Source organism: Polynucleobacter sp. MWH-S4W17 (genome assembly GCF_018687535.1).
Lineage (GTDB): Bacteria > Pseudomonadota > Gammaproteobacteria > Burkholderiales > Burkholderiaceae > Polynucleobacter.
Map to the genome: position 1 here is coordinate 111,874 of NZ_CP061295.1, position 916,240 is coordinate 1,028,113.

Annotated in this window: 920 protein-coding genes, 15 tRNA genes, 1 other RNA gene, 5 pseudogenes and 1 riboswitch (2 of these 942 running past the window's edge); of the genes and pseudogenes, 606 read left to right on the top strand and 335 right to left on the bottom strand. The window is 45.6% G+C overall.

From position 1 onward, the window contains the following. The 4 genes in view from C2755_RS00665 to C2755_RS00680 are tightly spaced (at most 59 nt apart) and all read left to right on the top strand, a layout consistent with a single transcriptional unit that may run on beyond the window. A protein-coding gene (locus C2755_RS00665; RefSeq protein WP_215321318.1) for an amino acid ABC transporter substrate-binding protein crosses the window boundary here: on the top strand, positions 1-836 show its 3' portion. The gene continues 73 nt to the left of window position 1, outside the view; the window shows 836 of its 909 coding nt (coding positions 74-909); its start codon lies beyond the left edge, outside the window; the stop codon is at positions 834-836. A gap of 59 nt (positions 837-895) precedes the next feature. After that, a complete protein-coding gene (locus tag C2755_RS00670; RefSeq protein ID WP_215321319.1) occupies positions 896-1,684 on the top strand; it encodes an amino acid ABC transporter permease in 789 nt (262 codons plus the stop codon). 23 nt (positions 1,685-1,707) lie between these two features. After that, positions 1,708-2,376 (top strand): amino acid ABC transporter permease, encoded by a 669-nt coding sequence (locus C2755_RS00675; RefSeq protein ID WP_215321320.1) that lies wholly within the window; start codon positions 1,708-1,710, stop codon positions 2,374-2,376. Between the two features lie 34 nt (positions 2,377-2,410). Next, positions 2,411-3,145 (top strand): amino acid ABC transporter ATP-binding protein, encoded by a 735-nt coding sequence (locus C2755_RS00680; RefSeq protein ID WP_215321321.1) that lies wholly within the window; start codon positions 2,411-2,413, stop codon positions 3,143-3,145. 17 nt (positions 3,146-3,162) lie between these two features. Here the strand turns inward: C2755_RS00680 and C2755_RS00685 are convergent, their stop codons facing one another. From C2755_RS00685 to mscL, 3 genes are read right to left on the bottom strand one after another with little or no spacing between them, the layout of a single operon-like run. Next, positions 3,163-4,350 (bottom strand): Do family serine endopeptidase, encoded by a 1,188-nt coding sequence (locus C2755_RS00685; RefSeq protein ID WP_215321322.1) that lies wholly within the window; start codon positions 4,348-4,350, stop codon positions 3,163-3,165. Positions 4,351-4,360: 10 nt separating this feature from the next. After that, entirely contained in the window at positions 4,361-6,592 is a 2,232-nt protein-coding gene (locus C2755_RS00690; RefSeq protein WP_215321323.1) for a tetratricopeptide repeat protein, read from the bottom strand. A gap of 1 nt (position 6,593) precedes the next feature. Beyond that, entirely contained in the window at positions 6,594-7,016 is a 423-nt protein-coding gene (gene mscL / locus C2755_RS00695) for a large conductance mechanosensitive channel protein MscL (protein ID WP_215321324.1), read from the bottom strand. Positions 7,017-7,153: 137 nt separating this feature from the next. On the opposite strand from mscL, the gene petA reads away from it, so the two are divergent. From petA to C2755_RS00735, 8 genes are all read left to right on the top strand, one after another. Then, the gene (petA, locus tag C2755_RS00700; protein WP_072584012.1) at positions 7,154-7,756 is read left to right on the top strand and encodes a ubiquinol-cytochrome c reductase iron-sulfur subunit; all 603 of its coding nucleotides are present in this window, start codon (positions 7,154-7,156) and stop codon (positions 7,754-7,756) included. 10 nt (positions 7,757-7,766) lie between these two features. Beyond that, complete coding sequence (locus C2755_RS00705; RefSeq protein ID WP_215321325.1) at positions 7,767-9,167, top strand: cytochrome bc complex cytochrome b subunit; 1,401 nt, start codon at positions 7,767-7,769, stop codon at positions 9,165-9,167. 41 nt (positions 9,168-9,208) lie between these two features. After that, positions 9,209-9,982, top strand: coding sequence for a cytochrome c1 (locus C2755_RS00710; protein WP_371816837.1), 774 nt, complete (start codon positions 9,209-9,211; stop codon positions 9,980-9,982). A 99-nt stretch (positions 9,983-10,081) separates the two neighbouring features. Further along, positions 10,082-10,693, top strand: coding sequence for a glutathione S-transferase N-terminal domain-containing protein (locus C2755_RS00715; RefSeq protein WP_028819209.1), 612 nt, complete (start codon positions 10,082-10,084; stop codon positions 10,691-10,693). Positions 10,694-10,722: 29 nt separating this feature from the next. Continuing rightward, positions 10,723-11,130, top strand: coding sequence for a ClpXP protease specificity-enhancing factor (locus C2755_RS00720; protein WP_215321326.1), 408 nt, complete (start codon positions 10,723-10,725; stop codon positions 11,128-11,130). Positions 11,131-11,148: 18 nt separating this feature from the next. Continuing rightward, positions 11,149-11,224: transfer RNA gene (locus tag C2755_RS00725), tRNA-Thr, on the top strand. Between the two features lie 229 nt (positions 11,225-11,453). Continuing rightward, positions 11,454-12,167 (top strand): hypothetical protein, encoded by a 714-nt coding sequence (locus tag C2755_RS00730; RefSeq protein ID WP_215321327.1) that lies wholly within the window; start codon positions 11,454-11,456, stop codon positions 12,165-12,167. Between the two features lie 5 nt (positions 12,168-12,172). Further along, complete coding sequence (locus C2755_RS00735; RefSeq protein WP_215321328.1) at positions 12,173-13,678, top strand: tetratricopeptide repeat protein; 1,506 nt, start codon at positions 12,173-12,175, stop codon at positions 13,676-13,678. On the opposite strand, the gene C2755_RS00740 is transcribed toward C2755_RS00735, so the two are convergent. Further along, complete coding sequence (locus tag C2755_RS00740; protein ID WP_215321329.1) at positions 13,675-15,000, bottom strand: MFS transporter; 1,326 nt, start codon at positions 14,998-15,000, stop codon at positions 13,675-13,677. The genes C2755_RS00735 and C2755_RS00740 overlap by 4 nt on opposite strands. A 196-nt stretch (positions 15,001-15,196) precedes the next feature. Between C2755_RS00740 and C2755_RS00745 the strand changes: the two genes are divergently transcribed. After that, positions 15,197-15,781, top strand: coding sequence for a phasin family protein (locus C2755_RS00745; protein WP_215321330.1), 585 nt, complete (start codon positions 15,197-15,199; stop codon positions 15,779-15,781). A gap of 90 nt (positions 15,782-15,871) precedes the next feature. Here C2755_RS00745 and C2755_RS00750 read toward each other — a convergent pair whose 3' ends face one another. The 5 genes from C2755_RS00750 to hemA form a co-directional block, all read right to left on the bottom strand. Beyond that, on the bottom strand, positions 15,872-17,146 hold the full coding sequence (locus C2755_RS00750) for a DNA recombination protein RmuC (RefSeq protein WP_215321331.1): 1,275 nt from the start codon (positions 17,144-17,146) through the stop codon (positions 15,872-15,874). Positions 17,147-17,174: 28 nt separating this feature from the next. Further along, on the bottom strand, positions 17,175-17,483 hold the full coding sequence (grxD, locus tag C2755_RS00755; RefSeq protein ID WP_072583421.1) for a Grx4 family monothiol glutaredoxin: 309 nt from the start codon (positions 17,481-17,483) through the stop codon (positions 17,175-17,177). Positions 17,484-17,591: 108 nt separating this feature from the next. Then, positions 17,592-18,422: a peptide chain release factor N(5)-glutamine methyltransferase gene (gene prmC / locus C2755_RS00760; RefSeq protein WP_251368492.1), complete on the bottom strand. Its 831-nt coding sequence runs from the start codon at positions 18,420-18,422 to the stop codon at positions 17,592-17,594. Between the two features lie 27 nt (positions 18,423-18,449). Continuing rightward, the gene (prfA, locus tag C2755_RS00765) at positions 18,450-19,529 is read right to left on the bottom strand and encodes a peptide chain release factor 1 (RefSeq protein WP_215321333.1); all 1,080 of its coding nucleotides are present in this window, start codon (positions 19,527-19,529) and stop codon (positions 18,450-18,452) included. After that, the gene (gene hemA / locus C2755_RS00770) at positions 19,530-20,846 is read right to left on the bottom strand and encodes a glutamyl-tRNA reductase (protein WP_215321334.1); all 1,317 of its coding nucleotides are present in this window, start codon (positions 20,844-20,846) and stop codon (positions 19,530-19,532) included. Between the two features lies 1 nt (position 20,847). On the opposite strand from hemA, the gene C2755_RS00775 reads away from it, so the two are divergent. Next, positions 20,848-21,144 carry a hypothetical protein gene (locus C2755_RS00775; protein WP_251368493.1) on the top strand — a complete coding sequence of 99 codons (297 nt, stop codon included), beginning with the start codon at positions 20,848-20,850 and terminating at the stop codon, positions 21,142-21,144. Here the strand turns inward: C2755_RS00775 and C2755_RS00780 are convergent. The 4 genes from C2755_RS00780 to C2755_RS00795 are packed head-to-tail and all read right to left on the bottom strand — an operon-like array spanning position 21,133 to position 25,650. Next, positions 21,133-21,882, bottom strand: coding sequence for a uracil-DNA glycosylase (locus tag C2755_RS00780; protein WP_215321335.1), 750 nt, complete (start codon positions 21,880-21,882; stop codon positions 21,133-21,135). The genes C2755_RS00775 and C2755_RS00780 overlap by 12 nt on opposite strands. Before the next feature lie 6 nt (positions 21,883-21,888). Then, complete coding sequence (locus tag C2755_RS00785; RefSeq protein ID WP_215321336.1) at positions 21,889-23,670, bottom strand: M61 family metallopeptidase; 1,782 nt, start codon at positions 23,668-23,670, stop codon at positions 21,889-21,891. A gap of 5 nt (positions 23,671-23,675) precedes the next feature. Continuing rightward, positions 23,676-24,392: a DsbC family protein gene (locus C2755_RS00790; protein ID WP_215321337.1), complete on the bottom strand. Its 717-nt coding sequence runs from the start codon at positions 24,390-24,392 to the stop codon at positions 23,676-23,678. Next, positions 24,385-25,650 carry an FAD-dependent monooxygenase gene (locus C2755_RS00795; RefSeq protein WP_215321338.1) on the bottom strand — a complete coding sequence of 422 codons (1,266 nt, stop codon included), beginning with the start codon at positions 25,648-25,650 and terminating at the stop codon, positions 24,385-24,387. Before C2755_RS00795 ends, C2755_RS00790 begins: the two co-directional genes overlap by 8 nt. 40 nt (positions 25,651-25,690) lie before the next feature. Between C2755_RS00795 and ychF the strand changes: the two genes are divergently transcribed. After that, complete coding sequence (gene ychF / locus C2755_RS00800) at positions 25,691-26,785, top strand: redox-regulated ATPase YchF (RefSeq protein ID WP_215321339.1); 1,095 nt, start codon at positions 25,691-25,693, stop codon at positions 26,783-26,785. 68 nt (positions 26,786-26,853) lie between these two features. Here ychF and C2755_RS00805 read toward each other — a convergent pair whose 3' ends face one another. Further along, the gene (locus C2755_RS00805; protein WP_215321340.1) at positions 26,854-27,204 is read right to left on the bottom strand and encodes a hypothetical protein; all 351 of its coding nucleotides are present in this window, start codon (positions 27,202-27,204) and stop codon (positions 26,854-26,856) included. 106 nt (positions 27,205-27,310) lie between these two features. On the opposite strand from C2755_RS00805, the gene C2755_RS00810 reads away from it, so the two are divergent. Then, positions 27,311-27,880 (top strand): hypothetical protein, encoded by a 570-nt coding sequence (locus C2755_RS00810; RefSeq protein ID WP_215321341.1) that lies wholly within the window; start codon positions 27,311-27,313, stop codon positions 27,878-27,880. Here C2755_RS00810 and trpC read toward each other — a convergent pair. Genes trpC through rpe form a run of 5 tightly spaced genes read right to left on the bottom strand, consistent with a single transcriptional unit; the run spans position 27,861 to position 32,500 of the window. After that, positions 27,861-28,664, bottom strand: a complete 804-nt coding sequence (gene trpC / locus C2755_RS00815; protein WP_215321342.1) for an indole-3-glycerol phosphate synthase TrpC — start codon at positions 28,662-28,664, stop codon at positions 27,861-27,863. The genes C2755_RS00810 and trpC overlap by 20 nt on opposite strands. A 10-nt stretch (positions 28,665-28,674) precedes the next feature. Next, positions 28,675-29,700, bottom strand: coding sequence for an anthranilate phosphoribosyltransferase (gene trpD / locus C2755_RS00820; protein WP_215321343.1), 1,026 nt, complete (start codon positions 29,698-29,700; stop codon positions 28,675-28,677). Between the two features lie 19 nt (positions 29,701-29,719). After that, on the bottom strand, positions 29,720-30,286 hold the full coding sequence (locus tag C2755_RS00825; protein ID WP_215321344.1) for an aminodeoxychorismate/anthranilate synthase component II: 567 nt from the start codon (positions 30,284-30,286) through the stop codon (positions 29,720-29,722). After that, entirely contained in the window at positions 30,270-31,775 is a 1,506-nt protein-coding gene (gene trpE / locus C2755_RS00830; protein WP_215321345.1) for an anthranilate synthase component I, read from the bottom strand. The genes C2755_RS00825 and trpE overlap by 17 nt, the downstream gene beginning before the upstream one ends. Beyond that, the gene (gene rpe, locus C2755_RS00835; RefSeq protein WP_215321346.1) at positions 31,775-32,500 is read right to left on the bottom strand and encodes a ribulose-phosphate 3-epimerase; all 726 of its coding nucleotides are present in this window, start codon (positions 32,498-32,500) and stop codon (positions 31,775-31,777) included. Before rpe ends, trpE begins: the two co-directional genes overlap by 1 nt. Positions 32,501-32,549: 49 nt before the next feature. Between rpe and apaG the strand changes: the two genes are divergently transcribed. The 3 genes from apaG (at position 32,550) to C2755_RS00850 (ending at position 34,988) form a co-directional block, all read left to right on the top strand. Continuing rightward, positions 32,550-32,924 (top strand): Co2+/Mg2+ efflux protein ApaG, encoded by a 375-nt coding sequence (apaG, locus tag C2755_RS00840; RefSeq protein WP_215321347.1) that lies wholly within the window; start codon positions 32,550-32,552, stop codon positions 32,922-32,924. Positions 32,925-33,054: 130 nt separating this feature from the next. Continuing rightward, complete coding sequence (locus tag C2755_RS00845) at positions 33,055-34,185, top strand: murein transglycosylase A (RefSeq protein WP_215321348.1); 1,131 nt, start codon at positions 33,055-33,057, stop codon at positions 34,183-34,185. Between the two features lie 26 nt (positions 34,186-34,211). After that, complete coding sequence (locus tag C2755_RS00850) at positions 34,212-34,988, top strand: enoyl-CoA hydratase (protein WP_215321349.1); 777 nt, start codon at positions 34,212-34,214, stop codon at positions 34,986-34,988. A 31-nt stretch (positions 34,989-35,019) separates the two neighbouring features. Here the strand turns inward: C2755_RS00850 and C2755_RS00855 are convergent, their stop codons facing one another. From C2755_RS00855 to bioA, 4 genes are read right to left on the bottom strand one after another with little or no spacing between them, the layout of a single operon-like run. Further along, positions 35,020-36,216 (bottom strand): M20 aminoacylase family protein, encoded by a 1,197-nt coding sequence (locus C2755_RS00855; protein WP_215321350.1) that lies wholly within the window; start codon positions 36,214-36,216, stop codon positions 35,020-35,022. 56 nt (positions 36,217-36,272) lie between these two features. After that, positions 36,273-36,992: a dethiobiotin synthase gene (gene bioD / locus C2755_RS00860; RefSeq protein WP_215321351.1), complete on the bottom strand. Its 720-nt coding sequence runs from the start codon at positions 36,990-36,992 to the stop codon at positions 36,273-36,275. Beyond that, entirely contained in the window at positions 36,985-38,223 is a 1,239-nt protein-coding gene (gene bioF / locus C2755_RS00865) for an 8-amino-7-oxononanoate synthase (protein ID WP_215321352.1), read from the bottom strand. The genes bioD and bioF overlap by 8 nt, the downstream gene beginning before the upstream one ends. Continuing rightward, complete coding sequence (bioA, locus tag C2755_RS00870) at positions 38,220-39,566, bottom strand: adenosylmethionine--8-amino-7-oxononanoate transaminase (protein ID WP_215321353.1); 1,347 nt, start codon at positions 39,564-39,566, stop codon at positions 38,220-38,222. Before bioA ends, bioF begins: the two co-directional genes overlap by 4 nt. 89 nt (positions 39,567-39,655) lie before the next feature. Here bioA and bioB point away from each other — a divergent pair, with 89 nt between their 5' ends. From bioB to lpxC, 19 genes are all read left to right on the top strand, one after another. Beyond that, entirely contained in the window at positions 39,656-40,705 is a 1,050-nt protein-coding gene (gene bioB, locus C2755_RS00875; RefSeq protein WP_215321354.1) for a biotin synthase BioB, read from the top strand. A gap of 21 nt (positions 40,706-40,726) precedes the next feature. Then, on the top strand, positions 40,727-41,347 hold the full coding sequence (gene coq7, locus C2755_RS00880) for a 2-polyprenyl-3-methyl-6-methoxy-1,4-benzoquinone monooxygenase (RefSeq protein ID WP_215322240.1): 621 nt from the start codon (positions 40,727-40,729) through the stop codon (positions 41,345-41,347). Positions 41,348-41,650: 303 nt separating this feature from the next. Further along, positions 41,651-42,079, top strand: coding sequence for a division/cell wall cluster transcriptional repressor MraZ (gene mraZ / locus C2755_RS00885; RefSeq protein WP_215322241.1), 429 nt, complete (start codon positions 41,651-41,653; stop codon positions 42,077-42,079). A gap of 12 nt (positions 42,080-42,091) precedes the next feature. Next, positions 42,092-43,042 (top strand): 16S rRNA (cytosine(1402)-N(4))-methyltransferase RsmH, encoded by a 951-nt coding sequence (gene rsmH, locus C2755_RS00890; RefSeq protein WP_215321355.1) that lies wholly within the window; start codon positions 42,092-42,094, stop codon positions 43,040-43,042. Next, a complete protein-coding gene (gene ftsL, locus C2755_RS00895) occupies positions 43,039-43,305 on the top strand; it encodes a cell division protein FtsL (RefSeq protein ID WP_072583399.1) in 267 nt (88 codons plus the stop codon). Before rsmH ends, ftsL begins: the two co-directional genes overlap by 4 nt. Beyond that, entirely contained in the window at positions 43,302-45,074 is a 1,773-nt protein-coding gene (locus tag C2755_RS00900; RefSeq protein WP_215321356.1) for a penicillin-binding protein 2, read from the top strand. The genes ftsL and C2755_RS00900 overlap by 4 nt, the downstream gene beginning before the upstream one ends. Beyond that, positions 45,071-46,621 carry a UDP-N-acetylmuramoyl-L-alanyl-D-glutamate--2,6-diaminopimelate ligase gene (locus C2755_RS00905; protein WP_215321357.1) on the top strand — a complete coding sequence of 517 codons (1,551 nt, stop codon included), beginning with the start codon at positions 45,071-45,073 and terminating at the stop codon, positions 46,619-46,621. The genes C2755_RS00900 and C2755_RS00905 overlap by 4 nt, the downstream gene beginning before the upstream one ends. Further along, positions 46,621-48,069 (top strand): UDP-N-acetylmuramoyl-tripeptide--D-alanyl-D-alanine ligase, encoded by a 1,449-nt coding sequence (murF, locus tag C2755_RS00910; protein ID WP_215321358.1) that lies wholly within the window; start codon positions 46,621-46,623, stop codon positions 48,067-48,069. The genes C2755_RS00905 and murF overlap by 1 nt, the downstream gene beginning before the upstream one ends. Continuing rightward, positions 48,060-49,229, top strand: a complete 1,170-nt coding sequence (gene mraY, locus C2755_RS00915) for a phospho-N-acetylmuramoyl-pentapeptide-transferase (RefSeq protein WP_215321359.1) — start codon at positions 48,060-48,062, stop codon at positions 49,227-49,229. Before murF ends, mraY begins: the two co-directional genes overlap by 10 nt. A 52-nt stretch (positions 49,230-49,281) precedes the next feature. Beyond that, positions 49,282-50,865 (top strand): UDP-N-acetylmuramoyl-L-alanine--D-glutamate ligase, encoded by a 1,584-nt coding sequence (gene murD, locus C2755_RS00920; protein WP_251368558.1) that lies wholly within the window; start codon positions 49,282-49,284, stop codon positions 50,863-50,865. Next, entirely contained in the window at positions 50,862-52,133 is a 1,272-nt protein-coding gene (gene ftsW, locus C2755_RS00925; protein ID WP_215321361.1) for a putative lipid II flippase FtsW, read from the top strand. The genes murD and ftsW overlap by 4 nt, the downstream gene beginning before the upstream one ends. A 20-nt stretch (positions 52,134-52,153) precedes the next feature. After that, positions 52,154-53,203, top strand: coding sequence for an undecaprenyldiphospho-muramoylpentapeptide beta-N-acetylglucosaminyltransferase (murG, locus tag C2755_RS00930; RefSeq protein ID WP_215322242.1), 1,050 nt, complete (start codon positions 52,154-52,156; stop codon positions 53,201-53,203). Then, entirely contained in the window at positions 53,200-54,636 is a 1,437-nt protein-coding gene (gene murC, locus C2755_RS00935) for a UDP-N-acetylmuramate--L-alanine ligase (protein WP_215321362.1), read from the top strand. Before murG ends, murC begins: the two co-directional genes overlap by 4 nt. Beyond that, positions 54,629-55,642, top strand: a complete 1,014-nt coding sequence (locus C2755_RS00940) for a D-alanine--D-alanine ligase (RefSeq protein WP_251368495.1) — start codon at positions 54,629-54,631, stop codon at positions 55,640-55,642. Before murC ends, C2755_RS00940 begins: the two co-directional genes overlap by 8 nt. Further along, entirely contained in the window at positions 55,639-56,496 is an 858-nt protein-coding gene (locus tag C2755_RS00945; protein ID WP_215321363.1) for a cell division protein FtsQ/DivIB, read from the top strand. The genes C2755_RS00940 and C2755_RS00945 overlap by 4 nt, the downstream gene beginning before the upstream one ends. A gap of 9 nt (positions 56,497-56,505) precedes the next feature. After that, positions 56,506-57,735 carry a cell division protein FtsA gene (gene ftsA / locus C2755_RS00950; RefSeq protein ID WP_215321364.1) on the top strand — a complete coding sequence of 410 codons (1,230 nt, stop codon included), beginning with the start codon at positions 56,506-56,508 and terminating at the stop codon, positions 57,733-57,735. Positions 57,736-57,783: 48 nt separating this feature from the next. Then, positions 57,784-59,124, top strand: coding sequence for a cell division protein FtsZ (gene ftsZ, locus C2755_RS00955; protein WP_215321365.1), 1,341 nt, complete (start codon positions 57,784-57,786; stop codon positions 59,122-59,124). A 112-nt stretch (positions 59,125-59,236) separates the two neighbouring features. Continuing rightward, on the top strand, positions 59,237-59,737 hold the full coding sequence (locus C2755_RS00960) for a peroxiredoxin (RefSeq protein WP_215321366.1): 501 nt from the start codon (positions 59,237-59,239) through the stop codon (positions 59,735-59,737). A 46-nt stretch (positions 59,738-59,783) separates the two neighbouring features. Continuing rightward, on the top strand, positions 59,784-60,698 hold the full coding sequence (lpxC, locus tag C2755_RS00965) for a UDP-3-O-acyl-N-acetylglucosamine deacetylase (RefSeq protein WP_215321367.1): 915 nt from the start codon (positions 59,784-59,786) through the stop codon (positions 60,696-60,698). 21 nt (positions 60,699-60,719) lie between these two features. Here the strand turns inward: lpxC and C2755_RS00970 are convergent, their stop codons facing one another. After that, positions 60,720-61,247 (bottom strand): hypothetical protein, encoded by a 528-nt coding sequence (locus tag C2755_RS00970; protein ID WP_251368496.1) that lies wholly within the window; start codon positions 61,245-61,247, stop codon positions 60,720-60,722. 24 nt (positions 61,248-61,271) lie between these two features. Between C2755_RS00970 and secA the strand changes: the two genes are divergently transcribed. The 6 genes from secA to C2755_RS01000 all read left to right on the top strand — a co-directional run bounded on the left by secA (position 61,272) and on the right by C2755_RS01000 (position 69,424). Next, entirely contained in the window at positions 61,272-64,037 is a 2,766-nt protein-coding gene (secA, locus tag C2755_RS00975; protein ID WP_215321368.1) for a preprotein translocase subunit SecA, read from the top strand. A gap of 172 nt (positions 64,038-64,209) precedes the next feature. Beyond that, positions 64,210-64,668: a (2Fe-2S)-binding protein gene (locus C2755_RS00980; protein ID WP_215321369.1), complete on the top strand. Its 459-nt coding sequence runs from the start codon at positions 64,210-64,212 to the stop codon at positions 64,666-64,668. 14 nt (positions 64,669-64,682) lie between these two features. Then, positions 64,683-66,806, top strand: a complete 2,124-nt coding sequence (locus tag C2755_RS00985; protein ID WP_215321370.1) for a molybdopterin cofactor-binding domain-containing protein — start codon at positions 64,683-64,685, stop codon at positions 66,804-66,806. 83 nt (positions 66,807-66,889) lie between these two features. Next, the gene (argJ, locus tag C2755_RS00990) at positions 66,890-68,125 is read left to right on the top strand and encodes a bifunctional glutamate N-acetyltransferase/amino-acid acetyltransferase ArgJ (RefSeq protein WP_215321371.1); all 1,236 of its coding nucleotides are present in this window, start codon (positions 66,890-66,892) and stop codon (positions 68,123-68,125) included. Positions 68,126-68,140: 15 nt separating this feature from the next. Continuing rightward, positions 68,141-68,998 (top strand): ATP-binding protein, encoded by an 858-nt coding sequence (locus C2755_RS00995; protein WP_215321372.1) that lies wholly within the window; start codon positions 68,141-68,143, stop codon positions 68,996-68,998. A gap of 9 nt (positions 68,999-69,007) precedes the next feature. Beyond that, positions 69,008-69,424 carry an NUDIX domain-containing protein gene (locus C2755_RS01000; RefSeq protein ID WP_215321373.1) on the top strand — a complete coding sequence of 139 codons (417 nt, stop codon included), beginning with the start codon at positions 69,008-69,010 and terminating at the stop codon, positions 69,422-69,424. On the opposite strand, the gene zapD is transcribed toward C2755_RS01000, so the two are convergent. From zapD to C2755_RS01030, 6 genes are read right to left on the bottom strand one after another with little or no spacing between them, the layout of a single operon-like run. Beyond that, a complete protein-coding gene (zapD, locus tag C2755_RS01005; protein WP_215321374.1) occupies positions 69,421-70,173 on the bottom strand; it encodes a cell division protein ZapD in 753 nt (250 codons plus the stop codon). The two genes, C2755_RS01000 and zapD, sit on opposite strands and share 4 nt — an antisense overlap. 11 nt (positions 70,174-70,184) lie before the next feature. Beyond that, positions 70,185-70,871, bottom strand: a complete 687-nt coding sequence (gene coaE / locus C2755_RS01010; RefSeq protein ID WP_215321375.1) for a dephospho-CoA kinase — start codon at positions 70,869-70,871, stop codon at positions 70,185-70,187. Next, positions 70,826-71,326: an A24 family peptidase gene (locus tag C2755_RS01015; protein ID WP_215321376.1), complete on the bottom strand. Its 501-nt coding sequence runs from the start codon at positions 71,324-71,326 to the stop codon at positions 70,826-70,828. Before C2755_RS01015 ends, coaE begins: the two co-directional genes overlap by 46 nt. After that, positions 71,326-72,372 (bottom strand): type II secretion system F family protein, encoded by a 1,047-nt coding sequence (locus C2755_RS01020; protein ID WP_215321377.1) that lies wholly within the window; start codon positions 72,370-72,372, stop codon positions 71,326-71,328. The genes C2755_RS01015 and C2755_RS01020 overlap by 1 nt, the downstream gene beginning before the upstream one ends. Further along, complete coding sequence (locus tag C2755_RS01025; protein WP_215321378.1) at positions 72,363-73,442, bottom strand: GspE/PulE family protein; 1,080 nt, start codon at positions 73,440-73,442, stop codon at positions 72,363-72,365. Before C2755_RS01025 ends, C2755_RS01020 begins: the two co-directional genes overlap by 10 nt. Continuing rightward, positions 73,439-74,731, bottom strand: coding sequence for an HlyC/CorC family transporter (locus C2755_RS01030; protein WP_215321379.1), 1,293 nt, complete (start codon positions 74,729-74,731; stop codon positions 73,439-73,441). Before C2755_RS01030 ends, C2755_RS01025 begins: the two co-directional genes overlap by 4 nt. Before the next feature lie 226 nt (positions 74,732-74,957). Between C2755_RS01030 and C2755_RS01035 the strand changes: the two genes are divergently transcribed. Further along, a complete protein-coding gene (locus C2755_RS01035) occupies positions 74,958-75,362 on the top strand; it encodes a methylated-DNA--[protein]-cysteine S-methyltransferase (protein ID WP_251368498.1) in 405 nt (134 codons plus the stop codon). 6 nt (positions 75,363-75,368) lie between these two features. Here C2755_RS01035 and C2755_RS01040 read toward each other — a convergent pair whose 3' ends face one another. Further along, positions 75,369-76,343: a squalene/phytoene synthase family protein gene (locus C2755_RS01040; RefSeq protein WP_215321381.1), complete on the bottom strand. Its 975-nt coding sequence runs from the start codon at positions 76,341-76,343 to the stop codon at positions 75,369-75,371. A 118-nt stretch (positions 76,344-76,461) separates the two neighbouring features. Here C2755_RS01040 and C2755_RS01045 point away from each other — a divergent pair, with 118 nt between their 5' ends. Beyond that, entirely contained in the window at positions 76,462-77,877 is a 1,416-nt protein-coding gene (locus tag C2755_RS01045) for a sodium:solute symporter family protein (protein ID WP_215321382.1), read from the top strand. Between the two features lie 105 nt (positions 77,878-77,982). After that, positions 77,983-79,002, top strand: coding sequence for a 2-dehydropantoate 2-reductase (locus C2755_RS01050; protein WP_215321383.1), 1,020 nt, complete (start codon positions 77,983-77,985; stop codon positions 79,000-79,002). 72 nt (positions 79,003-79,074) lie between these two features. Here the strand turns inward: C2755_RS01050 and C2755_RS01055 are convergent, their stop codons facing one another. Then, positions 79,075-79,842, bottom strand: a complete 768-nt coding sequence (locus C2755_RS01055; RefSeq protein ID WP_215321384.1) for a fumarylacetoacetate hydrolase family protein — start codon at positions 79,840-79,842, stop codon at positions 79,075-79,077. Positions 79,843-79,898: 56 nt separating this feature from the next. Here C2755_RS01055 and C2755_RS01060 point away from each other — a divergent pair, with 56 nt between their 5' ends. Further along, a complete protein-coding gene (locus C2755_RS01060) occupies positions 79,899-80,834 on the top strand; it encodes a glycine/betaine/sarcosine/D-proline family reductase selenoprotein B (protein WP_215321385.1) in 936 nt (311 codons plus the stop codon). On the opposite strand, the gene C2755_RS01065 is transcribed toward C2755_RS01060, so the two are convergent. After that, the gene (locus C2755_RS01065; protein WP_215321386.1) at positions 80,831-81,835 is read right to left on the bottom strand and encodes a polyprenyl synthetase family protein; all 1,005 of its coding nucleotides are present in this window, start codon (positions 81,833-81,835) and stop codon (positions 80,831-80,833) included. The two genes, C2755_RS01060 and C2755_RS01065, sit on opposite strands and share 4 nt — an antisense overlap. Before the next feature lie 75 nt (positions 81,836-81,910). Here C2755_RS01065 and rplU point away from each other — a divergent pair, with 75 nt between their 5' ends. From rplU to proB, 4 genes are all read left to right on the top strand, one after another. Further along, complete coding sequence (gene rplU / locus C2755_RS01070; RefSeq protein WP_011902040.1) at positions 81,911-82,222, top strand: 50S ribosomal protein L21; 312 nt, start codon at positions 81,911-81,913, stop codon at positions 82,220-82,222. Positions 82,223-82,241: 19 nt separating this feature from the next. Beyond that, positions 82,242-82,502, top strand: a complete 261-nt coding sequence (gene rpmA, locus C2755_RS01075; RefSeq protein WP_011902041.1) for a 50S ribosomal protein L27 — start codon at positions 82,242-82,244, stop codon at positions 82,500-82,502. Between the two features lie 88 nt (positions 82,503-82,590). Continuing rightward, complete coding sequence (gene obgE, locus C2755_RS01080) at positions 82,591-83,679, top strand: GTPase ObgE (protein WP_215321387.1); 1,089 nt, start codon at positions 82,591-82,593, stop codon at positions 83,677-83,679. A 21-nt stretch (positions 83,680-83,700) separates the two neighbouring features. Next, positions 83,701-84,495 (top strand): glutamate 5-kinase, encoded by a 795-nt coding sequence (gene proB, locus C2755_RS01085; RefSeq protein ID WP_215321388.1) that lies wholly within the window; start codon positions 83,701-83,703, stop codon positions 84,493-84,495. Here the strand turns inward: proB and C2755_RS01090 are convergent. Together C2755_RS01090 and C2755_RS01095 are read right to left on the bottom strand one after the other, a co-directional pair. Then, on the bottom strand, positions 84,492-85,058 hold the full coding sequence (locus C2755_RS01090; RefSeq protein WP_215321389.1) for a CNP1-like family protein: 567 nt from the start codon (positions 85,056-85,058) through the stop codon (positions 84,492-84,494). The two genes, proB and C2755_RS01090, sit on opposite strands and share 4 nt — an antisense overlap. Further along, on the bottom strand, positions 85,055-85,654 hold the full coding sequence (locus C2755_RS01095) for an RNA pyrophosphohydrolase (RefSeq protein ID WP_215321390.1): 600 nt from the start codon (positions 85,652-85,654) through the stop codon (positions 85,055-85,057). The genes C2755_RS01090 and C2755_RS01095 overlap by 4 nt, the downstream gene beginning before the upstream one ends. Positions 85,655-85,702: 48 nt before the next feature. Here C2755_RS01095 and C2755_RS01100 point away from each other — a divergent pair, with 48 nt between their 5' ends. Further along, the gene (locus C2755_RS01100) at positions 85,703-87,445 is read left to right on the top strand and encodes a proline--tRNA ligase (protein WP_215321391.1); all 1,743 of its coding nucleotides are present in this window, start codon (positions 85,703-85,705) and stop codon (positions 87,443-87,445) included. Here C2755_RS01100 and ffh read toward each other — a convergent pair whose 3' ends face one another. Then, complete coding sequence (gene ffh / locus C2755_RS01105) at positions 87,446-88,828, bottom strand: signal recognition particle protein (RefSeq protein WP_215321392.1); 1,383 nt, start codon at positions 88,826-88,828, stop codon at positions 87,446-87,448. It lies immediately after the preceding gene. Positions 88,829-88,848: 20 nt separating this feature from the next. Here ffh and C2755_RS01110 point away from each other — a divergent pair, with 20 nt between their 5' ends. The 5 genes and pseudogenes from C2755_RS01110 to C2755_RS01130 all read left to right on the top strand — a co-directional run bounded on the left by C2755_RS01110 (position 88,849) and on the right by C2755_RS01130 (position 95,765). Further along, entirely contained in the window at positions 88,849-89,697 is an 849-nt protein-coding gene (locus tag C2755_RS01110) for an inner membrane protein YpjD (RefSeq protein WP_215321393.1), read from the top strand. Between the two features lie 3 nt (positions 89,698-89,700). Next, positions 89,701-90,516 (top strand): 1,6-anhydro-N-acetylmuramyl-L-alanine amidase AmpD, encoded by an 816-nt coding sequence (gene ampD / locus C2755_RS01115; protein WP_256441238.1) that lies wholly within the window; start codon positions 89,701-89,703, stop codon positions 90,514-90,516. Positions 90,517-90,847: 331 nt separating this feature from the next. After that, on the top strand, positions 90,848-93,757 hold the full coding sequence (locus C2755_RS01120; RefSeq protein WP_370623804.1) for a ribonucleoside-diphosphate reductase subunit alpha: 2,910 nt from the start codon (positions 90,848-90,850) through the stop codon (positions 93,755-93,757). Positions 93,758-93,800: 43 nt separating this feature from the next. Then, positions 93,801-94,988 (top strand): ribonucleotide-diphosphate reductase subunit beta, encoded by a 1,188-nt coding sequence (locus C2755_RS01125; RefSeq protein ID WP_215321395.1) that lies wholly within the window; start codon positions 93,801-93,803, stop codon positions 94,986-94,988. 331 nt (positions 94,989-95,319) lie between these two features. Then, positions 95,320-95,765, top strand: a pseudogene (locus tag C2755_RS01130) (histone H1-like DNA-binding protein). A gap of 98 nt (positions 95,766-95,863) precedes the next feature. Here C2755_RS01130 and C2755_RS01135 read toward each other — a convergent pair. The 7 genes and pseudogenes from C2755_RS01135 to C2755_RS01160 all read right to left on the bottom strand — a co-directional run bounded on the left by C2755_RS01135 (position 95,864) and on the right by C2755_RS01160 (position 101,532). Beyond that, positions 95,864-96,823, bottom strand: coding sequence for a carbohydrate kinase family protein (locus C2755_RS01135; RefSeq protein ID WP_215321396.1), 960 nt, complete (start codon positions 96,821-96,823; stop codon positions 95,864-95,866). A gap of 52 nt (positions 96,824-96,875) precedes the next feature. After that, complete coding sequence (locus C2755_RS10370) at positions 96,876-97,496, bottom strand: DUF3426 domain-containing protein (RefSeq protein ID WP_371816842.1); 621 nt, start codon at positions 97,494-97,496, stop codon at positions 96,876-96,878. After that, positions 97,485-98,405: pseudogene (gene prmA, locus C2755_RS10375) on the bottom strand (50S ribosomal protein L11 methyltransferase); the annotation flags it as partial. The pseudogene prmA and the gene C2755_RS10370, both read right to left, overlap by 12 nt. A gap of 15 nt (positions 98,406-98,420) precedes the next feature. Next, the gene (accC, locus tag C2755_RS01145; protein WP_215321398.1) at positions 98,421-99,785 is read right to left on the bottom strand and encodes an acetyl-CoA carboxylase biotin carboxylase subunit; all 1,365 of its coding nucleotides are present in this window, start codon (positions 99,783-99,785) and stop codon (positions 98,421-98,423) included. 52 nt (positions 99,786-99,837) lie between these two features. Further along, positions 99,838-100,299 carry an acetyl-CoA carboxylase biotin carboxyl carrier protein gene (gene accB / locus C2755_RS01150; protein ID WP_215321399.1) on the bottom strand — a complete coding sequence of 154 codons (462 nt, stop codon included), beginning with the start codon at positions 100,297-100,299 and terminating at the stop codon, positions 99,838-99,840. Positions 100,300-100,335: 36 nt separating this feature from the next. Further along, a complete protein-coding gene (gene aroQ, locus C2755_RS01155; protein ID WP_215321400.1) occupies positions 100,336-100,785 on the bottom strand; it encodes a type II 3-dehydroquinate dehydratase in 450 nt (149 codons plus the stop codon). A gap of 219 nt (positions 100,786-101,004) precedes the next feature. Then, positions 101,005-101,532 (bottom strand): TlpA disulfide reductase family protein, encoded by a 528-nt coding sequence (locus tag C2755_RS01160; protein ID WP_215321401.1) that lies wholly within the window; start codon positions 101,530-101,532, stop codon positions 101,005-101,007. Positions 101,533-101,558: 26 nt separating this feature from the next. On the opposite strand from C2755_RS01160, the gene mpl reads away from it, so the two are divergent. From mpl to mtgA, 6 genes are read left to right on the top strand one after another with little or no spacing between them, the layout of a single operon-like run. After that, positions 101,559-102,959 (top strand): UDP-N-acetylmuramate:L-alanyl-gamma-D-glutamyl-meso-diaminopimelate ligase, encoded by a 1,401-nt coding sequence (mpl, locus tag C2755_RS01165; protein ID WP_215321402.1) that lies wholly within the window; start codon positions 101,559-101,561, stop codon positions 102,957-102,959. A gap of 42 nt (positions 102,960-103,001) precedes the next feature. Continuing rightward, complete coding sequence (locus C2755_RS01170; RefSeq protein WP_215321403.1) at positions 103,002-103,736, top strand: beta-ketoacyl-ACP reductase; 735 nt, start codon at positions 103,002-103,004, stop codon at positions 103,734-103,736. Positions 103,737-103,738: 2 nt separating this feature from the next. Beyond that, entirely contained in the window at positions 103,739-105,790 is a 2,052-nt protein-coding gene (locus C2755_RS01175; RefSeq protein ID WP_215321404.1) for a ribonuclease catalytic domain-containing protein, read from the top strand. Then, positions 105,774-106,661 carry an energy transducer TonB gene (locus C2755_RS01180; RefSeq protein ID WP_215321405.1) on the top strand — a complete coding sequence of 296 codons (888 nt, stop codon included), beginning with the start codon at positions 105,774-105,776 and terminating at the stop codon, positions 106,659-106,661. The genes C2755_RS01175 and C2755_RS01180 overlap by 17 nt, the downstream gene beginning before the upstream one ends. Positions 106,662-106,717: 56 nt before the next feature. Continuing rightward, positions 106,718-107,623, top strand: coding sequence for a shikimate dehydrogenase (gene aroE / locus C2755_RS01185; RefSeq protein ID WP_215321406.1), 906 nt, complete (start codon positions 106,718-106,720; stop codon positions 107,621-107,623). A 9-nt stretch (positions 107,624-107,632) separates the two neighbouring features. Beyond that, the gene (mtgA, locus tag C2755_RS01190; protein ID WP_215321407.1) at positions 107,633-108,388 is read left to right on the top strand and encodes a monofunctional biosynthetic peptidoglycan transglycosylase; all 756 of its coding nucleotides are present in this window, start codon (positions 107,633-107,635) and stop codon (positions 108,386-108,388) included. Positions 108,389-108,405: 17 nt separating this feature from the next. Here mtgA and pyrF read toward each other — a convergent pair whose 3' ends face one another. Both pyrF and C2755_RS01200 read right to left on the bottom strand, forming a co-directional pair. Further along, on the bottom strand, positions 108,406-109,251 hold the full coding sequence (pyrF, locus tag C2755_RS01195; protein ID WP_215321408.1) for an orotidine-5'-phosphate decarboxylase: 846 nt from the start codon (positions 109,249-109,251) through the stop codon (positions 108,406-108,408). 58 nt (positions 109,252-109,309) lie between these two features. Then, positions 109,310-110,383, bottom strand: a complete 1,074-nt coding sequence (locus C2755_RS01200; protein WP_215321409.1) for an RNA-guided endonuclease TnpB family protein — start codon at positions 110,381-110,383, stop codon at positions 109,310-109,312. 134 nt (positions 110,384-110,517) lie between these two features. On the opposite strand from C2755_RS01200, the gene corA reads away from it, so the two are divergent. Then, positions 110,518-111,483: a magnesium/cobalt transporter CorA gene (gene corA / locus C2755_RS01205; protein ID WP_072583348.1), complete on the top strand. Its 966-nt coding sequence runs from the start codon at positions 110,518-110,520 to the stop codon at positions 111,481-111,483. Between the two features lie 20 nt (positions 111,484-111,503). Here the strand turns inward: corA and C2755_RS01210 are convergent, their stop codons facing one another. The 3 genes from C2755_RS01210 to thiL are packed head-to-tail and all read right to left on the bottom strand — an operon-like array spanning position 111,504 to position 113,565. Next, positions 111,504-111,983, bottom strand: coding sequence for a CinA family protein (locus C2755_RS01210; RefSeq protein ID WP_215321410.1), 480 nt, complete (start codon positions 111,981-111,983; stop codon positions 111,504-111,506). Then, positions 111,983-112,543: a phosphatidylglycerophosphatase A gene (locus C2755_RS01215; protein WP_215321411.1), complete on the bottom strand. Its 561-nt coding sequence runs from the start codon at positions 112,541-112,543 to the stop codon at positions 111,983-111,985. Before C2755_RS01215 ends, C2755_RS01210 begins: the two co-directional genes overlap by 1 nt. Continuing rightward, positions 112,540-113,565, bottom strand: coding sequence for a thiamine-phosphate kinase (gene thiL / locus C2755_RS01220; protein WP_215321412.1), 1,026 nt, complete (start codon positions 113,563-113,565; stop codon positions 112,540-112,542). Before thiL ends, C2755_RS01215 begins: the two co-directional genes overlap by 4 nt. A 105-nt stretch (positions 113,566-113,670) precedes the next feature. On the opposite strand from thiL, the gene C2755_RS01225 reads away from it, so the two are divergent. Together C2755_RS01225 and C2755_RS01230 are read left to right on the top strand one after the other, a co-directional pair. After that, entirely contained in the window at positions 113,671-115,992 is a 2,322-nt protein-coding gene (locus C2755_RS01225) for an NADP-dependent malic enzyme (RefSeq protein ID WP_215321413.1), read from the top strand. 128 nt (positions 115,993-116,120) lie between these two features. Then, complete coding sequence (locus C2755_RS01230) at positions 116,121-116,741, top strand: barstar family protein (RefSeq protein WP_215321414.1); 621 nt, start codon at positions 116,121-116,123, stop codon at positions 116,739-116,741. A 33-nt stretch (positions 116,742-116,774) separates the two neighbouring features. Here C2755_RS01230 and C2755_RS01235 read toward each other — a convergent pair whose 3' ends face one another. Beyond that, a complete protein-coding gene (locus C2755_RS01235; protein WP_215321415.1) occupies positions 116,775-117,536 on the bottom strand; it encodes a 16S rRNA (uracil(1498)-N(3))-methyltransferase in 762 nt (253 codons plus the stop codon). A 43-nt stretch (positions 117,537-117,579) separates the two neighbouring features. On the opposite strand from C2755_RS01235, the gene tkt reads away from it, so the two are divergent. Then, the gene (gene tkt / locus C2755_RS01240) at positions 117,580-119,571 is read left to right on the top strand and encodes a transketolase (RefSeq protein WP_215321416.1); all 1,992 of its coding nucleotides are present in this window, start codon (positions 117,580-117,582) and stop codon (positions 119,569-119,571) included. A gap of 42 nt (positions 119,572-119,613) precedes the next feature. Then, positions 119,614-120,642, top strand: coding sequence for a type I glyceraldehyde-3-phosphate dehydrogenase (gap, locus tag C2755_RS01245; protein ID WP_215321417.1), 1,029 nt, complete (start codon positions 119,614-119,616; stop codon positions 120,640-120,642). Between the two features lie 146 nt (positions 120,643-120,788). Here the strand turns inward: gap and fur are convergent, their stop codons facing one another. Then, positions 120,789-121,241 (bottom strand): ferric iron uptake transcriptional regulator, encoded by a 453-nt coding sequence (gene fur, locus C2755_RS01250; protein WP_072583439.1) that lies wholly within the window; start codon positions 121,239-121,241, stop codon positions 120,789-120,791. Between the two features lie 130 nt (positions 121,242-121,371). Between fur and C2755_RS01255 the strand changes: the two genes are divergently transcribed. The 10 genes from C2755_RS01255 (at position 121,372) to hemL (ending at position 132,055) form a co-directional block, all read left to right on the top strand. After that, positions 121,372-122,007: an outer membrane protein assembly factor BamE gene (locus tag C2755_RS01255; RefSeq protein WP_251368499.1), complete on the top strand. Its 636-nt coding sequence runs from the start codon at positions 121,372-121,374 to the stop codon at positions 122,005-122,007. A gap of 69 nt (positions 122,008-122,076) precedes the next feature. Further along, the gene (gene dapB / locus C2755_RS01260) at positions 122,077-122,877 is read left to right on the top strand and encodes a 4-hydroxy-tetrahydrodipicolinate reductase (protein ID WP_215322246.1); all 801 of its coding nucleotides are present in this window, start codon (positions 122,077-122,079) and stop codon (positions 122,875-122,877) included. 42 nt (positions 122,878-122,919) lie between these two features. Continuing rightward, positions 122,920-125,592: a leucine--tRNA ligase gene (leuS, locus tag C2755_RS01265; RefSeq protein ID WP_215321419.1), complete on the top strand. Its 2,673-nt coding sequence runs from the start codon at positions 122,920-122,922 to the stop codon at positions 125,590-125,592. A gap of 21 nt (positions 125,593-125,613) precedes the next feature. Continuing rightward, the gene (gene lptE / locus C2755_RS01270; protein ID WP_215321420.1) at positions 125,614-126,141 is read left to right on the top strand and encodes an LPS assembly lipoprotein LptE; all 528 of its coding nucleotides are present in this window, start codon (positions 125,614-125,616) and stop codon (positions 126,139-126,141) included. A gap of 14 nt (positions 126,142-126,155) precedes the next feature. Beyond that, positions 126,156-127,217: a DNA polymerase III subunit delta gene (gene holA / locus C2755_RS01275; protein ID WP_215321421.1), complete on the top strand. Its 1,062-nt coding sequence runs from the start codon at positions 126,156-126,158 to the stop codon at positions 127,215-127,217. Positions 127,218-127,249: 32 nt separating this feature from the next. Beyond that, positions 127,250-128,527 (top strand): glutamate-5-semialdehyde dehydrogenase, encoded by a 1,278-nt coding sequence (locus C2755_RS01280; RefSeq protein WP_215321422.1) that lies wholly within the window; start codon positions 127,250-127,252, stop codon positions 128,525-128,527. A 29-nt stretch (positions 128,528-128,556) separates the two neighbouring features. After that, entirely contained in the window at positions 128,557-128,982 is a 426-nt protein-coding gene (locus C2755_RS01285) for a CopD family protein (protein ID WP_215321423.1), read from the top strand. A 69-nt stretch (positions 128,983-129,051) separates the two neighbouring features. Further along, positions 129,052-130,488 (top strand): class I SAM-dependent RNA methyltransferase, encoded by a 1,437-nt coding sequence (locus tag C2755_RS01290; protein ID WP_215321424.1) that lies wholly within the window; start codon positions 129,052-129,054, stop codon positions 130,486-130,488. Positions 130,489-130,569: 81 nt separating this feature from the next. Continuing rightward, on the top strand, positions 130,570-130,740 hold the full coding sequence (locus C2755_RS01295) for a rubredoxin (RefSeq protein WP_071464595.1): 171 nt from the start codon (positions 130,570-130,572) through the stop codon (positions 130,738-130,740). Between the two features lie 13 nt (positions 130,741-130,753). Continuing rightward, positions 130,754-132,055, top strand: coding sequence for a glutamate-1-semialdehyde 2,1-aminomutase (gene hemL / locus C2755_RS01300; RefSeq protein WP_215322247.1), 1,302 nt, complete (start codon positions 130,754-130,756; stop codon positions 132,053-132,055). A 25-nt stretch (positions 132,056-132,080) separates the two neighbouring features. Here hemL and C2755_RS01305 read toward each other — a convergent pair whose 3' ends face one another. Together C2755_RS01305 and C2755_RS01310 are read right to left on the bottom strand one after the other, a co-directional pair. Further along, a complete protein-coding gene (locus C2755_RS01305; RefSeq protein WP_215321425.1) occupies positions 132,081-132,920 on the bottom strand; it encodes a symmetrical bis(5'-nucleosyl)-tetraphosphatase in 840 nt (279 codons plus the stop codon). A gap of 49 nt (positions 132,921-132,969) precedes the next feature. Further along, positions 132,970-134,442 (bottom strand): deoxyribodipyrimidine photo-lyase, encoded by a 1,473-nt coding sequence (locus C2755_RS01310; RefSeq protein WP_215321426.1) that lies wholly within the window; start codon positions 134,440-134,442, stop codon positions 132,970-132,972. A gap of 208 nt (positions 134,443-134,650) precedes the next feature. On the opposite strand from C2755_RS01310, the gene C2755_RS01315 reads away from it, so the two are divergent. The 8 genes from C2755_RS01315 (at position 134,651) to C2755_RS01350 (ending at position 140,889) form a co-directional block, all read left to right on the top strand. Further along, positions 134,651-135,328: a YdcF family protein gene (locus C2755_RS01315; RefSeq protein WP_251368500.1), complete on the top strand. Its 678-nt coding sequence runs from the start codon at positions 134,651-134,653 to the stop codon at positions 135,326-135,328. Positions 135,329-135,394: 66 nt separating this feature from the next. Beyond that, positions 135,395-135,994, top strand: a complete 600-nt coding sequence (locus tag C2755_RS01320) for a YqgE/AlgH family protein (protein WP_251368560.1) — start codon at positions 135,395-135,397, stop codon at positions 135,992-135,994. Beyond that, complete coding sequence (gene ruvX / locus C2755_RS01325; RefSeq protein ID WP_215321428.1) at positions 135,987-136,400, top strand: Holliday junction resolvase RuvX; 414 nt, start codon at positions 135,987-135,989, stop codon at positions 136,398-136,400. Before C2755_RS01320 ends, ruvX begins: the two co-directional genes overlap by 8 nt. Before the next feature lie 44 nt (positions 136,401-136,444). After that, positions 136,445-136,945, top strand: coding sequence for a bifunctional pyr operon transcriptional regulator/uracil phosphoribosyltransferase PyrR (pyrR, locus tag C2755_RS01330; RefSeq protein WP_215321429.1), 501 nt, complete (start codon positions 136,445-136,447; stop codon positions 136,943-136,945). Continuing rightward, positions 136,945-137,904 carry an aspartate carbamoyltransferase catalytic subunit gene (locus C2755_RS01335; RefSeq protein WP_215321430.1) on the top strand — a complete coding sequence of 320 codons (960 nt, stop codon included), beginning with the start codon at positions 136,945-136,947 and terminating at the stop codon, positions 137,902-137,904. The genes pyrR and C2755_RS01335 overlap by 1 nt, the downstream gene beginning before the upstream one ends. Before the next feature lie 10 nt (positions 137,905-137,914). After that, positions 137,915-139,258, top strand: coding sequence for a hypothetical protein (locus C2755_RS01340; RefSeq protein WP_215321431.1), 1,344 nt, complete (start codon positions 137,915-137,917; stop codon positions 139,256-139,258). Continuing rightward, positions 139,255-140,157, top strand: a complete 903-nt coding sequence (locus C2755_RS01345; RefSeq protein WP_215321432.1) for a DUF6492 family protein — start codon at positions 139,255-139,257, stop codon at positions 140,155-140,157. Before C2755_RS01340 ends, C2755_RS01345 begins: the two co-directional genes overlap by 4 nt. A gap of 3 nt (positions 140,158-140,160) precedes the next feature. Next, complete coding sequence (locus tag C2755_RS01350) at positions 140,161-140,889, top strand: glycosyltransferase family 25 protein (RefSeq protein WP_215321433.1); 729 nt, start codon at positions 140,161-140,163, stop codon at positions 140,887-140,889. Between the two features lie 28 nt (positions 140,890-140,917). Here the strand turns inward: C2755_RS01350 and C2755_RS01355 are convergent, their stop codons facing one another. Continuing rightward, positions 140,918-141,874: a glycosyltransferase family 10 domain-containing protein gene (locus C2755_RS01355; protein WP_215321434.1), complete on the bottom strand. Its 957-nt coding sequence runs from the start codon at positions 141,872-141,874 to the stop codon at positions 140,918-140,920. A 162-nt stretch (positions 141,875-142,036) separates the two neighbouring features. On the opposite strand from C2755_RS01355, the gene rfbB reads away from it, so the two are divergent. Genes rfbB through waaC form a run of 5 tightly spaced genes read left to right on the top strand, consistent with a single transcriptional unit; the run spans position 142,037 to position 146,741 of the window. Further along, positions 142,037-143,095, top strand: coding sequence for a dTDP-glucose 4,6-dehydratase (gene rfbB, locus C2755_RS01360; RefSeq protein ID WP_215321435.1), 1,059 nt, complete (start codon positions 142,037-142,039; stop codon positions 143,093-143,095). 27 nt (positions 143,096-143,122) lie between these two features. Continuing rightward, entirely contained in the window at positions 143,123-144,097 is a 975-nt protein-coding gene (gene rfbD, locus C2755_RS01365; protein ID WP_215321436.1) for a dTDP-4-dehydrorhamnose reductase, read from the top strand. Between the two features lie 44 nt (positions 144,098-144,141). Continuing rightward, complete coding sequence (gene rfbA / locus C2755_RS01370; RefSeq protein ID WP_215321437.1) at positions 144,142-145,071, top strand: glucose-1-phosphate thymidylyltransferase RfbA; 930 nt, start codon at positions 144,142-144,144, stop codon at positions 145,069-145,071. Then, positions 145,068-145,634, top strand: coding sequence for a dTDP-4-dehydrorhamnose 3,5-epimerase (rfbC, locus tag C2755_RS01375; RefSeq protein WP_215321438.1), 567 nt, complete (start codon positions 145,068-145,070; stop codon positions 145,632-145,634). The genes rfbA and rfbC overlap by 4 nt, the downstream gene beginning before the upstream one ends. A 39-nt stretch (positions 145,635-145,673) precedes the next feature. Then, the gene (waaC, locus tag C2755_RS01380) at positions 145,674-146,741 is read left to right on the top strand and encodes a lipopolysaccharide heptosyltransferase I (RefSeq protein WP_215321439.1); all 1,068 of its coding nucleotides are present in this window, start codon (positions 145,674-145,676) and stop codon (positions 146,739-146,741) included. On the opposite strand, the gene C2755_RS01385 is transcribed toward waaC, so the two are convergent. Next, positions 146,738-148,363 carry a TolC family protein gene (locus C2755_RS01385; RefSeq protein WP_215321440.1) on the bottom strand — a complete coding sequence of 542 codons (1,626 nt, stop codon included), beginning with the start codon at positions 148,361-148,363 and terminating at the stop codon, positions 146,738-146,740. The two genes, waaC and C2755_RS01385, sit on opposite strands and share 4 nt — an antisense overlap. Before the next feature lie 120 nt (positions 148,364-148,483). Between C2755_RS01385 and C2755_RS01390 the strand changes: the two genes are divergently transcribed. Genes C2755_RS01390 through trmB form a run of 4 tightly spaced genes read left to right on the top strand, consistent with a single transcriptional unit; the run spans position 148,484 to position 151,613 of the window. Further along, entirely contained in the window at positions 148,484-149,329 is an 846-nt protein-coding gene (locus C2755_RS01390; protein ID WP_215321441.1) for an undecaprenyl-diphosphate phosphatase, read from the top strand. 39 nt (positions 149,330-149,368) lie between these two features. After that, positions 149,369-149,833, top strand: coding sequence for a DUF2721 domain-containing protein (locus C2755_RS01395; RefSeq protein ID WP_215321442.1), 465 nt, complete (start codon positions 149,369-149,371; stop codon positions 149,831-149,833). A gap of 35 nt (positions 149,834-149,868) precedes the next feature. Beyond that, entirely contained in the window at positions 149,869-150,804 is a 936-nt protein-coding gene (locus C2755_RS01400; protein WP_215321443.1) for a UDP-glucuronic acid decarboxylase family protein, read from the top strand. A gap of 2 nt (positions 150,805-150,806) precedes the next feature. After that, complete coding sequence (trmB, locus tag C2755_RS01405) at positions 150,807-151,613, top strand: tRNA (guanosine(46)-N7)-methyltransferase TrmB (protein ID WP_215321444.1); 807 nt, start codon at positions 150,807-150,809, stop codon at positions 151,611-151,613. A gap of 24 nt (positions 151,614-151,637) precedes the next feature. Here the strand turns inward: trmB and C2755_RS01410 are convergent, their stop codons facing one another. From C2755_RS01410 to ribBA, 4 genes are all read right to left on the bottom strand, one after another. Continuing rightward, positions 151,638-153,110, bottom strand: coding sequence for an NAD-dependent succinate-semialdehyde dehydrogenase (locus C2755_RS01410; RefSeq protein WP_215321445.1), 1,473 nt, complete (start codon positions 153,108-153,110; stop codon positions 151,638-151,640). Between the two features lie 110 nt (positions 153,111-153,220). Beyond that, complete coding sequence (gene nusB / locus C2755_RS01415; RefSeq protein ID WP_215321446.1) at positions 153,221-153,730, bottom strand: transcription antitermination factor NusB; 510 nt, start codon at positions 153,728-153,730, stop codon at positions 153,221-153,223. Positions 153,731-153,735: 5 nt separating this feature from the next. Beyond that, positions 153,736-154,251, bottom strand: a complete 516-nt coding sequence (ribH, locus tag C2755_RS01420; protein WP_215321447.1) for a 6,7-dimethyl-8-ribityllumazine synthase — start codon at positions 154,249-154,251, stop codon at positions 153,736-153,738. A gap of 35 nt (positions 154,252-154,286) precedes the next feature. Then, a complete protein-coding gene (ribBA, locus tag C2755_RS01425) occupies positions 154,287-155,417 on the bottom strand; it encodes a bifunctional 3,4-dihydroxy-2-butanone-4-phosphate synthase/GTP cyclohydrolase II (protein WP_215321448.1) in 1,131 nt (376 codons plus the stop codon). 122 nt (positions 155,418-155,539) lie between these two features. On the opposite strand from ribBA, the gene C2755_RS01430 reads away from it, so the two are divergent. Genes C2755_RS01430 through C2755_RS01455 form a run of 6 tightly spaced genes read left to right on the top strand, consistent with a single transcriptional unit; the run spans position 155,540 to position 159,091 of the window. Next, positions 155,540-155,869 (top strand): hypothetical protein, encoded by a 330-nt coding sequence (locus C2755_RS01430; protein WP_215321449.1) that lies wholly within the window; start codon positions 155,540-155,542, stop codon positions 155,867-155,869. Beyond that, positions 155,793-156,458: a hypothetical protein gene (locus C2755_RS01435; protein WP_215321450.1), complete on the top strand. Its 666-nt coding sequence runs from the start codon at positions 155,793-155,795 to the stop codon at positions 156,456-156,458. Before C2755_RS01430 ends, C2755_RS01435 begins: the two co-directional genes overlap by 77 nt. Next, complete coding sequence (locus C2755_RS01440) at positions 156,455-156,784, top strand: hypothetical protein (RefSeq protein WP_215321451.1); 330 nt, start codon at positions 156,455-156,457, stop codon at positions 156,782-156,784. The genes C2755_RS01435 and C2755_RS01440 overlap by 4 nt, the downstream gene beginning before the upstream one ends. A 4-nt stretch (positions 156,785-156,788) precedes the next feature. After that, the gene (locus C2755_RS01445) at positions 156,789-157,337 is read left to right on the top strand and encodes a GspH/FimT family pseudopilin (protein ID WP_215321452.1); all 549 of its coding nucleotides are present in this window, start codon (positions 156,789-156,791) and stop codon (positions 157,335-157,337) included. Positions 157,338-157,354: 17 nt separating this feature from the next. Further along, on the top strand, positions 157,355-158,470 hold the full coding sequence (ribD, locus tag C2755_RS01450) for a bifunctional diaminohydroxyphosphoribosylaminopyrimidine deaminase/5-amino-6-(5-phosphoribosylamino)uracil reductase RibD (RefSeq protein ID WP_215321453.1): 1,116 nt from the start codon (positions 157,355-157,357) through the stop codon (positions 158,468-158,470). Positions 158,471-158,479: 9 nt separating this feature from the next. Next, positions 158,480-159,091, top strand: a complete 612-nt coding sequence (locus tag C2755_RS01455; protein WP_215321454.1) for a riboflavin synthase — start codon at positions 158,480-158,482, stop codon at positions 159,089-159,091. On the opposite strand, the gene C2755_RS01460 is transcribed toward C2755_RS01455, so the two are convergent. Continuing rightward, positions 159,088-159,333, bottom strand: coding sequence for a type II toxin-antitoxin system Phd/YefM family antitoxin (locus C2755_RS01460; RefSeq protein WP_215321455.1), 246 nt, complete (start codon positions 159,331-159,333; stop codon positions 159,088-159,090). The two genes, C2755_RS01455 and C2755_RS01460, sit on opposite strands and share 4 nt — an antisense overlap. A gap of 93 nt (positions 159,334-159,426) precedes the next feature. On the opposite strand from C2755_RS01460, the gene C2755_RS01465 reads away from it, so the two are divergent. After that, entirely contained in the window at positions 159,427-159,732 is a 306-nt protein-coding gene (locus tag C2755_RS01465) for a type II toxin-antitoxin system HigB family toxin (RefSeq protein ID WP_215321456.1), read from the top strand. Continuing rightward, positions 159,729-160,115 carry a type II toxin-antitoxin system HigA family antitoxin gene (locus C2755_RS01470; protein ID WP_215322249.1) on the top strand — a complete coding sequence of 129 codons (387 nt, stop codon included), beginning with the start codon at positions 159,729-159,731 and terminating at the stop codon, positions 160,113-160,115. The genes C2755_RS01465 and C2755_RS01470 overlap by 4 nt, the downstream gene beginning before the upstream one ends. Before the next feature lie 5 nt (positions 160,116-160,120). On the opposite strand, the gene queC is transcribed toward C2755_RS01470, so the two are convergent. The 7 genes from queC to tolQ all read right to left on the bottom strand — a co-directional run bounded on the left by queC (position 160,121) and on the right by tolQ (position 165,520). Next, positions 160,121-160,864: a 7-cyano-7-deazaguanine synthase QueC gene (gene queC / locus C2755_RS01475; RefSeq protein WP_215321457.1), complete on the bottom strand. Its 744-nt coding sequence runs from the start codon at positions 160,862-160,864 to the stop codon at positions 160,121-160,123. A 10-nt stretch (positions 160,865-160,874) separates the two neighbouring features. Then, the gene (gene ybgF, locus C2755_RS01480) at positions 160,875-161,606 is read right to left on the bottom strand and encodes a tol-pal system protein YbgF (RefSeq protein ID WP_215321458.1); all 732 of its coding nucleotides are present in this window, start codon (positions 161,604-161,606) and stop codon (positions 160,875-160,877) included. Then, complete coding sequence (gene pal / locus C2755_RS01485; protein WP_215321459.1) at positions 161,607-162,107, bottom strand: peptidoglycan-associated lipoprotein Pal; 501 nt, start codon at positions 162,105-162,107, stop codon at positions 161,607-161,609. It lies immediately after the preceding gene. A gap of 142 nt (positions 162,108-162,249) precedes the next feature. Then, the gene (tolB, locus tag C2755_RS01490) at positions 162,250-163,572 is read right to left on the bottom strand and encodes a Tol-Pal system beta propeller repeat protein TolB (RefSeq protein WP_251368502.1); all 1,323 of its coding nucleotides are present in this window, start codon (positions 163,570-163,572) and stop codon (positions 162,250-162,252) included. Between the two features lie 3 nt (positions 163,573-163,575). Further along, positions 163,576-164,397 carry an energy transducer TonB gene (locus C2755_RS01495; protein ID WP_215321460.1) on the bottom strand — a complete coding sequence of 274 codons (822 nt, stop codon included), beginning with the start codon at positions 164,395-164,397 and terminating at the stop codon, positions 163,576-163,578. Between the two features lie 23 nt (positions 164,398-164,420). Then, the gene (gene tolR / locus C2755_RS01500; protein WP_072583297.1) at positions 164,421-164,840 is read right to left on the bottom strand and encodes a protein TolR; all 420 of its coding nucleotides are present in this window, start codon (positions 164,838-164,840) and stop codon (positions 164,421-164,423) included. A gap of 23 nt (positions 164,841-164,863) precedes the next feature. After that, positions 164,864-165,520, bottom strand: coding sequence for a protein TolQ (gene tolQ / locus C2755_RS01505; RefSeq protein WP_215321461.1), 657 nt, complete (start codon positions 165,518-165,520; stop codon positions 164,864-164,866). Between the two features lie 76 nt (positions 165,521-165,596). Here tolQ and glyA point away from each other — a divergent pair, with 76 nt between their 5' ends. Together glyA and nrdR are read left to right on the top strand one after the other, a co-directional pair. Then, positions 165,597-166,841 carry a serine hydroxymethyltransferase gene (gene glyA / locus C2755_RS01510; RefSeq protein WP_215321462.1) on the top strand — a complete coding sequence of 415 codons (1,245 nt, stop codon included), beginning with the start codon at positions 165,597-165,599 and terminating at the stop codon, positions 166,839-166,841. Positions 166,842-166,880: 39 nt separating this feature from the next. Continuing rightward, positions 166,881-167,327 (top strand): transcriptional regulator NrdR, encoded by a 447-nt coding sequence (nrdR, locus tag C2755_RS01515; RefSeq protein ID WP_215321463.1) that lies wholly within the window; start codon positions 166,881-166,883, stop codon positions 167,325-167,327. 3 nt (positions 167,328-167,330) lie between these two features. On the opposite strand, the gene C2755_RS01520 is transcribed toward nrdR, so the two are convergent. After that, the gene (locus tag C2755_RS01520; RefSeq protein ID WP_215321464.1) at positions 167,331-167,471 is read right to left on the bottom strand and encodes a hypothetical protein; all 141 of its coding nucleotides are present in this window, start codon (positions 167,469-167,471) and stop codon (positions 167,331-167,333) included. Between the two features lie 145 nt (positions 167,472-167,616). Between C2755_RS01520 and C2755_RS01525 the strand changes: the two genes are divergently transcribed. Together C2755_RS01525 and C2755_RS01530 are read left to right on the top strand one after the other, a co-directional pair. Further along, positions 167,617-167,919, top strand: a complete 303-nt coding sequence (locus C2755_RS01525) for a type II toxin-antitoxin system RelE/ParE family toxin (RefSeq protein WP_215321465.1) — start codon at positions 167,617-167,619, stop codon at positions 167,917-167,919. Beyond that, the gene (locus C2755_RS01530; protein WP_215321466.1) at positions 167,920-168,222 is read left to right on the top strand and encodes an addiction module antidote protein; all 303 of its coding nucleotides are present in this window, start codon (positions 167,920-167,922) and stop codon (positions 168,220-168,222) included. 58 nt (positions 168,223-168,280) lie between these two features. On the opposite strand, the gene adk is transcribed toward C2755_RS01530, so the two are convergent. The 6 genes from adk to C2755_RS01560 form a co-directional block, all read right to left on the bottom strand. Next, positions 168,281-168,946, bottom strand: coding sequence for an adenylate kinase (gene adk, locus C2755_RS01535; RefSeq protein WP_215321467.1), 666 nt, complete (start codon positions 168,944-168,946; stop codon positions 168,281-168,283). A 124-nt stretch (positions 168,947-169,070) separates the two neighbouring features. Further along, positions 169,071-169,835, bottom strand: a complete 765-nt coding sequence (gene kdsB / locus C2755_RS01540) for a 3-deoxy-manno-octulosonate cytidylyltransferase (RefSeq protein WP_215321468.1) — start codon at positions 169,833-169,835, stop codon at positions 169,071-169,073. A gap of 21 nt (positions 169,836-169,856) precedes the next feature. Continuing rightward, a complete protein-coding gene (locus C2755_RS01545) occupies positions 169,857-170,036 on the bottom strand; it encodes a Trm112 family protein (RefSeq protein ID WP_215321469.1) in 180 nt (59 codons plus the stop codon). Positions 170,037-170,108: 72 nt separating this feature from the next. Continuing rightward, the gene (gene lpxK, locus C2755_RS01550; RefSeq protein WP_215321470.1) at positions 170,109-171,200 is read right to left on the bottom strand and encodes a tetraacyldisaccharide 4'-kinase; all 1,092 of its coding nucleotides are present in this window, start codon (positions 171,198-171,200) and stop codon (positions 170,109-170,111) included. Positions 171,201-171,226: 26 nt separating this feature from the next. Continuing rightward, complete coding sequence (locus tag C2755_RS01555) at positions 171,227-171,691, bottom strand: biopolymer transporter ExbD (protein WP_215321471.1); 465 nt, start codon at positions 171,689-171,691, stop codon at positions 171,227-171,229. Beyond that, the gene (locus tag C2755_RS01560) at positions 171,688-172,338 is read right to left on the bottom strand and encodes a MotA/TolQ/ExbB proton channel family protein (RefSeq protein ID WP_215321472.1); all 651 of its coding nucleotides are present in this window, start codon (positions 172,336-172,338) and stop codon (positions 171,688-171,690) included. Before C2755_RS01560 ends, C2755_RS01555 begins: the two co-directional genes overlap by 4 nt. Before the next feature lie 313 nt (positions 172,339-172,651). Here C2755_RS01560 and xseA point away from each other — a divergent pair, with 313 nt between their 5' ends. Beyond that, positions 172,652-173,872 (top strand): exodeoxyribonuclease VII large subunit, encoded by a 1,221-nt coding sequence (gene xseA, locus C2755_RS01565; protein ID WP_215321473.1) that lies wholly within the window; start codon positions 172,652-172,654, stop codon positions 173,870-173,872. Between the two features lie 98 nt (positions 173,873-173,970). Then, complete coding sequence (locus C2755_RS01570; RefSeq protein ID WP_215321474.1) at positions 173,971-175,026, top strand: GSU2403 family nucleotidyltransferase fold protein; 1,056 nt, start codon at positions 173,971-173,973, stop codon at positions 175,024-175,026. Between the two features lie 10 nt (positions 175,027-175,036). Here the strand turns inward: C2755_RS01570 and murB are convergent, their stop codons facing one another. After that, on the bottom strand, positions 175,037-176,074 hold the full coding sequence (gene murB / locus C2755_RS01575; protein WP_215321475.1) for a UDP-N-acetylmuramate dehydrogenase: 1,038 nt from the start codon (positions 176,072-176,074) through the stop codon (positions 175,037-175,039). 137 nt (positions 176,075-176,211) lie between these two features. Between murB and C2755_RS01580 the strand changes: the two genes are divergently transcribed. From C2755_RS01580 to C2755_RS01655, 16 genes are all read left to right on the top strand, one after another. Continuing rightward, positions 176,212-176,697 carry a YajQ family cyclic di-GMP-binding protein gene (locus C2755_RS01580; protein WP_215321476.1) on the top strand — a complete coding sequence of 162 codons (486 nt, stop codon included), beginning with the start codon at positions 176,212-176,214 and terminating at the stop codon, positions 176,695-176,697. 16 nt (positions 176,698-176,713) lie between these two features. Continuing rightward, positions 176,714-176,896, top strand: a complete 183-nt coding sequence (locus tag C2755_RS01585) for a CopG family antitoxin (RefSeq protein WP_215322251.1) — start codon at positions 176,714-176,716, stop codon at positions 176,894-176,896. A 156-nt stretch (positions 176,897-177,052) separates the two neighbouring features. Then, entirely contained in the window at positions 177,053-177,334 is a 282-nt protein-coding gene (locus C2755_RS01590) for a hypothetical protein (protein ID WP_215322381.1), read from the top strand. Beyond that, complete coding sequence (locus C2755_RS01595; RefSeq protein ID WP_215321477.1) at positions 177,331-177,744, top strand: type II toxin-antitoxin system PemK/MazF family toxin; 414 nt, start codon at positions 177,331-177,333, stop codon at positions 177,742-177,744. The genes C2755_RS01590 and C2755_RS01595 overlap by 4 nt, the downstream gene beginning before the upstream one ends. A gap of 1 nt (position 177,745) precedes the next feature. Next, positions 177,746-178,666, top strand: a complete 921-nt coding sequence (gene xerD / locus C2755_RS01600) for a site-specific tyrosine recombinase XerD (protein ID WP_215321478.1) — start codon at positions 177,746-177,748, stop codon at positions 178,664-178,666. 113 nt (positions 178,667-178,779) lie between these two features. Then, complete coding sequence (locus C2755_RS01605) at positions 178,780-178,959, top strand: type II toxin-antitoxin system HicA family toxin (RefSeq protein ID WP_256441244.1); 180 nt, start codon at positions 178,780-178,782, stop codon at positions 178,957-178,959. After that, positions 178,956-179,282 carry a type II toxin-antitoxin system HicB family antitoxin gene (locus C2755_RS01610; RefSeq protein ID WP_215321479.1) on the top strand — a complete coding sequence of 109 codons (327 nt, stop codon included), beginning with the start codon at positions 178,956-178,958 and terminating at the stop codon, positions 179,280-179,282. The genes C2755_RS01605 and C2755_RS01610 overlap by 4 nt, the downstream gene beginning before the upstream one ends. Before the next feature lie 82 nt (positions 179,283-179,364). Further along, positions 179,365-179,997: a glycerol-3-phosphate 1-O-acyltransferase PlsY gene (gene plsY, locus C2755_RS01615; protein WP_215321480.1), complete on the top strand. Its 633-nt coding sequence runs from the start codon at positions 179,365-179,367 to the stop codon at positions 179,995-179,997. A 40-nt stretch (positions 179,998-180,037) separates the two neighbouring features. After that, complete coding sequence (locus tag C2755_RS01620; RefSeq protein ID WP_215321481.1) at positions 180,038-180,409, top strand: MAPEG family protein; 372 nt, start codon at positions 180,038-180,040, stop codon at positions 180,407-180,409. Between the two features lie 83 nt (positions 180,410-180,492). Continuing rightward, positions 180,493-180,744, top strand: coding sequence for an antitoxin (locus tag C2755_RS01625; protein WP_215321482.1), 252 nt, complete (start codon positions 180,493-180,495; stop codon positions 180,742-180,744). Continuing rightward, positions 180,710-181,153 carry a type II toxin-antitoxin system VapC family toxin gene (locus tag C2755_RS01630; protein WP_215321483.1) on the top strand — a complete coding sequence of 148 codons (444 nt, stop codon included), beginning with the start codon at positions 180,710-180,712 and terminating at the stop codon, positions 181,151-181,153. The genes C2755_RS01625 and C2755_RS01630 overlap by 35 nt, the downstream gene beginning before the upstream one ends. 41 nt (positions 181,154-181,194) lie before the next feature. Beyond that, the gene (folE, locus tag C2755_RS01635) at positions 181,195-181,980 is read left to right on the top strand and encodes a GTP cyclohydrolase I (protein ID WP_251368504.1); all 786 of its coding nucleotides are present in this window, start codon (positions 181,195-181,197) and stop codon (positions 181,978-181,980) included. Between the two features lie 4 nt (positions 181,981-181,984). Beyond that, positions 181,985-182,923, top strand: coding sequence for a hypothetical protein (locus C2755_RS01640; RefSeq protein ID WP_215321484.1), 939 nt, complete (start codon positions 181,985-181,987; stop codon positions 182,921-182,923). 11 nt (positions 182,924-182,934) lie between these two features. Then, positions 182,935-183,147, top strand: a complete 213-nt coding sequence (locus tag C2755_RS01645) for a hypothetical protein (protein WP_215321485.1) — start codon at positions 182,935-182,937, stop codon at positions 183,145-183,147. 184 nt (positions 183,148-183,331) lie between these two features. After that, positions 183,332-183,640 carry a high-potential iron-sulfur protein gene (locus tag C2755_RS01650; RefSeq protein ID WP_215321486.1) on the top strand — a complete coding sequence of 103 codons (309 nt, stop codon included), beginning with the start codon at positions 183,332-183,334 and terminating at the stop codon, positions 183,638-183,640. A 183-nt stretch (positions 183,641-183,823) separates the two neighbouring features. Beyond that, on the top strand, positions 183,824-184,339 hold the full coding sequence (locus C2755_RS01655) for an HPP family protein (protein ID WP_251368505.1): 516 nt from the start codon (positions 183,824-183,826) through the stop codon (positions 184,337-184,339). 78 nt (positions 184,340-184,417) lie between these two features. On the opposite strand, the gene C2755_RS01660 is transcribed toward C2755_RS01655, so the two are convergent. After that, on the bottom strand, positions 184,418-184,564 hold the full coding sequence (locus C2755_RS01660; protein ID WP_215274427.1) for a hypothetical protein: 147 nt from the start codon (positions 184,562-184,564) through the stop codon (positions 184,418-184,420). A gap of 150 nt (positions 184,565-184,714) precedes the next feature. On the opposite strand from C2755_RS01660, the gene C2755_RS01665 reads away from it, so the two are divergent. From C2755_RS01665 to C2755_RS01690, 6 genes are all read left to right on the top strand, one after another. Then, entirely contained in the window at positions 184,715-186,199 is a 1,485-nt protein-coding gene (locus C2755_RS01665) for a mannose-1-phosphate guanylyltransferase/mannose-6-phosphate isomerase (RefSeq protein ID WP_215321487.1), read from the top strand. A 48-nt stretch (positions 186,200-186,247) separates the two neighbouring features. Further along, positions 186,248-187,378, top strand: a complete 1,131-nt coding sequence (gmd, locus tag C2755_RS01670; RefSeq protein WP_215321488.1) for a GDP-mannose 4,6-dehydratase — start codon at positions 186,248-186,250, stop codon at positions 187,376-187,378. Positions 187,379-187,393: 15 nt separating this feature from the next. Continuing rightward, a complete protein-coding gene (locus tag C2755_RS01675; RefSeq protein ID WP_215321489.1) occupies positions 187,394-188,362 on the top strand; it encodes a GDP-L-fucose synthase in 969 nt (322 codons plus the stop codon). After that, entirely contained in the window at positions 188,359-189,240 is an 882-nt protein-coding gene (locus tag C2755_RS01680; RefSeq protein ID WP_215321490.1) for a DUF6492 family protein, read from the top strand. Before C2755_RS01675 ends, C2755_RS01680 begins: the two co-directional genes overlap by 4 nt. A 14-nt stretch (positions 189,241-189,254) precedes the next feature. Then, a complete protein-coding gene (locus C2755_RS01685) occupies positions 189,255-191,087 on the top strand; it encodes a glycosyltransferase family 47 protein (protein ID WP_215321491.1) in 1,833 nt (610 codons plus the stop codon). A gap of 206 nt (positions 191,088-191,293) precedes the next feature. Then, the gene (locus tag C2755_RS01690) at positions 191,294-191,842 is read left to right on the top strand and encodes a hypothetical protein (protein ID WP_215321492.1); all 549 of its coding nucleotides are present in this window, start codon (positions 191,294-191,296) and stop codon (positions 191,840-191,842) included. Here C2755_RS01690 and C2755_RS01695 read toward each other — a convergent pair. After that, positions 191,839-192,900 (bottom strand): glycosyltransferase 61 family protein, encoded by a 1,062-nt coding sequence (locus tag C2755_RS01695; RefSeq protein WP_215321493.1) that lies wholly within the window; start codon positions 192,898-192,900, stop codon positions 191,839-191,841. The two genes, C2755_RS01690 and C2755_RS01695, sit on opposite strands and share 4 nt — an antisense overlap. 111 nt (positions 192,901-193,011) lie before the next feature. Between C2755_RS01695 and C2755_RS01700 the strand changes: the two genes are divergently transcribed. The 24 genes from C2755_RS01700 to C2755_RS01815 all read left to right on the top strand — a co-directional run bounded on the left by C2755_RS01700 (position 193,012) and on the right by C2755_RS01815 (position 219,819). Beyond that, positions 193,012-193,659: a class I SAM-dependent methyltransferase gene (locus C2755_RS01700; RefSeq protein ID WP_215321494.1), complete on the top strand. Its 648-nt coding sequence runs from the start codon at positions 193,012-193,014 to the stop codon at positions 193,657-193,659. A gap of 61 nt (positions 193,660-193,720) precedes the next feature. Next, positions 193,721-195,175: a hypothetical protein gene (locus C2755_RS01705; protein ID WP_215321495.1), complete on the top strand. Its 1,455-nt coding sequence runs from the start codon at positions 193,721-193,723 to the stop codon at positions 195,173-195,175. A 188-nt stretch (positions 195,176-195,363) separates the two neighbouring features. Next, a complete protein-coding gene (locus tag C2755_RS01710; RefSeq protein WP_215321496.1) occupies positions 195,364-196,230 on the top strand; it encodes a hypothetical protein in 867 nt (288 codons plus the stop codon). A 94-nt stretch (positions 196,231-196,324) separates the two neighbouring features. Continuing rightward, positions 196,325-197,329, top strand: coding sequence for a UDP-glucose 4-epimerase GalE (galE, locus tag C2755_RS01715; protein ID WP_215321497.1), 1,005 nt, complete (start codon positions 196,325-196,327; stop codon positions 197,327-197,329). Between the two features lie 18 nt (positions 197,330-197,347). Beyond that, positions 197,348-198,247, top strand: a complete 900-nt coding sequence (locus C2755_RS01720) for a polysaccharide deacetylase family protein (protein WP_215321498.1) — start codon at positions 197,348-197,350, stop codon at positions 198,245-198,247. 86 nt (positions 198,248-198,333) lie between these two features. Next, complete coding sequence (locus C2755_RS01725) at positions 198,334-199,473, top strand: glycosyltransferase (RefSeq protein ID WP_215321499.1); 1,140 nt, start codon at positions 198,334-198,336, stop codon at positions 199,471-199,473. Positions 199,474-199,480: 7 nt separating this feature from the next. Further along, positions 199,481-200,062, top strand: coding sequence for a TylF/MycF family methyltransferase (locus C2755_RS01730; protein ID WP_215321500.1), 582 nt, complete (start codon positions 199,481-199,483; stop codon positions 200,060-200,062). A gap of 2 nt (positions 200,063-200,064) precedes the next feature. Next, positions 200,065-200,652 carry a hypothetical protein gene (locus C2755_RS01735; protein ID WP_215321501.1) on the top strand — a complete coding sequence of 196 codons (588 nt, stop codon included), beginning with the start codon at positions 200,065-200,067 and terminating at the stop codon, positions 200,650-200,652. 24 nt (positions 200,653-200,676) lie between these two features. After that, a complete protein-coding gene (locus tag C2755_RS01740; RefSeq protein ID WP_215321502.1) occupies positions 200,677-202,125 on the top strand; it encodes an oligosaccharide flippase family protein in 1,449 nt (482 codons plus the stop codon). After that, the gene (locus tag C2755_RS01745) at positions 202,122-202,562 is read left to right on the top strand and encodes a hypothetical protein (RefSeq protein ID WP_215321503.1); all 441 of its coding nucleotides are present in this window, start codon (positions 202,122-202,124) and stop codon (positions 202,560-202,562) included. The genes C2755_RS01740 and C2755_RS01745 overlap by 4 nt, the downstream gene beginning before the upstream one ends. 35 nt (positions 202,563-202,597) lie before the next feature. Further along, complete coding sequence (locus C2755_RS01750) at positions 202,598-203,821, top strand: hypothetical protein (protein ID WP_215321504.1); 1,224 nt, start codon at positions 202,598-202,600, stop codon at positions 203,819-203,821. Positions 203,822-205,055: 1,234 nt separating this feature from the next. Beyond that, the gene (locus tag C2755_RS01755) at positions 205,056-205,937 is read left to right on the top strand and encodes an alpha-1,2-fucosyltransferase (protein WP_215321505.1); all 882 of its coding nucleotides are present in this window, start codon (positions 205,056-205,058) and stop codon (positions 205,935-205,937) included. A gap of 18 nt (positions 205,938-205,955) precedes the next feature. Next, complete coding sequence (locus tag C2755_RS01760) at positions 205,956-206,939, top strand: NAD-dependent epimerase/dehydratase family protein (RefSeq protein ID WP_215321506.1); 984 nt, start codon at positions 205,956-205,958, stop codon at positions 206,937-206,939. Between the two features lie 20 nt (positions 206,940-206,959). Continuing rightward, on the top strand, positions 206,960-208,852 hold the full coding sequence (locus C2755_RS01765; RefSeq protein ID WP_215321507.1) for an HAD-IIIA family hydrolase: 1,893 nt from the start codon (positions 206,960-206,962) through the stop codon (positions 208,850-208,852). A 28-nt stretch (positions 208,853-208,880) separates the two neighbouring features. Next, positions 208,881-209,858 (top strand): GHMP kinase, encoded by a 978-nt coding sequence (locus C2755_RS01770; RefSeq protein WP_251368506.1) that lies wholly within the window; start codon positions 208,881-208,883, stop codon positions 209,856-209,858. Then, positions 209,851-210,426: an SIS domain-containing protein gene (locus C2755_RS01775; protein ID WP_215321509.1), complete on the top strand. Its 576-nt coding sequence runs from the start codon at positions 209,851-209,853 to the stop codon at positions 210,424-210,426. Before C2755_RS01770 ends, C2755_RS01775 begins: the two co-directional genes overlap by 8 nt. Before the next feature lie 17 nt (positions 210,427-210,443). Further along, complete coding sequence (locus C2755_RS01780) at positions 210,444-211,361, top strand: glycosyltransferase (protein WP_215321510.1); 918 nt, start codon at positions 210,444-210,446, stop codon at positions 211,359-211,361. Between the two features lie 267 nt (positions 211,362-211,628). Further along, complete coding sequence (locus C2755_RS01785) at positions 211,629-212,798, top strand: glycosyltransferase family 4 protein (RefSeq protein WP_215321511.1); 1,170 nt, start codon at positions 211,629-211,631, stop codon at positions 212,796-212,798. Between the two features lie 33 nt (positions 212,799-212,831). Continuing rightward, positions 212,832-213,707, top strand: coding sequence for an SDR family oxidoreductase (locus tag C2755_RS01790; RefSeq protein ID WP_215321512.1), 876 nt, complete (start codon positions 212,832-212,834; stop codon positions 213,705-213,707). 13 nt (positions 213,708-213,720) lie between these two features. After that, a complete protein-coding gene (locus tag C2755_RS01795) occupies positions 213,721-214,731 on the top strand; it encodes a polysaccharide biosynthesis protein (protein ID WP_215321513.1) in 1,011 nt (336 codons plus the stop codon). Continuing rightward, entirely contained in the window at positions 214,724-215,875 is a 1,152-nt protein-coding gene (gene wecB, locus C2755_RS01800; protein WP_215321514.1) for a non-hydrolyzing UDP-N-acetylglucosamine 2-epimerase, read from the top strand. Before C2755_RS01795 ends, wecB begins: the two co-directional genes overlap by 8 nt. A 2-nt stretch (positions 215,876-215,877) precedes the next feature. Then, entirely contained in the window at positions 215,878-217,095 is a 1,218-nt protein-coding gene (locus tag C2755_RS01805; protein ID WP_215321515.1) for a glycosyltransferase family 4 protein, read from the top strand. A gap of 19 nt (positions 217,096-217,114) precedes the next feature. Next, positions 217,115-217,675: a sugar transferase gene (locus C2755_RS01810; RefSeq protein ID WP_215321516.1), complete on the top strand. Its 561-nt coding sequence runs from the start codon at positions 217,115-217,117 to the stop codon at positions 217,673-217,675. Between the two features lie 158 nt (positions 217,676-217,833). Beyond that, positions 217,834-219,819, top strand: coding sequence for a nucleoside-diphosphate sugar epimerase/dehydratase (locus C2755_RS01815; protein ID WP_251368507.1), 1,986 nt, complete (start codon positions 217,834-217,836; stop codon positions 219,817-219,819). A 495-nt stretch (positions 219,820-220,314) separates the two neighbouring features. Here C2755_RS01815 and C2755_RS01820 read toward each other — a convergent pair whose 3' ends face one another. Beyond that, entirely contained in the window at positions 220,315-221,334 is a 1,020-nt protein-coding gene (locus tag C2755_RS01820; protein WP_215321517.1) for a calcium:proton antiporter, read from the bottom strand. Positions 221,335-221,409: 75 nt separating this feature from the next. Between C2755_RS01820 and C2755_RS01825 the strand changes: the two genes are divergently transcribed. From C2755_RS01825 to C2755_RS01835, 3 genes are all read left to right on the top strand, one after another. Beyond that, the gene (locus tag C2755_RS01825; protein WP_215321518.1) at positions 221,410-221,778 is read left to right on the top strand and encodes a sirohydrochlorin chelatase; all 369 of its coding nucleotides are present in this window, start codon (positions 221,410-221,412) and stop codon (positions 221,776-221,778) included. A 62-nt stretch (positions 221,779-221,840) separates the two neighbouring features. Continuing rightward, on the top strand, positions 221,841-222,182 hold the full coding sequence (locus C2755_RS01830) for a DUF6516 family protein (protein ID WP_215321519.1): 342 nt from the start codon (positions 221,841-221,843) through the stop codon (positions 222,180-222,182). Further along, positions 222,179-222,553: a hypothetical protein gene (locus tag C2755_RS01835; RefSeq protein WP_215321520.1), complete on the top strand. Its 375-nt coding sequence runs from the start codon at positions 222,179-222,181 to the stop codon at positions 222,551-222,553. The genes C2755_RS01830 and C2755_RS01835 overlap by 4 nt, the downstream gene beginning before the upstream one ends. An 83-nt stretch (positions 222,554-222,636) precedes the next feature. Here C2755_RS01835 and C2755_RS01840 read toward each other — a convergent pair whose 3' ends face one another. Further along, on the bottom strand, positions 222,637-222,789 hold the full coding sequence (locus tag C2755_RS01840; protein WP_215321521.1) for a hypothetical protein: 153 nt from the start codon (positions 222,787-222,789) through the stop codon (positions 222,637-222,639). Positions 222,790-222,907: 118 nt separating this feature from the next. Between C2755_RS01840 and C2755_RS01845 the strand changes: the two genes are divergently transcribed. Further along, positions 222,908-223,186 (top strand): type II toxin-antitoxin system RelE/ParE family toxin, encoded by a 279-nt coding sequence (locus tag C2755_RS01845; protein WP_215321522.1) that lies wholly within the window; start codon positions 222,908-222,910, stop codon positions 223,184-223,186. Continuing rightward, positions 223,186-223,521 (top strand): HigA family addiction module antitoxin, encoded by a 336-nt coding sequence (locus tag C2755_RS01850; RefSeq protein ID WP_251368508.1) that lies wholly within the window; start codon positions 223,186-223,188, stop codon positions 223,519-223,521. Before C2755_RS01845 ends, C2755_RS01850 begins: the two co-directional genes overlap by 1 nt. Positions 223,522-223,531: 10 nt before the next feature. Here C2755_RS01850 and cobA read toward each other — a convergent pair whose 3' ends face one another. From cobA to C2755_RS01875, 5 genes are all read right to left on the bottom strand, one after another. After that, a complete protein-coding gene (gene cobA / locus C2755_RS01855) occupies positions 223,532-224,365 on the bottom strand; it encodes a uroporphyrinogen-III C-methyltransferase (RefSeq protein WP_215321523.1) in 834 nt (277 codons plus the stop codon). Between the two features lie 12 nt (positions 224,366-224,377). Next, on the bottom strand, positions 224,378-224,944 hold the full coding sequence (locus C2755_RS01860) for a DUF934 domain-containing protein (protein ID WP_215321524.1): 567 nt from the start codon (positions 224,942-224,944) through the stop codon (positions 224,378-224,380). Then, positions 224,941-226,665: a nitrite/sulfite reductase gene (locus tag C2755_RS01865; RefSeq protein ID WP_215321525.1), complete on the bottom strand. Its 1,725-nt coding sequence runs from the start codon at positions 226,663-226,665 to the stop codon at positions 224,941-224,943. Before C2755_RS01865 ends, C2755_RS01860 begins: the two co-directional genes overlap by 4 nt. A 204-nt stretch (positions 226,666-226,869) precedes the next feature. After that, positions 226,870-227,586 carry an RES family NAD+ phosphorylase gene (locus C2755_RS01870; protein ID WP_215321526.1) on the bottom strand — a complete coding sequence of 239 codons (717 nt, stop codon included), beginning with the start codon at positions 227,584-227,586 and terminating at the stop codon, positions 226,870-226,872. Beyond that, entirely contained in the window at positions 227,586-227,975 is a 390-nt protein-coding gene (locus tag C2755_RS01875) for an MbcA/ParS/Xre antitoxin family protein (RefSeq protein ID WP_215321527.1), read from the bottom strand. The genes C2755_RS01870 and C2755_RS01875 overlap by 1 nt, the downstream gene beginning before the upstream one ends. A 243-nt stretch (positions 227,976-228,218) precedes the next feature. On the opposite strand from C2755_RS01875, the gene C2755_RS01880 reads away from it, so the two are divergent. Both C2755_RS01880 and C2755_RS01885 read left to right on the top strand, forming a co-directional pair. After that, positions 228,219-229,496: a serine hydrolase gene (locus tag C2755_RS01880; protein ID WP_215321528.1), complete on the top strand. Its 1,278-nt coding sequence runs from the start codon at positions 228,219-228,221 to the stop codon at positions 229,494-229,496. 148 nt (positions 229,497-229,644) lie between these two features. Further along, positions 229,645-229,959 carry a hypothetical protein gene (locus C2755_RS01885; RefSeq protein WP_215321529.1) on the top strand — a complete coding sequence of 105 codons (315 nt, stop codon included), beginning with the start codon at positions 229,645-229,647 and terminating at the stop codon, positions 229,957-229,959. Positions 229,960-229,987: 28 nt separating this feature from the next. Here C2755_RS01885 and C2755_RS01890 read toward each other — a convergent pair whose 3' ends face one another. Further along, positions 229,988-230,359 carry a type II toxin-antitoxin system death-on-curing family toxin gene (locus tag C2755_RS01890; protein WP_256441239.1) on the bottom strand — a complete coding sequence of 124 codons (372 nt, stop codon included), beginning with the start codon at positions 230,357-230,359 and terminating at the stop codon, positions 229,988-229,990. Continuing rightward, on the bottom strand, positions 230,359-230,589 hold the full coding sequence (locus C2755_RS01895) for a hypothetical protein (RefSeq protein ID WP_215321531.1): 231 nt from the start codon (positions 230,587-230,589) through the stop codon (positions 230,359-230,361). The genes C2755_RS01890 and C2755_RS01895 overlap by 1 nt, the downstream gene beginning before the upstream one ends. A 138-nt stretch (positions 230,590-230,727) precedes the next feature. Between C2755_RS01895 and C2755_RS01900 the strand changes: the two genes are divergently transcribed. Together C2755_RS01900 and C2755_RS01905 are read left to right on the top strand one after the other, a co-directional pair. Further along, positions 230,728-231,219: a helix-turn-helix domain-containing protein gene (locus tag C2755_RS01900; RefSeq protein WP_215321532.1), complete on the top strand. Its 492-nt coding sequence runs from the start codon at positions 230,728-230,730 to the stop codon at positions 231,217-231,219. Next, positions 231,212-231,937, top strand: coding sequence for a nucleotidyl transferase AbiEii/AbiGii toxin family protein (locus C2755_RS01905; RefSeq protein ID WP_215321533.1), 726 nt, complete (start codon positions 231,212-231,214; stop codon positions 231,935-231,937). The genes C2755_RS01900 and C2755_RS01905 overlap by 8 nt, the downstream gene beginning before the upstream one ends. Before the next feature lie 4 nt (positions 231,938-231,941). On the opposite strand, the gene C2755_RS01910 is transcribed toward C2755_RS01905, so the two are convergent. Beyond that, positions 231,942-232,301, bottom strand: a complete 360-nt coding sequence (locus tag C2755_RS01910; protein ID WP_251368509.1) for a hypothetical protein — start codon at positions 232,299-232,301, stop codon at positions 231,942-231,944. 14 nt (positions 232,302-232,315) lie between these two features. After that, entirely contained in the window at positions 232,316-232,540 is a 225-nt protein-coding gene (locus tag C2755_RS01915; RefSeq protein ID WP_215321535.1) for a hypothetical protein, read from the bottom strand. A 186-nt stretch (positions 232,541-232,726) separates the two neighbouring features. Here C2755_RS01915 and C2755_RS01920 point away from each other — a divergent pair, with 186 nt between their 5' ends. From C2755_RS01920 to C2755_RS01930, 3 genes are read left to right on the top strand one after another with little or no spacing between them, the layout of a single operon-like run. Continuing rightward, positions 232,727-233,305 (top strand): HdeD family acid-resistance protein, encoded by a 579-nt coding sequence (locus C2755_RS01920; protein WP_215321536.1) that lies wholly within the window; start codon positions 232,727-232,729, stop codon positions 233,303-233,305. A 34-nt stretch (positions 233,306-233,339) separates the two neighbouring features. Continuing rightward, positions 233,340-233,516, top strand: coding sequence for a hypothetical protein (locus C2755_RS01925; RefSeq protein WP_215321537.1), 177 nt, complete (start codon positions 233,340-233,342; stop codon positions 233,514-233,516). Continuing rightward, positions 233,516-234,604, top strand: a complete 1,089-nt coding sequence (locus C2755_RS01930; protein ID WP_215321538.1) for an acyltransferase — start codon at positions 233,516-233,518, stop codon at positions 234,602-234,604. The genes C2755_RS01925 and C2755_RS01930 overlap by 1 nt, the downstream gene beginning before the upstream one ends. Here the strand turns inward: C2755_RS01930 and yjgA are convergent. From yjgA to C2755_RS10440, 3 genes are all read right to left on the bottom strand, one after another. Beyond that, the gene (gene yjgA / locus C2755_RS01935; RefSeq protein ID WP_215321539.1) at positions 234,601-235,128 is read right to left on the bottom strand and encodes a ribosome biogenesis factor YjgA; all 528 of its coding nucleotides are present in this window, start codon (positions 235,126-235,128) and stop codon (positions 234,601-234,603) included. The genes C2755_RS01930 and yjgA overlap by 4 nt on opposite strands. A gap of 31 nt (positions 235,129-235,159) precedes the next feature. Further along, positions 235,160-235,477, bottom strand: coding sequence for a helix-turn-helix domain-containing protein (locus C2755_RS01940; RefSeq protein WP_215321540.1), 318 nt, complete (start codon positions 235,475-235,477; stop codon positions 235,160-235,162). Between the two features lie 176 nt (positions 235,478-235,653). Continuing rightward, complete coding sequence (locus C2755_RS10440) at positions 235,654-235,818, bottom strand: type II toxin-antitoxin system RelE/ParE family toxin (RefSeq protein WP_215321541.1); 165 nt, start codon at positions 235,816-235,818, stop codon at positions 235,654-235,656. Positions 235,819-235,932: 114 nt separating this feature from the next. Between C2755_RS10440 and C2755_RS01950 the strand changes: the two genes are divergently transcribed. From C2755_RS01950 to C2755_RS01975, 6 genes are all read left to right on the top strand, one after another. Beyond that, the gene (locus C2755_RS01950) at positions 235,933-237,558 is read left to right on the top strand and encodes a GMC family oxidoreductase (protein WP_215321542.1); all 1,626 of its coding nucleotides are present in this window, start codon (positions 235,933-235,935) and stop codon (positions 237,556-237,558) included. Beyond that, positions 237,551-238,468 carry an EamA family transporter gene (locus C2755_RS01955; protein WP_215321543.1) on the top strand — a complete coding sequence of 306 codons (918 nt, stop codon included), beginning with the start codon at positions 237,551-237,553 and terminating at the stop codon, positions 238,466-238,468. The genes C2755_RS01950 and C2755_RS01955 overlap by 8 nt, the downstream gene beginning before the upstream one ends. 135 nt (positions 238,469-238,603) lie before the next feature. Next, complete coding sequence (locus C2755_RS01960) at positions 238,604-239,788, top strand: ABC transporter substrate-binding protein (protein WP_215321544.1); 1,185 nt, start codon at positions 238,604-238,606, stop codon at positions 239,786-239,788. A 141-nt stretch (positions 239,789-239,929) separates the two neighbouring features. Next, positions 239,930-240,808 (top strand): branched-chain amino acid ABC transporter permease, encoded by an 879-nt coding sequence (locus C2755_RS01965; protein ID WP_072583996.1) that lies wholly within the window; start codon positions 239,930-239,932, stop codon positions 240,806-240,808. Further along, entirely contained in the window at positions 240,808-242,736 is a 1,929-nt protein-coding gene (locus tag C2755_RS01970) for an ATP-binding cassette domain-containing protein (RefSeq protein ID WP_215321545.1), read from the top strand. The genes C2755_RS01965 and C2755_RS01970 overlap by 1 nt, the downstream gene beginning before the upstream one ends. A 30-nt stretch (positions 242,737-242,766) precedes the next feature. Next, positions 242,767-243,495, top strand: a complete 729-nt coding sequence (locus C2755_RS01975) for an ABC transporter ATP-binding protein (RefSeq protein WP_215321546.1) — start codon at positions 242,767-242,769, stop codon at positions 243,493-243,495. Positions 243,496-243,550: 55 nt separating this feature from the next. On the opposite strand, the gene C2755_RS01980 is transcribed toward C2755_RS01975, so the two are convergent. From C2755_RS01980 to C2755_RS01990, 3 genes are all read right to left on the bottom strand, one after another. Next, positions 243,551-244,051: a hypothetical protein gene (locus tag C2755_RS01980; RefSeq protein WP_215321547.1), complete on the bottom strand. Its 501-nt coding sequence runs from the start codon at positions 244,049-244,051 to the stop codon at positions 243,551-243,553. A gap of 81 nt (positions 244,052-244,132) precedes the next feature. Next, on the bottom strand, positions 244,133-244,948 hold the full coding sequence (locus C2755_RS01985) for a sulfite exporter TauE/SafE family protein (protein WP_215321548.1): 816 nt from the start codon (positions 244,946-244,948) through the stop codon (positions 244,133-244,135). Positions 244,949-244,951: 3 nt separating this feature from the next. Beyond that, positions 244,952-246,196: an FAD/NAD(P)-binding oxidoreductase gene (locus tag C2755_RS01990; protein WP_215321549.1), complete on the bottom strand. Its 1,245-nt coding sequence runs from the start codon at positions 246,194-246,196 to the stop codon at positions 244,952-244,954. A 146-nt stretch (positions 246,197-246,342) separates the two neighbouring features. Here C2755_RS01990 and C2755_RS01995 point away from each other — a divergent pair, with 146 nt between their 5' ends. Together C2755_RS01995 and C2755_RS02000 are read left to right on the top strand one after the other, a co-directional pair. Further along, a complete protein-coding gene (locus C2755_RS01995; RefSeq protein WP_215321550.1) occupies positions 246,343-247,203 on the top strand; it encodes an MBL fold metallo-hydrolase in 861 nt (286 codons plus the stop codon). A 44-nt stretch (positions 247,204-247,247) separates the two neighbouring features. After that, positions 247,248-247,529: a metalloregulator ArsR/SmtB family transcription factor gene (locus tag C2755_RS02000; RefSeq protein WP_369411868.1), complete on the top strand. Its 282-nt coding sequence runs from the start codon at positions 247,248-247,250 to the stop codon at positions 247,527-247,529. Positions 247,530-247,553: 24 nt separating this feature from the next. Here C2755_RS02000 and C2755_RS02005 read toward each other — a convergent pair whose 3' ends face one another. The 5 genes from C2755_RS02005 to C2755_RS02025 are packed head-to-tail and all read right to left on the bottom strand — an operon-like array spanning position 247,554 to position 250,487. Next, a complete protein-coding gene (locus tag C2755_RS02005) occupies positions 247,554-247,979 on the bottom strand; it encodes a hypothetical protein (protein ID WP_215321552.1) in 426 nt (141 codons plus the stop codon). Then, a complete protein-coding gene (locus tag C2755_RS02010; RefSeq protein ID WP_215321553.1) occupies positions 247,976-248,797 on the bottom strand; it encodes an FAD:protein FMN transferase in 822 nt (273 codons plus the stop codon). Before C2755_RS02010 ends, C2755_RS02005 begins: the two co-directional genes overlap by 4 nt. A 2-nt stretch (positions 248,798-248,799) precedes the next feature. Next, positions 248,800-249,357, bottom strand: coding sequence for an FMN-binding protein (locus C2755_RS02015; RefSeq protein ID WP_215321554.1), 558 nt, complete (start codon positions 249,355-249,357; stop codon positions 248,800-248,802). Between the two features lie 23 nt (positions 249,358-249,380). Then, the gene (locus tag C2755_RS02020) at positions 249,381-249,560 is read right to left on the bottom strand and encodes a hypothetical protein (protein ID WP_215321555.1); all 180 of its coding nucleotides are present in this window, start codon (positions 249,558-249,560) and stop codon (positions 249,381-249,383) included. A 12-nt stretch (positions 249,561-249,572) separates the two neighbouring features. Further along, entirely contained in the window at positions 249,573-250,487 is a 915-nt protein-coding gene (locus C2755_RS02025; RefSeq protein WP_215321556.1) for a DUF6662 family protein, read from the bottom strand. 152 nt (positions 250,488-250,639) lie between these two features. Between C2755_RS02025 and C2755_RS02030 the strand changes: the two genes are divergently transcribed. Next, positions 250,640-250,882 (top strand): DUF3820 family protein, encoded by a 243-nt coding sequence (locus tag C2755_RS02030; protein ID WP_215321557.1) that lies wholly within the window; start codon positions 250,640-250,642, stop codon positions 250,880-250,882. On the opposite strand, the gene C2755_RS02035 is transcribed toward C2755_RS02030, so the two are convergent. Next, on the bottom strand, positions 250,874-251,896 hold the full coding sequence (locus C2755_RS02035; RefSeq protein WP_215321558.1) for a DNA/RNA non-specific endonuclease: 1,023 nt from the start codon (positions 251,894-251,896) through the stop codon (positions 250,874-250,876). The genes C2755_RS02030 and C2755_RS02035 overlap by 9 nt on opposite strands. Positions 251,897-252,402: 506 nt before the next feature. Here C2755_RS02035 and C2755_RS02040 point away from each other — a divergent pair. Next, positions 252,403-253,395 (top strand): transglycosylase SLT domain-containing protein, encoded by a 993-nt coding sequence (locus C2755_RS02040; RefSeq protein WP_215321559.1) that lies wholly within the window; start codon positions 252,403-252,405, stop codon positions 253,393-253,395. Between the two features lie 80 nt (positions 253,396-253,475). On the opposite strand, the gene C2755_RS02045 is transcribed toward C2755_RS02040, so the two are convergent. Beyond that, complete coding sequence (locus C2755_RS02045) at positions 253,476-253,823, bottom strand: FKBP-type peptidyl-prolyl cis-trans isomerase (RefSeq protein WP_215321560.1); 348 nt, start codon at positions 253,821-253,823, stop codon at positions 253,476-253,478. An 87-nt stretch (positions 253,824-253,910) separates the two neighbouring features. Here C2755_RS02045 and C2755_RS02050 point away from each other — a divergent pair, with 87 nt between their 5' ends. Further along, positions 253,911-254,927: a DUF6352 family protein gene (locus C2755_RS02050; RefSeq protein ID WP_215321561.1), complete on the top strand. Its 1,017-nt coding sequence runs from the start codon at positions 253,911-253,913 to the stop codon at positions 254,925-254,927. On the opposite strand, the gene C2755_RS02055 is transcribed toward C2755_RS02050, so the two are convergent. Next, a complete protein-coding gene (locus C2755_RS02055; protein WP_215321562.1) occupies positions 254,924-256,120 on the bottom strand; it encodes an MFS transporter in 1,197 nt (398 codons plus the stop codon). The genes C2755_RS02050 and C2755_RS02055 overlap by 4 nt on opposite strands. Before the next feature lie 236 nt (positions 256,121-256,356). Between C2755_RS02055 and C2755_RS02060 the strand changes: the two genes are divergently transcribed. The 5 genes from C2755_RS02060 to C2755_RS02080 all read left to right on the top strand — a co-directional run bounded on the left by C2755_RS02060 (position 256,357) and on the right by C2755_RS02080 (position 261,621). Beyond that, entirely contained in the window at positions 256,357-258,591 is a 2,235-nt protein-coding gene (locus C2755_RS02060) for an NADP-dependent isocitrate dehydrogenase (protein WP_215321563.1), read from the top strand. Positions 258,592-258,690: 99 nt separating this feature from the next. Then, the gene (locus C2755_RS02065) at positions 258,691-259,098 is read left to right on the top strand and encodes a BLUF domain-containing protein (RefSeq protein WP_215321564.1); all 408 of its coding nucleotides are present in this window, start codon (positions 258,691-258,693) and stop codon (positions 259,096-259,098) included. Positions 259,099-259,153: 55 nt separating this feature from the next. Then, positions 259,154-260,116, top strand: a complete 963-nt coding sequence (gene msrP / locus C2755_RS02070) for a protein-methionine-sulfoxide reductase catalytic subunit MsrP (RefSeq protein ID WP_215321565.1) — start codon at positions 259,154-259,156, stop codon at positions 260,114-260,116. Positions 260,117-260,118: 2 nt separating this feature from the next. Then, positions 260,119-260,679, top strand: coding sequence for a lipocalin family protein (locus C2755_RS02075; RefSeq protein ID WP_215321566.1), 561 nt, complete (start codon positions 260,119-260,121; stop codon positions 260,677-260,679). Positions 260,680-260,697: 18 nt separating this feature from the next. Next, positions 260,698-261,621 (top strand): MBL fold metallo-hydrolase, encoded by a 924-nt coding sequence (locus tag C2755_RS02080; RefSeq protein ID WP_215321567.1) that lies wholly within the window; start codon positions 260,698-260,700, stop codon positions 261,619-261,621. A gap of 29 nt (positions 261,622-261,650) precedes the next feature. On the opposite strand, the gene C2755_RS02085 is transcribed toward C2755_RS02080, so the two are convergent. After that, complete coding sequence (locus tag C2755_RS02085; protein ID WP_251368510.1) at positions 261,651-262,448, bottom strand: hypothetical protein; 798 nt, start codon at positions 262,446-262,448, stop codon at positions 261,651-261,653. A gap of 56 nt (positions 262,449-262,504) precedes the next feature. On the opposite strand from C2755_RS02085, the gene C2755_RS02090 reads away from it, so the two are divergent. After that, positions 262,505-263,275, top strand: a complete 771-nt coding sequence (locus C2755_RS02090) for an SDR family oxidoreductase (RefSeq protein ID WP_215321568.1) — start codon at positions 262,505-262,507, stop codon at positions 263,273-263,275. Here the strand turns inward: C2755_RS02090 and C2755_RS02095 are convergent. Further along, positions 263,272-263,814: a DUF2889 domain-containing protein gene (locus C2755_RS02095; protein WP_215321569.1), complete on the bottom strand. Its 543-nt coding sequence runs from the start codon at positions 263,812-263,814 to the stop codon at positions 263,272-263,274. The genes C2755_RS02090 and C2755_RS02095 overlap by 4 nt on opposite strands. Before the next feature lie 100 nt (positions 263,815-263,914). Between C2755_RS02095 and C2755_RS02100 the strand changes: the two genes are divergently transcribed. Continuing rightward, positions 263,915-264,640 (top strand): pseudouridine synthase, encoded by a 726-nt coding sequence (locus C2755_RS02100; RefSeq protein WP_215321570.1) that lies wholly within the window; start codon positions 263,915-263,917, stop codon positions 264,638-264,640. A 13-nt stretch (positions 264,641-264,653) separates the two neighbouring features. Continuing rightward, positions 264,654-264,941: a 4a-hydroxytetrahydrobiopterin dehydratase gene (locus tag C2755_RS02105; RefSeq protein WP_251368511.1), complete on the top strand. Its 288-nt coding sequence runs from the start codon at positions 264,654-264,656 to the stop codon at positions 264,939-264,941. Here C2755_RS02105 and C2755_RS02110 read toward each other — a convergent pair whose 3' ends face one another. After that, positions 264,942-265,157 carry a hypothetical protein gene (locus C2755_RS02110; protein ID WP_068322043.1) on the bottom strand — a complete coding sequence of 72 codons (216 nt, stop codon included), beginning with the start codon at positions 265,155-265,157 and terminating at the stop codon, positions 264,942-264,944. It lies immediately after the preceding gene. Positions 265,158-265,307: 150 nt separating this feature from the next. On the opposite strand from C2755_RS02110, the gene C2755_RS02115 reads away from it, so the two are divergent. Beyond that, on the top strand, positions 265,308-265,913 hold the full coding sequence (locus C2755_RS02115) for a sulfite oxidase heme-binding subunit YedZ (RefSeq protein ID WP_215321572.1): 606 nt from the start codon (positions 265,308-265,310) through the stop codon (positions 265,911-265,913). Positions 265,914-265,943: 30 nt separating this feature from the next. Further along, positions 265,944-266,270 carry a hypothetical protein gene (locus C2755_RS02120; RefSeq protein ID WP_251368512.1) on the top strand — a complete coding sequence of 109 codons (327 nt, stop codon included), beginning with the start codon at positions 265,944-265,946 and terminating at the stop codon, positions 266,268-266,270. Here the strand turns inward: C2755_RS02120 and C2755_RS02125 are convergent. Next, complete coding sequence (locus tag C2755_RS02125) at positions 266,267-266,887, bottom strand: SOS response-associated peptidase (RefSeq protein ID WP_215321573.1); 621 nt, start codon at positions 266,885-266,887, stop codon at positions 266,267-266,269. The two genes, C2755_RS02120 and C2755_RS02125, sit on opposite strands and share 4 nt — an antisense overlap. An 84-nt stretch (positions 266,888-266,971) precedes the next feature. On the opposite strand from C2755_RS02125, the gene C2755_RS02130 reads away from it, so the two are divergent. After that, the gene (locus tag C2755_RS02130; RefSeq protein WP_215321574.1) at positions 266,972-267,814 is read left to right on the top strand and encodes a peptidylprolyl isomerase; all 843 of its coding nucleotides are present in this window, start codon (positions 266,972-266,974) and stop codon (positions 267,812-267,814) included. Positions 267,815-267,860: 46 nt separating this feature from the next. Here C2755_RS02130 and C2755_RS02135 read toward each other — a convergent pair whose 3' ends face one another. From C2755_RS02135 to fdxA, 4 genes are read right to left on the bottom strand one after another with little or no spacing between them, the layout of a single operon-like run. Further along, positions 267,861-268,349 carry a dihydrofolate reductase gene (locus C2755_RS02135; protein WP_215321575.1) on the bottom strand — a complete coding sequence of 163 codons (489 nt, stop codon included), beginning with the start codon at positions 268,347-268,349 and terminating at the stop codon, positions 267,861-267,863. Between the two features lie 11 nt (positions 268,350-268,360). Further along, a complete protein-coding gene (locus C2755_RS02140) occupies positions 268,361-269,155 on the bottom strand; it encodes a thymidylate synthase (RefSeq protein ID WP_072583155.1) in 795 nt (264 codons plus the stop codon). A gap of 45 nt (positions 269,156-269,200) precedes the next feature. Then, complete coding sequence (locus C2755_RS02145; RefSeq protein ID WP_215321576.1) at positions 269,201-270,247, bottom strand: NAD(P)/FAD-dependent oxidoreductase; 1,047 nt, start codon at positions 270,245-270,247, stop codon at positions 269,201-269,203. A gap of 20 nt (positions 270,248-270,267) precedes the next feature. Next, the gene (gene fdxA / locus C2755_RS02150) at positions 270,268-270,591 is read right to left on the bottom strand and encodes a ferredoxin FdxA (protein ID WP_215322258.1); all 324 of its coding nucleotides are present in this window, start codon (positions 270,589-270,591) and stop codon (positions 270,268-270,270) included. 118 nt (positions 270,592-270,709) lie between these two features. Between fdxA and C2755_RS02155 the strand changes: the two genes are divergently transcribed. Further along, entirely contained in the window at positions 270,710-271,723 is a 1,014-nt protein-coding gene (locus C2755_RS02155) for a D-glycerate dehydrogenase (RefSeq protein ID WP_215321577.1), read from the top strand. 62 nt (positions 271,724-271,785) lie between these two features. On the opposite strand, the gene C2755_RS02160 is transcribed toward C2755_RS02155, so the two are convergent. The 5 genes from C2755_RS02160 to C2755_RS02180 form a co-directional block, all read right to left on the bottom strand. Beyond that, positions 271,786-272,079, bottom strand: a complete 294-nt coding sequence (locus C2755_RS02160; RefSeq protein WP_072583151.1) for a hypothetical protein — start codon at positions 272,077-272,079, stop codon at positions 271,786-271,788. A 12-nt stretch (positions 272,080-272,091) separates the two neighbouring features. Beyond that, positions 272,092-273,408 carry a gephyrin-like molybdotransferase Glp gene (glp, locus tag C2755_RS02165; RefSeq protein ID WP_215321578.1) on the bottom strand — a complete coding sequence of 439 codons (1,317 nt, stop codon included), beginning with the start codon at positions 273,406-273,408 and terminating at the stop codon, positions 272,092-272,094. Beyond that, entirely contained in the window at positions 273,405-274,010 is a 606-nt protein-coding gene (gene mobA / locus C2755_RS02170) for a molybdenum cofactor guanylyltransferase MobA (protein WP_215321579.1), read from the bottom strand. Before mobA ends, glp (C2755_RS02165) begins: the two co-directional genes overlap by 4 nt. Then, positions 274,010-275,125 carry a GTP 3',8-cyclase MoaA gene (gene moaA / locus C2755_RS02175; RefSeq protein WP_215321580.1) on the bottom strand — a complete coding sequence of 372 codons (1,116 nt, stop codon included), beginning with the start codon at positions 275,123-275,125 and terminating at the stop codon, positions 274,010-274,012. The genes mobA and moaA overlap by 1 nt, the downstream gene beginning before the upstream one ends. 94 nt (positions 275,126-275,219) lie before the next feature. Further along, positions 275,220-277,844 carry an Rne/Rng family ribonuclease gene (locus C2755_RS02180; protein ID WP_215321581.1) on the bottom strand — a complete coding sequence of 875 codons (2,625 nt, stop codon included), beginning with the start codon at positions 277,842-277,844 and terminating at the stop codon, positions 275,220-275,222. Between the two features lie 463 nt (positions 277,845-278,307). Between C2755_RS02180 and C2755_RS02185 the strand changes: the two genes are divergently transcribed. The 3 genes from C2755_RS02185 to sppA are packed head-to-tail and all read left to right on the top strand — an operon-like array spanning position 278,308 to position 280,973. After that, positions 278,308-279,324, top strand: coding sequence for an RluA family pseudouridine synthase (locus tag C2755_RS02185; protein WP_215321582.1), 1,017 nt, complete (start codon positions 278,308-278,310; stop codon positions 279,322-279,324). Positions 279,325-279,332: 8 nt separating this feature from the next. Next, positions 279,333-280,013, top strand: coding sequence for an HAD-IA family hydrolase (locus C2755_RS02190; RefSeq protein WP_215321583.1), 681 nt, complete (start codon positions 279,333-279,335; stop codon positions 280,011-280,013). A 12-nt stretch (positions 280,014-280,025) separates the two neighbouring features. Then, complete coding sequence (gene sppA, locus C2755_RS02195) at positions 280,026-280,973, top strand: signal peptide peptidase SppA (protein ID WP_215321584.1); 948 nt, start codon at positions 280,026-280,028, stop codon at positions 280,971-280,973. Positions 280,974-281,008: 35 nt separating this feature from the next. On the opposite strand, the gene C2755_RS02200 is transcribed toward sppA, so the two are convergent. Both C2755_RS02200 and C2755_RS02205 read right to left on the bottom strand, forming a co-directional pair. Next, complete coding sequence (locus C2755_RS02200) at positions 281,009-281,779, bottom strand: SAM-dependent methyltransferase (RefSeq protein ID WP_215321585.1); 771 nt, start codon at positions 281,777-281,779, stop codon at positions 281,009-281,011. A gap of 40 nt (positions 281,780-281,819) precedes the next feature. Beyond that, complete coding sequence (locus C2755_RS02205) at positions 281,820-282,428, bottom strand: Maf family nucleotide pyrophosphatase (protein WP_215321586.1); 609 nt, start codon at positions 282,426-282,428, stop codon at positions 281,820-281,822. A gap of 41 nt (positions 282,429-282,469) precedes the next feature. Between C2755_RS02205 and C2755_RS02210 the strand changes: the two genes are divergently transcribed. The 17 genes from C2755_RS02210 (at position 282,470) to nagZ (ending at position 297,820) form a co-directional block, all read left to right on the top strand. Further along, positions 282,470-283,045, top strand: coding sequence for a DUF177 domain-containing protein (locus C2755_RS02210; RefSeq protein ID WP_215321587.1), 576 nt, complete (start codon positions 282,470-282,472; stop codon positions 283,043-283,045). A 105-nt stretch (positions 283,046-283,150) separates the two neighbouring features. Next, positions 283,151-283,330 carry a 50S ribosomal protein L32 gene (rpmF, locus tag C2755_RS02215; RefSeq protein WP_011902241.1) on the top strand — a complete coding sequence of 60 codons (180 nt, stop codon included), beginning with the start codon at positions 283,151-283,153 and terminating at the stop codon, positions 283,328-283,330. Between the two features lie 83 nt (positions 283,331-283,413). After that, positions 283,414-284,427, top strand: coding sequence for a phosphate acyltransferase PlsX (plsX, locus tag C2755_RS02220; protein ID WP_215321588.1), 1,014 nt, complete (start codon positions 283,414-283,416; stop codon positions 284,425-284,427). Further along, positions 284,424-285,410: a beta-ketoacyl-ACP synthase III gene (locus C2755_RS02225; protein ID WP_215321589.1), complete on the top strand. Its 987-nt coding sequence runs from the start codon at positions 284,424-284,426 to the stop codon at positions 285,408-285,410. Before plsX ends, C2755_RS02225 begins: the two co-directional genes overlap by 4 nt. Before the next feature lie 59 nt (positions 285,411-285,469). Then, positions 285,470-286,405 carry an ACP S-malonyltransferase gene (gene fabD / locus C2755_RS02230; protein WP_215321590.1) on the top strand — a complete coding sequence of 312 codons (936 nt, stop codon included), beginning with the start codon at positions 285,470-285,472 and terminating at the stop codon, positions 286,403-286,405. Between the two features lie 40 nt (positions 286,406-286,445). After that, positions 286,446-287,189 (top strand): 3-oxoacyl-ACP reductase FabG, encoded by a 744-nt coding sequence (fabG, locus tag C2755_RS02235; protein WP_215321591.1) that lies wholly within the window; start codon positions 286,446-286,448, stop codon positions 287,187-287,189. A 100-nt stretch (positions 287,190-287,289) separates the two neighbouring features. Next, the gene (gene acpP, locus C2755_RS02240) at positions 287,290-287,529 is read left to right on the top strand and encodes an acyl carrier protein (RefSeq protein ID WP_011902246.1); all 240 of its coding nucleotides are present in this window, start codon (positions 287,290-287,292) and stop codon (positions 287,527-287,529) included. 21 nt (positions 287,530-287,550) lie between these two features. Further along, the gene (gene fabF / locus C2755_RS02245; RefSeq protein WP_215321592.1) at positions 287,551-288,798 is read left to right on the top strand and encodes a beta-ketoacyl-ACP synthase II; all 1,248 of its coding nucleotides are present in this window, start codon (positions 287,551-287,553) and stop codon (positions 288,796-288,798) included. A gap of 50 nt (positions 288,799-288,848) precedes the next feature. Next, positions 288,849-290,297, top strand: a complete 1,449-nt coding sequence (locus C2755_RS02250; RefSeq protein ID WP_251368513.1) for a DegQ family serine endoprotease — start codon at positions 288,849-288,851, stop codon at positions 290,295-290,297. A gap of 136 nt (positions 290,298-290,433) precedes the next feature. Then, on the top strand, positions 290,434-292,239 hold the full coding sequence (gene lepA / locus C2755_RS02255; RefSeq protein WP_215321593.1) for a translation elongation factor 4: 1,806 nt from the start codon (positions 290,434-290,436) through the stop codon (positions 292,237-292,239). Then, positions 292,239-293,045, top strand: a complete 807-nt coding sequence (gene lepB, locus C2755_RS02260) for a signal peptidase I (protein ID WP_215321594.1) — start codon at positions 292,239-292,241, stop codon at positions 293,043-293,045. The genes lepA and lepB overlap by 1 nt, the downstream gene beginning before the upstream one ends. 5 nt (positions 293,046-293,050) lie before the next feature. After that, on the top strand, positions 293,051-293,842 hold the full coding sequence (gene rnc, locus C2755_RS02265; RefSeq protein ID WP_215321595.1) for a ribonuclease III: 792 nt from the start codon (positions 293,051-293,053) through the stop codon (positions 293,840-293,842). A gap of 44 nt (positions 293,843-293,886) precedes the next feature. Continuing rightward, complete coding sequence (gene era / locus C2755_RS02270) at positions 293,887-294,780, top strand: GTPase Era (RefSeq protein ID WP_216863838.1); 894 nt, start codon at positions 293,887-293,889, stop codon at positions 294,778-294,780. Positions 294,781-294,785: 5 nt separating this feature from the next. Next, the gene (recO, locus tag C2755_RS02275) at positions 294,786-295,520 is read left to right on the top strand and encodes a DNA repair protein RecO (RefSeq protein WP_215321597.1); all 735 of its coding nucleotides are present in this window, start codon (positions 294,786-294,788) and stop codon (positions 295,518-295,520) included. 12 nt (positions 295,521-295,532) lie between these two features. Beyond that, positions 295,533-296,276: a pyridoxine 5'-phosphate synthase gene (gene pdxJ, locus C2755_RS02280; protein ID WP_215321598.1), complete on the top strand. Its 744-nt coding sequence runs from the start codon at positions 295,533-295,535 to the stop codon at positions 296,274-296,276. A 41-nt stretch (positions 296,277-296,317) separates the two neighbouring features. Beyond that, entirely contained in the window at positions 296,318-296,710 is a 393-nt protein-coding gene (acpS, locus tag C2755_RS02285) for a holo-ACP synthase (protein ID WP_215321599.1), read from the top strand. 30 nt (positions 296,711-296,740) lie between these two features. After that, the gene (gene nagZ, locus C2755_RS02290; protein ID WP_215321600.1) at positions 296,741-297,820 is read left to right on the top strand and encodes a beta-N-acetylhexosaminidase; all 1,080 of its coding nucleotides are present in this window, start codon (positions 296,741-296,743) and stop codon (positions 297,818-297,820) included. A 68-nt stretch (positions 297,821-297,888) separates the two neighbouring features. Here nagZ and efp read toward each other — a convergent pair whose 3' ends face one another. After that, a complete protein-coding gene (gene efp / locus C2755_RS02295) occupies positions 297,889-298,449 on the bottom strand; it encodes an elongation factor P (RefSeq protein ID WP_072583128.1) in 561 nt (186 codons plus the stop codon). Positions 298,450-298,536: 87 nt separating this feature from the next. Continuing rightward, on the bottom strand, positions 298,537-299,607 hold the full coding sequence (gene earP / locus C2755_RS02300; RefSeq protein WP_215321601.1) for an elongation factor P maturation arginine rhamnosyltransferase EarP: 1,071 nt from the start codon (positions 299,605-299,607) through the stop codon (positions 298,537-298,539). Between earP and uvrC the strand changes: the two genes are divergently transcribed. From uvrC to C2755_RS02325, 5 genes are all read left to right on the top strand, one after another. After that, on the top strand, positions 299,606-301,516 hold the full coding sequence (uvrC, locus tag C2755_RS02305) for an excinuclease ABC subunit UvrC (RefSeq protein ID WP_215321602.1): 1,911 nt from the start codon (positions 299,606-299,608) through the stop codon (positions 301,514-301,516). The two genes, earP and uvrC, sit on opposite strands and share 2 nt — an antisense overlap. Before the next feature lie 33 nt (positions 301,517-301,549). Then, complete coding sequence (pgsA, locus tag C2755_RS02310) at positions 301,550-302,125, top strand: CDP-diacylglycerol--glycerol-3-phosphate 3-phosphatidyltransferase (protein ID WP_215321603.1); 576 nt, start codon at positions 301,550-301,552, stop codon at positions 302,123-302,125. A 116-nt stretch (positions 302,126-302,241) separates the two neighbouring features. Continuing rightward, a tRNA-Gly gene (locus C2755_RS02315) sits at positions 302,242-302,317 on the top strand. Between the two features lie 49 nt (positions 302,318-302,366). Continuing rightward, positions 302,367-302,440, top strand: a tRNA-Cys gene (locus C2755_RS02320). A gap of 85 nt (positions 302,441-302,525) precedes the next feature. Then, entirely contained in the window at positions 302,526-302,987 is a 462-nt protein-coding gene (locus C2755_RS02325; RefSeq protein WP_215321604.1) for a hypothetical protein, read from the top strand. Positions 302,988-303,062: 75 nt separating this feature from the next. Here C2755_RS02325 and lexA read toward each other — a convergent pair whose 3' ends face one another. Then, entirely contained in the window at positions 303,063-303,782 is a 720-nt protein-coding gene (gene lexA / locus C2755_RS02330) for a transcriptional repressor LexA (RefSeq protein ID WP_215321605.1), read from the bottom strand. 59 nt (positions 303,783-303,841) lie between these two features. Here lexA and C2755_RS02335 point away from each other — a divergent pair, with 59 nt between their 5' ends. From C2755_RS02335 to dnaB, 6 genes are all read left to right on the top strand, one after another. Beyond that, a complete protein-coding gene (locus C2755_RS02335; protein ID WP_215321606.1) occupies positions 303,842-304,918 on the top strand; it encodes an asparaginase in 1,077 nt (358 codons plus the stop codon). Between the two features lie 134 nt (positions 304,919-305,052). Continuing rightward, positions 305,053-305,427 carry a 30S ribosomal protein S6 gene (gene rpsF, locus C2755_RS02340; RefSeq protein ID WP_072583121.1) on the top strand — a complete coding sequence of 125 codons (375 nt, stop codon included), beginning with the start codon at positions 305,053-305,055 and terminating at the stop codon, positions 305,425-305,427. Between the two features lie 59 nt (positions 305,428-305,486). Next, entirely contained in the window at positions 305,487-305,780 is a 294-nt protein-coding gene (gene priB / locus C2755_RS02345; protein ID WP_215321607.1) for a primosomal replication protein N, read from the top strand. 13 nt (positions 305,781-305,793) lie between these two features. Next, positions 305,794-306,066 carry a 30S ribosomal protein S18 gene (gene rpsR / locus C2755_RS02350; RefSeq protein ID WP_011902267.1) on the top strand — a complete coding sequence of 91 codons (273 nt, stop codon included), beginning with the start codon at positions 305,794-305,796 and terminating at the stop codon, positions 306,064-306,066. A 13-nt stretch (positions 306,067-306,079) separates the two neighbouring features. Continuing rightward, a complete protein-coding gene (gene rplI, locus C2755_RS02355) occupies positions 306,080-306,532 on the top strand; it encodes a 50S ribosomal protein L9 (protein ID WP_072583119.1) in 453 nt (150 codons plus the stop codon). Positions 306,533-306,601: 69 nt separating this feature from the next. Then, on the top strand, positions 306,602-309,052 hold the full coding sequence (dnaB, locus tag C2755_RS02360) for a replicative DNA helicase (RefSeq protein WP_371816843.1): 2,451 nt from the start codon (positions 306,602-306,604) through the stop codon (positions 309,050-309,052). A gap of 110 nt (positions 309,053-309,162) precedes the next feature. On the opposite strand, the gene C2755_RS02365 is transcribed toward dnaB, so the two are convergent. From C2755_RS02365 to C2755_RS02415, 11 genes and pseudogenes are all read right to left on the bottom strand, one after another. After that, the gene (locus C2755_RS02365) at positions 309,163-309,429 is read right to left on the bottom strand and encodes a hypothetical protein (RefSeq protein ID WP_215321608.1); all 267 of its coding nucleotides are present in this window, start codon (positions 309,427-309,429) and stop codon (positions 309,163-309,165) included. Positions 309,430-309,547: 118 nt separating this feature from the next. Further along, positions 309,548-309,931, bottom strand: a pseudogene (locus C2755_RS02370) (C40 family peptidase); the annotation flags it as partial. A 124-nt stretch (positions 309,932-310,055) separates the two neighbouring features. Next, positions 310,056-311,717: a PhoH family protein gene (locus C2755_RS02375; protein ID WP_215321610.1), complete on the bottom strand. Its 1,662-nt coding sequence runs from the start codon at positions 311,715-311,717 to the stop codon at positions 310,056-310,058. A 232-nt stretch (positions 311,718-311,949) separates the two neighbouring features. Next, positions 311,950-312,417: a peroxiredoxin gene (locus tag C2755_RS02380; RefSeq protein ID WP_215321611.1), complete on the bottom strand. Its 468-nt coding sequence runs from the start codon at positions 312,415-312,417 to the stop codon at positions 311,950-311,952. Between the two features lie 41 nt (positions 312,418-312,458). Continuing rightward, complete coding sequence (locus tag C2755_RS02385) at positions 312,459-313,376, bottom strand: polysaccharide deacetylase family protein (RefSeq protein ID WP_215321612.1); 918 nt, start codon at positions 313,374-313,376, stop codon at positions 312,459-312,461. Between the two features lie 22 nt (positions 313,377-313,398). Further along, entirely contained in the window at positions 313,399-314,445 is a 1,047-nt protein-coding gene (locus C2755_RS02390; RefSeq protein ID WP_215321613.1) for a bifunctional UDP-4-keto-pentose/UDP-xylose synthase, read from the bottom strand. 47 nt (positions 314,446-314,492) lie between these two features. Next, on the bottom strand, positions 314,493-315,362 hold the full coding sequence (locus tag C2755_RS02395) for a formyltransferase (protein WP_215321614.1): 870 nt from the start codon (positions 315,360-315,362) through the stop codon (positions 314,493-314,495). Continuing rightward, entirely contained in the window at positions 315,363-316,325 is a 963-nt protein-coding gene (locus C2755_RS02400; protein ID WP_215321615.1) for a glycosyltransferase, read from the bottom strand. It abuts the gene before it with no gap. Positions 316,326-316,366: 41 nt separating this feature from the next. Further along, positions 316,367-317,521 (bottom strand): DegT/DnrJ/EryC1/StrS aminotransferase family protein, encoded by a 1,155-nt coding sequence (locus tag C2755_RS02405; RefSeq protein WP_215321616.1) that lies wholly within the window; start codon positions 317,519-317,521, stop codon positions 316,367-316,369. Between the two features lie 11 nt (positions 317,522-317,532). Further along, entirely contained in the window at positions 317,533-319,215 is a 1,683-nt protein-coding gene (locus tag C2755_RS02410; protein WP_215321617.1) for a glycosyltransferase family 39 protein, read from the bottom strand. After that, positions 319,215-319,592, bottom strand: a complete 378-nt coding sequence (locus C2755_RS02415; protein WP_215321618.1) for an Mth938-like domain-containing protein — start codon at positions 319,590-319,592, stop codon at positions 319,215-319,217. Before C2755_RS02415 ends, C2755_RS02410 begins: the two co-directional genes overlap by 1 nt. 79 nt (positions 319,593-319,671) lie before the next feature. Between C2755_RS02415 and C2755_RS02420 the strand changes: the two genes are divergently transcribed. From C2755_RS02420 to oxlT, 7 genes are all read left to right on the top strand, one after another. Beyond that, positions 319,672-320,928 carry a pyridoxal phosphate-dependent aminotransferase gene (locus C2755_RS02420; protein ID WP_215321619.1) on the top strand — a complete coding sequence of 419 codons (1,257 nt, stop codon included), beginning with the start codon at positions 319,672-319,674 and terminating at the stop codon, positions 320,926-320,928. Next, entirely contained in the window at positions 320,925-322,235 is a 1,311-nt protein-coding gene (locus C2755_RS02425; RefSeq protein WP_215321620.1) for a homoserine dehydrogenase, read from the top strand. The genes C2755_RS02420 and C2755_RS02425 overlap by 4 nt, the downstream gene beginning before the upstream one ends. A gap of 19 nt (positions 322,236-322,254) precedes the next feature. Further along, positions 322,255-323,697, top strand: coding sequence for a threonine synthase (gene thrC / locus C2755_RS02430; RefSeq protein WP_215321621.1), 1,443 nt, complete (start codon positions 322,255-322,257; stop codon positions 323,695-323,697). A gap of 54 nt (positions 323,698-323,751) precedes the next feature. Further along, positions 323,752-324,975, top strand: coding sequence for a gephyrin-like molybdotransferase Glp (gene glp / locus C2755_RS02435; RefSeq protein WP_215322261.1), 1,224 nt, complete (start codon positions 323,752-323,754; stop codon positions 324,973-324,975). Positions 324,976-324,993: 18 nt separating this feature from the next. Continuing rightward, positions 324,994-325,251, top strand: coding sequence for a molybdopterin converting factor subunit 1 (gene moaD / locus C2755_RS02440; protein ID WP_215321622.1), 258 nt, complete (start codon positions 324,994-324,996; stop codon positions 325,249-325,251). 1 nt (position 325,252) lies between these two features. Then, positions 325,253-325,708: a molybdopterin synthase catalytic subunit MoaE gene (gene moaE / locus C2755_RS02445; RefSeq protein WP_215321623.1), complete on the top strand. Its 456-nt coding sequence runs from the start codon at positions 325,253-325,255 to the stop codon at positions 325,706-325,708. 183 nt (positions 325,709-325,891) lie between these two features. Beyond that, entirely contained in the window at positions 325,892-327,160 is a 1,269-nt protein-coding gene (gene oxlT / locus C2755_RS02450; RefSeq protein ID WP_215321624.1) for an oxalate/formate MFS antiporter, read from the top strand. A gap of 100 nt (positions 327,161-327,260) precedes the next feature. On the opposite strand, the gene ggt is transcribed toward oxlT, so the two are convergent. Both ggt and C2755_RS02460 read right to left on the bottom strand, forming a co-directional pair. Then, positions 327,261-328,859, bottom strand: coding sequence for a gamma-glutamyltransferase (ggt, locus tag C2755_RS02455; protein ID WP_215321625.1), 1,599 nt, complete (start codon positions 328,857-328,859; stop codon positions 327,261-327,263). Between the two features lie 70 nt (positions 328,860-328,929). After that, positions 328,930-329,199 carry a GIY-YIG nuclease family protein gene (locus C2755_RS02460; RefSeq protein ID WP_215321626.1) on the bottom strand — a complete coding sequence of 90 codons (270 nt, stop codon included), beginning with the start codon at positions 329,197-329,199 and terminating at the stop codon, positions 328,930-328,932. Between the two features lie 93 nt (positions 329,200-329,292). On the opposite strand from C2755_RS02460, the gene clpB reads away from it, so the two are divergent. Beyond that, positions 329,293-331,896, top strand: a complete 2,604-nt coding sequence (gene clpB, locus C2755_RS02465; RefSeq protein WP_215321627.1) for an ATP-dependent chaperone ClpB — start codon at positions 329,293-329,295, stop codon at positions 331,894-331,896. 62 nt (positions 331,897-331,958) lie between these two features. Further along, entirely contained in the window at positions 331,959-333,179 is a 1,221-nt protein-coding gene (locus C2755_RS02470) for an MFS transporter (protein WP_215321628.1), read from the top strand. On the opposite strand, the gene C2755_RS02475 is transcribed toward C2755_RS02470, so the two are convergent. Both C2755_RS02475 and C2755_RS02480 read right to left on the bottom strand, forming a co-directional pair. Beyond that, entirely contained in the window at positions 333,176-333,895 is a 720-nt protein-coding gene (locus tag C2755_RS02475) for a 5-oxoprolinase subunit PxpA (RefSeq protein WP_215321629.1), read from the bottom strand. The two genes, C2755_RS02470 and C2755_RS02475, sit on opposite strands and share 4 nt — an antisense overlap. Beyond that, positions 333,895-335,637 carry a 5-oxoprolinase/urea amidolyase family protein gene (locus tag C2755_RS02480; RefSeq protein WP_215321630.1) on the bottom strand — a complete coding sequence of 581 codons (1,743 nt, stop codon included), beginning with the start codon at positions 335,635-335,637 and terminating at the stop codon, positions 333,895-333,897. Before C2755_RS02480 ends, C2755_RS02475 begins: the two co-directional genes overlap by 1 nt. 107 nt (positions 335,638-335,744) lie before the next feature. Here C2755_RS02480 and C2755_RS02485 point away from each other — a divergent pair, with 107 nt between their 5' ends. The 6 genes from C2755_RS02485 (at position 335,745) to C2755_RS02510 (ending at position 341,762) form a co-directional block, all read left to right on the top strand. Further along, complete coding sequence (locus C2755_RS02485; protein ID WP_215321631.1) at positions 335,745-337,007, top strand: MFS transporter; 1,263 nt, start codon at positions 335,745-335,747, stop codon at positions 337,005-337,007. 10 nt (positions 337,008-337,017) lie between these two features. Beyond that, entirely contained in the window at positions 337,018-337,884 is an 867-nt protein-coding gene (locus C2755_RS02490; protein WP_251368515.1) for an amidohydrolase, read from the top strand. A 260-nt stretch (positions 337,885-338,144) separates the two neighbouring features. After that, positions 338,145-339,443 carry an isocitrate lyase gene (aceA, locus tag C2755_RS02495; protein ID WP_072583092.1) on the top strand — a complete coding sequence of 433 codons (1,299 nt, stop codon included), beginning with the start codon at positions 338,145-338,147 and terminating at the stop codon, positions 339,441-339,443. A gap of 103 nt (positions 339,444-339,546) precedes the next feature. Next, positions 339,547-339,987, top strand: a complete 441-nt coding sequence (locus C2755_RS02500; RefSeq protein WP_215321632.1) for an HIT family protein — start codon at positions 339,547-339,549, stop codon at positions 339,985-339,987. A gap of 7 nt (positions 339,988-339,994) precedes the next feature. Then, positions 339,995-340,780, top strand: coding sequence for a substrate-binding domain-containing protein (locus C2755_RS02505; RefSeq protein WP_215321633.1), 786 nt, complete (start codon positions 339,995-339,997; stop codon positions 340,778-340,780). Positions 340,781-340,799: 19 nt separating this feature from the next. Beyond that, positions 340,800-341,762, top strand: a complete 963-nt coding sequence (locus C2755_RS02510; RefSeq protein ID WP_215321634.1) for a tripartite tricarboxylate transporter substrate binding protein — start codon at positions 340,800-340,802, stop codon at positions 341,760-341,762. On the opposite strand, the gene C2755_RS02515 is transcribed toward C2755_RS02510, so the two are convergent. The 5 genes from C2755_RS02515 to C2755_RS02535 are packed head-to-tail and all read right to left on the bottom strand — an operon-like array spanning position 341,759 to position 346,085. Further along, positions 341,759-342,184, bottom strand: coding sequence for a DUF1841 family protein (locus C2755_RS02515; RefSeq protein ID WP_215322264.1), 426 nt, complete (start codon positions 342,182-342,184; stop codon positions 341,759-341,761). The genes C2755_RS02510 and C2755_RS02515 overlap by 4 nt on opposite strands. Next, a complete protein-coding gene (gene nth, locus C2755_RS02520; RefSeq protein WP_215322263.1) occupies positions 342,177-342,833 on the bottom strand; it encodes an endonuclease III in 657 nt (218 codons plus the stop codon). Before nth ends, C2755_RS02515 begins: the two co-directional genes overlap by 8 nt. After that, positions 342,833-343,519: an electron transport complex subunit RsxB gene (gene rsxB / locus C2755_RS02525; RefSeq protein ID WP_215321635.1), complete on the bottom strand. Its 687-nt coding sequence runs from the start codon at positions 343,517-343,519 to the stop codon at positions 342,833-342,835. The genes nth and rsxB overlap by 1 nt, the downstream gene beginning before the upstream one ends. Before the next feature lie 54 nt (positions 343,520-343,573). Beyond that, the gene (locus tag C2755_RS02530; RefSeq protein WP_215321636.1) at positions 343,574-344,854 is read right to left on the bottom strand and encodes a polyhydroxyalkanoate depolymerase; all 1,281 of its coding nucleotides are present in this window, start codon (positions 344,852-344,854) and stop codon (positions 343,574-343,576) included. A gap of 28 nt (positions 344,855-344,882) precedes the next feature. Next, positions 344,883-346,085, bottom strand: a complete 1,203-nt coding sequence (locus tag C2755_RS02535; RefSeq protein ID WP_215321637.1) for an amino acid aminotransferase — start codon at positions 346,083-346,085, stop codon at positions 344,883-344,885. 229 nt (positions 346,086-346,314) lie between these two features. Here C2755_RS02535 and uvrB point away from each other — a divergent pair, with 229 nt between their 5' ends. The 8 genes from uvrB to fdx all read left to right on the top strand — a co-directional run bounded on the left by uvrB (position 346,315) and on the right by fdx (position 353,955). Further along, positions 346,315-348,408: an excinuclease ABC subunit UvrB gene (uvrB, locus tag C2755_RS02540; protein ID WP_215321638.1), complete on the top strand. Its 2,094-nt coding sequence runs from the start codon at positions 346,315-346,317 to the stop codon at positions 348,406-348,408. A 151-nt stretch (positions 348,409-348,559) separates the two neighbouring features. After that, complete coding sequence (locus tag C2755_RS02545) at positions 348,560-349,129, top strand: Fe-S cluster assembly transcription factor (RefSeq protein ID WP_215321639.1); 570 nt, start codon at positions 348,560-348,562, stop codon at positions 349,127-349,129. 28 nt (positions 349,130-349,157) lie between these two features. Next, positions 349,158-350,417, top strand: coding sequence for an IscS subfamily cysteine desulfurase (locus tag C2755_RS02550; protein ID WP_371816838.1), 1,260 nt, complete (start codon positions 349,158-349,160; stop codon positions 350,415-350,417). 38 nt (positions 350,418-350,455) lie between these two features. Next, positions 350,456-350,842 (top strand): Fe-S cluster assembly scaffold IscU, encoded by a 387-nt coding sequence (gene iscU / locus C2755_RS02555; protein WP_068322308.1) that lies wholly within the window; start codon positions 350,456-350,458, stop codon positions 350,840-350,842. Positions 350,843-350,854: 12 nt separating this feature from the next. Continuing rightward, positions 350,855-351,178 (top strand): iron-sulfur cluster assembly protein IscA, encoded by a 324-nt coding sequence (iscA, locus tag C2755_RS02560; RefSeq protein WP_012357505.1) that lies wholly within the window; start codon positions 350,855-350,857, stop codon positions 351,176-351,178. Beyond that, positions 351,144-351,683, top strand: coding sequence for a Fe-S protein assembly co-chaperone HscB (gene hscB / locus C2755_RS02565; protein WP_215321640.1), 540 nt, complete (start codon positions 351,144-351,146; stop codon positions 351,681-351,683). Before iscA ends, hscB begins: the two co-directional genes overlap by 35 nt. Before the next feature lie 28 nt (positions 351,684-351,711). Beyond that, positions 351,712-353,577, top strand: a complete 1,866-nt coding sequence (gene hscA, locus C2755_RS02570; RefSeq protein ID WP_215321641.1) for a Fe-S protein assembly chaperone HscA — start codon at positions 351,712-351,714, stop codon at positions 353,575-353,577. Between the two features lie 39 nt (positions 353,578-353,616). Further along, on the top strand, positions 353,617-353,955 hold the full coding sequence (gene fdx / locus C2755_RS02575) for an ISC system 2Fe-2S type ferredoxin (RefSeq protein WP_215275308.1): 339 nt from the start codon (positions 353,617-353,619) through the stop codon (positions 353,953-353,955). A 158-nt stretch (positions 353,956-354,113) separates the two neighbouring features. Here fdx and C2755_RS02580 read toward each other — a convergent pair whose 3' ends face one another. Beyond that, on the bottom strand, positions 354,114-355,142 hold the full coding sequence (locus C2755_RS02580; protein ID WP_215321642.1) for a LacI family DNA-binding transcriptional regulator: 1,029 nt from the start codon (positions 355,140-355,142) through the stop codon (positions 354,114-354,116). Positions 355,143-355,248: 106 nt separating this feature from the next. Here C2755_RS02580 and C2755_RS02585 point away from each other — a divergent pair, with 106 nt between their 5' ends. The 8 genes from C2755_RS02585 to C2755_RS02620 all read left to right on the top strand — a co-directional run bounded on the left by C2755_RS02585 (position 355,249) and on the right by C2755_RS02620 (position 363,049). Then, a complete protein-coding gene (locus C2755_RS02585; protein WP_251368516.1) occupies positions 355,249-356,016 on the top strand; it encodes an ABC transporter permease in 768 nt (255 codons plus the stop codon). Beyond that, the gene (locus C2755_RS02590) at positions 356,016-356,801 is read left to right on the top strand and encodes an ABC transporter permease (protein ID WP_215321644.1); all 786 of its coding nucleotides are present in this window, start codon (positions 356,016-356,018) and stop codon (positions 356,799-356,801) included. Before C2755_RS02585 ends, C2755_RS02590 begins: the two co-directional genes overlap by 1 nt. A 3-nt stretch (positions 356,802-356,804) precedes the next feature. Beyond that, complete coding sequence (locus C2755_RS02595) at positions 356,805-357,602, top strand: ABC transporter ATP-binding protein (protein WP_215321645.1); 798 nt, start codon at positions 356,805-356,807, stop codon at positions 357,600-357,602. Positions 357,603-357,633: 31 nt separating this feature from the next. After that, positions 357,634-358,698 (top strand): ABC transporter substrate-binding protein, encoded by a 1,065-nt coding sequence (locus C2755_RS02600; protein WP_215321646.1) that lies wholly within the window; start codon positions 357,634-357,636, stop codon positions 358,696-358,698. Positions 358,699-358,780: 82 nt separating this feature from the next. Beyond that, a complete protein-coding gene (gene hisD, locus C2755_RS02605; protein WP_215321647.1) occupies positions 358,781-360,094 on the top strand; it encodes a histidinol dehydrogenase in 1,314 nt (437 codons plus the stop codon). Further along, positions 360,091-360,864, top strand: coding sequence for an SDR family NAD(P)-dependent oxidoreductase (locus C2755_RS02610; protein WP_215321648.1), 774 nt, complete (start codon positions 360,091-360,093; stop codon positions 360,862-360,864). The genes hisD and C2755_RS02610 overlap by 4 nt, the downstream gene beginning before the upstream one ends. 11 nt (positions 360,865-360,875) lie before the next feature. Beyond that, a complete protein-coding gene (locus C2755_RS02615) occupies positions 360,876-361,880 on the top strand; it encodes a galactitol-1-phosphate 5-dehydrogenase (protein ID WP_215321649.1) in 1,005 nt (334 codons plus the stop codon). Positions 361,881-361,900: 20 nt separating this feature from the next. After that, positions 361,901-363,049 carry an iron-containing alcohol dehydrogenase gene (locus C2755_RS02620; protein WP_215321650.1) on the top strand — a complete coding sequence of 383 codons (1,149 nt, stop codon included), beginning with the start codon at positions 361,901-361,903 and terminating at the stop codon, positions 363,047-363,049. Here C2755_RS02620 and C2755_RS02625 read toward each other — a convergent pair. Beyond that, positions 363,044-363,916, bottom strand: a complete 873-nt coding sequence (locus C2755_RS02625; RefSeq protein WP_215321651.1) for a LysR family transcriptional regulator — start codon at positions 363,914-363,916, stop codon at positions 363,044-363,046. The two genes, C2755_RS02620 and C2755_RS02625, sit on opposite strands and share 6 nt — an antisense overlap. 81 nt (positions 363,917-363,997) lie before the next feature. On the opposite strand from C2755_RS02625, the gene C2755_RS02630 reads away from it, so the two are divergent. The 7 genes from C2755_RS02630 to C2755_RS02660 are packed head-to-tail and all read left to right on the top strand — an operon-like array spanning position 363,998 to position 369,414. After that, entirely contained in the window at positions 363,998-364,729 is a 732-nt protein-coding gene (locus C2755_RS02630) for a succinate dehydrogenase/fumarate reductase iron-sulfur subunit (RefSeq protein ID WP_215321652.1), read from the top strand. After that, positions 364,726-365,076 carry a succinate dehydrogenase gene (locus tag C2755_RS02635; RefSeq protein WP_215321653.1) on the top strand — a complete coding sequence of 117 codons (351 nt, stop codon included), beginning with the start codon at positions 364,726-364,728 and terminating at the stop codon, positions 365,074-365,076. The genes C2755_RS02630 and C2755_RS02635 overlap by 4 nt, the downstream gene beginning before the upstream one ends. Beyond that, positions 365,073-365,432, top strand: a complete 360-nt coding sequence (sdhC, locus tag C2755_RS02640; RefSeq protein ID WP_215321654.1) for a succinate dehydrogenase, cytochrome b556 subunit — start codon at positions 365,073-365,075, stop codon at positions 365,430-365,432. Before C2755_RS02635 ends, sdhC (C2755_RS02640) begins: the two co-directional genes overlap by 4 nt. A gap of 11 nt (positions 365,433-365,443) precedes the next feature. Continuing rightward, positions 365,444-366,319 (top strand): fumarate hydratase, encoded by an 876-nt coding sequence (locus tag C2755_RS02645; RefSeq protein WP_215321655.1) that lies wholly within the window; start codon positions 365,444-365,446, stop codon positions 366,317-366,319. A gap of 10 nt (positions 366,320-366,329) precedes the next feature. Further along, on the top strand, positions 366,330-366,941 hold the full coding sequence (locus tag C2755_RS02650) for a fumarate hydratase C-terminal domain-containing protein (RefSeq protein WP_215321656.1): 612 nt from the start codon (positions 366,330-366,332) through the stop codon (positions 366,939-366,941). Continuing rightward, a complete protein-coding gene (locus tag C2755_RS02655; protein ID WP_215321657.1) occupies positions 366,938-368,659 on the top strand; it encodes an L-aspartate oxidase in 1,722 nt (573 codons plus the stop codon). Before C2755_RS02650 ends, C2755_RS02655 begins: the two co-directional genes overlap by 4 nt. A 50-nt stretch (positions 368,660-368,709) precedes the next feature. Then, positions 368,710-369,414 carry a sulfite exporter TauE/SafE family protein gene (locus tag C2755_RS02660; protein ID WP_256441245.1) on the top strand — a complete coding sequence of 235 codons (705 nt, stop codon included), beginning with the start codon at positions 368,710-368,712 and terminating at the stop codon, positions 369,412-369,414. Here the strand turns inward: C2755_RS02660 and C2755_RS02665 are convergent. The 4 genes from C2755_RS02665 to C2755_RS02680 form a co-directional block, all read right to left on the bottom strand. Further along, positions 369,411-370,826, bottom strand: a complete 1,416-nt coding sequence (locus C2755_RS02665; RefSeq protein ID WP_215321658.1) for an FAD-binding oxidoreductase — start codon at positions 370,824-370,826, stop codon at positions 369,411-369,413. The two genes, C2755_RS02660 and C2755_RS02665, sit on opposite strands and share 4 nt — an antisense overlap. A 1-nt stretch (position 370,827) precedes the next feature. Next, positions 370,828-372,465: a thiamine pyrophosphate-binding protein gene (locus C2755_RS02670; protein WP_215321659.1), complete on the bottom strand. Its 1,638-nt coding sequence runs from the start codon at positions 372,463-372,465 to the stop codon at positions 370,828-370,830. A 17-nt stretch (positions 372,466-372,482) separates the two neighbouring features. Further along, the gene (locus C2755_RS02675; RefSeq protein ID WP_215321660.1) at positions 372,483-373,475 is read right to left on the bottom strand and encodes a tripartite tricarboxylate transporter substrate binding protein; all 993 of its coding nucleotides are present in this window, start codon (positions 373,473-373,475) and stop codon (positions 372,483-372,485) included. Between the two features lie 68 nt (positions 373,476-373,543). Next, on the bottom strand, positions 373,544-374,530 hold the full coding sequence (locus C2755_RS02680; protein WP_215321661.1) for a tripartite tricarboxylate transporter substrate binding protein: 987 nt from the start codon (positions 374,528-374,530) through the stop codon (positions 373,544-373,546). Between the two features lie 202 nt (positions 374,531-374,732). Between C2755_RS02680 and C2755_RS02685 the strand changes: the two genes are divergently transcribed. The 8 genes from C2755_RS02685 to C2755_RS02720 all read left to right on the top strand — a co-directional run bounded on the left by C2755_RS02685 (position 374,733) and on the right by C2755_RS02720 (position 381,804). After that, positions 374,733-375,662, top strand: a complete 930-nt coding sequence (locus C2755_RS02685; RefSeq protein WP_215321662.1) for a hydroxyacid dehydrogenase — start codon at positions 374,733-374,735, stop codon at positions 375,660-375,662. Between the two features lies 1 nt (position 375,663). Further along, entirely contained in the window at positions 375,664-376,674 is a 1,011-nt protein-coding gene (locus tag C2755_RS02690; RefSeq protein ID WP_251368517.1) for an Ldh family oxidoreductase, read from the top strand. Between the two features lie 30 nt (positions 376,675-376,704). Beyond that, positions 376,705-376,986, top strand: a complete 282-nt coding sequence (locus C2755_RS02695) for a flagellar biosynthesis protein FlgA (protein WP_215321663.1) — start codon at positions 376,705-376,707, stop codon at positions 376,984-376,986. Positions 376,987-377,027: 41 nt separating this feature from the next. Beyond that, the gene (locus tag C2755_RS02700) at positions 377,028-378,200 is read left to right on the top strand and encodes a UxaA family hydrolase (protein WP_305849381.1); all 1,173 of its coding nucleotides are present in this window, start codon (positions 377,028-377,030) and stop codon (positions 378,198-378,200) included. Between the two features lie 10 nt (positions 378,201-378,210). Then, on the top strand, positions 378,211-378,930 hold the full coding sequence (locus C2755_RS02705; protein ID WP_215321664.1) for a GntR family transcriptional regulator: 720 nt from the start codon (positions 378,211-378,213) through the stop codon (positions 378,928-378,930). Between the two features lie 41 nt (positions 378,931-378,971). Further along, positions 378,972-379,928 (top strand): YeiH family protein, encoded by a 957-nt coding sequence (locus C2755_RS02710; RefSeq protein ID WP_215322269.1) that lies wholly within the window; start codon positions 378,972-378,974, stop codon positions 379,926-379,928. A gap of 90 nt (positions 379,929-380,018) precedes the next feature. Next, positions 380,019-381,278 carry a sulfite dehydrogenase gene (gene soxC, locus C2755_RS02715; protein ID WP_215321665.1) on the top strand — a complete coding sequence of 420 codons (1,260 nt, stop codon included), beginning with the start codon at positions 380,019-380,021 and terminating at the stop codon, positions 381,276-381,278. Further along, positions 381,268-381,804 carry a c-type cytochrome gene (locus C2755_RS02720; protein WP_215321666.1) on the top strand — a complete coding sequence of 179 codons (537 nt, stop codon included), beginning with the start codon at positions 381,268-381,270 and terminating at the stop codon, positions 381,802-381,804. Before soxC (C2755_RS02715) ends, C2755_RS02720 begins: the two co-directional genes overlap by 11 nt. A 14-nt stretch (positions 381,805-381,818) precedes the next feature. Here the strand turns inward: C2755_RS02720 and C2755_RS02725 are convergent, their stop codons facing one another. After that, positions 381,819-381,983: a hypothetical protein gene (locus C2755_RS02725; protein ID WP_215321667.1), complete on the bottom strand. Its 165-nt coding sequence runs from the start codon at positions 381,981-381,983 to the stop codon at positions 381,819-381,821. Between the two features lie 112 nt (positions 381,984-382,095). Next, positions 382,096-382,872, bottom strand: coding sequence for a ferredoxin--NADP reductase (locus C2755_RS02730; RefSeq protein WP_215321668.1), 777 nt, complete (start codon positions 382,870-382,872; stop codon positions 382,096-382,098). Between the two features lie 167 nt (positions 382,873-383,039). Here C2755_RS02730 and C2755_RS02735 point away from each other — a divergent pair, with 167 nt between their 5' ends. The 3 genes from C2755_RS02735 (at position 383,040) to C2755_RS02745 (ending at position 386,355) form a co-directional block, all read left to right on the top strand. Further along, positions 383,040-383,522 carry a disulfide bond formation protein B gene (locus C2755_RS02735; protein WP_215321669.1) on the top strand — a complete coding sequence of 161 codons (483 nt, stop codon included), beginning with the start codon at positions 383,040-383,042 and terminating at the stop codon, positions 383,520-383,522. 109 nt (positions 383,523-383,631) lie between these two features. Beyond that, entirely contained in the window at positions 383,632-384,603 is a 972-nt protein-coding gene (gene cysK, locus C2755_RS02740) for a cysteine synthase A (protein ID WP_215321670.1), read from the top strand. A 60-nt stretch (positions 384,604-384,663) separates the two neighbouring features. Further along, positions 384,664-386,355 carry an amidohydrolase gene (locus C2755_RS02745; protein ID WP_215321671.1) on the top strand — a complete coding sequence of 564 codons (1,692 nt, stop codon included), beginning with the start codon at positions 384,664-384,666 and terminating at the stop codon, positions 386,353-386,355. A gap of 76 nt (positions 386,356-386,431) precedes the next feature. Here the strand turns inward: C2755_RS02745 and lysS are convergent, their stop codons facing one another. The 4 genes from lysS to C2755_RS02765 form a co-directional block, all read right to left on the bottom strand. Further along, complete coding sequence (gene lysS, locus C2755_RS02750) at positions 386,432-387,982, bottom strand: lysine--tRNA ligase (RefSeq protein WP_215321672.1); 1,551 nt, start codon at positions 387,980-387,982, stop codon at positions 386,432-386,434. A gap of 32 nt (positions 387,983-388,014) precedes the next feature. Beyond that, a protein-coding gene (gene prfB / locus C2755_RS02755) for a peptide chain release factor 2 (protein ID WP_215321673.1) occupies positions 388,015-389,119 on the bottom strand; the annotation gives its coding sequence in 2 pieces (ribosomal slippage) (positions 388,015-389,046 and positions 389,048-389,119; 1,104 coding nt in all). Positions 389,120-389,153: 34 nt separating this feature from the next. Next, positions 389,154-390,914, bottom strand: coding sequence for a single-stranded-DNA-specific exonuclease RecJ (gene recJ, locus C2755_RS02760; protein WP_215321674.1), 1,761 nt, complete (start codon positions 390,912-390,914; stop codon positions 389,154-389,156). An 18-nt stretch (positions 390,915-390,932) separates the two neighbouring features. Beyond that, the gene (locus C2755_RS02765; RefSeq protein WP_251368519.1) at positions 390,933-391,892 is read right to left on the bottom strand and encodes a hypothetical protein; all 960 of its coding nucleotides are present in this window, start codon (positions 391,890-391,892) and stop codon (positions 390,933-390,935) included. A gap of 67 nt (positions 391,893-391,959) precedes the next feature. Between C2755_RS02765 and C2755_RS02770 the strand changes: the two genes are divergently transcribed. From C2755_RS02770 to C2755_RS02790, 5 genes are read left to right on the top strand one after another with little or no spacing between them, the layout of a single operon-like run. After that, positions 391,960-393,222: a lipoprotein-releasing ABC transporter permease subunit gene (locus C2755_RS02770; RefSeq protein WP_215321676.1), complete on the top strand. Its 1,263-nt coding sequence runs from the start codon at positions 391,960-391,962 to the stop codon at positions 393,220-393,222. Further along, positions 393,215-393,925, top strand: coding sequence for an ABC transporter ATP-binding protein (locus tag C2755_RS02775; protein WP_370624637.1), 711 nt, complete (start codon positions 393,215-393,217; stop codon positions 393,923-393,925). Before C2755_RS02770 ends, C2755_RS02775 begins: the two co-directional genes overlap by 8 nt. Before the next feature lie 11 nt (positions 393,926-393,936). After that, positions 393,937-394,782 carry a TatD family hydrolase gene (locus C2755_RS02780; protein WP_215321677.1) on the top strand — a complete coding sequence of 282 codons (846 nt, stop codon included), beginning with the start codon at positions 393,937-393,939 and terminating at the stop codon, positions 394,780-394,782. 4 nt (positions 394,783-394,786) lie between these two features. Continuing rightward, positions 394,787-397,273 carry a DNA internalization-related competence protein ComEC/Rec2 gene (locus C2755_RS02785; protein ID WP_251368520.1) on the top strand — a complete coding sequence of 829 codons (2,487 nt, stop codon included), beginning with the start codon at positions 394,787-394,789 and terminating at the stop codon, positions 397,271-397,273. A 17-nt stretch (positions 397,274-397,290) separates the two neighbouring features. Next, positions 397,291-397,662 carry a glycine zipper family protein gene (locus tag C2755_RS02790; protein WP_215321678.1) on the top strand — a complete coding sequence of 124 codons (372 nt, stop codon included), beginning with the start codon at positions 397,291-397,293 and terminating at the stop codon, positions 397,660-397,662. Positions 397,663-397,760: 98 nt separating this feature from the next. Here the strand turns inward: C2755_RS02790 and C2755_RS02795 are convergent. Then, positions 397,761-397,837, bottom strand: a tRNA-Met gene (locus tag C2755_RS02795). 155 nt (positions 397,838-397,992) lie between these two features. Between C2755_RS02795 and C2755_RS02800 the strand changes: the two genes are divergently transcribed. The 3 genes from C2755_RS02800 to radA are packed head-to-tail and all read left to right on the top strand — an operon-like array spanning position 397,993 to position 401,845. After that, the gene (locus C2755_RS02800) at positions 397,993-399,936 is read left to right on the top strand and encodes a potassium transporter Kup (protein WP_215321679.1); all 1,944 of its coding nucleotides are present in this window, start codon (positions 397,993-397,995) and stop codon (positions 399,934-399,936) included. Between the two features lie 11 nt (positions 399,937-399,947). Next, complete coding sequence (locus C2755_RS02805) at positions 399,948-400,442, top strand: hypothetical protein (protein ID WP_251368521.1); 495 nt, start codon at positions 399,948-399,950, stop codon at positions 400,440-400,442. Positions 400,443-400,480: 38 nt separating this feature from the next. Further along, positions 400,481-401,845 carry a DNA repair protein RadA gene (radA, locus tag C2755_RS02810; protein WP_215321681.1) on the top strand — a complete coding sequence of 455 codons (1,365 nt, stop codon included), beginning with the start codon at positions 400,481-400,483 and terminating at the stop codon, positions 401,843-401,845. Between the two features lie 4 nt (positions 401,846-401,849). Here radA and prmB read toward each other — a convergent pair whose 3' ends face one another. The 3 genes from prmB to dapD are packed head-to-tail and all read right to left on the bottom strand — an operon-like array spanning position 401,850 to position 404,781. Next, complete coding sequence (gene prmB / locus C2755_RS02815) at positions 401,850-402,746, bottom strand: 50S ribosomal protein L3 N(5)-glutamine methyltransferase (protein ID WP_215321682.1); 897 nt, start codon at positions 402,744-402,746, stop codon at positions 401,850-401,852. 46 nt (positions 402,747-402,792) lie between these two features. Further along, complete coding sequence (gene dapE, locus C2755_RS02820) at positions 402,793-403,944, bottom strand: succinyl-diaminopimelate desuccinylase (protein ID WP_215321683.1); 1,152 nt, start codon at positions 403,942-403,944, stop codon at positions 402,793-402,795. A 9-nt stretch (positions 403,945-403,953) separates the two neighbouring features. Beyond that, positions 403,954-404,781 (bottom strand): 2,3,4,5-tetrahydropyridine-2,6-dicarboxylate N-succinyltransferase, encoded by an 828-nt coding sequence (gene dapD / locus C2755_RS02825; protein WP_072583047.1) that lies wholly within the window; start codon positions 404,779-404,781, stop codon positions 403,954-403,956. Between the two features lie 174 nt (positions 404,782-404,955). On the opposite strand from dapD, the gene smc reads away from it, so the two are divergent. From smc to C2755_RS02850, 5 genes are all read left to right on the top strand, one after another. Continuing rightward, positions 404,956-408,477, top strand: coding sequence for a chromosome segregation protein SMC (gene smc / locus C2755_RS02830; RefSeq protein WP_215321684.1), 3,522 nt, complete (start codon positions 404,956-404,958; stop codon positions 408,475-408,477). Continuing rightward, a complete protein-coding gene (locus C2755_RS02835) occupies positions 408,478-409,548 on the top strand; it encodes a cell division protein ZipA C-terminal FtsZ-binding domain-containing protein (protein WP_251368522.1) in 1,071 nt (356 codons plus the stop codon). A gap of 9 nt (positions 409,549-409,557) precedes the next feature. Beyond that, the gene (gene ligA / locus C2755_RS02840) at positions 409,558-411,573 is read left to right on the top strand and encodes an NAD-dependent DNA ligase LigA (protein WP_215321685.1); all 2,016 of its coding nucleotides are present in this window, start codon (positions 409,558-409,560) and stop codon (positions 411,571-411,573) included. Positions 411,574-411,804: 231 nt separating this feature from the next. Then, entirely contained in the window at positions 411,805-412,446 is a 642-nt protein-coding gene (locus C2755_RS02845; RefSeq protein ID WP_215321686.1) for a hypothetical protein, read from the top strand. Further along, positions 412,436-415,171 (top strand): autotransporter outer membrane beta-barrel domain-containing protein, encoded by a 2,736-nt coding sequence (locus C2755_RS02850; protein WP_215321687.1) that lies wholly within the window; start codon positions 412,436-412,438, stop codon positions 415,169-415,171. Before C2755_RS02845 ends, C2755_RS02850 begins: the two co-directional genes overlap by 11 nt. A gap of 139 nt (positions 415,172-415,310) precedes the next feature. Here the strand turns inward: C2755_RS02850 and C2755_RS02855 are convergent, their stop codons facing one another. Then, the gene (locus tag C2755_RS02855) at positions 415,311-417,908 is read right to left on the bottom strand and encodes a [protein-PII] uridylyltransferase (RefSeq protein ID WP_215321688.1); all 2,598 of its coding nucleotides are present in this window, start codon (positions 417,906-417,908) and stop codon (positions 415,311-415,313) included. Positions 417,909-417,912: 4 nt separating this feature from the next. Then, positions 417,913-418,812 carry a type I methionyl aminopeptidase gene (gene map / locus C2755_RS02860; RefSeq protein ID WP_215322273.1) on the bottom strand — a complete coding sequence of 300 codons (900 nt, stop codon included), beginning with the start codon at positions 418,810-418,812 and terminating at the stop codon, positions 417,913-417,915. Between the two features lie 205 nt (positions 418,813-419,017). Between map and rpsB the strand changes: the two genes are divergently transcribed. The 16 genes from rpsB to C2755_RS02940 all read left to right on the top strand — a co-directional run bounded on the left by rpsB (position 419,018) and on the right by C2755_RS02940 (position 433,971). Then, on the top strand, positions 419,018-419,767 hold the full coding sequence (gene rpsB / locus C2755_RS02865; protein WP_011903288.1) for a 30S ribosomal protein S2: 750 nt from the start codon (positions 419,018-419,020) through the stop codon (positions 419,765-419,767). Then, entirely contained in the window at positions 419,767-420,651 is an 885-nt protein-coding gene (tsf, locus tag C2755_RS02870) for a translation elongation factor Ts (protein WP_215321689.1), read from the top strand. The genes rpsB and tsf overlap by 1 nt, the downstream gene beginning before the upstream one ends. Positions 420,652-420,836: 185 nt before the next feature. Beyond that, on the top strand, positions 420,837-421,547 hold the full coding sequence (gene pyrH / locus C2755_RS02875; protein WP_215321690.1) for a UMP kinase: 711 nt from the start codon (positions 420,837-420,839) through the stop codon (positions 421,545-421,547). 11 nt (positions 421,548-421,558) lie between these two features. Continuing rightward, positions 421,559-422,119: a ribosome recycling factor gene (gene frr, locus C2755_RS02880; RefSeq protein ID WP_215321691.1), complete on the top strand. Its 561-nt coding sequence runs from the start codon at positions 421,559-421,561 to the stop codon at positions 422,117-422,119. Positions 422,120-422,142: 23 nt separating this feature from the next. Further along, positions 422,143-422,916 carry an isoprenyl transferase gene (locus tag C2755_RS02885; RefSeq protein WP_215321692.1) on the top strand — a complete coding sequence of 258 codons (774 nt, stop codon included), beginning with the start codon at positions 422,143-422,145 and terminating at the stop codon, positions 422,914-422,916. 28 nt (positions 422,917-422,944) lie between these two features. Further along, positions 422,945-423,772, top strand: coding sequence for a phosphatidate cytidylyltransferase (locus tag C2755_RS02890; RefSeq protein ID WP_215321693.1), 828 nt, complete (start codon positions 422,945-422,947; stop codon positions 423,770-423,772). Further along, entirely contained in the window at positions 423,772-424,968 is a 1,197-nt protein-coding gene (ispC, locus tag C2755_RS02895; protein ID WP_215321694.1) for a 1-deoxy-D-xylulose-5-phosphate reductoisomerase, read from the top strand. Before C2755_RS02890 ends, ispC begins: the two co-directional genes overlap by 1 nt. Next, complete coding sequence (locus tag C2755_RS02900) at positions 424,956-426,089, top strand: RIP metalloprotease (protein ID WP_215321695.1); 1,134 nt, start codon at positions 424,956-424,958, stop codon at positions 426,087-426,089. The genes ispC and C2755_RS02900 overlap by 13 nt, the downstream gene beginning before the upstream one ends. Before the next feature lie 5 nt (positions 426,090-426,094). Beyond that, positions 426,095-428,425: an outer membrane protein assembly factor BamA gene (bamA, locus tag C2755_RS02905; protein WP_371816844.1), complete on the top strand. Its 2,331-nt coding sequence runs from the start codon at positions 426,095-426,097 to the stop codon at positions 428,423-428,425. Positions 428,426-428,443: 18 nt separating this feature from the next. Next, positions 428,444-428,971 carry an OmpH family outer membrane protein gene (locus C2755_RS02910; RefSeq protein ID WP_215321696.1) on the top strand — a complete coding sequence of 176 codons (528 nt, stop codon included), beginning with the start codon at positions 428,444-428,446 and terminating at the stop codon, positions 428,969-428,971. Positions 428,972-428,976: 5 nt separating this feature from the next. Next, positions 428,977-430,044 carry a UDP-3-O-(3-hydroxymyristoyl)glucosamine N-acyltransferase gene (gene lpxD / locus C2755_RS02915; protein WP_215321697.1) on the top strand — a complete coding sequence of 356 codons (1,068 nt, stop codon included), beginning with the start codon at positions 428,977-428,979 and terminating at the stop codon, positions 430,042-430,044. Between the two features lie 46 nt (positions 430,045-430,090). Continuing rightward, positions 430,091-430,540, top strand: coding sequence for a 3-hydroxyacyl-ACP dehydratase FabZ (gene fabZ, locus C2755_RS02920; protein ID WP_215321698.1), 450 nt, complete (start codon positions 430,091-430,093; stop codon positions 430,538-430,540). Next, entirely contained in the window at positions 430,540-431,337 is a 798-nt protein-coding gene (gene lpxA / locus C2755_RS02925; protein WP_215321699.1) for an acyl-ACP--UDP-N-acetylglucosamine O-acyltransferase, read from the top strand. The genes fabZ and lpxA overlap by 1 nt, the downstream gene beginning before the upstream one ends. A gap of 4 nt (positions 431,338-431,341) precedes the next feature. Continuing rightward, on the top strand, positions 431,342-432,553 hold the full coding sequence (gene lpxB, locus C2755_RS02930) for a lipid-A-disaccharide synthase (RefSeq protein WP_371816845.1): 1,212 nt from the start codon (positions 431,342-431,344) through the stop codon (positions 432,551-432,553). Further along, entirely contained in the window at positions 432,550-433,143 is a 594-nt protein-coding gene (rnhB, locus tag C2755_RS02935) for a ribonuclease HII (protein WP_215321701.1), read from the top strand. The genes lpxB and rnhB overlap by 4 nt, the downstream gene beginning before the upstream one ends. A 3-nt stretch (positions 433,144-433,146) precedes the next feature. Next, the gene (locus C2755_RS02940; protein WP_215321702.1) at positions 433,147-433,971 is read left to right on the top strand and encodes an RNA methyltransferase; all 825 of its coding nucleotides are present in this window, start codon (positions 433,147-433,149) and stop codon (positions 433,969-433,971) included. 128 nt (positions 433,972-434,099) lie between these two features. On the opposite strand, the gene C2755_RS02945 is transcribed toward C2755_RS02940, so the two are convergent. Next, positions 434,100-434,519, bottom strand: coding sequence for a carboxymuconolactone decarboxylase family protein (locus tag C2755_RS02945; RefSeq protein WP_215321703.1), 420 nt, complete (start codon positions 434,517-434,519; stop codon positions 434,100-434,102). A 478-nt stretch (positions 434,520-434,997) separates the two neighbouring features. Here C2755_RS02945 and C2755_RS02950 point away from each other — a divergent pair, with 478 nt between their 5' ends. After that, positions 434,998-438,627: a hypothetical protein gene (locus C2755_RS02950; protein ID WP_215321704.1), complete on the top strand. Its 3,630-nt coding sequence runs from the start codon at positions 434,998-435,000 to the stop codon at positions 438,625-438,627. A 179-nt stretch (positions 438,628-438,806) separates the two neighbouring features. On the opposite strand, the gene cadR is transcribed toward C2755_RS02950, so the two are convergent. Next, on the bottom strand, positions 438,807-439,205 hold the full coding sequence (cadR, locus tag C2755_RS02955) for a Cd(II)/Pb(II)-responsive transcriptional regulator (RefSeq protein ID WP_215321705.1): 399 nt from the start codon (positions 439,203-439,205) through the stop codon (positions 438,807-438,809). Positions 439,206-439,303: 98 nt separating this feature from the next. On the opposite strand from cadR, the gene C2755_RS02960 reads away from it, so the two are divergent. Both C2755_RS02960 and C2755_RS02965 read left to right on the top strand, forming a co-directional pair. Beyond that, a complete protein-coding gene (locus C2755_RS02960) occupies positions 439,304-441,484 on the top strand; it encodes a heavy metal translocating P-type ATPase (protein WP_215321706.1) in 2,181 nt (726 codons plus the stop codon). Positions 441,485-441,525: 41 nt separating this feature from the next. Continuing rightward, entirely contained in the window at positions 441,526-442,038 is a 513-nt protein-coding gene (locus C2755_RS02965) for a hypothetical protein (RefSeq protein WP_011903512.1), read from the top strand. A gap of 81 nt (positions 442,039-442,119) precedes the next feature. Here C2755_RS02965 and C2755_RS02970 read toward each other — a convergent pair whose 3' ends face one another. Beyond that, a complete protein-coding gene (locus C2755_RS02970; RefSeq protein ID WP_215321707.1) occupies positions 442,120-442,947 on the bottom strand; it encodes a pyruvate, water dikinase regulatory protein in 828 nt (275 codons plus the stop codon). Positions 442,948-443,053: 106 nt separating this feature from the next. Between C2755_RS02970 and ppsA the strand changes: the two genes are divergently transcribed. After that, positions 443,054-445,459 (top strand): phosphoenolpyruvate synthase, encoded by a 2,406-nt coding sequence (gene ppsA, locus C2755_RS02975; RefSeq protein ID WP_251368523.1) that lies wholly within the window; start codon positions 443,054-443,056, stop codon positions 445,457-445,459. A gap of 89 nt (positions 445,460-445,548) precedes the next feature. Here ppsA and C2755_RS02980 read toward each other — a convergent pair whose 3' ends face one another. The 5 genes from C2755_RS02980 to smpB all read right to left on the bottom strand — a co-directional run bounded on the left by C2755_RS02980 (position 445,549) and on the right by smpB (position 450,319). Next, complete coding sequence (locus tag C2755_RS02980; protein WP_215321708.1) at positions 445,549-446,445, bottom strand: peptidase; 897 nt, start codon at positions 446,443-446,445, stop codon at positions 445,549-445,551. Between the two features lie 56 nt (positions 446,446-446,501). Beyond that, positions 446,502-447,299 (bottom strand): transglutaminase family protein, encoded by a 798-nt coding sequence (locus C2755_RS02985; protein ID WP_215321709.1) that lies wholly within the window; start codon positions 447,297-447,299, stop codon positions 446,502-446,504. A 17-nt stretch (positions 447,300-447,316) separates the two neighbouring features. Continuing rightward, complete coding sequence (locus tag C2755_RS02990; RefSeq protein ID WP_215321710.1) at positions 447,317-448,294, bottom strand: alpha-E domain-containing protein; 978 nt, start codon at positions 448,292-448,294, stop codon at positions 447,317-447,319. Positions 448,295-448,320: 26 nt separating this feature from the next. Then, positions 448,321-449,733: a circularly permuted type 2 ATP-grasp protein gene (locus C2755_RS02995; protein ID WP_215322276.1), complete on the bottom strand. Its 1,413-nt coding sequence runs from the start codon at positions 449,731-449,733 to the stop codon at positions 448,321-448,323. A gap of 133 nt (positions 449,734-449,866) precedes the next feature. Beyond that, positions 449,867-450,319, bottom strand: a complete 453-nt coding sequence (smpB, locus tag C2755_RS03000; RefSeq protein WP_072583017.1) for an SsrA-binding protein SmpB — start codon at positions 450,317-450,319, stop codon at positions 449,867-449,869. Positions 450,320-450,344: 25 nt separating this feature from the next. Here smpB and C2755_RS03005 point away from each other — a divergent pair, with 25 nt between their 5' ends. The 13 genes from C2755_RS03005 to C2755_RS03065 all read left to right on the top strand — a co-directional run bounded on the left by C2755_RS03005 (position 450,345) and on the right by C2755_RS03065 (position 461,688). Next, positions 450,345-450,776, top strand: coding sequence for a type II toxin-antitoxin system RatA family toxin (locus tag C2755_RS03005; protein WP_215321711.1), 432 nt, complete (start codon positions 450,345-450,347; stop codon positions 450,774-450,776). Next, positions 450,769-451,119: an RnfH family protein gene (locus C2755_RS03010; RefSeq protein WP_215321712.1), complete on the top strand. Its 351-nt coding sequence runs from the start codon at positions 450,769-450,771 to the stop codon at positions 451,117-451,119. Before C2755_RS03005 ends, C2755_RS03010 begins: the two co-directional genes overlap by 8 nt. A gap of 26 nt (positions 451,120-451,145) precedes the next feature. Beyond that, positions 451,146-452,609: an IMP dehydrogenase gene (guaB, locus tag C2755_RS03015; RefSeq protein ID WP_215321713.1), complete on the top strand. Its 1,464-nt coding sequence runs from the start codon at positions 451,146-451,148 to the stop codon at positions 452,607-452,609. Positions 452,610-452,645: 36 nt separating this feature from the next. Next, positions 452,646-454,253, top strand: coding sequence for a glutamine-hydrolyzing GMP synthase (gene guaA, locus C2755_RS03020; protein WP_215321714.1), 1,608 nt, complete (start codon positions 452,646-452,648; stop codon positions 454,251-454,253). A gap of 30 nt (positions 454,254-454,283) precedes the next feature. Next, complete coding sequence (locus tag C2755_RS03025) at positions 454,284-455,081, top strand: ferritin-like domain-containing protein (protein WP_215321715.1); 798 nt, start codon at positions 454,284-454,286, stop codon at positions 455,079-455,081. 9 nt (positions 455,082-455,090) lie between these two features. Then, the gene (locus C2755_RS03030; protein WP_215322277.1) at positions 455,091-456,989 is read left to right on the top strand and encodes a radical SAM protein; all 1,899 of its coding nucleotides are present in this window, start codon (positions 455,091-455,093) and stop codon (positions 456,987-456,989) included. 64 nt (positions 456,990-457,053) lie between these two features. Continuing rightward, positions 457,054-457,755, top strand: a complete 702-nt coding sequence (locus tag C2755_RS03035; RefSeq protein WP_215321716.1) for a hypothetical protein — start codon at positions 457,054-457,056, stop codon at positions 457,753-457,755. A 41-nt stretch (positions 457,756-457,796) separates the two neighbouring features. Beyond that, complete coding sequence (locus C2755_RS03040) at positions 457,797-458,459, top strand: hypothetical protein (RefSeq protein ID WP_251368524.1); 663 nt, start codon at positions 457,797-457,799, stop codon at positions 458,457-458,459. A 28-nt stretch (positions 458,460-458,487) separates the two neighbouring features. Next, positions 458,488-459,141, top strand: a complete 654-nt coding sequence (gene queE, locus C2755_RS03045; RefSeq protein ID WP_215321718.1) for a 7-carboxy-7-deazaguanine synthase — start codon at positions 458,488-458,490, stop codon at positions 459,139-459,141. Positions 459,142-459,176: 35 nt separating this feature from the next. Next, positions 459,177-459,641 carry a 6-carboxytetrahydropterin synthase QueD gene (gene queD, locus C2755_RS03050; RefSeq protein ID WP_072583007.1) on the top strand — a complete coding sequence of 155 codons (465 nt, stop codon included), beginning with the start codon at positions 459,177-459,179 and terminating at the stop codon, positions 459,639-459,641. After that, on the top strand, positions 459,642-460,100 hold the full coding sequence (gene tadA / locus C2755_RS03055; protein ID WP_215321719.1) for a tRNA adenosine(34) deaminase TadA: 459 nt from the start codon (positions 459,642-459,644) through the stop codon (positions 460,098-460,100). After that, complete coding sequence (locus C2755_RS03060) at positions 460,097-461,041, top strand: LD-carboxypeptidase (RefSeq protein WP_215321720.1); 945 nt, start codon at positions 460,097-460,099, stop codon at positions 461,039-461,041. Before tadA ends, C2755_RS03060 begins: the two co-directional genes overlap by 4 nt. Positions 461,042-461,121: 80 nt before the next feature. Continuing rightward, the gene (locus C2755_RS03065; protein WP_215321721.1) at positions 461,122-461,688 is read left to right on the top strand and encodes a heme-binding protein; all 567 of its coding nucleotides are present in this window, start codon (positions 461,122-461,124) and stop codon (positions 461,686-461,688) included. On the opposite strand, the gene C2755_RS03070 is transcribed toward C2755_RS03065, so the two are convergent. The 5 genes from C2755_RS03070 to C2755_RS03090 are packed head-to-tail and all read right to left on the bottom strand — an operon-like array spanning position 461,685 to position 467,242. After that, the gene (locus tag C2755_RS03070) at positions 461,685-462,572 is read right to left on the bottom strand and encodes a 23S rRNA (adenine(2030)-N(6))-methyltransferase RlmJ (RefSeq protein WP_215321722.1); all 888 of its coding nucleotides are present in this window, start codon (positions 462,570-462,572) and stop codon (positions 461,685-461,687) included. The two genes, C2755_RS03065 and C2755_RS03070, sit on opposite strands and share 4 nt — an antisense overlap. Positions 462,573-462,578: 6 nt before the next feature. Then, complete coding sequence (locus C2755_RS03075; RefSeq protein ID WP_215321723.1) at positions 462,579-463,370, bottom strand: phosphatase PAP2 family protein; 792 nt, start codon at positions 463,368-463,370, stop codon at positions 462,579-462,581. A gap of 5 nt (positions 463,371-463,375) precedes the next feature. Beyond that, a complete protein-coding gene (locus C2755_RS03080) occupies positions 463,376-464,635 on the bottom strand; it encodes a glycosyltransferase family 9 protein (protein WP_215321724.1) in 1,260 nt (419 codons plus the stop codon). Between the two features lie 17 nt (positions 464,636-464,652). Beyond that, positions 464,653-465,696, bottom strand: a complete 1,044-nt coding sequence (locus tag C2755_RS03085) for a lysylphosphatidylglycerol synthase transmembrane domain-containing protein (protein WP_215321725.1) — start codon at positions 465,694-465,696, stop codon at positions 464,653-464,655. A gap of 49 nt (positions 465,697-465,745) precedes the next feature. Beyond that, positions 465,746-467,242, bottom strand: coding sequence for a glycosyltransferase family 39 protein (locus tag C2755_RS03090; protein WP_215321726.1), 1,497 nt, complete (start codon positions 467,240-467,242; stop codon positions 465,746-465,748). 47 nt (positions 467,243-467,289) lie between these two features. On the opposite strand from C2755_RS03090, the gene C2755_RS03095 reads away from it, so the two are divergent. Then, the gene (locus tag C2755_RS03095; protein ID WP_215321727.1) at positions 467,290-468,087 is read left to right on the top strand and encodes a DUF3047 domain-containing protein; all 798 of its coding nucleotides are present in this window, start codon (positions 467,290-467,292) and stop codon (positions 468,085-468,087) included. Positions 468,088-468,137: 50 nt separating this feature from the next. Here the strand turns inward: C2755_RS03095 and C2755_RS03100 are convergent, their stop codons facing one another. Next, positions 468,138-470,405, bottom strand: coding sequence for a cation-translocating P-type ATPase (locus tag C2755_RS03100; RefSeq protein ID WP_215321728.1), 2,268 nt, complete (start codon positions 470,403-470,405; stop codon positions 468,138-468,140). 51 nt (positions 470,406-470,456) lie between these two features. Between C2755_RS03100 and C2755_RS03105 the strand changes: the two genes are divergently transcribed. The 14 genes from C2755_RS03105 (at position 470,457) to C2755_RS03170 (ending at position 483,137) form a co-directional block, all read left to right on the top strand. Beyond that, positions 470,457-470,651, top strand: a complete 195-nt coding sequence (locus tag C2755_RS03105) for a heavy-metal-associated domain-containing protein (protein WP_072582998.1) — start codon at positions 470,457-470,459, stop codon at positions 470,649-470,651. 66 nt (positions 470,652-470,717) lie between these two features. Further along, a complete protein-coding gene (locus C2755_RS03110; protein WP_072582997.1) occupies positions 470,718-471,365 on the top strand; it encodes a DUF47 domain-containing protein in 648 nt (215 codons plus the stop codon). Positions 471,366-471,445: 80 nt separating this feature from the next. Then, entirely contained in the window at positions 471,446-472,387 is a 942-nt protein-coding gene (locus C2755_RS03115) for an anion permease (RefSeq protein WP_370623997.1), read from the top strand. A gap of 130 nt (positions 472,388-472,517) precedes the next feature. Further along, on the top strand, positions 472,518-473,606 hold the full coding sequence (gene apbC, locus C2755_RS03120; RefSeq protein ID WP_072582995.1) for an iron-sulfur cluster carrier protein ApbC: 1,089 nt from the start codon (positions 472,518-472,520) through the stop codon (positions 473,604-473,606). Between the two features lie 32 nt (positions 473,607-473,638). Then, the gene (locus C2755_RS03125; RefSeq protein ID WP_237767748.1) at positions 473,639-474,154 is read left to right on the top strand and encodes a DUF3305 domain-containing protein; all 516 of its coding nucleotides are present in this window, start codon (positions 473,639-473,641) and stop codon (positions 474,152-474,154) included. After that, positions 474,154-474,720 (top strand): DUF3306 domain-containing protein, encoded by a 567-nt coding sequence (locus C2755_RS03130; RefSeq protein ID WP_072582993.1) that lies wholly within the window; start codon positions 474,154-474,156, stop codon positions 474,718-474,720. The genes C2755_RS03125 and C2755_RS03130 overlap by 1 nt, the downstream gene beginning before the upstream one ends. 11 nt (positions 474,721-474,731) lie before the next feature. Next, complete coding sequence (locus tag C2755_RS03135; protein ID WP_215321729.1) at positions 474,732-476,822, top strand: 4Fe-4S binding protein; 2,091 nt, start codon at positions 474,732-474,734, stop codon at positions 476,820-476,822. Next, positions 476,819-477,469 carry a molecular chaperone gene (locus tag C2755_RS03140; RefSeq protein ID WP_215321730.1) on the top strand — a complete coding sequence of 217 codons (651 nt, stop codon included), beginning with the start codon at positions 476,819-476,821 and terminating at the stop codon, positions 477,467-477,469. The genes C2755_RS03135 and C2755_RS03140 overlap by 4 nt, the downstream gene beginning before the upstream one ends. 115 nt (positions 477,470-477,584) lie before the next feature. Beyond that, positions 477,585-477,806: a formate dehydrogenase gene (locus C2755_RS03145; RefSeq protein ID WP_215321731.1), complete on the top strand. Its 222-nt coding sequence runs from the start codon at positions 477,585-477,587 to the stop codon at positions 477,804-477,806. Positions 477,807-477,860: 54 nt separating this feature from the next. After that, the gene (locus C2755_RS03150; RefSeq protein ID WP_215321732.1) at positions 477,861-480,839 is read left to right on the top strand and encodes a formate dehydrogenase subunit alpha; all 2,979 of its coding nucleotides are present in this window, start codon (positions 477,861-477,863) and stop codon (positions 480,837-480,839) included. Between the two features lie 28 nt (positions 480,840-480,867). Continuing rightward, positions 480,868-481,524 carry a formate dehydrogenase FDH3 subunit beta gene (fdh3B, locus tag C2755_RS03155; RefSeq protein ID WP_215321733.1) on the top strand — a complete coding sequence of 219 codons (657 nt, stop codon included), beginning with the start codon at positions 480,868-480,870 and terminating at the stop codon, positions 481,522-481,524. Then, positions 481,524-481,760, top strand: a complete 237-nt coding sequence (locus C2755_RS03160; RefSeq protein ID WP_215321734.1) for a hypothetical protein — start codon at positions 481,524-481,526, stop codon at positions 481,758-481,760. Before fdh3B ends, C2755_RS03160 begins: the two co-directional genes overlap by 1 nt. A gap of 47 nt (positions 481,761-481,807) precedes the next feature. Next, complete coding sequence (locus C2755_RS03165; RefSeq protein WP_215321735.1) at positions 481,808-482,863, top strand: formate dehydrogenase subunit gamma; 1,056 nt, start codon at positions 481,808-481,810, stop codon at positions 482,861-482,863. 10 nt (positions 482,864-482,873) lie between these two features. Beyond that, positions 482,874-483,137 (top strand): hypothetical protein, encoded by a 264-nt coding sequence (locus tag C2755_RS03170; RefSeq protein ID WP_215321736.1) that lies wholly within the window; start codon positions 482,874-482,876, stop codon positions 483,135-483,137. On the opposite strand, the gene C2755_RS03175 is transcribed toward C2755_RS03170, so the two are convergent. Continuing rightward, positions 483,138-483,845 carry an ATP-binding cassette domain-containing protein gene (locus C2755_RS03175; RefSeq protein WP_215321737.1) on the bottom strand — a complete coding sequence of 236 codons (708 nt, stop codon included), beginning with the start codon at positions 483,843-483,845 and terminating at the stop codon, positions 483,138-483,140. It abuts the gene before it with no gap. Continuing rightward, the gene (locus C2755_RS03180) at positions 483,838-484,533 is read right to left on the bottom strand and encodes an ABC transporter permease (protein WP_215321738.1); all 696 of its coding nucleotides are present in this window, start codon (positions 484,531-484,533) and stop codon (positions 483,838-483,840) included. The genes C2755_RS03175 and C2755_RS03180 overlap by 8 nt, the downstream gene beginning before the upstream one ends. Before the next feature lie 66 nt (positions 484,534-484,599). Between C2755_RS03180 and C2755_RS03185 the strand changes: the two genes are divergently transcribed. The 3 genes from C2755_RS03185 to cls are packed head-to-tail and all read left to right on the top strand — an operon-like array spanning position 484,600 to position 487,027. Next, complete coding sequence (locus tag C2755_RS03185) at positions 484,600-484,800, top strand: (2Fe-2S)-binding protein (RefSeq protein ID WP_215321739.1); 201 nt, start codon at positions 484,600-484,602, stop codon at positions 484,798-484,800. Positions 484,801-484,838: 38 nt separating this feature from the next. Then, positions 484,839-485,552, top strand: coding sequence for an endonuclease/exonuclease/phosphatase family protein (locus tag C2755_RS03190; RefSeq protein ID WP_256441240.1), 714 nt, complete (start codon positions 484,839-484,841; stop codon positions 485,550-485,552). Further along, a complete protein-coding gene (gene cls, locus C2755_RS03195) occupies positions 485,549-487,027 on the top strand; it encodes a cardiolipin synthase (protein WP_215321741.1) in 1,479 nt (492 codons plus the stop codon). Before C2755_RS03190 ends, cls begins: the two co-directional genes overlap by 4 nt. Here the strand turns inward: cls and C2755_RS03200 are convergent. Together C2755_RS03200 and C2755_RS03205 are read right to left on the bottom strand one after the other, a co-directional pair. Beyond that, positions 487,024-488,208, bottom strand: coding sequence for a CaiB/BaiF CoA-transferase family protein (locus C2755_RS03200; protein WP_215321742.1), 1,185 nt, complete (start codon positions 488,206-488,208; stop codon positions 487,024-487,026). The two genes, cls and C2755_RS03200, sit on opposite strands and share 4 nt — an antisense overlap. 12 nt (positions 488,209-488,220) lie before the next feature. Then, positions 488,221-489,390, bottom strand: coding sequence for an acyl-CoA dehydrogenase family protein (locus tag C2755_RS03205; protein ID WP_215321743.1), 1,170 nt, complete (start codon positions 489,388-489,390; stop codon positions 488,221-488,223). Positions 489,391-489,550: 160 nt separating this feature from the next. On the opposite strand from C2755_RS03205, the gene C2755_RS03210 reads away from it, so the two are divergent. Then, positions 489,551-490,054, top strand: a complete 504-nt coding sequence (locus C2755_RS03210; protein WP_215321744.1) for a YqaA family protein — start codon at positions 489,551-489,553, stop codon at positions 490,052-490,054. On the opposite strand, the gene C2755_RS03215 is transcribed toward C2755_RS03210, so the two are convergent. From C2755_RS03215 to C2755_RS03250, 8 genes are all read right to left on the bottom strand, one after another. Beyond that, complete coding sequence (locus tag C2755_RS03215; protein WP_215321745.1) at positions 490,051-490,755, bottom strand: ABC transporter ATP-binding protein; 705 nt, start codon at positions 490,753-490,755, stop codon at positions 490,051-490,053. The genes C2755_RS03210 and C2755_RS03215 overlap by 4 nt on opposite strands. 14 nt (positions 490,756-490,769) lie before the next feature. Continuing rightward, positions 490,770-491,525, bottom strand: coding sequence for an ABC transporter ATP-binding protein (locus C2755_RS03220; RefSeq protein WP_215321746.1), 756 nt, complete (start codon positions 491,523-491,525; stop codon positions 490,770-490,772). Then, a complete protein-coding gene (locus C2755_RS03225; RefSeq protein WP_215321747.1) occupies positions 491,525-492,484 on the bottom strand; it encodes a branched-chain amino acid ABC transporter permease in 960 nt (319 codons plus the stop codon). Before C2755_RS03225 ends, C2755_RS03220 begins: the two co-directional genes overlap by 1 nt. Positions 492,485-492,498: 14 nt before the next feature. After that, complete coding sequence (locus C2755_RS03230) at positions 492,499-493,353, bottom strand: branched-chain amino acid ABC transporter permease (RefSeq protein WP_251368526.1); 855 nt, start codon at positions 493,351-493,353, stop codon at positions 492,499-492,501. Positions 493,354-493,469: 116 nt separating this feature from the next. Next, positions 493,470-494,705, bottom strand: coding sequence for an ABC transporter substrate-binding protein (locus C2755_RS03235; RefSeq protein WP_251368527.1), 1,236 nt, complete (start codon positions 494,703-494,705; stop codon positions 493,470-493,472). Positions 494,706-494,780: 75 nt separating this feature from the next. Next, positions 494,781-496,022 (bottom strand): FAD binding domain-containing protein, encoded by a 1,242-nt coding sequence (locus tag C2755_RS03240; protein ID WP_215321749.1) that lies wholly within the window; start codon positions 496,020-496,022, stop codon positions 494,781-494,783. Between the two features lie 9 nt (positions 496,023-496,031). Continuing rightward, positions 496,032-496,490, bottom strand: a complete 459-nt coding sequence (locus tag C2755_RS03245) for a glyoxalase (RefSeq protein WP_215321750.1) — start codon at positions 496,488-496,490, stop codon at positions 496,032-496,034. 14 nt (positions 496,491-496,504) lie between these two features. Beyond that, entirely contained in the window at positions 496,505-497,197 is a 693-nt protein-coding gene (locus tag C2755_RS03250) for a TetR/AcrR family transcriptional regulator (RefSeq protein WP_216860970.1), read from the bottom strand. Between the two features lie 112 nt (positions 497,198-497,309). On the opposite strand from C2755_RS03250, the gene C2755_RS03255 reads away from it, so the two are divergent. From C2755_RS03255 to C2755_RS03290, 8 genes are all read left to right on the top strand, one after another. Further along, the gene (locus C2755_RS03255; RefSeq protein WP_072582970.1) at positions 497,310-497,786 is read left to right on the top strand and encodes a CoxG family protein; all 477 of its coding nucleotides are present in this window, start codon (positions 497,310-497,312) and stop codon (positions 497,784-497,786) included. Between the two features lie 75 nt (positions 497,787-497,861). Next, the gene (locus C2755_RS03260) at positions 497,862-498,716 is read left to right on the top strand and encodes a xanthine dehydrogenase family protein subunit M (protein ID WP_215321751.1); all 855 of its coding nucleotides are present in this window, start codon (positions 497,862-497,864) and stop codon (positions 498,714-498,716) included. 42 nt (positions 498,717-498,758) lie between these two features. Further along, complete coding sequence (locus C2755_RS03265) at positions 498,759-499,268, top strand: (2Fe-2S)-binding protein (protein WP_215321752.1); 510 nt, start codon at positions 498,759-498,761, stop codon at positions 499,266-499,268. A gap of 12 nt (positions 499,269-499,280) precedes the next feature. Then, entirely contained in the window at positions 499,281-501,677 is a 2,397-nt protein-coding gene (locus tag C2755_RS03270; RefSeq protein WP_215321753.1) for a xanthine dehydrogenase family protein molybdopterin-binding subunit, read from the top strand. A 127-nt stretch (positions 501,678-501,804) separates the two neighbouring features. After that, positions 501,805-502,581 carry a 3-hydroxybutyrate dehydrogenase gene (locus C2755_RS03275; RefSeq protein WP_215321754.1) on the top strand — a complete coding sequence of 259 codons (777 nt, stop codon included), beginning with the start codon at positions 501,805-501,807 and terminating at the stop codon, positions 502,579-502,581. Positions 502,582-502,721: 140 nt separating this feature from the next. Next, positions 502,722-503,300, top strand: coding sequence for a superoxide dismutase (locus C2755_RS03280; RefSeq protein WP_215321755.1), 579 nt, complete (start codon positions 502,722-502,724; stop codon positions 503,298-503,300). A 28-nt stretch (positions 503,301-503,328) separates the two neighbouring features. Then, positions 503,329-503,922, top strand: a complete 594-nt coding sequence (locus C2755_RS03285; RefSeq protein ID WP_215321756.1) for a urate hydroxylase PuuD — start codon at positions 503,329-503,331, stop codon at positions 503,920-503,922. Between the two features lie 188 nt (positions 503,923-504,110). Beyond that, positions 504,111-504,665 (top strand): DUF1080 domain-containing protein, encoded by a 555-nt coding sequence (locus C2755_RS03290; protein ID WP_215321757.1) that lies wholly within the window; start codon positions 504,111-504,113, stop codon positions 504,663-504,665. Positions 504,666-504,688: 23 nt separating this feature from the next. Here C2755_RS03290 and C2755_RS03295 read toward each other — a convergent pair whose 3' ends face one another. Further along, the gene (locus tag C2755_RS03295; RefSeq protein ID WP_215321758.1) at positions 504,689-505,525 is read right to left on the bottom strand and encodes a DsbA family protein; all 837 of its coding nucleotides are present in this window, start codon (positions 505,523-505,525) and stop codon (positions 504,689-504,691) included. A gap of 239 nt (positions 505,526-505,764) precedes the next feature. On the opposite strand from C2755_RS03295, the gene C2755_RS03300 reads away from it, so the two are divergent. From C2755_RS03300 to C2755_RS03310, 3 genes are all read left to right on the top strand, one after another. Continuing rightward, a complete protein-coding gene (locus C2755_RS03300; protein ID WP_215321759.1) occupies positions 505,765-508,029 on the top strand; it encodes a type II and III secretion system protein in 2,265 nt (754 codons plus the stop codon). A gap of 71 nt (positions 508,030-508,100) precedes the next feature. Then, positions 508,101-508,883, top strand: coding sequence for a hypothetical protein (locus C2755_RS03305; RefSeq protein WP_215321760.1), 783 nt, complete (start codon positions 508,101-508,103; stop codon positions 508,881-508,883). Positions 508,884-508,990: 107 nt separating this feature from the next. Beyond that, the gene (locus C2755_RS03310) at positions 508,991-509,812 is read left to right on the top strand and encodes a hypothetical protein (RefSeq protein WP_215321761.1); all 822 of its coding nucleotides are present in this window, start codon (positions 508,991-508,993) and stop codon (positions 509,810-509,812) included. A gap of 81 nt (positions 509,813-509,893) precedes the next feature. Here C2755_RS03310 and C2755_RS03315 read toward each other — a convergent pair whose 3' ends face one another. The 3 genes from C2755_RS03315 to C2755_RS03325 all read right to left on the bottom strand — a co-directional run bounded on the left by C2755_RS03315 (position 509,894) and on the right by C2755_RS03325 (position 511,835). Then, positions 509,894-511,063: an NAD(P)/FAD-dependent oxidoreductase gene (locus C2755_RS03315; RefSeq protein WP_215321762.1), complete on the bottom strand. Its 1,170-nt coding sequence runs from the start codon at positions 511,061-511,063 to the stop codon at positions 509,894-509,896. A gap of 57 nt (positions 511,064-511,120) precedes the next feature. Further along, positions 511,121-511,288 carry a rubredoxin gene (locus C2755_RS03320; protein WP_068321654.1) on the bottom strand — a complete coding sequence of 56 codons (168 nt, stop codon included), beginning with the start codon at positions 511,286-511,288 and terminating at the stop codon, positions 511,121-511,123. A 61-nt stretch (positions 511,289-511,349) separates the two neighbouring features. Next, positions 511,350-511,835, bottom strand: a complete 486-nt coding sequence (locus C2755_RS03325; protein ID WP_215321763.1) for a rubrerythrin family protein — start codon at positions 511,833-511,835, stop codon at positions 511,350-511,352. Positions 511,836-511,979: 144 nt separating this feature from the next. Here C2755_RS03325 and C2755_RS03330 point away from each other — a divergent pair, with 144 nt between their 5' ends. After that, positions 511,980-512,885 (top strand): hydrogen peroxide-inducible genes activator, encoded by a 906-nt coding sequence (locus C2755_RS03330; RefSeq protein WP_215321764.1) that lies wholly within the window; start codon positions 511,980-511,982, stop codon positions 512,883-512,885. Positions 512,886-512,956: 71 nt separating this feature from the next. Continuing rightward, positions 512,957-514,057 (top strand): alkene reductase, encoded by a 1,101-nt coding sequence (locus C2755_RS03335; RefSeq protein WP_215321765.1) that lies wholly within the window; start codon positions 512,957-512,959, stop codon positions 514,055-514,057. Positions 514,058-514,114: 57 nt separating this feature from the next. On the opposite strand, the gene C2755_RS03340 is transcribed toward C2755_RS03335, so the two are convergent. The 5 genes from C2755_RS03340 to C2755_RS03360 form a co-directional block, all read right to left on the bottom strand. Next, entirely contained in the window at positions 514,115-514,300 is a 186-nt protein-coding gene (locus C2755_RS03340) for a hypothetical protein (RefSeq protein WP_215322382.1), read from the bottom strand. Then, a complete protein-coding gene (locus C2755_RS03345; RefSeq protein ID WP_215321766.1) occupies positions 514,293-514,829 on the bottom strand; it encodes a cytochrome b in 537 nt (178 codons plus the stop codon). The genes C2755_RS03340 and C2755_RS03345 overlap by 8 nt, the downstream gene beginning before the upstream one ends. A gap of 97 nt (positions 514,830-514,926) precedes the next feature. After that, positions 514,927-515,118, bottom strand: a complete 192-nt coding sequence (locus tag C2755_RS03350; RefSeq protein WP_072582957.1) for a hypothetical protein — start codon at positions 515,116-515,118, stop codon at positions 514,927-514,929. A gap of 23 nt (positions 515,119-515,141) precedes the next feature. Next, positions 515,142-515,891, bottom strand: a complete 750-nt coding sequence (locus C2755_RS03355) for a hypothetical protein (RefSeq protein WP_251368528.1) — start codon at positions 515,889-515,891, stop codon at positions 515,142-515,144. Positions 515,892-515,942: 51 nt separating this feature from the next. Then, entirely contained in the window at positions 515,943-517,088 is a 1,146-nt protein-coding gene (locus C2755_RS03360) for an alpha-hydroxy acid oxidase (protein ID WP_215321767.1), read from the bottom strand. Between the two features lie 148 nt (positions 517,089-517,236). On the opposite strand from C2755_RS03360, the gene C2755_RS03365 reads away from it, so the two are divergent. Beyond that, positions 517,237-518,139: a DMT family transporter gene (locus C2755_RS03365; RefSeq protein ID WP_215321768.1), complete on the top strand. Its 903-nt coding sequence runs from the start codon at positions 517,237-517,239 to the stop codon at positions 518,137-518,139. Positions 518,140-518,254: 115 nt separating this feature from the next. Further along, positions 518,255-519,403 (top strand): aminotransferase class V-fold PLP-dependent enzyme, encoded by a 1,149-nt coding sequence (locus tag C2755_RS03370; RefSeq protein WP_215321769.1) that lies wholly within the window; start codon positions 518,255-518,257, stop codon positions 519,401-519,403. An 85-nt stretch (positions 519,404-519,488) separates the two neighbouring features. Here C2755_RS03370 and C2755_RS03375 read toward each other — a convergent pair whose 3' ends face one another. After that, positions 519,489-520,118, bottom strand: a complete 630-nt coding sequence (locus C2755_RS03375; protein WP_215321770.1) for an FABP family protein — start codon at positions 520,116-520,118, stop codon at positions 519,489-519,491. A gap of 81 nt (positions 520,119-520,199) precedes the next feature. On the opposite strand from C2755_RS03375, the gene C2755_RS03380 reads away from it, so the two are divergent. After that, positions 520,200-520,478, top strand: a complete 279-nt coding sequence (locus C2755_RS03380) for a protein tyrosine phosphatase (RefSeq protein WP_215321771.1) — start codon at positions 520,200-520,202, stop codon at positions 520,476-520,478. A 20-nt stretch (positions 520,479-520,498) separates the two neighbouring features. Here the strand turns inward: C2755_RS03380 and C2755_RS03385 are convergent, their stop codons facing one another. Then, positions 520,499-521,476, bottom strand: a complete 978-nt coding sequence (locus tag C2755_RS03385) for a DMT family transporter (protein ID WP_215321772.1) — start codon at positions 521,474-521,476, stop codon at positions 520,499-520,501. Positions 521,477-521,482: 6 nt separating this feature from the next. Next, positions 521,483-522,367, bottom strand: a complete 885-nt coding sequence (locus C2755_RS03390) for an NAD(P)H-hydrate dehydratase (protein ID WP_215321773.1) — start codon at positions 522,365-522,367, stop codon at positions 521,483-521,485. A gap of 64 nt (positions 522,368-522,431) precedes the next feature. Here C2755_RS03390 and C2755_RS03395 point away from each other — a divergent pair, with 64 nt between their 5' ends. Continuing rightward, on the top strand, positions 522,432-523,847 hold the full coding sequence (locus C2755_RS03395) for an MBL fold metallo-hydrolase RNA specificity domain-containing protein (protein ID WP_215321774.1): 1,416 nt from the start codon (positions 522,432-522,434) through the stop codon (positions 523,845-523,847). Positions 523,848-523,861: 14 nt separating this feature from the next. On the opposite strand, the gene C2755_RS03400 is transcribed toward C2755_RS03395, so the two are convergent. Together C2755_RS03400 and C2755_RS03405 are read right to left on the bottom strand one after the other, a co-directional pair. Next, entirely contained in the window at positions 523,862-524,599 is a 738-nt protein-coding gene (locus tag C2755_RS03400; RefSeq protein ID WP_215321775.1) for an ABC transporter substrate-binding protein, read from the bottom strand. A gap of 139 nt (positions 524,600-524,738) precedes the next feature. Next, positions 524,739-524,942, bottom strand: a complete 204-nt coding sequence (locus C2755_RS03405) for a hypothetical protein (protein WP_072582947.1) — start codon at positions 524,940-524,942, stop codon at positions 524,739-524,741. 166 nt (positions 524,943-525,108) lie between these two features. Here C2755_RS03405 and C2755_RS03410 point away from each other — a divergent pair, with 166 nt between their 5' ends. The 3 genes from C2755_RS03410 to C2755_RS03420 are packed head-to-tail and all read left to right on the top strand — an operon-like array spanning position 525,109 to position 527,726. Then, on the top strand, positions 525,109-525,966 hold the full coding sequence (locus C2755_RS03410; protein ID WP_215321776.1) for an LOG family protein: 858 nt from the start codon (positions 525,109-525,111) through the stop codon (positions 525,964-525,966). Between the two features lie 26 nt (positions 525,967-525,992). Beyond that, a complete protein-coding gene (locus C2755_RS03415; protein WP_215321777.1) occupies positions 525,993-526,505 on the top strand; it encodes a hypothetical protein in 513 nt (170 codons plus the stop codon). Between the two features lie 3 nt (positions 526,506-526,508). Then, the gene (locus C2755_RS03420) at positions 526,509-527,726 is read left to right on the top strand and encodes an aminoacetone oxidase family FAD-binding enzyme (protein ID WP_215321778.1); all 1,218 of its coding nucleotides are present in this window, start codon (positions 526,509-526,511) and stop codon (positions 527,724-527,726) included. A gap of 20 nt (positions 527,727-527,746) precedes the next feature. Here C2755_RS03420 and C2755_RS03425 read toward each other — a convergent pair whose 3' ends face one another. Together C2755_RS03425 and C2755_RS03430 are read right to left on the bottom strand one after the other, a co-directional pair. After that, complete coding sequence (locus tag C2755_RS03425; RefSeq protein ID WP_215321779.1) at positions 527,747-528,508, bottom strand: TerC family protein; 762 nt, start codon at positions 528,506-528,508, stop codon at positions 527,747-527,749. An 80-nt stretch (positions 528,509-528,588) separates the two neighbouring features. Continuing rightward, entirely contained in the window at positions 528,589-528,978 is a 390-nt protein-coding gene (locus C2755_RS03430) for a group II truncated hemoglobin (protein ID WP_215321780.1), read from the bottom strand. A 104-nt stretch (positions 528,979-529,082) separates the two neighbouring features. On the opposite strand from C2755_RS03430, the gene C2755_RS03435 reads away from it, so the two are divergent. Continuing rightward, positions 529,083-529,610, top strand: a complete 528-nt coding sequence (locus tag C2755_RS03435; protein WP_215321781.1) for a hypothetical protein — start codon at positions 529,083-529,085, stop codon at positions 529,608-529,610. Between the two features lie 51 nt (positions 529,611-529,661). On the opposite strand, the gene C2755_RS03440 is transcribed toward C2755_RS03435, so the two are convergent. Next, positions 529,662-529,883: a TIGR02450 family Trp-rich protein gene (locus C2755_RS03440; RefSeq protein WP_215321782.1), complete on the bottom strand. Its 222-nt coding sequence runs from the start codon at positions 529,881-529,883 to the stop codon at positions 529,662-529,664. 23 nt (positions 529,884-529,906) lie between these two features. Further along, positions 529,907-530,092, bottom strand: a complete 186-nt coding sequence (locus C2755_RS03445; RefSeq protein WP_215321783.1) for a hypothetical protein — start codon at positions 530,090-530,092, stop codon at positions 529,907-529,909. 266 nt (positions 530,093-530,358) lie between these two features. Between C2755_RS03445 and C2755_RS03450 the strand changes: the two genes are divergently transcribed. Further along, positions 530,359-531,408, top strand: coding sequence for a fumarylacetoacetate hydrolase family protein (locus C2755_RS03450; protein ID WP_215321784.1), 1,050 nt, complete (start codon positions 530,359-530,361; stop codon positions 531,406-531,408). Between the two features lie 39 nt (positions 531,409-531,447). Here C2755_RS03450 and C2755_RS03455 read toward each other — a convergent pair whose 3' ends face one another. Then, positions 531,448-533,037 (bottom strand): rhodanese homology domain-containing protein, encoded by a 1,590-nt coding sequence (locus C2755_RS03455; RefSeq protein WP_215321785.1) that lies wholly within the window; start codon positions 533,035-533,037, stop codon positions 531,448-531,450. Between the two features lie 35 nt (positions 533,038-533,072). Beyond that, positions 533,073-534,047, bottom strand: a complete 975-nt coding sequence (locus C2755_RS03460) for a tripartite tricarboxylate transporter substrate binding protein (RefSeq protein WP_215321786.1) — start codon at positions 534,045-534,047, stop codon at positions 533,073-533,075. A 160-nt stretch (positions 534,048-534,207) separates the two neighbouring features. Between C2755_RS03460 and C2755_RS03465 the strand changes: the two genes are divergently transcribed. After that, a complete protein-coding gene (locus C2755_RS03465; RefSeq protein WP_028819023.1) occupies positions 534,208-534,396 on the top strand; it encodes a hypothetical protein in 189 nt (62 codons plus the stop codon). Between the two features lie 81 nt (positions 534,397-534,477). Here the strand turns inward: C2755_RS03465 and C2755_RS03470 are convergent, their stop codons facing one another. Further along, complete coding sequence (locus C2755_RS03470; protein WP_251368529.1) at positions 534,478-534,771, bottom strand: DUF1330 domain-containing protein; 294 nt, start codon at positions 534,769-534,771, stop codon at positions 534,478-534,480. Between the two features lie 57 nt (positions 534,772-534,828). On the opposite strand from C2755_RS03470, the gene C2755_RS03475 reads away from it, so the two are divergent. After that, a complete protein-coding gene (locus C2755_RS03475) occupies positions 534,829-535,098 on the top strand; it encodes a cupin (RefSeq protein ID WP_215321787.1) in 270 nt (89 codons plus the stop codon). A 25-nt stretch (positions 535,099-535,123) separates the two neighbouring features. After that, positions 535,124-536,002 (top strand): 3-hydroxyisobutyrate dehydrogenase, encoded by an 879-nt coding sequence (gene mmsB / locus C2755_RS03480; RefSeq protein ID WP_215321788.1) that lies wholly within the window; start codon positions 535,124-535,126, stop codon positions 536,000-536,002. Positions 536,003-536,070: 68 nt separating this feature from the next. Here the strand turns inward: mmsB and C2755_RS03485 are convergent, their stop codons facing one another. From C2755_RS03485 to C2755_RS03500, 4 genes are all read right to left on the bottom strand, one after another. After that, positions 536,071-537,351 carry a DEAD/DEAH box helicase gene (locus tag C2755_RS03485; RefSeq protein WP_215321789.1) on the bottom strand — a complete coding sequence of 427 codons (1,281 nt, stop codon included), beginning with the start codon at positions 537,349-537,351 and terminating at the stop codon, positions 536,071-536,073. Positions 537,352-537,486: 135 nt separating this feature from the next. After that, a complete protein-coding gene (locus C2755_RS03490) occupies positions 537,487-538,065 on the bottom strand; it encodes a hypothetical protein (protein WP_215321790.1) in 579 nt (192 codons plus the stop codon). A gap of 20 nt (positions 538,066-538,085) precedes the next feature. Next, entirely contained in the window at positions 538,086-538,520 is a 435-nt protein-coding gene (locus C2755_RS03495; RefSeq protein WP_215321791.1) for a YbgC/FadM family acyl-CoA thioesterase, read from the bottom strand. A gap of 12 nt (positions 538,521-538,532) precedes the next feature. Beyond that, complete coding sequence (locus tag C2755_RS03500; RefSeq protein ID WP_251368530.1) at positions 538,533-538,964, bottom strand: GNAT family N-acetyltransferase; 432 nt, start codon at positions 538,962-538,964, stop codon at positions 538,533-538,535. Between the two features lie 162 nt (positions 538,965-539,126). Here C2755_RS03500 and C2755_RS03505 point away from each other — a divergent pair, with 162 nt between their 5' ends. Then, positions 539,127-539,708 carry a hypothetical protein gene (locus C2755_RS03505; protein WP_251368531.1) on the top strand — a complete coding sequence of 194 codons (582 nt, stop codon included), beginning with the start codon at positions 539,127-539,129 and terminating at the stop codon, positions 539,706-539,708. A gap of 84 nt (positions 539,709-539,792) precedes the next feature. Here C2755_RS03505 and C2755_RS03510 read toward each other — a convergent pair whose 3' ends face one another. Then, a complete protein-coding gene (locus tag C2755_RS03510) occupies positions 539,793-540,617 on the bottom strand; it encodes a substrate-binding domain-containing protein (RefSeq protein ID WP_215321792.1) in 825 nt (274 codons plus the stop codon). Positions 540,618-540,692: 75 nt separating this feature from the next. Here C2755_RS03510 and C2755_RS03515 point away from each other — a divergent pair, with 75 nt between their 5' ends. From C2755_RS03515 to modA, 3 genes are all read left to right on the top strand, one after another. Continuing rightward, positions 540,693-541,715 carry a substrate-binding domain-containing protein gene (locus tag C2755_RS03515; RefSeq protein WP_215321793.1) on the top strand — a complete coding sequence of 341 codons (1,023 nt, stop codon included), beginning with the start codon at positions 540,693-540,695 and terminating at the stop codon, positions 541,713-541,715. Positions 541,716-541,766: 51 nt separating this feature from the next. Next, on the top strand, positions 541,767-543,404 hold the full coding sequence (locus tag C2755_RS03520; protein WP_215321794.1) for an OFA family MFS transporter: 1,638 nt from the start codon (positions 541,767-541,769) through the stop codon (positions 543,402-543,404). Positions 543,405-543,476: 72 nt separating this feature from the next. Continuing rightward, complete coding sequence (gene modA / locus C2755_RS03525) at positions 543,477-544,232, top strand: molybdate ABC transporter substrate-binding protein (protein ID WP_215321795.1); 756 nt, start codon at positions 543,477-543,479, stop codon at positions 544,230-544,232. A gap of 7 nt (positions 544,233-544,239) precedes the next feature. On the opposite strand, the gene C2755_RS03530 is transcribed toward modA, so the two are convergent. The 3 genes from C2755_RS03530 to C2755_RS03540 form a co-directional block, all read right to left on the bottom strand. Continuing rightward, a complete protein-coding gene (locus C2755_RS03530) occupies positions 544,240-544,866 on the bottom strand; it encodes an FMN-binding negative transcriptional regulator (RefSeq protein ID WP_215321796.1) in 627 nt (208 codons plus the stop codon). 68 nt (positions 544,867-544,934) lie between these two features. Beyond that, positions 544,935-545,693, bottom strand: coding sequence for a hypothetical protein (locus tag C2755_RS03535; protein WP_215321797.1), 759 nt, complete (start codon positions 545,691-545,693; stop codon positions 544,935-544,937). A gap of 2 nt (positions 545,694-545,695) precedes the next feature. Next, a complete protein-coding gene (locus C2755_RS03540) occupies positions 545,696-546,037 on the bottom strand; it encodes a cupredoxin domain-containing protein (protein WP_215321798.1) in 342 nt (113 codons plus the stop codon). Between the two features lie 91 nt (positions 546,038-546,128). Between C2755_RS03540 and C2755_RS03545 the strand changes: the two genes are divergently transcribed. The 3 genes from C2755_RS03545 (at position 546,129) to C2755_RS03555 (ending at position 549,421) form a co-directional block, all read left to right on the top strand. After that, complete coding sequence (locus tag C2755_RS03545; protein ID WP_215321799.1) at positions 546,129-546,374, top strand: FeoA family protein; 246 nt, start codon at positions 546,129-546,131, stop codon at positions 546,372-546,374. Further along, on the top strand, positions 546,367-548,280 hold the full coding sequence (locus C2755_RS03550; protein ID WP_215321800.1) for a ferrous iron transporter B: 1,914 nt from the start codon (positions 546,367-546,369) through the stop codon (positions 548,278-548,280). Before C2755_RS03545 ends, C2755_RS03550 begins: the two co-directional genes overlap by 8 nt. 97 nt (positions 548,281-548,377) lie before the next feature. Beyond that, positions 548,378-549,421 carry a fumarylacetoacetate hydrolase family protein gene (locus C2755_RS03555; RefSeq protein WP_215321801.1) on the top strand — a complete coding sequence of 348 codons (1,044 nt, stop codon included), beginning with the start codon at positions 548,378-548,380 and terminating at the stop codon, positions 549,419-549,421. Between the two features lie 93 nt (positions 549,422-549,514). On the opposite strand, the gene C2755_RS03560 is transcribed toward C2755_RS03555, so the two are convergent. After that, a complete protein-coding gene (locus C2755_RS03560; protein ID WP_215321802.1) occupies positions 549,515-550,402 on the bottom strand; it encodes a fumarylacetoacetate hydrolase family protein in 888 nt (295 codons plus the stop codon). Positions 550,403-550,515: 113 nt separating this feature from the next. On the opposite strand from C2755_RS03560, the gene C2755_RS03565 reads away from it, so the two are divergent. From C2755_RS03565 to C2755_RS03575, 3 genes are read left to right on the top strand one after another with little or no spacing between them, the layout of a single operon-like run. After that, entirely contained in the window at positions 550,516-551,514 is a 999-nt protein-coding gene (locus tag C2755_RS03565; RefSeq protein WP_251368532.1) for a tripartite tricarboxylate transporter substrate binding protein, read from the top strand. Next, a complete protein-coding gene (locus C2755_RS03570; protein WP_215321803.1) occupies positions 551,514-552,311 on the top strand; it encodes a class II aldolase/adducin family protein in 798 nt (265 codons plus the stop codon). Before C2755_RS03565 ends, C2755_RS03570 begins: the two co-directional genes overlap by 1 nt. A gap of 21 nt (positions 552,312-552,332) precedes the next feature. Beyond that, entirely contained in the window at positions 552,333-553,130 is a 798-nt protein-coding gene (locus C2755_RS03575; RefSeq protein ID WP_215321804.1) for a transporter, read from the top strand. Positions 553,131-553,132: 2 nt separating this feature from the next. Here the strand turns inward: C2755_RS03575 and C2755_RS03580 are convergent, their stop codons facing one another. Continuing rightward, a complete protein-coding gene (locus tag C2755_RS03580) occupies positions 553,133-554,134 on the bottom strand; it encodes a tripartite tricarboxylate transporter substrate binding protein (protein ID WP_215321805.1) in 1,002 nt (333 codons plus the stop codon). Positions 554,135-554,240: 106 nt separating this feature from the next. Between C2755_RS03580 and C2755_RS03585 the strand changes: the two genes are divergently transcribed. Genes C2755_RS03585 through C2755_RS03595 form a run of 3 tightly spaced genes read left to right on the top strand, consistent with a single transcriptional unit; the run spans position 554,241 to position 556,321 of the window. Next, positions 554,241-554,522, top strand: coding sequence for a SemiSWEET transporter (locus C2755_RS03585; protein WP_215321806.1), 282 nt, complete (start codon positions 554,241-554,243; stop codon positions 554,520-554,522). 35 nt (positions 554,523-554,557) lie between these two features. Then, positions 554,558-555,250 (top strand): fumarylacetoacetate hydrolase family protein, encoded by a 693-nt coding sequence (locus C2755_RS03590; protein WP_215321807.1) that lies wholly within the window; start codon positions 554,558-554,560, stop codon positions 555,248-555,250. A gap of 21 nt (positions 555,251-555,271) precedes the next feature. Next, complete coding sequence (locus C2755_RS03595; RefSeq protein WP_215321808.1) at positions 555,272-556,321, top strand: alpha/beta fold hydrolase; 1,050 nt, start codon at positions 555,272-555,274, stop codon at positions 556,319-556,321. Between the two features lie 14 nt (positions 556,322-556,335). On the opposite strand, the gene C2755_RS03600 is transcribed toward C2755_RS03595, so the two are convergent. After that, positions 556,336-557,115 (bottom strand): enoyl-CoA hydratase/isomerase family protein, encoded by a 780-nt coding sequence (locus tag C2755_RS03600; protein ID WP_215321809.1) that lies wholly within the window; start codon positions 557,113-557,115, stop codon positions 556,336-556,338. Positions 557,116-557,202: 87 nt separating this feature from the next. On the opposite strand from C2755_RS03600, the gene C2755_RS03605 reads away from it, so the two are divergent. The 5 genes from C2755_RS03605 to C2755_RS03625 all read left to right on the top strand — a co-directional run bounded on the left by C2755_RS03605 (position 557,203) and on the right by C2755_RS03625 (position 560,057). Next, the gene (locus tag C2755_RS03605; protein ID WP_158009030.1) at positions 557,203-557,361 is read left to right on the top strand and encodes a DUF5993 family protein; all 159 of its coding nucleotides are present in this window, start codon (positions 557,203-557,205) and stop codon (positions 557,359-557,361) included. A gap of 6 nt (positions 557,362-557,367) precedes the next feature. Beyond that, on the top strand, positions 557,368-557,931 hold the full coding sequence (locus C2755_RS03610) for a disulfide bond formation protein B (protein ID WP_215321810.1): 564 nt from the start codon (positions 557,368-557,370) through the stop codon (positions 557,929-557,931). Positions 557,932-557,966: 35 nt separating this feature from the next. Further along, positions 557,967-558,968 carry a tripartite tricarboxylate transporter substrate binding protein gene (locus C2755_RS03615; RefSeq protein ID WP_251368533.1) on the top strand — a complete coding sequence of 334 codons (1,002 nt, stop codon included), beginning with the start codon at positions 557,967-557,969 and terminating at the stop codon, positions 558,966-558,968. A gap of 137 nt (positions 558,969-559,105) precedes the next feature. Beyond that, positions 559,106-559,558: a hypothetical protein gene (locus C2755_RS03620; RefSeq protein WP_215321811.1), complete on the top strand. Its 453-nt coding sequence runs from the start codon at positions 559,106-559,108 to the stop codon at positions 559,556-559,558. 37 nt (positions 559,559-559,595) lie between these two features. After that, positions 559,596-560,057: a glycine zipper family protein gene (locus tag C2755_RS03625; RefSeq protein WP_215321812.1), complete on the top strand. Its 462-nt coding sequence runs from the start codon at positions 559,596-559,598 to the stop codon at positions 560,055-560,057. A 19-nt stretch (positions 560,058-560,076) separates the two neighbouring features. On the opposite strand, the gene C2755_RS03630 is transcribed toward C2755_RS03625, so the two are convergent. The 5 genes from C2755_RS03630 to trxA form a co-directional block, all read right to left on the bottom strand. Further along, complete coding sequence (locus C2755_RS03630; RefSeq protein WP_215321813.1) at positions 560,077-561,468, bottom strand: MATE family efflux transporter; 1,392 nt, start codon at positions 561,466-561,468, stop codon at positions 560,077-560,079. Positions 561,469-561,471: 3 nt separating this feature from the next. Next, on the bottom strand, positions 561,472-563,190 hold the full coding sequence (locus C2755_RS03635; RefSeq protein WP_215321814.1) for a glycosyltransferase family 39 protein: 1,719 nt from the start codon (positions 563,188-563,190) through the stop codon (positions 561,472-561,474). 89 nt (positions 563,191-563,279) lie between these two features. Continuing rightward, entirely contained in the window at positions 563,280-563,627 is a 348-nt protein-coding gene (locus tag C2755_RS03640) for a type B 50S ribosomal protein L31 (protein WP_215321815.1), read from the bottom strand. A gap of 178 nt (positions 563,628-563,805) precedes the next feature. After that, on the bottom strand, positions 563,806-565,068 hold the full coding sequence (gene rho / locus C2755_RS03645) for a transcription termination factor Rho (RefSeq protein ID WP_011903147.1): 1,263 nt from the start codon (positions 565,066-565,068) through the stop codon (positions 563,806-563,808). Between the two features lie 247 nt (positions 565,069-565,315). Continuing rightward, positions 565,316-565,642, bottom strand: a complete 327-nt coding sequence (gene trxA / locus C2755_RS03650; protein ID WP_062309025.1) for a thioredoxin TrxA — start codon at positions 565,640-565,642, stop codon at positions 565,316-565,318. Between the two features lie 110 nt (positions 565,643-565,752). Here trxA and C2755_RS03655 point away from each other — a divergent pair, with 110 nt between their 5' ends. Both C2755_RS03655 and C2755_RS03660 read left to right on the top strand, forming a co-directional pair. Next, entirely contained in the window at positions 565,753-568,719 is a 2,967-nt protein-coding gene (locus tag C2755_RS03655) for a PD-(D/E)XK nuclease family protein (RefSeq protein WP_215321816.1), read from the top strand. After that, positions 568,716-572,249: an exodeoxyribonuclease V subunit beta gene (locus tag C2755_RS03660; protein WP_251368534.1), complete on the top strand. Its 3,534-nt coding sequence runs from the start codon at positions 568,716-568,718 to the stop codon at positions 572,247-572,249. The genes C2755_RS03655 and C2755_RS03660 overlap by 4 nt, the downstream gene beginning before the upstream one ends. 4 nt (positions 572,250-572,253) lie before the next feature. On the opposite strand, the gene C2755_RS03665 is transcribed toward C2755_RS03660, so the two are convergent. Continuing rightward, on the bottom strand, positions 572,254-572,601 hold the full coding sequence (locus C2755_RS03665; RefSeq protein WP_215321817.1) for a BrnA antitoxin family protein: 348 nt from the start codon (positions 572,599-572,601) through the stop codon (positions 572,254-572,256). Next, positions 572,582-572,806 (bottom strand): annotated as a pseudogene (locus tag C2755_RS10445) (BrnT family toxin); the annotation flags it as partial. The pseudogene C2755_RS10445 and the gene C2755_RS03665, both read right to left, overlap by 20 nt. 272 nt (positions 572,807-573,078) lie before the next feature. Here C2755_RS10445 and C2755_RS03675 point away from each other — a divergent pair. Then, positions 573,079-573,891, top strand: a complete 813-nt coding sequence (locus C2755_RS03675; RefSeq protein WP_251368535.1) for a tol-pal system YbgF family protein — start codon at positions 573,079-573,081, stop codon at positions 573,889-573,891. Positions 573,892-573,919: 28 nt separating this feature from the next. After that, complete coding sequence (locus C2755_RS03680; RefSeq protein ID WP_215321818.1) at positions 573,920-574,423, top strand: DUF1993 family protein; 504 nt, start codon at positions 573,920-573,922, stop codon at positions 574,421-574,423. Between the two features lie 207 nt (positions 574,424-574,630). Here C2755_RS03680 and C2755_RS03685 read toward each other — a convergent pair whose 3' ends face one another. Both C2755_RS03685 and C2755_RS03690 read right to left on the bottom strand, forming a co-directional pair. Continuing rightward, entirely contained in the window at positions 574,631-575,593 is a 963-nt protein-coding gene (locus tag C2755_RS03685) for a tripartite tricarboxylate transporter substrate binding protein (RefSeq protein WP_215321819.1), read from the bottom strand. Further along, a complete protein-coding gene (locus tag C2755_RS03690) occupies positions 575,590-576,657 on the bottom strand; it encodes a tartrate dehydrogenase (protein WP_215321820.1) in 1,068 nt (355 codons plus the stop codon). Before C2755_RS03690 ends, C2755_RS03685 begins: the two co-directional genes overlap by 4 nt. Before the next feature lie 228 nt (positions 576,658-576,885). Between C2755_RS03690 and C2755_RS03695 the strand changes: the two genes are divergently transcribed. From C2755_RS03695 to C2755_RS10415, 3 genes are all read left to right on the top strand, one after another. After that, positions 576,886-577,386, top strand: a complete 501-nt coding sequence (locus C2755_RS03695) for a LexA family transcriptional regulator (protein WP_215321821.1) — start codon at positions 576,886-576,888, stop codon at positions 577,384-577,386. Position 577,387: 1 nt separating this feature from the next. Then, positions 577,388-578,698, top strand: a complete 1,311-nt coding sequence (locus C2755_RS03700; RefSeq protein ID WP_215321822.1) for a Y-family DNA polymerase — start codon at positions 577,388-577,390, stop codon at positions 578,696-578,698. A 63-nt stretch (positions 578,699-578,761) separates the two neighbouring features. Further along, complete coding sequence (locus C2755_RS10415) at positions 578,762-578,893, top strand: hypothetical protein (RefSeq protein WP_255533296.1); 132 nt, start codon at positions 578,762-578,764, stop codon at positions 578,891-578,893. Positions 578,894-578,960: 67 nt separating this feature from the next. Here the strand turns inward: C2755_RS10415 and C2755_RS03705 are convergent, their stop codons facing one another. Both C2755_RS03705 and ffs read right to left on the bottom strand, forming a co-directional pair. Then, positions 578,961-579,620, bottom strand: coding sequence for a putative quorum-sensing-regulated virulence factor (locus C2755_RS03705; protein WP_215321823.1), 660 nt, complete (start codon positions 579,618-579,620; stop codon positions 578,961-578,963). Between the two features lie 283 nt (positions 579,621-579,903). Further along, positions 579,904-580,002, bottom strand: an RNA gene (gene ffs / locus C2755_RS03710) — signal recognition particle sRNA small type. Positions 580,003-580,034: 32 nt separating this feature from the next. Here ffs and dnaX point away from each other — a divergent pair. The 12 genes and pseudogenes from dnaX to rlmD all read left to right on the top strand — a co-directional run bounded on the left by dnaX (position 580,035) and on the right by rlmD (position 594,938). Then, positions 580,035-581,702, top strand: a complete 1,668-nt coding sequence (gene dnaX, locus C2755_RS03715) for a DNA polymerase III subunit gamma/tau (RefSeq protein WP_215321824.1) — start codon at positions 580,035-580,037, stop codon at positions 581,700-581,702. A gap of 52 nt (positions 581,703-581,754) precedes the next feature. Continuing rightward, the gene (locus C2755_RS03720) at positions 581,755-582,078 is read left to right on the top strand and encodes a YbaB/EbfC family nucleoid-associated protein (RefSeq protein WP_215321825.1); all 324 of its coding nucleotides are present in this window, start codon (positions 581,755-581,757) and stop codon (positions 582,076-582,078) included. A gap of 19 nt (positions 582,079-582,097) precedes the next feature. Next, a complete protein-coding gene (recR, locus tag C2755_RS03725) occupies positions 582,098-582,712 on the top strand; it encodes a recombination mediator RecR (protein ID WP_215321826.1) in 615 nt (204 codons plus the stop codon). A 247-nt stretch (positions 582,713-582,959) separates the two neighbouring features. Continuing rightward, entirely contained in the window at positions 582,960-584,363 is a 1,404-nt protein-coding gene (locus C2755_RS03730) for a carbohydrate porin (RefSeq protein WP_215321827.1), read from the top strand. A 186-nt stretch (positions 584,364-584,549) separates the two neighbouring features. Further along, entirely contained in the window at positions 584,550-586,085 is a 1,536-nt protein-coding gene (locus C2755_RS03735) for a TolC family protein (protein WP_215321828.1), read from the top strand. A 9-nt stretch (positions 586,086-586,094) separates the two neighbouring features. Continuing rightward, entirely contained in the window at positions 586,095-587,354 is a 1,260-nt protein-coding gene (locus C2755_RS03740) for an efflux RND transporter periplasmic adaptor subunit (protein ID WP_215321829.1), read from the top strand. Beyond that, entirely contained in the window at positions 587,355-590,432 is a 3,078-nt protein-coding gene (locus tag C2755_RS03745; protein WP_215321830.1) for an efflux RND transporter permease subunit, read from the top strand. 2 nt (positions 590,433-590,434) lie between these two features. Continuing rightward, a complete protein-coding gene (surE, locus tag C2755_RS03750) occupies positions 590,435-591,220 on the top strand; it encodes a 5'/3'-nucleotidase SurE (RefSeq protein ID WP_215321831.1) in 786 nt (261 codons plus the stop codon). A gap of 29 nt (positions 591,221-591,249) precedes the next feature. Then, positions 591,250-591,873 (top strand): annotated as a pseudogene (locus tag C2755_RS03755) (protein-L-isoaspartate(D-aspartate) O-methyltransferase); the annotation flags it as partial. 37 nt (positions 591,874-591,910) lie between these two features. After that, on the top strand, positions 591,911-592,672 hold the full coding sequence (locus C2755_RS03760) for a peptidoglycan DD-metalloendopeptidase family protein (protein ID WP_215321833.1): 762 nt from the start codon (positions 591,911-591,913) through the stop codon (positions 592,670-592,672). A 24-nt stretch (positions 592,673-592,696) separates the two neighbouring features. After that, a complete protein-coding gene (locus C2755_RS03765) occupies positions 592,697-593,518 on the top strand; it encodes a 3'-5' exonuclease (protein ID WP_215321834.1) in 822 nt (273 codons plus the stop codon). Further along, on the top strand, positions 593,511-594,938 hold the full coding sequence (gene rlmD, locus C2755_RS03770; RefSeq protein ID WP_215322289.1) for a 23S rRNA (uracil(1939)-C(5))-methyltransferase RlmD: 1,428 nt from the start codon (positions 593,511-593,513) through the stop codon (positions 594,936-594,938). The genes C2755_RS03765 and rlmD overlap by 8 nt, the downstream gene beginning before the upstream one ends. Positions 594,939-595,288: 350 nt before the next feature. Here rlmD and C2755_RS03775 read toward each other — a convergent pair whose 3' ends face one another. Then, entirely contained in the window at positions 595,289-595,990 is a 702-nt protein-coding gene (locus C2755_RS03775; protein WP_215321835.1) for a Bax inhibitor-1 family protein, read from the bottom strand. Between the two features lie 260 nt (positions 595,991-596,250). Here C2755_RS03775 and ndk point away from each other — a divergent pair, with 260 nt between their 5' ends. From ndk to C2755_RS03850, 15 genes are all read left to right on the top strand, one after another. Then, the gene (gene ndk / locus C2755_RS03780; RefSeq protein WP_071465494.1) at positions 596,251-596,676 is read left to right on the top strand and encodes a nucleoside-diphosphate kinase; all 426 of its coding nucleotides are present in this window, start codon (positions 596,251-596,253) and stop codon (positions 596,674-596,676) included. A 46-nt stretch (positions 596,677-596,722) separates the two neighbouring features. Next, positions 596,723-597,955, top strand: a complete 1,233-nt coding sequence (gene rlmN / locus C2755_RS03785) for a 23S rRNA (adenine(2503)-C(2))-methyltransferase RlmN (RefSeq protein ID WP_215321836.1) — start codon at positions 596,723-596,725, stop codon at positions 597,953-597,955. A 28-nt stretch (positions 597,956-597,983) separates the two neighbouring features. Further along, positions 597,984-599,252 carry a flavodoxin-dependent (E)-4-hydroxy-3-methylbut-2-enyl-diphosphate synthase gene (ispG, locus tag C2755_RS03790; RefSeq protein WP_215321837.1) on the top strand — a complete coding sequence of 423 codons (1,269 nt, stop codon included), beginning with the start codon at positions 597,984-597,986 and terminating at the stop codon, positions 599,250-599,252. Positions 599,253-599,269: 17 nt separating this feature from the next. Continuing rightward, positions 599,270-600,598 carry a histidine--tRNA ligase gene (gene hisS / locus C2755_RS03795; RefSeq protein WP_215321838.1) on the top strand — a complete coding sequence of 443 codons (1,329 nt, stop codon included), beginning with the start codon at positions 599,270-599,272 and terminating at the stop codon, positions 600,596-600,598. Between the two features lie 48 nt (positions 600,599-600,646). Then, positions 600,647-601,306 carry a tetratricopeptide repeat protein gene (locus C2755_RS03800; protein WP_215321839.1) on the top strand — a complete coding sequence of 220 codons (660 nt, stop codon included), beginning with the start codon at positions 600,647-600,649 and terminating at the stop codon, positions 601,304-601,306. Further along, positions 601,306-602,463: an outer membrane protein assembly factor BamB gene (gene bamB, locus C2755_RS03805; protein ID WP_215321840.1), complete on the top strand. Its 1,158-nt coding sequence runs from the start codon at positions 601,306-601,308 to the stop codon at positions 602,461-602,463. Before C2755_RS03800 ends, bamB begins: the two co-directional genes overlap by 1 nt. Then, positions 602,460-603,824, top strand: a complete 1,365-nt coding sequence (der, locus tag C2755_RS03810) for a ribosome biogenesis GTPase Der (RefSeq protein ID WP_072582172.1) — start codon at positions 602,460-602,462, stop codon at positions 603,822-603,824. The genes bamB and der overlap by 4 nt, the downstream gene beginning before the upstream one ends. Positions 603,825-604,009: 185 nt before the next feature. Next, complete coding sequence (gene hfq, locus C2755_RS03815) at positions 604,010-604,261, top strand: RNA chaperone Hfq (protein WP_072582173.1); 252 nt, start codon at positions 604,010-604,012, stop codon at positions 604,259-604,261. Continuing rightward, positions 604,194-605,495: a GTPase HflX gene (gene hflX, locus C2755_RS03820; protein ID WP_256441241.1), complete on the top strand. Its 1,302-nt coding sequence runs from the start codon at positions 604,194-604,196 to the stop codon at positions 605,493-605,495. Before hfq ends, hflX begins: the two co-directional genes overlap by 68 nt. Then, a complete protein-coding gene (gene hflK, locus C2755_RS03825; protein WP_215321841.1) occupies positions 605,485-606,996 on the top strand; it encodes an FtsH protease activity modulator HflK in 1,512 nt (503 codons plus the stop codon). The genes hflX and hflK overlap by 11 nt, the downstream gene beginning before the upstream one ends. After that, positions 606,996-607,865, top strand: coding sequence for a protease modulator HflC (gene hflC / locus C2755_RS03830; protein ID WP_215321842.1), 870 nt, complete (start codon positions 606,996-606,998; stop codon positions 607,863-607,865). Before hflK ends, hflC begins: the two co-directional genes overlap by 1 nt. A 20-nt stretch (positions 607,866-607,885) precedes the next feature. After that, positions 607,886-609,049 (top strand): ATP phosphoribosyltransferase regulatory subunit, encoded by a 1,164-nt coding sequence (locus C2755_RS03835; protein WP_215321843.1) that lies wholly within the window; start codon positions 607,886-607,888, stop codon positions 609,047-609,049. A gap of 60 nt (positions 609,050-609,109) precedes the next feature. Next, positions 609,110-610,450, top strand: coding sequence for an adenylosuccinate synthase (locus C2755_RS03840; protein WP_215321844.1), 1,341 nt, complete (start codon positions 609,110-609,112; stop codon positions 610,448-610,450). Between the two features lie 60 nt (positions 610,451-610,510). Next, positions 610,511-612,727, top strand: coding sequence for a malate synthase G (locus C2755_RS03845; protein WP_215321845.1), 2,217 nt, complete (start codon positions 610,511-610,513; stop codon positions 612,725-612,727). A 70-nt stretch (positions 612,728-612,797) separates the two neighbouring features. After that, positions 612,798-613,292 (top strand): hypothetical protein, encoded by a 495-nt coding sequence (locus tag C2755_RS03850; protein WP_215321846.1) that lies wholly within the window; start codon positions 612,798-612,800, stop codon positions 613,290-613,292. Here the strand turns inward: C2755_RS03850 and C2755_RS03855 are convergent. Then, a complete protein-coding gene (locus C2755_RS03855; RefSeq protein WP_215321847.1) occupies positions 613,279-613,794 on the bottom strand; it encodes a hypothetical protein in 516 nt (171 codons plus the stop codon). The genes C2755_RS03850 and C2755_RS03855 overlap by 14 nt on opposite strands. A gap of 91 nt (positions 613,795-613,885) precedes the next feature. Here C2755_RS03855 and C2755_RS03860 point away from each other — a divergent pair, with 91 nt between their 5' ends. From C2755_RS03860 to C2755_RS03875, 4 genes are read left to right on the top strand one after another with little or no spacing between them, the layout of a single operon-like run. Further along, complete coding sequence (locus tag C2755_RS03860; RefSeq protein WP_251368536.1) at positions 613,886-615,118, top strand: MFS transporter; 1,233 nt, start codon at positions 613,886-613,888, stop codon at positions 615,116-615,118. A gap of 25 nt (positions 615,119-615,143) precedes the next feature. Beyond that, positions 615,144-615,830 (top strand): dienelactone hydrolase family protein, encoded by a 687-nt coding sequence (locus C2755_RS03865; RefSeq protein WP_215321848.1) that lies wholly within the window; start codon positions 615,144-615,146, stop codon positions 615,828-615,830. A 5-nt stretch (positions 615,831-615,835) separates the two neighbouring features. Continuing rightward, positions 615,836-616,645, top strand: a complete 810-nt coding sequence (locus tag C2755_RS03870) for a DUF4239 domain-containing protein (RefSeq protein WP_215321849.1) — start codon at positions 615,836-615,838, stop codon at positions 616,643-616,645. A gap of 17 nt (positions 616,646-616,662) precedes the next feature. Beyond that, positions 616,663-617,163, top strand: a complete 501-nt coding sequence (locus tag C2755_RS03875; protein ID WP_215321850.1) for a hypothetical protein — start codon at positions 616,663-616,665, stop codon at positions 617,161-617,163. Here the strand turns inward: C2755_RS03875 and C2755_RS03880 are convergent. Continuing rightward, positions 617,149-618,471: an APC family permease gene (locus C2755_RS03880; protein WP_215321851.1), complete on the bottom strand. Its 1,323-nt coding sequence runs from the start codon at positions 618,469-618,471 to the stop codon at positions 617,149-617,151. The two genes, C2755_RS03875 and C2755_RS03880, sit on opposite strands and share 15 nt — an antisense overlap. A 178-nt stretch (positions 618,472-618,649) precedes the next feature. Here C2755_RS03880 and C2755_RS03885 point away from each other — a divergent pair, with 178 nt between their 5' ends. After that, on the top strand, positions 618,650-620,350 hold the full coding sequence (locus C2755_RS03885; RefSeq protein WP_215321852.1) for an amidohydrolase: 1,701 nt from the start codon (positions 618,650-618,652) through the stop codon (positions 620,348-620,350). A gap of 116 nt (positions 620,351-620,466) precedes the next feature. On the opposite strand, the gene C2755_RS03890 is transcribed toward C2755_RS03885, so the two are convergent. Continuing rightward, positions 620,467-620,553: transfer RNA gene (locus tag C2755_RS03890), tRNA-Leu, on the bottom strand. 155 nt (positions 620,554-620,708) lie between these two features. Here C2755_RS03890 and rnr point away from each other — a divergent pair. The 3 genes from rnr to C2755_RS03905 are packed head-to-tail and all read left to right on the top strand — an operon-like array spanning position 620,709 to position 624,079. Continuing rightward, positions 620,709-623,090: a ribonuclease R gene (gene rnr, locus C2755_RS03895; RefSeq protein WP_215321853.1), complete on the top strand. Its 2,382-nt coding sequence runs from the start codon at positions 620,709-620,711 to the stop codon at positions 623,088-623,090. Between the two features lie 20 nt (positions 623,091-623,110). Then, the gene (rlmB, locus tag C2755_RS03900; RefSeq protein WP_215321854.1) at positions 623,111-623,878 is read left to right on the top strand and encodes a 23S rRNA (guanosine(2251)-2'-O)-methyltransferase RlmB; all 768 of its coding nucleotides are present in this window, start codon (positions 623,111-623,113) and stop codon (positions 623,876-623,878) included. A 15-nt stretch (positions 623,879-623,893) separates the two neighbouring features. After that, complete coding sequence (locus C2755_RS03905; protein ID WP_215321855.1) at positions 623,894-624,079, top strand: DUF2892 domain-containing protein; 186 nt, start codon at positions 623,894-623,896, stop codon at positions 624,077-624,079. On the opposite strand, the gene tal is transcribed toward C2755_RS03905, so the two are convergent. Continuing rightward, a complete protein-coding gene (tal, locus tag C2755_RS03910; protein ID WP_215321856.1) occupies positions 624,080-625,057 on the bottom strand; it encodes a transaldolase in 978 nt (325 codons plus the stop codon). It lies immediately after the preceding gene. A gap of 93 nt (positions 625,058-625,150) precedes the next feature. Between tal and rpiA the strand changes: the two genes are divergently transcribed. Next, positions 625,151-625,861 carry a ribose-5-phosphate isomerase RpiA gene (rpiA, locus tag C2755_RS03915; protein ID WP_215321857.1) on the top strand — a complete coding sequence of 237 codons (711 nt, stop codon included), beginning with the start codon at positions 625,151-625,153 and terminating at the stop codon, positions 625,859-625,861. Between the two features lie 258 nt (positions 625,862-626,119). Here rpiA and C2755_RS03920 read toward each other — a convergent pair whose 3' ends face one another. Further along, a complete protein-coding gene (locus tag C2755_RS03920; protein WP_046330271.1) occupies positions 626,120-626,392 on the bottom strand; it encodes an oxidative damage protection protein in 273 nt (90 codons plus the stop codon). A 41-nt stretch (positions 626,393-626,433) separates the two neighbouring features. Then, positions 626,434-627,798, bottom strand: a complete 1,365-nt coding sequence (argA, locus tag C2755_RS03925; protein ID WP_215321858.1) for an amino-acid N-acetyltransferase — start codon at positions 627,796-627,798, stop codon at positions 626,434-626,436. A 53-nt stretch (positions 627,799-627,851) separates the two neighbouring features. On the opposite strand from argA, the gene hrpA reads away from it, so the two are divergent. From hrpA to C2755_RS04005, 16 genes are all read left to right on the top strand, one after another. Beyond that, positions 627,852-631,886 (top strand): ATP-dependent RNA helicase HrpA, encoded by a 4,035-nt coding sequence (hrpA, locus tag C2755_RS03930; protein ID WP_251368537.1) that lies wholly within the window; start codon positions 627,852-627,854, stop codon positions 631,884-631,886. A gap of 69 nt (positions 631,887-631,955) precedes the next feature. Next, entirely contained in the window at positions 631,956-632,993 is a 1,038-nt protein-coding gene (locus C2755_RS03935; RefSeq protein WP_215321859.1) for a cytochrome D1 domain-containing protein, read from the top strand. Then, positions 632,984-633,790, top strand: a complete 807-nt coding sequence (locus C2755_RS03940; RefSeq protein WP_251368538.1) for a polysaccharide deacetylase family protein — start codon at positions 632,984-632,986, stop codon at positions 633,788-633,790. The genes C2755_RS03935 and C2755_RS03940 overlap by 10 nt, the downstream gene beginning before the upstream one ends. A gap of 3 nt (positions 633,791-633,793) precedes the next feature. Next, positions 633,794-634,765 (top strand): sterol desaturase family protein, encoded by a 972-nt coding sequence (locus C2755_RS03945; protein ID WP_215321860.1) that lies wholly within the window; start codon positions 633,794-633,796, stop codon positions 634,763-634,765. 29 nt (positions 634,766-634,794) lie between these two features. After that, on the top strand, positions 634,795-635,664 hold the full coding sequence (locus tag C2755_RS03950; RefSeq protein ID WP_215321861.1) for an EI24 domain-containing protein: 870 nt from the start codon (positions 634,795-634,797) through the stop codon (positions 635,662-635,664). After that, the gene (locus C2755_RS03955; RefSeq protein ID WP_215321862.1) at positions 635,657-636,511 is read left to right on the top strand and encodes a molybdopterin-binding protein; all 855 of its coding nucleotides are present in this window, start codon (positions 635,657-635,659) and stop codon (positions 636,509-636,511) included. The genes C2755_RS03950 and C2755_RS03955 overlap by 8 nt, the downstream gene beginning before the upstream one ends. Before the next feature lie 205 nt (positions 636,512-636,716). After that, on the top strand, positions 636,717-638,132 hold the full coding sequence (gene glnA, locus C2755_RS03960; protein WP_215321863.1) for a type I glutamate--ammonia ligase: 1,416 nt from the start codon (positions 636,717-636,719) through the stop codon (positions 638,130-638,132). A 26-nt stretch (positions 638,133-638,158) separates the two neighbouring features. After that, the gene (gene glnL / locus C2755_RS03965) at positions 638,159-639,280 is read left to right on the top strand and encodes a nitrogen regulation protein NR(II) (protein WP_371816846.1); all 1,122 of its coding nucleotides are present in this window, start codon (positions 638,159-638,161) and stop codon (positions 639,278-639,280) included. Beyond that, a complete protein-coding gene (gene ntrC / locus C2755_RS03970; protein ID WP_215321865.1) occupies positions 639,277-640,728 on the top strand; it encodes a nitrogen regulation protein NR(I) in 1,452 nt (483 codons plus the stop codon). The genes glnL and ntrC overlap by 4 nt, the downstream gene beginning before the upstream one ends. Beyond that, complete coding sequence (gene xth, locus C2755_RS03975; RefSeq protein ID WP_215321866.1) at positions 640,721-641,569, top strand: exodeoxyribonuclease III; 849 nt, start codon at positions 640,721-640,723, stop codon at positions 641,567-641,569. Before ntrC ends, xth begins: the two co-directional genes overlap by 8 nt. A 117-nt stretch (positions 641,570-641,686) precedes the next feature. After that, a complete protein-coding gene (locus C2755_RS03980; protein ID WP_215321867.1) occupies positions 641,687-643,366 on the top strand; it encodes an efflux transporter outer membrane subunit in 1,680 nt (559 codons plus the stop codon). Positions 643,367-643,413: 47 nt separating this feature from the next. Continuing rightward, a complete protein-coding gene (locus C2755_RS03985; RefSeq protein ID WP_215321868.1) occupies positions 643,414-644,616 on the top strand; it encodes an efflux RND transporter periplasmic adaptor subunit in 1,203 nt (400 codons plus the stop codon). A gap of 2 nt (positions 644,617-644,618) precedes the next feature. Further along, complete coding sequence (locus C2755_RS03990) at positions 644,619-647,756, top strand: efflux RND transporter permease subunit (protein ID WP_215321869.1); 3,138 nt, start codon at positions 644,619-644,621, stop codon at positions 647,754-647,756. 143 nt (positions 647,757-647,899) lie between these two features. Then, positions 647,900-649,210 (top strand): lipase family protein, encoded by a 1,311-nt coding sequence (locus C2755_RS03995; RefSeq protein WP_215321870.1) that lies wholly within the window; start codon positions 647,900-647,902, stop codon positions 649,208-649,210. Between the two features lie 66 nt (positions 649,211-649,276). After that, on the top strand, positions 649,277-650,377 hold the full coding sequence (locus C2755_RS04000) for a patatin-like phospholipase family protein (RefSeq protein ID WP_215321871.1): 1,101 nt from the start codon (positions 649,277-649,279) through the stop codon (positions 650,375-650,377). A gap of 118 nt (positions 650,378-650,495) precedes the next feature. Further along, positions 650,496-651,404 carry an alpha/beta fold hydrolase gene (locus C2755_RS04005; protein ID WP_215321872.1) on the top strand — a complete coding sequence of 303 codons (909 nt, stop codon included), beginning with the start codon at positions 650,496-650,498 and terminating at the stop codon, positions 651,402-651,404. Positions 651,405-651,513: 109 nt separating this feature from the next. Here C2755_RS04005 and C2755_RS04010 read toward each other — a convergent pair whose 3' ends face one another. The 5 genes from C2755_RS04010 to C2755_RS04030 are packed head-to-tail and all read right to left on the bottom strand — an operon-like array spanning position 651,514 to position 658,620. Next, positions 651,514-652,305: a hypothetical protein gene (locus C2755_RS04010; protein ID WP_215321873.1), complete on the bottom strand. Its 792-nt coding sequence runs from the start codon at positions 652,303-652,305 to the stop codon at positions 651,514-651,516. Between the two features lie 49 nt (positions 652,306-652,354). Then, positions 652,355-654,493: a M3 family metallopeptidase gene (locus tag C2755_RS04015; protein WP_215321874.1), complete on the bottom strand. Its 2,139-nt coding sequence runs from the start codon at positions 654,491-654,493 to the stop codon at positions 652,355-652,357. Between the two features lie 52 nt (positions 654,494-654,545). Next, positions 654,546-655,400, bottom strand: a complete 855-nt coding sequence (folD, locus tag C2755_RS04020; protein ID WP_215321875.1) for a bifunctional methylenetetrahydrofolate dehydrogenase/methenyltetrahydrofolate cyclohydrolase FolD — start codon at positions 655,398-655,400, stop codon at positions 654,546-654,548. Between the two features lie 14 nt (positions 655,401-655,414). Beyond that, positions 655,415-656,062 carry a response regulator transcription factor gene (locus C2755_RS04025; protein ID WP_072582210.1) on the bottom strand — a complete coding sequence of 216 codons (648 nt, stop codon included), beginning with the start codon at positions 656,060-656,062 and terminating at the stop codon, positions 655,415-655,417. A 35-nt stretch (positions 656,063-656,097) separates the two neighbouring features. Next, positions 656,098-658,620, bottom strand: coding sequence for a PAS domain-containing sensor histidine kinase (locus C2755_RS04030; RefSeq protein ID WP_215321876.1), 2,523 nt, complete (start codon positions 658,618-658,620; stop codon positions 656,098-656,100). A 204-nt stretch (positions 658,621-658,824) separates the two neighbouring features. Here C2755_RS04030 and aceE point away from each other — a divergent pair, with 204 nt between their 5' ends. The 3 genes from aceE to lpdA (C2755_RS04045) are packed head-to-tail and all read left to right on the top strand — an operon-like array spanning position 658,825 to position 664,959. After that, positions 658,825-661,521, top strand: coding sequence for a pyruvate dehydrogenase (acetyl-transferring), homodimeric type (gene aceE / locus C2755_RS04035; RefSeq protein ID WP_215321877.1), 2,697 nt, complete (start codon positions 658,825-658,827; stop codon positions 661,519-661,521). Positions 661,522-661,536: 15 nt separating this feature from the next. Beyond that, positions 661,537-663,147, top strand: coding sequence for a dihydrolipoyllysine-residue acetyltransferase (gene aceF / locus C2755_RS04040; protein WP_215321878.1), 1,611 nt, complete (start codon positions 661,537-661,539; stop codon positions 663,145-663,147). A 9-nt stretch (positions 663,148-663,156) separates the two neighbouring features. Next, positions 663,157-664,959, top strand: coding sequence for a dihydrolipoyl dehydrogenase (gene lpdA / locus C2755_RS04045; protein WP_215321879.1), 1,803 nt, complete (start codon positions 663,157-663,159; stop codon positions 664,957-664,959). A 563-nt stretch (positions 664,960-665,522) separates the two neighbouring features. On the opposite strand, the gene C2755_RS04050 is transcribed toward lpdA (C2755_RS04045), so the two are convergent. Continuing rightward, complete coding sequence (locus C2755_RS04050) at positions 665,523-666,077, bottom strand: phasin family protein (RefSeq protein WP_215321880.1); 555 nt, start codon at positions 666,075-666,077, stop codon at positions 665,523-665,525. Positions 666,078-666,275: 198 nt separating this feature from the next. Here C2755_RS04050 and C2755_RS04055 point away from each other — a divergent pair, with 198 nt between their 5' ends. Together C2755_RS04055 and C2755_RS04060 are read left to right on the top strand one after the other, a co-directional pair. After that, positions 666,276-667,163, top strand: a complete 888-nt coding sequence (locus C2755_RS04055; RefSeq protein ID WP_215321881.1) for a DMT family transporter — start codon at positions 666,276-666,278, stop codon at positions 667,161-667,163. 109 nt (positions 667,164-667,272) lie between these two features. Continuing rightward, complete coding sequence (locus C2755_RS04060) at positions 667,273-668,277, top strand: serine hydrolase (protein WP_215321882.1); 1,005 nt, start codon at positions 667,273-667,275, stop codon at positions 668,275-668,277. Positions 668,278-668,285: 8 nt separating this feature from the next. Here C2755_RS04060 and C2755_RS04065 read toward each other — a convergent pair whose 3' ends face one another. The 13 genes from C2755_RS04065 to C2755_RS04125 form a co-directional block, all read right to left on the bottom strand. After that, on the bottom strand, positions 668,286-669,110 hold the full coding sequence (locus C2755_RS04065) for an IclR family transcriptional regulator (RefSeq protein ID WP_215321883.1): 825 nt from the start codon (positions 669,108-669,110) through the stop codon (positions 668,286-668,288). Between the two features lie 106 nt (positions 669,111-669,216). Then, a complete protein-coding gene (locus tag C2755_RS04070) occupies positions 669,217-670,245 on the bottom strand; it encodes a quinone-dependent dihydroorotate dehydrogenase (protein ID WP_215321884.1) in 1,029 nt (342 codons plus the stop codon). Between the two features lie 9 nt (positions 670,246-670,254). Next, positions 670,255-671,001: an arginyltransferase gene (locus C2755_RS04075; protein WP_215321885.1), complete on the bottom strand. Its 747-nt coding sequence runs from the start codon at positions 670,999-671,001 to the stop codon at positions 670,255-670,257. Then, complete coding sequence (gene aat / locus C2755_RS04080) at positions 670,998-671,735, bottom strand: leucyl/phenylalanyl-tRNA--protein transferase (protein WP_215321886.1); 738 nt, start codon at positions 671,733-671,735, stop codon at positions 670,998-671,000. Before aat ends, C2755_RS04075 begins: the two co-directional genes overlap by 4 nt. A 9-nt stretch (positions 671,736-671,744) precedes the next feature. Next, positions 671,745-672,305, bottom strand: a complete 561-nt coding sequence (locus C2755_RS04085) for an NUDIX hydrolase (RefSeq protein ID WP_215321887.1) — start codon at positions 672,303-672,305, stop codon at positions 671,745-671,747. 9 nt (positions 672,306-672,314) lie between these two features. Then, complete coding sequence (locus tag C2755_RS04090) at positions 672,315-674,141, bottom strand: bifunctional chorismate-binding protein/class IV aminotransferase (RefSeq protein WP_215321888.1); 1,827 nt, start codon at positions 674,139-674,141, stop codon at positions 672,315-672,317. Positions 674,142-674,165: 24 nt separating this feature from the next. After that, a complete protein-coding gene (locus tag C2755_RS04095) occupies positions 674,166-674,741 on the bottom strand; it encodes a peptidylprolyl isomerase (RefSeq protein WP_215321889.1) in 576 nt (191 codons plus the stop codon). A gap of 77 nt (positions 674,742-674,818) precedes the next feature. Next, on the bottom strand, positions 674,819-675,445 hold the full coding sequence (locus C2755_RS04100) for a 2-hydroxychromene-2-carboxylate isomerase (protein ID WP_215321890.1): 627 nt from the start codon (positions 675,443-675,445) through the stop codon (positions 674,819-674,821). A gap of 6 nt (positions 675,446-675,451) precedes the next feature. Beyond that, a complete protein-coding gene (locus C2755_RS04105) occupies positions 675,452-676,765 on the bottom strand; it encodes a replication-associated recombination protein A (RefSeq protein ID WP_215321891.1) in 1,314 nt (437 codons plus the stop codon). Positions 676,766-676,768: 3 nt separating this feature from the next. Next, entirely contained in the window at positions 676,769-677,248 is a 480-nt protein-coding gene (locus C2755_RS04110) for a DUF3429 domain-containing protein (protein ID WP_251368539.1), read from the bottom strand. A gap of 36 nt (positions 677,249-677,284) precedes the next feature. Beyond that, positions 677,285-678,139 (bottom strand): 3-hydroxybutyryl-CoA dehydrogenase, encoded by an 855-nt coding sequence (locus C2755_RS04115; RefSeq protein ID WP_215321892.1) that lies wholly within the window; start codon positions 678,137-678,139, stop codon positions 677,285-677,287. A gap of 1 nt (position 678,140) precedes the next feature. Then, on the bottom strand, positions 678,141-678,872 hold the full coding sequence (locus C2755_RS04120) for a glutathione binding-like protein (RefSeq protein ID WP_215321893.1): 732 nt from the start codon (positions 678,870-678,872) through the stop codon (positions 678,141-678,143). A gap of 8 nt (positions 678,873-678,880) precedes the next feature. Next, positions 678,881-680,077, bottom strand: coding sequence for a pyridoxal phosphate-dependent aminotransferase (locus tag C2755_RS04125; protein ID WP_215321894.1), 1,197 nt, complete (start codon positions 680,075-680,077; stop codon positions 678,881-678,883). An 84-nt stretch (positions 680,078-680,161) separates the two neighbouring features. Between C2755_RS04125 and yaaA the strand changes: the two genes are divergently transcribed. Both yaaA and C2755_RS04135 read left to right on the top strand, forming a co-directional pair. Further along, on the top strand, positions 680,162-680,938 hold the full coding sequence (gene yaaA, locus C2755_RS04130; protein ID WP_215321895.1) for a peroxide stress protein YaaA: 777 nt from the start codon (positions 680,162-680,164) through the stop codon (positions 680,936-680,938). Then, a complete protein-coding gene (locus C2755_RS04135; RefSeq protein ID WP_215321896.1) occupies positions 680,938-682,149 on the top strand; it encodes a DUF2863 family protein in 1,212 nt (403 codons plus the stop codon). The genes yaaA and C2755_RS04135 overlap by 1 nt, the downstream gene beginning before the upstream one ends. Positions 682,150-682,268: 119 nt before the next feature. Here C2755_RS04135 and C2755_RS04140 read toward each other — a convergent pair whose 3' ends face one another. Continuing rightward, the gene (locus C2755_RS04140; protein WP_215321897.1) at positions 682,269-682,643 is read right to left on the bottom strand and encodes a hypothetical protein; all 375 of its coding nucleotides are present in this window, start codon (positions 682,641-682,643) and stop codon (positions 682,269-682,271) included. A gap of 10 nt (positions 682,644-682,653) precedes the next feature. Further along, a complete protein-coding gene (locus C2755_RS04145) occupies positions 682,654-683,643 on the bottom strand; it encodes a malate dehydrogenase (RefSeq protein WP_215321898.1) in 990 nt (329 codons plus the stop codon). A 158-nt stretch (positions 683,644-683,801) separates the two neighbouring features. Between C2755_RS04145 and C2755_RS04150 the strand changes: the two genes are divergently transcribed. From C2755_RS04150 to C2755_RS04305, 32 genes are all read left to right on the top strand, one after another. Continuing rightward, positions 683,802-684,539 carry a GntR family transcriptional regulator gene (locus tag C2755_RS04150; RefSeq protein WP_215321899.1) on the top strand — a complete coding sequence of 246 codons (738 nt, stop codon included), beginning with the start codon at positions 683,802-683,804 and terminating at the stop codon, positions 684,537-684,539. Positions 684,540-684,683: 144 nt separating this feature from the next. Beyond that, positions 684,684-685,103: a succinate dehydrogenase, cytochrome b556 subunit gene (gene sdhC, locus C2755_RS04155; RefSeq protein WP_215321900.1), complete on the top strand. Its 420-nt coding sequence runs from the start codon at positions 684,684-684,686 to the stop codon at positions 685,101-685,103. A 24-nt stretch (positions 685,104-685,127) separates the two neighbouring features. After that, positions 685,128-685,493 (top strand): succinate dehydrogenase, hydrophobic membrane anchor protein, encoded by a 366-nt coding sequence (gene sdhD / locus C2755_RS04160; protein ID WP_072582237.1) that lies wholly within the window; start codon positions 685,128-685,130, stop codon positions 685,491-685,493. Positions 685,494-685,497: 4 nt separating this feature from the next. Continuing rightward, positions 685,498-687,276 carry a succinate dehydrogenase flavoprotein subunit gene (gene sdhA / locus C2755_RS04165; RefSeq protein ID WP_215321901.1) on the top strand — a complete coding sequence of 593 codons (1,779 nt, stop codon included), beginning with the start codon at positions 685,498-685,500 and terminating at the stop codon, positions 687,274-687,276. Positions 687,277-687,292: 16 nt separating this feature from the next. After that, entirely contained in the window at positions 687,293-687,997 is a 705-nt protein-coding gene (locus C2755_RS04170; protein WP_072582239.1) for a succinate dehydrogenase iron-sulfur subunit, read from the top strand. Next, positions 687,994-688,263 carry a succinate dehydrogenase assembly factor 2 gene (locus tag C2755_RS04175; protein ID WP_215321902.1) on the top strand — a complete coding sequence of 90 codons (270 nt, stop codon included), beginning with the start codon at positions 687,994-687,996 and terminating at the stop codon, positions 688,261-688,263. Before C2755_RS04170 ends, C2755_RS04175 begins: the two co-directional genes overlap by 4 nt. Before the next feature lie 82 nt (positions 688,264-688,345). Next, positions 688,346-689,659, top strand: coding sequence for a citrate synthase (gltA, locus tag C2755_RS04180; protein WP_215321903.1), 1,314 nt, complete (start codon positions 688,346-688,348; stop codon positions 689,657-689,659). Positions 689,660-689,676: 17 nt separating this feature from the next. Further along, positions 689,677-691,086, top strand: coding sequence for a 3-isopropylmalate dehydratase large subunit (gene leuC / locus C2755_RS04185; protein ID WP_215321904.1), 1,410 nt, complete (start codon positions 689,677-689,679; stop codon positions 691,084-691,086). Between the two features lie 12 nt (positions 691,087-691,098). Further along, positions 691,099-691,302: a hypothetical protein gene (locus tag C2755_RS04190; protein WP_215321905.1), complete on the top strand. Its 204-nt coding sequence runs from the start codon at positions 691,099-691,101 to the stop codon at positions 691,300-691,302. A 23-nt stretch (positions 691,303-691,325) separates the two neighbouring features. Further along, complete coding sequence (gene leuD, locus C2755_RS04195) at positions 691,326-691,973, top strand: 3-isopropylmalate dehydratase small subunit (protein WP_215321906.1); 648 nt, start codon at positions 691,326-691,328, stop codon at positions 691,971-691,973. Positions 691,974-691,996: 23 nt separating this feature from the next. After that, positions 691,997-693,067 (top strand): 3-isopropylmalate dehydrogenase, encoded by a 1,071-nt coding sequence (gene leuB / locus C2755_RS04200; protein WP_215321907.1) that lies wholly within the window; start codon positions 691,997-691,999, stop codon positions 693,065-693,067. 70 nt (positions 693,068-693,137) lie between these two features. After that, positions 693,138-694,295, top strand: a complete 1,158-nt coding sequence (gene asd / locus C2755_RS04205) for an aspartate-semialdehyde dehydrogenase (protein WP_215321908.1) — start codon at positions 693,138-693,140, stop codon at positions 694,293-694,295. Between the two features lie 10 nt (positions 694,296-694,305). Then, on the top strand, positions 694,306-695,688 hold the full coding sequence (locus C2755_RS04210; protein WP_215321909.1) for a FimV/HubP family polar landmark protein: 1,383 nt from the start codon (positions 694,306-694,308) through the stop codon (positions 695,686-695,688). A gap of 3 nt (positions 695,689-695,691) precedes the next feature. Further along, a complete protein-coding gene (truA, locus tag C2755_RS04215; RefSeq protein WP_215321910.1) occupies positions 695,692-696,543 on the top strand; it encodes a tRNA pseudouridine(38-40) synthase TruA in 852 nt (283 codons plus the stop codon). A 25-nt stretch (positions 696,544-696,568) separates the two neighbouring features. Then, complete coding sequence (locus C2755_RS04220) at positions 696,569-697,246, top strand: phosphoribosylanthranilate isomerase (RefSeq protein ID WP_215321911.1); 678 nt, start codon at positions 696,569-696,571, stop codon at positions 697,244-697,246. A 30-nt stretch (positions 697,247-697,276) separates the two neighbouring features. After that, positions 697,277-698,470 (top strand): tryptophan synthase subunit beta, encoded by a 1,194-nt coding sequence (gene trpB / locus C2755_RS04225; protein ID WP_215321912.1) that lies wholly within the window; start codon positions 697,277-697,279, stop codon positions 698,468-698,470. A gap of 9 nt (positions 698,471-698,479) precedes the next feature. Next, positions 698,480-699,277 carry a tryptophan synthase subunit alpha gene (gene trpA / locus C2755_RS04230; RefSeq protein ID WP_215321913.1) on the top strand — a complete coding sequence of 266 codons (798 nt, stop codon included), beginning with the start codon at positions 698,480-698,482 and terminating at the stop codon, positions 699,275-699,277. Positions 699,278-699,283: 6 nt separating this feature from the next. Then, entirely contained in the window at positions 699,284-700,171 is an 888-nt protein-coding gene (gene accD, locus C2755_RS04235; RefSeq protein ID WP_215321914.1) for an acetyl-CoA carboxylase, carboxyltransferase subunit beta, read from the top strand. Between the two features lie 4 nt (positions 700,172-700,175). Then, on the top strand, positions 700,176-701,501 hold the full coding sequence (gene folC, locus C2755_RS04240) for a bifunctional tetrahydrofolate synthase/dihydrofolate synthase (RefSeq protein WP_215321916.1): 1,326 nt from the start codon (positions 700,176-700,178) through the stop codon (positions 701,499-701,501). Between the two features lie 3 nt (positions 701,502-701,504). Next, positions 701,505-702,314 carry an SPOR domain-containing protein gene (locus tag C2755_RS04245; protein ID WP_215321918.1) on the top strand — a complete coding sequence of 270 codons (810 nt, stop codon included), beginning with the start codon at positions 701,505-701,507 and terminating at the stop codon, positions 702,312-702,314. Beyond that, the gene (locus C2755_RS04250) at positions 702,314-702,880 is read left to right on the top strand and encodes a CvpA family protein (RefSeq protein WP_215321919.1); all 567 of its coding nucleotides are present in this window, start codon (positions 702,314-702,316) and stop codon (positions 702,878-702,880) included. Before C2755_RS04245 ends, C2755_RS04250 begins: the two co-directional genes overlap by 1 nt. Positions 702,881-702,884: 4 nt before the next feature. Beyond that, positions 702,885-704,423, top strand: a complete 1,539-nt coding sequence (purF, locus tag C2755_RS04255; RefSeq protein ID WP_215321921.1) for an amidophosphoribosyltransferase — start codon at positions 702,885-702,887, stop codon at positions 704,421-704,423. A 60-nt stretch (positions 704,424-704,483) separates the two neighbouring features. Then, a complete protein-coding gene (locus C2755_RS04260; RefSeq protein ID WP_215321923.1) occupies positions 704,484-705,692 on the top strand; it encodes an O-succinylhomoserine sulfhydrylase in 1,209 nt (402 codons plus the stop codon). A 22-nt stretch (positions 705,693-705,714) separates the two neighbouring features. After that, positions 705,715-706,332, top strand: a complete 618-nt coding sequence (locus tag C2755_RS04265) for a bifunctional 2-polyprenyl-6-hydroxyphenol methylase/3-demethylubiquinol 3-O-methyltransferase UbiG (RefSeq protein WP_215321925.1) — start codon at positions 705,715-705,717, stop codon at positions 706,330-706,332. 10 nt (positions 706,333-706,342) lie between these two features. Further along, positions 706,343-707,059, top strand: coding sequence for a Crp/Fnr family transcriptional regulator (locus tag C2755_RS04270; protein WP_215321927.1), 717 nt, complete (start codon positions 706,343-706,345; stop codon positions 707,057-707,059). 502 nt (positions 707,060-707,561) lie between these two features. After that, complete coding sequence (locus tag C2755_RS04275) at positions 707,562-708,089, top strand: YeeE/YedE thiosulfate transporter family protein (protein ID WP_215321929.1); 528 nt, start codon at positions 707,562-707,564, stop codon at positions 708,087-708,089. 1 nt (position 708,090) lies between these two features. Beyond that, positions 708,091-708,651, top strand: a complete 561-nt coding sequence (locus C2755_RS04280) for a YeeE/YedE thiosulfate transporter family protein (RefSeq protein WP_215321931.1) — start codon at positions 708,091-708,093, stop codon at positions 708,649-708,651. 24 nt (positions 708,652-708,675) lie between these two features. Next, positions 708,676-708,909, top strand: coding sequence for a hypothetical protein (locus C2755_RS04285; protein ID WP_215321932.1), 234 nt, complete (start codon positions 708,676-708,678; stop codon positions 708,907-708,909). A gap of 8 nt (positions 708,910-708,917) precedes the next feature. Then, complete coding sequence (locus C2755_RS04290) at positions 708,918-709,544, top strand: hypothetical protein (RefSeq protein ID WP_215321934.1); 627 nt, start codon at positions 708,918-708,920, stop codon at positions 709,542-709,544. Positions 709,545-709,554: 10 nt separating this feature from the next. Beyond that, positions 709,555-710,532: a sulfurtransferase gene (locus C2755_RS04295; RefSeq protein WP_215321935.1), complete on the top strand. Its 978-nt coding sequence runs from the start codon at positions 709,555-709,557 to the stop codon at positions 710,530-710,532. An 11-nt stretch (positions 710,533-710,543) separates the two neighbouring features. Further along, positions 710,544-710,861: a metalloregulator ArsR/SmtB family transcription factor gene (locus tag C2755_RS04300; protein WP_215321937.1), complete on the top strand. Its 318-nt coding sequence runs from the start codon at positions 710,544-710,546 to the stop codon at positions 710,859-710,861. A gap of 17 nt (positions 710,862-710,878) precedes the next feature. Beyond that, complete coding sequence (locus C2755_RS04305; protein WP_215321939.1) at positions 710,879-711,097, top strand: DUF2892 domain-containing protein; 219 nt, start codon at positions 710,879-710,881, stop codon at positions 711,095-711,097. Positions 711,098-711,163: 66 nt separating this feature from the next. On the opposite strand, the gene C2755_RS04310 is transcribed toward C2755_RS04305, so the two are convergent. Together C2755_RS04310 and modB are read right to left on the bottom strand one after the other, a co-directional pair. After that, on the bottom strand, positions 711,164-712,276 hold the full coding sequence (locus C2755_RS04310; protein ID WP_215321941.1) for an ABC transporter ATP-binding protein: 1,113 nt from the start codon (positions 712,274-712,276) through the stop codon (positions 711,164-711,166). Continuing rightward, positions 712,276-712,929 carry a molybdate ABC transporter permease subunit gene (modB, locus tag C2755_RS04315; RefSeq protein ID WP_215321942.1) on the bottom strand — a complete coding sequence of 218 codons (654 nt, stop codon included), beginning with the start codon at positions 712,927-712,929 and terminating at the stop codon, positions 712,276-712,278. The genes C2755_RS04310 and modB overlap by 1 nt, the downstream gene beginning before the upstream one ends. A 101-nt stretch (positions 712,930-713,030) precedes the next feature. Between modB and C2755_RS04320 the strand changes: the two genes are divergently transcribed. The 17 genes from C2755_RS04320 (at position 713,031) to mnmH (ending at position 725,832) form a co-directional block, all read left to right on the top strand. Next, entirely contained in the window at positions 713,031-713,372 is a 342-nt protein-coding gene (locus tag C2755_RS04320; protein WP_215321943.1) for a helix-turn-helix transcriptional regulator, read from the top strand. Between the two features lie 35 nt (positions 713,373-713,407). After that, positions 713,408-714,808: a sulfite dehydrogenase gene (gene soxC, locus C2755_RS04325; RefSeq protein ID WP_215271982.1), complete on the top strand. Its 1,401-nt coding sequence runs from the start codon at positions 713,408-713,410 to the stop codon at positions 714,806-714,808. Next, the gene (locus C2755_RS04330; protein WP_215321944.1) at positions 714,792-715,883 is read left to right on the top strand and encodes a c-type cytochrome; all 1,092 of its coding nucleotides are present in this window, start codon (positions 714,792-714,794) and stop codon (positions 715,881-715,883) included. The genes soxC (C2755_RS04325) and C2755_RS04330 overlap by 17 nt, the downstream gene beginning before the upstream one ends. 83 nt (positions 715,884-715,966) lie before the next feature. Continuing rightward, complete coding sequence (gene soxY, locus C2755_RS04335; protein WP_215321945.1) at positions 715,967-716,419, top strand: thiosulfate oxidation carrier protein SoxY; 453 nt, start codon at positions 715,967-715,969, stop codon at positions 716,417-716,419. Between the two features lie 56 nt (positions 716,420-716,475). Next, on the top strand, positions 716,476-716,784 hold the full coding sequence (gene soxZ, locus C2755_RS04340; RefSeq protein ID WP_215271985.1) for a thiosulfate oxidation carrier complex protein SoxZ: 309 nt from the start codon (positions 716,476-716,478) through the stop codon (positions 716,782-716,784). Between the two features lie 34 nt (positions 716,785-716,818). Next, entirely contained in the window at positions 716,819-717,658 is an 840-nt protein-coding gene (gene soxA, locus C2755_RS04345; RefSeq protein WP_215321946.1) for a sulfur oxidation c-type cytochrome SoxA, read from the top strand. 18 nt (positions 717,659-717,676) lie between these two features. Next, complete coding sequence (gene soxX, locus C2755_RS04350) at positions 717,677-718,282, top strand: sulfur oxidation c-type cytochrome SoxX (RefSeq protein WP_215321948.1); 606 nt, start codon at positions 717,677-717,679, stop codon at positions 718,280-718,282. A gap of 45 nt (positions 718,283-718,327) precedes the next feature. Further along, the gene (gene soxB, locus C2755_RS04355; RefSeq protein WP_215271988.1) at positions 718,328-720,058 is read left to right on the top strand and encodes a thiosulfohydrolase SoxB; all 1,731 of its coding nucleotides are present in this window, start codon (positions 718,328-718,330) and stop codon (positions 720,056-720,058) included. 29 nt (positions 720,059-720,087) lie between these two features. Further along, on the top strand, positions 720,088-720,525 hold the full coding sequence (locus tag C2755_RS04360; RefSeq protein ID WP_215321950.1) for a DsrE family protein: 438 nt from the start codon (positions 720,088-720,090) through the stop codon (positions 720,523-720,525). Between the two features lie 61 nt (positions 720,526-720,586). Continuing rightward, entirely contained in the window at positions 720,587-721,489 is a 903-nt protein-coding gene (locus tag C2755_RS04365; RefSeq protein ID WP_251368540.1) for an MBL fold metallo-hydrolase, read from the top strand. Positions 721,490-721,547: 58 nt separating this feature from the next. After that, positions 721,548-721,865: a hypothetical protein gene (locus tag C2755_RS04370; RefSeq protein ID WP_215321951.1), complete on the top strand. Its 318-nt coding sequence runs from the start codon at positions 721,548-721,550 to the stop codon at positions 721,863-721,865. Between the two features lie 20 nt (positions 721,866-721,885). Continuing rightward, complete coding sequence (locus tag C2755_RS04375; protein WP_215321952.1) at positions 721,886-723,007, top strand: YeeE/YedE family protein; 1,122 nt, start codon at positions 721,886-721,888, stop codon at positions 723,005-723,007. Between the two features lie 24 nt (positions 723,008-723,031). Beyond that, positions 723,032-723,469: a YeeE/YedE family protein gene (locus tag C2755_RS04380; RefSeq protein ID WP_215321953.1), complete on the top strand. Its 438-nt coding sequence runs from the start codon at positions 723,032-723,034 to the stop codon at positions 723,467-723,469. Position 723,470: 1 nt separating this feature from the next. Continuing rightward, the gene (locus C2755_RS04385) at positions 723,471-723,911 is read left to right on the top strand and encodes a YeeE/YedE family protein (RefSeq protein WP_215321954.1); all 441 of its coding nucleotides are present in this window, start codon (positions 723,471-723,473) and stop codon (positions 723,909-723,911) included. A gap of 60 nt (positions 723,912-723,971) precedes the next feature. Beyond that, on the top strand, positions 723,972-724,316 hold the full coding sequence (locus tag C2755_RS04390; protein WP_215321955.1) for a TIGR01244 family sulfur transferase: 345 nt from the start codon (positions 723,972-723,974) through the stop codon (positions 724,314-724,316). A 16-nt stretch (positions 724,317-724,332) separates the two neighbouring features. Next, positions 724,333-724,752, top strand: coding sequence for a thioesterase family protein (locus C2755_RS04395; protein ID WP_215321956.1), 420 nt, complete (start codon positions 724,333-724,335; stop codon positions 724,750-724,752). A 6-nt stretch (positions 724,753-724,758) separates the two neighbouring features. Then, positions 724,759-725,832 (top strand): tRNA 2-selenouridine(34) synthase MnmH, encoded by a 1,074-nt coding sequence (gene mnmH, locus C2755_RS04400; protein WP_215321958.1) that lies wholly within the window; start codon positions 724,759-724,761, stop codon positions 725,830-725,832. Here the strand turns inward: mnmH and C2755_RS04405 are convergent. Next, the gene (locus C2755_RS04405; RefSeq protein WP_215321959.1) at positions 725,829-727,013 is read right to left on the bottom strand and encodes an acyl-CoA dehydrogenase; all 1,185 of its coding nucleotides are present in this window, start codon (positions 727,011-727,013) and stop codon (positions 725,829-725,831) included. The genes mnmH and C2755_RS04405 overlap by 4 nt on opposite strands. Before the next feature lie 104 nt (positions 727,014-727,117). Here C2755_RS04405 and C2755_RS04410 point away from each other — a divergent pair, with 104 nt between their 5' ends. Further along, entirely contained in the window at positions 727,118-727,828 is a 711-nt protein-coding gene (locus C2755_RS04410; RefSeq protein ID WP_215321961.1) for a queuosine precursor transporter, read from the top strand. Between the two features lie 114 nt (positions 727,829-727,942). Continuing rightward, a complete protein-coding gene (locus tag C2755_RS04415) occupies positions 727,943-729,550 on the top strand; it encodes an ABC-F family ATPase (protein WP_215321963.1) in 1,608 nt (535 codons plus the stop codon). A 40-nt stretch (positions 729,551-729,590) separates the two neighbouring features. Here the strand turns inward: C2755_RS04415 and C2755_RS04420 are convergent, their stop codons facing one another. From C2755_RS04420 to C2755_RS04435, 4 genes are all read right to left on the bottom strand, one after another. Further along, positions 729,591-729,854, bottom strand: a complete 264-nt coding sequence (locus tag C2755_RS04420) for a DUF1289 domain-containing protein (RefSeq protein ID WP_215321965.1) — start codon at positions 729,852-729,854, stop codon at positions 729,591-729,593. Continuing rightward, on the bottom strand, positions 729,851-731,026 hold the full coding sequence (locus C2755_RS04425) for a GNAT family N-acetyltransferase (protein WP_371816847.1): 1,176 nt from the start codon (positions 731,024-731,026) through the stop codon (positions 729,851-729,853). Before C2755_RS04425 ends, C2755_RS04420 begins: the two co-directional genes overlap by 4 nt. After that, the gene (gene gloA / locus C2755_RS04430; protein WP_215321969.1) at positions 731,026-731,412 is read right to left on the bottom strand and encodes a lactoylglutathione lyase; all 387 of its coding nucleotides are present in this window, start codon (positions 731,410-731,412) and stop codon (positions 731,026-731,028) included. Before gloA ends, C2755_RS04425 begins: the two co-directional genes overlap by 1 nt. A gap of 83 nt (positions 731,413-731,495) precedes the next feature. Continuing rightward, a complete protein-coding gene (locus C2755_RS04435; protein ID WP_215321970.1) occupies positions 731,496-733,166 on the bottom strand; it encodes an electron transfer flavoprotein-ubiquinone oxidoreductase in 1,671 nt (556 codons plus the stop codon). Between the two features lie 157 nt (positions 733,167-733,323). On the opposite strand from C2755_RS04435, the gene C2755_RS04440 reads away from it, so the two are divergent. The 16 genes from C2755_RS04440 (at position 733,324) to C2755_RS04515 (ending at position 747,402) form a co-directional block, all read left to right on the top strand. Beyond that, positions 733,324-734,025 (top strand): CoA transferase subunit A, encoded by a 702-nt coding sequence (locus tag C2755_RS04440; protein WP_215321971.1) that lies wholly within the window; start codon positions 733,324-733,326, stop codon positions 734,023-734,025. Between the two features lie 47 nt (positions 734,026-734,072). Then, positions 734,073-734,723 carry a CoA transferase subunit B gene (locus C2755_RS04445; RefSeq protein ID WP_068321494.1) on the top strand — a complete coding sequence of 217 codons (651 nt, stop codon included), beginning with the start codon at positions 734,073-734,075 and terminating at the stop codon, positions 734,721-734,723. Between the two features lie 35 nt (positions 734,724-734,758). Next, positions 734,759-736,633, top strand: coding sequence for an alpha/beta fold hydrolase (locus tag C2755_RS10450; protein ID WP_215321972.1), 1,875 nt, complete (start codon positions 734,759-734,761; stop codon positions 736,631-736,633). Between the two features lie 27 nt (positions 736,634-736,660). Then, the gene (locus C2755_RS04455; protein WP_215321973.1) at positions 736,661-738,694 is read left to right on the top strand and encodes a bifunctional (p)ppGpp synthetase/guanosine-3',5'-bis(diphosphate) 3'-pyrophosphohydrolase; all 2,034 of its coding nucleotides are present in this window, start codon (positions 736,661-736,663) and stop codon (positions 738,692-738,694) included. 18 nt (positions 738,695-738,712) lie between these two features. Beyond that, a tRNA-Val gene (locus C2755_RS04460) sits at positions 738,713-738,789 on the top strand. Positions 738,790-738,913: 124 nt separating this feature from the next. Next, complete coding sequence (gene thrS, locus C2755_RS04465) at positions 738,914-740,836, top strand: threonine--tRNA ligase (protein ID WP_215321974.1); 1,923 nt, start codon at positions 738,914-738,916, stop codon at positions 740,834-740,836. Between the two features lie 42 nt (positions 740,837-740,878). Continuing rightward, positions 740,879-741,403 (top strand): translation initiation factor IF-3, encoded by a 525-nt coding sequence (gene infC, locus C2755_RS04470; RefSeq protein ID WP_215322295.1) that lies wholly within the window; start codon positions 740,879-740,881, stop codon positions 741,401-741,403. Between the two features lie 127 nt (positions 741,404-741,530). After that, positions 741,531-741,728 carry a 50S ribosomal protein L35 gene (gene rpmI / locus C2755_RS04475; protein ID WP_046330084.1) on the top strand — a complete coding sequence of 66 codons (198 nt, stop codon included), beginning with the start codon at positions 741,531-741,533 and terminating at the stop codon, positions 741,726-741,728. A 25-nt stretch (positions 741,729-741,753) separates the two neighbouring features. Further along, complete coding sequence (rplT, locus tag C2755_RS04480; protein ID WP_011902675.1) at positions 741,754-742,119, top strand: 50S ribosomal protein L20; 366 nt, start codon at positions 741,754-741,756, stop codon at positions 742,117-742,119. Between the two features lie 25 nt (positions 742,120-742,144). Then, complete coding sequence (pheS, locus tag C2755_RS04485; protein WP_215321975.1) at positions 742,145-743,191, top strand: phenylalanine--tRNA ligase subunit alpha; 1,047 nt, start codon at positions 742,145-742,147, stop codon at positions 743,189-743,191. Between the two features lie 33 nt (positions 743,192-743,224). After that, entirely contained in the window at positions 743,225-745,681 is a 2,457-nt protein-coding gene (gene pheT, locus C2755_RS04490; protein ID WP_215321976.1) for a phenylalanine--tRNA ligase subunit beta, read from the top strand. A gap of 53 nt (positions 745,682-745,734) precedes the next feature. Next, on the top strand, positions 745,735-746,058 hold the full coding sequence (locus tag C2755_RS04495) for an integration host factor subunit alpha (protein WP_072582283.1): 324 nt from the start codon (positions 745,735-745,737) through the stop codon (positions 746,056-746,058). Further along, the gene (locus tag C2755_RS04500) at positions 746,036-746,386 is read left to right on the top strand and encodes a MerR family transcriptional regulator (protein ID WP_215321978.1); all 351 of its coding nucleotides are present in this window, start codon (positions 746,036-746,038) and stop codon (positions 746,384-746,386) included. The genes C2755_RS04495 and C2755_RS04500 overlap by 23 nt, the downstream gene beginning before the upstream one ends. Before the next feature lie 24 nt (positions 746,387-746,410). Continuing rightward, a tRNA-Pro gene (locus C2755_RS04505) sits at positions 746,411-746,487 on the top strand. Between the two features lie 36 nt (positions 746,488-746,523). Continuing rightward, on the top strand, positions 746,524-746,937 hold the full coding sequence (locus C2755_RS04510; RefSeq protein WP_215321979.1) for a PaaI family thioesterase: 414 nt from the start codon (positions 746,524-746,526) through the stop codon (positions 746,935-746,937). Between the two features lie 180 nt (positions 746,938-747,117). Beyond that, the gene (locus tag C2755_RS04515) at positions 747,118-747,402 is read left to right on the top strand and encodes an H-NS family nucleoid-associated regulatory protein (RefSeq protein WP_215321981.1); all 285 of its coding nucleotides are present in this window, start codon (positions 747,118-747,120) and stop codon (positions 747,400-747,402) included. 80 nt (positions 747,403-747,482) lie between these two features. Here C2755_RS04515 and C2755_RS04520 read toward each other — a convergent pair whose 3' ends face one another. After that, entirely contained in the window at positions 747,483-748,181 is a 699-nt protein-coding gene (locus C2755_RS04520) for an excisionase family DNA-binding protein (protein ID WP_215321983.1), read from the bottom strand. 299 nt (positions 748,182-748,480) lie between these two features. Here C2755_RS04520 and C2755_RS04525 point away from each other — a divergent pair, with 299 nt between their 5' ends. The 9 genes from C2755_RS04525 (at position 748,481) to bamC (ending at position 759,931) form a co-directional block, all read left to right on the top strand. Beyond that, positions 748,481-751,336 carry a 2-oxoglutarate dehydrogenase E1 component gene (locus C2755_RS04525; protein WP_215321985.1) on the top strand — a complete coding sequence of 952 codons (2,856 nt, stop codon included), beginning with the start codon at positions 748,481-748,483 and terminating at the stop codon, positions 751,334-751,336. Positions 751,337-751,384: 48 nt separating this feature from the next. Continuing rightward, complete coding sequence (gene odhB, locus C2755_RS04530) at positions 751,385-752,593, top strand: 2-oxoglutarate dehydrogenase complex dihydrolipoyllysine-residue succinyltransferase (protein WP_215321986.1); 1,209 nt, start codon at positions 751,385-751,387, stop codon at positions 752,591-752,593. Positions 752,594-752,605: 12 nt separating this feature from the next. Then, a complete protein-coding gene (gene lpdA, locus C2755_RS04535; protein WP_215321987.1) occupies positions 752,606-754,042 on the top strand; it encodes a dihydrolipoyl dehydrogenase in 1,437 nt (478 codons plus the stop codon). Continuing rightward, on the top strand, positions 754,043-755,146 hold the full coding sequence (gene zapE / locus C2755_RS04540) for a cell division protein ZapE (RefSeq protein ID WP_215321988.1): 1,104 nt from the start codon (positions 754,043-754,045) through the stop codon (positions 755,144-755,146). A 9-nt stretch (positions 755,147-755,155) separates the two neighbouring features. Beyond that, a complete protein-coding gene (locus C2755_RS04545) occupies positions 755,156-756,007 on the top strand; it encodes a 3',5'-nucleoside bisphosphate phosphatase (protein ID WP_215321989.1) in 852 nt (283 codons plus the stop codon). Between the two features lie 53 nt (positions 756,008-756,060). Beyond that, positions 756,061-757,263: a tryptophan--tRNA ligase gene (locus tag C2755_RS04550; protein WP_215321990.1), complete on the top strand. Its 1,203-nt coding sequence runs from the start codon at positions 756,061-756,063 to the stop codon at positions 757,261-757,263. Positions 757,264-757,272: 9 nt separating this feature from the next. Further along, the gene (locus tag C2755_RS04555) at positions 757,273-757,836 is read left to right on the top strand and encodes a bifunctional 2-polyprenyl-6-hydroxyphenol methylase/3-demethylubiquinol 3-O-methyltransferase UbiG (protein WP_251368541.1); all 564 of its coding nucleotides are present in this window, start codon (positions 757,273-757,275) and stop codon (positions 757,834-757,836) included. Positions 757,837-757,913: 77 nt separating this feature from the next. Beyond that, positions 757,914-758,786, top strand: coding sequence for a 4-hydroxy-tetrahydrodipicolinate synthase (gene dapA, locus C2755_RS04560; RefSeq protein ID WP_215322296.1), 873 nt, complete (start codon positions 757,914-757,916; stop codon positions 758,784-758,786). Continuing rightward, positions 758,783-759,931 carry an outer membrane protein assembly factor BamC gene (gene bamC, locus C2755_RS04565; protein WP_215321992.1) on the top strand — a complete coding sequence of 383 codons (1,149 nt, stop codon included), beginning with the start codon at positions 758,783-758,785 and terminating at the stop codon, positions 759,929-759,931. Before dapA ends, bamC begins: the two co-directional genes overlap by 4 nt. A gap of 61 nt (positions 759,932-759,992) precedes the next feature. Here bamC and C2755_RS04570 read toward each other — a convergent pair whose 3' ends face one another. Beyond that, positions 759,993-760,160, bottom strand: a complete 168-nt coding sequence (locus C2755_RS04570) for a hypothetical protein (RefSeq protein ID WP_215321994.1) — start codon at positions 760,158-760,160, stop codon at positions 759,993-759,995. Between the two features lie 110 nt (positions 760,161-760,270). Next, positions 760,271-761,395: a cupin domain-containing protein gene (locus tag C2755_RS04575; protein ID WP_251368542.1), complete on the bottom strand. Its 1,125-nt coding sequence runs from the start codon at positions 761,393-761,395 to the stop codon at positions 760,271-760,273. A 162-nt stretch (positions 761,396-761,557) separates the two neighbouring features. On the opposite strand from C2755_RS04575, the gene C2755_RS04580 reads away from it, so the two are divergent. Continuing rightward, a complete protein-coding gene (locus C2755_RS04580; protein WP_215321998.1) occupies positions 761,558-762,157 on the top strand; it encodes a peptidylprolyl isomerase in 600 nt (199 codons plus the stop codon). Between the two features lie 96 nt (positions 762,158-762,253). Here C2755_RS04580 and cysE read toward each other — a convergent pair whose 3' ends face one another. Beyond that, complete coding sequence (cysE, locus tag C2755_RS04585) at positions 762,254-763,018, bottom strand: serine O-acetyltransferase (RefSeq protein ID WP_215322000.1); 765 nt, start codon at positions 763,016-763,018, stop codon at positions 762,254-762,256. Positions 763,019-763,041: 23 nt separating this feature from the next. Next, entirely contained in the window at positions 763,042-763,803 is a 762-nt protein-coding gene (locus C2755_RS04590) for an RNA methyltransferase (RefSeq protein ID WP_251368543.1), read from the bottom strand. A 130-nt stretch (positions 763,804-763,933) separates the two neighbouring features. On the opposite strand from C2755_RS04590, the gene C2755_RS04595 reads away from it, so the two are divergent. After that, positions 763,934-764,722, top strand: coding sequence for an inositol monophosphatase family protein (locus C2755_RS04595; protein ID WP_215322002.1), 789 nt, complete (start codon positions 763,934-763,936; stop codon positions 764,720-764,722). A 32-nt stretch (positions 764,723-764,754) separates the two neighbouring features. Here C2755_RS04595 and C2755_RS04600 read toward each other — a convergent pair whose 3' ends face one another. From C2755_RS04600 to C2755_RS04610, 3 genes are read right to left on the bottom strand one after another with little or no spacing between them, the layout of a single operon-like run. Continuing rightward, positions 764,755-765,537 carry a UDP-2,3-diacylglucosamine diphosphatase gene (locus C2755_RS04600; RefSeq protein WP_215322004.1) on the bottom strand — a complete coding sequence of 261 codons (783 nt, stop codon included), beginning with the start codon at positions 765,535-765,537 and terminating at the stop codon, positions 764,755-764,757. Beyond that, the gene (locus tag C2755_RS04605; RefSeq protein ID WP_215322006.1) at positions 765,534-766,037 is read right to left on the bottom strand and encodes a peptidylprolyl isomerase; all 504 of its coding nucleotides are present in this window, start codon (positions 766,035-766,037) and stop codon (positions 765,534-765,536) included. The genes C2755_RS04600 and C2755_RS04605 overlap by 4 nt, the downstream gene beginning before the upstream one ends. After that, the gene (locus tag C2755_RS04610; RefSeq protein ID WP_215322008.1) at positions 766,009-766,923 is read right to left on the bottom strand and encodes a M48 family metallopeptidase; all 915 of its coding nucleotides are present in this window, start codon (positions 766,921-766,923) and stop codon (positions 766,009-766,011) included. Before C2755_RS04610 ends, C2755_RS04605 begins: the two co-directional genes overlap by 29 nt. A 60-nt stretch (positions 766,924-766,983) precedes the next feature. Here C2755_RS04610 and cysS point away from each other — a divergent pair, with 60 nt between their 5' ends. The 7 genes from cysS (at position 766,984) to C2755_RS04645 (ending at position 773,809) form a co-directional block, all read left to right on the top strand. After that, positions 766,984-768,405: a cysteine--tRNA ligase gene (gene cysS / locus C2755_RS04615; RefSeq protein ID WP_215322009.1), complete on the top strand. Its 1,422-nt coding sequence runs from the start codon at positions 766,984-766,986 to the stop codon at positions 768,403-768,405. Beyond that, positions 768,405-769,079: a DNA-3-methyladenine glycosylase gene (locus tag C2755_RS04620; protein WP_215322010.1), complete on the top strand. Its 675-nt coding sequence runs from the start codon at positions 768,405-768,407 to the stop codon at positions 769,077-769,079. The genes cysS and C2755_RS04620 overlap by 1 nt, the downstream gene beginning before the upstream one ends. A gap of 9 nt (positions 769,080-769,088) precedes the next feature. Next, positions 769,089-770,060 (top strand): acetyl-CoA carboxylase carboxyltransferase subunit alpha, encoded by a 972-nt coding sequence (locus tag C2755_RS04625; RefSeq protein WP_215322012.1) that lies wholly within the window; start codon positions 769,089-769,091, stop codon positions 770,058-770,060. After that, positions 770,026-771,324: a tRNA lysidine(34) synthetase TilS gene (gene tilS, locus C2755_RS04630; RefSeq protein WP_215322014.1), complete on the top strand. Its 1,299-nt coding sequence runs from the start codon at positions 770,026-770,028 to the stop codon at positions 771,322-771,324. The genes C2755_RS04625 and tilS overlap by 35 nt, the downstream gene beginning before the upstream one ends. A 60-nt stretch (positions 771,325-771,384) precedes the next feature. Beyond that, positions 771,385-772,635: an aspartate kinase gene (locus C2755_RS04635; protein WP_215322016.1), complete on the top strand. Its 1,251-nt coding sequence runs from the start codon at positions 771,385-771,387 to the stop codon at positions 772,633-772,635. A gap of 72 nt (positions 772,636-772,707) precedes the next feature. Next, positions 772,708-772,802: transfer RNA gene (locus tag C2755_RS04640), tRNA-Ser, on the top strand. Positions 772,803-773,041: 239 nt separating this feature from the next. Then, positions 773,042-773,809, top strand: coding sequence for a metallophosphoesterase (locus C2755_RS04645; protein ID WP_215322018.1), 768 nt, complete (start codon positions 773,042-773,044; stop codon positions 773,807-773,809). 29 nt (positions 773,810-773,838) lie between these two features. Here the strand turns inward: C2755_RS04645 and C2755_RS04650 are convergent, their stop codons facing one another. The 8 genes from C2755_RS04650 to C2755_RS04685 all read right to left on the bottom strand — a co-directional run bounded on the left by C2755_RS04650 (position 773,839) and on the right by C2755_RS04685 (position 781,222). Beyond that, positions 773,839-775,146: a type II toxin-antitoxin system HipA family toxin gene (locus C2755_RS04650; RefSeq protein ID WP_215322019.1), complete on the bottom strand. Its 1,308-nt coding sequence runs from the start codon at positions 775,144-775,146 to the stop codon at positions 773,839-773,841. After that, the gene (locus tag C2755_RS04655) at positions 775,146-775,502 is read right to left on the bottom strand and encodes a helix-turn-helix transcriptional regulator (protein WP_251368544.1); all 357 of its coding nucleotides are present in this window, start codon (positions 775,500-775,502) and stop codon (positions 775,146-775,148) included. The genes C2755_RS04650 and C2755_RS04655 overlap by 1 nt, the downstream gene beginning before the upstream one ends. 243 nt (positions 775,503-775,745) lie before the next feature. Then, positions 775,746-776,294 carry a hypothetical protein gene (locus C2755_RS04660; protein WP_215322021.1) on the bottom strand — a complete coding sequence of 183 codons (549 nt, stop codon included), beginning with the start codon at positions 776,292-776,294 and terminating at the stop codon, positions 775,746-775,748. A gap of 64 nt (positions 776,295-776,358) precedes the next feature. Continuing rightward, positions 776,359-777,183 carry an SDR family NAD(P)-dependent oxidoreductase gene (locus C2755_RS04665; protein WP_215322023.1) on the bottom strand — a complete coding sequence of 275 codons (825 nt, stop codon included), beginning with the start codon at positions 777,181-777,183 and terminating at the stop codon, positions 776,359-776,361. Next, complete coding sequence (locus C2755_RS04670; RefSeq protein WP_215322025.1) at positions 777,184-777,912, bottom strand: SDR family oxidoreductase; 729 nt, start codon at positions 777,910-777,912, stop codon at positions 777,184-777,186. Next, complete coding sequence (locus C2755_RS04675; protein WP_215322026.1) at positions 777,912-778,691, bottom strand: citryl-CoA lyase; 780 nt, start codon at positions 778,689-778,691, stop codon at positions 777,912-777,914. The genes C2755_RS04670 and C2755_RS04675 overlap by 1 nt, the downstream gene beginning before the upstream one ends. A 23-nt stretch (positions 778,692-778,714) precedes the next feature. Beyond that, positions 778,715-780,223 (bottom strand): class I adenylate-forming enzyme family protein, encoded by a 1,509-nt coding sequence (locus C2755_RS04680; RefSeq protein WP_215322028.1) that lies wholly within the window; start codon positions 780,221-780,223, stop codon positions 778,715-778,717. 6 nt (positions 780,224-780,229) lie between these two features. Continuing rightward, positions 780,230-781,222: a tripartite tricarboxylate transporter substrate binding protein gene (locus C2755_RS04685; protein WP_215322030.1), complete on the bottom strand. Its 993-nt coding sequence runs from the start codon at positions 781,220-781,222 to the stop codon at positions 780,230-780,232. 407 nt (positions 781,223-781,629) lie between these two features. Between C2755_RS04685 and C2755_RS04690 the strand changes: the two genes are divergently transcribed. The 5 genes from C2755_RS04690 to C2755_RS04710 are packed head-to-tail and all read left to right on the top strand — an operon-like array spanning position 781,630 to position 783,456. After that, positions 781,630-781,929, top strand: coding sequence for a hypothetical protein (locus C2755_RS04690; protein ID WP_215322031.1), 300 nt, complete (start codon positions 781,630-781,632; stop codon positions 781,927-781,929). Positions 781,930-781,988: 59 nt separating this feature from the next. Continuing rightward, entirely contained in the window at positions 781,989-782,414 is a 426-nt protein-coding gene (locus C2755_RS04695) for a Smr/MutS family protein (protein WP_251368545.1), read from the top strand. Positions 782,415-782,461: 47 nt separating this feature from the next. Further along, entirely contained in the window at positions 782,462-782,803 is a 342-nt protein-coding gene (locus C2755_RS04700; protein WP_215322035.1) for a YqjD family protein, read from the top strand. A gap of 6 nt (positions 782,804-782,809) precedes the next feature. Beyond that, a complete protein-coding gene (locus tag C2755_RS04705; RefSeq protein ID WP_215322036.1) occupies positions 782,810-783,178 on the top strand; it encodes a phage holin family protein in 369 nt (122 codons plus the stop codon). Then, complete coding sequence (locus tag C2755_RS04710; RefSeq protein ID WP_215322038.1) at positions 783,175-783,456, top strand: YqjK-like family protein; 282 nt, start codon at positions 783,175-783,177, stop codon at positions 783,454-783,456. Before C2755_RS04705 ends, C2755_RS04710 begins: the two co-directional genes overlap by 4 nt. 3 nt (positions 783,457-783,459) lie before the next feature. Here C2755_RS04710 and C2755_RS04715 read toward each other — a convergent pair whose 3' ends face one another. Then, a complete protein-coding gene (locus tag C2755_RS04715) occupies positions 783,460-783,978 on the bottom strand; it encodes an adenine phosphoribosyltransferase (protein ID WP_215322039.1) in 519 nt (172 codons plus the stop codon). Between the two features lie 11 nt (positions 783,979-783,989). Between C2755_RS04715 and C2755_RS04720 the strand changes: the two genes are divergently transcribed. The 7 genes from C2755_RS04720 (at position 783,990) to C2755_RS04750 (ending at position 792,075) form a co-directional block, all read left to right on the top strand. Beyond that, complete coding sequence (locus C2755_RS04720; protein WP_215322041.1) at positions 783,990-784,556, top strand: 5'-methylthioadenosine nucleosidase; 567 nt, start codon at positions 783,990-783,992, stop codon at positions 784,554-784,556. A 151-nt stretch (positions 784,557-784,707) separates the two neighbouring features. Continuing rightward, positions 784,708-785,196, top strand: a complete 489-nt coding sequence (locus C2755_RS04725) for a MarR family winged helix-turn-helix transcriptional regulator (protein ID WP_215322043.1) — start codon at positions 784,708-784,710, stop codon at positions 785,194-785,196. After that, positions 785,193-786,671, top strand: a complete 1,479-nt coding sequence (locus C2755_RS04730; RefSeq protein ID WP_215322051.1) for an efflux transporter outer membrane subunit — start codon at positions 785,193-785,195, stop codon at positions 786,669-786,671. Before C2755_RS04725 ends, C2755_RS04730 begins: the two co-directional genes overlap by 4 nt. A 20-nt stretch (positions 786,672-786,691) precedes the next feature. Continuing rightward, the gene (locus tag C2755_RS04735) at positions 786,692-787,660 is read left to right on the top strand and encodes an efflux RND transporter periplasmic adaptor subunit (RefSeq protein WP_215322053.1); all 969 of its coding nucleotides are present in this window, start codon (positions 786,692-786,694) and stop codon (positions 787,658-787,660) included. Positions 787,661-787,669: 9 nt separating this feature from the next. Further along, entirely contained in the window at positions 787,670-789,202 is a 1,533-nt protein-coding gene (locus tag C2755_RS04740) for a DHA2 family efflux MFS transporter permease subunit (protein WP_215322054.1), read from the top strand. A 117-nt stretch (positions 789,203-789,319) separates the two neighbouring features. Beyond that, positions 789,320-790,480, top strand: coding sequence for an alkane 1-monooxygenase (locus tag C2755_RS04745; protein ID WP_215322056.1), 1,161 nt, complete (start codon positions 789,320-789,322; stop codon positions 790,478-790,480). Further along, on the top strand, positions 790,477-792,075 hold the full coding sequence (locus C2755_RS04750; protein WP_215322057.1) for a GMC family oxidoreductase: 1,599 nt from the start codon (positions 790,477-790,479) through the stop codon (positions 792,073-792,075). Before C2755_RS04745 ends, C2755_RS04750 begins: the two co-directional genes overlap by 4 nt. Here C2755_RS04750 and C2755_RS04755 read toward each other — a convergent pair. From C2755_RS04755 to C2755_RS04785, 7 genes are read right to left on the bottom strand one after another with little or no spacing between them, the layout of a single operon-like run. Then, entirely contained in the window at positions 792,072-792,836 is a 765-nt protein-coding gene (locus C2755_RS04755; RefSeq protein WP_215322059.1) for an enoyl-CoA hydratase, read from the bottom strand. The genes C2755_RS04750 and C2755_RS04755 overlap by 4 nt on opposite strands. Positions 792,837-792,841: 5 nt before the next feature. Next, on the bottom strand, positions 792,842-793,822 hold the full coding sequence (locus tag C2755_RS04760) for a nitronate monooxygenase family protein (RefSeq protein WP_215322060.1): 981 nt from the start codon (positions 793,820-793,822) through the stop codon (positions 792,842-792,844). A 21-nt stretch (positions 793,823-793,843) separates the two neighbouring features. After that, on the bottom strand, positions 793,844-794,299 hold the full coding sequence (locus tag C2755_RS04765; RefSeq protein ID WP_215322062.1) for a DUF2147 domain-containing protein: 456 nt from the start codon (positions 794,297-794,299) through the stop codon (positions 793,844-793,846). Between the two features lie 31 nt (positions 794,300-794,330). Next, the gene (locus tag C2755_RS04770; RefSeq protein ID WP_215322063.1) at positions 794,331-795,527 is read right to left on the bottom strand and encodes an acetyl-CoA C-acyltransferase; all 1,197 of its coding nucleotides are present in this window, start codon (positions 795,525-795,527) and stop codon (positions 794,331-794,333) included. Positions 795,528-795,544: 17 nt separating this feature from the next. After that, positions 795,545-797,986, bottom strand: a complete 2,442-nt coding sequence (locus C2755_RS04775) for a 3-hydroxyacyl-CoA dehydrogenase/enoyl-CoA hydratase family protein (protein WP_215322065.1) — start codon at positions 797,984-797,986, stop codon at positions 795,545-795,547. 10 nt (positions 797,987-797,996) lie between these two features. Then, the gene (locus tag C2755_RS04780) at positions 797,997-799,784 is read right to left on the bottom strand and encodes an acyl-CoA dehydrogenase C-terminal domain-containing protein (protein ID WP_215322066.1); all 1,788 of its coding nucleotides are present in this window, start codon (positions 799,782-799,784) and stop codon (positions 797,997-797,999) included. A 45-nt stretch (positions 799,785-799,829) separates the two neighbouring features. Next, a complete protein-coding gene (locus tag C2755_RS04785; protein ID WP_215322068.1) occupies positions 799,830-800,465 on the bottom strand; it encodes a TetR/AcrR family transcriptional regulator in 636 nt (211 codons plus the stop codon). A gap of 238 nt (positions 800,466-800,703) precedes the next feature. On the opposite strand from C2755_RS04785, the gene C2755_RS04790 reads away from it, so the two are divergent. The 3 genes from C2755_RS04790 to C2755_RS04800 all read left to right on the top strand — a co-directional run bounded on the left by C2755_RS04790 (position 800,704) and on the right by C2755_RS04800 (position 804,147). Then, positions 800,704-801,516 (top strand): outer membrane protein, encoded by an 813-nt coding sequence (locus C2755_RS04790; protein ID WP_215322070.1) that lies wholly within the window; start codon positions 800,704-800,706, stop codon positions 801,514-801,516. Positions 801,517-801,653: 137 nt separating this feature from the next. Then, entirely contained in the window at positions 801,654-803,330 is a 1,677-nt protein-coding gene (locus C2755_RS04795; protein ID WP_215322072.1) for a long-chain-fatty-acid--CoA ligase, read from the top strand. 79 nt (positions 803,331-803,409) lie between these two features. After that, positions 803,410-804,147 carry a 1-acyl-sn-glycerol-3-phosphate acyltransferase gene (locus C2755_RS04800; RefSeq protein ID WP_215322074.1) on the top strand — a complete coding sequence of 246 codons (738 nt, stop codon included), beginning with the start codon at positions 803,410-803,412 and terminating at the stop codon, positions 804,145-804,147. A gap of 33 nt (positions 804,148-804,180) precedes the next feature. On the opposite strand, the gene C2755_RS04805 is transcribed toward C2755_RS04800, so the two are convergent. The 6 genes from C2755_RS04805 to C2755_RS04830 all read right to left on the bottom strand — a co-directional run bounded on the left by C2755_RS04805 (position 804,181) and on the right by C2755_RS04830 (position 810,027). After that, a complete protein-coding gene (locus tag C2755_RS04805) occupies positions 804,181-804,633 on the bottom strand; it encodes a DUF4442 domain-containing protein (protein WP_251368546.1) in 453 nt (150 codons plus the stop codon). 9 nt (positions 804,634-804,642) lie between these two features. Further along, on the bottom strand, positions 804,643-806,385 hold the full coding sequence (locus C2755_RS04810) for an IlvD/Edd family dehydratase (RefSeq protein WP_215322075.1): 1,743 nt from the start codon (positions 806,383-806,385) through the stop codon (positions 804,643-804,645). A gap of 64 nt (positions 806,386-806,449) precedes the next feature. Then, positions 806,450-807,313 (bottom strand): transporter, encoded by an 864-nt coding sequence (locus C2755_RS04815; protein WP_251368547.1) that lies wholly within the window; start codon positions 807,311-807,313, stop codon positions 806,450-806,452. 18 nt (positions 807,314-807,331) lie between these two features. Then, on the bottom strand, positions 807,332-807,859 hold the full coding sequence (locus tag C2755_RS04820) for a hypothetical protein (RefSeq protein WP_215322078.1): 528 nt from the start codon (positions 807,857-807,859) through the stop codon (positions 807,332-807,334). Positions 807,860-807,889: 30 nt separating this feature from the next. Next, a complete protein-coding gene (locus tag C2755_RS04825) occupies positions 807,890-809,203 on the bottom strand; it encodes a U32 family peptidase (RefSeq protein WP_215322080.1) in 1,314 nt (437 codons plus the stop codon). Positions 809,204-809,301: 98 nt separating this feature from the next. Continuing rightward, complete coding sequence (locus tag C2755_RS04830) at positions 809,302-810,027, bottom strand: carbonic anhydrase family protein (protein ID WP_215322082.1); 726 nt, start codon at positions 810,025-810,027, stop codon at positions 809,302-809,304. A gap of 272 nt (positions 810,028-810,299) precedes the next feature. Between C2755_RS04830 and C2755_RS04835 the strand changes: the two genes are divergently transcribed. Continuing rightward, positions 810,300-810,884 carry a hypothetical protein gene (locus C2755_RS04835; RefSeq protein WP_215322083.1) on the top strand — a complete coding sequence of 195 codons (585 nt, stop codon included), beginning with the start codon at positions 810,300-810,302 and terminating at the stop codon, positions 810,882-810,884. A gap of 65 nt (positions 810,885-810,949) precedes the next feature. Here C2755_RS04835 and C2755_RS04840 read toward each other — a convergent pair. Beyond that, positions 810,950-811,025, bottom strand: a tRNA-Asn gene (locus tag C2755_RS04840). Positions 811,026-811,046: 21 nt separating this feature from the next. Here C2755_RS04840 and thiD point away from each other — a divergent pair. Next, positions 811,047-811,931 (top strand): bifunctional hydroxymethylpyrimidine kinase/phosphomethylpyrimidine kinase, encoded by an 885-nt coding sequence (thiD, locus tag C2755_RS04845; protein ID WP_215322085.1) that lies wholly within the window; start codon positions 811,047-811,049, stop codon positions 811,929-811,931. 44 nt (positions 811,932-811,975) lie between these two features. Here thiD and thiE read toward each other — a convergent pair whose 3' ends face one another. From thiE to C2755_RS04895, 10 genes are all read right to left on the bottom strand, one after another. Beyond that, positions 811,976-812,902: a thiamine phosphate synthase gene (thiE, locus tag C2755_RS04850; RefSeq protein WP_215322086.1), complete on the bottom strand. Its 927-nt coding sequence runs from the start codon at positions 812,900-812,902 to the stop codon at positions 811,976-811,978. Between the two features lie 35 nt (positions 812,903-812,937). Beyond that, complete coding sequence (locus tag C2755_RS04855; protein ID WP_215322088.1) at positions 812,938-813,756, bottom strand: thiazole synthase; 819 nt, start codon at positions 813,754-813,756, stop codon at positions 812,938-812,940. A gap of 21 nt (positions 813,757-813,777) precedes the next feature. Then, positions 813,778-813,975 carry a sulfur carrier protein ThiS gene (gene thiS, locus C2755_RS04860; RefSeq protein WP_215322090.1) on the bottom strand — a complete coding sequence of 66 codons (198 nt, stop codon included), beginning with the start codon at positions 813,973-813,975 and terminating at the stop codon, positions 813,778-813,780. After that, positions 813,966-815,114, bottom strand: a complete 1,149-nt coding sequence (locus C2755_RS04865) for an FAD-dependent oxidoreductase (protein WP_215322092.1) — start codon at positions 815,112-815,114, stop codon at positions 813,966-813,968. The genes thiS and C2755_RS04865 overlap by 10 nt, the downstream gene beginning before the upstream one ends. A gap of 22 nt (positions 815,115-815,136) precedes the next feature. Beyond that, on the bottom strand, positions 815,137-817,077 hold the full coding sequence (gene thiC, locus C2755_RS04870; RefSeq protein ID WP_251368548.1) for a phosphomethylpyrimidine synthase ThiC: 1,941 nt from the start codon (positions 817,075-817,077) through the stop codon (positions 815,137-815,139). 37 nt (positions 817,078-817,114) lie between these two features. After that, a riboswitch (TPP riboswitch) is annotated at positions 817,115-817,222 on the bottom strand. 85 nt (positions 817,223-817,307) lie between these two features. Then, on the bottom strand, positions 817,308-818,141 hold the full coding sequence (locus tag C2755_RS04875; protein ID WP_215322094.1) for a DUF4743 domain-containing protein: 834 nt from the start codon (positions 818,139-818,141) through the stop codon (positions 817,308-817,310). Between the two features lie 224 nt (positions 818,142-818,365). Next, positions 818,366-818,440, bottom strand: a tRNA-Arg gene (locus C2755_RS04880). Positions 818,441-818,496: 56 nt separating this feature from the next. Beyond that, entirely contained in the window at positions 818,497-818,640 is a 144-nt protein-coding gene (locus C2755_RS04885; protein WP_215322096.1) for a hypothetical protein, read from the bottom strand. Beyond that, positions 818,633-819,865 (bottom strand): MFS transporter, encoded by a 1,233-nt coding sequence (locus tag C2755_RS04890; RefSeq protein ID WP_251368549.1) that lies wholly within the window; start codon positions 819,863-819,865, stop codon positions 818,633-818,635. The genes C2755_RS04885 and C2755_RS04890 overlap by 8 nt, the downstream gene beginning before the upstream one ends. Positions 819,866-819,870: 5 nt before the next feature. Then, positions 819,871-821,091 (bottom strand): CaiB/BaiF CoA-transferase family protein, encoded by a 1,221-nt coding sequence (locus tag C2755_RS04895; protein ID WP_215322097.1) that lies wholly within the window; start codon positions 821,089-821,091, stop codon positions 819,871-819,873. Between the two features lie 79 nt (positions 821,092-821,170). Here C2755_RS04895 and C2755_RS04900 point away from each other — a divergent pair, with 79 nt between their 5' ends. Beyond that, positions 821,171-823,159 (top strand): DNA topoisomerase IV subunit B, encoded by a 1,989-nt coding sequence (locus C2755_RS04900; RefSeq protein WP_215322099.1) that lies wholly within the window; start codon positions 821,171-821,173, stop codon positions 823,157-823,159. Between the two features lie 71 nt (positions 823,160-823,230). Next, complete coding sequence (gene parC, locus C2755_RS04905) at positions 823,231-825,606, top strand: DNA topoisomerase IV subunit A (protein WP_251368568.1); 2,376 nt, start codon at positions 823,231-823,233, stop codon at positions 825,604-825,606. 14 nt (positions 825,607-825,620) lie between these two features. Here parC and C2755_RS04910 read toward each other — a convergent pair whose 3' ends face one another. Next, positions 825,621-826,580: an XdhC family protein gene (locus C2755_RS04910; protein WP_215322101.1), complete on the bottom strand. Its 960-nt coding sequence runs from the start codon at positions 826,578-826,580 to the stop codon at positions 825,621-825,623. Positions 826,581-826,643: 63 nt separating this feature from the next. Here C2755_RS04910 and C2755_RS04915 point away from each other — a divergent pair, with 63 nt between their 5' ends. Then, positions 826,644-827,294 carry an NTP transferase domain-containing protein gene (locus C2755_RS04915; protein WP_215322103.1) on the top strand — a complete coding sequence of 217 codons (651 nt, stop codon included), beginning with the start codon at positions 826,644-826,646 and terminating at the stop codon, positions 827,292-827,294. A gap of 10 nt (positions 827,295-827,304) precedes the next feature. On the opposite strand, the gene C2755_RS04920 is transcribed toward C2755_RS04915, so the two are convergent. From C2755_RS04920 to C2755_RS04930, 3 genes are read right to left on the bottom strand one after another with little or no spacing between them, the layout of a single operon-like run. Continuing rightward, complete coding sequence (locus C2755_RS04920; protein WP_215322105.1) at positions 827,305-827,763, bottom strand: RidA family protein; 459 nt, start codon at positions 827,761-827,763, stop codon at positions 827,305-827,307. Between the two features lie 34 nt (positions 827,764-827,797). Beyond that, positions 827,798-828,973 (bottom strand): VWA domain-containing protein, encoded by a 1,176-nt coding sequence (locus C2755_RS04925; protein ID WP_215322110.1) that lies wholly within the window; start codon positions 828,971-828,973, stop codon positions 827,798-827,800. A gap of 24 nt (positions 828,974-828,997) precedes the next feature. Next, positions 828,998-829,867: a MoxR family ATPase gene (locus tag C2755_RS04930; RefSeq protein WP_215322113.1), complete on the bottom strand. Its 870-nt coding sequence runs from the start codon at positions 829,865-829,867 to the stop codon at positions 828,998-829,000. A gap of 163 nt (positions 829,868-830,030) precedes the next feature. On the opposite strand from C2755_RS04930, the gene C2755_RS04935 reads away from it, so the two are divergent. Then, complete coding sequence (locus tag C2755_RS04935; protein ID WP_215322115.1) at positions 830,031-830,396, top strand: cytochrome c; 366 nt, start codon at positions 830,031-830,033, stop codon at positions 830,394-830,396. Between the two features lie 31 nt (positions 830,397-830,427). Further along, the gene (locus C2755_RS04940) at positions 830,428-830,781 is read left to right on the top strand and encodes a cytochrome c (RefSeq protein ID WP_215322117.1); all 354 of its coding nucleotides are present in this window, start codon (positions 830,428-830,430) and stop codon (positions 830,779-830,781) included. Between the two features lie 70 nt (positions 830,782-830,851). On the opposite strand, the gene C2755_RS04945 is transcribed toward C2755_RS04940, so the two are convergent. Beyond that, a complete protein-coding gene (locus C2755_RS04945) occupies positions 830,852-831,490 on the bottom strand; it encodes a GntR family transcriptional regulator (RefSeq protein WP_215322119.1) in 639 nt (212 codons plus the stop codon). 96 nt (positions 831,491-831,586) lie between these two features. Between C2755_RS04945 and scpA the strand changes: the two genes are divergently transcribed. Genes scpA through C2755_RS04985 form a run of 8 tightly spaced genes read left to right on the top strand, consistent with a single transcriptional unit; the run spans position 831,587 to position 840,666 of the window. Further along, positions 831,587-833,761, top strand: coding sequence for a methylmalonyl-CoA mutase (gene scpA / locus C2755_RS04950; RefSeq protein WP_215322120.1), 2,175 nt, complete (start codon positions 831,587-831,589; stop codon positions 833,759-833,761). A 14-nt stretch (positions 833,762-833,775) separates the two neighbouring features. Then, complete coding sequence (gene meaB / locus C2755_RS04955) at positions 833,776-834,801, top strand: methylmalonyl Co-A mutase-associated GTPase MeaB (protein WP_215322122.1); 1,026 nt, start codon at positions 833,776-833,778, stop codon at positions 834,799-834,801. A 10-nt stretch (positions 834,802-834,811) separates the two neighbouring features. Then, the gene (locus C2755_RS04960) at positions 834,812-836,344 is read left to right on the top strand and encodes an acyl-CoA carboxylase subunit beta (protein WP_072582555.1); all 1,533 of its coding nucleotides are present in this window, start codon (positions 834,812-834,814) and stop codon (positions 836,342-836,344) included. 15 nt (positions 836,345-836,359) lie between these two features. Next, entirely contained in the window at positions 836,360-838,396 is a 2,037-nt protein-coding gene (gene accC / locus C2755_RS04965) for an acetyl-CoA carboxylase biotin carboxylase subunit (RefSeq protein ID WP_251368550.1), read from the top strand. Between the two features lie 14 nt (positions 838,397-838,410). Beyond that, positions 838,411-838,878: a VOC family protein gene (locus C2755_RS04970; protein WP_215322123.1), complete on the top strand. Its 468-nt coding sequence runs from the start codon at positions 838,411-838,413 to the stop codon at positions 838,876-838,878. Positions 838,879-838,910: 32 nt separating this feature from the next. Beyond that, positions 838,911-839,615 carry a tRNA (adenosine(37)-N6)-threonylcarbamoyltransferase complex dimerization subunit type 1 TsaB gene (gene tsaB, locus C2755_RS04975; protein WP_215322125.1) on the top strand — a complete coding sequence of 235 codons (705 nt, stop codon included), beginning with the start codon at positions 838,911-838,913 and terminating at the stop codon, positions 839,613-839,615. After that, positions 839,615-840,145, top strand: a complete 531-nt coding sequence (gene rimI / locus C2755_RS04980; protein ID WP_215322127.1) for a ribosomal protein S18-alanine N-acetyltransferase — start codon at positions 839,615-839,617, stop codon at positions 840,143-840,145. The genes tsaB and rimI overlap by 1 nt, the downstream gene beginning before the upstream one ends. Next, positions 840,142-840,666 (top strand): hypothetical protein, encoded by a 525-nt coding sequence (locus tag C2755_RS04985; protein WP_215322129.1) that lies wholly within the window; start codon positions 840,142-840,144, stop codon positions 840,664-840,666. Before rimI ends, C2755_RS04985 begins: the two co-directional genes overlap by 4 nt. Positions 840,667-840,683: 17 nt before the next feature. On the opposite strand, the gene lplT is transcribed toward C2755_RS04985, so the two are convergent. After that, positions 840,684-842,003, bottom strand: a complete 1,320-nt coding sequence (lplT, locus tag C2755_RS04990; RefSeq protein WP_215322131.1) for a lysophospholipid transporter LplT — start codon at positions 842,001-842,003, stop codon at positions 840,684-840,686. 50 nt (positions 842,004-842,053) lie between these two features. Between lplT and alr the strand changes: the two genes are divergently transcribed. Continuing rightward, positions 842,054-843,169 carry an alanine racemase gene (gene alr, locus C2755_RS04995; protein ID WP_371816839.1) on the top strand — a complete coding sequence of 372 codons (1,116 nt, stop codon included), beginning with the start codon at positions 842,054-842,056 and terminating at the stop codon, positions 843,167-843,169. Between the two features lie 71 nt (positions 843,170-843,240). Here the strand turns inward: alr and C2755_RS05000 are convergent, their stop codons facing one another. Continuing rightward, positions 843,241-844,128 (bottom strand): outer membrane protein assembly factor BamD, encoded by an 888-nt coding sequence (locus C2755_RS05000; protein WP_215322305.1) that lies wholly within the window; start codon positions 844,126-844,128, stop codon positions 843,241-843,243. A gap of 20 nt (positions 844,129-844,148) precedes the next feature. Here C2755_RS05000 and C2755_RS05005 point away from each other — a divergent pair, with 20 nt between their 5' ends. From C2755_RS05005 to C2755_RS05035, 7 genes are all read left to right on the top strand, one after another. Further along, entirely contained in the window at positions 844,149-845,186 is a 1,038-nt protein-coding gene (locus C2755_RS05005) for an RluA family pseudouridine synthase (protein WP_251368552.1), read from the top strand. After that, positions 845,186-845,947 (top strand): peptidoglycan editing factor PgeF, encoded by a 762-nt coding sequence (pgeF, locus tag C2755_RS05010; RefSeq protein ID WP_215322132.1) that lies wholly within the window; start codon positions 845,186-845,188, stop codon positions 845,945-845,947. The genes C2755_RS05005 and pgeF overlap by 1 nt, the downstream gene beginning before the upstream one ends. A 116-nt stretch (positions 845,948-846,063) precedes the next feature. Then, on the top strand, positions 846,064-847,698 hold the full coding sequence (gene phaC, locus C2755_RS05015; protein WP_215322133.1) for a class I poly(R)-hydroxyalkanoic acid synthase: 1,635 nt from the start codon (positions 846,064-846,066) through the stop codon (positions 847,696-847,698). A 32-nt stretch (positions 847,699-847,730) separates the two neighbouring features. Next, on the top strand, positions 847,731-848,471 hold the full coding sequence (locus C2755_RS05020; RefSeq protein ID WP_072582397.1) for a 3-ketoacyl-ACP reductase: 741 nt from the start codon (positions 847,731-847,733) through the stop codon (positions 848,469-848,471). Positions 848,472-848,599: 128 nt separating this feature from the next. After that, positions 848,600-849,160 carry a polyhydroxyalkanoate synthesis repressor PhaR gene (phaR, locus tag C2755_RS05025; protein ID WP_215322134.1) on the top strand — a complete coding sequence of 187 codons (561 nt, stop codon included), beginning with the start codon at positions 848,600-848,602 and terminating at the stop codon, positions 849,158-849,160. Positions 849,161-849,162: 2 nt separating this feature from the next. Then, a complete protein-coding gene (gene rimO, locus C2755_RS05030) occupies positions 849,163-850,521 on the top strand; it encodes a 30S ribosomal protein S12 methylthiotransferase RimO (RefSeq protein WP_215322136.1) in 1,359 nt (452 codons plus the stop codon). 81 nt (positions 850,522-850,602) lie between these two features. Further along, complete coding sequence (locus tag C2755_RS05035) at positions 850,603-851,787, top strand: acetyl-CoA C-acyltransferase family protein (protein WP_215322138.1); 1,185 nt, start codon at positions 850,603-850,605, stop codon at positions 851,785-851,787. A 42-nt stretch (positions 851,788-851,829) separates the two neighbouring features. Here C2755_RS05035 and serB read toward each other — a convergent pair whose 3' ends face one another. Both serB and mfd read right to left on the bottom strand, forming a co-directional pair. Then, positions 851,830-852,720 (bottom strand): phosphoserine phosphatase SerB, encoded by an 891-nt coding sequence (gene serB, locus C2755_RS05040; RefSeq protein ID WP_215322140.1) that lies wholly within the window; start codon positions 852,718-852,720, stop codon positions 851,830-851,832. 20 nt (positions 852,721-852,740) lie between these two features. Further along, entirely contained in the window at positions 852,741-856,283 is a 3,543-nt protein-coding gene (gene mfd, locus C2755_RS05045) for a transcription-repair coupling factor (RefSeq protein ID WP_215322141.1), read from the bottom strand. Between the two features lie 23 nt (positions 856,284-856,306). Here mfd and ispD point away from each other — a divergent pair, with 23 nt between their 5' ends. The 9 genes from ispD to C2755_RS05090 all read left to right on the top strand — a co-directional run bounded on the left by ispD (position 856,307) and on the right by C2755_RS05090 (position 865,570). Continuing rightward, positions 856,307-857,059 carry a 2-C-methyl-D-erythritol 4-phosphate cytidylyltransferase gene (ispD, locus tag C2755_RS05050; protein WP_215322143.1) on the top strand — a complete coding sequence of 251 codons (753 nt, stop codon included), beginning with the start codon at positions 856,307-856,309 and terminating at the stop codon, positions 857,057-857,059. A gap of 10 nt (positions 857,060-857,069) precedes the next feature. After that, the gene (gene ispF / locus C2755_RS05055; protein ID WP_215322145.1) at positions 857,070-857,573 is read left to right on the top strand and encodes a 2-C-methyl-D-erythritol 2,4-cyclodiphosphate synthase; all 504 of its coding nucleotides are present in this window, start codon (positions 857,070-857,072) and stop codon (positions 857,571-857,573) included. 77 nt (positions 857,574-857,650) lie between these two features. Continuing rightward, a tRNA-Leu gene (locus C2755_RS05060) sits at positions 857,651-857,737 on the top strand. Between the two features lie 56 nt (positions 857,738-857,793). Further along, on the top strand, positions 857,794-859,131 hold the full coding sequence (gene tig, locus C2755_RS05065; protein ID WP_215322146.1) for a trigger factor: 1,338 nt from the start codon (positions 857,794-857,796) through the stop codon (positions 859,129-859,131). Between the two features lie 42 nt (positions 859,132-859,173). Continuing rightward, entirely contained in the window at positions 859,174-859,803 is a 630-nt protein-coding gene (gene clpP / locus C2755_RS05070; RefSeq protein WP_072582405.1) for an ATP-dependent Clp endopeptidase proteolytic subunit ClpP, read from the top strand. 28 nt (positions 859,804-859,831) lie between these two features. Beyond that, the gene (gene clpX / locus C2755_RS05075; RefSeq protein ID WP_215322148.1) at positions 859,832-861,193 is read left to right on the top strand and encodes an ATP-dependent Clp protease ATP-binding subunit ClpX; all 1,362 of its coding nucleotides are present in this window, start codon (positions 859,832-859,834) and stop codon (positions 861,191-861,193) included. A 189-nt stretch (positions 861,194-861,382) separates the two neighbouring features. Next, complete coding sequence (gene lon, locus C2755_RS05080) at positions 861,383-863,815, top strand: endopeptidase La (protein ID WP_215322156.1); 2,433 nt, start codon at positions 861,383-861,385, stop codon at positions 863,813-863,815. A 106-nt stretch (positions 863,816-863,921) separates the two neighbouring features. Then, positions 863,922-863,997, top strand: a tRNA-Val gene (locus tag C2755_RS05085). 109 nt (positions 863,998-864,106) lie between these two features. Further along, positions 864,107-865,570 (top strand): peptidylprolyl isomerase, encoded by a 1,464-nt coding sequence (locus tag C2755_RS05090; protein WP_215322158.1) that lies wholly within the window; start codon positions 864,107-864,109, stop codon positions 865,568-865,570. A gap of 18 nt (positions 865,571-865,588) precedes the next feature. On the opposite strand, the gene C2755_RS05095 is transcribed toward C2755_RS05090, so the two are convergent. Then, positions 865,589-866,260 carry an arylesterase gene (locus C2755_RS05095; RefSeq protein ID WP_215322161.1) on the bottom strand — a complete coding sequence of 224 codons (672 nt, stop codon included), beginning with the start codon at positions 866,258-866,260 and terminating at the stop codon, positions 865,589-865,591. 2 nt (positions 866,261-866,262) lie between these two features. On the opposite strand from C2755_RS05095, the gene C2755_RS05100 reads away from it, so the two are divergent. From C2755_RS05100 to C2755_RS05110, 3 genes are read left to right on the top strand one after another with little or no spacing between them, the layout of a single operon-like run. Continuing rightward, positions 866,263-866,937, top strand: coding sequence for an ABC transporter ATP-binding protein (locus C2755_RS05100; protein ID WP_215322163.1), 675 nt, complete (start codon positions 866,263-866,265; stop codon positions 866,935-866,937). A 21-nt stretch (positions 866,938-866,958) separates the two neighbouring features. Next, positions 866,959-870,996, top strand: a complete 4,038-nt coding sequence (purL, locus tag C2755_RS05105) for a phosphoribosylformylglycinamidine synthase (protein WP_215322164.1) — start codon at positions 866,959-866,961, stop codon at positions 870,994-870,996. Beyond that, the gene (locus tag C2755_RS05110) at positions 870,941-871,771 is read left to right on the top strand and encodes a spermidine synthase (RefSeq protein ID WP_251368553.1); all 831 of its coding nucleotides are present in this window, start codon (positions 870,941-870,943) and stop codon (positions 871,769-871,771) included. Before purL ends, C2755_RS05110 begins: the two co-directional genes overlap by 56 nt. 83 nt (positions 871,772-871,854) lie before the next feature. Here the strand turns inward: C2755_RS05110 and C2755_RS05115 are convergent, their stop codons facing one another. Both C2755_RS05115 and C2755_RS05120 read right to left on the bottom strand, forming a co-directional pair. Then, positions 871,855-874,440 (bottom strand): bifunctional aconitate hydratase 2/2-methylisocitrate dehydratase, encoded by a 2,586-nt coding sequence (locus C2755_RS05115; RefSeq protein ID WP_215322166.1) that lies wholly within the window; start codon positions 874,438-874,440, stop codon positions 871,855-871,857. Between the two features lie 176 nt (positions 874,441-874,616). Continuing rightward, positions 874,617-874,805, bottom strand: coding sequence for a superinfection immunity protein (locus tag C2755_RS05120; RefSeq protein ID WP_215322167.1), 189 nt, complete (start codon positions 874,803-874,805; stop codon positions 874,617-874,619). Positions 874,806-874,916: 111 nt separating this feature from the next. Between C2755_RS05120 and C2755_RS05125 the strand changes: the two genes are divergently transcribed. Genes C2755_RS05125 through ftsB form a run of 4 tightly spaced genes read left to right on the top strand, consistent with a single transcriptional unit; the run spans position 874,917 to position 879,105 of the window. After that, positions 874,917-876,578 carry a CTP synthase gene (locus C2755_RS05125; protein ID WP_215322169.1) on the top strand — a complete coding sequence of 554 codons (1,662 nt, stop codon included), beginning with the start codon at positions 874,917-874,919 and terminating at the stop codon, positions 876,576-876,578. Positions 876,579-876,587: 9 nt separating this feature from the next. Then, positions 876,588-877,451, top strand: a complete 864-nt coding sequence (gene kdsA, locus C2755_RS05130) for a 3-deoxy-8-phosphooctulonate synthase (protein ID WP_215322170.1) — start codon at positions 876,588-876,590, stop codon at positions 877,449-877,451. Between the two features lie 41 nt (positions 877,452-877,492). Next, the gene (gene eno, locus C2755_RS05135; RefSeq protein ID WP_215322172.1) at positions 877,493-878,779 is read left to right on the top strand and encodes a phosphopyruvate hydratase; all 1,287 of its coding nucleotides are present in this window, start codon (positions 877,493-877,495) and stop codon (positions 878,777-878,779) included. 20 nt (positions 878,780-878,799) lie between these two features. Continuing rightward, positions 878,800-879,105, top strand: a complete 306-nt coding sequence (gene ftsB, locus C2755_RS05140; RefSeq protein ID WP_215322174.1) for a cell division protein FtsB — start codon at positions 878,800-878,802, stop codon at positions 879,103-879,105. Positions 879,106-879,109: 4 nt separating this feature from the next. Here the strand turns inward: ftsB and C2755_RS05145 are convergent, their stop codons facing one another. Beyond that, positions 879,110-880,075, bottom strand: coding sequence for an Hsp33 family molecular chaperone HslO (locus C2755_RS05145; protein WP_215322175.1), 966 nt, complete (start codon positions 880,073-880,075; stop codon positions 879,110-879,112). 56 nt (positions 880,076-880,131) lie between these two features. Here C2755_RS05145 and gltX point away from each other — a divergent pair, with 56 nt between their 5' ends. From gltX to C2755_RS05165, 4 genes are all read left to right on the top strand, one after another. Then, positions 880,132-881,538, top strand: coding sequence for a glutamate--tRNA ligase (gene gltX, locus C2755_RS05150; RefSeq protein ID WP_215322177.1), 1,407 nt, complete (start codon positions 880,132-880,134; stop codon positions 881,536-881,538). A 78-nt stretch (positions 881,539-881,616) separates the two neighbouring features. Then, positions 881,617-881,692 (top strand) — tRNA-Ala (locus C2755_RS05155). A 32-nt stretch (positions 881,693-881,724) separates the two neighbouring features. After that, positions 881,725-881,800, top strand: a tRNA-Glu gene (locus C2755_RS05160). Between the two features lie 52 nt (positions 881,801-881,852). Then, a tRNA-Asp gene (locus C2755_RS05165) sits at positions 881,853-881,929 on the top strand. 36 nt (positions 881,930-881,965) lie between these two features. Here the strand turns inward: C2755_RS05165 and C2755_RS05170 are convergent. Further along, entirely contained in the window at positions 881,966-882,820 is an 855-nt protein-coding gene (locus C2755_RS05170; RefSeq protein WP_215322179.1) for a carboxylesterase, read from the bottom strand. 57 nt (positions 882,821-882,877) lie between these two features. Here C2755_RS05170 and C2755_RS05175 point away from each other — a divergent pair, with 57 nt between their 5' ends. Continuing rightward, positions 882,878-883,348 carry a DUF4118 domain-containing protein gene (locus C2755_RS05175; protein WP_215322180.1) on the top strand — a complete coding sequence of 157 codons (471 nt, stop codon included), beginning with the start codon at positions 882,878-882,880 and terminating at the stop codon, positions 883,346-883,348. A gap of 63 nt (positions 883,349-883,411) precedes the next feature. Here C2755_RS05175 and C2755_RS05180 read toward each other — a convergent pair whose 3' ends face one another. Next, the gene (locus tag C2755_RS05180) at positions 883,412-884,011 is read right to left on the bottom strand and encodes a hypothetical protein (RefSeq protein ID WP_251368554.1); all 600 of its coding nucleotides are present in this window, start codon (positions 884,009-884,011) and stop codon (positions 883,412-883,414) included. 159 nt (positions 884,012-884,170) lie between these two features. Between C2755_RS05180 and hyi the strand changes: the two genes are divergently transcribed. The 5 genes from hyi (at position 884,171) to C2755_RS05205 (ending at position 888,106) form a co-directional block, all read left to right on the top strand. Continuing rightward, on the top strand, positions 884,171-884,950 hold the full coding sequence (hyi, locus tag C2755_RS05185) for a hydroxypyruvate isomerase (RefSeq protein ID WP_215322182.1): 780 nt from the start codon (positions 884,171-884,173) through the stop codon (positions 884,948-884,950). A 15-nt stretch (positions 884,951-884,965) separates the two neighbouring features. Beyond that, entirely contained in the window at positions 884,966-885,865 is a 900-nt protein-coding gene (glxR, locus tag C2755_RS05190; protein ID WP_371816840.1) for a 2-hydroxy-3-oxopropionate reductase, read from the top strand. Between the two features lie 8 nt (positions 885,866-885,873). Continuing rightward, positions 885,874-886,461, top strand: a complete 588-nt coding sequence (locus tag C2755_RS05195; protein WP_215322184.1) for a YqiA/YcfP family alpha/beta fold hydrolase — start codon at positions 885,874-885,876, stop codon at positions 886,459-886,461. An 80-nt stretch (positions 886,462-886,541) separates the two neighbouring features. Then, positions 886,542-887,111 carry an HNH endonuclease gene (locus C2755_RS05200; protein WP_371816841.1) on the top strand — a complete coding sequence of 190 codons (570 nt, stop codon included), beginning with the start codon at positions 886,542-886,544 and terminating at the stop codon, positions 887,109-887,111. A 71-nt stretch (positions 887,112-887,182) separates the two neighbouring features. Continuing rightward, positions 887,183-888,106: a DUF3108 domain-containing protein gene (locus C2755_RS05205; RefSeq protein ID WP_251368555.1), complete on the top strand. Its 924-nt coding sequence runs from the start codon at positions 887,183-887,185 to the stop codon at positions 888,104-888,106. Positions 888,107-888,108: 2 nt separating this feature from the next. Here the strand turns inward: C2755_RS05205 and C2755_RS05210 are convergent, their stop codons facing one another. The 6 genes from C2755_RS05210 to mltG all read right to left on the bottom strand — a co-directional run bounded on the left by C2755_RS05210 (position 888,109) and on the right by mltG (position 893,077). Then, positions 888,109-888,630, bottom strand: coding sequence for an ion channel (locus C2755_RS05210; protein WP_215322186.1), 522 nt, complete (start codon positions 888,628-888,630; stop codon positions 888,109-888,111). Positions 888,631-888,703: 73 nt separating this feature from the next. Next, positions 888,704-889,411 carry an ankyrin repeat domain-containing protein gene (locus tag C2755_RS05215; RefSeq protein WP_215322188.1) on the bottom strand — a complete coding sequence of 236 codons (708 nt, stop codon included), beginning with the start codon at positions 889,409-889,411 and terminating at the stop codon, positions 888,704-888,706. Next, positions 889,408-890,199: a TatD family hydrolase gene (locus tag C2755_RS05220; protein ID WP_215322190.1), complete on the bottom strand. Its 792-nt coding sequence runs from the start codon at positions 890,197-890,199 to the stop codon at positions 889,408-889,410. The genes C2755_RS05215 and C2755_RS05220 overlap by 4 nt, the downstream gene beginning before the upstream one ends. Positions 890,200-890,230: 31 nt before the next feature. Beyond that, the gene (locus C2755_RS05225) at positions 890,231-891,352 is read right to left on the bottom strand and encodes a DNA polymerase III subunit delta' (protein ID WP_215322192.1); all 1,122 of its coding nucleotides are present in this window, start codon (positions 891,350-891,352) and stop codon (positions 890,231-890,233) included. Next, positions 891,353-891,991 (bottom strand): dTMP kinase, encoded by a 639-nt coding sequence (gene tmk / locus C2755_RS05230; protein WP_215322193.1) that lies wholly within the window; start codon positions 891,989-891,991, stop codon positions 891,353-891,355. A 12-nt stretch (positions 891,992-892,003) separates the two neighbouring features. Beyond that, complete coding sequence (gene mltG, locus C2755_RS05235) at positions 892,004-893,077, bottom strand: endolytic transglycosylase MltG (protein ID WP_215322195.1); 1,074 nt, start codon at positions 893,075-893,077, stop codon at positions 892,004-892,006. A gap of 20 nt (positions 893,078-893,097) precedes the next feature. Here mltG and C2755_RS05240 point away from each other — a divergent pair, with 20 nt between their 5' ends. Together C2755_RS05240 and C2755_RS05245 are read left to right on the top strand one after the other, a co-directional pair. Then, the gene (locus C2755_RS05240; protein ID WP_215322196.1) at positions 893,098-894,105 is read left to right on the top strand and encodes a folate-binding protein YgfZ; all 1,008 of its coding nucleotides are present in this window, start codon (positions 893,098-893,100) and stop codon (positions 894,103-894,105) included. Between the two features lie 8 nt (positions 894,106-894,113). After that, positions 894,114-894,971, top strand: a complete 858-nt coding sequence (locus C2755_RS05245; protein ID WP_215322198.1) for an NRDE family protein — start codon at positions 894,114-894,116, stop codon at positions 894,969-894,971. A 2-nt stretch (positions 894,972-894,973) separates the two neighbouring features. Here the strand turns inward: C2755_RS05245 and C2755_RS05250 are convergent, their stop codons facing one another. Further along, a complete protein-coding gene (locus C2755_RS05250) occupies positions 894,974-895,456 on the bottom strand; it encodes a PaaI family thioesterase (protein ID WP_215322200.1) in 483 nt (160 codons plus the stop codon). A gap of 54 nt (positions 895,457-895,510) precedes the next feature. Here C2755_RS05250 and C2755_RS05255 point away from each other — a divergent pair, with 54 nt between their 5' ends. Genes C2755_RS05255 through C2755_RS05275 form a run of 5 tightly spaced genes read left to right on the top strand, consistent with a single transcriptional unit; the run spans position 895,511 to position 899,122 of the window. Then, positions 895,511-896,977 (top strand): YdiU family protein, encoded by a 1,467-nt coding sequence (locus C2755_RS05255; RefSeq protein ID WP_215322202.1) that lies wholly within the window; start codon positions 895,511-895,513, stop codon positions 896,975-896,977. 35 nt (positions 896,978-897,012) lie between these two features. Then, positions 897,013-897,426: a peptide-methionine (R)-S-oxide reductase MsrB gene (gene msrB, locus C2755_RS05260; RefSeq protein ID WP_215322204.1), complete on the top strand. Its 414-nt coding sequence runs from the start codon at positions 897,013-897,015 to the stop codon at positions 897,424-897,426. Between the two features lie 24 nt (positions 897,427-897,450). Continuing rightward, positions 897,451-897,999, top strand: coding sequence for a septation protein A (locus tag C2755_RS05265; protein WP_215322206.1), 549 nt, complete (start codon positions 897,451-897,453; stop codon positions 897,997-897,999). Beyond that, positions 897,996-898,280, top strand: a complete 285-nt coding sequence (locus C2755_RS05270; RefSeq protein WP_215322208.1) for a BolA family transcriptional regulator — start codon at positions 897,996-897,998, stop codon at positions 898,278-898,280. The genes C2755_RS05265 and C2755_RS05270 overlap by 4 nt, the downstream gene beginning before the upstream one ends. 47 nt (positions 898,281-898,327) lie before the next feature. Further along, the gene (locus tag C2755_RS05275; protein ID WP_215322210.1) at positions 898,328-899,122 is read left to right on the top strand and encodes a peptidylprolyl isomerase; all 795 of its coding nucleotides are present in this window, start codon (positions 898,328-898,330) and stop codon (positions 899,120-899,122) included. A 13-nt stretch (positions 899,123-899,135) separates the two neighbouring features. On the opposite strand, the gene C2755_RS05280 is transcribed toward C2755_RS05275, so the two are convergent. The 4 genes from C2755_RS05280 to C2755_RS05295 form a co-directional block, all read right to left on the bottom strand. Beyond that, complete coding sequence (locus C2755_RS05280) at positions 899,136-900,293, bottom strand: MFS transporter (RefSeq protein ID WP_215322211.1); 1,158 nt, start codon at positions 900,291-900,293, stop codon at positions 899,136-899,138. A 12-nt stretch (positions 900,294-900,305) separates the two neighbouring features. Continuing rightward, the gene (gene aroC / locus C2755_RS05285) at positions 900,306-901,418 is read right to left on the bottom strand and encodes a chorismate synthase (protein ID WP_215322213.1); all 1,113 of its coding nucleotides are present in this window, start codon (positions 901,416-901,418) and stop codon (positions 900,306-900,308) included. Positions 901,419-901,461: 43 nt separating this feature from the next. Continuing rightward, positions 901,462-901,917, bottom strand: coding sequence for a CBS domain-containing protein (locus tag C2755_RS05290; RefSeq protein ID WP_072582442.1), 456 nt, complete (start codon positions 901,915-901,917; stop codon positions 901,462-901,464). A 78-nt stretch (positions 901,918-901,995) separates the two neighbouring features. Next, positions 901,996-902,844 (bottom strand): YhjD/YihY/BrkB family envelope integrity protein, encoded by an 849-nt coding sequence (locus tag C2755_RS05295; protein ID WP_215322215.1) that lies wholly within the window; start codon positions 902,842-902,844, stop codon positions 901,996-901,998. A gap of 22 nt (positions 902,845-902,866) precedes the next feature. Here C2755_RS05295 and wrbA point away from each other — a divergent pair, with 22 nt between their 5' ends. From wrbA to C2755_RS05315, 4 genes are all read left to right on the top strand, one after another. After that, on the top strand, positions 902,867-903,475 hold the full coding sequence (gene wrbA / locus C2755_RS05300) for an NAD(P)H:quinone oxidoreductase (RefSeq protein WP_215322216.1): 609 nt from the start codon (positions 902,867-902,869) through the stop codon (positions 903,473-903,475). Between the two features lie 17 nt (positions 903,476-903,492). Beyond that, positions 903,493-903,876, top strand: coding sequence for a DUF2069 domain-containing protein (locus C2755_RS05305; RefSeq protein ID WP_215322312.1), 384 nt, complete (start codon positions 903,493-903,495; stop codon positions 903,874-903,876). 2 nt (positions 903,877-903,878) lie between these two features. Next, positions 903,879-905,294 (top strand): FAD-binding oxidoreductase, encoded by a 1,416-nt coding sequence (locus C2755_RS05310; protein WP_215322218.1) that lies wholly within the window; start codon positions 903,879-903,881, stop codon positions 905,292-905,294. A 91-nt stretch (positions 905,295-905,385) separates the two neighbouring features. Then, complete coding sequence (locus C2755_RS05315) at positions 905,386-905,571, top strand: hypothetical protein (protein ID WP_072582447.1); 186 nt, start codon at positions 905,386-905,388, stop codon at positions 905,569-905,571. Between the two features lie 67 nt (positions 905,572-905,638). On the opposite strand, the gene C2755_RS05320 is transcribed toward C2755_RS05315, so the two are convergent. From C2755_RS05320 to C2755_RS05345, 6 genes are all read right to left on the bottom strand, one after another. After that, complete coding sequence (locus tag C2755_RS05320; protein WP_215322313.1) at positions 905,639-906,532, bottom strand: alpha/beta fold hydrolase; 894 nt, start codon at positions 906,530-906,532, stop codon at positions 905,639-905,641. A gap of 50 nt (positions 906,533-906,582) precedes the next feature. Further along, positions 906,583-906,846 (bottom strand): EF-hand domain-containing protein, encoded by a 264-nt coding sequence (locus C2755_RS05325; protein ID WP_251368556.1) that lies wholly within the window; start codon positions 906,844-906,846, stop codon positions 906,583-906,585. Positions 906,847-906,855: 9 nt separating this feature from the next. Beyond that, the gene (locus tag C2755_RS05330; RefSeq protein WP_215322219.1) at positions 906,856-907,539 is read right to left on the bottom strand and encodes a DUF3313 domain-containing protein; all 684 of its coding nucleotides are present in this window, start codon (positions 907,537-907,539) and stop codon (positions 906,856-906,858) included. 72 nt (positions 907,540-907,611) lie between these two features. Next, positions 907,612-908,004, bottom strand: coding sequence for a hypothetical protein (locus tag C2755_RS05335; protein WP_215322221.1), 393 nt, complete (start codon positions 908,002-908,004; stop codon positions 907,612-907,614). Between the two features lie 49 nt (positions 908,005-908,053). Next, on the bottom strand, positions 908,054-908,890 hold the full coding sequence (locus C2755_RS05340) for a hypothetical protein (protein WP_215322223.1): 837 nt from the start codon (positions 908,888-908,890) through the stop codon (positions 908,054-908,056). A 251-nt stretch (positions 908,891-909,141) separates the two neighbouring features. Continuing rightward, a complete protein-coding gene (locus C2755_RS05345; RefSeq protein ID WP_215322225.1) occupies positions 909,142-911,826 on the bottom strand; it encodes an S-layer family protein in 2,685 nt (894 codons plus the stop codon). Positions 911,827-912,312: 486 nt separating this feature from the next. Here C2755_RS05345 and C2755_RS05350 point away from each other — a divergent pair, with 486 nt between their 5' ends. Next, entirely contained in the window at positions 912,313-913,299 is a 987-nt protein-coding gene (locus C2755_RS05350; RefSeq protein WP_215322226.1) for a helix-turn-helix transcriptional regulator, read from the top strand. A gap of 285 nt (positions 913,300-913,584) precedes the next feature. Here C2755_RS05350 and C2755_RS05355 read toward each other — a convergent pair whose 3' ends face one another. After that, positions 913,585-916,240, bottom strand: partial view of an autotransporter outer membrane beta-barrel domain-containing protein gene (locus tag C2755_RS05355; RefSeq protein WP_215322228.1) — the 3' portion only. 347 nt of this gene lie beyond the right edge of the window; 2,656 of the gene's 3,003 nt are visible here — the last part of the coding sequence; the start codon falls outside the window, past its right edge — the gene reads right to left on this strand; it ends in the stop codon at positions 913,585-913,587.

Here is a 916,240-nt window from a genome sequence, read left to right on the forward strand (position 1 = left end):
CAACGTTGGACAAAATTAAATCAAGCGGTGCTGTGACAATGGGCGTACGCGAATCTTCCATTCCAATGTCCTACACCACTGGCGACAGCCGCTTTGATGGCTACCATGTTGAAATTTGCCGCATGATTCTGGGCGATATTAAAGACAAATTAGGCATGAGTACTCTGCGAATTAATTACCAGCCAGTGACATCTCAAAATCGTGTGCCTTTGGTGCAAAATGGCACAGTTGATATTGAGTGCGGAACAACAACTAACAATACAAGCCGAGCTAAAGATGTTGGTTTTGCTAATACTCTTTACGTGGAAGAGGTTCGCATTGCAGTAAAGGCGAACTCTGGAATTACTTCAATCGCTCAACTCAATGGCAAAAAGGTAGCAACCACTACCGGTACTACTTCTGTACAACTATTGCGTAAGAATGAAAAAGCCACTGGCGTGAACTTTGATGAAGTATTTGGAAAGGACCATGCTGACAGCTTCTTGCTCTTGGAGTCTGGCCGTGCCGATGCTTTTGTAATGGACGGCTCGATTTTGGCAGGTAATATTGCCAACTCAAAAAATCCAAAAGATTTCAAAATTGTTGGTGAAGTACTCAGTACAGAGCCAATTGCAATTATGGTCCGCAAGGATGACCCTGAATTTAAAGCCGCTGTAAACGCTGCAATTGCCAAGATTGTTGCAAACGGCAAAATGCCTGGTCTGTGGAATAAGTGGTTCTTATCACCAATTCCGCCCAAGAATATTGTTGTTGGTCTCGAGCTTTCCCCGGCAACCAAAAATGCTTGGGCAAACTTAAATGACAAGCCAGCCGAAGACTATCAGCAGAAAAAATAATTAGCTGGTTTTATGGCCAAGCTTATCCGTAACTCCCCTTTTTCTGTTGGGTTGAAGTAATGGCTTTAGACCTTGATATATTTTGTAAAAGCACTCTGGACGGAGAGGTGGTGGATCACTGCTTCTCCGCTTTATTGGGGCTTGGACAAAATGCTGACCCAAGTTATTTAGACTGGCTTTTTAAAGCATGGGGCTGGACATTGGCTGTCTCTGGCTTGGCTTTAGTTATTGCCATGGTTTTAGGGGCTGTGATGGGTACGCTACGCACCCTTCCTGATACTGGCAGGTTCAGTAGATCGCTTGTAGCGCTATCAACGGCCTGGGTTGAGTTATTTAGAAATATCCCTGTATTGGTTCAAGTATTTCTTTGGTACCACGTCATCCCTGCCTTTGTTTTGCCTTTGAAGGCGCTGCCTTCGTATTGGCTTGTCAGTATTGCGCTCGGATTTTTCACCTCAGCGCGTATTGCTGAGCAAGTAAGGGCGGGAATTCATTCTCTTCCTAGCGGACAACGAGCAGCTGCTACGGCGCTGGGACTGAATACACCGCAAACCTATCGCTACGTTATTTTGCCGATGGCCTTGCGTATTGTGCTGCCTCCGCTGACTTCGGAGAGTATGAATATTATTAAAAACTCTTCGGTTGCTTTTGCGGTGTCCGTGCCAGAGCTCACTTTATTTGCGATGCAGGCGCAAGAAGAAACTTCCCATGGCGTTGAGATTTACTTGGCGGTAACGCTTTTGTATGCTCTTTCAGCTTTCTCAGTAAATCGAGCGATGTCTTATATAGAAAAACGGACCAGGATTCCTGGTTTTATTGCCCCGAGTAACGATGCGGGAGCTCATTAAATGCTTCTAATATGGGTGGCAATATGCTGAGTTTAGATTTAAGTTTTTATAACTGGGAACTCTTCACCAATTACATTCTGAAGGGCCTCCTCTTTAGCGTTCAATTGACGGTAATCGCTACTGTTGGTGGCATCATCGCGGGAACATTTCTGGCTTTAATGCGAATTTCTGGAAGGCCGGCGTTAGTTTATCCTGCGACTTTTTATGTCAATGTGATGCGATCCATTCCGCTGGTAATGGTCATTCTATGGTTCTTCTTGCTCATTCCGCTACTGATAGGCAGGCCAATTGGGGCAGATTTATCGGCAACCATTACTTTCATTGCCTTTGAGGCTGCATTTTTCTCAGAGATTGTTCGAGCCGGCATCCAGTCTGTACCTAAGGGGCAAACTTATGCAGGCGAAGCACTTGGTATGACCTATAGTCAGAATATGAGGTTGGTAGTTTTGCCTCAAGCTTTCCGCAACATGATCCCAGTCTTTATGACCCAGACCATCATTTTGTTCCAAGATACATCCTTGGTTTATGCAATTGGAGCCTACGACCTATTAAAAGGCTTCGAAATTGCAGGTAAGAACTATGGACGCCCGATAGAAACTTATTTATTGGCTGCTATCACCTATTTCCTGATTTGTTTCTCGCTGTCTAAAGCGGTACGTTTTATTCAGGCCAAAGTGGCGATTATTCGCTAATCTTTTAAATCGAATTTTAAATACATAATTCATCATGATAGAACTTAGAAACGTTTCTAAATGGTACGGCTCTTTTCAGGTGCTAACAGATTGCTCTACCTCAATAAAAAAAGGGGAGGTGGTTGTCATTTGTGGGCCTTCTGGTTCTGGTAAATCAACCCTGATTAAAACTATAAATGCGCTTGAACCTTTTCAGGCTGGAGAGATTTCAGTTGATGGCATTGATTTGCATGATCCTAAAACCAATTTACCTAAATTGCGTTCAAGAGTTGGCATGGTGTTTCAGCACTTTGAGCTTTTCCCGCACCTCAGTATTACTGAAAATCTCACTCTTGCACAAATGAAGGTATTGGGCCGCTCCGCCACTGATGCCAAGGCGCATGGCTTAAAGTACTTAGAGCGTGTTGGCCTGAGTGCACAAAAAGATAAATTTCCTGGTCAGTTATCAGGAGGACAACAACAACGGGTTGCCATTGCTAGAGCGCTCAGCATGGATCCAATTGTGATGCTCTTTGATGAACCTACTTCTGCGCTAGACCCAGAGATGGTCGGGGAAGTTTTGGACGTGATGATCAAGCTTGCTAATGAGGGTATGACGATGTGTTGTGTTACCCATGAGATGGGTTTTGCAAGAAAAGTGAGCCATCGGGTGATCTTCATGGATCAAGGCCGTATTGTAGAAGACTGCAGTAAGGCGGAATTCTTTGATAGACCCGAAGCTCGCTCACCAAGGGCGAAAGAGTTCTTATCGAAAATTCTAGCTAACTAAACTTGATATACTTCGACCTAGTTGGCTTGTTGCTTAGGCTTTGGACGCTTTCCGGTTTCAACGGCTAACTCGATTTCCTTGCCTTTTCGTAAGACGGTAAGTTTGGCCTGGTTGCCGGGACTGATTTGAGCGATTTGATTTAGCAAGCCGCGCACATCTTTAATGGGCTTGTCATTTACGGCGATTAAAACATCTCCCGGCTTGACGCCACCCTTTGCTGCGGGGCCACCCTCAAGCACACCAGATATGAGAACGCCTTCAGTATTGGCAGGCAGTCCTAGGGACTCTGAGAGCTCTTTGGAGAGGTTCTGAGGCTCGACTCCTATCCACCCCCTAGTAACGCTGCCATTGGCTAGGATGGACTCCATGACTTGCTTAGCAAGATTGACGGGGATCGCAAAGCCAATGCCCATAGACCCGCCATTATTTGAGTAGATCGCGGTGTTTATGCCAATCAGATTCCCGCGGGTATCAATCAGTGCGCCACCAGAATTTCCGGGGTTAATTGCTGCGTCGGTTTGAATAAAGTTTTCAAAGGTATTGATGCCCACGTGGTCGCGACCTAATGCAGAAACAATCCCGGAAGTGACTGTTTGGCCGACGCCAAATGGATTGCCAATAGCTAGAACCACATCACCTACATGCACAGACTCAACTTTGCCCAGAGTGATTGGGGTAGGTAGTTTTTTGGCTTCAATTTTTAATACAGCAATGTCAGTTTCTGGATCGCTACCAATCACTTGCGCCTTTGCTTTTCGACCATCTGATAAAGCCACATCAATATCATCCGCATCGCTAATGACATGATGGTTGGTGAGGACGTAGCCTTCGGGGCTGACGAGGACTCCTGACCCTAGGCTTGAACTGGGCTCTTCCTCTGGCGGCTGATCCCCAAAAAAGAATTTAAATAAAGGATCTGCAGAATTTGGGCTTCCACCCTTTCGAGTCTTTGGCTTAGCGGAGGCTTTGCTTGTAAAAATGTTGACGACCGCTGGCATTGAGCGCTTCACAGCCTCGTGATATGAACCAGGGCTCAGTTGCCCGTCATAGTTGCTTTCTTTTAGCGAGACCGTATTAACCAAAGAACCTACCCTAGACTCTGAAAGCCACTCGGGTTTTAAGGTGGCAACAATAAACAAGGCTGCCAACATCACAGTAACGGCTTGCGCAAATAAGAGCCAATATTTTTGGAGGGAAGAATACATCTGGATCGTTTTATTGGCGAATTTGTTGAATGAGGAAATCTTCCAAAGCCCTGATAGGCTCTAAGTCATCAAATAAGATTGTTTTAGATTCCGCAATCTTTTCTTTATAGGAATTTAGTAAATGTTGGTTTTGAATTAACTCTACTACCAAATCAATATAAGCACTATCCGATTGACACACAAGGTCTTCAAGCCCAATGCGATTGAGGATTGCACTAGCAAGCCGACCCCGCATTCTGCTCCCCTCAATAGTGACTATGGGCAAGTCACATATTAAAGCTTGCATCGCTGTATTGAATCCTGAAAATCCTATAGTGTCTAAATATAAGTCTGCTTTTTGCATAAGCCCATAAAACTCTTCCTTTTTAAGAAAGGGAATAAAGCGCAGAAATTGGCTGGCATCGAGTTTTGCATGAGCAAAGGCAGTCTGAAGCCGCTCTTTCAAAAGTGCGGTGAGATTTTCATCAAAGTCAAAGAAGATAAATTGACATTGGCCTAGTCTCTTGGCAATTTCTACAAAAATAGAATCATGATTTGGGTCGTACTTAGAGGGCGAGCCCGCGCATAAGAGTATTGGGAGAGTCGGATCGATCCCAAGGCTGGCTAGATCAGGAGCCATCGCCACCACTTTTTCTTGTTGAAAATAGGTTCCTAAGCTTGGCAACTGAACTAATGTCTCGCTATAAAGACTTTGTGCATTCTGGGGCTCTAGAAGTTTGGCTGATAGGTAGAAGTCTATTGTGGGGATACCAGTAGTTTCAGGATGACCCCAGCTAGCAATTTGAACAGGGGCTAAACGAAGGCAGGCGAGGGCCTTGCTAGTCATGTCCATGCCGATTTCTGGATAAAGCAGTACATCTAGATTCTGCTTCGCGATCACTTGAGCTGCCCTTTGAACAGAGTTACCGCAGTTGATATAGTTTGCAGTCTTCTCTTTGGCGAATTCTGTCTCGCCATCTTCTACGCCGTTGGTATTGAAGATTTGTATCTCAAATTGATCTGGGTTTAAGGACATTACCCAGCCCTTGGTGATGGCATCCCATACTGGATGTTTGCAAAAATACTGACTCACGATCCCTACCTTGATTTTTTGAGAATCTTCCGCTGTTACGGCAGACTGAATAAGGCTATTTTGAATAATCTTTGCGTGCTCTACGCAAATTTTTCCATACTGGCTCAATAGGGAAACGTTATTTTCATCTTGGTAGGCCAAATAGAAAGGATGCTTACCAAGAGGGCCCTCTATTTTTCCTGCCGCCCCTCTTTTAGAAGTCGTCCCCTCCAATATATCCAGCTGCCTTGTAAAAGTTTTCTTTGATTCTTGCAATTCTTCTTTGCTTTTGTAGACCTTAGGTATTTGGGCAATAGCTAATGCAAATTGTGCTTCGATATTTTGAGGATTGAGCTCTAGTGATTTGGCCAAATACGTTTTTGCAAGATCAGCATCGCCAGTGTCGTAATAGATTTCACCTAATAAATAGTAGGTTTGCGGATGATGTGAATTGATCTTCAATGCATGCTGATAACAATCGATAGCTGTGTTGAACTGTTTTGCTTTCTTAAGACTGTTGCCAAAATTTAAATACGCATCTAAATAGCTACTATTAATTTGCAGAGCGCGCTCAAAACATTGAAATGCATCTTGATACAGATCTAATTGAGTAAGCGCATTTCCTAGGTTATTCCATGCAGCTGCTAGATTGGTATTGAGTGCCAAGGCTTTTTCAAAAAGAGGTATCGCCTTTTGGGGGCTTCCCTCCTCCAGGATGATGACACCTTGATTGCTAAAGGCTTCGGCATAGTCGGGGTGCAGTAAAAGAGCTTGTTGATAAGCGCCAATGGCTTCCAGATTTCTATCTAAACCCTTTAAAGCATTGCCGCGATTATTGTGCGTCTCCGGAATGTTGGGATTGCTGGTAATGGCTAAATCAAAACACTCTAGTGCCGATTGAAAATCTAATAATGCGTTATGTGTAAGCCCAAGATTGCTTAATGTTTGTGCTGAGTGAGGTGCCAGTTCATTTGCGCTGTTGAGAAAGCGTAATGCATTTTGGCATTCATTTTTTTGATATGCGCGGATGCCTAAAATATTTAGGACATCAACGTTCTTTACATCAAGTAAGTGCGCTTCTAAAAAAAGGCTATCTGCCTCTTCAGACTTTCCTTGTTGTAGCAATCGCAAACCATTTTGAAAAATGAGTTGCGATTGCTCCTGCGCTTCTTGATGAGAGTAATTGGACAAATTATTTTTTTAGACTGTCACGAATTTCGCGGAGCAGCACTACATCCTCTGGCACAGGTGGGGGAGGGGGAGCATCCATCAAACGAATCTTATTAACTACTTTGACCATTTGGAAGATGACAAAGGCTAAAAGGATGAAATTGATGGAGATGGTGATGAAGTTTCCGTAGGCAAAAATCGGTACCCCTGCCTTTTTGAGGGCATCAAATGTTCTAGGTACCCCCTCTGGGACATGTCCTAGGACGATAAATAGGTTGGTAAAGTCGATATGACCTCCCAAAAGGGTTGAAATAACAGGCATAACGATGTCATTTACCAGGGAATCTACGATTTTCCCAAAGGCGCCGCCAATAATGACGCCCACCGCCAAATCGATCACATTGCCCTTGACGGCAAAGTCCCGAAACTCCTTTAAAACGCTCATAAATGCCTTCCTTTTAATTTAGATCCCGTTTAACCCGAGATTAACCCCATAACTTTCTTGCTTACCCCACTTTTTACTTTAAAATCCTACCTTTAAGCAATTTCCACCCATAAATACCCTTTTTAGGAATTTTGTAAATGAGTGACAAGCCCTGTATGGACAAGGATCGCCGTAACTGGTTGATCGCCACATCGGCGGTTGGTGGCGTAGGTGCAGCCGCAGCCCTTTACCCTTTTGTAGACAGTTTTGAGCCTTCTGAGCGCGCAAAAGCCGCTGGAGCTGCTGTTGAAATCGATATCTCTGGTATGCAGCCAGATGAAATGAGAATGGTGGAGTGGCGCGGTAAGCCTGTTTGGGTCGTTCGTCGTACACCTGAGCAAGTTGCTGAGTTGTCCAAAATTGATAGCGAATTGGCTGATCCGAATTCATTGCGTGACCCATCCCAATTCACGCCTCCTTATGCCCAGAATCAGTGGCGCTCTATCAAGCCTGAGTACCTGGTAGTGGTTGGTATTTGCACCCACTTGGGATGCTCTCCTAATGCTAAGTTTGAGGCTGGTCCTCAGCCATCCCTGCCAAACACTTGGCCAGGCGGCTTCCTTTGCCCATGCCATGGTTCTACATTCGATATGGCAGGCCGTGTATTTAAGAACAAACCAGCCCCAGATAACCTTGAAGTGCCGCCACACATGTATTTGAGCGACACCAAGATTCTGGTTGGCGAAGACAAGAAGGCCTAAGGAGAGATAAATGGCATTCCAAGAAAAACAAGTCCCAGCAGACGCCTCCGCAGCCCAAAAGTTAATGGCTTGGGTTGACTCACGTCTACCCGTAACAGAAGCATTTAAGCGTCACATGAGCGAGTATTACGCGCCAAAGAATTTAAATTTCTTCTACATTTTTGGCGCATTAGCTATCGTAGTTTTAGTAAATCAGATACTGACCGGTATTTTCTTAACCATGAACTACAAGCCTGATGCTGCAAAGGCTTTCGAGTCGGTTGAATACATCATGCGTGAAGTTCCGTGGGGCTGGGTGATTCGCTATATGCACTCCACTGGCGCCTCTATGTTCTTTGTGGTGGTTTATATGCATATGTTCCGTGGTTTGATCTACGGCTCTTATCGCAAGCCGCGTGAACTCATTTGGATCTTCGGTTGCGCAATTTTCTTGTGTTTGATGGGTGAAGCATTCTTCGGTTACTTGCTCCCATGGGGTCAAATGTCCTATTGGGGCGCTCAAGTGATTGTGAACTTGTTCTCCGCAATTCCATTCATTGGCCCAGATCTATCTTTATGGTTGCGTGGCGACTATGTTGTGGGTGATGCAACCCTCAATCGTTTCTTCGCATTCCACGTCATTGCAATTCCATTGGTATTGGTTGGCTTGGTTGCAGCCCATATTTTGGCTCTGCATGAAGTGGGTTCAAACAACCCAGATGGCGTTGAAATTAAAGAGAACTTAGATGCGAATGGCCATCCAGTTGATGGCATCCCATTCCATCCTTATTACAGCGTGCATGACGTAATGTATTTGGGTGGATTTCTGATGGTGTTTGCATGTATTGTGTTCTTTGCACCAGAGATGGGCGGTTACTTCCTTGAGGCAAACAACTTCGTTCCTGCGAACCCATTCCAAACACCTCCGCACATTGCCCCTGTTTGGTATTTCACTCCGTTCTACTCAATGTTGCGTGCCACTACAACGAACTTCTTGCTGCCTTTATGGATTTTCTTGGCAGTCATTCTCGGAATGTTTGCTCTGAAGAGTAAAAATCTCAAGGTGAAGGGCGCATGCGCTGCAATCGCTTTGGTATTGGCGGCTGGCTTCTACTTGTTTGATGCTAAGTTCTGGGGTGTTGTGATCATGGGCGGTTCTGTTGTGATCATGTTCTTCTTGCCTTGGCTTGATCACTCGCCCGTGAAATCTATTCGCTATCGCCCAGATTTCCATAAGTATATTTATGGCGTATTTGTAGTGAGCTTTGTGATCTTGGGTTACTTGGGTATTCAGCCACCATCACCAGTGTTTGAAAAGATTTCTCAGGTATGCACTATTTATTATCTGGGCTTCTTCTTAGGAATGCCGTTCTGGAGCACGCTTGGTAAATTTAAGCCAGTTCCAACACGCGTTACTTTTAAGTCCCATTAATTCACGCCTGAGATACTGGCAAAGAGAAATTAGGAATTAGTATGAAACAAATTCTGCAAACTTTGATGGGCGTCTGCCAAGCAACAGTATTGGTTGCGGCCCTGAGCTTTGGCGTCAATGCCAATGCAAATGAAGGTGGCTTTCCTTTAGATCAAGCCCCTAATCGCGTTAGTAACAATGCCTCATTGCAAAACGGTGCAAAGATATTTGTGAACTACTGCTTGAACTGCCATGCAGCGGCAAGCATGCGTTACAACCGTTTGCGCGACATTGGCTTGACCGATCAACAAATCAAAGACAACCTCATTTTGACTGATGCCAAAGTGGGTGATTTGATGACCATCTCGATGACACCAAAAGAAGCTAAGGCTTGGTTTGGTAAGACTCCGCCTGACTTATCAGTTGAGGCGCGTGCTCGTGGAGCGGACTGGCTTTATACCTACTTCCGCACTTTCTACAAAGACGACACGACACAAACTGGTTGGAATAATTTGGTCTACCCTAAAGTCGGTATGCCACACGTTCTCTGGCAGTTGCAAGGTGAGCGTGCTGCCAAGTTTGAAGAGCACAAAGACCCACATGACCCAAGCAGAACAGAAGAAGTCTTTGTTGGCTTTGAGCAGTTAACTCCCGGCAAAATGAGCACACAAGAGTATGACGACAATATCGCCGACTTAGTTGCTTTCATGTCATGGATGGCTGAGCCAGTTCAGTTAGAGCGTAAGCGTCTTGGTGTAGTGGTGCTCTTGTTCTTGGCAATCTTTACCCTGTTGGCTTGGCGTTTGAATAAGGCCTATTGGAAAGATATTCACTAATTGAATTTGATGGGTCCTGAGCTTAGGACTCATTAGTAAAAAGATTTAACGCTAATGTGCGTTTGTTGTATCGAAGTAGAAATTTAAGGAAATAAATTTATGATGGTGTTGTACTCGGGTACTAACTGCCCATTCTCGCAACGCTGCCGTTTGGTGCTTTTTGAAAAAGGCATGGATTTTGAAATCCGCGATGTCGACTTGTTTAATAAGCCTGAAGATATTTCAGTAATGAATCCTTACGGCCAAGTACCTATCTTGGTTGAGCGTGATTTAATTTTGTACGAGTCAAATATCATCAATGAATATATTGATGAGCGTTTTCCTCACCCACAATTAATGCCACCTGATCCAGTAGCACGCGCACGCGCACGCCTCTTCCTCTTCAATTTTGAGAAAGAATTGTTTGTGCACGTAGCCGCTTTGGAAAATGAAAAAGGTAAAGCTGCTGAAAAGACTCATGAAAAAGCACGTTTAGCGATTCGTGATCGTTTGACTCAGTTGGCACCGATTTTTGTTAAAAACAAATACATGTTGGGCGATGAGTTCTCTATGCTGGACGTAGCGATTGCGCCATTGTTGTGGCGTCTTGAGCATTACGGCATTGATCTGTCTCGCAATGCAGCGGCTTTGCTGAAATATGCTGAGCGCATTTTTAGCAGACCTGCGTACATCGAGGCTTTGACTCCTTCTGAGAAGGTAATGCGCCGCTAAGCATTTTTAGCGGTACATGACTCGTCGGCATGTCTGACATTCCAAGTAATAAACCGTATCTAATCCGTGCCCTACATCAGTGGTGCACGGATTTTGGTTTTACGCCCTTCATAGCGGTTTTTGTTGATGCCAGGGTAGAGGTGCCTATGGAATTTGTGAAGAACGATGAGATCGTTCTGAATCTTTCCCTGGAGGCATGCCATCAGCTTGCGATAGAAAACGATTGGATAAGCTTCCAAGCGCGATTTGGTGGAATTCCAAGAAAGATCATGGTCCCAGTCACCCATGTTCTAGCAATCTACGCCAGGGAAAATGGTCAAGGGATGTCTTTCCCGTTTGATCCTGCCCAGGCCCGAGATCTACATATTGCTGACTCGACCGATGGCGCCCCTGAAAAGCCCAAAACCACAAGACCATCCTTGACGATTGTGAAATAGGATAAAATATCAACCGTTGCCCCTTTAGCTCATCTGGTAGAGCAACTGATTTGTAATCAGTAGGTGGTCTGTTCGAGTCGGACAAGGGGCACCAATAAATATAAGGCTCACTGCTTAACTGCTAGTGAGCTTTTTCTTTGCTTACGATTAAGTATCAACGTAAGAATATACGTTGCCCTGAATTTTGGTAATTGCTCTCAAGTTCTCTCATTATTTTCGTAGGAATAAGTCTGCCTTCTTGGGTGGAGTTTTATCAAAATAATTGGAGCTAGAATATTAGGCATAGATTTAGGAATCGATCTGCATAACAGAAAGAATACAAATTGAGCTCCATTGTTTTGATTACAACTGCAAATACGCCCCCAAAGAATGTTCCATTCTTGAAGATGACTAATGCTGCTGCACGTCTTTTAACTGCAAAAGCGGCAGCTTTTTTTTGGGCTGCCCATGGAATAAAAAAAATTGTTATAGCTGATGCAACTGGCGGGCAGTTGCTTACCAATGAAGAAATTGTGCTTTTAAAGCAGATGGATGTAGATGTTGAGCTAATAGCTTATACCCAAGATGATAATTTGGTCAAAGCTAAAGGCAAGGGATACGGGGAGGGCCTGCTAATTCAATTTGCACTGAATAACTCTAATTTTTTAAAAACGGCAAACAACTTTTTTAAGTGCACTGGAAAGGTTTACTGCCGTAATTTTGAGACAATATTCGAGCTAATAATGCAAAATAATATACAAAATATTTTTTGGCGATATCTTGGAGAGGGAGATGGATTACAGGCCTGGGCTGACATGAGATTTTTTTATACCTCAAGAAGATTTTGTGAGGAAATATTAGTTCCTGCCTATCTTGGTTCCGATGACAGCAAAACATGTGTTGAGCATTTAAGTTTCATTGCTCTTAATGAAAATGTGCCGCAAGCAAAAGCATTAAGGCCGCTACTCTCAGGATTTGCGGGTTATACAGGCAAACCATATTTTGATTCAGGTTTGGGTTTCTTAGACACAAATTATCCTTGTTGGGTGGGGGTCTAATTTGAATGAATTATGAGGCGCAAATCCTTTTCAAAAATTCTATACGTCATATTCATGAGGGTCAGCTAGACCATGCAAAGATATTGCTTGTAAAGGCGCGCAATTTAGATAAAGCCAATTCAGAAATTATTAGACTTTTAAGCGTCATTGCTGCTCTTGAATATGACTTTATCAATGCACTTGCATTGATTGATGAGTCGATTGAATTGTCGCCTACAAATGGGGTAGCCTATAGCAATCGCGGCAATATTCTCAAGGAATTATTCCGACATGAAGAAGCTATCATAGCCTTGGATAAAGCAATCTCATTGGCGCCTGACTATGCTGAAGCCTACAACAATAAAGGTAATGCACTTCAAGAGCTGCATCGTTATGAAGAGGCGCTCCTTTGGTATGACAATGCAATACGGTTGCAACCTGACTATGCTGAAGCCTATAGCAATAAGGGCAATGCTCTGGGCCTACTTAACCGGTATGGGGAGGCCATGGAGCATTATGACAAATCAACTGCAATTAGCCCTCAATACATTGATGCTTATTGGCATAAGGCATTATCTCAATTGCCGAATGGTGATTTTCAAAATGGTTGGCAGAATTATGAGTCTAGATGGTTTAAGTCAAACCCCGTCTCGCTTCGTTTTGCCGATATTCCAAGGCTGGAGAGTCTTAGTAATATTGCGGGAAAAGAAATTCTGATTTGGGCGGAACAAGGCCTTGGAGATAGCTTGCAGTTTTGTAGGTATATCCAGCCGCTAAGCGAATTGGGCGCACACGTTACCTTTTTAGTTCCTCAGCCACTTTTGGGTTGCTTTAAGTCTTTAAGAGCGCATTGCCATCTTGTCGATAATCTTGAGATGCCATTAATTAAGTTTAACTATCAGTCACCTTTACTAAGCTTACCCTTAGTGTTTGGAACTACTCTAGGCTCGATTCCGTGTGAAATTCCATATTTAAATTACGAACAGTCAAAGAAGGAGGCGTTTGAGAAATTACTTCCAAACGCTGGCAACTTAAAAGTTGGCGTTATCTGGAATGGCGGGTTTCGAACGGGTGCCCCCATGCTTTGGGGTGTTAATAAGCGCCGCAATATTGAATTGGATCAATTTGTAGCGTTGAAAGATGTTCCTGGCGTGGAGTTCATTAGCTTGCAAAAAGGCGATCCTGCCGAATCGGAATTAGCCGCCAGAAAAGATCAAGTTTGGCCTGAACTGATAAATTGCGTTCATTTACTCAATGACTTCGCAGATACAGCCGCTCTTATGGGGTGCTTGGATCTGATCATTTCAGTAGATACCTCTTCAGCACATTTGGCTGGCGCACTTGGTAAGCCGGTATGGATTCTTAATCGCTACGATTCTTGCTGGCGCTGGTTAAGAGGCAGAGAGGATAGCCCCTGGTATCCAACAGCAAAAATCTATCAACAAAAACAGCCGGGCAATTGGGATGATGTCATTGCGCGTGTAAGGCTTGATTTGAATGATCTGGCACAAAAGAGGAGCACGGAACTTTAAGTGTTGAGATCAACCCTTTTGGTTTCCGGTAAGTAAAAGAGCGCCGCAACCCCTGCGCTTGCCAAAAAAATAGTTGGATACCAAAGGCCAGCCGTAGCCGTTCCCCATTGTTGATTTAACCAAGTGACAATCAGGGGTAGTAGACCACCAATCCAGCCGGCCGCTAAATTATGAGGAAGCGTTGCAGCACTATTGCGCGACTTGGCTGGAAACAATTCTGCCAACAACGCTGTTTGTGGACCGATTACTAATGCCAAAGCAAGAGATAGGCATGCAAGAATTGCACTAATGAGCAGAAGAGTCTCATTATCACTTGTCTGTTGATAAGTATTGCCTAAATATTGAAGCGCATTAAATGCTGGAATCGTAATGGCGGCACCAAAAATGAGACCACTAACGACAACAGCCTTGCGCCCCACCTTATCAGAGAGCCAACCCGCAAACACAGTGAGCGGCAATAGACAGAGCGTTGAATACAGGCTGAGTTGGTCGACGATTTGGGGTGCCAATTTAACAGATGTTTTTAAAAAGATTGCCGCATAAATCTGTACGCAGAAAAAAAGAACGGCGCCACCAGATGAAATGCAAAAGAATAGTAAGAACATTCTCTTGCGAGTCTCGGGATTCCGAAAATTACTCATTAAAGGGCTGTCAATTTTCTTGCTCTCTTTGGTGAGCTCTAAAAACACAGGTGTTTCTTCTAGAGCCATCCTTGCTTTAAAGGCGATTAGCAAAAGCGCAATCGAAATCCAAAATGGCACACGCCAACCCCAAGATTGAAATTCTTCTGGCGATAACTGGCCTCTAAGCAATGCAATTTGCAGGGTGGAAAACAGAATGCCAAGAGGACCCATGAGTTGGAGGAAGCTAGTCTTAAATCCCCTGTGCTCGGCACCGGCATGTTCGGTGAGGTAGACGGCACTACCGCCGATTTCACCGCCGGCAGAGAGCCCTTGAAGCAAGCGTAGGGCAACCAACAGGATGGGCGCCCAAATACCTACTTGGGCATAAGTAGGTAAAAAGCCGACGCTCACGGTTGCCAGCCCCATTAGGGCAATGGTGATCATAAAGACGGGTTTACGGCCGATCCGATCGCCCATAGAGCCAAATAAGGCTGCTCCAATAGGTCTGACTACCATTCCAACGCCAAAAGTCGCTAGGCTCGCTAAAAGGGCTGTATTGGGGTCTGCTGAGGGAAAGAAGAGCGGTGCAAAAACCACTGCCAGCGTTGCAAATGTCAGGAAGTCATACCACTCTAAAAAGGTTCCAAAACAGGCTGCAATAGCGACTTTTCGATATGAATGGGAATTCTGATTTGACATTAACTTATTGATTTTATTGAGTTTATTATATTTCTGGAATATATTTGTTGCACAGCAGCAAAAACCTCTTGATTTGCCCTATCCCTTCAGTTACAGTTTGATGGTGCAGTGCAATATTTAAGGTATCTACAGTTTTCCATCTCTTAAATCGTGTGCTTAATTGACAAGTTGTACCACTTAATTTCTGGAGAAATACATGAACCAAGATCAAATCACCGCTAAATTGTCCCAAATTAACAGCAAAGGCCTCGAGGCTACATTTTCTTTGAGCGAAGCTGCTTTGGAAAATGCTCAAAAATTGGCTGAACTGAACTACGCTGCTTCCAAAGATGTTTTGGTTAATGCTCAAGACGGTATTCAACAAGTATTGACAGCTAAAGATCCTAAGCAAGTTACTGAGATGTTAAATGCTGAAACTTTGCAATCTGCTGGCAACCAAGCTGTTGCTTACCAAAAGAAAGTTAGCAAAGTATTGCGCGATAGTAATAAAGAATTTGTAAACGTAGTTGATGCAAGCATCGACCAGTTGCAAGATGGTTTCCAAGATTGGATCAATACTGTTGCCGCTAATGCACCTGCCGGTTCAGAAACTTTCTTGTCTTCATTCAAGACTGTATACGGTAGCGCATTGCAAGGTTTTGAGCAATTCCGCGCTGCAAGCAAAGAAGCTTTTGCCACCGCAGAAAAAACTGCTGATCAAGCAATCGAAACTGTACAAGGTCAAATCGCTCAAGTTAAGAAAGCTGCTACACCTGCATCACGTAGCCGTAAAGCTGCTTAATTGATTAAGAATTAATTAAGTATTAAGTAATAGATTTAAAACTAAAAACCCCGCCTAGTGCAAACTGGGCGGGGTTTTTAGTTATCTAAATTATTCAAAATCTGCAGAGGACTCAATCAGGGGCGGAGATAAATTCTTACTGGGCTTCACGCCTAGTTCCCGCACCTTTTCAGCAGAGCGGATGAGGTTGCCCTTGCCGGTTTTTAGTTTATTGAATGCATCGTGGTAGCTGGTTTGCGCTTGATCTAATCGCTGGCCAAGCTTCTCTAAGTCATCTACAAAGCCTACAAACTTATCGTATAAATTGCCACATTGTTTCGCAATTTCTAATGCATTACGATTTTGATGATCCTGTCGCCATAGATGGGCAACTGTTCGCAGCGTGGCCATAAGAGTGCTTGGGCAGACCAACACAATATTTTTTGCCAGAGCTTCTTGATATAAGTTGGGTGCGGTTTTTAATGCTAGTAAGAATGCGGGTTCTATAGGTACAAACATTAAAACAAAGTCTACTGAACCCACTCCATAAAGCGAGCTATAGTTCTTTCCTGAAAGGCCTTGAATATGCTGACGCAGCGATTGGATATGCGCAGTCAACTCTTGCTCAGCAACTATAGGGTCTGTAGTTTCAGCATGACGGGCATAGGCTGTAATCGATACCTTGCTATCTACAACCAGACTTCTGCCCTCAGGCAGTTTAATCACGACGTCAGGCTGTAGGCGCGAGCCATCAGCTTGGGTGTGGCTGTCTTGCACAAGATACTCTTCACCCTTGCGAAGGCCAGAGGACTCGAGGATGGATTCCAGTACCAGCTCACCCCAATTGCCTTGAACCTTAGAATCGCCCTTTAATGCTTGGGTTAAAGAACGTGTTTCATCTGACATGCGCAGATTGAGATTGGCCAAACGCTCGATTTCACTTTTGAGCGCATGGCGCTCACGAGCTTCATTGCCATAAGAAGTGCTGACTTGCTCTTTAAATTCAGTGAGTTTGGTTTGCAGGGGTTTTAATAGAGCATCTAGACTCGCTGCATTTTGTTCGGTAAAGCGCTTAGACTTGTCTTCCAGGATCTCATTGGCTAAATTTTTGAACTGATTTGTCAAAGCCTCTTTAGCTTCATTAAGTGATTCAATTCTGCCTAGACCTTGTTTGCGTTCAGAGTCCAGCTCCGCTTCAAGGCGAATCGCATTTTGTAGTGCTTGGTCACGCTCGGTACGCAAGCTAAGCCCTAGGGCAAGCTCTGTTTGAGCTTGCAGCTCAACGCGAGCAAGGGTAGAGCGCAGGTTTAACGCATAAACTAAAAGGCCTGCACAAACTCCAAATGGCAGGCCAAATAATAGAAGAGAGCTTAAATCAAAAGTCACAGAGTCAAAGTCTCAACGAAATTCTTGATTAAGCTTTAACGAGTTTTTGGAGTTCGCCGGACTGGAACATTTCGGTCATGATGTCAGAGCCACCAATAAATTCACCATTGATATAAAGCTGGGGAATCGTTGGCCAATTTGCAAACTCTTTAATGCCTTGACGAATACCGGCATCTTCTAAGACATTTACTGTGTGAAGATTTTCAACACCACTAGCACGCAAGATGTTGATGGCATTTCCAGAAAAACCGCATTGTGGAAACTGCGCAGTTCCCTTCATGAACAACACCACTGGGTGGCTAGTAACGATTTCTTTAATTTGAGCTTGTGAGTCCATATATATTCTTTCTACTAAGTATCTACTGCGGCAGTCTTATTGCAAAGACGGTTTGAAAATAAGGTTTTATTGATTTTAAGACTTAATGTGAAAAAAGGTTATTTCAACCTATTTTCTGCCCGAGGCAACCCGGTAATGGCCGCCTAAATCCAGATGTGCTTGTACATCCTGAAAACCCGCTTGCTGCATGAGGGCTACAACTGCTTCTGACTGGTTAAAGCCATGCTCAACCGCTAGCAGGCCATTGGGATTTAGATGGTGTTTGGCGCCTGAAATAATGCTTTCTAAGCAGGTGAGTCCGTTGCCATGATCAGTTAGGGCGGAAATTGGCTCAAAGCGCAAGTCACCCTGGCTTAGGTGTGAATCTTGGGATGTTATGTAGGGTGGATTACTCAAAATGACATCATAAGAAGCGCTGGCTTCTATCGCCTCATACCAGCTTCCCTGAAAAAACTGTACTCGAGACTCCATATTTAAGAGCTTGGCATTTATTTTGGCAATATCTAGGGCTTCTATGGCTTGATCAGTCGCTGTAAGTTGCGCGTCTGGGGCTTCATGCGCAATGGCTAAAGCTATGGCACCCGAGCCCGTCCCTAAATCCAAAATATTGGTCGGAGCATTCAAACGTGTGATTTCACGCAAACCAATTTCTACTAAGAGCTCAGTTTCGGGGCGCGGTATCAGCACCCCAGGAGCAACATAAAGCTCAATATTGTGAAAGCCTCTTTTGCCAATCAGGTAGGCGATCGGCTCGCCCTGTATTCTCTTGGATTCAAGCATTTTCCACTCTTCAAGCGCCTTAGCGTTGAGCACCAAATCATCGCGTGATAGCAGAGCAGAGCGTGGAAGTTGGTAATACTTTTCAAGGACATAAGCCATCAGAATTTTTGCCTCAGCAGGGGCAAGTACTGAATTACTCAATAGTGAGCGTAGGCTCAAATCCTGATTCACAGATTTCGTGATCGCTTAACTATCACCAAGGGCAGCAAGTAACTCTGCCTGATGTTCAGATGCTAGAGCATTGCAAAGATCGTCGATGTCACCATCCATCATGGCATCAATTTTATAAAGTGTGAGATTGATGCGGTGGTCGGTAATACGACCTTGCGGAAAGTTATAGGTACGAATGCGGTCGCTGCGATCGCCCGACCCAACCAGCGACTTCCTGGTTTGCGCCTCAAGTTGATGTTTCTCACGCTCTCTAGCATCCATGATGCGGGAAACCAATACCTTCATGGCTTGTTCGCGATTACGGTGCTGACTACGATCATCTTGGCATTCAACTACAGTGCCGGTAGGTAAGTGAGTAATACGCACGGCAGAATCTGTTTTATTAATATGCTGACCGCCGGCACCTGAAGCGCGGAAGGTATCGATACGCAACTCGGCGGGATTAATTTTGACCGCCTCAAGTTCGTCTGCTTCTGGCATGACTGCCACAGTGCAGGCTGATGTATGAATACGACCCTGCGTTTCTGTTTGCGGTACGCGCTGCACACGATGGCCACCAGATTCAAACTTAAGACGTGAGTAAACAGACTGACCGACAAGGCGAAGAACAACTTCTTTGTAACCACCTAAATCAGATTCAGCAGCACTCACCATTTCTACTTTCCAGCCTTGGCGTTCAGCAAAGCGGCTGTACATGCGAAGTAGATCACCAGCAAAGAGTGCGCTCTCGTCACCACCAGTGCCCGCACGAATCTCCAAGAAAACGTTACGATCATCATTTTCATCTTTAGGAAGTAAGAGCTTTTGTAATTTGCCTGCAAGCTCTTCCATCGTAGCTAAAGCCTGCTTCTGCTCATCATCAGCAAAGTCCTTCATTTCAGGATCTTTGCGCATTTCCTCTGCCGCTTGGGCGTCTGCCTCAGCTTGCTTGTAGAGGCCAAACTGCTCTACTACGGTAGCAATATCTGAATGTTCACGTGTGAGCTTCCGATAAGCATCCATATCTTTGGTTGCATCTTCGGAGGTTAATAAGGAGTTAAGTTCGGCTAAGCGCGTGTCTAGGTGGTCTAGCTTAGCCCGCATACTGGGCTTCATCTAATGGTCTTCTGGCTTGGAATGCGAGGCGAATAGTTTGGGTAACAACTTAATCAAGGCGTCACGCTCAGCGCCATTAGAGTGTTGCAGTGCATGGAGTGAGCCATGCAGAAATTTATTAGTTAGACCTTGTGCCATGGCATTGAGAACTTCTTGTGGATCATCGCCACGCATCAAGCGCTTCATCGCCCGCTCGAGTTCAAGTTGACGCAAACGTTCACCTTGCTGCTGAATATCCTGAATCAGTGGAACTGCATTACGACCTTGCATCCAATGCATAAAGTTACCAACACGATCTTCGATGATCGCTTCAGCTTGGCCAACTGCTGCTTGACGTAAGCTGGCGCCAGTCTGAATCATTAATCCTAAATCATCAACGGTGTAAAGATAGATGTCATCTAGTCTGGAGATTTCAGGTTCAAAATCTCGCGGCACTGCTAAATCAATCATGACCATCGGCTTGTGGCGACGCTGTTTTAGAGCGCTCTCCACCATGCCCAGGCCAATGATGGGTAATGATGAGGCAGTGCTAGAAACAATAATGTCGAACTCATGTAGGCGCCCTGGGAGCTCCGAGAGCTTAAAGGATTCAGCTTCAACGTCTTGCGAGGAAATGGAGTCTGCGAGCTCTTGACCGCGCTCTATCGTGCGGTTAGCAATCGCCACATTCTTCGGTTTGCGCGCAACAAAATGCGTTGCGCATAAAGTAATCATCTCACCGGCACCAATGAACAAAATCTTTTGATCTGCAATTTTTTCAAAGATGCGCTCTGAGAGACGAACAGATGCTGCAGCCATCGAAATAGAGTGCGCGCCAATTTCAGTAGAGCCGCGTACTTCTTTGGCGACTGCAAATGTTTTCTGAAATAGTTGATTGAGATAGGTTCCCAATACGCCAGCATCATTTGCGGTGCGAACCGCATCTTTCATTTGGCCTAAGATTTGTGTCTCACCAATCACCATGGAGTCTAAACCGCACGCAACTCTGAAGGCGTGTCGCACTGCATCTGATTGCGGTAATGAGTAAATGTGAGGCTCAAGACTGCTTGGGGCAAGCTGTTGAGTTTTGGCCAACCAATCGAAAGTAGCTTCATGCAAAAGACCTGCGGCACTGGCATCATTTGCGGCACAGTAGACCTCAGTGCGGTTGCAGGTTGACAAAATTGTGGCTTCGGGAAGCCCGGCCTGATTCGCGCCAACTAAATGTTGGCGAAGGTCGTGCAACGCTTCTTGAAGAAATTCAGGGTCAAAGGCGACCTTTTCCCGAATGGCGACCGGCGCTGTGTGATGATTGATGCCGAGTGTCAACAACTTCATAATGGCAATTATAGATTTGATGGCAGCATTAATGGGGGTATCAATGGGGTTTTTGGCTTTTCTGGTGATTGGGGGTGTTTCTGGGGTGTCAGCCGGGATTTTTTACCCCGGAGCTTCTGGTGGGGTCAATCCCGGCAGGATTCTGATGACCTTCTTACTAGGATCTATTGCGGCGGCGGCTAGCTCGTATGCAGGGCAGTACTGGGATCTTTTCCAATCTGGGCAAATCCTCGAGTGGGCCAGCGCTATTTTTGCTGCCTGCGCAGTGGGGTGTGTTTTTGCTGCTTTAGCTAAATAAGTCAGCGCGATTGTTCGTCACCCACTGAATAGGCGCACTCTTTTGTTCAATCAGCCATTGATTGGCTTTAATGAAGTGATTGCAACTAGCCTTGCCTCCAGGCTCCAAAAAAGGCTTATTCGTCTTGTATACGCCAAGTCCAGATGGATGGGAGGATTGCAATATCAAAGGATTCTGACCACCTTCAATGAGTGGCAGCTTAGATTGGGCATGACCACCCCATAGCATCCAGACAACATGTGGTCTTGTTTTGGATAAAGCGCTGATCAAATGATCAATTAAGCTTTTCCATCCTAGACCCGTATGACTGCCGGCCTCGCCCAGCTTGACACTCAAAGCAGTATTGAGAAGTAGCACTCCTTGCTCGGCCCAATTGTGAAGATCACCATTTGGTAAAGACCCAAAACCTTCTAATGCCAATGCTTTACTGATATTGCGTAGTGAGCTGGGAAATTCTCGTGAATTGACTGCAATTTCAGCGGGTATCGAAAAGGCTAGTCCTTGAGCCAGCCCTGGTGAGTGATAAGGGTCTTGGCCCAGGATCACCACCTTTACTGAATCAACGGGGCAAAGTTTGAGAGCTTTAAAAAAGTTCTGAGGCTCGGGTCGAACAATTTCAGCATCAAGAGCGGTCTGTAAATTTTTTTCTAGTGAGCGCCAATCTGCTGACTCGAAATAATTCCCTAGTAATTCTTGCCAATCCTTTGGGATATCGTCTTTTGAAAATAGTGCTTTCAATTTCGATCAGACATCTTTCTTGGGTGTCAGTTCATATTGCACAGGTAGCTGGGCAGATTGCATTGAAACCATGCGCTCATGCTCTAGATCATCGCGATAGAAAGTAATGCGGGCATGGGAGTTTTCAGAAAGACTGCCTAAGATTCTGTCCCAGCGGACGCCAGTGACACGCTGACCATCAATACTGGCTAGTAAATCACCAGCTGATAGGCCTGCTGCTTGAGCAATCCCGCTATCAAGCACATGGGTAACCTTAAGCCAGCCATTGGCATCTGTATGGCGTATCCCAAACTGTAGCTTGAGTTTTTCCAGCGTAGATTGAGATTTTGTTTTTACAGAAATGAGATTTGAGCCAATCCATTTTTGCAGAGGAATATCTTCTGTACCAAAAATATAGCGGGCCTTCATTTCATTCCAGGTCTTGCTAAAGCCATTTCCTAGCAATTCAAAAATCAAATCATCTAGTCCGTCTTCTGTAATGCCATCCAAGGTGACGCCATGCTTATTCCAAAGTAGGCGCATGAGGTCGTCTAGAGACTGTTTATTTTTAGTGAATGCCCGAATCTGTAAATCAAGACCAAGTGCAACTAAGGCACCTTTGCCGTAGTAGCTGACAACTGAATTTGGCGTGTTCTCATCCGCTTGGTAATACTTGGTCCAGGCATCAAAAGAGCTGTCAGCTAAGCTTTGCTTGTGGCGCCCGGGACCGCGCAAGATCCCGTTCCAGTTATCCGCAACGAGTTTGAGATAAGTCTTAAGATCAATTCGCTTGCTACGCAGTAGTTGAAGATCATCGTAGTAACTGGTGAAGCCCTCAAACACCCATAGTAAGCGAGTGTGATTACGTTTAGCCAGATCATACGGTTGAAAGGCTTTTGGCTGAATACGCTTAACCAGCCATGCATGAAAATACTCGTGACTACAGAGGCCTAAGAATTCTCTATATGCAGATTCTTCAAAGAGAATATTTTCTTGGGGGATTTGATCGCGCCTACAGAGTAGTGCAGTGCTATTGCGATGCTCAAGGCCGCCATAGCCATTTAATGCCGCGTTAACTAAGAAAAGGTATTCATTAAAAGGGGCGCGTTTAGATTTTGGCTCAAAGAGGTCAATGGTGCTGGCACAGATTGCTTGTAAATCTTGTGCAAGACGTTTGGCATCAACAATATGATTGCAGCCCTGTACTGCCATGCGATGAGCTACACCATTCGATTTCCAGTGCACAAGTTGGAACTCGCCCATAGCCACGGGGCGATCCAATAGATCATCATAATTTTGTGCCAGATAAAAACCAAACCCACGCTCATCTGTCTTCGCTGCCCTCAAGGTAGTTTGAACCGTCCAGTGGTCAGCAAAGGCAAGTTCCGGCGGGGTGATGGCGAGTGAGCAAGGTAAATGCGCTTGCCCTTTGACAGCTAGACATAGGCTGGAGGCGTTAAAGAAGGCGCGTTCGGTATCGAGATACGCTGCACGTACTGAAGTATCAAAAGCATAAACAGTGCTGAGCACCTCTATCGGACCATTACATGGCGGTAAGCGCCAATGGTCATTATCAATCCGTTCGAGTGCTATTTTTCTCTTGGCACCCTCTACTGAAAACGCTTCAATTGATTCGACATGTTTACTGAAATCACGAATTAAATAACTACCTGGAATCCAGGCTGCCATTTGTAGCACCTGGCCTTCGGGGTCGGGATTGGCAATATGCAGCTTGACGCGAAAGTGATGGCCGTGGAGGTCTGCCGGCCAGACCGTATATTGAATCGCAGGTAAGTCGGCATGGTTCATGATATTTATTTCAGAGAGCTAAATTTCTTTTCGATATCGTTAATTTGCACTGCGCCAGGGAAACGGCTGCCATCAGTAAAGAATAAGGTCGGCGTGCCCGTGATTCCATAGGTCTTTGCGAAAGCCATATTCTTATCTAGTGGTGTGCTGCACTCTCCCTTACCGCTAGGCGCGATGCCATTCACCATCCAATCTATATATGTTTTATAGGGATCAGAAGAGCACCAAATTTGCTTTGCTTTTTGGGTGGAGTCTGGCGACAGAATAGGTATTAAGTAGGTATAGATCGTGATGTTATCTAGTTGTTGCAATGACTTCTCTAGGCGTTTGCAATAGCCACAGTTTGGGTCGGAGAATACTGCCAGCTGGCGACTGCCATTGCCGCGAACATTTTTAATCGCATTGGCAGGTGTTAAATCACTCCATTTAATACGGTTTAGGTCTGTCTGCCTTTGCTCGGTAATATTTTTACCTGATGCGAGCTCAATGATCTCACCTTGAATTAGGTACTTCCCAGTGGTGTCGGTATAAAAAATATCGTTACCGACCAATACTTCATAAAGTCCAGAAACTGGGGCTGGCGAAACACTTTTTACTTTGGCATTGGCGCCCAACTTCTTTTGGATCTCAGCCCTTAATTGCTGTTCTTGTTGTGCGTGAAGTGGGCTAGTGCAGAGCAGGGCGGCGCCAATAAATGCAATCGCAGATAACAATTTATTCAAAATCAATTTCTCCTAAAGCGCGTTCAATTAAGCGCTGTTTTATAAAGTGGCTTTTGTTCACGAGACCTAAACCCCAGTTGCGGAGCTGGCGTTCAGTGCTACTGCTTGCAGAAAATAATTTCTTAAGTTTATCGGTCACCCATAAGAGTGCGCTAGTGTCGCCTTGGCGTTGTCGTTCATAGCGCCGAAGCAATACTAAGTCACTAGGCGAACGGAAGGATTCACGCTTGCCCAAAATATTCAGCAATACCGCAACATCTCGCAGCCCTAGATTCAGGCCTTGCCCAGCCAGCGGATGCATGACATGGGCAGCATCACCAATGAGTATGACCTTAGGAGAGAAATCTGGCCCAATAAATCGTTTGGCTCGAATCTTTCTTAAGGGGAAGGCTGCAGGTACTGAGTTCAGGGTCAATTCACCCAATTGTTTAGCAATTGCACCATTAGCAATGGAAGAGAATTGATCCAGCCATTGCACTTGGTCTAGCTTTAATAAATCCGCTGCATGTTCTGGGGAGGTGGACCAAACCATTGAAACTTGTTTTCCTGGCAAGGGCAGCATGGCCACGATATCGCCGCCTGGTAAAAACCACTGAAAGGCAGTTTCTAAATGGGGATAGTCACACAGCCAATTGGCAACTACTGCACTTTGTGAATAACTTTCTTCACTCGCGCTAATACCCAATTGATTGCGTATTGGTGAGTTGGCGCCATCAGCTGCAATCACGAGTTGCGCACGAATGCCCCCACCATTTTTTAAATGCAGAGTACTTCCATCAGCATCAACCTGCATTCTTTCGACAACATCATTAATGCGCTCTAACTTGTTCTGAAAGCGCGAAGCTTGATCGATGGTGTGCTCAATTAAATTGGCCTCTCCAATCCAAGCAAGTTGTGGAGTGCCCGCTTCAAATGCAGAAAGATGGAGATGGTCACTCTTTTCGCCTCGATCACCGTAGATGCGCATATCTCGGACTGCTTGCAGGCGGCTGTGATCAATTGCATCCCAAATGTGCAAATGAGCCAGTAATTTTTGGGTGCTAGGCGAAAAAGCGTAGATTCTTTGGCCCCATTGAGTGCCTTGCGGGCTTGCAACGTTTTGTCCTAAATCGGGGGCAATTTCAATGGTTTGTAACCCAAGCTGGGCTAGACCTAGGGCGCAAGCCTTACCAGTAATGCCTCCGCCAACCACGACAACGTCTACTGTGCGGATTTGGGCGTGGGATTTAGATGCGTTATTTGGGTGAACTTCTGACATAACTCGATGATATCGAAACCAGCCCCTTTACAATAACGGTATGTCTTTGAAATGTGGCATCGTCGGCCTGCCTAACGTCGGCAAATCTACCCTCTTTAATGCGCTTACCAAGGCTGGGATCGCAGCGGAAAACTATCCTTTCTGCACGATTGAGCCTAATGTGGGCGTTGTTGAGGTTCCTGACCCCCGCCTAGCCGCCTTGGCTGAGATCGTAAAGCCTGAGCGCATTCTGCCTGCAGCAGTCGAATTTGTCGATATTGCTGGTTTGGTAGCTGGCGCCTCAAAAGGCGAAGGTCTTGGCAATCAGTTTTTAGCGAATATTCGTGAAACTGATGCTATTACCCATGTCGTCCGGTGTTTCGAGGATCCCAACGTTATCCACGTCGCCGGGAAAATTGATCCCATTGCTGATATTGGTGTGATTGACACCGAATTGGCTTTATCGGACCTGGCAACGGTTGAGAAAACCCTGAATCGCTCAAGCAAGGCCGCTAAGTCTGGCAACGATAAAGAGGCTGCTGCTTTGGTTGCCGTTCTGAATAAAGTTCAGACTCATCTAGATTCTGCTCTGCCAGTGCGCAGTTTGAATCTCAATGATGATGAAAAATTATTGATTAAACCGTTGTGTTTGATTACCGCTAAGCCCGCGATGTATGTTGCGAACGTCAAAGAAGATGGCTTCTCAAATAATCCACATCTCGAGGCCGTGAAGCAACATGCCGCAAAAGAAAACGCTCCAGTCGTTGCGGTATGCGCTGCGATTGAAGCAGAAATCGCCGATTTAGAAGAGGCCGACAAGATTGAATTTTTGGCTGACTTAGGAATGGAAGAGCCAGGCTTAGATCGGGTGATTCGTGCGGGTTATTCGTTGCTTGGTTTACAAACCTATTTCACGGCTGGAGTTAAAGAGGTTCGCGCTTGGACTATCCATGTTGGCGATACAGCACCTCAAGCGGCCGGCGTGATTCATACAGACTTTGAGCGTGGCTTTATTCGTGCTCAGACAATCTCCTACGAAGATTTTGTGCAGTTCAAAGGAGAGTCTGGTGCCAAGGAGGCCGGTAAGATGCGCGCGGAAGGTAAAGAGTATGTTGTTAAAGATGGAGATGTATTGAACTTCTTGTTTAACGTCTAAGGCATTCTTATTTGTCCAATAAAAAAGCCCTTTTCAGGGCTTTTTTATTGTGTAGTGGGGCTAAGTGATTAAGAGGCTTTTGCTGCCTTCTCTAAACATTTAGAAATTTCTTCATAGCGCTTTAGAGCAATCTTGGTGGGCAATACTTCTTTTTTACGACCATCAGCATTAGCAACCATTTTGATATAGCCCAAGGCGCTGAGATTTTTGAGGCGACCATGCAAGGTAGCTTGTGAGCCTAGGTCTGAGATGGAGATCAAATCACCAACCAAAATTGCTTGCTTGGCATGGGCGCAAGAAACAATCTTATCGAGCAAACTCTCTTCGATGCAATCCAGCTTCTTGCCTGGGTTGATTCGATCAAGAGCATCAATCAAGTTGAGGAACTTGATGTAGGGTGACGGTTTAGTAGATGACATATTTTATATTTATTTATATTAGCTTTTGGGCTAATACTAGTGTATTCCCTTGGTCTGATTTTAGCAATTGATGCGCATCAATAAAAATTAATCCATACTAATAACAATGTCTAAATTATTTGCAATTTCTTCAGAGTGGTTTATTGGATGCGCCATTAGTGCGTTGGCGTACACATTTCTTTTTTATTTCAACAACTGGTTAACAAGTGATATCACTTTTAGCTTAGGGGTAAGTTGGATTTATCTGCCTGCTGGCCTCCGCCTATTTCTGACTTTGATTTTTGGTTTACCTGGCGCCATCGGAATTACTGTAGCCTCATTTTTAATTAGCTATTACGGCGATTTCCCGCATGATTTAACGCTGTGTATTGGTGTTGGATTAATTTCGGGGTTTGCGCCTTATTTGGCTAGATTTTTTGTTTTTAGCAATCTTCGCCTCGAGTCAGACCTAAGTAATCTCAATTTCCCCAAACTCATTGCTTGTATTTTGACTTATGCCTTGCTTTCCGCAGGCTTACATCAGTGGTGGTTCGCTACGATGACCCTGGAAGATACGGGTAGCGTGAATCACTTTGTAGTGATGTTTATAGGCGATGTGCTGGGTTCACTGCTGCTGATCTCTTTGATCAAATACTGCCTAGATCTACTGCGTAAGACTAGGAAAACAGCTCACTAAGGGCTGCCCCTGGATCTGTGGCGCGCATAAATGCCTCCCCAACCAAGAATGCATTGATTTGATTGTTGCGCATGAGCTCTACATCAGCGCGACTCAAGATGCCAGACTCTGTTACTAAGGTTTTGTTATCCGGAACCATGGACATTAGAGAGAGGGTGGTTTGCAGTGTTACCTCAAAGGTCTTGAGGTTTCGATTGTTAATGCCAAGTAAAGGTGTTCTGAGTTCTAGTGCTTGCTCTAATTCTAGGGCATTGTGAACTTCGACTAAAACATCTAGACCTAATTCATGAGCGCAAGCCTCAAGCTCTTTCATTTGATTTAATTCTAGACAAGCCACGATTAGCAGGATTGCGTCGGCGCCAATCCCACGAGCTTCATAGACTTGATACGGATCAATGGTGAAATCTTTACGCAAAACAGGAATATTGCAGGCGGCACGAGCTTGCTGCAGATAGGCATTGCAACCTTGGAAATAATCCACATCAGTGAGTACTGATAAACAGGCTGCACCATGCTTTTCATAGGACTGGGCAATGTCCGCTGGTATGAAGTTTTCACGCAAGATACCTTTACTTGGACTGGCTTTTTTAATTTCAGTAATAACGCCTGCCTTGCCGGCAGAAAGCTTGTTCTTAATAGCTGAAATAAAGCCTCTTGGCTTTAAAAGGGCATCATGATTATTGGCTTCAGCTTGCTCACGTTGATTGGCAAGCGACATTTTCTGCAGACAGTTAGCCACTTCTATCTTCTTAGTGGCAACAATTTTATCGAGGATATCACTCATGAATAATCAATTATTGAGATTGGGTTGCTACAACAAAAGCATCTAACTTTTGACGTGCCGCTCCAGTTGTAATGGCTACTTTAGCTAGGGCAATACCGCTAGCAATGTCTTTTGCTACTCCGGCTACATATAGTGTGGCGCCGGCATTAAGGCAGACGATATCGCTTGCAGGCCCGGGTTTGCCATCGAGTACATCCAAGACTGTCTGCTTGGACTCTTCAGAATTAGCCACTTTAAAGCTGTTGGTGGGCGCGGTATTTAAACCAAAATCTTTTGGATGAATTTCATATTCACGCACTACGCCATCTTTAAGTTCGCCAACTAAAGTTGGACCCTCTAAGGAAATTTCATCTAGGCCGTCTCGCCCATACACAACGAGAGCGTGCTCCATTCCCAGGGCTTGTAATACGCGTGCCTGAATACCAACTAGGTCAGCATGAAATACACCCATCAAAATTCGCTTGGCATCAGCGGGGTTGGTGAGTGGGCCAAGGATGTTGAAGATAGTCCGGACGCCGAGCTTCTTGCGAATAGGCACAACATTTTTCATTGCTGGATGATGGTTAGGGGCAAACATAAAGCCTGCGCCTACCGTTGAGATGCACGTGGCGACTTGCTCGGCGGAAAGAGCTAGATTTACGCCGAGCGCTTCTAATACATCTGCGCTACCTGATTTGCTGCTCACGCTACGATTACCATGCTTAGCGATCTTTGCTCCTGCACCGGCAGCCACAAACATCGCTGCAGTTGAGATATTGAAGGTGTGAGCGCCATCACCGCCTGTGCCCACCACATCCACCAAGTGCTTGCGGTCATCCACCTTTACTGAGGTAGCAAACTCTCGCATCACTTGTGCGGCAGCAGCGATCTCACCAACGGTTTCTTTTTTAGTGCGTAAGGCAACCAATAATCCTGCCACTAACTCTGGCGCCATTTCACCGCTCATAATGAGCCGCATCATGGCTGTCATTTCATCATGAAAGAGTTCGCGATGTTCAATGCAGCGTTGGAGGGCTTCTTGCGGGGTAATTGACATGGCGCTGTTGACAGACTGTTTATTTGTTTTGTAAAAAATTCTTGAGTAAGGCGTGGCCGTGCTCAGAGAGAATAGACTCTGGGTGAAATTGCACACCCTCAACCGCGAGCTCTTTATGGCGTACACCCATGATCTCACCATCAGATGAAGTGGCAGTCACTTCTAGCATTGCAGGTAGAGAGCTTTTCTCAATAGCCAGTGAGTGATAGCGAGTGACCTTAAATGGATCTGGCAAATTCTTAAATACACCCACACCTGTGTGATGAATGCTGTCGGTCTTGCCATGCATGACTTTTTGGGCGCGAATGACTTTGCCGCCGAATGCTTCGCCGATAGCTTGGTGCCCCAAGCAAACCCCTAGGATCGGAATTTGACCTGCGTAACGCTTGATGGTTGCGACTGAAATACCTGCCTCAGAGGGGCTGCATGGCCCAGGTGAGATACAAATACGCGCGGGATTCAGTCTAGCAATCTCTTCCACCGCAATTTCATCATTGCGGAATACTTTCACCTCTTCACCAAGTTCTGCAAAGTATTGAACGAGGTTGTAAGTAAAAGAATCGTAGTTATCAATCATTAGGAGCATCAAGTCCTCCTTGTACCAAATCTGCTGCCGTCAATACCGCGCGAGCCTTAGCTTCCGTTTCTTTCCATTCAGCAGTCGGATCAGAATCAGCCACTACCCCAGCACCGGCCTGGGAGTGGAGTATGCCGTCACGGATCACGCCGGTACGAATCGCAATGGCCACGTCCATATCACCTGAGAAAGACAGGTAACCTACTGCACCACCATAAACACCACGCTTCACAATTTCCATCTCATCGATGATTTCCATCGCTCGAATTTTTGGCGCGCCTGATAGGGTGCCAGCCGGGAAGGTCGCTCGCAATACATCCATATTGCTCATATTGTCCAAAAGATGGCCCTCCACTGAACTCACGATGTGCTGAACGTGGGAGTACTTCTCAATAGACATGGAGTCAGTAACTTTGACTGAGCCAGTTTTGGCAATGCGGCCCACGTCATTACGGGCTAAATCAATCAACATCACATGTTCAGCAATTTCCTTGGGATCAGCCAAGAGTTCTTTGGCTAAACGCTCGTCTTCTTCTGGATTGGCTCCGCGAGGACGGGTGCCGGCTAGTGGCCTGATAGTCACAATCTTTTCGGCAGCCCGTTTTTCTTGGCGTACCAAAATCTCAGGAGATGAGCCAACAATTTGCATATCGCCAAAGTCATAGAAGTACATGTATGGCGATGGGTTGAGCGAACGCAAAGCTCTGTAGAGAGCTAATGGTGAGTCCGTAAATGGCTTGCTAATACGCTGACCGATGACTACCTGCATACAATCGCCAGCCAAAATATATTCTTTAGTTTTGAGCACTGCCTTTTCAAAATCTGCTGCTTTGAATTTACGAATGAGTTCAGTTTTAGTGCTTGGTAAAGATGCCGGCATATTTGCTGGCTTACTAAGACAGGCGAGTAATTCTTTTAAGCGATCTTGTGCTTTTTCAAAAGCATTAGCAATGCTCGGATCTGCATAAACAATCAAATAAATTTTGCCAGCAACGTTATCAATCACTGCCAACTCTTCAGTCAACATGAGCTGAATATCAGGTACACCTAATTCATCTGCTAGTTGATTTTTGGCTAAACGTGACTCGATATAGCGAACGGTGTCATAACCAAAGTAGCCGGCAAGACCACCGCAAAAGCGGGGCATGTCAGCTTGTAAAGCCACCTTAAAACGCTTGAAATAAGCATCCACAAAATCGAGTGGATTATCAGTATTTGTCTCAACTACTTTTCCATCAGTCACTACTTCGTTGACTGGTATTGAAGGGGTGCCAACAGTTCTGACAATGGTCCTGGCCGGCAGGCCAATAAAGGAGAAGCGGCCGAAACGCTCGCCACCTAAAACAGACTCCAATAAGTAAGTATTGGTCTTGCCAAACGCTTGAGTCAGCTTGACGTAGAGTGATAGCGGAGTCTCTAGATCTGCCAGAACTTCTTTGACCAAGGGAATACGATTGAAACCCTGCTTTGCTAGGGCGTTAAATTCTTCAAGCTGCATTATGCTTTTCCTGACTTTCCTAATTCAGTGCGCATTGCTTGAATTACTTTTCCATAATTTTCTTGTGCGTAAATTGCAGAACCTGCAACAAAAGTATCTGCGCCTGCTCGCGCTACTTCTGCAATGTTATCGACTTTGATTCCACCATCTACCTCAAGACGAATATGTCTACCAGTTTCAGCCTGGTAGCGATCGAGGCGTGTGCGTACTTGAGCAATTTTATTAAGGGTGCTCGGAATAAATGACTGGCCACCAAAGCCTGGGTTGACTGACATCAGCAAAACCAGATCGAGTAATTCCAGAGTGTGATCGAGATGATCCAGTGGTGTAGCTGGATTCAAAACGAGACCCGTTTGGCATCCTTGATCGCGAATCAAGTTCAATGTGCGGTTGACATGAGGGCTTGCTTCGGGATGAAAGCTAATTAAATTGGCACCTGCTTTGGCAAAGTCAGGGACGATACGATCTACCGGCTCGATCATTAAATGCACATCGATCACCGCAGGTTTGCCATCGTTATTTGCATAAGGACGAATCGCCTCACAAACCAACGGGCCAATGGTGAGGTTGGGCACATAGTGGTTATCCATCACATCAAAGTGAATCCAGTCAGCGCCTGCCACTAAAACGTCCTGAACTTCCTTGCCAAGGCAGGCAAAGTCAGCCGACAAAATGGATGGGGCAATAACAAATTGACTATTTGAGGATGATTTTTGGCTTTCCATCCCTAGATTCTAGCTTGCAGTTGGCCTTAGGATAGAGCAGAATTCGTCCATGAATCCCCACGAAATGAGCATTACCGTCAAAGCCCAGTACCTTCCTGAGCAATCTGACCCCGATAACCGCCAATTTGCCTTTGCTTATACGGTAACTATCCGCAATGCGGGGACTGCCAGTATTCAGGTAATTGCCCGACATTGGTTCATTACGGATGGGGATAACGATGTCCAGGAGGTCCGAGGCCTCGGCGTTGTTGGGCAGCAACCGCTATTACGCTCTGGAGAGCATTTTGAGTACACCAGCTGGGCAACTTTGCCCACTCCGGCCGGAACGATGCGCGGGGAGTATTTCTGCGTGACTGAGGATGCCCAGTTCTTTCAGGCCCCTATCCCAGAGTTTGCCCTGGTAATGCCACGTACCCTGCATTAACGTAGGGTAGCGGGAATACTATTTTTTGCCCTTGCCCGTCCAAAGGACAATAAATAACAAAAGTCCTAAGGCCACGGCGCCTTCGAAAGCAAACAGTAGCATTGGGTATTCATCGAGTAAATTGGCAATCATGATTTCTAAATTTAAATTAGTTCCGTTAAGTGTATTCGCTATTCTCATGACTAGCTTGATTGCTGGATGCTCTACGCCTCCCACTCGGGGTACGGGATATCGTTCAAGTGGTTCCGGCGCTTCGCCATCAAGCTATAAATCTTCGATTGCAAGCTTTAGTACTGTCTCTTGGCAGGCTTTACCTGGATGGCAAGATGACGATTTATCTCAAGCCTGGCCTGCATGGTTAAAAAGTTGTGAAGCCTTGCACAAAAAAAGTGGTGATGTGAACTGGCGTTCAGTGTGTACCCAGGCTGGTAATGTATCTAGCCGTGATACACAGGCTATTCGTACATATTTTGAAAATAATTTTCAAGCTTATGAAATTCGCAATAGCTCCGGTAGTGACACGGGCTTAATCACGGGCTATTACGAGCCGTTAATGAATGGCTCACAAACTCGTACGAGTACTTATAACGTGCCGCTCTACGGCTACCCTAATGCTTGGCGCAAATCAAAACCTACCCCAGGCCCAAGCCGTGCCGAGCTAATGAGTTCTGGTGTCTTGCAGGGTTCTGAAATTGCCTGGGTGCAAGATCCAGTAGCGGCAGCATTTATGCAAATTCAAGGCTCTGGAAAAATTCGTCTTGAGGATGGACGCATCCTGCGTCTGGGTTTTGCGGGCACTAATGATCAGCCTTTTAAATCCTTTGCTCAGTGGTTGCTTGATCGTAAAGAAATCACACGCAGTGAGGCAACGATGCAAGGCATTTCACAATGGGCCAAAAGAAATCCCGGCCAAGTAAATGAAATGCTGAACGCCAATCCCCGTTTTGTTTTCTTTAAAGAGTTACCTAGCAATGTCTCTGCTGATTTAGGCCCTAATGGCGCTCTCGGTGTTCCGCTCACAGCTGAGCGCAGTATTGCAGTAGATTTACAAGCCTTGCCACTGGGCGCGCCTGTCTTTTTAGCGGCCACCAAACCATTAAGTAGTCAGACTTTGCAAAAGCTGGTGATGGCGCAGGATACGGGCAAAGCAATTGTGGGTGGCGTCAGAGCGGACTACTATTGGGGATCCGGAGATGCTGCTGGAGAGATAGCGGGTCGTATGAAACAAAATGGCAGGATGTGGTTGTTGTTGCCACGTTAATTAATACTTTTCACCGAAAGAAATTCATGAGCTACAAAACTATTTTGACTGAAGTGGATGGTAAGGTTGCCACCATAACTTTGAATCGCCCTGAAGTGTTAAACGCCTTGAACGACCAGCTCATGGAGGAGCTTGGCGCTGCATTATTAGCATTTGACGCAGACGACAATATTGGTTGCATGATCGTTACTGGCAGTGAAAAGGCATTTGCTGCTGGGGCGGACATTGCTTCAATGGCTAAGTATGGTTTGAAGGATGTTTATCGCGGTGATTTCATTACCCGCAATTGGGAAGAGATCAAAAAAGTACGTAAGCCTGTAATTGCTGCTGTCTCTGGCTATGCGCTTGGCGGCGGCTGTGAGTTGGCCATGATGTGCGACACGATCATGGCAGCGGATAACGCGAAGTTTGCACAGCCTGAGGTGAAGTTAGGCATCATTCCTGGGGCTGGAGGCACACAACGTTTGCCTCGCGCGGTATCCAAAGCAAAAGCGATGGATCTAGCTTTGACGGGGCGCATGATGGATGCCGCTGAAGCTGAGCGCTCTGGTTTGGTTGCAAGGATCTTCCCACAAGCAGATTTGCTGAAAGAAGTTAAAGCAATTGCCAAAGGAATTGCAGATATGCCTTTGTTAACCACAATGATGGTGAAAGAAAGTATCAATACTGCTTATGAAACCACTTTGTCTGAAGGTATTCATTTTGAGCGCCGCCTCTTTCATGCTTGCTTTGGAACGAATGATCAGAAAGAAGGTATGGCTGCATTCATGGAAAAACGCCCAGCCAAATTTACCAACTCTTAATTCAATAGCCGAAGAGAAAGTTTGAAAGAACTCAGTTTTTTTCTAGGAAGCGTTGAGCTAGTTTGACCCAATAGCTCACGCCGACTGGAATCAAAGAGTCATTGAAGTCGTAAGAGGGATTGTGTAAGTGGCATGGGCCCATGCCATGACCTACCGAGCGATGATCGCCGTCTCCATTGCCTAAAAATACGTAACAGCCCGGCTTTTCTAGCAACATAAACGCGAAGTCTTCCGCGCCCATCGTAGGATCGATTGAAGCATTCACATTCTGCTTGCCAACCAGTTCACTCATGACTTCGGTTGCAAATGCCACTTCGTTGGCGTGATTGATGAGGGGCGGGTAATTTCTAGAAAACGCAATTTCTGCTTGGCAATCAAACGCGCCTGCAACGCTATGAGCAATTTCTCGTAAACGTTGCTCGATTAAATCTAAGACCTCTAAAGTGAATGTACGTACCGTACCACCAATGAAGGCGCTATCCGGAATGACATTACTTGTTTCGCCAGCATGAAATTGCGTAATCGATAAAACAGCAGCATCTACAGGACGCTTATTGCGTGTAATGATGCTCTGTAATGCAAGCACTACTTGGGCGCCTGTCAATACTGGATCTGCGCTATTGTGGGGTAGGGCGGCGTGACCACCTTTGCCGGTGATGGTAATTTCAAAAGTATTGCTTGAAGCCATCATTGGGCCGGAGGTCACTCCAAAGTGACCTTCTGCCAAGCCGGGCCAATTATGTAATCCAAATACTGCGTCGCATGGAAACTCTTTGAAAAGTCCATCCTTAATCATTTCATTCGCACCAGCGCCACCTTCTTCTGCTGGCTGGAAAATAAAAATTACCGTGCCTTTGAAGTCGCGGTGATTTGATAAATACTGTGCAGCACCAAGCAACATTGCGGTATGACCATCATGTCCACAAGCATGCATTTTTCCGGGGTTTGTTGAAGCATGAGCAAAGTTGTTGTGCTCTTGCAATGGAAGCGCATCCATATCAGCGCGCAAACCAATCATTTTTCCGGGACCTAAGTCACCATCTAAACGACCTACGACACCCGTTTTCCCCATGCCGCGATAGACTGTAATTCCCCAGCTAGAAAGCGCTTCTGCAACTAGATCAGCAGTGCGATTTTCTTCGAAACGCAATTCAGGATGCGCATGAATATTGCGTCGAATTTCTTGAATAGCTTCCGCGGAGTCAATAATTTCTGGGGATAAATGCATCCCTTCATCTTATCCGAAAGTCTTTGGATATGCCTTTTGGGCTAAATTACCGCAAATTAATTGCTGGGTAGTTGAATGTGCTTTGCAGCAAAACCCAAGGCTTCAATTGAATATGGGCTGTTATCGGCCTTTTTGAGTTCTTCTGGAAGTACTGGAATAAGGCCTAAAAATGGGGTGTCTATTCTGGCTTGCAGAGTCTGAATATTTTCTTCAAGCAAAGGCATTTCTGTGGATAGGGCATTAGCTACCCATCCTGCGATATTTAAGTTGCGCGCTTTGATTACCTCATAGGTCAGGAGGGCGTGATTGATGCAACCTAATTTCATACCGACCACCAAGATGATGGGTAATTTAATTTCATGGGCAAAAGTCGCCAAATCTTCCCGGTCATTTAGGGGGATAAGTAAACCACCGGCACCTTCAACCACAACGCAATCTGCTTGATTTTGAACATTCCGAAAACTCTGCAAGATCAGACTCATTTCAAGTTTCAGACCTTGTTGCGCGGCTACCAAATGGGGAGCCGCTGGCTGCTCTAATACATAAGGACACAAACTTAATTCAGTGGAGTTAAGGTTTGAGGCGATGCGCAGTGTTTCTAAATCTTCATTCAGAGTGTGGCCTTGTGCATCTTGATAAGTTCCAGCAACGACTGGTTTAAAGCCAATCACATTCATTTCCTGTTCGCGCAATTTCAGAATGAGAGCGCCACTCACCAAGGTTTTTCCAACTTCGGTGTCTGTACCGGCGACAAAGAAGCCTGTGGCCTTACTCATGAGAACCCTCTTGAATGACTATTTGCTCAATGACCTTTAAGGTATCAATTAGTTGACGCACATCTGCTTCGCTATGGTTAGCAGAGAACGTAATGCGTAATCTTGCACTGCCATTGGGTACGGTAGGAGGACGAATAGCAGGAATCCAATAACCTGCCTCATCTAGTAACTTAGCGGCGAGCAGGGCATTGGCATTACTGCCCAAAATGACGGGCTGAATGGCAGTACAAGAAGACACCTTTTCCCATTGAGTAAATTGCATTTCATCTTGCCAGATGCGAATGAGTTTATTGAGTTGCGTGCGGCGATTGCTGCCCTCGTCCCCTTCAATGATATTCAAGCTTTTTGAGAGTGTATGTGCTATCGCAGGTGGCGTTGCAGTGCTGTAAATGAAAGGGCGACCCTTCTGAATAAGCCACTCAATAAAAGTGGCTTGTGCACAAACAAAGGCGCCGCTGACGCCTGCAGCTTTTCCAAGGGTGCCAATATAAATAATGCGCTCAGAGCAAATATTCTCTTGCTCCAAAATGCCATGACCGTGTTTGCCCAATACTCCGAAACCATGAGCATCATCCACAAGTAATAGCGCATCGTATTGCTCAGCAAGTTTTAATAATTCTTTTACTGGAGCGAGGTCACCATCCATGCTAAAGACGCCATCGGTAACAATGATCTTTAGTGGATGTTGATCTGTTTTCAGTAATTCATTTAATGAGTCAAGTTGCGTATGATCAAATAGCGCGACATTTGCTTGAGTCTGAGCAGCTGCTAAACGAATGCCATCAATTAAAGAAGCATGGTTTAGCTTGGCTGAATAAATGCTAGTAGATTTTTGCGGCGCAAGTCTCGCTAGACCTGTGATGGCGGTAAGGTTGGCGAGATAGCCGGTACTAAAAAATAGGGCGCGCGCATTCGGAATGTGTTGCTTTTGAAAAGAGGCTAATTGGTTTTCAAGTAGCTCATGAGCCCTGCTGTGGCCGCTAATGAGGTGGGAGGCGCCACTGCCTACCCCATACTTCTGAGCGCCTTCAGCAAGTGCTTGAATTAACTCAGGATGGTTTGCTAGTCCTAGATAGTCATTACTACAAAACGCTTTCAGCTCGCGTCCATCAACCCAAGCTTTGGTATCGCATGGAGATTCTGTTGCTCTGAGTTTGCGTTTGAGTAATTGCGACTCAAGTTCTGCAATTTGCTCTTGCGCTAACTCTAAGGCCTGATATGTTTTCGTCATACCAAGGTTTTCTCAAGAGCAGCTTGCACAGCATTACCTAGTTGCGTAGTTTCTAGTGGAGACAAAATATACGGTGGCATGACGTACACAGTATTACTGATTGGCCTAATCAATACACCCTCGCTTAAACAGTTTGAGAACATGGTTCGCGCAAACATCTTAGGATTTTTAAGAAATTCATGCCTAATATCAAATGCCAAGATCATTCCTTGTTGGCGCCAATGCTCAATACGTGAATCCGTTTTTGCCCACGCAAACGCATTTGCTAGATCTTTTGAGCGCTCAATATTTTTTTCTAATACTTTGTCAGTTTCGAAAATCTCTAGACAAGCTAGTGCAGCAGCACAGGCTAGTGGGTTGCCGGTATAAGAATGAGAATGCAAAAATCCTTGCTGGATTTGATCACCATAAAAAGCTTGGTAAATCATGTCAGTGGTAAGGCAAAGGGATAGCGGAAGATAGCCACCGCTAATACCCTTGGAGAGAGTTAGGAAGTCTGGCCAGATACCAGCATGCTCGCAGGCAAAGAACTTGCCACTCCGCCCGCAGCCCACTGCAATCTCATCTGCAATCAAATGCACTTCATAGCGATCACATAAATCCCTGACTAAACGAAGATATTTAGGAGAATGCATGGCCATTTGCCCTGCGCACTGCACTAATGGTTCGACAATGATGGCGGCAATATTGCCATGTTCTTTTACAAATAATTCTTCGAGTTGTTTTGCTGCATGTCTTGCTACATCTTCTGTGCTCTCACCAGCTTTTGCTTTGCGTGCATCAGGTGATGCAATCGTGAATACATCTTGCAAGAGCGATCCATAGGCTTCCCGAAAAATAGCAACATCCGTCACTGCTAATGCACCAAGTGTTTCTCCGTGATAGCCATTCTCTAAGCAAACAAATTTTTTCTTCTGTGGTTTGCCATTGAGTTGCCAGTAGTGGTGACTCATCTTGAGCGCTATTTCTACTGCAGACGCACCATCGGAAGCATAGAAGACGTGGCCTAAATGGTGATTGGTGAGTGCGGACAGTTTTTCAGATAACTCTACTACGGGCGCATGCGTAAATCCGGCGAGCATCACATGCTCAATTTTTTCGAGTTGCGCGGTAATGGCTTGATTGATGCGTGGGTTGGAGTGACCAAATAAATTGGTCCACCAAGAACTAACGGAGTCGAGTAAGGCTTTTCCGTTTTCGTCATAGAGCCAAGCACCCTTACCTTTTGTAATGGCAACCAGCGGAAAGGACTCATGCTGTTTCATCTGAGTGCATGGGTGCCAAACGGCTGCAAGGCTGCGATCAACGAGAGGGGCTTGATTTAAATCAGAAATAACCTTCATGTTTGATATTTGACCACTAGTTTTTCCAAATTCAGACCTGTATCTGTTATGTTTATGTCTTGAATCCCCTTATTTTCTGGAATTTACCCATGCAGGACACTCAAACCGTTGAAAAACCCTTAACCCAATTCAAATCTAAAGCGGATTTGCATCAGGGCGTAAATGCAGGGGGCGAGGCATCTGGCGAGTGGTCAGTGGCTCAAATTGAAGCCTTATTTGCACTCCCTTTAAATGAGCTGATGCTGAGGGCTCAAGAGACTCATAAAGCCTATTTCCCAGAAGGTGATGTTGAATTAGCTACTTTGCTGTCAATTAAGACGGGCGGCTGTCCTGAGGATTGTGGTTATTGCCCGCAAGCTGCTCGTTATGACACCGATGTTAAGGCTGAGAAGTTAATGGGCTTAGAGGAGGTCTTAGAGGCTGCCAAAGCTGCTAAAGCCGCTGGGTCTAACCGTTTCTGTATGGGTGCCGCTTGGCGCGAACCCAAAGACCGCGATATTGAAAAAGTGACTGCCATGATTAAGGGCGTAAAAGCCTTGGGTCTGGAGACCTGTGCCACCTTAGGCATGTTGGAGGCAGATCAAGCCCAGGCACTGCAAGAGGCTGGCCTAGACTTTTATAACCATAACTTAGATACCAGCGAAGATTTTTATCGTTCAGTGATCTCAACCAGAGGCTACCAAGACCGTTTGGATACGATATCCAATGTCCGTGCCGCCGGCATGTCGGTTTGTTGTGGTGGTATTGTCGGTATGGGCGAGTCTAGACAGCAGCGCGCCGCATTTTTGGCCCGTTTGGCAAATTTGAGCCCCTACCCAGAATCCGTTCCTATCAATCATCTAGTGCCGGTAGCCGGTACACCCTTAGCTGAGCAAAAGCCTTTAGACCCACTGGAGTTTGTGAGAACGATTGCGGTTGCTAGGATCACGATGCCTAAAGCCCGCGTACGTTTATCTGCTGGTCGTCAGGAGCTTGGTAGGGCGGTTCAGGCTATGTGCTTTATGGCTGGAGCTAACTCTATTTTCTATGGTGAGCAACTACTCACTACCGGTAATCCCGAGGCAGAACAAGACCGTGAGCTCTTGGCAGAGTTGGGTTTAAAGACCAAACAAAGCTGCAAAGCAGAGGTTTTGGTTTAGTTTTCCACGCGCATGTCCCCGATAGATCGCCTCATACTGGAGTTTGATACCGCCCTTCGGTCGGTGGTCGGTGGTGCTCATGCCCATAGACCCACGCCAGGATCTGATTTTGGGGGTAATTCCGGTTTGGATGCTAACGAGCGCAAACATGCAGCAGGACTCATGCGAGTCAATCATGTGGGTGAAGTTTGTGCGCAAGCGCTGTATCAATCGCAAAAATTAGTTGCTCGAAATTCAGAAATTCAGGAGATGTTGGATCACTCCGGAAAAGAGGAGATGGATCACCTTGCTTGGTGTGAAACTCGTCTTCAAGAGCTCGGATCACACACCAGTTATCTCAATCCACTTTGGTATGCGGGATCCTTTGCAATTGGCTTGGCAGCAGGCTTAGCGGGCGATAAGTGGAGTTTAGGTTTTGTTGCTGAAACAGAAAAACAAGTCGAGAATCACTTGGAAAGTCATCTCGAAAAATTACCAAAAGAAGATCAGCGATCTCGTGCAATTGTGGATCAAATGCGCGTTGATGAAATTGCTCACGGACAAGCCGCAAAAAATGCTGGCGGTGCAAATTTGCCAGAACCCATTCAAAAAATAATGCAGGCGATGTCCAAGATAATGACCACTACTGCTTATAAAATTTAAGACAGAAATCTGATTTAATTTTCAAAATCAATTTCTGATTAATTGTTGGTGGATTTCTTAAGCATTACTGTTTTTAAATACAGTATATTTAGCCATTATCTAGCTCAATAGCTAAGATCTATTCTTAAGTATATTTTCCAAGCCGTTGTTTCAAGTAACTATTTTATTATCACCATTTTCTCAACACATGACGCTAAGTGTTTGTAAACACTAGAGAAATTCCTAAAAAAACTCCTAAAAACACTTGACCCTCTTGGTGTGATCCTCTAAAGTGGGAGGAAGTGTGAAAAAGTGGGGTAAATGGTGTTTCAAGGTGCGTCAGCTCTCAATTTAGATGCAAAAGGCCGCATGTCTGTGCCGGCTAGGCATCGTGATGCCTTGTTGGTACAGGGTGAGGGCCGAATCACGCTTACAAAACACCCCGACGGCTGCCTACTTCTCTTCCCGCGTCCAGAGTGGGAAACCTTTAGAGCAAGAGTTGCACAACTTCCGATGGATGCCCATTGGTGGCGCCGTATTTTTTTAGGTAACGCTGCGGAAATAGATTTGGATGGTGCTGGTCGTGTACTGGTAAGTCCAGAGTTGCGCGCTGCTGCCGGAATCGAAAAAGAAGTGATTTTGCTCGGCATGGGAAGTCACTTGGAGTTGTGGGACGCGGCTACATACGCTGCAAAAGAACAGGCTGCGATTGCGCAAGGCATGCCTGAAGCACTCAAGCAATTTAATTTTTGATGACAGGGTGCCATGAACATAACTCATCGCCCAGTATTACTGGCCGAGGCGGTGACAGCGCTAGTTGGCGGTCCGCTGATTCAAAATCAAAGTGCAGCAAACAAAATTTTGGTAATCGATGGAACCTTCGGGCGCGGCGGTCATACACAAGCTTTGCTCAAGGAGTTGAATCCTTCGGCACGTATGATTTCTTTCGACAAAGATTTGGATGCGATTGCAGTGGCGCAAAAAATCAACGATCCACGTTTAAAGATTGTGCACGACAGTTTTGCACACATGGATCAGTATGCAGAGGTGGAATCAGTCGATGGAATTTTGTTGGACTTGGGAATCAGTTCGCCCCAAGTGGACGAAGCGCATCGGGGATTTTCTTTTCGTCGAGAAGGACCACTCGATATGCGCATGAACACCGATCATGGTTTAACCGCAGCAGAGTGGTTGGAGCAGGCGTCACCAGAGGAAATCACTCACGTGATTAAGACTTACGGAGAAGAACGCTTTGCATTTCAGATCGCAAAAGCCATTGTGGCTAAGCGAGAAGAGGGCCTTTCCCCTAAAACGACTACTCAGTTGGCAAGCCTAGTTGCAAGCATAGTGCGCACGCGCGAAGCTGGCCAAGATCCCGCAACAAGAACCTTTCAAGCATTGCGTATTTTTATTAATCGCGAGTTAGAAGATTTGGAGCTCGGTTTGAAGGCGGCTCTGAGGTTATTAAAGCCCGGCGCAAGACTTGCAGTGATTAGTTTTCATTCGTTAGAAGATCGTATCGTGAAGCAGTTTATGCAAGCGCATGCAAAAGTCGAAGTACCCCGTGGGTTACCGGTACGCGAAAAAGACTTGCCACAAAGCGCCCTCGAAATTATTGGTCGAGTTAAGCCAAGCGATGCTGAGATATCTGAGAATCCTCGTGCCCGCTCTGCAATTATGCGTGTGGCTGAAAAGCGCATGGGAGTATCCGCATGAATCGCGCTACTTTGACTCTGCTCGCATTGCTATTAATTTGCGCGCTATCTCTGGTTGCGGCTCAGCAGCGTGCGCGAAAATTATTCATCCTTCAAGAGCGCGCGCAGATAGAAGAGCGTAAGTTAAATCAAGACTGGTTGCGTTTAGAGTATGAGCAGCGGAATTTATCGAAGTCTGCACGTATTCGCGACGTTGCTCGCAATCAATTGCATATGTCTCCGATTTCTCCTGAGCGCACCTTGTATTTGAAGGAGGCAAAATGAGACCGGTTGGCTTCTCCACTACGCCAAATTTAGTTTTACGCCTGCCAATGTGGCGGTCTCGTTTGATGCTATTCCTTTTGTTCTTTGTATTCATGATGTTACTGCTACGCGCATTTTGGATTCAGGGTCCAGGAAATGCGTTCTATGAAGCTAAAGGCGTGCGTGGAACTCAGCGCGAATTGGAGCTCCCCGCTAGTCGCGGAAAAATTTTGGATCGTAACGGCCAAGTGATTGCAACGAGCTTGGAAGCCAAGTCGGTCATTGCCTATAACGACACCGTTCCTGATGATTTGGCCGCAGACAAAGTGCAGAAATTGGCAAGTCTTTTGCAAATGAGCGAATCTGATCTGCGTAAAAAGTTGAAAGAAGAGCGCAAGCAGGTTTTCTTAAAGCGTCAAGTAGATCCAGTTGTAGCGCAGCAAATTAAACAGCTAGAGATCCCTGGCATTGGTTTAAATAATGAATATCGTCGCTTCTACCCAGAAGGTGAGGCGATGGCGCACGTGGTTGGCTTTACAAATGTGAATGATAAAGGTCAAGAAGGGATGGAGCTTTCTCGTGAGAATGAGCTTGCTGGTCACCCTGGTCAAAGACGAGTAGTAGTTGATCGCCTGGGTCGCGTTGTTGAGGATGTTGCGATCTTACAGTTGCCACAAAATGGAAAAGACTTAAACCTATCCATTGATAGCAAGATACAGTTCTTGGCCTATAACGCCGTTAAAGATGCTGTAGAGCAACATCACGCTAAAGCAGGCGGTGCAGTAGTGCTTGATACCCAAACTGGTGAGATTTTGGCGTTGGCAAATTACCCAAGCTACAACCCAAATGATCGAAGGTACTTAACTGGCGAGCAATTGCGTAATCGCGTATTGACTGACACCTTTGAGCCTGGCTCAACTATCAAGCCGTTAACAATTTCAATTGCTTTAGAAAAAGGCGCTATCAGGCCAGATACCAATATGGTGATTGGTGCGAGTTATTTAGTTGGACCAAAGCCAATTACCGATACGCATCCCTATGGGAATCTAACGGTTGCACAAATTATTCAAAAATCTAGCAACATTGGTACTGCAAAGATTGCCATGAATAATCTTTCTGCCGAAGAAATGTGGGATTTATATACCGCAGTTGGCTTTGGCCAAGCGCCAAAAATTGGTTTCCCTGGTGCTGTTGCGGGCACGGTACATCCTTTCAAAAAATGGATGCCTACTGATCAAGCCCGTATTGCTTTTGGCTATGGTATTTCTGCGTCACTCTTTCAGGTGGCGCGCGCATACACAGTTTTTGCACGTGATGGTGAATTAGTTCCCCTGACGATTGAGCGTAGTCCTGAGTTCAAGCCAGGCGTTAAAGTGCTTTCACCAAAAACGGCTATTGAAATGCGCAACATGATGGAGGCGGTTACTGAGCCGGGGGGAACTGCAGTCAAAGCGCAGGCTGAAGGTTATCGCGTTGGCGGAAAAACAGGCACTGCCCATAAATTAGTTGGCAAAGGATATGGCAATTCTTATCGCGCTTACTTTGCTGGACTTGCCCCCATTAGTGCTCCACGTATTGTGGTTGCGGTAATGATTGATGAGCCTACTGGTGGAAGTCACTACGGTGGTGATGTTGCGGCACCCGTATTCTCGACAATTGTTGGAGAGACGCTCCGTTCATTGAATGTCTTGCCAGACAACAAAGTTAAGCAAATGGTGTTGGAAGATAAAGCCCCAGAGGAAATTCGGCCAGCAGCTGCACACGCTCAACATGTGGTTTTGAAGCGATGAGGGTGGATTTGAAAATAGACACCAATCATTTGATTGACCACTTACATACTTTAGCGAACTCCTCCGCAAAAGTATGTGCGGACAGTCGCCAGATTCAGTCTGGCGATATCTTTTTTGCCTACCCTGTAGGTCACGGCAACGCCTTGTGTGATGGTCGTCAATTTATTGAAGCGGCATTAGAGAGTGGTGCAGCCGCAGTGGTCTTCGATCCAGCGGGTACGGATCAGCAGTATTTAGATCATCCACAATGTTTTGCGGTTGAACATCTTGCTACAAAAGCAGGTGAGCTTTGTGCGCAATGGTATGGTCATCCGAGCAAAGAATTAAAAATCATTGGTGTCACTGGCACTAATGGCAAAACTAGCATCACGCAATGGTTAGCCCAGGCTTTAGATACTAGCAGTCATCACACTGCAGTTTTGGGCACCTTAGGTACCGGGTTCCCTGGCGCATTGGTGCAAACTGGCTATACCACTCCAGATGCACCTAAATTACAAACGCAGTTAGCAGAGTTGCGCAGCGCTGGAGCTAAACAAGTCGCGATGGAAGTATCTTCGCATGCTTTGCATCAAGAGAGAGTCGCTGGAACAAATATTCACTGTGCAGTATTTACGAATCTGACGCAGGATCATTTGGATTACCACGGCAGCATGGCTGATTACGCCGAGGCAAAGGCTAAGTTATTTCAGCAAACCGGCCTTGAGCACGCAGTGATTAACTTGGATGATGCTTTTGGTCGTGAGCTTGCCATGAACTTGTTGGCAAAAGAGAGTTTGAAGGTCTGGGCATATGCATTGTCTCAATCCGCGTTCCAGGGATTTGAAAAATTCGGTGACCGTTTATCTCGTATTTATGCAAAAGATATTCTACTGAGTGGGGCGGGTTACAACGCAAGCTTCATTTTTGATGGAGTGGGAAGCGCTCAATTGCATATTCCTTTGCTAGGTGAATTTAATTTAAGTAATGCGCTTGCGGTGTGGACGGCATTACTTTCACAGGGCATGAGCTTGGAAGTAGCCGCTCAAAAAGTGAGCCAATTAAATCCAGTGCGTGGTCGTATGGAGTTAATTCCTTTGGGTAAATCTCAAAAGAAAGAGGGCTTGTTAGCAGTTGTGGATTACGCGCATACCCCAGATGCTTTAGAGAAAACCTTACAAGCATTACGACCTATTGCTGAGCAGCGCGGTGGAAAAATTTGGTGTGTCTTTGGTTGTGGCGGTGATCGCGATGCTGGTAAGCGTTCGCTAATGGGTGCTGTCGCAGAGCGTAATGCCGACCATATTCTGATTACAAGTGACAATCCTCGCTCTGAAGATCCACAGGCTATCATGCAGATGGTTCGCAGTGGTATTAGCAAGGATGCGCAGAACGTTCAAATTATTGCTGATCGTGCGGCCGCCATCATGGCCGCAATTCGTCATTCGGATGCCCACGATATTGTTCTGGTTGCCGGTAAGGGTCATGAAACTACTCAAGAAATCAATGGCAAGAAATTTGATTTTTCTGATCAAGAGCATATTCGCTTAGCCGCTGGAGGTGGAGTCTGATGTCTATCATGACCACCCTTGCACAAGCACAGGTAATGTTGCCTGGAAGTAAATTACTGAATATTTCTGCGCAAGCTGCCCAGGAAATCTCTGTTTCTCGAGTGGGTACTGATAGTCGCCAGATCGATCGTAACGAATTATTTGTCGCTTTAGTTGGCGAGCGCTTTGATGCGCATGACTTTTTATCCGATGTGGCTAAGGCAGGGGCTAGTGCTGCCCTTATTAGTGCGCAAGATAAATGCCCGCCTGATTTACCTGCTATTTGCGTTTCAAACACGCGTGTTGGTTTGGGAAATTTAGCAAAAGCATGGCGGACAAATCACCCCATTCCTTTGGCGTTGGTTACTGGCAGCAATGGTAAGACCACCGTAAAAGAGATGATCGCCTCTATTTTTAAAGCCGCAGTGGGCGAACAAAATACTTTGGTTACTAAAGGAAATCTGAATAACGATATTGGTTTGCCGTTAACGCTGTTGAAATTGCGTGCAACAGATCGCCTTGCTGTAGTTGAGCTCGGCATGAATCATCCTGGTGAAACAGCGCAGTTAGCAGCCATTGCGCAGGCAAATATTGCATTAATTAATAATGCCCAGCGCGAGCATCAAGAGTTTATGGCTACGGTTGCGGCTGTAGCAGAAGAGCATTCAGATGCTATTCGTGCTTTGCCAACTGATGGTATTGCTGTATTCCCAGCAGACTCAGAATTTTCAAGTGTTTGGCGCCAGGCTGCTGCAGGTCGAAAAGTGATTGATTTTGTTTTGTTGTCTGCTCAGTCTAAGGTTGCGGCTGCTGTGACCGGAAGTTTGCTAAGCAATGGGCATGTACAGATTAAAACTGAACGAGGGGCTATCGAAGTTCAATTAAATACTTTGGGCAGTCACAATGTTCGCAATGCCTTGGCTGCGAGTGCGGTTGGTATCGCGGCAGGTGTAAGTCTTGAAAAGATTAAGCAGGGTCTTGAAGCATTCTCGCCAGTAAATGGGCGTATGCAGGCAAAAGTGATTGATTCAAATAACACTTTAATTGACGATAGCTATAACGCTAATCCGGATTCCGTAAGAGCCGCTATCGATGCTTTAAAGCAATCGGGTAATTTATCTTGGTTGATTTTGGGTGATATGGGTGAGGTTGGTAATCAGGGTCCCGAATTCCATCGTGAAGTTGGTGCCTATGCTGCTGAGCAAGGAATCTCAAAACTATTTGCTTTGGGGGAGCAATGCCAATTTGCTCTTCAGGGATTTAATGAAGTTGTTGGTAATAGTGCAGCTGTATCTAATGCAACTCATTTTGCCGATATAGATAGTCTCATTATGCAATTAAGAGATGCTTTGCATGCCCAGTCTAGCGGTAGCAATCAACACTTAAATATTTTGGTTAAAGGTTCACGGTTTATGCGCATGGAGCGTGTAGTGCAGGCCTTGTTAGAGGAGGCTAAAACATGCTCTTAATGTTGGCACAATGGTTGCAAGATGATTTCGGATTCTTCCGAGTATTTAACTACATCACTTTCAGAGCCGTGATGGCAACGGTGACTGCATTATTGATTGGTTTAGCTGCAGGACCTTGGGTGATTCGTAAATTAAGCGCCCTGAAAATGGGTCAAGCAGTCCGCGCAGATGGACCACAAACCCATTTAGTGAAATCGGGCACCCCAACTATGGGTGGTGTTTTGATTTTGATCGGTATCTTTATCTCATGCATGTTGTGGGCCGATCTCAGCAATCGATTTATTTGGATTGTGATGATTGTGACTTTTGGTTTTGGTTTAGTTGGTTGGGTAGATGACTATCGCAAAGTGGTCTACAAAGATCCTAAAGGCATGGCTTCAAGAGAGAAGTTCTTCTGGCAAACACTAATTGGCTTATTTGCCGCTATCTATCTTGCATTCTCCGTTTCTGAAGTAAATAACCTAAAAGTATTGCAATTATTTTATGAATGGTTAAGAGGTGGATTTGCTTTAGATCTGCCTGCAAAAACCAACTTGCTGCTGCCCTTCATGAAAGAAGTGAGTTATCCGTTGGGTGTGATGGGCTTCATTATTTTGAGCTATTTAGTAATCGTAGGCAGCAGTAATGCAGTGAACTTGACTGATGGCCTCGATGGTCTTGTCATCATGCCGGTGATCTTGGTAGGTGCTGCTTTGGGTGCTTTTGCTTATGTGATGGGTAATGCGATTTATGCAAAGTATCTCCTCTTCCCTTACATACCGGGCGCTGGTGAGCTCATGATTTTCTGCGGAGCTATGGGCGGTGCTGGCTTAGCCTTCCTTTGGTTTAACACACACCCAGCGCAAGTATTTATGGGTGATGTGGGCGCACTTGCTTTGGGCGGAGCCCTTGGCGCCATCGCTGTGATTGTTCGTCAAGAAATTGTGTTGTTTGTGATGGGCGGCATCTTTGTTGCTGAAACTGTTTCGGTAATGATGCAAGTATTTTGGTTCAAGCTCACTAAAAAACATTTTGGAGAGGGTCGTCGCATTTTCCGAATGGCGCCATTGCATCATCATTTTGAATTGGGTGGTTGGAAGGAAACGCAAGTGGTTGTGCGTTTCTGGATCATTACCATCCTTCTAGTCTTAATTGGCTTATCTAGCTTGAAGTTACGGTGATCCAAAAGTAAATATGTTGATTTTAGAAAATACCTTTGCAAATGCAGCCTTCATGAGTGATGAGGGTTACCAGGCTCCAAGCCGATTCCTTATTCTGGGATTGGGTGAGTCTGGCGTAGCTATGGCGAAGTGGTGCCTACGAAATGGTGCGGAAGTCCGCTTAGCGGATACGCGCGAGCAATCCTCTTTTACTGAGCGTCAAAACGCCTGGCTGGAAGAGCTTCAGATTGCGGGCCTCAAAGATATTTGTTTTGGCCCTTTAGATGAGAGCTTGCTCAATAATATTGATGTGATTGGTATTAGCCCAGGACTTTCTCCGGTGCAAGACCCAACCTATGCTTTCTTGGTTAAGGCTGAGCAGGCTGAAATCGATGTGTGGAGTGAGATTGAATTTTTTGCTCGCGCAATTTCTGCTTTAAGTCGTATGTCACAAGCGCAAGAGTTGAGTTATGCGGCTGCAGTACTGGCTGTGACTGGCACCAACGGTAAAACAACTACCACCGCATTAACCGGACAACTCTGTGAGCGCGCCGGCAAGAAGGTTGCTGTGGCAGGAAACATTAGTCCTGCAGCATTAGACAAGCTCATGAGCTGCTTGGATATTGCTGATCAAATCGTAGACATGCCAGACGTTTGGGTCTTGGAGTTATCCAGCTTTCAGTTGGTCTATACCCATACTTTGAATGCTACGGCAGCAACGGTGTTGAATATTACTCAAGACCACTTAGATTGGCATGGCGATATGCAAGCGTACGCGCAAGCTAAGTCACGGATATTTGGTATTGATACAGTTTGTATTTTGAATCGCGATGATTCCCTTGTAATGGGGCTACTGTCTGAAGAGCAAAAAGCAGAGAGAGCCATTGTGACCTTTGGCTCAAATCGCCCAGATGAGCAAGGCGCTTTTGGAATTGAGCATGATTTACGTGCTGGTGGAATTGATTGGCTGGTATGGGCTGAAGTAGATGAAGATGTTGAGCCTAAGCCTAAGCGTCGTCGTAAATCCGCAGTAGTTGAAGAAGATGAGCCGTTACGCCTCAAGCGCCTTATCCCAGCTGACGCCTTAAGAATACGTGGCCGTCACAATGCATTAAATGCGCTAGCAGCCCTAGCCTTAGCACGCGCCGCTAATTTACCTATGAATGCACTGTTACATGGCTTGCGTGATTACCATGGTGAGCCACATCGTGTGCAAAGTATTGCGATTGTTAAGGATGTTGAGTACGTAGATGACAGCAAAGGCACTAATGTAGGTGCGACTGTCGCTGCATTAAATGGCTTAGGCAGCAACGAGTCTGGCAAGCGCATTTGGTTGATTGCTGGTGGCGACGGAAAAGGCCAGGATTTCAGTCCATTACGTGAACCTGCGTTACGTTTTGTGAAGGGTGTTTTCCTAATCGGCAAAGATGGCGCTGCAATTGGTGAGGCTCTTGGCTCTGGAATTCAAAGTACGAATTGTGGCGATTTAATTTCTGCAGTTCAGGCCGCTGCCTCAAAAGCAGTATCAGGAGACTTGGTATTGCTCTCACCAGCTTGCGCAAGCTTAGACCAATTCCGTGACTATGTTGAACGTGCCCAAGTATTTACTGCAGAGGTTGAAGAGTTGGGTATGCGCTTTGAAGGGGTCCAGGTATGAATTTAAAAGAAAAATTCTTCCCCGAAAATCGGCTTGGACTCAATCGCTTCTGGAATTTTTCAAGAGGTGGAATTGATAACTTCCGCACTGGCTTGCGTGATGCTGTTTCAGGCGTAGAGCAAACCCGTTCGCGCATGATGGAGTATGACCAGTTACTTGTGTGGGCGGTCTTATCCTTGACCTTGATTGGCTTAGTCATGGTGTACTCGGCTTCCATTACTTTGGCCGATGGACCGAAGTATGCAAATTACAGTAGTAACTTCTTTCTCATTCGTCACGTGATTTCTTTGGTGATTGCGATTGGTGTCGGCATCTGGGCTTTTAAGATTCCCACTAAGGTATGGGATCGTTATTCACCAGTCATTTTTGGATTTACTGTTTTATTGCTGATCGCCGTCCTCATTCCTGGTGTGGGTAAAGGTGTGAATGGTGCGAAGCGTTGGATTCCTTTGGGGTTAATGAACTTCCAGCCATCCGAGTTGATGAAATTTGCTGCTGTGATATTTGCAGCAAGCTATACCGTTCAACGTCAGGAATATCTCCATTCCTTTGTAAAGGGCATGCTACCAATGGGTATTGCAGTTGCCCTGGTGGGTGGTCTATTGATGGCTGAGCCAGATATGGGCGCATTCGTAGTGGTTGCCTTGATTGCATTCGGCATTCTCTTTTTGGGCGGTATCAATGCTAAATTATTTGGCGGCTTGATCCTAGTTGGTTTGATGAGTGGCGCAACCATGATTGCGCTCTCTCCATTTCGTCGTGGACGCATGCTGGCCTTTATGGATCCATGGCAAGTAGATAACGCTGCCAATAAAGGCTATCAGTTAACCCATTCATTGATGGCATTTGGTCGGGGCGAATGGTTTGGTACAGGACTTGGCGGTAGCGTAGAAAAATTGCATTATTTACCAGAAGCGCATACCGATTTCATTATGGCTGTGATTGGCGAAGAGTTGGGATTTGTTGGTGTGGTGGTAGTGATTTTCTTGTTTTATTGGATCATACGTCGTGCCTTCTTAATTGGCCGCACTGCTTTGCAGTTGGATCGTAGCTTTGCTGGACTTGCTGCTAAAGGTGTTGCTATTTGGATTGGTTGGCAAGCCTTCATCAATATGGGCGTGAACCTTGGGTTGTTACCAACGAAAGGCTTGACTTTGCCATTGGTAAGTTATGGCGGTTCTGGCATTTTGATGAACGCAGTTGCCATTGCAATGTTGCTGCGTATTGATTTTGAAAATCGCATCCTCATGCGTGGAGGGAAGCTTTGACTAAACCCTCAATCTTGGTGATGGCTGGTGGTACTGGTGGACATATCTTTCCAGGCCTCGCTGTCGCTGAATATTTGCGGGTATGCGGCTGGAAGGTCTCTTGGTTGGGTAATCAAGCGGGCATGGAGTATCGCCTCGTGAAGTCTTGTGATTTCCCATTTGAGGCGGTCGAGTTCGGCGGTCTACGTGGCAAGGGATTAAAGGCAAAGTTGATGCTACCTATTAATCTTATGCGCGCTTGCTATCAAAGTTGGAAGATTATGCGTCGCCTAAAACCGAATGTGGTTTTAGGTATGGGTGGTTATATTACTTTCCCTGGTGGTTTAATCACGAAAGTTCTGAAACGTCCATTGGTTTTGCATGAAGCGAATTCAGTAGCTGGTAGTGCTAATCGTGCGTTGAGCAAAATTGCAATGCGGACTCTCACTGGGTTCCCCAACACAATGGATCATGCAGAGTGGGTAGGCAACCCGATTCGGGAAGAGTTTGATCACATGCTGGCGCCTGCAGCACGTTATGACCAGCGCCAAGGGCCTTTATCTATCTTGGTAGTAGGTGGTAGCTTGGGTGCTGCTGCCCTTAATGAAAGTATTCCGGCTGCGCTGGCATTAATTCCAGCGGAGTCACGCCCCAAAGTGATTCATCAGGCGGGCGATAAGCATTTAGTAGATCTACAGCAGAGATATGCTGGCTTAGGTGTAACGGCAGATATTCGCCCCTTTATTGACGACATGCCAACCGCGTATTCACAGGCCGATTTAGTGATTTGCCGTTCAGGTGCCATGACAGTTTCTGAAATAGCAGCTTGTGGTGTTGCATCTTGCCTTATTCCATTCCCATTTGCAATCGATGATCACCAAACTGCGAATGCGAAATTCTTATCAAATGCTAACGCAGCAGTTTTATTGCCGCAGACGTTACTGAATCCACAAGATTTAGCAATGATGATTCAGAACTTTAATCGCACAGAATTAAAAGAGATGGCATTACGTGCGCATGCTTTAGCAAAGCCACATGCTACCCAGCGTGTAGCTGAGGTATGCGCAGATTGTGCGGGGGTGGGAATATGAAAAATATCGTTCAGCAAATTCACTTCATCGGTATCGGTGGTGCTGGCATGAGCGGTATTGCTGAGGTGCTATTGAACCTGGGTTACCAAGTTTCAGGGTCAGACTTAGCGGATAGCGCAGTCACTAAGCGTCTGAGAGAATTAGGTGCAATTATTCATATTGGGCATGATCCTAAAAATATTGGTACGGCAGAGGCAGTAGTCATTTCCACCGCTGTTGCAGGCAATAATCCAGAAGTTTTGGCTGCACGCGCGGCGAAGGTACCAGTGATTCAGCGCGCAGTCATGTTGGGTGAGTTGATGCGCCTGAAACAGGGTATTGCAATTGCTGGCACACACGGCAAAACAACTACTACCAGCTTGGTTGCATCCGTTTTAGCTGAAGGTGGTCTAGATCCCACATTTGTGATCGGCGGCAAACTCAATTCTGCAGGTGCCAATGCGCGCTTGGGGCGTGGAGATTTTATTGTGGTTGAGGCGGACGAATCAGATGCCTCCTTCTTGCAATTATTTCCAGCTATGGAAGTGGTAACCAATATTGATGCTGATCATATGGATACTTATCAGCACGATATGGCTAGATTGAAACAGGCATTTGTTCAATTCATTCAGCGCATGCCTTTTTATGGTGTAGCAGTACTTTGTATTGATGATGCTAATGTGCGCGACATTATTCCGTTTGTATCTCAGCCAGTACTTCGCTATGGTTTATCAGGGGATGCAGATATTCGCGCAAGTAATGTTCGTGCGGATGGTACACAGATGCACTTCACGGTTGACCGTCGTACTGTGCGTAGGCATGGCAATAAACCAGGCCCACTAAATATCACCCTGAATTTACCAGGCTTGCATAACGTCTGCAATGCCTTGGCTGCTATTGGTATAGCAACAGAGTTGGGTGTGGGTGATGAAGCAATTATGAAAGCCCTGTCTGAGTTTGGTGGTGTTGGTCGTCGCTTCCAGCGCTATGGAGAGATTCCTTTGGCATCAGGCGGTAGCTTTACCTTGATCGATGATTACGGCCATCACCCAGTGGAAATGGCTGCAACCTTAGCTGCAGCGAGAGGTGCTTACCCAGATCGTCGCTTGGTCTTAGCATTCCAGCCGCACCGCTTTACCAGAACGCGTGATTGCTTCGGTGAGTTTGTTCAAGTCCTCAAAAATTTTGACGCTTTGGTGCTGACTGATGTGTATCCAGCGGGCGAAGCAAAAATTCCAGGGGCTGATAGTAAGAGCTTAATAAGGGCCGCAATTGCTGAAGACAAGAATTCTAAAGTTTTATTGGATTCAAGTGCAGTTGCTTATGCTGCAAACGTGGCAGAGATGCCAGAAAAATTAAGTCAGGTTTTAAAAGATGGGGATGTATTAATTACGATGGGTGCGGGATCAATTTCTGCTTTGCCACATACGCTGTCGGAGGCAAAGAATGTCTAAGGTAGGTGCTAATTTGATTTCTTGGGGTGATCGCGTTAAGTCCAGCTTGGCTGGCCTAGATCTTAAGTCGTTAGGACGTGTTGGTGTTTTGCTTGGCGGGAAATCAGGCGAACGAGAGATTTCTCTTATGTCAGGTAATGGCGTATTAGAGGCTTTGCGCGCAAAAGGGGTTGATGCCCATGCTTTTGATACGGGTTTGCGTTGCCCTACCGAAATAGTAAAAGAAAACTTCGATCGTGTATTCATTTCCTTGCATGGCCGCTTTGGTGAAGACGGAACCATCCAAGGATTGCTGGAGTTGTTAGGGTTACCTTATACGGGTAGTGGTGTTTTGGCCTCTGCTCTAGCAATCGACAAAATTGTCACTAAGCAAGTCTGGATTAGTAATGGACTTGCTACTCCTGAGTATGTAGAGTTAACTGCTGATAGCAATTGGAATGCAGTCGTGAAGCACCTGGGCTTGCCTTTGATTGTGAAGCCAGCAAATGAAGGATCTTCTTTGGGTTTAACGAAAGTAAAGTCCGCAGAAGAGTTGCCCGCTGCTTACAGGCTTGCAGCTGGATTAGACAAAAAAGTGATTGCAGAGACTTGCATCATTGGCGATGAATTAACTTGCCCAATAGTTGGTCAGGGTAATACGGCTGAAGCATTGCCGGTGATCAAAATTATTCCGCCTCAAGCAAATTACGATTTTCATAATAAGTATTTTTCTGATGAAACTCAGTACTTATGCCCTACCGGACTGGCACCTGAAGTCAATGCCGCCATCCAGGAATTAGCTTTGGCCGCATATAAAGCTTTGGGTTGTCGTACATGGGGCCGTGCTGACGTAATGCTAGATCAAAAGACCGGTAAGCCTTACTTGTTGGAAATGAATACTTCTCCTGGTATGACTTCCCACTCTTTGGTGCCAATGGCTGCCAAAGCTGCTGGTATCGAGTATGCAGATTTAGTGCTTTGGTTACTCAGTCAAACGTTGCATCAAAAAGAGGATGCTGCTGCATGAGCAACTTCATGGATCGCTTCGGTGAAATTTTCTCTATGTTGATGTCTCCGCTTTGGAATCATGCGGAGCGCATGGAGAAGCTGAGTCGTTTCTTGCTGCGCTGCTTTGTGGTAATGCTCGTCATTGGTATTTTGGTTTGGCTAAGTCAGCGACCAGTTTTCGCTTTGAAGCAGATTCAGATTGAGCCAGTTACTGGCCAAATATTGAAACACATCAACAAGCCTATTGTTAAGCAACAAGTTTTAGCAACAGTGCAGGGTAATTTTTTCAGTGTTCGTTTAGAAGATGTGAAGCGAGGCTTTGAAAGTATGCCTTGGGTACGACACGCCAATGTCCGCCGTGTTTGGCCAAATGGTTTAGTGGTGAGTATTGAAGAGCAGAAGCCTTTTGGTACCTGGGGTGGCGCTGAGAGTCGTATCCTAATGAATACCCATGGCGAGCTCTTTACTGGACGCGTTACTGAGGTGAGTGAGGATGTGCGTTTAGTTGACTTTTCTGGCCCTGAAGATGCGAGCAAAGAAGTGATGAGTCTTTATGAAAAAGCCAACAACTGGTTTAAACCATGGGGTTCAGAAGTCACTAGCCTTGCTCTGACTGAGCGCTACGCATGGCACGTCAAGCTCTCAAACGGAATGAAAGTAGAGTTTGGCCGCGATGAGGAAAGCTCCGATAAAAATTTAACGGAAGAACGTGTGGCGCGTTTATTTAAATATTGGCCACAAGTACAAGAGAAGTGGGCGAATCGAGTAGATGCAGTCGATTTGCGATATGCAAATGGTTTTGCGGTTCATCTTGCTTCTGCAAGCTTGAAAAAGAATGAAGTAGATGGCAAAAAAAGTGAGCTGAAGCAATGAGGAATGGTAATGAGTAAAGACAATCGCGATATTTTGGTTGGTTTAGATATTGGAACTTCCAAGGTGGTTGCCCTGGTTGCTGAATTAGCTCCGGATGGTCAATTCAACGTAGTGGGTGTTGGTCAAACTGCATCGAAGGGACTAAAGAAGGGTGTTGTAGTCAATATTGAGGCAACCGTTCAGTCGATTCAGAAGGCGCTTGAAGAGGCTGAGGTAATGGCCGATCGCCAGATTGTCCAAGTATTTACAGGTATCGCGGGTAACCACATTGTGAGCTTTAACTCCAGCGGTATGGTTGCAATACGCGACAAAGAGGTTGGTTCTGGTGATGTTGAGCGCGTATTGGAGACGGCTAAAGCAATCAACATTCCAACAGATCAACAGATTTTGCACATCCTGGTTCAAGAATTCATTATTGATGGCCAAGAAGATGTACGCGAGCCAATTGGTATGAGCGGTCTTCGCTTAGAGGTGAAGGTACATATTGTTACTGGCGCCGTAAGCGCAGCACAAAATATTGTGAAGTGTGTGCGTCGTTGTGGCCTCGAAGTGAATGACCTCATCTTGCAGCCTTTGGCATCTAGCTTGGCGGTATTAACCGAAGATGAGAAAGAGCTTGGTGTGGTATTGGTTGATATTGGCGGTGGTACAACCGATATTGCAATTTATTGCCAGGGTTCGATTCGTCACACAGCAGTGATTCCTATTGCGGGCGATCAGATCACTAATGACATTGCGATGGCATTACGTACACCAACAATTGATGCGGAAGATTTGAAGATTGCACACGGCATTGCTCGTCAAGAGATGGCTGATCCAACCGCAATGATTGATGTTCCTGGTGTGGGTGATCGTGAGCCACGCCCGATGTCTAAGCAAGCATTAGCTGCAGTCATTGAGCCGCGTGTTGAAGAGTTATTTACGTTGGTAAGAGGGGTAGTGCGTGACTCCGGTTACGAAGATATGGTTTCTTCGGGAATTGTTTTAACAGGTGGCACCGCATTAATGCCGGGCATGGTGGAGTTGGCAGAACAAGTCTTCCTAAGGCCTGCCCGTATTGGTACCCCTGAATACCGTGGCCATCTCCATGAAGTCTTACGTAGTCCCAGATATGCCACCAGCATAGGTTTGCTGATGGAAGGCCAAGCGCAGTTATTGCGCGGTCGTCGTGTTTCTCAATCAGGCGCGTTGCAAGGTGTTATATCGCGCATGAAAGAATGGTTTGCAGGAAATTTTTAAGTTTTTTTCGTCGTCGTCAATGTAGTACGTATTTACCTAGGAGGGTATATGGAATTTGAAATGTTAGATCAAGAAACAGCTGGCAAGACCATTATTAAAGTGGTTGGAGTCGGTGGCGCTGGTGGCAATGCTGTCCAGCACATGATCCGTCGCGGTGTTAACGGCGTAGAGTTCATTTGCATGAACACCGATGCTGGCGCTTTACAGCGTTCTGAGGCATCTGTGAATTTGCAACTGGGTTCTAGCGGATTAGGCGCTGGTGCCAAACCAGAAATCGGCGCAGCTTCTGCTGAAGAAGCACGTGCTCGCATTGCCGATACATTACAAGGCGCCCACATGGTGTTCATCACTGCTGGTATGGGTGGCGGCACAGGAACTGGAGCGGCCCCAATCGTGGCTCAAGTAGCTAAAGAAATGGGCATTTTGACGGTTGGTGTCATTAGTAAGCCCTTTGACTTTGAGGGTGTAAAGCGCTTGAAGGTTGCTGAAAATGGTGCAGCAGAGCTTGAGTCATATGTAGATTCATTGATTGTTGTGCTTAATGAAAAACTCTTTGAAGTGATGGGTGAAGATGCTGAGTTCGATAAGGCATTTGCTTGTGCCGATGATGTGTTACATAACGCAGTATCTGGCATTGCAGAAATCATCAATGTTCAGGGCTTGATCAACGTTGACTTTGAAGACGTTAAAACAGTAATGGGTGAGCAAGGTAAAGCCATGATGGGGACGGCAACTGTTTCTGGCATGGACCGTGCACGCTTAGCTGCTGAAGCTGCGGTGGCATCACCATTGCTTGAAGGTGTTGATCTGTCAGGTGCACGTGGTGTGTTGGTAAACATTACAGCTAGCCGTTCATTGAAGTTATCTGAGACTCGTGAAGTCATGGCGGCGATTCGTGGTTATGCCGCTGATGATGCAACCGTAATCTTTGGTACTGTTTATGACGAGAGTCTAGGCGATGCCTTACGTGTAACTGTGGTTGCTACAGGTTTGAATAATCCTCAAGCACGTAAAAACAACCAACCTGAAGTAGTTTGGAGACAAGCTACTGGTACTCATGATGCAATGCCAACGATGGCAGACCTCAATAGCTTTGCTCCTGCTAGCGCATCAGCTGCAATGAGCAAGATCAGTGTGGATTCTGCTTTAAGTACTAGCGCAGGTTTGGCTCTCACTGGAACAGGTAGCGCTCCAGCAATGGCAGCTCAACCTGCAAGTGCTGGCGTTGACTATAGCCAATATGACTTGCCACGGGTTTTTCGTAGCTCTCGTGAAACGACTCCTGCGCCTACATTAGGTGCGGATAGTTCTCCTCAGGCTAAATCCATGTTGGATAAAGGGGCTGATTACTATGAAATCCCAGCCTTTTTACGTAAACAAGCAGATTAATTAACTGCTTAATACAATAGGTAATTGCGAAATGCCAGCGCGGCGCCCCTCCGGACGACGAATCCCGCGCTTGCGTTGGCATGCTTACTAACAATTATTTATTGGAGATGTCATGATTGCTGTTGGACAAAAATTACCGAACGCTACTCTTTATGAATTTATGAATGAAGAGACCGAAGGCTGCTCCTTAGGGCCAAATGCTTTTGAAGTTGAAAAGCTAGTAGCTGGCAAAAAGATTGTGTTGTTTGCATTGCCTGGTGCATTTACACCAACTTGCTCTGCTAAGCACGTGCCCGGTTATGTTGAGCACTACGATGCGATTAAAGCTAAAGGCGTTGACGAGATTTGGTGTGTTTCTGTAAATGACCCATTTGTGATGGGCGCATGGGGACGCGATCAAAAGGTTGGCAAAAAGATTCGCATGTTGGGTGATGGCAGTGCTGAGTTCACCAAAAAGCTTGGTTTAGAGTTAGATCTAACTGCTCGTGGTTTTGGTGTTCGCTCAGATCGTTATGCCATGATTATTGAAGATGGTGTTGTAAAGTCTCTTGACCGCGAAGCTCCAGGTAAGTTTGAAGTGAGTGATGCCGCTTCCATCTTGAAAAAGCTGTAATTCAAACTCTAATATAACTAATACCCCCTGAATTTAAAATCCAAATATGATGAAGCAACGCACCATTGCCACTCCGGTTAAGACCGTGGGGATTGGCTTGCACTCTGGTCGCAAGGTGACGATTTCTATCAAGCCTGCACCAGTAAATTCAGGGGTTCAGTTTGTTCGGGTGGATACACCTGAACAGTCAGTGGTTCCTGCAACCGCTTTAGCTGTATGTGACACAAGATTGGCTTCTGTTATTCAGAAGGATGGTGTGCGTGTATCTACCGTGGAACATTTACTTTCAGCCTGTGCTGGTCTTGGCCTCGATAATTTATTGATAGAGCTTGACGGTGAAGAGGTGCCTATCATGGATGGTAGTGCCGCTTCATTCTTATTCTTAATTGAATCTGCTGGCATTGCAGAGCAAGATGCGCCACGTCAATTTGTAGTGATTAAAAAACCAGTAGAGGTTCGCGAGGGCGATAAGCTTGCTCGCTTAGAACCATTCTTTGGGTTTAAGTTAGATTTTACGATTGACTTCAAGCATCCGGCGGTAGATAAAACAGGGCAACGCTTTGCGGTTGATTTTGCAGAACAAGCTTACCGCAGTGAAATTGGTCGTGCACGTACTTTTGGATTTGCGCACGAAGTAGAAGCATTGCGAGAAATGGGATTAGCGCGTGGCGGTAGTTTAGATAACGCAATTGTTTTAGATGAGCACCGCATTTTGAATAACGAAGAACTTCGTTATGAGGATGAATTTGTGCGGCACAAAATTTTAGATGCGATTGGTGATCTGTATCTCATCGGACACCCTATTGTGGGAGCTTATATTGCCGAAAAATCAGGCCACGCTCTCAATAACGCACTTTTGCGGAAGCTTTTGGAAGACCCTAGCTCTTATGAAATCAGCTCCTTTGCTGAAAATAAGGCTCCAGGCGCTTATTCCCAGGAAAGCCAGCCCCTCTTTTTCTAAGGGGCCCGAAGTAGTTTTCGTCTACTTTGGTTTATTTTTCAACAGCTTCTCGATGGAGGAGCGTAAACCAGAGTCAGGCCCTAACTTCTGTAATAGGGACTCCCAGGATTTTTTGGCAACCTCATTTAGCCCTTTTGGCTTTTCACGCTGATCTTGGCGAGGTTTAACTTCCCAAGCGGGTGGAGCGGGTTTTACTCGCACCTTTATTGCCTTGCAGGATAAGCCAGATTTACCTAACTCATTGATTAGACTAGGTAATATTTGCTGTAAGCGACTGGCGATGCTCGCACTGCTGACCAGTAAAAATAGCTCATCCTGTGAGCCAGAGCGCCAACCAGCTTCAATTTTTGGGCTCAGATGGTTTAAATCAAGCTTCGTTAGGGCTGAGTTAATAATTGTCTTGAGTTTGGCTAGATCTTCGGTTTTAGCCAAAATTCCCCCAAGACCATCGGATTCACGTAGGTAATCCATCCAGTCGTGAGCTGAGGGCTTGCGGGATGATTTGGGGCTAAAGTTCATAAAAAATGGGCTTGCGGGTGATAAACTCAAGGACTTAATTTTCTTCAATATCCCATGGTAATCGGTCTTCTTAAAACCCTGGTCGGCAGTCGTAACGACCGCCTCTTAAAACAGTATCGCAAAGTCGTTGCTAAGGTCGCCACTTTTGAGGCGAGCCTGCAATCTTTGAATGACTCTGCACTTGCTGCAAAAACTGCAGAATTCAAGTCACGCCTTGCCGCTGGAGAGTCCTTAGATGATATTGCTGCAGAAGCATTTGCGGTAGTTCGTGAGGCTAGTACACGCGTCATGAAGATGCGCCACTTTGATGCGCAGATTCTGGGTGGTCTAGCCTTGCATCAAGGCAAGATTGCCGAGATGGGTACAGGCGAAGGAAAAACCTTAACAGCCACTCTTCCGGTCTATTTGAATGCTTTAACTGGTAAAGGTGTTCATGTTGTTACGGTGAATGATTATTTAGCGCAGCGTGATGCTGAATGGATGTCTAAGTTGTATAACTTCTTGGGTATGAAGGTAGGTGTGAATCTATCTCAAATGGATCACACCACTAAGCAAGAAGCTTATGCCGCTGATATTACTTACGGCACCAATAATGAATTTGGCTTCGATTACTTACGCGACAACATGGTTCAGGATTTGGATCAGCGCGTTCAACGCGGTTTGGCTTATGCGATCGTTGACGAAGTCGACTCCATTCTGATTGATGAAGCTCGTACCCCATTAATCATTTCTGGTCAGGCTGAAGATCACACCGATCTTTATGTCAAGATTAATGCTCTGCCATCTCATTTAGAACGTCAAATTGGCGAAGAGAAGGCTGATGGCACAGGTGTCGAGAAACCAGGCGACTACTGGGTAGACGAGAAGTCTCAGCAGGTTTATTTGACCGAACAAGGTCATGACAAGGCTGAGTCTATATTGGTTCAATTGGGCGCGCTCAATGATGGCGAATCTCTCTATGCGCCACAAAATATTACTTTGATGCATCACGTGTACGCTGCTCTGCGCGCACACACTCTCTATCACCGCGATCAACAATACGTTGTTCAGAGCGGCGAAGTCATCATCGTGGATGAATTTACTGGCCGTTTAATGCAAGGTCGTCGTTGGTCTGATGGATTGCATCAAGCTGTTGAAGCCAAAGAAGGGGTGCAGATTCAGAATGAGAATCAAACTCTAGCGACAATTACATTCCAAAATTATTTCCGCATGTATGGCAAGCTAGCCGGTATGACCGGTACTGCCGATACTGAGGCGTATGAATTTAAAGAAATCTACAACTTGGAAACAGTTGTGATTCCGCCAAATCGCATTAGCCAAAGAAAAGATAAGCAAGATCAGATCTACAAGTCATCTCGCGAACGCTATGACGCGGTGATTAAAGATATCGAAGATTGTTATGAACGTGGCCAGCCAGTATTAGTTGGTACCACTTCGATTGAAAACTCTGAGTTGATTGCGAATCTATTGGATCAACGCAAATTACCGCATCAAGTTTTAAATGCAAAACAGCATGCTCGCGAAGCAGAAATTATTGCTCAAGCTGGTCGGCCAAAAATGATCACAATTGCTACTAATATGGCTGGCCGTGGTACTGATATCGTGCTTGGCGGCAACGTTGGCAAACAGTCTTCATTGATTGAGGCTGATAGCGCTATAGCTGATGCTGATAAAGCAGCCAAAATTAAGCAGCTGCAGGACGAGTGGCAAAGTATTCACAATCAAGTTCTAGTTGCTGGTGGTTTGCATATCATTGGTACCGAGCGACACGAGAGTCGTCGTATCGATAACCAGTTAAGAGGTCGTTCAGGCCGCCAGGGTGATCCTGGCTCTTCCCGCTTCTACCTTTCATTGGATGATCCGCTGCTACGTATCTTTGCAGGCGATCGTTTACGTTCAGTGATGGAGCGTCTCAAGATGCCTGATGGCGAGCCGATTGAAGCGGGTATGGTGACGCGCTCTATTGAGTCTGCTCAACGCAAGGTTGAGGGTCGCAACTTTGATATTCGTAAGCAATTGCTGGAATATGACAACGTTGCTAATGATCAGCGTAAAGAAACTTACCGCCTCAGAAATGAAGTGCTTGAGAGTGCTGATATTGGCGAGTTAATTGCTAATTTGCGCGAAGATGTTTTACGTTCCGTTTGCTCGGTTTATGTTCCTCTGGAGTCTATGGAAGAGCAGTGGGACCTAGTTGGGCTGGAAAACGTTTTAGCCAGTGAGTGGGGCCTCACAATTGACCTCAGAAATTGGGTTGAAGGTGCCGAGACTGTAGATGATGCAGAAATCGTTGACCGTGTATTGCAGTCCGCTAAAGAAGCTTACGATGCAAAGGTCGAACTCTCTGGGCGTGAATCTTTTGCAGGCTTTGAGCGCTCCGTTCTCTTGTATAGCTTGGATAGCCACTGGCGTGAGCACTTGGCTGCTTTGGATCATTTGCGGCAGGGCATTCATTTGCGCGGTTACGCGCAGAAAGATCCTAAGCAAGAGTACCGCCGTGAAGCATTTGAGCTGTATGGTGAATTGCTCAATGTCATCAAAAATGACGTTGTGAAAAACATCATGACGGTTCAGATTCGTAGTGCCAATGAATTAGATCAGGCATCCGAGTCGATGAATGACGATTTGGCTAAGCTTTCTGATGTCCAGTATCAGCATGCCGATCCCGAGAAAGAGGTTGCTGGATCAACAGGTGATCGTGGTGCCGCTATTGATATTCAGCCTGCACCTCTGCGCACAGGTCCAAAGGTGGGTCGCAATGATCCTTGTACGTGCGGTAGCGGTAAGAAGTACAAGAACTGCCACGGCGCCTTAGCTTAGATTTTTAATCTTCACACGACAGTGCTTCAATGGCTCAGATTTATCTGGGCCATTTTTCTTGGTGGAATCCCTAATCATTTAATACCCCTAGAGACCCTGAGATCTGTCATGATTTGTAGGCAGAAAACATTTGCTTTGTCTGCAAAATCTTAAATTTAAATAAGGGGGCGTTATGGCCGTGTCTTTTACTCTCAATGGTAAAGCTGTTAATTTCGATGGGGATCCTGAAACGCCAATTCTCTGGGTCTTACGAGACCATTTAGATGTCACGAGTCCAAAGTATGGCTGTGGCGCAGGACTTTGTGGTGCCTGTACAGTTCATCTAGAAGGTGCTGCTATCCGTTCTTGCTCCACCCCTATATCTGCTGCAGGCGGTAAGTCGGTTACCACTCTCGAGGGTTTAACGGCAAAAGTTGGGAAAGCACTTCAAGACGCTTGGATCGAGTTTGATGTGCCTCAGTGTGGATATTGCCAAACTGGCCAAATGATGTCTGCAGCCGATTTATTGGCAAAGAAAAAACAGCCTAGTAGTGATGATATTAAAAATGCCATGAGCGGCAATATTTGTCGCTGCGGTACCTATTCTCGTATCGAAAAAGCAGTCAAACGCGCTGCAGATAAATTGGCATAAAGGGTAAAGATCATATGAAAAATCAATCTTTAAAAAGCAACAGCCGTCGTCAATTTATTCAGCAAAGTGCTGCGCTTGGCGGTGCCTTTGTTGTCGGGATGCATCTGCCGATGACAAGTGAGGCTGCTGTAGGGGATGCTGCAAAGCCTGCCTTAGCAAACGCTTGGGTGCAAATTACTCCCAATAATCAAATTACCCTCATTTGTGCTCGCTCTGAGATGGGTCAGGACGTATATACCTCTTTGCCAGCCTTGCTAGCTGAGGAATTAAACTTACCTCTCTCAATGATTCAGGTGCAGATTGCTGGAGTTGCTCCTGTTTATATTAATGCGATGTTGGGTGGCCAAATTACTGGAGGCTCAACTTCAGTTCGTGAGGCCTTCGATAAATTAAGAACTGCTGGAGCTGCAACTCGTACAGTCTTAATTCAGGCCGCAGCCCAACGTTGGAACGTTTCTGCTGCCGACTGTAAAGCTATGAATGGCAAGGTAACCCATTCAGGTGGCAAGTCAGCTACCTATGGTGAATTGGCTGCAGATGCAGCTAAGCTACCCCTTCCAGAAAAACCAACCCTAAAGTCGCCTGCGAATTTTATGGTGATTGGCAAAGAAACAATGCGTCGCTTGGATACGCCAAGTAAAGTTGCTGGTAAAGCAGTTTATGGAATTGACGTCAAGATTCCGGGTATGGCAATTGCATCCTTAGCGCAATGCCCTGTTATTGGAGGTACGCCTACATCCTTTGATGCTTCCGCTGCAATGAAGGTAACTGGAGTGATTAAAGTTGTCCAGATTTCGGATGGCGTTGCAGTATTGGCTAAAGATTTTTATACAGCGCGTAAGGGTAGGGATGCCCTGAAAATTACCTGGAATGAAGGCTCTAATGCGAACCTGAGCAATGCTGTTGTTCGTAAATCCTTAGAAGAAGGTTTATCTAAAAAAGGTGCTGTGATTAAAACAGTGGGTGATGCTAACGCTACCGTTGTAAATGGCAAGCCGTTGAGTGCCCAATACTTTTTGCCATACTTAGCCCACTCCACTATGGAGCCTGTGAACTGCTCTGCTGATGTATCTAATGGCAAGTGCAGAATTATTGGCCCAATTCAGTTTCAGCAAGGTGGGCAGGCGGTAGCTGCAGCTGCTGCTGGGGTTAAGCCAGAAGATGTCACGATTGAAACCACCTTCCTGGGTGGTGGGTTTGGCCGCAAGTTGGAGCTGGACTTTATTCGTCAAGCCGCTGAAATTTCTAAGGCGGCTGGCATGCCAGTCAAGATGCTCTGGACTAAGGAAGATGACATTACTCATGACTTCTATCGTCCTATGAGTGTTCATAAGGTGGATGGAATCTTGGGCGCCAATGGTCAGTTGGCTTCCTTGAAAGCCAAAATGGTTTCTCAGTCAGTGACAGCACGAGCCTTTCCTGGTTTTGTGAAAGATGGTTTTGATCCATTCATGGTGGAAGGCTCGAACAATATTACCTATGAGATTCCCAATCTAGAAATTACTAACGTGATTACGGATACCGGACTTCGAGTAGGTTATTGGCGCTCAGTAAGTAATGCTCTCAATGCATTTGCAATTGAGAGTTTTGTGGATGAAGCTGCTAAAGCTGCTGGTAAAGACCCTGTTGCATATCGCATGGCATCTTTAAGCAAACACCCACGAGCAAAAGCTGTTCTTGAATTGGCGGTGAAAAAGTCTGGATACGTTCCTGGCAGTAAGCGTTTTGGTGTTGCACAGATGGAGTGTTATGACACTTATTCTGCTTGCATACTTGAATTGGATCCTGCGGCTAAAGAGACCAAGGTTAAGAAAATTACGTTCGTTTCTGATTGCGGAATTACGGTACATCCTGATCAAGCAAGGGCGCAGCTCACTGGTGGCGTGATTTACGGCTTGAGTGCAGCCTTGAGCAATGAAATCACAATCGAGAATGGCAGGGTTCAGCAGAACAACTTCAATAACTACCTGAGCTTGCGACAAAATCAAGTGCCTGTGGTTGAGGTGCATTTGGTGCCAAGTCAGGAGAAGCCGGGTGGCTTGGGTGAGGTTGGGGTGCCTTTAGTGGCCCCAGCTCTGGTCAACGCAATTGCTGCAGCAACTGGCAAGCGGATTCGGGAGTTGCCAATCAAAGCGTAGTATCTGTAATGGGGTTTTAACCAAAATAAAGCGCGCCCAGAAGGTGCGCTTTATTTTTGAGCCTCATCTACAATTATCAGACTATGACTGTTAACTTACCCCTCCCCCAAAAAGCCGAATTAAAGCCTATTAAAGGTTTTGAGATGGGCATCGCCGAAGCTGGTATTAAGAAGGCAAATCGTAAAGATTTATTGGTGATGACTTTAGCTCCTGGTTCCCAGGTCGCTGGCGTTTTTACTCTAAATCGCTTTTGCGCTGCTCCAGTGCAAGTTTGTCGCGAGCATTTGGCGCAAGAGGGTCGTAATGGTGAAATCCGAGCCCTCGTGGTGAATACCGGCAATGCTAATGCTGGGACTGGTGAATCTGGTATGAAGCACGCCTTAGAAACCTGCGCAGCTTTGGCTAAGGATCTGAAGATTCATCCAGGGCAGATTCTGCCATTCTCAACTGGGGTCATTCTTGAGCCGCTCCCGATTGAGAAAATTATTAGCGCTTTGCCAAAGGCAGTGGCAAATCTTAGCGAGGACAATTGGTTTGATGCGGCTGAAGCCATCATGACTACGGATACTCAGCCTAAAGCTACTTCAGCAACTGTGCAAACACCTGCAGGATTGGTGACCATTACCGGTATCTGTAAGGGCGCTGGCATGATTCATCCCAATATGGCAACCATGTTGGGATTTATTGCTACTGATGCTGGATTTGCGTCTGGCCTCTTGAGTGGTCTTACTCGTGAGATAGCGGACCTTTCATTTAATGCGATCACCATTGATGGTGATACATCCACTAATGATTCTTTCATCATTATGGCGACGGGTCAGTCGTCAGTGCAAATTCAATCAGCGAACGAACCTAGTTATGCGATCTTGCGAGATGCATTAATTGCATTAGCTAGAAAGCTAGCGCAAATGATTGTGCGCGATGGCGAAGGGGCAACTAAATTTATGACGATCGAAGTGCTTGGTGGCAAGACTTCTGAGGAGTGCCGCTTGGTTGCTAAGGCAGTTGCCCATTCCCCATTAGTAAAAACCGCTTTCTTCGCAAGCGACCCTAATTTAGGTCGCATCCTGGCAGCGATTGGCTACGCAGGCGTCACCGATTTAGATGTGGGTCGCGTACAAATGTGGCTGGGCGATGTTTGGGTTGCTAAAAATGGTGGGCGCAATCCTGATTATCTGGAAGCTGATGGTCAGAGGGTCATGCAGGCCCCAGAGATCACCGTCAAGATTGACTTGGGTCGCGGCAGCGCTACACAAACCATATGGACTTGTGACTTATCGCATGATTATGTATCCATTAATGCAGATTACCGCTCATAAAAGACCATCCGCAATATGAATGAAAAATTAGACCGTCTTTTAGACCATCTTGATACTTTTTTACCGAAGCCCCTGACTGAGGAACAGTGGAAATCTTCTACTGCATATAGATGGCGTCGACGTGATAGTATTTTTGGCAGCATTGGGTTTTTGCAGCCCGTCAAGTACGTTGCAGATATTACTTTTGAGGATTTACAAAATATCGATCGTCAGCGTGATGCCATCCGCGATAACACCAAAAACTTTATTCAGAAAAAGCCAGCTAATAATATTTTGTTGACTGGTGCCAGGGGAACTGGAAAGTCCTCGCTGATCAAAGCGAGCTTGCATGAGTTTGCGAGCCAAGGCTTGCGCCTGGTTGAGGTTGAGAAGGAGCATTTGGCCGATTTAGCTGACATTACTGAGCTTTTGGCTGAGCGTCCAGAGCGCTTTATTATTTTTTGCGATGACCTCTCGTTTGAGGATGGTGAATCTGGCTATAAGGCTATGAAATCAGCTTTAGACGGCTCTGTCTCCGCGCAAGTCGACAATATTTTGATTTATGCCACCTCTAATCGTCGCCATTTATTACCTGAGTATATGAAGGATAACGAGACCTACGTTCATAACGATGATGGTGAAATTCATCCTGGTGAAGTGGTCGAAGAAAAAATTTCTTTATCAGAGCGCTTTGGTCTTTGGTTATCTTTTTATCCACCAAAACAAGATGAGTATTTGGCGATCGTGACGCATTGGTTGCAGCATTTTGGTTTAAGTGCTGCGCAAATTGAAGTGGCGCGTTCAGAAGCTTTGGTCTGGGCATTGGAGCGTGGCTCACGCTCTGGTCGTGTTGCTTGGCAATTTGCTAAGCATTGGGCAGGTTCAAAATCTTAAGATTTTTTGATGAGTGAAATCAATCGTCCAGTTACTGAAGTGGCAGCAGGAATCTTGCTGGATTCTGAAGGGCGCTATCTTTTAGGGCAGAGACCTGAAGGCAAACCCTACGCTGGTTACTGGGAGGTTCCGGGTGGGAAAATCGAAAAAGGGGAAACTGTTTTCGAGGCGCTAAAGCGTGAACTTCAAGAAGAGCTCGGCATTGATATTCAATCTAGTGAAGAGCTTACCGTTCTGGAGCATGATTACCCCCATGCCTATGTTCGCTTACATGTGAGCATTATTCGCGATTGGAGAGGAGTTCCCAAAGGTTGTGAGAATCAAGCCTTATCGTGGGAGTTACTTGCTGCCGAAAAGCCTAGTGTTGAACCCTTATTACCGGCCGCCTGGCCCATGCTGGAAAGGCTAAGAGCCCTTTTGACTTAAAACTGGCAGAGGGTGAGTTTGAATGGCACGTCAGCATTTACTAACTGTGCTTTTTTATCGCGTTCGGACTTTAAGAAGCGAACTGAGAGTAAATATTTATTTGCGCTAATTTCAGAAAACAAAGCATCGTCTTCTACGGCAATGCGCATTAACTGATACACCTTGCCCGATGGAGCTTGCTGAAAAGATCCATTGTGTGCGACCACATCTTTAGCCTCACCTGATTGACGTAACAGTCGTAAAAATAATTGGCATGCCTCATGCCATGGCAAGAGTGGTCCAACATATTTTTCAAGCAATTCACGCCGCTCAGATGATGGACTATTTTTCCAGGCATGATAACTAGGCAAATCAATTGGACTGGTGCCACCTGGAATATTTAATCTGGTGCGAATCGCATTTAACCATTCACTTTCTGTAATCACAGAGTTGGGTCTGCCTGTTGATTGATTAATACTGCTAGCAACGGAATCAATTTCTGAGAGAGTTTGTGTCAGCGCCTCTTGATCAACCTTTTGTGACGACTTCAATCCATTAAGTGCATATTTTTGACGCTCAAATTCTTTGAGTAGTAAAGACTTGATGTCACCGCGTGCACCGATGTCACCAAGATCAAACAAAACAGAGATGGCATTGTGGTGCAACTCTGGGTCATCAGAGCGGACAAAGTGGTTAAAGCGGGCGAACAAATACTCCAGTCGAAGCATGCTTCGAACTAATTCGTTAAAGGGGTATTCGTAAACAATCACAAGCCCATATTCTATGACGAACTGGTGCGATCTTTCTGAATCTGTAAGATTTTTTCGTTCAACTTTAAAACTTCAGTTTTTAAGTTCTCAAGAGAGCCCTGATTCTCAATGACCATATCCGCCCTGGCAATACGCTCTTCTCTGCTGGCTTGAGCCTTCAGAATTCTCTCTACCTCGTTTTTGGGTAATTTGCTGCGCTGCATCACTCGTTCAATTTGAGTTTCCTCTGGGCAGTCCACGACTACGAGGTAATCCAGAAGGGGTGCCCAATTACCTGATTCAATCAACAGGGGCACTACAAAAACAAGGTAAGGAACCTTTTTTTCTATCAGCCGTTTGGTTTGCCGAATGGATTCTTCCCTTATGAGGGGGTGGGTGATTGCTTCTAAAGATTGCCTAGCTACCGGCTCGGAAAATACTAGACTACGCATCTTGACTCTATCTAAAGCCCCGCTTGAGTCAATAAACTCAGAGCCAAACTGCTTTTGTATGAAGGGGATAGCCACTCCATTTGGGGCGGTGATCTGATGGGCGATGAGATCAGTGTCGACAATGCCCGCACCCAGTTGAGCGAGCTGATCGCTCACGGCAGTTTTTCCTGAGCCAATACCTCCAGTAAGACCTACAAAGGGTACATGCCCTTTTAGGATGTCTAGACCGGCTTGCTCAGAAGAAGGGTTTGTAGGGTTTGTGGCCATAACAACTCAATGATGCCAGCAATAGCCAGGAAAGGGCCAAACGGAAAAGCTGAGCGATGATTTTGTTTATTCCATTGCAGCCAAATAATGCCGCCAATCAGTCCGGTCAGGGATGCCATTAGCAAAATACTGGGTAATGCAAACCAGCCAAGCCAAGCGCCCAAGGCTGCCAATAGTTTGGCATCTCCCATTCCAATCCCATCTTGCTTTTTGACTATCCGATAAAGAAGATTGAGGAGCCAAAGACTGGTGTAGCCTAGGACCGCTCCAATGATTGCGTTTTGAAAAGAAATGAAGCTTTGATTTGAAAGGCCATTAAACAAGAGACCCAGCAAGATGAGTGGTAAGGTGATGACATCAGGCAAGCGAAAGGTGCGCAAATCGAAATAAGCTAAGTACACCAGGATTGTTATCAGGCAGATTCGTATCCAGTCGAAAAAAACAAAATTACCCATTAAACAATCTGTCCTAGGTTAAAGATGGGGAGATATAGGATTATGACCAGACTTCCAATAATGAGTCCAACGAAAATGATTAATAAGGGCTCTAAGCTTTGGCTTAAGGTGTTTAGGCGATTGCTTAATTGAGAACTCAATGCTGATGCGCGCTTTTTTAGCATTTCAGCGAGCGCACCACTTTCAGATCCTATTCGTAAGAGCTGCAATGTTTCCTGATCAAATAGCAGGCGTTTGGGATCTGCTTTTGATATGGCATCTCCGAGTGACCAGCCACGGGTAAGGTGTTTGAATATATCTGCGCTGAAATCATGGCTAAGCCAGTGGTTAGATGATTGTGCGGTAACCCTCAATGCATCTGGAAGGGGTAATCCAGACTTCAGGAGGTGACCTAATGTCCGGCACCAGTAGGTCAGAGTGGCCAATCTTAGGAGCTGGCCAATGATGGGTATAGAGAAGCTCAGTCTATCGCAGTGCTTTTGTATTTTGGGGATCCTAGACCATGCAAGACTAAAAAGCATGGCAAAGCCAATGAAGGCTATCGCGATTTCGAGGTAAAACGCTTCAAACCATGACGATGCCTGAATTAACACTTTAGTCGGAGCTGGCAACTCCGCTTGAAAATGAGCAAAAACATCCTTAAAGACGGGCACAACCCAAATCATCATCACTATCACTAGAAGGCAGGAGCTAGTAAGGGTGATGGCGGGATAACTCATTGCCTGTTGAATTTTTCGACGTAATTCAATTTGGGCCTCAAGTTGCTGGCAGATGGTTTTTAGCGCTAGATGAAAGTCACCAGTACGCTCACTAACCCGAATGAGATTAATAAATTCCATAGAGAATAGATTTTCTTGGGCGCGCAAGCATTGAGAAAAACTTTCACCCTTTTTGAGCTGGGTGTGAATGCTAGTCACCCAAGGAATCCAGGTCTTTGGGGCGGTTGAATAAATAAGTTCAATCGCATTGAGGATTGGTAGGCCTGCCTCTAGCAATGTTACAAGCTGCTCAGCAAAATGAAGTTGATTCTGCTTGCTTAGTGCCATGTGCCCACTTCTGCATTTAGGGCTGCTTGATTAATAAGGCCCGCTTGCATATGCATTAATCCGGCATCTCGCATGTTGGGGTATGAAGTAGACGAGTTAAACAAATGGGTTTTGCTTAGTACTTCATGAACCCCAATGCGCCCAAGGTAGCCATTGCCTTTGCAGAATGAACATGGCACGTTATTTTTGATCTTAAATCCAAGACATTGAGCGCAAGTTTTTCGCACGAGGCGCTGTGAGCTGACGCTTAAGAGACAGGACTCTAAAGATTGTTGATCTACTCCTAGATGGCCAAGTCTAGGAACTGCCCCACAAGCATTTCGGGTATGCAAGGTGCTGAGAACGAGATGCCCAGTTTGTGCCGCCTGAATAGCAAGTTGGGCTGTAGCGGTATCTCGAATCTCCCCGATCATGATGACATCCGGGTCTTGCCGAAGAAGGGCGCGAATGATTGTTGGAAAATCCAAGCCTGCCCGGGGGTGATAGGCTACTTGGTTGACTCCAGCAAGACGAATTTCAATGGGGTCTTCTATCGAGCAAAGATTGCGATGATTTTGATTGAGCTGACGCAGGCAGCTATAGAGCGTTCGAGTCTTGCCGCTCCCAGTTGGCCCGGTCACTAGGATCAGCCCGCTGGATTGAGCAAGGGCTTGCTGAAATATCTCGAGTTGTTCCGAGAGGAGGCCAATGTCTTGAAGATCAAGCTCCTCTACGCAGCTGGGTAGTATGCGAACAACCGCCTTTTCTCCATGAAGGGTTGGCAAGATTGAGACCCGGCAATCAATATTAGGTTTGGAAAAGTTATGGCCAATGCAAAGGCGTCCATCTTGCGGCAGGCGTTTTTCTGCAATATCTAAGCGCGCCAGCACTTTGATACGTGTGATGAGGCGGTCATGAAATTCAATCGGGTAATGCGACTGTACTTGTAGCAGGCCATCGACCCGAATACGAATGAGTGTGGCTTGGACTCCAGCCTCTATATGAATATCACTCGCTCGAGCATCTAGGGCATATGTAGCGATTTCATACCAAGTGCGAATGATCAGTGAGTCATCAGCGGTAACGCTCAATCTTGTTCTGGAGTCCGAATGGCGGGACGATAAAGCTTCACTGTTTTAACACTATGCTCGTCAAATTGAACAATTTCCATGACGATGCCAGCAATACGAATGCTGACATCATGATCGGGGATGGCCTCGAGTTTTTCGAGAATGAGTCCATTTAAGGTGCGCGGACCATTTAAAGGGAGGCTAAGGTTGAGTAAGCGATTCAGATCTCGTAGTGAGGCACCACCTGTTGCTAGATAGGTTCCATTGGGGAGCCAATGAGGATCAGTTGAGAGGTTGGAGAAAGAGGTCGTGAATTCCCCAATAAGTTCTTCGACGATATCTTCAAAAGTGACTAGTCCCAGAACTTCGCCATATTCATTTACAACCAAACTTAAGCGTTGTTGGTTATCTTGGAAAAATTGCATTTGCTGCAATACGGGGGTGCTACTCGGGATGAAGTAAGGCTCATTTAATAACACCTTAAAGTCTTCATGCTCAAGGTCGGTGTCACCTAGCAGAGTCAAAGCCTTTTTGACAGAAAGGATTCCGACAATACGTTCAGAGTCACCATCACAAACGGGTAATTTATTGTGATAGCAAGTCTCCAATTGTTGGACTACTTCATTAATAGGTCTTGAGAGATCCAAAACTTCAATCTTGGACCTGGGTGTCATCACATCATCAACAGTAATGTTTTCTAAATTGAATAAGTTGAGCAGGATGTTGCGATGATGATTGGAGACAAAACGATTTGACTCCAAAACGAGGCTGCGTAACTCTTCTTTACTCATAGCCCTGCTATCAGAAGAGGATTGCAGGCCAGATACTTTCATAAGACCAGAAACAAAGTTATTGATAAACCAAAGCAGCGGTTTCAATACAAAAGTCAGGGGCAAAATAAACCAGCCAACATTGGAGGCAATCTTTTCTGGAAAAGCGGCACCAATGACCTTCGGGGTAATCTCGCTAAAAATAATGATGAGTAGGGCAACAACTAAAGTAGCAATTGAGAGTACGAGACCACTATCACCAAAAATATGCAGAGCAATCCCCGTAACCAGAATAGGAAGAACGGTATTGATCAGGTTGTTCGAAATCAGCAGCACCGACAATAAGGAGTCAATACGCTTTAGGAGTCTGTCAGCTAGCGCTGCACCTGCATTGCCACCATTGGCCATTGCACGTAGACGGTGACGATTGGAGGACAGCATGCTGGTTTCTGCCATCGAGAAAAAGCCAGAGAGTGCAAGTAAAAATAGGACTAGAGCAACTTGGCCATAAAGCGGCCAATCGTCAAAAAAGGTGTCCATGAGGTCTGCCTGAAAAAAGTAAGGATGAGTCAATATAGCAAAGTGGCATTTCTCAAGCTATAGCCATGGAATAAATATCTGTCATCCCTCTTGTTTATTTATGTGAGAATCACTTGATATGGCTTCCATACCAACCCCTTTGAGCTCAAATGGCGCTAACTACTGTGTTATTGCGGCGCCTTTTGGGTGTCTGGGCATTTCGACGGAAATGGTGGAGGGTAGCCTAATGCTTTCTAGAATGGATTATTTGCCAGCCAACACGGTTTTAATCGCTCCACAGAATCAGCTGGCTAAAGAGGTTGCGCGGCAGTGCATGGCTTACTTTCAGGATCCTCATTGGCAATTTGACTTACCCACAAAACCCGCGGGTACTGAGCACCAAAGAAAAGTGTGGACTAGTATCCAAGACATACCTGCTGGAAAAACAAGAACCTATGGTGATGTAGCTAAAAAGATCAAGAGTGGGGCGCGTGCAGTAGGCACAGCGTGCGGTGCCAATCCCTACCCCTTAATTGCACCATGCCATCGAGTCGTGTCAGCCCAAGGTATTGGTGGCTTTATGAAAGAAAACTCCCCAGGTCTGTATCGCCAAATTAAGCTCTGGCTTTTAAAGCATGAAGGCGCTTTGTAGGTTTGCTTATTTAGCGAGTGATCTGCTACTAAGGTTGAAAAAAATCTTCATCACCATATCGCTTTTAACGGCCCACTTTGTAAAGCCGTAGAAACTCATGACAGTGTTTCTAGAAAGTTTTACTTCATCTTTACTGTCGAATTCTTTACGATCTGCAACCTTTGACAGAGTCATTACCGCCAAACCAAAAGCCAAAAAGCAGAAACGTCTCATACCCTGTTCCTGTTTAGGAATCAACAGAATGTAATGCAGAGATTCCCGGAGCTTTTCATAGGCAAGCCTGAGAAGTGCTTCATGACTAACATTGATTGGCTTCCAGGAGACCCCGCGGGCCTTATCCTCTGGTGAGTCTTTAAGAATATTGGTCATTTGTAGTGCTTGACCAAATGCAATTGCCAAATTTTCATGCCCCGCCATTTTTTCTTTGAAGGCCTGGGAATGGTTGCTAAAGATGGTTGTTAGCAGTTCGCCAACTACCCCTGCCACGACATAGCAATATTGTTCAAACTCAGCAAGATCTTGAAGGCCGGCTTGGTTTTGTCTTCCATGGAAGCACGACATTCCTTCAGACATGATGGAAACGCAACGACTGACTGCTGCTTGATCCTGGGTAGAGCAGGTATGCAAAATTCGCAGAACAGTGGGTGTATGAGAAATTAAATCCAACTCATCTTGATTGCTGTAATTTTTTAATGCGTTGAGGCAGGGTGCAACAAATGCCTCAACTGGAGCCCTCTCAAGCACTGCATCCAAAAACAGCGCCGAAAGAGCTTGCTTGCTCTGTGGGCTTAAATCTGCGGCATCCTCAATAGTGTCAACAATGCGGCATAGCAAATAGGTGTTGCCGACTACCTTTTCGATGCTTGGTGGTAGAAGTGGGATGGTAAGGGCAAAAGTACGCGAGACAGATCCCAAAATAGCCTTTTGGTAGGCCAGATCGGCTGATGGACTCAATGTCGGGGATTGTTCGGGTGTTCTCACTCTTGAATTATGTCAGACCAATGCTCAACGTGGAGTGATCCAAATGGGTACTTTTTGCTAACTACCAAAAGTGACATAGCCATATAATTTCATCAAATTTCACAAGGAGTATTTGGGCGTGCTAATTTGGTTTGTCATTATTTACTGGGTTATCTCGGTCGGCATTGGCTTATGGGCAGCCCTAAGAGTCAAAAATACTGCTGACTTTGCTGCGGCTGGCCATAGCCTACCTTTGCCCATTGTTACCGCCACTGTATTTGCAACCTGGTTTGGCTCTGAAACCGTTTTAGGAATTCCGGCCACTTTTTTAAAAGAAGGATTGGGGGGAGTGGTTGCAGATCCCTTTGGTTCCTCTCTTTGTTTAATTTTGGTGGGACTGTTTTTTGCTCGCCATCTTTATAACCGTCGCATGCTCACTATCGGTGATTTTTTTCGCGAGAAGTATGGCCGCACAGTTGAGGTTTTAGTCACTCTTTGTATTGTTGTTTCTTACTTGGGTTGGGTTGCTGCACAAATTAAAGCTCTAGGATTGGTATTTAATGTTGTCTCTGAAGGAAGCATTTCTCAGACGGGCGGCATGATGATTGGTGCTGCTAGTGTATTGATTTACACCTTATTTGGCGGGATGTGGTCGGTTGCTATTACGGACTTCATTCAGATGATCATTATTGTGGTCGGCATGCTCTATATCGGTGGTGAGATGACCTCGCAGACTGGCGGTATTGGTGTGGTGATTGAGCATGCAGCCGCCGGTGGCCAATTTAGTAACTTCTGGCCAGATATGAATTTAGCTTCGATCTTGGGCTTCGTTGCTGCCTTATGCACCATGATGTTGGGATCTATTCCGCAGCAAGATGTCTTTCAGCGAATTACCTCATCTAAGAATGTGAACATTGCTGTCCAAGCAGCTTTGCTAGGCGGAGTGCTCTATTTTATTTTTGCATTTGTACCCATGTATTTGGCTTACTCGGCAACCTTGATTAGTCCGGATTTGGTCAAGGAATACCTCACCACTGATCCACAGATGATCTTGCCTAAGTTGATTCTGAACCACGCACCTCTTATTGCCCAGGTGATGTTCTTTGGTGCACTCCTCTCAGCCATTAAGAGTTGTGCCAGCGCTACCTTATTAGCGCCATCGGTAACGTTTGCTGAAAATATTGTGCGAGGTTTTTTCAAACATTTATCTGATCATGATTTGTTAAAGGTCATGCGGATTACGGTTTTATGTTTTGCTGTAGTGGTCACTTTCTTTGCGGTGAACTCGGAGCTGTCTATTTTTAAGATGGTGGAGAGTGCCTATAAAGTGACTCTAGTTGCCGCATTTGTGCCATTAGCGTTTGGGGTTTATTGGCCTAGAGCGAACTCCTTGGGCGGATTATTGGCCGTCGTTGGAGGCTTAACGATTTGGATCAGTTGTGAGACTTTGGCTCCGAATGCCATATTGCCGCCCCAATTAGCCGGTCTATTTGCTAGCATCGCAGGCATGATTTTAGGTAGCCTCGTACCGAAAGACTCATTAAAGGCTGTTTAGAGCATGATCTGCTTAAAAATGATGCAACTAAGAATATATTGCACCGCAAAATGATCTCCTCTAATATGACAGTAATACAAAATTTTTTATTCTTATGGAGTTCCTATGAAAATCTGTGTGATCGGCGGGGGTGGCGCTATTGGCGGTTACTTAGCTGTCATGTTGGCGCGAGCGGGCAATGAGGTAACGGTTGTTGCGCGCGGTGCTACTTTGGCCGCAATTAAAGAGCGTGGCCTAGCTTTAATTATGGATGACCAACCAGAGCCTTTGGTTGCCCAAGTTAAAGCGGTGGAAAAAATTGGTGATGCCGAGACTCCTGATGTTGTGATTCTTGCGGTGAAGGCTCATCAAGTAGAGCCGATCATTGATGATTTGGCGGCCATTATGGGTCCCGAAACTATTTTGATCCCAATGCAGAACGGAATTCCTTGGTGGTATTTCCAGAAGTTGAGCGGTGAATATCAAGATCATTCAGTGGAAACAGTGGATGCTGGTGGTATCGCTAAGAATGCCATTAACCCAAATAACATTATTGGTTGCGTAGTCTATCCAGCAACCTTTACTCAAGCGCCTGGCGTGATTCGTCACGTTGAAGGTAATCGCTTTCCATTGGGTGAGTTGGATGGCACAACGACTGAGCGCATTCAGAAGATATCGGAGATGATGGGCGCAGCTGGATTTAAGTCCCCTATTCTGGATGACATTCGCTCTGAGATCTGGCTCAAACTATGGGGCAATATGACTTTCAATCCAATTAGCTCTTTGACGCATGGAACCTTGGAAGGCATCTGCCAATACCCATTGACCAAAGAGTTGGCTCGCAACATGATGGCCGAAGCGCAGACGATTGCCGAGAAGTTGGGTGTGACTTTCCGTGTGGATATCGAGCGTCGTATCGCTGGTGCTGAAAAAGTCGGTAAACACAAAACTTCCATGTTGCAAGACCTGGAAGCGGGTCGTAGCTTAGAGATTGATGCTTTATTGGGGTCAGTGATTGAGCTGGGCAAGATCACCCAAACCCCAACACCTTGCTTGAATACCGTATTTGCTTTGACTAAATACTTGGATGAAAACGTCCAGGCCTCTAAAGGTAGCTTGGCATTGCCATCGGTATCAGGCTACTAAAAAAGTAAAGTTTCTTGAAACAAAAAACCCTTGCTACTGAACATAGCAAGGGTTTTTTTGTGGGGATAGAAATTATTCGAAGCGATTATCTAGTTGGCCAACCCCATCAATAATGATGCTGACATTGCTACCAGGCTTCATGGAGCCCACACCAACGGAAGTACCGCAAGCAATGATATCTCCAGCTTCAAGCGGTACATCTTGGGAAATGAGGCTCACTAATTTTGCGGGTGCGAAAATCATGTCCGCAATCGGATAGTTTTGACGCTCTTGATCATTGAGAATGGTTTTGATCGTTAGCTTACTCGGATCTACATCGGTAGTGATGTAAGGGCCGAATACGCCAAAGGTATTAAAACTCTTAGAGCGAGTCCACTGTGCATAACCAGGGTCGCGGTTCAGGATTTCAATCGCGGTAACATCATTAATGCAGGTATAGCCAAAGATGGCTTGAGCTGCTTCCGCCTCATCGACCTCATGACAGCGCTTGCCAATCACAATGCCAAGCTCTCCTTCATAAACAACTTTTCCGGAATAGGACTTGGGGGTACGAATCACTTGGTTGGCGGCTAAGAAGGAGTTATTTCCCTTGAGAAAGTACAAAGGCTCTGCAGGTACGGCATGCTCAAGCTTCGTTACCAGTGCATGGAAGTTGTCGACCATGGCAACCATCTTGGAAGGAGTGCATGGGATATCAATCGTTACATCAGCCAGCTTGAGTGTTTCGCCTGTGGCCTTGGGTCCTTTAAATAAGTCACCCTCATACACTGCGATTTGGTCGCCCTGTACTTGTCCTAAACCACTTTTTCCTTGATGCTGAAATCTAAGCCACTGAGCCATAATGAGTTCCTATGAGATTAAATATTTGATATGCAATATCTTACAGGGATGGATTGATGTCTAAGATTTCTGAACTCATATTTGCACCAGAACGGGATCAGCCGATTCGCTATATAGAGCGCACCCGCAGCTACTACTTGGGTTTAGGCTATGAGAATCCGTATGTATGGGCTCACTATATTGATGTGCCATTTACTCCGCTGAAAAAACCACTTGCGCAATCTGTCTTGGGTCTCATTACTACGGCCGTTCCTCATGACCCCAGTAAAGGACCTCAAGGCCAGGGCGCTCCTTACAATGCTGCAGCCAAGTTTTATCAGCCCTATCAACAGTCGATCGAAGGAAGTATCGATTTACGAATTGCCCATGTTGGGGTTGATCGCAAGAATGCCAATATGGAAGATAGCCATTGTTGGTTCCCGCTGGACGCCGCTAAACGAGCGGTTGCATCTGGAAGAATAGGCGGGCTTTCAGAAAACTTCTATGGCTTGCCGACCAATCGAAGTCAGCGCCACACATTAGAGATTGATGCCCCCCGCGTTTTAGAGATGATAAAAGCCGACGGTGTCAATGTAGTGGCATTAATTCCGAACTGCCCAATATGTCATCAGAGCCAAAGTTTATTAGCGCGTTACTTAGAGGCTGCAGGCATTTCAACAGTCGTGATGGGCGCCGCTAAAGACATTGTTGAATATTGTGGGGTGCCACGACTAATGTTTAGTGATTTTCCGTTGGGTAATGCGGCTGCAAAACCAAATGATGTGCCTTCTCAGGATTTGAATTTTGAGTTGGCATTACGGCTTTTGGAGTCGGCTCCTGCAGCCCGCACAACGGTTCAATCACCATTGGTATGGTCAGAAGATCCTTCGTGGAAACTAGATTATTCCAATCTAGAGCAGTTATTGCCGCAAGAAATTGCACGTTTGCGTGAAGAGGCGGAACAGGTCCGAATGACTGCGCGTGAACTCAGATTGAATACTTTGGGATCTTAGGTTTGCCTCGTAAGAGAGTAGGCACACAGAGCTTCCAGCGCAGCACTGGCTTCATTTGATGGGAAGTCTTTTAGGCAGGCTAAGGCCAGGTCGGCCTCACGCTTGGCTGCTGCTTGTGTGTAATCTAGAGCGCCAGAGTTTTGGACGGCGGCAAGGATTTGTGTAAACACATCATCTGGTAAATCTTGGTTTTGTTCAATTGCTGCGCGCACTAAAAGACGTTCTTCATTACTACCGTTTTCTAGCAAGTAAATCAGTGGCAGCGTAGGCTTACCTTCGCGTAAATCATCCCCGGCATTTTTTCCCATCTGTGCAGCATTAGCGGTGTAGTCCAGCAAGTCATCCATTAACTGAAAAGCCGTACCGATGTGACGTCCAAATGCAGCAGCTTGTTCGCGTTGCGTATCGGAGGCGTTGGCTAGGATGGCGCCAAGCTCAGTAGAGGCTTCAAAAAGCTTGGCCGTTTTATAGCGAATGACCTGTAAATAACTTGCTTCATCTACTTCTGGGTCATTCATATTGAGAAGTTGCAAAACTTCGCCTTCGGCAATCGTGTTGGTTGCGTCTGACAAAATTTGCATGACTCGAAGGTCGTTTGGGCCAACCATCATTTGGAAGGCTCGGGAATATAAGAAGTCGCCCACTAAAACACTGGCAGCATTGCCAAAAGCGGCATTGGCAGTCTCGCGACCTCTTCTCAGGGTAGATTCATCAACTACATCATCATGAAGCAGGGTAGCGGTGTGGATGAATTCAACTACAGCCGACATTTCCAGGGTGTGGGGTGTTTCTTTGCCATTGGCGAGGGCTTTGGCCACCAACATCAACAGGGCGGGCCTGACCCGCTTGCCGCCAGCCTGGATGATATAGCTCGAGATTTGGTCAATTAAGGCAACTTTTGATGCTAAACGCTGACGGATAACCTCGTCTAAGGCCTTGAAATCTAAGGCAATTGGGGCCAGAATTTGGCTTAAGTCATTGGTTTTGACAGTGCTCGTCATGCAAGATATAATAATGGGCTTAGCTGGTCCAGGGTGGATTAGCTTAAATGTAGATATTAATTGAGGTTTCAAACCATGTACGCGGTCATAAAAACCGGTGGCAAACAATATAAAGTTGCTGCAGGCGAAAAATTGAAAATAGAACAGATACCAGCGGAAATCGGCAGCGAAATCACTCTTGACCAAGTCCTCGCCGTTGGCGAAGGCGCTTCACTGAAATTAGGTGATCCATTGGTTAATGGTGCAGCTGTGATGGCCACTGTCGTCTCCCAGGGACGTCACGATAAAGTGACAATCTTTAAGATGCGCCGTCGCAAGCATTATCAAAAGCACCAAGGCCATCGTCAGAATTTCACTGAAATTTTGATCAACACGATTAAAGCCTAATTCAGGGTAGGAGAAAGATATGGCACAGAAAAAAGGCGGCGGCTCAACACGAAATGGCCGCGACTCAGAATCGAAACGCTTAGGCGTTAAGGTATTTGGCGGCGAGCATATTAATGCTGGCAGCATCATCATTCGTCAACGTGGCACACGTGTTCATCCAGGTGCTAACGTTGGTATTGGCAAGGATCACACTTTGTTCGCCTTGATTGACGGACAAGTGGAATTCGGCGTTAAGGGTGCTTTGAAGAAGGCCCAAGTTTCAGTCTTGCCTCGTTCATAAGGCAGCCTGACTGAGACACGTTTGATTCAGATTTATTCCGAATTTAACTCTTAGGAACAGGCCTCGCTAAGCGAGGCCTTTTTTATTCATGAAATTTATAGACGAAGCACGTATCGAAGTGATAGCAGGGCAAGGTGGCGCCGGGAGTGCCTCTATGCGCCGCGAAAAGTTCATTGAATTTGGCGGGCCTGATGGTGGAGACGGTGGCAAAGGCGGTAGCGTCTGGGCAATAGCCGATCGCAACATCAATACCTTGATTGATTACCGCTACGCAAAAACACATACTGCAAAAAATGGTGAGCCTGGTCGTGGCGCAGATTGCTATGGCCGCGCTGGTGACGATATCGAGTTACGGATGCCAGTTGGCACAATCATTGCCGACTATGAAACTGGTGAACCCATTGCTGACTTAACTACCCATGGTGAGCGCTTATGTTTGGCGCAGGGCGGTGTTGGTGGTTGGGGCAATATTCACTTTAAGAGTAGTACGAATAGGGCGCCACGTCAAAAGACGAATGGCAAAGAAGGTGAACGCCGTAAGCTGAAGCTCGAATTAAAAGTATTGGCCGACGTTGGTTTATTGGGTATGCCTAATGCGGGTAAATCTACCTTGATTACTGCAGTTTCGAATGCTCGTCCAAAGATTGCGGATTATCCATTCACTACTTTGCATCCAAATTTGGGTGTAGTGCGTGTGGGAGCTGAACGCAGTTTTGTGATCGCTGATATTCCTGGTTTGATTGAAGGCGCGGCTGAAGGCGCTGGTCTGGGTCATCGCTTCTTGCGCCATTTACAACGTACAGGCGTATTGCTGCATTTGGTTGATATTGCTCCATTTGATGCAAATGTTGATCCAGTGGCAGATGCTGTAGCGATTGTGAATGAATTGCGTAAGTACGACGAAGCTTTGGTTGAGAAGCCGCGTTGGCTAGTCTTAAATAAAGTGGACATGATTCCAGAAGAAGATCGCAAGAAAGTCGTTGCTGACTTTATAAAGCGCTTTAAATGGAAAGGCCCCGTCTTCGAGATCTCAGCCTTAACAGGCTTGGGTTGCGACAAGCTTTGCTATTCTTTACAGGATTATTTGGATTCTGTACGTCGTGACCGAGATGATGCGGATGAGCGCGCTCAAGATCCGCGTTATCAAGATCAGCTAGAAGATAAAAAACCAGATTAAACATTTCATTCGCCTTTTGCTATGAACGCTAAAAAAACTCAACGGATTGTTGTCAAAGTAGGATCTAGCCTAGTCACCAATAATGGTGAAGGCTTGGATCATGCTGCGATTGCAATGTGGGCTGAGCAAATGGCTGGGCTATTAAAGGCAGGTCATGAGGTGTTGATGGTGAGCTCAGGCGCTATTGCTGAAGGCATGCAGCGTCTGGGTTGGACTAAGCGCCCACAAGAAATTCACCAACTACAAGCCGCTGCTGCAGTCGGTCAGATGGGTTTGGTTCAGGTTTATGAAAGCTGTTTTGCGCGCTTCAATCTCCGTAGCGCTCAGGTCTTGCTGACTAATGCAGACTTAGCTGATGCTGAACGGAATGCCAATGCTAGAGCTACCCTCGATACTTTGTTGAAGTTGGGTGTAGTTCCCATCATTAACGAGAATGACACAGTAGTAACCGATGAAATTAAGTTTGGTGACAACGACAGCCTTGCCGCTTTAGTAACCAATTTAATTCATGCGGATCTTTTGGTGATTTTGACTGATCAAGGCGGTCTGTTTACTGCAGATCCACGTCAAAATCCAAATGCCACCTTGCTTGCAGACGCTGTTGCGGGAGATCCTGCTTTAGAAAAAATGGCGGGTGGTGCCGCTAGTGAGCTCAGTAAGGGTGGTATGTTGACTAAGGTACTGGCAGCAAAGATTGCCGTACAAACCGGCGCAGCTACCGTGATTGCCTCTGGGCGCGAACCTCATGTGCTTACTCGCCTAATGGCGGGCGAGAAAATTGGGACCTATTTGGCCCCAGCCCCAAATAATCTTTAGTTGACTACGCCAAAGGAATTAGTTGGTTTTGTTTGACCAGTGAATCCATTGGGGTTGAGCGATTTAAGAATCGTATTGATATTTTTTTCTTGAGAGCTGAAATTACAAAAAGCTCCTTGTGCTAAAGCTGCTTGATAGCGATTGGGTACGTTGCTTTGAATATTGCGCCAAGTAGACAAGGGATTCTCTTTCCAGGCGCCATTTTCTAAAGTGCCATAAAGCCGCCACTGAAATGAATCACAACGAATGCCTTCATATTGAGTCTGCACGCTACCGCTTGGACTTGTGAGCACGACAATATAGCGAGTCACTCCATCGGCACCAATCAGAATAGAGTCAGTATCTACGGCAAATTTAAAGATGGTGTGCTGAGAAACATAAAAAGGCAGTAAGGTAGCCTGGTTCGGTGGGCTTAAGGGCATAGTAGTTGTACCCTCTTTAAATACCATGGGTGCAAATGGATCTTCGCCACTAATGAGGGCATCTCCGCCGCATGCAGATAATGCAATGCCGAAGATTGCGGTGCAGCAAGAGAGATACAGGCGCTTCAGAGAAATAGTCATGTGGATTGATCGTTTGGGTTGTCGTCTTTCGGATGTTCGTGAGAGCCACCGTAAAAAGACTGAATTAAATCAAGAGGGGATCCCCAGGCAAGTTGCTGCATACGCATGCCACGGGATAAGAAACGCGCTAATTCTGAAAGCGCAAGTTGATAAACTTCACGTTTAAAGCCAATGACTGCATCTAGTTGAATCCAGAAGGGTACCCAGCGCCAGGCATCGAATTCGGGGTGTTCTGAAGCGCGTAGTTGGATATCGCTATCTAGACCTACGAGACGCAAGAGAAACCAAATTTGTTTTTGACCGCGGTATGCTGCTCTATGGACCCGAGTGGCATGTTGGCGGCGCAAGTATTCCTCAGGGACGTCGTAGCGAAGCCAATCCCTGGTGCGTCCAATAATTTGGACATGCTCCGGCAGTAAGCCAACCTCCTCTTGCAATTCGCGGTACATAGCCTGTTCAGGGCTTTCACCATGCTGAATCCCGCCCTGCGGGAACTGCCACGAATGCTGCCCAACGCGTTTTCCCCAGAAAACCTCGTTACGGCTGTTGAGGAGGACAATGCCGACATTCGGGCGATACCCTTCACGGTCAAGCATGATCGTGCCTCAAATCCTTTAAAATCAACGATTTGATTATATCCATACATGAAAGCCTCACAATCATTTCTCGCCACGCTAAAAGAAGCCCCCTCCGACGCTGAGGTGGTTTCGCACAAACTCATGGTACGTGCAGGTTTAATTCGTAAGCTCAGCGCAGGCATTTACAACTATTTGCCGCTGGGTTTGAAGGTTATCCGCAAAGTAGAAAACATTATTCGTGAGGAAATGAATCGTGCTGGCGCAATTGAATTACTCATGCCAATGATTCAGCCTGCTGAGTTGTGGCAAGAGACTGGTCGTTGGGAAAAAATGGGTCCAGAGTTGCTGCGCATCAAAGATCGCCATGATCGCGATTTTTTGATTCAGCCAACTTCTGAAGAGGTCATTACTGATTTGGCTCGAAATGAGATTAAGAGTTACAAGCAATTGCCAGTGAACTTCTATCAGATACAGACCAAGTTCCGTGATGAGCGTCGCCCTCGTTTTGGCATCATGCGTGGTCGTGAGTTCAGCATGAAGGATGCCTACTCATTTGATCGCGATGTTGAGGGTCTCAAGAAGTCTTATCAAATGATGTTTGATGCTTACACCCGCATCTTTAAGCGTATGGGCCTTCAGTTCCGTGCGGTAACCGCAGATAATGGCGCCATTGGTGGCTCTGGCAGTCAAGAGTTTCATGTGATTGCCGATACTGGTGAAGATGCGATTGTGTATTGCCCTAGCTCTGATTACGCAGCCAATTTAGAGGCGGCCGAGTCTTTAGCTTTAATTTCTACACGTGCCGCTGCAGCTGCTGCGATGGCCAAAGTGCCAACGCCTGACAAGACAAATTGCGCAGATGTAGCAAAGTTCTTAAATATTCCGCTTGAGAGCACAGTGAAGTCACTATTGTTTGCTGCGGATCAGGAAAAAGGTCCAGCTAAGCTATTTATGTTGTTGGTGCGCGGTGACCATGAGCTTAACGAAGTCAAAGTAAGCAAAATTCCGGGTATGGCTGAATCACGTTTTGCTACTGAAGCAGAAATCAAACAAGCTTGTAATGCGCCTGCAGGTTATTTAGGTCCCGTCGGAGTAAGTGCTGACGTGACTGTTGTTGCTGATCGCACGGTCGCTAATATGGCCGACTTTGTCTGTGGCGCCAATGATGCTGGTCATCACTTGACTGGTGTGAACTGGGGTCGCGATTTGTCTGAGCCTTTAGTGTTGGATATTCGTAACGCGGTGATCGGTGATCCTTCGCCGGATGGCAAAGGGGTTGTTGATATTTGCCGCGGCATTGAAGTGGGTCACGTATTTCAATTGGGTACTCGTTATTCAGAAGCAATGGGTTGCACTTACTTGGATCAACAGGGCAAAGCCCAGCCGATGGTGATGGGTTGTTACGGGATCGGTGTTACTCGTTTGCTTGGCGCTGCAATTGAGCAGGGCCATGATGAGAAGGGTATTATCTGGCCGATCTCAATGGCACCCTTCGAGGTGGTCATTTGCCCAATGGGTTACGAGAAATCAGAAGCCGTTAAAGTCGCATGCGATCAGTTGCATGACGAGCTATTAGCAGCTGGCGTTGATGTGATTCTGGATGATCGCAATGAACGCCCAGGCGCGATGTTTGCTGACTGGGAGTTAATTGGCGCACCATTCCGTGTAGTGATTGGTGATCGTGGTTTGGCAGACTCTCAAGTCGAATTTAAGGGCCGCACGGATGCTGAGTCCGAGAACATCCCACTAAATGACATCAAAGCAAAAGTGATTGCTGCAGTTCAAGCAGCGAAGATCTTAGTTAATTAATTATTTCTTAAAGAGCCCGCCAATACCCTTGGCGGCTCCTTTTGCAGCCATGGTGGCCATGGTGCGCGCCATTTTTCCACCCTTGAATTGCTTCATCATGGTTTGCATTTGCTCGAACTGCGCTAGCAGGCGATTGACCTCTTGCACTTCTACGCCAGAGCCGGCGGCAATGCGACGCTTACGACTGGCTTTAAGTAATTCAGGCTTTCTGCGCTCCCGAGGAGTCATGCTATCAATAATGCCGCGCATACGCGTAGTTTGTTTATCTGCATTGCTGAGATTTGCTTTGGAGGCGGCTTGTGCCATTTGGCTGGGTAACTTATCCATCAGACTAGCCATGCCACCCATCTTTTGCATTTGCATGAGTTGATCTCTAAAATCCTCTAGATCAAAACCACCTTTAGAAATCTTGCTGGCTAATTTTTCTGCCTTGGCAACGTCAACGTGTTGCTGAGCTTGCTCAACTAGAGCCAGAATATCGCCCATGCCCAGAATGCGATTTGCCATGCGTTCAGCATCAAATGCCTCTAGACCATCCATCTTTTCGGCGACGCCGATAAATTTGAGTGGAACACCAGTTACCTGTCGAACGGAGAGGGCTGCACCACCCCGAGAGTCGCCATCTAACTTAGTCAGGATCACGCCGGTAAGCGGGAGCGCTTCATGGAAGGCTTTAGCAGTATTGACAGCATCTTGACCCAGCATGGCGTCAACTACAAATAGGGTTTCAATTGGATTGAGGCTGGCATGCAAAGTTTTTATTTCTTGCATGAGGGCTTCATCAATACCAAGACGTCCTGCGGTATCCACAATCACCACATCAAAGTAATGGCGGCGTGCCCAATCTAGGGCAGCTACAGCAATGTCATTTGGTTTTTGACTAATGTCGCTCGGAAAAAACTCAGCGCCAACCTGCTTGGTAACAGTTTCTAATTGCTCAATCGCAGCAGGACGATAGACGTCACAAGAAACAGTCAGAACCTTCTTTTTCTTTTTCTCCTTCAACCACTTGGCGAGTTTGCCAACGGATGTCGTTTTACCCGCACCTTGTAAGCCGGCCATCAAGATAACTGCAGGAGGCTGGGTAGCAAGATTGAGTTCGCCGCTTTGATTGGTGTCGCCCATCATGACTTGGGCGAGTTCACGTTGAACTACGCCAACCAGAGCTTGTCCAGGACTGAGGCTCCCAACCACTTCCTCGCCAAGGGCTTTAAATTTGATTTGCTCAAGCAGTGACTTCACTACTGGCAGCGCTACGTCAGCCTCTAGCAAGGCCAAACGGATTTCCCGCAGCATTTCTGCGGTATTGTCTTCAGTGAGGCGGGCTTGGCCCCGCATTGTTTTAACAACGCGTGATAGGCGGTCGGTGAGGTTTTCTAGCATTTATCGATTAGACTTTCCAGATGGATATTTTAGGTTACTCAAGTTACGGATGGCTCCCTTCCGCACTTTATTTAGTGCTTTTGCTGGTTTTGAGCTTCAAAGCCAAGAGCGGCGTGGAGTCTGGACTCTCCAGCACTCTGGTCCAGGCTGCTATTTTTGTGATTTTGGTCATTCATGGGGTGCAATTGCATGACTCCGTCTTTACCCCTCAAGGCTTTGTATTTGGTTTTGCACAGGATTTGTCCTTGATTGCTTGGGTTGGCCTGGCCTTTTATTGGTTTCAATCTTGGTTTTTACCTATCTCAAGCTTACGTTGGATGGCCCTAATGTTTGCGCTCATTTGCGCATTGCTCCCTTCCATTTTTCCAGGGACCCTGCTTTCGCCGAAAGCGGTTTCAGATCCTTGGTTTAAGGGGCACTTCGTGGTGGCTACTGTTTCAGTGGGCTTGCTGAGTCTAGCAGCGATGCATGCCATGCTCATGAGCGTTCAAGATCGCGCATTGCATCGTCAGTTGGCAATCATTCCCAATGGCCGCCTTGCTCACTGGTTAGAGGATTTGCCCCCGCTCATGACAATGGAAAGTCTTTTGTTCAATTTGCTCTATGTTGGTTTTGCACTTCTGAGTTTGACCGTCTTCTCGGGTCTACTCTTTTCGCAAACCCTGTTTGGCAGACCTTTGTTGTTTGATCACAAAACCATTTTTGCTTTGGTTTCCTGGTTTTTGTTTGCTGGTCTTTTGATAGCGCGTTGGCGAGTAGGGCTGCGTGGCAGAGCGGCTATTCGATGGGTATTAAGTGCTTATACCGCTTTGTTGCTTGCATATGTCGGCAGTCGTTTTGTAGTTGAAGTCATTCTGCAGAGAGCTTAACCATTGTTTAAGTGGCTTTTATTATTTGCAGGTGCTGGTCTTTTTTATCTTTGGATTAAGGGTAAGAAGCAAGCGCAGTTCAACGCAGAAAACCCCCCTAAACCTAATAATAAGCCTGAGAGGCCTACTGCGCCTGAGGTAATGGTGCAATGCCAATACTGCAAAGTGCACCTTCCTCAGCCAGAAGCCTTTACTTTTGACAATCGTTTTTATTGCTCCAAAGAACATCTTCATGCTCTCGATTCAAATGGTTGGGTTGGGGATGCGCAATGGAGAATTTCGCCTAACCAAGACACTAGACCAGAAAATGTTATCCCTGATTTAGTGGTGATTCATCACATCAGTCTTCCCCCAGGCGATTTCAAAAATCAATCATCTAGTCAGCATATAGTCGACTTTTTCCAAAATAAGCTGGACCCAAACAAGCACCCTTATTTTGCGCAGATTGCCGACCAAAAGGTATCCAGTCATTTTTTGATTACCCGCTCTGGAGATTTAATTCAGTTTGTCTCTACACAGAACAAGGCTTGGCACGCTGGTATTTCATCATTTTTTGACAGGGAAAAGTGCAATGACTTTTCGATTGGCATTGAGATGGAGGGAGATGGAGATTCGCCATTCGAGGCTTCTCAGTATCAAGTTTTGGCAAATCTCATTACGAAATTGGCGAGCACTTATCCTCATTTGCAATTTGCGGGACACAGCGACATTGCGCCTGGTCGCAAAACTGATCCTGGAATTTATTTTGACTGGAAAAAGTTCCAAAAAGAGACAGGCATTTCTCCTGAAAAACTACCTTTTGGTCTAAGTTCTCGATAGTCTTATTTTTGTATGTGAGCGTACGCTTACTTTTTTAGCCTTTGTCTAAAACGGGTCAAAAAATCCGCACCAAAATGACCCCAGAATAAGTGGAAAACTTAGTAAAAATACTAATAAATATTTGTCATAAATGGCTTACCAATTATCAAATATTTCCCTATACTTAGTGCCTAATGCGCTTCGAAACACTAGATGTAGTGTTTGAATCTAGCAACACCTCATTGTTTTTTAACGATATTTTGTCCAAATAACTATATATATACGCAGGAGCAACATGACATACGCTAATCCACAGACAGCAGGCCAACCAGCTGGAGCGAATAACCCAGGAATGAGTCCTGCAGGGGCGGTAAATCAAGCCCCTTCTGCCAGCTTTGTGGCTGGTGGTGTTGGTGGCACCCAGGCAACCCAATTGTCTGATTACAAAATTATTCGCCGTAATGGTTCAGTTGTAGCGTTTGAGCCATCAAAAATTGCGATTGCAGTAACCAAGGCATTTTTAGCGGTTAATGGTGGACAAGGCGCTGCATCAGCACGTGTTCGCGAACAAGTAGAGCAGTTGACCCACTCTGTTGTGCGCGCATTGTTGCGTAGCCGCCCAAATGGCGGAACTTTCCACATCGAAGATATTCAAGACCAAGTTGAATTGGCTTTGATGCGTAGTGGTGAGCACAACGTTGCTCGTGCTTACGTCCTCTATCGTGAAAAGCGCAACCAAGAGCGCGCTGCTCAGCAAGAAGTTTCCCAAGAAGCACAAACTGCGAATCAAGCTGGCGAGTCTGGCATCAAGGTAACTGACAACGGTGTTGAGAAGTGGCTTGATATGGCTGCTTTGCGTACTGTGATTGAGGCAGCTTGCGAAGGTTTGGGTAATAACATTGATGCAACACCAATCATTACTGAAACCATCAAGAACTTGTACGACGGCGTACCAATGGCGCAGGTGTATGACTCTGCTATTTTGGCTTCCCGTACTTTGATTGAAAAAGATCCGGCCTATAGCCAAGTAACAGCGCGTATTTTGATGCACGTGATTCGTAAAGAAATCTTTGGCAAGGAAGTATTGCAGGGCGATACGCAAGCCGAATACAGCACTTATTTTGCGAAGTACATCAATGAAGGTATCTCTGCTGAGTTGCTGGACCCACGCATGCGTGAGTTTGACTTGCCACGCTTGGCTGCAGCCTTGAACGCCAGCCGTGATTTGCAATTCAACTATCTCGGCTTGCAAACTTTGTATGACCGCTATTTCTTGCACATTGAAGAGCGTCGTATTGAAATGCCACAGGCTTTCTTTATGCGCGTGGCAATGGGCTTGTCTTTGAATGAGATGGATCGTGAGCGTCGTGCAATCGAGTTCTATGAAATCCTATCTACATTTGATTTCATGTCCAGCACACCAACATTGTTCAATTCAGCAACTACTCGCCCACAGCTTTCTAGCTGCTACTTGACGACAGTGGATGATGATTTGGATGGAATTTACGAAGCATTGAAAGAAAATGCTTTGTTGTCTAAGTTTGCCGGTGGTTTGGGCAATGACTGGACTAACGTTCGTGCGTTGGGAAGCCATATCAAAGGTACTAACGGTAAATCACAGGGTGTTGTGCCGTTCTTGAAAGTGGTGAACGACACTGCAGTTGCTGTTAACCAGGGTGGTAAGCGTAAAGGTGCGGTCTGCGCCTACTTGGAAACATGGCACTTAGATATCGAAGAGTTCTTGGAGTTGCGTAAGAACACTGGTGACGACCGTCGTCGTACCCATGATATGAATACCTCAAACTGGATTCCTGATTTGTTCATGAAGCGTGTAATGGAAGGTGGCGATTGGACTTTGTTCTCACCATCAAACACTCCAGATTTGCATGACAAATTCGGCAGAGCATTTGAAGAGGCTTATGTTGCCTATGAGCAAAAAGCGGATCGTGGTGAATTGAAGCCATTCCGCCGTATCCCGGCGCAACAGTTGTGGCGCAAGATGCTTGGCATGTTGTTTGAAACAGGTCACCCATGGATTACTTTCAAAGATCCTTGCAACATTCGTAGTCCACAGCAGCATGTCGGTGTAGTTCACTCATCCAACCTCTGTACTGAGATCACCCTCAATACAAACGAGACTGAAATTGCGGTTTGTAACTTGGGCTCTGTGAACTTAACGGCTCACATGACTACAGATGCCAACGGCAAGATGATTTTGGATCACGAGAAGCTCCAAAGAACTGTGCGTACTGCAATGCGCATGTTGGATAACGTGATTGATATCAACTACTACGCAGTTGCTAAAGCACGTAATTCGAACTTGAAGCACCGTCCAGTGGGCATGGGCATCATGGGCTTCCAGGATTGTTTGCATATGCAGCGTATTCCTTACGCTAGCGATGAGGCTGTGAAGTTTGCTGACTCTTCAATGGAAGCGGTTTGCTACTACGCATACCAAGCATCCAATGAATTGGCTGAAGAGCGTGGCGTTTACAGCACCTACAAAGGTTCCTTATGGGATCGCGGCATTCTCCCGCAGGATTCAGTAGCCATGTTGGCGGCCGAGCGCGGTGGTTACGTAGAGGTAGATAACTCTTCTACTATGGATTGGAGTGGTTTACGTGCACGCATCAAGCAATACGGTATGCGCAACTCCAATTGCGTGGCAATTGCGCCAACAGCAACGATTTCAAATATTATTGGTGTTTCAGCTTGTATCGAGCCTACATTCCAGAACTTGTTTGTGAAGTCGAACCTTTCAGGCGAATTCACAGTGGTAAATGAGTATTTGGTGCGTGATTTGAAAGATCGCGGTCTTTGGGATGAGGTGATGATTGCCGACTTGAAGTACTTTGATGGCACATTGTCGAAAATTGACCGCATTCCGCAAGATTTGCGTGATTTGTATGCAACAGCCTTTGAAGTGGAGCCAAGCTGGTTGGTTGAGGCAGCATCCCGCCGTCAAAAGTGGATCGACCAAGCGCAATCACTCAACATTTACATGGGCGGCGCTTCCGGTAAGAAATTGGATGACACTTACAAATTAGCTTGGTTACGTGGCTTGAAGACCACTTATTACCTCCGCACAATGGCTGCAACTCACGTTGAGAAATCAACTGTTACTAGCGGTCAGTTGAATTCGGTTTCTAGTGGTGGTGGCGTGAATGGTACTGATGCGGCAGCGGCGCAAGAATTAGATGGCCCAGCCTGCACAATGCGCCCAGGCGATGCTGGTTTCGAAGAATGTGAAGCATGCCAATAAGCGATTTGCTTATTGGTCAGAATAAAAGAATTAGGAGAAAGTTATGTTGAATTGGGAAGAAGAAGTCGCTCCGGCACTAGCCAAGGCGAATCTTGCACCGCAACCGGTTGCAGTCGAGCCACAGCGCCCACAGGTGGATCAGGTTGCTCAAGTAGCCCCTCAAGTTGTTTCTGCCGGCCCATCACAAGCTGCTGCTGCAGTTAGTGGCGCCGCCTTGCGTGTTAATGCCGCTGACAAGCGCGTCATTAATGCCAAGACTGACGTTAATCAGTTGGTTCCATTTAAATATAAATGGGCTTGGGAGAAGTATTTAGCTGGTTGCGCAAATCACTGGATGCCACAAGAGATCAATATGAACCGCGATATCGCGCTTTGGAAAGATCCGAATGGCCTAACAGAGGATGAGCGTCGCATCATCAAGCGCAATCTGGGTTTCTTTACAACTGCAGATTCTTTGGCAGCAAACAACATTGTTTTGGGTACTTATCGCCACATTACCGCTCCAGAATGCCGCCAATACCTATTGCGCCAGGCTTTTGAAGAGGCAATTCATACCCACGCGTACCAATATATTGTTGAATCTTTGGGCTTAGATCAATCCGAAATCTTCAATGCGTACAACGAAATTGAATCTATTCGCGCGAAAGATCAGTTCTTAATTCCGTTTATTGATGTTTTAACTGACCCGAATTTTCAGACTGGCACATTAGAAAACGATCAAAAGTTACTCCGATCACTCATTGTTTTTGCTTGTGTGATGGAAGGTTTGTTCTTTTATGTTGGTTTTACGCAAATACTTGCAATGGGTCGTCAAAACAAAATGACGGGTGCTGCTGAGCAGTATCAATACATCCTTCGCGATGAGTCTATGCACTGCAATTTCGGCATTGATTTGATAAACCAAATCAAGCTGGAGAACCCGCAGCTATGGACTTCCGAGTTCAAAGATGAGATCAAATCCATCTTCGAAAAAGCAGTCGAATTAGAGTACCGTTATGCCGAAGATACGATGCCTCGCGGAGTGCTCGGATTGAACGCTCCGATGTTCAAAGGGTACCTAAGATACATCTGTAATCGCAGATGTTTGCAAATAGGACTTGACGCGATGTTCCCAAATGAAGAGAATCCATTTCCATGGATGTCAGAAATGATTGATCTTAAGAAAGAAAGAAACTTTTTTGAGACACGCGTTATTGAGTATCAAACTGGCGGTGCGCTAAGTTGGGAGTAGTAAGCAGTAAGTAAGCGCATAGCCGGCTAAATTGGAGATTAGACGGTTGGATAGTTTAAGAAGTCAGCAAAAACAGACTCAAATCCGAAAACCCTTGCTCAAGGGTGTCTGGGCTATTCTCTCCATTTTTTCCAGCACATTTAAGAAGCCGTTGTCCTTTGGGACCACGGCTTTTTTTCCAGGATTCATTAGCGTGCAGCACCTAGCATCAAGCCGCGCGCCGATGAATGGCTCGCTCGTCAGATCCAAAAGGTTGCAAAACCAGGCGGAAATGAGTGGTCGGGTCTTCTTAATGTAGTTTGTACTAATCCTCACGTGAAGGAGTATTAATATGGCAATCGCCAAGAAAAAACCTGCTGCAAAGAAACCAGCTGCTAAGAAAAAAGTAGTTGCTAAGAAGCCTGCTGCTAAAAAAGTAGCTAAGAAGAAGCCTGCTGCTAAAAAAGTAGCTGCTAAAAAGCCAGCTGCTAAAAAAGTAGCTAAGAAGCGTCCTGCTGCTAAAAAAGCTGCTGCTAAGAAGCCTGCTGCTAAAAAAGTAGCTAAGAAGCGTCCTGCTGCTAAGAAGCCTGCTGCTAAAAAAGTAGCTCGTAAAGTAGCTGCTAAAAAGCCAGCTGCTAAAAAAGTAGCTCGTAAAGTAGCAAAAAAAAAGTAAGTAAGCCTGCTGCGAAGAAAGCGGGCTCTGCTGTAAAAAAGCCCGCGGCTAAGAAAGCTGCACCAGCGACTAGTGCGTTGAATCCTGCTGCTGCTTGGCCCTTCCCAACTGGCACACGTCCTTAATTGGACGGGTGTTACTAGAAGGGGTCTCTCACGAGACCCCTTTTTTTATTTCTGGATTATTAAACGAGTGATCCTAGGCCAGCTAGGACTGTTTTTGCTTAGAAGCTAAAGCCAAACGCCGCTTTAAATTGCTCAGTGATCTGATCTTTGCTCAATTGGTGATTTTGTGGTCCCTGGTGGGTAATTTTGATTGAACCCATCAAACTAGCAAGTCGACCAGTGGTGTCCCAGTCCATGCCGTTTTCTAAACCAAACAGCAATCCACCGCGGAATGCATCTCCGCAACCTGTTGGATCTACTACTTTTGCAGCTGGTACCGGGGGAATGGCAATGCATTTACCCTCAAAGTAGATATCCGCACCTTCAGCACCTTTAGTAACGATCAGTGCCTTGACTCGCTCAGCCACTTTTGCCAAGCTCAAGCCCGTTCTTTGAGAAAGCATTTCTCCTTCATAGTCATTTACCGCCAAGTAGCTAGCGATATCTACCAATTCCAGAAGCTCGGGACCATTAAACATTGGTAAACCTTGGCCTGGATCAAAGATAAAGGGAATATTGGCATCGGCCAATTGATGGCAGTGCTCCCACATTCCTTGGCGACCGTCGGGCGCAACGATTCCTAATTTCACTGGACCTTTAGCGTTCTTGCTACGCTCAACCACAACTGCCGAGACTTGGTTCAGGTGGGATTCCCCCATGGCGCCTGGATGGAAAGCAGTGATTTGGTTATTAGCTTGATCGGTGGTGATCATGGCTTGTGCGGTAAACGCTTGATCGATCTGGCGAATATGGCTCGCATCAATTTTGAGTTGCTCAAGGCGGCCCATGTAAGGCGCAGCATCACCACCCACTGTAGCCATGATGATCGGATCGCCGCCCAAAAGATTGAGGTTGTAGGCAATATTGCCAGCGCAACCACCAAACTCGCGGCGCATAGTTGGCACCAAAAAGGCTACGTTCAGGATGTGAATCTGTTCGGGGAGGATCTGATCGGCAAATTTGCCTTCAAAGTTCATGATGGTGTCGTAGGCAATAGAGCCGCAGATCAAGCTAGCCATAAATTACTTTCTTTATAAAAATTGGGTGTAAATGTGGTGTTTTTGAATTGATTTAGGGGTAGAGCACTCGAACGCGATAGCCCGCAGCATTCGGTGGAAGAGAAATAAGCAACTCAAGCTGCAGCGTTTCACTAGAAGGGATCCCCTTTTTTAAAAAATCAGGATGAGATTCTTGCCAAGCTTTGGGCAGCCACTCTTGTGGAGTGAATTGCAGTAATTTGATTTCAGATTCTTCTGCATCAGTCAAAGAAATTTCTAAATTTGGAGCTAAAACGGCAATAGCTAGACGATTTTTTATCTCCACTTGCAACAGAGATTGATTTGCAGGGTTTTTAAGGCCCTCACGCGCGTTTTCTGGCGCAAGTGCGGCGGAAGTTATTTTCCATGCAGAAAAATCGCTCACAGTGCGATCTAGACATCCTAGTGCACGACAAAGTTTTGCATCGATACGTTGTAAAACATGAAACGCACTAACGGAAATGGAATTCGATGTCCCATCAATTCGTGGTGCTAATGCAGGAAGCAATGAATTTCTGGAGAGATGCTCTCCAAAAACTAGGAGCAGCAGAAGTAAGGCGGCTAGAAAGACGAACTTAAGACTTTTTTTTTGAGCAGGTGCAGCAAAAGTAGATTCAGAATGACTTTGCTTGTCCTTGTGTAAGGTGCCGTGCAAGCAAACCCAACCTTCACTCTCTTTCCAGACAGAGAGCTTGAGCCATTGGCTATAAGTAGCAATCACTTCTTCTGCTTGGCGGGCAAGTACACCAGATAAAACAATACGTCCGCCTATTTTCATCTTGTTGACTAAGGCAGGAGCAAGAACTTGCAGTGGATTTGCCAGAATATTGGCCATCACGATGTCGTATTTGTTTTCAGCAGCCAATTCGAGCGCACCCTCGTTTGGAAGCACGAAGCGAATAGTGGTGTTGTTGATTTCTGCATTGCTACGAGCAGCTACCATCGCCTGTGGATCAATATCGGTGCCGATCACTGGCTTACAACCCAGCTTTGCGGCAGCAATTGCCAAAATGCCTGAGCCACAACCGTAATCCAAGAGACTTTGATTTTGTAAATGACTTTGTTGCTCAAGCCAAAGAAGGCATAAATGCGTGGTTGGGTGACTACCGGTGCCAAATGCGAGACCTGGATCAACTGCAAGGCAGATCGCATTGGGATCAGTCGGTGCATCGTGCCAAGATGGCACTACCCAAATCCGCTCACCAATCTGAATGGGTGCAAATTGACTTTGGGTTAAGCGAACCCAGTCTTGCTCTTCGACTGTTTTTTCTTGGGGAGGTGCTAGATGAAAGCCTGCCTCCTTAAGGGATGCGAGTAGTTCGGGAATAAATTCTGCGCTGCCTGAAGCATCAATCTCTGGATTAAAAAGCGCGGTTACTGCGGATCTATCCCAAGCCTGTACTTCTGGATGAAGCCCAGGCTCTCCATAAAGTGGGTTTTCGTCATAGCCACCAGCAGCATCATCTTCAACTGTGACGGACAGGGCACCCAAATCCAAAAGCGCATCACCCAAAGGCTCGGCGGTTTCAGCAGCTACCGTGAATACCAGTTCACGATAAGACATGAGGCGCTTTCATCATTAGGATTTACCGCGACTCGCAGCTTGCTCTTCTAAGCGATGCTCTAAGTAGTGAATGCTGGTACCGCCTTCAATGAAGTTCGGATCTAGCATGAGCTCACGGTGGAGTGGAACGTTGGTTGTAATGCCGTCAATCACCATCTCAGAGAGCGCAATCTGCATACGGCGAATGGCTTGCTCACGAGTATTACCGTAAGAAATCAATTTACCAATCATGGAGTCGTAGTTTGATGGCACCACGTAACCACTGTAAGCATGTGAATCAACCCGAATACCAGGGCCTCCAGGCATGTGGAATGAACCAATTTTGCCAGGGCTCGGGGTGAACTTGAATGGATCTTCAGCATTCAGACGGCACTCAATGGCATGACCACGGAAAACAATGTCTTTTTGGCGATAGCTGAGTTTCAGGCCAGCGGCAATACGAATTTGTTCCTGAACGATATCCACACCAGTAATCATTTCTGTCACTGGATGCTCTACCTGAACACGGGTATTCATCTCAATGAAGAAGAATTCGCCATCTTCGTAGAGAAATTCAAAAGTACCGGCGCCACGGTAGCTAATCTTGCGACAGGCTTCTGCGCAACGCTCGCCAATTTTGGCGATAAGACGACGATCAATGCCTGGTGCCGGTGCTTCTTCAATCACTTTTTGGTGGCGACGCTGCATAGAGCAATCGCGCTCACCCAACCAAATCGCATTGCCATGGGTGTCAGCCAAAATTTGAATCTCTACGTGGCGAGGTTTTTCTAAAAACTTCTCCATATAGACTTCTGGGTTACCAAAAGCACGGCCCGCTTCTTCTCGGGTCATATTGACAGCGTTGATCAGCGCAGCTTCAGTGTGAACCACTCGCATGCCACGACCGCCACCACCGCCAGCAGCTTTAATGATTACTGGATAACCAACCTTTTTTGCTGTTGCAATAATCTCTTTTGGATTATCAGGAAGCGCGCCCTCTGATCCGGGTACGCAAGGGACACCAGCTTTAATCATGGCGCGTTTTGCGGAAACTTTGTCACCCATTAAGCGAATGGAAGCGGCTGTAGGACCAATAAAGGCAAAGCCAGATTTCTCAACCCGCTCTGCAAAGTCAGCGTTTTCAGAAAGGAAGCCATAACCAGGGTGAATTGCTTCTGCATCAGTAACTTCCGCTGCAGAAATAATCGCTGGCATATTCAGATAGCTGAGCGGAGATGGCGCTGGCCCGATACAAACAGCTTCATCAGCAAGTTTTACATACTTGGCTTCTTTATCTGCTGTGGAGTACACCACCACAGTTTTAATTCCCAACTCGCGGCATGCGCGTTGGATACGGAGAGCAATTTCTCCCCGATTGGCAATCAGAATCTTATCGAACATGTCGGCTCTGAGTTAAATAGCAGTGAATTGGAATTGAGCTAAAGGTAGTCAATTAAGCGATGATGAAAAGCGGCTGGTCAAATTCAACACCTTGACCATTCTCACAAAGAATTTCTTTGATCACGCCAGCATGCTCGGATTCGATTTCATTAAGCAACTTCATTGCTTCAATAATGCAAAGCGTTTGACCTACTTTTACAGTGTCGCCAATGTTGACAAAGTTGGGAGACTCTGGGTTTGGAGCGCGGTAGAAGGTCCCCACCATTGGTGAGCGTGCAATAGAACCAGTTTCAACCGCGGGAGCTTCTGCAGCAGGGGCTGTTGCAACAGGTGCACTAGCTGCTGGTGTGGCTTGCATCGCAGGGGCCGGATTGGCATAAACCATTTGGCCAACTGGCGCAGGAGATCCAGCGTTCACAATACGAACACGATCTTCGCCTTCATTTACTTCTAACTCTGAAATGCCTGATTCAGAAACTAGGTCGATCAATGTTTTTAGTTTTCTCAGATCCATGTGAGTGCTTCCTCTCTTCTAATTCTTTAAATAGTTTTATTTCTGCAAGCGAGCAATAGCTGCTTGCAGGGCTAACTCATAGCCAATCGCGCCAAGGCCACAAATCACCCCGGTTGCAATATCGGACAAATAGGAATGTTTACGGAATTCTTCGCGCTGATGAATATTGGATAAATGGACTTCGGTAAAAGGGATGGCTACCCCAGCCAAAACATCGCGTAATGCGACGCTTGTGTGGGTAAAGGCACCCGGGTTAATGATGATGAAATCAACCCCATCTTGTTTAGCCTTTTGAATGCGGTCAATTAACTCGCCTTCATGATTGCTTTGAAAAGTGCCGAGGTCAACAGACTGCGCTTTTGCCAGTTCGCCGAGCCTTTGGTGGATATCTTCCAGGGTAGTTTTTCCGTAAACATCAGGTTCACGAGTACCTAATAGATTTAGGTTTGGGCCCTGAATTACGAGAATTGAAGCTTTTTTCGACATAGATCCCTGTTTTTAGAGGCAGTTAAGCGTAAATTGCTAAATAACATCATGCTCGATTGCTTATGAAGGGAAGTATACCTTTTTAAAGCAAGGAATAGACTAAAAACTCACTACAAAAACAGGAATTTTCATTGCTTTTAAAGGCAGATATCAGAATTAATGCTTAATTATTAGGCAAAAATTGATCGATAGAAAAATCCATTCACAGCTTATAAATACTTATAAAGCTGATTTAATGGCATTTCTGATGTCATCTTCGCTTATCTTACCTAATTTGCTATAGCTGGCCTTACCTTTGGCATTGATGATGATGGTGTAGGGAAGGGCGCCTTGGGAATTTCCCAGTTGCTTAGAAAGATTGCTACCTTCAAGACCACCAATTACAATCGGATAGCTCACTGGAGTTTTTGAAAGAAATTCACGAATATTGGAGGGTGAATCGATGCCAATGCCAACAAATAAGACATTTTGCTGCAAGAACTCTTGCTGAAGCTTATCTAAAGCAGGCATTTCTTCGACACATGGGGGGCACCAGGAGGCCCAAAAGTTCACCACCAGCACTTTACCCTGCCATTCTTGGGTGTTGACGGTTTTTCCATCCGGCGTTTGCCAAGAATTGGCAAAAAATGCTTTAACAGCAGGATCGCTGGCCAAACCAGTTTTATAAATCCACTGGGAGGTTAGTACGCCCCCAAGGAGCGCCAAAAGGCTAATTGCGACGATGATGATCAATTGTCTACGGTTCATTGCAACTCCTTCGCTAAAATTCGCTAATGCATATACATATCTTGGGCATTTGCGGTACTTTCATGGGCGGCATTGCCGCAATTGCGAGGCAGGCTGGACACCGCGTTACTGGTTGCGATGCCAACGTCTATCCACCAATGAGTACGCAGCTTGAAGCTCAAGGCATCGAACTGATTGAGGGATTTTCCCCCGATCAATTATCTCAGTTTGAGACCATGCCTGATTTATTCGTGATTGGCAATGTGGTTTCTCGCGGCAATCCATTGATGGAAGCAATTCTCAATCAAGGGCTACCCTATATCTCTGGCCCGCAATGGTTGGGCGAACAAGTTTTGTATGGACGACATGTCTTGGCCGTAGCGGGTACGCATGGCAAGACAACTACTTCAGCCATGCTGACTTGGATTTTAGAATTCAATGGTTACAAGCCGGGCTATCTCATCGGTGGCGTGCCCCTGAATTTCACGGTGTCTGCACGTTTAGGTGAGAGTAAATATTTTGTCATTGAGGCTGATGAATATGACACAGCTTTCTTTGATAAGCGTAGTAAGTTTGTTCACTATCGACCACGTACCGCCCTATTGAATAACCTAGAGTTTGATCACGCCGATATTTTTGCTGATCTTGCGGCGATCGAAACGCAATTTCATCATTTAGTGCGCACTGTTCCTGGCGATGGTTTACTGGTTGTAAATGGCGAGGAGCCTGCATTGGCGAGCGTGATTACGCGTGGCGCTTGGGCGCCTGTAGAGCGGTTCGGGCAAGAACTCAAAAATGAATGGTCTTTAATTGCTCAAGAGGCTGATAGCTTCATCGTGCGCAAGGCAGGTAAAGAAGTAGCCACTGTGAAATGGGCGCCTGATTCTGGTGTGATGGGTAGACACAATCAACTCAATGCACTTGGTGCGATTGCTTGCGCAAATCATATTGGTATCTCGCCAGCAGATTCTGCACGTGCATTGGCAGAATTTAAGAATGTAAAGCGTCGCTTGGAAACGATTGGTGTTGCAAATGACATCACGGTCTATGATGATTTTGCCCACCATCCAACCGCGATCACGACTACAGTTGATGGCCTTCATCGCCGTGTTGGTAAAGCACGCATCTTGGCGGTGCTTGAGCCACGTTCAAATACGATGAAGCTCGGTGTCATGAAAGCTCAACTTCCTGGAAGTCTAGAGGCTGCTGACAAAGTATTTGCCTATGGCGCTAATGCCGGCAAGGAATCATTGGGATGGGATTTGGCAGAAGTCTTATCTCCACTCAATAAGCAAGAACAGGGTAAAGCACATGCCTTTGATGATCTTGAAGCTCTGGTGAAGGCGGTTGCGCATGAGGCTAAGCCTGGCGATCATATTTTGGTGATGAGTAATGGCGGGTTTGGTGGCGTGCATCAGAAAATATTAAAAGCCATTTCGGCGCAGTAAAAAATAAGAATCAACAACAAAAGCAAAAATAGAAAGCAAATCATGGGCGATAGATTAAAAGACAAAGTAGCCATCATTACTGGTGCCGCTAAGGGTATTGGTTTTGCTACTGCTCAGCGTTTTGCAGAAGAGGGTGCAAAAGTCATCATTACTGATATCAGCCAGGAGGCCGTTAATAGTGCGGCAGAAAAAACGCCTAATGCCGAAGGCTATGCCATGAATGTCACGGTTCGCGCTAGCGTTCAGTCTGTTGTAGATCAGGTAATGCAAAAGCACGGACGGATTGATATCTTGATCAACAATGCTGGCATTACTCAAGATGCACGCTTAATTAAGATGACCGAAGCTCAGTTTGATACTGTGATTGATGTCAATCTGAAGGGTGTATTCAATTGCACCCAGATAGTCGTACCGCATATGCTGGAAGCTGGCTCTGGCGCAGTGGTTAATGCATCAAGCGTTGTGGGTCTCTACGGTAATTTTGGCCAAACCAATTACTCGGCTACTAAATTTGGTGTGATTGGTTTTACAAAAACATGGGCGCGTGAATTAGGAGCTAAAGGCATTCGAGTCAATGCGGTGTGCCCAGGTTTTATCGCCACTGAAATGGTCATGGCCATGCCAGAAAATATTGTGCAAGATATTGAAAAGCGCAGTTGGCTTGGTCGCCTAGGCACCCCAGCAGAAATGGCAAATGTGTATTTATTCTTAGCGAGCAATGAGGCAAGCTATGTCAATGGAGTGGCATTAGAGGCCAGCGGCGGGATCTCGCTCTAAGCATGAATCTTTTATACGAAGAAGGTGGCGATATTAAGATCGCCACAGTCCAGTCTGCTTCAGGGGCTGGCGATACAGAGTCTTGGCAAGCCACGAGCCTTTCTGGAAAAAAAATCAAGCTCAAGGCCAAAGAGGTATGGCTGCGTTTTGAAAAGCCAGAAGCTCAAATAGCCATGGATGAAGCCAACACACTTACTGCTGATATTGATTTACAGTTCCTTTGGGATTGCGCACCTGATGAAGAGTTTGGCTTGGTTGATGTGGCTCATGAGTACTTTGGCTCACAAGCGAGCATTCCGCAGCAAGTTGCTCTGGCGATTGCCTTGCAAGGTGCGCCAGTATTTTTCCGTCGCAAAGGGCGCGGACGGTTTCAGAGAGCTCCACTAGAGCAGTTACAGGCTGGATTGGCTGCTTTAGAGCGCAAGCAAAAAGAACTTGAACAGCAATCCGTTTGGCAGCAAGAGTTGGTTGCTGGCATCTTCCCTGAGTCACTGAAGTCTTCAGCCAAGCAATTACTTTTCTCGCCCGATAAAAATACCTCCGCCTATAAGACATTGATCGCAGCCTGTACTGAAACCGGGGAGTCTCCGGCGCAACTGATGATTCGTTGTGGCGCAATCGACTCTCCTTTGGCGTATCACCAGGGATTGTTTCTCAAAGCCCATTTCCCGAATGGTGCGGATCACAACCCGGCTATTAGCATTGATCAATCGGCATATGCATCAGCGGTTGCTGAGCTACCTCTTGCTCAGGTCCAGGCATTTTCCATTGATGATTCCGGTACTACCGAGATTGACGATGCCCTATCAGTTACACCAATTGAGGGTGGTCATCGGGTGGGTATTCATATCGCCGCTCCTGGACTGGCAATTACAAAAGATGATCCATTGGATCAAGTCGCTCGTAATCGAATGTCCACGGTGTACTTTCCGGGTGACAAGATTACGATGTTGCCTGATTCAGTCATTGAGCAATTCTCATTAGATGAGGGTATGCCAAGACCGGCCTTATCGATCTATGTTGATATTGATGCTGAAGGTATTGCTAATCGAGCGAGCTTGCAGATGCGTGCTGAGATGGTGCCGATGGCTGCTAATTTACGCCTAGAAAATATTGAGCATCTCGTGAGTGAGGAAAGTCTGTTGGATGAGGGTTCTAACTACCCGTATCGCAAAGAGCTGGCTACTCTATGGCAAGCTGCTAAACATCTGCATGCAGGGCGTCAAGAGAAGCGCGTAGCAAATGGTTTGCGTGCTGAGCAGTTAGGTGTCACAGATCCAAATGCCCTAGCAAGAGACTTTCATTTTCAGATTCAAGACGTTGATGGGGTGCAGCGTGTAGAAATCACCCCACGTCAACGCGGCTCTATTTTGGATACGATCGTTGCCGAGTGGATGATTTTCTGTAATAGCGCCTCAGGACAGCTTCTAGCAGATCATGGTCTTCCTGGGTTATTCAGAACTCAAAAGGGTTGGGGTCCATTGCGTACCCGGATGCAAACCACTCCCGGACCTCATGAAGGCCTTGGTTTGGACTATTACGCCTGGTGTACATCTCCTTTACGTCGGTATTCTGATTTGGTAAATCAATGGCAACTCATTGCGCTAGCAAAGCATGGCGTTACTGCCAAGATGGTTGCCCCATTCCCGCCGAGAGACGCTACCTTGATGGGTATTGCTGCTGACTTTGAATCTTGCTATCAAGCTTATGGCGAGTTCCAAGATCGCTTAGAAAAGTATTGGTGTTTACGTTGGATTACTCAAGACGGTGATTCGAAAACAGTGCATGTGCGCCATTTAAAAGAGGGTATGTCCAGAGTGGAGTTAGTACCTCTACATCTACCTATCCCTGAATTGGCAACCCATCCACGCATGACCCGTGCGGAAGTAGTGATCGCAGATGTAGATTTGCTGCAGCTAAGTGCTGGCGTTCGTGTGTTGGAGATCGAGGCAAAAATTGAATCTCCTGAAAAGCCTTCGGCTGATCAGGCTACCGAGCAGACTCCAGAGCAAGTGGTTTCGGATAATCCCAAAGAAGATGCTAGCCCAGATTAAATCGCTGGAGTTTCCATGTCCTGAAAGGCTTGCTGGGGCCTTGCGTTACTTGCGCAGCGCCTGGAATCGCCACCCATTCCGATTTGCCTTGTGCGCTTCAATACTGATCCACATTGTTTTCTTATCTTTCCGATGGGGCGTTGGAGAGATTCAGAACCGCAGACTCAATACGCCATTGAGCGTGGTTTTAGTAAACGCCAGCAATAAAACGCCACCTCAAAAAGCGAATAAGTTGGCGCAGGCTGATTTGCAGGGTGGCGGTAAAACAGAAACTCAAGATGCCACAGCAATGCACCGCGCAAGATTGGGTGCAGAGGCGCGACTAGAGGTTTTAGAAAAGCAGCAAAAACAAATGCTCGCTAAGCTAGATGAGCAGCGCAGTCGATCAGGCGGTCGCAAGAGTGGCGATGAGCAAAAAATTACGCCTCAATTAAATTCTTTAGAGGCTGAGTTAGCTAAACGCTTACAAATTGATGGCAAAGAGCCTAGACGTAAAGTATTGACTGGAGCCAATACCAAAGCAGTTACCTTTGCGCATTATTACGATGCGATGCGTCAAAAGATTGAGGCTTACGGTAGCGCTTTTTTCCCAAGGGCGAGTGGGCATCCCTTGTACGGCAGTCTAGTTATTGTCGTTAGCGTTGATAACCAAGGCAGAATCACTACAAACGCTCAAGGCAAGGATGGGCTCTCGATTGGCCGTAGTTCTGGTAATCCCGAGTTAGATCGCCAAGCGCTGGCAATTGTGAGAGCCTCTGCACCATTTGGTCCTTTTCCTTCAGAAATGCGCAATCAAATCGATGTCTTAGATTGGATCTCTACCTTTGAGTTCACACGTGATGGGGTAGATCGCCTCGAGCTGCGCCATTAATATTATTTGAAAAGTTTGCTAACTCAATTTACAAATTCGCTTATTCTGTAGTCATCATGAGCTCTACCGATTCCTCCTCCCTACATACCGATCCAAGCCTTTTTGCTGGCGTGGATGTCTATGTGGTTGCGGGTAATCCGATTGCTCATAGCAAGTCCCCAGTAATACATCAACGCTTTGCGGAACAGGCAAAGCAACGGATGCACTATGGACGTCTTCAGCCGGATATAGATTCATTTGCCCAAGCAGCGCAATCTTTTTTTGCTGCGGGGGGTAAGGGCATGAATGTCACTGTGCCGTTCAAGCTAGATGCTCAAAATCTGGCTGATGTATTAACGCCGCGTGCTCAATTGGCTGGTGCCGTTAACACTTTGTGGAAGACGGAAGGCAAAATTTTTGGTGACAACACCGACGGTGCTGGTCTAGTGCGTGATTTACTGGCTCAAGGTATTTCACTGCATAGCGCTCGCATTTTATTGGTCGGTGCTGGTGGGGCTGCCCGGGGTGTAATAGGTCCATTGCTTGAGCAATCTCCTAAGTCCCTCATCATTGCCAATCGTTCCAGCGCAAAGGCGGATGAGTTGGTTAAGCTATTTGCAGATTTAGCCGGCTCTAAGGAGGTAGCACTGGAGTCACGTACTTTGGCTGATTTAGAGGATGTTGCAAAAACTCAGCACCCATTTGATTTGGTGATCAATGCCACAGCTGCTGGTTTAACCGATGAGTCCCCATTGATGCCCGAAGCGGTAGCTAATATTTTTGTGCCCAGCTCTTTCGCTTATGACATGGTCTACGGTAAAACTACTGTATTCATGCAGCAGGCCTTACAACGAGGTGCTCGCGTGAGTGATGGCCTTGGAATGTTGGTGGAGCAAGCGGCTGATGCATTCTTGCTATGGCGGGGCGCGCAATTGGCGAGTGCAATTGACTCCCGCGCAGTCTTAGCAGGGTTACGTAGTTAATTTGCCCTGATGCGCTGGCTTCTATACCCAGTGAAGTGTTTACTCGCAGGGTTTATCGCCATGCAAATCTTTTTCGCCTTGCAGATTGCTTTGTGGATTAGCTTAGATCCCAGTAGTACTGCGTTTCAGAGGGCTGAGCGTTGGCGCTTATGCACTTGGCATTGGACCTGTCCAGTGCAATCCCATTGGGTGCCTTATGACAAGATCTCGAATAATCTCAAGCGTGCTGTTTTAGTCAGTGAAGACGATATCTTCTTTCAACACAAGGGTGTGCGAGTTGAGGATATGCAAAAAGCCTGGCAGAAAAATCAACAGCAGAATCAGCAAAAAGCCCAAGCAGGCAATAAATCCAAAATAGCGTTACGGGGCGGATCTACTATTACCCAGCAATTAGCAAAAAATTTATTTCTTTCTTCAGAGCAACATTATCTGCGCAAGGGGCAGGAGCTCATCATTACGGGGCTTTTAGAGTTAATACTTTCTAAGCAGAGATTGTTTGAGATTTATCTGAATTCGGTAGAGTGGGGCGAGGGCATTTTTGGAATTGGCGCCGCCTCTCAGCATTATTTTGCTACAAGCCCAGCAACCCTAGATCGTGAGCAGGCTGCTGCTCTAGCTTCAGCACTGCCGGCGCCCAAGTGTTTTGACAAGCAACAGTATTGCCGTCGAGGAAGCATTAACTACTCCGCTCGCCAAGAATTTGTCTTGGAAAACATGGATAGAGTTGCCTTGGCGCCTTACCCAAAGAGTGGTTCGGGTAAATAATTCCTTGTTTTACTTAACTATTTGTTTGCAGCAGCTCGAAGTGCATCCCGAGTACTCATGGCGACGACTCTAGCCGCTTCTGCAAAATCAGCACCTGAACTGGCATACAGAATCGCTCGGGAAGAATTAATGATCATCCCTGCTCCTGGTTTGCCGGTTATTTTTCCTGCGCTGACAGTGGCATCAACGTCACCGCCTTGAGCGCCGATCCCTGGAATCAATAAAGGCATATCACCAACAATGGCGCGTACCTTGGCAATTTCTTCTGGGAAAGTAGCGCCGACTACCAGGCTGATCTGATCAGAACTATTCCACTGTTGTGCAGCTAGCTTCGCCACATGCAGATAAAGAGGCTCGCCATTGGGTGACACATTTAGGAACTGCAAATCTGACCCGCCAGGGTTGGATGTACGGCACAGGACAATAACTCCTTTGCCTGTGTACTTTAGGTAGGGCTCGATCGTGTCAAATCCCATGTATGGATTTACGGTTACAGCATCAGCGCTGTAGCGATCAAAGGCTTCCAAGGCGTAATGGTCAGCAGTGCTGCCAATATCTCCACGTTTGGAATCCAGGATGACTGGGATGTGGGGGTATTTATCTTTGAGGTGCTTGATGAGTTTTTCTAATTGAGCCTCTGCTCTTTGGGAGGCAAAGTAAGCGAATTGAGGTTTGAAGGCGCAGACCAAATCCGCGGTCGCATCAGCGATTTCTCGGCAGAACTCATAGATACCCTCGGCATTCCCTTTTAGGGAGGGGGGCAAGCGCTTTGGGTCCGGGTCAAAACCAACACACAGCATGCTGCCTTGGGAGGCCCATGCGGACTGGAGTTGCTGGTTAAAGGTATTTAAGCGAGAGTTCATTGGATTTGGCTTATTTTAGTGAAACTGTCATGTTCTATAGGTTGACATCTTCCCCTCCTTAATTGGTGGGGATTCCTCCTGCGAGACGCTCATGTCCGAGCGCAAGAATATTCTTGGCCGCATTGAGGTCGCGGTCATTCACCGAACCACAATCTGAACAAGTCCATTCTCTTATTCGCAAACCTATTCTACCTTTCGGACTGCTGGTAGCTATAGAGCCGCAGCGCGAACAAGTCTGGGTTGTGTAAGCCTCATTAATTTCCTCAAATATCCCGCCAGCGTAAGCGCTTTTATATTCCAACATGGTTTTGAGTGACGACCATCCAGCATCTAGCGTAGATTTGGCCATTCTTGTCTTAATGAGTTTGCTACTGGATACGTTTCCTACAAATATTGCCCCATACTCTTGAGCGAGCTTAGTAGAGAACTTATGGAGCTCGTCTTTACGACGATTCTTGATCTTGGCATGAAGTGCTTTGACTAAGGATTTCTTATGGGCTCTTTGTGCCATGCCCAGCGATTGCTCTAGCTGGCGGTAATTTCTGCCAATAAGGCGATGCCCATCGCTGGTGACGGCGCATTCCTTTAGTCCAAGATCAATACCTATGGACTGAGTAGCTGTATTGTGTTTCTTCTCTACTTTGACTGTGGTGTTGAAATACCAACGACCACGGGAGTCTTCGGAGAACGAACCGGAACCTAGTTCGTAGTCTGCTAAGCCGTATGAGTCCCATAGACTAATTGCCTTGCCTTGGTAGTGAAGCTGGCCATTGCGGTAGCGAATTGCCGATTTTTTAATCGGAATCCAGCCCAGAGAGCGTCTTGCGCCGCCACTTTTGCGCCAGGAAAGGCGAATTTTGCGAAACTGCATTCGGCGAGCAACAAACTCCTCATTGATGGCTTGTACTGTTTGGCTGTGTAGGCTCAAACCTTCTTTACTCGCGCCAGTGGTGTATTGATTTAGGTCGTATGCTGAGAGAAATTTACCAGTACGGCGCGTATGTTTTTCAGAGAGCTCGTTTACAAAATTCCAAACGAAATTGACTTCACAAGCCTGGGCAAAAAGGAATTTTGCGTATTTATCTTTGACACGCAATCGCAGGGTTCGAATTGCTTTATTAGATTCCGACATACTGTAATTGTATACAGTACTTTTTAAAATAAATCTATTAATTATTTATTCTTATTTGTTGTAGCTTCTTCTCTCATGGGGTAGTGACTTTTGCGTTGGCTGATAAACTAGCGCACATTCCTTAGGAGTTCACCATGATCAACTTGTTCGTCCTGCAAAATGGCCGCCTCTCTCAAGAGCAAGTCGAAGATCGCAATGAATTGTTGCAATATGCCAATCCTATCTGGATTGACGTGGTTGATCCAGAAGAAGAGGAATTAATTTGGATTAAAGAGGCATTTGGCGTACTTTTGCCTGAGTTGGATGACTTGGGTGACTTAGAAGCGTCTGCGCGTTATTTTGAAGCAGATGATGGCCACCTCCACATCCGTACTGATTTCTTATTGGATGAAGAAGAGACCTCTCGCAACGTTCGAGTAGCGTTTGTTCTGACCAAGCAAGTGTTGTTCTCAATTCATGACGAAGATTTGCCAGTGTTCCGTTTAGTTCGCTTGCGCGCGCGTTTGCGTCCTGGCTCAGTGAGCAATGCAAAAGATGTATTGCTAGATTTGTACTCAACAGATGCTGAGTATTCTGCTGATGCTTTGGAAGAGGTTTATGAAAACCTGGAGCAAGCTGGTAAACGAGTTCTGCAAGATGACATCAATGATGCAGATGCTGAGCAAGTCCTCGAAACTATTGCCAAAGAGGAAGATACCAACGGCCGCATTCGTCGTAACGTGATGGATACCCGTAGAGCCTTGTCCTTCCTGATGCGCAGCAAGTTACTCTCTGATGAGCAACAGGAGGAGGCACGTCAAATTTTGCGCGATATCGACTCTCTGGAAAACCATACCGCTTTCTTATTCGACAAGATTAACTTCTTGATGGATGCTACCGTCGGTTTCATTAACTTAAACCAATCCAAGATCATCAAGATCTTCTCGGTGGTATCGGTAGCCTTAATGCCACCAACCTTGCTTGCCAGTATTTGGGGAATGAACTACAAGCACATGCCTGAGTTAGATGCTACTTGGGGTTATCCAATGGCGATTGTTGCAATGGTAATTTCAGCAATCATTCCACTCTGGTATTTCCACAGCAAAGGCTGGATGAAGTAATTGGCAGTCTGAATTTGCACTTAATTTCTGAGTAGGGCGATTAACTCAGTCAGCGCAAATTCGGTTGCTTGCCTCCTTACTGCTTGACGATCACCGTCAAAATGTACGGTTTTAGTGAAGGTTTGATTTTCAGTCGCCCAGCCAAAACAGACGGTGCCTACGGGCTTCTCAGTGGTTCCGCCTGACGGGCCGGCAATCCCAGTAATAGAAATAGCCACATTACTTCCCGAATTGATCCGCGCACCTTCGGCCATGGCCTTGGCTACTGGCTCGCTAACAGCTCCATAGGATTCAATTAACCGGGCTGGGACATCCAGGCACTCCGTTTTTGCTTCATTGCTGTAAGTGATGTAGCCACGTTCGAACCACTCGCTTGAGCCTGCAAGTTCAGTCAGGGTGGCAGATACAAGACCACCAGTACAAGACTCTGCAAGTGACACCAGCCAGTTTCTGGAAAGCAAAATCTCAGCTAAGGTTTTGGTGAGATCAGTTGAGTTCATTATCTAATGAGAAACTGTATCAAGGCTACTGCGAGCAGTGTAAAAAATGCAGCAGCAAGATCATCCACCACAATTCCGAACCCTCGCCAAATAATTTGTAAGAAGCTTGATCGCTGAGCGCCATCACCTGCTGTATTTTTAAAGTGACGATCAATCATGCCAATAGGGCCTGGTTTGATGGCATCAAAAAATCGGAATAGCGCAAAAGCAATCAACTGCATCCAAATATTAGCTGGCATGATGAAGATAAGCACCAGCCAGAACGCGACAATTTCATCCCAAACAATACCGCCAAAATCTTTTTTACCAAGCTCTTCGCTGACATGACCGCAGATCCAGCAGCCGAGCAAAATGCCGCCACCAATGATCCAGGTAAAGTCTGCCGTACTGAAAAAATATTCACCTATAAGAAATGCAGCCCACGCCCAAAGAGTACCGGCAGTGCCTGGAGCTATAGGACTTAGACCACTACCAAAGCCAAATGCAATGGTGCGACTAGCAGTTTGAAAAACCCATTTAAGGTTTGGTTTTACTTCTGCGGAATGCTCAACATTAGTCATTGTGCGAAGTGGTCAAATGAGTTGAGGAATGGAGCTGCTTGTGAATCACTTAAGAGGACTCCTGATGCATCTAGTAAATATACCCTTGCTTGATGATCTTTTTGCGGAAGTATTTTTCCAATGAGTGTTAGTGGCAAGTTAAGTGTTTTGCTAATTTCCTGTATTTTTTCATGCTGGCTTGATGGTGCAGTAAAGCAAAGCTCGTAATCATCACCGCCGCATGCGGCAAATAAATTTTGAATGGAAGATTCTTGTTTTTTCAAGATGCTCGATTTTGGTAATTGATCCAACTGAATTTGTGCGTCAACTTGCGATTGCTTCAAAATATGGCGTAAATCACCCAACAACCCATCAGAGACATCTAAAGCTGCGCTTGCCACATCTCTCAATTGAATGCCTAAGTCAATGCGCGGCATTGGTTGATGCATGCGGTCTTCAATTCGTTGTAAGTCTTCGCTAGATAGATCTATTTCATGACGCAGTGCAGCAAGAGCAAGTCTGGCATCTCCAACCGCACCCGAGACCCAAACGTCATCGCCTGCCTTTGCGCCAGATCTGCGAATAGCTTTGCCGGCGGGGATGCTGCCAAAGGCGGTGATCGAGATGGTGAGGGGGCCTGCAGTGGTGTCGCCGCCGATAAGGGGGCAGGAATACTCCTTAGCAATGGCAAAAAGCCCTTTAGAGAAAGCTTCTAGCCAGACTTCATCTACTTTTGGTAGGGCAATTGCCAAGGTAAAACCCAGCGGACTTGCCCCCATGGCCGCTAGGTCTGAAAGGTTAACTGCTAGGGCTTTGCGGGCCAATAGGGTGGGATCGGCGCCAGCAAAAAAGTGCCTGCCCTCAACCAACATATCGCTGGTAATGGCTATTTCTTCATTCCCTGGTGGTTTGATCAGGGCGCAGTCATCACCAATCCCCAAGGTAACGCCTTGATCTGCTTTAGAGCGCATTGAATCCGCACCCGTTTTGAAAAAACGTTCAATCAGGTCAAATTCACCGAGGGGGGTAGCGCGAGAAGACATGCCCCATTTTATGGTGGTTATGAAGCGAATGTCCGAGAGGAATAGAATTGAAGTCTTATAAGTCTTAGCTAAATGAAGATAAGACAGAACTTAGCGAGTTAGTGGATGAGCAAAGAAAATAATAAAGAGCAACAAATTGCAGCCTTAAGAGAGGCAGCGCTTCAGTACCACGAGTTTCCGACTCCGGGAAAAATTGAAATTGCCCCAACAAAGCAATTAACCAATCAACGAGACTTAGCCCTTGCATACACGCCTGGCGTTGCAGCTCCTTGCGAAGAGATTGTTAAAGATCCGGCAAATGCATTCAAGTACACCGCCCGTGGAAATTTAGTTGGCGTCATTACGAACGGCACAGCCGTTTTAGGTTTAGGAAATATTGGACCGCTGGCAAGTAAGCCAGTGATGGAAGGTAAAGCAGTTCTTTTTAAGAAGTTTGCTGGCATTGACGTTTTCGATATCGAAGTCAATGAAAACGATCCCGATAAATTAGTAGAAATTATTGCGGCACTAGAGCCAACTTTTGGCGGTATTAATTTAGAAGATATTAAAGCGCCTGATTGTTTTGTCGTTGAGCGCAAGTTGCAAGCTCGCATGAAGATTCCAGTCTTCCATGATGACCAACACGGTACAGCGATTGTGGTTGCAGCCGCCATCCTCAATGGTTTGAAGGTGGTTGGTAAAAAAGTAGAAGAGGTTAAGTTAGTCACCTCAGGAGCTGGTGCTGCTGCGCTAGCCTGCTTAGATTTATTGGTTGACTTAGGTATTCAGCGTAAAAATATTTGGGTTACTGACTTGGCTGGCGTTGCATACAAGGGCCGTAAAGAGTTGATGGATCCTGAAAAGGAGCCGTTTTGCCAAGACACAGATTTGCGCACACTTGATCAAGCGATTGAAGGTGCGGATATTTTCTTGGGTCTTTCTGCTGGGGGTGTACTCAAGCAAGACATGGTGAAGAAGATGGCACCGAAGCCATTGGTTTATGCCTTAGCAAATCCAACCCCTGAAATTCTTCCTGAAGAAGTGAAAGCAGTTCGTCCGGATGCAATCATGGCGACTGGTCGTACCGACTACCCAAATCAAGTAAACAACGTTTTATGTTTCCCATTCATTTTCCGCGGTGCTTTGGATGTGGGTGCAACAACGATTACTCGTGGCATGGAAGTCGCAGCGGTCAAGGCAGTAGCGGAATTGGCTCAAGCAGAGCAGAGCGAAGTGGTTGCTTCTGTTTACGGTCTCGATAACTTATCCTTTGGCCCGGAGTATTTAATTCCAAAGCCATTCGATCCTCGACTCATTACCGTGATTGCTCCTGCAGTTGCTAAGGCGGCGATGGATGATGGTGTAGCTCTACGCCCAATCAAAGATTTCGATGCCTATCGCAATCAGTTACAGCAATTCGTGTACCACTCTGGCACTTTGATGAAGCCACTCTTTAGCATTGCTAAACGTGTACCAGCAAATCAAAAACGCATTGTGTTCGCTGAGGGTGAAGATGAGCGTGTATTGCGTGCAGTGCAGATCATCATTGATGAGCATCTTGCTACCCCAATTCTGATTGGTCGCCCAGCCGTTATCGAGCATCGAATTGAGAAATTCGGCCTGCGTATGAAGGCGGGCGATGATTTTGAGATTGTGAATCCAGAGAATGATTCACGCTTCCGTGATTTCTGGCAAACCTACCTTGCACTCACAGAGCGTAAGGGTGTAACGCAGTCGTTTGCTAAGTTAGAAGTCCGCCGCCGCAACAGTTTGATTGGAAGTCTGTTGATTCAAAAAGGCATGGCTGATGGCATGATTTCCGGCACAGTCGGCAATATCGCTACGCACCTGAAATATATTGATGAAGTGATTGGGCATGAGCCTGGTGCGAATGTTTATGGTGCCATGTCAGGTTTGATTCTTCCAGGACGCCAAGTATTTTTAGTGGACACCCACATCAATCTAGACCCTACGGCCGAACAGTTAGCTGATCTCACTCTCATGGCCGCAAGTGAAATGAGAAAGCTAGGATTAGCTCCGAAAGTTGCCTTACTGTCCCATTCGAATTTTGGTTCTAGCAATGCCCCTTCCGCAGTCAAGATGCGTGAAGTGTTGGCATTACTCCAAAAGGCAGATCCAACTCTAGAGGTTGATGGAGAGATGCATGGCGATAGCGCTTTAGATGCAAGCATTCGAGAAGGTGCCGTATCTTCATCCTCACTGAAGGGCGATGCCAATCTCTTGGTCCTGCCAAACATTGATGCAGCAAACATTTCTTACAATTTGCTAAAAACAGCAGCAGGCAATGGCATTGCAATCGGCCCATTGTTGTTAGGTGTTGCTAAGCCAATTCACATCCTCACTCCGGCCGCAACTGTGCGTCGTATTGTGAATGTGACAACTTTGGCGGTTGTAGAGGCAGCGAGTAACGCCAGAGGCATTTCTTAAGAATCAGTAATATATGTAAGTTAGTAATAACTTACATATATTATTTCTATATAAATCAGTGCATTACATAAAATGCACTGTATTTGGGCTTGATTTGATGGCGTGTTAAGGGTAACCTAGCACCCATCATGAATAATCGCTCTGAAAACAGCAATACAGCAAGCTTCGATGAACATAGCCGTGCTGAAAGTTGGGATAGCAATGATCGACTGGAAACCGAATCATCCGCTGCCAACATTTATGCTGAAGGCGGTTTATCTCGTTTACAAACCTATGCAGCAAATCAAGTTTCGGGGAAAAAAGTGACAGCTTCTTGGCGTGCCGCTTTGGCCGTTCGCGATGCCGGACCGCCGGCAATGTTGCGCAGTGTGCGCCCTAATATCGTTCAATCTATTCGTGCTTTCCGTACTCCTGATTTGCAGGAAGCGGCAACTGAATTGGGTCAACACTTCATTTATGCCAATTGCGCAAATGCAATGACTAAAGGTGAGGTTTTGGAGTCGATTGCGATTGCGTACTCATTTACTAAGCAGCAGGCAAAAAATTACGATCCTTTGTTGGATGCTTTGACTACCACGGTAGACAAGTCTGGCCCACAGCCTGGATTTGTAGTGGTGCTTGAAGGTTTGCCTTGTACTCAGAAGTTTGACAAAGAAGCCCGTGAAACATTGTTGGATGTTTTCCGTGATGCTGTTGATTTCTGGGCTGAGCGCCGTACTCCATACCGCGTCTTCTATTCTTTTGCTTAATCGTTAAAGTCTTGCAAGCCTTATAAATCGCCTCTACTTGAGGCGATTTTGCATTTCAGGATTCCATACGCTGTGTACGGCTGTAATAGCCACTACGCCCGCTGTTTCCGTTCTGAGTACCCGCTCCCCCAGTGAAACCAATTGATAGCCTGCTGCTTGCGCTTGAGCCTCTTCTTCAGGGGAATGACCACCCTCGGGGCCGATCATTAAGACGATATCTTGGGGAGCATTTTCAATTAACACCGAATACAGGCTTTTCGTCGCATCAGGACTGAGTAGTAGTTTGAGTGCGGGTTTTGGAGTCGCTTGTAAATAACTTTCAAAAGTTTGAATGGGCTCCAGGCTGGCAAGGACGGTGCGATCGCATTGCTCGCAAGCTGCTTGAATGATGCCCTCCCAGTGGGCAAGTCTTTTTTGGGCGCGCTCAAGGTCGCTGGAGCGGGTTAACTTGAGGATGGAGCGTTCACATTGCATGGGGGCAATATTTTGGGCGCCCGTTTCTACCGCTTTCTCAACAATCCAGTCCATTTTGTCCCCGCCAGCCAGTCCTTGAGCCAGGGTAATGGTATATGGGGTCTCACGATGGGTGTCGGTATGGATATCCGTCAGTTGAACTTGACCCGTTTTTCCACTCAAAGAGAGTAGTTCTCCTTTGGCTACCTGGCCTTTTCCATCAAATACAGGGAAGAATTCCCCGGCTTGGACACGCCTAACGCGCAAATGGTGGGCAACCTCTGGGGTGAGGGCGGTCGGCTTTTGGGATTCCCATGGTCCGGGAAGATAAAATTGAGGCATTACTGAAATATAGCCAATTAATTTTCCAGAGACCACTTTTACGATGTCAAATCTTCAAATTCGTATGGCCAACGCCATTCGCGCCTTATCCATGGATGCTGTGCAGCAGGCAAATTCAGGTCACCCTGGTATGCCAATGGGTATGGCAGATATTGCTGTCGGTCTTTGGAATGAACATTTAAAACATAACCCAACAGATCCACTTTGGATTGATCGTGATCGCTTTGTTTTATCCAATGGTCATGGATCTATGTTGTTGTATTCACTCTTGCATCTTTCTGGTTACGACTTGCCGATTGAAGAGTTGAAAAATTTTCGTCAATTGCACAGCAAAACTCCAGGACATCCTGAGTATGGAATTACTCCCGGCGTAGAAACAACTACGGGTCCATTGGGACAGGGAATTTCTAATGCAGTAGGAATGGCACTTGCTGAAAAATTATTAGCAGAAGAATTTAATCGTCCTGGCCTTAACATCGTTGATCACTACACCTACGTATTTTTAGGTGATGGTTGTTTGATGGAAGGTATTAGTCACGAAGTGTGTTCTTTGGCCGGCACACTGAAGTTGAATAAGTTAATTGCATTATGGGATGACAACGGCATCTCGATTGATGGCAAAGTGGTTTCTTGGTTTAACGAAGATACCCCTAAGCGTTTTGAGGCTTACGGTTGGAATGTGATTCGGGCCGTTGATGGCCACGATGCAGAGGCTGTATCTGCCGCGATTGCTGAGGCCAAAAAGAGCGATAAGCCAACCCTGATCTGCTGCAAGACTGCGATAGGTCAAGGCTCACCGAATATGGCGGGTAGCGACAAGGTACATGGCTCCCCATTGGGGGCGGCAGAAATTGCTGAAACTCGTGTTGCATTGAATTGGCCATACGCCCCATTTGAAATTCCGAAAGATATTTATGCGGCATGGGATTTTAAAAAGCGTGGTCAAGCTGCCGAACATGAGTGGAATAAAGAATTTCAGAAATACAAAAACAAATTTCCAGAACTTGCTGCTGAATTGCAACGTCGTATGGCAGGTGATTTATCTAAAGATTTTGTATCCACATTAAATGCATACTTAAAAACTTGCCAAACTAAAGCAGAAACCATTGCGACTCGCAAAGCAAGTCAGAATGCGATTGAAGCATTAGCACCTGCTTTGCCAGAATTTATGGGCGGCTCTGCCGACTTAACAGGATCCAACCTCACTAATTGGTCTTCATGCAAACCTGTGCGCGCTGATCAATGGGGTAATCACATCAATTATGGCGTTCGTGAATTTGGTATGAGCGCCATCATGAACGGTATTGCCTTGCATGGTGGTTACATCCCATTTGGCGGCACATTCTTAACCTTCTCCGATTACAGTCGTAACGCTTTGCGTATGGCTGCTTTGATGAAGTTGCGCAGTATTTTTGTCTTTACCCACGACTCAATCGGTTTGGGTGAGGATGGCCCAACCCATCAGTCTGTAGAGCATGTAGCCAGCTTGCGTCTCATACCGAACCTGATGGTTTGGCGTCCATGTGACACCACAGAGAGCGCTGTAGCCTGGGGCTCAGCCATTGAGCGTAAAAACGGCCCTAGCGCCTTGATCTTTAGTCGTCAGAATTGTCCATTTGTATCTCGTACTTCTGCACAAATTAAAGAAATCGCACGTGGTGGTTACGTTTTGCGTGATCCCTCCGGCAAGATTGATGCGGTCATTATTGCAACTGGTTCTGAAATTGCGCTTGCATTACAAACTGCGCAACAGTTAGAAAAAGAAGGTTTAGGTATTCGAGTGGTTTCAATTCCATCAACCACTGTCTTTGATCAACAAGATGCTGCCTACAAAGCAAAAGTATTGCCTGAAAATATTCCGCGCATTGCAGTTGAAGCGGGCGTGAGTGATTTCTGGTGGAAGTATGGTTGCGCAGCAGTTCATGGCGTAGATACCTTTGGTGAGTCTGCGCCTGCGCCAGTGCTGTATGAATATTTTGGATTAACGGCTGACCAGATTGCGAAAACAGTTAAACAATGCATCGCAAAGAAATAAATCAAAGTGCGGAATAAATTCAATATTAGTAAGGGGAAATAAATGACAATTCGTATCGCAATTAATGGTTATGGACGCATTGGTCGTATGGTATTGCGTGCTTTATATGAAGATCAAGTAAATGGTAAGCCACGTCGTGATATCAAGATCGTCGCAATTAATGCGATGGGTGATATTGCTATTAACGCCCATCTTACAAAGTATGACTCTGCTCATGGCCGTTTCCCAGCAGATGTATCCGTTGATGGCGATTGCATGGTGGTCAATGGCGATCGCATCAAAATGTTCTGCACACGTAATCCTGCAGAAACCCCATGGGGTGAGTTGGGCGTTGATTTAGTTTTGGAATGTACTGGTAAGTTCACTTCCAAAGAAAAAGCCATGATTCATATTGAGCAGGGTGCGAAGAAGGTGCTGATTTCTGCTCCTGGTGAAAAAGATGTAGACGCAACTATTGTCTACGGCGTAAATCAAAATGTATTGAAGCCAAGCGATGTTGTTGTCTCTAATGCTAGCTGCACAACCAACTGTTTAGCCCCATTGGTAAAGCCGCTCTTAGAAAAGATTGGTATCGAGTCTGGTTTGATGACTACGATTCATGCATTTACTAATGACCAAGTGTTAACAGATGTGTATCACAAGGATATGCGTCGTGCGCGTTCAGCCGTTACCAGCATGATCCCAACGAAGACGGGTGCTGCTAAGGCAGTTGGTTTGGTTTTGCCGGCATTGGCAGGTCGCTTTGATGGCTTCGCAATGCGTGTACCTGTCATTAATGTTTCTGTTGTTGACCTCACTTTTGCTGCTAGTCGCGCCACCAGCGTTGACGAAGTGAATGCCATTCTGAAGACTGCTAGCGAAGGTGAGCTCAAAGGCATTTTGGGCTTTAATACATTGCCCTTGGTATCCATCGACTTTAACCATGATCCACGCCCAAGTATTTATGACGCCTCCCAAACTCGCGTTTCTGCGGATGGCAAGCTGGTGAAGGTATTGGCTTGGTATGACAACGAATGGGGTTATTCAGTGCAGATGCTCAATGCCGCTGAAGCATTAATGGCTGTAAAGTAAGAAAAAATAGATAAGAGTAGCTAAGAGCGTCTAAAAGTTGTTAAAAAACGTTTAAATCCTATTTTTCGGCTTAATTGTGTAAAAAAGACCTCAAATTGAGGTCTTTTTTGCTTCTACAGTGCTAAAAACGGCTTACTTTGGCTGTCTTATTTAGCTTGTTTATTGCGGCAATTCTTCTTTAAGCAGTGGCCATACATGGCTAAAGAATGCTCTTGGAGCTTAAAGCCAAGGTTTTTGGCAATATCACGTTGCCTTTTTTCAATAGCTTCGTCTACAAATTCCTCTACATGGCCACAATCAATACAAACCAGGTGGTCGTGGTGCTGACCCTCATTCAATTCATAGATTGCCCTGCTATCCCCTTTGCTAGATTCAAAATGACTACGCAATAGAAGGCCAGCCCGCTCAAATTGGGTGAGTACCCGATAAACCGTTGCCAGACCGATCTCTTTGTCTTCTTTGGCTAAGGCCATAAAGACATCTTCGGCGCTAAAGTGGGTTCCCCCGTTTTGATGAAAAAAATCGAGGATTTTCATCCTTGGGCCGGTAGCTTTTAGGCCAATATCGCGTAAATCTTCAGGGCTAGGGTTTTGGGTCATATTTATGGCATTGGGAGCTAAAATCAATGTCTTAATGATACGGCCAGCCATGCAAAATTGCCTTGAACTTTTTATCCGTTTTTTGAACCCGTTTTTGAAGGGTGTTTATTCCCCCGCTCGATTGGGGCTAGTGTCTTTGGCTCTGCTGGGATTGATGGGGGTTGTTGGGTGCACTTCTGCTGTTGATGAAACTCAACGCGCATGGATGAATAAGGTTTTTAGACCCTATGTTCCTGATGTTGTGCAAGGTAACTTCGTCTCTAGTGAGCAGTATTCCAAATTGCAACTAGGGATGACACGCGAACAGGTGCGTCAAATTATGGGTACACCATTGTTAGCTAGTTACTTCCACGCAAATCGCTGGGATTATATTTTTGAATTTAAGCGCGCTGGACAGGTTATGGGCAAAGATCGTCATGTCACAGTGTTCTTTGATGGCGATAAAGTAGTGAAGTTTGATGGTGATGCTTTGCCAACAGAAGTTGAGATGGTTGCCGAGATCGATAACTACGCTAAAACCAAACGCTCGTTCTGGGAGGTCATCACAGGCACCAATAAGCCACCAGTCACGCCACCATTGCAGCAACCCGAACTCATGGTGCCAAGTAAAACGGATAATTTGGCAGCGGGTGCGGCCATACCACCAGCTAGTACTAGCAGTTCATTCTGGGACTTTTTTAGTTTTTCTAAAAAGGATCCAAATGCTCAGCCTGAGCCATTGGGTCCTGGTGCTCTCAATGTTCCGCAGGCCAGTGAAGCCAAGTAAAAAATTACTTATGTGTTGATGCTGAAGTAAGTTGCTTCAGCAACTTTTAATCAGAAGCGAAGAAAAATGATGAAGATTGCAATTGCTGGGGCAACAGGCCGTATGGGCAAGATGTTGATTGAGACTGTCCTCAATACAGCTGATGCAGAGCTGGTGGGTGCGCTTGAGCATAATGCTTGCCCACAGCTGGGTGAAGACGCTGGCGCCTTCTTGGGCAAAAAGACGGGTGTAGTGATTTCTTCTGATGTTGCTCAGGTTTTGGCTCATGCACAATTCTTAATCGACTTCACCAGGCCAGAAGGCACTATGGCCCATTTGGCTGTTGCTGAAAAGACGGGTACCAAAATGATTATCGGTACAACAGGCCTAACTACCGATCAAATTGCTAGCTTGAAAAAAGCATCTGCAAAGCTGGCGATTGTTTTTGCTCCTAACATGAGCGTGGGTGTGAATGCCACTTTTAAGTTGCTGGAGATCGCGGCAAAGATGCTCAATCAAGGTTATGACATTGAGATTATTGAAGCGCATCACAAGCATAAGGTCGATGCCCCTTCTGGTACCGCACTCAAGATGGGTGAGGTGATTGCGAATGCTTTAGGTGAAAAGCTTGATGATGTTGCTGTGTATGCCCGCGAAGGTCATACCGGTGAACGTAAAGAAGGTTCAATTGGTTTTGCAACGATTCGTGGTGGCGATATTGTTGGCGACCATACTGTCTTATTTGCAGGTGATGGTGAACGTATTGAAATCAGTCATAAATCTTCAAGCCGTCAGTCCTATGCGCAAGGTTCATTGCGTGCGGGCCGTTTCTTGCAAAACCAAAGTACCGGTTTATTCGATATGCAAGATGTTCTTGGCTTACGCAAGTAATTAGTCAATTAATTAAAAATAGAAGAAAAGAGTTGTCTAAGAATGAGTAAGGATTATGACTACCGCAGTATTGAAGCGGCAGCGCAAGCTGATTGGGAAAGTGCGCAAGTCTATCAAGTAGCAGAGAACGCAGTAGATGCGCAGGGTAAGCAGAAGCCAAAGTACTATGCCTGCTCAATGCTGCCTTATCCATCTGGCAAACTCCACATGGGGCACGTGCGCAACTACACCATTAACGATGTAATGGCCCGCCAGCTACGCATGCAAGGCTATAACGTTCTTATGCCTATGGGTTGGGATGCCTTTGGTATGCCTGCAGAAAATGCGGCGATTCAGAATAAAGTTCCTCCCGCTAAATGGACCTACGACAACATTGCTTATATGAAAAAGCAAATGGCTGCGATGGGTTTAGCGATTGATTGGTCACGTGAAGTGGCTACCTGTAGCCCTGACTACTATCGTTGGAACCAGTGGCTCTTTTTAAAGATGCTCGAAAAAGGTATCGCGTATCGCAAAACGCAAGTGGTGAATTGGGATCCAATTGATCAAACAGTTTTGGCGAACGAGCAGGTGATTGATGGTCGTGGTTGGCGCTCTGGCGCTTTAGTAGAGAAGCGCGAGATCCCTGGTTATTATTTCAATATCACAGCGTATGCAGAATCATTACTTTCTGGTTTAGATGGCTTGGGCTGGCCAGAGCGCGTCAAGACTATGCAGCAAAACTGGATCGGCAAAAGTCGTGGCGTGCGTTTTGCTTTTAAGCATGACATTGCTGATGATCACGGTAACTTTATTCAAGACGGCCTCTTGTACGTGTTCACTACCCGTGCAGACACCATCATGGGTGTTACGTTCTGCGCGGTAGCGGCTGAGCATCCATTGGCTGCCAAGGCAGCCGCTAACAATCCCGAGCTCGCAGCATTTATTGAGAAATGCAAAACTGGTAGCGTGATCGAGGCTGATCTAGCTACTCAAGAAAAAGAAGGAATGTTCACCGGCCTGTATGTCACACATCCTTTGACGCACGAGCCAGTACCTGTCTGGGTTGGTAATTACGTATTAATGTCTTATGGCGATGGTGCAGTGATGGGTGTGCCGGCTCACGATGAGCGCGACTTTGCTTTTGCGCTGAAGTACGAGTTGCCAATTAAGCAAGTAATTGCGCTCAAAGCCGAGTCGCCAATGTTTAATGCCACCCATTGGGAAGATTGGTATGCCCAAAAAGAAGGTGTAGTTTGTTTTAACAGTGTTCAGTTTGATGGCTTATCCCATGAAGAAGCGGTGAGCGCTGTTGCGAAAGAATTTGAAAAGCTTGGCATTGGCGAAATCAAGACTACCTATCGATTGCGTGATTGGGGAATTTCTCGTCAGCGCTATTGGGGTACACCGATTCCGATTATTCATTGTGGCGATGAGAGTAATCCAGGTTGTGGCGCCGTACCTGTACCTGAGGCAGACCTACCGGTCGTGTTGCCGGAAGATTGCGTACCAGATGGTAGCGGTAATCCACTCAATAAGCGTGCTGACTTCTTGAATGTGAAGTGTCCGAAGTGTGGCAAACCTGCGCGCCGAGAAACTGACACCATGGATACCTTTGTGGATTCCTCTTGGTATTTCATGCGCTATACCGGACCTAATGCTAAGACTATGGTCGATGAGCGCAATGAATATTGGATGCCGATGGATCAGTACATTGGCGGCATTGAGCATGCGATTTTGCATTTACTCTATGCGCGTTTCTGGACTAAGGTCATGCGAGACCTTCATCTCATTACCTTTGATGAGCCATTCCAGAATTTACTCACCCAAGGCATGGTTCTTAATGAGACTTACTATTCTGAAGATGCTTCGGGTAAAAAGACTTGGCTTAATCCCTTGGATGTGGAATTAGATCTTGATGAGAAGGGTCGTCCGCAAGGCGCCAAGTTGATAGGTGACGCTTCAAATACGCCAGTCATCATTGGCGGTGTTGAGAAGATGTCTAAGAGCAAGAATAATGGTGTTGATCCCCAGGCTTTGATTGATCAACATGGTGCTGATACTGCGCGTCTATTTGTAATGTTTGCTGCTCCTCCTGAGCAACAGTTAGAGTGGTCTGGCGCTGGCGTGGATGGCGCCTCTCGTTTCTTGCGTCGGGTCTGGATGTATTCCAGCAGTCAAGCAGGCGCACTGTGTGATGCTTCTGATAGCTTGCCTAGCAACTTGAGTGATGCTGAAAAAGAACTACGTCGTGAAGTGCATACCATTTTGAAGCAAGCTAATTTTGACTATCAACGTCGTCAATACAACACGGTGGTTTCTGCAGCGATGAAGATGCTCAATATTCTTGAGCCTATCAAGTTGGAGCAGAATTCTGCCATTAGTGCGCCAGTCTTGCGAGAATGCTTAAGTATTTTATTGCGCGTTCTCTATCCAGTAGTTCCACACCTGACCCATGTGTTGTGGAAAGATCTTGCTTATACAAAGACTTACGGGCCTTTGCTTGATGCTCCATGGCCTTCGGTAGATGAAGCGGCATTGGTCCAGACTGAGCTGACTTTGATGCTTCAGATTAATGGCAAGTTGCGTGGCGATATTAAGGTGCCAGCAGATGCCAGCAAAGAACAGGTTGAGGCATTGGCTTTACAAAGTGAGCCCGCACAAAAGGCTTTGAATGGCAATTCACCGAAAAAAGTGATTGTGGTGCCCGGTCGTTTGGTCAATATTGTTGCCTAACCTTTTATAGAAACGAAAGCGATGAGCGTAAATCACCTGCGACGTGCAATGTTGGGTTTAATGGTCACAGCACCTCTGAGTGGCTTAATTGCTTGCGGATATCGCTTGCGAGGCATGGTGGATTTACCTTTTAAGGTGATTGCGATTACTGGTAACCCATCTCCACCACTGAGAGCAGACTTGCAGGCAGCGATCTTGACTGGCACCGATGCCAAGGTCGCGATTAATCCTAAAGATGCAGATCTCATCTTGGAAATCACCAACGATATTAATGGTCGTGAGATTTTGGCTTACAACTCCAATGGCCAAGTATCAGCTTATCGCCTCAATATTCGTGTTGGCTTCAGAGCCTTTGATTTAGCTGGAGCAGAAATTGTTCCTGAGGCGGAAATTTATATGACTCGCGATATGGACTTCACGGTTTCTACTGTTTTGGCTACCGATGTTCAAATTCAGCAATTCTTAACTCTGATGCGTAAAGATTTGGCTATCCAGATCTTGCGCCGTGTTGCAGCGGCTGCAAAAGCCCCGCAATCAAGAGCTTTCTAGAGGCAGATTAAGGCATGGTTAAAGTTGATGCCTTACAAGTGCACCTCAAGTCATTGAGTTCTGGTGGTGCTATGTTGCCTCTGTATGTTTTTAGCGGCGATGAGCCGCTGTTGATGATGGAGGCGATGGATCAATTGCGATCTGCAGCCAAGAAACAAAATTTCACTGAACGCGAAGTCTTGTTACAAGAGCGTGGATTTGATTGGAGTGCTCTTCTAAGTGCTGGTCAGACCATGTCTTTGTTTGGTGACAAGCGTTGGGTCGAGTTGCGCATTCCGACGGGTAAGCCTGGGCGCGATGGAGCGGATGCTCTTAAACAGTTCGCTGCGCAAATTGCCTCTCAGTCAACGGGTTCTGATGGCCCGGATACCGTTGTCTGTATTGTGTTGCCTCGCTTGGATGGTAAGACCAAGACTTCTGCGTGGTTCAGTGCTTTGGACGATTCCGGTATGGCTATTCAGATCGATTCTTTGGACCGCAGCCATTTGCCACAGTGGATCGCTGGACGACTCAAGCGCCAAGATCAAGAGGTAGAGGCAGGACCGGAAGGTCAGCGCGCACTTGAGTTTATTGCCGATCAGGTAGAGGGCAATTTGATTGCTGCCCATCAAGAAATTTTGAAGTTGGGTTTGTTATATCCCGTAGGAAAACTCAGCGAGGAGCAAATTCGCTCATCCATTCTGAAAGTGGCGCGCTACAACGTTTTTGAATTGACTGAAGCAATGCTGGCTGGAGATCTGGCTAGGCTCAATCGCATGCTAGATGGCCTTAAAGGTGAGGGTGAGCCGCTGGTATTGATTCTGTGGAGCGTAACTGAAGAGCTTCGGATACTATCTAAATTGAAGGCTGCAAGCGATGCGGGTGAATCAGTGCAGAACTTGATGCGTGCAAACCGGATTTGGGGAAATAAAGAGCGTTTATACCCAGTAGCATTGAGAAGGATTCAGCCCTTCAAGCTGCGAAGAGCAATGCAAGTAGCTGCAGGACTAGATCGCCAAGTAAAGGGTTTGCATGCGGCTGAATTGCCTGCCGACCCATGGGATGGTTTGCGTTTAGTTGGAAATTTGCTGCGTTAAGAAGTGCGAAACAATACATAAGAGATTAAGAAATGAGTTCATCCATTCAAGAAATGATGCAAGACATTGGAATGCGAGCACGCGCCGCATCGCGTGCAATGGCACGTGCATCAAGCGAGCAAAAGAATCAGGCTTTATTGCATATTGCTAAAGTGGTTCGTCAGCAAGCCACTGAAATTCAGAAGATTAATCAAGTGGATGTAGAGCGCGCAAAAGGCAATGGGCAAGATCCTGCTTTTATTGATCGCCTAACCATGACTCCTAAAACGATTGAAACCATGGCTTTAGGTTTAGAGCAAATTGTTTCTTTGGATGATCCGATTGGCAAAATTTCTGCTTTGCAAAAACAGGCTTCTGGTATTGAGTTGGGTCAGATGCGCGTACCCCTGGGTGTTATTGGCATCATTTATGAGTCTCGCCCAAACGTCACTATTGATGCTGCTGCCTTATGCTTAAAGTCTGGCAATGCCGTGATTTTACGGGGTGGTTCCGAAGCAATTGATTCAAATACTTTATTGGCTCAGATTATTCAAGAAGGTCTGGCTTCTGCTGGCTTGCCTAAAGATGCAGTGCAAGTGGTGACTACTACCGATCGTAGCGCAGTCGGCGAGATGATTACCATGACCCAATATATTGATGTGATCGTGCCTCGTGGCGGTAAGAGTTTGATTGCCCGTCTTATGGCTGAAGCGCGAGTACCGATGATTAAGCACTTGGATGGTATTTGTCATACCTATATTGATGCAGATGCTGATGTCGCTATGGCAGTTAAGGTCTGTGATAACGCTAAGACTCAACGCTACGCCCCTTGCAATGCAATGGAGACCTTGTTAGTCAATCAAGATATTGCACAGAAAGTCTTGCCAACGCTTTGCAAGATTTATCAAGCTAAAGGTGTGGAGTTGCGGGTTGATGATTTGACACGCAAAACACTTGAAGCAAATGGTTTTCAGAATCTGGTCGATGCCAAAGAAGAAGATTGGCAAACTGAGTACTTGGCCCCTATCTTGTCCATTAAGACAGTGGCTAATATCGATGAAGCCATGAATCATATTGAGCAATATGGCAGCAAACATACTGATGCCATTATTACTAATAACAAAGCCCAGGCCGATCGCTTCTTGCGTGAAGTGGATAGTGCTAGCGTGATGGTTAATGCCAGCACTCGCTTTGCAGATGGCTTTGAATATGGCTTAGGGGCTGAAATCGGTATCTCCAATGACAAGCTGCATGCCCGTGGCCCAGTTGGGTTAGATGGCTTGACCTCATTGAAGTATGTGGTTATGGGCCATGGCGAGATCCGGACCTAAAGTAAAAAGATAAACAGAGCAAAAAATATATGAGCAACGCCTACCTCTGGGTAAAAACCTTTCACATCGTCTTCATCACCTCTTGGTTCGCCGGTTTGTTTTATCTGCCTAGAATTTTTGTGAACTTGGCTGAAGAGAAAAACTCTGATGCTTGTGCCCGTTTATTGGGTATGGCAGATCGCCTCTTCCGCTTTATGACTATCTTGGCTGTGCCAGCCGTAATACTAGGTTTGACACTATGGCTTTACTTTGGCATTGGTGCTGGCGATATCTGGATGCATGCCAAATTGTTCTTTGTGATCTTAGTTATTGGGTATCACCATGCCTGTTTAAGTTTGCTCAAAAAGTTTCGTGCGGGAGTCAATAAACGATCTGGCGTTTGGTTTCGTTGGTTTAATGAAGTCCCAGTGATCTTGTTGGTCATTATTGTTGCCTTGGTGTTGTTTAAGCCTTAAGACCAGCTTTTTAATACTACTCAATACCGTTTAATTTTTTAATCCCCCTACTTAAAGACTGTTAGCCCCATGAGATTTTTTGTTGTTTGTCCAGGCGGTTTGGAAGTGCCGCTTGCCCAGGAGCTAGCCGAGATTGCTGGACGCCCAGAATGTAAGGCATTAGGAGCATGGGTAATTGATCCTACGCCTACAAGTCCTACCGGTGGTGTTGGTCTTGCTGCTCCGATCTCTGCTGCAATGGCGCTGAACTTGCATTCTCGTATTGCGAGTCGGGTGTTATTGCAAATGGCTCAAGCACCTTATCGGCAAGAAGAGGACTTATATAAATTAGCGAGCGGCTTGGCGTGGGAGGAATGGTTTAGTTCAAAGCAAACTTTACGAGTGGATGTGACGGCACATCGCTCCCCATTAAAGAGTTTAAATTTTGCAACGCTCAAAATTAAAGATGCCATTGTTGATCGTTTACGTGACGTGACTGGCGATCGTCCTAGTATCGATACTGCTTTTCCGGACGTGCGAGTGCAGGCGCATTTGACAGCAACCCAAGTTACGATTTATTTGGATACTTCAGGCGAAGCATTGTTTAAGCGGGGCTGGCGCGACGAAAAGGGTGATGCACCCCTGAAGGAAAATTTAGCAGCCGGTATTTTGTCGATAACCTCTTGGAAACCAGGCCAAACCTTATTTGATCCTATGTGCGGTAGTGGCACCTTCTTGATTGAGGCTGCGCAGATTGCATTGGCTGTTCCTCCTGGCGCTATTCGTGCAGGCATGTATGGCGATGATGCCAAACCAAGTCGATTGGCTTACCGCCCTTTGGTGACATCTGCCCATGGCTTTGGGTTTCAAAGACTCAAGCCGTTTCATGAAGCTGCTGAGCAAAAGCGCTGGGTAGATTTGAAAGAGGCGGCGCTTGCTTTGATGCTGGAAAAGCGTAAGCAATATTCAAATGTCGATGCTCTGAAAATATCCGGTGGCGATATCAACGAGAAATTAGTATCAATGTTCAAAGGCAATTGGCAAAGAGCCCAATTACCCGATCAGCCGGTGGTACGTCAGGTGGATGCCTTGGCTGCCAAAGCACCTGGCAATCTGAGTGAGGGTGTGATGTTATTAAACCCTCCTTATGGCGAGCGTCTGGTCATTAAAGGTGGACGTGGTCAGGATCGCGCTTCTCCTGAAGATGCTAACTACGATGATGAACCTGATAATCGTTTTGAATTGAACTTAGAGACTGGCCGTCAAAGTGCTAAACGTTCAAGTCGTGAATCCTTGAAGAAGCTTCAAGCCCAGGAAGAGCAGGATCCAAAGTTTGTCGAGTTTTTGCGTCAATTTGGACAGCATCTCAAAGACGATTTTGGTGGCTGGAATATTTTTGTTTTGACTGCGGATATGGCTCTACCAGGTCAGCTACGCATCAAAGAATCCAAGCGCACCCCTTTATTTAACGGTCCTTTGGAGTGCCGTTTATTCAAGTTTGAGATGCATGCTAAGCGACCAGCTTAAAGCACTCAAAAACTTTAAAATAAAAGAGCAGGCTTAATGCAGCTAAATTCAAGCAGCAATTGATACTCGGAGAGTTAAGTAATGGAATTTAAAACGTATATGTGTTTGATCTGCGGTTGGGTCTATGACGAAGCCGCTGGACTGCCTGATGAAGGTATTGCACCAGGAACCCTCTGGAAAGATGTGCCGATGAATTGGACCTGTCCAGAGTGCGGTGCACGCAAAGAAGATTTTGAAATGATGGCAATTTAATTCGGAAGTAATGATGGTAAAAGTAGATCAAAACGAAGTTTTATTTGAGCGTGCACAAAAGACAATTCCTGGGGGTGTCAACTCTCCAGTGCGAGCATTTCGTCAAGTGGGCGGAACTCCCCGTTTTGTTACTAAAGCCCAGGGCCCTTATTTTTGGGATGCCAACGGTCAGCGCTATATCGACTTAATTATGTCTTGGGGTCCGATGATTGCTGGCCATGCTAATCCCGAAGTTGTTTCTGCAGTTCAGAAAGCCGCTGAGACCAGCTTTAGTTATGGCGCTCCGACTGAAGGCGAGATTGAATTAGCTGAGCGTATCTGCGCGCTTATGTCGAGCGTTGAACAAGTACGGATGGTTTCTAGCGGAACTGAAGCGACGATGAGTGCTTTGCGTCTGGCTCGCGGTTACACTGGCCGTGACTTAATTATTAAGTTTGAGGGTTGCTATCACGGCCATGCCGATAGTCTCTTAGTCAAAGCAGGCTCAGGCTTACTTACCTTTGCCGACTCTACCCAAAATGCGCCTTCTTCTGGTGGCGTTCCGCAGGATTTGGTGAAGCACACTTTAGTGCTGCCATATAACGATATTGCTGCGATTGAAGAAGTGTTCAAAAAACAAGGCGATCAAATTGCTGCCGTCATCATTGAGCCTATTGCTGGAAATATGAATCTGATTCAGCCTTCAAAAGAATTTTTATCGGCTATTCGAAGTTTGACGAGTAAGCATGGCAGCGTTTTAATCTATGACGAAGTGATGACTGGTTTTAGAGTCGCCTTAGGTGGCGCTCAGTCCTTGCAGGGCATAACCCCTGATCTAACTTGCCTTGGTAAGGTCATGGGCGGCGGCATGCCTATGGCGGCGTTTGGCGGCAAGAAAGAGATTATGAACAAGCTTGCCCCTTTGGGTAATGTTTATCAGGCGGGCACTTTATCTGGCAACCCAGTAGCAGTTGCTGCAGGCCTAAAAACTTTAGAGATTATTTCTCGCGAAGGTTTCTACGAATGCTTGACTGGCCAAACAGAAAAGTTGATGGCGGGCTTAAAACAAGCTGCAGATAAGGCCAATATTCCTTTTGCTGTGGACAGCGTTGGCGGTATGTTTGGCTTTTACTTTGCCGCTCAAGTGCCAACTACTTTTGAAGCGGTTACGAAAACCAATATTGAAGCGTTTAAGAAATTCTTTCATCTGATGTTAGATGAAGGTGTTTATCTAGCGCCTTCAGCTTATGAGGCTGGCTTCACATCCATTGCACATGACAATGCTGTGGTCGATGCCATCATTGCTGCTGCCGAGAAATCATTTAAAAAACTTTAAAAAAGTTTTTACTTCCAGGGAAAAATTACATTCGGAGTGGGTGGTCATAGCCACTCACCTGAATAATTTCTAGATTTTTGGAGTCTTTATTGGAACTTGAAATCTCCAGAGCAGTGAGTTTCCCACCCCACACGCAGCCGGTATCGAGTCCAATCACATTGTCTTGACGCAATAAGCCCAATGTAGACCAGTGGCCAAAATAGGTGAGGACATCTCGAGTCTTCCTGCCTGGGACTTTGAACCAGGGGATATAGCCTTTAGGGCCTTGCTCTAGGCCTTCCTTGCTCTCAAATTCCATTTTTCCAGTTGGTGTGCAGAAACGCATTCTGGTTAGAGTATTGGTAATCACACGTAGGCGTTCATAACCTTTCAGAGATTTATTCCATTGGTTTGGTGTATTGCCATACATATTAGCTAGAAAATCTATATACGATTTGCTACGTAAAGTTTTTTCAACTTCTTGAGCACATTCAATCGTTTGCTGTAAGTCCCATTGCGGCAAGACTCCTGCATGAACTGTTAGTACTTTGCCATTGCTCAATGCCATAGGTCGATTACGAATCCAATGAATGAGTTCTCTGCGATCGGGCGCCAACAATATGGGTTCTATGGTATCTAGCCCTTTCGATTTGCGAAGTCCTGCATCGATTGCTAGGAGGTGTAGGTCATGATTGCCAAGGATGCATTCAGCGCGACCTGATTCCTGTAAGGCTTTTAGTTGGCGCAATGCCCCAAGTGAGTCTGGACCACGATTAACGAGATCCCCTAAAAAAATCAGCTTGGATTTTTTAGGGAGTTTCTTGACTAAGGCTTTCAGAGAGGGCGCGCAGCCCTGCACATCGCCTATGGCGTAGATCTTGCTCATACCTTATCTTAAATCGGAACTGTGAATAGAGCTCTAATAAATCTGTGTATTAGGTGACTTTTTTGACTACGCTGTAACGCACTAAGGTATTTTTGCGCGCTTCATCATGATCTACTACCGGAAGTGGGTAGTCGCGTCCAATCACTACCCCAGCGGCTTCTAACTCAATATGGCCGGCCTTCCACGGGGCATGGATGGACTTTTTAGAGAGCCTTTCCAGTTGCGGTAGGTAGCGTTTAATGAATTTACCTTCCGGATCAAACTTCTCAGATTGGGTAATAGGGTTAAAGATGCGGAAGTAGGGTTGGGCATCGCACCCAGATGAGGAGGCCCACTGCCATCCGCCGTTATTAGAGGAAAGCTCAAAGTCATTGAGATGTTCTGCAAAGTAGGCTTCGCCCCAGCGCCAATCTATTCCCAAATCTTTAGTCAGAAAGCTTGCCACCACCATGCGTAAGCGGTTATGCATGTAGCCGCTTTGATTCAGTTGATGCATAGCCGCATCAACTAATGGATAGCCTGTTTTACCTTCGCACCAAGCGGCAAATAATTTTTTAGCTTTAGCGCCAGATTCCCAAGCGATGTTGTCGTAGTCTGGTTTAAAAGATGCGCCTATGGCTAAACGAGGATGATTAGCCAGAATCATGAAATAAAAATCACGCCAAATCAATTCACTTAACCAGATGGTTGCACCCATGCTGCCGGCTAGCATACGTCGATGAGCCTCACGCACCAATCCTCTGATGGAGAGCATGCCAAAACGTAAGTGGGTTGAAAGATAACTCACCCCTTTTATTGCAGGAAAGTCTCTACCAATTTGGTATTGATCAATGCGTGGCAAGAAGTCTTCTAAGAAAGCTTGCCCACCCTCTGAGCCAGGTGATATATAGCTTTCAATGCCGGTTGGGCAAAATCCCATCGACTCTAGAGAGGGCAGTTTTTGATCTAATTTTTTTGGTAAGACTCCCAATTGCTTGGGCTTTGGATTGCACTCATAGGCAGCAAGATCTTTTTCTTGGAGAGTCTTGAGCCAGTTATTTTTATAAGGTGTAAAGATTGAAAAGACAGTGTTTGAGTTTGTAAGAATTTCTTTCTTCTCAAAAATAACTTGATCTTTAAAGCTCTCAAAATGAATTCCCAACTTTTCTAGGGACGCTTTTACAGTTTCATCCCTCTCAATTGCTGAAGGTTCGTAGTCATGGTTTGTGAAGACGGTTTCGACACCTAGCTCTTTGGCAATTGCAGGAATACATTCAGCGGGTTTTCCGAAGCGAACGATGAGTCCACTACCTTGCTTACGCAGCTCATCATCCATTTGCTTTATGCCCTGCCAGATGAAATCCACGCGGCGGTCATGCTTTAGTCCGTTGGCATCTAAATCACCCTTCAATAAGGGCTTGAGAATGTCCGTATCAAAGATAAAGGTGAGCCAAACCTGGCCACTATCTTTCAGGGCGTGGTGAAGCGCGGCATTGTCATAGAGGCGGAGGTCACGGCGGAGCCAAACGAGAGCTTTTTGCATAGCCCCTATATTAGGGCTTATTTAAGGTAAATGCAGGCGGCTAGGCGGGGCTGACAGGTTAAGATCCTAAGGAATGATGGATACGATCTTTTTTATTCTCTCGAAGGTAGTGCAATTTTGCATTGAGCCGCTCAATTGGGTGCCTATTTTCGTTTTGCTGGCCCTTCTCTTTTTATCCTTGCGAAAACCGCACCTCTGTAAGAGATTCTTGGCGCTAGCTTTGGTAGATCTTGCTCTGGTGGGTTGGCTTCCCGCATCTGAAGTATTTCTTAGAGGGCTTGAGAATGCCGTGTCCAAAACTGAGATTACAAAATTATCGAATAATGAAATGGGCGGCATCATTATTCTGGGTGGCGCCATTGATGGAGGCGAGATTGCCGTTGATCGTGGCGAGATTTCAATCTACTCATCCGCTGAAAGGGTGACTAAAGCGTTCGAGTTAATACGCAAGAACCCCAATGTGCCATTCATCTTCAGCGGTTATTCAGGGCGCATAACGCCTAAGGGAGTTACAGAGGCGGATGCATTTAAGCGGTTGATTCAAGAGCAGGGCTTAAGCGAGCATAACGCGCATTACGAAAATCAATCTCGAAATACCTATGAAAATGCGCTTCATATGAAGCCAATGATTGAGGAGTTTGGCTTAAAAACGGAATCGGGGGAGCCCAAGCCATGGCTTCTCATTACCTCCGCCAGCCATATGTACCGCTCTACCAAGATTTTCCAAAAACAGGGTTTAGTAGTGCTACCAATGTTGGTCGATTATCAAACGGCCAATAGCCTGCAGTGGACGATGTTTGACTTGGTGGATGGAGCTCACAACTGGAACATCCTAGTTCATGAAATAGTTGGTCTTTTTGCTTACTGGATTACCGGAAAAATCTAGATATTCTGTAAAATAGGCCATATGACTTCTGCTAAAAAAGCACCCCCTGCTTCAGAACGAGCTTCTATGTCAGAGTCATCAATTTCCTTTTCTGCAGACCATCTCGCCAATCAGTTTTTAATTGCTATGCCGGGCATGGTGGACCCTAATTTTGCTGGATCTCTTATTTATCTGTTTGAGCATACCGAAAGAGGTGCAATGGGCTTGGTGGTTAATCGACCTACTGAGGTTGATTTAGAAACTCTTTTTGACAAGATTGAGTTGAAATTGGAAATTGCCCCATTATTAAAGCAACCAGTATATTTTGGCGGTCCAGTTCAGATAGAGCGGGGCTTTGTCTTGCATGAGTCTGATTCACTAAGTCCATATAGCTCTTCCTTAATTATTCCCGGCGGCTTGACGATGACTACTTCAAAGGATGTTCTTGAGGCAGTTGCTGCAGGTAAAGGACCGCAACATTTTTTGATGACCTTGGGTTATGCCGGATGGGGTGCTGGTCAGCTTGAAGAAGAAATTACGCTTAATGGTTGGATGAATGTCCCGCTAGCACGTGAGCAAATGATTGAAATCATCTTTAATACCCCTTCGAGTCAGCGTTACGAGAAGGCAGTGAGTCACCTAGGGTTTGATTTGTCTCATTTGTCTGGTGAGGCTGGGCATGCCTAAGGCATTGACCATACTGTCTTTTGATTATGGAACTCGCAGAGTGGGTGTGGCAGTTGGAAACTCGATATCCAAGTCGGGACAAGCTTTAAAGACGATTGCAGCGCCAACTAGCGATGCTCTTTTTCAAGCGATTGAGTCTCTATTAAAGGATTGGCAGCCAGACCAATTGGTGGTTGGAAAGCCAATGCATCCAGATGGCACGCCCCATGAGATGACATCTAAAGCAACCCGCTTTGGCAATCAGCTACATGGACGCTTTCGTTTGCCGGTTGTTTGGGTCGATGAGCGCTATACGTCAGCCGTTTTAGAGGGGGATCCAGAGATGTACGACAATCTAGATGCCCACTCTGCCGTTTTGATCTTAGAGCAGTATTTTGCAGAGCAAAGCACGAAGTCTTTAAATTAAAAATAGTTACAAAAATGGAATTGATATAAGCACCGGACCCAAGAATGAACGCTGAACAGTTATACGGAAAATTACTAGAGAACTTGCGTAAGAGAGCGCAAGAGGGTGCCTTTGAACTTGCGGGTCTCGCTATGGGAGGCGCTTGGATTACTGAGCGTTTGGCTCACGATTTAGGGCTTCCACACTTTGGTGTAATTAATGTGGCTTTTCATCGGGATGATTATGCCGAGAAGGGTATGACTGCTTTGCGTACTGCTAGTACTATGACCACCCATTTACCGTTTGATGTAAACGGCGCCAATGTGATTTTGATTGACGATGTTTTGTTAACGGGTAGAACTGTCCGCGCGGCTTTAAATGAGTTATTTGATTTCGGCCGACCCGCTCAAGTGGAGTTGATGGTTCTGGCTGATCGAGGGAATCGCGAACTTCCAGTAGCTGCCAACTTTGTTGGTGAACAGATAGAAGTTCCGGAGAATCAACTTCTGGTTTTAGAGAAAGATACCGCTGGTAAGTTCAGCTTTCAGTTAGAGGAGCGTGAATAATGAGTCAGCTAGTCAATCAATTTAATTCCGCTGGCGAGTTAACGCATCTTCTAACGCTTGAAGGTTTACCTAAAGAGCAGATTCTCCATATTTTGGATACTGCCCAACAGTTTGTAAGCGTGACTGATCCTGCGCGCGAGGTGAAAAAAGTCCCACTACTTAGAGGGAAGAGCGTATTCAACCTGTTTTTTGAAAACTCCACTCGCACTAGAACTACTTTTGAGATTGCTGCAAAACGTTTATCTGCAGATGTGATTAATTTAGATATTTCTACATCCTCCACTGCTAAGGGCGAGAGTCTTCTCGATACGATTGATAATTTAGTAGCAATGCAGGCGGATATTTTTGTTGTGCGACATGGTGTTTCTAAAGCCCCTATTGAAATTGCAAACCACGTACCAGCGCATGTACACGTTGTGAATGCTGGCGATGGTAGCCATCAGCATCCAACTCAAGGTTTGTTGGATATGTACACCATGCGGCACTTCAAACAAAACTTCAAGGGCCTAAAGGTAGCGATTGTGGGCGATATTGTGCACAGCCGTGTAGCCAAATCCAATATTCATGCGTTGACCACATTAGGTTGTGAAGACATCCGTGCCATTGGTCCAGAAAGCCTGCTCCCAAGTGATTTAGATATGCTCGGCGTTAAAGTCTTCCACAATATGGAAGAAGGCTTAAAAGATGTTGATGTAGTGATGACATTGCGCATCCAAAAAGAGCGCATGGAAGCCGGGCAGGTGCCTGAGGGCGATGCTTTCTTTAAGCAATATGGTTTAACACCGACTCGTTTAGCCTTAGCTAAGCCAGATGCTATCGTCATGCACCCAGGTCCCATGAATCGGGGCGTAGAGATTGACTCAGTGGTAGCTGATGGTCCTCAATCAGTCATTCTGAATCAAGTCACCTTTGGTATTGCTGTGCGCATGGCTGTGATGTCTATAGTTGCTGGCAACTAAGATCATAAGCATGCTGTCCAAAAAACGTTGGTTGATTCTGTCGCATGGCTTCAATATGGATGGTCGCGCCTCAAGCCAAACGATTACCGATAAGATTCCTTATTTTCTAGAAGCGGGCATTGAGCCGATTGTCTTTAGCGCTATCACTGGAATTAAAGATCAACGCTTTCCCCATCGCCAATTTTTAGCTTGGGGACCAGCAGCGTTCCGGTTTGATTTTCGTCATTGGATTGCTAATCAATACGGCAGAGGATTTTTCTATAAGGTTTCAACCGGCATTGTTTCTTTGTTGCTTGCCCCGTTTATTGCCTTAGAAAAGTTTATTCTTGGCTATTCCAGTCAATGGTCTTGGTCGATTCCTGCCTACCTTCATGGCCTGTATTTAATTCGATCTGGCAAGGTCGATCTGATTTACTCAACAGGGGGAGCGTGGTCAGCCCATTTGGCGGGTTTATGGCTCAAGAAAAAAACGGGCGCGCCATGGATCGTAGAGATTCATGATCCATTGGTCATTCGTCAGAGTCCAGACGATCCCGGTTTTGAAAAGCCCAGTAATCGCGATGCTCGCTTTAGGCAATATTTAGAAAAGCAAATCTGTAAATATGCGGATTTAGCCTGGTGGTTTACCGATGGTGCCGTACATTATGCGAAAGTACGCAACCCCAATTTAAATACCTTAAATAACGCTCATGGTTTTATGGTTCTGCCTGGCGCTGAACCGCCTGGCGGTTCAACTGATGAGAAAACGCATCAGTATTGTGAATATTTGAATCTGTGTCACTTTGGTTCCTTGGCAAATGATCGCTCTCTTTCCACCATTCTGAATGCCTTAGTCCCGCTATTTAAGAAATATCCTCCAGCAAGAAAGCATATTCGGGTGCATGCCTATGGAGCGCCTCTAGATTCGTTAACTGTGGATGCTCTCAAGAAACTAGCGTTTGACGATGTTTTACTTGCCCACGGACGTTTAGAAAAAGATCCCGCTACCGGTAAGTCAGGACGTGAGCGCGTGGTTGAGAAAATGCAGTCAGCGGACGTTTTAATTCTTTTGCATGGCAATGATGAGTGGTGCGCAGAATACATTCCCTCTAAGTTCTATGAGTATCTTTGGACGGGTAGGCCAATTTGGGGTATCACCCATCGCAACCCTCAATTGGATCAAATGTTATTGGAGCGCTCGGCTTACTTGAGCCCTCAAAATGACCCAGAGGCTATCGAGCTTGCTTTAGAGAGAATTTGGTTGGACTGGGAAGGTAAACAGTTGGCAGTACCCAAAGGCGTTCCGATTGGCGTAAATCAAGCTGCATATAGAATACTTTCTGAAGTGCAAGCTAAAACTGAAAGAAGCGCTTGAAAGATATCGTCCTCTATTGCAAATCTTACCGCAGAGACTTTTTGCGTCTTAAGCGCTTGCTAGAATCAATTAATCCATACAACGTCGACCAAATCCCCTTTTATATTTCTACTCCCGCAGATCAATATCAGGAGTTGCAATCGGTTTTGGGAGAAGGCACTGGGTACCAGTGGGTTTCTGATGAGTCGATTATTGCTTCCAATCCTCGAGTACTCGCTGGCATCGAAAAAACGAGATCTGGTGGCTTAAGTCAGCAGGTCATTAAATCTGAGTTTTGGCGTCTTGGTTTAGCTGAGAATTATGTTTGTCTCGATTCGGATTGCGTCTTTATTAAAGATTTCCATCGAGCTGATTTTTTAAGCGCAGATGGCACTCCATACACAGTCATCTATCAAAATAAAGAATTTTTTCAGCTATCGATTAATCGAGGGCATGCAAAGGTTGAAGCCAATCTTCGTAAAGAAGGTGATTGTGTAAAGGCTTTATTTTCTAGGGTAGGTCCAAACTACTATTGCCCATGCCCACCATTTATTTGGTCGGCCAAGGTTTGGCAGTCTTTGGATAGCCAATATCTTGAACCCAGAGGTTTGCATTTCTGGGATATCTCGAATAACGAACATCCAGAGACGCTGTTGTATCTCGAGGCTTTATTGAACTACCGCGCGATTCCTTTGTACCCAATTGAGCAATTATTTAGGATCTACTACTATGATTGGCAATACTATCTGCTGCGCAGAACGGGTGAGTCCGAGAGTAAATTAAAAGCAAATTACTTGGGCGTGATCTATCAATCAAACTGGGATTCTGGAATGGACTTTGGTGGGTCTAGTAAGGCATTCCTCTCTCTTGCTCTTCGCCGCATCAAACGTTTCGGCCGCTATTTACAAAGTTACCTTTAATTCATGTCAGCACCTTTAAATATCAAGATTTTTGTTATTTCATTGCAAAGATCACTTGATCGCAGAAAACAGGTTGAGAAAGAAATGCAAAAAATTTCTTTACCCTGGTCTTTTCTGGATGCGATTGATGGCTCTGTTTTGGCATCAAGGCCAATTGAGTACAAGCCAGCTAAAGTGAAAAGACTACAGGGTTATGAATTAACCCCCAATGAGATTGGCTGCTATCTCTCTCATAAAGAGGCATGGAAGCGTTGTGTAAGTGAGAATTCACCCACCCTAGTTTTAGAAGATGATTTTGTTCTAGCGGCCAATTTTGAGAGTGTGCTCGGCACCATTCTTGAGGCAGATGATTGCTGGGATTTCCTCAGGCTGCAGGGTTTATATGAAGTGCCTTACAAGACCTTAGTTGAAAAATCAGGCGTCGCATTCGTTAGAAATGAGGGCGATGCTGTCGGTGCTACCGCATACCTATTAAAGCCAGTGATAGCAAGGCAGTTAATTCAGGATTCTGCAGATATCTATGAGCCCGTTGATCATTTTCTGGAACATCATCAAAAGCATGGCTTGGAATTTTTGGCAATTCGTCCATATCCAGTGGATATTACGCGCGCTAAATCGACTATTGCTGATCGCTCTGAGCGTTCTCCCGTTAAAGGTTTGCACAAGCGATGGAGATCGGTTGCCCGAGCGCTTGATCGGGTGCTGAGTAAAGACCCCTGGTTTCCAAAATAATTAAATCAGAAATATTCATCCCATTTGATTAACTAAGAGCAGTCTGAATAATATCCTTTAGGTAGCCTTTCAGGGGATCAAGTGATGGCTTTTGTAATAGCAAAGGCTGCTCTGCATATTGTGCAAGCTTACTTTTCGAATGCAATATTTGACCTAGTTCAGCAAAGTGATCTGCTGACATTGGCGCTAAATTAATAAATGCTTGCGGATTAAAGTCTACCTTTACATTTTCGTCAGCCCAAGTAATGGGTAGGCATCCCGCCATGAACGCTTCTGGAATTTTCTCGGTGTAGTAACCAGGGTGCATGCCATTTTCGGGGCATAAGTTAAAGGCGAATGCTTGTAATTCATCAAACTTAATCAAGCCACTTTCGGAATGGTTTTTAATATTTGGATTGAATGATTTTCCAAACTCCACCACCTCGATTTGATTCTTAACGGCATTTAATAGGGTGCCCCTGGGCTCTCTGAGGTGTGAAGCAAATATCGCCGCCTTTTGCGGGCGCATCAGAAAGTCATGACCAAGCGGCTGAAGGAGGCGGTTGACATCTAGCAACTTGCCATATCTGGGGTTAGTGTTGCCATTTACTCCCTCTGATGACCAGTCGGCAACTTCCATCCAGTAAGGCATGCGGAAGTGATGGGGGCCAGAAATCCCTAGATCAAAAGTGAGCGCATAGTCATTGGAGACAAAATCATGCCGAAGATTCTCGCCAGTCTGGAAAAGGATTAAAGGTGGTTTATGTGATGTGGGGACAATGGATTGAAGCCCATTATTTAGGCTGGCAACCAAAGGTCTAAGGGGTTTAGGGCACCAGGCCAACTTCTTTTTGCCTAAATGATGAAATGATCCGATGATCATCAAATCACATTGTTTGGGCTCAACCCATTCAATTTGATAGCCGAGGTTATGGCATATGGCAGGTACAAGGCTGGTTTTATAGTCGCTGGGCACCCCTACAGCGGATACTCTGATTGCAGTCATAAATACCTTACTTTCTAGATGCCTAAATGAAGTATTCAATTGTAATAACTACCTTGATAAACGTCTCGAAAACGCTCAAATCCCAGATTGATGAGTTGGTATCATTGAGGTCAGTTGAGCATTTAAAGGCTCTATAACTTCATTCTGGGCTTTGGGGGTTGCATGATTTTAGTGACGGGTGGCGCGGGATTTATCGGCGGTAACTTTGTTTTGGATTGGCTGGCCGATCCGAAGGCAGAAGGAATTGTTAATTTAGATAAGTTAACTTATGCCGGTAACCTGGCGACACTGGATTCTCTTAAGAATGATACTCGCCACGTATTTGTGCATGGTGATATTGGTGACAAAGAGTTAGTTACCAAATTGTTGAAAGAGCATAAGCCACGTGCCATTGTGAATTTTGCTGCCGAGAGTCATGTGGATCGCTCTATTCATGGGCCGGCGGATTTCGTAGAAACCAATATCGTTGGTACGTTTAATTTGCTAGAGTGCGCTCGTGAGTATTGGAACGGTCTTGAAGGAGGGGCTAAAGAAGGGTTCCGTTTTCATCATGTATCAACTGATGAAGTTTATGGATCCTTATCTTTAACCGATCCAGCATTTACGGAAACAAATTCGTATGAGCCCAATAGCCCGTACTCAGCATCTAAAGCAGCATCCGATCATTTGGTACGTGCCTGGTTTCACACCTATGGGTTCCCAGCAGTAACCACCAATTGTTCTAATAACTATGGCCCTTATCACTTTCCAGAAAAATTAATTCCTTTGGTGATATTAAATGCGCTCAATAGCAAGCCATTACCTATTTATGGTGATGGCCAACAGATTCGCGATTGGCTCTATGTGGGCGACCATTGCTCCGCTATTCGTGAGGTATTGGCTAAAGGTAAATTGGGTGAGACTTACAACATCGGTGGTTGGAATGAAAAGGCCAATATTGATGTTGTGAAAACCATTTGTAGCATTTTGGATGACCTAAAGCCCCGCGCAGATGGCAAGTCCTACGTCGAGCAAATCACCTTTGTAAAAGACCGCCCAGGCCATGATCGCCGTTATGCGATTGACGCTAGCAAGGTAGAGCGCGAGTTGGGTTGGAAACCAGCCGAGACCTTTGAGACAGGTATTCGTAAAACAGTGCAATGGTATCTGGATAATCCTGTCTGGATCGATGGCGTAGTGAGCGGGTCTTATCGTGACTGGCTGCAAAAACAGTACAACTAACCGTAAATACTGAGATTAAATAACTGCGTGAATATTTTAGTTTTCGGAAAAGATGGTCAACTGGGTAAAGCATTCAAAGCTTTATTTGACGAACTTCCAGCCTCTGCAAATCTGGATATAACTTATCTCGGTAGAGCGGAGTGCGACCTTAGTAAAGAAGAGGAAGTACTCGCGCAACTCAATATAGCAAAGGCAAATCTCATTATTAATGCTTCTGCATATACAGCAGTGGATAAAGCAGAAACTGAAATCGATTTAGCTTATGCGGTAAATGCAAAAGCCCCCGAATTAATGGCGCGTTATGCTGCAGAAAATAATGCTACTTTTCTTCACTACTCCACAGATTATGTGTTTGATGGCAGTAAAGATGGTTTCTATATTGAAGACGACCCACGCAATCCTTTGGGAATTTATGGCAAGAGTAAGGCTGCGGGTGAAGAGTCAATAGAAAAGGTATTTGCAAATTCATCAAAAGGCCAATTTGCTATTTTCAGAACCAGCTGGGTTTATGGGGATGGTGGTAATTTCATTCGTACGATGTTGCGCTTAGCAAAAGAGCGTGAAGAATTAAAAGTCATTCATGACCAACATGGCGTCCCCACTAGTGCGGATTGGCTTGCCGGCATAAGTCTGGATTTGGCATTAGATTCAGCATGGAAGTTAAAGCAATTCCCATCCGGTATTTATCATGCCGTGCCAGCAGGTGAGACTACTTGGCATGGTTTGGCGACTTTCGCGGTTCAATCCGCCCTGAATGCTGGAGTTGAGCTCAAGGCTCAACCAGGGGCAATTAAGCCTATTTTGGCAGTTGAATACCCACTCCCAGCCCCCAGACCCATGAATTCACGCATGGATAGCGTAAAACTGCGTTCTGCTATACAAGATGGGGCTTCCAAAGCTTCAAACTCTTATAATCAACTCCAAAATGTGCCAAATTTCCCAGCATGGGATGGCATGGTTCAAGAATATGTATCCAAGCTAGCTTCAAAGGGTTTGATTTAAAAACCCTCATTGGCTTTCTTGGGGTGCTGAAACAGGGGTAATAAATGGCTGTAAATCGCAAAGGCATCATCTTGGCTGGTGGGTCTGGTACCCGTCTTTATCCAGTGACTCAGGCAGTGTCAAAGCAATTAATGCCAGTCTATGACAAGCCAATGGTGTATTACCCATTAAGTACCCTAATGTTGGCTGGTATTCGCGACATTCTCTTAATTTCTACGCCGCAAGATACTCCTCGATTTTCTGAACTATTAGGCGATGGCTCGCAGTGGGGTCTCAATATAGAGTATTGCGTGCAACCCTCACCAGATGGTTTGGCGCAAGCATTTACGCTTGGCAAAAACTTTGTAGGAAATAGTCCAAGCGCATTAGTGCTGGGCGACAATATTTTCTATGGCCATGAATTGGTTGATCAACTCAATAGTGCAAACGATCGTACTTCGGGTGCATCTGTATTTGCGTATCACGTGAATGATCCGGAGCGTTATGGCGTAGTAGAGTTTGATAAAGACTACAAAGCGCTGTCGATTGAAGAAAAACCTTTGAAGCCTCGCAGTAACTATGCAGTAACAGGCTTATATTTTTATGACAATCAGGTTTGCGATATTGCTGCCTCGATTAAGCCCAGCGCTCGTGGTGAACTCGAGATTACAGATGTCAACCGTGTCTATCTTGAAAAGAATGAGCTGAATGTCGAGATTATGGGTCGTGGATTTGCTTGGTTGGATACTGGAACGCATGATTCTCTGTTAGATGCGGCAGGTTTCATTGCCACTCTACAAAAGCGTCAAGGCTTGATGGTGGCCTGTCCTGAAGAAATTGCTTATCGCCAAGGTTGGATTAGCGCTGAAGTGGTACAGAAGGTTGCTGCACAGTTAAGCAAGAATAGTTATGGTCAGTACTTGGGTAAGATTTTGAACGAGCTCAATAGCTCAGCTCAACCCATTTCACTTTCTGCCAAGAAGGTTCCTAAATGAGCATTCCTTCTAAGTTGCAGTTAACACCTACTGCGATTCATGATGTTTATATTGTGGAGTCAAAAGTCTTTGGCGATGAGCGCGGTTGGTTTACCGAATCATTCAATGCAGAGGACTTTGCAAGTGCAACTGGCCTTGATGTCCAGTTTGTGCAAGACAATCATTCTTTTTCACGTCAGTGGACTTTGCGTGGCCTGCATTATCAAATAGAGAAGACTCAAGGTAAATTAGTACGAGTCGTGGCTGGTAGCGTATTTGATGTGGCTGTCGATATTCGTAAGGATTCACCAACTTACGGTAAATGGGTTGGTGTTGAATTGAGCGCAGAAAACCACAAGCAATTGTGGATTCCTGCTCAATTGGCTCATGGCTTTTTGGTACTCACACCTACAGCAGAATTTCTTTACAAGACAACGGATTATTACCATCCACAGAGTGAAGCTTGCCTTGCTTGGAATGATTCAGCAGTGGGTATAGAGTGGCCTTTGCCCGCTGGTATCGAGCCCAATATGAATGCCAAGGATGCGGCCGGTCTTTCATGGGACGTGGCACCCAAGTTCTAGATGCCTTCGGCAATTTTCAAAAGATAAGATAATCCTCAAATGAGTGATTTATCTTCGACCTACTCAAAGGGTCTCCCGTCCAATCCCAAGATTTTGTTGGTAAAGCTTTCCTCCTTAGGGGATGTGCTGCACAACTTACCGATTGTTTGGGATCTTCGTAGACGTTTGCCTCATGCGCAAATTGATTGGGTAGTTGAAGAGGGTTATGTTCATTTGCTTGAACCACTTCTCAGTAAAAATGGCTTTAGCGGAATTGATCGCATCATTCCATTTGGTTTACGTCGCTGGAAAAAGAATTTATTTAAGCTCTCTACTTGGCAGCAGTTTTTTGCATTCAAAAAAGAGCTTCAGGCAAATTCTTACGATGTGATTATTGAGACTCAGGGCCTGCTTAAATCAGCCATTGTTTGTGCTCTAGCTAAAAAGAGTTCAAACGCTGTGATTTCAGGGCTCGCCAATGCAACAGAATTTTCCGGGTATGAGCCGATTGCCCGATTGTTTTATAACCAGTCTGTGCAAGTCCCAATGCAATGTCATGCAGTAGATCGTTCGCGCTGGGTTACGTGCTCGGCTTTTGATTGGCCCTTAGTTGATCGCACTATTGCGCCTCAGTTTTATCCAAAGGATTACGTTGATTCTCTGAGCGTCAATTCAGGTGAGGTCTTAAAAGAATTAAAGTCACCTTATGTCTTGTGTTTTCATTCGACTGCTAGACAAGCTAAGCGTTGGTCCAATGAACATTGGATTTCTTTGGGCAATGAGCTAGCTAGTAGTGGTTATCAGATTGTGCTCCCCTGGGGCAATGCGGCCGAGCAAGCTGTGAGCAAGGAAATTGCTTTGCACGTTCCGAATGCCTTGGTGCCACCAGCATTTTCAATTCAGGAAGCTTTTTCGGTGATCGCAGGTGCCGCACTGACAGTGGGTGTTGATACGGGCCTCACACATCTTGCAGCTGTTTTAGGTAAACCTACAGTAGAAATTTATTGTGATTCACCAAGATGGAAGACCGAAGGTTACTGGTCTAACAATATTCGCAATGTGGGTGATATTCAATCGCCGCCACAGGTGGCAGAAGTCATTGAAGCTTCTTTAAGTTTGCTGAATTAACGCAATAAAGAATTAATTGCGATTAAATCCTCGTCAGACAAGGTTGAGGCACTTGCTTTAAGCTTGAGCGCATTTAAAACTGTGCTGTAGCGCGCTTGTTGTAACTGAGAGCGTGTGGTAAATAAGGTATCGACCGCAATCAATACGTCGATATTAATTAAGGTCCCAACCTGAAAGCCTAGGCGGCTTGATTCCACAGCAGATTCTGCAGATCTCTCAGCAGCTTCATAGGCTTTAACGCTGGCTAAACCACCATAGAAGCCAGTGAACGCAGCACGCGTATTTTGAGCCGCAGTACGTCTCGCATTGTCATAATTGGCTTTTGCTGTATCTACTAATGCAGCATTCTGTCGAATGACGGAGCTATTGAACCCGCCTGACACCAATGGAATGGTCATCTGCAAGGAAAGGGTATTGTTATAAACATTGGTCTGTGAAGGCGAGTAATTATTTGGCGTGCCGTTGGAGGTGTTATAGCCGGAGGTGCCCACTAAATTGACTGAGGGATAGTTCAAGGCCTGAGCAGCGCGATAAGTACTTTCGGATAAGGTCACTGATAACTGGCTTGCTAATACCTTGAAATTTGCAGCTTCTGTTTGATTAATCCAGTCATCTAAAGTTTGGCCAGGTGGCAGTATCGGATTGACGTTATCCACCAGCGGAGCGCTTTTGTTTTCTTTGCTTTTGCTACGCGGATCTTTCAGTACACCATCAATTTTGGCTGCTTTAACCAAGGGTTTGAGTGGACCAACTGGGTGGCCTACTAATTGCTCTAGAACCCCCTTTTTTACAACTAAATCTGCTTGCGCAGCAATTTCTTGGGAGGTAGTAAGGTCGTAGCTAGCTTGGGCTGTATTGACATCCACAATAGTTGCAAGGCCTGCGTCAAACTTGGCTTGAGCAATATCTAGCTGTTGCTTAATCAGATCCTTCTTATTGCGATAGAGTGCTACATTGTCTTGGCTTGTCAGTGCATCAAAGTAAGCTTGTGAAACTCTCAGAATAAGGTCTTGCTGTGCTTGAAAGAAATTCATATCAGCAATCTTGGTATTCAAATCGCCTTGCTTAAAGGCCTCGAGGGCTGCTACGTTAAAAACAGGCTGTGTGAGAGTGACGGTATAGCTTTTTTGATCAAATACACGAGAGTTGCCTGCACCTGTTGAGACTACTGTTGTCCCAGCTCCATGTTGATAGTAGCGTGTACCACCAGGCGTTGCATTCGCTTGCGGGAGCAATAGAGAGAGGCCTTGCCAGTAGAGTTCTTTGCTGGCTTGATAGTTAAAGCGTGCAGCATTCAACACCGGATCACTAAATGCAGCATCTTGATAGAGTTGAATGAGGTCGTTAAATTGAGTCTTGTTATCGCTAGACTTGCTATTTCCCAGGTAGGATGGAGTTGCGTTATCCGGTAATGCGGTTTTATTGGGTAGCGGGGCTATCTGTGGTGGTTGCTCCAGCCCAATCAGGGTAGATGCACTCATGGGGGTGGGCAAAGCAGGTCTTGCGGCTGCAGTGGGGCTTTGGGCTAATGCCTGAAATGACCATGTGCCAAGACCGAGTGATTGACTTAGGATCAAACCAAAGGCGGTAAGTCTAGAAAGTCTAAAGCGGGATGGGGTCATGTAATTCAGATACTTTTCAATGTGCCATGCAGTTTAAGGCTAATTTATTCAAAATGCTTATTTAGACACTATTTTGCCAAATCCTCTGAGTTGTCTCTATATACCTATAAAATTTGGTCTATGGATCTAATCTTGTTACTAAAAGCAGTCATTCTGGGGGTGGTCGAGGGATTAACGGAGTTTTTGCCGATATCCAGTACCGGGCATCTGATATTGGTCGGAGATTTGCTCGACTTTAATAATGATCAAGGCAAAGCCTTTGAGGTCATTATTCAGTTTGGCGCCATTTTGGCGGTTTGCTGGGAGTTTCGTCAAAAGCTCATCAAAGTTGCTACCTCTTTTACCGGTAGCGCTATTGCACGACGCTTTGTATTCAATCTCTTGATTGCCTCAATTCCGGCTATGGGTCTGGGATTCTTATTTGGCAAGCATATTAAGGCAGTGTTGTTTTCCCCGATTCCAGTAGCTGGCGCATTCATTGTGGGGGCACTCATTATTTTTTGGGCAGAACGTCGCCAACAAAACCGGGCTGATGTATCTAGTCACATTAAATCAGTAGATGACCTCACTCCTTTGGATGCACTCAAAGTCGGATTGGCGCAATGTGCTGCATTGATTCCGGGGACATCGCGTTCGGGCGCAACCATTATTGGCGGCATGTTGTTTGGACTGCCTCGTGCTGTAGCAACAGAGTTTTCATTCTTCTTGGCCATCCCAGTCATTGGCGGTGCCACTGCTTATGAGCTCCTTAAGCTCTGGAAAGCGCCGGTAGCCTTCTCTGGAGAATTTACTCTCGCTACTATTGTGGGTTTTATTGCTGCGTTTATTTCAGCATTTGTTTGTGTGCGCTGGTTAATTCATTATGTAGCTCACCATAACTTCATTCCGTTTGCCTGGTATCGCATCGCATTTGGATTGCTAGTGTTATTTACTGCTTACAGCGGGTTGATTGCTTGGTCTCACTGATCTAACCAACGTCCTTCATCAAAATAAACGGAATTAAATATGGATGTATCAATAGACGCAATTACTAATAATATTCAGCTGGCACTTGCCCCTGTATTTTTACTAACGGCTGTAGCAACTTTGATTAATGCGATTTCAGGACGCTTAGCCCGCTCGGTCGACCGTATGCGTGCAATCCGACACTCCATTAATTTGGGTGAGGTAAAAGATACGGCAATACTGCGGCACATGAATAAAGAGGCTGATGAGGCCCAAATTAGAGGCCGCCTTTGTACCGCTGCCATCTTTTTTGATGTCCTCAGTGGCGTGTTTATTTCCTTAACAGTGCTCGAATTATTCTTTTTTCAGGCGGGCGCGGTGCGTTCTTTACAGACATCTTATGTCATTTGGACATTTGTATTGGGGCTCATCTTTTTTATGACATCTTTATCCATTGTTCTGGCAGAGGTTGTTTATGCCTATCGCTCGGCGGGTTGGAATACCCCAAAAAAGACTAATAGCTAACGCATTTAAATATCCTTTTTTAAAAAAGACTAACTATGAACAAAATCCTCATCACCGGCGGCGCTGGCTTTTTGGGATCTCACTTAACTGAGAAACTCCTCAAAGAGGGTAATGATGTTTTGGTTGTTGATAACTATTTCACAGGCACTAAAGAGAACTTAGCGCATTTATTACCTAATTCTCGTTTAGAACTTATGCGTCATGATGTCACCTTTCCGCTCTATGTAGAAACGGATCAAATCTACAATCTTGCTTGCCCAGCATCTCCGGTGCACTATCAATACGATCCAGTACAAACCACCAAAACGAGTGTGCATGGCGCCATTAATATGCTCGGACTTGCCAAAAGAACCAGAGCCCGTATCTTGCAAGCTTCAACTAGTGAGGTATATGGCGACCCCGAAGTCCATCCACAGCCAGAAGAGTACTGGGGTAAGGTTAATCCGATTGGTATTCGCTCTTGCTATGACGAAGGCAAACGCTGTGCTGAAACCCTGTTCTTTGATTATTATCGTCAGCACAACTTAGATATCAAGGTCGTACGCATCTTTAATACCTATGGCCCACGCATGCACCCCAATGATGGCCGTGTAGTGAGTAACTTCATTGTTCAAGCATTGCAAGGCAAAGACATCACGATTTATGGTGATGGTCAGCAAACCAGAAGTTTTTGCTATGTTGATGACTTAATCGATGCCATGGTCAAAATGATGAACTCAGAACAAGGCTTCACGGGACCCGTAAACATTGGCAACCCAGGTGAGTTCACTATGCTTCAATTAGCTGAGACGATTCTGAAGTTATCAGGTAGTAAATCTAAGATCGTTTATCAGTCACTACCTTCGGATGATCCTAAGCAGCGCCAGCCCAATATCGAATTAGCAAAAGCTAAGCTCGGTTGGCAGCCTAAGGTCAACTTAGAAGATGGTCTTAAAGAGACGATTGCTTACTTTAAGAAAGTTGTGGGCTAGTAGTGGTTGAAAATAGCACTGTATCTGGGAAACGCTTTGATGAGCGAATTCGCTCCTTTGTTTTAAGGGCCGGAAGAACTACCGCTGGTCAACAACGCGCAATTGAGGAATTAGGCCCTCAGTTTTTACTGCCTTATCAAGCGTCTAATCTCAATTTAATCGAAGCATTTAACGGCTCAACTAAACCAAAGATATTGGAAATTGGTTTTGGCATGGGTGAGACGACTGCCAAGATTGCAGATCTCAGAACAGAAGATGATTTTTTAGCAATTGAAGTTCATCCCCCTGGCGTTGGTGCCTTGCTTAAGCTCATTGGCGAAAACAATCTTACCAATCTCAGGCTAATACGTCATGATGCTGTTGAGGTTTTAGAGAACATGCTTGCACCAAATTCTTTGGATGGGATTCATATTTACTTTGCTGATCCTTGGCATAAGAAGCGTCATCAAAAACGTCGTTTAATCCAGGCTGAGTTCGTAAAGCTTTTGGTTTCCAGATTAAAGCCTGGTGCTTATTTGCATCTAGCAACCGATTGGCACAACTATGCTGAGCAAATGCTCTTGGTTCTGAATGCTGAAACTACTTTAGAAAATACTTCTCGCGAATTAATGAAAGTGGAAACTTTCACTGCTGACGATATTGCTAAGCCCGGTGAGGTTTGCAATGAATTCAAGCCCACTCCTGAACAGCTCAATGCCGAGCATCAGGGTTATGTCGTGCGCCCAGACTATCGCCCAGTAACGAAGTTTGAAAACCGTGGCATCAAGCTGGGCCACGGTGTTTGGGACTTGGTTTACAGGAAAAAATAAACCAAGAGCATTAAATACTGAAGCTTATAAGCCTACGCAGACGTATTTCATCTCAAGGTATTCATCCATTCCGTAGGCGCTGCCTTCACGTCCCAGTCCGGATTGCTTGATACCACCAAAGGGAGCAACCTCGTTAGAGATTAATCCAGTATTAACACCCACCATGCCGTACTCCAAGGCTTCAGCCACTTTCCACACGCGACCAATATCACGACTATAAAAATACGATGCTAGGCCAAATTGACTACTATTGGCTAACTTTATGACTTCTTCATCATTCTCAAAAGGAATGATCGGCGCTATCGGGCCAAAGGTCTCTTCATAAGTAATCAACATTTGACTATTTACGTTGGCTAAAATAGTTGGCTCATAAAAGTTCTTACCTTCAATAGATTGCTTACCACCAGTGATCAGCTTGGCGCCTTTACTTAATGCATCAGCAACATGCTTTTGCACTTTTTCAAGGGCGGCAGTTTCAATTAAAGGGCCTTGAGTAATGCCAGCTTCCATGCCATTACCGACCTTAATGATGGCTAGTGCTTTCGCAAATTTCTCAACAAACTGATCATGTACCTTTTTATGAACATAAAAACGGTTTGCGCATACACAAGTTTGCCCAGAGTTTCTAAATTTAGAAGCCATAGCGCCACTGACTGCAGCATCGATATCTGCATCTTCAAAGACGATAAACGGTGCGTGTCCACCCAACTCAAGGGCAAGCTTCTTAACGGTGGGGGCGCATTGCTCCATCAGGATTCGGCCCACTTCTGTGGATCCTGTGAAAGATAAATGGCGCACTGTTGGTGAGGAGCAAAGTGCTTTACCAACCACAATAGATTGAGTTGCATCAGCGGTCACGATATTAATTACCCCATCCGGAATGCCGGCGCGCTTCGCAAGTTCAGCTAGGGCTAAGGCAGATAGTGGTGTTAATTCAGCGGGCTTAATCACGATGGTGCATCCTGCCGCTAATGCAGGTGCAATCTTGCGCGTGATCATCGCAATCGGAAAGTTCCATGGCGTAATAGCTACGCATACACCAATCGGCTGCTTTAAGACCATGAGGCGCTTGTCACTCCAGGTCGTTCCCAGAATGGAGCCTTCTACACGTTTCGCTTCTTCAGCAAACCACTCTACAAATGAGGCGCCATAAACCACTTCACCAGCAGCTTCACTGAGAGGCTTGCCTTGCTCAAGCGTCATGAGCTTTGCAAGATCTTGTGTATTTTCAATAATGAGGTCAAACCACTTGCGCATGATGTGCGCCCGCTCTTTGGCTAATTTGCTGCGCCATGCTGGAAGTGCTTTTTCAGCTGCGGAGATAGCGAGCTCAGCATCTTTGGTTTCTAGATTGGCTACCGTTGCAATGGTCTCATCGGTGGCGGGATTGGAAACGGCAAAGGTATTTGCGGAGCCAATCCATTGACCATCAATAAAAGCCTCTTCTCTAAAGAGACTGGAATCTTTCAGTTGACTACGAATGTCTACTTTTTGCATGTTGTCTGACCTCGGTATAGATTTAGGTCATTTTATCCCTCAATAAATAAAATAGCCTCCAAGCTCTAAGGGCCTGAAGGCTGGATGCTTTACCACTGTTTAGGAAGTGTTTAGCCTGCCTGAGTCTCGGTAGCGCGGAGCTTCTGGGCGAGTAGATCTAGTACGCCATTGACATATTTATGGCCGTCTGTGCCGCCAAAGGTTTTGGCAAGCTCGACTGCTTCGTTGATTGCTACTTTATAAGGCACGGAAAGGTCGACAGCTAGCTCATAGGCGCCAATCAGTAAAGCGGCATGCTCAACTGGTGAGAGCTCATTAATTGGGCGATCTAGTGCCGGAGTAATAATGGCCTCCAACTCATCAGTGCGAGCTAGTACACCATCAAAAATACCTTGAAAAAGCTCGAGTTGGCAGCGACGGAACGCGGGATCTTCAGCAAGCTGCTTAGCAATGGCAGCACCATTGGGAATGCTGCCAGCACGACGCATGACTAGGCTTTGATAAACGCCTTGGAGGGCATATTCACGAGCGCGACGACGTGGTGTTAATGAGCGCTTTGGAGCTGGCTTCACTTCCTTACTAGCTTGTGGGTTCAGTGGGTTTTGGCTAGATGTGGTCATGCGAATTATTCTTCTTCACTCGAGTTGATTTCGATATCAATATCAGGAGTTAATGCCAAGGCTAAATTTGCCATCTCCACTACTGCTTGAGCACATTCTGCGCCTTTTACTTGAACACGGACTTGAGCTTGCTCATCAGTGTCGCAAGTGAGTACGCCATTGGCGATTGGTAATCCAGAGTCAATTGAGATACGAGTGATGCCGGAAGCGGATTCATTGGATACTAATTCGAAGTGATAGGTCTCACCGCGGATAACAGCACCTAGAGCCACTAAGCCATCAAACTCACCAGTCTCTGCCATTTTTTGAAGGGCAAACGGAATTTCTAGTGCGCCAGGAACGGTAACCAATTTAATATCTGCTTGAGAAACCCCAAGAGAAATCAATTCATTGATGCAGGCATTAGTTAAGGCAACACAATGATCTTCATTAAAGCGGGCTTGCACAACACCAATGCGGAGATCTTGACCGTTGAGATCAGCTTCTAATACACCTACAAAATCATTAGTGGAACTCGTCATATCAATCTTTAAAAATATTTAGGCTTTAATGGAATTTAAGAAGTGTACGGCTTGTAACCCGTAACTTCGAGCTTATAACCAGATAGGCTAGGCACAGGGCTTGGATTTGCAAGCAAGCACATTTTGCCAACGCCGATATCTTTCAAGATTTGGGCGCCGATACCGTAGCTTCTGAAATCAGTTTTTCTGGCCAACGGTTTCTTGGCTTCTTCATGGGATTGATTCAGTTTCTGGAACTGTGCCAACCAATCTTGGTCGTTCGGAGCAGCGATCCCAGAGGCATTGAGGAGTACCGCAACGCCAGTAGGGGCAGAAGCAAGTTCTTCCAACGCTTTGGCTAGCGGCCATGAATGGGTGCTGACGTTGGAGTCCAGGAAATCCAAAACAGTGACCGGCTCATGCACGCGCACTAAGGTTTCTTGAGCTTCAGAAGGCTTGCCATGCACTAATGCAATATGAATGCATGAGCTAGGAGTATCGCGATAAACAATCCCTTGGAATTTTCCCCAAGGGGTAATGAATTCACGAGTACCTTCACGAACCACAATACTTTCATGTTGGCTACGGTATTGAATGAGATCTGCAATGCTGCCAATTTTTAATTGATGCTCTTTTGCAAATTCCAAAAGATCTGGAAGACGTGCCATGCTGCCATCGTCTTTCATAATTTCACAAATCACGGAAGTCGGTGAGCATCCAGCCATTGCTGCTAAGTCGCAGCCCGCTTCAGTATGTCCTGAGCGAATAAGTACACCACCAGGCTGTGCCATCAATGGAAAAATATGGCCAGGCTGAACTAAATCACTGGGCTTGGCGTTTGGAGCCACGGCAGTTTTAATTGTAAGTGCGCGATCAGCTGCTGAAATACCAGTAGTCACTCCGCTGGCTGCTTCAATAGAGACTGTGAAATTCGTTCCCATTGATGTGCCGTTATCACGAACCATCAAAGGAAGATTCAGTTGTTGGCAACGCTCGCGTGTCAGGGTTAAGCAAATCAATCCACGGCCATGTTTTGCCATGAAATTCACGGCCTCAGCTGTAACGTGATCGGCGGCCAGAACTAAATCGCCCTCGTTTTCACGATCTTCTTCATCGACGAGGATCACCATTTTGCCGGCGCTAAGCTCAGCAATAATTTCTTCGGTGGAGGCAAGGGTATTTGGCATAGCGCTCTATTTTAAGCTCAGGAGCCCTTTACAGTGCTGTCCCACCTTAATATCCCGTGTTTCTGACAGCAAGAGCCTTAGATGTGAGTTTCAGTTCACAAGACTGCCTTTGAAAATGGGCGATGCCTCCTAAAAAGACCTCCAACCCAGCATACGGACCTATGAATTGCCGGGGATTTATTTTGTTAGAGGTTTTGGTGGCCATGAGCATGATTTTGGGGGTCTGGATGGCATCGGCGGGTGTTTATCAGCGCCTGGCCTTAACCCTGACTCAACAAGAGAGCAAAAGAGCGCAACTTAGAAAGGATTCAGATGCTTTTGAAATGCAGGAGCAAAGCAGGATCAATCTCAATCTACCCAATAAAGCTTTAAGTTATGAGTCTACTCGAATGTCTGGTCGGGATCGCTCTGTGCGCATTGCTACTCAACCCACTATTAAAAACAAGCGCTGATTTGGTAATCAAGCAAATTGAGTATGAAAAATCACAAGCGCTAATTTCAGAAGCAGATCGTGCATTTGAATTAATTGGCCGAGCTATTCGTATAGCGGGTTATCGAAATATTCAAGACGCTCAAATCCTAAGTCAGAAGTCAAGACAAAAAATAAGGCATCAAAAAAATGATAGCTCATTGCTTCAGGTCGAAAAAAGATCGGGATTCCGAGGATCGGATTCACTGATCATTCGTCATGAATTATCCGCTAGTACAGATTTTGATTGCATTGGAAATGTACTGACTCAAGATCGCACCAAAAATAATTTGGCCATGCAAGGATTCTTGGTGGATCGTCAGGCAGGTATTCCAAAAGGCAAAAAAGTCAATGGTGGTTCGCTAATTTGTCAGTCACTCGATCGCCAGGGCCGCATACAAAATACCACCTTAATGAATGGAGTCAATAGTCTTCTGATAGAAGAGTTGAGCCTCTCTGAAGCCCAGCAATCATCGGTGTTAAGGCTTTTTAAGGTCAAGCTACAAATGACTGATGGGGCTAAGCTCAACTTGGATCTCGAGCGCACTTTTGCGACGAGGAATTTCTTATGATTTTGGCTTGGGTGATATCGCTGCTATTGCTCTGTTCATCTCTCATAGCGTATTTGGAGAGGCTGAGTGCATTACGCATCGTAGAAGTAAAAACAATGGAAGCATCTCAGAAACATTTTATTGCTGCTGAAAAATCGGTCTTAGACTGTGAGAAAAATTTAACCGCTCTTGCTAATCTCGAAGAGAATACTTGTTTTATTCAATCAGTAGGAAAAAATCGTTGGTTGATTTCCAGTAAAGAAAAGCCAGCGATTCAGATTGGTGTTGTGATTGATGAAACAAATGGCACAGTAACTCGCATTAACTGGCGACATATATTTGAATAACTTAATGCTAGATTCAAAATCCGGATTTAGTCTCTTGGAGTTAATGGCTGTGGTTTTGCTCATTGCCATTGTTGCGATGATGACCATGCCTTTATTGCAAGAACAAATTGCCGCACGAGAAATCGAAACTATCGCTCGAAGGTTTATTGCTCATGCGCACTTTGCTCGTCAGCAAGCTTTGTATTTAGGGCAACCCGTGCGCCTTGCGCCTATTGCTGACGATCGATGGGAGTCGGGGTGGGTAGTTAAAAGCGGCTGCATCGGTAAGGCAGTCAAATCAGGTTGTATTGAAAAGTCTTGGTTTTTGCAGGGAGGCATCGACCCCATTTACTTTAAGGGCGGAGGTAAGCAATTTATTGATCCCAATTCTGGCAAGAAGAGCATTCTGTTTAATGCCGCCGGTGCGGCAAAAACGGCTCAAGGCGGGTTTGTGGCCAATCGATTGATCCTGGGTCACAGCAGGGCTCCCGACTTGGAGCGCCAAATGATTTTGGGAAGTGGAGGTCGCTGGCGCATCTGCGACCCCGCTAGAGATACTAAGCGCTGCCATTGAATGGTTTAATAGACCCTATGTACAGCGCAGTTGACCACCAGTTTATGAGTAAGGCTTTAGCCGAGGCTCAAAAAGCACTTTATTTATCGAACCCTAATCCTAGAGTGGGTTGTGTCATTGTTAAAGATGACAAAGTTATTGGTAAGGGCTTTACTCAGAAGGTAGGCAGTGCTCATGCTGAGATACAAGCCCTAGCGAATGCCAAATCACTCGGAAATGATCCTGCGGGATCAACCATCTATGTAACGCTGGAGCCCTGCAGTCATACTGGGCGAACTCCCCCATGCGTTGATGCATTGATTGCTGCAAAACCGAAAGCCATATTTGTGGCAATGTCTGATCCCAATCCTTTGGTTGGTGGCAAGGGCTTAGAAAAACTAAAAACTGCAGGCATCGTAGTACATTGCGGATTAATGGAAGCCGAAGCGCATGCATTAAATCCTGGATTTATTTCACGCATGACTCGAGGTTTGCCTTGGGTGCGCATGAAAATTGCTGCAAGTCTCGATGGTAAGACGGCTTTACCGGATGGCCGTAGTCAGTGGATCACCGGACCGCTTGCAAGAGCTGATGGCCATCATTGGCGTGCACAAGCATGTGCCATTGTGACTGGTGTAGGAACTGTTAAAGAAGACGATCCCACTCTGAATGTGCGGGATGTTCAAACTGAGCGTCAACCTTGGCGCATCATCGTTGATTCCAAATTAGAAACGCCGCCGGCAGCAAAGATTCTCAACAACATTGATCAATCAGGCGTCATCATTGTTTGTGCAAGTCTTGATGGCCCAGAGATGCAGCAAAAAGCCAAAGCATTTACTGCGCGCGGTATCGAAGTTATTGCCATGGCTAATCCATCTGGCAAAGTAGATCTGCCAAAGCTATTCTCGTATTTAGCCAAAGAGCGTGAGATGAATGAAATTCATATAGAGGCAGGCTTTAAGCTCAATGGATCTTTACTCAGAGAAAACTGTGTAGACGAGCTGCTGCTCTACTACGCCCCATTCTTGATGGGTGAGGGTATTGGTATGGCTAATGTTGCGCCACTAAATTCCTTGAATGACAGAGAACAGTGGCAAGTCATTGATCACAGTCTCTTTGGCTCCGATCTTCGACTACGCTTAATAAAGAACTAAAATTACCCTATGTTTACTGGAATCATTACTGCTGTTGGTCAAATTAAGAGCGCTCAAGCAAAGGGCGATGGCTTGCATTTAATTATCGAGGTTCCATCTGGCTATTTGGATGATGTTGCCTTGGGTGACAGCATTGCCATTCAAGGTGCTTGCATGACAGCTACCCAGTTAACCAGCGATTCTTTTGCCTTGGATATCTCTCGTGAGTCTCTGAATAAAACGATTGGTCTTGATAAGGTCGGTCCAGTCAACCTCGAAAAGGCCATGCGTTTAAATGATCGCCTAGGCGGACATTTAGTGAGTGGGCACGTAGATGGTGTTGGCAAGGTTGCGCACTTTTCTCAAGTGGCTAATGACGCTTATGGTTCTTGGTTGCTGCGTATTGAAGCTCCAAAAGAACTGGCGCAATACTTGGCTTACAAAGGATCTATTGTTGTGAATGGTGTATCGCTCACAGTCAATCAGACCGAAGACTCAGCAACTTCTTGCGTCATTGATATCAATATTATTCCCCACACCTTGGAAAACACTACCCTGGGCAATCTCAAGCAAGGTGATGCGGTAAATCTTGAGGTGGATTTAATTGCGCGCTATATAGCTAGAATGCTTAATAAGACTTAAATCTTTACTTTTATAGTTTTGCCACCCCTACGAGCCTTGATAGTTTTTATTAGCGAGGCATCATCAATAAAATCAAGTATCACTTCATATGCCTTAGCTGACAAAAGATAAGCCTTAGGTTTGTTACTATTTAAGATGGCCATAGGTAGATCGTCTGCATTACCAATAATCTTCTTAGGATTGCGTTTTAGCTCAGCCATGCTGACTGTGGTTTTGATGCGAAGTATGTCTGCAATATCCATGTGACTTGTAATTTTAAATCGCTTAAATCTTAATTGGCATAGGGTTATATGACCCCACTTGCAATAGTCCCATTTTGGGACTAAGATTAATGTGTGCGAATAATAGCCAGAAAACACCTAACAAATTTTTGGCGTATTCATCCCGATGCCGAGCAGCCACTTAAAGCTTGGTATGACGAGGTGGCGCATGCAAATTGGAAAAGGCCGCAAGATATAAAGAATAAGTATCGAAATGCGAGTTTTATTGCAGGTAATAGAGTTGTCTTTAATATCAAAGGAAATGCCTACCGTTTGGTGGTGGCAGTTGCTTATAGTTTTGGGGCGGTATATGTGAAATTTATTGGTAGCCATGCTGCATACGATCAAATTGATGCTTACACAGTGCAGTTGGAGGAATAATGAAAGAATTAAAACCCATTCGTAACAAGCTTGAATACAAGGATGCCCTAGCCCAGGCGTCTTACTATTTTGATCATGAGCCAAAACCTGGGACTAAGGATGGAGATAGGTTTGAGATCCTCTTAATGCTCATTGAGTCTTATGAGAACAAGCACTATGCGATTCTTCCACCAGACCCAATTGAGGCAATTAAATTCAGAATGGAACAATCCGACTTGAGTCCAAAGGATTTGCAGCCGATGATCGGTGGCCTAAATCGCGTATATGAAATATTAAATCGCAAACGCCCCCTTACACTGAAGATGATTTGGAAGTTGCACTCTATGTTGGGGATCCCTGCTGATAGTTTGATTCAGCAGGATGATGAGCTGCGCGCAGCCTAATACGTTTAATATTTTTTTTGGTAGCGAGTAGGATCGCCCACATTGGCTTGCTTAAAGCCAGCCTGTCTTAGGCGGCAAGACTCACATTCTCCGCAGGCTTCACCCAAATCATTTGCCTGGTAGCAAGAGACTGTTTGAGAATAATCTACACCTAGCGTACTTCCTAGTTGAATGATTTCACCTTTAGTAAGGCTAATGATAGGTGCGTGCACTCTAAAACGATTTGCATCATTTATGGCTTCTACGCCTGCTTTAGTGGCTAGGTTGGCCATATGTTCAAAAGAGGCAACGTATTCAGGGCGGCAATCAGGATAACCGGAGTAATCCACCGAATTAGCGCCGTAGAAAATATCAAGACCACCCAATGACTCTGCCCAACCTAAGGCAAGTGACAGCAAAATCGTATTGCGTGCTGGCACGTAGGTAATGGGAATTTCTTGATCTTTGCCGGGAGTGGTTGGGACTGCAATCGAGGCATCAGTTAAAGCAGAGCCCCCAAAGCGAGTGAGGTCTAGATTAACCACTTCGTGTCTTGCTACTCCAATTTGCTTGGCAATATGTTTGGCCGCTGCCAATTCAGATGAATGACGCTGACCATATCCTACGGATAGGGCATACGGCGTATACCCAAGGTCTTTCGCAAGGGCGAGCACAGTTGTTGAGTCTAGCCCACCCGAAAACAGAATGACTGCTGGAGCGCCGGCTTTACGGGGCGCTAGAGATTCGAATGCGGCAGAAAGCTTAGACATGGATAATCAGTTACTTGGTGCTAGTAATGAGTTGCTGCGCATCTTTAGCTGCATCAGTGTCTGGGTACTTAGCAATAATTTCGCTAAATGTTTTTTTAGCCGCTGCCTTGTTGCCGCTTTCTAATTGCGAGTTACCCAAAGTCACCATTGCCGCAGGAACGCGTGGATGATTTGGGTAGCGTTTAATTAAACTTTGTAATTGGGCGATGGCACCAGCATATTCTTTATTGGCATATTTGCTATTACCACTCCAGTAGAGGGCAAGCGGCAAGTAAGGGCTTTTTGGATACTTGGCAGTGAATGCAGCAAAGCTATCGTCAGCTTTCTTCAGATTACCCGCCTGAAAGGCCTTTAATGCATCGTCGTAGGCTTTTTTCTCGCCAGGTTGCACTGTTCCAGAGACGCCTTCAATTGTTACGGTGCGAGGCTCAAAATTACCCAAGCGAGTATCGAGATCTTGGTAGTAAGTTTTCTGACTATTGTTAATGTCTTCGCCTTGCTTCTCAAGCTCTTCAACCTTGCCACGCAGCTCTGCATTCTCAGTTTTGAGTTTGTCGATTTGACCCTGTAACTCAAGCTGGGTGGTCGCTAGAGACTTGCGCAGATCCAGGATGGCTTTACGTGCCTCGTCATCGGAGAAGAGGGCCCAGGCGCTATTAGATGCGCCTAAACAAATGAGTGCAGCACTTAAACAAAACGCTCGTGAGAGCGTTTGTTTTACTGAGTATGAAAGCATCTTCATTTAGTTGGTGATGTAAACAATGTCAGCGCGGCGATTTTCTGCCCAAGCTGCTTCAGTGTCACCTTCTGCTTTTGGCTTTTCTTTGCCAAAGCTCACTGCTTCCATTTGGTCGTCAGAAACGCCCATCAAGTTCAATGATTTACGTACAGCATCAGAACGACGTTGGCCAAGTGCCAAGTTGTATTCAGCTGTGCCGCGTTCATCAGTGTTGCCCTGAATAATGACTTTCTGCTTTGGATTGGCTTTTAAGTAGCTTGCGTGAGCAGACAGCATTTTTTGGTATTTAGTTTGAACGGTGTATTCATCAAAGCCAAAGTAAACACTCTTTTCAAAGAGTGGACTGCTCGGGTCATTCCATGGCTGTGAGCCAAATTTGCCACTGCCGCTACCATTAGCGCCATCAGTGTCATCTAGCTTGACGCTGGAGCATGCTGCCATCAAAAATGCCGCGGCACCAATCAGGGCGAATGTCGCTGCGCGACGTGCGATAGAAATCTTCATGAATTTTCCTTTTTCCTACGAGCTAAATCTATAAATAAATCAATAGACAATATTATGCCCCTAAGAACATCAAAAGTGACTATTTCAACCCCTAAAAAAGGGTTTAGATGCAGTTAAGGCTTGGTTCAGACCTACCTAAGACTCAGTCCATGAATGGGCTCCAGGACGGCTGACGTACATCAGATCCGGGAATGCTCAATACCTGTTTGGAGTTGCCATCGACTGAAACGGCGGCGAGTACTCGTTTGCCACCGACTTTGGTGGAGTAGAGAACATAGCGGCCGTTGGCAGCAAAGGAAGGGGATTCATCACTAGTGCCATCGGTAAGCGCCTGAGTATCGCCAGTAGCCAAGTTCAGAATGTAGAGGCGATATGCGCCACCAATATTGGCGATGTAAGCTAAATATTTGCCATCTGGTGAGATGCGAGGTGAGGTTACAAAACCTTGTTTGAAGGTAATGCGTTTGACGCCTTCAGCTTGTTCGCCATCAGCACTCATGCGATAGATTTGTGGGTTGCCACCGCGATCGCTAGTGAAGTAGATGTAGCGACCATCAGCAGAATATTGCGGCTCGGTATCAATCGTGTTGCCACGAGTTAAACGATGCAAACCCGTGCCATCTGCATTGATGCCGTAGATCTGTGTATTACCATCTTTAGACAATGAGATCGCTAATTTCTTGCCATCGGGTGACCACGCTGGTGCGCTGTTATTACCCTTTTGATTTGAAAGAGAAATGCGACGACCGGTTGCTAGTTCATGAACATAAATCACCGGCTTACGATCTTCAAAAGAAACGTACGCTACTTTCTTGCCATCGGGTGACCATGATGGAGAAATAATCGGCTCACCACTGTTCATAGCATTGCGAATGTTCTGACCGTCTGCATCAGATATCACCAGGCGATAGCGCTTACCATCCTTAATGACATAGGAGAGACGGGTGGAGAACACGCCACGCTCACCCAATAATTTAAAGATGATGTCATCAGCAATTTTATGGGCAACTGCACGCAAGTTATCGCTGCTTGAGTTGAGATTTAGACCGCCCAGGCTTTGAGATTTGCGAACATCAAATAATTTGTAATGAATGTCAAATTGATTGTTGCCAGTCTGTACGACTGATCCAACTACTAATGCATCAGCGCCACGTGCTGCCCAAGATTTGTAGTTGGGGGTACCATCATCGCTCTCAACAGCATTACCGTTCTCAGTATTTTTAAAGTAACCGCTGCGAGCTAAATCTTGGCGAATAATTTCAGTAACGCTAGTGGGTAATTTGTTCTCATCTTTAAAGCGCATTACCGCGATTGGGTAAAGTGATTGACCTACGCCAGTGATTTCAATATTCATCTGCGCAAGCGCAGGAGTTGCAAAGCTGATACATAAAGCAATACCAATCAAGCTAAAAGAATTTAGTTTTGAGGTCAGTTTCTGTATCTGTCTTTTTGCTAATTGCAACATGCATTAATCCTTGGGTTTAAAAGTCAGTTTTACTTCGCGTTGAGGAATTTTGCCATTGTCGTCTTTTGGCAAACTCTCTGCGCGAGAAAGTGCGAGGAGTACGGCACGGTCCCAGCCGGTATTACCGCTAGAGGATTGAATACTGGTACTCAAAATAGCCCCGTCTGGAGCAAGATTGACCAGAATCACCGCTGCAGGGTTGCCACTCACGGATTCAGGGTTAAAGACAATCAATGGCTTGACCTTCTTAATGACTTTGTCGGTCCAGCCTGGGGGCGCATTGCCTCCGCCGCCAACACCACTTCCAACCGTACCACCACTACCGCCTTCGGCACCAGCTGCAGCACGTAAACGCGCTAATTGATCAGAACGTGCTTTTTCTGCAGCGGCATTGGCTTTAGTTTCTGCAGGAGATTGGGCTTTAGGGGCTTCTACTTTTTTCGGTGGATCTTCCTTCTTCGGCTTTTCCTTCTCCTTCGGTGGAGGAGGTTTCACTGGCTTTGGCTTCTCTTTCACCACTTCTTTTTTGGGAGGTTCTTTATCTACCTTCTTTTTCTTGATGGCGATATCAGCAGCCTCTTCTTTCACTTCTGTTTTGAGTTCTGGCTCAGGTGGAGATTCTACTTGTGGAGCGGAGTCCCAGAGCTCAACCTCAACACCAGAAGAGGTGGTGTTGTTCCAGCTAATCCCAATCATTAAAAAAGCAAGCAGACCTAAATGCGCGATGAGTGAAAAAGTAAAGGCGCGCTTGGTACTTTCTTCTTTCGTAAAACGTCCTCGCTTGAATTGCGAGAGGGGTGACTGAAAAGAGTGTGCGCTATTCATGAGCAGCTATGATGGCCAGAGTCTTACTGGGTCTTGACCGCAAGGCCAACGCGCTTCACGCCATTCTCTTTGAGCTTGGACATCACTTCCATCACTGTTTCATACTTAATGGATTTATCCGCAGCAATCACAATCGGTTGATCGGCAGATTTTTCTGCCTGAGATCTGGCAAAAGCACCAAGCTCAAATTTATTAAGTGTTTGCGTGGGGTCTCCATCTTTGCGCACGATGACATTCTCGTTGGCATCAATCGTTAGAAAGACTGGCGGTAGTGATTGCACTTTGGCGCCACCAACAGTGGGTAAGTTGACAACGCCGGGGTTGACCATTGGTGCGGTGACCATAAAAATTACGAGCAATACCAACATGACGTCGATGTAGGGAACGACGTTAATGTCAGACATTGCCCGACGTTTGTTTTTACGCAATGAAGAACCAGCCATAATTTTTTCGCTTATGAATCCAATTAACGTCCAGCAGTTTGACGCTGCAAGATGTTGGTGAACTCTTCAATGAAAGTTTCAAAGCGAATGGAGAGGCGGTCTACATCAGTTGCTGCGCGGTTGTAAGCAACTACTGCTGGAATCGCAGCAAACAAACCAATCGCTGTAGCGATCAATGCTTCTGCGATACCGGGAGCCACTGCAGAAAGGGTCGCGTTTTGCACGTTAGCCAAACCGCGGAAGGAGTGCATGATGCCCCAAACGGTGCCAAAGAGGCCGATATAGGGGGAGACTGAGCCTACGGATGCCAAGAAGGGTAGATTGGCTTCTAGGAGGTCCATTTCACGTTGGTAGGTGGCTTTCATGGCGCGACGGGCAGCGTCAATCTCACGACCTTTTGCAAATTCTTGCATCCCAGCCTCGAAAATATGCTCTAGGACCGCGTCATTGCGGTTATTGCGCTGGGCCGCCTCTAGGAGGGTATTGAGGTCTCCACCGGCCCAAAAGTCACGCTCAAAGCGCTCGGTATCCTGGCGGACCCCACGTAAAACAGCGGTTTTCTTAAAAATAATGGTCCAAGAGGCCACGGACATGCTGAGTAATAACAACATTACCAGCTGTACTAATAGGCTGGCATTGAGGACTAGGGAGAGGAATGAGAGGTCTTGTGTAGAGGTCATGGTGGATTTTGTATGATGTAGGTTGATTTTACTAAGTTAATTCACTCAGCAATCCAACTTTTTCAGGATTATCACCATGTTTGACCGTCAAAACACTTTAGCCAAAACCGACCCCCAGTTATGGGCAGCCATTCAGAACGAAAATAAGCGTCAGGAAGACCATATTGAGCTGATTGCTTCTGAGAACTACACCTCACCAGCGGTAATGGAGGCTCAAGGCTCTCAGTTGACCAATAAGTACGCTGAAGGCTATCCAGGCAAGCGCTATTACGGCGGTTGTGAATTCGTGGACGTGGCTGAGCAATTAGCGATCGATCGCGTCAAAGCATTATTTGGTGCTGAAGCAGCAAACGTACAACCGCATTGCGGCGCATCTGCCAACCAAGCTGTGTTCTTGGCTTTCTTAAAACCAGGCGATACCTTCATGGGTATGAGTCTTGCTGAAGGCGGTCACTTGACCCACGGCATGGCGTTGAACATGAGCGGCAAATGGTTTAATCCGATCGCTTACGGCCTTGATAAAAACGAAGAGATTGATTACGAGCAAATGGAACGTCTCGCTCGTGAGCACAAACCAAAATTGATTATTGCTGGCGCCTCCGCTTACTCTCTAAAAATAGATTTCGAGCGCATTGGTAAATTAGCCAAGGAAGTGGGCGCAATTTTTATGGTCGATATGGCTCACTATGCTGGCTTGATAGCTGCGGGTGTTTATCCAAACCCAGTTCCCCATGCAGACATCGTTACCTCCACAACGCACAAGAGCTTGCGTGGCCCCCGTGGCGGCATTATTTTGATGAAGGCTGAGCATGAGAAGGCGATTAACTCTGCAGTGTTCCCAGGCTTACAGGGTGGTCCTTTGATGCATGTGATAGCCGGTAAGGCGGCAGCATTTAAAGAGGCACAGGAGCCGAGTTTTATTGATTACCAAAAACAAGTTGTTGCGAATGCAAAAGTACTTGCTGAGACTTTAATTGCACGTGGCTTACGTATCGTTTCTGGCGGAACAGATTCTCATGTGATGTTGGTGGATCTGCGTGCCAAGAAAATGACCGGTAAAGAGGCTGAGCGTGTTTTAGGTGAAGCGCACATCACTTGCAATAAGAACGGCATTCCAAATGATCCAGAAAAACCAATGGTGACCAGCGGCATTCGTTTGGGTTCACCAGCAATGACTACGCGTGGATTTAAAGAAGCAGAAGCAAAACAAGTTGGAAACTTTATTGCGGATGTTTTAGATAATCCAACTGATCCTGAGAACATTGCTAAAGTGCGTGCTCAAGTTTCTGAGCTCACGAAGCGTTTCCCAGTTTACGGTTAAGCAAACAATCAGCAACCCAACTAAGAAAAGAAGAGCTCATTGCGCTGCCCTTTTTGCCATAACGAAGATACCCAGGTTTTAGATACCCGGGTATCGGACGAAGGCGATACCATTCGCCGTCGTCGCCGTTGTGCCAAGTGCGATAAGCGCTTTACTACTTATGAGCGTGTGGAATTGGTACTACCGGCTATCGTTAAGAAAAATGGTAGCCGCGTTGAATACAGCCATGACAAGTTGGCTAGCTCAATTAAGTTAGCCTTACGTAAGCGTCCAGTCTCTTCAGACTCCGTAGATGAATCGATCGCACGTATCGAAGAAAAGCTTCTTAGTCTTGGTGAAAAAGAGATCCCGAGCGAGCGCGTGGGTGAGCTAGTAATGCGCGAACTCAAGCGCCTAGACAAGGTAGCTTATATCCGCTTTGCTTCGGTTTACCGAAGCTTTGCGGACATTGAGTCTTTTGAGAGCGCTTTAAAAGAGTTGAAATAAATCTTAAGATTTTTCTTGTTTTGATGTGGTTGCGCTGACACTTTTTACTTCCTTAGTGCGATTTTCTATATTTTTCAGGGATTCCCATAGCTCAGCCGCACTTAGCGCACCGCTTTGATGTAGGCCGTCTAAGGTTTCGATCATCTCGACGAAAATTCTCTCCCTCATTTTTATATTTGTCTTGGTGTGAATTTAGCATCGAGAACTCGTCTTTAAAAGTTTTCTAAATGGCTATTTCCATTGAGTGGTCTTTAAATGTATACTGTAATCGATTGGTTACAATTGATGTATGTATGAAATCGATAAAACAGTTGAATTTGAACTCTGGCTTAGCTCTATTCGCGACCCTTTAACTCGAGGTAGATTGTTGGCAAGGTTGCGCAGAGTTGCTTTAGGGAATTTGGGGGACGTTGCTTCAATATCTGAGTCAAACGGGATTTGGGAGATGCGTGAGCATTTTGGTGCTGGCTGGAGAATGTATTACTTAAGGCGCGGAAGGGTAGTTATCTTAATGTTGGGCGGTGGTTCTAAAGCAACTCAAAATGCTGATATTAGAAAAGTTAAGCAAATGCTTCTGGCGATGGAGGATTAAATGAAAAAGACAAAAAAAATAAAAATAAAAGATATATCTAAATTTGATGTCGTAGATTACTTAAAAACCGATGCAGATATTGCTGGATACTTGACAGCTGTACTAGAAGATGGCGATCCCGCTTTATTTGTAGCTGCTATTGGCGACATTGCCAGAGCAAAGGGAATGAGCGACATTGCTAAAAAGAGCGGCGTTACTAGAGAGTCCCTTTATAGAGCTTTAAAAATTGAGGCGCGACCACGTTTTGAGACTGTGACTAGAGTCATACATGCGTTAGGCATGAGATTAACTGTTCATGCATAAATAAATATGGACTGCAATGCAGTCCATATTTACATCCAAAAATTGCGAAAGCAATTAATTATTTCAATTGAGCAAAAATAGAAGCAGTAATGTCATCAACACTACCAGTGCCGTTTACCTTGCGATAGGCTGGCGCTTTCACTTTGTCCGCTGAGTTAGCTTGTGCTGCCCAAGAAGAGTAGTACTCAACTAATGGACGGGTTTGATCGTCATACACCTGCAGACGCTTGCGAACTGTTTCTTCTTTGTCGTCATCACGCTGGATTAAATCTTCGCCAGTGACATCATCTTTTCCAGCCACTTTTGGTGGGTTGTATTTGATGTGATAGGTACGACCAGAAGCTGGATGAACACGACGTCCGCCCATGCGATCGATGATGGCATCAAATGGCACATCGATTTCTAAAACGTAATCAATCGGAACGCCAGCATCTTTCATGGCTTGTGCTTGAGGAATCGTTCTTGGGAAGCCATCAAACAAATAGCCCTTACTGCAATCGGGTTGAGTTAGACGATCTTTAACGAGGCCGATGATGATGTCATCAGAAACTAGGCCGCCCGCATCCATAATCTTTTTAGCGGCAACGCCGAGTTCAGTTCCTGCTTTCACAGCAGCGCGCAACATATCGCCAGTGGAAATTTGTGGAATAGCGAACTTTTCGCAAATGAACTGAGCTTGTGTGCCTTTTCCAGCACCTGGTGCACCGAGCAGAATCAACCGCATTGTTTTCCCCTTAGAAGAGCTGTCATTGTCCCGTATTTTGTCGGGATCTTAGATACCTATTGCCTAGGATTATCCCCGAGAAGTTGCAAGCTACTGAGGTTTTGGCTTTTAGCCTTAGGTTGGCCTAGGAGCGAGCTAGCATCTGCCGCACTCTTTCCAGGTCCTCTGGGGTATCGACGCCAGCCGGTGGAGCTTCTGAGGCGATATGAACTGCTATGCGATAACCATTCCAGAGGGCGCGCAGCTGCTCTAGGGCTTCAGCTTGCTCTGGAGGAGCTGGCTCTAGACGGGTATAGGCCTGTAAAAAGTCAGCTCTATAGGCATAGATCCCCAGATGGCGTAAATGATCTGTTTTTTGATCGACTTGCGGATCCCTCACAAATGGAATAGGTGCTCTAGAAAAATAGAGCGCCTCGCCAGCGCGATTGAGAACGACTTTCACAACATTGGGATTATTGATCTCTGTGGCATCGGTAATGGGTACAGCAACTGTGGAGATGGCGCACTCTTGATGCTCTGCCAAAGTGCTAGCAACTTGATTAATCAATTCCGGCGGAATGAGTGGCTCATCACCCTGCACATTCACAATCAATGCATTACTGGGTAATTTAAGTAGCTGCGCAACCTCTGCAATACGATCGGTTCCGGTTGGATGATCTGCGCTAGTCAGTAAACACTCAATGCGGTACTCATCACAAGCCGCTTGTATTTCTGGTGAATCAGTTGCCACTACAACGCTGTGCGCAAGTGATTGCTTGGCGCGCTCTGCAACCCGAATGACCATGGGTTTGCCACCAATGTCAGCTAGAGGTTTTCGAGGCAAGCGAGTAGATCCCAACCTAGCGGGAATTACTACTAAAAAATCTGCAGCCTTTGAGTCAGCGTCCATTAAAAAATGATTTTTATTAAATTAAGCGATTTCATCAGCGCTAAGGCTGCGCGCTTCTTCCACCAGCATTACCGGCACATCATCCCGAATGGGGTAAGCCAAGCGGTCAGCTTTGCAAATGAGTTCATGTTTCTCGGCATTTAAATGCAATTGGCTTTTGCATAAAGGGCAAACCAAAATATCGAGCAGTCGTTTATCCATGATTTCTTTGCAGTGATCTAAATGAAGAGTTTAAATATATGAGGACACAGTGTAGTGCTATGTACGCTAAACCTACAAGGTATAGCGATAAGGATTAGGTCTTTGCAGGATAGATTGGAGCCAGTCAGCCAGGCTATCCGGAAGGGCAAGAGTCATTGGCACTACCCAAATACGTTCATCTGTAATCGTGGTGCATTTCACGGCATCTTTTTCGGTGATGAGGATGCATTGCGCGTTGATCTTCTCAAAGAACTCAGGGGTATAGGTCGCATGATCAGGCAAAGGAATCGATTTAGCGGCAATGCCCTGTTTGAGTAGATCGTCAAAAAAGCGTTGTGGATTACCCAAGGCAGCAACAGCAGTAATTTTGTTTGGTAGATAGCTATCCGCAATTTGAACAAGCGTCTGCGTATTGGTGGGATTGATTAATTGGTAGGCATTACCTAAATGACCCAAGAGTGAAAATGCGCGACGCCCTAAAAAGTATTCATCCTGGGGGCCAAGCTTAGTTTCAATATCCTTTGTTTTTCCAGTAAAAAGGGTAGCATCGCGTTCGCGTGTCGCTGGTTCACGCAAAGGACCGGCGGGCAGCAAAAAGCGATTGCCTTCGCCGCGTCCATCACGCACTACGAATTCGATATCACGACCACCTTCGCGAGCAGGCCAGCGGGCTAAGCCGCTATGTTGCAAGCCATCATCACTAATGATGACGTTTACATTGGGCGAATGCTTGAGCAAGGCCCCAATAGTTCTTTGACGTTTTGGAAAAACCCAAATCGGAAATTGATCGTGCGTACGTTTTGCAATCAAGACTGGTTCATCGCCAACTAAAGCAGGATCAGAATTGCCGTGTACTTGTAAGGGTGCTGTTTGTGAAGAGGAGCCATAGCCTCTACTGATAATGCCGGGCCTCCATCCAAGTTGCTGTAAGCGTTCTGCTAAAGCAATCACGATAGGCGTCTTGCCAGTGCCGCCTACGCGGATATTGCCCACAATAATCACCGGTACTGGAGCAGGCTTTTGTTTTACTAAGCCCGTATCCAGAATTAACTTACGCATACGCACCACTAGGCCATAAAGCCAAGAGAGTGGCCATAGCAATAAGCTTGTAGGACCACGTCTTTCCCAGAACTTAGGTGCTTTACGGGAAAAAGAAAAGGACATGAAGAATATTTTTCTTTGTTCTGAAGTTATTTTTTGGTTTGACTGCTAAACACGATATTCGAGAGATTGGCATCACGCGCCGCTTCCAGTGCACTCATCACTGATTGGTGGGGCGCCTTGGCATCCGCATCAATATTGACCTGCAGAGAGCTGACGCCTTCCTTCTGATTGCTTTGTCCGTTTAACTGAGTTAATGCATTACTAAGCTGTGATCGATCGGTGACTTTGCCATTAACAGCGAAGCGGCCATCGCGACTGACTGCAATATGAATTTGCTTGACCTCTGCTTGGCTCTCATTGCCATTGGCGGTGGGTAAGGTAATGGCGAGTTCTTGATACCGTGTGAAGGTTGTAGAGATCATTAAAAAGATTAGCACCACCAATAGCACATCAATAAAAGGAATCAGATTGATTTCTGGTTCTACAGATGGAGTACTGCTCCCAAGAGAAAATTGTCTCTTAGCTCGTGGGTGCGTTTCTAGCCAACTCATTTTGTAATGTCAGCAGCGTCGTTTGGATAAAGCTTTTTGAAAAGTTGACGAGTAAATTCTTCGCATTCACGTTGACGTTGATTTGCCATTGCGCGCAAACCACGCCAAGCAGCAAGAGCTGGAATAGCAATCAATAGTCCAAATGCAGTGTTATACAAAGCGACTGATATACCGTGTGCCAATTGTTGTGGACTGCCGGCAGCACCATTGATTGCCCCTTGGCTGCCAAAGATTTCAATCATGCCCACTACGGTGCCAAATAAACCCAGTAGCGGAGCGACCGTGGCGATCGTGGCAAGGGCACCTAAGTAGCGGTCCAGCTTAAGCCAAGTGCTTTGTGCGCTCACCTGCAGCTCCTCCAGCGCAGCATCAGTACTACTGCCGGCTAATTTCTCTTTTAGTGCGCATGCCAATAAAGGACTTGCAGGAGAAAGGTTGGCCAATTCTGCAATCTGCTGCACAGAAACGGTTGATTTGTTTCCAACCAACTGATTTGCAAGAGAAAAGACGCTTTCCAGACAGTTTTTGGGGAATATATGCGTTTGACGTAGATACCAGCCTCGCTCTATGGCGATTGCAAGACCCAATATGGAAATGATGAGGAGGGGCCAAATAGGCCAGCCAGCGGATAGTAAGATGGAGTACATAAGCTCAGTACTTTAGCTGAATTAAAAAGCCTGTTTCGGAAACCTAGCCTGTGGATAACTCTGTGCAAAACTTTTTTGAATTCGCTCTGTAAGTCCTTGATACATGGTTGACTCGGTTTTATATTGCATTCAATTAAATTTATTGGATGCATTAATTCCTATATAAATCAATGGCTTATATTTTTAATGTTGGATTTATGAGACGTTTTGGGTCAGTAATTACTTACTTATGAGCATTAAACCTAGAGTGAATCTGCATCTGTGGATATTTATTGGCGCCTAAGCCAGATGGTTGTGAGATTAAAGAGAAAAAATGTCGGAAATATCAAGGGAAATTCTGAGTGTTGGCGATCTAAACCGCGCCATTGCTGCCTCTTTAGAGGACCGTTTCGACACTGTATGGGTGAGCGGGGAGATTTCCAACTTCAAGGCTTATGACAGCGGGCACTGGTATTTCTCGTTAAAGGACGCAGAAGGTCAGATTCGCTGTGTCATGTTCCGTGGTCGCAACGGCCAAGTAGGGTTCATGCCGCAATCTGGGGACTTGGTTGAGGTCAGCGCCAGTCTGGGCATGTATGTTCCTCGTGGAGATATTCAGCTCACTATTCAGACCTTACGACGCGCTGGTATGGGTGGTCTATACGAAGCCTTCCTAAAGCTCAAAGCCAAACTTGCTAAAGAAGGTTTGTTTGATGATGAGCGCAAACGCGAGATACCAACACATCCGAGATCCATCGGCATCATCACATCACCACAAGCAGCTGCACTTAAGGATGTCTTAAGCACTTTAGCGAGAAGAGCGCCACATATTCCGATTGTGATTTATCCAACCTTGGTTCAAGGTCCTGATGCACCCGCTGGAATTATTGCCGCACTCAAAGCTGCTAATAAAGAAAAAGCAGTCGATGTCATATTGCTAGTGCGCGGTGGTGGCAGCATTGAAGATCTATGGGCTTTTAATGATGAACAGCTTGCATATGTGATTGCAGATTCATCCATCCCAGTGGTCAGTGGTGTTGGACATGAAACCGACTTCACCATTGCCGACTTTGTTGCCGACCTCCGTGCACCAACTCCGACGGGCGCGGCAGAGCTTGCAGCACCACGCCGAGATCAAATGCTGCAGGAGCTCGATGCCATCATGCAAGCGCTTCTCCAGCGCATTAATCAACGAGTTGAGCGCGAGGCGCAAACCTTAGATCAATTGGCTCTGAGGCTCAGCCATGCTTTGCCCAATCCCGATCGTATGCGCGAACAAATTAATAGCTGGCAGCAACGATTAAACCAAGCATGGTCAGTGCATATAGAAAGCTGGAAGCGTAATCAAGTGCACTACCAGTCTCAGTTAGAGATGCTCAATCCGCAGAGAACGCTGGAGCGTGGGTATGCGGTTATTCTGAACAAAGAAAAAGATCAACTACACGCGATACGCAAGCCTAGTGAGCTAAATGTGGAAAACACATATCAAGTGCAATTAGCTGAGGGTCAAGTAGACGTACAATTTTCAGAAATAAATCCAGTGGAAAGCAATTAACAGTGTAGTGTTTTCGGGTGTGATATCAACCCCGATTACCGTTATAAGCTATATAGAATAATGGTTATTATACAAATAAATTTTTGTATAATAACCAAATGAGTACCAAGCTATATGAATCACTTTCATTGTCCGCGCAAACGGCTTATGCCGAACTGCAGGATCAATTGCACGTTGAAAATATCAATCAATTTAAAGAATTGCCAGGATCCTTTCATAAGCAAGTTCAAAAAGGTAAGACTTATATTTATTACGGCTATCGTGATATTGATGGTGTAGGTCGTATGGCTTATGTGGGTCCTGAGGATCAACGCGTTACTCAGCTTATTAAAAAACATCAAGCTCTGAAAGTAAGTGATCGATCGACTAAGATCAAAAGGCTGGCGCTATCGGCGGAAGCGCTTGGTTGTGAGTCAACATTAACCAAGCATTTTCGCGTAGTGAATCGCTTACGTCATTATGGATTTTTCAGCGCTGGTGGAATATTGATTGGCACACATGCATTTCTTGCCATGGGAAATATGTTGGGGGTGAAATGGCTATCTTCCAATACAACAATGGATGTAGATTTTGCTCACGCAGGAAAAAATGTTTCAATCGCATTAGGGGCAAATGTCAAAATCTCAGTGCACGATGCCTTAAATTCGTTGGAGATGGGCTTGTTACCCATTACTGAATTTTCAGGAAAAACAGGTGCTCAATATCGCAATCCCAGGGATCCGGAACTACGGCTAGATTTTGTTACCCCCCAAACTCGAAGTGGTGGGCCAGTGGTGTTGCCTGAATTGGGTTTGACTCTGGAATGCCTTAAATTTATGGAGTTTTCACTGGTAGATACTACACAGACTGTGCTCTTGTCTAAAGAGGGTGCTTGCATTGTGAATATCCCAGCCCCAGAGCGCTATGCAATACATAAGTTAATTGTTTATGGGGAGCGGCCTATGAATGAGCGCGTCAAAGCAAATAAAGACTTAGGTCAAGCCGCAGCAATTTTCAAAGTTCTATTTGATGAGGGTAATGGAGAGTTAATTAGGCGAGCATGGATAGATGCAATTTCACGTGGACCTGGTTGGCTTAAGCGTTTAAATCAAGGAAAGACTGCTTTGCTGAAGCAATACCCAGAATTATTGGATCTAGCTAATGTACGGCAGTAATAAGCACGATTTACAAAATATTGGGCTCAATCTGCAAGCTAACGCCAAATTTGTCGTGCACTTTTTCCTGAATGCATTTGGCTAAACCTAAAATATCTTGAGCGGTACCACCGCCATGGTTAACCAGTACAAGCGCTTGATGTTCATAAACACCAACCGAGCCCATGCGTTGACCCTTGAAGCCGCATTGATCGATAAGCCAACCTGCTGCGAGCTTACGTTTACCAGCTGCATCTGGATAAGACACTAGATTCGTATGCGCTCTAAGTAAAGTTTCATACTGTTCAATAGGAATTACAGGGTTCTGAAAGAAACTTCCAGCATTACCAATCACTTTGGGGTCTGGCAGCTTATGTGTGCGCACCTTACATACTGCTAAGAAGATATCTTCAGGACTCGGGTTGGCGTTCCCAGAAAATTGCTTTGTAAGATCTGCATAGTGGATGCGAGCTTGCCAAGCTTTAGGCAGCTTAAAAACGACCTTTGTCACGATAAAGCGGTGGGGATTTTGCTTGAAGTAGCTATCGCGGTAAGCAAAGTGGCATGCCTCATTTTGGAGGGTGACAAAGGCATGGTTTTTTGCATCAAATGCTTCTATGCTATCAATGTAATCTGCAATTTCAACACCATAGGCGCCGATATTTTGAATGGGTGCTGCCCCAACTGTGCCGGGAATGAGTGCTAAGTTTTCTAGGCCGGGCAAATCTTTCTCGAGTGTCCAAGCAACGAGTTCATGCCAGTTAACACCAGCACCAACTGCTAAATAGCTTGCCTTTTCATCGGAGGAAATGATTTCTTGCCCAGCGATATTCATGAGGAGGGTGGCTCCCGGTAAGGTGCTTGGGAGAATGACATTGCTACCTCCGCCTAAAACCCGCCATGGCAGTTTTTTTTCTGCAACTTCTGCAATAACTTCAGGAATTTGCTCGGGCGCGGTAATTTCGTAGGCCAGTTCCGCGCTAGTGTCAAAGCCAAAGGTGTTACGGTGCTTCAAACCCAAATTTGGGATCAATTTTGCGGGTTGGGGCGCATTTTGAGCACGGTTCATGCCACAATCTTATTCGTAAAAGAATCCAGAGCCTATTTTTTGGCAGCACAGGAAGCAAGAAATCTGCGATGGACGCCAAAATAGCCAGAAAATGTAAATATTACGAGAGTAATTACGAGAAAACATAGGGAGTAAAAATGCCAACATTTGACGTAGTTTGTGAGCCAGACATGGTTGAGCTCAAAAATGCCATCGAGCAATCCAATAAAGAAATTACCAATCGTTTTGACTTCAAGGGCTCTGATAGCCGTGTTGAACAAAAAGATGAGGCATTAATCTTATTTGGTGATGACGACTTTAAATTGGGTCAAGTGCGTGATGTCCTGATTAATAAAATGGCCAAGCGCAATGTGGATGTGCGCTATCTTAAGGATGAGAAAACAGAAACCATTGGCAGTGATAAGCGTAAGCAAACGATGAAGATTCAAAAGGGAATCACTTCAGACTTGGCAAAAAAAGTTGTGCGCATCATTAAAGATAGCAAGCTCAAAGTGCAAGCCAGTATTCAGGGTGATGCGGTGCGTGTCACCGGCGCCAAGCGTGATGACTTACAAGAAACAATGGCCTTACTTAAAAAAGAAGTAACAGAGGCGCCATTGGGCTTTAATAATTTCCGTGACTAAGAAGAAGCTTGGTGCAATGAAGACGCTTAAACCCATTCCTGTATTTCCATCAGAACTTGATGAAAGACGGTTTTGGGAAATGAATGACGCTTCTAATTATTTTGATTTAAATAAAGCATTTAGAGTGGCAACACCAAATCTAAGACCCCACTCTGCGACTATGAAGTCTCAAGTTGGGGTATTTAGAAAATTGATATAGGACTTTATTTGGTCAAGGAACCCAGAAATTAGCTAAATTAGGTATCCATAATCTTTCGTTGATTTGGGTTAAATCCCATCTATTCAATGAGCGCGTAAGGATTGCAATTGCATCCAATATGGTATATATTTTATATATATAAATTAACGAGGTGCCATGATGAGAGCTTCAAACGAAAACCTGTTGGTCAAATTCCGCTCTAAAGACACCCAATTTGGCGTGACTCGAACAACTGTTAAGGCAATTGCTAAAGAGCTCGATGTCAATGAAACGCAGGTTATCCATATGGCCTTGTCAAAATTTGCTACCGATGTTTTACCTTCTTATGCCCCTGATGATGGTCCGTTGACCGCAAAACAAGTCTTGGCATTACGCAAGGATGCAGCCAAGCGCTTACCAAAAGGAAAACTGCTTGCACGCGATGCATTGTTTGTATGAGTCAGGCTTGGATGTTGCCAGCACCTGGCGATATCGTTTGGTGTTTGTTTCCAGAGGCTCCTAATAGTGAGCCAGGACCCAAACCCAGACCAGCCATTGTCCTGAGTGTCGAGCGTAGGGATGATGGCAATCAGGTCAGCGTGGCGTATGGAGCATCCCAGAATCTGACAAGACTTAAAGCTGGCGAGGTGGCGATAACCCAGATTAAGAATCCAGCTGCTTACGCACTAGCTGGATTGGCTTACGACACAAAGTTTGATTTCAAGGTGATTGTTGATCTGCCGTGGTCTGAGCGCTATTTCAAAGTACCCGCTAGAAGCCCGCATGGCAATACGCCTAAGTTAGGCACCTTGCATGTAACCATTCTTCGCGCTGTTGAAACGGCATATCGTGCAGTATCAAACCGATAGGATGAAAAAAAATACACCTCCAATCTCCGTGATGAGCCAGGAGGCCATTGAGCGATTCTGTGATGCTTGCTGGCTAGAGGATGGGCTAGCTCAAAATAGTTTGTCTGCATACCGTAGGGACTTATTGTTATTGGCTCAGTGGTTATATAAGGACTCTGGCGCAGATCTATACGGTGTTACTGAGAAAGATCTTACGGCCTACATAGCGCACCGACGTGCTGACAAGGCGACTACCGCTAATCGACGTTTGACGGTATTCAAGCGCTTCTATCGTCATGCACTTCGTATTAATTTAGTGAAGAGCGATCCTTGTATTGGTTTGCGCGCTGCTAAACAAGCGCTACGCTTTCCTAAGACACTCAGTGAAGATCAAGTCACTGCATTACTCAATGCACCCGATATTGAAACCCCTTTAGGTTTGCGTGATCGCACTATGTTGGAATTAATGTATGCCAGTGGTTTACGCGTATCCGAAATTGTTTCTTTAAAAACGGTTGCCCTAGGTCTGAATGAGGGTGTAGTAAGAGTAGTGAATGGTAAAGGCGGTAAAGAACGCTTAGTGCCATTTGGTGGTGAAGCAGGGCAGTGGTTAAGGCGTTACTTAGCAGAAGCACGAACCCCTTTATTGGAAGGTAAAACAACGGATGCTGTATTTGTAGGACGCCACACCGGCACCGGTTTAACTCGTCAAGCATTCTGGGCGCTGATTAAACGCTATGCCACATTGGCCAATATTCCGGTAGCTCTATCACCCCATACCCTGCGTCATGCATTTGCAACCCATTTACTGAACCATGGAGCGGATTTAAGGGTGGTGCAGCTCCTTTTAGGCCATGCCGATATCTCTACTACTCAGATTTATACCCATGTGGCCAGAGAAAGACTGAAATCCATACATTCGCAGCATCATCCAAGGGGTTGATGTTTAAAATGATATCATTTTATGATATCATATGAAAAATGAATAGCAAACATCAAAAAACCTTACAGGCTATATTTGCTTAACCCACTTCAGCAACAATAGAGTGGAGAAAAATTGAATTATTGTTAGTAGCGGTTGGCAGTAAGTGCGTTGAGGGCGAAGGTTCTAGGGTAAGTTTTTTGATGCATAACCATCGCTTGGATTTGCATAGGCCACATCCCGGCAAAGAAGCAAAACGGTATCAGGTAAAAGATGTTCAAAGTTTTTTGGTTTTAATAGGAGTGAAGTTATGAACAAGCCATTGCGTTATAAAAATTATTCTGCCCGCATTGAGTTTGATGTTGATGACCGTATTTTTGTGGGTCACTTAACGGGCATCACTGATATTGTGTCTTTTCATGGCGAGTCTGCTTCAGAGTTAATTAAAGCCTTCGAAGCGGCTGTTGATGGATATATCGCGATGTCTGAAGCTCATGGCGTAAAACCACAAAAACCATACTCTGGAAAATTGATGTTGCGCATTTCTCCTGAAATCCATGCAAAAGTGGCTAGAGTTGCTCAGGCGTCTGGAAAAAGTATTAATGCTTGGGTTTCTGATGTACTGCAGGCTGCCTGAGTATGGGTCTGCTGACTCCTCTGCTCCAACGGAGCTTGGTAGCCCAAGAATCACTATCAAGATAAGTGTTTAAGATATCACCATGAATTTCACCTTAGACCTCTTGCTCATTCCACTTGCCTATCTTATTGGCTCCATTTCATTCGCGGTAGTGGTGAGTAAGTGTATGCGCTTACCCGATCCTCACTCCTATGGCTCCGGCAATCCTGGCGCCACCAATGTGCTACGTACTGGTAATAAGTTGGCTGCCGTTTTAACGCTGATTGGTGATGCTTTAAAGGGTTACTTTGCCGTCATGCTGGCGCGAGTATTGCTCGGAGATGAATCTCTGACATCCACGATGAACTCATGGCTTTTGTGTGGTGTGGTGCTCGCAGTATTTTTAGGCCATCTCTTTCCTATATTCCATGGCTTTAAAGGTGGCAAAGGTGTTGCTACTGCTTGCGGTATTTTGTTTGGCATCAATTGGATTTTGGGGTTAGCTACGCTGAGCACTTGGATTATTGTGGCGATGTTTATGCGCTACTCTTCTTTAGCGGCATTGGCTGCTGCAATCTTTGGCCCCATCTATTTTGTTTTCTTATTCGGCTTTCAGCCGATGGGCTTGGCTCTCTTGGCCGTATGTGCATTACTTATCTGGCGCCATCGAAGCAACATTCAGAATTTACTCAATGGCAAAGAGAGTCGTATTGGCTCTAAAAAGACTCCAACATAATTCATCCAACATAACCAAAAAATAACTAACGGTACTTCTTATGACTATTGCTTACGCTTGCATTCTGTTGATGGGTCTTTTACCTTATGTCGCAGCAGGTATTGCTAAAAAAGGTTTTCAGGGTTACGACAATGCGATGCCACGGCAATGGCTGGCAAAGCAAACGGGGTTTAGAGCCAGGGCTAATGCTGCTCAAGCCAATCTATTTGAGTCGCTCCCTTTGTTCTTTGCCGCCGTGATCATTGCATCCGTAGTTCATGCTCCACAGGACAGAATTGACTTACTGGCAATGGGTTTTGTAATTGCCCGTATCGCCTATCTCATTTGCTATATCGCTAATTGGCCAACCACGAGATCCATCGTTTGGCTGTTTGGCATGATTTGTGTAGTAGGTTTGTTTTTTCAAATTTAACGGTGTTTGGGCATTTGCTTGATTCTTACATGTAATATATCATTGCTATATTACAAATTATCCCCATAGATGTGGAGGGTCGCATGACAAGCATTGCTAAATTATTTATGAGCGGGCGCAGTCAAGCGATTCGTCTGCCCGCCAAGCTACGCTTTCAATCCAAGCAAGTCCGCATAGAACAAGTGGGTAATGCGCTTTGGGTTACGCCTGATGTTGAGAAAGAGCACAATCTGGGTCAATGGCTCAGTACTTTTTATCAACAGACTGATCCTCTTCCAGAGAACTTTTTACAGGATCGGGATGATTCACCAGCACAAGAGCGTGATTGGACTTAGATTGGTAAAAAAACAAAAAACCTTAGATACCAATATTTGTAGCTATATATTGCGCAGACATCCGCAAAAGATGTTGGAGCGCTTTGCTGGGCTGGAGCATGATGAAGTATGGTTATCTGCCATTGTTGCTGCAGAGCTGAGGTTTGGAGCGGCAAAATTAGCATCGCCACGTTTTAGTGCGGCGATTGAAGCATGGATAGATGGTTTTGAAATTCGTCCATGGCCGGTGGAGGCTACGCACCATTACGCCCAAATTCGTTCTGGGCTAGAGAGAATGGGTCAACCCATTGGTGGCATGGATTTAATGATTGCAGCCCATGCCTTATCTGAATCCAGCGGTTTGATCACTAATAATGCACGAGAGTTTCATCGTATTCCTAATCTTCAAGTGGAAGAATGGTCAATTTAGACCCTGTTCGATAGCCGCTATTTTTCCCTTAGAAAGTTTTTATGCCAACCCCTAAGAAAACTATTCAGAAAATGCCTGCAAAAAAAATAGTGAGCAAACTTCCTATTAAAAAATCTACCGTTAAATCAAGGGATGCTACAAAAGAAGAGGGTGGTTTACCTTTATCGGTAGTCATTCGTCGTCGTATCGAAGCCCAAAAGGCTCGCTTTCATGCGAATGACAATATCTCAGCATTTATTAAGCCAGGTGAATTAGAAGGTTTGGTAGATGAGGTAGCGGAGAAAATGCAGGCTGTTTTAGAAAGCCTCGTCATCGATACTGAAAATGATCACAACACTCAAAACACGAGTCGTCGTGTAGCAAAGATGTATGTGCAGGAGGTGTTTAATGGGCGTTATGTTGATCAGCCCACTTTAACCAAGTTCCCCAATGTGAGCCGCTTAAATGAGCTCATGATTATTGGCCCCATTACCGTTCGTAGTGCTTGCTCTCATCATCTATGCCCAATCATGGGCCGTATTTGGATCGGTGTTCTACCTAGTAAGGAGTCTGCTCTGATTGGCCTTTCTAAGTACTCACGCTTGACCGAATGGGTCATGTGTCGCCCACAAATTCAGGAAGAAGCTGTTGTAGAGCTGGCAGATATGCTTGAGAAGAAGATTAAGCCAATTGGTGTGGCAGTAGTGATGGATGCCGATCACTTTTGTATGCAATGGCGCGGTGTCAAGGATCGTGATTCGAAAATGATCAATAGCGTGATGCGTGGAGCCTTCTTAAAAGATTCTAATTTACGTAGAGAGTTCTTAGCCTTGATTGACCGTAAGTAGGGCAATGAAAAAGCTTCTTATTCTTGCTGTTTTGTTGATGGCGGGCTGCACTGCAGGACCGATGCTGCAGAGCTACCAATCTGTTGTGGATGAAAAAGTGGAATCTCCATTCTTCTACGTTCCACCCTTAAATCAAAAAGATTACACAGACCGCACTTGGATTTTGCTTGCAGAATCTAAAACCAAGAACTGGTTTTACGATCCCTATACCCTGACGGAAGATGAGGATGGTGTTCTTACTTATGATGCATTTATTGCGCCAAGAGAAAAAAGTAATTTAGCAACTTATAACGCCACTATGGTTGGCCCGTTCCGCCAAAAAATCGATTGCTTTAGTAACAATCAGTGGTCAGAAACTTTTTATACCCAGAATATTGTCTCGAAGGGACCTCTGGTCGGCGATATCAAGCCTGTGAATGGCTCTGGCTGGGTAAAGATTGCCCCCAGAACCGCAATGGCTTATGTGCGCTCCCGTCTTTGCGGTAGAAAGTTCATTGACGATCAAAATATCAATTACTTCCTTTATCAAGAGGGCGCACTACCAGCGCCAGCACCCCAAAAACCGACTGCTGAGATCTTTGATGAAAAAGAAAATAAGCAACTTGTCATTACTAAGCAAGAGGCAGGCCTGGAGTTAGTGAATACTGAGTCCCCAATCTTTTATGAAGTCATTAATAACGAAGTAGCAATTACCGACTCAAAAAAAGAGGTTCGGCAAATGAGATTGAGTTCGTACGTTTTAGGTAAAGATTTAACAAAACAAGCAGATTATATTTTCACAGCCAAGTGCCAGGAAAATTCTTTCACCTTAACTAGCCAAGGTCAGGGCGCAAAATCTAGCGGTGTGATTGGTGCAAAAGATTCAATCGCAGCAGTTGCGTTCAATAGGGCGTGTGGTGATCATGGGGCCTATATGAAGTTAGTCAATAGGGGTAGAAATTGATTACAAAGATCATGCAGCTCAGCTTACGAATTTCGCTGCTCGTATTGGTATTGAGTGTTGCTGCTTGCTCAACATTCCCTTCTGAAAACCAAAATCCTGCTAAAAATAACAAAGCAACTTACAACAAAGACCTCAAGGAATGCCAAGAGGATTACCCCGAATCTGGTTCGGGTGTTCATATCCGTCAGTGGATTAATTGCATGAAGCTTAAGGGCTGGAATTAATCGACGTTTTTAGTAGGAGATTTTATGAGAACAATTCTCATCTATATTTCTATATAAATCATTGACTTACGCCATGAGTGGCAGCAGCAAATCTTCTCCACTATGATCTTCCTTAGTTTTCAAAGGTGCGCATGGTTTTGTGATGCGCGTGCAAGTTAATCACTGATTTATTTTTGGAGAATCCATGAAAAATAGTCGTCGCCAATTTATGATTTTGTCTGCTGCTGGTGCCTGTACTTTGGCATTGAACGGTAAAGTTCAAGCTCAAGCAATGGTTGCAGAAACTGATCCACAAGCCGCTGCATTGGGCTATAAGGCTGATGCCTCTAAAGTAGATAAAGCAAAGTACGCTAAGTACGCTGCTGGTCAACAGTGCAGCAGCTGTGCATTGTTCCAGGGTAAAGCTGACGCAGCTGCAGGTCCTTGCTCATTGTTTGCTGGTAAGCAAGTTGCTGCTAAAGGCTGGTGCTCTGCTTACGCTAAGAAAGCTTAATCAGAAACAAGCAGTTTTAATCAATTGTATTGATGCTCTGGTGTAAATAAGAGCAACGAAAAGTCACCCTAGGGTGACTTTTTATATTCCCGCAGTCAATTGCTGATTAAAAAATGGGGGGTGTATCCTTTTGGTAAAAACCATCCTAGGAGATTTCCTCTGAAAGACCGCATCAAAAAGAATTTGCAACGCTACACCTTTTATTTGGGTGGCGACCAGCCTCCCGTAGCCATGGTGGAGCGAGTGCGCTCTGGTTTTGGGGCCTTTATTGGGCTGATGTTGGTGCTTACTACCGCCAAGTATCTTGGAGAGCTCGGGGGTATTGATGAATGGCTAATGGCTTCATTGGGGGCTAGCGCCTTATTGGTCTTTGTCTTACCAGGCAGCCCAATGGCTCAGCCTTGGGCCGTCATTGCCGGCAATACCTTGTCGGCCTTGGTTGGCATTTGCATTGCCCATCTAGTGGGGGAGCCTCTGATAGCTATGCCTTTAGCGGCCAGCCTTTCTATTTTGGGAATGTTTTTTCTGAGGTGTTTGCATCCTCCAGCGGCCGCAGTGTCTTTAATTGTGGTGCTGGGCCATGTTTTGCACTTCCGCTATGCTTTTTTCCCAGTAATGGTCGATTCGATTCTGTTGGTGCTGGCTGGAGCGGCTTATAGCAATCTCACTGGTAAGCGCTATCCTAATAGACCCAGCTAAGGTCGCAGTGACTAGGATTTTCAAGAGCGAGAGGCAATAAAAAAGGGGCAAGAGCCCCTTTTTAAACCGCAGAAAGATCTATTGGATACGTCCAGCTGCAATAGAAGCTTTGCAGTCCTTAATTCCATAGTTATGGTATTTACCCGCATTTTCTTTGCGAATAGATTGACCGCACTCTGTTAGTGAGTTGCGAAGGTTAATCTTCGGAATATTGCCTGTTGTCATTTTGACTCCTTATTTATAGTTTTTAATGCTGGCGCGTAATAGCGTCTTCTATTGTGCGCCTGAATAATTTTAATAAATAATTGGCACTTTGTAGGTAGCTAAAGCCTATAAAATGAATCTTATTCAAATAAAAAGGCTTTCGATAGACAAATGGCTTTAGTTATCCCAGTCATCCTTTGCGGTGGGTCAGGCACCAGACTTTGGCCTTTATCGCGCTCGGGGTTCCCTAAGCAGTTTTTAGTTTTATCGGGCGATGGCTCTTCTCAGAGCTTATTTCAGCAAGCAGTAGAGCGAATTAACTCCGTTGGCAATGACAGCAACGGCAAGGTCAGATTGGGTGATACCCTAGTAGTCACTAACGAAGATCATCGATTCTTAGTTTTGGATCAATTGCGCGAACTGCAGTTGATCAAAGCCAAATTAATACTAGAGCCCGTCGGAAGAAATACAGCACCTGCTTTAAGTATGGCGGCACTCTGTGCACAGCAATTATCTAATGGTGAAGATCCCATCTTGATTATTACGCCTGCAGATCAAACCATTCAAAATCAAAAGGCTTTTACTAAAGCCTTGCAAGATTGCATTCAATCGGTGGAAGCAATACCAAACTCAATTGCTATTTTGGGCATTACTCCAACCGCGCCAGAAACTGGCTATGGCTATATTCAGCGTGCAGAGAGCAAAGATTTAAATAATGCTTACGGGGTTAAGCGTTTCGTGGAGAAGCCTGATAGCAAGACTGCGCAGGCTTATTTAGCTGAGGGCTCCTATCTATGGAATAGCGGCATGTTTGTTTTAAAGGCGAGCACTTGGTTGGCTGCTTTAACAGAATTTAGGTCTGATATCAGCGAGGCATCACAAAAGGCATGGCAGACAAAATCAGAAGATGCTTCTGGTGGTGTGGGCTTCGTTCGTCCTGGCAAAGAAGAATTTAAAGCGATTCCAAGTGAGTCTATTGACTATGCTGTGATTGAGAAATGCCCTCAGTCGAACTTTCCTATCAAAATGGTTGAGCTCGATGCCGGCTGGAATGATCTAGGCGCATGGGATGCAGTCTGGCAAGTGGGTCAGCAAGATCAAGATGGCAATGTGACTTCCGGTGATACTTTAATCACGAATTCGAAAAACTCATTAGTGCATGCCAGCAGTAGATTAGTCAGTGTTGTTGGTGTAGAAAATCTGGTGATTGTTGAAACAGCTGATGCAGTATTAATTGCTGACAGAAAAAATAGCCAAGATGTTAAAAGTATTGTGACGCAGTTAGAGACTCAGGGTAGAGAAGAAAAGAATCTACACCGCAAAGTGGCAAGACCATGGGGCTGGTATGACAGTGTTGATGAAGGTGAGCGCTTTAAAGTAAAGCGTATTCAGGTCAAGCCAGGAGCAAGCCTCTCCCTACAAATGCATCATCACCGTGCAGAGCATTGGATCGTGGTGAAGGGTACGGCAGAGATTACCAATGGTGATCAGGTCATTATCCTGACTGAAAATCAAAGCACCTACATTCCTCAAGGGCAAACCCATAGATTAGCCAACCCAGGAAATGAAGTCTTGGAAATCATTGAAGTCCAATCAGGAAGTTATTTAGGTGAGGATGATATTGTGAGATTCGAAGATACATATGGTCGAGGTTAAGTTTTGCTGATTGGTAGTTGAATTCGATAAAATAAGGCGAAAAAGAGAATGGTTGCAGCGCAAAGGGTGGCATTGATTACCGGCATAACAGGCCAGGATGGCTCATACCTCGCCGAGTTTCTTTTGGAGAAGGGCTACATCGTTCATGGCATTAAACGCCGTGCATCCTCATTCAATACCGAGCGTATTGATCACATTTACCAAGATCCTCATATCAATCACCCAGATTTGATTCTGCATTACGGCGATTTAACTGATACCAGTAATCTGGTACGAATCATTCAACAGTGTCAGCCTGATGAGATTTATAACCTGGGTGCTCAATCACACGTTGCCGTTTCTTTTGAGTCTCCCGAATACACTGCTGATGTGGATGCCATGGGCCCACTCAGAATGCTTGAGGCCATTCGCATTCTCGGTCTTGAAAAGAAAACCCGTTTTTATCAGGCGTCTACTTCAGAGCTCTATGGTTTAGTACAAGAAATTCCGCAAAAAGAAACCACGCCGTTCTATCCCAGAAGCCCATATGCAGTTGCCAAGATGTATGCCTACTGGATTACAGTGAACTATCGTGAGGCTTACGGTATCTATGCCTGTAATGGTATTTTGTTTAACCATGAGTCTAAGCGCCGTGGTGAGACATTTGTAACTCGCAAAGTGACTCGCGGCCTTGCCAATATTGCTCAAGGTCTAGAGAAGTGTTTATATATGGGCAATATCGATGCCCTGCGTGATTGGGGCCATGCTAAAGACTATGTGCGCATGCAATGGCTAATGCTTCAACAAGATAAGCCAGAAGACTTTGTGATCGCTACTGGCGTGCAGTTCACTGTGCGTGAATTTATTACCCGAAGCGCTAAACAATTAGGTATCACTCTCAAGTTCGAGGGCAAAGCTGAGAATGAAAAAGCAATTGTGGCTAGCATTGAAGGCGATAAAGCTCCGGCCTTAAAAGTAGGCGATGTGATTGTTCAAATTGACCCACGCTATTACCGTCCTACCGAAGTAGAAACACTCTTAGGCGATCCTACTAAGGCAAAAACAAAACTCGGTTGGGTGCCAGAAATTACCCTCGATCAAATGATCGTAGAAATGGTGGCTAATGATTTAGATCAAGCCAAGCAACATGCCCTGCTGAGTAAGCATGGTTACTCAGTTGCTGTAGGTAAAGAGAATTAAAAAGAAGATTAATACATGCCAACAGATTTAAACCACAAGATTTATGTAGCAGGGCATCGCGGTATGGTGGGCTCTGCAATCGTGCGTAATCTGCAAGCTAAGGGCTGCGCCAATATTGTAATGAGAACTCATGATGAGTTAGATTTAACTAATCAAGTGGCAGTTGAATCCTTCTTTAGATCAGAAAAACCTGATCAAGTGTATTTGGCCGCTGCGAGAGTCGGCGGTATTCATGCAAACAATACCTTTCCAGCAGAATTTATTTATGAAAATCTCATAATGGAGGCAAATGTTATCCATCAAGCCTTTGTCAGCGGTGTAAAAAGGCTGCTTTTCTTGGGTTCAAGCTGTATCTATCCCAAACTAGCACCGCAACCAATGAGTGAAGATGCTCTTCTCACTGGTAAGTTAGAACCAACGAATGAGCCCTATGCCATTGCCAAAATTGCTGGTATTAAGATGTGTGAGAGCTACAACCGTCAATATGGCGATAGCCATGGAATTGATTACCGCTCAGTAATGCCGACCAATCTCTATGGTCCTGGTGATAACTATCATCCTGAAAACAGCCATGTCATTCCTGCACTGATTAGAAGATTTCATGAAGCTAAAGTAGGTAATGCTCCTGAAGTTGTGATCTGGGGAACGGGAACCCCGAGGCGCGAGTTTCTCTATGTTGATGATATGGCAGCTGCATCAGTATTTGTAATGGATCTGGATAAGGCGACCTACGATAGCCAAATAGAATCAATGCAAAACCATATCAATGTGGGTTTTGGTAGCGATGTGACTATTGCAGAATTGGCAAAAGCAGTTGGAGATGCAGTAGGTTATGAAGGAAAGATTAACTTTGATATAACAAAGCCTGACGGGTCGCCTAGGAAGTGGATGGATTCTTCCCGGCTAAATAATTTAGGTTGGAAGGCTAAGGTAGATTTGACGCAAGGTTTGCAAGAAGCTTATCAAGAGTTTTTATCGCGGTGAATTCGACTTCAGTCATTATTGATCAAGTTATTTGTGTCTGCTGTAAAAGGGATGCGCAGGCCTGGGAGATTGCATCTTCTTACATTGTTCGCAACCTAAAGGCCAGGCATTACAAGGTTTATGTTCCCGATGCTGATCTTGAGTTATTCCAAGAAATTTCCTCAAAACCTTTTCAGGTCATTGGTGAGTCAATTTACACATCGCAATTTGCCGCCGAAATAAAACGGCTACTCGATGCAAAAATTGCATCGCAATTTGGCTGGTACTTACAGCAGTTTATTAAGCTATCAGCGGTCAATGATTGCTTGCCAGATGAGATTGTCTTAATATGGGATGCTGATACTATTCCCTTAAAACCCCTCAGTTTTATCGACCACCAAGGGCGCTTGATTTACTACAAGGGGGCTGAATATCATCACCCTTATTTTGAGACAGTGATGCGTCTATTGCACTTAAGCAAAAAAATTAGATTCTCATTTATTGCGCAGTGCTTTGTTCTAAAAGCGGCTTGGTTACAAGAGTGTTTTCGTGAAATCGAATTGAGGCACGGCATGCCTTGGGTTCCAGCCTTGCTAAATAGCATAAGGTTTGATGAGGGCAATAGCTTTTCTGAATATGAAACTATAGGAACCTTTATATCTCATCGACATAGCTCAGAAATTGTATATACCGATAGAAAATGGTTGCGTTTGGGAAATTCTGCAATTGGACACCCCGCATTCTTGGGCCCCAATATTATTGCCGACCAATTGAATGATTATGACTATGTTAGTTTTGAGAAGTGGGATAAGGCTAAGCCTTACTTTTTAAAGGTTTCGTTGCCTTATTTCTTTAGGGTTTACTTGCCTTCATTGTTCAAATCCAAAAACCAAAGATAAACTCCTATTTAGCCATGCAGAAAAAATGCGCCTCCATTATTTTTGTCCATTCGGGTGAGAGTCCACCTCCAGAATATTTAACAAATGCCCTTGTGATTGCAGCAAAAGTTGCGCCACAATCCCAGGTTTATGCCTTGGTTAATAAATCTCATGTTGGAGATTTGGAGCGAGCTCTGCAGGCTGATCTTGGAGATTCCGATAATCCGCTACGAAATATTAAGTTTGTGGCAATTGAGGATATTCCGCAAAGCGATATAACTAAGCATTTTGCCAAAAATGCTGCCCTAGATCGTAGCTTTAGGAATGGATTCTGGTTTTCTGCCTCATACCGCTTCTTTGTGCTGGCTGACTTTATTCACTTCAAGGGGCTGGAGAACTGCATTCATCTTGAAAATGATGTTGTCTTGTATTTTGACCCTAGTGAAAAGCTAGAGCAATTTATCAGCTTTGCTACGTTTGCGGTGCCGGTCGATAGAGTGAGGGCGATTCCCGGGATTGTTTGGCTAAAAGATGCATCGATTGCATCTGAGCTGGTTCAATTTATTGCGGATCGTTTGGATGCAAATGATATGGATTCCTTGGGTGCGTTTGCCATGCGAAGGGATCTAGGGGCTAAGCCGCTCCCTACAATACCTTTGGAATATGCCAAGTCTAAAGACTTGGACCTTGATAGATACTGTCAGGGCATAGATGTATTTGGCGGCATTTTTGATGGTGCGGCAATTGGTCAATATGTTGGTGGCGTTCACTGGATGAATGACCCATCTGATACACGATTTTTTGAAAATGAAAGCAGCGACTTTCATTTAAGAGACTGCCGTTTTTCATGGGAGTATGAGCGGTTTTATAGATCTCCATTCATTAGTTTCGATGGTGTATGCACCAAAGTACTAGCTCTGCATGCACACTCTAAGGATTTGTTGGGGGTATCTCCCTTTAACTCAGGGGTTCCGAGCAATATTAAGTTGATGTTAACGGGGGAAAGAATTCAGGCGTTGGCTGATCTGACGATTAGCTCTGCTGGAGTTACTGCTTTTCATGGGCGAGAAAAGATTCAGACGCCTACGGTTTTAGAAATTACCGAAAAAGAAGAAAAGAAGTGGTTTAAGAAAAAATGCTTTGAGCTTCCACCTAATTTGGATTTTTTAAAGGCCTGTCAGGGCGCAAAGGTTATTTTTGTTTATACCCATTTGCTAGCTTATTTTAAAAGTTTTGTTGCCCCACGACTGCATGAACCATTTGTATTGCTAACGCATAATTCAGACCATGGTGTAGGTCTAGCGGATTTGGATTTATTAAATCACCCATCCTTGGTGGCATGGTATGCGCAAAATTGTGAAACCAGTCATACAAAGTTACATGCTTTGCCAATTGGTTTAGCGAATAGCCAGTGGGGGCCAACACGAGTTTCTGAGGTCTTTGATGCTGGGCATGTGTATCAAAAAACAAAAAACCTTTACGTTAACTTTAGTGCGAGCACTCACTCTGCGCGTCAATCAATTATTGACGTTGTCTCAAATATCCCGGATGTCACCATGGGAGCATCAGTGGGTTTTGAACAATACATTACTCAAGTAGCCGAACATCGTTTTTGCTTATGCCCCAGGGGTAACGGTATTGATACTCATCGTTTTTGGGAGGCTCAGTATGTTGATACGATTCCCGTCTTGCTCAAGCAAGATTGGACTTCGGCTTACTCCAATTTACCGGTTTTGCTTGTAGATGCTTGGGAAGATCTTTTGCGGTTAAATTGGGAAGAAGGCTATATTCGAAGATCTACTAGCAACTTTGACCGAAAAACACTAACCCTTGAGTATTATCGTCAGCAATTGCTTGCCAATATATGAAAATAAAATTCCGTCACTCTAATTTTCGAAGAGCCCTTAAGAATTTATTTATATCTGTCAGGAATAATTTAGTAGTGATCGAGCCCAATCTTGGTCTAGGCGATAGTATTGTTTGCTTGGCTTTGGTGCGTGAGTTATCCAGAAAAAATCCTAGAAAATATTATTATTATTGTTGCCTTCATTATTGCTACCATTCGGTGGCATGGATGTTTCAAGATTTAAGTAATGTTTATGTTGTGCCCATTAATGATGGTCGAGAGGCTAGGCAATTATCTGGTTTTTTGAGGGCTCGCTACTTACCCATTGGAGTGATAGGAGTTGATCTCCAGCGCTTCGATGCTTATTTTTATGAGCAACACCATGTTGCATTTGAAAAACGTTGGCTAGATTGTGCGGTATCGCCGGGACCCCAATCAGAGGCGCTCTATGAAAAGCTTAATCCTAATCATGAGCCCTACCTTTTGGTATGTAATCAAGAGTCTACAAAAATATTTCATGATTTGAAAATTTCTAATCCAGAAAATAAACTCATTATTTGGGTTCATCCTGCGACAAACAACATCTTTGATTGGGCTAAGCTGGCTTTGCTAGCCGATGAGATTCACTCTATAGACACCTCATTTGTACATTTTTTAGAGAGCTTATTTCAGCAAGAAGGCTCCAAGCAGTACATGAAGCCTTTTTATTACCATCTAGCGCGTAAGAGTAATACGGAGTTTACTCGCCGCCTTCCTTGGCAGGTGATCCAGTATTAAAGTAAGTTCCTTATATCACCTAAGTCGACAATAATTTGGCTTGAGAAATGATGGTGACTAGGCAAGCCAGTGGTTTTGCATTCAATATATTTTGTTAGGTAGGCTTTGAAGGCATTATAAATGCCACCGCCAGCAAACTCTTCTTGACTTAGTTGATCCCAACCTTTTGAAGAGAGTATGTAAAAAGGTTTATTTCTAGCAATTAAAATATTATGAGTAATCGAGCCATTTTCAGAGACGACGAGATCGGCCTCCCGAAGAATCGTTAGACATTGCTCGAATGTTATCTGATCTGGCCTGCAGATATAAAATCCTTCGCCCTTTACAAATTCAATGACCTCATCAATATTTGCAATGCGCTCTGAACGCCCACTTGTTAAAAACACTTTTTTAAATGAAGTATTGTCAGCAGGTAAGGATGCTTTGGTTTCGCCAAAGATTTGCGTGCAAAGCGATAGGTTTTGCCACGAACTCATTCTGGGAAATTGGCAGGCATTTGTAAAAATAAGATTATTTTCAAGAGCAAGTTTGGAATCGATCTTTTGCAAGCGTTCGGGATTGCCGTATTTGGTGATCACATGATCAAAAGAGTTTGGGGCTATATAAAATAATTTTCTCTTGGATGGTAGTTTTGCTTTTGATAGGGCGATGATGGCACCTAGGCAATCTCCTGAAAAATGACCAAAATGGGTGGTGTAGTAGGGTAGAAGTACGGCGGGTTCGTCTACCGTGATGCATGGCTTATTCCGTTGATGCTTCACATTCCCCCTCATATCCTTGAGGAATGAAGCTGTATTGTGAAATCCCATCCTATCTTCAAGCGCAACCGTAGCAATCGAGGGGTTTGTTAGATCTGCGCTATCGCCAAAGTTAAAAGAGCGAAGCTCTATCGGCTTACCAGCATCGGCAATTTGTAGATTTAGTAAATCAAAAATAGCTACTGGTATGAAGGTGGTGCGGCATTCTGCTAGCCCAGTGATCGATTCTTTGAATTGAAATACCCCTAGGCGCTTTTTTAGTCCGGTAAGTAAATTCTGAAAGGCGGATTCGGTATTCATGATGTACTTAAAAATGTATGGAGCAAGATTAATTTAGATACCAAACTCAGCATCACGGCTAAGGCGGGGTAATATAAGATAATAGTAACAAAGCCATACGCACCTTAAATCATGCCTAAAGAAGTCGACCCTCATTACCAGTATTCCCCCAATCTCAGATCAGAGGTAAGCGCATTTTTGCCAAATAACTATCAAAAGGTTTTAGAGGTGGGCTGTAGCTATGGCACATTTCGAAAGAATCTCGAACAAGCTAATGAATACTGGGGTATTGAACCTAATGTAGTAGTTGCCAATGAGGCTTCCCAACACTTGGATAAGGTGCTCTCGGGGTTGTTCGAGGAGGTTTTAGATCAACTTCCTGATGCATATTTTGATCTGGTCATTTGCAATGATGTTATTGAACATATGGCTGATCCCGGCCAATTTTTGGAGCTAATAAAACTAAAGATGTGTCCTGGCGCTTCTTTGGTTGGGTCTATACCAAACGTAAGGCATATCTCCAATTTAAAGGGATTGCTGATTCAAAAAGATTGGCAGTATGAAGATGCTGGAATTCTAGATAGAACGCATTTGAAATTCTTTACCCAAAAGAGTTTGAAAAATCTCTTTTTAAGGCATGGTTTTAGGATCGACAAAATATCTGGTATCAACGATATTTCATCAAGGGCATTTTTCCCAAGAGTATTTGCAAGGCTGCTTTATCTCATTCTTGGTGATGACATTCGCTATGTTCAGATTGGCTTTAGGGTAAATCCATAACCCTTCACTTCCCATCTATTTCTATGTTCTATAAAAATCTTTCTCGATTAATCATTTAACTATGAGTAATCAATCCTTGATCCAACAGCCCCGCATAATTCCTTCATTCATTATTTGGGTGCAGGTGTTGATGTTTGCGATCTTGTATGCGGTTTGGGCATTGCCTGAAACTATTTTGATACGACATATTTGCTTGATTGTTGGAGCGCTCCTTGGGGCTTACGAGATTTACCAATATCGAGCAGTGCTTTTTACTAAATACGCATTACCAATTTGGCTTGTTCTGGGGCTATTTGCGTGGGCTAGCTTTCATCTATTATTTTTGAGTCATGATTTTGCTCTGCAGCTTGAGGAATACACCAGCATTTGGAAACGTACTGCCTTAGGAGCTATATTTGCTTTGGGTCTGGGTCTTGCATTAGGTGGCCAAGGCCCTAAAAAGCAAAGCATCTATTGGCCTGTTTTTTATTTTGGACTATTGGCTCCAACCCTAATTTATATTCTGAAATATTGCTTGACTCGCCATGGATCAAACTGGGGAATCAATGCACCAGATTATCTAAGGTTGCATTACGGCTCACTTCCCTTCTACGTTCCTAAAACTGCCTATGTATGTTTTTGTTTGCCCACCTTGGCTGTCGCGCTTGGACAGCTCAAGCGCAACATTGGCAGTCATATATGGCTTAGCTGGGATAACGTCATATATGGAGTAACTATCCCAGCGGTGTTTTTCGTGTTCTATGGTGAGAATATTAAGAATGGAGTGATATACGGAGCCTTTCTGATGCTGATCTTTTCAACCCAGGTATTTTTGGTTGACTTTAAAAAGCATTGGATTCAAAAGACGCTTCTTGCCGCCATTCTATTGATGGCTGGGGCAGGATTTATAGTCAATCACATTCAAAAGAATACATCATGGCAAACGTTTGCTGTAGACGCAAAAATCGCGATCGATACTGATCGTTACGATCACTGGAAATTTAATGGTGCCAAAGGCTATCCCAATAATGAGTTTGGCGCGATGGTGTCAATTACTAATTACGAACGCATTGCTTGGGGTAAAGAAGGCCTTTTGTTGTTAACTCAAAATCCCCTGGGATTTGGTTTGATCGAGCGCTCTTTTGGGCATTTAGCTAAAAAGGTCTGGCCCGAGTCCCTTTTGCATCAAAGCCACAGCGGCTGGCTTGATTTGGCCTTGGGAATCGGCCTCCCCGGAATTGCTCTAGTTTTGGGGTCGCTGGCACTAGCCATGAAGCAGTTATACCGACTTGATTTACCAGAAAATATCCCAAAATCACCCTCTAATGTCGCTCAGAGCCCTTTTAAAGCCCCTTGGCTATCCTGTTGCTGGTGGATTTTGTTAGCTAGCCTAGTAATGTGGTGCACCACCGAGATTAGCCAAAAAGTCTTTCTTGATAGCCTGATTTTCTGGGTTGCTTTAGCTTCTAGTTTGGCCGCTGGCACGCGCTTTAGGCGCCTAAATCTTAGTCATTTAGGGGTGGGAAGCTGCAATTAGTTAAGTCCTAGCTAGAATTAGATGAATCTACTTTTTATAATGAGATAATTTAGATACTTGAGATACTTGAGATACTTGAGATACTTGAGATACTTGAGATACTTGAGATACTTGAGATACTTTTGGTGCGAAGATTAAGGTTATTTTATTTCTTCTGGCGTAAGCCCTACACTTGACTGCGGATTTAAATGAATCAACCCTTGACCAACGTTCAACAACACGCTCACCATGAGAGTGAAGCGGAAATCTCTCTCCTAGACATCCTCATTTTCCTAAAGGGTGCTTGGAAGGTGGTGAGTCTGATGGGGCTAGTTGGTCTAGTAGTTTCTAGTACCTATCTCATCATCACTCCCAATCAATACGAAGCGATTGCCAATATTGCCATGGCGCGCGTGCCTACCGACAAAAATCCCCTAGGCGTTAATATCGAAGAGCCTCAAGCCTTAATCAACCGCATGAGCGTGCCCAGCAGTTTTGATGCCGTCGCACTAAATGCTTGTGGTCTACAAGATGTCGCCACTCTGGCTGCTCAAATGAGTAAAGCGATTAAGTTATCGATCCCCAAAGGGGTAGCCAATGTAATTGAGCTTAAGGTAACCCGTTCAAGCCCAGAGCTTGCAAGCGCTTGTGCAAAGAGTGTTTACGAATTGATCGCCCATTCGCAGGCCCAGATGATTGGCCCTATGGCGGAAGCCGCTAAGACCAACAATGCCGCACGATTAGTGAAGGTTGAGGAACGCCTGGCTCAAGATAAAGTCCTGTTAGCCAAGGCGGAGCAGCCTCGTGGTGTCTTGTCCCCAACATACTTTTCGATCTTAACTGAGATCCGCAATTTAGAGGATGAGCGCGCGACACTTTTAGCCTTAGTCGATGCCAATGGTCTGCAGACAGCCAATTTGCAGTCACCCATTTATGCAGTAGACAAACCTGTTTACCCCAAAAAAACGCTTAGCTTAGTCTTTGGCTTAGTGGCTGGGGTACTCTTAGGTTTACTTATTGCCTTGGGTAAGCAGATGTTTACTAAGCTAAAAGACGAAGCGGGCGGTGCCTTGTGATGCTGGGCTATGTTCGGTTGTGTGGCCGGGATCGGGCATTAGCGGGCTTGAGTGTTAAGTAAGCAGTTTCAATCAATTAAACAAAAGTATCTTTGTGAATATTCTGTTAACCGGCGGGGCTGGGTATATTGGTAGTCATACTGCGGTGGTGCTATCGCAGGCTGGTCACGAAGTGGTGTTGTTGGATAATTTTTGTAATAGCCAAAAAAGTGTCTTGGGGAGACTGCAAAAGATTTTGGATAAGGTGTTGCCTTGTGTAGAAGCGGATGTCCGCGATACTGCTTTAGTTGCCAAAACACTGCAAGACTACAAAATTGATGCAGTAATTCACTTTGCTGGATTAAAGGCAGTTGGCGAATCCGTCGAAAAGCCGATTGAGTATTACGCTAATAATGTCCAGGGCACCATAAGCCTGCTTGAGGCTATGAAATCGGCTAATGTAAAAACTTTAGTGTTTAGTTCTAGCGCCACAGTTTATGGCAATCCTCAATATTTGCCGATTGATGAGAATCATCCCATAAGTGCCACAAATGCCTATGGAAGAAGCAAGCTGCACATTGAGGAAATGCTTAAAGATATTGCGATCTCTAATTCTGAATGGAAAATTATTTGCTTAAGATACTTTAATCCAGTCGGTGCCCATGAGTCAGGCTTGATTGGCGAGGACCCTAATGGCTTGCCAAATAATTTGATGCCTTGTATTGCACATGTAGCAGTTGGCAAATTTCCATATTTAAAAATTTATGGAAACGATTACCCTACAATTGATGGCACAGGAGTCAGAGACTATATTCATGTAATGGATTTGGCTGATGGGCATCTAGCCGCTTTGGCTTATGTAAGGAATCATAAAGGATGGGTTGCAGTAAATATAGGCACTGGTCATGGAGCTAGTGTTTTGGATATTATTTCAACATATGAGTTCGTTAGTGGCCAAGAAATTATTTTCCAAATTGAAGGCAGGAGAAATGGAGATATCGCTAGTTGCTATGCAAAGGTAGATAAGGCGAGGAATCTTTTGGGCTGGCAAGCCAAATACAATTTAGAAAAAATGTGCAGCAGTAGCTGGCTATGGCAAAATTTTTCGAATAAAGCTTAGGCAATGAGGAGCTTGGGGATGAATATAGGCTACAGACTAAGGGTTTTTTTTAGTATAGAGAACCTAAAGTGGAAAATAAGATCTGCTATGCCACAGAATTTCACATGCAATGCTACAGTAATAACATTTCATAGAATTGATAATAAGAATATATTTGCTCCATCAATAGAAAGCAAGGACTTTGAAAGTCTAATTGAAGAGTGGAGGCGGAATTATAAAATTATAAGTATTGATGAGTTGAATGAAAATAATTCCAACAAATCTTTAATTATTACATTTGATGATATTGATACTAAAACTTTGGAAAGGATAGATTTTTATACAAAAAAATATGATATTCCAGTATTAATATTTGTAGCAACTTCACGGCTTGAAAAAAAATTAGAGTGGATGTGGATTGATGCAATTGATTCCATAATCAATTCAAATGATGAAAATAAAATAAGTGCTATGAAGGGTATTTTCAGTATTCCAGATTTATCAGTAATTTCGATTAGAAAAGTCGCAGTAAGAATGATAAAAAATACAGATATTAATTTAATTAAAAAATTAATAGATCTATCAGGGGATAGTTTGGAAAAATATCCCAAGTTATTGGGTGATAAAGAAATTCAGCTATGTAAAAATAATAGAAATATAGTAATTGGAGCGCACACAGGAGCTCATTTTTCATTGAGAAGACTTTCAAGTTCAGCAATAAAAAATGAAATTCAAGAAAGCATTAGGGTGCTACAGAAGTGCCAGATAGATGTTAAGTATTTTGCATATCCATATGGAGGTAGACTTGATTATGATGGAAGGTCGTTTGGAGAGCTTAAGAAGGCAGGTATTCAAATGGCATTCACCACTGAGGAATCGAATCAATTTCTATCAATTAGAAAATATTCAATACCAAGATTTTCATATCTAAAAAAGTAAATCTCACCAATTGAAGATACTACAAATTAACGGGTCAAAAGAGGGGGGGTGGTGCAAGCTCTATTTGTAATATGCTTTACAGAAGATTGCTTGACGACAAAATCCATGCAGAACAAATAAGTAGGACTCATTACTCAAAAAATGGAACTGAGTATTTATTTGGGGCAACGACCATACTATTAGACAAGGTAATAAGAAGGTTAAATTATCACTTTGGATTCGATTTTCAAAACCCATTAATAAAATTAAAATTAATGGGTATGATTGATAAAGATACAATTATACATTTGCATAATTCTGTAGATTTTCTAAGTATTAATACAATTAGAAGATTGGCTAAAGATAATAAATTAATAATTACTATGCATGACATGTGGTATTTGACTGCCAGATGTTCACACTCTTTTTCTTGTAATGGATGGAGGCAAGGTTGCTCTCCATGTAATTATTTAAAAAATAGCCCACCCGTTCAACTTGACAGGTCTTCAATAATAGCCAAATATAAAAAAGAGCTCTTCAATAACAAGAATATCAGATTCGTTTCCCCATCTATTTGGATAGCGGATTTAGCAAAGCAATCATGGTTTGGAAGTGGAAAAAATATCAAAATAGAGGTAATTAATAATGGAATTAATTATCATAAATTTACAGACGTCAAAATTGACAATAGAAAAAATGAAATATTTTCAATAGCCGTTAATGCTGTAAATTTTGAGAATAATTTATATAAAAATTACAAGTTGACAGTTGATGTAATATCTGGAATGGCATTAAAGGGTATTGAATGCAAGTTTTATCTAATTGGGGCCAAGGAAAAAAATTTCAAAATAGGTGAAATTGAGGTTGAGCAAACGGGATATATTTCAAAGTTGAAAGTGGCTGAAATACTTCAGAGATCTCATTTATTCTTGCATTTGGCGAAAGCAGACCATATGCCACTTGCGATTGCAGAGGCGATGTATTTTAAATTGCCAATAGTTGCAACTAATGTAGGTGCAATATCTGAATTGGTAGCAGATATGGACTTAAATGGTAATGAAGAGAATGGCAATGGATATTTGGTGGATATCAAAGCTACGGCTGATGAAGTAATAGGTAAAATAAAAAAAATTAAAGATAATGAAAAAATATATGAATTATTGGCAGGTAACTCAAAAATTAAATCCTTGAATTACGAATTTGAAGATATGTATAAAAAATATTTATACTTGTATAAAGAAAATTAGTGCAAATATGAAAATATTGAATTATTTAAAATTAAAAATTAATAACGTACTTTTTAAAATCGGATATAAAATTAGTAGCACCAAGATTATTTATCCCGTAGAAATTGATTCTGAGGAAATAAATTTTTTAAATAAATACTTAGAAAAACAAGAATTTAAAAATTCATTATTAACAATATTTAACTTAATTTCAGCATGTAAATGGCTATCAAAAAATAATTTTGGTGACCATATCTCAATTAATTGTCAAGCTAGATATCATGAAATGATAGTTAATTTTATATTAAATAAAAATAACTTTAAAAGAAATATTTATAAGCTGAACAAAAATCCAGAAATTATGATGGACATAGCTTCTATTCATGAATGCGGAATTTTAAGGCTTGGCTACATGGACTATGACACAACAAAAAAAGTATTAGATTATATGGATAGTAAGATAATTCCTGGCGGACTAATTTTTTTTGAGGAATATGGGATCTGGAGTGGTCATAAAAAAGCAATTGATGAATATATCAGCAAAAATGTAAAAAATTCATATTTACAGCATATAGACAATAAGGAAAGAATGCTTGTGCATTTAGGATAGATATGTTGATTATAGATACGAAATGGGATAATTTTTCCGATTATATAAATTCATTATCCAATCCCGCTCAAAAAAATTATAGAGCCGCGAAAAAAAGAAATGCTGATTTGGATTATTGCGAAATTCAATATGACGAAGCTCTAGTTGATAAATACATGAAAATATGGGAGCGGCAATTAGTTCATGGTGAGCCAGTTACATGGAATTTTAAAATTAATTATTTGCGAAAGTTGGCAAAAAAAAATAAATTAAAAGTATTTAGTGGTGGAGATTTAGCAATACATTTTATAGAGAAAAGAGGTGGATATTGGCTCTGTCATGCTCCGCTATATGATAAGATTAACAATGATAGATATTTAGCTAAGTGGATGTGGTTTAAATTAATTGAATATGCTATTAATAATAATATGATGCCATTGGATATGGGTGGAGGGCCCAACAACTGGCGAAAATATATTGAAGATAGGGAAAAATTTCCATCCCAAAAATATAAGTGGATGTATGTGCCGGAGAATATTAAAAATAACCCTAAAGATTGCACGCAATATCATTATAGCTGGCTAACTAAAAAATTAATAGTTAGTAAGTGAGAATTTAAATTGAATATTTTATAAGTGATAGCAAAATCAATAGCATGGTCAATGATGGCAGAATTTTTGCCAAGAATCATATCCCCATTAACATTCATAATTGTTGCTAGAAACATAACGCCCCATGACTATGGATTGGTATCGTCTGCTATATTAGTAGTGGCTTTTTTTAGAAATTTTTGGGAAACATCTATTAGCAAACTAATAGTTCAAGAAAATAAAGACATTAATAATGTACTAAATTGCTGCTTTCAAATTAGCATGAAAATAGCAGTTGTAGAGTCAGTGCTGCTATATGTATTTTCAAAAATCATATCAAATCTATTATTTAATGACACAGATGTTTCATTCTTAATTATTTCATTGATTCCGCAGATCATTATTGGTAGTTTGACGGTAGTACAGATGGGTTTACTGCAAAAAAAAATGAAGTTTAATATCATTTTTTGGGTGCAGTTAATAAATGCTGGATCAACTTTTATCATAGTATTAGTTTATTCATTCTATACTTTAAATTATAAAATATTGATTTTTGGTATAGTTGTTGGACAAATGCTTGGGGCTATATATATATGGTTGAAGGTTAAATGGAAGCCAATAAATATATTTTCTAGAAAAAAAATAGGGATAAAAAATAGTCGAATACTATTATGGGGTTATGCAGATGGTATATTGAGTTGGGCATACACTTGGCTAGATAGTTTATTGGTAGCTTTATTCCTAAGTATTACAACGCTCGGGTTGTATAGAACTGGAAGCATGGTGGTCATAATGGGATTTGGAATGATAGTTTACCCATTATCTCCAGTTTTCTATAGTTACTATTCTAAAAATATTTTAGAATATGACGCAATGAGGGAGGCGCATTTTATTACTCATGTCCAGGCAGCAATATTTTCGATTGCCCTCCCCTTGGGCATAGCCTTTATATTTTTTGGAAATGATATAAATGTAATAATTGGGGATAAGTGGAGCGGTATTGGTAAAATAATAGGCTCACTTGGTTTGGCTAATGCGATAAACTGGTTGACTGCAATAAATACAGATGTTTATCGCGCTCAAGGAAGGCAGAATTTACAAACTAAAATTCAAATTCTCAAATTTTCATACCACTTACCGGCCTACTATTTGGCAATTGTATATTCATTAGATTTATTTCTATTAGTAAGAATAATAATATCTATTATTGATGTTACTTTCGATATTTATCTACAAAAAATATATATTAAAATATCAATAAGAAACGCTCTAAAGGCATATTTTCCAATTATCTATAGTGCAATTCCATACATTTTATTGATTCTACTGTTAAAGGCTGCTTATAATAGCAGTAGTAATATTATTATTTTGTTAATAGAGGTTATGCTATATTTAATTCTAGTAATTATGAGTTATTTTATAATTAGCAAAAGAAATCATTTAATAAAATCAATGATTTCTAAATTAAAAATTAGATTTTACAAAACTACATGAATATATTGATACCTAAATACTTAAGTAAATTTAAATATATCGAACATAAAATACTACCAATAGATAAATGTCTTGTTGGGGAAAATTTTAACAATAAATTAATTTACAGAGGCATTGAAAATACAATTCACTATAGATTGATATCAGATTATATAAATAACAAAGAAAATATATCTACAGCATCATTGTATTTGGATTACATTGCTAAAAATAAGCAAAATCATAAGCTATTAGAATTTTATAGCCTAGCAGATGATATAATAAAAAACGGTTATAACTATGAAATATACCCAATTCTTGTTTTTAAAAACTATAGGAATATAAAAAACATATTTTGCAGTTATTATTGTGTTATTGATGGATTTCATAGGTTATCCATATTGAAAGCGTTAGGTTTTACAAAAATTAATATTGCAGTAATGAAATATATTAGATAAAACTTTAGAAAAAATTATTTTATATAATCTTAAATATGAGTAATTCGATTGATGTAAATAGATATAATGTCTTTGAAGAATTAAATAAATATCAAGGTCGATATGCTGTTATTAGAAATAGTTCATCCGGTGGTGATATTGATATCATCGTTGATGATATTGAAAAATTTAAATGTTTTCTTTTCAAAAATCAATATGTTTTATTTGAAAATAACGAAGCATCATTAAAATTTATAAAGTTTTCCAATGACTGTAGGTGGTTATTAATTGATATTACAATTTCATTTGATTTAAGTTTTTTTTCTATTGCAAATTCCTCTTTAAAATCATTATTAGAAGAGCGATATTTCGATGTAGACGCTATACCAAAAATTAAGTTAGAAGAAGAGTTTCTTATTAATTTACTTCACGTTTATAAATTTAAGCAAGGCGATCTTGATAGATTTTTTAAATATAATAATTATGAGAATGTAATAGTCAACAAGAATAATTCAATTATTTATAATATGCTACTGGATGTATTAAATGTTTCAAATATCCCAACACTTAATATTGGTAATATTGAAAATCTATTTAAATCAATGAGAGCTATATTTAAGTATAAAGTAGTTAAACCTTCCCTATTATCAAGAATAATAAGTAGAGTTTCAAAATTTTTCACTAGAGATGCCATTGTATTTATGGGGCCAGATGGTTCAGGAAAAAGCTCTCTTACTGAGATTTTTTCCAGTTTACAGTGGCCGAAAATAAAAATCCAATATATGGGCCCTCTAAGAATCGAAAGTATTAATCCTATATTGAGACCTTTATTACTATTTTTTGTTGATTTAAGGAGTCGCTCAAGAAAAAAATCAATCCTTGGAATTTTAAGTAGATTTTTTTGTGCAACATTTACGTATATTGATTTTATAGAACGCTATATAAAAAATAAATATTTTGTCGGATCAGGCGGTCTAGTGATTTATGACAGATATCCTTATGATATGTATTTTAGGAATCCAACCTTAATAAATAAAATAATTTATATTAAGTTATTTATTAAGCCAAAATTTATTTTTTTATGCGGAGGGGATGGGTTCAAAATAAATCAGAGGAAGCCTGAGTTAAGCCCTGACGCCATTAATAATACAACTGAATTATATAAAAAAATATTTTCAACAAATAAAGATAATTATATTTTTATTGATACTGTTTCGAATGATATTAATAAAACTATAAGTTTAATATTGCCATTGTTGATTGAAAAAACAAAAAGATAGTTAATTTAATGACTATTTATTTTTTCATTTTGTTAGTGCTTCAATTAATTCTTTTTTTTATATGGTTTAGGCGATATCCTAATAATATAATTACAGATTGTTCATTTTATTTTATCGCTCTTGCAATCTTATATATTCTAATCCCATCAATTTATTTATCAATGGATTATATTCCATTGATAAATATGATTAACCATTCAGAAAATAGCATTCACTATCAACTTTATTATTCTTTATATTTTGAATCAATTCTATCGATCTACTTATTTATAAAAATTGTTAATTCTACCAATAGATGTATTACTATTTTTAATTTAATATCTATAAATATTAAATTCATATTAGCTATATATTTAATTTCATCTTTATATATTATTATTGTGTTTTTAAATTTTTTTCCTCCATACGAAATATTGTGGAGCAATAGATCATTAGCAAGTGAGCTTTCAACTTCTTTCAATACTATATATAAATTTGAATTTATATATAGTATTATATATTCCATAACTATATATATGGCATTAAAATTTAAATCAATTAAATTTTTGTTTTTACTTACACCATATATACTCATGGACATATACTGCACTAATAGAACAATCTTATTCCAGTCTTTAATGTGCTATATATCTATTCTCGTATTAAACCAAAGAAGAATTCCTTTTTTAAAGTTGATATTCTTTTCATTTTTAATAATTTCTCTTGAATTTTTGAGGGTATTAAATTCAGATAATTCGTTAATAGATATTATTTCTTATCCGGGAGAGTTCATAAATACTTATATTGCGTCATTAGTAATTCTTGAATCCTCAAATCATATTAATTTCTTTGAGCATGCTTTTTTTAGTTTAGGCAGAACATTTATTCCCTTATTAAATAGACTTTATGAGAGCCCTCCATTATTAAGTGATTTTTTAAATAATGAAATTTCGCTTCATTTCGGTTTTGGCGGTTCTCTTTTTAGTGGAATATTTATCTACAAGAGTTTTATTATTGAAATTGTATATCCTTTAATAATTATAATAGGCCTTGAATTTATTAATTATTGTAAAAATAACTTAAAATACTTAGGTTTTTTTATTTTTTCATTTTATCTTTTTAATCTTCAGTTATTTTTTAGAACTGGTTTCATAGAAACTTTTTTTCAAATTTTTTATTACGTATTATTTAGCCTTTTCTGGTTTTATTTTTCATTCCTATTAATAACTATAAATAAATCAAATTATTATAAACAATGAAAATTACGGCTAAATTATTCGGCGGAATAGGAAATCAGTTATTTATTTATGCTGCAGTTAGGCGTTTGGCGTTGAATAATAATTGTTCCCTATTTCTTGATATTAGTTCTGGATTTGCTAGTGATCAAGTTTATAAACGGACATTTCAGCTTAATCATTTCAAAATTAGCAATGAAGTAAGTTTTATTTATACTAAAAATACTTTTATTAAGAAAATTTTACGAAGAATTAATATTTTTATTAATAATTTACTGCCATTTAATTTTAGGTATTATATTATTCAGTATGGTAATGATTTTGACCCGAGGATAATTAGGATTAAAAATTTATTTAATTTATTCATAGAGGGTTATTGGCAAAGTGAATTCTATTTTTCTGATATAGAAAAGATTATACGGTCCGAATTAGAAATTATCCCACCGACTGATAATTTAAATAAACTTACTTCAGAACTAATATTATCATCTGAATCAGTTAGTGTACACATTAGATTTTTTAATGTAGATGATGTACAAAATTCTTTAAATATTATTGATTATTTAAAGAATTCTTTTAACATAATAGAATCAAAGTGCTATAATCCAAAATTCTTTATATTTTCAAATGACTTAGACCAAGCTCGTGAGCTATCAATTCTAAAGTTTAGGAATTGCACTTTTATTGGGCATAATTATGGTGATGATCAGGCCTACGCTGATCTTTGGTTAATGTCTTTGTGTAAACACCACATTATTTCAAATAGTACATTTAGTTGGTGGGGTGCGTGGCTTGCAAATAATCAAGATGGAATAATTATTTCACCAAATATTGTTTCTAAAGACAATATTGTCTCTTGGGGGTTTGATGGAAATCTTCCATCCCATTGGATTAAAATCTAAATTAAGTTGACCCTGTAAATGAAAAAAACAAATAAAGTTTCTATTATCGCTGGTGGAGCAGGATTTATTGGATCCAATCTTGTTATACGCCTTTTAAATCAAGGCCACTCAGTTTTAGTTGTCGATAATTTTTCCTTGGGTAGATTGGAGAACCTGAAGCGCTCCTTAAATCATCCCAGGCTGACGGTTATAGATGCTGATTTATCGTCCGCTGTTAATGCTATCAATTCATTTGGAAATGCAACTGCACTTGGAGATGATTTTGATATTTGGCACTTAGCTGCTAATTCAGATATACCGGCTGGTATTAATAATATAGATATTGATCTAAATGCTACATTTCAAACTACTGTTAATATTCTGAAAGCCATGAAGCATTTTGAAATGCGGAATTTCTACTTTGCATCGAGTTCTGCAATTTATGGTGATATGGGGGATATTGCAATACGCGAAGATTCTGGTCCATTGCTCCCAATATCAAATTATGGAGCAATGAAACTTGCGTCTGAAGCCCTAGCTAGCGCCTCATCTGAGAGCTTTTTGGATCTAGTTAGGATTTTTCGCTTTCCTAATGTTGTTGGTGCTCCAGCAACGCATGGGGTGATTTTTGATTTTATTAATAAATTACATTTATCTGGCGGTAAGTTCTTGCATGTTTTGGGTAACGGGTCTCAAAAAAAATCTTATTTGCACGTCTCTGATTTACTTTCAGCTATGTTGACTGTACGGGATTCTTTGATTGAGACCCGAATTCAGGCAGTCAATATTGGGCCAAATGATGATGGTGCTTCTGTGAAATGGATTGCCGAAAATGTAGCCGCAAGAATTTCTCCAAATGCTGAGATTATTTATGGCGAAGGCAATAAGGGCTGGGTAGGTGATGTTCCGAAGTTTAATTATTCTGTTGATTTAATAAAATCTTATGGTTGGGGTCCGGTTCTTAGCTCAGAGGATGCTATTAAGCGCTCTATTGATGAGATTGCTATTCAGCTTGGATATTAGCCTTAAAGACTGATATGACTATGAGAAATCAAGTAGCGATTTTAGCTGGCGGAATGGGTACACGCTTAAAGGCGAGAACCGGAGACATCCCTAAGCCGCTGGCCCCTCTTTTAGGGATTCCCGTTTTAGAGCATCTTGTGATTCTTTGCGCTCACCATGGCTATAAAAAGATTATGTTGCTTACTCATTATCGACATGATCTTATATATCAATATTTTGGGGATGGTCATAAATGGGATGTCGAAATTTCTTATAGCATTGAAAAAGAACCTCTTGGGACTGCGGGAGCCCTTTGTGAAGTTCTGCCTATGATGAATGAAAATTTTCTTGTTTTATATGCAGATACTTATGTTGACATTAATCTAAATTCCCTATTCACAGCCCATCTAAATTTAAATGCTGATGCTACCGTCGTCTTGCATCCGAATGATCACCCACATGACTCAGATCTGGTTAAAGTAAATCCCGATGGGGATATTGTTGCAATTTATCCTTATCCTCATGCCATTGAGATTTCTTCGAACTTGGTTAATGCGGCTCTATATGTATTTAATCGAGAGTGCATTAAGACTGTCCTTAGGCGGGGCGTAAAGGCAGATTTGGCGAAAGACTTATTCCCAAGAATGATTTCTAGTGGCTGTAAGTTAAAGTCTTATATAACCCCGGAATATATTAAGGACATGGGAACTCCCGTGCGTATTGATCAGGTTGAAAGAGATATATTGGACGGATTGCCTGAGAGACTATCATCCCGTGTATTAAGGGAGGCGGTATTTTTAGACAGAGATGGTACGCTAACCCAAGAGTTGGGATATGTTACGAACCCAAAAAATTTAGAGCTGTATGCGGATAGTTCGGAGGCGATTCGAAAATTAAATAAAGCTGGAATGCTCGCTGTATGTGTAACGAATCAACCTGTAATTGCTCGTGGTGAGCTTACAGAGCATGGGTTGAATGAAATTCACAACAAATTAAATTCTTTATTGGGTCAAGGCGGTGCATATTTGGACGGAATTTATTTTTGTCCGCATCACCCTGATTCAGGATTTAGTGGAGAAGTCAAATCTTTAAAAATAAACTGCTCATGCCGAAAGCCAAATGCAGGGATGATTGATCGAGCTGTTGCTGATTTAAGCATTGAAAGATCACAATCGTGGATGATTGGTGATATGACTTCAGATATCAAGGCGGGAAAGATTTCTGGTCTTAAAACTATACTATTGCAAACCGGCTATGCTGGTGAAGATAGAAAATACAAGATACAACCAGATTATTTCATGCCCGATCTAACCTCTGCGGTTAATTGGATATTAGAGGGTCGAAAAAAAATGGCTTCGCAGCTTATTTCATTCGTTTCTGAGTCTATGAATACCCGCCTAGTTCTGATCGGTGGATTGGCGAGAGCTGGAAAGAGCTGTGCTGCAATGGTTATGGCCGAGATATTTAATGTCAGTGGTCGTAATGCTCACGTTTTATCTATTGATGGATGGTTAAAGCCTGTTGAAAGTCGAATCGAGGGCGCTGGTGTGCTTGATAGATACAACTTAGATGATCTTTGCGAAAGATTATATCCAATTATTAAGTCTAAAAAAAGAGTTTCATTAGAGTGGCCTATCTACGATCGAAAAAGTCGAAGTTCATGCTGGATGGATCCAATTTCAATTGGACCACAGGACATTATTTTGCTTGAAGGTGTGCCAGCTTTAATGGACGTAAGATTGCGCGAGATCGCTGATACAAAGCTATTTATAAACGTTGATATGGGCGAGAGACTTAAACGCATTGAAGCGGACTATAAATCTAGAGGCGAGTGCATGGAGGCTGTATGGGATCGAATTACCTCGAGAGAGGGCGATGAGAATCCCGGCGTTATTGATAGCGCTCAATATGCCTCTCTAGTGATTGTTAGTTAATATGATCCTCAGCAAAACACCCTTAAGAATGAGCTTTGTTGGCGGAGGAAGCGATCTTCCATCGTTCTATAGAAATTATCCTGGAGCTGTATTATCGGCTTCGATTGATCAGTATATTTACTTGGCAATAAATCGAAAGCATGATCAATCAATACGAGTGAATTATTCAAAAACAGAAAATGTCAATGATGTAAGAGATATACAACATCCATTGGTTAGAGAGGCTCTAAATCTCACGGGAATTAAATATGGGATTGAGATTGCCTCAATGGCAGATATTCCTTCTTCAGGGTCTGGTCTGGGCTCTTCAAGCTCTTTTACCGTAGGACTTTTAAACGCGCTATATACGTATGGTGGAAATAGAATATCAAAAGAAGAGCTGGCGAAAATGGCTTGCTACATAGAAATAGATAAATGCAAAGAGCCCATAGGCAAGCAAGATCAGTATGCCGCTGCATTTGGCGGTTTGAATTTAATTCAATTTTATCCCGATGAATCGGTTACTGTAGAGCCTGTAAATTGTGAAGATAAAACGCTGCAAGAATTTGAAGACCTTATCCTGGTTTTTTTTACTGGTAGAACTAGAAGCGCATCTAAAATATTAATTGACCAGTCAATGAATATGGCCTCTCAAACAAGCGCTAGAATTCTGACTCAACGAATGGTGCAATTAGCCCATGAAATGAAGGTGGAATTAGAGGCTGGCAATTTATCTTGTATTGGTCAAATGTTGGATGAGAATTGGAGACTTAAAACTCAACTGTCAAGTGGAATAAGTGATTCTGAGATCGACTCTTGGTATGAGGTAGGAATGAGAAGTGGAGCTTGCGGTGGGAAATTGCTGGGGGCAGGAAATGGTGGTTATTTGTTATTCATTGCCCCAAAGGATAGGCACGAAGCAATAAAATCAGCTCTTAAGGGGTTGAAGGTCACCCCTTTTAAGTTTGAATTTTCTGGGACGAAAATTGCATTCGCAGATAAAGGATTCAATGCAAATTATGACTAAAACACCATTTTCAGTTGAGGGATATTTATTAGCGCACCAAAATTTGAGAAAAAGCTTAAATTTTGCAGAAATTGATGATGCTATTGCCATGATTGGCGAGGCTGTTTCTAATAATAAAAAAATTGTTACCTGTGGAAATGGCGGTAGTGCATCGACGGCATCGCACTATATTACCGACTGGAACAAAATGGTCAATCTTGCCACTGGGAAAAAATTTAGAGGGATAAGTCTTGCTGATAATGTGGGGTTGATCACGGCGTTTGGAAATGACCTATCTTATGAAGATGTATTTATTGGGCAGGCTAGGGCAATATTAGATGAGGGCGATCTTTTGGTTGCAATAAGCGGAAGCGGTAATTCTCCGAATGTAATCAAAGTAGTTGAGTATGCCAATTCAGTTGGCGCGAGAACTTTGGGGGTTGTTGGCTATGACGGTGGAAAGATAAAGCAAATCGCACATAAATCAGTATGGGTTAATTCAATGGATATGCAGCTATGTGAAGATGTACATCTCATGTTCGGGCACATGGTTATGAAAACATTATGTGGATCCCCGATAATTGGTTGAGAAGGTGGTAATTAAAAATGCAAATGGTAGTTGAACAGAAGACGCCAATCGTGAGCGTTCTTATGCCGACATACAACTGTGAAGCGTATGTTGACGAGGCAATACAAAGTATCTTAAATCAGGAATTTCAAGATTTCGAATTGCTACTTTTGCATAAAAAATCAAATGATAAAAGTCTCGAAATTATTGAGAAAAAAATTAAATCTGATCTTAGAGCTAGGATTATTGACTGTTCAGAATTAAATTTATCGGATACTTTAAATTATGGGCTAACACTGGCAAAGGGTATCTACATAGCTCGCATGGATGCTGATGATGTGAGTACAAAAAATAGATTTAATGAGCAAATAAGGTGTTTAGAGCAAAATTCCCTTGATATATGCGGGAGTCATGTGTTGCAAATTAATGAAAGTGGTAAGTTGTTAGATGCAAAAATAATGCCACTTTCTCCTGAAAATATTGCAATTAGACTGGCTTATGGCGTCCCCTTTGCCCATGGATCAGTATTAATGAGAAGGGAATTTATCCATAAAAATGATCTGAAATACGATTCTGCAGGGATCGCAGAAGACTACAGTTTGTGGATTAAATTCTTTTATAGAAAAGCCAAAATGGGAAATGCTAATGAATTCCTATTTAAGTATAGGGTTTTAGATAGCTCAGCTTCTGTTCGGCTTGGCAAGGAAAACAGGCTAGCGTGCAAAAAGCTGCGCAAGGAATATATAAAGGTTAATAAAAATGTTTTAATAGAGTATTTAGACAGAATTGGCAATCAATATATAAACTTTAATTTAGATGAAAAGAAATATATTCTAATTTTATCGATTGTTGGTATTGAAGTATTTGGCTATAAAAACTTTTACTTTTTTTTCAAAAAAAGTAATGCAAAGGTAATCGCATTAGCTATCTCCGCTCTAATACTTGCAATGATTTAATATAGATCGTGAGAGATTTTTTTTTCATGATATTGCAAATACAATAATAAAAAATGTAAATAAAATTTTAGTAGGCTGCATCATCAATTAAGTATTATTCGACAATGTTTTTGGGTGGTTGCTCATAGCCTATTTGTAATTATATGGAATATAAATCCCGGCGCACAGTATTTATCTAGCATTTAGAGAAAAAAATTAATGAATAAATTTGCTAAGTTAGTAATTATTGTCCCGAATTAGTGGGAATTTCAAGTATTGGAGGGGCAAATGCATGTATTAAATGTTAATTTCGCAATTGACCTCAAGGAAGGTGGCGGAACTGCAGAGCGTACTTTTCAAATGAGTCGCCATCTTGCTAGATTGGGGGTGTGCTGCAGCGTTTTGACTATTAATTTTGGTTTTGCTGAAAAGGCGAGTGAAGGGATTTTTCCAGCCAAGTTATACACATTGAAATTGTTTTCTAGACGTTTTGCAATTCCATATTTCAATTTTAGATTAATCTACAAACTCTGTAATCGGGCAAATATCATTCATTTGATGGGGCATTGGAGCATCATTAATGCATATGTCTACATTGTTGCGCGCTTGATAGGAAGGCCATATATTGTCTGCCCCGCTGGTGCACTACCTTTATTTGGCCGCTCAATTGTGATTAAGTGGCTGTATAACTTTTTTATTGGAAACGCAATTATTAGAAATGCCAGTGGATGGATTGCCGTAACAGAAGCTGAGTTCCCATATTTTGAATCTTACGGCATTAAATCAAATCTAATTCATGTTATTCCAAATGGTGTAAATGAAGATTCAATCCAGGAGTCTGATGTATCAGATATTCTTCAGAAATACAACTTGCCTAATGCCCCGATTATTTTATTTATGGGGCGTTTAAATCCAATCAAAGGCCCCGATCTTCTTTTGGAGGCATTTAGCTCATTGGATCATTCATATGGGGCTTGGCATTTAGTTTTTGCTGGGCCCGATGAGGGGATGAAAGATGTATTGTTGAAAATGGCTGGCGATATGTCTGTGAGTCACAGAGTGCATTTTTGTGGTTACATTGCAGGGCGTGAAAAAACGGCCGCATATCACATGGCAAAATTACTTGTAGTGCCCTCTCGCCAAGAGGCGATGTCAATTGTCGCGCTTGAGGCGGCCGTGTGTGGAACTCCAGTTTTGCTGACTGACCAGTGTGGGTTTGGGGAGGTTCGAGAGATCGACGTGGCGGTAGAAGTTCCGGCGTCGGTTGACGGCTTGGCAAGGGGGCTCATATATCTTTTGGCCGACCCAGTTAGACTTGAGCGGCTCGGAGTGGAATTCAAGAATTTGGTGTCATCCCGCTATAAATGGAATTCATTGGTTAATCGGTATCTAGATATTTTTGAGTCTATTACCTCAATGAAAAAGGTCAAAAATAATAAAAGTGCATTGCGAGGCTAAGGTGTTTACATTACTCTATGTGGGGTATCTTTTATGACTAATAAAGTACCGGTAACGAGTATTTTGGTACTCGGTGCATCAGGGATGCTGGGAAATGCAGTTCTACGTTTCTTTGCAGATAGCGATGGTTTTACGGTGATTGGTACGGTCCGCTCCCGCCAGTCATTTAACCTTTTGCCGAAAAGATTCCAGAATTTTTTGATTTCAGATATTGATATTGAAAATATGGATTGTCTTGTGAAATTGTTTTCTGCGGTGAGGCCTAGCGTAGTAATAAACTGCATTGGCTTGGTTAAGCAGCTCTCGGAGGCAAATGACCCACTATCAGCCATCCCAATCAATTCACTTTTACCCCATCGTTTAGCTCGTATGTGCGCGCTAACTGGCGCACGTTTGGTTCACATGAGTACCGATTGTGTTTTCTCGGGAGAGAAAGGTATGTATGTCGAAGCTGATGCTCCAGATGCCCATGATTTATATGGGCGCAGTAAATATTTAGGTGAGGTTGATTATCCAAATGCCATAACTTTGCGTACCTCAATTATCGGACACGAGCTTAATGGGGTCCGCAGTCTGGTGGATTGGTTCCTTTCTCAGCAGGGAGAGGTCAAGGGGTTTAGTAACGCTTTTTTTTCTGGCTTACCTACAGTAGAAATAGCTCGAATAATTCGTGATTTTGTTATTCCTCACCCAGATATGCATGGAACCTATCACGTCTCTGCTGATTCGATAAATAAATTTAACCTTCTGAAGTTAATTGCCAATGTATATTCAAAAAAAATAGATATTATTCCTGATGAAAGTTTGGTTATAGATCGCTCATTAGACTCCACAAGATTTAGGGGGGTCACAGGCTTTCATCCAAAGCCATGGGAGGATTTAATTACAGCGATGCACGAATTCTCTTGATGATGGGTAACAAATGTTTAAAAATAAAATTCTTTTGATTACGGGCGGCACCGGTTCATTTGGTAATGCGGTACTTGAACGCTTCATTAATTCCGAAATTGCTGAAATTCGGATTTTTAGTCGCGATGAAAAAAAACAAGAGGACATGCGCATTTCTCTTAAAAGTGAAAAGCTCAAGTTCTACATTGGTGATGTGCGCGACTATGACAGTATTCATGACGCTCTAAAGGGCGTTGATTATGTATTTCATGCTGCCGCACTAAAACAAGTTCCATCTTGCGAGTTTTATCCGATGGAAGCGATTCGAACTAATGTGCTTGGGGCTGAGAATGTTATGCGAGCAGCTATTGCCAATGAAGTGAAGCGTTGCGTTGTTTTGAGCACTGACAAGGCCGTATATCCAATTAATGCGATGGGAATATCAAAGGCCATGATGGAAAAGTTAATGGTGGCACAGTCACGTCTTTGTAATCCAGGAAAAACAGTCTTATCTGCCACTCGTTATGGCAATGTTATGGCATCGCGAGGATCTGTAATTCCACTATTTCTAGATCAGATTCAGTCTGGCAATGCCCTTACGCTAACGGATCCAACTATGACTCGATTTCTGATGACGCTAGAAGAGTCAGTTGATTTGGTTTTATACGCATTTGAGCATGCTCTTCCAGGGGATATTTTTGTACAGAAGGCGCCCGCATCAACCATAGGTGATCTAGCGCTCGCAATGAAGCAATTATTTCGCCAAGAAAATGAAATTAGGGTTATCGGGACTCGTCACGGCGAAAAGCTATATGAGTCTCTTTTATCGCGTGAGGAAATGGCGAGAGCGGAAGATCTTGGTGGGTATTATCGAGTCCCTGCTGACTCTAGAGATTTAAACTACGCAAAATATTTTGTTGAGGGCGAGATTGATGTTTCATCCCTAAGCGATTACACCTCTCACAATACAGAACGGCTTGATGTTGAGGGTGTGAAGAGAGTGCTCATGAAGTTAGATATTATCCGTAAGGCTATCGATGCTTAAATTAAAGGTTATGACGATTGTTGGCACGCGACCAGAGGTTATCCGCTTATCGCGCGTGATGGCACTACTTGATGAGTATTGCGAACATACAATTGTCCATACTGGCCAAAATTATGATTATGAGCTAAATGAAGTATTTTTTACTGACCTCGGAATACGTAAGCCGGATATTTTTCTGGAGGCGGCCGGGGCAACGGCTGCCGAAACAATTGGACTGGTAATTATGGCGGCTGATAAAGCGATGCAGAAATATCAGCCGGAAGCGTTGTTATTGCTTGGGGATACCAATAGCTGTCTAGCTGCAATTGCAGCAAAGCGACGCAAGATCCCCATTTTCCATATGGAAGCGGGTAATCGCTGTTTTGACTTTCGAGTTCCAGAGGAAATTAATCGCCGTATCGTTGATCACACATCGGATATAAATCTGACTTATAGTGAAATTGCGCGGGAATACCTGTTACGAGAGGGGTTACCCCCCGATCAGGTGATCAAGACGGGCAGCCCAATGAGGGAGGTGATTGACTATTACAAGATGGGTATTGACTCGTCTGATGTGCTTTCTCGTTTAGCACTTCAAAGACATAACTATTTTGTAGTCAGTATGCATCGAGAAGAAAATGTAGACTCTTTTGAAAATCTTGAAAAACTTATTGGCATCTTAAATGCTTTAGCATCAAAATATAAAGAGCCGGTAATTGTCTCTACCCACCCACGAACCCGGAAACGTTTAGATGTCTTTAAATTAAATACTCATCCACTGATTCAATTCATGAAGCCCTTTGGATTTCTTGATTATATAAAGTTGCAAACGGAAGCGCGCTGCGTTTTGTCTGATAGTGGAACCATCACCGAAGAATCTTCAATTTTAAACTTCCCAGCTCTGAATTTACGAGAGGTTCATGAGCGTCCAGAGGGTTTTGAAGAGGCGGCAGTAATGATGGTTGGGCTCAGTGTTGAGCGTGTTATTCAAGGATTGGCCATACTTGATGGTCAATCTCGCGGAGACAATCGTGATATTCGCTTGGTTGCAGATTATTCGGCTGAGAATGTATCAAATAAGGTGCTTCGAATTATCCAAAGTTATACAGATTTTATAAATCGGAAAGTGTGGCATAAAGACTCAAATAATCAAGCTGTGAAATAGTGATGCGAGTTTTGATAGTTTCCCAGTATTTTTGGCCGGAATCCTTTCGGATTAATGAGATTGCTTTGGCTCTTCGTGATGAAGGGTGTGATGTGATGGTTTTAACGGGTCAGCCAAACTATCCCGAAGGCGTCTCCTTTAGGGGGTATTCGTGGTGGTCCATAGGTAGTGAGAAATTTGAAGGGCTCACTATATTTCGTGTGCCACTGATTCCAAGGGGTAAGGCTGGCGCGATGCGTTTGGCTCTAAATTATTTATCTTTTATTATTTTTGCAACATTCATTGGCCCATTTTTATTGCGAGGTCAAGAGATTGATAGGATATTTGTTTTTGGCCTATCCCCAATCCTTCAGGCTATACCAGGCATTTGGCTGGCGCACCTCAAGAGGGCGCCGCTAATTACTTGGGTACAAGATCTCTGGCCCGAAAGCCTAAGCGTCACTGGGTTCGTTAGCAATAAAATGATTCTCAAGATGGTGTCACGCTTAGTCTGTTGGATATATCGCAAAAGTGATTTAATCTTAGTCCAGTCACTAGCTTTTATTGACCCAGTCAAAAAAATGGCAGGACCCACACCAGTAAGGTATCACCCGAATCCCGGAGATTTTGCATTTTCAATGACTGAGAATGATTGCCCGCCCCCTTTTTCAGTTAAGTCCGGATTTAATGTTGTCTTTGCAGGGAATATGGGTGCCGTTCAATCGCTAGACACAATTCTTGGTGCGGCAGAAATTCTTCGCCAAGATAAAAGTATTAAATTAATCATGGTTGGGGGTGGTAGCCGTGTTGAATGGCTTATGTCTGAGGTAGTTCGTCGAGGTCTAACTAACATAGACTTTCAGGGTCGCCTTCCACTGTCATTTATGCCGGCCATCATGGCTCAGGCATCAGCTTTACTAGTTAGTTTGAGCAGGGGTCAAATAATGAGCCAAACAATTCCCAGTAAGATTCAGGCTTATCTTGCTGCGGGAAGACCTATTATTGCGTCATTAGATGGTGAGGGTGGCCGTATTATTCTTGAGGCTGGTGCTGGAGTGGTGGCGCCTTCGGAAGATGTGCGAGGTTTGGCTAACGCCATACTTGAGTTGAGCGCTATGGGTAAAGATGAGCTTGCAGGAATGGGTCAAAAAGCACGAACTTACTATGAGGAAAATTTTGAACCTAGACTCTTGGCTCAAAAGCTAAAGAAATTGTTGGCTATGAGACCAGGGGAATTCTAGTGATTTCTAGTTCCCGTCTATGAAGCGTATATTTGATTTCTCTTGTGCCTTATGTGCCTCAGTTTTATTGGCTCTTCCCATTTTGATTGTAGCAATCATGGTTAGGTTAACGTCTTCAGGACCTATACTATATTGGTCTGATCGTGTCGGTATGGCCAATGTTATTTTTAGGATGCCTAAATTTCGCACCATGCAAGTTGGCACTCCTGCTATAGCAACTCATTTACTTTCTGACTCAGGCCAATATTTAACGTCGGTAGGTTCATTTTTAAGAAAATCAAGTCTAGATGAATTGCCGCAACTATGGAGTATTTTGGTTGGTGATATGAGTTTTGTGGGCCCACGCCCAGCACTCTTTAATCAAGATGATTTAATCGCTTTGCGAACAGAGTATGGGGTGGATAAGTTAGTGCCAGGATTAACTGGTTGGGCTCAAGTAAATGGCCGCGATGAATTATCAATCCCAATTAAAGTGCAATATGAGGTGGAGTATCTCAATAAGCAGTCTTTCTGGTTTGATATGAGGATACTGGGCTTAACCTTTTTAAAGGTTGTTCGGCGAACTGGAGTTTCTCATTAGACTTACGGGGTTATTCACCATCTTTTGTAGTGCTACTGGGTCAGTTAGATTGCTTTCCGCTAGGAATGATTGTTTTGATTATATTTCGCTGGCATGCGCAATATGGCGCCATTAACACGCCATTTCACTTATTTTGGTATGTAATTTATAATTAATCAGTGCCAATTACTGCATCCAAAAAGTCCCTATTAAGTCTGCCCCGTTTTGTTAAGCGGGCTGTTGCGATGTTTTTCGATACCTTGCTTTGTGCATTTACTGTTTGGCTAGCTTTTGGTCTTCGATTGGATCAATGGGGTCATTTTCAAGGTAGTCAATGGTGGACATTCATATTTGCCATTGGATTTTCATTTCCCCTCTTTATTGTTTTTGGCTTATACCGAGCCATTTTTAGGTATGTTGGCTCGGCAGCTCTTGCATCCATGGCGCGTGTTTTTATCATCTACACCAGTTTATTTTTCTGTGCATTTACGCTGATTGGCGTCGATGGCGTACCAAGGTCCATTGGCATTATTCAGCCCATATTGTTATTTATCGCAATTGGAGCTAGTCGATATTTTGTACGCCATTGGTTAGGCGGCATGAATAGTATTCAAAAGTCATTGCACAGGGCTCAACCTGTTGCACTCATCTACGGGGCTGGGTCAGCCGGCCGTCAGCTGGCAGCAGGATTGGCCAGCAATAAAGAGATCTTGGTTAAAGCTTTTATTGACGACGATCCCCATTTGCAAGGAAGTACTATTAATGGGGTTTCTGTGTATCCCAACGACGGTATGCAAGAGCTTATCGACCGACTTGATATTACCGATGTGCTTCTAGCCATTCCTTCTGCAAGTCAGGCGCGAAGAAGCGAGATTATTGCCTCATTAAATGGACGTGGGGTGCGTGTTCGCACCTTGCCGGGGTTGATTGATATTGCCTCTGGTCGAGTCAGGATATCGGACTTACATGATTTGGATATGAATGACTTGCTCGGTAGGGCGGTAGTGCCGCCTGAAGTGAGGCTATTAGAAAAAAATATTCGCGATCAGGTTGTTTTGGTAACTGGGGCTGGAGGCTCAATTGGTAGCGAGCTATGTCGGCAGATCATTAAATTCTCTCCAAAATCTTTAGTTCTAATTGATAACAGTGAGCACTCCCTCTATCTTATCTATGAGGAATTAAAGAAGGCTCTTATTGAGCTCGAGGATGATCGTTTGGCTGCAGTTGGTGGCGATCAACTTTCATTATCCCATTCAGTTTTTCCAATTAAGTTGGTGCCTTGCTTGGCTTCAGTGCGCGATGGCGATCTGCTATTGAAGATCTTTAGAGCTCATCAGCCGGCTACGGTCTTTCATGCCGCAGCATATAAACATGTTCCATTGGTGGAGCAAAACCCGGCTGAAGGAATTCGAAATAATGTTTTTGGAACCTTCACTTGCGCCCAGGTGAGCTTAGAGTGCGGCATATCCCAATTTATTTTGGTGAGTACTGATAAGGCTGTTAGGCCAACGAATGTCATGGGTGCCAGCAAGCGAATTGCCGAGCTAATATTGCAGGCTATGGCTGAGATCGCTGCTAACGGCGAACATTCAACGAATTTTTCGATGGTGCGATTTGGTAATGTATTAGGCTCCTCTGGCTCTGTGGCGCCACTTTTCAGTGCTCAAATTGCGGCAGGTGGACCTATTACCCTCACACATTCTGAAGTGACGCGTTATTTCATGACGATTCCTGAAGCGGCGCAGTTGGTGATTCAGGCTAGTGCAATGGCTGTTGGAGGTGATGTCTTTGTATTGGACATGGGCGAGCCTGTGCGTATTTATGATTTGGCAGTCAAGATGGTGTATTTATCGGGTCTATTGGTCAAAGATGAAGCTCATCCTCATGGTGATATAGAGATTGAAGTTACAGGATTACGTCCAGGGGAAAAGCTTTATGAAGAACTCTTGATTGGTGATAATCCGCAGCCAACGACTCATCCAAAAATTATGAAGGCCCATGAGGAGTTTTTATCTTGGGGCGATTTACAACAAGAACTTGAAAAACTTAATGTTGCCTTAGATGCATCTGATAGTGATTTGATTAGAGGGATGCTGAAAAAATTAGTTCCCGGCTACAAACCTAATGGCGATACAGTAGATTGGAATGGGGGTCCTAAGCAATGAGCACCCCATTTAAGATCGAATTTTTTGGTATGGCTTTGATGGATTTGCGCAACCGCAATTGTAATATTGCTAATAAATATTAAAAACAGGGTGTTAGTAATGCGAATGGCGTTTAGATTGCGCTTTGTGATCATTGATTTTTTATATTGGTCACTAGCGAATCATCTATTTCTTTCAAAACAATACGTAATTGGCTGGTAATGAGACATTGAGTTTGGTTTACGCTTATTAGCTGAGCAAATTCCAAGGAAAACATCAATGCTATCAATTGAGTACGTTAATAAAAGAGTGCGCCTATTCCGAATAGAGTTAAGCCCCTTGGTTTTAGCTATTCTTGCACTTGTAATGCTCTTGTGGCAACTCCTCAGTTTCTTGAGAATGATTAAATGATCTTTGCCAGGCGTATCTCATTAAGAATAGATAAACAATTCTGATGAGTGGATGACCAAACAAGTTTTGTGGCAAATTGCTACCTTTGCTCTAGCTGCTTTCTAATTACGGTACTAAGCTTAAGAACAAATATTCCAAGAAGATGATGATGTGAACTACACCTTGTAAGAGGGTAGTTCTACCAATCGCTAGTGTTAGTGCCCCAATAAAGAATGACAAATACATCAGTGTCATATTGAGATCGCTAATTCCTAGGCTTAACGGAAGATTAAAGAAGATCGCAATGGCGGCAACTGTGGGGATGGTTAAGCCAATACTCGCTAAGGCCGAGCCTAGGGCCAAGTTCAAACTACTTTGCAATCGATTGGCCTTGGCTGCTCTAACAGCCGCAAAGCCCTCTGGCATTAATACCAGTAGTGCAATAGCGATACCCACAATCGTTTTAGGCGCACCAGCAGCAGCAACACCGCGCTCAATGGCTGGACTCAGTAGCTCCGCAAGGCCTACTACGGTAATCAGAGAGAGTATTAGTAGTGCTCCACTAACCGCAGTCTTCAAATTGCTTGGTTTGAGAGCATGAAAATTACTATCCGTTTTTTTATCTTCTGCCTTAGGAAGGTAGTAGTCGCGATGACTGACAGTCTGGAAGAAGAGAAATGCAATATAAAGAGCAAATGAAGCGATGCCAGCAAATGCTAATTGGCTCTTGGTGAAATCTGGCCCAGGCGTACTCACAGTAACAATTGGCATGACCAAAATAAAGGTCGCAAGAGCAGTTAATACCGCTAATGCTGAGTTCGTGCCTTCGTTACGGAAAGTCATCTCATGATGCGTTAAGCCACCCATAAAAATACAGAGGCCAATCACACCATTGATCACAATCATGACTGTGGCAAACACTGCATCACGAGCAATGAATTCAGATCCATCATGACCAGCGAGCATCATGGAGATAATGAGGGATACCTCAATAATGGTGACGCTAATCGACAGTATCAGTGTGCCAAATGGCTCACCAGTTTTATGGGCAATCACTTCAGCATGGTGAACAGCTGAGAGAACTGCTCCAATCAGCGTTATGCTCATGAGGGCAATGAACCAAGTTTGGCTGAGTAAGTTAGTCATAGGCTGTCTGATCTGATCTTCAAAATAAGGTTAAGCTAGCGGTGAAAGCATATTAATGAGAGTGTATAGCCATCCATGAAAGCCATTATCTTATTTGGGCACGGTGCCCGTGATAACCGCTGGCGCGAGCCTTTTGATCGTTTGGCTGCTTTATGGCAAGAGCAGCATCCCAGCACACCTGTAGAGTTGGCTTTCTTGGAAATGATGCAGCCATCATTAGAGGGGGCGGTGACTTCTTTGGCTGCCGGTGGTGCCACTCAAATTACTGTAGTGCCTGTTTTCTTTGGGCAGGGCGGTCACCTGCGAAATGATTTTCCAGTATTGCTGGAAGAATGCCGAGGTAAATTCCCCGGCATTCAATTAGGCGCTACGCCTGCTGTTGGCGAGGATTTGGCTGTCTTGCAGGCGATTGTCGATTTTGGGGGGCGAAATATAGGGTTGTAATTATTAGCCATACTTGTAATACAGGTATGTATTATAATTACATACCTGTATTACAATGAAGTATGACAAAAAAAGTTAGGCCTCAGCTTGAATCCTTAATTGAACGAGAAGCATTTAAGTTAAAGGCAGGTAGCGGTGGCGGTGTTTTGAGCTTTGAAGTGTGGGGTTATATTAGTGAGGGTAAAACAGTAGTGACTCGCTATAACCTGGCATATATCAATCGGTTGATTTGCCAAAAAGATAATGGCAGAGTGCTTGGATTTGACAATGCTCATGACTATCACCACAAGCATTACATGGGTAAGGTGACCCCAGTAACTTTTGTAAGTTATGAAAAAACATTAGAACGTTTTGAAAAAGAGTGGCAAGAAATTATCAAGGAAGTAAAAAAGGGTAAAAAATGATAAAGATGATAATTCGTACCGATACCGTTGAGGGCTTCTTTGATCGCGCTAAAAAGGCCGCCCAAAAAAGTGATCGTGGAGAGGCGCTCAAGAAATCGGCCACCTTTTCGTTTGAAGACCCGCAAGAGATGTTTATGGTGCTATCTGAGGCGCGTAGACGTCTAATGCTGGAGGTGATGAATGAGCCCAAAACTATTACGCAATTAAGTCATAAATTACACCGTGATCGCTCTGCTATTAATAAAGATATTGGACTGTTAGAAAAGATTGGCCTTTTGGTGTCACAAAAGATTAGTAACCCAGGACATGGTATCGAAAAGATGGTTCAAACAGTTGCACCCAAGATTGAAATGATTGCAACTTTAGGTTAACCCTTCTAACTTGCTTTCTGCAAGCATTCATCCATTTTTTCCTCAGTAGTATCTGAGGCCAATGTGCGAGAGGTTCTCAAAGCCTAACCAATTATGATGAGGGCAGGCGATGCGCTATCAAACCATTGATCTGCTTTGCTTGCAGCAAACTGTTGTAAGGTGCTCGTCCATAAACGCTCGCGTGCTATGCCCACTGCTTCCAAGATTTGTACCGGCGTGTTTTGAATTTTGCGCAAGAAGCATTTAGTTTGTTTGAGGCAATTAGGCCTTAATTAAGACCTTGCTAAATGTAATGATATACATTACATTGTAATTAAATACATTACAATAAGAGATTGAGTGTTAGAGGTGTTAATGATCCAATCTTTTAGTCATCGAGGTTTAGAACTCTTTTTTTCAAAAGGAAGTTATAAGGCAATCCCAGCGCAGCATGCCGCTCGCCTCATTCGCATACTGGATAGACTGGAGGCAGCAGTTATTCCTGAGGATATGGATTTGCCGGGTTATCGCTTTCATCAGCTGCAGGGTAAAAGAAAAAAGACTTTTGCTGTACTTGTTTCTGGTAACTGGCGGCTGACATTTAAATTTGATGGTGAAAATGCAGTATATGTAGATTTGGAGGATTATCACTAATGAAGAAATTAATGAAGAGTTTAAGAAATACAAATCGTAGGCCTACGCATCCCGGAGAAATTCTCCGTGAAGATGTATTGCCGGCTCTTGGCGTTACCCAAGCGGTTTTGGCAAGTCACCTAGGGGTGAGTCGCCTTACTGTTTCAGAGATCCTGCATGAGAAAAGAGGTATCAGCGCAGAAATGGCCGTGCGTATCGCGCGAGTGATTGGTGGAACACCTCAGAGTTGGCTACACATGCAAGAGGCAGTTGATATTTGGGAGGTGGAGCAAAAATTCCAGCAGCATCCAGAATCGGCACCTACTGCCATTACCTTATTGGCACTCGCGGCGTAAAGAGCTTGTATTAAGCTGCTTTGCTCTTTGGAATAGTTGGGGCCACAACAGTTAAGGTTGAATCGTTTGGCACCTGTTTATTACTCATCTTGCGCGCTGCAAGTGCCTCACCAATCATGATCAGGGCAGGCGAGCTGCTATCAAACCATTGATCTGCTTTGCCTGCAGCCAACTCTTCCAAAGTGCTTATCCATAGGCGCTCACGTGGAGTGCTCACGGCCTCCAATATTTGTACAGGTGTACTGACATTCTGATTGGGGCTTTGTTCAATCAATTGCTGCGCAATACGCGCCGCATCTTTGCGACCCATGTAATACACCAGAGTGTCAGCAGTAGGATTGGAAATGGGCTGTCCTGGGGCGACATTCTCGGCGCCCTGAGCTAAGGTGATAAATGCCACGCTACGGGATACTCCACGTAATGTCAGCGACTGTTGAATACTGGCTGCTCCAGCAAGCGCAGCAGTAATTCCAGGCACAACCTGAACTTCAATCCCAGCAGCTTTAAGAGTCTGGATTTCTTCATCGGCACGACCAAAGAGCATCGGGTCGCCACCTTTGAGGCGCACAATCACTTGATGTTTCTGTGCAGCATCTACTAAGCGCTTATTAATAAACTGTTGTGCTGAAGACAGCTTGCCGCAACGTTTACCGACTTCGATCTTCTCAGCCTGCGGGCATAGTGTCAGCATCTCTGGATCCACCAAAGCGTCGTAGAAAACAATGTCCGCTTGCTCTAATAGTTTGGCACCACGAACGGTAATCAGATCCACGGCACCCGGTCCGGCACCTACTAAATACACTTTTCCAAGCGGATTGTTGTTATTGGCAAAAGCTTTAGTCATTTTTTCTGTTGCTTACGCGCTTAAAGTGGTGCGTTTATCCCGCCAGCTATTTTGGGTAGTGACTGTGTACAAATCGAACTGTTTTAAAGCTACATCTAAGTTTTGATCAGGGCGCAAAGCAAAGCTATCAAAGCCAACGCGAGCACCTTGTAGAAGTTGATCAATCAATACATCACCAATGGCGCGGATCTCACCTTGCCAGGCAAAACGATTACGCAATAAGGCGGCAGTACTAAAGCTGCGACCATCTCTAAAGACGGGGAAGTATGCTGCCACTAGAGGCCAGACTTGTTTGCCTGCTTCAATCACATCGGCATGTTTCAGAATGTCATCATCAGTAGCAAACCACACGCCAATCTGACCATTCTGGGTTTTGGTAATCACGTCTGCTTCATGATGATGCTCTAGCCACCAAGTAAACGGGACCAATACTTTATGAGCGCCATGCACCAGATCAGGTAGGCCGCCTTCGTCTTGGCTGCCGCCCCACACTTGCCATTCATTTGGAGCTAGGGTAGGTTTGCCGCCTTTAGGGAAATGCAAAATCTCTTGATGAGAGGTGATATTGAGTTGACTCATGCAACACCCCCTTCAATTGCCTTCTCTTTTTTCTTGGCGTTTTCGTTTTTATCTTTGTAAGCTGCTTCTTTAAATGGGGCTACTCCAATGCGACGATAGGTTTCAATAAATGGCTCATCGCCATTGCGCTCACCTACATAGGTATTGATCACATTGGTGATGACATCTGGGATTTCATCGGCATAGAAGGAGGGGCCAATCACTTTGCCAATAGAAGCGCTATTGCCTTGCTCGCCCCCTAAAGTGATTTGATACCACTCTTCACCGTCTTTATCGACACCAAGTACGCCGATATTGCCAACGTGGTGATGACCGCAGGAGTTAATGCAGCCAGAGATGTTCAGGCTAATGTCACCTAGGTCAAATAAGTAATCCAAATCATCAAAACGCTCTTGTATCGCTTTGGCAATCGGGAGGGATTTGGCATTTGCCAATGAGCAGAAATCACCGCCAGGACAGGCAATGATGTCAGTCAGTAAACCAACGTTGGGTAAGGCAACCTTCTGCTTCTTAGCCTCTTGCCAGAGCTCAAATAACTTAGCTTGCTCAACATCAGCAAGTACTAAGTTTTGCTCATGGGTAACGCGCAATTCACCAAAACTATATTGATCAGAAAGATCGGCAATGGCAATCATTTGCGCAGTGGTGGCATCACCGGGCGCAACTGTACCGTGTGGCTTGAGCGACAGAATCACGTTCGCATAACCAGGCACTTGGTGCGGTTTAACATTGCGCTCTAACCAACGAGCAAACGCTGCTTGCTCGGTTTGGGCGGCAGTATGAATAATTTCTTCATTGCTTAATGCAGGCAATGTTTTGTACGCCGGCTTTGTGAAATGCTGAGCAACACGATCCCACTCTGCTTGCGTAAAGTTGTCGTCACTATTTTTAATGTGAGCCCATTCACCTTCAACTTGACGAGCGAATTCTTCTGGGCCTAAGGCTTTTACTAAGATCTTAATGCGAGCCTTATAGAGGTTATCTCTTCTGCCAAAGCGGTTGTAGACACGGAGTAAGGCTGTGAGGTAGCTAGGCAGTACATTCCAAGGGAGTCCTTGCTTAATGAGTGAGCCTAATATTGGCGTACGACCCATGCCGCCGCCGGCATAAATATCAGCAGTCAATTCACCATTATTAATATTAGGGCTTTTCTTAAGTTCGATGCCAACATCATGGCAAAGCAATACGGTGCGATCTTCCTTTGCACCATTGACTGCAAACTTAAACTTACGTGGCAGGTGTGCAAATTCTGGGTGCAGGGTTGACCACTGACGCAAGAGTTCGCAAATCGGACGAGTGTCTACATACTCATCGGCAGCTACACCAGCAAATGCATCACTCGTAATATTGCGAATACAGTTACCCGAAGTTTGGATGGCATGCATTTCTACTTTGGCAAGCTCAGCCAAAATATCGGGAGTATCTTCTAGTGTGACCCAGTTGTATTGAATGTTTTGACGCGTAGTGAAATGACCATAACCCCGGTCATACTTTTCGGAGATGAGTGCCAAAGTGCGCAATTGCTTTGCACTGAATAAACCGTAAGGAATGGCAACGCGCAGCATGTAAGCGTGTCGTTGGTGATACAAACCATTCTGCAGGCGTAGTGGGCGGAATTCTTCTTCTGCAAGGGTGCCGTCTAAGCGCCTCGCAACCTGGTCGCGGAATTGGGCAACCCGTTGATCTACCAGGGTTTGGTCAATGGCATCGTATTTATACATAAGACTGCTATTGTCATATTTGATAGATATTTCTACAAATAATTAAAAATTGATTCTATATATCAAAAATCATATAAAAAGTTCCAAAATTACTTACTTTGTGAAAACTCTGCTTCAATAAATGGCGTGTGGGGACTCACATACACGCATAGAGACCTCTTTCAAGAGCGATTAAGCTTATAAAGATTTTTTGCCCTGGTCTATTCAGTTTTTTATATCCAGATTAATTTTTAAGGACATTATTCGGCCATCAAGTAGAACCGCGATACCGTCTTTGGTTACCTCGTAGGAATAGTAGGCAGCATGGCGGGGCGCAGAAAGGACCTGGGGTTTTAAGATTGCAAAAGTGTCCCCACTTAGATTTCTAGTAGACCTTGTCAAAAGTCCTGGATGCCCCTCATGATGCAATCTAGCCCCAACGGTTTGGGTGTAGCTATAGTCATTTGGATCCATTAATTGGGGGTTAGACAGCACTTTATCTTTGAGATTAATTAAAGCGGCATCACACCTAACCCAGTAGACCTTGCGCTCAACATATGCTCCTGGTCGATTAAATCCGGCATCACTTAGGAGTCCCGCATACCAATGATGCGCTGATTCATAAATACTGGTTTCAAGTGAATCTGCGCCGTACCAAACCCCAAAAGAGCCATCTGAAAAACGGCTACGCATCCAATGATTAAATGGATACGTAATAGCGTTGTCCCATACAGCATCCTCGAATGGGCGATGTATTGCGGGCACAGGGGATTCAAATGGAGATGGCTTGTGGTCAAGCTCAACCATATGAGCGATCTCCCAGTCTTTTGGGGAATCACTCAAATCATCGAAAAGATTTTCACTCTCAATAAGGGAAATGATGTTTCGAGCTAAGTCTTGATGGGTGTCAACCAGAGTTAAACCATCAAATAGGCTATCCATTAGATGCCTCTTGCTCTATCTAGGTAAGACCGCACCATCAGCAGACCCATAAACCCAAGTTCTTTAACCACCTCTACAGGGGTTCTATTTTCAAAAGCCTTATTCCTAGTTTTCATCCAGCTATATAAATGCTCTTTATTGCGAGGAAAGAGAAGGCGAAGGTTTTTATGAATTCCCAATAGGTGGCTAACACGCGCATATTGATCAACGTTTTGGCTGATAGGTTCGCCTTGACGATAGCGTCCAAGGGCAGAGCGGTTGCTAGAAGCTAAGCCCAGTAATGCAAGTTGATCTTCGGTAGGAAGATCCCAGTGATCCATTAGCTGCATGACCATTTTGGCCAACGCTCCACGATCAATGATTTGGGGTGTTTCAGCGTGAATGTGCATATTGGGCTGTATTTGTTTTATATAAAACTTTATTTGTTTGAAGTATAACACTTCTTATTTATAAATGACCATGACTGAGGTTCTAAAGCCACAGTAAGCTTGCAGGTGATGATGCAATGAATATATTTAACTAATTGATTTTATTGGGATTTTTATTGTAAGTTATGAGTCGCAATGCAATATCTAAAGAGGGTGATAAATTCCCATGAATTGCCATAAAAAACAATAAATAGTGGAGACAGTATGAGAAAAATGCAGGCAACCAGCCTTATTGCTGGTTTATTAGTGAGTGCAAGTCTATTTGCGGCCGATACATCAAAAGCACCATTGCCCCCAAGCGCCACCCCAGGGCAAGGATTTAGCCAAGAAGGCCTCAAAAGAATCGATGCGTTCTTTGCCGATCAAATTGCCGCCAATAATATGGCCGGTGCGGTTCTAGCGGTCTCTAAAAATGGCAAGCTGACCATTTTTAAACCTTATGGGTATTTAGACAAAGCAAACAATAAGCCGATGACTACGGATGCCATTTTTAATTTGGCATCGATGACCAAAGTGATGTCCTCAGTTAGCGCCTTAACTTTTTATGAAGAGGGTAAGCTTCCCTTAAATGCACCGATCTCCAATTGGTTGCCCCAATTTAAGGATATGAAAGTAGGTCAAGTTGATAGCGATGGAAGACTGAATTTAATCCCAGCTAAAAATCCGATTACTGTCCAAGATCTCATGCGCCATACCAATGGTTTAACGTATGGCGGCCGTGGCGCTACACCAGTGCATAAGACCTACCCGGCTGGCTCTGCACCAGCAGCCGTGCAATACACAGCAGCAGAATTTATTGATAAGTTAGCAAGCAATCCGTTGTTATACGAGCCTGGTACTGCTTGGGATTATGGTTTTGGTATAGATGTGCTGGGCATTATTGAAGAAAAAATTGCCAGCAAATCATTGGGTGCGATCATGCAAGAGCGCATTTGGAATAAAGTTGGTATGCCAAATACTACCTTTGATCTTGCCGAGAAAGACCGTCCGCGCTTGGCGCAGCCGCTTCCACTGGATCCATTGACCGGGAAGCCACAGAAGGTGGATATTCATACACAGAAAGTGAAATTTGATTGCGGTGGTTCATGCGCATACTCAACAGCTGGCGATTACATTCGTTTTGGACAAATGCTACTTAATGGCGGCAGCTTAGAAGGCAAGCGCGTGCTTGGTCCGCAGACGGTTGCGTTCATGACTTCAAACCATCTCAATAAAGATATTAAGAACAATGTGAGCGCTACTGAGCCAGGACGTATGGGTTATGGATTCGGTTTGGGTGTAGCGGTTCGTACGGATAGAGGCCTATCAGCCATTAACGGTAACGTTGGCGACTTCACCTGGAACGGCGCTTACGGAACCATTTTCTGGGTTGACCCCAAAGAGCAGATGGTTGTAGTGATGATGGGTGTTGCACCAGGAGAAATTCGCAAGGTGCATCGTGAGCAACTTAATGCAGTCATTTATGGAGCGCTAGAGAAGTAATGCATCTAGGTACCATTATTTGAGTATGGTTTTTCTGCTCTTTAAAATAAACGCAGTCACTAAATATGACTGCGTTTTTTTATTCTTTAATTTTTTTGAAGGAGATCGACATGATGTAACTAATGAATAACAGTATGAGGAATTTGTTATGTCGAGAACATTTAGACGCAAAAATCAACAGCATGAATATAGTTGGGTATTAAAAGATTGGGATACCTTTTTCAAGGGCGTGCGCTCTGTTCACCTTTGTCCAAAATCGCCTGCTGGCCGTAAAGCAATTGCGATTTTTCACTCTGATACGCAGATCACTATGGCTAGTTCGGCGCCACGTTGGTATCGAAAGGCATTTGAGCACAGACGCCGCACAAGAAACAATAGGGTAATGAGGCTCTGGCTTAAGGGTTTAGCAGACCCCATTTTTGAGGTTCGCCATAGACATGATGCCAAATGGTCATGGTGGTAATGTTGGTAGTCAGGTAATTTTTAGGGGGTTAAATAGGCTGACATATTGTGCGCAACCACGCATCAATAAAGTCGAATTTTAATTCCCCGCTTTCAAACATGCCGATAATCTTGATATGCAATGTCTTAGGTGTGGCTTGGATGCGAAAGCCGTTTAATCGTAAAAAAGTATCCATGACGGCAAACGCAATTCTTTTGTTGCCATCAACAAAAGGGTGGTTAATTGCAAGACTTTCGAACAGCGCAGCTGCTTCACTAATCGCATCCTTGTAATACCCAGATTGCGGGCGATTAAGGGCTGATTCAAGCGCGGCAAAATCTCTGATACCTGGTGAACCGCCGAATTGATGTATTAAGACGCCATGCATCAACATGACCTCCTTGGTTGAAAGATAAAACACTACTTAGCAAGCTCTTTGTAGAGATCTTCGAATTCTTGAAGGCTTTGAGCAAAGTGTGACATCGCTATGCGGCTATTGATTGAAAAACCTTTTTTATTGAGGTAATCGCGGAAAGCCTCATCCAGGACTGCATGAAACTTACGGCCCTCGGCATCAGCTATCTGGTGCAGGCCATTCAATACATCAGGGCTGGCCTGAGATGAAAATTTGCTTAAATTTAGGTTTCCCATGGGATTATCCTCGCTTTTCAAGATTATTCTTGAAATTTCATGAAAAATCAAGGAAATCTAGTTACCAACATTGATTGTTTCTAAATTTTGTTTCCCATAGTTTACAAATATACATAAATGTATATAATAAGAAACATTATGACTTTAGCTCCCAATAATCAAACCATACAGAATCTGCCTGTCCTTGTGCGCTTGGGAGGGCAGATTACCGCTAGAAGAAAGGCCTTGAAAATTCGCGCTCAATCATGTGCTGGAGCAGCCGGTATTTCAAGGGTCACATTGCACCGTATTGAGAGGGGTGAGTCAACCGTCAATATGGGTGCCTATCTGCAGGTATGCGAGGTACTGGATTTGCATTTGGGCTTAGTTCCCCTGGGTAATCAAGGGATTGAGGAGTGCGCAAAACAAATTGCAGGCCCTGATACTCCGCACCTTCGAATTAAGGACTATCCGCAATTAAAAGCATTAGCTTGGCAGTTAGATGAGGAGGAGTATTTAACGGATGCTGAGGCAATATCAATTTATGAGCGGAATAAACGTTTTTTAGATTTAGAGCATCTTGAAAATCATGAGAGAGAGTTAATGCAAAGACTGATTATTAATAGAGGTATGGAGCAGTTGTTTGTTTAAGCGTAAACACCATCAAAACATTGAACATGTTTTGACTCAGTTAAATCATCATTTATTAAAAGAGCATTGCTGTTACTTTGGTGGAGGTACTGCAATTGCACTATTACAAGATGAGTATCGTGAGTCCGTAGATATTGATTTTTTAGTTTCTGATGTGAATGGCTATCGAAATCTACGCCAACTTCTAACTGGGCCTGATGGTATTCATGCAATTAGCAGCGATAGTAGCGATTTGATACTGGTCCGCGAGCTTAGGGCTGACCAATATGGAATCCGCACAATCATTCAGTCAGGCGAAAGTAAAATTAAATTTGAGATTGTTTTGGAGGGACGTATTTTATTTGATGACCCCGGCCCCAAAGATCGAATTGGTAATATTTTTACATTATCGAGAGTTGATTTATTGGCAAGCAAGTTGCTAGCTAACTCTGATCGCTGGAATGATGATGCTGTGTTCAGTAGAGACGTAATTGATCTTGTCATGCTTAACCCACGTAAGTCGGAGTTAAATGATGCACTTGAAAAATCTTATGCTGCTTATGGAGACAGTATTCATAGGGATCTCCAGAGGGCTATAGATGCTTTGTTATCTCGTGAGGGTAAGCTGGAGAATTCAATGAAAAAACTACAAATGAACTTGCCAAGAGCATCGCTATGGCAAAAGCTCGCCGACTTAAAAACAAATCACAATCAATACTTGAATGATCGGCAAAGCTAATTTGTTAAAATTTAAACTCTCGATAGTGTCTATAGAGGTTAGCAATCGATGCAAAGCCAAGCACCACAATCAGAACGGCAAATAAGTATTCAGTTGTGAGATAAGTAAAGATCTCCAGGTGAATCAAGATCGCTGCACCTATAAAGGCGGCAATCGATCCAGAAGCCACAAGTCTGAAATTGGGAATAAAGGCACCCAAAGTAATGGCGGCAAACACTAGGTAGAGCTCAGATACCAACTGGTCAGCAGTTACAAAAATACTATTGGTGAACTCTGGGTTGATAAATTTCCCCAAGACTGCAATGATCAGAATAGAAGCCAAGATCGCAAAGTTCAATTGCGCTTTAATTAAGACTTCTTTCAATTGGACGCCCATTTTTATGAGGCACTGCCGTTAAATACAAGACTTATCCCAATCCACAGGATGACAAAGGCAACCAAGACAGTGGAGCCGATTTTCTTTAGGAAGTACTCGAGGGTATCCATATAGGCCTCATCGTTTCGGCCAAAGTAATGGTCAAAGCGTTTCCAGAAAAGACGCCCTACGACTAGAGGCAGAAGTATGGCAACGATGCCTAAAATAACGGTAAGGGTGTTATTCATGAGGGATAACTTTCTTTGCTAACAATCCCCATTGCTGGGGGTGTAAAAGGATAAAGAATACCCTTATTTATTTTTTGCCCTGCCGGACTCAGGTTTAGCGAGCAAATTAGTAATATTCGAGCTCAAACTGGGTTTATTGATACAGTAGAGGCTACTTTTGTAATTACTCCAACAGAAAGCATTCATATGGCCGAACTCAACACCGCACAGATTAATGAAATTCGTACCAAAGTATTGGGCGCAGCTGCCAAGGTTCCTGGCGCCTTAATTGGACTCGGAATTTTATTTATCGTGCTCGGAATGATTGGTATCGCAGGTCAGACATTATTTTCTTTTATCTCAGTAAATATTTTAGGGATCTTCTTATTTGCTGGCGGCATCTTGCAAGGCGCTCATGCTTTGAAATCACAAGGCTGGAAGAGCGTTGGAGTGCAGCTCGTTTTAGCTACCCTTTACATTGTGGCTGCAATCTTTACTTGGGCTTTTCCAATTCCAGCGCTTGAGGCAATTACATTGTGGCTCGCTGCCATCTTTTTTGTGACTGGCGCATTGCGTTTGATCTCGGCATTTCAGCATCGCCACTTCCGCGAATGGTTCTGGCTGGTACTATCTTCAGCAATCTCGATCTTGATGGGCGTACTGATCATGAATGGTTATCCAGAGTCTAGCCTTTGGCTGCCTGGTATGTTGATCGCTATTGAGCTTTTGCTGCAAGGTTGGTCATTGCTCTTCATGGGCTTGGCAGCTCGTTCATTGACTAAGTAATTGAAATTCGTTCACTAGTGTAGAGAGCTGCATCATGACCATGAAAAAAACGGATCTCTATAAGAATCTGGCATTGAAAACTGCGCAGGGAATGAAAAACGCTGCCAAGTCTCCTAAGCTCGGCGTTGCTGAGAAGGCTAAATCCAAAAAAGAACTAGCAAGCGCTAATCCCTTGCTAGCTTCTTTGATGGGTAAGACCAAATCTAAGTAGTGCAGTCCAAAAACCACTTTCTTCTCGTTGATTTTTTAAAGACCTTTGCAGCCTTAATCATCATCCTGCATCATTTCTCGAGTTACGGGCAAATTGCAGAAGATGCAAGGCTGCTGCTTCCAGGAGTGATGACTTGGTTGTTTGAGTACGGTCGTTACGCAGTGCAAATCTTTTTGGTGATGGGTGGCTATTTGGCTGCTCAATCATTGACCCGCTCCAGTGAGCTAAAGAATGCTCGCAATGTGTTGAAAGTAATCTTTAATCGTTACTTGCGATTATTTGCTCCCTATGTAGTGGCGCTCATTCTCACGATTGTTTGTGCTTGGATTGCGCGCTTCTGGGTTCGAGATGAGTTTGTTGGCGAATCAGAAACCCTAGGACAATTTTTAGCCCATTTATTTTTTCTGCAAGGCATCTTAGGTTTAGATTCGATTTCTGCTGGCGTTTGGTATGTGGCGATTGATTGGCAGCTCTATGCCATTCTGGCAATCATGTTGGGGATGTTTCCCGGCTTACGCTCCCTGATATGGATGCTGTTGGTGCTCTGCGTAGCATCCTTACTATTTTTTAATCGCTCTGGCGCTTATGAAAACTACTTCATTTACTTTATAGGAGCCTATGGACTGGGTGTGCTGGCACAACTTTGCAAGAACTATCCCGACCCTAAAGTAAATCGATTTGCCAGAATTATGTTTGTAGGGGTGGGTGTAGTCATTGTTGTTTCAAGCTTTCACCAAATTTGGCTCAGAAATATATTGGCCTATATGGTCGCGATTGCCCTCATCCTTTGGGGGGACTCGGCTTACAAAGATCAGAAACAAGATCAGAAGCGCCCTCAACATCAGTCCAGAAAACACAAGCTGGTCAATATCATTCTCAGGGGAAGCAGAAGATCGTACTGTGCTTTCTTAATTCATTTCTCGTTTGTCTTGCTGGCAAATACGCTATATATAGCTTGGGGAATGAGCGCCTTTCATGACGGCGTCATGGCGCTTGCCTTGATATTGGTTGCTGTGGTAGCTACCTGGGTGACTGCAACTTATCTTTATCGCTGGGTAGAAGTACCAGCTCGTAAGATCAAGCTTTAAAGGCCCATATCTTTAAGAACGCGAAAAATTTCGCGGTAGGCCTTAGGTGGTTTGTTTTGTTCTTTTTCGCGACGCGCATTCCGAATTAAGGTGCGCATATTCTGAATATCCATATCGGGATATTGTTCAATCATCTTAGTGAAGACTTCATCATTCGCAATCAGTCGATCGCGATAGCTTTCTAAAAAATGTAGCTTGGCAGTTTCAGCTTTACTTACACCCTGAATCGCATCCAAGCGCTTCTGGATCGCGTCTAATTCCTCTTCGTCTAAGAAGCGCATGAGTTTTCCAAGATATTGCTTATGACGGCGAATCGCTTCAAAGCTTTTAATTTTATTGGTCTCTGCAACCGCAGCCTTAATGGCCTCATCCATGGGAATCGTTTTTAAGGCATCACTGCTCAAAGCTGCCAAAACTTCAGCCAACTTCTGGCGTTCGGTCATTTGGCGCTTTAGTTCTGACTTGCTGGGCCCATCATCAGGGTCAACTAGCTTGGGAGTGCGATTCTTCTCATTAATATGCATATTGCTATTTTAGACGGGTATTGAACTTTGACTATTCTTTGTTGATTTTCTGCTTTAGTAGTTTCAGATCGGCACTAGAAAATAACTGGCTTCTTCCAATGAATGATGTAGGCTTTAATCTGCCAGCCTGAACGTACCTTCGCAAGGTGGGAAGTGAGATTTCTAAAAATTCTGCTGCCTCTTCTGCTGAGAAAGTCGCGTTTCGGAGGTGTCCAAATACTTGCTCATGCGTATAGTCATTCTCCTGAAACGCATTGACGGCAATTAATGAGAAAAATTTAATACGTTCTTTTGAGGGCATTTTTTGCACGTGCGCATATAGATCCTCTGCTGTCATGGATTGAGTCATATGTGGTACTCACTTTCTCTATTGAGGTAGATTGAAGTCGTCATTTGAGTCGAATAGATTTTTTTAACTGGGTATAAAAATTTTCATGAAATCCAATTTGGCAAAACTCAATCCAGATTATTTTTATTTCATCGGCAAAATGATCAAACTGGTAAGCCATTAAATATTCCTGAGCATTAGCGAAACTTGTAAACAAATACCCCCTGCAGATCACCAAGCTTTTGTTGGCCTATCCTCGGGTTATCGCAAACTTCAGCGATCCTCATTTCAATTGTTAACTGCAGAGGCCTGGAGGCCTTTTTTACTAGTTGGGCAAAGGATTTTTTATAGGTGGTTCTCATGATCTAATATTAGATCAAATGTGATTCTATAACAAATCAACAAAAATACCAACAAGTACCTGAATTTTTGTATTGGTAAATAATAGGATCAACTTTGTTTCAAGCAGCGAATATATGACTCAAGCAAATACTTACGATTACATCATCATCGGAGCGGGTAGTGCTGGCTGCATGTTGGCTAAGCGTTTAACTGAAAATCCCAATAAGAAGGTCTTGTTGATTGAGGCTGGCAAAAACGATAACTACATCTGGATTCACATTCCAGTTGGGTACTTGTATTGCATCGATAACCCAAGGGCGGATTGGCGTTTTAAAACAGCTGCTGAAAAAGGCTTGAATGGCCGCTCATTGTTGTATCCCCGCGGGCGTGTTTTGGGCGGATGCTCATCTATTAACGGCATGATTTATATGCGCGGCCAAGCGGGCGATTACGAATCTTGGGTGCAAGCAACGGGTGACGATTCTTGGTCTTGGGAAAACGCACTGAGGCGCTACAAATCATTTGAGGATTACCACAGCGCTGCAAATGAGTGGCATGGTAAGGGTGGTGAGTGGACTGTTTCAAGGCAGCGCTTACGTTGGCCCATCATGGATCGCTTCAAAGAGGCCGCAGTTGAAGCAGGTATACCAGCCTCAGAGGACTTCAATTGTGGTGATAACTTTGGCGTGGGTTACTTCGATGTGAGTCAACGTGCTGGTTGGCGCTTAAATACTTCCAAAGCTTTTTTAAGGGACGCAGCAAAGCGATCCAATCTCACGGTGTTAACTCAAGCCATTGTTACTAAGCTCAAAATTGATCCCGCTACTAAAAATTGTCTTGGGGTTGAATACATCAAGGATGGCCAATCCCGCGAAGCCTTATGTGCCATCGAGCAGGGTGGCGAAGTGTTATTGAGTGCAGGCGCGATTGGTAGTGTACAAATACTGGAGCGCTCCGGTGTTGGCGCTGCTGCACATTTAAAGCAATTGGGCATCCCTGTGATCGCTGATCTCCCGGGTGTTGGCGAGAACTTACAAGATCACTTACAGTTGCGCATGGTGTACAAGGTGAATGGTATTAAGACCTTGAACACCAAAGCCAATACGCTGTTAGGAAAGTTGATGATTGGCTTGGAGTATCTCTTCAAGCGATCTGGCCCAATGTCAATGGCGCCATCACAGCTCGGTGCATTTGCCTATAGTTCACCAGAGCAAAAGCGTGCCAATGTGGAATATCACGTACAACCTTTGTCATTAGAAAAGTTTGGTGAAGACTTGCATTCATTTAATGCCTTTACGGCAAGCGTTTGCAATGTACGCCCTACCTCGAGGGGTTGCGTTCACATCAATTCGATCGACCCCGAAGCGCCACCAGTCATTAGCCCAAATTATTTGTCGACTGATGAAGATCGCAAGGTAGCAGCAGAATCTCTGCGCTTAACTCGTAAGATTGCCCAGCAGGCCGCCCTAGGTCCTTACGCTCCTGAGGAATACAAACCGGGCGTGCAATATCAAACGGATGATGAGCTGGTTAAAGCGGCGGGGGACATTGGTACAACCATCTTCCATCCGGTGGGCACTTGCAAGATGGGTCGCGATAACGATCCGATGGCGGTGCTCGACTCTGAATTACGCGTGAGGGGCATTCATCATCTGCGTGTAGTCGATGCTTCGGCGATGCCTACGATTACCTCAGGCAATACTGCTGCCCCCACCATGATGATCGCTGAGCGCGTGGCGGAATTGCTGACGCGTGCCTAAGACTTCACAGAAAAGCTATTCATTACCCGCTAGTCATCTATTGCTGGCGTTAGCCATTGTGGCAGTGTGGGGCACGAACTTTGTCGTGATTAAATTGTCACTCACAGCTTTTCCACCATTTTTATTTGCCGCACTGAGATATACCTTTGCATTTCTTCCTCTGGTCTTTTTTGTGCCAAGACCTAAAACATCTTGGGTCAATCTTTGTATTTATGGTTTGGCAGTGGGCGTGGGGCAGTTCGGAGTTCTGTACTTTGCGATCGATGGTCGTATCTCCCCGGGCCTCGCTTCTCTGGTGATTCAGACTCAGGTATTTTTTACTATTGGCTTTGCGATGTTTTTTGCCAAAGAGCGTTTACGTACTTATCAAATGCTGGCGGTGCTAGTTGCCATGACTGGCTTGGGAATTATTGCGCTGCACACCGATGCCACAACCACCTTCTTGGGGCTTGCTTTGGTGGTATTTACCGGCTTTTCTTGGGGGGTTGCCAATACGGTTAGCCGCAGGGCAGGCTCTATTAATATGCTGGCCTATGTGGTTTGGGCGAGCGCTTTTGCGATTCCTCCTCTATTTGCGATTTCTTTCCTTTTTGAGGGCGGGTGGGAGCACATGAATACTTCCTTAACCTCAGCTCCAGTAGGGGCATGGGCCGGCGTACTTTGGCAGTCCTGGGGGAATACCATCTTTGGCTATTCGGCTTGGGCCTGGCTCCTTTCTAAGCATCCGGCGGCAGTGGTGGCGCCTGCGCCTTTGCTGGTACCTATTTTTGGCATGGGGGCTGCAGCCTATTTCTTAGGAGAGTCTTTGCCGGCATGGAAAATTTTGGCAGCAGGTCTGGTAATCCTTGGACTGATCATCAACCTTTTTTGGCCAAATATTGAACGTAGCCTTAAGCAGCGATTTTCATAAGCCTCTAGAGCTAATGTAAAACCCTAATACAAAGTCCTTTTTTTGCCTTTGTATTAACAGTAAGATTACTGTTCGTTTTGGTTTTACCTATAAAAAAGTATTTATTAATTAGCAATTTTTAGTCATGGAGACTTTATGAACATTCGTCATCACATTTTTGCAGTAGCCGCTGCTGCAATGCTTACAACCGGCGCTTATGCTGCCGATATCAAACTTGGTGTTGCAGGTCCATTTACTGGTGGTTCATCCTCAATGGGTGTCAGTATGCGTGACGGTGTTCGCCTTGCTGCAAAAGAAATTAATGCTGCTGGTGGTATCAACGGCAACAAAATCGTTTTGGTTGAGCGCGATGATGAAGCGAAAAACGAGCGTGGCGTACAAATTGCACAAGAATTGATTAACAATGAAAAAGTAGTTGCTACTTTGGGTTACATCAACACTGGTGTTGCATTGGCCTCACAGCGCTTCTATCAAGAAGCAAAGATTCCAGTATTTAATAACGTTGCAACAGGTACATTGATTACTCATCAGTTCCCAAATGCTGCTGAAAACTATGTTTTCCGTAATGCTGCAGCTGACAACATTCAAGCACCAATGATCGCTAAAGAAGCGGTTGAGAAGCGTGGTTTGAAAAAAGTAGCCATTTTGGCTGACTCAACAAACTACGGTCAGTTAGGCCGCGAGGACTTAGAGAAGGCATTGAAAGGTTATGGCGTTACTCCAGTTGCAACTGAAAAGTTCAACATCGGTGACGTTGACATGACTTCACAATTACTCAAGGCAAAGAATGCTGGCGCTGATGTTGTTTTGACTTACGCAATTGGACCTGAGTTGGCACAAATTGCTAACGGTATGGCAAAGTTGGGTTGGAAAAAGCCAATCATTGGTAGCTGGACATTGTCTATGGCTAGCTTCATTGATACAGCCGGTAAGAACGGTAACGGTGCAACCATGCCTGAGACTTTCATTCAGCAGCCTGCAACTACTCCAAAGCGTAAGGTATTCGTAGATACATACCTAAAAGAGTTCAAGCCAAAGAACGGCATCATTGCTTCTCCAGTATCAGCAGCTCAAGGTTACGATTCTGTATACCTATTGGCTGCAGCTATCAAGCAGGCAAACAGCACAGAGGGACCAAAGATTTTGGCGGCATTGCAAGATCTGAAGACTCCAGTTGACGGCGTTGTAATGACTTATAACAAGCCATTTACTGCGACTGACCATGAGGCTATCAAGGCAAAAGACGTGGTGATGGGTGTAGTTGAAAATGGCCGCGTTGAGTTCTTAAATGCTGAGGATGCTACAGCGAAAAAGAAGTAATTTAAGCTCTAAGGCAGGCAATCTAAATAATTATTTTGCACTGCAGCATTAGATAAAGCAAAACGCCGCCTACAAGCGGCGTTTTGCTTACAATGTCGAATTCGTTAATAAAACAGTTTTAAGAATATTTAGGCCAATAACATGGACATGTTTGCACAAATCCTCTCGAGCGGCATAGCGGTGGGGATGATCTACGCGGTCATCGCTTTCGGCTTTCAGCTCACATTTGCCACATCTGGCACCTTGAACTTCGGTCAGGGTGAAGCGCTGATGTTAGGTGCTCTTGTAGGTTTAACTTGCGTAGATACCTTTGGCATGAATTACTGGGTGATGATTCCAGTGGTTTGCTTGTTTGGTATGTTGCAAGGTAGCTTTGTAGAGCTCATCGGCGTACGTCCTGCAATCAAGATTAAATCGGAGTTTGGTTGGATTATGTCTACCATCGCTCTCGGCATTATTTTCAAGAACGTGGCTGAAAATATTTGGGGTCGTGATGCATTGCCATTTCCATCGCCGTTACCAATGGAGCCAATGAGTTTCTTGGGTGCAAATATTCTCCCAATGGAAATTTTAGTAGTCGTTGGCGCATTAGTGATGATGTTGTTGGTAGAGTTCTTTAACCGCAAAACTATTTACGGTAAAGCGGTTGTTGCGACAGCAAACGACCGTGATGCAGCTGGCTTGATGGGTATTAATACCAGCGTAGTCATTACCTTCTCTTATGCACTTTCTTCTTTAACTGCAGCGTTCGCGGGCGTATTGATTGCACCTTTGACCCTGACTGGCGCAACCATGGGCGGCGCTTTAGGCCTGAAGGCTTTCGCAGTTGCGATTATTGGCGGCTTATCTAGCGGCCTCGGCATTATTGTTGGCGGCTTGATTCTTGGTATTGTAGAAACGGCAACTGGTTTTTATATCTCTACTGGTTACAAAGATGTGCCTGGTTTGATTTTGTTATTGCTTGTATTGGCGTACAAACCATCTGGTCTCTTCGGTAAATCTGCGATTAAGAAAGTTTAATGATGAAGAAGTCTCTGTTACCACTATTAATTGCTATTGCCGGATTATTTATTTTTCCGTTGGTAATTCATAACCCTTATTACATTCACTTAGCTGAAACAATTCTGATTTACACCATTTTATTATTTGGTTTGGATATTGTTGTTGGTTATGTTGGTCAGGTTTCATTGGGCCACGCTGGATTATTTGGTATTGGCTCATACACAGCTGGCATTTTGTTCTTCCATCTCGGGCTTCCAATTTGGGCCACTATTCCTGCATCTATTATTGTCACAGCCATTTTTGGCGGCATTTTGGCATTGCCTGCTCTCAAGGTAGTTGGTCCTTATTTGGCCATGGTGACTTTAGCCTTTGGAACCATTGCGCAGATCCTTATTAATGAAATGGATTGGTTAACCGAAGGTCCGTTGGGGATAAAGCTAACGCTCCCAGAGTTAATGGGAACGCCGATGAGTAACGCTGAGTATTTTTGGCTAGTTTCTGCAATCGCAATTTTGGCTTTAATTGTGGTGGATCGTTTCGTGAAGTCACAGATGGGTCGTGCATTTGAGGCTTTACGGGATAGTCCAGTTGCTTGCGACTGTATGGGTGTTTCCGTATACCGCTTTAAGGTGATTGCATTTGTGATTAGCGCTGGCTTTGCTGGTTTAGCTGGTTGTTTATATGCCTATTCTGAGCAATATATTTCACCAAACACCTATAACAATGAGCTGGCTGTTTTGTTTTTGCTCGGGATCATCATGGGCGGACGTAAGTCACGTTTAGGCGCGATTATTGGCGCAGCTATTATTGTGCTGTTGCCAAAATTGTTAGATGACATCAATCTATTCCGTATCGTCGCTTCAATCATTGCAGTCGTGGTGGTAGTGGGTGCTGGCATGGCTCTATCTAAGAAGATAACCACTCCAAAGCGTGTAGCTCTTCCTATTATTGGTGTGGTGGGCTTAGCAGCATTTTCATTCTGGTTAAATAGCATTTCTGACTGGCGTTTGAGTATTTTCGGCTTCATGATTTTGCTAGTGGTGTATTACTTGCAAAGCGGTATCGTTGGTTTCGCGAAAAGCTTCTACCAGGCGATGGTTGGCAAAGCTAAAACTACTCGCGGCGGCGATCACGAAGAGGTGGATGATTCCATTAACTTCATTAGTACTGTTGCCAATCAAAATACGGGTGCTGAGCTCCTGAAAGTGGACTCTGTATTGATGCAGTTCGGCGGCTTAAAGGCATTGAACAATGTTGATCTCAGTATTAAGCGCGGCACTATTCATGGTTTGATCGGCCCTAACGGTTCCGGTAAGAGCACCATGATGAACGTGTTGACTGGTATTTATGTGCCTACAGCCGGTAATGTGTTGTACGCAGGCGAAAGTGTTGTTGGTAAGACTTCTTCCGATATCGCTTTGTCTGGTATCGCACGCACCTTCCAAAACGTTCAGCTCTTCGGCGAGATGACTGCTATCCAAAATATTTTGGTTGGCTTGCACCACACCTTCAAATCCAACATGGTGGAGATTGCTTTGCATCTGCCACGTTACAAGAAAGAAGAAGCTGAAGCACATGCACGTGCAATGGCATTGCTTAAATTCGTTGGTCTAGATGATTTAGCCAATGAAGAAGCACGTAACTTGCCATACGGTAAGCAACGTTTGCTGGAGATTGCTCGTGCCTTGGCATTGGATCCTGAGTTGCTCTTGTTAGATGAGCCAGCTGCTGGTTTAACAGCGCCAGACATCAAAGAACTCTTGCGCATTATTCGTAAGATCCGCGATAGCGGTATTACTTTCATCCTGATTGAACATCACATGGATGTGGTGATGTCAGTTTGCGATACCGTTTCTGTATTGGACTTTGGTCAGAAGATTGCAGAAGGTAAGCCAGCTGAAGTTCAGGCAGACGAGAAGGTGATTCATGCCTACTTGGGTACTTAATCACTAGAACATATTGAATCGGTAAATACCATGTTATCTATTAAGAATCTTGAAGCAGGCTACGGCAAAGTAAAAGTCCTCCATGGCATCAATATTGATGTTCCTAAAGGACAGGTGATTACTTTGATAGGCTCAAACGGAGCTGGCAAAACTACCACCATGCGCGCTATTACTGGCATGATTAAGCCAACGGCCGGTGAAGTTACATTGGGTGGCGAAAAAATTGACGGTTACGACTCTCATAAAATCGCCCGCCTAGGTTTGGCTCACAGCCCTGAAGGCCGCCGCGTGTTTACAACAATGTCCGTCACTGACAACTTGTTGCTCGGTGCGTTTCCACGCTTCACAGGTAGCCGCCCAAAAGGTGACATCAAGCATGACTTAGAAAAGTCTCTTGAAATGTTCCCGCGCCTTAAAGAGCGTCGCAATCAATTGGCTGGTACCTTGTCTGGCGGTGAGCAGCAGATGTTAGCAATGGCTCGTGCTGTGATGCTGAACCCGGAGATCATTCTTTTGGATGAGCCATCCATGGGCCTTGCTCCAATCTTGGTTGAGGAAGTATTTAGAATCATCTCTAACTTGAAATCACAGGGTGTAACCATGTTGTTGGTTGAACAGTTTGCTGCTGCAGCTTTAAACGTTGCTGATTACGGTTATGTGCTGGAGAACGGCAAGATTGCTACTCACGGACCTGCTGCAAAGCTCAAGGATGATCCTGCTGTGAAAGCGGCTTACCTGGGTGGTGCTGGTAGTCACTAAGTAGCTGTCTAAGCTGAAAGTAATAAAAAAGCCCTTAGTAATAAGGGCTTTTTCTTTAGCTAGATAAGAGCTTTATAGCCTCTCGAATCAGCAAAGCGCGATAGCCCATGTGAAGGGCAACCAAGGTAAAGCCAACCAAGAAGAGCTTTGGAATCAATGCGCCTTCGGCTACTAGTTCACTATTCAGTAAGCCTATAGCTACCGCAAGAAAGAAGGCTGCGCCCAAGCACAATACAACCCAATTTTCATTGCTGGCTACTTGCTGGGTTTGATTGTTATAGGCAAGAACCTGAAAGCTACCACCCTTTGGGTATCCCGATACGGTGATCTGATCACCATCGGTAATTTTCATGGGGGATGAAAACTTTGCTTCGACTGCTGTATCGCCCAAATTAAATTTGGAAATAAAAAAGCGTTTGTAATACTGCGAAGAGTGGTCGTGAGTAGGCTTTTCTGGGTTTACGTACTCCAGTAGCTCATTATTGAGATTGCTTACCGTGCCAGAGACGGCGCTAATGGAAGTGGATAGAAAGGTGCTTGGCTTTGGAATGGACATCAGCAGAACTCCTAAAAGGCTAAAGCTGAGTATAAAGAGGAGGGAGGACAGTGGTCTTTTAGGGGTCACTAAAAGATGGCGTCAATGATTTATTGCTTTGATCATTAAGCTCACGGCAATGATCAACGTAAAGACTGCAAATATTTGCTGAATTCTAGGGCCGCTTATTTTTCGCTCCAATACTTTTCCTAGCAGAAGTCCCAATAGCGAACCACAGGCAAAAGGAATTGCAATGGCTGTATTCAGAGTTCCGGATGCAAGGGAGATAAAGGCACCCCCAGCAGAAACAATTGCGAGAACACCAAGTGAGGTGGCAACAATTGATTTCATTGGCAGGTCAGTGAATTTATTTAAGGCGGGAACTAGAATGAATCCGCCACCAACACCTAATAGGCCCGATAAAAATCCAGCAATGGCGCCAGAGAACATTAGTGCACGAGCACACGGCACTGTCCAAATCAGCTTTCCAATTGATGAGTCTAGTTGGCAGGGTGGACTTTTAATTTGTGGAAGGGGTTTTCCGGAAAGATTTCTGGCAACCTGTAAAAGCATCCGAATAGAAACGTACATCAACACCAGGCTAAATAATATTAGTAGCGGAGTATTCGGTACCTTCTGAGCTAGCCATAAACCAGCCGGGGATAGGACCAGGCCAAAAATCGCCATTAACATGGCTGCTTTATAGCGAAGTGCTTTGGCCTTGAATCCAATTACAGCGCCTGCAAAAGCCGAAACAGTAATTGCTGTTAATGCTATCGGGCCTGCCTCTGACATTGGCAGATGCAGAAGAAACACCAGTAATGGTACTGATAAGATGCCGCCCCCAGCCCCCGTCAGGCCCATTAAGACGCCAACAAATACTCCAATTGCTAAGGTTAGGTAGGGCAAAAAGTCCATCAATTAATTTTCAAATGGACGCGCTAACCACTCTCTTCCCTTGAGCATCGCATTCCAGTAAAGCCAAGGAAGAACATCTTTCTTCAGAATCCAAGCGAGTCTTGTAGCCTTAAGTGGATTAATGAGCCAAGGAAAAGTGGGCAAGAGTTTTCCACCAAAGCCAAACTCTGCCAAAACAATTTTCCCGTTCTCTACCGTCAGTGGGCATGAGCCATAACCATCATATTTAGTTGGCAGGGGTTTGTTGTGTTTTGCTGCTAGTAAGTTCTCTGCGACGACCACAATCTGTTTTCTGGCTGCTGCAGCAGTTTTAGAGTTTGGCGACGAACAGCAATCACCAAGTCCGAAGATATTCGGGTAGCGAGTATGTTGAAGGGTGAATTGGTCTACATCTACAAAGCCATCAGCATTGGAAACAGGGCTTCCCTTGAGGCAGTCTTGAGGGCCTTGCGGGGGTACTACATGCAGCATGTCAAAGGATTTTTCAACCTGCGTAACATTTCCATCTGCATCCTTGACTGCAAAAATCGCTTTTTTAGCTGGGCCATCCACGGAAATGAGATTGCTATTGAAATTGAGTTTGGCGTTATATTTTTTGACATATTCCATAAGTGGCGGGACAAAGTCGGCTACACCAAAGAGTGCGCCACCCGCATTGTCTAACTCAACCTCAATATTGTTTAGGCGACCTTGCTTCTGCCATTCATAGCAAGATAGATACATTGCCTTCTGAGGTGCGCCAGGGCATTTGATTGGCATAGGAGGTTGAGTAAAAATGGCTTTCCCAGACTTCAGGCCTTGAACAAGTTCCCAGGTATAAGGAGAGTACGTATAACTATAGTTAGAGGTCACCCCATTTTTACCAAGTGTTTCCTTTAGCCCGGGTATAGCATCCCAGTTTGTCTTAATGCCTGTTGCAATTGCTAGTTGCTTATATTTAACTGCAGCACCATTACTAACCAGAACTTCATTGGCCTCTGGATTGAAGCCCACAATCTTCTCTTTAATCCAGCGCACTCCTGATGGAATGAGATCTTTAGTTTGACGACGACTATTTTTGACGTTAAATGCACCGCCGCCCACTAGCGTCCAAGAGGGTTGGTAATAGTGCTCTTCAGAGGGCTCAATGATTGCGATATTTAGAGAGTGGTCTCTGGATTTCAGGCTAGCAGCTAAGCCTATGCCAGCAGCGCCACCGCCTGCAATTACTACGTCAAATACATTGGAACTCGAGTTTGCTGAAGTCATACTATCTCCACCTCTATGTTTTATTAGATCTAGGTCAATAAAATAGCTTGAATTATAGTGATTGGCTATCAGGGTTTATGATTAGTCTACATTTTTATATAGTATTTATCATAAAATAAATCATTTACAGCAAATTGGATAAATAGATGAAACCGATTGTTAAGGGCTTTTTTGACCCGGATACCTGGACCGTAACTTATGTGGTTTATGAGAAACCGGGTTCACCATGTTTAATCATTGATTCAGTGCTTAATTATGACCATAAGTCAGGGCGTACTAAAACGAAATCAGCCGATGAAGTGATTGAGTTCGTCAAGGCCAATCACCTGGCTACAGAATGGATTTTAGAAACCCACGCACATGCAGATCATGTTTCAGCGGCACCGTATCTAAAATCAAAATTAGGCGGCAAGATTGCTATAGGTGATCATATCTCGGTGGTACAGGGGGTATTTAAAAAAGTGTTTAATTTGGAAGAGGCATTTCAAGCGGACGGCTCTCAGTTTGATGCTTTGCTTAAAGATGGGGAAGAAATTCACTTTGGAAATCTAAGCTTTAAGTCCCTCTTTGTTCCCGGTCATACGCCAGCCTGTATGGCTTATCAAGTAGGTGATGCCATTTTTGTAGGCGACACCATGTTTATGCCTGACGTTGGAACTGCCCGATGTGATTTTCCAGGCGGTGATGCACACACGCTTTATCAGTCGATGCAAAGGATTTTAAGTTTTCCTGGTGAGACTAGATTATTTATGTGCCACGACTATCCGCCAAATGGGCGTCCAGTAAATTACGAAACAACAGTAGCTGAACAGAAGAAATCGAATATTCATATGCATGATGGTATTACTGAGGATGAGTTTGTTCAGATGCGTAGTAAGCGTGACGCCACATTAGATATGCCGGTACTTATTTTGCCTTCGATCCAAATTAACATTCGCGCAGGTGATATGCCTCCGAAGGAAAGCAACGGGATTTCATATTTAAAGATTCCTCTTAACGCACTGTAATTTTCATGTTGAACGAAAAAAAACGAATTGCAGAACTTAAGAAGATGCAGTCTTCTGCCACAAAGGCTTGCGAGTTCTTAAAAGTACTTTCAAACCCGAGTCGACTGATGTTGTTGTGTGAAATCGCTGTTGAGGAGCGGTGCGTTGGGGACCTGGAGGAATCAACCGGAATACATCAACCAACCTTATCGCAACAGCTGACAGTACTACGTACTAAAAAGTTGGTTAAGACACGCAGAGACGGTAAGCAAATTTATTATTCTCTTTCCAGTGACATAACGTTATCGGTCATGAACTTACTCTACAGTCATTATTGTAAAAAATAAATCTGTTTTTATCACTCTCACAATTTAGCTAACCATTGTTTTTGGCTTCCTAATGACGGTTAGGTGCAATAAGAAGATGACAGCGAACATTAGCCCCATAATCCAATGGGTGTCAATTGCAGTATCGCGGATTTCCTCTGGCCCGTAATAAAGCATTCCGCCGGTAATGAGAAGTGCAAATAGAAAGCCCAGTTGGCTAAAGCCACTCCACAACTGCTTTCTGGACTTATAGCCCACCTTGATATGAAATGGCATTACTGATCCAAGAGCTAAGGTAGCCAGCATTGCAGCAATGCCATGAGCTGCGAGAATGCTATGTGTGCCAAGAGTGGATCTTTGGATCTGAAATTGATGCCCTAGAAGATACATCAGGCCAGTGATTGAGCAGGCCATCATGCCGCAGATGACAAACGTTCTTTGCCAGCGAGGCATCTTCCCAAGGCGGCTCATGCGACTATCCTTAGTGCTTGCGCTGAGAAATGACTAAAGCAAGGATGATGCTCATTATTGGATAAGGCTAGAACCTTGGTGAGTGCATCAGCATAAACACACTCTTTTGCAAGAATAGAGAATGACCCAGCAATCTCCACATGAACCTCGGAAAAATTCTGGGCTAGAGGGTTGATGATATGACTCCTCTGACCATCTCTTTTTGCAAAGTAAAGGCTGCTTGTGGCAATAGCTCCATCTTTCAAAGATCCGATATGAATTAACTCCTCAGATCTCTCAGGATGACGAACTTGAATTGGGAGGGAGGTATTCCCAAAAACCCGTAGGTCACCACCAGCATTCACTGAGCCGGATGTGATGCCCTCTGATATTAAGACTCTCACCGCCATATCTACTGCAAACCCTTTGGCGATTCCACCCAGATCAAGGCAGACCGGGCGGCGGGACTGTATCAAGTCAGGCGCTAGGAAGTGAATGTCTTCAACGCCACCAAGATCATGATTGGAGAAGTTGATATGGCGGGGTAATAATCCCGCAGCAACCAGACGATGGCCTATTCCACAATTAAATAGGCCATCGGATTCAAGGTGAACCTCTTTTGCAATTCGGATGACTTGCGCAGTCCATGGATGAATCTCAACTGCTCCCATGTGGGCACTTCGATTGATTTGGCTTAGCTCACTTTCAGGATCATGAAATCCCATGAGGTCATGAATATTTTGAATGGCTGCAAAAGCATTATCAACAGCCGCTTGCCCATCATCTTGATGTATGGAGATCTCTACAAAGGTGCCAAGAAGTGGTTTGCAACGAAGCATTGTTACTTTCCGAGGCTGGGTTTTGAATGGTTGTTCTTCAGGGCTAGGTCATATAAAACCGTTACCCGCTTCACTCCATCAGTAAGGTGTTTGCAAGAAAGTGTTGCGCCACCAATATTCTGAATATCTTGATTAAGCTTGATGGGGTCATTTACGGTCTTACCTACAAACTGTTTACGCCATTGCGCTTCTGCTACTTCATAACCATAAGATTCAATGTATTCCAAAACTTCGATACCAGCGATGCCACCATTTGGGTTGATGGCAACGGCATAAGTAATCATTTCATGTTTTCCTATGACTTCGTCAACCACAAACCAGCTACCATCAGCTGCCCTCCAGATGCGCTCGCCCTGAAAGGGGTAACGAATGCTGGATGCGATACGCATCTTTTCTTGCAAATCATCCGTAATGATGACGGGATTCTTCGTCAGTATTTTGTTAGGGAAAAGAATTTTTAGAGCTTGCTCTGCAGAAACATAAATTTTTGCATGGGCAATGATTGGTGCGCTCATCATTGCTATGCCAATAAGAGCTAAGGGGTTAGGTTTCCAGATCATGGGGTGATATCTAGGTAATGTATTTAGGCAGTAAGTAATTCATTCGCTTCATTACAAAGTGCTTGAATTTCTGGGTTGATGCCTTGGACATTTGAGAGTTTGTCAAACATCATCAACGCTCTTTTCTTGGCTGTTTGACATTGGGTGGCTTGAAACTTCAGCAAATGAGCTAAAGCTGCAACTAATAGATTCTGAATTTCCATAATTTCTTTCGCTTAATTAAGTGGGAAGCCAACTTTGACAATGAATTCATTTACTGAGTGACTATCCCAGACGCGAGCATCTGAGCATTCGGCCTCTCCACCACCCATGCAGGTGCCGCCTGCAAGTTGATAGCGCCAAGCGCCAGTAACCCACCAGTCTTTGGCTGCGTAATGCATATTGGGACCTACAAAAGTGGCTCTTTGGACTTGATTGCGTAAATTTAGCTCTGAATAATCATTATGAAAACGTGCCTCCACACCAGCCGACCACTTGGGGGCAAAGCGATAGCTCGCGCCCACCAGGAAATCGAGCATCGATTCAGGAACGTTGCCGTTTTCAATAAACTTTAAGCGCTCATTCGCAGCTACAACGTTACCCGCCAAAATTAATCGATCATCAATAAAGTTAGATTGCAGCAAGAGTCTCGCCTCGAGCTCATCTTTATTTCTTCCCCATGTCGGCTCTAAATAAAGCCCTACACCTACAGGCGAAGTCACTGGATTGGTGATGCGATAAATTGCTTCTAGAGAGCCACCTTCAATGCCACTTTTCTTATACGCTGTTGAGGGGTCATGCGAAGAAGGTACTCCGTAACCGCCGGTACAGGTTGGAGTATCTCCGCAAGCTTCTGGATTAGTGTAATTTTGATTTGCATTGGTGTAGTAAGAGTTGATATAGCCAGCAACCTGAAAGTCGTTAGTTAAACCATATTCCAGTTCGGTCCTAGCGGTTAATGCATCGTAAGTTCCTGCTGCTTGCTGTTGATTGAGTTGTAGACGCTGCTCAAACTCCAGCTTGCCCTTAGGCTGTAAATCTAAGGTGTAGATCCAGCCAAACACTCCCTCGCCTGCATGGGCTAAGGAGAAGTGAAGTGTGGCAACTAAGAAGAGGCTGAATGCAAGAAGTCTATTGATGGTCAATTTCATGGTCCCTTGAGGTTAGTGGTTAGCAATCTAAATGAGAATGGTTCTCAATATAGCATTAGATGAGAATGATTCTCAACTAATTAAAATAACCATGACCTAAGAAATGGCGAAATCTATGGGCCTATTCTTTTTTGCTTGTAAGATTTCTACAAATGAACGCTGAGTCCTTGGAAAAACTGGTTTTAATGAAGATGCCTTTTGGTAAGCACGCAGGGCGTACATTGGCTGATCTGCCGGGGAATTATTTGGCGTGGTTTGCCCGCGAAGGTTTTCCTAAGGGCGAGCTTGGTGAATTATTGGAATTAATGCATACCCTAGACCACAATGGTCTGCGTGGACTCTTGGCGCCAATCCAGCGGGCGCATGGCCTGCACGCTAAATCTAAATTACTTTGAGCGAATAATCAGTGTGACGCGATTACGTTCGTAAGTCACAGTTGCTGATTCTGGTGGACTGCTTTGAATTAAGCTGGCCTTGAACTTGGCCTGCGATTCAATTTGCGAAGAAATCTGTTTTGCAAGAGTTTCATTGCGGTCATATTGAATCTGAATATTGGCTATCTTGCCCGACTTGATATTGTTGATGACATCATTGAGCTTGCTTGAGGAGTAATCGTCAAAAAATATGGGATACCATCCGCCAACGAGAGCCCTTTGCCCCTTGATGTCATGGGTCTGCGCCGACGTATTGTTCGTACTGTCGCCTTCACCTACGGGTAAGTGAAAGTCAATTCCTGTCTTTTGTATCAACTGTGGATAAGAGATGGGCGCAGTCATAGATGCTTCATTGGTGTTTTCGATCCAATATGCCCAAGCAATATTTTTATTGGAGTCATACACCAACTTATATAAATGGCTAGGAATCGTCACTCGGCTTCTGCCAATACTGCCGCTATTGCCAATGGAGCCTGTGTAAACGTAGATGTCGCCTGAAGATCTTTTGACATAAGCTCTAGTCGGCTCCTCGACATTCTTAGCCCAGATTCCCTGATTGTTTTGCCTGGCTTGGGGCATCATATTGGCCAATGAGAAAGATTGAGCCATAGAGCGTTCATTACTCATGTCACCTGCTGGGGCATTATGCCCCCTATCAAAGCCGCTTCCGCGGTAATCCGAGAGCAGGGCCCGTTCGGAGAAGGGTAGTCTGGCTTCTTCGTAAAACTGGTTGCTTCTTCGCGGGTGCGGGGCAGATAGCTGCTCCCGATTAAGCTTTTCAACGGCATAGATTGGCTTTTTATCCTGAGGAGAGTAGTAGATGGCAAAGCTATCAAAGCAAAGGTCGCGCCCCACTTGTGGACTCATGGGTATTTGCTGAGCTGGGAATAGATCTTTACAGTCTTCAAAAGCCGCAAGGGCGTTTAATGAGGCGGCAATTGCTACAAGGGCAAGAAGGTGACGAAGGAATTTCATGGGCTCTTAGTGTATGACCTCCACTTCAGGCGCACGCATCTTTTAATCTTGGGCTAGCTCCAGAGCTAATAAGCAACAGAACTCTGTTGATATTTTTCTGTATATCAAAGTGCATGTTTTCTTGAAGAAGGCTTGAAAATACTTCCTTGCAATAACATCTGCCTTGCTACTACCCCTAGAAAATTACAGGCATGAAAGCACTAGATATATGATTTTTTGGGTTGAATTTTTGGCCAAAAACACAAAAAAGTCCCATTTAAGCGATTTTTTTATAGAGTGAAATTAGTACTCCCTAACCTACATAAGCTATTGATTTTATTGATTTATATATGCTTGTAGCTACCTATATGCGGGATCTCCCGGATTCCTAGATCAATAAGTTATTGATTTCTACTTCTTTATTCTTGACTTGATATAAGAAACTTCTTAGGATGACCCATGTTTTTTAGATATTGCAATGCAGCATAAAACGGTAGTCTAGTTTTTTGAGGTCTTGCAAACAATGAATGAGTAAATGTTTAGCTAACAATTTGAGCGATATGCAGAATCCTCAGTCAAACACTTTGACTGCTAATGAGCTGCTAGCGCATGCCATGGCTCCGATCTATCGGGTCATTAATGGCCTACTCGTTTTAACTGTGTTCATGGTGGTTGGGTTTTGGCTTTCAGGCAATGGTACTAATGCCGGCGCTTTTGACCTTGCACGTATCCTTGTTCCTGAAGAAGCGCGCCACATGGTTTGGAATAACGGCTTTGGCATGCTCAATCAATATAAAGAGTCCAATGAAGTATCAGCCGCCCAGGCCACTGATACTGAGATCGCCGCTGTGATCTATGGCAAGTCTAAGATTCCTGCTTCAACTGGTTTGACTGGTGCCAAGCAGCAGACCGTAGCTTTGCTAATGCCCTCTGTGGCGCAAATGCAGGTGAAATCGATTTCCCATCTGTCTGATCGCATCCCAACTTCAAAGATGGACCCCCAGGCTTTGGATAGCAACTTAATGGGTTCGATTCAGAATCAACGTGCCGTAGCTGACTTCTTTGAGAAGAAATACAGTCTCGATCGTTTGAAGATTGAAGAGTATGTTTCAAACACGATTTTGATTGCAAAAGAAGTCAACATTGACCCAGTGCTTTTATTGGCAGTAATCTCGGTGGAATCCAACTTCAACCCAAATACTAAGAGTCACGCCGGTGCTGAAGGCCTCATGCAAGTGATGACTTCAGTGCATAAAGACAAGTATGCAATCTTTGGCGGGACTTCTGAAGCTGCTAAGCCTGAAGTCAATATTCGTGTTGGTGCCTATATTTTGAAATACCTGATCGCTACAGCTGGTTCATTGCGCAATGGTCTGAAGTACTACGTAGGTGCTGCGAATGCCGAGGATGATGGCGGCTACGCAGACAAAGTGATGGCCGAAAGAAATCGCCTGATTGGTTTATGTCAAAACCGTTCGTCTAATCGCTTGACGCTGAACGGCAAGGATCTGCGCTCGTAAGTTTTTAGATCTTAAGTAGATCAAAGTATTTAAAAAGCCACCCGAGGGTGGCTTTTGTTTAGCTGCCGAATACGCGAGCCTTAGTTAACGCCGTGGAGCTCCACATCAAATACCAGGGTGGCATTTGGAGGAATAACGCCACCCGCGCCGCGAGGGCCATAGCCCATCTCGGAAGGAATGATGAGGGTACGTTTGCCACCAATTTTCATGCCAGCTACGCCTTGATCCCAGCCTTTGATCACATGACCAGCACCCAAAGGGAAGCTAAAGAGTTGGCCACGATCTAAGGAGCTATCAAACTTTTGACCTTTATGGTCAGTAGCCTTCTCGTCATAAAGCCAGCCGGTGTAATGTACATCCACATGATTACCTGCTGCAGCCTCTTTGCCTTCGCCCACAACAGTATCGATTTTTTTCAGTTCACTCATGATGTTTTCCTATTTCACACAAATTGATTGGCTAGTATATTCTGAGCTCTGTAAATTCCTTCGGTAATCATGCAATAGCGAAAACGTATGACAAATTATTGGCCAAATTCTGCATATAGCACCCTGACCATCAGTTCTGATGATCAGTTGTTGGTGACAGATGACTTTTTGCGTACTTATATGGAGAGGCCGGAGCTCAAGCTAGTTCCCGAATCTTGCGCTATCGAACGTTCGCTCCATCAACGTTTAACTGACAACCCTCGTACAGATGTTACTGATGATGAAATCTCGGCGATGGCTGATGAGGATATTCAGGAGAACTATCGTGTTTGGCTGCGTTATCGGAAGCGTTTATTAGGGGCAAGCTCCCTAGAGAACTTTTATATGAGTTTGTTTAAGGGTGAGGGAGTAGACGTACCGCCTTTATTTATTGCTCAACTCGCCCAAATTTTTATTAGACATATCCTGGGTAACGATGCACATCCACTGGAAGCCCGTATGGGCGAGCTCTTTTTCAGAACTCAGAAGATTACTGTTATCGAGGATGGCATTGTGATGGGCGCAGACGATGAGATAGTTGCGCGCAATGCTCAGGCTAGTGATACGGGCAACATCATGGATTTGCTTAAAGGCAAGTCAATGACGATGCGTTCAGCCGATCTGGATGTGCTACATGAAGACAATGCTGATACCTATTGGACTAGAAACGAAGATTTTGATTTAGCGGTTCAGCTCAATTTTGAGCATGAGCCTATTAAATATTTTTGTCGCGTCTTAGAAAAATGGATAAAGCATTTTCTGGGGGTTAGCGTACGCATTACTCCCATGCAGCAAATCACGGATCCTAAGTGGTCATGGCATGTTGGTCTAGATGCAGCCGCTACTGAAATACTTAATAAGCTTTACAACAAAGAGTTGGTAGAAGCAGATGAGTTACAAAAGGTGATTTGTTTATTTCGTCTAGACTTTATCGATGAAGCTGCCGTAGCTAAGGCACAGGCTGGTAAGCCGGTATATATGGCTATTGCCATGAACAACCAGCAGCAGCTGAAGTTAAAGCCTCAAAATCTATTGTTTAACTTGCCGCTAGCTAAAGCCTCTTAGGCCGTGACTCGCGATTTTCTCCGTTGCTGAGCAAGCCAGAAAATCGCCAGACCGCTCACTACAACAGGGATGAGTGATCCCCAATTGAGGATGCTCCAACCATGTGAAGTGACAAGGGCGCCTGATCCAAAAGAAGTGAAGGCCATAGTTCCAAAGACGAAGAAATTAATGGCAGCCTGTGCTTTGTCGCGCTCATTGGGTCGATAGGCAGTCATTGCTAAAGAGGTGGCGCCAGTAAATAAAAAGTTCCAGCCAACACCGAGTAAAAATAAAGCGATAAAGAATTGATGGAGATCGGTTCCGGTAAGGGCGATTGCAATGCAGATGAAGTTCAGAAGCACCCCAGTCCCCATGATCTTTAACACCCCAAATCGTTGGATAAGTGATCCTGTAAAAAATCCAGGGGCAAACATGCCAATCACATGCCACTCCAGAACTAAAGCGGTGTCCGAGAATGGTAATCCACAGATTTGCATTGCTAAAGGTGTGGCGGCCATGAGTAGATTCATGACCCCATACCCCAATGCTGCACCAATGATGGCAACCATAAAGACGGGCTGCTGGAGAATGACTTTCAGTGGGCGTCCATCAGTGAGGGCATGCTGGGTCTTTAGCTCTTGTGGAAAACGAATGAACTGCATCACGAAGATGCCAATGAACCCGGCAATGGATAGAGTGAGATAGGCTCCCAGAAAGGCGGTATCAAAAAGATCTCGCGTCCAGGAGGCTAGATTGGGTCCAATAACTGCGCCAAGGATGCCACCAGCTAATACCCAAGAAATCGCCTTATCGCGTTGACTGTGGTCTGTCAGTTCTGCTGCAGCAAAGCGATAGAGCTGCCCATTAGCGCTGTAATAGCCTGCAATAAAGGTCCCCAAGACCAACAGCCAAAAGTTTCTCGTGATGGCGGCGTAGGCGCATAGCAGTGCTGAGAGCATTGCTACTAGCAAGCCTAATTGGAACGAAACTCTGCGCCCAAAGTAGTTTTGAGATTTAGCCACAATGGAGGTAGAAAAGGCGCCCCCGACAACATAGCCCATAACGGGTAGGGTGGCCATCCAGCTGGCTGGCGCAAGACTTAACCCCACAAGCCCATTGATAGCTATAAAAGTGACATTATTGGTGAGGAATAGCCCCTGACAAATGATCAGCAGCACCAGATTTTTGTTTAGTAAAGGATGTTTGCTGGTCATGGCATGCAGTGTACGGTGAATTTGAAGCTTCGGTTGTCTTGGTGGATTCCCTTAAATTGCCCCTTATCAGACGCTTTAAGGTGCAAAACCGGCATTTTTGACAGACCCGATGATTTAAAATGGAAAACTCGCCTCATTGGCAAAAGATGCGCTACAAGCGACTTGCAAAATGTGGATTTGAGAGCGACAGGGTAAAAACCTGACTCTGTAATTTTTTCAATATTGAGGAAACATTCATGGCTTCAGAGCAATCAAAGATTATTTATACGCTGACAGATGAGGCGCCACTTTTGGCTACTCGCGCATTTCTGCCAATTATTCGTACTTTTGCAGCTCCCGCTGGTGTGGAGATTGTGACGAGTGATATTTCAGTTGCCGCCCGTATCTTGGCTGAGTTTCCTGAATGCTTGACCCCTGAACAGCAAGTTCCTAATAACTTGGCTGAGCTAGGTAAAATGACTTTATTGCCTGATACCAACATTATTAAGCTGCCAAATATTAGTGCTTCCGTACCTCAGTTACTTGCAGCCATTAAAGAGTTGCAATCTAAAGGCTACAAGATTCCTGATTTCCCTGAAGATCCAAAAACGGATGAAGAAAAATCCATTCGCACTCGCTATTCCAAATGTTTGGGTAGCTCAGTAAACCCTGTATTGCGCGAAGGTAACTCTGACCGCCGTGCACCTCCTGCTGTGAAACGTTACGCTCGTAAAAATCCACACTCGATGGGGGAGTGGAGTCAGGCGTCACGTACTCACGTTTCTCATATGCATGGCGGCGATTTTTATGCTGGTGAGAAGTCCATGACCTTGACTAAGGCTTGTGATGTGAAGATGGACTTGGTGACAAAGAGCGGCAAGACTATTGTCCTTAAACCAAAGGTCTCTTTATTAGCTGGCGAAATTATCGACAGCATGTACATGAGCAAAAAAGCGTTATGTGAGTTCTACGAGAAAGAAATCGAAGACGCTTATAAGACCGGCATGATGCTGTCCTTGCACGTCAAGGCAACCATGATGAAGGTTTCTCACCCAATCGTGTTTGGTCACGCGGTAAAGATTTTCTACAAAGATGCTTTTGAAAAGCATGCCAAGCTGTTTGAAGAATTGGGCGTAAATGCTAATAACGGCATGAGCAGCCTGTATGAAAAGATCAAGACTTTGCCAGAATCTAAGCGCGAAGAAATCATTCAAGATTTGCATGCCTGCCACGAGCATCGTCCAGCATTGGCGATGGTGGACTCTGCTAAAGGTATTACTAATCTTCATTCCCCAAGTGATGTGATCGTAGATGCTTCTATGCCTGCAATGATTCGTGCTGGTGGAAAAATGTGGGGTGCTGATGGTCGTTTGCATGATACGAAGGCAGTCATTCCAGAAAGTACCTTTGCCCGTATCTATCAAGAAATGATTAATTTCTGTAAGACGCACGGTAACTTTGATCCAACGACTATGGGTACAGTGCCTAACGTCGGCTTGATGGCTCAACAGGCTGAAGAGTACGGTTCACACGACAAGACTTTTGAAATTCCTGAAGCTGGTGTGGCACGCATCGTTGCCGATGATGGCACCGTATTGCTTGAACAACATGTGGAAGAGGGCGATATCTGGCGTATGTGTCAGGTTAAAGATGCGCCAATTCGTGATTGGGTCAAGTTGGCCGTAAATCGCGCGCGTCTTTCTAATACTCCAGCAGTATTCTGGCTCGATGAATACCGCCCACATGAAGCTGAATTGATCAAGAAGGTCAATGCCTACCTCAAGGATTACGATCTGACTGGTGTAGATATTCAAATCATGTCCCAGACTCGTGCAATGCGTTATACCTTAGAGCGAGTGATTCGTGGCAAGGACACGATTTCTGTGACTGGTAATATTTTGCGTGACTATCTCACCGACTTATTCCCAATTATGGAATTAGGTACTAGTGCAAAGATGTTGTCCATCGTGCCTTTAATGGCTGGCGGCGGCTTGTTTGAAACTGGCGCTGGTGGATCAGCTCCTAAGCACGTTCAACAGTTGGTAGAAGAAAATCATTTGCGTTGGGATTCACTTGGCGAGTTCATGGCTTTAGCTGTATCTCTTGAGGATATTGGTGATAAGACAGGTAACAACAAGGTAAAAATCTTAGCCCGCACTTTGGATGAAGCGACTGGTAAGTTATTGGATAACAATAAGTCACCTTCACCACGAACTGGTGAGTTAGATAACCGCGGTAGCCAGTTCTACCTTGCTATGTACTGGGCTGAAGCATTGGCTGCTCAAACAGAAGATAAAGAATTGCAAGCGCACTTCGCTCCTTTGGCAAAATCTTTGATTGAGAATGAGCAAAAGATTGCGGATGAACTCAAAGCGGTTCAAGGTAAGCCAGCAGATATTGGCGGTTACTTTATGCCCGATTCTGAGAAGTTTGAAGCGGTAATGCGTCCTAGTGCTACTTTGAATGCAGCCTTAAAGGCAGCAAACGCATAATAGGTATAAGCGATAAGTATTTAAATTTTAAAATAGCTTTAGTATTTAAAGGCAAACCTTCGGGTTTGCCTTTTTTATTTATAAATCTTATTTTGAGATATGCCAAAACCAAAAGACCTGGTTGAATTGAGTTATCTGAGTGAAGCGGTCTCGGATATGTCTTTTCTTGGCTTAATGCGCTTGCTAGAATCGGCGCGCGCGTTTAATCAAAAAAATGGTGTTACCGGCATTCTTTTGTATGACAACCAGCAGTTTGGTCAAATCATAGAAGGTGAGCACGCTAATGTCATGAAGGCCTGGAAACGCATTCAGGAAGATAAGCGCCATCATCGTGTTGAGCTGTTAGAAATTCGTGAAATTACTGAACGTAACTTTCCAGATTGGTTGCTGCGTTTTTACGGCGGAGAGACCCTCACTCGAGACTATCCGGCTCTCACTGATATGGTTGGGGGTATGGATAAGCATAGCCTGGCTTTGATGAACAAAATGCGCGCGAGCCTATCTTAAGCAAGAAATTCCCATCGGTAGCAAAATAGGTTTATTACATTCATGGGAGTGCAACATGCGTTTTACTGATAAGACCATTCTTGCGGGTGATATCACTCCAAAAACCGTATTTGAAAACCGCCGTAATATTATTAAGACTGCTGCTGCAGGGGGTTTCGGAATGGCGCTGGCACCCTGGTTTTCTAGGGAAGCGCTTGCTGCCAGTCCGGAAAAGTTGGCAGCTACCCTTAATCCCGCCTATGCGAATAAGGATGATTTGACTGCCCTGAAGTACGTCACCAGCTACAACAACTTTTATGAGTTTGGTACTGATAAGGCTGATCCAGCGGCATATGCAGATTCTTTGCAGACAAGACCATGGACTATCTCGATCGAGGGATTGGTCAAAAAGCCAATGACACTTGATATTGATGCCTTTCTCAAGCTGGCTCCAATGGAAGAGCGAATTTATCGGATGCGCTGTGTTGAGGGTTGGTCTATGGTCATCCCTTGGGATGGTTACTCACTTTCTAAGCTCATTAATAAAGTCGAGCCACTGGGATCTGCAAAGTATGTGGAATTTATTTCCTTAGCTGATCGCAAGCAAATGCCGGGCGTGAAGAGCAATATTATTGATTGGCCCTATCGTGAAGGCTTGCGCATGGACGAGGCCATGAATCCATTAACGCTACTGACTTTTGGTCTATATGGCGAAGTCTTGCCAAAACAAAATGGTGCGCCAGTCCGCATAGTGGTGCCCTGGAAATACGGCTTTAAGAGCGCTAAGTCGATTGTCAAGATCCGTTTTACAGAAGAGATGCCTAAGACTAGCTGGAATCAGTTCGATGCACGTGAGTATGGCTTCTATTCCAATGTCAATCCTCAGGTAGATCACCCGCGTTGGAGTCAAGCGGTTGAGCGTCGCATTGGCGACCCTAAGGGCATGTTTGCGCCAAAAGTTAAAACCCAGATGTTTAATGGCTATGGCGACCAAGTAGCTAGCATGTATACGGGCATGGATCTGAAGAAGTACTATTAGTAATGAGCAAAATTTACTCATTACTTTTTAGTGCCTGCATTTTGTTGTTTCACTTTTCTGCTTACGGGCAGGGAAGTGATACACCGGTAAAGACGATTCCCTCTCTAGATGTGCAGCGTTATTTAGGTACTTGGTATGAGATTGCCAAATACCCCAATTGGTTTCAGAGGAAGTGCGTCAGTAATACTAGGGCGGTCTATTCAGCTAGGGCTGATAGCACGCTAAAAGTGCTTAATAGCTGCAAAACGGCTGAAGGCGATTTATCAGAGGCCGAGGGTACGGCAAGGCAGATTGGGGTAAAAGACTCTCCCAGGCTGGAGGTGCGATTTGCACCTGAGTGGCTGGCCTTTATCCCTTTGGTATGGGGCGATTATTGGGTGATTGACCTAGATCCTCAGTATCAAGTGGCTGTCGTGAGTGATCCTCGCCGTGAATATCTTTGGATTCTGTCCAGAACGCCACAGTTAGACAAAAAAGTCTATGAAGACACCTTGGTGCGCATACAAGCGCAGCAGTTTGATGTGCGGAAGCTAGAGTTAACTCCACAAGCAACTACCAAGTAAACACAAAGCTCCTAAGTTATGACTGCGCATTTTCTGCCCCCAGGAATTGAAGTCTTTGAAAGAGGCTGGCTCTCAGCCAATAATATTTTTCACTTTGGTGAAAATGATGCTTCCTTAGTGGATTCTGGATATTGTGCTCACCAAGATCTGACTATCGGTTTAGTTCGGAATGCTATGCAAAAGCATCGCCTACTGAAATTAAATAAGATGGTGAATACCCATCTACATTCAGATCACTGTGGCGGCAATGCTGCCTTAGTAGAGTCTTTTCATTGCGAGGTATACATTCCAGCTGCTGAAGCGATAGCAGTTAAAAACTGGGATAGCACTCTATTAAGCTACGACAACTTGGGGCAGGAGTGCCCACAGTTTCCGTATCAGGGTGTATTAGTTCCAGGCGAGGAAATATTGCTAGGAAGATATTTTTGGAAGATATTGGCGGCACCAGGGCATGATCCACACTCTGTCATGCTGTATCAGGCGGATCATCGCATCTTGATTTCAGCAGACGCCCTATGGGAAGAGGGCTTTGGGGTTATTTTCCCAGAGCTCTGGGGTGAGGCGGGTTTTGAGGAGGTAGCACAAACCTTGGATCTAATAGAGGCCTTGCCAGTCAATCTGGTGATTCCTGGGCATGGCGCACCTTTTGTAGATGTTTCTAAATCTCTTGCCTCAGCAAGATCAAGATTGGATTACTTGGCCACCGATCCAGATCGAAATGCACGCCACGGCGCTAAAGTATTGCTGAAATATCGTCTCTTGGAATGGCGCAGTCGTGATCTTGCGCAAGTGAATGAATGGATTGTGAAAACGCCGGCATTAATGAGCGCAGCAAAACTGCTCAATATGAACATAGATGAATTTACGCAGTGGTTACCTAAGGCCTTGGTCAAATCCGGCGCAGCAAAAATAGAGAATAAGACCTTAGTTGACCTTGGTTGATCTTAACCAATCTTTTTTCATCATCTGCTTTAAAAGCTAAGTGAAATTTTGCCGTACACAGTCCAGTTGTAGAGTTGGTACGTTTGCACTACTTGCTTAGCTCCACCAATGGCGATTAGAAGGTTTTTATTAATGCGTTGAGTCACCATAGCGTCGATTGGCACAAACCAGCCACCACCTGCTGAGTTATATACAGCGCCATTTTCATCCCAGAAGCGAAGCTGTGTATTGGGACTCAGGTTTAGACCTACCGTTGGATAAAGCTCAAGATGATTATCAACTGGAGGCAAACTAGCGCTGGAGGGCGCCTTGCGATTGAAGCCCATCATGTATCTCGCGAGAGGCGAAATATCCGAAAGAATATTTTGACCACCACCTGAGGGTTTAAAGGAGGTGCTTACCTGAGGCCCTGCTAGCCATTGACCCGTGTTGCCGAGCGGGGCCAATATCCTGGCTCCAACATTTGCTAACCAATCAGCTTGACCACCCCAAATGGTGAGCATTGCATTGTTGGGTGAGTAAGTGCCGGTGGATTGTGCAGCAAGCGTTGGTCCATAGACGGCGGTATAAGCGGTATCCAACCTCATCGTGCCATGCCAGCTACCAAGATTTAAGGGGTTGTAATAGCGTAATTTAAGCGTATCAGCATAATTTCCAGATCCCTGGGCAGCATGGTAGTCCCAGAACTCCAGTATGTGATCTCGAGATCTTTCTTGGGATGCATTAACAAGCCCTAAAATGGGCGTGGAAGAGGGTTGCTCCGTGGCGCACACTATAACGGCAGGAATGCATAGCAAGGAGAAGGTGAGCGCACGCAGAAATACCATATAGGCATTAATATTAAATTACAAAACACTATTTACTAAAGATTTGAAGAGGAAGTATGGAACATACCGTATTAGTTACTGGAGCAACCGCTGGATTTGGAGAGGCAACTGCCCGACGTTTTTTAGCCCATGGTAATAAAGTTGTGGCTGTCGGCAGAAGGGCGGATCGTTTAGAGGCTCTAAAGAACTCCTTGCCTGCTGAGCAGCAGAAAAAACTTCTCACCATGGTAGTCGATGTATGCGATAGCGATCAGGTCGATTCTCTGGCGAGTGCGCTACCAGCAGAATTTTCAAAGGTAACTGTTTTGGTGAATAATGCCGGACTCGCTTTGGGGTTGGAGCCAGCCCACAAAGCATTTTTGAGTGACTGGGATCAAATGATTGATACCAACATCAAAGGACTCGTTCATATGAGTCGCGCCTTCTTGCCGGGTATGGTGGAGCGTAAATGTGGTCATGTGATTAATTTGGGCTCTGTTGCTGCAAATTATCCTTACCCAGGTGGCAATGTGTATGGCGGCACAAAAGCATTTGTTAAGCAATTTAGTTTAAATTTGCGCGCTGATTTGATTGGTACGCCAGTGCGAGTGACTTGTATAGAGCCTGGTATGTGCGCTGGCACAGAATTCTCTAATGTTCGCTTTAAGGGCGACGATGACAAGGCGGAAAAGGTTTATACCGGAGTTCAGGCTTTAAGTGCTGATGATGTGGCTGAGACAATTTATTGGTCAGCCACACTACCAAGTCATATGAATATTAATGTCTTAGAGGTGATGCCAGTTCAACAGGCATTTAATGCGTTTAATGTGCACCGTGGAGAATTTTAAGTTTTAGTTTTATTCCACTGATAAAACTTGGGATACACGCGCATCACTACGGGACCATCAAAGTCCCAAGATTTGCAGGTACCCAAGTACAGTGGTGGCTTATTACTATCCGGATCAAAGAATGCTCCTGGAATGGATTGATAAGCTGCAGTAGCAAGATTGAAGAGCAGCTCTCGCAAATGCGTGCAGCCTTTGATTCCGCCAAGGTGGGTATCAATCGTTTTGCGCCAACCCTTACCTAGTCGCTCTCCAATCAATGAGTCCATTGGCGGGATAGCTGCTGTGCATTCTGCATGGGGCTGTCCATCCATCACTGCTTCAATTGCCTTGATAACAAATTCTTTATCAAGCGTAACTCGAATCCGCATGTCATGAAAGGCTTCACCCGGCTGCCAGGTTTTTGCACTCGTTTGGAAAGGGTTTGTCTTGAAATCTCTGAGATGACCCTCGATATCCCATAAACCATCTTCTCGCGCGTAACCTTGAAAAGTAATTTCTCGAGTGTGTAATAGGGAGCGTGATTTTGGAGTGGATAGCATGGAGATGGGGCTATTAATGAGGGTTGTCTAATGATAATGAATTGCAGTACAAACAGGCTCAACTTTATGGGGGCCTGCTCTGTAGTATCCTCTGCAGCATATGGCAAAACCTATTTCCCTAGAAAAAATCCTTTTTAGCCAAGGCTTTGGTACCCGTCGCTATTGCGGTGATTTGGTATATGCCGAGCGGGTTAAAGTAAATGGCTTGTTGGCTGAAGACCCAGAAGAAAGAATTGCCACAGAAAATCTGATGCTGAACGTAGAGGGTAAAGACTGGGAGTATCACGAGAAGGCTTACCTTGCTTTTAATAAGCCAGCGAATTACGAGTGTTCGCATAAAACGACACACCATCCGAGTGTTTATAGCTTGCTACCCAGCCCTTTTGTTGAACGAGGGCTGCAATGCGTAGGGCGCCTAGACTATGACACCACTGGATTGCTCTTGATCTCGGATGACGGCCAGTTTATTCACAAGATGACGACCCCGAAGAAAAATATTGGTAAGGTCTATGAAATCACTACACCAGAGCCCATTACGCAAAAACAAATCGATCATTTAATGAGTGGCGTTGTGCTCGATGATGATCCAAAACCTTGCTATGCCACAGCATGCAAGCAAATTTCTGATCATGTTTTAGCGATGACAATTGTTGAGGGGCGCTACCATCAGGTAAAGCGCATGATGGCGGCAGTTGGTAATCATGTTGCTAAATTACACCGCACTGAAATTGGCGCATACCAAATGCCCGCAGACTTGGCAGAGGGAGAGTGGCGCTGGCTTTATCCAGAAGATTTGAAGCGGCTTTCGCAAAGCGTTACCGTTTAAAAAGGGTCTTGTGATGGTTGATGGCGTTGATTTGAAAAAAGAAATCCCCATGTGGTCTTTAGGGATCGAGGGTAAGTCGATAGCACGCGTGTTTACTTTCGCAGACTTTCAGCAAGCTTTTGACTTTATGACGCTATGTGCTCAGTACGCTGAGAAAATAGATCACCATCCTGATTGGTCCAACTCTTGGAGCAAGGTTTCAGTCAAACTCACCACTCATTCAGCTGGCGCGTTGACTGCATTAGATGTTCAGTTGGCAAAGGCAATGGATGCCTTTGCTTATCAAGTGAAGCACGACTAATTAGTGTTCATCACCTTCGTGCTCTTCCTCATTCATGCTCATGAGAATGGTGGCTAGTAAGCCATAGACTACTTCGGTGGAGATCATCCCGTCTTCATCTAGCTCATCAATTAAGTCATTTAGACGATCCTCGGTTGGCTCGTTGAGCAAGGTCATTGCGCACTCGCACCCATAGTCAAAATCTTCATCATTCTGGGTTTGGTTCTCTTCAGTCATATTTATCCTTAATTGAGCCCTCAGGATATCAAATTACAGCTTAAATCGATAGGGCTAAAAGACCTCTACTTTCCGGGACCTAAATTACATGAATTCCATGGTATTGAATATGCTCTTAAGATGATTACAGATTGGTTTACAGTGTTAACTATGAAGGTCTTGAAATCAGCTATTTTCTTTCTATGTCTGCTCCCGCTAGCCCGCTTAGTTTGGCTTGGTGATCAAGAGGGTTTAGGTGCTAATCCAATCGAATTCATCACCCGCTCTACTGGTACTTGGGCGTTAGTCTTTTTATGTATTACGTTGGCGATGACCCCCTTACGCTTAATTACGGGCTTGTCTGCTTGGATTAAGTTGCGTCGCATGTTGGGACTCTTTTGTTTCTTCTATGCCTGCATGCACTTTTCGATTTGGTTCTGGTTGGATCAGAATTTAAATATTCAGTCCATGTGGAGTGATGTTGTAAAGCGCCCCTTCATTACGATGGGCTTTCTGACTTTGGTATTGCTTGTCCCATTGGCATTGACATCAAATCATTGGGCAGTTCGTCAGCTTGGTAGACGTTGGACTTTATTGCACAAGCTTGTGTACTTGATCGCATGCACTGCAATAGTTCACTATTGGTGGCACAAGGCAGGTAAAAATGATTTGGGAACAGTCTCGATTTATGCGGCAGTTATTTTTCTATTGCTGATGTGTCGCATCCCAGCGGTCAGAAAGATCCTCCAGAGTTACCGAAGTAATTCGCTTAGATGAAGTAATGGCTGCTGCCATACAATGAGTCTCATGAATACATTCTTTTCGAAGCTGAGCCCACTCCTGTTGTTGATGAGTGTTTTCGCTTGTTCCCAAACTCCTCCCTTGCCTCCTGGGTCGACCACTTATTCCCCATATACTCCCGGGCAGGTTCAGGAATTTAACCAGCAGCCCATGTCGCCAGTAGAAGGACCATTTGGTCCAGTTGATCCAAGAGCAGAAGATCTTAGTATAGCTAAAGAACGCGCAATGGATTCAAAATTTTATAATCAACCAAATGGTGAGGAAGAGGCTGAGTCTATAGAAACCCAATCAGCCGATCCTTATCAAGCCACAAGGCCTGTGATCACTTTCTAGGCTAGCGTTAGCTCAGGAATAGAGTCTATTTGCAATAGCGCTTGTGCTTCCTCTGGAGTGGCATTGAGCCATGCTTTAAAAAGTTCAGGTCGCAAGGGAACCACAGTACGTTTCTCATCCTCAGATTTATGCATACGCTTCATCACTGGGTGATTGCTAGCATCGATAGTGAGCATAGAAAAAGAAACGATCAGTTCACCGGTTTCTGGTTCAGTCCAAGTATCCCAGATAGAGGCAATGGCCATTGGTTCGTGATTGGCTTGCTTGATAGCAGTACGGACTGCCTTACCAGATTCATAACAAGGCTCATAAAAAGCATCCGCTAGGGCTAAGGCGTAATGTCGCTTAGCCCAGGCGAATTTATAAGAAGGCTTTTCAGCTACCGTTTCAACTCTCGCGTTATAAGTTTTTCTGCCGAAGGTTTCTTCTTTAGCCCACGATGGCAACAGGCCAAAGCGTGCTAAGCCGATTGCGGTACGGTCGACATTATGACTTTTGAGGATGATGGGCCCTGGATGGGTTGGGAATACATCATGAGCCGTTGATATCGGTAAATCGAGGTCAAAGTGGGTTTTTACCCAATCAATATTTACGGTAGTGAGATATTGAACGCACATAGCGCTATTTTACTGCGCCTTATTGCCCTTGATCCCATACCTACTGGTAGTATTGAGGCTAAATTTTAGAAAGATATCCTCCTTATGAAACCTTTTGTCTCTGCATTGAATCCAATAGTCGTTCGTTTTATCGCCGTAGGCTTTTTGACCAGCGCGCTTGTTGGCAGTGCTTATGCCCAGCAGAGTGGTTTACCCATTAATGCTGCAGCCTCTGTTAATGGAACCATCATTACCAATGATATGGTGGAGCAGGGAATTAAAGTTGCGCTTTCACAAGGGCAAAAGGATTCTCCAGAATTACGTAAAGTAGTTATTGAGAAGTACATTGAGGTGTTGCTACTTTCGCAGCAAGCAGAAAAAGAGGGTTTAGCAAACTCAGAAAAAGCCAATACACAACTGATGATGATTCGTCAAAATTATTTGGCAGATCTAGAGCTATCAACTTATATGGCTAAAAACCCAATCACCGAAGCAGATGTTCAGGCTGAATACAACAAGGAGATTGCCTCTTTGGGCCCTCAGGGCATGATTACTGAATATAAAGTGAGTGATCTTGCAGTAGCTAGCGAAGCCGATGCTCAAGCTGCCTTGGCACGTATTAAGAAAGGCGAGCCATTTGATAAGGTTGCCAAGAGTGTTTCATTGGCTCCAAACAAAGTACAGGGCGGTGCAGTGGGCTGGGTTCAGCCTGGTCAAGTGGCTCCACAATTAGCCTCGGTGTTGGCAACTCTTTCCAAAGGACAGGTTTCACCAGCGCCAATTCAGATGCAACAAGGTTGGTATTTAATCAAGTTGGAAGATAAGAAATCAAGCAAGCCACCAGCATTCGAGCAAGCTAAGGCGGCTATTCGTGCTGGCATGACACAAAGAAAGCAGTATGAGTTCTTGGGCCAGATTGCAAAAGATGCAAAGATTGTGGTCCAGTAAAAGCAGCAATGCTTTACTGTGAAAAAGGACTCCAAGGAGTCCTTTTTTATTTCCGCTCTAGCGTAATGAAGCTAAAGGTAATATCACCTTCGGATCCAGGGGTGCGCTCTACTTCTTTCCAGTCCGACTTGTTGGGAACTTCAAAAAAGGTATCGCCACCCTCAACATCCATATCGATCTCAGTAATATAGAGTCGATCTGCTTTCGGAAAGGCCTGCGTGAAGAGTTGCTCACCACCGATGACAAAAACACGTGGGAAATCACTTAAGCTATTCAGGGCTTCATCGAGCGATCCGACTAATTCGCCACCAGTAGCTTCATAGGCTGAATTGCGGCTTACGATGGTATTGCGACGTCCAGGAAGTGGGCGTCCTATGGATTCCCAAGTTTTACGACCCATGATCACAGGATGCCCCATGGTCACGCGCTTAAAGAACTGCAAATCAGCTGAGATCTTCCAGGGCATTTGATTGTCGCGACCAATGACGTGATTGCGTGAGCGCGCAACGATCATAGAAATAGCAGGTTGAGTCATAAGTACGATTCTTAAATGGCTACAGGAGCTTTAATGTGAGGATGAGATTCATAGCCGACGATTTCGAAGTCTTCAAACTCATAATCAAAGATTGAATCAGGCTTGCGCAAAATATTAAGCTTAGGTAAAGGGAAGAAGTTCCTCGATAACTGAAGTTCCACTTGTTCTAGATGGTTGCTATATAAATGACAGTCACCACCGGTCCAAACAAAGTCACCTACTTCAAGGTTGCATTGTTGCGCCATCATGTGCGTTAGCAATGCATAGCTAGCAATATTAAAGGGTACGCCCAAAAAGATATCCGCACTACGTTGGTAGAGCTGGCATGACAACTTGCCATCGGCTACATAAAACTGAAAGAAGGCATGACAAGGAGCCAAAGCCATGCGAGGAATATCAGCTACGTTCCAAGCAGAAACAATAATGCGACGCGAGTCTGGATTCTTTTTAATGGTCTCTACTACTTCTGAGATTTGATCGATATGCTGACCATTCGGCGCAGGCCATGAGCGCCACTGATAACCATAGATAGGACCCAAATCACCATCGGGTGCTGCCCATTCATTCCAGATGGATACGCCGCGTTCTTTCAGCCAGTTATTGTTCGTGCTGCCTTTGAGGAACCAGAGTAATTCATAGATGATTGACTTCAAGTGAAGCTTTTTAGTGGTCACCATGGGGAAGCCATCGGCTAAGTTAAAGCGCATCTGGTGGCCAAATACGGAGACCGTGCCGGTTCCGGTCCTGTCGGACTTTTGAACCCCCTTGGCGAGGACTTCTTTCATGAGATCGTGATATTGACGCATATAGATTGGCTAAAAGTGGTTATGTATTAACGAATTAAGGATAGCTTACTCGAATGTGGGCGACTTCACTCCCAAAGCCTTGTGAAGCTTGGGAGAGGTGGTTGTGTACTGGAGTTGAATCTGTTTTTCGGGGTTTAGGTATGCTGCTGCTGCAAAGGCAGCCAGAGCGGCCTCATGAAAGCCTGACAGAATCAATTTTTTCTTACCGGGGTAGACATTGATATCACCAACAGCGTAAATCCCAGGAGTACTGGTTTGAAATTTTTCTGTATCAACACAGATTTGTTTGCGATCGATATTCAGACCCCACTCTGCAATCGGACCCAACTTAGGAGAGAGTCCGTAAAACACTAAAAGATCATCGAGTGGAATCTGTTTTGCTTCACCATCAATATTGGTGAAGGTGATCTCAGAAAGCAGGCCATCTTTTTCTTCGTAAGCAGTAACTTGCCCAATTAACAATTGCATCTGATTACTGGCGCATAGCTCACGCATTCCCGCAATCGATTTTGGCGCAGCCTTAAAATCATCACGACGATGAATTAAGGTAACGCTGGCTGCAATTTCAGAAAAATGAATTGCCCAATCCAGAGCTGCATCACCACCACCGCAAATCACAATTCGCTTTCCCGCGAATTGCTCAGGATTTTTAACATGATAGAAAAGTTGTTTCCCTACAAAGGCATTAATACCTTCAAGGTTAATGGTGCGAGGCTGAAAAGCCCCAACACCACCAGCAATAAATACAGATCTACTCAGAAAGTGATTGTCTTGCGAGGTGCTAATCAGAAAGCGGCCATCGGCTTGGGGTTCAAGCGTACTAACCTCTTGACCCAGATGAAATTGAGCCTTAAAGGGTTCAATCTGTTTGAGTAAGTTGTTGGTAAGTTCGCGACCAGTACACACTGGAATCGCAGGAATATCGTAGATAGGTTTATCTGGATAAAGCTCGATGCATTGACCGCCTACCTCTGGTAGCGAATCAATCACATGCGCTTTAATTTCTAAGAGGCCTAATTCAAAAACCTGAAAGAGACCCACAGGACCGGCGCCAATGATGACGGCATCGGTTTCTATAGGTTTATTCAACACCAATTTCTTTGGCTAGAAAATTACTTTACTAGCTGATCAAGTTTGTTTTTAACGTCTTTCCATTCTTCAGCATCTGGGAGAGCTGCTTTGGACTTAGTAATCGAAGTCCAAGAAGGGGAAAGTTCAGCGTTGAGTTTGATGAATGACTGTTGATCACCAGGAACATCATCTTCAGCGTAAATAGCGTTAACAGGACACTCTGGAACACAAACTGCGCAATCGATACACTCATCTGGGTCAATCACTAAAAAATTAGGACCTTCACGAAAGCAGTCAACTGGGCAAACATCAACGCAGTCAGTGTATTTGCAACGGATACAGGCTTCGGTAACAACGTAAGTCATGGTGTTTTGTTTCAAGAGCCCCAAAAAGCCGGGTGCTTAGTTATAAAACCTCAATTTTAGCTGAAATAGCCTATTTTTCAGGCGAAAGGGTCTATTTAGTTGAGGTAAAGTTCCCAATATGAATACACAGCACAATAGCCCAGTTAATCAGCAAAAACCCAAGATTTTGGTGGCAAGAGCCATTTTTCCAGAGGCATTAGCCAAATTAGAGGAATCTTTTGAGGTGAGATCCAATCAGGAGGATCGGATTTTTAGCCCTGAAGAGTTGCAAAAAGAACTCTCTGGGGTTGTAGGGGCTTTAGTTGCAGGTAGTGAAAGAATTGATGCAAATGCCTTAATGCATGCCAAGGATCTGAAAGTTGTGGCCAATATTTCTGTGGGATATAACAATTTTGATGTGCCGACCATGACTGCTGCTGGTGTAATTGCAACCAATACGCCAGATGTTTTAACTGATACAACAGCTGACTTTGGTTTTGCTTTATTGATGGCAACCGCAAGGCGTATAACTGAATCTGAGCACTGGGTACGGGCAGGACAGTGGGACAAGTGGTCCATTGTGAATAATCCCCTTGGTATGGATTTGCATCACAGTACAGTAGGCATTATTGGTATGGGCCGAATTGGTCAAGGCATCGCCAAGCGCGCATTGGGTTTTGGGGTGAATGTGATTTATCACAATCGCAGTCATTTATCAGAGGCTGATGAAAGAGCCTGTGGCGCAAAGTATGTTTCTAAAGAAGAATTACTTCGCACCGCTGATCACGTAGTTCTAGTGTTGCCTTATAGCGCCGAGAGTCATCATACGATTGGCGCCAAAGAAATTGCTCTCATGAAACCAACGGCAACCCTGATAAACATTGCTCGTGGTGGCATTGTGGATGATGCAGCTCTGGCTCAAGCCCTAAAGGAAAAAAGAATCTTTGCAGCTGGCTTAGATGTATTCGAAGGCGAGCCCAAAGTGCACCCCGAGCTATTGAAATTGGCTAACGTAGTACTTGCTCCGCACATTGCGAGTGCTACAGAAAAAACACGTAGAGCGATGGTGGATTTGGCGGTAGATAACTTACGTGCAGTGCTTGCAGGAAAAAAACCACCCAGCCTTATTAACGCCGAAGTTTATAAAACTTAGTAAAAATAAAGCCGAGCATTACTCGGCTTTATTTATTGGAGATAACTCCGAATATCCAATGTTTACTCAGCATCAATTTCTTCTGGCAATTCGCGTAACGCTAATTCAATACCGCCGAATTTTCCAGCAACCCAGTTATAGACTTTGCAGGCGATCCACAACAATCCAAACCCGAGCAGGGCATTGAGAATGAGTGCGGATAACACAGTAAATCCTGGGATAGCACCGTCACGAATGAAGGCTACAAACAAAGCCAACAATACGATTGGTACAGAGAAGCAGAGGTAAACCAAAACTAAGGTTTTGGCGGTATGCATTGGGTCTAGAAAGACGAGTTCTTTTTTGCTAAGTTTCATGATGACGCAATCTTAAAGCAGTCCATCAAAAAGCGCTATATCTACCCAGTCTCCAGCGGCAACATTTCCTTGCTCATGACCTAGGATCACAAAGCAGTTGGCCTCACTCATCGAGCGCAAAATTCCAGCACCTTGGCTGTCAGTTAGCCTTACTGCTGGTTTGCCATCGACTCCACGTCCTAGAATAGCGCGTTGAAATTCTGTACGACCTGGTTTTTTTCGAATGGGAACTTCGGCAATGGCCTGGGTAAGAGGTGGCTCAGTCTGATTGGCACCATTGAGCTGTAGAAGTGCTGCTCGGACAAATTGATAGAAGGTCACCATGACTGCTACGGGATTACCGGGTAGGCCAAAGAAGAGTGTTTTGCGAGCAGGAGATTTTTCAGCGACTGGTTTGAGAACTCCAAACGCCATAGGGCGTCCTGGGCGCATGGCGATTTTCCAGAAACCGACATCGCCTAACTCTTGCATGATCTGTTTTGTGAAATCTGCTTCACCAACCGAAACGCCCCCAGAAGAAATCAATACATCTGCTTTGCTAGCGGCATCGATAAAGGCTTGCTTCAAAAGGGTGGGATCATCGCGCACAATGCCGCAGTCAATGATCTCTAAATTCAGGCGATTAAGTAAACCAGTAAGGCTGTAGCGATTGCTGTCATATATGCTGCCTGCATCTAATGCTTGGCCTAGCGCACGCAATTCATCACCGGAAGACAGAATAGCTACTTTGAGTTTGCGCTTTACAGGTAAGGAGGCAATGCCAAGTGATGCGGCTAGACCTAGATCAGAAGGGCGCAGTAAGCGGCCGGCAGCAATTGCGGGTTTGTCCTTTTGAAGGTCCTCGCCACGTAGGCGTCTGTTCTCGCCAGGCTTTAATTGATCTTGCTTGAATTCAATTACATTCTCATCTTTGTCACTTGTGAATTCTTGTGGAATGACGGTATCGCAGCCAGTGGGCATTAGTGCGCCCGTCATGATCTTGAGGCATTCCCCAGGACCAATGCTGCCCTCAAAGGGTTTGCCGGCAAGCGCTGTACCAATCACTCTTAAGGTGATGGCCGTGCTGTTGGTGTCGAGACATTTGCCATCAAATGCAAAACCATCCATGGCCGAATTGTCTGCAGCCGGAACATCGATGGGTGAAAGTAAATCGGCTGCCAATATCCGATTAATCGCTTGATCCAATGCAATATTTTCAATATCTGCAGGATCATTAATCGTCTTAGCTTCTTCAATGAGATCTTCTACCAACGCGGCAATTGCCTTGCGTGCGTCATCCACATGTAGTGACGAGGTCAAGAGAATAGGTTGGTTTGGGGAATGACTCATGCTGATACTTCTTCTAGTGACTTTAGCTCATCAGGGGTATTTATATTGGCAAATACCTGTGGATCTTTAAAAACCACAGTGCTATTTCTCAACCCTTTAAACCAGCGATCAATTTTGAGATCCCCTTTTTGGAGAAATTGATTCAATGAATCTTGCAAGTTACTACGCATAAGACAAAAAACAGGCTGTGCCCATACTTTACCATCCGCTTCTTTGGTAGAGGCGTACACCAATTCAAAATCCCCTCGCTCCATCTCGGTAATTAATAACTCTGCGAGATTATTGGGTAGCAAGGGTGAGTCGCAAGGTGAAGTTAGGAGATAAGCCGTCTTGCAGGACTTCAAGCCTACAGAGAAGCCTGCTAACGGCCCTGAAAAATCTGGCGTTTCATCCATGATCACTGGATACCCATAGCTCGCATACTTTGTGATGTTGCGGTTGGCATTAATCACAATGGTTTGTACCTGGGGCTTGAGTTTTACGATAGCTGACTCGATGAGTGGTTTACCGTGAAAAGGGATTAAGCCTTTATCAATGCCACCCATGCGTTGTGCTCTCCCGCCAGCAAGTATGAGTCCAGTAATGTCTTCAGTAGAAATCATTAACCACCAATGTAAGACATTTCAACCTTGCGGTTACCAGATAACAGATTCGCGGTATGCGAACCTCGAATTTCTGAATAGTGATCATTGCGAGTTGACCAGGTATTCATTACCGCATTAGCGATTTCTAAATCACTCTTGCTGGAGCGCAATAGGGTTTTGAAATCAAAACCTTCATTGGCAAAAAGGCAGAGATACATTTGCCCATCAGTCGAGATGCGCGCTCTAGAGCATTCATGACAGAACGTTTGAGTAACACTGGAGATCACGCCAATCTCGCCAGAGCCATCGACATAGCGCCAACGCTGTGCAACTTCGCCGGTGTAGTTGGCTTCAACAGGCTCCAGAGGAAAGGCTTCATGAATCCTGGCAATGACTTCTTTGGATGGAAGTACCTGCTCCATATTCCAGCCATTAGAGCTACCCACATCCATAAATTCAATAAAACGCAGAATGACGCCACTACCTTTAAAGTGCTTAGCCATTGCAACAATCTCATGATCGTTGGTACCTTTTTTCACCACCATATTGACTTTGATGTTCTGGAAGCCTGCTTCTTGTGCTGCGGCAATTCCATCAAGTACATCGGCGACTGGGAAATCGACATCATTCATTTTCTTGAAGATCGCATCATCCAACCCATCAAGACTTACTGTCAATCTTTGGAGGCCGGCTGCTTTTAGAGCGGTAGCTTTCTTGCGCAAGATGCTGCCGTTAGTCGTTAAGGTTAGATCAAGCGGCTTACCTTCAGTCGTCTGAATTTTTGCCAACATCTCAATCAGCACTTCTAAATTCTTGCGTAGCAAAGGCTCGCCACCAGTCAGTCTAATTTTTTCAACGCCTAATGTGGCGAAGATAGAAGTGAGGCGAGTGATTTCTTCAAAACTCAGCAATTCTTTATGAGCTAAGTAAGGATAGTTTTGGTCAAACACTTCCTTAGGCATGCAATAGGTACAGCGGAAGTTGCAGCGATCAGTCACTGAGATACGGAGATCTCTTAGGGTGCGTCCCCGAGTGTCTTTCGTATGGCCGTGAGGAGTGACGAGTTCGGCACCAATGGGTGGCGTTAGGCCTTTGCCTTCGTCTATTCGAATGGGGATTACTTTTTCAACCATATACGCAATTATGGCTGTGAAACGGGGTTTCTGCCAAACCGCCAAATATCCTTTTGGGATAAATGGCAGTCTGGAGAAAAAGCTTCAATAAGCGTTAAACCGTTTTTTCTTGGCCGCCGGTTTCTACTAAAACCATTGGGCCATCATGAAGACTAACAGCCGGTTTAGGTGCTCTGCCCAAGTTATGAGCAACAGGCTCTGCCTGAATCTGACTTTGAGCATCAGCATGCTTTGAAGAGTCGGTAGCGACCCAAATCATGCCGGCTGATTGCACAACGCTGTGCAATGGAGTTTCTTCAAGCGCCTGGAAGGCAATCTTAGGAAGCTCTGGTGCAGGTTTGGCAATTACTTCTAACGTGGCAGCCGCAACAGCAACTGGTGCTGGAGTGGATGCGGGAGCAGAGTTTTGTGCAGGACGATTTGATTGACGTGGAGCACGTGGTGCGCGCTCTTGCCTTTCTTGTTTCTCTGCTACAGGTTTTGCGTTGCCAAAGCTGTTCGCGATGTTCTGAATTGGCATGCTTGCTGATGCGCCAGCCATTCCTACAGGAGGGCCTGCAAATGGACTTGCTGACACAGCAGTTGCTGGTGTATTAGCAACATCATTGCCACCTTCAGTACGCTCGCCACGTTGACCACGACCACGACCACGACGGTTGCGACCACGACCACGACGCTCTTCACCCTCAGCGCCTGGAGTAGTTTCGCTACCAGGAGCGGCTTCAGTTGCAGGCGTTACTGCTGCTGGATTAGCTTGATTACGGTTCGCATCTTGACGTTCTGGCTTCGGACCATTTTGATTGCCCTGGTTACGATTGCCGTTACGGTTGTTGCGGTTGCGATTGTTGTTAGCACCTTCTGTTGGAGTACCTTCAGCTGCAGCTGCTGCTGGGCGCTCAGTACGCTCGCCACGACGGTTGCGACCACGATTGCGATCGTTACCATTGCGGCCTTGATTGCGGCCACGTGGGTTGCTTGGTGCAGGCTTCTCTTCAACTGCTGGGGATGAGGAGAACAGCTTCTTGATAAATCCAAAGAGACCGCCAGAACTTTCAGTCACCACTTTTTCAGTACGTGCAGGACGTGGCTGACTGACTGGTGCAGGTTGTGTTGGAGTGATACCTTTAACTGCTGCTTCTGGACGTACTTTTACATCCGCATCTTTTTTGCTAACGGTCGTGTCTGTCTCAAGCTCACGAGCAGCTTCTTCCGCCATCACATAGCTAGCCTTTTGGTCATCAAGACGTGGGTCGTCATGACGCAAACGCTCAAGTTTGTAATGCGGAGTTTCTAAATGCTTGTTGGGAACCATCAAGACATTCACTTTGAAGCGAGTCTCGATCTTGATGACTTCAGCACGTTTTTCATTCAGGAGGAAGGCAGCCACTTCGACTGGCACCTGTGTATGAATCGCTGCTGTGTTTTCCTTCATCGCTTCTTCTTGGATGATGCGCAGAACTTGCAAGGCAGAAGATTCAGTATCGCGAATGTGGCCAGTGCCGTTACAACGTGGGCAGGTTACATGGCTACCTTCGGATAACGCAGGACGCAAGCGCTGACGAGACATTTCCATCAAGCCAAACTTGGAGATTTTGCCCATCTGAACGCGAGCACGATCATGACGCAGAGCATCGCGTAAACGGTTCTCAACATCTTTTTGTGCTTTGCTCGATTCCATGTCAATGAAGTCGATCACGATCAAGCCACCCAAGTCACGCAAACGCGCTTGACGGGCGATTTCATCAGCAGCTTCTAAGTTGGTGCGAGTAGCAGTCTCTTCGATATCAGAGCCACGGGTTGCACGTGCTGAGTTGACATCTACTGAAACCAAGGCTTCAGTGTGGTCGATCACGATTGCGCCACCAGATGGCAATGGCACAGTGCGTGAGTAAGCAGTTTCGATTTGATGCTCAATCTGGAAACGAGAGAACAAAGGCACATCGTCTTGATAGCGCTTTACTCGTGGCAAATTGTCAGGCATCACTACAGACATAAATGCTGCAGCTTGTTCGTAGATGTCATCGGTATCGATGAGAATCTCACCAATATCAGGCTGGAAGTAATCACGAATCGCGCGAATCACTAAGCTAGATTCGAGGTAGATCAGCAATGGGGCGGAGTTGCCTTTGGCAGCTTCATCAATCGCTTTCCACAATTGCATGAGGTAACTTAAGTCCCACTGCAATTCAGTGGCGTCACGACCAATACCAGCGGTACGAGCAATGATGCTCATGCCATCTGCCACTTCTAATTGAGCCATCGCTTCGCGGAGTTCTTGACGGTCTTCACCTTCAATACGGCGGGAAACGCCACCCCCTCGTGGGTTATTCGGCATGAGAACCAAATAACGGCCTGCCAAGGAGACAAAGGATGTAAGGGCTGCACCTTTTTGGCCGCGCTCTTCTTTTTCTACTTGAACAATAATTTCTTGACCTTCGCGTAAGGCATCCTTAATGGAGGCATTACGAACGTCGATACCTTCTTTAAAGTAAGTACGGGCCACTTCCTTAAATGGCAAAAAGCCATGACGCTCTTCGCCGTAATTGACAAAGCAGGCCTCAAGGGAAGGTTCAATACGGGTAATGACACCTTTGTAGATGTTGCCTTTGCGTTGTTCACGGCCGGCAGCTTCGATATCGATATCAATGAGTTTTTGACCATCAACGATGGCAACTCGCAACTCTTCTTGTTGAGTTGCATTAAACAACATGCGTTTCATAACACTCTCCTATGGGGGAGGGCGTCGTTGCGCGCTGCGTTAGGGGACAAGTTAGATACCACTTGGGACTAAGCCCAAGGCGGTTTATGAGTGTGGATCATGCAAATCTAGACATTTTTTGCCTAGTTCACCAGCTTAACTGTTGGTTAATATGGTGCCACACCTGACGATCGCCGCAGAGACCTCCTTTAGGTCATCAATGCAGGCGCGCGCCTGAAAACTGTCTTCTAATCGCGGGTCGCGGCATACGGCACACCAACCCTGCGCCTCATTAAACGGGGGAGGGGCAACCCCGGGAGTCTTTTAAAGGGCGACTCCAAGCTCCACGATTCAAACCTGACTTCAGGTTGGTCTCGGGCCAATAAATTGGCTAGAGCGTTGATTATACGGCACAAGTTGCGTGACAATGGGGTATTGTTGAGTCCCTTGTCATCCCCTGGTGGGGTCACAAGAAAGATAAATCATGAAATCCGAACCCATTTCCAAGCCCTTAAAGGTTAAAACGCCCACTACTTCAGCGCCTGCTGCAGTGCATCTTCAGACCATTGGTCCCGAAGAGGCCGGCCAACGCCTGGATAACTATCTATTGCGCTGGGCCAAAGGAGTTCCCAAAAGCCACGTTTACCGAATTATTCGATCTGGCGAGGTCCGGGTGAATAAAAAGCGGGCTGAACCAACCACCCGTCTGATTGAGGGTGATGTGGTCCGCCTCCCCCCAGTTCGAATTGCTGAACCGGCCCAAATGGCTGCGGTCAATAGTGCTCAAACTAAATCTCGGGCGCATGGCTACTCAGACAAAATGCCGATTCTTTTTGAGGATGAAGCACTCTTAATAGTCAATAAGCCAACGGGTTTAGCGGTGCATGGTGGCTCAGGCATCGCACTTGGTGTCATTGAGACCCTGCGTATTACCCGTCCAGAGCTCAAGTTTTTGGAATTAGTCCATCGCTTAGACCGTGACACATCAGGCGTTCTACTCTTGGCTAAAAAGCGAAGCGCTTTGGTGGAGCTGCATCGTCAAATACGTGAGGGCCAAACGGATAAGCGCTATTACTTGCTTGCACATGGTGAAATCGTACAAGGTGCCCAAACCATGCAACTCAAATATCCGCTGCATAAATATCTTCTGCCTAATGGCGAGCGCCGCGTTCGGGTAGATCCAGATGGATTACCAAGCCATACCGCTTTAAGAGTGACTAAAGCGCTTAAGCGCGAGGGTGCATCAATCACTCTCGCTGAGGCGCAACTGAAGACGGGACGCACTCATCAGATTCGGGTGCACTTGCAAAAATTGGGCCACGCAATTTTGGGTGATGATAAATATGGCTTTGAAGATTTGGATAAGGTAGTTAAATCCAAACGCTTATATCTACACGCTCATCTAGCTGGTTTTACTCATCCGCGTACTGGCGAAAAGATGCGGATTGAGTCGCCATTGCCCGCAGAATTTACCGCCATGATGAAAACCTTTGAGCAGTAAATATCAGAATGTCTCAAGCAAATAAATCGAATCGACCCTATGATCTGATTGTGTGGGATTGGGATGGGACCATCATGGATTCCACGCCAACCATCGTGCATTGTATTCAGCAAGCCTGTCGCGATTTGGGTTTTAAAGCGCCTGACGACACATTAGCGAGTTCAGTCATTGGTTTGGGAATTCAGGATTCATTGCGCAGAGCGGTTCCTTGGATAGAGCCGGCCCATTTTCCAAAGCTGACAGAGCGTTTTCGTTATCACTACTTGGCCAAAGATCATGAGCTCGATTTGTTTGTTGGCATACGAGAGCTTTTGGAAGAACTGCATGCTAAACAGTATTTACTAGCTGTTGCCACTGGAAAGTCGCGCGTCGGACTAGATCGCTCGCTTGGGCATCATCAGATCGGCCATCTCTTTCATGAGACTCGTACGGCTGACGAATCTTTTTCTAAGCCACATCCAGGAATGTTGCTTGAGCTGTCGGATGTGACTCAAGTACCGACTCGTCGCATGCTCATGATTGGGGACACAACCCACGACCTTGATATGGCAGCGAATGCTGGGGTCGATGCGGTAGCCGTGACTTATGGCGCTCACCCGCCCGATACTTTAAAAGCTTCACCATCATTAACGCATGTGGATGATGTCGCGCAACTCTCGCAATGGCTTAAAAATAACCTGCAACACTAAGGACGCAAAAAGATGGAAAACAACCCAAACCCGAATTGGGAACGTCAAGCTCTCGAACATCTCTTGTTGGAGAATTTAAAAGAGACTCGTAAAGCACGTCGTTGGAAAGCAGTACTGCGAGTACTTACCTTGCTAGTCATTGTTGGCGCATTGCTTTCGATATTTGACTTTCACCTTCCAGGCAAGGGCATGGGGGTAGAAAAGCACACTGCGTTGGTAACACTTGAAGGAGAAATTTCTTCCAGCTCGATGGCTAATGCGATGGATATCAATTCATCTTTACTAGCTGCATTCGAGAATGAACACAGTGCTGGGGTTGTGTTGCGCATTAATAGTCCTGGAGGTTCGCCAGTTCAAGCCGGCATGATCAATGATGAGATCCACCGCTTGCGCAAGCTCTATCCCAAAAAACCGTTTTATGTCGTTGTCGAGGATATCTGCGCATCTGGTGGTTACTACGTGGCAGTCGCTGCGGATCAAATCTTGGTTGATAAAGCCAGCTTGGTGGGATCCATTGGCGTGATCATGGAAGGCTTTGGTTTTACAGGCCTCATGGATAAGTTGGGCGTTACTCGTCGCATGATTACCTCGGGCTCTAATAAAGGCATGATGGATCCGTTTAGCAAAGAGAATCCAAAGCAAGTTGAAATGGTTAAGACGATGATTGATGAGATTCACCAGCAATTTATTACAGTGGTGAAAGAGGGCCGTGGCGATCGCTTAAAAGACGTACCAGATTTATTTTCTGGCCGTATTTGGAATGGCGAGCAAGCAGTCAAGATTGGTTTAGCTGATGGATATGGCACGGTAGATACCGTTGCCCGCGACATCTTTAAGGCGCCCGACATTCTGGACTACACCATGAAAGAGAATTTTGCTGAGCGTGTTGCTAAACGCTTTGGTGCTGAAGCTGGAACTGCTGCTGGCAAGGTGTTGGTAAAAACACCTGACCTTAAATAGAAATGAGACAAAAGTAAAACTAAAGCATTGAAGACTTAGGCCAGTAGTAGAAATACTGTTGGCCTATTTTGTAATGAAGCACAAGCAGCTTCATTCGGATACCGTTTACGCCAATCTGTAATTGAAAGAGTGGCAATCATTTCTGATGGCAGACTAAGGTCCACACCGAGGCATAGCAGGCTTTGTGGTGCCAACGAATGGATACAAGCCATGAGCATGGCAGTATTGCGATAGGGTGTCTCAATCCAAATTTGAGTTTGTTGTAATTTACGAGACTCAGCTTCGAGTTGCTTAAGTTTGGCAGTGCGCTCATGGGTGTCGTGAGGCAAGTACCCTTGAAACGCAAAGCGTTGGCCATTGAGTCCGCTTGCCATCAGACCTAACAAGATAGAGCTCGGTCCAACAAGTGGCTTCACTTGGGCGCCTAGCTTATGTGCCGCTAGCACTAACTCGGCACCAGGGTCTGCAACGCCAGGGACCCCTGCTTCAGACATCAAGCCCATATTATTTCCAGCAAGCAAAGGCTTGAGTAAATCAGCCGGTTTGACCACATCGCCATACTTGGCATTACGTGCAGCACCACGCCATTCACTCATTTGCATTTCTTGAATCGTGCATGCTAATGGAGAAACAGAATCAACCGCTTTTAATAATGCGCGTGCTGTCTTGGCATCTTCCACAATCCAGTGCCTTAGCGTGGCTGTTTGTGTAATCGTTTCAGATGGAAGTACCCAGGGTAATTGCTCAACGCGACCATCATCGCCCAAAGTATTGGGAACTAAATACAGGGTGCCGAGTTTGCTCATGAATTATTTTTTCTATTGATGCCAGTTATTAATTTTTGCTTTATGTTTTTGATGGAATTGCAAAGCCAGCATCACGTAACATGCTGGTTAATGCGATCAGTGGCAAGCCAATTAAAGCGGTTGGGTCATCACTTTTAATGGACTCTAACAGGCTAATGCCAAGACCTTCAGACTTGGCGCTGCCCGCACAATCATAAGGCTCTTCAGCTATTAGGTAAGCCTCTAGGGTGCTGTCTGGAAGTTTGCGAAAGGTGACTTCAGTAGGAACGCATAACGTGGTTTGGGTGTCACCCTTCATCAAACATAGCGCTGTTTGAAAAGTCACCGCTTGACCACGCATGAGTTGTAGTTGCGCTAAGGCTCTTTCAAAATTACCAGGCTTACCAATCGCTGCACCGCAAAGATCGGCAACTTGATCAGAGCCAATGACCCAAGCTTCAAGATGCTCTTTAGCAACTGCAGCTGCTTTTGCTTGAGCAAGTCGGAGTGCTAAATCAAGAGTGCTCTCTCCAGAAAGTGGGGTTTCATCTACCTTTGGTGAGATGACTTCAAATGGGATGCGTAGGCGCTCTAAAAGTTCGCGGCGGTATACCGAAGTGGATGCCAAGATGAGTCTTGGATTTTGGGGTGTATTAGTGGGGGTGCTCATTTTGCTGTGCTTTCTATGGCGCCTTCATTTAGACTGATGTCATGAATCGTAATCAAGTTTTACCTCAAGTTGAGCTATCTGCAGAGCCAAGCGCTTTAAAGAGGGTGGATTTTTGTGCTCCACAGTCCTATAAAGGTGCTGGTTTTTTAAGCATGTCAGATATCCCAAGAGTGGCTCAGGAGGCTTCAACCGTCAATCTGGCCGATGGCTTCAATTGGTTAGCAGAGACCTATTTTGAAGATTCACCGGGTAGTGAGCCTCATCAAATCCTCGAATTAGCCCTAAAAGGGCGCCTGCATCTGGTCTGTCAGCGCTGTTTACAAGATTGCGCGGTGGAGTTGGATGAAAAACGTCGATTTATTCTAGTTTTGACAGATTCTGAGGCAGATGAATACCCTCTTGAGGATGAGGAGCAAGAGCCTCTGGTCGTAAATCAGCACTTCAACCTCCTGGAAACCATGGAGGATGAGGTTTTGCTGTCTTTACCTCTGATTCCAAAGCATCCAGATGGGTTTTGTGAACCTCATAAATCTACCTTTGGGGATGAGGCTGATGAGGAGCCGTCAAATGAGCGGGAAAACCCCTTTAACATATTGAAAAATATGAAGAAAAACTGAAATTAGGGGTCTGATTTCAGTTGTTGTTTAAAGTATCTTTTGTCAATAAATCAAGCGTTTAGGCGCATTTCCATGCTAGAATATTGCCTTGCTTAGGAGTTCAATATGGCCGTTCAACAAAACAAAAAATCACCTTCCAAACGTGGCATGCACCGTGCACACGACTTCTTGACCGCACCTGCTACGGCTGTTGAAGCCACAACTGGTGAGGCTCATTTGCGCCACCACATTTCACCTAACGGCTACTATCGTGGTCGTAAAGTTGTTAAAACTAAAAACGACTAATTTTTTAGTCTAAACAGATAGAAGCGGCTCCAGTAAAAGCCGCTTTTTTCTTGGATAAATCACTTGCAGCAATCAATGAGCTTATGAGCGTTACTCTTGCTATTGATGCCATGGGCGGAGATCATGGAGTCGTCGTGACGGTTCCGGCTGCCTGCGATTTTTTAGAAAAACACGCTGATGTGAAGATTGCCCTCGTTGGCGATCCCGATTTAATCAAGCAAGCCTTGAGTAAATCTCCCAAAGCTCCTATGGAGCGCATTCAAATTATTCCTGCTAGTGAAGTTGTCTTGATGGATGATCCCATTGAGATTGCTCTGCGTCGCAAAAAAGATTCCTCTATGCGCGTTGCCATTATGCAAGTGAAGGAGGGCGCCGCCGATGCAGTGATTTCTTCTGGCAATACTGGTGCACTCATGGCGATCTCTCGCTACATTCTCAAAACGCTTGATGGCGTTGATCGTCCTGCGATTGCTACCGCCATCCCTAATGAATTAGGGCGCGGTACAACTATGCTGGATCTTGGCGCAAATGCTGACTGCGAGCCAATGCATTTGGTGCAGTTTGCCCAGATGGCAAACGTGATGGTGCAAGTGGTGGATGGCAAAGAAAACCCTTCAATTGGCCTTCTCAATATTGGTGAGGAAGTAATTAAAGGCAATGAGGTTGTTAAGCAAACCGGCGAGTTACTGCGCAAAACCTCTTTAAACTTTTATGGCAACGTAGAGGGCAATGATATTTTTAAGGGCACAACTGATATTGTGGTCTGCGATGGCTTTGTTGGTAACGTAGTTCTTAAAGCCAGTGAAGGTTTAGCAAAAATGATGAGCGGTTTGATTCGCTCGGAATTTAATCGCTCATGGCTTACTAAGTTGATGGCGATCTGTGCGATGGTGCCACTACTAAGGGTACGTAAGCGGGTTGATCATCGCCGTTATAACGGTGCAGTATTGTTGGGTTTACGTGGTTGTGTGATTAAGAGTCATGGTTCTGCTGATCGCTTTGCATTTGGCTTTGCCTTGGATCGCGCCTATGAGGCAGCTAAGAACCGCATGGTAGAGCGCATTGCTGCAGCCTTTGTGGTGGAGACAAAAGTATGAGTATTTTTGCAAGAGTAGCCGGTACCGGAAGCTATCTTCCTGAGTTGCGCTTAACTAACCAAGATTTAGTCGAGCGCCTTGCCAAAACTGGCCTAGAGACCAGTGATGAGTGGATTAAGACGCGAAGCGGTATTTCTGCACGTCACTTTGCCGCTGAAAATGAGTTGACTAGTGATCTGGCCGTCAAGGCAGCACAAGCTGCATTGATTAGTGCTGGTATTACCTCTGAAGATTTGGACCTCATCATTTTGGCCACTTCAACCCCAGATCATTTGGGCGGCTTTCCAAGTACTGCTTGCGTAGTGCAAGACAAATTAGGTGCGCACACTGCTTGTGCTGCTTTCGATGTGCAAGCAGTCTGCGCTGGCTTTACTTATGCGCTTGCTATTGCAGATGCGTTTATTCGTTCCGGTTCATACAAAAAAGTATTGGTGATCGGTGCTGAGACCTTCTCGCGTATTCTGAATTTCCAAGACCGTGGCACTTGTGTCTTGTTTGGTGATGGTGCTGGAGCTATTGTGCTTGAGGCTTCTAAAGAGGCGGGTATTCTTTCTACTGCATTACATGCTGACGGCAGTCAACGCGATATTTTGTGTGTTCCTGGGCGTGCTGGTAATGGCGAAGTGCATGGTTCCCCATTTATGATCATGGATGGTCCAGCGGTCTTTAAGCTTGCTGTGAAGGTCTTGGAGCAGGTAGCTCACGAGGCACTCGAAAAAGCGAACCTTAAGGCTGAGCAAATCGACTGGCTAGTACCGCATCAAGCCAACATTCGCATTATGGAAGGCACGGCTAAAAAGATGGGTATGTCCATGGATAAGGTGATCGTTACCGTGCATGAGCATGGCAATACTTCGGCTGCATCCATTCCATTGGCATTAGATGCTGGCGTACGCTCTGGGCAGATTCAGCGTGGACAACATCTCTTGCTAGAGGGTGTTGGCGGCGGGTTTGCTTGGGGTGCGGTTGCGATTAAATACTAAGGGCAGCACACTATTTTTATTTATTCATCTCTTTAATTTCTTTTTAGCGAATTAATCACATGACATTTGCATTTGTATTTCCTGGTCAAGGCTCTCAATCTGTTGGCATGCTCAATTCCATTTCTGAGCGCCCAGAAGTGCGCGCAACATTGCAAGAGGCTTCTGAGGCATTGGGTGAAGACGTTGCAAAGCTCATTTCTGAAGGCCCTGCTGAGGCACTGTCATTAACCACGAATACTCAGCCTGTGATGTTGACTGCGGGCGTTGCTTTTTATCGAGCCTGGTTAGCAGTAGGTGGATCTGCGCCCAAGGTAATGGCGGGTCATAGCCTTGGTGAGTACTCTGCCTTGGTTGCATCTGGCGTTATTTCTTTTAAAGATGCTGTTCCATTGGTGCGCTTTCGTGCTGAAGCAATGCAAACTGCTGTGCCGGTTGGTACGGGCGGCATGGCTGCGATCCTCGGTTTGGATGATGCCGCGGTGATTCAGATTTGCGCTGAAGCAAGTGCTGTTGCTGGCGGAGTTGTTGAGGCCGTGAATTTCAATGCTCCCGGTCAAGTAGTGATTGCTGGTGCAAGTGATGCTGTTACTAAAGCATGTGAGCTATTAAAAGTGGCTGGTGCTAAACGTGCATTGCCATTGCCAGTATCTGCACCATTTCACTCTTCTTTATTGCAACCCGCTTCTGAAAAGCTCAAAGGCTATTTAGCCAATATCGAATTTAAAGCCCCCACGATTTCTGTGATCAACAACGTTGATGTTGAAATTTTGAATGATCCGATTGCAATTAAAGATGCCCTAGTGCGTCAAGCCGCCAAGCCTGTGCGCTGGCAGGAAACTATTCAGGCTATGGCTTCTCAAGGTATTACTCAGGTAGTGGAGTGTGGCCCTGGCAAAGTATTAGCAGGCCTTACCAAGCGCATTAATGATCAAGTGACTGGTGTGCCAGTATTTGACGAAGCTAGCTTGAATGAAGTTCTGGCAAGCTTGAAATAAAACAAGATTAAAGAAATATAGAACTGAGCGGAAAACAAATATGAATCTCGACTTAAGCGGACAAATTGCCCTAGTAACTGGCGCCTCACGCGGTATCGGTCAGGCAATTGTGGATGAGCTGGTGAAGTGTGGTGCCAAGGTAATTGGAACTGCTACATCCGAGAGTGGAGCTAAAGCGATTGATGAGCGTTTAAAAGCTTCAGGCGGTGCTGGCAAGGTATTGGATGTAACCACCCCAAATGCTTGTGAAGAAATTATTGATCTGATCGTCAAAGAGTATGGCGGCATCAATATCTTGGTGAATAACGCTGGCATCACTCGCGACAATTTAGCAATGCGCATGAAGTCTGATGAGTGGACTGATGTGATTGATACCAACCTCAGTTCAGTCTTCCGTCTTTCTCAAGCAGTGATGCGTCCCATGATGAAGGCCCGTGGTGGCCGCATTATTAATATCACTTCGATTGTTGGCCATATGGGTAATCCTGGTCAGGCAAATTACGCAGCTGCAAAAGCGGGTGTTTCTGGAATGACCCGTGCCTTAGCCCGTGAAATTGGTAGCCGCAATATCACTGTGAATTGCGTAGCTCCTGGATTTATCGATACTGATATGACCCGCGCTTTGAGCGAAGAGCAGCAAAATACCCTAAAAGTGAACATTCCTTTAGCGCGTTTGGGTAGTCCAGAGGATGTCGCTCAAGCGGTAGCCTTTTTGGCTTCTCCAGCGGCTGGCTACATTACGGGTAATACCCTACACGTCAATGGCGGACTCTATTTAGCCTAACGGCAAAGCCAGGATTTGGTCATTTTTAGGCGAATTTGCTAATTCGGTCCGCCAAACTGATAAAATCCTTTCATCGTTTTTACAACCCCTGGGGAAATTAATGGACAACATCGAACAACGCGTTAAGAAAATCGTCGCTGAGCAATTAGGCGTCGCAGAAGGAGACATCAAGAATGAATCTTCTTTCGTGAACGACTTGGGCGCTGACTCTCTTGACACTGTTGAGCTGGTTATGGCTTTGGAAGACGAATTTGGCATCGAAATTCCTGATGAGGAAGCTGAAAAGATCACCACAGTTCAGCTCGCGATCGACTTCGCTACATCAAAAGCTCAGGGTTAATTCCCTAGCCTAGGTATTACTGTGTCAGTATCAAATGGCCGACGCCGGGTAGTAGTTACCGGCCTTGGTCTTATATCACCTGTTGGTAATTCGGTTGATGTAGCTTGGTCTAATTTGCTCGCGGGCAAATCAGGCATTGCTACTATCACCAAGTTCGACCACACTCCGCTTAGCGTTCATTTCGCTGGAGAGGTGAAAGATTTCAATGTCGAAGAATATGTTTCTGCCAAAGAGGCACGCCATATGGATACCTTTATCCATTACGGCATTGCTGCTGGTACGCAAGCTATTCGCGACAGTGGTTTAGAGATCACTGAACAAAACGCTGAGCGCGTAGGCGTCATGGTGGGCTCCGGTATCGGTGGTTTACCAATGATTGAAGAAACGGGCGCTGAGTTATTGGCTCGTGGCCCTCGTCGTATCTCGCCTTTCTTTGTTCCAGGCTCCATCATCAACATGATTTCTGGCCACCTCAGCATTTTGTTTGGCCTCAAAGGTCCAAACGTGGCTGCAGTAACAGCCTGTACAACGGGTTTACACAGCATTGGATTGGCTGCACGCTTAATTCAGTACGGTGATGCTGATGTCATGGTTGCTGGCGGTGCTGAATCCACTATCTCTGCATTAGGGGTTGGTGGCTTTGCTTCTGCAAGAGCGCTTTCTACACGCAATGATGATCCTGCAACTGCATCACGCCCTTGGGATAGAGACCGTGATGGTTTTGTTCTGGGTGAGGGCGCAGGCGTAGTGGTGATTGAAGAGTATGAGCACGCTAAAGCCCGTGGCGCAAAAATTTATTGCGAATTACTGGGCTTCGGTATGAGCGGTGACGCTTATCACATGACTGCCCCAAATATGGATGGTCCCCGTCGTTGTATGGTCAATGCAATGCGCGATGCTGGCCTCAACGCTGACCAGATTCAATATATCAATGCTCACGGTACTTCCACGCCGTTGGGTGATAAGAACGAAACTGGCGCTATTAAGGCTGCTCTTGGTGACCACGCTAAGAAGACTTTAATTAACTCCACCAAGTCGATGACTGGTCACCTATTGGGTGGGGCAGGCGGCTTGGAGTCAGTTTTCACGATTTTGGCTCTTCATAACCAAAAATCACCACCTACTATCAATATCTTCAATCAAGATCCTGAGTGCGACCTGGACTACTGCGCCAATACCGCTCGAGACGTGAAAATCGACCATGCAGTCAAAAACAATTTTGGCTTTGGGGGTACTAACGGTACCTTGATTTTTGGCAAACTGACCTAATATTCTTAATATCTTCATTGTTGGTTTTCACCAAGTGGGTCTATAGCTTTATGAAAAAGTACTTAATTGCGCTCTTGGCTATTTTTGGTCTAGGGCAAGTCGCGTTTATTCCGCCTGCGTTAGCTCAAACCCCTCGAGTCATTATTCCTGACTTTGCGGATTTGGTTGAGCGCGCCAGTCCTGCGGTCGTCAATATTCGCACCACTGAAAAAGTGGTAGTGCAGCAAGCGCAAGGTGGCATTCCGGGAATGCCAGAAGATCAAGCCGAATTCTTCCGCCGTTTCTTTGGCGTACCTATTCCGGGAATTCCAAATGGACCTAAACCAGCGCAACCTAATCCAGGCAAGCCGCAAGAAGCAGATCGTGGCGTAGGCTCCGGTTTCATTATCGAATCTAATGGTTTGATTTTGACTAACGCTCACGTTGTTGAAGGTGCCACCACTATCTATGTGACCCTGACTGATAAGCGCGAGTTCAAAGCAAAGTTACTCGGCATGGATAAGCGTACCGATGTTGCAGTCGTCAAAATTGAAGCGCGTGATTTACCAAAGCTACCTTTGGGTGATTCATCTAGGGTGCGTGTAGGTGAATGGGTGCTTGCAATCGGCTCCCCGTTCGGCCTTGAGAACACGGTAACTGCAGGGATTGTGTCGGCCAAGAGTCGCGATACGGGTGACTACTTACCTTTTATTCAGACTGATGTAGCCGTGAATCCAGGAAACTCTGGCGGCCCACTTTTAAATACTGCTGGTCAAGTGATTGGTATCAACTCACAAATATTTAGTCGCTCTGGTGGCTATATGGGCATCTCTTTTGCAATTCCGATTGATGAGGCAATGCGTGTGGCAGATCAATTGCGTACTAATGGCAAGATGACTCGCGGCCGAATTGGCGTTGCTTTAGGCGAGATGACAAAAGAAGTTGCTGAGAGTCTGGGTTTAGGTAAGCCTCGCGGAGCATATGTACGCAATGTTGAGCCAGGTGGACCAGCAGCAGCTGGTGGCATTGAAGCAGGGGATGTGATTCTTGGTTTCAACGGGCGCGATATTTCTAAATCAACCGACTTACCCAGAGTAGTTGGCGAAACGAAGCCAGGCACTTCGGTGCCAGTGCAAGTTTGGCGTAAAGGGGGAACCCGTGATTTAACGGTTACCGTAACCGATACCGAATCTACTCAGGCAGCCAATAAAAAGGCAGATGCCCCTGCGGCAAATGGCAATGGCGCCAATACCCTAGGGGTTGTTGTTGGTGAGCTATCGGATAACAAAAAGAAGGATTTGAATATCAAGGGTGGGGTTGAAGTGACCGGTTTAGGGGATGGCCCTTTAGCAAAGGCGGGGATTCGACCGGGTGACGTCATTATTCGGGTGGCAGATGCCGATATTACGAGCATTAAGCAGTTTGAGGCTCTAATTAAGGGTTTGGACGCCAATAAGGCTGTACCGGTCTTTATCCGCCGCTCTGATAGCACTTTAGTTGTTCCTGTAAGGCCTAAATAACCCCATTTTGGGCCTAAAAAAGGGGTTTGGCGCCTTTTTGGCGCCACCCATTACAATCACTTTAAGACGACTTTTTGCAGCGCATCATCGTGGTGCGTTCTGACAAGGCGTTTTTTGAATGACCTATTAAGACGCTATGGATTTAATCCGCAATTTTTCTATCATCGCCCATATCGATCACGGCAAATCGACGCTTGCTGATCGCATTATTCAGCTCTGCGGCGGCCTCTCCGACCGTGAAATGGAAGCCCAAGTTCTAGACTCAATGGATATTGAGCGTGAGCGCGGCATCACCATTAAGGCGCAAACCGCAGCTTTAAATTACAAAGCCAAAGACGGCAAAATTTACCACATCAACCTGATTGACACACCGGGACACGTTGACTTCTCTTATGAGGTTAGTCGCTCTTTGTCTGCCTGTGAAGGTGCTTTGTTAGTCGTAGATGCCAGTCAAGGTGTTGAGGCGCAAACCGTTGCCAACTGTTACATGGCGCTTGAGTTGGGCGTTGAGGTTGTACCAGTACTGAATAAGATTGACTTGCCGCAAGCTGATCCTGAGCGCGCTAAAAAAGAAATTGAAGATGTCATTGGTATTGATGCTTCTGAAGCAGTTACTTGCTCAGCCAAGACTGGCTTGGGCGTTGCGGACGTGATCGAAGAAATGATCGCCAGGGTGCCGCCGCCAAAGGGTAATGCAGAAGATCCATTGCAAGCCTTGATTATTGACTCCTGGTTTGACAACTACGTAGGCGTAGTCATGTTGGTGCGTGTTGTGAATGGCACTTTAAAACCAAAAGAAAAAATTACCTTGATGGCCAATGGTTCAAGCCATTTAGTCGAGCATGTAGGTGTCTTTAGCCCAAAGTCAGTAGATCGTCCAGAGTTATCTGCCGGTCAAGTGGGCTTCGTGATTGCTGGCATTAAAGAATTAAAAGCCGCCAAGGTTGGCGACACCGTGACACATACTACTGGGCAGCAAGGGCGCGTTCCTGCGGCCGAGCCACTTCCTGGTTTTAAAGAAGTGAAGCCCCAAGTTTTTGCTGGCCTATATCCAGTAGAAGCGAGTGAATACGATCAGTTGCGCGAGTCCCTTGAAAAGCTCAAGCTAAATGACGCCTCACTCTTGTATGAGCCAGAGGTATCTCAGGCTTTAGGTTTTGGATTCCGCTGCGGCTTCTTAGGTTTGCTCCACATGGAGATTGTGCAAGAGCGTTTGGAGCGTCAGTACGGCATGAATCTCATCACGACCGCTCCAACGGTGGTGTATCAAGTAGAGCAATCTGACGGCACGCTCATGATGGTGGATAACCCTTCGAAGATGCCTGAGGCCAGCAAGATCAATACCATTCTTGAGCCTATCGTGACCGTTAATTTATACATGCCGCAAGAGTATGTAGGAGCGATGATTACCTTGTGTGTTGGTAAGCGGGGTATTCAGATGGATATGAATTACCTAGGTCGTCAGGTCAAACTCACTTATGAGTTACCAATGGCTGAGATTGTTTTGGACTTCTTTGACAAAATGAAATCCATCTCACGTGGATATGCCTCGATGGATTACGAGTTCAAAGAATATCGCCCAGCAGATGTAGTGAAGGTCGATATCCTCATTAATGGTGAGCGGGTTGACGCCCTCTCTGTGATTGTTCACCGCAGTAATAGTCAGCACCGTGGGCGGGAAGTGGTCGCTAAGATGCGCGGCATTATTCCTCGTCAAATGTTCGATGTGGCTATTCAGGCGGCAATTGGCAGCAATATTGTTGCGCGTGAAAACGTCAAGGCGTTGCGTAAAAACGTATTGGCTAAGTGCTACGGTGGTGACATCTCCCGTAAGCGTAAGTTATTAGAGAAGCAAAAAGAAGGTAAGAAACGTATGAAGCAAGTCGGTAACGTGGAAATTCCACAAGAAGCCTTCTTGGCTATTCTGCAGGTGGAGGATTAATGAACTTTGCCCTAGTCCTTTTTATCTTGGTGATTGTTTCTGGAATCGCTTGGGTTGCTGACAAATGGCACTTTGCCCCGCAAAGACGTTTGGCGGGTATTGATCGTATGCCTTTGTGGCTTGAATACACAGCAGGTTTCTTCCCGGTAATTTGCGCAGTGTTTGTCTTGCGCTCTTTTATTGCTGAGCCTTTTAAGATTCCTTCTGGTTCAATGATCCCCACATTGCAAATCGGCGACTTCATTTTGGTCAATAAATTTACCTATGGAATACGTTTACCGGTACTGAATCAAAAAGTTGTTGACTTGGGTTCACCCAAGCGCGGTGATGTTGTCGTTTTTCGCTACCCACGTGATGAATCGGTGGATTACATCAAGCGCATAGTGGCCTTGCCAGGTGACGAAATCACCTATGAAAATAAGCGTCTGACTATTAATGGTCAGCCTCTGCAATATAGTGGTGGCGAGCCGTATCTCGATCCCGAGAATATGCGCTATGCCAAACGTTTCACAGAGACTTTCCCGGTAGACTTGGGCGGCAATCGTCATGACATCCTCAATGATCCAGATCGTCCGGCTACCGTATTTCCAACCGAGCGTTTTCCGGGTTCTGAGTTCTGCCAGTACCAGCAGTCTGGTGTGACTTGCAAAGTCCCTCCAGGACATTACTTCGCCATGGGCGATAACCGTGACAACAGCGCAGACTCACGTTACTGGGGATTTGTACCTGATAAAAATATCGTAGGCAAAGCCTTCTTTGTTTGGTTGAACCTGGGTAATCTTGGCCGTATAGGCGGATTCGAGTAAATATCATGAATGCGCGCGCCGTTATCGAAACTGGGCCGCTACAAGAGCGCCTCGGCTATACCTTCAAGAAGCCAGAGCTACTAAATCAAGCCTTGACTCATCGCAGTCATAGCAAGAAAAATAACGAGCGCTTAGAGTTTCTGGGCGACTCTATTCTGAATTGTGTCGTTGCTGAAATGCTCTATGAGCGTTATTCGGACTTAGATGAGGGCGATCTCTCTCGCGTACGTGCAAACTTAGTAAAGCAACAAGCTTTATATGAAATTGCCCAAACATTATCCTTGTCGGATTACTTGCGCCTGGGCGAAGGTGAGTTGAAGAGCGGTGGCTTCCGTCGCCCCTCTATTCTTGCTGATACCTTAGAGGCAGTGACTGGCGCAATCTTTATGGATGGTGGTTTTGAAGCGGCTAAGGCCAGCTTACGTAAGCTGTATTCCATTATCTTGGCAAACGTAGACCCTAAAACCTTAGGTAAGGATGACAAAACTTTATTGCAAGAATGCTTGCAAGGCTATCAATTGCCATTGCCGACCTATAACGTTACCGGCACTACTGGTGCTGCACACAACCAGCAGTTTGAGGTGGAGTGCTTGATCCCTAGTCATAAAGTGGCGGTCAAAGGTGAGGGTGCTTCGCGTCGTGCTGCTGAACAAGCGGCAGCAAAGTTAGCTTTGATTGCTATGCTTAAGGCTTTACCGCAAGAATCTCGCAAACCCAAGAAAACTCGGTCGGCCAAGAAGAAAGCGGCCAAAAAAGAAGCAACCGAAGAGCAGTTCAATCTTAAGCTGAAGGGCTAATCGTGTTTAGATGCGGCACCATCGCCATTGTTGGGCGTCCTAATATGGGTAAATCAACTCTTCTGAATGCGTTGGTTGGTCAGAAGATCAGCATTACTTCTCGTAAAGCGCAAACGACACGTCACCGTATATTGGGTATTCAGAATCGCGAAGAAGCGCAGTTTATCTTTATCGATACCCCAGGCTTTCAGACCCGTTTAATGAATACCTTAAACAAAGCGTTGAACCGCACTGTCACTACAGCTTTGCAAGATGTAAACGTAGCGTGCTTTGTGGTTGAGGCTGGATACTTTGGTGAAGACGATAAGAAGGTATTGAAGCTGCTGCCAGATGACTTGCCGGTTGTTCTGGTTCTGAATAAATTAGATCTGTTTAACAGTCGCTTTCAGACTCCATCAGAGCGTGACCAAGCTCTCCTTAGCTTCATTAAAGACATGGCTCGCCCTTGGTGCGAACTAGGTGGCCATGAAGACCAGAAGTGTGAGTTTTCTGAGATAGTACCGATGAGCGCCAAGAGTCCTGGCGATATTGAAAGATTGTTAGATGTCCTTGAGGGCTACCTGCCTGAGGCTGAGGCTGTCTATGATGGCGATACTATTACCGATCGCAGCGAGCGCTTCTTAGCTGCTGAGATTCTGCGTGAAAAAGTATTCCGCTTTACTGGCGAAGAACTGCCATACACCAGCACGGTAGTAATAGACCAGTTCAAGATGGATGGCAAGATGCGTCGGATTGCGGCAACTATTTTGGTTGATCGTGACAGTCACAAGGCAATGATCATTGGTCAAAAGGGTGAGCGTCTCAAGAAGATTTCAACTGATGCCCGCATCGATATGGAAAAGCTCTTTGACGGCAAAGTCTTTTTAGAGACTTGGGTGAAGGTTAAACGTGGCTGGGCAGATGATCGAGCTGAATTGCGGGCTCAAGGTCTGGAATAAGTTTCATGGCCTCGATTCGCATTGCTGACGAGCCTGCTTTTGTATTGCATAGCATTCCCTATAAAGAGACTAGCTTAATTCTGGATGTCTTTACTCGGCAATATGGCCGCATGGCTTTAATTGCTAAAGGTGCCAAGCGTCCACACTCAACCTTAAGACCTGTTCTACAGCGCTTCCAGCCATTATTAGTTTCTTGGAGTGGTAAATCAGAGCTCCGCACTTTAACGAAGTCAGAGTGGGTGGGGGGTATGCCTTCTTTGGTTGGCGATGCTTTGCTCTGCGGCTTCTATCTAAATGAATTGCTCGTCAAGTTTTTAGCGCGCGAAGATGATTATGAAAAACTCTACGATCGCTATTCTGAGACTATTAATGCTTTATCGAATCTGGAGTTTGAGTCTAAAGGCTTAGAAGAGATTTTGCGTCCGTTTGAGTTATCACTCTTGCAGGAGACGGGGTATGCAGCCGCCTTAGATCGCTGCGTTGAAACAAATGAAGTACCTCTAGCTCAAGAGCAATATGTCTATCAACCAGAGCGAGGGGTACGCCCTGTTCAGGCCGATGATCCTGGGCACTGGCCTGTTCTTACTGGTAAATCCCTTTTGGCGATTGCAGCGGGGGATTTCTCAGACCCTGAGACTCTTTCTGAGAGTAAGCAGTTAATGCGCTTTCTGCTGGGCTTGCATTTGCAGGATCAGGTATTAACGACCCGCCAAATTTTGATTGATTTGAAGAAAATCTAGTAATCTACACAGATGAGTAGCCCCCACACCCTTGAACTGGGTATCAATATCGATCACGTCGCCACTTTACGCAATGCACGAGGCACCGTCTATCCCGATCCGTTAAGGGCGGCAGCCTTGGCTGAGGAAGCTGGCGCAGATCTCATTACCCTTCACTTGCGGGAAGATCGTCGTCATATTAAAGATGCGGATTTATTAGCACTGCGACCACTGATTAAAACGCGCATGAATTTAGAGTGTGCGGTAACGCCCGAGATGATTGATATTGCGTGCAAGGTTAGACCGCACGATGTATGCCTTGTTCCGGAGAAGCGTGAAGAAGTCACAACGGAGGGTGGTTTGGATGTCTTGGGGCATTTTGAGGTGGTGAAAGCCGCTGCAAAGAAATTAGTTGATGCTGGTATTCGGGTATCCCTATTTATTGACCCAGAAGAAAAACAAATCCAAGCAGCTAAAGAAGTTGGCGCAACCGTAGTGGAATTGCATACCGGTCGTTACGCTGATTTATCTGGAGCCGAGCAGGCAAAAGAGTTGGAACGTATTCGTAAGGCTGCGATATTTGGAAAAAGTATCGGCCTGAGGGTGAATGCTGGTCATGGTTTGCATGAGGGCAATGTCAGACTAGTGGCTGCCATTGCTGAATTATCCGAACTCAATATTGGTCATGCCATTGTGGCTGAGGCTTTGTTTAAAGGCTGGCAAAAAGCGATCACCGACATGAAAGTCTTGATGGCTCAGGGTAGAGCCAGCGCTTAAGTATTAATAACAGCAAATAACAAAAACCCATTACAGTAAATATGATCATCGGCATCGGCACAGACATTCTGCAGATTGAGCGCTTACAGGCGGCATACGATCGCACCAATGGCCGCCTGGCTGAAAAAATTCTGGGGCCAGATGAAATGTTGGTGTTTAAGCACCGCCTTGCCAGAAACCATAAGCGCGGGATTGCGTTCTTAGCTACCCGTTTTGCTGCCAAGGAAGCCTTCTCAAAAGCGATTGGTTTGGGAATGAGAATGCCTATGACTTGGCGTTCACTCCAAACCCTAAATGAGTCTAGCGGCAAGCCAATCACTTCGTACTTGGGTGCTTTGGCACAGTTTATGCAGGAAAAAAATTGGGAAGCTCATGTTACTGTTAGCGATGAAAAAGATATGGCAATTGCGCATGTCATCGTTACTCAAATGTAAATAAAAAATACAGTTTAATCAGAGGAAGAAATGAGTAAGTCAACCATGGCCCCCGGCCCAGTCACTCTGGATGTAGTTGGTCTGGAATTAAATGCCGAGGATCGTCGACGCATCTTGCATCCCCTGACTGGTGGCGTTATTTTATTTGGTAGAAACTTTACTAATCGCCAGCAGCTCACTAAATTAACTGCTGCTATTAAGAAGCTGCGCCCTGATGTGCTTATATCCATTGATCATGAGGGTGGTCGAGTACAGCGCGCAAGAACAGACGGCTTTACCCACTTACCAGCTATGCGTAAATTGGGTGAATTGTGGAGCGCTAAAAATAAATCAACTCATGCCGCAGAATCTGCTGCTATCGCAATGGCTGCAGCAACAGCTTGCGGATATGTGCTCGCTGCTGAGTTGCGTGCTTGTGGCGTTGACTTCAGTTTTACACCAGTGCTCGATTTAGATTTTGGTCGCAGCGGTGTGATTGGTGATCGATCTTTTGGTCGCGATCCACAAATAGTCTTTGCTTTGTCGAAGAGTCTGAATGAAGGCTTACGTCTTGCCGGCATGGCCAACTGCGGTAAACACTTTCCAGGACATGGCTGGGCTGAGGCAGATTCACACGTGGCTATCCCGGTAGATGAGCGCCCCTTAAAGGAAATTTTGAATGATGATGCTAAGCCGTATGAGTGGTTGGATTTGAGTTTGGCATCAGTCATGCCTGCCCATGTGATTTATCCAAAAGTGGATAAGAACCCAGCAGGATTTTCAAAGATTTGGCTCCATTCCATCTTGCGTCAAGAATTAGGCTTTGAAGGTGTGATCTTTAGTGATGATCTCTCTATGGAAGGCGCAAGTGTTGCAGGGTCGGTAGTCAAGGGTGCAGAAATGGCTCTAGATGCTGGTTGCGATGCGGTATTGATCTGTAATCGTCCAGACCTTGCTGATCAACTACTCTCAAAATTAAAAGTCTCAAAAACAAAGCAATCTGAATCTGCAACACGTTTAAATCGTCTGATGCCTTTAGCGCCAGCGCCAATATGGAGTGCATTGCAGAACGAGGCCCAGTACCAGCACGCTAAAGGCTTGCTGGGACAGTTGGGACTTATTGCTGATTAAGTAAATATTGGTCTGTAGAAATAAAAAAGCCCGGCATGCCGGGCTTTGTAACATCTGTAGCTAGCTAATTAGTTAGCGCGGCTACGGTATTCACCGGTGCGAGTATCGATCTCGATCTTGTCACCGGTATTGCAGAATAGAGGAACTTGTAATTCATAGCCAGTTGCCAATTTTGCGTTCTTCAATACCTTGCCTGAGCTGGTATCACCTTTAACTGCTGGCTCTGTGTAAATGATTTCACGAACCAATGAGTTAGGCATTGCTACTGAGAGTGCTTTACCTTCGTAGAACACCACTTCGCATGGCATGCTTTCTTCGAGGTAGTTCAATGCATCACCCATGAACTCAGCTTCAACTTCGTACTGGTTGTATTCAGTATCCATAAATACATACATTGGATCTGCGAAATAAGAATAAGTGCATTCTTTCTTATCGAGAATCACAACATCAAATTTGTCATCCGCTTTGTAAACACCTTCGTTTGGCGCGCCGGTTAACAAATTCTTAAATTTCATTTTTACAACAGAGGAGTTGCGGCCAGAGCGGCTATATTCGGCCTTTAAAACGACCTGGGCATCGGTGCCGATCATCACTACGTTACCAACGCGGAGTTCTTGTGCTGTTTTCATCTTGCTATTCCTGGGGGCAGAGCTAATTTTCTGCGGTTTTTATCAAAAACAAGATTGTAACCGCCCGCAAGCCTTTATTGCTTGGGATTAGGCGACAAAGCGGATTAAACGCGCTGGCAAGCCGCCATCTGCTTGTTTTCCAAGTAAATGGGTGCGCCAATGCTCGGCATGCGCATTCCAGCTGTTTAAGTCCTTAAGCCATTCGCTGGGCGTTGCCCAAGTCATGGCGGCTATCGTAGCTAGCCTCAACCCTTGGCTAGCCTCTTCCAGGTAGAGGTCCAGAAAAGCTGCTAATTTCACTTCATGGGCGCGGTCTTCTTGGGGATAAATATGCCAAATAAATGGTTTGCCAGCAAGTTGCGCCCGAACAAAAGAATCTTCTCCCCGCACAATATTGAAGTCGCATTGCGATAGTACCCAGTCATATTCATCCTGAGATACAAATGGCATCGAGAGCAGTTGGATATTGGTGGATAGAGAGATTGGGTGCTCTCCATAAAGACTTAATTGTTCGGCATGACCATGGGCAAGCAAGACATCAACATCTTCACCAAGATGTCCTAAGTCAACTAGCCATTTTTTCAGAGGAGCGCCGGGATAGCAAAAGATGCTGATCCGTTTTGCGCCAGGACGCAATTTAGACCATACGGTCTTCAGATCGCCAGGAATATTTTTTGCCACAATATGACCTTCTGGCGGAATGGGGTCTAGCAATAGCCCACCCACCTCATCCTGGAAGCCGGGAAAGAAAAAATATTTCGGAATACCGTGTGACTGAGGTGACGCTTTGCCATGAAAATCAATTACCCAGGGCTCTGCGCTCAAGTATTCCAAGTTAATAATGATGGGTTTGACCGGGGCGATAAAAAGGCCCGCCAAGTAACGTTCTGGCAGTTCGCAACCAAAAGCCTCAATCACAACGTCGGGTATTTGTACTGGATGACGGGCATTAGCATGGCTGGCCTCCCATGGCTGTATATCGATTTTTTGCTTAATGGACGGCTCTACTCCTGATGCGAGTAAATTAAGGGTTGGCAGATCATCGCAAAAAATACGGACCTCTTGCCTATGAATGCTTGATAAGCTTCGGGCTAGACGCCAGCAAACACCGGCATCACCATAGTTATCGACGATTTGGCAGAAAATATCCCAACGCATGAGTAATTCGCTTTTCGAAACCCTTCAGCAGGATGTTAAACGGCTACCCGGATTACCGGGGGTATATCGCTTTTTTGATGAAGCGGGACATATTCTGTATGTAGGCAAAGCGCGCAACCTCAAAAAGCGTGTCTCTAGTTATTTCCAGCGTACCCAGTTATCACCGCGTATCGAACTAATGGTGGGCAAAATTGCCCGCTATGAGACAACGGTAACACGGACTGAAACGGAAGCCCTCATTTTAGAGAACAATCTCATTAAAGAGTTGGCTCCTCCATTCAATATTTTGTTTCGTGATGACAAGTCTTATCCCTATGTGATGTTAACGGGGCATCAGTTCCCAAGGCTGGCCTCGTATCGTGGAAAAGTGGATAAGCGCAATCATTACTTTGGACCATTTCCGAATAGCTGGGCAGTACGCAATAGTGTGCAGATTCTTCAAAAAGTATTCCGCTTAAGAACTTGTGAGGATTCTGTTTTCAAGAATCGCAGTCGTCCTTGCCTCTTACATCAGATTCATCGCTGCAGCGCTCCTTGCGTTGGCCGTCTGAGTATTGAACAGTATGGGCAGGATGTTGCCCAAGCAACTCGATTTTTAGAGGGTGATCACAGCCGAGTGTTATCCGAACTCGAAAAAGAAATGCACAAGCATAGCGAAGCAATGGAGTTTGAGATGGCTGCGGTATTGCGAGATCGCATCGCTGACTTATCTAGCGTGCTACAACAACAGTCGATGGATACCGTTGCCGAGGGTGAGGGTGATGTAGATGTGATCGCTGTAGCACAAATGGAGGGTATGGTTTGCGTGAACTTAGCAATGATTCGTGGCGGCCGTCACTTGGGTGATAGAGCCTATTTCCCTAAAGGTTTGCGCTCCACCTCTGGTGAGCTGCCATCCCCCGCGGAGATATTGGAAGCCTTTATTACTCAGCATTATTTAGAAGAGCATGTGGATGCAACTGCCGCCAATTTAATTCCACCAGTACTAGTTTTAAATCATCCCCTTCAATCCGCAAGCGATGACCTGACTCAACTCAATGAATCTCCCCCTGAAGATTTGCACGAGTTATTAAATGCACAAGCTGGCAGAAAAATTACTTTCTTGCATCAACCCCAAGGTCAAAGACGTCACTGGCTTGGGATGGCAGAGGGTAATGCGAAGATTGCACTCACTAAACGCTTAGTTGAGACGGGTGGGCAGTTGGCTAGGGCACGTGCATTGGCTGATATCTTGAGTCTCGAATTGGAGAGTCTTGAGCAGTTGCGCATCGAATGTTTTGATATTAGCCACACCTCTGGTGAAGCAACCCAAGCATCTTGTGTGGTGTATACCAAGAACGCGATGCAGTCGAGTGAGTATCGACGCTTCAATATTAATGACATTACACCAGGTGATGATTACGCAGCTATGCGCCAGGTCTTGCAGAGACGCTATGCTAACTTTCAAGAGTTACCTGTTGAAAAAATTCCTCAAGTGATTTTGATTGATGGCGGCAAAGGCCAGGTAGAGATGGCAAGACAAGTGCTTTCTGAATTTGGCATGGATGTGGGTTTAATTGTGGGCGTTGCTAAGGGTGAAGGTCGTAAGGTTGGACTGGAAACCCTCATTTTTGCGGATGGACGCAAGTCTTTGGAATTGGGTATTGATAGCGCGGCATTGCTATTAGTCGCCCAGATACGAGATGAGGCCCACCGGTTTGCCATTACTGGCATGCGCGCTAAGCGTGCCAAGGCTAGGACAATCTCCCGTTTAGAGGAGATTGAGGGCATTGGCGCCAAGCGTCGTCAAAAGTTGTTGGCTCGTTTTGGTGGCTTAAAGGGCGTCTCCAATGCCAGCATCGAAGAGATCGCCGGTGTTGAAGGCGTCTCTTTAACGCTCGCTGAACAGATATATCGTCAGCTTCACTAGGAGCATTGACCGTTCTTGGTTTATGCTTATCTAATGCCTTTTAATCTACCGATCGCCCTGACCTGGTTGCGTGTTGCAGCGATTCCGCTGTTGGTAGCTATTTTTTATCTTCCCAATTCTTGGCTTACTCCGTTTGATAAGAATCTGATTGCTGCAATCATCTTTATCTCTGCCGCCATTACCGATTGGTTGGATGGTTTCTTAGCGCGCCGTTTAAAACAAGAATCTGCATTTGGTCAGTTCTTGGATCCTGTGGCAGATAAGCTTATTGTTGCTGCCGCTTTATTGGTTTTATTAAATATGGATCGCGTCCAAGTTTGGGTTGCACTCATCATTATTGGTCGTGAAATCACAATCTCCGCCCTGAGAGAGTGGATGGCTTTATTAGGGGCCGGAAAAAGTGTGGCAGTTCATATGGTTGGCAAGCTCAAAACGACTGCTCAACTGATCGCCATTCCTTTTTTATTGCTGAATGACACCTTATTTGGTTGGTTAAATTGTGCGCAAGTGGGTACCTGGTTAATTTGGATTGCCTCATTTTTAACTCTTTGGTCGATGTTCTATTACATGAAAAAGGCCTTGCCTCAGCTCGCTGGAAAAATCGACTAAGCGTTATAAAGCCCAGCCAGTTAAGCTTTTCAGGGAGATTGAGTTCCCCTGGCTTTAAGGTTTTGTGAGGAATAATGCTTTCTTGCAGATTGTTTGTTAAACTACTGCCCTGTTATGCGGGAATAGCTCAGCTGGTAGAGCGATACCTTGCCAAGGTATAGGTCGGGAGTTCGAACCTCCTTTCCCGCTCCAAGTTCGATGGGAAGCCCTCAAAAGCTTCCCATTTTTGATTCAAGAGTATGGCGCGTTGGCCGAGTGGTTAGGCAGGAGCCTGCAAAGCTTCGTACGGGGGTTCGATTCCCTCACGCGCCTCCAGTAATTTCGCTTGACGAAATAGGTAGAGCACCTAAAATACTTTCAGCATCTATAAGAAAGTCGCATCAATTCTGTAAAGCGAAAAATGATCAAACTTCACACCCTTAAAATCAGCGCTCTTACTTTGTTCCTGTCGGTATTGTTAGGAGCATGCGCTAGCTCTGGCGATTCGCCAACAGGTACCCCTCAGGAAGTTCAAGAAGTTCAGGCTCAGTTGTTGGGCGATATGCCTTTGCCGGCAGCCTCAAAAATTATTGGCGCGGATTCATTAATTATTGGTCGTGGTGATAACTGGGTCGGTCGTGTAGTTTTATCTGGTGTTCAAACGCCCACTGATATTTATGCATTTTTCCAATCTGAATATCCACGCGCTGGCTGGACAACTGTGAGCGCAGTGAAAACAAAAACGAGCATCTTGGTATTCACCAAAGGTGATCGTACTGCTACAGTGGAACTCAATGAAGGGTCATTAACTGGACCAAAGACATTGATCACGATTACTTCTTCACCAAAGAACGCTAACGTAGTGGCGCCCAGTAAGAAGTAAATCAAAAATACCGCTCTTCACGGCAGTAAATAAAAAGGCCTCTACTCAGAGGCCTTTTCTTATATGCAACTTTGCTTACAGGCCTTCAGCCCTAATTAAGCCAACCGCTTGTCCTTCTATAGAAAAGTTGGGCTGACGATCATCTACCAAAATGTTTTTGAAGTCTGGGTTCTCTGCTTGTAATTCGATGACCATGCCATTCGCAGTTTTCTTTTGTTGCCAACGCTTCACAGTCACCTCATCATCTAAGCGAGCGACAACGATGTCACCATTACGAACTTCGGTTGTCTTTCTTACTGCCAAGTAATCGCCATCTAAGATGCCGGCATCGCGCATGCTCATACCTTTTACTTTTAATAGGTAATCAGCGCCTTTACTAAATAAATTTGGATCCACTGGAACATGTTTTTCAATATGTTCCACAGCCATGATTGGGGATCCAGCTGCAACGCGACCAATTAATGGCAATGTGAGTTGTTGTAATGCGCCTGACGGTAAAGAAAGCTGGCGGTATTTATTGCTGTTGTGCGATTGATTAAATCGTTGCGGAATCCGAATGCCGCGTGAAGTACCGGGCGTTAATTCGATATAACCTTTTTTAGCAAGCGCGCGCAAATGTTCTTCAGCGGCATTGGCAGAAGCAAATCCGAGTTGGGTAGCTATTTCTGCACGAGTGGGCGGCAGGCCGCTTTCATCGATGGCCTTAGTAATCAACTCCAAAATCTCATTCTGACGTGGAGTGAGCTTGGGGAGGGCAGTCAGCTCCTCTGGAAAATCGACTGTGTTTATGTCCATACTGGGATTGTATACAGCAGTATTTGATAGATCAAGCTATTTCAGGGGGATAATGGGGTATGAGTTCACTACAAAACACCTCTGAAGCTGCCCCCCAAATCCTTGTTTTGGGTATGGGTGGCACGATTGCCGGTTTGGCACCGAGCCCAGCTGACAATCCTATGCAATATGAAGCTGGCCAGGTCGAAGTCGCCTCCTTGCTTACCCATATTCAGTCTGCCGTTCCTGAGGGCATCAGCTTGGTTTCTAGGCAGATTGCCAACATCAATAGTCGCAATCTGACAGAGTCCTTATTAACCTTACTGGGTGAGGTTGTAAGAGAGGCCCTGGCTAAAACCTTGGTTAAAGGGATAGTGGTCACTCACGGAACTGACACGATTGAAGAGGCAGGCGTCTTTTTACAGCTGACTTGCGGAAAATATGCTCAAAATTTAGGCAAAAGAGTCATCTTGACTGGCGCCATGTTGCCGTCCAATGCCCCTAAGGCAGATGGCCCATCCAACTTGCTGGACGCCATTCGTTGGGCATCTACTCCGATAGATAACTGCCCGGGCGGTATTTATGCCGTTATGGATGGCAGAGGTTGTTTGGCTATGGATCTGGCAAAACGCCACGGTAGTGCCCTCAATGCACCTATCCAAGCCTCTCCTAGCAGCTCAGTTGGGTTGATTAATCCATCCTGGCTATCCGGCGTGAAGGCTGTTCAAGCTCTCTGGACTGAAGATTTGCCGATTCCAAAGGAAAACGAGTGGCCTTGGGTTGAAATCTTAACTAGCCATGCTGGCGCCCGTTCAGAGACGATTACCCATTGGTTGAACTCTAAGGTAAAGGGCTTGGTCCTTGCTGGATCTGGCATGGGAGGCTTTCATGATGCCTGGAGAGATTCGCTGGTTGCGGCAGTAAAACATGGCATTGCTTTGGTGCGAACCACCAGAACTGGCGCAGGGGAAACCTTGCCTGATCTTCCTGAAAAGGACATTGCCGGATGTCTGGCGGCAGGCAGTCTTTCTGCACCCAGAGCTAGGATTGCCCTTCAACTTTCTCTGAATGCCGAAAAACAAGCTCAGCCCACAGGTAAATCCCTGACTTGGCAGGATTTTTTTGCTAGAATAGCGATCTTGCCAGTAATACGGTAAGTGCTGAAAAGCAGTTTTAAAAGTGTTGTTAGCAGTACCTACAATTTGTTACTACCTTGTCACACTGGCGCTGAGTTCACAACCATCAGAACTTAGCAAGACGCCCAGGTGACTCTATCCTTAAGGAGTGTTAGATGCGTCATTATGAAATCGTCTTTATCGTCCATCCGGACCAAAGCGAGCAAGTGCCAGCGATGATCGATCGTTACAAAGCTACATTAGCAGCTGCGGGCGGCAAAATTCATCGTATGGAAGACTGGGGTCGTCGTCAGATGGCTTACATGATCGACAAGCTTGCTAAAGCCCACTACGTTTGCATGAACATTGAGTGCGACCAGAAAACTCTGGAAGAGCTCGAGCATGCGTTCAAATTTAACGATGCTGTTTTGCGTCACCTCATCATCAAGACTAAGAAAGCTGAAACAGAGCCTTCCATCATGATGAAAGAAGTGCAACGTGAAGAAGCGCGTAAATCTGCTCAAGCCGACGCTCCTGTAGCGACAGCCTAAGTTAGAAATTTGAAGAGGAATACACAGACTAGAAAACGTATCAGAGAAGCGGAGCGGCGTTGAATCATTTCACCCTCACTGCGATCTTGGTATCTAAAGACGCGATTCGATTTACACCAGCAGGAATACCGGTGATGCATTGCCAGCTAGAACATAGCGGCCAAGCAAACGAGGTAGGAGTGGCAAGGAAAATTCAGATGAACGTTGAAGCCATCACAATCGGTCCGATACAAAAGGACTTAGAGCGAATGGATTTAGGGGCTGAGGCAGTGTTTGAGGGATTCTTAGCACCCAAGACTCTACGTAATCAAAGACTTGTTTTCCATATTACCCATATTCAATTGAAAAATTAAAGAGGAAATCATCATGGCGTTTGGAAAGAAACCCGATTTCAAAAAGAAACCAGCTCAGAACCCATTGTTCAAGCGTAAGCGTTATTGTCGTTTCACTGTTGCTGGCGTAGAACAGATTGATTACAAAGATGTAGATACATTGAAGGACTTCATTGGCGAAAACGCTAAGATCACTCCTGCTCGTTTGACAGGCACAAAAGCTAAATATCAGCGTCAGTTAGACACTGCTATTAAGCGTGCTCGTTACTTGGCTTTATTGCCATTCTCCGATCAACATAAGAAATAATTGGGAGCCCTCAATGCAAATCATTCTTTTAGAAAAAGTAACTAACCTGGGCAACCTTGGCGATGTAGTTCGCGTTAAAGACGGTTTCGCTCGTAACTTTTTAATTCCACAACGTAAAGCGCGTCGTGCAACTGAAGCGGCGATTGCTGACTTTGCAGTTCGTCGTGCTGAGTTGGAAAAATTAGCTGCTGAGAAATTGGCTGCTGCTGAAGTAGTTGGCGCAAAGCTCAAGGACTTGGTTCTCGAAATCGGTCAAAAAGCGGGTGTTGACGGTCGTTTGTTTGGTTCTGTAACCAATCATGACATCGCTGATGCTTTGAAAGCTAAAGGCTTCACAATTGAGAAGTCTTCAGTACGCATGCCTACTGGCCCATTGAAAATGGTTGGTGATCATCCTGTAGCGGTTGCCGTTCATACCGACGTAGTTGCAGATATCACTATTCGTGTAGTTGGCGAGCAAGCTTAAGTTTTAGATCTGTAAACTAGCCTCATGGCTGAATCCCGTTCACGTTCCGTTACGCTGAATCCCGGCATGATGGGTTCTGGGGATGCAGTCGTGCAGGCTTTAAAAGTTCCGCCGCATTCTGTAGAGGCCGAGCAATCTTTGCTCGGCGGTCTACTGATCGATAACTCCTCTTGGGATAACCTGGGTGGAGTATTAAACGACAAAGATTTCTATCGCCCCGAACATGCTTTGATCTACAAAGCAATTGCTCGCTTGGTTGGCGACAATCATCCTGCTGACGTCATTACCGTTCATGATGCAATTAAATCTGAGCAGGGTGGTGATTTGGTTGGTATTGATTACCTAAATTCATTGGCGCAAAACACTCCCAGTGCAGCGAATATTAAAGGCTATGCCGATATCGTTCGTGACCGCAGTATTTTGCGTCGCTTGATCGAAGTTTCAGACAGCATTGTTAATTCAGCATTCGTTCCTGAGGGGCGCACCGTAAGAACTTTGTTGGATGAGGCTGAATCACGCATTCTTCAGATTGGTGAAGAGGGTAGTCGCAAGGCCGACTATCTTGAGATTGAGCCTTTGCTCAAAGCTGTTGTTGCCCGTATTGATGAGCTTTATAACCGCCAAGGCGGTAGCGACATCACTGGTATTGCCACGGGCTTTATTGATTTAGATAAGCAAACTAGTGGCCTGCAAAAAGGCGACTTAGTGATTGTTGCGGGTCGTCCTTCTATGGGTAAGGCGCAACCACTGGATGCAAAAGTGAAAACGGTTGATGGCTGGAAGCTGATGGGTGATCTGAAGTTTGGTGATCGTCTCGCCTCTGTCGATGGTCAGCATTCAATGGTCACCGGTATTTATCCGCAAGGCATGAAGCAGATATATAAAGTAACTTTTTCTGATGGTCGTCAAGCGGAGTGTTGTGACGAGCATTTATGGCGTGTGATGTATCGCGATTGGTCCGAGCCACGTATTATCAATACCACCCGATTAATGGAAATGCTGCAATGTGTTCGATATAAAAATAGATTGTGGATTGATCTGGTCTCAGGCGATTTCGGTCATTCGAATGCATTGCCAGTCCATCCGTGGGTTTTGGGTGCGTTGCTTGGAGATGGAACTTTAGCTCTATCTCACAGCTCGGTGATGTTTTCAACCAAGTCCCCTGAGCTTGTAGAGCGCATGAATTTACTTGCAAACTACGAGATGGAGTTAGTTCACGCTAATGCTTATGACTGGAGATTAGTCTCAAAAGAAAGAATTGCTGCTAATGGCCAAAGAGCGGCCGTAAAGACAAATTTTTTCAGGTCTGCATTGCAGGATATCGGTGTTCTTGGCTGCAGAAGTTTTGATAAACACATTCCAGCAACTTATCTTGAGGCGAACAAGAATTCTCGTCTTGCATTGTTCCAAGGTCTGATGGATACCGATGGTTGGATTGAGAAATGGGGCTCTATTCGCTTTTGTACAGCAAGCAAACAATTATCTGAAGATGTTGCAACTTTAGCCAGATCTTTGGGTGGTTTTTGCTCAATAGCGCATAAGCAGACAAGCTTCACCTACAAGGGTGAAAAGAAGCAAGGTCGCCTAAGTTATGTTTTAAATATGAGTTTTGGCCCCGGTTTTCAAGCGTTTACTCTGCCTGAAAAGACTGAAAGATTAAGAGCAAGTTGGGATCGCCAACGTAGACTTTCATTCAAGAGTATTGAGCCTTCCAGGATGTCGGAGGCGCAATGTATTTCAGTTAGCCACCCCCAAAGAACTTACGTAACGAATGATTATGTCGTCACTCACAACACTGCATTTGCCTTAAATATTGCCGAGAACGTTGCCTTAGCAGAAGGTTTGCCTGTTGTGGTTTTCTCCATGGAGATGTCAGGCGAACAATTGGCTGCCCGTTTATTGGGTTCGGTGGGGCGCGTAGACCAAGGTCGTATGCGTACTGGTAAGTTGCAGGACGATGAGTGGCCGCGTGTCACTGATGCCATTGCACGTTTAAGTAATACCCAAATTTTGATTGATGAGACTGGTTCTTTATCCAGCTTAGAGTTGCGCGCACGCGCACGTCGTATCGCCAGAAACTTTGGCGGCACACTTGGCTTGGTGGTGATTGACTACTTACAGTTGATGAGTGGTTCTGGTTCTGAAAACCGCGCAACCGAGATTTCAGAAATCTCACGCTCACTCAAATCACTTGCAAAAGAATTGCAGTGCCCTGTAGTGGCGCTCTCTCAGTTAAACCGTGGTCTTGAGCAACGCCCTAATAAGCGTCCGATTATGTCTGACTTACGTGAGTCTGGTGCTATTGAGCAAGATGCCGACTTAATCATGTTCATCTATCGTGATGAGGTTTATCACCCAGACACTACGACCGACAAAGGTATGGCTGAGATCATCATTGGTAAGCAACGTAACGGTCCGATTGGAACTGTGCGCTTAAGCTGGCAAGGTCCATATACTAAGTTTGATAACTTGGCGATGGGCTCTGTTGGTTATTCATCTGGTGGTTATGAGCCTTTCTAATGCTGAAGAAGTAAAAAGAATACGGAATAATAGATAAAGAAAAGCCTCACAGTGTGAGGCTTTTTTAATACAGAAAATTAGTCTGATCAAAACAGATTAAATAACTAACCTTATTTTCCGCCTTCACATTTTTTGATTGAGGCTGCTTTAGCCGCACCGTACAGTGGCTTGCCATCTTTGCTAATTGCTTTAGCTTCACAGTCATTTGCTTGAGCTCCGCCCATGCATTTTTTAATGGAAGCCTCTTTAGCTGCGCCATAGAGGGGTTTGCCTTCTTTGCTCACTGCTTTGGCTTCGCAAGCCGCTTGGTCAGCAAAAGCAGAAGTAGGGAGTGCAAAACTAAACGCAATACTTAAAGCGATGATGATTTTTTTCATAACATCTCCAATTATGAGTACTTCTTATCGTGGACTACTTAATTAAATACTGTAATCTAAATTAAGCCATTAGGAAACATGGGGAAAGTGCTATTAACCCTAAAGAATGTCAATATCAGGGCACCATACGACGTGCTTCAGTAAATTTAGCCGCCCAATAGGGTGCCGTAATGTAATCTAGGCGCACGGTTCCTCCAGCACTTGGGGCATGCACAAATCTGCCTTGACCAACATAGATTCCTGCATGGGAATATTTTTCACCGTTAGTGTTGAAGAACACTAAGTCTCCTGGAGCTGGTGGTTGACCTTCAATACTTACACCCTTAGTGCTGATCAATTGAATTGTGCGCGGTAGTTTGATCCCCGCCGCTTTGTTATAGACATAAACAATGAGGCCGCTACAGTCAAAACCGCCTTTGGGAGTATTACCACCATATCGATAAGGAACATCGACTAGACCTACCGCTGCAATAGAAATGTCCTCTGTTCCAACACTGGTGTCTTGCTTGAATTGAGAAACTTTTGCGGCGTTTGGCTTACCGCTGAATGTGCTGCATCCACTTAGGATGAGTAAGCAACAAATAAAAATGCCGCACCCCAGGAGAGTGCGGCATGAGAAAGATTGCTTAAAGTGCGTCAGCAGCATGATCCGCAAGACGTGAGCGCTCACCACGCGCCAATGTCACATGACCACCATGACGCCAGCCTTTGAAGCGATCAACTACATAAGTCAAACCAGAAGAACCTTCTGTTAAGTAAGGTGTATCAATCTGGGCGATATTACCCAAGCAAATAATTTTGGTTCCAGGACCTGCACGAGTCACCAAAGTCTTCATTTGTTTAGGGGTGAGGTTTTGCGCTTCATCAATAATGACGAATTTACTCACAAAAGTTCTACCACGCATAAAGTTCATACTCTTTACTTTAATGCGCGAACGAATTAACTCTTGAGTTGCGGCGCGACCCCATTCACCAGCGCCGCCATCTTCATTGCGCTGTAATACCTCGAGGTTATCGTCAAATGCACCCATCCAAGGTTGCATCTTTTCTTCTTCGGTGCCTGGAAGGAAGCCAATATCCTCACCCACAGGGACGGTGGCACGTGTAATGATGATCTCGTTATAGCGTTTGCTGTCGAGGACCTGCTCGAGGCCGGCAGCCAGTGCAAGCAAAGTTTTTCCGGTACCAGCCTGTCCCAATAGGGTCACAAAGTCTACATCTGGGTTCATGAGTAAATTCATGGCAAAATTCTGCTCGCGGTTACGCGCAGTCACACTCCAAACATTATTTTTCTGATGAGAGAAGTCTCTGAGTGTTTGTAAGAGAGCGGTCTTCCCATTAATTTCTCTAACCTGTGCGTAGAAAGGCGTAGAGCCATCTGGATTTTCTTGATAGACAAACTGATTGACCAGCATGCTTTGTACGGATGGTCCGGTGACTCTATAGAACATGGTGCCAGATTTGGAGTCAGCCCAGCTTTCCATATCCTTGCCATGCTTAGGCCAGAAATCTGCATTCAGTTGCATGACTCCGGCATACATCAAGTCGCGATCTTCTAAAACTTGGTCATTGAAATAATCTTCAGCCGGTAACCCAAGTGCGCGTGCCTTGATGCGCATATTGATATCTTTGGATACCAATACCACTTCTTGACCCTTACGAGTTTTTTGTAGCTCGCTGACTACTGCCAAAATCAGGTTGTCACCTTTACCTTCGGGCAAACCCTCCGGTAATGCTTGCGTAGAGAATTTGGTTTGGAAGAAGAGGCGACCGGTGACATCTTGGTTGCCCAACTTGTTCAGGGGAATGCCCTCATCTAGAGTGCCGCTTGTTCCGGCAATCAGTTGGTCCAAGGATCTGCTGACAGTGCGGGCATTACGAGCTACCTCGGTCATGCCCTTCTTGTGGTTATCCAACTCTTCTAGAGTCGTCATCGGTAAATAAAGGTCGTGCTCTGAGAAGCGGAATAGGGAGCTTGGATCGTGCATCAATACGTTGGTATCGAGAACAAATAAGCTTGGTGGTCCAGTTCGAATCACGCGTTTAGGTTTTGCGGGTGTAGACGCCTTACTTTCGTTTCGCACATTAGAGGTGGGGCGATGATCCGCTTTGATCTTTTCGAGAGCTACTTCTGCAGCAGATAAATCTTCCTCTGCGTCATTAGTCCAATCAACGGCTTCCACTACCACCGGTTTTGCTAGAGCGGGTCGTTTCTTTAAGTCGGGAGTATCTTTGCGACTGAGTTTGACTTGATCAGCAATTTGAGTGGGGATTGGGGGCAGTGGCATGGACTCTCCTAAAAGAAAAAACCGCCAAGCGGAGTGCGTTGACGGTTTATTACGAAACTAGTTGCAGTGATACTTGAAAAACGGAGGGGGTTGCTCCCCGTACCTGATCTGAGATATTCAGGTTTCTGAATCAAACGGATTGTCAGACTTTCCCGTCGTTTACGGTGCATATGAATCACTTTACCCCAAATTTTGGGGTTTGCAAGCACCTCTGATCAAATTATTGTAAAAATTATTTAGTGGCTTGGGCAGCTTGTAATACCTCTGTCACATGACCGGGAACCTTCAGGCCGCGCCACTCTTTTGCTAGCTTGCCAGTAGAGTCAAATAGGAAGGTGCTGCGCTCAACGCCACGGACTTGTTTGCCATACATATTCTTCATCTTCATAACTCCAAAGATCTGGCAAAGTTTTTCTTCCGTGTCAGCAACTAGCTCAAACGGGAGCTCTAGTTTGCTGCGGAAATTGTCATGTGACTTAAGGCTATCTCGTGAAACACCTACTACCAGAGTATTGGCTTTGGTAAATGCTTCAATGTTGTCTCTAAATTCTCCAGACTCAGCAGTGCAGCCCGGCGTCATATCTTTAGGGTAGAAGTAGAGCACCAGTTTTTTGCCTTTTGTAGAATCTGGTGAAAACGTCAATCCAGAAGTTGCTGGAATCGCACACTGCGGCATGGGTTTACCGATAGCTACTGTCATGATGATCCTTCGTTGGTTGTCTCTAATGCTGATTAAATTAATTAGTTATTTTGAATGATTAAATCACCGCTACGATTGGGTATTTCACCCCAGGTCAGCGGTAGTACAGCTATTTTATCGAGTTGCTTGGTGGCTTCCCAGGATTTATGAAGCTCGCCCATAGTGACGAGCTCATGACCTTGATTTAGCCATCCAGCTAGCAGCTGCTCGAACGCAGGCAATAGCTTTTGCCCCTCTAGTTCAGCGTGCAATGTGAATACTTGGTCATTTGGATTGCTTTGAGTGATTTCTAGTAACTTTTTTACTGCGCCAAATTCATCAGCGCCATCGATGCCAATAAGTTCATCAAAGGTGGGGAGTGTGGTTGGGTACTGAACATGCTTTGCTTTTCCTGAAGGAAGTGCAAGGCGATAGGGCATGAGATTGGGTTCAGCTCTGCCATCAGAGGAATAGGCAATGCCCCATTGATCGAGTTGCTCAAAGGCGGCGGCGTTCATTTGCCATCCTGCAGCACCATAGGTCACTGGTGCATGACCAAAAATTTCTATAAAACGATCCCAGCTTTTTTGCATCATCGCTTTTGTCCAGGATGCATCTTGATTACGAACTGCATCTTGCCAGGCAACGTGATCCCACGTATGAATGCCCGTCTCATGACCTGCTTTATCAATGGCGCGCATTTCTGCGGCAGCTTTCTTGCCAATATCCGGTCCAGGAATGAGGACGCCATAGAGTAAGGTCCTAATCCCATAGTGCTCCACTACAGAGGTACGGCTAACTTTTTTCAGAAAGCCTGGGCGAAAGACGCGCTTTAAGGCCCAGCCGGTGTGGTCAGGCCCAAGACTAAATAGAAAGGTGGCTTTCAGGCCAAAACGCTCAAGAGTACGAGCTAGATTCGGTACACCTTCTTTGGTGCCGCGTAAGGTATCTACATCAACCTTGAGAGCTATCTTTGCCATGTACCTTTGAGTTTACTTTTGCTTATTCTTTGTCGACTAGGTGACGTGCTTTTTCTACGTCTCCACGATAGGCTTCAAAAATGTTCTTGAGCGCATCAGTCATCGTAGTGGTTGGCTTCCAACCCAATTCGCTCATCGTATTGTCAATTGCTGGAACACGATTTTGAACATCTTGATAGCCTTCACCGTAGTAAGCACCCGAAGTAGTTTCTACAATCTTCACTTCATTCGCATTCTTTGCGTACTCAGGAATGCTGCGAGCAATTTCTAACATTTGATTGGCTAGCTCACGAATAGAGTGATTGTTCTTTGGATTACCGATGTTATAAATCTTGCCATTAGCAATACCATCTTTGTTATCGATAATATGCATCAAAGCATCGATACCATCATCAATATAAGTAAAGGCACGTTTCTGTGCGCCACCATCAACAACGTTGATGGATTCGCCGCGAACGATATGACCTAAGAACTGAGTCACAACGCGGGATGAGCCTTCTTTTGGTGTGTAGATGCTATCTAGACCAGGGCCAATCCAGTTAAATGGGCGGAAGAGAGTAAAGCGCAAGCCTTCCATGCCATAACCCCAGATCACGCGATCCATCAATTGTTTGGAACAAGCGTAGATCCAGCGCGGCTTGTTAATTGGGCCATAAACCATATTCGATTTGGTAGGATCAAATTCACCATCCTCACACATTCCATACACTTCAGAAGTTGATGGGAATACCAAATGCTTTTTGTATTTGACTGCAGAGCGTACGATCGGTAAGTTGGCTTCAAAGTCGAGTTCAAATACTTTGAGTGGTTGTTGTACATAAGTTGCAGGCGTTGCAATCGCCACTAAAGGCAAGATGACGTCGCATTTGCGAATGTGATATTCAACCCATTCTTTATTGATGGTGATGTCACCTTCAAAGAAATGCATGCGTGGATGATTGATTAAATCACCAAGGCGATCGTTTTGCATATCCATGCCGTAGACATCCCAGTCGGTTGTCTCGAGAATGCGCTTGGAAAGGTGGTGACCAATAAAGCCGTTAACACCAAGAATGAGTACTTTTTTCATCTTTACTGCCTCGTTTTAATCTAATTTGCTATTGCTAAATTTTCTACTTATTTGCTTGCTGGGAACCATTCCAAAACTTCAACCGCTTGATGGTCGCCACAAATACCGAATACCCGATTATCAACCACTTGGATGCCGCAAACCCCAAGATTGAGCTTGTCTGGAAATGGCCGATTTAGGCTGGTACGCGCCACAATCATGGCCTTCCCCTCATGATCAGTAAAGGCGCCTGGATAAGGGGGTGCAACAGCCCTAACCAGGTCGTGAACCTGTTTGGCGGTCTGATTCCAATGAATTTGCCCGTCTGCAGGCTTTCGCCCTCCAAAATAGCTCCCTTTTTGGAGCTCATTTGCCTTGCGCGGAACAGTTCCCTTTAAAAGGCCGGGCAAGACTTGATCGATCACGCTGACGGCAGCCTGGCTGACCTTAGCAAATACATCGGTAGCGGTCTCATCTGGGTCGATGCTGACGGCTGCTTGCCCAACAATATCTCCGGCATCGGGTTTTGCGTCCATGAAGTGTAAAGTTGCGCCGGTCTCCGTTTCGCCATGCAGAATTGCCCAATTAACTGGTGCGCGTCCGCGATATTTTGGAAGTAGTGAGCCATGCATATTGAGTGCGGCAATTTTGGCGCAATCCAAAATCTGCTCCGGAATCATGAAGCGATAGTAGAAAGAAAAAATATAGTCAGGAGCTAACGCTTGGAGCTTGGGAACTAAATCTATTAATTCATTAGCGCTTGGAGTAATGTAAGAAATATTTTTTTCTTGGCAAAGTTTTGCAACGCTCCCAAACCAAACATTCTCATTGGGATCATCCTGGTGGGTTACTACGAGATCAACTTGTATGCCAGCATTGAGAAGTGCTTTGAGGCAGTTGACGCCAACATCGTGATAGGCAAAGACGACTGCGTGCAATTATTTTTTCTCTAAAACAGTTTGCACCACATAGCGGGGACGCTTGCGGATTTGCTGATAGATACGGCCAATATATTCACCTAAAAGACCGAGCCCAAAGAGCATTACACCAATCAGGAAGAAGGTTAGGGCGAATAGGGTAAATACCCCCTCAACCTCAGCACCCAGAAGGAAGCGACGCACTAGCAGGTAGACGAACAAGCTACCAGCCGCAAGTGATAGAAGCATGCCGAGTATTGAGAAAATCTGCAATGGCATGACAGAGAAGCCAGTGACTAAGTCAAAGTTCAGGCGAATCAATTGGTACAAACTATATTTGGATTCACCAGCAAAACGCTCTTCATGTTTGACAGTAATTTCAACTGGATTTGCGGAGAAGGTATAAGCCAGCGCCGGAATAAATGTATTGCTTTCATCACATTGGCGGACTAAGTCAACAATGCGACGGCTATATCCACGCAACATACAACCTTGATCAGTCATTGTGATACGTGTAATATTTTCACGTAAACGATTCATAGCGCGTGAAGCAAATTTTCTGAAGAAGCTATCGCGGCGATCGGCGCGAATAGTGCCTACGTAATCATGACCTTTTAATAACTGCTCAGTCAATGCATCAATTTCTTCAGGAGGATTTTGTAGGTCTGCATCCAAAGTAATGATGTGTTCGCCTTTGGCATATTCGAAGCCAGCCATGATGGCCATATGTTGGCCAAAGTTACTGTGAAATAAAACTGCACGAGTTACATCAGGACGTAACTCGACCTGCTTGGAAAGAATGCCAGCAGAACGATCTTTGCTACCGTCGTTAACAAATACAATCTCGTAGGCGATCTTGCGTTTGGTAGCCAGAGCATCCAATGCCGGATAAAGGCGATCAAATAGAGCCTTTAATCCGTCCTCCTCGTTGTAAACGGGAATAACAATGCTTAGTGTTGGGTTGGCAACTAAATTTGCAGTCATGATGCAATTTTGCCTGATTCTTTGGGTTTAACCCAGGAACGCTAGTTTTTGCGGTATTTAAGCAAGATTCCGACTAAACCACTAGCTATACGGCCAATATCTTCATCGGCCATTGCTGGAAATAAAGGGAGGGTCAGAATGGATTTACCAATGCGTTCAGCAATTGGCGTATCTGATGTTTTGTAGCCCTGGTTTTTGTAGAGAGTAAAGCCGGTAATAGCGGGGTAATGAACGCCAGTACCAATGCCTAAATCTTTTAACTCAGTCATCACTTGGGCGCGATCAATATTGAGCTGATCAAGTGGCAAAATAACTTGAAACATATGCCAGTTACTATCAGTGAAATTTTCTACTGGAAGTTCTAATCTCAAGCCTTCCAATCCAGCAGATTTCAGTTTGGCACGAAGCATATCAAAGTATTGGCGCGCGAGTTCGGCACGACGTGTTTGATAAGGGGGAAGTTGCTTGAGCTGTTCAAGGCCGATGGCTGCATTCACATCGGTCAAGTTATCTTTGCCGCCCAATACATCAACATCCATGCCGTCCATGCCTTGACGGGTTAATCCTTGTAGGCGGAATTTCTCAGCCAGCTTTGCTTCGTCGAGATTATTGAGAACAAGGCAACCACCCTCAATAGTGGTGAGATTCTTATTAGCTTGAAAGCTAAAACTCACTAAATCACCAAAGCTACCAATCTTCTTGCCTTGCCACTGTGAGCCAAAGGCCTGAGCCGCATCCTCAATCACGCGAAGTTTGTGTTGTTTGGCTAGCACGTAGAGCTGATTCATATCAACGGGAAGGCCGGCCAAATAGACGGGCATGATCGCGCGCGTCTTAGGTGTAATTGCGGCAGCAACTTTACTCAGATCAATATTGCGTGTAACGGGATCAATGTCCACAAACACCGGTTTTGCGCCAACACCCAAAATCACATTAGAAGTTGCTACCCAAGAAATTGGGGTGGTAATCACCTCATCGCCATCACCAATACCTGCAACTTGCAGAGCGATCTTCATGGTTGCGGTGCCATTGGCAAAGCAGCGCACGGGACGACCACCAAAGTATTGGCTTAAAGCCACCTCAAACTCGGCTAGCTTGGGGCCGGATGTCACCCATCCTGAACGCAATACCTCTGAAACAGCATCAATGGTTTCTTGATTGAAGCTAGGGCGCGTGAAGGGGATGAAGTTTGACATGGTGTCCTATATTACTGCGAGATATCTGGATGCTTGACAATGACTCTGCGTGAATCACGATCGACCTCCTGCATTGGAAAGCCTTGAGCCTTAAGCGCATTAAATTGCTCTGGAACCATGATGGCATAGGCCGTTTGATCTTCTTTCCAGCGATTAACAAAAGTATCTAAAGTCGGCATCCAAAGTTCTGGCTCTTGATTAACCCCAAACTCAAGCTCATCGGGTGATTCAACCATGATCATCGTTCTGCCTAAATAGAAAGGCATGGTGTGATCCAAAAGACGCACTGAATAGAAGTTCACTTTTTCTGGAATAGAGGCTTTGACTCGCTCTACTAGGTCGATACCGGAAACTGCGCGACCCAGTGTCTCGTGACCTGTTCCCGCGATGATGGCGCACAGAAAAAATCCATAAGCAAAACTCACAATACTTTGAGTGCCATTACGTTTGCTTTGCCATGCTGCATAAGCGCTAAAGCTGACAAGTGCCACTAATGCAGTAATCACCCAATAGGTATATTGCGCATAAGCTTCAATTTCATCTGGCCTTGCTTGTTTGCCAATAGCATCTAAAAAGAAGAATCCAATGCATCCAAGAATTGCAAAAGCTAGTGTCTGCAATTTCCATAGAAATGCCATGGTGTTGGTGTGACCAAGTAAGCGATCTAAACGATTGCCAATAATTAAAGCGAGCGCTGGGAAAACGGGAATGATGTAGCCGGGTAATTTGGAGTGAGATACGCTAAAAAATGCAAAGATCACTGCAAACCAGCAGACTAACAACCAACCTGCTGAGAACTCGCGACGGCGCCCGCTCCATGCCTGTGCAATAGCCCCCGGGACTTGCAGAATCCAGGGGAGTAAGCCAATCAGGAGTAGCGGTACAAAATAATAAATAGGGCCTGTTCTACTGTGAGCATCTTGTGTAAAGCGTTGTAGATGTTCGTGAATAAAGAAGAACTCTAGGAACTCGGGATTGCGTTGGGCCACTAGTGCGAACCAAGGCGCAGTAATTGCTAAGAACAATATGCTGCCGCTAAGTAAACGTAAACGAGTCCAGATTTTCCAGTCCCACGTAGTTATGGAGTAAGCAATAAAAACCATTGCAGGTATCGCTGCACCAATAACTCCTTTAGATAGTGTTGCTAGTGCCATAAAAATCCAGCAAGCCCACATCCAGTTGCGACAGTAATTTTTGTTATGGGAAGTTTGTGCAAGTAAGAGGCTACAGAGAGCTGCCACTAAAAATGAGGATAAGCCCATGTCGAGCGAGTTGAAGTGACCACTGATAATCCAGATTGGGCTCGATGCTAATACAACGGCAGCCAACCATCCTGCTCTCGCGTTGAAGATGCGTGCACCAGTAAAGCCGACTAAAAGAATAGTTAGGAAACCCGTTAGCGCTGTCCAAAGGCGCGCTTGCCAATCACCAATACCAAATACTTGAAAAGCGGCGGCAGTTGCCCAGGCCTGGAGAGGGGGCTTTTCAAAATACTTGTAACCGTTGTAACGAGGGGTTATCCAGTCACCGGTAACCAGCATTTCTCGGGCTATTTCTGCATAGCGGCCTTCGTCGGATGGGATGAGATGGCGGTAATTGAGGGTGCCAAACCAGAGTAGGGCATAAATGATGACCAACAGCAAAATCTTGCCTGGATGCAGGGCTGAAGACTGCCGAATTTGGCCAAATTGCATTAAATAGGCTCCACAATCAGGGCTAGTAAGACTTGACGACCCTCGCCGACTAGGATGTTGTAGGTGCGGCAGGCAGCCTGGGAATCCATGATTTCAAAGCCAATTTTGGCCTCAATCAAGGATTTAAGAAGTTCTGGCTTAGGAAAGCGCTGGCGGCTACCGGTTCCGATGAGGATTAATTCTGGTTTTAAATCAACCATTTGCGCGAAATGACTGGCTTCTAAACTATCAAATGTTTGCGCAGACCAGTTAGAGATGGCGCCGTCCGAGCTGAGTAGGACTGCATGGTCATAAGAGATCTTATTGATCTCTACGTAGCCATCGCCATAGCCAGTGATCGTATTCGCTCCGGAATGGGGGTCAGATTGAAGCTTCAAGTGGACTCTCTGTCATAATTATGTGGATTATAGCTAGCTGTTTTTTCTCATATTTCAAGAACTTACCCTTAAATTTATTGTGAAACCGATCCTAAAGTCCCAAAAGCTCAATAACGTCTGTTACGACATACGTGGGCCGGTGCTTGAGCTTGCTCAGCGCATGGAGGAAGAGGGCCACAAAATCATCAAATTAAACATCGGAAACGTAGGGGTTTTCGGTTTTGATCCGCCTGAAGAGATTCAGTTGGACATGATTCGCAATTTAAGCAATGCCTCAGCTTATTCTGATTCCAAGGGAATCTTTGCTGCTCGCAAAGCCATCATGCAGTATTGCCAAGAAAAAGGTATTCAAGGCGTGACCTTGGATGATGTATATACCGGTAATGGCGTATCCGAGCTCATTGTTCTGTCGATGAACGCACTTTTAAATGATGGCGATGAGGTTTTAGTCCCAACTCCAGATTATCCGCTTTGGACTGCTGCAGTTAGTTTATCGAGCGGTACACCGGTGCACTATCTTTGTGATGAATCCAAAGAGTGGGCGCCAGACTTAAACGATCTCCGTAAAAAAATTACACCGCGTACCAAAGCAATTGTGGTGATCAATCCAAACAATCCTACTGGTGCAATTTATTCCAAAGAAGTTCTGCTGGAGTTAACGCAAATTGCTCGTGAGCATGGTTTGATTTTGTTTGCGGATGAGATTTACGACAAGATGTTGTACGACGGCGAGAAGCATCTCTCATTAGCTTCTTTGTCTACAGATGTAGTCATTATTACCTTCAATGGCCTTTCTAAAAATTACCGCTCCTGCGGCTACCGCGCTGGTTGGATGGTGGTTTCAGGTGATAAAGAAATGGTCCGAGACTATATCGAAGGTCTCAATATGCTGGCCTCAATGCGCTTGTGTGCGAACGTGCCAGGCCAGTATGCGATTCAAACTGCATTGGGCGGTTACCAAAGCATTAATGATTTAGTTAGTGAGGGTGGTCGCCTTGCGAAGCAACGTGATCTTGCATGGAAACTCATAACTGATATTCCAGGTGTGACTTGCGTGAAACCAAAATCCGCTTTGTATTTATTTCCAAAGCTAGATCCTGAGGTTTATCCAATTGAAGATGATCAGCAATTTGTAGCTGATCTTTTGAAAGAGGAAAAAGTATTGTTAGTGCAGGGCTCTGGTTTCAACTGGGGCAAACCTGATCACTTCCGTGTAGTGTTCTTGCCTCACGAAGATGTGCTCAAGGAAGCTATTAGCCGCCTTGCCCGTTTTCTGGAGCGTTATCGTAATAAGCACAGCCGTAAGGCTTCTTCAACTGCAGCAAAGGCATCATGAAACCGATTCAAGTAGGTCTGTTAGGTATTGGCACTGTTGGTGGTGGCGTATTCACCGTTCTCGAGCGTAACCAAGACGAAATTACACGTCGTGCTGGACGCGGCATTCGCATTAATACAGTTGCTGATTTAAATGTAGAGCGTGCCAAAGCATTGGTTAAAGACCGCGCACAAGTGGTGAGTGATGCCCGTACCGTAATCAATAACCCAGAGATCGATATCGTTGTTGAGCTTATTGGTGGTTATGGCATTGCTAAAGACTTGGTTCTTGAGGCTATCGCTGCCGGTAAGCATGTGGTTACAGCCAATAAAGCATTGATCGCTGTTCACGGTAACGAGATCTTTAAGGCGGCACATGCTAAAGGCGTGATGGTTGCCTTTGAAGCTGCTGTTGCAGGTGGTATTCCGATTATTAAGGCCTTGCGTGAAGGCTTAACGGCTAACCGCATCGAATGGATTGCCGGCATCATTAATGGCACTACGAACTTCATCCTGTCAGAGATGCGTGACAAAGGTTTGGATTTCGCAACTGTACTTGAAGAAGCGCAGCGTTTAGGTTACGCAGAGGCGGATCCGACTTTCGATATCGAAGGTGTTGATGCTGCTCATAAAGCGACCATCATGAGTGCGATTGCATTTGGTATTCCAATGCAGTTTGAAAAAGCACACATTGAAGGCATCACTAAATTAGATGCAATTGATATTAGGTATGCGGAGCAATTGGGCTATCGCATTAAGTTGCTTGGTATTGCCAAGAAAACGACAACTGGTGTTGAGTTGCGTGTCCACCCCACACTCATTCCTTCCAAACGTTTGATTGCTAACGTTGAAGGTGCTATGAATGCCGTTCAGGTATTTGGCGATGCCGTTGGAACAACTTTGTATTACGGTAAGGGCGCAGGCTCTGAGCCAACCGCTTCCGCAGTGATTGCTGACTTAGTGGATATCACTCGTTTGCTAAGTGCTGACGCCGAACATCGCGTGCCGTATCTGGCCTTCCAGCCAGATGCTGTGCATGACACACCAGTGCTCCCTATTGGTGAGATCACGACTAGTTACTATCTGCGCTTGCGTGTAGCTGATCAGGCTGGTGTATTGGCTGACATCACGAAGATTTTGGCATCGCATGGTGTTTCCATTGATGCGCTCTTGCAAAAAGAAGCTAATGAGGGTGAAAGTCAAACTGATTTGGTAGCTTTAACTCACGAGACTAAAGAAAAGAACATGCTTGCCGCGATCAAAGAGATTCAAAATCTCAAGACAGTTGCTGGCGAAGTTGTGAAGATCCGTTTAGAAAATCTGTCTTAAGTAAAACTCAGCAAAATATATGCGTTACCAATCTACTCGTGGCAATAGCCCACAACAATCCTTCTTAGAAATTTTGTTGGGTGGATTGGCGCCTGATGGCGGCTTGTATTTGCCTACTCAGTACCCACAAGTTACTGTAGCGCAGCTAGATGCTTGGCGCGGCTTGTCATACGCCGACCTTGCTTATGAAGTATTGAGCCTATATTGCGACGATATTCCTGAGACAGATTTACGGGCAATCTTGCGTAAAACGTATACAGAGCAGGTTTACTGTAATGGTCGCGCTCAAGACAATGCCAAAGACATTACGCCTTTGCATTGGTTGGGGGAAGAGCAGGGAACACGTATCGGTCTATTGAGTCTTTCAAATGGCCCAACCTTGGCTTTCAAAGATATGGCCATGCAATTGCTTGGCAATCTTTTTGAGTACGCTCTCAAGAAGAAAGGTCAGCAGCTCAATATTTTGGGCGCTACATCTGGTGATACGGGTAGCGCAGCTGAATATGCGATGCGCGGTAAAGAGGGTGTGAAGGTGTTTATGCTTTCTCCCCGCGGCAAGATGAGTGCGTTTCAATCTGCACAGATGTATTCCTTACAAGATCCCAATATTTTTAACTTAGCAGTAGCTGGTGTCTTCGATGACTGCCAGGATATCGTTAAGGCGGTGAGCAACGATCACGCTTTTAAAGCGAAGAACCAAATTGGCACCGTGAACTCCATCAATTGGGGTCGTGTAGTGGCTCAGGTGGTGTACTACTTTCAAGGCTATCTACTGGCCACTAAGTCCAGCTCTGAAAAAGTCTCATTTACCGTACCATCCGGTAACTTCGGCAATGTCTGCGCTGGTCATATCGCCCGCATGATGGGTTTGCCTATCGAGCATCTCATCGTTGCTACCAATGAAAACAATGTATTGGATGAATTCTTTTCCACAGGCGTCTATCGTGCACGTAAGTCTGCTGAGACGTTGCATACTTCCAGTCCTTCGATGGATATCTCTAAGGCCAGCAACTTCGAGCGCTTTGTTTTTGACTTCATGGGTCAAGATGGTAAAGCAACTGCAACCATGTTCAAGCAAGTGGATGAGGCGGGTGGTTTCGATATCTCAAAAGAGACAGTCTTTAAAGATCTGGGTAAATACGGTTTCCAATCTGGCCGTAGCACTCACGAGAATCGTTTAGAAACAATTCGTGATATTGATCAACGCTATGGCGTCATGATTGATACCCATACCGCTGATGGCGTGAAAGTGGCTCGTGAGCATTTGCAAGCCGGAATCCCGATGATCGTCCTTGAGACGGCGCTCCCCATTAAGTTTGAGGAAACAATTGAAATTGCTTTGGGTCGTCCAGCAGAATGTCCGCCAGCATTTAAAGACATTAAATCTAAGCCACAGCGCGTAGAAAATATCGATGCCGACGTGAATCAAGTTAAAGCATTTATTACTACACATCTAAGTTAATTCTTAACTTAGAAAATTTAAGCAATAAATAATCACTCTATGACAAAGCCACCGATGTTGACTGCTCAGCAGGCTTTAGATCACTTACTTTCTCATTCTCAAACTGTTGGTGAGAGTGAGAACGTTGCTATGCAGGCCGCTTTAGGCCGGGTGCTTGCTGAAAACGTCAGCAGCCTTGTTGATGTCCCCCCACTCGATAACACTGCGATGGATGGATATGCGGTTCGCTCTGCTGATATTGTTACTTCAGGAAAATCACTCAAGATTGCGCAACGTATTCCGGCTGGATCGATGGGAACCCCATTAGAGTCCGGCACTGCCGCTAGAATTTTCACAGGAGCCCCTGTGCCTCCTGGTGCGGATGCAGTCGTGATGCAAGAGGATTGCACACTAGAGGGTGAAAGCGGTCAAGTGACTATCAATACTCCTCCAACAGCAGGTCAGTGGATTCGTCGTAGAGGCGAAGATCTAACTGCTGGCAAAACTGCTCTTACTGCAGGTACTTTCTTGCGCCCACAAGAGTTGGGCGTAGCTGCTTCAGCGGGCTTGACTCACTTAAGTGTTAAACGCCGCGTCAAGGTCGCCGCCTTTTTTACTGGCGATGAATTAGCTCTTCCTGGCGAGCCATTAAAACCAGGCGGCATTTATAACTCCAATCGCGACACTTTATTGGCCTGCCTTAAATCTTTGGGTTGTGATGCCACTGATTTGGGTATCGTCCCAGATCGCTTAGATGCAACCCGTGCAGCATTGCGTAAAGCCAGCAAGGACCATGATTTAATTATTACCTCTGGTGGTGTCTCAGTTGGCGAAGAAGATCACATCAAGCCAGCAGTTACTGCTGAAGGAAGATTGGATCTGTGGCAGATCGCGATTAAGCCAGGTAAGCCATTAGCGTTTGGTGCGGTCCGAAAATCAGACGAACCTAAGGATGGTGAGGCTTGGTTTATTGGTTTGCCAGGTAATCCGGTATCTAGTTTTGTAACTTTCCTATTGTTTGTACGTCCTTTTATTCTGAAGTTGCAGGGTCGTGAAGCTAGTCTTCCTCAGTCGTATTTAATGCGCGCAGATTTTGATTGGTTGAAAGCCGATCGACGCAATGAGTTCCTGCGTGTCAAATTGAATAGCAATGGCGGCTTAGATTTATTTCCTAATCAAAGTTCTGGCGTGCTCACTAGCGTCTCTTGGGGTGATGGTCTGGTTGATTGCGCGCCAAATCAGCCAATTAAAGCTGGCGATTTGGTGAAGTACATCCCATTTGATGCACTGCTCAAGTAATCGGTTTACGATTAGCTCATGAAACTCGAATTACGATTCTTTGCCTCACTACGTGAATCGCTTGGCATCTCGCAAGAGAGTATCACCATCCCGGCGACAGTAAAAACCATTGCCGATCTCAGAGCGCACCTCATTGAACGTGGTAATCCATGGTCTGAAGTCTTAGCAAATGGCAAAGTCTTGCGTTGTGCCTTGAACCAGCACATGGTTGATGCAAATGCAGCATTGCAAGATGGTGCTGAAGTAGCTTTCTTTCCTCCGGTAACCGGGGGCTGAAATGCCAATCAAAATTCAAAAAAGCGATTTTGATGTCAGTGCAGAAATATTGGCATTACGTAAAGGTGATCTGCGAGTAGGTGCGGTAGTTTCCTTCTTGGGCACCGTGCGAGATATGAATGACGGTAGCCAGGTAAGAGGTATGACGCTTGAGCATTACCCCGGCATGACTGAAAAAGCACTCCAAGAAATTCTTGATCAAGCTAAATCACGCTGGGATATATATCAGACATTAGTGATTCATCGTGTTGGACCTTTACTGCCCGAAGATCAAATCGTATTAGTGGCGGTTACTAGCGCACACAGAGGCGAAGCATTTGCTGCCTGTGAGTTCATCATGGACTACCTCAAGACTGCTGCCCCCTTCTGGAAAAAAGAAGATACCCCTGAAGGTTCTCGCTGGGTTGATGCCCGCGTCACCGATGAGGCTGCAATGGCTCGTTGGAAGCAGAGCTAATTCCATTTTCCTTGCCCGATTAGGCCCTTATTCAAAGGTTTTATTGGTGCACCAAGCTGCATCAAAATAAACGTTTCTGCACCATCCAGGGGAATTCCTTAGTAATTACCCGCAAATTTAGATCAAAATGCATTAACAAAAGTTTTTTAGAAATTTTGATTAAACAAAGCTCAGGAGATTTACATGACAACAGCAGCATTGAGTACGGAAAGTACTAGTAGCAACCCCCTAAAGTCGAAATGGGTGCAACTGGCTTTAGGCGTCATTTGTATGATGTCCATATCCAGCCCTCAATATGTTTGGGCTTTATTTACTAAGCCAATCATGGGTCAGCTCGGTGTTACTTTGACAGAGTTGCAAATTACATTTTCGATCTTGATTGTTTTACAGACTTTTTTCTCGCCGTTTCAGGGTTACTTAGTTGATAAGTTTGGCCCTCGCCTTTTGTTATCCATAGGTACTATTCTGACCGGTGCAAGCTGGGTTCTTTCGGCTAACCTGACTACCGTATCTCATCTTTACCTCACCTATGGTGTGTTAGGTGGCTTGGGTACCGGTATTGTTTACATCGGCGTTGTTGGCTTAATGGTTCGTTGGTTCCCAAATAATCGTGGCTTTGCAGTAGGCATGGTTGCTGCTGGCTATGGTATCGGTGCATTGCTGACGACCTTCCCAATCTCCACTAGCTTGACTGAGACGGGGATTCAGGGCACGTTGACGTTCTTTGGCTACATCATTGGTGCCGTTGGACTATTGGCTGCTCAAGGCATTCGCGTTCCTCACGCTGATCGCGTACAAACAGCCGATCAAATAGAGGCCGCTGCAACAGGAGTTGCTCCAAAGACAATGTTAAAGACACCAGTATTTTGGTTGATGTTTTTGATGATGTCCATGATGTCTACATCAGGTTTGATGGTGATCTCTCAGATGGGCGCATTTGCAAAAGACTTTGGCGTTACATCGGCCATGGTTTTTGGTATGGCTGCCTTGCCTTTAGCCTTAACAATCGATCGCGTTACCAATGGTTTAACCCGGCCAATATTTGGTTGGGTATCTGATCGTATCGGACGTGAATACACCATGACGATTGCTTTTGGTTTAGAAGCAGTTGCTATGTTTGCATGGGTAATGACACGCTCAGATCCTGTCATGTTCGTATTGCTCTCAGGTATCGTGTTCTTTGGTTGGGGTGAGATTTTCTCTTTATTCCCATCTACTTTGACTGATACGTTTGGCCAAAAGCATGCCACTACAAACTATGGTTTCTTGTACATGGCTCAAGGCGTTGGTTCTATTATCGGCGCCCCAGTTGCAGCCTATATTCATGGCGTGACTGAAAGCTGGTTGCCAGTATTTGGCATCATGATCGTATTGGATGCTACTGCGGCTATCCTGGCATTTTTCGTACTACGTCCAATGCGTGCTAAGTATATGAAGACGCGTTCTGCATGAGTGCCAACTTAGTGGCAATTTGAAATTCGAAGTTAGAAAAAAGGCTACCAACTTGGTAGCCTTTTTTAATGTCGTCTAATTGTTACTGCATTGAGAGGTATTAGAAAGCGCTCACAGCTCCATCGCTTCTAGGGTCCCATCCCCCTTTCAATATTCCAGACGGATCACGAATAATGCAACCCGCATGACCAACGGTTTCATCAAAGGCGTCTAGCATTTCAATTTCATGGCCTAAAGCATGAAGTTCTTTCGCGACTTCTGGACCAAAGCGTGATTCTAGTTTTAAGCTATCACTCGTTTGTCCCCAGGTGCGACCAAGCAGCCAGCGTGGGCGACTAATTGCATCCTGTGGATCAAGGCCATAAGTTGCTGTACGAGTAAATACTGCGCACTGGGTTTGTGGCTGACCATCTCCACCCATCGTTCCATAAACCATTGAGCGACCATCTTTAAATAAAGCCATCGCTGGGTTAAGAGTATGAAAAGGCTTGCGATACGGCTCAAGGTGATTGAGTGTATTTGGGTCAAGAGAAAAGCTGCAACCGCGGTTTTGCCAGTTGACACCTGAGGTAGGAAGCACAATGCCTGCGCCAAACTCATGATAGATACTTTGAATGAAGGAAACGCAATTGCCGTCGCCATCAATCACGCCCATCCAAATAGTATCTGCAGGACCTTTACCCTGACCCCAAGGGAGCGCTTTTTCTGGATCAATATTCTTGGCTAACTTTTTCAGGAATGCAGGTGATAAGAAAGATTGCGCATTCTTTGTCATATAGGCAGGATCAGTTACAAATTGATCGCGTACTTTAAATGCTTGTTTGGTAGCCTCAACACAATGATGAACATACTCAGCGCTATCAACCTTAAAGCGTTTTAAGTTCAATTGGTCCAAGATGCCAATAATCATCAATGAGACAACACCTTGTGTAGGTGGAGTCATGTTGTAGACATTGCCCATGCTATGTTTGAGCTCAAGAGGGTCTATGAGTTTTGCCTTATGACGGTGTAGGTCGTCTAATCGTAGTGGACTTCCTAACTCAGCGAGTTCTTTTGCTAGTGATTGAGCTAGTTCGCCACGGTAATAATCATCCGTACCTTTTTCGGCAATCTGACGCAACGTTTTGGCAAGACGCTCTTGCTTAAAGATGCTGCCAACCACAGGTGCTTTGCCATTCACTAAAAAAGTCTCTGCGAAGCCTGGAATTGGGCTCAGTTCTTGACGCTTCTTTTCTGTGAGGCTTGATTGGCTGAAAGTAACTGGTGTGCCAGCTTCTGCATAATGAATCGCATCAGCCAATAGGCGTGAAAGTGGTAGTTTGCCGCCTAACCCTTGTTTGGAAAGCTGGTGCGCTGCGCCCCAGCCAGAGATAGTTCCAGCAACGGTATTAGCCGCTACTGCACCACGAAATGGAATGGCTTTAGCAATGCCGCGCTCTGCGTACCATTGCTTTGTCGCTAAACCAGCAGCTGCACCACAGGCATCAATTCCACCCATGGCCTTTCCAGGAGAATGAACCACCCAGAATGAGTCGCCGCCTATGGAGTTCATATGAGGGTAGACCACTGCAATAGTTGCTGCAGCGGCAACCATTGCCTCTAAGGCATTGCCACCTTCTCGTAAAACAGCTAAAGCAGATTCTGATGCTAGAGAATGTGGCGCTACCGCCATTCCTCTGGTTCCCCATTTTGGTTGCATGATTGTTTTCCGGTTAGATAATTGGTTTTGTTGTGGCTATATTGTATTGCTGGCTTATAGATTGCTCTGGCTAACTGTGCCCAGTTTTGGTGGTGATCTCAGTCTGAAAAAAGGCCAGCTTTTCAGACCTCGGTAGACGCTTTAAGCGGAGCTCTGCTTTTGAGGCTTCAGAACGGTCAGGGTGCTTTTGTGTTGCTAAGAGGACAACTGGTCCGCGCGATCTTGTATAGCGAGCGCCTTGCCCTGAGTTATGTGCCTCTAAGCGATGTTCTAAGCGGTTGGTAATGCCAGCATAGTAGGTGCCATCTGAGCATTCGAGGAGGTAAACAAGCCAGGTCAAAATAGGTCAAATTTGGATTAAAAAAGGCTGTAAAACCCTTGAAATTAGTAACATTGCCCTTATATTCTATAGATAGATATATGGAGTGCAAAAATGAGAATAGACAAATTAACAACCAAGTTTCAGGAGGCCTTAAGTGAGGCCCAAAGTATCGCTTTAGCCAAAGATAACCAATATATTGAGCCTGCCCACGTGTTGCTGGCCATGTTGCGTGATTCCGATGGTGGCGCCAAGAGTTTATTGACTCGAGCAGGGGTCAATGTCCCTGGACTTGAAAAAGGCGTAGAGAAAATCATCAGCAATCTCCCCGAAGTGCAGGGTACCAGCGGAGAAGTGCAAGTCGGTCGTGATTTAAGTAATTGGCTTAACCTATGTGAAAAAGAGGCCAATAAGCGCAATGATCAATTTATTGCTGGCGAATTGTTCTTGCTAGTGGTGGCTGATGACAAGGGTGAGCTCGGTAAAGTGGCTCGTGAAAATGGATTAAATCGTAAATCGTTAGAAGCGGCTATTGATTTAGTGCGCGGAGGAGAATCAGTGAATAGTGCAGATGCTGAAGGCCAACGTGAAGCCTTAAAGAAATACACAGTGGATTTAACTGAGCGTGCTCGTATGGGTAAGCTCGATCCAGTCATTGGGCGTGACGATGAGATTCGTCGCACCATTCAAATTTTGCAACGTCGCGGTAAGAACAATCCTGTACTCATTGGTGAGCCTGGCGTGGGTAAGACTGCTATCGTTGAAGGCTTGGCGCAGCGCATCGTCAATGGCGAAGTTCCTGAGACTTTGAAAAATAAGCGTGTCTTGGTCTTGGATATGGCCTTGTTATTGGCTGGTGCCAAATACCGAGGTGAATTTGAGGAGCGCCTGAAGGCTGTTCTTAGCGATGTCGCTAAAGATGAAGGTCAAACCATCATCTTTATCGATGAGATTCACACGATGGTTGGTGCAGGCAAGGGGGAGGGCGCGATGGATGCCGGCAATATGCTCAAACCCGCATTAGCTCGTGGTGAATTACATTGCATTGGTGCAACTACCTTAGACGAATATCGTAAGTACATCGAAAAAGATCCAGCGTTGGAACGTCGTTTCCAAAAAGTGATGGTGGAGGAGCCTACCGTAGAGGCAACTATTGCCATCTTGCGAGGCCTTAAAGAGCGCTATGAACTACATCATGGCATCGAAATTACTGATCCAGCGATTGTTGCGGCTGCTGAGTTATCGCATCGCTACATTACGGATCGTTTCTTGCCAGATAAGGCGATCGACCTGATTGACGAAGCGGGTTCGCGTATTCGGATGGAGATTGATTCTAAGCCTGAAGTGATGGATAGGCTGGAGCGTCGTCTGATTCAATTAAAGATTGAGCGCGAAGCGGTTAAGAAGGAGAAGGACGATGCTTCGCAAAAACGCCTAGGTCTCATTGAGGATGAAATTAAACGTCTGGGTGCTGAGTATGCTGATTTAGAAGAGGTTTGGAAAGCAGAGAAGGGCGCTGTATTAGGCGCAGCTCAGCTGAAAGAGGAAATTGAAAAAGTAAGGGTAGATATTGCAAAGTTACAACGCGATGGCAAGTTAGAGAAGGTTGCTGAATTGCAATATGGCAAGCTCCCCGAACTCGAAGCAAAACTGAAGTCTGCCGCAGCTGCCGAAGCTAAGGGTGACAAAGATGGCGTATTGAAAAACAAGTTACTTCGCACTCAAGTTGGCGCAGAAGAAATTGCTGAAGTGGTTTCTCGTGCGACAGGTATTCCAGTTTCGAAGATGATGCAGGGTGAGCGCGATAAGTTACTCAAGATGGAAGAGCTATTGCATAAGCGTGTAGTTGGTCAAGAAGAGGCCATTCGAGCAGTATCGGATGCTATTCGTCGTTCCCGTGCTGGCTTGGCTGAAGAGAATCGTCCTTATGGATCCTTCTTATTCCTTGGGCCTACCGGTGTTGGTAAGACTGAGCTCTGCAAAGCTCTGGCGGGCTTCTTGTTTGATAGCGAAGATCACCTCATTCGTATTGATATGAGTGAGTTTATGGAGAAGCATAGTGTGGCCCGTTTAATTGGCGCGCCTCCAGGTTATGTTGGTTACGAAGAGGGTGGTTATTTAACCGAGCAAGTTCGCCGTCATCCATATAGCGTGATCTTGTTTGATGAAATTGAGAAGGCTCACCCAGATGTATTTAATGTGCTCTTGCAGGTATTGGATGATGGTCGTCTAACTGATGGTCAAGGTCGTACCGTAGACTTTAAAAACACTGTCATCGTAATGACTAGTAATATTGGATCACATTTGATTCAGTCGATGGTTGATAAGAAGCAAGCAGAGATTAAAGAGGCGGTATTCGAAGAACTAAAGAATCATTTCCGTCCTGAGTTCTTAAATCGTATTGACGAAATCGTAGTGTTCCATGGTTTGGATAAAGGCAATATCGCCAATATTGCGAAGATCTTGCTGAAGAACTTGTCAGATCGTTTGGCAAAAGTGGATATGCAACTTGAGGTCAGTGATGCCGCCTTGAATAAGATTGCTGAGGTGGGCTTTGATCCAGTCTTTGGAGCAAGGCCTCTGAAGCGGGCGATTCAGCAGCATATTGAGAACCCAGTCTCCAAGATGATTTTGGAAGGTAAGTTCGGACCCATGGATGTGGTACCTGTCGATGTAGATAAATCAGGTGAGTTTAGCTTTAGCCGTCAGGTTCATTAAGTAGTCCTAAGTAGCAAATACGTAGTTCAGCAGGAATATTCCTGCGCCAGTACACTCGGTACATGACTGTTGCGCTTAGTAGGCGTGCCAGTGATGTCCGGGTTATTGGTCTCATTAGCCTAGCTCACGGCAGCTCTCATTTCTTTCATTTAATTCTACCTCCCATGTTCCCATGGTTGAGGGATGCTTTTGCATTGAGCTATGCCGAACTCGGTTTACTCATGTCAGTCTTTTTTGTGGTTTCATGTGTAGCTCAAGCAGGCTCAGGATTTTTAGTTGATCGCATTGGGGCGAGGCCAGTTTTATTTTGTGGCGTTGGATTATTAGTCCTTGCGGCATTGATTTACTCCCAAAGCAATGGGTATGCCATGCTCTTATTAGGGGCTGTTATTGCTGGATGCGGCAACGGTATTTTTCATCCAGTCGATTACACATTGATTAATCACAAAGTATCTCCGCCAAATCTACCTTACGCCTACTCTATGCATGGTGTGACTGGATATCTGGGATGGGCTGCCGCGCCCGCCTTTATGGTGGGCATTGCGCAACTTGCAGATTGGCGTGTTGCGTTTATGTTGGCAGGAGTTCTTGAGGCTTTGATTCTATTGGTCCTCTGGCTTAATAAAAGCCAGCTGATTGACAATGTCAAGGAGCGACATGCGAGTGCTCAGGCTGCAAACTTCGGTAGCGCTCATGAGAGTCCTTTTGCATTCTTAAAGTTGCCGGCAGTATGGTTATGTTGGGCATTCTTTTTCTTTAGTATGGCATCTACTTCCAGCTTGCAATCCTTTGCTCCAAGTGCGCTATTTGGTATTTATGAGATTCCAATCAATATCGGTAGTTATTACATTACCCTTTTGGCGCTAGGTAGCGCTGGAGGGGTTTTATTTGGTGGCTATTTGGCTGCTAAGTTACGGGCTCCGGAAAGAATAGTCTCTACCTGTTTGTCTATTACGGTAGTGATGTGCTTGCTGCTGGCGACTGGAATCATGTCAACTGACTTGATACCTATTATTTTCTTTGCACTAGGTTTTGGTTATGGAGTGGTTGCGCCTTCACGAGATTTATTGGTTAAAAAGGCAACCCCACAAGGCGTAGCTGGACGGGTTTATGGAATCGTGTATTCGGGAATTGATTTGGGCGCCGCAGTTGGTCCATTCATTTTCGGTTTTTTCATGGATGCTGGATTGCCGAAGGCGCTATTTCTTGGAATCGTCGTATTCCAGCTCATGATTATTCCAACCGTCTTTACAGTAACCTCAAAGAGCCGGCAGGCAGCTTAAGATAAAGCTGCTTTAATCCTTTTTGCAAATTCAACCGCATGCGGATTATCGCCATGAATGCATAAGGTGTCGGTCTGAATTTCGATTTCATTACCATCAATCGCGATGACCTTACCATTTTTTGACATGCTAATCACTTGATTAAGGGCTTCTGTTTCATCTTCAATTACCGCACCCGCTTGAGTGCGCGGGACCAGAAAGCCTTCTTTGGTGTATTTGCGATCCGCGAATACCTCTTGCCATGCCGGAACATTTAGCTCTTTGGCGGCATCGATCAGGCAGCTTCCCGCAAGGCCGTACAAAATAACTTCGGATCCCAAATCTTTTACAGCCTGTGCGATACCTCGTGCGAGTTTGATGTCTTTAGCTGCCTGGTTATATAGGGCTCCATGCGGTTTGACATGATGTAGCTTCTTTCCGATTGCATTCACAAAAGCTTTTAATGCGCCAGCTTGGTAAAGAACGTAGTTGTAGGCATCCTCTTCGGATACAGCCATCTCACGTCGCCCAAACCCTTCTAGATCTGGAAGGCCTGGATGTGCGCCAATATGAACCCCTTTTTTGCTTGCCATTTCAACCAACTTTTTCATACGTGCTGGATCGCCAGCGTGCCACCCACAGGCAATGTTGGTCGATGTAATGTAGTCAAGCAATAATGCATCGTTGCCCATTTCCCAGGCGCCAAAGCCTTCGCCCATATCGCTATTAATATCCATTACGAATTTCCACTGGTTTGAATAATTGTTTGAATTGAGTTGATTGTTGATTCTTGTAACTTTAACGCTTCCGCATTTAAACGGTCTGCCTCTTCAATATCTATCGGAATGAATCGTATTTTTGAGCCCGGTTTAACTTGTGCCAATTTAATGAGGTCGGAATAAATGACTTCGGCTAAGCGCGGGTATCCGCCAGTAGTTTGATGCTCTGCAAGCATCACAATAGGCTCATGTGAGGGCGGGTATTGTACAGTTCCAAACGTAATTGCTTGTGATGGAATATTGGGTAAATTCTTTTTGACCTTGAACTCACCTTGTAGACGGAGACCCATGCGATTGCTTTGGTTGCTCACGGTCCAAACGGTCGACCAAAATAACTCTCGCTCTTTAATGGATAAAAAGGATAGGTGAGGACCTGCCAAGCAATGGATTGGTGTGATTTTTTCCAGGGGTGTGAAGGGTGACTTGATGTGCCATTTTGCAAAAGATGGCAATGCATCTTTTTTAAGGAGTGATTTTAAGAAAGGTGAGTGCAAAGGTAATTGAGGATTGATGAGCGATAAGATCCCCCCCTTTTCAAGTCGTTTTGGTCCAATATCAGCGCTGATATGTGAGCCTGAGGAGCCTAAGATTTTAGGTAATTGCAGCCCGCCACCAATGGCTAATAGCGCTCGAAATCCGGGATTAAGCGGCGAAAATTTGAGCACGCTGCCTTTTGCTAACCATACGGGTCGATTGCCTGGGATGCGTTGATCATCAACAATGCCGTCACAGTGTGCGCCAACCCAGGCTACACAAGTTGCTTGATGAAAGAGAAGGCTTGGACCGCTGGAAGTCATCTCTATAGCGGCCATGTCCATTGAGTTGCCTACTAAAGCATTCGCTAGATGAAGAGATGATAAGTCGCAGGCTCCGCCAGGACCAACCGCCCAATGAGAAAGGCCGGATCTTGGCTCATCTTGAATAGTACTAAAGGTTCCAGACTGTAATACTTCAATAGATGCTTTGTTATTAACCTTATCTAATGCGTGAATAATTTCTTGGTGAGCGTTCTTTTGATCTTGTTTGTAAAACTCATCCAATGTAATTTCTTCAATCTGCATTTGATCTCCAGCCATAAATAATCCTGGTGGTTGATTTTGGATGTCAAACATTTGATTGGGTGAGCGACCAATAAGATTCCATCCGCCTGGCGTGGTTCGAGGGTAAATTGCAGTTTGTAATTCTGCAATCGCAACGCTACCTTTAGGGACTGCTGGCCGAGGAGAGGATAGGCGAGGTAGGCGCAACTTAGGGTCAAGGCCACTAAAGTATGCAAACCCAGGCATAAAGCCCAGAATATCTGCCGTATAAAGATTTTTCTTGTGAAGATGAATTGTCTCTTCAATAGACAATTGGCAGGCCTTAGCAATGGCGTGTAGATCTAGTGCGACATCCGGGTGATAACAAACTTGAATCCGATGAATCTTAGCCGGATAAGTTGAGCGCTTCTTTTGTTTTGCTAACTGATGCTGAATTTTCTCTAGTTCTGCAAATGCTTGTTGACGCGTTAGATTTGGTCCTTCATGCGTATATTGCAATTGGATGACCAGCGAATCTAGGCCAGGAACGATTTCAGCGGCCCATAAGGGTTTGTTGGCCAACAGTAGCTTGCTTAGCTCATGAATATCTTTTAAGGCATCTGATGATTTAGAGAAATCAATCAATATGCTGTGGTCGCCAATTAGTGTGCAATGCATCATGATGGAGTGTTAGGGGTTTTCTCTAGTATGTGCTTTAGCAGGAATAATTGGGTTATAAAGATATTACTCATTCATTAATTTAAAGCCTAAAAAATAAAGGAGACAAAATGAGTCAACAACCGGATACCAGTCTGACTGGTTTTTATAAGGTCATGAGCCCCAAAGAAAAGAAAACTTTTTGGGGTTGTTTCTTAGGCTGGGCATTAGACGGCATGGACTTCATGATTTACCCCTTGGTGATTGGAACCATTATTGCAGTATGGCAGGTCGATCGGGGCATGGCTGGTCTTGCGGTAACGGGTACTTTATTGGCTTCTGCATTTGGTGGATGGTTTGCAGGTTATTTAGCTGATCGTATCGGTCGCGTACGCACGCTTCAGTTCACGATTCTTTGGTTCTCTAGCTTCAGTTTGATTTGTGCATTCACACAAGACTTTAATCAGCTCATGATTGCTCGCGCACTCTTGGGTTTTGGTTTCGGGGGTGAGTGGGCTGCTGGTGCTGTATTGATGGGTGAAACGATTCGCGCTGAATATCGTGGCCGCGCTGTAGGTAGTGTGCAATCCGCTTGGGCGGTAGGTTGGGGTGCTGCTGTGCTTCTGCAGGCCATTATGTTTAGCTTGCTCCCTGCTGATATGGCATGGCGCGCAATGTTTGTTGTGGGCTTTTTCCCAGCATTACTCCTGCTCTACATCCGTCGTAATGTAGAGGAGCCTGAGATTGCGAAGATTGCTCGTGAAAAAGTTGCGGCAGCTGGTGACTCACCATCAATCTTTGAAATTTTCAAACCGGGCATCTTGAAAACTACCATCTTGGCTTCTTTGTTGACCATGGGTGCGCAAGGCGGTTATTACGCAATTACAACTTGGGTGCCAACCTTCCTAAAGGCTGAGCGTAAATTAACAGTCGTTGGCTCTACCGGTTACTTGGCATTCCTGATTGTTGGCAGCTTTGTTGGTTACCTGGTTGGCGCTTGGATGGCTGACCGCTTTGGCCGTCGGAAACTCTTTATGACTTTCTCGCTGGGCGCAATTGTTTTAGTCTTGGCATACACCCAGTTAGAAATTACGAATGAGATGATGATGTGGCTTGGCTTCCCCCTCGGTTTTTTTGCTAGCGGTTATTTCTCGGGCATGGGCGCATTCTTGACTGAACTCTTCCCAACTCGTTTGCGTGGATCCGGTCAGGGCTTTTGCTATAACTTTGGCCGCGGTATTGGTGCTTTATTCCCTGCTTTGGTTGGTTATTTCTCAGCTCAATATGGATTGGCTATGGCGATTGCGATCTTTGCTGTGATTGCTTATGGTGTTTTCTTTATAGCTGCAGTAATTCTTCCTGAAACCAAGGGGCGCGAATTGAAGGCTAACTAACGGCTTATCTGTGTCACAAAAAGAAATTCCGTTTTGCCCAGGACCGCCCGATCATCAGGGTGGTCCTTTTCCTTTTCAGATGCCTATTGGCGCAGTGGATACACATGCGCATGTCATTAGTGCGGCCAGTTTTGTGCCTGATCGTTCCTACACTTCTCCAGAGGCAACCGAGGAGCAATACATTCGAATGCTTGATGAGGTTGGCATGACCTACGGCGTACTGATTCAGGTTAGCGTGAATGGCCAAGATAATGAGCCAATGCTAAAGGCGTTAAGAAATCATCCGCAACGCTTGCGTGGGGTTGCTGTGCCGCTACTTGGTCAAGTAGATTCTTATTATCAAAAGATGAGGGATGCTGGTGTAGTTGGCATTCGCATGAACCTTATGTTCTCTGGAGGCGGCTTAGATATTTCGAAGCTTGAGGAGTGTGATGCTCTAGCAAGGGATTGGGGTTGGCATATTCAATTTTTGTTAGATGCAAATGATCTTCCAGCGCTGATGCCGCGCATGCAGAACTTAAAGTCTACCCTTGTGGTTGATCATATGGGCTACTTAAAAACTTCTGTTGGTCTGGATTCGCCTGGCTTTAAAGCGCTTGTTGATTTAGTACGAGAGCGGGCATGGGTGAAAGTGTCCGGCGCCTATCGTTTAACTGATCAAGCGCCTCCTTATGAAGATGTGGTTCCTTATGCGCAAGTATTAATTGATGCCGCACCTGAACGATGTGTATGGGGCTCTGATTGGCCGCATGTTGCTAATTGGGGTGTTATGCCATCGGTAGCGCAGCTACTTGAAAGTCTTGCCTCATATGCGCCTGATGAAGGACTGCGTAATCGAATTCTTTGCGCCAATCCACAGAAGTTATATTTTTCATAATATGAAATCTTATTACGCTGCGTAAAATGCGGTGCAACAAGCAGCTATTCGTTTCATCCCAACCAGTGAATGAGCATTCCACATTGTAAAAATATATATATAAGTTATTGAATTTAAATAACTAAATATTTTGAAAAATATCTTAAATTTCCCTTGCGTGCCTTTTTGAACTGTCTAAACTCTTATATAAGACATAAGACTGAACTCAGTCTTAAGAGTCCTCAAATTTAGAAGTACTTGTTTAACTTAGGGAGAAAAACATGGCAGATCGCAAAGCAGAAATCGCAGCACTACAAAAGGACTGGGATACCAATCCACGCTGGAAAGGTATTACTCGTGGCTATACGGCTGAGGACGTAGTCCGTCTTCGCGGTTCATTGAAAATTGAGCACACTTTAGCTAAGCATGGCGCTGAGCGTCTTTGGGAATTGGTAAACAATGAAGCTTACGTTAACTGTTTAGGTGCTTTGACTGGTGGCCAAGCAATGCAACAAGTTAAAGCTGGCGTACAAGCTATTTACTTGTCAGGTTGGCAAGTTGCTGCTGACGGTAACTCTTACGCAGCAATGTACCCTGACCAATCTTTATATCCAGTAGATTCAGTTCCTAAAATGGTTGAGCGTATCAATAACTCATTTCAGCGTGCTGATGAAATCCAAACGGCTAAAGGTATCAACAAAGGTGATGCAGGTTACATTGAGTATTTCGCTCCAATCGTTGCCGATGCTGAAGCTGGTTTCGGTGGTGTATTGAATGCATTTGAATTAAGTAAAGCATTGATCAAGCAAGGCGCTGCTGGCGTTCACTTTGAAGACCAATTGTCTTCTGTCAAAAAGTGTGGTCACTTAGGTGGCAAAGTATTGTTGCCTACTGCCGAGTCAGTCCAGAAGTTGATCTCTGCCCGTTTGGCTGCTGACGTAATGGGTGTTTCTACTATCATCTTGGCCCGTACTGATGCTGAAGCTGCTGACTTGTTGACATCTGACTATGATGCAAACGATAAGCCATTCTTGACAGGCGAGCGCACGCCTGAAGGTTTCTACAAAACACGTAAAGGTTTAGACCAAGCTATTTCTCGTGGTTTGGCATACGCTGCATACGCTGACATGGTTTGGTGTGAAACTGGTACACCTGACCTGGAATTTGCTCGTCAGTTTGCTGAAGCAATTCGTGCGAAGTTCCCAGGCAAGATGTTGGCTTACAACTGCTCACCATCTTTCAACTGGAAGAAAAACTTGGACGACGCTACCATTGCTAAATTCCAACGTGAATTAGGCGCAATGGGTTACAAGTACCAGTTCATCACATTGGCCGGTATCCACTCTATGTGGTACAACATGTTCGATTTGGCTCAGGACTACATGCAGCGCGGTATGACTGCATACATCGAGAAAGTACAAGAGCCAGAATTTGCTGCTCGTGACCGTGGATACACATTCGTTTCACATCAGCAAGAGGTTGGTACTGGTTACTTTGATGATGTAACGACTGTTATCCAAGGTGGTAAGTCTTCTGTAACGGCATTGACTGGTTCTACCGAAGAAGAGCAGTTCCATTAAGAATCCCTAAGTAGCACGTTGTAAGCAGTAGCACCATACTGCCGCGGCACCTAAATGACCCCACAAGGGTGACTTAGGTGCCGTTTTCGTTTACATTCTTTCTATGACTAATTGCGTACTCTGTAAAGACGAACTCAAGCCTGAAGAGGGGCAGCTCATTTGGCGCGGCGATGACTGCCGGGTCATTCTAGTGAACGACCCTGAGCTACCTGGTTTCTGCAGGGTGATCTGGAATCGCCACGTAAGCGAAATGACGGAGCTGACCCATGGTGAGCGCGATCATCTAATGACTTTAGTATTTGCCGTTGAAGAAGCAATCCGTCATGTGATGCATCCAGATAAGGTCAATATTGCCGCCTTAGGCAATATGGTTCCGCATATTCATTGGCACATCATTCCTAGATTTAAGGACGACGCATTCTTCCCTGGATCAGCTTGGTCCAAAAAAACGCAAGAAACAAAAGAAGCTGTATTAGAGGTCAGAAGAAAACAGGCTCAAGAATTGCCAGCCATAATTAAGGCTGCCATTGCAAATTTGTCCTAGGGATTCAATGCGTAAACTATTTTTTATTTTTTTAATACTTGCAACTAATGTATTGCATGTTGACCATTCTTATGCGGCAGATATTCAGGTGATTACCTCTGGAGCATTCGCTGAGGCGTTAAAGCAGTTAGTCCCTGAGTATGAAAAACAATCTCCTAATAAAGTCATTATTTCTTATGGCTCATCAATGGGCGCTGCACCCGACTCCATCCCCTCAAGATTGGCTAAAGGTGAGCAGTTTGATGTATTAATCCTGGCTGCACCGTCTTTAGAGGGGTTTATCAAGAGCGGAGAGCTTCAATCTGGGACGCGAGTTGATTTAGTGGCTTCGGTAATGGGTGCGGTAGTGAGAGCGGGTGCGCCAAAGCCTGATATCAGCACAATGAATGGCCTGAAATCAGCCTTATTAAATGCAAAGACAGTTGCATATTCAGCAAGTGCTAGCGGCGTTTATTTATCAACTGAACTTTTTCCCAAAATGGGAATTTCAGAGCAGATGGATAAAACTGCAAGAAAAATTTATAGCGAGCGAGTCGCTTCTGTTGTAGCTAGAGGGGATGCAGAATTAGGCTTTCAGCAAGTGAGTGAGCTGCTTCCTATTCCTGGAGTAGAGTTTATTGGTGAGTTGCCGCCAGAAGCGCAAAAGACGGTACTATTTTCTGCAGGCATTACTACTGATACAAAAAATCTCGCTGCATCAAAAGACTTGATCAAGTATTTAGCTTCAACAAAAGCTGTTCCAACGATTCAAAGAGCTGGATTAAAGCCAGTGTTACCAGCCTTAACTTGGTAGGATAAAAAGGAAAATAGAAATGAAGTTTTTCAACAAAGCCGTATTAACTGCATTTTTAGGCATCACATTTGGGCAAGTGTTTGCTGCCGATCCTTGGCCTAATCATCCCATTAAGTTTGTTGTGGGGTTTGGTCCTGGTGGCGCTAACGATACTGTTGCCAGGGTGGTTGCTGAAGCGGCCTCAAAGCAATTGGGCCAACCCATAATTGTGGAGAATAAGCCCGGTGCTGGCTCTGTATTGGGTGCGGACTTTGTAGCCAAGAGCGCGCCAGATGGTTACACCTTTTTTGTTAGTGCCGGTGGAATCGTTACCAACCCAATGATTAAGTCATCCATGCCATATAAGGAAGGTGATTTAGTGCCCGTTGGAATGCTTGCTATAAGCCCATCCATTATTGTTGTCTCGGCAGATTCAAAAATTAATAACATGAAGGATCTGCTGGTGTTGGCGAAAGATCCAAAAGGCCTCAACTTCTCTACTGCTGGCACTGGTAGCACTCCACACTTTGTGGCAGAGATGTTGAAAGTGAAAGCAGGCGGTAAATACGAAATCATTCCTTACAAGAGTGGTTCCGAAGGAATGGTAGCTGTTATCTCCAATCAAGTAGATGCTACTTCAGAGGCAAGTGTTGTGGTGATTCCGCAAATTCAAGGCGGCAAATTAAAAGCTATTGCTTCCACCTGGAATAAAAGAATTACTGCACTCCCCAATGTTCCAACAACGAAAGAGCAGGGCTACCCAGAAGTTTTTATTGGCCACTGGGCTGGCGTTTTTGCTCCAAAGGGAACGCCTGAGGCGATCTTAGAGAAAATGAATCAGGCGATTAATGCGGGCCTCAAAACAGATGCTGTACAAAGCCGCTTAACACCGCAAGGTATTGAACCGTCACCAGGTTCAAGAGCTTCATTTAGTAAATTCTTGGCTGATGAAAAGGCAAGGCTAGAGCCAATAGTGAAGCGCGCTAATATGAAAGAGGATTAGGCCAATTTCTTCAGGGCTTCTAAATACTTCTCTGGATTAAGTGGCTGCCCTTCACGTTGCGCTTCCCACATTACTTGACCTAGGCATTCCATCATGACGTGTTGTGCTTCATGCATAGAACCTAACTTTAGAGATAGTTTGTCTGCGATCTCTTTGATGCCTGGCGGCTGATTAATAGAGATCTGCTCACTGATCGATAGATGCATCGACAAATGCAAGAAGGGATTGGTTTCGCCACGTTCTGGCGTGTAGTCCTGAGCAAGAGCGCCCTCTGGATCTTTGAGTAAGTCGTGATATTCGGGATGCTCAACCATCCAATCGCTGGCCAACGTCTCCATCGGATCGAGAATATGGTTCTCGGTCTTCTTTTTCCAGGTGTCACAGAAAAAGCGACGCACTTCTTCACGGGTTGGATTAAATATCGCCACGAACTTTTCCTTTGCCAGTTTTTTGTTTGAAGCCGCATAGAGGCTCCACGATGCATTGCGCACAATCTGGATTACGTGCTTTACAAGTATATCGACCGTGCAGAATAAGCCAATGATGTGCATCCAATAGATATTCTTTTGGTACACGCTTCAGTAATTGCTCTTCCACTTTCACCACATCTTTGCCGGGTGCTAGGCCAGTGCGATTAGAGACTCTAAAAATGTGGGTATCAACAGCCATGGCGATTTGTCCAAAGGCAGTATTCAGAATGACATTCGCAGTCTTTCTGCCTACACCGGGTAGAGCTTCTAATTCTTCACGGGTTTGGGGAACTTCTCCGCCATGCTTCTCTAGGAGTAGTCGACAGGTTTCCTGAATATGTTTGCCTTTGGAGTTAAACAATCCAATGTGCTGAATATAGGGCCTAACACCATCTTCGCCAAGATCTAAAAGGGCTTGCGGGGTATTGGCAACTTTATAGAGCCTACGTGTTCCCTTATTAACGGAGACATCGGTTGCTTGTGCTGATAGTAATACCGCAATCAGTAACTCAAATGGCGAGCTATATTCCAGCTCAGTTTCTGGTTTGGGGTTGTTGGCTTTGAGCTGCTCAAAAAAAGCACGACGCTTTTCTAGATTCATCATTTCTTTTGTTGGGCACGTGCAATGGCCGCTGCAATGATGGCACGCTTACGTTCTTGCTCTTTAAGCTCATCTGCTGATGATGGACTTTCAGCATTGACCGCCGCTAATTTAGTTGCAGCCTTTTTGGCTAAGCGATCATCATTATCTTTCTGCTCTCTATCGAGTCGTTGTTCACGATCGTGATAACGCTGACGGGAGATATCCGCCAAGTCTTGAGACCAGGCATCCCAAGCAGTTTTATTATCGGTGACATCAATCATGCTGATGCAGTCTACTGGGCATGGCGGTATACAGAGGTCGCATCCAGTGCACCACTCAGTCAGCACCACATGCATTTGCTTAGAGGCGCCAACGATCGCATCAACAGGACATGCCTGAATGCAGAGAGTGCAGCCAATACATTTCTGTGGATCAATAAATGCTACTGGTCTTGGGCGTTCAACGCCACACTCTGGATCAATGACTGGGTGTAGCTCAAAGGCATCTTGGGGGTAGATGGGTATCAAAACCTTACTCAGGCGTTCAATGCCTTCGATCCCACCAGGTGGGCAGCGATTTGGTAGTGCATCACCGGAGGCCATTGCCTCTGCGTATCCATGGCAATCTGGGTAGCCGCATTTAGTGCATTGGGTTTGCGGAAGAATATCCTCAAGTTGGTCGATGAGGTTATTTGCTTGGTTCATGAAAAAGGCTGGTTGGATTCTTCTTAAAATTAAAGGCTCCGAAGAGCCCTTAATTTATGCAGACTTGGTAGTCCGTGTAGCAGTTTTCTTTGTATTCTGATGCTCACGAATGAACGTCTTAATCTTTGGATAAACTTTTTCACGCCAACGACGACCGGCAAAGATACCGTAGTGACCAGCACCAGCAACTTCATAGTGGTCTTTGTTATCTTTTGGAATGCCGGCACATAAGGCATGTGCTGAACGTGTTTGGCCACTTCCAGAGATGTCATCAAGCTCACCTTCAATAGTGAGGAGAGCGGTCTTTTTAATATCTTGTGGTTTTACAAGCTCACCAGAAACTTCCCAAGTGCCGTTTGGCAATGAGTAGTCTTGGAAAACGGTCTTAATAGTGTCGAGATAGAACTTAGAATCCAAATCCAATACCGCGTTGTACTCATCGTAAAAGCGAATATGGGATTCAGCATCTTGTTCGTCGCCACGCACTAAGTTTTGGAAGTAATCCCAATGAGACTGCAAGTGGTTCTGTGGGTTCATGGCGATAAAGCCAGTGTGTTGCAAGAAGCCTGGGTAAACACGGCGACCGGCGCCTGGATAGTTGGGCGGCACGTTATAAATTACGTGACTCTCAAACCACTCAAAAGACTTCTGATCAGCCAAGTTGTTTACCGCAGTTGGCGACTTGCGGGCATCAATTGGACCGCCCATCATGATCATGGAGGCTGGTGTTGCTTCACCGGCAGAAGCCATCAATGAGATTGCGCCTAAAGTTGGAACCGTAGGTTGGCAAACAGAAATCACATGCAAATCTTTAGCGCCAATGGTGCGAATAAATTCTTGTACGTAATGAACATAGTCATCAAGACCAAATTCACCATCTTCTATCGGTACCAAACGAGCATCGATCCAATCGGTGATGTAAACCTTATGGTCTTGCAAAAGGGTGCGCACTGTATCGCGTAGCAAGGTGGCATGGTGACCAGACATTGGGGCAACTATTAGTACAGCTGGATCTTCTTTGAGGCTCTTGATGGTTTCCACATCATCAGAAAAGCGCTTAAAACGAATTAGATTGCAGAAAGGTTTTGAGATGACCGTTCTTTCATGAATCGCAACTTCGTGACCATGTGCTTTAACAGAGCGAATGCCAAATTCCGGTTTTTTGTAATCCTTACCTAGGCGATAGAGGAGTTCATAACTAGCAGCCAATCGATCCGATCCCGGAACCTTGGAGGCGGGATTTGAAGCATTGATAAAAGCTTCTGAAGCAGCGCGTGCCCAGGAACTAACTGGTTGAAGTAAGGCTTTTTGAAATTCATGTAACTGATATAGCATGGTACCTCCGGTAATTCAGTGTATCCGCTTATTGCGCCAATACGCGGGCGATTGCTTTAGCCACTTTATCAATGTTTTTGGTATTGAGGGCTGCAACACAAATGCGTCCAGTCGAGAGAGCATAAATGCCATCCTCTTTCTGTAAGCGATCAACTTGCTCAGCTGTTAAGCCTGAGTAAGAAAACATGCCACGCTGCTTCTCGATAAAAGCAAAATCTTGCTTTACTCCAGCAGCGGCGAGTTTTTCAACCAGGCCATGACGCATCGCTTTAATGCGGTCACGCATTTCTGCTAACTCATCTTCCCAGAGCTTACGTAATTCTGGTGAATTCAAAACGGCAGCAGCAATAGCAGCGCCGTGAGTTGGAGGATTCGAATAGTTAGTACGAATGACGCGCTTCAATTGTGAAAGTACGCGAGTGGATTCATCTTTGGTTTGGGTCACGATAGACAATGCACCAACACGCTCACCATAGAGTGAGAATGATTTAGAGAAAGAGCTTGATACAAAGAAAGACATGCCTGAGTCAGCAAAGAGACGAACTGCAATACCGTCTTTCTCAATCCCATCAGCAAAGCCTTGGTAGGCCATATCTAAGAAGGGGATGAGGCCTTTGTTTTTGCAGATATCAATCACTTGGCGCCATTGCGCTTCAGTAATATCTGCGCCGGTTGGGTTGTGGCAGCAAGCGTGCAACAACACGGTCGTGTTCTTTGGGAAGGACTCTAAAGACTTCACCATGCCGTCAAAATCTACACCGCGAGTTTTGCCATCGAAATAGGTGTACTCGATAACGTCAAAGCCGGCAGATTCAAAAATGCCGCGATGGTTTTCCCAGGTTGGGTTACTAATAGCGCATGGTGCATTGAGGTTCAAGCGCTTAATGAAGTCCGCACCAACACGCAATGCGCCGGTTCCACCAAGACACTCAGCAGTGACAACACGACCATCTTTAATTAGTGCAGAATCGGCGCCAAACAATAAATTTTGCACTGCACTGTTATATGGGTTTGGGCCTTCTATTGGAATGTAGCTACGCGGGGACTGCTTTGCAACAATCGCCTCTTCGGCTTTAATCACCGCCTTAAGAAGTGGCACCTTGCCTTCGTCTGTGTAATAAACGCCAACACCTAAATTCACTTTGTCAGCACGTTGGTCTGCAACGTAGGCTTCTGTGAGGCCAAAAATAGGATCTTTAGGGGCTAGCTGAACTGAGGCAAACAGGGTCATTTGAGGTCGAAAGTAGTGGTTAGAGGGTAATAAGTGGAGGTTTTGTATGTGGTTGACGTTAAATTCAGTTTAATTGTCGGTTTTTGAAGCCAGAATCAACTATTTCCTAAGAAAAACGGCAAAATCATTGTTTGTACAAAATTCGCTGTGAAGATTTCTCACAGATGAAATGATAGCCGAGATGCCCCCTAAGTTGCCCAAAACTAGTTCAAAAGCCGAAGTGAAAGAAATGCCAAAAACCCCTGTGGCAGATCCCTTGGGTGAGGCTGGCCACGACCTCGATCCGGCCAAGTTTGTGACCTTCCCGGGCTCACCTTATCAGCTCTATCAGCCATTTCCTCCTGCTGGGGACCAACCTCAGGCTATTGACGCCCTCGTTGAGGGTATTCAGGATGGGTTGACCTTCCAGACGCTTTTAGGGGTTACAGGCTCCGGAAAGACCTTCACGATGGCTAATGTCATCGCTAGAACGGGTCGTCCAGCCATCATTTTTGCCCCCAATAAGACTTTGGCCGCTCAGCTTTATAGCGAATTTAGGGAGTTTTTTCCGAGAAATGCGGTTGAATACTTCGTCAGTTACTACGACTACTACCAGCCAGAGGCCTATGTTCCTCAGCGCGACCTCTTTATCGAAAAAGATTCCTCTATTAACGAGCACATCGAACAGATGCGCTTGTCGGCAACCAAGAGTTTATTAGAGCGTCGAGACGTCATTATTGTTGCGACCGTATCTGCAATTTATGGCATTGGTAATCCTGGCGACTATCACAGCATGGTGATGACATTACGTCCTGGCGACAAGATGAGTCAGCGTGATATTTTGATGCGCCTCATTGCGATGCAATACGATCGCAACGAAACAGATTTCAAGCGCGGTGTGTTTCGAGTGCGTGGCGACACGATTGATATTTTCCCGGCTGAGCATAATGAGTTGGCAGTAAGAGTAGAGTTGTTTGATGATGTTGTGGAGAGTTTGCAATTCTTTGATCCTCTCACAGGCAAGATTCGTCAAAAGATTCCACGCTTTACTGTTTACCCAAGTTCACATTACGTCACGCCTCGTGATACTGTTTTGAAGGCAATCGAAACCATCAAAGCAGAGTTGCGCATGCGCTTAGATGAGTTCGTGAAGGATGGCAAACTGGTCGAGGCACAGCGCCTCGAACAACGCGCGCGTTTTGATTTAGAGATGCTTAATGAGTTAGGTTTCTGCAAGGGGATTGAGAACTACTCACGCCACCTCTCAGGAGCTGCCCCCGGCGAGGCCCCGCCGACGCTAGTGGACTATTTGCCCAATGATGCCTTGATGTTCCTGGATGAGAGCCATGTTCTGATTGGGCAGTTGAATGCGATGTACAACGGGGATAAATCTCGTAAACATACTTTGGTGGAATTTGGGTTTCGTTTGCCTTCAGCGATGGATAACCGCCCACTCAAATTTACTGAGTTTGAAACCAAAATGCGTCAAACTGTTTTCGTTTCTGCAACACCGGCGGATTATGAGAAAACACATCAAGGACAGGTTGTCGAGCAAGTAGCTAGACCAACTGGTTTAGTTGATCCAGAAATTGAAGTTTTGCCAGCAAGCACACAAGTTGATGATTTGCTCGATCAAATTCATGCACGCGTCAAAGTACATGAGCGAGTTTTAGTGACTGTGTTGACTAAACGGATGGCGGAGCAATTAACAGACTATCTTTCCGATAACGGTGTGAAGGTGCGTTACGTTCACTCTGATATCGATACGGTTGAGCGTGTAGAAATATTGCGTGACTTACGTTTGGGTGTCTTTGACGTGCTGGTCGGCATTAATTTATTGCGCGAGGGCTTGGACATTCCTGAAGTTTCTCTAGTGGCCATTTTGGATGCCGATAAAGAAGGCTTTTTACGTTCAGAACGCAGCTTGATTCAAACCATTGGCCGCGCTGCTCGTAACGTGCGCGGCAAGGCAATTTTGTATGCTGATCGCATTACCGACTCCATGAAACGCGCAATGGGCGAGACCGAAAGACGGCGAACCAAGCAAATTGCCTTCAATAAGCTGCATGGTATTGAGCCTAAAGGTGTCCAAAAGCGTATTAAAGACATTATTGATGGCGTCTATGACGTTAAAGAGAAGCGTCAGGAGATGCAGGTTGAGCAGGAGCGGGCTCACTACGAAGATATGGGTGAGAAGGACTTGGCAGCCGAAATTAAGCGTCTGGAGAAGCAAATGAACGCTGAAGCCAAGAATTTGGAGTTTGAAAAGGCTGCCAGCACCCGCGATAGGCTAACCAAAGTCAAAGAAATGGCTTTTGGGGCCAGATCTAGGGACTCTGTCTAAAGATTGAGCGGCTAATTCCTGGCTTCCATTGAGGTTTTTTGGGATAATTCCCGAGCAATTTGATGGGGAATATGGTAAAGTTGAGTGGAATGGTCGGGTATTACCCGCCCGACTGTTAGCTGTCCATAACAATCCATTACCAAGGTGACATATGAGACTTACAACCAAAGGTCGTTTTGCAGTAACCGCAATGATTGATTTAGCCCTGCGTGAAACGCATGGCCCCGTAACTTTGGCCGGAATTAGCCAAAGACAAAAGATTTCCCTGTCTTATCTCGAGCAATTGTTCGGCAAATTACGCCGTTTCAATATCGTGGAGAGCACTCGTGGTCCTGGTGGTGGTTACACCTTGGCGCGTCCGTCCTCTGAGGTGAGTGTGGCTGACATTATTGTTGCTGTCGATGAACCTCTCGATGCAACCCAATGTGGTGGCAAAGGTAACTGTCATACCGATGAAGAAAATCATGGTCGCTGTATGACGCATGATCTCTGGAGCAATCTCAATTCCAAAATGGTTGAGTACCTGAGTTCGGTGAGCTTGAAAGACTTGGTTCATCAACAAGAAGGGCGCGGCATTGTGATTCAAGATATGCGTCAAAAGAAAATTAAAGTTGAAAGCTCTAAAGCAGATAAGCCTGCTACAGCACTTGCAGCTAAAAAAGAAGTGGCACCTAAAGCACCATTAGTGAATTCTGTATTCAATTTGGCGCGCCAAAGTTAATAACGTATTACCTACCTATAAATAAATCATGAACGCACCACAAGACCTTCCTAAGCAACCGGTTCCAATGTTTAGCCCTAAGCACTTCCCTGTGTACATGGACTATTCAGCTACAACGCCGATTGATCCGCGTGTGGTTGAAAAAATGTTGCCTTATTTACGCGAGCAGTTTGGTAACGCCGCATCCCGTAGTCATGCTTATGGCTGGGCTGCAGAAGAGGCGGTTGAGTGGGCGCGTTCAGAGGTTGCTCAATTAGTACACGCTGATTCAAGAGAGATTGTGTTTACAAGCGGCGCTACTGAAAGTATTAATCTTGCATTAAAAGGCGCAGCACATTTTTACAAAGATCGCGGTAATCACATCATCACCGTCAAGACCGAGCACAAAGCGACTTTAGATACTTGTCGTGAACTTGAGCGCGAAGGTTTTGAAGTGACTTATTTAGATGTATTGCCTAATGGTCTGATTGATTTTGCGCAGCTTGAAGCTGCAATGAAGCCAGGCACAATTTTGGCTTCAGTGATGTATGTCAATAATGAAATCGGTGTGGTGCAAGATATTCCTGCAATTGGTGAGTTGTGCCGTTCACGTGGTGCGATTTTTCATGTGGATGCAGCGCAAGCAACTGGCAAAGTGGACATTGATCTAGAAAAGATCAAAGTGGATTTGATGAGCTTTTCTGCTCATAAGACTTATGGCCCTAAAGGTATTGGCGCTTTGTTTGTGCGTCGTAAGCCACGTATTCGTATTGAGGCGCAGATTCATGGCGGTGGCCATGAGCGCGGTATGCGTTCTGGAACCTTGGCGGTTCACCAAATCGTTGGTATGGGCGAAGCCTTCCGTATTGCTCGTGTTGAAATGATCGAAGAGAACAAGCGTATTCGCGGACTGCGTGACCGCTTACTCAATGGCTTGAAAGATATTGAAGAAGTCTACGTCAACGGCGACATGGATGATCGTGTTCCGCATAACCTCAACATTAGCTTTAACTATGTTGAAGGCGAGTCTATGTTGATGGCGCTCAAAGATTTGGCGATCTCCTCTGGTTCAGCGTGTACCTCAGCATCGTTAGAACCTTCTTATGTATTGCGTGCCTTGGGTCGCAACGATGAATTGGCACATAGCTCCATACGCTTTACCTTGGGTCGCTTTACGACTGAAGAAGAGGTGGACTTCACTATCAAGTTGGTAAAAGAGAAGATTGCCAAGTTGCGTGAGTTATCTCCGCTCTGGGAAATGTATAAAGATGGAATCGACATCAGCACGATTCAATGGGCTGCACACTAAAAGATATTTAAAGATAAAGAAATTAAAGAGGAAATACCATGGCATATAGCGAAAAGGTCATCGACCATTATGAAAATCCCCGTAATGTTGGCTCATTTGAAAAAGGCGACGACAGCGTAGGTACTGGTATGGTTGGAGCTCCAGCCTGCGGCGACGTAATGAAGTTACAGATTCGCGTGAACGATCAAGGTGTAATTGAAGATGCTAAGTTCAAGACTTATGGTTGCGGTTCAGCGATTGCTTCTTCTTCTCTGGTAACCGAATGGGTTAAGGGTAAGACTTTGGATCAAGCGCTGGAGATTAAGAATTCACTCATCGCTGAAGAGTTGGCTTTGCCCCCTGTAAAGATTCACTGCTCTATCTTGGCTGAAGATGCCATCAAGGCAGCAGTAGCGGATTACAAAGAAAAGCACCCAGCGAAATAAGCAGATAAAACTATGGCAATTACTTTAACTGACAAAGCAGCTGCACACGTAAACCGCAATCTTGAGAAACGCGGCAAGGGTTGTGGCTTGCGCTTGGGCGTTCGCACAACAGGTTGCTCTGGCTTGGCATATCAGCTTGAGTATGTGGATGAGCCTGCTGCTGAAGATCAAGTATTTGAGTCTAATGGTATTAAGGTATTTGTGGATCCAAAAAGCTTGGCTTACCTGGATGGAACGGAGCTAGATTTTGTGCGCGAGGGTTTGAATGAAGGATTTAAGTTTCAAAATCCAAACGTAAAAGATGAGTGTGGTTGTGGCGAATCCTTCCGCGTCTGACGATTACTTCCGCTTCTTTGGATTAAATCAGCAGTTCAAAATCGATTTGCCTGCTCTAGATCAGGCATACCTGGCAATTCAGAAAGAAGTTCATCCTGATCGCCATGCGCGTGGTAGTGATGCAGAGCAACGCCTTGCTATGCAGATGGCTACCTTTGCTAATGCTGCTGTTCAAACACTAAAGAATCCCATCCAACGTGGCCTCTATATTTGCCAGCTTCATGGCGTTGATGCCAAGCTAGAAACCAATACTGCCATGCCTGCTGCTTTTCTGATGAAGCAAATGGAATGGCGTGAGAATTTAGATGAACAAGCGGAAGACTTGCCTGCACTTGAAGTCTTGATGGCTGAAGTAGAGCAATCAAAACAAGATACGCTTGCAGAAATCGCCCAAGCCATTGATGCCGCCAAAAACTATGTACGTGCCGCGGAGCTACTTCGTGGCTTGCTCTTCATTGATAAGTTTGCGGTTGAGCTTGATGATGCCATCGCAGCCTTAATCTAGTCCCCACTCAAGCTAAACTCTATCTCCTATGGCCTTATTACAAATCTCTGAACCCGGTAAATCACTCGCGCCCCATCAGCGCCGTATTGCTGTGGGCATTGATTTGGGGACCACTAATTCTTTAGTAGCCATTGTGCGTGATGCCTTGCCTAAGGTGTTACCAGATGCGCAGGGGCGCGAGCTACTTCCATCCGTTATTCGTTATTTGCCTAATGGTAGAACTCAAGCTGGCTTTGAAGCGCTTGAGAGCGTGGTCATTGACCCAAAAAACACCATTGTTTCAGTGAAGCGTTTCATGGGTCGCGGCTTGTTGGATGTCGAGAATATTGAAAGCGCCCCATACGACTTTGTTGATCAACCGGGCATGCTTAAACTCAGAACAGTTGCTGGGGATAAGAGTCCAATTGAAGTCTCGGCAGAAATCTTGGCGCGCTTGCGTCAATTAGCGGAAGATTCTGTATCTGATGAGATTGTTGGCGCTGTGATTACAGTCCCTGCTTACTTTGATGATGCACAGCGTCAAGCAACCAAAGATGCTGCTAAGTTAGCTGGCATCGAAGTTCTCCGTTTATTGAATGAGCCGACTGCTGCTGCGATTGCCTATGGATTAGATAATGCCTCTGAAGGCGTCTATGCAGTTTATGACTTAGGTGGTGGCACCTTTGATATTTCCATACTGCGCATGAGTCGCGGTGTGTTTGAAGTGCTTGCTACTGGCGGTGATTCTGCTTTAGGTGGTGATGATTTTGATCATCGCTTGTATTGCTGGGTCATTGAGCAAGCCAAGCTTCCTCCTTTATCTATTCACGATCATCGTACGCTCCTGCAAGCCTGTAAGCATGCCAAAGAACTGCTGAGTCACAATCCTCTAGCTCGTGTGCACGAGACTCTAGCGGATGGTACGGTGGTTAATGTTGGGGTTAGTCAGGCGCAACTCTTTGAGATAACCCAAAATTTAGTTACCAAGACCTTGATGGCTTGTAAAAAAGCATTGCGTGATGCTGGCCTTAAAGCTGAGGATGTTAAAGGCGTAGTAATGGTGGGTGGTTCAACTCGTATGCCGAATGTGCAGCGCGCCGTAGGTGAATTGTTTGGTACACAACCCTTAAATAATTTAAATCCTGATCAAGTCGTTGCATTAGGTGCTGCAATGCAGGCTGACTTATTGGCCGGCAACCAGAGTAAAGACGATGAATGGCTTTTATTGGACGTCATTCCGCTATCGCTCGGTCTTGAAACTATGGGCGGCCTAGTAGAAAAAATCATTCCGCGTAATACGCCAATTCCGGTGGCAAGAGCACAAGACTTCACGACCTTTAAAGATGGTCAGACTGCTTTAGCTATTGCGGTGGTGCAGGGTGAGCGCGAACTTGCTCAAGACTGTCGCTCATTGGGTAAGTTTGAATTACGCGGCATACCAGCAATGGCTGCAGGTGCAGCGCGCATCCGGGTCACCTTCCAGGTGGATGCTGATGGTTTATTGTCTGTAAGCGCCGTAGAGCAAGGCTCGGGCGTTAAAGCATCCATTGATATCAAGCCTTCTTACGGGTTAACTGACGCGGAAATTACTCGCATGCTGCAAGACGGTTTTGCATCTGCTAAAGAGGATTTGCTTTCGAGGTCGTTGCGTGAAGAGCAGGTTAATGCGCAGCGCTTACTAGATGCAGTACAAACCGCGTTAGCGAGTGATCGATCTTTACTGAGTTCAGAAGAGCAGAAAGCGGTAGATCAAGAAATGGCAACCCTGCAAAAGATCCTAAATGAAGAAACTGATAGTGCTATTGTTCGCAAGGCTGTTGATCATGCCGCCAAAGCGACTGATGACTTTGCACAAAAACGCATGAACGCTAGTATTCAGAAGGCTTTATCTGGCAAGAATGTTGCTGAAATTTAAGTAAATAAAATACAAACCGAATACCAATAGAAAAGAATCATGACTCAAATCGTTGTACTACCGCATAGTGAGTATTGTCCTGAGGGTGCAGTTGTTGAGGTTGCCCCAGGCACTTCCATTTGCGAAGCTTTGTTAGAGAATGACATTCCCATTGAACATGCTTGCGATATGGTGTGCGCTTGCACTACTTGCCATGTGATCGTGAAAGAGGGCTTTAACAGCCTTAATCCTCCTGATGAGAATGAGGAAGACATGCTTGATCGTGCATGGGGGCTAAACCCACAGTCCCGTTTATCTTGCCAAGCTATCGTTGCCAAACAGGATTTGGTGATTGAAATACCTAAATATTCAATCAATCACGCCAAAGAAAATCATTAATGCACCAAAATCATGCACTAATGCATCCAATCATGCAAACCACTTAAAGAGTGAACTCTGGCGGGACTAATATGAAGCTGTAGTTCATTCTTTAGGTAGTACCTCCAAAAAAATATTTTAAGCCATCCTTCGGGGTGGCTTTTTCTTTTGGGGCGCGCTTAGAGTTTTGGTGGTGACGAGCTAGATTCACGAATAACCAAATTAACACTTGTTTTGATTTTTCTGGGAAGGTTATCCACACCCTTAATTTGGGAAATGAGGTGATTGGCCGCTTGCGCCCACATACCTATAGCATCTATGTGGATAGTGCTCAGACTGGGTGTGATGTGTTGAGAAATTTCTAAGTCATCAAATCCAATGATTGATAAGTCCTTTGGAATTCTCAGCCCTTGCTTTTTAGCCTCAAGCAACGCGCCCAGAGCTAAAACGTCTTGACCGCAAATAATTGCAGTGATTTTGGGATTGTTGAGGAGCAATTTTTTTAATCCGAGACGCGCCTCATGTAAACCATAAGCACACTCCACTATCACATCGCTTTTGATCTGAATTTTCTTCTCAGTCAAAAGCTCAATAACTCCATCAACCCGGTCTCTAGCACGATCATTGTACGTAGTGATGCCTGCCAATATCCCAAAATGTTTATGTCCAAGAGAGAGTAGGTGCTGAACCCCGGGCTTGATTGCCTCTCGATTATCAAAGCCGGAGGCGTACCCGTTATAGGGTGTGGATAATGAGCCCACGTGTATATATGGAATATTGCGAGTTTTCAGAAGTTTTAATGCTTCGCGCCGCTGGCTAACGCCAAAGAGGGCAATACCTTCAACGCCTCGAGTCAGTAGGTTGGTTATTTGGTTTGCTTCGATCTCGGGATCGTAGTTACTGCTTGCTACTAAAAGTTGGTGCCCAGATTGATTTAGTTGACGTTGAAACTCTGCAAGCCCTTGTGCAAAAATTGCATTGTCAAGAGTGGGAACAATTGCGCCAATAGTCCCAGAGCGCTTAAGCATCAATGCGCGAGCCCCAGCATTCGGTATGTACCCCAATTTTTTAATAACACCACTAATTTTTTCTTTTAGCTCGGCGCTAACTGCATCTGGATTATTTAAGGCTCTGGAGACGGTTGCGGTAGAAACTTTTGCTGCAGCCGCTACATGAACTATGGTGATAGAGCCAATTTTATTTTTCATCAAAACCTAAGGGAAAGCCCTAGTCAATTTCAGTTGGTGGTGTTAATTTTGCAAGTAATTTATGGTTAGAATGAAAGCGCTTACATTTTATTTATTTTATGAGGAATTGGAAATTTTTAGCAAGCTTTTATCCTTCTTTTTGTTCTGTGCGATTCTGCTACTCGCTTGGTTTGGGCTGACAGAGTGGACAGGCACAATCTCAATTGCTAGATTTCCATCGCCCACAGAAACCTGGAATTCTTTCAAAATTATTGCATTGCAGGGCTATGGCAATGGCAAGCTTCATCAGCATGTCCTACAAAGCGTGATCTTAGTTACCTCCGGATTTTTGGTTTCTTCCTCGTTGGGAATCCTGCTGGGGATTCTGATGGGTGCCAATAAGAAAATTGAAGCTTTCGTCAATCCAATATTTTTAACCTTGAGGCCAATACCCCCGTTAGCGTGGATTCCTTTGGCTATTGTTTGGTTGGGGCTTGGTAACTCCGCTAAGGTAATGGTGATTTATGTAGCAGCCTTTGTGCCGGCAGTGATTAATAGCTTCACTGGCGTTAGATCAATAGAGGTGCCGCAGCGAGAAGCTGCTGCTATGTTGGGTATTGGCCGTTTTGCTTACTATCGCGAAGTATTAATCCCTGGCGCATTGCCACTTATTTTTACTGGCTTACGCCTATCCCTTCAGGCATCCTGGACCACATTGGTTGCGGCAGAATTGGTCGGTGCAACTTTAGGCTTGGGGTCGATCCTAAATCAAGCGGCTCAAGATATTAATCCGGCAATGATTATGGTGGGCATGATTAGCGTAGCGATTTCTGGTTGGTTGATGACCCAGATATTGGCTAAGGCTGAGCGCTATGCCATGCCTTGGAGAGCGTAATGGCACGTCAAGAACGCTTAAATCAAAGTGAGTTTTTATTGTGGACGGGACTAGGCATTACGAGTTTTATTGGGATTTGGTATCTCTCGGCGTTGCTGGGTGTAGTTCCAAAGCAGTTTCTTCCGGCGCCACATGAAGTTTTGCTGAAGTTTATTCACCTGCTAAACGAGCCATTTTCTGGCTACACCTTATTGGCGCATATTGCTTCAAGTTTTCAGCGCTTTTTATATGGATTTCTATTGGCGGTAGTGATTGGGGTGCCTTTGGGATTGTTGATGGCTTTATCCAAGTATGCAAATCAACTGATCACGCCATTTTTTGAAAGTATTCGCTTTGTCGCGCCAATTGCTTGGGTTCCATTTGCTGCTCTTTGGTTTGGAACAGGTATCGGTGGTCCAGTATTGGTGATTTTTATGGGGGCATTTCCTCCGGTTTTAATTAATACTTATCGCGGCGCAATTCACGTAGATAAAAAATACCTTGAAGCAGCCAGAATGCTTGGGGCAGGTAAGTTGCGCTTGATGACCGAAGTCTTATTTCCCGCGGCTATTCCATCCATCATTGCTGGTCTGCGGATTTCAGCAGGCTTAGGTTGGCAATCCTTGGTTGGCGCTGAACTTATTGTTGCTTCAAGCGGTGTTGGCTACATGATGGTTAAAGGTCAAGCAAGTATTCAGACCGATATTGTGATGAGCGGCATGATTGCAATTGGTCTGATTGGTTTATTGATTGATGTGCTTTTAAGGCAGGCTGAAAAGTTCGCTGTTCACTATAGAGAAATTTGATTTATGGCAGATATTGTTTTCGATTCAGTAGAGCGCAGCTTTAAACAAGGCGGCAAAGAGTTTTTGGCCGTAGGCGGTGTTGACCTAACTGTTAAAGACAAAGAGTTTGTTGCGATCGTTGGGCCATCTGGTTGTGGAAAGACCACTTGCTTACGCATGGTCGCTGGCCTTGAAATGCCAAGCAAAGGGCGTGTTCTCGTTGGCGGCAAAGAAGTAAAAGGACCTGGACCAGACCGTGCCGTAGTCTTTCAGCAATTCGCTTTATTTCCATGGAAAACAGTTCAGGAGAATATTGAGTTTGGCCTGAAATCCATGAGTATGAGTGCGACTGATAAGCGAGATAAGACTGCCCGTTTGATTTCTCTTATGGGGTTAGAGGGTTACGAGCAGGCATACCCCCATCAATTATCTGGCGGTATGCAGCAGCGCGTAGCTATTGCGCGTGCCTACGTTCTAGAGCCAGAAGTGTTGTTGATGGATGAGCCATTCGGCGCTTTGGATGCTCAAACTCGAGTGGTGATGCAGGAAGAGCTTGTAAGGCTTGCTCGCAAGAACCCTAAAACTGTCTTATTTATCACCCACGCTGTTGAAGAGGCGGTGTATCTCGCAGATCGCGTTGTGGTCATGTCAAGAAGGCCTGGTCTGATTCGGGATGTGATCGAGATTAAGCCCATTCGTGAAAAAGAAGGTTGGGATACGCATTCTCGGATTGAAGATGTAATGGATTTGAGTTCATTTGTGCAGTTACGTAGTCAGATTTGGAAGTTGTTACGCGAGCAAAACCTGGGTGTTGATCATTGATTTACTTTTGTAATGTCTGAAGGAGATAAAAATGCAATTTAAAAAATCATTAGCAAGTATTTTGGGGGCAACGGTACTGGCAGCAGCAAGTGTTGGTAATGTCTATGCGCAAGCAAAGCCTGCATTAACCGAGATTAAAGTGAGCTATCAGCCTGCTTTGTATTGGGCACTTCCATTTTTTGTGGCAACAGAAAAAAACTGGTGGGGTGAATTGGGCCTTAAACCAGAATTTAGTACTTTCCCTGCTGGCGTTCCACAAATTGCGGCATCTGCCTCTAAGTCATGGGATGTAGGTGGCACTGGATCAGTTCCTGCTGTATTGGGTTATGTCCGCTTTGGCATTAAAACCATCGGATTGAGTAATGATGAGTCAGCAGGCAATGCCTTGTTGGCTACTGGTAAAGCTGCAGAGGCATTCGCAGCCAATCCTCAGTCATTGAAAGGGCAAACCATTGTGTTGACTGGTAACTCCACTGGAGATTACGCAGTTCAATCTTGCCTCAAGAAATATGGTTTAGCTAAGACTGATGTTGTTATTAAGAATATGGGTCAGGGCGAAATTATTTCTGCCATGTCATCGGGTAACGCTGACTTTGGCGGCTTGTGGGCACCAAATATTTATACGCTCGAAGAGAAGGCTGGAGCTAAGGTCATCTGCAGCGGTAAAGATGGCGGCGCTTTTGTTCCTGGCGCTTTGATTGTGCGCGGTGATTATGCAAAAGAGAATCCACAAAATGTGGCTAAGTTCTTAGCTGTGTATTTACGTGCTTGGAAGTGGATGAATGCTAATAAGCCACAAGCAATTGCAATGATGAAAAAGTTCTATGAGCAGGGCGGCGTCACAATTTCTGAAGCTTCAATGAAGAAAGAGTTTGATACTCGCCCTAACTATGACTTGGCAACTGAGTTGAAGATTATGGATAACTCTAAGGGCCCATCACAAGTAGATGGCTGGTTTAATTCTATTGCCGCCTTTATGCAATCAACTGGCGCCATCCAAACTGTACCGCCAGCAAATGAATACATCACTGATGAATTCATGAAGATGGTGAATGCAGATAAAAAACTGCGTGATTTTGCAAACAACTCTAAGTAGTCGATAAAACAATCTAAAAAATGGGGACAACCTCATTTTTTAGATAGAGCCTGTAAGCGCTTACAAAACTAAGGTTAAAAATATGTCCATAGGTTATTTAAAGAAAGCAGCCAAAACGCCAGAGACTGAGACCTCTACAGCTCAGCAGGTGGTAACGGAAATGCTTGCCAATATTGAGAAGAATGGTGAATCAGCTGTTAAGGATTACGCCTTAAAGCTGGATAAATGGTCTGGCGATATTGTGATGTCAGAGCAGGCAATGAATGCCATCTTGGCTGATGTGCCAGCCTCAGTGAAGCGAGATATTGATTTTGCTGTAAAGCAAGTCTATGACTTTGCCATTGCTCAGAAAAATAGTATTCAGGATTTCTCTACCACCTTGCATACTGGGGTTACTGCTGGTCAAAAGGTCTTGCCAGTAAATGTGGTGGGTTGTTATGCGCCTTCTGGTAGATATGCTCACATTGCATCTGCTTATATGACGGTAGCTACGGCAAAAGCAGCGGGCGTTAAAAATATCATTGCATGCTCAAGTCCTTTTAGGGGTGGTGGAATTCATCCTTATGTACTCTATGCATTTAAGGCCGCCGGCGCTGATGTCATCATGACATTGGGTGGTGTTCAGGCGATTGCTTCGATGGCGTATGGATTATTTACCGGCAAACCTGCTGACGTAGTTGTGGGGCCAGGTAATAAGTTTGTGGCTGAAGCAAAGCGCTCCCTATTCGGAAAAGTTGGAATTGATGTATTTGCTGGGCCATCTGAGATTGCAGTAATTGCGGATGAAACGGCTGATCCAAAAATTGTAGCGAGTGACTTAGTTGGTCAGGCCGAACATGGCCACGAATCTCCCGCATGGTTATTTACTACCTCAGCCAAATTGGCTAATGAAGTAATGGCATTAGTTCCTCAGATGATTGATCAATTGCCGCCTACAGCAAAAGATGCTGCTGCCTGCGCATGGCGTGATTATGGTGAGGTTATTGTGTGCAGCACTCGCGAAGAGGTTGCCAAAGTTTCTGACCAATATGCCAGTGAGCATCTTGAAGTCCACGCAAAAGACTTGGATTGGTGGCTCAGTAATCTCACCTGCTACGGATCTTTATTCTTGGGTGAAGAAACGACGGTCGCCTTTGGAGACAAGACTAGCGGGCCAAACCATGTGTTGCCTACAAAGGGGGCGGCAAGATATTCGGGCGGCTTATCTGTCCATAAGTTTATGAAAACACTGACTTGGCAGAAGATGACTCGTGAGGGAAGCAAAGAAATGGCGCTGGTAACAGCTCGAATTAGTCGTCTAGAGGGAATGGAGGCCCATGCCCGTACTGCAGACGATCGTTTAGAAAAGTACTTTCCTAACGAGAAGTTTGATCTTGGAAGTCCAGTAGAAGTATGAGCCAAATCATTCATCAACTATTTGATCTGCAAGGTAAAACAGCGCTTATTACCGGTGGTAGTAGTGGTTTAGGTGAGGGCATTGCACTGGCATTAGGTTTGGCTGGTGCTGAAGTCGCTATTGCCGCCCGCAGAGAAGCGCCCTTGAAAGAAGCTACAGAGCGTTTTGCTGCTCAGGGCATTAAGGCCTCTTCATTCACTGCAAACTTAAGTGACTTAGAGCAAGCAGAGGACTTGTCTAAGCGTGTTTTAAGTCAGCTCGGAAAAGTCGATATCTTAGTTAACGCTGCAGGCATGAATTTGAGAGAGCCCTATGGAGAAGTATCACCACAGAGTTGGCAAGAACAATTGAATTTACAGCTAGCTGCCCCATTTTTTATGACCCAAGCGCTAGCACCACAAATGCAAGCACGTAAATGGGGGCGCATCATTAACATTGCATCGCTACAGAGTTACCGCGCTTTTCCTAATAGCGCTCCCTATGGCGCTGCAAAGGGTGGGGTTGTGCAGTTAACCCGTGCCATAGCGCAGGAATGGTCAAAGTTTGGCATTACTTGTAATGCGATTGGTCCTGGATTCTTTCCTACGGCATTAACAGCACCAGTTTTTAACAATCCTGATTTAGTCAAAATGCATGCAGAAAAAACAGCCATTGGTCGAAATGGTGAGATGAAAGATATCCATGGTTTAGCCATCTTCTTATCTAGCGATGCCTCTGCCTACATTACTGGGCAAACCATCATGCTGGATGGCGGTTACACCGCAATATAAGGATCGTAATTATGAAAGCCCTGGTCTATACACAGCCAAATGAAATGCAGATCTTAGATCGTCCTTATCCTTCGCTAGATGCTGAGGAGGTGGTGCTCAAGATTGAGTCAGTAGGTATTTGCGGTAGTGATATGCATGCCTTTCATGGCCATGACCCAAGAAGAAAACCAGGTTTAGTTTTAGGGCATGAATTTGCTGGCACCATTGCTGATACCAGCTCTTTGCTTTTCACTAAGGGGCAGAGAGTTACAGGCAATCCATTGATTACTTGTGGCCACTGCGAATATTGTCTGCAGGGAAGAAATAATTTGTGCGCCAATCGCACCATGGTGGGGATGACAAGACCAGGAGCTTTTGCTGAATACATGAGTATTCCTGCGAGCTCACTGATTGCCATTCCTGAAGGTCTTAGTCTGGATGCTGCTGCATTGACTGAGCCAGCAGCCACTGCTGTTCATGCAATTAACTTATCAATGCGAGCCCTTCAAAGACCCATTCAAGAATGTCATGTTTTGATATTGGGTGGTGGCGCTATAGGAATGCTTTCTGCGCTGCTCTTGAAGCATTACGGGGTTGATGATTTAACGGTTGCCGAAGTAAACCCATTGCGTAGAAAAGCTATTGAGCAACATGTTGGCTGCAAGACACTCAATCCCATAGACGAAAAAATTACTGAGAATTCTGTTGAGTTTGTGATGGATTGTGTTGGTGCTGTAGTTACTCGTAACACTGCACTGGCTGCTGTAAAGCCGGGCGGTGTGATGATGCATGTAGGTCTTCAGGATTGGGCTAGCGAAATTGATATGAGAAAGCTTACGCTTGCTGAAATCACGCTGCTTGGAACCTATACCTACTCCACGGTTGATCTTCAAGCCACCGTCAATTTGCTCGCTCGCAATGCGTTTGGCGATTTGTCTTGGGTAGAAATGCGGTCTTTAGATGATGGGCCTCAAGCCTTTAGTGACTTACATGCCGGAAAAACAGCTGCTGCAAAAGTTCTCCTAAAACCGTTTTAAATAATCACGGGTTACTCAGTATGCAATTTGTCTTTCATTCCACACCTTCTATTTTTGTAGAAAGAGGCGGCTCAGCCAATCTTGCAAAAAAAATTCTGGAACGAGGCGGCAAATCTGTCTTAATTGTTACGGACCCCGGCGTTCTTTCTGCGGGCTTGCTAGATAAAGCGCTGCCCCAATTTAAAGAGTTAAAGCTCCCATTTCAGATTTTTTCCGATGTTGAGGCGGATCCCCCGGTTCCTGTAATTAATCAAGCGATGAAGGTCGCGCAGGACTGTAAAGCGGATTTCATTGTGGGCTTTGGTGGCGGTAGCTCGATGGATGTGGCCAAACTTGTTGCTTTGTTAAGTCCCGGTACGGAAAATCTTGCTGACATATATGGCATTGGAATGGCCAAAGGACCAAGATTGCCTTTGATCCTGGTTCCTACAACTGCTGGTACGGGTTCTGAGGTAACACAAAGCTCTGTAGTGACTGTGAGTGAAAGTGAAAAGAAGGGTGTTCTCTCACCACATCTATTGCCAGATTTGGCGATATTGGATGCAGAGTTAACGCTTGGCTTGCCGGCCCACGTCACAGCCGCTACAGGAATAGATGCGATGGTCCATGCTATTGAGGCATATACAACCAAGCATCTAAAAAACCCGATGTCCGATTGCGTAGCCAAAGAGGCGCTGCGTTTACTTTCAGGAAACCTTCATAAAGCCGTTAACTCTGGAAACGATATTGTTGCGCGTGAAAACATGTTACTCGGCGCCTGCCTTGGAGGTATGGCATTTACCAATGCGCCAGTGGCAGGAGTTCATGCATTGGCCTATCCGATTGGCGCAAGATTTCATGTGCCTCATGGCTTATCTAATTCCTTAATGTTGGCCCCGGTAATTCGCTTCAATATTGAAGTTGCACATTCTATGTATTCAGAACTCGGACAGATAATTAAACCAGGCCTCAAGGGTACAACTATCGAGCAGGCAAATGGATTGGCTGAGTATTTAGGCGGACTTGCTGGTGAGCTCGGTTTACCACAGCATTTAGTCGAGGTCGGCATTACAGAAAGTGATGTTGACCAGTTAGCTAAGGATGCCATGTTACAAACCCGCCTCCTAAGCAACAGTCCACGTGAGATCACGCTAAGTGATGCTGCTGCTCTATATCGAGAGGCGCTATAGAGTCGATAAAAAATGTTGCTTGATGGCTAAAGTAATGTTTTGTCGACCATGCTTTTTACGCTCGAGCAATCCAACCTTGCGGTAGATTGCTTTTCCTGGCAATTCTTGTATCTTGAGTTGGCGATCGCTTGCCCAGGCAATGTTGGCGAGCTTTGGAACGATGGAGTACCCAAGACCTTGTCTTACCAATTCAATAATCGCCTCAACTGAGTTGAGCTCCATACCATCCTGAATTTTGAGTTTATTAGCTCGAATCGTTTGATCTACAAGATGTCCTGTCCAAGTATTTCTCTCAAAGCGAATAAAGGGCAGTAGTTTATCGGTACTGATAGAGCCTTTCTTTGGTTTGGGGGCGCTTGGATAAATCAAGATCATGGGTTCTTTATAGAGCTCAGTCCACTGGACATTTTGTGGCAGGGCAAAAGGTGACTCGGTGACAATCGCAGCATCAAGACTACCTTCAATCACTTGATCTAAGAAGTTGCTGGAAAGTCCCGCAATGAGTTTGATCTCCAGTTCTGGATAGTTTTGCTTAAGCTCATTGAGTGTTTTACCAAAGGCACCCATCAGTGTCGATACAAGAGCACCTAAAACAATCGTCCCGCTAAGATTGGTTTTGAGATTGGATCCAAGGGCCTCATATCGTGCAATGATTTCTTGAATGGGTTCTATGAGGGATCGGCCATGGCTATTGAGCGTAAGAGAGCGTTTGGTTCTATCAAATAACTCAATCCCAATCTCTTGCTCCAGTTGATGTAATTGCTGCCCCGCAGCAGCGGCAGTCAGCCCGATTTCTCTCGCGGCTGCTGCTACGCTTTTGTGACGCGTAATGGCAAGGAAGTTTTTGAGTATTTTGATGCTAGACATGGGATTAGTATAAATAAATTCTTTATCTCAAAGAAAAATATATTCGATTTATTTTTTACTGTCTATCGATATAATGATTTCATGTCAAATACGGATCTCAAAGTAAAAGTCTGGCGCGGAGCTGAACAGGGCGAATTCGTCGAATATCTGGTGCCGCGTAACTCCAACCAAACAGTTTTGGATGTCGTGACCTACATCCAACGAAAGCTAGACCCTACTCTGAGCTATCGCTTTGCCTGTCGCGTAGGGATGTGCGGATCATGTGCGATGACGGTGAATGGTGTGGCTCGCTGGACCTGCCGCACTCACGTGTCAAAAATTCTCGAGGGCGACTCGCTTGAGATAGCGCCATTAAATAATTTGCCAGTCATTAAAGATCTTGCTACTGACATGCGCGAGTTTTTCAATAAGTGGAAAGGTGCTGTTGGCTTCTTTAAGGGCAGTCAAACCCGTCATGATGAATTTGCCAAAGTAGAGCCACAGTCCGAAGAGCGTCAATTAGCTAATGCAGGTATTGAATGTATTGGTTGTGGAGTTTGTTATGCCTCTTGCGAGGTGGTTGAAGCGCGACCAAATTATCTTGGGCCTGCTGCTTTGAATAGAGCATGGACGCTCACTAATGACATTAGAGACGTACAACAGCTTGATCGACTGCGTGCAGTAGCAGGCGATGCTGGGTGCCATGCCTGCCATACACAAGGATCTTGCACTGAGCGCTGCCCCAAGGCGATCGAGCCAACTGCAAGCATTGCTGGACTTAAAAAATTAGTTGCCAGAGCGGCTGTAAAGGGCAGTAAGTGGGGCAAACTATGAGCGCAGCAGTTATGCAGGCAAAGCTTTGGTATGCCCAAAGAATTAGTGCCATGATTTTAGGAATCTGCGTAGCTATTCACCTAGTGATTATTTTTTATGCGATCAGGGGTGGTTTAACCGCGCAAGAGATACTAGGGCGCACTCAGGGCAATTTGGCCTTCGCGCTTTTTTATGAGATCTTTGTTTTAGCTTGTTTTGTGCATGCTCCAATTGGGGTGGCCAATATTCTGCAAGAAACCTTACCCAAGAGCGGACTTGCAATACCTGCTTCTTGGTTATTGGCAATATTGATTTTGACCCTAGGGACTACTGCTGTTATCGGCGTGTATAGCGGAGGTGCTTTATGAGCTCAAGACCAAGGATAGATTACAGAGCAAAGAGTCACTTATCCTATTTTGCTTACGCATGCCATCGTTTTTCTGGTTTGCTTTTAGCCTGCTTTTTGCCTTTACATTTCTTGATGCTTTCTCAGTCTTTGCGTGGTGCCGCTGGATTTGAGTCTGCGCTTGGTTTAACGGATATATGGGTCTTTAAGTTTGGTGAATGGGCATTAGTCGTATTGCTGGCCATTCATTTGGCAGGGGGAGTGCGCCTACTCATGATCGAGTTTGGACCTTGGCGCGGCTTACGCAAGGGTTGGATTCAGGTTTCTATTTTGTTTGCAATTGTTTGCGGACTCTTATTTCTATATTTTGCTAATTAGTTAGGTTACCTATGCAGTTATCAATGGATTTGGTGGAAGAGGCTTGTAAGGAGCTTTATATACGTGCTCTTAAGGTCCTACCAGACGATATTAAGGCGGGGATTAACCGTTTAGATCGCGCTGAAACAGATGGTCGAGCTCAGGTCGTGTTGAAAACCATGATTACTAATATTGCTGTGGCAGAGCGTGAAGATAACTTGCTTTGCCAAGATACCGGCCTACCCATTTATAACGTCAAGATTGGCAGCAATGTTCAATATGATGGCATGGCCTTAATGGCATCTATACGTAAGGGTTGTGAGCGCGCTACAAAAGAATATCCCTTGAGATCCTCTGTGGTGCATCCCATTACCCGTAAAAATAATCACACCTCATGTGGCATTGATATGCCCGCTATCCATATTGATTTTTCTGACGCGTCTGAAACGGTTGAAATTGAAATGGTTCCCAAGGGTAGCGGATCAGAAAATAATTCGTTCCTCAAAATGGCAATCCCGGCTGATGGGATTAATGGCGTAAAAGAATTTGTGATTGAGAGTGTTGTTTCTGCTGGAGGTAAAACCTGTCCACCAACAATCGTGGGTGTTGGTGTTGGCGGAACGTCTGATCAGTGCGTGGCGATGGCAAAGCGAGCCGCAGTTCGTCCTCTAGGAAGCTCCTGTTCTGATGAAGAGGGCGCAAAGCTGGAGAAAGAGTTGAGTCTGGCGGTAAATCAACTGGGCATTGGCCCTCAGGGTCTTGGTGGTGACGGCACTGCATTTGCTGTTCATGTTGAGCTGGCGCATACCCACATTACGCTCAATCCTGTTGCAGTCAATATGCAATGTCACTCTGCGCGTAGAGCGCGCGCAACCTTTACGCCTTCAGGCGTGAGTTACGGATTCTGAGGAATTATCTATGGCGCACTACGTTCTCCAAACCCCAGTTAGCGAAGAAGATATACGCAAGCTACGCATTAATGACACTGTGACTTTGCAAAATACTTTATTTGGTATTCGTGACGCTACACAGATTCACATGTTTGACCATGATCGCAAAACCCGATTTGATCTCAATGGCCATGCTGTAATACATACTGCGCCCAATGTTCGCAAGGTGCCCGTTAGCGATGAGTTTCCTGCTGGATATCAGCCTATTTGCATTGGTACGACAACTTCTGATCGCATGGAGCGTTTCACTCGTCCTTTAATGACGCAAAAGGGTGTTCGCATGATTGTTGGTAAAGGAGGCATGCGCGAAGGTTCTGCAGAGGCCTTTAAAGAGCTCGGCGGTGTTTATTTGGCCATCATTGGTGGTACCGCCGCACTGGAGACTACTTGGATTGAGCAAATCGAAGATGTGGATATGGATGATCTCAATCCAGAATCACTCTGGCGTTTCAAGATTAAGGATTTTGGCCCTCTCTTAGTGGCTATGGATAGCCATGGCGGCAGCATTTATCAAGAGGTGCGGGGCGATGTTGCGCGTAAAAAAGAGGCGGTATTAAAGAGTCTTGGAATTACATCATGAGCGCCATTTCTACCATCGATACAGATATCTTAATTCTGGGTTCTGGTGGCGCCGGCCTCTTTGCCGCATTACATGCGCATCAAGCAAATCCAAATTTACACATCACGATTGCCGTTAAAGGTTTGTTAGGCAAGTGCGGTTGTACAAGGATGGTGCAAGGGGGATACAACGTTGCTCTAGCAGAAGGTGACTCGGTTGAGCGCCACTTCATGGACACGATTGAAGGTGGCAAATGGTTATCTGATCAGGATCTTGCTTGGACCTTGGTTAGCAAGGCTGTAGAGCGTATTCATGAGCTTGAGAATGAGCTCGGTTGCTTTTTTGATCGTAACCCTGATGGCACTGTTCATCAAAAAGCGTTCGCTGGGCAAACTTTTGACCGCACAGTTCACAAGGGTGACTTAACGGGAATTGAAATTATTAATCGCTTGGCAGAGCAGGTTTGGTCAAGAGGAATTCATCGCCTTGAAGAGCATCGTGCTATTGAGCTGATTCATAGTAAAGATGGAAAGTCTTTAGCGGGTGTCTTGATGCTCAATATGCAGACAGGACAATTTACATTGGTGCGTGCTAAGGCAGTTTTGTTAGCCACTGGCGGCGGCCCAACTATGTATAAGTACCATACGCCATCGGGTGATAAGAGCTGTGATGGATTGGCGATGGCTTTACGTGCAGGTCTGACATTGCGTGATATGGAGATGGTGCAGTTTCATCCCACGGGCCTATTAGCAGGCCCTGGTACACGAATGACGGGGACGGTGCTAGAGGAAGGGCTTCGCGGCGCGGGCGGATACTTGCTCAATGGCAATCATGAGCGTTTTATGGGTAACTACGATCCCCGCAATGAGCGAGCCACTCGAGATATTGTTTCAAGATCGATTAATTCAGAGATTCGTGCGGGACGCGCTACCCCAAATGGCGGGGTCTATATTCAGATGAGTCATCTAGGTCCGGAGAATGTACGTAAGCAATTTAAGGGTATGGTTGAGCGTTGCGCCGATAGTGGATTTGATTTGGCAGGTGATTTGGTTGAGGTTGTACCCACTGCCCATTACATGATGGGTGGACTGGTATTCAAGAAGGATTGCAGTACTGATTTGCCTGGACTGTTTGCCGCCGGCGAAGATACCGGAGGTGTCCATGGTGCTAATCGCTTGGGTGGAAATGGAGTTGCCAACTCTACGGTGTTTGGTGGTATTGCTGGTGAAGCAATGGCAAGCTGGGTTGCTGGGCAATCTCTGCGTGAGTGCGATATGGATGAAGTGCATGCCAGCATCAAAGCCCATGAGGAGCCATTGCAAAAACCCGCCGGTGATATTGAGGCGATACGCGATGCGCTTGCTGAGTGTATGTGGGATGACGTTGGTATTTCAAGGACAAAAGAGAGTCTGCTACGCGCTCGTAATACCCTGGAGCAACTTGGCGCTTCATTGGAGCAAATGGGTGTGGGTAATCTTCAGCGTGAATATAGTGTCACCTGGCAAGATTGGATGAATCTACAAAACCTCGTTCTGGTTAGTAAGGCCGTTACAGAAGCTGCTATTGCCCGCGAGAATTCAAGGGGAGCCCATTATCGCGACGATTATCCTGAGCCAGGCTCTTTAGAAGGATCATATTTCACGGCGGTCAATATGTTGAATCAGAATTTGCACATTGAAAATAGGCCAGTGAACTTCACCATGGTAAAGCCGGGTGAAACTATTCTGGTAGAGAGTTAATCATTTTTGATTTAATTGAGCCACTTCATTTCGCGCTTGCTACCCTGATTATTTTTGGCGCCTATTTTATTTTTGGTGTCTCTGGTTTTGGATCTTCGATTGTTGCTGTGCCTCTATTGGTGCAAATGTACCCACTCAAAATAGTGGTACCAATGATGGTCATTATCGATATTTGCGCTTCTCTTTATGTTGGCAGGAAATCTTCTGCTGATGCTAATTTCAAGGAGCTTAAGTGGCTATTCCCCTTTAGTTTGATTGGGATGGTGCTAGGAATAGTCTTGCTAATTAAGGCCCCTAGTGAACCTTTGCTACTAACCCTAGGTTGCTTTGCCGCTGCAAATGGTGTGCGTGTCTTATGGCAAAGAAATAATGAAGCGCGTGATCCCATTAATAAATGGTGGGCTGCTCCCTTTGGATTTATGGGTGGAACTTTTACGGCCTTGTTTGCCACGGGCGGTCCTATTTATGTCTCCTACTTGGGTTTACGAATTAATGATCCAAGGGTCTTAAGAGCAACGATGGCATTTGCTATTTTTATATTAACCTTTTTACGTCTAAGCCTCATGTTGGTAACAGGATTAATTTTAAGTTGGCCTGTTATCGGTTTGGCTATTTGTTTAATGCCTGCAACCTTCCTTGGGATTTGGTTGGGCACACATATCCACAGCAAACTTAGTAATGTGGCGATGCGGGTGGCCTATGGATCTATTTTGCTATTTTCGGGGACGGCATTATTGTTTCGGCAATTTTCCTAAAGAACCTTGCCGGGGTTCATGAGATTTTTTGGGTCCAGTGCATTTTTAATTTCTCTCATGAGCTCCAATTCAACAGGGCTTTTACGAAACGGCAATTCCGCTCGCTTTGCTTGACCAATACCGTGCTCTGCTGAGAATGATCCCGCATATGCATAGACTTGGTTGTGCACCAATTGATTAATTGATTGCCTTCTTGTTTCGAGTTCGCTCGATAGATCGGGGGAGAGAGGGGCTAAGTTGTAGTGTAGATTCCCATCGCCCACATGACCAAAAATAATTGTCTGCATATTAGGCCAAAGCTGATTTAATTTGCTCTCCGTTTCCTTTATAAAGTCAGAAATATTGGATATAGGCAGTGAAATGTCATGCTTAACAATATTACCTAGCTTGAGTTGGGCCTCTGGAATACCCTCTCTAATGCTCCACAAGTCTTTACTCTGCTGAATAGAGCTCGCAATAACTGCATCGGTGATCAAATCTAAGTCAAATGCTTCACTAAGAAATTTTTCTAATTGAATTCGGCTTTGATCTTCTTTTTCCATACTTGAAAATTCAAGTAGCACTACCCAGCCTGATGGGGTATAAATTATTGAGCCCAAATTCTTTACTTTGTCAGGGATTAGATTAAGCGCTCGAGTAGAAATGAGTTCAAATGCAGTGAGATCAGCATTGCAGCTTTCGCGTGCTTTGTGGATAAGCTTGATTGCACAGTTGATATCTTTGATTGCAACTAGGGAGGATACTTTGGATTGAGGCAATGGATATAGCTTAAGGGTTGCCCCTGTAATAATGCCTAAAGTACCTTCTGAGCCAATATATAAATCTTTTAGTGAGTAACCTGTATTGTCTTTTCTCAAACCACGCAAACCATTGAAAATCGAGCCGCTTGGAGTGACCACCTCAATTCCAAGCGTCAGATCCCGCATATTTCCATAGCGAAGCACTTGCACTCCACCTGCATTCGTCCCTAAATTTCCTCCAATGGTACAGCTTCCCTCCGCTGCCAGACTTAAAGGAAAAAGCTTCCCAGCACTGAGTGCTGCTTCTTGTGCGTGGGAAAGGATGACTCCTGCATCCAGAGTAATAGTGGAGTTATCAAGGTCAAGTTCACGAATTTGATTCATTCGTATCGTGCTTATGACAACCGAGCTACCTTTACTTTGCGGTGTTGCGCCACCACATAGGCCTGTATTCCCACCTTGGGGAACAATGACAATATCTTCGGCTTGACACAGGGTTACTAGAGCCGCAACTTCTTCGGTATTTTTTGGCCTAAGAACAGCTATTGCATTCCCAGAATATCGCTTACTCCAATCGGTTAGAAATGGGCTCTTATCTGTATCGGAGGTGTAGACATATTCAGCGCCAATTAATTGCTGGCATCTCTCAATAAATGCGCGATATTGTTCCAATTTAAGATCGCTTAATATTGGGGGCCGCTAGACCATCAATTAAAATATTGATACAGGATGGGAGCTGACTTTTGTAGGCGCGCTTGGCAGCCGGAAGTACTTCATTTGAATCGCTGACTAACTCGCCATACCCGCCAAATGCTTCGCATACTTTCTCGTAATTGGAGGGTAGAAGTTCGCAGCCAATAGTTCTATCTTTCCCATAATCTCTAACCTGGATCTGGTACTCCGCATTCCAGCGAGCATCATTTCCAACAATTAAGATAAATGGCAATTTATAACGAACGGCAGTATCAATCTCGGCACAATGAAAACCAAAGGTGCCATCCCCCACCACTGCAATAATCGGAGAGTCGGGCTTTGCGACTCTCGCGGCGGTTGCAAAGGGTAGTCCGGCGCCGATGGAGCCAGCAACACCATTTAGAATCCGGTTTGGGGCCTGTAAGCAGGCTTGTGCCCATTGACCAATTTCCCCGCCATCACTGATGAGGATAGAGTCTGGATGGCTATCAAGAATTTCTTGAAGTGGTGCAAGTGCCTGAACTGGGTGAATATTGCCATTTCTCGGTGCAAGATCTTTCCAGGCGCTTGGACGGAAATCTATCGACTCATGAACCTCTTGTTGCCATTTAGAGGGAGAGACTATGTTAACTTGGGAGGTAAGTACAAATGCATCAATTGCGCTTGGAGTATCGGATTCGAGACTATGGAGTAATCTATCTCCTACTGCATTCTTCGTGCGTTTAATCTCATCCACATCGGGATCGATTTGTAAAAAGACGCAATCTTTTTTGAACCCAGGGCTTTGAGCAAACTTTAAGGTAAAGTCCACCTTCTTACCTAAAAGCAACACGCAATCTGCTTGACTCAATACCTCCGAAAAAGCGCCTAGACTTGGGTCGCCAATTCCACGTGGGCTTTCCATACCGACTACAGGTATGCCCAGGGCATTTTCAAGTTTCTTTAGTTTGATGCGACCTTTTTTTGATTGCATCATCGGGCCAGTGAGGATGAGTGGCTTGTCGGCTTTTCTTAGTTGCGCAATAAATTGATCAAGATCAGCGCTTCTTGTGATGTTGCGCTCTGCCTCGAAAGATTCTGCATCGAGAGTTGGAGTGTTTGCGGGGAGGGGTGACTCAAGTACATCGGTAGGTAGGCTAAGGTGAACGGGTCCAGGCCTACCAGATTTTGCAATACGTATTGCCTTTGCAAGATCTACGGCTAAATCTTCTGCTTTTTGGCAAACCCAAGATGCTTTAGTTAATGGCGCTGCGATTTCTGCTTGCTCCATTTCTTGGAATGCACCTTTCCCTAGCTGTCCAACAGGCGCATGACCAGATAAAAGAACGACAGGTGATTCTGCCATTGCAGCGGTATACAAGGCTGAAACTGCATTAGCGTGACCTGGACCACCGGTAACTAGCGCTATACCAACGTCTCCAGTAAGTCTAGCCCATGCATCCGACATATGAACGGCGGCACCCTCATGGCGTGTGTGAATCAAATCAATCTTTGTTCCAAAGATTGCATCATAGACTGGCATGATGTGATTGCCGGATAGTGTAAAAATTTTATTAATGCCTGCGGTCTCAAACGCTTCTACTAGTGCTTGGGCGCCATTTTTTGCCTTTGTGTTCATTTTTGTCTTTGTATAAATTATTTGATCCCAAGCTGTGTGCTTAGTTTTGAATAGGAAACATACTGAGAGGCTGCAAATTTTTCTGTATCAATAGGTGAAAGAATTCTTGGTATCCCGCCATAGCGAACATTGCCAGCTTGCCAATTAGCATCTTTATCAGCTATTGCTAAGACTTCTATCCACTTGTTTACAACTTCTGGACTTAACTTTGGTGGGCCATAGAGTGCGCTCCATCCAACAATAGCCTCTAGTTGTGGCATGCCAACCTCTTTGGCCGTTGGAACCGTTGGAATCTCTTTAACGCGCTCAGGTGTTGTAACAACAAGGGCGCGTAATTTTCCGCTGCTAATCTGAGTAAGGGCTGAAGTTAAATTGCCGCAACTAAAATCAACCTCTTTTGCAAGTACTGCCACCACGGCTTCCGAGCCCCCCTTGTAGCTCACATTAATAGCGGCCTCTGGTTTCAATTTCAGGGTCTGAAGAATGAGTTGTGGGCCAAAGTTGAGGATGGTTCCTGGGCCCGATGAGCTGTAATTTAGTTTTCCGGGTTGGGAGCTAATGGCCTTAGTGAGGTCATCAAAAGTTTTGTACGGCGAATCAGGATGAACAACGCAGACGACTGGATTTAATTCTAGAAGACCAATGAATGTGAAGTCATTCCATTTGTAACTTAGGTCTGACTTCATTGCTGGTAAAACCACTTGGGAGCCTACTCTTGCCATTAGAAGAGTGTAGCCATCTGGGGCTGCGTCTTTTACAAATTGAGAACCTATTGCTCCGCTTGCACCGCCCTTGTTGCTAATGATGATAGATTGCTTAAGTACATTTTGGGCGACTATTGCTAAATTCCGGGCTGATTGGTCTGCATCTCCTCCGGGATTAAAGGGGACAACAATCGTAATGGGTTTGTTGGGATATGTCTGCGCCGATAAAGAGCTTGAGACACCAATGATTGAGGAGGCAATAATTTTTAATGCTGAACTAAATGCAATATTTTTATTAAATCTCATACGAGCTCCTAGAGCAGATGATGTACTTGGGTGAAAAAAGCCACTTATCTACGTGGCTTTTTTATTTCTTACTGGGCGCTAATATTGCGACCCTTGATCACCTTATCCCAAACAACTGACTCGGCTTTTACTTGCGATTCAAATTCTTTCTGATTATTAACTACTGCAGTTAAGCCATTCAAATCTAAACTGGCTTTTAGGGCTTCAGAGCTAACGGCTTTAACAGTGGCAGCATAGATCTTCTCTGTAATTGCATTGGGTGTTCCAGCTGGCGCGATTAATCCAAACCAACCAGTTGACTCGAAACCAGGAATGCCTGCTTCCGAAACAGTTGGAACATCAGGTAATTGTTTTGAGCGTTTTGAGCTTGTTACAGCCAATGGTTTAATTTGACCTGATTTGGCAAAGCCTGTTGCGGCTGTTAAGTTACCAACCATAAAGTCAATTTGACCTGCTACCAAGTCATTGATCGCAGCGGATTCTCCCTTGTAAGGCACGTGAGTTGCTGGGATGTTTGCGGAATAAGTCAAATTCTCTGCTGCCATGTGAACCTGGCTGCCAATACCTGCAGAACCAAAATTGAGATCTTTGGTTTTTGCATAAGCAATGAATTCAGCAAGATTTTTAACTGGCAATTTGGTACTTACCGAAACCAACATCGGACCACTGGCTACATTGGTAATGTAGACAAAGTCCTTGGCATAGTTCACTGGTAATTTCTTATAGAGAAAGGGGTTTACCGTCAGCATGCTTCCGGATGCAAGCATGATGGTGTAGCCATCAGCAGGTGATTGCGCTACAAATTCAGCAGCAATATTTCCTCCTGCACCTGGTTTATTTTCTACAATCACATTTTGACCAAGGTCTTTAGTGAGTTGCTGGGCCAGTAGGCGCCCCAGAATATCAGTGGTGCCACCTGCGGCAAAAGGAATAATAAGTTTGATGGGTTTTGTTGGCCAGTTTTGCGCCATAGCTAAAGGCGATGTGAGTAGGGCAAGTGCGCCCGCAATCAATGCAATTTTTTTCCCTAGCTTGCTGATGTGTTGCTTAAACATGCTTACTTTCTCCGGTGTTAATTTGATCAAAATATCTTATCTGCATTTGCATCTAAAAATTCGTGAGATCTCAATTTATTAGTTATAAGCTTATGTATTACCAGTGTCTCCTCCATCCTGGTGTTGCGCAATCTCTTTCGTAATTGCACCGCACAATAAAGAGGGTATTGCAAGATATCTAAATCATCTATATGATCTAGATATGTCATCTATTTTGATCTCCGAGTTCATCACAAGTCAAGCCCTAGAAACCCTGCGTTCTCAGCATGATGTTTCTTACGAGCCAGAGTTATATAAAGATCGCCCAGCATTAATTGCTGCGATGCAAAATATTGAGGGCCTGATTGTTCGTAACCTCACCCAAGTTAATGAAGAGATATTGGTAGGCGCTCCCAAACTGAAAGTGGTGGGGCGTCTTGGTGTTGGTCTAGAGAATATCGAGCTGCCTGCGTGCGCTAAACGCAATATCAAAGTAATCCCAGCTACCGGGGCTAATGCGGATTCAGTGGCTGAATATGTTGTTGGAGCTGCAGTTGCATTAACAAGGGGTTTTATCCCAGCTACGATTGCAACACTAAAGGGTGAGTGGCCACGCCCACGTTTCTCTAGTTACCATGAGTTCCTAGGTAAGACCATCGGAATTGTTGGCTTTGGCAGTATCGGCAGAGTGGTGGCCAAAAAAGCCCATGCTTTTGGTTTGCAATGCTTTGCTTACGATCCAATGCTGTCTGGCAGCTCAGTCGAGCTTGACGGATTTTCAGTGCCCTTGCTTTCTTTGGGCGACCTTCTTGCAAAGAGTGATGCCGTTACTTTGCATCTACCATTTTTGCCTGAAACAAAGAATTTATTTAATGCAGCCACTTTAGATCAAATGAAAAAAGGGGGTTGCCTCATTAATACTGCACGTGGCGGTATTGTTGATGAGAATGCGCTTGCAGAGCGTCTAAGGTCTGGTGCTATTGGCGGGGCTGCCATGGATGTATTTTTGGCAGAGCCTGCAAAAGATCTAAGTCACTTTGTTGGAATTGAAAATCTCATTCTGACTCCTCACATTGCTGGCGTTACTCACGAGAGTAATGAGCGTGTTAGTCAAATGATTGCCGATGAAGTAAATCGTTTTTTGGGAGCTTAATGTGAACTTGTCTTATCAAAAAATGGTTGAGTTAGCATCTGCGGGGCTTATGGCAGCAGGCATTGGCGAGAAGGCAGCTTTTGAGACAGCGCAATTTTTAGCGCTTGCTGAATTAGATGGCTTGGCATCCCATGGCCTTGCACGCGTCGCGCAATATGCTGGACATGCCAAAAATGGTCGTGTTGAGCTAGCCCCTAAAATTAAAGTGCGAGCTTTTAAAACATCGGCAGCATTGGTAGATGCATGTGATGGCCTGGCATTCCCAGCACTTCGCTTTGCTACAGACCTCTCCGTAAATTTAGCCTCTAAATCAGGCGTTGGTTTAGTGGCCGTTACCAATAGCCATCACTTTGGTGTTGCTGGGCACTTTGTAGAAGCTGCAGCCCGAGCGGGCTATATTTCCCTCTTATTTGGTAATACACCTGCCGCCATGCCAATGGTTGGTGGCAGTAAGGCTATTTTTGGTACCAATCCACTGGCTGCGGCATTTCCAGTTGCAAAGCGTGATCCATTGGTGATTGATATGTCTTTGTCTGCTGTTGCACGTGGCAAATTGCTGGTAGCTGCCAAGAAGGGTGAATCCATTCCTGAGGGCTGGGCATTAACTGCTGATGGAAAACCTACAACAGATCCCCAAGAAGGCCTGAAGGGCTTAATGGTTCCCTTGGGCGGTGACAAGGGCGCATTACTAGCTTTGATTATTGAGCTCTTAGTTGTAGGTCTATCGGGCAGCAGATTCTCCTATGAGGCTGACTCATTCTTTGATGCCAAAGGTAATCGCCCTCGCATTGGACAGCTGCTGCTAACCATTGATCCAGGTTTGGCAGGAAGCCAAGTATTCGCAAACAAAATGCATGATTTTCTAAAGACTTTGGCAGCGGATGCGGGAACGCGCTTGCCGGGTCAGCGCCGCTTTAAGCAGCGCGCTGTTGGATTTAAAGAAGGCGTCACTGTTTCTGATGTGGTTGTAGAAGAAATTCAGGCTGGTATTCGCCAGTCATGGGGTACTTAGTAGTTCAACAAGATTAAAGAGGAGAAAGTAATGATCCATTTTGTCGTGCATGAGCCAGGAGATGGCGTAGGTGTAGTAGTTGTTGAAGGCGTTAAAGCTGGAGATGATTTAATTGGTTGGGTGATGGACGGAGATTTAACGCTCAATATGAAATCTGAGAGTGATATTCCAATCGGTCACAAAATCTCATTAAATGAATTTAAGTCAGGCGATACGGTGATGAAGTATGGCGTGGACATCGGCAAGGTTGTAGCTCCCATTAAAAAAGGCGAGCACCTTCATGTCCAAAACGTAAAAACTAAGCGCTGGTAATCCAGACTCTTATTCACCCATTCATTTAGAAAGAAAACAAGATGATTAATTTGAAAGACGCGAGCTTCATGGGTTACCGCCGTGAAAATGGCCGCATGGGAATTCGTAATCACGTATTAGTTTTGCCTTTAGATGATTTGTCCAATGCAGCTTGCGAAGCTGTGGCAAACAACATCAAAGGAACTCAGGCTATTCCTCACTCATATGGACGCCTGCAGTTTGGTGCCGACTTGGATCTACACTTTCGCACCTTGATTGGTACGGGTTCTAATCCAAACGTAGCCGCTGTAGTGGTAATCGGTATTGAACCGCAATGGACAAAAATTGTAGTGGATGGCATTAAAGCTTCCGGTAAGCCAGTTGAAGGTTTCTGGATTGAGGGTAATGGCGATACAGCTACGATTGCTTCTGCTAGCAAAGCTGCATACAAAATGATGAAGCATGCCTCTAAGCAAAAGCGGGTTAAAGCACCTTTATCTGAATTATGGGTATCTACCAAGTGCGGTGAGTCTGATACAACATCTGGTTGCGGTGCTAACCCAACCGTTGGTGATGCATTTGACAAGCTCTATGGCATTGGTTCTACCTTGGTTTTCGGTGAGACTACAGAGTTAACAGGTGGCGAGCATTTGGTTGAAGCACGTTGCCGCACTCCAGAAGTAAAGAAAAAGTTCCGCGAAATGTTTGATCGTTATCAGGATGTTATTGAGCGTCATAAAACAAGCGACTTATCTGACTCACAGCCAACTAAAGGCAATATTGCCGGTGGATTGACTACGATTGAAGAAAAAGCCTTGGGCAATATTCAGAAGATCGGTAAGAAATGTATCGTTGATAGCGTCCTAGATAAGGGTGAAGAGCCTAAGATCCCGGGTTTGCACTTTATGGATTCCTCATCAGCTGCTGCTGAAATGGTGACCTTGTGTGCTGCCGCTGGATTTGCTGCTCACTTCTTCCCAACAGGGCAGGGCAACGTGATCGGTAATGCAATTCTTCCCGTGATTAAGATTTGCGCTAATCCGAAAACAGTTCGTACGATGGGTGAGCACATTGACGTTGATGTGTCTGGACTCTTGCGTCGTGAAGAGAATATGGATGATGCTGGTAATAAACTATTAGAGTGCCTGGTACGTACGGCTGATGGTGAATTAACTGCTTCCGAGATTCTCGGGCACCGTGAATTCGTATTAACTCGTTTATACGAATCAGCATAAGTATTAAAGTATGAAGTCCCTGACCGCTTATCAAGAGGTAAAGCAAAAGATCACCGAGGATCTGGTCAGGGGTCGATACCCTATGGGGCAGGCCTTGCCTGCTGAAAAGGATCTATCGAAAGAACTAGATGTATCTATAGGAACCCTGCGTAAAGCGGTGGACGAGTTAGTTGCTGAAGGTATTGTGGTTCGTCGTCAAGGCAGGGGTACCTATGTTGCTGAGCATGATCTCAAGCGTTTGTTGTATTACTTTTTCCACGTTGTAAAACATAATGCCGATAAAAAGAGTCACCCCAGGGTTGATCTTGTTTCTTTAACGAGTGCTGTTGCAAATAAAGAAGAGGCTAGTAAGCTTGCAATTAAGGAAGGTGCAGCAGTATGGCGTCTAGTCAATTGCCTTTACTTAGAAAATAAATGTGTGATGATTGACCAGATCACACTTGATAAGAAACGCTTTCAGAAACTCACACGGGCTGATTACATCAATCGTGAGGGAAGTATCTATCAGCTGTATCAAATGAAATATGGACAGACCGTAGTTCGTAGTAGCGAACGTTTAAGAGCGGGGCTTGCAAGCAAGCAGCATGCTGAGTGGCTTGATATCAAGCCAGACTCACCAGTTTTAATTATCAGAAGGATTGCGTTAGGAATTCAGGATGAGCCCTTAGAGTGGCGTGTCTCCACACTGAATACCGAACACCATGAATACTTTAGCGAATTAGTGGTCTAGCACTTATGTACAACGCAAGTAAGCGCAATTTACCAGGGTTAATGGTCTGTTTGGTGATAGCTATGTCCACCAGCTTTCTCTCGGAAAACTATGGTGGGCCACAACTTTTATATGCGTTGTTATTGGGCCTTTCACTTCATTTTCTTTATTTAAATGAGACCGTGAAGCCAGGCATTGACTTCTGCGCAAAGACTATTTTGCGTTTGGGAGTTGCATTTTTAGGCATCCGAATTACCTTTGCTGATATTAGTGCGATAGGACTGAATACCGGTTTTATGGTGATTGTGGCCGTTGTATTAACTGTTTTCCTTGGATTTTTGCTCGCTAAACTTTTGAAACTATCCCCAGATTTTGGATTGATAGCGGGTGGGTCGGTTGGCATATGTGGCGCTTCTGCTGCTCTTGCAGTTGCCTCGGTGTTACCAAAGTCAAAAGAAAATGAGCAATTTACTTTGCTAGTTGTAGTTGGCGTCACTGTGTTGTCGACGATTGCGATGGTGATATATCCTTTTGCATTACAGATGCTCAATGTTGGGGCGCTTTCAGCGGGGATCTTTTTGGGCGCTACCATTCATGATGTGGCTCAGGTAGTTGCTGCGGGGATGCTTTTTGGTCCTGAGGCGGGCGATGTGGCAACTGTAGTTAAGTTATTTAGAGTGGCTCTATTGCTCCCAGTAGTTTTAGTGATTTCTATTTTCTTTGGCGCTCAAAAATCTACCAATAAGTTAGGTTGGAGTAGCCTACGATTAATTCCAACATTTTTATTGGGTTTTGTATCGCTTTCTATTGTGGCCTCAATGCAAATATTGCCGGCTACTATCACCCATCAAATTGGCGGAGTATCACGCTGGATGTTAGTCATAGCAATTGCGGCCGCTGGATTGAAAACCAATTTCCAAGAGCTGGCAAAGCTAGGTTGGCAGCCGGTATTAATGTTGGTAATTGAAACCCTATTTATTGCTATTTTTGGACTCGTATTTATCTTGTATGCATCCTAGGCTGAAAAGAAATAGCATTTCTTTATGCATTGGCTGTATGCTTTAAAAAAATATAAGCTAATCAGTGCGTATAACGGAGGCAAAGCATTTATGTCTAAAAGGGATGTATTTTCTAATCGCCGTCAATTCTTAAAATCATCCGTTGTGGCAGGTGCTAGTGTGGGTGGCGTAATAAGCGCCTCTTCTGCTTCCGCTCAAAATCAAGAGGCTGGTTTTTTAGAAGTAGATCCTTGGACTAAAACCCAAGGATCTACTTTTGTTAACCCCCCTTATGGTTTGCCATCTAAATATGAAAAGAATGTGGTGCGACTTCTTCCTTCGCCAGCGCCAACCTTCCTAACTGGCTCAAGAACCCCTTTGCAGAGTCTGCATGGAATTATTACCCCTAATGGCTTGGTCTTTGAGCGCCACCATGCAGGAGTTCCAGATATTAATCCCGACCTCCATAAGCTCGTAGTTCATGGAATGGTCGATCGTCCAATGATCTTCTCCATGGATGATATTCTTCGGTTTCCATCTGAGTCCAGAGTCTATTTTCTTGAGTGCTCTGGCAACAGTGCGGCCGAGCTCAAAAAGGGTAGCAATCAAACAGTTCAGCAAATTCATGGATTGGTGTCTTGCTGCGAGTGGACTGGTGTTCGTTTATCTACAATTTTGCAAGAGTGTGGTGTGCAATCTGGGGCTAAGTGGGCATTGGCTGAAGGTGCCGATGGCGCAGCGATGACTCGCAGCATTCCAATAAATAAGATGATGGACGATGCCTTATTAGTCTACGCTCAAAATGGTGAGATGTTACGCGCAGAGCAGGGCTATCCTTTGAGATTATTTTTGCCTGGATATGAAGGCAATATGAGTATTAAGTGGCTACGCAGAATTAAATTTGGGACTGAGCCTTGGCAAACCCGTGAAGAAACTGCCGCTTATACCGATTTGCGAGCAGATGGTAAGGCGCTGCAATTTACTTTTGCAATGGAGGTTAAGTCTGTCATTACACAACCCTCAGGGATGATGAAGCTGAAATCTAAAGGTTTTTATGAAATCTCCGGTTTTGCATGGTCTGGTAATGGAAAAATTCGACGTGTTGAGGTTTCAACGGATGGCGGTAATTCGTGGAGAGAGGCAGTATTGCAGGAGCCGGTGATGGATAAATCTCTGGTGCGGTTCCGTTTTCCTTGGGTATGGGATGGTGCCCCAGCAACATTAATGAGTAGGGCAATAGATTCAAGCGGTGAGGTGCAGCCTTCGATGGATGCTGTTATCGCGGCTAAGAGTGCGAATACTTTTTATCACAATAACGCCATACAACCCTGGCGTGTTGCTGCCAATGGAGAGGTTACTAATGGCCGCTAATAAATTTATTAAGCTGAGCCTTTCTTTGATCTCTATTGGCATAGTGCTTGGTTGTGTCAGTGGCAATCATGTGGCTGGCCCGCTAGGTCTTGGTAGGCCAATTTCTGAAAATCAAATTCGGGCATGGGATATCGATATTGATCCAAGTGGATCAGGTTTGCCCCCTGGCTCAGGCACTGCAATTATTGGAGAAAAGTTGTATCAGCAACAGTGCGCATCTTGTCATGGAGATCAAGGGCAGGGTGGGCCGGCTAATCGTCTTGTGGGTGGTGGCGCATTGAATACGGATAAGCCTGTAAAGACTGTGGGAAGTTTTTGGCCTTATTCAACCACTATCTTTGACTATGTCAAAAGAGCGATGCCACATCAAGCGCCACAATCTTTGACCGACGACCAAGTGTATGCAGCTACCGCTTATATTCTTTATCTCAATAAGATCATTGCAAAAGATGCGGTGATGGATGCTAAGACTTTGCCTTTGGTAAAAATGCCCAATAAGGATGGATTCATTCCTGTTGAGCGTTGAATGTTAATGATGTATTAGGCAAAAGAGTTAGAAAACTCTTCCATTTTAATTGTGGTCATTAAAAAGAGAATGCGCCTTTGAAAACTTTTGCGCTCTTCAATTTGGTCATGGGATAGGCGATCATGCTCTCTTAGGAGGCTAGTAATAATTGGGTTGTAGTGTTCGCGTATGGGGGACATCTCAGTTCCTTGGTAAATATCTCGTTATAGACAATGTACCAAGGGGTCTATATATCCACAAGGAATATATGGCGATATCTAAATTACTTATAGATATATAGAAGTGAGTTGATTACTTCTCTACGAAAGCACGTTCATAGACGTAGTCACCCATCTGGCCAAGGCTTGGGGAAACCTTGAACCCCTTGGCATCCAGCATCTCGGAAGTTTCTTTGAGCATGGATGGGCTGCCGCAAATCATGGCGCGATCCACTGCTGGATCGAGTGGCGGAAGGCCAATATCTTTAAAGAGTTGGCCAGATTCAATTGCAGTCGTTAGGCGACCAGTGTGTTTGAATGCTTCGCGTGTCACTGTTGGGTAGTAGATCAGTTTTTCACGAATGAGTTCACCCAAGAATTCATCTTTAGTGAGTTCGTCGCGGATGTAATCAGCATAAGCTAATTCACTGACTAGACGAACACCGTGAATGAGAACAACCTTCTCAAACTTTTCGTATGTTTCTGGATCGCGAATGATGCTCATAAACGGAGCTAAGCCGGTGCCGGTACTAAATAGGTAGAGATGTTTTCCTGGATTTAGATCATCCAATACCAAAGTACCAACAGACTTTTCGCTTACTAGGATTGGATCTCCAACTTGAATCTTTTGTAGTCGTGATGTCAATGGACCATCTTGAACTTTAATACTCAAAAATTCTAAATGCTCTTCATAGTTCGGGCTGGCAACGCTATAGGCACGCACCAAAGGTTTGCCTTCAACCTCTAGACCAATCATCAAGAAGTGGCCGCTTCTAAAGCGCAGGCCTTTATTGCGGGTGGTCGTAAAGCTAAAGAGGGTGTCGTTCCAATGGTGAACGGTGAGAACGGTTTCGGTATTGTATGCGGCCATAAATGCGTATGAATTGGTAGATAGCAAAAGGATAATTATCCCATTCTTGAGGCTCTAATTTGAGGTTAAACCCCCAAAAATAGGACTCAGTAGTGATATAGATCAGACTTTTAGTAATAAAGCGCTAGTTTAAAGATGTTCAGTAGCTCATTGACTATCATCTAGTAATGAAAAGAACTCAGTACCTATTCCTGTCTATTTTTAGTTTGAGCTTGGTGATATTTGCTGTCATTTTGCAGCAGGTTGGATACAAAAATGTCAATTTTTTGCCCTGCCCTTTATGTGTTTTGCAGAGGATTGGCTATCTTGGGGTCGCTATTTCATGCCTATTAGCAGCCGGCATTCCAATATTGAGAAAGTTATTTCATGGCTTAGCCATGCTTGCTGCGGGGTATGGTGTGGCGGTAGCTGGCCATCATGTATGGCTTTTATCTCACCCTGCCGAATCTTGTGGAATAGATCCCTTGGAGCTATGGATCAACCAGTTGCAGGTGGCTAATAAGCTGCCTTGGCTATTTAAGGCCGATGGATTGTGCTCTGCAAAGCTCCCGGCAATTCTTGGTCTGCAAGTTCCAGAGTGGTCTTTGGTTTGGTTCGCGATATTGCTGCTGGTTTTGCTAATCACCTTCTTTAAGAAGTCACGAGCTTAATATTCAATAGAATTATTAGTGCTTAACTAATAACTATGCCTTCTTTTACAAGTATTGTTTTAACTCTTAAGATCTCTATCAAGCTCATTTTTTGTAACAAGGAATCCTGATGACTTACTTTACCGATAACTCCCAAACCATTGGCAAGACGCCGTTAGTTCGTTTAAATCGCGTAACCGATGGTGCTAAAGCAACTGTGCTTGCCAAAATTGAGGGTCGCAATCCGGCTTATTCGGTGAAGTGTCGTATCGGTGTGGCCATGATTAATGATGCGCAAGAACAAGGTATTTTGGGGCCTGGTAAAGAGTTGGTTGAGCCAACTAGCGGCAATACTGGCATTGCTTTGGCTTTTGTAGCGGCATCTCGCGGCATCCCTTTGACATTGACCATGCCGGAGACCATGAGTATTGAGCGCCGCAAGTTGCTTACGGCTTTGGGTGCCAAGATTGTCCTGACCGAAGGTCCTAAAGGCATGAATGGCGCGGTTGCTAAGGCTAAAGAGATTGCAGAGTCAGACCCCAAATACGTCTTACTACAGCAATTTAGTAATCCCTCGAATCCAGCGATTCATGAAAAGACCACTGGCCCAGAAATCTGGGAAGATACTGATGGCAAGATTGATGTGTTTGTAGCGGGTGTTGGAACTGGCGGAACAATCTCCGGTGTCGCTCGTTACATCAAGAACACTAAGAAAAAGAATATTGAGGTAGTCGCGGTTGAACCCACCTCAAGTCCAGTCATTACACAAAAACTCAATGGTGAAGAAATTAAACCAGCCCCTCATAAGATTCAGGGTATTGGCGCAGGCTTTATTCCGGACAACCTGGATTTATCAGTGGTCGATAAAGTTGAGCAAGTCAGCAACGAGGAAGCCATTGAATTTGCCCGTCGCATCGCCAAAGAGGAGGGTATCTTGGTAGGCATCTCTTGTGGTGCCGCAGCTGCAGTTGCGGTTCGTTTGGCCAAGAGGCCTGAATACGAAGGAAAAACCATCGTGGTTGTTCTGCCCGATACCGCGGAGCGTTACTTAAGCTCAGCATTATTTGAAGGCGTGTTTGATGAAAAAGGTTTGCCTACCTAAGTCGCTCACTCAGTATTGCTTTTAGTAGGCTCTTTAGTCTAAATGGTTTATAAAGAGCTTATGAAAAATACTTATAAGTTTCTTGCTCTCTTTTTAGCTACATTTTCATTAGCTTCCACCGCTAATGTTACTGCGCCCACCGTGTACTTCAACGGCGATATCCTCACGATGGAGGGCGATACCCCTAAGTATGTTGAAGCCCTTGTTGTCAAAGACAACAAGATTGCCTTCACCGGCGACATGCGCGAAGCATTGACTCAGGCTGGATCTAATGCCGCTCTACAAGATTTGAAAGGGCACACCCTATTACCTGGCTTTATTGATACTTGGGGCCACTTTGCATTAATTGCCCAAGATACGCTCGGCGTCAATCTTGCCTACTTCTCTAGAAATCCTCCGCAGACTAGAGCCCAGTTAATTAACAGGCTGCGTTCAGAGGCGAAAGTATTTAATGGTTGGATTGTTGGTACAGGTTACGCTGAAGCAATGCTTTCTGATGGTGGATTAACAATCGCGGATCTTGATGTAGCATTTCCAAACCAAGCGGTGTTGCTGGAGAATATCTCTACGCTGACTGGCATGGTGAATTCTGCTGGCCTAAAGAAGTTAGGAATTACAAAAGCCACTAAAGCTGTATCTGGGTTTATTCCGGTGGACCCTAAAACTGGTCAACTCACAGGTGAATTGATTGGCATGCCTTATTTGGAGGCGGTTGCTAAAGCGGTTGGTAAGTATTCACAAGAGCTGACGTTTGAAACTTACCGCAAAGCTGAGAAGATCTATGTCTCCAATGGTTTTACAACGGCACAAAGTTACGAAGCCAGTATTGCGGATATGCACAATATGCGCTTAGCTATCGATAGAAAAATTGTCACTATCGATTTAATTGCTTTACCAACTTTCGATATCGTCGATCAAATGTTGGCTTCTAATCCAAATACCCAGTTTGGCGTTTATAGCCACGGAGATGGAGGATTTAAAGTTGCCGGAATTCAGGTGCCAACGGATGGAGCGCCGCAACTGCGTTTGGCCTACTTTACCAAGCCCTATCTTGATACCACAGGCTTTCCAAAAGATTGGCGTGGCTTTGCCTACTACCCACAAGCCTTGTTTGATAAGTACACCAAGATGGCTTACGAGAAAAATATTCAATACTTTGGATATAGCAATGGTGATGCTGGCATTGATATGACTCTAGCTGCTTTAAGTAAAACGATTGCGGAGACTGGTATTACAGAAGATCGTCGTACCGTGATTGCACATTCGTTTTTTGCACGCGATGATCAGTTAGATGACTACAAGAAGAAAAATATTATGGCAGTGATGATGCCAAACGATACCTGGTTGTATGGCGATGTTTATAACAAGGTCTTAGGCGGTGAAAGAGCGGCTAATTTAAGCCCTGCGAATAGCGCTAATGCAAAAGGCATAACACTTGCTCTGCATAATGACACTCCTTCGTCCGGCCCGAATGTGCTCTTTTCAGTTTGGAGTGCCGTGAACCGTAAGACATTCTCTGGTGCAGTGTTGGGGCCTGAACAGCGGATTACTCCGTATTTGGCTCTACAGGGCTTTACTCGCAATGCAGCCTATCAATATAAGGAGGAGCTCAGCAAGGGATCGCTAGCACCAGGAAAGCTGGCTGATTTAGTAATTCTTGATCAAAACCCCTTAAAGGTTGCGCCAGATGATATTAAGAATATACAGGTCCTTAAAACCATTAAAGGCGGCGTTGAGGTCTATGGCAATTAAGTGATTGCTTGTATGGCAGTAAAAAAGAAGTTAAAAAAAGAGAGGTAGTTGCCTCTCTTTTTCTTTGCTGAAGAATTTATTCTTCTTCGCGCCGCAAGTGCGGAAATAGAATCACATCGCGAATATTAGGTGCATCCGTCAGTAGCATAACTAAACGATCGATGCCAATACCACAACCACCAGTTGGAGGCATGCCGTACTCGAGGGCGCGGATGAAGTCATGGTCAAAGTACATGGCTTCTTCATCACCAGCTTCTTTTTGTTCTACTTGCTTACGGAAGCGGTTCGCTTGATCTTCAGCATCATTTAACTCAGAGAAGCCATTGGCAATTTCACGGCCGGTAATAAAGAGTTCGAAGCGTTCAGTGATGCCTGGGCGGGTATCGGATTCTCTGGCGAGTGGGCTGACTTCAATTGGGTAATCAATGATGTAAGTTGGCTCCCAAAGATGTTCCTCAGCAACTAATTCAAATAAAGCAAGTTGAAGTGCGCCGATACCTGCATTCTTGAGGGTTGGGGCGTCTGGGTTCTCACCACCTTTTTTCAATTCAGCGCGAATGAAGTTGATGTCATCCAACTGAGATGCATCATAGTCTTTGCCTGACTGGCCACAGTATTTGAGGATGGCCTCAGTAATAGTTAGGCGTTGGAATGGTTTGCTCAGATCAAGTTCGCGACCTTGGTGAGTTAGTACAGCAGTGCCTTGGGCATCTATTGCTGCTGCACGAATTAAGCCTTCTGTGAAGTCCATTAACCAGCGATAGTCTGTATATGCCGCATAGAATTCCATCATGGTGAATTCAGGGTTATGACGTGGGCTTACGCCTTCGTTACGGAAGTTGCGGTTGATTTCAAAGACACGCTCAAAGCCTCCGACTACCAAACGCTTGAGGTAAAGCTCTGGAGCAATACGCAAGAACATTTGCATGTCGAGTGCATTGTGGTGAGTAATGAAGGGCTTCGCTGCTGCACCACCAGGGATAGGGTGGAGCATTGGTGTCTCTACTTCCATGAAGTCGGCATCTAACATATGGCGACGTAAAGATGCGATTGCATTACTACGTGCTTTAAATGTATTGCGACTTTCTGGGTTCACAATGAGGTCTACATAGCGCTGGCGGTATTTAGTCTCTAGGTCTGAGAGGCCGTGAAACTTATCAGGCAGCGGACGCAGTGATTTACTGAGTAAGCGTAAGTTGCTGCACTCAACAGACAATTCACCTTTATTGGTCTTAAAGAGATTGCCTTCAGCAGAGATAAAGTCTCCCATATCCCAATGCTTGAAAGCACCATGAATGTCGGCACCGCTGAGCTCATCATTGATGTAGAACTGAATCTGTCCACTGCGATCTTGAATGGTGGCAAAGCTGGCTTTACCCATCACGCGTTTGAGAACCATGCGTCCGGCTACTTTGACATGAACTTTCTTGGCGGCTAATTCTTCTTTAGCCAGACTGTCGTAATGAGCATGTAAATCAGCCGCTAAATGAGTAGGAACAAAGTCATTCGGAAATGCAACACCACCAGCACGTAGCTTGGCCAGTTTTTCACGACGCTCCGCAATGATGTGATTTTCATCAACTACTTCAGTAGCTGGGGCAGTATCTAAATGGGTTTTATCGTTCATATCTATAGTGGTGCAGTAATGGGTGTTAGTTATTACACGCCTTGTTTTAGGCTGGCTTCAATAAAGGCATCGAGATCGCCATCTAATACTTTTTGAGTGTTGGAGATTTCGACGTTAGTGCGTAAGTCTTTAATGCGGCTTTGGTCAAGGACGTAGGAGCGGATTTGATGTCCCCAACCCACATCGGTCTTGCTGGCTTCTAACTTATCTTGTTCGGCACGGCGCTTTTGCATCTCATGTTCGTAGAGGCGAGACTTCAGCATGCTCATCGCTTCAGCGCGATTGCGATGCTGACTACGGTCGTTCTGACACTGCACCACAATTCCCGTTGGTATGTGGGTTAAGCGGACGGCTGAGTCTGTTTTATTAATGTGCTGACCACCCGCACCAGAGGCGCGGTAGGTGTCAGTGCGGATATCGGCAGGGTTAACGTCGATCTCAATCGAGTCATCAATCTCTGGATACACGTAGATAGAGGCAAACGAAGTATGACGACCGTTAGAGGAGTCAAAGGGGGATTTGCGCACCAAACGATGCACGCCAGTTTCAGAGCGAAGATGTCCGTATGCGTATTCACCATCGACTTTAATCGTCGCACTCTTAATGCCTGCAACATCACCATCAGACTCTTCGAGAATTTCTGTTTTGTAACCCTTACGCTCGCAATACTTGAGGTATTGACGATAGAGCATGCTAGCCCAATCACAGGCTTCAGTACCACCAGCTCCAGCTTGAATATCGATAAAGCAATTACATGAATCCATCTCGTTGTGGAACATGCGGCGGAACTCTAGATCACCGATAGTCTTGCTATAGCTCTCAACATCTTTCTCAATAGCGCCGATTGTTTCAAAATCGCTTTCCTCTTTGGCCATATCAAACAGTTCAAGCGCGCTAGTAATATTGGTATTGAGATCGGTAAGAGTCGCCACTACGCCATCAAGCAATTTCTTTTCTTTGCCCAGTGCTTGTGCTTTCTTTTGATCATCCCAAATGGTGGGATCTTCCAGAATGGAGTTAACTTCGGTAAGACGACGTGACTTTACTTCGAAGTCAAAGATACCCCCGAAGAGCTTGCTCACGGGTGAGCAGATCGGACAAGGTATTCGAAATAGTATTTAGTTGTTCAGCTTCCATCCCTTGATTATAAGGGGGTTATTGCCTTCGACCCTTAGGTGCTGGTCGCCTCATCATAGGCTTCAATCATGATCTGTACTCGGGCTTGACCCTGATACCGGTCAGTGACAAGGCGATAGGCTAATTTGGCTTTAGCGGGCAGGCTTTGAGTGCGGTTAAACCAAACAGCGGTGAGTGGTTTGCCAGTCGGCTTGGGTTCAGAGCCGCTAATAGGGCGAACCATCAGTCGTAAATGCTTTTCTTTCATGAGGCTTTGCTGGGTAATCTCGAATTCCCCATAGAAAACGGGCTGAGGGAAGCCCTGACCCCAGATCTCTTCAGCAAGTAGATCACCAATCTCAGGGGTAAATTCAGAGAGCTCCAACGTGCCATCGTGGGCATGGCGACGCTCTAGTAACTCATCCGTTAATAGGCTACTTGCTACCTCCTGAAAGCACGCATCAAACTTTTCAAAATCACTTTTTCGAATCGTCAAGCCTGCTGCCATCGCATGACCGCCAAACTTCAAAATCAGTCCGGACTCTTTTTTAGAAACAAGATCTAAGGCATCTCTCAAGTGAAAGCCTGTCAGTGAACGACCGGAGCCACGTAATTCTTCACCGGTGCTGCCATCGGCAGGAGCAAACACAATCGCTGGGCGATTAAAACGCTCCTTCAGTCGTGAAGCCACAATGCCAACAACTCCCTGATGCCATTCGGGATTCCATAAACAAATGCTAGAGCGCTCAGTCATAGTGCCATCAAGTTGATCTTCTGCAAGATGAGAGAGGGCAGTTTCTTGCATCCCCGTTTCAATCACGCGGCGTTCGCGATTAATGCGATCGAGTTCATGCGCAAGATTAAGAGCCTCATCTATATTGTCAGTGAGGAGCAAGCGGATGCCTAAAGTCATATCCGCTAGACGCCCAGCAGCATTGAGTCTGGGGCCGATGGCAAAGCCTAGGTCAAAGGTATTCGCTTTACGTGGATCTCGTGTTGCCGCCTGAAATAGAGCCTGAACGCCTGGCTGGGATATCCCAGCGCGGATACGCTTCAAGCCATTAGAAACTAATACTCGATTGTTGCGATCGAGTTGTGCTACGTCAGCAACTGTTCCTAAGGCAACAAGGTCGAGGAGGTTTTCTACTTTAGGTTGAGTTTCATTGGTGAATTTTCCGCGCTTGCGAAGTTCAGCGCGTAATGCCACCAGCATATAAAACATCACGCCAACACCAGCAAGAGCTTTGCTTGGAAAGCTGCAACCTGGTTGGTTGGGATTAACAATTGCCAGCGCCTTCGGTAAGTTATCTCCAGGTAGATGATGGTCGGTCACAATCACTTCCATACCTAATTCACGAGCACGATCAACGCCAGCCTCACTAGCAATGCCGTTATCGACAGTGATCAGGTATTTCGGTTTAGGCGTTTGCTGTGCTGCTAACTCAACAACCTCAGGCGTGAGGCCATACCCCATTGTAAAGCGGTTCGGAACCAGAAACTGAATTGGGGTGTCAGGTCCGCCGAGCATGCGTAGGCCCCGCAGGCCAACAGCACAAGCGGTTGCGCCATCACAGTCATAGTCTGCGACGATCAGCATAGGCTCTTTTTTCTCAAGGATATCAGCGAGTAAAGAGGCGGTACTGATGCAATTCTTTAGTTCAACTGGTGAAATCAGTTGTTTTAAATCGAGCGAGAGTTCTTCTGGAGATTGCAGGCCTCGAGCGGCATAGAGTCTAGCCAGTAGTGGGTGTAAGCCACTCTGCGCTAACCAGGTAGCAGTGCGTTCTGAGAAAGGACGTTGTGAAAATAAGCTCATATGAAATTCATGCGTAACTCATGACTGACTAATTTCCTTCCAAGTCAGAGGCTCTGCTTTTTTCCAGAAGGCCCAAGATCTTTTATTGAGATCTGTAGCGGTGAAAATACGTTCACGAACTTTACCCTTGGGAAAGTCAATGATGACAACCTCATCTAATTGCTTGCTATGCAGTGCTGCGCTTAACAGTGGCCAATCAGTTTCCGGTTGATCAAGCCAGGCAAATGAACCAACCAAAGATTTCTCATCTACAACGATTTCGTGTGGAAGGTTTAATAGCCTTGATAGACCAGCCAGTATAGGGTGTGAGCCGATGAGGCGCTGCGATTGTTTTAATAGTACAGGCGCTTGAACATCATTGAGCTTACCGATACCGCTAATCCAGATTGAGTTGATGCTGGGCATGCCACGTTGTCCGCGCTCTTCATTGACGGGGCCGATATGCCAAAGCATTTGGATTTCATTTTGCAGTTTGCGCCATCGTTTCGCGATGCCTTCTTCTTGAGTATCACGCGGCATCCACCAATCAATATTTCGGCCATGAGCTTGATCCACGCTGTAACTTGCTAGGCTAGAAAATGGGCCGGCAGGAACAAACCAATAATGCTGGTTATGAAAAAGTACGGAACCCTGAAAATCTTCTTCAATAAAAGGTAGCGCTGCTTGCAGAAGCTCGGCTGACTCTTCCGGGGTCAGATCAATCTGGTTTTGACCCATCAAAATGAGGTGATCTCGGGTGGCATGCAGATGAACGGGCTGTAAGCAGGCAATGACTTCGTTTGGGTTGACTGTTTGATTGAATTGACCGAGCAGTAAGACTGGTGCAAGAGGGAGTAATTCTCCGAGCAAAAAGCGCTCATGAGGGAGTCCCTTGTGGGGGCTATCTCTACTTTCGAGCTCATCCAAGGCATCTTCCCCTGAAAGCATCAGGGTGAAGCGGCGTAGCGGGGCCTTGGGGGAGGTGAAATTCGCAGTCATTCCCCTGATTTTAGGTGGCATTTAAGTATTCCATCAGTTTGTCCGCGCGATTCACTAAACTGTGGCTATGTTGAGACTTCCTATTGAGCTAGAAATTGGCCTGCGATACACCCGATCCAAGCGTCGTAAGACCGTGGGAAAGCGCGATGGTTTCCTATCCTTTATCTCTGGGATTTCTACTGCTGGTATCGCTTTAGGGGTTGCTGCGCTGATTGTGGTTCTTTCGGTGATGAATGGTTTCCAAAAGGAAGTACGTGATCGCATGTTGTCGGTGCTATCTCATGTGGAAATTACTGCTCCTGATGGTTTGGCAAATTGGGAGCCACTGGCGCTGAAGGTTGCAACTCAACCACACGTTATTGGTGTGGCACCCATGGTGAGTTCGCAAGGTTTATTGACTCGCGAAGGGGTAATGCGCGGCGTTGCTATTCGTGGCATCTTGCCTAGCGAAGAAGGTAAGGTTTCGGATTTACCAAAACAATTTGTTACCGGCAATATTGATGATCTAAAGCCCGGTAGTTTTGGTGTTGCTCTGGGCGCACAACTTGCAGCCATAGTTGGTGCACATGTCGGCGATCGTATTAATTTAATTGTTCCTGAAAGTGATTTAACTCCAGCAGGTGCTATGCCGCGGATGCGTACTTTGCAGGTAGTCGGCATTGTTGATAGCGGTCATTATGAATACGATAGCTCTCTAGCCATCATGCATTGGAAGGATGCTGCTGCCTTGTTACGCCTACATGATCCATCTGGTCTGCGCGTCAAGGTGGATGATATGCAGCGGGCCCCAGAAGTCGCTAATGAGTTAGCAGCGATTGTTCCTCAGGCGCTTTGGGTCACTGATTGGTCAAGATCTAACCGAAATTGGTTTGCAGCAGTTCAGACTGAAAGAAAGATGATGTTCATCATTCTGACTTTAATTATTGCCGTAGCCGCATTTAATTTGGTGTCCACCTTAGTCATGACGGTGAACGAGAAGCAAGCTGACATTGCCATTCTGAGAACTATGGGTGCAAGCCCTGGACTCATTCAAAGAATATTCTTAATTCAGGGATTGGCGATTGGTCTTTTAGGCTCTTTGGTTGGTGTTGCATTAGGTCTGTTGATTGCGCTGAATATTGATGTCATCGTGCCGGTCATTGAGGCCATTTTCCATGTGCAGTTCTTGCCGCGTGAGGTGTATTTCATTAGCGAATTACCTTCTGATGTTAGGGCAAGTGATGTGCTGACAGTGGGGTTAATGGCATTTGGTCTTTCTGTATTAGCGACCCTTTACCCAAGTCGTCGTGCTGCCAAGGTCCAGCCTGCGGAGGCCCTGCGTTATGAGTAATTCAGCTATGAGTGATTTAAATACCTTAGTGCTGAAGGCCAGGGGCTTAGCTAAGACCTATGGTCAAGGACCCACTGGCGTAGAGGTATTAAAAGCGATTGATTTGGATATTTCTACATCGGAGAAGGTGGCTATTGTCGGTTCTTCAGGTTCTGGCAAGAGCACCTTGCTTCACTTATTGGGTGGTTTAGATACTCCAAGCGCTGGCTCCGTCATGTTGGCTGGTTCTAACTTAAATAACTTATCAGTGAAGAAGTTAGATCAGCTGCGTAACCATAGTCTTGGGTTTATTTATCAATTCCATCATCTCTTAGATGAATTCAGTGCTGCAGAGAATGTGGCTTTGCCTTTGCGTATTCGTGGCCTTAGTAATGATGAGTCAATGGATCGCGCTAGCAAGATGCTTAAAGCGGTTGGCTTGGCTGCACGTGAACTCCACACTCCAGGTGAATTATCTGGAGGAGAACGTCAACGTGTGGCGGTAGCTCGTGCCTTGGTTGGTAACCCCGCTTGCGTTCTGGCGGATGAGCCAACAGGCAATCTCGATACCGAGACTGCAGACGGCGTATTTGATTTGATGTTGAACATCGCTCGAGATCAAGGCACAGCCTTTGTGATTGTGACGCATGACCCGGTGCGCGCCAAGCGTTGTGATCGGATCTTGCATTTAGAGCGTGGAGTATTAAAGCCATTCTCAGTGTGAGTGGACATCCCATGTGGATCGATACCCATTGCCATCTAGATGCCCCTGAGTTTGCGGATTCATTGCCGACAATTATTCAGGCGGCTACTGAAAAAAACGTTGCAGCAATACTGTTGCCTGCTGTGAAGGTGGCTGACTGTACTCATGTTAGAGAGTTAGCCCATCAATATAGTCAAGAAATCCCAGGTTTGGTTTATACCCTAGGAATACACCCGCTCTATACCAATCAAGCCCAAGAGGGCGACATTGAAACACTTGAGAAAAGAATTGTCGAATCCCTATCTGATCCTCGCTTTGTGGGTGTCGGTGAAATTGGTTTGGATTATTTTGTAGAGGATTTAGACCCTCATAAGCAGGAGTTCTTTTTCAATGCGCAATTGGATTTGGCTCAGAAATATCAATTGCCCGTAATTCTGCATGTGCGTCGCTCTCAGGATACGATTCTGAAGGCTTTACGTCGCCGCAATATCCCTGGCGGAATAGCGCATGCTTTTAATGGCAGCTTTCAGCAGGCCGAGCAATTTATTGAACTCGGATTTAAATTGGGATTTGGAGGAGCCGCGACGTATGAGCGCGCTTTACAAATCCGCAGACTTTTAAAAGAGTTGCCGCTTGACAGTATTGTGACTGAAACAGATTCTCCCGACATCCCGCCGGCATGGCTTAGGGGGGAGGGCACTGCTTTTAATGAGCCCGCCTTTCTGCCGCGGATTGCAAAAGAACTCGCCTTAGTTAGGGGTGTAAGTGACGCTGAATTTACTTCGGCGGTATGGGCTAATGCAATGCAAGTGTTGCCACGCTGGTCTGCCCTCTGCGCAGGTATTCCTCAGCTCTCAAGTCTCAACTTAGCCTCTTAATTACTTGCGATTAGCTATTACGGCATTCATCGCCGGGGGATTACTCCTTTTGCTTTTGCCGCAATTGCCAGAATATTGGCTCATTTCCTGCATTACTTTTAGCGTAGTTTGTTTGCTGACAATCCTGCTTTCTAATCAAGGATCTCTTCTTAAGAAATTTGCAGTGATTGGCCTGCTATTTGTAGTGGGGTTTGCATGGAATGCTTTGTATGCTGAAAATCGCTTAAAGAATGTTCTCGCCACAGAGTTGGAGGGCAAAGAGTTAACGCTCAAGGGAAGAGTTGTAGCATTGCCGCAAAGTAATTCATCGGGTGCCAAGTTTGCCTTTGAGGTCGATGAGGCCTTCTCTGGAAAAGAAGCCCTGAATCACTTTCCAGAGAGAATCTATTTGAGTTGGCAGCCTGCCTGGAGAAATCCTCAAGCAATTCCAGAGGTAATTCCTGGGCAGCGCTGGAAGATCATGGCAAAGCTAAAGCGTCCTTATGGTTCCTTAAATCAACATACCTTTGATTTTGAGCGTTGGTCTTTTCATCAAGACTTTGGAGCTAGTGGATCAGTAAGGTCTGGGGAGTTATTGCTGGATAAAGATATCTTTTGGACAGAGCTTGAGTTACGTATGGAGCTTGCTAGATGGCATCTGCGAAAAAAGATTCAGTCTATGCTGCCGGATGATGCAAGGTATGTCGGTGTTTTGATTGCTTTGGTAATGGGTGATCAGAACGCCATCGATCAAGATGACTGGCAAGTATTTAATGCAACGGGCATTGGGCATCTCATCTCTATATCTGGGCTTCATGTAACTATGTTGGCGGGTGTTGGTGCTTCATGTGCTGCATTTATATGGCGTAGACGCACTTGGCCTCTGATTGCTCCAGTCAGCAAGGTAGCGGCAGTAGCGGGATTTGTAACTGCGTTTATCTATGCGTGGTTGGCGGGCTTTCAGATTCCAGCGCAAAGAACGATGTATATGGTTGGGGTGGTGGCATTTGCGTTATGGACTGGCCGAAATCCACGTTCTTTTGATATCTGGTGGTGGGCCCTGGCATTCGTGTTGCTCATTGATCCTATGGCGCCCTACACACCAGGCTTTTGGTTATCTTTCGGTGCAGTGGCTGCCATACTCTATGCCATGGGGGATTCGTCTGGTTTATTGGGCATCCCTACGGGTAAAGAATTAGAAACGCATTGGATGTATCGCATCGGGCAAGCCCTTCGTGAGGCATGTCGTGTCCAAGCCGTTGTCACACTGGCGCTGCTGCCATTGACTTTGTATTGGTTTTACCAAATTTCAATTGTTTCACCATTGGCAAATGCGTTTGCTATTCCGCTGGTAAGTTATATCGTGACTCCGCTGGCAATTGCCGGCGCCTTACTTCCGGAATTTATCGGCCGCTGGCTCTTATTGCCGGCGCATGCATCCATGGAATATCTTGCAGTCATCTTGGAGTGGATGGCGAGCTGGAGTTGGTCTGTGGCTTGGTCAAAGCAGCCTGAGTGGTGGATGCTGGTGATTGCTGGATGCGGAATTGTGTATGCAATTCGACCTGGTCCGATTGGTGAAACGTGGAAAGGTCGATTGCTTGGCGTCTGTTTATCTGGCCCCTTATTTTTTTGGCCAAGCCAATTATTTGGAGATGCCTCTCGCGCTCAAGGAGAGTTTAGGGCTAGCGTTTTTGATATTGGTCAGGGCACAGCAGTTCTCATCGAAACCGCTAATAGAAAATTGTTATACGACACAGGGCCTATTCAAGGCAAGAAAGATGATGCAGGTCAGAGAGTGATTCTCCCCTATTTACGTGGCAAGGGAATTAATCACATTGATCTGATGGTAATTAGTCATAGCGATAGTGATCATATTGGTGGGGCTGCAACACTTCTGAAGAGTATTCAATTTGATTTGATGATGGGATCTTTACCCAGCGCTAATCCACTACTTCAAAATTTATATAAAAGAAAGATTCCAGCCCTTCCCTGTCGCTTCGGTCAGAGCTGGAAATGGGACGGTGTCGAGTTTGTCATCTGGCACCCTCATGAAGAGACAGTATTTACTGATCAATATCCTGGGAAGCCTAACGAAATGAGTTGTGTGCTTGAGGTACGCAATCAACAAAGCTCGCTTTGGTTAACAGGCGATGTTGAAAAGCAAGGTGAAGCAGAAATTACCGAGCGCTTAGATGAAAAAATGTTGCATGAAATTGGCGATAGAGAATTAATTTTTATGGCACCACATCATGGCAGCAAAACCTCCTCTTCCTTGGCGCTCCTTCAAAGATTGGAGCCTCATCAGGCTTTTGCACAAAATGGCTATCGCAATCGTTATGGGCATCCACATCCAGATGTCACGGCACGCTATCAAGGCTTGGGGATTCCTTTTCATCAAACCCCGAAAACAGGTGCCCAGACTTGGCTATTTAAAAGTAATTCAAAATCTTCGACACAGTTTTTGCGGCATGATATAAAACGGATATGGCATCGATCGATGTCAAATTGAGTAAGAGGATTCTGCTGATGAATAAGTTACTTGTCCTATGTTCTCTGGTGGTTGCTGTGACATTTGGATGCGCTGGTGCGAATGTTCGCCCCCTCGTAGATATGAAGGGCGTCAATGAGGCTACTTATGAGAGCGATTTAAAAGACTGTCAAAATTATGCTCAACAACAATCAGGAATGGGTTCTACAGCCGCCAAAGGAGCTGGTGCTGGCGCGGTAGTCGGTGGTCTGCTGGGATTGGTTACTGGCGGCAACGGATCAGGAATTGCGCAGGCTGCTGGAGCTGGCGCCGTAATTGGTGGCGCAGGTGGTGCGTTTAGTGGAAACCAAGCTCAAGAGGCTGTTGTGAAGAGGTGTTTGAGTGGTCGCGGTTACAAGGTTTTGAACTAAAGCCACCCTGAAATAGCTAAAAAGCTCGAGTAATCGGGTTTTTTTATGCCCAGAAAAGCAAAAAGCCCTTAAAGATTAAGGGCTTAGTACGTAAATTTTGGTTGCGGGGGCAGGATTTGAACCTACGACCTTCGGGTTATGAGCCCGACGAGCTGCCAGACTGCTCCACCCCGCGTCTGAAGCTGAAATTCTACCATTTTTTGGGGGTCCCTGTCGAGATATTCCTGTAAATAACGCATAAATAAGGCGTTTTATCGAAGAAATTCTCGTTTTAATCGCTGCCGGCAAGGAGTAACATATTGCCACGCAACATCACGCCAAGGTTTAATAATGTCAGTTAGCAATCCTGAGTTTTCAGAATCATCCTTATTGCGGCCTGTAGAGATTTCTCGAGAGGATCATCCTCACAAAAAAGGTGCCTCGATCTCCCTTATGTTCGCGGCTATCGGCGTTGTCTTCGGCGACATTGGTACAAGCCCCTTATATGCGTTAAAAGAATGTTTTAGTCCCGAGCATGGCATTCCGTTTTCTGCAGATGCTGTGTATGGCGTGATCTCGATGGTATTTTGGGCTTTTGCGATTGTGGTCTCGCTGAAGTATGTTTTATTCGTGATGCGTGCAAACAATCATGGCGAGGGCGGTATTTTGGCGCTTATGGCTTTGGCATTGAGAACTGTAAAGACTGGCTCAAAGCGTTCCTTGGTAATCATCATGGCTGGCGTCTTTGGGGCCTGTATGTTTTATGGTGATGCCATCATTACCCCAGCAATTTCTGTGCTTTCTGCTGTTGAAGGTCTTGAGGTGATATCCAGTGATTTAACGCGTTATGTCATACCGATCACTATTTTTATTCTAGTCGTCCTGTTTTTTATTCAGAAGACCGGAACCGATTTAGTTGGCAAACTTTTTGGCCCGATCATGATGGTCTGGTTTATTGCTATCGGATTGATGGGGGTGCATCAGGTTATTCAAAACCCAGCTATTTTTGCTGCCATTAATCCTCTTTTTGCTATTCGATTCTTGATCGAACATTCATTGCAAGGCTTTATTGTTTTGGGAGCGGTCTTCCTGGTATTGACTGGTGCTGAAGCTTTATATGCCGACATGGGTCACTTTGGACTCAAGCCTATTCGTATGGGTTGGTTCTTCATTGTTATGCCTTGCTTGCTCCTGAATTACTTTGGTCAGGGCGCCATGTTTTTGAACAACCCAGAGACGATTACCAACCCATTCTTTTTGATGGTTCCCGAATTCCTGGTATTTCCTTTGGTGATATTGGCCACTGCTGCAACTGTGATTGCTTCGCAAGCGGTGATTTCTGGTGCGTTCTCAATGACCAGCCAAGCAATCCTTTTGGGCTTTGTCCCACGTATGAAAGTGCGTCACACCTCTGATAGAGAAATTGGTCAGATCTATATGCCCTTGGTGAACTGGGCTTTGTTGATTCTAGTGATCGCCGTGGTTTTAGCATTTAAGAAATCTGAAAATTTGGCGGCTGCATACGGTATCGCTGTTACAACTACGATGATCGTAACCACCTTCTTGGCCGCTATTGTGATGCGTGTTGTGTGGCGTTGGAATACTCTATTGGTAACTTTAGTTATTAGTGCTTTTTTGGTCGTGGATTTAGCTTTCTTAACTGCTAATCTCTTAAAAATTATGGAAGGCGGCTGGTTCCCGCTGCTACTCGGTGCCGCATGCTTCTTATTGCTGATGACTTGGTATCAAGGTCGCAAGATTTTGCGTCACAACGCAATGAATAATGGTATTGAACTGAAGAGTTTTATTGAGGCTTTGATGAAACATCCTCCGCATCGTGTAGAGGGCACTGCTGTTTTCTTGACGGCGCACGTGGATTACGTACCAGTTTCTTTCCTGCATAACCTAAAACATAACCATGTACTCCATGAGAGAGTATTTTTCTTAAAGGTCAGTATTTGGGATGTGCCGTACGTAAAAGACAGTGAGCGTATTACCTTGCGCGATCTTGGTAATGGCATTTATGTTGTTCGTGCGGTTTATGGTTTCAATGAAACTCCAGACATGGGTCAAATCATTGAATTAATCGAGAAGAGTTCTGGATTGAATTTTGATTTGATGAATACCTCATTCTTCTTATCGCGTGACACGATAGTTTCTACTGAGATACCGGGTATGGCTATGTGGCGTGAAAGATTATTTTGCTGGATGTATCAGAATGCCGGTCGCCAGTCAGACTTCTTCAAAATTCCTGCAAACCGTTTGGTTGAGATGGGTGCGAAGGTCGAGATTTGAGAAAGAGTCTTTTGCTCCAATCAAAAATATTGATTTCAATATTTTTATTGGCTTCTGCACTGAACGGTGTTGTATTGGCCACTCCTGCAGAAGAGGCTGACCTCGATCAGTTGAATAAGATTGAGCAAGAGCTTGAGGTGCAGCGTGACTGGGCTAAATATCGCTGGGGCAAAGCATCCTCTGAGTGCTACCAGAATTACTGGGTTAACTCTTGCTTGAGAAGTGCTCGCGCAGACTATCGCAAGGAAATCGATCCGATTCGTGAGCAAGAGGTGGCTTTGCATGAAGTGCAACGTAAGCTTCGTGATAGTTTAAAGACTCAAGAAGACGCTAAGCGTGCTGCTGAGAGGGCCTCGCCTGAAAAAGCGGCTGAAAGAGCAGCCAATCAACGTGAGTTTGAGCAAAAGCAAAAAGATGCTGCAGCCAGAGCGGCTGATCTAGAGCAACGACGTAAGGATGCCCCTAAGCGCGCACAAGAAAATAAAGCGGGCACTCAGCTCGATTAATTTCGATTTAATTATTTTTATATTTCATTAGGCAACTCTTGGCTAAAGTCAAATCGGTTTATATCTGTCAGTCTTGTGGTGGTACCTCTGCTAAGTGGCAGGGCCAGTGCCCATCTTGCCAGGCTTGGAATACTTTGGAAGAGGGTCTGCCAGAAACAACATCTAATTCTCGCTTCCAGGGCTTGGCGCAATCTCTTCCAAGACAAAAGTTATCCGCTATTAGTGCTGAAGACCTACCGAGATTTAGCACAGGCGTTGAAGAGTTTGATCGCGTTCTAGGTGGTGGCTTGGTTCCTGGTGGCGTGGTACTTTTGGGTGGCGATCCTGGTATTGGTAAATCTACCTTGCTACTCCAGGCATTAGCAGAGATGAGTTCTGCGGGCATGAATGTGCTCTATAGCAGCGGCGAAGAATCCGCTGCGCAGATTGCTCTGCGTGCAAAGCGTATTGCTTTAGATGCACCTCAGCTTGAAGTGTTGGCGGAGATTCAGCTGGAAAAACTGATTTCGATTATGGATACCGTGAAGCCGCAAGTATTGGTAGTGGATTCGATTCAGACTTTGTATTCAGAGGTGTTAAGTTCAGCTCCTGGCTCTGTTGCGCAGGTTCGTGAGTGTGCGGCGCAGCTCACTAGGGCCGCTAAATCAAGTGGTATCTGTGTGCTGATGGTCGGGCACGTTACCAAGGATGGTCATCTTGCTGGTCCTAGGGTCTTAGAGCACATTGTCGATACCGTTTTGTATTTTGAGGGTGATACACATTCCTCTTTTCGCTTAGTGCGTTCAATTAAGAATCGTTTTGGCGCAGTCAATGAGCTGGGCGTATTTGCAATGACTGAAAAAGGTCTGCGCGGTGTAACTAATCCATCAGCAATTTTTCTGTCACAACATGAGCAAATGGTTCCGGGCGCTTGTGTATTGGTGACCCAAGAGGGTAGTAGACCTTTGCTGGTAGAGATTCAGGCTTTAGTAGATACGGCGCATGTGCCTAATCCCCGTCGTTTAGCGGTTGGCTTGGAGCAAGCTCGTTTAGCGATGCTCTTGGCGGTACTGCATCGTCATGCTGGCGTCGCTTGTTTTGATCAAGATGTTTTCTTAAATGCGGTAGGTGGCGTCAAGATTTCTGAGCCGGCCGCTGACTTAGCCGTTCTTCTGGCGATTCAGTCTTCGATTCGCAATCGCGCATTGCCAAAAGAGTTGATTGTCTTTGGTGAAGTAGGTTTGGCTGGTGAGATTCGTCCTTGTCCTCGTGGTCAAGAGCGCTTGAAAGAAGCTGCTAAATTAGGCTTCACTGTTGCCATTATTCCAAAAGCAAATATGCCCAAGACCAAGATTCCGGGATTGAAAGTAATTCCAGTCGAGCGAATTGATCAAGCCATTGCTGCGGCTGCTGAGCTGAGTTAATTCCCTAGCGTAAGTCTTCCGCTTGAATTAATAAGACTTGCTCTTCTCCTGCGGAGACTTCCATCCAGATTGCTGGAATTTGTGGGAAAGCTTTTTTGAAATGCTCATACTCATTACCAATCTCGAGCAAAATAGCGCCGCGCTCAGATAGGTAATCGGGTGCTGAAGCAATAATTCGCCTGATGATGTCCATCCCATCCTCTCCACCAGCTAAAGCCAATTCTGGTTCCGCGTGATATTCAGTAGGAAGCGCATTCATCGAAGCGGCGTTTACATATGGTGGGTTACAAATAATGAGATCAAAGAGGTTATCTTCATTAGGCTCTGGTAGGGCATCCCACAGATCGCCATCTAATAGCTCTACTTGAGAGCTGAGACCGTGACGATCTAAGTTACGGGCAGCCACAGAGAGTGCGGGCATGCTGATATCGCATGCACTTACATGAATATCCGGGCATGACAGAGCTAAGAGGATTGCCAGCGAACCGTTGCCAGTACAAAGATCAAGCGCCTTGCCATCAGCTGGCAGCCAGGTCTCTAGTGAGCCATTTACGATAAGCTCTGCAATCCAGGAACGCGGCACAATACTTTGCTCGCTGCAGAAAAAAGGCACACCCATGAGCCATGCTTCACCTAAGATGTAGGCAAGTGGTTTGCGTGTCGAGATTCTGATATCGGCAATAGCGGATGCTTTTTGCTGTTGCTCATCAGAGATTGAATCATCTAGATGATCTAAAGCTTCTGCTGGACTGAGATTGAGCTGCTTGCTCACAATCCACAAGGCTTCACTTTGGGCATCAATTGCCCCGTGGCCATAATGTAAGTTTGCTGCTTCGAGCATTTGTGCGATCTGATTAACGCACTGGTTTACTGTGACGTGTTGCTGAGACTCAGGATCCATGATGGAGGGGTTCTTTAGAAGAAAAGGCAGGTGCGCAATTAATCGATCAAGCGATTAATTGTTCGAGTGTCTTGCGATAGATATTTTTGAGTGGCACCACATCATCAACAATAACGCACTCATCGATCTTGTGACTAGTCGCATTGAGGGGGCCAAACTCCACTACCTCTTTGCAAATCTTGGCGATAAAGCGGCCGTCACTAGTCCCACCAGTAGTAGAGAGTTCTGTATCAATATTCACTTCTGCTTTGATAGACTTGCGTAATGCTCCAGCCAGGTCACCATCACCAGTGATGAACGGGCTACCGCCCAATACCCAGTCAATCTCAAATTCAAGACCCGCATCTTTCAGAATCTTTTCTAGACGCTCACGCAATTGCTCTGGCTTACTCTCAGTAGAGAAGCGGAAATTAAAGTCGATCACCAACTCACCAGGAATCACGTTATTAGCACCGGTGCCAGCATGCACGTTGGAGATCTGAAAGCTGGTGGGTTGGAAGTATTGATTACCTTTGTCCCACTCGGTTTCTACTAATGCAGAAATCGCTGGTGCCGACAGATGAATTGGATTTTTGCCGAGGTGAGGGTAGGCGATATGCGCCTGAATACCCTTCACTTTAAGTTTGCCCGAAAGGGATCCACGGCGACCATTCTTAATCATGTCGCCAAGCTTATCCACTGAAGTAGGCTCACCAATAACGCAGTAATCCAAACGCTGACCTTGTTTTTGCAAGCGATCGCACATAATGACTGTGCCATCGTTAGCAGGACCCTCTTCATCGCTTGTAATTAAGAACGCAATAGTGCCCTGATGATCTGGGTGTGTAGTGACAAATTCTTCTGTAGCGACCACAAAGCCTGCGAGGGATGTTTTCATATCCGCTGCACCACGGCCATAGAGCATGCCGTCACGAATGGTTGGGGTAAAAGGATTATTTGTCCACTTCTCCAATGGGCCGGTGGGCACCACGTCGGTATGCCCAGCAAATACTAATACCTTGCCTTGATCACCAGACTTACCTTTTTTAATGGCCCACAAGTTGGTTACCTGGAAGTTTTCAGGACCACTCACCACGCTTTCAGTATGAAAGCCAATCGCTTGGAGGCGTTTAGCAATTAAGTCTTGGCAGCCACCATCGGCCGGAGTTACGGAATGGCAGGCGATGAGAGCTTCGGTGAGCTCAAGTGTGGCGCTCATGGATTTAACTTAGTCGCGGAGTAATTCGTTAATAGCTGTCTTTGCTCTTGTTTGAGCATCAACCTTCTTGACGATGATTGCGGCATACAAGCTGTATTTGCCGCAAGCGGAGGGAAGTGAGCCTGGAACAACTACTGAGCCAGCTGGAACGCGGCCGTAGTGGACTTCGCCAGTTTCGCGGTCATAAATCTTGGTGCTTTGGCCAATATAGACACCCATGGATAAAACAGCGTTTTCTTCAATCACAACGCCTTCAACCACCTCAGAGCGAGCGCCAATAAAGCAGTTATCTTCAATAATCACTGGGCCAGCTTGGATTGGCTCCAAAACACCGCCAATACCAACGCCGCCAGAAAGGTGAACATTTTTGCCAATTTGGGCGCAAGAACCTACGGTTGCCCAGGTATCGACCATCGTGCCTTCGCCTACATAAGCGCCAATATTGACGTAAGAAGGCATTAAAACAGCGTTTTTGCCAATAAATGAGCCGCGGCGGGCCATGGCAGGGGGAACCACGCGGAATCCACCGGCAGCAAAGTCGGCGGCAGTGTAGTTTTCAAACTTGCTGGGAACCTTATCGTAGAACTGGGTAAAGCCACCAGCACTCATAGGTTGATTGTCTTCTAGGCGGAATGAGAGCAAAACAGCCTTCTTAACCCACTGATTTACCTCCCATTTACCGACGTCACGTCGCTCAGCCACACGGATAGTGCCGGCATTGAGGCCTTCTAAAACGGCATTTACGGCATTACGGACATCCCCCGGGGCGCTATCTGGGGAGAGGTTTGCGCGGTTTTCCCAGGCTTGTTCAATGATGTTTTGTGGTGATTGGCTCATGCTTTTTAGTTAACTATCAGATTGTTAAGGGATTTTGTCCCGGGAGGTAGATTTATCATTATATAGATGGGGCAAAAACGCGTCCAAGCAGGCAAGAGCTTGCTATCATCTTCCCACTTTAGCTTTAATTTTTACCCCTTTATTTGAACCCCTTTTTTCCCTGCAAAGTACGCCGTGCAACTGAAATCCATCAAACTTTCCGGCTTTAAGTCTTTCGTAGACCCAACCCATTTTGAAATGCCTGGCCAACTCATTGGTGTCGTGGGTCCTAACGGTTGCGGAAAGTCGAACATTATTGACGCCGTCCGCTGGGTTTTGGGAGAGTCCCGCGCCAGTGAGTTGCGTGGCGAATCGATGCAGGACGTTATTTTTAATGGTTCTGGTTTGCGTAAGCCATCTGGGCGCGCTAGTGTTGAACTCATTTTTGATAACACTGAAGGGCGCGCTCAAGGCCAGTGGAGTGCTTTTACAGAATTGGGTATTAAACGCGTTTTAACTCGCGATGGAAATTCAAGTTACTACGTGAATAACCAAGTAGTACGTCGTAAAGATATTCAAGATATTTTCTTGGGCACCGGTATGGGTCCAAGAGGTTACGCCATTATTGGTCAAGGTACGATCAACCGCATTTTGGAAGCAAAGCCAGAAGAGTTGCGTGTGTTTTTGGAAGAGGCCGCTGGTGTTTCAAAATATAAAGAGCGTCGCAAAGAAACCGCCTCACGTTTAGAAGACACGGTAGAAAATTTAACGCGCGTTGAAGATATCTTGCGTGAACTCGATCAACAGTTAACACGCTTAGAAAAACAAGCCACTGTTGCTGAGCGTCATGCTGAGCTTTCTACACAGATGAAGTCCCAGCAACAACTGCTTTGGTTTGTGCGCCAGACCGAGGCGGGTAAAGAGCAAGAGCGTCATGCTAACGGTATTCGCGATACGCAAGTTGGCCTGGAAGAACAGACAGCTAAGCTACGCCATGTCGAGGCTGAACTAGAAACTATGCGTACACAACAGTACGCATTACAAGATAAAGTTTCTCAAGCGCAAGGTGATTTATATCAAACCAATTCTGATGTGAGTCAGGTTGAGGCACAGATTCTTTATGTGCAAGAGGCGCGTCAACGTTTGCAGCAGCAAACTCAGGATCTACAAGCGCAGTTACAGCGCTGGACCGTGCAAGAAACAGATGCAGCACAAGCGCAGCGTACAACTGAGCATGAGTTGTCTTTAGCTGCTGAAAAAGAACAAACACTCTTAGCCGATTTAAATGGTTTGCAAGAGCAAATGCCAAGTCGTGAAGAGGCTTATCAAAATGCCTCACGCGAACTCAATAGCGCACGTGATTCAGTTGCATCTATTGAGCAACGTTTAGCCAGTTTGGGTGAACGTCTTCGTTCAATGTCAGCTCAATCAGATGAATTGAAGGGGCGCGAAACTCGCCTTGTTGGTGAATTCGATGGCTTACGCCGTCCTGATGCTGAAGCTTTACAAACAGCAATAGATCGTCAGGTCATGGCCGCCCGCAAAGTGGAGGAGGCTAAGCAGCGCGCTGTTGAAACCCAACAACGCGTTCCGGCTGCTGATGAAGCCCGTAATACTGCGCAACAACAGATTCAAATGGCCAATCAAGATCTTGCTCAAACTGAAGCCAAGTTGACGGCATTGACTGCCTTGCAGGCAAGCGTGCAAGCTCAAGGGAAGATTGGGCCTTGGCTTGAAAGCAAGGGCCTTAAAGAAAGCAAGCGCCTCTGGCAAGAACTTAAAGTAGAGAGTGGCTGGGAAACTGCGCTGGAATCCGTACTGCGTGAGCGTTTGGCTGCTGTGACTGCAAAGAGTGTGCAAGAAACATTGGCCCTGGCTAATGATGCGCCCCCAAGCCGTTTAGCAATTTTGCTTACAGAAGAAATCACGCCAGCGCATACCTCTGCTCCTGCGGACTTCACACTATTATTGAGTCGCGTGCAAAGTGCGGGCGCTCCAAGACTCACATCTGTATTGCAAGAGTGGTTAGACAATATCTATATTGCTAGCAGCCTTGAGGATGCTTTGCATCGCCGTGAAAAATTACCGGCTGGTGGCACATTCGTTACCCAGCAAGGTCATTTAGTGAGTCGTGTTGGCGTACAACTTTACGCAGCCGATTCTGAGCAAGCCGGTATGTTGGCGCGTGCTCAAGAGATGGAAAGTCTCGAGAAGCAATTGCGCGCACAACAACTGATGCAAAGTGAGCTCAAGGGTGAGTTGGATCAATGTGTTGCTAACTATCAAGCAGCTCACCAAGCAGCAGAACATGCTCGTGAGAATGCAGAACATGCTGTTCAAGAATCGCACGGCTTTGAAGTGGAAAGAATGCAATTAACTCAAGCTGAAGAGCAATACAGTCAACGTGCAGCACAGATTCAGAGTGAGTTAAGCGAGTTGCGCCAACAGATGGAGCAATTGAGTCAGACCCAAGAGCAGTCTGCTGCTGAGTTGCTTGAATCCGAAGAATCTAAAGAAGGCTTGCAAGAAGCTTTGCAGGTAGCACAAGAAAAATTAGAGCACTCCACTGATGAGCGCGATCGTTTGCGTGAGTCTCTCCGTTCTGCTGAAATGGCTGCTCAAGAGGCGGCCTTTGCAACGCGTTCATTGCAACAGCGCATTACTGATTTGCAACGTGACCAAAGTACCGCCCGTACTCAGATCATGGAAATTCAGGATAAGCATGATGCCGCTGCTCATGAACTAGAAACTTTGAGCGACGAAGAGGCGCAAGATAAATTACAAGGTCTATTACTAGCCCGCAGTGCACGTGAAGCAGCTTTGGCAAATGCGCGTACTGAGCAGGATGCTTTATTGCATCAACTGCGTGAAGCCGATGAGTCTCGTATGCAGGTTGAGCGCAGCCTACAGCCAATGCGTGACAAAGTGGTGGACTTGCAATTGCGTGAGCAGGCTGCTCGTTTGAACTTTGAGCAATTTGCCACATTGCTATCTGATGCAGAGGCTGACCTTACTGCACTTGAAGCAAATTTCAGTGCTGACTTAAAAGTTGGCGCCTTGCAGAGCGAAGTTAATCGCTTGAATACTGAAATTCAGTCTTTAGGCCCAGTCAATATGGCTGCTTTGGATGAGTTATCAAGCTCTCGTGAACGCAAGCAGTTCTTGGATGCGCAGTCTGCCGACTTGAATGAAGCAATGCAGACTCTGACAGATGCGATCGCCAAAATCGATGCTGAAACACGTGATCTATTGCAGGGCACCTTTGACCAGGTCAATACCCACTTCGGTAAGCTCTTCCCTGAGTTATTCGGTGGTGGTCATGCTGAATTGGTAATGACTGGTGAAGAGATTTTGGATTCTGGCGTACAGGTAATGGCCCAGCCTCCTGGCAAGAAAAACAGTTCCATTTACCTCCTCTCTGGTGGTGAAAAAGCCTTGACTGCGATTGCCTTGGTATTCTCGCTCTTCCTCTTAAATCCAGCCCCATTCTGCTTGCTCGATGAGGTGGACGCTCCATTAGATGATGCAAATACCTTGCGTTATGCACAGCTAGTAGCCAAAATGTCAGATAAGACACAGTTTTTGTTTATCTCACATAACAAGATCACTATGGAAATCGCACATCAATTGATTGGTGTCACGATGCAAGAGCAGGGCGTATCCCGCATTGTTGCGGTAGACATCTCTTCTGCTGTTTCAATGGTGGAGGCCGCCTAAGTGTACATAGAACAAATCATGACGATGTTGGGTTTGTCTGATTTGCAATTAGCATTGGCTGTTATTGGGCTATTAATTCTGATAGCAGTCGCGGTTCTGAATATTAAGTATGCTCGTGCTCGTCGTAAGGCAAAAGAGCTCAGTGAATATTCTGTAGATGATCGCTTTGGAAAAGAGCCGAGTTTTGGTCAAGGTTTTGCCGATGGCGATGCAGGGCGCACTGAGCCTAGTTTCGGCGAAGTGATCACAACCATTTCTGCCCCAGAAAAGTTTACGATTGATCCACGGATTGATTGTGTCATCACACTGCGCTTTGATGAGGCTATTAGCGGCTCAGAAATTCTAGAAGAAATTAATGCCTGGACGGATCTTGAGGCGCAATCGACTGCACGCTGGATGTGTGAGGGCTTAAATGCCAATCTAGATGTTGCTGAGGACTGGGAAGTACTCCATCCTGACTCTAAGTATTCTGATTTACAGCTAGCCATTCAGCTAGCAAGCCGCAAAGGTGCTATCGGCGTTCTAGAGCTATCTGATTTTTGCTCTCGCACCCAAGCGCTTGCTGAAACTTTGGGCTCCCAAATCGATATGCCTAGCGTGAGCACAATGTTGGAAAGTGCGAATGAATTAGATGTCATGGCTGCTGAGAGCGATATTCAGTTGAGTATCAATGTTCTGTTTGATGAACCATGTCCATGGGGTAACTTTGATGCGCTCATGCGTCAACGTGGCTTTAAGTTATCTCGTAATGGCCGCCAATATGAATATCTCAGCAAAGGCGTAGTACTTTTTAGTAGCACTGATTTTGATCCAAATAAATCGGTAACTCAGGTGACCTTATTGCTTGAAGTTCCCTTGGTCCCGCAAGAAGAGCGTGCATTTGAGCGAATGCTCTCTGAAGGTGTGGAGATTGCACAAGCTGCTCATGGGCGCTTGGTGGATGACAATGGTATCAACTTGAGTGAGGCTGCGGTCATTAGCATTCGTCAGCATCTCGATGTTCTCTATGCCAATCTTGAGAAATCTGGCGTTCCTGCTGGATCTTCTACAGCTAGCAGACTATTTAGCTAGGAAATCACTTTGTCGTTCACCAGTCCGACAAATTTAGCGGAGCATTACGCATTCTTACAAGTAGAGCTTGCTCGTCTAGAGCATGCCTATTATGTTTTAGATAATCCGCTTCTTCCGGATATTGAATACGACCGCCTCTATAGAGAGTTAATTGATATTGAGACTGCTCATCCCGAGTGGATTACCCCAGAATCCTTGTCTCAGCGGGTAGGTGGAGCAGCATTAAAAGAGTTTGATTCTGTTACTCATGCAGTGCCAATGCTTTCATTAAATAATGCATTTGAAGATAGTGAGCTGATTGCCTTTGATCGTCGTTGTCGTGAGACTCTTCATGCTGATCATGTGACCTATGCAGGTGAATTGAAGTTTGATGGCTTGGCAATCTCACTTCGCTATGAAAATGGCTTGCTCGTAACTGCTGCCACTCGTGGTGATGGCGCTAGCGGCGAAGATGTCACTGCCAACATTAAAACGATCCGTGCTATTCCTCTCAAGCTCACTGGAAAAAATATTCCGCAGGTCCTAGAGGTGCGCGGTGAAGTCTTTATGTATCTCAAAGACTTCGAGAAAATGAATCGACAAGCGGCAGAGTTGGGTGAGAAAGAATTCGCTAACCCTCGCAATGCAGCAGCAGGTAGTCTTCGTCAATTGGACTCTAAGATTACTGCGAAGAGGCCACTCTCTTTCTTTGCCTATGGCTTAGGTGCTCTAGAGCCTCAGTCTTGGTTGCCTAAAACCCATGCAGAATTACTCAATGCTTATGCTGAATTGGGTCTACCGGTTTGCTCGGAGCGTAAGGTATTGCATTCTGTAGAGGAGATCTTGGCATTCTATAACGATGTAGGGGCCAAGAGGGATTCATTGCCCTATGACATTGATGGCGTGGTCTACAAAGTTAATTCTTTTGCCGAGCAAGCTAAGTTAGGATTTGTTTCAAGAGCTCCCAGATTTGCCTTAGCTCATAAGTACCCAGCACAAGAAGCCCTGACAACCGTATTAGGTATTGACGTCCAAGTAGGACGCACAGGTGCAATTACGCCCGTAGCAAGGCTCGCTCCTGTAGAGGTGGGCGGTGTCACAGTTACCAACGCCACGCTACACAACGAAGACGAAGTGAAACGTAAAGATGTGCGGATTGGCGATACCGTTTCAGTGCGAAGAGCGGGGGATGTGATTCCAGAAGTGGTTTTAGTTATCAAGGATCGTCGCCCCGCAAACACCCATGAGTTTCAAATGCCAACCCGCTGCCCTGTATGCGATTCACATATCGAGCGTTTGGCAGATGAGGCGGTGGCACGTTGTAGTGGCGGATTATTCTGTGGCGCGCAGCGCAAGCAGGCTTTAATTCACTTTGCCCACAGAAGAGCGCTGGATATTGAGGGTTTGGGAGAGAAGATTGTTGATCAATTGGTCGACCACAATCTAGTCAGAACCCCCGCAGATCTTTACAGACTAGGATTCACAGCGCTAGCCAACCTAGAGCGTATGGGTGAGAAGTCTGCTGATAACCTCATTCAGGCAATCAATCAATCCAGAAACACCACCTTAGCCAGATTTATCTTTGCTTTAGGTATTCGTCACGTAGGCGAGACTACTGCCAAGGATCTAGCTAATCATTACCAGTCCATGCATGCCTTAATGGATGCAAATCTTGAAGATCTGCTGACCGTTAAAGATGTAGGCCCCGTTGTTGCGGATTCCATCACGAGCTTTATGCAAGAAGCGCATAACCGAGAAGTCATTGAGCAGTTACTAGCCTCAGGAATGCAGCTCGCTGTAGAAGCAAAAGTTATTAGTGAAGCAGTTGCAGGTAAGACATTTGTCCTGACTGGTACATTTCCAACAATGACTAGAGACGAAGCTAAGGATCTCCTGGAAAAAGCTGGTGCCAAAGTAGCGGGATCCGTCTCTAAGAAAACAGACTATGTTGTTGCTGGTGCGGATGCTGGAAGTAAGCTCACAAAGGCTGAAGAGCTAGGTGTGCCAGTGATTGATGAAGCTGCAATGCTTGGTTTGCTTAATTAAGGGTGATTACATCCATTTGCTTGCCTTGGTCAGTCCGCTTCGGCCACTTTCAGTCAGTCGAGTGGGATTAAGTATTGGAGTCTGTCGAGGCTTTATTTAATGAGATATTGCGCATTTGATATAGATCAATTACTCAGCCCCTAAATAAGAATGGCATAGTTTTACTGGCTAATATTCCCATTTGAACATTCTTAGTCCTCTTATAATTACTCTCTTCAATAGGGTGTTTAAATGATTGCTGATGACAAGAAAAAACTCATTGAAGCGGAAGAAATCTATCGGCATGAATTCAAGAAGACGCTAGAAACAACTGACACTTCAATTTCCAAAACTTTAGATCAAGTAGTTTCAGGGGTTAAGCTTGAGAAGTCCAAGATGGGTGCGCAGATTATGGCGTTGCTCAATAGCTCAGTGGGTATGTGGTTTCTATCGTCAGTAGTGATTACTGGTGGAGCGGCAGTAATTCAGCAAATTCAACACAAATACGAAGTTGAGCAAAAGAACCACGCTCAATTGATCTCTTATAAATTTGAGATTGAAAATCGTCTCGATAATATGGAATACGCCTTACGTCGAGCTAAAACAGTCGGCGATGCAAAAGACTCTCTCGATAGATTATTTAAGAGCAAATTTCCATTAACACCCGAATTGCAAAACAGAAGCTTGGGATCCTTATATTTAAATATTTACGAACTGGTGCCTGGGACGGAGAAGCAAAAAGCCCAAGCTGCCATTAACTTCATTCGCGAGATGGAAGATGCGGAATATTTGCTTCAGTCACAACCTGATAACAAGACAATAGATGACCAAGAGAAGGCCCGCTTTAATAAATTAATTCAATCAATACGAGAGTTGCGCTTAAATGCTACCTAACCCCCTGGTTGCTGCGTTTATTTTTCTTAGACCTCAAAAACTACTAGCGACTTTCTTATTTCTACTATTTGCCAGCACCGTCGGGGCGCAAGGCCTTACTAATTGGAATTTGTATGGCAACACGGAATCTGCATTGATTCCGTTTACCAATACGACTCCGTTGACCCCTGGATCAACTCCAACACTTTCGCTGCAGGTTGGCGGAGGTTCTGCAATGTCTTTTGGGATGGATACTGGATCTACGGGGATAGCCATTTCATCGACTCTCTACACCCCCGGTGCAAACGATAGATTGATTGGATCAGGCGCTACCCAGTACAGTAGTAGCGGGCTTCAATATAACGGTAATGTATATCAAACTACAGTCAATATAAATGGAGCTGCAGGGTCTGTTGTTGCTACGTCCGTGGTAGATGTACTGGTTGTAACGGGCGCTACCTGTTATAAATATCAGGCTACCTATTGCCCAGGGGGGGTTAATACTACGCCTGTAGGCGTAAATATCACTGATATTCACTATGCTGGAATTGGCTTTGCCGCCGGCAATGGGTTTATGGGGAGTGCAATAGCAGCTTCTGCCGCAAACCCTTTTACCAATATTGTGACAATCAGTGGTCACGCAGTCACTACCAATAACTATGTCCAAGGTTATGTTATTACCCCAAGCGGGGTAAATCTAGGTCTAACTTCAAGCAATACTTCCAATTTTGCTTATGTGAAGTTGGGTGCGCAGCCAGCCCAGACCGATGCTACGCTATGGGGAAGGGCTGCTGCCCTTGTCACCACAAGTACCCCAATCCCAGGTGGCTCTAGTACTGTTTCCGGGGTAGGTCATGTTCTTACGGATAGCGGCGTTGGTGAAATGATTATTTCCCCGGCCGCTGGAAGTGGTTTAGTTGTCGGGGCTGCACCAAATCCTGGTACCGTCATTACCGTTAATCTTGGTGGTCAGTCAGGAAGTCAAAATTACTATTCATTTACGGTTGGGGGAAATATCGGAACGCCTCAAATTGCGCCTACGACTATTGAGGTGGCGGCCGATACTGGTGTTTTTGTTAATACCGGCAGACTTTTCCTTAATGGATTTAATTACCTCTACGATGCTACCAATGGATTTGTTGGGTACTCGTGGACTAATGCGGTAAGCGGTGTCTCTGGTCAAACAACGCCATCCATTCAATTTCAGTGTGCTCCGGTCAATTGTAATTTTTATATGCCAGACGGCTTTAGCACTAATCTTCCTGCTTGGTTAGGAAGTGATACCACCTTTACCTCTTTGGGCTTAGCTACTCTCTCCGGCGTGATTTCAGGTAGTGCTAATCTCACAGTAGATGGCTCTGGTTCGCTAGAGCTATTGGGCCAAAATACCTACACGGGAACTACCACCATTAATCCTGGCGCCGCACTGTATTTAACCGGGGTTGGAAGTATTGCAACCTCCAGCGCGGTAATCAATAACGGTATTTTTAATATTACTGGTGCAAATGGGGGTGTTGTATTGGGAGGCTCCTATGTCCAATCCTCGACAGGGAATCTTTCAATGAATTTTGCCTCAACTAGTAATCAGCGGTTGAATGTGGCTGGGACTGCAGCATTGGGTGGTGGCTTGAGCTTAAATGTGGCACCTGGACATTATGTACCCGGTAAATACGCAATCATTACTGCGACAGGTGGCGTAACTGGTGCTTTTAATATTTGGACCCTTACATCTAACTTGACCAATTATTCTAATCTCGCTTCATCGGTTTCTTATGATGCCAACAATGTTTACTACAATATTTTGCCTTCCACGCTTGCCGATAATCAAGCATCAGTAGTTAATTTGGCCAATGCGCTTGCACCTATTTTTACTCTGCAAAATACAGTATTGGCCAATAGTTTTACTTACGATTGCCCGGTCTTTGGCGCGAATAATGTTTGCGTATCTGCTGGTGGGCGTAATACAGCAGTACAAGCTAGCGATGGATTAAATAATACTAGCGCTTTACTCATTGCCGCTTATCGCGCTGCACCTCATGTCAGAATTGGTGGTTATGCCGATCAAAACTTATCGGTAAATAACGCAAGCACAGGCATTAATCTTGGGAACAACACGCCGTTGATTGGGCTTTTCGGTGTATGGAATGAGAATCTAGATGGGACTGGCGCAGAGCTAAAAGCCTCTACTGCTTATGGTCAAAAGAACACTACGCTTACTCGTCAAGTGGTTAGCAATACTGAGCCCGGATCAGGCTCCTCAACTTTAAATAGCCAAGGCGCACAAATAATGGCGAAATATGGGTTTGGCCTCATGAGCGATCTAATTGTTTCTCCTTATGTTGGCATGCGTTTCACGCACAATAATTTGGCAGGCTATACAGAGGGCGCATCCTCCAATGTCAGCGCCCCACTTACTTACAGTACGCTCAATACCAGCGCCTCAACTGCATTGTTTGGCATTGGAGCTTTGTATAAGGGGATTCCAAAGACCACCTTATTTGCAAGTGCAGGTATTGAGACGGGCGTTAGCACGAATAATGGCTCAATTAATTCAGCCGGCATCATTGGGTTAACTTCTATGGCCTTAAACCCAAACCCAGTGAATACTCGATCCACGGCCTCAATTGGGGCTTACTATGATGTTGAGAAAAATCAACGTTTAGGTATTAACGCAATTTATCGCCAGGAAGCTTATCAAGCAATTTCAACAACCACTGCCATGACAACTTATACAGTGGGATTCTAAATAATTGTATTGATTTAGCTCCAACAGAGAGCCCGGTTTACGCGAGTTTTTTGCTATCTTGAATGTCTTCAATGGGTTGAAATCAAGGTCGTTAGCGGCCCCTTATTCTTTTCCATAGACGAACCCCGACAAGACTTTATTAAGCCCCTAAAGCCTCAAGTAGTTCAGTTTCTAGCTGGATCTGCAGCTTTGGATTCTTACCCAGGTTTGCTGCATCCAAGAGTAGGATATCTTCCACTCTTTCTCCCAGTGTATTAATCCTGGCAGTATGAATCGAGACCTGATGTTTCGCTAACACTCTGGAGATCGTATAGAGCAGGCCGGTACGGTCACTTGCAGAGAGTGCCAATGTGTAATAGCGGCCACGATCATCCGGAACCATATGCACGCGTGGCTGAATTGGGAAAGTGCGCGACTGTCTTGAAAGACGGCCCATGCTTGGGTTAGGTAGTGGCTCCGCATTCGTTAAAGCCTCGGTCAACTCAAATTCAACGAGTTGAATAATGTCGCGATAGCTACCACCTTCATCTACCAGGTTGCTGCCTGAGATTTGGAAGGTGTCCAAAGCATAGCCGTGCCGTGTTGTATGAATGCGGGCATCCCAAATGGAGAAACCATGCCTTTCAAAGTAGGCGCAGATACGAGCAAATAAATCTTCTTGGTCTTTAACGTAAACAGCCACTTGCAAACCTTCACCAATGGGGGACAGTCTTGCCCTCACAATCGGTTGGTCGCTATTCACCTTGTTGTATAGATGACGTGTGAGCCAAGCAATGTCAGATGAGTCCTGCCTTAAGAAGAAGGCTACATCTAATTGCTTCCATAAATCTTCATAAGATTCGTCATTGATGCCATACAGACGTAATTTAGCTTTGGATTCTTCTTGGTGCTGCGCTAATTCTGATGAGGCATCTGTCTTGGCTCCGCCGAGCACTCTTAAGGTCGCGCGATAGAGATCTTCCAGGAGCTTGCCTTTCCAGGCATTCCATACTTTAGGGCTGGTTCCACGCACGTCAGCCACAGTCAGCAAATAGAGTGCAGTCAGGTGGCGCTCATCACCCACCTTTTTAGCAAATGCTCTTACTACATCTGGGTCGGTGATGTCTTGTTTCTGAGCGGTTTGACTCATGTTGAGATGCTCAGCAACCAACCAAACTAATAGCTCAGTATCTTTTTTTTCTAAGCCGTGATCCTTGGCGAACTTGCGCATGTCGGCTCTGCCCAATTGAGAGTGATCACCGCCACGTCCTTTGGCAATATCATGAAAGAGTGCGGCGATGACCAGTAACCAAGGTTTCTCAAAGTGAGCAATAAGGCTGCTGCAGAAAGGGAACTCATGCGTATGCTCAACCACCATAAAGCGGCGTACATTCCGCAATACCATCAAGATATGTTGATCAACGGTGTACACGTGAAATAAGTCATGCTGCATCTGCCCAACAATCTTGCGGAAGGCTGGGAGGTAGCGACCTAGCACGCTGCTGCGATTCATGAGATGGAAGGCGCGACTGACGCCTTCGGGTTGCTTTAGCAACTTAATAAAGAGGGCTCTATTGATCGGGTCGGCACGCCACTTGCTATCCATCTTGGTACGAGCGTTATAGAGAGCTCTAAAAATAGTTGCGGACAGACTCTTTACATTCGATGCTTGGGCAAATACCAAGAAAGTTCTCAGAATCTGTTCAGGATGATTTTGAAAAAGCTGGGGATCGGTAATATCCAATACCCCTTGACGCTCAATAAAGTGCTCGTTACCTTCGCCTGGAATGGTGAGAATCGTTTTGGACTCTTGCGGAAAGAGCAGGGCTTCAATGTTTTGCAAGAGAACGTCATTCAATTGGGTTACTGCTTTAGCTGCCCAGTAGTAGCGACGCATGATGGCTTCGCTGGCTTGACGTGAAGATTCCTCTTTAATCCCCATCGATGCTGCTAATGCTGCTTGCAAATCAAATGCAAGAACGTCTTGCCTACGTCCCGCTAACAAATGGAGGTTGGCGCGCAGGGTTTCCAAGAAACGTTGATTGCGTTTGAGCTCAGTGAGTTCGCGCTGCGTCACCAGACCAGCTTCATTGAGGTCCTTGAAGGTGTCCCCCAATAGCGCAGCCTTACTAACCCAGGTGATGACCTGTAAGTCACGCAAGCCCCCAGGACTCTCTTTGCAATTAGGTTCTAAAGAATAAGGGGTGTTTTGATATTTGTAATGACGCTGAATTTGTTCAGCTTGTTTGGCTTGAAAAAAGGCTTTTGGATCCATCGCCGCTTCAAAAGCTTTGGCAAAGTCCTTGAAGAGCTGCTTCTTGCCGCAAATGAGTCGCGCCTCTAAAAGGGAGGTACGCACTGTGATGTCTTGTTCTGACTCAGAGATGCATTCAGCAACATTTCTGACTGAGGAGCCAATTTCTAATCCAGTATCCCAGCAGCTGGCAACAAATTGCTCAACTTGCTTTGAAAGGGCTCTAGCCTGTCCTTCATCAGCAGGCAGCAGAATCAGAATATCAATATCGGAGTAAGGAAAAAGTGCGCCCCTACCGAATCCGCCAACTGCGATTAAGGTGGCTTCATTATTTAAGCCGCAGCTATTCCAAAGATGGGAAAGGAGCTGATCGCTTAATTTAGAGAGTTGCTTAGTTAATTTACCAACAGACTGTGTTTTTCTAAACTCGTCGTAAGCAATTTCGCGAGCGGCACGTAGACTAGCTGCATCAATAACATTGCTAACTGCTTGCGACTGACTCATTCTATTAAGCGCTTACTAATGTCGGTCTAAATGAAAGGCCTTTAACGCAATCAGGAGGTGGGTTGCTTCCTTCTGACCAAGTCAGCACTTCAACGCCTGTTGGGGTAACCAACAGCGTATGCTCCCATTGGGCTGACAAGCTGCGGTCTTTTGTCTTCACGGTCCACTGGTCAGGCATGGTGCGAATATCTCGTTTGCCCGCGTTGATCATTGGCTCGATCGTAAAGGTCATGCCGACTTCTAACTTTTCACCAGTACCTGGTTTGCCATAGTGAAGAATCTGTGGGTCTTGGTGGAATACTTTGCCAATGCCATGACCGCAGTATTCGCGCACGACTGAGTAACCTGCTTTTTCAGCGTGGGTCTGTATTACGTGACCGATATCGCCAAGTGATGCACCTGGTTTCACTTGAGCAATTCCTAACCACATGCACTCAAATGTGATTTGTGTAAGGCGTTTTGCCATGACAGAAACTTCGCCCACCATGAACATGCGACTAGTGTCGCCGTAGTAACCATCGGGGGTAATAACGGTAATGTCTAAGTTCACAACATCACCATTTTTGAGAACCTTGTCGCCTGGAATTCCGTGGCAGATCACATCATTCACGGAAGTGCAGATGGATGCTGGAAAGGGAGGGTATCCAGGCGGCTGATAATTTAATGGAGCCGGAATGGTCTTTTGGACATCGCGCATGTATTCATGACAAATCCGATCCAATTCTCCCGTGGTAACTCCCGCCTTAACGTGGGGAGCCACATGGTCCAAAACTTCGCTAGCTAAGCGGCCAGCTTCGCGCATCCCAAGGATGTCTTTTTCTGCGGTAAATACACTATTCATGCCTTGATTATCAACGACTTGGATAGTTTTGGCTTGGTCATATTGCCTAAATTTTAGGCAAATATCCCATTTTTGGGGCTTCTAGGGCCTATTTTGAGAGTTGACCCCTTTTATTGCTTGGGGGTGAGGGTGGCTAGAGCATTGATATTTAAGCTATAATTTTGGTCTCGGGTCTATTTTGGACTTGAAATCGCGAGTTGAGCCTTCCAGGGTGGCGTTTTTTAGCGCAGCTAGGACTCAACTTTAGAACCAACCCTTAGGAGAAGTTATGTCAGTAACTATGCGTCAAATGCTGGAAGCCGGTTGCCATTTTGGTCACCAAACTCGCTTCTGGTCACCAAAGATGGCCCCATTCATTTTCGGTCATCGCAACAAAATCCACATCATCAACTTGGAAAAAACATTGCCAATGTTTCAGGACGCCCTGAAATTTGCAAAACAAGTTGCTTCTAATCGTGGCACTATTTTATTTGTTGGTACTAAGCGTCAATCACGCGAGATCATTGCTGAAGAAGCTGCTCGTGCTGGTATGCCTTACATCGACAGCCGTTGGTTGGGTGGCACACTCACCAACTTCAAAACTGTTAAAGGTTCCCTCAAGCGTTTGAAAGACATGGCAGTTGCTAAAGAAGCTGGTGACTGGGAAAAGCTCTCCAAGAAAGAAGCTTTGACTAATGACCGTGATCTCGACAAATTGCAAAAAGCACTTGGCGGTATTCAAGATTTGAATGGCGTTCCTGATGCAATTTTTGTAGTGGACGTTGGCTATCACAAGATTGCTATTACTGAAGCTAACAAGCTTGGTATTCCAGTAATCGCTGTTGTAGATACCAACCACTCACCAGAAGGTGTTGATTACATCATTCCTGGTAACGATGACTCCAGCAAAGCGGTTCTCCTTTACGCACGCGGCATTGCAGATGCAATCCTCGAAGGCAAAGCTAACTCTGTTCAAGAAATCTTGACAGCAGTTAAAGAAGGCGAAGAAGAGTTTGTTGAAGAAGGGAAAGCTGAATAATGGCCGCTATTACCGCTGCAATGGTTGGCGACTTACGCGCCAAAACTGATGCTCCGATGATGGAGTGCAAAAAAGCTTTGACTGAGGCTGATGGTGATATGGCTCGTGCAGAAGAAATTCTGCGTGTAAAGCTGGGTAGCAAAGCTGGTAAAGCAGCTTCTCGTGTTACGGCTGAAGGTATTGTTGCTACTTCTATCAATGGTACTACTGGTGCCTTGTTAGAAGTGAACTGCGAAACTGACTTCGTTTCTAAGAACGACGATTTCTTGGCATTTGTAAATGACTGCGTGAAGTTGGTTGCTGAAAAGAACCCGGCTGACGTTGCTGCATTGTTAGCATTGCCATTGAATGGTCAAACTGTTGATGAGGTTCGTAGCGCACTGATCGGTAAGATCGGCGAGAACATCATGCCACGTCGCTTTAAGCGTTTTTCTGGTAGCAACAAGTTGGTTTCCTATCTCCATGGCGCTCGTATTGGTGTCATGGTTGAGTTCGAGGGTGACGAGACTGCTGCTAAGGATGTAGCAATGCACATTGCTGCAATGAAGCCAGTGGCCCTGTCTATGGCTGACGTTCCTGCTGAAGCAATTGCTGTTGAGCGAAGCGTTGCTGTTCAAAAAGCTGCTGAATCTGGTAAACCACCAGAAATCGTTGAAAAGATGGTTGAAGGTTCTATTCAGAAGTACCTCAAAGAGGTTTCTTTGTTGAACCAAACTTTCGTTAAAAACGACAAGCAATCTGTAGAGCAAATGCTCAAGGCTGCAAATACAACAATCAAGGGTTTCACCATGTTTGTTGTAGGTGAGGGCATTGAGAAGCGTCAAGACGACTTTGCGGCTGAAGTAGCCGCACAAGTGGCTGCCGCTTCTAAAGCAACAGCTTAATAGGCTAGTTTGGGGCTTGCCCCACTGCTTGGTAATACCCAAAAGGGCATAGAAACCTTAGTTTCTGTGCCCTTTTCTTTGATCCTTCTCAAGCCCTTTATAATTTGGCAGAGATATTAAAAAGTGCTTAAAGATCAATAAGCTAAGTAAGTAAATTACTTGGCAAATTACGGAAAATAAAAAACATGCCAGCCTACAAACGAGTCCTCCTAAAACTATCTGGTGAAGCCCTTATGGGCGATGATGCTTTTGGCATCAATCCAATCACTATCGATTCCATGGTTAAGGAAATCGCCGCTATTGTGAATATCGGAGTGGAGCTAGCGATTGTGATTGGCGGCGGAAATATTTTCCGCGGAGTTGCAGGTGGTGCCGCCGGCATGGATCGCGCAACTGCCGATTACATGGGTATGTTGGCAACCATGATGAATTCTTTAGCATTGCAAGATGCGTTGCGTCAAAAAGGTGTTGAAGCGCGCGTGCAATCTGCACTCCGTATGGATCAAGTGGTTGAGCCCTACATTCGTCCACGCGCAATTCGCGCGATGGGTGAAGGGAAAGTGGTTATTTTCGCAGCGGGTACTGGTAATCCATTCTTCACTACTGATACTGCTGCCGCTCTGCGTGGGGCTGAGATGGGTGTCGAGATTATGCTCAAAGCAACGAAGGTGGATGGTATTTACAGTGCCGATCCAGTAAAAGATCCAACTGCCACCTTATATAAAACCATTACGTTTGACGAAGCATTAATCAAGAATCTGCAAGTCATGGATGCAACTGCATTTGCATTGTGCCGCGATCGCAAATTACCAATCAAAGTATTTTCAATTCTCAAGCCAGGCGCATTAATGCGTGTAGTGCAAGGTGAACCTGAAGGTACTTTAGTACACGTTTAATAGGAGGCCTGATGTCCGCAGCAGAAATTAAAACCAATACCGATCAAAAGATGCAAAAGTCTCTTGAGGCTTTGAAGACCAATTTAGCCAAGATTCGCTCTGGCCGTGCTAACCCAGGAATTCTGGAGCATATTCAGGTGGATTACTACGGTAATCCAACACCATTAAGTCAGGTTGCCAGCCTAGGCTTAGCGGATGCGCGCACCATTAATGTTCAACCATTTGAAAAGACGATGGTTGCGGTTATTGAAAAAGCGATTCGTGATTCAGACTTGGGTCTAAATCCAGCCTCTCAAGGCACGGTAATCCGCGTGCCAATGCCTGCTTTGACTGAAGAGCGTCGCCGCGACCTCACTAAGGTTGTGAAGAATGAGGGCGAAGAAACTAAGATTGCTGTTCGTAATTTACGTCGCGACGCGAATGAGCATTTAAAGCGTCTCACTAAGGATAAAGAAATTTCCGAAGATGAAGAGCGTCGCGCTACTGATGACATACAGAAGATGACGGATAAAGCAGTGATCGATGTCGATAAGATCGTTTCTGAAAAAGAAAAAGAAATCATGACGGTTTAAGGCCGTTATGTATTTTAGCCCCCATGACTCAACACTCTAGTTCCACCCTAGCCATCCCAGAGGTAAGTGCTATACCTCGCCATGTGGCGATCATCATGGATGGTAATGGGCGTTGGGCTAGTAAGCGCATGATGCCTCGCGTTGCGGGGCACTCAGAAGGTTTGAGCGCTGTGCGAAAAATCGTTGAAGAATGCCGCAAGCTTGGTGTTGAATACCTTACTGTATTTGCCTTTAGTTCAGAGAACTGGCGACGCCCACCAGAAGAGGTAGGTTTCTTAATGAAGTTATTCCTGAAGTCACTGAAGGGTGAAGTGTCTCGTTTGGCGGAAAATGATATTGCTTTGCGTTTAATTGGCGACTTGAGCCGTTTTGATTCTGCTATCCAGGAGATGGTGCAATTCTCAGAACAAAAGACTGCCGGGTGCAAAGGGTTAACTTTTACGATTGCTGCTAACTATGGTGGTCGCTGGGATATCTTGCAGGCAATGCGCCAATGCCTTTCTGCTAATCCCAATTTAAAGCCAGAACAGGTTACTGAAGAATTGCTTCAGCCGCATCTTTCAATGGCTTACGCACCAGAGCCGGATTTGTTTATTCGTACCGGTGGTGAGCAGCGTGTAAGCAATTTCTTGTTATGGCAGCTTGCATACACCGAGCTGTACTTCACAGATATTTTGTGGCCTGACTTTGATGAAAAAGAATTGCACAAGGCGTTTGACTGGTTTAGCCAGCGCGAGCGCCGTTTTGGTCGTACCAGTGCTCAGCTTGCATCTCAAGCCGTGAGCGATGCAGTTTGACGCTGCTAATTACTAAGTTTAATTCCCCATGTTAAAAACCCGAGTCATTACCGCCCTTGTTCTATTGGCGGTATTGCTGCCTATTCTATTTTTACTCCCCGCAATGTACATTGGCGTATTCTTTTTGGTGGCATTGTTGGCCGCTGCTTGGGAGTGGAGTCGCTTATTAGCGCCTGAGGCAGGACGTGCTGCCTGGCTATACGCATTATTTTGCTTGGCCATTATTTTGTTTTTTCTAGGCATGCAGAATGCCTCCTGGCAATTCGCTTTATTACTTCTAGCTGTCATTTTCTGGTTCTTTATTGCGCCATTTATATTAGCCAAAGGCATGAATCTTTCGCTGGAAAAGCTGCGACCTTTTTATGTGGTGCTCGGCTTCATTTTATTGCCAGCCACTTGGTTTGCATTGGTGTTCTTACGTGAGTTAGGCCTGATCTTTTTGCTTAGTAGTATGGCTCTAGTGTGGATTGCCGATATTGGCGCTTACTTTGTTGGTAAGGCGTTTGGTAAACACAAGCTTGCCGTGCAAATTAGTCCGGGTAAATCGATTGAAGGTGCTATCGGCGGTTTAATACTTTGCTATGTTTATGCATTCTTGTGCGTTTACTTTTTGCCTTTTGAATCGACTTTGTTTGGCGCCTGGGCCATTCGCTTTGGTTGGGTTCCCATGTTCCTCATGGTGACGGTATTAACGGCCTTCAGTATTTTTGGGGACTTATTTGAGTCTCAGTTAAAGCGTTTAGCTGGCGTCAAAGACTCCAGTCATTTATTGCCAGGACATGGTGGCGTATTGGATCGGGTAGATGCTTTGATTCCGGCAATGCCCATCGCAGCGCTCTTGGCCGGATTTGTGTAATGCCAGTCAAGCAGGTCGCTATCCTAGGCTCTACTGGCTCCATCGGCGTTAATACGCTCGATGTGATTCGTGCCCACCCAGATCGCTTTAGGGTAGTCGCACTTACCGCAGCAAAGCAGGTAGATTTGCTGGCTGAGCAATGTGCTGAATTTAGACCCAATATTGCGGTAGTAGCGGATGCTGATGGCGCCGCTCGCTTAAGTAAGATTTTGCTCGAGAAAAAAATCAATACCCAGGTCTTGCATGGACCGCAAGCTTTAGTTGGCGCTGTTACTGAATCGAATTGCGATACCGTTATGGCTGCGATTGTAGGTGCCGCAGGATTGGTGCCTACCTTGGCTGCTGCAAAAGCTGGCAAAAGAGTGTTACTCGCCAATAAAGAAGCCTTGGTGATGTCTGGCGATTTGTTTATGCAGGCGATGAAGGCGGGGGGCGGAGAATTACTGCCAATCGATAGTGAGCACAATGCCATCTTTCAGTGTCTACCAAATCAATTTTCTAAAGCCCCTAATCCGAGTTTGGGGGTTGAAGAGCTATGGTTGACTGCCTCCGGTGGACCATTCAGAAATACGCCACTTGATCAATTGGCCAGCATTACTCCCGAGCAAGCTTGCGCACATCCGAACTGGGTGATGGGCAGAAAAATTTCGGTTGATTCTGCAACGATGATGAACAAAGGCCTTGAAGTGATCGAGGCGTTTTGGTTGTTTGGTTTGCCTTTAGAAAAAATTAAAGTATTAATCCATCCGCAAAGCGTTGTGCATTCAATGGTTCGTTATCGTGACGGTTCTGTGCTTGCTCAACTGGGTCAGCCCGATATGCGAACTCCTATTGCTTATGGTCTAGCATGGCCAGAGCGTATCGAAGCAGGTGTAGCCCCGCTCAGTTTGACGCAGTTGGCAAACTTAAGTTTTACTGATCCAGAGCTAGAACGTTTCCCTTGTCTTTCTTTGGCGTTTGCTGCTGCTAAGGCTGGTGGTACTGCACCGGCTGTTCTGAATGCTGCTAATGAAATTGCAGTAGCAGCATTCTTAGATGAAGGTCTGCCGTATTTACAAATTCCGCATGTAGTGGAGAGCGTGTTGAACTCTATTTCTTCCGTCAATGCAGACTCGCTAGAATTAATTTTGGATGTGGATGCTCGTGCTCGTCAGGCGGCACAAGTGGTAGTGAAGGATATTCTTTGCAGGCATTAATTACTCTTGCAGCTTTTTTGTTAACCCTGGGCGTGTTGGTTAGCTTTCATGAGTTCGGCCATTTTTTTGCAGCTCGCTGTTGCGGGGTTCGAGTCCTTCGCTTTGCTGTTGGCTTTGGTAAACCGTTATTCACTTACCGCGCAAAAAATAAAACAGAGTGGGTATTGGCTGCAATCCCATTGGGCGGCTATGTGAAATTGCTCGATGGTCGAGATCGTCAGCAAGTGATTGCTCCCGCTGATGAATCTGAAGCGTTTGATCAAAAGTCCTTATGGCAGAGATCTTTGATTGTGGCCGCGGGCCCATTAGCCAATTTCTTTTTAGCGATTGTCTTTTTTGCCCTGATCTATATTTCTGGCGCCCCACAATTACCAGCCGTTCTGCAAAACCCCCCTGAGCATTCTGTTGCTGCCAAGCTGGGGGTAATAGCGGGTGATCGGGTAATTGGTTGGCAGAATTTGGGGTCTGAAGAGGGTGGCACGCCCCTTTTGGGGGATTTTGACCCCGTACCGAGTTGGAATGCCTTGCGCTGGAGCTTGATGGATGCGCTTACCGGAGCGGGAGGATTTGCTCTAGAGTTAGAAACGCCTACTGGTGGAAGCTCAATAAAGTCCTTTCATGCTAATGAGTTACCCAAAATTAGCCCTCATCAGGATCCGATATTGGCCCTGGGCATTCTGCCTGCACTAACACCGCTGGCGCAATGGCAGGACCTGAAATTAGGGCCGGTAGACGCCCTCATTTTTGCCACAAAGAGGGTGTGGGTAATTACGAAGGTTTCTGCAAGGCTAATGGCTGGTTTGTTTACCGGCAATACCTCCTTAAAACAGCTGGGTGGACCCCTCAGTATTGCGGACATGGCTGGGAAATCAGCCCAGGTAGGGTGGCAGCCATTTTTGGCCTTTTTGGCACTTATGAGCATTAGCATTGGTTTGTTGAATTTGCTCCCCTTTCCGATGCTTGATGGGGGTCAGCTACTGTATGATGCATGGGAGTTGGTCGCTGGTAAGCAGATTTCGACATCAACGCAGGAGCGCCTCCAAAAAGTGGGCTTTATTTTGCTGATCTCTATGTCATTACTGGCCTTGTTTAACGATTTACAACGCTATATTTCGCCTTGAATCCTCTGACACGTTCTTTCCGTATTTTTGCCCGATTTATTACCCATATCTTGGTATTTTCTGCGCTTGGGTTGAGTTTGAATGCCTCTGCGGCCGAGTCATTTGTGGTGAAAGATATTCGCGTTGAAGGTTTGCAGCGCGTAGAGGCTGGAACGGTATTTAGTTATTTGCCCGTTCAAGTAGGCGATACCTTTACCGAAGAAAAAGGTGCCGAATCGATTAAGGCCTTGTATAGCACTGGGTTCTTCAGGGATGTGCAAATTCAAGAGCAGGGCAACGTTCTGATTGTGATCGTGGAAGAGCGCCCAACCATTTCTCGTATTGAATTTACGGGAATGAAAGAGTTTGATCCCGAGATAGTGCGTAAGTCCTTAAAAACAGTGGGTGTTGCTGAAGCGCGTTTTTACGACAAAGCCCTGATTGATAAGGCCGAGCAAGAATTAAAGCGCCAATACGTTGGTAAAGGTATGTATGCGGCTGAGGTAGTCGCTACGGTTACCCCGGTTGAACGTAACCAAGTTGCTATTTACTTTAATATTGATGAAGGCCCTGTTGCCAAAATTCAAGAGATTAACTTTATTGGTAATGAAGTCTTTAGCGAGGGTACGCTAAAAAGCGAGATGCAGTTAAAAACTGGCGGTTGGTTGTCTTGGTACAGCAAAGACAATCTTTATTCTAAGCAAAAGTTAACTGCCGACTTAGAGTCCATTCGATCTTATTACCTTAATCGTGGTTATCTCGAGTTTGTAATTGAGTCCACTCAGGTGTCGATTACCCCGGATAAAAAGGGCATCTACCTCACCATTAGTATTCGTGAAGGTAAAAAATTTACCGTTAAGGATGTGCGCTTAGCAGGAGAAACTTTAGGCAAAGAAGCAGAGTTGATGCAGTTGGTTGTTTTGAAGCCTGGGGATACTTTCTCATCAGCTAAATTAACCGAGAGCACCAAGGCAATTGCTGAGATATTGGGTTCTTATGGATATGCATTCGCAACTATCAATCCGCAACCAGATATTCGTCGTGACGTTGCCGAGGTTGACCTTACATTAGTGGTTGATCCGGGGCGTCGTATCTATGTACGCCAAGTGGCAATTTCTGGAAATGCAAAAACTCGTGACATGGTGGTTCGCCGCGAAATGCGTCAGTTCGAAAGCTCTTGGTTTGATAGCGACAAAATCGATTTATCTAAAAAGCGTTTGGGTCGCTTGGGTTATTTCACTGAAACTGATATCACCACGGAAGATGTTCCGGGTTCCCCTGATCAGGTGGATGTGAATGTGAAGGTTACAGAAAAGCCAACGGGTGCCGTCACCCTTGGTGCAGGCTTTTCTTCAACTGAGAAATTGATTTTGTCTGCCGGTGTTAATCAGGATAACGCGTTTGGTACTGGTACTGCGATTGGTTTGAATGCGTCGCTAGGTAAGATTACTCAAAATCTAACGCTCTCAAATTACGACCCGTACTTTACGGAAGATGGCATTAGTCGTTATACCGATCTTTACTATCGTTCATCCAAGCCTTTGTACTATGCTGGCGATCCGGATTATCAAATTAAGTCAGTTGGCTCCAACATTAAATTTGGTGTTCCGTATACCGAAGTGGATCGCGTGTTCTTTGGAACAGGTATTGAGGTGTTCAGTATTTATGCCACCACCAATACGCCGATCCCTTATCAGAATTATGTAACTAGCTATGGTGGAACAGTGCCAGGCCGTTTGCAAACATACAACGTACCCCTAACAGTCGGTTGGGCGCGTGATGGTCGCGATAGCACTTTGATTCCTTCTGACGGTTCATTGCAGCAGCTCTCTGCTGAAGTGGGAACCCCTGTTGGAGACCTCACTTTTTATCGTATTTATGGCCAGTACCAGAAATACCACTCATTCTCAAGAGGCAATATTTTGTCCTTTAATGGTGAGGTTGGCTATGGCGAGGCTTATGGCAGCAAGCCCTTCCCGATTACTAAAAACTACTATGTGGGTGGTATTGGCTCTGTTCGTGGCTATGCTCCTGGCTCTTTGGGCCCTCAGTACTACAACACCATTGTTGGTTCCTACCAGCCTACGGGCGGTCAGTCGAAAATTGTTACTAATGTGGAATACACCTTCCCTGTTCCAGGTTCGGGCGTTGATAAGACCTTGCGCCTATTTACCTTTGTGGACGGCGGTAATGCGTTTGGGGAAAACATCAATCTAGTTCTGAGATATTCCTATGGATTGGGTTTATCATGGATATCACCTTTAGGGCCACTGAAATTTAGCTACGGTATTCCGTATAAGTCACAACCAACGGATAACGTTCAGCGTTTGCAGTTCCAAGTGGGTACAGCGTTTTAATTGTTTAAGGAAAGTTTTATGAAGCTTTATCAATGTTCCAAATGGATTCAAGTTGGCGTGATTGCTGCCATGACAGCAATCGTAGCCCCTCAAGTTTTTGCTCAAGATGCAGGAACGCGCGTTGCGGTTGTGAATTCTGAGAAAGTCTTCAACGAGTCCAACCTAGCTAAAGCAATGCAAACTCGTTTGCAAAATGAATTTACTAAGCGCCAGAACGATTTGCGCGATAGCGCTCAAAAGATTAAATCTGCTGCTGAAAAGTTAGATCGTGATGCTGCGGTTATGAATGAAGCTGAGCGCGTGCGTCGCCAACGTGAGTTGGCTGATCAGGATCGTGAACTACAACGCAAGCAACGCGAATTTACTGAAGATCTTAATCAGCGCACTTTTGAGGAGCGCGCCAAGATTGCAGAAAAAGCAAATGCAGTGTTGAAGCAAATTGCAGAACAAAGAAAAATTGATGTCATTGTTCAAGAAGCAGCTTATGTCAGCCCTAAGGCCGATGTAACCGATGACGTTATCAAGGCTTTAAATAGCCAGAAGTAAGCTTTATGCCGACCGCCATTGAGCTGGCCGAACAGTTTCAAGCAAGCTTGGTGGGGGAGGCTTCCCATGGATTTACTGGCCTCGCTCCTTTGGAGCGAGCGCAGCCAGATCAAATCTCCTTCCTTTCCAATCCGCTTTATAGACAGCAAGCTAGTGATAGCGTTGCTGGAGCATTGATTGTTGGCAAGTCTGATTTAGAGTTTTTGCAGGCAAATCCTAGCGCTCATTCCGCAAAGCGGGTGTACTTTGTTTCTAAAAATCCATACGCTACTTTTGCCAGAATGGCGCAACACTTTGCAAAAGTGATTAGCCCAATCTACGCCCCCGGAATACATCCTAGTGCAGTTATTGATTCCACTGCAAGCGTTCCATCTTCCTGCCACATCGGACCATTTGTTCAGATTGGCGAGGGCGTAAAGTTAGGCGAACGTGTTTCTATTCTGGGAAATTCCATCATTGCCAGGGATAGCATTATTGCAAGCGATACGCTGATCTATCCATCTGTTTCTATTTATTACAACACTCAGATTGGTGAGCGTTGCATTATTCATAGCGGCGCAGTCATCGGCGCCGATGGCTTTGGTTTTGCCCCAGACTTTTCTGCTACGGGCGGTGAGTGGGTCAAGATTCCTCAGACGGGGCGAGTGGTCATTGGCAATGATGTCGAGATTGGCGCTTCAACCACAATTGATCGTGGCGCGATGAGTGATACGGTTGTGGGCGCAGGAACAAAAATTGATAATCAGGTGCAAATAGCGCATAACGTAGTAATAGGTAATTGCTGTGTTGTCGCTGGGTGTGCAGCTGTATCTGGAAGTACCAAAATTGGCAATTTCTGCATCATTGGCGGCGCAGCAAACTTTGCGGGTCATCTCACGATTGCCGACAGAACGACGGTGTCTGGTAATACTTCCATTATTCGATCTATTACAGAGCCTGGACAGCATTTCACAGGCGTTTATCCATCAATGCTCCACGGCGCCTGGGAGAAAAATGCGGCCATTTTGCGTGGGCTAGATAAAATACGTCAGCGCTTGCGCTTGTTAGATAAAAACAAAACTACTGAATCTTGAGATTCTGTAAAACCAAAATTAATATTTACTTTTCAGCGGGTCATTTATGAGCACACCAATCGCAATCGACATCAATAAGATTCTTCAATTGCTACCGCATCGCTACCCATTCCTATTGGTAGATCGCGTATTAGAAATTACCCCGCGTGAAAGTATCACCGCATTAAAAAACGTCACCATGAATGAGCCTTTCTTTCAGGGTCATTTTCCGGATTTCCCAGTCATGCCTGGTGTGTTGATTATTGAGGCTTTAGCTCAAACAGCTGCTTTGCTTACTTTCTCTGAAGAGCGTGCCGAGGATGCAATCTATTACTTTGCTGGCATTGATGGGGCACGTTTTAAAAAGCCCGTATTGCCTGGCGATCAGTTAATCATGACTGCCAAGTTAGAGCGCGAACGTGCTGGCATATACAAGTTTACGGTTCAGGCTACTGTGGATGGTGAGATTGCTGCAGAGGCTAATATCACTTGTGCGGTTCGTACGAAAGGCGCGTAATGACTCGGATTCATGCATCTGCTGTAGTAGACAGTAAGGCTGAACTAGCTAGTGATGTTGAGGTTGGCCCATACTCTGTCATTGGTCCTAACGTGAAGATTGGCCCTGGTACTAAAGTAGGGTCTCATACGGTGATTGAGGGCTACACCACAATCGGTGCGCATAATAGCTTTGCCCACTTTGCAGCCATTGGTGGTCCTCCGCAAGATATGAAATACCGTGGCGAGCCAACGCAGTTGATTATTGGTGATCGCAACACTGTTCGTGAGTTCACGACGATTCATACGGGTACGTCACAAGACGAGGGCATTACTCGCATCGGCAATGACAACTGGATCATGGCTTACGTTCACATTGCGCATGACTGTCAGGTTGGTAATCACACCATCTTTTCAAGCAATGCGCAAATAGCAGGGCACGTGCAAGTAGATGATTGGGCGATTATGGGTGGCATGTCCGGTGTGCATCAATTTGTGCGCATTGGTCAACATGCCATGCTTGGCGGTGCATCCGCTTTAGTGCAAGACATTCCTCCATTTGTGATTGCTGCTGGAGATAAGGCTTCTCCTCATGGCATTAACGTCGAGGGATTAAAGCGTCGTGGCTTCTCAAGCGAGACAATTTCGGCCTTGCGTCAAGCTTATAAGATTCTCTATAAAGATGGCCTCAGCTTTGAAGAGGCTAAGGTAGAAATCCAGAAAATGGTTGCTGCAAACTCTGCAGACACTCAAACTGCAGAAAAGCTCGCGCAGTTCCATGATTTCATTGCCGCCTCTACTCGCGGCATTATTCGGTAACGGAATTACTTTGCCAAAGTTAGCTTGTGTAGCTGGCGAACCTTCTGGCGATCTTTTAGCGGCGCCAGTTCTTAGTGCGCTAAATCAAATTCCAGACATGTCTGGTTTAGAGGTGCATGGTATTGGCGGTCCCCGCATGCAGGCTGAAGGCATGCGCTCTAATTGGCCCATGGAAACCTTAAGTGTGCGAGGTTATGTTGAAGCTATTAAGCAGCTTCCAGCCATTCTGAAGCTGCGTAAAGAGCTGATTCAAAATCTACTCAATGAAGGTCGCCCAGATGTTTATTTGGGAATTGATGCGCCAGATTTTAATTTGGGTGTCGAGTTGCAATTACGTAAAGCAGGTATCCCAACTTTGCATTTGGTCTCACCTTCTATTTGGGCATGGAGAGCAGGGCGCATCAAGAAAATTTCCCAAGCAGTGGAACGCATGCTTTGCATCTTCCCTTTTGAGACTGAAATTTATGACAAAGCTGGTGTGGCATCTACTTATGTGGGGCATCCCTTGGCCAGCGAAATTCCACTTGAGCCAAATATTCAGCAAGCGCGAGAAAAGATAAGCGAACACCTGAATTTACAGGCAGAATCCCTTGACGGTCTCGTTATTGCAGTGCTCCCTGGAAGCCGTGGATCAGAGATTGAGCTCATAGCCCCCGTCTTTTTTGAAACGATGCAGTTATTAGCCAAGAGATTAAAGGGGCAGAGGCTCAACTTTTTAATTCCGGTGGCAACACCACAATTACGCGAGCCTCTTGAGCAACTTTTACTCAAGACAAAAAACAGCAATCCAGATATTCAGATTCATCTGCTAGATGGCATGGCCGATGAAGTGCTAGAAGCTTCAGACGTAGTGTTGATTGCAAGCGGCACAGCTACCTTACAAGCGGCTTTGTGGAAAAAGCCGATGGTGATTTCTTATAAGGTGCCTTGGTTAACTGCGCAGATCATGAAGCGCCAAGGCTATATGCCTTATGTAGGTCTACCAAACATCTTGTGCGGCGAATTTATTGTTCCTGAGTTTCTGCAAGATGATGCCACTCCAGAAAAACTAGCTCATGCCGTACAGGCTTGGTTAGAGCATCCAGCTAAAGTTGCTAAGCTCAAAGAACGCTTTGCCCAGATGCATGAAACTTTGCGTCGTCCTACGGGTTTATTAGTTGCGCAAGCGATAGCACAAACTATTGCCAATCAACGCAAGAACAAAACAAGCATATGAGTCTGATTTGGATCTGCGGCGTAGATGAAGCAGGGCGAGGACCATTAGTTGGTGCGGTGGTTGCTGGTGCCGTAGTGCTCGATCCCAGTAATCCAATTGAAGGTTTAAAAGATTCTAAGAAATTAACTGCTATTCGTCGTGAATATCTCTATGAGCAGATCATGGAAAAGGCAAAGGCTTGGGGTGTTGGTGAAGCCAGTCCAGCCGAGATTGATGAGATTAACATTTTGCAGGCCACGATGCTGGCAATGCGCAGGGCAATCGAAGATCTAACCACTCGCTTAGGCGCTTGGCCTGATAAAGCGTTGATCGATGGCAATCGTTGCCCAGAGTTGCCAATTGCTGCAGAAGCAATTGTTAAGGGTGATGCTAAGGAGCCTGCAATATCTGCGGCATCGATAGTCGCCAAAGTTACTCGTGATCGACAGATGCAAATATTGCATGAGCGTCATCCAGAATATGGATTTGCACAACATATGGGTTATCCAACGGAAGCCCATTTTGCTGCACTTAAACAATATGGCACATGCGATCAACACAGAAGAAGTTTTTCACCAGTGCGCAAAGTTCTCGAAAATCAAAACCATTAAGTCATGAACTTCGATCTCATCACCTCCAAAGAGAATCCGCTATTTAAGGAGATTCGCAACCTACAGGCCACCGGATCTAAAGGGCAGAAGGCTAGGCTCGCTAGCGGCCAAGCATTATTGGAAGGCATTCATCTAGTTCAAACTTGGGTGGGTGATCCTGCTTTAAGAGCTCTCCTCACATCAGAAGTCGGTCTCAAGAATGTAGAGATCGCACAAGCCGTCTACGAACATCTCGAGATCTGTCCAGAGGCCAAGGTATTCCAGTTAGATAGCGCACTCTGGGACTTGCTTTCTGATTTGGTGAATGCGCCACATATTGCAGGCTTACTCGATCTTCCTAGACCCACGCTCACAACACCTCAATCCATTGCAACCTTTAATGGCGATGTGGTGATATTGGATCGAGTACAAGATGCGGGTAACGTAGGCTCTATTCTGCGCAGTGCAGCAGCCGCAGGCTTTACCCAAGTGATTGCTTTATCAGGCTGCGCCCATCTATGGTCTACAAAAGTATTGCGTGCTGGTATGGGCGCTCACAAACTTCTAGATTTATATGAGGGCTGGTCTAACCAACAATTACTGAGTGCCGTGACTGCACCTTTATTGGCGGCTACAGCAGATGCAGAGCAAGACCTTTATTCCCTTAAAAAAGATTTACTCCACCCAGTTGCTTGGGTGATGGGTAGCGAAGGGCAGGGAGTGTCTGAAGACCTTCTGGCTCAAGCCAAGGGGGTATCAATCCCGATTGATCCAAGAGTGGAATCTCTCAATGTATCCACTGCAGCAGCAGTGTGCCTATTTGAGACCCTGCGGATGAGGCGCGGTTAATTAACATTCTTTTCTCGATAGTCCGCTATCGGCTAGTAGGAGACCTTCTATTTTTGTTAATCAATAAGTCATGACTATCTTCAGGAGATTGAATGGACAAGCTTAAGAAGCGAGTTTAAATACCCCAATCATTCTTCCTGTTTCGATTCATCATCAAAGACATCCTTCATGATTAAAAGTGCATTGGTCGCCGCCGGGAATCCGCAGTAAGCAGTCATTTGCGTGATCACTTCAGCAACCTCAGGGCGTGAAGCACCACATCGAAGTGCAGCCCTTATATGAAGTTTTAATTGTGGCAAGGCGAAACCTTGAACCGTCAGAGCTGCAATAGTACATAACTCTCTAGTTTTTAAGTCGAGTATATTTCTGGAGTACAGCTCACCAAAAGGAAAGGCAACATTGACCCATGCAAACTCCTCGGAAATGGACTTAAGTTGCCTAATGTATTCATCCGCCGAAGATCCAAGCTGCTTATGCAACTCTTCCATACCTTTTTGGTAGAGGGCAGATTTCTCGCTCTCTTCTAATATTGGTTTGCTGTTCATCATATTTCCCATTATAGAAAACTAATTTTTCAGTATTGTTTGGTGGCGAGTTACTTAGCTTTGGAGAGTCTGAAAGAGGTCGAATAGTGCCCAATTGCTCAAATTGATACAGGCGACTCAAATCGGCCAATTTCAGACATTCATGAAGTTGGGTTTATTGCTTTTAGAGGCCTCAAATCGGCAAATTTCGGTGCAATGGGCTAATTTGGCTTCAGTTCAGGACTCTCATTACTGCTGAAAGAGGGAGGGGTTCTACCTAGTCAAGAAATTTTTGCGAAACTCCACGATGCGAGAGTGGCAATTATGTCATCTTCAACGGTGCCCCAAAATGATTTCATTTAAATTTATTTGCCCCAATATTAGGCTAACTTTAGTAATTGGCTTGCTGATGCTAGCTCTAATGCATGGAGCGCATGCAAGTTGCCCGAGTACAGGAACAATTAGTTCAAGTTGTACCGATCTTAACTGGAGTTCTGGGAATGTGACAATTAACACCGGCGTTTCAGTGACGTCTACTAGTAATTTTCCAATTATCGTCACTGGCGGTGGCTCTTTAGGTACGCTTACTAATAATGGCTCAGTAAGTGGGTATGGTACCTTTTATACCTATGGCGGTGCGAATATTACGGCCATTACCAACAATGGAACAATGACAGGCTCACAATTTGAGATATATAACTATTCTGGACCAATTGGAACTTTTACCAATAATGGTACGTTGAATGGTGGATATGAAAATATTTATTTCTATGACTCGGTGGGTACTTTTGTAAATAATGGCACTATTAGCGGGGCAAGCCAATACGGCATATTCAATTATGGAACTATTGGAAGCTTTACTAATAGCTTAACCATTAATAGCGGTGCTCATGCCATTGATAACCTCGGCACCATTTCATCCTTCGCTAATACTGGTGCAATTACTGGCACATCAGATGCAATCAATAACAGCGGCACTATTAGTAACATCTCTAATAGTGGGGCTTCAGCTATCATCACCGGCGGAATAGTTAATAACTCTTCGGGAATAATTGGCGGCGCATCTCAAGCTTACGGTATTAGCAATACTGCGGGCGGTTCAATTGATTCAATTATTAACAATGGAACAATTAGCGGAAACTCTAGCGCTATTTATAGTAGCGGAACCATTGGATCTTTGGTGAATAACAGTGGGGGCGTAATTTCTGGGGTTGGTGCGGGAAGTTATGGTTTAAATATCTCAGGAAGCTTTAATAGTGTTGTTAACTATGGAAGCATTTCGGGGGAGGCCGGTTCTATATTGACATCTGGCACAGGTGGTAGTCGTAATATTAGCAACTATGGATCTCTAACTGGCAACGTAGTTCTGGGAAATGCTGTATCAATTAGCAACTATGGATCTCTCGCTGGTAATGTGGTTCTAGAAAATGATGCATCATTAACGGTTCTCGGAAACTCTAGTACCGTTAATGGCAATGTAGATGGAAGCTACTCTGGTGGTGGGGTCGTTAATATTGGTGATGGAACAACGGCCACCACATCAACTTCTTATGGACATTTCGGCTCCAACCATGCTTTATCTGCCTTTAATGTAAATTCTGGCGCTCAATTTATCCTATCCAATGACAATAGTATTGCTGCGAATGGTATTTCTGTTGATGGAATTTTGGCTGCTAGCGGCGCTTTAACTGGCGATGTAGTGCTGGGGAATTCAGGAACATTAACCCTTCTCGGAAACTCTAATGCGGTTAATGGCAATGTAGATGGAAGCAGTGCTGGTAGAGGGGTCGTCAATATTGGTGATGGAACAACGGCCACCACATCAACTTCTTCTGGAAATTATGGGGCAACCAATCGCCTATCCGCCTTTAATGTAAATTCTGGCGCTCAATTTACTTTATCCAATGGCAATAGTATTGCTGCGAATGGTATTTCTGTTGGTGGAATTTTGGCTGCTAGAGGTGCTTTGACTGGCGATGTAGTGCTGGGGAATTCAGGAACATTAACCCTTCTCGGAAACTCTAATGCGGTTAATGGCAATGTAGATGGAAGCAGTGCTGGTAGAGGGGTCGTCAATATTGGTGATGGAACAACCTCCACCACATCAACTTCTTCTGGAAATTATGGGGCAACCAATCGCCTATCCGCCTTTAATGTAAATTCTGGCGCTCAATTTATCCTATCCAATGGCAATAGTATTGCTGCGAATGGTATTACGATTAACTCTGGTGCTTCATTATATTTATTGGGCGCTCCTAGTCTTAGTGTTGCTAATGGAATTATTAATAGCGGAACGCTCAGTTTTTCTGGGGCGTCTAGCGGTACATCGATTCAGTCGCTATCTGGAGCGGGCGCCACTAATTTAGGATCACAAGCACTGTCCATCTCTAATGCTACAGGCAATCTTTATGGGGTAGTGAGTGGTAACGGTAGTCTCAATATCACCGGCGGCGCTCAAACCCTTTCTGGTAACAATACATTTACTGGTGGCGTACAAGTGCAGTCTGGCGCAGCACTATCGATTCCTGCGGCTAGCGTACTTGGCTCAGGTGCTTTATCGTTAATTGGTAGTAGCACTACACCAGCCACTTTAAATGTTACCGGTACTACTACGATCGCTAATGCGATTACTGTAGCTGGTGACCCAGTCTTTAATATCACCACAGGCACTACAACTACCGTTTCTTCACCCATTACCAATGGTGGTGTTGCAGGTGATGTAGTGGTTGCTGGCGGAGGTACATTAAACCTCACGGCGGCTAATACCTATACAGGTTTAACTAATATTGCTGCGGGCTCTACGATGGCTTTAACCGGTAATGGCTCAATTACGCCATCCGTCTCAGTGACCAACAACGGCACACTCAATGTCGCCAGTAAGACGGGCAATGTGGCATTAGGTGGATCGTTTACCCAAACTTCAAGTGGTGGCTTGGTGATGGGCTTTAGTCCAACATCCAATCAACGGGTCACGGTTGCTGGAGCAGCTGCTTTAGCAGGTTCTTTGAACCTAGTTGCTAGTAGCGGCGCTTACTCAGCAGGTAAATACACTTTACTGACTGCTAATGGCGTGACGGGAACCTTTGGAACCTTTAGCTCTAATTTAAATAGCTACACCAGTATGAGTTACTTATTAAGCTATGACGCCAATGATGTGTACTTAAATCTATTCACCAATGGCCCCTCAGCTGCTAATACTCAGAGTTCTTTAGTCAATGCCTCACAAGCATTACAAAGCACCTATACCTTGCAGAACTCAGTCTTAGTTAATAGCTTCTCCTATGACTGCACTGAGTTTGGGGCTAACGGTATTTGTATTAGTGCTGGCGGTCGCAATACTGCTGTGTCCGCCGCTAATGGATTAAACAACACCAGCGGTTTACTCATCGCCGCCTATCGCCCACACCAAAACTATCGTGTTGGCGCTTATGTTGACCAGAATCTCTCAGTGAATAATGCAGGAAGTACCGTTAATCTTGGCAACAACACCCCAGTCATTGGTGTGTTTGGTGCTTGGAATCAAAACTTAGATGGCACCGGCACAGAAGTTAAAGTCGTTGCTGCTTATGGTCAAAAAAACACTACGATTAATCGCTCTGTTGTCGGTACAGGTGATACCGCTTCTGAAGCAGGTTCTGGCTCATCTAAGTTGAATAGCCAAGGCGCACAAGTAACAGCAAAGTATGGCTTTGCTGTTCTGCCTGAAGTGATTCTGTCTCCCTATACTGGTATCCGTTACAGCCAGAATAATATGGGTGGCTATACCGAAGGCACCTCAAGCACCGTTACAGCTCCATTAACCTACAGTGCACTTAACACCAATGCGACAACTGCTTTAGCTGGGCTAGGGGCGTCGTATCACTTCATTCCAAAAGCCATGGTATTTGCTAGTGCTGGTGTAGAAACTGACACCAATACCGCTAACGGAACTTACTCTGCTACTGGTGTTACCGGCCTAACTCCGATTAACTTCAACGCCAATCCAGTCAAGACTCGTCCAACAGCAACCTTAGGTGCTTACTATGATGTTGAGAAGAATCAACGCGTAGGCGTTACGGGAATCTATCGTCAAGAGCCCTATCAAGGCGTATCAACCACTTCAGTGATGGCGACTTATATGATTGGTTTATAGGTAATACATTGGCTTTAAACAAGAACCTGCTTGATGGATTAAGCAGGTTTTTTGTTATCTGTGACTGTCTCAAATGGGTCGATAGGAGTCATTCAAAGACCAACGGATCGTTGGTCCGCTGCTCTGGAGTGCCGAATGACCGTTATCGGCCAATAAGAGGCGGTAGTGCCACCTCTTTTTTACTTCACGGGTAGCGATAATTTATTTAAGATCCCGCAGTGTGCTGAGTCCTGATTCGCATGACATTGTTTTCTGAGCAGCTTTAATTGTCGTTCAAGTTGGCGTAGCTCATTAATTCGATTGCTTACACCTTCAATATGGGCATCAAGCAATTCATTTACTGCATCACAGTTTTCATCGGGCAAATCTTTTAAGCGAAGTAATTGACGAATTTCACTTAAGGTCATGTCCAGCGAGCGGCAGTGGCGAATAAATGTAAGGCGTTGCAGGTGCTGATCCCGGTAGATTCGGAAGTTACCCTCAGATCGAGCCGGTTTTGCTAACAAACCCTCTTGCTCATAAAACCGAATAGTTTCCACTTGAGTGCCTGTGGCTGTTGCTAGTTCACCAATTCTCATTTGACCTCCAAGTTTTTACATTTTTATTCTAATCCCTTGACTCTATAGTTACTATAGGTTGTTAAATGTTCTATGTCTTCATCATTTAGGTTTCCGCTATGAGCGAATGCAATACCTCCTGTAGTTGTTCTGCATCAACTCCTGTGACAAAGGCTTCTGAGATGCCGAGCAAGAATAAGGCCATCTATCGCATTGAAAATATGGACTGTCCAACTGAAGAGGCGCTTATTCGCAAAAAGCTAGCGAGTGTAAGCGGCATTGAGTTGCTGGACTTTAACTTAATGCAAAGGATGCTCACGGTTGGTCACAATCTCAACTCACTTGACGCTATCGAGTCCGCTTTGGGTTCAATTGGAATGCAGGCGGTGCTACAAAGTGGTGAGACTTCTACAAAGGACAGCTCGATTGAGCCTATACCTAAAACAAATTGGTGGCCATTGGCTGTTGCAGGTATCACTGCAACCTTGGCTGAAATCATGGAATTGCTGCAACTTGGTAATCAGTGGATTGTCATTGCTCTAGTAATCGCCTCAATTGCTTCAGGGGGCCTTACCACTTATAAAAAGGGCTGGATTGCATTAAAGAATAGCAATCTCAACATCAATGCCTTAATGTCAATTGCAGTCACAGGCGCGATGGCGATTGGAAGTTGGCCAGAAGCCGCCATGGTGATGTTCTTATTTACTCTAGCTGAAGTAATTGAAGCCAAGTCATTAGATCGTGCTCGTAATGCGATTCGTGGCTTATTAGACCTCACCCCTGAAACCGCAACCGTTCAGCAAGCCGATGGCTCTTGGGCGCTAACGGATGTAAAGGCTATCGCTTTAGGTGCTTTAGTTCGAGTGCGTCCTGGAGAGCGAATAGCTTTAGACGGCATATTAATAAGTGGTAACTCGGCAGTAAATCAAGCGCCAATTACGGGTGAGAGCCTACCCGTCGATAAGATAGTTGGCGATGAGGTATTTGCAGGAACGATCAATGAGACGGGATCATTCGAATACAAAGTTACTGCAGAAGCGACTCATTCAACGCTAGCTCGAATTATTCATGCAGTAGAAGCAGCGCAAGGAAGTCGTGCGCCCACCCAGCGTTTTGTTGATCAATTCGCCAAGATCTATACGCCAGCTGTTTTTTTGCTTGCGGTGTTAGTCGCTGTTTTGCCTCCATTGTTAATGGCGCAGTCATGGCAGGAATGGATCTATAAAGCATTAGTCATGTTAGTGATTGCCTGCCCTTGTGCTTTGGTGATCTCAACACCTGTAACGATTGTGAGTGGCTTAGCAGCCGCTGCAAGAAAAGGCATCTTAATTAAAGGAGGTGCTTTTTTAGAAGCAGGCCGGAGCATGAAGGTCTTGGCAGTAGATAAGACAGGGACCCTCACCTACGGGAAGCCTGCACAAACGGACTTTTTTGCATTAAGTGGCAATGACAAGCATATTCACGAAATTGCCATCAGTCTTGCAGCACGATCTGATCATCCCGTATCTCTAGCAATTGCCCATGCTAATCAAGAGCAAAAGAATGATTTAAAGACTGTAGATAGCTTTGAGGCGATTCTGGGTCGCGGTGTCAAAGGCGTTATTGAGGGTAATTTGTATTACCTTGGCAATCATCGACTGATTGAAGAATTGAGTTTGTGCTCTGATGATATTGAGAATCGTTTATTACCACTAGAGCAGCAAGGCAAAACGGCCGTATTGCTTACCAACCAAACAGAGGTTTTAGCCATTATTGCGGTAGCCGATACTGTTAGAGAAACAAGCAAGCAGGCTATTGATGAGCTTCACCAATTAGGTGTGACTACCATCATGCTCACTGGTGACAATGAGCATACCGCCAAGGCAATAGGTAAGCAGGTGGGTGTCGATGAGATTTTGGGTAATTTATTGCCTGAAGATAAGCTCAAAATAATTGACAGTCGCCTAAAAAAGGATCCCAATGTAAAGGTAGGCATGGTTGGAGATGGCATTAATGATGCCCCTGCTTTAGCAAGAGCAAGTATTGGATTTGCGATGGGGGCGGCTGGAACCGATACTGCGATAGAGACTGCTGATGTTGCGCTAATGGATGATGATTTACGCAAGATTGCTACCTTTATTCGGCTATCCAAATCAACCGCTCTAATTCTGACTCAAAACATTGTTCTTGCTCTAGGCATTAAGGCTATCTTCCTTGTGCTTACCTTTACAGGGCAAGCCACGATGTGGATGGCGGTATTTGCGGATATGGGTGCGAGCTTGCTAGTAGTGGCAAATGGATTGCGGTTATTAAGAAGCTAGGTGTTAGTTCATATCAAGCAGTTAACTCAAGGATTACTAAAATGAAAAAGCTAGGATGGGTTGCGATTTTAAGTTTAGGTGTTTTACTAAGTGCGCCCGTTTTGGCGCAAACAGCAGGGGCGGGCACTAAGGCCTCACAGACACAACAAAAAAATGTTGATGTAGCGGAGTTTGATAAGCAAGCCGCTCAAATTCAAGAGAACTTTAAAAAGATGCAACAGCAGATGGATCAGATCCGTGCAACTCAAGATCCGCAAGAAAGGCAAAAGCTGATGCAGGCTCACTGGAGCACAATGCAGGGCAACATGAATATGATGCAAGGCATGTGGGGTTCGGGAATGATGGGTTGTTGTGGTGGTAACGGCGGCATGATGGGTGGACACATGATGGGTCCAATGATGGGTTGGAATGGTATGGGCCCCTATTACTCTAAATTAACACCTGAGCAGTTAAAGCAACGCCAATACATGATGGATCAATACATGGGTATGCAGCAGAACATGATGAACCAAATGATGCAGCAGAACTATATGTGGATGGATCGGTCAAGGTAGTAACACACTAGGGGGATGAGTTACTAGACTTGTCCTCCAAGGTCTCCCTTGGGTCGAAAGCAGACATTGAAAAATACTATTTCACCCTAGTATCGTTTTATCCGATTTGATTGCTTGTAATACTGTTGTAGCAATTTCCTCAATGGATTTGCTTGTAGTGAGCACCCAAGGAATAGATTGTTTTTTCATCATCGCCGTCGCTTCGTTAATTTCATAACGGCAGTTTTCGAGCTTGGCGTAGTTACTACCAGGTCTGCGCTCATTACGAATCTCTGAGAGTCGTTCAGCATCAATCATTAAGCCAAAGATTTTTTGACGGTAAGGCACCAGATCTTTTGGGAGCTGTCCTCGTTCAAAGTCTTCTGGAATGAGTGGGTAGTTAGCTGCTTTGAGCCCATACTGCATAGCCAGGTAAAGACTGGTTGGCGTCTTGCCAACCCGGGAGATGCCAATCAGAATGACATCGGCTTCAGCCAGGTTTTGATTGGATTGACCATCATCATGGGCCAAGGAATAGTTAATGGCCTCAATCCGGTTCTTATAGGCCTCGGTATCGGCATTATGGTGAAGGCGGTTCATGGCATGGGTGGATTTCATGCCTAAAGCCTCCTCTAGAGGGGCTACGAAGGTCTGAAACATGTCCAAAATAAGGCCATTTGCCTTGGCCACGATTGCATTGAGCTCGGAGTTCACCAAAGTGGTGAAAACGATGGGTTGCACCCCATATTTAGTAGCCGCTTGATTGACGCTGCTAACGGCATCGTAGGCCTTATCGACGCTATCCACAAAAGGCACTCGAATATGCTTAAAAGTAGCCTCAAATTGGGCCAAAATCGACTGGCTGAAGTTCTCGGCAGTAATGCCGGTGCCGTCAGAGACAATAAAAACAATGCGGGTTTCGTTGGACATGGATTTGGCTTAAAAGTCAGGGTCAGCACTACAATAGAGTCATATTAAAGCACGCCCCCTTTAGGGTGGCCGCTACACCAGTTTCCTTATCTTTTGAGAGTATTTTATGTCCAACCAACAGCAACAAAATAGCAGTATGGCTGATGCCTACGTTTTGCCTTTTGAACAACTCCGCATGACTGATGTTGAATCGGTTGGTGGTAAGAATGCGTCATTAGGAGAGATGATTTCTCAGTTGGCGTCTACTGGGGTTCGTGTTCCTACGGGTTTTGCAACGACTTCGTTAGCATTCCGTGACTTTCTAAAGCACAACAATTTGACTGAGCGCATTCAACAGCGCTTGGAAGGCTTGAATATTGATGATGTGCGCGCATTGGCGCAAGCTGGTGCAGAAATTCGTAGCTGGATTGAGACAGCGCCATTTCAACCAAAGTTGGACGAAGAAATTCGTAAAGCATTTTCTGTATTGGATGACTCTGGTAAAGGTTCATTTGCGGTACGTTCATCAGCTACTGCCGAAGACTTGCCAGATGCTTCTTTTGCTGGTCAGCAAGAAACCTTTTTGAACGTCGAAGGTATTGATGATGTTCTAAAGAAGATTCGTGAAGTATTTGCTTCTTTGTATAACGATCGCGCGATCTCCTACCGTGTTCATAAGGGCTTTGCCCACGCTGAAGTAGCCTTATCTGCTGGTATTCAACGCATGGTTCGTTCTGACTTGGGCGCTGCTGGCGTGATGTTTACTCTGGACACCGAGTCAGGATTTGAGGATGTAGTTTTTATTACCTCAAGCTATGGCTTGGGCGAGACCGTTGTACAGGGCGCAGTAAATCCAGACGAGTTTTATGTTTTTAAAACCACTTTGGCTCAAGATAAGAAGGCAATCATTCGCCGCTCCTTAGGCTCTAAGTTGATTCAGATGCAATTTGCCCCTAAAGGCTCTGCAGAAAAAGTACAAACTGTTGATGTCACTCCAGAAAAGCGTAACCGCTTCTCTTTGGAGGATGTGGATATCACTGAGTTGGCTAAGTACGCAGTGATCATTGAGAAACACTACGGTCGTCCAATGGACATCGAGTGGGGTAAAGATGGTCAAGATGGCCGTATCTATATCTTGCAAGCGCGCCCTGAGACTGTAAAGAGTCAAGCTGCTGGTCAAGTGGAGATGCGCTACAAATTAAAAGGTAGCTCAAAGGTATTGGCAAAAGGTCGTGCGATTGGTCAAAAGATTGGCGCAGGTCCAGTACGCATTATTCGTGACCCAAGCGAGATGGATCGTGTTCAGCCAGGAGATGTCTTGGTTGCCGATATGACTGACCCGAACTGGGAACCAGTCATGAAGCGTGCTTCAGCGATTGTGACTAATCGTGGTGGACGCACATGTCACGCAGCGATCATTGCCCGTGAATTAGGCGTACCTGCGGTTGTTGGTTGCGGTGATGCCACTGAGCACTTGCAAGACGGCATGATGGTGACGGTTTCTTGTGCTGAAGGTGACGAAGGCCATATTTATGATGGCTTGATCGAAACCGAAGTGACTGAAGTATCTCGTGGCGTATTGCCAGAGATTCCAGTGAAGATCACCATGAATATCGGCAATCCTCAGTTGGCATTTGATTTCTGCCAGATCCCGAATGCTGGTGTTGGCTTGGCTCGCCTTGAGTTCATTATTAACAACTACATTGGTGTGCATCCACGTGCTGTATTGGAATATCCAAATATTGACCCTGACCTCAAGCGTGCAGTTGAGAGTGTTGCTCGTGGCTATGCAAGCCCACGTCAGTTTTACGAAGACAAGCTGGTTGAGGGTGTAGCAACTATTGCTGCTGCTTTCTATCCAAAGCCAGTGATTGTTCGTTTGTCAGACTTCAAGTCCAATGAATATAAGAAGTTAATTGGCGGATCGCGTTACGAGCCTGATGAAGAGAATCCAATGTTGGGATTCCGTGGTGCGTCACGTTACGTTTCTGAAGACTTTGGCGAAGCCTTTGCTCTCGAGTGCGCAGCAATGAAGCGTGTTCGTGAAGATATGGGCTTGGATAACGTAGAAATCATGGTTCCGTTTGTACGTACTATCAATCAGGCTAAGCGCGTGATCGACATGATGGAGAAGTTTGGCCTGAAGCGTGGTGTGAATGGTTTGCGTCTCATCATGATGTGTGAGATCCCATCTAATGCGATTTTGGCTGATCAGTTCCTGGAGTACTTTGATGGTTTCTCAATCGGCTCAAACGATATGACTCAATTAACATTGGGTCTAGATCGTGACTCCGGTATGGAATTGTTGGCTATCGACTTTGATGAGCGTGATCCAGCGGTAGAGTTCATGATTGCTCGTTCAATTGATGCTTGCCGTAAGCAAAACAAATATGTTGGTATTTGCGGTCAAGGTCCTTCAGATCACCCAGACTTTGCCCGTTGGTTGGTTGAAAAGGGAATTACCTCAATCTCATTAAATCCAGATAGCGTAGTGGCTACTTGGGAGATGTTGGGTAAGAATTTAAAAGCCTAAACCAAAGCAGATAGCGTTAACGCAAAAGGCCTAGATTTTTTCTAGGCCTTTTTGTTTGTAAATGCATCCAACACTTCATTAATGGAGGATTATTTTCTCTTTGCAGCCACCCTCTTCGGCGCCACTTTCTTTGCCATCTTCTTTACGGGGGTAGCCTTAGTTGTTCTTGTGGCCTTTTGAGCTCTCGCCTTAGATGGTGGATGATTGATAGGAACAATCCCCATTTTTTTAGCAGGAGTGGAGATATCACTCGATTTATGAGCGCCGCTCCAACTGGGTTCCGCTATGGAGTTAAAAGCCTCGCGTAGTTTCTCGCCCCAGGCTTGATGGATCATTGCGAAATAGGGGTTTGCATCATCTAGAGTCACGAGCTTCGTGGCTTTCAGAGAATTTATTTCGTAAACCAACATATCCAGAGGTAGTCCAACCGAAATATTACTTTTCAAGGTGGAGTCCATGGAGATGAGGGCGCACTTAGTTGCCAGATTAAGCGGTGTATTGAAATTGAGTACTCGGTCTAAGATGGGCTTGCCGTACTTAGATTCACCAATCTGGAAATAGCAAGTCTCGGGTGTAGCCTCAATAAAGTTCCCAGCCGAATAAATATTAAATAGGCGCGGTTTCTCACCTTTTACTTGACCACCAAAAATCATATTGCAGTTAAATTCAAGGCCCGATTTTTCAAGTGCGGCATGATCACGTTCATACACTTGTTTAATAGCATCACCCACAACAACAGCAGCTTCATAGGAGTTTTTGGCTGTCCAGAGGTTCTTGCCCTTAAAAAGCTGTCCTTGCAGCAGGATTTCTTTAACGGATTGGGTAATGGCGAGATTGCCCGCACTCATTAAGGTAAAGAAGCGATCCTTGTTTTGAAACAAGGTCATCTTTCTAAAGGTGCCGATTTGGTCGACGCCAGCATTTGTCCGGGTATCGGATAAGAAAACAAGACCATCTTTTAGGCAAAGCCCAACGCAATACGTCATACACAGACCCTCTTCATTATTTCCTGGGATTATCTCTTAAATATCCCAGAGGGTTGCTATAGCAGCTGTTGAATCGAAATGTTAGCGCTGAGTTCTTCTCCACCACCGCCAGAGCGGACCCCTTTAACAGGCGCGGCGGAATAATAATCTCGACCAATAGCAAGGCGAATATGACGTGAGTCAACTAAGCAGGCGTGGGTGATATCTACGCCGGTCCAGATGCCTTTATCGATATCGCTACAAAAGTCAATCCAAGCATGGCTAGCAAGATTTGGAGATTCTTCTGCAAAGAAATAACCACTGACATATCGAGCGGGAATTCCAGAGGCGCGACAGAGACTTAACATAATGTGGGCATGATCTTGGCAAACACCAGATTTCATGGCGAAGGATTGAGCTGCAGTAGTGGCAAAGTTCGTTTGGCCAGGAGAATACACAATCAAGCCTTGAACTGCCTCAGCAAGTTTAAGTATTTGATCAACTGAATTTTTCTTTGGAATGCCATAAGAGAAATATTCCAACATTTCGTCTGTAGGCTCAGTCAGATTGGTTTGTTGCAGTAAGTAGTAAGGCGAAACTGCTTTAGCATCATCTAAAAACTCATATGCATCTTGTGTATGCACTTCACCTTCAGCCTCAATCATCATTGAGGTGTAAGGGCTCTCCTGCACGAATACACTGCAAAGATTGCCAAAAGTATCTATAGAGCTAGATGCTTTAATTGGCGTGCTAATTCTCCATTTGTCGACTTGTTGGCCAGCGAGAGTAGGAGGCGTCAAGCGCAACTCTTGTATGGAATAACGCACCGGTGTTTCATAGCGATATTCCGTGCGATGGCGAATTTTAAGATGCATATAGTCTTTGTGATTTCTTAGGCAACAGCCAGTGGAATGAGATAAGCATTGCTAAACTCATCGGCTATGAAGTTAATGCGCTCTAAGAAAGCCTCAATAAATTCTTCCAGGCCTTGCTCAAATACCTCATCAATATCAGAGTAATCCAAACTTGCCTTGAGCTTTCCAAGCAAACGTTCAATTTCTTTGGATTGCTGATTCTTAACTTCGGAAATGAGGGGGATTAATTCATTGACGCAGGATACCAAGGAGCGAGGCATCTGTTTATTGAAGATGAGTAGTTGTGCGACTTGTTTTGGTGTGACTTGATCAGAATAAATTTGACGATAGATCTCAAATGCTGAGACGGAGCGCAGTAACGCCGCCCAGTGATAGAAGTCAAAGAATTCACCGTCTGTACCATCTTCCGAGGATTTCTTGGCGCCAAGAACTCTCAGGGCTGCTGGGTCCTCATACTTAGTTTCCAAAATACGTGCGGTGTTGTCGGCGCGTTCTAGCAGGGTTCCCACATTGATAAAGTAAAAGGCCTCATTCTTCAGCATCGTGCCGTATAGAACACCCCTAAAGAGGTGGCAGCGGTGCTTGACCCACTCCAAAAGGCGACTAGGATCAGCTTGATGTCTTGCCTCTAGGATGCGCTGCAGCTCAAGCCACGTAGTGTTTTGGGTTTCCCAAACCTCGGAAGTAATCTTGCCGCGGATAACGCGTGCGTTCTCACGCGCTGCAAAAAGGCAAGAAACGATACTAGAGGGATTACTGGTCTCATAAATCATGAAGTCCAAAACATTCTCACGATTAACGACATCATATTTGCTGAGGAAGGCTTCTTCCAACTTAGAAATAGTGAGTAATTTTTTCCAACTCTGCTCTAAAAACTCTGCAGGCTGTGGAAGTAGTGAGGTTTGATGGTTTACATCGAGCATGCGGGCAGTATTCTCTGCGCGCTCGGTGTAACGGGCCATCCAATAAAGACAATCAGCGGTACGACTCAACATATTTTCTTATTCCCCATACTCTTCATTCACTCTTCTAATACCCAGGTATCTTTAGTTCCGCCACCTTGGGAGGAGTTCACTACTAAAGAGCCTTCTTTGAGTGCAACCCTAGTCAATCCACCAGGAACCATCTTGATAGTTTTGCCTGAGAGAACAAAGGGTCTTAAGTCGATATGTCTTGGAGCAACGCCTGATTCAACAAAGGTAGGGCAGGTGGATAGTGCCAATGTAGGTTGCGCAATATATTTATCTGGATTAGCGATGAGATGAGTTCTAAATTCTTCAATCTCTGCTTTGGTTGATGCCGGACCAACTAACATGCCATATCCACCGGCACCATGGGTCAGCTTCACCACCAACTTATCCAGATTGGCTAATGTATAAGCTAAGTCATCTGCCTTACGGCACTGGAAAGTGGGAACGTTATTAAGAATCGGTTTCTCACCAAGATAAAACTCGATCATCTCGGGTACATATGGGTAGATAGATTTGTCATCAGCAATACCAGTGCCAATTGCATTTGCCAGTGTCACGTTACCAGCGCGGTGTGCAGATAAGAGTCCTGCAACACCCAGGGTGGAGTCAGAGCGAAATGCCAACGGATCCAAGAAGTCATCATCAACGCGGCGATAGATTACATCAACGCGCTCAGGCCCTTGAGTAGTTCGCATAAAGACTTGTTCATTTTTCACAAATAAGTCTTTACCCTCTACTAACTCAACACCCATCTGCTGCGCGAGGTAGCTGTGCTCAAAGTAAGCGGAGTTATACATGCCTGGAGTCAACACAACAACGTTTGGTTTTTTAACGTCATCCGGTTTAACTGACTTGAGGCATTCCAATAAAAGATCGGGGTAGTGCTCTACAGGAGCAATGCGATATTTTTGAAAGAGGTCAGGGAAGAGTCGCATCATCATCTTGCGGTCTTCAACCATATAAGACACGCCAGACGGAACTCGCAAGTTATCTTCTAAAACGTAGAACTCACCTTCGCCGGCGCGAACGATATCTATTCCAGCAATTTGTGCGTAGATGTCGCGCGGTATGCTGACGTTGCGCATTTCGGGGCGATATTGCGCATTGTTATAAATCTGTTCAGCTGGAACAATGCCTGCCTTAATAATGTCTTCATCGTGATACACGTCGTAGATAAAGCGATTAAGTGCTTTGACTCGTTGGCGTAATCCAGCTTCTAATTGCTCCCACTCTTTGGCAGTAAAGATGCGCGGTACTTGATCGAAAGGAATGGTTCTTTCTGAACCTAGGTCATCTCCATAGACGGCGAAGGTGATGCCCACTCTTCTAAAGATCAGATCTGCTTCAGCGCGTTTGAGACCCATGAGGGTGTCACTTTGCTGCTTCAGCCAGTTGTGAAAGATTTGGTAGTGGGGACGCGCTTTGCCTGCGGCGTCGAGCATTTCGTCAAAAGGCAATTTCATAGTTACCAAACTAATGCCTTTATAAAAGCTGGAATGACTCATTTGAAGCGGCTTGGTGCCGAATTGCACCATAAAGGTGCATAAATGCTCAAATATTCGCTCCTAAGGGTAGTCTACCCCAGTTTTTCTGGGATTAAGCGTTTAAATCGCCTCTGGCAATGCGACCTTTTTGGACTTCCCACTCACGTTCTTTAGTGGCTGCGCGTTTGTCATGTTGCTTTTTGCCTCTGGCTAGACCAATCTCACACTTCACATTTCCTTTGGAGAAATGTAGGTTGAGCGGTACCAGGGTGTAGCCCTTTTGCTCTACTTTGCCGATGAGTTTTTTAATTTCGATAGCATTGAGCAGGAGCTTTCTAGTGCGGGTGCTATCGGGAACGATATGGGTGGAGGCTGAGAGTAGGGGGGTGATATGGCAGCCGATCAAAAATAGCTCCGCCTTGCGAATGACGACATACGCTTCTTTGACGTGCACGCGCCCTGCTCGGATGGCTTTCACTTCCCAGCCTTCCAACACAAGCCCTGCCTCAAAGCGCTCCTCGATAAAATAATCAAAGAAGGCTTTTTTGTTATCGACGATACTCATATTTATTTAGCTCTCAAGAACGATTATGGCAGACGTCTACAAGACCGTTTTAATTGGCCAATCAGCCGACCGTATGTACGGCTTAGTGACCGATGTCGCCCGCTATCCTGAGTTCCTGCCTTGGTGTGGTGGGGTAGAAATTTTTGAGCAGACTGAGACCGTGCTCGACGCCAAAATTAATATTCATTTCAAGGGCATTACCCAGTTTTTTCATACTCGAAATGTGAATCACCGCCCTGAAACGATTGATATGGTCTTTGTAGACGGTCCGTTTAAGCACTTCTCTGGGCAGTGGAACTTTATCCCTTTGCGGGAAGATGCTTGTAAGGTGGAGTTCAAGCTGCACTGGGAGTTCAAGAGCGTCATTCTGGACAAGATTATTGGCCCAGTATTTCGACATATAGCCGGCACCTTTGTTGACTGCTTTGTAAAGCGTGCCGAAGACCTCTATGGCTGAGCGCTCGCTTGACCTCATTCTCTGTGATGCCAGGCAGGGTGAGCCAGAACTTAAGGCGTTCAAGCTCCTTCTATCAGCCAAAGAGTCACCTACGATTGGTCTAGCCCTCATTAGAGCTGGAATCGCAGTTGGTCCAGACGACCCTGTTTTAGCCAGAAAAGGCTGCTTCGGGGTCTTTGGTAAGCGCAAGGACTGGGATAGTCCCATTTATCCTGGAGATCGTCTAGAGCTCTATTCCCCGCTATTAATCGACCCTAAGACGGTTCGGCGTAAGAAGGCTAATCAGAACCAGGATGCCAAATTCCAGGCTGCCGCAGCTAAAAGAAAGGCTAGGAGGCTATAATCTGTTTTTGCGACTAGGGGTTTTGCATGCGACTCATTCAAAAAGCACTCACTTTTGACGATGTGCTCCTCGTACCGGCTTATTCATCGGTACTCCCTCGAGATGCCAGCTTGGCAAGTAAGTTAACTCGAGATATTTCACTCAATACACCATTGGTGTCCGCAGCTATGGATACCGTCACTGAAGGTCGTTTGGCAATTGCTATGGCTAGTGAGGGTGGCATTGGTATTGTTCATAAAAACTTAAAGCCTGCTGAGCAAGCGCGTGAGGTGGCTAAAGTGAAGCGATATGAATCTGGTGTTCTGCGTGATCCAATCACGATTAGTCCAGATGTCACTTTGCGTCAAGTGATCCAACTTTCTCGTGAACATGGTTTCTCAGGATTCCCAGTGCTCGTTGGTAAAGAGGTTGTTGGCATTGTTACGAATCGCGATTTGCGTTTCGAAGAAGACTTAGATGCTCCAGTAAAAACCAAGATGACTCCACGTGAGCGTTTGATTACCGTGAAAGAAGGCTGTTCATTGGATGAAGCAAAACGCTTAATGAGCCATCATCGTTTAGAGCGTGTATTGGTTGTCAATGACAAGTTTGAACTGCGTGGCCTCATTACTGTTAAAGACATCCTCAAGGCAACCGAACATCCGAATGCTTGTAAAGATAGCGAAGGTAAGTTGCGCGTTGGCGCAGCAGTAGGTGTTGGTCCTGATAATGATGAGCGTATTGAGTTATTGGTGCGCGCTGGTGTTGATGTGATCGTAGTTGATACAGCTCACGGCCATAGCCAAGGCGTATTGGATCGCGTGAAGTGGGTTAAGAAAAACTATCCACATGTGCAAGTGATTGGCGGCAATATTGCTACTGGTGATGCTGCTAAGGCATTAGCTGATCATGGCGCTGATGGTGTCAAGGTTGGTATTGGCCCTGGCTCAATTTGTACAACACGTATTGTTGCTGGCGTAGGCGTTCCACAAATCACTGCGATTGTGAATGTGGCAACCGCCCTTAAGGGCACTGGCATTCCATTGATTGCTGATGGTGGCATACGTTACTCAGGTGACGTTGCAAAAGCATTAGCTGCTGGCGCCAGTTCAGTCATGATGGGTGGTATGTTCGCTGGAACCGAAGAAGCCCCAGGCGAAGTATTCTTATACCAAGGACGTTCTTACAAGAGCTATCGCGGTATGGGTTCTTTGGGCGCGATGGCGGATGGTTCTGCTGATCGTTACTTCCAAAGCGATATTGTTGCGAATGCAGAGAAGCTAGTGCCAGAAGGTATTGAAGGTCAGGTGCCATACAAAGGTAGCGTATTGGCAATCTTGCATCAGCTCACTGGCGGCATTCGTTCTTCTATGGGCTATCTCGGTTGCAAGACCATTGATGAGCTCCATGAAAAAGCTAACTTCGTAGAAATCACTTCAGCTGGCGTGCGCGAGTCGCATGTTCATGATGTGAAAATCACTAAAGAAGCGCCAAATTACCATATTGATTAACAACTAAAAAAAGCTGAAATAAAGGCTGATCTTTTCGTGCACGACAAAATACTGATTCTCGACTTTGGTTCACAAGTAACTCAACTTATTGCTCGACGTGTGCGCGATGGACGTGTGTATTCAGAGATCCATCCTTACGATTGCGATCCTGAATTCATTCGTAAGTTTGTTCAGGAGCAAGGTGGCAAAGGCATCATTCTTTCTGGCGGTCCAAGTTCGGTAACCGAAGATGGTAGCCCCCGTGCGCCTCAAATCGTTTTTGAGCTTGGTGTTCCTGTTTTAGGAATTTGCTACGGTATGCAAACCATGGCTACTCAGTTGGGTGGTGCAGTTGCCTCTGCAGAGTCCTTAGGTAAAGCGCGTGAGTTTGGTTACTCCGAAGTGCGCGCTCGTGGGCACACAAATTTGCTTAAAGGCATTCAGGACTTCTCCACCAGCGAAGGTCATGGGATTTTGAAGGTGTGGATGAGTCATGGCGACTCAGTCACCTCAATGCCGCCTGCGTTTAAGTTGATGGCCTCTACTGAGTCTTGTCCAATTGCTGGCATGGCGGATGAAGAGCGTCGCTTCTATGCATTTCAGTTTCATCCAGAGGTCACTCATACCATTCAAGGCACTGCAATCATTGAGCGCTTTGTACACGAGATTTGCCAATGCAAACCTGACTGGGTAATGGGTGACTACATTGCAGAAGCAGTTGAGAATATTCGCAAGCAAGTTGGAAATGAAGAAGTCATTCTGGGCTTGTCTGGCGGTGTCGACTCCAGTGTTGCGGCAGCTTTAATTCATCGTGCGATTGGCGATCAATTGACTTGCGTATTTGTAGATCATGGCTTGCTTCGTTTAAATGAAGGCGATATGGTGATGGAAATGTTTGCACGCAATTTGGGTGTGAAGGTTATCCGCGTTGATGCCAAAGAAAAATTCATGGGTGAGTTGGCTGGTGTTGCCGATCCAGAAGCTAAGCGGAAGATCATCGGTAAAGAATTCGTAGAAATTTTCCAGACTGAGTCTGGAAAAATCGAGAATGCTAAGTGGCTTGCCCAGGGAACGATCTACCCTGACGTCATCGAGTCTGCAGGTAAGGGCAAGAAGGGTGCACACACGATCAAGAGTCACCATAACGTTGGTGGCTTACCTGAAGACATGCATCTCAAATTGCTTGAGCCCTTGCGTGAGCTCTTCAAGGATGAGGTCCGTGAACTTGGAGTGGCCTTAGGTCTTCCTCGTGAGATGGTGTATCGCCATCCATTCCCAGGGCCAGGTCTTGGCGTGCGGATTTTGGGTGAGGTCAAAGCAGAGTTTGCGAGCTTGCTGCAACGTGCTGACGCCATTTTCATTGAAGAGTTGCGCAATACGATTGATGAAGCAAGTCAAAAATCTTGGTATGACCTTACTAGCCAAGCGTTCGCTGTTTTCTTGCCGGTGAAGTCAGTTGGTGTGATGGGTGATGGTAGAACTTACGAATATGTTGTTGCTCTCAGAGCAGTCCAAACCCAAGACTTTATGACAGCGCATTGGGCGCACTTGCCACATGAGTTGTTGGGTAAGGTTTCCAATCGCATCATCAATGAAGTGCGCGGCATTAACCGTGTCGTATACGATATCAGTGGAAAACCACCCGCAACGATCGAGTGGGAATAAGGGGTAGGCGATTTAAGCCTGCCAATATTCATGCTTGAGTTACGCGAAGCTTCACTCGCAATCCTAGTAAGCACTGATGCACAAAACAAAGTAAGTCAGTTATTCAGTTTGTTTGGTAGCTATCACAAACAACAAATTACTCTGGATGTTGCCCATAAGATAGATGCTCAAGGCCTTTCTTTGCCTGGGCGTCCGCTAAAGCCAGAATTAGTGCTTCCTAAGCTTGTTCCTAAAAGAAGAATGGATACCCCTGAAGGAAGGGCGGGCTTATTGCACTCACTCGCCCATATTGAATTTAATGCGATGAACCTTGCGCTAGATGCAATCTGGCGTTTCCCAGATATGCCCAAGGAATACTATGAGGACTGGTTAAAGGTTGCCAAAGAAGAGGCCTATCACTTCAGTTTAGTAAATGAGTATTTGCATGCGCTGGGGTTTTCTTATGGAGATTTCCCCGCCCACAATAGTTTGTGGGAGATGGTCGAACGAACAACGGATTCTGTAATTGCCAGAATGGCCTTGGTACCCAGAACAATGGAAGCAAGAGGCTTAGATGCGGTACCAGCGATTCGGGATCGCTTCAAACAAATTAAAGAAGTTCGTGCGGTGGAGATATTGGAAATTATTCTCAATGATGAAATCGGCCATGTATTGATTGGCAATCGTTGGTTTAATTTCTTATGTACTCAAGATAATATTTCTCCAATCACTGCTTATCGAGAGTTGGCTGCCAAATATCGTGCGCCTGTTTTAAAGCCCCCATTCAATATGGAGGCCCGCAAGCAAGCTGGTTTCACATCCGAAGAGTTAAGCCTTCTCGAGGCATAGCAGATGAACATGAAGGTATTGAGCCTCATTCCACCCATGACCCAACTGAACACGCCGTATCCTTCTACGGCGTATCTCACGGGATTCTTGAGGTCTCATGGTGTTGACGCCGTTCAAGAGGATCTTGCCTTAGCTTTAGTGCTCAGTTTCTTTACTCCAGAGGGCATGTCTGAGATTCATGCTCAAGCCCTCAATGTTTCTGAGGAGAGTCGCAGTGCCAGCGTCAATTTTTTCCTAGACTACTTTGATTCCTATCAATCTACTATTGCCCCAACGATTAGCTTCTTACAGGGGCGCGATAGCACTTTAAGTCATCGCATCAATACCCGGGATTTTTTACCGGAGGGCCCACGCTTTGCTTCTCTTGATGCATTTGATGATGAAGAGGCGGGCGATCCTTTGTCTTGGGCCTTTGGCGCTTTAGGGTCTCAAGATAGGGCGCGTCATTTAGCCACCCTTTATCTCAATGATTTATCTGATGTATTGCGTGATGCTGTTGATGACCGCTTTGAATTCGTGCGTTATGCAGAATCCTTGGCAAGTAGTCAGCCTACCTTTACACCTTTGGCTGGTGCGCTCCAGGCTAAACCAACGCTCATGGACCTGCATTTACAAGAGTTAGCCAGTAAAGCGATTGAGCGTCACCAGCCGAATGTAGTGCTCCTATCCGTACCCTTCCCCGGGGCAATGTATGCGGCCTTGCGTATAGCTCAGGTAATTAAAAAATCACATCCAGAAATCAAGATTGCTTTGGGTGGTGGTTATGTCAATACTGAGCTTCGAGCGTTATCCGACGCTCGTATCTTTGATTATGTGGATTTCATTACGCTAGATTCTGGGGAGAGGCCATTGCTTGCTTTACTTGAGCATATCAGCGGCAAACGCTCCACCGAAAGATTGGTGCGTACCTTTATTCGCAATTCTAGCAATCAAGTGCAATACCTCAATTGGCAAGAACTTGATGTGCCTTTTGAGGAGGTTGGTACTGCTACTTGGGATGGGTTGCCGCTAGATTCTTATTTATCTCTTTTGGATATGCTTAATCCGATGCATCGCCTATGGAGCGACGGCCGCTGGAATAAGCTGACTGTTGCGCATGGCTGTTATTGGAAAAAGTGTAGCTTCTGCGATGTGTCTCTTGATTACATCTCTCGTTATGAAACTGCGTCAGCCAGTTTATTGGTAGATCGTATTGAGCAAATTGTTGAGGAAACTGGGCAGACAGGATTTCATTTTGTCGATGAAGCTGCGCCACCTAAAATATTAAAAGCACTGGCTGAGGAGCTTATTCGCCGCAAGGTGCTAATTTCTTGGTGGGGCAATATTCGCTTTGAGAAAACCTTCACACCTGAATTGGCGGAGCTGTTAGCCAAGAGTGGATGCATTGCGATGTCTGGAGGTCTCGAAGTGGCCTCTGATCGCCTACTCAATCTCATGAAAAAGGGCGTATCGGTTGAGCAGGTTGCTCAAGTTACCAAGGGTTTCTCCGATGCCGGCATTTTGGTCCATGCTTACTTAATGTATGGCTTTCCTACACAAACCGCCCAAGAGACGGTGGATGCATTGGAATATGTGAGACAGTTATTTGAGAATCGCTGCATACAAAGCGGATTCTTTCATCGTTTTATCTGTACCGTACATTCTCCTGTAGGTCAAAATCCGCAAGAGTACGGAATTGAACTCATTCCTTTGCCAGAAATCACCTTTGCCAAGAATGATGTTGCCTTTATTGATCCTACTGGAGTTGATCATGACATCCTTGGTCAGGGGCTAAAAAAGGCCATTTATAACTATATGCATGGCGTAGGATTTGAGATAAAAACTCAGTCTTGGTTTGATGGTTTGGGCGTTGCGGTACCTAAGACAACAGTTTCTAAGAGTTTTATTGAGAAGGCTTTATATCGCTAACCCACCTCTATAAATCAGACTTACAATTATTTTGTCAAGTTCTCAATTAACGCAGGAGAAATCCATGAATTTATCGCGTCGCACTTTTATTGCGTCAGCAGCATTAGCTCCAGTAGCTTGTGGCCTTCCTCTTTCCTATGAGCGCGGGACGCCAGTTACTCAACCAATCCCCCTGCCAACAGTTCGCGCTCCGCAAGTAGGTCAGGAGTGGTCTTATATCAAGCGTAATGTGTTTGATGGAAAAAACTTAGGAATTATTACTGAGCGCGTTGCTAGCGTTGGCTCTGCCATTGTGATTGAGCGTACGGACGAAACCGGTGGCAAGCTGCCAAATGAAGTGCAGGGCCCATGGGGTGTTGTGCAGACCGATCCACAATGGTCTCGAACGATTAGTTTTAATCCAGCTATCCCGTTATGGCCAACAGAGCTGACTTCCAGTTGGAATAAACAACTCAACACTAAATATAAAATTGCGGGCTATTCCGATACGGCTTATGGCTGGCAGGAATTTATGGGTGCGCATGGCTGGGAGCAGATTACTGTGCCTGCAGGAACATTCTTAACCTTGCGTTATCAAAACCTCATTAACTATGAGAGCAATGATGACAATAAGGTCAATTGCATTCGCAAAGAAACGATTTGGTTTGCGCCGAGTATTGGGCGCTGGGTAGCACGAGAGTCCTCTGGTTCGTACATGATTCAGGGGCAGCTTGGAGTAGCAATTCTAGAGGGGGGCTATCAATGGCAACTCGCTTCTTACAAATAAGATATTTACAAAAACTATTCCTTTTTACGCTGCAATTTTTTTTGGCAGCATGTATTTCATCTCAACCATACCCCAAGGGAATTGTTGAGGCTCAACCTCAGCCTACGCCAACTGTTCGTCCTCCCAAAGTTGGTCAAGAGTGGGTCTACCAAGTCCGTAATGTATTTAATCAAGAGGTGATCGATGTTATTACTGAAAAAGTTGTTTCAGTAGGAGATCAAATTCGAATTTCTAGGTCTGGCATAAAGGCTGGGCCCCTACCAGATGAAATTCAATCACCCTGGGGGTATGTCATTCAGGACCCTCATTGGTCTCCACCCCAAAAGTTTGCTCCAGCAGTTCCATTGTGGCCAGTGCAGTTAAATGCTAAGTCGAGTGGTTACTATCAATCAAGGTATCAAGTACTGGGTTATCCGGATGGCAACTATTTCTGGGGTCTGAGTATGGATGCTTCGCAATGGGAGCGATTATCTGTGACGGCTGGTCAATTTTTGACTCTGAAATATCACAATGAAATTCCTTATTTCCAAAGCCAGGATGTTTTTAGGGTATCTAACTACAGAGAAGAAGACCTCTGGTTTTCTCCAGAAATTGGGCGCTGGGTCATACGCAGATCATTTGGGCGCTATTTGCTTGGGGGCATGAGGTGGAATGGCGCTCTATGGGAGGATTATCTGGAATGGGAGTTAATTTCCTGGAAATAGGCATTGCGCTTAAAATAGGTGCACTGCTATGTATACCGTTAAAGAACTATTTCCCACACTTCAAGGCGAAGGCACCCACACTGGTAGAGCTGCCATATTTTGTCGCTTTGCTGGATGCAATCTTTGGAGTGGACGTGAAGAAGATCGCGCCACTGCTATTTGTCAATTTTGCGATACCGATTTTGTAGGTAGCGATGGTGCTGGCGGCGGTAAGTTTGAAACTGCTGCCTCACTTGCTGATGCAATCGAGGCTTCATGGCGTAGCACTTCGGCTGGTCCGCAGCAGCGTTATGTGGTTTTCACAGGTGGAGAGCCGCTCTTGCAATTAGACGAGGAGTTGATTGCAGCACTTCATCAAAAAGGTTTCGAAGTGGCGATTGAAACGAACGGCACCATTAAAGTTCCTAAAGGAGTTGATTGGGTTTGTGTAAGTCCTAAAGCTGGTTCTGATCTGATTGTTCTTCAAGCGGATGAGTTAAAGCTAGTGATCCCGCAAAATGACCATAAGGCATTAGAAAAACTCATGGCCCGCTTTGAGGGTATGGATTATCGCAATCGTTTCTTGCAGCCCATGGATGGGCATAACCTCAAAAGTAATACTGAGTTAGCAGTAAGCTTATGTCAAAGGCGTCCCTTGTGGAGGTTGAGTCTGCAGTCTCATAAGCTGATTGGGATTCGATAGTTGACTAAGCTCAAATAGGATTAATTAAGCACCGAATGACAAATAAACAACCTGCCATCTCCATTACGCGCCGCCTTGAGTTTGACTCCGGGCATCGTATTCCCAATCATGATGGTCAATGTCGACATCTGCATGGACATCGCTATGCAATAGAAGTCACGCTGACTGGTGAAGTGGCTGATCATCCTGGCAAAGCAGATGATGGCATGGTGCTCGACTTTGGCGATATCAAACGCTTAACAAACCAATACGTAGTAGATCTTTGGGATCATGCATTTTTGGTGGCTAAAGAGGATGAAGGGCTGGTTGCATTCTTGTCAACCTTACCTGATCACAAGACGGTCATCATGGAGCATGTCCCAACTGTTGAGAACTTAGCTAACGCGGCCTTTGTAATATTGAAACCCGTTTTCAGTAAAGCTTTTAGTGGCCGCTTAGAGCTCTCTTCTATTCGTCTTTATGAGACGCCCAATTGCTGGGCTGACGTGCATGTTGTGTAAATGACGCAAACAGAGCTTGACCAGCAATATATGCGTATGGCAATTGAGCAAGCTCAGTTGGCAGCGCAATCAGGTGAGGTTCCTGTAGGCGCAGTGCTAGTTCGGGATGGCCAAGTCATATCGAGGGCATTTAACAAGCCGATTGCAAACCATGATCCTAGTGCTCATGCTGAAATGCTGGCCTTGCGAGAAGCAGCGCTAGCCGAAGAGAATTACCGTATCCCAGGTAGCACCATATATGTCACTCTTGAGCCTTGTGCAATGTGCTCCGGTGCTATGCTCCATGCTAGGATTGATCGAGTGGTTTATGGGGCACCAGATCCCAAAACAGGCGCTGCTGGTAGCGTGCTAGATATATTTTCTTCAAAACAGATTAATCACCAGACCAGTGTTGAAGGTGGCATCATGAGTGAAGAGTGCGGTCAATTGCTGCGTGATTTTTTTAAGGGGCGACGTTGAAATCTATTCACCTCATTGCTCCCTCTGGGGCAAGCTTAGATAGTAAAAGCCCATTGGCTGGTATTGACTGGTTTGGACATCAAGGTATTACTATCTATAACGTAGATTGCGTACATCGTGGCCATGAACGCTTCGCTGGCAATGATGATGAGCGTCTTACTGAGTTAAATGCCATATCCAAATTAGAACCTCAGACTGTAGTGATGTCTATGCGCGGCGGCTACGGTCTCCATCGCTTGCTACCCGGTATTGAGTGGCAAGCAATTGCAAAGGCTATTCAAAACGGCTTGCAAGTATGTGGTCATAGTGATTTCACTGTCTTTCAGTTGGGATTGCTGGCAAAAACTGGCGCCATTTCTTTGGCTGGTCCGATGCTGAACTATGACTTTGGAAGGTTAGGTGATGATGGTTCACCGGTAGTGCCGGATGAGTTTATGTGGAAGCATTTCCAGGCCGCAGTGCTAGACCGAAAGCTGGATTGCCAAGTATCGACCCCTCAGTCTTTCTTAGGTAAAAAAGATGCACGCCCGATCGCGGGTTTATTGTGGGGCGGTAATTTAACGGTTCTGGCGGGTTTAGTTGGCACTCCATACCTTCCAAGCACTAAGCAAACGCAAGGCGGGATTTTATTTTTGGAGGATGTGAATGAGCATCCATATCGAATTGAAAGAATGTTGATGCAACTTTTAGATGCAGGCATTCTTTCAAATCAAGCAGCCATATTGTTGGGTGGATTTTCTGCCTATCGTCTTTATGACAACGATAAGGGGTATTCGTTCGAGCGCGCTATTGAGGCGATTCGCAAACGTCTGCCTGAAGCAATTCCAATCTTGACTGGGCTGCCATTCGGGCATCAGGCCAATAAATTAACCTTGCCTATTGGTGCCCAAGCTGATTTAAATTGCAATTTATATGGATTTGAACTTAAAGCGCAGTGGTAATGTTTACCGAGGCCCATGCGGGAAACTCTTTGTTTAAAAGTCTTTTATTTTTCATTGCGCTCACCCTTACAGGAGCAGTCATGGCAACCGAAGAGCCAAAATATGCTGTTCTCGAAAAAGAATCACCTTTTGAAATCCGCTCTTATGCACCAATGATTGTTGCTGAGGTGCAGGTTGAAGGTGATTTGGATGAGGCCTCGAGTCAAGGATTTCGCTTGATTGCCGCTTATATTTTTGGTCAGAACCAAGTGAGCGAAAAAATTGCAATGACTGCGCCAGTGACGGTCGAAGATCAATCCGTTAAGAGCGCAAAGATTGCAATGACTGCACCGGTGGGTATTGAGTCTAAATCCGGAAAATGGACAGTGTCGTTCGTGATGCCTGCTGAATATACGATGGAATCGATACCCAAGCCCACAAACCCGCAAGTGCAATTACGTCAAATTCCCGCGTTGAAAAAGGCAGTCATTAGTTTTAGTGGTTTTTATAATAGCCAGAAAGTGGCTGAGAAAACGCTAGAACTAGAGCAGTGGATGAAGTCTCGTAATTTGCAAAGTACCGGCACTCCTAATTTCGCACGTTATAACCCGCCTTGGACCTTACCCTTCATGCGTCGCAATGAAGTCATGATCACTTTACGTGACTAATTCTTAGCTTCGAAGCTCTTCAATAAAAATTGGCCACCGCCATTGACGCCTAAAGCCTTTGTTAACGTAGGTAGTGCCTGCGCTAAATGTTTTTCTAGAGTCCAAGGTGGATTGAGAATAAACATCCCACTGGCTTGCAAACGGCGTTCGCCAGGCGCATTTTCAATTCGTAATTCTGTATGTAACCATGAGCGTTTATGTGCGGTAGCAATTTTTTTCAGACGGTCAGGTAGGGCTGCCGATTCTCTTCTGGAGAGTACTGGATACCAAATCGCATAGCAGCCCGTGGCAAAGCGTTGCAGCGCCTCTTCCATGGCAAGCTCAAGATAGCGATAGTCTTGCTTGTCTTCGTAAGAAGGGTCGATTAATACGAGGCCGCGACGACTGGGAGGGGGCAGTAGTCCTTTGAGTCTAGCAAAGCTATCCTCGGCATAAATATCAATCTGTTTAGATTGCTTTAGTTCGCCAATATTGTGACGCAAAATATCGATCTCTTTAGGGTGTAACTCAAAGAGCTTGAGTCGATCTTGTGGACGTAGCAGGCGCGCCAGAATAAAGGGGGAGCCAGGATAGGTACTCAGTTGCCCTTCAATATTTTCGGCATCAATACACTTCAGATACTCATGAATACTCTCAGGGACTGGGGTGTTTGCGCGATGGCAAGCTTCCACATATTGCTTGAGGCGAAAGATTCCGCCGTCAGCCTCTTTGCTTACTGTAGAAAAGCCATCTTGCAAGCTGTAGATGCCCGCACCTGCATGGGTATCAACAAAGGTAATGGCAACAGGCTTCTCTTGAAGGTATTGAACCAAGTGAATTAAGGTCAGGTGCTTTAGGATATCCGCGTGACTTCCCGCATGAAATGCATGTCGATAGCTAAACATCTTGAATTATTCTGCCTTGGGAGGCGCTTGAGTAAATTGCGCCTTCACATAAAAGAGAAGTGTAGAAGCTAGAATTACGATTGAGACATATTGCAATGGCAGATTTAACTCTAGATCCATGATTTGGGTGAGGTGGGCATAAATTGCCACTACGCCTCCAAGAGCAATCAGATGCGACCAGATTTTTCTTGGTCCCAGTTGATTTTCCGGAAATCGATTAGCCGCTAAGGCCCCGAGCATTCCACACCAAATACCAACACCTGCGCCACCTAAAACGTCAGTAAGCCAATGAGCCCCTACAGCGCTGCGTGATAGACCCACTAAAGTGGCAAGCAAAAATAGCGGCAATAATAGGGTGCGCCTTTCTTTAGCTGCGGAAAAGTACAGGGCGCTTGCAATAGCAAATGCGGTCAGAGTATGTCCAGACGGAAAGGCTTTGTAAAGTAGCGCTTCACCAATACGATGAAAGCTGCCATCAGTCAAGACGCCTGCAGGTCGGGGTAAATTAAACAAACCCTTTAAGGCTGTACTTGCTAATGCAGCTAGTCCGCCAGCAAAAATTCCAGCAGTCAGCATCCTCGGCGCAAGCAACAGTAATGGAAAGGTAAGCGCAAACACTCCCCAACCATTACCTAAAAAAGTAAGCCAAGCCCAAAAGGTGTCTGGCAGTAATTGTGTAAAGCGGTTAATGAATAAAAAAGTACTGCTTTGAAACTCGCCAAAGAAGATTGCGCAAGCAAGCGCAAGAGGGGCTAATGGAATGAACCACGCAAACGTGGGGATTGCTTTTTTGCTCATCTAGCTTAGCGAGCCTTTGCCTTATCAGCGTCTTGCAATTGCTTAATCACTTTATCCAGCACTTGTGGAACGGTTATGGCTTGCATGCACACGTTGTCCTGACAGGGGGTTTTGCGGTGATTGGCAGCACTTACGCAGGGCGAGCAAGCTAGGTTGGCGGTGATCGAGATGGAGTTACCAACTGATCCATAAAGGGCTGGAGTCTCAGGCCCAAAGAGAACAACAGTTCTCAATGGCGTCACGGCTGAAAAGTGACCGGGACCAGAGTCGTTCGTAACCATAACATCTGATAGCGTGTACAACGGTGGCAGCTCAGCAAAGCCGACCTGTCCAGCAAAATTCAATGCATTTTTAACATTGGCAATAGCGCGAACTTTTTCTACGTAAACAAACTCAGCAGGTGAGCCAGTAATTAAGATGAGGTCGTTGGGATATTGCTGATGGATTGCTTGAATCAAATCAGAAAAACGCTGTTGTGCCCAACGACGTTGTGGAAGTAGATCACTTGCATTCGGATTAATGAGGATAAGGCGATCCTTCCCCGGGGTGTAATTGATGCGGGCCTCTTTAGCCATTTTTTCAATACGCTCGCGCACCTTTTCGAGCGCGCTTGGGTCGATGATGGCTTGCTCTAAGCGTACTTCAGAGTCCAGAATCTCAATCTTGCTGAATGGAACCTCTATTTTTTGTGCAAATGCTGCATGAATTAAGGATAGGAAATTTTTGGTAATGTGAATATGTGGGTTGTAATGCACCTTGCGAGTGAGCATGAAGCCGCGCCACAATCCTTCACCATGAAAAATGTGATAACCGACGCGACGACGAGCGCCACACATGCCAGTCAGTAGGGCGGTAAATCGAGAGAACAACTCTAGGTCAATAACGGTATCAATGCGGTGCTTGCGAGCAAGTATCAGAAAGCGCAGCGTATCTTTAATTAAGCCACCTAAGCTAGATGAGTCAATTGTGAAGATGTTTTCCGGTTTAACAGTGTTCAGCAAAGTCAGGCTGGCGCGATTGCTTTTGAAGATCAAGAAAAACAATTCCGCTCCACGAGCTTTCGCATTACGCATTGCGGGATCTACCAGAATGGCGCTTCCCATTTCCGAGAGTTCAATAAAGAGTAATTTTTTTGGAGTCTCTGGGCCGTGATTGAATATATTCTTTATGCGATCGATCAAAGCGATAAATGGGCTAACGATTGCACAAAGAGGTACACCGATCCAATGATCAATCGCGCGCATAGTGTTGACACTAATAGTCATATTTTGGCTCTAAAAAATTATTTTCGTTTTAATAAGAAATAGGCGCCTGGTAGCACCGATAAAACAGTAATTGCTCCGTAGCTAATAGAGGCTAATACTGTTAATGAGGGATTCATACCCCATAAGGCCAGAACCGATGAAAGGGTGGCTTCACGCAAGCCCCATCCCGAAATGCTAATTGGCAACATGAGCAACAGGCTGAGCGCAGGTAAGCCAATCATTAAACCTTCGATAGGTGCATCCACACCGTAAGCCTTAAGACAAAAGAGTAGCGTCAAAATAGTGAGGAAATGAATGCCAATTGCCAGGCATGCTTGTGCAATATTATTGGGCCATGCAAATGCTAACTGGATGCCAGGCATGGCGTTGTTCATATTGAAACGCTCTAAGAGTTTTTGCAGGAGTTCCTTGCTAGGCCCCCAGGCGAGTATCAGGGCAATCGCTACACCAGCTAGCAGCATGACTGCCATTACTGCGTAGCCCAAATCTTGACCCCAGGCTGCGAGTGTAGCGCCGCCCAATATCAAACCAATTCCGCCTAGTAAATTATTGCCCGCCAAGCCAAGAAGACGGTCGACAAGCACCATCGAAAAACTTAAACGCAATTTAGGGGTGGCGTGCTCAAGGTCTACTGAGTGATGAAGTTCATCGTCTAATTTTTTGGTTTCGGAGAGATTGCCGGTGCTAGTCAAATGCGTTGCAGTAATGGCGCGATAACTGTCGCCACCCAAGGTACTAGGCAGACCTTGGTTAATGAGACCGCCTGCAAAGTAGAGGCCAATGTAAGAGCGAATACGGCGGGGAAATCCCACCCTTTGCATAAACAAGCCCCAGCGATATCCGCCACAAATAAATGCCAATATCATGCTTGCTAGAGCCGCCAAGAACCATAGGGGCTGCATCTGAATATGGGTATCAAATAGTAAGCGCCAATCAATTCCACTCGTTGCTTTCCAAAGCAAAGCAACGGAGAGTAGCACGCGAATAGTAGGCCAAGCCTTCTTGAGAATGGATTTCCACCCCGATTGGGATTTAGGGGCGGGTTGGGCTTGTGAACTCATAAGCGTAAGGATAATGCCTCGGGCGCCTAAGGTCTTGAATTTGGGGGAATTACTCCGCTTGGGCAGGGCCTTGCCAATGACTGCAAAGGCTAAAGTCAAATTTAGATAGAACTCGGCCAAATCGTACGATTTCTAGGCTATCCAAGGGCTCGCAGGTTTGAAATGCAGATTTATTGCCTATAGGCAGAGGGTATGACATTCCAGACCAGTTAATCAGGAGTACATTTGCCCCCTTTGGCACATCCCCAAACCAGAGATCAAACTGATCCCGTCTCTGGTCTAAAACATAAACTGGTATAGGTGAAGCATACCAAGCAGCTCGACTTCCTAAGGTCCAGTTTTGAACAGCAATGCCATCGGCTTTAGTGGCCTTAGCAAGGCCTGCTGCCTTTTGACCCGCCACTTTCCAGCCATACAAATCCGCAATTGGATTGGACTTGACTGAGGCCGAACTAATACCGCCTGACAATACGTATCCAAAGCCGATGCAACATAAAGCAATTTGAACAAAAAATAAAATACGAATCCAGTAACGATGTTGTGTAGCCCAAGCTTTTGCTAAGCCAATTCCGGCAAATGGTGCGAGACAGAACCAAGCAGGCGAAGTCCAGTGAGGAAGTCCACCTCCGCCAGAGAGGCTGACAAAAATTGCAAATGGAATCAAAAAGAATCCGAAGAGCGCAAGCAATGACAGTTTTGTAGCGTGCATGCAGTCTTTTAAAAACACAACAGATCCCAAGATGAAAAGAGGACCAAAGACTAGTATTTGAATGCCGATATAAGCGCCTAGCCTGCGCCAGAGCCATTCTCCACCGCCACCATGGGCAAGTTGATATTTGAATGAAATCCAATCGTTAGCCCAATTCCAATACACGACGGGGGTGATCAGGAGTAGAGCGCTTAGTGTGGCAATCCAAAAACCTACTTTGGTGATCCATGGTTTTCTTGGCGTACTCAAAAATACCAACAGCAACGCAAGCGCAGTAAAAGCGGCCGTGTATTTACTTAAGCCAGCTAGGCCTAACAAAACGCCAGTAATAATCCAATCGCCAATGCTAAATTGGTCTTTACTTAACCACCGTAAAGCCATCCACATCAGACCAAGACTTAATGGCGCAAGTAAAGTATCCGGTAGTAAACCGATCGCCAGAATGTGCAACATGGGTGCAGCGATAACTGTCAAGACTGCCATTAGTCCACATAAGTTTGTTGATGGCAGTGCACTGGTGAGATAGCCAGCGTTGCGCCCACGAATAAAGTGATGCACCTCAACCGTAACTTCATAAACTAAGTAACAAGAGAGAATCCACAACAACTCTGGAATGAGACGAATAATGCCTTCTGAAGAGGTGAGCGTCACTAAGGGCCACTGAATCCAACCCACCAACGGTGGGTGATCAAAATAACTCCAGGCTAAATGTTGGGCATATAGCGCATAGTGGGCCTCATCAACTGAAAACTCTATTGAAAAGCCCAGAGCCAGGTGCACTACCGCGGCAATAAGGACGCAGATTGCAGCCCAGCTGGAAGGTGATTGTTGGCGCATTCGATAATTTTAGTCTCACAAAGACCATTCTTTGGGACAATTAAGACATGCTCAAGCAAGTCCTTTCACTTTTAATCCTTGGTGCAGTCGTATTTTTGACTGGCTGTGCTGGGCTGGGCGGAGAATCTGTGCAAAACGAGGCAGGACAGGCATTTAATGTGGATCAATTGCCGGCGCAAGAAGAGCTACCCAAATTCTCTGCTGAAACTGCGCGTGCTGGCATGCCCAATGGTTGGAACTTTTACCGCATAGCACCCTTTAAAAAGAATACGGTATATCGCCTGGAAAACTATCAAGGCAGAACAGTCTTGAGCGCAAATTCCAAAACATCTGCCTCCGGATTGGCTGTGAAGTTACGCCCTCGTCAGGTCAATAATTTGTGGCTGCAGTGGGAATGGAAGGCAATCAGTTCAATCGTCAATGCTGATAATACTGATGCTTACGCAGATGATGCTCCGCTGCGTATCTTGGTTGCATTTGATGGCAATAAGTCAAAGTTACCTTTAAAAGAAAAAATGACTTTTGAAATGGCCAATCTGATTAGTGGCCAAGAAATGCCGTATGCCACATTGATGTATATCTGGTCTGGAAAATCCCCTGTGGATACCATCATTCCAAATGCGCATACCTCTCGCATCAAAATGATTGTGGTGGATTCTGGTTGGGATAATTTGGATCAGTGGCACAAGCATCAACGTGATTTAGCGGCTGACTATAAGCGTGCTTACGGTGAAAGTCCCGGCCAAATCATCGGTATCGCCTTATTGACTGATACAGACAATACCAAATCAGAAACGCGTGCTTATTACGGTGATATTGAACTTATTCGCAAGACTCAAAAATAAATAACATTCAAGTTGGCAACAACATGCAAGTAAGCGATATTTCTTATTTGTTAATGCGTAGGGCGCCAACGCTTGAGTAGAAGTGCGTTGCTAAGAACGCAAAAGCTCGATAAGGCCATGGCGCTACCAGCTAACATCGGTGAAAGATATCCTAGTGCGGCCAAGGGAATGCCGGTAGCATTAAAGATAAAAGCCCAGAATAAATTTTGCTGAATCTTTTTCCAAGTCCGCTTGGAGATATCAATAGCATTTGCTACCAGAGTGGGGTCGCCTCGCATCAAGGTTATGCCGGCAGCTTGCATGGCCACATCAGTGCCAGTAGACATTGCCATACCCACATCTGCAGTTGCCAAAGCGGGGGCATCATTTACACCATCCCCTACCATTGCAACAAATTGACGCTCACCATCTTTTGATTGGAGTTGGCGAATGATTTCCGCTTTATTACTTGGCATAATTTGTGCAAACACTTCTTGAATGCCAATCGTGTTGGCAACACGATTGGCAGCGGCAATATTGTCACCAGAGATCATTACCGCTCGAATATGTAGATGATGTAGTGAAGCAACCGCTTGTTCAGCGTTATCTTTTAACTCATCACCAAATGCGATGATTGCAATGGGTGATGAAAGATTTTCATGACTCATTAATACTGAAACAGTTTGACCGGCATCAAAACAGGCTTGCGCCTTTGCAAGTATTGCGGAGTAATGGGGATTGTCTTCTAACGATGCAATGCTTTGTAGGTTCAGACTAAGGCCCAGAAAAACGCCAGTGCTTGGCCTACCGCTAATACCAATGCCGGGCAGGGCTTTGCTGTCTGTTGGCGTGATGGGATTTAAGCCCCTTTGTTTAGCAGCATCTAACAGTGCTTTTGCAAGGGGGTGCTCACTACCAAGCTGTAAACCTGCTGCACTCGCGAGAATGTCATCAACCGCATATGAATCACCAAAAGGAATAATTTCTAGTAGTCTTGGTTTGCCAATGGTGAGGGTGCCAGTCTTATCGAAGGCCACTACATTTAAGCGATGTGCCAACTCTAATACCTGCGGATCTTTAATGAGGATTCCAAAGCGTGCTGCAACGCCAGTGCCTGCCATGATGGCTGCAGGTGTTGCAAGACCCAATGCACATGGACATGCAATAACGAGAACTGAAACTGCGCGCAGTATGGCGACAGATGCAGAGTCTAAATAAAACCAGTTCGCTAATCCAGTAATAAATGCAATCCCAATCACGCTTGGTACAAAAATTGCACTTACTTTATCGACTAATTTTTGTATCGGTGCTTTTTGGGTTTGCGCATCTTCCACCAAAGAAATAATTTTTGAGAGAACGCTCTCAACGCCTACCGCCTGGGCCTCAATCACCAACAGGCCCTCCCCATTAAGAGAGCCGCCGATAACTTTTTCACCAAGATGCTTTTTGACGGGGTCGCTTTCTCCCGTGAGGAGGGATTCATCAATATGGCTATTGCCAAGCAAGATGATTCCATCTACCGGAATACGTTCACCGGGCAACACTAAAACTCGGTCTTTTGGAAAGACTTGATCTAAAGGAAGATCGCGAAATTGGTCTAATGCAGAGTTCTCGTTGATAACAATATTACGATCGATGACTTTGGCATGCTCCGGCCATAGCTTTTGTAATGCGCGTATTGCTTCACTAGTTTGCTGCTTGGCTCTGGCCTCCAACCATTTACCAAGCATGACCATGCAGATAATGACAGCTGAACCTTCAAAATAGAGCTCGTGACTGGCATGGGGCGATGCAATCATTTGATACACGCTTAATCCATAGGCTGCACTCGTGCCGAGTGCGACTAATAAATCCATATTGCCAACACCCGACATCAGAGATTTGAAGCCCGCTTTATAAAAACGCCAACCTAAAAAGAATTGCACTGGAGTTGCAAGTAATAGTTGCCATGTCGATGAAAGTGACCAGTGAATGCCAAAAGGCATGAGGAGCATTGGTAAAAAGAGTGGGGCTGAAAGACAAAAACCTAGAATGACGCGACCCAGACCATCGGCCCCCCAGAACAATTTAGAAGGGGCTAACTCAGGAATTGCGTGAGGGGCGCTGATTTTGGCTTCATAGCCTGTTTTTTGTACCAGAGCGATGACTTCATCGATTTTGACTCCAGAATCGGCGTTTACGCGAATTTTGGCTTGTTCGGTTGCTAAATTCACACTGGCCGCTTCCACGCCGGGAATCTTGTCTAAGGCCTTTTCAACCCTACCAACACAGGACGCACAGGTCATCCCGCCGATATCTAGAGTAAATAGCTCTGAATGAGTGTCTTTTTGGGGAACCATATAGAAGATAATCTACTCCATACAAGCCATATTCAAATCAAAAAGGCCTATATGTTGAGTTTAAAAGTATCCGGAATGACCTGTGGGGGCTGCATTAATGCCGTCACTCGGGCAGTGCAGGCTCAGGACCCTCAGGCTAAAGTTCAGGCGGATTTGGCAGGTCAGACCGTCACTCTTGAAACTACTCTATCTGCTGCGCAGGCGAGTCAGCTCATCACAGATGCCGGCTTTCCAGTCATTCAATAGTAATTGTTTAGAATGTCGGCAAACATAACAAAACCCGTAGTTTTTGTTCCTAAAGGATCGTGATTTATGTTCTTCAGTAAGTTAATGCCTCACGATGGTAATTTCTTCGAGCTATTTAATGAGCACGCTAGCAATATCGTTTCCGCCTCCGAATCTTTTTTGAAGTTCGTTGAGTATTACAGTGATGAAACCTTGCGCGCTAAGTACACCCAAGAGGTAGATAAAGCTGAGCATGCTTGTGATGATGTTGTGAAAGAGGTGCATCGTCGTTTGCATAAGACCTTCATCACACCTATAGACCGCGACCAAATTTTTTCACTCATCAATACGATGGATGACGTAGCTGATTTATTGCAAAACGGCACTGAAGCAATGCACTTGTATGACGTGAAGCAAATGACGCCAGAGATGTTGCAAATGGCGGAGCTTTGCAATCAGTGCTGCATCAGCATGAAGAATGCTGTTGCTACATTAAAAGACATTTCTGATCCAGAAGTAGCTAAAGCAGCGTTAAAGACTTGTGATGAAATTGATCACCTGGAGTCTGGGGCTGATCGCCTGCTATCTACCGCGATTACTAGATTATTCCGTGAAGACATCGAAGTGCGTGAGCTAATTAAGTGCCAGCGTATTTATGAGTTACTCGAGGAAGTTACCGATAAATGTGAAGACGTTGCCAACTTGGTTGAAGGCATCGTTCTTGAAAACTCTTAAGGCGAATTAAGTTGCCAGCGACAGAAGTAGCCTTTTGGGTTGTAGCGCTATTAGTAGTGCTAGCTCTTGCATTTGATTTCATGAACGGCTTTCATGATGCTGCTAACTCTATTGCGACGGTGGTTTCTACTGGCGTTTTAAAGCCGCAACAGGCAGTGGTGTTCGCTGCCTTCTTTAACTTTCTTGCAATATTCATTTTCCATTTAAGTGTTGCTGCTACTGTGGGCAAGGGAATTGTGCTTCCTGCCGCGGTGGATCTCCACGTGATCTTTGGCGCATTGGTTGGCGCCATCATCTGGAACTTGGTGACTTGGTTCTATGGCATTCCATCAAGCTCTTCTCATGCTTTGATTGGTGGGTTGCTAGGAGCGGCGCTGCCTAAGGCGGGACTTGCCGGCTTAGTTTGGGCAGGTATTATCAAAACCGTTGCTTTTATCTTCATCTCCCCATTGGTTGGATTTCTTTTAGGCTCCTTGATGATGTTGCTGGTGTCATGGGTTTGCCGAAATGTCACACTCTCTAAAACCGATCGCTGGTTCCGCCGTCTGCAATTGGTTTCTGCTGGCGCATATAGCCTTGGACACGGCGGTAATGACTCACAAAAAACGATTGGCATTATTTGGCTGTTACTCATCATTACTGGCTATACAGATGCCAGCGCAAGTATGCCGCCAATATGGACAATTGTTTGCTGCTATATCGCTATTGCGATGGGCACAATGTTTGGTGGTTGGCGGATTGTTAAAACCATGGGTCAAAAGCTGACAAAACTCAAACCAGTAGGAGGCTTCTGTGCTGAAACTGGTGGCGCCATTACTTTGTTTGCGGCAACAGCCTTGGGTGTTCCTGTTTCGACTACCCACACAATTACTGGGGCTATTGTCGGCGTTGGTTCAACTCAGAGAGCCAGCGCGGTCCGCTGGGGTGTCGCTGGAAACATCGTTTGGGCCTGGATCTTCACCATCCCAGCCACGGCTTTGATGTCGATGGCAGTCTATTACCTGAGTTTGCTGATTTTCTAATGCGATAGACGGAAGGTGCTCAAGGGCGCTTTCAGCAAATATTGGCGGCTACGAGTAAGCTAGCGCTAATTAAGAAAATACTAAAAAACCTAGAAGTCCATTCTAGATTTATCCATATTAGGAGAATGTAGTGTCGGTTACACCAGAGTTGATACAAGCAGCGCTAAAAAACTTAGTTGATCCCAATACGAAAATTGATTTTGTTACGGCAAGGAATATTAAAAATCTCCGCGTAGAGGGCGGCGATATTTCTTTAGATATTGTGCTGGGATATCCCGCTAAAAGCCAGTTCGACTCGATTCGTAAATCGGTAATCAATGCCTTGCGTGAATTATCAGGCGTCAAAAATGTGAGCGTCAATATCTCTAGTCAAATCGTTGCGCATGCAGTGCAGCGTGGAGTGAAGTTATTGCCCGGCGTAAAAAATATTATTGCAGTGGCTAGCGGTAAGGGTGGAGTAGGGAAGTCCACAACAGCCGTGAATCTCGCCCTAGCTCTTGCTGCGGAGGGTGCGCAGGTCGGTATTTTGGATGCGGATATTTATGGCCCAAGTCAGCCAATGATGTTGGGTATTACCGGTAGGCCAGACTCTATTGAAGAAAATACGATTGAGCCAATGGAAGCCTATGGTTTGCAGGCAAGTTCGATCGGTTTCTTGATTGATGACGATGCACCCATGGTGTGGCGTGGACCGATGGTGACTTCAGCCCTTGAGCAGTTGCTTCGCCAAACCCGTTGGCGTGATCTTGACTACCTGATCGTAGATATGCCGCCTGGTACGGGAGATATTCAATTGACTTTGGCGCAAAAGGTTCCCGTTACAGGATCAGTCATTGTTACCACGCCTCAAGATATTGCTTTGCTAGATGCTCGTAAAGGCCTCAAGATGTTTGAGAAGGTGGGTGTACCCATCATTGGCATTATTGAAAATATGAGCACTTACGTTTGCACTCAATGTGGACACGAAGAGCACGTATTCGGTACTGGCGGCGGTGAAAAAATGTGTAAAGAGTACGCTGTAGATTTCTTGGGCTCCTTGCCCTTGAATCTTTCGATTCGTGAGCAGGCTGATGCTGGGCGCCCAACAGTAGTGGCTGATCCAGATGGCGCTATTAGTGCTATCTATAAAGGTATTGCTAGACAGGTAGCCATTCGTGTTGCTACTCTATCTAAAGACATGAGCAGTAAATTTCCGAACATTGTGGTTCAAAACACCTGAGGCTCTGAACATTTATGCGCTTTGCAGTGCTAATGCGTAAACAGAATATTGATAACCCATGGGTCTCGTTCCGCTGGGTGCCTCAGGAAGTATTGCCTGATTTTGGGCAATTTAATAGTCAACAAAGTAAATCCATTGTGGGTCAGTTTCTTGGGCGCGATGCTGATGGTGAATCCTGGCTATTCACAGGCTATGAACTTGATCTCTTTCCGGATGAGGCTGAGGGCTACTATCTCAATGTTTCTGCTACTACGCCCGCATGGTTTGTCATGTGGCGCTTGGAAGAAGATATTGAGCGTTATATCGACGAGCAATCGCTTTCCTTGGCAAAATCTGAAGATTCCTTTGCAGTACCCCATCGCATTTGTGTCAGTTATAACGAAGCCGCTCGCTTACTCGATGGTGGTGAGTCGGTTGATACGATACCGCTGAGTGAGCAGCATGCATCGTGGTTGCAAGAGTATGTCAATGACAACTATCGGCCGGAACCCAAAAAACGCCATAAGCCAGCTTCATTCAAGGGCGCGCAACGCCCTATGGAGGAATAATGGCTGATGGATTTCTGGGACGTTGGTCTAAGCGTAAAGCGGGTAAAGAAGATGTCTCGCCAGAAAAAAAAGTAGAGGTTCCTAAAGAGGCTGATCAGGCTCAACTCGTTGAGGGCGCTCAAGAGGCTGCACCTCCGCCAGCTACCCTAGAGGATGTAGTCAAGATCGATCGTTTCGATCCAGACTTTTCTGCTTTTATGAAGCCGGATGTAGATCCCGCTGTTCAGCAGGCTGCTCTAAAGAAAATGTTTACCGATCCCCATTTCAACATCATGGATGGATTAGATATTTATATTGATGACTACAGTAAGCCGGATCCACTGCCACCTGGAATGCTGGAGAGAATGGTGCAGAGCGATATGCTCAACCTTTTCCGCAAATCGAGCGAAGAGCTTGGTCCAGAATCCCAGCAAAGCGTAAACCTAGCACCTGACCCGCGTCTTGAGGGTCGCACATTGGCAGCCGAACAGCAAACTGATTTAACATCCACACAACAAAAACCTACAGATCAGTTGGAAGAGGTGCCCAATAAGGTATCAATAGAGTCTGAACAGAAAAAAACCTAAGAAGATAGCGCATGAGTCAAAAATTAGTCTGCAACTGTAATGGCACCATGCCTTTGGATGCAAAAGCTATCAGGGTTCCGATTCACCAATCCTTGTGCAGGCAGGAGGTCGGCTCTTTTTTAAAGGCCCTAGATGGCTCTGATTCTCTGGTGATAGCGTGTACGCAAGAGGGCGCACTTTTTAGTGAGCTAGCTGACCAAGCTGAAAAGCCATTGGTTGCGCCACTGCGTTTTGTCAATATTCGTGAAGTAGCTGGTTGGACTCAAGAAGCTAAAACATCCGGCCCTAAAATTGCGGCTCTGTTGGCCTTGGCTGATATGCCAGAGGCTGAACCTGTTCCTGTTGTGAATTACGAAAGCCAGGGTAGGTTGTTAATTATCGGCGCTGGGTCACAAGCCATTCCTTGGGCTGAAAAATTAAGCCCATCTTTGGATGTGTCTGTCTTATGTACACAGCCCGGTGACTTACCGCTGACCCGAAGCTACCCAATCTTTACCGGAGCAGTTACCAAGTTGGATGGTTATTTAGGGAACTTTTCAGTAGATTGGCAGTTGCAAAATCCGATTGACCCAGAGATGTGTACTCGCTGTGGGGCCTGTGTTGAGGTATGTCCTGAGGGAGCCATTAATCTTTCCTTCCAGATTGATTTAGGTAAATGCAAATCCCATCGCGATTGCGTTACTGCATGTGCCGGCATTGGTGCAATATCGTTTGATCGCAAAGAGCGTGAACGTAATTCAGAATTCGATTTAATTTTGGACCTACGTGTAGATCCCAAGATGCGCATGAGCCAAACGCCGCAGGGGTACTTCGCTCCCGGTGTTGATCCCCTTGAGCAGGCGCTGGCAGTTAATCAACTCTCCGAGATGGTGGGGGAGTTTGAAAAGCCCAAATATTTTGCCTATAACGAAAAAATTTGTGCTCATGGCCGCAATGGCAAAGTAGGTTGCAGCGCTTGTATTGATGTTTGTTCAACAGGCGCTATTGGTTCAATCTTTAAAAATGGCCAAGGTTCTGTAGAGGTCAATCCAAATCTTTGTATGGGTTGCGGAGCTTGTGCAACTGCATGCCCTTCCGGTGCAATGCGTTACAACTACCCAAGCGTTGCTCATCAAGGTAAAGAGCTCAAAACGGTAGCGAGCGCCTTTACCGCCGAAGCTAAAAAGATCAATCAGGCGATGGCTCCCAGCTTACTTTTGCATACCCTAAAAGCGGGTACGCAAATGATTGATGGCTTGGGTAGGTCTGCGCATGTCATGCCAAAGCAATTCGAAGGTCTCCCAGCATTTGTGATTCCTTATGGCATTGAGCATATCGCCTCCACTGGCTTGGACTTATGGTTGGGTGCGCTGACGTATGGTTTTGCGGAAGTGACTTTGTTGTTAAGTGGAGACGAGGATCCCGCATATCGTGCAGTACTTGAAGAGCAGGTAGTTTTAGCAAACAGCATTCTCAATGCGTATGGGTTTGACGATCGCGTTCATTTGATCTTGGCTAGTTCTGCTGAAGATATAGCGACTGTTTCTAAGGCAATGGGCATATTGCGTCAGCGTGGATCACTCAGTCCAATCTGTACTCCTGCAAGTATTGGTTTATCAAATCAGAAACGCGAAACGCTTGAGGCAGCTTTAGAGCATTTGCAAAAACAAGCGAAGACTCCGTTGCCGGAGATGGGTGTTGTACTTCCAAAGTCCTCCCTATTGGGTGGTCTAGCAATTAACAAAGATGCTTGCACCTTGTGTATGTCTTGCGTCAGCGGTTGCCCTGAAGGCGCGCTTTTAGACAATCCCGATGAACCCATTCTTTCTTTTATTGAGAAGCAGTGTGTTCAGTGTGGCATCTGTGTGCAAACCTGTCCCGAGAAGGCTTTAACTCTTGCACCTCGTTTACAAACCGTTGAGCAGCGCAAGCAACGAACCACCCTCAATGAAACCCAGGCATTCCATTGCATCAGCTGCGGCAAGCCTTTTGGAACACTTAAGATGGTTGATTTGATGCTCAGCAAGCTTGGAGCGCATGGTGCTTTTGCTGGGGCTGCAATGGATCGATTGAAGATGTGTAGTGATTGTCGAGTGGTGGATATGGTGAAAAAAGAAACATGAGTGAAATTGCGAAAGAAGCAGCAAAAGCGAATCTATCCGCCGAAGTAGGCGATGTAGGCTTGCCTGAGGATTTGGCTAGGGCCGATTTATATGGCTTGATTGCCCGCTTTTTTCAGATGCCGCCCGATCAAGAGCTTTTGGATCAAATTGCCGCTACCGCTGATCAACAAGATGTTGCTGATGAGGCGCCTTTAGCTAAGGTTTGGATGGATGTAGTAGAGGTCGCTAAAAATAATCCCGCCAAAGCTTGGCATGATGAGTTTGATTTGAATTTCATCAGCGTTGGCAAGCCGAATGTCGTTTTGAATGGCTCCTTTTACATGGCAGGCCATCTAAATGAAAAGCCCTTGGTGAATATTCGCAAGGCTTTAGAGGGTTTTGGGCTTGAGGCCGCAGAAGAGGTGACTGAAACTGAAGACCATATCTCGGCACTCAGTGAGGTCATGCGTTATCTCATTGCGGGGGATGACGTGGAAATCTCAAACCTTACAAATCAAAGGGTTTATTTCAATGAGCATATTCGTCCCTGGTATGACGAATTTTGCGACGCAATAGAAGGCATTCCAGAAATGCACTTGTATCATCCAATCGCAGCCCTAACCAGAGAATTCCTAGCAATTGAAGGGCAGGGCTTCGACATGATTTGATGTTGCATCGCAATATAAATATTGTCGTAATAACTAATAGTTACACCAATATGTCAAAAATGCGATTTCCTATTACACTTGATACAAATCAAGAATAATCCCATAGGAGCATGCAATGACCACCAAATCCAAGGTTGCTTTAAGCGAAGAAAACAAGCCATCGCGCCGTAAGTTCTTTATTGGTGCAGGCGCTGCAGTTGGGGCCGTTGCCGTAGCGAGCCAAACTCCAGTTGGCAAAGCAGTCATCCAAGAAATTACTGGCGCTAAAGCAGTGCAAGATGTTGGTCAAACGATGACTGCTCACATGCGCAAGTACTACGAATCCACTCTGATTTAACCATCATCGTTTCACTGTTCTAAATAAATAAAAAAACTTTCTCAGGGACATCATATGAGTCTGACTCGTAAATCCAATACCCCACAAAGCAGTCGTTCTACATCGCGCCTGATCGGTAGTCTGTCGCGCGGCTTAAAAGCTGCTGTACCAACGATGGACCGCCGCACTTTCCTCAAGCGCTCAGGTGTGGGAGTTGGTGCTGGTATCGCAGCTAGTCAATTGAGCTTTGTGCAAAAAGCATCTGCTGAGCAAAGCAAGGCAATGCTGGACGGCAAGGGCAAGATTGAAGTTAAAAGATCTATTTGTACTCACTGTTCAGTGGGATGTGCAGTAGATGCCACCGTTGAGAATGGTGTATGGGTCCGTCAAAACCCAGTATTTGATTCCCCAATTAATATGGGTGCTCACTGCGCCAAAGGCGCCGCCTTGCGTGAGCACGGACATGGTGATTACCGTTTGCGTTACCCAATGAAGTTGGTTGATGGAAAGTACCAACGCATTTCTTGGGATCAAGCCTTAACTGAAATTACCGCTCAGATGAAGGATATTCGCCAGAAATATTCTCCGGATGCAATGTTCTTCATCGGCTCCTCCAAACACAATAATGAACAGTCCTACTTACTCCGTAAGTGGGTCTCTTTCTTTGGCACAAACAATACAGATCATCAAGCTCGTATTTGTCACTCCACAACAGTAGCGGGTGTTGCAAACACCTGGGGCTATGGTGCGATGACCAATAGCTACAACGACATGATGAATTCCAAGGCCGCTTTGTACATTGGTTCAAATGCAGCTGAAGCTCATCCAGTTTCAATGTTGATGTTGTTGCATGCAAAAGAAAATGGTTGCAAGGTCGTTGTAGTAGATCCGCGCTACACGCGTACTGCTGCTAAGTCAGACCAGTACATCCGCATTCGCTCGGGTACTGATATTCCTTTCTTGTTCGGCATGCTGTATCACATCTTCAAAAACGGCTGGGAAGATAAGAAGTACATCAATGACCGTGTTTATGGCATGGAAGAGATTCGTAAAGAAGTGATGGAGAAGTGGACTCCCGCCGCAGTTGAAGAGGCTTGTGGCGTGCCTGAGGCTCAGGTTTACCAAGCCGCTAAAACGATGGCGATGAATCGTCCTAGTACCGTTGTTTGGTGCATGGGTCAAACCCAGCACACGATCGGTAATGCGATTGTGCGCGCCTCTTGTATTTTGCAATTAGCTTTAGGTAACGTAGGTAAGTCTGGTGGTGGTACTAATATTTTCCGCGGTCACGATAACGTTCAGGGTGCAACTGACGTTGGTCCTAACCCAGATTCGTTGCCTGGTTACTATGGTTTGGCTGCTGGCTCATGGAAGCACTTCTCAACAGTTTGGGGTGTTGACTATGAGTGGATTAAAGGTCGTTATGCGCCTGACATGATGGAGAAATCCGGCACTACTGTGTCTCGTTGGGTTGATGCTGTTCTCGAGAAGAATGACATGATCGACCAGCAGACTAACGTAAAAGGCTTGTTCTTCTGGGGTCATGCACCTAACTCACAAACGCGTGGCCTCGACATGAAGCGTGCGATGGATAAGTTGGATCTCTTGGTAGTGGTTGATCCATATCCAAGTGCTACTGCTGCAATGGCAGCAATGCCTGCTGCAGAAGGACAAGCGGTTAATAAGAATCGCAATGTGTACTTATTGCCTGCAGCAACGCAGTTTGAAACTTGCGGTTCAGCGACAGCTTCCAATCGTTCATTACAGTGGCGTGAGAAAGTAATTGATCCATTGTTTGAATCTGTTCCTGACCACGTGATCATGCAGGCTTTTGCTGATCGCTTAGGCTTCGGAGAAGAGTTGTCTAAGAATTACAAAATGCTTAGTTCCAAATTTGCCGGTAAGCAATGGAAAGAGCCGCAAATTGAAGACATCCTGCGCGAGATTAATCGCTCTTGCTGGACCATTGGATACACAGGTCAAACTCCTGAGCGCCTCAAGGCTCACATGAGAATGGCGGCAACCTTTGATCCGAAGACCTTGAAGTCTCGTGGTGCTGTTGATCCAGTTACTGGCTATGACACTACTGGCGACTACTATGGCTTGCCTTGGCCTTGCTACGGTACAGCAGCTATTAAGCATCCTGGCTCACCAAATCTGTATGACACAAGTAAGAGCGTGATGGAGGGCGGTGGTAACTTCCGCGCTAACTTCGGTGTTGAGCGTGATGGCGTCAGCTTGCTTGCTGCCGATGGATCCCACTCTAAGGGGGCTGCAATTACTACCGGCTACCCAGAGTTTGATCACGTGTTTATGAAGAAATTAGGTTGGTGGGATCAGTTAACTGAAGACGAGAAAAAACTCGCTGAAGGTAAAAACTGGAAGACTGACTTATCTGGTGGTATTCAGCGCGTGGTAATGAAGAATGGCTGTCATCCGTTTGGTAACGCCAAGGCGCGTGCGGTGGTTTGGAACTTCCCAGACCCAGTTCCAATTCACCGTGAAGCGCTCTACAGTACAAACGCTCCAATGATGCGTAAGTACCCAACAGCTGCTGATAAGAAAAACTTCTGGCGCTTGCCAACCCTCTATAAGACTGTTCAAGATCAAAACTTGAATCAGAAGTTATATGAGAAGTTCCCAATCATTTTGACTTCAGGTCGTTTGGTTGAGTATGAAGGCGGTGGTGATGAGACTCGTTCTAATCCATGGTTGGCAGAGCTCCAGCAAGAAAACTTTGTGGAGATTAATCCTAAGGCTGCAGCAGATCGTGGCATTAAGAACTGGGATTACGTTTGGGTGAAATCGCCAACGGGTGCCAAGATTAAGGTGCGCGCATTAGTGACTGAGCGTGTTGATCAAGGAACCGCGTTTGTACCATTCCACTTTGCTGGCTGGTGGCAGGGCGAAAATATTCGGAAGTATTACCCAGAAGGCGCCGCCCCAGTAGTTCAGGGTGAAGCGGTTAATACTGCAACTACTTATGGTTATGACATGGTGACGATGATGCAAGAAACGAAAACCACAATGTGTCAAATCGAGAAATTTGCCTAAGTCAAAAAAATAAGGTCAGGAGAACACAATGGCAAGAATGAAATTTATTTGTGACACGGAGCGATGCATTGAGTGCAATGGTTGTGTCACAGCCTGTAAGAATGAAAACGAAGTGCCTTGGGGTGTTAACCGTCGTCGCGTTGTAACGGTGAATGACGGCATCATTGGTCAAGAAAAATCAGTTTCAGTTGCTTGTATGCACTGTAGCGATGCCCCATGTATGGCCGTATGCCCAGTAGATTGTTTCTACCGCACGGACGAGGGTGTTGTTCTGCACGATAAAGATATCTGTATCGGTTGCGGTTACTGCTCTTTTGCCTGCCCATTTGGCGCGCCTCAGTTCCTCAGCAAGGGTGCTTTCGGCTCCCGCAGCAAAATGGATAAGTGCACATTCTGTAGTGGTGGCCCAGAAGAAAACGGCAGCGTTGCAGAGTTTGAAAAATATGGCCGTAATCGTTTGGCAGAAGGCAAGTTACCGCTTTGCGCTGAAATGTGTTCTACCAAGGCATTGATTGGTGGCGATAGTGATGTCATTAGCGGCATCTTTAATAATCGCGTTGCTACCCGTGAGAAGAATGGCAAGTATCCAGGATCCAAAGCCTTTGGTTGGAATACTGCTTACGGTGGACCAGATGTCCCAGCGCCTACACCAACGCCTGCTGCAAAGATTCCAGGAGCTCAATAATGAAAGTCAATTTCAAAACTCTCGGCTTGTGTTTTGCAGTAGCTGCTTTCTTGGGGGCTTGCTCTGAGCCGCCAGAAATTGCTGCTAAAGCTGCTAAGCGTCCAGATGTAGCTCCTTATATGGGCGCTAATGATGGATTTATGACTAAGAATTGGACGCCAGGCAATCTGGCTAGTTGGACCGAGTCAATTGACAAGCGCAATCAAGGTCAAAACGAATACAGTCGCGTTAAGTGATCAACTAAATAACAATAAATAAAACGAAAACGTTTAAGGACATGTGTATGAAACGATCATTTTCTAAAGTTCTACGCACTTTGGTGGTGGCTGTAGGTTTGTCACTAACTCTAGCGAGTGGTATGAGCTTTGCTGAACGTGCACCGATGGCGCCTTTGCCTTCTCCTAGTGGAGTAGACGTGCCTCCTGCATCTGTGCCGGCAAATCCAAACGCTTTGGCCAATGGCACTCAAGCGCAGGCTCAGCCAGCTAATCCATCCATTTTCACGGCGCCAAACAGTGATCCACAAAACTACGTCAGTATTCCGGATAAACAAGCAGGTGTTTTGATCCAGCGTGCTGGTCAAGAATGGCGCGTAATTCGTAACGGCATCATTACTGTATACGGAGGCTGGTTGTTGGCGATTGCCTTCTTTGGCATTATTGCTATGTTCACCATCAAAGGCTCAATCAAACTACACGAGCCATTGTCAGGCATTAAAGTAAAGCGCTTTAGTGCATTGGACCGCATCACTCACTGGGTTATGGCCTTTAGCTTCCTGGCCTTAGCGTTTACTGGTTTGATGATTTTGTATGGCAAATATTTTGCAATGCCATTGATGGGCGGTGTCGCATATGGATCCTTCTTGTTTGTTTGCAAGAATATTCATAATTTTTCCGGCCCATTATTTACCCTAAGCATTGTGATTTTCTTCTTGCTCTTTGTCGGTAAAAATATTCCAGAAAAAGGCGATCTCAATTGGCTGTTAACTTTCGGTGGAATGTTTAGCGGCAAGCATGTGCCTGCTGGCTTTTTCAATATGGGTGAGAAGTTTTGGTTCTGGTTCGGTATGACTTTCTTAGGCCTGGTAATTTCTGCCTCAGGATTTGTGCTCGATATGATTGTGCCGTTTATGCAGATTGAGTACCTGCGCGGCACTATGCAAATCGCCAACATCATTCACAGTAGCGCTGCAATCTTGATGACTACCATGGCGATGGGCCATATTTATATCGGCACCATTGGTATGCAAGGTTCAATCGATGGCATGAAGACCGGCTATGTAGATGCTACTTGGGCTAAAGAGCACCATGAGCTCTGGTATGACAAACTGAATAAATAAGGATAAGGCCATGAAAAGAATCATTGCTCTTACGTTTTGCGCATTTGCTGCCTCCTCGGTACTTGCGACTTTGCCACCATTGAGCCCAGAGGCACAAGAGGCTGCTAATTTGGCTAAAGCTAAAGCCGCTTATGGGGACAAGGTTGGCGCATATAAATTGTGTTTAGTCCAAAATAAGGTGGCAGATCAATTTAAGGTCTCTGGAACTCCAGCGCCAGCAGCGTGCACTGCACCACCACCATTTACTCCGCCTGTTGCAGCTGTTGCCAAATAATTAGGTGGAAAGTAATTCTTGCCGTAAGTAGCGTTTAGCTGCTGGAGTTTGAGGATTGCTAAAGAAGGGGCCTACGGGTCCCTTTTCCTTTATTTCCCCTTGGTCAATGAAGATAATGTACTCAGCTAGTCTTTGTACTTGGGCAAGTTGATGGGATGAAAAAATCACATCTACCCCCTGACGGTCAAATTGACGAATCAGCTCTTCAACCTGTTCGGTAGTCTTGGGGTCGAGATTGGCAGTAGGCTCATCTAGTAGAACCAAATTGGGTTTTTGCAGAATAGCTCTTCCAAGGCAAACCTTTTGTCTTTCGCCTGCGGATAATTTATGTGCTGGGCTGTTGGCTAACTCGCTTAAACCTACTTGCTCAATCACAGAGTCTATATCAGCATTCGTAATGGACGCGTCCGCATCACAAACCATTGCGATATTTGTTTTTGCTGAGGCTTTGATCATCGGGGTGTGATGTAAAACCAAAGCCGTTTTTGTTTTAAACGAGTAACTCACTGTTCCGCCATCTGGCTTAACGAGCCCATCTAGAAGTTTCAGAAGAGTAGTTTTGCCAGCGCCATTGGGGCCAATACAAGCAGTAATTCTGTCTGCTGGAATGAGGGCGTGCTGGATATTCAGAATGGTTCTGCCATTGCTTTTGACGATGATGTCTTTGAGCTCAATGAACTTTTCAAAAGTTTCCATTGCATTAACCATAGCGATGCTCCGCAATTTGGCGAACTGCAAAGGTAAATAAATTGGCCAGAAGAACAATGGCGAGCAAGACGATGCCAAGGGCAAGGGCTAAAGGTAGGTCGCCTTTGCTAGTCTCCAGCGCAATCGCAGTTGTCATTGTTCTGGTGGAATGATCAATATTGCCACCAACAATCATGACCGCTCCAACCTCGGATATGGCTCTAGCTAGGCCGGCAAGCACGGCAATGGTCAGCGAGAAGCGGCAATCCCATATCAGCCATTTAAAGCGGGAAAGGGGTGGCAATTTAAGGCTCAGAAAGGAATCGCGATGTATTTTCCAGGAGTCCTCCAGGATTTGGCGGCTAAGGGCTGCGATTAAAGGGGTTGTGAGCAATGTTTGAGCCACAGTCATACCCTTTACTGTAAATAGCCAGCCCCACATGCCAAGGGGCCCTGTACGTGACAGCATGAGATATACCAATACGCCAACTATGACTGTAGGCACACCCATGAGGGTGTTCAGGATCACAATGATGGTCCTTTTGCCCGCAAAACGTTCGGTGGCCAGAAGGGCGCCAATCGGTAGACCCAAAAGCGTTCCAACCAGAAGGGCGGTAAGGCTGACCTGTAGAGAAACCCAGACGATCCCCATTACACCGCCATCGAGGTGGGCTAACAAGGAAAGGGCATCTTGAAAAGCTTTTAACATGCGCCTGATTCTATCAAGGCAATGGCAAAATGACTGTAATGAAATTGATTTCCCTATTTTTGACCTATGGCTGAAGTGGTGTGCCTCTGCAATGAGGTCCTCGACGTGGATTTGCGCGAATATTTAGATACTCACCCGATAGACTCGATTGACGAGTTGCGGGAGCGGGCATCCATTTGCAATAAATGCATGCAGTGTCAAGATTTAGTCGAGAGCGAAATCTACTTGGCGCGCGTTCGACGTCAACGTGCCGCAGGTCAGTTTTAATGAGCCCTAATAAAACTTCTCGTTTCACGGTGCTGAGTATGAATGTCCATAAGGGGGTATCTCCCTTACATAGACATTCCACGATTTACCAGCTGCGAGAAAAAATGCGTAGTCATCACCCAGATCTACTTTTCTTGCAGGAGCTGCAACAGGAGCATCGGGGTAGAGTGCGTCGCTTTAGCCAATGGCCGTTAACAGAGTTGACCCACTTTCTTTCGGAAGACTTTTGGCGCGATTGGCATTATGGGAAAAATGTCGAGTATCGCGATGGGCATCATGGTAATGCCATCCTCTCTAAGCACCCTCAACAAAAAGGAAATAACTACGATATTTCAGCATATCGTTTTGAGAGTCGTGGCCTGCTACATAGCGTTACTACTTTGGATGGCAAGGATCAACCGATTCATTGTTTCTGTGTGCATTTGGCGCTTTTCGAGCGGGGCAGAGAGCGACAGTTGGAGGCTATCATTGGGCATATCCAGGAACTCACTCAAAATGGACCTACGATCGTGGCTGGAGACTTCAATGATTGGCGCAATCGTGTGAGCGCTCCCATGAAGGCTGCCGGCTTTGATGAAGTATTTGAATTGCTGACTGGCTCTCCAGCAAAAACGTTTCCTAGTGTGAAGCCATTGCTTTCAATGGATAGGATTTATGTTCGAGGAATAAAAGTACATTCAGCGGAAATTTTGTATGAATGGTTAAAACTATCAGATCACCTGGGTATTACTGCTGAATTGGAACTTGAATGAATGACTTCTTAGGATTTTTTATTAATACACAATCTACATTTAATTTGAGATTGATTTTATTAATCCATTTCTCATTTGTAACGTATTTTATTTTCCTTATTATTTCTGTAAGAAGACCTGTTGGCGTAGCTTTTGCGTGGATATTTATTGTGATGACGTTCCCTCTATTGGGAATAAGTTTGTATATTTTGATTGGTGAGCGCCCAGTTGGAAGAGTCTTGACTCGAAAAATTATTCGGATGAATCGCGAATACCAGGAAACTACTGAGCTGATGAGGAAGCAATTTATTGGCGATAGAGAGAAATTGCCAATGGAAGGTAGGGCCTTGAGTCTGCTTGCAGAATCTAAGAACGGCTCACCCGTGGTTGCTGGCAATAAGATTAAATTGCACACAGAATCATTAAAAATTCTACAAAATTTCATTGATGAAATTAACTCAGCCAAGAAAAGCCTCCATTTAGAGTTCTATATCTGGGCATTGGGCGGTGATGCGGATCGGGTTTGCGAGGCTTTGATAGCCGCAGCCAAGCGTGGTGTTGCATGCCGTGTTTTGTTGGACTCACTCGGAAGTAAAGATTGGTTTAAGTCTGCTTGGCCCAAACGTTTTAAAGCGGCTGGCATTCAAGTCACTGAGGCATTGCCGATTCAGATTGGCCGCTTCCAGTTCCGCCGTGCAGATCTGCGCTTGCATCGAAAAATATTTGTGGTGGACGGATCCGTGGTGTGGACTGGCAGTATGAATATGGTCGACCCTCGTACTTTTAAGCAGGACTCTGGAGTGGGAGAGTGGGTTGATGCCATGGTGCGCATTGAAGGTCCAGTTGCATCTCAGTTTGAACTCACGTTTTCTTTTGACTGGAGTGTTGATAACCCTAAAATTACCCACTTCAATGATCGCGAGCTACCAGTATCGCCACATGAGGGTGGCGTTTTAGCTCAGGAGTTTTCATCTGGCCCGGTATACCGAGACGATATTCTTTATCAAGTGCTCTTGTCAGCCATTATGGATGCTAGACAAGAGTTAACCATTACTACGCCATACTTTGGCCCAGATGATGGCTTGCTTCAGGCATTGATGGCGGCTTCAGCCCGTGGAGTAAAGGTTACCCTGATCGTCCCTAAGTTAAATGATTCCAAATTGGTCGCCTGGAGTAGCAGAAGTTTCTATGGTGATTTAATGAATGCAGGCGTCAAAATCGCAGAGTTCCATGGAGGCCTCTTGCATACCAAGAGTTTGTTGATTGATAGGCGGATTGCAATCTTTGGTTCAGTGAATTTTGATCAACGTAGTTTGCGTCTGAACTTTGAAATTAGCTTAATTGTGTATAACGATGACTTCTGCGCCAATCTTGGGAAGCTGATTGCGTCCTACTTAGAGCAATCAGATTATGTTGATCCTAAGACCTGGGCAAAGCGCCCGCGCTGGCATCGTTATCTCGAAAACGCAGCGCATCTTACTTCACCACTGCTTTAAATCGCGCCGCTTGCCTTCATGCTAGCAATGTCAGACTCTCCCAACCCTAATTCTTTAAGAATGGAGTCGGTATGATCTCCAATCGCAGGGATGGGGTCCATACGATAGTCATAGCTGCTATTTAATCCTGGGGGCAGCAAGGCAGCAATCGCACCGTTGGGGGTATCCACCTGGGTCCAACGATTGCGCGCTTTAAACTGCTCATGCTTCCAAAGACCCTCCATATCATTAAGGTGGGCATTTGCAATCTGCGCTTTTTCTAGTCTTGCAATTAATTGCTCGGAAGTAAGGCCGCCAAAGCAAGTGTCAATAATATCTAAAAGTTCTGCGCGCTTTTCATTGCGCTTGAAGTTACGATCAAAGCGTTCATCTTGGGCAAGTGCAGGGTTTTCTAAAACGGTTTCGCAAAACTGCACCCACTCACGTTCATTCTGTAAGCCGAGCATGACTGTCTTACCATCGCCTGCCTTAAAGGGGCCGTATGGATAGATGGTGGCGTGAGAGGCGCCATTGCGCGGTGGCGGTTCTGCACCTTTGTAGGCGTAATACAGAGGAAAGCTCATCCATTCGGTAAGAGACTCGAGCATAGAGATATCGATGACCGAGCCTTTACCTGTTTTTCCTCTTTGCAAGAGAGCGGCTAAGATATTGGTATAGGCATACATGCCGGCTGCAATGTCAGCAATGGAATTTCCAGCCTTGCTAGGGTTTTCAGGCGTTCCGGTAATCGACAAGAATCCTGCTTCACTCTGAATAAGTAAGTCGTAGGCTTTCTTATCTCGATAAGGGCCGTCACTACCATAGCCCGAGATATCGCACAAAATCAGTTTTGGATTATCTTTCTGCAAAATCTCAGCTGTGAGTCCCATACGTGCAGCAGCACCTGGCGCCAGGTTTTGCACTAAGACATCGGCGGTCTTCAACAAAGTCTTGAGTGCTGCAATTGCTGATGGCTGCTTAAGATCTAGGGTCAAACTTTCCTTAGAGCGATTGACCCATACAAAGTGAGAGCAGAGTCCATCTACTTGGGTGTCATAACCCCTCGCAAAGTCACCGCCGCCAGGCCTCTCAACTTTAATGACTCGTGCGCCTAAGTCCGCTAATTGGCGCGTACAGAAAGGTGCGGCAATAGCATGCTCTAAAGAAACAACAGTAATACCATCCAGTGGGCGAATGCTCATATCAACGTCTTCCTAGAAGGATCTTGGGAGACCAAGAACATGTTCAGCAATATAGGAGTAAATTAAATTCGTTGAAATAGGCGCCACTTGGTAAAGGCGAGTTTCTCTAAATTTACGTTCAACATCGTATTCATTGGCAAAGCCAAAGCCACCATGAGTTTGCAAGCAGACATTTGCTGCTTCCCATGAGGCTTTTGCGGCTAGGTATTTCGCCATATTAGCTTCTGGGCCACAGGGTTGGTGATTGTCAAATAACTCACAAGCTTTAAAGCGCATGAGATTTGCGGCTTCGGTTTCAATATAGCTATCAGCAATCGGAAATTGAATCCCTTGGTTTTTACCTATTGGGCGATCAAAAACGACTCGGTCATTGGCATAGCGACGGGCGCGATCAATAAACCAGTACGCATCACCAATACATTCAGCAGCGATCAAGACTCGCTCGGCATTTAAGCCATCCAAAATGTATTTAAATCCTTGGCCTTCGGTACCAATCAGATTCTCTGCGGGGATTTCTAGGTTATCGAAGAACACTTCGTTAGTTTCGTGGTTCACCATGTTAGCAATGGGTCGCACTTCCATGCCTTTGCCAATGGCGTCAGCGAGATTGACGATAAAGATCGACATGCCTTCTGACTTGCGTTGTACTTCACTAAGTGGAGTAGTGCGCGCCAGCAAAATCATTAAGTCAGAGTGTTGAATTCTGGAGATCCACACCTTTTGACCATTGACTACATACTTATCACCTTTTTTAACTGCCGTCGTTTTCAGTTTAGTGGTGTCGGTACCAGTGGTTGGTTCGGTAACGGCCATGCTTTGAAGGCGAAGTTCTCCCGAAGCAATTTTGGGAAGATACATTTTTTTCTGCGCGTCTGAGCCATGGCGAAGTAGGGTACCCATGTTGTACATCTGCCCGTGACATGAGCCTGAGTTACCCCCAGAAAAATTAATCTCTTCCATAATTACTGAGGCTTCAGCAAGGCCTAAGCCGGAGCCACCATATTCTTCCGGAATTAAGGCAGCCAGCCAGCCAGCCTTAGTCATCGCATCCACAAAAGCCTCTGGATAACCTCGTTCGTGATCAATCTTTTGCCAATAGGCAGAATCAAAAGAGCCACAGAGATCTCGCAATGCTTCACGCATTTCTTGGTATTGGTCTGGCTTAGGAATAGGGTGATTCATAAAAGTCTCAATTTATAGGTTTTATGGTTTATTTGCTGATTTGGGTACTAGTTTAAGCAAGATTTGAAAATCTTGGAGATTGCTTAAAACAAGGCAAAATAGACTTCATGAGATCTAAAAAAATTCACTCGTATGGCAGCTCCCTAGAGGCCATGACTTAATGGACACGGTATTCGAGCATTTTTTTGGGTGGTTTGAAATGCCTTCTGTTGGCTTGCCGGCAGTATTTATCAGCGCGTTTATTTCCGCAACATTAATACCGGCTGGTTCCGAACCTATTCTGTTTGGCTATATCACTCTTAACCCCCACTTATTTTGGGCGGCGATTGCAGTTGCCACGGTTGGCAATACATTAGGGGGGATGCTAGATTGGTGGCTGGGGGTGATAGCACGCAATAGCTTTAAGGTAATGGATGAGCCCCGCAATACCCGCCTAAAGCGTTGGCTTGAAGAGTGGGGGCCTAAGTTGTTGTTGCTGTCTTGGTTGCCTGTATTGGGTGACCCCTTATGTCTAGCGGCGGGATGGTTAAAGCTCCCGTGGCAGCCATGTCTGATTTACATGTTTATCGGTAAGCTCTTGCGCTTTATTACGATTACCTGGTTACTTACTTTGGTCCCTGAAAGTTTTTGGCACCAGCTAGGTCACTGGCTTCATCTCATCTAAACGGCGCAATACTTCTGCTGAACCTCGTCATTGTTTAAGAGGTTCTGAGCAGTGTCATGAAAAACAATCTCGCCTTGATCAAGAATATAGGCGCGATCAGAAATTTTCAAAGCTTGTTGTACGTTTTGCTCCACCAGTAGAATGGTTAGACCTTCTTGCTTTAGTTTTGCAAAGAGCTCAAACATCTCTTCAACCAAGACCGGCATGATGCCTTCTGAGGGTTCGTCGAGCAGAATGACTTTAGGCTTACCAATCATGGCTCTGGCAATAGCCAACATTTGTTGCTCGCCACCAGACATTGATGTGCCGTCTTGATGTAAGCGCTCTTTTAGTCTGGGGAAGGTTTCAGCAATCTCATCAACTAATGCACTCATGTCACCTGAGTTCTTCTTGGCGATCACCCCAAGCTCTAAATTTTCTTTAACAGTCAGCCCGGGAACGATGCGGCGATCCTCTGGAACATATGCCAGACCTAAATGAAAGCGCTCGTGAGCAGGTAAATCTAAAAATGAAGTGCCATCAATGGATGCTTTACCTTGGCGTTTAGATAACAGGCCCATCAGAGACCGTAGGGTAGTGGTTTTGCCGGCACCATTGCGGCCCATCAAAGTAACGATCTCACCTTTGTTCACCTCAAGTGAGATGCCTTGCAATACGTGACTACGGTCATACCAAGCGTTTAAGTTTTCTACACGCAACATAGTTTGCTTTCTGATTAACCTTGACCTAGGTACACACGACGTACCTCTGCATTATTTTGGATTTCTTCTGGAGTGCCTTCTGCCAAGAACTCGCCATGGTGCAGTACGATGATGCGCTTACAAAGGCCCATGATGAGTTTCATCTTGTGTTCAACCAAAATAACCGTGCGCTCACTAGCAAGTGTGCGAATCAATTCCATCATGACCAAAGTTTCTTCTGGAGACATGCCGGCAGTGGGTTCATCTAGCAATAGAAGGCTGGGGTTGCAGGCCAATGCCATCGCAATTTCCAGGGCGCGCTGTTGGCCATGCGCTAAGTCACCCGTCTTCTTATTGCGTAAGTGCTCTAGATTAACTCGATGCAGTAATTCATCGGCGATCTCAATTGGCTTGGGATAGCTTTGGGCGTTACGGAGGAAGTTGTAGCGCGCCGTTTCCATCTGTGCTGCTACGCGAACATTCTCGTGAACGCTGAGCTGCTTAAAGACATTGGTAATTTGAAAGCTTTTAGAGATTCCAATTCGAGCAAATTCATGCTGCTGCATACCAGTGATATCTTTGCCATTAAATAGAATTTGACCGCTTGTTGGAGGGAATGCGCCACTCAAGACATTGAAGAAGGTGCTTTTGCCTGCGCCATTAGGGCCAATAATGGCCGTAAGTGTTCCAGGCATAAAGCAAGTAGACACATCCTGCAAAGCTTTGAACTTACCAAAGCTCTTACTAACGTGACGTGCTTCAAGAATAGGGGTTGTAGTTGCTCTATTCATTATTTCGAATCCTGATTAATTTGTAGCTTGCTCAGAATGGTTCCCCAAATGCCTTTAGGGAAGAACAGCACAAAGAACATGAACACTAAACCAACAACAGCCATCCAATGCTTGGTGAAGGTGGTGACCACGTCTTCCAAGTAGAGCATGACTGCTGCGCCGATAAATGGACCAAAGAAGGTGCCCATTCCACCGAGAATGCTCATCATGACTGCCTGACCAGACTGCAGATAGTGCAGAGAATCAATTGGCACGATAGAGAGGTGGAGGGCGCGCAATGAGCCTGCTAAGCCACAAATCGCCGCTGACAATACGAAAACCAATAGTTTGGTACGGGCTACATCAAATCCACAAGCTGCTGCGCGCTTCTCATTCTCGCGAATCGCTTCCATTACGGCACCTAAAGGTGAGCTTAGGATACGGGAAATAAGCCAAATGGCAATCACTACAAAGAAAAGAATAATGTAGTACTTGATCAATGGATTTAAGAAGTCGACTGGGATGCCTAAAATGTTGAATTCATCTACGCGGACACCTCGTAAACCATTCTCACCACCAGTAAGGCTCTCTGCCTTATAGAAGATGTAGTACACAATTTGACCAAGCGCTAAGGTCACCATGGAGAAGTAGATGCCACGAGTGCGAATGGCCAGGTAGCCCATGATGAGGCCGCCAAGAGCGGCGCCAATGACGCCAACCAGAATGGCGGCGCCCCAAGGTAAACCATAGTGAACAATGGCTATGCCGGTGATATAGCTACCAATGCCTAGGAAGGCTGCATGACCAAAAGATAGTAGGCCCATGTAACCAAACAGCAAGTTAAAGCCCATGGCGAATAAACCAAAGATCAAAATATTGATTGCCAAGGCTTCATACGGCATGATGAATGGAAAGATTGCTAAGAACAGCATGCAAGCTAGTACGCGATGACGTGCAATGAGTTGGAAAAATGAATTCATAAATATTCGGAGCCTTAGCCCATTGCTCCTGCTTTGCCAAATAAACCTTGTGGGCGAATTAACAGCACTACAGCCATCAGTACAAAAATGGAAAGTTCTGCTAAGTCGGGGAAGAAGAGGGAGGTCATGCTGTAGACCACACCCACTAACAAGCCAGCCAGCACTGCGCCGACTGGAGAGCCCATGCCGCCTACAACGGTCACCACAAAAGATTCCGCCAGAATGGGAATACCCATCTCTGGATTGACTGAGCGTGTTGGTGAGGCAAGAATTCCTGAAAGACCGGCAATTGCGCAACCCAACCCAAAAACCAAAAGCCAAACCTTAGCAATATCGATGCCTAAGACCTTCACAATTTCTTGGTCGGCAGCGCCGGCTTTAATGATGAGGCCATAACGCGTCTTTTGAATGAAGAACCAAACACCCAAAATGACGACTGCAGTAGCCGCAATGAGGAAGAGGCGATATTTAGGGAAATAACCAATGCCTACATTCACTGTTCCGCCAAGACCCTCTGGGGTAACTGACGGAAGGCCTTCGATGCCAAAGGTTATACGTATAACTTCGATCAAAACATAAGAAAGACCAAAGGTAAGAAGAAGGGGGTAATCGAGACCGCGACCATAGAGCGGTCTAACTAAGAAACGCTCGGTTACAAGACCAATACAGCCTGTTATTAGGGGTGTTAGTGCCAGACTGAACCAAAAGCTTCCGGTGATACCCAGGAAGTAGACGCCTAAAAATGCGCCCACCATAAAGAAGGCGCCATGTGCAAAGTTCACCACGTTCAGCATGCCAAAAATGAGACATAGGCCAAGGGCTAGAAGTGCATAAATACTGCCTAAGGCGATACCTGTAAGCAATTGCATGCAGAGAAGTTCGAATGTAAGACCGGTCATAAATGTACTCAGAAAAAACTCCCCTCCACCAAGTGGTTTTGAGGAGTGAATCAGGGTGAATTAGAAATTCACCCTGAAGTTTTGGATTAGGCCTTGTGACCTAGCTCTGCACAAGAACGCATGTTTTTCTCTGTAGTAGGTTCAATCGTCAAAATCTTGAAGACGTCATACTTATCTTTCATATCTTTTGATTTTGACTCGATGATGATGACAGATTGAACTGCTTGATGATCGCATTTACGATAGTATTCGGGACCCTTGTACCAGTCATACTTGAGATTTTCCATTGCAGCGACCACCTTCATAGTGTCGCTAGATTTTGCAATTTTGACTGATGCAAGTACGCTTTTAACGCCTGCATAACCTAATGCACCGTAATCAGAAGGAACGGAGCCGTTGTATGCTTTTCTGTAGGCATCGTTAAATGCTTTTGCTTGCGGGATACGATCCTCCAGACCCCAATAGTAGGAGGTTCCACCAGCAATGCCTTCAAATGCTTCTGCTCCACCGGCAATGCGTGAGGTGTAGAGCAAAACAGGCGCCACAATTTTCATGCTGGATTTCAAACCAAAATCAGTACACTGCTTTGCTGAATTCACCAGGTCACGTCCAAAGTTGCATAAAACTAAAATATCTGGATTCAAGGCTTTGATACGCGGTAAGAATGCTGAATAATCTGATGTGCCCAATGGATGGCGAATATCAGCCAGGGTTGTAGCACCCATTTCTTTACCAGCACGCTCAAACGCGCGCACCATTTCATGGCCGTAAGCATAGTCAGCTGTTAAGAACACAATCTTCTTTCCAAAACGTGGAATAGAGTAACGTGCTACAGCGCCAGCAGTCATTGTTGGGTTTAGTGCTTCGTGGAATGTATAAACACTCCAGTCTTTCGCTTCGTTAATTGCATCAGATTGACTAATGGAGTTAAAGAGAACTTTACGCTCTTTGCAAACGGCGTTGATAGAAAGTTGTGTTGCCGCTGAAAGTGAGCCAACGACAAAGTTAACTTTGTCTTTTTCAATCAACTCCAAAGTACGAGTTGCGGCTTCTCCAGCGTTGAGCTTGGTGTCTCTCACTAGAAGCTCTGCCTTACGTCCGTTAAGGCCGCCTGCATCGTTAAATTCTTTGATGGCTAATTCAGCCGCCTTCACCTGATCCTGAGCTTCTGCTGAGAAGGGTCCTGTCAACGGCGTTGGAAAGCCGATCTTAATAGTGTCAGTCTGAGCATTTGCCACGTTTAACCAAAGTGGGGTGCTTGCTGCTGCGGCTCCACCAATTAACATCTTGCGTCTTGTTTGATTCGTTACTTTTTGTTTCATGGTTGTCTCCTCCATATAAAACTTTGTTAAATAAGAATACTTTTTATTGTTTTAAATCTTAACTGAATGCACCTTTTAATGCGCAGATTCAGGCACTGCTTTCCCTTGAGCTAATAGATCGCTGATATCAATCGCGGTTTCCGCCATCACAGTATCGGCATTTCTTTTTAACTTCTCGTTATCCCTATTGCCCTTACTTCCTTGGGCTTGCATATAGCGACCCAAATATTGGGCTCTAGCCACTACTTGTTGGCCTAGCTCTAAGCGCTCTTCGCTGTATGCGTTGAGCGCTGCTGGGGTAGCGCCATGTGCGGCAATATGCTTTGCAATCACTATTGCCTCATCAGCGGCCTTGGTAACACCCATACCTACGTGCGGCCTACCAACAAAAGCGGCATCGCCCATGAGTGCGATTCTGCCAAAGACAATTTGTTCGGAGCGCACGTCATAAATGGCTTGTAAAAATGGTGCGGCTGTTTTTTCTAATATTTCTGCATATTGGGGTGCCAAGATCTCCTGCGCCACTTTTCGCATGCGAGCGATATGCTTCCAAGACACTTTGAGTGGTGGGATGCCGGTAGGGTAGTGATGACCATCATCGTCTGTAAGAAGGCTTACCAACTCCTCATGCTCTGAGGCTGGGCGATACCAAACAAAGTTATAGCGACGCTTGCCTGGACGCGTGTCATTGCCAGAACCAGCAACTGGATAACCCAGCATTTGCTCGCCATTGGGCAAACAAAAGCCAAAGCGATTGAATAGAGTCTCTAGAGTGTTCCTTGATAGGCAGGCTTCGTCACACACGCCACGCCAAGCTATATAGCCTGCATATTCAGGTTGAATCTTTGGTGCGACTTGCGCTCGCACTGCAGAGCGTATGCCATCGGATGCAATGAGTAGCTCTGCGTCATGCTGACTGCCATCTTCACAAAGTACCTTTACGGCGTTCGCATCTTGCGTAACCGACTTCACTGTCTTGCCTTGAAGGTAGCGCTCGCTTGGAAAACTTTCTTTGAGCATGTGATAAAGGCGGCTCCAAGAGGTTAATACTTGAGGTAACTCCATTTCACCAAGGCTTTGACCGTCAGCACCCAAAGTGACACGCTTAGTCACGGGTACGCCGAGTGTTTCATCAACAGTCACTCCAGCAGCGCGTAGTGCTTCAGCCAAAGCATCATGGGTGACAATGCCGGCGCCACGACCGTCCAAGGATCCAATAGTCTTTTCTAGCAAAGTAACGTCATGCCCTTGGCGCAGCAAAATATTTGCCACGAATAAACCACCAAGAGAGCCGCCTACAACTAGAATTTTTGCCATCAATAACTCCTAAGCCGCTTTTGCATCCAGGGCTGCTTTTTCTTCAGCTGGGTAGTTGAGTTCAATAACTACACCATTAGGATCATCCAAAAAGATTTGGTGGAGCTTCAGGACAGGTACAGTGCGCTCGCGATAAGAAACATTGAGTTTCTTTAGGAGAGCAATTTTTTCTTCTAGGCCGGTCGCAAAAAAAGCAATGTGATCTACTGCGCCAGATCCATGGAGTGTGCTGGGGTCGCGTTCACCTAAATATTTTTTCAGTCCGTTCAGATCATTTTTGTCGATAGCAATGAGGTGCAAGACTGCATTAGCCCAACTACTCTCATCACCGTTGTATAGCCAGACGCCTGGGAAAGGAAACTCAGGTCTTGGACCAACAGTTAAGCCAAGGAGCTTGCTAAAAAATTCAGTCGTTTTTTCAATCTCTAGACTGCGGATGGAGAAGTGATTTAGGCTTAGATTAGACATAGATACCTTTTGAATTAAGCAAACAGTGATTTAGCAGAGTGAAGGTAAGACTGCACTCGGTCGCGAATGATCTCTTGTTCTGTATTGGGGCTTTCGGCGGCATAGATGGCTTGCCCGTAGATCCAACGTCTCATGCCGATATAGAAAACGCCACCATGCAATCCCATGAGAAATTCAAGTTCACGCTGGGTGGGCTTTGATGCATCAGACCTGCCGCAATACTTGCGAGTTTCGCGAATGAGTCTTGGTAATAAGCGCGTGCGCAAGAGCTCGAAGAAGCGATCGCTAATAGAGTGATCACTTAAGCCAGAAAAAATCAAAATGCGCACAAAGTCATAAGTTAAGACTGTGTTGGAGTAGTCCAAATAGAACGCATTGAATTTTTCTTCGGGAGTAAGGGAATCATCATCCAGCAGTTCTTCCCACTCTGGCTTCCAGCGAGATTCAAAGACCTCTTTATAGACTTCTTGAATCAGCGCATCTTTGGTGGGGAAGTAGTGATAGAGCAGGGTGTGAGTGATACCCAACTCTTTGGATAAATTTCTTAATTGGCCATCGATACCATTTCTGGCAAAGAACTGAATAGCGCTATCCAATATTTGGCGTTTCCGCTCGGCTGTACCCATTCTTTTTCGGATGGGCGCCAAAGAGCCCTCTGAACTTTCAGCAGTATTTGGGCTGGAAACACTATCTTCAGTAAAACGCATGGATTCTCAGGGTTTATCCGAATTTGGACTTATTGACCAAAAGTTAAATAATGGTACATTGTTGAACAATTGGTAGATAAGACTCTATTCGTACAAACCCCAAGGAGATCAAATGGAATTAAATGGCGAGCAACTCATATCCGCTCCAATCCCTGAAGTATGGAAGGGTTTGAACGATATTGACGTGTTAGCCAAGTCCATTCCTGGCTGCGAGGAGATTAGTCGCATCTCCCCAGAAGAGATTCATGCCAAGGTGATGTTCAAAATTGGACCCGTTAGAGCCCGTTTTGCAGGGAAATTGCTCCTAAGTGACATTATCCCGGACCAGTCTTGTTCTATGGCCTTTGAAGGGTCTGGTGGGGCGGCAGGGTTTGCCAAAGGTAAGTCACGAGTGGAGCTAAAGCAAGCCGAAGGAGGTACTTTGGTCTCTTATACGACGGAAGCCTCGATTGGCGGCAAGTTAGGTCAAATTGGCGGTCGCTTAATTAGCGCATCGGCAAAAAAGATTGCAGATGATTTTTTTCAGAAATTTGCAAAAGAATTAGGCGGGGAGACAGTGGCATTGGAGTCAGACGCTGGCGGTAAATAAAGAGCGGTAATAAAAAAGTAGCGCAAAAAATAAAAAGCTAGAAAAGCTTAATACATTGGTGGTGGAGGAGACTTAATGAAATCTGCAGCATTCGATTATGTAAAGCCCAAAAGACTACAAGAGGCATTATCTTTGCTTGAGCAGGGCGGCGATGATGCGCAATTAATTGCGGGTGGGCAAACTTTATTGGCCACGTTGAATATGCGTTTGTCTGAGCCCAAAGTGTTAATCGATATTACTGATATCGCTGAGCTCAAAGGTATTTCGGTTGTTGGCGATAGTTTGCGTATTGGCGCTCTAGTGACCCATACTGAAATTGAAGATTCAGAATTAGTTGCAAAACATGCGCCACTTTTAAAAGCTGCCGCTCCACATATTGCCCATCGCGCTATTCGTAATCTTGGCACTTGGGGAGGCTCACTGGCATACGGTGACCCAGCCGCCGAATGGCCCGCTTGTAGCTTGACTCTGTGTGCCACTATGGTGATTCATGGTCCAGCGGGCGAGCGCCGAATTTCTGCAAACGATTTTTTCATTGACTTGTATACGACCTCATTAGAGCCCGATGAAATTCTCGTGGCGACTGAGATTCCAATGGCAAGCAAGCAAGCAGTTTTCTATTTTCATGAGCTGGCTAGGCGTCATGGCGACTACGCGGTTGCTGGTTTAGCTGCAGTTGCAGAGAAGCAGGGTGATGTTTTGACTCATTGCGCCTTTACATTCTTTTCTGTTGGCGCTACGCCAGTAATGGCAACTAAAGCGCAGGATTTAATCAATGGCCAAAAACTCAACGTTGAGTTAATTACCAAGGCCGTAGCCGAAGCGCGTAATGAAATCGAAGCCATTGCAGACATTACCAACAGCGCAGAAGCGAAACAACATTTAATTGGTGTATTGCTTGAGCGTGGACTCAAGCACATGATTGCTTAATACTCAAACAGCAAGCATCGGCACAAGAATTCGGAGATCAAAATGAGTTTGAAGAAAAAAATTTCAATGACCGTGAATGGTCGACTCGTCAATGCAGAGATTGAGCCACGCAGACATTTGGTGGATTTCTTACGTGAAGATTTACATTTAAAAGGCCCTCACTTGGGTTGCGAGCAGGGCGCGTGCGGAGCTTGTACCGTCAAGGTAGATGGACAAATCATTCGCGGATGCCTATTTCTGGCAGTACAGGCCGATGGCAGCGTAGTCGAGACCGTGGAAGGTCTAACTAAAAACGGTGTTTTGACTGATCTGCAAGAATCTTTCATGCGCCACAACGCTATGCAGTGTGGCTTCTGCTCCTCTGGCATGTTGTTAGCTGCAGCAGAGTTGATTGAGAAACAACCAAAAGCAACGCGCGAACAAGTGCGCGAATGGATCTCAGGTAATTATTGTCGTTGCACTGGTTACCACTCTATCGTCGATGCAATCGTCGATGTATTGGATGCTCGTGCCAAGGGTCAAAAAATTAAACCTGTCCTTGCTGACGCTTAAGGAAAACGCATTATGAATAAGCCAAGTGATTTAAAAGGAATGGTGCTCGATCCCGTAACAAATGATCAGCGATATATAGGCCATAGCGAACCAAGACATGGGGCTCGTCGTCTGCTTGAAGGTCAGGGCACTTACATTGACGATATTCAATTGCCTCGTATGGCGCATGTGGTGTTCTGGCGTTCCCCGGTAGCACACATGAAAATCGGCAAAATTCATACAGAGCATGCCAGTAAGATGCCTGGTGTTCTTGCAGTTGTAGATGGCGTGCAAATGGCGAAAATTTGCAAGCCTTGGGTAGCCACTTTGGGCCACCTAGCTGGTATGAAGTCTGCCCCTCAACACGCCTTAGCAATTGATCGTGCTTGTTGGCAGGGTGAGCCGGTGGTGGCGGTAGTTGCAGAAACTAGAGCGCAGGCGGAAGATGCTCTGCAGCATATCGATGTTGAGTGGGAAGAGTTGCCGGCGGTCGTTTCCATGGAAACCGCGCTTGATGCAGATACTCCGGTTATTCATCCCGACCTTGGCGACAATTTATGCTTCACCCGTACTTTAGATGTCGGTAATGTGGAAGAAGTATTTGCAACTGCTGACGTGGTAGCAGAAGCTACTTTTGGATTTGGGCGCCATACCGGCGTAACACTTGAGCCGCGCTGTCAGATTGCAGATTACAACCCAGGCGATCGTCGCCTCACTGTGTACCATTCGCAACAAGCGCCACACATGATGCAAGATCTATATTGTCGTCAGTTTGGGCTTTCGGAATCAGATGTGCATGTCATTTGTAAGGATGTGGGCGGATCATTTGGTATTAAGGTGCATGCCTATCCAGATGACTTTGCTACCGTAGGGCTTGCCATGATGCTTGAGCGCCCGGTGAAGTTTGTTGCAGACCGTCTTGAATCATTTACCAGTGATATTCATGCGCGTGAGCATCGTATTAAAGGACGTATAGCTGCCAATAAGGCAGGCGATATATTGGCTTTTGAGATCGATGATCTGACTGCAATTGGCCCATACTCCATGTTCCCTAGAACTAGCGCTATTGAAGGCAATCAAGTCGTGAACTTGGTCGGTGGTCCTTACAAGCATCAAAACTATCGCGCTAAGCTGAATGTCGTTTTTCAGAATAAAACACCCACTTGTCAGTATCGTGGGGTAGGTCATCCGATTGCTTGTGCTGTGACCGAAGGTTTAGTGGATTTGGCTGCGCAAAAATTACAAATGGATCCGCTCGAGTTTCGTAAACGTAACGTCATTCCGGATGATGCTTATCCTTGCTCTGGAATTTCTGGAATTAAGTTGGAAGTTCTCTCACATGAGCAATGTTTGCGAACAATCGAAAAGATGATGGATTATTCTGCATTGCGTAAAGAGCAGGCTGAGTTGCGCAAAAAAGGGATCTATCGCGGCATTGGGTTTGCAACATTAATTGAGCTAACCAATCCAAGCCCTGCTTTCTATGGCGTAGGAGGTGCTCGCATTGCCTCTCAGGATGGCGCTACCGTTCGCATGGATCCTAGTGGTGTGGTTTCAGTCTTGATTGGTGTTGGTGAACAAGGTCAAGGTACTGAAGGTATCTATACCCAGATTGCGGCTGATGCTGTCGGTGTTTCAATCGACCAAGTGCGCGTTATTACTGGTGATACCGATGTGACTCCTTACGGCGGTGGCACGTGGGCTTCACGTGGAGCAGGTGTTGGCGGTGAAGCGGTTCTCTTGGCTTCTCAAGCCCTACAAGAAAATATTATTAAACTGGCGGGCGCCATTTTGAATCGGCCTGTTGCAGAACTCACTGCGCGTCGTGGATACATCTTAGATAAAGCGACTGGTGAGCAATTGTTGCCGTTTGGTGAAGTGGGTAGAGTAGGTTATTTCCGCACTGATACTTTACCGGCAGGATTTTCTGCAGATCTCATGGTGACACGTCACTACACTCAAAAGGAATACCCATTTATCTTTACGAATGGGGTCCAAGCATCTTATGTTGAGGTTGACCCAGACACAGGCTTTGTAAAGTTATTGAAGCATTGGGCGGTAGAGGATTGTGGACGCGTTATCAATCCAATGTTGGTCAATGAACAAGTGCGCGGTGCAATCGTTCAAGGTATTGGCGGCGTTCTGTTTGAAGAGTGCCTCTATGACGAAAGTGGTTTGTTGCGCAATGGCAGCATGGCAGATTACTTAGTGCCGATGGCTAATGAGATGCCGGATATTGAGGTTGCTCACGTTGAGACGCCTACCCAATCTTCCAAATTGGGTGCTAAAGGGGCGGGTGAGGCTGGTACGGCCGGAGCGCCAGGTGCAGTTCAAAACGCTATTAATGATGCCTTGGCGCCATTAAATGCATCCGTCTTTGATCAGCCCATCACCTGCGAAAAGATCCTGCGGGCTCTCAAGAAAATCTAATATTTATAGGTTCTGACTACCCCTGGTGCATCGCCTCCAGGGGTAGTTCAGCACATCCTGTAACATCAAGTTTTGGGGCCATAAAGCAGTCTGCAGCCCTTTTAATTAACTTGATACGGTAAATGATATGTCCACATTAAAAGGTAAAACAGCACTAGTTACTGGTTCCACTAGCGGTATTGGCTTAGGAATGGCTATTGCACTGGCTAAACAAGGCGTCAACATCATGGTCAATGGTTTTGGCGAGAAAGATGAAGCCATTGCTCAAATTAAAGCTTGCGGAGTAGGGGTTGATTACCATGGCGCAGACATGAGCAAGCCCGCTGAGATCGAAGATCTAATTAGGCAAACAGAGAAGCGTTTTGGTTCGCTGGATATCTTAATCAATAATGCTGGCATTCAATACACTGCAAACATTGAAGAATTTCCAACAGATAAGTGGGATGCCATCATCGCCATTAACTTAAGTTCAGCATTTCACACAACACACCATGCCTTGCCTGGTATGAAAAAACGTAACTGGGGCCGCATTATTAATATCGCCTCAGTACATGGCCTAGTAGCTTCTACTCAGAAGGCTGCCTATGTTGCTGCAAAACATGGCATTGTTGGATTAACCAAAGTAACGGCCTTGGAAAATGCTCGCACTGGTATTACTTGTAATGCAATTTGTCCGGGCTGGGTTCTTACTCCATTGGTTCAGAAACAGGTAGATGCTCGTGCAGAACGCGAAGGCATTTCCAATGAGGCCGCTAAGATTGCCTTGGTATCCGAAAAGCAGCCATCTGGAGAGTTTGTGAGCCCAGAGCAATTGGCAGCCTTGGCGGTTTTCCTATGTGGGCCAGATGCCTCTGAAGTGCGTGGAGTAGCTTGGAATATGGATGGTGGTTGGACTGCTCAATAATCCTTAGTAAACACTATTGAAATTAATGCCAGTAAGCTGCTTTACTGGCCTTTTTCTTGGATCAAACAAAAACCGCAGAATAGTCTATAGTTATCCAAAATTTGTCTATATTTGGCGTAATGTAATTAAAAGGAATACAAATGGAACATACCTTACCTCAGTTGCCATATGCACTCGATGCTTTGGCCCCATATATCTCTAAGGAAACTTTGGAGTATCACTATGGCAAACATCACCAGGCTTATGTCACTAATTTAAATAATTTGATTAAAGGGACTGAGTTTGAAAATTCATCTCTTGAAGACATCATTAAGAAATCTACAGCCGGTGTATTTAATAACGCTGCACAGGTCTGGAACCATACCTTTTATTGGTCAAGCATGAAGCCAAATGGTGGTGGAGCACCTAGCGGCCCATTGGCTGATGCTATCAATGCCAAGTGGGGCTCATTTGATAAATTCAAAGAAGAATTTACAAAGTGTGCTGTAGGAACTTTTGGCTCAGGCTGGGCATGGCTGGTTAAAAAAGCAGATGGTAGTCTTGATCTTGCTTCCACTAGTAATGCTGCAACGCCTCTCACCACAGATGCTAAGCCATTAATGACATGTGATGTTTGGGAGCATGCCTACTATATTGATACACGTAATGCACGTCCAAAATATGTAGAAAATTTTTGGAATGTAGTGAATTGGGATTTTGCTAGCCAAAATTTTGCTTAATTTAATTTATCTCATTTAGGAAAATCTAATGACATCAATCTTGACCTCTTTGGGACGCACTATTTTTGCCGGTTTTGTCCTGCTCGCCCTTATTATTTTGGCTTTAGGCGGCAACTTTAGTTCTGCTGAACTTCCGTTTGTCTTCCGCTGGTTGCACGTGATGTGCGGTGTGATGTGGATTGGTTTGCTCTGGTACTTTAACTTTGTGCAGATTCCATCAATGCCAAAGATTCCCGATGAGCAAAAGCCAGCGATTGGCAAAGTCATTGCTCCAGCAGCATTGTTCTGGTTTCGTTACGCGGCTTTGTTTACTGTGCTAACGGGTTTGATTGTGGCCGCTTTAAATGGTTACCTTCATCAAGCCTTCACATTGCAAGCCCCGTTCCGCGCAATCGGTTTAGGTATGTGGATTGCCTTGGTAATGGCTATTAACGTTTGGTTCATTATTTGGCCAAATCAAAAGCGCGCTCTTGGTATCGTTGCTGTTGAAGCTGACGTTAAGGCAAAATCTGCTCGCGTTGCGATGTTGACATCCCGTTTGAATACATTGCTATCCGTACCAATGTTGTTCTTGATGGTTGCTCAATCACACAACACTACATGGTTCGTGATCGTTTCTTAATCACCGCTTGATATGTAAAGAAAAAGGCCCGCAATGCGGGCTTTTTTCTTGCTCCCTTTTTAAGCTCTGCTGATGGGCATGGAGATGCTATACACTTATTCACATTACCTCAGTCTTCTATGCTCAAAAATACTTTCCCCGTTAAAAACTATTTTGCATGTCTCAGTCTATTAGGCGTACTTGTTTGGATGCCTATGCCCGTATATTCGCAGGCCATCATTACTACTCTTGGGTCAGCATTTTCTATGACTAATGGCTCCGATCTTTCTGCATGGAAAATGAATGGAGGTAGGAATGGAAATGCAAGTTGGCAGGTTGATAATAAAGAGATACAAGTAACGCAAGGTCAGGGCCTTTTGGTATCACGTTTAAGCGTTCCTGATTTTCAAATGGCATTTGATTATTGGGTTTCCGACAAAGCGCAAGCGACAGTATTTTTTCGTTGTGCCAACCCAGGTGACATAAATACGGACACAGCTTATGAGGTAGCCTTAGTTAACCAGGCAGGTGGTTCTGGTGCCGGCTCAATTTTGTCGCTCAATAAAGTGAAGCCAACAAAGGTGGCTAATCAATGGAATCACATGCAGATTAGCGCCATTGGAACAGAGCTTTCAATCACTTTGAATGGGGTAACGCATCAAGTGAGCGACACTCGATTCAACGCAGGACCAATTGCAATGAACTATATGGGCGGGGAGTTGCGTTTAAAAAATATTTACCTCACCATCCCTGGCAGATGGTGACGCCTATATTCGGGTTTAATAATTTATTTTTTATTCTTCAATAGATTTTTAACTTCTTGCTTTAAAACATCCTCAGGTACTGCGCCAGCCAAAACATTAAAGGCGCCTGTTTTGTGGTTAACAAGGATGACGCCTGGGGTCCCGCTAATGCCCGCATTCAAGCCATCTTCTAAATCATCACTGACTTGCTTTGCCACTGCCTCTGACCGCAGGCAGATATCAAATTTTTCAACATTCAAACCTTGCTCTTTTGCTAATGCTAGCAAAGGATCTACGCCGTTAGCGCTTGGCATGCCTTGTCCATTAGAGCGGGTAGTTTTAAAGATGCTGTCAGCGTATTTCCAGAAGGCTGCATTGCCACTTTGCTGAGCAGCGCAAACGGTAGCTACAGCTTCTTTTGTAGCCATCGGGTCATGAAACGAGAGTGGAAAATTTCGCCACACTAGATTAACTTGATCAGGCATTGAATCGACTACCTTATTTGGTATCTCTCCGAACTGTTTGCAAAATGGGCACTCAAAGTCTGAATATTCAATGATGGAGATAACTGCATCTGGCTTTCCATATATAAAGTCTTTATTTGCATCAACTGGCCGCGCATTTTTTGCCATTGCTGCTTTTTGAGCCTCTTCTTTTTGTTGTTTGGCTTGGGCGGCATTAATTTGTTTTTGTCTGTAGCGTTCAATGCCTCTATCGATAGCGCGATCCAATGCACCTGATTTTTCAAGGCTTTGAATTATTTGCTCGGTAGTGGGGGTGGGGTTGGATGGCTGGGAATGGGCAGCATTGAGAAATAGGCCTGTCGCGAGTGCGCACGCCAAATGCATTGTGGATTTCAGGGTAATTGAGGGCATAATCATGTGGTTTATTTGAGATATATTGAGTATATATTGCTAATTGAGCATAAGTTCTTCATCAAATTCACAATTTTCCAATTACACTGTTTTTAACTAGAAGTCGTCTATTCATTCGTATCTTTTACTCGGCATCAAGCGGTAATGTAATTCAGGCTATTTAACTTTGTTATGTTTTTAGTATTAAGAAGCTAGAATGGAGCGGGTTAGAGCCCCCTTTTTTTATTTGCACTGAATTTATATAAATGAGTAAGTTGATACCTTTTTTAAAGCCGTCCCACTCCATTGCTATATTGGCTTGCCTGACACTACTTTCGGGTTGTGCTGGCACGGGCGGAAGAAGTACCCAGATGACTCAGATGAGCAGCAATGGAACGAGTCAAAAAATTGCCCCCCCAAAACAAAATATTACTCATGAGTTGGTGAAGCAGGGCCTTGTGTATTTGCGCGAGGGCGATTATGAAAACGCCCAAAAAGTATTTAGTGCGGCTGTAAAGATGAGTCCTAGCAATTCTACAGTCCACCTTTTGAATGGCATTAGCTACCACTTACAGTACTTGAATAATGCGGGTGATAATAAAGAGCTAGCAGAAACTGCCTATGGTCTTGCCGCCTCCTTAGACAGCACAGACACTTTGCCACTAATTCAATTAGGCCGGCTTCATATTGATTCCAGAGAATACTCAAAAGCCAGTAGGGATTTCATTAGCGCTTATGCCATAAGCCCTTCAAGTCAGGATGCGTTGTTTGGTCTCTTGCAATCATCTCTATGGCAAAAGGACTTTAAGACCGCGCTCTGGGCCGGTGATAGTTTGAAAAAGCTCAACACAACGAATGTTGATCAATTGCGATTGATGACTTTAATGTATGCAGCTGTTGGTAAAACCACGGAGTCCAACATCAATTTGGATGCCTACGCAAAAGCAAATTCCGATAACCCAAAGGAGATTGCCCAATTAAAGCAACAAGTTACTTATATAGGTACTCAGTTGAGTAATCTCAAATCCATGGATTTAGATATTGCTCAAAACCCCGCGAATCTTAAGGATCCCGCATCTCAACAGGGCAAGATGATGAAGGTCGCTGGTGGAGTTGTCGTGGCCAAGGGCGCTAAGGGCAATAGCTCTAGTTCAGCGGGCAGAAGCTCCGACTCTAGGAGTGGAGTAGCAGGCGCCTATAGTAACAATCAGAATAGCGACGATTCGAGTGACGATGGGTCTTCGGGTTCTTCGGGTTCATCGGGCTCTTCTAGCGCTCCAGGGATGCCAACTTCTCAGCCTAACGCTTCGGCTGCGCCGGTTAGTAGTGGGGGTGGCGGTGGAACCTATTCTGCGGTTTCAATGTCGAATCAGCAGCAGCGTTGGTTTGATTGTGATACAAAGCCTGGTTTAGGTAAAGCGCCTGGAGGAAGTTACGGTGTTCCAGTAGGCGGGACTTCTGGGGACCAGACGCTCTATTTAGAGCCATTACCTAGCCCTTGTAATGCTAAGAAGCCTCCAAAGATGGCGTCAATTGATGCGGTACTAATTCGAACGGTTGATGCGCAATCCAGTCAGAGTGGGATTAATTTGCTTACCGGCTTAACTATGTTTGCTGGAAGCCAATCCTTTCGTAGTACTGGTTCATCAGGCGGAAGTAGTGTGAGTGGTGTGGTGCAAAATAGTGTCATTGGTATTGGTAACGCAACCAGCGCAACTATTAACAGCGTGAGTGGTCTGGTTAGTTATAGCTTGAATATTGCCAATTCAACCTCAAGTAATTCTCAAGTGATTGCGAGACCTACTTTGACGGCTCTTGACCGTATACCTTCTACCTTCTACTCGGGCGCGGTAATTACAGCCGGCTTAAATGGTGGTGGGGTATCTGGGGCGCAAATTACCAATATTCCAACTGGCGTTAGCTTATCAGTAACCCCTACATTCGTGGACGAAGAATCCATGATGCTAGCTGTTAAAGTATCCCGCTCCTATGTCACCGGTACCAGCTCAAATCTCGGAGGATTTAATGCGAGCGTATCTCAAGAGCAACATGCAGTTACGGCTAATGTAAAAATTAAATATGGGGAAACACTGATTTTAGATGGGCTTTCCTCTCGTCAGGTGGGCAATAATTCCGATGGGGTGCCAGTGCTTCAAGACATTCCAATTATTCAATATTTGTTTAGTCAAAAAAGTCAGCAACTCTATTCGGAGAATGTTTTGGTCATGGTCACTCCAAGAAAAGTACAGTCGGAAGAGGAGATTTCAAAAGCCGCTACCAACACAGGCAAAGATCAACCCCAAACCCCCAAAGAAAAGAGCATTTATAGAGCGTTGCAGCTTTATAAACAAATTTCTTCTGAGTCGGATACGAATCTAGACAGCACTTTACTCGCCCTGGATCGGGACAGTAGTTACTTTAGAACTTTTGCAAGCTCGGCCTTAAATCAAAATCTAGATAGCTGGGTGACTGAGCCAAAAATCAATAAATTCTTTGATGATGCTGCAAATATGATCTACTTCACTAGGTAAATAAGCTGCCATTTAGACTTATTAAATCCTTATTTTTAGACGTGCCACTTAATGTACAAAGGTTAGTAAAAATGTTGAAAAAAATTACACTCTCTATCATTCTGGCTGGTCTAAGTTTGATCGCTGTTGCGCAAAGTGATCCTAATTTGAGGGATAGGGTAGACCAGCGCATGGACATTCGTTCTAATGGAGATATGCGGCAAAGGGTTGATGGCAACCGCAGTATTAGCAGTGATGATGGAAATGCTAGTGGCGATAAAAGAGGTGTCGGTAAAGGAGGAATGGCGGTTTGCGCTGGTGAATTTGCCCTATGCGCTTCTTCCACTTGCAAGCCTACCGGCAGAACAATTACCGTTAAAGAAGATGGCGGAAAAACTACTAAACAGTATCCAGAAGCAATTTGCAAGTGTCCTGTTATTACCTCTCAAATTGCACAACAAAATAACTCACCCTTGGTTGGAGTTGCTGGTCTAAATGAGGGAAACATGGAGGGCTCTTGCCGCTCGCCTGGGACTGGAAAGGTTTGGTCGTACTTCTCTACAACAATTACTACCTATCCTCAGGAGCAGCCTAATGGTGATTTTATGGGGCCCACCGCATCTCAATCACAGAATTGTTCTGCCAAAGGCTCGGCTCAAGGATCTAATTGCTGGAGTTATATTTGCACCGTAGACCCAAAAGAAACAAATGGGATTAAAACAGCTTCTTGCCGCTGCCCTTATGGCGAGGGCTTATTTGGCCAAAAGGCTAAGGGTGATCGAGGTTATATAACTTACGCTGGTAGCACCTGGAGTGATCCCAAGGCAGCATGTAAGATGCTGCCAGTCGGCTTCCCGGATCAACTCCTGCAATAAGTGCACAGCTCATTGTTAGTTAAATAAAAAAGATTTTTTGCTGCACGTTGCCTTACGAATGTATTAATTTAAATTACTCTTAAGAAATGAATTGTTTGGAGAATCCCATGAAAAAAGTTTTATCTGCTGCAGCTATCCTGCTGAGCATTACTTGCACATCATTTTGGGGGTCTGCCAATGCAGCCTCTATCGATCCTAGCGCTAATTCTTTAATGCTTGCTCAAGTCGATACGAGGGATCGTGATGTCCGAGATACAGTCGATAGGGTTGAGAATAAGCCGAATGACGTCGTTCGGGATAATCGTGCTAATGCCAGCCCAGGATATTACGCTTCCCGCACCTCTAAAGGTGTTACTAAAGCAGGATTAACTGAGTGTAGTGGTGATTTTGCTTATTGTGGGGCCTCTATCTGTAAGCCTACGGGTAAGAAAATCAAAGTGAATGAAGATGGCGGAAAAACGACTAAAGAGTATGACGAGGCAATTTGCAAATGTCCAATCATCACCAGAGAAATGGCTGCCCAACAAGGCGTTACTTTGCATGGTGTAGCAGCCGTCAATGAGGGCAATATGAAGGGCTCATGTAAGCCGCCTTCAAAAGGTACGATTTGGTCATATGCCGAGATGAATTTACCCGAATGGCCACAACAAAGCGCTAATTACCAAACTTTAGCTCCGAAAGGCCTGCAATGCCCAGCCGGTAGCCAAACCGTCAATTGTTGGAATTACTTATGCACGATTGACGCAAAGCCTGCTGCGAATGGTGTCAAATTAGCGACTTGTCGTTGTCCAATTAATGAAGGTGTTTTGGGTCATAAGGCTGGTGGCAATGAAATTTATTTCACTGCTGCAGGTGGATATTTTTCTGATCCCTCAAGTGCTTGTTCCATGTACCCCGTTTCAGGAGCGATCCCGCAACCAAGCAACTAGTTTATTTTTGCTGTGACAGTTTGCAAAAAAACCCGCTACTCTATAAAAGTAGCGGGTTTTCTTTTTCTTAACTAAATGAATTTATCCTAATATCGACGGCAGCTCTTTAGTCAAGGAGCCACGTTGTGCCGTGGCTGCACCCATGAGTGCAAAGCCCAATAACTTTCCATCGTTAGACTCAAAGCGTGCTTCTAGACCGCCTTCAACTGGTGTTGTAGTCCATTTGCCTTGCGCACCCTTAGCAGGGGGCGAAACAATCGTGGCCAATGCGGGTGTTTTAACCATCACAGGCATTGCAGGATAGGTCAAAGCAGTGGTTTGTCCAATTAAGGTGGGCGCCAATGCTCTCGCTGCTTGCATGATGGGCATCACGTAAGGCAGGACTAAGCCGTCCACCTCTGCGCAATCTCCAATTGCGAATATGTTTTTAATGTTGGTTTCGAGTTCGCGGTTTACCTGAATGCCAGCTCCTGTATTCATGCCACTTTCTTTAGCTAATTCAATTCTGGGCTTTAGACCAACGGCCGATAAAAATACGTCGCAAGAGATTGTGTTGCCATTGGCTAGTGTGACCTGCAAAGCGTCCCCATGACGATCAATTGCTTGCACGGTTGTAGATAGGTGCCAATGCACGCCAGCCGCACTGAGTTTCTCCTGCAGCTCTAGGGCTGCAGCTTCAGGCAAAAGGCGACCCAGAGCTTGTGGAGATAAGTCAATCACATCTACCTCATAACCTCCCAGCACAAGATCATTGGCGAATTCACAGCCAATCAGGCCCGCACCCAGAATGGCAATCTTCTTTTTTCCGGTGATTGCATTACGAAAGCGTGCGTAGTCTTCCAAATCATTTACTGTGATGACTTCGTTCGCAGCGCTCCCTTGAAGTGGGAGACGAATTTGATCGGCACCCAAAGCCATTACCAGTTTTCCATAAGGTACTTCACCTTTACTAGTTTGAATGGTTTGCGCACTAGGATTAATTGAGATGACATCACACTCACCCAAGACAGTCATTTCTAGTTGCGTTGCCATGCCATCAGCTGGCGTAGAGATTAATTGCGCCGCTTCTTTCTTGCTTGCCAGAGCGGTAGAAAGCATAGGTTTGGAATAAAAATATCCAGGCTCACGCGTTACCAGCGTAATTGGAACTGCTTTATCCAATTTTCGGATTTCACGAATGACGGTGTAGCCAGCCAATCCACTGCCAATAATGACAATTGTGGATTGGAATTGAGGGGTGGTTTGATCCAAAGCTGGGCTCTCCAAATAACGAATAGGTAAACAGGGTGAAGGGGTGCTGAAGTGGCCTTAGCTTACCTGAACCATTTCAAAATCTGCTTTTGCTACACCGCAATCAGGGCATTCCCAGTCTTCTGGTACATCAGCCCAGAGTGTGCCAGCTGGAATGCCATCTTCTGGAATTCCTTTTGCTTCGTCATAAATATAGCCGCACACGATACATTGGTAAGTTTTCATTTTGATTCCTTAAATAGTCTGTTGATTTTAAATTTAATTTCTAATTATTTCTGGGCCCGTCTTATTGGGCCGCAAAACCCTTTGCTTTTTCCAAAGCCTGCTTGTAATGGTTTGCATGACGCTCTTCAACGTTTGCCAACGCAGCGAAGCGTTTTGCTGCTTTTGCCAATAACGCCTGAAATTGCTCAGCATGCTCTTTAGATTCCGCAATTTGCTCATCGATTTCTTGTATGGCTGCAGCATTGCCTTCTTGAACTGCTGTTTCCCGAAAGGATGGATACATTTCGGTGTATTCATAGGTTTCGCCTTCAATAGCAATCTCCAAGGCACGTGCAGGAGTAATGGTGCCAGCGGGGTAGAGTAAATCTAAGTGGCCAAAGGCATGCATCACTTCTTGGTCAGCGGTAGCTTCAAAGATCTTTGCGGTTTCTTCGTCACCAGCAGCGCGAGCTAATTTTGCAAAATAACGATACTTGATATGAGCCATAGATTCGCCGGCGAAGGCGGACTCTAAGTTTTGGATAGTTTTGATTTCTGGACGTGTCATTTTGATTCCTTTATTAAGACATACGGTTTGTTGAGTATTCCTTGCTGCTTTCTCAACTATGGATGCAGTGTGCACCTTATTTATTGATCAGTCTAATGAATCATTATGATAGTATTTATCTAATTATTCGATAAAGGAGGGAAAATGGCCTATTTACCGTCTTTAAGGCAGCTGGGGTATTTCGTTGCATTGGCAAAAGAACTCAATTTCACGCGCGCAGCACAGGCTTGTTTTGTTGGCCAGTCCACTTTAAGTGCCGGCCTGAAGGAGTTGGAGGATGCGCTGGGAATCCATTTGGTGGAGCGTGATCGACAGAATGTATCCATCACTCCAATAGGTTTGGAGGTTCTTGAGCGTGCCAAGCTCATCTTGGCGGCATCTGAGGATTTGGTGGAGTATGCAGGCGCAACCGGCAAGCCCATGACTGCCACAATTCGTTTGGGCGTCATACCCACTATTGCACCATTTCTATTGCCAACAGTGCTTCCGGAAATTCGTAGCCGTTTTCCAGAACTTAAAATCACACTCAGAGAAGATCTCACTGCCAATCTCCTTTCCAGATTAGCTGAGCATAAATTGGATTTTGCTCTGATAGCACTTCCATATGATGTTGAGGGTCTTCTCGTTCAGGAATTATTTGACGACCATTTTTGGTTGGTTGCGAAAGAAGGTGATCCCGCCTTGAAGGGAAAAGAAGTGACCTTACCTGCCAAGATGGCCGAACGCCTCTTGCTACTTGAAGAAGGGCATTGTCTACGAGAGCATAGTTTGCAAGCGTGCAAGCGCACTGACATTCGTAAGGCTGAGGGGATGGAAGCCACTAGCTTGTTGACCTTGTTGCAAATGGTGGAGTCTGGACTTGGCATTGCTTTACTTCCCGGAATGGCGGTTAAAAGTAGTCTATTAAATAACTCTGAGTTAGTGGCAAAAGAGTTGGCCTCACCAGCGCCCAAGAGAGTGATTGCCTTAGTTGCAAGACCTTCTACCGCGCACACTCAAGAATTTAATGCGCTGGCAGATTGCATACGCGAACAATTTGGAACCGCATAATCACATGCTCAGCAAAATTTGTTAATCCTTGTTACAGTCAATCCTCTTTTTACTCATTTAAAAGGCAGCAAATGTCAGGCAAAGAAATTATGTTCACCCCGGTAAATCTGGGAGCACTTCATTTAAAAAATCGTTTAGTGATGGCACCGCTCACGCGGATGCGTGCTGTTGGTGGTGATGTTCCTAACCCGTTAGCGAAAACCTATTACGCACAACGTGCGAGTGCCGGACTCATTATTACTGAGGCAACACAGATTTCTCCATTGGGTAAAGGTTACCCAGCGACGCCTGGAATTTATTCGCCCGAGCAAACCGCTGCATGGAAAGAGATTGTTGAGGCAGTTCACGCCAAGGGTGGTGCGATTGTTGCGCAGCTATGGCACGTAGGCCGCATCTCCCATTCTTCCTTGCATCCAGAGCAGGGTGCACCTGAGGCGCCTTCCGCAATTGCTGCGGCTGGTCAAACCTATGGCGCAGACTGGAAGTTGCATGATTATGAGATGCCAACCGCGATGAGTTTGGAAGATATCGCTCGCTTGCTCAAAGAGTTTGAGTTAGCGGCACAAAATGCAAAATCTGCAGGCTTTGATGGTATTGAAATTCACTCGGCTAATGGCTACTTGTTAGATCAGTACTTGCAAGACAAAACCAATCAACGTACGGATGAATATGGCGGTTCGATCGACAATCGTCTGCGCCTATTGGGTCAAGTCATTGAAGTTGTAAGTAAAGTATTCCCGAGCGATAAGGTAGGAGTTCGCCTTTCACCATACGGCACTTTTAACGATATGGGTGATAGCGATCCAGTAGCGTTATTCACTGCTGCAATTAAGAAGCTCAATGGCTATAACTTAGCTTACGTGCACATGATTGAGCCACGTTCAACTAGCGCTGGTGGTGGCGATCAGGTCTTGGAAGATGCCCCGATTACTTCAGAGATGTTCCGTGCCGCTTATCAAGGACAATTTATTACTGCTGGTGGCTATGACCAGGCAATGGGTGAAAAGGTGCTAGAAGATAGCTTGGCTGATGCGGTAGCTTATGGCCGTCTCTATATTTCTAATCCAGATCTAGCAGAGAGATTTCAGCAGGGTGCCGCACTAAATCCATATAACCGCGCTACTTTTTATGGTGGCGAGAAAGTGGGCTACACAGATTACCCAACTCTGTAATAGAAGTCCCAGATTCTGGGATGGTTGCTAATAAATCCCGCTCTTAATAAAGCGGGATTATTTTTTGTCTTCAGGGTCTTTAAGAAGACCGTATTGGTTTGCTGCGAGTAAAAAGGCAATAGATGCGCAACCCATAGCAAAAAATTGCCATTGATGCAGCATTGCGGTGCCCACCACCGTCATTAGGACTGTCCAGCCTATTGCCATCTTGGCTTTTTTAGAGAGAGGTTTCATTTTAAGCATCAACTTTATTCAACATACGACGAAGTGTATCGTCCTTTACGACGTAATGTTGCCACAAGCCTGCTAAAGCATGAATGCCAATCAAAAAGTAGAGCGAGTTTCCTAGGAATTCATGGATGCCTTCAACTACTTTTTTCATCTCTGGATTAGGGGTGACTAGTTGAGGCCACACCAGGCCAAAAAAGTAGATTTCTTTGCCGCCATACTGAAAATACAGGATGCCAAAAATAGGCGATATCAAGAGCAGGGCATACAGCAGCCAATGCATGACCTTGGCTAATGAGATGAACAAAGTCTTTGGGTTTGTGGGCTCGGGAACACCATAAGTCAAACGGATGATGAGGCGAAGAGCCATAGCTATAAAAATGAGCTGTCCAATAACGCCATGAATTGATTTGCACAGCTCACGAGGCTCGCTGCCTTTGGGAAATTGTCCTTTGAGCTCAATCACTGCAAAAGCAGCGACAACTAGGAAGAAGACAAGCCAATGGAAGAATATGGAGGCTGGGTGGTATTTGGTTTTAGGCATTACATGAGAATGTTAAGTGGACTCATCACAAATGATAATGAATCTCATTAACAGCATTAATGCCAGGGGCTTTACCCCTTAAAAAGGCAATTCAAGCTCAGTTATTAAGTCTGACTTTAGCGCTAAGCTCATTTACTAAGCCGCGTTTATCTATTTGTGAGAGTCTAAGAGCTTCAACTTCGAAATCTAATTGCCCGGGATGGAATTCCTCGTCATTCTGAAGGTGGATGACATAAGTCCACACCAGTTCACGCCCCCGGTTTTTAAAAACATCGACTACTCGTTTCATTTAGACCGCCTTTGCGCTGAAGCTTATTGATTGCCGATAGATGGACTGGTAATCTTCATCTGCTGGCTTAAGTTAATTTTTAGTGCCACTAAGTTCCTCGCTTCAATGCGAATGACGCCGCCTCGTGGGCTATCAATATCAGCAATCAAAAAGAAAGATACTGAGATAACAAAAGGAAAGATCATAAATAGAGCGATGTTCTTCTCAAAATTCCGAGCGCCAAATCCGACTAAGAGATTGGCGCAAATAGCGATTGCTGCCATCAATGCCCAGGCCGTAAGGGGGATACGATTCCACCAAGCTGCTTGTACATAGCCTTGAGAATTCAAAACATCATTCATACCCGCGGCAACTAGTGCAATAGAGGCAGTGTGTTGCGTGCGAACAGTTGGAAGAATCTCATTCCAGAGGGCAGTTTGCAATTGATCTGTTTTACTGCGAATCTCTTCAATCTTTTCTGGGGTCTGCTTGGAGTAAAACAAAATACGTTGATCTACATATTGAAGCAAGAGACCCTTTGTTGCGTCAGCCGCCTTTGGTGGCAGTAGATCAGCCCTTAAGAATTCGGTGCCAATGGCATTTGCCTCGCCTTCCTCAAAGATCTCTCGCTGATCATGGCGATTGATAGCCATTGAGAAGGTAAAGCCAATAATTAAGGCTAGCAAGGTTAAGGTAGCCGTCTGAATAATGCCAAGATCTGCGGATGTCTCAGTATCTTTTGTGCGATAGCGACTCAGTGCGGCATATCCAAACCAAACAGAAAAGGCAAACACTATAAGTGAGATGCCAAAGACAGCAAGAGGGTGGTTGAGGATGGGGAAAATTTAAAAGGTTCCTGGATACAAAATATCTTTAGTCACATTCTGAATATCGCGATGGCCTGTGAATGCCATGGTGATATCCAACTCATTGTGAATTAACTCTAAACACTTAGTGACACCAGCTTCACCCATGGCGCCTAAGCCATATAGGAATGGGCGGCCAATCATCGTGCCGCGCGCACCCAAGGCCCATGCTTTTAAAACATCTTGACCCGAGCGAATGCCGCCGTCCATCCACACTTCAATATCTTTGCCAACGGCATTCACAATTCCAGGTAAAGCCTGAATACTAGAAATCGCACCATCTAATTGACGGCCACCATGGTTAGAAACAATTAAAGCATCGGCGCCAGAGTTTGCCGCTAAGCGCGCATCACCTTCATCTAGGATGCCTTTGATAATTAATTTTCCGCCCCAGAGTTTTTTAATCCATTCCACATCACCCCAATTGAGGCCCGGGTCAAATTGTTCTGCAGTCCAAGAGGACAGTGAAGACATATTACCGACACCAGTAGCGTGACCAACAATATTGCGGAAGGTTCTACGTGGTGTCATAGCCATACCCAAGCACCAGCGGGGCTTAGTCGCCATATTGATCATATTGGCAATTGTCAGCTTAGGAGGTGCGGACAGACCATTCTTTAGGTCCTTATGACGTTGACCTAAGATTTGCAAATCCAAAGTTAAAACCAGTGCTGAACATTTGGCTGCTTTAGCGCGCTCAATCAAACGCTCAATAAAGCCGCGATCTTTCATGACATAAAGTTGGAACCAAAAGGGTTTTGTAGTGTGCTCCGCTACATCTTCAATTGAGCAAATACTCATAGTAGATAAGCAAAATGGCACACCAAACTTTTCAGCAGCCTTGGCTGCCAAAATTTCACCATCGGCATGTTGCATGCCAGTAAGGCCTGTAGGTGCCAGTGCCACCGGCATGGCAACTTCTTGACCAACCATGGTTGTCTTAGTAGTGCGGTTAGTCATATTGACCGCTACACGCTGACGCAATTTAATCTTTTGAAAATCGGATTCATTGGCGCGGTATGTTGACTCAGTCCACGATCCTGAGTCTGCATAATCGTAGAACATCTTGGGGGTGCGCTTTTGATGGAGGACCCGCAAGTCTTCTATATTGGTAATGATTGCCACAATGTATCCTTCTTTTTGATGCTATTTTGTAGAAGCAAAAGCTTAATTTAAGCTCTATCTTAGCAATACCGGGGATTTGTTTCTACAATGCTAGGTTATCCCTTGCTTGGGGACCTCAAATAACTACTTCCCCATTAAGCCCCTCTGTATGTACCAACTGAATTTCGCCACAATTGCCTACTTGCTCATAGCCACCGCTTTATGGGCGGGTAATGCAATCGCCGGGCGAGTATTGGTTGGAAGTATCTCCCCTATTACCTTAAGTGCGGTCCGCTGGGGATTAGCCGCCTTACTTTTGCTTCCTTTGGGTTGGCGTGTGCTGATGCCGGGAAGTGCCTTATGGCAAAACAAGAAACGTTTCCTTCTCTTGGGTTTATTCGGGGTAGGTAGTTACAACGTACTGTTATATCTCGCTCTTCAAACATCTACCGCTATTAACGTCACCTTGATCGGCGCTAGCATGCCAATCTGGATGCTATTCATTGGTGCAGTGTTTTATCAAGTAAAGCCTAGCATCTTGCAGATGATTGGCGCAGTGGTGAGCTTATTAGGTGTGGGTATTGTGCTTACCCGTGGAGATCTAGCGGCCTTACTGTCTATGCAATTAGTAGTGGGCGATCTTTTAATTATGTTGGCCACAATCTTGTGGGCTTTTTATAGCTGGATGTTGAGTCGTCCGGGTTCTAGTTCAGAGCGTCAATGGCCATGGGCTGAATTTTTAATGGCGCAAGTAACTGTGGGTCTGTTGTGGACGGGATTTTTTGATGGTTTTGAAATTGCAGCTGGGCATGCTTTTCTGGATCTCAATTGGTGGACCGCCTCTTTAATTGTCTTCGTGGCAATTGGCCCGTCCTTAATTGCTTATCGTTGCTGGGGCCTAGGTGTGAATGGGGCGGGGCCTACGGTTGCCGCCTTTTTTGCTAATTTCATACCCTTATTTACTGCGCTGTTATCGGCCGCCATTCTGGGTGAACCCCCCCAACTATTTCATGGGCTCGCCTTTGGTCTGATTGTGGCGGGTATTGTTATTTCCTCGAAAAAGGAAAAGTAAAACTGCCAAAACTGGCAAAAACGCCCTTTTAAGCAGGGTTTTGGACCACAGTCCCCAAGAAAGCCTTAAATCAGTATCATTTAGGGCTAATCACAGAAATCCCTAGGAAATTACTATGCCAGGCTTACTCCCCAATGTTGATCCAGATGGTTTATTAGAGTTCTCGGTTGTTTACACCGACCGCTCCTTAAATCACATGTCTGAAGAGTTCAAGCGCGTGATGGTCGACATTTCGAGTGTCCTTAAGGATGCTTATAACGCTAGCTCTGCAGTCATCGTGCCTGGTAGCGGAACTTTTGGTATGGAGGCGGTAGCTCGCCAATTCGCTAACAATGAAAAATGCTTAGTCTTACGTAATGGCTGGTTTAGCTATCGCTGGACGCAAATCTTTGATTTGGCCAACATTACTAAAGACGTGACGGTTATCAAAGGGCATCAATTAGAAGATTCAACGCAGGGTGTATTTGCACCAGCTCCAATAGAAGAAGTAGTTGCCTTCATCAAGAAAGAAAAACCAGCGGTAGTATTTGCGCCGCACGTAGAAACTTCTGCTGGCATTATTCTTCCGGATGATTACCTCAAAGCAGTCGGTGAAGCAGTGCGTTCTGTAAATGGTTTGTTTGTATTGGATTGCATTGCTTCTGGTGCAATGTGGGTTGATATGAAAGCTTGTAATGTCGATGTATTAATTACTGCACCTCAAAAAGGTTGGAGTAGTTCCCCATGCTGCGCATTGATCGCTCTAGGTGATCGTGCACGTGAGCGCATTGATGCAACCCAAAGCAGCAGTTTTTCTATGGATCTCAAAAAGTGGCTGCAGATCATGGAAGCATATGAAAAGGGTGGTCATGTGTATCACACCACCATGCCGACTGATGCCTTAAAGATTCTGCGTAATGTGATGAAAGAGACTCAGTCACTTGGCTTCGCAGCATTGAAGGATAAGCAAGTAGAGTTGGGCACAAAAGTGCGCAACCTATTAGTTTCTCAAGGCTATAGTTCTGTTGCCGCCAAGGGCTTTCAAGCTCCTGGGGTAGTTGTTAGCTACACCAAGGACCCTGATATTCAATCTGGTAAGAAGTTTATTGCTCTGGGTATGCAAACTGCTGCAGGCGTTCCCTTGCAGTGTGACGAGCGTGCAGATTTCCGCACCTTCCGCCTTGGATTGTTTGGTTTAGAGAAGTTGGCGAATGTTGATCGTACAGTTGGACATCTCGCTACCGCATTAGAAAAAATTACCGAGACTGAAGCGCAGCCTGCGTAATCAACTCAAGTAGTTCAGCATTAATTAATAAAGGCCATCAGATGATGGCCTTTATTACATCGGACAAATTAAATTGATCAGTAGCTTATCTAGCTAATGGATTAGGAGTGGCATCGCCAATCTTATGAAGTATATTGTTATCAACGTGATGAAATAACGTTACTTGATCTTTAATCTGCATCACCGTGTCTTGCTCGTAAGACCAAGTTCCATCATCGTGAACCGAAACCTGAATATGAAATTCAACCGTTCTGAAGGCGTAATCTAAAAATGGATTAGAGGAGATGCCTGCGCAGCGATCATCTTCTTTTGCATGCAATTCAAATTGCTTTGCATTTTCAGCGGCATTACCAGAGGCCATCGTAATCATGCCTCGAGGAATGCTCAGTGTGTGAATGATGTTGCCAGTTGCAGGCTCCCATAACCAATACCCCACTTGATCATGATAGGTCTTTACTTGGTCGGGCTTGGTGATGTGGGTGTGGTACCTCAAGCCATAAAAAAGCTGGGGGCCATTGGTTTGGGGGTCAATAGGCTGAAGCTCAATTCTCTCAACATAAGCTTGCTTCTTAGGTCCTTCTGCTTTGGGCTTTACGTCTAAGCCACGAACTCCTTCCCAGATGCCAGCCATGCCAGTCAAGGGCCCAAGCTGTTCTAGGGTATTGACGGGGTAGCCTTGGGGTTCGGTAAAAATGTCGTTTGGAAAATTACTCATCAGCAACCTTTTAAAAATGAAGCATTTCTCTCAAATTTTTGAGTATTATTAAATTATCCACAAACTATCTTGGAGAATTACATGATTTCTCGTATCGCGCGCTTGAGCCTAGCATCCCTGATTTCCGCTGCTATTGGTATTGCCCCCATCTCTGTGATGGCTGCTGATCCAGCTCCTGCACCTGCACCGGTCGCTGCGCCTGCTGCCGCTCCAGTGGTTGCACCTGCTACTACTCCGGCTGAGAAGTCTGCTGAGAAAAAAGCAAAGAAAAAAGCAAAGAAAGAAAAGAAAGCTGAGAAAAAAGCGAAAAAGAAGTCCAAAAAGAAGGCTAAAGCAGCAGCTGACGCCGCAGCTCAGTAATACACATAAATGAGTCCCCCTTAGTTGAGGGGCTCCGCACTATCGAAGTCATCAGATCCTTTGGGATTTGGTGACTTTTTTGTTGGCGCATCATTGCGCACTAACAACCACATTGCAGCCATCACCAAAGTCATGCCACCAATTTGTGTCCAAGTGATTGGCTCCGCCAGAATGAGGTATCCCATAAAGATAGTGGAGACTGGGCCAAGTATTCCAGCTTGAGCTACGAGTGGAGATCCGATGCGGTTTATGGCGATCATAATTAGCAACATTGGAATAACGGTGCATAAGCTGGCATTCAGTAGACTAAACCAATAAATAGGTAGAAGCTGTTCAAATATTGCCATTGGGTTATGGATGGTTGATTGCACTATGCTCAAAAATGCCGAGGCTGAACTGGCATAGACAACCAAGCGCACGCTACCAATACGCTTCACCATTTCTCCGGCGCCAATCATGTAGGCTGCATAGGAGCAGGCACTACCGAATACGAGAGCCATGCCTAACCAAGCGCCAATGCCAGTGGAGCTAGTATCTTGAATAAAGACAATGAAAACGCCAATGTAGCCAACGATGAGAGAGAGCCACTGTAGTTTAGAGACCGGTTTCTTTAAAACAAAATAAGAGATTAATAAAACAATGGTTGGCGTGAGGTAGAGAACAATTCTCTCCAGGCCAACCGAGATGTATTGAAGTCCTAAGAAATCAATGTAGCTAGATAAAAAGTAACCTAAAAATCCGAGGAAAAATAATTTGGAGCGATCAAGCCAGGTGATGGGGCTCATCGCCTTGCGGCGCGACTCCCACCAAAAGATCCCCCAGAACAAGGGGAGCGCCATGAGCATGCGTAAGGCTAGGAGGGTCTCCGCATTTGCACCATAACCAAAGGCGAGCTTAACCAAAATAGCTTTGCCGGAAAATAGCATAGAGCCTACTCCGGCTATCAAAATGCCATAGAGGTAGCGTCGGTGGTGATGTGCTGCGCTTACTGAATGCATAACGATTTATAACAGCTTATTGAGTAGCGCTCGCATTTCTAAAATAGTCTCAGAGGGCGTTAGACCTATAGGACCAATCCCTTTACTCACTAGACTATCTGCCGCGCTGGCGTGCAACTCAACTGCAATCCCAATGGCTTGCCATAGATCCAGTTGATGGCGTATACCTTGAGCGGCGATAGCGGCAATGCTTCCCGTTAGAATATCTCCCATGCCTCCAGTGCCCATACCGGCATTACCGGCAAGGCATTGAACTGGAGAATGTTGAGATGAGGCAATCAGAGTGTGCTGCCCTTTAAGAACCACGATCGATTGGGTTAATTCAACTAACTTTTGAATGGCGTCCACACGATCTGATTGCACTTTTTCTGTGGTGGTCATTAAAAGCTTTGCCGCTTCGCCGGGGTGAGGGGTGAGAACAGTCAACCCTGGAAGTGCTTGATTACGAACTTGTAGCTTCTCGAGTAGCTCAGTAGATTCACTGATTAAGTTGAGAGCATCAGCATCAATTACTAGTGGAATGTTGGAGTATGAAAGTGTTGCACCTAGGCATTGAATTGCTAAAGGAGATTTGCCAAGGCCTGGGCCAACAGCAATAACATCGGGCTGAGCGGTATTCAGTGTTTGACGAATATCGTCTGTCGCAAGACGAATCATGAGCTCGGGGTGATCGAAATCTGCGTGTGCTGAAGCAGGATCTAAGATTTCTAAGATAGTCCAGCCTGCGCCTAGATGTAAGCAAGCATTACCCGCCAAAATCAGAGCGCCCGCCATTCCTGGTGCGCCACCTATTAAAACAACTTTGCCTGCATTGCCTTTATGTTCTGAAGCCTCGCGCTCAAGAAATTTAACCAATTTAAGAGCGTCAAGGGTGTCTGGTTTGATGGTCATATTAATAGTATCGCTCTGATTTAAGAGGTCTTGAGCAAATTACAGGAAAGAGTATGCTGAACATATGAAGATCCAATTTCTTGGTGCGGCAGGTGAGGTAACAGGCTCTCGCCATTCGGTTGAGGTCATGTTATCTGGCATGCCAAGGCGTTTCCTGGTTGACTATGGCATGTTTCAGGGTGGCCGCGAGGCAACAAATAAGAATCTCGAGCCTTTACCATTTCCACCAAAAGATCTCGATTTTGTAGTGCTAACGCACGCGCATATTGACCACAGTGGTTTATTGCCTCGTCTATGTGCACAAGGTTTTGCTGGGCCCATTTACTGTACAAATGCCACCTTTGAATTAATAAAAATTCTATTGCTCGATAGCGCCCATTTGCAGCGCGCAGACGTAGAAAGAGCCGAGAGAAAAATCAAGGTTGGAAAGTGGCGTGGAGAGGTCCCTGTTGCCCTGTATTCCAGGGAGGAAGTTGAAATGACTCTGGCTCAGTTTGAGCCTTTGGCATATGGGCAGTCATTAGAGTTGATGCCTGGAATTCAGTTGGAATTTCATAATGCCGGACACATTTTGGGTTCTGCTATCGCTGTTATCGATGTTGTAGAAGATGAGCTTCAGAAAAAGCGTTGTGTATTTTCAGGTGACATCGGCATGAAGGGTAAAGTCTTAATGCCTGACCCTGATTTAATTCAAGAGGCTGATGTTGTTGTGGTTGAATCCACATACGGAGATCGCTTACACCGTAGTTTGCAAGACACTGAGGATGAGTTAGTTGAGATTATCACCTCAACCATGACCGCCCATGGCAATGTAGTAATGCCAGCTTTTGCAGTAGGGCGCACTCAAGAGATTTTATTTCTCTTAATCGACTTAGTGAGAAGAGGACATCTACCCCATTTAAGTATTTGGGTTGATTCGCCTATGGCCACTGCAGCAACACATCTCACACAGCATTTTTTCTCTCAATTAGATGGCCAGTCTCAAGCTACTTTTGAATGGTACAAAAATAACCCAGAGGCTGTGGATCTTCGCTTTATTGCGGATGTGGAAGAGTCAAAAGCCTTAAATAAAATTAAAGGTGGAGCAATCATTATTTCGGCGAGCGGCATGTGTGATGCTGGTCGTATTGTTCATCACTTAGCCAGTAATTTGCCACGTGCTCAAAATGCCATTGTCATAACTGGATTTCAGGCTTATGGAAGTCTGGGTAGACGATTGGTGGATAAGGTGGAGAAGGTTCGACTATTTGGTGAAGAGATTCCGGTTAAGGCCTCGATTCACACAATTGGTGGTTTATCTGCTCACGCTGATCAGGCGGGTTTACTAGACTGGCTTAGAGGATTCAAGCGGGAACCAAGTGCTGTCTTTGTTGTGCATGGTGAACCAGAATCATCATCAGTTTTAGCTCAATGCATCAGGGACGAATTGCATTGGACTAAGGTCATTATTCCTGAACGCTTGCATTCTTATCGGTGCTAACTCAATAATCTTATTTAGTCGGCCACTTTTGCGCCTTGGATATTGTGACGTTTCATAGCGTCCGCCACAAACCCAGACTGCTTGAGTTCCGCGATGACATTGCTTAAATAGGCGTTTGTACTTTCATAATTGGCTCTAGCCTTCGGAATGCCAATCGCTTGATTGATCACCATGAAACGACCGGGCAGCATCCGTAAGCCCCCATAGCGCTTGGCATCACTCTCTAGCTGCTGTTTGACACCTGCTGCAACATTGCCTGTTCCAGACATAAAGTCATCCACTACGGCTTGTGAGCTAGCGGCTCTTAATAGGGCGGCATTTTTAATCTCACGCGTAAGGTAAAGATCATAAGCGCTCCCTTTGCCTACGACAATTTCATTGCCGGCAGCATCTACTTCATCATTCGTCTTTAAAGCAGAGGAGGCCTTCACCATATAGGCGCCTTCAATTTGTATATAGGCTGGGGTATAGCTAATATCAGCGCCACGAACTGGGTCGATCGCCACAAATACCAAATCAATTTCTCCGGTCTTCACTGCATCGACTGTTGCCCCCGCCGTTTTGAATGGGATCAGTTGGACGGGTAATGAAATATGTTTCCCAATCTCATTGGCAATATCAATGGTTACTCCGTATAAGCTTTTGGAGTTTGAATCCTGATTGGCCAGAATCGGATTGCCTAAATTAATGCCGACGCGCAGAACGCCATTTGGCGCAAAAGAAGTTAAGGTGGATTGGTCAATAGTTTTCATAGTCTTAGGTGATTGACTTATAGCGAGTTGTGATAAGCACAAAAGCGTCAGAGATAGGAGTGAGGAAAATATCAGCTTCATTAAAAGATGGAGATAAAAAAACCGCGGCGGACCGCGGCTTTTTGTGCAAAAGAAGGAATTACTTCTTAGCGTCAGCCGCTGGAGCAGCAGCAGGTGCTGTTGGAGCAGCGGCGGGAGCATCTTTCTTAGCTTCTTCCATATGAGCAGCTTCTGCACCATGCTTCTCGCCGCCCATATCCACGTTGCCGTCGCCTTTGAGGAGTAAGTAGGCGGTGGCACCAATTAAGACTAGCACCATGATGATAATTGAACGGTTGCTCATTGCTTTTCCTTCGATTTAGTTGAGATTCAGCCAATCTTAACTCTGCTTAAGTGCTAGGTAAATCCTGATAAGCCCTAAGCCCTCATATCCTTGGTTAATCTAGGTGTTAATACTGATTTAGTTCACAGAGTAAGATGACCCTAAATAGATGTCAAAAGGTTGCAATATGAGTCCAAAACTCCCCATTAATAACTCACAGACGATTACTGAGTTTTTAAATCTACACAAGAATCAAATATCGGAAGAAGATTCCGAGGATTCTTATAAGTTTGCTTTTGGTGACGAGGCTTTTTTGTCGCGCAGGGAAACGATTGGCATTCGTTTTGAATTGGAGTTATTAAAGCCAGAGATCCTACTCAAGGAGCATGGTATCGAACATACGATTACCGTATTTGGGTCGACTCGATTTATCAGTCATGCTGAAGCATTAACTCTGAAGGAAAATGCAAATACACCAGAGAAGATTGCAGATGCCAACAGAGCGCTTCTGCATAGCAAGTATTACGAGTCAGCCCGAGAGTTCGGCTCATTGGTTGCTCATTACAACGCTACTCAAGAGAATAACTTTAATAAACTTCATATTTGCACAGGCGGCGGCCCCGGAATTATGGAGGCTGCTAATCGAGGTGCATTTGAAGCGGGCGATAAAACCATTGGTTTTAATATCAGTCTACCTAGGGAGCAGCACCCCAATCCTTATGTCAGCCCCGGCTTAAGTTTTCGCTTTCATTACTTCGCGTTGCGCAAGATGCACTTCATGTTGCGTGCTAGAGCGATTGTTGCCTTTCCTGGCGGATTTGGGTCCTGTGACGAGTTATTTGAGGTGTTGACACTGATTCAGACCAAAAAAGTCGTCCCCATCCCCGTGATTCTGGTGGGCAAAGAATATTGGAATGAGATGATTAACTTTGATCACATGGTGGAATTTGGTGTGATTGATCAAGAGGATATGCAAACCATTCACTTCTCAGAGACTGCCCAGGAGGCTTGGCAGGTGATTCAGGATTGGTATCAATTGGGTTAACAAGTACTCGCCTGTAAAATCCCACTATGAATCCAGCGCAAACTAGCATCGCCACATCTCTAGATCTTCCGGGCTATCTCTTGGGTGGTACCATGCTTTTATTGGTTATGATTTTTCATGGAGTGGTGCTGCTGCAGATTTCGAAGCGCTATGAAGTCAAAACTTTTCTATATTTGGCCGAAAAGAAATACTCTGCCGTAGCTCTCTGTTTTTACGCAAGCATCTTCTGCTTATTCTTAACCCATATCGCTGAAATACTGATTTGGGGTGTTGCTTTGTATGTATTCAAGTTGTTGCCTGCTCTGGGGCAAAGTATTCTATTTAGTGGTAGCACCTATACTGCAATGGGATTTATGGAAGATATCCTTCCTGATGGCTGGAAGATGCTGGCAGTGATCATCGCTTTTTCTGGAATGTTTTCCTTCGCATGGACTGCATCAGTCATGATCTCCATGACTAAGAACTTCCGCCAAGCCTATACCAAGCTTCATATGAGAAAGCTCAATATCTCATCTGACATCATTGATCGTTTTGAGTAATGCATGAGTAAAACTTGGGATGCCATCATTATCGGTGGTGGAGCAGCTGGCTTATTTTGCGCAGGAGTTGCTGGCCAGTTAGGAAAAAAAGTACTTGTACTGGATCATGCTGAGGTATTGGGTGAGAAGATTCGTATTAGCGGTGGCGGCCGTTGTAATTTCACCAATCTTCATTTTAGCCCAGCTAACTTTTTATCTCTCAATCAGCATTTTGTTAAAAGTGCACTCGCTAGATACCCCTCAACAGAATTTATCAAGCTGGTGACATCCTATGGTATTAATTACCATGAGAAACATCAGGGTCAATTATTTTGCGATGAGTCTGCCAAACAAATCATTGATCTATTGTTTGCAGAGTGCGCCAAGGGGAATGTGACTGTTCGTCATCCAGTCTCAGTGCAAGCGATTGAGCAAGAAGGTGATCGATGGTCCATTCAAACGAATGCTGGCACTGAAAAATCTAAGTCAGTCGTTATGGCAACTGGAGGGTTGCCGGTTCCCGCCATCGGAGCTACGGCCTATTCATTGGATATTGCCAAGCAGTTTGGCTTGAATGTGATTGATCCTAGGCCCGCTTTAGTACCGCTCTCATTTACTGCAGATAACTTCGGCGATCTCAGTGAATTAGCTGGTCTAGCTGTCCCAGTCAGAATCGCCTCCGGCTCTAAGGGATATCGATATGGCGCCTGTAGATTCAATGAGGACTTACTTCTGACCCATAAGGGCTTATCTGGTCCCGCAGTTCTTCAGGCTAGCAGTTATTGGGAAGAGGGCGAACCGATTCACATCGATTGGCTTGGCGCAATTGAGCGTCCTGGAGGATTTAACTGCGATGAGCTTTTTAATAATGAAGAGAATCGCTTAAAGCTTACCGAAACGATTTTGGCTTCTGTGCTTCCTCAGCGCTTAGCTAAAGTATTTGCAGAGCAGCGCAATCTAATGGGTCGAAAATGGGCCGAAGTCTCTAAAAAGGATCGTCAAGCTCTCAAGGAGCTGCTCACGAACTGGTCTGTAAAGCCAGCGGGTACCTTGGGTTGGAAAAAAGCTGAGGTCATGTTGGGTGGGGTGGATACAAAAGAGTTGGACGGTCAAACGATGATGTCGCGCAAACACCAAGGGCTATTCTTTATAGGTGAGTGCGTTGATGTCACTGGTCATTTGGGTGGGCACAATTTCCAATGGGCATGGGCCAGCGGCTATGCTTGTGCGCAATCCCTATAAATTTCTCATCGCACCAGGGCTTACTTCAGTTTTTTCTTCTTTTCACGCGAGCGGATATTTAAAAGCTCAACAGATAAAGAAAATGCCATAGCAACGTAGACATAGCCTTTAGGAATGTGAACGCCCATTCCTTCTGCGATCAATACCACACCAACAACAGTCAAAAATGACAGGGCCAGCACTTTAATAGAGGGGTGGCGCTGAACAAAATCCCCGATGGGTTTAGCGGCAATCAGCATGATGAGCACCGAAGCAAGGACTGCTGCGATCATGACGCTAATTTGATCCACCATACCTACTGCTGTTATCACGCTATCTAGGGAAAAAATAATATCTAGCAAGCCAATTTGTAAAACAGAGCCAATAAATAAAGAGAGCATTGACTTGGCGCGGTCTTTCCCCTGAGAGTCAATTTGTTCATCGCCATGCTCACCCACCTCTACTTCAATATAAATTTCTTTGGAGGCCTTCCAGATTAGGAAGAAGCCGCCAAGCAATAAGATTGAATCTCTGCCACTAATCAGGTGGTCGGAGATGCTGAAGAGGGGTGTTGTGAGACCCATTACCCACGATAGACTTAGCAATAAAAGAATGCGAGTGACAAGCGCAAACAAAAGACCGAAGCGGCGAACCCTCTCCCGAATTTCAGAAGGGAGTCTGTTGGCGATAACGCTAATAAAAATGATGTTATCAATGCCGAGAATAATTTCAAGGGCAGAGAGTGTCAGAAAGGCAATCCAAGTATTGGGATCACTCAGGAGCTGCATCGTGCTTTCGATCATTTTCTACTTTACTAATGTAACTATTGATGAGAGTTTAGCGAATAACACCAACCCCCTATTTCAATTTAATGACCACATCATTAGTTGGGTTGATTTCTCATCCAGTCGGCAGTATTGAAAAAGGATTCTTCTAATTGCTTGGCAACGTTGCCATCAATCCCGCAATCTTCCATGGCCTTATACATGCAAGCAAGCCATTGATCTCGTTCTTTTAAGCCAATCTTGAATGGCAGATGCCGAGCCCTTAGCATGGGGTGGCCATATTTGGGTGAGTAGATATCAGGACCGCCCATCCAGCCGGTGAGGAAGAACTTGAGTTTTTCCCTAGAGCCGGAAAGATCTTGCGGGTGCATGGACCGTAGATCCTCAAAATGGGGTTCTAGGGCCATTAAATCGTAAAAACGATCTACTAACGCGTCAATTTGGTCTATGCCGCCAATGGACTCATAAATGGATATTTTTTCACTCATTTTGTCATTTTAATGCGGTAAATTCGGGGAATTGGCAGTTCTTCTATTTCGGTATAGAGTTAAATGCCAAAGCTTTATTAACCCTTGTTTATAGGAGTGTACAAATGGATGCAAAAGAACTTCAAAAATGGCAGCGTGAAAAAGCAAAAGAATTATTCGATTACTCACATACTTTGCTTGAGGCGGCAAAAAAATTAAGCGAGCATCATATGGCGGAGATTGAGTGGGGCATGAAAAATGCCCTCGATAGCGCCAAGTCAGCTGCTAAGAACGATTTAGCTAAATTAAAAGACTTACAGGAAGAAGCTACAAAAGAAACTGCGAAACGTGCAGCCGCATACCAAAAGAAGGTGAAAGCAGTTTTAAAAGAACTCGGCGAAGGTGCCGCTGATGAAACGGAAAAGCATTTAGAAAAGGTTCGTAGCTCTTTGGTAACATGGCTTGAGGATGCTGAAAATAAAATGCCAGCACATGCTGACAAGCTATCCAAGGTAGTTCATGAAATGTCAACGACTGGTCAGAATATGTTTAAAGAAGGGCGCCGCATTGTGAACCAAGTTGCCGAGACTGCGGAAAAGAATATCGATGAACTAGTTAAAAAATCCGGGGGCAAGAAGAAGGCTGATGAATAGGCCTGATTAAGCCAGGGAAAAACAAAGCCGCCTCACAACTGGGGCGGTTTTTTATTTCCAACCTTGTAGCCATAATTCGCTATTAGTGAGATCGCGCCATGCGATTTGTGTGGTTTTCTTGGAATAGACTGCTTCAATTTCCACAAACTCAATTTTTTCGTTTGGTGGTTCTGGCAGAATTACTTTACTCACCAAGAAATGCTTTTGTTTAGCAATCGGTTGAACTGCGGTCCATTTGGTGAGGAGTAATTTCTTAGGGCTGAGTCGATTCATCGGTAATACATTCCCATTCTTTTTTATAAGGCAGTGCACTGGAATTCTTGACCATTGATCAAGAGCGCACCTGAGGAGGGTGAGAATACGGTCTTCGATTGATCGGTTTGACCTGAGCATTTTTCATCAAAGTAGCTTTGGGCGCCCAAACTTCCGCAATAATCAAGTGCCACCCCCTTAAATTCCATTTGGGCCTTTCGGAGCACCATGGAAACTTTAGACTCGGAAGGGGCGCTACAACTCCAAGTAGTGTATGTCTCTCGACCACAGGCACTAAGCCCGAGAAGGATCGCAAGGTAGAAGGCTAGACGAATTTGGGGAGGGATTCTCAAGGATTGCACCCCTAGAGGATAGCGATATTTCCAATATTTCGCCCAAGAATCAGGTTTGGTATTAATATTTACTGCAGATTGTTTAATAAACAACGCTTAGTCTTAATAAGACATTTAAAAACAAAAATATTGAAGGAGACGCTGTGGATACAAATCGGAGAGATGCGCTTAAATTGGGTGCATCTGCTGCTATTAGCAGTATGTTTATTTCTAATGCAATTGCTGCGACTGATGGTCAGCCGCCGATTGTGGTGGAGCCATTGACTGGTAAAGCGGGTCTTAGAATTGCTAACTATTTGCCAAAAATGGGTGCCACCTCAAGATTGGGATTGGTTACTAATGACGGTATGGTGGTTGATATCCCTGCGGAAGCGGCTCGTCAAAAAGTACAGCTCTCATTCGATCCTACCTCAATGATTTCATTGGCTGCCTCTGGCAACAAAGGCTTGAGTGAGTTGGCAACATTATTTAAAGGTCGTGGAAGTAATTTAGCCAATGTGAATAATGTGGTTTTGCTATCACCTATTCCTAAGCCACAAAGCAATATTTATTGCGTGGGCTGGAATTATCTAGACCATTTTGAAGAAGGCCTCAAGCATCGCGCCGATACTGCTGTGAAGGAGTACCCAAAGGTTCCTGTGCTCTTTACTAAAGGCACGCAAACTATGAATGGCCCATTCGATAACATTCCTTATGATGCCGGCATCTCCACCATGATTGATTGGGAGGCTGAGCTAGCAGTGGTGATTGGTAAAAAAGGCAAGAATATTTCTGAAGAGAATGCAATGGACTATGTCTTTGGCTATTCTGCCTTCAACGATACTACGGCGCGTGATATTCAGCAAAAGCGTCAGTCCGGCCAATGGTTTAAAGGCAAGAGCTTGGATGGTCATGGTCCAATGGGTCCATGGGTTGTTACTGCAGGTGGTGTCAATTTAGATGACACTCGCATTATTTGCCATGTGAATGGCGTTGAAAAGCAAAACGCTAGTTACAAGCAAATGTATTTCAAGATCCCGGCAATTATTGCTGAGCTATCGCGTGGCTTAACATTATTGCCAGGCGACATTATTGCAACTGGCACTCCTTCTGGGGTAGGCGCAGGCAGAACTCCTCAGGAGTTTATGAAGCCAGGTGATGTTATGGAAACAAACATCACTGGCATTGGCATCATCCGCAACAAGATTGCTTAACTGATTAACTCAGTAAGCTTTCAGAACAACAGCAAGGACCTAGAGAACCCAGAAGTGATGAGTTCCGTCCTTGCCCAGTTGTTCCACTAAACCAAACTCCCAATCAAGATAGGCCTGCATTGCTGCAGGATCTACACTAGTGCCTTCATAAGGGCGCTTATAGCGATCCAGGGGAGGTGAGGCTAAATGACTCGGACCTTTTTCTAGATCTAATCCTGCCCTTACCCAGGCGGCATTACCGCCTGCCAAAACGAGTACCTCAGCTTTAGTCAAGACTTGCACTTCCTGGGCAGCAAAAAGACTTAATTCAGCTGGTGCGCTGGTAATAACATAGCGATCTACCTGAGGAATTTTTTTCATTGCTTCAGTAAGTTGAGAACGGAGTGCATACCAACTTCCAGGGATGTGTCCTTTCACGTAGTTGGCATGTGTGCTGAAATCGATTGCAATGGTATTGCTATCGCTCTTAAGCCAATTGGAGACAGTAGCAGCATCAACACTCTCTATTTTTGGAAGGTCGGGTAGGGGCGCTTTCCAGATTCCTTTTTCCTTGAGATCGGAGGTATTGACTCCATCAAGAACATAAACATCCCAAGCCATTTGCGCCAACCAAGATGCGGGCATATTAGCGCGCACGCCACCACCACTTGGGTCTACCAACACTACACGTGCGCCACGAACTGGAGCAACCATCTCCGTTTCTTGTACAAGCTGTCCGCCTGGTACCGATCTAAAGCCAGGAAGATGACCTGCTTCATACTCTTCCGGAGTGCGCGTATCAAAGAAATAAGTCGTTCGATCGGCTTGTGCTTTCCATGTCTGTATATCGCCAAGGCTAGCGCGCTTAACGCCGGCTCGATCAGCAACACTGCGAGCGCGTACTGCTGCTTCATTTCTTGTGTCGTCACTCACTTCCTGAAACTTTCTGCTTTGTCCCTTATCCAATTCTTGGCCGGCAAGCGTCCAGCCAATCGTGCCATTACGTAGCGCATTAACTTTGTTTGGAATGCCGGCATTAATCAGCGACTGAGTGCCAATAATGCTGCGAGTTCTGCCGGCGCAGTTCACAATGACCTTCGTCTTTGGGTTGGGTGCTAACTCTGGAAGGCGCAGAACCAGCTCTGCACCTGGAACGCTAATACCGGTGGGAATGCTCATCGTGTTGTATTCATCAAAGCGGCGTACATCAACAACAACGACATCTTCTTTGTCATCGATTAATTGTTTTACTTCTTGCGCTGATAAAGAGGGGGTATGGACCTTGGATTCTACAAACTCACCAAATGATTTACTGGGAACATTCACATCTTTAAATACTTCACCGCCAGCTGCTTTCCAGCCTTGAACACCTCCCTCAAAAACCGATACATCGGTGTACCCAAGATTGATTAAGCGTTGCGCAGCTAATTGAGAAAAACCTTCGCCATCATCAAGGGTGACGATAGGTACATTTTTCTTTGGTAGCTTTGCGTAAGCATCAATCTCTACTCTGGAAAGAGGCAGGTTTGCGGCAAAGAGGGGATGCTCTTGCGCATGAGGATCTTCTTCGCGCACATCTAAGAATGCAATTTCTTCTTTGTTGAGAAGTTTATTGCGAACGAATGAGTGATTTTTAGTTTGAATTGCCATACTGTCTTTTGTATTTTTAATTGAATGATTATCTTTTAGTCTAACTTGGCGCCAGATTTTTTGACTACCTCACCCCAGCGCACAACTTCTTGATTGATATAGGCAGCCAGTTCAGGACGCGTCATTTTTGGTACGCTTGCGCCCATAGATGCCCAGCGTTCCTTAATATCAGGAGAGGCAAGTGCTATTTGTGTTTCTGCGCTCATCTTGTCAACGATGTCTTTGGGTGTTCCCTTGATTGCCCACAGAGCATACCAACTTGATACAATGAAATTAGAGATCCCTAGTTCTTGAGCGGTTGGCACATTTGGAAACGCATCCACTCTTTTGGAGGTTGCAACCGCAACCGCAATAAGCTGCCCATTCTTAATGAATGGTGCTGCACCTGCCAAGGTATCAAACATCATGTCCACTTGACCGGCGACAAGGTCTTGAAGGGCTGGCCCAGTTCCACGATAAGGAATGTGGGTGATAAATAATTTGTTCTGTAACTTAAATAGCTCACCTGTTAAATGCTGCGAAGTCCCATTGCCTGTAGAGGCGTAGTTATATTTTCCTGGATGCTTACGAATCTCTTCCATGATAGATTTCAAATCATTTTTTGGAAACTTGTTTGGGTTTACAACAATGACATGAGGAACGCTACCAATGATCGCGACTGGCTCAAAATCTTTGGTGATGTCATATGAGAGGTTGGTATACATGCTTGGGGCAATAGAGTGATGCACTGCACCAAGAAGCCAGGTATAGCCGTCCGGCGCCATTTTTGCTGCAACTGCAGCACCCAGGGTTCCACCTGCACCACCTCGGTTATCAACCACGATGGCGTCATTCAGTTGGGTTGAAAGCTGCTTTGCTAAGGGGCGCCCAAAAGCGTCCACAGCCCCACCTGGTGGGAAGGGGTTAATAAAAGTAATTGGCTTGTTGGGGCTTGGCCAAGAGCTGGTTTGGGCATTTGCTGAGAGTCCAATTAGGCTGCCAATAAGCAATAGAAGGAAATTTCTAATCATTTTTTGCCTCTAGTTTATTTATAGTATTTGAAGGTCAATTTTGGCTGAAGCCGCCAATATAAGAGTTATCCCTGATTTAGGGGGCGATTTTCTATGGTTTTTATAGGGATATACTGATCCGGCTGTCGGTATAAATATTCATTTGTTAATAGGAGACGAGATGTCACAACACGATACATTGTTGGCTGCTTTTGAAACATACAAAGCTGAAAACGAAAAATTCATTGAAAAAGGTATTAAGGCATCTGCTGCTCGCGCACGCAAGGCCTTGCAAGAAATCGCCGGTGCCTGCAAAGAGCGCCGCAAAGAAATCACTGCCGCTAAAGAGGCAATGGAAGCTAAGAAGTAATTCTCACTCCGGACTGATTGATAAGCCTAGCTTTTGCGAGCTAGGCTTTTTTATTAGTGACTTGCACTTACAGTACTTTGCTTAAATAGCAATGCTAAACAAAGTTAGTTTCATTGCTTTGCTACGAATAGGAACGAGCATTTGATATTCGGGGCTATTGGCCCAAGCATGAACGTCTTGCGCGTTGGGAAACTCGAGCTCCACAAAAGATCTGAAGGACGCAATTCCTAATTCATTCCAGAATAATTCTACAACTGAGCCACGGTTCTTGATAGAGCCCTTGTAGAGCTCAACCGTTTGCCCAACTTGAGAACGGTATTGCTCAAAAGCGCTTTGATCCATTAACTCCATCAGCCCAATGACCTTCACCATCATGACTCCTCATATAGATTACCTAATGCTAAGAGAGTATATCCACGCTATAGTTAGGTCATGAATACAGAGCAATTTCAACGGTTACTTGAGCAGGAAGGATTTCCTGAGCCGGTAGAGGTTGAGCAAGCCCCCAATAGTCAGCTTAGTAATCACGAGCATCTATTTGAAGTAAGGGCGCTAGTGATTCAAGGCAGTATCGATATCACTATTCATGGAAAGAGTAGGACCTACCAGGCTGGTGATGTGTTTGAGTTGGGATTTAAAGAGGTGCATTCCGAGTCATATGGGCCTGAGGGGGTGAAATACCTAGCCTCTAGAAAACAATAAACAATATTAAGAAATTGAGAGTGATATGAAAATCGGATTTATTGGACTTGGCAATATGGGCTTACCAATGGCCCTGAACTTATTAAAAGCAGGACACCAAGTTACAGGTTTCGATTTGGTAAAGAATCAGCTTGATGTTTTTGCAGCTGCAGGAGGTAGCGTTGCAGCAAATGCAAACGACACTGCAAAAGATGTCGATGTTTTGATCAGCATGCTGCCCGCCTCTCGTCATGTGGAGGGCTTATATCTTGGTGATGCCGGTTTGTTGGCAAGCGCGAATCCTAAAACATTGCTCATTGATTGCTCAACGATTTCGCCAAAGGTAGCTCAAATAGCTGCCGCTGCCGCCAAAGCAAAAGGCTTTGCCATGATTGATGCGCCAGTCTCGGGCGGAACTGCAGGTGCGCAAGCGGGTACTTTAACGTTTATGGTCGGTGGCGAAACGAGTGCAGTGGAGTGCGCACGTCCTATATTAGAAAAGATGGGCAAGAATATCTTTCATGCTGGCGGCAATGGGGCGGGGCAGACCGTTAAAGTTTGTAACAACATGATGTTGGGCATTCAGATGCTGGGAACAAGTGAGGCGCTGCGATTAGGCATCGCAAATGGCCTAGACCCCAAAGTTCTATCTGACATCATGTCTAAGAGTTCAGGGCGAAACTGGGCTTTGGAGCTTTATAACCCATGTCCAGGCGTCATGGAAAATGTCCCATCCTCAAAAGGTTATGCTGGTGGTTTTGGTGTAGATCTCATGCTCAAAGACATGGGGCTGGCAGTTGAGAATGCAGAAGATCTGGATGCTAGTGTTCCCCTTGGGAAATTAGCGCAACAGCTCTATGAGATTCACAGCAAAGCCGGTAATGGCCAACTGGATTTCTCAAGCGTCTTTAATTTAAAAAAATAAATTAAAGACGCTCCGTAGCCCAGACAGATCAACTCTGGAGGGTCTCAAAATCCTAATTGCAGCTTGGTTTAGCGGTTAAAGCTTCTTTTAGCTGGGCTACTACGCTTGGCAGGAGTCTTCTTCGCTGGAGCTCCAACTGTTCCGGCGGGTCTTGGCTTGCGAGATTGCTGGTGTTGCTGACTTCGTAACTGAATCGGTTGCGCCACGGCATTTGGATCTGGTTCAAATCCAGCAATCACTTCTTGAGGCAACTTTTGCTTAATCAGTTTTTCAATATCTCTGAGCATTTGATGCTCATCAACGCACACCAAAGAAACTGCTACGCCATTTGAGCCTGCGCGACCAGTACGTCCAATTCGATGGACATAATCTTCAGAAACGTTTGGAAGGTCATAGTTCACTACGTGAGGGAGTTGGTCAATATCAATACCGCGTGCAGCAATATCGGTGGCAACCAATGCGGTTAACTTACCTGCCTTGAAATCAGCCAATGCTTTAGTGCGAGCGCTTTGGCTTTTATTGCCATGAATAGCCATGCTGGTGATGCCATCCTTTTCCAGCTGAGTAACCAGTTTATTCGCGCCATGCTTAGTACGGGTAAAAACCAGCACTTGCTTCCAGTCGTTAGTCTTAATGAGATGGGCTAGCAGAGGGTGTTTCTTGGTTCTATCGACTGGATGAATCAATTGGGCAATTGCTTCATTGGTGCTATTGCTTCGAGCCACCTCAATTAACTCAGGCGAATTGAGTAAGCCATCTGCTAATTGCTTAATTTCGGTAGAGAATGTTGCTGAGAACAAAAGATTCTGGCGCTTTTTAGGTAAGGCAGCCAAGATCTTTTTAATGTCTCGTAAGAAGCCCATGTCTAACATACGATCGGCTTCATCTAATACGAGAATCTCAATATCGTTGAGTGATACGCAATTTTGTGACATGAGATCAAGCAGTCGACCTGGCGTAGCTACCAATATATCGAGACCGCCAGCAATGGCTTTGATTTGCGGATTAGCGCCAACTCCGCCAAAAATCACAGTGGATTTCAAGCCGGTATATTTTCCATAAGTCACAACAGACTCTTGGACTTGGGCGGCTAACTCGCGAGTGGGAGTCAAAATGAGAACTCGTAATAATCTTTTGCCGCTAGATTTAGGGGTGCTGCTTAAACGTTGCAGAATTGGAAGCGTAAAGCCAGCTGTTTTTCCTGTGCCGGTTTGAGCGGCAGCCAAAAGATCGCCACCTTTTAGGACGGCAGGAATCGATTTTGCTTGAATTGGGGTAGGGCTGGTGTAGCCTTCTTCAGCAATAGCGCGAAGAATGGGTTCTGATAAACCAAGATCTGTAAATAACATAGGGGCCAATAAAGTATTGACCCGTATTCAATTAAACGACTATCCCGGTCAATGGGGTGAGCTGCCACGCTGGAGCGTTTGCAGTAAGAATCTCTATTTTAAGTCATCAACCTCAAAAGCTCGGTAATTAGAGAATTACGCTGGATTCCAGAGATTTGGCACGACAGTATTGGCATAACCGGAGACGAATGACTTTTCTGCACCGGTTTCAGGGTTAAATACCGAGCGATGAATGCGGCCGATATTGCCACCATACACGTGAATGCTGATTGAAGTTTTGTCGTGCAAACTATTCTCGACCACATGAATATCGTGAGTATCTGGTGATACGGTATCAACGTGCCCGGGCAGGCTGACACATGCATTGCCTGCTTTGAAGCTGGAATCTGCTTGGCGATAGTAGGGTGTGCCGGTTTCTTGACCGCGCAACTGACCAATCATTCCCCAAACGGTGTGATTATGCAAAGGCGTTTTTTGTCCGGGGCCCCACACAAAACTCACTACAGAGAATCGATCCAATGGGTCTGCATAGAGAAGATATTGCTGGTAGTACTGCGGGTGCGGTTTAGTGAACTCTTCTGGCAACCAATCATCCACTGCAATCAGCTTCTCTAATATTTTCTTGCCTTCAGTAAAAACGATCTCTTCACTTGGCTTTTTCTCGAGTAGCAAACTGAGTTCTTGAATAAAGGTCAGTAATTTTCCGTCAGACATTTTTTGCTCCATTACATACATCACTCATCTTGGAATACACAATCAGGCCATGCCTTAGGTTTGAGTGTGTTGGTATCAACGCAAACGATATGCAGCAAGGCGCTCGCAATAATTTGGAATTCTTCGCTGTCATGAAGCTTTCTTTGCGCAGTCTGTTTAACGCTCACCTGGGTGCGGCCGCGATGTTCAATCACTTGGTCTATGTAAAGCAAGTCATCTAGACGCCCTGGTTTATAGAAGTTCATTGTGAGTTCGCGCAACGGCATCACCATATTAAATTCATTCTCGAGTTTGGTAGGGCTTAAGCCTTTTTGAGCAAGCCACTCTGCACGGCTGCGTTCAAAAATCTCTAGATAACGTCCGTGATAGACAAAACCTGCTGCATCTGTATCTGAGTAACAGACTCGATGGGTATAGATAAAGGCGCTGGTATTTAGATTGGTGTTAGAGGTCATCGGTTATTAAATTTATTTTGACAATACGAGAATCATATTACGATGAGCAATACCAGCCTCATCATAGGTGGGCCCCTGTACCTGAAAGCCTAGTTTTTGATAGAAAGGGATGGCGGCTACTTGGGAGTGCAAAACGATAGACTCTGCCCTTTGAGATTTAGCGAGGTCAATCAGCTTTTCCAGGATCTTCCTTCCAATTCCCTGATTTCTAAATTGCGTCAAGACAGCCATACGTCCAATTTGGGATCGCCCGCCACCCAGATCCACCAGTCTTCCAGTGCCAATACAATGTGACTCCAGATAGGCTAGGGCATGAGCGGCAGAAGGGTCGAATTCATCCAATTCAAGCTCGGCTGGGACTCTTTGCTCTAGGATAAAGACCTCTTGGCGCACCCAAAAGGCGTCTACTTCAGCCTCTTTCCAAGGTTTTATTAGTATTTCCAAGATGCCCAGTGCCTCCAAGTGCTGTTTCCATCCAATTTACCAAATAAAGGTAAATATGAGCACAGTTCGAAGCTGTACAAAAAGCGCCTCATTCCATGGTTACAATGAATTGTGGCTCTGGATTGAGCCCATTCGTAACCTTTTACTCAATTAGGAGTTATCTTGAAGAAATCTTTATTAGCTGGTTTATTTGCTGCAGTTGGCATTACCTTTGCAAGCTCTGTTTTTGCACAGCTTCCTGCAAAGATGTTGCCTTTAGCTGCTGACGTTGTCGTTTTGAGCGCAACTGTTGACTCAGTAGATGCAAAGAAGCGCATTGTTGTATTGAAAGATGCTAACGGTAATTTGGCGCAGATGAACGTCGCTAAGTCAGTAAATGATTTAGATAAAGTTAAAAAGGGCGACGTATTCTTGGTTGAGCATGCTCAAGCGGTTGCGGTTGGCTTGACTGCTGTTGGTAAAGGTCAAAAACCAGGCGTTTCAGGTGTGCGTTCTGTAGTGATCGCCGGCAAAGGCGCTACTAAGCCTTTTGAGGAGACAACAGAAACTGTTTATGCAACTGTAAAGATCTCAACCATTGATCAAAAGACGCGTATCGTAAGCTTCACATTACCAAGTGGCGAGAAGCAAAAAGTTAAAGTAGATCCAGCTGTTTTGGGCCTTGAGAAATTCAAAGCTGGTGATGACGTCATGGTTGAGTTTGTTGACGACACAGCAATTGGCTTCGTAACACCAAAGAAATAATCAATACTAAGTAGCCTATAACTGGTCAGTAGGACGGTTGTAAAAAAGCCCGCAAATGCGGGCTTTTTGTTTGATTCGGCTAGATTATTTTTTAGCGTTCGGAAAGAAAAGCTGCTCGCCATCAATCTTGTAGCTAGCAATAACATCTTGACCATTTTTCGAAATGAGCCAATCAATAAATTCTTGACCCTGTGCTTTTTTCACATGAGGGAACTTAGCTGGATTAACCAACATCACACCATATTGATTGAAAAGCTTTGGATCGCCTTGCACAAGGATCACGAGGTCACCACGATTCTTAAAGCTGAGCCAAGTAGCGCGATCGGCCAAAATATAGCCATTCATTGCAGAAGCAGTATTCAGAGCAGGCCCCATACCAGAGCCTGTTTCTTTGTACCAAGACTGATTGGAAGAGGGGGTGATGCCTGCACCTTTCCAGTAGCGAAGCTCTGCAGCATGTGTACCGCTTTTATCTGCACGTGATACAAAAGGAGCTTGTGCAGTAGCAATTTTTTGGAGTGCAACTTGAATATCCTTACCACCAGCAATTTTTGCTGGATCTGATTTAGGTCCAATGAGTACGAAATCGTTGTACATCACTTCGTAGCGTTTAGTTGAAAAGCCTTCTTCAACAAACTTCTCTTCAGCAGGTTTGTCATGAACAAACACCACGTCTGCATCACCACGGTGGCCAATATCTAGTGCCTGCCCAGTTCCAACAGCTACAACCTTAACTTCAATACCAGTCTTCATCTTAAAGATGGGGAGCATGTAATTGAAGAGGCCAGATTGCTCTGTGGAGGTAGTGGATGAGACCACAATACTTTTTTCTTGGGCGAAAGCCTGTGAGCCGTTGAGGGCAATGGCCGTTAGGGTCGCTAGAAGTAGGTTGCGGATTGATTTTTTCATAGGCGTGCACTGAGTAATTTATTAAGGTAATATCATCGCATAATTATTACCACTTGAATATGCAATCAATTACATATGCAAATTGAAGTTAGACCAACCTTAGTATTAAATAATCAAGCCAAAGGCGGGGTCCCTATTGATTTGGTTTGGCTGTCTCAGCTGTTAAGGGATATCGGTCGCGGTAACTCGTTAATTTCAGCAAGTAAAAAATCCAGCACCTCTTATCGAAGCGCCTGGGGCAAGATGAATGATGTGGAAGCTGCGCTTGGCATGCCACTCATTACGAGGACTAAAGGACATGGCTCAAAGTTAACAAAACTCGGCGAGTTTTTAATTGAGTTTATTGATGAGATGCAAGCGGGGTATGTTGAGCATGGAAGCGCATATCAAGATACCTTACTTAAAGAAATTAAAAAGATTCAAAAGACTGATAGTAGAAAATGGAAGTTTCTCTCTAGCAGTGATTCCATCATTCAAAGGGCCGCCGCAGAGATTAAAGGCTTCGATTTGAAGATTGCTGGTTCGGGAGAGTCCCTTGAAAAGCTTCTGAGTAACGAAGCTCATATTGCCGGATACCATGTATCAGATGAGCGAAGCTCAAAGGCTATTCATCATCGCTTGTCAAAAAATGATATTCAAATATATCCTGTCATGAAGCGCACACAAGGCTTACTGGTGAAAAAAGGAAACCCCCTCCGCATCTCTGCTCTCTATGATTTGGTGAATCCAAAAATTCGCTTTATTAATCGTCAGATCGGCTCTGGCACAAGACTGCTACTTGATGGTCTGCTGATAGAGGAGGGTATTGATCCTTCTGAAGTGAATGGCTATCTGCATGAAGAGTTCACTCATTCAGCGGTTGCGAATGCTATTTTGGCCGACAAGGCTGATGTAGGTTTGGGCGTGAAAAATATTGCTATTGAAAATGGTTTGGGGTTTATACCGCTTAAAGATGAGTTATTTTTCATCGCCATGCATAGGGAGATGGTTGCTCAAGCAGAGGCCTCCAAATTAATCAGGAAGATAAGAAGCTATTCGGGAGATACGCCTGGATATAAGGCTGTAGGCCTTAATCGACAAATTGAAGGTTGGTTGTAATGTAAAGAAGTAGCTACTGTGTAGTAAATATAACTATAAATAGGAGGCAACATGTTTCATCTATTAGATAAAGAAAGAACGATTGCAGGGCCAGGCTTTAATCGCTGGCTTGTGCCACCGGCGGCGTTAGCTATTCACTTGTGTATTGGTATGGCGTATGGCTTCTCAGTGTTCTGGTTACCGCTATCTAAGGCATTGGGTGTTTCACTAGGCGGTACTGAGGCAATTAAATGTGCTGCCGATGTTGGCTTCTTTGCGCAACTTTTCACAACTACTTGTGACTGGCAAATTTCGACCTTAGGTTGGATGTATACATTATTTTTCGTGTTCCTTGGTATCTCTGCTGCTATTTGGGGTGGCTGGTTAGAGCGCGCGGGTCCACGCAAAGCGGGTGTTGTAGCGGCTTGTTGTTGGGCTGGTGGCATGCTCTTTTCTGCCTGGGGTATTTATCTCCATCAATTCTGGATGATGATTCTCGGCTCAGGTGTGATTGGAGGTATCGGCTTGGGGCTGGGCTACATCTCACCAGTTTCAACCTTGATTAAGTGGTTCCCAGACCGTCGCGGAATGGCAACTGGCATGGCCATTATGGGCTTTGGCGGTGGCGCAATGATTGGCTCACCATTGGCCGCAATGCTCATGAAGAACTTTGCAACGCCTACCAGTGTCGGTGTGGCACAAACATTCGTGGTGATGGGTGTGATCTATTTCATCTACATGATGATTGGCGCAATGAGCTATCGCGTGCCGGCGAGCGATTGGAAGCCTGCTGGTTGGACACCTCCTGTTGCTGATACATCTAAGGCGATGATCACTACACGCAGCGTTAGTGTTAAGAAAATCTGGGGTATTCCTCAATTTTGGTTGGTTTGGATTGTGCTAACTATGAACGTTTCTGCTGGCATTGGTGTGATTGGCATGGCATCTCCAATGCTCCAAGAAATTTTTGCTGGTAGCTTAATTGGTAATGCATTGAAATTTGGCGAGCTCGATAAGGGTCAGTTAGTAGCGATTGCTGGTATTGCCGCTGGCTTTACTGCGCTGCTGAGCTTGTTTAATATTGTCGGCCGTTTCTTCTGGGCCAGCTTGTCAGATAAGTTGGGTCGTAAATTAACTTACAGCATATTTTTCATATTAGGTGGGGTGTTGTATTTCAGCATTCCCTCTAGTGCTGCTGCAGGTAGTTTGGTTCTCTTCGTTGGTGCCTTCTGCATTATCTTAAGTATGTATGGTGGAGCCTTTGCTACTGTCCCTGCTTATCTTGCTGACTTGTTTGGTACTCAAAACGTAGGCGCAATTCATGGTCGATTGTTAACTGCTTGGTCTACAGCAGGTATCCTGGGTCCAGTGATTGTGAACTACATGCGTGACTATCAACTAAGTCTTGGAATTGCGAAGAGTCAGGTGTACAACCAGACGATGTACATCCTTGTAGGTATGTTAGTTATCGGCTTGATTGCTAATTTGATGATTCGCCCAGTTGCAGATAAGTGGTTTATGACTGATGCTGAATTAGCAGAAGAAAAGCGTCTTGCCCATGAAAAGGCAATGGGATCGATTGTTAAAGGGGAAGCTGGCCATGAGCATACCTCTACTTTGACAGTCATTTTGGCGTGGGCATTTGTAGGCATACCACTTGCTTGGGGTGTCTATAAAACCTTCTTAAGCGCTTTAAAGTTGCTTGGTTGATCAGGTTTCTAAGCATCGATAACCACCCTTCGGGGTGGTTTTTTATTTCTATCCGCTAGAATTAACTCAATCATGTTTATTCGCCCGATTTCCCTATTCGCATCGCTGCTTTTATTTACCAATCTTGCCTTTGCGCAGACCTCAACTGTTGCCGTTGCTGCCAATATGAAAGATGCTTTTAACGAGATTATGGTTGCCTTTAAGGCTAGCGGTAAAGCAGAGATGAGAGTGGTCTATGGCTCATCCGGTAACTTCGCGGCGCAAATCATGAACGGCGCTCCATTCAATCTTTTTATTGCGGCAGATGAGCATTTTCCGTTGGAGCTATTTAAGAATGGTAAGACGGTAGATGAGGGCGCTACATATGCGATTGGTAAGCTTGCCTTAATTGCCAAAACCTCATCTGGGATTCGTTTGGCTGACAGCAAGACAGAAATTGCTCGGGCAATTGCACAAACAAACAAAGTGGCAATTGCTAAGCCAGAGCTCGCTCCTTATGGTAAAGCTGCGGTTGATTATCTCAAGGCAGAAGGCCTATGGGATCTGGCTAAAGACAAGCTTGTCTATGGAGACAACATTGGCGTAGCTACAACATATGTGGTGAGCGGTGCGGCAGATATTGGTTTTACTGCCTTATCTTTGGCCAAATCTCCAGAGGTCGCAAAAGAAACTAGCCTCCTTTTGGTCGACGCTAAGTTATACGAGCCCATTAAGCAGCGCATGGTGCTAATAAAAGGTGCGCCCCAAGAATCAGTGGATATGTATCGCTTTATGCAGGGACCCCAAGCCAAATCCATTTTGCAAAGGTATGGATACATCACACCTTAGTTGCTAATTACTTGGGCGCTCTCATGTACTTCAGCATCTCTTGTAAAGCCTCTTGCGGTGACTTCTCTAGCTGCCCTACTACTGCGTCATAGTCTTCGGCCGGCCGGTTCTGGCTTAGCTTAAATTTACCCACCAAACTACCGACCTCAATCTCGATGCCAATGATGGCCTTGAGCATCATCTGCACGTATTCTTCCGGAGCATCATCTAACTTCCAGGTGGATTGATAGGTAGGCTCATGAAGATTGGTCATTTGTGATACATGACTCCTCAACCACTGCGCATCCTCAATCAACTTGATGCTGCCTGCCGCGTGAACCACAGCATAGTTCCAGGTTGGAACTACTTTCCCACTCTCTTGTTTTGATGGATACCAAGATGGGGTTACATACGCATTCGGTCCATTAAAGATTGCTGTAACTGATGTGTTGCTGCTGCTCGCCACCCTAACAAGCGGATTCATTTTGGCGACATGTCCATAAAGCTTGGTTTTATCTGGGCTCAACATGAGGGGTAGGTGATTGATTTCAAAATGGCTATCCAGATTCGCAACAATAGTCGCCAATGGATATTCAGAAATCAGCTGGGCTAATACCGCTTGATCTTCAACTAAAAAATGTTTTGGTATGTACATAAGAGGCTAGGCAGAATGGGTAAAAGGTTGTATTTAATAAGAACATAGCAGAGATTGAGCTCTTGTTCTTAAAATTCGTACTCCACCTGCATTCTGATGGTGTTTTTTGGTGATGCGGTGGTGGTTCCCCAGAGGTAGGCTACGTTGTATTTCAAAGCTTCCTTGCGGCCCAGTTTGGTTTTCCCAAAAATGGCTGGCCCCGCACTAGATTGTTGCTGTTCATTGGTGTTCCAGTTATTAACCTGTCCTAGCCATGAGTAGATCTGAGCTCCAAGCTCCAGCTCTGGCTGAAGGCGATACTTCACCTGGCCCTGGTAGCCGAAATAAGTACCCTGATTTTCAGTGCCCGTGTAGTGTCCTTGCATCAAGACGTTGAGATTGGCGACCCACTTTTTCCATTCACTTTGAAATAAGAAGCCGTATTTGGCCTCATACCCTTCATTGCGATTTTGAGGACGTTCTAACTCAAGCAAGAAGCCGATGTCTACTGGGTATTTTCCAGTTTCCGTTAGTTGAAATTTATTCTCCCATTCCACCGCATCAAATTGAGAGTTAGTACCATCCCAAGTGACTTTTCCATAAATCTCAGTGAACCACCAGGAGTTCACGCCATAACCGAAACCAATAGAAGCGCCTGATTGCCTATTGTCTTCACCGCTTCTGGGAGTCTGGGTTCCAAACTTGGTATCGATCTCTCTTTCGCCTTCTTCCACTCTTGGGGTGTAGATGTAATCTGCTGGCCCACTTAAGTACTCTCCAGCATGAACCAATGCACTGGCTGAGAGAAGGGCAAGGCAACACAAGCCTTGCATTAAATTATTTCTCATTATCATTTAACCCTTACTACGCCTTGAGCGGTTTCAGGGCTAAATTCACCTTCAAATTTATAGATGCCACGACTTAAAGGTCCGATGTAGAAAGAGGCCTTGCTTTTGGCCTTGATTAACACCTCTCTGTTGAGGTCGTAACTTTCAAATTCCTCTGGAGTGTCATCTAGATTTTCAATAGTAAGCTTTACTTTGGTATCGGCGGGGATATCAATTTCTGATGGAGAAAAGCGCCCATTTTTAATTGAAATCTGGATATCGTTGCTTGCTGCAATGGAGATATTTGTCAAATTTAACAACAAGAAAATACTGATAAGTGTATGTTTTAAATAGTTATTTTTCATAAGTTCAGGTATATATTAATGAGAACCATTCTCAAGTATAAGGTATATAATGAGAATCGTTCCTATTTATTGATAAAAGTGACAATCCTCCATGCATTTGGACCAGGTTGATTTGGAAGTTCTTTACAGAGTGAGCGCGGTTAACGCGCCTAAGGGTGCCCCTCAAATTAAGGGGCAGCTGGAAGATATTGGGTTTTTACCCGGTGAACAAGTAGCTGTTTTGCGCAAAGGTTTGCTTGGTAAAGGGCCATATATGGTTCGCGTAGGAGCCTCAACATTCGCATTGCGTCAAGCAGAAGCACGCATGATTACGGTCGACGCTATTCCGCATGTCTGAATCTAAAGTTCACTTTTTCTCGAATGAGCCACTCGTAGCTTTATTGGGTAATCCCAATTGTGGCAAAACTGCATTATTCAATTTGTTGACTGGCAGCCGTCAAAAAGTAGCCAACTATTCAGGCGTTACTGTAGAGCGTAAAGAGGGGCGTCTATCGCTCGAGTCTGGCAAAAATATTCGCATACTGGATTTACCTGGCGCCTATAGCTTGTATCCAAGATCCTTAGATGAGCGTGTGACCTGCAATGTGCTGCTTGGTCGAGCCGAAGGTGAAAAGCGTCCCGACCTAGTGATTTGCGTATTGAGCGCCATGAACCTGCGTCGCAACTTGCGCTTGGTACTTGCTGCAAAGCGCTTGGGGCTGCCTTGTATCGTGGTGCTCAATATGCTTGATATTGCTAAGCGTCAAGGCTTGCATATAGATACTGCTGCACTTTCAAGTGAATTGGGTTTGCCGGTGCTCACTAGCATTGGTATTCAGTCTGATGGCGCTGATGAAATCAAGCATTTCTTATCGAATCTGGACTGGCGTAATCTCAATGGATTACGCACGGGCACTAGTGATGCGACCCTGGAGAATGTCGCTTCTCATATTGCCCATACTGAATCTGACAATATTCAAGTCCAAAGAATTTTGCAAAATCTCAAGCTGGATCAAATCATTCCCGATCAATTGAGCGATCGCTTAGATGCCGTATTACTTCATCCAGTTTTTGGCCCCATCATTTTGGTGGCCTTACTCTTTTGTATTTTTCAGGCCGTATTTAGTTGGGCTACGGTACCCATGGACCTGATTAAATCCGCAGTAGACTTTCTGGGTGCTCAGATCATTGAAGTATTGCCCAATGGATGGCTGCGTAGTTTGTTAATCAATGGAATTTTGGCAGGTTTAGGTGGTGTGGTGATTTTCTTGCCGCAAATTCTAATTTTGTTCTTCTTTATTCTTTTGCTAGAAGAGTCGGGTTATCTTCCAAGGGCTGCCTATCTACTAGATAGGGTAATGGGCTCTGTTGGCTTATCAGGTAGATCCTTCATTCCACTCCTTTCCAGCTTTGCTTGTGCCATCCCCGGAATTATGGCCACCCGAAGCATCTCTAATGCGCGCGATCGCATGGTGACGATTCTGATTGCACCCATGATGACTTGTTCTGCACGTCTGCCGGTATATGCCTTATTGATCTCAGCATTCATTCCAGAGCAAAAGCTATGGGCGGGTATTGATTTGCAAGGCTTGGTTTTATTCTTACTTTATCTCGCTGGAATTTTGGGTGCGATGGCGGTTGCCTGGATTCTGAAGCGCTTTACGAGTGAGCAATTTAGGATGAACGCGCTCATGATGGAGTTGCCTAGCTATCACTTGCCTCGCTTAGGAAATTTAGCTATTAGCTTGTGGCAAAGAGCAGAAATCTTTTTGCGCCGTGTTGGCGGAATTATTTTGCTGATGACTATTGGTTTATGGGTGTTATCTAGCTTTCCGTTCCCGCCTGAGGGTGCAACAGGATCGCCGATTCAATATAGCTTTGCTGGAATGATGGGGCAGGCCTTAGCGCATGTGTTTTCACCAATTGGATTTAACTGGCAAATCAGCATTGCTCTAGTGCCAGGTATGGCAGCTCGTGAAGTTGTGGTGAGCTCATTGGCAACGGTTTATGCGCTATCCAGCTCGAGTGTCGACGCGGCAGATGCGCTGATTCCTTTGATCTCTAGCGGCTGGTCCTTAGCCACAGCTTTATCTCTACTAGCCTGGTTTGTATTTGCCCCTCAGTGCCTATCTACCATTGCTGCGGTAAAGCGCGAGACGGGCGGCTGGAAGATTCCGATCATCATGCTGAGCTACTTATTTGGCTTGGCCTATATCGCCTCCTTTATTACCTATCACTTAGCTATTTATCTGGGTCTGGGTTAAGCCTACTGACATTTATATTTGCTGCGGCACCGCATAAAAGGGTGCGGTAGTATTCCTTTTGTAGTTAAAAAATAGATAACAACACAAGGAGATATAGATGAGTTCACGTCGCCAATTTATGAAGACTGCTTCAGCTGCTGGAGCCGGTTTAGTAGCTGCTTCTACTATGGGTGTAATGAAGGAGGCTTCAGCTCATCCCACCTCAGTATGGGGAGGGGAGGTTTACACCGGTCCACGTGAGATGGTGAAAAACAGCAAAATTCTCTCGATCCAAAATGCGGATGGAACAGAAACCTTGGGTGTGGTTAACCCAAAAGGTGTTATCGATATTCGTGCTGTAGCTAAGAAAATGAAGATTGCAGCACCGACTACCTTGGATCAATTATTGCAAGAGGGTAATGCTGCTGGATTCAATAAGGTAGTAGCAAGCGCCGATAAATCTGGCGTGCCTTACTTAAAGGAATCCGACATCACTTTCGGGCGCCTATTTAAAAACCCTGGAAAGATTGTTTGCGTTGGCTTAAATTACCGTGCGCATGCGGATGAAGTTGGTATGGCTCATCCACGAGTACCGCCGCTATTCAATAAGTACAACAATAGTCTTACGGCTCACAACTGTTTATTGCAAATTCCACCGCCATCAGTTTCTTATAAGCTAGATTATGAAACTGAGCTGTTGATTGTTGTCGGCAAGCAGATGCGCAATGTTCCCGAATCGGCTGCTTTGGATTATGTGGCAGGTTATTGCACCTCAAATGATTTCTCATCACGTGATTTGCAGCTGGAATTGCCGAGTGGGCAATGGATGATTGGCAAGACCTTAGACCAATATGCACCAATTGGACCTTATTTTGTTACTTCTGACTTAGTGGGTGATCCTAATAAGCTTCAGGTAAAGACTTGGGTTAATGGCGAGTTACGTCAGAACTCAAATACTTCCGACTTCATTCATAACACTCAAAAAATGTTGTCTTACATCAGTACCTACTGGACATTAGAGCCGGGAGATATTGTTTTCACTGGTACACCGCAAGGCGTTATTGCTGGTATGCCAAAAGACAAGCAGGTATGGCTGAAGAAGGGCGATAAGATCGTAAGTTCAGTAGAAAAACTCGGAGATTTAAAGTTCACTTTGGCTTGATCACTACAAAGTTTGTTTATCTAAAAGAAAGCCACCCGAGGGTGGCTTTTCTTCTGCTCAAGTAGCTTGTTTAGAGGGCTACTAAATGCTTTTTTATTCAGCAATAAAAGTGTTCTCAAGCTTTCCAATACCACCCATCTCAACAACGACAACATCTCCGTTTACTAAGTACTTGGGAGGTTTAAAGCCAATGCCAACGCCGACTGGAGTTCCGGTGGCGATCAAGTCTCCTGGGTAGAGGGTGATGCCTGCAGAGACCGTAGCGATCATATTGGGGATGTCAAAAATCAGATCTTTAGTATTGGAGTTTTGGCGTAATTCACCATTGACCCAGCACTTGACTGGGATATTTTCAGCATCGACTTCATCTGCTGTAACGACCCAAGGACCCATAGGGCAGAAGGTATCAAAGCTTTTTCCTAAAAACCATTGCTTATGTCTTTGCTGCCAATCGCGCGCCGTCACATCATTGATGGCGGTATAACCCCAGACGTGTTTCATAGCATCTGCTTCGCTAATGCCTTTGCCGCCTTTGCCAATCACAATCGTGAGTTCCGCTTCGTAATCGATGCAGGTGGATACAGCAGTGGGGATAATGACGTTAGTATTGGGTCCGGTTACAGACTCAGGTGGCTTCGTGAAGAAGATTGCATGGCTTGGAATATCTTCTCCAGGTTTAGCGCTGCCATCAAATCCGCTGTTGGAAAATTCTTTAGCGTGCTCATGATAATTTTTACCGACGCAGAAAATATTGCGACGCGGTCTAGGTACAGGAGCGAGTAGACGGATGTCGCTAAACGCATGCGTGGAAATAGGTTTTGGGAGCTTGCCTGCGAGGTCAGATTTGAGAATGGCAACAATGCCATCTTCACTAACGTCAACGCCCAAATCGATCTCTTGAACTGTCGTGCCATCAGCAGACACAATTCCAACGCGAGTTTTGGTAGGTTCTTTGGCTAAAACAAATGCGGCATATCTCATGTTTACTGTCTCCGGCTGGGGTTTTGTCTACGTTAACCCCTGTTTATTGTGATGAATCTTGTAGTAGGATAAAGAGTATAAATAATAACTAATTTACGTATTTGAGACAAAAAATGAGACAAAAAATGAGGCAAAAATATTCATTTGCTACTACCTTAGTCTTTTTATGTGCTTGCTTGGCCTCTCAGGGGGCTATTGCTCAAGCACCAGAAGCCTGGCCTACAAAGCCCATCACTATGGTTGTGCCATTTCCGCCGGGTGGCGTTGCTGATACTGTTGGTAGGCCGGTGGCAGAGGCACTTTCTCGTAGCTTGGGTCAGCCAGTGATTGTGGAAAATAAAGCTGGGGCTGGCGGTGGCATTGGCATGGCAGCAGTAGCCAGAGCAAAGCCTGACGGCTACACGATTTTGATGGCCCTATCGTCTATTTCAATTATTCCAGAGGCAGATAAAGTAGTGGGAAGAGAGCAATCTTTTCAGCTTAACCAACTCAAGCCGATCGCTCGCTTTACAGCGGACCCAACAGTGTTAGTAGTGAGGGCGGATAGCCCATGGAAAGATTACAAATCTTTTGTGGCAGCAATGCGAGCCAATCCCGGTAAATACAATTTTGGATCGTCGGGTAATTACGGCACGATGCATGTACCAATGGAGATGCTCAAGTCTTCAGAGAAGTTCTACATGGTGCATATTCCGTATACAGGTGCAGGGCCAGCGATTGTGGGTTTATTGGGCGGCCAAGTGGATGCGATTGCTACTGGACCTTCTTCAATCGTTCAGCAAATTAAGGCGGGCAAAGTACGTGCATTGGCCCATTGGGGTGATGGCAGATTAGCTAGCATGCCTGAGGTGCCTAGCTTTAAAGAGATGGGAGTGAAAGTGGAGTTCTCGCAATGGGCCGGTTTATTTGTGCCCAGCGCAACCCCTGACTACATCACCAATAAGCTCCGTGAGGCCGCTAAACAAGCTGCGAATGATGAGCGGGTACGCACTGTGATCAATGGAGCGGGAAGTCCAATTCAGTATATGGATGCGCCTGAATTTAAGGCCTACTGGGACAAGGAATCCACTCAGATGGGCGAGGTTGTGAGAAAAATTGGCAAAGTTGAATAATGAAAAAACAATTCCTTGCCTCTTTTCTGATTCTGCTTTTTTCCCAAGCACATGCTGCAACTGTTCAGGAACAGATGGATCAAAATCCAGCTGTGAAAACGGCGATTGAAGAGCTTGTTCTTGCCAATCATATTTTGTATGACCAAAATGCAGTAGATGGTTATGGGCATATTAGTGTTCGTAGCCCAATCAATCCCAACACCTTCTTTTTGGCAAGAAGTGTTGCGCCATCTGTTGTCAAAGCTGAAGACATCATGGAATTTGATATGAATGGCAAGGCCTTAAATGGTGATACGCGAGTAGCTTATGGCGAACGCTTTATTCATAGTGGCATTCTGAAAAATCGTCCCGATATTAATTCAGTTATTCATGGCCATGCTGCACCTATCCTACCTTACGGCTTAACAGGCACAACACTCAAGCCCGTCTATCACATGAGTGCCTTTTTGGGTGAGGGTGCACCGGTTTTCGAAATCCGAAATTTTGCTAAGCCCAATCCCGATACGGATATGTTTGTTAGCAATGGAGATTTGGGTGATGCTTTATCTAAAACTATGGGTTTGCAATATTTTGTTTTGATGCGTGGCCACGGATATGCTGCAGGAGCAGACTCCATTAAGAAAGCGGTCTTTAGAACAGTGTATGCAATTCAGAATGCGAGTATTCAGTCTGAAGCAATGAAGATGGGGCAGGTGCAGTACCTGAGTCCTGGTGAGGCTATCGCTTCGCAGGAAACAATTGAGAAAACCATTGGACGCCCATGGCAGCTTTGGAGTGAGCGCGTCAAAAAACCCTAATCCTTGTTAAACTCACGCATCATGCAGATGCAAGCTTACCCCCTCAAGAAAGCACTCATTCAGGGGTTGCTATTAACCGCATTAATCCTCTCGCCATCAATCAGCATGGCGGTTCTGCAGGATGAAATTCAGGTCTACGATGACGAAATTAATGCCAAGGGTGAAGCTAGCCTAGAGGTGCATTTAAACAGTACTCCCCGAGGTATTCAAACCCCTTCCTATCCAGGAGAGGTAATGAACAACAACGGTGTGCGGGTGACCCCAGAGTTTGCTTATGGCTTAGGTCATGATTTAGAGGCAGGCTTATATATCTCTTATGTGAACTACGACAACAAATTTCAATATGCAGCAACGAAATTGCGTATGAAATGGTTGCCAATACGCGAAGATAAGGGCGACTCTTTTTTCGCAGGTGCCAATCTAGAGTTAGCTAACGTGCAACCGCAGTTTGATGAATCTAGATACAACAGTGAAATGCGTTTCATTGTCGGTAAGCATTTTGATGAGTGGCTTTTCTCATTTAATCCGATTGTGGATATGCCGCTTTCACAGCCCTACGTACATCAGTCACCTTATTTTTCCACGGCAACTCGCTTATCTAGAGAGGTAACACCTGAGTTAGCGCTTGGGGTAGAGTATTACTCCAACCTGAATCAACTTGGTCAGCCCATCAATTACCAAAATACCCAGCAATTGGGTTTCTTGATGATGTACTACGAAGGCAAACCACTTTCTTTTCAGGCTGGGGTAGGTAAGGGCTTCTCTAACAGTACGGATTCGTTAACGCTGAAAGCGATTTTTTCCATTCCATTAAATTAGCCTTAATCAGGCTTGATATTGGCGTCTTTAATAACCTTGCTCCACATGGTCATTTCCCGTGTAATGCGCTTGCTGGAATCTGCGGGCGAGAGATAGTTCACGTATACGCCTGCTGCCAACATACGATCTTGCACTTCAGGGCGCTGCAAAATAACCTTGATGTCTGCGCTGAGTTTATCGATGATGGGCTTAGGAGTTCCTGCTGGAGCCAAAATACCAAACATACTTACTACATCAAAGTTAGGCAAGCCCGTGGCTTCAGTGACGGTTGGTACATCCGGCAATTGACTAATGCGTTTAGCGGTTGTCACGGCTAAAGGCCTTAACTGACCGGCTTGAATAAATTGCAGAGCTGCTGGTACGGTTTCAGACATCGTAAGCACTTGACCGCCTACTAGATCAGTCATAGCGGGGCCGCTACCTTTATAGGGTACGTGTAATAAATCTAAACCCAGTTGATAGCGAAACATTTCCATCGCAAGACGTTGTGGTGCACCAGCTCCAGATGATGCGAACGTGAGTTTGCCTGGGTTCGCTTTTGCGTAGGCAATGAACTCTTTCATATTCTTGACGGGGACTGAAGGGTTCACTACAAAAACCAGAGGCACTACTCCTACCACGTCCACTGGTGTGAAATCTTTTTCAAGGTTGTATCGAATCTTATCTTTATCAAGATTCGCGTTGATAGAGTGTGAAGTAAGGGCACCCATTAAGAGCGTATAGCCATCAGCAGGAGATTTTGCAACCATATCCGCACCAATATTGCCGCTATCGCCTGCGCGATTATCAGGAACTACCTGCTGGTTGAGTGACTTGGAGAGTTCTTGCGCCATGATGCGTCCAATCACATCAGTTGCACCACCTGGTGGATATGGAATGACCAACTTAATAGGCTTGTCAGGATAATTTTTAATGGCAGAGCTATTAGTTTGCGCTAGCAGTGGAGCGGTGATCAGACTACTGCAAAGTAGTAGGCCAAAGCCTCGAATTAGATGTTGTCTCATTTTGTATTTTTAATGGTGGGTTGAGTTACGATTTTCTATTATCTACAGATTAAAAATTCATGCGCTGCGTCAATGAACTGTAAATTTCTCTTATTACAATGAAGAAATGAACCTAGAGCCTCACCAAATAGAGATTATTGGATATTGCGCTGCATTCTTGACTACCGTAGCCTTTTTGCCCCAGGCGATACAGTCTTGGCGCACCAGAGACCTATCAGGCATCTCCTTGGGGATGTATTCCTTATTTACGGTGGGAGTGGGTTTGTGGCTGGTTTACGGCCTCATTATTGAAAAGTGGCCCCTCATCTTAGCCAATGCACTCACTTTTGCCTTGGCGCTCAGCATCCTATTATTGAAATTGCGTCATACTTCTAAACATCAGAAATAAAGCACCCATTCATCAAAATTCCCAGAAAGGTTTTTATGTCTTCAGCATTTGTGATTGATCCACCATCAGTGATTTCATTGCCTGTGACTGGCGATACTCGTCGCTTTGCCGTGAATCGCATTTATTGCGTTGGTAGAAACTATGCAGATCATGCGCGTGAGATGGGTCATGATCCCGATCGTGAGCCACCATTCTTTTTTATGAAGCCCGCCAATTCGATCGTGACTGATGGTAAAGATATGGCGTATCCAAATTTGTCAAACGATGTTCATCATGAAATTGAAATGGTGGTCGCTATTGGTAAAGGCGGCGCAAATATTCTCGCAGAAAAAGCTTTAGAGCATGTCTATGGTTACGGAGTTGGTCTGGATATGACTCGGCGCGATCTTCAAGGTGATGCTAAGAAGATGGGGCGCCCTTGGGATACCGGCAAAGCATTTGATCAATCCGCCCCTTGCGGTGAGATCACGCCAGCTAGTCAGTGTGGTCATCCTGCTAAAGGCGCCGTTAAGCTCTTGGTGAATGGTGAAGTTCGTCAAGAGGGCGATCTCAATCAGTTGATTTGGAATGTTCCTGACACGATTGCTTATTTATCCACTCTATTTACTTTAGAGCCAGGCGACTTAATTTTCTCCGGTACGCCAGCAGGTGTTGGCCCAGTGAAAAAAGGGGATGTGCTCGAGGGTAGCGTTGCCGGTTTACCAAACTTAAAAACAAAAATTCTCTAAATCAAAAAGAAGATCTGATTGATGACAAGTTTTCTCAAGAAAGTTTTGCTGATTGGTGCAATGTTAGCTGCACCTATTTTTTTGGTTTCATGCGCCAGTACTGAGAAGACCTCGTCAACTCCGCCTGCCAGTCTTTATGCCGATGCGGCTCCTTTAGATTTACGGATCAGCAAATGGCCTTACCCGTACCCACTCAAAGAATTTAAAACTTCTTTACAAGGGCAGGCAGCAAGCATGATGTATATGGATGTTGCTGCCTTAGGTAAGCAAAAGGGTGTAGTGGTGTTATTTCATGGCAAGAATTTCTCCAGTGATTATTGGTCCTTCACTATTGCGGGCCTTTCAAAGGCCGGCTATCGTGTGATTGCTCCTGATCAGATTGGCTTTGGTAAGTCTTCTAAGCCAGATGTGGCATACCACTTTGATGATTTAGCTGCTAATACACAAGACTTACTGAAGTCCCTCAATATCAAGCAGGTTTCAGTCATAGCCAACTCAATGGGCGGTATGGTGGGCATTCGTTTTTCCCGACTCTATCCGCAGACTGTCCAAAAGCTTGTGCTGGAGAACCCTTTAGGACTTGAGGACTACAGCAAAGACATCCCTCCGCAGAGGAATGATGATTTGCTCAAGCTAGAGATGGCTCAAACGGAAGTGAGCTATCGCCGCTTTCTGCAAAGTTATTTCCCAAATTGGCAACCTGCTTATGAAAAGTTTGTAGAGGTCTATGTGCGCGTACAAAAAGGTCCAGACTATCCGGCCTATGCAAAGACTTCAGTGCTGACATACCAAATGATTGCTGAAAAACCAGTAGTCAATGATTTGCCTCAATTAAAGATGCCAGTGTTATTGGTGATTGGCCAAAATGACCGTACGGTATTTGGTCGACGCTTTGCGCCACCAGAGGCTGTAAAGTCATTAGGTAACTTTCCGGAGTTAGGTAAGAAAGCGCAAGCAGCTATTCCGAATGCAAAGCTAGTGCCAGTTGAAAATGTGGGGCACGTACCTCACGTTGAGGCGCCCGATCAGTTCCTGAAAATCGTGGTGGAGTTTTTAAACTCTAAAGGCTAGTCCAACAGTCTTACTTATTTCCCAATCCACTGAGGTGGACGACCTTCCAAGAAGGCGTTCACACCCTCTCTAAAGTCCTTGCTGTTATAGGTTTCTCGCATCAGATCTGTGCAGTCTGGAAGATTGTTTTGAAGTAAGTGTGCCAATGTCAGCTTGCTGGCTTTTTGCGTAATAGGAGCAAGGGTTGCTAATTTTTGAGCGAGCAAATTGGTAACGGATTCGATTTCTGCAGATTCTGCCGTTTGATAGAGGTAGCCTGAGGCTAATAATTCCGGCGCCTTAATGAGTTCCGCAGTCAGAAGCATCTTCTTCACTGTTGGAGCTCCTAGGTGAGCTGCAAGCCAAGACAAATTGCTTGGCGATAAACAATTTCCTAAGGTCTTGGCTACTGGTATACCGAAACGCGCATCCGGCGTCGAGATCCGAAAGTCGCAGAAAGTTGCCATCAATAAACCGCTACCTACAGCCAAACCTTCGATCATGGCAATAGTCGGCATGGGTAGTTGTTGCAGCGAGGAGAAAATATAATCAACTGCAACTTCATATGCCTCATCCTCTTTGAGGTCGATAAACTGCTGAATGTCACTTCCAGAGACAAATGCTTTATCTCCTGCCCCTCGAAAAATGACGACTCGAATTTCAGGATTGTTAGCCAGGGAGTCGCAAATCCTTTTGAGTTCTTCATACATTGGCCAAGTCAGCGCATTACGCGCAGCGGGGTTATTAAAGGTAACCCATTCCACATTCCCATCAATCTGTAGATCTAAGCAGGGCGGGGTGGAGCTAGTAGTCATGAGCCCATTTTAAACAAAAGACCTTTCCCCAAGCCCTGAATATGCAGAATTGACCACAAGCAAAGTGTCCTGCGCTAGAATTCATTTATGTATATGTTTCTACCTTTCCTGACAGCTTTTATCGGACTTGTCTTAGTCTGGTTTGAGAAGCGTCTTGCAGGTTTGACAGTTTTGGCAATTACCGTTGCCATTCTTCTGGTTTGGTTCCGTTTTCATGCAACTGACCATCTCAATATCAGTCTGTAATTGATTGTGAGTAAACATTCTCTACCTTCCCTAGCTGCACTTGGTAATCAGCTTGCATTGCTGGCTGTAGTTAGCATGCTCTCTTATGCTTTTGTAGATCAACTCTACTTTGGTGAGCTACCTTGCCCTTTGTGTTTGATGCAGCGCGTTGGATTTGTGATTATTGGTTTTGCTTTGGTGCTGAATATTCGTTCTGGCGCTCATTCATCCCACTACGGATGGGGCATCATTGGTGGCTTGGTTGGAATGATGGTTTCTCTTCGTCAGGTCTTTTTGCATATTCTGCCGGGTGATAAAGGATTTGGAAAAACATTTTTAGAGTTGCATTTTTATACTTGGGCTTATGTTGGGTATACCGGTTTGTTAATGGGCTTAGCAATTCTCTTAATGCTACCTAATCGTGAGGTCCGCTCACGCTCATGGTTTGCTAATGCACTTGTGATTTCTTTCATTCTCTTGGTTTTGGGCAATCTCGTATCTACACTCTTGGAGTGCGGTATCGGCCCCTGCGCTGATGACCCAGTGAAGTATGAGGGCTGGTTGTGGCTACGCTCTCGCTTTGGTTTCTAATATAGACCGCCTGATCTAGTTTTGCATTTTTGAGCATGCAATTTTCTAAAGTTCTGAAGAGCTTTCTCCTTGCTTCTGTGTTGTTGACCATGGGCTTTACTGTTCTTGCGCAAAGTACTTCCCAGAAAAATGCTACCTGGCCAAAACAACCCATTCGCATCATCGTAACCTTTACGCCAGGCGGTGCTCCAGATATATTAGCGCGCGTTTTAGCAGAAAGTTGGCAGCAAACTTTAGGCGTACCAGTGCTAGTTGAGAATCGCCCAGGCTATGGCGGCAATATTGGCGCTGATCTCGTTGCTAAGAGTGCTCCAGATGGCTATACCTTATTAATTGGTACGGTGGGTATTCATGCGATTAATGGCGCACTGTATGAAAAGATCTCATTTGATCCTGTGAAAGATTTCACACCTATTAGTTTTTTAGCAAGCACACCAAATGTATTGATAGTAAATAAGAAATTAGGCGTTAAAAATCTTCATGAGTTAATTGAATTAGCTAAAGCAAAACCAGATCAACTTACTTTTGGTTCATCAGGTGTTGGCACTTCTTTGCACATGTCAGGTGAATTATTTAAACAAATGGCCGGTGTTCAAATCCGTCATATTCCTTATAAGGGGCGGGCACAATCTTTGCCTGACTTACTCAGTGGTCGCATTTCTATGCTCTTTGATAATCTTTCTTCCTCCTTGGCTTTGATTAAGGCAGGGGAAGTTCAAGCCCTAGGCGTAACCACTTTAAAGCGCTCGCATGCTGCCCCTGAGATTCCGACATTTGCAGAGCAGGGGCTTCCAGGATTTGAGGCGGTTTCTTGGTTCTCTTTAATGGCACCCGCAAACTTGCCACTCCCAATTCAAAAGCGCTTAAATCAGTTGACGCACCGCACCCTAAATAGTCCTGAAGTTAAAGCTCGACTCTTGGCGGGAGGCTTAGAGCCTGCACCCGGAAGCCCCAAAGAACTCTCTAGACTGATTACGCAAGAGTCTGCAAAGTGGAGTAAGGTGGTATTGCAGTCAGGTGCAAAATTGGAGCAATAGATGGCCCTAATCGATCTGAATAAATAAGTTATTTTCTTGTCAGCCTGGCCGTATTTGAGGCGTTATTGATAGTAATACTAGAAAAAACTAAAATAGAAATAGAAAGCAGTAAAAGACCAAATATATGGGGGTCGATCATGAAACAAATCAATAAATTCAGCATCTTAGGTGTTGCCTCAGTTGTTTTAGTCACTTTATTGGCTACCACGCCAGTGATTGCTCAAGCAGGCAATGTGGGTTGGAATGTTTCTGTGGGTGGTGGCTATGGCGGTGGTTGGCGTCCAGCGGCCTACGGACCTTATGGCGGTGGCTGGGGTCCAGGATGGCGTGGTAACTGGGCATATGGCGGCGGTTATTACGGCCCCTATGCCGGGTACTATGCACCGCCGGTAGTATATGCACCTCCAGTTGTTTATATGTCTCCACCACAACCAATGGTCTTGGCGGCGCAACCTCAACCTTCAGTTTGGTATTACTGCCAAGCTAGTGGAAAGTATTATCCATACGTACAAGATTGCCCAACTGGCTGGCAAACTCAACCTGCAACTCCGCCAACGAGTAGCACTCAGCCTAGGCAGCCACAGCGCTAAATATTTTTAGAATTTCAGAATAGTTAAAGGTTTTAATATGAATAGATTTACTCGCGTTGTAGTAACAACTATATCCGTTCTTGCTTCATTAACTGCATGCGTATCCGCGCCAACTGGTCCAACCATTGCTGTAATGCCGCGTGAAGGAAAGCCTTTTGAGGTGTTTCAGCAAGAAGATCAAGTATGCCGACAATTTGCTGCAAATGCGGTTAAAGATACAAGCGATGCCGCTCTCAAGGAAGGTGTTACTAGCGCAGCTTTAGCAGCAGCTCTTGGTGCTGCTGCTGGTGCTGTCATTGGTGGGGGCAGTCATACAGGCGTTGGAACTGGTGCGGGCGTAGGGTTGTTAGGCGGGTCTGCAATTGGTGCTATGAATGCATCTGGAAAACAAAATCAAGCGCAAACTCAATACAATATTGCGTATCAACAGTGCATGTACTCCAAGGGTAATCAAGTTCCTAGTTACGCAACACCTGCTCCAGGTCCAGGCTATCGCTAAGCTCTAGAGATGCTACTTTTTAGGTCTCTACCGGCGGATGCGTCTTCTCATAGCGCTCCGCCGTTCTTCTAAATAGATAGAGTAAAAAGCACGCAGCTAAGCCTAGACTTAAGCTGTTACCAGCCCAAAAGCCATTAGCGCCTTGTAGAAATTCTGGCGTATTACCAAATACGTTAAAGCCCATGAGATAGCCACCACCAAGGCCTACGCCCCAGAGCGAGCCTGCATAAATAACCATCGGTAAAAAAGCAATGCGATAGGCTCGCAGAATAAACGCAGCAGTCACTTGTAGCGCATCAAATACTTGATAGAAGGCAATAAATAAGAAGAGCGGAATAGAGAATACCTTCACCTCTGCCGGTGGATCGTATAAATCCAATAGCTGTATTCTGAAAATCCAAACTGCGATACCAATAGTGATGCACAGCGTGGTGGTAAAAAAGACGGATGACCAACCTATCTCTTCGGCACGCTCGGGCTTGTTGGCACCAATAGATTGTGAAACTAAGGTCATGGTCGCAATGGAGAGGGATAGTGGCACCATGTAGATGACAGTTCCCATATTGGCTACGATTTGATGGCCTGCTAATGCCGTAGTTCCAAGGCGGGCAATAAATAGCGACATAAACGTGAAAGAAGTTACTTCAATTAAGTAGCTAAAGCCAATGGGTGCGCCAAGTTTTAATAATGTCCAGATACGATGCCAATCGGGCATGCTAAAGCGAGCAAAGATCTTAAATGGTTTATAAAAGCGATCAAGTAACACAAAGCCTAGAGTCATAAGTAGCCAAGACCAGTTAATGATGACAGTAGCTACAGCGCAGCCTGGCCCACCCATGCCCTCTATGCCTAAGCCTCCATAAATAAAGAGTAGGTTTAAGGGTAGCTTGAGTCCTAAGCCAATAATTTGTACAACGGTGATGACGGTGGGGCGTGAGACTGCATTGTGGAGGGCCATCAATACGCGCATAGCCATGCTGGCTGGTAAGCCAATTGCCAGAATACTCAGATATAACTTCGCTTTACCTTCAATAGCATCATTGACTCGGGAAATAGCTAACAAGTGATCTGCATTGAGCAAAATGAAACAGCCCAAAATCGTGAGACCTAAAGCAAGCCAAGCTGCTTGCCGCACTTCTTCACCGATTTCTCCAAAACGTTTAGCGCCAAAGAGTTGTCCTGCAATTGGTGCTAGCGCAGAGATCACTCCGGTGAGACCTACGTAAATGCTGATAAAGATGGCTGAAGCCATTGCCAGCGCCGCTAAATCATCGGCTGAATAACGCGCCGTCATCGCAGTATCGAGTACGCCAAATGCAATCACAGCAAGCTGCCCCACTAATAGAGGTCCAGCTAGTTTTAGTAAAGAGGGGATGTCCTCGCGAAGGCGCGATAGTTTAAAGTGCAGCACGAATTATTCCGGGATAACTTCGTAGAGACGTAGGCGTTCATCGCGGTCAGCAGCGCGACGATCTTCCCAGAGCAGTGTGAGCTTTTTGTTATTTAGCTCTGCATATGCCTTTGCTTCGGATTGGCTGTGGGTCAGCATCCATGGGCAATTGGGGTCATCTCGCAAATTGAGCTTGGAGAAATATTCAAAAGAGGCGAGCTGTGCAGAGCCTAAGTTACTAGTGTCAATGCAGCCGCCACCAGTGGGGATCACTTGTGCCAATCGTGCAGAAACCTGACGATAGGTTTTGGCGTAGTTAATCGTTGGCAGCCATAAAGACATCAGTAGTACCCACATCAAAGTGGTTCCCGATGCGGAGATGATGAGGCAGCGCCAAATTTCTTTCGGAGCCCGAGAAGTTCTCCAGCGAACTACTGCAAGCCATACACCCGTAGTAGTAAGAGCCACGATAAAGGCTAAGACATTAAATTGACCAGTAAATCCAGGTAGTAGGCGTGCAATATTGGCGGCCGTAGATTCTGGATAGCCAGTCACTTTTGCGAGCCAAATAATCCAAATAGCCAGAGCGATTAGCGTAAAGCTAAACATTGCAAACCAGTCAATAAAACTAATGACGCTACGCTTGAGAACGGGCAAACTAAATGCGGCAATGATGGAAAGGCTTGGAATCAAAATCATCAAGTCATGTTCATTTGCTTCTAGGCGGAACAAAACATACATGAAGCTGCCGATAAATAAACTCAAAGGAATGCAAAGATGGGGCGCACGCCATGCGCCTGATTCTTTAATGCGACCCCAGTGCGCAAGGGAGACGATTGCGAGCGGCCAGACAGGCCACGCGTAAGCCCAGAAGTTCACACTCAAGAAACCCAGTGATTCAATTGATGGAGTAGCGCGCATTTCCGGTACATTGCGCCAGCCTTCTTCAGCGATGTGACGCCATTGCACTGGCAGATCAGCTAGATACCAAATCAGAGGCCAAATTGCAAAACCGATTAAACCTAAAACAGTACTAGTCAGCGTCCAACGAAAACGCAACTTTGCATTGCTAGCAATGACCGCAATGATGGTGGAGGAGACAATGATTAAGCTCAGCGTGAGATTGCTTGATAGGGCGACGATGGCAATGCCAAGACCAGTCCATAAACCACCTTGCCAAGGTTTATCTAAGCCGCGCACTGTACCGTAAAGCACGATGCTGATACCCATGAGCTGCGAAATCATTGGCGTTGTTTCATGAGCGTGTTGCGCTAGACCTACGCACGCCAAGAAAATGAGCAGTGCACCATCAGCTAGGGTCATGCCGTAGCTCTTTAAATCAGGCTGACCACCAACAGCTAATGCCATCGGCTGCACTTCACGACGACGACCTAATAAATAGGTGGCATACCAAATTGCTAATGCAGCAGAGAAAAAGCAGATGGCTGCGTATAGGCGTGCAGCATTAGCGGCGCCAATGAATGGACCGAACCACTCAATAAGTGTGGCGCCCATCCAATAAGGCAACGGCGCGCCAAGAGAAATATCGCGTCCAGCTAAGTGGGGAACCATCCAGTCTAAGGAGTTACCGCGAAAGAGTGTCCACATGCCACCAAAACCTATGGCATCTTCATTCTTCCAGGGGTCCCGAAAGAAGAGGCCAGCGAAACCATAAACTAAGGTCAGCGCAAAAATAATAATGCGCGGAATAGATTTAGTGGCGGCGGCAGTAAGTTTGACCATGTGTGAAGTTCAAAATAAAAAAGGCAGCAAACGCTGCCTTAATTATCTCGCAGAGCAGGTATTTAACATACCCCGCGAATAGAAGTGGTTTAAGCCTTCTTCTTAGATGGCTTTTCAGCAGCTTTAGCCTCTGCAGCAGCAGCTTTTTTCTCAGCTGTTTTAGCAGCGCCATCACCGGTAGCTTTAGCAACAGCTTTGGTGCCGAATTTCTGACGGAATTTCTCAACACGACCAGCGGTATCCATAATTTTCTGGGTACCAGTGTAGAAAGGGTGTGATTCAGATGAAGTCTCGATCTTGGCCAATGGATATTCATTGCCATCTTCCCACTTGATTGTCTCTCTAGTAGACATAGTGGAGCGAGTCTTGAAGCTGAAGTTATTGGAAACGTCTACAAAGACGATTTCGCGATATTCGGGGTGAATGCCAGGTTTCATGTTGAGTCCTATGAGCGGGGAGCCGTTTGAGCCAAATTGGCTGAAATACTTTCCCAGGTTTTAAAAGCGGTAAAGGCGAAATTATGCCATGAAATCAACAACAAAGCGCTGTTTGGGTGTGCAAAAGGGGCTAAAACAGCCCCTTTTTACCTTTAAATAGCCCCTGAGGGCATCTAAGTTAGCCTCCGCGACGCATTAAGTCGAAGAATTCACCATTATTTTTGGTCGATTTGAGCTTATCTACGATGAAGTTCATCGCCTCGATATCGTCCATGTCGGCCAGCAATTTACGCAATACCCAAATCTTCTGGAGGTTCTCAGCTTTTACCAGGAGCTCCTCACGGCGGGTTCCAGACTTGTTGAGGTTAATCGATGGGTAAACACGTCTCTCAGCCAAACGACGCTCAAGGTGAACTTCCATATTGCCAGTTCCTTTGAACTCTTCGTAAATGAGGTCATCCATACGGCTGCCGGTTTCAATCAGGGCAGTTGCGATGATCGTCAATGAGCCGCCTTCTTCAATATTACGGGCGGCACCAAAGAAACGTTTTGGACGTTGCAATGCATTGGCATCCACACCACCAGAGAGTACTTTGCCTGACGAAGGAACAACAGTGTTGTATGCGCGTGCAAGACGAGTAATGGAATCTAACAAGATGATCACATCTTTGCCCATCTCAACCAAGCGCTTGGCTTTTTCAATCACCATCTCGGCAACTTGAACGTGACGCACTGCTGGCTCATCAAAGGTAGAGGCAACAACTTCACCGCGAACGGAGCGTTGCATCTCAGTTACCTCTTCAGGACGCTCGTCAACGAGTAATACGATCAAAATTGCTTCAGGATTATTGGCTGCAATCGCGTGAGCAATGTGCTGCATCATCACGGTCTTACCGGATTTTGGTGAGGCCACAATCAAGCCACGTTGGCCGTAACCAATCGGGGAGATCATATCGATGATGCGGCCAGTGAGGTTCTCTTCGGCCTTGATGTCACGCTCTAAGCTGATCACGCGATTTGGGTGCAATGGGGTTAAGTTCTCGAACATGATGCGGTTCTTGAGGGCTTCTGGAGCCAAACCATTGATCTTGTCTACTTTTACCAAAGCAAAGTAACGCTCACCATCTTTAGGTGTGCGTACTTCACCTTCAACGCTATCACCAGTGTGCAAGTTAAAACGACGAATCTGCGCAGGAGAGATATAGATATCGTCAGGAGAAGCCATATAAGAGGCTTCAGGGGAGCGCAAGAAGCCAAAGCCATCAGGCAGCACTTCCAAAGTGCCGTCACCGAAAACGGTTTCACCAGCCTTCGCACGCTTTTTTAGAATGGCAAACATTAATTCTTGTTTGCGCATGCGTTGTGTATTTTCAATCTCCAAGCTAGCTGCCATTTCAAGCAGAGCGGATACGTGGAGGACTTTGAGTTCAGTTAGTTGCATGTGGTTCTCGGGTGTTGATGAATTTGAATTTGGGAATTTTTTTGGGGTATCGCTGCGCTGATTTAGATCACGCAGATGTGGAAAAACAGAATTTTGGAATTTGCTAAAAGAAGGGGGAGGTAAATTGCTGAAAATCGGAGCACTGATAAGTGCGTTTGAGTAATACTACACCAAAAAATGGGTGTGACAAGCGTTTAAAGCGGTAAAAGCCACAGGCTCAGCTGGTGAACCTGTGGTCTGAGACTATTTACAGATGACTATCAATAAATGCAGTCAACTGGGATTTGGCCAAAGCGCCTACTTTTTGGGCAGCCACGGTGCCATTTTTGAAGAGAATCAAAGTAGGAATGCCGCGAATATTGAACTGGGCAGGAACGCCTTGGTTCTCATCCACGTTCATTTTTGCGATCTGTATCTTGTCGCCGTACTCGCCAGCGAGCTCTTCCAGGATCGGACCAATCATTTTGCAAGGACCGCACCATTCAGCCCAGAAGTCGAGCAGGACAGGTTTATCGGACTTGAGGACGTCTTGTTCGAAGGAGGCGTCAGTTACATATTTAATGCCGGCACTCATGAAAATTCCTTATTTAGACTTATTTAGCGAGTTATTTAATTATGTCGTTACAACGCTTATATTAGCAATAAGCGGAACGTTCTGCTCAAAATAGATAAATTACTCCATTCATGTCCCAGCCTTTCCCAGTTCTTTCTGACCAAAAGCAAGTACAACGGTGGGCGATTACGCCCAATAGCCAAGCGCTTGCTCAATTGGCAAAAGGGATTTGGGATTGTGCAGTGCAAACCAATCAGCGTCCGCTAGTGGTTCTGAGTACTGCGGGACCATTAATCGGGGTTAGAGCAGCCCTTGAATTAAACCGACCTAAAGATCTTCCTAGCAACATCGCATTCTTGCCTCAAGTCATCAGCTTTACAGATTGGCTGGAAGCTGCGCCAGGGGCATGGAAATTTCCAAAGAAGCAAAGTGATTTAGAGAGGTGGTTGGGGGTCTATGCCACTTTGCGCAAACACAAAGATTTGCAGTCATGGTTTAAAGCTGAAACGGAATCTGGTGCGTGGGGTCTAGCACAAGCAATCGTTAAAGCATGTGACACCTTATCAAATGCAGTGAGTCCACAACTACAAAAACAGATTCATGAATTCATTCAAGATAATCGGAGTCTACAAAGCAATCTCGGAGAGATATATCTGAGTCAAGCACAAGGTTTGCTCGATAGTACCGTTGCTAAAGTCTATGCGGGAATGGCGCGTAAGGTGGTTGATCAAGAGACCAAGGTCTTGCTCACATTTTGGCGTTACACCGCGAGCGTGAGTGATCCAGCATTTCGTAATCAGTTTGCAATGGCGGCTTATCTTGAAGCTGCTAAGAATGCAAATCCCGCAAGACCTCTGATTTGGGTGGAGACTGCTGATCCAACCCCCATCGATCAAGAGATCATCGGAACTCTGCTGGCCGAGTATGCCCAACATGCACCTGCGGTAGAGGCAAGGATGAGTTGGGGTGATGTGGGCTTATGGGCAGAGGCTATTGGTACTAGTGATGCGCAGGCAGGGGTGCTCAGAAATGTCAAACAAGCCCATAGCAGGGGTTGGCGCCTGGTTGCAGCTAAACGCTTTGAAGAGCTTGCGTGGGCTGCTGCCAAAACAATAGAGCAGCATCTGATTGATGGCAAAACTCAGTTGGCGCTTGTTGCGCAAGATCGCTTGGTGGCCAGAAGGGTGCGTGCACTGCTTTCGCGATTAGGTCCAGCACTCAACATTCGAGATGAAACTGGTTGGAAGTTATCTACAACGCGCGCCGCAGCTGCACTCAATAGTTGGCTAGAAATTATTAAGGCGCCAAAAGATGGGCCTAGCGCAAAAAACTTGCTTGAGTTTTTGCAGAATCCTTTTTTAGATCTTGGAAAGCTTTTGAATCGAGATGCAGAAGCTTGTATTGGACTGATTGCAGAGCTTGAAGACATCCTGGTTGGTAGCAGGGCAGAGTCTGGTTGGAAAACTTTTTATCTAGCCATCGAGGGTGCACAAGAAAATGCTGCAAAAACATCTAGCGCATTACCCAGCGCTGCATTATTTGAGTTACTACAGTTTGTCAGAGAGCGCCATCATGAGTGGTTAACACTCAAGGTGGATTGCAGCAAAGCGTATGCTCACCTGCAGGCGAATCTCCAGGCGACTGGCATGGTTCACAGCCTTGAGAAAGATTCAGCCGGTAAGCAATTGCTAGATGTCCTCAAGACATTTGATTTAAGTAAGACGCAGTATCAGGAGGCGCCTATTCGCCTGAGTGAATGGCTCAGTTTGCTTAAAACCGTCATTGAGGGCGCTAGTTATCAAGAGGCCGGCAAAGAGGCTAAAGCGACGCTGAGTATTTTGCCGCTGAGTTCTACGCGGATGCGTGACTTCGAGGCGGTAGTGGTAGTGGGTTGCGACGAACAACAGTTACCAGCGTATTCCGAGCCACCATTATTTTTTTCAGATGCACTAAATCAGCTATTGAAGACCTCGACGATTGCAATGCAGTTTGTACAGCAGGCTAGGGATCTCTCGCAGCTACTGGTGTCGTGCACCAATGTCGATTTACTTTGGCAAAGTAAAAGCAATAATGGGGAGCCGCTGAGACCTTCCGCTTGGATACAGCGTTTGCAAAATCAAATTGAGTGGGAGGCGAAAACAACTCAATTGAGCAGGCGCGCTTTTGAAGCTGCACCAATGAAGATGGCGGTTGCACATTTTGAAGAAGATCTACCTATGCCGCTATCGATGAGCCCCAGCGCCTATAAGGCTCTGCGGGATTGCCCATATCGCTATTACGTCCGCAGCCTGCTAGGTTTACGCAAGAATAAAGAGTTTGATGAGGGCTTTGACGCTTCGTTAGCAGGACAGACATTGCATAAACTGCTCAAGCGTTTCTACCAAGCACTCAAAACCCAAGAACATACTAATTCTGCGCTGAAAACCAATTCAGATCAAAGACGTGCTTGGATGGAACAAGTCTTAAGCGTGTATTCGGAGCAAGAGTTTGCCTCTTTGATTGAGGGTGACGCAAGAGTGATGGGCGCGTTGAGGGATTGGCAAAAACAAATCCCTAGTTTTGTAGATTGGCAGTTGCAACGTGAGTTAGCGGGTTGGCAATATTTCGATGGCGAAGTCAAAGTTGGCTTTGATTTGCCATTTAAGGATGTAGATGGCAATCCCAAGATCATTCGTATTGAGGGTTATGCCGATCGTTATGACGTCAATGTAGATAACAACAAGCTTGCCTCAGTGATTGACTACAAAAATCAACGTTTTGAGAGAGTTAAAGTAAGGGCTGAGCATATTCTGGATGACCCACAGCTATTGATCTATGCACGTGCCGCCAATGAGGGGCAAGAGAGCCATAAGCTAACTGGACATCGGGTGCAGCAAGCGGAGTGGGTAGCCTTGAAGGCGGATATCTCTAAGGGCGAGCAAAAAGCACTGCGTAGCCAAGAGGTAGTTGATATGCCAGAAATGATGCAACAGTTTTCTGAGCAAATTACAGAAGATATAGAGCAGCTTTGGGCTAAAAAGCCCATGCAAGCATTTGCTCCAGAGGGAGTTTGCCAATACTGCGAAGCAAGAGGCATTTGCAGGAAGGGGATTTGGTGAGTGATCAGATGAATGTGTTGCCAAAGAAGCAGCCCTATTCAGAGAGGCTTGCTTGTGATCCACAGCGCTCGGTCATTGTGTCGGCTTGCGCAGGAAGCGGCAAGACCTGGTTATTGGTGGCGCGGATGGTGCGACTATTGCTTGATGATGTGAAGCCACAAGAGATCCTCGCATTAACGTTTACACGCAAAGCAGCGCAAGAAATGCGTGACCGGCTATATGGATTGCTTGAACAATTTTCCAAAAGTGATGACGTCTCTTTGATGAAAGAGCTAACCGCTCGGGGCATGGAAAAAGAGCGGGCTGAAAAATGCCTGCCCAAGGCTAAAGCACTTTATGAGCAGGTACTGGCAAACCCACAACCGATTGTGATTGATACCTTTCATGGTTGGTTTGGCAGGCTGCTGGGCGCGGCTCCAGTATCTATGGGCATTCAGCCTGGGTTTAAGCTGCGTGAAGATGCTAAGCGGTTGCAAGAGGAGTGTCTTGATGATTGGTGGGGTGATCTCACTCCAGAATTGAAAGCGCATTACGATGTTTTACTGAAGTATTTGGGCTCACATGAGGCCCAAAAACTCTTAATGGGTAAAAGTAGTCTCTTTAAACAAAGAGGTGCATGGACTTTTTTTGCAAAGCAATGCACTCAAACGGACATCACTCCAATAGATCGCCTAAAGCAATCCCTAAATAAACTGAATCTAACCAATCCCTTACTAGCTCAGTGGAATGCACCTAATGCGCTAGCAGACTTACATTTTTTAGCGCGCTGTTTTGAAAATAGCAGCGTAAAAGATGGTGATCTTCTGAAATACTTGCTTCCTGCAATCGCCTGCAAAGAGAATGCTGGCGATGTAATGGAGGTTGCGGTTAATTTTCAAACCACCTTCTTAACCAAAGAACCAAAATATCGTAGCAATAACGACAAGGCTTTAGGTGAGGCGAAAAAATATCTTGAGAGGATAGGTGAGGCTCATCGTATTGATGATCACATTGCCATTAAGCAGAATTGGGGTCATGCTTTTGAGGAATATCTGCTATGGCAAGCAGAGCAGGATATCTTTGTAATCAATGAAGCCTGGTTTGCTCTCAATCAATCCATGATGGCGCATGCCAGCGCTCAAAAAGAAAATATGCGTGTGCGTGATTTCGATGACCTAGAGCTTGGCGTCAGTTTGCTCATGGGCGATGCCGCTAATGCCGCCTACCTCCAGTCACGCTTAGATGCTAGATACAAGCAAATCTTGGTTGATGAGTTCCAAGATACTAATCCGTTGCAATGGCAAATTCTGCGAGCCTGGTTAGCGGGCTATAGCGAGGGTGATGAGAGGCCAAAAGTCTTTATTGTGGGGGATCCCAAACAGTCGATTTATCGCTTCCGTCGCGCTGATCCAAGATTATTTGTAAGTGCAGCCCAGTTTTTGCATCAATACCATGCTGCCGCTTATATTGAGCAGGACAAAACGCGCCGTAATGCAGGTGAAATCAATAAAGCGGTAAATGCAATCTTTCGGGGTGAGCAAGTTCCCCCTGATTACCCATACTCAGAACAGCAAACGCTTTGGGCTGCTCCTGATGAGGGCAAACCCACCGACGTTTATGCCCAACAAGGCGAGATTTATTTACTACCGCTGATTCCTTATGTGGAGCAGACTCAAGAGTTACGAGAAGGCAGCGCTTTTGATCGTGCCATTGCGGATTCAAGTGAAACTATTGGAGTGATTCAGCGCCAGCATGAGGGTGAGTTAGTGGCGCGCCTCATTCAAGAAGTAGTTGCAACCCGAAAAGTTGCTGACAAAGAGGGCGGCAAGGAAATTTGGCGAGACGCCAGAGCAAGCGATTTTTTGTTACTCGTCAAGCGGCGTAAATACCTGCCTCAATACGAAAGGGCTTTGCGTGATTTGAAGCTTGCTTATGAGAGTCCTCGTCTAGGTGGCTTGCTCAATACTCTTGAGGTAGATGACCTGATTGCCTTGCTTACTGTACTGGTGACTCCTCGTCACGACCTACCATTGGCGCAGGTTCTCAGAACCCCAATTTTTGGTTTTACAGAAAAACAAATGCAGCAATTGGCGGTGGCGATGACGTCTGGCCATTACCGCTCCTGGTGGGATGCATTACAAGACAGTAGGGATGCCAAGCTACAAGTAGCTGCGCGTTATTTAAAGCATTGGCATCTTTTAGGTGAGCGCTTGCCGGTTCATGACCTGCTTGATCGTATTTACCAAGAGGGTGATGTGCGCCTGAAATACGCTGCAGTATGTCAGGACCTGGATCGACCCCAGGTCTTGGCAAATTTAGATGCATTCTTAGAGGTGGCGCTCAATCAAGACGGAGGTCAGTATCCAAGCTTGAGTCGCTTTATTCAGGAAATTAACATTAAGCGCCGCGGGGATGACGATGAAACTCCCGATGAAGGTGATGTAGATGCGGCAAGTGATGAGAACTTGGCTGATGTAGATGAAGAGAGTGAGATGTCAGAAGAGGATCGCCATAAGCGTGTGCGCTTGATGACTATTCATGGTGCCAAGGGCTTGGAATCACCCTTTGTCATTATTCTCGATGCAAATAATACCGATACCAATGTGGATTACAGTGGAGTATTGATAGACTGGTCTCCGCAAGAAGAGGGGCCATCGCATCTATCGCTGTTTACATCCAAAACATTGACAAGCCCACGTAGCGAAATCAATGAAGCAGAGAAGCAAATTGGTGAAAAAGAAAACTGGAACTTGCTCTATGTTGCAATGACCCGTGCGCGACAAGGTTTATGGATTAGTGGTGATGCTCAAAAACCAACTGCCAACAATCCTAGTGGCTTAGATAAAGCCTCTTGGTATGGGAAGGCGAGCAATGCAGGGTTGACTGTATATCAGGTCAATCATCAGGCTGCAGTCACAGAAGAGACTGAGGCTATAAAATCTAGTAAAGAAAACGCGGTCGAGGATTTTGTCTTGGACTGGAATCCCGCGCAAGAAAGTCATATACAAATGCTGTCTGATATTGAAAGCGGCGTCACAGTTGAAGTATTTGCAGGCGAGGGCGAACGGGTAGAAGATCCCGACCCAGAAATTTTGGAAGAAGGTACGAACTTCCATAAATTGCTCGAGTTCCTCACCCCAGATTCCAGCAATGAAACAAGGCCACCCATGCCAAGCGAGCAAGAGCTGATGAATTGGCTGGGGGTAGATGAGGAGCATGCAAAAACGCTGATCGCTCGGACAAAAACAGTACTAGAGGCTCCCGAACTTAAGCGCTATTTTGCCTCAGGCGAATGGCTGCAAGCTTGGAATGAGCTCGATATCGCTAGTGAAGAGGGTAAGAGCTATCGCATGGATCGTTTGGTAGAGCTTGATGATCATTTGGCCATCATCGATTACAAACTCACTATCCCAGAGGTGGGTAGCGAGAAATATGAAAAGTACCGCAAGCAATTGCAGGGCTACCAAGCTGAACTCGCACGCATCAGAAAAGATAAGCCAAACAAGGCTTATTTGATTTCATCAAAAGGTGAGATGGTAGAAGTGAAGTAGGGTGTTAAGCAGCTACCTTGAATTTATTGGCGATCAAGGTTCCCTTGTTTAACTTCTTTTCAACCATCAAAATGGATTTAGATTCTCTTTTTACTTCGCCAAGCACTTGGTTGATAAATGTTTGCCAACCTTCACCTTTAGATTTATAAAAATCTAAAACATCCTTATCAATCCTTAGAGTAACTTGTTCTTTAATTCCGCTACCCACAGGTCTTCCCCTGCCGCGAACGACTCTGTGTTTAATCGCATTCCACTCTTCTTCCGTGATAGGCGGGTTATCGGGGTCAGATAAGGCGGCCTTAGTAATTGCGGCATCCTCTTCGGCACTCAGTCTAATTAGCTTCTTCTTCATAGATTTTCATCTCACGGTTATTTGCTTTTCTTAAACTAATAATTCTCATCGCTATTTTTGACTCTACATAAATCACGCAATACAGGCGTTCATTCATTAACACCAAAGCAATCCGTCTTTCTTCACCGTAATTCTTTCTTTCATCGATCCAGCTAAAGGCTGTATCCCAATCAAGTATCTTTGCATTTGAGAGCGGAAGGCCATGTTTTGCGAGGTTGAATCATTTTTTGCCGAATCATAAGTGAATTTCATCGGAAATATTGTAGTTACGTTAAATCATAACATCAATGAATTAATATAACTACAAAAATTATGGGAATTTCAATCTAAAGAAGAGGGTAGCAAGGAGTGTGAAGGGGGTGCTCATGCCCTTGAATTTCCCGTAAAAGCCCTCATATGGATGATGAATAGCAGAAATGCCTAAACTGGCGATAATAAAATTCGCAGCAAAACATTTCACGAGGAGTCATGATGAAAATGGGTAATTTACTCAAGTTGTTTGTTGGTGTATTCGCAAGCGCGCTATTACTAACGAGTCATCTTGCTTTTGCAGAAGCTACTTTGCCCGAGGTCTATCAAGCAATTGAATCTGGGCAATTGGCAAAAGCGGATGCCATGATGCAAGAGGTCTTGAAAAATCATCCTAATAGCGGCAAGGCACATTACATGGCTTCTGAGCTTTACCTCAAAGAAGGTAAGTTAGATGCTGCAAGAAGCGCTTTTGTACAAGCAGAAAATCTGGCGCCAGGTTTACCATTTGCTCAACCTGATTCTGTACAAAGGCTCCAAGCGCAATTACGTGCAGGTACAGCACCAGGCAACGTTAATACTAATGCGGGTGCAAATTCCATCTTTACTAGCCCAGTTTTTTGGATCTTGATTGCTATCTTGGTTGCGGGCGTAATCTTCTTTATGAGGAAGCGCCAGCAGCCAGTGGAGGTTTATAACGCGCCGACTGCAAATGGACCATATCCAGGGGCACCAGGAGCGCCTGGCACCTATCCGCCTGGTTACCCAGGCGCACCAGCATCTGGCATGGGCGGTGGTTTAATGGGCAGCTTAGCGACTGGTGCAGCGCTCGGTGCTGGTATGGTTGCTGGTGAAGCTTTGGCAAGTCATTTAATGGGCGGTAATCAACGCCCAAATCCAAACCTCAATAACGACTTTAACCAAGTAGGCGGTCAGGCACCAGATGCTGCCAACCTTGGCGTCAATGATGCAAGCTCTTGGGATGATGGTGGTTCGAGCTCTTGGGATGATGGCGGTGGTGATTTTATGAGCGACGTGTAAGAATAACTAAGAGGGTGGAGAGAGCACTATGGCAATTTCAATGTACCAAGCGTCAATACCGCAATTGACAAAGATGCTCACCAATCTTTCCAATATCCTCAAAAAGGGTGAGGAGTTTGCAAGTGCCAAGAGTCTTGATAGCAAAGCATTGGTGGAGGGTCGTCTTGCCCCAGATATGTTTCCGCTATCCAAGCAAGTTCAAATTGCTTGTGATCAAGTGAAAAATGGCATGGCGCGCCTAGCCGGTGTTGAGCCACTCAAATTTGAAGATAACGAAACTACTTTTACCCAGCTACAAGACCGTATTGCTAAAACTATTGCTTTTGCCAATAGCCTCAAGCCAGAGCAAATTAATGGCACTGAAGCAAAAGAAATTAAGTTCTCTATTAAAGAATGGAGCTTTGAGTTTGTCGGCGAGCAATATCTGCTGACCTGGATCATCCCAAACTTTTATTTCCATGTAACCACGGCTTATGACATTTTGCGTCATAACGGGGTGGAGATCGGGAAGACCGATTACTTGGGCGGCTAAGTAGCCCTTACAATATAGTCATGGAATATTTTTCACAAATCGTTGAGACTGTAAACCCTTGGCTCTTCCGAGCCAGTGTTTACCTATCCAACGCTTTTCTGGATGATCCGGCAATTCTCGCTTTTGCTTTTTGCTAGAGCGGAAAGCAAGCATCCAATAAAAAACCACCGAACATGCGGTGGTTTTTTATTTAAGGAAGTTAAAGCCTTACTTAATCATCCCTGCATTCTTGGCATCATCCATGGCTTGAGCTGTTTTCTCTTTCATAAATGCCGGCATCTTTGCCAGAGGAACATCCACAATCACAAAGCCAGCATCTTCCAATTTCTTTTTAGTCTCGGGATCGGCATTGAGCTGTGCGAAGTAGTCAGACATCTTTTGTTGCAATATCAGCGGGGTTGCTTTGGGCACGGCAACGCCACGATACGCACCATCCACCCAGTTCAATCCCAGCTCTTTAAAGGTTGGTACGTCCGGTAGAGCGGGATTACGTTTCTCAGTAGCAATTGCTAGCGTACGCACTTTCCCTTTTTGCTGAATAGCCAAAGGCAAATAACCCATAGCACCATCAACGTGCATTCCAATCAGGGCGGTAATTAAATCACCCGTGCCTTTAAAGGGAACGTAAGTAATTTTGACGCCAGCCAGTTTATTGAGGCGCTCGACTGCCATGTGGTTAGCTGAGAACTGCGCGGATCCAGCAAGCGTCATCTTGCCGGGATCTTTTTTGGCAGCCGTAATAAATTCTTGATAGGTCTTGTAAGGACTATCTGCAGACACCATCAAAGCATCTGGTGTGAAGTGATAGTAGTAGATCGCATTAATGTCTTCAGTCTTGTACTGAATGCCTTCTTGTAGCGGCTGCAAGATGGTGTGGGGAATATTGACGCCCACTACTGTTGCGCCATCGGCTGGATAGGTATTAAGGCTACTCCAAGCCAATGCGCCGCCTGCGCCAGCACGGTTCATCACTACCATCGGCTGCTTGAATTTCTTAGCGGAGATGTCGGCTTGGTAGCGCGCCACCAGGTCAGACTCGCCAGCAGGTGGGAAGGGAATGATGTACTGAATAGTCCTATCGGGGAAGGGTTGAGCATGCGCGCCGGACAACAAGCCAAGTAAAACCAAGCCAATACTCAGCAATCTACTTAGAAATTGAAATAGCTTCATTTGGAGATCTCCTCAATGACTGCATTAGTAACGTCACTCATCATGGCTGTGCCGCCTAAATCACGAGTGTGCAACTTAGGATTGGCTGTCACTTTTTCAATGGCTGCCATTAACTTTGCGCCGAGCGCTTTTTCACCCAGGAAGTCGAGCATCATTACTGCTGACCAGAAGGTGCCAATTGGATTGGCAAGACCTTTGCCCATAATGTCAAAAGCAGAACCATGAATCGGTTCAAACATGGATGGGTAACGACGTTCTGGATCCAAGTTGGCAGTTGGTGCGATACCCAAGCTGCCGGCTAGGGCAGCCGCTAAATCACTGAGGACATCGGCATGTAAGTTGGTTGCAACAATGGTGTCTAAAGATTCTGGGCGATTGACCATGCGCGCAGTAGCGGCATCAACCAATTCTTTATCCCAGGTGACATCCGGAAAGTCTTTGGCAACGATATTGGCGATCTCGTCCCACATCACCATGCCATGGCGCTGAGCATTAGATTTAGTGATGACTGTGAGGTGCTTGCGAGGGCGTGACTGCGCGAGCTTAAAGGCGAAGCGCTGTACGCGCTCAACGCCAACGCGAGTCATGATGCTCATATCAGAGGCAACCTCAATGGGATGGCCTTGATGGGCTCTACCGCCTACACCAGAGTATTCGCCTTCAGAGTTCTCGCGCACGATGACCCAGTCGAGTTGACCTGGTTTGCAATTACGTAGTGGTGTTTCGATGCCAGGAAGAATGCGCGTAGGACGCACGTTTGCGTATTGATCAAAGCCTTGGCAGATTTTGAGACGCAAGCCCCATAAAGTAATGTGATCCGGAATCTTGGGGTCGCCAGCAGAGCCGAACAAGATGGCGTCTTTAGAACGCAAGGGCTCAAGACCATCCTCGGGCATCATGATGCCGTGCTTACGGTAATAATCACCACCCCAATCAAATTGCTCGAATGCAAAAGCGACTTCAGGATGTTTTTTGCTTAAGGCATTTAATACCTTCTCGCACTCCGGGATTACTTCTTTGCCAATGCCGTCGCCTGGGACGGACGCAATCTGATACGTCTTCATATGTCTCCTACTGTTCTTTTTATATGAGCCACTGGATTACTTCCGCAGTAACTTCTGGAATCATTATGCAATTCCTTAGGGGGCAATATGAGTAGGGTCAACTCGGGGTTTATGACTAGGGAGGCCGAGAAAAAAGAGGGGGTGGGAGTGAGTCTATAGCCCCAAAACAACAAAAATAAGGCCATTTTTGCGGTTTTTACATATACTGTATAAACATACAGTATATTAATGACTATGACGCAAGTAATAAACCCCGCAAAAGTAACCCTGAGCCAGGCACCACAAGCCTTGACAGGCCATTTTGCCGCCTATGAGCTCAAGCTCCTAAGCCACCGGATGTCAGCTGGATTCCCTAGTCCAGCGGCAGATTACGCTGAAGACGGCCTCGATCTGAACCATTACCTCGTCCAAAACAAGCCAGCCACCTTCATGTTCACTGTGAAGGGGGACTCCATGCTGGGTGCGGGGATTTGTGATGGCGACAAGGTCGTCGTTGATAAGGCCCTTAAGCCAAAACATAAAGATATCGTAGTCGCGGTGGTTGATAGTGAGTACACCATCAAGCGCCTTTATCAGTTACGCGGCCGTATTGAGCTCCAACCAGAAAACCCAAACTATCAAGCCATCACCTTTAATGAAGGCAGTGAGCTACAAATCTGGGGTGTAGTGGTTGGGGTAGTACGAAAGTACAGCAATGCCAGCACCAGATACAACAAAGAGGGCAAGTGAGATGAATGCACAAAACATTTCAAATCCACTCTTCGCACTCGTAGATGTAAATAATTTCTATGTTTCTTGTGAGCGCGTATTCCAGCCTAAGTTAGAAGAGGTGCCGATGGTGGTGCTATCCAATAACGATGGCTGCGCCGTAGCGCGCAGTGCTGAAGTCAAAGCGCTTGGCGTCAAGATGGGAACACCCTGGTTTCAAATGAAGGACTTGGCCAAGCAGCATGGCATTCAGGCTTACTCGTCTAATTACACCTTGTATGGTGACATGAGTAGTCGCGTAGTTCAGGTGCTGAGAGCATTCACGCCCAACCTAGAGGTTTACAGCATCGACGAGAGCTTCTTGCAAATCGAGACCGTCTTAAAGCAGTATCAAGACACGATTGAATTAGGTCAAAAAATCAAGCGGGAAGTGAAAGACACTACTGGCTTGCCAGTCTGTGTGGGCATTGGTGCTAGCAAGACCTTAGCTAAGTTAGCCAATCACTTGGCTAAGAAACACAAGCAGTTCGTTGGGGTATGTGATGTCAATGCCATGGCCAAAGAAGAGCTCTATCAGTGGATGAGCGAGACTGGGGTGGGCGAGGTCTGGGGTGTAGGTAAACAAATCGCCAAGAAACTCAAGACCCAAAACATTCAGAGCGTATTTGACCTTTTGCAAGTCTCACCACAAGCTATGCGTCAACAGTTTGGCGTAGTGATGGAGCGCCTCTGTTATGAACTCCGTGGCACATCTTGCTTGCAACTAGAAGAAGTAGCGCCAGCCAAACAACAAATTATTGCCTCACGCAGTTTTGGTAAGTTAGTGACTAGCCAGGTAGAACTTGCAGAATCAGTTGCTACCCATGTAGCGCGCGCCGCTGAAAAGCTCAGAACGCAAAATAGCACTACGGGCGCGCTCACCGTATTTATTCAAACCAATCCGTTTAAGCAAAACGAGCCACAGCATCACCAAAGCGTCACGATTCCATTAGCGAATCCAACGGATAACACGTTGACCTTAACCAATGCAGCGCTGGCTGGCCTCAAGAAAATCTACCAAACGAACTTCCGCTACAAGAAGGCGGGCGTCATTCTGAATCTCATTAGCGATAAGCCAACCGCTCAGCAATCCCTGTTTGAGGATATCGAGACTAAAGGTAAGTCTGCTCACTTGATGAAAGCGGTGGATGAGATCAACACGCGCTTTGGCAATGCATTCATCAGATCTGCAGCCGCAGGAACCAACGGCACTAAAGAAGAGTGGCAGATGAGATCAAACAATCGGTCGCCGAACTATACGACTAAGTGGGATGAGTTACCGGTAGTTAGATAAAGAATTCAGCAACAAAAAACAATTAATCAATAGCACGTAACAACGCATAAAGAGGAGAAGCAAATGGACTTATTAAACAACTTCAACGGAATTTCTCTCGTAGCCATCATGGTTTTGTCTTACTGCGCAGTATTGAAAAATACTAAGCGCCATGAAGGCGCAACAAAACAAGTCTTTAATCGTAAATATCAGTAAAGAACAAGCAGTAGGCCTGGAAGGGGAATAAGGAAATCACGGATTCCTTATTCCCTAGTAAAGGCTGTTACTTGGCTTCTAAAGCTTTGCGCAAATAAGCAGAGACATTGTCTTGGCGTAGTAGCCATTGCTTGTAATCACTGGGTACTTGACTAATGAGCTCACCCTTATGTTTGCCATAAGGCATGGTCTTTGGAATTCTGGCTTTCTCGGACATCTCCCATAAAGCATCCAAAGAAACGGGGTGTAACTTATCGATAATCTGAGCAACAATTTTTGAGCAGATCCATACATCGACTAAGGCGCTATGCGCATTGCGTAATTGCTCTCGTGCCGTCTCGCGCTCAAAGTAATAGAGTAGTGCGCTTTGCGTGTGACTATCTAAATCAGGCCATAGACTACGCGCAAGTGCCAAAGTGCAAATGCGCTTGACCTCAGGGCTGCCAATCGCAACCCAATCAAAATCAATATTGTGGCCAATAAGATATTTAGTTCCAGCCGGCAATCTAAAAGAGCTGCTTGCGGGACAGTTGATCAATTCCTCATCCATGATGTGATGAGTGGCAAGTGCACCTAAGCTAATGGGTTTTCCCGGGTTGTAACGTTGCACCCAAGGATTGCCTACTTCGAATGGATTAAGTGAGGTGACATCGAGTGAGGCAGCTTCAATAATGACGGCATCATTTTTATCGGTCGCTTCTACATCAAAAATAATGGCTTGGGGCATAAGTGCTTTTTATTGGGTTTGTACAGATCTATTGTGCCTTGAGTATCAATTCGTTTACACCTAAATCATCCGCACGCCCTATTCGGCGAGATCGCATAGTTCTACGATCAAATATTCCACATTGAGGAGGGCATACTTTGCGCGTGTCTATTGAGTGTTCCCATAAACAATTGCAGTTATTTAGGATCTCGTTAGACGCACGAACGGTCCTGGTTTTGTTCATTATTTGGATGATTTGGGGAATTTTCAGGGTTCTGAAGATCTTCTGAATTCCTGGGGGAGGGTGGATGAGCCAAACCCCCGGCACTGGCAGAAATTGGGTTTGGCTGCTTCGTTCCCGACCTGACCAGGTTATCCAACCCACCATGCGGGGAGGCCCATCCAATTCCATTTTAGCTTGTTAGAATGTAAGACATGACAGCATTGGCATTAGCCCGTTCGTGGCGCCCCAAAACCTTCTCTGAATTAGTTGGCCAAGACCACGTGGTTAAGGCCTTAACCCATGCTTTGGATCAGGGTCGCCTGCACCACGCATGGCTCTTCACGGGTACCCGTGGAGTAGGTAAGACCACAATTGCCCGGATTATGGCCAAAGCCCTCAACTGCACTGGATCCGATGGTTCAGGCAAGATGACTTCAGAGCCTTGCGGTAAATGCCCGGCCTGTATGGAAATTGATGCAGGTCGCTTTGTTGACTATATTGAGATGGATGCGGCAAGTAATCGTGGTGTTGACGATATTGCCGCTCTCCTAGAGAAGGCAGCTTACGCACCCAGCAATGCGCGTTATAAGGTCTACATGATTGACGAGGTGCACATGCTCACCAATCATGCCTTCAATGCCATGCTTAAAACTTTGGAAGAACCTCCAGAGCACGTTAAATTTATTCTGGCGACAACTGATCCACAAAAGATTCCTGTAACTATCTTGTCTCGTTGCTTACAGTTCAACCTCAAGCAAATGCCAGTACCGCTCATCGTTGAGCATTTAGAAAAAGTGCTTGCTGCAGAAAAAGTAGAATGTGAAGTCAATGCCTTACGTGTTCTCGCCAAGGCAGCTCAAGGTTCAATGCGTGATGCCTTATCGTTAACTGATCAGGCTATTGCCTATGCGGCTGGCAAGGTTAGCGAAGAATCCGTACGTGGCATGCTCGGCACCTTAGATGACGCTTACCTCATCCGTATTTTGGATTGCTTGATTGCTAAAGATGGTGCAAGCCTGCTCGCAGTCGCAAATGAAATGGGTGAGCGCAGTATGTCTTTCTCATTGGCGTTGCAAGATCTTTCAAGTCTGTTGCAAAAAATTGCAGCAGCGCAAGTTGTTCCAGAGTCCGTTTTAGAAGATTGGCCAGAAGCAGGCGAGATTCGTCGCTTGGCAGGCCTGCTCACAAAAGAAGAAGCGCAACTCTTCTATCAAATTACGATTACTAGCCGCCCAGATTTATCGCTGGCACCGGATGAGCAAACGGGCTTTGCCATGACGCTATTGCGTATGTTGGCGTTTCGTCCCGGAAGCAATGGCGGTGGAGGAAGCAATTCTTCTTCAGCGCCATCATCACCCTCGGCTCCACCAGTAAATACTGCCCGGCCAGCAGCGCCCGCTCCTAAGGCGTCTGCACCAGCACCTGCTGCTAGAGTGGCCGCACCTGCCGCTCCGATGTCGACACCGTCAGCACCACCTGCCGCAGCCAGTTCTACCGAGCGTCCTGATTGGCATGCCTTAATGCGTCAGTTACCCGTTAAAGGGATGGTGCAGCAGTTAGCATTCCAGACAGAGTTGCAAGATTGGAGCGATTCACCTGCTGGAGTACGTGCAACCATCGTTACGCCAATGCCGCAGTTAGCTTCTGACGCTTCTGTTGGCCGTTTGGCTGATGCGCTTACCGCTCACTTTGGCAAGCCCGTCAAGATCGTGATTGAGAAGGGTGAAGTAGAAGGCAAGACTGTTGCTAAAGTTGATGCCCAGATTCATCAAGAGAAGAGAATGAATGCGGAGCAAATGATTGCGGCCGATCCATTTATTCAACAATTAGAAAAAGAGTTTGGTGCCAAGGTAGTTGGCGGTTCTGTGAAACCTCTTTAATTCAATATCAATTTTCATAAATCATAAGTAATACCACTAAGGAAATAAAGCGATGATGAAAGGTGGACTTGCTGGCCTCATGAAACAGGCTCAGCAGATGCAGGAGAAGATGAAAACTGCGCAAGCCGAATTGGCTGCGTTGGAAGTGACTGGCCAAGCGGCTGGTGGTCTGGTTAAAGTAAGCATTTCTGGCAAATACGAACTCAAACGCGTGCAGATTGATCCGGGTGCAATGGACGATCGTGAGATGTTGGAAGACCTCATCGTGACTGCCTACACAGAAGCATTCAAACAGGTGGAAGCGGCAAGTGCCCAGATGATGTCTGGCGCCACTGCTGGTATGCCTATGCCTCCTGGCTTTAAGTTGCCATTCTAAATAAGAACCTGAATATTTAATGGCACGCATAGAGGCTCCTCAAGATGCACTCGGTCGATTGATCGAGGCATTACGCGTTCTGCCTGGGGTAGGCCCCAAGTCAGCGCAGCGCATGGCGTTCTATTTGTTACAACATGACCGTAATGGTGCAGCAGTCCTTGCTCAGTCATTGGGTGAAGCAGTAGAAACTGTTGGACACTGCGCGCGTTGCAATACGTTTTCAGAGACCCAGGTTTGTAGTACTTGTTCCGATGGTCGCCGTGATCCTTCATTGCTGTGCATTGTGGAAACGCCTGCAGACCAGGTGATGGTGGAGCAGACACTCAGTTTCAAAGGTAATTACTTTGTATTGATGGGTCGTCTCTCACCACTCGATGGCATGGGTCCAAACGAAATTGGCTTTGATCGATTGCTCAATCGCATTGAGATTCCCGATACCGGTGTACCGATTCGTGAAGTGGTCTTGGCTACGAATTTCACGAGTGAAGGTGAGGCCACTGCGCATTACATTGGTGAAGTACTCAAGTCGAAAGGTATCAAGGTCACTCGCATCGCGCGAGGTATCCCAGTGGGTGGTGAGCTAGAGTATGTGGATGCTGGCACCTTGGCTCGCGCCTTAATGGATCGCCGCTAATTCTTCTTCGTTCCGGGTGGTGAGTTGTTTTCGGGGCACACCCAAAGACTAATTCGAGCCCAATCCATCAGTGATTGATCCTCGATCTGTCATCTCTAGGACATAAAGACTAGGTAAATTGCCTCTTTTTGGGGATAATTTGGGCTGCACCACCCTTGGGCTTCAATCCCAGGCCGTGAGAGCACAGATTTTTCCTTCAATCTGTTGCCATAACCACTAGGTTTAGCAACCTCATCAGAAATCGTGAATGACCCGCAAGCTTTTGCTCATTCTCTTGTTAAGTTTTGTCACTGCTTCTGTGTATGCACAGCGGGCAGGGTCAGGTGCCGACCAAGTTGCGAGTTTTGCAGAAGCTATTGAGGGCTTGCCAACCGAGGGCGAGGTCCTTGGTTTGCCGGTAAACGTGCATGGTCAAACAACCTATATCAACCAGCGTTATAACAACTTCACATCCTCTTATTCAGGACAAAATAGTTTATCTGACTTAAAGTCGATGAGTTATACCTGGTCTGGCACTTTATTTTTTGGTGCACGCTTAGCTCCTAATACCGACATCTACTTCAACCCCGAAGTTGTTTCTGGCGTACCGTTTTCAGGCTTGGTAGGTCTCGCCGGTTTTACCAACGGTGAAGCAACCAAAGCGACTGGGGCTCAAGCAAAGTTTTATTCTGCCCGTGCTTTTTTGCGTCAGACTTTTAATCAGGAGGGCGATAAGATTGTTCTGGAAAACGAAGCCAATCAAATTACCCAAACAGTAAGCAGTAATCGCGTTGTAGTCACCGCCGGTCAGTTTTCTACATTAGATATTTTTGACGACAGTCGTTACGCTAAGGATCCTCGCGTGCAGTTTATGAACTGGGGCAATATGACCTATCTAGCCTATGACTATGCAGCCGATGCGCGTGGCTACAGTACTGGCTTGGCGGGCGAGTGGTACCTGGGTAATTGGGTGATGCGTGCTGGACGTATGCTTGCTCCAAAGACTCCGAATGGTAGAGATCTCAATTGGCAAATCTTTAATACTTACGGCGATCAAGTTGAGGTTGAGCGCCAACATCAAATTGCCGACTTGCCTGGTAAGGTGAGTGTGCTTGCTTATCGCAATAAAATGATCTTGGCGCGTTTTTCTGATGCGACTAATTACGTAATTGCCAACAATGCGCAAGGTACACAAGCCATTAATAATGTGCGCACCAACTATCAATACAAAACGGGTATTGGCATTAATGGTGAGCAAGCATTAACCAAAGATCTCGGGATCTATGGCCGCGCATTTACATCGGATGGGCATACCGAAACCATGTCCTTCACCGAAGCGGATAATTCTTTGTCGGTAGGTATGGGACTGAATGGCGAAAGTTGGAGTCGTCCAAAAGATACCGTCGGTATTTCAATGATGCAAAACGGCTTATCAAGCTATCGGAAGAATTACTTACAGTCTGGCGGAGTGTCCTACTTTATTGGTGACTATGCCGGTCCAGGACAGACAATTTCTTATCGTCCAGAGCGTATTGGTGAGGTGTATTACAACGCGACTGTGATTAAAAATGTTCTGGCAGGTTTGAACTTCCAGCACATCAATAATCCGGCCTATAACGCGGCCCGTGGACCTGTAAATATCCTCTCTTTTAGGATCCACGCCGAGTTTTAGGAGTTTTAATGACTTTAGCCATAATTATTATGTTTAGAATCAATAAGATAGCAATTGTCAATAATTCGACTTTTGGCTTTTGTCCCCTATAATCCTTAAAACCCTCGGAAACGGTGTTGGACTAGTTCTAAATCCGCATCTGGGGCTATAAAAACAGCATTTTTATTGATTTAGAGGCAGCCGCTTTTGTTGATTCTCGGCAAACACAAAACTAGCGTAGCTACACCGCTCAAAAGAGTGACTCCATTTGCAATGGCAGCCTTTGTTCTTTGCGCCTCTACTTTTTCTATTTCAGCGTTTTCTCAGTCATCTGCAGATAGCGCTCCAGCAAGCGTGACCATTCAGTCTAACGATACTTCATTAGCAGCGCCACCATCCATTGGTGCGCAACTTGGCGCTAGCTCTAAGGCGGCCGAAATGTTTGCTCCAGTCACAAAAGCAAATACTCCAAAAATTTATACCAAGCCTATTGCATCTGGACCAACGGAGATGGATTTGCGCCAGCTTTGGAATGAGCTCAAGGCGAATAATCCGCAATTATCTTCATTGCGTGAGTCTTACTTATCTGCTAAGGCGACTGTTCCACAAATTAATGCTCCAGCCAATCCGCAAGTAGGATTGGTGTGGTCAGGTATGCCGGTGAATTCTCCGCTTGCTTTAGGTGGGGCAAATGCACCTTCTCCCAACAACCCTGGCGGCGGCGGTATCAGTAGTAACAATGCTATTTCGATTGCGCAACCTTTTCAGTTTCCAGGCAAAAAAAGCTTAGCAGCGAATATTGCCGATACAAATGCAGAGGCTTTATTGGCTCAGTCAGAAGCGACCTATTTGCAGTTAGGTGCGCAGCTTTCCAGTCTTTACTACGGCGCACTCGCCTCACAAAAGCAACTACAGGTTCTTAAAGAGTCCGTCATCCGACTGGAGATGATTAAGAATGTAGCTAAGGCCCGTTATGCGAATAATGCTGCAGCTTATGTTGAGTATCTGAATGCGCAAGTGGCACAAAGCGCTGCTGAAGCCGATCAATTTAATGTTGACCGTCAACTTCAAGTTGCTATTAATAGTATTAATACCTTAGTGGGTCGCCACTCCCGTGAGAAGCTTGTACTCCGCGGTGATGTGCGTCGTGCTATGAATGGTGTACCTACATTAATTGAGCTTGAAGACTATGCTGAAAGCAGTCATCCTGCTTTAAAGAGTTCCGCGCTGCAATTGGATGCTGCACGTAAGGGTGTGGATCTTGCTAAGAAAGCTTATTTGCCAGACTTCCAAGTGATTGGTTCATCTTACACACCGCGTGGTCCATTTTCCGCAAACAATGGCGCACTGTTCTACCAGTTAGAGTTGGATCTCATCATTCCTTTGTATTTCTTTACCAAGGAAAAGTACGGGGTAGAGCAGGCGCAGCGCAATCAAGCGGCTGCTGAGGCGGGCAATATCTCTAATCGTCAGCAAATCGTGCTTGCTGTGAACACTGCTTATGCTGCTTATGAGCAGGCCAAGAATCAAACCCAGTTTTTAAAAGATCGCCAAGTACCACAAGCAGATGCTGCTTACAAGGTGGGATTAATTCAGTATTCCAATAACGGTCAAGGCTTTAATGATTTATTGACGGCACAGACGCAGTTGCGTAATTTAGAGGTGCAACTGGCTTTGGCGGAAGCAAATTTGATGCAATCCCAGGCAGTCTTGCTGGTTTCTGCTGGCAAAGAACCTTTTTAAGGAGTTGTTTTGAAGGACAAGTTAACCCATATCCTCAATCGAGCTTCTGAAGAGATTCAGAAGCTAAGGGATAAATTTACTGCTCGTATTGCCGCTAATACGAATCAGATTCATCGCTCATATTGGGCGTTACCCCCAGAGACGCGTGCCCGTCTCCGCTTAGTCATTATTTGTGTTTCTATTTTGATGCTGGGTATTGTGATTGGTTTGTTTGTTAACGTGAACCGTCCAGTCAAACTTGAGAAAACAGCCAAGACTTTATCGATTGAAAACAGTGGTGCAATGGAGTTAAAGCTCCCAGGCGTAGATCTCAATCCAAATATTTATATTTTCCAAGATGCCGTAAAAACTCAAGTGCCTGTTGAGTTAAATGTTCCGGGCCGCCTAGCATTTAATGCTGAAAAATCTAAGGTACTCTCTGCTAGAGCCCCTGGAAGGGTAGAGCGTATCTATGCTTTTGATGGCGCGCCAGTTGAAGTCGGCTCTCCAGTGGTTGAGCTCTATAGTCCTGAGTTTCTCTCTGCGCAACAAGAGTATTTATTGTCCTCTAAGACCGCTAAAGTGCTTGAGGCGAACAAGACAATGAGTGATCTGTTGGGCGATGCTCAAATTACGCAACAGGCTGCTGCAAACCGGATGCGTAATCTAGGGGCGAGTGATGGAGATATTAAGACTTTAGATAAAAGTGGAAAAACCCAATATAACTTAGTGATGCGCTCTCCTTTGCAGGGCGTGGTGGTAAAGCGCTCAATAGAGCCAGGATCGATCGTAAATGCTGGCGATGTTTTGGTGACCTTGGCAAATCCTAAAGAGTTGTGGTTCTTAGGTAATGTGTACGAGCAGGATATTCGGAAGATTCAAAAAGGGCAGGCCATGGTGCTGCGTTCCGAGTCCTATCCTGATAAGGAATTTATTGCAACGGCCAATTACATTGCGCCAGCGATTGATCCAGAGACACATGCTTTGCTCATCCGTTGTGATGTTGAAAATACCGATGGTTTATTGCGCCCCGATATGTATGTCAGCGCAAAGCTTAAGACGGGCGAGGCAGAGGCTGTTGTCGTCCCTCAGTCAGCCATTGTGCGGGTACGTGAGATGCGTTATGTCATCATCAAAACATCTAAAGACACCTTCCGCCGTTTCTCAGTTAAAGGCTACGACCTTGATGGCAAGCGTTTCGCGGTAACCGAGGGGCTGGAGCCTGGAATGTTGGTCTTAACTGATGGCGCGGTTCTATTGAACGACCGTTTTGCCAAGCAGGAGGAATAATTGAGTTTTGTAACCTCCTTCATTCGGGGAGTTTTAGATAAGCGCGTCATTATTTTATTTGCCGCTGCTGTGCTGTTGGTGCTTGGCACATTTAGCTTAAAACAATTACCGATTCAGCCATACCCAGGAGTTGCGCCGCTGACGATTCAGGCGATTTCCCAATGGCCAGGGAGAAGTACAACTGAGGTTGAACAGCAAGTCACTATTCCAGTTGAGAATGCCTTAGCTGGTATTCCGGGGGTAAAAGCGTTTCGCTCAGTATCTCTGTTTGGTTTGTCCGTTGTTACGTTGAAGTTCAATGACAATGCCGACCCCTTTAAAGTTCGCCAAATCTTCATCACCAATTTAGGCAATGTGGCGTTTCCGCCAGGGGTAAATTCCAGTGTTAGTCCAGATTCAGATGCGACCGGTGAAATCTTGCGTTACCAGGTGACTTCTGATTACGCGTCACCTACACGTCTTAAGACCTTACAAAATTACGAGATCTATAAAGAGCTCAAGCAAACTCCAGGGGTAGCTGACGTTTCTTCCTTTGGTGGCAAAGTTCGCCAATATCAAGTCATTGTTAGCCCAGAAAGTCTTCAGTCCAAGGGCGTGACTGTGCCTCAGGTGATCGATGCACTAACGAAAGCGAATGACAACACTGGTGGTGGCATATTGCCAAGTGGCGAGCAACAGTTTGTCGTGCGCGGTGTGGGCCTACTGAAGAATATTGCTGATATTAAACAAGTAGTTGTTGCAGTCAATAAGGGAGTACCAGTTCGAATTGGCGATATTGCAACTGTTCTTATTGGTAATGCACCCCGCTTGGGCCTGTTTCAGTTCGATAGCAATCCAGACTCTGTTGAAGGGATCGTCTATCTACGTCGCGGTGAAAATGCCTCAGAAGTCTTGGCTCGCGTGCGTGAAAAAATTGATAACGTCAATAATCACATCTTGCCACCCGGTATTCAGGTGAGACCTTTTTATGACCGACAGGTGTTGCTGGACATCACTGTAGGCACTGTGAAGCACACCATGTTCTTTGGCATCACCATGGTTCTGGTATTGCTCTATGTATTTTTAGGTAATTTCCGCGCTGCGGCAGTCGTAGCCGCTGTGATTCCGTTAGCGCTATGTTTCTCTTTCATCATGATGTATATATTCAATGTGCCAGCGAATTTGATCTCGCTAGGAGCAATTGACTTCGGTGTGATTGTGGATGCGGCTGTGATCATTACGGAAAACGTGATGCGCCATATGGAAGAGGGTGGTAAGCGGGTCAATCAAAGCATTATTTTGGCCACTAGCGAAGTCCAGCGTGCCATGATTTATTCCACCAGCATCATCATTGTGGCTTATTCACCGTTGTTTTTAATGGGCGGTGTTGAAGGTATTATCTTTAAGCCAATGGCCTTCACTATGGGCTTTGCTTTGGTGGCCTCGATTATTCTGAGTTTGACCTTCTTGCCGGCATCGATGTCTTATGTTTTTGGTGAAAATTTCCATCATGCGCCGCCTAAATTCATTACTTGGATGCTCGAGCGTTATCGCCCTTTGCTCCGAAAGTGGATGGATCATCCTCGTCATGTGATTGCTGTATCTATTTTTATCTTAGGCGTAACTTTATTAAGCGCGACTCGATTGGGAACGGCGTTCTTACCAACGCTCGAAGAAAACAATATTTGGTTGCGCGTGACCTTACCTAATACGGTTGATCTTGATTACTCTATTAAGGTTGCCAATCAACTGCGTGAGACTTTCTTAAAGCAGCCAGAATTAGAAAAAGTTGCCGTTCAAATTGGTCGCCCTGATGATGGTACGGATTCTACTGGGGTATTTAACCAAGAGTACGGCTTGTATTTAAAGTCTCCTGAGTCGATGCCAAAAGGCACAAGCAAGCATGTTCTATTACAACATCTGCAGGCTGAGCTCGATAAGATCCCGGGTATTAATTACAGCTTCTCTCAGTACATCCAAGATAACGTGAATGAGGCCTTATCTGGAGTTAAGGGAGAAAACTCAGTCAAAATTTTTGGCTCCGATCTAGAGGTGCTTGCACAAAAAGCGCATGAAGTAGTGACGCAACTCAAAAAAGTACGCGGTATTGAGGATGAAAATACCCTCAAAGAATTGGGTCAACCTACTTTGAATATTCAGATCGATCGCGATAAGGCTGCGCGTTACGGCGTGAATGTCAGTGATATTCAAACAGTGGTTGCAAATTCGATTGGCGGTGCGCCAGTTTCAAACTTCCTAGAGGATGAAAAAACCTTTGGAATTGCCGTTCGTTTAAATGAAGCAAGCCGCAATGACATTCCCGATGTCACGAACTTATTGATTGATACACCCAATGGGCAAAAGGTTCCCTTGGGTATGGTGGCTAATGTTCGATTAACCGATGGCCCATTCTTTATCTATCGTGAAGCAGGTAAGCGCTACATCGCTGTGATCTTTAGTGTACGTGGTCGAGACTTGGGTAGTGCTGTAGAGGATGCCAAGTATTTAGTTGAAAAGAACGTAGCTTTACCAACGAATTACACTATTGCTTGGGACGGTCAATTTAACCAAATGAAGGCTGCACAACAAAAGCTCATGGTCATCATTCCATTGACGCTCGTTGCCATTTTCTTATTGCTTGTAACTGCCTTGGGTAATTTCCGCGATGCAGTGATTGTTTTGATCAACGTTCCATTCGCTGCTATTGGTGGCATCATTGCTTTGCATCTTGGTGGCGAGACCTTGAGTATTTCTGCTTTGTTTGGATTCTTATCGCTCTTTGGTATTGCAATCCAAGATGGTGTGATTTTGATCTCTTATATTAATAAGACCGTAGCTGAAGAGCATGGCGCCATGAAAGATGCGATGGTAGATGGTGCTGCATTGCGTGTTCGCCCTGTGCTAATGACAGCAATGTTGGCTGGCTTAGGTCTTCTACCTGCAGCTTTGTCCCATTCGATCGGTTCCGAGGCGCAACGTCCGTTGGCTCTTGTGATTGTGGGCGGCATGGTAACCACTACGATTTTAACTTTACTAGTTTTGCCAGTGATCTACGCAGCAATGAGAGCGCGTGGCACACGTAAACAGGGGCTTGTTTAATCATGTCAAAACAACCGCATATCTTGGTTTCAAATGATGATGGCTATTTGGCTCCTGGCTTATTAGCCTTAGTCAATGCGGTACGTCCATTAGGGCGAATTACTGTGATTGCTCCAGAACAAAATCACAGCGGGGCTTCAAACTCCTTGACGCTCTCTAGACCACTCTCGATTCATCGAGTAGCTGGCGGTGAGCGTGACGGTTTTTTCTTTATCAACGGTACGCCAACCGATTGTGTGCACGTTGCCATGACTGGATTTTTGGATGAGAAACCTGACCTAGTGATCTCTGGCATCAATCAAGGCGAGAACATGGGTGAAGATACGCTTTACTCTGGCACAGTTGCTGCTGCAGTTGAGGGCGTGATGTTTGGTGTACCAGGCATCGCTTTCTCACAAATTGATCGTGGGTGGAATCGTATTGAAGATGCCGCTAAAGCAGCGCATGATGTAGTAGCCCAAATGCTGGTTTCTGCCTTGGCTCGTACTGAGGGTGCGGCAACACTACTGAACGTCAACATCCCTAATCGTCCTTATGCTGATTTATATCGCTGGCGTGTAACCCGTCTCGGTAATCGTCATCACTCACAACCAGTAGTCGTGCAAGACAGTCCACGTGGCGAGAAGATCTACTGGATTGGCGCCGCAGGCGATGTCAAAGAGGGCTCTGAAGGTACTGACTTTCATGCAATTGCTGAAGGATGTATCTCGATTACGCCAATGCAACTTGATTTAACGCACCATGCTCGTTTAGCGGCAATGCGCGCAAATGGCTGGGACCGCGGTTGAAGGCTCCGACCGAACGCTTTGCTGCTTATCGGCAGGCTCTAGCAGCGAAAGTACATGCTGGGGGAGTAAAGCACGGCAAAACATTAGAGGCAATTGCCACTGTCCCACGTCATGCTTTTATGGATGCTGGATTACATGCGCAAGCCTACGAAGATACTGCGCTACCAATTGGGCATGAGCAGACCATCTCTAAACCATCAGTAGTTGCACGCATGATTGAGTTACTTCACAAGCCTAAACATAAACTTGGCAAAGTATTGGAGATTGGTACCGGTTGCGGTTACCAAGCGGCGGTACTGAGTTTATTGGCAGACGAGGTTTATTCCATAGAGCGTATTCGTCCGCTACATGACATGGCAAGAGCTAAGTTGCGCCCATTTCGCATTAACAACCTTCGTTTAATATATGGCGACGGTATTTTAGGTTTGCCTCAGGCTGCTCCATTTGATGGGATTATTTTGGCTGCAGCTGGCTTGGGTATTCCGGATGCCTTGCTAGATCAGTTATCGATAGGTGGACGCTTGGTAGCCCCAGTCGTCAAGAATGACAAAGAGCAGCAGCTGGTAATGGTTGAAAGAATGAGTTCCCAGCGCTATCAAAGAACTGTACTGGACGGGGTCTTTTTTGTACCCTTACAATCAGGGGTAGTATGAGATTTATGATGAATTCACCAATTCAGAACCCAATTTAATGTCATCCACTTTATTGAAGCTTTTCCTCGCCGCGCTCATGTCCTCATCTTTGATGTTGATGGTTGGATGTTCTACACCTCGCACTAAGCCTGCTAGCGTGACTGATCGTAGCGGTGGCTCAACTGAGCCTGCGCCCCCTGGTTACTATCGCGTTAAAAAAGGTGACACCTTGGCGCGCATTGCTTTGGACCATGGTCAGGCACCGCGTGATGTGGTGCAGTGGAACAAGACAGCCAATCCTAGCTTTAATCCCAACGTGATTGAGGTCGGTGACTTGATCATGGTTAAAGCACCAGCAGGAACTAAGCCCGCAAAAGTGGCTGAGAAAAAACCTGCAGCGGATAAAGCAGATTCAGTAGCCTCCACTCCTGAGTCAGCGAAAAACGAGGTAGTTGCTGAGCCAGGTATTCGTTTATCTTGGCCTGCAAAAGGTAAGGTTACTGGTGAGTTCAGTGAGACCAATAAAGGGATTGATATTGCCGGCAAGGTCGGCGAGCCAGTTCTTGCCGCCTCTGATGGCAAAGTAGTCTACGCAGGTAATAGTTTGCGTGGCTATGGCAACCTTGTGATTGTTAAGCACGATAATACCTATCTCACTGCTTATGCCCACAACAGTAAGCTCTTGGTAAAAGAGGGTGATGCTGTTCGTAAGGGTCAGAAGATTGCTGAGATGGGCGATACAGACACTACTGCAGCAAAGCTGCATTTCGAGTTACGCGTTAACGGCAAACCTGTTAATCCAACGCCGTACTTGCAGTAATGTTGTTCGTCTAAGGTAGGCGTCATGGCGACCGTTCTTGTCTTTGATATTGAAACCATTCCAGATGTCTCTGGATTACGTCGTCTGGAGAATTTTCCAGACTCCATGAGTGATGCCGAGGTTGCTAGCAAAGTGATGGCTGAGCGCGCAGAAAAGACCGGTAGTGAATTTCTACCCTTGTTTCTGCAAAAGATTGTTGCCATCTCTTGTGTGATTCGCAGAACTACTAAAGAGGGCTTGCCACAAATTAAAGTGGGCACTCTAGGCACTCCGCAGGATGATGAGAAGGTCCTAATACAAGCCTTCTTTGATCTCATCGAAAAATACACCCCTCAACTCGTTTCTTGGAATGGCAGCGGCTTTGATTTACCCGTGTTGCACTATCGCGCATTAGCGAATCATGTGCAAGCTCCCCGCTACTGGGAGATGGGTGAGAGCCAGGATTCTGATAGCCGAGAATTTAAGTGGAATAACTACATCAGTCGTTATCACATGCGTCATCTTGACATGATGGATCTGTTGGCTAAATTCAATGGTCGTGCGAATGCCCCTTTAGATGGGTTGGCAAAGCTATGTGGTTTCCCGGGCAAGATGGGTATGGACGGCAGCCAAGTATGGCCCGCGTATCAAGATGGCAAGATTAATGACATCCGCCGTTACTGCGAGACCGACGTGGTCAATACCTATCTCATGTACTGCCGCTTTCAATTGCTGCGTGGCGGCTTTTCTCACGCTGAATATCAAGAAGAAATTGAGTTTGTTAAGGCTTATTTAGAGGGAGAATCTAAAGAGCCTAATGGCAGTCAATGGCAAGAATATCTGCAAGGTTTTTCTGCGAATGCGTAGAGGGGATAAGCCGGTCAATATTGAGGTGACTGAGCCAATTAAAGTCGAAGCACTGGATTTGGATGCCCAGGGGATTGCACGCCTAGCCCCCAATGAGGAGGAGGTCGCCCAAGGTCAAAGCGGTAAGGTGATCTTTATTAAGGGTGCGCTGCCAACCGAGTTAGTCACTTACACTATCACCAGTGATAAAGCGCGCTTTAGTAAGGCTAAAGTACGCGACATTCTGAAACCCGCCGTATTTAGGGTGGAACCTAAGTGCAAAGCCTTTGGTGTGTGTGGTGGCTGCACCATGCAGCATCTAGATATACGAGCGCAAGTGGCTATCAAGCAGCGTGTACTTGAGGATGACTTGCAACATATTGCCAAGGTAAGGCCTGAAGAAATTCTGCGCCCGATGGGTGGCCCTACTTGGGAATATCGTCACCGCGCACGTTTAAGTGCTGTCAATCGCTCCATTAAAAAAGGTACCGTACTGATTGGTTTTCATGAGGGTAAGAGCGGCTATGTAGCTGACATGCTGGCTTGTGAAATTTTGCCCAAGCATGTATCGGATTTATTGCCAGAAATGCGTAAGCTAGTGATGGGTTTATCAATCGTTGACCGCATGCCGCAGATTGAGATTGCGGTTGGCGAGCCGGAAGATGCCTTATCGGATGATCCTAAGAAATCAAAACCAGTCACTGCTTTAGTGTTTCGGAATCTCAAGCCTTTAACTGCAGATGACGAGCAACTTCTGCGAGCTTTTGCGGATCAGCATCAGGTTTGGATATGGCTCCAGCCCAAGGGTATTGAGACTGTTGCACCGTTTTACCCTGAGACCGGCAAGCTTTGTTATCGGCTGCCTGAGTTTGAAATTGAGATGCCCTTTAAGCCTGCAGATTTCACACAGGTCAACCATATGATGAATCGTGCCTTAGTTAGTAGGGCGATTCGCTTATTGGAAGTGAAAGAAACAGATCGAGTATTGGATCTCTTTTGCGGTATTGGAAACTTCACATTACCCCTTGCCAGAAAAGCAAAACAGGTTTTAGGGATCGAGGGTTTGGAGAGTTTGACGACTCGAGCTAAAGCCAATGCAGAGCATAACGGGCTCGTTGATAAAGCCAGCTTTATGCAAAGCGACTTATTTCAAGTCACAACAGAAACGATTGCATCATGGGGTAAAGCAGAGCGCTGGTTAATGGATCCGCCGCGCGAGGGCGCAATGGAGATTTGCAAGGCGCTTGCAGAATTGCATATTGCACAAAGTGAATTGTTGCCACAACGCATCGTGTACGTGTCCTGCAATCCCAAAACTTTGGCGAGGGATGTGGAGATCTTGTGCCATCAGGCAGGCTACACATTAAGTAGTGCGGGCATTATTAATATGTTCCCCCACACCTCCCACGTGGAGTCTATGGCCGTATTTGATCGTCTATAGCCCCTCAAACCCCAGATTTAGTTCTATTTTCCGTAAGTATTGCCCATATTTAGTGCATTTAGCCTGATGCTGGTGCGGCGCCCTCAAAATCATGTCTTATAGAAGAGTAGATTGAGTTTGTGCAGTGATGTATTTCTGCCCAACTTTTTTACCTTCGGGAGAGCGTCATGAAAGCCTCAGATAGTTTTGCAATCTTATTGATCTTGCTTGCACTATCCTATGCTGTGAGTATGTTTGTAGCAACTTAATTATTTAGCTAAACAAACAGACTAAATAGCAGTAGTAAAAAAGGCGCCCGCAGGCGCCTAATGAGAACAACACACTAAAGTTTTAGCGTGTCTTAATCTCCCTTAATCTCGATTACCACCAACAATACCCAAGAGGGCAAGTAAGTTGGTGAAGACGTTATAGACATCTAAATAAATAGCCAGAGTAGCCATGATGTAATTTGTCTCGCCACCATTGATGACGCGTTGAACATCAACCAGGATGAAGGCTGAGAAGATGGCAATGGCTAACACCATCACTGTCAACATCAACGCTGGTAATTGCAGCCAGATATTTGCCAATGAGGCAATGATCAAGAGAAGTACGCCTACCATCAAGAATTTGCCTAGGCCAGAGAAATCACTCTTGCTCACTGTTGCAATGGTTGCCATTGTGGCGAAGATTGCAGCCGTACCGCCAAATGACAACATGATCAATGTCGCACCATTGCTATAGCTATTGAGGGTGAAGCCAATCAAGCGGGACATCATGATGCCCATAAAGAAGGTAAAGCCCAGGAGCAGGAGAACGCCCACGCCTGTATCTTTATTCTTTTCAATTGCCCAGAAGAAGCCAAAGGCTACGGCCATGAAGACGATAAAGCCAATAAATGGACTACCAGAGAAAAGGCTTAGACCCATGGCCACTCCAAGCCAGGCGCCAATCACGGTTGGAATCATGGAGAGCGCCAAGAGGGCATAAGTATTACGGAGAACGCGGTTGCGCACCTGGACATTACTAATTGAGCCGGTTTGGCCAAAGCCGTAAGAGTTCAGATCACTCATATTGACTCCTTCTTTTTCATAGTGAATACAAGAGCCCATGAAGGGCTGTTGAGGTTAAGTATAGACAAAACACCCTAATTTCAAGCCCCCACAGAAAAGACCTACAAATTAAAGGCTTATGCCCTGTAAATTCAAGGGCTTAGCCCTACAGACATAGGGGTAAATACGGTCAGGCAATGTATAATTCGGGGGTCGCTGGAGTGGGGTGGCTTATTGACCTCACCTAGCAAATACCTTTGAAATCACTATTGGAGTCTTGCATGGCAATTGAACGCACCCTTTCTATTATCAAACCTGATGCTGTCGCTAAAAACGTCATCGGCAAAATCTATGACCGTTTTGAATCCGCTGGTTTGAAGATCATTGCTTCCAGAATGGCGCATTTGTCACAAAATGAAGCTGAGCAGTTTTATGGCGTTCATAAAGACCGTCCTTTCTTCAAAGATTTAGTGAGCTTCATGATTTCTGGTCCTGTAATGATTCAAGTGTTGCAAGGCGAAGGCGCTATTGCTAAGAATCGTGACTTGATGGGTGCTACTGATCCGAAGAAGGCAGAAAAAGGCACAATCCGTGCTGACTTTGCTGACAGCATTGATGCAAATGCGGTTCACGGTTCTGATGCTCCTGAAACAGCTGCTGTGGAAGTTGCATTCTTCTTCCCTGGCATGAATGTTTTCAATCGTTAATCAACGATTGCTAACGAACAACCTATTTAATTTATAAGTAGGCGCAGTGACCTCCCCGCGCGTAAATCTCTTAGATTTTGACGCTGACCAAATGGCAGCGTATGTCGCGGGGTTGAATGAAAAGCCCTTTAGGGCAAAGCAACTCATGCAGTGGATACACCAACGCGGTGTAGCTGACATTAATGATATGAGTGATTTAGCAAAAAGCTTTAGAGCAACTTTGCTAGATAAAGCAGAAGTACTTTCACTTCCCGTTATTAAAGATGAACACGCCAATGACGGCACACGCAAGTGGCTATTGGATGTGGGTGCTGGCAATGCGGTTGAGTCTGTGTTTATTCCTGAGGATGATCGAGGTACCTTGTGTATCTCTTCTCAGGCAGGCTGTGCAGTTAATTGCCGTTTTTGCTCAACTGGCCATCAAGGCTTCTCACGTAATCTGACTTCTGGCGAAATCATTGGTCAACTCTGGTTTGCTGAGCATCTTTTGCGGAACGACCCTGAGGCTATTCGTAGAATTGAGAAGTTTCCAACGCCAGGTTGGGAACACACAGGGCGTGTGATTTCAAATGTGGTGATGATGGGCATGGGTGAACCCTTGCTCAACTATGACAACGTTGTATCTGCATTGCGCTTGATGCTGGATGATAGGGCGTACGGTTTATCACGCCGTCGTGTGACAGTTTCTACATCAGGTGTAGTGCCGATGATTGATCGTCTCGCACAAGATTGTCCAGTAGCGTTGGCGGTTTCATTGCATGCACCCAATGACGCATTACGTGATCAATTAGTGCCACTCAATCAAAAATATCCCCTGCGTGAACTGCTTGATGCGTGTGAACGTTACTTACCATTTGCGCCAAGAGATTTCTTGACCTTTGAGTATTGCATGCTCGATGGCGTGAATGACTCTGACATCCAAGCAAAAGAATTAGTGCGCTTACTTAGAAACATTAAGTGCAAAATTAATCTCATCCCATTTAATCCTTTCCCGGAGTCTGGCCTCAAGCGCTCATCAGCCCAACGCGTCAATGCTTTTGCCGGTATCCTTTTAGATGCGGGCATGGTGGCTACTGTGCGTAAGACGCGCGGTGATGACATTGCTGCCGCCTGTGGTCAGCTGGCAGGGGATGTAGTCGACCGCACCCGTGTGCGTGAACGTGCTGTTCACAATACTGAGATCGAGCTCACAGAGGTTGGGTCGGATGAAGAGTTTGATGAGGATACCAATCTGGGGCCAAACGAGCATCCCATCGAGTGGCTCAAAAAGCTTAAGTAAAAAATGAGAACCCAACCCATAGATCCTAATGAGCTCTAATCAATCATTGTCACCACTGCCGCTGGGCCCATCCCTTAAGCGTGCAACGCGTCAAGCAACCGTTGCCTGGAAAACCAACATCATTACCGTTGGTGGGGATGCACCAGTACGTGTGCAGTCAATGACTAATACCGATACTGCGGATGCGGTGGGTACTGCAATTCAGGTAAAGGAATTAGCCCGCGCTGGTTCGGAGATGGTGCGTATCACTGTCAATACTCCAGAGGCTGCTGCTGCAGTTCCCTATATTCGTGAGCAGTTGGACAAGATGGATGTCTTGGTGCCATTGATTGGCGACTTCCATTACAACGGGCATACTTTATTAAATGATTTTCCGGAGTGCGCTAAAGCCCTCTCGAAGTACCGCATCAATCCAGGCAATGTGGGTAAGGGCGCCAAGCGCGATCCACAATTCGCGCAAATGATTGAAGCCGCTTGCAAATACGACAAGCCTATTCGAATTGGTGTGAACTGGGGCAGCTTGGATCAAGAGCTTCTGGCTTCGATCATGGATGGCAATGCAGCTCTGGCAAATCCAAAAACTGCTCAAGAAGTGATGATTGAGGCTTTGATTCAGTCGGCTTTGCAGTCAGCAGAAAAAGCAGTTGAGTTTGGTATGAATCCTGATCAGATTTTGCTTTCTTGCAAAGTTAGCAATGTTCAAGATTTAGTTGCTGTGTATCGTGATCTATCTCGACGCTCTGACTATCCGCTGCATTTGGGTTTAACTGAAGCAGGCATGGGTAGCAAAGGCATTGTTTCCTCTACTGCAGCAATGAGTATTTTGTTGCAAGAAGGTATTGGCGATACGATTCGCGTTTCATTAACGCCTGATCCAGGTGCTCCTCGTGAAAATGAAGTCATCGTTGCCCAAGAAATATTACAAACCATGGGCTTGCGTAATTTCACGCCAATGGTGATTGCATGTCCAGGTTGCGGCAGAACTACTAGCACTACCTTTCAAGAGTTAGCGGCGAATATCCAGTCTTATTTGCGCCAACAAATGCCTCTTTGGAAGAAAACCCATCCTGGCGTAGAAAATATGAATGTTGCTGTAATGGGGTGCATCGTCAATGGCCCAGGCGAAAGCAAACATGCCAATATTGGTATTTCTTTACCAGGAACTGGTGAAAGCCCTGCGGCGCCAGTGTTTGTCGATGGAGTTAAAGTCAAAACGCTACGTGGTGAGAAAATTGCCGAAGAGTTTCAGGTGATCGTAGATGACTATGTTAAACAAAACTACGCTGCCAAGCTTTAACAAGAAGAATAATAAAAATGACTGACGAGAACAAGCAAACTAAAGTCCAGAAAACTCAAAAGATAAATGGCGTGCGCGGTATGAATGATTTACTGCCGGCGGATGCGGCGCAGTGGGCTCATCTTGAGCATGTATTGCGTGATTTAACTCATGCTTACGGCTATGAGTTTTTGCGAACACCTATTGTTGAGGCAACTGCCGTATTCCAGCGTGGCATCGGTGAGGTTACCGATATTGTTGAAAAAGAAATGTATTCGTTCGAGGATCGCTTGAATGGCGAGCAACTCACCTTACGCCCTGAGGGTACTGCCGCATTAGTGCGCTCTGTAATTGAAAATAATTTGTTATACGAAGGGCCTAAGCGTCTTTGGTACACCGGACCGATGTTCCGTCATGAGCGCCCACAGCGTGGTCGCTATCGCCAGTTCCACCAGTTTGGTGTTGAGGCCTTAGGCTTTGCCGGACCTGATATTGATGCTGAAATCATTCTCATGGGTCAGCGTTTATGGGACGAGTTGGGATTGAAGGGCGTTCGTTTAGAAATGAACTCCCTAGGTCAGGCCCCTGAGCGTGCTGAACACCGCGCCGCATTGGTTACTTACTTTGAGAAAAATCAATCGCAGCTAGACGAAGATTCACAGCGTCGTCTCATTACCAATCCCTTGCGTATCTTGGATTCTAAAAATCCAGAGATGCAGGCATTGATTGAGGGCGCACCAAAATTATTGGATTTCTTGGGCGAAGAGTCGCTGAAGCATTTCAATGCGGTACAGGCATTAATTAAAGCAAATAACATCCCTTGCAAAATTAATCCTCGTTTAGTTCGTGGCCTTGATTACTACAACCTCACTGTATTTGAGTGGGTGACTGATGAATTAGGTGCTCAAGGCACTATTGCTGGCGGTGGACGCTATGACCCATTAATTGAGCGTATGGGAGGCAAAGCCGCGCCGGCTTGTGGTTGGGCGATGGGTATGGAACGGGTTCTAGAATTAATGAAGGTTTCTGGATCATTGCCAGAAGCTCAGGCTCAATGCGATATTTTTGTATTGCATCAAGGTGGCGAGACGTTGACTGCCTCCATGATCATCGCTGAACGCTTGCGGAGCGCTGGAATCGATACCATCCTGTTCTGTCCTCCTGATGGTCAATCAGCCAGCTTTAAGTCCCAAATGAAGAAGGCTGATAGTAGTGGGGCTGCCTTTGCGGTCATTATTGGACCTGATGAATTAGCCAAGAATGAGGCGCAACTCAAGGACTTGCGCGGTACGGGCGAGCAGAAGTCTGTACCCCTGGATGATGTCTTAGGTGCTGCAATTGATGCCTTGGTAGGCGCCTCCGAATAGAATTAAGCTAATACATACTAATTACCTATTAAATAAGTTTGGATTGACATGCCTTTAGATCTAGAAGAACAAGAACAATTAGACCAATTCAAAGCGTTTTGGCAAAAGTACCGCAACCTCATTACCGGTGTGGTTACGGTTGCGTTGTTTGCTTACGCCGCATACAGTGGATATCAATGGTGGCGCAATAGTCAGGCGCTCGAAGCCTCGAAGCTTTATGAAACGATGGTGGGCGCTATTGCTAAAGGTGATAAAGATCAGACTCTGCGCGCAACAGATGATTTACAAAAAGATTATGGCCGCACACCTTACGCAGCAATGTCTAGTTTGATCGCCGCACGGATCGCATCAGACGCAGGTGATACCGCGAAGGCTTTGGATTATTTGCGTTGGGCGGCAAAGAATGCATCTAATGATGGTTATCTTGGATTGGCGAAATTACGCCTAGTAACTCTATTGATTGAGCAGGGCAGTGAAAAAGATTTTGCAGAGGCTGATCAAATATTGAATGAGAAACCGATTGCTGGTTTTGAATCTTTATGGCTTGAGCGTCGTGGCGATTGGTATTTGGCGCAAAAGAAAAATGAGCAAGCTAAAGTAAGCTATCAAGATGCCTGGAAAAAATTAGACCAAGCAAAAGAATTTCCTGAAGAGGCGCGTCGCCTTCTCAAGGTTAAATTAGATGCTGTTGGAGGAGTTGCTCAGTGATGACTAAAGAAATCAAGCGTTTACCGATGTGCTTAGGCGCCGCCTTGGTATTGGGTGCCGTGGTAATTGCTTTAGCCGCATGCTCTGGTAGCTCCAGAGTAAGGAAGCCCGCTGATTTAGTGACCGTTACCAATCAATTTGATTTGCAGCCTGTATGGTCAACTAGCATTGGTTCATCTGAATCCTTTAACTTTCATCCTATTGTTGCTGGCGATGCGGTGTATGCAGCCTCTCATGGTGGTAACTTGGCAAAGATTGATTTAGCAACCGGCAATAAGGTCTGGTCAGTATCCGTTCCTGAGAATTTGTCGGTTGGCCCTGGCTCTGATGGCCGTACTACTGTTGCCGTTACCACCAAGGGGGTGGTCTACGCCTATGACGATACTGGTAAGCCGATGTGGAATGTCAGCGTTGGTAGTGAAGTATTGAGTGAGCCAGTGGTAGCCGGTGGCGTTGTCGTAGTGCGCGCGCTAGACAATCGCTTCATTGGACTGGATGCGCTAACGGGCGCTAAAAAATGGACTTATCAGCGTCAACAGGCTGCATTGTCATTGCGTGTTGGCTACGGCATGCTGGCTATTGGCAATGAAGTCATCGTTACTGGTTTCACTGGTGGGCGCTTTGGGATGATTGCTATTGCTAATGGCGGCTTAGTTTGGGAGACACCCGTTTCTTTTCCTAAGGGCTTCTCGGAGATTGAGCGCTTGAATGATGTCACCGCTAAACCAAGTATGGAAGGCGATATCCTCTGCGCAGTCTCTTATCAAGGACGTATTGGTTGCGGGCAGGCTCGTACAGGCAACCTTTTATGGTTCAAAGACTATTCAAGTTATACCGGTACCTCACAAAGCACCGACATGGTTTTCTCGGCAAACGATAAGTCTTATGTCACCGCCTTTGCAACAAAAGACGGCACTCAAGTTTGGGAAAACACGCAGCTGACATTCCGTGATGTTGGTGAGTCGCTTGCGGTAGGCAGGGTGCTACTCATGGGTGATGCTCAAGGTTATATCCATGCATTTTCACAGGCGAATGGCGAGATGGTTGCGCGTATTCGTCACGACAGTAGTCCAATCTCGGCTGCCCCCATTGCGGTAGGTGGCCTCATCTTGGTTCAATCTCAAGGTGGAAAAATAGCGGCGTACAGTCCAAAATGAATCCAGTCATCACTATCGTCGGCCGTCCTAATGTGGGAAAGTCGACTCTCTTTAATCGCTTAACGCGTTCACGTGATGCATTGGTGGCTGACTTTTCTGGCCTAACCAGAGATCGACACTACGGCAAAGGTCGTATTGGTGAGCGCGCTTTTATTTGCGTAGACACCGGTGGTTTTGAGCCAGTAGCCAAGACCGGCATTGTGGCTGAGATGGCAAAGCAGACCAAGCAAGCCGTTGCTGAATCTGACATTGTGATTTTCTTGGTTGACGGTCGTCTTGGTATGGCTCCACAAGATCGTGTCATCGCTGATTTCTTACGTAAGACTGGTCGACCCGTTATCCTCGCAGTTAATAAAACAGAAGGCATGCAGGCTGGCGTTGTCACAGCCGACTTCCATGAGCTTGGTTTAGGTGAGCCGTTCCCAATTTCTTCAGCACATGGCGATGGCGTGCGTGGCTTGATCGATGACGCATTAGATTCCCTTGGCATTGCAGAGCCAGATGAGGATGAATTGGCTAACGATCCAAATCGTCCAATGAAGATCGCCGTAGTAGGGCGACCTAACGTTGGCAAGTCAACACTGATTAACAAATTAATCGGTGAAGAGCGCGTCATTGCATTTGATATGCCAGGTACCACCCGTGATGCGATCGAAGTTCCCTTTGAGCGCAATGGCAAGCCTTACATCTTGGTTGACACTGCAGGCTTGCGTCGCCGTGGAAAAGTTTTTGAAGCGATTGAAAAGTTTTCTGTTGTTAAAACATTGCAAGCGATTGCTGACTGTAATGTGGTGATCTTGATGTTAGATGCTCAGCAAGATATTTCGGAGCAAGATGCACACATCGCTGGATTTATTGTGGAAGCTGGCCGCGCTTTAGTGGTTGCAGTGAACAAGTGGGATGGTTTGGATGCTTATGTAAAAGAGCGCGCTCGATTAGAGATTGCGCAAAAGCTACGCTTCCTCGATTTTGCAAACGTCCACCCAATCTCCGCTAAAAAGGGTACAGGCCTTAAGGAGCTCTTTAAGGATGTGGATTCTGCATATGCAGCCGCAATGGCAAAACTACCAACCCCACGCTTAACCCGTATTTTGCAAGAGGCGATTGAGCATCAACAGCCTAAACGCGTTGGTATGGGTCGTCCTAAATTGCGTTATGCCCATCAAGGGGGCATGAACCCTCCAATTGTGGTCATTCATGGTACATCCTTGAGTGGGGTGACGGATAGCTACAAGCGATACTTAGAAGGTCGCTTTAGGGATGTCTTTAAATTACGCGGTACGCCTCTGCGTATTCAGATGAATACCGCTAAAAACCCCTACGTAGAAGCGGATAAGGGTAAAAAAGGCAAAAAGCGTTAATTTAAGCTGAGTTTTATCTTTCATTCGAAATGGGCTTGATTTTTTCCAAAATCAGCCCAATATAGAGGGCTGATTGAGTAGTTTGTAATAAATGATTTGTAGTGAAGGTTTGTAGTGAATTGGTATTTAATAAAAAAGCAAGACTCCCAAAAAAGTAATAAAGCAAAAAATAATTAAGGAGCAGTATGAGTAATAGCAACCCCAACAAAATTCAATTACTTCAGGACCCTTTTCTCAATGCTTTGCGCAAAGAGCATGTTCCTGTTTCGATCTATCTTGTAAACGGCATTAAGTTACAGGGCAATATTGAATCTTTTGATCAATATGTTGTCCTCTTGCGTAATACCGTGACACAGATGGTTTACAAACATGCAATCTCCACGATCGTTCCCGCTCGTGCGATTGATTTCCGTTTGGAAGAAGCTAGCCCTGTATAAAACTGGAGTAGATGCGGCACGCGCCGTTCTGGTTGGTGTAGATACAGGACGCGAGGATTTTGCAGATAGCATGGCTGAGCTCAGTCTTTTAGCTGACAGCGCCGGCTCTATACCTGCAGCCAGTGTTATCGCACGCAAGGGCAAAACTGACCCCGCCTTATTTATTGGTTCGGGCAAGGCTAACGAACTCAAGAGGGTGATGGAGGAGCAGGGGGCAGAACTTGCCATCTTTAATCACCCGCTATCCCCAACCCAGCAACGCAATTTAGAACGTCACATTGGCTTTCATGTAATGGATCGCACAGGCTTGATTTTGGATATCTTTAGCCAAAGAGCGCAAAGTCATATTGGTAAGACGCAAGTTGAGCTTGCACAGGTCCGCTATCGCATGTCACGCTTAGTGAGAGCCTGGAGTCATTTGGAGCGTCAACGCGGCGGTATTGGTGTGCGTGGCGGCCCTGGTGAAACGCAGATGGAGTTAGATCGCCGGATGCTAGCCACTAAAGCAAAGCGCTTGGAAAATGAGCTTGAAAAGCTGCAGCGTCAGCAAAGAACCCAAAGACGTTCCCGAAATCGTAGAGATGTGTTTTCGGTCTCCTTGGTTGGATATACCAATGCTGGTAAATCCACCTTATTTAATGCCCTAACCAAAGCCGGGACTTATGCTGCTGACCAGTTATTTGCCACTCTGGATACCACTTCTAGAAGGGTCCATCTAGAGGGGGTTGGTTCCATTGTGGTCTCTGACACGGTTGGATTTATCCGGGATTTGCCTCACCAGTTAGTAGAGGCTTTTAGAGCCACCTTGGATGAAACCATCCATGCCGACCTGATTTTGCATGTCATTGATGCCTGTAGCCCTGTAGCTAGAGAGCAAAAAGCGGAAGTTGAAGCGGTTTTGGAGGAAATCGGGGCAGATGACATCCCCCGTATCGAGGTCATGAATAAGATCGACCAGATGCCTCTAACCTTCACCCGTGGGGCTGTTTTAGAGCGGGATGGGGAGGGTATTCCGAGCCAGGTTTTCCTGTCGGCCAAGACGGGCTTGGGCCTTGATTTACTCCGTTCAGCCTTGGCCGAATGCTCCCAAATGACTGATAGAATAAGGGTCGAGCACAACCGTGCCAAGAAGCAATTGGCCCCGGATGAGTTTTTAGAGCCTTTACCCGAACGACCAGAAACTTCTGAATTTAATCCGATTGCCAAGCGAAGCTATTTTTCAAATGATGCGTAAATTTCTCGACCTGTTTTCGGTCAATGATCCAGGTTGGGGCAATAGCCACAATGCCGGTGGATCCAAAGATGCCAAAGATGGGCAGGGAAATGAACGAGCCCCCAAAGCAGATCCAGAAACTAATAAGCCGGTAGAGACTCAACCAACGAATCAGCCAACTAAGCCAGACGGCCCACCAGACTTGGACGAGCTTTGGCGCGATTTCAATGACAGAATTGCCGGTATCTTTGGTGGCAAGAAAACACCAGGCGCAACAGGCAGTCCTACTGGTAGGCCAACGAATAAACCAAACAGCACCGATATTCCCCCACCTTCACAACGCGGAAATGGCGGTAACGGTGGTGGTAATGGCGGCATCAATGCGCCTAACTTTAATTTCAATAATCCATTTGGATCTAAAGCAAGCATTCTTGTTGCTGGAGCGCTGGTCTTCTTTGTGTGGATCTGCAGTGGCTTCTTCATTATTCAAGAAGGGCAGGCTGGCGTTATCTTAACTTTTGGTAAGTACGATTACACCGCTAAGCCGGGTATTAACTGGCATATGCCTTGGCCAATTCAGTCTGAAGAGACTGTGAATTTATCAGGAGTTCGCTCTGTAGAAGTAGGGCGCCCCGTATTAATCAAGGCTACCAATCAAAAAGATTCTTCAATGCTCACCGAAGATGAAAACATCATCGATGTGCGCTTTGCTGTGCAATACCGCCTCAAGGATCCTACGGATTACTTATTTAATAACCGTGATCCTGATGCGGCGGTAGTGCAAGCTGCTGAAACGGCTGTGCGTGAAATCGTCGCTCGCAGCAAGATGGATACCGTACTGTACGAGGGTCGTGAAAAGATTGGTATCGATTTAGCCAACTCAATTCAGAAGATTTTGGACAGTTACAAAACGGGCATTTACGTGACTAGCGTAACCGTCCAAAACGTTCAGCCACCAGAACAAGTTCAAGCAGCGTTTGATGATGCAGTAAAAGCGGGTCAAGACCAGGAGCGCTTGAAGAGCGAAGGCCAGGCTTATGCCAATGACATTATTCCGCGCGCCAAAGGTACTGCAGCCCGCCTGATTCAGGAGGCTGAGGGATACAAGGCTCGTGTAGTTGCTACTGCAGAGGGCGATGCCACACGTTTTAAACAAATATTGGTTGAATACTCTAAGGCGCCTCAAGTTACTCGTGATCGCATGTATATCGATAGCATGCGCGAGATGTATAACAACGTGACCAAAATCTTGGTTGATACCACCAAGAGCAATAGTCTCTTATATCTCCCACTCGATAAGATCGTTGCACAGGTGAGTGCTGAAAGTGCTCAAGCGGCAAATACACAGGCAAATCAGTCTGGTACCAACACTCCAACTGGTAGCGTGACAGTTGGTGGTGCCACTGGAGTAAATACTCCAGCCCCAACTTCCAGTGCTGCTCCTGCAGCTCCAGTGTCAGCTGTGAATAACTCTACCGATAAACGTGATGGTCTCCGTAGTCGTGATCGGGAGTCCAGATAATGAATGCCAATCGTTTAATCGCTGCAGGTATTGGCTTTATTGCGCTGATTTATGTTCTGTCCTCTAGTATTTTTGTCGTTGATCAACGTCAGTTCGCTGTGGTGTTCTCATTTGGACAGATTGTTCGTGTGATTGAGAAGCCGGGCATACAAATAAAGTTCCCAGCGCCATTTGAAAACGTGCGCTTCTTCGATCGTCGCATCTTGACAATCGATAATCCAGAAGCAGAGCGTTTTATTACTGCTGAGAAGAAAAACTTATTGGTAGATTCTTATGTGAAGTGGCGCATTGTTGATCCACGAAAATTCTTTATCAGCTTCAAAGGCGATGAGCGCTTAGCTCAGGATCGCTTAACCCAATTGGTTCGTTCCGCCCTGAATGAAGAATTCACTAAACGCACTGTGCGTGAGTTAATTTCTGATCAGCGTGAAGAGGTGATGCAGGGTATTCGCAAGAAGGTTGCTGATGATGCCTCTGATATCGGCGTAGAGATTGTTGATGTGCGCTTAAAGCGTGTTGACCTCTTGGCAGAAATCAGTGATTCTGTATATCGCCGTATGGAAGCAGAGCGTAAGCGTGTGGCTAATGAGCTCCGCTCCACGGGTGCTGCAGAATCCGACAAGATTCGTGCGAATGCAGAGCGTCAACGTGACACTATCCTGGCGGAAGCTTATCGCGATGCCCAAAAGATTAAAGGGGCAGGGGACGCTAAAGCGACTGCACTCTATGCAGAGGCGTTTGGGCGCGACCCCCAGTTTGCTCAGTTCTATCAAAGCCTAGAAGCCTATAGAAGTTCTTTTAAGGACAAGAAGGACATTATGGTGGTTGAGCCGAATGGTGAGTTCTTTAAGTTCCTGCACAAAAAATAAGAAAGCGAATAGTCCACATCATGAATCGCTGGTTACTTCCTGAAGATATTGCAGACGTTTTGCCCGCTGAGGCTCGCAAAGTTGAGTCATTGCGTCGTGCTATTTTGGATTTGTATCAATCCTATGGTTATGAGTTGGTTGCCCCTCCTATTTTGGAGTTTTTAGATTCCCTATTAACCGGCACTGGCTCCGATCTTAATCTGCAAACTTTTAAATTGGTAGACCAGTTATCTGGGCGCACCTTAGGTTTGCGTGCAGACATGACTCCGCAAGTTGCTCGTATTGATGCACATCTCTTGAATCGTGCTGGCGTCACTCGTCTTTGCTATGCCGGATCCGTTGCGCACGCTCGCACACCAGTTGGTAGCTCAGCGCGTGAAGAGTTGCAGTTGGGCGCAGAGATCTATGGATGTGCCACTTGGGAAGCTGATCTAGAGGCTATCACCTTGCTTCTCAAAACGCTGTCTCTTGCAGGCCTAGAAAAGGTTTACCTCGATTTATCTCATGCGGGCATTTTGGCGGGTATCTTAGATGGCCAGAATTTAGATAAAGCAACGGTTGAAGCTTTGTATAGCCTTTTGCAAAGCAAGGATCGTCCTCGCTTAAGTCAGTGGGCGGCGTGTTTGCCTGCGAATGTTGCTAAAGCGCTGATGGCCTTGACTGAGTTAAATGGCCCTTGTGCTGAAGTGTTGGCAAAGGCTAAGAAAGACTTGCCTAAGCACGTAGCAATTGATCAGGCTTTGGCAGATCTGGAGCGTTTAGTTTCAGCTGCAGCGAAGTTATCTGTCAACTTAGAGCTCAGTATTGATTTGGCCGATCTTCGTGGCTATCAATATCACAGTGGTGTGATGTTCGCGGCTTATATAGATCAGTTGCCTCAGCCTATTGCCAGAGGTGGTCGATACGATCATGTGGGTCAGGCCTTTGGTCGCCCTCGTCCAGCAACCGGATTTTCGTTAGATCTTTTGACTCTTGCAGGCTTATCACCCATGAAGGTGCGCAAGTTGGCTATCTTGGCTCCTTGGGTTGAGGATGCTGCATTAAGCAAGGCAATCACCGCTTTGAGAAGTCAGGGCGAGGTGGTGATACAGATTCCAGTAGGAACAGCAGCAGAAGCTGCCGAGTATGAATGTGATCGAGAACTGGTAAAGCAGGGCAGCTCTTGGGAAGTAAAAAAGAAGTAAAGCAATCAATTTGGCATTAAGCAGTTAACTTATTTTGTAATTATCTTTTTGGATTTCATTATGTCTTCAACGCAGCAAGCAAAAGGTCGTAACGTAGTTGTCATTGGCACCCAGTGGGGTGATGAAGGCAAGGGTAAGGTAGTGGATTGGTTGACTGACCATGCACAAGCAGTAGTTCGCTTTCAAGGTGGACACAACGCCGGCCATACATTAATCATAGGCGACAAGAAGACCATTCTTCGTTTGATTCCTTCTGGAATCATGCATAAAAACGTGATTTGCTATATCGGTAACGGCGTGGTGCTTTCACCAGAGGCGCTCTTTAAAGAGATCGGCGAGCTCGAGGCTGCTGGTTTAGATGTTCAGTCCCGTCTCAAAATTTCTGAAGCAACCACTCTAATTCTGCCTTATCACGTAGCTATTGATCATGCTCGCGAGAAAAAGCGCGGTGAGGCCAAGATTGGCACAACTGGTCGCGGCATCGGACCTGCGTATGAAGATAAAGTAGCTCGTCGTGCTTTGCGTGTGCAAGATTTGTTCTACCCAGAGAAATTTGCTGAGCAATTGCGAGAGAATTTGGAATACCATAATTTCATGCTCACAAATTACTACGGTGCTGAGCCAGTAAGCTATGAGAAGACTTTAGCTGAAGCAATGTCTTATGCAGAGCGTCTTAAGCCAATGGTGGTGGATGTATCCAGTGCCTTGTATGCTGCCGAGCAATCTGGTCAAAACTTGTTATTTGAAGGTGCGCAGGGCACATTGCTCGATATCGATCACGGCACCTATCCCTATGTAACCTCCAGTAACTGTGTAGCAGGTAATGCTGCTGCAGGTTCAGGAGTTGGGCCAGACTCTTTGCAATACATTTTAGGTATTACGAAGGCTTACTGCACACGCGTTGGTGCCGGCCCATTCCCAAGTGAGCTATATGACCATGACAATCCTGCAAGACAAGATCCGATTGGCGTGCGTTTGGCTGAAGTAGGTAAAGAATTTGGTTCTGTCACTGGACGCCCACGTCGTACTGGCTGGCTAGATGCTGCTGCTTTGAAGCGCTCGATTCAGATCAATGGCCTATCTGGTCTTTGCATTACTAAGCTAGATGTCCTTGATGGCTTTGAAACTATTCGCTTATGCGTTGGTTATCACCTTGATGGCAAGAAGTTAGATGTATTGCCGCGTGGGGCGGAATCAGTTGCCCGTTGCAAGCCAATTTATGAGGATTTCCCGGGTTGGAAGGGTACAACTTTCGGCATTCGCGAGTGGGATAAGTTGCCCGCCGAAGCCCAAAAGTTCCTTCGTCGTATCGAGGAAGTAGCTGGTAAGCCGATTGCAATGGTATCTACAGGCCCAGAGCGTGATGAAACCATTCTTCTCCAACATCCTTTCCAGGATTGATGGAAAATATTTAATCAACCATATTTATTAACTTTCGCTTTAGAGACAAAGGTTCACAACATGACTGCGCGCACTACTTGCAATAGCCTCCAGGTGGCAACTCCCTTATATAGATTCATCGAAGACAAAGTACTTCCGGGTACTGGTATTAAGAGTGCCGATTTTTGGAAAGGTTTTGATGAGATCGTTAAAGATCTCACGCCAAAAAATGATGCCTTGCTCGCAAAGCGCGATCGCATTCAGTTGGATTTGGACAAATGGCACCAAGCCAATCCAGGCCCAATCAAGGATATGCCTGCGTACCGCAAGTTTTTGAAAGAGATCGACTACTTAGTTGATGTGCCGGGAAAAATTACTGCAACCACCAAGAATGTAGATGATGAGTTGGCTCTGCAAGCTGGCCCTCAATTAGTGGTTCCAGTGCTTAATGCACGCTATGCCTTAAATGCTGCTAATGCACGTTGGGGCTCTTTATATGATGCCCTCTATGGTACTGATGTTCTCTCAGAAGAAGATGGCGCAACCAAGACTGGCGCTTACAACCCAATTCGTGGTGCAAAAGTAGTTGCATACGCTCGCAATTTCTTGGATCAAGCTGCACCATTGGCTAAAGGTTCGCACCGTGATTCAGTTGCGTACTCTGTTGATGGCAATAAGCTGTCCGTTAAATTAAAAGACGGCACTACAACAGGTTTAGCGGATGAGAAGCAATTTGTTGGCTACCAAGGTGAGGCAGCAGCGCCAAGCTCTATCTTGTTGCGCAATAACGGTGTTCATATTGATATTGAAATCAATAAGACTAAAACGATTGGTGCTAGCGATCCTGCAGGCATCAATGATGTTGTCCTCGAGGCTGCACTCTCCACTATTTTGGATTTGGAAGACTCGATTGCTGCCGTTGACGGTGACGATAAGATGCTTGCTTATGAAAACTGGTTAGGCATTTTAAAAGGTACTTTAGTTGAGGAGGTGAAGAAGGGCGATAAGACAATTACTCGCTCACTAAACCCAGATCGCAAGTACAAAGCCGGTATCGGCGCTGTTGATGAAAAAGATGGTGTGGTAACTTTGCATGGCCGTTCACTCTTGTTCCTTCGTAACGTTGGGCATTTAATGACGAACCCAGCCATCATTACTGGCGAAGGTAAAGAAATCTATGAAGGTATATTGGATGCGGTAGTGACTGTATTGATTGCTTTATACGACATCAATCGTCCAGCAAGCCAAACCATTGGTAATACTCGCAAGGGTTCTGTTTATATCGTGAAGCCAAAAATGCACAGCCCAGAAGAAGTCGCTTTCGCAGGCGAGCTCTTTGGGCGTGTTGAGAAATTACTTGGCTTACCAGCAGACACTGTGAAACTGGGCATCATGGACGAAGAGCGTCGCATGAGTGCAAATATCAAGGCGGCTATTGCTGCTGCCGGTGCGCGCGTAGCCTTTATTAATACTGGCTTCCTAGATCGTACTGGTGATGAAATGCACACAGCGATGTATGCAGGTCCAATGATGCGCAAAGGTGATATGAAAACCAGCAAGTGGTTATCCGCTTACGAGCGTCGTAACGTATTTGCAGGATTGGATTGTGGCTTGCGTGGCCGCGCTCAAATCGGTAAGGGTATGTGGGCAATGCCAGACATGATGAAGGCCATGGTTGAGCAGAAGATTGTTCATCCTAAAGCAGGCGCAAACACTGCTTGGGTGCCATCACCAACAGCAGCAACCTTGCATGCGCTGCATTATCATCAAGTAAACGTGGCTGAACTCCAAAAAGAAATGGAAAAGCTCGATACAGCCGCTGAAGCAGAAGCGCTAATCGATGATTTGTTGACTATTCCAGTGGTTGAAAAGGCCAACTGGTCTAAGGAAGAAATTCAGCAAGAGTTGGATAACAATTGCCAAGGTATCTTGGGTTATGTGGTGCGTTGGATTGATCAAGGCGTTGGTTGCTCCAAGGTGCCTGATATTCATAACGTAGGCTTGATGGAAGACCGTGCGACTTTGCGTATCTCCAGTCAGCATATCGCTAACTGGTTGCTCAATGGCATTGTGACTGCTGATCAAGTCAACGAGACCTTGCAACGTATGGCTAAAGTAGTTGATAGTCAAAATGCTGGCGATTCTTTGTATCAGCCAATGATGCCTAACTACCAAGATTCATATGCCTATAAAGCAGCGAGCGATCTGATTTTCAAAGGTCTTGAGCAGCCTAACGGCTACACAGAGCCTTTGCTGCATGCATGGCGTTTAGAGGTAAAGAAGGCGCACGCTAAGTAATCTAGCCGACGCTTTAAGTAAAAATGGATTTGCCCAAAAAGCAAATCCATTTTTTATTACACACCGTCAAATGTTTGCATTTTTAAACCCATTCGCCAAGTCATATCCCAGGTTTCCATTTCAGTTTGATGATGGCGGAAGGGGGGCGGCTGGCTTTAAAGGTGGCGCAGGAGATTGTGTTGTCAGATCTATTGCCATTGCCGCAAGCCTGCCTTATATGCAGGTCTATGAGGATTTAAGACTGGCAAATGAGAGTTACGCCCAACTGAAAAATGACCGCCTTGCTAAAAGGCTCAACGTCAAAGGTTCGTCACCCAGAAACGGTAATCACCGGAATGTCTTTCATGGCTATATCCTAGCCCAAGGTTTTGAGTGGGTGCCCACCATGAAAGTAGGGGCGGGCTGTCAGGTTCACCTACGCCCCGACGAGCTACCCAAAGAAATGCTGATTGCTAGGGTTTCGAAGCATCTCACCGCGATCATTGATGGCGTGATTCACGATACACACGATCCCTCAAGAGGCGGAAATCGTTGTGTCTATGGGTACTACGTTAAGAGGCGGTAGGATCTTTCTGGCGATGTTTTATATTCCACGCTGCCTTAAAGGTGTTGGTCATTCCAATCATGGTTGAGGTGGTCCATGCGATTGAGAATAATCCTGAAAAAGAAATAAAGAAGGCAAGACTTTTCCAGCCATTGGGTAGGATGTCTGAGACGAAGCCTACTGTGGTGTAGCAGCTACCCACGAAGAGTAGCGTCTGTAAACCGTCGTCGATTAATCTGAGGTTGGTGATATAGATGGTCCAAATGATAATTTCTGTGAGGTGAATAAGGGCGATGATTAAAAAAGAGGCGTAGAAGTGATAAAAAACGCGGTCATACTGCTTCTTCTTGAGATTTTGATCGGTTAACCTCTCAAAGCGAATCATGACGTAATTAATCAGGCCGCCATGGAAAGCAACTACCATGATCAGGCCCAGTAACCCATAAAGTGCATCTCTCACTAGGGGCAGAAGTGGGATGCCAGCTAAGGATGTTTGAGCTACAACGTCTGGGGTAATTGGCATAAATTTAGATAGTTCTTGAAAGGTATGGGATAAGCAAACATCTGGATCAGGGTTGATAATGTCATATTGATTACCTCAAGTAAAGCATCCCTTGAATACCGTTTCTCATACTACTGAAGCCATGAAGCGAGAGCGCTTCTTTTTGTTTTCATTGGCTGGCATTCAGTTCACCCACATCCTGGATTTCATGATTATGATGCCTTTGGGGCCTCAGTTCATTACAGCGCTTTCCATTAATACGCATCAATTTGGTCTGCTGCTGTCTTCTTATACTTTTGCTGCTGCAATCGCTGGGGTATTCGCCACCTATTACATCGACCGTTTTGAGCGAAGGCAATTGCTCCTGCGTTTGTATGTTTGCTTCATTATTGCAACGATAGCTTGTGGGCTTGCTTCAAACTATCACATGCTATTTATCGCCCGTGCATGCGCAGGTGCCTTTGGAGGCATTCTAGGATCTTTGGTGCAGACGATTGTGGCTGATAGCATTCCTTTTGAGCGCAGAGGTAAGGCGCTGGGTACGGTCATGGCTGCTTTCTCAGTTTCAACCGTTGCAGGCGTGCCTTTGAGTTTGTTCTTAGCTAATCACATTAGCTTTTTAGGCTGGCGTGCCCCGTTTATGTTTATTGGACTCATCTCTATATTGATTCTATTTATTGGATATCGCTATATCCCTAAAATATCTGGCCACTTGCATCACGTTCATGAAGGTAATCGCTTCCAGCAAATCTACGAAGTCTTTGTTGCTCATCGTCATCTACGCGCCTTTCTGTTTGTGGGACTAATTATGTTGACTGGCTTTACTGTCATTCCTTATATTGCCCTCTATCTCACCGCTAACGTTGGGATCGAAAATTCCTACATTTCCCTGATCTATCTTTGTGGTGGTTTGGCGACTTTGATGAGCTCAAGATTTATTGGACACATGGCGGATAAATATGGCAAGGTCAAAGTATTTCGCATGCTAGCCATTATTAGTTTGATACCGATCTTAGTGACAACCAATTTAATGCCGGTCCCTTTATGGGTGGTGCTTGTTAATCAGACCGCCTTCTTTGTCTTGATTTCTGGCCGAATGATTCCGGCCATGGCTATTGTGAGCCAAATGGTAGAGCCCAAAATTCGGGGAACCTTTATGAGCTTAATTGGCTCAGTGCAGATGTTGGCTTCCGGCATAGCATCAGTAGTAGCAGGCCTAGTGGTCACAATTACAACCAATGGAAGGATGGAGCATTACAACCTAGTTGGTTATGGGGCTGCCATTTGCGGCTTGCTCACTTTTTGGGTTGTGGGATATATTCATTCTGATACGAAAAAAGCGTAAGAACTAAAGAGCATAAGGAGACCCCATGATTGAATTTAAAAGACCCGATGGACAGGCAGTAAAGGGTTACCTGGCCGAGCCAGTCGATAAAGCGGATGCCCCTGGAGTAGTTGTCATTCAGGAGTGGTGGGGTTTGGATGATGAGGTGAAGGCGGTGGCTGATCGCCTTGCTAAAGAGGGCTATCGCGCACTAGTCCCAGATTTATATCGCGGTAAGTTAGCGATTGAAGCTAATGAAGCTGAGCATTTAATGGGCGACCTGAACTTTGGTGATGCGGCTGGTCAAGATATTCGAGGTGCTGTTCAGTATTTGAAAGCTACTGGCAGCACAAAGGTTGCGGTGACAGGATTTTGTATGGGCGGTGCGCTGACCATTTTGGCCGCATGTAATGTGCCTGAACTCGACGCTTCCATCGTTTGGTACGGCAATCCTCCTTTGGAGTATGTCAATGCAGAGGCCATTAGCAAGCCGATGTTAGGCCACTGGGCTATGCATGATGAGTTCTTTCCAATAGCTGGAGTCGATCATCTAGAGCAAAAGCTAAAGCAAGCGGGCGTGAATTATGAATTTCATCGCTACGATACAAAGCATGCCTTTGCTAACCCTAAATCGGATGTGCGCGGATTGGCTCCGCTAAAGTACAGCGCTGAAGCAGCGCGGCTGGCCTGGGAGCGTACGCTCAATTTCCTACAAAAAACTATTAATAGCTAGGTCTTATGAATAAAAGTACTCGTGAAGATGCGTTCTTCAATTGGATATACAAGAAAAGTAATGTCCAGATTCTTTTGATATTAATCCTCTTCTTTGTTGCCTTGTTGGATCTGATGCCACGTGTACTGCAAACTATCCCGATCCTTGCACCTACACAAGATAGCACTCGATTAGGTTTGGGTCTTTTTGGATCCATCATCACTCTAAGCGGTCTGTTGATTGGTTTTTTGCTTAATCAAGCACAAAGCAATTTTCGTGAAGTCCAAACCTTGGTTTCTCAAGAGGCTGGACGTATTAATAACTTGGATCGTCTACTCACGCGATTTGGTGATCCATCCATTGCACCTATTCGTGTTGAACTATTTGAATATATGAACTCCATTGTTAATGATGAGTGGGCTCTATTGCAAAAGGGGCAAGGCAGTACTAAAACGCATATGCTGTGGCGTGGAATTTCTAGGCAACTCATGTCAATCGAACCCCAAACCAATCGTCAAACAGCAATGTATACAGACATCATTAAGAAGTCTGAAGAGGTTGCTGAGAGTAGGGAGGCTCGCATTGAGCGTTCGAATATCCGCTTGCCTGGTTTATTTTGGATAGTCATTTTGATCTGTATGTTCGCCTTGATTGGTATCAATACTCTATTCTTGCCCTCAGATTCATTTTTTTTGGGATTGAAGATCTTGCCCATCACCATGGGCGCTTTGATTTCTTTGTTGGTGATAACTGATCAGCCGTTTAAGGGTCAGAATTCCGTTAAGCCAGCTGCATTCTATAAAATTATTGAATCCATTAAAACTCGTAAAGAGTAATATCTTCCTGAATCAATATGCACTTATTTTCTGAAAATCTTGCAGTAGAAATTTCCTCCTATTACTGTAATTTGGCATTAGGTCATGGAGTTGTTCCAAAGGTATTTACTTTGGTAAACGGCGAGGGAGATCAATATCTATTCTTTATTGATGATCTCCCCATGAAGAGTGACGATGAGCAGAATCAATTTCTTGCTTATATCGTACAGGCACATGAGGCGGTTTGCTATGCGCGTGGCACTTTGGTAATCGTTGAAAAAAATCAACAGTTCATTGAATTTGCAGTCATTGATCGAGATGATGCGGATGCGATTGTCTGCTCAGCTGAGCTCACTAGAGATATGGATGATAAGCCGATATCCTTGGGTGAGTTTGATAAGACTTTGGTAAAGAAGGGCTCCATTATTTTTGGCGGCCTCTTTGAGTCCATACGACTATCAGAAGACAAGACTGAAGATTTTGAAAGTCTGTGGGCGGAGATGAGGTCTAAAATATTGCACCGCTCAATGGGACTTTAATTTCTTTCTGAGAAATTTACGAGAAGTTGCTTCAACCACAAAAGATCCTAATAAGGCAATTACTAAAGCGATTGCGCTATTCGGAGCTGTCTCGATCACATTCACGAATAAAGTAGCAAATAGACTCAAGTTAATGACGATTGCCGCCCAAAGTGGCCAAAGCTTTGCACCTGTTTGATTTCGTACGCGAATGTGTCCGTAAGTAATGGCGGCATAGACCAATAAAAAGGCAAGGCTGGCCATTTTGCCAACAACCTCTAATGGAAATGCCATTACTAAAGCAATCACTAAAAATGCAGACACAGTTAAGGCGCGAAACTCTGTTGTTAAGATCGAGTCACCTAAGGCTTTTGAGACAGAATTCTTGTGTACCATATCGGCTGCAATATTAGATGCGGCAAAAATAGTGGCGTTGAGCGCAGCGGCACAGGCTAGGAGGGCAGAGGCACCAATCACAACAAAACCTGTTTTCCCAGATACGATTTGAGCTGCATCGGCCAATACGTGGCCGTTGTAGGTTGCCATTTGAGTGGGTGAAAGTAGCAGTATCACTGCGGTACTAACTAGTACATAAGCAATCGTTACTAAAATCAGGGCCGAGAACATAGCAAGAGGAAGCTCTTTTTGGGGTTCACGCATGGCATTGGAGGAGTTGGTAACTACGCCGAAACCCTGGTAGTTGATATACAAGATACCGGTAGCAATCGCAATGCCATTGAGAGACCAGCCAGTAAACTGATATGCGCCAATATTGGCTGCATGAATGCCCTCAACAGAAAATAGTAGTAGAGCAAATGTGACAAAGCCAATCGCTAACATTTCTGCTTTGCCAACGATATTGGTGCCCAACAAATTAATGCCGGTACACAGAATGACGATAACGGCGCCAACGATCTTTACTTCAAAGGGGTCTAAGTTTCCGCCAAGCAGGGTGTTGGCATATTCCGAGAAGCCGGCAGCGTAAAGAGCGGCTGCAATCAGATAGGCAATGTATTGAAATATATTCAGGCCACCAGAAATGACCCCAGGACCGTAGCTCATCACTGTGAATGTGGCAGCACCTCCACTACTAGGAAAGGTAGCACCTAATTTGGCATAGGAGTAGACCGAGAATGAGGCAGCTATAGCCCCTAGTAAAAAGGCCAGGGGAATATGCGACCCCGCATGAGCGCTAGCAGTACCCAAAAGAGAAAATAGCCCAGCCCCCATCATGCCGCCGATACCTAGAGCAGTGGCTGAAAAAAGGCTAATGCCTTGGGTTTTCTTGCTCGAGTTTTTAAGTAAAGTCGGATTTGGCTGGCTAGTCAATTTGTGTTTTCTGAGTGCGTAAAGCTGGGACAAGTGCCCTATATTAAAGGTTGTGGCAAATAAAGGCTATTTGGCTTTCTAATAAAGCACTGGCATTGAGATAGTCTGCATAGCCAATTTCCAGTCTTTGCGCTGTTAGAATTTACAAGAAACACTCTCTAAATCCTAAGGTTAAACAATGCGCCATTTAAATCAAATTACCTTTACAGCCATGTGCTTGATTGCACAATCAGCCATCGCAAGTGGAAATGCAGATGCTATTTTCTATGGTGGCGATATTGTCACAATGAATAAAGCCCAACCTACAGCTGAGGCTGTAGCAATTCAGGCTGGAAAAATCGTTAAGGTTGGCTCTTTATCCAAAGTGAAGACCCTTCAAGGAAAAGATACCAAGCTCATTAACTTAAATGGTCAAACATTAATGCCTGGTTTGGTTGAGCCTCATGTGCATATTTTTGGTACAGCATTTTCAGAAGAGCTGTGGCAGAACATGTCCAATTTTGAGATGCCGCATGACACCTTGGATAGTTTGGTTGCAAAGCTGAAAACGTATAGCAAGAATGTTAAGGATGGTGTGTGGATTACTGCATTCGGAGTAGATCCGTCCAGAACAGAGCCATTCATGTCTGAATTGACGGCCGATATCTTGGATATGGTATCCACTACAAAGCCAATCTTTGTCATGAACCAAAGTATGCATATTGCTTATGTTAATCACAAGGCTTTGGAGCTTGCGGGTCTAACTGACTCTAGTCCAAATCCAAAGGGTGGCCAGTTGTTAAAAGATAGTAAGGGGCATTTAACAGGAGTGATTTATGAGGTGCCAGCCTTTTACTTGTTTTTAAGCAAGATGCCTGTTCCAAATCAAGAAATGATTGAGCAAGCCGTTCAAAAGGTTGGCCGGAAAATGGTGAGCAAGGGCGTCACTACTTCAGCGGAAATTACTGTTGGCGGATACCTTGGGGTTGATAAAGAATATGCCTTACTAGACTCAATGACCCACAGCGGCAAGCTACCTGTTCGCGTGCGGGGTTATATGTATGCAGGCGCATACCCACTGACTAACAATAGCTATAAGCCAGGTCAGGGTGATGACGTCTTTAAGGTTATTGGCGTAAAGATTGTGGCGGATGGCTCCGATCAAGGTCTTACTGGTGCTATGACTAAGCCATATGCGTATCCTGCAGAAACCACAAATACCGGCACTCTCAACTTTACTGAGCAAGAGCTCTATGATCTTGCCAAGCCAAGATTTGATCAGGGCTGGCAAATCTCTGTGCACTCCAACGGCGATAAATCGATTGAGCAGACTCTTAATGTTTTTCAGAAGTTGGTTACCAAGCCAAGTGATGCTAAGACTAGATTAAGAATTGAGCATTTTACTGTCCCTACTCAGGCACAAATTGCAAAAGCAGCAAAGCTAGGCGTTGTACCTGGCTTCACTATTGGCCATACAGATTATTGGGGTGAAGCATTTCATGACCATCTGCTTGGACCGGAGAGGGCTAATCGTATTGATGCGAGCGCAAGTTTGATTAAGAACGGTATGCATTTTGCTTACCATAGCGACTCTCCAGTTTCCCCTATTCATCCCTTGAAGTATGCCTCGGAAGGTGCTTCACGACTTTGGCAGGTTGCCCCGCAAAAAGTATTAAATGCAAATGAAAAAGTGTCCATTAACGATGCTTTAAAAGCGATCACTATTGACGCTGCTTATCAGTTAAAGATGGAAGACAAGATTGGTTCGTTAGAGGCAGGCAAGTACGCTGACTTTGCCATTGTTGATAAAAATCCAATGAAAACTGATGCCTATAAGATTAGAGATATTGAAGTCAATGAAACCTGGGTAAATGGTCAGCAGGTATTTAAGAAAAACTAAAGATAGTGAGCCCTAGATTTGAAGCCGCCTTCGGGCGGTTTTTCTTTGATCGCTTGGAATCTGAGTCTATTGAAAAAGGGGGCTTTAGGCCCCATATAGGACTTTGTAGGTGTATTTGGTGCCCAGGAAGGGACTCGAACCCCCACAACCTTACGATCGCCAGCACCTGAAGCTGGTGCGTCTACCAATTTCGCCACCTGGGCATGCCCTTATTATAGAGGGATGGGCGTTTTGAGGTCATTTCTACCCCCATTTGGCTTTTTCCCCTCAGACTTGGTGGTTTGATACAGTAGCCTTATTCATAACAAAAATAGATATCAGTAGATATATACAGGGCATGTATTGCCGAAGGAATTAAATGCGTAAAGCAAAAGACTTGATGCCACGTGAGGCTGACCGCTTAGGAACAGTTCAAGGGCATCGAGATGGATTTGGATTTGTTATTCCCGATGATGGTGGTGAGGATATCTTTCTGTCAGAAAGAGAAATGTCACGAGTCATGCACGGCGACAGAGTCAATGTCAGGGTGCTAGGAACGGATCGACGTGGTCGCCCAGAAGGGCAGATTGTTGAAGTAGTTCTGCACGCTAATAAAGTAGTGATTGGTCGTCTCTTAAATGAAAACGGTGTTCTGATTGTTGCGCCAGAAGATAAGCGCATTGGTCATGACATTTTGATTCCGCCTAAGGGTCAAGGACAAGCGAAGCTAGGCCAGGTTGTCAGCGTAGAGATTATTGATTACCCAGATAGCTATCGTCAGGCAGTTGGGCGTGTAGTTGAAGTATTGGGTGAGATTGACGACCCCGGTATGGAAATCGAAATCGCTGTACGTAAGTATGGCGTCCCCCATGAATTTTCTGCCGCCGCTATGAAAGAGGCTGCGGCATTGCCAGATACAGTCCAGCAATCCGATCTAGAAGGTCGTGTTGATTTACGTGACGTGCCTTTAGTCACTATTGACGGTGCTGATGCGCGAGACTTTGATGACGCTGTCTATTGCGAACCCGTCATGTACGGCCAGACTAAGGCTTGGCGTTTGATCGTGGCGATTGCTGACGTATCCCATTACGTCAAACCGGGTCAGCCATTAGATGACGAGGGCTTATTGCGTGCTACTTCAGTCTACTTCCCAAGACGTGTAATCCCTATGCTTCCAGAGAAGATCTCGAATGGTCTTTGCTCGCTGAATCCGGGCGTAGACCGTTTGTGCATGGTGTGCGACTCCGTTGTGGATAACAACGGTATTGTTTTGGCTTATCAGTTTTATCCAGCAGTCATGCATTCAGCACAGCGCTTTACTTACGATACTGTTTGGGAGATTCTCTCCAATAGCAAAGGCCCTGAGGCAACACGCTTTGCTCAGTTCCGCCCATTACTCGGCAACCTTTACTCTCTTTACAAGATTCTATTGGCTGCTCGTGAGAAGCGGGGCGCTATTGAGTTTGAGACAACTGAAACACAAATCATTAGTAATGAGCTTGGCAAGATACTTCGCATTGAGCCGCGCCTTCGCAATGATGCCCACCGCTTAATTGAAGAGTGCATGTTGACTGCTAACGTATGTGCAGCCGACTTTATTGAAAAAAATAAGCACCTTAGTCTCTATCGTGTACATGGTGAGCCATCAGAAGAGAAGTTGGTTACTTTGCGCCAAGTTTTGAGAACTTCAGGTCTGTCATTAGGCGGTGGCGATAAACCTAAGCCACGTGACTACGCTAAATTAATGCGTGAAATTAAAGAGCGCCCCGATGCCAATATGTTGCAGTCAGTGGTATTGCGCTCCATGCAGCAGGCGATGTACCAGCCCGATAATGAAGGCCACTTTGGCTTGGCTTACCCAGCTTACTCTCATTTCACAAGCCCGATCCGCCGTTATCCCGATTTGCTAACGCATCGCGTGATCAAGTCGATTCTTCAGAAAAAACCATACGTGCCGGTATTGCCGCCGAAGGTTCCACTCAATCTCACTTTGCCACGTAAAGGTAAGGGTCGTGAGAATGCAGTCAATGCCAAGAAATCCCAAAGCGATGCAAAAGCCGGGGCAGCCAAAGGCACTAAGCCACCTAAAGGGGCTAATGCCGCATTACCAATTTGGGGTCAACTAGGTGTTCACTGCTCATCCAATGAGCGTCGTGCTGATGAAGCTTCACGTGACGTAGAAGCTTGGCTCAAGTGTTACTACATGCGTGACCATTTAGGTCAAGAATATGCTGGTACTGTCACCGGTGTTGCGAACTTTGGATTATTTATTCAACTAGAGAATCTCTTTGTTGAAGGCATGGTGCATGTCACTGAGCTTGGCGGAGATTACTTCCAATATGACGAAGCGCGCCAAGAATTGCGTGGAGAGCGTACTGGTATTCGTTATCGCTTAGGCGATCGTTTGCATGTATTGGTCAGTCGAGTTGACTTAGATGCGCGCAAGATTGAATTTAGTCTCGTCAAATCCGTTGGCGCAGAGCCAGGCGGCTCTTCTAACCGTCGCCAGTTGTTGTTGGCAACGGATACCGGTAGACCCAATAAAAAAGCAGCCCCTCAAAGAGGTCGTTCTGACAACAAGGTTCCACAAAAGCCAAGTGGCATCAATGTTAATGCAGCTAAATCTGCTGGAACTCTGGGTGCTAACCAGTCAAAGAGTAAAGCCACTCGCAAAAATGGCAAGGCAAAGCCTGGTAGAACCGTCGGCAAGCCTGCAGGCAGTAAGCCTCCAGTTCGCAGCACTAAAGCACGCCGTAAATAAAGATTGAATAGAAAAATAAGATGAAGCAAATACTAGTAGGATTTCATGCGGTACAAGCGCGCTTAAGGGTGGACCCAGATAGCTTGAAGTCTGTGTACTTTGACTCGGGTCGACGTGATAGACGCATGGGGGATTTTTTAAAGCAAGCCGAAGAGATTTTGGGTGAGCGTTTGCATGCAGCAGATGCAGAGCGCCTCCATAAGTTGACAGGGCATGATCGTCACCAAGGTGTTGTTGCTTTGGCTGAAAAAATGACTGTGGCACGCACTGTCACTGAAGTGGTTGAGGATGCTGAGAGTGCTCAGAAAAAACCATTGTTTTTGGTTTTAGATGGCATTACTGATCCCCATAACTTTGGTGCTTGCTTGCGTGTAGCAGATGGCTCTGGCGTAGATGCTGTAGTGGTTCCCAAGGATCGCTCCGCATCGGTTAATGCTACCGTTAGCAAGGTATCTAGTGGTGCATCAGAAGTGATGCCAGTCATTACGGTGACCAACCTCGTTCGCAGCATGAAAGAAATGCAAGAAGCGGGTGTTTGGCTGATTGGAACAGATGATGAGGCTACAAAATCGATTTATGACATCGAGCTCACAGGGCCTATTGCCATCGTGATGGGGGCTGAGGGCGAGGGTATGCGTCGCCTTACAAAAGAAACCTGTGATGAGCTAGTGCGTATCCCTATGCAGGGTGTTGTGTCTAGTTTGAATGTATCTGTTGCAAGTGGCGTATGCTTATATGAGGCATTAAGACAGCGCCTAGCTAAAGTATCTGACAAAGCTGCCAAGTAAAACAAGGAGCTTCATATGAAATGCAATATCGGACATACTGATCGCGTTCTAAGAATGACTGTTGGCGTCACGCTAATGGGCTTAGCTGGTTTTGGTATTACTGGCCCATGGGCTTGGATTGGCATTATTCCTTTATTAACCGGAATATTCGGTAACTGCCCAGCTTACTCAATACTAGGCATCAATACCGCCAAGAAGTAATTACTTGGCTAGTAGTGATTCCAACTTCTCGGTATCCACGCAGAAGTTCCGAATCCCTTCAGCCAATTTCTCGGTAGCCATTGCATCATTGTTGAGCTGCAGGCGGAAACTGGATTCATCTAGTTTTAGCGGTGCAATGCCTTCCGCCTCTAACGCTGCTTTGGCATTAGCAGCATCGAGTTTTACCTCGACTGAGGTATGGCTGCTCTGGAGCTCAGCTAACAGCTCTGGGCTAATAGTCAAGAGGTCACAACCCGCTAGCTCTAGGATCTGGCTAGTATTACGAAAGCTGGCCCCCATGATTTCAGTAGGGATGCCAAAGTGTTTGTAATAGTGAAAGATCCTCTTAACGGAAGTGACGCCTGGATCATTTGCACCGCCATTGGCACTATCACTCCAGTTGCTGCCTAACTTCGCTTTATTCCAATCAGTGATACGACCCACAAATGGAGAAATGAGTTTTGCATTGGCGGCACCACATGCAGCCGCTTGCACGAGTGAGAAGAGCAGAGTCATATTGCAATGGATGCCTTGCGTCTCTAATTCTTTGGCGGCGGCAATGCCTTCCCATGTGCCCGCTAATTTAATCAGAATGCGTTTACGATCAATTCCATGAGATTCGTAAAGGGTAATTAAATGCTTGGCCTTAGCTACAGTGCTCTTGGTGTCGAATGAGAGTCTGGCATCTACTTCTGTAGAAACGCGTCCTGGAACAATCTTCAGAATCTCTAAACCAAACGCAACCAAGATGTAATCCACCAAATCGGTCGGGCTCATGCCTGGATGCGTTGCTTTGACCGACCGGACCAAATCTTGGTAATTACTTTGTTGAGCAGCTTTCAGAATCAGGGAGGGGTTGGTAGTCGCATCTTGCGGCTGAAAGGCCTGCATGCGCTCAAAATCGCCTGTATCAGCCACAACCGTGGTGAGTTTCTTGAGTTGCTCTAGTTGGCTTAGTGACGAAGGGGTGCTATTCATGGGCTTGCTCGCGGCTCTAGGGTGGTTTTCTGATAGATATCATATGATAGATGGATTAATTACTCAGTTCCAGTAAAGGCATTTGATAGCTATATGAACCAAGATCAACTAAAGCAAATGGTGGGCGAGGCAGCTAGAGACGAAGTTCTCAAATTACCCGCTGGGCAGGTTTTGGGTGTTGGTACAGGCTCGACTGCCAATTGCTTTATTGATGCACTTGCTCCACATAGGGATCATTTTGCGGGCACGGTATCGAGCTCTAACGCGACCACTGAGCGCTTGCTCAAACATGGTTTTAAGGTGCTAGACCCAAATGATGTGCAAGGTCTGCCAGCCTATGTTGATGGCGCAGATGAAATCGATCCCTTGGGTCATATGATTAAGGGTGGCGGCGGAGCGCTCACCAGAGAAAAAATTATTGCCTCCATGACAAAGCAATTCATCTGCATTTGCGACTCATCTAAGCAGGTGCCGGTTCTGGGTAATTTTGCATTGCCAGTTGAAATCATTCCGCTTGCTAAAGGCGTGGTTAGCAGAGAGCTAGAGAAGTTTGGCGGCAAAGTGTCTTTGCGCTTGACCAAGAATACCCGTGCCGATCTGAACCAAACGCTAAGCGAGCCATTTGTAACGGACAACGGTGGCTGGATCTTGGATGTAGCGGGTCTCAAGATTGCCAACCCTATTCAGATGGAAGCGCAGATCAATCAAATTGCTGGCGTGATCACTGTTGGCTTATTTGCTAAAGAAAAAGCCAATATTCTATTGGTCAGCAACGCTGCTGGCGTTAAAAGAATTGCACTGTAGAAATTAAAAAACCCGACGGGGTATGCCCATCGGGTTTATTTGCCATGGTATGCATGGCGTAGGCTCTCGGAAGGTATTTAGTTCCTTGGCCTATAAGTACATAGATGTACTTATTTAGAGTGGCTTTCGCCAATGTAGCGGGGCACCAAAACTGCCTCACCACAGTTTCATCCTACGCCTATCTCTGGCAGTGTCAACAGCAATCCAAAATATATTTTTCAATAAAGTATTTGCTGCAATACGGCAATCAATTTTTAATTACTCTGCAGGGGGTACGTAACCTTGAGCCATATCAGCACCACCCTCAAAGAAGTACTTTTCTACCTGCTTTAAGAGGTACTGACGTGCACGTGGGTCAGCCATATTGAGGCGGTTTTCATTAATCAGCATTGTTTGGTGCTTTAACCAAGCAGCCCAAGCCTCTTTGGATACTTGATTCCAAACCTTCTTACCTAGCTCGCCTGGAAGCGGGGCAAAATCCATTCCCTCAGCTTCTTTATTGAGTTTGATACATTGAACCATGCGTGCCATCTGTAATACCTTTCTAGTAACTCTGAAGTTGCTTAGTTTTCTTATAGATCTTTAGTTAAAACCATGGACTTACGGTCCCAGTTATAAATCTGTTTTCTTTCTTCTGGCAGATCATCGACCGTTGCCCGTTTAAAGCCACGCTTTAAGAACCAGTGCTCAGTTCTGGTGGTGAGAACAAATAATTTTTTTATACCTTCTTGCTTAGCGCGCATTTCAACACGCTTGAGTAGACGCTCGCCATCACCCGACCCTTGAACATCTGGATCAACAGCAAGACAGGCTAATTCACCAACGCCATTTGGAAATGGGAAGAGGGCGGCACAACCAAAGAGAACGCGGTCATGCTCTATCACTGAGAAGCGCTGAATATCACGTTCAATCACGTCTTGTCCACGAGCCGCCAAGATGCCTTCATCTTCCAAAGGCATCGTCAACTGCAAAATACCGCCAACATCATCTTGATTGGCTTCACGTAAGTTCTCGATATCAGATGAGGCTAGCATCATACCAATTCCATCATGGGTAAAGAGCTCTTCGAGGAGTGCGCCATCTTGATTGCAGGGCAAAAAGTGCACCCGGCTAACGCCTGCCCGTATTGCTCTGCCAGAGATATTGAGCAAACTCTTCATGCCCAGATCCATATCTTTGTTCTGCGCGATATATTCTTGCAATTGCGGCATGGACAGCTCAGTGATGAAGTCTCCCTCTGTATCTTTTAAGCCAGCATAGGGACTCAAGAAGATTAACTTATCCGCTTTAAGAGCTGCGGCAGTGGATGCTGCGACATCTTCGTATGCCAGATTAAATGCTTGGCCCGTTGGTGAAAAACCTAAAGGTGAAAGCAAAACAATTTTGTTGCTGTCCAAGGACTGTCTAATCGAGCTAGAGTCAACTTTGCGCACCAAACCGGTATGGATGTAATCAGTGCCTTCAACAACACCCACAGGCATTGCGGTAATGAAGTTGCCAGAGATCACAGAAATACGTGAGCCAGCCATTGGAGTGTTTGGCAAGCCACGGCTAAATGCTGCCTCAATATCAAGACGCAATTCACCGGCAGCTTCTTTAACACACTCTAGTGCGGCTGCATCAGTAATCCGATAGCTGTTCAGGGCGCTCTTGCCAAACTTGCTTTTAATATTCCGGAGCATGAGCTGCTCTTCAATCTGTGGGCGGATACCGTGAACCAGAACAATTCGCATACCCATGGCATGAAGCATGGCGATATCTTCAATCAGATTCTCAAGGCCGATTTCTTGGACAAGTTCACCTGCAAAGGCGATAACAAAGGTCTTCTCACGGAAGCTATGAATGTAGGGCGCAACATCGCGCAACCACCCCACGAAAGGGAAGTTGGAGGTCGTTTCTTCGGCCATTAAGGCCTGGTTCGGTGCATTTGTTGGCATAGTGAGAAAATTATAGGGTGCAAGAGCCTATAAACCAACAAAAACCCAAAGCAATGCCACAGCCTGTGCCTGCTTCCAACACCTCACGTAAGCTAGAAATTCGGTTTCCTGAGGAATTGCCGGTCTCTGGTCAGCGTCAGCTGATCAAGGATGCCCTGCAGAGCCACCAGGTGGTGATTGTGTGCGGTGAGACTGGTTCGGGCAAGACTACCCAGCTTCCGAAGATCTGTTTGGATCTGGGGCGAGGCACGATTAATGGCGGCAAGCTCATTGGCCACACGCAACCTCGCCGGATTGCAGCCACCGCTACGGCCAAGCGCATCGCCCAAGAGCTAGGTTCGCCCATTGGTCAAGATGTAGGCTACCAAGTTCGCTTTGCTGATAAGACTAGTCATACTGCTTCTATCAAGTTGATGACCGACGGTATCTTGCTGGCAGAGACTCAGCGCGACCCTCAGTTGCGTGCTTATGACACGCTCATCATTGACGAAGCGCATGAACGTAGTCTGAACATTGATTTCTTATTGGGTTATCTGAGGCAGTTACTTCCTAAACGGCCGGACCTCAAACTCATCATCACATCGGCAACCATCGATGCGCAGCGTTTTGCCGAACACTTTGCTATTAATGGCAAGGTAGCGCCCGTTATCGAAGTTAGCGGTAGATTGTTTCCGGTAGAGCAACGTTACGCACCGCTGGAGCCGGATGCTAAGCCAGATGGCAAAAAAGAATCCAAAACTGCCAAGGAAATTCCGGATGCGGTGACAGAAGAGATCGCCAGTTTATGGCGAGAAGGAGCAGCGGGCGCAGGGGACGTATTGGTCTTCTTACCAGGCGAGCGTGAGATACGCGATTGCGCAGAATCCTTACGTAAAGATCATGTCTTACAGCAACGCTTTCATCCCGAGATTCTCAGTTTATTTGCTCGTCAGTCAGTCGCTGAGCAAGAGAGGGTCTTTAGCCCAGGCAATGGGCGACGGATTATTCTGGCAACCAACGTTGCAGAGACCTCGTTGACAGTGCCGAACATTCGGTATGTGATCGATAGTGGATTGGCGAGAGTCAAGCGCTATTCCTATCGCAATAAGGTAGAGCAATTACAAATTGAACCCATCTCGCAAGCTGCTGCCAATCAAAGGGCTGGGCGTTGCGGTCGTGTATCGGATGGCATCTGTGTACGCTTATACAGCGAGCAAGATTATCTAGGTCGGCCTAAATTTACTGATCCAGAGATATTGCGTAGCTCGTTAGCTGCAGTGCTGTTGCGCATGAGCTCCTTACGCTTACCCAAGATCCAGCATTTCCCCTTTATTGATAAACCCTTGGGTAGAGCCATTGCTGATGGCGTGCAACTTTTGGATGAATTAGGCGCAATTGAATTCGATGAATCAGAGCCAGCAGATGGCAAGGATATTAATAACAGTTTCAAGCTCACGGCTATTGGCAAACAATTAGCAGACTTACCCCTTGATCCGCGCATTGGCAGAATGCTCTTAGCTGCTAAAGAGCAGAATGCCTTAAAAGAAGTCACCATTATTGCATCTGCTTTGGCAACACAAGACCCGCGTGATCGCCCCATGGATCAGGCCGCAGCAGCAGATCAAGCCCACCTACAGTTTGCTGATGAACGCTCTGAGTTTCTGAGTTTCGTCAAACTCTGGAACTGGTATCAAGATGCTTTACAACACAAGCATAGCAACCGACAGCTAGAGAGTCTGTGTAAAAGCAAATTTCTGTCACCACGTCGCTTACGTGAATGGCGCGATGTTCATGGTCAACTGCACGCCATGCTAGGCGAGAAGGGCTGGAAAGAAAATGCTTTGGCTGCAACGTATGAGCAGGTACACCTTTCTTTATTAACAGGCCTGCTCGGATATGTAGCCAAAAAAGAAGAAGATGAGAAATCTCAAGATCGCAATAGCAAAACAGGTGGTTATGTAGGTGCGCGGGGTATTCGTCCATTTATATGGCCTGGTTCTACTATTGGCAAAAAGGCAGGCGCCTGGATTCTGGCTGGAGAGCTGCAAGAGACCAATCGCATGTATGCCAGGACGATCGCAAAGATCGAGCCCCAATGGGTGGAGCGTGTTGCGGCACATCGTCTAATCAAATCCCTTAGCGATCCTTTCTGGGATAACCGTCAGGGCGAGGTGATGGCGTTTGAGCGGGGCACTTTGTATGGATTGCCTATTTATCATGGTCGTAGGGTTCGGTATGAGCCGCACAACCCCGAGGAAACCAGGGAGTTATTTATTGGCCAAGCCCTGGTGCAGGAAGAAATGTTTGGGCGCATGGATACACCTGCGCTTCAACGGGAAACAGAAACCGATGCCAAGAAAAAATATCCTAATATATTTGGATTCTTTTGGCATAACCGTCGCTTGATTAAAGAAATCGAAGCCTTAGAACATCGCTCTCGTCGACCCGATGTATTGGTAGATGATGATTTGCTATTTGCTTTTTATGAATCTCGAATACCTAAAGAAGTGCGTAGTCGTGAAAGTCTTAAAGCATGGCTAACGAAAGATAGGAATACCGAAAAAGGTCTTGATGCTCAACTTCGCCTAGAGAAAGCGGACTTAATGCGCCATGAGGCGGCTGGTATTACCGTAGATCGCTATCCAAAGACGATGTTAGTCGGTGGTGCACAGCTGAGTCTTACCTATCATTTCGAGCCTGGCAGCCCAAAGGACGGTGTAACCCTTATTGTTCCTTTGACCCAGCTTAATCAAGTGGATGGCCGTCGTTGTGAATGGCTAGTGCCTGGCATGTGTGAGGAGAAGGTATTGCTGCTTCTTAAATCATTGCCACAAAAACTCAGGCGCCATTGCGTGCCATTGCCAGATTATGCAAAGTCTTTTCTTGAGCGTAAGTTAGAAGAAAAGCAATTTGGCGTCGGAGATTTTTTAGATAGTCTGATTGGCGATATTCGCAAAGAGCGCGGCTTAGAAATTAAGCGCACAGACTTTAGACCAGAGTCATTGCCACTGCATTCCTCGATGAATTTCCGTCTGATTGACGAACATGGACGCCAGCTCGAGGTAGAGCGCAACTTGGCTCGCTTGCGCTCAGATTATGGGCAGACCGCCCGCAATGCCTTTCAAGCGATTGCACAAGAGACTGCTCAGGTCGAGTTGGGGATGGAGCCACCCCGCGGTGAAAAATCTAAATCCAATGCAAACGGAGGTGCAAATACCGCCGATACCACTCGTAAGGTAGAGCAGGGTGGCTACCGCGCTTGGGAGTTTGGTGAGTTGCCAGAAACTTTAGAGATCCAAAAGGGGAATAAAACTCTGTTTGGCTACCCAGCCTTAGTAGATCGCGTTGACTTTTGTGATCTCGAAGTATTTGATGATTTGGAAGAGGCTCGCAAACAGCATGCTTTAGGACTACGTCGCCTATTTGCGCTGAGCAATAAAGACACGCTCAAAGCTCTGCAAAAACAATTGCCCGGTATTCGTGAATTGGGTTTGCTATTTATCAATGTGGGATCGGTAGAGGGTTTGATTGATCAGATTCTGAACATTGCCCTTGAGCGTGCTTTTATGACCGAACAACTTCCGGTGAATGCAGAACAATTTGCAGAGCGATTACAAGCAGGAAAGCCAAGATTGGCGCTCATTGCCCAAGAGATTTCTCGTCACGCATTGAATGCATTGCAAGCTCATGCTGATTTGCAAAAAAAGGTGACTAGTGCAAAAGCAGCATCACTAAGTGCCTATACCGATATTCAGACGCAGATACAGGGGCTGATATTTCCGAAGTTCGTGGCTGAGATACCGTATTCCCAATTAGTCCATGTGCCACGCTATTTAAAAGCAATTGCGATGCGGATTGATAAATTACGATCCAACCCTAGTCGTGATGCCCAATGCCAAAAAGATTGGGAATCGGTTGCAAGGCCTTGGCAAAAACTGATGCAGGGTAACAAGGGGTCTGCCTCTTATGCGATGGCTGAGGATCAGGCTTTAGCGGATTTTCGTTGGCAGTTGGAAGAGTTGAGGGTGGCTTTATATGCTCAAGAGCTTAAAACCCCAACCCCGATGTCCTTAAAGCGTCTCGAAAAGGTTTTAGTAAGCTTGCGCTAGGTCAAATCCGAAGCATATCCACTGGATTTTGAGGTCTATTTAGTCCCCCCAATTGCTTACAATGGAGGGATGTACAAATTTAACAAGATTAGAGGTTTTCGCACAATCGCAGCCTCTGCATTATTGGCACTTCTGGTTGCTAATCAAACTGCCTTTGGGCAAACCACTAGCCCCGTAGCCTCAGCAACTCCTGCAAGTCAACCCAAGTTGGCAGTGATTCTGAATTCTGGTTCTGCATCTGTCAGTTTGATCGATATGAACACGCATGAGGTTGTTAAAACAATCCCGGTTGGTAAAGAGCCTCATCACCTCATGATGACCCCTGATCAAAAATCATTATTGATTGCCAATGCTGCAGGTAATGATGTTGTATTGATGAATCCAACCACGGGTGAGTTGACTGGCAAGATTCCGAACATTATTGATCCATACCAAATTGGTTACTCCCCAAATCACAAATGGTTTATAGCCAATGGCAATCGCTTAGATCGAGTGGATATTTATGCTGCCGACAGTGCGAATCTTAAATTAGCCAAGACCGTAAAGTTAGGTAAGACACCCAGTCACATTGCTTTTACATCGGATAGTAAAATTGCATTTATTACATTGCAAGACTCCAGTGAGCTTGCCGCAATTGATCTTGAAACACAAAATGTATTGTGGGTAATGCCCACGGGTAAAGTGCCTGCTGGTTTGTGGATGACGCCTGGCGATCAATATCTCTTAGTGGGTATTACAGGTGAGGATTATGTTCAAGTAATTGATTGGAAAAATCGCAAAGAAGTAAAGCGTATCCCTACAGGGAAGGGCGCCCATAACTTCCGTCCTTTAGGGGATAAAAAACATGTATTTGTAAGCAACCGGATTGCTTCTACGATCAGCTTGATCAATATGCAAACCTTGGAGAAGGTGGGCGATATCACTGGGCTGCCGGCTGGTCCAGACGATATGGAAATTACCCCAGATGGTAAAACAATGTGGGTCACTTTCCGCTTTTCCAAAAAAGTTGGGGTAATAGATATCCCAACAATGAAGTTGGTAACAGTGATTCCGGTTGGTAAGTCACCACATGGTGTATTTTTCACTCCAAGGGCTGGATGGGAATAATTAATATCATGAAGTGCCTAAGTCCTAACGCATTCATCCGTATCGCAGCCGTGCTTATGCTCGGCTGTTTTTCATTGGTCGCCAATGCTCAAGTCGCAGAATGTAGCAAGAAGGTCTACCTCACCTTCGATACTGGCAACATGTCTGTAGCTGAAAAAGTAGCTGAGATTCTTAAGCGGCAAAACGTAAAGGCTACTTTTTTCTTGGCCAATGAAAAAACTTACCGCGGCGACTTTGCTTTAGATGATTCTTGGAAACCCTTTTGGCAGCAATTGGCAAAGGAAGGCAATCATTTTGGCAGTCATACATACGACCATGATTACTTTGTGAAGGATGGCCCTAAAGGGCAGGTTTTTGAGAAGCCGCAATTTGGTCCAAAGGCAGGAGAAATTATTCTATATAACGAGGCGGCAATGTGTAAACAGATTCGCCGGGTTGATCAGCGCTTTCAAGAAATGATAAACCAGCCATTACAGAAAATCTGGCGTGCTCCAGGCGGTAAAACTTCCCCAACATTAATACGAATAGGGGATATGTGTGGGTATCAACACATTGGCTGGGCTCCTGCTGGTTTCTTGGGGGATGAGTTAAATTCCGAGAAGCATCCCAATCACCTTCTGTTGGATAAAGCGAGTAGAGATCTAAAGGATGGCGATATCACCATGGCTCACTTGGGCATTTGGTCTAGAAAAGATCCATGGGCACCTGCAGTATTGGAGCAGTTAATTATTAACCTAAAGGGTCGTGGCTTCTGTTTTGGGCTGCTACCCAAAGATTCTACAAATCAGTCAAAATAAAGCATGGACCTCACTATCGTAACCTCCATGATTGCGAATGCTTATGCCAGCGTTCAGGAGTTTCTGTTTGCTAATGTAGTGGGTCCGACTCTGTACCAATTTGATTTAATGTCTTGGGCTGAGGATGTATTTGATGGAATCGATTGGTTCTTATTTGGCTGTGTTCAGCTCTTCTTAATCATTATTTTATTAAGAACATGGGAGCGCCTAGCCCCAGCAGAAAAGCAAGAGCGTTTTTCAAAGTCGAGTAGGGCAGATGTCCTATACACCCTGTTTCATCGCCTGGGAATATTTCATGGCTTGATTTTTATATGCCTGTCTGGATTCTTTTTTGAGATGGATTCCATCCTGCATGATTTCCGTTTTGATCGCTTGAATGTAGAGTCCTGGTGGCCTGGCGTGACATCCATTCCCGTGGTTAGCTTCTTGATCTACCTCATCCTTCTGGACTTCGTAGATTACCTATACCATCGCGCATCACATGCGTTTAATTGGTGGTGGCAATTACATGCCTTGCACCATAGTCAAACAGTGATGACTGCCTGGTCCGATAATCGCAATAACATTCTCGACGACATCATGCGTGCAACCTTCATGGCTTTCTTTGCGCTATTGTTTGGTGTCTCCCCAGGGCAATTCATTATGTTGATTGCGCTGAGCCAATTTATTCAAAGTTGGCAGCACGCCAATATTAAGGTTCACTTAGGGCCTGCTAAATACTTATTGGTATCACCAATCTTTCACCGTATGCATCACGCCGTGGGCTATGGGCATGAGGCTATCGGTAAACCTGGCGTCTTGGGCGGTTGTAATTTTGGTATTTTGTTTCCGTGGTGGGATATGCTATTTGGAACGGCTGTCTTCACTAAAGAGGTCTATCCTACGGGAGTCAGAAATTTAACTGTTTCAGAAAATATCATCACTCAACAATGGCAAAGCTTGGTGCGAGCTATTAAAGAATTTAAGCCTAAGTAGACTGCAAGTCTGCAGGCAATAGGAGTTGTATGGTCGGATTACCACAAGTATTTAAATCATTTGGCATGGCTTTAGTTGGAACCATGCATCCGCGCATGTTATGGCTGAGCTTCAGGCCATTTTTGATCGTCTCAGTTTTGTGGGGTTGTCTCATTTGGCTCACATGGACTCCAGCTCTAGAGACGTTAAGTATCTTTCTAACAACTTCCGTTTTTACTAGTTGGATACAAGAGGGTTTAGTTTGGGCGGGTTTTGAAAATGCTAGGGTGTGGATTGCGCCATTATTTTTTGTCATGCTAATTATTCCCTTGATTACGATTAGCTTGTTAGTCTTTATTGCGTTTTCAACCGTACCCTCGATTGTGAAGATTGCCTCGAGGCAATCACAATTTCAAGATCTTGAGTGTAAGAAGGGTGGCGGCTTCTTTGGTAGTTTGATCTACAGCCTATGGTCAGCCCTCATTTGTCTTGCGTTGGTGATACTCACCTTGCCCGTGTGGTGGGTTCCTCCATTGGTGGCCGTCTTGCCTCCATTGCTATGGGGATGGTTAACGATGCGCCTGATGTCGTATGACGTTCTGGCAAAGCATGCTAGCATAGAAGAGCGCGATCTTCTGCTTCAAAAGTATCGCTGGCCATTGCTCTGTATGGGTATCGCATCAGGCATGTTGGCCGCAGTACCAACTTTCTTCTGGGCTACCTCTGCATTAGCTTTGGTCTTATTTCCAATAGTGAGCTTTATAGCCCTTTGGATTTATTCTCTGATTTTTGTGTTTGCTGCTTTATGGTTTAGCTACTTCTTATTAGATGCGCTCAAGCAATTGAGGGAAGAGGAGTTAGATCAAGCGCTCACAGTGCAATCGCGTGTTGTTGATATGGAACTGCCTTACCATGGTTGATGCAATTAAAAAAGTTGAAATAGAAGTGCCTAACAAAGCCCAACGTCGCTTTGGTTTGATCGTGATTGGCGATGAAATCTTGTCTGGTCGTCGTCAAGATAAGCACATGAGTAAGCTTATCGAGTTGCTTAATGAGCGCGGCCTCAGTCTTGCATGGGCTAAATACGTTGCTGATGATCCTGAGCAAATCACTGCAACATTCAAAGATAGTTTTGCGAGTGGTGATGTCGTGTTTAGTACTGGTGGCATTGGGGCGACACCGGATGATCACACCCGTCAATGCGCGGCTCTTGCTCTCGGTACAAAAACGCAATTGCATCCAACAGCGCATGAATTAATTGCCGGTCGCATTCAGTCGATGGCAGAAGGCGATCCAATCAAGTCGGACTTAAGCACTCCAGAAAATCAGCATCGCTTCAAGATGGGGGAGTTCCCCATTGGTAGTGAAATTATTCCAAACCCATACAACCAAATTCCAGGATTTAGGATTCAGGAGCATCACTTTGTTCCGGGCTTTCCGGTGATGGCCGCACCCATGATGGCTTGGTGTTTAGATACTTATTACAAGGATCTATTCCATCAAGAAAATTGGGCAGAGCAGAGCTTCATTGTTCCCAAAGGGGTAGAGTCTACCTTGACCCCCTTAATGGAGCGCATAGAGGCTAACTTCCCGGGAGTGAAGGTCTTTAGCCTCCCTTCTGTCGGTGATGCCTCTAAGGGTGGTGTTTATGCTCAGCGTCATATTGAGCTGGGGATTAAGGGCAATGCCAACCTTCTAGAAAGTGCCTGGATTGCTTTGAGAACGGGTACCCAAGAGCTGGGTTATGAAATCCACGACATCAGCTAAGCTTAATTGCACTAAAAAGGTGCAAATAGGGGTATTTAAGCTTGCATGAGGGGTATTTCAGCACTTAAACAGTGCAATAATGAGTGTTCCCGTTTGTTTGCTTCAGTAAATTACATACGTCCAGTAGGCATGTTTGGTGCCTGGAATAAACAAGGGTGTATGCCTTAAGTTTCGATTCCGAATTTAGTTAATAGAGGAGATTTGCATGACGAAGACCGTCGCTGATGTGATGAAGTTGGTTAAAGAGAAGGAATGTACTTTCGTTGATTTCCGCTTTGTGGATACAAAGGGTAAAGAACAACACACGACAGTGCCTATCTCTGCTTTTGACGAAGATAAATTTGAGAGCGGTCATGCATTTGACGGCTCCTCTATCGCTGGTTGGAAAGGTATTGAAGCTTCAGATATGTTGCTCAAACCAGATCCAACAGCTGCTTACATCGATCCATTCTATGAAGAGCCAACTTTGGTTCTAACATGTGACGTTATCGAGCCAGCTGATGGCAAAGGTTACGATCGCGATCCACGTTCTATCGCTAAGCGCGCTGAAGCGTATTTGAAGAGCACCGGCTTAGGTGACGCTGCTTACTTTGGTCCAGAGCCTGAGTTCTTTATTTTTGACGGCGTTCGTTGGGGTGCCGATATGCAGGGTTGCTTCGTGAAGATTGATTCCGAAGAGGCTCCTTGGTCATCTGGTGCAGAAATCGAAGGTGGAAACACTGGTCACCGTCCAGGTAAAAAAGGCGGTTACTTCCCAGTTGCTCCTGTAGATACATTCCAAGATATGCGTTCTGAAATGTGCTTGATTCTTGAATCATTGGGCATTCCAGTTGAAGTTCATCACCATGAAGTTGCTGGCCAAGGCCAAAACGAATTGGGTACTAAGTTCAGCACATTGACTCAACGCGCTGACTGGACTATCTGGCAGAAGTATGTCATTCATAACGTTGCTCATGCTTATGGCAAGACAGCAACTTTCATGCCTAAGCCAGTAGTTGGCGACAACGGTTCTGGTATGCACGTTCACCAATCCGTTTGGAAAAACGGTGAGAACTTGTTTGCTGGTAACGGTTATGCAGGTTTGTCAGAGTTTGCATTGTTCTACATTGGCGGCATCATCAAGCACGCTAAAGCATTGAATGCAATTACCAATCCAGGTACAAACTCATACAAGCGTTTGGTTCCAGGCTTTGAGGCTCCAGTGAAACTGGCTTACTCAGCACGTAACCGTTCTGCTTCAATCCGTATTCCACACGTTCCAAATCCTAAGGGTCGTCGCATTGAGACACGTTTCCCAGATCCATTGGCCAACCCATACCTCTGTTTCTCAGCATTGCTGATGGCTGGTTTGGATGGCGTGCAGAATAAAATTCATCCAGGCGAAGCTGCTGACAAGAACTTGTATGACTTGCCACCAGAAGAAGATGCAAAGATTCCAACCGTTTGCGCAAGCTTGGAAGAGGCATTGGACGCATTGAAGAAAGATCACGAGTTCTTGACTCGCGGTGGAGTATTTACTGAATCTATGATTGATGCATATATCAATTTGAAAATGGAAGATGTCACACGTTTCCGTATGACTACTCATCCAATCGAATTTGATATGTACTACTCCCTGTAAGCGAAGGAGAGAACTTGAGCGCAGGTCTGTTGCGCAATTCGTTCAAGGGAGCAGCTACGGCTGCTCCTTTTTTTCCGACATTGCTTGATCAGATGCCCAATGCCATCGTGGTATTTGAGGCAGAGAACCAACAATTGGTGTACGTGAATCCGGCTGCCGAATCAGCCTTGGACCTCTCGCGTAAATCACTTGAGGGTCAATCTGTGCACAACTTATTTGGTGACAACATAGCATTAAGAGACATGATTTCTGAGGTGAAACAGGGTCATGTATTGGCCCAACGTCAAGAAATGGTTTTGCATTCATTGCCGGGTAGCATTCATCAGGATTCTATTCCGGCGCATGTAGTTGTTGCGGCTTTGGAGGATCCCGCCCTGATCATGATGGAGTGGTTTCCGATTGATCAACAGTTGCGTAGTGAGCGCGACGAACGCGTGACGCAGCAGGTAGAGGCAAATAAACAATTAATGCGTAATTTGGCTCACGAGATTAAAAACCCATTGGGCGGTATTCGTGGGGCAGCGCAACTATTAGAGTTTGAGTTACCAGACAAAGACTTACGCGAGTACACGCAAGTCATTATTAAAGAGTCAGATCGTCTACAGACCTTGGTTGATCGTCTCTTAGCGCCGCATCGCAAGGCGCATGTGATGGAATCCTTCAATGTGCACGAAGCATTAGAGCGCGTGCGTAGTCTAGTCTTGGCAGAGTTTCCAAAAGGTTTACGAATTATTCGTAACTACGATACAAGTCTGCCCGATGTCTTGGGCGACCGGGAGCAATTGATTCAGGCAACCTTAAATATTGTGCATAACGCTGCACAAGCTCTTTCTGAAGAGATTAGCAGTGGTGTTGCACAAATTGAGCTGAAGACCCGTGTGGCACGTTCAGTCACGATTGCAAAGCATCGCTACAAATTAGCCATGGATCTGCATGTGATTGACAACGGCCCAGGTATTCCTGAAGAAATTATTGAGCGCATCTTCTTCCCACTAGTTTCAGGGAGAGAGGGTGGTAGTGGACTTGGTCTTACCCTGGCGCAAACCTTTGTACAGCAGCACCAGGGGTCTATCGCTTGCAATAGCCGTCCAGGGCGCACCGATTTTCATATTCAAATTCCATACCGTAGGCAGGAGAAAGCATCATGAAACCAATTTGGATCGTTGACGATGATCAATCTATTCGTTGGGTCTTAGAAAAAGCTCTAGCGCGTGAGAATATTCCGCATAAGAGCTTTTCTAATCCAAATGATGTGCTCAATGCCCTCGAAAAAGAATCTCCTCAGGTGCTGATTTCTGATATCCGTATGCCACGTGGTAACGGCTTGGATTTATTGCAGCACGTGAAAGCAAGTCATCCGAATTTACCGGTCATTATCATGACGGCGTATTCTGATTTAGACTCTGCTGTTTCCTCATTTCAAGGTGGCGCCTTTGAATATCTCACCAAACCTTTTGATGTCGAAAAGGCGATTGAATTAATTCATCGTGCGGTAGAGCAGGGCATCCGTAATGACTCTGGTGCGAAAGAGTTAACCGCGTGGAGGCAAGACGCTACTGAGATTATTGGACAAGCACCAGCAATGCAGGAAATTTTCCGCGCCATTGGACGTTTAGCGCAATCTAATGCCACAGTACTCATTACTGGTGAGTCCGGTACTGGTAAAGAGCTCGTTGCTCATGCCTTGCATAAGCACAGTCCTTGCGCCAAAGGTCCATTTATCTCCTTAAGTACTTCGGCTGTGCCAAAGGATTTATTGGAGTCTGAGTTATTTGGTCACGAGCGCGGTGCTTTCCCGGGCGCGCAGACCTTGCGTCGAGGCCGTTTTGAGCAGGCTGACGGCGGTACTCTATTCTTGGGTGAGGTTGGTGATTTACCTTTTGATCTTCAAACCCGTTTACTCCGCGTTCTGACTGACGGACATTTTTATCGCATCGGTGGACAAGACCCGATTAAAGCGAATGTTCGGATCATTGCTTCAACTCATCAAAATTTGGATGCGAGAGTAGCTGCCGGTTTCTTCCGTGAAGACTTGTTGCATAGTTTGAATGTGATTCGTTTGCGTATGCCTTCATTGCGTGAGCGTAGTGAAGACATTCCAATGTTAGCTAGACATTTCATGTTGAGTTGTGCGAAGTCTTTGGGCGTTGAACCTAAAAAATTATCCGATGAAGTCTTAAAAGAAATGAGCGTAATGCCATTTCCGGGAAATGTACGTCAATTAGAGAACTTATGTCACTGGTTAACGGTAATGACCTCTGCAAACGTAATCGGCGTAAGCGATCTCCCGGCTGATATTGTTTCGGAAGCGAGTGAACAACCCATCGTTATTCACGGCGAGTCTTCGCCAAGTAATCCCGTTGCTGCCAAGGTTGCTGTAGGTGACTGGGAGAATGGTTTAGGGCGTCTGGCTGTCAAGATGTTGCAAGATGGTGATAAAGAAGTTTTTGATGCCTTGACCGCACGTTTTGAAAAGGCGGTATTGCAGGCGGCATTAGAGGTTACTCGCGGCAGAAGAGTAGAGGCCGCTCAGCGTTTAGGTATTGGGCGTAATACGATTACCCGTAAGTTGCAAGAGCTCGGTATTGATGACTGATTCGGTTCGAATAGCCGCGTGGAATGTGAACTCCCTAAAAGTTCGCCTTCCACAAGTGCTTCGTTGGCTACAAGACCAAGAAAGCAAGAAACAACCGATTGATGCGCTTTGCTTGCAAGAGCTTAAGCTTATGGATGATAAGTACCCCCATCAAGAGTTGGAAGCTGCGGGTTACTTAAGCTTAGCTGCTGGTCAAAAGACTTATAACGGCGTTGCGATCATTTTGCGTAAAGCGGCACTCGCACCTATCGCTTCAGACATAGAAACAGCCTTTCTGAAGCCCACTAGAAACATACCCAACTACGAAGATGAGCAGCAGCGCATCCTCGCGGCGACAGTCTGCTTTGCTGGTACGAAACCTATGAGACTGGTATCGGCCTATTTTCCTAATGGGCAATCGCCCGATAGCGATAAGTTTCAATACAAACTAGGTTGGTTGAAGGCATTACAAACTTGGTTAACAGAAGAGCTCCAACAGAACGAACGCTTAGCACTCTTGGGCGACTTCAATATTGCTCCGGCAGATGAAGATGTTCATGACCCTAAAGCATGGGAAGGGCAAAACCTTGTTTCACCACCAGAACGAGAAGCGTTTCAAGACCTGATTAAGCTTGGCCTCCATGATTCATTCAGAATGTTTGAGCAGGCTCCGAAAACTTTTAGTTGGTGGGATTACCGCATGATGGGTTTCAGAAGAAACGCCGGCATGCGTATTGATCACATCTTGCTGAGTGAGGCGCTCAAGGGAAGATGCAGTGCTAGCACGGTAGATAAAGTACCTAGAGCCTGGGAGCAGCCTTCAGATCACGCTCCGGTGATTGCGCAGATCCAAAAGTCTTAAACCGTAAGCCTAGGGCTTACACTAGCCCAGCATTCTGAATCTTGCTTTATCCTTATGATTAATATCGATAATTTCCGCCCTTAGACGAAGCCATCAGTTTAAAGATTAAGCTCTTGAATGCCATTAACTAGAAACACGATTACCCATGCGCTTATTATTTCCGGCACTTTGATGCTTGCTGGTTGCATGATGGTTGGTCCAGATTTTGCAAGACCCCCTGTTAAGGCGGTAGATCAATATAAATCAACAGCTCAAACTGAATTTACCGAATCTTTGGGCGAAAACTCAAACAAGATTCTGGACCCAGTAGAGTGGTGGAAAAGCTTTAATGATCCAACGCTCAATGTCTTGCTGAAGCAAGCTACTGCGCAAAACCTCACTTTGCAACAAACCGCTCTACGGATATACCAACTGCAGGCACAACTGGGTGTAAGTGATGCCGCATTGTTACCAACCCTAAATCTAAGTGCCTCCTATTCCAATAATCGAAACAGCGCAATACAAGAGGCAATTAATGATTCCAATAATCTAGTCTCTAAAAATGCTTTAGTTCAAATGAGTTGGGAGATTGATTTTTGGGGCAAGAGTCGTCGCGGAATTCAAAGTTCATTGACGTCTTATTTATCTGGGGTTGCAGCCTTTTACTCGGCAGATGTGTCTTTAACTGCGGATGTTGCTAATACTTACATCAATATTCGCAACTATGAAGAGCTGATCATGGTTGCTAAAACCAATCTCGCCTTGCAAAAAGAAAGTTTGCGTATTGCAGGTGCGCGCTTTAAATACGGTGCCACCTCGATGTTGGACCTTAGTCAAGCGCAAGCCCAGTATGAGCAAACTAAGGCGCAGATTCCTGCTTTGATTGCGAATTTAAAGAAAAACCAGCATGCCATGAGTATTTTGCTGGGTGAGCCTCCTGAGTACTATGAAAAGACTTACGGAAACACTAAGGGAAGTCTGACGCCTCCATCTGAGCTTGGCGTTGGTATGCCAAGGGATTTATTGCGTCGCCGCCCAGATGTTCTGCAGGCCGAATTTGACGCTGCTTCTAAGTCTGCCTTGATTGGTGTAAGCAAGGCGCAACTGTTTCCAACATTTACCTTGGGCGGCATCTTTGGTTATGCCACATCAAATTACGGAACTTTATCTTCTGCCAATTTATTTAGTTGGGGCAACAACTCTTCTGGAGTAAATGCCGGACTTTACTTGCCACTGTTTTATAGAGGCGCAATTGTGGATCAAGTCCGCGTGCAGGATGCTATTTTCCAGCAGAGCCTCTTGGCCTACCAAAATCAAGTCCTGAATGCTCAGAAAGAAGTTGAAGATTCACTCATTACTATCTCGACTACCAAAAGTTCAAAAGAGGATTTAACTCGCGGTGTGGTAGCAGCGCAAAGTGCTGCAGATTTAGCCCTTGAGCGTTATAAGGCGGGGCAGAATGATTACACCACGGTGATCACTGCACAGCAGAATCTATTAAATATCCAAAACTCCCTAGTCCAAACCTCATCAAACGAGCTCATTGGATATGTGGGTGCATTTAAAGCGCTTGGTGGCGGTTGGACTGCGGACATGAATCCCCCTAAGTTGCCAGACCAGATGGTTGCTGACATGACCGACCGAACAGATTGGGGTTCTGTTCTCACCAGGACAGGTGATCCATTGACGGTGAAGGCTGGCAAGTTTTTGGTAGATGCTCCTGATCCATTAAAGCCCACACAAACTACAGTGCCGGATAAATTAAATACACCATCAAATATAACAACTCCGCCGACTCAGGGAAGTGCTGCGCCATGAAAGAACTATTAATAAAAGCCAAACTTTTTCTGCTGCCCTTGTGGGGGATGCTTGTGACTCTTTGGGGATCGCTCTTAGGAAAATGGAATGCATTCCTAGTAAAGCTAAGCGCGGTTGAGATTCCTATTCTCAGGAAGAAACTTTCACCACGCACAATTGGGGTTTCTTTATTAGTTCTTGTTGCTTTGATTGCGTTGATTTGTTTGAAATCTTGTGGCAAAGAAATTAAACAGACCCCAATTCCAGTGACAACCGCTCAACCACTGTCTCAAGAGATCCACAGTTTTGCGACCTTTGATGGCCTAGTGGACCCATACCTCACAGTGAACTTGGATGCACGTGTTAAGGGCTACCTTACTAAGATTGGTTTTGCTGACGGAGCGATGGTGAAGAAGGGTGATCTTCTGTTTGTCATTGAGCAAGACCAATATATACAAGAGGTGAAATTAAAACAGGCAATTTATACCGAAGCGAAGCTTGAGTATGGCCGTCAGAAATCTTTGCTCAAAGAGAGTGCAACCTCTCAGGCAGCCGTTGATAAGGCCTTATCGCAATACCAGCAATCGGAGGCTAATTTAACCCTCGCAAAGATTAATTTGGGGTATACCGAAATCAGGGCACCTTTTGATGGACTCATGGGAAGACACTTATTGGATGTCGGTACCTATTTAGATTCCACTACAAAGGGTGTGCAACTCTCTACTATTCAGCAGATCTCACCCATTTATGTGTACTTCTCTATTAATGAGAGGGATTACTTAAAGTTTCAAAAGGGTCAAGATACAAACGCAGAGCGTAAGTCTGAAGTAAATACTCTGCCCATTTATGCCGGTCTTCAAGGGGAGGTTGGATATCCTTTTGAAGGTGTTTTGGATTACGCCGCTAATTTGATTTCTACAGAGACTGGGTCCTTGCAATTGCGGGCAATCTTCAAAAATGAGAGTTACGAGTTAATCCCTGGTTTATATGCACGAGTTATGGCTCAGTATGGCTCACCAAGGCAGGCTTTGCTGTTGCCTAAGACTGCTGTAATGACGGATCAAGTGGGTGATTATGTTTTTATTTTGGATAATGCTATGCGAGCACAACGTCAAGATATTAGCCTGGGTCAGCGCTTTGAAAAGTATGTCGAGATCAGCAAAGGCTTGACCCCAGATAGTAAAGTGGTCATTAATGGTTTTATTAATCTGAGTATTAATCAAATTGCTAACCCAACACAGGTCACGCTTGATGCAATGCCAGCTCGATAATCATGCTCTCTAAATTTTTTATCGAACGGCCGGTACTGGCCAATGTAATTGCTTTAGTCATGCTATTGATTGGAGCAGTGTCCATTAATAGCTTGCCGATTGCTCAGTACCCTAATATTGTTCCACCCACGATTCAGGTGACAGCACGATATCCAGGTGCAAGCGCCACACTTGTACAGCAATTAGTAGCGAGCAATATTGAAACTCAGGTGAATGGTGTTGATGGCATGCTCTACATGGAGTCTGCATCCACCAATGACGGAAACTATACCCTCACCGTAACTTTTAAGGTGGGCACGAACCCTGATTTAGCTCAGGTCAATGTGCAAAACCGAGTGGCTATTGCGCTTCCTTCCTTGCCGCAGGCAGTTCAAAAGCAGGGCGTCACAACCAAAACACAATCGACTGCCATTCTGCAGTTCGTAACCCTGACTTCATCCAATCCTGACCATGACGGCTTATTTTTAAGTAACTTGGCAAACCTCAAGTTGCAGCAACGTTTAGCGCGATTACCAGGAGTAGCGGCTGCCAATGTATTTGGTGTGGGTAATTACAGTATGCGAGTTTGGCTTGATCCTGCCCAACTCAAGATGCGCAATCTGACGCCAAACGATGTCATTGCCGTTATTAATAAGCAAAACGTCTTGCTGACAGCAGGTCAAATTGGCGCCCCGCCCACACCGATGGGTCAAGATTTTCAGTTAACGCTTAATGTTACCAGCGCCATGACAACCCCTGAGCAGTTCGGCAGAATTGTTGTCAAGGCTGGTAACAAGGCTGAAATCACGTACTTGCGTGATATCGCTAGAATAGAAATGGGTAGTCAGAACTACAGTCAATTCTTCAAGATTGATGACAAGCCTGCAGGTGGCATAGCCATTTACCAAATGCCGGGTGCCAATGCGATTGCTACTGCACAAGCAGTTCAGGATGAGATGAAGAGTATTGCCAAGACACTTCCAAAAGAAGTTAATTGGGCCATTCCTTTTGATACCACCATGTTTGTTAAGGCCTCTATTCATGAGGTTTATAAAACGCTTTACGAGGCGGGCATCTTAGTTCTTCTCGTGATCATGATTTTCTTGCAGAACTGGCGTGCCACACTGGTACCTGCAACAACAGTGCCCGTGACAATTATTGGTGCGTTTGCTTGTATGGCCGCACTTGGTTTCTCTATCAACTTGCTGACCTTGTTCGCGATCGTTTTATGTATCGGTATTGTTGTAGATGATGCGATTGTGGTGGTTGAAGCAGTTTCTAAGAAGGTAGAAGAGGGCGAGGATCCTAAGCAGGGTGCAATTGATGCCATGACTGCTTTGATGGGTCCGATTATTGGTATTACCTTAGTCTTGATGGCCGTGTTTATTCCGGCTTCGTTTATTGCTGGTATTACCGGGCAAATGTATCGACAGTTTGCTTTGGTGATTGCAGCAACTGCTTTGATTAGCGGTATTAATGCGATTACTCTGAAGCCAACCCAGTCAGCTCAGTATCTCAAGCCGATTGACCCTAATAAGGTTAAAAATAAGCTCTATCAAAAATTTGATTTGTATTTCAATCGCTTGGCCACTTGGTATGGACACAAGATTGAAGGCTTGATGAGGAATCGAGCTAAAGCATCGATGGTGGGGATTGCGATTATTGCCGCCTCTCTCATTGGCTTGATGTTTGTGCCATCTGGCTTTATTCCAAACGAAGACCAAGGCTATTTGGTGGTTTCAACTACCTTGCCTGATGCGGCCTCTTTGCAGCGTACCGAGAGTGGCATGAAAAAAGCAGTTGATGTCATCAAGAAGGTTCCTGGTGTTGACACGGTTGTGGTGATCGGCGGCATTAACTTACTGAACAACAGTAGCTCCCAATCCAATGCGGGCGGCTTATACGTCATCATGAAGAAATGGGAAGAGCGGGGCAAAGGTGAGGGCCTGCGTGATATCTATAACAATATGAATCAAGGCCTGAAGCAAGTTCAAGAGCTTAAGTCTTTCGTGCTCTTGCCGCCAGCCATCCCGGGTTTGGGTCTATCGGGTGGTTTTGAGATGAGACTGATGCTGACAGATGGCAGTAATAATTTTGCTAAGTTAGATGCTGCCGCTAAGACCTTTATTGCTGAGGCGCAAAAGCATCCAGAGATCATGATGATCTTTACGCCATTCCAGAATAATGTTCCGCAACTCCAACTCACCTTCAATGTAGGTAGGGCTGAAACTTTTGGTGTCGATATTGGGGATGCTTATGATGTATTGCAATCCTATCTTGGATCCTCTTACGTCAATCAATTCTTCAAATACGGCCAAACCTACCAAGTGTATGTTCAGGCTGATGGTAAGTACCGCAACGCTATAGAGCAAGTGAATAGACTCTATGTCAAGAATAAGAGCGGCAATATGGTCCCGCTCGGATCCTTCATTGATGTCAAAGACACTACTGGACCTGCGTTTGCTTCACAGTTCCAGCTTTATCCTTCTGCTGCTGTTCTGGGTGCTGCCAATGATGGCTATAGCTCTGGACAGGCGATGAAGGTACTGGCGCAGGTAGCCGCCAAGACCTTGCCAGACGGTGTCGCGTACCAGTGGGCGGGTATGTCTTATCAAGAGGATCTAGTTGGAAATACCGTGATCTTGATTTTTGCGCTATCCATCTTGTTGGTGTACTTAGTACTCGCTGCTCAATATGAAACTTGGATAGCGCCGCTAGCTGTTTTGACTGCAGTGCCACTTTCTTTATCGGGTACGGTATTAGCCTTATTGCTTACGGGCCTATCAAATAACATTTATGTGCAGATTGGCCTGGTGTTAATGATTGCGCTCTCATGTAAAAACTCTATTTTGATTGTTGAGGTGGCTATTGAGTGCAGACATAAGGGCATGAGTTTTGTTGATGCTGCTTTAGAGGCTTCAAGAGAACGTTTTAGGCCAATTGTGATGACATCGATTGCCTTTATTTTGGGTGTCATGCCCTTGCTTCTATCTACCGGTGCGGGTGCAGCAGCACGTATCTCCTTAGGCATTACCGTATTTAGCGGCATGATTGCCTCTACCTGCCTTGCAGTGGCATTAGTGCCAGTCTTCTACGTTGAAATCGAAACCTTCTTTGAGAGTCGTAAAAATAAGAAGGCTGAAAAGGCTGCGCCAAAGTAAGCATTAGTGGGGATATCTCGCTTGTCAGTTCGAGATTTCCCCAGCAATTCCATGGGATGTAATTAAATGTAGTTTGGTATATTTACTGGAATTGTTCTATTTTTAACCGACAGGGCTTACGCCTTGATTACTTGCGAACCCCGATGAAAAAATTACTACCTATTCTGATCATTGGCGCCTCTCTTGGTGTGATGTCTTCAGTTACCTTTGCTGATCCTCCAATGCCACCTTTTTATGCTGCTGTCATGAAAATGGCTCCAGAGGGTAAGTTGGGGCAGATTATCAAAAAAGAAAAGATAAAAACATCCGTTAAAGGTGCGCAAGCATGGAAGATTGCTTACATTTCTTCAGATGTTGCTGAGCGTAAGACCATTTCAACTGGTTTAATCGTAGCGCCTATTGGACAGGCGCCTAAAGAGGGTAGGCCGATCATGGCCTGGGTTCATGGCACAACAGGTTCAGCCCAAAACTGTGGCCCTTCTCAAATTACTAACCCAGCCACTCCTTTAAATGAATACTTCTTAATGGATGGCAATTCTTGGACTGATTACGGCATTCCGAATGTGGAAGAGTTTATTAAAGAAGGCTATGTCATCGTTGCTACCGACTATCAAGGTCAAGGCGGTGGCGGTAAGCATCAATACGCAGTAGCTCAAACTAATGGTAGAGATGCTATTAATTCTGCAAGAGCAGCTAGCTCCATGAAAGAGGTCGGCGCCGGTAAGAGGACCATTATTTATGGCTGGTCTCAAGGTGGCGGGGCGACGATTGCAGCTGCAAGTCTGCCAGAGTACCAAGCTCAACAGGGCACTGCGGCAGATAATCTCCAATATCTTGGATTTGTAGCATTGGCACCAGACGACGTAGCGGCGGTATTACCAAAGTTACCAGCGGATGAGGCAGGCGCTAATAAACTCATGAATGAATTTACCCAGGCAAATGTCCCAAATGTATTTCTATTTGCTCATTACGTCATGGGCCTTTGGGGAGCTCAAGCAGCTAATCCGAATCTAAAGCTAACCGATGTGTTGACTGATGAAGGTGTAAAGGTCCTTAACCAGTTAGCCGGCAATAAATGTGTTCACGTGATGGCCGATTCATTTACCTATGCTTACGGCGATCAATACAAATCATTGATTAAGCCCCAGCCTAGCAACTCCTTAGCTTGGATCAATGCATTTATTAATGGCAGCGTAAAACCTGTGAAACCAGTAGCGCCAGTAGTTATTTATTGGGGCACCAAAGATACTGCAGTTCCACCAGTCATGCACGAGCTTTATCAGAAGCAGATGTGCGCTATGGGAGCGAATGTGGGAAGAAATCAGCTGCCAGGTGAGCAAACGCACTTTACAACTCCTGGCGTATCAGCTCCTATGTATCTAGCTTGGGTAAAGGATCGCATTGCAGGTAAGCCGCTGGCAAATGGTTGCCCGCAACCAAGTCAGAAGCAGTGATCTCAATTTCAAAAAGCCAAGACATTAATAACCACCTTCGGGTGGTTATTGTTTAGGAGGATATGTATGACCCAACCCACTCGCCGTAATTTCCTTAAATCATCTGCAATTGGTGCGGTAGTCGCTGCTAGCACTCAGGCTTTTGCTCAATCGCCAGGTCTATCTAAAAAGACTATTGCAGAAGTAAGAGCTTTGGATGCTAAAGAAATTCAAAAAACAACCTCAAGCTGGGATGATGGTCTAGCGCATCCTATTCCATATAAAAATCCTCCGGGTAAGGGCAAAGATAGGGCGATCGTATTGGGAGGAGGCTCTGAATATATGAGCTCATTTTTAGTTGGCTACTTTCATGCAATGCTCACCAATGGTATTGATCTTCGTTTAGCAGACATTGTGGTTGGCACATCTGCTGGTGCAGTTTTGGGAAGCGCTTTATTAGGTAGCCGCCTAGACCTATTTTCAGCAGAATTTAATTTATTGGCCGACTATCCAAAGGTCATGGCTAAGCTAGTTCCAACAAAAAAGTTCTTGCCTAGCCAAGAGCGTGTAATGAGGATGGGGCTTAATGCCAAGGATGGTAATCCCGATACTATTCAGGCGATTGGCCATGCTGCAATGGCTGCAAAATCCATTCCATCTGAAAAGTTTCAAAATAACATTAAAGTTTTCTTGGGGGGTATTAAAGCCATTCCCCAGAAGATGTACATCACTACGATTGATTGCTATACGGCTGAACGTTTAGTGATTGCTCCAGATTCGGGTGTATCGGTCATCGATGCTTGTGCGGCTAGTGCTTCTGCGCCAGGTGTCACCGGCCCAACCTGGGTTAAGGATCGTGTTTGTATGGATGGCAGTATTGGCTCTACCGAAACACATTGCGACATTGTTGCGGGATCTAAGCGAGCTCTAGTAATTGCGCTGGCAGATACTATTGAGCAAGAAAAAGAAGGGCTGCGTTTGAATCATCTGCCTAATACCATTTTGCAAGAAGTAAAAGACTTGGAAGCTGCCGGCACAAAGACCAAGTTGGTTGTGGTTGGGATGCTCCCTGGCAGAAGAACAATGAGCGTTGTAGATCCGGCAATCATGGAGCCAGCCATTCAGTATGGATATGATCGAGGAATGCAAGATCTCCCTGAAATGAAGCGTTTTTGGATGTCAGCTTAGAACCCAAAGCAATCCTTGAGCAGTATTGAGCTGCTAGCATGATCCTTTTAAAACTAATCCAAACTAGAGCCTTATGACGCCTCTTAATAACACTCCAACCCTATTAATAAATACTTTAATGCGATGCATTTATTTAACGATTACTGCACTTTTCATTTTTCTAAGCCCAAGCAATCCAGTGCAAGCCCAAGAAAAACCTGAAGTTAAGTATGCCCAAGTAGGAGATGTGAAGTTAGCCTACTACCTAAAAGGCAAGGGTGATCCCATGATCCTCATCATGGGCTATGCCGCCACCATGAGCGCTTGGGATCCAGCCCTGCTCGGTGAGTTGTCAAAGAATAACCAGCTGATCATTTTTGATAACCGCGGCGCTGGACTTTCTACCGACACTAAAGAAAACTACACAACCATTCCGCAAATGGCAGATGATGCCGCAGGCTTGGTGAAGGCCCTGGGTTTTAAAAAGGTAAACGTATTCTCGTGGTCAATGGGTGCACGAATTGGTCAGCAGCTTGTTATCAAACACCCAGAGCTAGTCAATAAAGTCATTCTGTGCGCCCCAAATCCCGGCGGAAAATATCAGATTGCTATTGATAAGAAGGTTGGGGAGGAGTTGAATAATCCGAGTCTTTCTCCTATGGAGAATTTCGAGTTGTTGTTCCCAATTACGCCTGAAGGTAAAGCGGCCGCTAAGGTTGTATACGGGAGATTTATGGCGGCAAAAGCTGCGGGAACCATCCCTGATGATTTCGTAATTTCTAAAGAAGCTAAGGAACGCCAGGTTCGTGCTCGTACCACTCTCTGGAATGCTGATAATCAGAATTACCAGGATTTAAAGAAGATTAAAGTTCCCGTTCTAGTGGCTGACGGTCGTGAGGACATCATCGACAATCCAAAAAACTCAGTTGTGATTGCCAATCAAATTCCTTTTGCCTGGTTGGCTTTTTATGAGGGTGGCCATGCATTCTTATTTCAAAGCTATAAGAAGCTTTCTGAAACTGTGAATGTATTTCTCCAAAAAGACTAGTTAGGTCTGCATTGCTGAAGTTAAAAGCCACTTATTGAGTGGCTTTTTATTTGCCCTTCAAATCTATTTGATGTTGCCGCTATAAAAGTAGGGCCTAGAGGTGGATTGCTTAATTCGTCTTCAGGTTGCCTAGCATCTGCAACGATTCTTGGAGTTTAATGGGTTCCACTGGATTCCAGCCGCGATATGGCGATACGGCGATAAATAAAAATATTACTGCCGTCACAATACATAATGAGGCTATGGATAAAGATACTTTCATTGCTTTAATGCTTCCCAGATGGACTATGCCCACTGATAACAGCAGCAAGAATGAGAAGACTGGAATCGATGGCCATTTTTTAAGGCTATCATTATCGTATGCCAGTGACTGTCTAACTTCCCGGTCATGGCGAATAGTACCAATGGCCATCAGGAGCTGGCTTTCGATGCCGCTACGTTGATTGGGCTGATAGGCAATGTCGCTGATAATTTTATTTAAAGCTAAAAATTCTGGCGTTGAAATTCCACGTTTACTGGCATCTCTGTTTTCCATGGCGGGCCATTCTTTTTCGATGACTGCGGTCAGATAGTTTTTCATTCCTGAAATTATTTTTACCTGATCCTTCGCAGGAAGGACTGTCGCCGTACTTACTATGGTCTCAACTGCATTGGATTCGGTGATGACATTTGAGATGGCTGATTGATGATGCTCAAATGAGTAGCCGGCTAGAGTGGAGATCGCCAGACCGAAAATAAAGGAGGTAATGGAAAGAAAAGAGGGCACTACTGCATCTGAATCATGGAGCCATTGCGATATGGGCGAATCATTCAATGCCCAGTAAATTGCATAAGCTACGCCAGCTGTTATGAGCGTTGTTGCAACAATTAAAATTAGTAATTCAGTAGTGAAGAGGCTCATTGAATGCGTATAAATTAGTTATTTAGAATTGAAATCGCAAATCTCATTGTTAAGCGAGTCCACCATGTCTTAGCAGGGCATCGATACTTGGCTCTCTCCCTCTAAAGGCTTTAAAAGATTCAGCCGCAGGGCGACTGCCACCAACCTCTAAAATCTCTTCACGATAACGAGCACCTGTTTTCTCGTCCAGGACACTACCTGTGAGTTTTGCTGCTTCCTCAAAAGCTGAGTAGACATCAGCAGATAATACTTCCGCCCACTTATAGCTGTAATAGCCGGCTGCATAACCACCAGCAAAGATGTGACTAAAGGTATTGATCCAACGAGAGATGGCTGGTTGTGGAATAACGTTGAATTGATCAGCAATCGCTCTGGAAAGGTCTAATACTGCGTGACCTTGAGCATTCTTCGCATCAAAGCTCGCATGTAAGCGCCAGTCGGTGAGAGACATGACGATCTGACGCAGCGTCATATAACCGTTCTGAAAATTCTTGGCAGCGAGGATCTTGTTAAATAATTCACGTGGAAGAGGCTTACCAGTTTCAGCGTGCGCAGTCATCTTTTCTAGCACTTCCCACTCCCAGCAGAAGTTTTCCATGAACTGACTTGGTAACTCTACCGCATCCCATTCAACACCATTGATTCCTGAAACCCCTAAAGCGCTAACTTGAGTTAGAAGGTGGTGCAAACCATGGCCACTCTCATGGAAGAGGGTGATGACATCATCATGAGTAATGGTAGGTTGACGCAACACACCATCGACCTTGACTGGCGGCGCAAAGTTGCAAACTAAATAAGCAACGGGTACTTGAATTTCCCCATTAGGTAGAACTCTACGGCCACGGGCATCATCCATCCAGGCCCCACCACGCTTACCAGGACGAGCATAGGGATCTAGGTAGAAGTAGGCCACGATAGTACCCTTGGCATTTTTCACGGAAAAGGATTGCACATCGGCATGCCAAGTTGGCAGATCTGCCGCTTCAATCTTGACGCCAAACAGAGTCTGAATGACTTGGAAGAGGCCATCCAACACTTTAGGCAGGGGAAAGTATTGCTTGAGCTCATTCTCCGAAAAGGAATAGCGTTCTTGCTTCAATCTTTCGGATGCAAAAGCAACATCCCATGGCTCTAAGCCATCAGCAATGGATAGCTCGGTCTTGGCAAACTCAGATAGCTCTTGCCAATCTTTTAATGCAAATGGTTTTGCTTTCAGAGCGAAGTTAGTCAGGAAGGAGTCGACTTCATCAACACTGCTTGCCATCTTTGGAGCCAAACTTAGTGCGGCATAGTTTTTGAAGCCGAGCATATGAGCTTCCTCATCGCGCAGTCTTAACTGATCGAGCATGTTCTGAGTATTGTCCCAATCCAATTTACCTTTGGCATATTGGGGTGCCAGTTCAGAAGCGCGGGTGACATAAGCTTCATACATCAAGCGACGCAGCGCACGATTCTCTGAGTACTGCATGACTGGGTAGTAAGAGGGGAAGTGCAGAGTAAAGGCCCAGCCCTGGAGACTCTTCTGCTGGGCAGTATCTGCAGCAGCTATAATAGCGTCCTCAGGCAAACCTACCAAATCAGCTTTATCAGTGATTAGATGAACAAAACCATCAGTAGCATCTAAAACATGGTCTGAAAATGCTTTACCTAAGGTTGCCTGCTCATCCTGAATTTGTGAAAAGCGGGGCTTATCTGCATCATTAAGTTCTGCTCCACCCAGACGAAAATCTCGTAAGGAGTTTTCAATGACTTTCTTTTGAGCTGCACTTAATTTTGAAAAGTCAGGCGCTTTGCTGAGCTCTTTAAACTTTTTGTAGAGCTCTAAATTTTGACCAAGGCTTGAGAAGAAAGCAGTAACCTTAGGTAGCATCTCGCCATAGGCAGCGCGCAATTCTGGGGTATCGGCAACGCTATTGAGATGAGATATCACGCCCCAAGACCTACCAAAAAATTCAGTAGCATCTTCTAAAGGTTCGGCGAGGGAATCCCAAGTAGATGGAGTGCTTTGATTGACTGCCGCATCCACAGCGTCTTGCGCTTGCTTGAGTAAATATTCAATTGCTGGCGCAATATGCTCAGGCTTGACTTCTGAGTAGGCAGCAATGCCGCGCCCAAAAGTAGTCAGTGGATTGTTTTGCAATTCTGCGGGGAGGGTGCTGCTCAGGGAGTTGGATGTGGATGTAGTCATCCCTCTAGCTTAATGGACTGGGAGCAAGTTTGCCAAAAGTCCCAGTAATTCCTTAGTGCTTAGTGGCTTTTTCAGCGGCTTCCAAGGTATTCATGAGAAGCATAGTGATGGTCATCGGGCCAACACCACCTGGAACCGGGGTAATCCAGCCGGCGATGTATTTAGCTGTATCAAAATCCACGTCTCCACAGAGCTTGCCGTCAGGCAGGCGATTAATGCCCACGTCAATGACAACGGCGCCGTTCTTTACCATATCGCCAGTAACCATTCTGGGTTTACCGGTAGCAACCACCAGAATGTCAGCATCCTTGGTGTGGTGTGCCAAGTCACGAGTCTTGCTATTGCAAATAGTGACCGTTGCACCGGCTTGCAATAGCAGCATCGCCATTGGCTTACCCACAATATTGGAGGCACCAACAATCACGGCCCGAGCACCGCGAATAGGGTAATCAATGCTTTCGAGAATCTTCATGCAACCATAAGGTGTGCAAGGTTTGAATTCTGGTTGACCAACCATCAAGGCGCCAGCATTTGCTACGTGAAAGCCATCCACATCTTTTTCTGGAGCAATCGCTTCTAAAACTCTCTCAGAGGCGATATGTTCTGGTAATGGTAATTGCACCAAGATGCCATGAATCGCCGGATCTGAATTCAGTGTGGCAATACGAGCGAGTAATTCTTCTTCGCCAAGCCCTACAGAATAGCGCTCTAAAACAGAATGAAAGCCAACATCTTCACAGGCCTTTACCTTATTGCGAACATATACCGCGCTGGCAGGGTTGTCACCAACTACGATGACTGCTAAACCGGGTCTGGTACCTTTGGCGGTGACGATTGCACCACGTGCAGCAATTTCCGTACGTAGTTTTTTAGAAAGGGCGTTTCCGTCTAATAATTGGGCTGGCATACAAAACCCTGGCATCAGTTAGGCTGAGGGTCGGATAAAGCCAAGCGGAGCAGGTCTGCTACCGTATTGACGTTGAGCTTTTCCATGATGTTGGCACGGTGCGCCTCAACAGTCTTAATAGAAATGCCGAGGTCATCAGCAATTTGTTTATTCAAACGGCCTGCAACGATGCGCTCTAGCACTTGGCGCTCACGACCAGTTAATTTGCTGAGTAAGCTCTGGGTAATCTTGCGTTGGCTGGCTTGTGAATAATCGATGCGCGCTTTAGCAAGCATACGATCCACTAAACCACAAAGATCATTTTCTTTAAAAGGCTTTTCAATAAAGTCTACTGCGCCACGTTTCATCGTGGAGACAGCCATCGATACATCGCCATGACCAGTAATGAAAGCAACTGGCATTGGTAGGTTTTCGCTTGTTAAGCGTTCTTGCAATTCAAGGCCTGACATACCGGGCATGCGCACATCCAAAATGGCGCAAGAGATAGTGGACTTATCGGTACTTTGCAAGGACTGTAAGAAACGTTCGGCGCTGGCATGGCATCGCACAACATAACCATTGCTTTCTAAGAGCCAGGTAAGCGAATCTCTTACTGCTTCGTCATCATCAACTACATAGACAACTTCAGCTTGGTTTGGTTTTGCAGTAGCGCTTAAGTTCATATCAGTTCTCGCGAGGTAAATCTTTAAATTCGAAGTTAAACAGCACCCTTGGTTCCAGGGGATTCCAACGGTAGAAGTATTGTAAAGGTGCAGCCAGCCAGCTTGGTTTGTTCTGAGTCTTGAACATTGGTAGCCCAAAGTCTGCCATGGTGAGATTCAATAATGGAGCGACAAATATTGAGCCCCATACCCATTCCGTCGGACTTCGTGCTGAAAAACGGCTCAAATATGCGCTCCAGGACGTTTTCCGAGATTCCGCCCCCAGCATCGGTAACCTGGATTCTGAGCATGGCCGGGAAGATGCTGGTGTCTAAATCTGCACTAATCCGAACTGGTGGCGCTGACCAACGGGAGGAAAGGGGGTAAGCCTCACGGACGCTATCCAAGGCGTTTTTCAGAAGATTGACCACTACCTGCAAGATTAGGACTGGATCCAGATTAACTACGGGCAGATTTTCAGCAATTTCCGAGCTAATGACTAAGCGATGGCGGTGGGCTTCAATTTCAACCAAGCCAACCGCATCATTAATAATTTCAGTAATGTTCGCTGCTTTACGTTGAGGCTCGCTGCGCTTTACAAAGCCTCGAATGCGCTGAATGATGGTGCCAGCACGATGGGCTTGTTCAGAAGCCTTTTCTAATGCCGGCAAAATCTCTTTAGTTAGAGCAGGGTCAAGATGCCCATCCAGGCGCTTAGCAACGCCCATGCAGTAGTTTGATATGGCTGAAAGAGGTTGGTTTAGTTCATGGGCCAAAGAAGATGCCATTTCACCCATTGTGGTGAGACGACTGGTGAACTGCATTCGCTCTTGTTGTTGGAGTGCCAAATCATCTGCTTCTTTACGAGCGGTAATATCCGTGGCAATCAATAACTGTGCAAGATGTCCATCTACCCAAGGGATGTAACGACGTCTAACTTCAAACCATTGATTATTGTCATCGCCTAGCTGAACTTCTTCAGACTCGGATTCTTGGTACAAGAATGATGTTGGAATGCCGGGCGGAGAATCTTCAAGATCCTCTGCAATATCTCGCAGCGTCGTGTTATTAGTATCGCTAACTGCCAATTGGAAGTGACCTTGAGAATCATCACCAAAGCGCTCTTGATAAAAGCGATTAGCAAATAGCAGGGCGTTGGTTTCTAGGGATACTACTGACACGGCAGCGTCTAGACTTTCTAGAACGGTGGTGAAACGTTCTTGAGATGCGGCTAATTCTTCACGAATCTTTTTAGGCTCAGAAATATCAATTAATGAGGTCACCCAACCAGTCTGTTTCCCTTTTTCATTAATCAGTGGGGCAATAAAGGTACGGGTCTGTATCAAGGAGCCATCTTTCTTTAAAATCACCCCTTCGATGCCGACCCTCATTACAACGCTGATGTCGGACTTCATCGCCCGATTCATTTTCTCAACAAGCTCATCTCTTCTACTATCTGGCCAGAACGGAAAGGGCGGAGTGAGACCTATTAACTCTTCCGATGTCCAGCCTGTCATTTCGCAAAATGCTCGATTCACATAAGTAATGCGCTTTTGCATATCATGGGCACGGATACCCACGGGAGTGGAGTCTTCCATTGCATTACGAAAACTAGTTTCTTTGCGCAGACTGGCTTCGGCCTCTTGGCGGACTTGCATTTGCTTTAGTACGGACCACAAACTCCAAACCACGAATGCGCTTAATCCAATCACGACACCAATTAACATCCTGAAGGTGAGGTTGGTTGGCGGAGGATAGGTATCGATGCGTAAATTAATGTTGGGGCTTAAGACCCCAATGTCTAAACTTGTCTGATTGCTAAATGCTCTTTTTGGGGTATCTCTATCGGAAGAGATGCCTAAAACTCTTTCATTGTCAGTGAGCAAGGTAAAGCGGTAATGGGATTTGAGGTCACTTGGCAGGGCATCCAGTATTCCTTGAGTCGTATAGAGTGCCGCCAAGAAACCAACCACTTCTCCACCAACAATATTGGGTACCACTTGCCATAGAACAATTTTTCTATCTGTGGCGATCGGTGCATCACCCGGTAGATTTAAGGAAACAAACTGACTGAAAGCTGCTCGACTAGTTACTCGGCTAAGCTCAATAGTTGAGGCAAGACTAGAATTAATGGGCTGATCATTTTGAGTTTTGCTAATCCAATCCGATTTGTTACTTTCAGCGGGGGCTGCCCATAGTCGCTGATTTTGATTGTTCAACCAGATGATTTTGACGATCTCATGGTTATTTAAAACGAGATCTTCTGCTTGCTCGCGCGCAATTTGTCTGAGTTTGAATTGATCCTCGCTTGCAGCCATTTCTCGATTAATCGTTGTTAATGCATCAAGGTTGCTAGCGAAACGAGATTGAATACGCTGTTTGGCAAATGACAGCTCTCTAAATAGGGCAGCCTCTTGCTGATTCTTTTCTTGTAAATGCAGCGTTCCCAAAATAATGCCCATGACTGCTGTAAACAGAACAATGGCTAAAAGTGGGGTGTAAACAATCCTAAATCCACGTATTTTGCGGAGCCACCTAATGGGGCTAAGGACTAGGCTGGAAAATGCTGTTTTTCTCATGAATACAGAGCATTTTGCCCTATTTGACTGTGCAAAAAGTCAATTTAGATCTTTTTATAGCTTCTTATTTGCACCGCAATATAATACCACATTATGAGAAATACTATCATTATGTGGAAAATTGCTTGTTTACACCCATATACCTTCCTAGAATGTTGGCTATAGAGTTGATGACAAATTAAGCACTATTTAATGGAGACAAAAATGGCAGCAGTTCCAGATCAAGTATTAGGTAAACAGAATACTCAGGATGCAGATCCTGGCGAGACTCAGGAGTGGTTACAAGCGCTCGATGGCGTGATTCGTAACGAGGGTCCTGAAAGAGCTGCCTATCTCATCGATCAACAAATTTCTCATGCTCGTGTAAACGGAGTGGTACAGCCATTCCATGCTGAGACTCCTTACATCAATACTATTCCTGTTGAAAACCAAGCACGTTTACCTGGCGATCAAAATGTGGAACATCGCATTCGTTCATACACTCGCTGGAATGCCATGGCGATGGTGCTGCGTGCGAACAAAGACACGAACGTTGGTGGACACATTTCATCATTTCAGTCAGCGGCTACTTTGTATGACGTTGGCTTCAATCATTTCTGGCACGCACCGTCCCCCGAGAATGGTGGCGACTTAATATTTGTGCAAGGCCACTCTGCTCCGGGTGTCTACGCGCGTGCTTATATGTTGGGGCGCCTTGAAGAGGGTCAGCTCAATAACTTCCGTCAAGAAGTTGGTGGCAAAGGCATCTCTAGCTACCCACACCCTTGGTTGATGCCAGACTTCTGGCAGTTCCCAACTGTATCGATGGGCTTAGGCCCCATCATGGCTATTTATCAAGCGCGTTTTATGAAGTACCTAACAGACCGCGGCTTCATTCAAGAGCAAGGCCGTAAAGTTTGGGCATTCTTGGGCGATGGCGAAACCGACGAACCAGAATCCTTAGGTGCGATTGGTATGGCCGGTCGTGAAAAACTCGATAACCTGATTTTCGTCATTAACTGTAACTTGCAGCGTCTAGACGGGCCAGTGCGTGGCAACGGTAGCATTATTCAAGAGCTTGAGAGCGAGTTCCGCGGTGCCGGCTGGAATGTGATCAAAGTAGTGTGGGGCGGTCAGTGGGATGCTCTCTTTGCGCGCGATAAAAAAGGCATCCTAATGCAGCGCTTAGGCGAGATTGTTGACGGCCAGTATCAGACTATGAAGTCTAAGAACGGTAGCTACGTTCGCGAGATCGTTTTCAATACCCCAGAATTAAAGGCTTTAGTAAGTGACTGGAGTGATGATGAAATTTGGCAACTGAATCGTGGTGGTCATGATCCACATAAAGTTTATGCAGCATTTCATGCGGCAGTTAATCACAAGAATCAACCAACAGTGATCCTAGCGCACACTATTAAAGGTTACGGCATGGGTGGCTCAGGTGAGGCGATGAATATTGCTCACCAAGCGAAGAAGATGAACGATGACGACGTGCGTCGCTTCCGTGATCGCTTTGAGATTCCCGTTAAAGATGAAGAGTTGGACGAAATGCCTTTGGTCAAGTTTGCCGAAGGTAGCCCTGAATTGGAATATATGAAGGCGCGTCGTCAAGAGTTGGGTGGTTACTTGCCGCAACGTCGTACTAAAGCGGAGAGCTTGCCAGTCCCTGCTTTAGAAGTATTTGCTCCATTGCTTGAGGCCACTACTGAAGGCCGTGAGATTTCTACTACCATGGCATTTGTACGCATACTCAATACAGTAGTGCGCGATAAGGTGTTGGGTAAGCGGGTAGTACCGATTGTTCCAGACGAGTCCCGTACCTTTGGTATGGAAGGTATGTTCCGTCAATTGGGAATCTGGAATCAATTGGGTCAGCTATACACGCCAGAAGATCATGATCAATTGATGTTCTACAAAGAGGACAAGACAGGTCAAATTCTGCAAGAAGGTATTAACGAGGCTGGTGGTATGTGCGACTGGATCGCCGCCGCAACTTCTTACTCTACCCATGGCGTACCCATGTTGCCTTTCTATATTTTCTACTCCATGTTTGGTTTCCAGCGTATCGGTGACTTAGCTTGGGCCGCAGGGGATATGCGTAGCCGTGGTTTCTTGCTAGGTGGCACAGCTGGTAGAACTACCTTGAACGGCGAAGGCTTACAGCACGAAGATGGTCATAGTCATCTGTGGAGTGGTGCGGTTCCGAACTGCATCAGCTATGACCCAACCTTCTCATTTGAATTGGCTGTAGTGATTCAGGATGGTATGCGTCGCATGTTGGAAGTTCAGGAAGATGTTTACTACTACGTTACTTTGATGAATGAAAACTATTCACACCCAGCAATGCCTAAGGGTGCGGAGAAAGACATCATCAAGGGCATGTATAAGCTCAAGTCCGTTGGTGACGACAAAGCAAAGCTACGTGTACAGCTCTTAGGTTCAGGAACGATCTTCCGTGAAGTGATTGAAGCTGCAGAGATTTTGCATAAAGACTGGGGTATTGCTTCAGACTTGTGGGGTTGCCCAAGCTTTACTGAGCTAGGCCGTGATTGGACTGCGGTTCACCGTAGCAATTTATTGAACCCAAGTGCTGCGCCAGCCTTATCTCATGTAGAGAAGTGCCTGAAAGATACTGCAGGCCCAATCGTTGCAGCAACCGACTATGTTCGTCTATTTGCTGAGCAGATTCGTCCAGCAATTCAGCACATGGGTCGCCGTTATGAAGTATTGGGTACTGATGGCTTTGGACGTTCTGATACTCGTGAAAAACTCCGTGACTTCTTTGAAGTGGATCGTCGCTGGGTCATCCTCACTGCCTTGAGATCTTTGGTTGACTCTGGTCAGCTTGATCGCTCTAAGTTAGCTGAGGCGATTAAGAAGTACAACATCGATACTACTAAACCAAACCCAATGACGGTTTGATAAGAGATAAATACTATGAGTCAAATAATTGAAATCAAAGTCCCGGATATCGGCGACTATAAAGATGTACCAGTGATCGAAGTATTGGTTAAAGCCGGTGACAAGATCGAAAAAGAACAATCGATCGTTGTACTGGAGTCTGATAAGGCGACGATGGATGTTCCTTCATCACATGCTGGCATTGTCAAAGAAGTCAAAGTCAAGGTGGGCGACAACCTATCCGAGGGATCTCTTGTCATTACCCTGGAAGAGGGCACGGCATCAGCCCCGTCTCCAGCAGCGGCCTCTGTATCCAGCGCATCTGCAGCAGCACCTGTAGCAGCCAGTAACAGCGGTGCACCCATCGAAATCAAAGTCCCGGATATCGGTGACTATAAAGATGTACCAGTGATCGAGGTCTTGGTGAAAGCTGGCGATAAGATCGAGAAAGAACAATCGATCGTTGTACTCGAGTCTGATAAAGCGACAATGGATGTTCCTTCTTCACACTCAGGCATCGTCAAAGAAGTTAAGGTAAAGGTAGGCGATAACTTATCGGAAGGATCGGTAGTTGTCATCTTGGAAGGTGGAGCATCTGGCGTATCGACTCCAGTGTCTACTCCTGCAGCTGCACCTGCCGCGCCAGCAATTAAAGCTGTAGAGCCTCCGATTGCACGTGCACCAGCGCCTCCACCTATCAGTAATACTCCTCCGCCAGTCGACGCCGCAGTAAGTCATGCAAGTCCATCCGTACGTAAGTTTGCGCGTGAGCTTGGCGTCACTATTACTCAAGTTAAGGGATCTGGGCCCAAAGGCCGTATTACTCAAGAAGACGTCCAAGCATTTGTGAAGGCGGCTATGAGTGGCGGTGCAGGTAGTGCTGTAGCCGCTTCAAGTGGCGGTAGCTTAGGCGGCTTGAATCTGATTCCTTGGCCGAAGGTTGATTTCACCAAGTTTGGTGAGATCGAGCGTCAACCACTCAATCGCATTAAGAAACTCACTGCAGCCAATTTAGGCCGCAACTGGGTGATGATCCCAGCCGTGACTTATCACGAAGATGCTGACATTACTGATTTAGAGGCATTCCGCGTTCTTACTAATAAAGAGAATGAGAAGAAGGGTGTCAAGATTACGATGCTGGCTTTCTTAATGAAAGCTGCAGTCGCTGCATTGAAAAAATATCCAGAGTTCAATAGCTCCTTGGATGGTGATGATCTGATTTTGAAGAAATACTTCAATATTGGATTTGCCGCAGATACTCCAACTGGACTGGTTGTACCGGTCATTAAAGATGCCGATAAGAAAGGAATCTTTGAGTTGGCGAAAGAAACTTCTGACTTGGCGGCTCTTGCTCGTGATGGCAAATTAAAGCCAGACCAAATGCAGGGCGCTAGCTTCACGATCTCATCATTGGGTGGTATCGGTGGTACGTATTTCTCTCCCATCGTGAATGCTCCTGAAGTAGCCATTATGGGCGTGAGCAAAGCGGCTATGAAGCCAGTGTGGGATGGTAAGCAGTTTGTGCCACGCCTCATTTGCCCACTGTCTCTCTCTGCAGATCACCGCGTGATTGATGGTGCTTTAGCTACCCGCTTCAATGTGTACATTGCTCAGCTCTTGGCCGACTTCCGTCGCGCCAGTCTGTAAGGGGAATTTATGGCTAAGCAAATGATCCTTGTGCCGGATATTGGCGATTACTCAGATGTACCCGTCATTGAAGTGCTAATTAAAGTTGGTGATGTTATCGAAAAAGAGCAGGCGCTACTAGTTCTCGAATCCGATAAAGCAACCATGGAAGTTCCAGCCGATGCTGCAGGTACTGTTACTAGTATTGCAGTCAAGCTTGGAGATAAAGTGAGTAAAGGTTCTGTGATTGCGGAGATTGGGGCTAGCGGTGCAGCGCCTGCGCCTCAACCGGCTCCAGCAGCAATATCTACTACATCAACTGCGCCAGCGGCGCCAGCTACACCAACAATGACAGCTGCCCCTGCTCCAGTAGCAGGGCAGTACAGCGGTAAGGTTGATCATGAGTGTGAAGTGTTGGTACTTGGTGCTGGCCCTGGTGGTTACAGCGCGGCGTTTCGTAGCGCTGACTTGGGCATGAATACTGTTTTAGTAGAGCGCTATCCCACTTTGGGTGGGGTTTGCTTGAACGTTGGATGTATTCCATCCAAAGCATTGCTGCACACCACCTCAGTCATGGATGAAGTCAAAACGATGGCTAAGCACGGCATTACTTTTGGCGCGCCGAAGATTGAGATCGATCAACTCCGTGGTTACAAAGAGTCCGTCATTGCTAAATTGACTGGCGGTCTTGCTGGTATGGCAAAGGCTCGTAAGGTAAAGGTGGTGCGTGGTCTAGGCAAGTTCTTGGATGCAAACCATGTTGAAGTTGAGTTAACGGATGGTACTGGTCAGGATCTCACTGGTCAAAAAGAAGTGGTGCGCTTTCAGAAGGCCATCATCGCTGCGGGCAGTCAGCCAGTGAAACTACCATTCTTACCAGAAGATCCACGCATTGTGGATAGTACTGGCGCATTGTTACTGAAGAATATTCCCAAGCGCATGCTCGTCATTGGCGGCGGCATTATTGGTCTAGAGATGGCTACGGTTTACAGCACGCTAGGCTCACGCATTGATATTGCCGAGATGATGGATGGCTTGATGGCGGGCGCCGATCGTGATTTAGAAAAGGTCTGGGAGAAGTTCAATGCCGGACGTTTTGAAAAAATCATGCTTAAGACTCGTGCTGCTAAAGCAGAAGTTAAGCCTGATGGAATTCAAGTTTCTTTCGAGGGCGAGAATGCGCCGGCTGAACCGCAAACGTATGACTTGGTATTAGTCGCAGTAGGCCGTACTCCGAATGGCAAAAAGATTGATGCTGGCAAAGCGGGTGTGCAAGTGGATGAGCGCGGCTTTATTCCAGTTGACAAACAGATGCGGACTAATGTCTCTCATATTTTTGCAATTGGTGACTTAGTTGGTCAACCGATGTTGGCACATAAGGCGGTGCATGAAGGTCACGTTGCTGCGGAAGCTGCTGCTGGCGAAAAATCTTACTTTGATGCGAAGCAAATTCCATCGGTTGCCTACACCGATCCTGAAGTGGCTTGGGCTGGTTTGACAGAAGAGCAGTGCAAGGCCCAAGGTATTGCTTATGAGAAGGGTTTATTTCCATGGGCAGCTAGTGGACGCGCGATTGCTAATGGACGTGATGAAGGTTTCACAAAACTCATTTTTGATGCTACTACCCATCGGATTATTGGTGGCGGTATTGTTGGCACGCACGCTGGTGATTTAATCGGTGAAGTGTGTTTGGCTATTGAGATGGGTGCTGATGCGGTGGATATCGGTAAAACGATTCATCCACACCCAACCTTAGGTGAGTCAGTCGGTCTTGCGGCTGAAGCAGCCCACGGCCATTGCACTGATTTGCCGCCAGTGAAAAAGAAATCTTAAGTAGCGCTTAAGGTGCAAAAGGAAAAGCCCTGAGCGATCGGGGCTTTTGCACTTCAGCATCTATGAAATCAGTTTGGCATTGAGCTCACGAATACGTTCATCCACATAGTAGCCCCCGCATTCGGTATATCGGAGGTATTTAGCTCCACAATGCTTGCATTCAAATACATCAGATTTATTGTATGGATGGAGGGTGGGAGAAATAGGGGCATCCTTAGACCAGATGGTCACTCCCTTAGGGAGACCTTCCTCCCAGCATTCCGGAGCATCTTCGACTCTCAGAGTTCCAACGCACTCCAGGGAATTTGTCAGGAAACCGCCAGGGACGCTTTCCCAGCCTTCGCAGCTCAGCGACAGACAGTCAGGGCATTTATCTTTGGGGTCAAAAGACTTGGCGAGGGACAGCAACTCGTTTCTATTGAGGCTTTTAGTCATTTAAAGAAATTAGTATAAAAGTGCGCTGAGTAAGGTGCGTTTTGGATAAAGAATAAATCAAGCTGTCTAAGCTATAAGAAAAAGCCCCGAGCAATCGGGGCTTTTGTATTCAAGGTGCTTGCTAAGAATTATTTCTTCTTCGTCGCCTTGCTAGCTTTCTCTGCAGTCTTCAATGCTGTTTCAGTTGCGCTACTAAGGTTAGTTTGCGCGACTTCAACTGCATGCTTAACTGCTTTTTGACTAGTTTCAAATACATTGTTTGCAGAAGCAATTGCTTGCTTCATTGCTTGCATAGCTCCATCTGATCCGGCCGGTGCATTTTTTGTCCACTCTTCTACCAAAGAGTTAATTTTCATTTGGCCAGCTTGGAATTCTTTTTCAGCGGATTGTGTAAAGCTGTTTTGTGTCTCATGAGCCAACTCGTATAAATGACGGCTGTAGGCCATAATTTTTTCTGCCATTGGTTGCACTGTTTCAGCTTGATGGGCTAGCAACTGTTGAATGTCTTTTACTTCCAGTGCTTTCTTGGCGCTATTCATGCTATCGCTCAAGCTTTGTTTGGCAATATGCATATTGAGCTCAACCAACTTTTCAATGCTTTGCAATGCTTGATTGGTTAAGCCACTCAAAGTCTCTAAGTTTGCTTTTTGTGCGGCTGCAATTTGTTCTGGAGTTAAGTTCATCTGCATCTCTTTCCGTTTAACTGTTTTGAATATTTTGATCTTCGGCTTTTACCTAATGTACTCTCTTTGCACCATTGTATGGCATAGATGTTGCGTTGCAGCATAAATGGCTTGCCATGTAGATCAAGAGTTCAAATGAGAAAAGAGCCTAAAATTAAGAGCTCAGTAAGAAATCTCAATATTTTCAGTAAGTTACCCATGAAGCTTTCGCTTGATAACGCCATTGCACCGATATTCGTCCTCATTTGGAGTACTGGCTTTGTAATTGCGCGATTAGCAATGCCATACGTAGAGCCAGCCACCTTTCTATTTTGGCGTTTTGCAGGGGTTCTGGCAGCCATGGCAGCGCTCAGCCTCGTATGGAGAATCACCTGGCCCAGTTGGTCGCAAATCAAGCACATCGCCATTGCTGGGATCTTGCTGCAGTTTGGTTATTTGCTGGGCGTATGGTTTGCCGTACGTCTAGGGATGACGGCAGGGTTGGTGGCCATTATTGTTGGCCTGCAACCTATCATTACGGCCTGGTTTGCTGCTTGGATTTCTGAGAAGGTGAGCTCGCGTCAATGGATAGGCCTAGGATTCGGATTTGCGGGTGTTGCGTTGGTGGTTGCTGAGAAGATTGGCTTTAACCACATTCCATTTGTTAGTTACGTTTTGGCGTTTATTGCACTGCTCTCAATTACGTTTGGTACTTTGTATCAAAAGAAATTCTGCCCCGTATTTGATCTACGTGCTGGATCCTCTATTCAGTTTGGGGTATCGGCAGTTCTGTGTTTCTTTTGTATGTATTTCTTTGAGTCTGGCGTGATGGTTTGGAACCCATCTGTTATTGGCGCCTTGCTATGGGCCATCTTCCCCCTGTCAATTGGATCGATTAGTTTGCTATTTATGATGATTCGCAAGGGGGCAGCCACTAAGGTGACTAGCTTGCTCTATTTAACACCTCCGACAACCGCTGCAATGGCTTGGCTCTTATTTGATGAGCCGTTTACATTGCTGATGGCAGTAGGTTTGTGTTTGACGATGACTGGGGTTGTGCTGGTGAATGCCCGTCAGACCAATACAGTAGCGACGATTGCCGAGTAGGGCAGTCATTTGGTGGGATAAATTACCTGGATTGGGGCGAATAAAACCGCTTTGTCTTCGGAAATTAATTATCATTCCGTATGTTGAAAGTTTTGGAAGGTATTTTGGGATGCGTTTGAATCGATTTTGGCCCCTAGTCATTGCATTGCTCTTTTCGCTGGGAGTGCTGGGTAACGCCCCTGTACAGGCTTCAACAAAAGACAAGCAGAAGCAAGCAAAGTCAACAAAAGTAGTGGCCAAGTCACCCAAAAGCGCCAAAACCGTCCGTGTCACTGTTACTAGATCATCTGCACCCGTAGTTGCAGGACCTCCATCATTGGCTACTGCATTAGGTTTACGTGGTCAGCGCGATGAGCTCAATCTTAAATCCACTGTAGTGATGGTGGTCAATCAAGACACGAAGGAAGTTTATTACGAGAAGAATCCATCCGTCAGTTTGCCCATTGCCTCCATCACCAAGCTTATGACAGCCATGGTGACACTCGATGCAAAATTGCCGATGGATGAGGTCGTCGTGATTAATGCTGAAGACGCTCATATCTATAGACACTCTCGTTTGGCTGAAGGCACTGCACTGACTCGAGAAGATGCGTTGCATTTGGCTTTGATGTCCTCTGAGAATCGCGCTGCATATACCTTGGCCAGAAATTATCCTGGTGGCCTACCAGCATTTGTGTCTGCTATGAACCATAAGGCAAAAGAACTCGGCATGGAGCACTCTCACTTTGAGGATCCTACTGGACTGACTAGTGAGAATGTTGCTTCAGCAGAAGATCTCACACGCATGCTAAATGCTGCCTATCAGTACAAAACCATTCGTGAGTTCTCAACCTGGCCAGATTTAACTATGGTCATCGCCAATCGCCCGCAAAAGTTTTTGAACACAAATCGTTTGGTGCGCTCCGGGGATATGGATATCGGATTACAGAAGACGGGCTTCATTAATGCTGCAGGTCGATGTTTAGTCATGCAGGCAAGAGTAAACAACACGCCACTGCTATTGGTCTTTTTGGATTCAGTGGGAACGCAATCGCGCTTTGCCGATGCAGTACGTGTACGCGATTGGTATGAGCGCATGCCATCTGGCGCGCAACCCATTCGTCGCTTGATGTAACTGCTTAATTAAGCTGCTGAGCCTGGCTCGGCAGACTTGGGTTTAAAACCCATGCCTTTGGATATCTGCAAGGCTGTTTCTTGAAGGGCGCGGAGCCAATCGGCCTGAATGCGATCCGTTGGAGCGCTCAAAGAGAGACCAGCAACCAATTTCCCAGTGTCATCCAGAATGGCTGCAGCTAAACAGCTCACGCCCAACTCAAGCTCTTCGTCATCGCGAGCGCTACCGACTTTACGAACGTGATTAAGTTCGGTTTCGAGTTTGCCTAATTCGGTAATGCTGTTACGAGTGTGTCCAGACAAACCTGTGCGAGTGACATAGGCACGTACTTGTCCAGGGTCGTCGCTCGCGAGGAAGAGTTTGCCAACCGAGGTGAGATGTAAAGGTGCGCGACCACCAATGGCGCGTACTACCTGCATGCCTGAGCGTTCGCTATATGCGCGATCAACATAGACGATTTCATCGCCTTGACGCACGGATAAGTTAACGGTTTCACCAGTGAGCTTGTGGAGAGTACGCATTGGTAGTTGCGCAGCTTCACGCACAGATAAGCGTGCTTTCACTAAATTACCCAGCTCTAAAAGTTTTAAGCCAAGGCGATAGGTGCCACCATCGCCACGCTCAACCAATCGGCAAGCAACGAGGTCATTCAAAATTCGGTGGGCAGTAGAAGGGTGCAGACCAGTTGTCTCTGCGAGATTCTTCAGGCTGCTGGATTCTTCTTGCTCAGCAAGGGCGTCTAGCAAATTCATCATGCGCTCCACTACTTGGATGGCTGTCTTGCCAACCTCGCCGGCAGATTTAGGAGTTTTGATGGTCTTGCTGGTGTTCATGACTTCATTGTAGCGATTTCAGACAAAATTGCATATTATGAAATGCTATTTTATAAAGCCAGCCCTGAAAAATACCCCTTTAAAGCACGAAAAAGAGGCTTTAAGGTTATCTTAAGGCGGTAGCACACTCTTTTACTAAGTCTGGGCCCCGATAAATCAAGCCGCTATAGAGTTGCACTAAGCTGGCGCCTGCCATGATCTTTTCACGGGCATCTGCGCCACTCATGATGCCGCCTACGCCGATGATAGGTAGTTGATTGCCCAATCTCGCCTTTAAAGCTTTGATGACAATATTAGAAGCATTACGCACGGGCGCACCAGATAAGCCGCCAGCCTCTTCACCAAACTCCATTCCCTTGACCGTATCGCGAGAGATGGTTGTATTGGTAGCAATGACAGCATCAATACCAAACTCAAGCAGGAGATCAGCGATGAGATTAATGTCACCATGATCTAGATCGGGTGCAATTTTCAAGAAGAGTGGTTTGCGTACGCCATAACGATCGCTTAAGCGCTTTCTGGCTTCATCAAGGCTTCCCAATAATTCGCGGAGCATTTCTTCGCCTTGTAAGGCGCGCAGATTTTTGGTGTTCGGTGAAGAAATGTTGACGGTGATATAGGTAGAGATTTCATAAACGGCCTCCATTGCCAGGATGTAATCTCGAGAAGCCTCTTCAATCAGAGTGCTGGCATTCTTGCCAATATTTAAACCAAGTACACCACCACTTTGCCAAAACTGAGAGCGACGTACTCGCGCTACACAGGCATCAACACCATCATTATTAAAGCCCATGCGATTAATAATGCCCTGAGCTTCGGGCAAACGAAACATGCGTGGCTTAGGATTGCCCGGCTGTGGCCGTGGCGTGACTGTGCCGATTTCTAAAAATCCAAATCCTAATGCAGCAAGTGTATCGATATGTTTGCCATCTTTATCTAAGCCTGCAGCTAATCCAACTGGATTGGGAAAATCAATGCCACAGAGTGTTTGTGGATCATTAATGGGCTTGCTAACCAAAAGCTCCAATAAACCCCAGCGCTGCGCACGGTCCATATTACTTAAGGTGAGGTTGTGCGCCTTTTCTGGGTCTATGCAAAACAGCCAAGGGCGGAGGAGGGAGTAACGATCGATCATGGGTAGATATTATGACTCAGGGAGCTCTTGCCAATGCTCGTCAATCAAGCCTTCCATGGGTTGATATTTCACCTTATACGACATCTTGTCGCTTTCCTTGATGTAGTAACCAAGGTAAAGGTAAGGCAAACCCAATATGCGAGCTTGTTCAATTTGCCACAGAATGCTGTAGCTACCATAACTAGCCGCAGAGCTTGTGGTGTCGTAAAAGGTATAAACAGAGGAGATTCCCTTTTCCAGAATATCGATCATGCTCACCATGCGTAATCGACCGGGGTGCGGGTCATGCGGACCATCCCGAAACTCCACAATGCGTGAGTTCACTCGGCTTTGTAATAAAAACTGCATGTATTGATCTTGATCATCGCTATCCATATCACCACCCGCGTGCCGCTCAGTTTGATAACGTTGATAGAGTTGGTAATGTTCCTCTTGGTAACCTAGATTGAGGACGGAGGCCTGAAGATTGGAGTGTTTTTTCTGGGCGCGGCGCTGGCTGCGAGAAGGTGTAAATTGTTTTACCAAAATACGCGTAGAAATACAGGCTTTGCATTCGTCGCAATAGGGTCGATAGGTATACAAACCACTACGTCGAAAGCCTGCGTTGAGTAAATCGTTATACACATCCGCATGAATCAGATGAGATGGCGTAGCCACTTGTGAACGAGCTGTTTTATTGGGAAGGTAGCTACAAGCATAGGGAGCAGTTGCATAGAACTGCAGGGTGGTTAGGGGAAGTTCTTTAAGCCGAGTCATAACCAGTGATGCAAAATTGCTTTGTCAAAAGTCCAGGATTTCTCAATCTTAGTTTGATTTAAGGATATTTGCAGTTGCTCTAAAAAGACCTGCCTGGGTATTGGGGTAGCACCTAAGGACAAAAGGTGAGCTGTTTCTTGCTGGCAATCGATCATCTGGACTTCATTCATCAGACACCATCCACTCAGGGCTGCTAAGGCGATTTTTGATGCATTGGTCTTACGGCTAAACATGGATTCACCAAATACCATTCCTCCAAATGCAACGCAATAGAGTCCGCCAGTAAGCTGGCCATCTTCGATTACGGCAATACTGTGGGCGTTGCCTGCTTCATGAAGCGCGGTGTAGGCATCAATGATTTCATGGGTAATCCAAGTACCATCCTGATCTTTGCGAGTGCTCGTGGCACAGGAGCGTATGACTGCGCCAAAATCGGCATCTACCAATATCTGTGATTGTGCGCTTTGACAAAAGAGTCGAATATTCTTTTGCAAAGATTCACTGCATTTAAAGGCGCTGGGCTTTAACACCATCCTAGGATCAGGCGACCACCAGAGAATAGGTTGGTTATCCGAGTACCAGGGAAAAATACCTTGTTGGTAGGCGCGAGCTAGTTGACCGGGATATATGTGCTCACTGACCGCAATAAGCCCAGGAACACTGGGATCAGGATCCGCCTCAAGCAACGGACTTGGAAAAGGGTCGTTGGGCCCTAGCCAGGCAATCTGACCCATATTAACTCTTTAGATCCTCTCAGAAGGTAAGACGTCACGACTGCGCACATGAAATTCCTTACCAGCCTCTAAGTTGCCAGCAGCGCGGTCTGCAAAAAACCATTCAAGGGTTTGCTTGACAGTCGGAAAGGCCAATTCTTCCCATGGAATCTCATGCTCATGAAAAAGGGCTACTTCAAGACTTTCTTCGCCGGCAGAAAATTCTGAATTAGTCATCGTGGCCAAATAGAACAGGTGTACCTGTTCTGCGTGGGGCACATTCAGTAAAGAATAGAGTGGCCCAATTTCTACTGCAGCGCCAGCTTCTTCAAGAGTCTCGCGCGTAGCTCCGTGGCTTGTGCTTTCACCTAACTCCATAAAGCCCGCAGGTAATGTCCAAAAGCCATGACGAGGTTCAATAGCACGACGACATAAGAGAACTTGCTTGCCGTATACCGGAATACTTCCAACTACGTTGCGAGGATTTTGATAATGAATGCTGCCACACGCTTCACAGACATGACGCTCTCGAGAGTCATCCGCTGGAATCTTAATGGTTAATACAGATGCGCAGTTAGAGCAATACTTCATACTGACTTTCTAAAAATGGGCTTTGATGGCGCCGCGTAATGCATTGCTAAGCATAATCTCATCTGCCATTGAAACATCATTAATAGTCAGGTTGGCTTCGCGGGCATTCATGGATGGATCGGCAAGCAGGGCGGCGCGCATTACCCCGGGTAAAAGGCCAGCGGACACTGGCGGTGTAAGCCATTCAGAGCTACCTTGAGGTTTAACAAAAATGCTAGTTCTCCCGCCCTCAGTGATAAAGCCTTGTTCATTGATAAATAAGGCATCAAATCCACCTAACTTCACGGCTTCTTGCCAAGCTTGGTCATAAAGGGATCGATTGGTAACTTTGTGACGCAGTAAGGGATCCTCAGAGAACATCGTCACATCACCTTGAAGAATATCTTTAGCCCAAAATATTTTGACTGGGTCATTGATTAAATCCATCGCATCAGTTGCAACCAATAACTCACCAGTAGTTGAGAGATCAAGCCTTAATCGGTATAGCAATTTTTTATCAAGCGATGCACAAGCGCCCGAAATCAAATTCCTGGCAGTCTCAAGTTGAAAAGGCATTCTTAAGGCTATTGCGGATAGAGTTAGGCGATTTAAATGGGCATGCAATCTCTGGGGCTCGCCATTCCGAACCGCAATGGTTTCAAATAAGTCTGTAGCGCTTGGAAGACCCATCAGAAAGGCAGATTTAATGCGGCACTCTTGCCATTCTTGGCCTGCATCTGAGTCATTGGTAATTCCAGCGCCAACGCCCAGGGTGAAGGTTGATGCATGAGAGTCGGGATCTTGACTGATTTCTACAGTACGGATTGGAACACTAAAGGCAAAATTACCATTGGGGTCAAGCCAGCCTAAAGCACCACAATAATAGCCGCGATCTTCGGGTTCTAATTCTTGAATAATTTCCATACTGCGTTTTTTTGGGGCCCCTGTAACGGAGCCACATGGAAATACTGCTTTAAAAATATCGAATAGAGCAATATCAGGTTTGATCTGACCCTGCACTGTGGAAGTCATTTGTAACACGTCACCATGTCGTGCCACTTCGAATAGATTGGGGACAATTACAGTGCCTGGAAGAGAGATGCGACTGAGATCATTGCGAAGCAAGTCAACAATCATGACATTCTCAGCTTGATTCTTTGGGTCATCCGATAAGGCGCTCGCAACAGCAGATAGGGCGCTTGCAGTACCTTTCATTGGCATAGCTTTTATCGTGTCGCCATCTCGCGCAATAAATAGTTCAGGCGATTGCGACAGTAAAAAGTTGCCATCATGTTCAATAAAAGCACCAAAGCGCCCGGGCTGGCGATCCCTTAAGCGGTTATATAAGGCGAGTGGAGCGCCATAAGTCTTGCCTGTGATTCGATAGGTGTGGTTAATCTGGTAGCTATCACCACTACGAATATATTCCTGTATTGCTGCAATATCGGCAGTAAATTTCTCCTCGCTCAAGGATTGCTGAACATCCATTACTCCAGCGCTTGCTTGAGTTAGATCTAGCGAAGCCATCCGCTCAGCAATGAAGCTATCGACATCCTGCTTAGACAGTTTTTTGAATTCTCCGAAAGACCAGGCTTCAATGAGGGGGTGGTGATGATCTGAGTGATTGATTCGCTCAGGTAGATGATGAATTTGCCTACCTAACTCGTAAGCAAAGGCAGCAACAATAAATTCGCCCTTAGAAAGCGCGGCAGATATTTCAGTAAAACACTGCTGTGTAGTGGCTAAATCTACCGCATGATCTCCGCTTGGAAGAGCACGCCAGTAGTGCAATGCATTTTCATATTGGCGACTTGTGGGTAAGGTCACGGTGCTTTGCGCATCATCGAGCAAAATCATCGCGGCTTACCTAGCAATTTCTACTTACTTCAGAATCGTGGCAGATTCGATGATGACAGTCTTAGTAGGAACGTCAGACATTCTGCCCATACGTGGGGCTGGAGCAACCATGGTTGGCACTTTGCGAATCGCATCTATGGTTTGAGTGCCAGAGATTACTTTGCCAAACACGGTATAGCCATTGCCCATCGCATTAGGGTAGTCGAGCGCCGCATTGTCTTTCACATTAATAAAGAACTGCGAAGTTGCAGAATCAGGGTCTGAAGTGCGAGCCATCGCAATCGTGTAAACATTATTCTTCAAGCCATTTTGCGCTTCAGAAACTACTGGGGAATCAGTTGGCTTTTGAGCCAAGTCCGGCGTAAAGCCGCCACCTTGAATCATGAAGCCATCAATCACACGATGAAAGATGGTGCCGTTATAGAAACCGCTCTTGACGTAATTCAAAAAGTTAGCAGTGCTCTTGGGTGCTTTCACATCATCTAATTCAACGACGAAGTTACCCATCGTAGTTTTGAATTCAACCTTAGGACCCGCAAATGCTGCTTGACTGGTAAAACAAGAAATAGCAACAACAAGGGCGGCAAATAGCTTACGCATAAGAACTCCTTAAATAAGATAAAAATAGCTTGTATTTGATTGTATTGCCCAAGACCGCTGGATGGTTAAATGATCTCCTAGCCTAGACCGTTAGGAACATTTCCGGCATAAGCATAGGAAGCCTCATCAAACATGCCAGGTCTTGCAAGGTAATCCAGTGTCCAGTCAATAGTGTCAACACCCCAAAAGCAATGTTGATTCACTATCAGGGCGGGGACTCCAAAGGCGCCATCGACTTTTGCTTGATTGGTATTGGCAATCAGTCTCGCCTTCACTTCTGGGTTTTCAGGTTTAAGTGTGTCAGCGGGAAGTCCTAAGTAGCTACAAAATTCTGGCCAAGATAGGTTGGGATCTTTACCTTCCACCCAAACATAATCAAAAGCACGCTCAACCATCACCCAATCGGCATTTTTTTCCACCAAAAGACGTTGGGCGGCAACTGTCATAAAGGGGTGATGCTCTGGAAAGCGAAACGGAATGCCTAACTTCTCCGCCTGCCACACGCAAAATTGATAGGTGTGCGGGCGTTTAGCAGCAACCTCTCCTGGACCTTTGTTCTCAGCTGCCCGCAGGAGGCCGCCGAGCAAAATTGGAACAGGTTTGATAGCCAGTTTGGCTTCAAGGCGTTGCCTTTGTTTAACGTAAAGATAAGCAAACGGCGAAACAATATCGTAATAAAAAGTAGCCACAATCTTTGTACTCATATCACCCTATTTCTTCTTGTGCTCTTCATCAAGCTTATTTAAGAACGCTAGCTTATCTTTGATCTGGGACTCTAGGCCACGCTCCACTGGTTCGTACCAATGCGGCTCCTTCATGCCTTCCGGTAGATAAGTTTCACCAGCGGCATAGCCATGCGGCTCATCATGGGCATAGCGATATTCTTTTCCATGCCCAAGCTCTTTCATCAATTTGGTAGGTGCATTGCGCAGATGATTCGGAACGGGTTTGGATTGATCGTTTGCTACATAAGCGCGAGCAGCATTAAAAGCGTTGTAGCTTGCATTGCTCTTTGAGGCTACAGCCAGATAAACCACGGCTTGCCCAAGAGCCAACTCACCCTCAGGGGATCCTAGTCTTTCATAGGTCTGGGCCGCATCGTTAGCTAATTGCATTGCTCTTGGATCTGCCAGACCAATATCTTCCCAAGCCATCCTAATAATACGTCTGGCTAAGTAACGGGGATCGGCGCCGCCATCTAGCATGCGGCAAAACCAATATAAGGCCGCATCAGGGTTGGATCCGCGAACGGATTTGTGTAGAGCAGAGATTTGGTCGTAAAAGTGATCACCACCTTTATCAAAACGCCGCGCTTGAGCACTCAGTGCGTTCTCTATAAATTTCTGATCAACGATTTTTACTTCCGCATTTGGTGTGAGGACCGCATTGCGTACTTGTTCAGCTAAATTGAGAAGGCGTCGCGCATCACCATCAGCATTGGAGATGAGGGTATCGATTGCTGTTGATTCAAATTGCACATCGGGCATCGCGTGCTGATGAGCTCGATCAAAGAGTAATTTCAACTCCTCGGGAGTGAGTGATTTCAAGACATAGACCTGAGCACGCGACAGGAGTGCGGAGTTCACCTCAAAGGATGGGTTCTCGGTAGTGGCGCCAATAAAGGTGAACAAACCTGACTCCACATGGGGTAGCAGGGCATCTTGCTGGCTTTTGTTAAAGCGATGAATCTCGTCAACAAATAAAATGGTTTGCTTGCCGTACTGAGCCATATTTTGTTGGGCTTGCTCAATGGCTTCACGGATTTCTTTAACGCCAGCTAAGACTGCTGAGATTGCAATGAATTCGCGATCAAATGCCTTAGCGGAGAGACGTGCCAGCGTAGTCTTACCAACGCCTGGAGGTCCCCACAAAATCATCGAGTGAGGTTTGCCGGAGGCAAATGCTAGATTGAGTGGTTTACCACTTGCTAATAAATGGCCTTGTCCAATGACTTCTTCAATCGTTTTTGGACGCAGTGCTTCTGCTAGAGGTGGAGGCGGTGCGCTATCAAAAAGACTGCTCATTGATCATGCTTGAATAAAGAGAATAACTAAGGATGCCCAGGTTAGACAGGCTGCTGCAACATAGGTCAAGCGATTGCGCATTGTTATAAATGCAGAGCGGGTAGCTTCATCGGCAAAATAATATTGATAGGTATTTTGATCAATATTGCGCTGAATGATCAGAGTAGAAGCCAAAATAAGTAGGCCTACTGGAATATAAATATGAAGCGCTAACCAAGCAACCAAAGCGGGGATAACGCCCCAGATCCATGCATTTCGGTCTTCCCAGCGGTCACCGGCAGGTGCTTTTCCCAGAAGATGTAAATTGGCACCCCAATGCAAAGCTCCCATAAACGAAGTAATCACAGCCCCATAACCCGCTAAAGACTCGGCGCTTAAATAATTCACGGGTGTTGGCGCTAATTGCACCATGAGAGCTAGCCCAATAAATGGAATAAGACCGGCATAGCCAAGTTTTCGAACTAAGGGTGGGATGGGGTTCACGATGGAGGTATCTAGGTTAAGGAGTTGTAAGTGAAATTATTTATCGTAGGTGTATACACCGCGACCTGTTTTGCGACCGAGGTATCCAGCAGCAACCATTTCACGAAGCAGTGGGCAAGGGCGGTATTTAGAGTCGCTGAAGTTTTCAAAATAGACTTCCATCACTGCCAAGCAAGTATCAAGACCAATGAGGTCTGCTAAGGCTAGCGGTCCAATCGGTTGATTGCAACCCAACTTCATTCCTGCATCAATATCTTCTGGGCTAGCAAGACCTTCCGATAAAACAAAGAAGGCTTCATTGATCATTGGTAGCAAAATGCGATTCACTACAAAGCCAGGGGAGTTTTTAACAGTAATAGGCTCTTTGCCAACGCGCTGAGCCATGTCAATAATGGCGGCATGAGTAGCATCACTAGTTTGCAAGCCGCGAATCACTTCCACCAGGGCCATCAGGGGCGGGGGGTTGAAGAAGTGCATGCCAATAAAGCGCGCAGGGTTGGAGTCAAGGGCTGCAAGTTTAGTAATAGATAGCGAGGAGGTATTAGTGGCAATGATGGTGTCTTTGCTCACAATCTCATCTACCTGCTTAAGAATCTTTTCTTTAATTGCTTGGTTTTCGGTTGCAGCTTCAATAACTAAACCCAAACCTTTGAGGTCAGTATACGAAGTACTGCCTTTGATGCGCTTGAGTGCAGCTGCTTTTGCGTCAACGGTAAGCGTTTCTTTTTTAACGAGTCGATCCAAGCTCTTGCTAATTTGCTCAAGTCCACGTTGCACTGCTGCCTCATTAATATCAACCATCACGACATCAAGGCCCGCAACCGCACACACTTGTGCAATCCCATTGCCCATAGTGCCCGCACCAATGACGCCTACTGATTGAATGCTCATCTTATTTCCTCTTTTGATATTGGGTAGAACCAAATAACGTCTCTCTAGCCTTGTCGTCATGCAAGGGTTTCCGCAATGCAGTTAATACTTGGCAGCCACGCATCACTGCTGGTCGTGCCCCAATCTTTTCAAACCATTTTTTAAAATGCGGGTAATCATTGATTTCAATGCCTTGATTTTTCCAATTACGAGTCCATGGATAAATCGCAATATCAGCAATGGAATAAGTTTTGCCTGCAATATAGGGATTATCTTTCAGTTGACCATCCAATACTCCATAGATGCGCTTGGCTTCATTGGTGTAACGATTAATGGCATATTCAATTTTCTCAGGTGCGTAGAGCCTGAAGTGGTGGTTTTGCCCAAGCATGGGGCCAAGACCACCCATTTGGAACATCAGCCATTGCAGCACCTTGTACTTACCGCGGGTGCTTTGGGGTAAGTACTTGCCAGTCTTACCGGCTAAATAGAGAAGAATGGCGCCAGACTCAAATACGTTGATGGGTTTGCCGTCTGGACCATTAGGGTCAACGATTGCTGGAATCTTGTTGTTAGGGCTGATCTTGAGGAACTCAGGCGCAAATTGATCGCCGGCACCAATATCAATCGGATGGGCAATCCAGTCGCGACCTAGGCGGTAGCCGCATTCTTCGAGCATGATGTGCACCTTATGGCCATTTGGGGTTGGCCAGCTATAAACGTCAATTACGTTATTTGATTTTGGGGTTGCCATTTTTTCCTCTATAAATTTTGTAAGCGTTGTAACGCATTGGCGAGAGTTTGCTCTTGCTTTGCAAAACAAAAACGAATGACGCCAGACTCGGTCGGTTGATCATAAAAAGCAGAAACTGGAATAGCAGCTACCCCAACTTTACTAGTAAGCCATTTGCAAAAATCAGCCTCATTCAATTTGGCCTGGGGGATTCCTAGTGCCGAGTAATCAGCGCATTGAAAATAACTACCGGGGCTAGGAAGCAATGTAAATTTGGTTTTACTTAAGCCAGTCCTAAAAAAATCTCGCTTAGCTTGATAAAAGGCCGGAAGATTTAAATAATGGTTTTCATCTGTAAGATAAGTAGCTAAGCCATATTGCATGGGGGTATTGACGGCAAATACATTGAACTGATGTACCTTGCGAAATTCTTTTGTCAGCGCAGATGGCGCAGCTACATAACCCACTTTCCAACCAGTGACGTGATAGGTCTTGCCAAAGCTAGAAACTAGAAAGCTCCTAGCTGCTAACTCTGGATGAGAGGAGATGCTGTGGTGCTTGGCGCCGTCATAGACCATATGCTCATAGACTTCGTCACTCAGAATCAAGGCGGAAGTATCGCGAACTAAGGCTGCTAGGTGATCAAGATCTGATTTATCCCACACCATGCCAGTTGGATTATGTGGAGTGTTAATCAGAATGAGTCGCGTTTTAGGATTAATAGCATTTGCCAATACATCCCACGGAATTTGATACGAAGCCACTTGTCCTGATTCATCACGTACGACCTGCAATGAAATGGCAATCGTTTTGCCCCCAGCTAAATCTATTGCAGGTCGGTAGCAGTCAAAGGCGGGTTCAATGATGATGACTTCATCGCCAGGACCAACGCAAGAGAGTACGGCTGTAAATATGGCCTGTGTGCCACCTGCGGTAATTGTGATTTCAGTATCAGCGTCGTAGTGGTGACTATATAAACGGCTGATCTTATGGCTAATGCCATGACGAAGTTCTGCAACTCCAGCCATAGGGGGGTATTGATTGTGATCTGCCAACATGGCGGCATTCACATCAGCAATCAGTTTTCTGTCGCATGGAAAGTCCGGAAAGCCTTGCCCAAGATTAATCGCCTGATGCTCTGCGGCCAGGGAGGACATCACCGTAAAGATGGTGGTTCCAACTTTTGGTAGGCGACTTAGAAAAGAGGGTGTCTCTAGCGAGTTCATGAGGGCAGGGGTAATGATCGGCCTTTTACAGCGGATATATTCGGTAGTCGCTAGAATGGTAAAAATACATAAACAAATTGTGCCATGCTGATCGTTCTTTCACCTGCTAAATCCTTGGATTACAAGACCCCCGCCAAGGTCAAGTCACCCACTTTGCCCGAGTTTGTCTCGGAATCAGCCAAGCTTATTGCTGATCTCAAGAAACTAGCACCGCAAGACATTGCCAAATTGATGGGTTTATCCGATCAGTTGGCTATTTTGAACGTTGGTCGCTACCGGGATTGGTCTAAAAAATTCACAGAAGAAAATAGTAAGCCGGCGATTTATGCCTTTGCTGGGGATGTCTATGATGGTTTTGACGTTAAAACGCTGAATGCCAAAGCGGTAGAGTTTGCCCAAGATCACATCCGAATTTTGTCCGGCCTTTATGGCGCGCTGAAGCCTCTGGATTTGATGCAGCCTTATCGCTTAGAAATGGGCACCTCATTCAAAAACGCCAGAGGTAAGGATCTTTATGCATTCTGGGGGAGTCGCGTAACCGATTCCATCAAAAAGGTTTTAGAAAAGCAAAAGAAGCCAGTACTACTGAACCTGGCTTCAGAGGAGTATTTCAAGGTACTCCAACCTAAAGAATTGGATTGCCAGGTCATTTCCCCGGTATTTCAGGACGCCAAGGATGGTAAGTACAAGATCATTTCTTTTTATGCCAAGCGAGCTCGAGGCTTGATGGCTCGCTATGTGGTTGAGAATCGCATTACTGATCCCGCTGATTTAAAGGGCTTTAATTTGGATGGCTACAAGTACTATGCCGCTGAATCAAAAGTAGATAAGCCTGTATTTAGAAGGGCAGAAAGAAAATAATGGCCGTGCATCGCACTAAAGCATCGCAACGGAATTCTCCAGAAGTGGAGAAGATGGTGGCTGACGCTATTTCTTTGGCCGCATCTGGCAGTCAAATCGAGGATCGCTTCTGGGAAGAGCGCCTGAACGTACGCTTAATGCGCTTGCTCAAAAGTCAAAATCAAAACGTGATTGATGCCGCCCTAGATCAAACCTTCCGTATCAATACAGTAGCCTTTGAAGTACTTGCCGACATTGCAGAAACCTTGGCTGAGTCATTGAGGGTTGAGCATGAAGGGCAGGAGTGGGATGTATTGTTACTAGCAATGCCTATCGTTGCGCATACTCGTTATCAGATTCCATCCGGGCCATTACCTGTCAATATTATTGAGTCAACTGCTCAGGCCCTACATAGCGCTATTGCCTCAACTGACACGCGCATTGCTATTGTTCCTTGGCTTTACAGCATTGATCAAATGCCGCATTCCCATTGTCAAACGCGCGTGCTGACAGAAGCATTGGCAACCGCGGCAATCTCCGGAAAAGATGTCAAGCTTGAGTTGCGTAACATGTCGGAAACGATTGCCGTATTAGCGGATCCACGCTTTATTATTGCCGCCTTAAGTGCGCCGAGCGGCTCTCCCATTTTCCGCTGGCAGGCAGAACCACCGGCTCGCCAAGAGCGTGGCGTGAGTTTGATTGGTTGGCAAACTGCTATGCAGGAGCCGATAGCATCTCTACTCCCTGGTTGTGAATTTGAGCTGCTCTTACCGGAGGCTTATTTCACAAACTGCCGTTTGGCTGATAAGCACGTGCGACCTTTGAGTATTCGTGCAGCAGTCAATTTCTTAGAGAGCACTCTCGGGATATTGCCTACTGGCTTATCGTGTGTGGTCGGCGCCTTTGGAGAAGAGCAGGCGGATGAGTATCGAATATCGTTCAGTGTAAAAGGTTCATCCGAAGTAATGTATGGAGTGATCTGGCCTCTGTATGACAGAGAAAGCGTGGCAAGCGACGCCTTAAACGACCTGTCAGATGATGAGAGTCCCATTAAAAAGATTTGTGATGCCTTGCATGATGCAGGAGTGGAGGATGTATTCCGACATGCAATGCTATTCGATCCAGAACTCTGTGATGACTGTGGAGCACCTTTATTCCCAGATCGCTCAGGCGAAGCAGTACATGCTGAAATGCCAGACGATGCACCATCACAGCAACCTTTGTTTCACTAGATTAAACAAAGAGGCAAAACAAAGAAGCAAAAGAAAAATATATCAATGAAATAATAGAAACACTAAGCAATAAAAAAGCCGAGAAATCTCGGCTTTTTTATTTGATGCAGTGCGAGAAATTAATTCTGCACAAAAGGTTCTGCGCCAGCAAACAAGTGTGGCAACTTACCAGATCTCATATCTGCTGTTTGGCAGAAATCGGCAAGACGTACACCCGCTTTAATGTTAAATAGCATTGCTTTGTTCCCCAATACCACTAGGTCGTAACCTGAATTGGTATTTTTGTAACGCAGGCTGCCCGGCAATGAAGTTTGGCGATCCAAATCATACGTTTTGGATTCCCAAGTTAAGCGGATCTTTTCAGTTGAGCCAGTAGTTTTGAATTGCTTGCTTTCTTGACAGGTCCAAGTAAATACTTCTTCATCAGCAAATGCATTTGCAGCGCCTAAAGCGCTAGCAAGCACAAGGCTAATTGCGAGAAGGTTTTTCTTCATCTAGTTTTCCTTATGAGAGCAAGTGCTTAACGCCAGCCTGCTCTTCGAGTAACTCATTCAAGGTGTGGGTCATGCGCTCACGGGAGAATGCATCGATCTCTAAACCTTCGATCATTTTGTATTCGCCGTTTTCGCAAACCACTGGGAAGCCATAAATCACTTCAGCAGGAATGTCGTATTCGCCTTTAGAAGGAATACCCATCGTTACCCACTTACCGTTAGTACCGAGAACCCAATCATGAATGTGATCAATCGCCGCATTGGCTGCAGAAGCTGCAGAAGACAGGCCACGCGCTTCAATGATGGCTGCGCCACGCTTACCAACCGTAGGAATAAATACATCTTTGTTCCAAGCTGCATCGTTGATAGAGTCTTTGACTGACTTGCCATCGATCGTTGCAAAGCGATAGTCTGGATACATTGTTGGGCTGTGGTTGCCCCATACAACTAATTTCTCAATATCAGCTACTGGCTTGTTCAACTTGCTAGCCAATTGTGAGAGGGCACGGTTGTGATCCAAGCGCAACATGGCTGTGAAATTCTTGGCAGGAATATCTGGAGCAGATTTCATGGCGATGTACGCATTGGTATTTGCTGGGTTACCAACAACCAACACTTTTACAGTCTTCTTAGCAACTGCATTTAATGCTTTGCCTTGAGCTGTGAAAATTTGTGCATTAGCGGAGAGCAAGTCTTTACGCTCCATGCCAGGGCCACGTGGGCGTGCGCCAACCAAAAGAGCAACGTCGATATCTTTAAAGGCAGTCATTGGGTCAGAGTGGGCTGTCATGCCTGCCAATAGCGGGAATGCACAGTCTTCTAACTCCATCATCACGCCAGTTAAGGCTTTTTGAGCTTTTTCATCAGGAATCTCAAGCAATTGCAGGATGACGGGCTGATCTTTGCCCAGCAGGTCGCCATTGGCGATGCGGAATAGAAGGGAATATCCGATTTGACCGGCTGCACCGGTTACAGCGACACGCATTGGGGCTTTTGCCATTACTGAGAACTCCAGAAGTTGGTTAAGAGGGTTAATTAATGAAAACTTTTCTATTATCCATTCAAGTGTAGGGACTTTAGCTTTACACTGTCAATGATGTCTTATATAAGACTAGAATTACTTTGAATTTTATCCAATTGACACGGCCTGGAGTTAATTTGTCTGATGTAAATTTGCCTGTTGCCTCATTTAGCCCTCTGTACGAACAGATCAAGGCGATGATTTTGGCTAGTTTGCAAGCCTCGGAATGGCTGCCAGGAATGGCCATTCCCAGTGAGATGGAGCTTGCAGCCCGTTATGCCGTCAGTCAGGGTACCGTTCGCAAGGCTATTGACGAGCTTGCGGCCCAAAATCTATTAGTTCGACGGCAGGGTAAGGGCACCTTTGTCGCGACCCATCAAGAGGATGATTGGCAGTACCGTTTTTTACGTTTAGCCCCGGATTCTGGTGAGAAATTTCACCTGACCAACCAGTTTTTGACCTGTGAAAAGGTCGAGGCTACGACTTATGTGGCTAATTTGCTCAAATTAAAGGCAGGGGACCCCATTATTCATATTGATCGGGTTCAGAGCTTTGCAGGCAAACCTATTGTTTTTGAAGAGATTTTTCTGCCTGGAGCCCGTTTTAAGGGTCTGGACCTTGAAGTGCTTAATGCTTGGCATGGTCCCGTCTACGCATTTTATGAGGGGCATTACGCCACCCATATGGTGCGTGCAGAAGAAAAAATTAAGGCTGTAGCTGCTGATGAAATGCTGGCAAAACATCTGCATCTGGAAGAGGGTGCGCCACTCCTTTCTGTAGAACGGGTGGCTTTCACCTACGGGAATAAACCAGTAGAAATTCGTCACGCTAGATACGACACTTCAAAGCAGCATTACGAAAACAAATTGAACTAAGCGCGTTGATGAACATATCCGTTAAAACCCCTATTAAACCCCTATAAACCCGTAAAAATCCCCACCAGCCCTAAGGTTTCCAATAGAATATGTTGCGATACAACAAAACCACAATGAACCTCCACCTAAAGATAGAGATTACCCATGGTTGATTCACAGCAAAATGTAAAAAAAGATAGACCGGTTTACCGAAATATTGGTCTTGCCCAGTTGATTAAATACCGCCTTCCTTGGGCCGGTAAAGTGTCAATTCTTCATCGCATTAGCGGGGCAGCGATGTTCCTCTTGTTGCCATTTATTTTGTATCTCTTCGACCAGAGCCTCGCTTCTGAGTTGAGTTATCAAAAATTCCAAGCTTTCACCGGCAACATTTTGGTCAAGATTATTTGCCTTGGCTTGATTTGGTCTTTCTTGCACCACTTCTGTGCTGGTATTCGCTATCTCTTACTTGACTTAGAAATCGGCGTTGAGAAGTCTGAAGCAAATCGTTCGGCCATTTTTGTTTTGTTCCTCGGCTTGGCTTTGACTGCTGTAGTGGGTCTCAAATTATTCGGCGTGTACTAAGCGCACATCATTTAAGGAAATTTCATGCCTATTTATCAAATTGGACCAAAGCGCTTAGTTGTAGGTGCGCACTACGGCCTTAAAGAATGGATCATCCAGCGCGTTACTGCGATAGTGATGGTGGTATTTACGATTGTTTTGTTAGTGGACTATTGCATCACTGGCAGCGCTACTTATGAAGGTTGGTCTGCTTTATTTAGCAACCAATTCATGAAGTTATTGACGCTCTTAGCATTTATCAGCTTGTTCTACCACGCTTGGATTGGTATCCGCGATATCTGGATGGATTACATCAAGCCCGTCAGCATTCGTTTAACACTTCAAGTGTTAACTGTTCTGTATCTCGTAGCCTGTGCGGCCTATGCCGTGCAAATTTTGTGGAAAGTGTAATTCGATGACTGCAATTAAAAAATCATTGCCACGCCGCCGTTTTGATGCGGTGATTATTGGGGCAGGTGGTTCTGGAATGCGCGCATCATTGCAGTTGGCTGAAGCCGGCTTGAATGTTGCAGTACTTACTAAGGTATTCCCAACACGTTCACATACTGTTGCTGCACAAGGTGGTATCGGTGCTTCATTAGGCAATATGAGTGAAGATAATTGGCACTATCACTTCTACGACACCATCAAAGGATCTGACTGGTTAGGTGACCAAGACGTGATCGAGTTCATGTGTCGCGAAGCTCCTAAAGTGGTTTACGAGTTAGAGCACTTTGGTATGCCGTTTGACCGTAATCCAGATGGCACGATTTATCAGCGTCCATTCGGTGGCCACACAGCAAACTATGGCGAGAAGCCTGTGCAACGTGCTTGTGCTGCTGCTGACCGCACTGGGCATGCCATGCTGCATACCTTGTATCAACGTAACGTGCGCGCTAAAACAAACTTCTTTGTAGAGTGGTTGGCGCTCGATTTAATTCGTGATGATGCAGGTGATGTTGTTGGCGTTACTGCACTCGAAATGGAAACGGGCCAGGTCTATATTTTGGAAGCCAAGATTGTGATGTTGGCAACCGGTGGTGCAGGACGTATTTGGGATGCATCGACAAACGCGTTTATTAATACCGGCGACGGTATGGGCCTTGCCGCTCGCGCAGGTATTCCATTGGAAGATATGGAATTCTGGCAATTCCACCCAACTGGCGTAGCTGGTGCAGGTGTGTTGTTGACAGAAGGTTGCCGCGGTGAAGGCGGTATTTTGCGTAATAAAGATGGCGAGCGTTTCATGGAACGTTATGCGCCAACCTATAAAGATTTAGCTCCACGCGATTTCGTATCCCGCTGTATGGACCAAGAAATCAAAGAAGGGCGCGGTTGCGGTCCTAACGGTGACTATGTTGTGCTCGATCTGACGCACATTGGTGCTGAGACCATCATGAAGCGTTTGCCTTCTGTATATGAGATTGGTATTAACTTTGCGAACGTGGATGTCACTAAAGAACCAATTCCAGTAGTACCTACGATTCATTATCAGATGGGCGGCATTCCTACTAACATCAATGGTCAAGTGGTTGTGCCGGCTAACGGCATTCACAATGAAATCGTCAATGGTTTGTATGCAATTGGTGAGTGTTCATGTGTATCCGTTCACGGTGCGAACCGCTTAGGCACTAACTCATTGCTTGACCTCTTGGTATTCGGTCGTGCAGCCGGCAACCACATTGTTGGCCTAGATCTGAAAAATCGCGAGTTCAAGCCGTTGCCTGCGAATGCTGGTGAGCAAACATTGGAGCGTATTGCGAAGTTGGATAACTCCACTTCAGGCGAGTACGCGCAAGACGTTGCAAACGATATTCGTAAGTGCATGCAGAAATATGCTGGCGTGTTCCGTAATCAAGAGTTGATGGATGAAGGTGTTCGTCAAATGGCTAAATTGACAGAGCGCGCTAAGCACTTATGGGTTAAAGACAAATCCGAGATTTTCAATACAGCACGTATTGAGGCTTTGGAAGTGGCCAACTTAGTTGAGACTGCAAATGCAACTATGATTTCTGCTGCAGCTCGTAAAGAGAGTCGTGGTGCGCATTCGCATGATGACCATCAAGAGCGCGATGATGAGAATTGGATGAAGCACACCCTTTGGTACAGCGAGGCAAATAAACTTTCTTACAAGCCAGTTGTCTTGAAGCCTCTCACTGTTGAGTCCTTCCCTCCTAAAGAACGTACTTTCTAAGCAAAAGAGATAGAAGATGAGTGATATCCGTATATTCGAAATTTACCGCTACGATCCAGATGTTGATGCTGCTCCACGCATGCAACGTTATGAGTTGGAACTCACTGGTGAGCGTATGTTGTTAGATGCCTTGATTTCTTTGAAGAAGCAAGATGAGTCTATTTCTTATCGTCGCTCATGCCGTGAAGGGGTGTGCGGTTCAGATGCTATGAACATTAACGGTAAAAATGGTTTGGCTTGTTTGACCAATATGTTGACTTTACCTAAGGTCATCACGTTGCGCCCATTGCCTGGCTTGCCAGTAGTGCGCGACTTGATCGTCGACATGACTTTGTTCTTCAAACAGTATTTGTCAATCAAGCCTTACTTGGTAAATGACAATCCACCTCCTGAAAAAGAGCGTCTCCAGAGCCCAGAAGAGCGTGAAGAGTTGAACGGTTTATATGAGTGCATCTTGTGTGCGTCATGCTCAACTTCATGCCCATCTTTCTGGTGGAATCCAGACAAGTTCGTTGGCCCAGCTGGTTTACTGCAGGCTTATCGCTTTATAGCTGATAGCCGTGATGAAGATACCAATCAGCGTTTGGATAATTTGGAAGACCCATACCGCCTGTTCCGTTGCCACACCATCATGAATTGCGTAGACGTATGTCCTAAGCACTTGAACCCAACGAAGGCAATTGGCAAGATCAAGGAGTTGATGGTTCGTAGGGCAGTATGACCCTCGGCAATGCAGAGTTATATCGTTTAAAGAGTGATGCTCGTAGGGGCTTGCTAGAGAACGATTTAATTCTGCAGCGTTTCTTTGAGCGTTACGGTACTCAATTAAGCGTAGAAGATGGAAAGGTATTAAGCCAGTTATTAGCTTTAGATGACAACGACTTAATGGATTTATTGATAGGTCGCAAAGATTCTGTAGCCAGCCTGGAGAAAGAGATGCAAACAGACTCTTTTAGGATGGTTTTACAAAGGCTGAGAGAGAAGTAATTCAGTATTTTGGTGCAGTAGTTGTATAGGCGCATGAGCGAATAGTGTATTAATCATATTTTTGAATGACTAAGGATTAGAAATGATTGAATCGGACATCAAAGCAAAACTCTCGTTTTCGGATGGAACACCAGATATTGATCTGCCAATTTATAAGGGGACAGTGGGTCCTGATGTAATCGACATTCGTAAGCTCTATGGTCAGACTGGTAAGTTCACTTACGACTCAGGTTTCTTATCTACTGCGTCATGTAATAGCAAAATTACCTACATCGATGGCGATAAGGGTGAGTTGCTCTATCGCGGCTACCCAATTGAAGATTTAGCTAATAACTGCGACTTCTTGGAAGTTTGCTACCTTTTGATAAATGGCGACTTACCAAATGCCGCTGAGAAAAAAGACTTTGAAGAAATGGTCATGCACCACACGATGGTTCATGAGCAAATGCAATTCTTCTTGCGCGGTTTCCGTCGCGATGCGCATCCAATGTCGGTGTTGACTGGCTTGGTTGGCGCAATGGCTGCCTTCTACCATGATGCGATTGACTATAGCCAGCCTAAAGCCCGCGAAGTGGCGCAAATTCGTTTGATTGCGAAGATGCCAACTTTGGTTGCGATGGCTTATAAATATTCTGTAGGTCAACCATTTATCTATCCAGATAACTCTTTGTCATACACCGCTAATTTTATGCGCATGATGTTTGCAACGCCATGTGAAGAGTACAAAGTAAACCCGGTATTGGTTCGCGCTTTGGATCGCATCTTCACATTGCATGCTGACCATGAGCAAAATGCCTCCACTTCAACTGTGCGTCTGTGTGGTTCATCAGGTACCAATCCTTTTGCAGCGATCTCTGCTGGTATTGCTTGCCTCTGGGGCCCGGCTCACGGTGGTGCAAACGAAGCTTGCTTGCAGATGTTGAACGAGATTCAAGCGAATGGTGGCGTAGATAAGATTCATGAATTTATCGCTCAAGTAAAAGATAAGAACTCAAGCGTTCGTCTGATGGGCTTTGGACACCGCGTTTATAAAAACTTTGACCCACGTGCAAAGTTGATGCGTGAAACTTGCTACGAAGTATTGAATGAACTTGGTCTCCAAGATGATCCATTGTTTAAGCTGGCAATGACTCTTGAGAAGATTGCTTTGGAGGATGACTATTTTGTGAGCCGTAAGCTCTATCCAAACGTAGACTTCTACTCAGGCATCGTGCAACGTGCTTTAGGTATCCCAACAGAAATGTTCACCTGCATTTTTGCCTTGGCAAGAACAGTAGGTTGGATTGCTCAGTGGGAAGAAATGATTACTGATCCTGAATACAAAATTGGTCGTCCACGTCAGTTATACGTTGGCGAAACAACGCGTAAGGTTCCGAACATCTCAGTTCGTAAATAAGGTATTTAAGGTCTCTCATGTCTCGTACGCTTTATGACAAATTGTGGGATGACCACGTTGTTTACTCTGAAGAAGATGGCACAGCCACGATTTATATTGATCGTCAATTGCTGCATGAGGTAACCAGTCCTCAGGCATTTGAAGGCTTGAATCTGGCTGGCCGTCCAGTTTGGCGTATCTCCGCCAACTTGGCAGTTTCTGATCACAACGTACCAACGACTGATCGCACCGAAGGAATTGCTGATCCGATCTCCAAGTTGCAAGTAGATACTTTGGATCAAAACTGCGATGCCTTTGGGATTACCCAATACAAGATGAACGACACCCGCCAGGGGATTGTTCATGTCATTGGACCAGAGCAGGGTGCAACTTTGCCTGGCATGACGGTAGTTTGCGGCGACTCTCATACCAGTACGCATGGCGCCTTTGGTGCTTTGGCATTTGGTATTGGCACTTCCGAAGTTGAGCACGTATTGGCAACCCAAACTTTGCTCATGAAGAAGAGCAAGAACATGCTGGTGCGTGTTGATGGTCGTCTACAGCCAGGCTCCACTGCTAAGGACATCGTTCTTGCGGTGATTGGCAAGATTGGGACTGCAGGTGGTACAGGTTACACCATAGAGTTTGCTGGCGAAGCCATTCGCAACCTTTCTATGGAAGGTCGTATGACTATCTGCAATATGGCGATTGAAGCTGGCGCTCGCGCTGGTTTAGTTGCTGTAGATGAAACTACCATTGAATATATTCAGGGTCGTCCATATGCGCCTAAGGGCCCAGCGATGTTGCAGGCATTGCAATATTGGAGAACCTTGCATTCAGATCCTGATGCAAAGTTTGATGCCGTAGTTGAATTGCGTGCAGAAGAAATCGCTCCACAGGTTACCTGGGGAACTTCACCAGAAATGGTGCTGGCGATTAGTGAACGTGTTCCTGACCCAGAAAAAGAGCGTGATCCAAATAAGCGTTCAGCAATGGAGCGTGCTTTGGAGTATATGAACCTTGTACCAAATACACCATTGAGCAGCATCTCTATAGATAAAGTATTTATCGGCTCATGCACTAATAGCCGCATTGAAGATATGCGTGCTGCTGCTAAGGTGGTCGATCGTCTAGGTAAGAAAGTAGCTGCTAATGTGAAGTTGGCACTAGTTGTACCTGGTTCTGGTTTGGTAAAAGCACAAGCAGAGCGTGAGGGTTTGGATCGTATATTCAAGGCTGCTGGCTTTGAATGGCGTGAGCCAGGTTGTTCTATGTGCTTAGCCATGAATGCTGATCGCTTGGAGCCTGGAGAGCGTTGCGCCTCAACATCGAATCGTAACTTCGAGGGTCGTCAAGGTAATGGTGGTCGCACGCATTTGGTTAGCCCTGCGATGGCTGCTGCTGCGGCGATCGAAGGTCACTTTGTTGACGTACGTAAGATTTCATAAGGAAACTGATCAATGAAATTTTCTTCACCCTCTTTAATTTCTAGACTAGCAATTATTGGCGTCGCTGGAATTATTATTTCTGCCTGTAGCAGCACCATGGAAGGTGTTGGTAAAGACTTGCAGAACATGGGAACTTCCATGGGCGGATCTGGCAATGCGCAAAATAATCAATCTCAAACCAAGGGTAAGGATGTTGTTGTTACCCCTGTGAAGTAAACATTTAGAGTAAAAGTCGAATCATGGAAAAATTTACGGTATACAAAGGTTTAGTTGCTCCGCTTAATCGCGAGAACGTGGATACCGATGCCATTATTCCGAAGCAGTTTCTTAAATCAATCAAGAAGACTGGGTTCGGTCAAAATCTGTTTGATGAATGGCGCTATCTCGATCATGGTGAGCCTGGTCAAGATTGCAGCACACGTCCCATCAACCCTGATTTTGTTCTCAATCAACCACGCTACAAAGGCGCTGGCATTCTGTTGGCTCGTAAGAACTTTGGCTGCGGCAGTTCCCGTGAGCATGCTCCCTGGGCCTTGGATCAATTTGGTTTTAGAGTGGTGATTGCGCCTAGTTTTGCAGATATTTTCTACAACAACTGCTTCAAAAACGGTGTTTTGCCAATTGTTTTGACTGAAATGCAGGTTGACCATCTTTTTAACGAAACACAAGCGTTTAACGGTTATCAATTAACAGTCGATCTAGCAGCACAGCAGGTTATTGCCCCTGATGGCACTGCTTATAGCTTTGAAGTGGCCCCATTTAGAAAGTATTGCCTTCTTAACGGCTTAGACGATATTGGCCTAACCCTGCAACATGCAGATAAAATTAAGGCTTATGAAGCCGAGCGCATTCTAAAAATGCCTTGGCTTGCGACACAATTGCCGTAATTTCGTTGATTTAAAGGCCTTTCATGAAAATTGCAGTTCTACCGGGCGATGGTATCGGCCCGGAAATCGTTGCTCAAGCTGTTCGAGTGCTCCAAGCGCTTGGCCCAAAGTTTGATTTAGAAGAAGCTCCCGTAGGCGGAGCAGCTTATGACATCGCTGGACATCCTTTGCCACCAGCCACCCTAGAGCTCGCTAAAAAAGCGGATGCTATTTTGTTTGGTGCGGTAGGTGATTGGAAATACGACACACTTGCACGTGAACTGCGTCCGGAGCAAGCCATCTTGGGTTTACGTAAACACCTCGAGTTGTTTGCTAATTTCAGACCAGCCATTTGTTACCCAGAGCTCACTGCTGCATCCAGCCTTAAGCCAGAAATCATTGGCGGCTTGGATATCTTGATTGTGCGTGAGCTTAATGGAGATATTTATTTTGGTCAGCCACGCGGTATTCGCACTTCAGAGTTGCCTTTGTTCAAGGGCGCTCGTGAAGGTTTTGACACTATGCATTACAGCGAGCCTGAAGTGGAGCGCATTGGACATGTTGCTTTTGAGGCAGCACGCAAGCGCGGTAAAAAAGTGTGCAGCGTAGACAAGGCAAACGTCTTGGAGACTTCACAGCTTTGGCGTGAAGTCATGATTCGGGTTTCTAAAGACTATCCGGATGTTGAGTTATCCCATATGTATGTGGATAACGCTGCAATGCAGTTGGTTAAAGCACCTAAAGCATTCGATGTGGTGGTAACCGGCAATCTGTTTGGTGACATCTTGTCTGATGAGGCTGCTATGTTGACTGGCTCCATTGGTATGCTGCCATCTGCATCCCTGGATAAGAACAACAAGGGCTTATACGAGCCAAGTCATGGTTCTGCACCCGATATTGCTGGTAAGGGCATCGCCAATCCATTGGCAACTATTTTGTCGGCTGCAATGATGTTGCGTTATTCATTAAGCATGCCTGCAGAAGCGGATCGTATTGAAAGTGCGGTACAGAAAGTATTGGCACAAGGATTGCGTACTGCCGATATTTACACCGAGGGCACGAAAAAAGTATCAACGGTTGAAATGGGCGATGCTGTAGTTGCAGCGCTTGCGTAAGATATTAAACAGAAGCAAAACAAGAAGCAAAACAAGAAGCAAAACAAACACATTCACTAGATAGTTCATCATGGCAAATTCAAAAACACCTTTAGTTGGTTTAGTTGGCTGGCGCGGCATGGTCGGCAGCGTTCTCATGGAGAGGATGTTGGCTGAAAAAGATTTCGACCTAATCGAGCCTGTATTTTTTAGTACCAGCCAAGCGGGTGGTGAGGTACCTTTGCTCAATGGTCAAAAAGTGACTAAGAGCGAAAGCGCCTTGCAAGATGCGAATGACATCAAAACATTGTCACGTTGCGACATCATCTTGACTTGCCAGGGTGGTGACTACACCAATGACATCTTCCCCAAGCTTCGTGCAGCAGGGTGGAATGGTCACTGGATTGATGCAGCTAGTGCGTTACGCATGAAGGATGACGCAGTATTGGTTTTGGATCCCGTTAATCGCCCGGTGATTGATAAGGCTTTAGCCGCTGGGGGGAAGAATTGGATCGGTGCTAATTGCACTGTGAGTTTGATGATGATGGCTATGGGTGGTTTGGTTAAGGCTGACATGGTTGAGTGGATCAGCGCGATGACTTATCAAGCAGCTTCTGGTGCTGGTGCTCAAAACATGCGTGAGCTATTGCTGCAAATGGGTGCTTTGCGTGACAGTGTAGCTACTGAGTTGGCTGATCCATCTTCTTGGATTCTCGATATTGACCGCAAGGTTACTGAGACATTACGTTCCGCTGATTTCCCGAATAAGAATTTCCGCAATACTGCTTTAGCGGGTAGCCTGATTCCATGGATCGACGTACCTGTTGAGAATGGACAAACTAAAGAAGAGTGGAAGGGTGGCGCTGAGTTCAACAAGATCTTAGGTCGTCCTGCATTCCGTACACCTGGCAGCATTCCAATTGATGGTTTGTGTGTGCGTGTTGGCGCAATGCGTTGCCATTCACAAGGTTTGACCGTTAAGCTGAAAAAAGATATTCCACTCAAAGAAATCGAAGCGATTTTGGCTGCAGATAATCAGTGGGTCAAAGTAGTGCCGAATGATCGCGAAACTACTGAGCGTGATTTATCACCTGCAGCAGTAAGCGGTACATTGACTGTACCTATTGGCCGTTTGCATAAGATGGCAATGGGCCCAGATTATTTGGGCGCCTTTACTGTTGGTGACCAACTCTTGTGGGGTGCTGCTGAGCCATTGCGCCGCATGTTGCGCATCTTGCTTGAGAAGTAATTAAGCCTTTATGTTTCGTATTGGTCAACTAGGCTTAAAGCTACTTTGTGTTGTTCTGCTTAGTTGGTCATCTATTGCTGGTGCGATTAGCTTGGGCGCTCCTCAACTTCAGTCCCGTCCCGGTGAGCCACTGCGTGTTGAGATCCCAGTTCGAGTTGGTGCAGATGAGCAAGCTGCTTTATCTACCCTGAACGTGACAATGCCTAATAAGGCATCTTATGAGCGCTTAGGCATTTCACAAAAGATTCTTGACCTCAATCCGCAGGCAATGGTGTATCGCAATCGTCAAGAGCAACTGATGGTTTTGGTAGAGACGGTCAATTCTGTGCCGATGACTGATGATCCATTCTTAGATGTATTGGTTAATCTCAATTGGTCTAGCGGCAGCCTTACTAAGACGTTCACATTGTTACTCGGTGATGTTCAGAAGATCACCGTAAAGCCTGGTCAGTCCTTATCTGAAATAGCTGCCATCATGGCGCCTCAATTGGATGGTGCTAACTTAGATCAAACCATGATGGCCTTGTATAAGGCCAACCCTGATGCGTTTGCTAGCGGTAGTATCAATCGCTTGGCCGCCGGAGCTGAGTTGTCCAAACCCAGTCAGGCGCTGCTGCGCTCCATTAGTCCGGCAGAGGCCAATCAGTTTGTAGCAGATGCTAACGAACAGTGGCGCACTGAACATGACGAAAAAGACGTGGGCGCTGCTAATGGAAAATCAGGTAATGCTAAAACAGGGGAAGTTGTTCCTAAGGATCGACTGAAGATTGGTTCAAGCGCTGATGGCAACGATCAAGAGCGTCGCTACACTGAAGAGTTGGTCGCTCAAGAGAAGATGTTGGAGCAGACTAAAGCTCGGGTTGCAGAGTTAGAAAAGAATATCGCTGACTTACATAGACTTCTAGATAAATCTAAGGAGAAGAAAGCAGTCGACAGCAATTTTGGCTTAGGTGGATTTGGCCCGGCTATCCTGGCTATTGGTTTGATTGGCTTGACAGGTTTATTGCTCTGGGGATTAGCCCGCAATGCGCGTCGCTCAGAGGCGCCAAGCTTTCATGCTGATACACATCATGTTGCTAAAAATGATAAACCTGCAGCCAGCTCTCATTTTGAAATGCCGGCTCGTGCAAAGGCATTGTTTGATGGCATAGATCTTGATCTTTCAAAGCCTGCAAAAGAGGTTCCCGTAACAACTGCTGCCCCAGCGTCAAATCCACTTGCAGATACTTTGCGCGTCAAATTAAATCTAGCGCGTGCTTACATCACGATTGAAGATTTCTCTGCAGCTAAAAAGTCTTTGGATGAAGTGCTTCGTATCAGTAATTCTGTCGATCCAGCCATCACCATTGAAGCGCAGGGCTTGTTGGCAGAAATCTCGCATCGCAATACCTAGACTATGCGCATAGCCCTTGGCCTTCAGTATGACGGCAGCCCCTACTCAGGCTGGCAAACCCAAGTTAATCACAACACAGTACAAGATGAATTAGAAAAGGCCATTACGGCCTTTGTTGGTGAGCAGGCTTGTGCAGAACATCCCATTCATACCATTACCGCAGGAAGAACCGACACCGGTGTTCACGCCTTGGGGCAGGTTGTTCACTTCGATACCAATGTTGATCGTGAAGACTTTTCATGGGTAAGGGGAGTGAACTCATTCTTACCGTCATCGATTGTGGTCAACTGGGCAAAACCAGTTTCTGATGAGTTCAGTGCGCGCTTCTCTGCGTATGAGCGTGAATATATTTATGCCTTGCAAGCGGGACCTTGTCGTTCGCCGATGTCGCACTCACGCGCAGGTTACTTACTGGTGCCACCAAATCAATGGCTTGATGTAGAGGCTATGAAAAAATCAGCTGAGTGCTTGATTGGCGAACACGACTTTAGTTCTTTTCGTTCATCCGAGTGCCAGAGCAAAACACCGGTAAAAAAGATTTACTCCATTGAGATTATTTCTGAGCAACCATGGCTATATTTTCGAATTCAGGGAAATGCTTTTTTGCATCACATGATCCGCAATGTAGTCGGCTGTTTTTTGCAAATTGGTCAGGGTAGACAAAAGCCGGAGTGGATGGCCGAAGTCTTGGCTGCTAAGAATAGGCAAATCGCCGCTCCTACTTTTATGGCCGATGGCCTGTATTTGGCCAAAATCACTTATCCGGACGAATATGCCATCCCCCAGCCTTGGTTGGAAAACTCTTGGCTGCCAGATCAGGTCATTGGGAAACAAAAGAGAGCGCAAGGGAAATAAAGGCCCTTGGCCTTATCATTCATTTATGAGCTTGCTGACATATTCTCCGGACCGAACTAGGGTCAAAATCTGTGGCTTAAAAACGGCTGCTGACATCGATTCCGCTGTTTCTGCAGGGGTGGATGCCGTTGGCTTCGTCTTTTATCCACCCAGCGTACGCGCTGTGAGCCCCAATATTGCGGCCCAACTCATTTCCAGGCTCCCAGCAGGGGTGGATGCCGTTGGATTGGTTGTAAATGCTACAGATGAGCAATTTGCCGCAATTCGGGCTGCCGCCTCGATCACCTTATGGCAGTTTCATGGGGATGAGACCCCAGAGCGCTGTGCCCAGCTTGCTGCAGGTGAGCCTTGGATGAAGGCTGCTCGTGTAGGAACTGGCTTCGCTTTTGACGATTTTTCCCTACAATATGGGGATGCAAACGCTTTTCTGCTGGATGCCTTGGTTGAGGGATACGGTGGCGGGGGCGTTCCTTTTGATTGGCAAGGGATTCCACAAACATGGGTAAGCGAAAACGCGCCTCGGGTCGTTTTGAGTGGTGGATTGAACACGCACAACGTGGGCGAGGCCATTGCACGCCTGCATCCTTGCGCGGTTGACGTCAGTAGTGGCGTAGAAAGCAGCAGGGGTGTTAAAGATCCTGCGCTCATGGCCCAATTTGTTCAAGCAGTGCGCGCAGCGGATGCCAAAGCATCATCCCAATAATTTGCTGTAGATAAATCAAAAGAGGTAGCTATGTACGACAAGCCAGATGCACGAGGACACTTCGGTCCTTACGGCGGCGTGTTTGTTTCTGAGACATTGATGTTTGCCTTAGATGAGCTTAAAGAAGCTTATGCAAAGTATCAGTACGATCCAGAATTCATTGAAGAGTTTCATTACGAGTTAAAGCACTTTGTTGGTAGACCTTCACCTGTGTATCACGCTAAGCGTTGGAGCGAAATGCTGGGTGGCGCACAAATCTATCTGAAACGTGAAGATTTAAATCACACTGGCGCACACAAGATTAATAACGTGATTGGTCAAGCGATGTTGGCCAAGCGCATGGGTAAGCCTCGCATTATTGCTGAGACAGGAGCAGGGCAGCACGGTGTTGCTACAGCAACGATCTGCGCTCGCTTTGGTTTAGACTGCACGGTCTATCAAGGCTCTGTGGACGTAGCCCGTCAGGCGCAAAACGTATTTCGCATGAAACTCCTTGGTGCTAAGGTAGTTCCGGTGGAATCTGGTACCAAGACTTTGAAGGATGCGCTCAATGAAGCGATGCGGGATTGGGTTACCAACGTAGATAATACTTTCTACATCATCGGCACTGTCGCAGGACCACATCCTTATCCAATGATGGTGAGAGATTTTCAGAGTGTGATTGGTGAAGAGTGCAAAGTACAGATGCCAGAGATGACTGGTCGTCAACCTGACTATATTTTAGCTTGTGTTGGTGGCGGCTCTAATGCGATGGGCATTTTTTATCCTTACATTGATTTCCCGGAAGTGAAACTCGTTGGTGTTGAGGCAGCAGGACATGGTCTGGGAAGTGGTTTGCATTCAGCAGCCTTGTGCGTTGGTACGCCTGGCGTGTTACACGGCAACCGTACTTATTTATTGCAAGACAAAAATGGTCAGATCTCTGAAACACATTCTGTTTCTGCTGGAATGGATTACCCAGGCGTTGGTCCTGAGCATGCATGGTTAAAAGATTCTGGTCGCGCAGATTATGTGGCCATTACAGATGAAGAGGCGCTCCAAGCATTCCATGATTGCTGCCAGATTGAAGGCATCATTCCTGCGCTTGAGTCTTCACACGCCATTGCTTATGCCTGCAAGCTTGCTAAGACCTTGTCAAAAGACAAGACTATCTTGGTCAACCTTTCTGGCCGCGGTGACAAGGATATGCATACCGTTGCGCAAGCAACAGGTTCAGAAGGTTAAGAAAGAGTTATGTCAAAAATTACTGCGCTCTTCAAGGAGCTAAAAGCAACAGGTAAGAAAGGATTGATTCCTTTTATTACTGCTGGTGATCCAGATCCGAAGCAAACCGTTGAACTCATGCATGCATTAGTTCGTGGCGGTTCAAGTGTGATTGAATTAGGTGTGCCATTTTCAGATCCAATGGCTGATGGTCCTGTCATTCAGAGATCATCGGAACGCGCACTGACTCAAGGTGTCACTTTGCATAGCTGCTTAGAGATGGTAAAAGAATTCCGCAAACAGGATGCTAATACACCAGTTGTTTTGATGGGTTATGCAAACCCAGTTGAGCAAATGGGAGCAGAGCGTTTTGCAACCGAAGCGAAGGCTGCTGGTGTCGACGGTGTTCTCGTAGTGGATTACCCACCAGAAGAGTGTGTGGACTTTGCCGCTCGTATGCGTGTTGCCGGCATTGACCCGATTTTCTTATTGGCGCCTACATCATCACATGAGCGCATAAAAGAGGCGGCCAAAATAGCCTCTGGTTATATCTATTACGTTTCTATGAGAGGGGTTACTGGTGCAGCTAACCTCAATACGCAGGATGTGGCCAGTATCATCCCGAAAATTCGTGAAGAGACAGATATTCCGATTGCTGTAGGGTTTGGTATTAGTGATGCAGCTAGTGCCAAGGCGGTATCGGTAAGTGCGGATGCGGTTGTGATTGGCAGCCGAATTATTCGTCTTTTAGAGGATGCGCCCCCTGGGCAGGCGGTACAATCACTGGAAACCTTCATTCGTGAGATACGCGACGCATTGGATAGCTAAAAACTAATGAGCTGGATAGATAAATTACTCCCACCCCAAATTCAACATACTGATCCCGCAAATCGCAAGTCAGTACCTGAGGGATTGTGGGTCAAGTGCCCCAGTTGTGAAACTGTTCTGTATAGCACTGACATTGAAGCCAATTTATCGGTATGCCCAAAATGTAGTCATCACATGCGTATCGGAGCACGTCTGCGCTTAGACAGCTTGCTAGATGAAAAAGGCCGCTACGAAATCGGCGCTGATATCTATCCAACTGACCCGCTGAAATTTAAAGACTCTAAAAAATATCCAGATCGCATTAAAGAAGCGAATGATGCTTCTGGTGAATCTGAGGCCCTCATTGTGATGGGTGGCAAGATTGAAACTATTCCTGTAGTAGCTGCTTGTTTCGAATTCCAATATATGGGTGGCTCAATGGGCTCTGTAGTAGGCGAGCGTTTTGCCCGCGGAGTGCAAGAGGCAATTAATAAGAAGTGCGCTTTCATTTGTGTCACTGCTACTGGCGGTGCGCGAATGCAAGAAAGCTTGTTATCGCTTTTCCAAATGGCGAAAACTAATTCGATGTTGACCTTGTTGGCTAAAAAAGGCTTGCCTTATATTAGCGTGCTCACTGACCCAACGATGGGTGGTATTTCTGCCAGCTTTGCCTTCATGGGTGATGTAGTGATGGCTGAGCCAAAAGCGTTAATTGGTTTTGCTGGCCCACGCGTGATTGAACAAACTGTTCGCGAAAAATTACCAGAAGGATTTCAGAGATCTGAGTTCCTAATGCAAAAGGGCGGCATTGACATGATTGTTGATCGTCGTCAGATGCGCGGTGAAATCGCGCTTTTACTTGCTTTGTTACAAAAGCTTCCTGAGCCTGCTATCGCGGGTAGCGCAGTCGTTTAAGCGCTTGAGCTCAGCACACCAAGCCCCCATATTATTTCCTAGCCTAGAGGCTTGGCTTAGTCACCTCGAAACTGCTCACCCCGTTGGCATAGACATGGGGCTTGAGCGCATCAATCGCGTGAAGGCTGCATTAGATCTCCATTTTGATTGCCCAGTAATTACGGTTGCCGGTACAAATGGCAAAGGCTCGACCTGTGCATTTCTGGAGAGCATTCTGTTGGCTTCTGGTTATAGAGTCGGTTGCCATACCTCCCCACATTTACTCAAATTCAATGAGCGTGCGCGCATCAATGGTGAAGATGTCAAAGACAATCTCTTGCTTGAACATTTTGCTGCTGTCGAAGAAGCTCGGGTGAGTCTAGTCGATGCACCGACCTTAACGTATTTTGAGTTCACTACTTTAGCTATCATGCATCTGTTTGCTAAGTCCAATTTAGATGCGGTTGTCTTGGAGGTGGGAATGGGCGGTCGCTTAGACGCCGTCAATATCGTTGATGCTGATTGTGCAATCGTGACTAGTATCGATATCGATCATGCGGATTTTTTGGGTGGCACACGCGAAGCCATTGGCTTAGAAAAGGCTGGCATTTTCCGTCCAGGACAGATCGCAGTGTGTGGTGATCCTGTGCCACCACAATCACTCATTGAATATGCTGAAAAACTGGGTTGTGATCTTTGGTTGCAGGGACGTGATTACAACTTCCAGGGTGATAAGCAGCAATGGGGTTGGGCAGGGCGTAAAAAGCGCTTTAGTGGCCTTGGCTACCCAGCGCTGCGGGGTGCTAATCAGATTCTGAATGCCTCTGCTGTTATTGCCGCCTTAATGGCATTGCACCAACGCCTACCAGTGAGCGCCCAGGATATTCGCAATGGTTTTGCTTTGGTTGAGCTACCAGGCCGATTCCAGGTTCTTCCGGGTCAGCCTACCGTGGTATTGGATGTTGCTCATAATCCCCATGCTGCTGCCACCTTGGCTCAGGGGCTCGATAAGATGGGTTACCACCCCTACACCTATGCCATTTTTGGAGCTATGGCTGACAAGGATATTGAGGGGGTGATTAAACCCCTCCTAAATATCGTGGATTTCTGGTTTTGCACTGATTTACCGACCCCCAGAGCTGCGAGCGCTAAGCTTCTGGCCGAGAAGCTTGAATCTATGGGAGTAAAGCAAAAAAATGGGTCAGATGGGGGTATTGAATGCTTCTCAGAACCCGCTTTAGCGTATCAAAAAGCGCTATCTTTGGCGGGTGAGGGTGATAGAATTGTGACCTTCGGATCCTTCTATACCGTTGCAGGCGTAATGACTTACCGAAACAACCAGGCCCACTGATCCATGATTCGTTTACCAAGCTTTTTTAAGCGAAAAACCCAGTCCGATGACCTTGAAATAGGTTCAAGGGGTAGTCGCACCGCCAAACGAGTAGCCCCACGTAGTTTTCAGCGCGCAGCAGAAGCTGAAGAACTTGCCCTCACAGAAGATCCAGAGCAGCAAAGAGCGCGTCATCGTCTGATTGGTGCTGCCGTCCTCGTATTAATTGCTGTTATTGGCTTGCCTCGTATTTTGGATAGCAAACCAAAAGCATCATCTAACGATATCGCAGTAAATATTGTTACCAGCTTACCTATTCCCGGTACAGAGCCTAAGGCCGAAGAAAAACCTAAGGCCGAAGCTCCTGTTGAGCCTGCTAAAGAAGCTCCCAAGGTCGCCGCCGCACCTACGCCAGAAGCAAAAGTAGAAGCTAAGCCCGAAGCCAAGGTGGAAACTAAACCAGCAGTGCCTGCAGTAAATAAATCGGGCACATTAGGCTTGGCTGCGGGTGAAGAGGTTGTTGCTGCGGCAAGTCCTAAGGCCGACACAAAACCTAAAACAGCTGACGTACCTAAGTCAAGCACTTCAGGTTCAGGTAAGTACATTATTCAGATTGGTGCTTTTGCATCCGAGGCTAATGTAAAGGCCTTGTCCGCAAGACTCAAAAATCAAAACATTCCGAGTTATACCTTGAGTAAGGCGGGTGTCGATGGTGGCAAGATTTTCCTTGTACGAGCAGGACCCTTTGCTGATAAAGACGTCGCAGAAGCAGCGGAAAAGAAAATTAAGGCGATGGGTCTTACACCAAGACTCGTCGAGTCTGGTAAACAGTAATGGAATACTTGTCCACCCTCAAGCTAACATCGGTGGATTACTTCACCCTAGTTGTGCTCTTGGTTTCTGCCTTAGTTGGCATCTCTCGCGGTTTATTTAAAGAGGTCCTTGCTTTAGCCTCTTGGTTCGCCGCAGCTTGGGTTGCTTATCACTACAGTAACTACCTCTCAACCGAGTGGCTCTCGACATTTCATCTGGATGAATTACTGAGTCTTGGCTTGAGTTTCATCATATTGTTTGTATTAACCCTCATCATCTGTGGTTTGTTTGGTGGGGTAGTGCAGAAGATTATTTTGTCAGTGGGTCTTAGTCTCACAGACCGCTTCTTGGGTTTAATATTTGGCGTGATCCGTGGTGGCTTGGTCATAGTAGTGTTGGCTACTCTAGCGGCACTCACACCCATCCCGCAAAGTATGGCTTGGAAGAACGCCATTACCAGACCAGCAATTGATATGGCAACCGGTTTAATTAAAGGTTGGCTACCTGCCGACTGGGCTAAGCAATTAGGTGATGCAATGCCTAAAGTTAGCCCTACCATTACTCCTAAATTAACAATAGGAATCTAGAGATATGTGCGGCGTCGTCGGAACTGTTTCCCACTCACCAGTAAATCAACTTCTCTATGATGCGCTGCTGCTTTTGCAGCATCGCGGACAGGATGCGGCAGGTATTGCAACGATGAACGGTAATTCATTCACGATGCATAAAGCCAATGGCTTGGTACGAGATGTGTTTAGAACTCGCAATATGCGTAGCTTGGTTGGGAACGCTGGTATTGGCCAAGTGCGCTACCCAACTGCAGGCTCTGCAAGTAGTGAAGAAGAGGCGCAACCTTTCTATGTGAGTGCACCTTACGGCATTATCTTGGCGCATAACGGTAATCTAACAAATGCTCCAAGCTTACGTGTTGAGATGGCTTATCGCGATCGTCGTCACATCAACACCAGTTCTGATACTGAAGTATTGCTTAACGTATTGGCTGACGAACTTCAAAAAGAAACCAATAGTGCAGCCCTGGATGAGGGCGCGATGTTTAACGCTGTGACTGGTGTAACCAATCGCGTTAAAGGGTCTTATGCAGTAGTTTCTTTAATAGCGGGTTATGGCTTATTAGCCTTCCGTGATCAGTATGGCATTCGTCCGCTGTGTATTGGCCGTATCGATACTCCTCAGGGCCCTGAGTGGATGATTGCATCTGAGTCTGTAGCGCTTGAAGGTCTAGGCTTTACGTTTGTGCGCGACGTTCATCCAGGTGAAGCAATTTATATTGACTTGGACGGCAATTTCTATTCACGTCAATGTGTGCCGAATGCAGTGTTAACGCCTTGCATTTTTGAGTATGTCTATATGGCCCGTCCAGACTCAACGATTGACGGTGTGACCGTCTACAACGTGCGTATGCGTATGGGCGATTACTTGGCTGAGAAGATCCGCAAAGAGACTAATGTCGATGAAATTGATGTAGTGATGCCGATTCCGGATTCCAGTCGTCCAGCAGCTATGCAAGTAGCAAAGAAATTGGGCGTGGATTACCGTGAAGGCTTCTTTAAGAACCGTTATATCGGTCGTACATTTATCATGCCAGGCCAAGCCGTTCGTAAGAAATCTGTTCGTCAAAAACTCAATGCTATGCGCATTGAGTTCAAAGATAAGACGGTCTTGATTGTGGATGACTCTATCGTTCGTGGCACTACCTCATTTGAGATTGTGCAGATGGCTCGTGAATCCGGTGCCAAGAAAGTGATCTTTGCATCTGCTGCGCCGCCAGTGCGCTTCCCCAACGTCTACGGTATTGATATGCCAACCCGTAGCGAATTGGTTGCCTATGGTCGTACCGATGAAGAGATTAATAAGATGATTGGTGCCGATCAGTTGATCTATCAAAGTATTGAAGATATGAAGCAGGCGGTAAGAGATGTTAATCCGGATATTAAGAACTTTGAGGCCTCTTGCTTCGATGGCTTCTACGTAACTGGCGATATCACCGAGTCCTATCTAGATGCTTTGGAGGCCGCTAGAAATACCTCTGACGCGAAGGCAGACCGCCAAAAGGATTCGAGCGATTTCGCCCGTTCACAACTCCACCTGCATTTGGCCACCGAAGACTAAAAAGCGACAGGATTTTGCCTCGCTCGAGGCAAAATCATGATTTGGTGTCAAAATAGCAGCATGAAGAGCAAAACTATACGTAAAAAACCCGATTTTTCTAAGCTTGCGCTCGAGACCTTAGCGGTTCGCGCTGGTACTCGTCGCACCGCTGAATACCAAGAGCATTCAGAGGCGATGTTTCTAACATCAAGCTTTTGTTTTGATAGTGCAGAGTTAGCAGCCGATGGTTTTGCGCATGCTGACCAAGGCTTTATCTATTCTCGCTTTACCAATCCAACCGTGAGCATGTTTCAAGATCGCTTGGCTGCTTTAGAGGGTGGTGAGGCTTGTATTGCTACCGCTTCCGGAATGTCTGCCATTCTTACAATGGCAATGGCGCATTTACAAGCAGGTGATCACGTGGTTTGCTCGCGCTCGGTATTTGGTGCAACGATTCAGTTGTTCACTAATATCTTGGGCCGCTTTGGCATTACAACCACTTATGCTGATTTGGCTGATACCAAGTCATGGCAGGCCGCCGTTCAGCCAAATACTAAGCTGTTCTACCTTGAGACACCTTCCAATCCGTTGACTGAGATTGCTGATATCAGAGCGATTTCAAAGATTGCTAAAAAAGCAGGCGCCTTATTTGCGGTGGATAACTGCTTCTGTACACCTGCTTTGCAAAAACCATTAGCACTTGGTGCTGATGTCGTGATTCATTCGGCAACAAAGTACTTGGATGGACAGGGTCGAGTGGTCGGCGGAGCAATTGTGGGTAGCAAAGATTTCATCATGGGTAAAGTATTCCCCTATGTGCGTACCGCAGGCCCAACGCTATCTGCATTCAATGCTTGGGTATTCCTCAAGGGCTTGGAGACTTTAGAACTTCGCATGAGGCAACAGAGTCAGAATGCACTCGCCTTGGCTCAATGGCTTGAGAAGCAATCTGGAGTGGAGCGTGTTTACCATCCTGGCCTGAAATCGCATCCTCAACATGCGTTGGCAATGCGCCAGCAAAAAGAGGGTGGGGCGATTGTGTCTTTCACCTTGAAGGGTGGCAAGAAGGCTGCGTTCAAGCTCATCAATCAAACAAAGCTTTGCTCGATTACTGCAAACTTAGGCGACACTCGCACAACTATTACACATCCTGCTACAACAACACATTGCCGTGTCACGCCTGAGGCTCGTAAAGCCGCCGGTATTTCTGATGGCTTGGTGCGTATTGCTGTTGGCCTTGAAAACATCAACGACTTAAAGAGCGACCTCGTTGGCGGACTCAAAAAATAATCAAGTACATCAGGATAGGTCTATGAGTTTCGCGGATGCCACCCAGTTCTGGAACGAACGCTTCGACAAGGAAGAGTTTATTTTTGGTAAAGAGCCTAATGAGTATCTCGTTGAGAAAACAAAGCAATACCTAAAGCCCAAAGATAAGGTTTTATGTATTGCTGACGGCGAAGGTCGCAACGGCGTCTGGCTTGCCAAGCAAGGCATGCAAGTTTTTGGCTTTGATGCGTCTGATGTCGCGCTTGCTAAAGCAAAGCAGTTTGCTAAAGATAATCAAGTGCAAGTTGAGTATTCCTTCTCCGATACCGATAGCTATGCGTGGCAAGAAAATACTTATGACGCAGTGATTGGTATCTTCATTCAGTTTGCTGATCCAGTAATGCGCGCTAGAATTTTTGAGCAAGCCTATAAGGCGACAAAGCCCGGTGGCCTCTTCATCCTTCAGGGCTATACCCCTAAACAACTGGATTACAAAACCGGCGGCCCATCATTAATAGAGCATCTCTATACAGAAGAAATGATTCGAGGTCTCGCTAAAGACTTTGAAATACTCGAGCTTGTAAGTTACGAGAAAGAACTTTCTGAAGGTCCAAGGCACACTGGCATGTCTGCAATATTAGGATTGGTTGCTAAGAAGTGATTGCTTTCCTATGAAAACTATTGAAATTAAAAGTGCATGGCAGGGTAATAGTGATTGCAATGCATGCTCTATTCGCAGCTCTGCATTGTTTGCCGAATTGAATGAGGAAGACTTTTCTAAAATTCATTCACCAATTGATGATTTACGTTTCGAAGCAAATGCAGGGATTTACACGCAGGGAGATTCTGCTGAGCATTTATTTACCTTGCGTGAGGGTTATATAAAGCTATTGCATATCAATTCCGATGGCTCAACTAGAATAGTCCGATTAGTAATGCCGGGTGATTTGTTTGGTATGGAGGCTTTGTTGGGTAAGAGTTATGCTCATTCAGCCACTGCCTTATCAAATATCCATTTATGCCGCATACCAAAAGCTATTATTTCCAGCTTGGGTGAAGAGTCTCCACGCTTACATCGCCAAATTGTAAAAAAATGGGGTGAAGCTCTGACTCAGTCGGAGTCATGGTTTTCTGAAATCAATACCGGAAGAATTGAAGTGCGTCTGGCCCGATTTTTCTTACGAATTGCCAAGAGCTCAGGTGATATGGCAGTTGCGCCACTCTTTAAAAGAGAGGATATGGGCCTAATGATGGACGTGAAGTTTGAAACTATTAGTAGAGCCCTTGCTTCTATGGCGGAACAGGGCTTAATTTCTAATATCGGAAAGTTAAGTATTCAAATTCCGAGTATAAAAAATCTTGAAGGCTTTTCTCAAGCCGGTGTTTAAAAATATAAAGACTGCCTTTGAGCTGACCCCATAAAGTTGGACGGTTAAGTTAATTTAGCATGAGGGATTGAGTTTGGTAATTTATCGGGCTCAATTACCATTCCTTACACAGAGGTTGCGATGCGCATTGATGAGCTGGGATGTAGAAACCCTGCTGCAGGATCATCTAAGTGGGGTTGTTCCAAGGCTAAGAAAGTTTACGCATCCTGAAACGGACCAGTTTGTCCACAAAGTCTAATGGCCATCTCTGCTATGACGCGTGATGACTTTCCTGTCACTAATTTATTACTATTGTTGCGGCATCCTTTACTGAGATGCATTGGATCTAACCAAAATTAACGGTGAGATTTAAGCTAAGCCCCCGTTTTATTGCTCCCAAACTGAATTGCATGATGTAGATCAAATAAATGTTGCTATTTCATTTCAATTCATTGACTTTGTATGTCAGTTGTATACTATATAAATATATATATTGTTAATTGGTTAAATGAAATGAGTAAATATGCATAATGAAGTAGAGCAGACCAAGTCGGCTCAATATATGAATCCACTGTTAGCGGGAATACTTCTCGGAATGGTTTTGTTGGCCACTTTTGTAATTACAGGTCATGGGCTGGGAGCTACTGGCTTTACGACGCGCTTAACAACCTGGGTTGGGATGCATATTGCTCCAGTTGCAACTAATGCAAACGACTACCTCGGCGGGATGGTTGAAGAGGGTAAGCCATTAAATGCATGGATTACATGGCAAGTGACTGGTGTGGCTATAGGCGCATTGCTATCCGCATTCCTGGCAAAAAGAATTCATATTCAACTGGACGGCAAAAAGTTTTTAGGCGGTTCTAAGCGATCCATTACGGCTTTATTTGGTGGCATATTGGCTGGTTTTGGTGCACGAGTCGCAGCAGGTTGCACTAGCGGCCTTGGTTTGTCGGGTGCAGCAGTACTAAGTCTGGCTGGCTTTACTTTCCTGGGAGCATTCTTTGCCGTAGGTTTATTGACAAGTCGCTTCTTGAAAGAGGAGAAATAAGATGAGTGAAATTCTTTCGGGGCTCCTATTAGGTGCTGGATTTGGTTTTGTATTGGAGCGTGCCGGTTTTGGTAATCCAAATAAATTAACTGGCCAATTTCGCTTAACAGATTGGTCTGTGTTTAAGGTGATGTTCACTGCTATTGTGTTTGCTGCCGTTGGCCTCCTAATTTTGGAGCAGGTGGGCTTTGTAGATGCTGGTAATTTATTTGTACCACCTGCATTTTTAGGTGCTGCCGCTCTTGGTGGAGCATTTGTTGGTGCAGGCTTTGCAATTGGTGGATATTGCCCTGGAACCTCAGTCGTCGGTTTGATGTCTGGACGCATTGATGCGGCCATATTTTTGCTTGGCTTATTGTTAGGGACCGTATTGTTTGCTGGCATCTATCCAAGTATTGAGTTCTTAACAACCTTGGGTGAATACGCTAAGGCTGATTCATTGCCCGATGCCTTCAATCTTTCAGGTTTATCAATCGATGTTGGTATGGTTGTTGCGGCCGTCGGAGTATTTATCTTGGGTTCTTGGATGGAGAAGAAGTCCAAGGGTCCCGTTAGTTCCTAGGTTTAATTATTTAAAAGGAAAGTTATGTCTAAGAAATCAACAGTAGCTGCGTTGGCAATGGCTTTAGCTGGTTTGGCGGCTGCGCCTTTAGCACATTCAGCAGATGCCCCTGCTAATCCATCAGGCGCAGAGCAGAAGAATCCCTGCGGTCCTAAAAAAGAGTCAGCAAATCCATGTGGCCCTGCAAAGAAAAAAGCAGCTAACCCCTGTGGCCCTGCAAATCCTTGCGGTCCTAAAAAGCGTAAAGCTGCAGAGTAATTAAATATATGCTTACTCAATCTAATTTCTGGTTGGCCGCACAATCGCTAGCAAATATTCAGATGCGATATGCCGAAACCGGGCGCACCGTGAATGAATCTGCTTTATGTGGTGCCAAGGATTTTATTGAGTGGCAGCACTATCCAAGTAATGATCTTGTGGATGAGCATAGTGGTTATGAGTTCTACTACCATGCGCATTCTGCAGATGAGATGCCCAATGGTGAGCATGGCCATTTTCATGTGATTAAGCGTGATGTACGGAGCTTTCATCACCTTGTTGGCATTTCTTTAGACCAGAAAGGTTTGCCAGTTCGCTTATTTACTACCAACCAGTGGGTCACCGGTGAAGAGATGGCGAATTCGGACGTTGTCATCAAATTCGCTAAAGAATTTCAAATGACCGTAAAAGGTCGCATGGCTCCAGTAAGCAATTGGATCAGTGCTTTGATTCAATTATTTGCCGTAGAGATTGAGGCTCTAATTTTGGAGCGAGATCAAAAGATTGCTCAGCTAGTGGCAGAGTGGGGCAATCGTGAGCTGGTATTGAACTCAAAAAAGCATCATGTATTAACGGAATGCAAGATTGATTTGATGGGCCGTCTTTCAGATAATTTGTTAGCTGTAAATTCATAAGGGAGTAGAGATGAAAAAAATTCAATTGCTTTTAGCAGCTGCCCTAACCGGCTTGGTGAGCCTAGTTCAGGCAATTACATTGCCTGGTCCTGTAGTCAGCGCAGATTGGTTATCCAATAATCAATCTGATGTACAGATAATTGAAGTTAGAACAGATTTAGCCAGCTACCTTAGAAACCCTGAGTTTGATACTGACAAAAAGACTGGTAAGAAATTCCTGGTAGAAGTTGGTGGCCATATTACTAATTCCACTCTCTTGGATTTTAAGAAGGTACGTGTAGAGCGTCTAGTCGATGGAAAAAAGATTAAGTTTCTAATTCCTGAAAAAGCAGATTTTGAGAAATTGGTTCAATCTTTAGGTATCAACTCTGATAAGCCGATTGTGCTCGTGCCTATAGGGCAGGATATGTCCGATATCGACGAGGCATTGAGAACCTATTGGTCATTCAAGGTGTATGGCGAAGATCAAGTGGCTGTCTTGGATGGCGGTATTGCTGGGTGGCTCGGTGAGGGGCGTGAATATGTAACTAACAATGCTCAAAAAGTGACTGGCAATTGGTCTGCAAAAGCATATCGCAAAGAATTAATCGCTAGTTCAGATGATGTAGCTGCTGCGTCCAAAGCAGGTAAGCCACAATTATTGGATGCGCGTCAGCCTGCCCAATACTTAGGCCTTGCAAAACGTCCAGATGTGCTGACCTTTGGCCATATTGCGGGCTCAAAAGAGTTGGCGCCTGAATTGTTGGCAAAGCCAAGCAATGGTGCATTGTATTTCTGGCAAAAGAATACTTACGATGCGTTGATGTCAGCCAATGGTTTAAGTGTTAAAGGCCCAACAATTGCCTATTGCAATACTGGCCACTTAGCAGCTGGTGGTTGGTTTGTTATGTCAGAGCTAGTGGGCAATAAATCTACTAAGTTGTACGATGGCTCTTTATATCTTTGGACTCTTGAAGGCCGCCCATTGGTCGGTGTTCCGCTGAACTAAGAGTACCCATCATGCCAGTACTTAAGGACGGTATTAATATAGAGAAGATGCAGTCATCAGCAGACGAGGCTTGTCGCTTGATGAAAGTGCTCTCAAATAGAGATCGCATGCTGTTGCTATGCCAGATAAGTCAGGGGGAGATGTGTGTTGGTGAGCTCGAGGAATGTCTTGATATTCATCAGTCTACATTATCTCAGCAACTCACGGTTCTTAGAAATGAAGAGCTGGTCCAAACCAGAAGAGATGGTAAGCAAATCCATTATTCACTTTCCAATCAGATTGCTTTGAAAGTGATGAATGTGCTTTATCAAAATTACTGCAGTAAATAACCAAAAGGGGCCTTAATATGAAATGCAATGTCGGTGGTGTTGATCGTATGTTACGTATGGTAGTTGGCTTGGTATTAATAGGTCTAGCCGTAACCGGAACTGTAGGTATATGGGGTTGGATTGGTGTTGTGCCTCTCGCAACGGGGCTATTTAGATTTTGCCCGGCGTACCGACTCCTAGGGGTCAATACTTGCTCTACTGATTCTTCATGTGGCGGCAGCGGTTGCTGTAAATAAAAGTGAAGCTATATCGCTGAAATCAGAAAGAGTTTGCAGATTTTGCATCACTCTTTCTGAAAATCTCTAGTTGCTATCAACAAATCGCCTAGGATCATTGATTGGCCGCAATGGCATGATGTGAATTTGATTGCCATTTAATTCAATATACATTTGGCTGCCAACTTCCATATTCAATCTTTTCACTTCAGCTGCTGATGCAACCCATTCAATTTTATGTATGCTATTTTGAATTTGTAGTTGGATCACCGCAATTTGGCCTAAGACACTAATCTCTGCAGCAATCGCTGGAGTGCTGGTCAAGGTTGGTGCGTTATGGATACTCAAACCATCTTGCGGAATCACCCATGCTACTTGGGCATTGGCGGGGATTTTGCCTTTATCGGCCACGGAAAAGGTTTTATCGCAGCCATCCCAAGTGAGATTGCCCGCATTAAATATCCCATGAAATAAATTGCTAATGCCAACCAACTCGGCTACACGCGAGTTTCTAGGTCTTTGAAATAGCACTTGGGGCGCTGCCGTTTGTAAGCTGATGCCGTTATCAATCACGGTAATACGGTCGGCAAGCAGATCGGCCTCACGCAAATCATGTGTAACCAACACAATCGGAATGTTTAAATCCTTGCGTAAATCAGCAAGAGTTTTATATAGACCTTGTCGCGTTGGCGCATCAACAGCGGAAAATGGTTCGTCTAACAATAAGATCTTTGGCTGTCGTGCCAATGCGCGAGCAAGTGCTACGCGTTGCTGTTGTCCGCCCGAGAGTTGGTGTGGAAAACGATGGGCAAGTTCAGCAATGCCCATGCGACCTAGCCAGTCCTGAGCAAGGGCTTTACGTTCAGCCACCTTATGTGCAGAATTCTGTAAAGGGATGAGAACATTCTCAAGCGCGGATAGATGCGGGAAGAGAGCGTATTGCTGAAATAAAAATCCACAAGAACGTTGCGCGGGAGACAGGTTCTGTATTACTCCTGCAAGTTCATTGGCCTCAAACCAGGTCTCACCATCACATTCAATTTTTCCAATCTTAGCTTGGCTGAGGCCGGCAATCGTTCTCAGAGTGCTGGTTTTGCCGCTACCAGATGGCCCCACAAGAGCATGCAATTGACCAGCTGCACATTCCAGCGTAATTTGCAGAGGGTTAGGGAGTGCTTGGCTTATTTTGAGTTTAAGCATCAGCCCCTCCGTTGGCGCTGTTGGGAGACGCTTTTGCCAAAAACACCATATGAAAGGGCAATTGCAATCAGAGATATACCTAGCAGCAATAAGGCCAGTGCGCCGGCGCCTGAGGTATCAAAACTTTGCACTTTGTCGTAGATCGCAATCGATACTGTTTTGGTTTCTCCGGGGATTGCGCCCCCAACCATGAGGATGACCCCAAATTCACCTAGGGTATGAGCAAAGGTCAGCACTGCGGCACTGGTAATGCCTCTCCATGCCAGTGGAAGCTCAATCAAGCGAAAAATTTGCCAATTGGATAGGCCGCTGACTTGGGCGGCCTCAATAATTTCCGGGTTGATAGCTTCAAATGCGCGCTGAATCGGCTGTATTGCAAAAGGCAGGTTGACTATGAGGGAGGCAATGAGGATTCCGGCAAAGGAAAACACCAGTGGAATACCTAAAAAAGTCTTTCCGCCCAAGCCAACCAAAAGGTAATAGCCCAAAACAGTGGGAGGTAAAACGAGTGGCAGGGCTAGGGCAGCTTCCACCCAGGGTTTGCTTCTATTAAGGCCTAAGAGGCTATGGGCAACCCAAACTCCAAATGGAAGGATGAGGACCAGGGTCCAAAGCGCCAGCTTAAGCGAGAGAAGGATTGCATCCGTATCCATGGCTTGATTGTATTGCTAAGCAATGTAGGGTATCTCACTATACCGATTTACCTGCTTAAAGGGTCAAATATATGCGTATACATGCATATATTAAAAGGCTAGTGAAATTGAGGGTAAAGGTTCAAAAGGCGACAAAAAACTTATCTCCAAAACAGATGGAGAAGGTATTTGCGCATGTGGCTGCTTATTTCAATGTTCTATCTGAGCCCGCACGTTTACGCATCATGTATGCAGTCTGTAGCGGTGAAAAATCCGTCTCTGAGGTTGTAAAGATGTGTGGCACAAGCCAGGCCAATGTTTCGAGACATTTATTGGCGCTTCATAAAGCTGGAATTCTAATGCGCCGCAAAGAGGGTGTAACGGTTTATTACTCGATTGCGGATAACGCAACCGTAGAGATGTGTCAGACAGTCTGCGCAAAGATTGCTGAAAGCATTCATTAAGTTTTGCAGTAAATCACTTTTCAAGTAGAGGTCAAATGACTAAGAAGCAGATTGAATTAAGTGCCGAGGATATCTCGGCGGTTGAGAAGCCGGCTAATAGAGCTCGCTTGGTGAAAGCGCCCGAGCACTTTATCTCTCAGAAGTTAATTGCCGATATCAATTCAAATGGACTAGATGAGACCCGTCGCGGCTTCTTACGTAAGGGCTTTTTATCAGCCATTGGTGGTGCAGCTGCTGGCCTGGCTGCCCCAATGGCTTTTGCTGCTGGAGAAGGCGATCCCGCAATTCTTGAAAAGCAAGAGTGGCAAACCACTTTAGGTAAAAACGTTGCCACCATGCCATATGGCGTGCCATCAATTTACGAATCTAACCTCATTCGTCGTGAATCACCTGGATTAACGCGTGTATCTGCAGCATCTGTTGCATTTACTCCGCTGCAAGGATTATTCGGCACTATTACCCCGAATGGTTTGCACTTTGAGCGTCATCACCAAGGTTGGTACAACATCAACCCTGAAACCCATCGCCTCATGGTGAACGGTTTGGTGAAGAACGCTCGCGTCTTTACGATGAATGATTTAATGAGATTGCCTTCAGTTTCTCGTACCCACTTCATTGAGTGCGGTGCTAATACTGGATTGGAGTGGGGTAACGTTGCGGTGCCAACCGTGCAATATACCCACGGCATGCTATCTTGCTGCGAATTCACAGGTGTACCTCTTAAGGTATTGCTTGAAGAATGCGGCGCAGATTTGAAAAAAGGCAAGTTCATGCTTGCCGAAGGTGGTGATGGTTCAGGCATGACGCGTACGATCAATCTTGAAAGCTGCTTAGAAGACGCAATCGTTGCCTGGAGTATGAATGGCGAAATGTTACGCCCAGAAAACGGCTTCCCATTGCGCCTAGTAGTTCCTGGCGTGCAGGGTGTCAGCTGGGTGAAGTGGTTGCGTCGCCTAGAGGTTGGCGATATGCCTTGGAATGCGAAAGATGAAGCCGTTCACTATATTGAGCTCATGCCAGATGGCATGCATCGTCAATACGCATCCATTCAAGAATGCAAATCGGTAATTACTACACCTTCTGGTGGCCAGCAATTGCTGGATAAAGGTTTTTATAACGTGAGCGGTATGGCTTGGTCTGGTCGCGGCAAGATTAAGCGTGTTGATGTTTCTTTCGATGGCGGTAATAACTGGCGTACTGCTCGTTTAGAGACGCCAATTCAAACCAAGTCTATAACTCGCTTCAATATTGATTGGGTATGGGATGGATCACCGGCAATATTGCAATCTAGAGCAGTGGATGACACTGGTTACATCCAGCCATCGATAAAGGTCTTGCGTGATGCACGAGGTAATCGATCTATTTATCACAATAATGCTATTCAGTCATGGAAGTTAGATTCAAACGGTGAGGTAAGCAATGTACAAGTCGGTTAATTTTATTGCTCGTTTGAGTCTGCTAAGTATTGCAGTATTAGCTGCCCAGATTTCGTTTGCACAAAGTACACAGGGCTCCGCTAAGTTTCCGGGTATTGGAAGAAATGCAACTCCTGCAGAAGTCATGGCTTGGGATATTGATGTGCGCCCAGACTTTAAAGGCTTACCAAAGGGATCTGGCTCTGTTGAGCAAGGTCAAGTAATTTGGGAATCTAAGTGCGCTAGTTGTCACGGTGTTTTTGGTGAGTCAAATGAGATCTTTACTCCGATTGCTGGTGGAACAACTGCTGATGACGTGAAGACTGGCAGGGTCGCCTCTTTGTTAGATCGTAAGCAGCCTCAGCGAACTACTTTGATGAAGGTGCCAACTGTATCAACATTGTGGGACTATATTTATCGTGCCATGCCTTGGAATGCGCCGAGATCACTTACCCCGGACAATACTTATGCGCTGGTGGCATATATTCTCAGCTTGGGTGAAATAGTCCCGGATGATTTTGTATTGAGTGATGCCAACATTGCCGAAGTCCAGAAAAAAATGCCTAATCGTAACGGCATGACTCGTAATCATGGTTTTTGGAGTGTTAACGGCAAGCCGGATGTTAATGGCTCTTCTTGCATGAACAATTGCGTGAAGTTTGTGCAAATTGGATCCACTCTTCCAGACTTCGCCAGAAATGCTCATGGCAATATTGCTGAGCAAAATCGCTTGTATGGCCCATATCGTGGTTCAGACTCCACCAAACCGCCTCTTGCTAAGTTGCCTGGAACGACGGGTGAGGGATTGGCCCATGCGTCCGATACTCATGCTTCCTCCAACAAGGGTCCAGCTGCGCTATTTAAGAATGAGAACTGTTCAGCATGTCACGCACCGAACGCCAAATTGGTTGGCCCATCCATTGCTGATATTGCAGTCAAATACCAGGGGCAGAGCGGTGCTTTGGATAAATTGATGGCTAAAGTTAAAAATGGTGGCTCAGGCGTATGGGGTTCAATTCCAATGCCGCCACAGTCGCAGTTATCGGATGAGGATCGCAAGGCTTTGGTTACCTGGGTGCTTTCTGGTGGTAAATAAATAAGATGTATCAGTACTAACCAGCATGCTTTATTGGTTAGCAGGTAATATATTCACGGTAAATGATTATTAAAGGAGTTTTTATGAATCAGCAGCGACGCAGTTTATTGAAATATTCAGCGGTTTTCGGTTTAATGGCTTCTGCGGGTCTCATTAGTGTGGTCCAAGCTCAAGAATGGAATAAAGCCGCATTTGAAGGCAAGAGTCTTGATGATGTATTTAAGATTCTAGGTGCAGGCAGTCCAGATAAGTCTAGCGCTGTTACTTTGAACGCCCCAGATATTGCAGAAAATGGTGCGGTAGTTCCGGTTGGAATTGTCACTACCCTTAAAGCAGAGCAAATGGCAATCTTGGTTGAGAAAAACCCAAGCGCCTTGGCTGCGCAGTTCTATATTCCTACAGGCACTGAGCCTTTTGTTACTACTCGTATCAAGATGGGTCAAACCTCTAATGTGTATGCCTTGGTAAAGGCTGATGGCAAATGGAGTATGGCTGTTAAAGAAGTGAAAGTAACTTTGGGTGGTTGCGGCGGTTAAGCACTCTCAATCCAATTAAATACCATTAATAAATTACTAGATTAAAAGAGGAACATATGTCTGATCCAATGCGCGTAAGAGCAGCCGAAAACGGCGGAATTGTGGATGTAAAAATTTTGATGAAGCACGATATGGAATCTGGTCAGCGAAAAGATGCTGCTGGCAAAGTGATTCCTGCATGGCACATCACCACTATCAATGTCAAAGCAAATGGTAAAGATGTTTTGAATGGTCAGTTTGGCCCTGCGGTCTCTAAGGACCCATTCTTGAACTTCAAATACAAGGGCGCCAAAGGCGACAAGATTGTTGTGAGCTGGATCGATAATAAAGGCGACAAACGTACTGATGAAGCCACTGCTTCTTAATATCAATACGAAAATATAACTAAAAAGGTTACCTATGAAGACACGCATCTATTGCGGACTCTTGGCGGCGGGTTTTTTTGTCCTCCTACAGGGCTGTACCAGTCCTGGAAAAAATGAAGATAAACCTGTCGTTGGCGGTAGCGCAGCAACTCAAGAGATTGAAAAATATCGTGCGATGCTTGCTGATGGTAACCCTTCTGATTTATATGAGGCAGCTGGTGAGGATATTTGGAAAAAGCCGATGGGCCCCAAAAATGTCTCACTTGAAAAGTGTGATTTGGGTATGGGGCCTGGTGTTGTTAAGGGTGCCTATACTCAATTACCAAAATACTTTAAAGACACAAACAAAGTTCAAGACCTTGAGTCACGCTTAATTACTTGTATGAGCAAAATGCAAGGTTATGACGCTAACGAAATCATTAAGGCTGGTTTTGGCAAAGGTAAGCGTAAAGATATTGAGGCTGTAGTTGCTTACGTTGTTGCTGAATCAAAAGGTATGCCAATTAATGTTGTTGTTAAGCACCCTAAAGAAAAGCAAGCCTTTGAGATGGGTAAACAATCCTTCTTCTATCAAGGCGGCCCAATGGATTTCTCATGCGCCTCATGTCATGGCTCTGACGGTAAGCGTATTCGCTTGCAGGATCTGCCTAACATCACGACACAAAAAGGTGCAGCAGCAGGTTGGGGTTCATGGCCGGCTTACAGGGTTTCAAGCGGAACTTTTTGGACGATGCAGCAGCGTTTAAATGACTGCTATCGTCAGCAGCGTTTCCCTGAGCCAATATATACCTCTGAAGATACCATTGCGGTTTCAATGTATATGGCTGTGACAGCCAAAGGTGGCACTATGACTGCACCAGGACTGAAGCGTTAATCGCTGGAGATAAATAATATGAAAAATAAATTATCCTTATTGGCGTTAGCGCTATTTATATCCGCCGGTGTTGCTCATGCTGCAACGCCTTTTGAAAATATGATGTCCTCTAGTTTTGAGGCAAAAGGTCAGGCCGGTCTTGATCGTTTGGTGCAGGATCCTGCGCAGAAGTTTTGTTCTAACCCAGCCAACTTGGATGGCGGTGGCGATCTAAAGGTGAGGGAGAAGATTCAGAGCGAAAATATGGCTTCCATTAAGCAGCCATCTGATGGCAAGTACATTGGTAACTGGAAGAATGGGGAAAAGATTGCTCAAAGTGGTCGGGGAGCTACTTGGTCAGATAAAGCAGGTTCAGAAATTGGTGGCGGCTGCTATAACTGCCATCAAATTGATCCCAAGGAAATCTCCTATGGAAATATTGGGCCCTCTTTAACGGGTTATGGAAAAATGCGCGGCTACTCTAAAGAGGTTGTGGTCTATACATGGAATCGTATTAATAACTCCAAGGCCTATAACGTATGCAGTAATATGCCGCGTTTCGCTCATGCCAAACTTTTAAATGAGCAGCAGATTCAGGATGTCATGGCCTTGCTGCTTGATCCGGCCTCACCAGTTAATCAATAAAGTATAAAAACAGGCCGACAGGCCTGTTTTCACAAAGGGAATGTTATGTCTTTAAGTCGTCGCGATTTTCTGCAGGCCTTAGCTATTGCATCTGCAGGTGGAATGAGTTTGCAATCAAACTTTGTTAACGCACAAAGCACTGCGCAAAAATTTTATGACTTACCTAAATTTGGTAATGTTCACTTTTTGCACTTTACAGATTGCCATGCTCAACTATTGCCAATTTATTTCCGTGAGCCTAATGTAAACCTTGGTATCGGTGCGCAGGAAGGTAAGACCCCGCACTTGGTTGGCGAATATTTCTTGAAGGCAAATGGCATTGCACCAGGCACTCGTGATGCTCATGCCTTTACCTATTTAGACTATGTGGCTGCTGCTCAAAACTACGGCAAGATGGGTGGATTTGCTCATATGGCCACTTTAATTAAGCAAATGAAAGCCAATCGTCCTGGTGCTTTATTGCTAGATGGTGGGGATACTTGGCAGGGCTCAGGTACTGCACTTTGGACTAATGGTCAGGATATGGTTGATGCCGCTCTTGCTTTAGGTGTTGATGTGATGACTCCGCATTGGGAAATGACTCTTGGCGAAAAGCGCGTCATGGAAATCGTGAATGGCGACTTTAAGGGCAAAGTTTCATTTGTAGCGCAAAACATTAAAACAGCGGATTTCGGCGACTCAGTATTTAATCCCTATGTCATGAAAGTGCAGAACGGTATTCAGGTTGCCATTATTGGACAAGCATTCCCGTATACGCCCATTGCAAATCCCCGCTACTTCACTCCTGATTGGACCTTTGGTATTCAGGAAGAGAATATGCAAAAGACTATTGATGAGGTTAGATCAAAAGGCGCAAAGGTAGTGGTGCTTCTATCTCACAATGGCATGGATGTAGATTTGAAAATGGCCTCCCGCGTACGCGGACTAGATGCTATTTTGGGTGGGCACACCCATGATGGTGTGCCTATTCCGGTGAAGGTAAAGAATGCTGGTGGAGTAACTCTAGTTACCAATGCTGGGTCTAATAGTAAGTTCTTAGGAGTGCTGGATTTTGATGTGAAAGGTGGTAAGCCAGTAGATTTCCGCTATAAGCTATTCCCAATTTTCTCTAATATGATTCCAGCGGATCCAGCGATGAATAAGTTGATCGCTAAAGTCAGGGCTCCGTATGAAGCTAAGCTCAACGAGAAGTTAGCAACTACAGAGGGCCTCTTGTATCGCCGGGGTAACTTTAACGGTAGCTTTGATCAACTCATCTTGGATGGATTGATGGCACAGAAGAATGCAGAGATTGCCTTCTCTCCAGGCTTCCGTTGGGGTACCAGTCTATTGCCAGGTCAAGCGATCACGCGTGAGAATCTTTTAGATCAAACCGCGATCACCTACCCATACACTACTGTTACCAATATGAGTGGTGAAACAATTAAAACTATTCTTGAGGACGTCGCTGATAACTTGTTTAATCCTGATCCGTATTATCAGCAAGGTGGTGACATGGTCCGCGTCGGTGGAATGCAATACACCATTGATCCAGCACAAACCGCTGGTAAACGTATTTCTGATATGCGCTTAAATGGTAAGGCTATTGATGCAAACAAAACCTACAAAGTAGCTGGTTGGGCGCCAGTCAGTGAGGAGGCGAAAAATGCAGGAGGCGAAGCAATTTGGGATGTCATGGAGCGCCACTTGCGCGATGTCAAAGTTGTTAAAGCGGTTAAGCTCAATGAGCCAATCATTAAAGGTGTGTCAAATAATCCTGGCATGGCCCCAATTTAATTAGCCATATAACTACACGAGATCTAAGCATGAAAAAACTACTTTCTATTATTACTGCTTTAGCCCTGACATTGGGATTTTGCTCTGTCGTTTCAGCTCAATCATCTGGCCCTACCAAAGTGGTTTATCACATTGATGATGCAGAAACTCAAGGTCTAAAAGGCCTGCGCAATATTCGTAATCATTTGGATACAGCCCCAAATACCATCATCATCGTAGTGACTCATGCCAATGGAGTGGATATGTTGATGGAAGGCGCCAAGGATAAGAAAAATAATGTGGAGTATGCGCCATTAGTTGGAGCCCTTAAATCTCGTGGTGTGAAGTTTGAAGTGTGTGAGATCACTTTAAAGAATCGGAATTTGAAAAAAGATCAATTCACGCTGGATGCAGATTTCACACCATCAGGCGTGGTGCGAGTTGCCGACTTGCAATACAAAGATGGTTTTGCCTACATCAAGCCTTAAGTAATTTAGTATGAATTGCATTAAGAGTCTTGCGGGGATCCTTTTGGGGTTCCTTATCTTTTTGAGTTTTGCTTTTGGCCAAAGTAATCCTGCTGATCATATTCAGCTCAAACCTACCCAAGTCGCACCTCATACTTACTTTGTACAAGGTTTTCCAGAGATGGGGAGTAGTGCTAACCAAAACTTCATCTCCAATACTGGGTTTGTTATAACTCCAGATGGTGTGGTGGTGGTAGATGCTTTGGGATCACCTATTCTTGCGCAAAAATTAATTGCGGAAATTAAAAAGATTACTCCGCAGAAAGTTGTCGCCATTATTGTGAGCCACTATCACGCAGATCATGTCTACGGTTTGCAAGAATTTAAAAAAATCGGTGCGAAGATTTATGCCCAAGGTGAGGGGCGAAATTATCTTTCTTCAGAAACAGCGAAGCAACGCTTAATTGCTTCAAGAACTGATTTTGCGCCCTGGGTAAATGCAAATACCAAACTCATTTCTGCTGATGTATGGATCGATCAAAAATTGAAATTGACGATTGGCGGCATTGATTTCTTTATCAGCAGAGTGGGGCCTGCTCATGCTCCTGAAGATTTGATGGTGTACGTTCCATCCGAAAAAGTGCTTTTTGCGGGTGATCTGGTGTTTAGGGGCCGCATTCCATTTGTCGGAAATGCAGATAGCAAGGGGTGGCTGGCGGCCTTGGATGAGATCGAAAAATTAAATCCCAATATCGTCATACCTGGTCATGGGGGTTATTCAGTTCATCCGGCCGAAGATATTGCCTTTACTAGGGGCTATTTGAAGTATTTGCGTGAGTCGATGTCTAAAGCAGCAATAAACCTGGATCCTTTTGAGGACGCCTATAAGCAAGCTGATTGGTCGGAATACGAAGGGATGCCGCTCTTTAGAGCTGCAAACCGCATGAATGCCTACAACGTCTACCTGTCTATCCAGGCGGAGTAGGGCAAATTCAGCCATTGGGCCTTAAAATAAAGGATTAATGCTAAATCCTTGATTTGTAATGAAAATGATTTTCCTTCGATCCTTTGTGCTAGCCGCATCCAGTGCGCTCATGAGTGCGCCTGTGCTGGCTACTCCGGATTTAGTAAATGGCAAAACTATTGATCAGCAAAAGTGCTACGCCTGCCACGCCAAGAAAACGGGCTTTGGAAATGGCGACATGATTTACACCCGCTCGGATGGCAAGGTGAAATCTCTGGCCGATTTAAAGAAGATGGTTTCACTCTGCAACGCAGAGCTTCGCCTTGACTTATTTCCCGAAGATGAAGCTGACGTTGCTACTTTTCTTAATCAACAATTTTATAAATTTAAACCTTAATTTTTCAAGACACGGTCACCATGGATGTTGTAGATATTAATTCTTTAAGTAAGTTAGTCCTTTGGGCAACTTTTGCCATTACCTTTTTCTTAGGTGCGGTCATGCAAAAGACTGGATTTTGTAGCATGGGCGCAGTGTCTGATGTTTTCATCATGTCCAGTTGGGATCGTTTAAAGCAGTGGTTCTTGGCTATTGGTGTTGCCATCATTGGTTTTACCCTGATGTCTTATTTCGGGTTGATTGACCCCCTGAAGAGTATGTATACCGGTAATAAATTCTTATGGCTCTCCACTATTGTGGGCAGCGTTATGTTTGGCTTCGGGATGGTGTTGGCCTCAGGCTGTGGCAGCAAAACATTAATTCGTATTGGTGGTGGTAATTTAAAGTCGATGATTGTCTTTATGGTGCTGGGTTTAACCGCCTATATGACATTGCGTGGGTTCTTGGGTGTAATTCGCATTAATACCCTAGATACTTTTTTCATAGCCTTTAATACCCCGCAAGACTTACCCAGTTTGTTAAGTGGGCCTCTCGGTATTGCGCGCCCAACTCTTCATTTGGTCTTGGGCTTAATCATTGGTTCTGCGTTTATTGCATATGCTTTGGCAAGAAAGGCATTTTGGACTGCTGAAAATATCTTTGCGGCTATAGCTGTCGGATTGGCGATCTGTGCAGTATGGTTTGTATCTGGCAATCTTGGTTTTGTTGCTGAAGACCCAAATACTTTGGAAGAAGTGTTTTTAGTAACGAACTCTGGCCGTATGGAGAGCTTATCTTTTGTAGCCCCATATGCATATTCACTTGACTGGCTCATGATGTATAGCGATACGTCTAAAGTTTTAACCGTTGGCATCATGGCTGTTTTAGGAATGATTCTGGGTTCTGCGGCAGTCTCTATTGCAACGAAATCATTCCGTTGGGAATCTTTTCGCAATTCTGAGGACACAGCAAATCATTTAGTTGGCGCTGCATTAATGGGCTTTGGTGGCGTAACTGCTTTGGGTTGCACTGTAGGGCAGGGTTTGAGTGGCATTTCTACGCTTGCCCTTGGTTCAATACTGGCTTTACCAGGATTTATTTTTGGGGCTTATTTAGGCCTACGTTACTTGCAGGTACGTCTTGCCCCAAACCCTTGCAGCTAAGTTTATAAATTGATAGATTAAATAATGCAAATTGACTGGTTCTCCTTTACACCCATTCCTTCTTTATTGGGGGGAATGATTCTTGGGGTTGCTGCAGCTCTTTACGTATTGCTTCATGGGCGTATTCTAGGAATCAGTGGCATTGTTTCTGGCTTATTGCATCCCAAATTAACTGACACCGCATGGCGTCTGAGTTTGGTTTTGGGCTTGGTATCAGCTCCATTTATGGCGGCACTTTTTTTTGGAATATTCCCCGTTGTAGAGATTGAGTCTGATTGGATTGCGATTGTGATTGCAGGTATTTTGGTTGGCTTTGGGGCCCACTACGGTTCAGGCTGCACCAGCGGCCATGGGATATGCGGACTCTCGCGTTTATCTCCGCGCTCCCTCGTTGCCACTTGCGCCTTTATGTTTGCCGGCTTCGTGACCGTTTTTATTCTTCGTCATTTGATCGGAGTCTAAGATGAAAAAACATTTTGGCCTTTTCAGTCAGTATGCAATTGGTGTACTTTTTGGTTGGGGTTTAATCATCTCAGGCATGAGTAATCCCCAGAAGGTATTGGGCTTTTTGGATCTAACGGGTCTTTGGGATCCATCCTTAATGTTTGTAATGTTGGGTGCAGTAATGGTCGGGCTTGGCGGGTTTTATGTGGTCAGCAAGAGGACTGAAGCGTTTTTTGGTGGCGCCTTGCATATCCCAACCCGTAGAGATATCACGAAGCCCCTCGTTATTGGCAGCCTCATTTTTGGTGCGGGCTGGGGAATTGCTGGATTTTGCCCTGGCCCAGCCTTGGTTGCCTTGGGTGCTGGGCACCTGAAGGCCCTGGTATTTGTTGTTGCCATGCTTGTGGGTATGGAAATAAGCGAGCGTTTCTTCTCGGCTCATAAAAAGGCTTCCAGCTAAGTTCGATAAGCCTGATTTAAAATCAACCCTATTACGTCATTATTCAATGTAGAGGGTTTCATGAGTCTTCCTATTTCTTGCCATAGCGATCAGTTCGGTACCATCGGTCAGATCGACGCCAGTCATTTAGCTGAAATTGCAGCACAAGGTTACAAGAGCGTGATTAATAACCGTCCTGACGGTGAGGGCGGCCCAGATCAGCCAACCAATGCCAGCATTCAAGCTGAAGCAGAAAAGTTAGGTTTAAATTACGCCTACCTACCAGTTGTACCTAGTGCAATCAATGTTGATCAAGTAAGAGAGATGGCCCGTTTATTGAGGACCATGCCCGGACCGGTATTGGCATTTTGTCGCTCTGGTGCGCGCTCTACGAATCTGTATCAACTTGCATTGCAAGTGAAATAGGAAGTTACTGGCCGTCATGCGTATCGCCATCCCCGAAGAAAGAAAACTGGTTCATGAAATGATCATGCCCATTCGTTGGGGTGATATGGATGCGTATGGACATGTCAACAATACCGTGTACTTTCGGTATATGGAGCAGGCTCGCTGCGAATGGATTACATCTTTGGGCTATGACGTAGCTCCTGGTCGTGAGTCTATGTTGATGATTAATGGCTTTTGTAATTTCTTTCAACAACTCACTTACCCAGGCGAATTAATTCTAAAGACTTCCATTGGCGCTATTGGTAGAACAAGCCTGGATCTTTACACCAGTATGGCTTTAACTACCGATCCCGAAGTAGAGGCTGCTATTGGTGGTGCAACCATGGTTTGGGTAGATCTCACCACGAATAAGTCAGCGCCTTGGCCTGAGCATGTTTTACAACAGTTGCGCTAGTTAATTGTGCAACCGATTAATCCTCATATCTTAAGGTCTGATCAATTTTTATCTGAGCTAGATCAGTTTGATCTTGTGATTGATGTCAGGTCGCCAGCTGAATTTGCCCTTGATCATATTCCGGGTGCGGTAAATTACCCCGTTCTGAATAATGAGGAGCGCGCTACCATTGGTACGCTATATAAACAGGAGTCTCCTTTTGCAGCTAAAAAATTGGGTGCAGCTTTAGTCTCTAAGAATATTGCTGCACACTTAGAAAATCATTTTCTGGAGCTCCCACGTGAGTGGCGCCCATTAATTTATTGCTGGCGCGGTGGCGAACGTAGTGGGGCGTTTACCCATATTCTCAACCGCATTGGTTGGAAAGCCAAGCAGCTCGAGGGCGGGTATCAGGGCTTCAGAAGAACCGTGATTGATGGTCTTGCCCACGCCGCAACACAATTTACATTCCAGGTGATCTGTGGAATGACGGGTAGCGGCAAAACAAAAGTGTTGCAAGAGATCGGTGCTCTAGGTGCTCAGATTCTGGATCTAGAAGGCTTAGCCATGCACCGTGGATCCGTATTGGGTAATGAGCCTAATATCGAGCAGCCATCCCAAAAAGGGTTTGAGACTGCGCTCTGGAACGCGTTACGTTCGCTCGATCCAGCTAAGCCTGTATTTGTGGAATCTGAAAGCAAGAAGGTTGGCGGCTTGCATGTACCTGATGCTTTGATGGAAAAAATTCGTAATGGCAGCTGTATTGAGCTTCGATCTAGTGCGCAGACGCGCGTCTCTTGGTTGATTCGTGAATACCATCACTTTTTAACCGATACCGATAATTTCAAACAGAAGCTGGCTTTGCTTACTGCGCATTATGGGAAAGTACAAATTACCAAATGGAACCAAGCCATTGATGCGGGTAATTTTCCGGAGTTAGTGGAAGAGCTATTGGTAAAGCATTACGACCCATCGTATCAATCTTCGATCGTACGCAATTTTCCTCAATACAAGATTGAAAATTTTGTGCAACTGGAAAATGATAGTGACGAGGCCTTTGCCAAAGCAGCAAAGGCCATCATCAGTAAGTCGGGCTCTTAGCTAAAAGCTTGAATACCGGTTTGTGCACGACCTAGAATCAAGGCGTGAATATCGTGAGTGCCTTCATAGGTATTAACTACCTCAAGGTTCAGCATATGACGTACAACGCCGTACTCATCAGAGATACCGTTACCACCATGCATATCGCGTGCCATCCGCGCGATATCTAAAGATTTTCCGCAAGAGTTGCGTTTCATGATGGAGGTGATTTCTGGGGCTGCAATACCCTCGTCTTTCATGCGACCTAAGCGTAAGCAACCTTGGAGGCCCAAAGTAATTTCGGTTTGCATATCCGCCAATTTTTTCTGAATCAATTGATTGGCGGCTAGTGGCTTGCCAAACTGTTTGCGGTCCATGGTGTACTGGCGAGCAGCGTACCAGCACCATTCAGCGGCGCCTAGTGCACCCCAAGCAATGCCGTAACGAGCTGAGTTTAAGCAAGTGAAGGGACCCTTCAGGCCTTCAACTTCAGGGAATTCATTTTCTGCTGGTACGAATACTTCATCCATTACGATTTCACCAGTGATGGAGGCGCGCAAACCCATTTTGCCACTGATTTTTGGAGCGCTTAAGCCCTTCATGCCTTTTTCTAGGATGTAACCGCGAATGATACCTTCATCATTTTTCGCCCACACTACAAACACATCAGCAATTGGAGAGTTGGAGATCCACATCTTCGAACCCGTTAATGAAAATCCGCCAGGCACTTTCTTAGCACGAGTAATCATTCCGCCTGCATCAGAGCCATAGTTAGGCTCTGTTAAACCAAAGCAACCAATCCATTCGCCGCTCGCTAATTTAGGGAGGTACTTTTGTTTTTGCGCTTCGCTACCAAATTCATTAATAGGAACCATGACTAAAGAGGACTGAACGCTCATCATGGAGCGATAGCCAGAATCCACGCGTTCAATTTCGCGCGCAATTAATCCGTAAGAGACATAGTTCAAGTTGGCTCCACCGTACTGCTCAGGAATCGTGATGCCTAAGAGGCCAAGCTCGCCCATTTCGCGGAAGATGACTGGGTCAGTTGTTTCGTTACGGTAAGCATCGTGAATGCGCGGCATTAGGCGCCCTTGAGCGTATTCAGCAGCTGCATCACGAATCATGCGCTCTTCTTCCGTTAGCTGGGTATCGAGAAGAAGGGGGTCCGCCCAGTTAAAGCTAGCCTTACTTTTACTCATTGCTTTGCCATCCTATATTTCATTTTGTCTTGATTTCTAGCTGCTTCCTGCGAATTTTCAGGAATACAGATATTCTTGTTTCTATTATCCATTTTTCTGGGCTTATGGACTCTCCAAAACCTCGCCATCGCTATTACGACCTGATTTTGGCTGCCTTTGTGGTGGTCTTGCTGTGCTCAAACTTTATTGGTGCCGGTAAAGCAGCCGTGGTTGATTTGCCTTACTTTGGGGCGGTGCCTTTTGGTGCTGGCATTTTGTTCTTCCCCATTTCCTATTTCTTCGGCGATATTTTGACGGAGGTCTATGGCTACGCCTACGATCGTAGAGCGGTTTGGACTGGATTTGCAGCGCTTGCATTTGCGGCAATCATGGCTCAGATAGTGATTGCCCTTCCAGCGGCGCCTGGAGCCTATATGAGCAATTACCAACAGGGATTAGAGGCCGTCTTTGGAAACTCTTGGCGTATCGCCTTAGCTTCCATGTTCTCGTTTTGGTGCGGCAGTCTAACAAATAGCTATGTTCTGGCGAAGATGAAAATCATGACCCAAGGGCGTTTTCTCTGGATGCGTACTATTGGCTCGACAGCTGTAGGGGAGTTGGTTGACTCTTCTCTCTTCTATATGTTGGCGTTCTATGGCATCTGGCCTGCCCATGAAGTCATTCAGGTAGCGTTGGCCCAGTACGTGCTAAAGACTGCCTGGGAGGTTCTAGCAACTCCTATGACCTATTGGGTTGTGAACTTCCTCAAGCGTAAGGAAAATGAGGATTTTTACGATATTCATACGAATTTCACCCCATTTAGGGTCAAAGTCTAAGCAAGACCACAGGCTTCCCGCCTACAAAGACCTCTAAGCCGTTAAAATAACGGTCTTTGCCCCCAAATTCGGGGGTAACTATCCAATTGAATTTCAGAAAGCTAGAAAACATCCGTGCTGTCAGCATCTAATATCACTATGCAGTTTGGGGCAAAGCCTCTATTTGAAAACATTTCCGTGAAGTTTGGCGGCGGCAATCGTTATGGTCTGATTGGCGCAAACGGTTGCGGTAAATCCACCTTCATGAAAATTTTAGGTGGCGAGCTTGAGCCAACTAGCGGCAATGTGAGCTTGGATCCTGGCATTCGTTTAGGTAAGTTGCGTCAAGATCAATTTGCCTATGAAGATGTGCGCGTACTCGATGTTGTGATGATGGGTCACGAAGAGATGTGGAAGGCCGCTGCTGAACGTGATGCGATCTACGCTAACCCAGATGCGACTGATGAAGATTACATGAAGGCTGCTGAGCTTGAGGGTAAGTATGCTGAATACGGTGGCTATACCGCGGAAGCAAAAGCCGGTGAGTTGTTGCTAGGTATTGGCATTCCTATTGACCAACACAATGGTCCGATGAGCAGCGTTGCTCCAGGTTGGAAGCTGCGTGTATTGCTAGCGCAAGCATTGTTCTCCGATCCAGATGTATTGCTGCTCGATGAGCCAACGAATAACTTGGATATTCACTCCATTCATTGGCTTGAAGACATCCTCAATCAAATTAAGAGCACCATCGTCATCATCTCCCATGACCGTCACTTCCTCAATGAAGTCTGTACGCATATGGCCGATATGGACTATGGCACTTTAAAAGTCTACCCAGGTAATTACGACTCTTACATGCTGGCTTCTGTACAGGCAAGAACACAGCAGCTCAGTAATAACGTAAAAGCTAAAGAGAAAATTGCTGAATTAGCAGCTTTCGTGGCTCGCTTTTCTGCAAACGCATCTAAAGCTCGTCAAGCGACGTCACGTCAGAGGCAGCTGGAGAAGATTGAAATTGTTGAAGTAAAACCTTCATCACGTCAGAACCCATTTATTCGTTTTGATACTGAGAAAAAATTACACAATATGGCGGTTGAGTGCAACGCACTTACTAAAGCTTATGACCGCGTTATCTTCAAAAATTTCAAATTAGGTGTTCGTGCCGGTGAAAAGATTGCAATCATCGGTCAAAACGGCGCCGGTAAGACAACACTTCTCAAAACGATCTTGAGTAAGCGCTTTGAAGGTATTGCCGCTGATAGCGGTGATGTGAAGTGGGCTGAGAACGCTAACGTTGGTGTGATGCCTCAAGACAATACCGAGATGTTCGCTAAAGACGAATTGCTCATGGACTGGATGAATTGGTGGCGTAATACTGGTGACGATGACCAAGTGATTCGTGGCACATTAGGTCGTTTATTGTTCTCTGGTGATGATATTGGCAAGTCTGTCAAAGTTCTATCTGGTGGTGAAAAGGGTCGTATGATTTGGGGCAAGCTCATGCTCCAAAAATATAACGTCCTGGCAATGGATGAACCAACCAACCACATGGATATGGAATCCATTGAGAGTTTACAAATTGCTCTTGAGAAATACGATGGCACTTTAATTTTCGTATCCCATGACCGCGAGTTTGTTTCCGCATTGGCTAATCGCATCTTAGAAGTAAAGATGGATGGTACGGTGGTGGATTACTCTGGAACTTATGAGGAATATTTGCGTAGCCAGGAATTAGCCGGCTGATAAAGCTAAAACAATAAGTTATTTATAAAAAATAAGCCCGTTAACTGGGCTTATTTTCTTTGGCTTGTCGTTGAAAGCGCGTCGCGGTACCTTCTGCTCGAATACGTTTCCACACTGATTCTTTTTCTGCTTGAGAAAAGAATACCCAATTACTTACTTCACCTAAGGTGCGACCACAACCTTGGCAGATTTCATCGTACAGTGTCGTGCAAACACCAATGCAAGGCGAGTCAGAGTCTGCATCCCCAGTGGATAGGGAATGGGAGCCATCTTGCACAATAGATTTGGTGTCTTCAGGATTCATGGCTGTACTTTAGACGATTTCAAAGGACTGTGCTCGGCCAGCTCATCCACATAAGCTCCGATCCCTTGGTGTTCACGATCTAGGAAGTGTTGCACAGCTTTGGCAAACTGAGGATCCGCAATGAAATGGGCGGATTGAATGGTAGTTGGCAAGAAGCCGCGCGCCATCTTGTGTTCGCCTTGTGCGCCACCTTCAAAGGTATGAATCTCATTGGAGATGCAATATTCAATCGCCTGGTAGTAAGCAGTTTCAAAGTGCAAGCAGGGCACATGCTCAATAGCACCCCAATACCTACCATAAGCCTTAGAGCTTATGGGGTCAACAATCAGTAAGGACGCAGCGATTGGATAGCCGTTACTTTCTGCAATGATAAGGTGTAAGTTTTCAGGCATGCGCTGCGCACATAACTTCAAGAATGCCTCATTAAGATAGGGGCTAGATCCATGCTCCAAGTAAGTGTTTGCGTAACAGCGATAAAAGAATTCCCAATCAGCATCGGTTGAAGATATTCCTGGAACATGTCTAAAAGTAATCTGCTCTCGTGCTATCTGTTCTCGTTCGCGTCGAATATTCTTGCGGCGCTTCATGGTGAGGACCGCTAAAAATTGTTCGAAATTCTCAAAGCCTTGGTTATGCCAATGAAATTGCACCGAGTCTCGCAACATGAAGCCGTGGTCTTTTAGACCCTTTGCTTCTATTGCATCGGGAAATAAAACATGTGCTGAAGATAGATTATTTTGTAGAACTAAAGTCTTCAATCCTGCAATTAATTGTCGCCGTACTAAATCAGCATCTACATTGCTGGCGCTCAAAATCCTTGAGCCTTGAACTGGTGTAAACGGAATGGCGCAAAGCGCTTTCGGAAAATACTGCATACCTTGTTGCTCATAGGCCTGCGCCCAAGACCAGTCAAAAACAAATTCTCCGTAGGAGTGTTGCTTCAAATATAGGGGCATTGCACCAATCAGTTTTTGATCATCCCTTAAAACGAGGTGAGCCACTTGCCACCCAGTATTGCCTCCAACACAGCCAGTTTCCTCTAGCGCGCTGAGAAACTCATGGCAAAGAAAGGGCCCTGCATCAGCAGGAAGTAGAGCATTCCACTCCCCAGGAGGGATATCACTGAGGCTATCTACTATTTCTAATCGAAATGAATCGGGCTCTGCCACGATTAACGCTGAATGAGCTCTATTTTGTAACCATCGGGATCGGTAACAAATGCAATGATGGTCTCACCTCCAGCTACTGGACCAGCCTCACGAGTGACATTACCCCCGGCCGCCTTGATAGCGGTACAAGCAGCATAGGCATCCTGAACCTCAATTGCAATGTGTCCATAGGCTGTGCCTAGGTCATAGGATTGAACACCATGGTTGTAGGTAAGCTCAATCTCCGATTGACCATCGCCATTCCCCTTGCCATAACCAACAAAGGCAAGCGAGTACTTTTGCTCAGGACGCTCAGTTGTGCGCAGTAAATTCATACCCAAAACTTTGGTGTAGAAATCAATAGAGCGATTCAAGTCGCCGACGCGAAGCATGGTGTGTAGGATCATCATGGGGTAAATATAACGCTATTTATTTATTCGTGTTGAGGTGAAAAACCCCGGTATGGAGCCGGGGTTTCTTGTACTACATTGCTTTACATGGATGCGTAGTTCGGTCCGCCGCCACCTTCAGGCGTAACCCAGACGATATTTTGAGTGGGATCTTTAATGTCGCAAGTTTTGCAATGCACGCAGTTTTGCGAATTTATTTGCAAGCGCGTCTTACCATCGGTTTCTACAAACTCATATACGCCAGCAGGGCAGTAGCGTTGCTCAGGGCCCGCATAGGTTTTGAGATTGATATCTACTGGTACAGAATCATTTTTTAGGGTTAAGTGAATCGGTTGATTCTCAGCGTGATTGGTATTAGAGATAAACACAGAAGATAGGCGATCAAAAGTAATCTTGCCATCTGGCTTAGGGTAGTCAATCGGCTTGTGTTGCGCTGCAGGCTCCAAACATTCATGGTCTGCATGTTTTAAATGCACGGTCCATGGCATGTTGCCACCCAAAAGCTTTTGCTCTAATCCCACCATCAGCGTGCCAACATAAAGTCCTTTTGACATCCATGGCTTGAAGTTGCGCGCTTGATTGAGTTCGGTATGCAGCCAACTATTTTGGAATGCAGTTGGGTACGCAGACAAAACATCCTCAGAGCGGTTCTCATTGATAGCAGCAACTGCTGCTTCAGCAGCAAGCATGCCAGTCTTAATTGCTGCATGACTTCCCTTGATGCGAGATGCATTGAGGAAGCCAGCATCACAACCAATGAGAGCACCACCAGGAAATACAGTCTTAGGAAGGCTATTTAAACCACCAGCAGTCAGTGCGCGTGCGCCATAAGAAATGCGTTTACCGCCTTCAAAAGTTTCACGAATCTTTGGATGTAATTTATAGCGTTGGAATTCTTCAAATGGCGAGAGGTAGGGGTTCTTATAAGACAGGCCAACTACCAGGCCAACAGCAACCTTGTTATCGGCTAAGTGATAGAGAAATGAGCCACCATAGGTATCGCTCTCTAAAGGCCAGCCTGCGGTGTGCACTACTAGTCCAGGCTTGCTCTTAGAAGACTCAACCTCCCATAGCTCTTTAATGCCGATGCCATAGCTTTGTGGATCAGCATCTTTATCTAGCGCAAACTTAGCAATCAGTTGCTTACCAAGATGACCGCGCGCGCCTTCAGCAAAGAGAGTGTACTTGCCACGTAATTCCATACCAAGTTGGAATTGATCCGTTGGATTGCCTTCTTTGTCTAAACCCATTGATCCGGTGATGACGCCATGGACTGAGCCTTGCTTGTTGTAGAGAATTTCTGCTGCTGGAAAGCCGGGGAAAATTTCAACACCAAGATTCTCGGCTTGTTGCCCTAGCCAACGAGTGACGTTTGCAAGGCTGACAATATAGTTGCCTTCATTCTTAAAGCAGTGCGGCAACATCCAGTTTGGAACTTGGTATGAGTTATCGCTGGTTAAGAATAGAAATTGATCTTGCGTGACGGGTGTATCGAGCGGTGCTCCGAGCTCTTTCCAGTCGGGGAATAATTCAGTCAGTGCCCTGGGGTCCATGACGGCGCCAGAAAGAATGTGAGCTCCAATTTCAGAACCCTTCTCTAGGACGCAAACGCTAATTTCTTTTCCGGAGGCGCCGGCCAATTGCTTGGCTTTAATAGCGGCCGACAAACCTGCAGGACCACCCCCAACAATGACTAAGTCATAGTCCATGGAATCTCTGGGTCCAAATTGCTCAACTAGCTCTGCAGCATTCATACAATTTCTCCGAAATTTCTCAAAATAGGGAATTTAAGCCCTAATAGTTTAGTTCTAACTGTCAAAAACCACCTTGGTGCCAAGACGGCCTCAATCACTGGGTCTGAAGCGTTATGATTGCTTTTTTACCCATTTTGGCAATATTAGGACAAAAGTAATGAATAAAACTTACCCATCGGCAGTAGATGCCTTGCGGGATATCTTAAAAGACGGACAAAAATTGGCTGTTGGCGGCTTTGGTCTTTGTGGCATTCCTGAAGCTTTGATCCAAGCGGTTAAGGATCTGGGCGCTCAGAACCTCACTGCAATTGCTAACAATGCTGGTGTAGATGGTTTTGGCTTAGGTTTATTGCTCAATTCACGCCAAGTGAAAAAAATGGTTGCCTCATATGTGGGTGAGAACAAAGAATTTGAACGTCAATATTTAGCTGGTGAATTGGAGTTGGAATTTACACCTCAAGGAACTTTGGCTGAAAAATTGCGTGCTGGTGGTTGTGGTATTCCGGCTTTTTATACTAAAACTGGCGTTGGTACTTTGGTTGCCGAAGGTAAAGAAGAAAAAGAATTCGATGGCGAGAAGTACATCATGGAGCGTTCAATCGTTTCAGATATCTCTTTAGTAAAAGCATGGAAGGCAGATAAGTCCGGCAACTTAGTCTATCGCTACACTGCGCGTAACTTCAATCCAGTCGTTGCTATGGCTGGCAAGATTACCGTTGCGGAAGTTGAGGAGATTGTTGAGAACGGCAAACTCCATCCCGATGAGATTCATACGCCTGGTATCTATGTTCACCGTTTGGTGCTACATAAAACACCAGAAAAGCGCATTGAGCAGCGCACCATGACTGCAAAAGCTTAATTCCCAGCACAGTAAAGCAATAGAACAAAATACTTAGGAAGATCGAAATGCCTTGGACTAGAGATGAAATGGCAGCACGCGCTGCTAAAGAATTAAAAGACGGTTACTACGTGAACTTGGGCATTGGTATGCCTACTTTGGTGGCAAACCATGTACCTAAAGATATGGAAGTATGGCTTCAGTCTGAAAATGGTTTGTTGGGTATCGGACCGTTTCCAACAGAAGAAACCATTGACGCCGACCTAATCAATGCTGGTAAGCAAACCATTACGACTTTGCCTGGCTCATCGATCTTTTCTTCCGCTGATTCATTCGGAATGATTCGTGGTGGAAAAATTAATATCGCGATCTTAGGTGCAATGCAGGTGAGCGAACATGGTGACTTGGCTAACTGGATGATTCCAGGAAAAATGGTCAAGGGCATGGGCGGTGCAATGGATTTGGTTGCCGGCGTAAAGCATGTGGTGGTATTGATGGAGCACGTTGCCAAGAAAAAAGATGGCACAGAAGAGCTCAAAATTTTGCCGAAGTGCACATTGCCCTTGACAGGTGTGGGCGTTATTAGCCAGATCATTACTGATCTTTGTGTGCTGGACATCACTCCCAAGGGTTTGAAGTTAACTGAATTAGCTCCAGGCGTGACCAAAGAAGAGGTTATTGCTAAAACAGGAGCCCCTGTTGATACAACAGGTTTCTAATCAGCGACATCAATTAATGGAATAATGGGTTCACCATGTCGGGTTCCCATCATTTCCATTCGAAGCCAGCTAAACCCCAGAATCAATCTGGGGCAGATCCTTCCCTGCATGCCCATAAGAAGGGAGATGCACGGCATACCCATAGTAAGCAAGCCTCCAATCAAAACCTATTGTTAATTGCCTTAGTGCTGACTTTAGGCTTTTCAGGGGTTGAGGGCGCCGCTGCTTATTTCGCTAATTCATTGGCGTTGATTTCTGATGCGGGTCACATGGTGACCGATGCTGCCGCTTTGGGTTTGGCGCTACTTGCGCAGATTATTTCTCGTCGCCCACCATCTCCGAAGCATTCATTTGGTTTTGGGCGTGCTGAAGCTCTAGCGGCGTTTGTTAATAGTATTGCGATGCTAGCATTGGTTTTATGGATCGTCATCGAGGCGGTCAGTCGTTTTGCAAATCCCCATAAAGTAGATGGCTTGACTGTCACGGTTGTGGCCGCAATCGGCCTTCTCATGAACATCGTCGTGGCATGGGTTTTGTCCCGCGATAAGCAAAGCGTGAATACCCGTGCGGCACTGGTCCATGTCATGGGTGATCTGTTAGGTTCAGTTGCAGCATTGATTGCCGGCGTCGTGATTCAGCTTACCGGCTGGATGCCGATCGATGCCATTCTCTCCATTCTAGTATCGCTGCTCATTCTGAAGTCCACTAGCTCGATTCTGCATGAGTCTTATCACTTCCTGATGGAGGGTGTACCTCTTCATATTGACTACTTACAAGTTGGTGCTGATTTAAAAAATATTCCAGGGGTACTCGCGGTGCATGATCTGCATGTGTGGGAGATGACCCCTAGCTTCCCAGCTTTGATTGGCCATATTGAAATCGCTGAGATACAGAAGTGGCCAGAAATTATGACCAGAATCAATACGATGCTCTTGAATAAGCACGGCATTGATCATGTGACCTTGCAGCCCGAAGAGGTTGGTGATGACCACGATCATCAGCATGATCATGCAGACCATGAAATTCATAATGAAGCTCAAGCAGCAAATGTATTTCATGATGGAGATACTTTCTTTGTGGAATGCTCAAGCGGTGATGAAAAACACCGCATGGCTTATCACGCTTGGGGGAATCCTGGAAATAAAGTATTGCTTTGTGTTCACGGCCTAACAAGAAGGGGCAGCGACTTTAAGACTCTTGCACAGGCAATGTGCAAAGACCATTACGTAGTTTGTCCGGATGTAGTTGGTAGGGGTGAGTCTGATCGCTTAATTAATCCAATGTCATATGCCGTGCCACAGTACGTTGCTGATATTGCTACGCTGGTAAAGAAGTTAGGTGTTACACAAGTAGATTGGCTGGGAACTTCCATGGGTGGCTTGATTGGCATGGTGTATGCCGCAATGCCAAACTCACCCATACGGAGAATGATCATCAATGATGTGGGTCCCAAGATTGAGCCAGAGGCAATTAAACGCCTAGGCTCATACGTTGGTCAGCCATTTACTTTTTCAGATCGTTCTGAAGCGCTTCAACGCTTAAATGAAATTTGCGCCACTTTTGGCGAGCATACTTCAGAAGAGTGGGAAATTTATAACGGCCCCATGTTAGTTCAGAAGAATGGTAAGTGGATCATGCACTACGACCCAGATATCTCAGTGCCGTTTGCATCAGTAAACCCCATCATGGCTAAAGCAGGTGAGATGGCGATGTGGCATGCCTTTAAGCAAATTCATATTCCGATGTTGATCGTGCGAGGCGGTAACTCTGACTTGCTTTCCGCTGCTACTGTTGCCCAGATGTGTAAAGTCAATCCTTGTGCGCGCAGTATTGAAATTCCCAATGTGGGACATGCACCCGCGTTCGTGAAACCTGAGCAGATTGCTTTGGCAAAAGAATTCTTCAGTTAATTCGTTCTTAATTACCCCTTATTGCCAATGGCAAATGTCTCCAGCAATTCGACAAAAGAGTCAATATTCGTAGATGCCTGGTATGGTGAGCCAGCCCAATTGCATGCGGCCGGCGTATTGCAAGTATTGCAGTCTCTTAATCTGGATGAGGCGACATTAACTGCTGCCAGCAATATTGCTCGCACCCATGGCAAAGAAGCACTCATAAAACTTATTGGCGAAGAGCCTGCAAAACTACTCATTGGATATCGCGGCTTACGACAAGCCCAAGCAAAGTTAGTCCGTGATGATGGTGACTTAAGTGTTACTGGCCAAGAAGAAATGTTGCGCAAAATGCTTTTGGCATTTGGCGATGATTTGCGGGTAGTTCTGATTTATCTCGCCTCCCGCCTGCAGACTTTACGCTGGATTACGCAAGAGAAGATTGAGATGCCTGCAGCCTGGGCTCAAGAGATTCTGAGTATCGATGCCTCATTAGCTAATCGATTGGGTATTTGGCAAATGAAGTGGGAGATGGAGGACTTAGCATTTAGAGCGCTCTCCCCGCAGACTTATCGAGATATTGCCAAGATGCTGGATGCTAAACGCATTGAGCGCCAATCATTCATCGACCAAATCGTCTTGCAACTACAGCAAGAATTAAAGTCTGCGCAGATTGAGGGCGAAGTACTTGGAAGACCAAAACATATTTACAGCATCTGGAAAAAGATGGAAGGCAAATCATTAGACTTCGCCAATCTTTATGACGTCAGAGCATTTCGGGTATTGGTCGCTGATGTCAAATCTTGTTACGCTGTATTAGGCATCGTACATAACGTCTGGCAGCCGGTGCCTAGAGAATTTGATGATTACATTGCGCGACCTAAGCCTAACGGGTATCAATCCCTGCATACGGTAGTCATGAATGATGATGGCACCGCATTTGAGATTCAGGTGCGCACACAAGAAATGCATCAGCAGGCTGAATATGGTTTAGCTGCGCATTGGCGCTACAAGGAGGGTGCTTATGCGGGTATGGCTACGCCCCCAAATTCTGCCAAAACAAATAAGCCAAGCGTTACTCACCAGCAAGGAACACATAGCGCAGAGGTTGCTTATGAAAGGCAAATCGCTTGGGCTCGCCAGCTTATCTCTTGGAAAGAGGACGCTTGGGAGCAGCTTAAGCACCATGAGATTGACGACCATATTTATGTTCTTACGCCTTTAGGGAAAGTGATTTCTTTGGAGAAGGGCTCAACACCAATTGATTTTGCTTATGCGGTTCACACTAATCTTGGTCATCGTTGCCGGGGTGCACGAGTAGATGGCGCAATGGTGCCGCTCGAGATGGCATTGAAGAATGGACAAACCATTGAAATCATTGCCGTCAAACACGGTGGCCCATCACGCGATTGGATTAGCCCTGATAAGCACTATGTGCGATCACAAAGAGCACGTCAACGAGTTCGCGCTTGGTTTAATGCACTTGATAATGAAGAGGCTGGGCAATCTGGAAAAGCTGTAGAGGGTAAAGCTGAGGTTATCTCTGAATTAAAGACCTCATCCACAACACCTGAAATCGTTTTGCGCAACAGCACTCATAAAGCAGGGCAAGGTGGCGATGTTTTGGTCGTTGGCGTGGATTCATTGCTCACACAGTTGGCGCGCTGCTGCCGACCCGTTCCACCGGACGCTATTGCGGGATTTGTGACCCAAGGTAGAGGTGTTTCGATTCACCGTCGCTCATGCAAAACCTTTAGAGGCTTGCTGGAGAGGGCGCCTGAGCGCGTCATTCAAACAGCTTGGACTGCTTCTGCTGCAGATCCTGTGGTCAATCAAGAGCAAAAACGCGTCTTTCCAGCTGATTTGGTGGTGACTGGCTTAGATCGCCCGGAGTTAATGCGGGAGCTCTTTGAAATTCTGACTAGACAGGGCGTGCATGTGATCGATTTGCGTAAATCAGCCAAAAAAGGTCTTGCCCGGATCCTTTTAACGCTTGAGGTGAGGGATTCTGAAGTGTTGCGAGTCGTGCAAAACTGCCTAGAAGAGGTCAAAGGGGTCACCCAAGTGCGCCGCCGGTGATAAACTCTATGGCTGTATAGGCTCGTAGCTCAGCTGGTTAGAGCACCACCTTGACATGGTGGGGGTCGTTGGTTCGAGTCCAATCGAGCCTACCAACGAATAAGACCCAAAAGAAGTGCTAATCATGGCTTCAAAGAGGCGCGGATGCCCCAAAGCTACCGCGCTTTCTTTTTGGGAAAGATGTCAGTAATGAAGTTCAGTAAATAAGATGGGGTCATCATGCTTGTAGTTACTCTACCCGATGGATCAAAACGTGAGTTTGAGGCACCAGTTCGCGTAGCGGATGTTGCTCAAAGCATCGGTAGTGGTCTTGCAAAAGCTGCTTTAGGTGGCATCGTAGATGGCAAGATGGTTGATACCAGTTTTGTGATTGATAAAGATAGTCAATTAGCCATCATCACAGACAAAAGTCCTGAGGCGCTTGAGATTGTGCGCCACTCCACAGCACACTTATTAGCTTACGCTGTAAAAGAATTATTTCCAGAAGCACAAGTCACAATTGGTCCGGTAATCGAGAATGGTTTTTACTATGACTTCTCTTATCACCGCCCATTTACTCCGGATGACTTAGTTGCTCTCGAAAAGAAAATGACTGAGCTCGCTAAAAAAGATGAGCCAGTTGTTCGTACCGTAATGCCGCGCGATGACGCTGTCGATTTTTTTAAGAAGCAAGGCGAAAACTACAAAGCAGAATTGATTGCCAGTATTCCGCAGGGCGAAGATGTTTCTTTGTATGCCGAAGGTAAGTTCACAGACTTATGCCGCGGGCCTCATGTCCCATCCACTGGAAAGTTGAAGGTCTTTAAGCTCCAAAGCGTTGCGGGCGCTTACTGGCGTGGCGATAGCAAGAATGAGATGCTGCAGCGTATTTACGGCACCGCATGGTTACGCAAAGAAGACCAAGATGCTTACTTGCTCATGCTTGAAGAGTCTGAAAAGCGTGATCACAGACGTCTCGGTAAATTACTTGATCTCTTTCACTTTCAATCTGAGGCGCCAGGGTTAATTTTCTGGCATCCAAAAGGTTGGTCCATCTGGCAAGAAGTTGAGCAATACATGCGTCGCGTGTATCAGCAAGAAGGCTATCAAGAGGTAAAAGCTCCACAGATTTTGGATCGTGGTCTTTGGGAAAAATCAGGCCACTGGGAAAACTATAAAGAAAATATGTTCACGACGGAGTCGGAGAATCGTGCTTATGCATTAAAGCCGATGAACTGTCCTGGTCACGTACAAATTTATAACTCTGGCTTGCATAGCTATCGTGAGTTGCCATTACGTTTTGGTGAGTTTGGTCAATGTCATCGTAACGAACCATCAGGTGCATTGCATGGTTTGATGCGTGTGCGCGGCTTTACTCAAGACGACGGTCATATTTTCTGTACTGAAGATCAAATTCAATCAGAGGTAGCTGCTTTTGATAAAGCAGTGCGCGCTGTGTATCAAGATTTTGGTTTTACCGAGGTGGCTGTAAAGCTAGCCTTACGTCCTGCTAAGCGTGTAGGCGATGATGCTATTTGGGATAAGGCAGAAGAGGCTCTCCGTGGTGCCCTCAAGGCCTCAGGCCAGGAATGGGAAGAATTGCCAGGCGAGGGTGCTTTTTATGGTCCTAAGATTGAATATCACCTTAAGGACTCGATTGGCCGGACTTGGCAGTGCGGCACGATTCAGGTTGATTTCTCGATGCCAGCCCGTTTGGGTGCTGAATATGTGGCTGAAGACAATAGTCGCAAGACCCCAGTCATGTTACATAGGGCAATTGTGGGCTCTTTAGAGCGTTTTATTGGCATTTTGATCGAAAACCACGCTGGAAACATGCCTGTTTGGCTAGCTCCAACCCAGGCTGTAGTCCTCAATATCTCCGGAAATTCTGCTGCATATGCACAACAAGTTCAGCAATTGCTGAAAAAACAAGGGTTTAGAGTGGAATCAGATTTGCGGAACGAGAAAATTACGTATAAAATACGCGAGCACGCATTACAGAAGATCCCGTTTTTGCTAGTTGTAGGGGATAAAGAATCTGAAAGTAATACGGTGGCCGTTCGTGCCCGTGGCGGAGTAGATTTAGGTGTAATGCCTCTTGATGCCTTCGTTGCCCGACTCCAGCAGGATATATCCCAGAAGGTCGGACCCGAGCCTAGCTAGGGTTAGAACGGTTTTTATTGTTTTTTTAAAGGAATTAAGAAGATCGCTACTGAAAAATTGCAGCGCATTAACCGGGAAATTACTGCCCCTGAAGTGCGTTTGATTGGAATTGATGGAGAGCCCATCGGTGTAGTTAAGTTGAGTGAAGCCCTGGCTTTGGCGGAAGAGAAAGAGACCGATTTGGTTGAAATTGCTCCGACGGCTGTGCCACCTGTAGTCCGCATCATGGACTTCGGCAAATTCAAATACCAAGAAGCCAAGCGGATGCATGAAGCTAAGCTGAAACAAAAAGTAATTCAGGTAAAGGAAGTGAAGTTTCGCCCTGGTACTGATGATGGTGACTACGGTGTGAAGCTACGCAATCTAATCCGCTTTTTGGAAGATGGCGATAAGACAAAGATTACGCTGCGGTTTCGGGGTCGTGAAATGGCCCATCAAGAAATCGGAGTTAGGGTGTTGGAACGTTTGAAGTTGGATCTCGTGGAATACGGCCAAGTCGAACAGTTTCCAAAGATGGAAGGCCGCCAGATGGTGATGGTATTGGCCCCTATCCGTAAGGCTAAGTAACTAGGTTCTACCTAGTTCTTATGAAGTGAGGCGCTGAAAGGTGCTGGTAGTTTGAAGTGCTTCTGGGTACAGGAAGAGTAACCGTCGGTTACCACCTATGTTGCACAAGTAATTGAAGGGGTGCTTTATGCCCAAGATGAAGAGCAAAAGTAGCGCTAAAAAGCGCTTCACGGTTCGCGCAGGCGGAACGATTAAACGAGGACAGGCTTTCAAACGCCACATTCTCACCAAGAAGACCACAAAGAATAAGCGTCACTTGCGTGGTACCACCGAAGTTGCGAAAGCTGACGTTAAGTCAATTCGCTCCATGCTTCCATACGCTTAACCTCAGACTAGATTAGGAGAAATAAATGCCAAGAGTCAAACGTGGGGTTACAGCAAGAGCCCGTCATAAGAAAATCACCGATGCCGCTACGGGTTACCGTGGCCGTCGCAAGAACGTATTCCGTATTGCTAAGCAAGCGGTTATGCGTGCTGGTCAATATGCATATCGTGACCGTCGCAATAAGAAACGTGTATTCCGCGCATTGTGGATTGCTCGTATCAACGCGGCAGTTCGTCAGCATGACATGACCTATAGCGTATTCATGAATGGCATGAAGAAAGCTGCGATCGAACTCGACCGCAAAGTGCTTTCTGATATGGCCATTGCTGACAAAGCGGCTTTTGCTGCTTTGGTTACTCGGATTAAATCCGTAGTAAACGCTGCAGCTTAATCTTAGTTTTCTAAACTAAGCTGCAATGGTTTCTCTCGACCACATTGTCGAGGATGCTAAACGTGATTTCCTCGGAGCTGCCGATGCGGCAGCTCTAGAGGACGCGAAAGCCAAGTATCTCGGTAAGTCAGGTGTTCTCACTGAGCGTTTAAAAGCGCTTGGTGGAATGTCGCCTGATGAACGCAAGAGTGCTGGCGCCCAAATTAATCAAATCAAAACCCAAGTAGAAGCTGCATTACAAGAGCGTCGCCAAGCTTTGGCTGATGCCGTCTTGTTGCAACGTCTTGCAGCGGAGTCTATCGATGTTTCCTTGCCTGGCCGTGGCCAAGCAGTAGGTAGCTTACATCCTGTGATGCGCACCTGGGAGCGTGTTGAAGAGATCTTCCGCTCCATTGGTTTTGATGTAGCAGATGGCCCTGAGATTGAAACCGATTGGTTTAATTTCACGGCCTTAAATAGTCCCGAGAATCATCCTGCTCGTTCAATGCAGGACACCTTCTATATTGATGGCAAAGATTCTAACGAGAAGCCTTTGTTATTGCGTACGCATACCAGCCCAATTCAGGTTCGTTATGCAAGTGAGCATGTTAAGAAATATGCTAATGCAGATGTGATGCCGCCAATCAAAGTGATTGCGCCAGGCAGAACATATCGTGTAGATAGCGACGCAACCCATTCACCAATGTTCCATCAAGTTGAGGGATTGTGGATTGCTGAGAGTGTTTCCTTTGCCGATCTCAAAGGTGTCTATACAGATTTCTTAAGAACCTTTTTTGAAACAAATGAGCTTAAAGTTCGTTTCCGCCCATCCTATTTCCCATTCACCGAGCCATCGGCTGAGATTGATATGGCCTTCGGTAGCGGCAAGCTTGCCGGCCGTTGGTTAGAAATCTCCGGAGCAGGGCAGGTTCATCCAAACGTCTTACGTAATATGGGTATTGACCCAGAGCGCTATACCGGCTTTGCATTTGGATCTGGTCTAGAGCGCTTAACGATGCTTCGTTACGGTGTAGATGACTTGCGCCTCTTCTTTGAAAACGATCTGCGTTTCTTAGCGCAGTTCCCTGCATAACATCATCATTACTACTTAACCTTAGATCGCGCTATGCAATTTTCTGAATCTTGGCTTCGTCAGTATGTAAATCCAGCACTCGATAGTGATGCGCTTGGTCATGCAATGACAATGGCCGGTTTAGAAGTTGAAGAGCAACATTCAGTAGCGCCAGCATTTACTAAGATCGTGATTGCGCAGATATTGTCTGCGGAGCAACACCCTGATGCAGACCGTTTACGTGTTTGTAAAGTAGACGCTGGGACTGGTCAAGAGTTACAAATTGTTTGTGGTGCGCCTAATGCGCGTGCCGGGATCAAGATTCCTTGCGCTATGGTTGGTGCTGAATTGCCTCCTGCTGAAGTCGGTGCTAAGCCATTCATGATCAAAGTAGGTAAGCTACGCGGTGTTGAAAGCCAAGGTATGTTGTGCTCTGGTCGTGAGCTCGGTTTGGGGGATGATCACGAAGGCATCTTAGAGTTACCTGCGGATGCGCCAGTTGGCAAAGATATTCGTGAATATCTGGATCTTGATGATCAAATCTTTGTTATTAAATTAACTCCAAATAAAGCCGATTGCCTCTCTTTGATGGGTATGGCAAGAGAAGTTTCCGCGATTACTGGCGCTGCGCTCTGCGCGCCGAAGTGGACGCCACCAGTAGTATCGATTGACGACAAGCGCAAAGTTACTGTGGAAGATGGAGAACTCTGCGGACGTTTTGCTGGTCGCGTGATTCGTGGTGTTAATCCGCAGGCTAAAACGCCCGAGTGGATTGTGCAGCGTTTATCTCGCGCAGGTCAAAGAAGTATTTCCGCATTAGTGGATCTCTCTAACTACGTCATGCTAGAGATGGGTCAACCTACCCACGTATTTGACATTGATAAATTGAATGGCGATATTACTGTTCGTTGGGCTAAAGCAGGTGAAACTCTCGAATTACTAAATGGTCAGAATGTGACTTTGCAGGGTCCTGACTCAGCAGGCAAATTACAAGATGCTGGTGTAGTTGCTGATCAATCCGGTCCAGTAGCGTTGGCTGGCATCATGGGCGGCAATCATTGCGCCGTATCCGATGAAACCAAGAATATTTATGTTGAGGCTGCTTATTGGTTGCCATCAGCCATTCAGGGACGTGCCCGTCGTTTTAACTTCAGCACTGATGCAGCTCATCGCTTTGAGCGTGGTGTAGATCCACAAAATACGGTTAAATGTCTGGAGTATCTCAGTGCCTTAATTATTGAGGTCTGCGGTGGTCAAGCTGGCCCAGTAGATGATCAAGTATTGAATGTGCCAGAACGTAAGCCAGTCAAAATGCGTTTGGCTAGAGCAGAAAAAGTCATTGGTATTCCACTGACAAATGAAGTGGTTGCTGATGTATTTCAGCGTCTTGGTTTTGAGTTTAAGCAAGAGGGCGATGCCTTTGTTGTAACGCCTCCAAGCTATCGTTTCGATATTGAGATCGAAGAAGATTTGATTGAAGAAGTCGCACGTATGTACGGCTTTGAAAATATTCCGGATCAACCGCCAGTAGCCTCATTGAAGATGAGTGCTAAAGCAGAAGCAAAACGCGGTGTGCATTTATTGCGCCAGCGTTTGGCTCTCCAAGGTTATCAAGAGGCGGTAAATTTTGGTTTTACAGATCTCGAAAGTGAAAAGCGTTTAACTGGCGTCACTGAAAAGGACATCATTGCAGTGCTAAATCCTATTGCTAGTCAATACGGTGTGATGCGCAGCACGCTATGGGGTGGCTTGTTAAATAACCTCAAGGCTAATTTGAACCGTGGAGCAGGTCGTGTCCGTCTGTTTGAGACTGGCCGTGTATTTAAACGTGACACCAATGTTCAAGAAGAAGCTGGCAAAGTAGCCGGTTTTCATCAACCCCAAAAAATTGGTGGCCTTGCTTATGGATCTTTTGTTCCAGAGCAATGGGCTAATGTAACCCGTGCGGTTGATTTCTTTGATGTGAAGGGTGATTTGGAGCGTGTTTTAGACCCTCTGCATTTTGTCACTGAAGCTGCACAGCACCCAGCATTGCATCCGGGTCGCAGTGCGAAGATATTCTTGACTGTAGCCAAGAATCGTATCGAAGTGGGGTTCATTGGTGAGCTTCACCCGGGCTTACAACAAGCTTACGAATTGCCGCAGGCCCCCGTTCTATTTGAGTTAGACTTAAACCCTATTCGTGAGCTTGGCTTGCCGGCGCCTGAAGAGTTGAGTAAATTCCCTGCAGTGCAACGTGATTTAGCCTTGGTTGTGAAGCAAAGCGTTTCTGCGCAGTCCCTCTTGGATGCAATGGCTGCTAGCAAGCAAAATTTTGTGCGTAATATTGAACTCTTTGATGAGTTTAAGCCTAAGGCTGGATCAAGCAGTATGGCGGATGATGAGAAGAGCTTGGCTTTCCGAGTAACCCTCTTAAACCCTAATGAGACATTGCAGGATCCCCAAATTGATGCAGTAATGGCAGCTTTATTAAGTGCAGTTGAGAAAAAGTGCGCAGCCCGTTTGCGCTAGGTTTAGTATTAGGTATAAATCAAATAATTAATTAGTTACCAAAGAGACAAGCAATGACTGAATTGATTTCTAATGACACTGTTACCAAGAATGAGCTATCCGAAGCCCTTTTTGATCAAGTTGGACTAAATAAGCGCGAAGCAAAAGATATGATCGATGCCTTTTTTGATCGTGTTGGTCAATCTCTTGAAGCGGGCGTAGAAGTTAAGATTTCTGGTTTTGGTAATTTTCAGTTGCGCAATAAATCGGCTCGTCCTGGCCGAAATCCAAAGACAGGTCAAATGATTCCGATTGCAGCTAGACGCGTAGTTACATTTCACGCAAGTCAAAAGCTTAAAGATGTAGTGGAGTCACATGCTCGAGAAAACCGAGTTTGATGCTAGCTCAGCGCTGCTGAGCTCTCAACTTCCCCCGATACCAGCAAAGCGCTATTTCACAATTGGTGAAGTAGCTGATCTTTGTGGTGTCCGCTCTCACGTGCTGCGTTATTGGGAGCAGGAGTTTACTCAACTCAGCCCACAGAAGCGCCGTGGTAACCGTCGTTACTACCAGCACCATGAAGTGGTCTTGATCAGAAAGATTCGCTCTCTCCTCTATGAAGAGGGCTTTACGATTAGCGGTGCTCGCAATCGTCTTGAAGAAGCCCGTGGCGATCTGCGTCTGCGTGAAGAATTGCAAATGGTTCTGCAGATTCTCTCTAAATAGTTACTGCTACAATTTTGCTTTCGTCGGGGCGTAGCGCAGCCTGGTAGCGTACATGCATGGGGTGCATGTGGTCGGAGGTTCAAATCCTCTCGCCCCGACCATTCAAACTAATCCCACCATCTCAAAGCACCATCTCCATGACAAGCGATACAAAACCCGTTGAATACTTTGGTCTCAAAATTCCTTTTTTGGCGCATTTGGGCGTAGTTCCTGAGTATGCAAAAGAGGGTAAGTCCCGTATCAGTCTTGATCTTAAGCCTGAGTATGAGAACAGCTTTGGTATTGCCCATGGCGGTGTCATCATGACGCTCCTGGATTTTGCAATGGGGGCAGCTGCTAGGAGTATTTCCGACATTCCCTTGGGGGCCATGACGATTGATATGTCGGTCAGCTTCTTGCGTCCCAGTACCGGCAAAATAGTGGTGGAGGGCACTATCCTCAAGCCCGGAAAGACGATTAACTACTGCGAAGCCATTGTTTTGAATGAAGCGGGGGAGATAACTGCTAAATCCAGCGGTACATTTATGCTCAGAAAATCAAAAACAGTTTAATTAAATATAATATTTATAAAGATTATGTCTTTTATTAATCTGAACTGATATAGCCCTAATGAATATAGTTCATTATTCTGAATAATATATATTGCCTGATTAATTAATTTATATATAATCATCTGATATGGCTTAGATAAGCCCTATAAAATAACCTATTATTCGGAGAGTAAAAAGAATATGTCTTCTTATAAAGAGCTTTTAGCCCAACGCGAGCAGTTGGATAAACAGATTAAAGAAGCAATTGCCCATGAAAAAGCTGATGGCATTGCCAAGGCCAAAGTCATTATTGAGCAATATGGCTTAACTGCATCCGATCTATTTAGCCGTAAAGCCGGCGCAAAGAGTGCTGGCGGTAAAGTGGCTCCTAAATACCGCAATCCATCTACAGGCGAAACCTGGACTGGTAGAGGTAAGGCGCCAAAGTGGATTGAAGGCAGAGATCGTAGTAGCTATTTGATCTAAGTCCTTGTTTTTTGGCTTTAGTACTAAAGGCCGCTATAAGCGGCCTTTTGATTTGCTCCTTTCTTGAGCTTAATTGTCGTCTAAGTGCACTTCCTAGCCAAAGCCTCTACAAATAGGGGTTCTAGTAACTCATGCCGACTGCCATGAGGCCAGTTTCCCCCAGCCTCTGGATTAGTTGCGGGGTAACCAATAATGAGTGGATTGAGGTCAATTAAGCCGTTTTCAAGCTCCTGTTTGATGCTTTCGCTCAGGGGGTGCTTGCCGCCAGAGTTCTCATCTGCCAGCGCAACCACACCAGGGTGCAGCTTGATAAAACCTTCATCTACTAGAATAGGTATGCGCTGTGTATCCCTGTTTTTACTCAGATAATGAATTAAATGGACTTGCTCAACCGGCGGTATGAGTGCGTCTAGAAAGATGAGGTCAGGGGCTATGGAAACAGCCTTCATTAGACCCTCCAGGCTATCTACCGCCATTTCCATGTCTACCTTGAGCTGCCAATCGGCAATGGACTCTAATAATTCTTGGCCATTCTCGGATCTTCTAAATATCCCCATGGCAACGCAGTTTTGAGTGGTCTTTTGACGCATAGCCCTTTTTCTGCGCTGTAATTGCTGTTCTAAAGAGCTTGCTAATATACGTCTGTGACCCCCACGGGTTTTCCAGGCAATGAGTTCACCTAATTCCACCATTTTCTGAACGGTGCCCAGGGAAACCTGTAAAACCTTGGCGCTTTGCCGAGTGCTGAGATATTCCGTTTCTGGGGTAATTGATTTCATATTTCCCTTAATTTCATTTAATTGTTTGAAGATTTAGAGAATAAAAATCAAATTCATTTGAATCTGTCGGTAGACCTTTAAAGCGGGGTAGGAAAGTTCTTATTAATTCTCTTTTATAGGGAGATACCCCAAAATTCCTTGAAATCAGGGAAAGCCCTTTATGTATCAATGGTCATTCGTGTTAAATTACACCTGTAGTACCAGTATTCGCACAGATCAATTCGCTAAACGGTAGAGCCGTGTAACGAATGGTTTTAACCACAGTTTTTATTCGGGAAACCCGATGAAAGGTGAGCATCATGATGCAGGATCAAAGAGATAATTCCTATCTCTTCGGCGGAAACGCACCCTACGTAGAGGAACTCTACGAATCCTACTTGCACGATCCAGCTTCGGTAGCTGATCATTGGCGAGACTATTTCGATAACGTGAAACAGGTGCCTGCGGTTGACGGTTCATCTCGAACGGACATTGCCCACGCACCTATTGTTGCTTCATTTGCTGAGCGCGCTAAGCAAGGCCCCATCAGAACGATTTCTGATTCGGCCGACTCAGAGATGGGCCGCAAACGCGTTGCTGTTCAGCAGTTAATTGCCGCGTACCGTAACGTCGGCAATCGCTGGGCAAACTTAGATCCATTAAAGCGGACTGAGCGCCAGGATATTCCTGAGTTAGACCCCGCTTTCTATGGCTTTACTGATGGCGATATGGACATCGTCTTCAATACAAGTAATACATTCTTCGGTAGAAACGAAATGTCCCTGCGCGATTTGCTCCAAGCATTGCGCGAGACATACTGCGGCACGATTGGTGTCGAGTTTATGTTTATTGCCGATCAGAAAATTAAGAAGTGGTGGCAAGAAAAATTAGAGTCTATTCGCTCAACCCCACAATTTAATGTGGATGAGAAGCGTCATATCTTGGATCGTATTACTGCTTCTGAAGGCTTAGAGCGTTACCTTCAAGCTAAGTATGTTGGTCAAAAGCGCTTCTCCCTTGAAGGTGGTGAGAGCTTCATCGCCTGTATGGATGAGTTGATTCGTGACTCTGGCAACAAAGGTATTCAAGAGATCGTCATTGGTATGGCTCACCGTGGTCGTCTCAACGTGTTAGTCAACACCTTGGGCAAAATGCCTAAAGACTTGTTTGCTGAGTTTGAGCACAAGGGACCAGAAACATTGCCTGCGGGTGACGTTAAATACCACCAAGGTTTCTCAAGCGATATTTCTACTCCTGGCGGTCCGGTTCACTTGTCATTGGCATTTAACCCATCCCATTTAGAGATTGTTAACCCAGTGGTTGAAGGTTCTGCACGTGCTCGCATGGAGCGTCGTGGTGATATGTTGGGCGAGCAAGTCATGCCGGTGTTAGTTCACGGTGATGCTGCGATTGCAGGTCAGGGTGTGATGCAAGAAACATTGGCAATGTCAGAAGTTCGTGGTTATTCCACGGGCGGCACAATGCACATTGTGATTAATAACCAAATTGGTTTCACAACCTCAGATCCGCGTGACTTGCGTTCAAGCCTGTATTGCACGGACATCATGAAGATTGTGGATGCCCCGGTATTGCATGTGAACGGCGACGACCCTGAAGCGGTAGTCTTGGCGACCAAGTTGGCTGTTGAGTTCCGTATGAAGTTTCATAAGGACGTAGCAGTTGACATCATTTGCTTCCGTAAATTGGGCCATAACGAGCAAGATACCCCAGCAATGACTCAGCCTTTGATGTACAAAATCATTGCCGCACATCCTGGCACACGCAAGCTATATGCCGATAAATTAGAAACACAAGGCGTATTGCCTCCTGGTACTGGTGACCTCATGGTCAAAGAGTACCGTGCTGCAATGGACGAAGGTAAGCAAACCTCCGATCCAGTGTTGAGCAACTTCAAAGGCAAGTTTGCAGTGGATTGGTCTCCGTTCTTGAATAAGAAGTGGACCGATGAAGCTGATACAGCGATTCCATTAACAGAGTGGAAGCGTTTGGCTGAGAAGATTTCTACTATTCCTGAAGGTTTTAAGGCCCATCCATTGGTTGCTAAGGTATATAACGACCGCGCTGCCATGGGTCGTGGTGAGGTGAACGTGGATTGGGGTATGGGTGAGCATATGGCTTTCGCATCCCTGGTTGCTAGTGGTTACCCAGTGCGTTTATCTGGTGAAGATAGTGGACGCGGCACCTTTACCCACCGTCATGCTGTATTGCATGAGCAAAACCGTGAGAAGTGGGATACCGGTACTTATGTCGCTCTTCAGCACGTCACCAAAGATCAAGCGCCATTTGTAGTGATTGACTCAATTCTTTCTGAAGAGGCTGTTTTGGGTTTTGAATACGGCTATGCCGCTGCAGAACCAAACACCTTAACAATTTGGGAAGCGCAATTCGGTGACTTCGCTAACGGCGCTCAAGTAGTGATTGACCAGTTCATCGCCTCAGGTGAAGTGAAGTGGGGTCGTGCGAATGGTTTGGTCATGATGTTGCCGCATGGTTACGAAGGTCAAGGCCCAGAGCATTCCTCTGCACGTCTTGAGCGCTTTATGCAGTTATGTGCCGACACTAATATGCAGGTGATTCAGCCGACTACTGCGGCGCAGATCTTCCACGTGTTGCGTCGTCAAATGATTCGTCAGTTCCGCAAGCCCCTGATCTTGATGACTCCTAAATCATTGTTGCGTAACAAAGAGGCGGCATCACCTTTATCTGAATTTACTAAAGGCGGTTTCCAAACCATCATTGGTGAGCGTGATGACTCTATCGATGCAAAGCAAGTTACCCGCTTAGTCATGTGTTCTGGCAAGGTCTATTACGACTTGGTTAAGCAGCGCGCTGAGAAGAAGATTGCTGATGTAGCGATCATTCGCTTAGAGCAGTTGTATCCATTCCCGCACAAAGCCTTGACTGCTGAGATGAAGAAATATCCGAAATTGGAAGACGTGGTGTGGTGTCAAGACGAGCCGCAAAACCAAGGTGCTTGGTTCTTTGTCCAGCACAACATCTTGGAAAACATGTCTGATGGTATGAAGTTGGGCTATGCGGGCCGTCCTGCATCAGCATCACCAGCTTGTGGTTATGCCCATCTCCACCAAGAACAGCAGAAGTCTTTACTGAATGCGGCATTTGCCAAACTCAAAGGTTACGTGATCACGAAATAATCGTCTTCATAACTCAACATACACACATACATACAAACAGGATTAATCATGGCTATTTTCGAAGTTAAAGTTCCACAACTCTCCGAGTCAGTTGCTGAAGCAACTTTGTTGCAATGGAAAAAGAAGGTTGGTGACGCTGTTGGTCAAGACGAGATCTTGATCGAAATCGAAACAGACAAAGTTGTTCTCGAAGTTCCAGCGCCTTCCGCTGGTGTTTTGACAGAAATCGTTGTTGCTGACGGTGGTACCGTTGTTGCCGAGCAATTGATTGCAAAGATCGACAGCACTGCAGTTGCCGCTGCTGCTCCTGCAGCCGCCGCACCTGCTCCAGCTGCTGCTCCTGCAGCAGCACCAGCAAAAGCAGCCGCTCCCGCTGCTAAAGCTGGCGCAGCTGCCGCTCCTTCAGCTGCAAAAATTCTTGCTGAGAAAAATATTGATGCTGGTCAAGTTGCCGGTTCTGGTCGTGATGGTCGTATCACCAAAGGTGATGCATTGAATGCTTCTGCAGGCGGCGCTAAATCTGCTGCATTACCAAGCGCACCGGTTCCAATGGGCGATCGCCCAGAAGAGCGTGTACCAATGAGCCGTTTGCGTGCTCGTATTGCTGAGCGTTTGCTTGAGTCCCAAGCTAACAACGCCATCTTGACTACATTCAATGAAGTCAACATGGCTCCAGTAATTGCTATGCGCAATAAGTACAAAGATCAGTTTGAAAAAGTTCATGGTGTGAAGTTGGGCTTCATGTCTTTCTTCGTTAAAGCAGCTACACATGCTTTGAAGAAATTCCCACTCTTGAATGCATCTGTTGATGGCAATGACATCGTTTACCACGGTTACTTTGATATTGGTATCGCAGTAAGCTCACCACGTGGCTTAGTAGTTCCGATTTTGCGTGACGTTGACCAAATGAATTTGGCTGACATTGAGAAGAAAATTGCCGAGTTCGGTGCCAAGGCTCGCGATGGAAAATTGTCGATTGAAGAGTTGACTGGCGGCACATTCTCCATCTCTAACGGCGGCGTATTCGGATCAATGTTGTCTACTCCGATCATCAACCCGCCACAATCTGCTATTTTGGGTATTCATGCAACTAAAGATCGTGCTGTTGTTGAAAACGGTCAAGTAGTTGTTCGTCCAATCAACTATCTTGCTTTGTCATATGATCACCGCATCATTGACGGCCGTGAGGCTGTGCTTGGTTTGGTTGCTATGAAGGATGCGTTGGAAGATCCTTCACGTCTTCTCCTTGATTTGTAAAAGGGGAAGATCATGAGCCAAGTATTTGACGTAGTGGTTATTGGTGGTGGCCCTGGTGGCTACATCGCCGCAATTCGTGCAGCACAACTCGGGTTTAAGGTTGCCTGTGCTGAATCTAGTTCCTACGATGATCCTAAAGGTGAAACACGTTTGGGTGGTACCTGCTTAAATGTTGGTTGTATTCCCTCTAAGGCGCTGTTGGCGTCTTCGGAAGAGTTTGAAAAGATCAGCCATCATGCTGCAGATCATGGCATTAAAGTGGGTGCAGTAAGTATCGACTCTAAAAAGATGATCGCCCGTAAAGACGATATCGTTACCAAAATGACGGGTGGTATTCAGTACCTGTTCCGTAAAAACAAAATCACATTGTTAAAAGGCCATGCTTCGTTCGAAGGTAAGGGCGCCGATGGATATCAAGTGAAGATTGACGGCAAAGATAAAGAAACGGTTACCGCAAAGAATGTCATTATTGCTACCGGCTCTAAAGCACGTCACCTCCCTGGTGTCGCTGTAGATAACGTCTTGATCTGCGATAACGAAGGTGCACTCAAGTTTGACTCCGCCCCTAAGAAATTAGGTGTAATTGGTGCTGGTGTAATCGGCCTGGAGTTGGGCTCTGTATGGCGCCGTCTTGGTGCTGAAGTGACCGTGCTTGAAGCGATGCCTTCATTCTTGGGTGCTTGTGATATCGGTATTGCTAAAGAAGCTCAGAAGCTCTTTGCTAAGCAAGGCTTAGATATTCATACTGGCGTGAAGATTGGCGATGTTAAGGCTGACAAGAAAGGTGTAGTGGTTAATTACACCGATAGCGCTGGTAAGGCTGCTAAGTTGGAATGTGAGCGCTTAATTGTTTCAGTTGGTCGTGTACCTAACACGGACAAATTGGGTTTAGATAAGATTGGCCTTAAAGTGGATGAGCGTGGCTTCATTCCAATTGATGATCACACTTGTGCTACTGCAGCGCCTGGCGTTTACGCGGTTGGTGATGTAGTACGCGGCCCTATGTTGGCACACAAAGCAGAAGATGAAGGTGTCTTGGTTGCTGAAGTGATTGCTGGCCAAAAACCCCATATCGATTACAACTGCATTCCTTGGGTGATCTATACCGATCCTGAAATTGCTTGGGTTGGTAAAACTGAACAAGCACTCAAAGAGGCAGGCATTGCTTATAAAGTAGGTCAGTTCCCTTTTGCTGCTAATGGCCGTGCATTAGGCATGGGTCGCGCTGATGGTTTCATTAAGGTCTTAGCTGATGCCAAGACTGATGAAATTCTTGGCATACATATTATTGGCGCCAATGCTTCAGACTTGATTGCTGAAGCAGCGGTTGCAATGGAATTCAAAGCAGCAGCAGAAGATATTGCTCGTATCTGTCATGCACATCCAAGTTTGTCTGAAGTGATGCGCGAAGCAGCGTTGGCGACAGATTCACGTGCATTAAATATGTAATTGAAAACCATTGAGTTTTACCAACAAGAGTTAAAGACGCGCGGGTATCAGAGTGATCCCGCGCAGCTTCGCGCTGTAGAGCGTCTTCAGGAATGTGAAGATCAATGGATTGCTTATAAAGAAATCCGTAGCAATACCTTAAAGAAAAAGATATTTAAACCAACGCTCCCTCGTGGCATTTACTTATGGGGCGGGGTAGGTCGTGGCAAATCTTTCTTAATGGATTGCTTTTATGCAGCCTCACCATTAGAAAAGAAAATCCGCATTCATTTCCATGAGTTCATGCGTGAAGTCCATCGCGAACTCCATGAGTTATCGGGTTTATCAGATCCGCTGGACGAGCTGGCTAAGCGTATTTCAAATCGCTATCGTCTTATTTGCTTTGATGAGTTTCACATCAACGACATCGCTGATGCGATGATTCTCTATCGCTTACTAAGCGCACTCTTTGTCGATCGCGTGCAGTTTGTGATGACATCAAACTATCGTCCAGATCAGCTTTATCCGAATGGTTTACATCGAGATCGATTGATTCCTGCTATTAAGCTGTTGGAAGAAAAGCTAGATGTCTTGAATGTAGATGCAGGTAATGATTACCGTCGGGTTCAAATGGCGCAGGTCGAGGCTTATCTCACTCCGGTCAATGCAGAAACACAAGCAACGCTCGGTCAAATGTTTCAAACCTTAATTGGCAATCAAAAAGAGGCGCGTAATCCAGTCCTCAATATTGAGTCCCGTGAGTTACGACCGCTTCACATGGCGGACGGTGTAGTTTGGTTCGACTTTAAAACTTTGTGCTGTGGCCCACGCTCACAAAACGATTATCTAGAGATTGCTAACCAGTTTCATACTGTGATTTTGTCTGGGGTGCCCTATATGCCCCCAAGAATGACAAATGAAGCCCGCCGCTTTATTTGGCTAATCGACGTCTTGTATGACCACAAGATTAAGTTAATCATGTCTGCTGAGGTCCCGGCCCCAGATTTATACACTGAGGGCCAAATTACGGCTGAATTCTCTCGAACCGTGTCCCGTTTGATTGAGATGCAGTCTCGTGACTACCTAGATGCACCGCGCCGGGTAATTGATACCAGCTTGACCTAAAATAGGCTTATGAGCAGCTTTTCACCAATAAACGCCGACTTGCATTGCCATTCAGTGATTTCTGATGGCACATTGACGCCTGAACAGTTAGCAGAGCGTGCAAAAGCCAATGGAGTGCATTTGTGGGCACTAACCGATCATGATGAATTGGGCGGTCAGAAACGTGCGCGAGAGGCTGCTAGTGCACTAAAGATCGACTACCTTGCTGGCGTAGAAATTTCCGTCACTTGGATGGGTGAGACGATTCATATTGTTGGCCTTGGAATTGATGCTGAGCATGCTGGCATCATCGAAGGACTTCGCCGCACACGTGATGGCCGAGGTAATCGCGCCAAACTCATGGCCGAACAATTACTCAAAGCAGGTATACCTGGGGCTTATGAAGGCGCACTGCATTTCGCAGGTAATCATGACTTGATTTCAAGAACACACTTTGCGCGTTTCTTAGTAGAGCAGGGTGTATGCCGCAATACCGAACATGTATTTAAAAATTATTTAATTGAAGGTAAGCCGGGATATATACCTCATCAGTGGGCTACTCTAGATCACGCTGTTAGCTGGATTAAATCAGCAGGTGGTGTAGCGGTGATTGCCCATCCTGGACGCTACAGTAGACTCAATGCCATGCAAATGGACGAGCTCTATAAACACTTTAAGGATATTGGTGGCCTAGCGATAGAGGTAATTACTGGTAGCCATAGTCCGGACCAGTACAAAACCTTTGCAAAAATTGCACAGCAATATGGCTTTTTAGCCTCGCGTGGCTCCGATTTTCATGATCCAAGCGAGAGTCATATTGATTTAGGAAATTTGCCACACTTACCAGACCATCTGACTCCAGTATGGTCTGCCTTTCATTAAACGATAGATTCATTAAATCCATCATTACTTAACCACTTAGAAAAAGAATACAGATGTTTGCTGAACGCGTTCTCTCTGGCATGCGACCAACCGGTAGCCTGCACTTGGGTCACTACCATGGTGTTTTAAAGAACTGGGTGCGCTTGCAGTCTGAGTATCCATGCTTTTTCTTTGTAGCAGATTGGCATGCGTTAACCACTCACTACGAAACTCCAGACGTGATTGAGCAGTCTGTATGGGAAATGGTGATTGATTGGTTGGCAACAGGCGTGGATCCAAATCAGGCGACCTTGTTTATTCAAAGCAAAGTGCCTGAGCATGCCGAGCTTTTTCTATTGCTTTCTATGGGAACCCCATTGGGCTGGCTTGAGCGGGTGCCCACCTACAAAGATCAAATCGAGAAACTCAAGGAAAAAGATCTCCAAACTTATGGTTTCTTAGGTTATCCATTGCTACAGGCGGCCGATATATTGATGTATCGCGCCCAGTTGGTGCCGGTAGGTGAAGATCAGGTGCCACACGTAGAGATGACTCGTGAAGTGGCGCGCCGCTTTAATTACTTATACGGACGCGAGCCCGGCTTTGAAGAAAAAGCCTTAGAGGCAGTTAAAAAATTAGGCAGCAAACGCGCCAAGATGTATGCGGAATTACGAGTGGCATTTCAAGAGCGTGGTGATGATGAGGCGTTGGAACAAGCTAAAGCATTGCTGCAAGAAGCGCAGAGTTTATCGATGGCTGATCGCGAAAGACTCTTTGGCTTTTTAGAAGGTGCCCGCAAAATTATTCTGCCTGAGCCACAAGCGCTTCTCACAACGGCATCACGTATGCCTGGTATCGATGGTCAGAAGATGTCTAAGTCTTACGGCAATACCATCAGCATTCGCGAAAATCCCGAAGATGTGACTAAAAAGATTCGTACGATGCCAACGGATCCAGCGCGTGTCCGAAGAACCGACGCCGGAGATCCAGCACGTTGCCCTGTATGGCAACTGCATACTGTTTACTCCAATGAGGAAACAAAACAATGGGTTGATAAGGGTTGTAAATCCGCTGGTATTGGATGTCTCGAGTGCAAGCAACCGGTAATTGATTCAATTTTGGCTGAGCAGCAACCGATGTTTGAACGTGCACAGAAGTATTTGGATGATCCTAGTTTGCTGCGTTCCATCATTGCCGATGGTTGCGATAAAGCACGCAAGGTTGCTCAAGAAACCATGCGTGAGGTTCGCGAAGCAATGGGCCTTGCTTACGATTGAGCCTTGATCTTGCCTAGCCCGCACGATGCCATTTTGAATGCCTCTCCTTGGGTAAGGAGGTTTGCGCCCCTCATAGCAAAAGGCGGGGTGGTGCTGGATTTAGCTTGCGGATCAGGTCGGCATTCTGAATTCCTAGCCAACATGGGTCATGATGTCCTAGCGGTTGATCAAGATGTCACAGCGGTAGGTTCTGTTGGGAACCCTTTAATCACTCCAAAGAATCTCAATCTTGAACAGGCTGATTGGCCTCTGATTGGTTCGGAGTTCATTGCGATCGTAGTGACAAACTACCTCTATCGACCGCACTTAGACCAATTACCCAAAATGCTGCAAAAGGGTGGTGTTTTGATCTACGAAACCTTTGCCCTGGGAAATGGGGAATTTGGTAAGCCATCCAACCCTAATTTCCTGCTAAATCCAGGGGAATTACTCGCTTTTGCCTCTTGTCATGGTCTTAAGGTAGTGGCTTATGAGGATATTTATGTAGATCAACCCAAACCAGCTATGGTTCAGCGCCTGTGCGCGGTAAAAGGTGAGCTAAAACAGCGCATTCCGTTACAATTTCAGGGTTAAGACAGCTAAAAATCGGTGCATATTCGGTGACAAATACAGCTCATTCCAAAGGTAGCAAAAAGCCCATCGCTGGCAGCATGCCGGCTATCGTGACTCCCATGTTCGAAGATGGCAGCTTGGATTACGCTAGCTTGCGTTCATTGTTGGATTGGCATGTGTCTGAAGGTACTGACGGCATTGTGATTGTTGGCACTAGCGGTGAGTCTCCAACAGTTTCTGTTGAAGAGCATTGCGAGCTCATTCGCGTGACAGTCGAGCAAATTGCCGGACGTATTCCAGTGATTGCCGGTACCGGCGGTAACTCTACGATTGAAGCGATTGAGTTAACCAAATTTGCTAAGCAGGTTGGCGCGGATGCCAGCTTGCAGGTAGTACCGTATTACAACAAGCCAACCCAAGATGGTATGTTTGCGCACTTTAAAAAGATTGCAGAGTCGGTGGATTTGCCAGTGATTTTGTATAACGTTCCCGGTAGAACGGTTGCTGATTTGGCTGGTGATACTGTGGTTCGTTTAGCGGGTGTGCCAGGCATCATCGGTATTAAAGAGGCAACAGGCAGCTTAGAGCGTGGCACCTTATTGATCAATGATCTCAAGTGTGCCGGCCATCAAGACTTCTCCGTATTTTCTGGCGATGATCTCACGGCCGCCATGCTCATGTTGATGGGCGGTAAAGGTAATATTTCTGTCACGGCTAATATTGCTCCACGCTTGATGCATGAGCTCTGCGTAGCCGCTATGTCAGATGATGTGAAAAGAACCCGTGAAATTCAATATCAATTGATTGCAGTTCATAAGGCCATGTTCACAGAGGCCAACCCAATCCCCGTGAAGTGGGCATTGCATGAAATGGGCAAGATTACTGCTGGCATTCGTTTGCCATTAACACCTTTAAGCATTTCTTTGCGTGAGCCTTTGAAGGCAGCGTTAAAACAGGCCAACCTATTATGATGAATTTGCTCTCACTATACCGTCGATATTTTTCGATTCTGGCTTTAATCGTTATCGCTTCTGCCGCGTTGACTGCCTGTAAATCAGTTACTAGTAACGATACCGTTGACTATAAGAGTGCAGGGGCTGTGCGCGGCCCTAATTTGTCATACCCTCCTGACTTGATCACGGCACAGGCTGATCGACGCTACATCGTTCAGGATGGCGCAGCGACGATGTCCGAATACAATGCCGCAGTGAAGAAATCAACGCAGTTGCGCAGCAACGTCATGACAGGTATTCCTGGTATGCGAATTGCGCGTGATGGTGAGCGTCGTTGGTTGGTTGTTGAAAAACCAGCCCCTGAGCTCTACCCACAAGTAAAAGATTTTTGGCAAGAAAATGGTTTCTTGTTAGTGGTAGATTCTCCATCAACCGGCATTATGGAAACCGACTGGGCAGAAAATCGGGCGAAGATTGCGCAAGATTGGATTCGCTCAACGATTGGTGGTGCAATCGACTCTATTTATGACACTGGTGAACGCGATAAATACAAAACTCGTCTTGAGGTATCCAAGCCAGGCGAGACAGAAATCTACATTACTCAACGCGGTGCGATTGAGAAATGTACAACCGACACAACAGGCGCTTGTTTATCTACCATTTGGACCGCTCGTCCAAATGATCCTGAGTTAGAGGCCGCATTCCTGGCTCGTTTGATGGAGCGCTTAGGCATGACGCAAGAGCAGGCTAAAGCAATGGTTGCAGTGCCTCTTGGCCCTAAAACGCCTAAAGCGAAGTTTGTTCAGGAGGGCACTAACCAAGCCTATATCGAGCTCAGTGCTGGCTTTGATCGCTCTTGGCGTGATGTTGGATTGGCTCTGGATCGCTCTAACTTCACGGTTGAGGATCGGAATCGCTCAAGTGGTGTTTACTATGTTCGTTACGTGAATCCTAAAGACTTGGGCGATACCAAGGGCTTCTTCTCCAACCTCTTTAGCAGTAAAGATGAGTCTGGTATGAAGGCCAAAAAATATCAGGTGCTAGTGAAGAGTACTGGTGAGAATTCTGCGAATGTCTATGTACAGGGCGCGGATGGCAAACCAGAAAATACGCCCGCTGGTTATCAGTTGCTGACTTTATTAACGGAGCAACTAACAAAGTAGTAGATTTTTAAAGGAAATAAAAAAGCCGCTTTTCAGCGGCTTTTTTTCTTCATGAAGAAGATTACTTCTTAGCATCAGCAGCAGGAGCAGCTGGAGCAGCAGCAGGAGCTTCAGCAGCAGGAGCAGCTGGAGCAGCAGCAGGAGCTTCAGCAGGTTTTGCTTCTTCTTTTTTACCGCAAGCGGCCAAGGCGATTGCAAACATTGCAGCGATAACGAGTGACTTCTTCATTTGTAAATTCCTTTAAAAAAATTAATAACAATTACCGGTAATTGTTCTCTGGATATACCGAGGGATTGCCCCTAAGTAGTTTCCAGCAACAATTATATCCATCTCCGCCTTCAGTGCTCAAAAACCAACCAGCCGGCTAAATAAGCCTCATAAAGGCTAGATTGATCAAGCTGTTTTAGCCTGCCTGCCCTCAGCTCTTTATGGGCAGAGAGGGTTTGCCAGGCCGCAAGAATATCTGGAGCTTGTCCCTGGGTCATGGATTCTCCATTGCAATATACCTGTTCCCCAAGGCTCAGAATACGGGTTTGCGGGTGAGGTAGAAGTTTGCTGGATCGAAGCTTTCTAAGAAATTCTTGGGGCTTCAGGGGCTTATCGGGGGCATCAAACAGAGCCTGTTGTTTAGGTTCCGAAAGGTAGGCGGTAATACCGGGCAGAAACCCATCAATTTGGTCTAGTTTCAGCTCTTTGAGTTTTGAGCCTAGTTGTTTGATGAGCTCTTCCGGCAATTGCTCTGCACTATGAGTTGCGCCCTGTTTAGGGTCTGCAAACTTGCTCTCTAGCGCGGGAATATCCTCCAAAGATTCTGCTAGGCGCCACAAACCTTCTTGCAGTAATTCTTTAAAGCTGGGGGAGCGAAATCCAACAGACCATGTTTGGCAACCCGCATCTAGTGCAATGCCATCATGAGCAACATGCGGTGGTAAATACAGCATATCGCCAGGCTCCAAAGTCCACTCTTGTTCGGACTTAAAGTTGCGCAGAATTTTTAGCGGTAGATTAGGGTTGAGACTCAGATCTTTTTGTTCTGAAATTTTCCACCGCCTTCTGCCAGACATTTGAATTAGGAAGACGTCGTAAGAATCAAAGTGGGGCCCAACGCCCCCTCCAATGCCAGCAATGCTAATCATTAAGTCATCTAAGCGCGCATCAGGAATAAAGCGGAACCAAGACAGAATTTTTGTAGCTGCTGGATGATGTGCCTCCATTCCTTGAAGCAATAAAGTCCAGTCGGGTTTGTCGATCGATGGAATGGCCTTTTTAGAAAACGGTCCGCTATCAAAGCTCCATGGATTGGATTTAACCAAGCGCGCCTCTACCTCATCTTGCAGGGCAAATTTGAGTAACTCTTTGGTGGGAATTGGGCTATCCAGGGGCTCACCATTCCTAGCTGAAAGGGCAAATGCCGGAATCGCCCCGCGGATGAGAAGGGGCTTTTTATGCCAATACCGCGCCATGAACTGGTCTGGGCTAATACCCCCAAATAAGGCCCAGGGCTCCTCTAAAGGGAGCTTTGAGGGGGCCCGAGGCGGCTCATAGGGTTTGCTCAAGTAAAATGAGGTCATAAAGTAAAAAGCTGTTTAGAAACTGATTAAAAACGAATGTTCGACAAATTCCGCATGAAGATTGAAAAAAATACCATCGTATCCCTTCGCTATAAGCTAACCGATGCGCAAAACAATGTCATCGAGGAGCCCGATTCTCCGATGGTATACCTGCACGGAGGTTATGAAGGTACTTTTCCTAAAATTGAGAATCTGCTTGATGGCCAAGATATTGGTTATGAGGCAACGATTCAGCTTGAGCCTAATGAAGCTTTTGGTGAATATGATCCTGAGTTGTTAAAAATCGAGCCACGTACCCGTTTCCCTGAGCCGTTAGAAGTGGGGATGCAGTTTGAAGGCGTTCCTGATGCAGATGAGGACGCGACTGTAGATGATTCTGAAGATGGTGAACCTTTAATCTATACCGTTACGGATGTTGCAGACAGTCAAGTGGTATTAGATGGCAATCATCCGTTAGCAGGCATGGCATTACGTTTTTGGGTTCAAGTGGAAGATGTTCGCGCAGCTACTGATGATGAAATTGAAAATCGTCATCCAGAGGGCGGCGAAAGTTTTTCATTTGGGATGCCTAATGATGAGGGCGATGATGAAGATGAAGAATTTCCAGGCGGCGCATTAGGTGGTGATAGCACGGGCCCACGTACGCTACATTAATTAAAACCAAGTTTGAATAAAGAAAGGAATAGCATGCTATTCCTTTTTCTTTGCATCATTTCTTCTGCATGACCCCCAATAGGTAACCGCAAATCACTACTCCCTTAGCCACTGTTTAATAGCATCAAGGTCGCGTTTGGTATCGCTAGAGCCTTCAGCATCAGGGCCAGTAGGCGTGTTACTTAACTTGGCTAAAGCCTGCTCTAGCGCTGCAATCTTGGCTTCCTGTTCGATCGTGGCATCGATCAAACCTTTGAGCGCCATTGATACAGGATCATCTACATTCGGCGTCACTCCATAAGCAGAAAAATATTCCTTTGTTTTGCTATCAGGACTTTGTGGTAAATCTGGATGCAGGATGCGCGCAGGAATACCAACCGCAGTCGCACCTGCAGGAATTTCTTTTAGAACCACGGCATTGGATCCAACGCGTGCGCCATCACCCACAGTAAATCCGCCGAGAACTTTTGCGCCCGCACTGACCACAACACCTTTACCAAGGGTGGGGTGGCGCTTAACGCCTTTATAAAGCGAAGTGCCGCCCAAGGTAACGCCTTGATAAATTGTGCAGTCATCGCCAATTTCTGTGGTCTCACCAATCACAATACCGAGTCCATGATCCAAAAATACTCGGCGACCAATCTTTGCACCAGGATGAATTTCTATCCCAGTGAAAAAACGCGCAAACATGGACAGCACGCGGGCAAGCCATTTCAGACCAAGATTCCACAGAAAATGGGAGATGCGATGCAGCCAAACTGCATGCAAGCCTTGATAGCAAGTGATGACCTCGAGACGATTCCGGGCTGCTGGGTCTCTGGCAATGATGGAGTCGACTTGGTCGAATAGGGGATATGACATAGCTTGATTTTAACGGGATGCGCTTATTTTCTCAGGAGCATCTGTTTTGCAATGCCGCGCAGCAGATCAATCTCTTCTTTATGAAGGCGGCTACGGGCAAATAGCGCTTGAATACGGGGCATCAGTTTCTTGGGGTTGGTTGGGTCTAAATAGCCAATGGCCTCCAGACCTTGGCGCCAATGTTCCACCATGGCTGCAATAGCTGCAGGGTCTGCAAAATCAGCCATTTCTTCCCGGCCCGCTAAGGCATTACGCACGCCTGTATGCTGGCTGAGTGTTTCCCTGAGGGTGTAGGCGCAGACCATGATTGCCTGGGCCAAGTTAAGAGACGGGTAGTCTGGATTGGCATCTAACCAGACTCTATGGGTGCATAAGGCCAAATGATCGTTATCCAAGCCAGTTCTTTCGGGACCAAAGAGCAGGGCAACCTTTCCTTCTGCTGATGTCGCATCGGCTATTAAGGTCCGAGCGGCCTCCCAGTCTAAGGCTGGCGGGCCAAACTCTCGATCACGGCTGGTTAGGCCTAAAACTAGTGAGCAACCCTCTACGACGGAGGTTAATGAACTGCTTTCTGAGGAGCGCTCAAGGATATCTACCGCACCGCTGGCTAAAGCAATGGCATCCGCATTGACTGATACGTCTTTGATCTTGGGATTAATAAGGCGCAGGTCGCTAAAGCCCATAGTTTTAAGGGCGCGAGCAGCAGAACCCACGTTTCCTGGGTGACTGGTTTCGACTAAAACCCAGCGTAGTAGTTCAGATTTGTCGATATTCATCAATGCCATTGGGGGTGTTTATAGGGGGTAATGGATGCTAATCGTTTAGAATCAGACTGTTAGCTTCGTATTGTCATGCAATTTTCTTTTTGCAGGCATTACAAGGAGCTTGTTCTTATTTAATTTGTCCATCAATACTATGCATCCCATGTTAAATGTGGCCGTCAAGGCCGCCCGTCGCGCTGGAACAGTCATTAATCGTGCTTCTTTGAATTTAGAGCGCTTGCAAGTTGACCGTAAGCAACACAACGATTTCGTCACCGAGGTGGACAAAGCCGCAGAAGCGGCCATCATTGAAACGCTGAGCGAGGCCTATCCAACCCATGGATTTTTGGCTGAAGAAACAGGCGAACACAATGCGGATGCAGAAAACGTTTGGATCATCGATCCGCTAGATGGCACAACCAATTTCATTCACGGCTTTCCGCAGTATGCGGTTTCGATTGCGCTGGCAGTGAATGGCGTGATTCAACAAGCCGTTGTTTACGACCCAACTCGTGATGAGTTATTTACCGCTACCCGTGGTGCGGGCGCGTATTTGGATCGTCGGCGTTTGCGTGTAGCCACGCAAGATCGCTTGGCAAATTCTTTGCTCGGTACCGGATTTCCGTATCGTGAAGACCAGGACTTAGAAAAGTATTTAAAGATTTTTGCTGAAATGTCACGTCAATGCGCGGGCTTACGTCGCCCAGGCGCTGCATCATTGGATTTGGCTTATGTAGCAGCTGGTCGTTACGATGGATTTTTTGAGAGCGATCTCAAACCATGGGACATGGCCGCCGGTGCTTTGCTAATCACTGAAGCGGGCGGGCTGATTGGTAACTATCGTGGTGAAGAAGGCTTTCTGAAAAGCGGTGAAGTGATGGCTGCCAATCCACGTATCTTTGCACAAATGGTGCAGTCACTCTCTAAATACTCAGCGTCTTAATTCAATCTCTCAACCCGAGAAGTCAGTAGCGCTTAGTGCTTAATAAGGTCGAGATAGCGCGCTCCAGCACTATCGATCAATAGGGCGCTTGCCCTAGGGTGAAGACTCTCAGGGTGATCGAGATCCCAGTCGGATAAAACCCAACGCTGCCAAGTCTGGGTGTTTAAAGATTCTTCATGATGGGCCGGCAAGTGAGTATGCCCATGAATTAATCTGTCTCCAGATTGATCTTTCATTACATCTGCACAAGCTTCTCGCGTCACATCCATTTTGAGTTGACTTGCGGCAGAGCGTAGCTGCGTTTGATATTGACCATGACTATTGCTGCGTAGATGCTGGGCAACACCTCTGCGCCAATTGAGGGGTAGAGTTAAAAAGAGTTTTTGCACCCATGGTTTTCTGACCCAACTACGAAATAGCTGGTAGCCAAAGTCTGCAGTACATAAAGCATCACCATGAGCTAAGACCCATTTGTGTGAAGCTAATTCAACTAAGCTAGGATCTGGCAAGAGCGTCATGCCAGTTTTTTTAATAAAACTTTTGCCGATTAAAAAATCTCGATTGCCATGGATGTAATATGTTTTTACTTTGGCAGAAAGGTTGGCGATGGCACGCTGAACTTCTTGTTGAAAAGGTGAGGATGCGGATGCATCATCACCTACCCAATACTCAAATAAGTCACCCAGAATAAATACAGCCTCAACTTTAGGAGCTTCTTTTTCACAGAAGTCGAAAAAGCGTTGCGCCGTCAAGGGCATTGACGGCGTCAGGTGTAGGTCTGATATGAGCAGTGCGCTCGCGTATTGCGGGATCATTCCTCGAGAACAGTGGCCTTCTCAATCACAACATCTTCAGCTGGAACGTCTTGATGAAAGCCGGAGCTACCAGTCTTGACTTTGCGAATGGTGTCAACGACATCCATGCCGCCAGTAACCTTGCCGAATACTGCATAACCCCAGCCTTGGGCATTCGGAGCGGTGTGATTTAGAAAATCATTGTCATTCACATTGATGAAGAATTGAGCAGTTGCAGAATGAGGGTCGCTGGTTCGCGCCATAGCTACAGTGTAGCGATCATTTTTGAGGCCATTATTGGCTTCGTTTTCAATTTCTGCGCCTGTTGACTTTTGCTTCATGCCGGCAGTCATGCCGCCGCCTTGAACCATAAAGTTATCAATCACACGATGAAAAATCGTGCCATCGTAATGACCGCTTTTTACGTATTGCAAGAAGTTAGCAACACTTTTGGGTGCCTTAGCTGCATCAAGAGTAAGGGTGATATCACCCTTATTGGTTTTTAAGAGTACTTTCGCCATTATTAGTTCTACTTTCTGGAAGGTTGGTTGATGGAGCATTGCTTGGCAGAGTATCTGCGGAATTGAGGGCGCGATTAACAGGGCGCTTTGCGGGGGGCTTGAGTACGTCCAAGAGCGCTTTAGCGCGGTTGGAGTACTGACGCTGATTCAGCAATGCATTTTTTGCAGCGTCTTCATATGCTTGAGCACCAAGGCGAATATAGATCTCACCCAGATTGGCTGAGGCAATGGCATAGCTAGGGCGCAGCTTTAATGCAAGCTCTAAATAATCTCGCGCTTCAATCCATTGGCCTTGGTTGGCAGCTATCGCTGCAAGATTATTGTAGGGTTCTGGCAATTCAGGGAACTGCTGAGTAATTTCAATCAAGGTTTTTTTAGCTTGATCGAATTGGCGCATCTCAATTTGTAAGCGCGCTTTTACAAAACGCAATTGCACATTACGTGGCGTCTTCTTAAGGTCCACATTGATTTGGGTAACCGCATCTTGATATTTGCGCGCCTTGATGAGCTTTTCTACATCGGATGGCACCGCATTTTTGGTGATGGGGTCCGGCTCAATAATCAAGAAGGACATAAATGGGACGCCAACGGTCTCTGATAGCTCTGGATTTAATGGGTCATAGCCCACATCCGCCGATAACCTGGGAGGATCAGTTGGGCTGTAGCCACCTAAATAGGGTTGTGGGGCCAATTGTCCCGACTTCATTTCCCGGGTATTTAATGCCTGAATTTCAGCATCCGCACGTTGCTGAGCGGGCGTGCTGCACCCTGTCATTAGCACCAATGACACCAAAGTGGCAAAAGTTAGGGCTAAGACCTTATTCGGGGTAATTTGTGGCGCTGGGGCGTTGTGGGGCATAGAGGAAGGGGTGTGAAACGGGCTCATTCGATATACTCAGCGCTCAGTCTAACAAATTGGCGCTACTTGCCCCACCTTTATAGCCCTATGCTGCAAATCTATAACACCCTTAGCCGTTCTAAACAGGTCTTTAAGCCCATAGTGCCGGGCAAGGTCAAGATGTACGTCTGCGGCATGACGGTTTATGACTTTTGCCATATTGGCCATGCCAGGGTCATGATCGTCTTTGATATGGTGGTTCGTTGGCTTAGGGCTAGCGGCTATGAAGTGCTTTATGTGCGCAATATCACTGATATTGATGACAAGATCATCAACCGTGCCATTGAGAATGGCGAACCCATTTCTGCATTAACCAATCGTTTTATCGATGCGATGCATGCCGACTCGAATGAGTTGGGTTTAATTCATCCCGATCAAGAGCCGCGTGCTACCGATTACATTGCCCAAATGCAGGGCATGATTGGCAAACTCATTGAAAACGACTTGGCCTATCAAGCCAATGATGGCGATGTCAATTTTGCGGTGCGTTTGCTGCCACGCTATGGTCAGCTATCCGGTAAGACACTTGATGAATTAAATGCTGGTGAGAGGGTAGCGGTTGGTGATGGCAAGCGTGATCCGTTAGATTTTGTTTTATGGAAAAGTGCTAAAGCTGAAGAGCCTGCTGATACTCGCTGGAAGTCACCATGGGGTGAAGGCCGTCCAGGCTGGCATATTGAGTGCTCAGCCATGTCTTGTGACTTACTGGGTGAGCACTTTGATATTCATGGTGGAGGTGCGGATTTGCAATTCCCGCACCACGAAAATGAAATTGCTCAAAGCGAAGGCGCTTTGTATGGCAAAGATCGTAAAGAAGATGATGCTCCCTTTGTTAATTACTGGATGCATAACGGCCACATTCGAGTGAACGAAGAGAAAATGTCCAAGTCATTGGGCAACTTCTTTTTAATACGAGATGTCTTAAAAAGCTTTGATCCAGAAGTATTGCGCTTCTTCATGCTGAAGGCGCATTACCGTAGTCCGATTAATTACAGCGATGCACAACTAGAAGAGGCACGCTCAGGACTTGGTCGTCTATACACTGCCTTGGCTCAAGCCCCAAAAGCACAATCAATCAATCTAGATCCACACAATCCATGGGCCAAGCGCTTTGCGGATGCCATGAATGATGATTTCAATACACCAGAGGCGATTGCGGTCTTGTTTGATCTGGCCAGCGAAGTTAACCGTGCGCAAGGCCAAGAAAAGCAATTACTCGCCAATACAATGAAGGCCCTTGGCGCCTCTCTAAATTTCTTGCAGCGCGATCCAACTGCATTTTTGCAGGCGGGTTCCAAAGATCAGGATGGCTTAAGTCCTGCGCAAATTGAAGAACATATCGCTGCACGTGTGGCCGCTAAACAAGCAAAAGATTTTGCCCAAGCAGACTTAATTCGTAAGACATTACTAGAGCAAGGAATTGTTCTGGAAGATAAACCCGGCGGCTTAACAGAATGGCGTAGGGCTTAATGACTGTAGCAAAAGAAATAAAAGTGGAAAAAGCAGAATCAATTCTTGAGGAAATTGCTCCAGACTATTGGGAGCAGGCTTGCAAAGAATTGATGAAGCACGATCGTATTCTGAAAAAATTGATTCCTAAAATTGGATCCGGATTTTTAGTGACACGCGGCGATTCTTTTAATACTTTGGCAAGATCGATTGTTGGACAGCAAATTTCAGTTGCAGCAGCTCAAACCGTATGGAATAGGGTGCTTGCTGCGAGCAAGAGAAAGGTCACACCCAAAAATATCCTAGCGCTATCCGTTGAAGAGTTGCGCGCCGCCGGATTATCTGGGCGCAAGGTGGAGTACATCCGCGATTTAGCAGATCACTTCGATTCCGGTCGCCTCCATGCCAATCAGTGGAAAGATATGGATGATGAGAGCGTGATCAAAGAATTAAGCTCTATTCGGGGAATTGGCCGCTGGACTGCTGAAATGTTCCTCATTTTTAATATGGTTCGCCCTAATATCCTCCCTTTGGACGATATTGGTTTAATTAAGGCTATTTCCCTCAATTACTTCAGTGGTGAGCCTGTTAGCCGCCATGAGGCGAGGGAGGTGGCTGCCAATTGGGCCCCGTGGCGTACGGTAGCTACCTGGTATATGTGGAGAAGTATCGACCCCGCCCCAGTTGAATATTAAAATCAGACTATGAAAACGACTTTCCTGGATTTTGAGCAGCAAATCGCCGAATTAGAGTCAAAGATTGAAGAGCTGCGTTTTGTGCAAGATGAGTCATCGGTAGATATCTCCGATGAGATCAAAACGCTTGCCGAAAAGAGTCAGCAGTTAACAAAAGATGTTTATGCCAATTTGACTCCTTGGCAGGTCTCTCAAGTAGCGCGTCATCCACAGCGTCCTTACACCTTAGATTATGTTGGTGCTTTATTTACCGACTTTCATGAACTGCATGGTGATCGCACTTTTGCAGATGATCAATCAATCATTGCTGGATTGGCCCGTTTTGAAAATCAGTCTTGTATGGTGATCGGTCATCAGAAGGGCCGCGACACCAAAGAACGTGCCCTCAGAAACTTCGGCATGAGCCGACCAGAGGGTTACCGCAAAGCAATGCGCCTCATGCGTCTTGCGGAAAAGTTTGGCATTCCAGTATTTACTTTTGTAGATACCCCAGGCGCATTCCCTGGCATTGATGCGGAAGAGCGCAATCAGTCTGAAGCGATTGGCCGCAATTTGTTTGTGCAAGCAGAGCTTGAAGTTCCCATCATCGCCACCATTATTGGTGAAGGTGGTTCCGGTGGTGCGTTAGCTATTGCTATGGGCGATGTGGTCTTAATGTTGCAGAACTCCACTTACTCAGTAATCTCTCCTGAAGGCTGTGCATCTATCCTCTGGAAGACTGCTGATAAGGCTCCCGAGGCAGCTGAGCAGCTGGGCCTCACGGCTCAGCGCTTAAAGGCTTTGGGTCTAATCGATAAGATCGTTGCTGAGCCTATTGGTGGCGCACATCGTGATTACGACAATATGATGAGCAATATGCGCAAAGCACTTGCTGAATCTTTAAAAACTTTTGACGGCATGAAAGTGGATGCATTGCTTGAACGTCGTCATGAGCGTTTGATGAGCTATGGCAAGTTCAAGGAAATCACAGCAAAGTCCTAAGCTGGGAAAACGAATTGCGGTTGCCTTAAGTGGCGGCCTCGATTCGGTTGTATTGCTCGACACGGTTTGCAAAGCGCAAGCTAAAAGCCAAAATCAAATCTACGCCTTTCATATTCATCATGGCTTACAAAAACCGGCAGATGACTGGTTAATCTTTTGCGAGAAGCTGACCAAAAAATACAAGATCCATTTTGATTTTCGACTCTTGCATCTAAGTAGTTCTAACGAGCAAGGTAATATCGAGGCCAGGGCAAGAGAAGGGCGTTACGAAGCGCTCGCCGATCTTTGCGAAGAATATGGCATCGAAGATTTACTCTTGGCCCATCATCAAAACGATCAAGTAGAAACCGTTCTCCTGCAGCTCCTGCGGGGCTCGGGCGTAGCTGGCTTATCCGGTATGCCAACAAGGAGGAGGCTTTCCAGCAATCAACACCTCACCCTCTGGCGCCCACTCTTAAATCAAAGCAGACAAGAGCTTGAAGCTTATGCCAAAGAACATAAGCTCAAATGGATTGAAGATCCAAGCAATCAAAATACAAAATATCGTCGTAATGCTATTCGCAAGAAAATTATTCCTGCTCTTGAAGGTATTCAGCCTGAAGCATTAACGAATATGGCACGCAGTGCTGAGTTACTTGGTGAAGCGCAAGTCCTACTGAATCGCTTAGCGCAGCAAGACGGCAAAAATATTCTCAATCAAGATCAATTGCAAGTAGCGCCACTTCTATCTTTGGCTAAAGATGATTTGCCTGCAGCAAACAATGTCTTGCGTTTCTGGTTGCAAACTCAGCAGTTGGCAATGCCATCGCAAGAGCGCCTCCAGTCTTGGTGGCGCGATCTGACGAAAGTTAAAGCTGATGCCAAGCTTGAGTGGCTACATGACGAAAGAAAGATCTGCCTCTGGCGTGGAGCCCTTCAAGTTGCGGGCGCAGAAGCAGGTCAATGGGTGCTTAAATCACTGCCGGCCAATTCCAAGCAATTAGGTCTTCCTGCGGATTGGGTAAAAACCGCCCAGGGGAATAACCAAATCACGCTGAGAGCGCGCCTAGGCTCCGAGAAGATTCAGATAAAGCCCAAGACACCCCGTAAAACCCTCAAAAACCTCTATCAGGAGGCTGATATCCCTCCATGGGAGCGTCAAGCACCCTTGCTTTACATCAATGATGAATTGATCGCTGTGGCGGGTATTGGGCTGAGTTACCCGCACCTGACATCCGCCGGTAGGCGAGTACTCCCGGAATGGGTGCAAAACCCTGTAAAATAAGCCCTTTTTAGACCCTCAAGGATTCATTTCCTTGTTACTGATAGTTAAATAGACGGCTTTATGGCTCTTATCGTTCATAAATATGGTGGCACCTCAATGGGCTCAACAGAGCGCATTGCCAATGTTGCCAAACGCGTTGCTAAATGGATGCGTGCAGGCCACCAAGTGGTGGTTGTGCCTTCAGCCATGTCAGGCGAAACCAATCGCTTGTTAGGTCTCGCAAAAGAAATCAACCCTGATGCAAATCCACGCGAGTTAGATCAAATCGCTTCTACAGGTGAGCAAGTTAGTTCTGGCTTGTTAGCGCTGGCTCTCATGCGTGAAGGTATTGATGCAGTGAGCTACGCTGGTTGGCAAGTAACAGTCCATACCGATTCTGCATTTACCAAGGCGCGCATTAAGAGTATTGAAAGCGACAAGATTCTCAAAGATCTTAATGCTGGTCGTGCGGTTGTTGTTACTGGTTTCCAGGGCGTTGATCCTAATGGCAACATCACCACATTAGGTCGTGGCGGTTCTGATACATCAGCAGTGGCGATGGCGGCAGCCTTAAAAGCGGATGAGTGTTTGATCTATACAGACGTTGATGGTGTTTACACAACCGACCCACGCGTCTGCGAAGATGCACGTCGCTTAGATAAGATTACCTTTGAAGAGATGCTAGAAATGGCGAGCTTAGGTTCAAAGGTATTGCAGATTCGTTCAGTTGAGTTTGCGGGTAAGTACAAAGTTAAAACCCGGGTTCTGTCTTCCCTGACAGACCCATTGATGCCTTTAGACATCGAGATGAAGTCGGGCACCTTGATTACATTTGAAGAGGACAGCACTATGGAAGCCGCAGTTATTTCCGGCATCGCCTTTGCGCGTGATGAAGCGAAGATTACCGTTCTTGGAGTTCCTGATCGTCCAGGCATTGCGTATCAAATTCTTGGTCCGATTGCGGATGCCAATATTGATGTGGATATGATTATTCAGAATCAATCAGTTGAAGGTAAAACAGACTTTACTTTCACAGTGCCGCGTGCTGATTATCAAAAAGCATTGGACTTGCTCAAGAACACCGTGCAAGCTCACATCGAAGCAAAAGAAATCTCTGGCGATCCAAAGGTCTCTAAAGTTTCAGTTGTTGGTGTTGGTATGCGTTCCCACGTTGGTATCGCCAGCAAGATGTTTCGCACTTTGTCGGAAGAGGGCATCAACATCTTGATGATCTCCACCAGCGAAATCAAGATCTCAGTGGTGATTGATGAGAAATACATGGAGTTGGCTGTGCGTGCCTTGCACAAAGCATTTGAGCTGGACCAGAAGTAAGTAAAAAGCACAATAAACCCCTCAGAAGCGGTTATCCGTTAAACTGTAGGGCGTTGTAATAGTAAGAAGTACGGAGACGTGGCCGAGCTGGTCGAAGGCACTCCCCTGCTAAGGGAGCATCGGGGCTAAAACTCTGATCGGAGGTTCGAATCCTCTCGTCTCCGCCATCACTTTTGGCATTTTCTCTCTTTTTGCTATATGCAACAAAGACTTAGCCCCCTAACCGGGGCTTTTTCTTTATCACTCCCGCTTGCCGGTACGCTTACCACCTAAACAATATGTGATTGCAAATATGTGGCTAATACCAATTAAGCTAACAATCGCTTATTACATCCTGATGGTAAGGTTAATTTATTGAATACACTAGATTTCAATCTAAAGGTCACGATCGAGTCTTATCAAAATTATGAAACTTCATGTACTGAGTGATTTGCATCTAGAGTTTGCTGACTTTACCCCTGCATCAAATACGGCAGATGTTATTGTTCTGGCGGGTGATATCGGCCTTCGCGCGGAAGGTGTAACTTGGGCTAGGAAATCTTTTCCTCATCAAGAAATTATTTATGTGGCTGGCAACCATGAGTTCTATGGTTCTCAGCACTCTCATGTCATTGAGGACATCCAAAATACATGCGCAGAAAACGACATTCATTTCCTAGATGACGATGCGATTGTGCTACGTGATCTCCAATTAAATACTCCCGTCCGCTTTTTGGGAGCTACGTTGTGGACGGACTTTTTATTATTTGGTGAAGATCTTAAATCTAAATGCTTATCGTATGGTGAGCTTTACTTAAATGACTTCAGAAGAATCCGTGACGGAGGTAGAAATTTTTCTCCAAAAAAGTCTATCCAACTACATGGAAAGTCACTGGCTTGGCTGCAAAAAGAGTTAGAGAGTCCCTTTAATGGCAAGACGGTAGTGGTTACTCATCATCTACCCTCAATGAGCTCAGTAGCAGAGCGATATAAACCGGATCTACTGTCCGCCTGTTTTTCATCCGAGTTAGCCCATCTCTTTGGAAAGATGTCTTTATGGATTCATGGGCATACGCATGACTCCTGTGATTATCAAATGAATGGCACTAGGGTGGTTTGTAATCCTCGCGGTTATGTGCGATCTAATCATGCTGAGAACCCAGCATTTAATCCATCTTTAATAATTGAAATCTAGTTACCCACTATGCGCTTCATAATGAGATCTTAGTCTTTGGCTAAAGTCTTGATTAATTCAGCGCTGCAAATATCATCGATATGCCTAAAGGCTAGGGAGATTTCTTCGATTTGATCTGCAGCAATTCCAAGGCTCTCGAAGTGAGTTTTCCATTGCCTAGTTACTCGCCATACACGATCGATAATGTCGCTTGCTTGCTGTGCGGATAGGCCAAAGCGCTCTTTGGCACCATAGGCATTATCGAGTGTGGCCAATTTACCTTGTGGTCCAACGCCTAGATGTTGATAACGCTCACTTGCAATGACTGCATGAGGCATCACGTCATAGAGTGGACTCAGGCTCCAGCCTTTAAGTGCATGGCTCCATAAGAATGCATGATTGCGTAGATGATCATCATCATTACTAATAAAAATATTAAAGATCATGCGTGCATATAGTTCTTCAATATCAGCTTTGACTGTTTGAATCACGCAATATCTGCGGATAGCATCCGCAATATCCATATAACTTTTTGTATTGGATTCTGATTCGTGACAGGCAACTAAGGTGAGGGCGCTAACGACATGATGACGAATTTCTATTGGCCGAGCAAAAGCAGTCCAAGAGCGATCAAAGCGTTTGACCATCAACACTTTTTTCTTGCCAACTTGTTCTAATTGCGTTTGCGCTACATTAAGACCGGCTAACTGCGCAAGTTTGAGTGTGGCGTATTCAATGCTTGGTACATCTAAAGCGCCATCTGTATTACCTGGGAACTTAGCCATCCATAAAATGTTTTCATCATCGCGCACGCTTGCCTTAGGACGCATGCCCCCAAGACCGCTACCCACAATCAAAATTTTGGATAGTGCTTCTGATACTGGCAAGCCCGCCTCAATCTTCTGTGCACCCTCGAGTACGTATGACAGATTGTGAATACTTTCGTGAGCAGGGCGCTCCTCTTGATCTAAAGAAGATCGAATGTCTAAAGCCCCAACACGATCACTGCCTGCTTCGAGTAGATAGGTTGATTCTGGCAGGCTATTGGCTGGAACCTTAAGCCTAGCTTCAATGACTCTTCTCCCCCAAGAATCAGGAGCAGCATCCCGAATTCCACCAAAAGTCTCTAAGCCGTTAGGTGGAATGAGGCGCTTACCTTTGATCTCACTTTTACTTCTAAGGCTAAGAGCGACTGGATCCACTTCTTGTGCGTTGCTCCTATCTAAGTAACGCAAGCCATAAGCAAATGAAGAGGCAATAAGTCTTGAGCCTTCCTCATCTACTTGCAGTTGACCTGCTGGTACAAATTCACCATCAAGATTGGCAAAGGCAAAAAGATCCTTAGTGGTATTGGCCATCAGAAATCAAGCGCTTTCATTTCCGCTGCACTCAAATCACGCACGCGTTGTGGACGTGAGCGACGCTCTAAAGCAATGATCGCAGGATCATCTCCGCTTAATAGTTGCAATAAGTTCATGCCTGGAGCGATTGCATCTAAGTAACGCAGGAGCGCGCCAATGGCTACACCAGGATCACCCTTTTCAATGCGCTGTGCAGTAGCGCGAGATAGGCCGGCACGGACTGCTGCCTCACCTTGGCGAACACGACGCGCAAGACGCAAAGAAACAAGGCATTGCGCTATTTCAGTGGATTGGCCAAGTTGCTTTGATGCTAGGGTCAGTTCTTGATCTACGCGCATAGTTGCCTCATGCATTTTGTTAAGTATGAGGCGTTAATATGCCTGTTTATACGCCATAGGTCAATAAATATGACTCATAAATGAGTCTTTAAGTGTTTTAATGACCCATTTATGAGTCATTTAATGATTTACAGTAGAAAATTTAGGCTTGTAATTCCGTCAAAGGGACACCTCTTTACCGGACAGATTCTCCGCCAGTACTTAAAAATAAAGGGGCTCTATGCCCCTTTATTTATTTCAATCACACTGATCGAGCTATCAATTAAATCCATTCACTGCCTGCATATAACCTTGGATATATTGTGGCGACACAAAAAGCTCAGTCTTCATTCCATTCTTAGCGGATAGGGTGATGATGAAACCCTTCTTCATCTTATCCTTTAGGAATGCCTCGGGCAATTGGATAGAGACGACTTCTCTAAAGATGCAACCTCTGTCACCACAAGCGCCAGCTTCTCTACCAACCACTTTAAATGTCGTAGCAGGTGTGTTTTCTAGCATTGCGGAATCGTAATAACGCCATTGTGAGAAATACGTTAGTTGCGCATTGAGCTCATAAGTCTTTGCCCCTTGTTTAGGCTGTTCAGTTTTGAGGCTAAACATCTCATAAGTATTGGCTGCATCCATCGTATTGATAGGTGGGCCTTGATAGGTTTTCCCACCAGTTGCTGAATTAGGCGTGATGATGGTCGAGTGATAGACATCATTCACTTCCCAGCCACTAATTTTTTTATCATTCATATTGCAAGCAACCAGAACAGCGCTAATTGCTAGCAATAAAACAACTCGGTAGATGATTCGATGCATATAAAGCTCCTAAAGAATCATCAAATCATACTATCCCTTAAGCTCGGGGCTGGAATTCTGGGACTTAGACGTATTTCCCGGTGAGGCCGCCATCAACCACCAGCTCAGTGCCTGTAATGTAGGCTGCGGCATCTGAGACCAGAAAGGCGCAAGCGTGTGCCACATCCCAGGCTGTTCCAGAGCGTCCCATGGGTACCTGCTTATCACGTGTGGCACGAGCCTCATCTAGACCATTTTCAGAAAACATCCTCGCTACAGTATTGGCAATGCGTGGAGTATCTATAAGGCCAGGCACTACTGTATTGGCTCGAATGCCTTTATCGGCGTATTGCTGAGCAATCATCCGAATAAATTGGGTATTAGCAGCCTTGGTTACGCTATAGGCTAAATGTGGGTAGCCCAAATAGCGCATGCCCGCCACTGAAGAGATGGCAATAATATTGCCGGTACCGCGCGCCACCATTTCAGGCAAGACCTCTTGGGCTGCAAGTAGGAGGCTGCGCACATTTACCTTGTGAATGCGATCAAAATCTTCAGCGCTGGTTTCCATTGGTCCGCCAACTTTGCCAATGCCCACGTTGTGATGCAGCACATCAATAGGACCAAATTGTTTACGAGCTTCGTCAAAGAGTCTTGTTACATCAAGTTCTTCAGAAACATCCCCAACAAAAGTTTCCGCTATACCGCCTTCATTCAGAATAATCTTGGTAGTTTCTTCTGCAGACGCTTGATCTCGATCGACTACGCAGACCTTTGCGCCTAAACGAGCATAGGTAACACATGAGGCTCTACCAATACTCCAGCCGGGCCCAGCAGATCCACCGCCAGAAACGAAGATTACTCGATTAGTGAGATCCGTTGGTAAACCAGGAGGGTGTTTTGAATTCATTTACTGACTCAGACCTACAGTCATGCCACCACAAACATATACAACCTGACCAGTTGTATAACCCGCGCGTTGATCAAGTAGAGAGGCGACGATATGGGCCACTTCCTCTGGTTTGCCAATTCGACCCAGAGGCACGCTATCTAAGATGCGTTGTGTAGCAGGGGCACCAGGAGGGTTCGCACTCTGAAAGAGTTCGGTTGCAATCGGTCCGGGCCCAATAGCATTTACTGTGATGTCATCACTTGCGAGCTCTAAAGCCAAAGTGCGAGTCAATCCCAGTAATCCCGCCTTAGAAGTCGCATATGAAATTCGCTCTTCTTTACCCAAAGCAGCACGACTGGCAATATTCACAATACGACCAAAATGAGCTGCTTTCATGGCGGGGAGTACGGCTTGCACGCAAATAATGGCAGCAGCAACATTGACGCTCATTACGGCCTGTAGATCTGCAATCGTAGTCTTCTCGATACTAGCAGGGCGAACAATGCCTGCGTTATTCACTAAGCGAGTAATCGAGTTATTAGAAGTCGCATCAGCCAGTGCAGTGCGCAAAGCTTTCTCATCGGACATGTCTACTTTGATAAAAGTTTCATGCTCAGCAATTTTTACAGGAGACTCTTTATCAAAATTAATGACATGCATGCCATCCGCAATTAGGCGCTCCAATATGGCGCGACCGATACCACGGCTAGCACCAGTAACTAGTATGCATTCTCTAGAGCCCATCATTAGCCAATCTTGTTGGCGCCATCCACAAACGGAATGGCATGTTCAATGGCGTCCCAAATGAAGCGACCTGATGGGCTTTGTTGTTCCTCAACAATATGGGCCACTAAGCCAGCAGAACGGGAGATAACGGCAAAGCCACGCATCACAGCAGTAGGTATGCCAATCTCACCTAATAGGGCGGCAACCGCACCAGTGGCATTAATCGTAATGGGGCGACCAGCCACTTCATCCACTGCTTTAGATAAAGTTTCTAGCGCACGAATATGATCACCTTTGAGTTCTTTCTCAGCGCGGCCCATGTCTAATAGCTTGTAAGCACGTGGATCTAGCGGCTTATGCAGGTGATGACCAAAGCCAGGCACTGCGCCTTTTATGCTCTTGTAATGTCGCGCAATCAAAAGGGCTTCAGCATGTTGGTCTTTAGAGGCAATAATCCGATCTAGCAAGGCGGAGCAGTTTTCCATTGTGCCAATAAAGGAACTACCAACAGCCAACAGGCCTGCAGATACAGCCCCTTGAAGGTTCTCTGGAGCGCTCATATAGATCAAGCGTGTGGCGATTGCACTGGGCGTTAGGCCATGCTCCATCAGCACAATGAGCACCACATCAGTAATGCGAATATCAACACCTCGAGGCTGTCTACCCAGAATCTGCATCAGCATGACTTCGGTGAATGTTTTCTTACCCATCAAATCCTCTACTAAATCCGCATCGCGATAATGCAAGCTAGTGAGAGTGTGAGTACACAGACTGGTAACAGGAGTTTTTTTGGTAGTCATAAGCTAAAAGGATTAATTATTGCCTAAGCAGGCGTTTGAAGTTTCTGAATCACTGCACTTTTCAGTAATTTACCCACATTGGAGCGAGGCAAGCTTTCGTAGAAGTGAACGTGTTTTGGAGTTTGTACTGGCCCCAATAAATTTCGAACAAAAGCAATCAGCTCCGCTTCATCTGTTTTTTGTCCTGGATGCAATTGCACTGCAGCTTGAACAGTTTCACCCCATTTTTCATCAGGGAGACCGAAGACAAGGCATTCGTGAACAGCAGGGTGCTGACTTAAGGCATTCTCAACATCCACTGGGTAGACATTAAATCCGCCAGTAATCACGATGTCCTTGAGGCGATCCTTGAGATACAAAAACCCACGTTCATCAATCAAGCCACGGTCACCAGTATGAAGCCAGCCATTGATAATGGTTTCAGCGGTTTTCTCAGGCATGCGCCAATAGCCGTTCATGAGAAGATCACCACGGGCAACGACTTCGCCGATTTCACCGGTAGGCAATAGTTCGCCTTCAGGAGACATGATGGCCACATCACTAAACCAAGTAGGTCTGCCAACGGCTGCCCAGTTGTTGGGATCTTCAAAATCCTCAGGTCGCATGACCGTCAAAATTTGCGGTGCTTCGGTTTGACCATAGGTCGTGCCCAATACCGGACCAAAGAAATCACGTACCTTACGAACCTGTTCTGGAGGCATTGGTGCACCGCCATAAATCAGTCTTCGTAACTTTGGATAATCATCTCTGGATGCATTAGGTAATGCCATCAACATATAAACAAGGGTTGGCGGCATGAAGCAAACAGTACCGCGTCTTTCACGAAAAGCAGTTCTGACTACCTCTGCGCCAGCACCATCCAAAATCACATGACAGCCACCTTGCGCCAAGATCGGAACGATATAAGTAGATGTGCCATGGGTAATTGGTGCTGCAACAACATAGCGCTCGTGCTCATCAAATCCCCATACCTGAATCTGATTGGTGATGTTTGCCAACCAAGCGCGATAGGGCTGCATAACTCCTTTAGGAGCGCCAGTTGTCCCCCCAGTAAATTTGATCGCCTGAATTGCATCTAGTGGTAATTCAAAAGAAGGCTTCGGTGCATCCTCATGCAATTGAATTAATTCGTTTATGCTGCGCGCAGAAGCATCAGAGTCAGCGCCTGTATAAACCCATGCTCCCGCAGCGCCTTTAAGTAATGCTTGATTGGCGGCATCTAAAATCACAATAGAAGGCTCGGTGATATTAACAATACGCTGAATCTCAGGGTGGGTGCTCTTAGGGTTCAGTGGTACCCATACCTTGCCGCAAGCCAAAATGGCTAACAGGGCAGTAATGTGATCATCGCTGTTACCTGCGCAAATAGCTACTCGACTCTGAAGGCTAGGGTCTAAAGCAGTAAGTCCTGCAGACAAGGCTTTAACGCGCTTAGCTAAGGTGGCGTAATGAATTGGGCCACTCGGTGTATCAATGGCAATGCGATCGGGCCAACGTTGTGCGGCCCTCCAAAAAAAATCAATCGGAAACATAATGAGTTATTCGGCTTTAGCGCCAGAGGCCCTTACAACATCTCGCCAGCGTTTAACTTCGGTTGCTTCAAATGCAGCCATTTTTTCTGGTGAACCAGGCTCTGGTGTTGCAGCCAATTCTTGAAGCCTCTGTTTAACTTCAGGGGAGTTGAGTGCTTTATTTAGAGCAGCATTTAATTGCATGATGATGGGCTTAGGCGTTCCCGCAGGGGCAACCAATGCAAACCAAGACTGCACATCAAAGCCAGGATATCCTGACTCAGCAATAGTCGGGACGTCCGGTAAAAATGGTGAGCGTTGCGCACTGGTAACTGCAATCGGACGTAGTTTTCCAGCCTTAATATGAGGTAGTGCAGAAGGGGCGTTGTCAAACATGGATTCCACTTGACCACCAAGCAAATCCGTTACTGCAGGAGCGCTGCCTTTGTAGGGAATATGCAGCATTTGGATTTTCGCCTGCATCTTAAACATTTCACCGGATAGGTGAATGGATGAGCCGCTACCGGAGGAAGCAAAGGTTACGCCATCTTTAGCATCTTTAGCATAGCGCACATATTCTGCAAGCGTTTTTACTGGAAGATTTGGGTTCACTACCAAAATATTTGGAATCTTAGCGATCATCCCAATCGGCTCAAAATCTTTAATCGGGTCGTAGCTTAGATTCGGATAGAGCGTAGCGTTAATCGTATTAGCAATCGAGAAGGCGTAAAGCGTGTAGCCATCGGCAGGTGAACGAGCAACAATTTCAGCGCCCACGTTGCTGTTAGCACCAGGACGGTTTTCTACCACGATGGATTGACCTAAGGTATTGCCCATGCCGACTGATACCAGGCGGGTCAATACATCAGTTGCACCACCGGCCGAATAGCCAACAATAATTTTGATGGGTTTGGTAGGCCAAGCAGCTGTAGATTGTGCTAGGGCCGGAATCGAAGTAACCGTGATGAGCGCAGCAAAAACAGTCAGCAAGCCTTTTTTGGGCGTGAAATGTAAAGACATATATCTCCTTCAATTATTAGGGTGCTTTAAGACGATCTTAAGAAGCCCCAAATTTCTTATTTATTCAGTATTTATAACACCAAAGTGGCTTAAACGCCCTAATGTAGCCGCAGTTATAGCAACGATCGCAAATCTCTTTTATTAGGGTATCTCATTACTATATTATTAAACTTCACAACTTCACAACTTCACAACTTGTGATATAGTGCTACGACTGGGAGATGAAATGAAGAGAGAGATACCGAAAACACATCAAGCCTTAGAGTGGGTAGGGAAGGGCATGACTGCTGCTCAAGCAGCCAGAAAGATGCAAATTTCAGAATCCAGTGTGTATGCCGCCCTTAGAAAGACAAAGGCGAAAGAAGTGGGCTGTTGTCCAACATGTGGTCACAAAATAAGGAACTAAGATGAAAAAGACTCTATTAGCAGCTGCAACAATCACTGTTGCTGCATTCGCTTATGCAAATACATCGCCGTCAGATTCTTCTGAGTTAGTCAATCAGCAGTGCAAGATATCTGCTGAAGCGGTATCTACCTTGAAGGGTCTGCGTTACGGCAACACTTCAATTCGCAAGGATGTAGCCACATTAATTAACGCCAGCCTTAAGACTCCAGAGAATCGCGAGCTAGCGCAAAAGACCCTGAACCTCATGGTTGACGATAAGGCAACCGATACAAGGGGTTTAGAGGGTAAGTACTGCTCTTAAGGAGATCAGTCTGATTCTTAAAGGTGGCACATAACGCTGAATGCCCTGATTGTGGAAATATGCGGGCATTGTTTACTCAGTGTCCGCATTGCGGTTCTGTCAATTTGCCCATATTGGGTTCGGATACGATTGAGTTCAATATCAAGCAAGACGGCCCATATGTTGAAGAGGCCCTAGATCGCCTAACGGACATCCTACGAAAATCATTAGAGATCGGAATCAAGGCCATCATATTGATTCATGGATATGGATCAAGCGGTGAAGGTGGTCGAATTAAGTGGGCTATCCATGAAGCGCTTGAAAATAACCGTTACTCTGACCGAGTTGCTGAATACCATTTTGGCGAAGATGTAGCCTTTGGTAGTGAGTCCTATTATGCCTTGCTGAAACGCCGTCCTGGCCTAAAGCGATATCTCAAGCGCTTTAAAGAAGGTAACGCTGGTATGACAGTTTTATTGCTGGGATCTCAGGTTAGAAGTGCTTAGAATAGGGTTATTGGTATTTATGCCTCATCTATTAGGGATCCATTTCCATGACTACTAAGAAACTCGAACATTCAGATTTACATGATGAAAAGCAAGTTGGCGCAGAAAGCCTTATTAGTGAATTCAAATCCCTGATGGCTGATGCTGAAGCTTTAATCAAGGCAACCGAAGATCATCCAGGTGCGGCCATTAGCTCCATTCGTAATAAAGCCCTTGAAACTCTCGCAGGTGCCAAAGAAAGCCTTTCAGGTGTCGAGGGCAAGATGATTGAGAAAGCGAAGGTAGCCGCTGAAGGTGCGGATGATTTCGTGCATCGCAATCCTTGGGAGGCTGTCGGTGTTGCAGCTGGTTTAGGTTTGCTGATTGGCTTATTTATTGGACGCCGTTAGACCCTTATGTCTCAAGAAAATTTACTTTCCTCTATCAAAGGCCTTGCATCAACTGGTGCATCGATAGCGCAAACGCGCTTAGAGCTCTTATCTCTGGATGTGCAAATCGCCAGAAGTAAATTCATTGGCTTGCTAGTGATGATTATCGGCGCCTTATTTTTTTTATTCTTTGGTTTAGTGATGCTCGCGTTGCTAATTGTTATTTACAGCTGGGAGACTGACCGAATACTGGCCTTAGGCTTATTGACCGCAGCCTTTTTATTGGTTGGTCTGGTTTTAGTGGCGCTGATTACTCAATCACTACATACGATGCCTAGACTATTTGAGGCCTCAATTGCTGAATTAGCAAAAGATCGCGAAGCGCTTTCAAAATGAGTGAGTATTTAAAAGCTTTGGAGCTGCGCCAACACCAATTGAAGCTTCAGGCGCACCGTGAGCGCACTGAGTTTGCTGAACATTTTGAGGCTTGGGAAAAGCCTCTCTCATGGGCTGATAAAGGGGTTGATGCTGTCAACTTCCTGAGGAGTAATCCGATCCTATGGACTAGTGCATTTGCAGCCTTGGCACATTACAGGCCTAAGCTGGCAAGTAAGGCTCTTGCAGTGGGTTGGGGTGCCGTGAAGGTTATCAAGAGCGTTAAAAAACTGCTCTAGCTTCTAGCTTTTTAATACTGACTGATGGCGAATGCCCGATTGATTTAAAAGATCACGGCCATTTAGGAAAGTAATTTCCAGCAAGGTAATTGCACCACTGACTTCAAAGCCAGCACTGCGTATTAACTTATCAGCAGCCACTAAGGTTCCACCGGTAGCAAGAACATCGTCAAGCAGCAATACTCTGGCATCTTTAGGGAGGGTAGATTGCTGAATCTCTAGAGCATCATTGCCATACTCAAGACCATAAGCTTCACGATGACTAGCTAAAGGGAGTTTGTTAGGTTTTCTAGCCAGTACTAAGCCCCTGTGTGCGTGATGGGCTAGGGCAGAGCCAAAGATAAAGCCGCGAGACTCAATGCCTAGAATGTGGGTGTAATCAAATTGCTGGGACACCTCATCTAACTGACGAATAGCTTCTTTAAAGGCGGCTGGATTGGCTAATAAAGGGGATATATCCCTAAAGAGAATGCCGGGTTTTGGAAAATCAGGAACTCCGGGTAGATAATCTAATAAATTCATCAACAGCCAATATGAAAACAGAACTTCTTATTATTACCGCATTAGAGTCCGAGCTCAAGCGTGAAGCTCTGCCAAGTGGGGTGGAAATTGTGTATTCAGGCGTTGGCAAAATTAATGCTGCCATAACCAGCATCAAAGCCATTCACCAATACTCACCAAAGAGAATATTGAATTTCGGTACCGCAGGGAAAATCAAAACAGAATTACAGGGGCTACTAGAAATCGGTAAGGTCATTCAGCGCGATATGGATGCTGAGCCACTAGCACCCCGCGGCAGCACTCCTTTTTGCGCTAGACCACAAGAGTATGTATCTACCGGAAGATTTATCTGTGGCTCTGGTGATAGCTTTGTGACGGCATCCGATCCTTGGTTGCATAGCCAAGGTGTTGATGTTGTTGATATGGAGCTATTTGCAATTGCTGCGATTGCACATGATCATCACATACCTTGGCAATCATTTAAATACATCACCGATGAAGCTAATGAAGACTCTGGGGAAGACTGGCATGCGAAAGTTCATCTCGGCCAAGAACTCTTTTTGGCGGCTTTAAGTCAGGCTCTTGCTAACGATTCCTAGTTACCTTATTCCTTAATTTGAGCCCAAAATCACCCTAAAAGCACCTAAGTAAGGTTTTTTACCCTCATCAGGCTTGTGGTGATTTCTGCTGAGTCGCACCGGCAAAATAAGTTCTTGTGTTATAAAATTCATTGACTAGTCAATTAGTTTTATGAAAAATACCAGCCCTTCACCATCCTCTTTCTACACCCCAGATAATTACCGCCCCCAGGGGAGTGTGGCTTATTTGATGTTGCGTAACAAATCAAGCTATCAACGCCTAGGTGATTTGAGGCTGGCAGATCTTGGTATTACTGCAGCGCAGATGAGCGTGTTGCTCCTCGTTTCACATTCTGAAGCGGCTACGATTTCTTCCTTATCGCAAGCGTTAGGAGTTAATGCCGCAGCAACAGTGCGCGTGGTTCAAAAACTGGAAAAGATGAAACTCATACAAAAAGAGCCCTCCAAAAAGGACGGACGTGTAATTGGCCTATCGCTCACTGCTGACGGAAAGAAGGCGGCAATATCGATTCCACCACTGTGGTGCGATCTATTAAATCAGTCATTAAATGGCTTTACGCAAAAAGAATTTGATCAATTACGCGATTTCTTATTGCGAATTGAAAAAAATAATTTACAGCAACTTGAGGTGAGCTCATGAGGCGCTTAGCTTGGGTATGTAGCGTAGTCCTAGTGACGTCCATAGGCTCTCTCCTATCGGCTTGTACCTTTTTTCCTAGGCAGGCGTTGCCTGAGCAAGCTGCGAAATCCATTGATGTGCTTGAGCCAAAGCTGGCTACACAAACCAATAGCAATAACAGCAGTACTAATCCTATTGAAGATGCATGGTGGACGGCATTTGGCGATCCCCAGTTAAATCAATTGATTCAACTGGGGCTTAAGCAGTCTCCTAGCTTGGATACATCAGGCGCAAGGATAGCGGCAGCCCAAGCGATGTTAGAGAGTGAAAGGGCGGCATTTATTCCTCAGGTAAGTGTTGGAGGTCAGGTTGATCGACAACAACTTTCACAGAATTATATTTTTGTGCCTGGCATGCCTATTTACACCGGATACGGACTAGCCAATGCTTCACTGAGTTGGTCTCTGGATATTTGGGGAAAGCAAAAGAAGTATTTTGATGCCGCCAAGAATCAGGTACTTGTTGCTCAAGCAAATTACAAAGCCTCAGAACTTCTTCTCTCGACAACGATTGTGCGCGTTTATTTTGACTATGACCATATGGTTCAGGCTCGAGCACTTTATGCGAGGGAGCTTGAGGTCAGAAAGAATTTACTGCGTATTGCCATTGACCGCCAGCACGCAGGTCTAGTTGATGCGTTGACAGTAAATCAACGCAAGGTAGAATTAGAGTCTGCTCAAGCTAATGTAAATCAGTCTAATTTGAGTGTGAAGATGATGCAGCATCAACTTGCTGCTTTGGTTCAAGAGGGCCCATCCTGGGGTGAATCGCTCAAGGCCCCATCGATTCAGGCAACCAATCTTAGTCTCCCCGAAGTTATCCCATCCGATCTATTGGAGCGCAGGCCTGATTTACAGGCATTGTTAAGTCAGATTGATGTAGCAAAGCTGCAATTAGAAGGTGCAAAGTTAGAGTACTTGCCGGACGTGAATCTTGCAGGTTTCATCGGAGTTCAATCATTTGGCTTATCCCAACTTTTTTCTAGCAGAAGTCAGCAATTTAGTATCGGCCCTGCGATAAATCTGCCAATCTTTGATGGCGGCGTAATTGATGCCAACGTAACCGGCAAAGAAGCGAATCGAAACCAAGCGATTGCCTCATATCAGGAGCAACTAGTACAAGCTTTGCGTGAGGTTGCCGATAGCATTGGATCTGTGAAGAATACACAGGCTAATTATGAGGGCTTCGCTAATGCCGAGATAAACGCCAAAAGAAATTTTGAAATTACGCGCAGTAGAAGCGAGGTTGGAATCGCCTCCAAAGAAGCGTCTTTAACTGCGGAGCAGGCTTATCTGTTGCAGGGGCAAAACTATGCAGATGCTAAATCCAAACTGTTAACTGCCAATGTGGTGCTGGTTCAGGCCTTAGGCGGATCTTATCTTCAGTCTAAATCTGAATCTAGAACTCAACCGAAATTAAGCGGACAAACTCAATAAGTATTTCACTCGGAATATCCATGGACACTACTACAAACAATGGCGGTTTTAATCGACCAAAAGCTTTCAAGATCTTTTTCGCGATCCTGGTTGGGGTCTTTCTTTTAGGACTGCTGTACTGGCTTATTTTTAGCCGTAATTCAGAATTTACTGATGATGCATATGTAGCAGGTTCTCAGATTCAGGTTGTATCCCAAATAGAAGGCGCGATTGCTACTGTCAATGTTTCTGAAACCCAATCTGTCGAGGAGGGCCAAACACTCTTTAGGGTTGACCCTACAGAAGTACTGATTGCATCTGAAAAAGCAGACATTGATTTGCGCAATGCGACTGCAGATTACCAAAAGCGTAAGGTCTTACAGGGCGATGCCAGTGTGTCAAAAGAGGAGCTGGAACACTCTCAGTTGGCCTTGCTAAAGGCGATGGCTAATGCCCGCCAAGCCTACATCAATCTGCTTCGAGTTGATGTTCAAAGTCCAGCTAAAGCCACAATAGCAAAGCGGTATGCTCAAGTTGGCCAGCGTGTAGCTCCAGGCACTCAACTGGCAATGATGGTTGCGGGCGATCAGATTTGGGTTGATGCGAATTTTAAAGAAGATCAGCTTAAAAATATTCGCATTGGACAGTCGGTGAAATTGGAGTCTGACATCTACGGAGGCAAGATGGAATTTCATGGCAAGGTAGTTGGCTTTGCCCCTGGAACAGGTTCCACTTTAGCTCTTTTGCCACCTCAGAATGCCACAGGAAATTGGGTAAAAGTAGTGCAGCGCTTACCTGTGAGAATCGCGCTGGATAGTAATGAGTTAAGTAAGTACCCCTTAAATATTGGCTTATCAATGAATGTTAAAGTCGATACTAGTGATCGCGATGGTAGTTCACTGCAGGCGATGGATAAAGGTCCCATTAGTGACACTACTATTTATCAAAAGCAATTTGATAAAGCTGAGCGCCATATTCAGTCTCTATTGACGAACTCTAAGAAGCCATAATTAGCCCTTATGAGTGCGCCTGAGCTAGAGCCTCTTAAGGGATATAAGCTGGTACTTGGAACCTTGGCTTTTGCCTTGGGATCCTTTATGAACGTTCTCGATATGTCCATTGCAAACGTTGCTTTACCAACGATTGCAGGAGATTTTGCTATTAGCCCAACTCAAGGGACCTGGGTCATTACTTCCTACGCAGTTAGCGAAGCTATCTTTTTGCCATTAACCGGTTTTCTAGCCAAGAGAATTGGCGAGGTACGTCAGTTTATCTTTGCCACGATACTTTTTACGATAGCTTCAATGCTGTGTGGGTTGGCACCATCCTTCGAGGTGCTGGTCATCTCGCGCATCTTGCAAGGCATTGTTGGCGCTTCAATGATTCCGCTTTCCCAAACCTTGATCATGAAATGTTATCCGCCAGCAAAGCGGGGTATGGCATTGGGTATTTGGGCGACAACTACCATAGTGGCGCCTGTATTAGGACCCTTAATTGGTGGCTGGCTTACCGATAATTTGGTGTGGCGTTGGGCTTTCTATATCAATTTGCCATTTGGCATTTTGGTTGCTGTGATGGTCTACTGGTTGTATGGTGCTCCAAAGCCTGAGTCCTCTAAAGAGAAAATTGATCTTATTGGCATAGCGCTACTAGTTGCTGCTGTCGCCTCGATGCAAATTGCACTTGATAAGGGTAGTGAATTAGATTGGTTGTCATCATCATTCATTGCAACTTTAGCAACGATCTCCTTTATCTCTTGGATCGCCTTTGTTCTCTGGGAGTTGGGGGCAGAGCACCCCATTGTGGATTTGCGCTTATTTAGGCTGGTGAACTTTCGTACCTCTGCCATCTGCTTGGGGATAGGATCTTTTGCCTTTTACATCTACATTGTGATCGGCCCTTTATGGCTGCAAACCCAATTGGGCTATACCGCATTTAACTCTGGCAAGGTCATGGCAATCACTGGAGTATTGGCTTTATTTTGTGGCCCTTTATTTGGGGCCAATATCCATCGTATTGACGCGAGAATCATTGCCACTATTGGATTTGCCGCCATGGCAATTGGGTGCTGGATGGCTGCCGGCTTTACAACTGGCGTCGATGAAAAAACACTGATGTTTGCTCGCCTCATTATGGGTGTGGGTATTGCAGGATTCTTCATGCCAATGTCTGCAATTTCTATGTCGCAGCTCAGGGGGAGTCAAATTGCTTCTGGTACGGGTATCTCTAACTTTTTAAGAAACGTGGGTGCCAGTGTAGGAACAGCGGTTGCCACTACGCTCTGGCAGGACAATGCGATTAGACAGCATGAGAACCTCATGAGCAATATTCAGACGGGGAATCTTGCATACCAACAATTGATGGAAACAACTGCCAAACTCGGCATGACAGAAATGCAGCGACATGCCTTAGTTGATAACTTGGTTACCTCTCAGGCCTACATGCTTTCAACCAATCAGCTAATGCTATTGGCAGGACTCATTTTGGTGGCGCTGATGCCCCTAATCTGGTTATCTAAACCTCCATTCGGATCGGGCCTTATCGGTCACTAATGAGGCTTTGATGGCGCTCCATCATTAGGGATTTCACTAAGGTACTCTGAGCATGGCGCCTAAAAATGCAGGCTATCAAATCAAGCAATTTTTTTGAGTGGAGGCTAAGATGTGGTTATGAACGGCATAACAACAATCCAAGGTCCAGAGTGGAATGATAAGCGCTGGCTTTGGTTATTGAGCCCAACCATTCCATTTGCTTTTACCGCCTCTATTCTGGCATTCGTATTGACTGGTCATTGGCTCTATTTGCTTTTTGCCCCAGCCATCATTCATATCGCCATCCCTATCTTAGATCTGACTTTTGGTGAAGACTTTAGCAATCCTCCGGAATCCGCTGTCGAGAGCTTAAATAAAGATTTCTTTTATCGCGCGCTGGTTTGGCTTTATGTTCCCCTTCAGCTCATTGGCACAGTCTATGGAACTTGGCTGGCAGCGACTCAGTCTTTAGATTGGTATGCCTACATCGCCTTAGTATTTACTGTGGGATCTACCAATGGTATTGGCATTGGAACTGCTCATGAGTTAGGGCATAAACAAGAGTCCGTAGATCGCTGGCTTTCTAAATTGGCATTAGCCTCCAGTATGTATGGCCACTTCTTTGTGGAACATAACCGCGGCCATCATAAGCGGGTGGCAACACCAGAGGATCCTGCTAGCGCCCGTATGGGGGAAAGTTTTTGGGCATTTCTGCCGCGTACTGTATTGGGCAGCCTAATTTCCGCATGGGAATTAGAGCGAGAACGCTTAAAAAGAAAAGGGAAGGTCGTTTGGAGTATTCAGAATGAAAATCTCCAGGCTTGGTCTCTCACGATTCTCTTGTACGGTGCTCTCATATTTTGGTTGGGATGGGCGGCACTAATCTTTCTTGTCCTTCAGGGCATCTACGCTGCCTCGATGTTGGAAGTTGTGAACTATGTAGAGCACTACGGTCTGTTACGTCAAAAAGATCAAAATGGTGGGTACGTGCGCTGTGCACCAGAGCACTCTTGGAACAGTAACCATATAGTCGGAAATATTTTGTTGTATCACCTACAGCGCCATTCTGATCATCATGCTCATCCAACTAGACGTTATCAAGCATTACGTCATTTTGGAGAGGCTCCTCAATTGCCAGGTGGTTATGCATCCATGATTACCTTGGCGTATTGCCCGCCCCTCTGGTTTGCCTTAATGGACAGACGGGTAGTGCGCCATTACGCTGGGGATATGAGCAAAATCAATATACAGCCTTCAGCTAGATCAAAGCTGATGAATCACTGGAGTAATCAACAATGAAGTCTCAGGCCTTTGATTACATTGTCGTAGGTGCTGGGTCTGCTGGTAGTGTGATGGCAGGACGACTTAGCGAGGATGCCGGCACTAGCGTTGTATTGCTGGAGGCTGGCGGTAATGGTGATAGCTGGGTCGTTAAAACGCCTGCGGCTGCCGTAGCTATGTTACCCACATCAATCAATAACTATGCCTTTCAAACGGTACCCCAGAAGGGCTTAAACGGCCGTCGAGGATATCAGCCCAGAGGAAAGTGTTTAGGTGGCTCTTCGGCGATTAATGCCATGATTTACACCAGAGGGCATCGCTCTGATTACGATCACTGGGCAGCGCTTGGCAATATAGGCTGGTCATATGACGAGCTGCTTCCTTACTTTAAGAAAAGCGAAAACAACACCACAATTCAGAATTCCTTCCACGGTATTGATGGCCCTTTATCTGTATCAAATCTGCAGTCACATAATCCTTTTCAGCAAATCTATTTGAATGCAGCCAAGGAAGCCGGATTTCCGGTTACGGAAGACTTCAATGGTGCTGAGCAAGAGGGTTTAGGGATTTATCAAGTTACCCATAAAAATGGTGAGCGCTGGAGTGCAGCGCGTGGCTATTTACACCCCCATATGGGTAAACGAAAAAATTTAAATGTGCAAACTGGTATTCAGGTTGAGTGTATTTTGTTCGAAGGTAAGCGCGCTGTGGGCGTGAGCTATATGCAGGGTGGTAAACAGCACATCATGCACGCTAACAAAGAAGTTATTCTGTGTGCAGGCGCCTTCCATTCCCCACAATTACTCATGGTTTCAGGGGTGGGGCCTGCTCAAGAGTTAAAGAAATTCGATATACCAGTTATCCATGATTTGCCTGGTGTAGGTCAAAATCTTCAAGACCATCCAGACTTTATTTTTGGCTATTCAGCAGATAGCCTTGATCTGATCGGTATTTCTTTAGGTGGTACGGTTAAATTGACTGGTGAAATTATCAAGTATGTTCGTTCACGCGAAGGTATGATTGCCACCAACTTTGCAGAGGCGGGCGGCTTCCTCAAAACAGATCCCAGTCTTGAGGCGCCAGATGTGCAATTGCATTTTGTAGTTAGCTTAGTGGAAGATCATGCTCGTAAATTACATATGGCCCATGGCTATTCGTGTCATGTATGCGTTCTGAGGCCTAAGAGCCGTGGGCAGATTACGCTAGCTAGTAACAGTATGCAAGACGCACCATTAATTGATCCAGCTTTTTTGGCTGAAGAAGAGGATTTGGAAACCCTAGTTAAAGGTTATAAGCTGACCAAACAACTAATGGATGCCCCCTCGTTTACTAAGATACGCAAAAAAGATGTCTTTACACCTAATGTAAAAATAGATGATGACATTCGGAAGATTATTCGGGAGCGGGCTGATACGGTCTATCACCCAGTGGGCACCTGCAAGATGGGCCATGATGCAATGGCAGTAGTTGATGCAAACTTAAAAGTTCATGGCATGGAGGGGCTAAGGGTGGTTGATGGCTCGATCATGCCAACCCTAATCGGAGGCAATACTAATGCTCCCATCATTGCTATCGCTGAAAAAGCAGTAGACCTGATCCGAGCAGGTCGCTAATCTAGCCCATCAAAATTGGGGGTGCGCTTTTCTAAAAAGGAGGTCAGCGCTTCTTTTGCTGCTGGACTATGGAGTCTATCGATGAAGTGCTTGCCTTCAATATCAATTTGATTGAGTACTGCAGCCTTAAGTTCACCCTCTTTTAACAAAGACTTCGTTCTTGAGACTGATCCGGAGGATAAGGTAGTTAGTTTTTTGGCTCTCTGCTCCGCATAAGGCAGTGCAGATGGTTCTGAAATTACTTTGTTTACAAATCCAATTTGATGGGCTTCATCAGCGCTGATGGGTTCACCAAAAAGCAATATTTCTGAAGCCTTTTGATGGCCAGCGAGACGTGGTAGCAATAATGAGACCGCACCTTCTGGAACCAAGCCCAAGGAAACGAAAGGAAATATAAAACGAGCATTCTTCTGCGCGTATACCAAATCGCAATGAAACAGTAATGTTGCCCCAATGCCAACCGCAACTCCATCAACTGCTGCGATTAAAGGCTTAGTTAGTCCTGCTAGCGCCTTTAACAAATTAATGGGTGGCGCATCTTCATGTGTAATCGGCGATTGCATGAAATCCACAATATCGTTACCTGCTGAAAAGGCATTGCCAGCCCCAGAGATCAACATCACCTTCACTTGAGGGTTTTGATCTCCATCAAAGAGTATCTGTGTAAGTTCACGATACATTGCATTAGTAAATGCGTTCTTTTTCTCAGAACGGTTCAGTAATATCTTCAGAATCCCGTCAGACAGATGGTGGTTAATCATGTGATCTACGCTGCACCTTTAAGCAAAATTGCTTTAGTTTGATCATATTCAACTTTTAATCGAGCAACAAACTGCGCTGTAGGCGTAACTGCTTTTACGGCGCCAATACCTTGACCACAGCCCCAAATATCTTTCCAGGCTTTCTGAGCTGCGCCACCAAAGTTCATTTTGCTCGGATCGCTTTCTGGAAGATTATCTGGATCCAAGCCAGCATTGCGAATAGAGGGTGCTAAATAGTTCCCAGAAACACCAGTAAAAAGGTTGCTCAAGATAATGTCATCTGAGTTGCAATCAACCACTGCTTGCTTATAGGCCTCACTTGCACGCGCTTCTTCAGTGGCAATAAATGCAGAGCCAATATACGCATAGTCAGCGCCTATGGCCTGGGCTGCTAAAACTGCACCGCCAGTAGCAATGGAGCCACTCAGTACTAATGGTCCTTTAAACCATTCCCGAATTTCCTGAATTAATGCAAAAGGACTTTTAATGCCGGCATGTCCACCAGCACCAGCTGCAACTGCAATTAAGCCATCAGCACCTTTTTCTATCGCCTTTTTAGCAAAAGCATTATTGATGATGTCATGCAATACGATTCCGCCATAGCTATGTGCGGCAGTATTAATTTCTTCGCGTGCACCAAGGGAGGTAATGATGATGGGTACTTTGTATTTGACGCATAGCGCCATATCATGTTCAAGACGATCGTTGCTCTTGTGCACAATTTGATTAATGGCAAAAGGTGCGGCTGGCTTATCCGGGTGTTCTCTGTTGTATTCCGCTAAGGCAGTAGTAATTTCAATCAACCATTCTTCAAGCTGTTCAGCAGGTCTGGCATTGAGGGCTGGCATAGAGCCAATCACACCCGCTTTGCACTGGGCAATCACTAATTTAGGATTGCTGATAATAAAAAGTGGGGCTGCAATGACGGGTAAATTACCATCCGCCAAATGTTTGCGTAGAACTTCTGGAAGAGGTTGATTGCTCATATTTTTTAAATGATCCGTAGATTACTGCTCAGCTTTGTACCAAACTTGGGTGCGACCTAATAATGGAATGCCAATATAGCCGCGGACATCCATTTTTTTGCCATCTTCAGTTGCAACCTTAACTTTGTAGGTTTCGCCATTCTTTGGGTCTAAGATTTTTCCATCTGACCAAGTGCCTGCCCCATCTTGCTTAAGATCACTCATGATTTTCATGCCAATAAGAGGCTTATCTTTACGATCGTCTTTGCACAGATTGCAATAAACTAGCGGCGTTTCGCCTGGGGCTGGGAATGTTTTGATGATGGTGCCCTGTAAAAACCCATTGGCCTCTTCAATCTTAATTAAGGAAGCCGGTTGATTGGTTTTATCGTCAATTGTTTTCCAAACCCCAATAGCTGGATCGGTAGCTTGAGCATACGTATTGCCAGCAATCAGACCAAGAATGCAGGCCGATAGAATGATTTGTTTTTTTAACATTCTGATGTCTCCTATTTTTGATAAAAGCTGATTAGCAACGCTCAAATATTCCAGCAGCGCCCATACCGGTACCAACGCACATCGTCACCATGGCATGTTTAAGATTGCGTCTCTGTAGGGCATGAATCGCTGTTGCAGCTCTGATGGCGCCTGTTGCGCCCAAAGGATGACCAAGAGCAATGGCGCTACCCAAAGGATTGACTTTGCTTTGATCCAAACCAAGATCTCGAATGACTGCTAAAGACTGGGCTGCAAACGCTTCGTTCAACTCGATCCAGTCCAAATCCTGCAAATTGAGTCCAGCCAGTTTTAACGCAGCTGGAATAGCCTCTTTAGGGCCGATGCCCATAATCTCCGGGGCAACGCCTTTGACGGCAAAACTTACAAAACGTGCCAAAGGAGTGAGGCCAAAGGTCTTGATCGCTTTTTCACTGGCTAAGATGAGTGCGCCAACACCATCAGAGGTTTGTGAGCTATTGCCAGCGGTCACGCTACCTCTAGCGGCGAATGGAGATTTGAGTTTCGCTAACCCTTCAAGCGAGGTATCGATCCGTGGGCCTTCGTCTTTCAAAAATTCACGCCACTGTATATCCACTTGGCCTTTATCCAGATTCATCGAGCGATGGGCAACCTTGACGGGAAAGATTTCAGAGTTAAATTCACCGGCGGCTTGTGCGGCCATAGCCTTTTGATGAGAATGATATGCAAAAGCATCTTGATCTTCGCGACTGATCTTCCATTGTTGCGCAACTTTCTCGGCGGTTAAGCCCATACCGTAAGCAATACCAATGTTTTCATCGGCCATAAAGATTTCTGGTGACATCGATGGAGAGTTGCCACCCATGGGAACCATACTCATTGACTCAACACCGCCAGCAATCATCACATCCGCTTCGCCAACCCGAATGCGGTCAGCTGCCATAGCAATGGCATTTAACCCAGACGAGCAGAAACGGTTGACAGTAATACCGCCAATAGTATTTGGTAGACCACCTAGGAGCAATCCAATGCGGGCCACATTCAATCCTTGTTGACCTTCTGGCATGGCACAGCCAATAATGGCATCCTCAATGGCTTTGGGATCTAGGGTGGGTACTTGCGTCAGAATATGTTGCAAGGCGTTGCCAAGTAAGTCATCCGGACGAGTATTTTTTAATGCACCTCGCCCAGATCTACCAACGGCACTGCGAGTGGCAGCAACGATATATGCGTCTTGAATATTTTTCATAGTGATATCTCGGTAAATTAGTTTCTAACAGGCTTGCCAGTTTGGAGAATACCCATAATCCGTTCCATGGATTTAGGGTGACCAATGAGCTCCACAAATGCCTGGCGCTCTAGTTTGAGCAGCCACTCTTCAGTAACAAGCGTTCCTGCATCGACATCGCCACCAGTAATGATCTGAATGATCTTCTGAGCAATGTGCGCATCGTGTTCGGAGATAAAGCCACCGTCACGCATATTGACTACTTGACCCATCACGGTGGCGGCAACAGAACGGCCACCAACCGGTATTAAGGTTGGTATAGGAGGTCTGTATCCGGAGTAGCGCATTGCTTTGACTTGATCTTGTGCCAAAGCCAGTAATTCATAAACGTTTGCAACGATAATGTCACCCTTTTGGAGGTAAGCCATCTTCATTGCTTCTTGAGCTGATGAAGAAACCTTAGCCATTGCAGCATTTTCAAAAGCGGCTTTGGTAAAATCCAAATAATTGGTGTTCCCAGCAAGCGCAACGCCTTGAGCCGCACGAATGGCTGCTTCTTTAAGTCCGCCACCAGCAGGTAATAAGCCAACACCAACTTCCACCAGGCCAATATAGCTTTCCATAGCAGCAACTCTGCGCGCAGATTGGAGAACTAATTCACAACCACCCCCTAGGGCAATACCAGAGACTGCGGCAACTACAGGCACTTGGGAGTATTTGATTTTCATCATCGTATCTTGAAACTCTTTGACGAACGGCTCAACTCCAGCAGGGCCGCCTTTCATGACCATAGGCATTGCAGCTTCTAGATTAGCACCTGCAGAAAAGGGCCCACCAGGCGTGCCTAGCTTCAATGAAGTAGGTTGCCAGATCACCAATCCTGCATAGTTCGCTTCTGCGATCTCAACGGCTTTTTGTAGGCCACTTAATACGTCTGGGCTGAAGGTATTCATCTTCGAGCGGAATGAGGCAATCAATACCTCAGGCTGATTGGTATCTACCCAAGCTCGGAAGTCCGTGTTCTCAAAAACAGTGGTGCCCGCTGTTTTAGGATCAGGAGAGCCATCCCCTAACAGTGGCGCCCTAAATACTTGCTTTTGGTATACCGGCAAAGCAGAGCGGGGAATGTATTTATTCTCAGATGCAGACCATGAACCTTCAGGCGTATGGAAAGCTTGCTTATCAGCAACTGGTCCACTAAAGATCCATGCGGGCAAAGGCTCTTTGCTTAGTGTTTTGCCTGCATCAATATCCTCTTTAATCCAATTAGCCACTTGCGTAACGCCAGCTGCTTGCCAGTCCTCAAAGGGGCCTAAATTCCAACCATAACCCCAGCGCATCGCGAAGTCGATTTCTCGAGCAGATTGTGCAATCTCACCAAGGTGAATCGCACAGTAGTGGAAGATATCCCGATAGATAGCCCATAAAAACTGAGCTTGAGGTTCATCGGTCTCGCGTAGCAATTCAAGTCGCTCTGCAATTGGTTTTTTCAGAATGCGCTCAATCAGCGGTTCAATCGTTGCGGTAGATGGTTTGTATTCACCGGTGACAGCATCCAATACAAGAACATTCTTCCCGTCCTTGCGATAAAAACCTGCTTTGGTTTTCTGTCCCAGCGCACCTTTTGCAATGAGTTGACTAACCACTTCAGGCGTTTTAAATAGGGCAGAGAAGGAATCGCCTTGTAATGCATTTTCCATGGTCTTAATGACATGGGCCATAGTATCCAAGCCAACCACATCGCTGGTTCTAAAGGTAGCTGATTTAGCACGTCCAAGTTTGCTGCCGGTAATGGCATCAACTTCATCAAAGCCTAGGCCAAACTTTTGTGCCTCTGCAAACACTGCCAGGATCGAGAAAACACCTACACGGTTGCCGATAAAGTTCGGGGTATCCTTAGCGCGCACAACCCCTTTGCCCATCGTGGAAGTCATAAAGGTTTCAAGTGCATCCAATACGGCGGGATCAGTGTCTGCCGCTGGAATGAGCTCTAGTAAATGCATATACCGAGGTGGGTTAAAGAAGTGCACGCCACAGAAGCGCTTCTTCAGATCACCAGAAAAACCTTTGGCAAGTTCGCCGATAGGAAGGCCTGAGGTATTGGTAGCAAACAGAGCATGCGCCGGAATATGTGGCGCTACTTTTTCATAAAGAGCATGCTTCCAATCGAGACGCTCTGCAATGGCTTCAATGATGAGGTCGCAACCCGCTAAAAGACCTAAGTCGTCCTCATAATTTGCTGGAGTAATTAGATTGGCTTCTGAAGATAAACCCAAAGGTGCCGGCTTTAACTTTTTAAGATTCTCAATCGCTTTAATGGCAATTGCATTCTTATTAGAAGGTTTGCCATCTTCAGAATTCGTCGGCAAATCAAACAACACTACAGGCAACCCTACATTAATACATTGCGCAGCAATCTGAGCGCCCATCACGCCAGCGCCTAGGATGGCTACTTTCTTAATAATCTTGTTATCACTCATATTTAGTCTCTCAGAAAAAATCAGCAGGCATAGCCATTAACGATTTAGAGCCAGCACGTGCTTGACGGATCAGCATGGCTGTCTCAGGAAGGAGTTTGTCAAAGTAGAAGCGGGCAGTAGCCAATTTCGCTTCATAAAAAGGATCTTTGCTAGCCTTATTGGCTAAAGCAATTTTTGCCATCCGCGCAAAGAGGTATGAGTAAATCAAGTGACCCACAACACGTAAGTAAGGTACGGCAGCAGCACCCACTTCTTCGTGATTCATCATAGCTTTCATGCCAATCTCTTTGGTGAGTTTTTCTACCTTGACGGCGATATCAGAGAGTGGATCGATAAACTCCTGCATTTCCTTGCGCACACCTTCATCTTCGATGAACTGTTCGATGATTTTGCCAAACTTGGTAAGCTTCTTGCCCATATCTCCAAGAACTTTTCTACCTAAGAGATCAAGAGATTGAATGGTGTTGGTGCCCTCATAAATCATATTGATACGAGCATCACGAACATATTGCTCCATACCCCATTCAGCAATATAGCCATGACCACCAAATACCTGCATGCCTTCGTTTGTTGCAGTAAATGCGTTATCGGTTAAGAAGGCTTTAATGATTGGGGTGAGTAGGGCTACCATCTCACCTGTTTCTTTACGAACTTTTTCATCAGGATGATTGAGTTCTTTATCAATCATGAGGGCCACCCAGTAAGAAAAGGCTCTACCAGCTTCTGCGTAAGCTCTTTGGGTGAGCAACATTCTACGAACATCCGGATGAACAATAATCGGATCAGCCGCCTTTTCGGGTGCCTTAGCCCCAGTTAAGCTACGCATTTGTAAACGCTCTTTGGCATAAGCGGCAGAGTTCTGATATGCCACCTCTGTTAAGCCAAGACTTTGCATACCTACGCCAAGACGAGCCGCATTCATCATCACAAACATTGCGTTAAGGCCTTTGTGCGGTTCGCCCACAAGGGTGCCAATAGCGCCATCGAAGTTCATAACGCAAGTGGCATTGCCATGAATGCCCATCTTATGTTCTAGGGAGCCACAAGACACCGCATTGGCTTTACCAATTGAACCATCGGCTCCAACCTGAAATTTAGGAACAGCAAATAAAGAGATGCCTTTGCTTCCAATAGGGGAGTCTGGTAGACGTGCCAGAACAAGATGAATAATGTTCTCAGCTAAATCATGATCGCCGCTAGAGATAAAAATCTTGGTTCCGTTAATAGAGTAAGTGCCATCAGCCTGTGGCTCGGCTTTTGTTTTCAGTAATCCAAGGTCAGTACCGCAATGTGGCTCAGTCAAGCACATGGTTCCAGTCCACTGACCAGATACCAATTTTTCTAAATAAGTTTTTTTCTGTTCTTCAGTACCATGCGCATGTAGACATTCATACGCACCATGCGACAGACCTGGATACATTGTCCAAGATTGATTAGCAGAATTTAAGGTCTCATACAGAACAGTATTGAGTAGTTGCGGCAATCCTTGGCCACCATATGCGGGATCGCATGACAAAGCAGGCCAACCACCCGCAACATACTGCTCATAAGCCTGCTTAAAGCCAGTAGGGGTCGTAACTGACCCATCCTCATGCCGCGTACAACCTTCTTGATCGCCAATTTGATTCAAAGGGAAGGCGATCTCACTGGCAAATTTTCCGGCCTCTTCAATGATCTGATTCATGGTGTCTTTATCAACATCCTGGTATGCAGGCAGAGAAGCAAATTCTTTGCCAGCATCAAGCATTTCATGAATAACGAATTGAATATCGCGGAGGGGTGGATTGTATTGAGGCATGGTGTTCTTCTATTAAGGTGTTAGAGAGGAATATTGGCTTGCTGATTAGTTAGATTTATTGCTACTTAAAATTTCTTTGATTAACTTATTTGCATTTGCTAGACATTTGGGGTTGTCTAAAAAACGGGAATCATGATGAACGCCAAGAGCGATGCTATACAGCTGAAAGAGAAGGGTCTCCACATTCACAGATTTCTTGAGGTGACCAGCCGCGATAGACTCCTTAATTCCGCGACGGATTGCAGAGCGCCAGTCTTCTACGCTGCGGACTAGTTCATCGCGCACAATACCGGGTTGGTCATCAAACTCAACGGCGCCAGCAATAAAGAAGCAGCTTGAGCTTTCATCACCAGTGCTCATCTTGATCCAAGACTGGATCATTTGATTTAGGCGAGGCAAGCCCTTAGGCTTGAGAAGGGCTGGAGTGAAGATGAGGTCTTGAAATCGCTGGTAATACTCCCGTACTACGGCAACTTGCAATTCTTCTCTGGAGCCAAAGTGGGCAAAAACGCCACTCTTACTCATTTTGACTGCCTCTGCAATATTGCCGATAGTCAAGCCTTCTAAGCCTGATTTACTAGCGATTGTCAGAGCCGCCTCAATGATGGAGTTCTTTGTCTGAGCACCTTTTTTAGGCTCAACAAATTCTTTCTGTAAATCTCTTGATTCTTGTAAGGACATTTAAATTTTGCGCAAAATGTTGTAAAAATAATACGATCGTTCGTTTATATTACATCATTAATTTGATCTAAAAACTAGTTTCTAAGCCCTTTAAATAAAGATTCCAATCCAATGTCGTAATTAAATTGATGCAGCGCAAAATAAATAGAGGGAAAACCCGAGATACATATTTACCTAAAGGTAATTAAGATTTGTGAAGTTGTTGTGAATCATTAAAAAAATTAACACAGGAAGACATATGAAAACAGTAAAGATTAGCGCTTTGGCATTGGCGATGATGGGCGTGTTTGCAGCTAGTGCAAATGCACAATCAGTTAAAGTAAACGCATGGGAAGGCGCTTATGGGCAAGTCGGCGTTGGTTACGGGATGTTTGTGCCAAAAATCGGTAGTGGAACTGCTACCACCCCAAATACTGCTGTAACTCCTGCAGGTACCCCAGTTGTAGGCGGTGGTGTCCCACTTACTTCTTTGGGTTATCCTTCCTCAATCAATCAATCTGCATCCGCAAGTAGCATAAACAATGTTAATACCGCAACGGCTTCTTTATCAGCGGGTTATAACTTTGGAATTAATGAAACTTGGATTTTGGGTCTTGGAGCTTCTTACTATCCAGGTGCCAGCTCAGGCGCTACAGGCCAGCTCAGCATTGCCAATACAACAATTAACGGCTTGCTTGGGCCGCTGACTGCTAATGGCGGAACATCAACAGCTACTTACAATGTAAAAAATCTGTACAGCATTACCGTTACCCCTGGTTATGCTATCGATAAAGAACGTTTAGCTTATGCAAAACTTGGATACACAGGTGCAACCATAGGTTTATCAGGACCTACACTCGCTTACCAAAGCACCAACCTTACTGGGTGGACCTTGGGTCTGGGATATAAGCAGATGTTTACTGAGCATTTATATGCATTTGGTGAGGTGAACTATGGCTCTTATGGAAATAAAAATTTAACAGCAACTTTGACTAACGGAACTGTGCTTAATGGCATGACAGTTAGTGGAAATGGCACTGATATTTTGGTTGGTGTAGGCTATCGCTTCTAATGCTGTAGATTTTCAAAAAAGCCCTCTCATTGCAGAGGGCTTTTTCTTTAGATTTAGTGCAGTCGTGATTAGAATGAGTCATACAGATTTAACAATCTGACTATAAATAAAAATATATCGAGACTGGAAATAACTTCATGGTTAATCCCGCTAAGCCTTGGCTAAAACACTATCCTGAGGGCGTTCCTCACGAAGTCGATATCACTGGCTATAACTCCTTGCTGGATATGTTCGAGGAAGCCTTTGAACGCTATCCGAATAGACGTGCCTGCGAGTATCTCGATAAGTTTTTAACTTACCGAGAGCTTGATCAGCACTCCAAATACTTTGCCTCTTACTTACAAAACCTTGGTCTAGTGCCTGGTGCTCGGGTTGCAATCATGTTGCCTAACGTGTTGCAGTTTCAGATTGCGATGATCGGTATTCTTCGTGCTGGGTACGTAGTGGTCAATGTTAATCCGCTCTATACCGCCCGTGAGTTGGAATATCAACTCAAAGACAGTGGTGCATCAGCTCTTGTCATCTTAGAAAACTTTGCGCATGTTTATCAGCACATCGCTGCTGACGTGCCATTGAAAAAGACTATCGTGACTTCTCTTGGAGAGATGATTGGACTTAAGGGTGCGATAGTCAATTTTGTAGTACGCAATGTAAAAAAACTCGTGCCTGCATGGGATCTACCTAACCATATTACTTTTTTGGCTGCTTTAGGTGAGGGTAGTCGTCAGCGCTGGAATAAGCCGAATACTTCTTTAAGTGACATTGCCTTTTTGCAATATACAGGTGGCACTACGGGGTTATCTAAAGGCGCGATTCTTTTACATAGCAATATTCTCTCTAATGTCATTCAAACGGAGTTATGGCTTGAGCCAGGATTAAAGCGTAAAAAAGTGGATCAATTGGTTTTCTTATGCGCGCTTCCCATGTATCACATCTTTGCTTTAACAGCCTGTTCAGTATTAGGTATGCGTAAGGGTGGCTTGTTGATTTTGGTGCCTAACCCGCGTGATTTTGATGGCTTCATCAAGCTATTGAAGAAGCATCCGAATATCAATATCTTCCCCGGAGTAAATACTTTATTTAATGCGCTGATGCATAAACCAGAATTTGCCTCTGTGAAGTTCCCGAATATTTTGGCAACGATTGGTGGCGGTATGGCGATGCAAAAGGTGGTTGCTGATCATTGGCAAGAAATGACTGGCGCTCCCATTGCCGAAGGCTATGGCCTTTCAGAAACATCACCAGTTGCCTGCGTCAACTCTGCTTTGATTGAGAGCTTTACTGGCTATATTGGCTTCCCGGTACCAAGTACCGAAGTAGTGATCTTAGGCGATGACGGCATCGAAGTACCTTTTGGTACTCCTGGTGAGATTTGTATTCGGGGGCCTCAGGTAATGGCCGGTTACTGGAACAAGCCCGAGGAAACCAAGAATGTTATGACGCCCGATGGCTTCTTCAAATCAGGCGATATCGGCATCATGAATCCCGACGGCCTAACTAAGATTGTCGACCGTAAAAAAGATATGGTTCTGGTTTCTGGATTTAACGTCTATCCAAATGAAGTGGAAGAGGTTCTATCTCTCATTCCTGGAGTGCTGGAATGTGCAGTCATTGGTGTGCCTGATGAGGATTCAGGCGAAGCCGTTAAGGCGTTCATTGTGAAACAGGATGCTTCATTAACAGAGGAAGCTATCATGGCGTTCTGTAAAGAAAATCTTACAAACTATAAGCGCCCGAAGCACATTGTTTTCCGTGCTGATTTGCCAAAAACCAATGTTGGAAAAATCCTAAGACGTGAATTAAGAGATTTATGACCATTACCAAGGGTCACCTCCCAAGGCCAATCATTTAAAATAAGTTTTTTAGCGCTTTATTAGTAAAAATACTATTGTGATGCTTTGGCTACGTTCTTTTCTATTTTATTTATTTGGTTTCACAACTGTCACCATTGTTGCTAGCGCAATAATTTTGGTCATCCCCTTTACAAGTCGAGGCACGCGTTACCAGATGGGTGTATTTTGGTGCCGCTTAACCCAAAAAGCACTCTTATTTTTCTGTGGAGTTGATCTAAAGATAAAGGGCTTGGAAAATATTCCCCAAGATCCTAATAAGTCATTAATTATTTTGGGTAAACATCAATCGGCATGGGAAACCTTTGTCTACCCAGCATTTTTCCCAAGACAGCTTTGCTTTGTATTCAAAAGAGAATTATTGTTTGTGCCATTTTTTGGTTGGGCTTTGGCCTCGTTAAAAATGATTCACATTAATCGGGGCGATCGTGAGAAGGCTCGTGAAGCAGTCAATGAGCAGGGCAAGGCGGTATTAGCCCAGGGCAGTTGGATTGCGATTTATCCAGAGGGCACTCGAACCCCGCGCGGGTCATTTAAGCCTTATAGAAAGGGCGGTGTACGACTTGCAATAAGTACACAAACAGACATTCTTCCGGTAGCGCAGAACTCTGCTGCCATTTGGCCTAGAAACACCCTCTTAAAGCGTCCTGGAGTGATTACGCTTTCCATTGGGCCTGTGATTTCTGTTTCAGGAAAAACGGAGGACCAGTTGCAGCTTGAGGTAGAAGCTTGGATTGAAGGCGAGATGCGACTCATTGATGCACCTGCTTATACAAAGTAATTAGTCTATTTATAAAAAAGTTAACAATACACGTTAGCTTTTCTTCTTCTTGCGGATATATAAAGTCTTCGTAATTCTCGCGACTACATCATTCTCTTGATCTTTCACATCAACAACAAAGTCTTTGAGTACTTTGTTGCCAGACTCAGCAGAGCCGATGATGTCATCTAATTGTTCTTGGGTAATTTCAAAACTAGCATGAACCTTCCCCTTACCTGGCTTCAGAAATTCAATCTTAGCCGCCTGGTCCCAAATAACATAACCCTTACCTAGATTCTGAGACACCATCATCATGAAGAAGGGGTCAGTCATCGCAAAGAGGCTGCCGCCAAAATGAACGCCCACAATGTTACGGTTCAATATGCCATGCTTGAGGCGTACCGTAGCATGGCGAAAGTCCTTAGAAATTTTCTCAACAGTAATGCCAGCACCCAGAAAGGGTGGCCAAAGATTCATGCCTCTACGCAATAGATTAGCTTTAATCATTGAATGCTTTTATTTGGAAGAGGGCGTTTTGCCAACCATCTTCGCTGCCCTCAGGAAATCAAAGTCGACGCCTTGATCTGCTTGAGTAACGGTATCTAAAAAGAGTTTCTTGTAGCCGCGTTCAGCTGTAGGACAAGTAATGGGATTGTCTTTCATACGCTTAGCTAGTTCTTCATCTGAAATTAAAAGACTTATTTCACGATTCTTCACGCTCAAACGAATTCGATCACCGTTACGTACCTGCGCTAATGGACCCCCAATAGCGGATTCAGGGGTAACGTGCAACACAATCGTGCCGAAGGCAGTGCCGCTCATGCGTCCATCAGAGATGCGCACAATATCTTTGACGCCAGCTCGTGCCAATTTCATGGGAATAGGGATGTACCCAGCCTCTGGCATACCAGGGGCACCTTTAGGCCCAATATTTTTGAGTACCAAAATGTCATCAGCAGTGACATCTAAGTCTGAGCTATCGATACGGTTAGCTAAATCAGCAGCATCTTCAAACACCACTGCACGACCTTCATGTTCCATGAGTTTTTCATTTGCAGCCGACTGTTTGATGATGGCGCCACCAGGCGCTAAATTGCCATGCAATACAGCAATACTGCCACGTGGGTAAATTGGTTTATCAAATGGACGTACTACATCTTGTTTAAAGCTTGGCGCAGCAGCATCAATTTCTTCGCCAAGAGTTCTGCCGGATACAGTCATCGCATCAAGTTTCAAGAGTGGCTTTAGCTCACGAAGCAAGGTAGTCATGCCGCCAGCATCATGGAAGTTTTCCATATAGTGATCGCCAGATGGTTTTAAGTCCACCAAAACAGGGGTCTCATCTCCCATCTTATCGAGCGCATCTAAATCAATCTCAAGTCCCATGCGGCCCGCAATGGCAGCTAAGTGAACAATGCCATTGGTTGATCCACCAATCGCTAGCAAAACACGCATGGCATTTTCAAAGGCGTCGGCTGTGAGTACTTTGTCAATCGTTAAACCTTCTTTTGCCATCTTCACGGCACAAGTTCCTGTTTCTTCAGCTACGCGAATACGATCTGCAGTCACTGCAGGAGGAGTTGCGCCACCTGGAACCGTCATACCTAGCGCTTCAGAGATGCAGGCCATCGTGCTAGCAGTACCCATTACTGAGCAGGTGCCAACACTGGCTACTAATTGATCATTCACTTCATCTTTTTCAACTTCATCAATTTCACCAGCACGGAATTTACCCCAGTAACGACGGCAGTCAGTGCAAGCGCCTACACGTTCGCTGCGATGGGATCCGGTGAGCATTGAGCCGGTAATCAGTTGAATGGCGGGTAATCCTGCAGAAGCGGCACCCATCATTTGTGCGGGAACAGTTTTATCGCAACCACCAATCATGACAACTGCATCCATTGGCTGTGCTCGCAGCATCTCTTCAGTGTCCATCGACATTAAGTTGCGCAAGTACATGCTAGTAGGCGCAGCAAAACTCTCATGTATTGAAATCGTCGGAAATTCCATTGGCAAGCCACCAGCCAACATCACGCCGCGCTTTACCGCCTCCAAAAGCTGAGGCATATTGCCATGGCAGGGGTTGTACGCACTGCCAGTATTGATAATGCCGATGACAGGGCGATCTAAAGCGCTATTGGTATATCCAGCACCTTTAATAAAAGCCTTACGTAAAAATAAAGAAAAGCCTTTATCGCCATAGCTAGTTAAGCCTTTACGTAAACCACTCTCTGCAGAGTCTTTTGGTGTATTGCTCATGATTGTCTCGTGTCTCTTTTTAATGATCTTTGGCTTTATTGTAGCGATGGAGTAGCCTATATACCTACACTCCGCCGCCCCAGCGGTACTGCCAGGAAATTCCCAGTGCGGTGTAGTCAGTATTGGTGTTGGAGTAGACGCCTTTGCTACCAGTTAGGCGGATGGAATTGCGCTTATTAATAGGGTAAGAAAAAGTACTGCCAAAACGCCAATTTTCTTGTGAGCCGCTGATTGCTGTGCCATTGACATATTTCTGACCACCCATGAAGTAGGTAGCATCGGCAGAAATATAGGCTGTATTCTCAAAGTAATAGATCCCATGGGCTTCCGAGGAGTAGACGGGGTTTTGAGAGAGCGTATTACTTCCCAGAAAACTAGTATTGTTGGTGTAGATGGTAGCCATGCCTGCCAATTCCAAGCGCCATGATCCGATTGCTTGAGAGACTCCGATGGCGGGCTGAATAAGGGAGCGATTGGCGCCCACGTTGAGCATTTGCTCACTGTTGTACTTACCCCATGGGATTGATGCAGCGAGACTAGTGCCGATAATAAGATCTTGTTTGTAGTTATTAAATTCCTCTAGCGAGAGTGCTGGCGCACCATACAGATTGGCGGAGATCTTTACAATAGGATCGGATAAACCTTCGGCAGAAGCGTTGATATTTTGAGGGCCAAGACTACCAGCGCCAGAAAGTTGGGCATACGGAAGTAGTAGACTAATCCGGCCAGACTGTCCAAAGACATTAATAATGCGTGTCAGACTTGTTGCTTCAGTAGTGAGGGTGTATGAACCACTCTTGGCCTGGGCTATTCCACCCGAAATAAAGTTAATGCCAATAGGCGCATTTGAATACGCGCGAGCTTCAATCTCTTGAGCGGATGCTTGTTGGCAAATGAATCCTAACAAGCAGAGCCAAAAAATTCTCACGCAATACAATTAAGGCAATTATTTTTTGGAGCCAAACAAGACTGCAAGAGTTTCAGTATTGCCTACGACCATATTAAAGCCCACAAAAATCAAGTAAGGCCAAACAATCAACCAATACACAATTGACATGGCAAGTACTCTTAATGGATCGCCGCTACCAAATGCTGCCATAGAGGCAATAAAGTCTTTACCATTAATGAGTCCATGAACTCCAGCCTCAAGATAATTTAGCGCCACAACTACCACTAGATAAATCAGCGACTCAAGCATGAGTGACTTAACAATGCCGTTTTGTTTATCAATTTTAACTGGATACACAGCCTGAGCAATCAACATAAATTTTGCCGATAAAGCAGCTTTAATCAACGCAAACCCAAAAAGAGATAGGGGAATGGGGCGCTCCTCAAGAGCGGTTGCAGCCATAAAGGCAATCGCGCAGAACCAAGTGCCAAAGTAAATTGATAAAGCAAACGCTTTTTTCATTTCCTCCTCAAACTTGATTTTCAAGCCTGTTTTATTTGTAAGGTTTTTGGCGCTGTTAGTCATGAAAATCTTTATTCAGAAGATTGGGGTGTATTAATCGCCACAAGTGGAGCAAGAGCTGGAGGTAACTACTTCAGCTGGTGCTGGCTCTTGGGTATAGCGTGCAATAAAAGCATGTTTAGTAGTCATCGGGATTTTTAGCCAAACAAAGTGACCCGATCCAGGGGCCACATCAATTGATTCACCCTTCATATTCCACATCTCAGTCAATACAACATCTGCGTTTCCGTTTGGTTCAATGATTTCAATTTTGTCACCAACAGAAAAACGATTCTTGACATCTACCTTAACTCGGCCGGTAGCAGCATCGATCTCCAGCGTTTCACCAACGTACAAGCTACGTCCAGATAAAGAGTGGCCACGCATATAGAGTTGGTACTCTTTGTCATGGTGACGCTCATAAAAGCCATCCGTATAACCACGATTAGCTAAGCCTTCTAATTGACCTAACAAGGTGGTATTAAATGGCTTGCCTTGAACAGCATCATTAATTGCCGCTCTATAGGATTGCACAGTACGCGAAACGTAATAAGGTGATTTGGTGCGACCTTCGATCTTAAAGGAGTCAACGCCCATCTTGGTCAGGCGCTCAATATGTTCAACGGCACGCAGATCTTTGGAGTTCATGATGTAGGTGCCATGCTCATCTTCTTCCATCGGCATTAAGTCATCAGGTCGACGTGCTTCCTGAAGCAGCACCACATCACCGCTAGTATTTTGTTGCCCAGGTTTCACCTTGTAATCCCAGCGGCAAGCATTGGTACAGGCACCTTGATTGGAATCTCGATGAGACATATAGCCAGATAACAAGCAGCGACCTGAGTAGGCAATACAGAGAGCGCCATGAACAAATACCTCAAGCTCCATCTCAGGACAGTCTTGACGAACCTCTTCGATTTCATCAAAGGAAAGTTCGCGAGACAAAATCACGCGACTGATGCCAACTGATCGCCAAAACTTAGCAGAAGCACCATTCACAGTATTGGCTTGTACTGATAAATGAATTGGCATATCTGGCCAAGCTTCACGAGCCATCATGATGAGGCCAGGATCAGACATGATTAAAGCATCTGGCTTCAATGCAATGACTGGATCCATATCTTTAATGTAAGTGCGCGTCTTACCGCCATGGGGCAATAAGTTAGAAACCAAATAAAACTTCTTGCCCAGTTCATGCGCAGTATCGATGCCTTGCTTGAGAACCTCAATCTTGCCGAAGTCGTTATTACGAACCCGGAGTGAATAGCGAGGCTGTCCGGCATAGATAGCGTCGGCACCAAAATCAAAGGCGGTACGCAGCATGGAAAGGCTGCCGGCTGGGGCGAGAAGTTCAGGAATCTTAGTCATGGACTCTATTTTAGTGCCCTTAGGCACTTGGTGCCGACCTCCTATCGGAGGCTTTAATTGCTTGCCTTAGATGGGGGGTAGTGCTTTAGTGGTTTAAATTACCGCCAAGATACTCTGCCAGTAGAGGTGTCATACAAGGCGCCAACGATTTTGACTTTTCCTTGTTTTTCAAGATCCGCTAGAATTGGACTCTTAGTGCGTATCTCATTGACTGAATCATCAATATTTAGCTCAGTAACTTCGTTCACAAATTTGTAGTTCTTACCATTACGCTCCCCCGGTGTTTTTGACATCTGAACGGCGGGCTGAATTTTTTCAAGCAATTGAGTTAGGTTGCCTAGTTTCACTCCATCACAGGCACCCTTAATAGCGCCACAGCTGGTGTGACCTAGCACTACGATGAGCGGAGTGCCAACCACTTTAGAGCCATACTCTAAGCCACCTAAAATGTCATCGTTAATCACATTGCCAGCAACCCTGTTGGAAAATATATCTCCGGTGCTCATATCAAAAACAACTTCAGGCCCACTTCTAGAGTCCATGCATGCAATAACATGAGCTAAAGGGTATTGCCCTAAAGCGGTTTGAGTGACCAGAGTCTTTTGGTTTCTGCTCAATGGTTTTCCGGAAACAAAACGCTCATTGCCTGCTTTAAGGATATTCATTGCGTCATCAGGAGAGATTCCGGCCTGAACTGATTTTGTCATCGTGATGCCAGGTTTGTATAGAGTAACTTTAGTAACTGCCGGTGAGTCATCAGATGCAAGGACTGCTGATGATGAGATCAATGCAGCGGCGGCGAGAATAATAAATGGATTTTTCATGTGAGACTCATCCCTGGACAGTTGATGGATTAATCATATCTAATACCCATTAGAACTGTCTATTAAAAAAAGATTGTCACCCTCTAGCCATCCCAGGAGCTTGCTAGAACTGGATTAATTCCAGCCTTGCAATAAAACGATGGTAAATGAAGAGTATCCTTCGGGGGATGTGGAGAGCATTGTCAAAATGAAAGGGGGAGCCTTCCCTTTGACTTTTCACCCTAAATTGAAGGCGCTTACTAAAAAAGTAGAACGAATCCAGAAAGAATGCAATGTCAAAACTCACATCCAAACCTATCCTAAAAAAAGCCAGCGGTATTTTGGCTCAAGAGTTTGCAATACCCAAAGATATTGCCTGGGCATGGGTGACTTTGCTGCTCTCACAAGAAGAGCAAAAGCGCGATAGCGAAGAAAAGCGCTACAGCCGCATTGCTGAATTTGAAGCTTGGATTTTAGGTCTAAGTCTACCAACTGATCCAAAGAATCCTGAGAGCGGTGCAGTGAGTCCTGAGGCAGTTAAAAATTCCGCCAGAAATGTCTTTGAGTGGCCACATGAGTACATCTTCGAAGAACCAGCAGCCCCAAATCATATGGATACCAAGGTTACCTATGGCGATACCATCACCAAACCCATTTTGGATGCGGTTAAAGATGCTGGTGGATCCGATGATCGAGCGGCGCTGATCGCTATCTTAGAGGGTTATGCAAAAGAGGGTAAAGAGCCCTTTGCTAATGTCACAACAGAAGGCATCGAATGGAAAGGCAGCGCTTGGAAAGATGGCGATAAATATAATCTCCTGACTATTAAGACTCTCAATAATCGCCTGGCCAATTTACGCAAGAAGGGCTTGATCTAAGCGGGTTGCCTTACCCGTACTACAAAAGAAAAAGCCCCTAGATTGCTCTAGGGGCTTTACTTATTTGGCTCCTCGACCTGGGCTCGAACCAGGGACCTACGGATTAACAGTCCGGCGCTCTACCGACTGAGCTATCGAGGAATAAGCCGATATTATAGCAAGATGAAATCACTTCTTCCCACTTCTGTGCAGATCCCCAAAGTACTGACCATTGCTGGGTCCGATAGCGGCGGTGGGGCGGGGCTCCAGGCCGACCTCAAGGCGATCACCGCCCTTGGTGGCTACGGCATGTCAGTCATTACGGCAATTACCGCCCAAAATACCTTGGGTGTAACGCGTATTCAGGATGTAGATCTTGATGTGGTTGAAGCCCAGATCGACGCTGTTTTAATGGATATTGGCGCCGATATAGTCAAAATCGGTATGTTGGCCAGCCCAGAAATAGTCCGCACAGTTGCTAAATCGTTACGCAAACACGGCGTTAAGCGGATTGTTCTAGATCCTGTTTTGCGCGCTACTTCTGGTGCAAGCTTAGGTGGCGACGATACCGCTCAAGCCATGATTGCTGACTTGTTTCCGATTGCAACACTGGTTACGCCCAATCTAGATGAAGCTTCATTACTACTTGGTCGTGAAATAAGCGGTCCAAATGATTTCAAATTGGCTGCCGAAGAATTACTCGAGATGGGCCCACAAGCAGTCCTCATCAAGGGCGGACACTTGGATAGCACGCACACTCAAATTACCGATTACTTAATGTGGCGCTCCATGGAAGACGGTCTTGAAGTTGTGCAATCAAAAGAATTCAAACACTATCGTGTCAATACGGTAAATACGCACGGCACTGGATGTTCTTTAGCATCTGCCATTGCTACCTATCTAGCTGATGGTCATGATCTAGCTCATGCCGTTGCTAAGGCGATTGCCTATATAGAGGCAGGTTTAGAGGCGGGACGCTTCTTGAGTATTGGCGAAGGTCCGGGGCCGCTATGGCATATGCACGATTTTTATCCAACTTCATTGCTCGAAGAAAAAGGAAATTACTGAGCAGATCTGGGCTAACTTAGGTCAGTTACTAATAAATCAGGAAATCACGACTGCATTAATTCTTGTAAGTATTTGACCGCCGCCTTAGGGTCTTTGGCTTGGGTAATGGCTCTCACAACGGCTACTGAGCCAACACCACTTTTTGCTACCGCATGAATGCTGTCTTGATCAATGCCGCCAATCGCTACCAGTGGGTAGTTGCTCATGAGCTGAGCATATCGATATAAACGACCTAGTCCTTGCGGTGCTGTAGGCATCTTCTTTAAATTTGTTGGAAAGACTGCGCCCATCGCAATGTAGCTTGGGCAAAAGCGATCTGCATAAGCCAGCTCTGCATAGCCATGAGTGCTTAGTCCCAGTCTTAAGCCCGCACCCCGAATTTCTTCTAGGTTGGCATCTACTAAATCCTCTTGACCTAAATGCACGCCATAGGCGCCAGCATCAATTGCTTCTTGCCAATAGTCATTAATGAATAGCAAGGTCTTGCTATCTTTGACTGCTGCAACAGATTCTTTAATTTGTTTTCGGATCTTAGACTTTTCGTCTGACTTAAATCTAAGTTGTACCGTCGGCAACTCTGCATCGACCATGCGCTTTACCCAATCAGCATCCGGCATGACTCCATACAAGCCCAGGCGTTTTGGACACTCTTTAAAGGCATTGGGATTCATATTGCGAGTCCAGGGCAATAAATCAAAATGCTCTGGCCTGCTGGGCCATTTAAAGGGATTAAAGCCACCATCTTGCAATGTCATGCGTGACCATGCCTTACCCAGAATTCTGGCATCAGACTCGATAAATCCCATTTCAATGGCAGCTAGTGCGCCTGCCAATTCGTAGTGATCGACGGCTGCTTCGTTATCAATCAGTGGAGGCGGAGAGTTCAGACTAAAGGTCGGAATCGGAATGCATAAATCTTCATTGCGATGTGCGGCAACGATTTGATCAGCAAGGTCACGAATGAGGCTCATGAGTTCAGTGTACTTAACTTAGTGTCCTGTTGCGACTACGATTGATGCCAAAACGGAGTACCCACCAAAGGCGTGCTTGCTTGAGCAGACTCTTGAGGCTTCATGGCGCCCGATAAGAAGGTGGCACGACCTGCATCAACCGCCATAGCAAAGGCTTTGGCCATTACCACAGGATCATCCGCCAAGGCTACTGCGGTATTGAGTAGTACACCATCAAACCCCCATTCCATGACGGTGCAGGCATGAGAAGGAAGTCCTAGACCAGCATCCACCAAGAGCGGAACTTTTAATCGGTCGCGCAACAGTTTCATGGCATAGGGATTTAAAGGCCCCTGTCCGGTACCAATTGGAGCCGCCCAAGGCATGACTGCTTGGCAACCGACATCAACCAGACGTTGGCACAAAATGAGATCCTCCGTGCAATACGGCAGAACCTTAAAGCCATCTTTAATCAGAGTCTCTGCTGTCTGCACTAAGCGCAAGACATCTGGTTGCAAAGTGTAATCATCGCCAATGAGCTCCAACTTGATCCAATCGGTTTCAAACACTTCACGCGCCATTTGCGCGGTGGTAATGACTTCTTGTGGGCTATGGCAACCAGCGGTATTTGGTAAAACGGGAACTGCCATCTTTTTGAGCAAATCCCAAAAGCCGCTATGCGCTTCAGCGGTTGATGTTCCCTGGCGACGCAAACTTACGGTAATCATGCCAGGGTTAGATGCCTCTACTGAGTTCTCAAGCACCTGTGGAGAAGGGTAGCGTGAGGTTCCTAATAGCAAACGGCTCGCAAAGCTCTCGCCATATAAGACAAGTGTGTCTGCGCTATTGAGGTTATTAGGTAAAGGAGCGTTCATAGAAAAATAATTGGTTCTTAATCAACCGCCAGTAACTGGGGCAATCACTTCAATTTGATCATCCTCATTTAATACAAAGTCTGCATGCTTAGTCTTGGGCACAAAATTAAGATTCACGGCAACAGCATAAGGTGGCTTCGCATCGATCAAGGCCAGAGCATCGCTCACCATGCTCTTGCTGGGCAACTCATAAGCCACTTGATTAACGATTACGCGCATACCGCCTCAATCTGATTATTGTCTTGAGTCATACTCAATCCCAAATCCAATGCAGTCTTACTGGTGCCGAGCTCTATAAGTTCCAATGCGCAGTCAAGCACTGCAGGAGAAATCATAAAACCATGGCGATATAGACCATTGATCATGATCAAATCAGATAGCCCTGTATCCCTTTGTGATTGAATTTCTGGAAGATTATTTTTTAAAGTAGGGCGACACTGCGTTGCCATCTCTAAAATACGTGCCTCAGCAAACCCACTATGAACGGTATAGACGGCGCTGAGCAATTCCATAGCAGAGCGTACGCTCATTTCTGACAAGTCATCAGACTCAATCTCCGTTGCACCCACCACATAAATATCATTTTCTTTAGGGGCAATATAAATCGGGTAGCGTGGATGGATTAAGCGCGTAGGACGATGCAACTTCACTTCTGGCGCATAGAGTCGAATGACCTCACCACGAACACCACGCAAGCTATTGGGCTTGTCACCAAATGACCAAGCTTCTTTAGCTCCCGTACCGCGGCAATCAATTACGGCCTTATAGCCTGTCTTTTTGCGCAATTCGGTTGGGTCGATTTCGGTATGCCAGTGGCAATTGACCTTCAATAGCGTTAACTCACTAGCGAGAGCATCCAATAGCTGGCGATTATCCAATTGCCCCTCATTGGGTAAGTACAGTCCCTGAGTAAAGCGATCGGCAACACCAGGCTCAAGTTCACGCAAAGCTTCATTGCCGAGCTTTTGTGGCGCACTGAGATCAGCGTTCGCGCGACAGTTCCTCTCTAAATGAGCAGTAAAGCGTTCGGCTTCACTGGCATCTTGGCGATGCCACAAAATCAAAGTGCCATCTTGCTGAAAGTAAACCGGATTAGACAAATCAGCAATAAGCTCCTTCCAGCGGGGCAAGCTATGCAAACCCATGCGAACTACTGAATCTTCAGTAATGGCAGATTCAGCTAATGGCGACAACATCGCTGCAGCAATGCGCGCAGCAGCATGAGCACCATCAGGGCCGCCTTTATCAAAGAGATCGACTTGAGCACCTCCTTTAGCAAGCGCAACAGCTAGCAGGCGACCCATCAGGCCGCCGCCAACAATTGCGTATTTGCTATTGGAGAAGCTTGCGCTAGTCATATTTATCTTTTAGCTAGTTGGCTTACTGATAAATCTCACTACCGCGTTTACGGAACTCTGCAGACATCTCTTCCATACCCTTAGAAGCATCAGCTACTTCAGTAATGGGAATGACTTTAGCTTTTGGATTTCCGTCAGCATCTAAAGTTGCAGCATAGTCACGAACTTCCTGAGTGATCTTCATCGAGCAGAACTTTGGACCACACATAGAGCAGAAGTGCGCAATCTTGGCACCTTCAGCTGGCAGTGTTGCGTCGTGATACTCACGCGCGCGCTCAGGATCTAAGCCCAGATTAAATTGGTCCTCCCAGCGGAATTCAAAGCGTGCTTTAGAGAGGGCGTTGTCACGGACTTGCGCACCAGGCAAGCCTTTAGCCAAGTCAGCGCCATGGGCTGCAATTTTGTAAGTGATGATGCCTTCGCGCACATCTTCTTTATCTGGCAAACCTAAATGCTCTTTTGGCGTGACATAGCAAAGCATTGCTGTACCGTACCAACCAATTTGCGCAGCACCAATGCCGCTGGTGATGTGGTCATAGCCAGGGGCGATATCGGTAATCAATGGTCCGAGGGTGTAGAAGGGCGCTTCTAAGCAATGCTTGAGCTCTTCAGTCATATTCTCTTCAATACGCTGCATTGGAACGTGACCAGGACCCTCAATCATGACTTGTACATCATGTTTCCAAGCCTTAGCCGTCAATTCACCAAGGGTGTGAAGCTCACCAAACTGAGCGGCATCATTAGAGTCGGCAATACAACCAGGGCGCAAGCCATCACCCAAGCTAAATGACACGTCATACGCTTTCATGATTTCGCAGATCTCATCAAACTTCGTGTAAAGGAAGTTCTCTTTGTGATGAGCCAAACACCATTTAGCCATGATCGAACCACCGCGAGAAACAATACCCGTAATACGATCAGCTGTTAGCGGGACGTAACGTAGCAATACACCTGCATGGATGGTGAAGTAATCCACGCCTTGTTCAGCTTGCTCAATAAGTGTGTCACGGAACATTTCCCAGGTGAGGTCTTCGGCGATACCGCCGGTTTTATCTAGTGCTTGATAGATTGGCACTGTGCCAATAGGTACTGGAGAGTTACGAATAATCCATTCACGAGTCTCGTGAATATGTTTACCAGTGGAGAGATCCATGATGGTGTCTGCACCCCAACGAATCGACCACACCATCTTTTCAACTTCTTCATTAATGGATGAAGTAACAGCAGAATTACCTAAGTTGCCGTTAATCTTCACGCGGAAGTTACGGCCAATAATCATTGGCTCTAATTCAGGGTGATTGATGTTTGCTGGAATGATCGCACGGCCTGCAGCAATCTCAGAGCGCACAAATTCACCGGTGACAATGTCTGGCAGATTCGCGCCATAGCCTTTACCAGGGTGTTGCTTTAGGAGTTGCTTATAGGCTGGATCTTTGCGAAGTTGCTCAAGGCCCATAGATTCACGCAGGGCGATGTATTCCATTTCAGGAGTGATGATTCCTTGGCGGGCGTAATACATCTGACTCACGTTATGACCGGATTTAGCGACTCGCGGTGCACTGATATGAGAGAAGCGTAAATTTTGAGTAGCTTCATCTTGAGAGCGAGCTACGCCGTATTCAGAGCTAGGTCCTGCCAACTGGATGGTGTCATTACGCTCAGCAATCCAAGCATCACGCAGCCTTGGCAAACCTTTTTCCAGGTTGATCACAACATCAGGATCACTGTATGGGCCTGAAGTGTCATAGACGGGTACCGGAGGATTTGCCAACATTTCTTCACCTACGCGAGTAGGTAGTTGCTCAATCATGCGGATTGGCGCTTTGACATCAGGCCTTGACCCTTGAAGATAAGTTTTGGTTGAGGCTGGATAGGCAAACTTTTGCCCAAAGTCGCGCTCCAAACTTTTTAAGCTTGGAATCTCGTGTTTAGCGTTTTTAGTTGAGGTGTTGCCTGTACTCATATCCATCTCCTGGCTGTTTTAGATGGACGAAACCGGGTGTCGGTCTGATGTAACTCCCCACGCCAGCATTACCTGGATCGGGTTCTAGGGTCTTTCTCAGCGCCTTCTAGCAAAACTGCTATGAAGGGCACCCCTGTTTCATCCTTAAGATGAATTTAACCACGAATTGACGGTTTAAGGCATGACGCTAGTCAACCAGCAGCCCTGATGCGCTAAACAAGGCGAATACCCTATTTATTGCGGCGCAATATGAAGTCAGCCGTAACAAAAGCAGCATCAGAGGTAAATTCATCAGCCAGGATTCTGGCGGCAGCCTCTGGCAGGGAGATTTCAATAAAGCCACTGACTTCACCATCATGATTGGTAGGGATAAAGTTGTCAGCCAACTCTAAATCGTATACATATAGCTGCTCATCATGAAAGCCTCGACCGGATATTGGGCGGCGCATATGAATACGACCCACAGGCTCAATTTGATCGGAGATTTGCTCAGGTACGCCAGCTTCTTCCCAAAGCTCACGACGAGCGCTAACCCAGGGTGTTTCATCGGCTGTAATGCCGCCGGCTGCCAAGTTGTCTAGCTTACCTGGATCCGTTGGCTTGGTTTCACTGCGTCTACCCAACCAAATGGTATTGCCGCGGGTGTAACCATTGATATGCGTTGCCATGCTCCGAAAACCAAAGGTACGAAACGCAGCACGCTCCATGCGAAAGTATTTGTGACCATTTAGATCAGCCCAAGCAAAGTCTTCGTTACGCCAGCCTGGAATAAATCCACCCAGTCTCATGCGATTGGCTAACTGATAAAGACTATTGGATAAATCTCTAGGTTTGCCTAATTGAATGGTGAGCTTGTCATGACCCATGGCAATCAGTGCAATGGATTCTTTTTGTAAAGACTCTTGCAGATAAGGAATAAATTCTGGATTGAGGTGGCCAATGAGTTGCTCACCTGTTGCGCCGCGGGATAAATAAATCGGCAGGTATTCCGCAGGAGCAGAGCGCGCCGTGTTTTGGAGCATTTCCTCAAGGGCGGCTAGCGTACTGGTTGAGAGACTGGTCATGGTCTAAGTGTAAGGGAACTTCCGGTTCTATGTCCTTATTGGTAAAGCTCCCTAACACAAAATTTCATAAGAACTAACTTAAATATTTATAAGTAAACATCCAAAACAGGGAAAGCTATCCTGCACACAAATTAGGCAAGCTAGGTCTGTCTATACAAATCTGTGACTTACGAAAACTTTTGAGGATTTATCCACATGACCTGTGGATAACTATGAAGAAATTCTGGTCCCGCCGACAGGAATCGAACCTGTATCCCACGCTTAGGAGGCATGTGCACTATCCATTGTGCTACGGCGAGATGCTAAAAAATAAAAAAGTGTGCTAGGTCAATTCTAATGAATTACAAACCACGAATTACCAACCACACAGCGCCCATACTTGATTTGTCACTGCCACCATCATATCCGGTGCGAAGTACATCGAGAAAACAAACAACAAAGCGAATAGAGCAAACCCATAAAACATGATTTCCCCAATGCTTGGTTTTCTCTTAAGCATTGGCCACTCTGTGAATTGCTCGCTCCTTTACGGGAAGATTAACCAAGAAAGCAAAGACGCCCAATCCAATCGCGATTTCCCAAACAATTAAATAAGAACCAGTATGGTCAAATAAATAGCCGCCTAGGAAGGCTCCGCAGAAACTGCCCAATTGATGAGAGAAAAAGATGAGGCCAGAAAGCATCGTTAAATACTTCACGCCGAAAATTTGCGCAACGATACCATTGGTCAGTGGAATAGTTGAGAGCCACAAGAAGCCCATGATGGCCGCAAAGATATAAGTGCTCATCGGTGTTGGTGGCAACAATAAAAACGCTGTAATGGCAATAGAACGCCCGATATAGATTGCAGATAGTAAATAGCGTTTAGGAAAGCGCTGACCTAGGATGCCGGAGCTATAAGTGCCGAAGATATTAAATAAGCCAATTAATGCTAGGGCGGTCGTGGCAACAACCGGAGCCCCAACAGCTGGATAGGTAGAAGACAGATCCTTAAGGTAAGGCGCCAAATGCACCGCAATAAACACTACCTGAAATCCGCAAACAAAATAACCTAGGGTCAGATAACGAAAGCTTGGATTACTCATTGCTTCCTTTAATGCCTGCTTAATCGTCTGATCACCTGGATTATGGTTGTAAGTGAAATTCTTTTCACGCAACATGAATGCGGTTGGTACCATCAAACTTGCCATCAACGCCAACATTAGTAGTGCATCTTGGGTGCCAAACATGCTGAGCAAGCCTTGCTCGGCTGGAATCATGAGGAACTGACCAAATGAACCGGCAGCTGCAGTAATGCCCATTGCCCAAACCCGCTTCTCCGCAGACACATTGCGACCCAGGATTCCATAGACCACGCTGTAGGTCGTGGCAGTTTGTGCCAAGCCGATGAGTAAGCCACCAGCCAATGTAAAATTCATGACATCAGTAGAGATAGCCATGCCTGCCAAACCTAGGGCGTACAAAATCCCACCAGCAACCATAATTTTAAATGCGCCGTAACGATCGGCCAAGGCCCCAGTAACTGGTTGCACAGCCCCCCAAATCAGATTTTGTAAAGCAATAGTCAGAGCAAACGTTTCGCGACCCCAGCCATTGGCTGAAGTAATGGGTAAATTGAAGAGGCCAAAGCCATGACGAATACCCATCGATAGGGTGACCATGAGTCCACCATAAATGAGGACTTCCTTCATCGAAAGCCCTGCTTTGGATGTTTGTGTTGTCATGGTTCCTAGATGATCCCCTTGGTACGTAAAACTTCAATCGCTTGATCATCTAACTTGAGACGTTCATGCAAGATCTCTTGCGTATGCTGACCCAATGTTGGTGGCGCCATTCGCACTTCAGTGGGTGTTTTAGATAGGCGCATCGGACTAGCAACTAATTTCATAGTGCCAACGGTCGGGTGTGGTACATCAATCTGTACTCCACGATGAATTACCTGTTCGTTTTCAAAGACTTCTTTGAAGTTATTGATCGGACCACAAGGAACATTAACTTTCTCAAGCTGTGCAATCCATTCACCTTTGGTCTTCTTGCGCGTCATTTGTTCTAAAAGCGGAATCAGTTGCTTGCGATGCTCAACACGCTGCGGGTTGGTTGCAAAGCGCGAGTCATCCGCTAACTGGGGTTCGCCACCTGCAGCTACAAAATGTCGAAATTGACCATCGTTACCAGCCCCCACAATCATCCAGCCATCAGAGGTAGGGAAAGTTTGATAGGGAACAATGATCGGAGAAGCATTACCCCAGCGTTTCGGAACTTCTCCTGAGGTGAGGTAGGCACTCGATACATTGGCCATCACGGCTACTTGTGTATCTAGTAGTGACATATCAATGTATTGACCTTCACCGGTATGGTCTCGATGCACAATGGCAGCGAGAATGGCGGTACTGGCATACATGCCAGTAAAGATATCCGCGATCGCAACCCCGGATTTTTGTGGGCTAGCACCCTCGAAGTCATGAGCTTCACCGGTCACGCTCATGAAGCCGCCCATACCTTGAATAATAAAATCGTAGCCAGGGCGATGGGCGTAAGGCCCAGTTTGACCAAATCCAGTAATTGAGCAATAGACTAAATCGGGTTTGACCTTCTTCAGGCTTTCGTAGTCGAGTCCATATTTAGCCAAGTCACCCACTTTGTAGTTCTCGATGACAACATCAGAATCAGCCGCAAGTTTGCGAATCAGCTCTTGACCCTCGGGCTTGGCAATATCAACCGTAATAGAGCGTTTATTGCGATTGATGCAAATAAAATAGGCAGATTCGTCAGTTTCCTTGCCATTGGCATCTTTGGCGAATGGAGGGCCCCAATGGCGGGTATCGTCTCCAACCCCAGGTCTTTCGACTTTGATGACATCCGCACCCAAATCGGCAAGATTTTGAGCGCACCAAGGACCAGCCAAGACACGGCTAAGGTCTAAAACGCGAATATGACTTAAGGCTCCCATCCCCCGATTTTGGCATGGATGACAGGGGAATTCCCGAAAAATTCGGTCTGGATCTCAGACATGACTACAATTTGCGCGCATGGCTACCCGTAAAACTTCCGAATACAGCGAATCGTCGATTCAGGTCCTAAAAGGACTAGAACCAGTCCGTCAACGGCCTGGAATGTACACCCGCACCGACAATCCACTCCATATCATTCAGGAGGTGCTGGATAACGCATCCGATGAGGCTTTAGGAGGTTTTGGCAAGCAAATCATCGTTACGATGCATAGCGATGGCAGCGTGAGCGTGGAAGATGATGGTCGAGGTATTCCAGTGGGAATGCATCCAACTGAGAAATTGCCGGTTGTTGAGATCGTGTTTACCCAGCTACATGCAGGCGGTAAGTTTGAAAAAGGTACTGGTGGAGCATACGCATTCTCAGGTGGCTTGCATGGTGTGGGTGTTTCAGTAACCAATGCTTTATCCAAAAGATTAGAAGTCACCGTTTGGCGTGATGGCCAAATGTCAACATTGACCTTTGCCGATGGCAAGGTGATTGAAAAGCTCAAAACGATTTCTTCTCCAAAAGAAGATAAGTCACACGGTACGCGCGTTCGTGCATGGCCAGATGGTAAGTATTTTGATAGCTCAGTGATTCCAATGCCTGAGCTCATTCGCCTACTACGTTCCAAGGCTGTTTTATTGCCAGGTGTGAAGGTAACCCTGATTCAAGAAAAATCAGGCGATACCCAGACTTGGCAATATGCGCAAGGCTTGCGCGGTTATTTAAATGAAGCAATTGCGCAAGCTGGCCATGGTGCTGAAGTCATTCCTCCGTTCGAGGGTGAGCAATACGCTACCGGTACTGGAGAGGAAGATTCTTTTGCTGAAGGCGAGGGCGCGGCTTGGGTTGTTTGCTGGACTGAAGATGGTGCGCCAGTGCGCGAGAGTTATGTGAACTTGATTCCAACACCTGCAGGCGGTACTCACGAAAGCGGTTTACGTGAGGGCTTATTTAATGCTGTTAAAGGCTTTATTGAGATGCATGCATTGCAACCGAAAGGTGTGAAACTCATGCCTGAAGACGTTTTTGCTCGCGCATCTTTCATTCTGTCAGCCAAAGTATTGGACCCTCAGTTCCAAGGACAGATTAAAGAGCGTCTGAATTCTCGTGATGCTGTACGTTTAGTTTCCGGCTATGTGAAGTCTGCCTTAGAGCTTTGGCTCAACCAACACGTTGACTACGGTCGCAAGTTAGCCGACCTGGTGATCAAGCAGGCGCAAGCGAGAACTCGTGCTGGTCAGAAAGTGGAGAAGAAAAAATCCTCTGGCGTAGCCGTACTCCCGGGCAAGCTTACAGATTGCGAGAGCGAAGATATCAGCATGAATGAAATCTTCCTTGTGGAGGGTGATTCTGCTGGTGGTTCAGCCAAGATGGGACGTAACAAGGAATATCAAGCCATTCTGCCATTGCGCGGCAAGGTATTAAATACCTGGGAAGCTGAGCGCGACCGCTTGTTTGCCAATAATGAGGTGCATGACATCGCTGTAGCGATTGGTGTGGATCCGCATGGAGCAAATGACACCCCCGATCTTTCCAATCTACGCTACGGCAAGGTATGTATTCTTTCTGATGCAGACGTCGATGGCGCGCATATTCAAGTATTGCTCTTAACCTTGTTCTACAAACATTTCCCTAAACTCATTGAGTTAGGGCATATACATATTTCTAGACCGCCACTATTTAGAGTGGATGCTCCGGCGCGCGGTAAAAAACCAGCGCAAAAGATTTATGCCTTAGATGCTAATGAGCTTCAGGCTATTGAGGATAAATTACGTAAAGATGGCGTCAAAGAAACTGCATGGCAGATCTCTCGCTTTAAGGGCTTAGGAGAAATGAGTGCAGAGCAACTCTGGGATACCACTCTGAATCCAGATACACGTCGTTTGCTACCGGTTACTTTGGGCACGTGGACTGAAGACGAAACCTTTAAAACAATGGATATGCTGATGGGTAAATCAGAGTCTGGTGCACGCCGTGACTGGCTTGAAGAGCGCGGCAATGAAGTGGAGGCAGATATCTAATGACAACTAAAAAGACTCCTGGAAAAAATACTCCGGCTGATCAGGCCGACTTGTTCTCTAGCCCGATCGAAATCGATATTGTTGAAGTAGATGAAGCTCCTGCTGTAGCTGCTACCTCAGGTGGTGGATCAAGCAATCACGACCCCAAAACAATTGATCTCAATGAAGATGGAAAAGATAACTTAACTCTGGCGGTGTACGCAGAGCGTGCCTATCTAGATTACGCAATTAGCGTGGTTAAGGGTCGTGCACTACCAGATGTGTCTGATGGTCAGAAGCCTGTGCAGCGCCGTATTTTGTTCTCGATGAGCGAAATGGGCTTACGCGCTGATGCAAAACCGGTGAAGAGTGCACGTGTAGTTGGTGATGTATTGGGTAAGTTCCATCCGCACGGCGACCAATCTGCATATGATGCTTTAGTTCGTTTGGCACAAAGCTTCTCATTGCGTTACCCATTAATCGATGGTCAAGGTAACTTCGGTTCGCGCGATGGCGATGGCGCGGCAGCGATGCGTTATACCGAGGCTCGCCTAACCAAGATTGCTGGTTTGCTACTGAGTGAGATTGATGAGGGTACTGTAGATTTTGCACCGAACTACGACGGCTCATTCCAGGAGCCTAAATTATTACCAGCGCGCCTACCGTTTGTATTGCTCAATGGCGCATCCGGTATTGCAGTAGGTATGGCGACCGAGATTCCTTCACATAATTTGCGTGAAGTGGCTACCGCTGCCGTTGCTTTAATGAAGTCTCCGAAGATGAGCACTTCAGAGTTATTGGAAATCATGCCTGGTCCCGACTATCCAGGTGGCGGTCAAATTATTTCTTCTGCTGCAGAAATTGCGCAGATTTATGAAGCGGGTCGCGGCAGTATAAAAGTGCGTGCACGTTGGTCTGTCGAAGAGCTCGCTCGAGGTCAATGGCAGATCGTGGTTAACGAATTGCCTCCAGCTACATCTTCACAGCGTGTTTTGCAAGAGATTGAAGAAATCACCAACCCGAAGGTTAAGGTAGGCAAAAAGACCTTAACACCTGAACAAAATAATCTTAAATCAACCATCTTGAATGTGCTCGATGGCGTGCGTGATGAATCCAGCAAGGATGCCGCAGTACGTTTGGTATTTGAGCCCAAGAGTAAGAATATTGACGTCAATGAGTTTGTCAATTTATTGCTTGCTCACACTTCATTGGAATCCAATGCACCAATGAATTTGGTGATGATTGGTAACGATGGGCGCCCACGGCAAAAAGGCTTAAAAGAAATTCTGTCTGAGTGGGTTGCATTTAGAGTTGCCACAGTGACGCGCAGAACTCAGCACCGCTTAGGCAAAGTCAAAGACCGTATGCATATTTTGGAGGGGCGCTTAACCGTTCTTCTCAATATTGATAAGGTCATAAAGATCATTCGCAATAGCGATGAACCTAAAGCTGATCTTATTAAAGAGTTCAAGCTGAGCGATCGCCAGGCTGAAGATATTCTAGACATTCGCTTGCGCCAGTTGGCGCGTCTTGAAGGCATCAAGATCGAGCAAGAGCTGAAAGAGCTTAAGGCTGAACGTGATGACCTAGAGGGTTTATTGCAAAACGATGCCGTATTGCGCAAGCGCATCATTAAAGAAATCGAATCCGATATGAAGGACTTCGGTGATGATCGTCGCACCCTGATTCAGGAAGATAAGCGTGCTGTTGCTGAGACCAAGGTCGTTGATGAGCCGGTTACAGTGATTGTTTCTCAAAAGGGCTGGGTACGTGTTCGCCAAGGTCATGAGCACGATGCAACCCAATTTGGCTTCAAAGCGGGCGATGCTTTATATGCTACCTTCGAGGTAAGAACTGTAGATGTAATTCAGGGCTTTGGAAGTGACGGACGTGTATATACAGTTCCTGTCAGCGAATTACCAGGGGCTCGTGGTGATGGCTCGCCATTAACTAGTTTCGTCAATTTGGCTGCTGGCTCACAAATGGTTGCCTATTACGCTGGTCAACCTGATGATTTAGTATTGCTATCCACTAGAGCAGGTTATGGATTCTTGGCCAATGTATCTGATATGACTACTCGTAATAAAGCGGGTAAATCATTCTTGAGCATGGACGCTAAAGTTCCTGGCGATGCTCCTTTAGGTGCTGCCAAGGTGAAAGCAGGTATGAAGCAAGTTGCCTGCTTATCAGAAGCTTCTAAGTTATTGGTATTCCCGCTAGATGAACTCAAGCGTCTGCCAACCGGCGGTAAGGGTGTAATTTTGATGGGCTTGGATGAAAAAGAGCACTTGGCTTCTGCTATCGCAGTTGGGTCGGATGGTGCCACCTATTCAGGCGCTGGACGTGCCGGTAAACCAACTGAACTCGGCCTTGATGCCAAAACATTGAAGTCTTTTGCAGGTAACCGCGCACGCAAAGGCCACTTTGTTGAGCCGCGGTTGAAAGACGGCAAGTTAACAGCAAACTAAGCTAGTTAAATCAGCTAAGTATTCTTCGAAATACTCACACCATATTTAACGGCAATCACTTCTGCCAGAATCGATACAGCGATCTCTGGTGGAGTGAGTGCGCCGATATAAAGCCCAACAGGGCCGTGTAGCTTTTCAACTTGTTCTTGGCTCACGTCGAACTCGAGTAAGCGCTCTTTGCGCTTCTGTGTATTTTTGCGACTACCGAGTGCTCCCACATAAAAGGCAGGTGACTTTAAGGCCTCCATCAAAGCCATGTCATCTAACTTAGGGTCATGTGTAAGAGCAACGACAGCAGTGTGAGAGTCAACGCCAATTTCCAGCAAGACATCATCTGGCATGCCCTTTACAAAGGTGATGTCTGAGCGATTTAAACCCTCGGCATATTCTTCACGGGGATCAATCACAACGACTTCAAAGTCGGAAGCCAGCGCAAAATCCGCGGTGTATAGGGATAGCTGACCAGCGCCAATAATCACCATGCGCCAACGGGGGCCGTAGGTGGTTTGCATTTCTTGTTCGGTGCAAGCAAATTCATCGCTGCGATCGCCTAAACGGAGGGTGGATTTGCCAGTAGCCAAATTTACGGAGCGGCGCGTAATGTGATGGGATGAAATATTTGCAAGCAACTTCTCTAAAATTGCCAATTCTGGTTTTGGTTCGACTAGCAGGCGAAGCGTGCCACCACAAGGTAGACCAAAACGGGCAGCATCTTGCTGGGTTACTCCATAAACCACCATTTCTGGGGTATCGCGAGTGAGGATTTCAGATTGGACTCGACGAATAAGGTCATCTTCAACGCAGCCACCTGAAACAGACCCAGCAACTTGCCCATCAGCTCGAATAGCCAGCCAGGAGCCGACTGGACGCGGTGCTGAACCCCAAGTCTGGGCAACGGTTGCAATCGCAACAGATTGACCCGCTTGGAGCCATTCGACGGCAGATTTGAGTACGCTTAAATCGGTGCTGTTCATGCGTTTTCTTCTTTTTCGTTCTTTTGTGAAAGCTTTTATTAATAACTATTTATTATCACTCTAATGACAGTCTCCGGTGAATCCTCCAAAAGCCCCAATTTGCGTCTAGCCATCCTGATATTGGCGGCGGGTGAGGGAAGTCGTTTGGGTGGATATCCAAAAGCCCTGTTAAAAAAGGACGGGGATAGTTTGTTAAAGTACTTTGTCCAATCAATTCAAACTCTTGAGCCCTTAGAGACTCTGATTGTTACCGGCTTTTACTCAGATCAAATTGAAGCAGAAATCAAATTAATCAAGCAGTTCGTAGCAAGCCCAATCACTTGGGTAAAAAATCTCCAGCCAGAATTGGGTCAAGCCTCTTCAGTACGTCTTGGTCTTGAATCTCTAAGGAGTGACTACGATGTGTTGACGATTGCTTTATGCGATCAACCCAGCATAGCGAGTACTGAGATAGAGGCATTGCTAGGGCAATTTAATCAAATAGCCGCAAACCAGGAAATCATTCTGCCAATGGTGAATGGTCAGCGAGGTAACCCGGTATTGTTTTCAAGAGGGGTGATCAATCAAATTTTATCTATTCCCGGAATGGTTTGCAGGCCCTATATGAATGAGCATCCAGAGTTGGTCAAATCATTTACAACCGATAACAAGGCCTATTTAATGGATGTCGACACGCAATCTGACATCCAGAAACTAGGGCTTGATCCTATTTAATTAAAACCAATTAAATCTCCGCAATGAGTTCAATTTCTACACAAGCACCAAGCGGGATTTGAGCGACACCAAAGGCGCTACGTGCATGTTTGCCAGCGTCGCCAAAAACTTCAAACAATAACTCTGAGCAGCCATTCACTACCAAATGTTGTTCTGTGTAGCTGTCAGTGGAGTTCACTAAGCCCATGACTTTAACGATGCGCTTTACTTTATCTAAAGAGCCTAAGTGGTTTTGTAATGTAGCAATCAAGTCGATCGCAATAGCGCGGGCAGCGGCTTTTCCAGTTTCTGTATCCATATCTTTACCGAGCTTACCGACCCAAGGCTTACCATCACGTTTGGCGATATGACCAGAAAGAAATACGGTATTACCAGTGGTGGCAGCCATGACATAGGCAGCAGCAGGAGGTCCTGGTGGCGGTAAATCGATGCCGAGGGTCTTAAGGCGTTCGTTAATGGTTGTGCTCATATGTGGTTTCTGTAATTAAATTGAAAAAGAAATCTTACTTGGAAAGTTGACGCATGGCACTTTCAAGGCCATTCAGAGTGACTGGGTACATACGATCTTTCATGAGGTTTTGCATGATGTCGATTGATTGACGGTATTGCCAGATGGATTCAGGCTCTGGATTGAGCCATGCAAAATGGGGGAAGTGATCAATCAGTCTATTAATCCAAACCGCCCCAGCTTCTTTGTTGTTGTACTCGACAGAACCGTTAGGGCTCAATATTTCATAGGGAGACATCGTCGCATCTCCAACAAAGATGAGCTTGTAGTCGGGCCCATATTTATTAATGATGTCTTGCGTTGCAGTCACTTGATCGCGTCTACGGCGATTGCTTTGCCATAAATTTTCATAAACGCAGTTATGAAAATAGTAATGCTCTAAGTGCTTAAATTCAGCTTTAGCGGCAGAAAACAACTCAGCAATGCGTTGAATATGATCATCCATCGAACCGCCGACATCCATCAGTAGCAAAACCTTGACCTGGTTATGTCGCTCGGGTCGCATTTGAATATCAAGCATGCCTGCATTGGCAGCTGTTGAATGAATGGTTTTATCTAAATCCAACTCTAAAGTAGATCCCTCGCGAGCAAAGCGACGCAAGCGCCGTAAAGCGACTTTTATATTGCGTGTACCTAATGCTAGATCGCTGTCGTAATCCTTAAATTCTCGAGCTTCCCAGACTTTGATGGCCGTTCTGTTGCCAGCACTCTCGCCACCAATACGGATGCCTTCGGGGTGATAGCCGCTGTGACCAAAGGGTGAAGAACCGCCTGCGCCAATCCATTTATTGCCACCGCCATGCCATTCTTTTTGCTCTTTTAAAAGCTCCTCAAGCCGCTTCTTTAAGGCATCCGGACCACCTAACTTCTGCAGCGCAGCTTTTTCTTCATCCGTTAGTACGTGTTGAAGTTTTTTCTCTAACCATTCCAGTGGAATATCTGGTGAGAGCGCAATGATTTGTTCAATCCCGTTGAAGTAGCTGCCAAATACTTGATCAAACCGATCAAAGTGTTGCTCATCCTTAACCAAGGTTAAGCGCGAGAACTGGTAAAACTCATCAATCGAGGGGTTAATAACGCCCGATTTCAAACCCTCCAAAAGAGTTAAAAACTCTCGCACTGAAACAGGCACCTTGGCCTCTTTCAGATTTAGAAAGAATTGAATCAACATGTCAGAAGTCTTCTGGCTAACAAGTTAGCGATGATTGCGATTCATCATGACCAAGCGCTCAAATAGATGAATATCTTGTTCATTCTTAAGTAGAGCCCCGTGCAAAGGCGGTACGACAATCTTTTCATCGCTGCTGTGCAGCGCTTCAGGCTGAATATCTTCCGCCAATAAGAGCTTTAGCCAGTCTATTAACTCGGATGTAGAGGGCTTCTTTTTTAAGCCCGGCAACGAGCGTATCTGGTAGAAGGCCTTGAGGGCAGCATCCAAAAGATCCTGTTTGATATTGGGGTGGTGCACATCCACGATGCTTTGCATCGTATTGGCATCCGGGAAGGTGATGTAATGAAAGAAGCAACGACGTAAGAAGGCGTCGGGTAATTCCTTTTCATTATTTGACGTAATGATGACAAGCGGGCGATGTTTTGCTTTAATCAATTCACGAGTTTCATAGACATAAAACTCCATACGATCAATTTCGCGCAATAAGTCATTCGGAAACTCAATATCTGCTTTATCGATTTCATCGATTAGTAATACAGTCGGCTCATCTGCTTCAAAAGCTTGCCAAAGAACACCTTTAACAATGTAGTTCCGAATATCGTTTACTTTTTCATCGCCTAATTGGGAGTCTCGCAAACGGCTTACGGCATCGTACTCATATAGACCCTGCTGAGCCTTTGTGGTTGATTTGATATGCCATTGCAACAGCGGCATATTGAGGGCAGCAGCTACTTCTTCAGCGAGCATGGTTTTGCCAGTACCGGGCTCACCTTTAATGAGAAGGGGGCGCTGCAGAGCAATGGCCGCATTGACTGCCAATTTCAGATCATCAGTGGCTACATAGCTTTGGCTACCAGCAAAGCGATTTGGGGAGTGCGAGGTGGATTTACTCATGGACATACCTAAATAAAGACTGGATCAAGCGTTCAAGTATAGGTAAATAAGGGGAATTTTTCAGTGTTTCTACTGATTTTGGCCTCTGAAATGACGGGAAAGGCATCTGTCCGCTATACTCTTCCCAAATTGATCTAAATCAAACTCATTAATACTGATTTCTATGAAAAAACTCTCATTTCTTCCTCATTTGGCCGTTGCTGCAACTTTAGCTTTTGCAGGTTCAGTTGCTCAGGCTGATGAAGTTAAAGGTAATGCCGCCGCTGGTAATGCTAAGGTTTGGCTTTGCGTTGGTTGTCACTCTATCCCTGATTACCGCGCTGATTACCCATTGGTATACAAAGTGCCTATGTTGGGCGGTCAAAATGGCGCCTATATTGCTACTGCTTTGTCAGAGTACAAAAAGGGTGAGCGCAAGCATCCAACGATGCGCGCTATCGCTGCCAGTTTGTCTGACCAGGATATGGCCGATATTGGCGAATACTATGCTGCGCAAACTGCCAGCACACCGAACAACCCATTGAAGTGATTCATTGATAAAGATACATAGAGATACTTTTATGAAATTTGCACTAATTACAGCAGTTTTGCTCTCCAGCATTGGTTTGGTAAACGTAGCAAATGCTGCTAACGTAGATAAAGGTCAGGCTTTGGTAGAGAAGGCTAATTGCGCTTCTTGCCATGGTGCTGGACTCAATGCCCCAATCTTGCCGGTTTATCCAAAGTTAGCTGGCCAGTATTCTGACTATTTGTATTACGCCTTGAAAGCTTACAAAGTAGGCAACGGCAATCCTCAGTATGGTCGTAATAACGCCATCATGGGCTCACAAGTTCAGGCCTTTAGCGATGCTGATATGCAAGATATCGCTGCTTATGTTTCCAGTTTGCCAGGAAATTTTGTTATTAAAAAGTAAACCTTGCTAGCTCAGGCTACTTAGATTAAAGGCTTAGAATATCTTTCTAAGCCTTTATTTTTTATAGGTTTTATCTTAACGCTTCCAGCCCTTGGGCAAGGTGTTTGCGCATCACCGCTTCAGCAGCATGCTCATCTCGCTTGAGAAGTGCTCGAAGGATTTCTCGGTGTTCAACTAAAGAGTTTTGTAGTCTACCGGTGCTAGTTAATGAGTCCCTACGATGTAATTTAAGTACTTTACGTAGATCAGCAATGACACCATTCATCCATTTATTGCCTGCAATTTCTTGTATTAGCTCATGAAACTTGCCATTTATCTCAAAAAACTGCTCAATATCACGGTCAGCAGCTGCTTTCTCTAGGCGGTGATGCAGGTGGTCCAGCATATTTAGCTCTGCTTCAGTCGCTTTAATCGCTGTCTCCTTAGCTGCTTGACCCTCTAAAAGGGAGAGAATCGTGAAGATTTGTTCTAGATCTTTTCTGGCTACCTCAGTCACATAGGCGCCACGACGCATCTTGATGGTAACCAGACCTTCAGAGGCTAAAACCTTGATTGCTTCGCGCATTGGGGTGCGACTAATCCCAAACTGATCTGCGAGAGATTGCTCATCAAGCCAGCTTCCAGGGGCCAATTGTTTGCTAAATATTTGCTCCCGCAGGCGGTCAGCAACATCCTCATATAAGGGCCTATTATTCAGTTTTGTATTCATAATTATGAATACATGATAGCTAGACAAATGACAAATAGTCAAGCAGAATGTAAGGATATTTCGATGCAATGCAGCAAAAATTAACCGGGAGTTTTTGTGAGTTCTAAAGAAAACAATTCATGGCCATCATTTCCAGACGCCAATCTAGAGGCCTGGAAAAAGTCAGCGCAAAAATCGGCACCTAATGGTGATGTTGATTCCTTGGGCTGGAAAACTCCGGATGGGATTCATTTAAAAGCCTTATACACATCATCTGATGTAGAAGGTCTTAATTACACCGATACATTGCCTGGATTTGAACCATTTGTACGTGGCCCTCAAGCAACGATGTACTCGGTTCGTCCTTGGACCATTCGTCAGTACGCTGGTTTTTCAACTGCAGAAGAATCCAATGCGTTTTATCGCAAGGCGCTTGATGCAGGTGGTCAAGGCGTATCCGTTGCTTTTGACTTAGCCACTCATCGCGGCTACGACTCCGATCATCCACGCGTTACCGGTGACGTTGGTAAGGCCGGTGTTGCCATTGACTCTGTTGAAGATATGAAAATCTTGTTCGATGGCATTCCATTGGACAAGGTATCTGTTTCGATGACGATGAACGGTGCTGTATTGCCGGTACTGGCTGGTTACATTGTGGCTGGTGAAGAGCAGGGCGTAAAACAGGAGCAGCTATCAGGAACTATTCAGAATGACATTCTGAAAGAGTTCATGGTGCGCAACACCTACATCTATCCACCAGAGCCTTCGATTCGTATTATTGGCGACATTATTGAGTACACCGCTAAGCACATGCCGAAGTTCAACTCGATTTCTATTTCGGGTTATCACATGCAAGAAGCTGGCGCTAATCAAGTTTTGGAATTGGCATTCACCTTGGCTGATGGTAAAGAGTATGTAAAAACAGCGCTTGCTAAAGGTTTGGATGTTGACGGCTTTGCAGGTCGCCTCTCATTTTTCTTTGCTATCGGTATGAACTTCTACCTTGAAGTTGCCAAATTACGTGCTGCCCGTTTGTTATGGTGGCGCATTATGAAATCATTCGAGCCAAAGAACCCTAAATCATTGATGTTGCGTACGCACTGTCAAACATCAGGCTGGTCCTTGACTGAGCAAGACCCATATAACAACGTGGTGAGAACAACTGTTGAAGCTATGGCTGCGGTATTTGGTGGCACGCAATCTTTACACACCAACTCATTGGATGAGGCGATTGCCTTGCCTTCTGAGTTCTCCAGTCGTATTGCGCGTAACACGCAGTTGATTCTGCAAGAGGAGACGCATATTCCTAGCGTGATCGATCCCTGGGCAGGCTCCTACATGATGGAAAACCTCACTCAAGAAATGGCTGACAAAGCCTGGGAAATTATTCAAGAAGTAGAGGCCATGGGTGGCATGACCAAGGCGGTTGAAAGTGGTTGGGCCAAGCTCAAAATTGAAGCTGCTGCTGCAGAAAAACAGGCCAAGATAGATTCGGGCTCTGATGTCATTGTGGGTGTGAACAAATACAAGCTTGGCAAAGAAGATCTTGTTGATGTATTAATGATCGATAACGATAAGGTCCGTGAAGGTCAGGTTGCACGCCTTAAGGATATTAAGGCTAAGCGTGACTCCAAAAAAGTAGAGGCTGCGTTAGAAGCGTTGACTAAGGCTGCTGAGGATAACTCTGGAAACTTATTGGAGTTATCTGTTAATGCAATTCGTTTACGAGCAACTGTTGGTGAAGTATCTGATGCATTAGAAAAAGTTTACGGGCGCCATCGCGCCGATACTCAAAAGGTGACCGGTGTGTATGCAGCTGCTTATGACTCAGCCGAAGGCTGGGCAAAACTCCAAACTGAAATTGCTGATTTTGCAAAAGACTTTGGTCGTCGCCCTCGCGTGATGATCGCAAAGCTGGGGCAAGATGGCCATGACCGTGGTGCAAAAGTGGTTGCTACAGCCTATGCTGACTTGGGTTTTGACGTGGATATCGGGCCTTTATTTCAAACTCCAGAAGAATGTGCGCGCCAAGCGATCGAGAATGATGTACATGCCTTGGGGGTTTCTACATTGGCTGCTGGCCATAAAACATTAGTGCCAGCCATCATTGCCGAATTAAAAAGACAGGGTTCAGACGACATCATCGTATTCGTTGGTGGTGTGATTCCAAGGCAAGATTACGAGTTCCTCTACGAGGCAGGTGTAAAGGGCATTTACGGTCCAGGCACTCCAATTCCGGCTTCGGCCAAGGATGTGCTCGAGCAAATCCGCAAGTCTGTTAAACCAGCTTAGTACGGGCCATAGGCATGCTCGAAGCCGCTGATCAAGCCCTGGTGAATGATCTCACTGGTGCGCCATCGCTAAAACAGCGACGCGCATTAGCGAAGATCATTACGCTGCTTGAGTCAACACGACTGGATCATCGTCATCGCGCTGATGAGGTGTTGAATTCTTTGTTGCCAAAAACAGGTAATTCATTTCGTCTGGGAATTTCAGGTGTTCCAGGAGTTGGTAAGTCGACCTTGATTGAGACTTTAGGCCTTTACCTCATTGATAAAGGTCATCGAGTCGCTGTATTGGCGATCGATCCTTCATCTAGCATCTCTGGTGGTTCTATTTTGGGTGATAAGACCCGTATGGAGCGTCTATCCGTTCTGGAGCACGCCTTTATCCGTCCAAGTCCATCGTCTTGTACGCTGGGTGGTGTTGCAGAGAAGACGCGTGAAGCTATGTTGGTTGCTGAAGCGGCAGGTTTTGATGTGATTATCGTTGAAACAGTCGGCGTAGGTCAGAGTGAGATTGCCGTTGCGGGTATGACAGACATGTTCTTATTAATGCAACTCCCCAATGCTGGCGATGATCTGCAGGCAATTAAAAAAGGCGTAATGGAAATTGCCGATCTGATCGTCATCAATAAAGTAGACATCGATCCTGATGCCGCAATGCGTGCTCAATTATTTATCACCAGTTCGTTACGACTACTGGGTTTCCAAGGAAATCCAGATCATGTATCCCATAACAAAGAGTTTTGGCACCCACAAGTCATGACCTTAAGTGCTTTAGAAGGTAACGGCGTTCCGGAGTTATGGGAAAAAGTTTCTCATTTTGAATTCCTGCAAAAGGCCAATGGGAAATTTGACTCCCGGCGCAAAGAACAATCAGGCGCATGGATGTGGGATCGCATCGATGCAGGATTAAAAAACGCATTTCGTAGTAATGAAGCCGTTCAAGCGCTTCTACCAAGCTTGGCAGCACAGGTAAACCAAGGAACTATGGCAGCTTCAGTGGCGGCAAGACGGCTACTGGAAGCCATGGGGCATGAATTTTTCTAAGGAGCAAGAAATGAAGGAAATCATTCAACAACTCGAAGCTAAGCGTGAGCTTGCTCGATTGGGTGGCGGGCAAAAGCGCATCCAGGCTCAACATGCGAAGGGCAAATTAACCGCTCGTGAGCGCATTGAGCTTTTGCTTGATGCAGGCACATTCGAAGAGTGGGATATGTTTGTTGAACACCGTTGTCATGATTTTGGCATGGCTGATCAAACCGTTCCTGGTGATGGGGTCGTAACTGGTTACGGAATGATTAATGGTCGCCTCGTATTTGTGTTCTCACAGGACTTCACCGTTTTAGGTGGTTCCTTATCTGAAGCTCATGCGGAAAAGATTTGTAAAATCATGGATCAAGCGCTCAAGGTGGGCGCTCCTGTAATCGGTCTGAATGACTCTGGCGGTGCGCGTATTCAAGAGGGTGTTGCATCTCTTGGTGGTTATGCAGAGATTTTCCAACGTAATGTGACCGCATCTGGCGTGATCCCCCAAATTTCCTTGATCATGGGGCCTTCAGCTGGTGGCGCTGTGTACTCTCCAGCCTTGACCGACTTTATCTTCATGGTCAAAGACAGCTCTTACATGTTTGTAACGGGCCCTGAAGTAGTGAAGACCGTTACTCATGAAGATGTTACTGCCGAAGAATTAGGTGGTGCAGTGACTCACTCAACAGTATCTGGTGTTTGCGATTTGGCTTTCGATAACGATGTTGACGCGATCATGATGCTGCGTCGTTTCTTTAATTACCTGCCCTTATCCAATCGTGAGAAACCACCTTTGATCAAAGGTGCGAACCGTACAGAAGAGCCTGATTTTTCACTAGATACCTTAGTGCCATCCAATCCAAATCAACCTTACGATATGAAAGAGTTGATTGAAAAGATCGTTGATGATGGCGAGTTTTTTGAATTGCAACCTGATTACGCAAAAAACATCGTGATTGGCTTTGCTCGTATCGAAGGCCGTTCGATTGGTATTGTTGCCAATCAACCACTGATTCTGGCTGGTTGTTTGGATATTAAGGCATCCATCAAGGCTGCACGTTTCGTACGCTTCTGTGATGCATTCAATATTCCTGTAGTGACCTTAGTCGACGTTCCTGGATTTATGCCTGGCACTGCACAAGAATACGGCGGCATTATTAAGCATGGTGCGAAATTGCTCTATGCCTACGCAGATTGCACCGTACCTAAGGTGACTTTAATTACTCGTAAAGCTTATGGTGGCGCCTATGACGTGATGGCTTCTAAGCATTTACGTGGTGACGTCAACTTTGCCTGGCCTTCAGCAGAAATTGCCGTGATGGGCCCTAAGGGCGCTGTTGAGATTATTTTCCGTGAAGAGAAATCAGATCCAGAAAAAATCACTGCACGTGAGGCTGAGTACAAGTCGAAGTTTGCCAACCCTTTTGTGGCAGGTCGTCGCGGCTACATCGATGATGTCATTCTCCCGCATGAGACCCGTAAACGGATTGCTCGTTCACTAGCGATGCTCAAAGATAAAGACTTGAAGAATCCTGCGCGTAAACACGGCAATATTCCTCTGTAAAGGCGCTGATAAATTATGACTACGAAAATGTTTAAGAAAATACTGATTGCTAACCGCGGCGAGATTGCTTGCCGTGTGATGATGACCGCTAAAAAAATGGGCATCAAGACTGTTGCTGTTTATTCTGAGGCAGATAAAGAGGCGCGTCACGTACAACTGGCAGATGAGGCTGTTTGCATTGGACCGGCACCTTCGCGTGAATCTTACTTAGTAATGGACCGCATTATCCAAGCCTGCAAAGATACCGGCGCTGAAGCGGTGCATCCTGGCTACGGCTTCTTATCTGAGAACGAGCAGTTTGCTAAGCGTTGCGAGGAAGAGGGCATTGTCTTTATTGGCCCTAAGCATCAATCCATCGCTGCTATGGGTGACAAGATCGCATCTAAGAAGCTTGCTTTAGAAGCCAAGGTAAATACTATTCCTGGTTATAACGAGGCGATTGACACCACTGAAGAAGCGGTCAAAATTGCTCAAGGTATTGGCTATCCCGTCATGATTAAAGCTTCGGCAGGCGGTGGTGGTAAGGGTTTGCGAGTTGCATTTAATGACAAAGAAGCTGCTGAGGGTTTTGCAGCCTGCAAAACAGAAGCGATGAACAGCTTCGGTGACGATCGTATTTTTATCGAGAAGTTTGTAGAGGGTCCGCGTCATATTGAGATTCAGGTTTTAGGTGACTCCTTTGGCAATGTGGTTTATCTCAATGAGCGCGATTGCTCTATTCAGCGCCGTCATCAAAAGGTGATTGAAGAGGCGCCTTCACCCTTTATTGATCCAGTGACTCGTAAAGCTATGGGCGAACAAGCGGTTGCATTAGCTAAGGCCGTGAACTACCAGTCCGCCGGTACCGTTGAGTTCGTTGTAGGAAAAGATAAGTCTTTCTACTTCCTGGAAATGAATACCCGTTTGCAGGTTGAGCATCCAGTGACCGAAAGTATTACCGGCCTTGACTTGGTCGAGCAGATGATTCGTGTTGCTGCAGGCGAGAAGTTGGAATTCAAGCAAGAAGATGTGAAGTTAGATGGATGGTCGATGGAGTGTCGAATTAATGCTGATGATCCATTCCGCAATTTCCTTCCGTCAACTGGCCGCTTAGTGAAGTATCGTCCACCAGAATCTGTTAATGGAGTGCGTGTAGATACCGGTGTGTATGAGGGCGGTGAAATCCCAATGTATTACGATTCAATGATTGCTAAATTGATTGTTCACGGCAAGGATCGTACAGAAGCAATTGAAAAGATGCGCGCAGCATTAAATGATTTCGTGATTCGCGGCATTCATTCCAATATTCCATTTCAGGCGGCCTTATTGCAACACCCTCGCTTTGTAAATGGCGACTTTACAACTGGCTTTATCGCTGAAGAATATCCAGAGGGCTTTAAAAAGGATTCTGTACAGCCCGCTGATCCTAAGCGTTTGGCAGCATTAGCTGCGTTTATGCGCTATCGCTATCTTGAGCATATTAAGATGATTGATGGGCAATTAGCTGGCCATGAAATGATCATTGCAAAGAAATTCGTAGTGGTTACTGGTAAAAAAACCGGCTCCATGAATGATCCGTATGAAGTGCCTATTCGCGTTGAATTGAAAGACGGCATCTATTCTGTATACATCGATGATGCTGATGGTGTGAGCCGTTATGACATTGTGAGTGACTGGCGTCCTGGGCAGATTTGTCTGCACGCAACCATTAACGGTACACATAAGATTACTGCACAAGTAGAGCGTCGTGGCGTTAAGTATCTGTTAATTCTGGATGGCGCCCATTTCGAATGTATGGTTCTGAGCCCTTTGGGCGCAGAGTTACAACGTCGCATGCCTGTCAAGTTACCGCCAGATACTTCTAAATTAGTAATGTCTCCAATGCCAGGCCTATTAACGAAAATTGCTGTCAAGGCAGGTGAAGCGGTTACCGCAGGTCAGAAACTAGCCTCAATTGAAGCGATGAAGATGGAAAATACGCTATCCGCTATGCAAGATGGTGTGGTTGCTGAAATCTGCGCTAAAGAGGGTGATAGCTTGGCGGTGGATCAATTAATTATTCGCTTTGAGTAACCAGGTTAATGACTATGAGCACTAAGCCATTTAAGATTTTAGGTATTCAGCAAATCGCAATAGGCGGCGAAAATAAAGATCGACTCAAGAAGTTGTGGGTTGATATGCTCGGATTTGAATACAAAAGTACTTTTGTCTCTGAGCGTGAAAACGTAGATGAAGATATTTGTGCGATTGGATCAGGTGCCTATGAGATAGAGGTTGATCTGATGCAGCCATTTGACATCGAAAAGAAACCAGCTGTACATCAGACACCCCTGAACCATATTGGTTTGTGGGTGGATGACCTCCCTAAAGCGGTTGAGTGGCTCTCAGCCAATGGCCTGCGCTTTGCTCCAGGGGGCATCCGCAAGGGTGCTGCAGGCTATGACATTACTTTTGTGCACCCCAAGGGGAATGACGAGTTCCCGATTAGCGGTGAAGGGGTGCTCATTGAGCTGGTTCAAGCGCCTCCTGAGGTGATTGCAGGATTAAGTTCATAATTTGGTTTTGTAATTAGCAAACAGGATTCAAATTGGCAAATATATTGGCCATCGACACCTCTTCAGCGTGGTGTTCGGTGGCTTTATCTTTAGGTGATAAAGCACCAGAGTTCAGGCATGAAGCTGTTTCAGCTGGTGCCAGCCAACTTCTATTGCCCTGGGTTGAGTCGCTGCTAGCTAATGCAAAACTGTCTTTAAAAGATCTTGATGCTATTGCTGTTGGTATTGGTCCCGGCGCATTCACGGGGGTTAGATTGGGTGTGGCTGCAGTTCAAGGCCTGGCAATTTCAAATAATCTTCCGGTCATATCCGTATGTAGCTTAGATGCAATAGCCGCGCAAATTACCAGCGCCGAGATTTATAAAAAGACCAAGCCTCAACGCTTCATGATAGCCATTGATGCACGCATGGAAGAAATTTATTGGGCGAACTATGAGTCTCAAGCTACTCAATTACCAAAACGCGTGAGTGATATTCACCTCACAAAGCCTGAAGTGCTTAACTTTGATGGCTTGCAACTCATAGCTGGTAGCGCTTTAAATGCCTACAGCAATCGTATGCCCCTATTTGATGGTCCAAAGGATGTCGAGATCTCAATCTCTGCATTGGGTGTCTTAGAGTGCGCCAAACAATCGTTTAAAGAAGGGCTGCAGGAAGATGTTCGACTGCTTGAGCCAATGTATGTGCGAAATAAAGTGGCATTTACCACTGCAGAGCGTGAAGGGGGGATGAAATAATGTCTGATATTTCCCCGGCAGGAGGTATTGCAGAGCTCTCGTTCATGCCAATGCAAGTTGTAGACTTAGATGAAGTTCTCAAGATAGAGTCCGTCTCGCACATTCACCCTTGGACAAAAGGTAATTTTTCCGATTCTTTGGCTGCTGGACATTGGGCTTATTGCATTCGTCCGCAAGTAGACCAAATGGTGAAGGGTAGTTATTTGGATCCAGCAGTGCTTTGGGCTTACTGCATCCTTTTTCCCGCGGTAGATGAATTGCACCTTCTCAATATTACGGTCTCGCCTCATTTGCGCAAGCTTGGGCTAGGCCAAAGAATGATGGCTGCGATTGAGGGTGTAGCAGCCCAACAAAAAATGCCCCGAATTATCTTAGAGGTAAGGCCAAGCAATACCGCTGCAATAACGCTCTATCAAAAATTGGGTTACGAGCAAATTGGTGTGCGTAAGAATTACTATCCAGCCAACCTGGAGACTGGATCTCGAGAAGATGCGCTCGTTATGGCCAAATCGATTAAGCTAGAGCCATGACCAATACTCATTCAGCCTTCTTAAAAGAGATGGGCATCACCGAATGGACTTCTCGGGATGTCATACAGGAGACAGCCTCAGTAACCGAGCAGACTAACGCTCAAGCCTCTCCTGAGCTTGCACAGTCAACTCCAAGAGTTTGCTATGGAATGTGGTGGTTTTTTGGTAGTGAACCACAGGGGGATGCTCAAATCTTATTTCAAAATATGATTCGTGTTTTGGGACTGGCTAAAAATGAGTGGGCTTGGAAAAATCCAGGGCATAGTCTGAGTCAGTTGAGTGCCCCTGAGATGCCTGTTATAGCAATTGCCTTCGGTGGGCCTACTGCCCAAAAAATCACTGGTGAAAGAGATCCATTGCCGCAGTTGCGTGAAACAGTTTTAGCTTTAAATACTGGCAATGAAGAAGAGATTCCAGTAATTGCTTCATTTGAACTAAATCAAGTACTTGCAAAACCAAATGATAAGGCATTGCTCTGGCAGGATATGTTGTTAGCGAGATCTGTGCTGCAAAACAGTTGATCTAATCGTATGCAAGTCTATTGCTTGTGTTCGCCGATCAGATGCATGGAGTCATACTCCGCTTGATTTCTGGCGTGGCGTTTAATCACTAGCCACATTATTAGGCTAACAATCAAACCAAATCCGATAATCACAAATTGAACTGGTATATCCAGCCAGATCAGCAGAGAATAAATTAACAACATCACCAAAACAGAGATGTTCTCGTTAAAGTTCTGTACTGCAATGGAGTGGCCTGCAGACATCAGGACGTGACCACGATGCTGCAACAAGGCGTTCATTGGCACTACAAAGTAGCCCGCCAACCAACCTACTAGTATTAATAAAAAATAAGCAGGCAATAAGTTCAGAGATATCTGCAACTTGCCCATTGTAAGGATGCTTATATTGGGAAGCATATCTGAGTTATAGACTGCCATGACGCAGACCACTAGGCCCATAGCAATGCCATAGGGCAGTACCTTTAGGGATTTACGAAGTGGAATACGCCAAGCTGCATATACAGCACCACCGGCAACGCCTACAGCGGAAATGGCTTGCAAAATAGCCCCCTGGGATAGGTTCATATGCAAAGCCACCTGCGCCCACTTAATGACAATAAATTGCAGAGTTGCACCAGCACCCCAAAACAAGGTTGTTACTGCTAGGGAGATTTGACCTAAGCGATCATTCCAGAGTGTCTTAAAGCAAATGGCAAAGTCTTTGACCAATTCAATGGGATTGGTTTTCTGAGAAACATAACGTGCGCCAGTATCGGGAATCTTTAGGTTAATGAGTGCGGCAACGACATAAATCATCATGATGATCAGAATTGCGGACTCAGCCGGCGTATCAATGCCAGTATCAAATGTAGGCATGTCAAGGGCTAAAAGACTTTGAGATACGGTGCTACTAATGAGAACGCCACCTAAAACGGTGCCTAAAATGATTGAGCTTACCGTTAATCCCTCGATCCAACCATTAGCAGCAACTAATTTTTCAGGTGGCAGAAGTTCGGTCAGAATCCCATATTTAGCTGGTGAGTAAGCGGCGGCACCTAGGCCAACGATGGCGTAGGCCATTAAAGGATGGCTACCGAACAACATGGTCACGCAGCCAACAAACTTAATAGTATTGGTGATGAACATGACATTGCCCTTGGGGCGGGAGTCTGCAAAGGCACCTACAAAGGCTGCCAGAAGAACGTAGGACAATACAAAGAACAATTTGAGCAGCGGCGTCATCCAGGCCGGAGCTTGAAGCTGGGCCAAGAGCGCAATAGCGGCAATTAGGAGAGCATTATCGGCAAGCGACGAAAAAAATTGCGCCGCCATAATGATGTAAAAGCTACGGTTCATTCGTACAATCTAGTCATTACTGCAATTAAAGCATGAAAGGAGGGGTGAAAATGGGTGATTCAGCTAACGGCCTGATTAATAGACCAATTTTGGCATCTATTGATATTGCCGCCTTTCAGCATAATTTAAACCGAGTTCGGGAATTGGCGCCAGAATCCAAAATTTGGTCTGTTATTAAAGCCCGAGCCTATGGCCATTGTTTTGAAGCTGCGCTAAAGGGTCTGTCCTCTACCGATGGCTTTGCCTTGTTAGACATACAGGACGCCGCCTGGCTAAGGGAGCATGGCTGGCAGGGGCGCATCCTCCTTTTAGAAGGTTTATTTCATGAAAATGAGCTAAGCCGAGCGGAAGATTTAGCGTGTGACCTTGTGGTCCACTGTGATGCTCAAGTAGATTGGCTGGAGCGATTTAAAGGTAAAAACCATAAGCCTTTAAGTGTTTTTCTAAAGATGAATACCGGCATGAATCGCTTAGGATTTAAGCCCGAGGTTTATCGAACTGTTTTCCATCGCTTGCATGCTACTGGTTATCACATGCATCACATGACCCATTTTGCCAATGCGGATCAAGTGGATCAGTTACCTTCAGTTGGCGGTCAACAAGAGTTATTTAATGAAACGATTGCTGGTTTAGAAGGTGCAACATCGCTAGCAAACTCTGCAGCTATTTTGTGGCATCGCAACGCCTTAGGCGATTGGGTACGCCCAGGCATCATGCTCTACGGCGCATCACCAACAGGACTGCATGCTGATATTGAGCATGCCAACCTCAGGGCGGTCATGCAACTTCATAGTGAAATTATCGATATTCAAGATCTTCAAAAAGGTGATCGCATTGGTTATGGTGGTCGTTATGAAGCCCCTCATGCAATGCGTGTTGGCATTGTGGCTTGCGGCTATGCCGATGGTTATCCACGGCACGCAAAAGATGGCACTCCGGTTTGGGTTAGCAGCGGTGATCATGGCGTGACTTGCCCACTTGCTGGAAGAGTCTCTATGGATATGCTGGCGATTGATTTAAGCAATGCGCCAAATGCGGGCATCGGTAGCGTTGTTCAACTCTGGGGTGACAAAGTTCCAGTAGATGATGTGGCGCAAATGAGTGGAACCATTGGTTATGAGTTGCTTTGTGCCGTGGCGCCTAGGGTTCCTGTTGAGATCCAGTAGATAAAGAAAATGCCAAGCCGGTAAATAAAAAACCCTCCACAGCGGAGGATTTTTTTGAGAATAAAACAAGCTTACTTATTCCAGAACTGCCACCATCTGCGTTCTTTTTGAACGCGTTGACCAGTGATCATCATTTGACTGTCAGGGAAGTTTAATTTGAAGACGCGGGCTGAATCATTGCTGAGATCAACCATACCAAGCTTCTCATAAGACTTAGTGAGTATGTAGAGCGCTTCTTCAACGGCAGGTGCGCGATCATAATCACGAATAACTAGTTGGGCACGATTGGCTGCGGCCAAATAGGCGCCACGCTGATAGTAAAAGCGGGCAACGATAACATCTGCCTCGGCAAGAGAGTTCACGATATAGCGCATGCGATCTAATGCATCTGGAGCGTACTTACTGTCTGGGAAGCGTTCCACTACTACCTTGAATGACTCAAAGGCCTCTTTTGCGGCTTTAGGATCGCGCTCACTGAGATCCTGGCCAGTGAACTTACCAAGCCATCCCAAGTCATCATTAAAAGTAATGAGACCTTTCAAGTAATAGGCGTAATCAAGACTCGGACTGCCTTGATGTAATTTAATAAAGCGATCAATCGCAACCAGTGCTTGAGTTTGCTCTTGCGCTTTCCAGTAGCAATAAGCAGAGTTAATTTGTGCTTGTTGTGAATAGGGCCCGAAAGGAAAGCGTGCCTCTAATTTTTCAAAGTACTTGCCGCACTTAGCAAAGTCAGCATCATTGAGCTTGTCAGTGGCTTCAGAGTAGAGTTTTGCCTCCGACCAAATATCGGTGTCATCTTTGCTGCCATCGCTACCTGCGCATCCACCCAAAAGCATTAATGTAAACATGAAGGCTAAAAGTAGGGCAAATGGAGTGCCACTTACATGAAAGCTCTTTTTTTGCGAGGAATAATTCCCAGCAAGCCTTAAACTGGCGTCTGATATTACGTCGGACATAACTGAAAGGCTCTCTAAGCGTGGCATTGCCGCAAACTCCTGATTCGAATCCCATTGATTATATCGATGATGAGGATTTTATCTCCCTAGATATCCCTTTGGAGATGGCTGGCGAGCGCTTGGACAAGGTGCTAGCAGGGTCTTTGCCTGATTATTCACGTAATCGCCTTAAAGCCTGGGTTGAGGCTGGGGCCGTTATGGTCGATGGAAGGGTTACTAGAGCCCGCTATTTGCTCCATGGCGGCGAGAGCGTTAAGGTCTTTCCTCAGGAAATGCCGGAGCAATTTGCCTTCAGCCCTGAAAATATCCCCTTGGATGTGGTTTACGAGGATGAGGCCATTATTGTGGTCAATAAGCCACCAGGCCTAGTGGTTCACCCAGCAGCTGGAAATTGGTCTGGAACCCTGTTAAATGGTCTCTTACATCGCTATCCAGAGCTCAAGTCACTCCCAAGGGCGGGAATTGTTCATCGCCTGGATAAGGACACCTCAGGTCTGATGGTCGTGGCGAGAACATCGCATGCCCAAACCTCCCTGGTACGTCAACTTCAAGAAAGAACGGTGGGACGTCGCTATTTGGCTTGGGTGTGGGGTGATGCCCCTAGTCAAGGCAAAGTCCTAGCTTCGGTAGGGCGCGATCAGCGAGATCGCCTCAAGATGGCCGCAGGCAGTCCACAAGGAAAACCGGCGGCTACTTTATTTCGACGCTTGGCCAAAGGTTTGGTCGGAGAGGCTCCTGTTGCCTTGTTAGAGTGTCGCCTGGAAACGGGGCGTACGCATCAAATTCGCGTCCATCTAGAATCACTCGGCTTTCCGTTGGTAGGGGACCCGGTCTACCGCAAAAAAGCTCCGGGCGTGGCTAAAAATCTTTCATTTAATCGCCAGGCTTTACATGCCTTTGCTTTAAGTCTTCAACATCCAGTGAAGCATGAATTAATGACTTGGTTCCGCTTGCCACCACAGGATTTATTGGACTTATTACCGCAAGTTGGAATGAGTGACGAAGTTCTGCCGAAAGAATCTGTCGTGTTGGCCTCTATTGAAAATGAGTCACGCTGATGAGTTTGGTTGAGCCTCAATGGCCCGCCCCAAAGTCGGTGCACACACGAGTAAGCACAAGGTTGGGCGGGGTAAGTCAAGCCCCATATGATTCTCTAAATCTGGGGAATCATGTAGGTGACCGGACTGAGGCTGTTTTGCTTAATAGAACAATTTTTACTAAAGGGATGCCAGGCGAACCTATCTGGTTAAAGCAGACTCACCGAACAACAGTAAGCACTCCGAATAGTCGAGACTTAAACCGAGGGATGTCAATTGAGGCAGATGCCTCGGTCACTAACGTTCCTGAAGAGGTTTTGGTCATCATGACGGCAGATTGCTTGCCAATGTTATTTACTAACTCCAAAGGTACTACAGTGGGTGCCGCGCATGCTGGCTGGAGGGGTCTTTGTACTGGAATTCTGGAAAACACCATTACTGAGCTGCTCAAAATTTCTGACGGATCCACTGCTGCAGACTTCATGGCTTGGTTAGGACCAGCAATTGGACCCGAATCATTTGAAGTTGGGGAGGATGTTGTGAAGTCGTTTCAAGACTCCGGCCCTCCTGTTCCAAAGAATGCATTCACTGAAATATCCCATAAACCTGGAAAGTTTCTGGCGGATATCTACATGCTGGCTCGAGCGCGTTTAGAGGCTTGCGGCATAAAAATGATTTTTGGCGGTGAATATTGCACCGTTCGAGATCAGCAGCAGTTTTTCTCTTATCGTCGTGATGGTGAGACTGGAAGATTTGCCTCAGCTATCTGGATTGAAAAATAGCTTGTACACAAAAGCATGCGGGTTAGTACTAGCCCGTGCACCAAGCTAGGGTTATTGCGTATAACTCTATAGTGCTTAAGGGCGGAGAATGTCTTTAATTAATTGAAGAGACTACTATGTTTGCAGGCATGAATACCGGTGCAACACCATCTTTGGCACCGCATCATATGGCGCTCATTCCGCCAGAGCGTTTATCTGAAATCCAAAAAGAATATTTCACTGAATTAGCGCACATTGCAACCAATCCTGAAGCGATTGAGGTTAAAGATCGTCGTTTTGCAGGTAAGGCCTGGCACTCATCCTGGAGCAAAGTCATTGCTGCTACTTATTTACTTAATTCCAAGCATCTCATGGAGTTAGCAAAAGCAGTTGAGACGGACGAAAAGTCAAAGCAGAAAATATTATTTACTACTGAGCAAATGATTGATGCTTTGTCACCATCTAACTTTATTGCCACCAATCCAGAGGTATTAGAAAGCATTATTAGCTCCCAAGGACAATCAATTCAAAAAGGGATTGTAAATTTATTGGGGGATATGAAAAAAGGTAAGGTCTCTCAAACAGATGAATCTGCTTTTGAAGTGGGAAAAAATATTGCCACTACAGAGGGTCATGTGGTGTTTCGTAATGAGTTATTCGAGTTAATTCAATACACGCCATTAACAGAACAAGTATTTGAACGCCCTTATTTAATGGTGCCACCGTGCATCAATAAGTATTACATTCTCGATTTACAGCCTGATAACTCTGTAGTGCGTCACATGGTTAGCCAAGGGCATACCGTGTTTTTGGTTTCTTGGAAGAACCCAGATGCTTCCATGGCAGAAGTAAGTTGGGATGATTACGTAGGCAAGGGTGTTATCAAGGCAATTGAAGTCGTAAAAGAAATCGGCGATATCAAGCAAATTAATATTTTAGGATTTTGTGTTGGCGGGACCTTAACCAGCTCTGCGTTGGCTGTCCTGGCAGCCCGAGACGAGCACCCAGCAGCAAGCTTGACGCTCCTAACCACCTTATTGGATTTCACTGATACCGGAATTCTGGATGTCTTTATCGATGAAGGCATGGTGGAGATGCGCGAGAACTCTATTGGCGGTAAGGGCGGTAAGTACGGCATGATGTCAGGCCTCGATTTAGGCAATACCTTTTCATTCTTGCGTCCGAATGATTTGGTATGGAACTACGTAGTGGAGAACTACCTCAAAGGTAATTCACCCCCACCATTTGATTTGTTGTATTGGAATGGCGACTCCACTAATCTTCCTGGCGCAATGTACTGCTGGTACCTTCGACATACCTACTTGCAGAATGATTTAGTGAAGCCCGGCAAAGTAAAAATTTGCGGTGAAAAAGTGGATCTCGGAAAAATCAATTGCCCCGCATATTTATATGCATCCCAAGAAGATCACATTGTTCCTTGGAGGTCTGCTTACGAATCGACTCATCTTCTGAAAGGTAAAAATCGTTTCGTATTAGGCGCTTCTGGACATATTGCGGGTGTGATCAATCCTCCGGCTAAAAATAAGCGTTATTACTTTGAAAATAACAAGATTGCTCCAACAGCCCAGGAGTGGCTAGAGGGGGCAAAACAAATTCCAGGAAGTTGGTGGCCTGATTACACCAAATGGCTTGCGCAATTTGGCGGTGAAATGAAACCAGCAGGTACTACTTTTGGAAATGCTAAGTACAAAAAAATGGAAGCGGCACCTGGCGTGTATGTAAAAGAAAAAGCAACGCCAGAACTCAATTAATAATTAACGAAGGTTTTAAAAAGGGGAAAGTAATGTCTCAAAAAGTCGCATATGTAACTGGTGGTATGGGTGGTATTGGTACCGCTATCTGCCAACGTTTAGCTAAAGATGGCTTTAAAGTGATCGCAGGCTGTGGTCCAAATTCTCCGCGTAAAGATCGCTGGATTGGTGAGCAAAAAGCCTTGGGCTATGATTTTATTGCTTCCGAAGGTAATGTTTCCGATTGGGATAGTACGGTCGCTGCCTTTGAGAAGGTTAAGGCTGAAGTAGGTCGTGTAGACGTATTGGTAAATAATGCCGGCATTACCCGTGACAGCGTTTTCCGCAAAATGACCCCAGACGCATGGAAAGCTGTGATTGATACCAACCTGAATTCCTTGTTTAACGTTACCAAACAAGTGATTGATGGCATGGTTGAAAATAACTGGGGCCGGATTATTAATATTTCCTCTGTCAATGGTCAAAAGGGCCAGTTTGGTCAGGCGAACTATTCCACTGCAAAGGCAGGCCTACACGGCTTTACTATGGCCCTAGCTCAAGAAGTTGCCACTAAGGGCGTTACTGTAAATACGGTGTCCCCTGGTTATATCGGCACTGATATGGTTAAAGCTATCCGCGAAGATGTCCTTGAGAAGATTGTTTCTGGCATTCCAGTCAAGCGTTTGGGCACTCCTGAAGAGATTGCCTCTATCTGCTGCTGGATAGCTTCTGAAGATGGTGGCTATGCTACTGGTGCAGACTTCTCCTTAAACGGCGGTATCCACACTGGTTAATATTGCACTGCAACAATTAATTCAGTATTTGTAGTACGTGCAGTACGCAACACAGCATATTTACCTTTTGGACAACTTAAGGCTAAACTACGCTGATGTTGCGATGCAGTAAATAGTAAGGAAAATACATGGTTACCCGCGCTAAACGAGCTGGCGAAGATCGGCTCATTAAGAAGTATCCGAATCGTCGTCTCTACGACACCCAGACAAGTACATACGTCACGCTATCTGACATCAAAAACTTGGTTATGGCTAATGAAGTATTTAAAGTAGTTGATGCCAAAACTGAAGAAGATTTAACGCGCAATATATTGCTGCAAATTATTCTTGAGGAAGAGGCTGGTGGCGCACCAGTATTTTCATCACAAATGCTTTCGCAAATCATTCGCTTTTATGGAAACTCCATGCAGGGTTTGATGGGTAACTATCTTGAGAAGACCATGCAATCATTTGTGGACATTCACAATAAGCTTGGCGATCAAACGAAGGGTCTCGGTGCTGGCAGTACACCAGAGGCATGGTCACAAATGATGAATCTCCAAAACCCGCTGATGCAAGGCTTGATGGGTAACTACATGGAGCAAAGTAAAGATCTCTTTATCAAAATGCAAGAACAGGTGCAGGGTTCTCAAAATATTTTTGGAAACTTTCCATTTACCCCTCAGCCCAATAAAACTGAAAAAGAATAGTTGTGGCTGGGAAAATTGGATTTGTATCCTTAGGATGCCCTAAGGCACTTGTAGACTCTGAGCTTATCCTGACGCAATTGAGTGCTGAGGGATATGAGACTGCCAAGGATTATTCTGGCGCTGATCTTGTAGTTGTGAACACCTGTGGCTTTATCGACTCCGCCGTGGAAGAAAGTCTTTCTGCTATTGGCGAGGCGCTTGCTGAAAATGGCAAAGTCATTGTGACTGGTTGTCTGGGTGCGAGAAAAAATGCTGACGGTAGCGACCTCATTTCAAGCATTCACCCCAAAGTCCTCGCCGTTACAGGCCCTCATGCTACCGACGAGGTAATGCAAGCCATTCATTTGCATCTGCCTAAGCCGCATGATCCCTTCACGGATTTAGTTCCCCCGGCTGGTGTCAAGCTCACCCCTAAGCATTACGCCTATCTCAAAATTAGTGAAGGCTGTAACCATCGCTGCACTTTCTGCATCATTCCCAATATGCGTGGTGATTTGGTTTCACGGCCGATTGGTGAGGTGTTGCTTGAAGCAAAAAGATTATTTGAGTCTGGCGTAAAAGAGTTGCTAGTTGTTTCTCAGGATACAAGTGCCTATGGTGTTGATATTCAATATCGCACTGGCTTTTGGGATGGCAAACCAGTCAAAACCAAAATGTTTGATTTGGTCAATTCGTTAAATCAAATTGCGCGTGAACATCAGGCCTGGGTCAGATTGCATTACGTTTATCCATATCCACATGTGGATGATGTTTTGCCTTTGATGGCGGAGTTCTCAGAGCATGGTTATGGTGTTCTTCCGTATTTAGATATTCCACTGCAGCATTCGCACCCTGACGTTCTTAAGCGTATGAAGCGTCCAGCGAGTGGCGAGAAGAATTTGGAACGCATCTTAGCGTGGCGTGAGGCCTGTCCCGATTTGGTTGTTCGAAGCACCTTCATTGCAGGCTTTCCCGGGGAAACTGAGGAGGAGTTTGAGCATCTCCTCAATTTCTTGGAAGAGGCTCAAATTGATCGGGCCGGTTGTTTTGCCTACTCTCCTGTTGATGGCGCTACTGCAAACCAATTAGATAATCCAGTTCCTGCTGAATTACGAGAAGAGCGGCGCGCTAGGTTTATGGCTAAAGCCGAAGATATTTCCATCAAACGGCTTGCTAAAAAAATAGGCAAACGCATTCAGGTCATCATTGATCGGGTAGATGAATCTGGCGGAATTGGCAGAACCATTGGCGATGCCCCAGAAATTGATGGTCTAGTGAGGGTTTTGCCCCCTAGCAAGCCTTCTAAGCGCTATCGTGCCGGTGAAATCATCAAGGCTACTGTGATTAGCTCCCAAGGGCATGACCTAATAGCCGAAACTTGACGAATGCAATAAAACTGATAGTAGGATTACTTATTTAGTACAAAGTCAGCCCAACAATTGGGCTTAGCAAAGGGGATTGATATGAGTCGTGATGTCGTTGTCTTAAGTGCAGTTCGCTCCGCAATTGGTACATTTAACGGTGCTCTGAGTAGTTTTGAGCCTTCCGAGCTCGGCGGTATCGTGATGAAAGAGGCGGTAGCACGTTCAGGTGTAGATCCGGCGCTGATTAATTACATCACCGTAGGCAATACTATCCCTACAGATAGCCGCTATGGGTATGTCGCCCGTGTTGCATCGATCCAAGCTGGCTTGCCAATGGAATCAGTAGCAATGGCATTAAATCGTTTGTGTAGCTCTGGCTTGCAAGCAATCGTTACAACCGCACAGCAAATTATGTTGGGTGATTGTGATTACGGTGTTGGTGGTGGCGTTGAAGTAATGTCCCGCGGCATGTATGGCTCCCCAGCGATGCGCAGCGGCGCACGCATGGGCGATACCAAAATGATCGACTTGATGGTTGGTATTTTGACTGACCCATTTGGTGTTGGTCATATGGGCGTTACAGCGGAAAATCTCGTTGAAAAATGGAAGTTAACACGTGATGAGCAAGATGCTCTGGCTATGGAATCCCATCGTCGTGCAGCCAATGCAATTAAAGAAGGTCGCTTTAAATCTCAGATCGTGCCAATCACTATTAAAACTCGTAAGGGTGATGTAGTGTTTGATACCGATGAGCATGTGAAGCCTGAAACTACGATGGAAACACTTGCCAAGATGAAGGCAGTGTTCAAAAAAGAGGGTGGTTCCGTAACGGCTGGTAATGCATCGGGTATTAATGATGGTGCCGCATTCTTTGTATTGGCTGATGCTGAAACAGCAAAGAAAGCTGGTCATAAGCCTATCGCTCGTTTGGTGTCTTATGCAGTAGCTGGAGTTCCAAACCACATCATGGGTGAAGGCCCAATTCCCGCAACCAAATTAGCTCTTGAGCGCGCCGGTCTGAAATTAGATCAAATGGACGTCATTGAGTCTAACGAGGCTTTTGCTGCTCAAGCGTTGGCGGTTACTAAAGGTTTGGGCTTAGATCCGGCCAAGACTAACGTCAACGGTGGTGCAATCGCTTTGGGCCACCCAATTGGCTGTTCTGGCGCAGCGATTGCTACTAAGGCAATCCATGAGTTACACCGCGTTCAAGGTAAATATGCTTTGGTAACAATGTGTATTGGTGGTGGTCAAGGTATCGCTACTATTTTTGAGCGTTTATAAACATAGAAACATAACTATTACCCCGATCTCTTGGGTACAAGCCTAAGAGATCAGTAGTAAAGCAGCATCTAAGCCGACGCGGTCAAAAGCCGCATCGGCTTTTTCTTTGACGACCGGCTTTGCTTGGTATGCAACACTGATGCCAGAGCCATTCATCATCATCAGATCGTTGGCACCATCACCCATGGTGATGGCATTCGCTTTGGTGCAGCCAAGGCGGATACAGGCTTCGTCCAGATGAGCAGCCTTAGCTACCCCATCAACAATGTCGCCAAGGACTCGACCTGTCAATTTGTTATCCACGATTTCGAGTGTATTAGCCTGCGTTTGTTTAAAGCCAAGTTCTTGACGTAATTTTTCAGTAAAGAAAGTAAACCCCCCTGAAACAAGCAGCGTGTACAAACCGCGCTGATGAGCGCCAGCTAAAAGCTCTGCTGCTCCAGGATTAGGTCGTAAGCGTTCTCGGTAAACAGATTCGAGTGCATCAGCATGTACACCTTCCAAAAGTGCAACGCGCCTAATTAGACTTTCTTTAAAGTCTTTGATTTCACCGCGCATAGTAGCTTCAGTAATTTCAGCTACTGCGGACTTCTTGCCTGTAAAGTCAGCAATCTCATCAATGCATTCAATATTAATCAACGTTGAATCCATATCCATTGCTAGTACGCAGATGTCTTGTGGCGTCAGATCTGGCTTTAGAAAGCACAGGTCGGCATTAAAGCTTGCTGCAATAGTTCGCAGATGCTCACGTTGAGTTGTATCTAGTTGGGCTCCAGATTCAAAACGCTCAGAGTAGTAGCTTCCATTACTGATTTGACCGCCATTAGAGTGCAGCGAAATGCCAAACTTTAAGGCCTGATCTTTTAATGAAAATACGAGCTTATCGGCAATCGGTTCTCTAGATAACGTCACAAGGACTTGGTGTTTAGGCATAGCTGAATAATATCGGATAGTTAGCTTACTTTTGCAGTGCTCAACACTGCGGAATCGTTGAGGCGTCGCAAGATGTTGCGTATAGCGTCAAGGCGTTGTTCTAACTTCTCGAACTCACGGTCTTTCTGAGGAAGTACTTTTAACTTATCCTGACCATTTAGCTGAATGTGCTTAGAAGATTGGATGAGTTGAATGATCTTCATTGGATCAATGGGCGGATTTGGGATGAATTGAATCTGTATAGATGCAGGCGTAGCATCAATCTTTTTAATTCCAAAACCGGTCATCTCTAAACGTAGACGGTGAGTCTCATAAAACGATTTAGCTTGATCAGGAAGGTCGCCGAAACGATCAACCAATTCTTCGCGCAATCCCATTAGCTCTGTGAAATCATTTGTACCTGCAAAACGCTTATATAAGGATAGACGCTCGTGAACGTCAGGGCAGTAGTCCTCTGGAAATAGAGCGGGAACGCCAAGATTTACATCGGTGGTTGCTTGCAATGGCGAGAGTAAATCAGGCTCCTTTCCACTGCGCAGGGACTTAACAGCACGATTGAGCATCTCGGTATACAGCTGGAAGCCAATCTCATGAATTTCACCGGATTGTTTATCACCTAGGACCTCACCAGCCCCTCGAATTTCTAGATCATGCATAGCTAAGTAGAAGCCAGAGCCAAGCTCTTCCATGGCTTGAATGGCATTAAGACGCAACTGCGCTTGCTTACTGAGTGCCTCAGGATCTGGCACTAGTAAATAAGCATAAGCCTGGTGATGTGAGCGGCCTACACGGCCACGCAGTTGATGTAATTGAGCTAAACCAAACTTGTCGGCGCGGTGCATGATGATGGTATTGGCTGTGGGTACGTCAATACCGGTCTCAATAATCGTGGTGCACAGCAAAATATTGGTACGCTGGGTAACAAATTCACGCATGACCGATTCCAGCTCCCGTTCATGCATCTGTCCGTGTGCAACACTAATGCGCGCCTCTGGAATGAGTTCTTGTAAAAAGTGTTTGCGATTCTGTATCGTTTCAACTTCGTTATGCAGGAAGTAAACCTGGCCGCCACGTTTTATTTCACGAAGCACGGCCTCACGAATAACGCCATCTCCTTCGCGACGAACGAAGGTCTTAATCGCCAGACGTTTCTGTGGGGCAGTGGCAATAATAGAAAACTCACGTAAACCTTCCATAGCCATGCCCAAGGTTCTTGGGATGGGTGTAGCGGTTAGCGTCAGAATATCGACTTCGGCGCGCAATGCCTTGAGAGCATCCTTTTGGCGTACTCCAAAGCGATGTTCCTCATCCACAATCACTAGGCCAAGATTGGCAAATTGCGTCTCCTTGGAAAGTAACTTATGTGTACCAATAATGATGTCCGCATCACCTTTGGCAATGGCCTCTAGGGCTGCATTAATTTCCTTGGTTGTTTTAAAGCGTGACAATTCCACAATGCGTACCGGCCAATCGGCAAAGCGATCTTTCCAGGTGGCCACATGTTGTTCGGCTAGTAGGGTGGTTGGCGCCAAAATGGCAACTTGTTTTCCGCCCATGACTGCAACAAAGCTTGCTCGGAGCGCTACTTCGGTTTTCCCAAAACCAACATCTCCACAGACCAAGCGATCCATTGGCGTACCGCTCGTCATATCGCCAATAACGGCTGCAATAGCATTGGCTTGGTCAGGAGTTTCCTCAAAGCCAAAGCTTTCTGCAAAAGCAGCATAGTCATGAGCTGAGAATTCAAAAGCATGACCCTTGCGTATTGCTCTGGCTGCATACAGACCCAATAGCTCGGCTGCGGTATCTCTAATTTGTTGGGCAGCCTTGCGTTTGGCCTTATCCCATTGGCCCGAGCCTAATTGATGCAGTGGTGCTGAATCAGGGTCAGATCCCGCATAACGCGTAACCATTTGCAGCTGCTGAACAGGAACATACAGTGTAGCTTCACCTGAGTATTGCAAATGCAAAAACTCTTCAAAAATTGGCGCCTCTTTAGGCGGAGCTAAATTCAGAAGTACTAATCCCTGGTAGCGACCAATGCCATGTTCAGCATGAACTACGGGATCGCCAATCTTTAGCTCAGACAGATCCTTAAAGAGCATGTCAGGATCAGCATTCTCATTACTTTTACCTTTACGCCTCTGTCGTGCTGTTGTGGTGAATAACTCTGCCTCGGTAATGACCAGGAGATTTTCGGCTGGCCATGAAAACCCATTAAAGAGTGGTGCAGTTACCAGCCCAAATAATGAATCGCTCCTAATAAACTCGGCAATACTTTCGAAGCTCTCTGGCTTTAGTGGGTAGAGCACGTTGCCGTCCAGTCCGGCAACCAAATTACTTTCATCAAAGAGTTGTCGAATTGATTCTTTACGACCCGCACTATCGCTACAAACAAGTACGCGAACCGTTTCAGATGACACTACTTTGCGCAATAGGTTGATCGGATCTGTATCGCGGCGATGCACGGCAATATCCGGTACCGCTAGGAATTGACTTTTCTCGGCACCGTCCTTTTCAAGCGTTAATCGTGCGTACGATTTAGAGGTGCTGAAAAATTCATCGACATCAAGAAATAATTCTTTTGGAGGAAGGATGGGGCGATCAAGATCGTGTTTGAGGAACTCATAACGAGAAAGTGTGTCCTTCCAAAACCCCTTGATAGTTTCTTCAACATCACCAATGCTGACAAGCCATACGGGATCGCCTGAGCGAGGGAAGTAATCAAAAAGATTGGATTTCTCTTCAAAGAAGAGAGGTAGGTAGGATTCAATGCCTGCGCTAGGTATGCCTTGGTTGGCATCTTTGTAAATGGAGCAGCGACTTGGATCACCCTCAAATACTTCTCTCCAGCGACCTCTAAAAGCGGTTCGTGAAGCATCATCAAATGGAAATTCATGGCCAGGAAGAAGGCGGACTTCCTTGACGGGGTAAAGGCTTCGTTGCGTATCCGGATCAAACGCCCGAATCTGTTCAATTTCATCACCAAAGAGATCTAATCTGTATGGCAGATTCGATCCCATTGGAAATAAATCAAACAAACCACCCCGAATACTATATTCACCTGGACGCATTACGGCGCTCACAGGATCATAGCCAGCTTGTTGCAGTTGCAGCTTTAGTGCAGCTTCATTGAGTTTGTCACCTTGCCGAAAGAAAAAAGTATGGCCAGATAAAAAGTTCGGCGGCCCCAATCTTTGCAAAGCAGTTGTCACTGGAACCAAAACAATGTCGCAACTACCATTCAGCAATTCATACAGAGTGGCGAGTCGTTCTGAAACCAAATCTTGATGCGGTGAAAAATGGTCATAGGGAAGAATTTCCCAATCAGGCAAAAGCCTGGTTATTAGCTGCGGAGCAAAAGCGGGAATTTCTTCTAGAAGCCTCTGGGCTTCCTGGGCTTGAGCGCAAAAAATGACCATCACTGAAAACTGATCGCGGTAGCGCAGGGCGGTTTGAGCGATTAAGGCAGCATCTGCCGAGCCTACCAGGCCCGAAAAGGTAAAGCGCTGCCCAGCCCGTGGAGCGGGTATGGGGGGTGCTGGATTTAATGCATCAGACATCTCCGCTCATTATAGAATCAGGTATGCACTCCGGAAATCATTCCATTAAGAAATGCCATGCCCTTTTACCAACAGCAGGGACTGGCTCGCGCCTAGGTGGTGAGTTGCCTAAGCAGTTTCAGCAACTAGCCGGCAAACCCATGGTCTCTTATGCGCTAGAAGCCTTTAAGGGATCTCCGCTGATCCAGTCTATTTGGATTGGTGTCAGCCCTGGCTTTATCGAGAACCCCATCTTAGGAACTATCGCCAACACTGGGGCTGATATACATGTTGTAGCAACTGGTGGACCAACTCGACAAGAAACGGTCCGAAATACTCTAGCTGCAATGCTAAAGGCTGGAATTCCTGAGGATGACTGGATACTGGTTCATGATGCAGCTAGACCAGGTATCACCCCGGCATTAATTGAGAAACTCATTCACTCAGTACAGGCATCTAATAGTGGTGGCATCCTAGCTGTTCCCTTGGCTGATACCTTAAAGCAGGCTGATCTAGATTCAGTGATTGCTGGAAACATCCCACACTCAGAGAGAACTATTCCACGCGAGCATCTCTGGCAAGCGCAAACGCCACAGATGTTTGGATTAAAACAATTGCATGATGCCCTTCAGGATGCTATCCGCCTTGAAGCTGACGTTACTGATGAGGCTAGCGCAATCGAGTTAACTGGAGCTAAACCTTTATTGATTGAAGGTGCCGCTCGTAACTTTAAGGTTACCCATCCAGCCGATTGGGAGTTAATGCAATTGCTGTTAAGTTCCCGCGCCAAACAATGAGAAATCCAATATGACTCAAAGCAATCCCCATATTCCGCAATTTCGCATTGGTCAGGGTTACGATGTGCATGCATTAGTAGCAGACCGAAAGTTGATTCTGGGTGGAGTCCACGTGCCTTATGAAAAGGGTTTATTGGGCCACTCCGATGCTGATGCCTTACTGCATGCATTAACTGACGCTTTATTGGGGGCTGCGGGCTTAAATGATATTGGGCAGTTATTTCCGGATACTGATCCTCAATTTAAGGATATGGATAGTCGAATCTTGCTCAGAGCGGCCTTGCAAAAGATCCAGGCAGCGGCATTTCAGATTGGCAACGTAGATGCCACGATTATTTGCCAAAAGCCGAAATTGGCGGATTTTTTGCCAGAAATGGTCCGCAATATTGCTGCAGATTTGGCTGTGACCCCCAGTCACGTCAATCTTAAGGCTAAGACAAATGAATCCCTGGGCCATTTAGGTAGAGGCGAGGGCATTGCCGTCCACGCCGTTGCTTTGCTCTACAAGGCCTAAAAGATTCTCTAAAACCCTAGGCATTGTAGAATTACGGTCTTTAGAGTGAAGTCTAGGCTTGGCAGTTTGCGGATATCGCGAGGATGGCGAAATTGGTAGACGCACCAGGTTTAGGTCCTGACGCCAGAAATGGTGTGGGGGTTCGAGTCCCCCTCCTCGCACCACAAGATTGCTACTTGGCTTGGACTTCACATTTCCAGATTTCAATTAAGAGACGAGAATGGCTGTGCAGATAGAAAATTTAGGTTCACTAGACCGCAAAATGACTTTGGAATTCGCTCGTGCCGATTTGGCAAAAGCGCGGGAAGCCCGTTTAGCTAAAGTTGGTAAGACCATGAAAATGGCCGGCTTCCGCCCAGGCAAGGTACCAAAGAATCTCGTTGAAAAACAACATGGCATGCAAGTGGACTTCGAGCTCCAGTTTGATAAAGCTGCTGAACTCTTTTATGACCAAGCCCAAAAAGAAGGTGTTGCTTTAGCTGGTCAACCACGTCTTGAGCCAAAGAGTGAAATCGATGCCGACAAGATTGTTTTTGATGCCTTCTTTGAAGTGTTGCCAGAAGTAAAAATTGGTGACTTTAGTAAGGCGGAAGTTACCAAACACACAACCGATATTGGCGAAGCAGAAATTGACCGCGCCTTAGATGTGCTGCGTAAACAACAGGTTCATTACCACCCACGCGGTGAGGCTGGTGCTCATGGCGATGGCGGCTCTAATCTTGCAGCTCAAAATGGTGACCAAGTGGTGATTGATTTTGTTGGCAAGATTGATGGTGTTGAGTTTGCCGGTGGTAAAGCAGAAAACTTTGAATACGTTCTGGGTGAAGGGCGCATGCTGCCTGAGTTTGAAGCTGCAACATTGGGACTTAAAGTAGGTGAGAGCAAATCTTTCCCATTAAGTTTCCCTGCTGATTATCACGGTAAAGACGTTGCAGGCAAAACTGCTGAGTTCACTATTACTGTGAAATCAGTAAATTGGCCGCATCTACCCGCCGTTGATGATACATTTGCATTGTCTTTAGGTGTTACTGAAGGCGGCGTTGCGAAAATGCGTGCTGAAGTAAAAGAGAATTTAGATCGCGAAGTAAAACGTCGTATTACTTCTTTGCTCAAGAATGAAGTGATGGACAAGCTCAATAGCTTGTGCGAACTTGATGTTCCCAAGTCTTTAGTCGCCTCCGAGCAAGAGCGCTTAGTTGAAGGCGCCCGTCAAGACTTAATGCAACGCGGCGTTCCGAATGCTAAAGATGCTCCAATCCCTGCTGAGATTTTTGCGGAGCAAGCTACCAAGCGTGTTCGTCTTGGTTTGATTTTGAGTGAGCTAGTTAAGAAGCAAAATCTGGCCGCTACTGCGGATCAAATTAAAGCCGAAATTGACGAGCAAGCTGCTACATACGAAGATCCAAAAGAAGTGGTGCGTTGGTTCTACAGCAATCCAAGTCGCTTGAAGGATATCGAAAACCTCGTGCTTGAAGATAATGTGATTAAGTATTTCACATCCCAAGCCAAGGTAATTGATAAAGCGGTTACCTTCGAAGAACTCAGCAAGCTAAACTAAGTCAACTACTAAGTCATCCATTTACCCACAAGAGGTTTCGTTATGATCTACAACCATTCTCAGTCTGAAAATCTAGAACCAAAAGGCTTGGGCTTGGTTCCAATGGTGATTGAAACCTCTGGTAGAGGCGAGCGTGCTTACGATATTTACTCTAGATTATTGCGTGAACGAGTAGTTTTTTTGGTTGGGGAGGTCAACGACCAAACTGCTAATTTGGTAATCGCGCAATTGCTGTTCCTTGAGAGTGAAAATCCAGATAAAGAAATTTCTCTGTATATCAACTCTCCAGGCGGCTCAGTTTCTGCGGGATTGGCTATCTACGACACAATGCAATTCATAAAGCCTCATGTCAGCACATTGTGCATGGGAATGGCTGCAAGTATGGGCGCATTTTTATTGTGTGCCGGTGAAAAAGGTAAGCGTTATGCTTTGCCAAACTCACGTGTCATGATTCACCAGCCATTAGGTGGTGCACGTGGTCAAGCATCTGACATTGAGATTCAAGCTCGTGAGATTTTGTATTTGCGTGAGCGCTTGAACAAAATTTTGGCTGACCGCACCGGTCAATCAATCGAAACGATTGCCAAGGATACTGATCGCGACAACTTTATGTCTGCAGAGCAAGCTCGTGACTATGGCTTGATCGACAAGGTTATCGAGAAACGTCCTTAAACCTTCATAAATATATACAGAGCCCATTTTGAGCGATACCAACACTACGAATTCAGCAGACAAAGTTCTGTATTGCTCTTTTTGCGGCAAGAGTCAGCATGAAGTAAAAAAACTGATTGCTGGTCCATCTGTTTTTATTTGCGATGAGTGCATTGATCTTTGCACAGATATCATTCAAGAAGAAATTGCCAAGCTTCCTAAGGAAGAGGGCGATGATTCTTTACCAACGCCACATCAAATTCGTGAAAACTTGGACCAATACGTTATTGGTCAAGATCATGCCAAAAAAACATTAGCAGTTGCCGTATACAACCACTACAAGCGCCTACAGTATTTACCTAAGCCTAAAAAAGAGAAACTGGATAAGGACTGCAAGCCAGTAGAGGGCACAGAAAAGAAAGAATCTAAGCTCCCCGCTAAAGCAATGGTTGATGGTGTAGAGCTTGCAAAGAGCAATATCTTGTTGATTGGTCCTACTGGCTCAGGTAAAACATTATTGGCCCAGACATTGGCTCGTATGTTGGATGTCCCATTTGTGATGGCTGATGCAACTACCTTAACTGAAGCAGGTTATGTCGGTGAAGACGTTGAAAACATCATCCAAAAATTATTGCAAGCTTGCGACTACAACGTAGAAAAAGCACAGCGCGGAATTGTCTATATTGATGAGATTGATAAGATTTCACGCAAGTCAGATAACCCGTCTATTACCCGTGATGTATCTGGTGAGGGTGTGCAGCAAGCGCTGTTAAAGCTGGTTGAAGGCACGATGGCTTCTGTGCCACCTCAAGGTGGACGCAAGCATCCTAATCAAGATTTCTTGCAAGTAGATACAACGAATATTTTGTTTATTTGTGGTGGTGCATTTGATGGACTTGAAAAAGTCATTCAGCAGCGTACTGCTAAAACAGGTATTGGATTCAATGCAACTGTTCCTGGTAAAGATGACCGCGGTGTAAGTGATCTCTTGATTGAAGTTGAGCCAGAAGATCTTATTAAGTTTGGCTTGATTCCAGAGTTGATTGGACGCTTGCCCGTTGTTGCGACTTTGGCTCAATTGGATGAAGAGGCTTTAATTCAGATTCTGACTGAACCTAAAAATGCCTTAGTTAAGCAATATCAGGCGCTTTTAACTATGGAGGGCTCTGACCTCGAAGTACGTCGCGAGGCATTATCTGCCATTGCCAAGAAGGCAATCGCCCGCAAAACTGGTGCTCGTGGCCTGAGATCCATCCTTGAAGGTTCTTTGATGGATGTCATGTATGACCTGCCATCCCTGAAGAATGTCCAAAAAGTTGTTATAGACGAAAGTAGCATTGCTGATGGCGGAAAACCACTTTTAGTCTACAAACATGATGCTGATCAGGCGGATTTAAGCAAAAAAGCATAAATTCTTAGGGTTTTTGCTATTTTTGGGGCATTTTTGCCCCGTTTTTGTCTTTTTACCCCTTGTTTTTCTCTAAAGCCCACCCATATAGGTAGTATGCTACTTATGAATAATGTCTGTATTTAGTGGTTGTTAATTCAATTGCTACTAATGAAGACTTTTGAGGTTTGATTACTTTGGAGGATTTGCCCCATGCCTGGCCACTTATTACTACCCTCTGAACCGATTCAACTACCTTTACTCCCTTTAAGGGACGTAGTTGTATTTCCTCATATGGTGATTCCACTCTTTGTGGGTCGCCCTAAATCGATTAAAGCGCTCGAAGCGGCTATGGAAACGGGCAAAAACGTTCTTTTGGTGGCTCAAAAAACGGCTGCTAAAGATGAGCCCGTCATTGAGGATCTCTATGAGGTGGGCTGTATCGCCAATATTTTGCAGATGCTCAAGTTGCCTGATGGCACTGTAAAAGTGCTTGTTGAAGGTGTTCAGCGCGCTGAAGTTAGTCAAATTGAAGATAGTCTTGGTTACTTCAATTGCGAAGCTACACCAACTGCCATCAATGCAATTGACGCGCATGAAACAGAGGCTTTGCGTCGCGCAATCATGGCGCAGTTTGATCAATACGTAAAACTCAATAAAAAAGTTCCTCAAGAGATACTCTCTTCTCTGGGCGGAATAGATGATCCAAGTCGTTTGGCTGACACCATCTGCGCTCATCTACCTGTGAAGCTAGAGCAAAAACAACGCTTACTTGAAATGATGGATGTTGTACAACGCTTGGAAAGTTTGTTGGCTGATCTGGAAAGTGAGATTGATATTCTTCAGGTTGAGAAGCGTATTCGTGGACGTGTAAAGCGTCAGATGGAAAAGAGTCAGCGCGAGTACTATCTCAATGAACAGGTAAAAGCGATTCAGAAAGAGTTAGGTGAAGGCGAAGAGGGCGCTGATCTCGAAGAGCTCGAGAAGCGTATCAAGGCTGCGCGCATGCCTAAGGAAGCATTGAAAAAGGCAGAATCAGAACTTAAGAAGCTTAAGTTGATGTCGCCCATGTCTGCAGAGGCAACAGTCATCCGTAACTTTATTGATACGCTGGTGAATCTACCCTGGAAGAAAAAAACCAAGATTAACAACGACCTTACTAATGCTGAGAAAGTATTGGATGAGGATCACTATGGCTTGGATAAGGTCAAGGAACGCATTTTGGAGTACCTAGCAGTTCAACAACGTGTTGATCGTGTCAAGGCCCCAATTCTTTGTTTAGTCGGCCCTCCTGGTGTTGGTAAAACTTCTTTAGGTCAATCTATTGCGCGTGCGACCAATCGAAAATTTGTCCGCATGGCCTTAGGCGGTGTGCGTGATGAATCTGAGATTCGTGGTCACCGTCGTACCTATATTGGTTCGATGCCTGGTAAGATTTTGAGTAGCCTTACCAAGGTGGGCGTTCGCAATCCTTTATTCCTTCTGGATGAAGTAGACAAGATGGGTATGGATTTCCGCGGTGATCCAGCTAGTGCCTTGTTGGAGGTTTTAGATCCAGAACAAAATCACACCTTCCAAGATCACTATGTAGAGGTTGACTTTGATCTCTCAGATGTGATGTTTGTCGCTACCTCGAACTCCTTGAATATTCCTGGCCCATTGTTAGATCGTCTTGAGATTATTCGCCTGGCTGGCTATACCGAGGATGAAAAGACCAGTATTGCTGTGAATTATTTGATTCCTAAACAAATCAAAAATAATGGCTTAAAGAAGGACGAGCTCAAGATTGAAGATAGCGCAGTTCGTAATATGATTCGTTACTATACGCGTGAGGCTGGCGTGCGTTCTTTAGAACGTGAAATCAGCAAGATTTGCCGCAAAGTAGTAAAGCTATTGCTCTTAAAAAAAGAAGCTGCCCCGATTGTTGTGAATGCGGATAATTTAGAGAAATTCTTATCGGTACGCATGTATGACTTTGGTTTGGCCGGAAAAGAAAATCAAGTTGGTCAGGTTACCGGTTTGGCTTGGACTGAAGTGGGTGGTGATTTGCTCACCATCGAAGCTGCTGTGATGCCAGGTAAGGGTGTTATTACCCGCACCGGTTCTATTGGCGATGTGATGAAAGAATCCGTTGAGGCTGCTAGAACAGTAGTTCGCTCTAGATCTAAACGACTTGGCATTACGGATGAGGCTTTTGAGAAGAAGGATATTCATATTCACTTCCCAGATGGCGCAACACCAAAGGATGGCCCATCTGCTGGTATTGCGATTACGACAGCCTTGGTATCCGTCTTTACTGGGATTCCGATTCGTTCAGATGTCGCCATGACAGGTGAAATTACGTTACGTGGTGAAGTGCTACCTATTGGCGGATTAAAAGAGAAGCTTTTGGCTGCTCATCGTGGTGGTATTAAGCTTGCCTTAATTCCTGAAGAGAACGTCAAAGACCTGATTGATATTCCAGACAATGTTAAGAATGCAATTGAGATTATTCCAGTTCGTTGGATCGATAAAGTATTGGAATTGGCTTTAGAACGTATGCCCGAAGCCTTGCCAGATCCTTCGCCTGAAGAGTTGGCTAAAAAGGCCGCTGAAGCCAGTAAGGCAAATGAAAAGGGTGCTGCTTCAGACGTTCTTAAGCACTGAAAATAGGGTGATTTTTCGTTAAATCCTACTCATCTAATGAGGCAGGTTTAGCCGAAAATCCACCCTAAGCTCACGCTTAGGTTACAATCTTAGCTGTAATATTTTGGGGCGCTTAGCTCAGTTGGTAGAGCGTCTGCCTTACACGCAGAATGTCGGGAGTTCGAGCCTCTCAGCGCCCACCAAACTATTACCTTCTTTTGCATTTCTTGGCCTACTCAGGCATTTCAATACCCATCAGCCCAGCGCCTTGTACACTCGTGGTATTCATCTTTTTTACTAGCGAACTTTTACATGTTTGATACCGTCCGTAAGCACCAGCGAATTCTGCAGTTTGTATTAATGCTTTTGATCGTCCCATCTTTTGCCTTCTTTGGAATCTCTAGCTATTCCAGCTTCATGGACAAAGAGACTGACATTGTCAAAGTTAACGGCAAACCCATTACTGCTCAGGAAGTAGATTCAGCTGCGAAACGTCAAGCTGAGCGCGTTGGTGGAAACGCTCAGATTGCTCAAAGCCTCCAATTTAGACAGGCAATTTTGAATGAGCTATTGCAACAACGCATCCTTGGATTTGCAGTCAGCAATTTACGTTTACAAGTTGGCAAGGAGGCTCTCGTTAAGAGTTTGCAAAATATTCCGCAGATTCGCGCCCTATATAAGCAAGATGGAAGTTTTGATGATGCGCGCTTCAAGCAGCTCTTGGCTAGTAATGGTTTAAACGAAGAGCAGTTTTATGCCAGCCAGGCTTTTGATTTAAAAATTAGCCAATTGGTGAATTCTGTAGCTCGGACAGAAATCGGCAGTCCAAAATTATCTGAAATCGTTTCAACCCTTTATGAGGCTGAGCGTCAAGTTCAGTCCCTATCATTTGATGCCAAAGATTACCTAAGCAAGGTAAATCCATCCCAAGAAGACCTGCAGGCTTTCTATAACGCCAACACAAAGCTATTTGAGAGTCCAGAGTATGTGGATGTCGAGTACATCGTTCTCAAAGCTGATCCAAAAGAAGATGCCAAAGTATTTAGCGATAAAGCAGATCAATTTGCCAATATCACTTATGACCAGTCAGACAGTCTTAAGCCAGCAGCAGATAAATTAAAGCTCAATGTCCAAACCCAAAAGGGTGTCACTCGCTCTGGAGCAATGGGTGTTGCTAAAGATCACCCATTGGCCAATCCTAAGGTAGTCCAATCTTTATTTGGCGATGAAGCTGTTAAGAACAAACGTAATATTGAAGCAGTGCAAACATCCCCTGGTGTTTTTGTTTCAGCACGTGTTATCACCTTCCACCCAGCACAAACTTTGCCATTTAAAGATGTGGCGGCAGAAGTGAAACGTCAAGTTAGCCAGCGCATGGCTGAAAAGCTTGCCATCAGCGCAGCAGCTGAGCGCTTAGCTTCGCTAGAAAAAGATCCTAAAAGTGCAGCCGGTTTTGCAAGCCCAATTTGGGTTTCTCGCAATAAGCCTGCAAACTTAATTGGCGGAGCGCTTGATGAGGTAATGTCCACTAACCCTGATAAATTTCCTGCGCTGGTTTCTGTTCAGAATCCTGGGGTCGGCACTATTCTGTATCGTGTTGATCAGCTAAGGCAGCCCACAGGTGCAGATGCCAAGGTCCACAAGGCACAAGCGCAACAAATCCAAGCATTGGCAGCTCAGTCTGAATTTGCTGGGTTTATGGCTTATTGGCGCGATGTTGCTGGGGTTAAGCTAATTAATCCCCTTAAGCCGCCATCATCTGGTGCGGGCAGTTAAGCTGTATCGCTAAATTACTTATTGACTCTTCAGCAGTGTTTGATATGGGGCCATAGCGCCCCATACATTTTTAAAGAGAATGACTTGCGCCTTTTCGTTAGGATGCATGCGATCTGCTTGAAATAAATTGATGTCAGAGGCAACATTCTTAAGAAAAAACGGTACAAGCTCAACCTGTTCCTGACGAGCAAGCTTGGGATATAAATCATGAAACTCCTTCGTGTACTCCTGGCCATAATTTGGTGGAATTTGTATGCCAAACAAAAGGACTTTGGCCCCAGAGGCCTTGCTTAACTGAATCATCTTGCGTAAATTCTTTTCTGACTCCTGGATAGATAGACCGCGCAATGCATCATTTGCTCCGAGTTCCAATAGAACGATGCCCGGCTTTTTTTGCTCTAGTTGTTTTGATAATCTGGATAAACCACCAGCGCTAGTTTCGCCACTAATGCTGGCGTTAAATACGCCCCAGGAGCTTCTCTGTCTTTGGAGTTGATCCTCTAGCAGCCTTACCCAGCCGGTACCTCGAGCCAATCCATACTCAGCTGAAAGGCTATCGCCCATAACTAGTATTGTTGGATTTGTTTGAGCTTTTGTGCCAAAAGGAATAAACAGGCAAAATAGGGCAGTTGCCATTAATGCGGCTTGCAATTTTTTACTCAAGAAGTTCAACCAAATATATTGATTCATTTATGAGTATTCCAGTGAAGGTCCTTAGCGCAATACATCTAGGTAAAGAAGTTTTATCTAGTAATGGATCATTAACTATTTTGCACGACATTAGCTTTGACGTCTTTGAGGGTGAAAGCATCGCCATCACCGGAGCTTCGGGTTCTGGAAAAAGTACTTTACTTGGACTTCTGGCTGGATTAGATGCGCCCTCTAGTGGGCATGTTGAGTTGGTCTCTCAAAATCTGAATCACCTGGATGAAGATGGGCGGGCAAAATTAAGGGGGCAAAAGGTTGGCTTTGTATTCCAATCCTTTCAATTGCTGCCTCATTTGACAGCCCTTGAAAACGTCATGCTGCCAGCTGAGCTGAACAGCATGGCAAAGTCCAAAGAAAATGCTCTGGTCTGCCTGGACCAGGTGGGTTTAAGTGAGCGAGCCAACCATTTCCCCAAAACTTTATCAGGCGGAGAGCAGCAACGGGTTGCTCTGGCAAGGGCTTTCATCATGAAGCCGGCGATTTTGTTTGCCGATGAGCCTACGGGCAGCCTTGATGAGGGTAGCGGGAATCGGGTTATTGAGCTGCTTTTTGACCTAAATCGAGCCAATCATTCCACCCTTATTTTGGTCACCCATGACAAGGCCCTGGCTAATCGGTGCCAGCGGCAGTTACACCTTCAAGGTGGGCGATTGTTGTAGGCAAAACCTTATAATCTAGGGATGTCTTTTTTCCACTTTTTGTCTGGCGCTGATGCGCTTTCCCCCTTTCGCCAACAGCGACTTTTAGCCACTTTGGCTGCCCAAGGGGTTGATCTTGAGTCTATTGAAGCTCAATACCTTCATTTCATATGGTCAGAGGCTGAGCTAAAAGCCAAAGACCAAGAAGTCATGGCTAGTTTATTGACCTATGGCCAGCCGTTTCATTCCAAAATACATCCAGGAAAGCCTTGGTTCGGAACTGGTAAGGGTGAGAATCAAGGCGCCATCGTTATCCCAAGATTTGGGACCTTATCTCCTTGGGCTAGTAAGGCTACTGATATAGCTCGTCAATGTGGATTAGATGTGTTGCGGATTGAGCGTGGCGTACAGTTTTCATGGAAAAGTAAAAAGGCGTTAACTCCAGAGCAAAAAAAATTAGTGCTAGCTGCGATACACGACAGAATGACCGAAACGGTGATTGATTCTACGGATGCAGCCAATGCTTTATACCAATCTCTCGAAGACAAGCCTCTAACTCGCATACCAGTGATGACTGAAGGCAGAGTTGCCCTTGATAAAGCTAATCAGGAATTAGGCCTTGCCTTATCTGATGATGAGGTAGCGTACATTGTCGAAAACTTTATCCGCCTGCAACGCAACCCATCAGATGTTGAGTTAATTATGTTTGCGCAAGCAAATAGCGAACACTGTCGCCATAAGATATTTAATTCCAGCTGGACAATTGATGGGGATGATCAAGAACGCTCTTTATTTGCCATGATCCGCAATACACACCAATTGCATCCAGAGGGAACGATCATTGCGTATTCTGATAACTCCGCAGTCATGGTTGGCTGTGAAGCGGAAACCTGGGTTCCTCAAGGCAAAGATCAGCTCTACGAAAAAGATACTCGCCTAGTCCATACCCTCATGAAGGTGGAGACACATAATCACCCGACTGCAATTGCTCCTTTTCCTGGGGCATCTACAGGTGCGGGCGGTGAAATTCGTGATGAGGGAGCAACTGGCATTGGTGGCCGACCTAAAGCTGGTCTGACCGGTTTCTCAGTTTCCAATTTGAATATTCCAGGCACAGACCTTCCTTGGGAGAATCTGAAATACGGTAAGCCTGAGCGCATTGCTACACCTTTACAAATCATGATTGAGGGTCCACTAGGCGGCGCTGCATTTAATAATGAGTTTGGCCGACCAATCTTGGGTGGTTACTTCAGAGTCTTTGAGCAAACATTAGATGGCATACGCCGCGGCTATCACAAGCCCATCATGATTGCTGGTGGCATTGGAAGTATTGATTCTATTCATACTGAAAAAAAAGCAATTAAAGCAGGGCACCTATTCATTCAATTGGGCGGTCCAGGTATGCGAATCGGCATGGGCGGTGCTACGGGTAGCTCTGTTGCAACTGGGACTAATACTGCCGATCTTGATTTTGATTCTGTACAGCGAGGCAACCCAGAAATGGAGCGTCGCGCGCAAGAAGTGATTAATGCATGCCGCGCTCTGGGTGACCGCAATCCAATTGTTTCTATTCATGATGTAGGCGCGGGTGGCATATCAAATGCATTCCCGGAGCTTGCAGATGGAGCTGGATTGGGGGCTTCATTTAAACTTCGGAGCGTTCCACTCGAAGAAAGTGGCATGAGTCCTGCAGAGATTTGGTGCAATGAATCTCAGGAACGTTATGTTTTGGCAATTGATGCCAAGGACTTAGATTTATTTAAATCATTTTGCGAACGTGAACGCTGCCCCTTTGCGGTAGTTGGAGAAGCGACTACTGAACGTCAACTGGAATTAAGTGACTCAAAGCAGCCGTTATCTGATGATGCAGCGCTGCCAATTGATATGCCGATGGAAGTTTTGCTTGGTAAGCCTCCAAAGATGCATCGCAACGTTACAAGAGTTGACCAGGAGTTCAAAGAATTAGATGTAACTGATGCCGATCTTGCCCAATCAATAGCCTGGGTCTTGCAACAACCTACCGTAGCTAGCAAATCTTTCTTAATTACGATTGGTGACAGAACTGTTGGCGGTCTAAATGCCAGGGATCAGTTTGTTGGTCCATGGCAAGTACCAGTAGCTGATTGCGCCGTAACCCTGATGGATTACAAGGGGTATCGCGGCGAAGCTATGTCCATGGGTGAAAGAACTCCATTAGCGGTTATAGACGCACCAGCAGCTGCACGCATGGCAGTGGGTGAGGCGATTACCAATCTCTTGGCTGCAGATATTGCCAGCCTCGAAAGCGTAAAACTTTCTGCAAACTGGATGGCAGCATGCGGATCTCCTGGCGAGGATGCTAAGCTTTATGACTCCGTTAAAGCAATCGGTATGGAGCTGTGTCCCGCGCTTGGAATATCGATCCCAGTGGGTAAAGACTCTCTATCTATGTCTACCGCATGGCAAGATGGTGATGAGGCCAAGAAAGTAGTCGCACCCGTATCTTTAATTATTTCTGCTTTTGCATCTGTGCTTGATGCCCGTAAAACATTGACACCTCTGCTTCAATTAAAGGGCAAAGACGGATCTCCACAAGAGACTGAGCTGATCTTGATTGATTTAGGGCGTGGCAAGAATCGTATGGCGGGAAGTATTTTGGCTCAAGTACTTGATCAGTCCGGAAAGTCAGTGCCTGATATTGATCATCCAGAAGATCTCAAGGCTTTGGCCGCCGCCATAATTGAACTGCGGAAAGCGAATAAGCTTTTGGCCTATCACGACCGTTCTGATGGCGGGTTATTTGCCGCCGTCGCTGAAATGGCTTTTGCCTCTCATTGCGGAATTTCGCTCAACGTCGATATGATCGCTATGGACGCTGGACAGGAGCCTGATTATGGTGATGCCAAGAATTGGGCGCAGCAGGTTTCTGGTCGCCGCCATGAGCAAACGATGCGCGCATTATTTAATGAAGAGTTAGGCGCAGTAATTCAAGTTCGCAAAGAAGATCGTGATGCGGTGTTTGCCGTATTGAGAAATTTGGGCTTAAGTGCTCATAGCCATGTGATCGGCAAACCCAATACCAACGGTCGTATTGAAATTTGGCGTGATGCTAAAAATATTTTTGCTGAGCCGCGTGAGATGCTGCAAAAGATCTGGACCAATACTAGCTATCAAATAGCCCGTTTACGTGACAATCCTGCCTGTGCTGATAGTGAATTCTCGCTCTTGGACAATGTTGCCGATACAGGGATGAATCCTAAACTCACATTCAATCCTTCTGAAGATATTGCAGCGCCGTTTATCACTAAGAATGTACGCCCTAAAGTAGCCATATTGCGAGAGCAGGGCGTGAACTCCCATGTTGAAATGGCATATACAGTAAATTGGGCTGGATTTGATAGCTATGATGTCCACATGTCTGATTTACTCAGTGGCAAGGCTAAATTAGAAGACTTTAGAGGGCTTATTGCTTGTGGTGGCTTTAGTTACGGAGATGTATTGGGGGCTGGAGAAGGCTGGGCAAAAACAATTCTGTTCAACCAACAGCTTCGTGATCAGTTTTCTAAGTTCTTTGAGCGTCAAGACAGCTTTGCGTTAGGTGTTTGTAACGGCTGCCAAATGATGAGCAATCTCTCGGGAATTATTCCGGGTGCAGAAGCATGGCCTAAATTTACGCGTAATCAATCGGAGCAATATGAAGCGCGCTTAGTGATGGCTGAAGTAATGGCTTCGCCTTCCATATTCACCCAAGGCATGGAAGGCAGTCAGATACCTATTGCCATCGCTCACGGTGAGGGATTCGCCAACTTCAGCCAACAAGGCAGCTTAGAGCAAATTCAAAAGCAGGGCTTAGCTTCACTCCGCTTTGTGGATCATCAAGGCAACCCAACAGAAATTTATCCAATGAATCCAAACGGGTCTCCCAATGGTTTAAGTGGGGTCACGACACCTGATGGTCGTTTTATGGTCATGATGCCTCATCCCGAGCGTGTATTTAGAGCTGTGCAGATGAGCTGGTGTCCGCCTGAATGGTTGGATACCCCTGATGGTGCTAGCCCTTGGCTACGCCTATTCCGCAATGCCCGTCGTTGGGCGAATTAAGTTGTCTGCTGATGGATTAATGGAGCCGGTCACTTTTTCTGAAAGTGGCGGCGTTCGTTATCTTCACTTTGGTACGGACTCCATTCAGGGAGCGATGCGTATTCGTGATCCTGATGAGATTTATTTAGAGTACAACCAGCAGATGATGGCCTGGCTATTATTTTTGGAAACTAAGCCCGGCATGCGGATAGCCCAGCTAGGTTTAGGTACCGGCGCATTAACAAAATTTCAACATCGATATTGCCCAGCTGTGAAAACTACCGTAGTAGAGTTCAATCCCGCTGTAATCGTTTCTGCAAGATCTATGTTTTTTACACCTGACGATGATCGCCGCTTAGAAACTCTACAAGCTGATGCAAAACTATTCGTCAAGAATAAAAAGTATCAAGACTGCTTTGATGCTGTTCAGGTTGATTTGTATGATGCCATTTGCGATGGTCCTGCGGCAAGCTCTTTGGATTTTTATAAAGGTTGCTACGATATTCTCAAAGGGCCCGGTGTGATGACGGTGAATTTATTCTCGCGACACAAAAGCTTTGATATAAACCTTAAGAATATCTGCGAAGCTTTTGATAACAGGGTGCTCTTATTTCCTGAGTCCCATGATTGCAATGTCGTCGCAATCGCATTTAAGGGCCCTAAGCTCGAGGCGGAATGGAAGGGTGTCTCAAAACGGGCAAAACTGATCCTTGAAAAAACTGGGCTCCCTACTAATAAATGGGTTTCAGGCATTAGTCGGGAGAATGCCCGACAAGAAGATAAGCTTTCGATCTAATACTTCGAAGCAAAAGAAAAAGGCGATCGTTTGATCGCCTTTTTTTGCCGTTCAACCTATTGCTAGGTTGAGGGTATTGCGTATTACACGGTCACAGTATCTGCAACATCGCTAAATGACTTGAGCTTGTCAAAACTCATGTATTTATAAACATCGCCAGCTTTAGCATCAAGAGCCTTCACTTGCTCCAAATACTCTGCAGGAGTAGGTAGGCGACCCAAGAGTGCGGCAACAGACGCCAATTCAGCAGAAGCCAAATACACGCGAGTATCGATACCCAAGCGGTTAGGGAAGTTACGAGTAGAGGTTGATACAGCTGTGGAGCCCTTGCGGATCTGCGCTTGGTTACCCATACAAAGTGAGCAGCCTGGGCTTTCCATGCGGGCACCAGCTGCGCCTAACATGCCGTAGTAGCCTTCTTCCATCAAGACCATAGCATCCATCTTAGTTGGAGGCGCTACCCATAAACGGGTTGGCATATCTTTCTTACCTTGTAGCACCTGACCAGCTGCGCGGAAGTGGCCAATATTGGTCATGCATGAACCAATAAATACTTCATCAATCTTGTCACCCGCAACTTCAGACAACACTTTCACATCATCCGGATCGTTAGGGCATGCAAGGATAGGCTCTTTGATTTCATCGATATTGATTTCGATAATCTCTGCATAGTCAGCATCTGCATCAGCTTTAAGAAGCTGAGGATTAGCAATCCAAGCTTCCATGGCTTTGATACGGCGACCAAGAGTACGCTTATCTTCATAACCATTAGCAATCATCCACTTCATCAAGGTGATATTTGATGTCATATATTCAATAATTGGCTCTTTGTTCAAGTGAACAGTACAGCCGCCAGCAGAGCGCTCAGCAGAAGCATCAGACAATTCAAACGCTTGCTCAACTTTTAGGTCAGGTAGACCTTCAATTTCAAGAATACGACCCGAGAAAATGTTCTTCTTGCCTTGTTTCTCAACGGTCAACAAACCTTTTTTGATTGCATATAAAGGGATGGCATTTACTAGATCACGTAAGGTGATGCCAGGCTGCATCTTGCCTTTAAAGCGCACCAATACAGACTCAGGCATATCTAATGGCATCACACCTGTAGCAGCTGCGAAAGCAACTAGTCCTGAACCAGCAGGGAAAGAAATGCCAATTGGGAAGCGAGTATGGCTATCGCCACCAGTTCCACAGGTATCTGGGAGGAGTAAGCGGTTCAACCAGCTATGGATCACGCCATCACCTGGTCGCAAGGCAACGCCACCACGATTCGTCATGAATGGCGGCAACTCATGTTGAGTGCGAATATCTACAGGTTTTGGATAAGCTGAGGTATGACAGAACGACTGCATTACGAGATCGGAAGAGAAGCCAAGGCAAGCCAAGTCCTTCAATTCATCGCGCGTCATTGGGCCTGTTGTGTCTTGTGAGCCAACAGTAGTCATATGCGGCTCGCAGTACGTACCGGGCCGAACACCTTGGCCCTCTGGTAAGCCACATGCTCTACCAACCATCTTTTGAGCCAAGCTGAAGCCCTTCTTGTTATCAACAGGATTAACTGGAAGGCGGAATTCAGTAGAAGCAGGCAAGCCCAGGGCAGCCCGTGCTTTAGCAGTTAAGCCACGGCCAACGATTAAAGGAATGCGTCCGCCAGCGCGTACCTCATCCAGAATGACAGGCGACTTCAATGTAAAGCTGGTAATTTCCTTACCGTTTTTGAATACCTTTCCTTCGTATGGGCGAAGTTCTATTTCATCACCCATATTCATTTGAGAAACATCTAATTCAATTGGCAATGCTCCGGAATCTTCCATTGTGTTGAAGAAGATCGGGGCGATATTGGTGCCTAAGCACACACCACCAAAACGCTTGTTTGGTACGAATGGAATATCTTGACCTGTCCACCATAGAACAGAGTTTGTTGCAGATTTACGTGATGAGCCTGTACCAACAACGTCCCCAACGTAGGCAATTTGATTGCCTTTTTTCTGGAGAGCAGCAATTTGCTTCATAGGACCACGAACACCAACCTCATCTGGCTCAATGCCAGGACGAGGGTTTTTGAGCATGATGGTTGCATGTAGCGGAATATCAGGGCGGCTCCATGCGTCTGGCGCAGGAGAAAGGTCGTCGGTATTGGTTTCACCGGTTACCTTGAAAACAGTTAACTTCATGCTTTCTGGAACTGCAGGGCGGCTAGTAAACCAGTCCGCATTGGCCCAACTTTGCATTACCGCTTTAGCATTTGCATTGCCTTTTTCAGCAAGCTCTTGAACGTCGTTGAAATAATCAAACATCAAAAGTGTTTTCTTGAGCGCTTCTGCAGCAGCAACTCCGCACTCAGAGTCAGATAAAAGCTCTACTAACGGTTTGATGTTGTAACCACCTAGCATCGTGCCCAAAAGTTCGGTAGCACGAACGCGGGAAATCAATGGAGATTTTTCTGTACCTTTGGCAACAGCGTCTAAGAACTCAGCCTTTACTTTGGCTGCATCGTCTACACCAGCAGGAACACGGTTAGTGATTAATTCAACTAGCTCAGCTTCTTTCCCGGCAGGTGGGTTTTTTAGCAATTTAACCAGTTCAGAGGTTTGATCCTTGGTTAAGGGCAGGGCTGGAATACCGAGAGCTGCGCGTTCAGCGACGAGGGCGTTATAGGCTTCTAACATTATGTTTCCTATGAGGTAAAGGTGATCAATAGAAAGGCCAAAAGGGAATTTTCTCCCGTTTTGCCAAATTATAGTTGCTAAATCAAGTCTTATATAAGAGTTTAAACCCTAAAAAAGGAGCAAATTTTTCAAAATAAAGGTTTTATTTGGACCTATGGCTTAAAAATATGGGTCAATTACACAACTTGCTCTTCTTTGAGGGCCCAAACCAGTGCAACTACCCAGCCAATCAGGGACCACCCTAAAAACAGGTTTAAGGCAAAAATAGCTCCTGTATTTGCCCTTTTTTTGTGAAATGCAATAGCAAAAGGGAGGAAATAAAAGAGGGAGAGAATACTGATTAATATCGCAAATAAAAGGCGCATAGGTATTAAATCATTAGATTTGGGTAGACGAGATCCTATATTAACGATTTTGAAATTTCCCCACCCCTGATGGCTATCGTTATAATTACTTTTTCCAACAGAGCTTAAGCGATGACCAAATACGTTTTTGTCACTGGTGGTGTGGTTTCTTCTTTAGGGAAAGGAATCGCAGCTGCCTCGCTTGCCGCGATTCTTGAATCCCGCGGCCTGAAAGTCACCCTCCTAAAATTAGATCCCTATATTAACGTTGACCCGGGGACCATGAGTCCACTGCAGCACGGAGAGGTTTTTGTAACCGAAGATGGTGCTGAAACTGACTTAGACTTGGGTCACTATGAGCGCTTTGTTTCTGCAAAGATGCGCAAAAGCAATAACTTCACCACTGGCCAGATTTATGAGTCAGTCATCAGCAAAGAACGTCGCGGCGAATATCTTGGAAAAACAGTCCAAGTGATTCCGCACATTACAAATGAAATCCAAGCTTTTGTAGAACGCGGCGCTAAAGCTAGTCATGATGGCAAAGCAGATGTTGCTATTTGCGAAATAGGCGGCACTGTTGGCGATATTGAATCACTACCGTTCTTAGAGGCTGCAAGACAGATGAGCTTGCGTCTACCTTTGCATGATTGCGCTTTTGTTCATTTGACTCTTGTGCCATATATCCATAGTGCTGGCGAGTTAAAAACTAAACCAACGCAACACTCTGTTCAGAAGCTTCGTGAGATCGGCATCATGCCGACAGTATTGCTCTGCCGTGCTGATCGCCCAATTCCGGAAGATGAGCGCGCAAAGATTTCTTTATTTTCAAACGTACGTGAAGAGGCAGTGATTTCAGTTTGGGATGTAGATACGATTTATAAGATTCCTGAGATGCTCCAAGCCCAAGGCATGGATGATTTAATTTGCCGCCAACTAGACCTCAAAGCCAAGCCAGCAGATCTTTCTGTATGGGCCAATCTAGTTTATGAAATGGCCAATCCACAACATGAGGTCACCATTGGTATGGTTGGCAAGTATGTGGAGCTAACGGAGTCATATAAATCACTGATTGAAGCATTGCGTCATGCAGGCATACATACGCATACCCGTGTCAATATTAATTACATCGATTCCGAAGTCATTGAAAAAGATGGAATTGATTGTTTGCAAAACTTGGATGCGATTTTAGTTCCAGGTGGCTTTGGTAAACGTGGCACCGAAGGCAAAATTGCTGCCATTCGTTATGCACGCGAAAACAATGTTCCTTATTTAGGTATTTGCTTGGGTATGCAATTGGCCGTAATTGAATTTGCACGACATGTAGCGAATCTTACTAAGGCGAATAGTACTGAATTTGATCCTCAGTCAGAACAGCCTGTTGTTGCCCTGATAACCGAATGGTTGGACAGAGAAGGGCGAGTAGAGAAACGCACTAATGACTCTGATTTGGGCGGCACTATGCGTCTTGGGTCGCAACGCTGTCCGGTTAAGGCTGGAACCTTAGCCCATCGGATTTATGGTTCCGAAGTAAATGAGCGCCATCGTCATCGTTATGAGGTAAACAACACCTATGTGCCTCAGCTAGAGAAATCTGGTTTGATTATTTCAGCTAGAACCCCCAATGAAGAGTTGCCAGAGATGATGGAATTACCAACATCTATGCATCCTTGGTTCTTCGGTGTGCAGTTTCACCCTGAATTTACTTCAACACCGCGGGATGGGCACCCTTTGTTCTCAGCCTTTATTAGCGCTGCACTTGAGCACCAAACAGCCGCTGAAAAGCAAGCTGCATAAAGGAAGAATATGAGAGCATTTAAGCTATGTGGCTTTGACGTCGGTCTAAATCAACGTTTCTTTTTAATTGCTGGCCCATGTGTCATTGAGTCAGAGCAATCAGCTATTGATATTGCGGGTCAATTGAAAGAAATTACTTCTGCTCTAAATATCCCGTTTATCTACAAGTCATCGTTTGATAAAGCCAATCGTTCATCAGGAACGTCTTTTCGAGGTTTAGGCATGGAAAAGGGCTTAGAGATTTTGGCTAAGGTTAAAAAACAAGTTGATGTTTCTGTACTTACAGATGTTCATGACATCAGTGAAATTGCTGCCGTAGCTAGCGTTGTAGATGTATTGCAGACTCCTGCATTTTTATGCAGACAAACTGACTTCATTCGTGCCTGTGCTCAAAGTGGCAAGCCCGTGAATTTTAAAAAGGGTCAGTTTCTTTCGCCGCACGAGATGCTGAATGTTATTGAGAAGGCTCGAGTAGCTGCCGCTGAAAAAAATCTTCCAGATCAATTTATGGTTTGCGAACGTGGCGCCTCCTTTGGCTACAACAACCTGGTTTCAGATATGCGTAGCTTGGCAATTCTGCGGGAATCTAACGCGCCAGTAGTATTTGATGCTACTCATTCAGTTCAATTGCCTGGAGGTCAAGGCAACTCTAGCGGCGGTCAACGTGAATTCGTACCCGTTTTGGCGCGTGCTGCTGTAGCAGTCGGCATTAGCGGCCTATTTATGGAAACCCATCCTGATCCAGCAAAAGCGCTATCCGATGGACCGAATGCTGTTCCATTAGATCGCATGAAAGAGTTGCTTGAGTCTTTGGTGGCTATCGACAGCGCTGTTAAATCATCGGGAAGTTTTTTAGAAGACAGCTTTAAATAAGTTATTAAAACCCATTTCATATTGTTTTAAGGAGAAGGTGCATGAGCGCCATTGTTGACATCATCGGTAGAGAAGTTCTGGATTCACGCGGTAACCCAACGGTTGAATGCGATGTGTTGCTTGAGTCAGGTGTTATGGGTCGTGCGGCCGTACCTTCTGGAGCGTCCACAGGGTCGCGTGAGGCAATTGAGTTGCGCGATGGAGACAAGACGCGTTACTTGGGTAAGGGCGTCCTCAAGGCTGTTCAAAACATCAATATTGAGATTGCAGAATCCATCCTTGGGCTTGATGCTAGTGAGCAAGCCTTTCTTGATCGTACCCTGATTGAATTGGATGGCACTCATAACAAAGCACGCTTAGGTGCAAATGCAACGCTTGCGGTTTCTATGGCCGTAGCCAGAGCAGCAGCTGAAGAAGCGGGTCTACCTTTATATCGTTATTTTGGCGGCTCTGGCGGTATGCAGTTACCAGTCCCTATGATGAATATCGTTAATGGTGGTGCACATGCCAATAACAGTTTAGATATTCAAGAATTCATGGTGATGCCAGTTGGTGCAGAAAACTTCCGTGACGCACTTCGTTGTGGTGCAGAGATCTTCCATGAGCTAAAAAAGATCTTGGGCGCTCAAGGTATGCCGACTACTGTTGGTGATGAGGGTGGTTTTGCACCAAACTTCAAGAGTAATCACGAATGCTTGCAGACCATCATGAAAGCAATTGAGGGTGCAGGCTATACGGCAGGCGAAGATGTTCTATTGGCCCTAGATTGCGCAGCTAGTGAGTTCTACAAAGATGGCAAATATCACTTGTCAGGCGAAGGTCTCCAATTAAGCTCAAGCGAGTTCTCTGATTACCTTGGTAACTTGACAGACCAGTTCCCAATCGTATCGATTGAAGATGGCATGCATGAAGGTGACTGGGATGGCTGGGCTGACATCACCAAAAAGCTTGGTAAGAAAATTCAATTGGTTGGCGATGATTTGTTTGTTACTAACACCCGCATCCTCCAAGAAGGAATAGACAAAGGCATTGCCAACTCTATTCTGATTAAGATTAATCAAATTGGCACATTGACAGAAACGTTTGCTGCTATTGAAATGGCTAAGCGCGCAAACTACACTGCAGTGATTTCCCATCGCTCTGGCGAGACTGAAGACAGCACCATTGCAGATATTGCTGTTGGTACCAACGCAGGTCAAATTAAAACTGGTTCTTTATCTCGCTCTGATCGGATTGCTAAATACAATCAGTTATTGCGTATTGAAGAAGATCTGGGCGATGTGGCAACTTACCCAGGTAAATCTGTTTTCTATAACCTCAAACGCTAATTCAGAGTACTTAATAGCTTATGCGGATCGTCATCTACTCTATGCTGGTATTGCTGATAGCAATCCAGTACCCACTTTGGCTGGGTAAGGGTGGATGGCTAAAGGTTTACGAGATGGAGCGACAGGTAGAGCTTCAAGACGCTAAAAATAGTCTCTTGGCTCTTCGTAATACAAAGCTATCCGGCGATGTTAAAGATTTAAAAGATGGTACTCGAGCAATTGAAGAGCGTGCCCGCGTTGAGCATGGCTTAATTAAAGAGGGTGAGTTTTTTGTGCAAATCTTGCCGGCGGATAAGACATCAACTTCCCAAGCCACAAAACAGTAACTTTTTAATGACCGCTGGATGGGGGTCTTGTGGCATCACTCAATAAATCTGTTTTAAATACCTGCAGGCAATCAACCGCATCAAAGCGGTATGGTTTTGCACAGAAATCACAGATGGTCTCCACGGCTCCCTGCTCCGCAAGAATGCTTTGAACCTCTTCTTCACCAAGCATTCTCAAAATATCCGCAACCTTAGCGCGAGAGCATCTACAGGCAAAACGAATGGGGCGAGCAGGGAAGCTGCGAACTCCATTCTCGGCGGACTCTTCCAAAAATAAACGCCTCAAAATAGTCTCTGGTGGAAGTGTTAATAATTCTTCATTAGTGATTGTTTCCCCAAGCGTTTGAATGCGTGACCAGCCTTCAGCAGCAACCTGTGGATCCAAATGGGCATGACCTCCTGAATTTGGTAGGCGCTGTAGCAATAAACCGCCGACATGGGTATCGCTGGAAGCAAGCCAAATGCGCGTGTCCAATTGTTCGGAGTTTTGCATATACAGGGCTATAGCCTCTGCAGCGCTGGTGACCGGCTTAATGACTACGCCTTGATGATCTTGAAGCGCTACGATGCCTTGATAGGGCGCCTGTCCTGGTTCGCGGTCTGCTGGATCCAGGGTGATTACTAGTCTTCCGCTCCCACTCACATCCAGTAGATCGGCTAATGTTGCGTCGGGCATTATTTCAGAGGGGTCAACTGAGAGCTTTACTGTAGCCCTCATGGATAAATCAGACTTACATTCCACAACCAGAAGCTGAATAGGGCCATTGCTTTGCGCTTGAATTATGAGGGTCCCATCAAATTTAAGGCTAGCACTTAGAAGGGTGGCTGCACCAACAAAGTCACCCAGAATCCGACGGACGGCAGGGGGGTCATTACGACGCTCTAGCACGGCCTGCCAGGCGCTTCCAATCGAGACTATTTCCCCGCGAACTGGGGCGCCATCACACATAAAGACTAGTAATTCATTCATAGAGCAAAGTATCCACTTTTTTTCGGTTTTAGTCTCAGTAAGCGCGACCTGAGATAATGCGGTTTATGCATATCCGTACACGTTTCGCCCCAAGTCCCACGGGCTTTATTCATCTGGGAAATCTTCGCAGCGCTCTTTATCCGTGGGCTTTTGCGCGCCACAATAAGGGTGACTTCATTCTTCGTATTGAAGATACTGACCTTGAGCGCTCATCACAGGAAGCAGTTGACGTCATTATCGAAGGAATGGCGTGGCTTGGCCTCGATTTGGATGAAGGTCCAATCTATCAGATGCAGCGTATTGATCGATACCGTGAAGTAGTAAAACAAATGTTGGATTCTGGATTGGCCTATCCCTGCTACATGAGCGAAGAAGAGCTCAATAAACTCCGTGATCAGCAAATGGCAAGTAAAGAAAAGCCTCGCTATAACGGACTTTGGAGACCTGAGCCTGGCAAAACATTGCCGCCCGTTCCCGAAGGTGTAAGCCCAGTAATCCGCTTTAAGAATCCAATTGGCGGGTCAGTCATTTGGAATGACGCTGTCAAAGGTCAAATAGAAATTAGCAATGATGAGTTGGATGATTTGGTTATTGCTAGGCCAGACGGAACACCTACCTACAACTTTTGCGTGGTGATTGATGACATGGATATGAACATCACCCACGTCATTAGAGGTGATGACCACGTCAATAACACCCCAAGACAAATTAACATCATGAAGGCCCTTGGCGGATCCCCGCCTGTTTATGCCCATCTGCCAACCGTGCTTAATGACGCCGGTGAAAAAATGAGTAAGCGTAATGGCGCAATGAGTGTGAGAGATTATCAAAGAGCAGGTTACCTTCCTGATGCAATCCTGAATTACCTTGCAAGACTTGGCTGGTCTCATGGGGATGCCGAGGTATTTACAAAGGAACAGTTTGTAAATTGGTTTGATTTAGAAAGTTTAGGGCGCTCACCAGCGCAACATAATCCAGAAAAATTACTTTGGCTAAATCATCAATATATTCAGAATTCCGATCCAGTAAAACTAGCAGCTGCTACTAAGCCATTTGCACATGAGATGGGTATGGATACCGAAGCTGGCCCAGACTTTGTTCAGGTGGTTAGCCTATTAAAAGATCGAGCCAATACCCTGATTGAGATTGCCGAGGGTGCAAAGCTTTTTTATTTGCCGGCACCCAATTTAACTGCTGATCAAATTAAGGAAAATATTGCTGAAGCCGTTATGCCTGCCTTAAAGGATTTGGTTGAAGCTATTTCAACCGCTGAACCGACTAAAGAAGCTTATGCAGCTGTTTTTAAGCAAATATTGGCAAAGTACCAAATCAAAATGCCGGCACTAGCAATGCCCGTTAGATACGCATTATTTGCCACCACACAGACCCCAGCGATTGATTCTGTACTGGTTGTGTTGGGCAAGGAGGAGGCTGTCAAAAGGCTTTCTAAGGTAGTCCAATAGAGAATTTGCGCACCTGCACAAAAATAGGATAAAATCTTGGATTGTTTTGAGTGTCTTGTAGTTTTATCGCGGGATTTCGGGGGTATAGCTCAGCTGGGAGAGCGCTTGCATGGCATGCAAGAGGTCAGCGGTTCGATCCCGCTTATCTCCACCAAGCATTTAAAATAGTTTTATGTAGTAGTCCAGGTCCCCATCGTCTAGAGGCCTAGGACATCACCCTTTCACGGTGAGTACGGGGGTTCGAATCCCCCTGGGGACGCCAGATTCTTCTGGTAGAAGTAAAGTTGTATGATGTTGTGTTACGCGATGTATTTGGAGCGGTAGTTCAGTTGGTTAGAATATCGGCCTGTCACGCCGAGGGTCGCGGGTTCGAGTCCCGTCCGTTCCGCCAAGACAAATTAAAAGCCCCCTTAATCGGGGGCTTTTTCTATTCGTAGCCAGCTCTTAATTTAAGAACTTTGCGATTTTCACTGGTTGCTGGATCGAAGTGATGTCGCTCGACGGCGCTAGTCTGGGCTACAAAGTTCAACACTTCGTTCAGAACAATTTCGCGCTCATTATCGATTGTGACAATATGGTAACTATTTCCCAGCCATATAACTCTACGTACCTCTGACTTACAGTGCTCAAGGATTTCTTCTGCCGACCATACAGAGCATGTGTCGTCCTCTACGGACTGTATTATGAGTAATCTACATTTAAGATCTTGCAGGCTATTTTTGGTGCTAGCCATGAGTTTCTTGGCCTCATAAACGTGTCCCGCCGACATAGATGCAGCGCCCACCTCAGACACCTTAGAGGTTTTAAATTTCTCACTGATGCGACGACGTAAGTCAATATTCTTGACGCCAAAAGGCTCACGCTCAGAGTATTCCCAATTTAGAAAGCCCAAAAAACAGAGTAAATCTAAAATAGGCCTATAAAACGGTATGGACCAGCCGTCATATCTGAGGACGGGCGACATTAGCACCAGGGAAGAAATATCTGTTCTTTGTGTGGCCACTAGCGTTGCCAATGTAGCGCCCATGCTAATTCCTGCTAGATTGACTGTCGCGTAGATTTCCTTTTGCGCGTCAATAATTTGATGTAGTTCCTGAACCCAGCCACCAAATTTGCTTGCGGGGCTTCCAAACAAAAAGCCTGGAATTTCTGGAATTAAGACGTCATGACCCGCAGCCTCAAGAAAGCGGGGTAGTTGTCCAAGTTCTAAGCCGCTGCCATTAAGGCCAGGAATAAGAATGGTGAGATCCTGCTTTGCGTGAGAGATAACTGGCTCTAACATCGAAATATGGGCTTATTCAAAGAGATGGGTTAGGATACACCGAAATAGGTAAAAAAGATGAGACATAACTTAAACGCAAAACGCTGGTGCCCAAATAAGAGCTATGGTTATTTGGTAGCAGTATTTGGGGTTCTGATCGCCTTTTCCCTCCGCTATGTCCTTCACCCTTTTCTAGGCGGATCTTTACCTCTATTTTTCTTTCAAGTGAATACCATTTTGATTGCGTTTTTTTTCGGCATCTTCCCGGCGTTCCTTACGCTTGTGCTCAGCGCCCCATTGTTGATCTTTTACTTTATGGAGCCTTTTGGCGCTCTTTCGGTAGTTGATCAAAGAGATGTAACTACCTTGTCCGTTTATCTCTCTTACACCCTTCTAACAGGTGTCTTAGTAGAGCTTCTTCGCCGTGAGCAGTACAACGCAAAAATGGCTGTGCTAGTTAGCGAAACCAGATTAAAGCTCATGGTTGAGGGTGATCAAAAAATGCGTAGCGTGATGAGAAGATCACTCACTAAAGATTCTGGCGAGTAAAAAACGTCCCGATACGGAAGGATTGGCCTGACCTTTGACTCTGCAAAGGCCAGGTTTAGTGGGTTACTTCTTGGGCGCGCTAATTGATGCAGCCATTGCATCAAAGTAAATCACTTTAACTTGCTCACCCACGTTAACATCCGCCAACAGAGCAGGGTTCTTGACGGTAACGGTTGTGATCTTGCCGCTTGGGCCCTTAACGGAAACCAGTTTTTTCTCGCGATTTACTTCCACAATATCAGCGATGATGGTTGTTTTATTGGTAATCGTCTCGGATGGTTTTTCATTGGTCTTAGATTTGGTTGCCGTGTTGGTTTCAACTTTTGAGCGAACGCCATCACTTTTAGTCTTCATCAACTCAATAGCCACGGCGAGCTCGTAATTTACATTAACTCGATCACCTTTTTTAATCTGAGCAAAGTTAGTGATGTCAGGACCAGCGACAAACTTAGATTCACCATCTTTGTTTTTAAAGGTAATAGTGCGAGTCTTCTTGTCAATTTTGACCACTTCACCTTCAAATAGCTGATAACGATTTTCTGTTACGGCAGCATCGATAACTGTTGGTTTGGCCGCAGGCGTAGATTGAGCAAAAGCCGTGGAAGTTCCAACAAAAAGGGTTGCAATAACCAAAGCAATCGGAGCATATTTAATATTCATCATTTTTCCTTATTTATAAAAGGTACTAAATTCAATCTTAGCCTATTTTTAGGGCTAATTTAGGCCACATAGCCAGATATTAGATGGCAAGGCTTAAATGGCTATCTTTTGTTAATATCTCCCATCACATTGTTTTGCCTGTTTCTTATACAAGGAATTTAAATGCCACAGTTTGCCGCCAATCTCACCATGCTATTTAATGAAGCGCCATTTATGGAGCGGTTTGAAAAGGCGGCGAAGTCTGGATTTCAGGCCGTTGAATTTCTCTTTCCTTATGCTTTCTCTGCTGAAGATATCAAGCAAAAGCTGGAGCAAAATAAACTCAAATTAGTTCTCCATAATTTACCTGCAGGTGATTGGGAAGCTGGAGAGCGTGGCATTGCCTGTTTGCCAGATCGTGTTGCAGAATTTCAGGAGGGCGTTGCTAAAGCTATTAATTATGCAAAGGCGCTTGATGTTAAGCAGTTAAATTGTTTGGCTGGAAAAATTCCTGCCGGTGCTGATAAAGAGTTATTGCATAAAACATTTATTTCAAACTTACGTTATGCGGCAACTGAACTAAAAAATGCCAATATCAAACTTCTAATAGAGCCAATAAATACTTTCGATATTCCTGGCTTCTATTTATCCAGAACGCAGCAAGCCCTAGATATTCTGAATGAGGTAGGTTCAGATAATTTATTTATTCAGTATGACATCTACCATGCCCAGCGTATGGAAGGTGAGCTCTGCAAAACTATAGAAGCCAATCTTTCTAAAATTGCCCATATTCAATTGGCGGATAATCCTGGCAGAAATGAGCCAGGCACTGGAGAAATTAATTACCCGCATCTATTTCAGTTCATCGATAGCATTGGCTATCAAGGTTGGATTGGCTGCGAATATAAACCATCATCCAATACTGAAGCAGGATTGGGCTGGATTAAAAATTTAAATCAATAACGATACGGAGACATTATGAGCAAGCAATTAAAGCTAGGATTTGTTGGTTTGGGAATAATGGGCGCACCCATGGCGAGCCATTTAATCAATGCAGGCCACGAGGTGTTTATTAATACTCGTAGCAAGGTACCAGAAGGGCTGGCATGTTCATCAGCAGTGCAATGTGCTTCACCTCAAGAAGTTGCGAGCACAGCCGACATTATTTTTACGATGGTCCCAGATACTCCTGATGTTGAGAGGGTGCTATTTGGTGATAACGGTATAGCATCAGGCCTCTCTAAAGGAAAGATTGTTGTTGATATGAGTTCCATATCCCCAATTTCTACCAAAGAGTTTGCTAAGAAAATAAATGCATTGGGCTGCGATTACTTAGATGCTCCAGTTTCTGGCGGTGAGCTTGGTGCAAAAAATGCGACCCTTTCAATCATGGTTGGCGGAGATGAGGGTGTCTTTGATAAGGTGAAGCCAGTATTTGAGTTGATGGGCAAAAATATTAATCTTGTTGGCGGAAATGGAGATGGTCAAACTGCTAAGGTGGCCAATCAAATTATTGTTGCCCTGAATATTGAGGCCGTAGCAGAAGCACTATTGTTCGCTTCAAAAGCTGGTGCAGATCCTGCAAAGGTACGTCAGGCTTTAATGGGCGGTTTTGCAAGCTCCAAGATATTAGAGGTGCACGGCGAAAGAATGGTCAAGCGCACCTTTGATCCCGGTTTCAGAATTGAATTACATCAAAAAGATTTAAACCTTGCCCTCAATAGCGCTAGAGCTTTGGGTGTTTCATTGCCAAATACAGCCACAGCACAGGAATTATTTAATTCATGCGCAGCTCATGGTGGTAAAGCCTGGGATCACTCAGCAATGGTGCGCGCTCTAGAGAAGCTTGCAAACTTTGAAATTGGGCAAAAGGCATAAGCACCCACATGCCTTCAACTTTAGTAGTCTATTTACATGGTTTTCGCTCCTCCCCAAGATCGAGTAAAGCGGTCTTGACGGGGGATGCAATAAAAGCCTTATCCACTGCGAATAATCCAATGGAGTGGTATTGTCCTCAATTGTTAGCTTCACCAAAGGACAGCATGGATATGGTGATACGGCATATTGAAGCATCAACACATGATCGCTTAGTAGTTATCGGCTCTTCTTTGGGTGGCTACTACACCAACTACTTGGCCGAAAAGTTTGGCTGCAAAGCCGTAGCTCTTAACCCAGCAGTTAGAGCACCGAAAGAGTTGGCGCCGCATGTTGGAATGCTGACCTCATACGACACCAATGAGCCCTACGATTTTCGTCCAGAATACATTTATGAACTAAAGGCGCTACAGGTTGAATCTATTAGCAACCCGTCGCGTTACTTTCTGATCGCCGCAAAAGGTGACGAGCTCCTGGATTGGCAGGAAATGGTTGATTTCTACAGGGGTTCAGAGCAGCTGGTGCTTGATGGGGGTGACCATGGCATTTCAGATTATCCCGACCACTTGCTCAAAGTCTTAAATTTCATTGCTTCATGATGGATTGATTGCTGCTCGCTTCTTCTGTAAGATGATCTAAACAGCTGCTGCTCATTTGCGCTGTCTAGAAAGGAGAGTTTGTGCTGAGCATCTTGAAATTAGACGCAGGTGGAATTCCTCAGGGCTGGGTTAATACAGAAGAAGCCACCAAGCAATATGCGGATAGTAGCGTTTTGTGGACTTTAGGTGACCCCATTTTCCAAATGCGTGGCGGTATTTCAAGATCTACTGGCAAGCAGTCCATTATCGAATTGCACTCCATCATTGCGGTAAAGGGCAGTACCAAGATCAACCTCTTTGATGTGGTTCCTGTAATTACGAAACATAAACTGTTCAAGCGTGATCGCGGACTATGTGCTTATTGTGGTGACCCCATACACGAAAACCAAGCTGAAGCCGAGCACATCATACCCAATAGTCGTGGTGGTAAATATAGCTGGATGAACTTAGTCATTTCGTGCAGACCTTGTAATCAACGTAAAGGTAATCGTACTCCAGATCAGGCGGGCATGTCCTTGTTGTATACCCCGTACTTACCCAGTCTTTATGAAGATATGATCCTGAAAGGCCGTAATATATTGGCAGATCAAATGGACTTCCTTGCAGCCAATCTGCCTAAAAATAGCCGCCTTCTAGAAGGTCTAATCTGAGCCCAAGAATAGGGCGGTGTAATTTTTTTCATCCACCCAAGATATATTCCTTCAGAATCATTCTTGCAGCTTTGCTGCTATCTGTATTAGGACATCTCATTCTTTTTTTTGGGCTACCTTTCATCTCTTTTTCTGAACCCGCACCAATCGCAGATGACTTAATCATTAGGACCGAACTAAAAGTAGAACCTCCCAAGAAAATCCATATTACAAAAGCGGTAAAGAAAACCCCAAAGGCAAGTACTGCAACTAATACGATTGAAGGACTAAGTTCAACCACTCAGCAGGGTGGTGATTCCAATCAAGCAGGCGTAGCTTTTAAATTACCCGAGTCAGGCATCATTTATTACGACTCTTATGTGGATGGTCAAAAGTATCAAACCGGCGAGATCGATTGGATAGTTGATGGTAACAACTATCGCCTCTATATCAACATCCCATATGCATTTGTTGGCCCGTTTGTATTTGAATCTCGTGGCTCAGTTGATTCCTATGGAATAGCCCCGATTCTCTATTGGTCACAACGGGGTACAAAACCCCCACGTTATTCGCGCTTTGATCGAAATGACAGTGGGCGAGGGCAGATGTTCTTCTCTGAGAAACCCGAGTTCACCCCGGAAATATTGCCCGGAACCCAAGATCGCTTCAGTTTAATGTTCCAGCTCGCCTCATTATTAAATGGAGATGGCAAATTGGATGAGGCGGGGTCTATTCGACAAATACCGGTGGTTGACTACAACACTCTAGAAATGTGGAGCTTTAAAAGTTATGGCGAGACGACATCAGAAGATATACCCAGTCTTGGCAAGTCCATAAATCGTCATTACGCCTTAATGCAACGAGAAAATGACCCTTATAAGCGCCAGGTAGACATCTGGCTTGCAAAAGACCTTGAGTGGCTACCAGGGCGCATTCGCTCTCAAGAGTCAAGTGGAAGGGTGCTTGAGCTGGTTTTCAAGCAAAAGAACCCTATTGCAACTGTAAATACGCCTTAATTCTAGAAACCAGATCCAGATCTCGGGTTTTGATTATTGTGACCTAGTAGCGCACCCATCATTGTGTACAAGGCAGCGCCTGACATTGATACTGCAAAAATCCCAGAAAAAGAGATGATGATGGGCAGAATGCGCCACTGCTCTGATAATTTGTAATCACCATATCCTACAGTGGTGTACATTTCACCGGCAAAGTAAAAGGTTTGTGGGTTAGTTGGGAATACCTTTAGGGCTACGCAAATGTAGGCCCAGACTACGATTTCAGCTAAATGAATAGCAATAACTAAGAGTATGGCTACAAAATACGACAGAAAGCTTGCTCCAACAATGCGCCGTCTAGTCATGACTTGATCGATAGCATGAAATGCACCGGCAATACCCAGAACGGCAACTGCATGAACAGCCAGCATCAGGCATGCGCTTACGACAATAACCCAGATCTGACTATTGCCCATATCTGTATTGATCTCGTTGAATAGGGTTGTAAAGCTAGGAAGATCAGTGTTTTGAAAAAGGCTAAGCATGGTCATTTTTGAGTAGGTTGGATTACAGATATATCTTATTTGACATAATAATGATTATACGCATATAGGCATATCAGGATTTAGGCTGACCAAGAACCTTAGGCGCCACATAAGGCTGCTTATAAAGCTTCTGCCAGCGTGAACTTAAGCCTTCTGCAATCCATGGCTTCTCGTAAATGAGTGCAATATCAATTGCTGTAGATCCTTGTGAGTTACGTACCTGCAGATCGGCCCCTTTATCTAGCAATAACTTAACCAATGCTTCATTTCCAGACTGAACCGCCATCATTAGAGGCGTTGTATTGCCAGGACTAGGAGCATCAACAATAGCTCCGTTGGCGAGCAAATACTGGGCAACGTCAAGGTGACCCCTTGAACATGCGTAATGCAATGGAGTCCACCCTATGTGATTAATTTGAGCGTTTTGTACCTGTATGAGGCTCTTTACAAGGACTAAATTGCCCTCAATAGATGCAATCATGAGTGGTGTTTCGCCGAATTTATTGGAAATATCCACATCAGTAGCCTTATTAGTCACTAGAAACGTGATGACATCCTCAGACCTGTCCTTAATTGCTAGATTCAGCATTAATTCACCTTTGGCATCGATTGAATTCGGGCTAACACCTTTAGAAACCAGAGATCTAACGGTAGAAACATCGTTAAATTTAGCTGCTTTAGCGAAATCAGCAATATCAGAATCTGATTGGGCTAAAGCGAAGTTGTTTAGGCTAAATAAAACACCAAGCATGCAGATAATTATCTTAATCTTATTTCTCATGAAAATTTCCTATCTATATGAAAACATTCATAAAAATTACTTGAAGTTTGATTAGCCAGGTCTTCAATGGATACACCTTTGAGATTGGCAATATATTCACCGACTTTAGATACCCATGCAGGCTCATTTGTCTTGCCGCGATATGGGATGGGTGCCAAATAAGGTGAATCTGTCTCAATGAGCATTCTATCCAGGGGCACCTGTTTACAGGTTTCTTGGAGTTCTTTAGCGCTTTTGAAGGTCACAATACCCGAAAAAGAGATAAAAAACCCCATATCCATGGCCGCCTTTGCAACATCGTAGGATTCAGTAAAGCAATGCATCACCCCGCCAATTTGTTGAGCGCCCTCCTCTTTGAGGATTTTGATGGTGTCCTCAGAGGCGGCCCTTGTATGGATGATGAGAGGCTTCTTAGATGCGATGGAGGCTCTGATATGGGTTCTAAACCGCGCTCGTTGCCATTCCATGGACTCATAGCTACGATCTCCCATGCGGTAGTAATCAAGTCCTGTTTCGCCAATTGCCACGATTTTCGGGTGCTTTAAAGCCATCTCAACCAGAAAATCAAAGGTAGGTTCAGGGGTGTCTTCGTAATCAGGATGAACGCCAACAGACGCGAAGAGGTTGGGATGATCTTGCGCCAATTTGAGTACGTTAGGAAAGTCCGGCAAATCAACCGAGACACACAAAGCGTGACTCACTTTGGCCAACTGCATATTGCTCAATACTTCCGGCAAACGGGATTGAAATTCCAGGAAATCGAGGTGGCAATGGGAGTCTATGAACATGACTCGTTATTTTAGACTGCTTGGGTTGATTCTATGGGCCAAAAATCTGTTGGTATTGGGAAAGCAAAGCTTCTAACTGGATGCGGTTGGCTAGAGGGTGATTTTCATGGCGACGAGCCTGTAGCAGAGACTTCCATAGCTGGAGCATTCTTTGAACGTTCACTGCTTTTGAAAGACTCTGAAGTGTAGATATATGCTTTGGGTAATACCGTGGCGCACCACCCTGGGCAACCGACTGCAAATCTGAGATCCATCGTTGCATGCTTGCCAAAAGAAAGCCATATTGAGCCTTGTGTGTCTTCTCGGCTGTATCTAGCCAATTAATTCCCACGCCTTGAGCCATCGATTGCAATAGGTAGCGTGACGCCTGAATTGATATCGTGAGCTCATCCTTCTCATCTTTATTGTGTCTTGCGATCAAAGAGCTCAACACTGAGAATGGCGCTCCGCCCTGCTCATCGTAAATGGTTTCGACATCCCCATCGTTCACTTTTAGGCCGTCAATATTATTCAGCTGGGTTTTTAGCCAAGCCAATCCCTGCTCGCGATCAGGGCGTGGTGCAGTCAGAAGTCGGCAGCGCGATCTAATCGTAGGTAAGACGCGATCAACACGATCGGCCAACAATATAAAAATGGTGTTTGCTGGAGGCTCTTCTAGAGACTTTAATAAAGTGTTAGCGGAGTCTGTGCGCAACATTTCTAACGGATAAATCAATATCACTCGATTGCCACCACGATGTGAGCCAATTGAAAGATTTTCTATGGCATGACGGGTTTCTTCAATGGAGATATTTTTCTTCTCCTTTTTTTCGCTTGAATCGCCGTCATCATCGCGTGCCGCTTTACCTCTTTTGGGTGTTTCGTCACTCTCATAATCAGCGTGAGGTAGGAGCTTTCGATGTGTTTCAGGAACTAAAGCTATAAAGTCCGGATGGTTGCCCGTATCAAACCAGTGGCAGGCCTCGCATTGATTGCAGGGCTTTATAGCTGCATTTGAATTCTCGCAAAGAAGTGCCTTAGCAAGTTCAACAGAGAACGCAAACTTACCGATACCGGACTGGCCGTGCAACAAAATCGCATTGGGGAAGTTGGCAAAATCCAAACTTTCCCATAATGGTTTAAGCCAAGGCGCCATCAGATTATCTTGCTTCACTTAAATCGCAATCTGAATAAGTTTCAGACCGTCCCAAATAGCTTCAGGGGTTTTTGTTGCATCGACTAGATGAAAGCGTGATGAATCATCATTGGCTCTTCTCAAGTATTCCTGACGAACTCTTTCGAAAAAATCTAGATCCATTTTTTCAAATTTATCTGGGGCTCGAACCTTGGAGCGACGAGCCTCCGCAATCTCACCAGGTAAGTCAAAAAGAATTGTTAAGTTGGGTTGCAAAAGTGAACCATCGGGGCGACCCTGAACCCAGCGTTCTAATTCATTTAACTTTACCAAGCTCAAGCCGCGACCACCACCTTGGTAGGCGAAGCTAGCATCTGTAAAGCGATCTGAAATTACAATCTTTCCTGCCGACAGCGCCGGCTCAATAACCTGTGCAATATGTTCACGACGTGCAGCAAACATTAATAAGGCCTCAGTCTCCAAATTCATGGGGGCATCTAAAAGTAGGTTGCGTAATTGCTCGCCCAAACCAGTACCACCAGGTTCACGTGTCATCACCACCTCTTTGTTTGGGTAGCGCTCTTGTATCAAATTTCTAAAGGCGTCGACGTGTGTACTCTTTCCTGCGCCATCGATGCCTTCGAAACTAATGAAATATCCGTTTTGTGCTGATGTCATAGTTAAATGAATTTAGTTGGCGCCCTTTCCAGGCGGAATTTTGCGTTGATACTGGTCTACTGCTGACTCATGCTCTTTTAAGCTTTGAGAAAAGTGACTGCTACCATCGCCCTTTGCCACGAAAAATAAGGCCTCACTTTTAGCAGGATGCGCAGAAGCCAAAATAGACTCTTTGCTGGGCATTGCGATGGGGCTAGGAGGTAAACCTTTATGCATATAGGTATTGTAGGCAGTGTCTTTGCGTAAATCCGCTTTCCGCAAATTTCCATCAAATTTAGTGCCTATTCCGTAGATAACCGTAGGGTCCGTTTGGAGAGACATTCCTTTATTGAGACGATTTATAAATACAGCGGAAATCATATCCCGATCTCTTGCGCGGCCAGTTTCTTTTTCGATGATAGAAGACAGGATTAAGAGTTCATAGGGTGTTTTTAAGGGAAGCCCAAACTCTTTTTGCTCCCAAGCTTGGTTTAGTTGCTTTTGCATGGCTTGTGCGGCTCTACGATATATATTTAAATCCGGTTCATCTGGGTCAAATATATAGGTATCAGGAAGAAATAGTCCTTCGTCGCTGGGATAGCTAAGATTGAGGGATTGCAACAAGTCCTTGTTGCTCATTCCCTTGGTTTGGTGGATAAGAGCCGGGTGCATATCGATGATGCCCCGCAGTTGCCAAATAGTCATGCCCGGAATAATCGCAATACTTTCCCTCACTCGATCCCCGCGTGCAATTTGCAGCAACACTTTACCGAGACTTCCTCCCACTGGGAGCATATAAGTGCCTGGCTTTAGTTTTGATCCTACGAAAAGACTTCTAGCTCCTACCTGGATAGTGAATTTATTGATCGATAAGCCTTGTTCACCAAACTGATCGGCAATGCTAGAAAGGCTCGAATTCGGATTAATCTTCACTTTATAAACAGGCGCGCTATCTACATTGGGAGTGTTGGGCACCACTGGCAGTAAAAAAATACCGCCATAAATTAGACCTAGCAAGATTGACAAAATGGTCAACCAATACTTTAGACCTCGATCTTTTGACTTTTTCTTAATAAATAGAGATCTGCTCTGAATTTTTCTGCTCATCAGGCTATGATAAAAGGGTCATGATAAATACCCCCAAAATTGAGCAAAACTGGCTAAATAACCCTACTTCCCTGCCCTGCAATTTGCCGCAGTGGGGGTTAATCCTGGTTGAGGGCTCAGATGCTGCAAGTTTTTTACAAAATCAATTAACAAATTCAGTATTGGGACTAAACCGCACCCTTCCCGGACAAATGGCCCAAAATTTTTCAGGTGTCCGCCTAGTAGGTTATTGCAGCCCTAAAGGGAGGTTGCTTGCAAGCGCATGGCTTGGATTGTTTCCATCTGGCGAGAATGCCGAAGATCGCTTTGCTTTATTTATTTCGAAGGATATTGCTGCAAGTACAGCAAAACGTTTATCCATGTTTGTACTGCGCTCAAAGGTCAAAGTTACCGATGTATCTGAGGATTGGATTATTTCTGGACTACATTGTTCTGAGGAACAGATTGTCGAGTTTAGGCTTGATCCTAGTGCTATAGCTTTACGTATGCCCGATGTTTTGGCAAATAATCAATCGGTTGCCCGTCTTTTATTTGCAATGCCCGTTGATAAGCAATCAAGTGCACGCGACTCTAATGAAATGCTTCAAACATGGAATGAGCTTGAGGTCTTAAGTGCCATTCCTAGAATTGTTCAAGCAACTCAGGAGCAATTTGTACCCCAAATGATTAATTTTGAATCTGTTGCCGGCGTTGATTTTAAAAAAGGGTGTTATCCAGGCCAAGAAATCGTTGCTCGCAGTCAATATCGCGGCGCCATCAAGCGTCGACTACAAATTGCCCGTATAGATATCAGTAGCTCAGATGAAAACCTACCCATGCCGGGCGTTGAACTTTTCCACTCCAATGACCCCTCCCAGCCAGCAGGAATGGTAGTTTTATCTGCACATTCCCCAGGGTATGGTGACCGCATTGACCTTCAGGTCGAGTGCAAGTTAGAGGCGCTTGAAAATGGGGAAATTCATCTTGGTAGCCCTGAGGGACCTGTGTTAAAAATAGATTTATTGCCCTACCCTTTGCTCGAAATTTAATACCCCTTATGTGCCTTATTCTCTTCGCTTGGAATTCTCACCCAGAATATTCACTGGTGGTAGCGGCGAACCGTGATGAGTTTTACGAACGCAATACCGATGGCGTTTCTTGGTGGTCTGAACATCCTCATGTTTTGGCAGGCAGAGATCGGGCTGATGTATTGGGTAATCCCGGCACCTGGCTTGGATTTACCAAAACTGGAAAATTTGCAGCCTTAACAAATGTTCGAGCGCCTAGCGAAAAAAATCCTGATTCTAGAACGCGTGGTGAACTGTCTTTGATGTACCTCACCGGTAATGAGCGCCCCTCGGAATTTATCCAAGGAAATGCAAAGCGTTTTCAGCAATACAACGGCTTTAATCTTTTGATGGCGGATTTAAGTGATCCAGCCAATGCCGAAATGCATTGGGTCAGCAATCGTATGATGATTGGGCAAAGTATTCGTCCGCGGAAAGTTTTTCCACAACAAACGTTAGAGCCAGGAGTTTATGGTTTGTCTAATGCCATGCTTGATACTCCGTGGCCAAAAGTAAATCACCGTGTAGCTGCATTTGCTCAGGCATTGGCTATGGATCAAGGGCAACTTAAAAATGCAGATCCGTATTTAAAGCTATTAGCAGACACGCACCACGCTAGTGATAACGAACTTCCTAACACGGGGGTTAGTCGTGAATGGGAGAAGGCACTATCTCCCGCGTTTATTAAAACCCCCGCCTATGGAACGCGTTCAAGTACAGTTTTGAGGGTACGGAAAGACGGTCAGTTTGAGATGGTGGAGCGTCGCTTTGACGCTTCAGGAACTGTAGGTCATGACGTTGTTACGGGCGTCCTTAGCTCTGCATCAGATTCAAATTTATCTGTTTAGCATTACTCAAAGCGACCATCATCGTTTATAACTCGATCACCATCTGCATTACGAGCTACTAAGCGCTTCAGGTACTTGAAAGTACCGGTAGACATGCAGCAAATTTCACCTTGATCGTTATAAAGCTTGGCTTCGCAAAAAGCCATCGTTGCAGTTCTGCGAACGGTATCAGCCTTAACTCTTAATACACCAGTAGCGGCTTGCATGAAATTATTCTTCATCTCAATGGTTACCACACTACGATCACCAGGATCTCCAGAACGTGCAGCAACAGCCATAGCTACATCCATTAGCGTTAACAAAACGCCTCCATGTGCTACTTCCCAGGTGTTGTTGTGCTCGGGTTTGAGGGCTAGCAAAATCTCCCCTTTGCCCATTTCAGCGCTTAAGCAACGAACACCCAAAAGCTTTAAAAAGGGCACATTCAACTCTTCGCCTAAATTAGCTAATTGTGCTTGTGGATTCATTTGGACTTGTTTATTCATAGATTAATTTTAGAGCCATGCACGTGATTTAGTAAATCCACCTAGAATACCTCCATGGCCTTTACTTTAAGCGGCAATGATGCCTGCCAAGCAACCCTCCCCACCCCGATACCCAATCCCTACTGGGTCGCATTTTCACCCTCTTCCGCCAAATTGGTGGGTATCGACCTGGACGAAAATCATCTGCCCGTAGATAAAACATGGCTAGAGGTATTGTCTGGTAACGGTTTAAATACAGCCAACCATCAATTTCCAAATCCTATGGCAACAGCCTATAGCGGACATCAATTTGGGGTATGGGCTGGTCAACTGGGTGATGGACGCGCAATATTGTTAGGCAATATTGCTAGCCAAGAATTACAACTTAAAGGGGCTGGGATAACGCGATTCTCCCGCATGGGTGATGGTCGTGCTGTACTGCGCTCGTCTATAAGGGAATTCTTATGCAGCGAGTCAATGCATGCTCTGGGCATTCCAACTACGAGAGCGCTTTCAATTGTTGGCTCAGATATGCCCGTCAGAAGAGAAACTTTAGAGACTGCAGCGGTTTGTGCTCGCTTAGCACCAAGCTTTATTCGGGTTGGCCACTTTGAGCATTACGCTTCACTGCAAAACCATGCAAGGTTAAAAGAGCTCGCAGATTACCTCATAGAAATACATTACCCAGAATCCCTACAGACTGATGAGCCTTACTTGGAATTATTTAAAAGAATTTGCGCACGCAACGCTAATTTAGTCGCTCAATGGCAGGCTGTGGGCTTTTGTCATGGGGTTCTCAATAGTGACAATATTAGCGTGCTTGGATTGACTATTGACTATGGCCCTTTTGGATTTTTAGACCAGTTTCAGATCGACCATATTTGCAACCATAGCGATCAAGGTGGTCGTTATGCCTACCATCGTCAACCACAAATCATGCATTGGAATATGGCATGCTTGGCCAGCGCCATGATTCCACTACTTGAGCTCCGCCACGGTGAAAAAGAAGCCCAAGATCTACTGCGTTCAGCCCTTGAAGAGTTCCCAAATACTTATGCGAGAGCTTGGCAATCGTTGTTTCGTAATAAATTGGGATTTAGTACGGAGCAAGATGGGGACGTCGCCCTGATTGAACGGTTATTGCAGGCAATGCATGATTCGAAGGTGGATTTCACGAACTTCTTTCGCAACCTTGGAAAGCTCAAGTCAAAACTGCCTATTTCGCAGATTTCCTTAAGAGATGATTTTATTGACCGTGATGCAATTGATCTTTGGTTCGTTGATTATTTAGCTCGCTTACAGAGTGAATCCAGCAATGATTCAGAGCGACACCTAGCAATGAATCGAGTAAACCCAAAATACATCCTGCGAAATCATCTTGCCCAGTTCGCCATTGAACAGGCGCAGAAAAAAGACTTTTCTGAGGTATCAAAGATTCTTAAGATTTTAAGCAACCCGTTTGATGATCAGCCAGAATTTGCTTCTTACTCGCTAGCTCCGCCACCAGATATGGATATGGTCGAAGTAAGCTGCTCCTCATAGGTGTTTAATAGGAAAATCATATTATTGGAGTCAAAATGACAAAAACAGATAAAGAATATAAGCAATCATTAAGTGATATAGAGTACCGCGTCACTCGAGAAGCGGCAACCGAGCGGCCTTTTACTGGCAAATACTGGGATCACTGGGACAAAGGTCGCTATCAGTGCGTTTGCTGCGGTACGCCACTCTTTTTATCAGAGACCAAGTTCGACGCTGGTTGTGGTTGGCCAAGCTATAACGCACCAGAAGTTGCATCCTCTATTAAGGAAATTCGAGATACTACTCATGGCATGATTCGTACCGAAGTCCGTTGCGCAAATTGCGATGCGCATTTAGGCCATGTATTTGAGGATGGCCCTATGCCAACCGGTTTGCGCTACTGTATTAACTCTGCATCCTTGAGTTTTGAGCCAGGCACTAACGCTATACCTGCAAAAACAGATGAATAAATTAAATAGCTGGATAATCACTTTATGAAATTTTTATTCGACCTATTCCCTATCATTCTCTTCTTTGTCGCATTTAAGCTGGGTGATATATACACAGCGACTATCGTAGCTATGGTTGCCACTATCGGACAGATTCTTTGGGTCTATTACCGCCATCGCAAGATCGATGCCATGCAATGGATAAGTCTTGTCATGATTGTTGTGTTTGGCAGCCTCACAATCTTCTTGCATGACAAAACATTTATTCAATTAAAGCCGACAGCGCTTTACTGGCTCTTTTCAGGCGCCCTATTTATCAGTGCTCAGTTTTTTCAAAAGAATTGGATACAAGTATTAATGGGAAAGCAGGTAACGCTCAAAGCAGCATCAGCGCATTCAGTTTGGCGTAGCCTCAATGTGGCTTGGGCTATATTCTTTTTCTTCATGGGCGCACTCAATCTGTATGTTGCTTTTGAGTACTCAGAAGAAACTTGGGTTAACTTTAAATTATTCGGCAGTACTGGCCTCTTATTAATTTTTGTCATTCTTCAAGGAGTTTGGCTCTCCAAGCACATGGAGCACCCAAGCGAATGAGCATCAATCAACAACGGATTGCCGCTTTCGATGAAGATCTACGGAAAGCTTTTCAGGTTCAAGCCTTAAAGATTGAAGATGAAAGTCATCTTCATGCTGGCCATGCAGGCGCAGCTAGTGGCGGCGGCCACTTTCGACTTGAAATCATCGCCTCAGAGTTTAAGGGTTTGAACCTAGTGGCTCGTCATAGGGCTGTTTATGCTGCCTTGAATCGCCATATTCCCAAGGAAATTCATGCTTTAACCATTACTGCCCTAGCCCCAGACGAAGTTGCTGTCTAGGGCTACTTTAGAATGGCTCTATTCCCTTTTAATTAATTATCAAAACCATGATCAATAAACGTCAAATACTCTCAATCGGCCTTCTTGGAACCACTCTTTTATCTGCAAATGCTATCGCACAGAATGCCGTCATCGTGAATGGCAAGGCAATTCCTAAAGTGCAATTAGATAAGCTAGTTCAACGTTCAGGACAGCCCGATAATCCTCAGGTACGCGATCAAGCTCGTGAGATGTTGGTCACCCGTGAATTGGTACTGCAAGAAGCTGACAAGCGCGGGGTCATTCAGAATGAAATGGTACGTGAGCAATTAGAGCAAGCGCGTATAGGGGTTTTAGTAGCTGCCGTATTTGAGGATTATGTTGAAAAAGAAGGTGTTGCAGAAGCCGATCTGAAAGCCGCTTATGAATCTGCAAAGGCGCAATACAGTGGCAAGGAATATCACGTAGAACATATCTTGGTAGAAAAAGAAGCCGATGCCAAGGCAATTACTGCGCAGCTTAAGGCGGGCGCTAATTTCGAAGATATCGCTAAAGCAAAGTCACTGGACCCGGGCTCCGCTAAAAATGGCGGCGATCTTGGCTGGGTTAGCGATAAAGCATTAGTGCCAGAGTTTTCTAAAGCAATGGTGCAGCTCAAAAATGGGCAAATCACTGATAAGCCTGTGAAATCACAGTTTGGTTGGCACATCATTAAGGTGATGGACTCTCGTGATATTCAAGCCCCAAGCTTTGAAGAAATGAAGGCTCAATTGAAGCAGATGATCATCTCTGATAAGAATTGGCAAAAGGCGAAGTTCTCTGAAATGATGCAAAAACTACGCGCTAAGGCAAAGATTCAATAAAAAGCTGGTAGCTCTATCTAGCGGGGTAATGTCGCGGTCTGAGTTTTTGGATCGCCATACCCGCCAGTCCGCAAGCAAATGCGGACATTACAAATACATCTCTAGGTTGAGATGCCTCCCATATCCAACCAGCACATAACCCCCCGAGCGTTCCGCCAAGACCGTATGAGATGGTAGCCATCAAAGCTTGACCTCTAGCCTGTACCGGGCCCGTGAACCAACGTTGCAAAAGTTTTGTAGCGGCACTATGGTGCGCAGCAAAAGTGCCAGCATGCATTAATTGCGCCAATATCAAAACGGAAGTGATTGGTAGGAAGGCTATTAAAGCAAATCTGACTACTCCAATTCCAAAGGCGGCCTGCAATATCACCTCGGCATCTAACCGACTCAATACCTTGCTTTGAAAGTAAAAGAAAATGACTTCAGCGAAAACTCCTAGAGCCCAAAACAGGCCAATCTGAAATTTGTTGTACCCAAGGTTTGAGAGATAAAGAGAGTAAAAAACATATAAAGCAGCGTGGGCAAAGATCATAAAAAATCCAGACACTAAAAACCACCGAACATCTGGATTAAAAAGCACAACCAATAACTCCCCTTTCACCATTTTGCGACGCTCCATCTTGGGCTCGTGTAGACAAAAAGTAATAAGAGCTAGGGCAATTAAAACAACGGTGCCCACAATGGGATAAAGCCCAATGCTTTTGCGCTGGAATAGCTCTCCTGCAGCAAGAACCATGGCAATAAAGCCGATAGACCCCCAGAGACGCAAGCGTCCGTAACGCTTATCAAAGGAATTATCTTTGTATAAGGCATGAATAGTGGCTGACTCACCAAGCGGCATCAAACTACTCAAAATGGTGTGCAACACAAACATCCAAATAAAAAATCCGATGTAGCTATGCAAGAAATAAATGCATAAGAAAACTACCGCTGCAAGACATGCACAGAATCGAATAATGCTAATCCGATTAGAAAGGTAGTCCGATAACCAACCCCAAGAAAAAGGGCCAACAATGCGGGTGATCTGCAACATAGACATCAATGCAGCAATCTCTATAACACTAAAGCCCCGTTCTAAAAAGAACAGGCTAGCGTATGGAGAAACTAACCCAACATAAGCGAAATATAAAAAGAAAAAGGACCCGAAGGCCCAGCGTAGCGAAGGCGTCATCGATTAAGCCAATTAATTGCGGAATGAGCCTGGTTGAGAGGCTGGAATAGACGCAGCATCTGGTACATCAGCGCATTGAGCGCGATGGCGTAGAGCATGATCCATTAATACTAGCGCTAACATTGCTTCAGCAATCGGTGTTGCACGAATACCAACGCAAGGGTCATGCCTGCCTTTGGTTTGAACTGTAATCGGCTTTCCATCTAAATCGACAGACTGCTTCGGGCTCATGATGCTCGAAGTTGGTTTGATTGCGATAGAAACACGCAGATCTTGACCGCTACTAATGCCGCCCAAAGTACCGCCAGAGTTATTGCTTGCAAAGCCATCGGGATGAAGCTCATCTCCATGCTCGCTACCGCGCTGAACTACCGACTTAAAGCCAGCGCCAATCTCAACACCTTTAACGGCGTTGATACCCATCATGGCATGTGCAATATCGGCATCCAACTTATCGAATAAAGGCTCACCCAAGCCAACAGGAACATTACGAGCCCTTACCTCGATACGTGCCCCACAAGAATCCCCTGCTTTACGTAACTCATCCATATAGCCTTCAAGCTGAGGGATGATTTCAGAATTAGCGGCAAAGAATGGATTCCGGTCAATCTGAGCGGAATCTTTAAATGGAATTTCAAGTTCGCCCAATTGACTCATATAGCCATAAAACTCAGTGCCATATTTCTCATGAAGCCATTTTTTGGCGATCGCAGCGGCAGCAACAACTGGCGCCGTTAAGCGAGCGGATGAGCGACCGCCACCACGGGGGTCACGAATGCCATATTTATTTTGATACGCATAATCAGCATGACCAGGTCTAAAGGTCTGCAAGATATCACCATAATCCTGGCTGCGTTGGTCTGTATTACGGATTAGTAGCGCAATAGGGGTGCCTGTTGTTTTGCCCTCAAACACACCTGAAAGGATCTCAACTTTGTCCTCTTCTTTGCGCTGCGTAACGTGACGAGATGTACCTGGTTTGCGACGATCTAAGTCCAACTGAATGTCAGCTTCTGAAAGATTCATACCTGGCGGGCAACCATCAACCACCGCCCCGATTGCGGGACCGTGGGATTCACCAAAAGTGGTAACAGTAAAAAGTAGGCCTAAAGTATTTCCTGACATATCGACATTATGTCATTTGTCGGAAAATGATGGCTAGAACGACTTAGGAAGCTGCTTTTTCAGTATCTTCCGGCCAATCACGAATATAGGCCTTGAGCATCGTATTTTCGAAGTCCTGGGCTTCCACCACCGATTTTGCTACGTCGTAGAAAGAAATAACGCCCATCAACATCTTTTGATCGACTACTGGCAAATAGCGCGCATGGTCTACCAGCATCATGCGCCGAACCTCATCAATCTCGGTTTCCATATTGCAGGTCAAAGGTGTTTGATTCATCACAGTATTTACTTGAAGACCTTCAAGCTTGCCGTGATGTTTAGCTAAAGCGGCAATAACTTCACGGAAGGTCAGAATGCCAACCAGTTTGTCATACTCCATGACCACCAATGAACCAATGTCGTGCTCACTCATTACTAGCACTGCAGTTTGCAGCGCCGTATCAGGGGCTACTGTAAAAAGGGTGCTTCCCTTGACGCGTAATATGTCACGAACTTTCATTTGGTCTCCGAAAACAATGTATTTATAGATCCAATATAGACTCAAGAACTCCGCGAATCAAGAGCTTAGGCGCAACTTTTAGTAACGAATAACCCTAATGACACCGCTTCGAATATCCGGCAAATTAGCCACCAATACCGCGCCAGTTAAGGTAATCCACCAGGTCATATAGATCCACGTTAAACCGAGAGGCAAGATCGCAAAAGCGCCATATACCGTTTTATAGAATGCTGTATTGCCCAAGAAAATGGCAAATCCAAACTTCATTAGCTCAAAGGCAAGCGCTGCAACAAAAGCTCCCGTAAAGGCGTCTTGCCACAAAATCTTGGCGTAAGGAAGAATTTTGTAGACCACTGCATAGACCAGAATGGCCAAAAAGATTGGGGCAATCGCGGCCACCAGTTGAAAGCCAAAAGATACCGCGCTGATCCAGCCTTCTGAAGCACTAAATAAAACGCCACTCAAGTAAATGCCAACGCCAAGCATGATTGGACCTAGGATAGTTGCCGCACTATAGATCACAATTTTTTTATACAAAGGGCGTCTTGCAGTGACCTTGAATATTTGGTTAAAGGCACCCTCAATCACCGCTAAAGTCATGATTGTCGTGATGATCAGTCCGGCCAAGCCCACATAGGTTAAGCCTTTTGCTTGGGATGAGAATTGCTCTAAATAAATAAATGCCTGCTGATTAATGCCGCCTGGCATATAGGTATCCAAAAGCCAGGATCTAAAGGTATTTTTTACTTGAATTACGCGTGGGAGGTGGCCGATCAGTATGGTGGCGATCGTGACCATCGGCACCATGGATAAAGTTGTTGTAAATGCTAGGCTGGCTGCAATTTGCTTCAAATTTTGACCGCGATTACGCTCCCAGATCTCTTTAGCCAGAGAGAGCCATAATTGGGGGTTACGAATAAGGCGCATCGCCGTATCATAAGAGATCAATATGAGCCAACACGATATTTTAGTTTTGTACTACTCCCGTTATGGTGCAACCAAGGATCTGGCGCGCCTGATTGCCGAGGGTATCGAGAGCGTACCAGGGGCAAATGCCCGCTTGAGAACCGTGCCCCCCATTTCTGCGGTTTGTGAAGCTACTGAGGCAGCCGTTCCCCAGGATGGAGCGCCTTACGCTGAATATTCAGACCTAAAGGAGTGCATTGGTCTTGCTTTAGGGTCTCCGACTCGTTTTGGCAATATGGCAGCGCCGATGAAATACTTTTGGGACGGTAGTTCTTCAGAGTGGTTGAATGGCGCCTTAATTGGTAAGCCGGCCTGCGTCTTTACGAGTACCGGCAGCATGCATGGCGGTCAAGAAAGCACCCTCTTAACAATGATGATTCCACTGTTGCATCACGGCATGATGCTGATGGGCATTCCTTACAGCGAGCCTGACCTCATGTCTTCAAATACAGGCGGCAGTCCCTATGGAGTAACTCATCTCGCCCATGCCGATGGACGTGCGCCCATCAGCCCTGAAGAGCAGCGCCTAGCAAAGGCACAGGGTAAGCGTTTAGCTGAAGCTGCCTTAATGCTTTTTCAAAACAAAAGGTAATGCATTCAGCAGTCATCATGATAAAAAAGAGTCTCGACAAAAATCCATACCAACTTATAGCAACAGCTGCTTTTATTGATTTATTTATCTTGTGTGTCTGTTGGGAGTGGTTCGTCTCCCCTCTCCGACCTGGTGGATCCTGGTTAATCCTGAAAGGCATCCCTTTGCTATTCGCTATTCCTGGGATATGGAAAGGAAGGGTTTACACAATGCAGTGGGCCTCAATGTTGATATTGCTATATACAACCGAAGGCTTAGTTCGCATTCTCGAAACAGGTGCTAACTTTTGGCTTGCGCTCCTCGAAACTATTTTGTCGACCATTGGCTTTGTCTGTTTACTCATGTATCTAAAGCCCATCAAAAAAGAAGCTAAGGCTATAAAAAAGGCGGCTGCGGAGTAAAAATGCAAAACTTCATCAATCAGTTATCCACAGTCCTTGAGACAAAATATATTCTGACTCAAGATGGGGATAAAGCGCCCTACTTAACTGATTGGCGTAAACGCTTTACGGGAAAAGCGCTTGCAGTTCTTTTACCCGGTAATGCTACTGAAGTAGCAAATATCGTCAAGCTCTGCGCCGCAAGCCAGGTTGCTATAGTCCCTCAAGGAGGGCATACCGGCTTTTGTGGCGGCGCTACACCCGATAACAGCGGTAAGCAAGTCATCCTCAATCTCAAGCGCATGAATCAGATTCGTGAAATCGATAGTGCCAATCAAACGATCACACTCGAGGCGGGATGTATTTTGCAAGCCGTGCAAGAAAAAGCTGCTGAGCAGGGATTTTTATTTCCCTTAAGTCTGGGTGCTGAGGGTAGTTGCATGATCGGCGGTAACTTAGCAACCAATGCCGGTGGAACTAATGTGTTGCGCTACGGTAATGCACGTGATTTATGTCTAGGTCTTGAAGTTGTTACTGCTAAAGGTGAGATTTGGAATGGCGTTAAAGGTTTGCGCAAGGACAATACGGGTTACGATTTGCGTGACTTGTTTATTGGATCTGAAGGTACTTTGGGAATCATTACTGCTGCAGTCATGAAGCTATACCCACTACCGATCTCTCAATGGACCACCCTTGTCGCATGTGAAACCATCGCCTCTTCAATTGCACTTTTAAATCTCTTTCAGAAACGGGCAACTTCACTTCTGACCGGATTTGAAATGATGACGCAGGAGTCATTGGATTTAAATGAGAAACACTTTCCACAGATGGTAAATCCACTGCAAGGTAAGCCGCCATTTACCGTACTGATTGAATTGTCAGATCATGAGAGCGAGGATCATGTCAGGCAACTTCTGGAAACCATTTTGGAGGAAGCATTTGAATCAGGACTCATCAGCGACGCCGTTGTTGCCAGCAACTTAAGTCAAGCCAATGCTTTTTGGCATATGCGGGAACACATTACGCTAGCGCAAGCCGAAGAAGGCGCAAACCTCAAACATGACATCACCATCCCCCTCTCATCGCTTGATCGCTTTATCAAAGAAACCGATGCCTTGATGAGGACAAAGTTTCCGGGTGTCAGAATCATCAATTTTGGCCATTTAGGGGATGGAAACCTGCACTACAACATTGCCCCACCCTTGGGCACAGACCCCAAGACCTTCAATGAAATCAATGAAAAGCCCATTCATGAGCTCGTATATGCCCAGGTCGAGCGCTGTAATGGCTCCATTTCTGCAGAACACGGGGTAGGACAGCTCAAATTGGAGGGCTTAAGGGCTCATAAGGGTGAAGTTGCCCACGAGCTCATGAAGACCCTCAAAAGAGCTTTAGACCCCCAAAATATCCTTAATCCCCATAAAGTTGTCTCCATTTAAGAAAAACAGCTGTTTTTTTTGATAAATATTTTGTAATTCGTGTCATCTCGACCGCTTTTCCATGCGTTGTATAGCCATGGAGGTGACAAATATGTCAACAAGACTCAAACGTTGGGCCCGCGCAATTCAAGAGATCGACTTGTCCACAAGGACGCCTGAAGTAGCTATTGGCTACCTGGACAGTAAATACCGAGATATTGCTTGGCGTTATATCCGGATCCTTGGCTTCGAACGTACTATTAGCTTCATGGCAAGCAATAACTTTCACCCTGAGTGATTGTTAAAAAACCCTAAATATTTGATTTATTTAGGGTTTTTTGTTTTAAAGCTGACTTGTTGAGTTTTTAGCCAAAAAATTTCCTGACCTCCGCCAGCAATACGTCAGGAATCTCTTCTGGTATGTAGTGACCGCTGGGAACAGATTTTCCAGAAACATCCCTTGCCACAGCCCCCCAGTCCTCTAAGGGTTTAAAGCACTGGTTTACTAAGCCATGTTCACCCCACAACACCTTCAGTGGCATCTTCAACATCTTGCCAGCAGCACGATCGGAGCGATCGTGGATGAGGTCAGTCGTAGCAGCGGCTCGGTAATCTTCACACATAGCATGCATGCCTTCTGGATTGCTGGCCCCAGCCAAATATTCCGACCATCGATCTGGGGAAAATATTCCCGTACCCGCATGGCGACCCATATGATTTTTTAACCAAAACTCAGGATTAGCACCGATTAAGGTTTCTGGAACTGGCTCTGGCTGTATCAGGAAGAACCAATGCCAATATCCCTTAGCAAACTGCATGGTGGTGTTCTCATACATGGTTAATGTTGGAGATACGTCTAGGACCATTAAGCGCAAAACACTTTCAGGAAAATCCATTGCCAGGCGATGAGAAACCCTTCCACCTCTGTCATGTCCAAGCAAGAAGAATTGATTAAAACCTAAACTTTTCATCAATGCATGTTGATCTGCGGCCATTGATCTTTTTGAATATGTTGAGTGATCAATTTTGCCGTGGGGCTTTGATGACGCACCATATCCCCTCAAGTCAGCAGCAACTACCGTAAAGTTTCTGGCTAACTCAGGAGCTACTTGGCTCCAGATGGCCTTCGTTTGGGGAAACCCATGGAGTAGCAACAATGGAGGACCGTTACCACCAATGAGATATGAGATATCAATTGAACCATCTTCAGAGTCAGTGGAAAATGTTTTAGCTTCAAAACCTGGAAAAGATACAGACATCATTAACCCAATAAAAAAGAGCCTCACAGGAGGCTCTTATACTTTAAATATCAACGATTAGCCATAGCCTGAATTTCAGCCACAGTTACATAACCTCTGTTGCTTGAGTCGATGTAACTAAAGTGGTCATAGATACGAGGCATGCAACCATTAGCTTCTTCTCTAGTTAACTTGCCATCATGATTGACATCGCATTTAGCAAATCGCTCAGCAATTTCATTATCGCGAGATGCATCATCAGCTATAGCCAACAATGGAATTCCAATAAAGGATGCCAAGGCAATGGCGACTATTTTTTGAAGGAGTGATTTCATGATGAAGACTTATTGACCAGTTGGCACTGGGTTGGCGGATGTTTCCATTGCTGAGCGGACCACTTTCTTCGCCATTGCAACAAATGAATCTGCAGATCCGGCGTTAGTCCTAAAGGATTCCCCTTGAATGGTAATCAAGCCTTCTCCTAATAATTGTTTTGATTGACTATCAGTTATTTTGCTCTCAACCAACAGCGCTGGTGTTTTGGAATTTACGCCACCAGCATAAGCAGCTGCATTCATTGCCAAACCAATTGGGGTGAAATTCCAGGGTTGCAAACTATCGGCTGAACTTTCCGCGCCAGTGATGCCAACAGAGATGCGCGCAACACCAGGTCCTGGTTTATTAACTATCTTGATGGTGCCGCGAGAATTAACAGCCTCAACCATAGAGGCCTGTAGTGCGGCTTTTGCCTTATTAATATCATCCATGCTGACTGACTTGGTGGCATTTTGATTCAGGTAAATCGGGTCCAAGATTACTGCGGTGTATGAACCAGGGTTCACACCTGAAATACGGTATCTCCAAATACGAGTATCTTTATCGCTGCTAGCCATTGGAACTAAAAGATTGTAATCAGGCAAGAAGCCCGATCTAGGCATGGATTCTGTTGCTAATTTAGGTGCATTGCTACATGCAGCCAAAGTCATTGCCGTAGCAAATGTTGCTAACAGCACTTTCATTTTATTCATGGCGATTCCGAGTGATGGGTTAAGTTACCTTGTAAGACTTTTATTAATAAAGATGATCATACCTTTATCAATTTAGTCCGGGGCTGGACAGGGCATGGTTCCGCCCGTCTTTTTATGAATCTGGGGCTTACATTCAACTTGAGATCGAGTCGTCTGGGTTGACCCTACTGGCACAGATGTTGAAATATTATTTAATGGTGCCTGCATTGAAGTTGCTGCCGTTGGAGATGAATTGATTGGAGCACTTACTACCGGAGCCGACTTTGCTGGCGCTAAACCAACCTCTCTATAAAAAGACTTATCCGAGCCAGGGCAAGGCATTAAAGCACCTGTTTTAGAGTTAACAACTTCTTTACATTGAGGATTGGCCTCAAGGCGTGCCTCTAACTTAGCGGTAGAGCATGCAGCGACAAGAAGAGATGTGCAAGTGACCAACAAGGAAGTTCTAAGTAAATTGGCATTCATCCAATCATTCTAAGGCAATGTGCGTAAGAAAAGAGGCGTTAGCCGTAACTTAGAGCATGAGGTTACCTGATACCCAGATTCTTAAGTAGCGCAGCTCCCCAATCCAATGCCACTGCAGGGCCTTCCAGCGAATTGACACACTCTCCGTCCCCTGCCTATTACCTGTTCCCACCAAGAACTCTACATAGACACGACAAAGCCTTCTCATGTGATTACTGCGTTGATTGCGGCCAAAGCGCTCCCAGTCTTGCATGTATTCCAGTAAGTAATTGACCTCCTGTTGATTAAATGCAGGCCTAATTTCTGCCCTATCGGCAGCGACCTCCAATAAGGGAATGGTTCGATGTCGATGGATTAAGCCCTGATCCCTAGCCCTTTCAATTACTCGCTTGTAGAGCCCAGCATGGCGCCTTTGAGTATAGGTCTTGGGATTCTTGCCCATCTGGGATATTCGCCAGGCTACATAGTCATCCACTACTTCCTGGGTAATGTCATTGATTTGATAAGCACCAAAGAACGGGATCAGGTACTTGGTAAAGATATGAATGTAGTCCGCATGAGTACGTTTATTAGGATTGGCTTGAACTACTCGGGCAGCTGCAGCCAGCTCTTGCGTGGCTAGTTGACGAAAGGTACGGGTCTTAATGGCTAGATCACCGACTAGCTTGACCTTGACTGTTTCATAAATGGAAATAGCTTGGGTAGTGGCTTCGGCCACCTGATCTGATCCAGTGCTAGCGGAATGCCAAGCGCCAGTAGACAGCTTAAAACGGCATTGCCATTGGTGACTATTGGGTCTTTTATAGAGGGTAACGGCACCATCAAGCAGTTTGATGGGCTCTTCATCAGTGGTGGCGGTGGAAAATAATAGCGATAAATTATTCATAACAAGCGTCACTTAACAAGACACTTGTTAGCTTAATTTCAGATTTAGGCTTGGGCGACCTAATTATTTACTGTTGGTTGCGCCTGACATTACAGGATCAGGGCTGCGATGGGCTGGTGTTGACTGCAAAGCAGTCAGTCACCCTACTTGCTAATGGCTAGCTCAAAACGACCCATAGCAGTTGTTCGCTAGGCAAAAGAAAACCTGCCGCAGCAGGTCTCTTTTTTAAGCCATTTCTAACTGAACCGTTATTACAAACCAACCGTATACGTCGCCATCACAGTCGTTGTTTGAACGGCTTGGTATGGCTCTTGCCTATAAATGCCAGTAATACCTAAACGCTGATTCTTCTCAACATCATAGTAAGCACCTACAGTAGCCGTTGGTCTTGTCTTCACTGGATTGGCATTGAAGTTAATTGGTGTCAGACCACTCACACCTGTAGCCGAGTAAGTACCATTATTAGTATTGGTATCAGTCTCAACACCAGCACTTGCAAATACTGTAGCCGCTGGAATGATCTTGTATGAAGTCCCCACACCAACCAATGCAGTAGTAGCGTTTGTATTGATCGCTGAATAGGTCAACGGCGCTGTTATTGATGATGAAGCTGTCTCGGTATAGCCATTCATATTATTTTGGGCGTACCGCACCCCGATGTATGGAGAAACGATGACATTCTCAACAATGCCAAAGCCATATTTCGCAGTAACTTGTGCGCCTTGGCTATTGATGGGAGCGCCACCATTGCCTGCCTCTGAAGCGGTTGAACCTGAACCAACCACGGAGCGTGTAACGGTAGCATTCTTTTGACCATATGCAGCAGATACTTTAACTTCAGCACCGGTACCATCCAATCTTTCATTCCAAGCACCAAACAACCCAACGAGTGGAGTGTTATTGCCTAAATTAACCGTTGAGCCAGCATTGTTCATTGATAGATTCTGGTCTGCATAAGCGCCAATTCGATAGTTTGGATGCGGACGATAAGCTGCAATTAACAAGGCGCTGGTGTTATTCAAACCGTTAGATGCTGAATAAGCTGTGTTACGCCCGCCTGCGCTCACACAGACATTATTCTCACCAAACTCATTACAGTCGTAGGTAAAGCTATTGGTCAAGGTGGTGTTTAAGATCGTGACCACACCTTGAACGGCTTGGACTGTGTTGGACAAAGACTGCTGGGTATTTACTGTTGAAGGGCCAGCCGGAGTTGGGGGTGGTGTTGGTGTTGGCGTTGTTGATAACTCTAGATCCCAAGAACCGGTTGTTGCGTTTTCAATTAATTTATATGTAAATCCATTTGAAACGCCAACTATCGTTACGCCCGGGGTCCATGAACCGCTACCGCCGTAAAGATATGACGGCGCTATCCCTGTTAATACATTTGAATATCTTCCTACCGTAGAGACATAGCTTGGATTTAAGTACACACCAAACTTCATGATTGGCGTAGAAGATGAGATGCTTGAAGCAGACAGCGATGAGGAAGTAGATCGATTAAATACACCAAAATAATTATTAGGTAAATTTCCTTGGATTCGAATTGCTCCGCTAATGCCTCGATCTTGGCCATTATTTAAAGTAGTTATGGCACCTCCCGAATTGACAATATTCCCTATAACGCCGTTATTTACGCTGGTAATTATGCCAATTAAACCATCGTTCACAATCGTGGTAATTGAAGCGCCAGTGGTAGTTATTAATCCTATACCGGGCTGGGAACCATTCATCGTCGAATGGTTTGTAATATTGTTAACAATTCCGCCACTACTATTTTCTATAGCACCAATACTGCCGCCGCCATTGTTTATGATTTGACCTATATTTGCACTACCGTTATTGGTAATTGAATCAATGGTTCCGCCACTACTATTTTCTATAGCACCAATATTTCCACCAATGGTATTGATCACGCCACCAGTAATTGACCCAGAATTTGTTATGGAGACAATTCCGCTGGGACTACTTGAATTGTAAATAGCGCCATATGTTCCTGAACCCGTTATAGATCCAGAGTTAGCAATCCCAGTTATTGCTCCATCAGCGTTTAATATGCCTCCTGAGATTGATCCCGAATTATCAATGGAGCCAATACTTGCAGTTTCATTATTGCCCCATTGAACAATCCCGCCAGTTATAGATCCTTGGTTAACGATTGTACCGATCGTACCGCCGTTACTATTATTGATAGCCCCGCCACCAAACTGATTACGTCCCAACGATGAAATTGAGCTTCCTGATATTGTGCCGCCAATATTTACTATTGAGATAATCGCTGCAAAATTGGAATTTGCAATTCCGCCAGCAATAAGTCCCTGACTGAAGATGGTATTAATTGTGCTACTAGGGCCTATATTATTAATTGCACCGCCAAGAACGTCAGTTCCGTTAAACGTAATTTGATTTCCATTAATTGATCCTGTATTACCATTAACTATAGAGTCAATGCTTGCAGCACCAGAGTTATTAATGCCTCCATTGATGGTTCCAGTGTTATAGATACCACTTGAACCACTAGCTCCTGAGGCAAGAATTTGCGCGCCGCCTTCATTTAAAATTCCATCATTAATGGTGCCGGCATTTGATATGCCATAAATCATCGCATCAATACCGCCAGTGTTTCGAATACCCTTAATCGAGTTGCCCCCGCTTATAGTCCCACTATTAACAATTCCATAGTCAACTGCAGAATCATTAATAATGCCTCCATCATTAATGATGCCGCCAGTTATAGTGCCAGTAGTGTTATTTATTAATGAATCGATTAGAGGTCCAGAAGTACCCCACAATACTATGCCACCTTTAATTGGTCCGGAATTTTCGAGCAAACTGATATAGCCTTGATTACTTATGGCACCTCCCGAATAGTTACCCGAGCCATCCCGCACAATAGGAGCTCCATATATTGAACCAGTGCTTGTATTTGTAATCACGCCACTTGGCTGATTTAAAAAATTTATTCCAATACTTGTTGTCCCATCAATCCCGATGCTTCCGCCATTGGTTAACGTCCCTATAGTCCCCAATGAATTAACTTGCAAGGCAGATGAATTGCTATCTGCTGTAATTACTGACCCTATACTTACTTGAAGATTCCCTGAATTCCACTCAGCATCTACGCAAGGAGAATTTATAATTACACCACCACTGATACTGCAAGTAACTGCCGAGGCTTGAACCTGATAAATAACTAATGTCACAAAAAATACCAAGAAGTGAATGGCAATTTTTCTAGTAATTAAATATTGGTGCTGAAAAAACATGGTAGAAGTAAATTGATAGTTGGCATCTCAAATTCTATTTATGCACTCGATATTTCTATCTACGAATTGAAGCCTTTTTTCTACGAATTGAAGCCTTATTTCTACGAATTAATGCTTTCTGGTTGTATTGTTAAATCCGCTAGCTAGAATGTCGTCATGAAATCAAGATTCTCTAGCTACAACCTAGATTGGCTAACCAATACCCCTGCGTTTCGTATTGATGCTGACGCTAGTGTTGAGCGAATGCCTATGCCTATTAGCCCAGAACTAGGCAAAGGATCGATGGAAGTTCAGAGACTCACAATGGGGATGACTTTATTTCACGGGATCCATACGTTTGAGCCTGCTGCAAAGGGAGCGCTTGTTCCACTCACGGCATTTACCTCCGACTTTCCAGAACCCACATTGAGCGTACAAGTTGCAACGCATGGTCAGTTTGCTCATCACGAGCAATTTCCCAAGGTCAACTTAATATTTAATCATGGCAATGACTTGTTTAGATACGGCGACAAGGTGGATACTCAATCCTATCTTGATGGGTCAAACGATAGTGAGATGACGGCCATGTTCATCGGTCGCTCTGTGCTTGATTCAATTCTTAGCGAAGAGTCTAGTGAAACGCTTTTGAAATGGCTTGGGTTAACACCTGCACCACAGGCCTTAGTCAAAACATGCCCAATCTTCATCTCCAACCTATTGCGCAGCACTCATACAAACAAAATGCATGGAGAAGCCAAAAAGCTATTCTCCCAAGCAAAGGTTGTTGAGTATTTAAGCGCTTTATTGGTTCATTCCAATGCTGAGCCCAGCAAAACATCAGTAAATCAAAAACGACGAGTAATAGTAAGAGGTTTACATCAATATCTATTGGGTTTAGAAGGCGCCCTACCTACCCTGAGCGAGCTTTCAAAACAGCATGGAATATCGGTCCGTCTTCTGAATGCTGAATTTGTTAAAGAGTATGGTGAATCAATTTATTCATTTGTAGTGAATCATCGCCTCAATCAAGCTCACATGGTCCTTGAAACCACAAACTTACAGATGAAAGTTCTAGCTGATAACTTGGGCTATTCTCACGTGAATCACTTCATCACCGCTTTTAAGAATAAGTTTGGTTATTCACCCGGAACATTGCGCAAGTAGCACGTCCGCTTCTGGCCGTTCTTTGCCAGCCAAATACCCCCAATTACCCTGTTTTTAGCGTCCACAAGGCATCCTATGAGAGCCACCTGACCGTCACGCAACCGGACGCTTCCGAGTTGGGTCAAACCGATACTAGATCGCCAGGGTCTTGATAGACTGCTGGTAATCACAAAGCAGTCCATCACCCTACTTGCTAATGGCTAGCTCAAAACGACCCAAAGCAGACTTTCGCAAACAACAAAAAACCCGCCAAAGCGGGTCTTCTGCAAGGCTGGATAGCGTTACTCATAGGCCGACCGTATATGTTGCCATCACAGTAGTTGTTTGAACGGCTTGGAATGGCTCCTGACGATAGATGCCAGTAACCCCTACTCGCTGATTCTTTTCAACATCGTAGTACGCGCCAATAGTGGCTGTTGGTCTAGTCTTAACCGGATTGGCATTGAAGTTTATTGGTGTCAGGCCAGTCAATCCAGTGGCTGAATATGTGCCGTTCGCCGTGTTGGTATCAGTCTCAACACCAGCACTTGCAAATAACGTTGCCTTCGGAATAAACCTGTAGCTTGCTCCTAACCCTGCTAATGCAGTTGTAGCATTCGTATTGAGGGCCGAGTATGTAAGTGGTGCCGTAACTGTTGCGCTAGTACCTTCGGTGTAGCCACCCATATTGTTTTGGGTATAACGAATACCAATGTATGGAGAAACAATCACTGCTGGTAGCGCCGCAAAACCATACTTAGCCGTCACTTGGGCGCCCTGGCTATTGAGCTGCGAGGATCCTGATCCAGCCTCAGATGTACCTACCACTTGACGATTGATGGTCGTATTCTTTTGACCATAAGCTGCAGATACTTTGACTTCTGTACCAGTGCCATCAACACGCTCATTCCAAGCACCAAACAGGCCAATTAGCGGCGTGTTATTGCCGAGGTTAACCGTTGACCCAGCATTGTTTACCGATAGGTTTTGATCAACGTACGCGCCGATACGATAGTTCCGATGTGGGCGATAAGCTGCAATCAATAAACCGCTAGTGTTATTCAGTCCGTTTGCTGCTGATACTGCCGTATTACGACCGCCCACTGAGATACAAACCCCGTTAGCGCCAAACTCATTACAGTCGTAAGAGAAGCTATTTGCTAGAACAGAGTTTTGCAGTGTGTAGATGTTTTGTAATGCTGATGCGGTGTTTACTAAAGATTGCTGGGTGTCAGCTACGTTAGGAGTGAATATCAAATACACATCATTGGCATCGTAGGCTAATCCGTAACCCAACCTTGTGTAAGAAGACAGGTTGGTTGTTAGATTGCCAAATGAACCTGTGACACCGCCATTAGCAGTTAGTAAGGTGTACTTACCCGGAGCATAAGATCCAGAGCTAGCAGTTAGAGATAATCCGCCAGCTAATGACGCTACGCCATTTACGTTTAATTTTGGTGAATTACTTGGCACTATGCCCATCGACAAAGTACCAGTAGCACCTTGGGTGTAACTAGCAACACTCACGTTGCCAGTCTTACCAGCGATGTTAAAGGTGCCGTTATTGGTAACACCACTCGATTGAGAAACTGAGCCAGCGCCTGACAGCGCCAAAGTGGCACCATTATTAATTGTGGTTGATCCGGTATAAGTGTTTTCACCAGAGAACGTTACGGAGCCGCCGCTACCACTATTGGTGATAGTAATCGAACCTGGAGAGCCAGCAGAGGCATTTGAAATCATGCCAGTAAAGTTTGATGCGACACTATTTTGATCGATCACGCCATTATTGCCATTAACAGTAAAGTTATTTGCAATATTGCCAGTCGAAGAGACTTGCAATGTGCCGCCATCAAAGACAGGATTGACTGTCGTGCCAAGATTGGAAGACTGATAGATAGTTCCAGCCCCAGTAATATTGGTTGCAACTGGTGGCGGAGGTGCGAGTGCAGCAACCACCAAATTCCAAGTTGTAGAGTTCGCACCAGCGATTAACTCCCACTTGTATGAGCTATTGAAGTTAGTCCAGGTATTGAAGATGGAGGAGTAATTTGTAATTCCAAGGCTATCTACACCCAACAGAACACCAGAATAAGTGTTCGCTGACAAAGTGGATAAAGAGGACACACCAAATGTAGTGGATCCAGTAATTCCAAGCCCTGCATCTAACGTTCCAAAACCAGTGGGGGTAATGATAATGTTGTAATTCGTTGGCATTACCCCGAAGTACTTAAGCCCACTTTGTGCGTTGTTCAGCGTTCCAATCGATGCACTACTTAAGCCATTATTGTTATTAATTCCACCTAGAGAACCAGTGAGAGCGCCCCAGTTCGTGATCTGATCAATTCTTGCTGCTGCAGGGCCATTATTATGGTTATAGATAGCAAAGTCAGCCCCGGAGATTGTTCCGCTATTAACAATCGATTTAATCGTGCTACCTTCATTTTCAATACCATAGCCTGTCACACTAGTGATTTGGCCACCAACAGCATTACTAATGCCAACAGTACTAACAGTGCCAATTGTCCCTCCAGCTCCGTTATAAATTCCCCATGCACCTGAAATCGTTCCCGCGTTTGAAATCCCTCCAATTGAGCCGCCGTCGTTGTAAATACCATATCCGCCACCAGAACCGGTAATTGAAGCGCCACTAGAATTGTTTATCGATGTAATGGATGCAGAGCTATTAATACCGGAGCCTGCAAAAGAGCCGCCAGCAATCAAACCGCCGCTAAAGTTGTTTATCGATGTAATGGGTCCGCTAGAATTGATTGCGTCGTAAAACTGCGATTGGACTGTATTGTAATTATTAATTACTCCTATAGTTCCGCCAATGTTCTGGATACTGTACAGATTGGCCGCAATAGTTCCATAGTTATTGAGAGTGGTAATTTCACTTCCGGAATAAAGGGAAATTCCGGTGCCAGAATATGAAGTAGTTGCAGGATCAAAACCAATATAG

Excerpts from the sequence above, each read along its gene's own strand:
- C2755_RS00670 (WP_215321319.1), top strand. The coding sequence starts at position 896 with ATGGCTTTAGACCTTGATATATTTTGTAAAAGCACTCTGGACGGAGAG.
- C2755_RS00675 (WP_215321320.1), top strand. The coding sequence starts at position 1,708 with ATGCTGAGTTTAGATTTAAGTTTTTATAACTGGGAACTCTTCACCAAT.
- C2755_RS00680 (WP_215321321.1), top strand. The coding sequence starts at position 2,411 with ATGATAGAACTTAGAAACGTTTCTAAATGGTACGGCTCTTTTCAGGTG.
- C2755_RS00685 (WP_215321322.1), bottom strand. The coding sequence starts at position 4,350 with ATGTATTCTTCCCTCCAAAAATATTGGCTCTTATTTGCGCAAGCCGTT.
- mscL (WP_215321324.1), bottom strand. The coding sequence starts at position 7,016 with ATGAGCGTTTTAAAGGAGTTTCGGGACTTTGCCGTCAAGGGCAATGTG.
- petA (WP_072584012.1), top strand. The coding sequence starts at position 7,154 with ATGAGTGACAAGCCCTGTATGGACAAGGATCGCCGTAACTGGTTGATC.
- C2755_RS00705 (WP_215321325.1), top strand. The coding sequence starts at position 7,767 with ATGGCATTCCAAGAAAAACAAGTCCCAGCAGACGCCTCCGCAGCCCAA.
- C2755_RS00710 (WP_371816837.1), top strand. The coding sequence starts at position 9,209 with ATGAAACAAATTCTGCAAACTTTGATGGGCGTCTGCCAAGCAACAGTA.
- C2755_RS00715 (WP_028819209.1), top strand. The coding sequence starts at position 10,082 with ATGATGGTGTTGTACTCGGGTACTAACTGCCCATTCTCGCAACGCTGC.
- C2755_RS00720 (WP_215321326.1), top strand. The coding sequence starts at position 10,723 with ATGTCTGACATTCCAAGTAATAAACCGTATCTAATCCGTGCCCTACAT.
- C2755_RS00735 (WP_215321328.1), top strand. The coding sequence starts at position 12,173 with ATGAATTATGAGGCGCAAATCCTTTTCAAAAATTCTATACGTCATATT.
- C2755_RS00740 (WP_215321329.1), bottom strand. The coding sequence starts at position 15,000 with ATGTCAAATCAGAATTCCCATTCATATCGAAAAGTCGCTATTGCAGCC.
- C2755_RS00745 (WP_215321330.1), top strand. The coding sequence starts at position 15,197 with ATGAACCAAGATCAAATCACCGCTAAATTGTCCCAAATTAACAGCAAA.
- grxD (WP_072583421.1), bottom strand. The coding sequence starts at position 17,483 with ATGGACTCACAAGCTCAAATTAAAGAAATCGTTACTAGCCACCCAGTG.
- prfA (WP_215321333.1), bottom strand. The coding sequence starts at position 19,529 with ATGAAGCCCAGTATGCGGGCTAAGCTAGACCACCTAGACACGCGCTTA.
- hemA (WP_215321334.1), bottom strand. The coding sequence starts at position 20,846 with ATGAAGTTGTTGACACTCGGCATCAATCATCACACAGCGCCGGTCGCC.
- C2755_RS00775 (WP_251368493.1), top strand. The coding sequence starts at position 20,848 with ATGGCAATTATAGATTTGATGGCAGCATTAATGGGGGTATCAATGGGG.
- C2755_RS00785 (WP_215321336.1), bottom strand. The coding sequence starts at position 23,670 with ATGAACCATGCCGACTTACCTGCGATTCAATATACGGTCTGGCCGGCA.
- C2755_RS00795 (WP_215321338.1), bottom strand. The coding sequence starts at position 25,650 with ATGTCAGAAGTTCACCCAAATAACGCATCTAAATCCCACGCCCAAATC.
- ychF (WP_215321339.1), top strand. The coding sequence starts at position 25,691 with ATGTCTTTGAAATGTGGCATCGTCGGCCTGCCTAACGTCGGCAAATCT.
- C2755_RS00805 (WP_215321340.1), bottom strand. The coding sequence starts at position 27,204 with ATGTCATCTACTAAACCGTCACCCTACATCAAGTTCCTCAACTTGATT.
- C2755_RS00810 (WP_215321341.1), top strand. The coding sequence starts at position 27,311 with ATGTCTAAATTATTTGCAATTTCTTCAGAGTGGTTTATTGGATGCGCC.
- trpC (WP_215321342.1), bottom strand. The coding sequence starts at position 28,664 with ATGAGTGATATCCTCGATAAAATTGTTGCCACTAAGAAGATAGAAGTG.
- trpD (WP_215321343.1), bottom strand. The coding sequence starts at position 29,700 with ATGTCAATTACCCCGCAAGAAGCCCTCCAACGCTGCATTGAACATCGC.
- C2755_RS00825 (WP_215321344.1), bottom strand. The coding sequence starts at position 30,286 with ATGCTCCTAATGATTGATAACTACGATTCTTTTACTTACAACCTCGTT.
- trpE (WP_215321345.1), bottom strand. The coding sequence starts at position 31,775 with ATGCAGCTTGAAGAATTTAACGCCCTAGCAAAGCAGGGTTTCAATCGT.
- rpe (WP_215321346.1), bottom strand. The coding sequence starts at position 32,500 with ATGGAAAGCCAAAAATCATCCTCAAATAGTCAATTTGTTATTGCCCCA.
- apaG (WP_215321347.1), top strand. The coding sequence starts at position 32,550 with ATGAATCCCCACGAAATGAGCATTACCGTCAAAGCCCAGTACCTTCCT.
- C2755_RS00845 (WP_215321348.1), top strand. The coding sequence starts at position 33,055 with ATGATTTCTAAATTTAAATTAGTTCCGTTAAGTGTATTCGCTATTCTC.
- C2755_RS00850 (WP_215321349.1), top strand. The coding sequence starts at position 34,212 with ATGAGCTACAAAACTATTTTGACTGAAGTGGATGGTAAGGTTGCCACC.
- C2755_RS00855 (WP_215321350.1), bottom strand. The coding sequence starts at position 36,216 with ATGCATTTATCCCCAGAAATTATTGACTCCGCGGAAGCTATTCAAGAA.
- bioD (WP_215321351.1), bottom strand. The coding sequence starts at position 36,992 with ATGAGTAAGGCCACAGGCTTCTTTGTCGCCGGTACAGACACCGAAGTT.
- bioF (WP_215321352.1), bottom strand. The coding sequence starts at position 38,223 with ATGACGAAAACATATCAGGCCTTAGAGTTAGCGCAAGAGCAAATTGCA.
- bioA (WP_215321353.1), bottom strand. The coding sequence starts at position 39,566 with ATGAAGGTTATTTCTGATTTAAATCAAGCCCCTCTCGTTGATCGCAGC.
- bioB (WP_215321354.1), top strand. The coding sequence starts at position 39,656 with ATGCAGGACACTCAAACCGTTGAAAAACCCTTAACCCAATTCAAATCT.
- rsmH (WP_215321355.1), top strand. The coding sequence starts at position 42,092 with ATGAACATAACTCATCGCCCAGTATTACTGGCCGAGGCGGTGACAGCG.
- ftsL (WP_072583399.1), top strand. The coding sequence starts at position 43,039 with ATGAATCGCGCTACTTTGACTCTGCTCGCATTGCTATTAATTTGCGCG.
- C2755_RS00900 (WP_215321356.1), top strand. The coding sequence starts at position 43,302 with ATGAGACCGGTTGGCTTCTCCACTACGCCAAATTTAGTTTTACGCCTG.
- C2755_RS00905 (WP_215321357.1), top strand. The coding sequence starts at position 45,071 with ATGAGGGTGGATTTGAAAATAGACACCAATCATTTGATTGACCACTTA.
- murF (WP_215321358.1), top strand. The coding sequence starts at position 46,621 with ATGTCTATCATGACCACCCTTGCACAAGCACAGGTAATGTTGCCTGGA.
- mraY (WP_215321359.1), top strand. The coding sequence starts at position 48,060 with ATGCTCTTAATGTTGGCACAATGGTTGCAAGATGATTTCGGATTCTTC.
- murD (WP_251368558.1), top strand. The coding sequence starts at position 49,282 with ATGAGTGATGAGGGTTACCAGGCTCCAAGCCGATTCCTTATTCTGGGA.
- ftsW (WP_215321361.1), top strand. The coding sequence starts at position 50,862 with ATGAATTTAAAAGAAAAATTCTTCCCCGAAAATCGGCTTGGACTCAAT.
- murG (WP_215322242.1), top strand. The coding sequence starts at position 52,154 with ATGGCTGGTGGTACTGGTGGACATATCTTTCCAGGCCTCGCTGTCGCT.
- murC (WP_215321362.1), top strand. The coding sequence starts at position 53,200 with ATGAAAAATATCGTTCAGCAAATTCACTTCATCGGTATCGGTGGTGCT.
- C2755_RS00940 (WP_251368495.1), top strand. The coding sequence starts at position 54,629 with ATGTCTAAGGTAGGTGCTAATTTGATTTCTTGGGGTGATCGCGTTAAG.
- C2755_RS00945 (WP_215321363.1), top strand. The coding sequence starts at position 55,639 with ATGAGCAACTTCATGGATCGCTTCGGTGAAATTTTCTCTATGTTGATG.
- ftsA (WP_215321364.1), top strand. The coding sequence starts at position 56,506 with ATGAGTAAAGACAATCGCGATATTTTGGTTGGTTTAGATATTGGAACT.
- ftsZ (WP_215321365.1), top strand. The coding sequence starts at position 57,784 with ATGGAATTTGAAATGTTAGATCAAGAAACAGCTGGCAAGACCATTATT.
- C2755_RS00960 (WP_215321366.1), top strand. The coding sequence starts at position 59,237 with ATGATTGCTGTTGGACAAAAATTACCGAACGCTACTCTTTATGAATTT.
- lpxC (WP_215321367.1), top strand. The coding sequence starts at position 59,784 with ATGATGAAGCAACGCACCATTGCCACTCCGGTTAAGACCGTGGGGATT.
- secA (WP_215321368.1), top strand. The coding sequence starts at position 61,272 with ATGGTAATCGGTCTTCTTAAAACCCTGGTCGGCAGTCGTAACGACCGC.
- C2755_RS00980 (WP_215321369.1), top strand. The coding sequence starts at position 64,210 with ATGGCCGTGTCTTTTACTCTCAATGGTAAAGCTGTTAATTTCGATGGG.
- C2755_RS00985 (WP_215321370.1), top strand. The coding sequence starts at position 64,683 with ATGAAAAATCAATCTTTAAAAAGCAACAGCCGTCGTCAATTTATTCAG.
- argJ (WP_215321371.1), top strand. The coding sequence starts at position 66,890 with ATGACTGTTAACTTACCCCTCCCCCAAAAAGCCGAATTAAAGCCTATT.
- C2755_RS00995 (WP_215321372.1), top strand. The coding sequence starts at position 68,141 with ATGAATGAAAAATTAGACCGTCTTTTAGACCATCTTGATACTTTTTTA.
- C2755_RS01000 (WP_215321373.1), top strand. The coding sequence starts at position 69,008 with ATGAGTGAAATCAATCGTCCAGTTACTGAAGTGGCAGCAGGAATCTTG.
- coaE (WP_215321375.1), bottom strand. The coding sequence starts at position 70,871 with ATGGCCACAAACCCTACAAACCCTTCTTCTGAGCAAGCCGGTCTAGAC.
- C2755_RS01015 (WP_215321376.1), bottom strand. The coding sequence starts at position 71,326 with ATGGGTAATTTTGTTTTTTTCGACTGGATACGAATCTGCCTGATAACA.
- C2755_RS01020 (WP_215321377.1), bottom strand. The coding sequence starts at position 72,372 with ATGGCACTAAGCAAGCAGAATCAACTTCATTTTGCTGAGCAGCTTGTA.
- C2755_RS01030 (WP_215321379.1), bottom strand. The coding sequence starts at position 74,731 with ATGGACACCTTTTTTGACGATTGGCCGCTTTATGGCCAAGTTGCTCTA.
- C2755_RS01035 (WP_251368498.1), top strand. The coding sequence starts at position 74,958 with ATGCTTTCTAGAATGGATTATTTGCCAGCCAACACGGTTTTAATCGCT.
- C2755_RS01050 (WP_215321383.1), top strand. The coding sequence starts at position 77,983 with ATGAAAATCTGTGTGATCGGCGGGGGTGGCGCTATTGGCGGTTACTTA.
- C2755_RS01055 (WP_215321384.1), bottom strand. The coding sequence starts at position 79,842 with ATGGCTCAGTGGCTTAGATTTCAGCATCAAGGAAAAAGTGGTTTAGGA.
- C2755_RS01060 (WP_215321385.1), top strand. The coding sequence starts at position 79,899 with ATGTCTAAGATTTCTGAACTCATATTTGCACCAGAACGGGATCAGCCG.
- C2755_RS01065 (WP_215321386.1), bottom strand. The coding sequence starts at position 81,835 with ATGACGAGCACTGTCAAAACCAATGACTTAAGCCAAATTCTGGCCCCA.
- rplU (WP_011902040.1), top strand. The coding sequence starts at position 81,911 with ATGTACGCGGTCATAAAAACCGGTGGCAAACAATATAAAGTTGCTGCA.
- rpmA (WP_011902041.1), top strand. The coding sequence starts at position 82,242 with ATGGCACAGAAAAAAGGCGGCGGCTCAACACGAAATGGCCGCGACTCA.
- obgE (WP_215321387.1), top strand. The coding sequence starts at position 82,591 with ATGAAATTTATAGACGAAGCACGTATCGAAGTGATAGCAGGGCAAGGT.
- proB (WP_215321388.1), top strand. The coding sequence starts at position 83,701 with ATGAACGCTAAAAAAACTCAACGGATTGTTGTCAAAGTAGGATCTAGC.
- C2755_RS01090 (WP_215321389.1), bottom strand. The coding sequence starts at position 85,058 with ATGACTATTTCTCTGAAGCGCCTGTATCTCTCTTGCTGCACCGCAATC.
- C2755_RS01095 (WP_215321390.1), bottom strand. The coding sequence starts at position 85,654 with ATGCTTGACCGTGAAGGGTATCGCCCGAATGTCGGCATTGTCCTCCTC.
- C2755_RS01100 (WP_215321391.1), top strand. The coding sequence starts at position 85,703 with ATGAAAGCCTCACAATCATTTCTCGCCACGCTAAAAGAAGCCCCCTCC.
- ffh (WP_215321392.1), bottom strand. The coding sequence starts at position 88,828 with ATGCTAGAAAACCTCACCGACCGCCTATCACGCGTTGTTAAAACAATG.
- C2755_RS01110 (WP_215321393.1), top strand. The coding sequence starts at position 88,849 with ATGGATATTTTAGGTTACTCAAGTTACGGATGGCTCCCTTCCGCACTT.
- C2755_RS01120 (WP_370623804.1), top strand. The coding sequence starts at position 90,848 with ATGAGTCCTGCAGGGGCGGTAAATCAAGCCCCTTCTGCCAGCTTTGTG.
- C2755_RS01125 (WP_215321395.1), top strand. The coding sequence starts at position 93,801 with ATGTTGAATTGGGAAGAAGAAGTCGCTCCGGCACTAGCCAAGGCGAAT.
- C2755_RS01135 (WP_215321396.1), bottom strand. The coding sequence starts at position 96,823 with ATGGCTAGCTTGATCTGCGGCTCTATTGCCTACGACACCATCATGAAC.
- accC (WP_215321398.1), bottom strand. The coding sequence starts at position 99,785 with ATGTTCGATAAGATTCTGATTGCCAATCGGGGAGAAATTGCTCTCCGT.
- accB (WP_215321399.1), bottom strand. The coding sequence starts at position 100,299 with ATGGATCTGAGAAAACTAAAAACATTGATCGACCTAGTTTCTGAATCA.
- aroQ (WP_215321400.1), bottom strand. The coding sequence starts at position 100,785 with ATGTCGAAAAAAGCTTCAATTCTCGTAATTCAGGGCCCAAACCTAAAT.
- C2755_RS01160 (WP_215321401.1), bottom strand. The coding sequence starts at position 101,532 with ATGAACCGTAGACAATTGATCATCATCGTCGCAATTAGCCTTTTGGCG.
- mpl (WP_215321402.1), top strand. The coding sequence starts at position 101,559 with ATGCATATACATATCTTGGGCATTTGCGGTACTTTCATGGGCGGCATT.
- C2755_RS01170 (WP_215321403.1), top strand. The coding sequence starts at position 103,002 with ATGGGCGATAGATTAAAAGACAAAGTAGCCATCATTACTGGTGCCGCT.
- C2755_RS01175 (WP_215321404.1), top strand. The coding sequence starts at position 103,739 with ATGAATCTTTTATACGAAGAAGGTGGCGATATTAAGATCGCCACAGTC.
- C2755_RS01180 (WP_215321405.1), top strand. The coding sequence starts at position 105,774 with ATGCTAGCCCAGATTAAATCGCTGGAGTTTCCATGTCCTGAAAGGCTT.
- aroE (WP_215321406.1), top strand. The coding sequence starts at position 106,718 with ATGAGCTCTACCGATTCCTCCTCCCTACATACCGATCCAAGCCTTTTT.
- mtgA (WP_215321407.1), top strand. The coding sequence starts at position 107,633 with ATGCGCTGGCTTCTATACCCAGTGAAGTGTTTACTCGCAGGGTTTATC.
- pyrF (WP_215321408.1), bottom strand. The coding sequence starts at position 109,251 with ATGAACTCTCGCTTAAATACCTTTAACCAGCAACTCCAGTCCGCATGG.
- C2755_RS01200 (WP_215321409.1), bottom strand. The coding sequence starts at position 110,383 with ATGTCGGAATCTAATAAAGCAATTCGAACCCTGCGATTGCGTGTCAAA.
- corA (WP_072583348.1), top strand. The coding sequence starts at position 110,518 with ATGATCAACTTGTTCGTCCTGCAAAATGGCCGCCTCTCTCAAGAGCAA.
- C2755_RS01210 (WP_215321410.1), bottom strand. The coding sequence starts at position 111,983 with ATGAACTCAACTGATCTCACCAAAACCTTAGCTGAGATTTTGCTTTCC.
- C2755_RS01215 (WP_215321411.1), bottom strand. The coding sequence starts at position 112,543 with ATGACTAATGTTGAGCATTCCGCAGAAGTAAAACCAAACCTTAAATGG.
- thiL (WP_215321412.1), bottom strand. The coding sequence starts at position 113,565 with ATGTCTTCTCGCGCTACCCCCCTCGGTGAATTTGACCTGATTGAACGT.
- C2755_RS01225 (WP_215321413.1), top strand. The coding sequence starts at position 113,671 with ATGAGCAAAGAAAATAATAAAGAGCAACAAATTGCAGCCTTAAGAGAG.
- C2755_RS01230 (WP_215321414.1), top strand. The coding sequence starts at position 116,121 with ATGAATAATCGCTCTGAAAACAGCAATACAGCAAGCTTCGATGAACAT.
- C2755_RS01235 (WP_215321415.1), bottom strand. The coding sequence starts at position 117,536 with ATGCCTCAATTTTATCTTCCCGGACCATGGGAATCCCAAAAGCCGACC.
- tkt (WP_215321416.1), top strand. The coding sequence starts at position 117,580 with ATGTCAAATCTTCAAATTCGTATGGCCAACGCCATTCGCGCCTTATCC.
- gap (WP_215321417.1), top strand. The coding sequence starts at position 119,614 with ATGACAATTCGTATCGCAATTAATGGTTATGGACGCATTGGTCGTATG.
- fur (WP_072583439.1), bottom strand. The coding sequence starts at position 121,241 with ATGACCCAAAACCCTAGCCCTGAAGATTTACGCGATATTGGCCTAAAA.
- dapB (WP_215322246.1), top strand. The coding sequence starts at position 122,077 with ATGAAGATTGCAATTGCTGGGGCAACAGGCCGTATGGGCAAGATGTTG.
- leuS (WP_215321419.1), top strand. The coding sequence starts at position 122,920 with ATGAGTAAGGATTATGACTACCGCAGTATTGAAGCGGCAGCGCAAGCT.
- lptE (WP_215321420.1), top strand. The coding sequence starts at position 125,614 with ATGAGCGTAAATCACCTGCGACGTGCAATGTTGGGTTTAATGGTCACA.
- holA (WP_215321421.1), top strand. The coding sequence starts at position 126,156 with ATGGTTAAAGTTGATGCCTTACAAGTGCACCTCAAGTCATTGAGTTCT.
- C2755_RS01280 (WP_215321422.1), top strand. The coding sequence starts at position 127,250 with ATGAGTTCATCCATTCAAGAAATGATGCAAGACATTGGAATGCGAGCA.
- C2755_RS01285 (WP_215321423.1), top strand. The coding sequence starts at position 128,557 with ATGAGCAACGCCTACCTCTGGGTAAAAACCTTTCACATCGTCTTCATC.
- C2755_RS01290 (WP_215321424.1), top strand. The coding sequence starts at position 129,052 with ATGAGATTTTTTGTTGTTTGTCCAGGCGGTTTGGAAGTGCCGCTTGCC.
- C2755_RS01295 (WP_071464595.1), top strand. The coding sequence starts at position 130,570 with ATGGAATTTAAAACGTATATGTGTTTGATCTGCGGTTGGGTCTATGAC.
- hemL (WP_215322247.1), top strand. The coding sequence starts at position 130,754 with ATGGTAAAAGTAGATCAAAACGAAGTTTTATTTGAGCGTGCACAAAAG.
- C2755_RS01305 (WP_215321425.1), bottom strand. The coding sequence starts at position 132,920 with ATGAGCAAGATCTACGCCATAGGCGATGTGCAGGGCTGCGCGCCCTCT.
- C2755_RS01310 (WP_215321426.1), bottom strand. The coding sequence starts at position 134,442 with ATGCAAAAAGCTCTCGTTTGGCTCCGCCGTGACCTCCGCCTCTATGAC.
- C2755_RS01320 (WP_251368560.1), top strand. The coding sequence starts at position 135,395 with ATGTCAGAGTCATCAATTTCCTTTTCTGCAGACCATCTCGCCAATCAG.
- ruvX (WP_215321428.1), top strand. The coding sequence starts at position 135,987 with ATGCCTAAGGCATTGACCATACTGTCTTTTGATTATGGAACTCGCAGA.
- pyrR (WP_215321429.1), top strand. The coding sequence starts at position 136,445 with ATGAACGCTGAACAGTTATACGGAAAATTACTAGAGAACTTGCGTAAG.
- C2755_RS01335 (WP_215321430.1), top strand. The coding sequence starts at position 136,945 with ATGAGTCAGCTAGTCAATCAATTTAATTCCGCTGGCGAGTTAACGCAT.
- C2755_RS01340 (WP_215321431.1), top strand. The coding sequence starts at position 137,915 with ATGCTGTCCAAAAAACGTTGGTTGATTCTGTCGCATGGCTTCAATATG.
- C2755_RS01350 (WP_215321433.1), top strand. The coding sequence starts at position 140,161 with ATGTCAGCACCTTTAAATATCAAGATTTTTGTTATTTCATTGCAAAGA.
- C2755_RS01355 (WP_215321434.1), bottom strand. The coding sequence starts at position 141,874 with ATGACTGCAATCAGAGTATCCGCTGTAGGGGTGCCCAGCGACTATAAA.
- rfbB (WP_215321435.1), top strand. The coding sequence starts at position 142,037 with ATGATTTTAGTGACGGGTGGCGCGGGATTTATCGGCGGTAACTTTGTT.
- rfbA (WP_215321437.1), top strand. The coding sequence starts at position 144,142 with ATGGCTGTAAATCGCAAAGGCATCATCTTGGCTGGTGGGTCTGGTACC.
- rfbC (WP_215321438.1), top strand. The coding sequence starts at position 145,068 with ATGAGCATTCCTTCTAAGTTGCAGTTAACACCTACTGCGATTCATGAT.
- waaC (WP_215321439.1), top strand. The coding sequence starts at position 145,674 with ATGAGTGATTTATCTTCGACCTACTCAAAGGGTCTCCCGTCCAATCCC.
- C2755_RS01385 (WP_215321440.1), bottom strand. The coding sequence starts at position 148,363 with ATGACCCCATCCCGCTTTAGACTTTCTAGACTTACCGCCTTTGGTTTG.
- C2755_RS01390 (WP_215321441.1), top strand. The coding sequence starts at position 148,484 with ATGGATCTAATCTTGTTACTAAAAGCAGTCATTCTGGGGGTGGTCGAG.
- C2755_RS01395 (WP_215321442.1), top strand. The coding sequence starts at position 149,369 with ATGGATGTATCAATAGACGCAATTACTAATAATATTCAGCTGGCACTT.
- C2755_RS01400 (WP_215321443.1), top strand. The coding sequence starts at position 149,869 with ATGAACAAAATCCTCATCACCGGCGGCGCTGGCTTTTTGGGATCTCAC.
- C2755_RS01410 (WP_215321445.1), bottom strand. The coding sequence starts at position 153,110 with ATGCAAAAAGTAGACATTCGTAGTCAACTGAAAGATTCCAGTCTCTTT.
- nusB (WP_215321446.1), bottom strand. The coding sequence starts at position 153,730 with ATGACCACATCTAGCCAAAACCCACTGAACCCACAAGCTAGTAAGGAA.
- ribH (WP_215321447.1), bottom strand. The coding sequence starts at position 154,251 with ATGACGAGTTCCACTAATGATTTTGTAGGTGTATTAGAAGCTGATCTC.
- ribBA (WP_215321448.1), bottom strand. The coding sequence starts at position 155,417 with ATGCCAAATACCCTTGCCTCCACCGAAGAAATTATTGCTGAGCTTAGC.
- C2755_RS01430 (WP_215321449.1), top strand. The coding sequence starts at position 155,540 with ATGCCTCCTAAAAAGACCTCCAACCCAGCATACGGACCTATGAATTGC.
- C2755_RS01435 (WP_215321450.1), top strand. The coding sequence starts at position 155,793 with ATGAGTCTACTCGAATGTCTGGTCGGGATCGCTCTGTGCGCATTGCTA.
- C2755_RS01440 (WP_215321451.1), top strand. The coding sequence starts at position 156,455 with ATGATTTTGGCTTGGGTGATATCGCTGCTATTGCTCTGTTCATCTCTC.
- C2755_RS01445 (WP_215321452.1), top strand. The coding sequence starts at position 156,789 with ATGCTAGATTCAAAATCCGGATTTAGTCTCTTGGAGTTAATGGCTGTG.
- ribD (WP_215321453.1), top strand. The coding sequence starts at position 157,355 with ATGTACAGCGCAGTTGACCACCAGTTTATGAGTAAGGCTTTAGCCGAG.
- C2755_RS01455 (WP_215321454.1), top strand. The coding sequence starts at position 158,480 with ATGTTTACTGGAATCATTACTGCTGTTGGTCAAATTAAGAGCGCTCAA.
- C2755_RS01460 (WP_215321455.1), bottom strand. The coding sequence starts at position 159,333 with ATGGATATTGCAGACATACTTCGCATCAAAACCACAGTCAGCATGGCT.
- queC (WP_215321457.1), bottom strand. The coding sequence starts at position 160,864 with ATGTCTAAGCTTTCTGCCGCATTCGAATCTCTAGCGCCCCGTAAAGCC.
- ybgF (WP_215321458.1), bottom strand. The coding sequence starts at position 161,606 with ATGAAGATGCTTTCATACTCAGTAAAACAAACGCTCTCACGAGCGTTT.
- pal (WP_215321459.1), bottom strand. The coding sequence starts at position 162,107 with ATGAAGATTTCTATCGCACGTCGCGCAGCGACATTCGCCCTGATTGGT.
- tolB (WP_251368502.1), bottom strand. The coding sequence starts at position 163,572 with ATGTTGCAATTAGCAAAAAGACAGATACAGAAACTGACCTCAAAACTA.
- C2755_RS01495 (WP_215321460.1), bottom strand. The coding sequence starts at position 164,397 with ATGAATAGCGCACACTCTTTTCAGTCACCCCTCTCGCAATTCAAGCGA.
- tolR (WP_072583297.1), bottom strand. The coding sequence starts at position 164,840 with ATGGCTGGTTCTTCATTGCGTAAAAACAAACGTCGGGCAATGTCTGAC.
- tolQ (WP_215321461.1), bottom strand. The coding sequence starts at position 165,520 with ATGACCTCTACACAAGACCTCTCATTCCTCTCCCTAGTCCTCAATGCC.
- glyA (WP_215321462.1), top strand. The coding sequence starts at position 165,597 with ATGTTTGACCGTCAAAACACTTTAGCCAAAACCGACCCCCAGTTATGG.
- C2755_RS01520 (WP_215321464.1), bottom strand. The coding sequence starts at position 167,471 with ATGATCGAAACCTTAGACGGCCTACATCAAAGCGGTGCGCTAAGTGCG.
- C2755_RS01525 (WP_215321465.1), top strand. The coding sequence starts at position 167,617 with ATGTATGAAATCGATAAAACAGTTGAATTTGAACTCTGGCTTAGCTCT.
- C2755_RS01530 (WP_215321466.1), top strand. The coding sequence starts at position 167,920 with ATGAAAAAGACAAAAAAAATAAAAATAAAAGATATATCTAAATTTGAT.
- adk (WP_215321467.1), bottom strand. The coding sequence starts at position 168,946 with ATGCGGTTGATTCTGCTCGGTGCACCAGGTGCTGGAAAAGGCACACAA.
- kdsB (WP_215321468.1), bottom strand. The coding sequence starts at position 169,835 with ATGGACGCTGACTCAAAGGCTGCAGATTTTTTAGTAGTAATTCCCGCT.
- C2755_RS01545 (WP_215321469.1), bottom strand. The coding sequence starts at position 170,036 with ATGGATAAACGACTGCTCGATATTTTGGTTTGCCCTTTATGCAAAAGC.
- lpxK (WP_215321470.1), bottom strand. The coding sequence starts at position 171,200 with ATGTCCTTTTCTTTTTCCCGTAAAGCACCTAAGTTCTGGGAAAGACGT.
- C2755_RS01555 (WP_215321471.1), bottom strand. The coding sequence starts at position 171,691 with ATGAGTTGGCTAGAAACGCACCCACGAGCTAAGAGACAATTTTCTCTT.
- C2755_RS01560 (WP_215321472.1), bottom strand. The coding sequence starts at position 172,338 with ATGTACTCCATCTTACTATCCGCTGGCTGGCCTATTTGGCCCCTCCTC.
- xseA (WP_215321473.1), top strand. The coding sequence starts at position 172,652 with ATGTCGGAAATATCAAGGGAAATTCTGAGTGTTGGCGATCTAAACCGC.
- C2755_RS01570 (WP_215321474.1), top strand. The coding sequence starts at position 173,971 with ATGAGTACCAAGCTATATGAATCACTTTCATTGTCCGCGCAAACGGCT.
- murB (WP_215321475.1), bottom strand. The coding sequence starts at position 176,074 with ATGAACCGTGCTCAAAATGCGCCCCAACCCGCAAAATTGATCCCAAAT.
- C2755_RS01580 (WP_215321476.1), top strand. The coding sequence starts at position 176,212 with ATGCCAACATTTGACGTAGTTTGTGAGCCAGACATGGTTGAGCTCAAA.
- C2755_RS01585 (WP_215322251.1), top strand. The coding sequence starts at position 176,714 with ATGAAGACGCTTAAACCCATTCCTGTATTTCCATCAGAACTTGATGAA.
- C2755_RS01590 (WP_215322381.1), top strand. The coding sequence starts at position 177,053 with ATGATGAGAGCTTCAAACGAAAACCTGTTGGTCAAATTCCGCTCTAAA.
- C2755_RS01595 (WP_215321477.1), top strand. The coding sequence starts at position 177,331 with ATGAGTCAGGCTTGGATGTTGCCAGCACCTGGCGATATCGTTTGGTGT.
- xerD (WP_215321478.1), top strand. The coding sequence starts at position 177,746 with ATGAAAAAAAATACACCTCCAATCTCCGTGATGAGCCAGGAGGCCATT.
- C2755_RS01610 (WP_215321479.1), top strand. The coding sequence starts at position 178,956 with ATGAACAAGCCATTGCGTTATAAAAATTATTCTGCCCGCATTGAGTTT.
- plsY (WP_215321480.1), top strand. The coding sequence starts at position 179,365 with ATGAATTTCACCTTAGACCTCTTGCTCATTCCACTTGCCTATCTTATT.
- C2755_RS01620 (WP_215321481.1), top strand. The coding sequence starts at position 180,038 with ATGACTATTGCTTACGCTTGCATTCTGTTGATGGGTCTTTTACCTTAT.
- C2755_RS01625 (WP_215321482.1), top strand. The coding sequence starts at position 180,493 with ATGACAAGCATTGCTAAATTATTTATGAGCGGGCGCAGTCAAGCGATT.
- C2755_RS01630 (WP_215321483.1), top strand. The coding sequence starts at position 180,710 with ATGATTCACCAGCACAAGAGCGTGATTGGACTTAGATTGGTAAAAAAA.
- folE (WP_251368504.1), top strand. The coding sequence starts at position 181,195 with ATGCCAACCCCTAAGAAAACTATTCAGAAAATGCCTGCAAAAAAAATA.
- C2755_RS01640 (WP_215321484.1), top strand. The coding sequence starts at position 181,985 with ATGAAAAAGCTTCTTATTCTTGCTGTTTTGTTGATGGCGGGCTGCACT.
- C2755_RS01645 (WP_215321485.1), top strand. The coding sequence starts at position 182,935 with ATGCAGCTCAGCTTACGAATTTCGCTGCTCGTATTGGTATTGAGTGTT.
- C2755_RS01650 (WP_215321486.1), top strand. The coding sequence starts at position 183,332 with ATGAAAAATAGTCGTCGCCAATTTATGATTTTGTCTGCTGCTGGTGCC.
- C2755_RS01660 (WP_215274427.1), bottom strand. The coding sequence starts at position 184,564 with ATGACAACAGGCAATATTCCGAAGATTAACCTTCGCAACTCACTAACA.
- C2755_RS01665 (WP_215321487.1), top strand. The coding sequence starts at position 184,715 with ATGGCTTTAGTTATCCCAGTCATCCTTTGCGGTGGGTCAGGCACCAGA.
- gmd (WP_215321488.1), top strand. The coding sequence starts at position 186,248 with ATGGTTGCAGCGCAAAGGGTGGCATTGATTACCGGCATAACAGGCCAG.
- C2755_RS01675 (WP_215321489.1), top strand. The coding sequence starts at position 187,394 with ATGCCAACAGATTTAAACCACAAGATTTATGTAGCAGGGCATCGCGGT.
- C2755_RS01685 (WP_215321491.1), top strand. The coding sequence starts at position 189,255 with ATGCAGAAAAAATGCGCCTCCATTATTTTTGTCCATTCGGGTGAGAGT.
- C2755_RS01690 (WP_215321492.1), top strand. The coding sequence starts at position 191,294 with ATGTTTCAAGATTTAAGTAATGTTTATGTTGTGCCCATTAATGATGGT.
- C2755_RS01695 (WP_215321493.1), bottom strand. The coding sequence starts at position 192,900 with ATGAATACCGAATCCGCCTTTCAGAATTTACTTACCGGACTAAAAAAG.
- C2755_RS01700 (WP_215321494.1), top strand. The coding sequence starts at position 193,012 with ATGCCTAAAGAAGTCGACCCTCATTACCAGTATTCCCCCAATCTCAGA.
- C2755_RS01705 (WP_215321495.1), top strand. The coding sequence starts at position 193,721 with ATGAGTAATCAATCCTTGATCCAACAGCCCCGCATAATTCCTTCATTC.
- C2755_RS01710 (WP_215321496.1), top strand. The coding sequence starts at position 195,364 with ATGAATCAACCCTTGACCAACGTTCAACAACACGCTCACCATGAGAGT.
- C2755_RS01720 (WP_215321498.1), top strand. The coding sequence starts at position 197,348 with ATGAATATAGGCTACAGACTAAGGGTTTTTTTTAGTATAGAGAACCTA.
- C2755_RS01730 (WP_215321500.1), top strand. The coding sequence starts at position 199,481 with ATGAAAATATTGAATTATTTAAAATTAAAAATTAATAACGTACTTTTT.
- C2755_RS01735 (WP_215321501.1), top strand. The coding sequence starts at position 200,065 with ATGTTGATTATAGATACGAAATGGGATAATTTTTCCGATTATATAAAT.
- C2755_RS01745 (WP_215321503.1), top strand. The coding sequence starts at position 202,122 with ATGAATATATTGATACCTAAATACTTAAGTAAATTTAAATATATCGAA.
- C2755_RS01750 (WP_215321504.1), top strand. The coding sequence starts at position 202,598 with ATGAGTAATTCGATTGATGTAAATAGATATAATGTCTTTGAAGAATTA.
- C2755_RS01755 (WP_215321505.1), top strand. The coding sequence starts at position 205,056 with ATGAAAATTACGGCTAAATTATTCGGCGGAATAGGAAATCAGTTATTT.
- C2755_RS01760 (WP_215321506.1), top strand. The coding sequence starts at position 205,956 with ATGAAAAAAACAAATAAAGTTTCTATTATCGCTGGTGGAGCAGGATTT.
- C2755_RS01765 (WP_215321507.1), top strand. The coding sequence starts at position 206,960 with ATGAGAAATCAAGTAGCGATTTTAGCTGGCGGAATGGGTACACGCTTA.
- C2755_RS01770 (WP_251368506.1), top strand. The coding sequence starts at position 208,881 with ATGAGCTTTGTTGGCGGAGGAAGCGATCTTCCATCGTTCTATAGAAAT.
- C2755_RS01775 (WP_215321509.1), top strand. The coding sequence starts at position 209,851 with ATGACTAAAACACCATTTTCAGTTGAGGGATATTTATTAGCGCACCAA.
- C2755_RS01780 (WP_215321510.1), top strand. The coding sequence starts at position 210,444 with ATGCAAATGGTAGTTGAACAGAAGACGCCAATCGTGAGCGTTCTTATG.
- C2755_RS01785 (WP_215321511.1), top strand. The coding sequence starts at position 211,629 with ATGCATGTATTAAATGTTAATTTCGCAATTGACCTCAAGGAAGGTGGC.
- C2755_RS01790 (WP_215321512.1), top strand. The coding sequence starts at position 212,832 with ATGACTAATAAAGTACCGGTAACGAGTATTTTGGTACTCGGTGCATCA.
- C2755_RS01795 (WP_215321513.1), top strand. The coding sequence starts at position 213,721 with ATGTTTAAAAATAAAATTCTTTTGATTACGGGCGGCACCGGTTCATTT.
- wecB (WP_215321514.1), top strand. The coding sequence starts at position 214,724 with ATGCTTAAATTAAAGGTTATGACGATTGTTGGCACGCGACCAGAGGTT.
- C2755_RS01805 (WP_215321515.1), top strand. The coding sequence starts at position 215,878 with ATGCGAGTTTTGATAGTTTCCCAGTATTTTTGGCCGGAATCCTTTCGG.
- C2755_RS01810 (WP_215321516.1), top strand. The coding sequence starts at position 217,115 with ATGAAGCGTATATTTGATTTCTCTTGTGCCTTATGTGCCTCAGTTTTA.
- C2755_RS01820 (WP_215321517.1), bottom strand. The coding sequence starts at position 221,334 with ATGACTAACTTACTCAGCCAAACTTGGTTCATTGCCCTCATGAGCATA.
- C2755_RS01825 (WP_215321518.1), top strand. The coding sequence starts at position 221,410 with ATGAAAGCCATTATCTTATTTGGGCACGGTGCCCGTGATAACCGCTGG.
- C2755_RS01830 (WP_215321519.1), top strand. The coding sequence starts at position 221,841 with ATGACAAAAAAAGTTAGGCCTCAGCTTGAATCCTTAATTGAACGAGAA.
- C2755_RS01835 (WP_215321520.1), top strand. The coding sequence starts at position 222,179 with ATGATAAAGATGATAATTCGTACCGATACCGTTGAGGGCTTCTTTGAT.
- C2755_RS01845 (WP_215321522.1), top strand. The coding sequence starts at position 222,908 with ATGATCCAATCTTTTAGTCATCGAGGTTTAGAACTCTTTTTTTCAAAA.
- C2755_RS01850 (WP_251368508.1), top strand. The coding sequence starts at position 223,186 with ATGAAGAAATTAATGAAGAGTTTAAGAAATACAAATCGTAGGCCTACG.
- cobA (WP_215321523.1), bottom strand. The coding sequence starts at position 224,365 with ATGACTAAAGCTTTTGCCAATAACAACAATCCGCTTGGAAAAGTGTAT.
- C2755_RS01860 (WP_215321524.1), bottom strand. The coding sequence starts at position 224,944 with ATGAGTCAACTCAATATCACCTCTCATCAAGAGATTTTGCATTTCCCT.
- C2755_RS01865 (WP_215321525.1), bottom strand. The coding sequence starts at position 226,665 with ATGTATAAATACGATGCCATTGACCAAACCCTGGTAGATCAACGGGTT.
- C2755_RS01870 (WP_215321526.1), bottom strand. The coding sequence starts at position 227,586 with ATGGATAGCCTATTTGATGGTTTAACTCTGGTTGACACCCATCAAGAC.
- C2755_RS01875 (WP_215321527.1), bottom strand. The coding sequence starts at position 227,975 with ATGCACATTCACGCTGAAACACCCCAAATCATTGATCGTGGAGCGTTG.
- C2755_RS01880 (WP_215321528.1), top strand. The coding sequence starts at position 228,219 with ATGAGAAAAATGCAGGCAACCAGCCTTATTGCTGGTTTATTAGTGAGT.
- C2755_RS01885 (WP_215321529.1), top strand. The coding sequence starts at position 229,645 with ATGTCGAGAACATTTAGACGCAAAAATCAACAGCATGAATATAGTTGG.
- C2755_RS01895 (WP_215321531.1), bottom strand. The coding sequence starts at position 230,589 with ATGGGAAACCTAAATTTAAGCAAATTTTCATCTCAGGCCAGCCCTGAT.
- C2755_RS01900 (WP_215321532.1), top strand. The coding sequence starts at position 230,728 with ATGACTTTAGCTCCCAATAATCAAACCATACAGAATCTGCCTGTCCTT.
- C2755_RS01915 (WP_215321535.1), bottom strand. The coding sequence starts at position 232,540 with ATGAATAACACCCTTACCGTTATTTTAGGCATCGTTGCCATACTTCTG.
- C2755_RS01920 (WP_215321536.1), top strand. The coding sequence starts at position 232,727 with ATGGCCGAACTCAACACCGCACAGATTAATGAAATTCGTACCAAAGTA.
- C2755_RS01925 (WP_215321537.1), top strand. The coding sequence starts at position 233,340 with ATGACCATGAAAAAAACGGATCTCTATAAGAATCTGGCATTGAAAACT.
- yjgA (WP_215321539.1), bottom strand. The coding sequence starts at position 235,128 with ATGCATATTAATGAGAAGAATCGCACTCCCAAGCTAGTTGACCCTGAT.
- C2755_RS01940 (WP_215321540.1), bottom strand. The coding sequence starts at position 235,477 with ATGACTCAATCCATGACAGCAGAGGATCTATATGCGCACGTGCAAAAA.
- C2755_RS10440 (WP_215321541.1), bottom strand. The coding sequence starts at position 235,818 with ATGAGAACCACCTATAAAAAATCCTTTGCCCAACTAGTAAAAAAGGCC.
- C2755_RS01950 (WP_215321542.1), top strand. The coding sequence starts at position 235,933 with ATGACTCAAGCAAATACTTACGATTACATCATCATCGGAGCGGGTAGT.
- C2755_RS01960 (WP_215321544.1), top strand. The coding sequence starts at position 238,604 with ATGAACATTCGTCATCACATTTTTGCAGTAGCCGCTGCTGCAATGCTT.
- C2755_RS01965 (WP_072583996.1), top strand. The coding sequence starts at position 239,930 with ATGGACATGTTTGCACAAATCCTCTCGAGCGGCATAGCGGTGGGGATG.
- C2755_RS01970 (WP_215321545.1), top strand. The coding sequence starts at position 240,808 with ATGATGAAGAAGTCTCTGTTACCACTATTAATTGCTATTGCCGGATTA.
- C2755_RS01975 (WP_215321546.1), top strand. The coding sequence starts at position 242,767 with ATGTTATCTATTAAGAATCTTGAAGCAGGCTACGGCAAAGTAAAAGTC.
- C2755_RS01980 (WP_215321547.1), bottom strand. The coding sequence starts at position 244,051 with ATGTCCATTCCAAAGCCAAGCACCTTTCTATCCACTTCCATTAGCGCC.
- C2755_RS01985 (WP_215321548.1), bottom strand. The coding sequence starts at position 244,948 with ATGGACTTTTTGCCCTACCTAACCTTAGCAATTGGAGTATTTGTTGGC.
- C2755_RS01990 (WP_215321549.1), bottom strand. The coding sequence starts at position 246,196 with ATGACTTCAGCAAACTCGAGTTCCAATGTATTTGACGTAGTAATTGCA.
- C2755_RS01995 (WP_215321550.1), top strand. The coding sequence starts at position 246,343 with ATGAAACCGATTGTTAAGGGCTTTTTTGACCCGGATACCTGGACCGTA.
- C2755_RS02000 (WP_369411868.1), top strand. The coding sequence starts at position 247,248 with ATGCAGTCTTCTGCCACAAAGGCTTGCGAGTTCTTAAAAGTACTTTCA.
- C2755_RS02005 (WP_215321552.1), bottom strand. The coding sequence starts at position 247,979 with ATGAGCCGCCTTGGGAAGATGCCTCGCTGGCAAAGAACGTTTGTCATC.
- C2755_RS02010 (WP_215321553.1), bottom strand. The coding sequence starts at position 248,797 with ATGCTTCGTTGCAAACCACTTCTTGGCACCTTTGTAGAGATCTCCATA.
- C2755_RS02015 (WP_215321554.1), bottom strand. The coding sequence starts at position 249,357 with ATGATCTGGAAACCTAACCCCTTAGCTCTTATTGGCATAGCAATGATG.
- C2755_RS02020 (WP_215321555.1), bottom strand. The coding sequence starts at position 249,560 with ATGGAAATTCAGAATCTATTAGTTGCAGCTTTAGCTCATTTGCTGAAG.
- C2755_RS02025 (WP_215321556.1), bottom strand. The coding sequence starts at position 250,487 with ATGAAATTGACCATCAATAGACTTCTTGCATTCAGCCTCTTCTTAGTT.
- C2755_RS02030 (WP_215321557.1), top strand. The coding sequence starts at position 250,640 with ATGAACGCTGAGTCCTTGGAAAAACTGGTTTTAATGAAGATGCCTTTT.
- C2755_RS02035 (WP_215321558.1), bottom strand. The coding sequence starts at position 251,896 with ATGAAATTCCTTCGTCACCTTCTTGCCCTTGTAGCAATTGCCGCCTCA.
- C2755_RS02040 (WP_215321559.1), top strand. The coding sequence starts at position 252,403 with ATGAGTAAATGTTTAGCTAACAATTTGAGCGATATGCAGAATCCTCAG.
- C2755_RS02045 (WP_215321560.1), bottom strand. The coding sequence starts at position 253,823 with ATGAGTGAACTGAAAAAAATCGATACTGTTGTGGGCGAAGGCAAAGAG.
- C2755_RS02050 (WP_215321561.1), top strand. The coding sequence starts at position 253,911 with ATGACAAATTATTGGCCAAATTCTGCATATAGCACCCTGACCATCAGT.
- C2755_RS02055 (WP_215321562.1), bottom strand. The coding sequence starts at position 256,120 with ATGACCAGCAAACATCCTTTACTAAACAAAAATCTGGTGCTGCTGATC.
- C2755_RS02060 (WP_215321563.1), top strand. The coding sequence starts at position 256,357 with ATGGCTTCAGAGCAATCAAAGATTATTTATACGCTGACAGATGAGGCG.
- C2755_RS02065 (WP_215321564.1), top strand. The coding sequence starts at position 258,691 with ATGCCAAAACCAAAAGACCTGGTTGAATTGAGTTATCTGAGTGAAGCG.
- msrP (WP_215321565.1), top strand. The coding sequence starts at position 259,154 with ATGCGTTTTACTGATAAGACCATTCTTGCGGGTGATATCACTCCAAAA.
- C2755_RS02075 (WP_215321566.1), top strand. The coding sequence starts at position 260,119 with ATGAGCAAAATTTACTCATTACTTTTTAGTGCCTGCATTTTGTTGTTT.
- C2755_RS02080 (WP_215321567.1), top strand. The coding sequence starts at position 260,698 with ATGACTGCGCATTTTCTGCCCCCAGGAATTGAAGTCTTTGAAAGAGGC.
- C2755_RS02085 (WP_251368510.1), bottom strand. The coding sequence starts at position 262,448 with ATGGTATTTCTGCGTGCGCTCACCTTCTCCTTGCTATGCATTCCTGCC.
- C2755_RS02090 (WP_215321568.1), top strand. The coding sequence starts at position 262,505 with ATGGAACATACCGTATTAGTTACTGGAGCAACCGCTGGATTTGGAGAG.
- C2755_RS02095 (WP_215321569.1), bottom strand. The coding sequence starts at position 263,814 with ATGCTATCCACTCCAAAATCACGCTCCCTATTACACACTCGAGAAATT.
- C2755_RS02100 (WP_215321570.1), top strand. The coding sequence starts at position 263,915 with ATGGCAAAACCTATTTCCCTAGAAAAAATCCTTTTTAGCCAAGGCTTT.
- C2755_RS02105 (WP_251368511.1), top strand. The coding sequence starts at position 264,654 with ATGGTTGATGGCGTTGATTTGAAAAAAGAAATCCCCATGTGGTCTTTA.
- C2755_RS02110 (WP_068322043.1), bottom strand. The coding sequence starts at position 265,157 with ATGACTGAAGAGAACCAAACCCAGAATGATGAAGATTTTGACTATGGG.
- C2755_RS02115 (WP_215321572.1), top strand. The coding sequence starts at position 265,308 with ATGAAGGTCTTGAAATCAGCTATTTTCTTTCTATGTCTGCTCCCGCTA.
- C2755_RS02120 (WP_251368512.1), top strand. The coding sequence starts at position 265,944 with ATGAATACATTCTTTTCGAAGCTGAGCCCACTCCTGTTGTTGATGAGT.
- C2755_RS02125 (WP_215321573.1), bottom strand. The coding sequence starts at position 266,887 with ATGTGCGTTCAATATCTCACTACCGTAAATATTGATTGGGTAAAAACC.
- C2755_RS02130 (WP_215321574.1), top strand. The coding sequence starts at position 266,972 with ATGAAACCTTTTGTCTCTGCATTGAATCCAATAGTCGTTCGTTTTATC.
- C2755_RS02135 (WP_215321575.1), bottom strand. The coding sequence starts at position 268,349 with ATGACTCAACCTGCTATTTCTATGATCGTTGCGCGCTCACGCAATCAC.
- C2755_RS02140 (WP_072583155.1), bottom strand. The coding sequence starts at position 269,155 with ATGCGTCAATATCACGATCTCATGAAAGAAGTCCTCGCCAAGGGGGTT.
- fdxA (WP_215322258.1), bottom strand. The coding sequence starts at position 270,591 with ATGACTTACGTTGTTACCGAAGCCTGTATCCGTTGCAAATACACTGAC.
- C2755_RS02155 (WP_215321577.1), top strand. The coding sequence starts at position 270,710 with ATGAATACACAGCACAATAGCCCAGTTAATCAGCAAAAACCCAAGATT.
- C2755_RS02160 (WP_072583151.1), bottom strand. The coding sequence starts at position 272,079 with ATGAAACTTAGCAAAAAAGAACTCGTCTTTCTAGACCCAATGCATACC.
- glp (WP_215321578.1), bottom strand. The coding sequence starts at position 273,408 with ATGAGTCATTCCCCAAACCAACCTATTCTCTTGACCTCGTCACTACAT.
- mobA (WP_215321579.1), bottom strand. The coding sequence starts at position 274,010 with ATGATTTCTACTGAAGACATTACTGGACTCATACTTGCTGGCGGGAGA.
- moaA (WP_215321580.1), bottom strand. The coding sequence starts at position 275,125 with ATGGTTGAAAAAGTAATCCCCATTCGAATAGACGAAGGCAAAGGCCTA.
- C2755_RS02180 (WP_215321581.1), bottom strand. The coding sequence starts at position 277,844 with ATGAAACGCATGTTGTTTAATGCAACTCAACAAGAAGAGTTGCGAGTT.
- C2755_RS02185 (WP_215321582.1), top strand. The coding sequence starts at position 278,308 with ATGAAATCCGAACCCATTTCCAAGCCCTTAAAGGTTAAAACGCCCACT.
- C2755_RS02190 (WP_215321583.1), top strand. The coding sequence starts at position 279,333 with ATGTCTCAAGCAAATAAATCGAATCGACCCTATGATCTGATTGTGTGG.
- sppA (WP_215321584.1), top strand. The coding sequence starts at position 280,026 with ATGGAAAACAACCCAAACCCGAATTGGGAACGTCAAGCTCTCGAACAT.
- C2755_RS02200 (WP_215321585.1), bottom strand. The coding sequence starts at position 281,779 with ATGAGCAAACTCGGCACCCTGTATTTAGTTCCCAATACTTTGGGCGAT.
- C2755_RS02205 (WP_215321586.1), bottom strand. The coding sequence starts at position 282,428 with ATGAGCACCCCCACTAATACACCCCAAAATCCAAGACTCATCTTGGCA.
- C2755_RS02210 (WP_215321587.1), top strand. The coding sequence starts at position 282,470 with ATGAATCGTAATCAAGTTTTACCTCAAGTTGAGCTATCTGCAGAGCCA.
- rpmF (WP_011902241.1), top strand. The coding sequence starts at position 283,151 with ATGGCCGTTCAACAAAACAAAAAATCACCTTCCAAACGTGGCATGCAC.
- plsX (WP_215321588.1), top strand. The coding sequence starts at position 283,414 with ATGAGCGTTACTCTTGCTATTGATGCCATGGGCGGAGATCATGGAGTC.
- C2755_RS02225 (WP_215321589.1), top strand. The coding sequence starts at position 284,424 with ATGAGTATTTTTGCAAGAGTAGCCGGTACCGGAAGCTATCTTCCTGAG.
- fabD (WP_215321590.1), top strand. The coding sequence starts at position 285,470 with ATGACATTTGCATTTGTATTTCCTGGTCAAGGCTCTCAATCTGTTGGC.
- fabG (WP_215321591.1), top strand. The coding sequence starts at position 286,446 with ATGAATCTCGACTTAAGCGGACAAATTGCCCTAGTAACTGGCGCCTCA.
- acpP (WP_011902246.1), top strand. The coding sequence starts at position 287,290 with ATGGACAACATCGAACAACGCGTTAAGAAAATCGTCGCTGAGCAATTA.
- C2755_RS02250 (WP_251368513.1), top strand. The coding sequence starts at position 288,849 with ATGAAAAAGTACTTAATTGCGCTCTTGGCTATTTTTGGTCTAGGGCAA.
- lepA (WP_215321593.1), top strand. The coding sequence starts at position 290,434 with ATGGATTTAATCCGCAATTTTTCTATCATCGCCCATATCGATCACGGC.
- lepB (WP_215321594.1), top strand. The coding sequence starts at position 292,239 with ATGAACTTTGCCCTAGTCCTTTTTATCTTGGTGATTGTTTCTGGAATC.
- rnc (WP_215321595.1), top strand. The coding sequence starts at position 293,051 with ATGAATGCGCGCGCCGTTATCGAAACTGGGCCGCTACAAGAGCGCCTC.
- era (WP_216863838.1), top strand. The coding sequence starts at position 293,887 with ATGGGTAAATCAACTCTTCTGAATGCGTTGGTTGGTCAGAAGATCAGC.
- recO (WP_215321597.1), top strand. The coding sequence starts at position 294,786 with ATGGCCTCGATTCGCATTGCTGACGAGCCTGCTTTTGTATTGCATAGC.
- pdxJ (WP_215321598.1), top strand. The coding sequence starts at position 295,533 with ATGAGTAGCCCCCACACCCTTGAACTGGGTATCAATATCGATCACGTC.
- acpS (WP_215321599.1), top strand. The coding sequence starts at position 296,318 with ATGATCATCGGCATCGGCACAGACATTCTGCAGATTGAGCGCTTACAG.
- nagZ (WP_215321600.1), top strand. The coding sequence starts at position 296,741 with ATGAGTAAGTCAACCATGGCCCCCGGCCCAGTCACTCTGGATGTAGTT.
- efp (WP_072583128.1), bottom strand. The coding sequence starts at position 298,449 with ATGAAAACAGCACAAGAACTCCGCGTTGGTAACGTAGTGATGATCGGC.
- uvrC (WP_215321602.1), top strand. The coding sequence starts at position 299,606 with ATGAGTAATTCGCTTTTCGAAACCCTTCAGCAGGATGTTAAACGGCTA.
- earP (WP_215321601.1), bottom strand. The coding sequence starts at position 299,607 with ATGCGTTGGGATATTTTCTGCCAAATCGTCGATAACTATGGTGATGCC.
- pgsA (WP_215321603.1), top strand. The coding sequence starts at position 301,550 with ATGCCTTTTAATCTACCGATCGCCCTGACCTGGTTGCGTGTTGCAGCG.
- C2755_RS02325 (WP_215321604.1), top strand. The coding sequence starts at position 302,526 with ATGATCAAACTTCACACCCTTAAAATCAGCGCTCTTACTTTGTTCCTG.
- lexA (WP_215321605.1), bottom strand. The coding sequence starts at position 303,782 with ATGGACATAAACACAGTCGATTTTCCAGAGGAGCTGACTGCCCTCCCC.
- C2755_RS02335 (WP_215321606.1), top strand. The coding sequence starts at position 303,842 with ATGAGTTCACTACAAAACACCTCTGAAGCTGCCCCCCAAATCCTTGTT.
- rpsF (WP_072583121.1), top strand. The coding sequence starts at position 305,053 with ATGCGTCATTATGAAATCGTCTTTATCGTCCATCCGGACCAAAGCGAG.
- rpsR (WP_011902267.1), top strand. The coding sequence starts at position 305,794 with ATGGCGTTTGGAAAGAAACCCGATTTCAAAAAGAAACCAGCTCAGAAC.
- rplI (WP_072583119.1), top strand. The coding sequence starts at position 306,080 with ATGCAAATCATTCTTTTAGAAAAAGTAACTAACCTGGGCAACCTTGGC.
- dnaB (WP_371816843.1), top strand. The coding sequence starts at position 306,602 with ATGGGTTCTGGGGATGCAGTCGTGCAGGCTTTAAAAGTTCCGCCGCAT.
- C2755_RS02365 (WP_215321608.1), bottom strand. The coding sequence starts at position 309,429 with ATGAAAAAAATCATCATCGCTTTAAGTATTGCGTTTAGTTTTGCACTC.
- C2755_RS02375 (WP_215321610.1), bottom strand. The coding sequence starts at position 311,717 with ATGCCACTGCCCCCAATCCCCACTCAAATTGCTGATCAAGTCAAACTC.
- C2755_RS02380 (WP_215321611.1), bottom strand. The coding sequence starts at position 312,417 with ATGACAGTAGCTATCGGTAAACCCATGCCGCAGTGTGCGATTCCAGCA.
- C2755_RS02385 (WP_215321612.1), bottom strand. The coding sequence starts at position 313,376 with ATGGCAAAGATAGCTCTCAAGGTTGATGTAGATACCTTACGCGGCACC.
- C2755_RS02390 (WP_215321613.1), bottom strand. The coding sequence starts at position 314,445 with ATGAAAAAAGTACTCATTCTTGGTGTTAACGGCTTTATTGGTCACCAC.
- C2755_RS02400 (WP_215321615.1), bottom strand. The coding sequence starts at position 316,325 with ATGACTGCAAATTTAGTTGCCAACCCAACACTAAGCATTGTTATTCCC.
- C2755_RS02405 (WP_215321616.1), bottom strand. The coding sequence starts at position 317,521 with ATGTCAAACTTCATCCCCTTCACGCGCCCTAGCTTCAATCAAGAAACC.
- C2755_RS02410 (WP_215321617.1), bottom strand. The coding sequence starts at position 319,215 with ATGCAATTTGGCCAAATTCGGCAGTCTTCAGCCCTGCATCCAGGCAAG.
- C2755_RS02425 (WP_215321620.1), top strand. The coding sequence starts at position 320,925 with ATGAAACCGATTCAAGTAGGTCTGTTAGGTATTGGCACTGTTGGTGGT.
- thrC (WP_215321621.1), top strand. The coding sequence starts at position 322,255 with ATGCGTTACCAATCTACTCGTGGCAATAGCCCACAACAATCCTTCTTA.
- glp (WP_215322261.1), top strand. The coding sequence starts at position 323,752 with ATGTTGACTGCTCAGCAGGCTTTAGATCACTTACTTTCTCATTCTCAA.
- moaD (WP_215321622.1), top strand. The coding sequence starts at position 324,994 with ATGAAACTCGAATTACGATTCTTTGCCTCACTACGTGAATCGCTTGGC.
- moaE (WP_215321623.1), top strand. The coding sequence starts at position 325,253 with ATGCCAATCAAAATTCAAAAAAGCGATTTTGATGTCAGTGCAGAAATA.
- oxlT (WP_215321624.1), top strand. The coding sequence starts at position 325,892 with ATGACAACAGCAGCATTGAGTACGGAAAGTACTAGTAGCAACCCCCTA.
- ggt (WP_215321625.1), bottom strand. The coding sequence starts at position 328,859 with ATGCAACCAAAATGGGGAACCAGAGGAATGGCGGTAGCGCCACATTCT.
- clpB (WP_215321627.1), top strand. The coding sequence starts at position 329,293 with ATGAGAATAGACAAATTAACAACCAAGTTTCAGGAGGCCTTAAGTGAG.
- C2755_RS02470 (WP_215321628.1), top strand. The coding sequence starts at position 331,959 with ATGACTGTTGCGCTTAGTAGGCGTGCCAGTGATGTCCGGGTTATTGGT.
- C2755_RS02475 (WP_215321629.1), bottom strand. The coding sequence starts at position 333,895 with ATGGATATTAATAGCGATATGGGCGAAGGCTTTGGCGCCTGGGAAATG.
- C2755_RS02480 (WP_215321630.1), bottom strand. The coding sequence starts at position 335,637 with ATGATGCATTGCACACTAATTGGCGACCACAGCATATTGATTGATTTC.
- C2755_RS02485 (WP_215321631.1), top strand. The coding sequence starts at position 335,745 with ATGAGTCAACAACCGGATACCAGTCTGACTGGTTTTTATAAGGTCATG.
- aceA (WP_072583092.1), top strand. The coding sequence starts at position 338,145 with ATGGCAGATCGCAAAGCAGAAATCGCAGCACTACAAAAGGACTGGGAT.
- C2755_RS02500 (WP_215321632.1), top strand. The coding sequence starts at position 339,547 with ATGACTAATTGCGTACTCTGTAAAGACGAACTCAAGCCTGAAGAGGGG.
- C2755_RS02505 (WP_215321633.1), top strand. The coding sequence starts at position 339,995 with ATGCGTAAACTATTTTTTATTTTTTTAATACTTGCAACTAATGTATTG.
- C2755_RS02510 (WP_215321634.1), top strand. The coding sequence starts at position 340,800 with ATGAAGTTTTTCAACAAAGCCGTATTAACTGCATTTTTAGGCATCACA.
- nth (WP_215322263.1), bottom strand. The coding sequence starts at position 342,833 with ATGAATCTAGAAAAGCGTCGTGCTTTTTTTGAGCAGCTCAAAGCCAAC.
- rsxB (WP_215321635.1), bottom strand. The coding sequence starts at position 343,519 with ATGAACCAAGCAAATAACCTCATCGACCAACTTGAGGATATTCTTCCG.
- C2755_RS02530 (WP_215321636.1), bottom strand. The coding sequence starts at position 344,854 with ATGCTATATCAGTTACATGAATTTCAAAAAGCCTTACTTCAACCAGTT.
- C2755_RS02535 (WP_215321637.1), bottom strand. The coding sequence starts at position 346,085 with ATGACCCTGTTTGCCTCAGTTCAGCTAGCCCCTAAAGATCCTATTTTT.
- uvrB (WP_215321638.1), top strand. The coding sequence starts at position 346,315 with ATGCCAAAAACCCCTGTGGCAGATCCCTTGGGTGAGGCTGGCCACGAC.
- C2755_RS02545 (WP_215321639.1), top strand. The coding sequence starts at position 348,560 with ATGAGACTTACAACCAAAGGTCGTTTTGCAGTAACCGCAATGATTGAT.
- C2755_RS02550 (WP_371816838.1), top strand. The coding sequence starts at position 349,158 with ATGAACGCACCACAAGACCTTCCTAAGCAACCGGTTCCAATGTTTAGC.
- iscU (WP_068322308.1), top strand. The coding sequence starts at position 350,456 with ATGGCATATAGCGAAAAGGTCATCGACCATTATGAAAATCCCCGTAAT.
- iscA (WP_012357505.1), top strand. The coding sequence starts at position 350,855 with ATGGCAATTACTTTAACTGACAAAGCAGCTGCACACGTAAACCGCAAT.
- hscB (WP_215321640.1), top strand. The coding sequence starts at position 351,144 with ATGAGTGTGGTTGTGGCGAATCCTTCCGCGTCTGACGATTACTTCCGC.
- hscA (WP_215321641.1), top strand. The coding sequence starts at position 351,712 with ATGGCCTTATTACAAATCTCTGAACCCGGTAAATCACTCGCGCCCCAT.
- fdx (WP_215275308.1), top strand. The coding sequence starts at position 353,617 with ATGACTCAAATCGTTGTACTACCGCATAGTGAGTATTGTCCTGAGGGT.
- C2755_RS02580 (WP_215321642.1), bottom strand. The coding sequence starts at position 355,142 with ATGAAAAATAAAATTGGCTCTATCACCATAGTTCATGTAGCGGCTGCA.
- C2755_RS02590 (WP_215321644.1), top strand. The coding sequence starts at position 356,016 with ATGGCACGTCAAGAACGCTTAAATCAAAGTGAGTTTTTATTGTGGACG.
- C2755_RS02595 (WP_215321645.1), top strand. The coding sequence starts at position 356,805 with ATGGCAGATATTGTTTTCGATTCAGTAGAGCGCAGCTTTAAACAAGGC.
- C2755_RS02600 (WP_215321646.1), top strand. The coding sequence starts at position 357,634 with ATGCAATTTAAAAAATCATTAGCAAGTATTTTGGGGGCAACGGTACTG.
- hisD (WP_215321647.1), top strand. The coding sequence starts at position 358,781 with ATGTCCATAGGTTATTTAAAGAAAGCAGCCAAAACGCCAGAGACTGAG.
- C2755_RS02610 (WP_215321648.1), top strand. The coding sequence starts at position 360,091 with ATGAGCCAAATCATTCATCAACTATTTGATCTGCAAGGTAAAACAGCG.
- C2755_RS02615 (WP_215321649.1), top strand. The coding sequence starts at position 360,876 with ATGAAAGCCCTGGTCTATACACAGCCAAATGAAATGCAGATCTTAGAT.
- C2755_RS02620 (WP_215321650.1), top strand. The coding sequence starts at position 361,901 with ATGCAATTTGTCTTTCATTCCACACCTTCTATTTTTGTAGAAAGAGGC.
- C2755_RS02625 (WP_215321651.1), bottom strand. The coding sequence starts at position 363,916 with ATGTCTAGCATCAAAATACTCAAAAACTTCCTTGCCATTACGCGTCAC.
- C2755_RS02630 (WP_215321652.1), top strand. The coding sequence starts at position 363,998 with ATGTCAAATACGGATCTCAAAGTAAAAGTCTGGCGCGGAGCTGAACAG.
- C2755_RS02635 (WP_215321653.1), top strand. The coding sequence starts at position 364,726 with ATGAGCGCAGCAGTTATGCAGGCAAAGCTTTGGTATGCCCAAAGAATT.
- sdhC (WP_215321654.1), top strand. The coding sequence starts at position 365,073 with ATGAGCTCAAGACCAAGGATAGATTACAGAGCAAAGAGTCACTTATCC.
- C2755_RS02645 (WP_215321655.1), top strand. The coding sequence starts at position 365,444 with ATGCAGTTATCAATGGATTTGGTGGAAGAGGCTTGTAAGGAGCTTTAT.
- C2755_RS02650 (WP_215321656.1), top strand. The coding sequence starts at position 366,330 with ATGGCGCACTACGTTCTCCAAACCCCAGTTAGCGAAGAAGATATACGC.
- C2755_RS02655 (WP_215321657.1), top strand. The coding sequence starts at position 366,938 with ATGAGCGCCATTTCTACCATCGATACAGATATCTTAATTCTGGGTTCT.
- C2755_RS02670 (WP_215321659.1), bottom strand. The coding sequence starts at position 372,465 with ATGAACACAAAGGCAAAAAATGGCGCCCAAGCACTAGTAGAAGCGTTT.
- C2755_RS02675 (WP_215321660.1), bottom strand. The coding sequence starts at position 373,475 with ATGAGATTTAATAAAAATATTGCATTTAGTTCAGCATTAAAAATTATT.
- C2755_RS02680 (WP_215321661.1), bottom strand. The coding sequence starts at position 374,530 with ATGTTTAAGCAACACATCAGCAAGCTAGGGAAAAAAATTGCATTGATT.
- C2755_RS02685 (WP_215321662.1), top strand. The coding sequence starts at position 374,733 with ATGTCATCTATTTTGATCTCCGAGTTCATCACAAGTCAAGCCCTAGAA.
- C2755_RS02695 (WP_215321663.1), top strand. The coding sequence starts at position 376,705 with ATGATCCATTTTGTCGTGCATGAGCCAGGAGATGGCGTAGGTGTAGTA.
- C2755_RS02700 (WP_305849381.1), top strand. The coding sequence starts at position 377,028 with ATGATTAATTTGAAAGACGCGAGCTTCATGGGTTACCGCCGTGAAAAT.
- C2755_RS02705 (WP_215321664.1), top strand. The coding sequence starts at position 378,211 with ATGAAGTCCCTGACCGCTTATCAAGAGGTAAAGCAAAAGATCACCGAG.
- C2755_RS02710 (WP_215322269.1), top strand. The coding sequence starts at position 378,972 with ATGGTCTGTTTGGTGATAGCTATGTCCACCAGCTTTCTCTCGGAAAAC.
- soxC (WP_215321665.1), top strand. The coding sequence starts at position 380,019 with ATGTCTAAAAGGGATGTATTTTCTAATCGCCGTCAATTCTTAAAATCA.
- C2755_RS02720 (WP_215321666.1), top strand. The coding sequence starts at position 381,268 with ATGGCCGCTAATAAATTTATTAAGCTGAGCCTTTCTTTGATCTCTATT.
- C2755_RS02725 (WP_215321667.1), bottom strand. The coding sequence starts at position 381,983 with ATGTCCCCCATACGCGAACACTACAACCCAATTATTACTAGCCTCCTA.
- C2755_RS02730 (WP_215321668.1), bottom strand. The coding sequence starts at position 382,872 with ATGGCCGCATACAATACCGAAACCGTTCTCACCGTTCACCATTGGAAC.
- C2755_RS02735 (WP_215321669.1), top strand. The coding sequence starts at position 383,040 with ATGAAAAGAACTCAGTACCTATTCCTGTCTATTTTTAGTTTGAGCTTG.
- cysK (WP_215321670.1), top strand. The coding sequence starts at position 383,632 with ATGACTTACTTTACCGATAACTCCCAAACCATTGGCAAGACGCCGTTA.
- C2755_RS02745 (WP_215321671.1), top strand. The coding sequence starts at position 384,664 with ATGAAAAATACTTATAAGTTTCTTGCTCTCTTTTTAGCTACATTTTCA.
- lysS (WP_215321672.1), bottom strand. The coding sequence starts at position 387,982 with ATGAACGATAAAACCCATTTAGATACTGCCCCAGCTACTGAAGTAGTT.
- recJ (WP_215321674.1), bottom strand. The coding sequence starts at position 390,914 with ATGAGCTTATTTTCACAACGTCCTTTCTCAGAACGCACTGCTACCTGG.
- C2755_RS02765 (WP_251368519.1), bottom strand. The coding sequence starts at position 391,892 with ATGACTGCGAATTTCACCTCCCCCAAGGCCCCGCTACGCCGCTTCACC.
- C2755_RS02770 (WP_215321676.1), top strand. The coding sequence starts at position 391,960 with ATGTTGAGACTTCCTATTGAGCTAGAAATTGGCCTGCGATACACCCGA.
- C2755_RS02775 (WP_370624637.1), top strand. The coding sequence starts at position 393,215 with ATGAGTAATTCAGCTATGAGTGATTTAAATACCTTAGTGCTGAAGGCC.
- C2755_RS02780 (WP_215321677.1), top strand. The coding sequence starts at position 393,937 with ATGTGGATCGATACCCATTGCCATCTAGATGCCCCTGAGTTTGCGGAT.
- C2755_RS02790 (WP_215321678.1), top strand. The coding sequence starts at position 397,291 with ATGAATAAGTTACTTGTCCTATGTTCTCTGGTGGTTGCTGTGACATTT.
- C2755_RS02800 (WP_215321679.1), top strand. The coding sequence starts at position 397,993 with ATGTCAGTTAGCAATCCTGAGTTTTCAGAATCATCCTTATTGCGGCCT.
- prmB (WP_215321682.1), bottom strand. The coding sequence starts at position 402,746 with ATGGATCCTGAGTCTCAGCAACACGTCACAGTAAACCAGTGCGTTAAT.
- dapE (WP_215321683.1), bottom strand. The coding sequence starts at position 403,944 with ATGAGCGCCACACTTGAGCTCACCGAAGCTCTCATCGCCTGCCATTCC.
- dapD (WP_072583047.1), bottom strand. The coding sequence starts at position 404,781 with ATGAGCCAATCACCACAAAACATCATTGAACAAGCCTGGGAAAACCGC.
- C2755_RS02845 (WP_215321686.1), top strand. The coding sequence starts at position 411,805 with ATGATTGCTGATGACAAGAAAAAACTCATTGAAGCGGAAGAAATCTAT.
- C2755_RS02850 (WP_215321687.1), top strand. The coding sequence starts at position 412,436 with ATGCTACCTAACCCCCTGGTTGCTGCGTTTATTTTTCTTAGACCTCAA.
- C2755_RS02855 (WP_215321688.1), bottom strand. The coding sequence starts at position 417,908 with ATGAGTCAGTCGCAAGCAGTTAGCAATGTTATTGATGCAGCTAGTCTA.
- rpsB (WP_011903288.1), top strand. The coding sequence starts at position 419,018 with ATGTCAGTAACTATGCGTCAAATGCTGGAAGCCGGTTGCCATTTTGGT.
- tsf (WP_215321689.1), top strand. The coding sequence starts at position 419,767 with ATGGCCGCTATTACCGCTGCAATGGTTGGCGACTTACGCGCCAAAACT.
- pyrH (WP_215321690.1), top strand. The coding sequence starts at position 420,837 with ATGCCAGCCTACAAACGAGTCCTCCTAAAACTATCTGGTGAAGCCCTT.
- frr (WP_215321691.1), top strand. The coding sequence starts at position 421,559 with ATGTCCGCAGCAGAAATTAAAACCAATACCGATCAAAAGATGCAAAAG.
- C2755_RS02885 (WP_215321692.1), top strand. The coding sequence starts at position 422,143 with ATGACTCAACACTCTAGTTCCACCCTAGCCATCCCAGAGGTAAGTGCT.
- C2755_RS02890 (WP_215321693.1), top strand. The coding sequence starts at position 422,945 with ATGTTAAAAACCCGAGTCATTACCGCCCTTGTTCTATTGGCGGTATTG.
- ispC (WP_215321694.1), top strand. The coding sequence starts at position 423,772 with ATGCCAGTCAAGCAGGTCGCTATCCTAGGCTCTACTGGCTCCATCGGC.
- C2755_RS02910 (WP_215321696.1), top strand. The coding sequence starts at position 428,444 with ATGAAGCTTTATCAATGTTCCAAATGGATTCAAGTTGGCGTGATTGCT.
- lpxD (WP_215321697.1), top strand. The coding sequence starts at position 428,977 with ATGCCGACCGCCATTGAGCTGGCCGAACAGTTTCAAGCAAGCTTGGTG.
- fabZ (WP_215321698.1), top strand. The coding sequence starts at position 430,091 with ATGAGCACACCAATCGCAATCGACATCAATAAGATTCTTCAATTGCTA.
- lpxA (WP_215321699.1), top strand. The coding sequence starts at position 430,540 with ATGACTCGGATTCATGCATCTGCTGTAGTAGACAGTAAGGCTGAACTA.
- rnhB (WP_215321701.1), top strand. The coding sequence starts at position 432,550 with ATGAGTCTGATTTGGATCTGCGGCGTAGATGAAGCAGGGCGAGGACCA.
- C2755_RS02940 (WP_215321702.1), top strand. The coding sequence starts at position 433,147 with ATGAACTTCGATCTCATCACCTCCAAAGAGAATCCGCTATTTAAGGAG.
- C2755_RS02945 (WP_215321703.1), bottom strand. The coding sequence starts at position 434,519 with ATGATGAACAGCAAACCAATATTAGAAGAGAGCGAGAAATCTGCCCTC.
- cadR (WP_215321705.1), bottom strand. The coding sequence starts at position 439,205 with ATGAGAATTGGTGAACTAGCAACAGCCACAGGCACTCAAGTGGAAACT.
- C2755_RS02960 (WP_215321706.1), top strand. The coding sequence starts at position 439,304 with ATGAGCGAATGCAATACCTCCTGTAGTTGTTCTGCATCAACTCCTGTG.
- C2755_RS02965 (WP_011903512.1), top strand. The coding sequence starts at position 441,526 with ATGAAAAAGCTAGGATGGGTTGCGATTTTAAGTTTAGGTGTTTTACTA.
- C2755_RS02970 (WP_215321707.1), bottom strand. The coding sequence starts at position 442,947 with ATGTCCAACGAAACCCGCATTGTTTTTATTGTCTCTGACGGCACCGGC.
- ppsA (WP_251368523.1), top strand. The coding sequence starts at position 443,054 with ATGTCCAACCAACAGCAACAAAATAGCAGTATGGCTGATGCCTACGTT.
- C2755_RS02980 (WP_215321708.1), bottom strand. The coding sequence starts at position 446,445 with ATGACGTATTGCGTTGGGCTTTGCCTAAAAGATGGTCTTGTTTTCTTA.
- C2755_RS02985 (WP_215321709.1), bottom strand. The coding sequence starts at position 447,299 with ATGCATCTTAAAATTCGCCATCGCACGGAATATCGCTATGAAACACCG.
- C2755_RS02990 (WP_215321710.1), bottom strand. The coding sequence starts at position 448,294 with ATGTTGAGTCGTACCGCTGATTGTCTTTATTGGATGGCCCGTTACACC.
- C2755_RS02995 (WP_215322276.1), bottom strand. The coding sequence starts at position 449,733 with ATGAAATTGCCTTTTGACGAAATGCTCGACGCCGCAGGCAAAGCGCGT.
- smpB (WP_072583017.1), bottom strand. The coding sequence starts at position 450,319 with ATGAGTATCGTCGATAACAAAAAAGCCTTCTTTGATTATTTTATCGAG.
- C2755_RS03005 (WP_215321711.1), top strand. The coding sequence starts at position 450,345 with ATGGCAGACGTCTACAAGACCGTTTTAATTGGCCAATCAGCCGACCGT.
- C2755_RS03010 (WP_215321712.1), top strand. The coding sequence starts at position 450,769 with ATGGCTGAGCGCTCGCTTGACCTCATTCTCTGTGATGCCAGGCAGGGT.
- guaB (WP_215321713.1), top strand. The coding sequence starts at position 451,146 with ATGCGACTCATTCAAAAAGCACTCACTTTTGACGATGTGCTCCTCGTA.
- C2755_RS03025 (WP_215321715.1), top strand. The coding sequence starts at position 454,284 with ATGCTTGAGTTACGCGAAGCTTCACTCGCAATCCTAGTAAGCACTGAT.
- C2755_RS03030 (WP_215322277.1), top strand. The coding sequence starts at position 455,091 with ATGAAGGTATTGAGCCTCATTCCACCCATGACCCAACTGAACACGCCG.
- C2755_RS03035 (WP_215321716.1), top strand. The coding sequence starts at position 457,054 with ATGAATTTATCGCGTCGCACTTTTATTGCGTCAGCAGCATTAGCTCCA.
- queE (WP_215321718.1), top strand. The coding sequence starts at position 458,488 with ATGTATACCGTTAAAGAACTATTTCCCACACTTCAAGGCGAAGGCACC.
- queD (WP_072583007.1), top strand. The coding sequence starts at position 459,177 with ATGACAAATAAACAACCTGCCATCTCCATTACGCGCCGCCTTGAGTTT.
- tadA (WP_215321719.1), top strand. The coding sequence starts at position 459,642 with ATGACGCAAACAGAGCTTGACCAGCAATATATGCGTATGGCAATTGAG.
- C2755_RS03065 (WP_215321721.1), top strand. The coding sequence starts at position 461,122 with ATGGCAACCGAAGAGCCAAAATATGCTGTTCTCGAAAAAGAATCACCT.
- C2755_RS03070 (WP_215321722.1), bottom strand. The coding sequence starts at position 462,572 with ATGTTTAGCTATCGACATGCATTTCATGCGGGAAGTCACGCGGATATC.
- C2755_RS03075 (WP_215321723.1), bottom strand. The coding sequence starts at position 463,370 with ATGAGCAAAAAAGCAATCCCCACGTTTGCGTGGTTCATTCCATTAGCC.
- C2755_RS03080 (WP_215321724.1), bottom strand. The coding sequence starts at position 464,635 with ATGACTATTAGTGTCAACACTATGCGCGCGATTGATCATTGGATCGGT.
- C2755_RS03085 (WP_215321725.1), bottom strand. The coding sequence starts at position 465,696 with ATGAGTTCACAAGCCCAACCCGCCCCTAAATCCCAATCGGGGTGGAAA.
- C2755_RS03090 (WP_215321726.1), bottom strand. The coding sequence starts at position 467,242 with ATGCGCCAACAATCACCTTCCAGCTGGGCTGCAATCTGCGTCCTTATT.
- C2755_RS03095 (WP_215321727.1), top strand. The coding sequence starts at position 467,290 with ATGCTCAAGCAAGTCCTTTCACTTTTAATCCTTGGTGCAGTCGTATTT.
- C2755_RS03100 (WP_215321728.1), bottom strand. The coding sequence starts at position 470,405 with ATGGTTCCCCAAAAAGACACTCATTCAGAGCTATTTACTCTAGATATC.
- C2755_RS03105 (WP_072582998.1), top strand. The coding sequence starts at position 470,457 with ATGTTGAGTTTAAAAGTATCCGGAATGACCTGTGGGGGCTGCATTAAT.
- C2755_RS03110 (WP_072582997.1), top strand. The coding sequence starts at position 470,718 with ATGTTCTTCAGTAAGTTAATGCCTCACGATGGTAATTTCTTCGAGCTA.
- C2755_RS03115 (WP_370623997.1), top strand. The coding sequence starts at position 471,446 with ATGAACGGCTTTCATGATGCTGCTAACTCTATTGCGACGGTGGTTTCT.
- C2755_RS03125 (WP_237767748.1), top strand. The coding sequence starts at position 473,639 with ATGCGTAAACAGAATATTGATAACCCATGGGTCTCGTTCCGCTGGGTG.
- C2755_RS03130 (WP_072582993.1), top strand. The coding sequence starts at position 474,154 with ATGGCTGATGGATTTCTGGGACGTTGGTCTAAGCGTAAAGCGGGTAAA.
- C2755_RS03135 (WP_215321729.1), top strand. The coding sequence starts at position 474,732 with ATGAGTCAAAAATTAGTCTGCAACTGTAATGGCACCATGCCTTTGGAT.
- C2755_RS03140 (WP_215321730.1), top strand. The coding sequence starts at position 476,819 with ATGAGTGAAATTGCGAAAGAAGCAGCAAAAGCGAATCTATCCGCCGAA.
- C2755_RS03145 (WP_215321731.1), top strand. The coding sequence starts at position 477,585 with ATGACCACCAAATCCAAGGTTGCTTTAAGCGAAGAAAACAAGCCATCG.
- C2755_RS03150 (WP_215321732.1), top strand. The coding sequence starts at position 477,861 with ATGAGTCTGACTCGTAAATCCAATACCCCACAAAGCAGTCGTTCTACA.
- fdh3B (WP_215321733.1), top strand. The coding sequence starts at position 480,868 with ATGGCAAGAATGAAATTTATTTGTGACACGGAGCGATGCATTGAGTGC.
- C2755_RS03160 (WP_215321734.1), top strand. The coding sequence starts at position 481,524 with ATGAAAGTCAATTTCAAAACTCTCGGCTTGTGTTTTGCAGTAGCTGCT.
- C2755_RS03165 (WP_215321735.1), top strand. The coding sequence starts at position 481,808 with ATGAAACGATCATTTTCTAAAGTTCTACGCACTTTGGTGGTGGCTGTA.
- C2755_RS03170 (WP_215321736.1), top strand. The coding sequence starts at position 482,874 with ATGAAAAGAATCATTGCTCTTACGTTTTGCGCATTTGCTGCCTCCTCG.
- C2755_RS03175 (WP_215321737.1), bottom strand. The coding sequence starts at position 483,845 with ATGGTTAATGCAATGGAAACTTTTGAAAAGTTCATTGAGCTCAAAGAC.
- C2755_RS03180 (WP_215321738.1), bottom strand. The coding sequence starts at position 484,533 with ATGTTAAAAGCTTTTCAAGATGCCCTTTCCTTGTTAGCCCACCTCGAT.
- C2755_RS03185 (WP_215321739.1), top strand. The coding sequence starts at position 484,600 with ATGGCTGAAGTGGTGTGCCTCTGCAATGAGGTCCTCGACGTGGATTTG.
- C2755_RS03190 (WP_256441240.1), top strand. The coding sequence starts at position 484,839 with ATGAATGTCCATAAGGGGGTATCTCCCTTACATAGACATTCCACGATT.
- cls (WP_215321741.1), top strand. The coding sequence starts at position 485,549 with ATGAATGACTTCTTAGGATTTTTTATTAATACACAATCTACATTTAAT.
- C2755_RS03200 (WP_215321742.1), bottom strand. The coding sequence starts at position 488,208 with ATGAGCATTCGCCCACTGGATGGTATTACTGTTGTTTCTTTAGAGCAT.
- C2755_RS03205 (WP_215321743.1), bottom strand. The coding sequence starts at position 489,390 with ATGAATCACCCTATTCCTAAGCCAGACCAATACCAAGAAATGCGTGAA.
- C2755_RS03210 (WP_215321744.1), top strand. The coding sequence starts at position 489,551 with ATGGACACGGTATTCGAGCATTTTTTTGGGTGGTTTGAAATGCCTTCT.
- C2755_RS03215 (WP_215321745.1), bottom strand. The coding sequence starts at position 490,755 with ATGTTGCGTGTAGAAAACTTAAACGCTTGGTATGACCGTAGTCACGTA.
- C2755_RS03220 (WP_215321746.1), bottom strand. The coding sequence starts at position 491,525 with ATGAATAGAGCAACTACAACCCCTATTCTTGAAGCACGTCACGTTAGT.
- C2755_RS03225 (WP_215321747.1), bottom strand. The coding sequence starts at position 492,484 with ATGAATTCATTTTTCCAACTCATTGCACGTCATCGCGTACTAGCTTGC.
- C2755_RS03230 (WP_251368526.1), bottom strand. The coding sequence starts at position 493,353 with ATGCAATTGCTTACAGGTATCGCCTTAGGCAGTATTTATGCACTTCTA.
- C2755_RS03235 (WP_251368527.1), bottom strand. The coding sequence starts at position 494,705 with ATGAAACAAAAAGTAACGAATCAAACAAGACGCAAGATGTTAATTGGT.
- C2755_RS03240 (WP_215321749.1), bottom strand. The coding sequence starts at position 496,022 with ATGGCAAAAATTCTAGTTGTAGGCGGCTCTCTTGGTGGTTTATTCGTG.
- C2755_RS03245 (WP_215321750.1), bottom strand. The coding sequence starts at position 496,490 with ATGTCTAATCTAAGCCTAAATCACTTCTCCATCCGCAGTCTAGAGATT.
- C2755_RS03250 (WP_216860970.1), bottom strand. The coding sequence starts at position 497,197 with ATGCGTTTTACTGAAGATAGTGTTTCCAGCCCAAATACTGCTGAAAGT.
- C2755_RS03255 (WP_072582970.1), top strand. The coding sequence starts at position 497,310 with ATGGAATTAAATGGCGAGCAACTCATATCCGCTCCAATCCCTGAAGTA.
- C2755_RS03260 (WP_215321751.1), top strand. The coding sequence starts at position 497,862 with ATGAAATCTGCAGCATTCGATTATGTAAAGCCCAAAAGACTACAAGAG.
- C2755_RS03265 (WP_215321752.1), top strand. The coding sequence starts at position 498,759 with ATGAGTTTGAAGAAAAAAATTTCAATGACCGTGAATGGTCGACTCGTC.
- C2755_RS03270 (WP_215321753.1), top strand. The coding sequence starts at position 499,281 with ATGAATAAGCCAAGTGATTTAAAAGGAATGGTGCTCGATCCCGTAACA.
- C2755_RS03275 (WP_215321754.1), top strand. The coding sequence starts at position 501,805 with ATGTCCACATTAAAAGGTAAAACAGCACTAGTTACTGGTTCCACTAGC.
- C2755_RS03280 (WP_215321755.1), top strand. The coding sequence starts at position 502,722 with ATGGAACATACCTTACCTCAGTTGCCATATGCACTCGATGCTTTGGCC.
- C2755_RS03285 (WP_215321756.1), top strand. The coding sequence starts at position 503,329 with ATGACATCAATCTTGACCTCTTTGGGACGCACTATTTTTGCCGGTTTT.
- C2755_RS03290 (WP_215321757.1), top strand. The coding sequence starts at position 504,111 with ATGCCTATGCCCGTATATTCGCAGGCCATCATTACTACTCTTGGGTCA.
- C2755_RS03295 (WP_215321758.1), bottom strand. The coding sequence starts at position 505,525 with ATGATTATGCCCTCAATTACCCTGAAATCCACAATGCATTTGGCGTGC.
- C2755_RS03300 (WP_215321759.1), top strand. The coding sequence starts at position 505,765 with ATGAGTAAGTTGATACCTTTTTTAAAGCCGTCCCACTCCATTGCTATA.
- C2755_RS03305 (WP_215321760.1), top strand. The coding sequence starts at position 508,101 with ATGTTGAAAAAAATTACACTCTCTATCATTCTGGCTGGTCTAAGTTTG.
- C2755_RS03310 (WP_215321761.1), top strand. The coding sequence starts at position 508,991 with ATGAAAAAAGTTTTATCTGCTGCAGCTATCCTGCTGAGCATTACTTGC.
- C2755_RS03320 (WP_068321654.1), bottom strand. The coding sequence starts at position 511,288 with ATGAAAACTTACCAATGTATCGTGTGCGGCTATATTTATGACGAAGCA.
- C2755_RS03325 (WP_215321763.1), bottom strand. The coding sequence starts at position 511,835 with ATGACACGTCCAGAAATCAAAACTATCCAAAACTTAGAGTCCGCCTTC.
- C2755_RS03330 (WP_215321764.1), top strand. The coding sequence starts at position 511,980 with ATGGCCTATTTACCGTCTTTAAGGCAGCTGGGGTATTTCGTTGCATTG.
- C2755_RS03335 (WP_215321765.1), top strand. The coding sequence starts at position 512,957 with ATGTCAGGCAAAGAAATTATGTTCACCCCGGTAAATCTGGGAGCACTT.
- C2755_RS03340 (WP_215322382.1), bottom strand. The coding sequence starts at position 514,300 with ATGCTTAAAATGAAACCTCTCTCTAAAAAAGCCAAGATGGCAATAGGC.
- C2755_RS03345 (WP_215321766.1), bottom strand. The coding sequence starts at position 514,829 with ATGCCTAAAACCAAATACCACCCAGCCTCCATATTCTTCCATTGGCTT.
- C2755_RS03350 (WP_072582957.1), bottom strand. The coding sequence starts at position 515,118 with ATGAAACGAGTAGTCGATGTTTTTAAAAACCGGGGGCGTGAACTGGTG.
- C2755_RS03365 (WP_215321768.1), top strand. The coding sequence starts at position 517,237 with ATGTACCAACTGAATTTCGCCACAATTGCCTACTTGCTCATAGCCACC.
- C2755_RS03370 (WP_215321769.1), top strand. The coding sequence starts at position 518,255 with ATGCCAGGCTTACTCCCCAATGTTGATCCAGATGGTTTATTAGAGTTC.
- C2755_RS03375 (WP_215321770.1), bottom strand. The coding sequence starts at position 520,118 with ATGAGTAATTTTCCAAACGACATTTTTACCGAACCCCAAGGCTACCCC.
- C2755_RS03380 (WP_215321771.1), top strand. The coding sequence starts at position 520,200 with ATGATTTCTCGTATCGCGCGCTTGAGCCTAGCATCCCTGATTTCCGCT.
- C2755_RS03385 (WP_215321772.1), bottom strand. The coding sequence starts at position 521,476 with ATGCATTCAGTAAGCGCAGCACATCACCACCGACGCTACCTCTATGGC.
- C2755_RS03390 (WP_215321773.1), bottom strand. The coding sequence starts at position 522,367 with ATGACCATCAAACCAGACACCCTTGACGCTCTTAAATTGGTTAAATTT.
- C2755_RS03395 (WP_215321774.1), top strand. The coding sequence starts at position 522,432 with ATGAAGATCCAATTTCTTGGTGCGGCAGGTGAGGTAACAGGCTCTCGC.
- C2755_RS03400 (WP_215321775.1), bottom strand. The coding sequence starts at position 524,599 with ATGAAAACTATTGACCAATCCACCTTAACTTCTTTTGCGCCAAATGGC.
- C2755_RS03405 (WP_072582947.1), bottom strand. The coding sequence starts at position 524,942 with ATGAGCAACCGTTCAATTATCATCATGGTGCTAGTCTTAATTGGTGCC.
- C2755_RS03410 (WP_215321776.1), top strand. The coding sequence starts at position 525,109 with ATGAGTCCAAAACTCCCCATTAATAACTCACAGACGATTACTGAGTTT.
- C2755_RS03415 (WP_215321777.1), top strand. The coding sequence starts at position 525,993 with ATGAATCCAGCGCAAACTAGCATCGCCACATCTCTAGATCTTCCGGGC.
- C2755_RS03420 (WP_215321778.1), top strand. The coding sequence starts at position 526,509 with ATGAGTAAAACTTGGGATGCCATCATTATCGGTGGTGGAGCAGCTGGC.
- C2755_RS03425 (WP_215321779.1), bottom strand. The coding sequence starts at position 528,508 with ATGATCGAAAGCACGATGCAGCTCCTGAGTGATCCCAATACTTGGATT.
- C2755_RS03430 (WP_215321780.1), bottom strand. The coding sequence starts at position 528,978 with ATGAGTGAAAAAATATCCATTTATGAGTCCATTGGCGGCATAGACCAA.
- C2755_RS03435 (WP_215321781.1), top strand. The coding sequence starts at position 529,083 with ATGGATGCAAAAGAACTTCAAAAATGGCAGCGTGAAAAAGCAAAAGAA.
- C2755_RS03440 (WP_215321782.1), bottom strand. The coding sequence starts at position 529,883 with ATGAATCGACTCAGCCCTAAGAAATTACTCCTCACCAAATGGACCGCA.
- C2755_RS03445 (WP_215321783.1), bottom strand. The coding sequence starts at position 530,092 with ATGGTGCTCCGAAAGGCCCAAATGGAATTTAAGGGGGTGGCACTTGAT.
- C2755_RS03455 (WP_215321785.1), bottom strand. The coding sequence starts at position 533,037 with ATGGCAATTCAAACTAAAAATCACTCATTCGTTCGCAATAAACTTCTC.
- C2755_RS03460 (WP_215321786.1), bottom strand. The coding sequence starts at position 534,047 with ATGATTAGAAATTTCCTTCTATTGCTTATTGGCAGCCTAATTGGACTC.
- C2755_RS03465 (WP_028819023.1), top strand. The coding sequence starts at position 534,208 with ATGTCACAACACGATACATTGTTGGCTGCTTTTGAAACATACAAAGCT.
- C2755_RS03470 (WP_251368529.1), bottom strand. The coding sequence starts at position 534,771 with ATGATGGTGAAGGTCATTGGGCTGATGGAGTTAATGGATCAAAGCGCT.
- C2755_RS03475 (WP_215321787.1), top strand. The coding sequence starts at position 534,829 with ATGAATACAGAGCAATTTCAACGGTTACTTGAGCAGGAAGGATTTCCT.
- mmsB (WP_215321788.1), top strand. The coding sequence starts at position 535,124 with ATGAAAATCGGATTTATTGGACTTGGCAATATGGGCTTACCAATGGCC.
- C2755_RS03485 (WP_215321789.1), bottom strand. The coding sequence starts at position 537,351 with ATGTTATTTACAGATCTTGGTTTATCAGAACCCATTCTTCGCGCTATT.
- C2755_RS03490 (WP_215321790.1), bottom strand. The coding sequence starts at position 538,065 with ATGTCTGACGGAAAATTACTGACCTTTATTCAAGAACTCAGTTTGCTA.
- C2755_RS03495 (WP_215321791.1), bottom strand. The coding sequence starts at position 538,520 with ATGACCTCTAACACCAATCTAAATACCAGCGCCTTTATCTATACCCAT.
- C2755_RS03510 (WP_215321792.1), bottom strand. The coding sequence starts at position 540,617 with ATGAAAAAATCAATCCGCAACCTACTTCTAGCGACCCTAACGGCCATT.
- C2755_RS03515 (WP_215321793.1), top strand. The coding sequence starts at position 540,693 with ATGCAAATTGAAGTTAGACCAACCTTAGTATTAAATAATCAAGCCAAA.
- C2755_RS03520 (WP_215321794.1), top strand. The coding sequence starts at position 541,767 with ATGTTTCATCTATTAGATAAAGAAAGAACGATTGCAGGGCCAGGCTTT.
- modA (WP_215321795.1), top strand. The coding sequence starts at position 543,477 with ATGTTTATTCGCCCGATTTCCCTATTCGCATCGCTGCTTTTATTTACC.
- C2755_RS03530 (WP_215321796.1), bottom strand. The coding sequence starts at position 544,866 with ATGTACATACCAAAACATTTTTTAGTTGAAGATCAAGCGGTATTAGCC.
- C2755_RS03535 (WP_215321797.1), bottom strand. The coding sequence starts at position 545,693 with ATGAGAAATAATTTAATGCAAGGCTTGTGTTGCCTTGCCCTTCTCTCA.
- C2755_RS03540 (WP_215321798.1), bottom strand. The coding sequence starts at position 546,037 with ATGAAAAATAACTATTTAAAACATACACTTATCAGTATTTTCTTGTTG.
- C2755_RS03545 (WP_215321799.1), top strand. The coding sequence starts at position 546,129 with ATGCATTTGGACCAGGTTGATTTGGAAGTTCTTTACAGAGTGAGCGCG.
- C2755_RS03550 (WP_215321800.1), top strand. The coding sequence starts at position 546,367 with ATGTCTGAATCTAAAGTTCACTTTTTCTCGAATGAGCCACTCGTAGCT.
- C2755_RS03555 (WP_215321801.1), top strand. The coding sequence starts at position 548,378 with ATGAGTTCACGTCGCCAATTTATGAAGACTGCTTCAGCTGCTGGAGCC.
- C2755_RS03560 (WP_215321802.1), bottom strand. The coding sequence starts at position 550,402 with ATGAGATATGCCGCATTTGTTTTAGCCAAAGAACCTACCAAAACTCGC.
- C2755_RS03565 (WP_251368532.1), top strand. The coding sequence starts at position 550,516 with ATGAGACAAAAAATGAGGCAAAAATATTCATTTGCTACTACCTTAGTC.
- C2755_RS03570 (WP_215321803.1), top strand. The coding sequence starts at position 551,514 with ATGAAAAAACAATTCCTTGCCTCTTTTCTGATTCTGCTTTTTTCCCAA.
- C2755_RS03575 (WP_215321804.1), top strand. The coding sequence starts at position 552,333 with ATGCAGATGCAAGCTTACCCCCTCAAGAAAGCACTCATTCAGGGGTTG.
- C2755_RS03580 (WP_215321805.1), bottom strand. The coding sequence starts at position 554,134 with ATGAGACAACATCTAATTCGAGGCTTTGGCCTACTACTTTGCAGTAGT.
- C2755_RS03585 (WP_215321806.1), top strand. The coding sequence starts at position 554,241 with ATGAACCTAGAGCCTCACCAAATAGAGATTATTGGATATTGCGCTGCA.
- C2755_RS03590 (WP_215321807.1), top strand. The coding sequence starts at position 554,558 with ATGTCTTCAGCATTTGTGATTGATCCACCATCAGTGATTTCATTGCCT.
- C2755_RS03595 (WP_215321808.1), top strand. The coding sequence starts at position 555,272 with ATGACAAGTTTTCTCAAGAAAGTTTTGCTGATTGGTGCAATGTTAGCT.
- C2755_RS03600 (WP_215321809.1), bottom strand. The coding sequence starts at position 557,115 with ATGACTACTAGCTCCACCCCGCCCTGCTTAGATCTACAGATTGATGGG.
- C2755_RS03605 (WP_158009030.1), top strand. The coding sequence starts at position 557,203 with ATGTATATGTTTCTACCTTTCCTGACAGCTTTTATCGGACTTGTCTTA.
- C2755_RS03615 (WP_251368533.1), top strand. The coding sequence starts at position 557,967 with ATGCAATTTTCTAAAGTTCTGAAGAGCTTTCTCCTTGCTTCTGTGTTG.
- C2755_RS03620 (WP_215321811.1), top strand. The coding sequence starts at position 559,106 with ATGAAACAAATCAATAAATTCAGCATCTTAGGTGTTGCCTCAGTTGTT.
- C2755_RS03625 (WP_215321812.1), top strand. The coding sequence starts at position 559,596 with ATGAATAGATTTACTCGCGTTGTAGTAACAACTATATCCGTTCTTGCT.
- C2755_RS03635 (WP_215321814.1), bottom strand. The coding sequence starts at position 563,190 with ATGGTCAAACTTACTGCCGCCGCCACTAAATCTATTCCGCGCATTATT.
- C2755_RS03640 (WP_215321815.1), bottom strand. The coding sequence starts at position 563,627 with ATGAAACCTGGCATTCACCCCGAATATCGCGAAATCGTCTTTGTAGAC.
- rho (WP_011903147.1), bottom strand. The coding sequence starts at position 565,068 with ATGCAACTAACTGAACTCAAAGTCCTCCACGTATCCGCTCTGCTTGAA.
- trxA (WP_062309025.1), bottom strand. The coding sequence starts at position 565,642 with ATGAGTGCCGGCATTAAATATGTAACTGACGCCTCCTTCGAACAAGAC.
- C2755_RS03655 (WP_215321816.1), top strand. The coding sequence starts at position 565,753 with ATGTCCCAGCCTTTCCCAGTTCTTTCTGACCAAAAGCAAGTACAACGG.
- C2755_RS03665 (WP_215321817.1), bottom strand. The coding sequence starts at position 572,601 with ATGAAGAAGAAGCTAATTAGACTGAGTGCCGAAGAGGATGCCGCAATT.
- C2755_RS03675 (WP_251368535.1), top strand. The coding sequence starts at position 573,079 with ATGGGTAATTTACTCAAGTTGTTTGTTGGTGTATTCGCAAGCGCGCTA.
- C2755_RS03680 (WP_215321818.1), top strand. The coding sequence starts at position 573,920 with ATGGCAATTTCAATGTACCAAGCGTCAATACCGCAATTGACAAAGATG.
- C2755_RS03685 (WP_215321819.1), bottom strand. The coding sequence starts at position 575,593 with ATGAAGCTATTTCAATTTCTAAGTAGATTGCTGAGTATTGGCTTGGTT.
- C2755_RS03690 (WP_215321820.1), bottom strand. The coding sequence starts at position 576,657 with ATGAAGACGTATCAGATTGCGTCCGTCCCAGGCGACGGCATTGGCAAA.
- C2755_RS03695 (WP_215321821.1), top strand. The coding sequence starts at position 576,886 with ATGACTATGACGCAAGTAATAAACCCCGCAAAAGTAACCCTGAGCCAG.
- C2755_RS03700 (WP_215321822.1), top strand. The coding sequence starts at position 577,388 with ATGAATGCACAAAACATTTCAAATCCACTCTTCGCACTCGTAGATGTA.
- C2755_RS10415 (WP_255533296.1), top strand. The coding sequence starts at position 578,762 with ATGGACTTATTAAACAACTTCAACGGAATTTCTCTCGTAGCCATCATG.
- C2755_RS03705 (WP_215321823.1), bottom strand. The coding sequence starts at position 579,620 with ATGCCCCAAGCCATTATTTTTGATGTAGAAGCGACCGATAAAAATGAT.
- dnaX (WP_215321824.1), top strand. The coding sequence starts at position 580,035 with ATGACAGCATTGGCATTAGCCCGTTCGTGGCGCCCCAAAACCTTCTCT.
- C2755_RS03720 (WP_215321825.1), top strand. The coding sequence starts at position 581,755 with ATGATGAAAGGTGGACTTGCTGGCCTCATGAAACAGGCTCAGCAGATG.
- recR (WP_215321826.1), top strand. The coding sequence starts at position 582,098 with ATGGCACGCATAGAGGCTCCTCAAGATGCACTCGGTCGATTGATCGAG.
- C2755_RS03730 (WP_215321827.1), top strand. The coding sequence starts at position 582,960 with ATGACCCGCAAGCTTTTGCTCATTCTCTTGTTAAGTTTTGTCACTGCT.
- surE (WP_215321831.1), top strand. The coding sequence starts at position 590,435 with ATGTCAAAACAACCGCATATCTTGGTTTCAAATGATGATGGCTATTTG.
- C2755_RS03760 (WP_215321833.1), top strand. The coding sequence starts at position 591,911 with ATGTCATCCACTTTATTGAAGCTTTTCCTCGCCGCGCTCATGTCCTCA.
- C2755_RS03765 (WP_215321834.1), top strand. The coding sequence starts at position 592,697 with ATGGCGACCGTTCTTGTCTTTGATATTGAAACCATTCCAGATGTCTCT.
- rlmD (WP_215322289.1), top strand. The coding sequence starts at position 593,511 with ATGCGTAGAGGGGATAAGCCGGTCAATATTGAGGTGACTGAGCCAATT.
- C2755_RS03775 (WP_215321835.1), bottom strand. The coding sequence starts at position 595,990 with ATGAGTGATCTGAACTCTTACGGCTTTGGCCAAACCGGCTCAATTAGT.
- ndk (WP_071465494.1), top strand. The coding sequence starts at position 596,251 with ATGGCAATTGAACGCACCCTTTCTATTATCAAACCTGATGCTGTCGCT.
- ispG (WP_215321837.1), top strand. The coding sequence starts at position 597,984 with ATGAGCTCTAATCAATCATTGTCACCACTGCCGCTGGGCCCATCCCTT.
- hisS (WP_215321838.1), top strand. The coding sequence starts at position 599,270 with ATGACTGACGAGAACAAGCAAACTAAAGTCCAGAAAACTCAAAAGATA.
- C2755_RS03800 (WP_215321839.1), top strand. The coding sequence starts at position 600,647 with ATGCCTTTAGATCTAGAAGAACAAGAACAATTAGACCAATTCAAAGCG.
- bamB (WP_215321840.1), top strand. The coding sequence starts at position 601,306 with ATGACTAAAGAAATCAAGCGTTTACCGATGTGCTTAGGCGCCGCCTTG.
- der (WP_072582172.1), top strand. The coding sequence starts at position 602,460 with ATGAATCCAGTCATCACTATCGTCGGCCGTCCTAATGTGGGAAAGTCG.
- hfq (WP_072582173.1), top strand. The coding sequence starts at position 604,010 with ATGAGTAATAGCAACCCCAACAAAATTCAATTACTTCAGGACCCTTTT.
- hflX (WP_256441241.1), top strand. The coding sequence starts at position 604,194 with ATGCAATCTCCACGATCGTTCCCGCTCGTGCGATTGATTTCCGTTTGG.
- hflK (WP_215321841.1), top strand. The coding sequence starts at position 605,485 with ATGATGCGTAAATTTCTCGACCTGTTTTCGGTCAATGATCCAGGTTGG.
- hflC (WP_215321842.1), top strand. The coding sequence starts at position 606,996 with ATGAATGCCAATCGTTTAATCGCTGCAGGTATTGGCTTTATTGCGCTG.
- C2755_RS03835 (WP_215321843.1), top strand. The coding sequence starts at position 607,886 with ATGAATCGCTGGTTACTTCCTGAAGATATTGCAGACGTTTTGCCCGCT.
- C2755_RS03840 (WP_215321844.1), top strand. The coding sequence starts at position 609,110 with ATGTCTTCAACGCAGCAAGCAAAAGGTCGTAACGTAGTTGTCATTGGC.
- C2755_RS03845 (WP_215321845.1), top strand. The coding sequence starts at position 610,511 with ATGACTGCGCGCACTACTTGCAATAGCCTCCAGGTGGCAACTCCCTTA.
- C2755_RS03850 (WP_215321846.1), top strand. The coding sequence starts at position 612,798 with ATGTTTGCATTTTTAAACCCATTCGCCAAGTCATATCCCAGGTTTCCA.
- C2755_RS03855 (WP_215321847.1), bottom strand. The coding sequence starts at position 613,794 with ATGCCAATTACCCCAGACGTTGTAGCTCAAACATCCTTAGCTGGCATC.
- C2755_RS03865 (WP_215321848.1), top strand. The coding sequence starts at position 615,144 with ATGATTGAATTTAAAAGACCCGATGGACAGGCAGTAAAGGGTTACCTG.
- C2755_RS03870 (WP_215321849.1), top strand. The coding sequence starts at position 615,836 with ATGAATAAAAGTACTCGTGAAGATGCGTTCTTCAATTGGATATACAAG.
- C2755_RS03875 (WP_215321850.1), top strand. The coding sequence starts at position 616,663 with ATGCACTTATTTTCTGAAAATCTTGCAGTAGAAATTTCCTCCTATTAC.
- C2755_RS03885 (WP_215321852.1), top strand. The coding sequence starts at position 618,650 with ATGCGCCATTTAAATCAAATTACCTTTACAGCCATGTGCTTGATTGCA.
- rnr (WP_215321853.1), top strand. The coding sequence starts at position 620,709 with ATGCGTAAAGCAAAAGACTTGATGCCACGTGAGGCTGACCGCTTAGGA.
- rlmB (WP_215321854.1), top strand. The coding sequence starts at position 623,111 with ATGAAGCAAATACTAGTAGGATTTCATGCGGTACAAGCGCGCTTAAGG.
- C2755_RS03905 (WP_215321855.1), top strand. The coding sequence starts at position 623,894 with ATGAAATGCAATATCGGACATACTGATCGCGTTCTAAGAATGACTGTT.
- tal (WP_215321856.1), bottom strand. The coding sequence starts at position 625,057 with ATGAATAGCACCCCTTCGTCACTAAGCCAACTAGAGCAACTCAAGAAA.
- rpiA (WP_215321857.1), top strand. The coding sequence starts at position 625,151 with ATGAACCAAGATCAACTAAAGCAAATGGTGGGCGAGGCAGCTAGAGAC.
- C2755_RS03920 (WP_046330271.1), bottom strand. The coding sequence starts at position 626,392 with ATGGCACGCATGGTTCAATGTATCAAACTCAATAAAGAAGCTGAGGGA.
- argA (WP_215321858.1), bottom strand. The coding sequence starts at position 627,798 with ATGCCAACAAATGCACCGAACCAGGCCTTAATGGCCGAAGAAACGACC.
- hrpA (WP_251368537.1), top strand. The coding sequence starts at position 627,852 with ATGCCACAGCCTGTGCCTGCTTCCAACACCTCACGTAAGCTAGAAATT.
- C2755_RS03935 (WP_215321859.1), top strand. The coding sequence starts at position 631,956 with ATGTACAAATTTAACAAGATTAGAGGTTTTCGCACAATCGCAGCCTCT.
- C2755_RS03940 (WP_251368538.1), top strand. The coding sequence starts at position 632,984 with ATGGGAATAATTAATATCATGAAGTGCCTAAGTCCTAACGCATTCATC.
- C2755_RS03945 (WP_215321860.1), top strand. The coding sequence starts at position 633,794 with ATGGACCTCACTATCGTAACCTCCATGATTGCGAATGCTTATGCCAGC.
- C2755_RS03950 (WP_215321861.1), top strand. The coding sequence starts at position 634,795 with ATGGTCGGATTACCACAAGTATTTAAATCATTTGGCATGGCTTTAGTT.
- C2755_RS03955 (WP_215321862.1), top strand. The coding sequence starts at position 635,657 with ATGGTTGATGCAATTAAAAAAGTTGAAATAGAAGTGCCTAACAAAGCC.
- glnA (WP_215321863.1), top strand. The coding sequence starts at position 636,717 with ATGACGAAGACCGTCGCTGATGTGATGAAGTTGGTTAAAGAGAAGGAA.
- ntrC (WP_215321865.1), top strand. The coding sequence starts at position 639,277 with ATGAAACCAATTTGGATCGTTGACGATGATCAATCTATTCGTTGGGTC.
- xth (WP_215321866.1), top strand. The coding sequence starts at position 640,721 with ATGACTGATTCGGTTCGAATAGCCGCGTGGAATGTGAACTCCCTAAAA.
- C2755_RS03980 (WP_215321867.1), top strand. The coding sequence starts at position 641,687 with ATGCCATTAACTAGAAACACGATTACCCATGCGCTTATTATTTCCGGC.
- C2755_RS03985 (WP_215321868.1), top strand. The coding sequence starts at position 643,414 with ATGCTTGTGACTCTTTGGGGATCGCTCTTAGGAAAATGGAATGCATTC.
- C2755_RS03990 (WP_215321869.1), top strand. The coding sequence starts at position 644,619 with ATGCTCTCTAAATTTTTTATCGAACGGCCGGTACTGGCCAATGTAATT.
- C2755_RS03995 (WP_215321870.1), top strand. The coding sequence starts at position 647,900 with ATGAAAAAATTACTACCTATTCTGATCATTGGCGCCTCTCTTGGTGTG.
- C2755_RS04000 (WP_215321871.1), top strand. The coding sequence starts at position 649,277 with ATGACCCAACCCACTCGCCGTAATTTCCTTAAATCATCTGCAATTGGT.
- C2755_RS04005 (WP_215321872.1), top strand. The coding sequence starts at position 650,496 with ATGCGATGCATTTATTTAACGATTACTGCACTTTTCATTTTTCTAAGC.
- C2755_RS04010 (WP_215321873.1), bottom strand. The coding sequence starts at position 652,305 with ATGAGCCTCTTCACTACTGAATTACTAATTTTAATTGTTGCAACAACG.
- C2755_RS04015 (WP_215321874.1), bottom strand. The coding sequence starts at position 654,493 with ATGACTACATCCACATCCAACTCCCTGAGCAGCACCCTCCCCGCAGAA.
- folD (WP_215321875.1), bottom strand. The coding sequence starts at position 655,400 with ATGCCAGCCCAATTATTAGACGGAAACGCCCTTTCTAAAAAACTACGT.
- C2755_RS04025 (WP_072582210.1), bottom strand. The coding sequence starts at position 656,062 with ATGAACTTAAGCGCTACTGCAAAACCAAACCAAGCTGAAGTTGTCTAT.
- C2755_RS04030 (WP_215321876.1), bottom strand. The coding sequence starts at position 658,620 with ATGAGAAAAACAGCATTTTCCAGCCTAGTCCTTAGCCCCATTAGGTGG.
- aceE (WP_215321877.1), top strand. The coding sequence starts at position 658,825 with ATGGCAGCAGTTCCAGATCAAGTATTAGGTAAACAGAATACTCAGGAT.
- aceF (WP_215321878.1), top strand. The coding sequence starts at position 661,537 with ATGAGTCAAATAATTGAAATCAAAGTCCCGGATATCGGCGACTATAAA.
- lpdA (WP_215321879.1), top strand. The coding sequence starts at position 663,157 with ATGGCTAAGCAAATGATCCTTGTGCCGGATATTGGCGATTACTCAGAT.
- C2755_RS04050 (WP_215321880.1), bottom strand. The coding sequence starts at position 666,077 with ATGAACTTAACTCCAGAACAAATTGCAGCCGCACAAAAAGCAAACTTA.
- C2755_RS04055 (WP_215321881.1), top strand. The coding sequence starts at position 666,276 with ATGAAGCTTTCGCTTGATAACGCCATTGCACCGATATTCGTCCTCATT.
- C2755_RS04060 (WP_215321882.1), top strand. The coding sequence starts at position 667,273 with ATGCGTTTGAATCGATTTTGGCCCCTAGTCATTGCATTGCTCTTTTCG.
- C2755_RS04065 (WP_215321883.1), bottom strand. The coding sequence starts at position 669,110 with ATGAACACCAGCAAGACCATCAAAACTCCTAAATCTGCCGGCGAGGTT.
- C2755_RS04070 (WP_215321884.1), bottom strand. The coding sequence starts at position 670,245 with ATGATCGATCGTTACTCCCTCCTCCGCCCTTGGCTGTTTTGCATAGAC.
- C2755_RS04075 (WP_215321885.1), bottom strand. The coding sequence starts at position 671,001 with ATGACTCGGCTTAAAGAACTTCCCCTAACCACCCTGCAGTTCTATGCA.
- aat (WP_215321886.1), bottom strand. The coding sequence starts at position 671,735 with ATGGGTCAGATTGCCTGGCTAGGGCCCAACGACCCTTTTCCAAGTCCG.
- C2755_RS04085 (WP_215321887.1), bottom strand. The coding sequence starts at position 672,305 with ATGAAGTATTGCTCTAACTGCGCATCTGTATTAACCATTAAGATTCCA.
- C2755_RS04090 (WP_215321888.1), bottom strand. The coding sequence starts at position 674,141 with ATGATTTTGCTCGATGATGCGCAAAGCACCGTGACCTTACCCACAAGT.
- C2755_RS04095 (WP_215321889.1), bottom strand. The coding sequence starts at position 674,741 with ATGCGTAAGCTATTTGCCGCCCTTGTTGTTGCTATTTCTTGTTTTACC.
- C2755_RS04100 (WP_215321890.1), bottom strand. The coding sequence starts at position 675,445 with ATGAGTACAAAGATTGTGGCTACTTTTTATTACGATATTGTTTCGCCG.
- C2755_RS04105 (WP_215321891.1), bottom strand. The coding sequence starts at position 676,765 with ATGAGCAGTCTTTTTGATAGCGCACCGCCTCCACCTCTAGCAGAAGCA.
- C2755_RS04115 (WP_215321892.1), bottom strand. The coding sequence starts at position 678,139 with ATGAGCATTCAATCAGTAGGCGTCATTGGTGCGGGCACTATGGGCAAT.
- C2755_RS04120 (WP_215321893.1), bottom strand. The coding sequence starts at position 678,872 with ATGGCAACCCCAAAATCAAATAACGTAATTGACGTTTATAGCTGGCCA.
- C2755_RS04125 (WP_215321894.1), bottom strand. The coding sequence starts at position 680,077 with ATGAACTCGCTAGAGACACCCTCTTTTCTAAGTCGCCTACCAAAAGTT.
- yaaA (WP_215321895.1), top strand. The coding sequence starts at position 680,162 with ATGCTGATCGTTCTTTCACCTGCTAAATCCTTGGATTACAAGACCCCC.
- C2755_RS04135 (WP_215321896.1), top strand. The coding sequence starts at position 680,938 with ATGGCCGTGCATCGCACTAAAGCATCGCAACGGAATTCTCCAGAAGTG.
- C2755_RS04140 (WP_215321897.1), bottom strand. The coding sequence starts at position 682,643 with ATGAAGAAAAACCTTCTCGCAATTAGCCTTGTGCTTGCTAGCGCTTTA.
- C2755_RS04145 (WP_215321898.1), bottom strand. The coding sequence starts at position 683,643 with ATGGCAAAAGCCCCAATGCGTGTCGCTGTAACCGGTGCAGCCGGTCAA.
- sdhC (WP_215321900.1), top strand. The coding sequence starts at position 684,684 with ATGGTTGATTCACAGCAAAATGTAAAAAAAGATAGACCGGTTTACCGA.
- sdhD (WP_072582237.1), top strand. The coding sequence starts at position 685,128 with ATGCCTATTTATCAAATTGGACCAAAGCGCTTAGTTGTAGGTGCGCAC.
- sdhA (WP_215321901.1), top strand. The coding sequence starts at position 685,498 with ATGACTGCAATTAAAAAATCATTGCCACGCCGCCGTTTTGATGCGGTG.
- C2755_RS04170 (WP_072582239.1), top strand. The coding sequence starts at position 687,293 with ATGAGTGATATCCGTATATTCGAAATTTACCGCTACGATCCAGATGTT.
- C2755_RS04175 (WP_215321902.1), top strand. The coding sequence starts at position 687,994 with ATGACCCTCGGCAATGCAGAGTTATATCGTTTAAAGAGTGATGCTCGT.
- gltA (WP_215321903.1), top strand. The coding sequence starts at position 688,346 with ATGATTGAATCGGACATCAAAGCAAAACTCTCGTTTTCGGATGGAACA.
- leuC (WP_215321904.1), top strand. The coding sequence starts at position 689,677 with ATGTCTCGTACGCTTTATGACAAATTGTGGGATGACCACGTTGTTTAC.
- C2755_RS04190 (WP_215321905.1), top strand. The coding sequence starts at position 691,099 with ATGAAATTTTCTTCACCCTCTTTAATTTCTAGACTAGCAATTATTGGC.
- leuD (WP_215321906.1), top strand. The coding sequence starts at position 691,326 with ATGGAAAAATTTACGGTATACAAAGGTTTAGTTGCTCCGCTTAATCGC.
- leuB (WP_215321907.1), top strand. The coding sequence starts at position 691,997 with ATGAAAATTGCAGTTCTACCGGGCGATGGTATCGGCCCGGAAATCGTT.
- asd (WP_215321908.1), top strand. The coding sequence starts at position 693,138 with ATGGCAAATTCAAAAACACCTTTAGTTGGTTTAGTTGGCTGGCGCGGC.
- C2755_RS04210 (WP_215321909.1), top strand. The coding sequence starts at position 694,306 with ATGTTTCGTATTGGTCAACTAGGCTTAAAGCTACTTTGTGTTGTTCTG.
- truA (WP_215321910.1), top strand. The coding sequence starts at position 695,692 with ATGCGCATAGCCCTTGGCCTTCAGTATGACGGCAGCCCCTACTCAGGC.
- C2755_RS04220 (WP_215321911.1), top strand. The coding sequence starts at position 696,569 with ATGAGCTTGCTGACATATTCTCCGGACCGAACTAGGGTCAAAATCTGT.
- trpB (WP_215321912.1), top strand. The coding sequence starts at position 697,277 with ATGTACGACAAGCCAGATGCACGAGGACACTTCGGTCCTTACGGCGGC.
- trpA (WP_215321913.1), top strand. The coding sequence starts at position 698,480 with ATGTCAAAAATTACTGCGCTCTTCAAGGAGCTAAAAGCAACAGGTAAG.
- accD (WP_215321914.1), top strand. The coding sequence starts at position 699,284 with ATGAGCTGGATAGATAAATTACTCCCACCCCAAATTCAACATACTGAT.
- C2755_RS04245 (WP_215321918.1), top strand. The coding sequence starts at position 701,505 with ATGATTCGTTTACCAAGCTTTTTTAAGCGAAAAACCCAGTCCGATGAC.
- C2755_RS04250 (WP_215321919.1), top strand. The coding sequence starts at position 702,314 with ATGGAATACTTGTCCACCCTCAAGCTAACATCGGTGGATTACTTCACC.
- purF (WP_215321921.1), top strand. The coding sequence starts at position 702,885 with ATGTGCGGCGTCGTCGGAACTGTTTCCCACTCACCAGTAAATCAACTT.
- C2755_RS04260 (WP_215321923.1), top strand. The coding sequence starts at position 704,484 with ATGAAGAGCAAAACTATACGTAAAAAACCCGATTTTTCTAAGCTTGCG.
- C2755_RS04265 (WP_215321925.1), top strand. The coding sequence starts at position 705,715 with ATGAGTTTCGCGGATGCCACCCAGTTCTGGAACGAACGCTTCGACAAG.
- C2755_RS04270 (WP_215321927.1), top strand. The coding sequence starts at position 706,343 with ATGAAAACTATTGAAATTAAAAGTGCATGGCAGGGTAATAGTGATTGC.
- C2755_RS04275 (WP_215321929.1), top strand. The coding sequence starts at position 707,562 with ATGCATAATGAAGTAGAGCAGACCAAGTCGGCTCAATATATGAATCCA.
- C2755_RS04280 (WP_215321931.1), top strand. The coding sequence starts at position 708,091 with ATGAGTGAAATTCTTTCGGGGCTCCTATTAGGTGCTGGATTTGGTTTT.
- C2755_RS04285 (WP_215321932.1), top strand. The coding sequence starts at position 708,676 with ATGTCTAAGAAATCAACAGTAGCTGCGTTGGCAATGGCTTTAGCTGGT.
- C2755_RS04290 (WP_215321934.1), top strand. The coding sequence starts at position 708,918 with ATGCTTACTCAATCTAATTTCTGGTTGGCCGCACAATCGCTAGCAAAT.
- C2755_RS04295 (WP_215321935.1), top strand. The coding sequence starts at position 709,555 with ATGAAAAAAATTCAATTGCTTTTAGCAGCTGCCCTAACCGGCTTGGTG.
- C2755_RS04300 (WP_215321937.1), top strand. The coding sequence starts at position 710,544 with ATGCCAGTACTTAAGGACGGTATTAATATAGAGAAGATGCAGTCATCA.
- C2755_RS04305 (WP_215321939.1), top strand. The coding sequence starts at position 710,879 with ATGAAATGCAATGTCGGTGGTGTTGATCGTATGTTACGTATGGTAGTT.
- C2755_RS04310 (WP_215321941.1), bottom strand. The coding sequence starts at position 712,276 with ATGCTTAAACTCAAAATAAGCCAAGCACTCCCTAACCCTCTGCAAATT.
- modB (WP_215321942.1), bottom strand. The coding sequence starts at position 712,929 with ATGGATACGGATGCAATCCTTCTCTCGCTTAAGCTGGCGCTTTGGACC.
- soxC (WP_215271982.1), top strand. The coding sequence starts at position 713,408 with ATGACTAAGAAGCAGATTGAATTAAGTGCCGAGGATATCTCGGCGGTT.
- C2755_RS04330 (WP_215321944.1), top strand. The coding sequence starts at position 714,792 with ATGTACAAGTCGGTTAATTTTATTGCTCGTTTGAGTCTGCTAAGTATT.
- soxY (WP_215321945.1), top strand. The coding sequence starts at position 715,967 with ATGAATCAGCAGCGACGCAGTTTATTGAAATATTCAGCGGTTTTCGGT.
- soxZ (WP_215271985.1), top strand. The coding sequence starts at position 716,476 with ATGTCTGATCCAATGCGCGTAAGAGCAGCCGAAAACGGCGGAATTGTG.
- soxA (WP_215321946.1), top strand. The coding sequence starts at position 716,819 with ATGAAGACACGCATCTATTGCGGACTCTTGGCGGCGGGTTTTTTTGTC.
- soxX (WP_215321948.1), top strand. The coding sequence starts at position 717,677 with ATGAAAAATAAATTATCCTTATTGGCGTTAGCGCTATTTATATCCGCC.
- soxB (WP_215271988.1), top strand. The coding sequence starts at position 718,328 with ATGTCTTTAAGTCGTCGCGATTTTCTGCAGGCCTTAGCTATTGCATCT.
- C2755_RS04360 (WP_215321950.1), top strand. The coding sequence starts at position 720,088 with ATGAAAAAACTACTTTCTATTATTACTGCTTTAGCCCTGACATTGGGA.
- C2755_RS04370 (WP_215321951.1), top strand. The coding sequence starts at position 721,548 with ATGAAAATGATTTTCCTTCGATCCTTTGTGCTAGCCGCATCCAGTGCG.
- C2755_RS04375 (WP_215321952.1), top strand. The coding sequence starts at position 721,886 with ATGGATGTTGTAGATATTAATTCTTTAAGTAAGTTAGTCCTTTGGGCA.
- C2755_RS04380 (WP_215321953.1), top strand. The coding sequence starts at position 723,032 with ATGCAAATTGACTGGTTCTCCTTTACACCCATTCCTTCTTTATTGGGG.
- C2755_RS04385 (WP_215321954.1), top strand. The coding sequence starts at position 723,471 with ATGAAAAAACATTTTGGCCTTTTCAGTCAGTATGCAATTGGTGTACTT.
- C2755_RS04390 (WP_215321955.1), top strand. The coding sequence starts at position 723,972 with ATGAGTCTTCCTATTTCTTGCCATAGCGATCAGTTCGGTACCATCGGT.
- C2755_RS04395 (WP_215321956.1), top strand. The coding sequence starts at position 724,333 with ATGCGTATCGCCATCCCCGAAGAAAGAAAACTGGTTCATGAAATGATC.
- C2755_RS04405 (WP_215321959.1), bottom strand. The coding sequence starts at position 727,013 with ATGAGTAAAAGTAAGGCTAGCTTTAACTGGGCGGACCCCCTTCTTCTC.
- C2755_RS04410 (WP_215321961.1), top strand. The coding sequence starts at position 727,118 with ATGGACTCTCCAAAACCTCGCCATCGCTATTACGACCTGATTTTGGCT.
- C2755_RS04420 (WP_215321965.1), bottom strand. The coding sequence starts at position 729,854 with ATGAATCCTGAAGACACCAAATCTATTGTGCAAGATGGCTCCCATTCC.
- gloA (WP_215321969.1), bottom strand. The coding sequence starts at position 731,412 with ATGATGATCCTACACACCATGCTTCGCGTCGGCGACTTGAATCGCTCT.
- C2755_RS04435 (WP_215321970.1), bottom strand. The coding sequence starts at position 733,166 with ATGAATGCTGCAGAGCTAGTTGAGCAATTTGGACCCAGAGATTCCATG.
- C2755_RS04440 (WP_215321971.1), top strand. The coding sequence starts at position 733,324 with ATGAATAAAACTTACCCATCGGCAGTAGATGCCTTGCGGGATATCTTA.
- C2755_RS04445 (WP_068321494.1), top strand. The coding sequence starts at position 734,073 with ATGCCTTGGACTAGAGATGAAATGGCAGCACGCGCTGCTAAAGAATTA.
- C2755_RS10450 (WP_215321972.1), top strand. The coding sequence starts at position 734,759 with ATGTCGGGTTCCCATCATTTCCATTCGAAGCCAGCTAAACCCCAGAAT.
- C2755_RS04455 (WP_215321973.1), top strand. The coding sequence starts at position 736,661 with ATGGCAAATGTCTCCAGCAATTCGACAAAAGAGTCAATATTCGTAGAT.
- thrS (WP_215321974.1), top strand. The coding sequence starts at position 738,914 with ATGCTTGTAGTTACTCTACCCGATGGATCAAAACGTGAGTTTGAGGCA.
- rpmI (WP_046330084.1), top strand. The coding sequence starts at position 741,531 with ATGCCCAAGATGAAGAGCAAAAGTAGCGCTAAAAAGCGCTTCACGGTT.
- rplT (WP_011902675.1), top strand. The coding sequence starts at position 741,754 with ATGCCAAGAGTCAAACGTGGGGTTACAGCAAGAGCCCGTCATAAGAAA.
- pheS (WP_215321975.1), top strand. The coding sequence starts at position 742,145 with ATGGTTTCTCTCGACCACATTGTCGAGGATGCTAAACGTGATTTCCTC.
- pheT (WP_215321976.1), top strand. The coding sequence starts at position 743,225 with ATGCAATTTTCTGAATCTTGGCTTCGTCAGTATGTAAATCCAGCACTC.
- C2755_RS04495 (WP_072582283.1), top strand. The coding sequence starts at position 745,735 with ATGACTGAATTGATTTCTAATGACACTGTTACCAAGAATGAGCTATCC.
- C2755_RS04500 (WP_215321978.1), top strand. The coding sequence starts at position 746,036 with ATGCTCGAGAAAACCGAGTTTGATGCTAGCTCAGCGCTGCTGAGCTCT.
- C2755_RS04510 (WP_215321979.1), top strand. The coding sequence starts at position 746,524 with ATGACAAGCGATACAAAACCCGTTGAATACTTTGGTCTCAAAATTCCT.
- C2755_RS04515 (WP_215321981.1), top strand. The coding sequence starts at position 747,118 with ATGTCTTCTTATAAAGAGCTTTTAGCCCAACGCGAGCAGTTGGATAAA.
- C2755_RS04520 (WP_215321983.1), bottom strand. The coding sequence starts at position 748,181 with ATGAAATCAATTACCCCAGAAACGGAATATCTCAGCACTCGGCAAAGC.
- C2755_RS04525 (WP_215321985.1), top strand. The coding sequence starts at position 748,481 with ATGATGCAGGATCAAAGAGATAATTCCTATCTCTTCGGCGGAAACGCA.
- odhB (WP_215321986.1), top strand. The coding sequence starts at position 751,385 with ATGGCTATTTTCGAAGTTAAAGTTCCACAACTCTCCGAGTCAGTTGCT.
- lpdA (WP_215321987.1), top strand. The coding sequence starts at position 752,606 with ATGAGCCAAGTATTTGACGTAGTGGTTATTGGTGGTGGCCCTGGTGGC.
- C2755_RS04545 (WP_215321989.1), top strand. The coding sequence starts at position 755,156 with ATGAGCAGCTTTTCACCAATAAACGCCGACTTGCATTGCCATTCAGTG.
- C2755_RS04550 (WP_215321990.1), top strand. The coding sequence starts at position 756,061 with ATGTTTGCTGAACGCGTTCTCTCTGGCATGCGACCAACCGGTAGCCTG.
- dapA (WP_215322296.1), top strand. The coding sequence starts at position 757,914 with ATGCCGGCTATCGTGACTCCCATGTTCGAAGATGGCAGCTTGGATTAC.
- bamC (WP_215321992.1), top strand. The coding sequence starts at position 758,783 with ATGATGAATTTGCTCTCACTATACCGTCGATATTTTTCGATTCTGGCT.
- C2755_RS04570 (WP_215321994.1), bottom strand. The coding sequence starts at position 760,160 with ATGAAGAAGTCACTCGTTATCGCTGCAATGTTTGCAATCGCCTTGGCC.
- C2755_RS04575 (WP_251368542.1), bottom strand. The coding sequence starts at position 761,395 with ATGGCGCGGTATTGGCATAAAAAGCCCCTTCTCATCCGCGGGGCGATT.
- C2755_RS04580 (WP_215321998.1), top strand. The coding sequence starts at position 761,558 with ATGAAGATTGAAAAAAATACCATCGTATCCCTTCGCTATAAGCTAACC.
- cysE (WP_215322000.1), bottom strand. The coding sequence starts at position 763,018 with ATGTCATATCCCCTATTCGACCAAGTCGACTCCATCATTGCCAGAGAC.
- C2755_RS04590 (WP_251368543.1), bottom strand. The coding sequence starts at position 763,803 with ATGGCATTGATGAATATCGACAAATCTGAACTACTACGCTGGGTTTTA.
- C2755_RS04595 (WP_215322002.1), top strand. The coding sequence starts at position 763,934 with ATGCATCCCATGTTAAATGTGGCCGTCAAGGCCGCCCGTCGCGCTGGA.
- C2755_RS04600 (WP_215322004.1), bottom strand. The coding sequence starts at position 765,537 with ATGATCCCGCAATACGCGAGCGCACTGCTCATATCAGACCTACACCTG.
- C2755_RS04605 (WP_215322006.1), bottom strand. The coding sequence starts at position 766,037 with ATGGCGAAAGTACTCTTAAAAACCAATAAGGGTGATATCACCCTTACT.
- C2755_RS04610 (WP_215322008.1), bottom strand. The coding sequence starts at position 766,923 with ATGAGCCCGTTTCACACCCCTTCCTCTATGCCCCACAACGCCCCAGCG.
- cysS (WP_215322009.1), top strand. The coding sequence starts at position 766,984 with ATGCTGCAAATCTATAACACCCTTAGCCGTTCTAAACAGGTCTTTAAG.
- C2755_RS04620 (WP_215322010.1), top strand. The coding sequence starts at position 768,405 with ATGACTGTAGCAAAAGAAATAAAAGTGGAAAAAGCAGAATCAATTCTT.
- C2755_RS04625 (WP_215322012.1), top strand. The coding sequence starts at position 769,089 with ATGAAAACGACTTTCCTGGATTTTGAGCAGCAAATCGCCGAATTAGAG.
- tilS (WP_215322014.1), top strand. The coding sequence starts at position 770,026 with ATGGCAAGTTCAAGGAAATCACAGCAAAGTCCTAAGCTGGGAAAACGA.
- C2755_RS04635 (WP_215322016.1), top strand. The coding sequence starts at position 771,385 with ATGGCTCTTATCGTTCATAAATATGGTGGCACCTCAATGGGCTCAACA.
- C2755_RS04645 (WP_215322018.1), top strand. The coding sequence starts at position 773,042 with ATGAAACTTCATGTACTGAGTGATTTGCATCTAGAGTTTGCTGACTTT.
- C2755_RS04650 (WP_215322019.1), bottom strand. The coding sequence starts at position 775,146 with ATGGCCAATACCACTAAGGATCTTTTTGCCTTTGCCAATCTTGATGGT.
- C2755_RS04655 (WP_251368544.1), bottom strand. The coding sequence starts at position 775,502 with ATGCATGAGGCAACTATGCGCGTAGATCAAGAACTGACCCTAGCATCA.
- C2755_RS04660 (WP_215322021.1), bottom strand. The coding sequence starts at position 776,294 with ATGCATCGAATCATCTACCGAGTTGTTTTATTGCTAGCAATTAGCGCT.
- C2755_RS04665 (WP_215322023.1), bottom strand. The coding sequence starts at position 777,183 with ATGAATTCAAAACACCCTCCTGGTTTACCAACGGATCTCACTAATCGA.
- C2755_RS04670 (WP_215322025.1), bottom strand. The coding sequence starts at position 777,912 with ATGATGGGCTCTAGAGAATGCATACTAGTTACTGGTGCTAGCCGTGGT.
- C2755_RS04675 (WP_215322026.1), bottom strand. The coding sequence starts at position 778,691 with ATGACTACCAAAAAAACTCCTGTTACCAGTCTGTGTACTCACACTCTC.
- C2755_RS04680 (WP_215322028.1), bottom strand. The coding sequence starts at position 780,223 with ATGTTTCCGATTGATTTTTTTTGGAGGGCCGCACAACGTTGGCCCGAT.
- C2755_RS04685 (WP_215322030.1), bottom strand. The coding sequence starts at position 781,222 with ATGTCTTTACATTTCACGCCCAAAAAAGGCTTGCTGACTGTTTTTGCT.
- C2755_RS04690 (WP_215322031.1), top strand. The coding sequence starts at position 781,630 with ATGAAAAAGACTCTATTAGCAGCTGCAACAATCACTGTTGCTGCATTC.
- C2755_RS04695 (WP_251368545.1), top strand. The coding sequence starts at position 781,989 with ATGCGGGCATTGTTTACTCAGTGTCCGCATTGCGGTTCTGTCAATTTG.
- C2755_RS04700 (WP_215322035.1), top strand. The coding sequence starts at position 782,462 with ATGACTACTAAGAAACTCGAACATTCAGATTTACATGATGAAAAGCAA.
- C2755_RS04705 (WP_215322036.1), top strand. The coding sequence starts at position 782,810 with ATGTCTCAAGAAAATTTACTTTCCTCTATCAAAGGCCTTGCATCAACT.
- C2755_RS04710 (WP_215322038.1), top strand. The coding sequence starts at position 783,175 with ATGAGTGAGTATTTAAAAGCTTTGGAGCTGCGCCAACACCAATTGAAG.
- C2755_RS04715 (WP_215322039.1), bottom strand. The coding sequence starts at position 783,978 with ATGAATTTATTAGATTATCTACCCGGAGTTCCTGATTTTCCAAAACCC.
- C2755_RS04720 (WP_215322041.1), top strand. The coding sequence starts at position 783,990 with ATGAAAACAGAACTTCTTATTATTACCGCATTAGAGTCCGAGCTCAAG.
- C2755_RS04725 (WP_215322043.1), top strand. The coding sequence starts at position 784,708 with ATGAAAAATACCAGCCCTTCACCATCCTCTTTCTACACCCCAGATAAT.
- C2755_RS04730 (WP_215322051.1), top strand. The coding sequence starts at position 785,193 with ATGAGGCGCTTAGCTTGGGTATGTAGCGTAGTCCTAGTGACGTCCATA.
- C2755_RS04735 (WP_215322053.1), top strand. The coding sequence starts at position 786,692 with ATGGACACTACTACAAACAATGGCGGTTTTAATCGACCAAAAGCTTTC.
- C2755_RS04740 (WP_215322054.1), top strand. The coding sequence starts at position 787,670 with ATGAGTGCGCCTGAGCTAGAGCCTCTTAAGGGATATAAGCTGGTACTT.
- C2755_RS04745 (WP_215322056.1), top strand. The coding sequence starts at position 789,320 with ATGAACGGCATAACAACAATCCAAGGTCCAGAGTGGAATGATAAGCGC.
- C2755_RS04750 (WP_215322057.1), top strand. The coding sequence starts at position 790,477 with ATGAAGTCTCAGGCCTTTGATTACATTGTCGTAGGTGCTGGGTCTGCT.
- C2755_RS04755 (WP_215322059.1), bottom strand. The coding sequence starts at position 792,836 with ATGATTAACCACCATCTGTCTGACGGGATTCTGAAGATATTACTGAAC.
- C2755_RS04760 (WP_215322060.1), bottom strand. The coding sequence starts at position 793,822 with ATGAGCAATCAACCTCTTCCAGAAGTTCTACGCAAACATTTGGCGGAT.
- C2755_RS04765 (WP_215322062.1), bottom strand. The coding sequence starts at position 794,299 with ATGTTAAAAAAACAAATCATTCTATCGGCCTGCATTCTTGGTCTGATT.
- C2755_RS04770 (WP_215322063.1), bottom strand. The coding sequence starts at position 795,527 with ATGAAAAATATTCAAGACGCATATATCGTTGCTGCCACTCGCAGTGCC.
- C2755_RS04775 (WP_215322065.1), bottom strand. The coding sequence starts at position 797,986 with ATGAGTGATAACAAGATTATTAAGAAAGTAGCCATCCTAGGCGCTGGC.
- C2755_RS04780 (WP_215322066.1), bottom strand. The coding sequence starts at position 799,784 with ATGCCTCAATACAATCCACCCCTCCGCGATATTCAATTCGTTATTCAT.
- C2755_RS04785 (WP_215322068.1), bottom strand. The coding sequence starts at position 800,465 with ATGTCCTTACAAGAATCAAGAGATTTACAGAAAGAATTTGTTGAGCCT.
- C2755_RS04790 (WP_215322070.1), top strand. The coding sequence starts at position 800,704 with ATGAAAACAGTAAAGATTAGCGCTTTGGCATTGGCGATGATGGGCGTG.
- C2755_RS04795 (WP_215322072.1), top strand. The coding sequence starts at position 801,654 with ATGGTTAATCCCGCTAAGCCTTGGCTAAAACACTATCCTGAGGGCGTT.
- C2755_RS04800 (WP_215322074.1), top strand. The coding sequence starts at position 803,410 with ATGCTTTGGCTACGTTCTTTTCTATTTTATTTATTTGGTTTCACAACT.
- C2755_RS04805 (WP_251368546.1), bottom strand. The coding sequence starts at position 804,633 with ATGATTAAAGCTAATCTATTGCGTAGAGGCATGAATCTTTGGCCACCC.
- C2755_RS04810 (WP_215322075.1), bottom strand. The coding sequence starts at position 806,385 with ATGAGCAATACACCAAAAGACTCTGCAGAGAGTGGTTTACGTAAAGGC.
- C2755_RS04820 (WP_215322078.1), bottom strand. The coding sequence starts at position 807,859 with ATGACTAACAGCGCCAAAAACCTTACAAATAAAACAGGCTTGAAAATC.
- C2755_RS04825 (WP_215322080.1), bottom strand. The coding sequence starts at position 809,203 with ATGACTAAGATTCCTGAACTTCTCGCCCCAGCCGGCAGCCTTTCCATG.
- C2755_RS04830 (WP_215322082.1), bottom strand. The coding sequence starts at position 810,027 with ATGAAAAATCCATTTATTATTCTCGCCGCCGCTGCATTGATCTCATCA.
- C2755_RS04835 (WP_215322083.1), top strand. The coding sequence starts at position 810,300 with ATGTCAAAACTCACATCCAAACCTATCCTAAAAAAAGCCAGCGGTATT.
- thiD (WP_215322085.1), top strand. The coding sequence starts at position 811,047 with ATGAAATCACTTCTTCCCACTTCTGTGCAGATCCCCAAAGTACTGACC.
- thiE (WP_215322086.1), bottom strand. The coding sequence starts at position 812,902 with ATGAGCCTCATTCGTGACCTTGCTGATCAAATCGTTGCCGCACATCGC.
- C2755_RS04855 (WP_215322088.1), bottom strand. The coding sequence starts at position 813,756 with ATGAACGCTCCTTTACCTAATAACCTCAATAGCGCAGACACACTTGTC.
- thiS (WP_215322090.1), bottom strand. The coding sequence starts at position 813,975 with ATGCGCGTAATCGTTAATCAAGTGGCTTATGAGTTGCCCAGCAAGAGC.
- C2755_RS04865 (WP_215322092.1), bottom strand. The coding sequence starts at position 815,114 with ATGACTAGCGCAAGCTTCTCCAATAGCAAATACGCAATTGTTGGCGGC.
- thiC (WP_251368548.1), bottom strand. The coding sequence starts at position 817,077 with ATGAGTACAGGCAACACCTCAACTAAAAACGCTAAACACGAGATTCCA.
- C2755_RS04875 (WP_215322094.1), bottom strand. The coding sequence starts at position 818,141 with ATGACCAGTCTCTCAACCAGTACGCTAGCCGCCCTTGAGGAAATGCTC.
- C2755_RS04885 (WP_215322096.1), bottom strand. The coding sequence starts at position 818,640 with ATGCTTAAGAGAAAACCAAGCATTGGGGAAATCATGTTTTATGGGTTT.
- C2755_RS04890 (WP_251368549.1), bottom strand. The coding sequence starts at position 819,865 with ATGACAACACAAACATCCAAAGCAGGGCTTTCGATGAAGGAAGTCCTC.
- C2755_RS04895 (WP_215322097.1), bottom strand. The coding sequence starts at position 821,091 with ATGGGAGCCTTAAGTCATATTCGCGTTTTAGACCTTAGCCGTGTCTTG.
- C2755_RS04900 (WP_215322099.1), top strand. The coding sequence starts at position 821,171 with ATGGCTACCCGTAAAACTTCCGAATACAGCGAATCGTCGATTCAGGTC.
- C2755_RS04910 (WP_215322101.1), bottom strand. The coding sequence starts at position 826,580 with ATGAACAGCACCGATTTAAGCGTACTCAAATCTGCCGTCGAATGGCTC.
- C2755_RS04915 (WP_215322103.1), top strand. The coding sequence starts at position 826,644 with ATGACAGTCTCCGGTGAATCCTCCAAAAGCCCCAATTTGCGTCTAGCC.
- C2755_RS04920 (WP_215322105.1), bottom strand. The coding sequence starts at position 827,763 with ATGAGCACAACCATTAACGAACGCCTTAAGACCCTCGGCATCGATTTA.
- C2755_RS04925 (WP_215322110.1), bottom strand. The coding sequence starts at position 828,973 with ATGTTGATTCAATTCTTTCTAAATCTGAAAGAGGCCAAGGTGCCTGTT.
- C2755_RS04930 (WP_215322113.1), bottom strand. The coding sequence starts at position 829,867 with ATGAGTAAATCCACCTCGCACTCCCCAAATCGCTTTGCTGGTAGCCAA.
- C2755_RS04935 (WP_215322115.1), top strand. The coding sequence starts at position 830,031 with ATGAAAAAACTCTCATTTCTTCCTCATTTGGCCGTTGCTGCAACTTTA.
- C2755_RS04940 (WP_215322117.1), top strand. The coding sequence starts at position 830,428 with ATGAAATTTGCACTAATTACAGCAGTTTTGCTCTCCAGCATTGGTTTG.
- C2755_RS04945 (WP_215322119.1), bottom strand. The coding sequence starts at position 831,490 with ATGAATACAAAACTGAATAATAGGCCCTTATATGAGGATGTTGCTGAC.
- meaB (WP_215322122.1), top strand. The coding sequence starts at position 833,776 with ATGCTCGAAGCCGCTGATCAAGCCCTGGTGAATGATCTCACTGGTGCG.
- C2755_RS04960 (WP_072582555.1), top strand. The coding sequence starts at position 834,812 with ATGAAGGAAATCATTCAACAACTCGAAGCTAAGCGTGAGCTTGCTCGA.
- accC (WP_251368550.1), top strand. The coding sequence starts at position 836,360 with ATGACTACGAAAATGTTTAAGAAAATACTGATTGCTAACCGCGGCGAG.
- C2755_RS04970 (WP_215322123.1), top strand. The coding sequence starts at position 838,411 with ATGAGCACTAAGCCATTTAAGATTTTAGGTATTCAGCAAATCGCAATA.
- rimI (WP_215322127.1), top strand. The coding sequence starts at position 839,615 with ATGTCTGATATTTCCCCGGCAGGAGGTATTGCAGAGCTCTCGTTCATG.
- C2755_RS04985 (WP_215322129.1), top strand. The coding sequence starts at position 840,142 with ATGACCAATACTCATTCAGCCTTCTTAAAAGAGATGGGCATCACCGAA.
- lplT (WP_215322131.1), bottom strand. The coding sequence starts at position 842,003 with ATGAACCGTAGCTTTTACATCATTATGGCGGCGCAATTTTTTTCGTCG.
- alr (WP_371816839.1), top strand. The coding sequence starts at position 842,054 with ATGGGTGATTCAGCTAACGGCCTGATTAATAGACCAATTTTGGCATCT.
- C2755_RS05000 (WP_215322305.1), bottom strand. The coding sequence starts at position 844,128 with ATGTCCGACGTAATATCAGACGCCAGTTTAAGGCTTGCTGGGAATTAT.
- pgeF (WP_215322132.1), top strand. The coding sequence starts at position 845,186 with ATGAGTTTGGTTGAGCCTCAATGGCCCGCCCCAAAGTCGGTGCACACA.
- phaC (WP_215322133.1), top strand. The coding sequence starts at position 846,064 with ATGTTTGCAGGCATGAATACCGGTGCAACACCATCTTTGGCACCGCAT.
- C2755_RS05020 (WP_072582397.1), top strand. The coding sequence starts at position 847,731 with ATGTCTCAAAAAGTCGCATATGTAACTGGTGGTATGGGTGGTATTGGT.
- phaR (WP_215322134.1), top strand. The coding sequence starts at position 848,600 with ATGGTTACCCGCGCTAAACGAGCTGGCGAAGATCGGCTCATTAAGAAG.
- C2755_RS05035 (WP_215322138.1), top strand. The coding sequence starts at position 850,603 with ATGAGTCGTGATGTCGTTGTCTTAAGTGCAGTTCGCTCCGCAATTGGT.
- serB (WP_215322140.1), bottom strand. The coding sequence starts at position 852,720 with ATGCCTAAACACCAAGTCCTTGTGACGTTATCTAGAGAACCGATTGCC.
- mfd (WP_215322141.1), bottom strand. The coding sequence starts at position 856,283 with ATGTCTGATGCATTAAATCCAGCACCCCCCATACCCGCTCCACGGGCT.
- ispD (WP_215322143.1), top strand. The coding sequence starts at position 856,307 with ATGCACTCCGGAAATCATTCCATTAAGAAATGCCATGCCCTTTTACCA.
- ispF (WP_215322145.1), top strand. The coding sequence starts at position 857,070 with ATGACTCAAAGCAATCCCCATATTCCGCAATTTCGCATTGGTCAGGGT.
- tig (WP_215322146.1), top strand. The coding sequence starts at position 857,794 with ATGGCTGTGCAGATAGAAAATTTAGGTTCACTAGACCGCAAAATGACT.
- clpP (WP_072582405.1), top strand. The coding sequence starts at position 859,174 with ATGATCTACAACCATTCTCAGTCTGAAAATCTAGAACCAAAAGGCTTG.
- lon (WP_215322156.1), top strand. The coding sequence starts at position 861,383 with ATGCCTGGCCACTTATTACTACCCTCTGAACCGATTCAACTACCTTTA.
- C2755_RS05090 (WP_215322158.1), top strand. The coding sequence starts at position 864,107 with ATGTTTGATACCGTCCGTAAGCACCAGCGAATTCTGCAGTTTGTATTA.
- C2755_RS05095 (WP_215322161.1), bottom strand. The coding sequence starts at position 866,260 with ATGAATCAATATATTTGGTTGAACTTCTTGAGTAAAAAATTGCAAGCC.
- C2755_RS05100 (WP_215322163.1), top strand. The coding sequence starts at position 866,263 with ATGAGTATTCCAGTGAAGGTCCTTAGCGCAATACATCTAGGTAAAGAA.
- purL (WP_215322164.1), top strand. The coding sequence starts at position 866,959 with ATGTCTTTTTTCCACTTTTTGTCTGGCGCTGATGCGCTTTCCCCCTTT.
- C2755_RS05110 (WP_251368553.1), top strand. The coding sequence starts at position 870,941 with ATGGTGCTAGCCCTTGGCTACGCCTATTCCGCAATGCCCGTCGTTGGG.
- C2755_RS05115 (WP_215322166.1), bottom strand. The coding sequence starts at position 874,440 with ATGTTAGAAGCCTATAACGCCCTCGTCGCTGAACGCGCAGCTCTCGGT.
- C2755_RS05120 (WP_215322167.1), bottom strand. The coding sequence starts at position 874,805 with ATGCGCCTTTTATTTGCGATATTAATCAGTATTCTCTCCCTCTTTTAT.
- C2755_RS05125 (WP_215322169.1), top strand. The coding sequence starts at position 874,917 with ATGACCAAATACGTTTTTGTCACTGGTGGTGTGGTTTCTTCTTTAGGG.
- kdsA (WP_215322170.1), top strand. The coding sequence starts at position 876,588 with ATGAGAGCATTTAAGCTATGTGGCTTTGACGTCGGTCTAAATCAACGT.
- eno (WP_215322172.1), top strand. The coding sequence starts at position 877,493 with ATGAGCGCCATTGTTGACATCATCGGTAGAGAAGTTCTGGATTCACGC.
- ftsB (WP_215322174.1), top strand. The coding sequence starts at position 878,800 with ATGCGGATCGTCATCTACTCTATGCTGGTATTGCTGATAGCAATCCAG.
- C2755_RS05145 (WP_215322175.1), bottom strand. The coding sequence starts at position 880,075 with ATGAATGAATTACTAGTCTTTATGTGTGATGGCGCCCCAGTTCGCGGG.
- gltX (WP_215322177.1), top strand. The coding sequence starts at position 880,132 with ATGCGGTTTATGCATATCCGTACACGTTTCGCCCCAAGTCCCACGGGC.
- C2755_RS05170 (WP_215322179.1), bottom strand. The coding sequence starts at position 882,820 with ATGTTAGAGCCAGTTATCTCTCACGCAAAGCAGGATCTCACCATTCTT.
- C2755_RS05175 (WP_215322180.1), top strand. The coding sequence starts at position 882,878 with ATGAGACATAACTTAAACGCAAAACGCTGGTGCCCAAATAAGAGCTAT.
- C2755_RS05180 (WP_251368554.1), bottom strand. The coding sequence starts at position 884,011 with ATGATGAATATTAAATATGCTCCGATTGCTTTGGTTATTGCAACCCTT.
- hyi (WP_215322182.1), top strand. The coding sequence starts at position 884,171 with ATGCCACAGTTTGCCGCCAATCTCACCATGCTATTTAATGAAGCGCCA.
- glxR (WP_371816840.1), top strand. The coding sequence starts at position 884,966 with ATGAGCAAGCAATTAAAGCTAGGATTTGTTGGTTTGGGAATAATGGGC.
- C2755_RS05195 (WP_215322184.1), top strand. The coding sequence starts at position 885,874 with ATGCCTTCAACTTTAGTAGTCTATTTACATGGTTTTCGCTCCTCCCCA.
- C2755_RS05210 (WP_215322186.1), bottom strand. The coding sequence starts at position 888,630 with ATGCTTAGCCTTTTTCAAAACACTGATCTTCCTAGCTTTACAACCCTA.
- C2755_RS05215 (WP_215322188.1), bottom strand. The coding sequence starts at position 889,411 with ATGAGAAATAAGATTAAGATAATTATCTGCATGCTTGGTGTTTTATTT.
- C2755_RS05220 (WP_215322190.1), bottom strand. The coding sequence starts at position 890,199 with ATGTTCATAGACTCCCATTGCCACCTCGATTTCCTGGAATTTCAATCC.
- tmk (WP_215322193.1), bottom strand. The coding sequence starts at position 891,991 with ATGACATCAGCACAAAACGGATATTTCATTAGTTTCGAAGGCATCGAT.
- mltG (WP_215322195.1), bottom strand. The coding sequence starts at position 893,077 with ATGAGCAGAAAAATTCAGAGCAGATCTCTATTTATTAAGAAAAAGTCA.
- C2755_RS05240 (WP_215322196.1), top strand. The coding sequence starts at position 893,098 with ATGATAAATACCCCCAAAATTGAGCAAAACTGGCTAAATAACCCTACT.
- C2755_RS05245 (WP_215322198.1), top strand. The coding sequence starts at position 894,114 with ATGTGCCTTATTCTCTTCGCTTGGAATTCTCACCCAGAATATTCACTG.
- C2755_RS05250 (WP_215322200.1), bottom strand. The coding sequence starts at position 895,456 with ATGAATAAACAAGTCCAAATGAATCCACAAGCACAATTAGCTAATTTA.
- C2755_RS05255 (WP_215322202.1), top strand. The coding sequence starts at position 895,511 with ATGGCCTTTACTTTAAGCGGCAATGATGCCTGCCAAGCAACCCTCCCC.
- msrB (WP_215322204.1), top strand. The coding sequence starts at position 897,013 with ATGACAAAAACAGATAAAGAATATAAGCAATCATTAAGTGATATAGAG.
- C2755_RS05265 (WP_215322206.1), top strand. The coding sequence starts at position 897,451 with ATGAAATTTTTATTCGACCTATTCCCTATCATTCTCTTCTTTGTCGCA.
- C2755_RS05270 (WP_215322208.1), top strand. The coding sequence starts at position 897,996 with ATGAGCATCAATCAACAACGGATTGCCGCTTTCGATGAAGATCTACGG.
- C2755_RS05275 (WP_215322210.1), top strand. The coding sequence starts at position 898,328 with ATGATCAATAAACGTCAAATACTCTCAATCGGCCTTCTTGGAACCACT.
- C2755_RS05280 (WP_215322211.1), bottom strand. The coding sequence starts at position 900,293 with ATGACGCCTTCGCTACGCTGGGCCTTCGGGTCCTTTTTCTTTTTATAT.
- aroC (WP_215322213.1), bottom strand. The coding sequence starts at position 901,418 with ATGTCAGGAAATACTTTAGGCCTACTTTTTACTGTTACCACTTTTGGT.
- C2755_RS05290 (WP_072582442.1), bottom strand. The coding sequence starts at position 901,917 with ATGAAAGTTCGTGACATATTACGCGTCAAGGGAAGCACCCTTTTTACA.
- C2755_RS05295 (WP_215322215.1), bottom strand. The coding sequence starts at position 902,844 with ATGCGCCTTATTCGTAACCCCCAATTATGGCTCTCTCTGGCTAAAGAG.
- wrbA (WP_215322216.1), top strand. The coding sequence starts at position 902,867 with ATGAGCCAACACGATATTTTAGTTTTGTACTACTCCCGTTATGGTGCA.
- C2755_RS05305 (WP_215322312.1), top strand. The coding sequence starts at position 903,493 with ATGATAAAAAAGAGTCTCGACAAAAATCCATACCAACTTATAGCAACA.
- C2755_RS05310 (WP_215322218.1), top strand. The coding sequence starts at position 903,879 with ATGCAAAACTTCATCAATCAGTTATCCACAGTCCTTGAGACAAAATAT.
- C2755_RS05315 (WP_072582447.1), top strand. The coding sequence starts at position 905,386 with ATGTCAACAAGACTCAAACGTTGGGCCCGCGCAATTCAAGAGATCGAC.
- C2755_RS05320 (WP_215322313.1), bottom strand. The coding sequence starts at position 906,532 with ATGTCTGTATCTTTTCCAGGTTTTGAAGCTAAAACATTTTCCACTGAC.
- C2755_RS05325 (WP_251368556.1), bottom strand. The coding sequence starts at position 906,846 with ATGAAATCACTCCTTCAAAAAATAGTCGCCATTGCCTTGGCATCCTTT.
- C2755_RS05330 (WP_215322219.1), bottom strand. The coding sequence starts at position 907,539 with ATGAATAAAATGAAAGTGCTGTTAGCAACATTTGCTACGGCAATGACT.
- C2755_RS05335 (WP_215322221.1), bottom strand. The coding sequence starts at position 908,004 with ATGAATGCCAATTTACTTAGAACTTCCTTGTTGGTCACTTGCACATCT.
- C2755_RS05340 (WP_215322223.1), bottom strand. The coding sequence starts at position 908,890 with ATGAATAATTTATCGCTATTATTTTCCACCGCCACCACTGATGAAGAG.
- C2755_RS05350 (WP_215322226.1), top strand. The coding sequence starts at position 912,313 with ATGAAATCAAGATTCTCTAGCTACAACCTAGATTGGCTAACCAATACC.